Source organism: Microbacterium sp. NPDC087592, from assembly GCF_044743585.1.
Classification (GTDB): Bacteria; Actinomycetota; Actinomycetes; order Actinomycetales; family Microbacteriaceae; genus Microbacterium.
Genome location: NZ_JBIUWT010000001.1, coordinates 1,069,900 through 1,980,798 on the forward strand (window position 1 = coordinate 1,069,900; position 910,899 = coordinate 1,980,798).

Below are 910,899 nucleotides of genomic sequence, written 5' to 3' on the forward strand. Positions count from 1 at the left end.
TGTACTCGTGCTCGGGCTGGGTCCAGATGCGCTCGGCGGTCGCGAGCTCGATGATCTCGCCCTCGCGCATGATCGCGATCCGGTCGCTGATCTCCAGGAGGAGCGGGAGGTCGTGGGTGATGAAGATCACCGAGAAGCCGAACTCGTGCCGCAGCTGCGAGATCTGCTTCAGGATCTCCCGCTGCACCAGCACGTCGAGCGCGGTCGTCGGCTCGTCCATCACCATGAGCTGGGGCCGCAGGGCGAGGGCCATCGCGATCATCACGCGCTGGCGCATGCCGCCGGACAGCTCGTGGGGGAAGGACCGGATGCGCTGGCGTCCGACCTTCACGATCTCGAGCAGCTCCTCGGCCTCGGCGCGGCGCTGCTTGCGGTTCATGTCGGGGCGGTGGATCTCGAACACGTCCTCCAGCTGCGAGCCGATCGTCGCGACCGGGTTCAGGGCGTTCATCGCTCCCTGGAACACCATCGACACCTTGTCCCAGCGGAACCGCTGCATGGCATCCACGTCGAGCGCATTGATGTCGATGTCGACACCGGTCGCATCGTGGAAGGTCACGCTGCCGCTGGTGATGACGGCCGGGGCACGCAGCAGGCGCTGCAGCCCGTAGGCGAGCGTGGTCTTGCCGCATCCGCTCTCGCCGGCGAGTCCGAGGATCTCACCGCGCTGCAGTTCAAGGGTCACGTTCTTCACCGCCTCGACGGGCGGGTCGACGTCGTACACGACCGAGAAGTCGCGCACGCTGAGCAGGGGGTCTGGCATGGGGGTGTCCTTCGGGTGGGGCGTCCCCGCGGCGCGTTTCGTCTCGTCGCTCCGCTCCTCGCTCAACGACCGATGGGGTGTCCGGTCGTTGAGCGAGCGAAGCGAGACGAAACGCGCCGCAGGATGGTGCTTACTCGGCGGGCTTGAGCTTCGTGAGGATCTGCACGATGTTCTGCTGCGTCGGGTCGGCGGACGCATACGGGTCCTCCTCCGACGGCCAGCCCACGTAGTTGCGGGTGTTGAACTCGCCCAGCAGCGGGTGCGCGCCCAGCGGGATGGCCGGCACCTGCTCGGCGAAGATCGTCTGCAGCGTGTCGAGTGCCGCGGTGCGCTCCTCGTCGGACGAGGCGTTGGCGTACGAGTTCAGCGCGGCCGTCGCCTCGGGGTCGTCGAAGCGGCCGAAGTTGAAGCCGGCCTTGCCGTCCGAGATCCAGCGCGGGTCCATGGTCGAGGTGTAGAGGCCGTAGGCCGTGCCGCTGTCCTCGAGCCAGTGGATGATCGCGGAGAAGGTGCCGTTGTCGCGCGGGTCCGCCCAGCCGCCCCAGTCGGGCATGTCGATCTTGACCTCGGCGCCGATGGCATCGGTCACGTCTTCGGCGATGAGCTCCTGCGCGGTGTTCCAGTCGCTCCACCCGGAGGGGACGGAGAGCGTGAACGAGACGGGCGCACCGTCGGGGTCGATCAGCGCGTCGTCCTTCCAGGTGTAGCCGGCGGTCTCGAGCAGGTCGCGCGCCTTCTCGGCATCGACCGAGTAGTCCACGTCCTTGAATTCGGGCTGGATCTCGTCTTCGAGGATCGACGACAGTCCGGTCACCGACCAGACGGCCTCGCTGGCACCCTCGCGGGCGATGTCGACGTAGGCGTCGCGGTCGATCACCCAGGCGAGCGCCTGACGGAAGGCCGGGTCGTCGAACGGCTTCTGCTGCAGGTTCATGAACAGCGTCGCCGAGCCGGTGGTGGGAGCTGCCCAGAACTTGTTGTGCTCGGGGTCGACCGACAGGAACTGCTCCTCGATCTGCGGGATGAACGCCTGCGCCCAGTCGGCGTCGCCGTTGGCGAGAGCGGTGGTCAGCGCGGTGTTGTCGCCGTACGAGACGTAGTGCAGCTGGGGTACCGAGAGGTCGCCGCCCCAGTAGTCGTCGCGGGCGTCGAGCGTGACCGACTCGGTCGACCAGTTCGACAGCACGTAGGGACCGGTGCCGACCAGGTCGTCACCCTTGACGGGGTTCGTGGCCGGGTCGTCGAGGTTCTCCCAGATGTGCTTCGGAACGATCGGCACGTGCAGGGCGCGGGCCTGGTTGACGTACTTCGACGCGGCGAAGGTCAGCACGACGTTGTCGCCCTCGACCACGGCGCTGTCGAGCTGGAGGCCGGCCGTGTCCAGCGCGGGCGTGGAGGCGAGCTCGTACGAGTAGACGATGTCGTCGGCGGTGAACGGCTCGCCGTCGCTCCAGGTGACATCCTTGCGCGGCACGACCGTGAGGACGGTGTAGTCGTCGTTCCACTCGATGCTCTCGGCGAGCCAGGGGGTGACTCCGCGGTCGCCGGTCTGGTTCACGAGGGCGAGGGTCTCGAAGATCACCTTGCCGTAGCCGTACTTCGAGGCGGACGAGTCGCCGACGAACGGGTTGTTGGATTCGGTGGTGATCGCGCCGTCGGGCTTCGCGATCGTGAGGGCGGCGCCGCCGGCAGCACTGCCGGAGTCGTCGTTCCCTCCGGCGGAGCATCCGGCGAGGGCCGAGATACCGAGGGCGGTGATCGCGGTCGCCGCGATCAGAGACTTTCTGAGCTTCATTGCTTCTCCTTGGGCACGGTCGTTGTGCTGTGTCGCCGGTGGATGGGGGTCCGCCGGCCGTCGTGATTTGCTTACTGTCGAGAAAGTAAGCTTCCGTGAGGTTACCGAGGAGTAAGTTGGATCGCAAGCACGGCTTGCGAGAGAGAGGAGGCCGCGATGGCAGACAGTGACCAGACCGTCCGCGTGCGCCCGGCGACCCTCGCGAAACGCGAGCAGATCCTCAAGGCGGCGGTCGAGATCTTCGGCAACAAGGGCTCGACCAACGGCACCCTCGCCGACGTCGCCGACCAGGTCGGGATCACCCATGCCGGGGTGCTCCATCACTTCGGGTCGAAGCAGAAGCTGCTGCTCGAGGTGCTCTCGTACCGCGACCAGACAGACGTCGCCGAACTCGCCGAGAAGCACATCCCCGGCGGCCCCGAGCTCTTCCTGCACCTGGTGCGCACGGCGTACGCGAACGAGCGGCGGCCCGGCATCGTGCAGGCGTACACCGTGCTCTCATCGGAATCCGTGACCGACGACCACCCCGGACGCGAGTACTTCGAGGACCGGTACACGACACTGCGCCGCGAGGTCACCGCCGCCTTCCACGAGCTGTGCGCCCAGGAGGGCGTGCGTGATCCCGACACGATCGCCGACGCGGCGGCCGCGATCCTCGCGGTGATGGACGGGCTGCAGCTCCAGTGGCTCCTCCACCCGGGGACCGTCGAGCTGGGCGGGGCGAGCGAGTTCGCGATCCGGGCGATCGTGAACGCGGTGCTGCATCCCGGGCCCGAGCTGTCGACGTACAGCCACCCCTGATCCCACCGGGCGCCACCGCTAGGCTCGGGCCATGACGATCGACCTCGAAGCGCTGTACATCGACCTGCATCAGCATCCGGAGCTCTCGTTCCAGGAGACGCGCACCGCCGGCATCGCCGCCCAGCACCTGCGCGATCTCGGTCTCGAGGTCGAAGAAGGTGTGGGCGTCACCGGCGTCATCGGCGTGCTGCGCAACGGCGACGGGCCGGTCGTGTGGGCGCGCGCCGACATGGACGCGCTGCCGGTCGAGGAGCAGACCGGGCTCGCCTACGCCAGCACCGCACACGGCGTCGACCCTGCGGGGACGACCGTCCCCGTCATGCACGCCTGCGGCCACGACATGCACGTCACGGCGATGATCGGCGCCGTCGAGAAGCTCGTCGCCGAGCGCGACCAGTGGTCGGGCACGCTCGTCGTGGTGATCCAGCCGGCCGAGGAGTACGGCGCTGGCGCGCGGGCGATGCTCGACGCCGGCGTCCTCGACCGCTACCCGAAGCCCGACATCGTGCTCGGGCAGCACGTGACCCCGCTGCCCGCCGGCATCATCGGCGTGCGCAGCGGCACCCAGATGGCGGCATCCGACGGCCTGACCGTGACGCTGCACGGGCGCGGCGGCCACGGTTCCCGCCCGCACGCCACCATCGACCCGGTGGTCATGGCCGCGGCGACCGTGATGCGTCTGCAGACCATCACCTCACGCGAGATCGACCCGCAGGGCGTGGCCGTCGTGACGGTCGGCTCGATCCACGCCGGACTCAAGAACAACATCATCCCCGCGGAGGCGAAGCTCGAACTCAGCCTGCGCTACCCGAACGAAGAGGCGCGCGAGAAGGTGCTCTCGAGCGTCGAGCGCATCGTGCGGGCCGAGGCCGCGGCATCCGGCGCCGAGCGGGAGCCCGAGATCCGCACCGACCACACCCTGCCGGCCACGATCAACGACGAGGATGCCACGGCGCGGGTGACCGCAGCTCTGCAGCGTGCCCTCGGCGAGGCATCGGTCATCGACCCCGGCATGTTCACCGGCAGCGAGGACGTCTCGTGGTTCGCGCGGGATGCCGGGGCGCCGCTGGTGTTCTGGTTCTGGGGCGGCATCGACCCGGTCCGTTTCGCGGAGGCGAGCGCGGCCGGGCGCCTGGAGAAGGACATCCCGACCAACCACTCCCCCTTCTTCGCCCCCGAGATCCACCCGACGATCGAGGTCGGCGTGACGGCACTGTCGGCCGCAGCGCGGGAGTTCCTCGGCTAGACCGCGGGCTCGGCTCGGCTGCGGGGGTCGCGCTCCCGTCGGAGACACGCGCTTCCGTCGGCCTTCTGCCGCAATACGGCCGACGGAAGTGCGGATCTCCGCGGCCGGTGCGGCGCGCGTGAGCGCGTGTCCCCCGAATGGCCGATGGCGGGGGTGTCGGATGTCGGCCATGATGACCATATGGTTCCTCGGAAGGGCTCTGCCTCGAGGTCGGAGCGGACTTTCATGGAGGTACCTCGTGCTCATGCCGTACGCCCTCGGTGACGGGCCCTGTCGTTGACCGCGCCGAATCAACCGACGGACGATCTCTCCGACTTCGCGGATTTGATGACCCGCGAGCAGGAGTTCGCCTCCCCTCGTGATCTCGATCCAGAGGCCCACAGGCGACGCCGACGCCGGGGACTCATCATCACCGCGGTCTGTGTGGTGCTCCTGCTGGCTGCGACCGGAGGATACGTCGCGTGGGCTCTCACCGCGCCGGTGAACCCGCCGGCGGTGACCACACAGGTACCGCCGGTCCCAGTCGGCGGCGCTGCGGCCCTCGCCGCGGTTCCCGCGTCCGCCTCGGCGATCAGCATCTCCGGCGCGGACGAGTACCTGGGTGAGGGGGCGAGCGGAATCTGGTCGTCGAGCGGGACCGGCGATCCGCTCCCCATCGCGAGCATCACCAAGCTCATCACCGCACTGGTCATCCTCGACGCCGTCCCACTCGCCTCCGCCGACGACCCCGGGCCCACGATCACCTTCAGCAAGGCCGACCACGACCTCTACGACAGGTACTACGTGCAGGGCGCGACCATCGCCCCCATGCCCACGGGCACGTCGATGTCGCTGCACGATGCCCTCGCGACCATGCTGATCCCGTCGGCGAGCAACTACGCCGAGGCACTGTCATCCCGGATCTTCGGATCGCAGAACGCGTTCCTCGGCGCGACTCGCGATTGGCTCTCCGCCCACGGCTTGACGGGCACCACGATCACCGAGCCCACCGGCATCAGCCCGCGCAATACGAGCACGACTGCCGACCTCCTGGCCATCGGGAAGCTGGCCGCGGCGAATCCGACCATCGCTCAGATCGTCGCGACCTCATCGATCTCCCTCCCCGGCGCCGGCCAGCTGCACAACACCAACGGCCTGCTCGGAACGAGCGGGATCACGGGGCTGAAGACGGGCACCCTGGGCCACGGCACGTACAGCCTGCTGTACACCGCGACTCTCGTCGTGGGCACCGCCGAACCGCTCGCGGTGACCGGCGTCATCCTCGGAGGACCGACGCGCGAGTCCGTGAACGGCAGCGTGCTCGCGACCCTGGACAGCATCCGTACCGGCTTCCATGAGGTGCCGGTCGCGACAACCGGACAGGAGGTCGGCACGATCTCGACGCCTTGGGGCTCCACCGCGCAGCTGGTCATCGGCGAGGATGCGGCGATCTTCACCTGGTCGGACACCCCGATCATCGCGACGATGGACATCGAGACCCCGCCGACCTACCGCGACGGCTCGGTCGTCGGCAGCGTCACCTGGACCGCCGGACCGCACACCGTCACCGCCCCGGTCGCGATCAAGGGGAGTGTCGACGCACCGTCCGAGTGGTGGCGGCTCACGCACCCGTCCGAGCTCGGGTCAGCGACGGGAGACTGAGGGCTGAGGCGGCCCGCTCGTGCGAGCGCGGGTCCCACTCCCGTCGGTGAATCGCACTCCCGTCGGCCGTCGTGCCACGAAACGTACGAGGGAAGTGCGATTGGCCGCAGCAGGCGCGAGCAGTGACGACGCGAGCCGGTGTCCGTCGGCTAGACCCCGACGACCCGCGGGTCGACAGGCGCGGGCGGAGCAGAGCGCGGCGCCGGGGGCGGCGGCGGGGCGAGCTGGCGCTGCGGCACACCGTGCGCCTCACGATGCAGGCGCTCCATGCGGCTGTCGAGCTCGGAGGCGGCATCCGCGGCGTCGGACAGGCTGTCGACCAGGTGCGAGGGCACCTGGTTCGAGAACTTGTAGTAGATCTTGTGCTCGAGGCTGGCCCAGAAGTCCATCGCGATCGTGCGGAACTGCACCTCGACCGGAACCGACAGCGCGCCGGTCGACAGGAACACGGGCACCTCGATGATCGCGTGCAGGCTCTTGTAGCCGTTGGCCTTCGGGTGCGCGATGTAGTCCTTGACGGTGCGCACCGTGACGTCGTCCTGCGCGGTGAGCAGGTCGAACAGGCGGTAGACGTCGGCGACGAAGCTGCACGTCACGCGCACGCCGGCGATGTCGGTGATCTCGGCGCGGATGCGGTCGAAGTCGGGCTCGTCGATTCCCTTGCGGGCGATCTTCTCGACGATGCTGTCCGGCGACTTCAGTCGGCTCTTCACATGCTCGATCGGGTTGTACGCGTGGTCGTGCGTGAACTCGTCGCGGAGGATCGAGATCTTGGTCTCGACCTCGCGCATCCCGAACTCGTACTCGCGCAGGAACCGCTGCAGCTCGTCACGCAGCACGCGGGCCTGGTTGATCGTGTCCTCGGTGACGTGAACGGTCGACATGACATCGACGTTACGCGTTCGTGATCGGAAACCGCTGTGGATGCGCGATGTCCTCACGACTCACATGCGGCGGGCTCCGGGGCGCGGGGCTGCGACGTCCGCCCGCGCGTCGACGAGGTGCTGGCCGGAGAGGACACCGGGCAGGCCGCGCCCGGAGCGGGTCGTGAACAACAGGACGACCGCGACGAGGAACAGCACGGCCGCCGCGAACCCGAAGATCCCGCCGGGCAGCTGAAGAGCGCTGATCCCTCCGATGCCGCCCGCCCAGCGCAGGAGGCGCGCGAACGGTGCCGGCAGACGCGATCCCGTGTAGCGGAGCTGCACGGCGATGTCACCGATCGAACGCCCGCCGATCAGGATCAGCACCAGGAACAGTGCGGACGGGACGATCGTGGCCGCCGCGGACGAGAGAGTGCCGTCGAGCACCGCGGCGCGGTCCTTCACGACGAACTCGAGCCAGACCTGCACGGTCACGCCGGCGCCCATGCTCAGGAATCCGTAGGCGAGGAAGTCGCACAGCATCGCGAGGGCGCGGCGACCGCGGGTGACCGGACGGGGAAGGTCGGCGTCGGGGCGCGCCTCCGCGCCGCGCAGCGACCGCGGGACGACCAGCGCCACGGTGCAGCCGACGACGGCGCCGAGGGTGTTCGTCATCAGATCACCCACGTCGAAGAAGCGATACGCGCAGGGATAGACCCCCCACACGCCGGTCAGCTGCGTCGTCTCGATCAGCAGCGACAGTCCGAATCCGGCGGCGAACGCCACCAGGATGCCGCGACCGGCGAGGACCCGCACGAAGAAGCCGAGCGGGAGGAACAGCAGCACGTTGAACACCAACTGCAGCAGGGCCGGCTGCCGCAGCGGGTTGCCCGGCGCCGCGAACGCCTTCTGCACGTCGCGCACGACCGACATCGGATCGGTGATCGCCCCGACGCAGCGGATCGTGTCCGGGTCGGGCAGCGGAAGCAGGGTGTACGTCCAGATCGCCCAGAAGTAGATCAGGGCCGACAGCCAGAGCAGAGTGCGCCCGAGGCCGAGTCGCCCGCGCCGCCGGTAGCTGATCGCCACGAACGGCACGAACAGGAGGATGCCGAAAGCCACTCCGATCGCGATGGCGATGAACCCGAGCAGCACCTGATCTTCCACAGCGTGCCAGTGTAGCCGCGGCCGTAAGGATTCCGTGAGGGACCCGCATCCGACCGTAGGGATTCCGTGAGGATCGCGTGAGGATGCCGTCAGCAGGCGTAGTGTCGCCGGACGTGTCCAACGAAAACAGGGAGAGCGCGGACGCGCCCCCGCGCGCGAAGCGCATCATCATCGGGGAACCGCTGACGAGCCAGCAGGTCGACGACCAGCTGCTCCCCAAGCGCATGGCACTGCCGATCTTCGCGTCGGACGCGCTGAGCTCCGTGGCCTACGCGCCACAGGAACTCGTGATGATCCTGCTGATCGGTGGACTCACCTTCCTCTCCTTCACGCCGCTCGTCGCGATCTCGGTCGTGGTGCTGCTGATCGTGGTCGTGCTCAGCTACCGGCAGCTCATCAAGGCCTACCCCTCGGGCGGCGGCGACTACGAGGTCGCGTCGAAGAATCTGGGCGAGATCCCCGGCGTGATCGTCGCCGCGGCCCTCCTGGTCGACTACGTCCTGACCGTGGCGGTGTCGGTCGCCTCCGGCGTCGACAACATCATCTCGGCGGTGCCCGGGCTCGACCCGTTCCGCGTGGAGCTCGCGGTCGGCTTCGTGATCCTCATCATCGTCGTGAACCTGCGCGGGGTCCGCGAAGCGTCTCTCGTCTTCGCGATCCCGACGTACGTCTTCATCGCCTCGGTCGGCATCATGATCGTCACCGGCCTGATCCGCACGTTCCTGGGCGACGCCCCCGTCGCCTCGAGTGCGGACTTCTCCGTGCAGGCCGAGAGTCTCAGCCAGGCCGCCGTGATCCTGCTGATCCTGCGCGCGTTCTCGAGCGGTTGCTCCGCCCTCACCGGCGTCGAGGCCGTGTCGAACGGGGTGCCCGCCTTCCGGGCGCCCAAGGTACGCAACGCCCAGTCGACCCTCGTGCTGATGGGGTCGATCGCCGCCTGCTTGTTCGCCGGGCTCACCGCGCTCGCCCTCATCACCGGCGTGCACTACGCCGAGAACCCGTGCGACCTGATCGGGTTCGACTGCACGAACCCGCAGCCGAGCCTGATGGCGCAGATCGCCTCGGCGACGTTCGGCGGCGGCAGCATCGCCTTCTTCATCGTGCAGGCCGCGACCGCGTGCGTGCTGCTGCTCGCCGCGAACACCGCCTTCAACGGGTTCCCGCTGCTGGGCGCCGTGCTCGCCCGCGACGGCTACGCCCCGAAGTCGCTCAACACCCGCGGCGACCGCCTGGTGTTCTCGAACGGCATGATCCTGCTGGGCATCGCCGCGATCGCGGTGCTCGTCGTGTTCCAGGCGAAGCTCACCACCCTGATCCAGCTGTACATCATCGGTGTGTTCGTGTCGTTCTCGCTCGGCCAGATCGGCATGGTGCGGCACTGGCGACGGGTGCTGCGCGGACCGGTGGAGGACAAAGCAGAATCCGGCATCGACGGAGCATCCGCCTCCGATCGTCGTTCGGCGAAGATCGGGCTCATCATCAACTCGGCCGGCGCAGTGATGACCGTGCTCGTGCTGCTGATCGTGACGATCACCAAGTTCACGCACGGCGCCTACCTGGTGTTCTTCGCGATCCCGATCCTCGCCTTCCTCATGCTGGGCGTGAAGCGGTACTACCGCGACGTCGAGCACGAGATCGCGATCGACGACACCACCAAGTTCGGCGCGACCGGCGACCTCGCGATCGTGCTCGTGAACCGACTGCAGAAGCCCGTCGTGAAGGCCATCGACTATGCGATCGCGGCCAAGCACGGCAAGACACTCGCGGTGCACGTGGCCGTCGCCTCCGACGACGCCGCCACGCTGCAGCAGGAGTGGGCCGACCACCTCGTGCCCATCCCGCTCGTGATCGTCGAGTCGCCGTACCGCTCGTTCGCGCAGCCGGTCACCCAGTTCATCAAGCAGTACCGCGAGAAGCACGGCTCGTCCGTCGTGACCGTCTACCTACCGCAGTACATCGTGGGGCACTGGTGGGAGTCGTTCCTGCACAACCGTCGCGCCCGCCGCCTCGCCAACCAGCTGATGCTCGTGCACGGGGTGTCGATCACCCTCGTGCCCTGGCTGCTCGACTCGTCGGAGCTCATCTACGGCCGTCGTTCCCGCCCGCTGCCCGGTCAGGAGCGTGCCGGGCGGCCCGTGGTCGTCAACGGCCGCCGCGCGCACCGGCCCGCGGGTCCGCCGCAGGAGTAGGCGCGCCGCGGCTCTCGTCACACTCCGGCGAGCACCGAACCGAGGATGCCGGCGGCCTCGGCGAAGCGCGTAGGGTCGGCATTCGCGTAGTTGAGCCGCACGTACGAGCCGGAGGGCTCGGCGGGGAACCACTCGGATCCCGGTGAGATGATCACGCCGCGCACCTCGCAGTCGCGGACGATCTGCACGACATCCGTCCCCTCGGGGAGCCGCACCCACAGGTTCAGGCCGCCTGCCGGGATGCCCTCGACCTGCGCCGACGGGGCGTGCTCGGCCAGGCTCGACACCAGAAGGTCGCGGCGCGCGCGCAGGTGCTCGCGGAACCCGCGCAGGTGCGTGCGCCAGGCGGGCTGCGTGATCACGTCGAGCGCGGCGGCCTGCAGCAGCCCGCTCACGTACATGGACTCCGCCGCACGGTCGGCCAGGATCCGCTCTCGCGCAGGCCCCCGGGCGATCACGGCCGCGACGCGCAGGGCGGGCGAGGCGCTCTTGGTGAGGGAGCGCAGGTACACGACATGGCCGTCGTCGTCGGATGCGGCGATCGGTCGCGGCTCGGCATCGATCCCCAGGTCGTGCGCCCAGTCGTCCTCGATCAGGAAGGCCCCATGCTGGCGCACGGTCTCGAGAACGGCCTCCCCCGTCGCGGTCGACCACTGCGCGCCGGTCGGGTTGGCGAACGTCGGCTGCGCGTAGAACGCTCGGGCACCCGTCTGCGCGAACGCCCGCTCCACGTCATCCGGATCGGGGCCCTGGGGGCCGGAGGGGATCGGCACCAGCACGACACCCGCCTGCGCGGCGGCGAGCAGCGCGCCCCAGTAGGTGGGTGACTCGACGAGCAGCGGCTGCCCAGGGCCCACGACCGCACGGAAGATCGAGCTCAGCCCGCTCTGACTGCCCGAGATGACGAGAGCATCGCGCGCCGATGCGGGTGTGACGCCGGCGGGGGCGGTGGCGGCCAGCTCTCCCGCGAACCAGGCCTGCAGCTCCGGCAGCCCCGCGGCAGGCGACCGGGTCAGCGCGGCGTCGGTGCGTGCGGCACGCACGAGCGCCTGCCGCACGAGCCGCTCCGGCAGCAGCTCGACCGCGGGGTAGCCGGAGTGGAGCCCGATCGCATCTGGGGACACTGTGCGCTGCGTGGACGACAGGCCCGCGAGTCCGGCGGGCGCCGTGCCGAGCGCTGCGGTCTGCCAGCCGTAGTCGGCTGAGCGGGCGGGGCGGATCGCGCGGACGAACGTGCCTGCGCCCGGACGCGACTCCACCAGCCCGAGCCGGACGAGCTGCTGCATCGCCTTCTGCACGGTGACCGGGCTCGCCCCGTACTCGGCCATCAGTGCACGGTTCGACGGCACTCGCGCGCCCGGCGAGGCGGAGGAGATCCATGCACGGACACCGGCGACGATCCGGTCACTGCTATCCTGACTCATGAAAGTAGAGAGTAGCGTTATCGCTCCGCGATCGACAGTGCTATCGACGCACGCCGGCCTCTGGTGGGGGCTACTCGGCGTCACCGCCTTCTCGTTCACCCTCCCGTTCACACGGATCGCCGTCGACGGCCTCTCCCCGCTGTTCATCGGCGCAGGGCGCGCGGTCGTCGCCGCCCTCCTCGCCGGAATCGCCCTGGCCGCGACACGACAGCACATCCCGACGCGAGTGCAGTGGTGGCGACTGGCCATCGTCGCCGGCGGAGTCGTGGCCGGATTCCCGCTGCTCACCTCGTTCGCGATGACCACGACCCCCGCCAGTCACGGCGCCGTCGTGATCGGCCTGCTGCCCGCCGCGACCGCCGTCGCCGTGGTGGTCCGCACCGGCGAGCGCCCGAACCGCTCCTTCTGGATCTTCGCGACCCTCGGCGCGGTCGCCGCCGTCGTGTTCGCCGCCCTGCAGAACGGCGGACTCGGATCCCTCACCACTGCAGACCTGCTGCTGTTCGGAGCCGTGCTGGCCGCAGCGATCGGCTATGCGGAGGGCGGTCTGCTCTCCCGCGAGCTCGGCTCCTGGCAGACCGTGTCGTGGGCACTCATCGTCGCCGCTCCCCTCATGGTCGTCCTCACCGTGGTGTCGGCGATCCAGCAGCCACCCGCAGCGAGCCCCGTGCAATGGCTCGCCTTCGCCTACCTTGCCGCGGTGAGCATGTTCCTCGGATTCTTCGCCTGGTACCGCGGACTCGCGATCGGACCGATGGCGCAGGTGAGCCAGATCCAGCTCGTCCAGCCCGTGATGAGCATCGCGTGGGCCGCCCTCCTGCTGCACGAGCCGATCGGCTGGGCCACCGCCGTCGGAGGTCTCGCCGTCATCGCCTGCGCCGCGCTCGCGGTGCGCACCCGCCTGAAAGTCCACCCCCGAACCGAACGGCCGCCCCGAGAAGAGGAGTCCTGATGCGCCACACACCCCGCTATCTGATGACCGACCCCGACGAGGTCAAGCGCCTCATCCGCGGCAACCCGTGGGCGGCGTTCGTCTCCCCGACGAGCACCGGACTCGTCGCCTCGCACTACCCCGCGCTGCTCATCGAGGACGAGGAGGGCATCGTGATCGCCAGCCATTTCGGACGGCCCGACGATGAGCTCCACGAACTCGGTCGGCACGAGGTTCTCGTGATCATCCAGGGGCCGCACGACTACGTCTCACCGAGCCTGTATGCGCCGGGCGACCTGGTCCCCACGTGGAACCACGTGACCGCGCACCTCTACGGCACCCCCGAGATCCTCAGCGAGGAGGAGAACTACGCCATGCTCACGCAGTTGACCGACCACTTCGAGAACGGGCAGGACCACGGCCGGCATCTGTCGGAGGACGAGCCGGGCACCCGCCGAGCGGCGAAGGGCACGGTCGGTCTGCGGATGCGCGTCGCCCGCTTCGACGCGCGCGCCAAGCTCAGCCAGAACAAGCCGCCCGAGGTGCGCGACAACATCACCGCGCGGTTCGCCGAGACGAACAGCGCACTCGCGTCGGAGATGCGGCGGGTCAGCGGGGAGCGACCGTGATCGGTCTCTAGATGCAGGCCCAGCAGTACACGCGGTGGCCGGATGCGGCGGCACGGCGCGCGAGAGCGGCGAGGTCGCGTGCGAACGCGGCCAACTGCGCCGGATCTGCACCCTCGAGCTCTTCGGTATGCGACCACGGCTCGGCCACCTCGGCGAGGCGCGCGTCGTCGGCTGCGGCGAGCGCGGATGCCAGGGCATCCGTCACCGTGATGATGATCCGGTCGTAGTCTTCGCTCATCGCGAGGTTGTGTCCGGCACGCGGGTCTTCGGTCACGTCGTCGTACGGGGCGCCCGTGAGCAGCGCCTCGAGCGTGCCGAGCTGCACGACGGGATCGATGCCGCCGAGCGTGCCGGCGTCGAAACCGGAGTCCGTCGCGGTCGGCCCGGCCTCCACGTCGAGGACCCGCACGGCCTCTTCGTCGGATGCGGCGGAGAAGTAGTCGTAGATCACACTCATGCTCGACATCCTGCCAGGCCGCGCCGACGCCGGCCTGCCGTGACACTAGTCACCCCAGGTCATGACGGGGCGGCACTTCCGGAAAGCCCAACTCCTGGATTCGCTCGCGGCCGACTGACCGACGGGCACCCACTCTGCCCGGTCGCGTACCTAGCCCGAGACGAGCCACAGCACGAGCACGGCGGCGAGCACCGTCGGCACCGCGGCCACCACTCCCCACAGCAGGAAGCGGCTCCACCGGATCGTCACCCCCAGCGCGACGATCCGGTTGTGCCAGAGCAGGGTCGCGAGCGAGGCCCACGGAGTGATGAGCGGGCCGATGTTCACGCCGATCAGCAGCGCCATCAGCGCGACGGGGTCACCGGCCACGGGTTCGAGCACGAGATATGCCGGGAGGTTGTTGATCGCGTTGGCGCTCACGGCCCCGAGCGCGGCCAGTCGGAACAGGTCACCGGGAGCGTCGCCGGTCGCCGTCGGCGAGGTGAGGTAGTCGAAGAGCCCCTGCACGTGCGCAGACTCGACCAGCACGAACAGCGACGCCGCGAGAGCGAGCGCCTGCCACGGGACGAGCGAGAGGCGCAGCGCCCGCCGTCGCCGCACCGCGAACAGGCCGATCAGCGCGAGGGCAGCGGCCGTGGCCGGGATCCAGACATCGTGGGTGAGAGCGAGCAACGGCATCAGGACGAGAAGGACGCCGGTGGCGCTCCAGAACAGAGCCGGATCGGCGGGACGCCGTGGCAGCGGCGTCTCATACGCGCCGAAGACCGTGCGCCGATGCATGACGGTGAGGATCGCGACGGGCACGAGGATGCCGACGAGCGTGGGCGCCCAGCTCAGCGCGAAGAACGCCCCCGGCCCGTCGCCGACGGCCGGGGCGGCGAGCAGATTCGTGAGGTTCGAGACCGGGAGCGCGAGCGATGCCGTGTTCGCGAGCCACACGGTCGCCAGCGCGAACGGAAGGGGTGAGACGCCGATGCTCTGCGCCAGGACGACCACCACCGGAGTGACGATCACGGCGGTCGTGTCGAGCGACAGGAACACCGTGCTCACCACGGCGAGCGCCACGACCAGCACCCACAGCGCGAGCACCCGTCCTCGACCCCAACGGGCGAGACGCTGCGAGACGACGTCGAACACGGCCGCGTCACGGGCGAGCTCGGCGACGATCGTGATCGCGACGACGAACCCCAGAACGGGGGCGGTCCGCTCGCCGAGCGCCCCGGCATCGGAGCGCGGCAGGAACCCGGTGAGCACGCAGACGAGGGCGACCACGACGAGTGCGCCGACGACCCACGTCCCGGCCCCGATCCGCAGCTTCCTGATCCCCACCTCGCGAGCATAGGGCCGAACCGTGAGCAACCCGCATGCATCCTCGGCGGGGGCGTAGGGGAACCGTCAGGATCGACGGATCCGCCCGCGCACGGGAGTTGTATCGGATCCGTGCTCGACATCATCTACATCGCGCTGACTCTCGCGCTGTTCGCCCTCGTGTCCCTGGTCGCCAAGGCGGTGGACCGCGCATGATCGTCTTCGAGATCATCGCGGCCGTCCTCGCCGTCGCCGCCGTCGTCTACCTCGTGGTCGCGCTCGTCGCCCCGGAGCGGTTCTGATGGGTGCGGCGATCTGGTTCGGCATCCTGCAGCTCACGGCCGTCGTGGTCGTGCTCGTGCTGCTCTACCGCCCCCTCGGCGACTACATCGCCAGGGTGTACTCCTCGGCGAAGGACCTGCGCGTCGAGCGCGGCGTCTACCGGCTGATCGGCGTCGACTCCTCCTCCGAGCAGACCTGGCGCGCCTACGCCCGCAGCGTGCTCGCGTTCTCGGTCGTCGGGCTGCTGCTCGTCTACGGGCTGCAGCGGCTGCAGGCGTTCCTGCCGCAGTCTCTGGGGCTGCCCGCCGTGCCCGAAGGGCTCGCTTTCAACACCGCGGCATCCTTCGTCGCCAACACCAACTGGCAGTCGTACTCGCCCGAGCAGACCGTGGGCTACACCGTGCAGCTCGCCGGCCTCACGGTGCAGAACTTCGTCTCTGCGGCGGTCGGACTCGCCATCGCGATCGCGCTGATCCGCGGCCTCGCACGCCGGGGCTCGGCGACCATCGGCAACTTCTGGGTCGACCTGATCCGCGGTCTCGGCCGCATCCTCCTCCCGATCGCCCTGATCGGTGCGGTGGCGCTCCTCGCCGGTGGCGTGATCCAGAACTTCGCCGGCTTCACCGATGTGACCACCGTGTCGGGCGGCACCCAGACCATTCCGGGCGGACCGGTCGCCTCACAGGAGGCGATCAAGCTCCTCGGCACCAACGGCGGCGGCTTCTTCAACGCCAACTCCGCGCACCCGTTCGAGAACCCGACCGGGTTCACGAACCTGCTGGAGGTGCTGCTGATCCTCGTGATCCCGTTCTCCCTCCCCCGCACGTTCGGCCGCATGGTCGGCGACCACCGCCAGGGCTACGCCATCGCCGCGGTCATGGGCACGATCTTCCTGATCTCGACCTTCGCGCTCTCGGCGCTCGAACTGGCCGGCCGCGGCAGCGCACCCGAGCTCGCCGGAGCCGCGATGGAAGGCAAGGAGGTGCGCTTCGGCATCCTCGGATCCACGCTGTTCGGCAGCGCGAGCACGCTCACCTCGACCGGTGCGGTCAACTCGATGCACGACTCGTACACGGCGCTCGGCGGCATGATGCCGATGCTGAACATGATGCTCGGCGAGGTCGCCCCCGGCGGCGTCGGCTCGGGCCTCTACGGCATGCTCGTGCTCGCGATCATCGCCGTGTTCGTCGGCGGACTGCTCGTCGGGCGCACCCCCGAATACCTCGGCAAGCGCATCGGTCCGCGGGAGATCAAGCTCGCGAGCCTGTACATCCTCGTGACGCCGACGCTTGTGCTGGTCGGCACCGCGCTGAGCTTCGCGATCCCCGGCATCCGGGAAGACGTGGAGTCGACCAGCATCCTGAACCCGGGCGTGCACGGCATGAGCGAGGTGCTCTACGCGTTCACCTCGGCGTCGAACAACAACGGCTCCGCCTTCGCCGGACTCACCGCGAACACCCCGTGGTTCAACACCGCACTCGGGATCGCGATGCTGCTCGGACGCTTCCTCCCCATCGTGCTCGTGCTGGCCCTCGCCGGCTCGTTCGCCGCGCAGGAGCGTGTGCCCGCCACCTCGGGAACGCTGCCTACCCACCGGCCGCAGTTCGTCGGCCTCCTCCTCACCGTGACGGTCGTCGTGACCGCCCTCACCTACTTCCCCGTGCTCGCACTGGGACCCCTTGCCGAAGGACTCGTCTGACCATGACTCTCATCACCACGCCTTCCGAATCCCCTTCCGAACAGCAGGATGCTGCGGCATCCGCCCCCGCGCAGCCGACGCGTTCCTTCGGCTGGTCGCAGCTCGTCGAGGCCCTGCCCGGCGCCCTGCGCAAGCTGAACCCCGCAGCCCTCGTCCGCAACCCCGTGATGCTGCTGGTCTGGGTGGGCGCCGCGTTCGCGACCGCGCTGGCGATCGCCGAACCGTTCCTCGGCGGACCCGCCGACTCGGGTGGCACCCCGGTCCCCGCGCCGTTCACCTGGGGCATCGCGGTGTGGCTCTGGCTGACGGTGCTGTTCGCGAACGTCGCCGAGTCCGTCGCCGAAGGCCGTGGCAAGGCCCAGGCCGCGAGCCTGCGCAAGACGCGCACCAGCACGATGGCCCGCCGTGTGGTCGGTTATGACGCGGCTTCGGATGCCGCCGCAGAACGTGCCGAGACCCTGGAGGTCTCCTCAGCCGAGCTGCAGCGCGACGACGTCGTGATCGTCGCCGCCGGCGAGCTGATCCCCGGTGACGGCGACATCATCGCGGGCATCGCGACCGTCGACGAGTCGGCCATCACGGGCGAGAGCGCCCCGGTGATTCGCGAGTCGGGCGGCGACCGCAGCGCCGTCACCGGCGGCACCCGCGTGCTGTCCGACCGGATCGTGGTGCGCATCACCTCGAAGCCCGGCGAGACGTTCGTCGACCGGATGATCGCACTCGTCGAAGGCGCCAGCCGCCAGCGCACCCCGAACGAGATCGCCCTGAACATCCTGCTCGCCAGCCTGTCGATCATCTTCGTGGTCGTGGTGCTCGCCCTCAACCCGATCGCCTCGTACGCGGCATCGCCCGTCAGCATCCCGGTGCTCATCGCCCTGCTCGTCTGCCTGATCCCGACCACCATCGGGGCTCTGCTCTCGGCCATCGGCATCGCCGGGATGGACCGGCTCGTGCAGCGCAACGTGCTGGCCATGTCGGGGCGCGCGGTCGAGGCCGCGGGTGACGTCACCACGCTGCTGCTCGACAAGACCGGCACCATCACCTACGGCAACCGCCGCGCGCACGAAGTCCTGCCTCTCCCGGGCATCGACGCCGACGAGCTACTGCGCGTGGCGGCCCTGTCGTCGCTCGCAGACCCCACGCCGGAGGGCGCCTCGATCGTCGAGCTCGCCGCCGCCCGCGGCATCCGCGTCACCGCTCCGGAGGATGCCGTCGTCGTGCCGTTCACCGCGCAGACCCGCATGTCGGGACTCGACCTCGCCGACGGCACGCAGATCCGCAAGGGCGCAGGTTCCGCGGTGCGCGCCTGGCTCGGGCTCGACGCCGAGGACGCGGAGCTCACCACCCGCACCGACACCGTCGCCGAATGTGGCGGCACCCCCCTCGTCGTGGCCGTGACGGCCCCCGGCGCGGAGGGCCGCATCCTCGGGGTCGTGCACCTCAAGGACATCGTCAAGGACGGTCTGCGCGAGCGGTTCGACGAGCTGCGCAGCATGGGCATCCGCACGGTGATGATCACGGGCGACAACCCGCTGACCGCGAAGGCCATCGCCGCCGAGGCCGGGGTCGATGACTTCCTCGCCGAGGCGACGCCCGAGGACAAGCTCGCCCTCATCCGCCGCGAGCAGGAGGGCGGGCGCCTGGTCGCCATGACCGGCGACGGCACGAACGATGCCCCCGCCCTCGCGCAGGCCGACGTCGGCGTGGCCATGAACACCGGCACCTCGGCTGCGAAGGAGGCCGGCAACATGGTCGACCTCGACTCCGACCCGACCAAGCTGATCGACATCGTGCGCATCGGCAAGCAGCTGCTCATCACCCGCGGAGCCCTCACCACGTTCTCGCTCGCGAACGACGTGGCGAAGTACTTCGCGATCATCCCGGCGATGTTCATGGGCGTCTTCCCCGGACTCGCCGCGCTCAACATCATGCAGCTGCACTCGCCGGCATCCGCCGTGACCAGCGCGATCATCTTCAACGCGATCGTGATCGTGTTCCTGATCCCGCTCGCCCTGCGCGGAGTGAAGTACCGCCCGGCGAGCGCCTCGCAGATCCTGCAGCGCAACCTGCTCATCTACGGACTCGGCGGCGTGATCGCCCCGTTCATCGGCATCAAGCTCATCGACCTGGTCGTCAGCCTCATCCCGGGCTTCTGACCCGGCTCGGAAAAGGAACCCAGACATGTCCTCCACTCGCACCGCGGCCCGCACCACCGGGGTCGCCATCCGCGCGATGCTCGTCCTCACCCTCGTGCTCGGCGTCGGCTACACGCTCCTCGTCACGGGCATCGGGCAGCTCGCTCTCCCCTGGCAGGCGAACGGCTCAGCCCTCCCCGACGACAAAGGCAGCTCACTGATCGGCCAGCCGTTCACGGATGCCGACGGCGAGGCCCTGCCGGAGTACTTCCAGTCCCGCCCCTCGGCGGCCGGCGACGGCTATGACGGGGCGGGCTCCAGCGGCAGCAACCTCGGCCCGGAGAACCCCGACCTGGTCGCGGCCATCGCCGACCGCCAGGCCGCGATCGCGGAGCGCGAGGGCGTGAAGGCGTCCGAGGTGCCGGCCGACGCGGTCACCGCCTCGGGTTCGGGCCTCGACCCCCACATCAGCGTCGCCTACGCCCTGCTGCAGGTGCCGCGCGTGGCCGAGGCGCGCGGGCTCCCGGAACAGCAGGTCGAGGACCTCGTGGAGTCTAGGATTCAAGGGCGGGATCTGGGATTCCTCGGCGAGGAGCGCATCAACGTCGCCGAGCTCAACCTCGCGCTGGACGACCTGGAGGGCGAATGAGCGCAGATCGGACGCATCGCCCGGCACCGGAACACCCCCGTCGCGGCCGCCTCCGGGTGCTGCTGGGCGCCGCTCCCGGTGTCGGCAAGACGTTCGAGATGCTCGCCGAAGGACGCCGCCTCCGCGAGGAGGGACACGACGTCGTCATCGCCATCGTCGAGACCCATGACCGCGCGGCCACGCTCGCGCAGACGGTCGGACTGCCCGAGGTGCCCCGTCGCGTCGAAGACCATCGCGGCATCGCCCTGACCGAACTCGACCTCGACGCCGTGCTCGCCCGGGCTCCCGAGATCGCGCTCGTCGACGAGCTCGCCCACACGAACACTCCCGGTTCGCGGCATCCGAAGCGCTGGCAGGACGTGGACGAGCTGCTGGACGCCGGCATCGACGTCGTCACCACCGTCAACGTGCAGCACATCGAGTCGCTCAATGCCGTGGTCGAGAAGATCACCGGCATCGCGCAGCAGGAGACGATCCCGGATGCCGTGGTGCGCGCCGCGGACGAGATCGAGGTCGTCGACCTCGCGCCGCAGTCGCTGCGGGACCGGCTCTCCGCCGGGCTCGTGTACCCGGCCGAGCGCATCGATGCCGCCCTGTCGAACTACTTCCGCCTCGGCAACCTCACCGCGCTGCGCGAGCTCGCCCTGCTCTGGCTCGCCGACGAGGTCGACAGCGCCCTGCGCACCTACCGTGCGGAGCAGGGGATCGAAGGGAACTGGCAGGCCAGGGAACGGGTCGTCGTCGCCCTCACCGGCGGCCCCGAAGGCGAGACCCTGCTGCGTCGCGGCGCACGGATCGCCGCCCGCTCGGCCGGCGGAGAACTGCTCGCGGTGCACATCTCGGCCCAGGACGGGCTGCGCAACGAGACCCCGGGGGCGCTCGCCACGCAGCGCACCCTCGTCGAATCGCTCGGCGGCAGCTACCACCAGGTCGTCGGCGACGACATCCCGGCCACCCTGGTCGAGTTCGCGCAGGGGGTGGACGCCACGCAGCTCGTCATCGGGGTCAGCCGTCGCAGTCGACTCGCCGCCGCGCTCACCGGTCCCGGCATCGGATCGGAGGTGATCCGTCGCTCGGGCGACATCGACGTGCACATCGTCACCCACGCCGCCGCGGGCGGACGTCTCGCCCTGCCACGGATGACCGGCGGGGCACTCGGCTGGCGGCGGCAGCTGCTGGGCTTCGCGGTGGCCCTCGTGTTCGGACCGCTGCTGTCGTGGCTGATGTTCACCTTCCGCAGCCCCGAGTCGATCACCGCCGAGGTGCTCGCCTACCAGCTGCTCGTGGTCGTGGTCGCCCTCATCGGCGGCGTCCGTCCTGCCGTGTTCGCGGCCGTGCTCTCCGGCGTCACACTCGACTTCCTCTTCGTCGCACCCCTGTTCACCATCACGATCGCGCATCCGCTGCACGTGCTCGCCCTCGCGCTGTACGTGCTCATCGCGATCCTGGTGAGCATCATCGTCGACCAGGCCGCCCGCCGTGCCCGCACCGCGCAGCGCGCCACCGCCGAGGCCGAGCTGCTCGCCGCGGTCGCCGGCAACGTGCTGCGGGGCGACAACGCGGTGCTGGCCCTCGCCAGCCGTACCCGGGAGGCGTTCGGGCTCAGCGGCGTGCGGGTGCTCTCCCCCGACGGCGAGGTGCTCGCCAGCGACGGGGAGCCGGTCGCCGATGGACGAGCCACGAGCATCCCGGTCGGCGTCCGCCCCGGCGGCGGCCCGCGCGCGATGCTGGAGCTGAACGGCGAACCGCTGGCGGGGCCGGAGCGTCGACTGCTCGACGCGATCGTGGCGCAGCTGTCGGCCGCGATCGAGCACACCGACCTGCGGGCGACCGCGAGCGAGGCCGAGGCCCTGGCCGAGACCGACCAGGTGCGCAGCGCGCTGTTGTCGGCCGTGAGCCATGATCTGCGGCGCCCGCTGGCCTCGGCCGTCGCGGCGATCGGCGGACTGCGCGGCGCGCATGAGCTCTCGGCATCCGACCGCGAGGAGTTGCTCGCGACCGCCGACGAGAGCCTCGCCACCCTGTCGACCCTGGTCACCGACCTGCTCGACGTGAGCCGCGTGCAGGCCGGGGTGCTCGCGGTCTCCTCCTCTCGGATGGATGCCGCCGGCACCGTGCTCGCCGCCATCGATGAGCTCGGGCTCGGCCCCGCCGACGTCGAGCTCGCCCTCGACCCCGAGCTGCCGCCGGTGTTCGCCGACCCCGTCCTGCTGCAGCGGGTGCTGGTGAACGTGCTCGCCAACGCGCACCGCCACGCGCCCGAGGGCAGCCGGGTGATCGTCTCGACCAGTGCCCTCGGCGATCGCGCCGAGATCCGGGTGATCGATCGCGGCGACGGGGTCTCACCCGAGCGACGGGACCGCATCTTCCAGCCGTTCCAGCGCTTCGGCGACACCGACAACACCACGGGGCTCGGGCTCGGGCTCGCCCTGTCGCGCGGGTTCGCCGAGGGCATGGGCGGTACCCTGACACCCGAGGACACCCCCGGCGGGGGCCTCACCATGGTCATCTCCCTGCCACTCGGCGCAGGGCATCACGACACGGAGGAGACGGAGTGAAGCTCCTCATCGCCGACGACGACCCGCAGATGGTGCGGGCGCTGCGGATCACGCTCGCCGCCCATGGATACGAGGTCGTCGTGGCGGCCGACGGTGCCGCCGCGGTCGCTGCTGCCGCGCAGACGCATCCCGACCTCATCATGCTCGACCTGGGCATGCCCCGGCTCGACGGCATCGAGGTCATCCAGGCGCTGCGCGGATGGACGAACGTGCCGATCATCGTGGTCTCCGGCCGCACCGGGTCGGCCGACAAGGTCGAGGCTCTGGATGCCGGTGCCGACGACTTCGTGACGAAGCCCTTCCAGGTGGACGAGCTGCTCGCGCGGCTGCGGGCGCTGTCCCGCCGGTCGATGCCGGCGAGCGGGGAGTCGACGGTGGCGTTCGGCGACGTCGTGGTCGACCTCGCGACCAAGACCGTCACCCGGGCAGGAACTCGCGTGCACCTGACGCCGACGGAGTGGCGGATGCTGGAGCACCTCGCACGGCATCCGGGGGCCCTGGTCACCCGACAGGATCTGCTGAAGGAGATCTGGGGCAGTGAGCAGGTGTCCGACTCGGGCTACCTGCGCCTGTACATGTCGCAGCTGCGCAAGAAGCTCGAGCAGGAGCCGGCCGCCCCGGTGCACCTGCTCACCGAGGCGGGGATGGGCTACCGGCTCGTGCTCTGAGCTGAGCGCGCACGGCGTCGCAGCACCGCGACGACCCCGGCGACGACGAGCAGCACGGCCACGATGATCGCGGCGACCGCGGTCGGGGTGCTCTCGGGCTCCCCGGTGAGACGGCCGACCGCGAGCCAGGCCAGGCCCCAGGCCGTCGCGAGTGCGGGGGCGATGCGACCGGTCGCCCACGCGGCAGCGGCACCGATCACGAGCACGACCACCAGCACGGCGATCGCCCAGGCATCCGCCGCCTGCGCCCAGCTCTCGGGCGCGATCTGCGTGAGCCAGGCCGCGGTGTTCGCGACCGTCGCGATCGTCACCCAGCCGAAGTGCAGGCCGTTCGCGCCGTCGGTCAGGATGCGGTCGGCGAGGTTTCGCGCCGGGAAGCGCCCCAGCACGACGATCACCCGCGCGAGCACGGCCAGCAGCAGGGCGATCACGACGACCGTGAGCCACAGCGTCAGATACCGCGCGGTGACCAGCCAGAGCCCGTTCAGCACCATCGAGGCGGCGATCCATCCGCCCACGGCCTGCTGGCGAGCATCCTGGCGTTGCGCGGGAAGCGCCTGCCACACCGTGTACGCGATGAGCCCGATGTAGATGAGGGACCAGATCGAGAATGCGGGGCCGGCGGGCGCGAGATACGAGCCCTGTGCCGAGAGCGCGCCGTCTTGCAGGTCGTCGACGGATGCTCCGCCGAACGCTCCTGCGCCGATGGCGGCCGCGATCAGCATGAACGATGCCGCCGCGATGATCAGGCTCTGCCGGCCGATGCCCTTCGTACGTGAGTCCATGGTCGTGACCATACGGCGTGGAGCGGCCGGTGCGCATCGGGGTTGACACCCGGCCGCGGTTTCGCTAACCAGGTTAGGAAAACCCTCAGGCCCGGGCGAAGGCCGCGTCGATCAGGACCTCCGCGGCACCGCGCGCCTGCACGGCGACGGAGGGGTCTTTCGAGATCGCGGCCGTGCTCTGCGCCCCCTCGGCGAGGATCGACAGCTGTGCGGCGAGCGCTACGGGGGCACCCGTGTCGGCGACCAGGCCCGCCATGTACTCCTGGAACGACGCCTTGTGTGTGCGCACGATCTCGGCGACCTCGGGGTTCGTCCCACCGAGCTCGCCGAACGCGTTGATGAAGGCGCAGCCGCGGAAGTCGTCGGCGCAGAACCAGTTCTCGAGGTATCCGTAGACCGCGAGCAGGCGGGTGCGCGGATCATCACCGGCATCCGTCACGGCCGCGGAGAGCCCGTACTCCCACTGGGCGTGCTTGCGGGCGAGGACAGCGGTGACGATGTCGGTCTTCGCGGGGAACAGCGCGTAGAGGCGACGCAGCGACACGCCGGCGGCCGACCGCAGCTCGTCCATGCCGACGGCCGCGTACCCCTTGCGGTAGTAGAGCTCCTCCGCGGCGGACAGGATGCGCTCTCGGGCCTCGTCTTCGGTCATGTCCAGAAGTCTACTTGACACGAGAACGAACGTTCTCTAGATTGAACACATCGAGCGAGAACGATCGTTCTCACCGCAACCGAAAGGACCAGGATCATGGGCTACATCACCGTCGGAAACGAGAACAGCACCCCGATCGAGCTCTACTACGAAGACCAGGGTTCAGGTCAGCCCGTCGTCCTGATCCACGGCTACCCGCTCGACGGCCACAGCTGGGAGCGTCAGACCCGCGAGCTCCTCGCCCAGGGCTACCGCGTCATCACCTACGACCGCCGCGGCTTCGGCGGATCTTCCAAGGTCAACGCCGGCTACGACTACGACACGTTCGCCGCCGACCTGAACACCGTGCTCGAGACCCTCGACCTGCGCGACGTCGTGCTCGTCGGCTTCTCGATGGGCACCGGAGAGCTCGCCCGCTACGTCGCGAAGTACGGACACGACCGCGTCGCGAAGCTCGCCTTCCTCGCCTCGCTCGAGCCCTTCCTGGTGCAGCGCGACGACAACCCCGAGGGCGTGCCGCAGGAGGTCTTCGACGGCATCGAGGCCGCGGCGAAGGGCGACCGCTTCGCGTGGTTCACCGACTTCTACCAGAACTTCTACAACCTCGACGAGAACCTCGGCTCGCGCATCAGCGAGCAGGCCGTGACCGGCAGCTGGAACGTCGCCATCGGCAGCGCACCCGTGGCCGCCTACGCGGTCGTCTCGGCCTGGATCGAGGACTTCCGTGGCGACGTCGAGGCCGTGCGCGCCGCGGCCAAGCCCACCCTGATCCTGCACGGCACGAAGGACAACATCCTCCCGATCGACGCGACCGCGCGCCGCTTCCACCAGGCGGTGCCGGATGCCGACTACGTCGAGGTCGAGGGCGCCCCGCACGGCCTGCTCTGGACCCACGCCGACGAGGTCAACGCCGCGCTGAAGGACTTCCTCGCCAAGTAACCCCGTTCGAATCGCGCGAATGGTCCCATTTCTTCGGGAGATGGGACCATTTGCGCGATTCGGGAGCGACTCGACGCGGGGCTACGCGTCGCGCGAGCGCCAGAGCAGCCAGACGAAGTACGGGGCTCCGATCAGCGCGACCACGAGTCCGGCTGGCAGCTGGGCGGGGGCGATGACCGTACGCCCGATGGTGTCCGCGACACCGACGAGCAGACCGCCCAGCAGCACCGCGACCGGGATCACCCTGGCGTGCCTGGCACCGACGAGAGCCCGTGCCGCATGCGGAGCGACGAGCCCGACGAAGCCGATCACACCGATCGCCGTCACGCTGAGCGCCGCGAGCACCGCCGCCACGACCAGCAGCGTCAGCCGCACGGGCTCGAGGCGGATGCCGACGAGTCGCGGAGTGTCCTCGTCGAGCGACAGCACGTCGAGCTCGCGACGGCTCATCACCACGAACGGCAGCGCGATGGCCAGGACGATCGCCAGCGGCAGCACCTGCTCCCACACGCGGCCGTACGTGGTGCCGGACAGCCACGTGTAGATCTTCGGGGTGTCCCAGGGGTTCGACCTCAGCAGGAAGAAGGTCGTGAGCGACACCGTGAAGTACGAGACGCCGATGCCTATCAGCAGGAACCTGTCGGCGTTCAACCCGCCGCGCCACGACAGGAGGTACACGAGGGCGAAGGCCAACAGCGCCCCGGCGATGGCACCCGCGATCATGCCCGCGGTGGACGAAACGGCACTCGTGATCACCAGCACCGCGCCGAGGCCGCCGCCGCCCGTGACGCCGAGGATGCTCGGGTCGGCGAGCGGGTTCCGGCTGACCCCCTGGATGATGGCGCCGGACAGCGCGAGCGCCCCACCCGCCACGACCGCGGCCGCGATGCGCGGCGCCCGCTCGTCCAGCGCGAAGGCGATCGCGGGCGGAGCCTCACCCTGAAGCCACAGCACGATGTCGCCGGTCAGCAGCCAGGTGTGCCCGGCGAGCAGGCCGAGCAACAGCACCCCGATCACGCCCAGCACGACGACCACCATGGTGATGCGGAACCGGAGTCGGCTGCGCACGCCGAACCGCACCCGCGGAGGCTCTCGCGTCGGACCGGCATCGCGCAGGCGCCGCGCCATGAGCACGAGCACGATGGCTCCGAGGAGCGTGGTCGCGACGCCGGTCGGGATGAGGATCGCCGCCTCGGCCCCGATGATCGCCCGCAGCAGAGCATCCGAGAGGATCACGACGATCGCGCCGAGGAGGCCGGCCGCCGGGATCAGGAGCAGATGGCGGTTCAGACTCGGCACCACCCGCGTCAGCAGACGGGCGAGCACGGGCGCACACAGCCCGACGAAGCCCATCGGCCCCGCGAGCGTCACCGACACCGCGGTGAGCGTGACGGCGAGCAGGATGCCGATGGCCCGCGTCGAGCGGATCGGCACACCCAGGGAGGATGCCGTGTCGTCGCCGAGTGCCAGGATGTCGAACCGCCGCGCGAGCAGCAGGGCCGCCGCCGTCACCACGACCACGACGGGTGCCGCCTGCAGGAACGCGGTCAGCCCGAGCTGCGACAGGCTGCCGCTTCCCCACGCCAGCAGCCCCTTGGTCTCCTCGTCGAAGAGGATGAGCAGGGTCGAAGTGCCGGCCTGGAATGCGAGCGCGAGGGCCGTGCCCGCGAGGATCAGCCGCGTGGTCGACGACCCCGCACCACCGGCGAGGCCGAGCACGATCCCCGCGGCGATGAGGCCGCCGGCGAACGCGACAGCGCCCGACGCCCACACCGGCACCGCGATGCCGAACGCCGCGAGTGCCGTCACCGCGAGATAGGCACCGGCGGTCACGCCCAGCGTGTCCGGCGAGGCCAGAGCGTTGCGGGCGAGCGACTGGAGGAGGATGCCGGCGACGCCGAGCGCCACCCCCACGGCGATGCCCGCGGCGAGGCGTGGCACCCGCGACCCCCACAGCACCTCGGTGTCGGCGAACACGGCACCGCTCGTGCCCTGCGTGAGATGCCAGCAGGCCACGGCGACGAGCACGACCGCAAGGGCGACGAGCACGCCGATGCCCGTCAGCAGGGCACCCGGCCGGCGTCCCTCCGCCTCGTCGGGCGCGACGGCGGGAGCCGGGCGCGCCGGCTCCGTCGTGGCCGCCGCGTCGTCGAGGCGAAGGGCACCCGTCACTTCGAGAGCACCTCGACGTAGCCGTCGATGATCTGCTGGGTCGAGCGCGGTCCGCCGAACGTCCAGATCCCGGCGGGGAACGCGGTGAGGCGGTCATCGGCCACGGCGGGCAGCGAGGTCCAGGCCGGGTTGTCCTGCAGGGCGTCGATGAAGCTCTCCGACTCGGGGTCTTCGGTGCCGGTGTAGAACAGGCTGGCGTCGCCGACCGTGGTCATGCCCTCGACGTCGGTCTGGCCGAGGCCGTAGGTGGGGTCGACCTCGCCGGTCCAGGCGTTCTCGAGACCGAGCTTCTCGCCGATCTCCCCGACCAGCGAGCCCTGGCCGAACGGACGCAGCGCGACGTTGCCGCCGTCGACCCAGCCGTCGAAGAACACGAACTCCGTCGTGGGCAGGTCGAGATCCGCGAGCTCGGCCGATGCCGAGTCCAAGTGGGCCTGGAACTCGTCGGCGACGACCTCGGCGCGCTCCTCGCGGCCGGTCACCTGGGCGATGAGGTCGAGCGTGCCGAGCATCTTCGCGATGGGGTCGGCGGCATCCGCACCGATGGTCGCCAGCACCGGCACGTCGTAGGCCTCGAGCTGGGCGACGATGGGGTCGTCCGCGGCGCTGACCTCGACGATCACGAGGTCGGGCTCGGTGCCGAACAGCGTCTCGAGGTTCGGCTCCTGGCGGGTGCCGACGTCGGTCACACCCTCCGGGAGCTCCTCCGCGGTGACCCACGTGCTGTAGCCCTCGGCGTCGGCGACCGCGACCGGGGTGACGCACAGCGACAGCGCATCCTCGATCTGCTGCCACTCGAGCACCGCGATCCGCTCGGCGGGCTTGTCGAGCTCGACCGTGCGGCCGAGGTCGTCCGTGACGGAGACGGCGCCCGTCGAGGTCGCGGTGGTGTCGTCGCCGCAACCCGCGCTCGTCGAGGCCGAGGCGTCGGAGTCGGAGGCAGCGGGGGCCTGGGTGGTGCCGCAGCCGGCGAGGGCCATCACGAGCGCGCCACCCAGGGCGATCAGGGCGAGGGGCTTCTTCTTCATTCGGTTCTTCCTCCGGGAGGGGTGAGGGGGTTTCAGGATGCTGCGCGGGCGCGGTGCCGGCCGTGGTGACGACCGCGCGGGAGCACCCGCACGAGGCCGGTCTCCTCGTCGATCTCGGTGTCGATCCGCAGGCCGTACACGTGCGAGAGGTTCTCGCCCGTGAGCACCTCGGCGGGGGTGCCCGCCGCGTGGACTCGACCGGCGTGCAGCAGCACCACGTCGTCGGCGACGGATGCCGCGTGGTCGAGGTCGTGCAGCACGACACCCAGGGCGGTGCCGTGGTCGTCGGCGAGCTCGCGCACCAGGTCGAGCGTCTCCACCTGGTAGCGCAGGTCGAGGTGGTTGGTCGGCTCGTCGAGGAGCAGCACGCCCGTCTCCTGCGCCAGCGCGGTCGCCAGCCACACGCGCTGCAGTTCGCCGCCCGAGAGCTGGTCGACGGGGCGCGAGGCCATCGTGCGGAGCCCGGTCAGTTCGAGCGCCCGCGCGACGGCGGCGCGGTCGGCGTCGCTGACGCCCGAGAAACGGCCCCGATGCGGATGGCGGCCGTACGCCACGACGTCGGAGACCTCGATCCCGGACGGATGCGGCCGCGACTGCGAGAGCATCGCCACGGCCTTGGCGAACTCCTTCGCCGAGAGGGCCGCGGCATCGCGAGTCTCGTCGCCGCCGATGCGCACGCTCCCCGCCTCGATGCGGTGCAGGCGGGCGAGCGCACGCAGGACGGTCGACTTGCCGCTGCCGTTCGGCCCGATGAGGGCGGTGACCCGTCCGGGTGCCAGGCGCAGCGAGACGTCGTGCACCACCCGGGCTCGGCCGTATCCGAGCACGAGGGATTCGCCCTGCAGGGCGTGGGGCGCTGTCGTCGTCATATCAGCCCCGCATGGCGACGCCGCGTCGCCAGTAGCCCATGAACGCGACCTGCCCGCGGTCGACGCCGAGGTCCTTGACGAGGTGGCGGCGCAGGGTGGTGACCACGCCGCTCTCCCCCGCGATCCAGAAGTAGCGCTCCGCCGGGGCATCCGCCCGGTCGATCTCTTCCCCGAGGCCGGAGTAGTCCGGCGTCTCCCAGAGCAGGTCCTCGCCGTCGATGTCCTTCACACGGATCTCATCGGCGGCGTCGGCGTCTCCGAGGTAGCCGAGCACGGCGGGGATCAGGCGCAGGCCGTGCGGGTCACCGGCGTCGCGCGGCAGCCAGTGCACCTCGACGCCGGACGGCACGTCGATGCGCAGGATGTCGGCGGGAGAGGGCACCTCGATGAAGGCCACTCCGCGCAGGTCGCGGGGCGCGTCCTCCAGGATGCGGGCGATGGCGGGAGCCGCCGTCTCGTCGCCGGCGAGCACGACCGACGCCGCGGTGCCCGGCGCGAACTCGGCCCCACCGTGCGCATCCACGTCGACGCCGCGACGGGGCCCGACGAGGTAGAGCTCCTGGCCGACCGCCGCCTGGCTCGCCCACAGCGATGCGGGTCCGGTGAGCCCCGGCTCGAGGTGCAGCACGAAGTCGACGTCCACCTCGGTGCCCGCGGCGGGATCGACCCGCAGCTCGCGCACGGAGTAGGTGCGCATCGAGCCGCGCTCCTCCTCCGGCACCGCGAGGAAAGACTGCCACCAGTTGTCCGAGGCCCGATCGAGTTCGGGGAGGATGCCGGATGCCGGCGGGAAGACCAGCTTGATGCGGCTGTCGAACACCTCGCCGGGCGTGCCGAACTCACTCAGGTCGTCGCCGCCGAACGTCACGCGCACGAACGAGGGCGAGACGCGGGCGACGGCGCGCACCTCGGCGCGGGTGAGGATGTAGGTCGGACGCTCGGTGGTGGTCGTCTCAGCGGACATGGTGCCTCCCGATGGGTGTGACCATCGGCTTGCCGGAGACCGGGTCGATGGTGATCTGATTGGCGAGGCCGAAGACCTCTTCGACGAGCTGTGCGGTGACGATGTCCTGCGGGGCGCCCGTCGCGTGCACCCGCCCGTCTTTCATGGCGACCAGCTCGTCGGCGTAGCGTGCCGCGAGGTTGAGGTCGTGCAGCACCATGACGATGGTGGTGCCGCGCGAGACGCTCAGGTCGGTGAGCAGGTCGAGGACCTCGACCTGGTGCGCGACGTCGAGGAAGGTCGTCGGTTCATCGAGCAGCAGGATGTCGGTCTCCTGCGCGAGGGCCATCGCGATCCAGACGCGCTGCCGCTGTCCGCCGGAGAGCTCATCGACGCTGCGGTCAGCCAGGTCGGTGATGCCGGTCGCATCGAGGGCATCGGCCACCACCTCGTAGTCGTGGGTGCTCCACCGCGCGAGCATCTTCTGGTGCGGGTGCCGTCCCCGACCGACCAGATCCGCGACCGCGATGCCCTCGGGCGCGACCGGCGACTGCGGCAGCAGGCCGAGGATGCGAGCGACCTCTTTGGTGGGCCGGGCGTGCACGGACTTGCCGTCGAGCACGACCTGTCCCTCGGTCGGCGAGAGCAGGCGGGCGAGCGAGCGCAGCAGCGTCGACTTGCCGCATCCGTTGGCCCCGACGATCGTCGTGATGCGGCCGGGGGCGATCTGCAGGTCGAGGCCGTCGACGACGGTGCGGTCACCGTAGGCCAGACTCACGCCTTCGGCGGACAGGCTGTGCGAGACGGTCAAAGCGAACCCCCGGAACGGTTGGTGCGGATGAGCAGGTAGATCAGGTACGGCGCACCGACCACGCCGGTGATGACGCCGACCGGATAGCGGGTACCGAAGGCGAACTGGCCGATCAGATCGCCGCCGAGCACGAGCACGGCCCCGACGAACGCCGACGGCAGGAGCAGGTTGGCGCCCGGCCCCGTGATGCGGGCGGCGATCGGGCCCGCCATGAACGCGACGAACGCGATGGGACCGGTCGCCGCGGTCGCGAACGCGAGCAGCGCGACCGCCCCGAGGATGAGCAGCAGGCGCGTGGCGTCGACCCGGATCCCGAGGCCGGCCGCGGAGTCGTCGCCGAGCTGGAGGGCGCCGAGCGCACGCCCCTGCGACAGCATCAGCGGCACGATCACGGCCGCAGCGATCGCCATCGGCAGCACGCGCTCCCAGGAGGCGTTGTTGAGGCTTCCGGTCAGCCACTGCATCGCGGTCTGGATGTCCCAGTTCGCGGCGCGCGACAGCATGTATGAGATGACGCTCTGCAGCATCGCCGCGACACCGATGCCGATCAGGATCAGGCGGGTGCCGGCGAAGCCGCCCTTGATCGAGAGCAGGTAGATCGCGAAGGCCGTGACGACGGCGCCGCCGAGGGCGAGCAGCGACACGACCGGCCCGTTCACCGAGAGCACGACGATGCCGAAGACCGCCGCAGCCCCGGCGCCGTTCGAGATGCCGATGATGTCGGGCGAGGCGAGCGGATTGCGCAGCATCGTCTGGAAGCAGACGCCAGCCATGCCGAAGCCGATGCCGGTGAGGACGGCCAGGATCGCCCGCGGCAGCCGCAGATCGCCGACGGTGAAAGACGCTCCGGGCACGGTCTCGCCCAGGATCACGCGGATCACCTCGTCGAGCGGATAGAACGTGTTGCCGACCATGAGGGCGACCGTGAACAGCCCGAGCAGCAGGATGCCGAGAACGATCGTCGCGATCGCGTGGCGGCGGTGGCGCGCGCGACGGCCCGCGACGATGCGCGCGATCCGGGCGGATGCCGGCTCGTCGACGCGGTCGAGGGTGTGTTCGGTGTGCTCGGTCGTGCTCACAGCTCACGCACCTTCTGCCGACGGACGATCCAGATGAAGAACGGGGCGCCGATGATGGCGGTGATGATGCCGACCTGGATCTCCTCCGAAGACGGCGAGATCACGCGGCCGATGATGTCGCTCGCGGTCAGCAGCGCGGCGCCGGCGATGGCCGAGAACGGCAGCAGCCAGCGATGATCGGTGCCCACCAGCATCCGGCACATGTGCGGGACGATGAGGCCGACGAAGCCGATGGGCCCGGCAATGGCCGTCGCCGCTCCCGCGAGGATCACCGCACCGAGCGCCGATATCAGGCGTGTGCGGAACACGTGCTCGCCGAGACCCTTGGCCATGTCGTCGCCGAGCGCGAGCGAGTTCATGCCGCGCGAGCACAGGAAGCAGATGAGGGCGCCGACCGCGAGGACGGGCGCGGTGAGCGCGATGCGCGGCCACTCCGCCCCGCCGACACCGCCGATCTGCCAGGACTGGAACGTCTGCAGCAGGTCGACACGGGGCAGCATGACAGCGCTGATCAGCGAGGCGAAGGCCGCCGAGGTGGCGGCACCCGCGAGCGCGAGCTTGAGCGGCGTCGCGCCCCCGCGCCCGAGGGAGCCGACCGTGTAGACGAACACGGCGGCGATCCCGGCTCCGGCGATCGCGAACCCCATCTGCCCGTAGGGGTTGCTGAGGCCGAAGAAGGCGATGCCGCAGACGACCGCGAGCGAGGCGCCGTTCGAGACGCCGAGGATGCCGGGGTCGGCGATGGGGTTGCGCGTCACGGCCTGCATGGTCGCACCGGAGAGGGCGAGCGCGGCACCGACGAGGAGGGCGAGCACGGTGCGCGGGATGCGCTTGACGATCGCGGCCTGGGAGATCGTGTCGGTGTGGCCGCCGAGGGCCGCGACGATGTCGTCGAAGGAGACCGCGCGCACGCCGAACGAGATCGACAGGATGCTGAGGACGACGAGCACCACGACCCCGATGAGCAGCCAGAAGGTGCGCACCAGCGCCGGGCGCCGCAGGTCTGCGGCACCCGGCGCGGGGGCGATGACGGTTGCTGAGGTCACTGAGGATTCACTCCGCTGATGCGGATCGAACGGTTACTTCGCGAGCGGTGCTGCCAGCAGTGCGAGGTAGTCGCTGAGGCCCCACGGGATGGACAGCGGCGACGGGTTCGCGGATGCGGCGACCGGCGTCGCGTTGGGGAGGATCGCGATACGCCCCTCGGCGATGGCCGGGATCTTCGACAGCAGCGGGTCGGCCTGGAGCTGAGCGATGAGCGAGTCGTCGCCGTAGGTGACGAACAGGTCCACGTCGGCGAACTTCGCGACCTCTTCCGCGCTGACCGTCAGATCGAACTTCTCGGTGTCCGCGGTGTCTTCGACGATCGACGGGAACGGCAGACCGAGGTTGTCGTGGAGGTACCCGGGACGCGTGTCGATCGCCGTGTAATAGCCGATCTGGCTCAGGTCGGCCGGGTCGAGGTACGCGAACAGGACCTTCTTGTCCTTCAGGATGCTGTTCGCCGCGAGAGCGGTCTCGGCGTCGGCGTGCAGCTCGTCGATCAGTGCTTCGCCCTCATCCTGGAGGCCGAGTGCCTTCGAGTTCATCTCGATCATGTCGTCGACCGAGGTGCCCCAGGCGACCTCGGGGAACGCGATGACCGGAGCGATCTTGGAGAGGGTGTCGTACTCCTCCTGCGTGAGGCCGGAGTATGCCGCGAGGATCACGTCGGGCTCGGTGTCGGCCACGGCCTCGTAGTCGATGCCGTCGGTCTCATCGAACAGGACCGGGGTCTCGGCGTCCAGCTCGTCGAGCTTCTCCTCGACCCAGGGCAGCACGCCGTTGTCGTCGTCGTCGCCCCAGCTGGCCTTGCTCATGCCGACCGGGACGATGCCGAGCGCCAGTGGCACCTCGTGATTCGCCCAGGCGACCGTCGCGATGCGCTCGGGCTTCTCCGAGATGGTGGTCTCACCGTAGGCGTGCTCCACCGTGACGGGGAAGGCATCCGCGGAGGCGGGGTTACCGCCGGCGGTTCCGGTCGATTCCGGCGCGGGGGACGCGCAGGCGGAGAGGCCGACGGCGAGTGCAGCGGCCGCGCCGATGGCGAGGATTCGAGAGATGCGCACAGGCGTTCCCTTCGGGTTCGGGGTGAGGGGGCGGCGCGAGAGGTGCGCCCAGCCTTTGGTAAGCCTGGCCTAATCTAACACGGAGGTTAGGGCGACCTCACTTCGAGTCCTGGAACCCCGCGCAGTTGCGGGCACAGAAAAAGCCGGCCGGATCCGTGAGGATCCGGCCGGCTTCAGGAAGTCAGCGCGCGCTCAGAGAGCGCGGATGTTCGCCGCCTGCATGCCCTTGGGGCCACGCTCAGCGTCGAATTCGACCTTCTGGTTCTCGCGGAGCTCCTTGAAACCGGAGCCGGCGATAGCCGAGTAGTGGGCGAAAAGGTCGTCCGAGCCGTCATCGGGAGCGATGAAGCCGAAGCCCTTTTCCGCGTTGAACCATTTCACAGTGCCAGTGGCCATGTGTTTCTACTTTCTGTTGACTTAGCCGTTTACACGGCCTACGCCGAATCGGAACATCCGAGACGCGCGCATTGTCACGCTACCACGGCAGGCTGACCAACAGCACTGTGCGACGGATTCTTCTGCAGAAGTGCCGCCTCGGTGCGTGTGCTCACCCCGAGTTTCCGCAGCACCGCCGACACGTGGACGCTCACGGTCTTGACGCTGATGAACAGTCGCTCACCGATCTGGCGGTTGCTCAGCCCCTCGGCGATGAGCTCGAGCACCTGCTTCTCCCGCGCGGTCAGCGGGTCGGTGCCGATGGAAGGCTCCGCATCGATGCGGAGCCCGAGCCCCGCATCGGTCGCGAAACGAGCGACGGCGGCCTGCAGCTGCGCGTACCCCAGGGCCGCGGCGATCTCGGCCGCCTCGGCCAGCACGGTCGACGCCGTTGCGCGGTCGCCCGCCTGCACCCGCATCCGCGCCTGCTCGAGCCGGAGCACGACGCGGAAGGTGACCGGAACGTCATCGCCGTCGGCACACCGCAGCGCCGCATCGAGCGAGTCGGGATGCGGGTCGAGCAGGGCCAGGAGGATCGTCGACCAGGCGTCGTCTTGGAGCTGCACGGGCTGCGCGAGCCAGGCGGTGCGAATCGCGTCGGCTGCGTCGGCGACCGCGGACCCCTCTGCCCGCAGCTCGGAGAGGAGCGCCCCGCCCTGCAGCATGAGTCGCCGCTGGTGCAGCAGGGCCGGCCGATCATCGCGGAGCATCTCGAGGATCGTGTCGAGAGCACCGCGGAGGTCGCCCGCGCTCTCGGCCACCGCGACCGTCATCATCACCCGGTCGTACCAGATCTGCCGCTCCGAGATGCCGGTCTCCTCGAACGCGGGCAACCACGTCTGCAGCAACTCTGCCGCCTCGGCTGACCGGCCGCGCCAGGCCAGCACCCGCACGTGCGTCATGCTCATGTACATGCGGAACACCCGCAGAGTGCCCTGCACGAAGTCGCGCGACAGCATGTCTTCGACCCGGTCGATCTCCCCCAGCTCGAGCAGCGGCACCACCATGTTCTGCGCCATGATCGAGCCCGATGTGCGTTCGACGCGGAGTTCGCGCGCCCGGCGCAGCCCCTCCTCGGCGACCTCGACGGCCTCGCGGTAGCGGCCGAGCAGAGTGAGCAGATCGGAGTAGTTGACGCGGTAGCGCATCTCGGCGTCCGAGCCCGTCGCGAGCTGCCGTGCACGTTCGTATTCGCGCACGCCCGCCTCGACCTCGCCCAGATGCGCGAGCGAGCCGCCGCGCACATTCGCGGCGACGGACAGCTGATCGGAGGAGCCTGCGCCCGCCGCCCTGCGCTCGGCCTCGTCCGCGAGGCGGATCGCCTCTTCACGGTCGCCCGCGATCATGCGGCGGCTGGCGAGACGGTTGAGCAGCTCGGCGCGGAAGGCCTCATCGTCGATGTGCTCCTCGGCGATGGCCAGGGCCTGTTGCAGCAGCGGGATCGCCCCGAGGCGCCCGAGGTTGACCAGATACAGCGCCTTGTTGCGCAGCAGCCGCGCATGCAGACGCGGATCCACCGTTTCGGGGTCGACCTCGGCGAGAGCGAGGTTCGCGACGGCGAGCGCCCGCTCACCATCGCCCGCGTTGCGGAGGATCGAGCCCAGGACGAGAAGCAGATCGAGGCGCTCGATCCGCGCGGCCCCGGCAGCATCGGGGACGAGCGGCCACAGCTCCAGCACGAGCTCGCCGAAGCGGGCGGCGGTCGCGAACGCGTACTGCGACTTCGCGTGGCGCATCGCATCGGCGGCGGCGACGAGCGCCTTCCGGTCGTCTTGCGCGAGCTGCCAGTGGTACGCGAGCGCGGCGGCATCCCCCGAGTCACTGCCCGCGCCCTGGGCCTCGAGCGACTCGGCATAGGCGCGATGCAGCCGGGCGCGCTCACCCGGGAGGAGATCGTCGTGCACTGCTTCACGAAGGAGGGCGTGCCGGAACCGGTAGTCGTCGTCGACCACGACCAGGATGCCGCTGCGCGTCGCCTCGCGGATCGCCTCGTCGAGCTGCTGCTCGGGGCGATCGGCGAGGCGCGTGATCAGCGGATGCGACAGCGGGCGCTCCGCACCGGAGGCGACCTTGACGACGTGCTGCGCATCGTCGCCGAGACGATCGAACCGGGCCAGCAGCAGGTCGCGGAGGCCATCGGGAAGAGAGCCGTTCGCGCATCCCGCGATCTCCTCGACGAAGAACGGCACGCCCTCGGCACGTTCCTGCATGCGGTCGAAGGCGGCTTCGGACAGCGGGCGACCGGTGATCTGCTCGGCCAGCTCCCGCACCGCGGCTTCGTCGAGCCGGGCGAGCGTGAGGCGCTCGAGCAGGCGCGCACGGGTGGCCTCGCCGATGAAGCGGCTCACGGCGTCGCCACGCCGCACGTCGTCGCTCCGGCAGGTGAGGAGCAGCAGGATGCGACCGCGGCCGAGGGCGCGCAGGAGGAACGACAGGATCGCGAGCGTCGACTCGTCGGCCCAGTGCAGGTCTTCCACCACGAGCACCTGCGGAGCCCGTTCGGCGGCCGCCTCGATGAGGGAGGCGATGGCGTCGCGGAGCCGCTCAGGGCTGGTGCGCTCGCGATCGGTCGGAGCATCGACGAGCTCAGGCAGCAGCATCCCCAGCGCCTCGACGCCCACACCGACCGACTCGCGCACCCGTTCGATGCCCATGCGCGTGACGATCGAGCGGAGGATGCCGGTGAGCGGGCCGTAGGGCGTGCGGGAGGCCCCGAGGTCGAGGCACCAGCCCACATGGACGTCGGCGGTGTTCTCGATCTCGGTGGCGAACTCGCGCAGCAGCCGGGACTTGCCGATCCCCGCCTCGCCCTCGACGAGCAGCGCCGCCGGAGCACCCTCGCGCACACCCTCGAACAGCCGGCGCACCTCGGCGAGCTCGGCCGCACGGCCGACCATCGCGGCGCTCGGTGCGGAGGAAGGCATGGATTCATCGTGCCACCCTCCACCGACACCGGGGGCGCGTTCCGCGAGGACGATGCTCACCGTGCGGGTGCCGCCGTCGGCTCGCATCCGGAGCTCGCCCGCTCCGAGGCCGCGTGCCCCACGCCGGGACGCGCGTTCGTGGCACTGCGGCCCGCGTCGCGTGCACCCACAGTGCTGGCCGTCGATCCACGGAAGATGCGCGTCAGCATCCGGCGCACCGCTCCCGGGGGACGGGGCACGATCTGGTCGGCGTGCTCGATGAGCATGCGCCGCCGCGCGGCTGCGCGTTCCATCTCCTCCTGCTGGTAACCGGTGTACTGCTCGGTGAAAAACGTGTGCTCGAACATGGGGATCTCCTCGGCGGTGTGCGGTATCCCTACACTCCGCTCTGAGGTACCCCGCCGACATCGGACGGATTCCCTATCTTTCTGCCGCCGACGTCTAGGGATGCCGCCGGCGAGGGGTCGCGACGCCTACGCCCGCGGCGACTCGGCGCGCAGCGGCGACCGACGGGCCGAGGGGCGGGACTGCGACGGCACGAGGATCGCCAGCACCCGCACGAGCGTGGCCATCCACAGCAGTCCGAGCCCGACGACGACGGCTTCGAGCGCCGTGGCCGAGTACAGCCCGAACGGGACCCACAGCACGACGGCCACCACGATGAGCAGGCCGACGCCGACCGACGTGATCAGCAGCGCGCGGGGAGGAGCCGGGATCGCGGCCACGGTCGCGGCCGCAGACCCGAGGAAAAGGACGAGCGTCGCGACGGCGGCGATGTCGTGCGGAAGGGGCACCCGGTGCAGGGGCAGCAGCCCGACGGCCGCGAGCGCGACACCGGCCGCCGCCCACAACGTGACCACCGCGGCGATGCGCCGCAGAGCGGAGTCGCCGAGCATCCGGTGCAGGTCGCGGCCGATGTACGAGCCGACGGTCGCGATCAGGAGGCCCGCGACGACGAGCGTGCCGTTGAAGGCCCAGCCCGACCCGAGCTGCGAGAAGTTCTCCTCCCACCAGCGGGGGTCGGCCGAGGTGACCATGGCGAAGAGCGTGCCGATCACGAGGAATCCGAACAGGAGCGCGGAAAGGTCGGCGGTGCGCAGACCGATGCCGGCGCCGAACGCGAAGCGACCACCGACGGCCGAGGCGACACCCGCGAGCAGGCCGCCGCCGACCGCCGCGAGCTGCAGACCCTGGAGGCCGACCGCGAGGATCTCGGTCGCGAGCAGGACCCCCATCAGCGTGACCGCTCCGAAAGCGACGGTGAGCGCGACGGTCGAGAGGTCGGAGACCACGGCCTGCCAGCGCGGCATCGGCCCGGTCTCCGCGCGACGGTGCATCAGCGTGCTCACGAGGAATGCGGCGGCTGCGACGATCCCGGCGATCGCTGCGACGGGCGCCGCCAACGACCCCGGACCGGTGAGCGGGCGCGCATCGCCACGCAGGAGCAGGATGCCGGCGACGGTGCCGACGACGAAGCAGATCACGGTCGCCCAGACGGCCCTCGTCTCGCCGCGCAGCTTCTCGTCCCGCTCCATGTGCCCATGCAAGCACGCACCTCGGACGCGCGGAAGATCCCGCGCACCCCACCCGGACACGACGAGGCCCGGATGCCGAAACGGCATCCGGGCCTCGCATCGGATTCGCGTCAGGCGTCGACGTCGCCGCGCCAGGATCCGGTCTCGACGCCGCGGCCCTCGATGAACTCCTTGAAGTTGTGCAGGTCCTTCTTGACGGCGTGACCGCCGGCGCCGACGAGGGAGCCGAGCTTCTCGAGCAGCCCCTCCGGCGCCCAGTCCAACTGCACCGTCACGCGGGTCGACGTGTCGTCGAGCTTGTGGAACGTCACCACACCCGCGTGCTCGGTCTCGCCGCCGGTGCTGTTCCACGCGACGCGCTCATCCGGGTGCTGCTCGGTGATCTCGGCGTCGAACTCGCGTGTCGCGCCGCCGACCTTCACCTTCCAATGCGTGTGGGTGTCGTCGATCTGAGTGATCGACTCGACCTCGTCGAGGAACTTCGGGAAGCTCTCGAACTGCGTCCACTGGTTGTACGCCGTGCGTACGGGGACGTCGACGTCGATGGTCTCGATGATCTGCACCATGTGATGCTCCTCACTTCTCGTCGTTCGTGTTCCTCCATTCAGCCCGGAACGGCGAGGATCGGCGACGGGGTTGACATCCGCATCGCCGGACGACGATCATCCGCGACACCACGGCACTACCGTTGAGGGCATGCGCATCCCCGCCGCGATCCGCGCCTCCCAGCGCTCCCCGCTGCTGCAGGTCGTGAAGTCGGCCGCGGCGACGATCGCCGCGTGGCTCATCGCCGGATGGGTGTTCCCCGCGCAGCTGCCGGTGTTCGCCGCGATCGCCGCGCTCCTGGTCGTGCAGCCCAGCGTGAACCAGTCACTGTCGAAGGCGCTCGAGCGCAGCATCGGTGTGATCGCCGGTGTGGTGATCGCCGTCGCGCTCGGCCTGCTGCTGGGGTCGCCGAGCTGGATCGTGCTGCTCGCGATCGTCGTCGCGATGCTGGTCGCGTGGATCTTCCGGGCCTCCCCCGGCACCGGCAACCAGGTCGCGATCTCGGCGATGCTCGTGCTGGCGCTCGGATCGTCGAGCCCGGAGTACGCGTTCGCGCGCATCGTGGAGACCCTGATCGGGGTGGTGATCGGCATCGTCGTGAACGCGCTGATCGTGCCCCCGGTGCTGGTCGCCCCCGCTCGGCGCGATGTCGGACTGCTCGGGCGGGAGCTCGCCGCCAGCCTCGACCGCCTGGCCGTCGCGCTGCCGGAGCCGCAGACGGCCGCACAGCTCCAAGAGCTGATGCTGGAGGTGCGGCTGCTGCGTCCGATGAAGGATGCCGCCGACGCCTCCATCGCCGCGGGCGAGGAGTCGCTCACCCTGAACCCGCGGCGCTCGACCCATCGCAGCGAGCTGAAGGAGATGCGGGAGCTGCTCGAGCGCCTGTCGCCCATCGTGACCCAGACGATCGGCATGACCCGTGCATACTTCGACCACTACGACGACACGATCGGCGAAGAGCCCGCCGTCACCGCGATCGCCGAGCAGCTGCGGCGCGCCGGGCACGACGTGCGCCTGGCCGTGCAGGTCGCCGAGGCGTCGCCGGAGCCCGACACGATGACGTCCGCGATCCCCGCGCTCACCGCCCCACTCGTGATCCGACCGCCGTCATCGCAGCACTGGATCCTGATCGGCTCGCTCATGGAAGACCTCCGCCGCATCCGGGGCGAACTACTCGACGAGGACTGACCGACTCCGCATACGCTGGACGCATGTCCGACATGACCGTCGCGGAGGCACTCGGCGAACTCGCCGCACTGGAAGATCCGAAGATGCGCGCCGCCAACGAGAAGCGCGGCGACGACCACGGCATCAACCTCAGCCGGATGCGCGCGCTCGCGAAGCGGATCAAGACCGACCAGCCGCTCGCGGAAGAGCTCTGGGCGACCGGCGAGACCCCGGCGCGACTGCTGGCCCTTCTCATCTGCCGCCCCCGCGACTTCAGCGCCGACGAACTCGACGCCATGCTGCGCGAGACCCGTCCGCCGAAGGTCAACGACTGGTTCGTCAACTACGTCGCCAAGAAGACCCCGCTCGCGGAAGAGCTGCGGCTGCGCTGGTTCGACGACGCGGACCCCACGGTGGCCGCGGCCGCCTGGTCGCTCACGACCGTGCGCGTGATGAAGGACGCGGACGGCCTGGACCTGCCACACCTGCTCGACCTCATCGAGCGGGATATGAAGGATGCGCCGTCGCGTCTGCAGTGGGCGATGAACGAGACCCTCGCCAACATCGGCATCTTCCACCCGGAGTACCGCGCGAGGGCGCTGGAGATCGGGGAGCGCCTGCAGGTCCTCGCGGACTACCCCACCGCGCCCGGCTGCACCTCGCCGTTCGCGCCGCTGTGGATCGGCGAGCTCGTGCGGCGCCGCGAGGGCTGAGCGCGTTCAGGTTTGCTGCGTGCTGCCACCCACCTGGCGCGAAGGAGATCTCACGCTCTGAAGGAGAGCCTCCGGGATCCACTCCTTCATTGCGCGAGATCTCCTTCGGAACTCGCTTGACCCGGCATCCGCCTCGGTGACGGCAGGCGTGTCCCGCCCCGATTCCGCATTTGAGCCAGTAACGTTATACACTTTATGAGTCGCGGGGGCTCTGGGGTGATCGCATGGGGCGGTCTCTGCCGCGCGCGACACGACCTGGGGAGCATCATGACCACGCAAGACGAACTGAACACACTCATCGCCGACATCGCGCGCGACATCAACGGCTTCATCGGCGCCTCCGTCGTCGATCTGGAGTCCGGGATGCCGCTCGCCTCGAGCTCGGTCCGACCGGACTTCGATCTCGAAGTGGCGAGCGCGTACAACAGCGAGATCGTCAAGAACAAGATGCGCACGATCGAAGCTCTCGGTCTCGACGCGACCCTCGAGGACATGCTGCTCACGCTCGACTCGCAGCTCCACCTGCTCAAGATGATCACCGACGAGATGTTCATCTACCTCGCCGCCGACCGCCAGGCGACGAACCTCGCCCTTCTCCGTTCTGCCGTGAACCGCCATGTGGCGGCTCTGAACGCTTGACCAGGGAGGCCGTGCGCAGCGACGGCCTCGAGGAGATCTCGTGGGTGCGTGCCGCGTCGGCGGAGACGCCGATGCGGCGGGCACGCTGGCGGCACGTGAATCTGCCGAACCGTTACCGGCTCATCTTCGCCGGGCCGGTCGGGGCGGGGAAGACGACGGCTGTCCGGGCACTGAGTGACGTCCCGCCGGTCGACACCGACGTTCCGATCTCGGCCGGATCGGCGGAGTACGGCGACGGCGAGAAGACCACCACCACGGTGGGCCTCGACTACGGCGCGTGGAAACCCACGCCCGAGATCGCCGTCACGCTCATCGGGGTTCCCGGGCAAGACCGCTTCGCTCCCGCCCGCCGCAGATCCTCGACGGCAGACACGCGCATCCTGCTCTGGCTTCGTGCCGACCGGCCACACCTCGCCGCCGATGCCGCCACATGGATTCCGCGGTTCGCCGGCGACGGCCAGCGAATGGTCATCGCGGTGAGCCACTGCCCAGAAGAGGCTCTGAGCACGGTGCGCCAGGAGCTCACCGAGGTCCTGGCGCGATACGGCATCCCCCCGAACCGCGTTCATGTCGCCGACGCGCGCGATCGCGACAGCGTGATGCGAGTCGCCTGCGTGGCCCTTGATCTTCCGGAAGAAGAGTCGTGAACACACACAACCGAACAGACCACCCCCCTCTCTCCCACGACGCTGCACATCGGGACGACGCGACCTACGGGGGCGACCCCGTGCTCATGCATCCGGAGATCGCGGCGCACTGGGAGCTCTGGTCGAGCGTGGTGAGCCAGGCCGCTCTCACCCGACTGCGTCATCTTCAAGAGCGCTTCCCGGAGCTGACGACGGCTGTCCTCTCGACCGCCGACGGCCTGCACATCGCCTCCGTCGGCGCACGGGACGAGACGGGAGAGCGGCTGGCGGCGATCAACGGTTCGCTGTTCGGCGTCGCCAGGGCCGAGGCCGAGATCATCTCCGGGGGGACCGAACCGAGCCTGTCGGCCGTCGTGTCGGTGTCGATCGGTCAGAGCCAGCTCTCGTTGCTCAGCTTCGTTCTGGCGCCCTACGGCCAGCTGCTCCTGTCGGTGTCGGCGGCCGGAGTCCAGGTCGGCACCGTGATCGTGCAGGCGCGCTCGGCGGCGTACGAGCTCATCACCGCGCTCGGGCTCGCCGGAACCCCCGGCTGAGGCATGGGGTCGCTGGCTACGCTGGGGCGATGAGCACGCACATCGCCGCTGAGCCCGGCCAGATCGCCCCCATCGTCCTGTTTCCCGGCGACCCGCTGCGAGCGAAGTGGATCGCCGAGACGTTCCTCGAGAACGCCGAGCTGTACACCGAGACGCGCGGCATGCTGGGCTTCACCGGCACGTGGGAGGGGCACCGCATCTCGGTGCAGGGTTCCGGCATGGGCCAGCCGTCGATGGCGATCTACGCCAACGAGCTGTTCGACTCCTACGACGTGCAGACGATCGTGCGGGTCGGGTCGTGCGGGGCGCTGACCGAGCGCGTCAAGGTGCGCGACATCATCATCGCCAACGGGGCTTCCACGGATTCCGGCATCAACCGCGTGCGCTTCCACGGACTCGACTACGCGCCGGTGGCGGACTTCGGCCTCCTGCGCGCGGCCGTGGAGGCGAGCGAGGCGGAAGACCTCGAGTCGACCGTGCACGTCGGGCAGCTGTTCTCGAGCGACCAGTTCTACAGCACCCGCCCCGAGCTCACGGAGCCGTTCGTGCAGCACGGCATCCTGGGCGTCGAGATGGAGGCGGCCGGGCTCTACACCCTCGCGGCCTACTACGGTCGGCGCGCACTCGCCATCTGCACGGTCAGCGACCACATCGTCACGGGCGAGGAGACCACGGCGCAGGAGCGCGAGCAGACCTTCGGCGACATGATCCGCATCGCCCTGCGCGCCGCCACCGCAGTCTGAACCGGTCTGACCCGTCCTCGCGGATGGGATGATCGAGGGACCATGACTTCCTCTCCGCGGCTCGATCCCGCCATCGTTCCGGACGCCGCGGATCCGGATGCCGTCTACCTCGCCTTCGTCGAGTGGGCGGAGTCGACCGGCATCAGCCTCTATCCCGCGCAGGACGAGGCGGTCATCGAGATCGTCTCCGGCAACAACCTGATCCTCTCGACGCCCACGGGCACCGGCAAGTCGCTCGTGGCGATCGGCGCGCACTTCGCCGCCCTCGTCGCCGGACGCCGCAGCTACTACACCGCTCCCATCAAAGCCCTGGTGAGCGAGAAGTTCTTCGCACTGGTCGATGTGTTCGGCGCCGAGAACGTCGGCATGGTCACGGGTGATTCCTCGGTCAACGCCGACGCCCCGATCATCTGCTGCACGGCCGAGATCCTCGCCAACCTCTCGTTGCGCCAGGGCACGGATGCCGACGTCGGGCAGGTCGTGATGGACGAGTTCCACTTCTACGCCGACCCCGACCGCGGGTGGGCGTGGCAGGTTCCGCTGCTCGAGCTGCCCCAGGCGCAGTTCATCCTGATGTCGGCGACCCTCGGCGACGTCACCGAGCTCGCCGCCGACCTCACCCGCCGCACCGGTCGTGAGACGGCGACCGTGACCGGCGTCGAGCGTCCCGTCCCTCTGCACTTCTTCTACGAGACGACCCCGATCCACGAAACCATCGACGACCTGCTGAACACCGGGCAGGCGCCGATCTACGTCGTGCACTTCTCGCAGGCGGCGGCGATGGAGCGTGCGCAGGCGCTGTCGAGCACGAAGGTCGCCACGCGCGAGCAGCGGGACGAGATCGCGGCGCTGATCGCCGAGTTCCGCTTCACGACCGCATTCGGCAAGACGCTCTCACGCTTCCTCCGCGCCGGGATCGGCGTGCACCACGCGGGGATGCTGCCGAAGTATCGGCGCCTCGTCGAGCAGCTCGCCCAACGCGGACTGCTGCGCGTGATCTGCGGCACCGACACCCTCGGCGTCGGCATCAACGTGCCGATCCGCACGGTGCTGCTCACTGCGCTCACCAAGTTCGACGGCACGCGGATGCGGCAGCTGAACGCCCGCGAGTTCCATCAGATCGCCGGGCGGGCGGGTCGCGCCGGCTACGACACGGCCGGAACGGTCGTCGCCCAGGCGCCGGAGCACGAGAGCGAGAACGTCGCTGCCGTGAAGAAGGCGGGCGATGACCCGAAGAAGAAGCGCAAGATCGTGCGCAAGAAGGCGCCAGACGGCTTCGTCTCGTGGGGCGAACCCTCGTTCCGCAAGCTCATCGACGCGGTACCCGAGACCCTGACCTCGCACATGCAGATCACGAGCGCCATGATGCTCAACGTGATCGCCCGTGGTGGCGACGTCTTCGCGAATATGCGCGCGCTCGTATACGACAATCACGAGCCGCGGAAACGCCAGCGCGAGCTCGCGCTCCGAGCCATCGGCATCTACCGCACGCTCCGCGAATCCGGCATCGTCGAGAAGACTCCGGAGGGTGACATCCGCCTCACGGTCGACCTGCAGCCGAACTTCGCGCTCAACCAGCCGCTGTCGCCGTTCGCTCTCGCGGCGTTCGAGCTGCTCGATCCCGACCCGGCCTCCGGCACGGGCACCCGCTCCTACGCGCTCGACATGATCTCGATCGTCGAGGCGACGCTCGACGATCCGCGTGCCGTACTCAGTCAGCAGGAGTTCCTCGCCCGCGGTGAGGCGGTCGCCGCGATGAAGTCGGAGGGCATCGAGTACGACGAGCGGATGGAGCTGCTCGAGCAGATCACGTATCCGAAGCCGCTCGACGAGCTGCTGACGGCCGCGTTCGAGACGTTCAGCGCCGCTCAGCCGTGGATCCGCGACTTCGAGCTGCATCCCAAATCGGTCGTGCGCGACATGTACGAGCGGGCCATGTCGTTCGGGGAATATGTCGCCTACTACAAGATCGCCCGCTCCGAGGGCGTGGTCCTGCGCTATCTCTCCGACGCCTACCGCGCGGCATCGCAGACCATCCCGGAAGAGCTCAAGGACGAGGATCTGCGCGACCTCATCGAGTGGCTCGGCGAGCTCGTCAGGCAGGTCGACTCCAGCCTGCTCGACGAGTGGGAGGAGCTGATCGCCGGGGTCCACAACGGCCGCTTCGATCCGCACGCCCCCGACGAGCCGATCGTCCCGCCCGCGCCGAAGCGCCTCACGAGCAACATCCGCGCCTTCCGCATCCTGGTGCGCAACGAGCTGTTCCGCCGCGTGCAGCTCGCGGCGCGAGAAGACGTGACCGCCCTCGCCGAACTCGATCCCGGCTTCGGCGCCGATGCCTGGTCGGACGCGCTCGACGGCTACTACGACGACCACGACGAGATCCTCACCGGCGCAGACGCACGCAGCTCGAAGCTGCTGATCCTCACCGAGAGCACCACCTCGTGGACCGCGCGACAGATCTTCGACGACCCCGCCGGCGACCACGACTGGGGCATCACCGCGACGATCGACCTCGCCGCATCCGACGAAGCGGGTCAGGCCGTCGTCACCGTGACAGGCGTCGACCGGCTGTAGCGCTCCGCGGCCCGCGAACGCCTGGGGCGGAGACCTCCTGTGCGGGCGGATGCTTCGCGCGAGAATCTCCTCCCGATCCGGAGCTCACCGCCCGGCGTTCATGCAATGGCTCGTGGCACAACCCGACCCGGATGGGATCCGGCTCAGCACGCCGCCCGCGTCAGGCCTGCATGACCGCGAGCACGTTCCCGGCCGGGTCGCGGAACCACGCGATGTCCGGGCCCTGTCCGTTGCCGCGGACGATGCCGCGCGCATCGGAGGGGAACTCCTCGTCGCTGTAGATCTTGGTCTGCACGCCGCGCGCGATGAGCTCGTCCACCGCGGCGTCGACATCCGCGACCGGGAAGTTCAGGATCGTGAAGCTCGCCGGCGTGTGGTTCGGCTTCGCGTACACGAGGATCGACCCGCCGCTCGGCAGACGCAGGTCGAGGAACCCCATCGCGTTGACCTCGACGTCGAGGCCGAGGGTCGTGCCGTAGAACTCTTTCGCCGCGTCGATGTCGTCGACGCTGAAACCGCTGAATGCGTTGTCCGCTGTGAAGGCCGCCATGACTCCATGGTCCGCCGTCGCCCGGCGGTTGTCGAGGGGGTCATCGCCGGACGCGGGTCGTGAGCCGATCGGTCACCCGCAGCGGATCGAACAGTGCCCCGAGTCCGATGCGCACCAGCAGCGCGTGAACCGCCAGGCACACGGCGATCACCACCGCCGTCAGCACAAGAGGTCCGACGGTCTCGAGCACCGGTGTCGTCCGCCACCCGGCCGCCCGCAACCCGGCATCGACCAGCGCCAGCGGCATCATGTGCAGCACGTAGATCGGCAGGGTCCGTCGGCCGATCCACCGCAGCGGCCGCGCGACGACCTCGACGTGCCGGTCGATGAGCACGCTGAGCGACACCCCGAATGCCACCGCGACGAGGCAGAGCAGTGGCCAGGTTCCGGGCACGAGGCGGATGCCGAGCACGGAGACGACGACGAGTGCCCCCGCGTACCCGGCGGCGAGCGCGAGCGCGACGCCCACGCCACTCAGTCTCGCGAAGCGCTCGACGATCGCCCGCAGCCGCAGCCCGACGAGGAAGAAGAACAGGTTCTGCACCAGCTGCCACAGGTTGCCGAGATCGGGAAGGAGACCCGCACCGGCGACGGCGGCGATCGCGAACGCCACCGACAGCACGGCGGCGGTCGGGAGCCCGCGCGTCAGCCGCCCGACCGCGAGATACACGGCGAGCGCGAGCAGGTACCAGAGGTTCGTCGGACTGATGGTGAGCTGCGCGAGCAGCTCCCACCCGCTGGTCGCCCGCGCCGTGTCGAACTCCGGCGTGAGCGCGAGCACGACGGTCTGGATCAGCACCCACACGAGGTAGAGCAGCGCGAGCCGGCCGGCCCGACGTCGCCAGGAGGCACCGTCCCCGGCGAGCACCGCCCGCGCCGCGAACATCCCGGAGACCAGGAAGAACAGCGGGATGCGCAGCGGCAGGAGCTGGGCGTTGAGCATCACCCAGGCATCCGTCACCGCTCCCGCGCCGGGGATGCCGACCACGACCTTCGTGACCACGTGCCAGAGCACGACGAGCAGGATGCAGATGCCCTTCGCGACATCCGGCCATCCGACCCGGGGCGCGGGCGCGGTCGCGGTCACGAGGCCGCGCGCACGAGTCGCGAGACCAGGTCGACGTACGTCACACCCGCCGCGGCGAACATGCGCGGCACCTGCGAGGCGGCGGTGAGCCCCGGCATCGTGTTGACCTCGTTCAGCACCGGCCCCCGCTCGGTGAGGAAGAAGTCCATGCGCGCGACGCCGTCGCACCCGAGGGCATCGAACACGGCGATCGCCGCCCGCTTGAGCGCGGCCGTCTCGGCGGCATCCAGCTGCGCCGGCACCGTGAACCGCGCACTGCCGTCATACTTCGTTGCCGTGTCGAACAGCCCGGTCGCGTGGATCTCCAGCGGCGGCGCCGCCCACCGGATGCCACCCTTCTCGCGCAGCACCGCCACGTCGATCTCGCGCCCCCGCACGACCTCCTCGACGAGGATGCGCCGATCGAAGCGTGCCGCCTCCCGCAGCGCTGCGAGCAGCTGCCCCTCCTCCGTGACGAGGCCGACACCGTGACTCGAACCGGCCGACACCGGCTTGACGACGACCTCCCCCTCGAACTCCACGTCACCGATGTCGTCGGCGGCGACGAGTCGGCCGCGGGCGGTGCCGAGACCCACGGCATCCGCGACGAGCTTGGTCGTCCACTTGTCCATGCCGATGGCTCCCGCCCGGAGCCCCGATCCGACGACCCGCACTCCGGCGAGCGCGCACAGCGCCGCGAGAGCACCGTCCTCCCCGAGAGCGCCGTGCACGGCCGGGAACACCACGTCCGTGCGGGTGAGCAGCGGCAGTGCGAGCGCGAGCGACTCGGCCGCCGATCCCCCGTTCGGCCGTCCCTCCACGCGCCAGATCCCGTCGCGGTCGATCGTCACGCACGTGACGTCGTGATCGCCCATCCGCAGCGCCGCGGCCACCGCCGCCGCGGAAGCCAGGGAGACCTCGTGCTCGGGGTTCTGTCCGCCCCCGATGACCAGCACCTTCGTCGTCATGCCACGCTCCTCTGAACTCGTGCGCCGATGCCGGTCACGATCGTGTGCGGGATGCTGCCCGCCCACCGCGCCCACTCCTGCACCGACGGCACGGCTCCGCCCTCGGGCCCGAACACGGTCGCGACCGCTCCGCGCGGGAACAGCACCGCTCCCGTGTCGACGACGATCTGGTCCATCGAGACCCTCCCCACGATCGGATGCCGCGTCCCCGCGATCTCCACCCCGGCGCCGGCTGCCAGCTCGCGCGGAATGCCGTCGGCGTACCCGACCCCGACCACGCTCAGATGAGTCTCGCGGTCGGTCGTGTGCGCACCGCCGTAGCCGACCGCGGTCCCCGCCGGCACGAGTGCGCTGTGCACGACGGGCGCCGTCCACCGCGACGCCCCGGCGAGCACGGTCGTCTCCGAGGGGTCGATCCCGACCAGCCCCGCGCCGACCCGCACCAGGTCGAAGTGCGTCGCCGGATCGGTCAGCGCACCGGAGGTCGCGGCGAGATGCACGAGCACCGGGCCGAAACCCGCGCGCAGCACGGCATCCCTCCCCTGCCGCAGACGCAGTACCGCCGCCGCGTTCGCTGCCGGATCGGCCTCGTCCGCCCGGGGCAGATGCCCCATCACCCCGACGACCTCCACCCGTCCCCGACCGGTGCGCGCGAGTCGGAGCAGCTCCGGCCACTCCTCCAGCGGCGCTCCCCCACGAGCCATGCCGGTGTCGAGCTGCAGGTGCACGCGCACCGGATCCGCGGCATCCGCGATCAGCTGCCGCAGCTCTTCGACCGAGCCGACCGCGATGTCGACGCGGTGCTCGGCTGCGGCGGCAGCGTCGACGCCGGAGGGGTTCAACCAGGAGAGGATCGGCACCGTGAGCCCGGCGTCGCGGAGTGCGACGGCTTCCGCGACATTTGTGACGCCCAGCCAGTCGGCGCCGGCATCCACCGCGGCCCGCGCGACGGTGACGGCACCGTGCCCGTAGCCGTCGGCCTTGACCACGGCCATGATGCGGGCGGTCGTCGCGGCGCGCACCCGCCGCAGATTCTCGGCGACGGCATCCGGGACCGTCTGCAGGGTGGGTGCGTGCAGGCGCGAGAGGGTCACGCGCTCGGGGGAAAGAGTGGTCATCGCTGCATCCTCGGGTCGGCGGTCGGGTCGGCGAGCATCTCGGGACAGCCGTCGTCGGCGGCATCCGGACGCAGTTCGTAGTGCCAGGTCTCGTTGGCGTAGATCTGGCAGAGCCCGTAGCGCCACCCCCGCTGCGCGAGCCAGTCGAGCGCGGGCAGCGGGCCGAGGTCGACGGCGTCGCCGGTCACATGTTCCGAGGTCTCGGCCGTGGCCACCCAGCGCCGGGCCTCGGCCTCCGATCCGTACTGCACGATCGCGTCCTGCAGCATCCGCTCCTGCAGCGCCGGTGTGCGCCATCCGCTGTTCACGCGGAACGTCACGCCGTCGCCTTCGGCATCCGATGCGGCACGCTGCAGAGCCGCGAGCAGGGCGGGGTCGAGGTTGCCGACCGCGACCCTGTCGACGTCGAACACCGTGGGCTGGTCACCGTCGCGGATTACGCCGTCGGCCTCGCTCGGGGCGATGACCGAGCCGGTGCCGGTGCCGGTGGTTCCGCTCTCGGCGGGCCGGTCGGTCGGCACGGGGAGGGTGCCGGGGCGGGCGGCATCGGCGAAGGCCACGGACAGCGACTGCTGCACAGCGAACGCGACGATCACGGCGAGAGCGAGGGCGACAGCGACGACGGTGAACCGACGACGGCGCGCTCTCGGAGTACGGGAGGTGGTGCGGGTGTTCATGCTTCCAGTGAAGAAGCACGCCGGTTGCGAGGGCGTATGCGCTTTTCCATATGCTCCCGATATGTCGCACTGCGTAGGATCTCAGCCATGCGTGTGCTGATCGTCGAGGACGAGCCCTACCTCGCCGAGGCGGTCCGCGATGGGCTGCGCCTGGAGGCGATCGCAGCCGACATCGCCGGCGACGGCGACTCCGCGTTGGAGCTGCTGAGCATCAACTCCTACGACATCGCCGTGCTCGACCGCGACGTGCCCGGACCGTCGGGCGACGACATCGCCCGGTGGATCGTGGCCTCCGGCAGCGGCATCCCGATCCTGATGCTCACCGCCGCCGACCGGCTCGACGATAAGGCGAGCGGCTTCGAGATCGGCGCCGACGACTACCTGACCAAGCCGTTCGAGCTGCGGGAACTGGTGCTGCGCCTGCGCGCCCTCGACCGCCGCCGTCAGCGCAGCCGCCCGCCCGTGCTCGAGGTCGCCGGGCTGCGGTTGGACCCGTTCCGCCGCGAGGTCTACCGCGACGACCGCTACGTCGCGCTCACGCGCAAGCAGTTCGCCGTGCTGGAGGTGCTGGTCGACGCGGAGGGCGGGGTGGTCAGCGCCGAGGAGCTGCTGGAGCGGGCCTGGGACGAGAATGCCGACCCGTTCACGAACGCCGTGCGCATCACGGTGTCGTCGCTGCGCAAGCGACTGGGCGAGCCGTGGCTGATCCTCACCGTGCCCGGCGTCGGATACCGGATCGGGACGGATGCCGATGCCTAGGCGCCGCGGGATGAGTGCCCGCCTCAAACTCACGCTGAGCTACGCGGTGATCGTGGTGGTGTCCGGCGGGCTGCTGCTCGCCGCGGTCGGGCTGTTCCTGCTGCGCTACGTGCCGGACACCGTCGACTTCTTCCCCAACCGCGGCGACCTCAGCCGGGCCTTCGTGCCGGTGGCCTCGATGGTCATGCTGGTGCTGCTCGCGTTCGGTCTCGGCGCCGGGTGGCTGCTGGCCGGACGGATGCTGGCGCCGCTCGACCGCATCGGCGACGCCGCCCGGCTCGCCGCGCAGGGATCCCTGTCACACCGCGTGGCGCTCGCCGGCCCCCGCGACGAGTTCCGCGACCTGGCCGACGTCTTCGACTCGATGCTCGAGCAGCTCGAGGCGCACGTCGCCGAGCAGCAGCGGTTCGCCGCGAACGCCTCGCACGAGCTGCGGACCCCGCTCGCGATCTCGCAGACACTGCTCGAGGTCGCCGAAGCCGATCCGGACCGCGATGTCGATGCCCTGATCGCGCGGCTGCGTGAGGTGAACACCCGGGCGATCGAGCTCACCGAGGCGCTGCTGCTGCTGAGCCGCGCCGACCGCAAGACGTTCCCGCGCGAGATCGTCGACCTCTCCCTGCTCGCCGAAGGGGCGGTGGAGGCGCTGCTGCCGCTCGCTGACCGTCGTGGTGTGGCCGTCGAGGTGGGCGGTGCACCCGCGCCGGTACTCGGGTCGGCGGCGCTGCTGCCGCAGTTGGTCACGAACCTCGTGCTCAACGCGATCGTGCACAACCTGCCATCCGGAGGGGCTGTGGCCGTGCGCACGCACTCGATGCCGCAGGCCGTCGCCCTGGTGGTCGAGAACACCGGCGACGTGCTGCCGGCGCCTCTCGTGGCGACACTCGTCGAGCCGTTCCAGCGCGGCGCCGAGCGCACCCGCGGCGACGACCATGCCGGGGCGGGACTGGGCCTCGCGATCGTCGACCGCATCACCCAGGCGCACGGAGGCACCCTGGTGCTCACCCCGCGCCCGGACGGCGGTCTGATCGTGACGGTGTGGCTGCCGCATCCGTACCCGGCGGCGCCTCCCGCCTGACCGACGGCGGTTCCGGCATCCGTCCGCCCCGCCGTCCCGCCGTTCATCTGTCGGGACTTTTCACGGATGTCGGACCGGAAACCGCGTTCCGGTCCGACATCCGGACGTTCTCCCGACAAGTGGACGGGGCCGGGCCCCGGATGCCACGCCCGGCGGGTGCCGGACCCGGAACGGGTCAGGCCACCCGCGGGTCGCGTGTCGCGGCGAGCTCGCGGCCGTAGGTGCGGGCGTCGGCTTCGGCGTTCTCCTTGAGCTCGCGCGCGGTGTCAGCGAACGCGTCGAGCGCCGGGTTGACGCCGACCAGCGTGAACGGACGCTGCACGACGCGCAGATCGAGACCCCAGACGTCTTCGAGCACGCGTCGCAGCCAGCCGGTCGAGTGGTCCCAGCCCTCCTTGGGTGAGCCCTCCGCATAGTTGCCGCCGAGCACGGTGACGAGCGTCGCGGGCTTGCCGTTCAGCGCGGTGCCCGTCGGGTCGATGCGCGGGTCGGTGTAGGCCAGGTCGAACCAGGTCTTGAAGTGCTGCGAGACGCCGTAGTTGTACAGCGGCACGGCGAACAGCAGGGCGTCGGCGCCGATCAGCTCGTCGGCGAACGAGGTCGCGAGCGCGCGGGCATCGTTCTGCGCGGGGGTGCGCTGGGCCTCGTCGACGAAGCCGCCGGTGACGGCATCCGCCCAGGCGGTCGCGGGCACGGGGTCGCTCGCCAGGTCGCGGCGGGTGACGGTCGAGTCGGGGTGGGACGCGGTCCACTCGGCCTCGACGAGGTCGGCGAGCGCGCGGCTGGCGGACGACGCGGGAAGGATGCTGGCATCCAGGCGGAACAGGGACATGGGCCTACCTCTCGTTTTCGTAGTCGCTAGGTTTTTATTAGCGACACCGGTTAACGTAGCACGGGTAGGATGTGTGCATGGCCGAGGTCGAAGAAGAACGTCAGGTGTGCGACGCCGCCGTCACACTGGCCTTCAGCGTGCTCGGCAAACGGTGGAACGGCATGATCGTCTCGTCACTCGGCGGCGGCCCTTCGACCTTCGTCGCCCTGCGCCGCTCCGTCGCCGGCATCAGCGACACCGTGCTCTCCGACCGCCTGGCAGAGCTCTCGGATGCCGGTCTCGTCGCGCGCACGGTCGACGCCGGCCCGCCGATCACGGTGTCGTACGCGCTCACCTCCAGCGGCGAGGGGCTGCTGCCGATCCTCGACCAGCTCGGCCGCTGGGCGTCCGCCAACCTCGCCGAGCGCGCGCACTGACGCGGACGTCTCACCGCGCACGCACACCCCGCACGCACACCCCGCACGCGCGCCCGCACCAATCTTGGCGAGAGGTCAAGACACGCCGTGTCGTGGATCGGAGATGCGGCGTTCTGCGGCCCCTCACCAATCCCCGCACGGCACGACACAGTCGCCACCGCGGCACGGCCGGCGCCGCAGCGCGGCCGCCTCACCAGGGGCTGGGCTCGTAGTCCTTCAGGAACACGCCGTGCACATCTTCGCCGGCCTCGCCGCGCACGATCGGGTCGTACACGCGGGCGGCACCGTCGACGAGGTCGAGCGGGGCGTGGAACCCCTCTTCGGCCAGGCGCACCTTCGTGTAGTGGGGGCGCTCATCGGTGATCCAGCCGGTGTCGACGGCCGTCATGAGGATGCCGTCCTTCTCGAGCATCTCGCCGGCGCTGGTGCGGGTGAGCATGTTGAGCGCGGCCTTGGCCATGTTCGTGTGCGGGTGCCCGGGGCCCTTGTAGCGGCGGGAGAACTGCCCCTCCATGGCCGACACGTTCACCACATACTTGCGGTGCGAATCGGATGCCGCCATCGACGCGCGCAGACGGCTGATCAAGAGGAACGGTGCGGTCGTGTTGGCGAGCTGCACCTCGAGCATCTCGAGCGGATCGACCTGCTCGATGGACTGCACCCAGCTGTTGACGCGGTTCACGTCGGGCACGAGTCCGCCGGCGTCGATCGCGGTACCGTCGGCGTGCTTCTCGAGCGACGACGATCCGGGAGCCATCGCGAGCCGCGCGAGGTCTTCGGCCGTGAGCGCCTGTCCGCCCTGCTCGGCGACCGTGCCACCGAGGGCCGCGACCGAGAGGAGCGGATGCGCGTCGACGGACGCCTGCAGCGCCTGCGGGTGCGGGTCGGCGGTGTGCCCGAAGGTCTCCATCTCGGGCAGCGGTCCGTCGGGCAGCGGCTGCAGCTCGGCATCCGCCAGCAGCGAGTACGCACCCGGTGAGCGGCGCACGGTCTGCGCGGCGTTGTTGATGAGGATGTCGAGCGGACCCTGAGCCGCGACCGAGTCGGCGAGGCCGATCACCTGGGCGGGGTCGCGCAGGTCGATACCGACGACGCGCAGGCGGTGCAGCCAGTCGCCTGAGTCGGGCAGGGCCGAGAAGCGGCGAACGGCGTCGCGCGGGAACCGGGTCGTGATGGTGGTGTGCGCGCCGTCGCGCAGCAGCCGCAGGGCGATGTGCATGCCGATCTTGGCGCGGCCGCCCGTGAGCAGGGCGCGCTTGCCCGTGAGGTCGGTGCGGGCGTTGCGCTTGCCGTGGCTGAAGCGGGCGCAGTCCGGGCAGAGCTGGTGATAGAAGGCGTCGACCTGCGTGTACGGCTGCTTGCAGATGTAGCAGTTGCGGGGCTTGAGCAGCTCGCCGGCGATGGGGGCGTCCACCACGCTGGTGGCGAGGTCGTGGCCGCGGGTCTCGTCGTCGATGCGGTCGGGCGCTCCGGTGGCGGTGCGGGCGACCACGGCCTTGTCGGCCTCAGCGATCGCGTCGCGGATCTCCTTGCGGCGCACGCGCTTGACGGCCTTGAACATGGCCGCGGTCGCGTGGCGCACGGCGACGAAGTCCGGGTGCTCGTTGTCGATCTGGTGCAGCTCGGCCAGCACGCGAAGAGTCGTGGCGAGATCGTCGGGGGCGACGCCCGGTCCGAGGTCGGGTGCAGCGTCGGAGGGGGCGTCGGTCATTGTGCCGATTTTACGCGAGTGTCCTGGGCATCCGCCCCGCCTGCATCCGCCCCCCCCGCCCCCCGTTGCCGAGTGCACGGCTTGTCGCCGAGTGCACCGGCTGTCGACGCAGGCAAGCCGTGCGCTCGGCAAGAACCCGTGCGCTCGGCGGGATGCGACGCGCACGCGGAGTGCGGCGCGTCAGACGAGGGCGCGCTGGCGGCGGAGCGCCGTCAGCACGGCGCCGTTCGCCCCGGCCCACTCGCCGAGCGTGGCCGGCACGATGGGCGGAACACGGTGGAACGAGGCGCGCTCGCCGACGTAGCGCGCAGCGAGCGTCACGAGCTGGTGCGGCGCCTGAGCGAGCCCGCCGCCGATCACGATGCACCCCGGATCGACGAGGGCGCACAGGGTGAGGATCGCCTCGGCGAGCGCCGACGACGCCCGTTCCACGATCGCGGTGGCCACGGCATCGCCGCTGCTGCTCGCCGCCAGCAGCCCCTCCGGACCGCCCTTTCCGCCGACCGCGGCCCACGCCCGCCGCAGGGCGGGCGCGCCGATGATGGTCTCCAGGCAGCCGCGGCGTCCGCACGAGCAGATGCTGCCGTCGGGTTCGATCGTGATGTGTCCGAGTTCGCCGGCCGAGCCGTGCGCTCCGGGGATGACCTGTCCGTGCGCCACGTGTGCGCCCGCGATCCCGGTGCCCAGCGCGAGCACGAAGACGTCGTCGACACCGGCGCCCGCGCCCCACGAGGCCTCGGCGACCGCGGCGGCGTGACCGTCGTTGATGACGTCGACCGGGATGCCGAGTTCCGCGCTGAGCTGTGCGCCGAGCGGGCGGCCGTCGAGCGCCGGGATGTTGGTCGAGCGCACGACCACTCCCTCCGCCTCGTCGACCAATCCGGGGATCGACAGCACCACGCGTTCGAGGTCGGCATCACCCCGGAGCGAGTTCGCGATGGCGGCGAGCCCGTCCACGGGTGCGTCCTTGGGCGTCGCGTGGCGGCCGCGGGCGAGGGGCGTCGGCGGTGCGTCCAGCGAGATGCGCGCCGGCGCGAGCAGGTGCTTGACGCTCGATCCGCCGACGTCGAGCCCGAGCACGACAGGGCCCGCACCGTGCACGAGGGTCGATCGGGTCGGCTCTCCCCCGGTCACGGGGCCATCACCCGGGCGGCCGCACGGGCCTCCCGCCGCAGCGCCTGCTTGTCGGGATCGGGAACCGGCACCGAGGCCAGCAGCCGTCGGCTGTACGGATGCTGCGGCGCCAGGAGCACGTCGTCAGCGGAGCCCGTCTCGACGATCTCGCCCTTGAGCATCACGGCCACGCGGTCGGAGATCTCGTGAACCACGGCGAGGTCGTGGCTGATGAAGAGGCACGCGAAGTGCATCTTCTCCTGCAGGGTGCGCAGCACCTCGAGCACCGCGGCCTGCACCGAGACGTCGAGCGCAGAGGTGGGCTCGTCGGCGATGATCAGTTCCGGCTCCAGGGCGATGGCGCGGGCGAGACCGATGCGCTGACGCTGCCCTCCGGAGAGCTCGTGCGGGTAGCGGGAGGCGTAGTTCGTGGGCAGCTCGACGGCGTCGAGCAACTCGGCCACGCGGGTGCGACGCGTGTTCGCCGAGGTCGGGAAGCGCCGCCGCTGCACGAGCAGGGGTTCGGCGATGGCCTCGCCGACGGTCATACGCGGGTCGAGACTGGAGCCCGGGTCCTGGAAGATCGCGCCGACGCGACCGCGCAGTGCGCGCTCCCGACGCCCGGAGACGCCACCGCGTCCGACCTTCTCGCCGAACAGGGTGATCCCACCGCTCGACAGGGACAGGAGTCCCAGTGCCGCGCGTCCGAGGGTCGACTTGCCCGATCCGGACTCGCCGACGAGGCCCAGGATCTCGCCCGGGGCGATGCGCAGGCTCACGCCGTCGAGCGCGAGGAACGGTCGTCCGCCGCGGCGATAGGTGACGCTGGCGGCATCGAGCTCGAGCACCGCGGCTGGGACCTCGGTCTCGGGCTCCCGTTCGATCACGCTCGCGAGGTCGGGCAGCGACGGCACGGCGCTGAGCAGCTTCTTCGTGTAGTCCTCGCGCGGCGCGGTGAGCACCGTGCGGGTGTCGCCCACCTCGACCATGGTGCCGCGGAACATCACCGCGACCCGGTCGGCGATGTCGGCGACGACGCCCATGTTGTGCGTGACGAGCAGGAACGCGGTCCCCGACTCGGCCGCGAGACCGCGGATCAGGTCGAGGATCTCGGCCTGCACGGTCACGTCGAGCGCGGTCGTCGGCTCGTCGGCGATGATCAGCTGCGGCTCGCAGGCGAGGGCGATCGCGATGACCACACGCTGACGCTGACCACCGGACAGCTCGTGCGGGTAGCTCTTCGCCCGACGGGCGGGCTCGGGGATGCCCACGCGCCGGAGCATCTCGACCGCACGCTCCCAGGCCTCCGCCTTGGAGATGGTGCGGTGGTTGAGGATCGCCTCGGTGATCTGGTCGCCGATCCGCATGCTCGGGTTGAGCGCGGTCATCGGCTCCTGGAACACCATCGAGATCTCGGCGCCGCGCACGGCGTTCATCTCGGCTTCCGCGAGCGGCAGGAGCTCGCGCCCGGCGAGCCGGATCGAACCGGTGACCGTGGCCGAGCGCGGCAGCAGCTTCAGGATGGCCATGGCGGTGACGGACTTGCCCGAACCGGACTCGCCGACCAGCGCCAGCACCTCGCCGGGGCGCACCTCGAGGTCGATGCCCTTCACGGCCTCGACCGACCCGTCTTCGGTGCGGAACGTGACCGTGAGGTCGGAGATCTCCAGCAGTGCGTCGCTCATGCGGCACGCCCCTTCACGTCGAAGAAGTCGCGCAGGCCGTCGCCGATGCTGTTGAAGGCGCAGACGGTGAGCACGATGCAGAATCCGGCGGGGAAGATCAGCCACCAGGCACCCGCGTACGTGTAGGTGATGCCGCTGGTGAGCATGGCGCCCCAGTCGGTCGCCGGCTTCTGCAGCCCCATTCCGAGGAACGAGATGTAGGCGACGAGGAGGATGGCGTCGGCTACCTGGAAGGTGGCGTTCACGACGATCGTGCCGACGGTGTTCGGGACGATGTGCTTGAGCACGGCGCGGGAGTGCGTGCCACCCATGGCTCGCAGGGCCAGCACGTATTCGCGCGACTTCAGCGAGATCGATTCGGCGCGCACGAGACGAGCCGGGACGAGCCAGGACACCAGGCCGATGACGCAGATCATCAGCGGCACGCTCGGGCGCAGGATCGCCGAGAGGATCAGCAGCAGGAAGGTCGCGGGGATCGCGATGCCGGCGTCGACGACGCGCATCATCACGGTGTCGACGGCACCGCCGACGTAGCCGGCGATCGCGCCCCAGAGGGTGCCGATGACAGTGGCGAGGATGCCGGCGGCGAGGCCGATCAGGATCGAGATCTGACCGCCCATCATGAGCCGTCCGAGCACGTCGTAGCCGACGTCATCGGTGCCGAGCGGGTGGCCGGGACTCCCCGGCGGCAGCATCGTGCTGCGCAGGTCGGTGTGGATCTGATCCGTCGGGTGGATCAGTGGACCCAGGAAGCAGAAGAGCAGGAACAGCACGATGGTCACGATGCCGAAGACGGCGAGCTTGTTCTGCAGGAAGCGGCGCGTGCCCCGCTGACGCGGGGTCAACGTGCGCATCACGATGGTCGTGGTGCTCACGAGAGCTCCTCTCGGGTGCGCGGATCGAGCAGCGCCTGGATGATGTCGGCGAGGAGCGATCCGATGACCGTAGCGAGCGCGATCACCAGGATGCAGCCGATCAGCACGGGGTAGTCGGAGGTCTGTGCCGAGGTCCAGAACAGCAGGCCCATGCCGGGGTAGTTGAAGAGCGATTCGACGACGATCATGCCGCCGAACATGACCGGCAGGTAGTAGCCGAGCATGGCGATCACGGGGGTCAGGGAGTTGCGCACCACGTGGCGGGTGATCACCACGGGCACCGAGGTGCCCTTCGCCCTGGCGGTGCGGACGTAGTCCTCGGAGAGGTTGTCGATCGTGGCCGAGCGCATGTACCGCGAGAACGTCGCGATGATGCCGAGCGCCGCGGTGAGCACCGGCAGCACGAGGCCGGCCGGGTTCGCCAGCACGTCGCCGACGGTCTCACCCTGCGGCGCCTGGGCGGGCACGAGCCGCAGCCACTGGGCGAACACGATCACGAGGATCAGGCCGAGGAAGAACGACGGCGTCGAGTAGACGATGAAGTTCCAGGTGGTCAGCGCGTAGTCCGCGGCCTTGCCGCGGCGCACGGCCTGGAAGATGCCCATCGGGATCGCGATGATCAGTGCGAAGAGCATCGAGATGAGGGCCAGGATCAGCGTCTTCGGAAGACGCTGGCCGATGGCATCCGCCACCGGTCGGTTCAGTTTGAACGAGTCGCCCAGGTCTCCCTGCACGAGCTGCAGCAGGAAGTTGAAGTACTGCTGCCACAGGGGCAGATCGAAGCCGTTCTCCTTGTTGAAGGCGTCGATCTGCTCCTGCGATGCCTGCATGCCGAGGATGCCGGCGGCCGGCCCCTGCGGCATCGCGAGGTGGAGCAGCGCGAACACGATCAGCGTCACGATGAGGATGACGATCCCGCCCTGGCCGACCCGTCGCAACAGGTACCACCAGAACCGCGGGCCGCCGGCCCTCTCCTTCTTCTGCTGCGCGTTCTGCGCTGCTTCCACCACGCTCATGTCACCTGCTCGTTACTTGGTCCAGGACCAACGCTGGGGAAGGAACGACGCGCCCGGGTCCTGGTGGGCGATGTCGAGTCCGTCACGGACGACGGAGACCTGGTACACCGGGTTCGGCATCCACATGACCGGGAGGTCGGTGGCGAGGTACTCGGAGTACTTCTTCGCGATCTCGGGGTCGGTCGAGAAGGCCATCGCCTGGACGAGCTCCTCGGCCTCGGGGTTGTCGTACTGCCCGGCGTTCCACTTGGTGTCCTTCGCGAAGACGCGCTCACCCGTGGCGTACGGCGGGAAGTACCAGCTGCCCGCGGTGCCGAAGAAGACGAGCTCCCACGTGCACGAGCTGCCGGTCTTGCACTCCTGTGCCTGCGTGAGGACGGTGTCGAGCGGCTTGGAGTCGATCGTCATCTTGACGCCGATCTTGCCGAGCGACGACTGGATCTCCGCCATCATGTTGTCGGTCTCCTGCGAGCCGTTCTGCGTGGTGACGACGATCTCCGCCTTGTCACCCGCGGCGATGCCCTCGCCGCACTGACCCTCGGCCGCGCCTGCTTCGGCGCACTCGAGCGTGCCGTCGGATCCCTTGACCCAGCCGTTGTCGGTGAACAGCTTCTCGGCCTTCTTCAGGTCGAACGGGTACGGGTTGTCCTTCTGCACGTCGGACAGTCCGCTGGAGTCCGCGGTCTGCGGGATGGGACCGTAGTCGGGAGTCGCGGCACCGTGCCAGACGACCTCGGAGATGGTCTCCTGGTCGATGGCGTGCTGCAGTGCCTGGCGCACGTAGAGCTGCTTGTAGAAGGAGCCCTTCTCCGGGTTGGCGAAGTTGTACGGCATGTACGTGATCGACCAGCCGGCCCACGGCTCGATGCTGTAGCCGAGGTCGGTGAACTGCTTCTCGTTCGTGAGCTGCGAGCTCGTGACGTAGCCGTAGTCGACGTCACCCGAGCGCACGACGTTCATCTCGGCGTCGGCCGACGTGAACGGCAGGAACTCGACGTTCTCGATGCTCGGCTTGTCCTCGCCGGTGTACTCCTTGTTGGCGGTGAGTTCCACCAGGCCCGAGTCCGACCAGCTCTTGACCGTGTAGGGACCGGCGACGGTCTTCCACAGGTCGTTGGTGGCGTAGGTCTTCATGTCCTCGGCCTCGGAGAAGAGGTAGTCGAGCACCGCGGTCGCACCGGCCTGGTCGCGGTCATGGTCGCCGATCTCGCCGTCAGCGCTGGTCTTGTCCCAGACGTGCTGCGGCATCGGGTAGATGAGGCTGAGCTGGTTGCCGAGGAGGAACTCCTCGTTGTAGACCTTGTCCATCGTCAGCGAGAACGTCTTGTCGTCGATGGTGGTGAACTCGGTGATGTTGTCGGGCATCAGGCCGGCGGAGTAACCACCGGTCTTCTCGCCGTTGAAGCGCACCAGGTTGTACCAGAACTCCACGTCGCGCGAGGTGACGGGCTCGCCGTCCGACCAGTCGAGGTCGTTCAGCGTGATGGTGATGGTCTTGCGGTCCTCGGAGAATTCGTAGGACTTGGCGGCGGAGGCCAGCTCGTCCCAGCCCATCTCGCCGTCGACGCCGTTGTACTCGAACAGGCGCGGCCACATGGTCGCCTTGATGGCGCTGTTGTGCGTGGCCATCTTGTCGGGCGACGAGATCGGCAGGATCCAGTTGGGTCCGGTGCCGACCTGCAGCGCGAAGCTGACGGTGTCCTTCTCGCCCGAGCCGGTGTCGCCCGTGGCGCCGGCCTGGCAGGCGGTGAGGGCGAGCGTCGCGACGGCGAGCGCACCCAGGGGGGCGAGCAGCCGGCGGCGCAGCGACTGAGATCGCATGTAAACCTCCTTGTTCAACGCCTCGCAACCAAGGCGTTCGTCCGATTTATGACGTACTTTGAATCATGCCCGAACTAAGTTCAGGGCAGAAGACGGTCTTGTTACGTTTAAGTAACTAACTTTCTTCGATTGCGGCGAAAAGCTGCGGAAGCGTGTCAGCCGACCATCTCAGCCGCGAGATCCGGCACCTCATCGAACGCGTCGAACGGATGCATCGGGCGCTGGATGCGGTGGTGACCGAGCCGCTCGAGGTCCTGATCCACCCCGCCCGGAGTGAGAGCGAGCGTCCAGCCGCGCATGATCGCGTACAGCTCGGGCTCGAGGTAGCCGATCTTGGTGACGACGATCTGCGCGGCGACCGGGTCGAGTCCGATCGAGGTGAAGTCGGAGACGTCGTGGTACGCCTTGCGGAACTCCGTGACGATCACGTGCAGGCCACCGACGCGGATGACCGCGATACCGCCGGCATCCACATCGCCCTCGTGCAGGCTGTGCAGCACGCCCTCGACGAGGACCGGTCCGTGCGGGCCGCTGTCGACGCGCGCGCCGACCTCGACCGACACCCGCTCGCCCACGGCGTGACCGCGCAGGACGTCGAGCGCCCCCTTGTCGAAAACCGAGCCGCACAGCGTGACCGGGGCGTCGTCGGAGGTGAGCTCGGGCTTCTGCAGTAGCTGCGCGAGGGTCCAGGTGACGTCGCCCGTGCCGCCGGCGCCAGGATTGTCGCCCGAGTCGCTGATGAAGTACGGGGTGTCGGTGGCGGCGAGGCCGGCCGCGACACCCTCGTCGAGGGTTCCGGGAGGGCCCACGAACTCGAAGTCGTCGCGCACATCCCAGAACGCGCGACCGAGCTCCTCCGCCGCACGCGCGGTCGCCGCGTCGTCGGTGCCGGTCACGACCACGGTCGCGTGGCAGCGCGGCTCGTCGGCCCAGGCATAGCCGATCCAGATCGCGGCGTCGGTGACGCCGGGGCGCGCCTCGATCTCGGGGATGCGGGCGTACAGGCTCTTCGCCGGCTCCACGCGGGTGCTGGTCTTCTCACCGGGGAGCAGGATGGGCACGCGCACCCAGGCGCGGCGCGGGGTGACGCCGCTCTCGAGCGCCTCGACGAGGTTGCGGATCGCGCGGTCGCGGGTCTCCCACGTGTCTTCGTGCGGAGCCAGGCGGTAGCAGGTGATGATGTCGACGTTCTCGATCAGGGTGCGCGACACGTTGCCGTGCAGGTCCATCGACGCCGACACCACGACGTCGGCGCCGATCACCTCGCGGATCGCGGTGATCAGGTCGCCCTCGGCGTCGTCCATGCCTTCGACGCTCATCGCCCCGTGGATGTCGAAGAACAGCCCGTCGAGCTTCTCGCCGTCGGCCACGAGCGCCCGCAGCCCGTCGCAGATGCGCGTCTTGATGCTGTCGTAGACCTCGCGCAGCACGGCACCGCCGGGGATCGAGCGGGCGTAGTAGACCGGCAGCCACTCGGCGCGGCCGCGCATGTCGCCGTCGCGCAGGGAGTCGTAGCGGGTGATGAGCTCTTCACCCTCCACGCGCAGGAAGTCGCGCTCACCGGCGCGGTGCGGCGAGAAGGTGCTGGACTCGATGGCCATGCCGGCGATGGCGATGCGCGGGAGCGGGGACGTCTCGGTCATACTCCGAGTCTAGATCGGACCTCGAACCAAAATCAGCATCTTGTTCCGCATGGCCGCGAACTTGAGCCGATAATCGAAGCTACTACGCGGCGGTCGTGCGCAGTTCCTCGTCGATCCTGGCCGGGTCGAGCATCCGCTCCAGCAGCTCCCAGGCCACACCGCGCGCACCGGCGAGCGCGCCGGCTCGGCTCACGCCGATCTCGAGAGCATCCGTCGACATGGGCAGGCAGAGGGTGAAGAGCGCCTGTCGCACGCCGGCGACGAACGCGTCGGCCGTGGCCAGTCGCCCCCCGAGCGCGAGAGCCTGCGGGTTGAAGAAGTTGATGATCGTGGCGAGCACCTCGCCCGTGCGCGCGCCGGCCTCGCGCAGCGCGGAGGTGGCTTTGGGGTGAGCGTCCTGCGCGAGCGCGAGCACGTCGTCGAGGGTCTCCACCGCGACGCCGGACTCGCGCAGCGCATCCACGATCGCCGCACCGCTGGCGACCACGTCGAGGCAGCCGACCCGACCGCACGAGCAGATGATGGGCGGGGCGTTGTGCAGGGCGACGTGGCTGATGTCGCCGGCGACCCCACGGTACCCGCGGTAGACGGCACCGTCGAGGATGATGCCGCAGCCGATGCCGCTGCCCGCCTTCACGAAGACCAGCTGCTCCTGCTCGCCACCGCGCTCGATGAACTCGCCGACGGCCATGGCGTTCGCGTCGTTGTCGATGAGGAACGGGAGCCCGGTGACCGAGCCGAGCACCTCGCCCACGTCGACGCCGTTCCAACCGGGCATGCGCATGGGCGCCAGCAGGCGCGAGGTGCGCGAGTCGACGGGGCCGGGCAGGCTCATGGCGATGCCCTCGACCGTGAGGCCGCCGTTGTCCTTCGCGAGCGTGCGCGCGCACTCCCACACCTGGTTCACGACGCTCTCGACGCCGTCGAGGAGCGACACCTGCGCGACGGTCGAGGCGACGACCTCGGCACGCCGGTCGAACAGCGCCACCGTGGCGTGCTGCTCACCGAGCTCGACTCCGGCGACCACACTCCCGCCCGCTTTCACCGTGAGCACGCGGGGGCGACGGCCGCCGCGCGACTCGCCCTCGCCGTTCTCCTCGATGTAGCCGTGGGCGATCAGCTCTTCGACGCGCAGCGCGACGGTCGAGGGGGAGAGCCCGGTCAGGCGGGCGAGGTCGGCGCGGGACTGGGCCGCCCCGGTGCGCACCAGCCGGAAGATCTCACCCTCGGAATGTACGGTCTGGGTAGCCGGCGCCACGGTGTCCTCGAATCATCTTGTTTCGGTAGTCAAACAAAGATAGCCCTAGGACTGGAGGAGTGTCACCCCCCTTGCGCGTCATGCGCCGACGCCCGGTTCGACTCCCGGTTCGACTCCCGCCCCCGCCGAGTGCACGGGATGCTGCCCCGTGTACGGGATCTTGACGCGAACGCGCCGTGCACTCGGCACGAAGCCGTGCACTCGACTCGGCGAAGGGGTGCGGGCGGTGCGAACGGCACAGGGCGCAGACTGGACGCATGACCGAACCCGACCCGTACCTGCTCGGCCCCGGACTCCTGCCGACGCCCTTCACCGCCGCCGAGATCCGCGATGCCATCGGATCGGGGAAGCTGATCCGGCTGCTCCTGGAGGGGCCCGACGGCCCGCTGGGCGAACACGTCAACCGCTTCCGCGACACCGACGACGAGGGCGCGACCCTCGACCGCTGGGCCGCCGCAGACCCGAAGGCAGTCGTCTCGAACCGGGTGACCTGGGCCGAGCTGCAGGGACATGCCGCCTTCGACGCGGGGACGACGAGCGTGTCGACCGTCACACTGTCGACACCCCTCGGGCAGCTCACCTGCCGCCGGTACGACACCGACGACGGCGTCTTCTGGTTCTCGATCGATCACCCCGGGATGCCGGTGCAGTACGAGTCCGACGGCATGCGGACGACGGTGCTGAGTATCGAGTCGGACTGAATCCGGCACGAAAGGAGGGCGGGCCCGTGCGTACGGACCCGCCCTCCTGATCTCCCTCAGTGTCCGGCGGCGCCGACCACCACGAACTCGTTCGGCACGACGTCGAGGGTCGCCTCGGCCGACACCTCACCGGTGTGCAGGTCGACCGCGAGGATGCGGTCCTTCGCCGGCTCGGTCACGTAGGCGATGTCGCCGACCACGTGCAGGCCCGGGTGCGGCTGCTGCCACTCGGTCGGGCTCTCCCACGGATCGATCACATCCCAGGTGTCGACGAGCTCGCCTGACTCGTCGAGCAGTGACAGGCTGCCGTCAGCCCCGAGCACCACGACGTTGTCGTGCCCGTCGCGCCCGACTCCGCGCCAGGTGTACTCCACACCTTCGGGGAGGTCGACGATCGACATCGTCTGCGTCGCGGTGTCGATGCGCGCGAGCTGCGACAGCAGGTAGCCCTCCTGGTCGGGGTCGGTCTTGTAATCGCCGAAGGCGATCGCGCTGGTGTCGCTCACGTACGCGTTGCCGGTGCGACCGAACTCGTCGGGGGCGTCGATCTTGGTGAACGCGCCGCCGTCGAAGAGCAGCACGCCGTCTTCGCAGCCGAACACCACGACCTCGCCCTTGAGAGCCCCCTCGCCGTGCACGCTCGGGCACTGCTCGTTGCGGGTGAGCTCGGTGCCGTCGGCCGCGAGGTGGCGGACTCCGCTGCGCGCGTCGGCCGTGCCGATCGTCGAGAGGATGCTGCCGTCGGCGAGCTCGAGCGCCACACCGTGGTGGGCGGCCTCCGAGGTGATCGTGTCCACCTCGGGAAGGGTGCCGGTGCCGACGGCATCCGTGTCGAAGATCCGCACCTCGCCGGTGCCGTCGTCGAACAGGGCCGTGCGTCCGGCGTGCGGGACTGCGTGGCCCGCGGCTTCGGCGTCGAACACCTCGCCGGTGAGCTCGACGGTGCCGGATGCCAGGCCGGAGTCGAGCACGTGGAAGCCGTCTTCGGCGGTGACGAAGACGTGCCCGTCGTGGTCGCCGGCGCCGTTGACGCGCAGGAAGCCGCCGAGCTCGACCTGCCCGATGGTGTCGAGGGTCTCGCCGTCGAGCACGAGCACACCGCCGTCGTAGGTCACGGCGATGCGGGTGTCGCCTTCGTGGTGGGCTTCAGGTGCGGCGCCTGCGGTGTTCTCGGCGGCGGGCCCGGGGGTCGCACATCCGGCGAGCGCCACGGCGGCGATCACGCCGAGGGCGCCGATCGCGAGGCGGCTGCGGGGTCGGGACATGGATCGTCTCTCTTTCTTCTGGGTGGGTGCGCGGGATGCGCGGCGACGACCGGAGTCGTCGAGGGCTCAGCCGACCTGCTGCACGGACCGGGGGTCGAGGTCGGCGAAGGTTCGGGTGACGGTGCCGTCGCCGTGGTCGATCTCGTGCACGGCACCGGTCGCCGGGTCGCTCACGTAGGCGTGCCGGGCGTCGACGAGCAACTGCACGCGGTCGCGCAGGGCGGGGTCGGTGACGGATGCCGCCAGCAGCGGTTCCGTATGGGCCAGCACGGTGCCGTCCGGGGCGAGCACGCGGACGCGACCGTCGGCATCGATCGCGACCGTGCGACTGTCGTCGTCACCGAGGGCGGCGGCCTGCAACAGCGGCACGTCGGAGGGGAGCAGCATCCACTGCCGCTGCCGCACGTCGAGTAGCCAGGCACCCTGCTCGCCCGCGACTCCGGCGAGGTCGGGGCGGTCGGCGCGGCCGGAGAGGCTGCTCGTCGGGGTGGCGTTCACGGGGTACGGGATGGTCTCGGCGGCGATGGTGCCGCCGACCTCGCGGGTGAAGAGCACGGCTCCCTCGGCGCAGGAGAAGACGGCGCCGACGCGGGTGAGGTCGGCGTCAGAGGGGTCGGTGCACGGGACTGCCACACCCGGGACGCGGTCGCCGGCGGGGTCGAGCAGCTCGATCGTGGCACCGGCGGTCGGCACGAGCAGATGTTCGGCGAGGAACGCCACGGGGCCGGAGGTGCCAGCAGTCACGTGGGGGGCGACTTCGAGCCCCTCGCCGAGTACGTCGTGGGCGAGCAGGACCAGTTCTCCGCCCGCGAAGGCGACGGTCGCCTGCTGCTCCCCGGCGACGACCGTGACGTCTCCCTCGCCCTCGAGGGTTCCGAGTGCCTGCGGGGCGCCACGGAAGGAGTGCGTGTGATCGCCGTGCGGCACGGTCCAGCGCGCGGAGTCGAACACCTCGACCGCGGTACCACCCTCCGCGTCGTGCGCGCGGTAGACGAGACGGCCGTCCCCGAAGAGGCCGGCGATGCCGCTCCGGCCTGGCGCGAGGGTCGAGCGCTCTTCGGTGGCGAGGTCGAGGAGCGTGAGTTCGCCGCGCCCGTCGGCGATCACGAGCGCGCGGGCCGGGGAGGCGACCTCGGCCGCGCCACCCGCGTCGATGCCGTGCGCGTCGGAAGCGGTCGCGGCGGGTGCGGCGGGCGTGGGCGCTGCGGCCGGGGCACAGGCGGTGAACGCGAGCGACAGCGTGAGCGTGGCGGCGACGGATGCGGTTCGGCGGGGAGCTGGGTTCATGACGCTCTCACCCTATTGAGAACGATTCTCGTTATCAAGTCGGCGGACGTTGCGGCCTTGGCCTCCTCGCCCGAGGCGCACGGAATGGAGGAGAAAACACGGGACGAAGGAGCGGTGGGGCGGAAGCGTCCTTCGAAGCGCGCGATCTCCTTCATTTCGCGTCATGCCCACGGCCGGTCAGCCCGAACGTCGGCACCCCGGCGTAGGGTCGCAACATGAGCAGCACAGCATCCGGAGAACGTCATGGAGTGGTCCCCTCCTACCTGCTCGCGCGCCTGGCCGAGTCGGGGCGTTTCCCCAAGGCCGCAGCCGCCGCGCGGCAGACGCTCACGGCGGGCCGCCCGCCGTTCCGCGCGCGCATCGACCTGTCGATCGACGAGAACGGCGACCTCGTCGCCCAGCTTTCGGATGCTCCGAACCGCACGATCAGCGACGCCGGCAACACGCAGCAGCTTCCCGGCGCGGTGGTGCGTGGTGAAGACGACGGCCCGGTGGAAGACACCGCGGTGAACGAGGCCTTCGACGGGCTCGGCGCCACATTCGAGATGCTGCTGGCCGCGTTCCAGCGCAACTCCCTCGACGACGCCGGCGCCCCGCTGGACGCGACCGTGCACTACGGCGTCGACTACGACAACGCGTTCTGGGACGGCGAGCGCATGGTGTTCGGCGACGGCGACGGTGAGGTGTTCCAGGGGTTCACCGGGTCGCTCACCGTCATCGGACACGAGCTCGCGCACGGCGTCGTGCAGCACACCGCGAACCTCGAATACCACGGGCAGCCCGGGGCGCTGAACGAATCCATCGCCGATGTGTTCGGAGCCCTGACCGAGCAGTACGCCCTCGGCCAGACCGCCGACCAGGCGACCTGGCTCATCGGCGCCGAGATCTTCACCGATGCCGTCGAGGGTGCGGCGCTGCGCTCGATGATCGCACCCGGCACCGCCTACGACGACGACGAGCTCGGCAAAGACCCGCAGCCCGACCACATGAGCGGCTTCGTGCGCACGACCGAAGACAACGGCGGGGTGCACATCAACTCCGGCATCCCCAACCGCGCCTTCGCCCTGTTCGCGACCGACCTCGGCGGCAAATCCTGGGAGCGGGCGGGCACGGTCTGGTACCGGGCTCTCACGGGAGGGCTGTCGAGCACCGCGACCTTCACGGAATTCGCCGACGCCACGGTCGCCGCCGCCACCGCGCTCGACGATGCCACGGCCGAAGCGGCTCGACGCGCCTGGAGTGCCGTGGGAGTCTATGAGGATGAGCGAGTCCCCTCCACCGACTGACACGCACGTCGTGATCGCGGTGGTGCGCACCGGGGGCATCGCGGGCATCCGTCGTCAGTGGCGGGTGGAAGCCGAGCCCGACGAAGCCGGGGAGTGGATCGACCTCATCGACGGCTGCCCGTGGGACGAGGAGACGGATGCCGGCACCGGCGCCGACCGGTACGTCTGGAGCATCCGGGCCCGCACACCCTCCGAGCGCCGGGAACGCGACGTGCCCGACTCCGCTCTCGACGGCCCCTGGCGCACCCTCGTCGAAGCGGTGCGCACGGCCGCCAGGCGCTGAACCCGCATCCGCTCCGGCTCCCGATCAATCCGGTGTGAATCCGGCCCCGTCGCCGCCGGGCAGGTTCACAATGGAGACCATGGGACTGTTCCAGCAGAAGCCGGAAGAACAAGAGAACCAGTGGGTGCTGCCCTCTGAGCCGCTCGAGCGCACGGAGGCGGATGTGCTCGACACGGCGCCCGTCGTCGACCCGCTCTCGATCGGACTCGGCGCGGAGACCAGCGGCGACCTGAGCTCGGTCCTGTTCCCGGTCGCACCTCCCGCCCCCGAGGCCGTCGCGGCCGAGAGCGGCGAGGCCGAGGCCGAGGCCGAAGAGGACTGACCCACCAGCACGGCGTCGCAGTCTCGCCACCGCGACGCAGGGCAACCATCGATTCACTGCGCCCCCGGTGCGAATCGACGACGGGCCGCGCGGCTACGGTTGAGGGATGACGATCACCGCCGCCGCAGACGGCTCCGCCCTGGGCAACCCCGGCCCCAACGGCTGGGCCTGGTACATCGACGACGCGAACTGGGCTGCCGGCGGTTCCCCGCACGGCACCAACAACCAGGGCGAGCTGCGCGCGGTCCTCGAACTGCTGCTCGCGACCGCCGGCACCGACGAGAAGCTGCTGATCGAGTGCGACAGCCGCTACGTGATCGACTCCGTGACCAAGTGGATGCCGGGCTGGAAGCGCAAGGGCTGGCGCAAGTCGGACGGCGGACCCGTGCTCAACCGCGACCTGCTCGAGGGCATCGACGAGGCGATCCGTGGCCGTGACGTCGAGTTCTCCTGGGTGAAGGGGCATGCCGGACACCCGCTCAACGAGGCGGCCGACGAACGCGCGAACGCCGCCGCCAAGGCCTACCAGGCGAAGCAGGAACCGCGACGAGGACCGGGCTTCACGAGGGGAACGGATGCCGGCGCTGCCGTATCCGGATCCGCGTCCGTCGCCGCATCCGCACCGTCCGCACCGGCCGGTGCCGCGGCCGCCGGGGCGAGTTCCGCGGGCGCGAGTGCGGTCACGACCGAGGACCGCGCCCGCTCGACCGCGGCAGCGGCAGCATCCGCCCCCTCTCCCGCCGCTGCCGCCTCGCTCGTGGAGCCGCTCTGGGCCGAAGCATCCGATCTGCTCGACGGCCTGGACTCCCCCGACGACGACCCGATCGAGCTGCGGATCCCCCTCTCCTCCGACGAGCACGCCCGCCTGCGCGACCGCGCCGAGGCACAGGGCGTCTCGCTCGAAGAAGCTCTCCGCCGCCTGATCTGAGCGTGGCTGCCGAGGCGTAAACTCGCCCCATGTCGACTCCTGCCCGCACCATCGGCCGCGTCTTCCTCGGCGCCTCCCTCGTCTTCGCGGGCGTCTCGCACCTCACGGTGGCTCGCGAGGAGTTCCAGGCCCAGGTTCCGGAGTCGCTACCGCTCGACCCCGATACGACCGTGCTCGCCTCTGGCGTGGCCGAGGTCGCGCTCGGTTCTGCCCTGTTGCTGGCGCGACGCCGTCGGCGCACGGTCGGCACGATCGCCGCGCTGTTCTTCGTCGCCGTGTTCCCCGGCAACGTGGCGCAGTGGATGCACCACCGTGACGGCTTCGGCCTCGACACGGACATGAAGCGTTTCGTCCGGCTGTTCTTCCAGCCGCTGCTCGTCGCACTGGCGCTGTGGTCGACCCGCGAACCCCGACGCTGACACGCCGACACAGGATCATCGGCGCGGACCCACACCCGTCGGGACGGACGCCCTCTGCGGCGCGACGGAACCTCGGAGGTCCGATCCGTAGACTCGGCGGATGAGGAAAAGGCGGGTGACGCAGCGGTGAAGGCGCGTACCGCCTTCGGCCTGCTCCGCCTGGGCGCTGCCGCCGTCTGCCTCGTGGCGCTCATCCACCGGCTGAGCTGGGGGCTCGCGTCGCACACGATCGCGAGTCAGAACTTCTTCGCTTACCTGACCAACCAGTCCAACATCGCGTTCGTCGTGCTGCTCACGATCGCGGGGGTGATCGCTCTGCGTGCGGCGCGGGATCCGCGGTGGCTCACGGTGGCACTGGCACTCGTGCTGACCTGGACGATCACCGCCGGACTGGTGTTCGCGATCCTCGTCTGGCAGGCCGGCATCCGCGGCATCCGCATCGATGTGCCGTGGTCGGATCAGGTGCTGCACTTCTGGCTGCCGGCGCTGACGGTGGCGGCATGGGCCCTGGCGCCCGGCCACCGATCGGTGCCGTGGCGGGTGGTCCCGGTGTCCCTCGCCTACCCGGTGCTCTGGGGGGTCGCGACGATGATCCGTGGGCCGATGATCGGCTGGTACCCCTACTACTTCCTCGACCCGCGGCAGGTGAGCGGGCCGATCGAGTTCCTCGCGTCGGCGGCGATCGCGCTCGGCAGTTTCGCCGTGGTCTCGACCGTGCTCGTGCTCATCAGCCGCATGCCGCTGCCGAGACGACTGCGGACGGATGCCGACGACGAGGCCGATGCTCCGGACCGGCCGCCCGCGGTCGAGGGCGAGCAGGTGCCGGAGGAATCCGCGCGGGAGACGGCGACCGCGCGGAGCTAGACGCGTCGGACTTCGTGGCGCCGGACGGAACGGCGTCGGTGGAAGCGGCTCCGACGGGGAGCGCGGTCAGACCCAGAGCGTGAGCGAGGCGAGGGCCGCTTCGAGGGCCGCCTTCTCGTCGAGCGCGGCGAAGTCCGCGGCAGCGGTGCCGCCGACGAGGCCCACGAGCACATTCTCTCCGGTCGTCGGCTGCAGGTTGATCCAGGTCGGGATCAGCACATCGGCTCCCACGGCGTGCCAGATCGACTCCTCGTTCTGCCAGAACGGCTCGTCCCACCACAGCCAGACGGTCTCGATCGCGCCCATGCCGAGAGCGGCGATCGCACCCCGCTGCGAGAACGGGAGCGCCGGCTCGAACTCGATGCTGCGCTTCTGGAGCACGCCCAGCGGCACCGTCACGACGACCCGGTCGAACGACAGGGCCTCACCGGTGCCGAGGCGGATGCTGACGCCGGAGTCGTCGTACGCGATGCGCGCGACCGGGGAGCTCAGCCCCACCTGCACGCCGTCGAGCGCATGCTCCACGAACGGGGTGAGATCATCGCGTGCCGCCTTCGGCTCACCGGTCGGCAGCGGCGGGGCCAGCCAGCTGGAGAGCTCGTCGGCATCGGCTCCGGTGCGGGTGGCGAGAATCGCGAGCAGTGCGGCGGTCGCGGGGTCGGCGGGATCCACGCCTGCCGCGGTGAGGGCGTCGGCGACCGAGGAGTCTTCGGGAGCCGCCTGCGCCGTGGTCATAGCCGCGGTGAACGGTTGCGGGTCGACCGGGTCTGTATCGCCATCCGGTGTGCGCCAGAGCTCGCCGGTCAGCTCCTCGATGCCGACATCGCCGCTGGTCAGCTGATCGAGGACCTCGGAGTCGTCTTCGCCGAATAGCCAGGCGCCGAGTTGCACCGGCACCGGCCACGAGTCGTCGACCTGCGAGTGGACGCGTCCGCCCACGCGGTCGCGCGCCTCGAACACGGTCACCTGCACGCCGCGTTCGGCGAGCAGTGCCGCAGCCGTGGCGCCCGCGAGCCCGGCACCGACCACGGCCACTCGCTCGCCGGAGCTGCCCGGGATCATGAGCTCTTCCGCGGCGCGGACACCCGAGGCGATGGCCCCGCGTACGGTGCCGGGAGCATCCTCATCGGTCGCCTCACCGGCGAAGAACACGCGGTCGTCGATGGGCAGACCCAGCGCGGTGCGGGTGCCGGCGACGACCCCGACGGGGGTGAAGCTGACGGCGCCGAGGGCGAACGGGTCGGTGCTCCAAGTGCTGCGGACGCTGCCGGCCGGCGCGGGAACTCCGGGCGGAGGCTCGGGCTCACGGGTGCGCGTGGGCGTCGGCGTGGGTGCTGGTTCGGGGGTGCAGGAGGCGAGAAGCACCGAAGCGACGCCGGCTCCGGCGCCGAGGAGCAGAGTGCGGCGCGTGATCCTCATCGTGTCGCCACTTTATCCCGAGCCGGGCGGTTCTCGATCCCGCCGAGCGGTCTGGACCCTCCGCCGATGCGACACAGAACGACGGCGCGGGTAACCCGGCGTAACCGCCGGTAACCCCTCGACTCCCCCGCCGACCGGTTCTCGCACCTCACATAGCGTTTCACCACCAAGACCCCCACACAGCAAGGAGAGGCCATGACGGCACCCCGAAATCGGTTGCTCGGAGCGATCGCGGCGACCGTGCTCACCATCACGCTCGCCGCCTGCTCGACGAGCACCGGTGGCTCCCCCGGCCCCACCAACAGTGACGAGCCCGAAGCGGGAGGAACACTCAAGGTCGCTCTCAACGCCTGGGCGCCGACGAACCTCGACCCCCACCAGCAGGGGAACTCGAATGACCCGCTCATCTTCCGTGCGATCTTCGACACTCTGTTCTGGCAGAAGGAGGACGGCACCTTCGAGGGCTTGCTGGCCGAGTCGTACGACCTCTCCGACGACGGCCGCGTGTACACGATCCACCTGCGACCCGACATCACGTTCCAGGACGACTCGCCGCTCACCGCCGAGGTCGTGCGGCAGAACATCGAGCACATCTTCGATCCTGCGACGGCGGCGCCGCTGCAGGCGTCGTACCTCGGGCCCTACGAGAGCTCGAAGGCCATCGACGACCTGACCCTGGAGATCACCCTCTCCGAGCCGTACTCCGCACTCATCAACGTGCTCTCGCAGGCTTACCTGAGCATCATCTCGGGGAAGCAGCTCACCGAGGCGCCCGAGACGATCGTCGATCACCCGATCGGCACAGGACCGTTCGAGGTCGTCGACTGGCGGGCGGACGAGTCCCTCACTCTCGAGCGCAACGACGACTACGCCTGGGCGCCGGAGTCGGATGCCGGGAGGACGGGCGCTGCCTACCTCGACGGCATCGAGATCAGCTTCGTCGCCGAAGACAGCGTGCGCTACAACGGCCTGGTGGCCGGCGACTTCGATGTCATCGACTGGACTCCGCCGCAGAGCGTGGAATCGGTGCTGAGCAATGACAGCCTCGAGTTCACCAAGTTCGACCGTCCCGGCCACCCGTATTCGCTGTGGCTCAACGAGAACAATGCTCCTCTCGACGACCAGGCGGTGCGGCAGGCGATCTTCGCCGGCCTCGACCGCAAGGCGATCATCGACGCGGTCTCGTTCGGGCAGTGGACGGTGGCGGACGGCTTCCTCGTTCCTTCGACGCCGAACTACGCCGAGAACAGCACCGCCACGTTCACCTATGACGTCGATCAGGCCAACGAGATCCTCGACGACGCCGGCTGGTCCGAGGTCGACTCCGACGGATTCCGCACGAAGGACGGCGAGCGCCTGTCGCTCTACTTCCCCACGACGGGCGACGTGACGCAGGCCAACCAGATCCTCGAGATCGTGCAGGACCAGCTCAAGGACATCGGTGTCGAGGTGCAGATCGACCTGCTCTCGTCGGAAGATCAGCAGGCCCGCGTCGCCGCAGGCGAGCAGGACATCAGCGCCGGCATCTGGACCACGAACACCGCCGACGTGCTGTTCATCAAGTACAGCTCGACCGAGGTCACGACGCCCGAGCGTCGTGGGACCAACCAGACCAACACCGCCGATGCGGAACTCGATGAACTCGTCGCGGCGGCACGGGCATCGACCGACGCCGACGAGATCGCGGATCTGTACGCGCGGGCGCAGGAGCGCCTGACCGAGATCGTCCCCTCGATCCCGCTGCACTACCGCCCCTCGCTGGTCTCGTCGCAGGACGGCGTGCACGGTCTCGCATTCGACCGCGCCTACGGCAACCTCTGGTTCTACAACACGTGGAAGGAGGGCGCGGGTTCCTGACCGGAACCCGTCAGCTCCCCGCCGGGATGCTGCCGCCGGATCACACGACGATCCGCCGGCAGCATCCCGTGCCCATCACCCCTGACCTTCCGCCGGCGACCATCCCCCGGAGCCCCATGACCTCGACACGAACCGCCCACCACGTGGCCGGGTATCTGCGCCATGCGGCGCTGCGCGCCCTCGCCGGCATCGGAGTGCTCTTCGGCGCCATCAGCCTCGCCTTCGTGGCCCTCTACGTGCTCCCCGGAGACCGGGTCTACGCCGTCGTCGGCGGCGCGGAGGTCAGCCTCACCGCCGATCAAGAAGCGGCGATCCGCGAGCAATACGGTTTCGATCAGCCGCTCTGGGTGCAGTACGGCACCTACCTCGGACGGCTTCTCACCGGAGACCTCGGCAGCTCGTATCAGCGCGACCTTGCGGTCGTCGACATCATCGGGGAGCAGCTCGGCCCGACGCTGCAGCTCGCCGGAGCGGCAGCGGTCGTCACGATCGTCCTCACCGTCGCCGTCGCGCTGCTCACCGCGAAGCGTCCGATCCCGCACCGTGTCTCGTCGGTCGTCGAGATCTTCTTCCTGTCGGCACCGGGATTCTGGATCGGCATCGTGCTGCTGACGATCTTCTCCTACTCCCTGCACCTGCTGCCGTCCGTCGGCAGCGACGGCCCCGCGACCCTGGTGCTCCCGGCGCTGATGATCGGTCTGAGCACTGCTCCCGCTCTCATCCAGGTCTTCCGCGGAGCATTGGAGGACGCCCTCGACGAGCCGTTCATCATCACCGCGCGCACACGCGGAGTGAGCGAGGTGACCGTGCGGCTCCGTCACGCGCTGCGCCATGCGCTGATCCCCCTCAGCACGCTCTCCGGCTTCCTGATCGGGGGCCTGCTCGGGGGTGCGGTGATCGCGGAGACGCTCTTCAGCCGGCAGGGCATCGGCCGCGTCCTGGTGACGGCCGCGAACGCGAGCGATGTCCCGCTCGTTCTCGGACTCGTGCTCCTGGCCGCGACCGCCTACGTCGGCGTCAACTTCATCGTCGACCTGCTCTACCCGCTCATCGACCCGCGCATCCGAACGGAGGCACACGCATGAGCGTGACAGAACTCGCCCGACCCAGTCTCGTCCTCGAGCAGATGCCGACCACCCCCGTGGACGAGCACCGCCCTCGGCGGCGCGCCCTCCGCGGATACCCGGTCGGTTTCTGGATCTCCGTCGCCTTCTTCGCCGTCGTCGTGGTCGCGGCCATCGCGCCCGCCGCCCTCGCCCCCTTCGATCCGCTGTCGACCGACACCTCGAACGTCCTCGCGCCGCCGAGCATCGCTCATCTGCTCGGTACCGACGAAGCCGGACGCGATGTGCTCAGCCGCATCATCTACGGCGCCCAGCCGGCGCTGTTCCTCGGCATCGGCGCGACGACCATCGCGCTGGGGATCGGAAGCCTGATCGGGCTCGCCGCCGGACTCGGCAATCGGTTCCTGGATGCGCTGCTGATGCGCGTGACCGATGTGTCGCTCGCGTTCCCCGAGCTGTTGCTCGCTCTGCTCATCATCTCGATCTTCGGCGGAGGGCTGCTCAACACCCTGCTCGCGATCGGCATCGCGGGAATCCCCAGCTACGCCAGACTCGTCCGCGGCCAGACCCTCGCCATCCGCAACGCGGGCTATGTCGAGGCTGCGCGCGGCATCGGTCTCAGCCCCACGCGGATCGCTCTGCACCATGTGCTGCCCAATGCGATCCGCCCGGTGCTCGTGCTCGCGACGATCGGCGTCGGCACGGCGACCCTCGCCGGAGCGGCGCTCACGTTCCTCGGTCTCGGTGTCGCGCCTCCCACCCCGGAGTGGGGATCGATGCTGTCGATCTCACGCAACTTCCTCGAGCGAGCCTGGTGGTACGGCATCTTCCCCGGGCTGACGATCACCGCTCTGGTCGTCTCCACGACCACGATCGGCCGAACACTGCAGCGACGTCTGGAGGGAAAGCGATGAGCCGCCCCCTTCTCGAAGTCGCCGGCCTGCGTATCGCGTTCGGGGGCCACGCGGATCGCCTCGACGTCGTCCACGGGATCTCGTTCTCGATCGACGCCGGCGAGACCCTCGCGATCGTCGGCGAATCCGGCTCCGGCAAGAGCGTCACGGCACGCACGCTCGTCGGGCTCACCGGCCCGGACAGCGGCGTGAGCGCGAAGACGCTGCGCTTCGGCGACCACGATCTCCGGACGGCCTCGAAGCGCACCTGGCGCGGCATCCGCGGAGGCGAGATCGGGTTCGTCCTCCAGGACGCGCTCGTCTCGCTCGACCCCCTCCGGACGATCGGCCGGGAGGTCGAAGAACCGCTGCGCGAGCACTTCGCATGGGACGCCTCGCGTCGGCGCGAGGAAGTGCACGCGCTGCTGCGAGACGTGGGAGTGCCCGAGCCGGAGCTGAGACGCCACCAGCGCCCCCACGAGCTCTCCGGCGGCCTGCGCCAGCGTGCCCTGATCGCCAGTGCCATCGCGGCACGGCCGCCGTTCCTCATCCTCGACGAAGCGACGACCGCGCTCGATGTGACCGTCCAGGCGCAGATCCTCCGCCTGCTCGAACAGTTCAAGGAACAGGGGCGCACGCTCCTGCTGATCACCCACGATCTCGCCGTCGTCTCGCAGATCGCCGACCGCGTGATCGTGATGAAGGACGGAACGATCGTCGAGACCGGCACGACCGCCGACGTGTTCGCCACAGCCGAACACCCCTACACCCGCCGGCTCATCGCCTCGATCCCCTCGCACCGCCCCCGGCGGGCCGCGACCATCGTGGATCGTGCCGCACCCGAAGCCGGGCCGGGCCCCTCGGCCACCGTCGCCGTGGCGCAAGTGGACCACATCAGCCGCACGTTCCGCCTTCCGGGCGGGTCCGAGCTGCGGGCGCTCGACGATGTCTCGTTCACCCTGCACCCGGGTCGCACGCTGGGGCTCGTCGGAGAGTCCGGATCGGGCAAGACCACGGCGGGCCGCATCCTGTTGGGCCAGGAGAGAGCGGATACCGGAGAGGTCCGAGTCGTCGGCACCCGCTGGGCGGATGTCGAGCGACGCGAGCGATCCGCTCTCCGTCAGCGCATCCAGGCCGTGTATCAGGACCCGCTGAGCTCATTCGATCCGCGGCACTCGATCGATCGGATCCTGACCGAGGCGGTCGGGGTGCTCGGCCGCCACGATCGGGCCGGCCGTCGTCTGCGCGTCCGTGAGCTCCTCGACCACGTCGAGCTGAGCGCGCAGCTGCTCGAGCGGCGACCGCTGCAGCTGTCCGGTGGACAGCGCCAGCGCGTCGCGATCGCTCGGGCTCTCGCCCTGGAACCGACGATCATCGTCGGCGACGAACCGGTGTCGGCTCTGGACGTGTCGATCCAGGCGCAGATCCTCGATCTCCTCGTCCGCATCCAGCAGGAGACGCAGGTCGCCCTCTTGCTGATCTCGCATGATCTCGGCGTCGTGAACGCGATCAGCGACGAGGTGCTCGTGTTGAAGAACGGCAAGGTCGTCGAGCACGACTCGGTGTCGAACGTCTTCGACCGCCCGCAGGCCGACTACACGAAAGAGCTCCTCGCGGCTATCCCGCGCATCCACGGCGCTCCCCCGCCCATCTCCCCCACGATTGGAAGCACCACATGACCGCCCCCACCTCGACCGCACCGGTCAGCACCTACCAGCGCCTCGCCGAACGGTTCCGTCCGGTGTTCGCCGAGATCGCCTCCGGCGCGACGGACCGGGAGATCAATCGCACGCTCCCCTTCGAACAGATCCGGCTGCTGCGGGATGCCGGATTCGGGGCCGTCCGCGTGCCCGAAGAGTACGGCGGCGACGGGGCATCCGCGGTGGACCTCTTCCGTCTGCTCATCGAACTCGCCAGAGCCGACTCCAACGTCGCCCACATCTGGCGCGGACACTTCGCCTTCCTCGAGGTGCGACTCACGCATGAGGATCCGGAGTACCGCCGGCATTGGGGGGAGCAGGCCGTCGCCGGCGTGGTCGTCGGCAATGCACAGAGCGAGCCGGGAAGCGGGGCGCCGACCGAGAGCAACACCGTCATCACCGAGAAGGATGACGGCACCCTCGTGCTCAACGGTGAGAAGTACTACAGCACAGGCACGATCTTCTCGGACTGGGCGAACGTCACCGCGCGATACCAGGACCATCACGCCACCATCGCGGTTCCGCTGAATGCCCCCGGCGTCACGATCCACGACGACTGGGTCGGGTTCGGCCAGCGCCTGACCGGTACCGGGACGACCGCCTTCTCGGAGGTCGTGGTCGATTCCGCACACCTCACGGTGTACTCGCCCGGAGCGCGCGATCGGAGCTACATCTCCGGCTTCTACCAGCTCTTCCTTCTCGCCGTGGTGGCCGGCATCGGGCATGCGGCCGTCGACGATGCCGCGGACTACGTGCGCTCGCGCACGAGACCACTGCTCAGCGGGGCGGCGGCGCAGGACGACCCGTTGTCGCAGGCCGTTCTCGGCAGAGCTGCGGGAGCCGCCTTCGCGGCCGAGGCGGCCGTGCTGCACGCCGCACAGCGGATCGACGATGCGTACCGCGCAGCGCTGGACGGCGTCTCGGAGAGGGAGCCCTTCGAGGCGGCCGACGTTGCCGCCTACTCGGCGCAGATCGCCGTGATCCCTCTGGTGCTGTCGGTGACCACGGATGTCTTCGACGTCGGCGGATCGTCATCCGTCGCGCAGAGCCGAGCGCTCGACAGGCACTGGCGCAACGCCCGGACGATCGGCGTGCACAACCCGATAGCCGCGCGACAGCGCGCGGTCGGGCACCGGGTGCTCTTCGACGCACTGCCCGATCCGTTCGCCGAGCGTGAGGCGCGGGAGAGCGGAGCGGATGCCGTGCAGGATGCTGCGTCCGATGATGCCGCGGCCGCTGCCGCGGACGAAAGTGCGACCGTCTCGGAGAGCGAGGGCACCGCGTGAGCGAGCGTGATCGGCCTCTCGTCCTGAGCCTGTTCGAGATGGCATCTCCCGTGCACCTGTCGCACGGGCTGTGGACGCACCCGCTGGATCAGCGTCACCGCGTCGCCGACATCGGGTTCTGGCGAGAGCTCGGCTCCCTGCTCGAGTACGGAACGTTCGACGAGCTGTTCCTCGCCGATGTGCTCGGCGCGTACGACGTGTTCGACGACGGACTCGGCACCGCCGTGCGGGAAGGTTTCCAGATCCCGGCGCTCGATCCCCTCATCGTGCTGGGCGCGCTCGCGGACGCCACCGACCACCTCGGGCTGGTCGCGACGTTCTCGACGACCTACGAGCCTCCTTTCACGTTCGCGCGACGGCTCGCCACGCTCGATCACCTGTCGAATGGGCGCATCGGCTGGAACATCGTCACCTCGTACCTCACGAACGCGGCGAGGAACTTCGGTCTCGCAGATCAGATCGAGCACGACGCCCGGTATGAGATCGCCGACGAGTTCCTCGAAGTCGTGTATCGCCTGCTGCTGCAGTCGTGGGATGACGACGCGATCACCGCCGACCGCGACCGGCGCGTCTACGCCGAGCCGGACGCCGTGCGCTACATCGACCATGTCGGCTCTCGATTCCGCGTGGCCGGTCCCAGCCTGACCGCACCCAGCTCCCAGCGCGTGCCCGTGCTCTTCCAGGCTGGCAGCTCGCTTCGGGGGCTTTCCTTCGCGGCGAAGCACGCGGAGGTCGTGTTCGTCGGCGGATCGACCCTCGACGACATCCGTGCGAACGTCGACGCGATCCGCGCGCAGGCGGCGGAGTTCGGCCGCGATCCCGACACGATCTCCTTCCTCGCGGGCGCGCACGTCGTCGTCGCGGAAACCGAGCAGGCTGCGCGCGAGAAGGCAGCGGACTACGCCCGATATCGCACGCCCCGGGAGGCTCTCACGCAACCTGCCCGCACCCCCGACCTGAGTCGTTACGAGCCGACGGAGCTCGTCGAAGACATCATCCGACGCGAGGATCACGGGTACCGGCTGCTGATCCGGGAGTGGCGTCCGGGGCAGACGGTCGGCGAGCTCGTCGCGAAGGCGGCGAGCTCGCGGAAGGGCATCGCCGGTGACTGGTCGATCGTCGGCGACCCGGTGCAGGTTGCCACCCGGCTCGAGCAGATCGCCGACTACGCCCACCTCGACGGTTTCAACCTGAGCCAGGATGTGAGCTTCGAGTCGGCGCGCGACTTCATCGAGCTCGCCGTGCCGGAGCTGCGGCGACGCGGCCTCGCCCGATCGAGCTATCGCGACGGGGAGACGCTGCGGGAGCGTCTGTCGCGCGACCGGTCCGGAGCCCGCCCGCACCCGACCCACCCCGCATGGCAGGTGTCGTCACCCGTGCGGTGAGCGGCTCAGGAACACTTTCCGTCGGAACTCGAAAACCGGCCGATCCCTGGGCGGACCGGCCGGTTTTCCTGAGTTGTGAACGCGACGCCGCGTTCAGACGGCGAGCAGCTCCCGCTCCAGGCGGGCGAACGACGATTCCATGCCGTCGGCCATGCCAGTGGCGAGGATCATGTCGCGCGTCTCCTTGTCGGGGTACTCGATGAGCACCGTGACGAGGGTCGCGCCGTCCTCCTCGTACAGGTTCAGATCGTTGAGGGTCTCGGTCGGCAGGCCCTGCATCCGCTCGGTGGTGACCGCGCGGCGCGGGGCGTCGATCAGGAGCGCCTCCCCCTCGAAGCCGAACGGCTCCCCCTCGGTGTCGCCGACCGGCGCCCACGAGTTCCGGTACGACTGGCCGACCTCGGTGGCGGCGACGCACTCCGTCATCTCCCAGCCGTCGGGGCCGAGCATCCACTTGCGGATGAGCTCCGGCTCGAAGTGGGCGCGCCAGACCAGCTCACGCGGCCCTTCGACGAGGCGGGTGATGCGCACGTGGGTGTCGTCGAGCAGCTCGACCCTGGTGCCCTTGCCCTGCGCGTATTCGCGGAGGTCTTGCAGCACGGCATCCAGCTGCGCCATCGCCATCTTGATGCCCTCGACCTGGCCCATCTCGACGACCTGCTCGAGTGCATCGACCGAGTCGAAGTGGCTGGTCGTGACCATGCGAGTGCCCTCGTCGGTGGGCTCGAACGAGAACGACATCCGCTGCGCGGGGAAGCCCTCCAGCGGCTTGCCGGACTCGTCGACGAAGGAGTCGATCACCTCGAAGCCGTTCGGCGCATCGATCGAGAGGAACTCCCACGATCCGGATGACTTCTCGCCACGGGGGCCGTTCATCGAGTAGACCGCGCGTCCGCCGACGGTGTGGTCCCAGGCGGTGAAGGTGGCCGGCCATCCGGGAGGACCCCAGAAGCGTTCGAGCTGGCGCGGATCGCTGTAGGCGCTCCAGACCCGCTCGATGGGTGCGGCGAAGTCGGCGACCACGGTCATCGTGAGGTTGTCGGCATCGGTGGTGACGTCGGTGACAGGCATTTCAGTCTCCTTGCTCGTTCTTCTGGGTGTCGCTGTTGTCGGATGGTCCAGACCGAGGCGTCTCGGCCAGCAGGTCGTCGAGCCGGGCGATGCGCGACCGCCACAGCTCTTCGTATCGGGCGAGGAGCGCCCTGGCGCGGGCGATCATCTCGGGGTTCGCGCGGACGAGCCGCTCGCGTCCCTCGGCGCGCTTGACGATGAGGTTCGCGGCCTCGAGCACGGCGACGTGCTTCTGCACCGCCGCGAACGACATCTCATATTCCGAGGCGAGGGTCGACACGGACTGCTCCCGCTCGATCGTCCGGCGCAGGATGTCGCGCCGGGTCGACGTCGCCAGTGCGTGGAAGACACGGTCGACCTCCGCTTCGCTCAGTTCTCTTTGTGCAACCATTTGGTTGTACGTTATGCCTGAGTGGGTCGCGTGTCAAGAGGTGGTCGGGTGTTTCCGGGGCTGCACAGTAAATGCGCCGCTGGTCACGCGATCAGACGAGTGGTCCTCCGGGCCCCTCAGCCGGCCACGCCGCCCATCACTGGCGCCGGCGCTCCGTGCATCTCCAAGACCTCGAGCTGTGCGAGGAATGGGTTGCGCTCCGCCTGCTCGACGTAGCCGAGGACGTCCGTGACGCACTCAGGGCACCAGTGTCCGGCAGTGAGGACCAGCCGCGGGGTCCCCGCGAACTCATGACCGAACGCACAGCGCCACTGCAGCGGCGTGGCGACGTCGCCACGATCAGCATCCGTCGAGAGCAACTCTCCGCCACGGAACGCCGCCGCTTCGACGTAGTCGAGCGAGCCCCATTCCGAGGGATGCTTGGACTCGTCGTACCCGTGGTCGAGGAGTCGCGGCGAGCGGTCGGGGCGCGGCGGCCAGAACGTCGACCAGTCTCCAATGGCCTCCCACTCCTCCCGGGAGCCGAAGAAAGCCGAGACGCCCGCGTCGTCTCCGCGCCGGATGTAGTCCATCGTCCCGCGGGGTTTGTACGCGAGTGGCTTCAACACGAGGTGCTTCACGATCGCCGGAGGGATCAACCCCGCCGAACGCACCGCGCGGGGAAGCGTGGCGACCGCTCGCGCGAGCGCCTCCTTCGGAGTGTCGCGGCGGAACGGCACGAGCGCCTCGAGCCGGTCGGAGTCGGTGTACCACTGCCCGTGGAAGTTGCGGGTGGCGAACCAGTTCCGGTCGTACCACTTGCGAACGTCACCGACTCCCATCGCACCGGAGATCATCGTCTGCAACTGCCAGTTCGTGAGGCGCCATTGCTCACCTCCGCCGATGTTGTGGATGCCGCCCCAGAACTGGGCCGGGACGTCCGGATCACAGGCATTCACGAGGAGCCGCGCGGCGTCTTCCGCGGTGACCCATTCCATGACTCCGCCGAGCGTCGAGTGCGTCATGATCGGGTCGCGGATCTCCAGCATGCCCGGGTGGAAGATGCCGGTCTGGCGCAGCCACGCCCACCTCGGGAGGCCGGAGTCGACGAGTTCCTTCTCCGCGATGATCTTGCTCTGGCCGTACTCGTCGAACTGGGAGACCCGGAGCGGGTCGCCGACCCGCCCCCAGTGGTGCGGCGGCGTCCGGTCTCCGGTCTCCGCGACCGTGCCGATACCGATGACGCCGATCGCCTGCGGGTCCGGCTGCGCCCGTACCGCGCGGATGATGTTGCGGATGCTGCCGACGTTCACCCGATGCGCGAGCTCGGGGTGCTCGTCCGCGAACGGCGACACCACCGCACCCACGTGCAGGATGACGTCCGCGCCGCGAACGCAGCGTTCGACGGCGGCATAGTCGGTGAGATCCCCGAACACGACTTCGAGGTTCTCCATGTCCTCGAACTGACGAATCGCGGCGGCGTCCTTCGCGGAGGGCAGCACGAGGGCGATCACCTCGTAGTCGTCGCCCCGTTCGGCGAACTCACGGAGGATCGCGCGGCCCCAGTTGCCGGCTGCACCCGTCAGGAAGACGCGTCGGCGGCCAGCGCCGCGGGTCACGCGACCGACCCTGCAGCCGCCGGCGCCGCCGCGGAGACGCTCAGAGCGATGAGCTGCTCGAGCGCTTCCTCAGGGATCTCCACACCGGGGAAGCGGGCGAACTGCCCCATCGGCATCGATTCGACCATCTTGAGTGCGTTCGCGTTCGCCTCGGCCGCCGCCTGCTGCTCGGGGGTCGCGTTGTCCATCATGCTCTGCGTGAGCACCGGGCCGACGATCGCATGCCCGAACCACTCCTTCACCGTGGACTCGAGGCTCAGGACGGCTGGGCGCTCGACATCCCCCGCGAGCGGGAGTTCACGGACGGCGACGATCTCGTTCGCCGATCGACCGAGCTCGACGCGATACGTGCCAGGGTCCACCCGCCAGCGCGCAGCGCGCACGTCCCAATGCGCGAATGCGCGACGCTCGAGGGCGAGCGAGACCGTGGCGGACTCCCCTGGCTCGAGCGTCACCTTCGCGAACGCTCCCAGCTCGCGCGCGGGCCGCCGGACGGCCGACGGCGCGGGGGCGACGTAGAGCTGCACCACGTCCGATCCGGCTCGTTCCCCGGTGTTCCGCACGGTCACTCGCACGATCGCCGCGTCCGCGCCCTCCGCCTCGACCTCGAAGGCGTCGACGCCGAAGGTCGTGTAGCTGAGACCGTGCCCGAAGGGGTACCGCACGGCGCGGTCGACGCTGGTGTAGTACCGGTAGCCGACGAAAACGCCCTCGCCGTAGCGGACCACTTCCTGCTCGCCGGGGAAGTTCAGGAAGGCGGGGGTGTCGGCGAGGGCGAGCGGAATCGTCTCGGCGAGGTGCCCGGCAGGGTTCGCTGCGCCCGTGAGGACGTCGGCGAGCGCACTGCCGACCGCCTGACCGAGAGCCCATCCCTCGACGATCGCGTCGACCTTGTCGTGCCACGGTTCCAGCGTGACGACACCGCCGTTCGACAGCACCACGACCGTCCTGCTCGCGACTTCGGCGACGGCCTCGATCAGCGCCACATGTGCCACCGGGAGATCGAGGTGCTCGCGGTCGAACCCTTCGGACTGGTCCTCCTCATAGAGGCCGACGAATACGACCGCCACGTCGGCGGAAGCAGCTGTGGCGCGCGCCTCCGCCCGCAGCCCCTCACTGTCATCGGCGCCGGCACGGGAGTATCCCGCAGCGTAGACGACGTGCTCATCGCCGAGTGCGACGCGTAGCTCATCGAGCGGCAGGTCCACTCTGGTCGGGCTCACGTGCGAGCTCCCGCCACCCTGATACTGCGGCGCCACGGCGAGCTCGCCGAGGACGGCCACGCGCTGCCCTGCACGCAGCGGCAAAGTCTCGTTCTCATTGCGGAGAAGCACGATCGACGCCGCAGCCGCTCGGCGTGCCAGCGCGTGATGAGCGTCGAGATCGAGAGCCGCCATGTCGGCGTCCGCGATGGGCGCGGTCCGCTCGGCGAGCGTCCTCAGTCTCTCGACACTCGCCAGCACGACGGACCGATCGAGTCGCCCATCGCGCACGGCCTGCAGGATCGCCTCGGTGCCCGCGTCGCCTGTCCCCGGCATCTCGAGATCGAGACCCGCAGCCAGGGCCTCGGCCCGGTCCTTGATCGCGCCCCAGTCCGAGACGACGAGGCCGTCGAAGCCCCACTCCTCGCGCAGCAGCTCCGTGAGAAGCCACCGGTTCTCAGAGGAGAAGACGCCGTTGATGGCGTTGTAAGCGCTCATCACCGACGTCGGTGATGCCTCCTTGACGACGCGCTCGAACGCGGGCAGATAGATCTCTCGAAGCGTACGGGCGTCGACTTCAGCGCTGGTGCGCATGCGGTCGGTCTCCTGGTTGTTGACCGCGAAGTGCTTCACCGATGTGCCCACCCCGGCGCTCTGGACACCGCGGACGTACTCGACAGCGAGAGCGCCTGTGAGCCGCGGATCCTCGGACAGGTACTCGAAGGTGCGTCCACCGAGAGGAGACCGCTTGATGTTGATCGCGGGCCCCAGGAGCACGTCTACTCCGAGCGCGCGCGCCTCCCGACCCAGCGCGTTGCCGACTTCCCGCATGAGGGCCGGATCCCAGCTCGAGGCGATGCCTGCACCGGGCGGGAAGCAGGTGGCGGGCAGGCTCTGGTTGAGACCGAGATGGTCGGCCTCGCCACCCTGACGGCGCACACCGTGCGGGCCGTCGGTCAGCACCATGGACCGGATGCCGGTTCCCTCGCGAGTCGACCAGAAGTCCTTCCCGCTGAGCAGCGCGGCCGGTTCGGCGACGCTCTCGTCGTTGGAGTCGGGAGCAGTGTCTGCGTGGGCGTGAATGTCAGTCATGCGTGCACTCCTTGAGTGTTCGAATCGGTCACAGCGCGCTCGAGATCGGCGCGCAATTCTTCGGACGCCCCCGGGATGTACCCGAGGACGATGTCGAGGCTCATCACCGCTGCCTCGGGTGCCGTGCCGTCGATCGGGATCCCCGGCAGGTGCTCCGCGAAGACCGCGGTGACGTCACGCCACACGATCGGGTCGGCGGCCAGCACATTCAGAGAGGTGTCCATCGAGTACTCCGGCCGTTCATCGACGGGCACCTCGTATCTCCACGAGTGGTTGCCGCTGCCGACGGTCTCGGTCAGGGAATCGGGATGAAGCGGCAGCACCACATCGGCGTCCGTGCCCTCCGGCACGACGACGTCCACGGCCATTTCACCGTTCTCGTGACGCCAGGACACGGCGATCTCGCCGTGCACGGTGACGTGGCTGGTCTTTGCGGACGTGAGTCCACCGCCGGGCCGCGGTGCGATCCGGATCCGCCGGTATCCGGGTTCTGCCGCCTCGATGCCGCCGACGACGCGATGCAGCCAGGATGCCACCGCGCCGAGTGCGTAATGGTTGAGCGATGTCATGCCGGAAGGATTGATGGTCCCGTCGGGGCGGATCGAGTCCCACCGCTCCCAGACGGTCGTCGCACCCATGGTGACGGGATAGAGGAACGACGGGCACTCGGTCTCCGTGAGCAGCGCGTAGGCCTCGTCGAGATGGCCGGTGCTGGACAGCGCATCGGTCACGAGCGGGGTCCCGGCGAATCCGGTCGAGATCCGGAATCCGGCCTTCGCGACGAGGCCGGCGAGCTGGTCACCGGCGTGCTGCCGCTGCTCGGGGTCGAGGATGTCGAACACGATGGCGAGGGCGTAGGCCGTCGCGGACTCGTTGACTATCCGGCCCGCTTCAGTCACGTACTCGCGGCGGAAGGCCGCACGCACCCGATCCGCCAGCGCCGCGAAGTGCGCCGCATCCGCCTCCTCACCGAGCAGGGCCGCTGTCTTGGCCAGCTCGCGCGTCGTCTTGCACAGATAGGCGGATGCCACCAGGTGACGATCCGTCTTCCCACCCGCGGGGTTGTCGCTCGGAGCATCGGGATCGAGCCAGTCGCCGTACTGGAACCCGCTCGACCACAGGCCGTGCCTGTCGAGCGACGGCTCGACGCTGCGGATGAATGCGGTCATCGACGGGTAGGCACGACGCAGGATCTCCAGGTCGCCGTACTCCTGGTAGAGGACCCACGGAAGGCTCACCGCGACGTCAGACCACAATGCGGTGGGCGAAGATGGCGTCGACAGCACATCCGGTACGACCCACGGCACGAAGCCCTTCTCGCGCTGCTCGGCGGCGAGATCTTCGAGCCACGAGCCGAGAACCCCTCGTACGTCGTAGAGGAACGCGGCCGTCGGTGCGAAGGCATTGAGGTCCCCGGTCCAGCCCAGACGCTCGTCCCGCTGCGGGCAGTCCGTCGGTACGCCGACGAAGTTGTCACGCATCGACCACACCACGTTCTCGTGCAGACGATTCACCAGCGGATCCGACGTCTCGAACCAACCGGTGCGGGTCATGTCGCTGTGCACCACAACCGCACACAGGTCATCTGCCGCGAGTTCGCCGGGCCAGCCTTCGACGTCGACGTAGCGGAACCCGTGGAACGTGAATCTGGGCTCGAACGTCTCAGATTCGTCTCCGCGAACCGTATAGACGTCGGTCGCCTTCGCCGTGCGGATGGTCTCGAAGTCGAGGTCGCCATCGGTGAGCGTCTCGGCATGCCGAACGGTGATCGTGTCGCCGGATGCCGCGCGCACGGTGAAGCGCACCCAGCCCGAGATGTTCTGACCGAAGTCGATGACCGTGCGTCCGCGCGGACTCGTGGTGATCGCGATGGGTGCCAGTTCCTCGACTCGCCGGATCGGCTCAGCGGTCGTCTCGGCCAGGGCATCGAGCGGCCACTCGAACAGCTCAACCTGCGACCAGGCGCCGTCATCGAATCCCGGTTCGCTCCACCCCGACGGTTCGAGCCGGGCATCGACGACCTCGCCGTCGTAGATGCTCGACCTGACGAGCGCACCAGTCGATGCACGGAACGCCTCGTCCGTCACGATCGTCTCCACCCGATCCGGGTACTCCAGCACGAGCTCCGCCCAGAGTGCGGGCCGATCGCTGTAATGGTTGCGCTTGCTCTCCCAGCCGAGCCGCCCGAGCGCCCAGCCTTCGCCCACGATGGCACCGAGCGCGTTCTCGCCGTCACGGATGAGCGCGGTGACGTCGTGGCTCGAGACCGCGAGGCGGTGCCGATACGACGTCCACCCCGGTGCGAGCACCTCGTCTCCGACTCGGCTGCCATTGAGCCAGGCCTCCACGACACCGATCGCAGTGATTCGCAGCGTCGCACGCCGCAGCCCGGCGGATGCATCGAACGCCCGTCGGAAGTACGGCGCCGGGTCGCCCTCGCGACCGCTCTCGCCGGCGGGTGTGATGAAGCTGGGAATGGTCATGATCGGTCTCTCCTCGAGATCTCGTTGGGGAAAGGGTCAGCGGACGGACTTGATGCGGAGGATGACGAGGCCGCCCAGCAGCACCAACGCCGCGGCGATGAAGAAGAGCAGCGAGTAGTTCTTCGCCGTCCCCGTCACGCCGATCAAGAGGATCCCCGACGCGATGAACGGCGCGGCCGCCTGGGGGATCGAGGTCGCGAAGCCGGTGATTCCCATGAAGCGTCCGGCGTCCGTCTGCTTCTCCGGCAGGACGTCGAGAAGCAGCGCCATGTCGACGGCCGAGAACAGTCCGATCCCGAGCGAGACGATGAGCGAGCCGGCGAACAGCACGGGGAGATCGGACGAGAGCGCCATGGCGACCATGCCCGTTGCCATGATCGCACCGCCGATCACGAGGAACACTCGGCGCCTCCGCAGGCGATCGGACAGAAAACCACCCCCGATCGCACCAGCGGTCGTGGCGAGCACTCCGACGGCACCGAGGATTCCGATGATCCCGGAAACCTCGGTGATCGAGACGCCGAGTCGCTCGGCGAAGAAGTACGCGGTGAACGTGGTGTTGAGCGTGAGACCGAAGTAGAAGAGGAATCGCCCCAACCAATTCCACGAGAAGTCCGGGTACTTTCGCGGGTTGTACAAGTACTTGGCGAGCACACCGGCGAACCCGATGCGCTCGAGCGGGAGCTGACGGCTGTCCTCTTCACGCACGAGCGTCACGAAGAGGACGACGAAGACGACGCCCACGATGCCCGGGACCAGGAAGAGGAGCAGCGGGTCCCCCGTCAGCCCCATGGTCGCGATCACGCCGATGACCGGTGCCACCTGTGTCGCGAAACCGGTGAGGCCCGCGACCTTGCCGCGCTGGGATTCAGGAAGGCGGTCCGCGGTCGAGTTCTGCAGGTTCCCGAGCACCGTTCCCCAGCCCCATTGGGCGAGGATCCACCCGGCGCCGAGCACGAGCACCGACGGAGCCAGCGCCATCACCACCAGGGAGACGACACCGACCACCGTTCCGCCGATCATGAACGGACGGCGGCGCCCGAGCCGGGAACGGGTCCGGTCGCTCCACACGCCCATGAACGGGGCGGTCAGCATCACCCATAGGGCACCAGCGCCGGTGATGTAGCCGAGATACTCCTGGTTGTCCGGCGCCAGCTCGCCGAGCCGCACCGCGAGCGAGATCGCGATGGGGGTGATGAACGCCATGAAGACACCGAATTGCGCCAGCACCATGAACCAGATGTAGCGCGAGCTGACTTCGGGAAGGTCCGGCGGGGTCGATGCCCCGGCGTCGATCACAGCAGGGTCGACGGTCGCCGTGGGGAGCGGGGAGGGAGCGGGCACGACGGGTGGTTCGTCGTCGCGGGGATCGTTCTGCATGGAGACTCCGTTGTCAGGGTGGTCATGAAAGATCTGGTCGCGAGGAGCGACAATCACTAGCGCGTGCTAGCAATTGTCGACGATGCTACAGTGAAGGACTAGCGCGCGCAAGCCAGCCGAAGGAAGGGCAGCGAATGTCACCCATGAGCACCCGCCGCGTCACGGCGTCGGACATCGCACGCTCGCTGGGCATCTCTCGGGCCACCGTGGGATTCGTGCTCAATGACACCCCCGGCCAGACCATCTCCGAGGCCACCCGCACCCGGGTCCTCGACGAAGCCAAGCGCCTCGGCTACCGTCCACACACTGCGGCACGAGCGCTCGCCAGCGGGCGGACACGCATCGTGCTGCTGGTCCTCCCCGACTGGCCGCTCGACTTCAATCTGCGTCGCAACATCGAAGAGGCCTCGCTCGCTCTCGACGAGGCCGGATACACCCTCATTACATACACGCCGCATCCGACCGGGCAGGCTCGGCCGCTCTGGGAGACGCTCCAGCCCGACATCGTCATGTCGATGACCATGTTCGCACCGGGTATGGCCGAGTCGATCCTCGCCTCCGGCGTGGCACGACTCATCCCCGATCCCCGAGTGCCCGTCGTCGATGAGTACTCCGACGACGGTCCTGTGCTGCAGGCGCAGCACCTGTTCGACCTCGGGCATCGCACGATCGCGTTCGCCGGCTCCGCTGATCCCCGCGTCGCCGACCTCGTCGCGTCACGACGGCGGCGAGCGAGCGAGGCTGCGGACGCATTGGGCCTGCGACTGCTCCCTTCCCGCGAGATCGAGCTGACGGACGCCTCAGCTCTCAGCGCGATCGATGAATGGCGCGCCTCCGGGGTGACGGGCATCGCCGCTTACAACGACGACGTCGCCGGCACTCTGGTCGGAGCCGCGCTCCGCAACGGCATCTCCGTCCCGGAGGACCTCTCCGTGATCGGGCATGATGACACGCCACTGGCATCGATGTTCGAGCCCCGCCTTTCGACGATCCGAATGAACTCGATCGGGCTCGGGCGCTACCTCGCTCAGCTCGCCCTGAGCACTGTCGAAGAGCGCGAAGCTCCGACGGTCGGTCCCGAATTGCAGATGGTTCTCGTGCCCCGCGAGTCGACGCGCCGGGCGTAGGCCGCCGCCGGAACCGACCGGAGTGGGCCCCCGCCTCACACCCCGAAGTTGCTGCGGAATCGCCCGAGCGGATCGCGGGCCGCCTTGATACGGCGGAGCCGGTCGATGCTCTCCGCCGGGAGCGCATCCGCCAACTGCTCGGTCGCGTTGAGGAACGTCACGGGCTTGCGACCGGTCGTGGTCAGCGAACCGACGAGCACCTCCTGCCTCTCCACGATCTCGTCCGCCGTGCCCGTCACCCCGGGGGCACCGAAGAGGTAGATCGCGAACGGGGCGGTCAGGGGTCCGTGCGGGGTGTCCGACGGCTGGGTCAGCGCACCGCCGAGGTGCCGCACCTGGACGCTCATCAACGGAGCGATGGGAGCGGAGAGCAGCGCATCCACCGCGTCGTCGTCGAGGTCGGCGAGCAGCTCGCCCCGGGATACGCCGGCGCCGGGGTCGGTGGGCTCCGCGGTGATGGTGCCCAGTTCGGCCACGGTCATCGCACGGCGGGTGTCGGACAGCGGCGCCGGCAAGGCATCCAGCGCCTCGAGGAGCGGCAGAGCCTCCGCCGCAACGCCGAGGTGGGTCAGGTCGATCGCCACGAGCGGTTGCCCGCCGGGGAAGTCCAGGAGTTCGAGCCAGAGCGTGAGCTCGACGGGTGCCGTGCGGGTGACGGCACGGAAGGCGTCGACGACCACTCGCGTGTGGTCGCCCGACCAGAGCATCCGTCCTCCGAAGACGGTCGGCGCCGGCTGGAGCCCCACCTCCATCCCGGTGACGATCGCGTAGTCCCCGCCGCCGCCTCGCAATGCCCAGAAGAGTTCCGGATCGGCGTCGGCGGCGACCCGTCGCTGCTGCCCCTCTGCATCCACGATGTCGAACGACCGCACGCTGTCGGCCACCCACCCGAAGGCACGCGCGAACCAGCTCAGTCCACCGCCGAGGGCGACACCGGTGACGCTCACGACGGGCGAGCTTCCCGGCAGGGCGGTGAGACCGTGCTCCGCCGCCGCCTGCTGCAGCTCCCCCGACCGCACGCCGGCGCCGATGTGCGCGGTGCGTGCATCCGGATCGATGTGGATGCTGTCGAGGAGCCGGGTGCGAAGGAGGATCGTGTCCTCCGTGCGTCCGGAGGCGCCGTGTCCGTTCGGCTGGGTCGCGATGGTCGCCCGGGCCTCATCGGCGTACCGGACCAGCGCGGCGACGTCGTCGGCATCGGCCACCTCGACCACCGCGCGTACCGGCTGCTCGACGGCGCGGTTCCATGGCAGTCGACGGTCGTCGAAGTCGACATCGCCGGGCAGGAAGACCCGCCCCCGAACCGCCTGCCGCAGACCGGACAGGTCGGAGGAGGCGGCCGCGGGCGTCGTGGGAGTGCTGCGCATGGGGAATACCTTTCGATGCGGAAGTGCTGAGATGGTCAGGGTTCTCGAGGACGGGGAAGCCGCTCTCACCTCAGACGTCGATTCGCGGACACGAAACGTGACAGATCGATGGCGAAAAGAAAGAATGAGACCCCATGGCCGATCTCGCCCTCAGTGAATCCGCGCTGGCCGACGTCTTCGACGCGCAGCGCAAGCGACTCCGCTCGATCGCCTATCGCGTGCTCGGATCCTCCTGGGACGCCGACGATGCGGTGCAGGAGACGTGGCTGCGGCTGACGCGCACACGCACCGACACGATCGAGAACCTCGAGGCCTGGCTCACCACCGTGGTCTCCCGGGTGAGCATCGATCTGCTGCGAGGGCGCGGGGCTCCCCGCGACGAACTCGACGAATCGATCGCGGGAACGGCCCCGGACGACGACGGCCCCGAGTCATCGGCCGTTCGCATCGAGGAGGTCGGCGCCGCACTGTTCGTCATCCTCAACCATCTCACCCCGCTCGAACGCCTCTCGTTCGTGCTGCACGACATCTTCGCGATGTCGTTCGACGACATCGCGCCCATCGTCGAGCGCCCCGACCGCCGCCCGTCAGCTCGCCTCACGAGCCCGACGTCGGGTACGGAGCGTCGATCCGGCGGCGGAACGCGTGCACCGCGCGGCTGCCGTCACGGCGTTCTTGAAAGCGTCGCGCGACGGCGACTTCGGAGACCTGCTGCAACTCCTCGACCCCGAGGTCGAGCTACGGGCAGACTCGGCGGTCATCGCTGCCGCTGCTCCCTATGCCGAATCGGGAGCGCCCCTGCTGCAGCCCGTCGTCCGCGGGGCCGATGCCGTCGCCCGCGTCTTCGCCGGGAGAGCCGATCAGGCCCGTCCCGTGCTCGTCGACGGATGGCCCGGAGCGGTGTACGCGCCCGGAGGCGAGGTCCACGCCGTGTACGTCATCCGCTTCGGCGAGCGCGGGATCATCCGCATGGATGTCATCGGCGACTCCGCCCGGCTTCGCGATCTCGAGATCAATTGGTGATCGAGGCGAGGAGGATCCGCACGAGCGTCTCGTGCGCGTCGCCCTCGTCGATGCGCGAGGCGAGCACCGCGCTCGCGAGCACATCCGCCGAGGCGAACGCGGCCTCCAGGGCGATCGGATCGATGCTCTCGGCGCCGACCACGCGGGCGAGGGCGGCGCGGCAGCGCTCGACGTACGCCCCCACCGACTCCTGCCGTATCCGCGCGAGCACGGGCGTGCCGTGGAGGGCGGCGACCACTCCCGCCATCTCCACGCCTTCGGCACGGGCGCAGGCGACATAGCTCGTGGCGATGACGTCCACGACTCCTTCGATGTCGGGTCGAGCGTTCGCCAGCGCGATCTCGAGCGACGCATCCTGGCGCTCGTCGAACTGTCGGTACAACGCGGCGAAGAGCCCCGATCGGTCACCGAAGTGCTCGTAGACGACGGGCTTCGTGATGCCCGCCCGGTCCGCGAGCGCGCCGAGGGTCAGCGCGTCTGCGCCCTCGGCACGGATCATCTCCCGTGCGACACTCAGCAGCTGCGCGCGACGGTCGGCCTTCGACAGTCGCGGTCGCGCACCCTCTTTCGCCTTCGTCATCTCGCCCCTCGCGACCCATACTTACGATGAGTAAGTTACGGTTGGTAGGTACCAATCTTACCCCGTGCCATCGGCACCATCCACGATCCGAGGAGAGACATGACCGCCGACCTCCGGCCCACCACCCACTGGGTCTACGCGCACCCGCAGTCGGGCTCCCTGAACCGGCAACTGTTCGAGGCAGGAGTCGAGGCACTCACGCCGCGCTACGACGTGCAGACCTCGGATCTGTACACCCAGGGGTTCGACCCGTTGCTGGCGCAGCGCGACATCGGCGGGCGCGAGGGGAACATCGTCGACCTGATGGGCGAGGTCCACGAGAGTGGGCTCGTGCCGGACGACGTGCGCGTCGAACAGCGAAAGCTCGAGGCCGCCGAACTGCTCGTGTTCCAGTTCCCGCTCTGGTGGTACGGCGCACCGGCGATCCTCAAAGGCTGGTTCGATCGGGTCTTCACCAACGGCTTCGCCTACGGCGGCGTCGACGCGGAGACGGGTCTGCCGCTCCGCTACGGCGAGGGCGGCCTGAAGGGCAAGCGGGCGCTCATCATCGTGACGGCGGGCGAGGATGCACGGAGCATCGGATCCCGGGGCGTCAGCGGTGACATCGATGCCCTGCTGTTCCCGATCACGCACGGCACGCTCTGGTACACGGGGATCGAATCACTCGATCTGCACGTCGTCCACGACGCCGACACCCTCGATGCCGCGGCTGTCGCTTCGGAACGCGACCGGCTGACCACCCGGCTCGCGAGCATCCACGACGAAGTGCCCTCTCGGCCATACCGCGCCCTGCGCGACGGTGAGTATCGGGGCACGCGAGCGTTGCGCGCCGACATCCTCCCCGGACGAACCGATCTCGACATCCACCGCATCGACCGCGCGGGCGTCGCGAACGGCACCCGCTAGGAGAGTACGCCGTTCGGCCGCGGGCGGGGTCGGATTCCTCGAGCGATACGCTCGCGGGTATGGGCTTCTCGGTGCTGGGTCTCGCGCTCAGCCTCGCCATCTTCGCGCCGAGCCTGTCACTCATCTGGTTTCCGCCCCGCCCTGCGTTGCCGACCGGGGTGGTCCCTCGTCCGGTGACACTGCTGGAACGCGCGGGGCAGGCGCTCTGCGTGACGGTTCCCGCCATCACGGTGGGCGCATCCGTGGGGTGGTGGTGGTTCCCGCTCGTCGCCGTGCTCGTGCTCGCGTACTGGGCGTTGTGGGTGAGGTTCCTCGTCACCGGGCGTCGCCTTGAGGCGCTCTTCGGTCCCGTCTGGGGCGTGCCGGTGCCCATGGCGCTGCTCCCCGTCGCCGCGTTCCTCGCCGGCGCCGCATGGCTGGAGAACCCCTGGATCGCGATTGCCGCGGCGGTGCTTGCCGCCGGGCACACCCCCAGCTCGCTGATCACGGCACGAGCTCGATAGCCCGGCCGGCAGGCGGAGACCCCGGAGAGCTCAGGTTCTACGACCGGGGCGCCGCCACCCGCAGCGCGTCGGCGGCGGCATCCATCGTGTCGGCGTTGAGCGAGAAGTACGCCCACTTGCCGCGCTGCTCGCGGGTGACGAGGCCGGCGTCCGCCAGGAGCTTCATGTGGTGGGAGACCGTGCCCTGCGAGAGGCCGACGGGCTCGGTCAGGTCGCAGATGCAGGCCTCGCCGCCATCCCCGGCGGCGATGAGGGACAGCAGCCGGACTCGCGTGGGATCACCGAGCGCCTTGAACACCCGAGCGACGCGTTCGGCGTCTTCGACGGTCGGCGCGGCCGTGACACGCGGCACGCAGCAGGCGGTCGCTTCGATAGTCGTCGGCAGACTCATGCATCCATCCTGACACGTATTGACAAACTTCGATAGATCAGCGACAGTCATCGTATTGAAGATCATCGATCTGAGGAGATGTGATGTCCGAGCTTCCCGTCGTCGTCATCGGAGCAGGCCCGCAGGGTCTCGCCGCAGCCGCGCACCTCGTCGAACGCGACGAGAACGTGATCGTCGTCGAGCGCGGGAACGGCCCCGCGTCCGCCGTCTCCGAGTGGGGGCACGTGCGCCTGTTCTCGGCCTGGCCGGAACTCACCGACGCTGCTGCTCGCCGCCTGCTCGAGCCCACGGGGTGGACGGCACCGGCGAAGGGCTATCCGACCGGCGCGGAGTGGGTTCGCGACTACCTGGCACCGCTCGCGGATGCTCTGGGCGAGCGGGTCCGCTACGCGACGGCCGTCACCGGCGTCGCCCGGCAGGGTCGGGACAAGGTCGTCGACGGGGGACGCAAGAGCCAGCCCTTCGTGGTGCACACCGTCGATGGGGAGGGGCGCGAAGCCCGCCTCCTCGCCCGCGCCGTCGTCGACGCGAGCGGCACCTGGGCTCTTCCGAACCCTGCGGGGGCGGACGGATTCCCGGCAGTCGGCGAGGCCGCAGCGTCGGACCGGATCTCGTACCGCATCCCGGCCGACGCGTCAGAGCTCTCGGGCCGACATGTGGTCGTCGTCGGAGCCGGGCACTCCGCCACGCACGCCGTGCTGCGCCTGAGCGAGCTCGCACGACGCGCTCCGGGAACGCGCGTGACCTGGCTGCTGCGCCGAGGAAGCGCCGCCAACGTCTTCGGTGGCGGGATCGGGGACGAGCTTCCCGAGCGCGCCGCACTCGGCTCCCGCGCCCGGAAGGTCATCGACGAGGGGGTCGTGGAGTTGGTGACAGGGTTCCGCGTCGCCGAGTTCCGGCAAGGCGGCGACAGGCTGACGATCGTCGCGGAAGACGGCCGGGAGGTTACCGACGTCGGACACGTGTTCGCCCTCACCGGCTTCCGCCCGGACACCGGCATGCTGCGAGAGCTGCGGATCGACCTCGACAGCGCACTCGAAGCGGTCGCGGGTATCGCCTCCGAGATCGACCCGAACATCCACTCCTGCGGCTCCGTGGGCGCGACCGGGGCGAGGGAGCTCGCCCAGCCCGAACCCGGGTTCTTCATCGTCGGCGCGAAGTCGTACGGGCGCGCCCCGACCTTCCTCGCACTGACCGGATACGAGCAGGTCCGCAGCGTCGCCGCGCACCTCGTGGGCGATCACGAGGCCGCGGGCCGCAACGAGCTGACCCTTCCGGACACCGGCGTGTGCGGCGGCGCCGGCGGATTCGACGACTCGGCCGGCAGCTGCTGCGCTGCTCCGGCGACGCTGCAGCTCGGCGCGCGCCCGGTCGCCGTGGGCTGATCGGCGCTTCCTGAGGAGCCGCTCGCCCGCTCCTTCTCGTACACCTCAGCTGCCCTTCACCTCGTCGTCAGAACCCGCGAGCCGCCGGTAGCGGCGGTTGCGGGCCCCGAGGAGCACGGACGCTCCGACGGCCGCGATGACGGAAGCGGTCAGGATGGCGACCTTGGCATGGTCGTGGTGCTCGCTCGTGACGGCGAAGCTCAGCTCAGCGACCAGAAGCGACACCGTGAATCCGATGCCGGCGAGGAGGCCGACGCCGATGATGTCGATCCATCTCAGGGACGGGTCGAGGTTGATGCGGCGGATCCTGGTGATGATCCAGGTCGCCGCGGTGATGCCGAGCGGCTTCCCGATCACCAGGGCGAGGACGATGCCGACCACCACGGGGTCTGCGAAAGCCGACACGAATCCCTCCCCGCCGCCGATCGCCACACCCGCCGAGAAGAACGCGAAGACAGGCACCGCGAAACCGGCCGACAGCGGACGGAACCGATGCTCGAAGACCTCGGCGAGCCCGGGACCGGCATCCGGTCCGCGGTCGGCCTTCTTGTGGAGCACGGGGATCATGAAGCCGAGCAGCACACCGGCGATCGTGGCGTGGATGCCCGAGGCATGGACGAGAGCCCAGGCGACCACGCCGATGGGCAGCAGGATCAGCCACGCGGCGGTCGGGCGCAGATGGAAGAAGTCGCGGTACCGCTGCGCGATCACGCCGTACACCGCGATCGCGATGAACGCGAGCACCAGCGGCAGGATCTCGATCGTCTCCGTGTAGAACAGCGCGATGATGCCGATGGCGATGAGGTCGTCGACGACGGCCAGGGTGAGCAGGAAGATCCGCAGCGCGCTCGGGAGGTGCGATCCGATGAGGGCGAGCACGGCCACGGCGAATGCGATGTCGGTCGCGGTCGGGATCGCCCACCCGTGGGATTCCTCGGCGGACCCGGCCACCACAGCCAGGTAGATCACGGCGGGGACGATCACGCCACCGACGGCCGCCACGATCGGGACGACGGCCGTGCTGAATTTGCGCAGGTCCCCGGCGACGAACTCCCGCTTGAGCTCGAGGCCGACGAGGAAGAAGAAGATGGCGAGCAGCCCGTCTGCGGCCCAGGCGCCGAGACTCAGGCGCAGGTGCCAGGGCTCGTATCCGATCTCGAAGTCCCGCAGCGCGAAGTACGACTCCGCCCAGGGCGAGTTCGCCCACAACAGGGCGATCGCCGCGAGCAAGACGAGGAGGATTCCCCCGACGGCCTCCTTGCGGAGGATCGCGCCGATGCGGCGCGACTCAGCGCGCGAGGCGGAGGGGAAGACGGAGCGGACTCTGGCGAGACGCGAGGAAGGCTTGTCCATGAGGGAGCTTTCGGGTCGACGAGCGGGCATTCGTCGACCAGGCTTCCCGACACTCCGCTTCCCACCCTATCGGGACGACATCCGCGACTCCTGTGACAGCCGGGCCCCCGCGATGAGTGTCACTATGGAATCAGGTCGTGCGCGGTTCGACGATCTCGCCCGGGCCCACCACGAGGAGCACCCATGACCGACACGACCACCAAGCCCTCCGTCCTCTTCGTCTGCGTGCACAACGCCGGACGCTCGCAGATGGCCGCGGGTTTCCTCCGCGACATCGCCGGCGACCGCATCGAAGTCCGCTCCGCCGGCTCGATGCCCGCCGATCAGATCAACCCGACCGCCGTCGCGGCGATGGGCGAGCTCGGCATCGACATCACCGCCGAGCAGCCCAAGGTGCTGACCACCGAGGCCGTGCAGGCCTCCGACGTCGTCATCACCATGGGCTGCGGCGACGCGTGCCCGTTCTTCCCCGGCAAGCGCTACGAGGACTGGAAGCTCGACGACCCGGCCGGCCAGGGCATCGACGCGGTCCGGCCGATCCGCGACGAGATCCGTGCGCGCATCGAGCAGCTGGTGAGCGAACTGGTCTGAGAGCCCGACCGCGGCGCCCCTGCCTCACGGCCGTTGCCGCACCGGCACGAATCGCGGGACGAGCCGCACGAAGACCACCATGGCGATCAGCTCGACGAGCGTCTGCGTCACGACGGCGAGCGGTGCGAGCGCGAAGGTCGCCGGCAGCGCGAGGGCGAGCGGAAGCACGACCAGCGAGTTGCGGGTGGCGCCCGAGAATACGACAGCACGCGTGCGGGCGACATCGAGGCGCGCCGCTCTGCCGGCCACGAGACCGACGGGGATCATGATCACGGCGAAGGCGGCATAGAGCGGAATCGTCGCGAGCAATGCGGGGAGCTGCCGGCCGACGCCGGCGATCTGCGAGGCGACGACGACCGCGAGCGTGAGCATCATCAGCGGCACCATCGTGCTCTGGACCGTATCGCTCAGAGCTCGGCCCGCGCGCGTGCGCGCGGCTGCGTACTGGGTAAGTCCGGCAGCCGCGAGGGGCAGCACGATCAGCAGGAGGAACGCGTCGAGGAACGGGGCGAGGTCGACGGCGTCGATGAACTCGGGGCCGACGAAGAGCCACAGATACAGGGGCAGGAGCAGCATCTGCCCCAGCATCAGGATCGGCGCGGCCGCGAGCAGTCGCTCCTTCGCCCCTCCGGCGAGCCCGGTGAAAACGATCACGTAGTCGACGCACGGCGTCAGCAGGACCAGCAGCACGCCGACCAGCAGCGCCTGATCGTGAGCGACGAAACGGGACAGCCCGAACACGATCACGGGCACGATCACGAAGTTCACGACCAGCAGCATGGCGAGGAAGCGGATGTCGCGGAATGCGCGCCCGATCGCCGAGAACGGGACACCGAGGAACGTCACGTACAGCAGCATCCCGAGGACGGGAGTGATCGCGAGCTCCAGCGGATGCGCGACGGCGGGCGCCCAGAGGCCCACCACGGCACCGATCACCATCGCCGCGAGATAGAGGGCGACCTGGTGTCGCTCCCCCCAGGCGACGATCAGGTCGTCTCCCCGCGCACCAGCTCAAGCACACGGTCGAGGTCGAACTCGTATCGCTCCGGATCCGCGTCCGCGCGGCGCGCTGCCAAGGAGGCCAGGTCCTGCACGAACGCGTCCATCAGGAGAGGCTGGTCGATGGCCACCGTGCTGAGCCGCGGGCTGACGAGTTGGCCGACGGCCGTCTTGTCGACGCCGATGACGGCGACATCCTCGGGGATCTGCAGGCCGAGCGCGCGACTGGCGGCGACCACCGCGATCGCGACGTCATCGTTGTAGGCGCAGATGCCGAGAGGAGCAGGAGCCGCCTCGTCGCGTGCCCCCTTCAGCGCCCTCGTGGCGCCCTCGACGTCGAGCGGGATGCGCGGGGTGAGCGGCGCGTCGAGGCCGCGGTCGCGCGCCTCTCGCCGGATCCCCTCGAGGCGCGGTGGCCCGAACGGATCAAGGCGCTTGTCCTCGAGCGCCGCGTAGACGAGCCGCCGGGGGCCGTTCCGCAACAATTCGCGGACCTGGATCCGCCCGATCTCGATGTCGATCGGGTCGGGGTCGGCGCCGTCGGCGACGTACGCCCGCCGGGGAACGACGAACGTGCCGGATGCCTGGATCCGCTCGCGCTGCGGCGCGGTGAAGACTCCGAAGTCGACGACGGCAGCCGGCCGCAGATCGAGCACGGAGGTGAGAGTCGTCTCGTCCTGCATCCTCGCGAACCGTACGACGACACTCATGCCGGCGGTCGCGCTGGCTCCCGTGATCCGATCGACCGAGTCCTGCAGGTGAGGGCCGAAGGTCGCGTGGGGGACGACGACCACGACGATGTCGCTGAGACCGGTGACCAGCGCTCGCCCTGCCCGCGACGGGCGATAGTTCAGAGCGTCGGCAGCAGCCCGCACGCGCGCGCGGGTCTCTTCGGGAAACCGCTCGTCGCCGTTGAGGATCTGACTCACGGTCGACCGGGACACTCCCGCGCTCGCGGCCACGTCTTTGCTCGTGGCTCGTCGAGCCGGCTGCACATCCACCGTCATGGCCCCAGTCTCGCACATCGCTATTGACACGTGACACTTCCGCCATCTACCGTGGTGTCGCGTGTCACTGACACGTGACACCAGCGGTCACTGTGACCGGTCCCATTCATGACGAAGGAGTCAGCCATGGCGAAGGATTCGACCCGGACCTCGGCGGAACAGCAACGCGCCGCCGTAGCCGTGAGCGCAGAGGAATCGGTGACGGCATCGCTGGCCGCCGTCGCGGTCGGCGAGACGATCGGAGACCCGAGCGGTCAGAAACTGAAGGTCCGCGAACGGCTCGCGTACGGCGTCGGAGACATCGGCGGCAACCTGATCTTCGCGCCGATCTCCGCGTTCCTGCTCTTCTACTTCACCGACACCGTCGGCATCGGCGCTGCGATCGCCGGAACCCTCCTGCTCTTCGGCCGCGTGCTCGACGGCACCATGGACCTCATCCTCGGCACGTTCATCGACCGCACCTCCACCCGCTGGGGGAAGGCGCGCCCCTGGATCCTGTTCTCGACCCCGGTCGTGGTCATCTCGTTCATCCTGCTCTTCAACGTGCCCGCGGGGCTCGGCGCCGGGGCCAAGGAGTTCTACGCCTTCGCCATGTACTTCCTGTGCCTCGGCGTCGGCTTCGTCGGGTCGAACCTGGCGTACCACACGCTGCTCTCGGTCATCACGAGCAACTCGAAGATGCGCGTCTCCCTCACCGTCATCCGCACGTTCTTCGCCCTGGTCACCACGCTGGTCGTGAACTTCGTCACGATCCCGGTCGTCACCGCGAACGGCGGAGGCCAGGCCGGCTGGACGATGATCTCGGTGGTCTACGGCATCATCGCCGCCGTCACGTTCCTCATCGTGTTCTTCGGCACGAAGGAGCGCGTGAAGTCGACGATCAAGCAGGACGACGGGGTCAAGCTCCCGCTCGGCAAGTCCCTCCGCATCCTCGTCGGCAACCCGTACTTCTTCCTCGCGTTCGGGTTCTTCCTGCTCAACTACCTGCTCACGGGCACGGCCGGCGTGGGCATCTACTTCGCCAAGGACGTGCTCGGAGACCCGAACATCTACAGCTTCCTCGGCCTCGTTCAGCTCCTCCCCCTGATCATCGGTCTCTGGTTCATGCCCGCGCTCATCGCCCGCTTCGGCAAGCGCAAGCTCATCCTGGTCGGCGTCATCGTCACGGTCATCGGCATCCTCATCTCGCTCATCGACCCGAGCAACATCACCCTCGTGATCGCCGGCGGACTCGTCCGCTCCATCGGCGGCATCCCCGCCGCGGCCGGACTCTTCGCGCTCGTCGCCGACGTGGTCGACTACGGCGAGTGGAAGAGCGGCTACCGACTCGACGGCATGACGTATGCCGCCGCGACCGCGGGCCAGAACTTCGGTGCCGGCCTCGGCGTCGCCCTCGTCGGCTGGCTGCTGGCCGCGGGCAACTACGACGGCCAGGCGGCCTCGCAGCCGGCGAGCGCGGTCAGCATGGAGATCTTCCTCTACCTGTGGCTTCCGCTCATCGTCGCCGTGCTCATGGGCATCATCATCTGGTTCCTGAACATCGACAGGCACCTCTCCCAGATCCAGCGCGACCTCGCCGCCCGACGGGCCGCGGTGGATTCCGCCTCGAACTCCTGAGCGCTGCCATGAGCACGCACGGCGCCGAGGTGAACTGGGCGGTCATCGGCACCGGCTTCATCTCCCGGTCCATGTCGGACGACCTCCGCCTCACCCCGGGAGCACGCCGCCATGCGGTGTGCTCCCGGGATCCGGAACGGGCCCGCAGGTTCGCGGCGGACCAGGGGTTCGCCGTCGCCCACGGGAGCGTGTCCGCCCTGCTCGACGACCCGACGGTCGATGCGGTCTACATCGCCACCCCGCATGCCACCCATGCGGCGATCGCGATCGCCGTTCTCGAGTCCGGCAAGCACGTCCTCATCGAGAAGCCGATGGCCGTGAACGCCGACCAGGGCCGGCAGATCGCGAGCGCCGCAGCGGCGAGCGGATGCTTCGCGATGGAGGCGATGTGGATGCGGTTCAACCCCGCGTACCGCGACCTGGTCGCGGCGGCGCGGGCCGGGGCGATCGGCGAGGTCCGGAGCGTGCGCGCCTCGTTCGGGCTGCCGTTCGCTCCGGCCGACTCCCCCCGCTGGACCGCTGAGCGCGCCAGCAGCACGCTGCTCGACCAGGGGATCTATCCGATCACCCTCGCCCTCGATGTGCTCGGACGGCCCTCGCGGATCCACGCGACCGGTCGCCTCCGGGACGACGGTGTCGACCTCACCGCCCACACCACCTTCGAGTACGACGACGGACGATTCGCGCAGCTGAGCGCGTCGATGGTCGAGTACATCGAGCCGACGGCATCCGTCAGCGGCACCGACGGGTGGATGACGGCCCCCGCACCATTCTGGGCCGCGGATGAGTTCACGACCCACGCGGGTCCGATCTCCCGCGCCCTGAGCGAGCCGCATCGCACGCAGCACGAACGCCGAGGCAACGGGTACGTCCCGATGCTCGAGGCGGTCACGCTCGCGATCGCCGAGCACCGGACCGAGCACCCCACCCACCCCCTCGCGGACAGCATCGCCACCCTCGAGGTGCTCGACGCCGTCCGCGATTCCCTGAGCAGCCCCACCGCACGACCGAAGGAGACACGATGAAGCGCACGGCATTCAACGATGGCTGGCAGTTCCGACCGAAGCAGAACCCGTTCGCCGAGCTGGGCGGCGTCAGCACGCCGTACACCGACGTCACCCTCCCGCACGACGCGCTGATTCACGAGCAGCGCGATCCCGACGGGGAGGGCGCCGTTGCCTACTTCCCCGCCGGCGCCTATCAGTACCGCACGACGTTCACCCCCGCGGCCGACCTCGCCGGGCAGCGGATCGTCCTCGAGTTCGAGGGCGTCTACCGCGACGCGACCGTGCACATCAACGGCGCCTTCGCGGGGCAGCGTCCGTACGGCTACTCCGGGTTCACGATCGACGCCGACCGGTTCCTGCGCTCCGGCGAAGAGAATCTCATCGAGGTCGAATCACGGCACGGCGGAGACTCCCGCTGGTACACCGGAGCGGGTATCTACCGCGACGTCTGGCTCCACGTCGGACCGGCCGTCCACATCCCGGTCGACGGGGTGCGGGTCAGCGCGTCCGACATCGAACCGGATGGCGCCGTCGTGGAAGTCGACGTGGTCGTGGCGAGCACGAGCAACCGTCGCGAGACGATCGACGTCGCCGTCACCCTCACCGACCCGGCAGGGACCACTGTCGCACGGGGAACCGTCCCGGTGACCGTCGAGGCGAACGGACGGTCCCGCAGCCGGCAGCGCCTCTACGTGCGCGCACCGCAGCTGTGGAGCGCCGAGAGTCCCGCCCTGTACTCCGCCGCCGTGGAACTGGTCGTCGACGGCGCGGGCATCGACGATGCCTCGGCGGCCTTCGGCATCCGAAAGCTCCAGGTCGACCCCGCGCACGGACTGCGCGTCAACGGCGAGGTCGTGAAGCTCCGCGGGGCCTGCGTTCACCACGACAACGGGATCCTCGGGGCGGCGACGTTCGCGGATGCCGAGGAGCGCCGCGTGCGACTACTGAAGGAGGCCGGCTTCAACGCGATCCGCTCCTCGCACAACCCGATGAGCGTCGCCATGATCGAGGCGTGTGACCGGCTGGGTGTCTACGTGATGGACGAGACCTTCGACATGTGGACCTCGAACAAGATGCCGCACGACTACTCGCTCCACTTCACCGAATGGTGGGAGCGCGACGTCGAGTCGATGGTGACGAAGGACTTCAATCACCCGTCCGTGATCATGTACTCCATCGGCAACGAGATCCCCGAGACCGGGTCGCCGGCCGGCGGGCTGACGGGTCGCGCACTCGCCGAGAAGGTGCGCGAGCTCGACCCGACGCGGTACGTCACCAACGCGGTCAACGGGATGCTCGCGGTGATGGACGACATCAAGAAGCTCGCCGCCCAGCACGGACAGGCCGACGGCGACGCCGCGGGGATCAACACCCTCATGGCCGGGCCAGGCGAGTTCATGAACCAGATCGGCACCTCCCCGATGGTCACAGAGAAGACGGCCGAGTCCTTCGGCGTGCTCGACATCGCCGGCATGAACTATCTCGACGGCCGGTACGTCATGGACAAGGAGCTGTTCCCGAACCGCGTGATCGTCGGCACCGAGACGTTCCCCACGCGCATCGACCACAACTGGGCGCTCGTCACCGAGAACGCGCACGTCATCGGCGACTTCACCTGGACCGGCTTCGACTACCTGGGCGAGGTGGGAATCGGACGCGCCCATCACCTCGCCGAAGGAGAGACCCCCAGTCTCAGCGGCCCGTATCCCTGGATCGCCGCCTGGTGCGGCGACCTGGATCTGATCGGCTCCCGGCGGCCCGCCTCGTTCTATCGGGAGATCGTCTTCGGGCTCCGCACGAGCCCCTACATCGCCGTGTCGCGCCCCGGCAACGAGGACAAAACCTTCTATGCGGGGCCCTGGACCTGGAGCGACAGCATCGGCAGCTGGACCTGGGCGGGCCACGAGGGCACACCGCTCGCGGTGGAGGTATACAGCGACGCGGAGGAGGTCGAGCTCGCCCTCGACGGCGAGGTGATCGGCACGGCCGCCGCGGGCGCCGAGAACCGCTACAGAGCCGAGTTCACCGTCGTCTACCGCCCGGGCGAGCTGACCGCCACGGCGATTCGACAGGGCGTGCGCGCCGAAGCGTTCTCCCTGTCCAGCGCCGGCGACGCCACCCATCTCGTCACGCGAGTGGAGAACGGCCCGTCGGGAGAGCTGGCCTTCATCGAGATCGCGGTCACCGACGCGGACGGTCGGGTCGACACCGGCGCGGACCGGCTCATCGACGTGCGCGTGGACGGCGACGGCGTGCTCGCGGCCGTGGGCAGCGGGGATCCCGCTCCGACGGACACCTACGACGGACCTACGCACCAGACGTTCGACGGGCTGGCCCTGGCCGTCGTCCGCCGCACGGGCCCCGGCGTGGTGACGGTGACGGTCTCTGCCGACGACGGAATCGCCCCGGCGACCGTGGTGCTCGAAGCGGATCCTCTCGGAGCCGCAGCCACCGTTTCGTGAGACCGGGTCAGATCTCGGCGAGCGAAGGAAACTGACGACTGGCGGAAGGTCTCCGCGGTCGGCGATACTGCCCCAACCTGGGCATGTCAAAACTATACCGAAAGTGGTATAGTTTTGACATGCCGCAGACAACCTACCGCGATGTCGTGCATGAGATCGCCGCCGACAACTACGGGTATGTGACCACCCGCGATGCGGAGGACGCTGGTGTCCCCAAGATCGAGTTGGTGAAGCTCGCCACGCGCAACAGGTTCACGCACATCGCTTACGGGTTGTACCGCGACGAGACAATCCCGCGCACCCCTCTCGATGAGTACGCGGAGGCGACGTTGCGGGCGGGAGAGGGTGCCTTTCTGCGAGGCGAGTCAGTGCTGGCCCTTCTCGGCCTTGCAGACGTGAACCCCCGCACCATCACAGTCGCCACCCCCAAGCGCACCCGACGCAGGATGCCCGCGCACATCGCACTCACTCCCGCTCCTGAGGGCGCGAAGCCGACGATGTACGAGGGCATTGCGGCGCAGCCCGCGGCGGAGGCCCTTCTCGAATGTCAGGGGCGCGTACAGGCCGGACGACTCCTCGACGCTGCTACCCGGGCACGCGCAGAGGGATACCTTACGACTGCAGAGATGGCTCGAGTACGCGAGGCGCTGACCGCATGACATACGACACGCCTCCCAAGAACCTCAGCTCGCTCCGCCAGCGGCTCACGAACATCGAAGGCGATGAAGAGTCCGTGAACCGGCGCACCGTCGGGATGGCGCTGGTAGTGGTGGGGCAGATGCTCCCCGCAGGCGCCATCAAGGGTGGCAGTGCCATGGCGCTCCGCTATGGCACTGCCACCCGGTTCACGAAAGACCTCGATGCCGCGCGTGCGGGCACGATGGCGGATTTCACCGGCGAACTCGAGGAGCGATTGCGCGACGGGTGGGCGGGGTTCACCGGGCGGCTTGTAGAACGCACCGCACCCAAGCCGGTCGGCGTCCCGCCGGCGTACATCATGCAACCTTTCGACGTGAAGCTCGACTACCTCGGCAAGCCGTGGTGCACGGTCAGGTTCGAGCTGGGGCACAACGAGATCGGCGACGCAGACGAGCCGGAGACTGCGCTTGCGGATGACCTTGCGGACCTGTTCGAGTCTGTCGGGCTTCCCCGCCCGGAGCCGGTCAGCGTGATGCGTAGCGACCATCAGATCGCGCAGAAGCTCCACGCGGCTACCGGTGCCGACAGTGAGCGGGCACATGACCTCATCGACCTGCAGCTGCTCGAGCGCGAAGAGGACCTCGACTTGGACCTCGTGCGCGAGACCTGCACACGCCTGTTCACCTACCGCGCCGGGCACGAGTGGCCACCCTTGGTGGTCGTGAACGACGATTGGGACGCCCTGTACGACGCGTCCGCTGCCGGACTGGAAGTCCTCCCAGATGTTGTAGCTGCCGCAGAGTGGGCCAACGACTTCATCCGGCGCATCGACGCGGGGACAACCCCTGCTCATCTCCCAAGTCAAGACGCGTCTGAGTAGAGCTGCTGCGGCCCGACGTCGGTGCCGGTCGCGTCAGACGCGCTCGCGGACTGGGGCCGGCACGGCATCCGCCGGCCCCGCCTCCACGACGACGACCTCGGCCTCGCGCCGGAAGATGATCTTGAAGATCGGGAAGAACACGGCGCACGATATGAGTGCGTTGATGAGCATCGTGACCACGTCGGCGACCGTCTCGCCCGCCGCGCCCATCCCCCACGTCACCATCAGCAGCTCGTAGATCGGCGTCTTGTAGAGGGTCTGCAGAGCCGCGGCGCCGATGGTGAGCACGACGTAGGCCACGGTGTACCAGGCGGCCGCCCGCCACACGTTGGTGTTGGACTTGAACGTGACGTTGCGCTGCAGGAAGAAGTTGATCACGGTCGCGATCAGCAGCGTGATCTGCACGGCGAGGAAGTACGCGAGTCCGCCCCCGCCCTCGGGCAGCGCGCCGGCCGTGTAGTCGAAGACGAAGCCGGCGCCCACCGGTACGGCCTGGAAATCGACGTCGACGAGCGAGGTGCCGCTGAACATCAGCTTGAACACCGGCATGATCACGAGCTGCAACACGGTGAGCGCCACGTTGAGCGCACTGAACACGAGGAGCTCGGCGAGCGTCGGCTTCGCCTCGGCGAAGGCCGCCCAGGCGGCGGACAGCGGGTTACGGGTTCTGAGGGCGTCGCTCACGCCATTCAGTACACCAATCGGATGCCGCGCCCCGGTCGCCGCGGACACGATCGGTCGGTTCCGGCGCATGAACGGTAGCCGTGCGGGCGGGGCAGCCCGTCAGACGGCGTCGCCCTCGCCGTCATCCGCGCCGTCGGTGCCGCCATGCGCGGGGAACAGGACCCGCAGCGAGAACCACCGGTCGTCGGCCGTGATGGCGACCGCACCGCCGTATGCCGCCGCGGCGGTCTCGATGTTGCGCAGCCCGTAGCCGTGGCCCTTGCCGCGCTGGCGGGTCACGATGCGATCCCCGTCGCGCAGGACCACCCCGTCGAAGGTGTTCTCGATGCGCACCATCGCGAAGTCGTCCTGGGCGAAGACCGCGAACCGGATCACCCGCAGATCCTCCGCGGACACCCGCGCGGCACCCTCGATGGCGTTGTCGAGCGCGTTGCCGACGAGTGAGGTGAGCTCCAGCGGGCGCATGAACGACAGCAGTGCACCGTCGGCCACCACCGACACCTCGATCCCCCGCTCACCGGCGCGGGCGAGCTTCGCCGTCACGATCGCGTCGAGCACGTGGTTCCCGGTGCGCACCACGGCGCCGTAGCGGCGGATCGACTCCTCGAGGCCGTCGAGCATCCGGGCCCGGGTCGTGGCGTCCTGCTCCGACCGGATCGCGTCGAGGTGGTGCTTCATGTCGTGGTGCTTGCGGTTCACTTCGTCGATCGACCGTCGGGTGATCTCGTACTGGTCGTGCTGGCTGCGCAGCAGCTGCGCCATCGCCTCGGCATCCCGCCGCGCGGCGGACTCTCGATGGATGCGCAGCTGGACGTGCAGGGCGATGAAGCCACTGAGGTCGACCAGGGTGCGGATGTAGAGGATCTCGGTGCCGAAGCGGCCGCTGAAAGGCGTGTCGGTCGTCACGAAGCTGAGGTTGGAGATCGCGAACGTCGCGACCGCGATCGCCATCGCCCCGACCAGTTGCGTGCCCCCGACGTCGAAGCGCTCCGCCCGACTGAACTGGCGGCGCTCCGCATAACCGACGACCCCGAGACCTGCGGCATACACGAGCGCCGCGCCCGACAGCTGGGCGAGCGGATCGCCGAGACCGCCGTAGAACCGGTCGAGCTGCCAGAAGGCGGAGGCCACGAGCTCCGCAAGCACGAAGGTGCGCGCGAGCACGAAGCCCGCGCCGCGCGCCGAGGTGTCCAGCCCGAGGTACACGAAGCCGAACATGGTCGCCGCGGCGAGCAGCATCCCCGGGATCCACCACGCGATCGGCAGCGTGCCCGCCCACAGCTGCACCGCCAGCAGCATCCCCAGCGCGAGGACGCAGAGCCCGATCGTCGCCAGCCACCCGAACCGTCGTCGGGCCACGAAGATGTAGACGAGGCAGGCGCCCCATTCCGCGATCGCCGTGAGGTACCGCGGAATCTCGGCGAGGACCGGCCCCTCGACCCCGTTCACGCCGAGATTCCGCGCGAACCGACGTACTCGGCGAGGGCGGCGTAGAACTCCCGTTTCCGAGGTCGGCTGATGGGGAGGCTGCCGCCCCCGCGGATGCGGCAGTCGTTGCCGTCGATGCCGGTCACGTGTCGCAGGTTCACGAGCAGGCCGCTGTGGCAGCGCAGGAACCCCTTGTCGGCCAGCTGCGCCTCCATCGCCTTCAACGTCGTCGCGATGCTGAACGTGCCGTCGAGCGTGTACAGCTCGACGCGGTGACGGATCGATTCGATGTAGCGGATGTCGTCCACGGCGACGCGGTGGTGCACACCATCGGTCGCGGTGAAGAGCAGCTCCCGACGCGAACGCCGCTGCAGTCGCGTGAGGATCCGCGACATCTCCTGCTCGAACGACGCATAGGCCACCGGCTTGAGGAGATAGCTGAGGGCGTCGACCTCGTACCCGCCCACCGCATAGTGCGGCGAGCTCGTGATGAAGACGATGATGACCTCGGAGTCGACCTCGCGGATGCGGCGCGCTGCCGCCATGCCGTCGACCCTGGGCATCTGCACGTCGAGGAACAGCACGTCCCAGTCGGGACGGTACTCGGCGAGGACGTCAGCCCCGTCGTGGAAGGCGGCGATATGGAACCGCTCGCCCCGGTCGCGCTGGAAGCGGTCCAGATGCGAGAGCAGTCGCTCGATGGCGGCACCGTCGTCCTCGACGATTCCGATGCGGATCATTCCGCCTCCGTTCTCCGATCAGCTGAAGCCGACGACTCGCCGTGCCACATGATAGGCGAGGTTCGTCGCCCGTCGTCCGGCCTGCCCCGGCAGATTGCTGGTCGCCCCCAGCAGGCTCCGGCGCATGCGCGTGTACAGCCACGGGTTCTCCGCCCTGACCTCATGCCAGAACAGATCCCGCTGCTGCAGGTGCGCGGCCGTGCCACCGCGTGCGAGGGTCGCGCTGGTCACCGCGCAGACGCCCTCGAGGTGATGGAGCATCGCCCGATGCAGCTGCCGCGGCACCCCGCCAGCGGCGAGGTCGGCGTGGGACGGGAGGGTGGCGAGAGCGAGCCGGTTCACGCGCAGCTGCTGGTCGACGCGGCGCACCATCACCTCGGGCGCGACGGACTGCCCCTCGCGCCCGATGAAGTAGCGGTACAGCGGCACCGGCAGGTAGCTCATGCGCCGGAGCCGGGCGAACGGCTGCAGCACGAAGAGGTTGTCGACGTAGAAGGTGTGCTCGGGCAGGGCGAGCCCGACCTCGCGCAGCAGCTGCGTGCGGTACACGATGGCGTGCATCATCAGCACCTGGCGTCGACCGAAACGCTCGGTGTCGGACCACTCGAACACGCGCCCCTCGGGGAAGACCGAGTCGAAGCGCGCCGCCTTCGGAGACTTGCCCACGCGCTCGTGGACGAAGTCCGTGAAGACGGCGTCGACCTCGGTCCCCGTCTCGCGCAGCACGTCGAGGTGAGCGACGAGCAGACGCAGCGACCGGATGTCGAGCCAGTCGTCGGCGTCGAGCACCTTGAAGTAGTCGCCGCGGGCGGAGGCCAGCCCGGTGTTGATGGCCCCGCCGTGGCCACGGTTCTCCTGGCTCACCACGCGGATGCTCTCGGGACTGCGTGCCGCCCAGGCCTCGGCGACCTCGCGCGTGCCGTCGGTGGAGCCGTCGTCCACGACGATGACCTCGATGCCGCGCACCGCCCCCAGTCCGTCGAGCGCGCGCCCGAGATAGGCCGCCGCGTTGTAGGCAGGGACGATCACGGACAGCAGCGGCACACGGTCTATTCTCGCGGATGGAACCATCACTTCACGGCACCGTCCGCCGTCGCCTCGGCGGCCGCGACCTCGGCCTGGTCCTCGACCGGCACCTGACGGAAGATCACCCGGAAGATCGGGTAGAAGACCCAGAAGCTGATCGCCGAGTTGATGATCATCGTGAGCACGTCGGCGACGACCGATCCGGTGGAGCCCCAGCCGAGCGTGACCATGAAGAAGTCGTAGATCGGCGCCTTGTAGAACCCCTGTGCGGCGGCCGCGACGAAGGTGATGACGATGTACGCGAGCGTGTACCAGCCGGCTGCGACCCACACCGAGGTGTTCGACTTGAACGTGATGTTGCGCTGCAGGAAGAAGTTGATCACCTGGGCGATGAGCAGGGTGATCTGCACGGCGAGGAAGTAGGCGAGCCCGCCGCCTCCGCCGGGCAGGGCACCCGCCGCGTAGTCGAACATGTAGTACTGGCTGCCGTCGACGTTGGAACCGACGGGCAGGGCCTGGAACCCGACGTCCGTGAGCCCGGTGAAGGTCGCGAAGCCCCAGCGGAAGATCGGCATCAGCGCGAGCTGCAGGACGGTGACGCCGTTGGAGAGCACGAGGAACATCAGGAACTTCGACAGCTCAGGGCGGCCGTCCTGAAAACCGGTCCACCAGTTCTTGATCGCGGTGAACATCAGATACTCCTCTTCATGGCTGCGGCGTCGAACGCCTTCTTCGTGGCCTTCTCGTCGCGGCGTCCGCCCAAGTAGGCCGCGATCACACGCCCCAACCCTCGGATCGTCTGCCCGTTCACCAGCGTGAGGACGGCGGCGGTGAGACGGCGCGTCGCCAGTCCCCCGCTCATCTTCGAGATGACCCGGAACGGCCCGTTCAGCAGGAACAGGATGTTCAGGTCGGGTTTGCCCGCCGCCTCCGCCTTGCGGCGACGGCTGTCGAGGAGGCGGAAGCCGGCGCGGGCCAGCGGGCTCTTCGCCGTCGCGAGTCGGTCCATCGGGTCGTTCTCGGCGAGCGGTCCGCTGCCCCAGGCGGCATCCGGGAGCGCGCGGCCGAGCATCGCGGCGAACGTGCTGTCATCGACGCGCGCCGTCGGCAGCGCAGCCGGAAGGTCGACCGACGCGGAGATGGTCGCGCCTTCGCGCGTGATCGTCGCGCGCACCGGGAGGTCGCGCACGTGGGAGCCCACGGCCACCTCGTACTCGCCCGCCTCGACCTGCCACGCGTTCGCGGCGGCATCGAAGTAGCGGAAGGTGCGGGGTCCGAAGGGGATGCGGAGGCGCCGCGACTCCCCGGCCGCGAGACGCACCTTCGCGTAGCCCTTGAGCTCGCGCACGGGCCGGGTCACCCCGGAGGCGCCGAGTCGCGACACGTAGAGCTGGGCGACGTCGCTGCCGTCGCGGTCGCCGGTGTTGGTGACCGTGACCTCGACGCCCTCGGCATCCGCCACCAGCTCGGAGTACGAGAAGGTGGTGTATCCCAGGCCGAAGCCGAACGGGAAGGCCACGGAGACCTCGGCGGTCTCGTAGTAGCGGTAGCCGACGAACGGCCCCTCGCGGTACTCGGCCGTGCGCCCCGCACTCGGGAACGCCCCGGCGGTCGGGGTGTCGGCGAGGCGGAGCGGCATCGTCTCGGCGAGGCGTCCGCCCGGTTCCACGGCGCCGGTGAGCACGTCGGCGATGGCCTCGGCGCCCGCCTGTCCGCCGAGGTAGGCGTGCAGCAGCGCGGCCGCATCTTCGGCCCACGGCGTCTCCACGACACCACCGGCGCTGAGCACCACGACCGTGCGCGGGTTCGCCGCCCGCACCTCGCGGAGGAGGCGCACCTGCTCGGCCGGCAGCTGCAGGGTGGAGCGGTCGAGCCCCTCGGACTCGGCGATCTCGGGCAGGCCGAGCGCGAGGACCACGACCTCGGCGCGGCAGGCGAGCGCGACGGCCTCGCGGTGGAGCTCGTCGTCGCGGATGCCGTCGCGGCGGAAGCCCTCGGCGACGCCCTCCAGCTTCAGCGTCGATGCGCCGACCGCGTCGACGAGTGTGGGGACCCGCGTCGCGTTGACGAGCGAGGAGCCGGCGCCCTGGTAGCGGGGCACCGTCGCGAAGGCGCCGATCAACCCGACCGACGTGCCAGACGCGAGGGGCAGCAATGCGTCATCGTTGCGCAGCAGGACGGCCGACTCGGCCGCGGCCCGGCGGGCGAGTGCGTGGTGGGCGTCGAGGTCGACCGAGGCGCGCGGGTGCGCGGTGACCCGGCGCACGAGGTCGATGACCTCGGCTGCGCGGGCATCCACATCGGCCTCCGACAGCTCGCCGGACTCGACGGCCGCGACGATCTGCCGCACCGAGTCGAACCCGGGCGACGGCATCTCGACCGTGCCGCCGGCCGCGGCAGCCGCCACCGCATCGTTGCTGCCGCCCCAGTCGGAGACGACCGCACCGGAGAAGCCCCACTCCTGCCGGAGGATGTCGATCAGCAGGTGCGCGTTCTCGTGCGCGTACGCCCCGTTGACCAGGTTGTACGACGACATGATGCCCCACGGGGAGGCCTCGCGCACGACGATCTCGAACGCGGTCAGATAGATCTCGCGCAGCGTGCGCTCGTCGATGACGGAGTCGCTGACCATGCGGCGCAGCTCCTGGCTGTTCACCGCGAAGTGCTTGGGCGTGGCCGCCACCCCCTCGGACTGGATGCCGCGGACGTAGGCCGCCGCGAGGCGACCCGACAGCTCGGGATCCTCGGAGAAGTACTCGAAGCTGCGACCGCCGAGGGGGCTGCGCTTGATGTTGAGCCCGGGGCCGAGCAGCACTCCGACGCCCTGCGACGAGGCCTCGCGCCCCAGAGCCGTGCCGATCTCCTCGGCCAGCGCGTCGTCCCAGCTGCCGGCCACGGTCGCGGCGGTGGGGAAGCAGGTCGCGGGTTCGGAGCCGTTGATGCCGAGGTGGTCGGCCGAACCGACCTGCCGGCGCACGCCGTGGGGGCCGTCGGCCATCCAGACCGCGGGGATGCCGGCGCGTTCGATGGCACGCGTCTGCCAGGTGTTCGCCCCGCTGAGCAGCGCGGCCTTCTCGAGAAGGCTCAGGCTCGCGACGAGTGCGGTGGTTTCTTTCACGATGGGTCTTTCTGTGTCGATCAGGGCATCGCCGGGGCGGGCGAGCACACGCCCGCCCCGGCGATCACGGTCTAGCGAACGGTGACCGTGGTGCGCGCGTTGTGCCGCCGCACGCGGAGGATCACCATCACCACACCGGCGAGGATCAGCAGTCCGAGCACCGACGAGATGACGATCTGCCACACCACCCAGGCGGGCGGGGTGTAGGCGACCGTCGCGCCCGGCGCCAGTCCGTCCATCGCGTTGGAGTTCGCGACGGTGAACAGGATGTTGTGCGTCGAGTCACGGATGTCGGCGACCGCCTTGGCGGAGCTGGCGTCGTTGAACGACTTCGACGGCTGGAAGGTCAGCATCAGGTCGGACCCGGCATGGATGCCCTCGTTGGGGTTCATGTACGGGTACAGGTTGAAGTCCGTGATGGCGAAGCCCTCGAACCCCCACTCGCCGCGCAGCACCGTGTCCATGAGCGCGACCGAGCCGCCGGCCCACGTGGCGCCGATGCGGTTGAACGAGCTCATGATGCCGGCTGCACCGATCGTGGTCTCCGACACCGTGCCCTCGTGATCCGAGAGGTACTTCACGTCCATCGAGATGTTCTTGATCCCGATCTCGAACGGCTTGAGGTAGACCTCGCGGATCGCCTGCTCGGTGGCCCAGGTCGCGATGCCGTTGTTGACGCGGTTCGTCTCCTGCTCGTTCATCGCATAGTGCTTGATCGTCGTGTAGACGCCCTTGGTGCCGACGCCGTTCGCGACGGCGGTGAGCATCTGACCGGACAGCAGCGGGTCTTCCGAGTAGTACTCGAAGTTGCGGCCGGCGAACGGCGAGCGGTGCAGGTTGACCGCGGGTGCGTACCAGCCGTTGATGTCCTTGAACAGCGCCTCGTTGCCGAGCATGACGCCCATGGCCGTGCCGAGGTCGACGTCCCACGTCTGTGCGATGAGCACCTCCGACGGGTAGGCGGTGCCGTTGATGGCCGAGTTGATGAACGATGAGAACCCGGCGGGTCCGTCCGGCTCCAGCGTCTGCGGCTTGCCGATCGAGCCGATCGCGGCGGTCTGGTACGCGCCGTTGAGGAGCATCGCCGTCATGTCGTTCACGCTCAGCGAGTCGAGCAGCTCGTCCCACTTCGGGTCGTCCTTGGCGAGGCCGCGCATGTCGATCAACGAGAGGTCGCTGCCCGCGCCGGTCGTGGGCATGTCGCCCTCGAAGGCCTCGGCCGCACCCTCGTGGTCCCACACGGCGAAGCCGTCGGCGACCGCGTCGTCGGCGACCAGCATGTCGCCGGTCGGAGCCGTCGGGAAGGTGCCGGCGAAGTCCGCGCGGGACATCACCGGGATCTTGCCGGCCTCACCGGTGGTGGTGAACTGTGCCGACACGTCATCGAACTGGTTCGTGACGGCCTCGAGGTCGGATGCGCGGTGGTCGTCGCCGGTGTAGACGACGTCTTCGCTCACGGTGTACGCGATCGGCTGGGTGCCGGCGGCGACCGTGTGCGAGTCCTCGCGGACGCTGAGGACGTAGTCGCCCGCATCCAGGACGTAGGCCTTCTCGTCGAGGTAGTCGTACGACGCCATGTCCTCGACGGCGAGCTCGATCGTCACCGACTCGGTCGCGCCGGGCGCGATGTCGCCGGTCTTGGCGAAGCCGCCGAGCACGACGGCCGACTTCTCGACGCCGCCGGGCGTGTACGGGGCGGAGTAGTACAGCTGCACCACATCACGGCCCGCGACCGCACCCGTGTTGGTCACGTCGACCGTCACCGCGATGGTGCCGTCGACGTCACCGAGCTCGGTGTTCGACACCGCCCAGGAGAAGTCCGTGTAGCTGAGCCCGTGGCCGAAGGGGTAGACGACGGCGGCGTCGTAGTCGATGAACCCTTCGACCGCCGCGGTCTCGTAGTAGCGGTAGCCGACGTAGATGCCCTCGGCGTAGTTGACGAACGGCGCCTCGTCGGTGACGGTCGCGTTCGACGTCGCGCTCTCGGTGACCGGCACCGGGTAGTTCGGTGCGACGTTGTCGTAGAGGAAGTTGCCGAAGTTGACGAAGGTCGGGTCAGCGGTGAAGTCGGCCGCCCACAGGTCGACCGTGCGACCGGAGGGGTTGACCTCGCCGTTCAGGATGCGTCCGAGTGCGTTGAACGCGGTCGATCCGGGCGAGCCGGCGAGGAGGATCGCGTCGACGCCCTGGTCGTTCTGCAGGTCTCCGAGCTCTAGCGTGGTCGAGGCGTTGATGACGACCACGACCTTCTCGAAGCTCTGCTTGGCGAGGTCGAGCAGGTCGCGCTCGTCCTTGTTGAGCTCGAGCTGGTGCTGGCCGGGCTGGGCGTTGTCGTCCCAGTCGGTCATGTCCTGCGTGAGGTCGCCGCCCTCGCCGCCGGGGCGCCCGATGAAGACGACGGCCGCGTCGCCGAACTGCGCGAACGTCGAGGCCTGCTCCTGGTATCCGGCGATCGGCATCTCGCCGATGTTGTAGGTGGAGATGTCGGGACGGTCCATCTCGATGTAGCCGCGCGGGTTCTCGGCCGCGTAGGCCTCGATGGCCGCGTAGGCGGGGTCGTTGACGGCGAAGCCGGCGTTCTCGAGACCCATGCGCGCCGTGACGGCGGAGTTGGTGTCGACCGAGCCGGAACCGGAACCGCCGTAGACGGGGTCGGCAGCGGCACGACCCAGCATGGTGAGCTGCGCGCCGGAGGCGAGCGGGAGGGCTGCGCCGTCGTTCTTCGCGAGGACGATGCCGCCGGCACCGATCTCCTCGACGAGCCCGAGGGCTGCGGCATCCACCGCTTCGAGGTCGGGGTAGTCGGCCTCGTAGTACTCGGTGTCCCAGTCTTCGGACTCTTCGGAGTTCGTGAACGTGTAGGTGCCCGAACCGAGCTGCGAGGCGATCCATCCGGTGGCCACGTTCATGGCGACGTTGGCGACCACGACCACGACGGTCACGAGCGCGAGCAGGGGTACCCAGATCCACAGGTACTTCTTGTTGGACATCGGCATCGCGCTCGCCTTGTCCTTGGCCGTTCGGGCGTTCACTTCGGTTCTCCTTCGGTACTGCGATTACGGGTTGTGGAGGGAGGGCCGCCGACGCCGGCGACGCCCGGAGGCGTGCGGGTCGGCGGCCGCTCCGTCACTCCGAGGCCTGAGTGATGTTGCCGTCCTGGTCGATCTGCCAAGTCTCACCCGTCTCGGCGGACTCCGCCTCGATGACGTACTTGCCGTCGGCGATGTCGACCGTGCCGGTCACGCGCTTCGCCGCCTCGCTCTTGACGAACGGCATCACCAGGAGGCCGTACTTCTGCGTCGGCTGCTTGACGTCACCGGCGAGCATGACCTGCTTCCAGCTCGGGTCCTCGGCGAGCGCGTCGACGATCGCCTGACGGGCCGTCTCGAGGTCGGCGGTGACGTCGGAGGTCTCGGACTTCGAGCCGCTCTCGCTGCTCTCGCTGTTCGAGCTGTTCGAGCCACCCGTCGTGGTGCCCGCGTCGCCCGCGCACCCGGCCAGGCCGAAGGTGCCGGTGGCGAGGATGACCGCCGCGAGGACTCCCGCGCGCAGCTTGGTGCTGTTCATTTCTGCTCCTTTTCCTGTCCGACGGGGCGCCCCGTCGGGTTCTGCATCGACGGCATGGCCGGCGTGATCATGCGCCGGCCATGCCTGTGGCGATCTCCGCCTACTTCTTGATCACTCCCGAGTAGTTCAAGCCGAAGCCGAACTTCCAGTCGTTGCCCTCGGCGTCGACATACGTGTCCATGTCCTCCGGCACGTCTTCGAGCTGTGCTTCGACCGCGTCCATGTCGAGCGGGAAGCCGATCGGCAGACGCCCCTGGGGCTCGTGCGCACCGGCCGCGACCGTCAGGGTCGCCTCGTCGCTCACGCCGAACCCGACGAGGACCACGTTCGACTTCGCCTCGAACTCCGCCGGGACGACGGGGTTGTTGGCCTTGACGACCGTGACGACGGGGATGTCGGCTCCGCTGGCCTCGACCGCGGCGACCGCACGGTTGAACGCGTCGATGTCGGCGGCGTTCGAGATGCGCGAGGTGTTGCCGAAGTACGAGCGGTTCTCCTTCGATCCGTCGGCAAGCACGTCGCCGCTGATCGAGGTCTTGCGCACGTTGTCGCCGTCGGCCGTGTACGGCGCCCACTGCAGCGAGAACGGGTACCACTCACCCGATTCGGCGTCGTGGCCGGCGGCCGAGAAGTTGTTGCCGTTGTTCGGCGAGCGCAGACCCACGAACACGGCATCCACATCGCTGAGGTCGGGCGCGGTCATCGAGACGACCTTGCCGTCGGCGTCGAGCTCGACGGTGTCGGTGACGACCTTGCCGAAGATGCCCTCGGCCGCTTCGATGCTCAGCGTCGCGCCCTCGGAGTACTCCGGCGGCCCGAAGAGACCGGGGCTGCCCACGTCGAACGTGTGCGGGATGTACACGGTCTTGTCCGACCAGTCGGCGTCCTCCGCGACGGTGCCGTCGTTCTTCAGCATCACGACCGAGTCGAGCTGGGCATCGAAGCCGGCCTCGACGTTGGCCTTGCTGCCGACCGTCTTCTCGGACTTCTCGAGGTCGACGAACGGGCTGTCGAACAGTCCGGGCGCGAAGTAGGCGGTGAGGATGCGGGCACCGGACTCCGCCCAGCGGGCGTCGGCGTCCTGGTCGACCTCGCCGGCCTCGAACCGCTCGTTCCAGAGGTCGTAGGCCTGGAGGAGGAAGGTCGCGTCGTTGACGCCGCCGAACATGTCGACGCCGTTCTGGAGCACCGTGAAGTACCGTTCGACCGGGTCCATGTCCTCGGCACCCCACGCGGTGGCGATGAACGCCTCCGGGTCGTTCGCGCCGGTCATGACGCCCCAGTCGGTGACGATCGCCCCGGTGAAGCCGACCTCGTCGCGGATCATCTTCAGCGCCTCGGCGTTGTACGCCGTGCCGACGGCCTTGTCGCCGAGCAGCGGGTTGCCCTCGCCGTCCAGCATGATCGAGTAGTTCGTCATCATGCCGAGCGAGTCCGATGCCGCGGCGAACACGGAGGCGTGCTCTTCGAGGTTGTCGCCGGGGAAGACCTCGTACTTGCCGACGGCCGTGTGCGACTCGCGGCCGCCCTCGCCCGCACCGTCACCCGGTGCGTGCTTGATGGTGGTCGGGACGGAGTCGGTGCCCCATCCGATGTTCTCGCCGTCTTCGTCGTAGGTGCTCTGGAAGCCGGTGACGTAGGCCGCGGCCAGCTCCTTCGCGAGCTCGGAGTCCTCGCCGAGGGTGCCGGAGACGCGCAGCCAGCGCGGCTCGGTGGCGAGGTCGATCTGCGGGCTGAGGGCGTTCGAGATGCCCAGCGCGCGGTACTCCGAGGAGACCACGCGGCCGAACTCCTCCATGGTCTCGGCCGAGAAGGTCGACGCGAGGCCCAGGACCGACGGCCAGAGCGAGACGCCGGATCCGGTCTCGGTGTAGGTCGAGTTGGACTGCGCCTCGGAGCGGGGGTCGGACGAGAAGTTCGCCGGGATGTAGGGCAGCTCGGGGGTGGCGAGGCTCTCGACGTGGGCCTGGATCGCGTTGACCCAGGTGACGTTCTCCTCGACGTCCGAGCCACCGGCGTTGAGCACGTTGCGCAGGTTGTCCTCGGAGAGGTAGGTCTTCTGCGCGTCGGTCAGACCGTCGCCCGGCGACCGCTCGTGCGAGCTGAAGAGCATCAGACCGGAGATCTGCTCGGCGGTGAGCGTCTCGGCGTAGGCGGCTGCGCGCTCGGCCGGCGTGACGCGCCAGTCCTCGAACGTGTCCAGCTCGTCATTGCCGTTCAGGTCCTTGAACGCGTAGGTCGAGCCGTTCTCCTCCACCTCGAGGATCTCGATCGAGCTGTCGGCGGAATACGACAGCGTGGCGCCGCCGTGGGGGTTCTCGATGACCACGAAGTCCGTGGTGCCGTCCGTCGCATCGCGCGACGTGTACGCTGCTGGCTCTTCCGATCCGGACGTGCATCCGGCGAGGGTCAGCGCGAGGCCGAAGCCCGTGACCAGCGCGATCCCCTTCTTTGGCATGGCCTTCATTGGCCGTTCCTTTCGTCATCGACAGACATCCGCACGCGCCGTGCGCGAGGATGCTGGCCCCGCCTCTGGGGCCGTAGCCGTGACCGTCGCACTGCGAAGCCGCCGGGCATGCCGGTGATCGCACAGTCGGGACGGTTGTGCTGAATCGATCGTTCTACGGGCGGCTCATCGGGCGAGCGCGGAACGCACGATCGGTCGTTTCCGTCACATGTTCTGTCATCCGGGCCCGGAAATCCGCGGATTTCGTGACAGTTCCGTGACCTGTTCCGTGACCTGATCCGCGACCTCTCGCCCCGCTCCCGGATTCATTCACATGAATCCATCACCGATATTCAGGCGTAGGCTGGAGAGAAGGACGGACCGTCCGAGAAGATCTCCCGGCACCGTGACCGCCCGGAAGTGGAGTCACTCGTGGCTCAGTACGACGTCTCGAACCGCTCGGCGATCGTGACGGGAGCAGGCAGCGGAATCGGACGCTCGACCGCCCTCCTGCTGGCGAAGAACGGCGCATCGGTCGTGGTCAACGACCTGAACGCCGAGCACGCGAACGCGGTCGTCGAAGAGATCCGCGCCGCCGGCGGCATCGCGGAGGCCTCGGTCGGCGATGCCACGGATGCGGCCTGGATCGCCTCCTCGATCGAACTCGCGAACTCCCTCGCCCCGCTGCGCATCGGCGTCAACAACGCCGGCATCGGCGGCGCATCCGCCCCCACCGCGGAGTACGAGGACGAGGCCTGGGACAAGGTCATCGCGATCAACCTCAACGCGGTGTTCCGCAACATGAAGGCGCAGATCCCGTCGATCCTCGCGAACGGCGGCGGATCGGTCGTGAACATCGCCTCGATCCTCGGCAGCGTCGGCTTCGCCGGATCCCCCGCGTACGTCGCCGCGAAGCACGCGGTCGTCGGCATGACGAAGTCCGCCGCGCTCGAGTACTCGGCGCAGGGCGTGCGCGTGAACTCGGTGGGACCCGGCTTCATCGACACCCCGCTGCTGGCGAACATGGGTGACGAGGCGAAGGACTTCCTCGTGTCGAAGCACCCGATCGGACGCCTGGGCCAGGCCGACGAGGTCGCGAACCTCATCGTGTTCCTCGCCAGCGACGCCGCGAGCTTCGTCACCGGCAGCTACCACCTGGTCGACGGCGGATACACCGCGCTCTGATCGAATGGCATCCGGTCCCGGGACCCGATTCCCGGTGACCGGATGCCATCCACAGCGACGTACCCCCCGAAACGTCGCTGTGCACCTCCCGCCCGCGGGCCGCACCGCTTTGCCCAGGATGCGCCGGCGAGGGAGGCGAGTCTGCAGTCAGGCGACCGCGTGCATGGTCGGGAGCGCGGACCACAGCGGCGCGAAGTCGATGTCTGTGAGGTCCAGCCCCCCGGCCGTGCTCGCCGCGGCCATCATCTTGACCAGCATCGGCCGCTCGAGCTCGACGTCCTCATCGAGCGTGAAGCGCACCGGGATCGACGCGTGCATCCACAGCGTCTCGGTGGCCGCACCCGCCGTGCGCAGCGTGAGCGGAAACGACTCGCCGCGGCGCAGCTTGGTGACGGTGACGAGCCTCAGGTGCGCGAGCACCCGATCGTCCACCTCCACGATCTGCGAATCACCGGCGTAGCTGAGCTGACCCATGGCACCCCCTCGAGAAATATCTTCATCAATTAGATTACTAGTTTAACTAGCTAAATGGTAACCGACGTATCGGGGGCCTCTCCGACCGTCATCGATCGCCACAGACCGTCACCGACGGAGGCGGCGCGGGGCGAGGAGCCGAAGCTAGCTCCGGGACGACTCTGCGAGCTCGGAGATCTCCTCCGTGAGGCGACGGAGGAACCGGGAGATCACGGAGAGCTGCTCCGGCGTGAATTCGCTCTCGATGTCGGCGACCCGCCGGGAGATCTCGTCTGCGGGCGAGTGCAGGTCGCGCAACGACGGGCGGAGGATCTTCGACCGTGCGTCATCCGGGTGCACGGAGACGACGATGTGCCCGCGTGCGGTGAGCCGGCGGATCAAGGCGGTGACCGCTGCGGTGCTCACCCCCAGATGCTGGGCGAGATCGCCGGGCGTGACCGGCCGGTCAAGGGGCGCATCCGCGATGAAGCCCATGGCAGCACGGTCGGTCTCATTGGGCTGACGCTCGGCTGCGAGACGGCGTCCGAGCCTGGCGTCGACGCGGCGCAGAGCCTCGACTTCGCGCGCGAGTTCCCGCGTCGCGATCTCCAGCTTCGCCCCCATCACACCCTCGCCTTCCCCTGGCGGCCCATGTTACCTCGATCGCCTGATTACCGGTTCGTCTAGCGAAATCGGTCGATCATCAGGGGCTTCCGACGATGAGAGGATGGAATCACGACGAGAAGGGACGTCATGGTCGAGCCCATAGACCTCACGGACGAGCGGTACATCGGCTTCGCCGACCTGCTCGATCACCTCCACGCGCAGTTCCCCACCGTCGCCCGGGATCGCATCGCGCGCATCATCGAGGCCGAGAACGACGCCATCACCGGCGGCTTCCTCCTCGTCGTCCCCGCCGAGGTGGCGACCGGCGCGATCGAGATGCTCGAACTCAGCACGGCACGCACCCTCGACGACGGAGAGGGGGTGGCGTGATGGCCGAACCTCAGGACCACGCCCGCTCCGGATACTGGTACCCCGACGGCGAGAGCACGAGCACCATCGACGTGCTGAACATGCTGCGCCGCTACCGCGCAGCGGAGACCGCGATGCGTGAGCGCACCCGCATCTCCATGGGCATGAACGAGACCGACCTCATGGCCCTGCGATTCCTCCTGCGGGAGCAGCGGGCCGGCAGGATCGTGCGCGCGATCGACATCGCCCGGATGCTCAACATCTCGACCGCATCGACCACGACGCTCATCGACCGCCTCGAGAAGGGCGGTCATGTCCGCCGTGAGGCGCACCCCACCGACCGCCGGGCAGGGGTCGTCGTCCCGACCGTCAGCAGTGATGAAGAGGTGCGCGCCACGCTGGGGGCGATGCACCACCGCATGCTCACGCTCGTCGACGAGCTCTCCGACCAGGAGCGGGCCGTCGTCACCCGGTTCCTCGCCGGGATGACGGCTGCGATCGAAGAGGCATCCGACCTCGACGAGGAGCTGCGCGACGTGATCCGCGACCAGGCGGGGCCCGAAGCGGAGTGACGGCTACAGGCCTTCCGCGATCTCCTTGATCGCGGCGAGGCGACGGTCCCACTCACGGCCGATCACGTCGAGCTTCGCGGCGGTGGCGGAGAGCTCGGCGCCAACGACGCGGAAGCGCACCTCGCGACCGACGCGCACGGGCTCGACCAGGCCGACCTCCTGCAGGACGGCGAGGTGCTTCGCGATCGCCTGTCGAGACACCGGAAGGCGCCCGGCGAGGGCGGATGCCGAAGCATCCCCCTCGCCGAGAGCCGTCAGGATGCTCCAGCGCGTCTCGTCCGCGAGCGCCGCGAACATGGGCAGCAGCGTCTCTGTGGTCACGCTTCGCCTTCCACCAGGGCGACCATCTTGTCGAGCTCCAGGTCCCAGCCCGTGCGGTGCGACTCGAGGTTGCCGCGCGGGTCGGACGTGCGCTCGAAACCGCTCTCGACGACCGTCAGGCGGGTGCCGCCGTCGGATTCCTCGAGCGTGAAGGTGAAGACGGTCGAGGTCGCCTCGTCGATGCTGTCGGGGAGCTTCCCGAGGGCGTCGTCGTTGTTCCAGCGGTACGTGATGCGCCGCGGCTCGTCGTACTCGTCGACCCGCAGCGGGATCACGTCGTAGTCGGGGAACGTCATCGTGCCGGTCGCGCCGACGCCGGTGCCGTCGAGAACGGTGCGCCCGAACCAGCGGGAGACGTGCTCGGGCTCGGCCACCGCTCGCCACACCTTCTCGACGGGTGCCGCGATCTGGATGCTGCGCCGGACGGAGAAGGTCTCCTCGTCGACGACGGATGCCTCGTTGTGGGTCATGTTCACCATGATGGATCCTTTCGGAGTCTCGCGCTGGCCCGGTCGACCAACTGCAACTCCAGAGTTGCACACGGGTTCCGACTGCGCAACCCCCGAGTTGCAGTTTCCAGGGTCACGGCATCCGCACCCGGGCTCCGACCCACCTCCGTCCCACGCCACTTGCAGGACCGATTCACGGATGCAGGACGAAACACCGCGGATCCGTCCTGCATCCGTGCATTCGTCCGACATCTGCACGCGAGTCGGGGACGGACGGGACGGATGCCGGGGCGGATGCCGGATGCCGGGGACGGATGCCGACTACCCCCGCGGGCGGCGCTTCTCCAGGAACCCGGCGAGCAGCACGGCGACGAGGGCGGCGACCGGGGCGACGAGCAGCCCGGCACGCAGGCTCTCCGTCTCGGCGATGTACCCCACGAACGGGGGCGACAGCAGGAACCCGAGGCGCAGCAGCCACGACACGACCGTGAGCCCGACGCCCGCCCGCAGCCCCGGCAGCTCGTCGGCGGCATGCATCGCCGCGGGGATGAGGGTCGCGATGCCGAAGCCGACGGCCGCGAACCCGAGGATCGTGCCCGGGACGGTCGGGAAGGCGAGCGCGAGCGTCATGCCCACCGCCGCGATGATGCCGCCCACTCGCGCGACCCAGCGCTGCCCGAACCGGTCGGTGAGCGGGTCGCCGAGCATCCGGCCGATGAACTGCGCGCCGACCAGGGCGATGAAGCCGAGCGGGGCGATCGCCGCCGCGGCCCCGAGCGAGTCGGCGAGGTACAGGGTCGCCCAGGAGTTGCCGGCATCCTCGGCGACGGCTCCGGCCATCGCGATGAGGGTGAGCGCGATGATCGCGATCACGGTGCGCGGGGTCACGTGGCGACGCAGCGCCCCCGTCACCTCGGCCGGGGCGGCGACGGCATCCGTCTCGGTCTCGTCGTCGCGGCCGGGGAGGCAGAACCGCAGGGCCACGAGGGCGACGGTCGCGAAAACGGCGGTCGAGATGCCGAGGTGCACACCCAGCGGCAGCTGCAGGGCGATCGCGACGGCGGCCATCGCCCCACCGATCACGGCACCGATCGACCAGATCGCGTGGAATCCGTTGATGATCGAGCGTCCGTAGCGCCGCTGCACGCGGAGGCCGTGGGCGTTCTGCGCGACATCCGTGATGGCGTCGGATGCTCCGCCGAGGAACAGCGCGACGGCGAACAGCACCCCCGAAGGGGCGAGGGCGGCGGAGAGCAGGCCGATGCTGGTGAGCACGGTGCCGATCACGGCGATGCGCGCCGAGCCGAACCGGCGGATCAGCACCGCGGCCAGGAGCCCGGCGGCGATGGCACCCGCAGGGAACGCGGCGATCGCGAAGCCGTAGCCGAGGTTGTCGAGTCCGAGTCCGGCCTTGATCTCCGGGTAGCGCGGCAGGATGTTCGCGAACAGCGCCCCGTTGGTCAGGAACAGGGCGGAGACGGCGATGCGGGCGCGCCGGGACGCCCGGTCCGGAGCCGTTCGTCGAATCGATTCGATTGAAGCCATGTCTACGATCGTAACGGCCCGGCGCGTACTCCCTATCCGCACAGACTCGTCGCCACAACCCCGTACCCGCCACCCCCTGCCCGTCGTACGCTCGACCCATGGCCCCACTCACCCAGCCCACCGGCGACGAAGAGGCGCTGCGCGCCCTCCCCCGCGACGACGGATCGGCGCCGCGCGCGCTCGTGCTCGGCGCGACCGGATACGTCGGTGGGCGACTCACCCCGCGGCTGCTCAACGCCGGATATCGCGTGCGGGTGCTGGCACGCGACGCCGCGCGCGCGGCATCCTTCCCCTGGGGTCCCGACTGCGAGATCGTCGAAGGGTCGGCCGACGACGCGGATGCTGTCGCCGCAGCCATGGACGACGTCGACGTCGTGTACTACCTGATCCACTCGATGACCGCCGGCAAGGGGTTCGAGGAGAGCGACGAGCGCGCGGCGACGACGGTGGCCGAGGCCGCGGCCCACGCGGGTGTGCGGCGCATCGTCTACCTCGGCGGACTGCATCCGGACGACGTGAAGCTGTCACCCCATCTGCGCTCCCGCGTGCGTGTCGGCGAGATCTTCCTGCAGTCCGGCGTGCCGACGCTCGTGCTGCAGGCGGGGGTCGTGATCGGGTCGGGGTCGGCGTCGTTCGAGATGATCCGGCACCTCACCGACGTGCTGCCGTACATGCCGGCGCCGAAGTGGGTGCGCAACCGCATCCAGCCGATCGCCGTACGCGACGTGCTGCACTATCTGCTCGGCGCCGCCCGAGTCGACGCCGACGTGAACCGCGCGGTCGACATCGGCGGACCCGACGTGCTGCGCTACGGACAGATGATGAACGGTTACGCGGTCGAGGCCGGTCTGCCCCAGCGTGCGATCGCCGCGCTGCCCGTGCTGACTCCCGGTCTCGCCTCGCACTGGGTCAACCTCGTGACGCCGGTTCCCCGCTCGATCGCCCGCCCGCTCGTGGCGTCGCTGCAGAACGAGTGCATCATGAAGGACCACGCGGTCGACGAGCTGATCCCGCAGCCGGAGGGCGGCCTGACACCGTATCGACGAGCCGTAGACCTGGCGCTCGGGCGGGTCGACGCCGACGCGATCGAGACGAGCTGGCAGGATTCCGAGGTCTCGGGCGCCCCCAGCGACCCGCTGCCGAGCGACCCGGACTGGGCGGGCCGCACGGTCTTCACCGACGCGCGCACGCTCGTCACCTCGGCATCCGTCGACCGGCTGTGGTCCGTGGTGCTGGGCATCGGTGGAACGAACGGCTGGTACTCCTCGCGGTTCCTCTGGGCGGTGCGCGGGCTGATGGACCGCGTGGTCGGCGGGGTGGGCCTGCGCCGCGGTCGCCGCAGTCAGACGGTCGCCCGCGTGGGCGACGCGATCGACTTCTGGCGCGTCGAGGCCGTCGAGGAGCCGGGCGCGGCGACCGAGTCGTCGGCGGCGAGCGGTGGACTGCTGCGGCTCCGTGCCGAGATGAAGGTGCCCGGCGAGGCCTGGCTCGAGCTGCGTGCGCTCCCCGACGCCGCCGGCGCCCGCTACGAGCAGCGGGCGATCTTCTTCCCGCGCGGGCTCAGTGGGCGCCTGTACTGGCTCGCGGTGCTGCCCTTCCACGGGCTGATCTTCGCCAGCATGGCCTCGCGGATCACCGCTGCGGCCGAGAGCGCCTGACGCCGGGAATCACGCCTCCCGCGGTCGCTCCGCATCCGCATCCGCCGCTGCATCCGGCGCCGCATCCGGCGCCGCATCCGGCGCTGCCGAACCGTCGAGCGCCGCGTCGACCACGGCATCCACCTCGGCGGGCGGGATGATGTCGATCGCCTCGGTGGCCGCCTCGTAGACCTCGGCCAGCGTCTCATCGACGGTCGACTCATCGATCCAGGCGAGGTCGTCCTCCGAGTGGTCGTACTCGACGGGCACGAGCGCGAAGTCGTCGCCGTACTCTTCGAGCCCCGCCATCACGCTGTGGCGCACGGCGGCGCGGGCGTAGCGGTCGCGCAGGATCAGCGGATCGCGCCGCAGATCCTTCATGAACGCGATCATCATGAAGCCCATGATGATCGCGAACGGCAGCGCCGCGATGATCGTCACATTCTGCAGCGACTTCAGCCCGCTCCCCTCCTCGCCGGTGACGAGTAGCACGGCCGCGATCACGCCGACCAGGACACCCCAGACGACCGCGACCCAGCGCGCCGGCTCGGGGCGCCCCTGCTGCGAGAGGGTGCCCATCACGAGCGAGGCGGAATCCGCGCCGGTGACGAAGAAGATCGCGATCAGCAGGATGAGCACGATGCTCGTGATCAGCGGGAACGGCAGGTTCTCGAGCACGCCGAACAGCACTTCCTCCGGCGGGTCGACGGCGAGGTTCGCGCCGTCCATCTGCTGCTGGATGGCCGTGGTGCCGAAGATCGCGAACCAGATGAGCGAGATGACCGAGGGCACCACGATGACGACCGACACGAACTGGCGCAGGCTCCGGCCGCGCGAGATCTTCGCGATGAACATGCCGACGAACGGCGACCACGAGATCCACCATGCCCAGTAGAAGATGGTCCAGCTCGACAGGAACGTCTGCGCGGCCTCGCCCTGCGATGCCGACCGGCCGATCATCTGCGGCAGGTCGCCGATGAACTGCACGGCGACCGAGGGGATCACGTTGAGGATGAGCAGCGTCGGTCCGACGAAGAACACGAAGAACGCCAGCAGCAGCGCGACGACGGCGTTGATGTTCGACAGCGCCCGGATGCCCTTGGAGACGCCCGAGACTGCCGAGGCGATGAAGCACGCGGTGAGCACGGCGATGACCGCGATGAGGATGCCGTTGCCGAGCGGGCCGGCGCCGCTGACGATCTCGACGCCGTGCCCGATCTGCAGGGCGCCGAGGCCGAGGGATGCTGCGGTTCCGAAGAGCGTGACGATGATCGAGAAGATGTCGATCGTGCGGCCGAGGGGTCCGGCCGTGCGGCCCTCGCCCAGCAGCGGGGCGAAGATCGACGAGATCAGCGGGGTGCGGCCGCGGCGGTAGGCGCCGTAGGCGATCGCACCACCGACGAGCGCGTAGAACGCCCACGCCTGCGGGCCCCAGTGGTACAGCACCTGCGTCTGCGCCGTGTGCATGGCGTCGAGGGTGCTCGCCTCGACCGTGCCCGGCGGCGGGCTCTCAAAGAAGGTGAGCGGCTCGGCCGCACCCCAGAACACCAGACCGATACCCATGCCAGCGGCGAACAGCATCGAGATCCACGAGAACATCGAGTACTCGGGCTCTTCGTCGTCGCGGCCGAGGGGGATGCGGCCGTAGCGGCTGAAGCCGACGAACAGCATGAACACCAGGATGATCGTGGCGATGGTCGTGAAGAAGAACCCGAAGTACTCCACCACCCAGCCGAGCACGGCCGAGGTCGTGCCCGAGAGGTTGTCGCCGGCGAAGACGCCCCACGCGATGAAGGCGACCGTGAGCGCCACCGCGACGCCGAACACGAGTGCGTCGGTGCGGTAGGTGCGGCCGGTCTCCTCGACCGAGACGCCGGGCACGAGGGCCGGATGCACGCTGCGCGGCGGGACGGCCGCGATGTCGCGGACGATCTTCTTCGCGGCCTCGGTGGCCTTGGCCGGGAGGCGGTTCACGCCCGTGCCGACGACATCCGTGCGGGGGCGCGGCGGGGTGCTTCCTGCGGAGCGTGCGGGCGGCTTCTCGTCAGGGGTCTCCATGGCACACCATCCTGTCACGCGATATACCTGTCGCGTGCCCCGCCTACCGCGGGCCGCGCCCTACCGCGAGCCGCGGCGACCGACGCCGGCGAACACCGAGTGCAGCAGCGGCAGGGCCGAGACGCAGATCAGGGTGATGCCCAGCGGAGGCAGCGAGGGGACGAGCAGGGCACCGCCCACGAGCAGCGCCGCGAACAGCACTCCCGAGGCGATGCGACGCGCGATGCCCTCGAGCCGATCGAGGCGACGCTCGAGCCGCGAGGTGTCGAACGACACGTTGCCGTCGTCGATGCGGGTGATGATCCGGTCGATGCGGCCGGGCAGCTGCCAGGTCGTCGCCATCGTGTCCATCGCCTGGCCCGCGAAAGCCTGCACGATGTTGCCGCTCTCGTCGCGCAGCAGGCGTGCGGCGTAGGGCTCGGCGGCATCCCACACGTTGAACGCCGGGTCGAGTCCGCTGCACATGCCCGAGGTCAGCGAGACCGCGCGGATGAGCAGCAGCATGTTCTCGGGCAGCTGCAGCGGGAGCGAGCGCACCATGTCGCCGAACTCCTCCGCGAAGTCGCGGAACTCCCGGGGATCGACCTTGCTGAGTTCGGCGAAACCCATGCCGCCGAAGCGGGCGAACAGCGCGCTCAGAGCACGTTCGAGCTCGTTGGTGTCGGCCGATGGCAGCAGGACGCCGATCTCCTGGGCGGCGGCGACGAGGCCGCGGCTGTCACGCCCGGCGACCGCGATGAGGAGCGTGCGCAGCCCGTCGCGGAGACTGTCGGGAACCTCGGCCATCATCCCGAAGTCGATGAACGTGAGCTGGAAGTTCCGCCCCGACTCGCCTGCGCCCGCGGGGACCGGCGTCACGAAGATGTTGCCGGGGTGCGGGTCGGCGTGCACGAAGCTGTGCGTGAACACCTGGTCGAACATGACCTCGGCGAACACCGCGGCGACCGCGGACGGGTCGATGCCGGCGGCACGCAGCGCATCCGTGTCATTGATCTTGATCGCGGTGACGTCGGACAGCGTGAGCACCCGACGGGTCGACCGCTCCCACACGATCTCGGGAGCGGCGACGCGCGGGTCGTCGGCGAAGTTCTCGCGGAACCGCTCGGCGCTCGCGGCTTCGTGCAGGTAGTCGATCTCCTCGAGGCTGGTCGCGGCGAACTCCTCGACCAACGCGGGAGCATCGACCCGGTCGGCGACGAGGCGCACGCGGGTCAACCAGCGCGCGACCCGGCGGAGCGCGGCGAGGTCGACCGCGACGATGCCGTCGATGCCCGGCCGCTGCACCTTGACGACGACGTGGCCGAGTCCGGTGTCGGCCGCGTCGAGTGCCGAGAGCCGGGCCCGGTGCACCTGACCGAGGGAGGCCGCCGCGAGCGGAGTGTCGTCGAACCACGCGTAGGCACGCTCGAGCGGGACGCCGAGTTCGGCCTCGGCGAGCGCGCGGATGGCCGCGGTGGGCACGGCCGGCACCTCGTCCTGCAGCCCCTCGAGCTCTTTCGTGATCTCGGGCGGCAGCACGTCGAGGCGCGACGACATGAACTGTCCGACCTTGATCATGAGACCGCCGAGTTCGACCGCGAGCACATGAAAGCGACGCGCGAACGTCTGCATCCGCTGCCCTCGTGTGCGCTCGGCGACCCGGCTCATGCCGAGCCGCGGGAGCACCAGCTCGAACCACCAGATCTTCAGGAACTCCCGGCCCGCGAACGACACGATGCGGCGGTACCTGGCGCGGTGGGCGCCCTGTGCCGCGGCATCCGTCATCGCGTGGTCCTCTCGCAGGCCCTCACCCGATGCCGCACTGCGCGGTCAGTCCTGCGCGAGGATCGAGTACAGCCTACGGCGGGCTTCGTCGAGGATCTCGATGGTCTGCTGCACCTGCTCGGGAGAACCGCTGCGACCGACCTGCGCTGCGGCGGCGGCGAGGTCGACGCCCGCCTTGGGCAGCGCACTGAAGCGGGCGCTGTCACGGTGGCCGTCCTTGCCGGACGACTCCCACGGGGCCGGGGTCTCGGAGCTCTCGTCGGCGACGGCGCGGCCGGCCTCGGTGAGCGAGTAGGTCTTGCGGCCGTTCTGCTCCTCGGCCTCGATGAGTCCTTCATCGGCGAGCAGCTGCAGCGTGGGGTACACGGAGCCGGCACTCGGCTTCCAGGTGCCGCCGCTGCGCTCGGCGATCTCGTTGATGATCTGGTAGCCGTGCATCGGCTTCTCGGCGAGCAGGGAGAGCACGGCCGTGCGGACATCACCGCGGGCCATGCGCGAGCCGCCGGACGGGCGGGGCTCGAACGACTTGCGGAGCTGGTCCATCGCCTCGAAGATCGCGGATGCCGGACCGCCGGGGCCCGTGCCGAAGTTGGCGCCGCCGAAGAGGCCGCCGGGGCCGCCGTTGTTCCCGGAGCCGCTGGTGCCGCCGAACGGGTTGGAGGGGAATGCGTTGTTCATGATGACCTCCTGATGGGGTGAACGATACTCAACGATATGTCGTTCACCCTGAGGATGGGGTGGGAGTTTCAGGAGGGAGGGCGGCGCTCCCGATCTCAGTCCGAGCGCTCGACCAGGCGCGCGCCGAGGAGCGCGGCACCGGTGAGAGCCGCATCGATCCCGAGCTGCGCCGGGACCACGCGAGCCGCCGAGGGTCCGGGCATCGCGGCCGCGCGATAGGCCCGCCGCACCTCGGCCAGATAGGTCTCACCGATCTCGGCGACCCCGCCGCCGACGACGATCACCTCGACGTCGAGGGCCGCATTGGCGCTCGCGAGGGCGCGCCCGAGATGGTGCGCACCGTCGCGGATCACCCGTTCCGCCCAGGCGTCTCCGCGCAGAGCCGCCGCATGCACCTCGCGCAGCGGGAGGTGCGCCCCGGTCTCCTCGAAGAACGTCTGCTCCAGAGCGGGGCCGGAGGCCACGGCCTCCACGTGGCCGAAGCCACCGCAGGGGCAGCGGCGCTCGGCGAGGTTCGGGGGCAGCGAGATCTCCATGTGTCCGATCGACCCCGCGGTGCCGGTGACCCCGCGACGCAGTCCGTCCGCGAGAACGACGGCGCCCCCGATCCCGGTGCCGACCGCGACCATCAGCATCGCGTCCGCGCCCGCTCCGGCGCCCCGCTCGGCCTCGGCCACCGCGGCGGCATGCACGTCGTTGACCACCGCGACCGGGGCGCCGACCGCATCTGCGAGGGCACTCCGCAGCGGGAATCCGACCCAGCCGCTGATCGCATCCGTGGCCGAGGTGATCGTGCCGTCCGGCCCGACCACACCCGCGGTGCCGACTCCGACCGCCTCCACCGGATCGCCACCGCGCACCGCGCGCACGGCATCCGCCACCGCCTGCACGATGGCCGGACCACCCGCGCGAGACGGTGTCGCGAGGGTGCGCACCTCGGTGGCCCTCTCGAGCCGATCGCCGTCGCGCGCGAACCCGGCGACCGCGATCTTCGTGCCGCCGATGTCGACGCCGATGATCATGCCGGGCTCCGCACCGCCGGCGTCACCGCGACGAAGCGCCGGGTGATCGCGATCGGGTCGGTGATCGCCCCGCCGACCACCACGGCGAGTGCGCCGGCATCGAACGCCTGGCGCACCTGCTCGGTCGTCTGGTACCGCCCCTCGGCGATGGTGGGGATGCCGGCGGCGACGAGATCCGCGACCAGCTGCAGATCCGGCCCCTCGCCCCGCGCCGAGTGCGGCGTGTATCCCGAGAGGGTCGTACCGACCACGGCCGCTCCGGCTTCCCGGGCGCGCATCCCCTCGTCGAGGGTGGAGACGTCGGCCATCACCGGACGCCCGGTCGCCTCCGTGATCTCGCGCAGCAGGTCGAACCTGTCGCCCAGCTGCTCCACGGTGGCATCCACCGCGATGATGTCGGCTCCCGCCTCCGCGAGGCCGAGCGCCAGCGCGACGTCGGGGGTGATCACGTTCCGGACCCCGTTGTGCACCTTGTGCAGGCCGATGATCGGAGCATCCGTCGCCGCCCGCATCCGGCGGATGTCGTCGGGGCCGTTCAGGCGCAGGCCGCTCGCGCCTCCGAGCAGCGCGGATTCGGCGAGCGCGGCGATCACCTCCGTGTCGCGCACCGGGCTTCCCGACTGCGCCTGCACCGAGGCGATCAGGCGTCCGGTGAGGAGTTCGAGGGGGTCGTTGGTCATTTGAGAGCTCCTGCGCTGGCGCCACCGATGAAGAACTTCTGACCGATGAGGAAGATCACCACGGCCGGAAGGGTGAACATGACGCAGGCGGCCATCAGCGGCCCCCACGCCACGTCGTTCTCACCGAAGAAGGCGTACAGACCGATCGAAAGCGTATAGGTGGACTCGTCGTTCAGATAGATGAGCGGGTTGAGGAAGTCGGTCCACGCCCACACGAACTGGAAGATCGCCGCCGTCACGATGGCGGGCCGCGCCAACGGCAGCACGATCGTCGCGTAGGTGCGGAACTCGGAGGCGCCGTCCAGGCGGGCGGCCTCGATCAGCTCGTCCGGCACCGCGAGCAGGAACTGCCGGATCATGAAGATGAAGAACGGCGTGCCGAGGAACGCGGGGACGATCAGCGGCAGGTAGGTGTTGGTCGCCTCCAGCCCGTTCCACACCAGGAACAGCGGGATGAGGGTGACCTGCGGCGGGAGCATCATGGTGGCCAGCACCAGGATGAGCAGCGGGCGGGAGCCGCGCCAGCGCACCTTGGCCAGCGCATAGGCCACGAGCGGGCACGAGATGACCGTGCCGAGGATGCTCATCCCCGACACGAACAGGGTGTTCCCGAGATAACGCCACACCGGGATCTGCTCGAACGCCTCGGCGAAGTTGTCCATCGTCCAGTCGGTCGGCAGCAACGACGGCGGCGAGGAGAACACGTCGCCCGGCGTCTTGAACGCGGTCGACAGCATCACGAGCAGCGGAAAAAGGAACAGCAGCGCGAGCAGCGCGACCGAGACCTGCTGCCGGACACGGCGCATCGTCCGGCGCACCCGCCGGGGACGCTTGCGGATGACGGCGACGTCAGCGTGTGCCATCGTGCACCCACTTCCTCGAGGTCGCGAGCACGATCAGGCTCACGACCAGCGTGATGATGAACAGGGTCCAGGCCATGGCCGACGCGTAGCCCATCTTCAGGAACACGAACGCGTTCTGATACAGGTACATCGCGTACGACAGCATCGACTGCCCCGGCCCGGAGCCGGCCTGATTCAGCCGCTCCTGGGAGAGGATGTACGGCTGCGTGAAGATCTGCAGGAATCCGATGATGCTCACGATCACCTGGAACAGGGTGACCGGCGAGACGGTCGGCCAGGTCACGCTGGTGAAGCGGCGCCACATGCCCGCGCCATCCAGTTCGGCCGCCTCGTACAGCTCCTTCGGGACCTCCTGGAGGGCGGCGAGGTAGATGATCATCGTTCCGCCGACGGTCCACAGCGACATCAGGATGATGGCGGGCTTGGTCCATTCGGGCTCCTGCAACCAGGCCGGCCCCTCGATGCCGAACCAGGACAGGAAGTAGTTCACGAAGCCGTACTGGGCGTTGAGCAGCCAGCGCCACAGGTAGCCGCCGACGACGACGGGCACGATCGAGGGCAGGTAGACGAGCGCGCGGTAGAGCGGCTGACCCCGCACCGGGGTGTTCAGCAGGTGCGCACCCGCGAGGGCGATGCCGATCGCGAGCGGAACACCGAAGACGGTGAGGACGGCGGTGTTCGCGAGCGACTTCCAGAAGACGCCGTCGTTGAACATCTGCACGTAGTTCGCCAGACCCACCCACTCCGGGGACTGGAACAGGTTGAAGTCGGTGAAGCTGTAGTACGCGGACGCGGCGATCGGGTAGGCGAAGAGGAACAGGAATCCGACGATGAACGGCGACGCGAACGCGAGGCCGATCAGGGTCGACCGGCGGGTGCGACGCCGCCGCGGGGCACGCCCGCCGGGCCCGGCAGGAGCATTCTCCTGCCGGACCCGGCGTGCTGTTGCAGTGGTCACGGAGCCTCGATCACTTCGTGGAGTAGTTGGCCATGCGCTCCTCGACCGTCGCGATCGCCTCTTCGGGGGTCGCCGTGAGACGGACGACCTCATCGAAGGCGGTGGCGAGGTCGGTGGCGTACTCGGCGCTGTACGGAAGGCTCGCGAGCGCCTTCGCGTTCGGGGAGGATGCCGCGTCGGCCCACACGCCGAAGTCCTGCAGGCTGTCGAAGGCGGCGCTGCCGGCGAGCGACGTGCGTCCGGGCAGGTTGCCGAGCGCGACGGCGAACTTCTCCATCGGCTCCTCGCTGACGAGGTAGGCGAGGAACGTGGCCGCTTCCTCCTTGTGCTTCGAGTTCGCGGGGATGAAGAGCGTGCTGGCGGTCACCTGCGTGCTGTTCTCGAGCTCGGGCGAGGCGGCCGGGATCGCCGTGACACCCCACTCGAAGTCCGGGGCGATCTTGGCCGCGGAGGCCGAGCGCCATTCACCGTCGATGATCATCGCGACCTTGCCGCTGAAGAACGGGTCCTGCGCCGAGAGGTACTCTCCCTGGCCCGAGACGAAGGTCGCCATGGCCTGGGCGCCGACCGGCTCGATCACGTTGTCCTGGTACCACTGCAGGGCTTCGAGGTTGCCGTCTTCGGCGGGGGTGGGGCCGTCTTCGCCGTCCCAGCTGCCGCCGAACGCGTAGCCGAGGGTGGTCAGGGTCGTGCTGTCGTTGGCCGAACCGAGGCCGAGCTGCGTGATCTTCCCGGATCCGTCGACCACGGTGAGCTTCTCGATCGCGGCCGCGAGCTCGTCCATGGTGGTCGGCGGGGTGACGCCGGCTTCCTCCAGCAGCTGCGTGTTGTAGAGCAGCTGGAAGCTGTGGGTGGCGATCGGCAGCGAGTAGATCTTGCCGTCGTAGGTCATCTGCTCCATGGCGCTGGGGATGAAGTCGTCGATCTCGATGCCCTCGGCCGCGATCGCGTCGTCCAGAGGGGCGAGGATGCCCTTCGAGGCCCAGGCGCCGACCGTGTTGCCGAAGTTGTCGGAGATGTCGAACGATCCGTTCGATGACGACATCGAGGTCAACTGCTTCTGGGTGTCGGGGCTGGAGACGCCCTTGACCACGATCTCGTCCTGGCTGCCGTTGAAGTCGGCGATGATCTCTTCGAGCGCCTTCGCCTCTTCACCGCCCCAGAGGTACGAGAACGTGATCTCGGTCGGGCCGTCGGCGTCGCCGCCTCCCGCACCGCATCCGGTGAGGGCGACGACCGTGGCTGTGGTCAGGGCACCGGCGATCAGGGCGCGCCGGCGCATGTGCTGCTTCGTGTGCATGGGAGTTCTCCGCTCATCATTGACCTTACAAAAGGATTGGAATAGACCAATTCGGAACCGCTGAGAACAGACATTGACACATCCAGGGGTGATCGTCAAGATTGGGTTAGTCCAAATGGGCAGACCGGAGGGGTGGCATGTCGTCGATCGAAGGCGTGACGAAGCACGAGCGGGTGCGACGGCATCTGGAAGAGGTCATCCAGCAGGGGCTCGCCCCGCACGAGAAGCTGCCGACCGAGCGCGACCTCGCCGAGTCGCTCGAGGTGAACCGGCAGACCGTGCGGCGTGCCCTCGACGAGCTGGAGCGCGACGGCCTGGTCTACCGCCTGCAGGGGGCCGGCACGTTCGTGAGCGCCTCCCGCATCAGCAAGACCTTCGAGCTCACCTCGTTCTCGGAAGACATGCACACGCGCAACATGCGTCCCGGTTCGCTGTCGGTCGACGTCGGCACCGCATCCGCGGGGCAGACCGCCGGGTACGCGCTGAACCTCAGCCCGCAGTCACCCGTCGTCCGCATCCGCCGGGTGCGCACCGCCGACGACATCCCGATCTGCCTCGAGGTCTGCTCGATCGCCGCCGACGCAGTGCCGGGCCTCGAAGACGGCATCGTCGGAGACTCGCTGTACGAGGATCTGCGCTCGCGGTTCGGCATCTCCGCGGTCCGCGCCGACCAGGAGATCCATGCGGTCGTGCTCGACGAGGAGCAGGCCGACGCGCTGCAGACGCCGCCGTTCTCGCCCGCCTTCCTGGTCAAGCGCACCACCTACGACGCGCGCAGCCGCCCGATCGAGTACGCCGAATCGGTGTACCGGGGCGACCGCTACTCGTACCTGGTCTCGATCTCGCGCCCCTGACCCCCGTTTCCGAATCGCCACCCGAACTCCCCGAAGTCCCCTGACGAAAGGCACTCCCCCGTGTCCGACACGACTCTGCGCCCGCGCATCGCTCTGCTCCCGCTCGACGACCGGCCGGTGAACGTGCGGCTTCCCGGCGACGTCGCCGCGGTGGCCGGAGTGATCCTCGACGTGCCACCGGCCGAGATCCTGCCCTCATACCGTGTCGCCGGAGACGCGACCGCGCTCGGCGCCTGGCTGCTCGACCGCGTCGCCGACCCGGCCACGGTTCATGTGGTGGTGTCGGTCGACATGCTGCTCTACGGCGGGCTGATCGCCAGCCGCACGAGCGCCGACACGACGCGCGAGGTGCTGGAGCGGCTCGACGTGCTGCGCGAGGTGCGCCGCCGTCGGCCGGAGCTGCCCATCTCGGCCGTCTCGCTCGTGACACGGGCGAGCAACTCGTACTCGGCCGCCGAGGAGCCGGAGTACTGGCGGGAGCACGGCAAGGAGATCCATGCGCTCGGCGGCGACGCGCACCGGCTGCTCGACGAGGCCGACGTGCTTCCCCTGTCGGAGCTGACCCCGGTGCCGGCCGAGATCGTGTCCGACTATTCGGCACGGCGGCTGCGCAATCACATCGTGAACCTGTCGACGCTCGCGCTCGTCGAGGATGCGACGCTCGACTTCCTGGCGATCACCGCCGATGACACCGCGCCGTTCGCCGCGGGCAGCGCCGAACAGGTGTGGCTGCGGCACTGGATGCGGATGCTGCCGTCGGGCCGCGATGTGCTGATGTACCCGGGTGCCGACGAGGTGGGCGCGGCGCTGGTCGCCAGGGCGCTGGCCGCGAACGCCGGCGTGACCGCCTCGTTCTCGGTCGCGTGCGCCGATGCCGAGGGCATGACCCGCATCCCGCCGTACGAGAACATGTCGCTCGCGGCATCCGCGAGTCGGCAGATCCGCGCGGCCGGGGCCGTGGAGGTCTCCGAAGGCGGCGACGTGACCCTGGTGCTGCACGCGCCCGATCCTGACCGGCACGACATGTTCCGCGGCCGGCCGGATCAGGTGGACGAGGATGCCGTGGCCGGCACGGTCGCGTTGATCCGGGAGCGGCTGGACGCGGGCGAGCACGTGGCCCTCGCGGACGTCCGCTACCCCAACGGCGCCGACGAGGCGCTCGTGCGGGCGCTCGCCGAGGCGGGGCTGCTCGGGCGCCTCGAGGCGTTCGGCGGGTGGAACACGGCCGGCAACACGCTCGGCAGCGTGGTCGCGGTCGCGGCAGCCGGAGTGGTCGGCCGGGCGACGGACACGTTCGATGCCCGCGCCGCCCGCATCGCCCTGCTCACGCGACTGCTCGACGACTTCGCGTACCAGGCGGTCGTGCGCACCGACTCCGGGCCCGCGCTGTTCCCCGACGTCTACCCGATGGCCGACGACGGCCGGGTCGCGACGGCCGAACGGGTCATCCGCGAGGAGCTGACGGCGCTGCTGGAGTCGACGCTCCCCGCGGAGGACGTTCGCATCCAGGAACTGACCCTGCCGTGGCGGCGATCGTTCGAGATCGGGCTCGTACTGAGCTAGCCCGGTGCGTCATGCGGCGCGATCCTTCGGCAGTTTCAGGATCTCGGCAGTTTCAGGATCTCGGCAGTTTCAGGATCTCGGCAGTGTCAGGATCTCGGCAGTGTCAGGATCTCGGCAGTGTCAGGATCTCGGCCCCGTCCGCGGTGATCGCGATCGTGTGCTCGGTGTGTGCGGTGCGGCATCCGGTCGCGCTCCGCAGGGTCCAGCCGTCGTCGTCGGTGCGCAGCACGTCGGTGTCGGCCATGACCCAGGGCTCGAGCGCGAGCAGGAGTCCGGGGCGCAGCGTGTAGCCGCGGCCCGGCCGCCCGTCGTTCGCGATGTGCGGATCCTGGTGCATGGTCGAGCCGATGCCGTGGCCGCCGAATTCGAGGTTGATCGGGTAGCCGGCGTCGTGCAGGACTGTGCCGATCGCGTGCGACAGGTCGCCGATGCGGGCCCCGGGTCGAGCGGCGGCGATGCCCGCGGCGAGCGCCCGCTCGGTCGCCTCGATCATCGCGAGGTCTTCCACCGCCGGGGTGCCGCCGACCACGAAGCTGATGGCCGCGTCGGCCGAGATGCCGCGCAGGGTCACAGCCAGGTCGAGCGTGAGCAGGTCTCCTGGCCGAAGGGCGTAGTCGTGGGGCATGCCGTGCAGCACGGCGTCGTTCACGGCCGTGCACAGGTAGTGGCCGAACGGGCCGCTGCCGAACGAGGGGGCGTAGTCGACGTAGCAGGATTCGGCACCGGCATCCTCGATCAACTGCTTCGCCCACCGGTCGAGGTCGAGCAGATTCACACCGACCGCGGCACGGGCTTTCAACGCCTGCAGGATGTCGCCGACGAGCGCGCCGGTCGCCCGCGCCCGCGCGAGCTCGTCGGCGTTCAGGATCTCGATCATGGGTCCTCTTCCGTCGTGACCAATAACTATCCCGGTAATACTATCCCGGTATTAGTATGGGCATCATGATGGTCCGGATGCCGCTCACCCCCGCCGAGGTCGAGCGCGGCGAGCGCCTCGGCGCCCTGCTGCGGCGCGCGCGGGGGGAACGGTCGATGCTGAGCGTCGCACTGGACGCCGGCATCTCCCCCGAGACCCTGCGCAAGATCGAGTCCGGCCGCGTGGCCACCCCCGCCTTCTCGACGATCGCGGCGATCGCCGACGTGCTCGAGATCTCGCTGGATGCGGTGTGGGACGAGGTCGGTTCCCGCACGGCCGCGACCCCGGCTCGACGCATCGCCTCCTGAATTCGAGGAGTCTCTCGCCCCGCTCTGCCTGCACGCCGTGCGAACTTCTGCACACGCCCGGCCGAAACGCAAGCCTGGTGACCCCCACAGGAAGGCGTGTTTAGCTCGAGGAACAGTCGACGTGGGGGAGACGTTTTGTCGCAGAGCATTCAGCCGGAGAGCAGCAACAGCAGCGGGCACAGCATCCGCGTGAGCGTGGTGGTTCCGGTGTTCCGGCCGGGCGCATCGTTCGATGACCTCATCGCATCGCTCGATCGTCAGACCCTCGACCCCGCCGCGTTCGAGGTTCTCCTGTGCGACGACGGCTCGGGAGAGCCGACCGGTGAGCGCTTGGCCGCCATCGCGCGCACGCGTCCGAACGTGCGGGTGCTGTCGCTGGAGCACTCCGGATGGCCGGGCATGCCGCGCAACCACGGCGTCGATGCCGCCCGCGGAAAGTACGTGCAGTTCGTCGACCAGGACGACTACCTGTTCGACGGCGCGCTCGAGAAGCTGTGCGACTACGCGGATGCGAACGCGTCCGACGTCGTCGTCGGCAAGGAAGTGGGGATCGGTCGCCCGCTTCCGAGCAAGATCTTCCGCCGCGACATCCCCCGGGCGACGCTGGGCACCGATCCGCTGCTCGAGATGCTCACGCCGCACAAGATGTTCCGCACGGCGTTCCTGCGGGCGAACGGCATCCGCTTCCCGGAGGGGCGCGTGCGGCTGGAGGATCACCTGTTCGTGATGCAGGCGTACTTCGCCGCGTCGACCATCTCGGTCCTCGCGAGCGAGCCCTGCTACGCGTGGGTGAAGCAGCCGGGCAGCGCCAGCTCTGCGCGGATCGAGCCGGAGACGTACTTCCCGCATCTGGAGACCGTCCTCGACGTCGTCGAGGCGCACACCGAGCCGGGGCGACTGCGCGACCGCCTCCTGCGGCACTGGTTCCGCGGCAAGATCCTCAAGCGCATCGCGGGGCCGCGCATGGTCAAGTACCCCGACGAGTATCGCGACCGCCTGCTGGACGTGGTGGTCCCGCTGACGCAGAGACGGTTCGGTCCTGGCGTGGATGCCGGCCTCGGCTTCGCGCACCGCATCCGCGCGGCGCTGCTGCGCGCCGATCGGCGTGACGACCTGGTGCGCCTGGCCGCGTTCGAGTCGGGACTGCAGTGCCGCGCCACGGTCACCGCCGCGCACTGGTCGCGGGGCGGCGGGCTGCACCTCACCGTTCGCGTCGACATCACGCAGGACGGGAAGGATGCGCTGGTGTTCGAGACTTTCGCTGCGGAGCCGTCGGACCCCGGCGCGCAGGATGCCGCCGGGCCTGCAGCCGGCGCGAAGCCCTCCGGCGCCAAGAAGTCGATTCGGCTGACGTCACTGCCGCTCTCTTCGCTCGAGGGGCTGCCGGCGAATCTCCTGGCGGTGGATCGCGAGCTCCGCAACGATCGCATCGAGCTGATCCTCCGCGACGGTGCCGGCACCGGCACCGGCACCGGCACCGGCACCGGCACCGAGCGCATCCTCTCCGGCCGCCGACCACGTGACCTCTCCGCCGTCGCCGTCTCGATCGATCCGGTTCGTTCGTTCGAGCGGACGGAGGATTCCCGAGGCGGCCCGCTCAGCGTCAAGGTCCGCCGGGCGGGGTGGACATTCGACGTTCCCCTGGAGGCCGATACTGCGGTGCTCGCTCGCATCGGCCGTTCGCCGATCCTCGCGGGGCGCGCCTGCACGCTCACGGCAGGCGAGGGCGGCACGGTGGAGCTGCATCGCGAGTGGCCGGGCGGCGGACTCAAGGACGCCGCGGGCCGCACGGTGCGCAGCATCCGTCGCACCCTCCGGCGGCATTGACCGCCGTATTGCTCCATCGAACGAATAACGATAGATTCCTGTTGTTCTTCGATGAAGGAGTGGGCATGGGGAAGACGACGATCGTCGTTCTGCGCATCGTGATCGCGGTGGCGCTGCTGGGTTCACTGGCGGTGCAGGCGCTCATCGTGCCGCTGCTGTGGCTCGACCTCGCAGAGGATGAGCTGTGGGGTCGGATCGTGCTGGTGTCGCTCGTGGTGCTGGGCGTCGGCACGCTGCAGGTGTTCGGGGTGTGCGTGTGGATGCTGCTGACGCGAGTGCGGCGCGGGTCGATCTTCGCGGAGTCGTCGTTCCGGTACGTGAATGTGATCATCGGCGCGATCCTGGTGGCGGCTGCGCTCACCTGGATCCTGGCCGCGCTGCTCGCGCCGGGGTCGACGGCGCCGGGTGTCGTGGCGCTGATCGGCGGCGCCGGGGTCGTGCTCGCCGGGATGGCGCTGCTCGTGGTCGTCATGAAGGCGCTGCTGCGGCAGGCGATCGATAGTGAGGCCGAGGCGCGAGCGCTGCGCTCCGAGCTGGACGACGAGGTGATCTGATGCCTGTGGTGGTCGACATCGACGTGATGATGGCGCGGAGGAAGATGAGCGTCGGCGAGCTGGCCGAGCGGATCGGCATCACGCCGACCAACCTCGCCGTCTTGAAGAACGGTCGCGCGAAGGCGGTGCGCTTCACGACGCTGGATGCCCTCTGCGCGGTGCTGGAGTGCCAGCCCGGCGATCTGCTGCGCTGGGAGCCCGACGCCGGCTGACGCACGAAGCCCCGCGGTACGCCCGCGGGGCTTCGCATCGGTGGATCAGCGCAGCACGAACTCGACCGTCGTGACGTTGCCGGCGACGTCGTGGACGAGGAGCGTGTTCTCGCCCGCGACTCCGCCGAACGTTCCCGGCTTCACGAAGTTGAGGTCGGACCAGACGTTGTTCGAGAGGTCTTTCCCGACGCCGTTGAGCTCGATCCGGTCGATCTTGCCGGCGTCGTGGAGCTTGAAGCTGACCTTGTCGTAGCCTGCCGCATCACCGACGGTGAACGAGTCACCGGTCTTGACGGTCACAGTGGGGGCGGTGGCGTCGACGGTGAGATCGAACGTCGAGGTCTTCGAGATGTTGCCCGCGGCATCCTGCGCGTTGTATTTGATCGTGTACGTCCCGTCGGGGAGCGTCACGGTCGCGACGTGCGAGCCGCTCGTGCCCGTGGCCGCGGACTGCGTGCTCTTCACGAGCGCGCCACCCCGGTAGATGTTCGCGACGATGCGGGCGAGACCCACCTCGTCGGTCGCGTCGACGCGGATGTCGATGGCCTTCGACGGGCCTGCCGTGGTCGGGCTGACGAGCGTCACCTGCGGGCGGGTCTTGTCCGGGACGCGACCCGCGACGAACGAGACCGTGGTCTTCTCGGAGCGGTTGCCGTACATGTCGACGGCGGTGACCTCGGCGATGTAGCTCGTCCCCTTGGTGAGGGTGATCAGCGGGGCGTCGGCCTGGCGTCCGTTGCGGATCGCGAGCGGGATCTCGAGGATGCTCGGACGCGGTGCGATCTGGAAGTCGGCGAGCACCTTCGCACCGGCGCGGATCGGCAGCGCCTCGACGCCGGTGGCCGCGTCGCGGACCCGCACGTCGTAGCCGTAGACGGACTCGTCGTCGGTCGCCGCGGGAACCCGGAGGATGTCGGCGCCGTCTGCGGTCACGGCATGCTCGGGCGCACCCTGCTGCACCGGGGCGACGTCGTCACGCGCCGCCGACGTGTAGTCGAAGTTGGCGCGCACCTCGTCGGGCGTCGTGCCGTCGAGGCGGACCGTCCAGGTGGGGCCTGCGAGCGTGCCGGCGCTGGCGAAGGGGTAGCCGGACTGGTAGCCCCAGGCGCCGTTGTCGTAGGTGCGCTCGTCTTCGGCGGCGAAGTTGATGCGGTCGATCTCGGTGCGGTCGGCGTAGACCTCGACGTACAGGGCCTGCGCGGTCGGGATCGTGAACTCGTCCCAGAGCGCGTTACCGTAGATCTGGTACGCGTCGTGCGGGGTCTCGGTGTACGACATCGATCCGTCGTTCACGGCCGTGAAGCCGCCCTGCCAGATCGAACGCTCGTCGTTCAGGTGCAGGTGCGAGTGACCCGAGAAGTAGACGGCCTGCGGGTAGCCGGAGAGGTCGGCGGTGAGGGTGGCGTTGGAGGCCTGGGCTCCGTCGTAGACCGTGTTGGCGGTGGGGCGGTGGCCGACGACGAAGATCGGGGTGTTGAGGGCGTCGGGTTCGGCGGAGAGCGCGGCGAGGCGTCCCTGCAGCCAGGTGCGCTGCGCGCCCGAGTAGCGCTCGGTGTCGATCACGAGGAACGTCTGGTCGTCGATCGTCTTCTCGTAGTAGCCGCCGCTCGCGTTGGGGAACCAGTCGCCGTAGTACTTCGCCATGTCGGCGTTGCCCACGTCGTGGTTGCCGTGCGACATCAGGATCGGGGTGTCGTCGAGGCCGAGGCGGTCGATGTTCTCGTCGAAGATCGTCTTCACGACCTGGTGGTCGGGCGCGGTGTTGTTGTTGTTGTCGTTGATCTGGTCGCCGTTGGAGATGATCAGGTCGGGGTCGGGGTTGATCGACGCGAGGGTGTCGAAGTGGCTCTTCCAGATGCCCCGGTTCTTCTCGGTGAGGGCCGACGTGTGCACGTCGCTCATCACGAAGAACGACGTGAGCGGCTCTTCGTCGGTCTTGATGATGTATCCCTCGATCTCGGCGGGCGAGGTCGCTCCGCCCTTGATCGAGACCGCGGCGAGGTTGGTCGTCTCGTCGATGACCAGCGGCTTCTTGTAGAGCGGGCTCTTCGCGGTCGGCGTCGATCCGTCGAGCGTGTACCTGATCTGGGCGCCCTGCGGCGCGGTGAGCGTGACGGTGGTCGACTCCGTGAATCGGCCGCCGTCCTGGCTGAATGTCGGTGCCGCGAGCTCCTCGGCGGCGTTCGCCGCCGTGACGGGGAATGCGACGGCGGCGGCCACGGCCGCGAGCGTGCACACTCCTGCGATCTGTCTCTTCACTTCATCCTCTTCCACGTGTGTATCTACGACGCACCGGACCGGCGCTGAGACGACGCTAGGGAGCCGTTCCAGACGGGGAACGGCGAACGCAGGAACGTTAGGTAAACAACTTTGCGGTCAGCCACCCGGATGCTCGGAAAAGAAGTGAATACAAGATCACGGTGCTGCTGCGCCGTTCCCCCACCGACGGACGCGCCACGCCGCGAGCGCTCGCCGGAGCCAGGTCACGCGGACCGCCACTCGGCGGCCACTCGCCGGAGTCAGGTCAGGCGGCGATGTCGAAGCGGGCGCGGCCGCCGAGTCGTGGGGTGCGGGTGGGGTCGACGTGTGCGGGTGGGAGGAACCACACTCGTCCCCCGGTCCCGGTCCTGTTCGCGGTCCCGTGTCGGGGTCTGTCGATGCGGATGTCCCACCCGTTGTCGTGGATGCGGTGGTGGCAGGTCTCACACAGCAACACCCCATTGGCGAGGTCGGTGGGTCCGTGATCTCGTTTCCACCAGCGGATGTGGTGTGCTTTGGTCATCTCCGGTGGGAGCCCACACATCGCACACCCACCATCGCGTTCCACCAGCGCCAACCGCTGTGCCCGGGTGAACAGGCGTTTCTCCCGCCCCCAGTCGAGCACTTCACTGTCCGCCCCGAGGACACACGGGATGATCCCGCCTCCCGCGGCCATCCGCCTCGCCGCCCCGACACTGACCGGCTGGTCGAGACCGTCGATGGCCGCCGATCCCGCCCCCGATTCCAGGTCCGAGAGGTTCATCCGGACGATCACCGTGGCCCCGGCGACCGGGACCCGCGTCTGGCAGCCGAGGACGTGCGCGCAGAACACCGCGAGCGCGTCGGCCTGGATCATCGGGACCGTGCGCCGGTCCGCATCCGGAGCCTCCGCGTCGGGAGCATCCTGCCGGGCGGCGAACGCGGCCGTCACGAACCCGCGGATCGCGGTCACCACAGGGGCGGCGGTCTCGGCGTCGAGCACCGCGTTCAGGTGCACCATCCCGTCCCGCTCGAACAGGGTCAACACCCGCTTCCCCCGCCGCTCCTCTTCTTTCGGCTCCACCCCCTCGGGGTCCAACCAGGCCTCCGCCCGCACCACGAGCTTTCGCACATCATCCAACGCGAGTCCCTGTGCTTTCTCGACCAGCACCCGCTCCCCCTCGGAGATGCGGCCCTGCCCCGCCGTCACCCGGCACCGATCCAGGACCGCGATGATCATCGCCGCGGCCGGCGCACCGAGCACCCCCGAGTCGAGCGCGTCCCGCACCAACGGATACCTCGCCGGCAGCCGCGCCCCCAGAAGGTCCGCGCGCGGCGCCGTCGCCTCCCCCACCCTCACCAGACGCACCGCGTCGCCCGTCGAGCGTCCCGTGGTCGCCGCGATCAACGTCGCCGGAGTGCGGAACCCCTGCTGCTTCGCCAGGCTCTCCGCCCCCAACTCCGCCCGCGACTCCCGCGCGATGCCCGCCGCGACCCCGACATGCACCGCATCCAACCGCCGCTGCAGCACCCCGATCGCCGCCCCCACCGCGACCAGCTGCGCCCGGGACAGATCCCCCGCCTCGCCGGCACCCGCCCACGCCGCATCGAGGCGACTCATCGCCTCGTGCAACCCGGTCAAAGTGGACATGCTCCATCCTAACCCGGTAACACGCTACCTTCGAAGCTATCTCCGCATCACATCCCAGAATGTCGCAGAAATACGCCACAGTGCCCCCGGGGACCACTCCTCCACAAGCACCCCAGATACGTACTTATCCACGAATCACCTCAGCGCCGCGCGAGCAACTCCCGGAGCCGCGCCGCTTCCCCCTCCGGCATCGCATACCCGTGCTCGCTCGCGGGGTACACACCCCCGCGCACCTCCGCCGCATATGCCTCCACGCCGCCGATCGCAGCCGCCCGCAACTCCGCGTAACGCTTGACGAACTTGGCCGCGCCGCCGTCGTACAGCCCGAGCAGGTCGTGGAACACGAGCACCTGCCCGTCGGCATCCGCTCCGGCTCCGATGCCGATCACGGGGATGTCGAGCAGCGGAACCAGGGCGGCGGTGACCTCGGAGGGCACCGCCTCGACCACGAGCATCGAGCACCCGGCGGCCTGCAGCGCGAGGGCGTCGTCGATCACGGCGAGCGCCGCCTCGGCGGTGCGGCCCTGGGCACGGTAGCCGCCGAGCGCCGTGGCCGTCTGCGGGGTGAGCCCGACGTGCCCGACCACGGGGATGCCGGCCTGCACGAGCGCCCGAGCGCGGTCGACGGTCGTGCCACCGCGCTCGATCTTCACCAGGTCGCAGCCGGCTTCCTTCACGAAGCGCTGGGCGGTGGCGATGGCGAGCTCCTCCGAGGCTTCATACGAACCGAACGGCAGGTCGCCGACGAGCAGCGGCGCGGTCAGCCCGCGGCGCACCGCCTTCGTCAGCATCAGCATCTCGTCGACCGAGACCGGCACGGTGCTGTCGTAGCCGAGCACGGTCATCGCGGCGGAGTCGCCGACGAGCACGACATCGACACCGGCGGCCTCGACGATCTGCGCGCTCGGGTGATCGTAGGCGGTGACCATGACGATCGGCTCGCCGGCATCCTTCTTCGCGGCGAGAGCGGCGAGCGTGACACGTTTGCGCGGGGCGGCGTGAGCACTCATGCGTGGGCCTCCGTCAGCAGGCGGTCGACGGCGTCATCGACCTGGATGATCGCGTTGTCCCGGTCGACGTGCACGACGACCGGTTCGTAGCTCGCGAGGTCTTCGCGCGAATAGTCGGCATAGGAGATGACGATGATGGTGTCGCCGGTGTGCACGAGGCGGGCGGCGGCGCCGTTGACCTGGATGACGCCGGATCCGCGCTCCCCCACCAGCGCGTACGTCTCGAAGCGCGCGCCGTTGTCGACGTCGACGACGTGCACCTGCTCGTGGGGCAGGATGTCGGCGGCTTCGAGCAACAGCGGGTCGATCGTGACCGAGCCCACATAGTGCAGATCGCTGGCGGTGATGGTGGCGCGGTGGATCTTCGACTTCAGCATCGTGCGTCGCATCCGGCGTCGCCCTTCGGGTCGGTGGTCTGCGGGTCGGCGGCGTCCGGGAGGGCGGCATCCGGTTCAGCGACGTCCGGTTCAGCGGCATCCGGTTCAGCGACGTCCCGATCAGCGACGTCGGTAACGGTCAGCACATGGTTGTCGATCAGCCGGGCGGCGCCGACGCGTGCGGCGACCGCGAGCAGCGCGTCCTGCTCGACGCGGACGACCGGCTTCAGCGTCTCGGCATCGCGGAGCTCCAGGTACTCCACAGAGATCCGGGCGTCTTCGAGCACGCGCCGCGCCGCCGACAGGATGCCCGCGCCCTCGCGCTCCCCCGCCGCGAACACCTCGGCCGCCACATCCAGCGCCCGGTTCAACGCCGTCGCCTGCAGCCGCGCGGCATCGTCGAGGTAGACGTTGCGCGAGCTCATGGCGAGCCCGTCGGCCTCTCGCACGATCGGGCACGCGACGATCCTCACGTCGAGGTCGAGGTCGCGTACGACGCGGCGGACGACGAGCACCTGCTGCGCATCCTTCTGTCCGAAGTACGCGGAATCCGGCCGGACGATCCCGAACAGCTTCGTGACGACCGTGGCGACGCCGTCGAAGTGGTGCGCGCCGCGGCTCGCGCCGTCGAGCACATCCGTGAGGCCGGCGACGTGGATGTTCGTCGCGAACCCGTCGGGGTAGATCTCGGATGCTGCGGGCGCGAAGAGGATGTCGACGCCTTCCGTCTCGGCGAGCGCGGCGTCGCGGGCCTCATCGCGCGGGTAGGAGCTGAGGTCTTCGTTCGCGCCGAACTGGGTCGGGTTGACGAAGAGCGAGACGACGACGAGATCGGATGCCGCGCGCGCGGCCCGCATGAGAGAGAGGTGTCCGTCGTGGAAGGCGCCCATCGTCGGGACGAGGCCGACCGTGCCGTTCGCGAGCCGGGTCTCGCGGACGGCCGCGCGCACCTCGGGGATCGTGCGGAGGATTCTCATGCGGACGGTTCCTTCGGCTCGCCGGTCACTTCGCCGGCCATCTCACCGGTCACTTCGCCGGTCACCTGTCGGGAGAAGGGACGGCTGTCGGGCGGATCGGCCGCGTTTCTCCCGGCATCCGTGCGTTCTCCCGACATCCGTACCGGGGCTTCGGCGCGAGAGGCGATCGCCCGCGTGGCGGCGGCGAGGGCGTCGAACAGGTCCTGAAGGTCGAGCTCTGCGGCGGCCGACCCCTGGCGGGCGACCGTCTCCGCGTCGCCGCGGGCGATCGGTCCGGTGAGGGCGTCCTGCGCGCCGGCATCCGCCCAGTTCTCGACCGACCGCCGGACGAGCGGGGCGAGGAGTTGGCGAACGTCATCCGAGGGGATGCCCGCGGCCGCAGCCAGCTGCTCCGCCGCATCGAGCACCGTCAGCACGAAGTTCGAGGCGAAGGATGCCGCCGCGTGATAGCTCGCGCGGTGATCATCCTCGACCATGAACGGGCGGGCACCGAGGGCCCGGGCCAGCTGCTCGGCCACGGCGCGGGCGTCGTCGGTGCGCCCGGCGACCGCGGCGCCGATGCCGTGGAACACGTCGGGCGTCTCCCCACCCGTGAAGGTCTGCAACGGGTGGATGCTGAAGTCGACGTCGTCGAGCGGGGTGGCACCCGAGACGTGTCCGACGAGCCGCACATGCGGTCGAGCGACGAACGCGACGGCCGGGATGGCGGAGTCGGGAACGCAGAGCAGCGCGATGTCGGCGTTCGGCATCGACTGATCGCGGCGGAGGGGGCCGAGGACGTCGAACCCCGCCGTGCGCAGGGAGCGCGCGAGCACGCGTCCGAGACGACCGGCGCCGACGATGGCGATGGTCGTTCCTGGCGGGAGCGAAGAGGAAGTCTGCATGTCGATTCCCCGGCCGAGTGGGGGCGGTCCGGATGCCAGAAGTATCCGCCCATCGCGGCATCCGCTCCAAATCTGGGAGCAATATGACAACCATGAGACCCCAGATGGATGTCATTATCGTAGCTATCGGCGATTGCGGGATGTCATATAGCTCTCACGCCAAACACGAGAGGCCCGGGGAGCGCATCACTCGACGCGCTCCACGGGCCCACCCTGAAACGACCTCAGTCGCGACGCCAGACCGCGACGATCCCCGCCCCGACGACCGCCAGCCCCGCCGCACCGAGGAAGAGCCAGGAGAATCCGCCGGTGAGCGCCTCGGCAGACGACGCCCCCTCTGCCGACAGCGCTGCCGTGCGCAGGCCGGCGACCGTGCCGAGCACGGCCAGTCCGAGCGCGCCGCCGATCTGCTGGCTGGTGTTGACGAGCCCGCCGGCGAGTCCGGCCTCTGCACCTTCGACGCCGTCGACCGCGAGCTGGGTGGTCGCCACGACAGCGCCGCCGAGTCCGACCCCGATCAGGATGGTCGGGGCGAGCAGGTGCGTGAGGAACACGGCATCCGCCGGGGCCGCGGCGAGCCAGACGAGCCCCGCGGCCAGGATGAGCAGCGCCCCGATCAGCACCGGCCGCGTGCCGACGCGGGCGATCACGGCGGGCACGCCACCGGCGACGATCACGAGCACGCCGGCGAGGGGCAGCTGCGTGAGGCCGGCAGTGAGGGCGTCGTAGCCGAGCACGGCCTGCATGTACACCGAGAGGGCGAAGAAGAGCGCGACCATGGTGGCGCCGCCGAGCAGCATGACGATGTTGCCGAGGGCGAGGTTGCGGTTGCGGAACACGCGGAGCGGGACGAGCGGCTCGGCAGCGCGACGTTCGATCGCCACGAAGGCGACGCCGAGGATCAGCGCGAGGGCGAGCAGGCCCAGCGGGAGCGGGTGCACGAAGCCGACCTGCTCGACTGCGCTGAGAGCGCCGACGAGGGCGACCAGTGCGGCGGTGACGGTCACGGCGCCGGCGGCATCCAGGCGCCCGGGAGTTCGGATGCCGTCACGGGTGATGAGCAGCGGGATGGCGATGAGCACGAGCGCGCCGACCGGCACGTTGACGAAGAACACCGACTGCCAGCCGAGGGTCGCCGTGAGCACCCCGCCGAGCAGCACCCCCGCGGCCGATCCGATGCCGGCGACGGCTCCCCACACGCCCAGCGCCTTGGTGCGCTCGGCGTCGTTCGGGAACAGCTGGGTCAGCAGCGCGAGGGCGGCGGGGGCGAGGAGCGCAGCCGAGACGCCCTGCAGGGCGCGGGCGGCGAGGAGCATCTCGCTCGACACCGAGAGCCCGGCGAGGGCGGATGCCGCCACGAATCCGGCCGTTCCGATCAGGAACACCCGGCGGTGTCCGTAGCGGTCGGCGAGGCGTCCGCCGAGGAGGAGCAGGCCGCCGAACGCGAGCACGTAGGCGGTGATGACCCAGGCGAGGGCGGCGGTGTCCATGCCGAGCTGCCGGCCGAGGACGGGGAGGGCGATGTTCACGATCGAGGCGTCGAGCACCACGAGGAACTGCGCGAGCGCGAGGACGCTGAGGGCGAGCCAGCGGCGCGTGCTGCGCGGTGCGGCGAGCGTCGGGAGGGAGGTGAGGGTGGTCATGACGTGCTCCTGTTCTGGTTTCTTGTCCGTGATGTTTCGAGGCCGGTTGGATGAGTGACTACTCACTCACTCTTGCGGGCATGAAGAAGGGCTGACGCCCCGGGGGGGGTGGATCAATCGGGGTGCGTGATCCCCCTGGTCAACAGGGCGACCCAATCCCCCGGGCGTCCGTCGAGCTGCGTGGTGACGATCAGGTGACAGAGCTGCCCGTAGGCGATGAAGCGCTGCACGTCGTCGTCGCCCGCCCGTGAACGGGTCTTCGCGAATGTCGTGACACGTTCGAGTCCCGCGCGCAGCGCCTCCCCGATCGCGGGGATCTCGGCGACCGACTGCGCGTGCACCTGCAGCATCAGCAGCTTCCGGTCGGAGATGAGGTGCGCGTAGGCGTCGCCCATCGCGTCGAGCACGCCTTCGGGCGAGGTGTCGGCGGCAGCATCCGCCCCCTCTTCGAGGGCGGAGACGATCGCGTCGAAGCAGGCCTCGAGCGCCACGACGAACAGCGCCTCCTTGCCGGAGTACAGCTTGAAGACGTAGGCCGGGGAGATCTTGGCCTCGCGGGCCACGTCGGCGACGGTCGTGCCGTGATAGCCGCTGCGCGCGAACGCCGCCAGCGCCGCCGCGGCCACGACAGGCCGGCGGGCATCGGCGGTGGAGAGGATCGAACTGCGGGTCGCGGACATATGAGTGACTGTACACTCACTCTTCGTGGAGGGCAATGACGATCGTGAGATCACCGGGAGTTCAGGATGCCGTCGAGCTCCTCCTCGATCCGCGCGATCTCGTGACCGCGAGGGTCGGGCCCGCCCCACACCAGTTGGACGCGCAGCTCGCCGTCGGCATCTCCACGCGTGACCTGCAACGCCCGATCGTGACGGATCATGGTGCCCCCGACCACCCACTCGTCCGGGTCGCGGAGTTGCGCAGGACTGATCCCCAGCGGCTCGGCGACCGCACGCCACGGTTCGGGCTCTCCCGCAACGATGGGCGCGAGGGCGAATGTCGCGAGGGTGAGACGTCCGCCCAAATGGATCGAACCGAGCGACCCCGGCACCTCACGGACGACCATGACCGGCTCGAAGGTGGGAAGCTCGACGATTCGGTTCGCGACCGGCTGCCCCGGCGCACGGTTGTATTCGGGCGCCGCAGACCGATACTCCTGCCGCCATTCGACCGCGTCCGGCGGCCTCAGCGCGGCCAGCAGAGGAGTCAGATCGATCGCACGCCGCCAGGGGACGACGGTCCCGACATCTTGAGGAAGGGAGGTTCGTCGGCGCGGGAGCATATAGACGTCTGCACCCAACCTCGCCGCATCGATGGAGGCCGGTGACTCGTCGAGAGGATTGATCACGACCACGATCGGGGGCCGCTCGGTCGACATTCGACGCAGGGAATGCGCGAGGTGGCGGTCCGCGATCGGGGAGGCCGAACCCTGTCTCGTGCGCAGCCGATCGGCTGCACCGCGGGGATCTTCGATCAGCTCGGCCCCCCACCGTTCGGCCCTGGGCACGCCGAAACCCTGCATCATCTCCTGCAGCACGAGCGAGCTGCTGCCGGTCTCGTCGACGACGATGGAACCGCGGCCGGCCGCCAGGTCCGCGCGGATGCGCGATGCTGCTTGGTCGACACGGAACGCGACGGCGGGCCTGCTGATCCGCCCGGGAACGATTTCGATTACCCCGCCCGTGGTCATTCCTGCACCAGCCAGTCGGACGGCTGGAAGTGACTCGAGACGGATCCGCTCGTCGAGACCGGCGGACCGTTGCCGTCGAAGATCGCCACCGACACCGGCCGTCGGATCAGCTCGGACGCCTTCGTCCTCCAGAGGCTCAGGCGGATGAACCGGGTCTCGGTCAGCTGCTTCTGGAAGAAGTTGTAGCCCTTGTGCTTCGCACGGATGTCGTTCACCGAGAGGCCGAGCTCCTGCACCGCCGCCTCGATCATCGATCGTGCCGCATTGCTGGAGACCTGGAAGTCCAGATCGCTGGCCTCTGCCGCAGCTCCGATCACGTACAACGCATCGAACGGTCGCTGCCGCGGCCCCGGCGCGCTCCAACGCAAGCCGAGGCGCTGCTCCATCCGGTCGGTCTCGTACGGATCCGGCAGCCGGCCGTGTTGATCCATGAACTCCTGAACGAGTTCCGCCCTGGTGTACAGCATCGGCTTCTTAGGCGACGAGAAGAACCTGGCCGCACTGCCCTGGAGACGGACGTCGGCATCACCGATGCCATCCTCCCTCAGGGCGGCGAAGAGAGTGGTACGCAGGTGCAGGTAGTCCGCGGGAGAGACAGCCAGAGGTGACTCGCCCCGCGCCCACGAATCGAACATCTCCCGAGTGATTCCGAGGAAATCGAGGTCATCGTCTGTGACCTGATATCCGCTCTGATCGGTGGCTGCATTCACAACGGTCATGTCGCGAATCTAGCGGACCGCGGGCGCATGACCGTCGAACGCGGCCTCGGCGGCGACCCGCGAGCGATCACGGATTGCGCAGCACGGAGTCCAGCAGCCCGGGGAAGAGCGCGTCGAGGTCGTCGCGGCGCAGCGTCAGCATCCGTCGGCGGCCGTTGGGCTCGTTGCGGATGATGCCGGCTTCGCGCAGCACCTTCATGAAGTGCGACTTGGTCGACTTCGGGAGGTTCGGGTCGGTGGAGTGACAGGCGGCCATGTCGAGGGGGCCGTCGGCGAGCTGGCGCGTGATGGCGAGGCGCTCGGGGTCGCTGAGCGCGAAGAGCACGTCGGTGAGTTGGATCTCGGAGCGCTCCGGGTGCGGAAGATCGCCAGGCATGGTTCGAGAATAGTTGAACAATCGACGGATGGCGAGTACGCTCCGATAGTTCGATGATTCTCGAACCATAAGAGGAGTCGCCATGACCAGCACCGAGCCGATCGTCCGCCCGTCGATCACCGGGCGCGCGCCAGCGGGCGCGGTCCCCCGCACCCGGTTCGGGTTCGTGCTCGCGATCGTGGCGCAGATCCTGATGATGGTCGGGGCGAGTGCGCCGTCGCCGTTCTACCCCGTGCTCGCGCAGAGCATCGGGTTCGAGGCGATCGTGATCAGCGCCGTGTTCGCGGTCTACGCGGTGGCGCTGCTGCTGACGCTCCTCACCGCCGGGTCGCTCTCGGACCACGTCGGCCGTCGTCCGGTCGTGATCGCGGGGTTCCTGCTGCTGGCGGGGAGCATGTTCCTGTTCTGGCACGCGGATGCCGTCGCGATGCTGTTCTTCGCGCGCATCCTGCAGGGTGTGGCGAGCGGTCTGCTGATCTCGGCGCTGTCGGCGACGGTGCTCGACTTCGCGCCGGGCGGGCGCGCGGGGGTCGCGGCGCTGTGGAACGCGCTGAGCCCGGGGATCGGACTCGCGCTCGGGGCACTCGTGTCGGCCATGGTGCTCGACGTCAGCGGCGAGGCGCTGCTCGACGTGTTCGCGCCCTTGAGTTCGGCATACATCCTGCTCGCGGCGCTGTTCTTCCTCGTGCCCGAGACGGCTCCGCGCAAGCCGGGGGTGTGGGCGTCGCTGAGCTTCCGGCTGTCGATCCCGTCCGCGATCCGCGCGGACTTCTGGCGCGGGGCTCCGGCCGTGATCGCGGGCTGGGCGACCGGTGGGCTGTTCCTGTCGCTGGGCGCGAACATCGTGCGGGGCGAGCTCGGTGGCGAGGCGCACGTGTGGCAGGGGCTCGGGGTCGTGCTGCTCGCCGGGGTCGGTGCCGTGACGGCGTTCGTGCTGCGGAAGATCGCCGCGCGGTCGATGGTGCTGTTCGGCACGTCGGCGCTCGCGGTCGGGACTCTGCTGTCGCTGATCGCGCTGGGGGTCGGGTCGCTGCCGTTCTACCTCGTCGCGGCAGCAGTCACAGGAATGGGCTTCGGCACCGCGTTCTCGGGAGTGGTCGCCTCACTCGCCCCGCGAATCCCGGCGACGCAGCGCGCCGATACCTTCGCCGTGATCTACCTGCTGGCGTACCTGGCGTTCGGGGTGCCGGCCGTGATCGCCGGAGCGCTGGTCGGTGTGGTCGGGCTCGAGGCCGTGTGCGTCGGATACGGGGTCGTAGTGATCGCGCTGGCGGCGGTCGCGTTCGGGCTGCGGGTGCGGGCGGGGCGTAGCGGGGCGAGGGCGATCAACCCAGGTTGATTGACGTCGCCTCCGAGCCCGTTTGCTCAGGAGACCCCGGGTTCCGGTTCAGGCGTCGGCTCTTCAGGCTCTTGGTCATGGCTGCCAGCGCTCGACTTCCCGCGCTTGAACAAGCCGGCAACGGTTCCTGCAGCTCCCGCCGCCGCCCCACCGACAGCCTTGGCGGCACCGCCCGCAGCGCCGCCAACGACCTTCGCCGCTCCACCAGCGGCGGTTCCCATCACGGTCGCCGCACCCTTGACCGCGGTGACTGCGCGAGCCTCGTCGGGGATACCGTCACCGTCGATGTCGACACTTCGGAACACTTCTGTCGAATCGACGATGCGACCCCATACGTTCTCGCCAAAGTCCTTCGCCGACTCGGAAGCTGCCCGCATCGCGAGCACGGCCTTTGAGGGATCAGGGACGCCATCGCCGTCGCTGTCAGTCAGCTCGAGCCATTCGGGCCACGTTTCAACGGGGTCGGAGAAGCCCGCGCGGCAGGATTTCACCACACCGCTTCCGAAGTAGAAGCTGGTCGCGCCACCTGCGACGAATCCGATGACGGGAATTGCCTTCGAGCTGATCTTGACGGCTCCCATTACCGTCCCCTGCGCGATGGCCTGCTTGGCAAGCACCATGGTTACCGGCACAAGCGCGGAGTCCGGGAGTTGCTGGGCGAGGAGGTCCCCCCATTTGGGGGTCGCTCCCGACAGCGCTCCCCCCGCGACGGCGCGGGCTCCGGCGACGGTCGCGCCTGCCGGCAGGGCGCTCAGCACGATCTGCGAGACGGGACTGCGACGCTTCTCCCCGAGAAGCGCGCCGAGAACGATTACCTTCGCGCGATCAGGATCGTCCACGGGGATGCCCCGAAGTTCGGCCATACAGAGGGCGAAGAGCGCAGTGGTTTCGTAGAAGAAGAGCAGATCGGCAACCCCGAGCCCGAGCGCGACCGGGATGCCAACGGCGGGGATCGTCGCCGATGCTCCCACCGCGGCGCTCGCAGCTGTCGTGGTCGCCACGTACTGGGATTCGATGGTCTTCATCACCTGAGCAGGCGACGCCTCAGGATTCTTCCGCCGCACTTCCTTGATGTAGGCCGCGACAGCGGGACGCTGCACGGCGATCGCCTTGAACACCTTGTCCTGAAAATCGGCAGGAAGCTTCGCCGAGGGCGAGGCCTCACCCGATGCCACATTGACGACGTCTTTGTCTTGCGCCACAAGATCCCCCAGCGTGATCCTCGATTGATACGGAAGAGGGCAGACATACGATCTGCTCTGCTCCCTGAGCTATTCGGATGCTAGCGGGCCTTGCGGACATTCAGCGCCATCGTGCGGCTGTCGAGAGTTCACCTGTCATTAATTGGCCTATCCTCCCGACGGGGCGCGGGCAAGCGAAGGCCGTCAGGGCCCTGTCATCGGGTCGGTCGAGACGTCGATGACCCCGAGCGGGAACGGACTGAAGTAAGACCACGAGTCGGAGGAGAACTGCTCGAGCGGGGTCAGCTGGAACCACACGTGCGACACGACGAGCGCGATGGCGACGAGCAGGCCGGCTCCTTGGATCGCGCGTTCCATCGTCCGCAGGGCCGCACGCGCGTCGACTGCCTTGGTGACGCGGCCGAGCGCGATCAGGACGATCAGTGCGATGCCGACGTAGACGAACACGCTGGGGCGGAGCGACAACGAGACGCAGAGCGGAGCCTGGTCGACCGACCGGCCCTCGGCGTCGATGAACCCTCCGTTGGCGTCGATGCCGCCCGGGCAGATGCCCTTGCTGCCACTCATGAAGACCGAGTACACGACTCCGGCGACGACGGTCCAGATGAGCATCTTGCGGATGCCCGCGATCACCACGGCGCCGGGCAGCCCGGTGACGGCGGTGTCGGCCTGCGGGGCCGAGGGCGGTGTGAGTGACACGGAGGACTCCTTCGAGGTCGGTCCTCTTCATCATGTCGGAGGAGTCCGCGGGGCGGAAGGGCGGAGGAGCCCCGCATCCGCAGCATCCGCTCTACGCTGGAACGTCTGCCTCATCTCGAGGCGCCTTCCCCTGGAGCATCCATGTCTGCAACGACGATCGACGATCGTGCCCGGTACCGGGCGAATCCCACGGTGCTTGAGGCGCTGAAGAACCCGCGGATGCTCACCCGCGAGGTGCTGGCCGGGCTCGTCGTCGGGCTCGCGCTGATCCCCGAGGCGATCGCGTTCTCGGTGATCGCCGGGGTCGACCCGAAGGTGGGGCTGTTCTCGTCGTTCATCATGGCGGTGTCGATCGCGTTCCTCGGCGGACGTCCGGCGATGGTGACCGCGGCGACCGGGGCCGTGGCGCTCGTGATCGCGCCCGTCGCGCCGACGTATGGGCTCGACTACTTCATCGCGACGGTCATCCTCGCCGGCATCTTCCAGGTGATCCTCGGGGTGATCGGCGTCGCGAAGCTCATGCGCTTCATCCCCCGCAGCGTCATGGTCGGGTTCGTGAACGCGCTGGCGATCTTCGTGTTCAGCTCGCAGTTCCCGCAACTGATCGACGTGCCGTGGCTGGTGTATCCGCTGGTCGCGCTCGGGATCGTCGTGATGATCCTGATGCCGAAGATCACCAAGATCGTGCCGGCACCGCTCGTGTCGGTCGTCATCGTGACGGGTGTCGTGCTCGCGTTCGGCATCACCGTGCCCACCGTCGGCGACCAGGGCGAGCTGCCGAAGAGTCTGCCGGAGCTGTTCATCCCGAACGTTCCGCTCACGTGGGAGACGTTCACGATCATCGCGCCGTTCGCGCTCGGGGTCGCGCTGGTCGGGCTGATGGAGTCGCTGCTCACCGCGAAGCTCGTCGACGAGATCACCGACACCCACTCGCGCAAGAGTCGTGAGGCGTGGGGGCAGGGTGTCTCGAACGTGCTGTCGGGGATCTTCGGCGGCATGGGCGGCTGCGCCGTGATCGGTCAGACCATGATCAACGTGAAGGCCTCGGGTGCGCGGACCCGCATCTCGACGTTCTGCGCCGGGATCTTCCTGTTCCTGCTGGTGGTCGTGTTCGGGGACTTCGTCGGGACCATTCCGATGGCCGCGCTGGTGGCCGTGATGATCATGGTGGCGATCGGAGCGTTCGACTGGCATAGCGTGCGACCGTCGACGTTGAAGCGGATGCCGAAGAGCGAGACGTTCGTGATGGTGGCGACGGTTGTTCTTGTCTTGCTGACGCACAACCTGGCGGTCGGGGTCGTCGGTGGGGTGCTGGTCGCGTCGGTGCTGTTCGTGCGGCGGGTGGCGCACTTCGTGTCGGTGACTCGGGTTCTCGGTGCGGCGGGAGACGTCGTGACCTACGTCGTGGAGGGGGAGCTGTTCTTCGCGTCGAGCAATGACCTGACGACGTTGTTCTCGTACTCATCGGATCCGGGGCGGGTCGTTGTGGATCTGTCGGGGTCGCATATCTGGGATGCGTCGACCGTCGCCGCGTTGGATGCGATCGAGACGAAGTATCAGGCGTTGGGGAAAACGGTGGAGATCGTCGGGATGAATGAGAGCAGTTCGCGGATGCGCGGGCGGTTGACGGGTGGGTTCGAGTAGGCCGCGATCCCCGGCGCAGGGAGCCGTTGCGGCCGTGGCATGCGGAATGGTAACCGCAACGTGCCTACGGCGCTTTCCGCTAGCGAGTGTCCGCTGATGGCGCGCTGCAATCGGAAAGACTACGGGGTAAGAGTGGCTGAGTTGCCGACGGCGCCCGTACTCAGCTTGAGGAGCCCATCCATGAGTGCCTTCTTACAATCAGCGCTCGTTACGAAATCTCGCACCACCACCACCGCATCGCCGCGTGCGACGGAGACGGGACCAGGAGCGCTACGAGAGGCTGCACGAAGCGCTGACACTGGCCGCCAAACGGAACGGCCCTCGTTGCTTTCCACGGAAGGCGATAGCGTGTTGCGGAAACGAATGTGTGCGAAATGGAGCAAGCAGGATGCAACCAACTCCGCTAGGCGGGCTCACGTGACTCCGGAAGACCCCACCGGTCAGCACGGCGCCCCGCTCTCCTTGGCGCGAGTGCCTCAGCATGTCTGGCAGTATGCCCAGGATCAAGAGGATCTTGCCCTTGCTGCCCGTGAAATCCGCAGGTACCTGCAGGAGTTGGCGGAGCGCGCCAGCATTCGGATTCATACGATCGAGGCCCGACCGAAGTCGCTCACTTCGTACCGTTTGAAGGCGGAGAAGGTCGGACCAGACGGAGAGCTTAAGTACTCCGACCCGCAGAATCAGATCCACGACTGCGTCGCGGCTAGGGTGATCGTTTTCACGACACTCGCCAGAAATGACCTTGCTGATCTCGTCGGCACACATGCCGAGGTACGAGAGCGCCAGAACCCCGGCGACGTGAAGCATAACGGGTACGACAGCGAACACCTGGTGATCTCTGGACTAACGAACACGGAGGAGCAGGAGCGTTATCCCGCACTTGCCACGTACTTCTTGAAGTATCGAGGCCTAGAGATTCAGATACGAAGCGTCGCGGGACACGCGTGGGCAGAGTATGAACACGATGTCCGGTACAAATCTGGCGCGTACCAGGACCTGACGCCTGATGGCAAAGGGCAGGTAGATCAATGGTTCATGGAAGCCGGCGGCCTGCGGCGCTTCATGGACGAGCTCTTCGGCAAGATTGAAGCGCACCTCATCGCTGTCATCGAGGACGCGAACGACTTGCGGCGGGACGACCTCGGCACAGAAGAGGAACTCTCACCCCCACGCGAACATGCCCCAACCGCTGACGACGGCCCAAACGATGACGATGAAGAGTCCGAGAACCCGGACCCGCGCCCGCTCGAGGCTCAGACGTTGCGCGATCTGATCGTGGCTAGGTTTCCCCGCTACGACGCTGGTGAGCCCGCCGTCATCGCGCAGCTCACATCACACCTCGAGAGTCTGGACATTTCGACCATCGGCGAGCTGGAAGCTGCCTTAGCGAATGTCGAGGCTGGGCAGGTCGAAAAGTTGATGGACTATCCGAGTAAGACGCCCGGAGTTCGACGCCTCGATGACGAACTCCTGGCCGTCTTCACAGATCGCTATGTCGACAGCGCCGCGGATGATGATCGTCGACAATTCCTACGCCTACGCCTGAGACGGGTGCGGGGCAAGTTTGCCCTCTATGCCATCGACGATGGCAGAGGACAGACTAAGCCGATGACCGCCGCTCGCGCCGTCCGTGAGATCGTCAGGATCGTCGCGACTACGGACGGACGCGAAGTTGTCGATCTTGAGGGAAGCGTCGCTGCAACCCGAGAAATGCTCCTACCCTCATCGAACCCACGCTTGGTTAGGACGGTCCACGGCCCGACCTTCGTCGCTTCCAACTTCACCCGCGCCCAGGCTGAAGCCGTAATGAACTCCCTTATCGCACGCACCAGCCACCCAAGTTTGAGCGTGTTCCGAGCGGGCGACCTTCTTTTTTCTTCTAACCGAGAGCACGACGCGCGACGAAGCTAAAGCCGAGAAGAGTTTATCCGGCCTCGGCCGAACACCAACTAACTAACTTTGCTGCGGTTCTCCGTGATGTAACTGTGCCGCGCGTGCTTCTGCTGACCAATGAATCCCCGAAACTCTCCCAAACTGTATCGCGGGGCGCCGTCTGGACCGACAACCACTTCGAGCTCAAAGTCCCGCCCGATAGCAGCGAGCTTGCGCTCGACTGTAGCCAGTCCGTCCTCGTTCTGCGCCCGGACGAGATCCTCAAGACTCATCGGAGCTTGGCTGCTGGACAGCGCCCGGTACACGGGATCGTGGAGGCCGAGAGACAGATCCCCCTCCCGCCTAGTGCCCTCCCGCTCGAAAGCAGCGATTATGGACTTACCCACAGCGAGCGCCACAGGCGGTGGGAAGGCGTTGCCGATCTGGCGATACTGTGATGTTTTCCTGCCAGCAAACGACCATCCATCCTCCGGTAGCCAGCCTTGAATGCGGGCAGCCATCTCGATCGTCAATCGCGGCATTACCTCAGTCGCGGAGGGAGCCTCCGCAACCGGCACGCGATCAGCGATCCCTCGACCGTCTACGTAAAGCTGCGCCCATGCTTGCTTTGCGCGAGTAGGCCCAAGGTCGGCGCCGCCATGCTTCTTACTCCCCCCGACCAGCGTTGGACCTACCCCCGACGCCAGCAGACGCCACTCGTCAGCATGGATCCATCCATCTGAAGCCATCAGAGGATGGAGCGCCTCACCCACGCTCAACTTGTCCGCCCCCATGCTCTCTGGCCAATGAAAGTGGCGGTGATCATCAGCACTCATCGCGATAAGAACGAATCTCGGTCGAAGCTGAGCCACACCGAAATCAGACGAGTACAGCAGTCTCCATTCGCCGACGTACCCCTCCGCGTCTAGACGATCTAGCACGCGTTGACGATAGGCAGAGAATCTCGGGGAGGCGAGCCCTCTCACGTTCTCGAGCATCACTGCCCTAGGACGCATAACAGCAACCTGCTCGATTGCCCATGCAAAAAGATCACGCTCATCGGAGGAGCCCAACTGCTTGCCAGCGACCGAAAACGGGGGGCACGGGACTCCGCCGGCTAGCAGCGACACGTCGGAGTACTCGCTAGGAACCCAAACTGCAGAGTCGGCGGCGTCGCCTACTGCAACCTCGACGTCCAGATTCTGACGGAGAGTCTTGGCGGCGGTCTCATCGATCTCAACTGCTAGTCGATGCTCGAAACCAGCCTTGTGAAGGCCCAACGATTGCCCTCCGGCGCCGGCGCAGATCTCGACCACCGAGTGCACTCCAGATGATCCCATCTGGCAATCGTACGAGATGGGGAAGACATCGGCGCGAAGGCTCGTCGATGCGAACGCCGTACGGAACGGGCGAGACAGCTTATGTCACAGCGAGGAGGCTGTCAGCGACGTCGTAGTCACCGCGCGCTCTCAGCTTTTCAGCGATTTGAGGCAGCGCCGAATGCGGCGCGAGACCGATCGCCTCGGCTAGTGAGCTGTCACTCTCAGAGTCGCCTATTAGGGTCAGCCCTGCGAGCTCGTAGGCGCGTGCACGTCCACGGCGTTCAGTCGGCTCGATCCTCACGATGTCGAACTCAGCGTCATCACTGAATGTCGCGAAGCACATGTCTCCCATTTGGAGACCGTCCGCGTCGACTATCCGCTTTACGCTGCCTAGGATCGCTTGGGGCCCACTCCACCCGACGCGTTGGGCTCCGTGACGACAATGTAGGAACTTGGCCTCGCCGTAGTTGAGCCCCAGAGCGGATATCAGTGCGCTAGGAAGAGGCGATCCGCTCCCCCGTACGTGTTCGGAAGTGAGATTGAACCTCAGCACCCAGCGATCAGCAACGCGGTACAGCCGTCGGGTGTCGAACGGCGACTTGCGAGGAGCCGATGGGCGACGAGCCACCTGCTCAACCATGCCGTCGACGGTGGAGAACGGGGGTGAACTCGCGTACCCCATGATGCTCGTCGCAGAGACGCTGAAGCGGCTGGTAAGGACGTCCACAAGTTTGGACAGCCGCACGGCGCCATCGTGCGCAGCAATCTCATCAGCAATGAGCTGCCTAATAGATTGATAGGCCGCGAGCTCCCACGACCCGAGTGCCCAGAGGTTGCGATCGACACGCATAAAACGATCATCCGCGGCCAATGCGTTCCTTACCGAACTCACCGCACGATCGGAGCCGATCCGTAGCGCTATTTCCTCGATTGGCATCGGGGCTCCCTCGATCTCGAGGGTTACGGCCGCGCGATCTGGAATACCCGAGGATCTGAGGAGCGCATACCCCTCGTGAACGGTGACGCCGCAGTATTCAACCCATTCGTCGGCCCACATACGCCCAGAGAAGCGAGGCACTTCGTCCAATCGAACGATTCGGCCGCCCCTCGCCGCATCTTGTAGCGCCGCCTTGGTGGAAGCTATCGCTGACTTGACTGATTTGGAGCACCACCAACCATCCTTCACCTCAAATGAATCATCGAGTCGGTCAAGCACGCGCCACAAGGGCTTCCGCGCTCGAGGCACCATCTCCGCAAGCGCCGGGCTATCACCAAGCACAAGTCTGAGTGGTGCAACATCGTCTAGCCAGGCGGCTCGCGAGGCGACTGCTCGAACTTCCTCCAGGACCTCGGAGGCACGAAGTCGCTGTAGGACACGATCTTCGATTTGTCTTACGCGTTCTCGGGTGAGCTGAAGACGTAACCCTAGGGCCTCCAGTTTCATGGGTTCGTCCGCAAACACGCGCAGCCGCAGGATGTCGACTTCGCGCGGGTCAAGGGCAAGGAGGACTTCGTGGACCCGGATAGCCGCGGAATCTTGCGACGATCCGGCGAACCACTCCGAGGCTGAAAGCGAAGAAATCGACTCCCAAGCACTGCTAACCCAGCCGGGCGCTTCTGGGCCGGGAGGTGCCAGCAACGGAAGTTCCGGGCGTCCCCTCAGCGCATGCCAGTGAGCAAGAATCTCCAAGGCGTGGTCGAGTTGAGCCCGAGCGCGAGAATCCGAACGCGAGGCGCCCGCGATCGAACTCTCGGAACCGATGAGATGCGAAGCATCTGGGCTGGTTTGAGGGGAATCGACGGCGTCCGCTTGCCCCCCCGGGCTCTCACTCATCGGTCCGCCTGTTGGAGTCGCTCTCGCGCCCCGTAGCACCACTCAAGTACGTGTCAGCGCAGTCGATCACCACGTCGCGGGGCATATGCACGGCGATGGCGAGCGCCGCCTCCAGTGGGGATTGACGATCACCCCTCGCTGTACGGTCACGAAGCTCTCGCGTCTCCTCCGGGGTCAAACGCGCGACTCGACTGCTTAAGCGTTCGGCCTCGCTGCTAATCCGAGCTGGCGCCGCGGACGCGCAGAGACCGCAGGCAACCAGTAACCGCTGGTCGACGCGCTTCACCAGGAGGTTCGCGAAACCAGATTCAGATTCGTCAGGCTCGCCGAGTTGCACGCCGCATAGCTGGCAACGGAAGTCTGCCTCTGAGATCGCGCCGAGCCGCTCCTTAGCAGAAACGCGGTTGCTGCTGAGGGGTCGAAATCCAGGCTCGCCAGGCTGGTGCCCGACGGAAACGACGCGAAGCTCGCCTGGCCTGAGGGTAGGGTCTTCGCGGTTCGTGTCGATGCGCCACTTGTACGACCTGAGATCACGCATCCTCCGATCCACCTGCTCGAAGTTAGGTAGCGCCGATCGCAGTGCCTGCTTGGTGAAGACCGCCCCTTCACCAACCTCTTCCGCAAGCCATTGCGCCACGAGTTGTAAGCTGCTTGGCGCTCGAGTCATAGTTCACTCCCGACGAGACAATCGCTGTCATCTATCCTGTGCACAGAGGATCCTGGCGGGCGTTGGCCCGACACTCAAAGGTTAGGGGACGCGTTGAGTCGGCACGAACCACTTTCAGCCCAGAGCACTGAGACTATCGTTTTGGACAGACTCGGCGCCCTCCACGAAGAGAAGGGCGTCAAGGAGAGCATCCAGATCGAATGGCGAGGGGCGCCCAAGAGCCTCCCGGTGATCACGATGCCTCTCGCTCTCCTCTACTACAACCCCGACACACATCGCATCCGCGCGCAGCGAGACTTTAATCAAGCGGGCAACGAGGCGATCACACGCGACCCGTGGGGCAACGAGGCTCAGCAGTACCTCAACTACCTTCTTGCCGCTGCGCCCAATGATCCGAGCAAGGGCGATCCGGCGTTCGAGAAGCTGCGCGATGACCTCGAGACGTATGGTCAGAAGGATGCCGGGATCATTACTCCCTCGGGTATCTTGATCAACGGTAACTCCCGCTGTGCTGCCCTCCGGGAAGGCAATGCCACGCAGATGCGCGTCGCCGTGCTTCCGAGCGACTGGTCCTGGGACGATCTGTCCGCAGTTGAACTAGAGCTGCAGATGCGCAAGGACTACAGGCGCGACTACTCATTCGTGAACACCTTGCTCGCACTCGACGAAGCAATCTCGGCCGTCGGCACTGAAACTGCGATGAAGTCGTTCCGCATGCAGAAGCAGACCTTCAATCGCTCGGTTTGGATTCTTCAGACCCTTCGGGATCTGGTAGACCGAAGCGCGCAGGCCGACCGGTCATTGAACCTTCGGGACTTTGAGAACGATCAGGGGAAACTCGAGGAGCTCTACAGGACGTATAGCTCAACCGCGAAGAACGATCCGGCCGCAGCCGAACTTCTTAGGGAATCTCGCCTTCTTGGCCTGTTGCTCGACAAGTCCAAGACTGATTTGCGACTCGTGACCGATCGCTTCCTTATCGACCACTTGAGCAAGAACCTCGATGGCAGCGCTTTCGCCGGTGAAGCTGCAGCGGTAACAACAGCAATTCCAGGTCTAGGGAGAGGTCTACCTAGCGAGCCGCAACCGCTTCTCAAGGCAAAGGAGCTCGTCGATCAGGTCGCGAAGATTAAGACTTCAATGCTTGCCCCCGACCCCGGCGTGCAGGCACAAGCACAATCGGACTATGCGGCGCTCAACAAGCTGGTCGAGTCGGCGCTCGACGCAGCCGGCAAGTCTGCCCGGCTCAAGAAGAATCAACAGGCTGCGATCGACAAGATCAACGACGCGGCGGACACGCTTGAGGCCGCCGTGCTAGAAGTCGGTGATGCTAAGAGCAAACATGCCCTCGATGAGTCGGCCCTCGACGAAGCCGTAATCAATCTCCGTCGCTCCCTGTCGATCTTCGCGGGATCGGTATCTCGTCTGGCCTCGTTGCCGAAGGGATCGGCCGATTGGTTGACGGCACTGCGCGCGATCAAAGATGACTGACGCCTACACACTCCGCTTGAGCCTCACCCCCTCAGGGACGGTGCTCGCCGAGACCACCCCCGAGAACCTGCATCTACTTCGGCGGGTTCAACTCGATCTTCCGTCGGCCGAGTCGTTTGGACGCGATGCCTTCGAAGTCGACCTCGGCAGCTTCCTCGGGAACTTGGGCGCACTTTCCAAGTGGGGTTCCGGGGATGTCACCTGGTCGCAAAGTCTTCGTGAACTGGCGATCTCAGCCTTGGATGACGCGGATCATCTCGAGCGTCTTCGTGCAGATGATCAGTCAGCACACGTTGAAGTGCAACTCGAAGAGGATTGGCGCGGAAACCTGACATCATTTCAGGAACGCGACCTTCGGGGACTGCTCCGCATGCGTCACGGAGCGAACTTCAGCGTGCCAGGAGCTGGCAAGACTCGGGTAGCGCTGGCACTTCTGTCGCACCTCAGATCGAGCAAGAGAGTGAACCGCGCATTGGTGGTGGCGCCAAAGTCCGCTCACGAGAGCTGGCTGCGGGAAACGTCCGCCGTCTTTGATGAGGCACGAAGGGTTCTTGTCTATTCCGGCGGAGTTGCTCCTGAATGTGACATCTTGATCGTCAACTATGAGCGACTGGCCGCGTCTCGACTTCAGCTCGCGAAGTTCCTCTCACGCTCCCCATCGATACTAATCTTGGACGAAGCTCACCGTATGAAGCGCGGGGCCAACGGGGTCTACGGCGCGGTGTGTTTGAGCCTCGGTCCCTTAGCAAGCACACGACTGATCTTGAGCGGGACACCGGCCCCTAATGGGCTTAGCGATCTCAAGTCGCTGTTCGAATTCGTTTGGCCCGGGCGCGGTAGCAGGCTGCTCGGAATCGGGTCCTCCGAGTGGGACACTGTCTCGACAACGGTTCAGTCTCTGTTCACCCGGACGACAAAATCGGAGCTCGGATTGCCGCCCTTGCAGGTGACGACGAGGACAGTCGAGCTGCCGCCGTTGCATCGAGAGATTTACGATGCTCTTCTTGGACAGCTCCGAACCTCAGTCGCTGCTGGGGAACGCGTCGATGATCTCGGTCGAATTATCGTTTACCTCCTCATGGCCGCGACAAGTCCTGCTCTGCTAGCCGTTGGGTCTTCGCAATATGAGCCCCTGCAGTTTCGCGTGCCGCCGTTCGAAGCTCCCCGAGCCGGCCTGCTGAGATCGCTGCTCGCCGAGCTGCCTCGTTACGAGATGTCGCCGAAGATTCTGGAGGCGGCGCGGATCGCACGCGAGAATGCGAAACAAGGCAGAAAGACCCTGGTCTGGTCCACCTTCATCCGCAATCTTTCAACGCTCAAGACGCTCATCCCCGAGCTCGACCCGCAGCTCATCGTCGGAAGCACCAGCGACGAGGATCGCACAGTCGCCCTCGATCGATTCCGAACCAACCCCGGCACCTCTGTTCTGCTGTCGAATCCAGCGACCCTTGGCGAAGGCGTGAGTCTGCATCACGAGTGCCACGATGCTGTCTACATCGACCGCGACTTCGCAGCAGGGCGCTTCCTACAAAGCCTCGACCGGATACACCGTCTCGGGCTAGCTGCGGGCACGGAGACGCGGGCTACGGTCCTGGTCGCGGCGTCGACGATCGATGAGCTCGTGTCGGTGCGACTTGCAAGGAAGCTGTCTTGGATGAGCGATGCGCTTGATGACCCCGCACTCTCTGCTTTGGCTGACCTCGAAGAAGAGCGAGAGAACGGCGACGTGCTCGACGCAAGTGATGCTGAGTCAGTGTGGACTTACCTGGGCAACGATGGGAACACCTAACTCGATCCTCGTCGCGGCGGCTCGGTGGCTGACAGAGTTAGCCCATCGCGACGAGGACACCGCTCGAAGAGTGTTGCGTACCGAGCCCGACTGGCGAGATCTGACTCCGACGCAGTATGAATTAGCGCTCGAGTGGCTCCGGGCTCGTGGCCTCTATGACGGAAGTGGGCGGATCGAGGATCCCTGGCGTAGCTCGGGGGCGATTGTGCTCCGCGCGGCGATCGAAGCCGACGAACCCCCTTGGCTTGCTGCCGCAGATGCTCTTATCCGCGACCCAGCCGACCTTCCCATCGACGTCACCGAGCTCGGGCTGGTGCTGGGTGTTGACGACACCGAAATGTTTGAGCAGGTCGAGCAAGCTTGGCGTAAATTCGATGACACGGCGCGTCGTAGACTTGGCGCCGCCGGGGAATTAGCGCTCGTCGACTGGCTTCACGCCAACGCTAGAGCAGAGGTGGTCCACGTTTCGGTGTTTGATGACACCGTCGGCTATGACGTAGCGCTGCTCGTCGCGGGTCAGCTTCGTGCGCGGGTCGAGATCAAGACCACACGCCGAACAGATGCGGTCGTCCTTTTCGTTAGCCGCAATGAAGTGGAAACCCTGCGCCGGCACTCGACGTGGTGCCTCCAAGTCGTTCATCTTGATCCGTCAGACAAGCTAGTCGCGTTGAGCTGGATTCCCGGGGAGGTGTTGCTACAGGGGGCGCCCAATGACGGGGACATCGGGACATGGCAGTCAATGAAGTTGGTGCTGCCCGGGCACGCGCTTCGGTCAGGAGCGGCTCCTCAAATATCCGCGCTGCTTAACGGATGATCGAGCCACGCGAACACGGCGAACTCTGTATCTGTTGCTTGAACGGGAAACGGCTCCCGACCAGCTGCGGTCAGTCGGCTGGATCTACCCTGGCCACCCAAACCTCTCCCCCGAACTCACCTGCTGCGCCACCCGCCGCAACGCCAACAACAACGGCTCAACCAGCACCGACCCCAATACGACGTACCGCACCGCTGCCTCCGCAGACTCGCCCGGCACCCCGGCGATCTCCGCCTCCGCAATCCGTCGCATCGACGCGAGGTACTCCGTCATCGCTGCATCCGGAACGGTGAACCCGACACGCTCCAACCCCTGCAGCGCCCGCGCAACCGCGTGCAGCACGGCCTCGTCGCACATCCCCGGCTTCCACCCGAGCCCTGCGACAAGAGCCTCCGCGTCCGTCAGATCCAAGGACTCATCCACCGGCGGAGTGATCGCCGCATGCGCCATCCCGAGCAGGTTGTGGGCGTTCTCCGGCGGCTCGTCGAGCGCGGCCAGCACCCGCCGCGTCTCGGCGATGCTCACCCCCGCATCGAGCAGCGCCCGGATCACCCGCAGCCGCTCCACGTGCCTCTCGCCGTACGCGGCCTGAGTCGGCGCACTGCGCTCGCCCTCGGGCAGCAGGCCCTCACGCAGGTAGTACTTGATCGTTGGCACGGTCACGCCGGTCTGGGCTGACAGTTCGGAAATTCTCATGGCCACCTCTTGACTTCGATAGTAGCGCTATCCATTATGGATAGTGACACTATCTAATCAAGGAGCCACCATGTCGAAAGTCATCACGGGCCGCATGACCCACCGCCACGAGGGCGAGCTCGTCGTGTTCCACATCGGGATGCAGATCAACCGCTGGTGGCGCCCCGACCTGTGGATGCCGGCCTTCTTTGCCATGCCGGGGATGCTGCGCGAACTCAGCACCGACCCCGACTCGGGCATGCTCGGCTACCACCTGCTCTTCGGTTCGGGCGGACCCTACGTCGTGCAGTACTGGTCATCCGTCGACAAGCTCTACGCCTACGCGTCCAGCCCGAACCAGGAACACCGACCCGCCTGGACCGCCTTCAACCGCGCAGCCCGCAAGGCTCCGGGAGCGGTGGGCGTCTGGCACGAGACCTTCCGCGTCGACACCGCCGAGAGCGTGTACGTCTCGACGAAGCCGATGGGACTACCGAAGGCCACGGAGCTCGTCGAGGTGCCGCGGCGTCAGGACCGGGCGCAGGCGCGGTTCGCGGAGGGGCGGACGGTAGCCGGATAGTGATAGCCGAATGCCGATCACAGTGGGACGACACGTGATGCCGCGGTCCACGCTGTCCGAGCTATCCGGACCTCCGACGGCTCGTCTCAGCCTCTACGCTGAAGACGACTTTGAGCCGCTTCTCGAGTTCTGTTGACCACTTGAACCAGTCGTCGACCTCGTCCATTGGGTTCCCGTGCGGATCGTAATCTCCAAGAGAGTTGCGGCTCACCAGGTGTTCATGATTGGGACCGAGATAGCCCCGGTACGGGTAAGCATCCTGCCGCGCTGCTTCTAAGTGCTCGCGCGTTGTCTTCGTGAAGTAGCTTTGGTCCCTGACCCAGTGACCCTCTGCCTCCGCAGCAAAGTCCCGGATGGCTCGATGGAAGTTCCACATCGCTCTCGATGCCGTCGCCTTGGCAGCGTCCTTCGCCAACCTCTTTTGGGTACCACTAGAGATCAGCGCTCCAAGCAGGCCGCCGAGCAGCCCTGCCACGAGCGACACCGACACAGTCACCCAATCGACTACTTGGTCATGATTTGGTGCAACAAATGACGGGGTGGGAGACACGGCCGCAGCGATGGCGAGTTGGTCGAACACCTTAGGACTCTATCCGCCCGACCCGACGCCGATCCGTTTCAGGAATGTAGATCTGCGAGGGATAGGCGTTGGTTCATCCAGGGTGCGCTCGTAGACAGCAATCCATGCGGTTGCAACCCCGCGCACGCGGCTCGACCACGCGCTCAGCGCGATCGCGACGAAAGTCGCGACCAGCAGCAACATCACGATCCCTTGCGCCCAGCCCATCAGTCCGTCCGCGAGCGCGTTGGGGTCGTCGACAATTGAAGTGACGGCATGAGCCCACCGGTCGGCCTGCGCTGTTGACCCGCCGTCCTTGTCTTCGGCAGGCGCGGCGTAGAGGCTCCAATACGCGAGCCCACCCTGTGCCCAGATTCCGTAGACCGCGAGAAGCATCGTGCCGAACAAGCTGATCGTCGGCACCAGGGCGAGGACACCGTTCGACCAAGTACTTGGAGATTGGCCATTCGCGCGTCTATGGAGCTCTGCGAGTGCGACTAACTGCTCATCGGCAGTCGCCTTCTTGAACGCCCGCACCCTCTCAGGCACCCTGGTGAGATCACGATGGACGTGGCCGGATGTCATGCGTCGAACTCTAACTCCTTCGACGCGCCCCTCGCCCCCGCGAAGTCTTCTTGGGCAGGCAGCCCGCAAGGCACCGGGAGCGGTCGGCGTCTGGCACGAGACCTTCCGCGTCGACACCGAGAGCGTCTACGTCTCGACCAAGCCGATGGGTCCGCCGAAGGCCACGGACTCGTCGAGGTCGACTGATCGCCTTGACAACTCCCGACCTGGGATACCTTGACCGCATGACCTCAAGATGGATCCCGCCAGTCGGGCTCGTCATCGTCGGCGCCTCCCTGCTCGCCTGCAGCAGCCCCGCGGGGGATCCGGGCCTCGAGATTCCGGTCGGCTTCGAACTTGAGGATCTTCACTTACCCGACGTGTGGATCTCGACGCCGGTACAAGGCGGGACCGACTGCGGTACAGGCCCGCTTCACGATTGCTGGACCGTCGACATGCTCATCGAATCAGACTGCGACGGATACGTATTGCTTGGTTTTGAAGAGTACAGGGCTGAAGGGGCGGTGCTCGAAAGATACGAGCGCCTGGCCGCACGCACGTCCGGTCCCGGAGGAACGGAGACATTCAGTTGGAGTTCGGAGTTTTTCAATAGCGATGTCATCGCCAGCATCTCCGTTACCAAAGCGGAATGCGTTGGAAAGATTTAGAAAAGCGGATGGCCCTGTTGGAGCCAGACCCCAATGAAGCTAAACAGGCGCGAGCCGCCCAACCGGCGCGCGGGCCAATGACACTCAGGGCTGGGCAGCGTAACGTCTTACACCTTGGTTGGGTTGATCGGACAGGAGCAACGATATGAAGATCGCCGCAGCTTGCGTCGCAGCAATCGGAGGCGTCAGCGGATCCACCGCTGGGGAGTGCGCGGCAAAGGCGACGGTCTCATGACGACTCAACGCGTCCGCGGCACTGCGCTCGAGCGGACGATCGTCGTGGCAATGATCCTCGTCGGCGGGGCGCTGCCAGTCGCCGCCAACGCGCCCCTGTTCCAGGACGTCGTGTGGGTCTTCTGGCTCGCAGCCCTCGTGCTCATGCTCGGCGCGCTGACTCTGGTGCTGCGCATCATCTGGCGCGAACGACGCTCCCGCGAATCCTAATTCCGGATCCCAGAACCCGTCCCGCCCACTCACTCAGTGGCGGGGCGGTTCACCGTTCGCCTACCCCGCAATCCCCCGCAGCAACCGCACCACCGTCTCCTCGACCCGCTCCGCACTCAACGGCTGCCCGATCAACGCGGAGTACGACGCCATCGCGATGAACTGGTCCGCGATCGCGGCGGCATCCACATCCGCCCGCACATCCCCGTCGGCACGCCCGCGCGACACCCGCTCGGCCACCCACTCGCGGATCGGCGACGCCAGCCGCTCGTTCAAGACCAACCCGAGCTCGGGATCAGCCGCCGTCACCTCGATGAGCGCCCGAGCCAGCGCGACGCCCTCGGGTCGAGCCAACCCGTCAGACATCGCCGAGAACCACGCCCGCAGATCCGCCCCGAGGTCGGCCGTAATCGGCACCGCGACATCCGACCCTGGCACTGATCCTTCGAGCAGCGCCTCACCGAGGATCGCGGCCTTCGACGGCCACCACCGGTAGATCGTCTGCTTCGAGACCTCCGCCGACTCGGCGAGCCCCTCGATCGTCACGGCCTCATACCCGTCTGCGGCGAGCGCGCGCCGCATCGCCTCCAGCACGGATTGACGGGCTTTTTCACTACGAGGACGGGGCACCTTTCGAGCGTACTCAGGCGTACACTGGAATATAAGTAGACGCACCGTTGCGAAACTCGAACAAGGAGAAAGAGCATGGCCCTCACCGCACACTCCACCATCGGCGACTGGATGAACGACCCGACCGGCGGGCCCCTCATCCGCGCACTCTTCGAGCAGACCGGTGCCGACCCCGAACTCCTCACCCCCGTGCTGGGCCTGCCCCTGCAGCAGCTCGTCGCGATGAGCCAGGGCCAGCTCCCCCAGTCGGTCGTCGACGACCTGGTGCGCGCGGCCAACGGCGGCGAGATCCCCGAAGACGACGAGTCCGAGGGCTGGAACGAGAAGGTGACTGCCGGCCGCTTCGCCGGCAAGACCGTGATCGTCACGGGCGCCGCCTCCGGCATCGGCAAGGCCACCGCCTCCCGCATCGCCCGTGAAGGCGGGCGCGTCATCGCCAGCGACATCGCCGCCGAGAAGCTCGACGCTCTCAAGTCCGAGCTCCCGGATGCCGACATCGTCACGGTCGCCGGCGACCTCACCAAGCAGGAGGCCATCGACGCCGTCATCGCCGCCGCGGGCGACCGCATCGACGGCCTCGCGAACGTCGCCGGCATCAACGACGACTTCTCCCCCGCGGGCGAGACCCCGGATGCCGTCTGGGACCGCGTCATCGCGATCAACCTCACCGCTCCGTTCAAGCTCATGCGCGCGGTCATCCCCGTCATGGAGGCCGCCGGTCGCGGCGCCATCCTCAACGTCTCGAGCGAAGCCGGCCTGCGCGGAAACTCCTCCGGCAACGCCTACACGGCCAGCAAGCACGGCATCATCGGCGTCACCAAGTCGGCCGCCTTCATGTACGGGCCGAAGGGTATCCGCGTGAACTCCGTCGCCCCGGGCGGCGTCGCCACCGGCATCCCGATGCCCCCGAACATGTCCGAGTACGGCTCCGGCCGCCTGGCTCCGTTCCAGCAGGCGATCCCGACCGTCGCGACGGCCGAGCACCTGGCGGCATCCATCACGTTCCTGCTGTCGGACGACGCCGTGAACATCAACGGCGCCGTCCTCGCCTCCGACGGCGGATGGTCGGTGCAGTAACCCGCACCCGCGAAACCAACGCCCCCGCCGACCCGAACGGCGGGGGCGTTTCGCGTTCCGAGGCAGGCTCTTTCGGCACGCCCCGATGACTGCCGTGCCCGCCTCGCGGCGGAGCGATGTCTACGAGTAGGTCAAGCCGAAGAAGGTGGACCCGAGCATGAGGGTCAGGACGGCGACGATCGCGCTGACGGCTCTCACCCACGCCGTTCCGCGGCGCACGGCGACCACACCGGAGAGGACCGCAGCGATCATCGTCGCGAAACTCAGGTAGCGGATGGTGAGATCCGGCAGTGCCGCCGCTGTCGCGATGCCCGCAAGAAGTGCGAGAGCGGCAGCGACCGCTGGGACCACGAGACGGCTCCCCACGTGCGGTCGGGTGCGGATGACCCCACTCCTCTGCCCTGAGACACTCATGCTCACTCCCCCCATCAGCCTGACAATCGACGCGGCCAGGATCCCATGTCGTCGGCGCGGTGGCAACAGGCGGTCATGGTGGGACGCCGAGGGCTCCGCACCCTATCGACCCGGATGCAAGGGGGCTGAGGCCCGCACTCGTCGCCCTTACACTCGACCGCATGCTGAAGCTCGCATCGATCGTGATCCGCGTCACGGATCTCCCCGCACAGGCCCGCTTCTGGAAAGCGGCCCTCGACTACGTCGAACGCGACCCGGCGGAAGACGACTGGGTCGTGCTGAAACCCCGCGACGCCGACGCCCCGTGCATCGCCCTCGACGCCCACCGCTCCGAACGCGTGCTGCCGCCGCGCATCCACCTCGACATCTACGCCGAGGATCAGGCCACCGAAGTGCGCCGGCTCACCGAGCTGGGCGCCCGCGAGGTGCACTGGGACAACCGCCCGGCCGACGCCGACTACGTGATCATGGAAGACCCCGAAGGCAACCGGTTCTGCATCGTCGACCGCCCCGACTGGTCGGGATGGGAGCGCGACTGACGACCGCTCAGACCGCGGCGTCGGGCACGGTCTCGTCCACGACCGCCGGCGTCCGATCCCGCTCCACGAGCATCCGCACCACCGTGCCGACGACGCCGATCACGAGCGCCACGATCACCGGCTGCCACACCTCGGCGAGCACCATCGGGAACACCCCCACCGACGCCCTCATCATCTCGGGAACGTCGCCGTCGAGCACCCGCATGCCGAGTCCGTACTGGATCGCCGTGAACAGCGCCGGTACGACCCACACCGCGAGGAGACCGACCACCCAGACCACGATCCGCCAGGCCGGCCGCACTCCACACCACACCAGCGCCGCACCGACGACGATCGCCGGCAGCCAGGGCGACAGATAGGGCAGGAACACCGGCGGGAATGCGTCGCCTGTGACGGCCAGGAAACAGCGGCCCACCCAGTTGGCGAACGGCACCGCCGCGAGCACGACGCCGAGAGCGACAACGCCGACCGAGCGCCGCGATGTCATCCAGAAGCCCAGCTGCGCGAGGAGAATCGCCGCGACCACACCGCCGAGGAGCCCGGCGAAGTAGAGCGTCACCCGACTGTCACCACCGCGACCGAGCCCGAGCCCGCCGGCCAGCACCGCGAAGCTCTGCACCACCGCGATCACGTGCGCGAGCAGCACCCCGAGCGCCGCGGGCCACACGGCGATCGCACGACGGCGCGCCACGAAGTGCACCGTGAACCCGGCGAAGACCCCGCCGAGCAGCAACAACGAGAAGAGCAGCGTCACGAAGTACTGACTCAGCGGCAGCAGCACGAACGGCATGTCCTCCGGCATCGTCGCCGACGCCCAGAGGTTCTGCAGCGGAAGGATGCCGCCGCCGATCAACCACGGCAGAATCCCCAGCACACCCCCGCCGACGCCGATCGCGAAGGGCAGGGCGCGAGCGCGCGCATCGACGGGTGGCGATATTTCGGTCATGGGGAGACCCTGCCAGACGGAGCCCGCCGCTCAGGGAAGGCGCGACCGAATCCTCGCGCAGACGACGGCACCGCCGCCTGCCGATCCGGCCTCTGCTCAGACCTGGCCGGGGCGACCGTCCCGCGCCATCGCCTGCCGATGCGAGGTGAGCGCCGCACGCACGGCCGAGTAGATCACCAGCCAGGTGATGAGGACGCCGATGAGGATCACGGCAGACCAGAACAGGATGATGAGGAGGATGCTGTCGCCGAACATGGCCTCAGGATGCCGCAGTCACGCCGCCCCGGGCGTCAGACTCCCCGCATCCGCTGCACAGCCGCCCGCACCAACGCCGCATTCCCCGGCGCACTGCTGCCGTCGGGAAGCAACAGAGTGTCTTCCAAGCCGATCCGCGAATCCAGGCCGAGCTCGACCGCGAGGTCGAACACCGGCCACGTCGAGCCCTCTTCACCGTGCAGCAGGATGGGCAGGTCGGGCTCCTCGAGCGACACGTGCGCGATCATCGCCTCGGCGTGCTCACGAACGGTCTCGGTCGGCTCGTCGGGCAGCTCGATCAGCACGCGCAGGCACCGGTCGCGCACGGGCGAGCGCTTCCACACCTCGAAGCCCGCCGCATCCCACAACCCCGCCTCGACCGCCACCCCACGCCGCAGCAGCAGGGCCGCCACCTCGTCGGCACCGGATTCATGCCAGTTGACGGATGCGTGGTCGGGCAGCTCCGTCCACGACTCGATCGCGGCCAGACGACGCTCGACGGCGGGCTCGGCCCACTCCCCGGTCGTCACTCCGACCGGCACGCCCGGCGCGGCTTGACGGACAGCCCACACCCACCGGGCCACATCGTCGGCGGTCAGGCTGTCGCGCCCTGCCGCGTCCTTCGGGTGCACATGCACCTCGCGCGCACCGGCTGCCACGGCCCGTGCGGCATCATCGGCGACCACGCCGGGGTCGAGGCTCAACCACGGATGCTCCGCGGGATCCCTGGCGCCGTTGACACATGCCTGCAACAGCATCCGCCCCTCGGAACCGGCTGCGCGCGCACCCTCGGACGGCACGCTCATCCGATCAGGTCGCGCGGGTGCCGCTCGTACGCGCTCTCGTCCTTCGAGGGACCCTCTTCGGTGCGCACCGTGTGCGCGACCTGGCGCGCCATCGCCGCACCACGAGCGGCCTTCACCGCATCGGCCTCGGTCTCGAAGCTCGCGCCCAACGTCTGCGATTCACCCTCGATGCGGTTGAACCAGATGCCATTGCGATGGAAAGTCTCGATATCACCTGCGGCCATGCGGGATCCCTTCTCTCGACTTCCTTTCTACGGCACACGACCGACACCCGCAGAGCCCCTTGACACCCTCCGCAGACGTGTCCGATGCAGTCGCCTCAGCCGCCGAAGCCGGCCCGCCGCACCGCATCGCCCATCGCCGCGAACGCCTCTTCGAGGATCGGGCGCGGGGTCGCGAACACGACCCGGACGAAGCCCTCCGCACCGTGCCCGAGCAACCGGCCTTCGGTGAGCACGACCCCGGCCTGTTCGCGGAAGAACTCCGCCGGCGGACCGGGGATGCCGAGCGCGCGGGTGTCGATCCAGCCGATGTACGTGGCATCGGGCACCCGGTACACGGTGCCGGGCAGATGCTCCGCCACGAGTGAGGTGAGCTTCCGCCGCGACCCGTCGAGGTACTCGAGCACGTCCGACAGCCAGGGCTTGCCCTCGCGATACGCGGCCGTCGAGGCCACGACGCCAAGGGTTGACGCCCCATGCTGCACCGCGAATCCGAACCGTTTGTACAGCTGCTGATCCGCATCGTTCGAGGTGATGAGCTGCGCGGTCTTCAGCCCCGGGATGTTCCACGCCTTCGACGCGCTCGTCCCCGTCACGGTGTGTGCGGCCGTCGCCTCCGACACCGACGCGTACGGGACGAAGGGCGCCCCGTCGTAGCGCAGCGGCGCGTGGATCTCATCCGCGAACACCCGCCCGCCGTGCCGCTCGACGACCTCGGCGATCGCCTCGAGCTCTTCCCGACCGACGATCGTTCCGGTCGGGTTGTGCGGGTTGCAGAGCACGAGCGTCCGCGCCCCCGCGGCGAACGCCTCGTCGATGCGCTGCAGGTCGTGCTGCCAGCGTCCGTCGACCTCCACACCCGGAACCTCGATCACCGGATGCCCGATCGCCGGCAGATATGTCAGGAACGGCATATAGGCCGGAGTCGGCACGATCACCGGCGAGCCAGCGGGTGCATACTCCTGCACCGCGACCCCGAGTGCGGCCATCACATCCGACACCGGGTGCACGCGCTCCGGGTCGACGGCCCACCCGTACTCGCTCTGCATCCACCCCGCCGTGGCCTCGCCCAGCTCCGCGGCCTGCGGCGGTGAGAGGTATCCGAGGTTCTCATCGTCGACCGCCCGGTGCAGCGCCGCGGCGATCTCGGGCGCGACGCCGAAGTCCATCTCCGCCACCCACGCCCCGATACGACCGGGGTGCAGACTCCACTTCCGGCTCTGCGGCCTGTCGAGGAACAGGCGGGTGCGTTCGTCGAACGGATGCGGGGAGGCGTGTGCGGTCATGGTCGTGGGTTCGCGCCAGCTCAGCCGACGGCATCCGTACAGGACAGGCGCGGGGCACGGATCTCGGGCACGGGAAACTCCATTCACAGCGGGGTCCGACCAATCTACGGACGCCCCGTCGCGGTCGCACTTCGCGTTTCCGTCCGTGACGGAGGGCGCGGCATCCCGCGACGGCCCCGCGGATCGCGGAGCCCGCTGGTAACGTTCCCTAGATCGCAGGCATGACACCTCGGAGGGCAGTGATGAGCGAACGAGCGCGCCGCCCGACCGTGAAAGAGGTCGCGACCCGAGCGGGCGTCAGCCCCATGACCGTCTCGCGCACGCTCTCGGGCGGACTCAACGTCAAACCCGACGTGCAGCAGCGCGTCATGGAAGCCGTCGCCGAACTCGGCTACCACCGCAACGAGAACGCCCGCAGCATCCGTCCCGGCCACAGCAGCGGACTCATCGGCGTCGCGATCACGAACATCGCCAACCCGTACTACAGCACCTTCGCGCTCGGCGTCGAAGAGGAGGCCGCGCTCACCGGCCGCCGCATCCTGCTCGGCAACACGTCGGAGGATGCCGCGCGCGAAGCCGACCTCGTCGGCGACTTCCTCGGCCGCCGAGTCGACGGACTCATCGTCGTGCCCGCCGGACCCACCTCCGCCCACCTCGCGCACTCGCAGAGCCAGGGCGTACCCGTGGTCCTCGCCTCGCGCCGCATCGACGGACTCGCGGTCGACAGCGTCGTGCTCGCCGACGACGACGGCGCGCACCGCGGCACGATCGCGCTCATCGACCACGGCCACACCCGCATCGGCTACCTCGGCAATGCGCTGTCGATCTTCACCGGTGAGCGCCGCTACGCCGGCTTCGTGCGGGCACTCGAAGAGCGCGGACTCGCCGTCGACCCGAGCATCGTCGCCGCGAACCAGCAGACCGTCGACCAGGCCCGCGAAGCCACCCGGGCACTGCTCGACCTCGAGCATCCGCCCACCGCCATCTTCTGCGCGAACAACCGCAACGCCATCGGCGCGCTCAAGGAGATCAGCGCCCAGCTCAACGCCGGGTCCCGCGCCGCGGCCGACTTCCCCGAGATCATGAGCTTCGACGACTTCGAGCTCGCCGAGCTGTCGCCCGTGCCCATCAGCGTGATCGACCACGACCCCCGCGAACTGGGCCGCACGGTCACCCGCCTGCTGCTCGACCGCCTCGACGGCGGGGACCGGGACGCCGCGCCGCGCGAGGTCGAGCTCCCGGTCTCGCTCCGCAGCGTGCGCTGACCTCCTCCGCGCCCAGGCACCTCCGTCCGGGCACCCGCTCCATCCGGACACCACTTGCATGACTCCACGCCGGATGCATGAGTGATTACCGACGCACTGTCATGCAGGTGGCCGCGGGGTCATGCAGGTGCGCTGATGAGGTGTCGCTCCGCTCCGTGCGCTGAGCCCGGAACTCCCCGCATCCGGCCGGGTGTTGACACCCTCACATCCCGTTGATAACGTTACCAATCATCGACGAGGCGGTCGGATGAGGCGACGAGGAGGCCGGATGGAGCTGTGCATCGATTTCGGGGGCACCAAGATCAAGCTCGCCGTGATCGACGGCAACCGTGTCGTCGCCTCGGGCAGCATCCCCGTGCTCGGCAGCCCGGCCGACCTGGCCGCCGCCGCCGCCGAAGCCCGCCGACTCCTGACCGAGACCACGGGCCCCGCGGATGCCGTGGGCATCGCCGTCCCGGGCGTCGTCGACCCGACCAGCGGACGGATGCTGCACGCCAACGCGAAGTACGACTTCCTCGAGGGCCTCGACCTGAACAGCTGGGCGCTCACCGAGTTCGGTCTCTCCGCCGCGGTCGAGAACGACGCCAGGGCCGCCCTGATCGGCGAGACCTTGACGGGCAGTGCAGCCCGCGAGGGCGATGCGGTGCTCGTCACCCTCGGCACCGGCATCGGCACCGCGGCCATGATCGACGGCCTGCCCCTGCGCGGACGCACCGGGCACGCAGGCATCCTCGGCGGACACCTCACGGCCGACCTCGACGGCCCGATATGCCCGTGCGGGAACATCGGCTGCGGCGAGGCGCTGGCGAGCACCTGGGCGCTCCCCTCCGGCACCACCATGACCGAGGTCTTCACGACCGACGCGCACCCCGGCATCCGCGACCGCTTCCTGCACGTGTGGGGCGCGGTCGTCACCTCGCTCGTGCACTCGTACGACCCGGCGGTGGTGATCCTGTCCGGCGGGATCCTGCGCGCGGGCGATGCGGTCCGCGCCCCGATCGAGGCCCACGTGCGCGCACACCTCTGGCCCTCGATGACGCCGCCGCTCTTCGTCGTCCCACCCGATCCCGAACTCTCCGTCGCCCGCGGACTCAGCGTCCTCGCCCGCGCCACGACCATTCACACCGCCACACCGCAGGAGGAACAGTGACCACCCCGATCAGCGACATGCACGAAGGGCACACGACCCGAGGTCGCTACGACACCCAGCCCACCGTGGCGCTCCCTCCGGGCGAGCGCATCCTCCGCGGCGCCGAGGGTTGGACCGCCGCCGCCGAGCTGGCCGAGGCCTGCGCCCGCGTGACCGGCACCGCCCCCGTGCTGCTGGTGGATGCCTACCCGGGAGTCGATGTCCCCGCCCTCACGACCGCCGTGCGCGACGCCCTGCCGGACTGGACCGTGGTCGACGTCGAGACCGCGGCCCGCCCGGTCGCCGAGGTCGAGCAGCTGATCGCCCCGAACCTCACCGACGACCGCGTCTTCGGCGTGATGAGCCACTTCACGCTGACCGACTTCTACGACGCCGCGAAGCTCGACGCCCTCGCCGGCAGCATCACGCAGAGCCCCACCGTCGTGATCGGCTGGGGTTCCGCGCTCCTCGCCCCGCGCCTCGACGGCGCCGCAGCGACCGTGCTCGTCGACATGGCCCGCTGGGAGATCCAGCTGCGCCAGCGCAAGGGCGCGACGAACTGGCGCGCCGAGAACGCCTCGGAAGACAACCTGCGCAAGTACAAGCGCGGCTTCTTCGTCGAGTGGCGCGTCGCCGACCGGCACAAGCGCAGCCTGTTCGACACGGTCGACTTCGTGCTCGACGGCAACGCGATCGCGCCGGCCGAACAGCATCCGGACTCCCCCGAAGCCGGCATGATCACCGGCACCGCATTCCGCCAGGCACTGAAGGATGCGGCGCACCGGCCGTTCCGCGTCGTGCCGTTCTTCGACCCCGGAGTCTGGGGTGGACAGTGGATGAAGAACCTCATCGGCCTCGACCCCTCGAAGGACAACTACGCGTGGTGCTTCGACTGCGTGCCCGAGGAGAACTCGCTGCTGCTGGAGGGAGAGGGCGGCGTGATCGAGATCCCCGCCCTCGACCTGGTCTTCCGCCGCCCGGTCGACCTGCTCGGCGCGAAGACGTTCTCGCGCTTCGGCGCCGAGTTCCCGATCCGCTTCGACTTCCTCGACACGATGGACGGCGGCAACCTCAGCCTGCAGGTGCACCCGCTGACCGACTACATCCAGAACACCTTCGGCATGCACTACACGCAGGACGAGAGCTACTACATGCTCGACGTCGGCGACGACGCGGTGGTGTACCTCGGCACCAAGGAGGGCATCGACCGCACCGAGATGCTGCAGGATCTGGCGACGGCGCAGGACGGCGAGCATCCGTTCCCCGCCGACAAGTACGTCAACTCGTTCCCGGCCCGCAAGCACGACCACTTCGCCATCCCGGCCGGCACCGTGCACTGCTCAGGCGCGAACTCGATGGTGCTGGAGATCTCGGCGACGCCGTTCATCTTCACCTTCAAGCTCTGGGACTGGGGCCGCGTCGGCCTCGACGGCATCCCCCGCCCCGTGCACCTCGACCACGGCGCCCGCAACATCCAGTGGGACCGCGACACCACGTGGGTCGGCGACAACCTGATCGACCAGGTGCAGACGATCCGCACCGACGGCGACGTGATCGAAGAGAGCACGGGCCTGCACGAGCTCGAGTTCATCGAGGTGCGCCGGCACTGGTTCACCGGCGGCGCCGACCACGACACCGAGGGCACGGTCAACGTGCTCAACCTGGTCGAGGGGGATGAGGTGCAGGTCGTCAGCCCGACCGGCGCCTTCGAGCCCTTCGTCATCCACTACGCCGAGACGTTCATCGTCCCGGCCGCCGTGGGGGCGTACCGGATCGAGCGCACCGAGAACTCGCGCAGCGCCCGCTTCGCGACCGTCAAGGCCTACGTGCGCGGCTCGCGCACGAGCGACAACTGAACACGGAAACCGCACACAGCAACCCGAACGCAGCACCCGCAATGACGCACCATCCGCGAGGATCCCGCGAGGGAATCCCTTGCACCGCACTCATCACCTTGGTAGCGTGAATCCAGATTTATGGTAACGATACCAAACGAACAAGGGAGTTCTGAATGATTTCGCGACGCACGATCGCCGCTGCCGCGGCCGGTCTCCTCCTCGGCACCCTGGCCCTCGCCGGGTGCTCCGGCGACTCCGGATCCGGAGACGCCGGCGAGGTGACCGGCACGCTCAACTTCTACACCGACAAGGCGGCGTGGAAGCCCGACTTCGAGTCGCTCAACGAGGTCAGCGGCGAGGCCGTCGACATCACCCTCAAGACCACCGGCTACTCGGATGCGAACCAGTACGACGCCTTCATCAAGCAGTCGTTCCGCACCGACAAGTCGCCCGGCCTGTTCACCTGGCACACCGGCGACTCGCTCAAGCAGCTGGTCGACGAAGGCCTGGTGGCCGAGACCACCGACATCTGGACCAAGGCCGTCGACGAGGGCTGGGTGAGCGAAGACCTGCGCGACAGCTACACCTTCGACGACAAGCAGTACTGCGTGCCGATGAACATCGCCTACTGGATCATGTTCTACAACAAGGCCGCCTTCGCCGACAACGGCATCGAGGTGCCCACCAGCTGGGACGAACTGAACGATGCCGCCGAGACGCTGAAGGATGCCGGGGTCACCCCGTACTACCAGACCAGCGTGCTCTTCACGTTCCAGTGGTTCCAGCACCTGGTCGCCTCGACCGACCCCGACCTGTACGCCGGGCTCACCACGGGCGACGTGAAGTACACCGACCCCGAGATCGTCGACGTCATGAACGTGTGGCTCGAGGAGCAGGAGGCCGGCTGGTTCAGCGACGCGGGCAGCACCACCGATCCCGCGGTCGGCCTCAAGCAGGGCGACTACGCCATGATCAACTTCGGCACGTTCTTCGCGGGCAACCTCGAGGGCGCGGGCATGACCACCGACGACTACGGGATGTTCGCGATCCCGGCCGTCAACGACGACCTCGACGCCACCCCGGTCGCCGTGGAATCGGGCCCGATCTGCACCGCCGAGAACTCGAAGCAGCGCGACCTCGGTCTCGCCTACGCCGAGTGGTGGATGTCACCCGACGCGCAGACCGCCTGGAACGACGCCCACGGAGACGTGGCGTTCAACCCGAAGGCGAAGGTCGCGGACCCCGCTCTCGCCGAGCTGGGTACCACCATCGCCGGCGACGACTACATGCTGTACGACCGGTTCTTCGAGGCGATGCCGACCGAGATCGTGACCACCGCGATCGAGCAGTTCGGCGCCTTCAACGCCAACCCCGGCGACCCGATGCCGTTCCTGGAGAAGATCCAGGCCACGGCTGACAAGTACTGGGCAGAGCAGGAGTAAGCGTCGGATGGCGCATCAGAAGTCGCCGTACCAGTGGTCCGCCCGGGGCTTCATCGCCCCGGGCGTGATCCTGGTCGCGGTCCTGCTCTACCTCCCCCTGCTGTGGACGGTGTTCCTCAGCTTCACGAAGTACAACGGCCTCGGCAGCCCCGACTGGATCGGGCTCGACAACTACGTCGAGATGTTCACCGACGGCGACTTCGTGGGCTCGGCGATGAACACCGTGCTCTGGGTGATCGGCACCCTGATCATCCCGGTCGGCATCGGCCTGGCGATCGCCCTGCTCACCTGGAACCTCGGCGGCGGCATCTGGCTGCGCCTCCCCTTCCTCATCCCCTACGCCCTCTCCGGCATCGGCGTCGGCGTGGTGTGGTCGTTCATCCTATCCTCCGGCGGGGCGCTCGATCAGGCCCTCGCCGCCTTCGGCGTGACCGACCCGCCGCGGTGGCTGCTGGATGCTCCGCTCAACACGATCGTCATGATCATCGCCTCGTCGTGGCAGGGCGTCGGCGTGAACGCGCTGCTGTTCACCATCGGCCTGCAGGCCATCCCGAAGGAGCCGCTCGAGGCCGCCCGCATCGACGGCGCCGGCGGCGTGCGCCTGTTCACCAGCATCCTCTGGCCGATGCTCCGCCCGCTCACGGCGGTGGTCGTCGGGCTCTCGATCGTCGCGAGCCTGAAGACCTTCGACATCGTCTGGGGCATGACCAAGGGTGGTCCGGGCACCGTCTCGGAGACCCTCGCGCTGACGATGTACAAGGAGACGTTCGTGAACAGCGACTACGGGCTCGGCTCGGCGATCGCGGTGTTCCTCACCGTCATCACCCTGGTCGCGTCGGTGCTGTACCTGCGTCAGCAGCTCTCCCCGAAGAAGGAGATGTGATGTCGAAGATCATCCGCACCGCCGTCCTCGTCATCCTCGGAATCGTGTGGCTGCTGCCCGCGTACCTCCTCGTCGTGAACGCGATGAAGGACCCGATGACCTTCACCTCGAAGGAGTCGTGGATCCCCACAGAGTTCCACCTGTTCGAGAACTTCGCCGACGCGTTCGAGCTCTCGGGCCTCGGCGACAGCATCCTCAGCACCCTCATCTACTCGATCGTCTCACCGACCATCGCCGTGCTCGTGGGCGCCGCGGCCGGGTACGCGATCGTGGCCCTGCGGCTCAAGCGCGGCTTCCTGTGGTTCGTCGTGATCTTCGGCGGCACGGTGTTCCCGCTGCAGATGGTGCTGCTGCCCCTGTTCGACGCATACTCGCGCATCGGACTCTTCGACACCCGCGTGGGCATGGTGATCATCTACACGGTGATCTCGATCCCGTTCTCGGCCTTCGTCATGCGCAACTTCTTCACCGGTGTCGCGCACAACGTGTTCGAGGCCGCGGTGCTCGACGGCGCCACCACCTGGCGCATCTTCGTGCGGCTGTACCTGCCGATGGCGTCGAGCGCGCTGGTCGCGATCTTCATCCTGCAGGCGACGTTCGTGTGGAACGACCTGCTGCTCGGCCTCACGCTCAGCCAGTCCGACGACATCCGCCCGATCATCACGACCCTGTCCGGCATGCAGAGCACCTATGGCGGCGCGCAGATGTCGGTCGTGCTCGCCGCGGCCGTGCTCGTCTCGCTCCCCACAGTGGTGCTGTTCCTCTGCACGCAGCGGTTCTTCGCCAAGGGCCTCGCGCTCGGCCAGTACTGACCCCTCTCCCGCCCCTCGCCCCGCCCCTCGAAAGGCATCATGCATCCGCTCATCCCCACCGTCGAGGACCTCGCCGCCGATGCGGTCACCCACCACTACGACGACATGATCGCGCCGACCGGCCTCACGAACATGTTCGGCACCGTGCGCGTCGACCACGACCTGACCGCGATCAGCGCGGTGCAGTTCCCTCCCGTGTCGCAGGGCCTCACCCAGACCGCGGTGCTGTTCGTCGACGGCCGGCTGTTCGCGTCGTACGGCGTGCCCGTGACGCACGAGTGGCGGGCGGACCGGGTGGTGCGGCGGGCGACCGTCGGTGAGCTCGAGATCGAGACGACGACGGTGTGTGTGCCGGGGAAGACAGCGGTGGCGATCGACATCGCCGTGCGGAACACCGGATCGCAGGATCGGGAGGTGCGGATCGGGCTCTCCGCGGCCGCCCGGGTCACGCGCTCGCAGGAGGCCTGGCTCGACGCGGAGTCGCCCTCCGAGCGCGACACCGCGACCGTCGACGGCGAGCGCCTGCTGTTCTCGTCGGCGGATGCGGCGGCCTGGAGCGCGCAGGGACTGGCGGGCGGATCGGCGGCGCTGAGCGGAGTGGCCTCGCTTCCCGAGGCGTTCGACACCGGCATCGGCGGGAACGGCCGCGGCGGCGAGCTGTCGGTGGCGCTCGCCGTGCCGGCCGGGGGCGTCGCGCGCACGGCCTACGTGCAGGCGGTCGGGATCTCCCGCGACGATGCCGCGCGCACCTATGACGCCGTGATGGCCGACGTGCCCGGTGCGGTCGCCGCGGCCGAGGAGTTCTGGAACCGGCAGCTGCACGCCGCCTTCGACCCCGACGACGGGGAGTTCTCCGGGGCGCTGCCCGTGCTCGAGACGGCATCCGTGCCGCTGCGCCGCCTGTACTGGTGGGCGGTGCTCGGCGTGATCTGGTTCCGCCGCGACTTCGCCGGGAACGTGCTCGGCCGCTCGTACGACACCCTCATGCCGAACTACTGGGGCACCACCACGTTCATCTGGGACTACAGCCTGAGCTCGGTCAGCCACGCGCTGCTCGACCCCGCCGAGATGCGGAACCAGGTGCGGCACTGGATCTCGCTCGACATCCACTCGCACTTCGGTACCTCTTCGCTCACCGGCGGGCCGGTCGGCCGGTGGTACTCCGTGAACGACTACGCCATGACCCGGCTCGTGCACGACTACGTGCGCTTCACCGGCGACACCGCGTTCCTCGACGAGATCGTCGGCGACGAGACGGTCGCCGAGTCGGTGCGGCAGTGGGCGATGGCGTGGAAGAAGTTACGCCGAGGCACGGCCCTCGCCGATTACGGCGAGATCGACAACCTGCTGGAGTGCGTCAGCTCGTACACGCACGAGGTCGCGAGCCTCAACGCCGCGAACGTCTGGAGCATGCGGACGGCCGCCGCGCTCGCCGAGCTGCGGGGAGACCTGTCCGGCGGTGCGGAACTGCGCGCCGAGGCCGACGCCCTGCTCCCGGCCGTGATCGAGCGCTATCTTCCCGGTGAGGGCATCTTCACCGCGGGACAGCCCGACGGCACGCAGTTGCCGGTGCGGCACTGCTACGACTTCAGCGTGGTCGGCACGACGATCGCCGACGACCTCGCCCCGAGCATCCGCGACGAGATGGTCTCGTTCTTCCAGCGCGAACTGCAGACCGACAACTGGATGCGCGCGCTCTCGCCGTGGGACCCCGACGCCAGCTACAGCCCGCGGCCCGACCACCAGTGGAACGGCGCCTACCCCGCCTGGCCCGCGGATGCCGGACGCGCTCTGGCCGCTCTCGGCGCTCCCGAGGTGCTCGCCTCGTGGGTCGAGGGGCTGTCGCGCACCGCGAACCAGGGCCCGATGGGTCAGGCGCATTTCGTCGAGGAGGCCGTGCCCGGGATCAACGGCGGCGCGCGCAAAGCCCCACCCCAGCTGCCGTACATCATCGACTGGTCGTGCTCGTCGTCGGGCGCCTGGGTCGAGCTCGTGATCGAGGCCTTGTTCGGCGTCTCGGTCGCGGCCGACGGCACGGTGCGCGCGTCCGGCTGCGTCGCCGCACTCGACCCGCACGCGGTGCTGCGCGGCCTGCGTGTGGGCGAGAAGACCTACGACATCGACGCCTCCGGAGGGATCACCGAGACCCCAGGGCTCTGAACCGTCCCCGCAGTACCCACACGAACACGAAGGAGTGATCGAGATGAGAAGACGCATGATCGCGGCAGGTCTCGCCGCCGCATCCCTGTGCGCCGGAGCGCTGTTCGCCGCTCCGGCGAGCGCGGCGGTTCCGGCCGGCGGCGGACACGGAGGCGGACACGGACCCGGCCAGTGCTCACTGGTCGACAAGACGCTCACGGCGACATCGAGCGTGAACCAGGACCTGACCGAGACGTTCACGACCTACGGGAACACCGGCGGCGAGTGGACCGGCGGCGACAGCACCTACTCGCTGCCGCTCGGCAAGGGGAAGACCGGCTGGTTCTTCTCGGACACCTTCCTCGGCACCGTGAACCCCGACGGGTCGCGCCCGACCGACTCTCCGTTCGTGAACAACTCGGTCGTGGTGCAGGACCGCCGTGGTGACCTCGCGACCATCACCGGCGGCACCCCCGACGACCCGGCCGGCATCATCCCGCCCGAGCCCGACGGCAAGTGGTACTGGATCGGCGACCCGACGCCCGGCCGTCACGGCACCGTCCAGGTGCCGCTGCTGCAGTTCGCCCGCACCGGCACCGGGCAGTGGGACTTCGCCTGGACCGCGAACCGCCTCGCCACGCTCGACGGTCAGACCCTGCAGCTCGAGGGCATCGTGGACCTCCCCTCGGCGACCGGCATCAACTGGGGCTCGTGGACCCTCGAGGAACGCGGCACGACCTACATCTACGGCATCGCCGACCCCGGCGGAGTGCGCTCGGCCTACGTCGCCAAGGTGCAGGGCAAGGACGGCCTCAAGGGCACGTGGACGTATTGGAACGGCACGACCTGGTCGGCGAACGAAGCGGATGCCGTACCCGTGGTGCCCTACGTCGCCAACGAGTTCAGCGTCGCCCCCTTCCGCGACGGCTACCTGCTCGTGACGCAGGACACCTCCGAGCTGTTCAGCACCCGCATCGTCGCGCGCACCTCGTGCTCGCCGACCGGTCCGTTCACCGACCCGGTCGAGCTGTACCGCACGCCCGAGACCGGGGCGCTCGGCAGCTACGGAGACCCCGACGTGTTCACCTACAACGCGCACGAGCATCCGAATCTGCGTCAGGGCAACCGCATCCTCGTCTCCTACAACGTGAACACCTTCGACAACGTGGGTGACGTGTACGACGACGCCTCGATCTACCGTCCGCGGTTCATCGACGTGCAGCTCAAGGTCACCGGATGACGGATGATCGCGCGGCGCTCCGGGGGCTGCTCGCCTCCGGGGCGCCGGTCACCTGGGTGTTCACGGGCGACTCGATCACGCACGGCCTGATCCACACGCGCGGTGCCCGCAGCTACGTCGACCACCTGCACGAGCTGATCCGCGGCGATGCCGGGCGGGTGCAGGATGCCGTGATCAACACCGCGATCACCGGGTGGCGGGCCGACCTGATCCTGGGCGACTTCGACCGTCGCGTGGCGCACTGGCGGCCCGACGTGGTGACGCTCATGATCGGCACGAACGACTGCACCACCGAGTGGCTCGACCCCGTGATCGAGGTGTCGGCGTTCGCGGAGTCGATCGCGGAGTTCGTGCGGCGAGTGCGGGAGGGCGGTGCGGTGCCGGTGCTGCAGACGCCGCCGACCGTCGACCTGCTCCATGCGCCCGACCGCGCACGCATCGGCGAGTTCGCGCAGGCGATCCGCGATGTGGCCGCGCGGGAAGGCGTGGTTCTGGTGGATCAGTACGCCGCGTTCGCGGAGTTCTCGGCGGGAACCGGTCCGGGCAACGAGGGCGTGCCGTGGGGACTGCTCGACGACGCGTTCCACCCGAGCGCGGCGGGGCATGCCCTGCTCGCGCTCGGGTGGGCCGAGGTGGTCGGGATCGGCGACGCCGGGTCGCCCGTGCTCGCGGACCTGGCCGCGCGGGTGGCGGTCGCGCGGCATCCGCAGTGGCCTCCCGTGTGACGGTCTGCGCGCGACAGCCGCGCACAACTCAGGAAAACCGCCGCCCGAGCGGCCCCGACCGGCCCGAAGCGGCCGTGACGGCCCGGATTTCCCGAGTTGTGAACGGGCGATCGATCAGCCGGCCTGCACGTCGAGCACCCGGGCGGCGATCACTGCGGGGCTGGACGCCCCCGGGTGAAGTGCTCGATTGCCATCTCTGCGAGCGGAATCATCGCCGAATCGTCCTGCTCCGCAGGCGTCGCGAAGCGGAGCCAGTCGAGTCCGACGCGGACATCCAAGATGGACTGGCCGTAGTAGTCGACGCCGGCGAGAGCAGCATCCGCCCCCGCGACCTCGACCGCGCTCCCGCTCTCCAGGTTCTCGAAGGCCCACGCGCCGGCCGGCAGAGTAGTGATCGAGACGAAGGTGGCGTCGTTGTAGACGTCCTGCCCCTCGGCGTACATGCAGTATTGCCCGCCGTCCTTCACGTAGTAGACCTCTGCGGGGATGCCCCATCCCCCCAGGCGAGTGAAATCGACGATCTCGGTGTGCGTGCCGAGATGTTCGGCGACCTCCTCGGCGGTGAGCAGGGTCTCGCACCGCACACCGGCGATCTTGCTCTCGCCGTATTCGAAATCTCGGACAGAGTCGGCGGCGGACGCCAGCAGACCGGCCATCGCACCGCGAACACCATCGCCACTGCCTTCCGCGAGACCGGGGGACCACACCGACCCGGTCAGGAGGATGTCGCTCTCTCGTAGAGTGAAGATGCAGGACCCCTCTTGGCAGTAGACGCCTTCGGTCCCGGCATCGCCTGCGCCACGCTCCACTGCTCCATCGATGAGCGCCTGCGCATCCGGGACGATGGCGATGCTCCAGTGGTCCGCCGGAGCGGAATCGGGATCGAACTGCTCCGCGTCGCCAGCGGAACATCCGATGCCACCCGCACGCTGCATCATGTGCTGCGCAGGGCCCGGGTGCCAGTTCGGCGATGAGGTGACTCCGAGGACGTCTTCCACGGCTCCGACTGAAGTCCCCAGCAAGTTCTCGACGGCGTCGGCCACGTCGGCACAGGTCACGTCGAACGCCGCGTCCGGAGCCACGATGGGCTCCGGGGTGGGGGTCGGGGAGGGCGTCGGGACCGACGAAGCCGTGGGCGTCGGAGATTCTTCGGGCGTGGGAGAACAGCCGGTCAGGACGAGCACAGCGACGAGACCGACGAGAACGAGAGGACGAACGCGCATGGGGCCAACACTAGGAGTCCGCGATCGACGCCGCGTGAGCGACAAGACAACGATCCGGCGACGAAAACGGCAAGACGCCGCGCCGGTAGACTGAGCATGCCCCGCCGGCCCCTTCCTTTGGAGTGCGCGTGACCACCGCCCCTGCACCTTCCCCCCAGCACGTCCCCGACTCCGTCGAGAACGCGATCGCGACGCCCGAGAAGGAGCAGCCGTACGCGGCCCTCGGACTCAAGCCCGACGAGTACGAGCGCATCAAGGAGATCCTCGGCCGTCGCCCCACCTCGGGCGAGCTGGCGATGTACTCCGTCATGTGGTCGGAGCACTGCTCCTACAAGTCGTCGAAGAACTACCTGCGCCGCTTCGGCCAGAAGGTCTCCGACGAGATGAAGGAACGCCTCATGGTGGGCATGGGCCAGAACGCGGGCGTCGTCGACGTCGGCGAGGGCTGGGCCGTCACCTTCAAGGCCGAGTCGCACAACCACCCCTCGTTCATCGAGCCCTTCCAGGGCGCGGCGACCGGCGTCGGCGGCATCGTCCGCGACATCATCTCGATGGGCGCTCGCCCGGTCGCGGTCATGGACGCCCTGCGCTTCGGTGCGGTCGACCACCCCGACACCGCCCGCGTCGTGCACGGCGTGACCAGCGGCATCAGCTTCTACGGCAACTGCCTGGGCCTGCCGAACATCGGCGGCGAGACGGTCTTCGACTCCGTCTACCAGGCCAACCCGCTCGTGAACGCGCTCGCGGTGGGCGTGCTGCGTCACGAAGACCTCAAGCTCGCGAACGCGACCGGCGTCGGCAACAAGGTCGTCCTGTTCGGCGCCCGCACGGGTGGCGACGGCATCGGCGGCGCGAGCATCCTGGCCTCCGACTCGTTCGACTCCACCGGCCCGACCAAGCGCCCCGCCGTGCAGGTGGGCGACCCCTTCGCCGAAAAGGTGCTCATCGAGTGCTGCCTCGAGCTGTACCGTGGCGAGCTCGTCGAGGCGATCCAAGACCTGGGCGCCGCCGGCATCTCGTGCGCGACCAGCGAGCTCGCGGCCAACGGCAACAGCGGCATGAAGGTCTCGCTCGACAACGTGCTGCTGCGCGACCCCACGCTCACGGCCGAGGAGATCCTCATGTCGGAGTCGCAGGAGCGCATGATGGCGATCGTCGCTCCCGAGAAGCTCGACGCGTTCCTCGCGGTCGTGAACAAGTGGGAGGTCGAGACCTCCGTGCTCGGCGAGGTCACCGGCGACGGACGCCTCATCATCGACTGGCAGGGCGAGCGCATCGTCGACGTCGACCCCTCGACCGTCGCGGTCGACGGCCCCGTCTACGACCGTCCGGTCGCCTACCCGACGTGGATCGACGCCCTGCAGGCGGATGCCGCCGAGAACCTGCCCCGCGCGAACGACCCCGAGACGCTGCGCGAGCAGTTCCTCGCACTCGTCGCCTCGCCGAACCTGGCCGACACGAGCTGGATCACCAACCAGTACGACTACTACGTGCTCGGCAACACGGCACTGAGCTTCCCCGACGATGCCGGCATGATCCGCGTCGACGAGGAGTCGGGCCTCGGCTTCGCCATCTCGACCGACGCCAACGGCCGCTACTGCCAGCTCGACCCGTACGCAGGCGCACAGCTGGCCCTCGCCGAGGCGTACCGCAACGTCGCTGTCACCGGCGCCGTGCCCACGGCCATCACCGACTGCCTCAACTTCGGCTCTCCCGAGAACCCCGAGGTCATGTGGCAGTTCGGTCAGACGGTCGACGGCCTGGCCGACGGATGCTACGAGCTGGGCACCCCGGTCACCGGCGGCAACGTCTCGTTCTACAACCAGACCGGCGACGTGCCGATCCACCCGACGCCGCTCGTGGGCGTGCTCGGCATCATCGACGACGTCTCGCGCCGCATCCCCTCCGGATGGCAGGACGAGGGCCAGAACATCTACCTCCTCGGCACCACCTCGACCGAGCTCTCGGGTTCGGCCTGGGCCGAGGTCGTGCACGACCACCTCGGCGGACTTCCGCCGAAGGTCGACCTCGCCGGCGAGAAGCGCCTCGCCGGTCTGCTCTCGGCCGCCCGTGACGAGTGGCTGATCTCCTCGGCGCACGACCTCTCCGAAGGCGGCCTCGCGCAGGCACTCGCCGAGGGCGTCATGCGCTTCGGTGTCGGCGCTCGTGTCTGGCTGAACGAGATCATCGAGAGCAACGGCGTGGATGCCGCATCCGCCCTGTTCTCCGAGTCGACCGGCCGCGTGATCGTGACCGTGCCGCGTGAAGACGACGTGAAGTTCCGCGGACTCTGCGAGGGACGCGACTACCCGGTGATGCGCATCGGCGTGACCGACACCGAGGGCGCGAAGCTCGAGGTGCAGGACGTCTTCACCGTGTCGATCGCCGAGCTGCGCGAGCGCTCGCAGGCCACGCTCCCCTCGTACTTCGGTCCGACGGTCACCGAGGTCAGCGCATGAGCGACGTGAGCCGGCAGAACCCGAACGAAGAGGACTACGGCGACCTCGGCGAGAAGCGCAACCGTCGCATCCGCATCGTCGCCTGGACCGTCATCATCGCGCTCATCCTCGGCGGTGGCGGCGCGACCGTGATCACCCTCATCCTCGGCTGACGCGGTTCCTCTCCGCCGGCCGTGAGGAGTCGCAACACGCCGCATCCGCACCTCCGCACGCGGCGTGTCTTGACCCCTCACGCACGAGAGCGCACGCGGGAGCACGCGGGAGCACGAGCGAACCATGGGCAGAGCGAGTCTGCCTGGCGTACCTCGGGCGGGAACGGAGGATCCATGACCATCCACCTCAGAGACGTCACCGCTTCGTCACGGAGTGGCTCGAGTAGCTCGGCGCGACGCGCCCGCGACCTCAGCGGGCGAGGAGATACCGGACCAGGTCGACGACCCCATCGGGATCGCGAGCCTCACGGCCGAGGGATTCCACGATGATCGCGCCGAGGATGGCCCTGCCGATCTGAGCGACCGGTGCACCGGCCGGCAGCTGCCCGTCTCGGATTCCGCCGCGCAAGCGCTCCGACAGGTGCTGCTCCACCCCGAGGCTCTCACTGAGATGCACGCCGACGTCGGCGTCATCGGCGGCGGCTGCGACGAGCGACCGCAGCAGTGCATCCCCCTGCGGAGCCTCCAGGATCGACAGCACCGAACGCAGCCAAGTCTCGACGTCGGCGAGGAGGTCACCGGTGTCGGGCACGACGAAGTCCACGGGGATGAGACGCCCGTCGACCAGGCAGTCCGCGATGAGCGCACCGCGCGAGGGCCACCAGCGGTAGATGGTCTGCTTGCCGACTCCGGCTTCCTTCGCGATGCCCTCGATCGTGAGCCGGTCGTAGCCCTGCGCGTGGAACAGTCGCGAGGTCGCATCGAGGATCGCTTCGCGCGCCGCAGTGCTGCGCACGGGCCCGCTCCGATGCTCGTTGACCATGCTCTCAGGATAGCCAAAGATGTCTAGACGAGACGTGCCGTATGATCTTTCGAGTCTGAAGGAGACCACTGTGGCTTCACTGCTCTACCGTCTGGGTTCGTTCGCTGCACGCAAGGCGTGGACGGTGATCGTGTCGTGGGTCCTGATCCTCGGCATCGGTGTCGGCGCCTTCCTCACCCTCGGCGGCACGCTCAGCAACAGCTTCGACATCCCGGGCACCGCGTCGGGCGCGGTGACCGACGAGCTCGCCGACAAGCTCCCGGATTCCGCGGGCGGCACCGGAACGGTCGTCTATCGCACCACCGACGGTTCGGCGTTCACCGACGAGCAGAAGGAGGAGATCTCCGACCTCGCTGCGAGTGCCGAGGATCTCGACGGCGTCGCGTCCGTGATCGACCCGTTCGACGCGCAGCAGCAGCAGGCCGACCGTGCGAAGGAGCTCGCCGACGGCCAGAAGCAGATCACCGACGGCCGCGCCCAGCTGGATGCCGCGCAGACGCAGATCGACGAGGGTCGGGCACAGATCGAGGCCGGCCTCACTCAGCTCACGGCCGCGCGCACCCAGGCGGAGCAGGCCGGAGCAGGCCCGGAGCAACTCGCCGCCCTCGACGCCCAGTTGGCGGCACTGAACGCCCAGGCCGCCGACCTCGAGGCCCAGAACGCGAAGCTCGACCAGTCCCGCATCACCCTGCAGGAGAACGCCGATCAGGCGGAGCTGGGCTCGACCCTCCTCGACCTGGCCGACGGCATCGGCGTGGTGTCCGAAGACGGGTCCACCGCGATCGTCAACATCTCTTTCGTCGACCCGCGACTGGAGCTCTCCGAAGAGGTCAAGCAGGGAACGATCGACCACTTCGCCTCCGCACCGGTCGACGGCACCGAGGTCGACTTCGGCACCGACATCGCGCAGGGCGTGCCCGAGATCTTCGGCGTCGGCGAAGCGGTCGGCCTGGTGTTCGCCGCGATCGTCCTCATCGTGATGCTCGGCTCGCTCATCGCCGCCGCCCTCCCCATCGTCACCGCCATCGTCGGCGTCGGTGTCGGAGTCACGGCATCCCTCGCGTTCTCCGGCGTGGTGGACATGGCGTCCGTGACACCGGTGCTGGGCGTGATGCTCGGCCTCGCGGTCGGCATCGACTACTCGCTCTTCATCGTCAACCGACACCGCAAGCAGCTGCTCGCAGGGGTTCCGGTGCGCGAATCCATCGGCCTGGCCACCGGCACGTCCGGCACCGCCGTGGTGTTCGCCGGCACGACCGTGATCGTCGCGCTCCTCGCGCTCAACGTGACCGGCGTCCCGTTCCTCGGCCTCATGGGCACGGTCGGCGCGGTGTGCGTCGCGGTGGCCGTGCTCGTCGCGATCACCCTCGCGCCCGCCATCCTCGGGCTCGTCGGCGACCGTCTGCTCAGCCGCCGCGCTCGCGCGACGGTCGGGCAGGAGCATGCCGCGGGCAAGCCGGTGAAGCGGATGTCGACCCTGCGCGCCGTCGTCACGACGCTCGTGAGCGTGGTCGCGCTGCTCATCATCGCGATCCCCGCCATGTCGATACGGCTCGGGCTGCCGGACGGATCGAGCGAACCGAGCGACTCGACCAGCTACCGCGCGTTCCAGACCGTGGACGAACAGTTCGGCGAAGGCGCGAACGGCCCCCTGCTGGTCACCGCGACCCTCGACGACGCGGTCACCGACGACGATCTGCTCTCCACGCAGGTCACGATCGCGCAGGCCATCGCCGACCAGGACGACGTCGCGGCGGTCGCGCCGATCGCCACCTCCGACGACAACACCCTCCTCGCATTCCAGGTCGTCCCCGAGGAGGGCCCGAACAGCGCCTCCACCGAGAGGCTCGTGCAGGACCTGCGCTCGATGCCGGCCATCGGCGACGGCATCACCCTCGGCGTCGCGGGTCAGGCCGCGATCAACATCGACATCTCCGAGGCTCTGGCCGGAGTCCTGCCGCTGTACCTCGTGGTCGTGGTCGGCCTCTCGCTGCTCATCATGATCGTGGTGTTCCGCTCCCTGCTGGTGCCGCTCATCGCGACCGGCGGCTTCGTGCTCTCGCTGTTCGCGACGTACGGCCTGATCGTCGCGGTGTTCCAGTTCGGCTGGGGCGCCGAGATCATCGGGCTGCACAGCACCGGGCCGATCCTGAGCTTCCTGCCGGTGATCCTCGTCGGCATCCTGTTCGGACTCGCGATGGACTACCAGCTGTTCCTCGCCTCCGGTATGCGCGAGGCGTATGTGCACGGCGCCTCGGCGCGCGATGCCGTGGCCCAGGGCTTCCGTGCCGGCCGTTCGGTGGTGACCGCCGCCGCCCTCATCATGGTGTCGGTGTTCGGCGGGTTCATCTTCTCGGAGTCGACGATCATCCGCTCGATCGGGTTCGGCCTCGCGTTCGGTGTGCTGCTCGATGCGTTCGTGGTGCGGATGCTGCTGATGCCCGCGCTCATGCACCTGCTCGGCCGTTCGGCGTGGTGGCTGCCGCGCTGGCTCGACCGCATCCTGCCGAACGTCGACATGGAGGGCGCCGCCCTCGAACGCGATCACCCCGGGATGAAGGCCGTGGCCGTCCCGACGACGACCGACTCGGTGCCGACGAGCGGGCACTCGGCCTGAGGCGCGTCGCAGATTCGCGTCGAGGTCGCAGTGTTCCGCCTGGATCCTGCGACCTCGACGCGAAAGTGCGACCTCGGGGGCCGGGGTGTCGGCGGGGATGCCTAGAGTGGGCGCATGAGTCCTGACCCCCGCGCGCTGCTGCAGGAGCTGCGCGCTCAGGCCGAGGCCCGCGTGCAGGCCACGGCCGCGACCCTCGACGAGCTCACCCACGACCGCGAGAGCTCGAACGACGACGACGAGCACGACCCCGAGGGCGTCACGCTCTCGTCGGAGTGGTCACGGCTGACCGGGCTCGCCGAGGCGGCAGCGTCCGAACTCCGACAGGTCGACGATGCGCTGGCGCGAATGGATGCCGGCACCTACGGCGTCTGCGCGAACTGCGGCAGGCCGATCCCCGCGGCACGACTGCAGGCCCGACCGTTCGCCGAGTACTGCGTCGCCTGCGCCGAGAAGCTCGGGCACTAGCGCTGACACGGGTGGCGCGCACGAGTAGCATCCCACCCATGCCCATCACACTCGAGAACGTCGGGATCGCCGTGCGCGACCTGGAAGCCACCATCTCCTTCTTCACCGACCTCGGCCTCACGGTGCTCGGTCGCGACGAGGTCAGTGGGGAGTGGGCGGCGACCGCGGTCGGACTCGACGGCAACCACGCGAAGATCGCGGTGCTGCAGACGCCCGACGGACGCGGACAGATCGAGCTGTTCGAGTACATCCATCCGGACGCGATCGAGACGGAGCCGACCCTGCCGAACGAGATCGGCATGCACCGGATCGCCTTCTCGGTCGACGACATCGACGAGTCCCTCGCGATCGCGGCCCGCCACGGCTATCACCCGCTGCGCGGCGTCGCGAACTACCAGGACGTCTACAAGCTCACCTATCTCCGCGGCCCCAGCGGCATCCTCGTGATGTTCGCGCAGGACCTCACGAAGAGCTGACCATCCCGCGCCAGATCACCTCGATCGCAGCCCGCATCCGCTCGACGACGGCGGGGTCGTTGACCCGGTCGCCGCGCACGACGAGCTGGTAGTAGGCGACGCCGGCGATCGCATCGAAGCAGGCTTCGACGTCGAGGTCACTCCGCAGCTCGCCCCGCGCGATCCCCACCCGGAGTGCGTTCTGCAGCGGCACCCGGCGCCGCGACACGTGCGACTCCCAGTAGGTCCGCTGCAAGGCACGGTCGGCCATCACCAGGCGGATGCGCTGCCGGAACCGCTCCTCGGAGTATCCGGGAGCCGAGGGGGCGACGCCGTCGGCACCGAGTCCGAGCCCCGCGAGCAGGATCTCGTGCAAGTCGGCATCGGCGGGATACTCCGGCGGCACCTCGCGGCCGACGTCGAGCGCCGCGGCGATCAACAGGGTGAGTGAGGGCCAGCGCCGGTACAGCGCCGCCCGGCTCACCCCGCTGCGGGCGACCACGCGCGACACCGTGACCTCGTCGCCCGCGTCGATGATGCCGAGCGTCGCCGCGACGATCTGCCCGTCGAGGTCTTCGTCGCGCGGACGACCGGGGCGGCGGCGAACCGCGGCCCCGGCATCCGCCGTCAGGACCGTCACGCGGCGAGCGCCCGCTCGCGCAGCCGGGCGATCGTGGCATCCGAGAGTCCCGCGGCGCGCAGCGGGGTGAGCGGGTCGCCGTGCTGTGCGCGGAGGGTGTCGAGCAGGCTGCGCATCGACACGTCCATCGACCCCTCGAGCAGCGACGAGGTCTTCCCGAGCGCATCGGCGTCGAAGCCCAGCGCCTTCCACATCGCCCCCATCACGGGTGCGGTGCGCGCCATGATCGCGACCATGTTGTCGCCGGTGCGGGCGTAGTCCGTGACGATGTCGTCGTCGGCGGCGCCGAGGGCGAGCAGCAGCATCGCCGCCAGCACACCCGTGCGATCGCGACCCGCCGCACAGTGGAAGGCCGCAGCCCCCGGCGTGTAGGCGATGACGTTGAGCGCGATCACGAGCTGCGGCGCCGCACCGTCCACCATGCGCTGGTACATCAGGCCCATCGCCTCGTGGGTGAGCGCGGGCTTGTCGCGGTCGATCGACTCCCCGACATCCGCGATCAGGGGCAGGTGGTGGTACGCGACCGGATGCTCGCCCAGCGGTCCACGCCCCGTCACCGAGACCTCGAGCGGCGAACGCAGGTCGATGATGGCGGTGAGTCCGCCCGCGACGAGGTCGCCTGCGACCTGCGCGGTCACGTAGGCGAGGTCGTCGGTGCGGATGGCGAGCCCCTCGCGGAGCACGCCGCCGTCGATCGCGATGCCGCCGAGGTCGCGCAGGTTGACCGGTGCGCTGAGGACGAGGTCGGTGTCGATGATGGTCATGTGATTCTCCTTCGGATGAGGGCGCTGCCCTGGTCGATCACCGTGACGAGCACGATGATGCAGATGATGATGGCGCTGAGGTGGCCGTAGTCGTACATGCGCATGGCGGTGGTCAACTCCAGACCGATGCCGCCGGCGCCGACGAGGCCGAGGATCGTCGCCCCGCGCACGTTCCCCTCGAACAGCAGCAGCGTGTACGAGGTGAGGAGCGGCGCGGCCTGGGGCAGGATGCCGTACTGGATGACCTGTCGCTTCGAGGCGCCGACGGCCTCCATCGCGACGACGGGCCCGCGGTCGACCTGCTCCATCGCCTCGGCGAAGATCTTGCCGATCGAGCCGATGGACCCGAGCGTCATGGCCAGGATGCCGGCGAACGGGCCGAGCCCGACCGCCGAGACGAACATGAGTGCGAACACCAGGTCGGGCACCGAGCGGATGATGTTCATGACCCAGCGCGTCGGGTAGTACAGCCACTTCGGCGCGAGGGTGGATGTGGCCCCGAACGCGACGATGAGCGACAGCACCGCGCCGAGCACCGTGCCGACGACCGCCATCTGGAACGTCTCGAGCAGCAGCGCGAGGATGGTGCCGATCTTCGAGAAGTCGGGCGGGAACAGGCGCGAGAGGAACTCGCCCATGTTGACCGCGCCCTCGCCGAGCTTCACGAAGTTGAACTGGGCGCCGTTGAACGACCAGAGCAGGAGCAGGAACGCGACCGGCAGGCCGATCAGAAACCGCGCCCGCGGCACCCGGAAGGCACTTTCGAGCCGGGCGCGCTCGGCCGGCTCCAGCGTGGGGCGCGCGCTGCGATCCGCGCGGTCTGCGCGGGGTTCAGTGGTCGTGGTCATCGCCGTCCTCCTCGTCGTCGTAGAGCGGGCTCAGGGCGGCGGCATCCAGCTGCGAGGTCGCCCCCGAGACGAGCATCTCGCCGTGCCGCAGCCCGACGATCCGGTCGCTGTGCGCGAGAGCGAGGGGCAGCACGTGCAGGCTCACCAGCACCGGGATGCCGTCGTGCGTCGCGATCTCGCGCAGCAGTTCGAGCACCGAGCCCGCGAGCTTCGGGTCCAGCGAGGCCACCGGTTCGTCGGCCAGGATCACCTTCGGCTGCTGCATCAGTGCCCGGGCGATCGCCACGCGCTGCTGCTGTCCGCCCGAGAGCGAGCGGGCGGGGGCGGACGCCTTGTGCGCGATGCCGACCCGATCGAGCAGTTCGAGCGCCCGACGGCGGTGCGCGGTCGAGAAGCCCCCGGCCAGGTTGATCGGCCCCGCGCCGTGCAGCGCGCCCGTGAGCACGTTGGTCATGACGCTGAGCCGGGGGATCAGGTTGAACTGCTGGAACACCTGCCCGACCTCGGAACGCAGCGTGCGCAGCTCGCCGCGGGCGAGATTCGTGACGTCGTGCCCGGCGACCCGCACCGTGCCGGCGGAGATCGGCGCGAACCCGGTCAGGCTGCGCATCAGCGTCGACTTGCCCGAACCGGAGGCCCCGAGCAGAGCCACCATCTCGCCCGGGAACAGGTCGAGGTCGACGCCGTCGAGCACGGTGTTCTCGTCGTACGCCACCTGAAGGCCGCGCACGGTCACGAGCGGCAGCGCCTGGCGCAGCTCGGCGGTGGGGGTGCGGGCCTCGGGAGCGGATGCCGGGGGCGCGAGGCGCGGGCTGGACAGGGTCACTTGAGGTCCTTGAGCTCGACACCGGCGACGGCCGCGATCTCCGCGAAGGACTCGAAGTCCGCTCCGTCGGGGTCGACCGTCTGCGGGGCCGCAGCGAACGCACCGTAGGCGCCGAGACGCTCGGCGTTCTCGGGCGAGAACACCTCGGCGATCCCGTCCTGGATCACCTTTCGGGTCTCGGCATCCAGCGACGGGCGGCCGAGCACGGCGCCCTGGATGTCCATCGCCGGGCTCTCGCCCACCGCACGCCACTCGCCGTCCTCGAACGGGAACATCGGGGCGCCGAGCTCGGTGAGCATGACCGCGGTGCACGCGGCATCCACCTGCCCCTGCTCCAGTGCGGCGAAGCTGCCCTCGTGTCCGCCGGCGAAGATGGCCTCGTAGTCGGTGCCCTGCTCGAGCCCGGCCTCGTGCAGCATGTACACGGGCATGAAGTAGCCCGAGCTGGAGGCCTGGTCGGCGAACGCCACGGTCTTGCCCTCGAGGTCTTCGACGGTCTGGACGGGCGAGTCCTCGAGCACGACACAGGTCGACACCGGCTTGCCGTCACCCTGGAACGCGACCAGCGCGTCGACCTCTCCGGTGTTCACGGCGAGCGCGGAGGGGAAGCCGCTCATGATGCCGATGTCGACGTGATCGGCGCGGATCGCCTCGACGACGCTCAGGTAGTCGGGCACATCCGTGATCTCGACATCGCGGCCGGTCGCCTTCTCGAGCAGCTCGGCGAACACCTCGACCGGATTCTCGGCGGTGGGGTCCTCGCCGACGGGGATCGTGGCGATCGTGATGGGGGCGTCGGGGTCGGCCGGGGCCGCCTCGGCGGTCGGGCTCTGGCATCCGGTGAGGGCGAGGGCGGCCACGCCCAGGAGGCCGACGACGGGCAGGGTGAAGCGGCGCATGATGACCTTTCGGGAGGAGAGTCCTCGGAATTCCGAGAACATCGGTATTCCAACTCCCGAAGGTGACGGGCAATTACGAGACCGCCGTACTCCGAATGGAACGTCGGATGAACGGACGGTGTCGCCGGACAGCCGAAGCGGGACAGCCCCCGAAGGGACTGCCCCGCCACGACAGGAACCTACGGCAGCGCCGGGCCTCCTGGTCCCGCACCCGGAACCGGGTAGTACACGGGCGGAGTGTCATCCCACGCCGACGGCAGCATCAGCAGGTCGTCGTAGTGGTGCATGGCGATGCCGCCGAACGAGGCGTCGTCCTGGAATGCGGTGTACGTCTTGTCGAGCTCGCCCTCGAGGTAGGTGCGTCCTTCCTCCCAGAACGTCACGGTCTCGGGGTCACCCGTGCCGGAGAGGTCCTTGGTCTCGATGCCGACCACGACCGAGTGCGGCTTGCCGATCTGATTCGCGTAGTCGATCTCGTGCTGCGCCTGGGCGATGATGCCCGCACTGCCGTCGGCCGTGTCGCGGTAGTCCATGATCGCGATGTAGTCGGTCATGTCCTGGATGTGGTCGCTGAGCGGCTTCGTCTGGCCGTTCCAGGTGATCGACGTGCAGCAGGCCGAGGAATCCAGCCAGCGCGGGATCGCGGGCCCGACCAGCACCGGCAGCCCGGAGGCGTCGCGGCGCTCGATGAGCGTGTCGAGGATCTCGAGCCACCGGTTCGGGAGCCCGCCGCTGCCGGGCAGCTTCCAGTCACTGAGGATGTACGGCTCGATGTCGACGTTGATGCCGTCGAAGCGCGCGGACTCCGGCACGGCGAGGTTGTAGTCGAGGACCTTCTCGAACTCGTCGACCGCGAAGTGCTCGAACTGCTCCAGGGCGCCCAGGTACGGCGGACGCGTGCCGCCGGCGACGGTGGCCTGCACGTGGTAGCCGCGGGCGCGCGCCCACTCCACGAACGCCACGACCTCGTCACGCGAGTCGCGCAGCATGTCGGTGGTGCCGTACTTGTCGACGCCGAGGTAGATCGTGCGGATGGGGTCGGACCCGAAGGTCGTGGTGTCGTCCATCACGGCGCCGAGGCGGTCGCGGGCGTCTTCATCGAACACGGCCTCGTAGGAGGCGCGCTCCCAGATCCACATCGCCCGGTCCTGGTCGTAGATCACGGGGGTCTCGGCGGTGGCTCCGCCGAGCGCGACGTAGGTGGTCGGTGCCTCGGAGGTGTGCCCCGACACGTCGGTCGCCCGGGCCTCGATGCTCGCGAACTCGGAACCTGCGACGGGGAAGGATGCCGCGTACTCGCATCCGCCCTGCGCCGTGGCAGCCTGCCAGGCACCGCCGTTCACCCGCACCTCGACGGCGGACAGCGCGCGGTCGGATGCCACGTCGACGACCACGTCGAGCGAGGAGCCCGCATACGCGCCCTCGGTCGGCGAGACCACCGTGACGACCGGGCGGGATGCGGCCGGGTTGTCGACCTCGACGGCGAGGAACTCCGACCAGGTCGTGTAGAGGGTGGTGAGGTCACGGGCGCGCACCGCGAGGTCGAGTCGCCCGTCGCGGTCGGCGATGTCGAGGTCGATGGTCCACGTGCCGGCGGTGCCGGTGACCGGGATCGGGATCACCTCCTGCGCCCCCACGACGAGCACGAGCTCGGAGGTGTTCGCGAACGTCCCCTCCACCGTGAGCGTCGATCCGCTGACGGTGCCGCCGTCGACGGGCGAGGTGATCGCGAGCTCGGTCGTGACGGTCTCTGCAGAGGCGGCGCCGCCGGTGGCGACCACCCCTCCGGCGAGAAGGCTCGCGGCGACCAGCGCCGACAGCCAGCGTGTGCGTCTCATCGGTGTCTCCTTCCGCTCCGCCGGGCGCGGAGTCGTCGTGACTGCCACCGTGACGCGCGGGCATCCGGTGGTCAACGAAACGTCGGAGAAGGGGAATGACTGGAGGAAGGAATCGGCGCTGCGCCGGCGTCGGCCCTGCACTCCGCTCGGCCGATCGCACGCGCGTCGGCCCTTTCGCGCGGATGCGGCCGAGGGACGCGCGATGCCCCGCAGCACCCGCTGCCCGAGCCCGACACCTTGCCGAAGCGGGCCCGAATGAATACGGTTGCACTGCAGAGACTCACGGGCATCCACGGGCCGAGGAGGGCGACATGGGAGCTTTCCCGAACACGCAGCCGCTGTTCGTGAGCCTTGCGCAACAACTCCGCGACCGCATCGCCGCCGGCGAGTGGTCCCAGGGCGAGCGGCTGCCACCGGAAGCGACTCTGGCCGCGACGCACGCGGTCGGCATCAACACCGTGCGGCGGGCGGTGGGGATGCTCGTCGACGACGGAGTGGTGGTCCGCCGCCAGGGCTCCGGCACGTACGTGTCGGCGCGCTGGGCCGGGAAGAGTCCCGTGATCGGCGTGATCGTCCCGTCGCACAGCTACTACTTCCCCACCGTCGTGGAGGGGATCACGGAAGTGGCCCGGGCCGCGGGCGTCACCCTGCGCATCGTGTCGAGTGAGTACGACGACGCCCTCGAGATCCGTCGGATCCGGGAGCTCCTCGCCGCCGGATGCTCCGGACTCCTGATCACGCCCACCCTGCACCTGGCCGACCCCACGGCGCGCCTCGAGCTGCTGCGCGCCCTGCCGATCCCGGTGGTGCTCATGGAGCGGATGCCGACGGACTCACCGCCGGATGACGGGCTCTCGGCGGTGTGCACCGATATCGTCGCGGGCGGGTACGCGGCCGTGCGGCACCTGGCACGGCAGGGCCGTCGACGTATCGGATTCCTCGGACGCCGCGACACCGCGACGGCCGACGCCGCGCTGCGCGGCTACCGGCGCGCGATCGACGGCCTCACCCTCGTCGACCTCCCGGACGCGGTGGTGCGTCGGGACTCGTGGGACGAGGCGGCACTCGCCGACTACGCGCACCGAGCGCGCTCGGCGGGACTCGACGGCGTCGTCTGCCTCGGCGACCGCGAGGCGACGGCGCTCCTGCCGCACCTCAGGCGCGTGGGACTCTCGCTTCCCGATGACCTCGCGCTCGTCGCCTTCGATGATGAGGAGGCGGCGGATGCCCCGCTCCCCCTCACCGCCGTGTCACCGCCGAAGCGCGAGATCGGACGCCTCGCGGCGAGCACGCTGCTGCGGATGCTGGGGCGCGGCGGCGACCGCACGCCGGTGCGGATGCTACTGCAGCCGGTCGTGCGGGAGCGGGCGTCGAGCGCGCATGCCCCGGCCCGGGTCTTGCAACCGCTTGCATGATCGCGCCGCGCGTCATAGGTTGAAGTCAGGCCCGACCCCAGGGCCGACGATCGAGCCGAGGATTCCCGTGCCCCACAGCCCGCGCCGCACCCTACCGCGCGCACCCGTGCGCATCGTCCATCTCGGACTCGGTGCCTTCCACCGCGCACATCAGGCCTGGTACACCGCTCACGCCGATCCCGACCACGAGTGGGGCATTGCGGCGTTCACGGGCCGCTCGCCCGATGCCGCCGAGACGCTCACGCGACAGGACGACGTGTACACCCTCCTCACGCGCGGCGCGGAGGGCGACCATCTCGAGACCGTCGAGAGCATCGTGGCCGCGCACGACGGCGGTGACACCGAGATGCTGCGCGACTATCTCACCCGCCCCGAAGTCACGGTCGTCACGCTCACGGTCACCGAGAAGGGCTATCGACGCGGATCGGACGGCCGCCTCGACGTCGCCGACCCCGACATCACCGCCGACATCTGTGCGCTGGGCGAAGCCTTCGCCGATCGGGAGAATCCACCGGGAGCGATCGCGAACGGCCTCCTGCGCACGATGCCCGCCCGCCTGCTCTGGGCGCTCGACGCTCGACGCCGCGCCCTGCCCGACGACACGATCACGCTGATCCCGTGCGACAACCTCGACGACAACGGGACCGCACTCCGGTCCGTGGTCGGCGACCTCGCCGCGCTCACCTCCCCGTCCCTCGGCGCCTGGATCGACGCGCAGGTCGACGTGGTGAGCACGTCCGTCGACCGCATCACCCCACGCACCACGGCAGACGACATCGACGCCGTCGCTGCACGCGAGGGCATCCGCGACGAGGCCCTGGTCGTGACCGAGCCCTTCCACAGCTGGATCCTGAGCGGACGCATCCGCGCCGACCGTCCGCGCTGGGAAGATACCGGGGCCTCCTTCGTGTCCGACATCGAACCGTTCGAGCAGCGCAAACTGTGGATGCTCAACGGCGCGCACTCCCTCCTCGCCTCCGACGGCATCCTGCGCGGACACGAGACCGTCGCCGAGGCCATCGCAGACCCGGAATGTGCAGTTCTCGTGCGCGACCTGTGGGATCTCGCCCAGCGGCACCTCGACGCCTCCGCGGACAGAACCGGCGTCGACCTCGACCTTCCCGCCTACCGGGCGGCGCTTCTCGAGCGATTCGCGAACCCCGCGATCGTGCACCGGCTGCGGCAGATCGCCGCGGACGGCAGTCTCAAGCTGCGTGCCCGCATCGTCGAGCCGGTGCGCCGCGCCCGCGCCGAGGGCGAGACAGGCGCGGCCGGCATCGCGGCGATCGCCGCCTGGGCCCGGTTCGTCATCGCCGAGGTTCAGTCAGGACGGCCGCTCGACGACGTCGCCGCGGAGGAGCTGGCCGCACGAGCATCCGCCGTCGATCCGCATCGCGCTCTGCTCGACCTGCTCGCACCCGATCTCGCCGCGGACCCCGCCGTGCTCGGGGTGCTCACCGACCACGCTCGCTGATCCACCCCCGCTGGCCCCCACGCACGCGAAGAGCGCCGATCCCGAAGGACCGGCGCTCTTCGGCGTCTGAGGCATCAGCCCTTCACGGCACCGGCCATCATGCCCGCGCCCAGGCGACCCTGGACGAAGAGGAACAGGATGACGACGGGCACCGAGATCAGGGTGGCGCCCGCCATGATGCCGGCCCAGTCGGTGGCCGACAGCTCGCTGCTGAACGTCTGCAGCCACAGCGGCAGGGTGGCGTTGCCCGGCTTCGTCATGACGACGAGGGCCAGGGTGTACTCGTTCCACGCCTGCAGGAACGCGAAGACGGATGCCGTGACGATGCCCGGTCCGAGCAGCGGCAGCGTGACCCGCATGAACGCCCCGAACCGGCTGCAGCCGTCGACCATCGCCGCCTCTTCGAGCTCGGCCGGGATGCCGTGGATGAACCCGCGCAGCAGCCACACCGTGAACGGGACGACCGTGCCGATGTAGAGCAGTGACAGGCCGCCGACCGTGTTCAGCAGGTGCCAGCCGTCGAGCATGCGGAACTGCGAGATGAACAGGGCCTCGGTCGGGATCATCTGCACGATCAGCACGAGCAGGATGATGAGCCCGCCGCCCTTGAAGCGGAAGCGGCTCACCGCGATGGCGGCGAAGAACCCGAACAGCACGGCGACCACGACCACGATGACGGTCACGCCCGCGCTCATGCCGAGCGCCGACCAGAAGCCGCTGTCGGCGAGGATGCCGGCGAAGCTGTCGAAGCTCAGCGGGAACGGGAAGAACCGCGGGGTGCGCGAGAACAGCTCCTCGTTGTCGGAGAGGGCGGTGTTCACCATCCAGTAGATCGGGAAGACGAGGAGCAGCGCGGCGGCCACCGCGACGCCGTTCCAGGTGCGCCGGCGGGCGTCGTTGCGATTGCCGATGGTCCGGCGCGAGCGCGGCGGCACGACGGCGGCGATGTCGGTGGTCCTGGTCATGGTCGGGGCACTCATTCCGAGACCTCCTTCTGCTGGGCGAACATCTTCGCGATGTACTTCCAGGTGAGCAGCAGCGTGAGGATGAGCACGATCGTCGCGAGAGCCGACGCGTCGCCGTACTCGCCCTGGCCGATGCCGATCCGGTAGATGTAGGTGCCGAGGAGGTTGGTCTCCTCGATCGAGACGCCCGCCTGCTGCAGCACGTAGATCTGCGTGAACACGCGCAGGTCCCATACGATCTGCAGGAGTCCGACGATCATGACCGCCGGGGTGATGAGCGGCATCGTGACGTGCCGGAAGCGCGTCCAGGGACCGGCCCCGTCGAGCTCAGCCGCCTCGAGCACCTCGGTGGGCACCTGGGTGAGGGCGGAGTAGATCATGAACACGATCAGGGGCAGGCTGCCCCAGATCACGGTGATCGCGGCGATCGTGAACACGCCCATCGGGGTCGAGGTCCACGGGAAGCCGGCCATGTCGGGGAAGCCGATGCGCGCGAGGATCCAGTTCACCAGGCCGTAGCGGGCGTCGAACAGCCACTGCCAGATGACCATGGTCACCAGCGCCGGCGTCGCCCACACGAGCAGCAGTGTCACCTGCAGGGCGATGCGCGCCCAGCTGCTCACCTTGGTCAGCAGCAGCGCGATCAGCATGCCGATCACCATCGACAGCGAGGCGCACACGGCGCAGAAGAGCACGGAGCGGAAGAACACGACCCACATGTTGGGGTCGGTCAGGATCCTGCCGTAGTTCGCCAGGCCCACCCATTCGGGCTCCTGACCGAACTGCTGCGCCAGCCCGAACTTCTGCAGCGACATCACGAACTGCTGCAGCAGCGGCCAGCCGAGGGCGATCAGCACCGCCGCGAGGAGCGGCGCGATCAGGAGATACGGGAGCAGCGCTCCCCGCGCGCGGCGCGGCCGCGTGCGGGGAGCGGGCTGCTGCGGGGACGCCTCGGGGGCGACCTCGACATCGATCACGGGAGTGGTCATCATCAGTCGCCGTTGAGGGTCGCTTCGATCTTCGCGCCGATGCGCGTGACCACCTCGTCGATGTCCTCACCCTTGGCGATCGCCGAGTACAGGTCGACCGGGATGTTGTTGCCCTCCACGATCGCCCAGTTCGGCGCCGCCGGGGTGAGGGCGCTCGTCTCGGCGATCTGCTGCTGCAGCTCGGCGTCGACGATGCCGTCGGGGATGGCCGACGCGAAGGTGGTGTTGCCGGGGACCCAGCCGGAGTCCTCGGCGAGCTGGGTCATGAAGTCCTCGCTGAGGATCAGCTTCATGGCCTTCTTCGCGAGCTCCTGCTGCGACGACTTCGCGGCGATGCCGACGTTGGATCCTCCGAGGAACTGGTGGCTCTCGCCGCCGGCCTCGACCGGGGGAAGCGCCATCACACCGGTGACGTCGGCGAGCTCGGGAGAGATGCTGTCCTGCGCGAACACGCGGTAGGAGAACATCGCGACCTCGCCGTTGTTGTACGGAACCCACGGGTTGCCCGCGGTCTCCTTCGCGTCGAGCGCGCCGAGGGCCGAGCCCTGCCAGATGGTCTGCATCTGCTCGAGAGCGGCCTTGGCCTCGGGGGTGTCGAGTCCGCTGACCCAGGCGCCGTCCTTCTCCTCGGCGTAGTTCGCGCCGTGGGAGAACAGCCAGCCCTCGAGCCCGTGCACGTCGACGACGGGGAAGTAGATGCCCTTGAAGCCCTCGACGCCGTCGGGGTTCGCCTGCTGCACCGTGGCGGCTGCGGCGACCAGGTCGTCGAGCGTCTCGGGGGCGGCGATGCCCGCCTTCTCGAGCAGATCGGTGCGGTAGAAGACGACGCTGGTGCCCGCGTAGAGCGGGTAGGCATAGGTCTTGCCGTCGAGGGTCGCCTGATCGACGAAGCTGGGGATCAGGTCGTCGCCGTCGACCTCGTCGTACAGGTCGGAGATGTCGGCGAGCGCCCCGACGTTCGCGAACGTCGCGGTCTTGGTGTTGCCGATCTCGACGATGTCGGGGGTCTCGGACTCGCTCGCGAGCGAGGTCTGGAGCCGGGAGACGATGTCATCCCAGGGCTGCATCTCCACCGTCAGCGTGGAGCCGGGGTTCTGGGCGGCGAACTCGTCTTCGAGCCACGCGACCGCATCCTCGGACACGGAGTCCTGCATGAGCCACACGCGGAGGTCTCCGCTGTCGGCGTCGCCTCCGTCGTTCCCGGTGCCTGAGCTGCAGCCGGTGACGGCCAGCACCGCGGCCAGTGAAGCGGCCGCCGCGATCAAGGTGCGTCTTGCCATTCTCGTTCCTCCATGGTCTTCCTCGACGGGCCCGAAAGGCGCCCGATGAACGGGTGGTTCAACCGTTTCTCACGCTAACGTGCAAACGGTTGCATTACAATAGCTTCTTCGTTGAAGAGGGTGTAACGGTTGTGTTTCTGTTTGATTACCAGGGATAAGTCAGTGGTTGCGGGGAGCGCGGCGCAGCGGCCACGACCTTCGGGGGCGTGATCCCTGCACCGCGTTGCACAGCCTCAGACGGCGATGGCCGCCGTGGCGCGGGCGACGGTCTCCAGCACCGCGATCGGGGCGAGCAGCTGCGCCGTGGGGATCGGGGTTGCCCTCGTCGCGAGCATGCCGGCGAACGCGTCCACGCCGGGCTGCACGTAGTCGGCACCCAGCACGATGTCGCGACTGATGACCCCGTGGCCGCCGACGGCCGTCGCGCGGAACGGCACCTGGCCGTCGCCGTCGGGGCGGATGAACTCGAGCGTGACGAGCACGCCGCCGACCCGGTAGCGCGCGACGACCCCTCCCGGCAGGCGCTGCACGTCGATGTCCTCGGGCTCCCCCGGCACGAGACGCTGCGCCACGTCGGCGATGTGGATGCCGTAGAAGAAGATGCCGCTGTACGGGCTGGCCGCGTCCGCGGGCCCGGTCACGGTGACCGCCTGCAGCTCGCCGATCGATCCGAGGCCCTCGGCGATCGCGTCGGTGTCGGCCACCCAGCGCAGCGCCGACGACGAGGTGAGCACCGTGCCGCCACGCTCGGCCGCCGCGACGATCTCCTGCGCATCGGCGACGCTCGCCGCCAGCGGCTTGTCGACCCAGACCGGCGTTCCCGCCTCGAGGAACGGCACGGCGTGCGCCCGGTGCAGCGCCCCGTCGCGCGAGGTCACGATGAGCGCGTCGATGCTGCCGAGCAGGTCGCCCGACTCCGCGACGATCTGCTCGATGCCGCCGAGTTCCGCGAGCTCGCGCGTGCGGTCATCCTCACCCGCGACGAGCGCGACCACCCGCACCGGCACGTCCACCGGCCGCTCGACGTTGAGGTAGCGGATGATCTCCTCGGCGTGGCTGTTCTCGATGCCGACGATCGCGACGTTCTTCGTTTCCATGTCTCTCATCCTCTTTCACTCGTGGAGGTCGACGGGACGACCGGTGCGGGCGGACTCGTACACGGCGAGCACCACCTGCAGCGCCCGGCGGCCGTCGTCGGTGGTGATGGCAGGGCGACCGCCGCTGCGGATCGCCCGCACGACGTCGAGGTACTGCCGGCGATGCGCCATGTCGACGTCGCTCCACCCCTCCGGCACATCGTGCTCGACGAGCGAGTCGGCATCGGGCTGCGGCGCGGTGGCCGAGGCGAAGAAGGCGAGCCCGTCGTTCTCCATCACCGCGGTGCCCTGCGAGCCGTGCACGGCGAGGCGCACCGGCAGCCCCGGGTACGCCGCGGTGCTGGCGAGCAGCAGCCCGATGGCGCCGCTCTCGAACTCGATCGTGGCGCCCGCGACATCCTCCACCTCGATGCCCTCGTGCGCGAGACGGCCGGTCTTCGCACTCACCGACACCGGGGTGCCGAGCATCCACAGGAGCAGGTCCAGTGCGTGGATCCCCTGGTTCATGAGTGCACCGCCGCCGTCGATCGCCGCGGTGCCGCGCCAGTCTCCGGACTCGTAGTACTCCTGCGGGCGGAAGAACGCCGACTCCACGACGCCCGAGGTCACGCGCCCGAGCGCGCCCTCGTCGATGGAGCGGCGGATGAAGGAGGCCACCGGCTGGAAGCGGCGCTGACTGATGACGGAGACCGTGCGTCCGGAGGCGCGCTCGGCGGCCCGCACCCGATCGGCGGATTCGAGTGTGACGTCGATCGGCTTCTCGACGATCACGTCCACCCCCGCGTCGAGGGCGGCGACCACCGCGTCGGCGTGGAAGGCGCTGGGCAGGCAGATCGCGGCGAGGTCGACACTCTCGGCGCGATAGGCCTCGGCGGCCGACGCGTGGAACGGCACGCCGTACTGCTCGGCGAGCGCACGCCCGCGCGCCTCGTCGACGTCGACGATCGCGGCGAGCACGCCGGCGTCGCCGAGAGCCGCGACGAGACGGGCGTGGACGGCACCGATCACCCCGGCGCCGACGATCGCGATGCGCAGCGGTTCGGTCATGATGTCTCCTGTCGTGGGGGTGGATGCCAGAGGTGTCGGCTCAAGTCGGCGAGCCCAAGTCGGCGAGCTCCGTCGGCGGGCTCAGTCAGCCGGGCGCGACCAGGCCAGCGCGGTGCCGCCCTGTTCGGCGGAGGTCTGGGCGAGGAGGGCGAGTCGGGTCGCGGCGAGCGAATACCGGGTTCCGACCTCGGGGGTGCGCCCGTCGGCGAAGGCGTCGAGTGCCTCTTCGGCCGGACGCCGTCCCGGCGGCAGATCGAGCGCGCGGGTCGGCCGATCGTGGGTGGCGACCTCGACTCGGCCGCGGGCCCAGAAGATCTCCGCGGTCCCGCGGGTCCCGACCAGGCGCAGCCGGTAGTCGCCGTGCACGTCGGAGGCCTGCGGGGTGAGCCAGCTCACCTCGGCGGAGACGACGGTGTTCGGTGTCGTGAGGGTGGCCGAGCCGTAGCGCGCGAATCCCTCGGCGCCGTCGAGCGGGGCCGAGACGGCTCCCCGGATCACGCCCTCGTCGGCCGGCGCGAACAGGAGCGCGGCGTCGAGGTCGTGCACCGACAGGTCGGTCAGGATGCCGCCGTACTGCGCCGGGTCGAAGAACCAGTCCGGCCGCTGGGCGCGGTTGAGCTTGTGCGGGCCCGATGAGGTGACGCCGACGATGTCGCCCAGCTCTCCGGCGCGCACCACATCGAGTGCGGCGAGGGTCTCGGGGTAACCGCGCTTCTCGAGCAGCAGGTTCACGGTGCGATCGACCTCGGCGGCCACGGCCTCGATCTCGTCGAGCTCGGCGAGCGAGGTGCACAGCGGCTTGTCGGCCAGCACGTGGGCACCGGCACGGAGTGCGGCGACGGCATCGGCGCCACGCGCTCCGTAGACACCGGCGATCACGGCGACGTCGACGCCCTCGGCGAGCAGATCCTCGGCGCGGTCGAAGGCGGGCACGCCGAAACGGGCGGCGTGGTGCTCTGCGACAGCAGGGTCGGAGTCCTGCACACCGACGAGCTCGAACGCGGCGCGGTCGGCGCGGGTCAGCTCGTCGAGCACGTAGTCCACGTGCGGATGGGCGGCACCGATGATCGCGATCCGAGGCATGGGCGACAGTAAATCATGCGACCGGTTGCATGGTCAACCGCCGATCGTGTGCGCAGCCTCCGTGGTGGCCCGGACGACGAGGTGCGTGGCGATCGTCACGCGGGCATCCGAGCGCTCCCCGCTGGCGAGCACGCCGAGCAGCAGCTCAGCTGCCGCATCACCCGCCGCCGCCGACGCGGCCGAGATCGTGGTGAGGGCCGGATGCGTGCCGGAGGCGAGAGTGTCGTCGCATCCGATCACGCTGATGTCGCGGGGGACGTCGATGCCGCGCAGCGCGAGCCCCGCCATCACGCCCTGGGCGACCACGTCGTCGAAGGCGATCACAGCGGTCGCCTCGGAGGCGAGGATGCCGCCGACCGCGTCGCGTCCGCCGGCCGAGCTCGGGCGCCCCAACTCCTGCACGATGACCTCGAGTCCCGCGCGCTCGGCGGCCCGGGCGAGAGCGGCCCGGCGCTGCTGGTCCGACCACGACTCGCGCGGCCCCGACAGGTACACCACGCGGGCGTGGCCCAGGCGATGCAGGTGCGCGACGGCCTCGTCGAGCCCACCGCTCGGATCGATCAGCACCCGCGCCAGGCCCTCGATGTCGCGGTTCACGAGCACCACGGGGCGTGAGGCGTCGAGCTCGCGGATGCGGTCCTCGTCGAGGCGCGGGGAGGCCAGGACGAAGCCCTCGACCTGGGCGCTGAGGCGCGAGGTGAGGTTGGCCTCGCGGTCGGCGATCTCGTCGGAGTCGCCGAGGAACACCGCGTAGCCGGCGGCGTCGGCCAGCGTCTGCACGCGCCGCACGAGCGGCGGGAAGAACGGGTTGGCGATGTCGGGCACGACCACGGCGACGTTGCCGAAGCGACCGGTGGAGAGCGCGCGCGCGGCGTGGTTCATGACGTAGCCGAGCTCGTCGGCCGCCGCCTTGACGCGTCGCACCGTCTCGGGGTTCAGCAGCTCGGGGCGGCTGAACGCGCGGGAAACCGTCGACCGCGAGACGCCGGCCACGCGGGCGATGTCGCCGATCGTCACCGACGTCGATGCCGTCTTCCTGTTGCCTGTCACGTCACACACACTAAGCCCGTGCACCGTGGCTGCGCGCGTGCGAACCCTCGGGAATCTCCTCCCGGGGGCGGCGAGAACGCGGAACGGATCCCATTCGGGGGCTTGACTTTGCAAGCGGTTGCATTAATCTTGCGGATCATGAGCACGACGACGTTCGCCCTGCATGCCCACCCCGACCGCGCCGCGATGGGCGCTGCCGCCGCGCGATCGGCGGCGCGCACGCTGCGCGAAGCCGTGGCAGCTCGCGGCACCGCTCGGATGATCGCCGCCGCCGCCCCCAGCCAGCTCGACGTGTACCGAGCCCTCACCGCCGAGCCCGACGTGCCGTGGGACCGCATCACGATCCTGCACATGGACGAATACCTCGATCTCGACCCCGCGGCCCCCCAGCGCTTCGGCAACTGGCTGCGCACCCACCTCGTCGATGCGGTGCAGCCCGCCGCGTTCCACCCCATGCGCACCGAGCTCGGCGCGGAGGCGGCGACCGAGGAGTACGCCGCCCTGCTCGCCGAAGGGCCCATCGACCTGGTGTGCCTCGGCATCGGCGTGAACGGCCACATCGCGTTCAACGATCCGCCCGACGCCGATCTCGGCGACCCGTGCCCCGTGCGCGTGGTGCAGCTCGACCTCGCCAGCCGCGTGCAGCAGGTCGATGACGACTGCTTCGATACGCTCGAGGCCGTGCCCACCCACGCACTGACGCTGACCATCCCGGCGCTGATGAACGGCGTCCACCTCGTGTGCGCCGTGCCCGATGCCCGCAAGGCCGAGGCCGTGCGGGCCCTGGTCGAAGAGCCGATCAGCTCGCACTGGCCGTGCACCGTGCTGCGGCGGCATTCGCGCTGCGAGGTGCACGTCGACCGCGACGCGGCATCGCTGCTGCATCCCGCACCGGCCGTGGCGGCCCCGGCGGCGCGATGACCGCGCGCACCCTGCACGGTCGCGACGCCCTCGGCACGGGCGGGCTGGAGGTCGTCGTCGAGCACGGCCGGATCAGCGCGCTCACCCCGACCGCCGACCCCGGTGACGGCGCCCCCTGGATCGGCCCCGGGCTGATCGACCTCCAGGTCAACGGCCACCTCGACGGCGACGCGAATGCGGCAGAGCCCTCGCCGGCCCACATCACGGCGATGGCACAGTCTCTCGCCGCACACGGCGTCACGCGATTCCTGCCGACCGTCATCACCGCCTCGCCCGCCGAGATGCTCGCCCGCATCCGTGCGATCGACGAGGCCGTGCGCACCTCGACCGCGACCTCGCGCGCGGTCGCCGGCATCCACGTCGAGGGTCCCAGCCTGTCGGAGCAGGACGGCCCCCGCGGCGTGCATCCGCTCGCGCACATCCGCCCCCCGGCCATCGCCGAGCTGCAGACCTGGCTCGACGCCGCTCCCGGCCTGCTCCGGGTCGTGACCCTGTCTCCGCACCATCCGGGGTCGGTGGAGGCCACGCGCTTCCTCGTCGCGCACGGCGTGCGGGTCGCGGTCGGACACACCCACGCGACGGATGCCGAGATCGCCGCGGTCGTCGACGCCGGCGCCACGCTCTCCACACACCTCGGCAACGGCGCGCACGCGGTGCTCCCCCGGCATCCGAACTACCTGTGGACGCAGCTCGCCGAACGCCGGCTCGCCGCCGGTGTCATCGCCGACGGCCACCACCTGCCCGATGCCACGCTCGCCACCATGATCGCCGCCAAGCGCGACCACGGCATCTTCCTCGTGAGCGACGCCGTCGCCACACCGACAGCACTGCGGGAGGACGGCGTCTCGACCGTCGGCGGTGGCGTGCACCTCGCCGACGACGGAGCGCTGCGGCACGTGTCGACCGGGTTCCTCGCGGGATCTGTGCAGACCCTCGACGTCGGTGTCGCCACCGTCGCCCGCCTCACCGGCTCGCTGGCGGCGGCGCTGCGGCTCGCGACCTCCGCACCCGCAGCCGTCCTCGGCGACGGCCCGCACTGGACGGTCGGCGCCCGCGCCGACGTGCTGCTGTTCGACTGGGCGCCCGGCGAGCGCGCGATCACGCCACGCGAGGTCCTGATCGCCGGCGAACCCGCCACCGAGTCCGCCGACGCCCGCACGACCGCAGGAGGAAACCGATGACCATCGACAGGGCTGACGTGATCGTCACGAGTCCGGATCGCAACTTCGTGACGCTGAAGATCACGACCGCCGACGGCGTGACGGGTCTGGGGGATGCGACGTTGAACGGCCGCGAGCTCGCCGTCGTCGCGTATCTGACCGAGCATGTCGTGCCGTTGTTGATCGGGGCCGACGAGTCGCGCATCGAGGACACCTGGCAGTTCCTGTACCGCAGCGCCTATTGGCGGCGGGGCCCGGTGACGATGGCCGCGATCGCCGCAGTGGACATGGCACTGTGGGACATCAAGGGCAAGGTCGCCGGCCTCCCCGTCTACCAGCTGCTCGGGGGAGCGTCGCGGAACGGCCTGATGGCGTACGGGCACGCGTCGGGCAAGGAACTGCCGGAGCTGTTCGACTCGATCCGCGCGCACCAGGAACAGGGATACAAGGCCATCCGCGTGCAGACCGGGGTGCCCACGTTGAAGGCGATCTACGGGATCGCGTCGCAATCGGCCGACGCCGGGGGCGGCGAAGCCCGGTACGACCACGAGCCCGCCCGCCGCGGCGCGAAGCCGGTCGAGGAGGACTGGGACACCCGCGCCTACCTCAACCACCTCCCCGGCGTGTTCGAGGCGGTACGGAACGAGTTCGGCCCCGACATCCCCCTCCTGCACGACGGGCACCACCGGATGACGCCCATCCAGGCCGCCCGTCTCGGCAAGGACCTCGAACCGTACGACCTGTTCTGGCTCGAGGACTGCACCCCGGCCGAGAACCAGGAAGCACTGCGCCTCGTGCGCCAGCACACCACCACCCCGCTCGCGATCGGGGAGATCTTCAACACGGTGTGGGACTTCAAGGACATCATCCGCGACCAGCTCATCGACTACGTCCGCGGAGCCGTCACCCACATGGGCGGCATCACCGCACTGAAGAAGACGCTCGACTACGCGGCGATGTACCAGATCAAGTCGGGCATGCACGGGCCGACCGACATCTCTCCGGTCGGCATGGCCGCCGCGATGCACCTGGGACTGTCGATCCACAACTTCGGCATCCAGGAGTACATGCAGCACGGCGCCCGCACCGACCAGGTCTTCCAGCAGTCGTTCACCTGGACCGACGGATACCTGCACCCCGGGAACAAGCCCGGCCTCGGCGTCGAGCTCGACGTCGACGAAGCGGGCAAGTACCCCTACGAGCAGGCCTACCTCCCCTACAACCGCCTCCTCGACGGCACCGTCCACGACTGGTGAACGCGGGGTGGTCGCGCCCGTGAGCGACCCCGGGCGCGACCACCCCGCGCAGTAGGCTGAACGCATCATGGACGAGTTCATCCAGGGCTTCTGGAACTTCGCGGGCAACTACTGGTGGCTCATCTTCCCCATCATGGGGATGGCCGGCGGTGCCGCGAAGGCGTGGGAGCAGGGTTCCAAGCGCCGGCACGAGCGCCGCCTGGAGACGCTTCGCATGAAGGCGCAGCTGAAGACCGCCGAGATCGAGGCGCGCGCGCTCACCCAGCAGGCCAAGCGCCGCGGCCCTTCGGTGGTCGACACCACGGCATCCGTCGTCCCGAACGACCTGGTCGCGCGACTGTTCGCCGAGCACGACGAGATCACCGCACGCTGGCTCGACTACGAACTCGACGTCGCGAAGCTCATCGCCTTCCCCGCCATGAGCGACGGCCGTCAACCGCTGACCGCCGCGTTCCTGCGCGCCAAGAAGACGGCCGATGCGCTGCGTCCGGCATCCGCCGAGGCGAAGGTGTCGGAGCAGCAGATCACCGAGTATCTGCAGGCCGTGGGCGACTACGCGGTCGCATTCGAGATCGCCGAGAAGGATGCCCGGCGTCTGCGCGACTCGACGTTCACCGCGCCGGAGCGCAAGCGCCTGGAGCGGGCTCAGCAGCTGCTCAAGGTCGCGGTCGACGAGTCGGCCACGCAGGCAGAGCGCAACGTCGCGTACAAGCGCGTGCGCGAAGAGCTCGACGGCCTCATCCTGCTCTCCGACGACGCCGTCACGGTGCTCGAGAAGCAGGTGGCGAAGGAGATCTCCGCCCCGGCCGCGCCGCCTGCGGCACCCACGACATCCGCTGATCAGCCATCCGCTGGTCAGGCCCCCGGTGCCGCCGACGCGACCGCCGAGGAGCCCGAGCGGATGAGGCTCCCCCTCCGCGACGAGAAACCCCGAGACGCGAACACCCCCGCAGGCCCCGCCCGCACCCTGCCCCTGCCGGGCGACGACGACGGAGGCATGCCGCGGTGATCACTCGGTTCGAAGAGCTCGACTGGCAGACGACGCCGATCGGCGACCTCATGCTGCGCAGGCGCACGGAGCCGGCGGTCGGGCAGGAGATCTACGAGGTCAAGCTCGGCGACGAGTACCTGATGTCGAGCCTGTTCACGGTGGCAGAGGAAGAGCTCGCGAACCTGGGCCTCGCCGCGGTGGTCGGCGACGACCTCTCGGTCCTGGTCGGCGGGCTCGGGCTCGGCTACACCGCCGTCGCGGCGCTGCGCGATGCGCGGGTGGCATCGCTCACGGTGATCGATCGACTGGGCGCCGTGATCGGCTGGCACGAGCGCAAGCTCCTGCCCGCGTCGGCGGAACTCGTCGAGGACGCGCGCACGAGTCTGGTCGAGGACGACTTCTTCGCCGTCATGCGGTCGGCCCCCGCTGAGGGGCACCGCGGGTATTCGGCGATCCTTCTGGACGTCGACCACTCTCCCCGCCACCAGTTGGACCCGACGCACGCCGACCTCTACGACGCGGCCGGTCTGCGTGCGCTCGACCGTCATCTCGCCGCGGGCGGGGTCTTCGCCCTGTGGTCGGATGACCCGCCCGACGACGAGTTCATGGTCGAACTGCGCGCCGTGTTCGATGACGCCTTCGCCCACGTCGTCGATTTCGACAATCCCGTGACCGACGGGGTCTCGTCGAACACCGTGTACGTCGCGCGCAGTCGTGGAGCGGGCTCCGTGTCGCTCGACGCCGCCGAGCGCACCCAGCCGAGAGAAGAAGCATGACCCCGGAGAACGTCACCGGTCCCGTCGCCCGTCACGCCGAAGGTCCCGTGTGGTGGCCGGGCTGGGGTGGACTGCGGTGGGTCGACGGGGAGGCCGGCGATCTGCTGACGCTGGGCACCGACGGTGTGACCCGCCAGCACATCGACGACGAGTACCTGGCGTTCGCGCGACCGCGCACCAACGGCGGCCTGGTGGCGGTCGGCGCCCGCACGCTCTACCTCGCGGATGACGTCGACGGCGAGACCCGCGCCGTGGCGACCCTGCACGAGGATCCGCACGTGCGCATGAACGACGGATGCTGCGATCCTCGCGGCCGCCTGCTCGCAGGTTCCATGGCCTACGACGCCGCACCGGACAGCGGATTCGTGCTGCGACTCGACGCGGAGCTCACGGTCTCGACCGTGCTGCCTCGGGCGACGATCTCGAACGGCATCGGCTTCTCGCCCGACGGGCGCCGCGCCTACTACGTCGACACCGCCACCCACCGCATCGACGTGTTCGACGTGGCCGAGGGCGAGCTGCGCGGACGGCGGGCATTCGTCTCGATCCCCGAGGAACAGGGATCGCCGGACGGGTTGACGGTCGCGGCCGACGGCAGCGTCTGGGTCGCGCTCTGGGGCGGCAGCGCCGTGCACGGCTACGACGCGACCGGAGCGCTCGTGCAGACGATCGAGCTCCCCGTGCCACAGGTGTCGGCGTGCACGTTCGGCGGCGACGACCTCGGCACGCTCTACATCACGACGTCAGCGCAGGGCCTCCCCGACGACCACGGCACCGAGGCGGGCTCGGTGTTCGCCGTGCAGCCGGGCGTGCGCGGTCTGCCGGTCACGCTGTTCGCCGGCTGAGCGGGGCTCGGGCCTAGCGGGATCGGGCGCCGCAGGAATCGCGGATCGTCAGCCTCGGCACGATCGAGATCTGCTGTACCGGCGACTGATCTCCCTCGGTGATCCGCGTGAGCAGGAGCGCCGCGGCCATCCGCCCGATGCGGTGCTTGGCCGGCGACACGGCTGTCAGTGGCACCGGGGCGACGTCGGCCACTTCGTCGTCATAGGAGACGATGGCGAGATCCTCGGGCACACGCAGTCCCCGACGCTGCGCAGCGACCTCGAGGAGCGTGGCCTCGCGATCACCGAAGACGAGGGCCGCGGTGCAACCACCATCGACCATCTCCTGGAGCACATCGTCCGCGTGGGTCTGCAACCACTCCGCGCTCGTCCTCGAGACGATCGTGCTCACCATGCCCTCCAGGTGCGGGACGGATGCCTCATACCCGCGGCGGACTCCGGACGACGGAGCGGAATCAGCTCGCAACGCCAGCGCGATCCGGCGGTGGCCGAGTCGGTGCAGGTGCGAGACCCCCTCGAACGCCCCGGCCTCATGATTCGAGCAGACGTACTCGGTCGGATCGAAATAGCCCAGGCTCCGGATACGTCTCTCCAGCATCACCACCGGTATCGGAATGCTCTCCAGCCGGCGGAGCAGGGCGCCGGGATCGGCATCGTCCGAGATGATGGGCGTGATCAGCAGACCATCGACGCCGGACTCGACGAACCGGGCGATCGCTTCCTGCTCGACGCGCGAGTCGTACTGGGAGGTCGCGAGAGCGATGGAGGTTCCCGAGCCCGAGAGACCCGCCTCGATACCCTGCAGGACGGTCGGGAAGTAGAGCCGGGTGTCGGGGATCAGCACGCCGATCGTGCGCTGTTCGGTTCGCTGCCTGGAGGCACTCGACACGTACATGCCGGACCCTTGGCGGCGAAGGATCAGCCCTTCGTCGACCAGGACGTCGACAGCCCGCCGCACGGTGCTGAGCGAGTAGCCCGTGGACTCGACGAGCTGCTTCTCGGTCGGCAGAAGGCTGCCCAGCGGCCAACTGCCGGCCGCGATCCCTCTACGAAGCTCCTGCGCGAGCGCTTCGAACTTGAGCGCACGAGGCGTGAGGCCGGACGGGGTGGGATGCACTGCTGTCATTGCTCTTCCGATCAGTACACCCGCACCTGGCCCACCTGGACCAGGTCGGAGCCGTTCGTGCGGTGGCAGACGAGCCGGATCCGCGCCGTCGCGACGGGTTCGAACGCCACGGTTCGGTGACGTCGACGATTGTCCCGCACCGTGCCGAGGGTACGCCAGTGCCCATCCACGAATGCTTCGAGATCGAAGTCGGCGACGATCTCGGGCGGTATCCGGTGCTCACTCCGGACATAGTGGAGATTGTTCACGTAGGCATTGACATCGTCGTTGAACACGACGCGTACCTCCGACGCCTGGACCTCGCGCTCCCACTCGAGCGTGAGGATCTCCGGGTCCCCCGCGACCAGATCTCGTCGCGGACGCGACGACCACATCCGCGGCCCGCCGTACGGGCGCCCGTATCCCCCGACGACGTTGGCCGCTTCCAGGCCCACGACGGCACCCTCGCATCGCATGGCAAGCCGAACACGCGACAGCTTCTTGATCCCCCACCGCACCACGTCGTCCGGTCGATCGGCGACGAGATGGGCGTCGATCTCGTCGACGTGGTCGGTGCCGCGACGCGTCATCGAGACCGCGCCGAACAGGTACTGACCGCTGCTCCCCCACCGCACGCCCGGAGTCGCTTCGAGGACGATGACCGTCGACGCCTCCGGACCCTCGCCGACCGGGAGCTCATCCGTCAACGCCACCCACCCGGCGTGCCCGGCGGGAAGCTCGATGCTCCCGGAGTCGAGCGGCACCTCCGGGAAATAGGTGCGACCGTCGGGAGTCTCGAACACCGCCCACGAGACGGTGGCGGCCTCCTCGCACGAGAGGTGCACCTGCACCGGCCCCGACTGCCCTCGCGGAATCAGGAAGGCGGTGTCGTCGGTGAGAGGGAGCGAGGAACTCGGATCGTCGAGCTGATCCCACCGGAGTTCCGACGTCGCCGTCACCGCCGCCTGCAGAGCGAGATTGGCGGGGTCGTCGTCCTGCACGCCGATGAGCGCGGCATCTTGTCGCACCAACTGGCGCTGCAGGGTTCGGATGTGCGCGTCGTGAAGCTCCTCCGGAGTCCAGTTCGACGCGGCACACAGAGCCGCTGCGGTTCCAGCGGCCTCACCCATCACCGCGCACGTCGCCATCACGCGCAGCGACCCGAAGGCGATGTGCGTCGCGCTCACGTTGCGGCCGGCCATCAGCAGATTGCCGACATCGATGGAGCGCAGGATGCCGAAGGGGATGTCGTAGGTGCCGCTCGGGTAGATCTGCTGAGCGGCGGACCGAGGCTCGTACACGCCCTTCGAGGGGTGGAGGTCGATCGACCACCCGCCGAATCCGATGGCGTCCGCCTTGCGCGTCGCCGAGACGACATCCTCCTGCGTCATGGTGTGCGCACCGATGATCCGGCGATACTCCCGCTTGCCCGGAACCGACCCGACCCACTCGAGAGTGAGGTTCTCGGCATCCGGGAAGCGTCCGGAGTTCTTGATGTGATCCCAGATGCCGTAGATGACCGCCCACAGCTCGTCCCTGATCCGCTCGTTGTCGGCGACGATGTCCAGCTCGCCGCCCCATTCGATCCACCAGTAGTCGGCTCCGTTGTCACCCGTGCGAAGCACCCGGCTCTCCGGGATCGTCGTGGCTGCGAGGTCTATCGCGAACGCCGGCGGCACGAACGGCACCGGTTCGGACTCCTTGCGGGTGTAGAACAGCAGCGTGCTGCCCAGCGTGAGCTCGTCCTCTTCCTCCGGTGCCAGATCCTCACCGAAAGCTGCACTCGCCTCCCGGCCGAGTCGCGTCCGAGCACCGGCCCGGGCCGCCACGGATCCGTCGCCGGTGGCATCCACGAAGGTGTGCGCGGCCACAGTGACCTCGCCCTCCGATCCCAGCACGATCCCGCCCACCGACGAGATCCGGTCTCCGTGCATCTGCACCTCGGTGATGTGTGTGTTCAGCAGCAGGGTGATGCGCGGCTCCGCCTTCACGGCATCGAGCACGACGAGGTCCCAGTAGTACGGGTTGCCGAGCGGATTGCGGTACTCGTTCTCGACATAGAGCTCACCGATGATCCCCGTCTCGCGCGCGAAGCGATGATGCCCCGTCGCCGTCGCACCGCAGACCCAGACCCGCACCTCGCTGCTCGAGTTCCCTCCGAGCACCGGACGATCCTGCACCAGCGCCACGGTCGCTCCGTTGCGCGCCGCAGCGATCGCTGCCGCGACACCGGCGAGCCCACCGCCGATGACGGCGACGTCGACATCGTGCCTCGTCCGATTGCTCATGATCCCTCTTCCGTTCTTCCCGGTTCCCCGGGGCTCACGCGATTCGCGAAAGGTCTTCGGCCCGCACCCGGTGCGCGAGCTCCTCGCCCGTGAGCACTCGAATCGCCTCGTCGACTGCTCCTCGGCCGAGCCGCTGGAGATCCGACCCCGTGGCACCGGCGAGATGGGGCGTCAGGAAGACGTTCTCCAGCGCCCACAACGCCGAGTCGGCGGCGGGGACCATGGGTTCGGTGACATCGAGGATCGCGAAGAGGTCGCGGGTGCGGAGCACGTCGATGAGGGCGTCCTGGTCGACGATCGATCCGCGGGCGGTGTTGATGAGCGTGGCACCGGGGCTCATGCTCTCCAGCAGCCGACGGGTGATCATCCCGCGCGTGCCCGGAGTGGCCGGGGCGTGCAGGGACACCACGTCGCTGTCGCGCATGAGCGTCTCCAACGACGTCAGCCGGGCACCCAGAGAATCCGCTTCGACGGCATCGACGTACGGGTCGTAGACGAGCACCTGCAGATCGTGTCGTGCGATGAGTCGCGCCACCGCACGCCCGACGCGGGACGCTCCCACCAGGCCGACGGTCTTGGCCGTGATCCCGAGCGTGTCGAGACGCGGCCCCCGATCGAGCGTCGCACCTTCGCGGATGTAGTCGCGACGCAGTCGGAACACGCCTTTCAGGCTCGCGACGATCATCGCCGTCGCGTACTCGGCGACCGCTTCCGCGTTGCGCTCGACCTGGGTCGAGACGCGCACGCCCGTCTCCCACGCGTCGTCCGTGAGGAGCCGCTTCACCGAACCCCCCGTGTGGATGATCGCCTCGAGCGAGGAGAACCCGTCGAGCACGCCGGCAGAGATCTCGTGCGTCCCCCAGCTGGTCAGGAGCACCTCGGCGGATCGCCTGTCCTCCACGTCGAGCACGCTCAAGTCGCCACCCACGTGCACGACCCGGCCGTGCTCGCGCAACGGCGCGAGCACGTTCGCAGGGAACAGTCTGTCGGCGTCTCCGTCGTCGGCGCTGATGACGATGGTCGGGAGCTGTCCGCGACCTCCACGATCACTTGACGGCACCGGAGGTCATCCCTTCCATGATGCGGCGACCGACCCACAGATACAGCAGGATCATCGGATAGATGACGATCACGACTCCGGCGAACAGGCCTCCCCAGTTGGAGTTGTACTGCATGGTGCCGTACAACCGGAGAAGTGCAGCGGGCAGGGTCTGCTCGCTCGGAGAGTTGATCAGCACCAGCACGAGGAGCGCTTCGTTCCACATGTGCAGGAAGTTCAGGACGAACGCGCTCTTCACCGCCGGCCAGGCGACCGGCATCATGATGCTCCAGAAGGTGCGCGCGGGCGACGCCCCATCGAGCGCCGCAGCCTCGGGAAGCGCTGAGGGAAGCCCCCTGAAGGCGGCGGTGAGCAGGAAGATCGTGAACGGGAGAGAAGTGCCGACGTAGATGAAGACGAGCGTGATCCGGTCATCCCACCAGCCGAAGAGGATCTCGACGGCGAACTGGTGCACCTCCGTCTTCGCGATGAAGAGCGGGACGAGGATCGTCTGCACCGGCAGTGCCACGCACAGCGCCGTATAGGTGTTGATGCCCGCGATCCATCGTCGCGAGCTCCTCGCGAGCACATATGCGGCGGGGGCTCCCAGCGCGATCGTCAGGGAGGCGGAGATCGTCACGATGACGATGGTGTTGAGCGTCACGCCGCCGAAACCGGACACCGTCCACGCGCTCACGAAGTTCTCCCACTCCGGCGATGCGGGAAGACCGAAGGGGGTGGCGAAGATCTCGCTGTCCGACTTCAGGGACGTGATCCCCACCCACACCGCCATCAGGAGGTTGAACGACACCCACACCCACAGCGCGACCTGGATGCCGCGGGGGATGACGATGTCGCCGATGGGAGCCGTCCATCGTCGGTGCCCGCTACGCCGGAGGCGGGGGTGGCGGCCGGTCTGCACCGGCTGCTTCGCCTCCTCGGGGGCGCGAGGGGGGCTGGTCATGGTCGTCATGACAGTTCCACCTTGTCTCTCTTCAGAAGTCTCCGCACGAGCATCACCAGGACCGAGGTGAGCAGGAAGAGCACCATGCCGATCGCCGACGCGTAGGCGAGCTGCGGGCTTCCGTCCGGACCACCGGTCGTCGCGAGGTATTGCTGCACAGACGCGGTGCGCGCCTGGATGGGCGGCACGCCCTGGGATCCGACGAATGCGATCACGATCTCGAACGTCTTCATGCTGCTGATGATCCACAGCACGATCGCGACCGAGAGCGACTCCCAGCTCAGCGGGATGGTGATCATCCGGAACTGCTGCGTGCGAGTCGCTCCCGCAAGTTCCGCTTCCTCATACAGGTGCGCGGGGATCTGATCGACGCCCGTCGCGACGATCGCGAGGTAGTACCCGCTGACGCTCCACACGAGACCGACGATGATCACCTGGAACACGACGTCCGGTGACAGCCAGGCTCTGCGCAGGGCATCGAGCGAGAGTGCTTCGAGGATCTGGTTGAAGCCGCCGTTCGGATTCAGGAGGAAACCGAACGCCACACCGATCGCGATCGGCGAGATGATCACCGGCACGAACACGACGGACCGGATGAACGCCCCGCCCCGCATGCCGCGTAGCGCGATCAGTGAGGCGAAGACCACCGTGAACACGAGGATGCCGCCGACGATCAGCAGCACCGCCGTGTTCACGAACGACGAGCGGAACGCGTCCGACGCCCACAGTCCGATGTAGTTGCGCAGGCCCACCCAGACGACCTCGTCTCCCGGTCCCGACCACGAGGTCAGCGAGATCACGGCCGTGAACACCGATGGAATCACGAGGGTGATGGTCATCATCGCCACCGCGGGGACGAGGAAGGGCAGCGCGAGCCGATCGACACCGGTGGCGTCGGTCGATGCCTGCCGATCGGCGCGGCGGTGGAGGAGGAGAGGGGTCGCCATGGGGAGCCTGCCGATCAGCCGTTGGCGGCGAGATACGCGGCGGTCTGTTCCTTGCCGCGTGCGACGAACTCCTCCGCGGTGATGCTGCCCGAGAAGAGGGCGTCGTCCAGAGGCAACAGGATGTCGTTCCACCACGACGGGTGGAGCGCTGCGGCGAGATCATGCGACTGGGTGACGGAGTCGGCATTCTCGATCTGCTCGACCAGCCCACGCAGCGTCTCCGGCTGCTCCACGCCCGAGCGCGCCGCGATGAACCCGGCCTCGGACGCGTACAGCTTCTGGAACTTCTCCTGAGCGGCGAAGGCGAGGAACTGGTTCGCCGCGTCCAGGTTCTTGCTGTCGGCATTGATCGCGAGCCCGCTCGCGGTCACCTCGACCGTCGGTGTGCCGCCTGGAACGGCCGGGAACATGAACGTCCGAGCCGTGAAGCCGTCCTTCTGCTGGTCTCGCGTCTCCCCTTCCATGTACGACCCGCCCAGCATGAAGGAGTGCGCTCCCTGCGCCCACTGATTCTGCGCATCCGGGTACTTCGTGCCCATGTAGTCGTCCTGCAGGTAGCCGCCGTCGACGATCTGCTGGACGCGCTGCGCAGCCTCGAGGACGTACGGCTGATCCCAGTTCTCCGGTGCCTCCGCGAGCGAGCGGAGCGCTCCCGGCCCTTCGGCCTGCACGAGCAGCTGATAGAGCCAGAACACGTTGTAGCTGGGCACCGTGCCGTCCGCGCCCAGGGGGGTGAGGCCTTCCGCCTTCTGCGCGTCCAGGAGGGCGATGAAGTCGTCCCACTCCTGGGGCGGGTCGCTCTCGAGTTCGGGGAACTGCGACGCGTCGAACCAGATCGCCGAGGAATTGACGTAGGTCGGCAGGATCCCGACGCCCTCCTCGCCCGATGCCGCCTCTCGGACGGCGTCCGTGAAGCTCTCTCCCACCGAGATGTCCTCGCCGGGGATGTCCGTCTCCATCAGCTCGTCGAGGTCGGCCAGGAAGCCCCGGCCCTCGTAATCGAGGATGTTCCGGCTTCCCGCGTCGAAGAGGTCGGGCCCGGTCCCGTTGCCGAGAGCGTTGATCAGGTTCTGCGTGACCTGGCGACCGAGGTACTCGACCTCGACGTCGATGCCGGTCTCCTCCGTGAAGGCGGTGCGTACGGTTTCGAAGATCTCCTGCTGCGCCTCGCCGACGTTCCACGCCGACCAGTAGGTGAGAGTCGCCTTCGTGTCGTCATCGTCGCCCCCACGGATCTGTGTGCCGCAGCCGGCCGTCACGAGAGTGGTGACGAGCAGCGCTCCTGCCGCGGCCGCAACGCGGCGGCGAGCGCGATTCGAACTCAAATTCATTACGTACTCCTTTGTGACGTAGCTTCAGGATCCGCTCGGGATGCGCGGTGTTCTCTGATTCAACGGGCCCTCAGAAGAATGAATCAAGCATGAATTCCGATTGATTCTCGGCCGACCACGCGGGCGCGCCGGAGAGCGCGCGACCGCGGGGTGACGCCCGCGAAGCGTGGGAGGGGCGGGCGGTCTCAGAAGTGGAGTTCGCACTCCGCCTGGCGCGCCCCGGAGGCGAGGGTCACCGCCACGCGGGAGCCCACGATCGCCACGGACCCGCCCGCGCAGGACGAGCTCGACGGGATTCCGAGGCCATCGAACGTCACGCTCAGCGCCGTCACGGATCCCGCGTGCTCATCGATCGCGATGATCACCGCACCATCGGCACGGGTGCTGACGGCGACGGTGCACGGCGCACTCGCCGTCACCCCGTCCACGGTCACCGCCCGCCAGAACGTGAACAGACGCGTCTCGCGCGCGTCGAACCGCAGCGCCTGGCACTCGGCGGAGTTCGCGAGCACCGCGAAGTTCGGTGCTGCTGCGAACGCCTGCGTCTCGGCGAGGGACGCTCCGGGCAGCACCGCGTACTGATACGACCGCCCGGAGAAGTTCTGGCCATGCCAGAGCCAGAGGGTGAGGTATCGGCGTGCATGCGGAGTCGCGTCGATTCCGGCCGTGGTGTTGATGTCGGCCCAGGAGCCCGCGCGTTCCTCGCGCTTCATCTTCACGCTGCCACCGACCGGGAAGAAGTACCCGCCGACACCGTCGATGTGGACGCTCAGCGGGCCGGTCGCGTTCTCCGTGCGCGAGCTCGGCAGGGTCGCGATGCGGACGACACCGTCGACGCGCAATGTCGCCGCTCCCGCGGCGTGGAGATTCCGGTTCTCGACGACGGTCTCGACGATGCCCCCGGTGGTGGAGGAGATGTCAGCGCCCAGGGCGACGAGGACGCCGTCCTGGAGGAACCAGGCCTTGCGGGCGTGCATGTCGCTGCCGCGGAACGCTCCCCCCGTCCCCGCGCGATCGTGCGGCGCATGGAGATCCTGCGCGAAGACCGTCGCCGCGTCAGGGGAGTCCGACATCACGGACGATCCGCCCGTCCATTCGCCCGGCGGACGCCCCTTGCCGGATGTGCCGCCGATCCGATCCGGGAGAGCGAGCTGCTCCACGGTCGTGCCCGGCAGCCGATAGCGGTCGACGGTCGGCCAGAACTCGTCGTCGTAGTGGGAGGTGTCGGCGTCGTACACGTACGTCATGCCGCTGCCGGAATGATATCCGCGGATGTTCTCCAGCGTGCTGCATTCGTACCAGGCGATCGTCGGACTCGATGCCGAGATCGCGATCGCGTGGTCCGCGTTGCGCACGATGCACCGAGCCATCGCGTTGAAGACGGTCGCACCGGCGGATGGTTCGGGGAGAGCGGCCACCGCGCTGTTCGTCAGCGCGACGACCAGGCCCGTCCTCGCCACCGACCCCGTCTCGAAGATCCGCCCGGTGGAGTCCTCGTCCACCCAGGAGCGCACGCGCCCGCGGATCTGCGTCGCCACCGGTGCAGGAGCCGCTTCTGCGAGCAGGAGCAGCCCCTCCACCGCCTGGAAACCGGCATCCTGACTGCGGGCGAGCGGGCGGGCGACAGCGCGGCCCCGCACGTGGTCCATGACCCTGCCGCGGTAGACGACCGGCAGGTAGCTCTTCCCGACCAGGGCGAAGAATGCCTCGTACTCCGGTCCGGCTGCTCCGAGGTCGAGGAGTGCGAACAGACGCGACGCCGCGAGCAGGAGCTCGATCCCGTACGAGCCCGTGTACGGGACGCTCGCATGCTGGATCATCGAGCCGTCGGCGTGGAAGCCGTCTCCCTCCAGGACGGTCGCCCACACCGGCGCCAATCCCGCGCGCGCTCTCTCGAGCCTCGGGACGTCTCCGTCCAGAAGAGCACGGACGATGACCGTCTGGCACATGTCCATCCGGTTCGCCCCGGTCGACTCCTTCACGGAAAGCCCCTTCAGCGGATCGAGAAACCACGGGTCCGGCACGAAGTGGTCGATCGCCGCACACCCCGCAGCGACCTGGGCGGACGGCAGCTCGTCGCCGACGAGCACGAGGACGCTCGCGAGAGCGCGGGGCGAGCCGATCTGCCAATCCCACCAGTTGTCCGCGGCGGCCATCGCGGTGCCGGACGCGAATCCCGCCGCAGTGAGTGAGCCGAGACCCGAGGAGATCTGCGCGACCAGGGTCGAGTCGGCATGATGAATCGAGCCCGGGGTCGCCCATGCCACGGCGAAGTCGAGCAGCCGCGTGTACGACTGGCGGATCTTCTGCGCGGTGCGCACGCCCTGAGCATCGGGATTCACGCCCGTCACCGGCAGATCGGTGAACACCGACACCGCGGTGGGATCGAGCATCGCCCGCCACCCGGTGACACGGGCGTCCAGCGCCGAAAGCGCCGTCGCGAACCTCGCATCGGAAGAGACGACCTGGTGGCGACCGGTGATGATGTCCGCCCATCGCGCCCGCAGCGCCGGGTCGATCGTCGTCGTGCCCGCCCACGGCTCGGGGAGCACCGAGAAGATCGACTCTGCGAGCGTGAGTGCCGCCATGCCTGTGGACACCCGAAGAAGGGTGCGTCGTGTGAGCTGAACCATGAATCTTCCTCCGCATCGTCGCGTCTGAGACGGAACGTAGCTTCGGGTGAAGGAATGAGTCCAGAGTGAATGCGACGGCTGAGACGGACGCATGCCGAGAGCCCGACGGCCTCTGCCCGAGGCACGGTGCACTCAGCAAAAGGAACCGTGCCCCGGACACAGGCCGCCGGGCGCGAGCGGCGGTCAGCCCCGGTGCACCCGTTCGGTGCGCTGGTGCTGTCGGCCGAGACCTTCGATCTCGATCGTCATCTCGTCGCCGTCCTGCAGGTACGGGAAGCGTCCGGAGAGCGCGACGCCCTGCGGAGTTCCGGTGTTGATCACGTCCCCGGGTTCGAGCACGAGGTACTGGCTCAGCTCGTGCACGATCTGCAGCACGGGGAAGATCATGTCGGCCGTCGAGGAGTCCTGACGCGGTTCGCCGTTCACGAACGAGCGCAGCCGCAACGCCTGCGGGTCGACCTCGTCGGCGGGCACGAGCGCGGGCCCGAGCGGGTTGAACGTCTCGGAGCACTTGCCCTTCGACCACTGCCCACCCGACACGTCGAGCTGGTACGCCCGCTCCGACACGTCGTTCGAGATCGTGTACCCGGCGATGACTTCGCGCGCAGCATCCGGCGACGACAGGTACCGGGCCGTCTTGCCGATCACGATCGCCAGCTCGACCTCCCAGTCGACCTTCTCGGCGCCCGGCGGCAGCAGCACGACGTCGTCCGGGCCGACGACGGTGTTCGGATGCTTGAAGAAGATCACCGGATGCTCGGGCGGGAGCGACCCCGACTCGGCCGCGTGCGCGGCGTAGTTCTGACCGATGCAGACCACCGCGGTCGGACGCGTAACGGGCGAGCCGATGCGCAGTCCGTCGACGTCGGCCGTGGACAGCTCGCCGCCGCTCAGTGCCGCGCGCACCCGGGCGATGCCGTCGGACGCGAGGAAGGCGCCGTCGATGTCGGCGGTGAGGGGTGCCAGGTCGTAGACGACGCCGCCCTCGCGGACGTACGGGCGTTCGTGGCCGACCGGGCCCAGTCGCAGCAGTTCCATGATGATCCTTCGGTCAGCGCGCGGCGGCGTAGGTCGGGTTGACGATCGGCACGGACTCACCGGCGAGATACCGGATGATGTTCTCGGCCGCGTGCACGGGCAGATCCGCCAGCGCCTCGGGCGAGAACCAGGCGGCGTGCGGGGTCAGCAGCACCTGTTCGAGGTCGCGCAGCGGGGAGTCGGCCGCGAGGGGCTCCCCGGCGAACACGTCGAGGGCGGCGGCGCCCAGATGCCCGTCACGCAGCGAGGCGGCGAGTGCCTCCTCGTCGATGAGCGGGCCGCGGCACGTGTTCACCACGACAGCGCCGGGCTTCATGGTCGCGATGGCCGCAGCATCGACCAGGTGTCTGGTCTCTTCAGTGAGCGGCACGTGCAACGTGAGGATGTCGGCCTGGGCCACGGCATCCGGAATGCTCACGGGCTCGCAGCCGGCGTCGCGCACGGCGTCGGCTGGGGCGTAGGGGTCGGCGACGAGCACCCGGAAACCCAGCGCTCGGCATCCGCGGGCGACCATCGACCCGATGCGACCGAAGCCGAGCACCGAGACGGTGGTGGCCGAGGGACGCACGGCGAGCGGGCGGGCGTCGACGGCCTTCCAGGTGCCGGCGCGCACGGCGCGGTCGTAGGCGGGGAGACCGCGGGCCTGCGTCATTATCATCGCGATGGTGTGCGCGGCGACCTCTTCGATGCAGTAGCTGGGGGTGTTCGCGACGGCGATGCCGCGGGCGGTGGCCGCCTCGACGTCGACCATGTCGTAGCCGATGCCCACGCGGCTGATGATGCGCAGGTTCGGCATCCGGTCCATCACCTCGCCGGTGATCTGCGCCCACTGCACGACGAGCCCTTCGGCGTCGGAGCCGGCGGCGGCGATGTCGTCGAGGTTGCCGGATGCGGCGCGCTCGGCGCGCAGCCCGGCCTGCCGGAGGGTGTCCTCGATGACGGTTCCTGGCAGGTCGCAGTCGCTGACGAGGATGAAGAGCTCAGTCATGAGAGCGATGCTATAGCATCTAGCAGATGTCTGCACGGCACTACGGTTGGCCATCATTTGCTATAGCATCGGACGCATGACTACGCGCCGCGCTCTGATCACGGGGGCCAGTTCCGGTATCGGAACCGCCGCCGCCCTCGACCTCGCCCGCGAGGGCACCGCCCTCTGGATCACGTACGCCGGACGGGAAGCCGAAGCTCTCCGCGTCGCCGAGGAGTGCCGGGCGGCAGGCTCCCCCGAGGTGCACGTCTCGCGTCTCGACCTGCGCGAGCGCGAGTCGATCGACGCGCTGGTCGGCGAGATCACGGCCGCCTGGGGCTCGCTGCACGTGCTCATCAACAACGGCGGCGTGTGCCCTTACACCGCCTACGACGACATCGACTTCGACGAGTGGGACATGGTCCTCGAGACCAACGCCCGCGGCACGTTCTTCCTCACCCGGGGCGCGCTTCCGCTGCTGCGGGCCGCCGAGGGTGACCGCTCCGTGATCAACATCGCGTCGATCGCCGGGCAGGTCGGCGCGCTGCAGACCGGCATCCACTACGCCGCCAGCAAGGGGGCGATCCTCGCGATCACGCGCAGCTTCGCCCGACACCTCGCAGCGGAGGGCATCCGCGTGAATGCGGTCACCCCCGGTCCGGTCAAGAGCGCGATCACCGACCAGTTGCAGGGGGCGGGCCGCGAGAAGCTCGAAGCCGGCATCCCCCTCGGCGCGTTCGGCCAGCCCGAGGACGTCGCCTGGATCATCACCTCGCTCGCGTCGGAGCGCGCTCGCTTCATCACCGGCGCCACCTACGACGTCAACGGAGGCGTTCGCATTGACTGACCACGCTGCCGCATCCCGCTCCGCCGCTGACCGCTCCGCCATCGAGACCGTGCAGGCGCAGCTCGACGCGTTCAACGCGCACGATCTCGACGCCTTCGTCGCGACCTACGCCGCGGATGCCGTGATCACCGGCGTCGCTCCCGAACCGGTGGTGGGCTCGGCCGCGATCCGCGCGTTCTACGAGCCACGACTGCAGAACCCCGAGCTGTCGTGCGTGATCGAGACGAGCGTGCTGTTCGGCACCCGCTGGGTCGTCGCGCAGGAACAGGTCATCAACGCGGGCGTCGCGACCGAGACCATCGCGACCTTCGACGTGGTCGACGGACTGATCTCCCGCGCCTCGATGCTCAAGGCCTGAAGCGCGCAGGACGCGGCGTCACATTCGGCGGTAGACGTCCGAGCGGTGGGCGATGCGCAGCACGTACACGGTACGCGCGCCCTCATCGACGCGAACGACGACACGATACGCGATACCGATGTAGCCGCTGCGCTGCCCTTCGAGCTCGGCACCGAGCGCCTTGGTCGTGCGCAGCGGATTCTCGGCGAGCGGACCTTCGAGGAACCGGAGCACCGCATCGGCGAGCTTGGGTTCCAGGCGATGCAATGCGCGAACTGCGGGTCCGGTGAGCTGGGTGTCGTAGGGGTCCGGCATCACCGGCGAGCCAGCTGCTCTCGCACTTCTGCGAGGCTCAACGTGCGACCCTCGGCGATGTCTGCATCTGCCTCCGCCACCTCTTCGGCGTGCTGCGGATCCTGCAGCAGCGCGAGAGTGGCCTGCAGCGCTTCGAGATCATCGACGCTCAGCATGACGACGGCGGGTCGCCCGTGGCGCGTGATGGTCACCGCCTCGTGCGTGGTGTCGACTGCTTCCACCAACTGCGAGAACTTGTCCTTCGCCTCGCTGACCGAGATTGTCTGCACATCCATGAATCTAGCCTAAAGTCAGGCCAGTTTATAGGCCAATATTCTGTCCACAGCTCGCTGCATGAACGAGAAGAGGCTGCGCTTCGGGGCATGTCCTCTCGCCCGGGAGGAGAACTCCGCGTGGGGAGGACCCTTCGAGGCGACAGTTCATCCCGACAGGGAGTTCTCCTCCCCACGCCGCGTCACCCTGATCAGAGGAGTGAGCCCCTACGCCGCGTGAGCAGCCGCACCTGCACGGTTCGCCTGCAGGAGTGAGATGACAGACGTGGCGAGGAAGACGGCCGCGACCGCGACGGCAGCGATGAGGGCTGCGGTGCCTTCGGCGAAGAGCGCGATGAGGGCTGCAGCGAGGCTCACGACGAAGCCGATCCAGACGGTCTTGGCCGCCGCCCGGTGGGATGCCGACCACGCCGCGTCACTTCTCATCGTCGCGTTCGTGCGGATGCCGGCGAGCCGGTTGCGGCGCAGTCGACCGCGGCTCGCGAGCTCCGTCAGCACCGCGGTGAGCAGCAGCAGCGCGGGGAAGATCACGGCGATGACAGGCATGCCAGCAGTCTAAAACGTCTCCTTCAGCCACGCGATGCGAAGGAGATCTCGCGGAATGAAGGAGAGATCGGCGAAACGGCTCCTTCATACCGTGCGATCTCCTTCAAGACGCGCGGGCGCAGCGGCAGACGCGCGGGCGCAGCTCCAGAACGTGCGGTCCCGGATCACTCGTGCTCGGGCAGGGTCGGCGACGACCACCCAGGATCACGGCCCAGCTGCGCCGCCCGCGCTACCGAGGTCGAGCCGTAGCGATCGCGCAGGGTGTCGAGCACCGAGTCGAGTCGCGCCTCGTCACCCCAGTCGATCGGCAGCTCGGGCTGCACGTTCCCGGCGCGGTCGAGCTGCGACAGCGAGATGCCGATCAGGGTGATGCCGCGCGCCGAGATCTCGGCCTGCGCCGCGGCGAGCAGGGTGCGGGCCACAGTGAGCACGATGGCGGTGCGATCGGTGGGTGCGCGGAGCGAGCGGGAGCGCGTGGCCTTCGTGAAGTCACCGAACCGCAGACGCAGCACGACGGTGCGGCAGACGCGGTCGCCGTCCCGGAGTCGCCGCCCGAGCCGGTCGACGATCTGGGTGAGGATGAGGTCGAGCTCCTCCGCGGATCGCGGACGGCTGCCGAGCGCCCGCTGCGAGCCGATGGATCCCCGCCGCCGGGTGGCGTCGACCGGTCGCGGATCCCGCAGCCGAGCCAGGGCATGCACGTGGGCACCCGTCGCCTTGCCCAGCATCCTCTCCGCCGTCGCGGCCTCGAGCTCGGCGAGCTCACCGACGGTGCGGATGCCGTACCGGTGCAGCTTCTCGGCCGTCACGGCCCCCACACCCCACAACCGTTCGACCGGCAGGGGAAGCAGGAACTCCTCCTCGCGCTCGGGTTCCACGACCAGCAGTCCGTCGGGCTTGCTCACGGCGCTGGCGACCTTGGCGAGGAACTTGGTGCGCGCGACCCCGACCGAGATCGACAGCCCGGCCTCCGTACGCACGCGTTCCCGCAACCGTGCCGCGATCTGCTCGGGCGTACCGGCGATGCGTCGCAGACCACCGACTTCGAGGAACGCCTCGTCGATCGAGAGCCCCTCGACGAGCGGGGTGGTGTCGCGGAAGATCGCGAACACGTCTTTGCTCGCGGCGGAGTACGCGTCCATGCGCGGGGGGACGACGACGGCATCGGGGCAGAGTTCGCGCGCCTGCCGGCCGCCCATGGCCGTGCGGACGCCGCGCGCCTTCGCCTCATAGCTCGCGGCGAGCACGACGCCACCGCCCACGATGACGGGTCGACCCCGCAGTTCCGGCGCGTCGCGCTGCTCGACCGACGCGTAGAACGCATCGAGATCGGCGTGCAGCACCGTGGCTTCCCCACGCATCCGTTCTCCCGTCGACGTGCGGATCGTCGCACGGACCGGGGACATCCGGGTCGGGATCGAACGAGGGCGGCCTGATGTCCGTGCTCGCGGTTATCGTCGGCGCGTGCCGGAACCGGTGATGCAGTGGTGGGCGCGACGGCAGTTCTCCCGCGGTCGCGCCGTTCCGTATGAGGTGGGCACATACCGCGCCGGATGGGCGGCATACCCGGAGCTGATCCGGCAGTACCACCCCGAGCTCAACCACGGCATCGCGCTGTCGCAGGTCCCGCTCGCGGCCGATGTGCTGCTCTGTTGGGAGTGCCCGGTCGGACACCGGTTCGCCGCCACCCCGACCGAGCAGCGCGAGCGACCGGGCCAGGTGCGGCGCCGCTCCGCGTGGTGTCCCGAATGCTCCGCCCTCGCCCGTCCGCAACCGGTCGTGCTCGGCGAGGCACGCGCCCTCCCGCGCAAACCCCGTCGCCCCGCGCCCGCTCTCTGCACCAAGACGCCCGATCTGCCCGCCGGAACCGCGTTCGTGAGCGCGTGCGCTCCGCGCCCGGCATCCGCGGTGGAAGGACGCCTACGGGCAGAGCTCGGAGCGCTGATCGAGTTCGACGCGGCGGTGAACGCGGTGAAGGTGTCGCGCCCGTTCTTCCGCCACACGGAGGTCTGGCCCGACATCGTGTTCCCGGAACTGCGAGTCGCGCTCGAGTACGACACGGTCGGCCGTCATGGCCTGGAGCACGTCGGCAAGCGGCAGGATGCCGATCTGCGCAAGGACCGCGCCCTCCGTGCCGCCGGGTGGGAGGTCATCCGCATCCGGACCGGGAAGCTCGAGCCTCTCGGCCCGCACGACCTCGCGCTCTCGTCGGTGAGCGCCAAGAGCATCGCGCGCATCATCGACGAGCTGCGGGCGATCCGCGGTGCGCTGCTCGTGGACGCGTATCTGCGGTGAGGCGTTTTGCCGCGCTCCCGGCCACCCGCCGCGAAGGAGAACTCCTGAAATGAAGGAGCCGACAGCGCAGAACGTCCTTCATTCCGCGACTTCTCCTTCAGAACGCGCGGAGCGACTCCCAGAACGCGCGACGCGACTGCCGGAAATCTCCCCTCAGCCCTTCCCGAACGCGAACACGCCGGGATCGAGCGCGAACCCGAGGCCCGCGGCATCCGTCGGCCGGATCCGCCCCTCGAACGACGGACCGCCGAGCACGAACGACGGCGCCGGGTCGTAGGGGTTGACGCCCCGCGCGAAGGTCTCGACGCCGATGCCGAGGTGCGCGGCGACCTCGGGATAGACATGCCCCGAGACGGGCACACCGCGCTCGGCCGCCCAGGCGATCAGCTCGCGCGCCGGTGTCACGCCGCCGATCGCGACGACATCCAGTCTCAACGCCTCAACCCCGCCGACCTCGACCAGTGCCTTCAGCACGGCGGGGTCGGTGACCTCATCGCCGACCGAGACGGCGAGGCCCGCTTCCCGACGGATGCGCGCGACACCCGCGGCATCCTCCGGCAGCAGCGGGTCTTCGAGCCAGGCGAGCTGCGGGTCGCCCCACTGTGTGATCTCGGCCAGGGCGGCATCGGCATCCGGCCACCCGAAGCCGACGTCGACGATCAGACCGGTCGCGGAGGGCAGCTCGGCGTTGAGCAGGGCGAGCAGTTCGCGCATATATGCCGGATCGGGAATGCGGGAGATCTTCACGTGCGTCCAGCCGTCCGCCTGCGCGAGCACCTCGTCGGCGACCTCACGCGGAGCGCGGTCAGGCGAGGGATACGCGGCGACGAGGATCGAGTCCCGCGGCGCGTCTCCGGTGCCGAGCAGCTTCCACAGCGGCACGTCCGCACGCTGGGCTGCGATGTCCCACAGCGCGATGTCGACGAGGCCGATGGCCCGCCGCACGAGCCCCACCCGTCCGACGATGGCGCTGCCGCGCAGCATCCGCTCCCAGGTCGATGTCGGGTCGTCGGCATCCGCACCGACCGCATGCGCCGCGACGAGCCGGTCGACGATCTCGGCCATCGGCGCCTCGCGCGACAGACAGTACGCGACGCCGGTCGTGCCGTCGTCGGCGGTCGCCTGCACCGCGCTGTACTCGCGGCGCGTCACGGTCATCGCGCCCAACTGCAAGGGCGCGGGAAGGGGCAGCGCGGCCGTGGCCGTGTCGATACGGGCGATCGTGCTCATTCGGGCTTCTTCGCGAGGGGTACGCCGTAGTCGACCATGAAGCCGCCGTCGACGTAGAGGGTCTGGCCGTTCATGTAGCGGGACTGGTCTGAGACGAGGAAGCTGACGGCCGCGGCGATCTCGCTCGCGTCGCCCAGGCGCTTCGCGGGGATGCGCGACAGGATCGTGTCGAGGCTGAGTGTGCCCGCCTCGACGCCCTGCCGGAACACGCCCGTGTCGACGTAGCCGGGCGCGACTGCATTGACCCGCACGCCGCGCGAGGCCCACTCGGCACCGGCGGTCGAGGTGAGGCCGATCACCGCCGCCTTGGTCGTGGCGTAGGGCGCACGCCCCGCCGACCCGCGCGACGAGATGGACGAGATGTTCACGATGCGGCCGTCGCCGCGCTCCAGCATCCGCTTCCCTGCGGCCTGCAACGCCGAGAAGACGCCGTGCAGGTTCACGTCGACCACGGCCGACCACTCGTCCCAGCTGAGGTCTTCGATGCCGCGGTGGCGCTGGATGCCGGCGTTGTTGACGAGCACCTCGATGGGTCCGAGCTCGGCCTCGATCTCGCCGAACACCCGGTCGACGCCGGCGTGGTCGGTCACGTCGAGCTCGCGCCACAGGGTGCCGGCGGGGTTCTCTCCCGCGGTGAGTCCGGGCACGCGGTCCGCGGCGACGACCCTGTAGCCGTCGGCGGCGAGGCGCTGGCCGATCTCCCAGCCGATGCCGGCGGATCCTCCGGTGACGATGGCGACGGGCGCGGTCATTGCTCTCCTCAGGGGGTTCGAGATTTGCTATAGCAAGTGTAGTGGCCGGGCGACTCAGCGGTCGAGCAGATCCGCGACGACCGCCGCGACATGCTCCTCGAGCAGGTCGAGCGCGCCCGGAGCCAGCGGCGTCTGCCACGCCTGGTACGCGCCGCGGTCGTAGGCGTCGCGCGTGGGCAGGTACACGAAGCCGGGGCCGTTCGTGAGGTTCATCACGACGATCGGCGTCTCGGGGAACCGTGCCCGCAACGCGGTCTGCAAGCGCGAGTACGCTTCGCCCGGGTGCCCCACGATCACCGCATCCCCGAGCCGCCAGGCCCAGACCGGATGCTGCACCGTCGGGCCGTCGATGTACCCGTCACGCAGGTTGCGCGCGCGGCCGAGGCGTTCCTCGCGCGACCGCGGGTCGATGTCCTTCCACTCCTCGGCGAGCTCGTCCAGCGTCGGCAAGTCGCGCAGCGGCAGCTCGACGCTCGTTGCCGAACCGGCCGCGCCCTCCCCGCCCGAGGCCTCCTGCCCCGCCCAGATCGCCAGCGGGGCGCCCGACTCCACGACGCCCTCGAGCGTCAGTTCCTCGCCCGGCGCCGGCAGCGAATCGAGGGCCGCGAGCACCGCATGCCCGAGCGAGCGTCCGTGGCGGTCGGCGACCGTGACGTCACCGGTGTACTGCTCGCGGGGTGCCAGCTCGCCCGAGGCGCCCTGCACGAACAGGCACGGCGCACCCGTGGCGGCCTCGACGATCTCGCGCATCGCGCCGACGTAGTCCGGCGACACCTCACGGCTCTGCCAGGCGAGCGTGGTCGGGTGGCAGGCGTAGTTCACGAGCGTGCCGCGCACGACACCGTCGATGCTGAGGCGGCCGATCATGACGGTGTCATCGGCGGTGCCGGCGGGGTTGAAGCCCACGAGCGCACGCCCGTCGACGTCGAGCTCGCGATCGGCGGCCAGTGTGCAGCGGCCGGTCGTCCACTCGACGAGTCCGGGGACCGCCCCGTCGAGCGCCTCGCGTCCGGCGGCGATGCCCGCGGCGGCGAGCGCCTCGAGGTACCCGGGGATCAGCTCTCCACCCGGGAGGTGCGCATCGGCCGCGCAGAGCACCGCGCCGGCATGCGTGTGCGAGAGCGACAGCATCAGCTGGTCGGCCTCGAGTCCGAGGCCCGCCAGGATCGCCCCGCGGACGCCCTGCTCGTCGGCCACGCGACGCCACCACGTGCCGTCGACCGCGAGCAGCAGCCTCGGCCGCTCGTCGCCCGCGATCACGGCGAGCGCGGTCAACTCGAACGGGCGATGCGCCCCCTCGGAGCGCTCCCAGTCGGCGGGACCCCAGTTCTTCGCCCGGATGCCGACGGGCGGCGTGATGTCGCGGCGAGCGACGCCGATGCGCGCGCGGGTGCGGGGGATGCGGATGCGGTCGCCGAGATGCGTGGGCGATGCCGTGTCGTTCACTCGAAGTCCTCCATGTGCTCCATGATGCCGCCGCTCACGCGCTCGTGAGCACGTCGGCGATCAGCACGCGGTCTCCGGCCTCGGGGAGATCCGCCTCGACGCCACGCGCGACGTTGTCGCTGTACAGCAGCGTGGAGGGATCCGAGAAGCCGTCGGCCAACCGCAGCCGCCCTCCGACGAACTGGCTGCCGGTGACGCGCGCGTGGTTGACGCCCGTGCCGATGTCGACGTGTGCCACGCCCTTCGGCGCTGCCGAGGTCAGGCCGCTCAGCCGCCAGGTGATGACCCCCGAGCCGGCGGCCCTCGAGATCAGGGCGCCCTCGCCGCGCTCGGTGCCGAGCTCGACGCCCTCCACCGCGATGACCTGGTCGCGCACCGCGGTCGCGGAGAGCACGGCATCGCGCACCGAGCCGCCCCGGATGGTGACCCTCGACGCGCCGATCTCGGCGGGCGCGCCTTTCACCGGGCCGCTCAACCGGCAGTCGACGAACTCGACGGCTCCGGAACCACGCGCCTTCATCCCGTCGATCCCGGTGATCGTGCAGCGCACGAAGCTCACGGGAACCGTGACCGGGGTCTGGATGAGCACCTGGTCCTTGGGGAGCGCGAAGGTGCTGTCCTCGATCGTCGTCGGGCGCGACGATCGAGCCGACCGCTGCCCGATGGCCAACAGCCCGGCGGTGCACCCGCGCACCTGGGCGCCGTCGGCGTTGATCGTCATGGTCGCCTGCGGGTCGAAAGTCGACCGTCCGATCACGCGGACGTTCTCCAGCGTCAGATCACTGATCTTCGTGCCGGCGACGAACCACGAGCAGACGTGGTCGCGCACCGTGATGCGCTTGGCGGCGGTACCCCACTGCGCACCGGAGTTGGCGATGTCCATCAGCCCCGAGCATCCGATGAAGGTGAGGTCGTGCTCGTACTGGCCGTGGGTGGTGAACGGGTTGCCGCCCTGATCGTCGCCGTCACCGTGGCAGTTCTCGACGATGCAGTAGGCACTGGCGGTCAGGTCGTTGAGGTGCCGCGCGTTCGACGACGTGCAGTCGCTCACCCGCCCGTAGAGGCAGTAGATCTGCTGCGTGAGGTACCCCGCGCCGCCGTAGAACACCGTGGGCGGGTTCTCGACCGAGCAGCGTTCGGTCGTGAAGTGGGTGTTCCACCGCCGCATCACGACGGGCCACCAGGTGCGACTGGCGTGCACATCGGCGACATCGCATCCGATCGCGTACTCGAAGGCGATCGGGTGCGACCCTGTCAGCTCGCGGGCGTCGGGGAACGAGCCGTCGGTGGGTCCGTCGAAGGGTCCGGCGCCGAGGAACCGCATGTTCGAGATGCGCACGCCTTCGACCGGGGCCATCTGCCGCCAGGTGAGCGTGCGGCCCTTGTCCAGCGGCCAGCCATTGAGGTAATTGATCCGGATGTGCTGCCCATCGATCTGCTGCGTCACCTGGACGAACCGCTGGATCTCGCGCTCATCGGCGCCGCCGCCGGCGACCGTGTCGCACTGCACCGCCCACCAGGTGTCGACCGGGAACTTCGCCGCATCGGGGACGGCGACCGCATCCGTCAGCTCAGGCCAGGCCTCGGCCAGCTGATGCTCGACGACGACGTCTCGGGACACCCCGGTGAAGAACATCACTGCACCGAACGGATTGTCGTGGGCGTTCGCCTCGATGCCCTCGGTCGTGATGACATGACCGCCGAAGTCGATCTCGAGGTGGGAGCGCGTGAAGCGATGCCGCTTCTGGAACAGCAGATCCGTGTGGGCTTCGATCCGCCGGATGCGGGGATCGTTCACCATCGCGGCGAGCGCATCATCGGCCGCCGTGTCGGGCCCCGTGATGCCGAAGACCCGGAAGTCGAGCGTGCCGTCATGCTGCAGCAGCCAGGTGGTGCCGCGCTTGCCGGCGACCACCGTGCCGCCGTTGGGCGTGATCTTCGCCGCGTCGGACCCGACATACACGAGCAGCCCCGCGTCGCCCGGTGTCCGGTAGCCGGCGACGATCGCCACCTCACCGTCCCGCGCACGCAGGCGGGACAGGTCGGCGACGCTCTCCGCCCTGGTGATGTCTTTCGCTCCCATGGTGACGGGGGCGGCCTGCGCGGGTGTCGCGACAGCGAGGGAGCCCGCAGCGCCGAGCGCGACCGCACCGAGTCCGGCCATGAGGGCGCGGCGTCCAGTGGAACGCACCGCGCCCTCCGCGTCAACGGCCATCAACGCACCCCGGTCTTCGCGTTGGCCTTCAGGAGGACCTCGGCGGGAACGGTGAAGTCCGCGCGTCGGCTCAACACGAACGCGATGGTCGCACCGAGCAACGTGAGCCCGGCGATGAGGAGCAGCCCCCAGATCGCCGACCCCGTGGTCTCGCTGATCCAGCCGATCGCATACGGGCCGGCGAACCCGGCAAGGTTGCCGACCGAGTTGATGAAGGCGAGCCCGGCAGCGGCCGCGGTGCCCGTGAGTACCATCGGCGGCAGACTCCAGAACAGCGGCGTCGTCGAGAACAGTGCGGACATGCCGACGCACAACGCGACGAGGGCGAGGATCGGCGTGCCCTGCGCGGCGACCGCCGCGATGAGCGAGAGCGCGGTGATGGTGAGCGTGATACCGATCTGCAAGGGGATGTTGCCCTGCTTCCTGGCCGCGCGCTCCCACGGCAGCATGACGAGGGCTGCACACAGGTTCGGTAGCGCGACGAGCCACCCGGTCGTGACGTTGGAGAAGTCGCCCATGCTCTTCACGATCGTCGGCAGCCACATGCCCAGTCCGTAGGCACCGAAGACGACTCCGAAGAACAGCACGATCAGCGTCCACAGACGTCCGTTGCTGAACACCTCGCGCAGGCGCAGACGCCCGTGCTTCTGCTCGGTGGCCGCCGTCTCGGCGGCGAGGGTGTCGTTGATCCACCGCTGTTCGGTCGGGTCCAGCCAGCGAGCATCCTGCGGACGATCGGGCAGCCAGAAGAAGACGACGAACGCGAGGAGCACGGCGGGGATGCCCTGCAGCAGGAAGACGAGCTGCCAGCCGTCGAGCCCCCACATGCCGTGGAGTTCGAGCATCCAGCCGGACAGCGGCGCGGCCACCGCATTCGCGATCGGGTTGGACAGCACGAACACCGCGAGCACCTGGGTGCGGTACTGCCGCGGGAACCAGAGCGTGAGGTAGAGGAGCACACCGGGGAAGAAGCCCGCCTCGGCGATGCCCAGGACGAACCGGGCGATCGCGAATTGGGTCGCGTCCTGCACGAAGGCGGTGAGGGCGGCGACGAGTCCCCAGGAGACCATGATGCGCGCGATCCACTTGCGGGCGCCGAAGCGCTCGAGCAAGAGGTTGCTGGGCACCTCGAAGAGCAGGTATCCGATGAAGAAGATGCCGGCGGCGAACCCGAACGCGGCCTCGGTGATCTGCAGCGCCGCCGTCATCTCCAGCTTGGCGAAGCCCGCATTGTTGCGGTCCATGTAGGCGACGAGGTACAGCAGCCCGAGGAACGGGCCAAGGCGCCAGATCGCCTTCTTCATGGCGGATGCCCCGACTTCTTCGGGCGTGCGCGTATCGGGGGCGATTCCGGTCCCGGACATGACAACTCCTTCGTTCGTCCTCGTTCAAGTGGCTTTGCTATAGCATCTAGCAAAACCAGGGCGGTGTCCACCGATCCGAGAAATGCCATAGCATCGAGCGAACGAATGCGCACCACTCGACGGGGCTGCGCCGCGGATCGAGAGGGCACCCGAATGCGCAGCGTCTCGGATCAGAACATCGCCGAACAGGTCGCGGACGAACTGCGCGCGGCCATCCACTCCGGAGAGCTCGCGCCCGGCGAGCGCCTCGTCGAACGCAAGCTCGCCGACCGCCTCGGTGTGAGTCACATCCCGGTGCGCGAGGCCCTGACCCGCCTGGCCGAGGAGCGTCTGATCACCCGCGAGCCCCGCCGCGGAGCCCGCGTCGCGCAGCTGAGCGCGCAGGACCTGGAGGAGATCTCGAGCCTGCGGATCGTGCTCGAGCAGTTCATGGCCATCCGAGTGCAGGAGCGGTGGAACGAGGAATCCGCTGCCCGTCTCGGAGCCATCATCCAGGCGATGTCGGATGCGTCACCCGGCGACATCGACGAGGTGCTGCGCCAGGACCGCCTGTTCCACGAGACCCTCGCCGACCTCGCCGAGCATCGCTTCCTCGACGAGGTGAGCGGTCAGCTGCGCGGACGCATCACCGGGTTCCTGCACGCCGCCAACGCGGCACTCGACCCCGCCGAGCTGGAGGAGCACGTGCGCAGCCACCAGCAGATCGTCGACGCCATCGCGAGCGGCGACCCCGACCGGGCGCAGGCGGTCATCGCCGAGCACGTGACCCGCGCGGTCCGGCGCATCACGCCTTCGGCCGAGGCCGAGTGACGCGGCCCGTGCCCCAGAAGACGATCGTCCTCACCGGCGCATCCGACGGCATCGGAGCCGCTGCTGCCCGCCACCTGACCTCGCCGTCGAACCGGCTCATCCTGGTCGGCCGATCCGTCGAGAAGACCCGCGCGATCGCGGAGGAGACCGGATCCGAGTGGTTCACAGCCGACTTCGCCCGCCTCGACGACGTGCGGGCGCTGGCCGGGAAGATCACGGATGCCGTCGGCGATGACGGCATCCACGTCCTGGCGAACAACGCCGGCGGCATCTTCGGGGATCAGACCCCGACCGTCGACGGCTTCGAGAAGACGATGCAGGTCAATCACCTGGCGCCGTTCCTGCTCACGAACCTGCTGCTGCCGCAGCTGTTGGCATCCGACGGCGCGGTCATCAACACCTCGAGCATCGGCCACCGCCTCTTCGGGCACATCGACGTCGACGACCTCGACAACACCCGCCGCTTCAGTCCCAACAAGGCCTACGGCGACGCGAAGCTCGCCAACGTGCTGTTCGCGAAGAGCCTGCACACGAAGTTCCATGCCGACGGACTCAGCGCAGTGGCGTTCCACCCCGGCACCGTGCAGACGAACTTCGCGTCCGACTCGTCGAGCATCATGCGGCTGCTCTACCGCACGCCGCTCAAACACCTCCTGCTGATCGGGGCGGACAAGGGCGGCGACACTCTGCGCTGGTTCATCGAGGGCACCCCCGGCGAGACGTGGATCTCCGGCGCGTACTACGACGAGCGCACCCTCACCACGAAGGTCAACCCGCAGGTGAACGACCCGGATCTCGCCGAGGCCCTCTGGCAGCGCAGTGCCGAGCTCGTCGGCATCCCGTCCCCCTGACCCCCTTTCTCTCCCCCTTTCGCCGAGCGCACGGCTCCCCGCCGAGTGCACGGCTCCCTCACGCGAACACCCCGTGCACTCGCGAGCAACCCGTGCACTCGGCAGCGGCAGCGGCAGCGGCAGCGGCAGCGGCAGCGGTGGCGGTGGCGGTGGCGGAAAGGGGCGCCGAGAGGTGGGCGCACGCCGGGCGCCGGATCCTGGCCAGAAGTCTGATTGAGGAGGGGGCGAGGCGGGCGTAACGTGTTACCGGTCAAAAGCTCAGCCATCGCTCGCCGCCCGCACCCGGGCGGCCATTCAGGGAGGCAAGGATGCCCCGCACGAATCCGAAGAATCCGGCGTATTCCGTCTGGCGGCGCAAGCCGGTCGGCGACCTGAACGAAGAGGCGGAGAGCAGCGGTCTCTTCAAATCCCTCGGGTTGTGGCAACTCACCGCGATCGGCGTCGGCGGCATCGTCGGCGTCGGGATCTTCTCGCTCGCGGGCCTCGTCGCGCACGGCGATGCCACGAACCCCGGTGTCGGACCCGCGGTCGTCATCTCGTTCCTCATCGCCGGACTGGCGTCTGCGGCCGCCGCACTCTCGTACGCAGAGTTCGCGGGGATGATCCCCCGGGCCGGATCGGCGTACAGCTACGGCTACGTCGCGCTCGGCGAGATCACCGGATGGTTCATCGGCTGGGATCTGCTCCTGGAGTACGTGGCCATCGTGGCCGTCGTCGCGATCGGGATCTCCGGCTACCTCGATGCGTTCCTCTCCGGCTTCGGCGTCCACCTGCCGACCGCGGTCACCGAGACGTTCGACCAGCCCGGCGGCGTCGTCAACATCCCGGCGATCCTGATCTGCCTGCTCGTGACGTTCCTCCTCAGCCGCGGCACCAAGACCTTCGGCCGGTTCGAGCTGGTGGCGGTCGGGATCAAGATCCTGCTGATCCTGTTCATCGTGGGACTCGGCATCTTCTACATCAACACCGACAACTACACCCCGTTCATGCCGTCCGGCTTCGGCCCGGTCTTCACCGGGGCCGCGACGGTGTTCTTCGCCGTGTTCGGCTACGACGCGATGAGCACCGCCGCCGAGGAGGCGAAGGACGGGCGCAAGCACATGCCGAAGGCGATCATCCTGTCGCTCATCATCGCCATGCTGCTCTACGTCGCCGCGACACTGGTGCTCACCGGGATGCAGAACTACCAGGAGATCGACCCGAAGGCCGGCTTCGCCTCGGCGTTCTCCAGCGTGGGGCTGCCCGTCATCGCCTCGATCATCTCCGTGTTCGCGGTGCTGTCGATCCTCACGGTCATGCTCACGTTCCTGCTCGGCGCCACCCGCGTCTGGTTCTCGATGAGCCGCGACGGGCTGCTCCCCGGCTGGTTCTCGAAGGTCGACGGCCGCGGTGTGCCGCAGCGAGTGACCTGGATCGCGGGCATCGGCTCGGCGTTCTTCGCCGGGATCTTCCCCATCCGTGCCGTGGCCGACCTGACGAACATCGGCATCCTGGCGGCGTTCGTCGTCGTGTGCATCGCCGTCGTCGTGTTCCGCTACACCAAGCCGGACGCCCCGCGCACCTTCCGGCTGCCGTTCATGCCGGTGGTGCCGATCGTCGGCGTCGGCTTCTCGCTGTTCCTCATCTCGCAGCTGCACTGGGAGACCTGGCTGCGCTTCGGCGTCTGGCTCGTGATCGGACTCGTCGTCTACTTCGCCTACGGCCGCCGCCACTCGCTGATGAACCCCGACAGCCCCCGCCGCCCGCGCTGACGCCCCCTCGCTCAGCCCGCGGCCCGTCGCCCGCTATGAAGGAGAACTCCCGTTATGAAGGACCAGGATCAGCGGATCCTCCTTCATAACGGGAGTTCTCCTTCATGCGATGCGGCCGCGGTGTGCGGGCGCGAATTATGGGCGCTGCGCGGCCGCCGAGTGCACGACCTCCCGCCGAGTGCACGGCTTCTTCACGTCGAGAAGCCGTGCACTCGCGAGTAGCCCGTGCACTCGGCGACCGGGACGGGTGCGCGCGCGGGAGCGGGGACGGGGACAGCTCAGACCAGGAGGTTGGCGGTGTCGACGACGCGGTCGCCCTCGGCGGGGAAGGCCGTGCGGGTGACGCCCGACTCCACGTTGCCGGTGTGCAGCAGGGTCGACGAGCCGCCGAACGCGGCATCCGCCAGCTCCAGCGCCCCGCCCTCGAAGCGGTTGCCGACCGCGCGGTAGTGCGTCGCCCCCTTCGTGACCGCGACGTGGGTGGATGATCCCTCGGCGCGGAAACTGCTGTCGGACAGCGTCAGGTGCAGCTCGCCGTCTCCGGTCCGCGAGACACCGGTGCCGCCCTTGATCGACACATCCGAACCCGCGACCTCGACCACCTGGCGCTCACCCCGCGCCGCCTCGATGCGGGCGTTGCGCAGCGTCGACCCCTCGAACCGCAGCTGCGCCGACGACGAGACGATCGGCGCCGCGTCATCCGCCGCGTTCAGGGTCGAACCGCGGAACGTGACCGCACCCGAGCCCGCGATCTTCATGCCGCCGACGCGGTCGAGCACGGTGTCGACGAACGTGATCGGGGTCTTCACGGTGGCGTTGGTGAGCTCACCCGGAGCGACGAACGTGAAGTGCGAGTCCGCGATCACCGTCGGGCGCCCGGAGTTGTCGGACGCCTGCGTGATCACGAGCGTGTCGGATGCCGTGCACCCCCGCAGCTGGGCCCCGTCGGCGTTGATCCACAGCATCCCGGAGCCGGCGAGCGACGGCTTGCCGATCACCTGCACGTCTTCCAGCGTGAGGTCGGTGATGCGCACGCGCGCCACGAACCACGAGCACACGTGCTTGCGCACTGTGATGCGCTTGGCCGCCGAGCCCCAGGCCGCACCGGAGTTCGCGAACGTCATCAGCCCCGAGTTGCCGGTGTAGGTGAGGTCGTGCTCGTACTGGCCGTGCGTGACGAACGGGCCCTGGTCGTCGCCGTCGCCGTGGCAGTTCTCGACCAGGCAGTAGGCGCTCGCGGTGAAGTCGTTCAGGTGCCGCGAGTTGGCGGTGTGGCAGTTGGCGACGTATCCGTACAGGCAGTAGATCTGCTGCGTCAGATAGCCGGCGCCGCCCCACGTGACCGAGGTGGGGTTCTTGAGCGTGCAGCTCACGGTCGAGTAGTACGTGTTCCAGCGGCGCTGGATGAGCGGCCAAAAGGTTCCCGTGCCGTCGATGTGGTCGACGTCGCAGCGCACCGCGTATTCGAAGGCGAGCGGGTGCGAGCCCGTGTACTCATCCTTCCCGGTGCCGAGGAACTTCAGGTTCGACACGGTGACGTCCTGCACCGGCACCACCCGGCGCCACGTCATCGTGCGGTCCTTGCCGAGCGGCCAGCCGTTCTTGTAGTTGATGCGGATGTGCGTGCCGTCGACGATCTGCGTGACCTGCACGAGCCGCTGCAGCTCGCGCTCCCACCGCCCCGACAGCGCGTTCACCTCGGCGGCGTACCAGTCACCGACCGCGAAGAAGGAGGAGTCGGCGACCGGGAAGACGTCGCCGAGGTCGGGGACCACCTCGTTCAGTCGCGCCTCGTGCACGGCATCCGTCACCTCGCCGCGGAAGAACATGACCGCGGCGAAGGGGTCGTCCTTGCCGGCGTTCTCGATGCCGACCGTCGTCATGAGGTGGCCGCCGAAGTCGAACGCGATGCGCGACCGCGAGAATTTGTGGCGACGCACGAAGTTCAGGTCGCTGTGGGCCTCGATGCGGTGGATGCTCGCATCGTTCACCATCGCGTCGAGCGCGTCGTCGGCATTCACCTTCGCGTTCATCACACCGAACATGCGGAAGTCGACGACGCCGTCGTGCAGGAGCAGCCACGCACCGCCCTTCGGACCGGCGAGCACGGTGCCGCCGTTCGCCGCCGGAGCATCCTTCTTCACGAAGCGGTACAGCCCGTCGCCGCCGTCACCGGCCGCCGCGTACCCGGTCGTGCGCACGAGGTCGCCGTCCTTGCCCTTGCGCTTCGCGAGCTCGGTCGCGGTGCCGCCGTTGGCGACGTTCGCCGATCCCGACGAGCTCTGCGGCGCCACGGGGCCGGCGGCCTGCGCAGCCGCGGGCATGCCGACGGCGGCCACTCCACCGATCGCGGCAGCGCCGAAACCGGCGAGCAGCATGCGCCGACTGCGCAGCGCGGCGGTTTCGGTCTGGGTCATCTCCTGCGGGGTCATGCTCATCCTTCCGTGCGGCGTCATCACCGCGGTCAGGCGTCCGGCCGTCCGGCCGAGCCGCATCATCCGATCGATCCCCAGTCCCCAGTGCCGTTCTCCGAGCCGCTGCTCAGAAGTAGTCGCCCGCCGTGAAGTGGCGGATGCCGTGCAGTCGCGGCTCGCGCCGCAGCGGGCGGATCATCCCGGTGCGGTCGTCCTGCCGCACGGCCTCGGGCGCGAACGCACGCAGCGCGCGGTCTTCCTCCGGCAGGGCGGGCACGGCGAGCTCGCACGACGTCACCCCGGCGGATGCCCAGTCCACCGCGATGGCGGAGAGCAGGTCATCCCGCGCACCGTCGGCACCCGGAAGCACGGCGCTCTCGAGGAGCACGCCGACCCCGCCGCGACGCTCGGCGACCGCGTAGCCGACCACGGTCGATCCCTCGATCCGGCGGTACAGAGTGGCGCCCCGCAGCCGTACCTCCGCCATCGCCCAGTCCCGATCACCGCGCACCGGCGCCAGGACCAGATCGGACCGTGAACGTTCGTAGACCTCGCGCACCGGGCGGAGGCTCCCGAGCCCGAGGGACTCGCGCTCGATGCGGCCCTCGGCCCCGATGGCGACAGGTGCCGCAGCGCGCCAGGGCCCGGCCACGGTCCGCGCCATCGAGAACGTCTCGAACCCGCTGGAGCGGTACACCTCGGGGGTGCCGGTGAACAGCAGCGCCCAGTCGGCGTCGCCCGCCGCCTGCAGGCTCGCGGCGACCAGCCGGCGTGCGAGCCCCTGCCCCCGCGCCCGCCCGGCGACCGCGACGCTGCCGATGGCGTGCACCGCGGCGAGCCCGCCGTCGGATTCCCGGAGCCGCTTGGGCAGTCCGTAGATCGACCCGCAGAGGCCATCGTCGTCTTCGGCCACCCGCGTATGCGCGAGCCGTTCGTCGTCGACGAGCCACTGGTCGGGAGCGAGCGGGGGCGTGAACGCCGTCGCCCACAGCGCCCCGAGCGCCTGCTGATCCGTGGCGCGGGCGGCACGGATCGTCGCCGTGCTCACGATGCCCGCGCGGCGGCCGCGCATCCCGCCGCCCCGCTCATGCCATCGAAGACAGCTGGTCGCGGGAGATGGTGTGAGTGAGGGTGCGCCCCTCCGCGAAGGCTTCGACCTCGTCGACGACGATCCGCCCCTGACGCAGACGTCCCTGGCTCGTGCCGGCCGCCCGGTGCGGGGTGACCAGCACACCGGGCAGCGATCGGAACGGACTGTCCGCGGCGAGCGGCTCCTCGTCGAAGACGTCGATCGCCGCACTGAGACGGCCGCGCTCCAGCTCTTCGATCAGCGCGGACTCGTCGACCAGCCACGACCGTGCCGTGTTCACGAGCCCCGCGCCGTCGCGCAGGAGCGCCAGCTCGCGGCGGCCGATCAGGTGATGCGTCTCGGGCAGGGTCGGCGCGTGCACGGCGACGATCTGCGCACGCTGCAGCGCCTCGTCGAGGGAGACCAGCTCGGCCCCGAGCCCCGCAGCGGCGGCCGCATCGAGAGTCGGGTCGACCAGCAGCGCTTCGGCCCCGAGCGCACGGATCAGCTCGAGATACGCCCGTCCGGTGCGGGAGGCACCGATCACCGCGATGGGGGTGCCGAGGATCTCGCGCTGCACGCCCACGGCATCCGCGTCGTACCAGCCGTCGCCGACGCGCAGGGCGTTGTGCATCTCGGGCACCCGGTGCAGCAGCGCGAGCGTGAACGTCAACGACACCTCGGCGACGGGCCGCGCCATGCCCGCACCCGCCTGGGTCACGAGGATGCCGCGATCGAACAGCGCATCCGTCGCGAAGGGCTTGATCGTGGCGCCGGTGTGCGCGATGAGCTCGAGCTTCGGCAGCGACGCGAGCACGGCAGCGTCGAAGGGGCCGACGCCCCAGCTCGTGATCACGATGCGCGCCTCGGCGAGCTCCGCATCGGACAGCCGATCCACCCGGACGAACGACCCGCCCAGACCGGCGGCGACCGCCTGCAGCCGCTCCGCATCCGCACCCGAGAAGAACTCCGCGAAGAGCTCCTCGGAGACGACCGCGACCACGGTCGGCGCCACCGTTCCCCCGCTCGCCGCCGCGCTCATCGCAACGTTCATCGCAACCAGGCCTCGAGGTTCTCGGCGATGAAGGCGTCGTCGTTCAGGTCGGGGTACGCGTGGCGCACCCGCTCGATCTCCTCCGCCTGGCCGGGCGACAGCCCCTCTGCGGGGTCGAGGCACCAGGTGCCCTCGAGCAGCCCCTGCTGGCGGAGCATCTCGTGCACGCCCGCGATCACCCCGTGAAAGTCGTTGCCCGGGTCGAACACGGCCTGGTTGACGTCGACCATGTCGGAGGCGACGAGCCCCAGGTCGCGATACGCCCCCGCGTCTCCGGCCATCGCGCGCTGTGCACGTTCGAGGAGCGCGACCGCGGCACGCGTGCCGACCGCCCACTGCCCGAGCAGTCCGCCGACGAAGCGCAGCGTGCGCGGGCCCGACGGCGACTCCACGTGGAACTCGGAGAGCAGGTCGGCGACGATCGCGTCGTCGTTGCCGGTATAGAGCGCGATCTCGTCGGCGCGGCCCGAGGCAGCCACCCCGCGCACCAGCTCCAGCGTGCGGTACCGGTCGAAGGGCGCAGCCTTGACGGCGACGACGGCCGGGATCGACGCGAACTCGCGCCAGAACTCCCGGTCGAGCACGGGGCCGCCGATCGCGGTCTGCAGGTAGAAGCCGACCACCGGCAGCACCTCGCCCACGGCGCGGGCGCGTTCGAGCAGGGCCCGCTCGTCGGCGCCGGCCACGCGAGGACTCACCAGTACGGCGTCATAGCCCAGCCCGCGGGCGAGCTCGGCCTCGGCCACCGCCTGGGCGGTGCCACCGGCGACACCGGCGATGCGCACCACGTCGACACTCGCCCGTGCGTCCAGCTCCTCCGCGGCGAGCGCGAGGACGGGTTCGAACAGGGCGTGCTCGGGGTCGCGGATCTCGAACTGGGTCGTGTGCACCCCGACGGCGATGCCGCCGGCACCCGCGTCGAGGTAGTAGCGCGTGAGGGCCCGTTGGCGGCGCTCGTCGATGCGTCGCTCGGCGGTGAGCGCGAGCGGATGCGCCGGGATCACGGCACCGCGGGCGAGGGTGGCCGCGGCTTCCGGTCGCAGGGTGGGAACGGTCATCAGAACTTCCCGTCGCGGACGGCCCACTTGGTCGGCTTGGCGATCATCGGGAGGCCCTTCTCGATCCAGTCGGCCTGCAGCCCGATCAGGGTCTCGGCGGAGACGGCCGGGTAGCCGAACAGGGCCATGCACCGGCGGGCGTCGCTGAGCAGCGCGGTCGGCTGCGGCTCGTCGACGATCTCGACCTCACGGTCGAAGAGGGTGCCGAAGCGCCGGGCGATCGACTCGACGCTCAGCAGCTCGGGACCGGTGAGGTTGATGGTGAACGGGGCGGTCGAGGCGTGCACGAGGCTGCGGAGCACGACCTCGTTCGCGTAGCCCTGCCAGATCACGTTGACGTTGGCGGTGGCGACCGAGACGGGCTGTCCCGCGTGCACGGCGCTGCCGATGTCGGCGAGCACGCCGTAGCGCAGGTCGACCGCGTAGTTGAGGCGGATGATCGCGACCTTGGTGCCGCGCTCCTGCGCCCCGAACTCGAACACGCGCTCGCGGCCGAGGCACGACTGCGCGTACTCGCCGATGGGTGCGGGCTGCACCTCTTCGGATGCTCCGCCCGAGGAGGCGGGCAGGAACGGGTAGATGTTGCCGGTGGAGAGCACCGAGATGGCGCTGTCGCGGTAGCGGCGGGCGACGCGGTCGGGCAGGGCGGCGTTGACCTCCCACGCCCAGGAGGCGTTGGTCGCGGCGCCGAACTTCGCGCCGACCATGAACACCACGTTGGGAGCATCCGGCAGGGCTGCGAAGTCGTCGTTCTCGATCAGGTCGAACGGGACGACCTTCACGCCCGCGGCCACGAGGCGCTCGCGGATCGCGGCATCGCCGAAGCGCGAGACGGCATACACCGCGTCGTCCTGGCGCCCGGCGGCATCCATCCCGCGGCGCGCGAGCATCGCCAGGGTCGGGCCCATCTTGCCGCCCGCGCCGAGGATCACGAGGTCGCCCGCCCCGCGCGCGAGGTCGTCGATCAAGCCGGCGCTCGGTGTGGCGAGCGCCTCCTCGAGATCGGCCTCTGAAGTGAACCTGTGCTGAGTCATGTGGTGCTTTCCCTTCTTCTCAGCCCTTGATGCCCGTACCGGCCACGCCCTCCTGCACGTACCGCTGAGCGATGAGGTACGCGAGGAAGATGGGCAGCAGTGCCACGACCGAACCGGCGAGCATGGTGCTCAGCGGGACGTTCTGCTGCTGCAGCGACGAGATGCCGACGGTGAGTGTGAACATCGCGTTGGACTTCGCGATGATGAGCGGCCACAGGAAGTCGTTCCAGTGCCACAGGAAGACGAAGATGCCGAGGGTCGCCAGGATCGGCTTGCACAGCGGCAGCACGATCCGCAGGAAGATGCGGAACTCACCCGCACCGTCGATGCGGGCGGCTTCGAACAGCTCGTCCGGGAGGCCCGAGATGAACTGCCGCATCAGGAACACGGCCTGGGCGTTCGCGAGCGAGGGCAGGATCAGGCCCCAGTACGTGTCGACGCCGCCGAGGTTCGCCATGAGGATGAACGTCGGGATGAGGGTGACGTGGAACGGGACCATCACCATCGCGAGGAACGACCAGAACATCACCTCCTTGCCGCGGAAGCGCTTCTTGGCGAAGGCGTAGCCGGCGAGCGCCGAGAGGAACAGGACGGCGACGACCGAGACGAGCGAGTAGATGAGCGTGTTGCCGAGCCAGCCGAGGATGTTCTGCCCGGCGAGCACCTGCTCGTAGGCCTCGAACGAGATGTCCTGGAAAGGCAGCAGCGAGCCGGGGAGCTCGACGACCATGCCGGGCTTCAGGCTCAGCACGACCATCGCGTAGAAGGGGAAGAAGCTGAGGATGCCGGCCAGGCTCAGCCAGATCCATCGCCCGACGATCCCCCACCCGGTGGGCTGGAGCGCGCGGTAGGCGCGGCGCTGCTTGGTCGACATCTTCGGCGGCATCACCGGCGACTGCGTCGGCGGCTGTGTCGGAGGCTGCAACAGAGCGGTCATTTCTGCTTTCCGATCACCAGGCGCTGGATGAGCGCGACGACGAGGGTCATGATGAACAGGGCCACTCCGATGGCGGCCGCGTAGCCGTAGTCGAAGTAGCGGAAGCCCTGGTCGTAGAGCATGTAGACGAGCGAGTAGCTGGCGTTCGCCGGACCACCCTGGGTCATCACGTAGATGACGTCGAAGACCTGGAACGCGGCGGTCGTCTCGATCACCGCGAGGAAGAAGAAGGTCGGGCGCAGCACCGGCATGATGATGTAGCGGAATCGCTGCCAGGCGTTGGCGCCGTCGACCAGCGCGGCCTCTTCGAGCTCGCGCGGCACGTCCTGCAGCGCGGCGATGAGGATCATCATCCCGTAGCCGAATCGCGACCAGACGCCGACGACGACGATGGCCGGGATGACGAGCACGGTGCTGCCCAGCCAGGAGCCGCCGAGACCCAGCGGGGTCATCAGCGCCGACCAGGGACCGTTGGCGGAGAAGATCCAGACGAAGATCGAGCCGGCCAGCACCAGCGAGGTGATGACGGGGAGGAAGAAGATCGAGCGGAAGAAGCGTGCGCCCCGGAAGGCGCGGCGCACGCCGAGCGCCATCACGGTGGAGAGTACGAGGGCGATCGGCACCGCGAACACCGTGTAGATCAGCGTGGTGCCCATCGCCCGCCAGAACAGCGGATCGGCGATCATGCGCTGGAAGTGGTCGAGCCCGCGCCACGAGATCTCGCCGGTGATGTCGTAGTCGAAGAAGCTCAGGGCGACGCCGACGATGCTGGGGCCGAAGCGGAAGGCGATGAAGAGGAGGAACGCGGGCAGCACGAACAGGAACGCGATGCGTGCCTCTCGCCGTGCGAGCACCCGTGCGACCCGCCCTGCGGGCCTCTTGGCCGTGGTTGCCGTCGTCATCAGTGATTCCTCACGTGGGGGAGTGAAGGGAACGGGGGCGTGCGGAGTTCGGGCTCCGCACGCCCCCGGTGCTGCTTACTTCTTGATGAGCGGTGCCGCAGCGGTCGCGGCATCCTTCAGAGCATCCTCCGGGGACTTGTCCCCGAGCAATGCCGCCTGGATCTCGGGAGCGAGCACACCCATCAGCGCACGCGACGAGGCGTTGAGCTCGCCGACCGTGGTGTCGGGCACGTACTTCTCGACCTCGCCGAGCAGCGGGTCATCCGCGTACAGCGGCTCGGTGGTGCTGAGCGCCGAGAAGAAGCCGGCGGCCTTGAGGTACGGCTCGATGACGTCGGCGCCGGTCGCGTACTCCGCGAACTTCGCCGCGGCATCCTGCGCCTTGGAGCCCTTGAGCACCGAGAGCGATCCGACCGTGCCGTAGGCGACGGTCTCCTTCTCGGTCAGCGGTGCGAGGACCTTGACGTTCTCCTCGCCCCAGAAGGGCAGGACCTCAGGGACCGCGTTGTTCCACGTGCAGGCGACCTTGCCCTGAGCGACAGCCGTCTGCTCGAGCGGGACGTTGGTGGTGAGGGCCTCGGGGTCGAGTGCTCCGGCATCGGCCAGGTCGGTGAGGAAGGTGAGCGCCTTCTCGCCTTCCTTGCTGTCGAAGCCGATGTCGCCGTCCTTCGTGTAGACCTCGCCACCGGCCTGCCACAGCAGCGGGTAGTAGGTGAGGTTCAGGGTGTTCTCGGCGGATGCCGGGTAGTTGAGGGCGTACATCCCCTTCTCCGTGAACTTCGGCGCCATCTCGGCGATGTCGTCCCACGTCTCGGGGTACTCGGTGACGCCGGCGGCCTCGAACGCGGCCGCGTTGCAGAGGAGAGGCTGCGCGCTGGTGAGCAGCGGAGCCCCGAGGATGTCGCCGTCGAGCGTGACCGACTTCTTCACGTTCGGCAGCAGGTCGCCCTGACGCTCCTCGCTCAGCAGGTCGTTGAGCGGCGCGATCGACTTCTGGTACGCCGCGAGCTGGTCGGGGATGAGGTAGACGACATCCGGACCCTTGCCGGCCGCGATCGCCGTCTGGAGGGCCTCGTCGCGGTTGGCCCACGGGAAGATCTCGTACTTGACGTTGATGTTCTCGTTCTTCTTCTCGAAGTCGGCGATCGTCGAGTCCCAGAAGTCCTTGTGCACCGCCTCGTCGGCGATGACCGGGTAGAGCCAGACCGTGATGTCCTGCTCACCCTCTGCGGTGTTGCCTCCGCCGGCCGAACATCCGGCCAACAGGGTGGCGGCCGCGACTCCCGCGGCGACGCCGATGAACTTGCTGACGCGCATGGTGCTCCTTTGCTTGAACCGTGCTGAGTACGGTTCATTATGACACTGGGATGGGATAATTCGTCAATTACAAGTTCTCAGACGGTTGTTTCAGGCGTGTTTCCCGTTCGAGAACAACAAAGCTTGATCTGAGAATTCGGTGTGCTAATTTGATCGCACCCGACGACGGAGAAGAAGAGGGGGCAGCACATGGCCGTGAACAGTCCACGCTCGATCGTCGCGCGATCGGCTCTGCATCTGCGCGACGCGGGCCCTGCGACCGTCAACGACCTCTCCCGCTCGCTCGAGATCTCGCGCACGTCGGTCGAGAACGCCGTGACCGTCCTTGCCGACTCCGGACTGATCGTCGACGCCCCGGCGCAGAACGGCGGCGGGGCCGGACGACCCGCCCGCCGCTACTCGTTCCACGCGGCCGCCGGCACCGTGGTCGGCGTCGACATCGGCGTCGCCAGCGTGCGCGTCGTGCTGGCCGACCTCGCCGGAGCGGTGATCGTGCAGCGCAGCTACCCCGGCGTCGCCGAGCAGTCCGACGGCGCCTCCAAACTCGCCGCCGTCATCGACGACGTGCGCCACACCCTGTCCGACGCCGGGATCCCCGCGTCGAAGCTCCGCGCGGTCGGCGTCTCCCTCCCCGGCATCGTCGATGACGCCGGGCGCGTGACCACCTCGGTCGTCATCCCCGAGTGGTCGGGCATCGACATCGGCTCCCAGCTGCGGCAGGCTTTCGGCTGCCCTGTCGCGGTCGACAACGGCGTGCGCCTCGCCGCCGTGGCGGAACACCACCTGGGTGTCGCACAGCTCGTCGACGACGTCATCTACCTCTCGGTCGGCAACCGCATCGCGATGGGCCTCATCCTCGGCGGTCGCCCGCGGCGCGGCATCCACAACGCCGCCGGCGACATCGGCCGCCTCGCCTTCCGCGGACTGAACACCGAGACCGGTCAGATCTCGTGGCGCACCGCCCCGACCGCCGCCGAGGTCTTCGCGAAAGCACGTGGCGGAGACGCCGCAGCGCAGCAGGAGCTCGACGGCTTCATCGACGAACTCGCCCACGGGATCGCGACCCTGACGATGACGGTCGACCCCGCGATGATCGTGATCGGCGGCGGACTCTCCGCCGCTCACGAGCAGCTGCTCGACCCGCTGCGGGCAGCGCTCCCCGGACACCTCGGCCTGCCGTTCCAGGTGCCGCTCGCCGAGGCCCGCCTGGGCGCGGAAGCCGCGGCGCACGGTGCGGTCGTGCACGCGTTCCAGCGGCACGCCGCCGAGATCTACGGCATCGACGACATGCCGGCCCCGCCCATCACCCCCCTGCCGGTCGAGCCGGCCGGGGCGGACGACACCACCGCCGTCGAGAGCATCGAGGAGAAGCAGTGAGCACGTTGAAGGTCGGACTCATCGGAGCCGGCGGCATCTCGCGCGTGCACGCCGATGCCTGGCGGGCGCTGGGCGCCGAGGGGTACGTCACCTCCCTGGCCGGCGCCGAGGAGATCGCCGAGGAGTACAGCTTCGAGCTCGTCTCCGACGTCGACACGCTCATCGGGCTGGTCGACATCGTCGACATCGTGACCCCCAGCAGCACCCACGCCGACTTCGCCCTGCGGGCCATCGAGCGCGGGCGCGACGTCATCTGCGAGAAGCCGCTGGCGGCGACCGCCGAGGCCGCCACCACCGTCGCCCGCGCGGCCGATGAGGCGGGCGTGCGACTCTTCCCCGCCCACGTCGTCCGATACATGGGCGAGTACGCGCAGATCAAGGCCGGCATCGACGCCGGGCGCATCGGCACCCTCGCCGTGCAGCGCTTCAGCCGCGCCGGCTCCGCGCCGCAGACGCCCTGGTTCTTCTCGGAGAGCACCGGCGGCGGCGTCATCCGCGACCTGATGATCCACGACATCGACCAGGCGGTCTGGTTCGCCGGCCCCGTCGCCACGGTCTTCGCGGTGCAGAATCCGCCGACCGTCGACGACCGGGTTCCCGCACCCGTCACCGCGCACGTCGTGCTGACGCACCGCAGCGGCGTGATCAGCCACCTGCACGCCAGCTGGGTCGCCCCGGGCATGCCGTTCCGCACGAGCGTCGAGGTCGCGGGCTCCGAGGGCCGGCTGCGATACGACAGCGCCGAAGACGCCTCGCTGCGCACGGATGCCGTGCTCGACGCCGGCGCTACCGACTACCTGCCGCCGATGTCGCCCGAAGAGAGCCCCTACTACGCCGAGATCGTCGACTTCGTGGCCGCGCTGCGCGAAGGCCGCGACGCCAGGGTGACCCCGGCGGATGGCATCGAAGCCGTCGCGGTCGCCGAGGCCGCCTATGCCTCGATCGCCGCCGGCGCCCCCGTCGCGCTCCCCACCCCCGACCGCACCGAGGCCGAGGAGGCCGTCCGATGACCGCCCCCACCCCGCTGCGGATCGCCGTGCTGTCGTTCGCGCACACGCACGCCCTGAGCTACGTGCACGCGCTGAAGGACATGCCGGGCGTCGAGCTGATCGCCGCCGACCCCGACGGCGCCACGGCTCCGGACGACGCCCCCCGCGGCGCCGCACTGGCTGCGGAGCTGGGTGTCGCGTACGTCGACACCTACGACGAGGCGTTCGCCTGGAAGCCGGATGCCGTCGTGATCGCCGCCGAGAACTCCCGGCACCGTGCCCTCGTCGAGCGCGCGGCCGCCGCCGGGGTGCACGTGCTGTGCGAGAAGCCGCTGGCCACGACCGTCGACGACGCGATCGCGATGCGCGAGGCGTGCGAGCAGGCCGGAGTGATCCTGATGGTCGCCTACCCGGTGCGTTTCGCGCCGAGCGTGCGCGACGCGATCGCCGAGCTGCGCAGCGGCCGTCTCGGCAAGGTCCTCGGGGTCACCGGCATCAACAACGGCAAGCTCCCGGAGGATCGCGCCTGGTTCACCGATCCCGAGCTGGCGGGCGGCGGCGCCCTCGTCGACCACGTCGTGCACTGCGCCGACCTGCTCGACGAGCTCCTGGGCGAGCGGGCGCAGTCGGTCCGCGCGGTGTCGAACAGCATCCTGCACGCGCAGCGCGAGCTCGCGGTCGAGACCGGCGGACTCGTCACCATCCAGTACCCGAGCGGGGTGATCGCCACGATCGACTGCTCGTGGAGCTGGCCGATGAGCTCGGCGACCTGGGGCGGCCTCACGCTGCAGGTCGTGGCCGAGCGCGGCACCGTCACGGTCAGCCCCTTCGCGAAGGGTGTGGCCGGGCATGATGCGCTCGGCGAGACATGGAGTCCCGTCGGGGCGGACCTCGACGCTCTGCTGCTCGAGGAGTTCGTCCGCGCCGTGCGCGAAGGCCGGCAGCCGCAGCCCGATGCCGGCGTCGGCATCCGCACGGTTGAGATCGCCAAGGCCGCCCAGCTCTCCGCAGCCCGCGCCGGCGAGGTCATCCCCCTCGGCTAGACACCGCACCGCAGGATCCGAACGGCAGAGAGGCCAGGCATGCACACCGCGCACAGCACCACCGGATGGCGACAGCGCGCGCTGGCCGTGATGCCGGTCGGATCGAGCACCAACTCCAAGGCGCCGACGCTGCTGCCGGAGGAGCCCGAGGTCATCGTTCGCGGGTACGGATGCCGGGTGTGGGACGACCGGGGCCGTGAGTTCCTCGACTACCGCTGCGCGCTCGGCCCGGTGACGCTCGGCTATGCGGACCCGACCGTCGACGCCGCGATCCGCGCCCAGCTCGACGACGGCATCCTGTTCGGCCACCCGCATCCGCTCGAGACGACCACGGCCGAGCTGTTCTGCTCCCTCGTGCCCGGCGCCGAGGCCGCGCGCTTCCTGAAGACCGGCGGCGAGGCGCTGGCAGCCGTGATCCGCATCGCCCGCGCGCACACCGGTCGCGACCGGGTCGTGCAGATCGGTTACAACGGCTGGCTCAACTCGCTCGCGGCGGGCGCGCGGGTGCTGCCCGGGGCGACGACGGATGCCGTGCCCGGCGTTCCGGCAGCCCTCGCGGCCCTGCACCACGCGGTCGAGTGGGAAGACCGTGCCACCCTCGACCGCCTGTTCCTCACCCGGGGTTCGGAGATCGCGCTCATCCTCATCGCCGCCGACTACCCGGCCATTCCCGAGGCGGCCGGCTTCTACCGCTACCTGCGCGACCTCGCCGACCGGCACGGCGCCCTGCTGGCCTACGACGAGATGGTCACCGGCTTCCGGGTGGCGATCGGCGGGATGGCCGAGGCGACCGGTGTGCTCCCCGACCTGTCGGTCTTCGGCAAGGGCATCGCGAACGGCATGCCTCTCGCCGTCTACTGCGGGCGCCGGGAGGTGCTCGGCGTGCTCGACCGCGGCGAGGTGGTCGTCACGTCGACCTACGGCGGCGAGACGCTGTCGCTCGCAGCCGCCACCGCGACGATGACCGCCATGCGCGACCGCGACGTGATCGCGCGACTGCTCGCTTCCGGCACCCGACTGCAGAACGGCCTGAACGCGGTGTTCGCCGAGGCCGGCTCCGGCATCCGGCTCGTGGGGCACCCGGCGTGCCCGCAGTTCGTCGGCGCCGACGCCGAGGTCCAGGCCTTCCTACGGGCGGCGTTCCGCCACGGACTCTCCTTCTATCGGGTCGTCTACGTCAACGCCGCGCACACCGAAGCCGACATCGACGAGACTCTGCGCCGCGCGGCGGCCGCCGTGCGTGAGGCGACGGCATGACCGGCATCGACGCGCACACACACCTCGACGAGGGGCGCTTCGACCCCGCGGTCTTCGAGGCCGGCGACCGCCTGGGCATCGAGCTGTACCTGTGCAGCAATCTCGGAAGCTTCCAGGCGCACCCAAGTCTCGACGAGGTGCGGGAGATGAACGAGGTGCTGGCCGGCGAGCTGCGCCGATACCCCGACCGCCTCCGCGGCTACTGCTACGTCAATCCGCGCTTCGGCCGTGACAGCCTCGACGATCTGCGCCGCAACGTCGAGGACCGCGGGATGATCGGCATCAAGCTCTGGATCGCGACTCTGGCCGACGATCCACTGAGCGATCCGATCCTCGAGTACGCCGCCGAGCACCACCTGATCGTGCTCGCCCATGCCTGGCGCAAAACCGTCGGGCAGTTCCCCTACGAGTCGACGGCCGACCACATCGCCGCCGCAGCCCGCCGTCATCCCGACGTGCGCTTCCTGATGGCGCACCTCGGCGGCCAGCCCGAGTCGGCCGTGAACGCGGTCGGCTCCGTGCCGAACGTGGCCGTCGACACCTCGGGCACGATCATCGGCGCCGGAGAAGTGGCACTCGCCGTGGAGCGCCTCGGCCCCGACCGGGTGGTGTTCGGCTCCGACCTGCCCCACATCGACCTCGCGGCCAACGTCGGCAAGGTGCTCGGCGCAGGGCTCGACCCCGAGACGGAAGAGCGGGTCTTCGGCGGCACGGTCGCCCGCTGGCTCGCGGAGGTCGCGTCATGACCGCCCAGGGGCGACGGATGCTCCGCGCATTCGCCGACCTCGGCGCGACCGACACCACCTGCTTCCTCGGGCAATGGCCCCACCGGCTCTCCGCCGCCGCTGATGCCGAGACCCTGCACGCCCACGCCGAACGCCTCGGCCTGCGCTCCGTCTGGGTCTCGCACCTGGCGTCCCTGTTCGGCTTCGACACCCGCACCGGCAACGAGGCCGTGCTCGCCGCGTGTGCGGATGACCCGCTCTTCCGCGTGTTCGCGACGATCGATCCGCGCGACCCGACCTGGCGCGAGGAGCTCGACGATGCCGTGTCCGCCGGCGCGCGTGGAGTGCGTGTCGCCCCGGGCTTCCATCGGTACGAGGTCTCCGCCGTGCGCCCGGTCCTCGACGCGTGCGCCGACCGCGGGCTCCCCGTGCAGCTGATCGCCCGGCTCGACGACGCCAGGGTGCGGCATCCGTTCTCCCCCGCCGTCGACCTCGAGGTGCACCGGATCGCCGACCTCGTGCGCGAGAGTCCGGCTGCTCCGCTGCTGCTGAGCGGCCTCAACCGCGCGGATGGGATCGAGCTGAAGCGGCATCTCGGCGACGCCGCGCCCGAGTGGCTGCGGCTCGACCTCTGGCACGTGAACGGCCCCACCGGTGTCGCCGACGGTCTCGGCGCCGATCCGGAGCGCTGGGTGTTCGGCAGCGGCTTCCCCGTGCAGGCACCGGAGGCCACGGCGCTGCAGCTCGCAGCCTCCGCGCTTCCTGGACGGGCGATGCGGGCGATCGCGTCCGGCAACGCCGCCGTCATGCTCACCTGACGCCGCGCGCACACCCGATGCGCGACGGTCAGCCGATGGGGAAGTTCTGGATGTCGGTACGTCTGTCGGTGCGCGGCCCGGAGAACAGGCCGGGTGCGTCGATGACGAGGTCAGCCTGTGCGGCGATCAGGTCGAGTTGTGTCGTGAGGGACGCGTGCAGGCTGCTCCATCCGGTCACGACGGCCGCGAATCCTCCGGCTGCGGCCGTCATCATCACGGGCGACCGAACGATGGCGCCATAGGCGAACCACCCGACGATCAGCATGATCGCGACCGCGGAGCATCCGGCGAGCCATCGCAGGCGGGCCCGCAGTCGCTCTGTCCGATCCGCATCGTCGTCCATGAAGCCCCCGCAATCCATTGCCGCACCCATCCCCGCCCTGTGAAATGTTACACGTTGGTCCGTCGAGGCTCAACGAGACGAGACGAGGCGAACGCGGGGGCGGTGCCCCCGCGTTCGCACGTCCCCCCGGCGTGAACCCTCACAGGCCCACGTCGGGGGGCGCAGCCCGGTGCGGGAGGGGGAGGTGCACCGAGAACAAGCGGCTTTCGCCGCGGTCCGTCGCGGAGTCTCGAGTGGATCGAGATCCGCGTCTCGTTCGATCCGGCCTTTCCCCAGGGCCGTGCTCGAACGACGATGACTCCACCCTATATGACATTCGACCAGCTAACGTTTTACCTTTGTCCAGGGTTCTTGCTGATCGCACCGACCCGGCGGGCATGGAATCGACGCGACTACCGTTGCATCAGCAGGCAGCATCCGTCACGGAGGGAACCACCATGCGCATCGATCTCACGGGCAGGACCGCGCTCGTCACCGGCTCCACGCAGGGCATCGGGCGGGCGATCGCCGCAGGACTGGCCGACGCGGGCGCCCGCGTGGCGATCAACGGCCGCAGGCCCGACACGGTCGCCTCCGTCATCTCCGAGATGCAGGCCGAGAACCCCGAACGCGATCTCGTCCCGGCCGCCGGAGACGTCACCGATCAGGCCGGAGCAGATGCGGTGCTGGCCGCGACCGGCGACGTCGACATCCTCGTCAACAACCTGGGGATCTTCGGCGCGACGCCCGCACTCGACATCACCGACGACGAATGGCGCCGCTACTTCGACGTGAACGTGCTGGCAGCCGTGCGCCTCATCCGCGCCACGCTCCCCGGCATGACCGAGCGCGGCTGGGGCCGGGTGCTCGACATCGCCAGCGACTCGGCCGTGGTGATCCCCGCCGAGATGATCCACTACGGCATGTCGAAGACGGCCCTTCTCGCGGTGTCCCGCGGATTCGCGAAGGAGGCGGCGGGCACCGGGGTGACCGTCAACTCGGTACTCGCGGGTCCGACCCACACCGGCGGCGTCGAGGACTTCGTGTACGAGCTCGTCGACCCGAAGCTCCCGTGGGACGAGGCGCAGCGCGAGTTCATGCGCCTGCACCGGCCGCAGTCGCTGCTGCAGCGGCTCATCGAGCCCGGGGAGATCGCGAACATGGTCGTCTACCTGGCCTCACCGCTCGCCTCCGCGACGACCGGCGCCGCCGTCCGGGTCGACGGCGGCTACATCGACTCGATCGTCCCCTGAGGGACAGCCGCCCGGTATTCAGCCGAGCACGGCGAGGAAGCTGTCGTACCAGGACGCCATGACCCTCGTGGCCGTGTGGGCGAGGGGCACCTGCACGGGCGTGCTGAAGGTGCCGGTGGTGGTGCCGGCCCCCGCCCCGCCGGTGTCGTTCAGCCCGGCGAAGTAGACCTCGCCCGACTCGAGCAGGAACACCGTCGAGTCGTTGCCCATCGCGACGTCGGTGACGACGGTGCCCGCCGGCATCGCGACGGGGGTGAGGGTGGCGCCCGGCGCGGCCGAGCTGCCGGTGCCCTGGGCACTGCTGGTGTTCGCGCCGAGGGCGTAGACCGTGCCGTCGGTCATGATCACCAGCATCCGGTACTGGCCGACCACGACCTTCGCGGCGGTCTTCCCCGCCGGAAGTGTCTTCTGCGTGAGATAGAAGGTGCCGCTGCCGCCGTAGGCCGCCGTTCCCGCCGTGAACAGCCGACCGTCGTCGGTGACGACGGCGGACGACTGCCAGCCGATGCCACCGGAGGCGACGCCTGTGATGGGCGCACCCGGACCGGTGAGCATGAGCAGCCCTGCGGATCCGGCCGCCGCGCCGACGGCGGCGCCCTGCGCGGAGTACCCGTAGCTGTCGGCACCCGCGACCATGGCCTGCCCGTTGCTCAGCATCATGAAGACCGCACCGAAGGGGTTGACCTCGGCCGTGAGCGCCCCGGCCGGCATCGTGTAGTTGTCGCTCACGCGTTGCCAGTAGCGGGTGTTCGTGTAGGCCGTCCCGAAGCCGCTCAGTTCGTTGTCGCCGGTCGCCCACACCCCTCCCGCGGAATCGACCGCGACGGAGGAGAGCTGCTCGGTGCCCGTCCCGATGTGGATGATGTTCCCGAGCGGGGCCCCGGGCCCGGTGAGGGCCGCGACGACACTCGTGCGGCTCGTGGTGGTGCCGTCGCCGATGATGCCGGACGCGTTGTAGCCCCGCCCCCACAGGGTGCCGTTCTGATCGGCGTAGAACAGCGTGGAGTAGCTGGAGCCGACGGCCGTGGCACCCGTGATGGTGAGGTTGTCCCAGAGCGGGACGGCGCTGGTGCGGGCACCGGTGAGGTTGTCCGAGCCGGTCTGCCCCTGCGCCGAATATCCCCATGCCACGAGCGGCACCGAAGTGACGGGTTGGCCGGAGAGGATCGTGAAAGCGCGAGGGGACTCGACCCGCACCGGCCCCTGCGCGGGCTCGGAGCGGTTGGCGACGACGCGGAAGTCGACGGCTCCGGTGGCGCTGGTGGTGAACGTCCCTTCGCTGAGATCGGCGAACGGCCCCGATTCGAACGCGAGGCCGGGCGGGAGCACGATCGTCACCTCGGAGTTCGGGACGACCGCATTCGTGGTGATGTCGCGGAGGGTCGCCGTGTACACCGGCGTGCGTCGGCGGTCCTGCAGCGCCGGCGGCAGCGACGACGTGGCGGAGGTGCCGACGGGGATCACGCGGGAGATCGGCAGCGTCGCCGCGGTCAGCCCGGTCAGGGTGATCGTGTGACCGAGGTCGCAGGTCGCCGAGCCGAGTCCGCCGCTCAGGGTCCCGACCGACACCGTGCGGGTGGCGGCATCCGATCGCCATTCCGTCCCGGCACGCGTGGACACCGCCGCCCCCACGCTCGCACCGGCGAGCGGCCCCAGCGCGGCGTCGAGTTCCGACGCCGTCGCCGTGAAGGTGAACGTGTAGAGGCCGGCCGCGGGCCCGGTCATCACGATGCGGTCCGCGGGCGCCTCGAAGACGACCCCCGCGGTCACCGAGAAGGCGAGCAGCATCCGTGCCGGGTCGTCGAGCACCGAGGTCCAGGTGAGCGTGACCCCGCTCATCGCGCCGTTCGTCCCCTCGTTCTCCGTCGTGCAGGCGGTGATGACGGGAACGTCGAGGGTGCCGGCCTCGACGGGTCCGCGCGCGTACTGCGCATCGAGCCACGCCGCCTCCGTGATGCCGAGCAGCGCGTCACCACGCACCGCGGCCGGCGATGCGGTGAAGGCCATCGCGGCGAGGCAGGCGGCCGTGACCAGGGCGAGGAACCTGCGGAGCGCCTTCATCGCCGCCCCCTCGGGTCCGGGCGCCGGCGGGCGAGGAGCGCGATGCCGATGCCGACCAGCACCGCCGCGGGCGCGGCGAGCAGCGCCAGACCGGAACCACCGGTCGGAGGCAGCTCCGATTCGCCGTCGATCCCCGTGTCGACGGTGTCGCCCGCCGCGGTGGCCCGCACCGTGACCGAGGCGCCCGCCGCGCCGGCCTCGGGAGACTGCGGCTGCGCCGTGAGAGCCACCTGCACGTACGCGACGGCGGGTGTCGCCGTGGAGAGCAGCTCCCGCCAGACGCCGTCCACCGGCAGCGGCCCCTCCGGACGCAGCAGCCGTTCGCCCGAAGGACAGGTACCGTCGGGGCCCCAGGGCTGCGCGCAGGCGCGGACCTCGGCCCGCAGTCCGAACTCCGAGTCGCCCGCCGACGAGATGGCGATGGCAAGGTCGCCGTCGGCGGGTGCCCTGGTCGCATCCACATCGAGGTGCCAGCGGAGCGGGACCAGCGGGTCGAGCGCCTGCACACCGGCACCGGCGAGGTCGGAGCGCACGGTGAGGTAGTCCGAACCGGTCGCCGCGGATGCCGGCGCCGGAGCGAGAGCCGTGCTCGACGCGCAGACCGCCAGCACGAAGAGCACCGCCGACACGCGCGCTCCCGTCGCCGCGCGGCCCGCGCTCTCGCCGTCGCCGGGCGGGTCCAGTGGGTCGGCAGGATCCGGGGGCGGGGGCACTGCCTCGTCAGTCCGCGGCCGCCTCGGCCAGAAGGCCCAGCCGACGAGGAACGCGGTGGCGAGGGTGAGCGATCCGAGCACCCAGGGGTTGCCGAACTGTGCGATCACCGGTGCGAGATACGGCACCGACCCGCGCACGATCCGTGCCTCGGTGAGCGTGTACGGCATCGGGTCGTCGACGACGTTCGCATCACCGCGCATCGTGATCACGCGTTCCGCTGCGTCGCTCCCCTCGCCGACGCTCGTGACCCGGTGCGTGATCGGCAGCGTCCCTGCCCGGTCGACCGTGACGACGTCGCCGACGGCGATCTCGGACGCGGGGATCCGCTGGACCAGTGCGACCGAACCCGCCGGGATCGTGGGCGACATCGAGCCGGTCTTGAACATCATCAGCGAGTACCCGCCCGTGAAGGCGAGCAGGGCGAACACAAGGCACACCGCTCCGCCGACGGCCGCCGCGGCCAGCAGGATGTCCCGGACGAGGCGGCCGGCCCGTGCAGCACCGCGCGAGAAGGCCGTCATCCCGTGCTCCCCGTGAGGACCCAGGTCGGTGTGAGCTGTGCGCCCTGGGCGGCCGCCGGCGCATCGGCCGGGAGCGTCAGGACGATGCAGTACGTCACGGTGGAGCCGCCGGCCGGTTCGACCTGCTGCGCGGGGAGCACGGGGACCTGGGTGAGTCCCGTCACCTCGACCCCCGGCGTGCTCACGGTGCACTCGGGCGGAGCGGGATCGGTCGACGAGGTCACCGATGCCCTGACCACGAGCGCATCCCGGAGCGCCGCCTCCGGGCTGCCCACGGCGGGCTCCGCCGAGAGCGACACCCCACTGAGGAGCACTTCTCCGTCCACCGATCCGGTCGCCTGGACCTGCACCCATGCGGCCGCACTCTCCCCCGGGAAGAGCGGCGACAGCGTCCAGCTGAGCGCCGCGGCAGCATCCTCGGGGTGCGCGGCGAAGGCACCGGCATCCGTCCGCGATGCGAGGGCGAAACTGCCCGCCGTGAACGGCGAGCCCGCCAGCTCGCTGTCCGACCAGGAGGCGAGGCTCCCCGCTGCGCCCACGCCGAGCAGGAGCGCGCACGCGAGCAGCGCCTGAACACGCGTGAGCGTCTTCAGGCCGCGAAACCGCGCCTGTCGGACCACGATGGCTGTGCCGAGATGACTACTGCGAGACGGCGTCCCACTGCCAGACCGCGGTGCCGGTGTCGCCCTGCGTGATCGTCGCACCGGCGGTGACCTGCAGGCATAGGTAGACGATGTCGCCCGGATCCATGGTGGCGGGCACGGCCGTCCCCCCGGCGAACGCGGTCTCATCGCATCCGAAGGTCGTCGTGGACACCGCGCCGAACGTCAGCTGACCGGCGAGGTCACCCGTCACGACGGGCGCGACGGCGGTGAGTCCCGCGGGAGACGTGCTGGCCGCGGTCAGTTGCAGCGCGAAGGGCGCGTACACGACGTCGTCCGGCGCGAGGTTGTCGAAGCCGGTACTGAAGGTCAGCACCGCCGCGTCGCCCTCCACGGCGTGGTCGGCCCAGGCCGCACCGTCGGTCGATCCCTGGAATTCGAAGGTTCCTGCGGCGAAGTCGCTCGTCGCGAACTCCGAGTCGTTCCACGCGGCGAGTGTCAGCGCGGATCCCACGCCGACGACGAGCCCACCGGCGAGGACGGCGTAGATCTTTCTCCGGGTCTGAGCAGCGCGCTCGGGCCCCTCCAGAACAGTTCGTACCATGATTCCTCCTGGTCATCCTGCTCCCCCGCGTGCAGCATATACATAGGATTCATCCAGCAAAAGCCTATGTTCGCCGGGCTCGAGACCCGCCGGGAGCGGCTCTTCCCAGGCGACAGGGGTATGCTGGCCCGTTGGGTCGCTCGACCCGAATGAGTCCCGAAAGGCGGTGATGGCGATGTCCGGTGATAGTTACGACGCCGCCCTCGCTGCGTCGAGACTCCCTGCGTTCACGCGTTGACCCTCGGGTCCGCTCTCGCACGTCCTTCCCGCAGCCGTCGGCGGCGTCATCCGCCCCCTGACGAATCCGCGCACGGAGCTTCTGCTGCCGTGCACCTGCGAGAACGGAGCCGCATCATGGCGCTCATCGACAACGGCGTGTACGTCCACGGACGTCGCGTGGAGACCCCGAAGAACCTGGACGAGACCTACCGGATGCTGGATGCCGCTGGCGGCATCGCCTGGATCGGCCTGTATCGACCCAGCCCGGAAGAGGTCGCGTCCGTCGCGCGGGAGTTCGACCTGCACCCCCTCGCGGTCGAGGATGCGCTCTCGGGGCACCAGCGCTCGAAGGTGGAGCGCTACGGCGACACCCTGTTCGCGGTGCTGCGGCCGGCGCGCTACCGCGACAAGGAGGAGTCGATCGAGTTCGGCGAGCTGCACCTGTTCGTCGGCCCCGACTTCGTGGTGACGATCCGCCATGCCGAATCCCCGAACCTCGCCGCCGTGCGGATGCGCATGGAGGCCAACCCCGAGCTGCTCGCAATGGGCCCCGAGGCGGTGCTCTACGCGATCCTCGATGAGGTCGTCGACGGGTACGAGCCGATCGTGGCGGGCCTGCTGAACGACATCGACGAGATCGAGGACCAGCTCTTCGGCGACGGCGACGACGACAGCGCGCTCTCCCGGCGCATCTACGAGCTCTCCCGCGAGGTCATCAACTTCCAGCGGGCCGTGCACCCCCTGAGCGGGATGCTGGAGTGGCTGCGTCGCGGGTCGGAGAAGTACCGCATCGACGAAGAGTTGCAGCGGTCGCTGCGCGATGTGCTCGACCACACGATCCGCGTCAACGAGCGCGTCGACTCGTTCCGGGCGATCCTCGAGAATGCGCTGACCGTGCACTCCGCGCTCGTCGCCCGCCGCCAGACCGAGGCCGGGCTGGCGCAGAACGACGAGATCAAGAAGATCTCCTCCTGGGCGGCGATCATCTTCGCGCCGACGCTGGTCGGCACGGTGTACGGCATGAACTTCGACGTGATGCCCGAGCTGCACTGGGCCTTCGGGTATCCGATGGCGATCGGTGCGATGGCTGCGTTCGCCGTCGCGCTCTACGGAGTCTTCCGCTACAAGAAGTGGCTGTAGCGCCACCGCGACGGGCGGAGAACTCGCCGCCGGGCGGAGGATCCAGGTGCATTCTTCCGCCCGATGCGGAGTTCTCCGCCCGACGATGTGTCTCACGAGGTCGCGTAACCTCGCAAGCCGAGGCATAGGAGCAAAATGAACGACCAGCGCAGCGCGCAACCGCAGATCGGTGACAACCTGGCGTGGGCGAGTCTCTTCGTGGCGGTCGTGTCTGCGCTGGTCGTTCTGGCGCGGACCCTCGAGATCGCGGGCTGCTCCGGTCACTGCGACTACCCGACACTCGAGACCGTAACCCGCGGATTCTGGATGACTGACCTGATCGTCTTCATCGTCACCACAGGCGCGTACTTCTTCACGAGATCTCGACTCCGTTTGGCCTGGCTTTTCCCGGCAGCGGGCATCACGATCACACTGATCGCCCTCCTCATCACGAATCTCGTGATGAACGGCGCGCTGAACCTCGGATAGTCGCCTGCCCTCAAGAGCGTGGACGGTCGGGGCCTGACCTCGCGCGTATCGCACGCACCACGGCCGGAAGCACGACCATCCCGAGCGCCCAGAACACCGCACCCCAGATCAGCGCGTCACCGATGAAGGGCAGCCACTCGTACGAAGTCGGATAGGGGATGCCGGTGCGACCGGTGAGCCGCAGGGCGACGTCGGCCGGATACGCGGTGAAGGGGTTCGACGAGTGGTCCTGCGTGATCCAGGTCAGCGGAAAGCCGAACGGCACGGATGAGAGGTCGGCATCGGATGCCACGGACACGCGTTGCGCGGTCGTGATCCACCAGGTCACCACGACGCCGACCGCCGCCGCGCCGATCGCGGACAGCAGGATGCTCCCGCGTCCCGGCCGGCGAGATGTAGGCGGTGAGGCCGAGCGAGAAGCGGCGATGTCTTCCACGCGACGAGATCAGTCGTCGGCGCGGCTGATGTGATCGAGGAGTTCGTCGAGGGTGTCGAAGTCGACGGTCTCGGTGCCGTCGAGCTCGCGCACCTCGACGCCCTCGACCTCGAGCTCCTCGTCGAGCTGCACGAGGATCCGCGAGTCCGGGAACTGCTTCGGCGCCAGGAACGCGAGCAGCACGGCATCGGCGAAGACGACGACCGATGTCGCCTCGAGGTCGTCGCGCAGGTCGATCTGCTCGATGACGGGCTCGTCATCGACGGCGTCATCGATGTCGGTGGCGACCTCGTCGACGATGGCCCGCCACCGGGACTCGCCGACCGAGAGGATGCGCGACACCGCCGCGATCAGCGCCTCGTGATCGACGTCCTCCGGGTGCTCGTCGAGTTCCGGGTCGACGTTCACGTTCACGACGGTGCCGGCCGCATCGATGCTCGCCCGTCCGTACACGAGGCCGTTCTCGGCGATCGGGTCTTCGAGCAGCCCGCTCTCGACGATGCGGGCGAGGAGCGAGTCGAGCACAGGCGAAGTCATGCCTCCAGTCTTTCGCATCCATCGCGTCATGGGGCGATCATCGTCGCAACAGCGGCGTGAGCACGACGCTGACGGCGGTGATCCCCGCCGCGACGAACAGCACGCCCGGAGTGCCGACACCGGAGTACCCGATCCCGGCGAGCACCGGACCACCGATCGCGCCGAGGTTCAACGCCGCCGTGGCATAGGCACCGCCGAGCACCGGTGCACCTTCGGCCTCACCGACGATGCGCGCGATAAGGGCGGAGCCGACCGCGAACGACAGCAGCCCGCCGATCAGCGCCCCGAGGAACACGGCCGACACCGACGAGACAGCGAGGCCGAAGACCATCCAGACGACGGTCGTGGCCGCGGCGCCGACCACGATCCATGTGCGCGCCCAGCGGGCACCCCATCGACCGGTGGCGGCCACCCCGAGGAAGGCGCCGATTCCGAACACGGCGAGGAGCAGCGGGATCCAGGCGGCATCGATCCCGGCATCCGCGCCGACGACGGCGAGGAACGTGAACACCCCGAAGGTCGCGGCGTTCACGAGCACGGCGAGCACCACGGCCACGAGAACCGGTCGCCGACGCAGCTCGGCGACCTCGGCGCGCACGTCGATCCGCGGCGAGCGCGGAACGGCGCCGAGCGTGCGGTCCAAGAGCAGCGCGACGACGGCCGGGAGGCAGAGCAGCACCACGGCCCAGAAGGTGGAACGCCATCCGAAGGCGTTCGCGAGCATCGCGCCGGCGGGGACGCCAACGATCGTCGCGAGCGTCGTGCCCGCGAGCAGGACGGCGACGGCCCTGGTCGTCTGCGCCGGCGCGACGATGCCGCGCACGGTGGCCAGCGCGATCGCCAGGAAGCCGGCGTTCGCCAGAGCGGCGAGCACCCGGGTGACGAGGAGCAGGGAGAACGACGGTGCGAGCGCACCGACCACGTGCGCGGCGATGAAGATCACGAGGAGCAGCACGAGGGTCTGCCGCGGACGCCAGCGGCTGGCGAACACCGCCATCAGCGGCGCGCCCACCACCATGCCCACCGCGAAGGCGGAGGTCAGCAGGGCGGCGGTCGGAGGGTCGACGTCGAGGTCGGCGGACAGCGGGAGCAGAAGACCGGCGAGCATGAACTCGCTGGTGCCCTGGGCGAAGATCGCCAGAGCGAGGACGGGGATGAGGAACGGCATGGAGCATCCAGACGCGCAGAGCCGCGGGCGCTGCGAAACGCGCCGAGCGGCGGGTGAGTGAGGTCGACGAGGATGCGGGGAGCGCACGACGTGCGCTCACACCCGCGATCTAGCGTCTATCCGACTCAGGGCTCACCCGCCCAGCGTATCCGACGAGGCTCAGCCTGTCGGCATCCGCCTCCGGCCGAACAGGGGCAGGTCGGCGATCACGATCACGAAGACCAGATAGGCGGCGCTGAACCCGACGATGCTCAGCACGGACCCACCCAGACGCAGGGCGACCTCGTAACCCTCAGCAGACCCCGCCGTCACCGCTGCCCGCGCGAAGACGCCGAGCCGCACCTGGTTCGTCACCAGGATCAGCACGGTGGAGAGGACCACCGACACGCACACCCGCACCCCGCTGACACGGGTCGCCGCCAGGATCACACCCCCGAGCCCCCACAGCGGCGCGGCGAGGAAAGCCACCGGGGACTCGACCGCCGCGGTGAACGTGCCAGGGGTGATCGTGGGCAGCCAGAGGCGAGCGACCTCCGTTTCCAGAAAGACGACCTGCGGCACCAGGAAGACGAGCACGACAGCGGCGGCGATCAACCCCACTCCCACGAACAGCCGTACCTTCATCGCGAGCGAAGAGCGGCGAGGAGTCCTGACGCGAACGCGGGGAGGCAGCGAAGCGGTGCGTGACATCAGGCGTCCTTCGCGATCGGACCGGCCACATCGATCTCCGCGTTGCGGCGGGTCTTCGCCCACCCGTTCCGGCCCCGGACGATCCGATAGAGCGCGCGGGCACCCGTCAGATAGACGTAGTAGTCGTACACCCACATCCCGAATCCCCAGAGGACGCCCGTCCAGAATCCGGCATCGGGCTCGCTGTACCGACGGTAGAGCGGCCCCCAGATGAAGAAGGGGCCGATGCCGAAGAGGAGGAAGAGGATGGCGAGGACGGGCAGGAAGCCCCAGGGGAGGGCGAACGCCCCGGAGACCACTCCCACGATCGCCCCGACGACCAGGGTCACCGCGGCGAGGCTGGCCACCACCTGGAAGACCGGGAGAAGCAGGTAGTAGCAGATCTCGAGAATGCCGGCGTTCGTGAGCATGCGAGATCGGACGATCTCGGGGATGTAGCGGATGCACTGCATGTTCCCCTGCGCCCAGCGCGTGCGTTGGACCGTGAACCGTCGGAAATCGTGCAGCGCCTCCTGGGCGACGTAGGTGTCGTGCAGGTGGCGGTTCTTATGCCCCGCCAGCAGCACGTGGATGCCCAGCTCGTAGTCCTCCAGAAGAGAGCCGTGCCACGGCCTGTCGGATCTCGCGGCGATGTCGTCCAGAACCGACAGGCGCGTGAACTGGCCGTTGCCGCCGAGGCCCACGGTCTCGGTCCAGCCGCGGAGGGACTGGATCGCGGCGATCGGCCCGCGGAACTCGAGGTCCTGCATCCGGATGAGGAATCGTCCGAACGTGTTGCGGGCCCACCCGGCGTCCGGGACCGGGCGCCGATCGTCGCGGTTCTTCATGTAGACGGTGACCTGCGCCGCCCCGACTTCGGGATCTCCGAACGCGTGGGGCGAGGCGGCCTTGCGGAGGATGTTCTCGGCCACCTCGCCATCGGCATCGACGACGCACACGACGACGCGCGAACGGTCGGTATCGGCGGGGAGGAACGCGTTCAGCGCGAAGTACGCGGCATTGAGCGCATCCCCTTTGCCGGTCCTCGCCTCGGGGCGCCGGCGCTGGACGAGGTGCACGAAGGCGTCCGCCTCGGCGGCCGACTGGACGATCGACGCGGTGCGGTCGTCGCTGTCGTCGTCGATCACCCAGACGTGTGCCTCCGGCACCGTGGAGCGGAGCATCCGGATGGTTCGCGAGATGACGACCTCCTCATCCCGGCACGGCACGAAGATGTGCCATGCGAAGGCATCCACGCGGCCATCGGGGTCCGGAGTGCGGCGGAGGAAGGGAACGATGATCATGAAGACGTAGACGAGGAACGTCAGCGTGACGATGAACGATATGGCGCTAGCGGCGACGAGCATCGCGACCTCGAACAGCGGCGGACATCCGACGACGCATCATGCACTCTCGTCACGGACGGTCGAGACGGCGGATCGGATGTGCTCCGCGATGCGCTCCGTGGCATGGCCGTCGCCGAACGGCGACGGCAGGGCATCGAGGTCGGCGAGGGTGCGGGTCACCGTCGAGAGCAGGGCGGAGGTCTCTGTCGCGAGGGTCTGCGGGGTGACCAGACGGGTGAAGGAACCGAGCGCCTCGGGACGTTCGGTCGAGTCCCGGACCACGAGGACCGGGCGCCCGAGCACCGTCGCCTCCTCCTGGATGCCGCCGGAATCGGAGACCAGCACGGCGGCGTGCGAAGCGAGCGCGAGGAATCGCTCGTAGGTGTACGGCTCTTCGGCGATCAGCGCGTCGAGCAGGTGCTCCGCGTCGAGTGCCCTCAGCATCGCCCGCGTCCGAGGGTGCACGGGGAAGACGACCGGCCACCCCGATGCGGCGATGTCGTTGAGTGCGTGCAGCGTCGCGAAGAGGTTGTCCGCAGAATCGACGTTCTCCTGCCGGTGCAGGGTCGCGAGCACGTATTCCGCAGGCTCGACATCGATACGCTCCAGCTCGTCGACGTCGGAGCCGGCGGCGGCGCGCTGCGTGCGGACGGCTTCGACCACGGGATTCCCGGTCACATGGATGCGCTCCTCGTCGATGCCCTCCGCGAGCAGGTTGGCGCGGTTCGCCTGGGTCGCCGCGAACAGGTCGTCGGCGATGTGGTCGACCATGATCCGGTTGTGCTCTTCGGGCATCCGGCGATCGTTGGCGCGCAGCCCCGCTTCGACGTGCCCGAGCCGCACACCCGAGGCGTTCGCGGCGAGCGCGGCCGCGATCGTGGCATTCGTGTCTCCCTGCACGACGACGTAGCTCGGCTCGACCTCGTCGATCGCCTGCGCGATCTGCTCGGCCCCGCGGCCGATCTGCGCGGCCCGCGGGAGCCCGCCCACACGAAGCTGGCGGTGCACCCGCGTGATTCCGCACGATTTCAGGAACACGGCCGACATGTCACGGTCGTAGTGCTGACCGGTGTGGACGACGTAAGCGGCATCGCCGAGGCTGCGGACCAGCGGGGCGAGCTTGACGATCTCGGGACGGGTTCCGAACACGATCATCACCGAGGACTTCGGCAGGTGGGCGGGCGCGGTCGGTGTCGAGCACTTGTTCATGGGTACCTCGATCGGCCCCCGGGAGGCTTCCCGTGGCCGACGTGATGAGTGATTTCCGGTGGGTCCGGACCGACAGTACGTGTCGCCGCGTCCGCCGAGCGCGTGGATCCGGGCACGTATATCGACGTTCCGGCATTCGTCGACGGGAGCTGCTGCGCCGATAGGCTCGAGCCGTGTCGAACGCCGCATCCTCCGCCCCCACATCCGCCGCCTCCGACCTCGGTCGCCTCGCCGCCGCACTGGCCGATCCGGCTCCGCTGAACTGGATCATCACGGGCGACTCGATCACGCACGGCCTGGTGCACACACAGGGCGGGCGCAGCTATCCGGAGCACCTGCACGAGCTGATCCGCGGCGAGCTGGAGCGCGTGCGCGACATCGTGCTGAACACGGCGATCAGCGGCAACCGCATCGTCGACCTGCTCGATGACTGGGACCGCCGCGTCGCGTCCTGGCGGCCGGATGTGGTCACCCTCATGATCGGCACCAACGACGCCTCGGACGGCGGCCCCCGCGAGGTGATCTCGGCGGCGGACTACGCCGCATCGCTGCGGGACTTCGTGGCGCGGGTGCGCGCGCTCGGGGCGATCCCCGTGCTGCAGACCCCGCCGGCGATCGACACCCGCAATGCCCCGGAGCGCGCGCGGATCGGCGAGTTCGCCCAGGCCGTGCGCGAGGTCGCCGCGAGCGAAGACGTGATCCTCGTCGACCAGTTCGCGCGCTTCGCCGAGCTCGGCGCCGGCGGAGTCCCCTGGGGACTCATGAACGACCCGTTCCACCCGAGCGCCACCGGCCACGCCGCCCTGGCCCTCGAGCTCGCGAACGTGCTCGGCCTGCGCCCCGACGGGCCTCGGGCGCGCACGCACGCCCTCCTCGAAGGCCTCGTCGCCACCGCGCGCGTCAACGGCTGAACAGCCCGGCCGGCGGGTCGCCCTTCCGGGGTGAAAGCACTCTGGACGCTGGCCGCGGTGCGCCGCTAGGTTGAGCGCATTCGCAGTCGTCGAGAGGTGGGGGCATGTCTCACGTGGTGGCAACCGGGGCCGGCAAGGCCATGATGGAGCGTCGGAACGATCCGACGCACGACTACATCCTCGAGCTGACCGGCAAGGAGAGACCCCGGGTCCTCTTCGTCGGCACGGCGACCGGCGATGACGCCGCGTACATCCTGAGCTTCTATTCCACGTACGACTCGGACCGGTGCGCGCCGCACCATCTGCCGCTGTTCCACCGGGCGGTGGACGACCTCGCGGGCTTCGTGAAGGGCTTCGACGTGATCCACGTCGGCGGCGGCAACACCGCGAACATGCTCGACGTGTGGAAGCGGCAGGGCCTGGACGAGATCATGCGCGAGATGTGGGAGGACCCCGACTCGAACGTCGTGTTCACCGGGGGCAGCGCCGGCGGCATCTGCTGGTTCGAGGGCGGCACGACCGACAGCTACGGCCCGACCCTGCAGGTCTTGCCCGAGGGGCTCGGCTTCCTGCACGGCAGCTTCTGCCCGCACTACGACGCCGAGGATCAGCGGCGCCCCCTCTTCCACGCCTCGCTGTTGAGCGGCGAGCTCTCGACCGGATACGCGGTCGGCAACCTGCAGTCGCTGCACTTCGAGAACTCCGAGTTCGTCACCGCGATCAGCCCGGTCGAGGATGCTCTGGCGCTGCGGGTCGAGGCGATCGACGGGAAGATCGTCGAGACGCAGCTCGCGACGAAGGTACTCACGGGGAACGCCCCGATCGTGAAGGGGCCGTCGTCATGAACGACAACGTGTGGATCCTCATCGCGCAGCTGATCGTCGTCATCGGCGCGATCTACATGGGCACCCGCACGAGCGGGATCGGCCTCGGTGTCTGGGGCCTGGTCGGCGTGGCCGTGCTCATCTTCGTGTTCGGCGAAGCGCCGGGCAATGCCCCGGTCGACGCGGTCTTCATCGTCATCACGGTCATCACCGCGGCATCCACCATGCAAGCGGCCGGCGGCATCGACTGGATGGTGTCGGTCGCGGCGAAGGTGATCAGACGCAAGCCGAAATCGGTCGTGTTCCTCGCCCCGGCGATGTCGTTCCTCTTCACGGTCGGTGCGGGTACGGGGAACATCTTCTACCCGCTGCTGCCCGTGATCTATGACGTCTCGTACCAGCAGAAGATCCGCCCCGAGCGCGCCCTGTCGGTCTCGGCCGTCGCCTCGCAAGTCGGCATCCTGTGCTCTCCCGTCTCGGCAGCTACCGCCTCGATGGTCGTGCTGCTCGCGCCGCAGGGCGTCGACCTCGGCCAGCTGCTGCTCATCATGTGGCCGGCCTCCATCGCCGGGCTGTTCGTCGCCGCGCTCGTCATGATGCGCCACGGCAAAGACCTCGAGGACGACCCGGAGTTCCAGCGCCGTCTGAAGGAGGGGCAGATCAAGCCGCCGCAGACCGACGCGCACGAGAACAAGCTTCCGAAGACCGCCGTGCTCTCGGCCACGCTCTTCCTCATCGGCGTCGGGGTGATCGTGTTCTTCGGCCTGTTCGAAGGGCTGCGTCCCGTGATCGGCACCGACGACGCCGGCGACCCGGTGCGTCTCAGCGTCACGGTCATCATCGAGGTCACGATGGGCATCATCGCCGCCCTGATCTTCGTGTTCTGCAAGGTCAAGGCCGCCGACGTCCCCAAGCAGCCCACGTTCCCCGCCGGCATCGTCGGGGCGATCGCCCTCTTCGGTATCGCGTGGCTCGCCAACACGTTCGTCGCGGCGAACCAGACGCTCATCGTCGACGGGCTCGGATCCGTCGTCTCCGGATCGTCGGCGTTCCTCGGGGCACTGCTGTTCGCGATGGCGCTGTTCGCGGTCGCGATGCTCACCACCAGCCAATCGAGTGCGACCAATGCGATCGTCCCGATCGGCATCACGATCGGGCTCCCGGCGCCGCTGCTGGTGGGACTGTGGCCCTCGACGATGGGCATCTACACCCTGCCCGCCAACGGCAGCCAGGTCGCCACCGTCGCCTTCGACCAGACCGGCACGACGAAGATGGGCAAGTACGTCTTCGACCACTCGTTCCAGCTGCCGAACCTCGTCTACGTGGGCGTCGCCATCGTCGTCGGGGTGGGCCTCTCGTTCCTCATCAGCTGACATGACCGACACCGTCGACCGTTCGGCGCTTCGCCAGTTCCTGCTCGGGCTGGCGCAGGGGATGAACGCGTCGGCGGAGTCCGTCGACCGCATCCGCGACACCCTCACCGACGTGGCGCGAGCCTACGGCGGAGACGACACCGACTTCGTCGTGCTGCCGACGATCATCCTCGTCGAGACCGGCGAGTCGGATGAGTCCAGGGTCGCCATCCGCTCGGCGACCAACGCCTCGTTCCGGTTCGATCAGATCGCCGCGCTGTACGACCTGATCGGCGAGGCACGGACCGGCGGCGTCCCACCGCTCGACGGCATCCGCCGGCTGAACGAGATCGGGGCGATGCGGCCGCGACTCGGCTGGTTCACCCGCACGCTCGGACACGGCGTGCTCACCGCCGGTCTCGCACTGCTCCTGGCCCCGACCTGGCAGGGCGTGATCGTCGCGTTCATCCTCGGCTTCGGGATCGGACTGCTGAAGCTCGTGCGGTCCCCGACCCTGCAGCTGATCCTGCCGATCGCGGCGGCCTTCGTGTGCGCGGGCGCCGTCTTCCTCCTCGCCGAGGTGATCGAGATCGGCGACCCCATCCGTCTGCTGATCGCGCCGCTGGTGACCTTCCTGCCCGGAGGCGTGCTCACCACCGCGACCGTCGAACTCGCCGCGGGGCAGATGATCTCAGGGGCCGCGCGTCTCGTCTACGGTTTCGTGCAGCTCGCTCTGTTGGCCTTCGGCATCCTCGCCGCCGGTGCGGTCGTCGGGGTGGAATCCCGGTCATACGAGCCGCTCCCCGCCTCCGCTTTCCTTCCGTGGTGGGTCGACTTCCTCGGTGTCCTCGTGTTCGCGGTCGGCAACTACCTGCACTTCTCCGCGCCCGCCTCGACCTTCGGATGGGTGCTCCTCGCGCTGGTCGTCGCGTACGTCGGCCAGTGGGCCGGAACCGAATTCATCGACCCCACGATCGGGGGTTTCGTGGGAGCCGTCGCCGTCACACCCGTTGTCTTCTGGATCGCCGGGCTGCGCCACGGGGCTCCGTCGCAACTCACCTTCCTCCCCGCGTTCTGGCTGCTCGTGCCGGGGGCTGCCGGGCTCGTGGGCCTCACCGAGGCGTTCGCGACCGACAACGGGCTCGCCGACTTCACGGCGGCACTCACCTCGATCATGTCGATCGCCCTCGGCGTGCTGATCGGCACAGCGCTGTACCGCGTCGTGCATCACGGGGCCGAGGAGTTCGTGCAGTTCGCCGTGGCACTGCCCGCCGCTCCGGAAGCGGAGCGGGAGCCGACCGTCTGGTCGCGACTCACCGAACCCTGGCGGCGGCTGGGCCTGAACCGGGCGGATCGCCGGAGGTAGGCGACGCGGACCGGCTAGCGGGCCACGCCGGCTCGCGTCAGGAGCCGGCGGAGGGCGATCACCACAGACGCGATCGCGAGCTCGCCGACGATCCGCGCAGCGAGCGTGGCCAGCAGCACGGGCGGCACCAGATGGTCGGGCGAGAACACCGGAAGTGCGACGAAGAACAGCACGACTCCGACGATGACGCCGGCCAGCAGGATGCGCGGCGCACTCACCGGTCGGTCCCGCCGCAGGGGCAGGGACAGGTCGAAGGCGAGCCCCGCGACCATCATGGGCACCGCGGCGAGCGGCCCGATGGGCGAGACGGCCGAGGTCAGCAGCCCCGTCACGAAGGCGGCGAACGTCGCCATCCCCGGCGTCCGGGTGATCACTCGCGCGAGGAACGGCATCAGACAGTGGATGCTGGCGACCAGGGCGTACGCCGGGGGCGAGGAGACCGCGAGCACCGTCGTCACCGGCACGATGGCGACGAAGAGCAGGGACTGCACGGCGCCGAAGGCCGCACTCACGAGGAGGGCGCTCGTCCGAATCCCCCGGGTTCTCTCCGGCCGCGTTGCATCCACCCCTCGAGCTTAGATCGACGGCCGCAGTCGACGGCCGCGCGAGCGGAGATGAGCATCTCGGAATATCGTTAGTGTCGGGACCACCTGGGGAGGAATGATGTCGACTGCTGCCGTGCGTTCGATCATCGGGGTGCCCCGGGTCTCGAACGAAGTCGTCTCGCGCCCGCGCCTCACTGCGGCGCTCGAGAACGACAGCCCGCTGACCGTGATCCACGGCGCGTCCGGCACGGGCAAGACGGTGGCGATGGCCGAGTGGGCGCGCACCACGACCTCCTCCGTGATCTGGGTCGCCGTCGACGCGGACTCCGCGACGAGCAGCGGCTTGGGGCGGGCGGTGCTGCGGGCGCTCGCACGGGCGGGCGACGGCGACAGCGGCGACCTGTCGGACGCGGCCGACCGCCCCTGGAGCACGGTCGCCGGGTTCCTGCGTGACCGCCAGGAACCCGTCGTCATCATCCTGGACGACGCCGCGGTGTCGAACCGCGAGAGCACGTTCGACGTCTGCCGCGTCGTCGCCGAAGCCCCGACCGCGCGTCTCATCGCCACGACCAATCGACGCAGCACCTTCGACAGCGAGGGACTCGACCTCGTCATCGACCGGACCACCGTCACCGCCGATGAACTCCTCTTCGACGCGGACGAGATCTCGCGAGCGCTCGGAGTCGACGCCGCGACCGCCGAGCAGGTGCTCGCCGCGACAGGCGGCTTCGCCGCGGTCATCCACGCTGCGGCGAAGCGAACCGGACGCGGCGGGACGGGCCCGATCCTCGAGGTCGCCGCGAGCGCACTCGAGGACTACCTCCTCTCCCGCGTGGAACGCTCCGACGCCGACCCCGCCAACCGGACGGCACTGAGCCGGCTGAGCATCACCGACGCGGTCGATCCGGACCTCGCCCGCACGCTCACCGGGCGCAATGACGTGATCGACCTGCTCGACGACGCCGAGGAGTTCGGCTTCGGGCAGTGGTCCCGGTCGGAGCCCCCGGTCTTCACCTTCACCCCGGTCGCGAGGCTGCTGCTGCGTCGCCAGCTCCAGCGTTCGCACCCGCAGGAGGTTCCCGGTCTGACCCGCGCCGCCGTCGACGGGGCTCTCCGCCGGAGCGCACCGATCGAAGCGCTCCGGCTCGCGGTCGAACAGGACGACCTCGCGCTCGCCTCGCACATCATCATGAAGGGCTGGAACCACCTGCTCGAGAACGACGGCAAGGCGCTCGTCGGGCTGCTCGGCAGACTCCCCATCGCCCGCCTCAAGGATCAGCCACTGATCGCCATGATCCTCGCGATCTGCTTCAACGCCAGCAAGCTGCGGCGTATCCGCGGGCTGCAGCTGATGCGCGTCGCCATCTCGGCCGCCAACTCCCGCCGCAAACCGCCGCCGGCGATGGAGCGCATCTTCATCTGGGCCGCCGAGAGCGCCGCCCTCCGGCTCATCGGGATGCCGGAGCGCAGCGGACAGGTCGCCTCGCGCGCCCTGGCACTGTTCCAGGAGACGGATGAGGCGGAATGGGAGGCGTACGCGGCGGAGGTCCCACTGCTCTGCACACACCTCGCGATCTCGCTCTACTACTCGGGCCAGCAGGAGAAGGCCGTCGAATGGCTCGACTACGCGGCATCCCTGGCGGCCGTGCACGAGATGCGACATGCGTTCCACAGCATCGCCCTGCTCAGCGGCATCCACGCGCTGAACGGCGACATGCCCGAAGCCCGGCACTACGTCGAACTCATCCGGCAGAGCGCCTGGCCCCAGAACCAGATCGACGGATACCGGGGCACCTTCTACCGCGTGGCAGAGGCGCTGCTCGCCCTCGAGGAGCAGGACTCCGAGCGGGCGCGGGAGCACATCCGCGTGTTCGGCCCCCACCGCGCGACCAGCGAGCACTGGGCCACGATGGCGCTCGCCGAGGCCTGGGTCGCGCTCCACACACAGACGCCGGCCGCCGGGCTCGAGCAGCTCGAGTCGTTCCGCCGTCTCCGCGGACGGGAGGCGTCCTCTGCGCATGCGCGGCAGACGCTGAGCCGCCCGCGCGCGCTGCTGCAACTCGCGGTCGGCGACACTGCGACAGCGAAGAACACGGTGCAGCAGGATGCGCGCCCCGACCGCTTCGGCACTGTGCTGGAACGCGCCAGGCTCGCGCTGGTCGAGGGCCGCGCATCGGACGCCTCCCGCCTGCTCGCCCAGACACGACTCGAACCGGAGACAGCCCGCGAACGCGCCGAGGCCGCAGCGGTGCAGGCCGCCGCCCTCCACCGGACGGCCGGCGCCGCCGCCGCACGTCGAGCAGCCGAATCGCTGGCAGTCCAGGCGGCCGACCGGGAGCTCTCGAGCCCCCTGGCCCTGCTGCCCCCCGAGGATTTCGCCTTCCTCCGCGGTGTCCTCGCCGAGGAAGCCCCCGGGCGCTTGCCCGCGGCCGCGGTGCTCCCCTCGACGTCGGACCGGCCGCGGCTGTCGGCCCGCGAGCGCGTGGTGCTGCGCGAGCTCATGACCGGGGCGTCGCTGCGCACCATCGCGGCCGACCTCAACGTCTCCCCCAACACGCTCAAGACGCAGGTGCGCAGCATCTACCGCAAGCTCGATGCTGCCAATCGCGCCGAGGCCGTGGAGAAGGCCGCCGCCTTCGACCTGCTCTCGGAGCCCTAGCCGGGCACGTCGGAACGGGCGCTCGCGAGGCGAGCGCCCGTTCCTGGGCGGGGCGTCTACGCGGCAGGCCGAGTGCCACGCAGACGCGACCGCGTCAGGCCGTCATCCTCCGACGACGCACGAGCAGCAGCATCCCGCCCGCGAGCAGGCTGACGGCGAGCCCGATTGCCCAGGGGGCGAGCTGCCCGCCCGTGATCGCCAGCGGCGTCTGCACCGGATTGCTGGTCGCGCTCGGCGGCGGCGTGATCGTCTCGCCACCGGGAGGCGTGGCTGCTGCAGCCGCCACGTTCTCGAGGGTGGCACCGGCCGCATCCGCGTCGACGGTCACCGCGTAGGTGATCGTGACGGTCTCGCCCTCGGCGAGGCTGCCTCCCCAGCGCAGCATCGTGCCGTCGAGCACCGGCGCGGCGACGCCGCGGTCTCCCACCGCCGCCGTCATCGTCCCCGTGAGCTCGGCGTGGCGCAGCACCTGCCCGAGATCGTCGGTGATGACGACCTCGTCGAGTCGCGTCTCACCGGTGTTCACGCCCGTCAGCGTGTAGGTGACGACACTGCCGGCGGCAACAGCGGTGCCCGACCCCGGGTTCGAGGTCTTCTCGAAGGTGAAGCCCGCCTTGCCGACGCGGTGCTCGGTGACCGAGGGCGGCGGCGTGAGCCGGTCGCCTCCGGGCGCGACCGCCGTGCCCTCCGCGATGTTCGCGAGGGTCTCGCCGCCGGCAGCACCGTCCACGGTCACCGAGTAGGTGATGATGACACGCTGGCCGACAGCGAGCGAGCCCTGCCACGTGAGCGCATCGTCGCCCACGACCGGTGCTGCGACGGACGCGCCGTCCACCACCGCTGCGGCATCGTCGTTGTACTCGGCGTGTGCGAGCACGTTCGCGAGGTCGTCGCCGATCATCACCGGGTCGAGCGCCGTCTGGCCGGTGTTGATGCCGGTCACCGTGTAGGTGATGACACTGCCCGGGTCGACCCGGCTCCCCGACGCGGGGTCGGCGGTCTTGACGACCTCGAAGCCGGGCTGGTTGACCGGATGCTCCGTGCGAGCAGGCGGGGTCTCGATCGGCGGCACACCACCGGGAGGCGTCGCGCTGCCGGTCACCGAGTTGGCGATCACGGCTCCACCGGCGTCCGCCGCCACGGTCACGGAGTACGTGATCGTGACCGTCTCGCCGACCTGCAGGTCGCCGACCCACGAGAGCTGCTCGTCCGTGACGGACGGGGCGGCCACGGCCGATCCGGCGATCGTCGCGGTCGGGGCTCCGTCGAGCGATGCATGGGCGAGCACGCCTGCGAGGTCGTCGACGATCTCGACGGAATCGAGCGCCGTCTCACCGGTGTTGATGCCGGTGACCGTGTAGGTGATCGTCGCACCGGGATCGACGGCCGTGCCGGATGCCGCGTCGGCGCTCTTCGACACCGAGAAGCCGGGCAGGTTGACCGGGTTCTCCGTCGTCACGGGCGGCGGGGTGATCACCGCTCCTCCGGGAGGCGTCGCCGTGCCTGTCGCGGAGTTCTCGACGACCGTTCCGACCGCGCCGGGGCCCACCGTCACCGCGTAGGTGATCGTGACGGTCTGACCGACGGCCAGCGAACCGGTCCACGAGAGCTCGTCGCCCACGATCTCGACGGGCGCAGCGGCCGTGCCGCCGATGGTCGCGACAGCATCACCCGAGAGCGAGCCGTGGGCGAGGACCTTCGAGAGGTCGTCGACGATCGCGACCGGGTTCAGCGCCGTCTGCCCGGTGTTGGTGCCGCTGAGCGTGTAGGTGAGTACCTGACCGGGATCCACCGCGGTGCCCGAGGCCGGATCGACCGTCTTCGACAGCGTGAAGCCGGGCTCGTTGACCGGGTGCTCGGTGCTCGTCGCCGGCGGGACGATCGGAGTGCCGGGCGTGGTGGGGCTCTGCGGGTCGCTCGGGTCCTGCGGGAACAGCGGAGTCGCCGTGCCCGATGCCGAGTTGCGGATGGTCTCGCCACCGGCGTCCGCGTCGACCGTCACCGAGTAGGTGATCACGACGTTCTGGCCGGGCTCGAGGCGTCCGTTCCAGGCGAGCATCGCATCCGTCACTTCGACGTCACCGCGCGAGGCGGAGGCGTCGTCGTTGAAGGCGGCGTGCGCGAGCGCGGCGGACAGGTCGTCCGTGATCGCAGCCGGTTCGAGCACCGTGTCACCGGTGTTCGTGCCGGTCACCGTGTACTCGATGACGCTGCCCGGATCGATGCGGGTGCTCGAGGCGGGGTCGGCCGACTTGGTGACGGTGAACCCGGGGTTGACCACGGGGTGCTCGGTCGTCGCGGGTGGCGGCGTCACCGGCTCACCGGGAACGGTGGGGCTCTCGGGATCGGTGGGATCGGCCGGGATGAGCGGCGTCGCCTCGCCCTGGGCGGTGTTGCGCAGCAGCACGCCGGTCGCGGTGTCGCTCGGCGTCACGGAGTACGTGATCACGACGTCGTCACCGGGGGCGAGGCTGCCGCTCCACGAGAGGGTGGAGTCCACCACGTCGACGGTGCCGGTGGTCGCGGTGACGTCGCCGTTGTAGGCCGCATCCGTCAACACGGCCGAGAGGTCGTCGGTGATGGTCGCGGGGTCGAGGACCGTGTTGCCGGTGTTCGTCCCGGTCACGGTGTACTCGATGGTGTCACCCGCCTGCACGGCCGTCCCCGATGCTGGGTCGGCCGTCTTGGCGACCCCGAAGCCGGTGTCGACGACGGGGTGCGTCGTCTCGGCCTGCGGCGGCGTGAGGGGCGTTCCCGGCGTGGTCGGGCTGTTCGGGTCGCTCGGGTCCACCGGGATCAGCGGAGTCGCCTCGCCGTCGACCACGTTGCGCAGCAGCGCGCTCTGCACGCCCTCGTCGACGGTCACGCTGTAGCGGATCGTGACAGACTCGCCACGCGGAATCGATCCTGTCCAGGTGAGCGTCGCGTCGGCGACCAGGGCAGTGCCGCGGTCGGCCGTGACGTCGTCGTTGTAGGAGGCGTCGTCGAGGGCACCTGCCAGGTCGTCGACGATCTCGGCCGGGTTCAGGTCGGTGTCGCCGGTGTTCGTTCCGGTGATCGTGTACTCGATCGTGTCGCCGGCCTGCACGGCCGTGCCGGAGGCGGGGTCGGCGGACTTGCTGAGGGTGAAACCGGAGCCGATGACCGGGTGCTCGGTGGTCGCGGTCGGCGGCACGATCGGGGTGCCGGGGACCTGCGGCCCGTCCGGGTCGGAGGGGTCGGTCGTGGTCGGGACGGCCGACCCGGATGCCACGTTCTGCAGGACCTCTCCGGATGCCGTCTCGTCGACGGTGACCGAGTAGGTGATGGTCACGGTCTGGCCGGGCTGGAGTGCGCCGCTCCAGGCGAGGTCGTCTCCGGTGAGGGTGGCGGCGCCCGTGGTGACGGAGGTGCCGTTGATGGAGGTGGCGATGTCGGCGTTGTACTCGGCGTGCGCGAGGACCCCTGCGAGGTCGTCGGCGATCGCGGCCGGCGAGAGAGTGGTCGCGCCGGTGTTGGTGCCGGTCACGGTGTACTCGATGACCTGTCCGGGCTCGACGACGCTGCCGGCGGCGGGGTCGGATGTCTTGTCGATCACGAACCCGGCGACCGGGTGCTCGGTGACGACGGCGGGCGGCCCGATCGGGTCGAGACCGCCGGGAGGGGTGCCGGATGCCGTCACGCTGTTGGTGATGCTCGCCCCCTCGACGCCCTCATCGACGATGACGGAGTACGTCATCGTGACGATCTGTCCCGGCTCGAGAGATCCGGTCCACGCCAGGGTGTCACCGGTCACGGTCGCCGCGCCCGAGGTGACCTCGGTGCCGTCGATCGCGGTGCTCACGTCGGACTGGTACTCCGCGTCATCGAAGACGCCGGCGAGGTCGTCGCTGATCTGCACGGGGTCGAGCGCGGTGTTGCCGGTGTTCTCGGCCTCGACCGTGTACGTGATGCGCTGGCCGGCGGTCACGGCCGCTCCGGCGGCGGGGTCGGACGTCTTCCGCAGATCGAGCCCGGGAACGAGGCGGGCGTTGGTGAAGGTGCAGACGACGTCTGTGCCGCGGGAACCGGCGGGCTGCGTGACGCGGTCGGATCCGTCGACGGAGACCGGGGTGGTCGAGCCGTCGGGGTTGAGCTGCTCGCACGTCAGGGTCGTCGCGTAGCGGTCGGGGTCGGCGGTGCCGGTCGGCGTCTCGGAGAGTCCGAAGATATCGCCCTGGTTGGTGAAGACCGGGCCCGCGTAGTCGGGCTGGACGCCGGAGGCGTTGCCCGTCGTCGTGCTGTTCGTCCGCGCGACCTGGTACCCGGCCGGAGACTGGATGCCGAGGGCGAACTGATCCGTCGCGGCCTGGCGCCCACCCGGAAGATCCTTCTTGAGGGTCATCGTGTTCGGGAAGGTGCAGCTGGACATGTCGGTCGGCGAGAAGGATCCGAGCGGGGTCGAGTTGACGGTCTCGCCACGGGGGAGGTCGACCTCGATGATGCGGTTGCCGCCGCCCGAGACCGACACGAAGATGTGGCCGAGGTTTCCGAAGGCGATGCCGTTGCCCTGCACACCGTCGCCCATGTCGTGCACCTGCTTGGCGCCGACGGTCGCCGTGCTCGGCGTGAGGGTCTCGGGCAGGTCGGCCGAGTAGATGTATCGGTCGGCGACGAGCACCAGTTGCCCGGAGGCGCTGAAGGCCATGTCGCCGTTCGCACCGAAGCCGCTGCTGCCGCTGGTCGGACGCAGCGTTCCCACCTGGACGTAGGTCTGCGGGGTCGCGTTCTCGTTCCACGCGTACAGGTTGATCGCGTTGTTCGTGGTTCCGCTCGCGAAGTAGTACACACCGGTTACCGGGTGCACCGCACCGCGGAGCACGGCGGAGGTGAGGCTGAAGGAGGTGCGGGTGGTCTGGTTCGTGACGCGGTCGTGCTTGGCCAGCACCTTGTCCGACGCGGAGTTGGTGACCGTGTAGGCGTAGCGGCCCTGCGAGGAGATGCCGAGGCCGTTGTCGGAGTGGTCGGCGCCGAAGCCGGCCGACCCGAGCGAGCCTCCAGCGCCGGGGGCGCCACCCTGCTCGTCCACCGCGAACTCGCGGATCTGCGTCGTGCTCTGCACGTACACGGCGCCCGGGGTGCACAGGAACGGGTCATCTGCCGCGGCGGGTGCGGCGGTGATCGTGCCACCGACGAAGATCATGGTCGAAGCGACCACCGCGGTGCTGGCAAAGCCGGCGAGGAGCCGCTTCGCGCTGCGCGCCCACCGGCCCCTTCGACTCTCAGACGCCGACCCCGTCGGATGCTTCTGGGCAACACGAATTGTCAAGACTGCTCTCCCCTTGTACGTACCGGGCGCGCACTCGCGCCACGGAAAGCCCCGCCCCCTCAGGCGACATGCTGACGGCTCGCATCGCAGATCGAAGCGCGCGGTCAGGGCCTCCGCAAGCCTGCCCGCCGGAGAAGAAGGGGGATCGCCGATCGGCTGGTTTTCACCCCTGGTTTTCACCCATCGGGGTGGGGGTCCATCGGGACCAGCAACGGCGTCCTGCACTCGCCGTCGTCATCGACCCGGCAGCCTCAGATCGGGTTGCCTCGCCGCCGAACCCCGGGTTGAACGGGGGCCTTCGACCGAGGGATGGGTGCAGCGGTCGGCTGCGGATCGCGGCCATATCGCATGTACGCACCGTAATGCTCGCGTCCGTAGTATGCCGACCCGGCGCCCTTGCGCGGCACCTTGTTCAGCACGACGCCGAGCACGCGGCCGTTGGTGCGCTTGACACTGTCGATCGCGCGCTGCAGCATGTCGAAGGTCGTTGTGCCGGAGGACACCACCAGGAGCACGCCGTCGGCGTTCGCAGCCAGAACCGCGGCATCTGTCACCGGCAGCACCGGCGGGGAGTCGAGCACGACGATCGCGGTCTTGTTGATCTCGTCGAGGAAATCACGCATGCGGTGCGAGCCGAGCAGTTCGCTCGGACTCGGGGGGATCCGTCCGGCGCCGAGCACGGCGAGGGGCACGTCGCGGTGGGGACGATGCGCGACATCCTGCAGTTCGGCACGGCCCGCAAGGACGTCGGTTAGGCCCACGTCGCGGGAGATGCCGAAGATCTCGGCGACCACCGGGCGACGCAGGTCGCAGTCGATCAGAATCACCCGTTGCCCGGCCGCGGCGAGGCTCGATGCGAGGTTCACCGCGACGGTTGACTTCCCATCACCGGGCACGGCGCTGGTTACGACGATCACGCGCGGCGGGTTGTCGACGTCGACGAACTGCAGGTTCGTGCGTAGCTCGCGCATGGACTCGATCGTGTGGTGCGAGACGCCGTGCGGGGTGTCGCGCGAGAAGTCGATGACGAGACGCTTGCCGTTCATCGTCTTCTCCAGGGGCAGCGTGCCGACCACGGAGGAACCTGTCTCACGCTCGACATCACGCGGATGACGAATGCGCCGGTCTACCGTATGGCGCACGAAGGCATAGACGAGACCGATCACGCTTCCCCCGAGCGCCCCGGTGATCACGTTGAGTCTCGTATTCGGCGACGAGGGTGAGGTGGGAAGACGTGCGGAATCACCCACAATCAACTTGACTGCCGCGTCGTCGCGAAAAGTCTGCCTCACACCCCGGTTGAGGTCGGTCTCGGGTGTGGCTTCGAGCTTGTCGATCTCTTTCGCCATCCCGTGTATCCAGGCTTCGGCCAGTTCCTGCGCCCTCTTCGGCGTCGACCCCGTCGCGGTCACCATGAGCACGGTGGTATCGGCGGGGTTGGTCACTGACACTCGTGAGACCAGTGACTCCGGAGTCGTATCCAGACCCAACTCCTCGATCGCGTGCTCCGCCACCGCGCGCCACGATCCCAGGTTCAGGTAGGACTTCACACGGCTTGCTGCAAGCTGGTTACCAACGAGGGCACTGCCGGCACTTCCGTCCCCGTCGGCGGCGGTGACGAAACCCGTGGTGTCTGCCCCGTACACCTTCGGTTGGGTGGCGCTCCACCCGAAGGCGATTCCCACGCCGAGGGCGGTCGCCGCCAGGATGACTATCCAATGCGCGCGCAGAATTCGGAAATAGTCGCTCAGTTCCACTTGTGATCCCCTTCAACATCCCGAGGACCTGCACACGGGAGGACAATTGAGCACGAGCATAGAAGGCTTCATCGACATATGATCCGCTCGTCGTATTCATCTGGCGCAATGTCTCATGAAACGGTCGAATAGTCTCCGATTTCGCCATTCCCCACATTGCAGTCGCTCGCGGCACTCAGGCCGAACTCGACGACCGTTTGTCTCCCGTGCACATTCGGAATGTCTCGGCTTCTAACTTCGCCGCTCTTCGCGTCGATCCCTCGTGACAACCTCGGGTCACGCGATCATCGACAGAAGAGAAGGATTGATTACCTGTGAATCACACGGATGCAGAACAGTCTCCCGAAATCAAAGCGTCTGGAATTCCCCGTCGCACGATCGTGACGGGAGCCGCATGGTCCATTCCGGTCGTGGCGATGGCGATCTCGACGCCACTCGCTGCCGCATCCGTCGGCGACCCTACGCTCACGTTCGCGTTGCCGGCGTACTCGGCGACGGCGTGCACGCTCCTGAGCGACGTGGTCGTGACCAAGACCGGATCGAACGGCTCCCCGGCTTCCGGCGAACCAGTGACCGTGACCCTCGAGAACGGATACACATTCGCCGACGGAACCACGACGTTCACCGGAACAACGGGCTTGGATGGCACCGTGACTCTGCCGGGAATCCGCGTGCCCGCCACCGGCGGCAACGCCACTCCTACCGCGACGAGCGCTGGCCTCACTGCAACCACCGCTGTCCAGGCCCCCGTCGTCGAGGGTGAGTACAGCTACATCCTCAACGGGACGGTTCACCCCGCGGTCGGCATCCCTGAGGGCTCGACGCCGTTGTACGGGGCATGGTTCCTCGCTCCGAACGGCAACATCATCGACGGTCTGACCGGCGTCGCCGTGGGGGCGGACGTCGACAGCATCGGTCAAGGATTCCAGACGGACGCAGGCTGGTATCTGCCCGTGAAGCTCCGCAATGGAACGTTCGGCTACTACCTCAACGGCGTCTGGAGTCCCGCACCCGCAGTGCCGGCTGGTTCCGCCGCGCTCTACGGCGGCTGGTTCCTCACCTCTGACGGTTTTCTGGTGGACCAGGACGGCGTATACGTCGGCGCTGATGTCGATCTCGTGGGCCAGGGATTCCAGACAGACGCAGGTTGGTGGCTCCCCCTGCGTCTCACGAACGGCACGTTCGGCTACTACCTGAATGGTGTCTGGCACCCGACGCCCGCTGTCCCGGCCGGCTCGACGCCGGTGTACGGCGGCTACTTCCTCACGAATGACAACCGTCTTGTGGATCAAGACGGCGCCGTCGTGGGAACCAACATCGCGACGGTGGGCGACGGCTTCCAGACGGATGCAGGGTGGTACCTCCCGGCGCAGCTGACAAACGGCGTCAACGGTTACTACCTGAACGGCGTCTGGTACTTCACGGACGGAGTCCCCGCAGGCTCGACGCCGCTCTACGGTGGCTGGTTCCTCACCCCTGACAACACCATCGTCGAGGGCACTGGAGGCCGCATCGTCGCGTACAACACTGAGAGCATCGGGCAGGGTTTCGAAACCGACCTCGGCTTCTATGTGCCTTTCAAGGGTCAGCCGACTGCGTGCACATGGTGACATTCTCCTGAAAAGTCACATCGACGGCTCGAATAGTCTCCAATATCACTCGAAAATGAGGCCTGGCGTGATAGTTCAACCTGAAGACCGTCTTCATCAGTGAAGAAATCCCGCCTTCGAAGCCAGCGCCCCTTCCCCGTGCTGGCCCGGTATTTGGGGGAGGCCGTGTTCCCCGGTCTCCTCCAAATTTCATTAACACCTCTCGGTAAAACGGAGAAGGTGGAACATGGCGCGGATGCTCATCCTCGCCGCAGGGCTCGTCGCATGGCTGCAACCGTCGGGAAGCCGGACCGTTGAGCGGCATCGAAAAGGTCAGCATCGCTGGCGGTATCGAGTTCGAGCAGATAAAGACGAGCGAGTTCGATTCGCGCAGCTCGGATTTCCGCGAGAGGCGTCGACTGGTCTGCTGCGAACACGCGATGAAGGTGCGCGCGGGAAATGCGCACATGCTCCGCGAGCCGCGCGACCGTCAGGGCCGGTGAGTGAGCCTCGTCCCGGATGATCGTGCGCGCTCGATGCAGAAGGCCACGTTCCGGCATAGCTCGTTTCTGTTCCGAGATGGCCGACGATTCCTTCAGAGAAGCAAGCAGGAGACTGTCCACTGCCGTTCGGACACTGCCGATACCGAAGTCGTCCACCGCCGCCGAGGAGCCGAAGACCTGGTTCAGCACACTGGCGAGAGCTGGCCAGTAGTCGGACGATGTCGAGTGCGGCCCGGAGGTCGCATCGACCTCATATCGAGCCAAACCAATGCGCGTGTAGTCGGTGACGATCTCGTAGAGAGCCACGGGCGCATCCGCTGAGATTTTCACCATCGAATAGTCACCGACCAGAGCCAGGTCGCCGACTCCGAAGTCCGAGTGAGCGTGGCCGAGGCCGATCCGAGCGCTGCCCTCAACGAGGAGGAGTGCAGATACGCGATCTCCCACGCCCGCCGGCACTCTCGGTTCGCGGATATACTCGCCGGGCCCGAGCCAGGTTCGCGAGTACGCGAAGAGGGAGGCGTCGAAGACGTCTGCAAAAACCTGCGGGTTCATCGAGGTGGTTCGCCACCCTCTCACCTGGAGCCAGTCTCTGGCCCGTTGGCCATTGAGCGCGACACCCCGCTGTATGCCTGGTTCTTTCTTCCTCACCGCGATCCCCTCCGCCATGCGCACGGAGCTGGCCCGCGCGACCGCCTCTTGCACGCTAGTGAAGGCGATGGGTGGAAAGGCGTCTTTCACCCTCGGTTCACCCTCGGAACGTTTCGTCTCTCGAGGTACACGAAATATCACCGATTCATCGTGAGCGCGGGTTCCGATTGTCGACGCATGCAACTCTCGATCGAGGCAACGACCCGACGCTCCATACGTGACGTCCCACGAGACGAGCGGGGCGTCGCGTCGGATGGAGCCCGTCGAGTGGCGTCGCTTCGCGCAGGCAAGAATACTGAGGGACGGAGCGGTGACGGGTGTCGGATCGGCGCTGAGGTCGGCCCCTGGAAGGCGGCGTGACTGCAATGCGGTGTACTTGAGAAGGATCAGCCATGCATATGACGACACCGTCTGCGAGCTTGCGCGAGGAGAGCCCCCTCCCCACCATTCAGACACCTCGGGACGACCTCATCCGCCCCGCGCTGAGGAGCGCGCTCACCTCCGAGGATTGGCCGAGGGCCGTCCGATTGGTGGGAGCACATTGGCCTGAGCTGGTGGACGAGCACACCGTGCTGCTCGATGAGGCGCTTCGGGTGATCCCCTTGGCGGCATTCTCCTCTGACGCGCGGGCAGCCGCGGTGCGCGATATCCGCCTGCACACGCCAGCCGACGAAGTCGATCTCATGCTGGGCGAGGCGGCGCTCCCCCACGTCGGCGATCTTCCGGGGATGGAGGAGGTTGCGCGCTCATCGCGTGCGCTGAACCTCCTCAACGTGGTCGCCGGGCGCATGATCGCCTTCCGTGTTCGGGGGCGCATGAGTCGGGCCGTGCAGCTTGCTGAGCTCATGGAGCACTATGGCCGGATCGCACTCGTGCATCAACCCGCACTCTTGACCTCTCGCCTTCCCAATGCGCTGCTTCAGGCAGGGATCACTCGCGGGTTGGGAGATGATATTCCGGGCGCCTTGATCACCCTGCGCGATGCACATGAGCGCGGCCCCGACGCGCGCACCAAGTTCGTCGCCCGGGACGCGGCGGGGAAGATGGCACTGTTCCTCGCCGTAACGGGCGATATGGACCAGGCGGCGTTCTGGCTGCGCGACTATGAGCAGGGTCATCGGATAGACGGCTGGCTGGAGCCGCGTATCGCCCTCAGCGCGGATATCGCTCGCACTCTGATAGCCACCGAAGCGCTTCAGAAGACGACAGCAGACGCCCTTCTTCCTCTGCTGGACCAGCCAGTGAATGCGGAACAGGGCTGGGGGCCCGGCGTCACCTATGCCCGGGCACGCCATGCGTTGGCGTGGGGAGACCGACGCGGTGCCGCCACTTCCGTACGACGCGACAAAGACCGATACGGGGATTGGTTGGGCCAGGGAAGCACGTTTGGGCCGCTGATCTCGATGGTGGAGTCCGAACTCCTCCTCACCACCGGCCGCGCGCATCCGGCGCGGCGGAGCCTGAAGTCGCACGCCGAGCATCCGCTGGCTCACGCCGCACGTTCGCGCATCGAATTGGCTTTGGGAGACGACGACGCGGCCTCCCGCTACGCGGCGACGGCGCTGAACCAGGAACATTCCACGCGAGCCCGGTTGAAGGCGCTGGCCGTTCAGATCGCCGTCCGCCATCGGCGAGGAGAGGACGTATCTCGAGACGCGACTCAGTTCCGGGAGACAGCTCAGCGCACAGGTCTCGTATTCATCGCCGCATCGATCCCCACCGCCGAGGGCCACGCCGCGCCTGGAGATACTTCAGCGAATCCGCTGACCGCCATCGTTGAAGCCGAGACGGTCTCGGTCACGGACCAGCAGATGCGCGTCCTTCGAGGCCTGGAGTCGGGGCTCACCCTCCGGCAGATCGGTGCCCAGCAGCATCTCTCGGTGAACACGATCAAGACCCACGCGCGCGGTCTCTACCGCCGTCTCGGCGTCAGCACCCGCGATGAGGCCATCGCTCGAGCCTACGCACTCGGGTTGCTCTGACGTAAGCCGCCCAGACCTCCGCGCGCGGGACGACACACTTCGCGGTTCGGGTCACGCAGAGGGACGGCGGTTGCCGTGGGGAGACCATGCGTGACCCGTCGGTGTGGGGTCCACCGCAGTCCTGAGAGTAGGACCAGCCCACACAGGGGCCGAGAACTTCACCCCCGGTTCACCCTCGGACCGTCGTGATGATCGGCACGATCAGTCGTCTCATGGTTAATGCGAATCGACACCATGGGGGCGTGGCGATGAGCGATGGAGAGCTCGGCTGCTCGTGGGGAGACGCCGAGCTCTCTTCTGGGGAGGGGCAAATGTGGCCGCCGGGCTGGGGCCGGCGGCCCGTGTGCCTCTCGGACTCCCTCGACCACCTCATATCAGTGAGAAGGAAACCGCATGACTGCACCGCTGATCGCGACCAACCCGGCACCGTCGGACGACCAGGTCAATGTCTCGATGACGATTGAAGACAGCCACGGGTTCATCCATCACTACCGCTTCTCCGCAAGAACCACCGCGACAGCCGAGGCGCTGCGGGCCTTTGCTTCGTAGGCCCGCAGTCGGCAAGCCAAGAGCAGTTCGTGCAACTCGCGATGGCGATGCGTGGATGTCTCCTCGAACACACCCTTATATCTCATGTCGACGTCGTCCCCGCCCCCGTCGAAGGGAGCCGCGTCACGATATCCCTGTGCGGCGCTCTTTATAGAGCGCACGACACGAAGAAGAAGGGATAAGGATGCGCGTGACCCTGGATATCTCCTGGTTTGATTCGGGTCCGCTTGCAGTGGCGCGTTGGCGTGCATCGAGTGAGGCCCTCGTTACGGAGGTCGTCGACGCAGATGTCGAGCAGACCCTGGCGGCCATGAGCAGCCTCACCCTCTTCGCCGCGGTCGGAGCGGCCGCCGCCTTTGTGTTGGTGACGGTCGGGGTGCTCCGCGACACCGCGGGAGCGCGCTGGGGTTTCGGCGGCGCCTGGATGATCAGCACATGCGGGGCAGCACTCGCGGCCGTCCCGATATCCCTGTGGGGGGTTCCGATCGCGGCGGCCCTCTCTCTTCCCATCCTGCTGATCATCATCCATAAGACCCGTTTCGGACGCGCGTTTCTCCCCGCGAGTGAACAGGCTGAAATCTCGCACCAATGACGCCAATAGTCTCCATTCCGCGCCATCGTCGAGCTTTGCCGTAATGACGCACCGCAAAGATGGTCCTCCTCATGAAGGTCCACACCTTCACCGCCACCGCACCCCGAGGCTGGCGAGCACCTGGGAGAGATGGGGCCCCGCCGTCTCTCCCAGGTGCACCGACTTACCGGGACAGTTCAGAAAGAAGGCCCATGGAGACCACACTCGCTCTCGCTGACGCTCTCGGCCTCCTTGCGCACGCAGGAACGATCATCGCCGTCGCATCCGCGCTCCTCACCGGGCTCGCGATCTGTCGCGGCCTTCCTAGTCATGGAAGCCTCGCTGCAGCTGGATGGCTGATCGGGGCCATACTGAGCCTCTGTGCCACCTTCGCAGGCAACTGGCTCCTACCGGCCATCGCGACGGCCGCACTCCCCGCAGCTCTGGCGGTGACCGGGGCATTCTTCTTGGTCCGCGCCGCGCTCACTCCTCGATCACCTATCAACGACGGAATCTGACGCTGCAATACAAGGCAGTCAACTTTTCATCCGCTGACCGCGGCGGGGACGCGCGCGTCTGATCCGGGCAGCACCCGAGCCATTCGATAGAGGCTCGCGTTCCGCCGACGAAGCCATACGATTCGACTGTGCCCGCCCAGAATCCGCTCGAGCCCGTGGAGCCCACCACAGCAGTTGCGGACGGGACGACCATGGTCGCTCGGGACTGGGTCCTGTTGGCGGTGCAGATCTTTCTCACCGGTCTGCTCACGGACATCGCGATCGCGTTCTGGGCGATCACCGCGTCCGGGTACACGGAAGGGCTGCAGGTCGTCGGGTTCGCCGTCGGATCGGCCCTGATCACGATCGCGGCGTTCGTGATCGGCCTTCCTCTGCGCATCGTGCGATCGGCTCGTCGGTGGTGGTTCCGCCACGGGGCGTGGTTCCTCGCGCTCCTCGCCCTGGGAGTCGGCGGAATGCTCGTGTCGTACTTCGTAGGCGACGCCGGGCCCGTTCACTATGCCGACTCCGAGTGGCCCTCGACGGATGGATACGCGCCGGACGATCGCCTCTTCGTGCCGTCCCTCTTCGTGCTGGCGTTCGCCACGATGCATCTGCGTCCTCCGACGCGGCGGAAGCAGAAGTCGATGAACGAGAAGGGATTGCGGTGAGAGAGCAGGCCCCGCCGCCGCAGGTGTCTTCGGACGACATCGACGACCTGAGCCGCCGGCTCCGCGCCTTCAGGGCCGTCCGTCCCCGTACGGTCCGTTCACCGGGTGTGCCGTAAACGATCGTTTTCGGGGGGACTCGCAACCGATCAAGAGATACAAACACTCACGTTCTGACTTACTCGGGCCATAGTGGAGGCAGAGCTGAGGAAACTTCGACGATCGGTGAGACTGCATGGACGTACATGCGACAGTTCTCGACGTGATTGAGAACGCGTTGGGCGAACGCGGCGACCGACTGGCCTGGGACAAGTTGACCCGAGTCCAGCTTGAAGATCTGCGGGATCGGCTGCTGGAGTTTAGCCAGGCAGACGCAGAACGGGCCACGCCTGAAGGAACTCAGGTCTTGGGTGGGATGTTCTCTCGGTACTGGGAGGATCCCATAGCTCGAGCGGAACTGAGTGACGCGCTTTTGTATTACCCGCAACTCCTCGTTCTGGACCCGTTTGCTGACTTTTTCGCTGACACCTCAGTTCTGCCGTCTCTGCGTGATCTTCGGTACTCGCGCAACGGTCGGGAGTCGATGCGAATCAGCGCTGGAGGCGCCATTTGGGCTCACGCCGACTCCGCAGAGCGCTTTGGAGACGACTGGGGCGGTGTTGCTGCTCGTCTGTCAGAGATCTGTCGGAACTTGTATGAACTCGAGGTCCCCATCCGATCGGGTGTCATCATCTTGCGTAATCAATGGGCGGTCTTGAGGAGGCGCCGATCCGCTCTCGAAACATCGGTTCGGTTCGATGCCCATTCCGAGAGGATGCAGACCGTGATGCGCTCGCTTCAGGAAGAGGATGCGAGGCTGCCGCTTTGGGACAACCTGAGGGGCTTCCACATCACCGGCAGTGGACAGTTGAACCCGGCCGACAGGGCCTGGGAGTTTCAGCACTTCTTTTTCTATCTGGCAAAGACGCTTGCCATCGCGGATTCTGCGCAGGCCACCTATGCGCCTAGTTGGCCTGGAGATCTTGCGCTCCTGAAAGCCAAGGTCAACGCGACACCCACGGCTGGTTACCCACCGCAGGTACTTGCTCAGGTGTCCTCGATTGTTCTGCCCGCGACAGACGTATCGATCCGGGAGGCGGCGGCGATTCGAGCGTCCTCTGCTGATTTCGCTGACTGGCGTGCGCAGTTACGCGCCTTCGCCCGCGAGGCAGGGGCAGCAACACCTCGAGAACTAGAGGAACGCGCAAAGGACGTGTTCGAGCCGCAGGTCCGACGCGTAGAGAGAGAACTCTCCGGTCAGAAACAACGCGCCACGAAGAGCGCAGTGACTGAACTGCTTCTGTACGGCACGATCTCGACGGCTGCTACCGCAGCCACTTCTGAGAGTCTTGCGTTCGGGGCAGCCGTGGGCACAGCGGCTGCCGTAACGACAGGGGTCGTGAGCTGGATCCGAAACGCCTATCGCAAGCCGCAACTGCACGGTGCCGACGCGGTGCTGGCAATACTGACGAGGTCGGATCGAAAGTAGAGATGTCTTATTGCCATGACTGTCTCGAATCCCATGGTGGTGGAGGTGGAGTGGCGACGAGATCGCGTCCGCGGCAGGTTGACCCCGAGGGCTTCCGCAGTCCTGCCTGAACCGGCATAGTGGGAGCCCCTCGCGCTCGGCCCGGCGGATGAGGACCATTGCTCGTACGGGTACGGGCTGGCTCCCACTCTGTCGGGGAGGCCGAGTGGGGCCTGTTCGAACTCGCGCCAGCTTCTCTCACTAGCCACACTCAGCGGTGGAGAGCCTCGAACAACTCGCGACGATTGGTGACGCCGAGTTTGCGGTACACGGACCGTAGTTGGGTCTTCACCGTGTTGGGGCTTACGTGCAGCGCGGTGGCGATGCTCTGCGCGGTCTCGCCGGCGGCCGCACGCTCGGCGACCTCGAGTTCGCGCGGGGACAGCGACGACGCCCCGTCCGGGGCGGGGGCGAATGCCATGGTGCGGAGCAGTGCCGCGGCAGCCGCGGCGTCTCGCCGCGCGAGGAGCTCGGCGATTCGCTCTCGGCGGTGAGGGGAGGAGAAGGCCAGGAGGCCGAAGCTCGACTGCGTGACGGCGAGCTCGATGGCTTCTTCCCGCTGCGGGCCGTCTTCGCCGCTGGTCGCGAGGAGCGCACCGATCAGCACGCGGGGCCGCGCACCGCTGACAGTTAGCAAAGGGGCCGCGAGAAGCCGTGCGTCCTTCGACTTGCCGGCCGCGTGGGCACGCAACGCGCGAAGCAGTGCGCCGTACTGCCGCAGCAGCGAGGCTTTTGCGGTGGGTCGATCGTCGACGAACCCCGTCTCCTGCGTTGCTGGGCGCTGGAGCGCGACGTCGAGGATGAGCCGTGTCAGCGCCCGGTACTCATCGGTCGCGCCTCCGTCCCGCCGAGGGACGGGGATCGTCTCCAGGTGTGAGTCCAGTTCGCTCGTCACGGCCCGTATCCGCTGCATCCGGGTCTCGGTGACCGCGCGAAGGAGGAAGTATGCCGCCCACCTCTCCCCCGCCCGCACGGGGGTGAGGAGGTCCAGCACCCGCGCGGCCCCCTCTCGGTCCAGCTCGTCGAGGTGCAGAATCACGTCAGCCAGTTGCGCGGGCACGGCGGCGGCGGTGCTCCACCATTCGTCTCCGGCCACGTGAGGGAATCGTGCCAACCACGTGCGCGCCAGTACGTTCCGGCCGTGGAGGGCATGCAGGAAGGCCGCCGCGGCCGCCGCGGAGGACTCGATCATCGGGTGCCTGGTGGACACGGCCCAGTCGTACGCATCGTTGTAATCCGTCAGCGCATCATCGAAGTCCCCCGCAAGCTCACGGGTCAAACCCCACTGAAAATGAAACTCCGGCAGTGCGGCGGACAGCATCGGATCGGCTTCTATCGGCTGCGCGCCCAGGAAGTCCCGGGCGACGTTGACGAGCCGGGTGGCGTCAGAGAATCGGCCCACCTCGCGTGCCGCGGCCATCTGCGCGGTCCACATCGCCAACTGGTTGACCGCGTCGAGGGGACCCGCCAGATCCACGGAATTGCGATACGCCGTCGAGTACCCGTCGCCGTGCACGTTGCGGCCGATGTACTCCCTCGCCAGTCGCAGCTTCGGCTCGCGGTCGATCGCCTCGTCGGGCATCTGCTCCAACACTTCGAGCAGCAGCACCGGATGATCGTGGAAGAACTCGTTCCACGACTGATCGAAGAGCGCGAACACGCGGTCCCAGTTCCCGGCAGCGGATGCCTCGGCGAGTTCTCTCGTTGTCGACGGCTTCTCGCCCATGACCTGCCCCTCCTGAACTGTGTCTTCCTGTGGTCGTCACGCGGCACATCGCCACCCCACACGTGACGCTCGAGCCCAGAGGCTCCTGCAGGCCCAGGACCCGAAAGGGCGCAACGTCTGCCTGGATCTCGGATCACTCGGGTAAGTGATCTGACCAACCGCTTATCGCGCGGCGGCGCCGATCCGACGTTTTCCAATCCTAGGGATCCCGCTGCGAGGCAGTCATCTTGGGTCCGTGCGGAAGCCGTGCTGCTGTGCGAGGTCGACGAGTTCGTCCCGGCTCGTGACGCCGAGCTTGCGGTAGACGCTGCGCAGGTGAGACTTCACCGTGTTGGGGCTGACGAACATCCGCTCAGCGATCTGCGCGACAGCCCGACCGCTCACGGCGTGGAGCAGCGTTTCGTGTTCTCGGGAGGTCAGGGCGGCGAAGGGGTTGACGGTCTTCGGCATCCGGGTAGCGGGTACGCGTTCGAGGATGCTCGCGTCGAGCACGCCTTCCGCGACCATCTCTTCGAAGAGACGGCGCTTGTCGGCGACGATGCTGTGGAAGGGGCCATGTGCGGGAACCAGGTGCAGCGCGTCGAGGATGTATCGGTTGCCGGTGGATTTGTCGCCTGCGGCGCGGTAGCCCATCCCGGCGATGAATAGCGCGGGGATAAGCACGCGGGGATACGCATTCGCTTCCGCGATCAAGGGGACGACGATGCGCCTCGCCGCTTCGAGTTGGCCCGCGTGTGCGAGCCATCGGGCGTCGATCACGGCCGAGAGGTCGGCGAGCATCGTCCCGGAGCGTCGGAGGTCTTCGTCGTGCAGCGCGCGCTCAGCGGTCGCGGATTGGCCGAGCGCGAGGTAGAGAGCGTGGCGAGCGAGAGCGAGCATCGCCGCATTGCTTCCGGAGGTCGCTTGCTGAACGGGGACCTCCGCCACGAAGGCTTCCAGGTCCGTCAGTTCCGCACGGGCCCCGTCCCCGTATAGGGCGACGACGGCGCGCAGGAACCTATAGCTGGACCACCTTTCGATCGCCTGCTGGATATCGACCTGCGCGATCCACTCCTGCGCGGCGTCGATGTCGAGCGCGTCGACAGCGAGGAGCGTGCGCGCGAACAGCGCGGGGGCGGGCTGGCTTTGCAACCAGCAGTCCTCCGGTCCCGGGGTCGGTATCCGCGACAGCCAGTCTTTCGCGGACGGCGTGCGGCCGGCGAGAGCGTGGATCCACGCGGCGCTGGCTGCCGACATCGACTGCATCACCATGTGCCCCGTCGCGACGGCGTGGTGAAAGCTGCTCGTGTACTCGCGGAGCGCGGCGCTGTGCTGGCCGGCGAGCTCACGGGTGAGCCCCCAGTGGTGCTGCAAGTCGGGGAGGCCGTGCGTCACTTCGCGCAGCTCTTGGCCGGAGAGGTGGCCGAGCAAATTGTTCGCTTTGTCGACGAGGGCCGCGGCCTCGCCGAACCTGCCCGCGCTGCGGAGCGCTGCGGACTGTGCGGTGAGGTCCGCAAAGCGGTCCATCGGAGTGCGTGCCGCGCCGTCGGCAGCCACTTCGTGGAAAACGCGCGTCTTGCGCCCCCCGGACAGCATGTGAACGAGGTAGTCACGTCCGACCCGCAGGCGTAGATTCTGCGCCATCATGTGTGGTGGTAGCGCCGAGAGCACGTCGAGGAGTTGAGCGAGGTGTGCGTTGAAGTAGTACGGCCAGTGGGCTTCTAAGAGGCTGATCGCCGTGTGCCACTGCCGCTCCGTGACGGCGTGAATCAACGCCGTCATCCTGTCGTCGGTCGAAGTTCCCCCGACGTGGTCATGTCGTATGGGACGCGCTGCCATTCCTCACCCCCGGTCGTCGGTTCGCACTCGGGTTGCTGTCCAGGCCCGGGAAGGGTAACTCCGCCGCTCGATCATCACAACGGGGTTGTCCTTCAGCTTCGACCCCCGTGGCGGCAGTAGTTCTGTGGGCGTGGATGCGCGATAGGTGTTGCCGTGCGCTGGTGCGAAGGATCCCGGACTGCGGCTCGGAGCACGGTCAACGCCAGCGCTACAGGCAAGGAGATGAGGGCGACCGTGAGCAGTACCCAACTGCCTGTGACCGCATTGCACAGGGCCAGCACCGCACCAACAGGCCAGATCCCGATAGCGATCCTGACAGTGTCTCCGAAGTCGAGGATGAACGCGATCACGACGACGAGTGCGCTGGCCAGGGCGATCGTCGCTCCGGCGAACCCGAGGAAGCCGAATGCGTCAGTGAGTGTGAGCCACAGGGCCATTGGTTCTTCTTCCTCGAGTTGTGGTGGCATCGGTGTCGGCTGTCACGTCATCGCCCCGCCCCGATCGCGCGACCCCGGCTGCGCACCGAACACCCATTCGTGAAGCCCCCGGCGCGCCAAGCGCCCCACGAAAATGCACGCGGGCAGTGCGAGTGCAGCAATCATCGGCATGACCCACTGACCGGCAGGGACGGCCGTCACCGCTGTCGCCAGCATGCTTGCGCCCCACACCCCTGCGAACGCCCACCGCTGGCGGCGAGACATACTGTCACTGCTCGCCACTTGCACGGCCACGATGAGCGACACCCCCAGCGCCACGGCCAGAGCAAGGCTGGACACCGCCGCGAGGTTTGCCGCCCCATCGACGACGACGACCTCCGGCGGGAGCTCCGTCCGGAACCCCGTCAACACGGCGTCACCGATGACCGACCCCTCCGCCGTCCGTCGCCCCGTGCAGGACGCGCGGTCGCGGTGGCTTCGTATTGTGCGGCCCGGAGCACCGCGCACATCTGGTCCTCCAGGCCGCCGACGTCACCGGGAGAGAGGTGGTGACGCCTCTGACGACGAAGATCGGCTCCGTCGCAGTTATCACGCACGAGCAGCCCCGAAGGTCGTGAACTGCCGGCAAAGTCAGGGACGATTCGCATGGGCCTGCCGCCTACCCTTGGGCGAGGATCCCGAGCGCGCGCTGTGCATTCTCCGCGCTCGTGGTGAAATCTTCGTAGTGATGGGTGAAGCCGCGTGCATCGCGAACAACGATCGACACGGTGGCGATCTCGGTCTCCGGCGCTTCGTGGTCGGAGAGATCAAGCCGATGCACCATGAGTTCCTTCTGGGGGTCTTGGTCGTCTGGTGAGGTGTGGAGGAGAGCGTGGGCTCTCCTCCACACCTGGCCCGGCGAAACTGGGGTACCGGTGGGTGAAGGTTGGGGTGACCTTCACTTACGAAGACAGCTTGAATCTGGCCCTGTTACGCGAACCAGCCGATCCGGCGATATTGGAGCGGTGACCGGGCGCTTCGGTTTCGATCGACGTCACTTTCGCGTGATCCGCACCGAAGTCGGGCTGCGGATCAGCCGATGGCCCCTCCGACGATTCGGCTCGAGGCGCGTGTCGAGCCATCAGGTCGAACGCATCCCGCACGGCGGCCGGTGTGGTCTCCACCTCCTCGTAGATGTGCGTGAAGCCGCGGTCGTCCTTCGCGACGAGGGACACGCGGAGGAGACCACCAGGTGCGGGATGTGGCTGAGATCGCATGGGTATGCACTTTCTTTCTCGGGATGCTCTCGCCAGGGCGGCGATCGGTAGACGTGGGTTCAGCGGCGACGCAGCGTTCGGGGCGTGGCCCCGTACTCTTCACGAAGAGCCCGTCGAAGGGTCATCGCCGAACCGAACCCGGCACGCGCGGCCACCTCATCGAAGCTGAGCGGGGCGTAGCGAGCTTCCGTCAGCAACGCGTGTGCACAGCGTGCCCGCTGTCGGCGGATCTCGGCAGCGATGCTGGTGTCGGCTGCGGAGAACGCGGCCTGCAGCGTCCGCAGCGAGACGCGCACATGACGAGCGACGTCGAGAGGCGCGAGACCTGGGTCGCCGCTCTGGTGGGCGATGAACGCCATCGCTGCGCGCCGCACGCCCTCGCGAGCGTCCGAAGGAGGAAGGCCGTGGCGATCAAGCAGCACCGCCGCACCCATCTCGGTGAGCAACTGCGCGAACGCGTACTGCTCGAAGCTCGACGGTGCCGGCGCGGTGTCCAGGATCCCTCGGATGAGGTCCACCATCGACCGCTCCAGGCGGCGCGGGTCGCTGTAGACGACGGCGCCCTCAGGAACATGCGGGATGAAACTCTCCAGCGGTAGACGGTGAATGAGGGCCCCCGTCGCCGCCCATCGACTCCGGTACCGCAGACGAGTGACGGCCCCATGCGGGGCTTGGAGGACATAGCTCCGCTCGGCGGCCGACCGACGCTCACCCTCCGTGGTGATGAAGAGGAACGCGGCATGCTCCGGATACGACGACCGGGTGTCCACGACGAGATCCGCGGAAGAAGCGCTCTCCATCGAAAACGCCACGGAGCCGCGCATCTCCCGCGACCGTGCTCGGACCGCCACCCGCTCGCCCCATCGGATACCCAGGTGGGCCAGCGTGGGGGCTTCCGCGAGGGCGACGCTCACACGTCCGCCCGGACGAGATCGGCATGGTCGTCGGTGAAGTCGAGGCCCCGCGTCATGGTTTGTAGAAGAAGAGCGCGTAGATCATCAGAGCGGTACCAGCAATGATGAACAGGGTCAGGCCGATTCTCTTCAGCCAGGTCACCACCGGATGCTCTGGCCGGTAGTACCCCTCCATCTTTCGCTTGCGGCGACGCTGACGACGTCGCTCCGCCCGGCTCAACTCAGGCGAAGGTGCGACATACGACCCCCGCCTCGGAACCTGGTCCGTCATCGTCTGCCCTCCCATCGGACTGCGCTCGTTTTCATAATCACCGCGCCCGAGCAGCATCGAGAAGCCGGGCGGCGACATTGGAGCGTTCCCCGTCCGCTGCAGTTTCGGATCGAGTCGAGATGCTGCGATCACGCGGTTTGCGCGGTCCGCACGAGGAGCTCGCGCACCGCTGCTGCACCAGAGACCGGTCCGGCAGCAATGGTGCCGTTGAGGCCGATGACCACGGCCGCGGGGGTCTTGGACACGCCGAGAGCGGAACGGGCGGCCTGCACCGCATACAACGCCCGAGAGGCCAAGCCCGGGTGTGCGGTTTCGAACATGGTCCGGTCACCGGATACGGCGAAGAGAACATCCACCGTCCCCGCCCGGTCGCTCTCGACATCGCGGAGAAGGTCTTCGCACGACCCGCAGCCGTGGCGGACGAAAACGATGACCTGTGGATGCTGCAACGCCAGATCGCGCAATCGCGTGACGGCACCGGAGGCCGTCACCACCTCCGTGGCGGTCGCGTCCTGCGCATCGGGTTGAGTGGGTAGCTCAGCGAGGGACGTGGGTGCGGATCGTGCGGAAGCACCGGCAGCCGCGAACAGGGCGGTCAGGCCCATCGCTGCGGCCAGCATCACGGCCCACTGCGCGTCGGCGCCCGTCGCCGTCCCGAGCAGGGCGGGCACTCCGGGGAGGCCGGCGATGGCCAGGGCCGCGGTGGCAATCGCGGCGGCGAGGAGGGCTCCGTTGCGGATCACGAGGAGCGGGCCGATCCGGCTGCGCTCCCACGTGCCGAAGCATCCGCACTCGAACGTCTCGCCCTTCCTGGCCGCACGCGCCACCACAAAGAAGAACCCGCCCGTGAGGACCAGCGCACCGGCCGCGCCCAGAGCGAACAGCAGCGGGCCACCCAGTAGCAGCAGTGCCGCCACTGCGATCTCTCCCCACGGCAACACGAGAGCGATCGCGGGGATGACGGCCGGCGGGAAGCCGAACCGGCCGAGGGCGCCGCGAGTATCTGCACGATGACGGATCTTCGCGACGCCCGCGACCAGCAACACCACCGCAACCACTACCGGAAGCACACCAGTGGACACGGGCATGTCGGGGATCAGCAGAGCGGGTTACCTGCGACCAGAGTCCAACCCTGGCCCTCCGACACCGCGAGGTGCTCAAGATTTCCCTGCCCAACACGGGAGGGCCTCCACGCGGTCCATGCGCCGTTTCGCATCTCCGAGACGTACGCGCGGCCATCAGAGCCGAGAACGACAGCTTGCGGAACGCCCTCAAAGTTCGTCGTTCCCTGGAGGTCGACAATGGTTGCTCCGTTGGGCAGCGGAGGCGTGAGTCCGCCAGCGTTTCCATACAAGCCCACACGGGTGTCGGTCGCGATGAACGTGTTTTGCCCCGTGTGCGACATGGCCAGGTGGGTGATGGAACCGTTGATCGATGAAGGGCTGGCGGTCCATGCCCCCCAACCCGACGCAGTCCGGGCGTTCGTGTAGGCGCGCCCGTCGGACCCGAGGACGGATACGGTCATCTGTCCCGCGGCGTTCAGGTTGGACGTGATCTCGACGATCGTTGCCCCGTTGGGCAGGACCGGCGACTGGTTCGCGCCGACGCCGATTTGGCTTACAGTCGTGTCGCTGGCAACGACCGAACCAGGGTTCGATTCAGAGACGGCGACATGCTTCCCGCCCGTGATGGACGCTGCCGCCGCCCACCCTGACCACGCCCCGTTCGCGAAGGTGTTGGTGTAGGCGCGACCGTCTGACCCGAGAACCACAGCGACCGCCCCTCCAGCGGCGTTGGTGTAACTCTCGACTTCGACAATTGTTACCCCACCGGGCAGTGGCGTGGAGCCCGATCCGGCCCCCATGAGACTGACCGTGGTGGTCGTGGCGGCGACGTTCGTGGCACCGTTCTTGGACACGGCGAGATGCTCGATAGAGCCCGCCAGCGGGGACGAGCTTCGGGTCCACGCGGGCCAGGTCGTGGACCCGGCGGGGAGCTGCGAAATGTAGACGTGACCGTCCGAGCCTCGCACCAATGCCTGCATGCTTCCGTTCGCGTTGGTGTTCGTCTGCACATCCTCGATGAGAACGCCCGCAGGCAGCTGGGGCAGGAAGAGCCCACCAAAGTGCGAGATCACACCGCGGTCGGCGCCCTGCACCTCAGCGGTCGACGCTGCGGTCGCCGCACCGGAGGTTGCGCCGAGGGCATAGTTGCCGTTCGCGTTCCCGGCGAGGACGCCAGACAGCACGACCTCGCCGTTGGCGTCGCTGACCAGAGTGCGCGGGGTGGTCGTGCCGTCGGACCAGGTCAGACCTGCGGGCAGGGTGACGGTGATCGGCTCACCAGGTGCCGGCGCTCCGCCGCGGGTGGCTCGGACGACGATGTCGTCGAGAGGACCACACGCGATCGCCTGATAGGGGCCATCCACGAACGTGAGTTCCAGCTCGTCGACGGATGCGGCCGCGAGTGGGGTGGCGATAGCGGCGCTGATCACGGGCACGGACCAGGCGGCACCGACCAGGACCGTGCGTCGGGGAAGCCCCTTCGCCTTCGCCCCTTCGACCTCGATGTCTTCGGGCAGGGTCCAGTCGGGCGCGTTCTCGGGGACGCGTTTCATCACTTCATCAGTCATAGGTTTTCCTCCGGTCGTCTCGGCGTGCAGAGCGGCCGAGTTTGTCTCCGATGATGGCTACGGATTTCCTCCGGACGTAGCCGAGAGACGATATTGGAGCGGTTCGTGCACCGTGCCCGTTTCGGTTTCCGTTGCTTCGGGCGAAGGGATGCTTGACGCGGTGTTGTCGCTCACGGCCTTGTCGATTGCTTCCGCCGGGTCCAATAGCGGATCAGGGGTAGCGGCGAGGCTTTCCCTCATGTGCCGCACGCTGGAGAACCCGGATGCTCGCGCGATTCTCTGCAGCTCCGCCCGTGACGGGGTGGGCCGGGTGTGCAGATGGAGGCGTGCGTTTCGGACGCGGGCGTCGCGGATCGCTTTCAGCGGTGTGGTGCCCGCGCGGGAGAACACCCGGCGCAGGTAGACCTCGGACACGCGCAGTTCGGCGGCGAGGTCGGCGACACGGAACTCCGGTTTGATGGCATCGCGCTCGATCACGGCCTGCGCACGTTGGTAGAGCACCGCGGCACTCCCCTGCAGGTTCGCGGAGGCCGACACCGGCGCTCCGGCGCTGCTGGCGAAGAGAAGCACACGGATGGCGGCTTTGAGATGTGCGTATCCCGCGCTGGCGGGATCAACGACAGGCGGAGACAGCGCGGCGTTGACCGCGGCGATCAGCACGCGCGTGTACGGGCTTTCGTCCCAACTGATCGGTTGGTTGTCGCTGACCAGTCCGATCGAGTGGCGAAGCCCGACCTCGATCCGGGCGACCGGCGCCTCCGCGGTCAGCACGTAGGACGCACCGTCCGGGATGAGTACGGCGCTCCCGGGTTTCAGGGTGATGGTCGTGTCGCTGTCCGTCATCCGGAGGATCGCGGTCCCGTCGATCTGGACGAGAACGGTGAGGCCGACGCCGTCGACGGGATCGCGCTGGATGCTCGCCGGATCGTGCCAGATACGGGAAAGCGCGAGCCCTCCACCGCTGGTGCTGTCGGCGATGACCCGGAACGACCCGTGGGTGTGTACCTGTTGTCCCCGTCGGGCAAACCATTCCCGACCGGCCCCATCCTGCAGCCTCACACCGGTCTGCGTGGATGCGGAGAAGTCGATGTTGTGACGGCGGGGACTCATCGGGATCGGCAGCTTTCCGGGGTCGCCGGCTCCGGATCATGCGCCGGAGGCTACGTCGGCGAGATCCCCACGCCGAAGCTACGGATCGGCGCACGGATCGAAACCGATATCACCCGTTCACCGCTCCAAAATCACCCTCCCGCCCGAAAACAACCCGATACCGCGTAATGACACCCGGGTGTTCCCATCTCATCGAGTGAAGGCGTACCTCGCCTTCGACGGTGGCTGCTCCCCAGCCACCGGGGCCCGGAGCCACGCGTTCACTCCGGGCCCACCCCCTCATCCGATTCGGGAGACCTCATGGCGCTGTGGCTCGATCTCACTCACGTGTTCACGTTCCTCGGCATCGCCGGAACCGTCCTCGCGCTTACCTTCGGGGTCATCGCCGGCGTCGCGTTCGCCATCACCGGCAACCCGTCCCGTGGCGCCGTGGCCACCGGCGGCTGGCTCGTCAGCGTGATGTTCAGCTTCACCGCCACCTTCGCCTTTGCCGGGAGCTGGGTGCTCCCGGCGGTGGCGATCGTCGCGCTGCCGCTGACGTTGACGCTGTCTGCGGCGTTCCACGTGGCAGTCTGCGCACGCTCGCACGCGGCGCAGTCGGCAGTGGCGTCACGGCGGCCTGCCGTGCTGACGCCGGTCGCCTGACGCTCCCCGGACGCCGCCCGACGACGAGACCTCCCGGGTCAGGGCTCGATCGGCCGCACCCGAGAACCGTAGGCGGTGTACAGCGCGGCTTTGTGCCACATCGCCGCTTGAGGCGAACTCGTCAGCCTGAGGCTGACCGAGCACTCAGCCGTTGGGTACCTCGAACAACTCGCGACGACGGGTGACGCCGAGCTTGCGGCGTTCCCGACCGGCTGCGTCCTGCAGCCTCACGCCGGTCTGCGTGGATGCGGAGAAGTCGATGTTGTGAGGGCGGGGACTCATCGGGGATCGGCGGCTTTTCGGGGTCGCCACGCGTGCACTCCGGGCCCACCACCTCCCACAGAATCAGAGGCTGATCTGCTGCATGCCGGTGACGCGGAGCAGGTCCAGCATGGAGGCGGCCTCCGAGCCCTGCGGCGCCGTGTAAGCGACGATCCGCAGGTCAGAGCCCGGGATGGTCAAGACATCGCAATCCAGTTCGATCGACCCGACGGCGGAGTGCACGGTCTTCCGGCTCGACGCATGGGATGCGATGGACGTGGCCCGCCACGCCTGTTCGAACGCCGTCGATTCGCGGCGAAGTCGCCGGATCAGCCCGGCGATGCGGGGGTCCTCTGGGTAGAGGACCCCCGCTCGGCGGAGGTCTGCCGTGAGGTCGTCGGCGAACGCCGCGTGGTGGTGATCATCGAACTCGACGTTGCCGGGCCCGTGCATGAAGTAGCGCCAGGCGACGTTGCGCTCATCGCGGGCGAGTTTTGTGGGGTCGCCGAACAGCGCCGCCCACAGCCGGTTCCACAGGATGATGTCCCACGCGGCCGTGTGCACGGAGACCGGGAAGTTACCGAGTCGATCGACCATCCGCTGCACTCCGGGCGACACGTGGGTGGATGCGACCCGAGCCGAGGGAGCAGCCGCACCGGCCGCGCGAAACAGATGGTCCCGCTCCTCGTCGCTCAACCGGAGCGCCCGGGCCAACGCGGCGAGAGTCTGTGAGGAGGGGTTCACCGCCCTGCCTTGCTCGAGCCTGACGATGTAGTCCACGCTCACCCCTGCAAGGGCAGCGAGCTCTTCGCGTCGAAGCCCGCTCGTTCGTCGGCCGGCACCCGCCGGCATGCCGACCTGCTCGGGCGTCACACGGTCGCGCCAGGCGCGCAAAACCGTCGCGAACTCACTCATCCGTCGCCTGGCCCATCCCCTCAGTATGCGTCGCGCACCGCCTCGAAGGGTGGTACCCGCAGTCCTACCGACGAGCGGTACCTGGGCGAGGCGGCACTGCCGAGCAACACTCGGAACATGACCACCACCACTCGTACTGTCCTCATCACCGGAGCCAACAAGGGTCTCGGCCTCGAGGCGACCCGACGTCTCATCGCAGAGGGCTTCACCGTCTACGCAGGCATGCGCGAACTCGCTGCCGGCGACGCAGCTCGTGAAGCCGGCGCGATCCCCGTGCAGCTCGATGTCACCGACGACGCCTCCGTGACGTCGGCGATCGCGCAGTTGACATCACTGGATGTCCTGATCAACAACGCCGGCATCGGGGGTTCGACAGCGTCCGTCGCCGACCTGACCCCCGCAGAGAACGACCGAGTCTTCGCCACCAACGTCACCGGGATCGTACGCGTCTCGCAAGCGGCGCTGCCCTTGCTGCACGAGTCGGAGGACCCCGTGATCGTGAACGTCGCGAGTGGGCTGGGATTTCCGCGGTACCTCGTGGACGATTCCCGTGCCGAGGGCCACGTGATGACGGTGCCGTACGTCGCTGCGAAAGCCGCGGTGATCGCCCTGACCGTGCAGTACGCGAAGAACCTCCCGGAGATGCGCGTCAATGCCGTCGACCCCGGGTACACGGCGACCGACCTCAACGGCCACACCGGGACGCAGACGGTGACCGAAGGCACCGACGCGATCGTCGCGATGGCCGCTGTCCGATCCGATGGACCGACGGGACGATTCTTCGACCGCGACGGCATCATCGTGTACTGATCGCCCCGCGCAGTCGCTCCTGGCGGACGCTCGTCCGTTTAGAGTGGTCGAGGCGACGGAGGAGCACGATGAAAGCGGAAGCAGAAGGATCGTCGAGGTCGGGCAGATCCGACGCACGGGCCAACCGGGCGAAGATCCTCGACGCGGCGCGCCACGCGCTGCAGTCGGCATCGCCGCTTTCACTGCAGGCCGTCGCGAAAGAGGCGGGCGTCGGACAGGGCACGCTGTACCGCCACTTTCCGACGAGGGAAGACCTGATCCTCGCCGTCCACCGCAACGACGTCGATGACCTCGTCGAGCGTGCGACGACGCTCCTCGCGACGCAGGCCCCCGCGGACGCTCTTCGCGCGTGGCTGCACCTGCTCGGTGAGTACGGGCGTCTGAAACACGGGTTGGCGTCTGTGCTGGATGCCGAGAGTCGCAGCACGCTCGCTGCCGAGCACGAGGGGCCCGTCACCCGAGCGGCATCCCTGTTGGTGGAGGCGTGCCAGGCGTCGGGATGGATGCGGACCGACATCCAGGGGACCGACATCCTCCACCTCGTGGGGTTTCTCTGGCGTCTCCCTCCCACACCGGAAACCGAGGCCACGGCGCCTCGACTCATCGACGTCGTGGTGAAGGGCCTTCGCATTTCTTAACCGGACACCCATCCGCTAATCTCTAAACGGACATGTGTCCGTTTAGAGATTGGTTGTCATGCGACCTTCGCACCCCACCTTCGGTATCGCCCTGCTGCTGACGGCCCAGTTCATGCTGGTGCTGGACTCCACGATCGTCACCGTGGCATTGCCCGAGCTCGGTTCATCGCTCGGTTTTCCGCCCACCGCCCTGCAATGGGTGGTCACGGCATACGTTCTCGCCTTCGGGGGCCTGTTGCTCACCGGCGCCCGTCTGGGAGACGCGTACGGCAAGCTCACGGTCTTCCAGGTGGGGATCGGGATCTTCTCCGCGGCATCGCTGGTCGGCGGACTCGCTCTCGATCCCACCTGGCTCATCACCGCCCGAGCGGTGCAGGGCGCCGGCGCAGCACTGGCGGTTCCCGGGGCTCTCGCCCTGCTGGTGACGAACTCTCCCGATGAGACATCGAGACGGAGGGCGCTCGCCTGGTTCTCCGCGATCGGCGTGGCGGGTGGCGCGACCGGCTTGCTGCTCGGCGGGATCCTGACGCAGACGGTGTCATGGCGCTGGACGCTGCTGATCAACGTGCCTTTGGGGATCCTCGTGCTGTTGTTCGCTCGCCGGAACCTCTCCGACACCACACGCAACCCGGGACGGTTCGATCTCTGGGGTGCCGTTCTCGCCGCCGCCATGGCGTCGGTGCTCGTGATCACGATGAGCGGCGCATCCGAGCCCGGCCGCACCCCGCTCGCCACCGCCGTCGGCCTGGTGGCGACGGCGGCTCTGATCGCCCTTCTGGTGCTCGCGGAACGACGTGCGGCCGCTCCGCTGATCCGCCTCGAGCTCCTCCGGGACCGGCGACGCGTAGGGGCACTGGTGACAGGCGCCCTCGTGCTGGGCGGTCAGTCCTCGCTCATGTTCATGTCAGTGCAGTACCTCCAAGACGACCTGGGCTACTCGCCGACCCTGGCGGGCGTGGCGTTCCTCCCCATGACCCTCGGCATCTTCGGCATGTCCCGAGTCATCCCTCGCATCGTGATGCGATTCGGCGCGGCGATCCCCCTCCTGATCGGCACGGCGGGACTCGCGACGAGCTACGCCCTTTTCGCCCTCTTCACCGACACGACCGACCTCGTCGTCATCCTCGTCACGATGCTCCTCAACGGCGTCGCCGCCGGATTGTGCTTCATGCCGATCACCTCGACGGTGCTGCACGATGTCCCCCCGGAGACCATCGGCTCCGCTTCCGGCCTCCTCCAGACCACCCAGAACCTCGGAAGCGCCGTCGCCGTCGCACTCGTCACAGCCGTGCATTTCGCGGGGACGGCAGCCGGCGAATCCCTCCCGGGCTTCACCGCAGCGTTCGCCACGATCGGCGGTCTGGCCCTGCTCGGCTTCATCGCCACCGCAACGCTGGTCCGTCCAGGGAAGCGCTAGCAGGCGTGCCGGTTCCGCCCTCCTCGTACCACCGCCTTCTCTTCTCCCGGCCGATCGCCCGCTCAGGGCTCGATCGGCCGCACCCGCGAACCGTAGGCGGTGTACAGCGCAGCGTTGTGGGCGTCCCCCTCGGGCAGGTTCGCCGAGATGAACACCGGCGCGGCGCCGGTGTTCCGCTTCAGCTCCCGGGTGATCCCTTCGGCGAGCATCTGCGCGATGAGGATGCCGGTGAGATTCGACACCGCACCGATGCGCACTCCGTCGCCGAGATCGATCGTGGCATCGCCCGCGGGAGCGCAGTTGTCGATGACGACATCCGCCTGGTCGGCGAGGTTGAGACCCGAGTCGTCCCTCGTGGCGACGCTGGCGTTGTGGATGCGGGAGGTGATCGCCACGATCGGATGCCCGTGCGAGCGAGCGAGCGCCGCCATCTCGACGATCGCGGCGTTGATCCCCGAGTTCGACACGATGACGAACGCGTCCTCGGGCTGCGGCGCCGCGAGCTCATAGATCTGTGCCGCGAGACCGGGAGTGCGTTCGTACTTGGGATCGAGGATGTCGTCGGCGGCGACGTCGCCGAACAGCACGAGGTCCTTGACCGCCATCATCCCCACCGCGGCCAGCCCCCCGGCGCGACCGGCGAGCTCGAGCGTGACGGCGCGGGAATGTCCCGTACCGAAAGCCTGGACGATGCCACCGCGGCCGATCGCGTCGGTGAGCAGAACGGTCGCCTGGGCGATCGCCTCCTGCTGCGTCTCCAGTACCCGACCGATGTGGTCGAGCGCCATCCTGGGATAGTCGAGTTCGGTCATCATGCCCCTTTCACGAGAGCGTTCCTGTGGCGACGGTGGTGTTCGCATCGGCATCGGCCTCCGCAAGCAGACCGAGAGCGGCCTCGACGATCGCCTCGCCGCTTCCCGCGGCCACCGGGCTTACGACGGTCTCGTAGCTCAGCGGAGCCTGACGGTCGGGCACGTAGCCGAGGTAGCCGTTCGTGTATCCGAGGACGACGGTCGGGTGCGCCGGGTACCCCTCGCGGATCTGCTCGGCCAGCCCGAGATAGAGCTCGGCGGGGACCGCGACGAGGCGCACACTGTCGATGACGCCGACCTCGATCGTGACGCTGTGCTGATGCGTCGACAGTCGGGTCCGACTCTCCTCGGCGAGGGCGATGCCCTGCTCGAGCACGGCTTGCCGACGCGCCGAGAACGGGTCCTGCGGTGCATCCACGGCGCTGCCGACCGCGGCGGGCAGCGGAGGTCTCGCCGGGAGGTCGAGCGTCACCGCCAGCGGGGCTACCAGCGATGCGTCCCCTTCTGGGCGCTCGTCGTCGGCTCCCACGCGGAGCGTGGAGCGCACGGCGTCGGCGACGCGTGACGCGATGCGGTCGATCTCTGCCGTGTCCCGCGCCTGCCGCGTCGTCCGCGTGCTGATGTCGCCGGCAGCGCCGGTCGCCGCGACCACCCACTCGGCCTCGGATGCCAGCGCCCGCCGGATACCGCCGGTGAGATCGGCGCTCGTGAACCTGTTGTCCGGAGGGAGGACAGTGGGATGCACGGGCGAGACCACGAGCATCCCGCGCCGGCGAGGCGCCTGGCCTGCGGGACCGCTCGCCTCGAACAAGAGGACATCGATCGGCACTTGCGGGGTCTCGTCCGGTGGCACGTTGCGGCGCCCGCCGACACCGGAGACGATGCTCCGCACGGCTCGCACCCGGCCCGGCTCCTCCGTGGCGATCGCGCTCCGGATCGCGGCGAGTGCCGACGCGACGACCCGTTCGGCGAGCGCGTCCGGAGTCGCCGCCCCACCCGGGTAGCATCCGGCCTCGGGAGTGGAGTGCGCATGAGTCGCGGAGACCCACACCCGCGAGACGCCGAGGTCGTCGGCGGCTGCACGGATCCGCGCGACGAGGTCGGTGTTGACGCAGATGAGGTCGACGATGAGGAGCACCAGCCGTGAGGAGTCCCCGCCGACGCTGATGGCGTGCACCTCGAGCGGTTCGATCGAGCCGAGCACGCCTTCCGTCCGGTCGATGTAGCCTCCGAGAGGCTCCCCCAGGACGACGCTCAGCCTGGCCTCCCCGTGTCCGATCATCAGCACAGCGACCCCTCTTCCCAGGCGCGGATCGCCTTCTCATAAAGGCCCGCGCGTTCACCGCGGGCCCGCTCCTGCGCGATGCGGATCCCGCCGGCGAGTGCGTCGCCGCGGGGGTCCGAGAGGGTGAGCCCGCTTGCTCGCAGCTCATGGTCGAGCGTCGCCCGGAGGTACGTGTTGGCGGCGAGCATCCGGCCCGAGTAGCTGATCGGGAACCCCGGAGCGTGCGGGGCCGTCGCCGCGATCGTCTCGGCGAGATCGACGGCAGCACCGTTCAGGATCGAGGCCGCCACCGCATCTCCGGCCTCGGCCGCCTGAGCGACGTCGACGGCGAATGATGCCACGGACGGGGTCGAGGTCGAGCCGTCCCGGTAGAACCGCTGCAGGGCGGCGATCGAGACGTCTCCCCCCAGCCTGCCGCGGAGTTCCGCGGAGAGGGTGGTGGGGATGTGGGCGCCGTCGATCGCCGCCGCCGCCGCCCTCAGGCCGGCGAGACCGATCGCGTAGGCACTGCCGCGATCCCCCAGCGTCGGCCCCCATCCGTCGGCTGACTTCGCCGATCCGTGCTCGTCGATGCTGAGGACGATGCTTCCTGTCCCCGCACACACGATGGTCCCCGGTCCGGCGATGGCGCCCGCGTGAGCGAGGATCGCATCGTCCAGCAGCAGCACGGGTGCTGCGAGTTCGCGCTCGAGGGCGGAGGCCAGCGCTGCACGCTCCGCAGGCTCGCCGGGAACACCCGTGAGGCCGAGGACGACATGCTCGAGAGTCTGGGACGCATCGACGTCCGCACGCGCTTCCTGCACCGAGGCGATGATCGAGGCGTGGTCCGCCCCCTCACCCGAGTACACGAACCCCGATCCGCGTCCCTCCGATTCGCCGGCCGTGCCGACGATGCGCATCCGGAGGCCGGATTTTCCGCCGTCGATCGCAGCGACCGCGCTCACTTGCTGATTCCCGCGGTCAGGCCCGACATGATCTGCTTCGAGGCGAAGGCGAAGACCAGGGCGAGCGGAAGCAGCGCGATGATCAGACCGGCGAACAGGGTGCCGCGGTCGGCCGAGTACTCCCCGAAGAACTGGGTGAGACCGACGGGGATCGTGTACTTGTCGGTGTCGCGCAGGAGCACCAGCGGGTAGAAGAAGTCGTTCCAGGTCGGCGCGAACTGGAAGATCGTCACGACCGCCAGCGCGGGTCTGACCAAGGGCAGGATGACCGACCAGAAGATGCGCCCGTCATTCGCTCCATCCAGACGAGCCGCCTCTTCCAGCTCGACCGGAAGCCCGCGCATGAACCCCATCAGCACGAACATCGTGAACGGGATGCCGCTGGCGGCGTAGAGCAGGATGAGTCCGAGATGGGTGTCGACGAGGCCGCCCGCCTGGAACATGTAATAGATCGGCAGCAGGCCCAGTTTCGCGGGGACCATCAGACCGGCGATGAAGAAGGCGGCCAGGAAGGCGCGTCCGCGGAACACCCGGCGCGTGATGACGAAGGCCGCGGCGACCGAGACGGTCACGCACAGCGCGACCGAGCAGATGGTGATGAACACGGAGTTGAGGAAATAGGTGCCCAGCGACGCGGATTCCCACGCACGCACGTAGTTCGACAGGTCGAAGCTCGTCGGCAGCGCGATGGGGTTCTGCAGGATCTCGTTGGTGGGCCGCAGCGATCCGAGGAGCACGAGCAGGATCGGTCCGAACGCGATCGCCGCGTAGATCCAGAGCACCGCTTGCACTCCGATGCGGGTGCCGAGCCCCGCGCGCGTGCGACGGCGCGGCGACGATGTCCGCGCCGGCTCGGGGGGCGGGGCTTTCGGCGTGCGCGGCCGTGCGAGTGTGGAAGTCATCAGGCCTCCCGGCGCCGAAGGAGTCGTTCGAGGGCGATCGCCACACCGAACACGAGGATGAACATGAGCACGGCCATGGCCGAGGAGTCTCCGATGGCGTTGGTCCCGCCGTCGAACGCGAGTCGGTAGTACAGGAGGCCGAGCACGTCCATCGACCCGGACGGTCCGCCGTTCGAGCCGCCGAGGGCGTAGACGAGATCGAAGATGTTGAAGCAGCCGATGAAGGTGAGCACCGTGATGACACCGACGGCCGGCATGATCAGCGGGAATCGCACCGCCCAGAACAGACGCCAGTGGGAGGCCCCGTCCAGTTGGGCCGCCTCCTCGAGTTCGGCCGGGATGCCGCCGAGCGCGGCCCCGAAGATCAGCAGCGGGCCGCCGATCCACTGCCAGGCATTGATCAGGATGAGCACGGGCAGCGCGGTGTTCGGCTGGCCGAGCCACGGAAGCGCCAGGGCATCGAGGCCGATGGCGCGAAGCGCCTCGTTGATCGGTCCGAACGTCGGGCTGAGGAGCATCGCCCACAGGTAGCCGACGATCAGCGGGCTGAGCAGGTAGGGGGTGGAGTAGAGGGTCTGGAACAGCCGCTTGCCGCGCTTCGTCCGATGCAACAGCACCGCCAGCCCCAGTCCGATCGTGTTCTGCACCGCCATCGTGCCGATGAAGAAGAGCACGTTGTGCCAGAGCGCGGAGCCGAGCTGCTCGTTCACCGGATAGCGCGTGAACAGCTCGACGTAGTTCCCGAATCCCACGAAGGCATCCGGCGTGGTCCCCTTCCAGGTGAAGAGGCCGTAGACGAATGCGGTGAAGATCGGGACGATCACCAGCACGGTGTACAACACGAGCGCGGGGCCGCTGAACAACGCGATCCACCCGAACGAGACATGCTCGGGCGAGTAGCGGCCCCGCGCTCGTGTCCGCATCATGAGCGCGGCTTGAACCACTGATCGACACCCTGCTGGATCTTGTCCGCCGCGCCGCCCGCATCGATCTCGTCGAGGATCAGGCTCGAGAACGAGGAGGACGCGAGGTCCCAGGCACCGGGGGTGCCACCGGAGAAGTAGGCGTAGGTGATGTACGGGCTCGGTTCGGCGGCGTACGCCTCCACCGCTTCGGCGAGCAGCGGATCGGACGGCGTCACACCGGGGACGGGCGAGATCTGCGCGAGCTCATCGGTGAACGCCTGGCCGAAGTCGGCGGTCGCCATCCACTGCACGAGCTCGAGCGCGGCCTCTTTGTTGTCGCTGGCGTCCGAGACGCCGAACGAGCCGTCGACGTATCCGGGCACCGGCACACCCGAGCCGTCGGGAGCCGGCGCATTGAAGATGCCGAGTTCCAGGTCGGGGTTGGCCTTGCGGAAGTTCGCCAGCTCCCAGATGCCGCCCGGGAATGCGGCCGCTTTCCCGGAGGTGAAGAGCGCCTGTGCGTCTTCGTAGCTGGTGCCCTGGTAGGCGTCGCCCCAGTAGTCGCGAGTGCTGGTCCATGCATCGACCGAGTCGACCCACGGCGCATCGGTGAAGGATGCCTCGCCGTCGAGCATCTTCTCGAGGTAGGGGGTGCCGCCATAGGTGCCGGCGCCGAAGATCTCCTGCTCGATGGGCAGCATCCAGGTGTCGGTCACCGTGTTGGCGAGCGGGGTGACGCCCGAGGCCTTGATCTCGTCGAACGCGCTGATCATCTCGTCCCAGGTCGTCGGCTCCTCGAGCCCGAGCTCGTCGAAGACGGCCTTGTTGTAGATGACGTGCAGCGTCTGGATCGCGAAGGGAACACCGTAGACCGCGCCGTCCGAGACGCCGCGGGCGCCGTCCAGGACCGACGGCGAGAAGTCGGCGAGCTCGGAGACCTCGTCATCGAGGGCGACCAGGTCACCGGACTCCACGAGCGGCTGCAGCAGTCCGTAGGAGCGCAGCTGGGCGACATCCGGGCCGCTCGCATCCTTGAGCCCGGTCGAGAGGATGGTGTCGTACTCGGTGTTGAGGTAGGGCACGTACTCGACGGTCACGCCGGGGTGCTCCTTCTCGAAGGCGGCGAAGATCTTGTCGTACGTCTTGGCGTCCTCCTGCCTCCAACCCCATACCGTGATCGTGGAGTCGTCGCCCTCCGCGCCGGCGGGACCGGCGCTCGGGGCGCATGCGGCGAGAACGAGTGTGCTGACGGTCAGTGCTCCTGCCGCCAGCGTGGCCTTTCTGAACTTCGACATCGTGCTCCTCTTGGTGGGACTGTTCCGAACGGATTCGGGCAGTGGTGAGGCGGTGCATGTTTGGGTGGGGCCACCGTAATACTGGTCTATACCGTTTGTCAATGGTGCCGGTATAGACCAATCTCCCACCCCACCGGCCTAAGATGACTCACTACGCGCGCAAGCGCATGAGAAGGAGCTTTCCACGGTGGCACGGTCGAAGCATTCCGACGGCGGCGAGGAGATCGGCCTGCTGGCCGTGCAGGTCGGAGACCTCAGCGGCGAACCGGGCAAGGGCGAGCAGATCCGGAAGGCCCTGGCGGCCTTCGCCGCATCTTCGCGGCCCGACACCCTACTGCCCTCCGAACGGGTTCTCGCCGAGCAGTTCGGGGTCGCGAGGATGACGGTCCGCGGCGCGATCGACAGCCTGGAATCGGCGGGTCTGGTCCGCCGGGAGCCCGGCCGCGGAGCCTTCGTGCAGCATCCGCGACTGACCCACTCGGAGATCTTCCGGTCCTTCACGGAGGACATGCGATTCCGCGGGATGGAGCCGGGCGCTCGTGACTTCTCCGCCCGCCTCGAGTCCGCCTCGGCCGAGGTCGCGGCGGCACTCGACCTCGCCGAGGGCGACCTCATCGTTCGCATCGAGCGCGTCAGGACCGCCGACGGCACGGCCATGGCCTACGAGACGACGAACCTCCCGGCCGCGCGCTTTCCCGACCTGCTCGACAGGATGACCGAGACGGATTCCCTCTACGAGGTGCTCGACCGCGTCTACGGCGTGCATCCCGAGAACGCCGAGCAGACGGTGGCGATCGACCGGCTGTCCCCGGAGGATGCGGTGCGCCTGGAGACCGATGCCGGCGAGCCCTGTTTCGCCATCGAGCGCAAGGCTCACGACAACATGGGCAAGACGGTCGAGTTCGGTCGATCGCTCTATCGGGGCGACCGCTACGTGATCGAGATGCACGTGGGGCGCGCCGCCGACGGATGAGGCGGGATCGAAGAGCACCCTTGACAGCCAAACTGCTCTAGACCAGTATCTGGCGTACGCGCCGCAATCCGTGCGGCCCTGCCAGAAGGGCGCTCTCCCATGAAGTCCTCTCCACGTCTCTCCCGCGCGCGGCGCAGAACGGCCCTCGGGCTGATCACGTCCGCCACACTCGTCGCGGGGCTCGCGACGCCGATCGCCGCCTCCGCACTCGACACCGCGCCGGCCGTCTCCGCCGCTCCCTCCGACGTCGCCACCGCGACCACCGCCACCGGGCCCGTCATCTGGCCGAAGCCGCAGCAGCTGACCTCGTCCGGACAGCAGATGACCCTGCCGTCGAGCGTCACGCTCGTCGCCCCCAGCGGCGCCGATGCCGCGGCGGTCGCCCTGACCAAGTCGCTGCTCGCCGCCACCGGAACGGCTTCGACCGTGTCGAGCACCGATCCCGGATCCGGCGCGACCGTGTACGTCGGCGGCCCCGGCGAGAACGCGGCGAGCGCCGCCGCACTGACAGCCCTCGGCGCCACCGGTCCCGCGGGTCTCGCCGCCGACGGGTACGTCCTCGCCGCCGGAACCGACGCGCAGGGTCGCATGCGCGTCGTGCTCTCCGGCGTCGACAAGACCGGCACCTACTACGCGGCGCAGAGCCTTCGACAGGTGCTGACGGCGGGCACCAGCGGAAGCAAGGTGTGGAAGCTCACCGTGCGCGATGCCCCCGCCTTCAAGGTGCGCGCAGGGATGCAGTCGTTCTACAGCGACCCGGATCACTGGTCGCTCGATCAGGAGAAGTCTCACATCGAGTTCCTCGCCCGGAACAAGATGGGCACCTACTTCTACGGCCCCGCGCAGGACCTGCACACCGGAAACCTCTGGTCGACCAAGTACTCCGGCACCGACCTCGCCGAGATCCAGCAGATCGTCACGCTGAGCGCCGCCCGTCACGTCGAGTACATCTACCGCGTCTCGCCGCAGGCTCCCATGGCTCCGGCCCTCGGCATGTGCTTCTCGACCCCCGGCCAGACGGATCTGCTCATCGATCGCTTCGAGCAACTGTGGGACGTGGGCGTGCGCCGATTCACCGTCGCGTGGGATGACATCCCCGACGACTTCAGCTGCGCGACCGACAAGGCGACCTACGGAAGCGGGACGAGCAGCCTCGGAACCTCGGATCAGGCGCTGGCATCGCTGCAGGCCGGAGTCGTCAACGAGGTGCAGGCCTGGCTCGACACCAAGACGGGTGCGCGGCCGCTGCTGGTCGTTCCCACGGAATACTTCGGCACTCAGACGAGCCAGTACCGCACCCGCCTCGCCCAGCAGGTGACGCCCAAGGCGACGATGTTCTGGAGCGGACGAGAAGTCATCTCGCCGACGATTCCGCTCGGCGACCTCACGGCCGCGAAGAGCGCCTTCGGTGGACGACCGATCGCGATCTGGGACAACTATCCGGTCAACGACTACGCCGACCGGTTCGACGCCGACCGTCTGCTGCTCGGACCGCTCGAAGGGCGGGACAAGACGCTCGCGGGCGCAAGCGAGGGCATCTACTTCAACGCGATGAACGAGGCCGAGTTCTCGCAGCTCGCCCTGTTCACCGCGGCGGACTTCGCCTGGAACCCGGACGCATACGATGCCGCGTCCTCCTGGGAAGCCTCGGTGGCCGCGCTGGGCGGCACTCGCACGGCGGCGCTGCGCGCATTCGCGGAGAACAACTACGCCTCGTCACTGAGTTCGGTGGAATCACCCGGGATTGGCGCGAAGATCGCAGCTTTCCGCAACGCGTGGCACGCGAACAGCGGCGTGGCCGCCGCCGGAACCGAGCTCACCGCCGCCTTCACGGCACTCAAGAACAGCGTCACGACGCTCCGCGAACCCGGGGCCAATCCGTTCCTGAAGGCGGAGGGCGTCCGCTGGCTCGACAAGGCGAGCCTCTACGGCCAGGCCGGCGAACTGGCGGTGGCGGCTCTGGTCGCCGAGAGCGCTGGTGACACCACGACGATGAATCAGAAGCGCACTCAGCTGGTCGCGCTCGTCGCGCAGATCAGCGCGAACGAGGCCCGAGTGGGCGTCGGCGTCCTCGACCCGTTCCTGTCGTTCGCGCTGGCGCGGGGAACAGAACTCGGCGACCTCGCCGGCACCGGACGCTCAGACCTCCTCGGCGTGATGGCGGACGGGACCCTCAAGGCCTATCCGAACGTCTCGACCACGAGCGGGCAGTCCAACCAGGACGGCGCCACGTACTTCGGAACAGTGGCTTACACGGTGGGTTCCGGATACTCGGCCGCCCGCCTGCCCATCGTCGGCGAGTTCTGCGGTGATCGGCAGCTCGACATCGTGCAGGTCGAATCGACGGGCGCACTGAGGTACCGCGCCAACTCCGGGGCGTTCGGGAGCCTGTACGCCGCACCGGTGCAGATCGGGCAGAACTGGCAGGGCAATCTGAGCCTCAAGGCGACCGATCTGAATGCCGACGGACGCGCGGATCTGCTGGGCGTGCTGGCCAACGGAGACCTGATGGCGTACCGCAACACGGGGTGCACCAACAACGTGCCCGCGTTCACCGATCCCGGAGTGAAGGTCGGACAGGGGTGGTCGTCGTCGCAGCTGCCGATCGTCGGCGATCTGTGCGGCGACCGCGACTCCGACATCCTCACCATCGACGGGGCCGGCGCGCTTCGTGCATTCGACAACAACGGCTCGTTCACCGGGTCGATGTTCTCCACCACCGGGCTCGTCGGGACGGGGTGGGGAGGCACGCTGAAGCTGGAAGCTGTCGAACTGAACGGCGATGGACGGGCCGACCTGCTGGCTGTGCTCGGTGACGGGAAGCTGTTCGCCTATCGGAACACCGGATGCTCGGGAGGAATCCCGACGTTCGCACCCCGCGTGCAGGTCGGATCCGACTGGAGCGCGGCCCGACTGCCGGTCGTGACCGATCTGAACGGCGACTCGCAGGCCGATCTGCTAACGACCGACTCCGCGGGCACCCTGCTCGAGTTCGTCAACACCGGCGTCTTCACGGGGAACATGTTCACCCCGGGAAACCGGGTCGGGCAGGGGTGGCAGGGCGCCCTGTTCATCCTCTGATCGCGACGGCGGCGGGGAGCGCGCCGAATGGCATGCTCCCCGCCGTCTGCGTCCTCTCGCGCCGCGCTACTGCCGGGACCCGATCTCGTCGATCGGGCGGGTGCGCATGGCTGCGGTGGTTCCCGCCCACAGCGCCACGAGCGCGAGGGCACCCATCGCACCGATGATGGTCAGAGACCCGAGCACCGGCAGCGCGGGAATCGGCTGACCCGAGATGCCCATGCTCACGCCGATGAGCGGAGGGATCGCGACCACGACGCCGAACACCATGCCGATCACGGCCACCAGCACGGCTTCGATCCGCATCATCGAGCGCACCTGCCGGCGGGACGAGCCGATCAGCTGCATCAGAGCGAACTCCCGCGAGCGCTCCCCGGTTGCCATCACGAGCGTGTTGACCACGGCGATCGCGATGTAGCCGAGGATCACGAGCAGCGCGATGAGGTTCACCCACCCCTGCTGCGACTGCGCACCAGCGCCCGCTGCCTCCTGGCCCGATCCGTCGCTCACGACGAAACCGCGCTCGGTCAGCGCCGCACGCACGTCATCGAGGGCACCCGGATCGACCGTCGCGAGCGCGAACGCATCCAGGCCGGCCGTGGTGTGCGCCCTCACGTCGTCGGCGGCCATCGTGAGGTCGCCGAACCCGAGACCGCGCTCGTACACCGCCACGACCGTGGCCTCCCACGGCGAACCGTCGCCGAGGTGCCCGGCGACCGTGCCGCCGATGTCGAGCCCGAGGCTCTGCGCGGCATCCGTGCTCACGGCGACCGCCGTGGCGTCGTCGAGGTCGGTGAGCGACCCCTCGCGCACACGCAGGTCGAGGCTCTTGGCCGTTCGCTCGGGGTCGATGCCCTGGAGCACGTGCTCCTCGCGCTGCAGCTTGCCCTCGAAGTCGTGCGAATCCACCACTGCGGCGCTCAGCGCGATCCCCGATGCCTCGGTCACACCGGGGGTCTCGCGGATCGCCTCGACCGCCTCCGGCGTGAGCCCGGTCGGCGCCGTCACCCGCAGGTCGGCGATGACTCCCGCGGTGGCCTGCGTCGCGGCCTCGGCGGCGATGATCGACGGTGCTCCGATCTGCACGAGTCCCAGGCCGATGCCGAGAGCGATCGGCAGGATCGCCGAGGCCAGTCGCCGACTGTTCGCCGCGGCGTTCGCCGAGGCCAGGAAGCCCGCGGACGACAGCCGCCGCAGCACGCTGCCGATCAGGCGCACGCTCAGCGACACGAGCCACGGACCGAGCACGGCGAGCGCGATGATCAGCAGCATCGCCGCCCCGGCCGCGGCACCCGCCGCGATCTGCCCGCGCACCACGAGCGGCACCGTCGACACCGAGATGCCTGCCGCGGCGAGCACGATGCCGGTGATGATGCGCGGCAGCCCGATCGCCGGAGCACCCGTGGCCGACTCCCGGAGCGCCTCGACCGGGTCGAGCTTCGCGACCCTCGAGGCCGCGATGCGCGCCGCACCCCAGGCGGAGGCGAGCACGAGCAGTACCGCGCCGACCGCGGGAAGAGGGCTGAAGGCGAGGGCGAAGTCGCCGGGGATGACGCCTCCGGTGACGAACGCCGACTGCAGCACGGTCGACAGCAGGTACCCGGGCGCGATACCGAGTAGCGCGGCGACCGCCGACACCCACAGCACCTCGCGGGCCACGAGCGAATGCACCTGCGACGGGCTCGCGCCCACCGCGCGCAGCAGCGCGTAGTCACGGCGGCGCGACTGCACCGACAGCGACAGCGTGCCCGCCACGATGAACATCGCCACGAGGATGCACGTGCCGACGAAGGCGCTGCCGATGGCGACGAGCATCGAACGCGCCGCCCCCGAGTCGAGGAACTCGACGTCGCCGCGGTCATCTCCCGTGCGGGCGACCAGGCCGGGAAAGGCCTCGCGGATCGCGGTGGCCGTCTGCTCGGCGTCATCCCCTGAGACGAAGACGCCCAGCGCCTGCGCGGCACCGTCGTGGGGGTCGAGTTGGTCGATGCGGCGCTCCGTGAGGAACACGTGCGCGCTCCGCTCGGGTGCCGCAGGAGCGGCGACCTCACCGACGACGCGGTACTCCGACGGGATGCCGCCGTGGGCCAGCGTGACCGTGTCGCCCACGGCCTGGCCGCTGCCCGAAGTGACGACGACCTCATCGGCCGCCGCGGGCTCCCGCCCCTCGCGCAGCTCGAAGCCGGTCAGCACCGTGGCCTCCCACGGGTGCGCCTCGACGACGGCGGCTGCGGCGGCACGGGCATCCGCATCCGTACCTGCGCCCTGCAGCACGAGCGGAACGGTCACGTCGGCCACGACGCGGTCGACCCCCGGCAGCGCGGCGATGTCACGCGCCGCGTCGGCGGGCAGCGACGCGCGCTCCCGCAACGGAACGGGGAGGTCCTCCGGCACGTCCACCTGCTGCGGCGCACCCACGACCACATCCACCGCGGCATAGCGTTCGGGGGCGAGCCCGCCGCGCATGCCGGATTCGACGAGCACGCCGAGGCCCGTCACCAGAGCGCTCGCGACGAACACGGCGACCGCGACTCCGACGAAACTCCGACGGTGGTGGCGAAGATCCGCTCGGACGAGTCGACCCAAGCCCAGCGGCCCCGACATCACCACTCCCCCAATGCGCTCATGCGGTCGTTGATCTGCGCGGGGTCGGCGCCGTCGAGGTATCCCGCGAAGGCGCCGTCGGCGAGGAAGATCACGCGATCGGCGTGCGATGCCACGACGGGGTCGTGCGTCACGACCACGACGGTCTGGTTCAGCTCCCGCGCCGTGTGAGCGAGCAGATCGAGCACCTGCTTGCCCGAGCGCGAGTCGAGCGCGCCGGTCGGCTCGTCGCCGAACACCACGTGCGGTCGGGTGATGAGGGCGCGCGCGATCGCCACCCGCTGCTGCTGGCCACCGGAGAGTTCGGAGGGGCGGCGGTGACGGAACTCCGCGAGCCCCACCGCGTCGAGCAGGAAGTCGAGCCACCGCGCCTCGAGGCTCCGGCCGCCGAGTCGCAGCGGGAGGGTGATGTTGTCCTCGACGTTCAGGGCCGGCAGCAGGTTGTACGCCTGGAACACGAAGCCCACGTGGTCGCGCCGGAAGGCCGTGAGCTGACGTGCCTTCAGGCTCGAGATCTCGGTTCCGCCGAGGTGGACGGTGCCGCTGCTGGGCCGGTCGAGTCCCGCAGCACTGTGCAGCAACGTGCTCTTGCCCGAGCCGGAGGGGCCCATGATCGCGGTGAAGGTGCCCTTCGCGATGGCGAGGTTCACGCCGCGGAGGGCGGTGACGCGGCTGGCGCCTGCGCCGTAGGTCTTGACGACGGACTGCAGGCGCAGCGCTTCGGCGGGGCCCGCATCGACGGCGGGGGCGAGTGGTGTGGAGGTCATGATTCGACGCTAGGGACGGCCGATCCGGCATCCCATCCCGCCCGCTGCCGCATCGATGGTGGTGCTGGCTATACCGTGCTCGGCCGACCCCTCCGGCAGACTGTGAGAGTGAAGGACGGACGGATGCGACGCTGGCTGCGCGCCTGGGGATACCTGGCCGTCGAGGCCGGAGTCTCGATCGCGTCCGTGGTGTTCCTCAGCCTCGGGCTCGCGCTGCTCCCCCTCATGATCATCACCGGCGGCGTGCTGCTGATGCCCGAGGCGGTCCGCGGCCTGCACGGGTGGACGGATGTGAACCGCCGCCGCGTCGGTGTCTACCGCGGCGAGGTTCTGCCGCCGATCGGCCATGTGCTGCCGCCCGCCTCGACCATCGACGATCGTCTGCGCTTCGCGTTCTCGCGCGCCACCGGCCGCGACCTGCTGTGGCTGGCGGTGCAGGGGATCCCCGTGTTGTTCCTCTCGCTGCTGACGATCTCGCTCCCGGTAGCAGCGGTCAACTCGCTCGCCATCACCTACTACTGGCAGTTCGCGCCCGCCGACGACCCCGTCAGCTCCGTGTATCCGGTCACGTCGTGGGAGCTCGCGGCGACGATGCCGCTCGTCGCTCTGGCGTATGCGATCCTCGCGGTCTTCCTGATCCCGGCCGTCGCGCGGCTGGTGTCGTTCGTCTCCGCGAAGTTGCTCGCGACTCCCGAGAAGTCGCGCCTCGCCGCCCGAGTCGACGCCCTCACGCTCAGCCGGGCCGCCGCCCTCGACGCGCACGCTGCAGAGCTCCGTCGCATCGAGCGCGACCTGCACGACGGGGCCCAGAACCGCCTGGTGAACGTCGTGATGATGCTCGGGATCGCCGAGCGGGCGCAGGAGACCGGGGGCGACGTGCTCGAACCGCTGCGGCGAGCGCAGGATGCCGCGACCGACGCCCTCGCCGGACTCCGCCGCACCGTGCACGACATCTACCCGCCGATCCTCGACGAGCTCGGGCTGGAAGGCGCGCTGGCCTCGCTCGCCGGGCGCAGCGTCGTTCCCTGCACGATCGAGGCGGCCGATGTCGGACGTGTGCCGGCGGCGGTCGAGTCGGCCAGCTACTTCGTCGTGGCCGAGGCCCTCACCAACGTCAGCAAGTACAGCGCGGCGACACGGGCCTCCGTCGAGGTCGCCCGCGAGGGCGAGGTGCTGCTCATCACGGTCGAGGACGACGGCGAGGGCGGAGCCGCGGAGCGTCCGGGCGGCGGCATCGCCGGCATCCGTCGTCGCATCGAAGCCTTCGAGGGCACGCTGAAGCTCACGAGCCCGGCCGGCGGGCCCACCATCCTGAGAGCGGAGCTGCCATGCGGATCGTGATCGCCGAGGACGACACCCTCCTTCGTGAGGGCCTGGCACTGCTGCTGCGCAGCGAGGGCTTCGACGTGGTGGCCGCGGTCGATAATGCCGAGGGCTTCCTGGAGCGACTCGACGAGGCGGATGCCGCGGTGGTCGACGTGCGGATGCCGCCGACCTTCACGAGCGAGGGGTTGAAGGCCGCGGCCGAGGCGCGCGCCCGCCGACCCGGCTTCCCCGTGCTGGTGCTGTCGGCCTACGTCGAGGACCGCTACGCCGGTGAGCTCCTCGCGGCCGGAGCCGACGGCCTCGGCTACCTGCTCAAGGAGCGCGTGGGCAAGGTCGCCTCGTTCATCGATGCCCTGAACCGCGTGGCCGCCGGGGGCACGGTGATGGACCCCGAGGTCATCTCGCAGCTGATGAGCCGCCGTCGCGCCGACGATCCGGTGCAGACGCTCACCCCGCGCGAGCGCGAGGTGCTCGGGCTCATGGCCGAGGGGCTCGACAACGGCACCATCGCCGGGCGGCTCTTCGTGACCGAGACCGCGGTGAGCAAGCACATCGGCAACATCTTCGGCAAGCTCGGGCTCGCGTCCAGCGACAGCGGGCACCGGCGCGTGCTGGCCGTGCTCGCGTACCTCCGCACCTGACGGCATCCGCCCTGGCGCTCAGGCGCGCTTCGATGCCATGCTGACGGGGATGAAACGCTCCACCAAGATCACCACCGCCGTCGTCGTCGTGGCCGTCGCCGGGCTGTTCGCCGCCGCGGCCCCTGCCGTGGTCAGCGCCGCCCCCGCGGTGTTCGGTGTCGCCTCCTGGGCGTCGGAGCGCCTCGCCGCCGAACCATCGACGGTCCCGACGCCGGCGCCCGAGGATCCGGCCCAAGAGAGCCTCGTCTCCCTCGGCGACGGCATCAGCGTTCCCGCCGGCGGTCCCGGTGACTGCACCACCAATGCGTTCATCAACATCGGGAGCGACGACGGCGAAACGATGCATGCCAAGCTCCTGGGCGAACTCGTCGAGATGGGCGAGTCGGAGCTGGCGAGCGGACCCGTGACCCTCGATGCCGACGGCGAGATCTTCTCCTACGAAGTGCAGGCCGGCGACAGCCTCATCGCGATCGGCGAGCGCTTCTGCGTCGACTACGTCACCGTCGGCAGCTTCAACCATGTGCGCGGCTTTGAGCCGATCGCACCCGGGGACGTCCTCTACCTGCGCCCGGATCCGACGCTTCCGTTCGTCGACATCTACTCGCCGTACAACGCCGAACCCGGGTCGTCGACCATCCCGTACTACGACGGTGTGGCGGCGTTCTCCACCGCCGTCGCCACCGCAGACCTGGGTGCCGCGCGGTTCCTGTGGCAGCGTCTGGAGAAGGACATGCCCCCGGAGACGGCGGCCGTGATCACGCAGGCGCTGAGCGACGATGATCTGTCGCTGCTCCGCCGCATGTTCCCGTAGCAGCGGGCGCTCTTCGCCGCCGGTCCGTCGGCGGTCGTTCCCGCGCGCCCGGCAACCCCTCGCAGATCTCCTCCGAAAAAGTTCGGTATTCGGTGTTGCTAAGTACCGGTACTCAGTGTTACTTTGTACCGGTACCCAGCAACACTGAGTACCAACCGAAACGAAAGGAGGACCTGATGGGCAAGCAGATGACCGAGATGCTCAAGGGCACTCTGGAGGGCATCGTTCTGGCTCTCCTCGCCGAGCAGCCGGCGTACGGGTACGAGATCACCACACGCATCCGCGACCACGGATTCACCGACATCGCCGAGGGCACGATCTACGCACTCCTCGTGCGCATCGAGCAGAAGAACCTCGTCGACGTCGAGAAGGTCCCGAGCGAGAAGGGTCCGCCCCGCAAGGTGTACACCCTGAACGCACAGGGCCGGCAGGAGCTCGAGGAGTTCTGGACCACCTGGAGCTTCCTCAAGACGCACATCGAACAGCTGGAAAAGCGCAACACCGAGAACAAGGAGAACTGACCATGGCCGCGAAGTGGATCGAAGCGATCACCGGATCCCTCGAAGAGAAGAAGCTCTACAAGCAGGCGCAGGCCCGCGTCAACGCCCTCCCCGAGCCGTACCGCGAGGTCGCGAAGGCGCAGCAGCGCTACAACATGTACTACGGCGGAGTCACCGATGGCGACACCATCGTGAAGATGTTCCTCGACATCGCCGACCTGTGGGAGCGCGCCGCGCTCGACGGCACCCCCGTCTCCGCGATCGTCGGCGACGACCCCGTGGAGTTCGCCGAGAACTACGCCGCCGCGTACGGCGGACGCCAGTGGATCGACAAGGAGCGCGCGCGCCTCATCAAGGCGTTCGACGACGCGAAGAAGAAGGAGGAGTCATGACCAACGCAGCCATCTCGGTGCGCGGCATCGAGAAGTCCTACAAAGATCTGCACGTGCTGCGCGGCGTCGACTTCGAGGTCGAGAAGGGCAGCATCTTCGCCCTCCTCGGCTCGAACGGCGCCGGCAAGACCACGGTGGTGCGCATCCTCTCCACCCTGCTGAAGGCGGATGCCGGCACGGCGACCGTGCAGGGTGTCGATGTCGCCGCGAACCCCGTCGGCGTCCGCGAGGTGATCAGCCTCACCGGGCAGTTCGCCGCGGTCGACGAGATCCTCACCGGACGCGAGAACCTCGTGCTCGTCGCAAAGCTGCGGCACCTGCCCGACGCCGGGAACATCGCCGACGACCTGCTGGCGAAGTTCCGCCTGACGGATGCCGGAGCCCGCAAGGCCGGCACCTACTCCGGCGGCATGCGTCGCCGGCTCGACATCGCGATGAGCCTGGTCGGCCACCCCGAGGTCATCTACCTCGACGAGCCGACCACCGGCCTCGACCCCGAAGCCCGCATCGAGGTGTGGGACGTGGTCAAGGAACTCGCGAACACCGGCACCACGGTGCTGCTCACCACGCAGTACCTCGACGAGGCGGAGCAGCTGGCCGACCGCATCGCGATCCTGCACGAGGGCCGCATCATCGCCAACGACACGCTGGCCGGCCTCAAGCGCCTGCTGCCGGCCGCCAAGGTCGAGTACGTCGAGAAGCAGCCCACCCTCGAGGAGATCTTCCTCACCCTCATCGGCCCCCGGGCCCCCGGAAAGGAGAACGCAGCATGAGCACGCACTTCGCCGCCGATACGGCGACACTCACCGGCCGCTCCATGCGGCACATCTTCCGCAGCCCCGACACGATCATCACCACGGCGGTCACCCCGATCGCGCTGATGCTCCTGTTCGTCTACGTCTTCGGCGGAGCCCTGCAGCAGAGCACGGGCGCCGAGAACTACGTGAACTACCTGCTCCCCGGCATCCTGCTGATCGCGGTCGCATCCGGCATCGCGTACACGGCGTTCCGACTCTTCAACGACCTGCAGAGCGGAATCTTCGAGCGGTTCCACTCGATGCCGATCGCCCGATCGAGCGTGCTGTGGGCCCACGTGCTGACGTCACTGACGGCGAATGCCATCACCCTGGCGATCATCTTCGGCGTCGGATTCCTGATGGGGTTCCGCACCGGGGCGAGCCCGCTCGCCTGGCTCGGAGTCATCGGCATCCTGCTGCTGTTCACCCTCGCCCTCACGTGGCTCGCGATCATCGCGGGGCTCAGCGCGAAGACGATCGACGGGGCGACCGCGTTCTCGTACCCGCTGATCTTCCTGCCGTTCATCAGCTCGGCCTTCGTGCCGACCGAGACGATGCCGGGACCGGTGCAGTGGTTCGCCGAGAACCAGCCCGTCACCTCGATCGTCAACACCATCCAGGCGCTGTTCGCCGAACAGCCCGTCGGCGACGACATCTGGGTCGCCCTCGCCTGGTGCGTCGGCATCCTCGTGGTCGCCTACGTGTTCGCGATCATCGCCTACCGGAAGAAGGTCAGCTGATCTTCGCCCAGCGAGACGGGACGCTCCGACCGGGTCACTCGACCCGGCCGGGGCGTTTCGCCGCGCTCGGCTGCGGTTCGGCGTTGCGCGTCGCGCGTTGTGAAGGAGATCTCACGATCTGAAGGAGCTGTTTACGGAAAGGCTCCTTCGAAGCGTGAGATCTCCTTCGCGTCAGGCGGGCGCCGGGTACGCGGCAACGATGAGCACATGAGCGACGGTGATGGCCACGAGGCTCAGACCGATCGCCACACCACCGATCACGTGCGGCGATCTCCTCTTGACGAGTGCGATGACGAGCAGGGCGAGGTGTGCGACGAGGATGACGATGAGTGCCACCCTCAGACCGTCGATCGCCATGTTGGCGACATCGTCCCTGCAGGAAGATGCACACCCATCCATTCGCATCGCAGTGAGATAGACGAGAAGGATGCCCCCGCAGGCAACTACGATCTGAGCCAACGCCCAGAGCCCCGCGGCGACGTAACGTCGCCGCGGCATGCGCTGGATCGGCCCCCACTGGCTCGTCTCGGTCATGAGAAGTCAGTCATCATGTGTCGGACAAACGCTCGCGGATCGGACATGTAGCCCTTATAGGAGCTATGGATCTGGTTGTCAATCGGCGCCCCGGCCCGGCAAGCCCAGTCCTTGGCGCCGCGCTCGGCGGGAGTCGCTTGATCCGAGCCACGTGTTCTGAAGGAGATCTCCTGTTCTGAAGGAGCCGTGTGCGGAAAGGTTCCTTCGAAGCGTGAGATCTCCTTCGCGTTGGGTGGGCGGGACGGATGCTGCACGAAGCGGGTAGGGATACCCGCTCACCGCAGCCCGAACGGACCGAGCACCACGCGGCGGCGGCTCCGCACCCACACCACACCATCTGTGCGCTTCTCCGCACGGGTGGCGAAGCGGTAGCGGTAGGAAACGGCCCGGACCCACCGCGGCCGCTCGCCGTCGAAGGGATCGACCCGGATCAGCGCGAGTGTCGGAGCATCCGCTTCGAGCAGTCGGACGAGGAACGCCGTGAACCAGTCGTCGAACGAGTGCCCGAGCGGCAGGAACCACATCAGCCAGTCGAGGCGCAGGTGATACGGCGCGAACTGCCGCGGCATCCGTCGCACGTCCCCGGGCTTGCCCCGGAACTCATACTCCCGCCACTCGACGCCCTCCTCATCGGCTGACCCCTCGACGACGATCTCGATGCGCTCCTTCGTGACCGTGCCGAAGGCGCCGTAGGCGTTGGCGAGCTGCCAGCGGTTGAAGCTCGCGTTCATGAGCTGCCGCCGCGCGAACAGGTTGCGCATCGCCGGCGCGCTCACCACGACGTACAGCAGCCCGACGCCCGAGGTGATGATCACCCAGAAGAGCGGGAGGCCGGAGAGGACCCACGGCGCGTCGGTCGGCGGCGCGACCTCGGCCGCCCCCACCCCCGGCAGCCCGATCACCGAGAAGGCGATGACCATCGTCGCCCAGTTCAGCCACGCGAAGTTCCCCGTGAGCACCAGCCAGGCCTGCGTCAGGATCACGATGGATGCCGCGACCGCGCCCACGATCTGCGGCACCGGGCCATCCACCCACAGCGACAGCAACGGCGCGAACAGGAAGAACGGCACCACGAGCTGCGCGAAGTGGTTGCCCACCACCTCGCCACGGTGGAACCAGCGCGGCAGCAGATGCGCCTGCCGACTGAGCGGAGCCGGCATCGGCTGTGTCTCGTGGTGGTATGTGAGGGCCGTCAGATCACGCCACTCGCGGCCACCGCGGATCTTGATCATCCCGGCACCGAACTCCAGCCGGAACACCAGCCACCAGAACAGCACGATCACGACCGTGGGCGGCGGCTGATCGTTCGAGCCGAGGAAAGCCGCGAGGAACCCGGCCTCCAGCAGCAGCATCTCCCAGCCGAACGAGTAGAAGGTCTGCCCGATGCTGACGATCGACATGTAGCCGAGCCACAGTGCAAGGAAGCAGAGCATCGGCACCCACGGCGGACCCCACTGCGGAATGCCCACGACGAGTACGGCCGCGACCACGATCCCCACCACGCACAGCGCGACCAGCCGGCGATCGGAGTAGCGGATGCGCGAGAACAGGGTCGGATGCAGCATCCGCCGCCGCTCCGCCTTCTGGCCGACCCACTCGAGGAGGGCCGGCGCCGGGAGCAGACCGTGCTCACCGAGCAGCGGTCGAAACTGGTTCAGGCTCGACACGAACGCGACGAGGTACAGCGCCGCGATGCCCCGCTGCAGCACCTCGCGCGCGAACCCGAAGTCGACCGCCGCGAACCCGTCCACGCCCACAGGCTACGCCGCCGGTATCCGCGGGGAAGGGGGCTTGCGCACGGGTCCCCCTCACGCAATGAAGGAGATCTCACCCGACGAAGGAGCCCCTGCGCGAACAGGGCCTTCGAAGGGTGAGATCTCCTTCGTATCGCGTGCCGACTCCGAGCGGATGCTGCGCCTCAGAGCCGGTGTGAGCTCAGGTCAGCTGGTGACGGTCCAGTCGAACTGGTCGCCGTACTCCTCGAGCCATGCGTCGACGGCATCCGCTTCCTTGCCCTCGCCGTACTCGTTGACCACGAGGTCTTCGAGCGCACCGTACTGCTCGTCGTCGAGCTTGATCTGCTCGATCAGCTCAGCCGCCTCGGGGAACTCCTCGGCGAAGCCCTTGGTGCCCAGGAAGTGCAGGCCCTCGGCCTTGCCCATGGCGCCCTTGGGGTCTTCGAGGTCCTTCACGGGGAAGGCGTCGTTGGCCCAGAACGGACGCCACAGCGTGACGACGATGTCTTCCTGCTTGTCGGTCGCGGTCTTCAGCTCGGTGAGCATGGCCGCGGTCGACGAGGTGACGAGCTCGTACTCGCTGTCGAGTCCGTACTCGGGCATCATCTTCTGGGTCTGGGCGGTGAGGCCGGCACCCGGCTCGATCCCGTAGATCTTGCCGTCGAAGTCGGCCGCCTTGCCCTTGAGGTCCTCGATCGAGGTGAGCTCCGAGTACTCCGGCACCGCGAGGGTGAGCTTGGCGTTCTCGTAGTACTTGCCCAGGTCTTCGATGTCGTCGCCGTACTTCTCCATGTACTCGGCGTGCGTGAGCTCGGGCCAGGCCGACGGGTACATGTCGACGTCACCCTGCGCGAGACCCGTGTACAGCGGGCCCGCCTCGGTGAGGGTCTTCATCTCGACCGTGTAGCCGATCTTCTCGAGCTGGTCCTGCAGCAGGTACGCGGTGCTCAGGCCGTCGGTCCACGAGGGCAGGAAGCCCAGGGTGATGGTGCCCTTGTCGTCGGCGTTGCTATCGCCGCCGCCCGTGCCGCCGGCGCCATCGCTGCTGCAACCCGCGAGGGTGAGCGCCGCTGCGGCGCCGAGGGCGGTGATCGCGAGGATCTTCTTCTTCATGTGATTTCTCTCTCTCAGTTCCGTATGGGTGTTGTTCCGTAGGGGTGAAACTCAGTGCACGAGTGCCGAGTCGGCATCCTGCGCCGAGGGCGCCTCGGCTGCGGGGGCGGATGCTGCTCCGCCACCGCCGCCGTGCGGCTTGCGGCGCCGCTCGATCATGCCGAGCAGCGACGAGCGGTTCTCGCCCGGGGCGCCCAGTGCGGCGGTGACCCGATCGAGGAAGACGGCGATCAGCACGACACCGAGACCGGCCTCGACACCCTTAGGGATGTTGATCGTCGAGATCGCCTCGACCACCATCTTCCCGAGGCCGTCGGCACCCGCCATTCCGGCGATGACCGCCATCGACAGGGCGAGCATGATGACCTGGTTGACGCCGGCCATGATGGTCGGCATCGCGAGCGGGAGCTGGATGCCGCGCAGGATCTGCCCCGGCTTGGCGCCGAACGCGTGCCCGGCTTCGACGGTCTCAGAGTCGACGCCGCGGATGCCGAGCTCGGTCAGACGCACGCCCGGGGGCAGCGCGAAGATCACGGTGGCGACGAGTCCGGGGACCACGCCGATGCCGAAGAAGACGATCGCCGGGATCAGGTACACGAACGCCGGCATGGTCTGCATGAAGTCGAGCACCGGCTTCAGCACGGCCCGCACGGTCGAGTTGCGCGCCGACCAGATGCCGAGCGGCACCGCGATCAGCACGGCGATGATGGCGGCGACGAGCACGAGTGCGAGCGTCTGCATCGCGGGCACCCAGAGGTCCATCCCGACGATCAGCCCGAACGACACGATGGTTCCGATGGCGAGCTGCCACGAACGCACGATCCAGGCGATGAGCGCGGCGATCACGATGATGACCGCGAAACTCGGCGTGAGCAGGATGCTCGTGAGCCCCTCGACGAGGAAGCTCATCACGAACGAGATGACGTCGAGCAGACCGTCGAGGTTGTCCTTGATCCAGTCGACGCCGGATTCGATCCAAATCCCTACGGGGATGCGGAAGCCGTCCATCAGCGCACCTCCTCCGTGGTCGGGGCATCGGCCGGGTCGGCGGTCCACCCGTCATCGAGCACCGCATCGATCTCTGCCTGCGGCATCGGCATCATCGGCAGGGTGATCTCCTCGGTCGCTCCGGGGCCGGGGCCCAGGGCGGCGAGCAGCGTCACACGCGGTATCACACCCGCCAGACGCCCCTCGGCATCCGTCACGGCCAGCGGCAGCGGGGACTCGACGGCGGGCACGAACAGGTTCATCAGCACCTCGTCCTCGCGCACGCTCTGCGGCACGGGCTTGATGATGGAGTCGAGGGTGGTGGCGCCCTGGCGCACGAGCTTGACCGCGTCGCGGTCGGTCACGACACCCACGAGCTGGCGGTCACGGCCGACGACGTAGGTCGCCGACATGTAGGCGTCGCGCATCTGGCGGAGCGCGGTGCGCGGACCGGCGGTGTGCGGCACGACGGGGCGCGGGCGCTCCATCACGTTCGCGGCGGTGAGCACACGGGCGCGGTCGACGTCCTGCACGAACTGCTCGACGTAGTCGTTGGCCGGGTCCATCAGGATGTCCTCGGGCGTGCCGATCTGCACGATGCGGCCGTCGCGCATCACGGCGATCCGATCACCGAGGAACATGGCCTCATTGAGGTCGTGCGTGATGAACACGATCGTCTTCTGGAGCTTCTGCTGCAGCTCGAGCAGCTGCTCCTGCATCTCGCGGCGGATCAGCGGGTCGAGCGCGCTGAACGCCTCGTCCATGAGCAGGATGTCGCTGTCGGCGGCGAGCGCACGGGCGATTCCGACGCGCTGCTGCATTCCGCCGGAGAGCTCGGAGGGAAGCTTCTCGCCCTGACCTTCGAGTCCGACCAGCGAGAGGATCTCCTCGGCCTTGGCCAGGCGCTCGGCCTTCGAGGCCCCCTTGAGCTCGAGCGGATAGGCGACGTTCGCGGCGACCGTGCGGTGCGGCAGCAGAGCGAAGTGCTGGAATACCATCGAAATGCGGTCGCGACGGATCTCGCGGAGCCTCGAGGCGGGGATGCCGGTGATCGGGTCGCCGTTCACCGTGACGGTGCCCGACGTGACGTCATGCAGCCCGTTGAGCATGCGGATGATGGTGGACTTGCCCGATCCGGACAGGCCCATGATGACGAAGATCTCACCGCGGTTCACGGTGAAGCTGGCGTCGATGACCGCCGCGGTCCCCGCATCGGCGACGGCCGTGCGACTCTCTCCGGCCTTCAGACGGCGGACGGCGGTGCTCGGATTCTTACCGAAAACCTTGTATAGATTGCGCGCTTCGAGAGCGATTTCGGACACGTTTCCCCCGCGGCTCGCCTTCGGGTGGCTGAGCCTGCTTCGGTTACGCCCGGGTGAGGCTCTCGGGGCCGTTCGACATGATCGCTGTGGCGGCACAGACGGCGGATTTCGGATCCGCCGCGATAGAGCATCGACCGTACGCCCACGCCTCTTCGCAGCACAGCTCATCGAAAGAAGGACGTGACCGCGGACTGGTCTTCGGACCGTCAGGCCCGCATTCCAACGTAACGAAATGGCCGATCAGGGGCAAATCCTGGGTCGGCCGGCAGTGCGAATTTCAGCGGCTGACCGGGGGATTGCACGGGGGTTCAACAATCCCCACCGAGACCGTTTCGAGGTCAGGATCGACGTGATTCGGAGCTGCGGATGCTGCGCGTCACGGTGAACTTCGGGGTGCGCGACAGCTGTTCCGTGGTACCGATCAGACGGGTGAGTTCGGCCCGATAGCCGAGCGAGGAGTTGTACACCGTGAAGAGTTCTCCCCCGGGTCGGAGCACGCGCGCGGCGGCCTCGAACAGACGGGTCGCGGCACCCGTGTGCACACTCGTTCCGAGGTGGAAAGGCGGGTTCAACAGCACGACGTCGACACTCGCGTCCGGGATCTCGGAGGCCGCGTCGTCGTGCGTGACCGTGATGCGGCCGGCGACCCCGTTCGCGGCAGCCGTCGCGCGGGCCGAGGCCACTGCCGCAGCCGACCGATCGGTCGCGATGACCTGCGCCTCGGGATGGGCGAGTGCATACGAGACAGCGAGTGCGCCGGTGCCGCAGCCGAGGTCGAGCACGCGGGATACGGAGCCTCCGCCCCGGGAGCCGAGCACCTCGAGCAGCACGCGGGTGCCGATGTCGAGGCGGGCGCCGGCGAACGCCCCGCCGTGCGCGACCAGAGTCAGCCCGTCGTGCTGCGCAGCGACGGGGAACGGCGGATCGGCGGGCACAGGACGAGCGTCGGAGACCTCGATCAGCCGGGACTTCCGCTCGGCACGCTGGGGCTGCACGTGCGCGAAGCTGCGCCCGAGCACCTCGTTCTGCGCGAGCGTCATGTGCTTCACACGGCCGCCGGCGACGAGCACCACATCGGATGCGCTCCAGCGGGCCACGGCATCCGCGATCTCCTCGAGCTCCGCGAGCGACTTCGGCAGCTGCAGCAGCACGAGCCGTGCACCGGAGAGCAGCTCCGCATCGAGCTCATGCGCGGTGAAGCCGGCGAGCCCGAGATCCTCGGCATTGCGCTCCAGTGCACGACGGCCGGTCGCGAGATCTTGATGCACGCGGATGCCGTGCCGCCCGGCATCCGTCAGAGCCAGCGTGATCGCGCCGTATTCGTCACCGATCACGACGGTTTCGGAGCCCGGGATGTCGAGGGAGAGCGCCCGCTCGACGAGCAGCAGATCGGTCGCGTCATGGGCCTGGAGGTTGTCCGCCTCGACGTCGGGCCACCGGCGCAGGCGACTGTAGGGGAACTCCGGCACCAGCCCACTGTACGCGGGCGTCCGCCTGCACACGCCCGGGGTTGACACCGGACGGGTTCCATGGTTACTTAGTCGAGTAAGTAACCCACTAACCCACCGGAGGACTCGTGATCGAAGAAGGCAAGCCGCTCTTCCTCCAGATCGCCGAGCAGATCGAGGACTCGATCGTCGACGGCTCACTCGCCGAGGAGGCACAGGCCCCTTCGACGAACGAGCTCGCCGCGTTCTACCGGATCAACCCCGCAACCGCAGCGAAGGGAGTCGCCATGCTCACCGACAAGGGAGTGCTCTACAAGCGCCGAGGCATCGGCATGTTCGTCGCCGACGGGGCGAGGGAAGTCCTCCTCGGCGAGCGCCGCGCGCTGTTCGCCGACCGCTACATCGATCCACTCCTCGCCGAGGCCCGCACCCTGGGTCTCGGCGCCGAAGACCTCGCGGCACTGCTCCGGCAGCGCGCCGCACTCACCACCGACGCAGAAGGGAAGAACCCCGCATGACCGCCGTCATCGAGGTGCAGAACCTCAACAAGCGCTACAAGGAGAAGCGAGCGCTCGACAACGTCTCGCTCAGCATCGAAGGCAACGCCATCTACGGCCTTCTCGGTCGCAACGGCGCCGGCAAGACCACCCTCATGTCGATCCTCACCGCCCAGAACTTCGAGTCCTCGGGCTCGGTCCGGGTGTTCGGCGAGCACCCGTACGAGAACGCGCACGTGCTCGGCCGGATCTGCTTCGTCCGGGAGAGCCAGAAGTACCCGGACGACGCCTACCCGAAGCACGCGTTCAAGGCTGCGAGCCTGTTCTTCCCCCACTGGGATCAGGCGTTCGCCGACGAGCTCATCGCGGAGTTCCAGCTGCCGATGAAGCAGACGATCAAGAAGCTCTCCCGCGGCCAGCTCTCCGCGGTGGGCGTGATCATCGGACTCGCCTCGCGCGCCGAGATCACCTTCTTCGACGAGCCCTACCTCGGACTCGACGCGGTCGCCCGGCAGATCTTCTACGACCGACTGGTCGAGGACTACGCCGAGCACCCGCGCACGATCATCCTGTCGTCGCACCTGATCGACGAGGTCTCCAACCTCATCGAGAAGGTCATCGTGATCGACAACGGCCAGATCATCCTGAACGAAGACACGGATGCCGTCCGCGAACGCGCCGTCACCATCGTGGGCGAGGCCGCCAAGGTCGACGCCTGGGTCGCGGGCCGAGAGGTGCTCCACCGCGAGGCTCTCGGGCGCGTGGCATCCGTCACCGTGCTCGGCCGTTTCAGTGCAGAGGAGCGGGCCGAGGTCACGGCATCCGGCCTGGATCTCGCTCCGGTCTCGCTGCAGCAGCTCGTCGTCCGTCTCACCCAGAAGGCGGAGGCCCACTCCGCCACGAATGACTCCGGCGCGAAAGAGGAGGTCCGCTGATGCGACGCACAGTCAACGTCATCCGCCTGCAGCTGATCAACAAGGGCACCTTCGTCTGGTACCCGCTGATCATCCTCGCCGCAGCGGTGGTGATCTCGGTCCTCATCTACGCGATGATCCCGGTCGACACCCCGAAGTACGGCGGCGGCGGTCAGGCTCCGCTCTGGTACTTCTTCGCCATCGGGATGTCGGCGATGACGCTCACCTTCCCGTTCTCGCAGGCGATGAGCATCACCCGCAGGGAGTTCTTCTTCGGCACGCTGCTCACCGCGATACTCGGCAGCGCGATCATGGGCGTACTGTTCCTCATCGGAGGCGGCATCGAGGTGGCCACCGACGGATACGGCATCAACGGCTACGTCTTCTACCTGCCGTGGCTGTGGGATGCGGGTCCGGGCGGCGCCTTCGTGGTCTACTTCACCCTCGCGCTGTTCTTCTTCGTGCTCGGCTTCACCGGCGCGACGATCTACAAGAGCTGGGGACAGCTGGTGCTCATCATCGTGGGCATCGCGCTCTCCCTGGTGCTGCTCGGCCTGGTGTTCCTGGTGACGCGGCTCGACCTCTGGTCGCACGTCGGCGCGGGGATCATGGACCTCGGCGCGCTCGGTCTCGCACTCTGGGGCCTCCTCGCCACCGCGGTGCTCACGGGCGTCTCGTTCCTCGCCTTCCGGAGGACCATCCCGTAAGCGCACCTCCGCCCGCCGCACCTCTCGACGCCGGTCACCCTCCCTGGGGTGGCCGGCGTCGTCGCGTCTGCGCGCTACCGGTACCCGGCCGAGGAAGCAACCCGCTCGTCGGCCGCGCACCGGGCGCATACGCTCGCGGAATCACCGGCACCACGCCCCACCCGCACGCGCCGAAAGAGAGGATGCCGTGACGCAGAGCCAGCCTCGATTCCGCGCACGCCGCGCAGGCATCGCACACGCCCTCCGCGAAGCCGTCCTCCCCGCACGCCTGCTGCTCGTCGCGAAGACGATGCTCGCGGTCGGTCTCGCCTGGCTGATCGCTCCGCACATGCCGGGGGTCACCGACGAGTACCCCTACTACGCCCCGCTCGGGGCACTGTTGAGCATGTACCCCACGCTGATGGGGTCGGCGAAGTCGAGCTTCCAGACGCTGCTCGGGCTCGCCGCCGGCATCGGCCTCGCCACGGTGGTGGTGCTCACGGTGGGGCCCACGTGGTGGACCATCCCGCTCGTCGTGGGTGTGGGAGTGCTCGTCTCCGGAACGGGCTGGTTCGGTGCCGGACGCGAATACATCCCGATGGCCGCGATGTTCGTGCTGATCATCGGCGGACAGAACGCCGACGAGTACTCCCTCGGATACCTCACGCAGACCGCGGTCGGGATCGTCATCGGCCTCGTGGTCAACGTCCTGATCGCGCCCGCACCGCTCACCGGAGTGGCGGCGGCGCGCCTGGGGGCCTTCCGCGAGCAGCTGGCCCGGCATCTCGACGACATCGGATCGGCGGTCTCCGAGTCCTGGCCGCCGGAGCACGAGCAGTGGGCCGACGACGCGGCCTCCCTCGCCGACACCGCAGGTGAGTTGCGGGCAGCGCTCGCGGAGGCCGACGAGAGCCGACGGGGCAATCCCCGGGCGAAGGGCCACCGATCGCGGATGCAGCAGAGCCACGAGGAGCTCGCGGCACTCGACCGGATCGCGCACCTCATCCGCGACATCTCGGACGAGATCGCCGACACCATCTGGGACCGGCCGGCCGGCATCGCTCTCGACCCCGCACTGCCCGAGCCGCTGTCCGCCGCGTGTCACGCCGTGGCGGAGGTGATCGCGCGCGGCGACGCCTCGACCCCGGAAGACCATCGCATCCGCGGCGAGGCCGCCCGTGCGACGCGGCTCCTCCTCGAGATGGTCGACAGCCGCACCGTCGATGTGCGTCGTTCGATGGGCCCCGGGGTGCTCACCGCGATGCACCTGCGCCGCATCCTGATCCTCAGTGGAAGCCCGTCGACGGACGACTGATCCCGGACCGCGTCAGATGGTGTCGTCGGCGGCGATCACGTCCACCTGCCAGTAGCGGCCGTCGGGGTCGGCACTGTCGTGCGCGTCATCGGCGGCGCTCAGCACATCGTTGATCTTCACCATCGCGTCGTCGAACTCGGACTCGGTCAACCGGATCGTCCTCTGGGTGAAGGCGGCGTGCACCTCGGTCGTGCGTCCGGCGACGTACTCGGGGGTCCAGGCGGTCACCCGGCGCATCAGATCGTGATGGTCCTCCACCAGCGCGGCGATCACCGCGGTCCCGAGCTCCTCGTCGGCCACGGGGCTGTCCGGGCCGCCCACGTTGAGGGGACCCTTGTGCCCGGTCCAGACACGATCACGCCGGTCGCGGGCCTGCTCGGGCGCCTCTTCGATGAGACCGGCATCGGCGAGTGCGCGCAGGTGGAAGCTCGCGCTGTTGGCCGGCACCCCGAGCTCGGCGGCGATGTCCGCCGCTCGCAGGAAGTCTCGCCGCGAGAACAGGCGGATCATCTGTCGACGCAGCGGGTGGGAGTAGGCCTTGAGCATGGCCGAGGTCATCCAGACGGGATCGTCGCCCTTGCTCTCGCTGGTGTCGGCTGCCATGCCCTGATCCTACCCGCACCCAAAATTGCGCAATAGAACTTGCGCAATTGTTCTTGCGCAACTACTCTCGACGCATGACCACCCTCACCGAGTCGCATCGCCTGTGGCACAACGGCCGCTACCTCACCTGGTTGCTGAGCGACACGAGCAAGGGCCTCGCGGCAGCGCTCTTCGGGTTCGCGATCCCGCTGCTCGCGCTCATCGTGACGAACGATCCCGCTCAGGCCGGAATCATCGGCGCGGCCGGAATGATCGCCCGCCTGCTCATGACCCTCGCCGGCGGGGTTCTCGCCGACCGTCACCGCCGCATCGCGCTGATGCTGCTCGGATCGCTCATCGGCATCGTGCTGGCGGGGGCCTTCACCCTGCTCGCCCTCGGTGACGCGATGACCTTCGGTTCGCTGCTGGTGATCGACATCCTCCTCGCCGCCCGCAGCGGACTCTTCGACGTCGCCGGCGAGAGCGCGATCAAGGAGATCGTCCCCGACGACGCGATGGGTCGCGCGCAGGCCGCGAACCAGGGTCGCGATGCCGCCCTCCAGCTCGCGGGCGGCCCGCTCGGCGGCCTGCTCCTCGGCATCGGCGGCTGGGCGGTCGGCGTCGTCATGACCCTCTGCCACGCGATCGCCGCCCTGACCGCCTGGATGCTGGGGCGCCAGGCGCGTCGTGCCGGGGTGGTCGACACCGGAGCAGCCGGCGAAAACGGAGACGACCCGGACGACCCGCGGCGCGTGGTGGCAGAACACGCCGTCGCCGCGACGGATGACCTGGGTTTCGGCACCTCTGCGTCGGCCGCCCCCGCGAAGCGGAACGCCTGGGCGGAGCTGCGAGAGGCGTTCGCCTGGCTGCTCTCCCGGCCCGACCTCGGCGGCGTCCTGCTCATCACCACGGTCGTGAACCTCGGGTTCAACGCCGCGATCACCACCGTCATCTACTCGCTGCAGCAGGACGGCCACTCCGAGCTCCTGATCGGCACGCTGAGCGCATCGATCGGGGCGGTGATGCTCGTCGGCGCCGTGTGCGCCCCCCTGCTCGTCCCCCGCATCAAGGCCGGGATCCTGACGATCGCCGGGCTCTCGGTCGCGACCGTCGGGGTGATGGCGCTCACGATGGTCACGACACCCTGGGCGATCGCCGTCGTGCTCGGCGCCTCGGTGCTGCTGGTGCCCGCGCTCAACGCCGGGATGATGGGCTACTTCATGGTGGCGACGCCGACGCACCTGCTCGGCCGTGCCAACAGCGCCGCGGGAGTGCTCGGCATGGGGGCGATGCCGCTCGCGCCCCTCATCGCCGGCTTCGGTCTCGCCTGGATCGGGCGGGAATGGACGCTGCTGCTCTGCGCCGCGCTGTGCCTGGCATCCGTGGCTCTGGCCGTCGGCAATCGGGCACTGCGCGCGCTGCCGGTCGAGTCGCGGTGGGCCGCGCATGCGAAGGAGTTCGAGTCGGCCTGACCCGCTCCCGGAAGAGGTGCGGCGCTAGAGGGCGCCGGTCAGCGCCGCGACGCCGGCGAGCACCGAGACCAGTGCGAGCACCAGGGCGATCGCGATGAGGACGGCGTGCACCTTGAGGAATGCGGTGGCCTTGCCGTTCTCGTCGCGCGCACGCGGATCGTGGGCGACGCGCTTGTAGAACTGCGGCCAGACGACGGCGTTGAAGGCGGCGTTGAGGAAGAGCACGACGGAGAGGACGATCACCCCTCAACGCTATCGAGGTCCGCCCCCACGCCCGACCGCCGGACGAGCGCGGAATTACTGGATGAAGTCATGTATCAGAAACCTCTTGCCGTGCTCCTGGTAGGTGTGATCACAATGGGCTTCATGATCGACGGCGCACCCGGCGCCGCTCTCGATCCTGCTTCGGATGACGGGCGCGCACGCTGGGAGCGCGCCGCGGATCTGTTCGGCGCATGGCGCGAGGGCGATGGCCGCGCGATGGACGAGCTCGTACGACTGATGACCCCCGTGCTCTGGCATGTGGTGCGCGCGTACGGGCTCGAACGCACGCTCGCGGAAGACGTGGTGCAGACCACCTGGCTGCAGCTCGTGCGCGGCCACGGTTCGATCAGCGACCCGCGGGCGGTGTCGGCCTGGCTCACGACCACCGCCCGGCGCGAGGCCTGGAAGGTCGCCAAGGCGCACGGCAAGATCGACACGACCGTCGACGACGACCTCGATGCTCTCCTTCCCGAGCAGGCTTCGGCCGAGGAGCACGCGACGCTCGGCGACGAGAACCGACGGCTGTGGACGGCCGTGCGCCGCCTCAACGAACGGTGCCAAAAGCTCCTGCGCGTGATCGCCTTCGAAGACCGGCCCGACTATGCGCGCATCGCGAGCGACCTCGCGATGCCCATCGGAAGCATCGGCCCGACGCGCAATCGCTGCCTGGCCAAGCTCCGCGCGCTGCTGGACGCACCGCCGACCGCCCAGGCGGGGGGATTCGCATGAGCGCTCACGAGGACGCCGAGATGTTCGCACGCCTCCGCACGCTCTGGAGCGACGTCGACCCCGTGCCCGCGGGCTTGATCGACCGCATGGTCGCCGCCGTCGCCGCCGACGGACTGAACCGCGAGTACGCGCTGCTCACCCTCGTCGAGGGGCAGTTCGGCGCCGTGCGGGGCGAGGCGGATGCGCTCACCCTGCAGTTCAGCGACGGCACCACCAGCATCCTGCTGCACGTGACGACCACCACATCCGGCCGCCGCCGCGTCGACGGCTGGGTCGACACCGGCGCCGCGGAGGTCTTCCTCACCCAGGGCGAGAAGACGATCTCCGCCGCTCCGGAGGAGACCGGACGCTTCGCGTTCGACGAGGTGCCACCCGGTCTCACGCGCGTGCGCCTGGCGACCGCGATCGGGGACGAGACGCGCACGCTCGCGACCCCGCAGTTCGAGCTGTGACCACGGGCACCGCCCGTCGATGAAGCCGCGGGGCGACCCGCACCGAGAGGATGACGATGGAGCAGCCCAAGGGATGGACCTGGCAGGACCGCGCGGAGGGATCGATCCGCCGGGGAACGGCCCTCGATCCGAGCACGGAGCCGGTGGACGGCATCCGCGCCTTTCCGACCGCCTACCTGCCGGAGCGACTGCTGATCACCCGAACGCTCGGCGACGAGGAAGCCTACGACCAGGAGGTACGGACGCTGCGCGATGCGGCGGACACCTTCGGGTGGCAGCTCGAGGAAGAGCGCGGAGCGCGACGGATCGGCGACGGCGAGCTGGTTCCGGGCGTCGCCGGGTTCCAGCGCCTGCTGTTGACGACCCCCGTCGAGCCGGTGGGCGGCGAGGCCCCGTTCTCGCCCGACGCCTGGCGGGTGCTCCAGCGTGCCCGGCGCATGTCGCACTCGCCCATGCCGCGCACGAGCCTGGACCACGTGCTGTCCATCGATCCGGTCGGGCTCAACCCGTTCACCCGGACCAATCCCTTCACGCGGACCAACCCGTTCACCCGGACCAACCCGGTGCGCGGTGAGGGCGCCGCGGGCAGCGACGACTACCTCGAGCCCGGGAGGGGCGCACGACAGCCGGTGACCTGGCTGGGCCCGGCTCCCGTGCGCGCACCGGCGCCGAAGCGCGGGCGGCGACCCGTCGTCGCGGTGCTCGACACGGGATGCGGCGAGCACGCCTGGCTTCCCGACGACATCGTCACCCGGCATGTCGACCTCGACGGCGTGCCCGTGGGCCTGACGGACGACGCCGACCCGGAACGCTACCCCGACCTGTACGGACAGCTCGACGGCGCGATCGACGCGGTCGCCGGCCACGGCACGTTCATCGCGGGGCTCGTGCGACAGGCGGCTCCGGATGCCGACATCCTCTCCATCCGCGTGGCGGGCGCACTGGGCGTGGTCGACGAGAGCACCCTGCTCGACACGCTCGCGCAGGTCGTCACGCTGCTGATCCGGCACCGCGAGGACCCGACGACGGGCTTCCCGATCGACGTGCTGAACCTGTCCCTGAGCTACTACCACGAGACTCCGGTCGACAAGATGTTCAGCCTCACGCTGCACCAGCTGCTGGCCAAGGCCCGCGAGCTCGGCTGCGTGGTCGTGTGCTCGGCGGGCAACGACGCCATCGATCGGCCCTCGTTCCCGGCATCGCTGTGGCCGTGGCCGGACTCGGACAACGGCATCCCGCACGACGACGGCACCCCGCTCGTGTCGGTCGGGGCGCTCAACCCCTCGGCGCAGTCGGTCGCCCTCTTCTCGAACGTCGGCCCGTGGGTGCAGACCTACGCCCCGGGCGCCGCCGTGGTGAGCACCTCGCCCGCCTTCGTCGGAGGCTCTCAGGCGGCGACTCGCGCAGACGTCGACGGCCTCCGCCGGGAGACGATCGACCCCGACGACTATCGAGGCGGATTCGCGATCTGGAGCGGCACGTCGTTCGCGGCCCCCTACGTCGCCGGACGCATCGCCGCGCAGCTCGGCACCGTGCCGGTCGGCGGGGTGGCCCCGAAGGCCGCGAAGAAGGCCGTCGCCGCCGTCCTGAAGTCCCTGCCGACACCCGTCGACCCGACCTGACCACCCCCGAGCCGGACCGTCCGCACCGATACGGGCGGTCCGACTTGGTGTTCGGCCTGCATCCGCGCTCTTCCGCACGGACGCGGGGCAGGGCATTCTGGACGGATGCCCCTGTCCGCCAACGAGCTGCACCGGCGCGGAGTCGAGGCGGCGAACGCGAGACGGTTCACGCAGGCGCGGCGCGCGCTCGACACGGCATCCGCCCGCACCGACGATCCCGACCTGCGCGCCCGCATCGACGGCACGACCGCCTACGTGCTCGCGCAGACCGGGCAGCCCGCGGCCGCCGAGCAGCTGTGTCGCGACGCCCTCCGCCGCTCCGGGCTGCGCGCCGAGACGATCGCCGTGCTCAGCGGCCAGCTCGGTGTGCTCCTCATGCACGCCGGCACGCTGGCGGCGGCCGAGGTCGAACTCAGCCGTGCCATCGACACGTTCACCGCGATCGGCGACGAGACCACCGAGCTCGCGAACTGCCTGATGAACCGCTCGGTCGTGCGCATGCAGCAGCGCGAGCTCGACACCTGCATGGAAGACCTGCGGCGCGCGGTGGCCGTGTACGAGGCGAACGACGACCAGGAGCCGCTCGCCGAGGCGCGGCACAACCTCGGCTACGCGGCGCTGCTCGGCGGAGACCTCGTCAGCGCACTCACCCTCATGACCCGCTCCCGTCCGACGCTCGCCGCGATCAGCGACCTGGCCGCCGCGATCAGCGACCTCGACCGCGCGGAGGTTCTTCGCGACGCCGGCCTGACCACAGAGGCGGAGACCCTGCTGGGTCGGGTCGCCGCGGAGTTCGGCGCGCAGCGGATGCAGCAGGCCAGGGGGGAAGCCGAGTTCCACCTCGCACGCTCGCTGCTGCGCCACGATCCGGCTGCCGCCGAGCGCACCGCCCGCACGGCGACACGGCGCTTCACCGCTCTCGGGAACCACGGATGGGCGGCCCGCGCCGAAGCGGTGCGGCTCGAAGCGCGGCAGCGTGCGAAGCCGGACCGCCCCGTCGACGCGCCCGCCTTCGCCCGCACCGCCAGAGCCCTCGACCATGCGGGATTCCGGACCGAGGCGACCGGCCTCCGCCTGAGCGCACGACGCGACGGGGCTGGGCGCCTCCCGCGGCTCGACGACAGCGCCCCGACACCGCTCCGCCTCCGCGCCCACGAGGTGAGAGCCGCGCGCGCGGCCGCACGAGGGCGCGACCGGGATGCGCTGCGAGCCGCCGCCGATGGCCTCGACCTGCTCACCACCTGGCAGCAGTCGTTCGGTGCCCTCGACCTGCAGGCCTCGGTCGCCATGCACGGCGCCGACCTGATGTATGCCGGCCTCTCCGCCGCCGCGCGCCTGCACGATCCTGCGACGATGTTCGAGTGGTCGGAGCGCGCCCGTCACCTCAGCCAGCAGGTCGCTCCGGTGCGGCCTCCGCGCGACGACTCGCTGGCCGTGGATCTGGCGGAACTGCGGATGCTGCGCGCCGAGCTCGCCGGCGCCGACTGGACCACGGACGCTCGCGTGCGCGTCCTTCGCGACCGGGTGCGGGAGCGGCAGTGGGCCGCGACAGGGGCGGGCGGCACCCGCGAGCGGCTGGGCCTCGCCGAGGCGACGGCGCTGCTCGATCCCGACACCGCCGTCCTGTCGTACATCTTCACCGGTTCCGCGCTGCACGCCATCGCGGTGACGTCGTCGGGGGCTACGGTCGTCGACCTGTCCTGGCCTCGTGTGCGATCCGCGCTCGACGGTCTGCGCGCCGACCTCGACATGGCCGCGATGACCCGCGGCGGGCTGATGGGTGCCGTGACCGCGCGCGCCCTCTCCGCGCGGTTGGCGCTGCTGGATGCCGAGCTGCTCGCGCCGCTGCTCTCGGCGGCGCCGTCGGCACGCCGTCTGGCGATCACGGTGCCCGGAGCACTCGGCGGGGTGCCGTGGGCGATGCTGCCGGGGATGACCGGGCTCCCCTTCACGCTCGCGACGTCGGTGTCGCGACTGCGGGGCGGCGCGGCCGTCGTCGGCAGACGCCCGTCGACGATCGGGTTCGCCGCGGGCCCGCGCGTCCCCCGCGCCGGCGAGGAGGTGCGGCGAGCCGCGGACACCTGGGACGGCGGGGGTGTGGCGACGCGGATCCTCGAGGGCGGCGAGGCGACGGTGGCGGCGGCCACCCGACTCGCGTCAGACAGCGACGTGCTGCACATCGCGGCGCACGGCAGACATGCGGTGGACAACCCCCTGTTCTCGGGTTTCGAGCTCGCCGACGGCATCCTCTTCGGCTACGACGTCGACCTGATTCCGCGCGTCCCCACGACCGTGATCCTCTCGGCCTGCGAACTCGGGCGTTCCTCGGTGCGCTGGGGCGAGGAGGCGCTCGGGATGACGCGGGTGTGGCTGCACGCGGGCGCGGACTGCGTGATCGCCGCCCCCGTCGCCGTGCCCGACGAAGTGGCGGCCGAGCTGCTGAGTGCCGTGCATGTCGGCCTGTCCGAGGGGGCGACACCCTCGGCGGCGCTCGCCCGAGCCACCGTCGACACCGGTCTCAGCGCCCCGTTCCAGTGCCACGGAGACGGATTCTGATCTTTTTCTCCATTCGGCGTATCAGAACCGGTGCCGCACGCTCCTGTTCTTCGGAAGGTGCCATGCGAAGGGCCTCGAAGGGTTGAGGCGCGAGGGAGGCGCAGTCGGATCTGGGGATATCAAGCGCGCTGGGGAGCGTGAGTACGACACGGACACCATCTGCTCGGGGGTGTCGCGGCATACAGCCGCGGCGCCCTCATAGGGCCTCGACGATCTGGGGACGTCGGGGCCCTTGGGGTGTCCGGGCTCACGTCTGTCCGCACGGCACTGCACCGCTCTCGAAGGAGTTCTCGCGTTCTGAAGGACTGGATGCGCGAATCGGTCCTTCAGAACGCGAGAACTCCTTCAGGCTGTGCGCTGAGGGCCCAGTCGCCGAACATCCCGGATCAGGCGACGAGCACCGCATAGCCGGCGGCGCGCAATGCGGCGAGCGCCTCCGCATCCGCTCCCGCATCCGTGATCACGGTCGGGAAGAGCTCGACGCCGCCGACCGCCGAGAACGCCTCGACCCCGAGCTTGCTGCCGTCGGTGACCACGACCGCGCGCCGGGCACGCTCCGCCATCATGCGGTTGACGGCGGCCTCGCGCTCATCCTGCGTGGTGGCACCCGCGGCGGCATCCATCCCGTTCACGCCGATGAAGGCGATGTCGAGCCGCACCCCGCGCAGCAGCTGTTCGACGAACGGACCGACGAGCTCGTAGCTGCGGGAGTGGATGACGCCACCGGTGACGACGACCTTGATGTCGGGCCGCGTGGCGAGCTGTGCGGCGATGTTCACGGCATTGGTGACGACGGTGATGCCGCCGTTCCCGGACAGGTCGTCTCGGGCGGCGAGTGCCGCCGCGATCGCGGTGGTCGTCGTGCCGCCGGACAGCCCGACCACCATGCCGGGGGCGACGAGGCCCGCCGCGGTCTGCGCGATGCTGTCCTTCTCCTGCGTGCGCAGGTGGCTCTTGTAGCGGATGGGCAGCTCGTAGGCGACGGCCTGTGCCACGGCGCCACCGTGCGTGCGGGTGAGCAGCCGCTGCTCGGCGAGGGTATCCAGGTCACGGCGGGTCGTGGCCGACGAGGCTCCGAACTGCTCCACCAGGTCTTCCACCGTGACCTCGCCGCTCGCCGCCAGCAGGTCGAGGATCGCGTTCAGGCGCGCCGCCCGCTTCATCAGGCCCCCTGCAGCGCGAACAGCCGGAGCATGCGGGCAGCCTCGACGGCGAGCGCATCGCGGGCAGGCGCGAGGTACTTGCGCGAGTCGACCAGCCGCTCATCCGCGTCGAGCTTCTCGCGCACCGCCCGGGTGAAGAAGCCGTTGAGGTGCGTGGAGACGTTGATCTTGGTCATCCCGGCGCGGACGGCGTCCGCGATCACGGCATCCGCCACCCCCGAGGATCCGTGCAGGACGAGCGGAACGGGCAGCACCGCTCGCAGCCGCGCGATCAGGTCGAGGTCGAGCGACGCCGTGCGGTCGGTCATCGCGTGGGAGGAACCCACCGCCACTGCGAGCGCATCGACTCCCGTCGCCGCGACGAACTGCCGGGCCTCGTCGGGATCGGTGCGCACACCCGGCGCGTGTGCACCGTTCTTGCCGCCCACCTCGCCCAGCTCACCCTCGACGTAGACCCCGGCCGCGTGCGCCCGGGCCGCGACGGATGCCGTGAGCGCCACGTTGTCGGCGTAGGGCAGCGCGCCGCCGTCGAACATGACCGACCCGAAGCCCAGCGCGATGGCCTCGTCGACCAGCTCGGGCCGTTCGGCGTGATCGAGGTGCACGGCGACCGGCGTCTGCGCGCGTCGGGCGACCGCGAGAGTGGCCAGAGCGATCGGCTCGAGCCCGCCGTGATAGTCGGCGCAGTTCTGCGAGATCTGCAGGATCACGGGCAACTCGGCGAGAGCTGCGGCACGCACGAGCCCCTCGGCGGTCTCGAGGTGGATCACGTTGAACGCGCCGATCCCCGTGCCGGCGGCGGATGCGGCGGAGACGAGGTCGCGAGCGGAGACGAGGGTCACGAAGGGTCCTTCCGGAACGATTCAGGGTCGGGATGCGAGACGCGCAGCTGCTGTTCGAGCTCGCGCCAGCGCGGGGAGATGTCCCCGGCGAGCGGGGCGAGCACCGCGGCAGCGGACCAGGCCGTGGCGCGGCGGAGGATCTGCTCGGGGTCGCGCTCGCCCTCCGCGTACAGCACGGCGCACGCGGCCACCCCGGCATCTCCGGCACCGGTCGGGTTGCCGGCAAGAGGTTCGTCGAGTCGCGCGTGCACGAGGTCGGAGGCGGTGACGGCGAGCATGCCGTCGGCGCCCAGCGAGAGCAGCACGAGCCCGACGCCGCGGGCGATCAGCGAACGGGCACCCTCGACGGGGTCGGTGATGCCGGTGGCGTCGACGAGTTCGGCCGCATTGGGCTTCAGCACGTCGGCACCGGCATCCGCCGCGCGCAGGAGCGCAGGACCCGAGGTGTCGGCGATGACCGGGATTCCGGCGTCCTTCCCCACCGCGATGAGCATCGGGACCAGCGACTCCGGGGCGCCCGGGGGCACACTGCCCGAGACGACGAGAACCCTCGCAGTCGGCAGCCGTTCGACGACCTCGGCGAGGAGATCGGCCCACTCGCTGTCGGTCGGGTTGATCCCGCGCTCGTTGATGACCGTCGTGGCGCCGGCGGTCTCGTCGACCACGGCGATGCTTCGCCGCGTGTCGGCGGCCACCGGCACGAGGGCGTGCGGCACTCCGCTGGCACGGAGCTCGGCGGCGAAATCCTCGCCGACGCGGCCGCCCGTCGTGGTGACCGCGAGGGCGTCCGCTCCTTCGGAGTACGCCACACGGGCGACGTTGAGCCCCTTGCCGCCGGCGCGCGCGACTCCGGCATCCGCCCGGTGCGTATCGCCCTCGACGAGCCGATCGATGTGCCAGGTGAGGTCGAGCGCGGGGTTGGGGGTGACGGTGAGGATCACGTGAGCTCCCTCGCGCGCAGGGCGGCACCGAGCAGGCCGGCGTTGCCGGAGAGTTCGGCGGGGACGAGCACGGGGATGCGGTGGAAGCTGAGCCGGTCCGCGAGGCGCCTTCGCAGTTCGTCGAAGAGCGCCCCACCGGCCCGCGAGAGACCTCCGCCGATAACGACGGCCTGCGGCGCGACGACCGCGGTGAGCTGCGCGAGCGACATCGTGAGGGCGTCGAGCGCCGAGTTCCAGATCTCTGCGGCGACCTCGTCGCCGGCAGCCGCGCGGGCGATCACGTCCTTGGCCCCGTCGGGTGCGACGCCGGTCGCCTCCCGGTAGCGCCGCGCGATGGCCCCGGCGGAGGCCACGGCCTCCAAGCAGCCGCGCGCGCCGCAGGGACAGATCGGCCCGTCCGCGATGGGAGAGTGCCCGATCTCGCCCGCGTAGCCACCGGCGGTGTACGGCACACCGCCCACGAGCAGGGCGCCGGCGATGCCCGTGCCGATCACGAGCACGACGGCATCGGCGTAATCGCGGGCACCGCCGAGGCGACGCTCCGCCCAGCTCGCCGCCCGCACATCGTGATCGAAGGCCACGGGCAGGCCCAGGCGAGCGGAGGCGAGGTCGCGCAGCGGCGAGTCGTGCCAGCCCAGATTGCTCGCGAAGACGCCCACCCCGGCCTCGGCATCCACGATCCCCGGCACCACGAGTCCGGCCGCCTGCGGAACGACGTCGGGATGCGCCGCACGGAGTTCGGCGGCCAGCACCTCGAGCCGCTCGAGCAGCACCTGCGTGCGGTCGCCGTCGGCGATCGGCGTGGGCGTGCGACGGAGCCCGAGCGCCGTCCCGTCGGCGTCGAACAGCGCCGACTTGACGTCGGTTCCGCCCACGTCGAATGCCAGGACGGGCGCGCCGACTCCGAGCCCGCGCACGTCGGAGAGCTTCTCTCCCGCCGCGTCGCGTTCGACGTCGGGAACGGCCGCTGCCGCGTCAGGGTCGATCATCATCGGCTCCGGCCATGCGTGGGGTCATGCATCCAGGATGACGGATCGCGTGAGGTTGCGCGGCTGATCGGGGTCGAGCCCGCGCTCCACCGCGCGGTCGAGCGCCGTGCGGTGCAGCCGCACGAGGTCGGCGAGCGGGTCGATCGCCCGCTTCTCGAAACGGGCACCGGTCGCGGTCACCTCGCCGGCGAGTCCCTCCGGAGCCTCGCCGAACTGCCACGTCACCCGGCCGGGAGCGGCGATGGCGATCGGACCGTGGCGGTAGTCCATCGACGGGTAGGCCTCGGTCCACGACTGCGACGACTCACGCAGCTTCAGAGCGGCTTCGTGGGCGAGACCGATCGTCCAGCCGCGTCCGAGGAACGTGTACTGCTCGGCGTCACGCAGCTCGTCATCGCCGGGCTCCGCGAGCACGGCCTCGGCATCGTCGATCGCCGCGGACAGGTCTTCGCCGAGCGAGGCACGGAACAGGGCGAGGGCCGTCGTGGCGAAGCGCGTCTGCACCACGGACTTCTCGTCCGCGAACGGCAGCAGCACCGCATCGTCGACGAGCGACGCGAGCGGCGACGTCGGGTCGCCGATGACACCGATCGTGCGGATGCGTCCCTTGACGCGGTCGACGAGCTCGAGCACCTCGCTGGTCGTGCCGGATCGTGTCAGCGCGACGACGGCGTCGTATCCCCGGTCGATGAACGCCTCGGAAGCGGCGAACGCATCCGTCTCGCCGTGCCCCGAGGACTCGCGGAGAGCGGCGTACGACTGCGCCATGAACCACGACGTGCCGCAGCCGACGACCGCGACCCGCGCACCGGTGGCGGGGAGCAGGCCCTGCTCGGCCGTGAGGTCGGCAGCCCGTGCCCACATCTGCGGCTGGGAGTGGAGTTCTTCGCGCATGTGCGCGCCGGGAAGCGATTCAGTCATCGGGGTGCCTTTCTGGCGAGACGTTGCATACTTGTGATTGTTTGAGGCCGGAATCAATCATAGTATGGCGGAAAACAACGACAACCCCCACTTACCCTTGATTTGTTTGTTCCCCTGACAAATAATCGGACAAGTTCCAACGCCTCGTCGTCGATTCCGATCGTCGCCGAGAACCCCCGAGCCCCGGCTTGAACGATCGCGGATGCCACCCGGCGAAGCGGTCACCACGCACTGTCGCGTGAGATGTGCTTGCGACTGTGCACCACACCCCCTTCCCGAAGCGGCCTGCCGCCGAGGGACGGACACTCACAGTGAGGAATGCAATACACATGAAGAAGTCACTGCGGTTCGGCGCCGCCGCCATTGCGGCCGTCGCCACGCTCTCGCTCGCTTCGTGCGGGTTCGGCGGATCGTCCGGAGACGGCGGAGGCGAAGAGGGCTCAGCGACCCTCGACCTGCTCGTCCCCAGCTACTCCGACGGCACCAAGGCGAACTGGGAGACCGTGATCGACGGGTTCGAGAAGGCCAACCCCGACATCAAGGTCAAGCTCGAGGTGCAGTCCTGGGACAACCTCGAGAAGGTCGTCTCCACCAAGATCCAGGCGGGCGAGGCTCCCGACATCTACAACGGCGGACCCTTCGCGGGCTTCGTCGGCGATGAGCTGCTCTACCCGACGGAAGACGTCGTCTCCAAGGAGACCTTCTCCGATTTCCAGGAGTCGTTCCTGAAGAACGCCGAGATCGACGGCACCGCCTACGCGCTGCCGATGATCGCGTCGGCCCGTGCCCTGTTCGTCAACAACGCGCTGCTCGACCAGGCCGGCGTCGAGGCGCCGACCGACTGGGACTCGCTACTGGATGCCGCGACCAAGGTGTCGGCTCTCGGCGGCGGCGTCGCCGGCTACGGCATGCCGCTCGGATCCGAAGAGGCTCAGGCCGAGGCGGCCGTGTGGCTGTGGGGCGGCGGCGGATCGTTCGGCGATGAGTCCGAGATCACGATCGACACCCCGGAGAACCTCGTCGGCGCCGAGCAGATCAAGAAGATGATCGACGCCGGTGCGACCCAGGCCGACCCCGGTTCGACGCAGCGCTCGCCCCTGATGGACATCTTCATCCAGGGCAAGATCGGCATGCAGGTCGGCCTCCCGCCGACGGTCGGCCAGATCGCCGACGGCAACCCCGACCTGGACTACTCCATCGTCCCGATCCCGACCAAGGACGGCTCGCCGTTCACGCTCGGCGTCATGGACCAGCTGATGGCCTTCGAGAACGACGGCGACAAGCAGGAGGCGATCACCAAGTTCTTCGACTACTACTACTCGGCCGACGTGTACGTGCCGTGGGTGCAGGCCGAAGGCTTCCTGCCCGTCACCAAGTCCGGCGCCGAGCAGCTCGCCGGCGAGGAGGCCCTCAAGCCGTTCCTCGACGTGCTGCCCGACGCCCAGTTCTACCCGTCGACGAACCCGAAGTGGTCCGCCGCCGATGGTGCGTTCAAGTCGCTGTTCGGTCAGCTGCAGTCGAAGCCGGCGCAGGATGTGCTGACCGAGATCCAGGCGCAGGTCGACGCGGGCTGAGCCCGCTGACGGAGAGGTTCGGGTACCCGAATGAGCCAGAAGACAGAGTCCTCGAACCTCGCGGGGGCGGCCACCACCGGCCGCCCCCGCCCCCGGAAGACCCCGGATGCCGTGCGCGGCAGGCCGGGCGGAAAGGACCTGCTCCAGGCTCTGCCCTGGATCGCACCCGCACTCCTCCTCATCATCGGCGTGGTGTTCTTCCCCGCCGGGGTGATGTTCTTCAACTCGACACGGGACATCTCGCTGTCGGGCCTCGACAAGGGATCGGTGGGCTTCGACAACTTCGTCACGGTCTTCACGTTCGCCGAGTTCTGGCCGATCTTCTTCCGCACGATCGTGTGGGTCGTGTCGGTCGTGCTGTTCACGGTCGTCATCTCGCTCGGCCTCGCGCAGATCCTCAACAAGGCGTTCCCCGGACGCCAGCTCGTGCGCATGGCCGTCATCGTGCCCTGGGCGGCATCCGTCGTCATGACGACGATGGTCTTCTACTACAGCCTCGAGCCGTATTTCGGGATCTTCAACAAGTTCCTCTACGACATCGGGCTCTCGGATGACGCCGTCGGGTACGGCTGGACCAAGAACCCCGCGACGGCCTTCACCTGGTCGATCGTGATCGCGATCTTCGTATCGCTGCCGTTCACGACGTACACGATCCTCGCCGGACTCCAGGCGGTCCCGGCCGACGCGATCGAGGCGGCGAAGATGGACGGCGCGAGCCCGGCCCGCACCTACTGGTCGATCATCCTCCCGCAGCTGCGCAGTGCGCTGGCGGTCGCGGTGCTCATCAACATCATCAACGTGTTCAACTCGCTGCCGATCCTGAAGGTGATGACCGGGTCGATACCGGGCTACGGCGCCGACACGATCATGACGCTCATCTTCAAGTACATCGAGCTGCAGAAGAAGGTGGATGTCGCGAGCGCCCTCTCGGTGGTCGCGTTCCTCATCGTCATCGTGATCGTCGCGGCCTACGTGAAGATCGTCAAGCCCATGAAGGAGGTCTGATCATGACCGTGACCGAGACTGCCCTCGTGACCACCGCCGGCGACGGTGCCGCCCCCCGCATCCCAGGGCGCAAGCGCCGCTACACCGAGGACCAGGTGACGCTCCCCCGCGTGATCCTGCGCATGGCGGCCGGATTCCTTGTGCTCGCGATCTTCGTGCTGCCGTACCTGATCATGTTCTTCGGCTCCGTGAAGACGAAGCCGCAGATCCGGTCGGTGGACCCGACCTACCTCCCCACGGAGTGGCACTGGGAGAACTACATCACGATGTGGTCGACCCCCGAGACGCCGCTGCCCTACAACCTGATCTCGACGATCGTGATCGCCGTGTTCGCGACGCTGCTCGTGCTGCTGGTGTCGCTGCCGGCGGCGTACTACACGGCGCGGTTCAAGTTCCCCGGCCGCATGGTGTTCCTGTTCCTCGTGATCATCACGCAGATGCTGCAGCCCGCCGTACTCACCTCGGGTCTGTTCCGACAGTTCACCGTGCTCGGGCTCGGCGACACCTGGATGGCGATGATCTTCATCAACGCCGCCTTCAACCTGTCGTTCGCCGTGTGGATCATGCACTCCTTCTTCGCCGGCATCCCGAAAGAGGTCGACGAGGCCGCGCAGATCGACGGCGCGGGGCGATTCACCGTGCTGTTCAAGATCAACCTGCCGCTCGTGTGGCCGGGCATCGTCACCGCGATCGTGTTCACGTTCGTCGCCTGCTGGAACGAGTTCGCGGCCTCCCTCGTGATCCTGTCGACCGACAAGAACCAGCCACTGTCGGTCGCGCTCACCAAGTTCGTCGGGCAGTACGAGACCAGTTGGCAGTACGTGTTCGGTGTCTCGATCGTCGCGATCCTGCCGGTGGTCATCCTCTTCATGCTCATCGAGAAGCGCCTGGTCGGCGGTCTGACCGCGGGCAGCGTCAAGTAGGCCGCGGTCGACGAAGGGCACGCCCGTTCAGTGATAGAAATCTCTGAGACGCGACGAAGGAGTCCCATGCCCCATCCACGCCCTGCGCTCGGCGCCGCCGCCGCATTCGCCGCCCTCGTGGTGATGCTGGCGGGATGCACCGCGGCGGAGCCCGAGGCCGACCCGACGCCGACGGCGACGGCGACGGGCGAGACGATGGTCTCCGTGAGCGTGGACGGCCCCGAGATCTCCGGGACTGGGCCGACCGAGCCGTTCCCCGGCGTCGACTTCCCGCTTCGTGAGGGCATGCGCTCGGTGACGATCGACTTCACGTGCGACGGCGGCGGCCCGTTCCGCGTCGAGTTGGGTGACCCGATGACGCTCGGACAGGCGACACTCAGCGGCACCTGCGACGGCACGACCGCGCTGGTGTGGCCGATCACCGAAGAGACGGGACCGACCCTCAACGTGTGGGTCACCAACGACGTCGCCTGGACCGCGACTCCGCACTTCTCCACCGCGGAGTTCGTCCGGGATGAGGCGATCACGACCGAGTGCGATGCCTTCTCCGAGGTCTACAGCGCACTCTCGAACGCCGACATCGGGTACACGGAGTACCAGGCGTTCGATCAGGCGGAGTGGACGCGGCGGGTCGACGCGGCGATCGTGGACCTCGAGACGCTCGCGGGCGCCTCGGAGACGACCATGTCCGACCCGTTCACCGCCCTGCTCTCCTGGGTGCAGGGCGACGGCCACACGCCCGGAGCGCTGCTGAACGATACGAGCCTGATCGATCCGATCAGCGACACCTGCAACACGAATCACAGCCCGCTGATCCTGATCGGCGAGTTCGGCGGCTGAGCACCCGTCGGCGCGTGTTCCGAAGGGGATCGCGACTCGCGCTCCGAAGGAGATCTCACGTTCTGAAGGACCGGATGCTCGATTCCGACCTTCGTGTCGTGAGAACTCCTTCAGGCCACGCGCTGACGGTCAGGGGCGGGGAGTGGATGCGGCGGAAGTGGATGCTGCAGAGGTGGATGCTGCGCGCAGCTGCTGCGGGTTCCAACGCACGCCGAGGGCCGAGGTCAGGGCGACCTGCGCGGCACCGGCGGCGAGTGACACCCGCGGGTCGGCGTAGCGGACCGGCACCTGCGTCGTACCGCGGGCGGGGTACTCGGTCTCGCGGCGCACCCGATCGAGGAAGCGCGGTCCGAGCTCGGTCGCCGGTCCGCCGATCACGACCTCGGTCGGGTCGAGGAGCGCGCCGATGAGCTTGACCGCCCTGGCGAGCGCGCGAGCACCCTCGTCGAGCTGCTCCTCGTCGGCTGTCGCCGCGAGCTCCCTGATCTCGGAGGCGTCCATCGCGTCGGAGAAGTCCTCGCCCAACATCGCGCCCAGGGCGGCCGCGGACTCCAGGCAGCCGCGCTGACCGCAGCGGCAGAGGCGAGCGGCATCGCCGAACACCACCTGCACGTGGCCGATCTCTCCCGCGCGGTCGCGGGGGCCGGGCGCGAGCTCGCCGTTCAGCGTCACGGCCGCACCGACACCGCCCCCGAGGTGGATGAAGAGCCGGTACCCGCTGGGCGACTCCTCCATCCCTGCTTCCGCGATCGCCTCCGCGTCGACGTCGTTGATGAGGAGCACGGGCGCGTCGAGAATCCGCTCGAACCGCTCAGCGAGGGGCACTCCCTCCCACTTCAACTGCACGCTCTCCAGCACCGAGCGACCGTCCGTCGTCCCCGGGAGCTGCACCCCCGCGGCGAGCAGTCTTCCGCCGAACTCGCCGGCGACGGTGGTCAGCGCCTCGTCGAGCGAGCGGTCGCGCTCCTCGACGCTGTAGCCCACCCGCCGGGTCTCGAGCTCCGTCCCGTCGAGCGCGACGAGGGCGATCTGTGCGTGGAGCGGCTGGATCACCAGGACGAGGATCAGGTGGTGGCTCGCATCGACGCTGAGGGTGGTCGCGCGTTTGCCGCCTGTGCTCGCGGCTTGCTCCCCCTCGACGATCAGTCGATCCTCGATGAGCTCGGCGACCAGGGACGACGCGGTGGCCGCGGTCAGCCCGGTCGACCTCGCGATGCCTGCCCGCGTCTGGGTGCCCGGATTCCGGAAGACGAGCTGCAGCGCACGGCGCAGGTTCGCGCGTCGTACCGATGCCTGGGTGTCGAGGCTGTCATCCGCGTTGAGCATGTGTTCCCGTTTCCGAGCCCGTCGGTGGCGAGCTGTTGACAGATCGTGGCGCGATCCGTAGTCTCTCCCTAAGTTTATTCATTGAACTTAGTTGGTCAATGAACCTCAAGCTCCGGACGGGCGAGTGCTGCACACACCGTCGCCCGTCCGGCACCTCCTTCAGCGGCCCTCGGCCGCTTCGGTGTGGTGGCGGATCACCTCGGCCACGACGAAGTTGAACCACTTCTCCGCGAACTCCGGATCGAGGTGGGCCTCCTCGGCCAGAGCCCGCAGTCGCGCGACCTGCTGCTCCTCCCGATTCGGGTCGGACGCCGGCATCTCGTGATCGGCCTTCAGGTGCCCGACCTGCTGGGTCGCGCGGAAGCGCTCGGCCAGCATGAAGATCAGTGCAGCGTCGATGTTGTCGATGGTGGCGCGAAGTCGGAGCAGTTCGGCCTTCGGGTCCTCGGCGGCGGTCATGCCCCTACTCTAGAGCCGCGGAACACCCGGATTTCGACCTGCCGCACCGCTATCGTGAGCACATGAGCAACGAAGAGTCGCCCGCCTCCGCGCCCCTCGACGGCGCCGCACCGAGTCCCGCTGTGAACGACGCGGCGGTCGCGAGCGACACCACGGCTTCTGCGTCTTCCCGCCGAACCGCGCCGGCATCCGAGGTCTCGTCAGCCGCCCCCGCCATCGCCCGCCCGGTCGTGATCGAGCCGATGACACCGAGTCGCTCCTTCTGGACGCGCATCGACCGCCCCTTCGTGTTCGGCTTCCTCGTGACACTCGGCGGCCTCGGCGCGATCGTGATCGGCCTCGCTCTCACGAGCCTGTCGACCGTGCTCATCTACATCGCCCTCGCGCTCTTCGGCGCGCTCGGCCTCGACCCCGCCGTCCGGTTCCTGGAGAGGCGGGGCGTCTCACGGGTGCTGTCGGTCGTCGTCGTGATCCTGAGCCTCATCGTCGTCGTGGCACTCGTGCTGTGGATGATCCTCCCGGTCGTGATCGATCAGATCGCGAGTTTCGTGCGCTCCGTGCCCGGCATGATCAAGGACTTCACCGGCAGTGACGTCTACGCGACGCTCGAAGCCCAGTTCGGAGACCAGTTCCAGGACCTCGTGGCCGAGGTGCAGTCGTTCCTGACCGACTTCGGCAACCTGGCGACGATCGGCGGCGGCGCCTTGGCGGTCGGCGCCTCGATCGCGACCGGCATCTCCGGCGCCATCATCGTTCTCGTTCTGACGCTGTACTTCCTCGCCTCCCTCCCCACCATGAAGCAGGGACTGCTGCGTCTCGCTCCGGCCCGCGACCGCGCTCGCGCCGGAGACATCACCGACCAGATCACCGACTCGGTCGGCGGATACGTGATGGGCATGGTCGTGCTCGCGTTCTGCAATGCGACGCTGGCGTTCCTGCTCTACTTCTTCCTCGGCCTGCCGTTCCCGCCCCTGATGGCGGCGATCGCGTTCTGCGTCACCCTCATCCCGCTGGTCGGTTCCGTGCTGTTCTGGATCCTCGGCACCTGCCTGGCCCTCTTCAGCAATCCGATCGCCGCGCTCGTCTTCGCCGCGATCTACCTCGTCTACATGCAGATCGAGGCCTACGTGATCACTCCGCGCGTGATGAACCGGGCGGTCTCGGTCCCCGGTTCGCTCGTGGTGATCGGCGCCCTCGCAGGTGGCACCCTGCTGGGGCTGCTCGGCGCGCTCGTGGCCGTGCCGGTCACGGCATCCATCCTCATCATCATCAAACAGGTGCTCGTGCCGAAACAGGACGCCAGGATCTGACCACCCAAGACGAAGAAGCGCCCGACCCCTCACGGGGCCGGGCGCTTCTGTCTCAGCGACTCAGAGGTCGTTGTCCGCCAGCCACTTCTTGGCGATGTCGGATGCCGACTTCTGGTCGACCGTGCTCTGCACGTTCAGGGCGACGAGCTCGTCGGCCGTGAGCTTCGCGCTGATCGCGTTGATCACGTCGGCGGCCCCATCGGGCAGATCGTCCGAGACGATCGGCACGACGTTCGAGGCCAGGATGATGTTCTCCGGGTCTTCGAGCGCCACGATGTCCTCCGTCTGGAACGCCGGGTCTGCCGAGTAGATGTCGGCGACCTGGATCTCACCGGCGAGCAGCGACTCGAGCGTGGTCGGGCCCGTCGCCGAGAATCCGAGGTCGACACCGTAGACCTCCTTGGCCGCGGCCGGGCCGTAGGGGCGCTGCTCGAACTCCGGCGCGGCGCCGATGGTCACCGGCGTCGTGACCTTGGAGAGGTCGGAGATCGAGGTGAGACCGTTCTCGTCCGCGAAGCTCTTCAGCACGGTGTACGTGTCCTGATCCGAAGCCTCGGCGTAGTCGAGCGCGGTCAGACCGTCGGGCAGCGCCTCCTTGAGCGCCTCGTAGACGTCGTCCGGGCTGGTCGCGGTCGCATCCTTGTCGAGGTACTCGAGCAGGTTGCCGGTGTACTCCGGGAAGACGTCGATCGCGCCGGACTCGACATCGGGCATGTACGCGTCGCGCTGACCGATGTTGAACTGCTCGTCGACCGTGAAGCCGGCACCCTCGAGCGCCTGCGAGTAGATCTCGGCGATGATCTCGTTCGAGTAGTACGCCTGCGAGCCGATGACGATGGTCTCGTCGCCGGAGCCTGCGTCATCGGTGGGAGCGTCGAGCGGGTTGCTGCTGGTGCAGCCGGCGAGGACGAGCGCCGCGGCGAGCGAGACGCCACCGGCGAGGGCGAGTCGTGACTTTCGTGCTGTGAACATGGGACTTCCTCTTCTCTGGGACAACGGGATGGATGCTGTGGGTCGATGTCAGGCGGGCGCTGCGGCCGCGGCCTTGAGGGCGGTGCGCGAGCGGCGCTTCCGCGGTGCGGCTCGCACGCCCGCGGGGACGGCGGCGTGCTGGAGGAGCGCGAAGATCAGGTCGACGGCCAGCGCGAGGACGGCGACGAGGATCGCTCCGCCGAGCACCTGATCGAACTTGCGCAGGGGGATGCCCTGGATGATCGGCCAGCCGAGACCACCGAGGTTCACGTAGGCGGCGATCGTCACGGTGGCGATCACCTGGAGGAGCGCGGAGCGGATGCCGCCGACGAGGAGCGGCAGACCGAGGGGCACCTCGACCTTCCAGAACACCTGCCATTCGGTCATCCCCATGGAGCGCGCCGAGTCGAGCACCCGCCGGTCGATGGCCTCGAGGCCCGTGTAGGCACCCGCGAGGAGCGAGGGGATCGCGAGCAGGACGAACGTGATGATCGCGGCTTCGGGGATGCGGAGCACGCCGAGCAGCAGCACGAGCAGCACCAGGAGTCCGAACGACGGGATCGCACGCGCCGCACCGGAGACCGCGACGGCGACCTCCCGCCCGCGTCCCGTGTGCCCGATGAGCCAGCCGATCGGAACGGCGATGACCGCGGCGATCACCACCGAGATCAGCGTGTAGTACATGTGCTGGCCGAACAGGACCGGCAGCGCATAGGTCCCCTCCCACCGGTCGGGGGAGAAGAGCCAGGCGAGGGCGTCCGTGAACACGTTCATGCGGCTGCCCCCATGCTCACGGCTCGACGAGCGGCCGACGGCGTCTTCGCCGCGCGGGTCCACGGCATCAGGGCGCGGCCCAACAGCAGGAGCAGCAGGTCGATCACGAGCGCGATCACGACGACCGCGACGACACCGGCGAACACCTCGGCGAGGATGCGGCGCTGCAGGCCGTTCTCGAACAGGTAGCCGAGGTTGGTGACGCCGACCAGGATGCCGACGGTGGCGAGGGAGATGGTGCTGACGGCGGCCACCCGGAGCCCGGCGAGGACCACGGGGCCCGCGAGCGGGAAGTCGACCGTCCAGAACCGTCGGAACCCGCCGTAGCCCATTGCGGTGGCGGACTGCCTGATCGCGGGGTCGACCGAGTCGAGTCCATCGGAGACCGCACGAACCAGGATCGCGACCGCATAGATGGTCAGGCCGATGATGAGGTTGATGGGGCTGCGGGCGGGGTAGCCCGCGACGGACGGCAGGAGGATCAGCAGCGCCAGCGAGGGGATCGTGTAGAGCAGCCCGGTGAGGACGATGACGGGCCCCTTCACCAGCTGATAGCGCCAGGCGAGCCACCCGAGCGGCAGCGACAGGACGAAACCGAGCACGATCGCGATCGCGCTCTGCTGCAGGTGGATCGCGGTCAGCTCGAGGATGAGGCCGAGATTGTCGACGACCCAGTTCACGGAGCGCCCTTCGTCACGCTCTCCTCGCTCAGCAGAGCGTCGGTCACGGCATCCGGCACGTCGACGATCGAGCCCTGGGTGCGACCGTCGGAATCGACCACCACGGTGCCGCGCGGCGTCTGCTTGAGGTGCAGCGCCCGCTTGCCGCGATCGGCGCCGATGAAGGCCGCCACGAAGTCGTCGGCCGGGTTCTCGATGATCTCGCTCGGGCTGCCCACCTGCACGATGCGCGCGCCCTTGTCGAGGATGACGACCTGGTCACCGAGCAGGAACGCCTCGTCGATGTCGTGCGTGACGAACACGACCGTCTTGTCGAGCTCGTGCTGCAGGCGGATGGTCTCCTGCTGCAGGTCGGCGCGCACGATGGGGTCGACCGCACCGAAGGGCTCGTCCATGAGCAGGATGTTGGGGTCGGCTGCGAGTCCGCGGGCCACACCGACGCGCTGCTGCTGACCACCGGAGAGCTGGCTCGGGTAGCGCTCGGCGAGCGACTGGTCGAGGCCGACCGTGTCGAGCAGTTCCCGCGCTCGCTTGTGGGCCGCGGCTCGCTTCACCCCGGTCAGCCGCAGGACGGTGGCCACGTTGTCGATGACCGTGAAGTGCGGCATGAGGCCGGAGTTCTGCATGACGTAGCCGATGCGCCGACGCAGCGCGACCGGGTCGCCGACCAGCACACTCTCGCCGTCGATCTCGACGTCGCCGGAGGTGGGCTCGACCATCCGGTTGATCATCCGGAGCAGGGTGGTCTTGCCGCAGCCGGAGGAACCGACGAACACGGTGGTCTTGCGCGACGGCAGCACCAGGCTGAAGTCGTCGACGGCGAGGGTGCCGTCGGGGAACCGCTTCGTGACGTTGCGGAACTCGATCATGGGCTGGTCTCCAGTCGGTCGATCGATGCGAAGGCAGGTGGGACTACGGTCCGACCTCGACGCGGGGGTCGAAGGCCACGTATCCCGAGAAGTCCGTGCCCACACGCTCGAACGCCGAGGGATACGGGTTCGGATACGACCAGGCGTAGTCGGTGTGGAGCTCGCCCTCGGTCTGCACCGAGTAGTACTGCGCGGCGCCCTTCCACGGACAGGTGTACGGCGTGGGGCTCTCGACGAGCGCGCCGGGCGCGACGGATGCGGGTGGGAAGTACCAGTTCCCCTCGATGCGGACGAGCTCGCTCTCGTCGGCCTCGGCGATGACGGTTCCTGCGAGTACAGCCTTCATGGTCCTGCCTCCTCGGATGTGGGTTCGAGCGTATAAGACGGTGGGGACATCGGTCCGACGGGTTGCGCGCGGGCCGTCAATGTGAGAAACAATCCCGGATGCTGTTCGGTGCCCTTCCCCGAACGGATTGCCGCCGTGCGGATCAGGCGGAATCGCGTCCGTAGCCCTCCAGCAGCCGCAGCCAGATCTCGCTCACGGTCGGGTACGACGGCACCGCGTGCCACAGACGGGCGATCGGAACCTCGCCCACGATCGCCACCGTCGCGGCGTGCACGAGCTCCGCCACCTCGGGGCCGACGAACGTGGCACCGAGCACGACGTCGCGCTCGGTGTCGATCACGAGGCGTGCCTGGCCCTCGAAGCCGTCTTCGTAGAGGCTCGCCCCGGCGACCCAGCCCAGGTCGTAGTCGACGACCTTCACCTCTTTCCCGGCCTCGCGCGCAGCGGCCTCGGTGAGTCCGACCGAGGCGACCTCGGGGATCGAGAACGTGACCTGCGGGACGGCGGCCTCATCCGCGGTGGCGACGTGGCGGCCCCACGGTGCATCGTCGACGTCGGCACCCTTCGCGCGGGCGACGATCACGTCACCGGCGGCCCGCGCCTGATACTTGCCCTGGTGCGTGAGCAGCACGCGTCCGTTCACGTCGCCGACCGCGTACAGCCAGTCGGAGCCGGGAACCCGCAGCGTGTCGTCCGTCTTGATCCAGCGCCCCGGTTCGAGGCCGACGACGTCGAGGCCGATGTCTCCACTGCGCGGCGCGCGCCCTGTCGCGGCGAGCACCTCGGTCGCGGTGATCTCCTCGCCGCCGTCGAGCGTGATGGTGACGCCATCGGTCCCGCGGCGGACCGACGTGGTGCCGGTTCCGGTGCGCACGTCGACGCCGAGCTCCTTCAGCCCCGCGGCCACCCGCTCGCCCGCGAAGGGCTCCATCCCGCCGAGCAGTCCGCTGCGGGCGATCACGGTCACGGTCGAGCCGAGCGCGGCGTACGCGGTCGCCATCTCGACGGCCACCACGCCGCCGCCGATCACGGCCAGGCTCTCCGGCAGCTCCTCGGCGCTGGTCGCCTCGCGGCTCGTCCACGGGGAGGCCTCGCGGAGCCCGTCGATGGGCGGGATGACGGCATCCGATCCGGTGCTGATCGCGACCGCGTGCCGGGCCCGCAGCACGCGCTCGGTGCCATCGGCATCCGTCACCGTCACCTCGCGCTCGCCCGTGAGCCGACCATGACCGCGGGCCAGGTCGATACCGGCCGAATCGAGCCACTTCACCTGACCGTCATCCGACCAGTTGCTGGTGAACGAGTCGCGGCGGTCGAAGACGGCTCGCACGTCGAGCTTTCCGGTGACCGCCTGAGAGGCGCCGGCCACGTGCTGCGCCGCGCGGAGGGCCTGGGCCGAACGCAGCAGCGCCTTCGACGGCATGCACGCCCAGTAGGAGCACTCCCCTCCGACGAGCTCGCTCTCCACGATGATCGCGGTGAGCCCGCCCTGCACGGCACGGTCGGCGACGTTCTCGCCGACGGGTCCTCCGCCCAGCACGATCAGGTCGTATTCGTCGGTCTTCTCCGCAGCGGTCATGCGTCGCACCTCTCGTCGCCCGGGTCGTCGGTTCCGTCGCCCAGTCTCGCTCAAGAGCAACGCCGAGTCACGGGTGACTTGTTCCCGTCGGCGTGGCGTGCGCGTCAGGCGGCGACGGGTTCCCGCACCGGACGACTGTCGGCGAAGGCGCGCGGGTAGGCGCGACGCAGGGCGACGACGACGAGGGTGGCGGCGGTCACCTTGATCAGGTCTCCGGGGAGGAAGGCCAGGCTCGACAGCGCGGTGAGGTCGAGCGGGACGCCGGTGACGAGCGCCTGCACCGGGATACCGAACGCGTACACGACGAGCACCCCGCCGACGAGGGCGGCCACGGCGGCACGCCACCAGGTGAAGCGCCCGGTACGCAGGATGAGTCCGATCACCACGACGCCGGCGATCCAGCCGATCATGTAGCCCACGGTCGGTCCGACGAACACGCCGAGGCCACCGCGGCCTCCGGCAAGGACGGGGAGTCCGACCGCGGCGAGCGCCAGCACGACGGCGATCGACCACGGTGCGACGCGCGGTCCGAGCACGAGGCCGGCGAGCATGACACCGAGCGTCTGCCCCGTGATCGGCACCCCGCCCGGCAGCGGCACGACGACCGTGCCGAGCACGATGATGAGGGCGGCGAACACGGCCACCCGGCCGAGGGTAGCGCTGGTGTCACGGGGGGAGTCGGTCATCGCTCATCCTTCCTGAACGGTGTTCACCTGAACACCGTTCATTAGAGTACGGATGCCGTCGCTCTCGCGCAAATCATCGCGCGACGGCGTCCGCCACGGGCGCGATCATCCGACCGCCGACTCCTCGCCGACCGCAGCCGCAGCCGATCCGCCGCTCCGACTACCGATCCGCGGCGCGAGGACCGCCGCCGCGAAGGCGACGACGGCCGCCAGCACGAACACCCCGAGGAACGGATCCGCGGCCGCGAGCGCCGTGAACAGGGTCCCGGTGATGGCCAGGGCCATGGCGCTGCCGAACGAATCGGCGACCGTCATGGCACCGCTGTTGAAGCCCTGATCCGCGGGCGTCGACATCGCGAGGGTCAGAGCGCTGGTCCGTGGGCTCATCAGTCCCATGCCCATACCGGCCACCACCCAGGCGACCGCGACCATCAGGGCGTTCCAGCCGAGCCCGGCGGTCGCGACGATCAGCAGGATGCCGACCAGCACCAGGATCGTGCCCACCTGCACGGCCGTCACACTCGAGAGCCGCACGCCCATCCGCCCCTGCACCGTCGCGGCGAGAGACCAGGCGAGCGCGCCGCCGGTGAGGGAGAGTCCCGCGAGCGTCGGCGAGAGCTCGTAGCGATCGGTCAGCAGATAGGGCAGGTAGACCTGTGCGCCGAAGAACGCGGCGGCCGCCACCCCGCGGACGAGGATGACCGAGGGCAGCCCACGCCGGGCGCGAAGGGTGCCGCGCGGGACCAGTGGACGCACCGCGATCAGGGCGACGACCACGGCGAGGAGTGCCAGCACCGGGCCGACCCCGGGGATGTCGCCGACCAGGTTCAACGCGAGCACGGCGACGGCGGCCAGCACCGACCAGCCGAGCCTCCCGAAAGCCCAGGGCGTCGACGCATCGCCGTCGTTCGCGAGCCCGCGCAGGGCGGGGACGACCATCAGCAGCGCCACGAGCACGAGAATGACGACGCCGAGGAAGACCCAGTGCCAGCTCCAGAGCTCGGTCACCGCTCCCGCCACCGTCGGACCGATGAGGGAAGGGATGACCCACGCGGCGGCGAAGCCGGCGAAGATGGCCGGGTGGAGCGCCTGCGGGTAGACCCGGGCGACCACGACGTAGAGCGCGACCATGAGCCCTCCACTGCCGAGACCCTGCGCGAACCTCCCCGCGACGAGGATCTCCATGCTCGGCGCGAGCCCCGCGACGAGCAGCCCGACGACGAACATCGCCACTGCCGTGTAGAGCGGGGCCACCGGTCCGCGACGATCGGCCCAGTTCCCCGCGATCACCATGCCGATGACCCCGGTGGCGAGGGGGCCGGCGAATGCGAGTGCGTACAGCCGCTCACCGCCGAGATCGGCGCTCACCGTCGGCATCACGGTGGTGACGGCCAGGGACTCGAACGCCCCGAGGAACACGAGCGCGCACGCGCCGATGGTGATCCAGACGTATTCGCTGTTCAGGATGCGCGGTGCGGGGGCGCCGGGCGTCGTCACCTGCTCGGTCTCCGATGTCATGGAGACGACGCTAGAACCTCAAGTGAGGTCGAGGTCAAGCGCGGGTTTCGCGAGTGCGACCGCGGGGCTTCAGCGCACCGGCAGGAAGTGCGTCGGCGTCGGGACCTGCGCCTCATGACGGATGCCGAGCGGCGCACCCGTGCGCTCGTCGAGGTCGAGCAGGGTGATCGTGTCGGAGCGCTGCCCCGCGACGAGCAGCTTGCCCTCGTGCACCAGGTGGTGGCGCGGCCAGTCGACACCCGCATCGGCGAGCGCCACCGACTCGAGGGCCTCACCTCCGCCGCGCACCCGCAGCGCCGCGATCGTGTTGCTGCCGCGCAGGGCCGTGTAGAGGAAGTGCCCGTCGCGAGTGCGGGCGAGCTCGGCCGGGAAGTCCGTGCCCACCTCGGCGATCGGGCTCGCCATGGTCACCGACACGACACTCCAGGTGCCGTTCGCCGCGCGGGCGAGCGTGAACACCTCGCACGAGTACTCCGTCACGACGTGCAGGTGTCCGCTGGGGTGCACGACCATGTGCCGCGGTCCGGTTCCGAGGGGCAGCACGACCTCATGATCGAGGGTCAGACCGGTGCCGCTCTGCCGCCAGAACCGCACGAGGTCGAATCCGAGGTCGGTCGTGGCGATGCGGCCGTCGGGAAGGAACACGGCGGCGTGGGCGCGCGAGACGCGGTCGCCGCCGACCGAATACGGGTCGACCGCCGCGACGCCGTCGCCGGGAGGGGTCGCGGCCGGAGCATCCGGGTCGACGTCGTCACCGAACAGGGCCGCGCGGAGAGCTGCGGCGGCATCCGGCTTCGCGGGCAGGATGCGCCCCTCCGGATCGAGGTCGAACCGCACCACGCGGCCGTCACCGTAGCAGCTGGCGACCAGCGCCGAGCCGTTCGGGGCGACCGCCACGTGGCAGACGGTGTCGCCGACCACCGCGGGCGGACCCAGCGGAGTGAGCGCCGATTCGCCGGTGCGCGAGAAGGCCTGCACGGCGGAGTCGCCCTCGAGCGACGCGTAGACGACATCCAGCGTCGGATGCTGCGCCAGCCACGACGGCGAGGGCGTCTCCACGACGGCACCGCGGTAGGCGAGCGTGCTGGCCTCACGGCCCTCATCCCCCGCGAGCAGGCCGATGCCCTCGGCCTGCCCACCCATGCCGGGGCCGTAGCCGCCGAGCCAGAATCGCGTCATGGAGCGCCGGGTCAGTCGAGCAGGCCGTGGCGGACGACGACCTGGTCGCGCTCGGGGCCGACCCCGATCACCGAGATGCGGGTGTTACTCATCTTCTCGAGCGCGAGCACGTAGTCCTGCGCGTTCTTCGGCAGGTCGTCGAAGGTGCGCGCGACCGAGATGTCCTCGTTCCAGCCGGGGAAGTACTCGAGGATCGGCTTCGCGTGGTGGAAGTCGGTCTGGTTGACCGGCACCTCGTCGAACCGCTCACCGTCGACGTCGTAGGCCACGCACACCGGGATCTGCTCGAGACCCGTGAGGATGTCGAGCTTGGTGAGCACCAGGTCGGTGATGCCGTTGATGCGGGTCGCGTAGCGGGTGATGGGCGCGTCATACCAGCCCACCCGGCGCGGACGGCCGGTCGTGGTGCCGAACTCGAAGCCCTGCTTGCGCAGCCACTCGCCCTGCTCGTCGAACAGCTCGGTCGGGAACGGGCCCGAGCCGACGCGGGTCGTGTACGCCTTGACGATGCCGACGATGCGGTCGAGCGCACCGGGGCCGACTCCTGCGCCGGTCGCTGCGCCGCCGGCGGTGGCCGAGGACGAGGTCACGAACGGGTAGGTGCCGTGGTCGATGTCGAGCATGGTGGCCTGGCCGCCCTCGAACACGACGACCTCGCCGCGGTCGAGCGCCTGGGCGATCAGGTAGCCGGTGTCGGCGACCATCGGCCGCAGCCGCTCGGCGTAGGAGAGCAGGTCTTCGACGACCTCGTCGGCGGTGATCGCGCGACGGTTGAAGATCTTCACCAGCAGGTGGTTCTTCTGGTCGAGTGCGCCCTCGACCTTCTGGCGGAGGATGTTCTCGTCGAACAGGTCCTGCACGCGGATGCCGACGCGGTTGATCTTGTCGGCGTATGCCGGACCGATGCCGCGACCGGTCGTGCCGATCATGCGCTTGCCGAGGAAGCGCTCGGTGACCTTGTCGAGCGTGCGGTGGTACTGCGTGATGATGTGCGCGTTGGCGCTGACCTTGAGCCGCGACACGTCGATGCCACGAGCGGAGAGCGCCTCGAGCTCGAAGAACAGCACCTCGAGGTCGACGACCACGCCATTACCGATCACGGGCGTCACACCCGGAGAGAGGATGCCGGAGGGCAGCAGGTGCAGGGCGTACTTCTCGTCGCCGACGACAACGGTGTGCCCGGCGTTGTTGCCGCCGTTGAACTTCACCACCCAATCGGTGCGCTCACCGAGAAGATCGGTGGCCTTGCCCTTTCCTTCGTCGCCCCACTGCACGCCGACGATAACGATTCCTGGCATGGGTATCCCCCTGGCTTTCGCCGGGTTCGCACCGGCTGATGAGCTGGCCCTCTTCGGGCGGTCCCATCCTATCGAAGCGTTCCGGTGCGCCCTTTCGGGGTGTCACTCAACGAGTGCGAGACAGTGGCGCTCCGAGTCGGCGTGGCGGACGGCCGTGATGCTCGTTCCTTCTGCATCCCAGTCGGCGACTCCGCAAGCGGTACCAACGGAAAAGCGCTGCCGGTGACGGACGACTCATCCCTGCACGCGTGGCGAGACATCCCTCGCGTAGTGAGCCTCGATGCGTCGCCACTCGGGCGAGCCCTGCGCCGGCGCGCGCAGGGATTCCGGCATGATGTGGGCCTGCTCATGAGGCCGCCTGGTGTTGCCGGGGTTCGGCGCCGGGAGCATCTCCTGCGGAACCCAGGAATCCTCCCAGATCCAGGTGAGGATCTCGGCGGCGTCGGCGGGCTCATCCGTCCAGCGATGGAACCAGCCCTCCGGAAACTTCCGCGTCTCGCCGGCGGACAGGTGGGTCTCCACCAGTTCGGCATACTCCGGCGAGTACCAGGTGAGCCATTGCGGCTGCGGCGGCAGCCCCGCCCAGGCGCCGCGCACGGGTGCGGACTGAGCGGTCTCGAACATCGTGTCGTTGAGTTCCGCCGAGGCGAAGAAGCTCTCCGAGCGCTTCGCGACCTCGATGAAGAACTCCTCCAGCGCCTCCTGCGCAACAGCGCCTCCGAGCACCTCGGGGTCGATCCTGATGCGGAGGCGCTGGTACCGCGCTTCGAGATCGTTCGTCCAGCCGGACACTGTCCCGTGGTGGATGTTCCTGCCCGTGAAGAACAGTTCGGAGATCTCGCACTCCTCTCGGTACATCCGATCGAACGTCGCCGCATCGTCGCGGGGGAACCTCCCCTGCCGCGGCTCATGCGTCCCGAACCGCGAAGGCACCAGGGCCGGGAGCAGCTCGGATGCGACGTCGAGATAGATCCCCGCCAGCCCCGGGCTGCCATCCCGCAGCCGATGCCAGGTCAGGTGGAGATGCCGGGCAGCGCGTCCCGTCATCATCGGTTCCCGCCCTCGCGCAGGGGATGTCCGTTCGGCAGCGCAGGGAACGGGATCGGCGGGTTTCCGAGCGTCATCGGCGCCCCTCGGCCGCCCGCGTGCGTGCGTTGGCCTCGATCTCCCGCATCCGCGCATAGTGCGCCTCGATACGCAGAGATTGAGCCGAACCGGGGGCGGGATAGCGCAGAGACGTCGGCATGATCGCGGCCGCCTTGCCGCATCGCTCGTCGACGGCGGGGTCGAACACTCCCCGGAACCCGGCGGGGATCCAGGGGTCGCCGCTCAGCGTGCGGAGTTCATCCGCCTCGGCCGGATGCTGTGTCCAGCGGTGCAGAGTGCCGAGCGGAGTGGCGGTCACGCGCGCAGGATCGAGATGAGGGGCGACCAGCTCGGCATACTCCGGACCGAACCAGGTCAGCCATTGGGGGTCGGTCGGCAGGCCGCTCCACGGATCGTCGAGCTTGACGCCCATGGGAGGCAGCGCGGTTCCGTACCGGCTCGTGTTGACCTCGGCGAACGCGAAGAAGGAGCCGGTTCGCTCGGCGAGTGCGACGAAGAACGGTTCGATGGCATCGAGGGCTTTGAGCTTCACGAGCCGATCGAGTTCGAACTTCAGCCGGACCGACTGCGTCCGCTGTCTCAGGTCGTTCGTCCAGCCGTCGATGGTCCCGTGCTCGATCGGCTTGCCCGCAAGGATGAGATCGCCGATGAAGCAGTCCTCGCGGTACATCTCGTCGAACCGCGCGTCGTCGTCGCGGGGAAACCGCCCCTGGAACGGCTCGTAGGTGCCGAATCGCGAAGGCACCCCCGGCTTGAAGAAATCGCGGGCCGTGCGGAGGTAGATCTCGGCGAGATCCTTGTCGTTCGCGTCGTCGAGCAGGCGGTACCACCGCAGATGCAGGAAACGCGGTCTCGGTGGTTCCGGTTCCGGATCGGGTTCCGGCGCCGGTTCCGGCTCACGCTCAGGAGGCTCGTAGGTCTGCGGGTCGATCACCGTGCCGTCGACGCGCTCTGCCAACCGTGCCGCGAACGCCGTCGCCGCCGCCAGGTTAGGCTCCTCCGCGCTGAAGGAGAAACCCCCGGCGTTCGACTGCACGTCGTACGACACATGGATGCTGTACAGCACCGTCGCATCCGCGACCTCGGTCCATTCCTCCGGAATGTCCTCCGGATCCAATTCGTCGGGACCGTCGAGCTCGAACGCCATTTCGCGGGTGCGCTTGTGCACGATCGACGAGATCGTCTGCGCTCTCCGATCGACCGTGGCCCTCAACCCCCGCACCGACGAGACCACCTTCGCCAGCTCCTTCGCCGTCAGCGAAACCTTTCCGTACACCTCGAGGTCATACGACATCGACCACTCCCCTCCGAATCGTCTGCCCTCATCCTGCCGGACGCGACCGACACGGCAGGAACACGATCACGTCGTGCGCAGCACCGGGCATGAATGCGGCCGCAGCCCGATCGTCCGCCGATGGGGATGATGGCCGGAAAGGGCAGCGCGTGACGCTCCGTCGGTGTCCAATCTCACGAATAGTGTCGGAGTCTCATGAAAGCTGTCGGTGCGTCTCACGGGGGGACGCTCGGCGCCGGTCAGAACACGTACAGCTGGCCAAGGATCAGGATGACGATGAAGAAGGCGACGGCGATCGCGCCGATGACCGTGAGGGTCCGTGCCGAGAGCTTCGCGACGCCCCACCCCACGAGGAAGGGGAGCGCGAGGAGCATGATCGCGACGATCCACCAGAACGCCGTGTAACCGCCGACGGTGGCCTCCGACAGCCGACCACCGAACAGCTGCTGGGACATCGGATGGGTCGCGAAGCGCACTGCCGCGCTGATCGGGACGCCGACGAAGACGAAGACGATGAGCCCGATCAGCGCGCCCCACAGGGTCGGGCTGCCACCGCCGCTCAGCACCCCTCCGTGGAGTTCGGGCTGCTGATGCCGTTGGTTCTTGCGCTCCGTCATGGCACAGGAGCCTATCTTCCTGAATGGGCGCAGGGTGGTCGATCACACACTCTTCGCCGGTGAGGGGACGGAAGTCACCAGGGTGACCGGAAACGTGCGAGATATGGCACTCCGACGGCTCGCCGATGTCGGACGCCCCTGCGAGGATCGAGGGATGCCAACAGCCGCATCCGGCGACCCCGGGATCCGCACCGATACCGGAGTACCGAAGAAGCAGGGCGCGCTCGTGCTCATCGCCGCGCTGGTCACCGTGGTGCTCTGGGCGTCCGCGTTCATCGGCATCCGGGGCGCAGGGCCGCACTACGACCCCGGAGCACTGGCGCTGCTGCGGATGGCGGTCGGCACCGTCGTGCTGACGATCATCGCGGTACGGCACGGCATCCGCATTCCCGCTCGTCGCCACTGGCTGCTCATCGCGGTGTGGGGCGTCGGCTGGTTCTGCGTCTACAACCTCGCCCTCAACAGCGCGGAACTCACACTCGACGCGGGCACCGCCGCGATGGTCGTCAACCTCGCACCCCTCATGGTCGTGGTCTTCAGCGGCCTGTTCCTGCGCGAGGGGTTCCCGAAGCCGCTCGTGATCGGGGCGCCGATCGCCTTCCTCGGCGTCGTGCTCATCGGCATGAACTCGTCCACGAGCGCGGGCCCCGACATCACGGGCCTCCTGCTCGCCCTCCTCGCCGCGGTCATGTATGCCGGGTGCACGCTCGTGCAGAAGCGCCTGCTCACCTCGGGCGTCGATCCGACGACCCTGACCTGGCTCGGGGCGGGCGTCGGCACCATCGCGCTGCTGCCCTGGATAGGGCCCCTCATCGGATCGCTCCAGACCGCCCCGCTGGATGCGACGCTGTGGGTCGTGTACCTCGGCATCTTCCCGACCGCGGTCGCCTTCACGACCTGGGCGTACGTGCTGCAGCGCAGCACCGCGGGGCAGACCTCGGCGACGACCTATGTGGTCCCGGCCATCGCGATCCTGATGTCGTGGGCCATCCTCGGCGAGGTGCCCACGCCGCTCATGTTCCTCGGCGGCGCGCTGTGCCTGCTCGGCGTGCTGATCACCCGACTGCGGTGGCGTCGACGCGCCTGACGCCGCTCAGCGCCCGGTGATGACTCCCCGCGCGATCCCGAGCTCCGCGAGCCGCGAGGCCGCCAGGCTCCGCTTGAGTTCGAGCGACTCCCCGATCTCGGCGGCCAGACGCGGACGTGTGCGGATCAGCGCATCGATCGTGGTGAGCGGCAGCACGACCACGGTCAGGATCTCCCCGGCCACCGTCACCGCCTGCGTGCGCTCACGGGTGAGGGCGGTCTGCCCGATGAGATCGCCCTTCTCCGCAGCGGCGAAATCCACCCGGCCGTCGTCGACCTCGAGGGCGAGCACCGCACGACCCGACAGCACCACGCGCACCTCGTCCGGCACGACGCCGCTGGGCAGCACGATCTCGCCGACGCCGTAGCGCTCCAGCCGGGAGTCCGAGAGGATCGCCTCGATGTCGTCATCGCGCAGGTGCAGGGTCGGCGCGATCTCCTGCATCGCCTCGACCAGGCGCTGCGGCTCGGCGAGCGGATCGGTCGAGTCGCCGTCGAGAGCGAAACTGCGGCGTCGCGCGGCGTACCAGAGCCAGGAGAGGTACATCGACAGCGCACGAGACGCATCGGCCGGCCCCGCGACGGGAATCGACACGGAGTACGCACCGGCTCCCGAGTACACGACCGTCGCCCGCTGCCGCTGCAGCCGCATCGGCAGCGAGTCGGCGACCTCGACGAGCAGCGCCATCACCTCGTGCGGCGGGTCGTCGGTGGAGAAGGTCACCGAGGTCTCGGCCGAGTACGGCCCCTCCGGCTCGCTGAGGTTGGTGAATGAGGCCCCCGACAGGGACGAGTTCGGCACGATCTGGATGCCGGAGCCCGTGTCGATGTGCACTGCACGCCAGTTGACCTCGACGACCCGGCCCCGCACCCCCGCGGCATCCAGCCAGTCGCCGATCTTGAACGGCTGCTCGAACAGCAGCAGCAGACCCGAGATGACACCGCCCACTGCGTTCTGCAGAGCGAGACCGATCACGATAGAGCCGACGCCGAGAGCGGTGAAGAGCCCGCCGACGTCGGCGTCCCACACCCATGAGAACAGCAGCGCGAGTCCGACGCCGACCAGGACGAGCCGCCCGATCTCCACGAAGATCGACGGGATGCGCTCGCGCCACGAGCCCGGCTTCGCGTTGGCGAACAGGGCCACGTTGAACGCCGACAGCACGAGCAGGATCACGAGGAACCCGAACACCGTCGCCACCACGCGCGTCCACACCTGATCCGCCGGTGACTGGATCGCGAAGATCAGCAGCGCGAACAATGCGCCGACCGGGATGACCCAGTTGCGCAGCATCCGCAGCGGCTTCGCGACCGGGTTGCCCCGACGGCTCAGCGCGCCGATCAACTCGGTGAGGACGACCAGGACCACGGGCACTCCGACGGCGAGTGCGAGCACCCACCAGCCCCAGCCGCCCGTGAACACGTCGCCCATGATCAGACCACCTTCCACACGGTCTCGGTCCTGCCCTGCGTCTCCACCGTCCCCGCTTCGACGTAGGTGACCAGCTCCTGGGTGCGGTCGCGCACCGTCTGACTCACGTAGATGCCGGGCTCGCCGCTGACCGAGCGCACCCGGTAGGCGAGGTTCACGGCGTCACCCCACAGGTCGTAGGCGAGGCTGGTCCGCGCGACGAGGCCGCTCGTGACCGTCCCGGTGTCGACGCCGGCACGCAACGAGATCTGGGTGCCGTTCTGCGCGTTGAAGCGCTCGAGCACCCCGAGCAGGTTGCGGGCGAAGTCGACCGTGCGGCGGATGTTGTCGACCCGCGGCACGATCAGCCCCGACGACGCGAGGTAGCCGCCACGCAGCGTGCGCACCTTCTCGACGCCCGCCTTCTCGGCCGCCTCGTCGAACCCTCGCATCAGCGTGTTCAGGAGGCCGATCTCCTCCTCCGCGCTCATGTCGCGCGTGAGGTCATCGAACCCGACCAGCTCGGCGAACACGACCGATACGTTCTCGTGCGCCTCGGTGATCGCCTCGTCACCCTGCTTGTACTTCGTGGCGACGCTCGCCGGCATCAGCGTGTGCAGCAGCTTCTCGTTCTCCTTCTGCTGCTCCTCGATCAGCTCCTGTTTGATGCGCAGGCTCGAGGCCATGTCGTTGAAGGCGCTGCCGAGGTCACCGAACTCGTCGCGCGAGCTCTGCGGCACCTGCACATCGAGGTCGCCCTCCGCCACCCTGTGCACGGCGCCGACGAGCCGGTGGATCGGACGGGTGAACACCTGCGCGAGCAACAGCGACAGCAGCGAGACGCCGAGCATGATCCCGAGCAGCGATAGCAGCACGTTGCGGGTGAAGACGTTGACCGGCTCGAAGGCCTCCGCGGTGTCGATGCGCGCGATCACCACCCAGTCGAGCCCTTCGATCTCGAGCGGGGCGTACGCTGTGACGCTTTCGCCGCCGATGAAGTCCCGCCCGACGACCGTGCCGCTCCGGCCCGCCTGCGCCTCCTGCACGGCCTTGGTGTCGACCGGCTGCAGCAGGACGGTGCCCTTGATCTGCCCGATGCGCTCGACGATGGTCGGGGCCATCCCCCCACTGGTCAGGCGCTTGACGTAGTCTTCGGGGTCCTCGACGAGCCGTCGAGCGGTGCTGCGCATCAGGTCGTCGCGTCCTACGAGGTAGACCTCGCCGGTGTCGCCGAGGCCCTGCGCCTTCCACTGCTCCTTGCCCGTCATCACATCGTTGATCGTGTCGATCGAGATCTGGAACGCCATCGCCCCGGTGATACCGCTGTCGTTGCCGACCGGGGAGACGACCCACATCGCGGGGACGTTGAGGGAGGGGATCCAGCGATCGAAGTCGGTGAGGACGACGGTGTTGACCGAGTTGGTCGCGATCGCCTCGGAGTACGCCTTCGACAGGACGGAATCGCGGTAGGGACCGGTCAGCAGGTTCGTGCCGAGCTCGACCCCCTTGTAAGCGGAGTAGGTGACATCGCCGTCGAGGTTGAGCAGCAGGGCGTCCTCGTATCCGGCTTCCTGCACCAGGCGCGTGAAGTAGTCGCCGTACCGTCCGGTCGCGGCCGAGTAGCTGGTACCGTCGCCGCTGTCGTTGAGTGCGAGCTGCGCGTCGTAGTCGGCGTCGAAGTCCTGGTTGCCCGTGACGTACTGCGACTGCACGTACTTCCCGGCATCGGATTCCGGGATGAAGGCCGTGTCGCCGTACTCCTCACCCGAACGCCCCTCGAGCTCGGGGATGAAGGCGTCCTGGTAGTAGGCCTCGAGCTCCGCTTGCGCGCTCTCGTCGAGCTCCACGTCGGCGAGATCGGCGAAGCCCGCGTTGACCGCCGCCGACATGTTCTGCGCGCTGAGGTTGCGCGAGTTCAGTGAAGCATCGCGACGAACGCTCTCGATCGCGGTCGTGATCTCGGCTGCCCGCATCGAACGGATGGTGATGAGCTGGTCCACCGCCGAGTCGTGTAGGGATTGACGCCCGTTGATGAAGCCGATGGCGCCCACGATCACGGACGACACGAGGCTCACCGCCAGCAGCATGATGAGGAGTTTCGACTGGATGCTGAGTCCGGCTCGCCGGAACCGCCCCTTCTTCACCACACCCGCATCGACCGTGCCGTTACCGCTGTCGCTCATATGCCCCTCCGCCATGCGCGCACCTGCGTGATCGGTCCGACGATATCGATATATCGGTCCCGCGGTCCATGCTTTTCTGCCGCTACAGTTGCCGACGGAGGCGAACATGACGACGACCTGGTGGCCCTACCTGCGCATCGCCGCAGCCGTTCTCGCGGTCGCCGCGATCGTGGCGCAGCTCATCCGCTCCCTGGAGATCGCGGGGGCGGCGACGACCGAGTGGGGCGCGCACCTGCCCACAGTCATCGCGAACTTCTTCAGCTTCTTCACCATCGAGTCGAACGTCCTGGCCGCGATCGCGCTCGCGTGCGGCGGGATCTGGGGGTTGGCGCGCCGCAGCACGACGACGGCCGAACCTCGCTGGTTGGCGATCCTGCTGATGTGTGCCAGCACCTACATGATCGTCACGGGCGTCGTCTACAACCTGCTGCTGCGCGGCATCGAGCTGCCGCAGGGCTCGACCGTCGGCTGGTCCAACGAGGTGCTCCACGTCGTCATCCCGATCATCATGCTGGCCGACGTCCTCTTCGCACCGCGTCGCCGAGCTCTCGGATGGGGAGCCGTCGGCATCGCCGCGATCTTCCCGATCGTCTGGGTGATCTACACCCTGATCCGCGCGAACCTGGTGATCGCTCCGGCGACGGGGAAGCCGTACTGGTACCCGTATCCGTTCCTCGAACCCACACAGCCCGGCGGATACGGAGCCGTCGCGCTCTACGTGCTCCTGATCGCCGCGATCATCATCGGCGCCGCCGCCCTCGTCGTCTGGGTCGGTCGCCGCCGCGCGACCGTGTCGGACTCGACGGCCGACGCCACCGTGCCGCCCGCCGACCTCGCGCTCTGACGCCGCGCCCTGATGACTCCGTCCCTCACACCGCTGAGGGCGGGAGGGACGGAGTGCGGCTCATGCGGGCTCAGACGGCGGCGAGCGCCTCACGGTCGTCGTCGCGCGGCAGGCCGCCGACCATGCGAGCCGTCTCGACCGAGTCCGGATCCACATCGAGGTACCGCTCGAGGGAGTCGTCGAGCTCCTCGAGCCACGGGGTGTGGTGCACGACCGCGAGCGTGCCGGTCATGACCGACTCGTACACGCGGTCGCGGTAGCCCATGATGTCGTCCTTCTTGTCGTGCTTCCACGCCAGGAAGATCTCGACGACCCGATCGATGTCGAACTCCGGATAGTCGGTGAGCTCCAACAGGTCGCGGATGTAGTCGGCTTGGAAGCGGATCTCCGCGGCCGCCGAATCGATCTGCCCGAATCGCGTGCGCCACTCGGCGATGGATGCGGCACGCTCGGCCTCATCCGGCAACGCGATGCGGCCGAGGATCAGGTCGCGCACGTACCAGGCCTGCACGTCGAACATGTTGAACGTGAACCACTGGTCCTGCGCGCCGAGGTAGGTGAGACGCGGATTGCCCTGCCAGACCACGCCGCGGTAGAGGCCGTCGGGGTAGACGTTGTTCGGTGAGGAGAGTGCCAGGTCATCGGGGAGGAACGGGTACTTGTGCAGGTATCCGGTGCACATGATCACCGCATCCACGCGCTTCGACGTGCCGTCGGCGAAGAACACGACGTCGCCTTCGAAGCGCTCGACGACCGGGCGCTCCTCGATGCCTTCGGGCCAGTCGTAACCCATCGGTGCCGAGCGGAAGCTCGCGGTGACCGAGCGGGCGCCCATCTTGAACGCCTGACTGCCGATGTCCTCCGCCGAGTAGCTCGCGCCGATCACGAGCACGTCCTTGTCGGCGAACGCCTCGGCGCCGCGGAAGTCGTGGGCGTGGCTGATGTAGCCGGGGAACGTCTCGATACCGGCGAAGTCCGGCATGTTCGGGAAGGAGAAGTGCCCGCTGGCGACGATGACGCGGTCGAACTCCTCCACGGTCGACTCACCGGTGGGCAGATTCTCGCTGGTGAGCGTGAAGACCTCGCGCTCACTGTCGAACTCGATCCAGCGCACCACCGTCTGGAAACGGATCAGGTCGCGCACGTCGCTCTTCTCCAGGCGGCCGGCGATGTAGTCCCACAGCACGGGACGCGGTGGGTACGAGGAGATGGGTCGACCGAAGTGCTCGTCGAAGCTGTAGTCCGCGAACTCCAGCGCCTCCTTCGGGCCGTTCGACCACAGGTTGCGGTACATGCTGGAGTGCACGGGCTCGCCGAACTCATCGAGTCCGGTGCGCCAGGTGAAGTTCCACTGTCCGCCCCAGTCGGCCTGCTTCTCGAAGCAGACCAGCTCGGGGATGTCCGCCCCCGCGCGGCCCGCGGACTCGAAGGCCCGCAGCTGCGCCATCCCCGAGGGGCCGGCGCCGATGATCGCTACTCGTTCTCTGCTCGTCACGTATCGTCCTCATACTCTTCAGTCATGTATCGGTCAGCGGCCGCATCCGAGCGAGGAACAGTTCTGTCCCGGTGGGAGCGGAAGGCTCGACCTGCCCGGAAAGCGGCTGCCCTTCGACGGTATCAGTGTCGGTCGCGGGAGCTGGCGGCTTCGTCGCCCCTCCGGATGCATGACCCTTCGACGGATGCATGAGGGGCGGACGGCGAGCCCTCCTGCATCCGTCATCCGTTCATGCAGGTGAGCGGTGCGGGTGGGTCGGGCTGGGAACGGCGCGGACGGATGCGATTACGCTGGTCCGCGGGGGGACGCGCCGCGCTCCTCAGGAGGAGAGAGCATGCATGACCTGAACGCCGCATCCCCGTATCCGGCCGCGCCTCCGCCCCCGCCCGCACCCGCGCGCACACCCGACCCCGCACCCGCGTCGGCACCGGCCGCGGCACCGGCGAACGGCGCTCCGACGGATGCCGAGATGGCCAGGGCCACCGAGGTCCTGCGCATCATCTCCACCTCCTACTCGGCGAAGATGGTCGGTCAGGAGCGGCTGCGCACGAGCCTGCTCGTGTCGCTCATCGCCGGCGGGCACATCCTGCTCGAGAGCGTCCCCGGCCTTGCCAAGACCACCGCGGCCAGCACCCTCGCCGACACCGTGAAGGCGCAGTTCAAGCGCATCCAGTGCACCCCCGACCTGCTGCCGAGCGACATCACGGGCAACCAGATCTACGACGCCGCGACGGGCTCGTTCCGCACCGTGCTCGGTCCGGTGCACGCGAACTTCGTGCTGCTGGATGAGATCAACCGCTCCAGCGCCAAGACGCAGAGCGCCATGCTCGAGGCGATGCAGGAGCACCAGACCACCATCGGCGGCGAGATCCACCACCTGCCGAAGCCGTTCCTCGTGATCGCCACGCAGAACCCGATCGAGCAGGAGGGCACGTACGAGCTGCCCGAGGCACAGATGGACCGCTTCCTGCTCAAGGAGATCGTCGAATACCCGAGCCCGGCCGAGGAGCTCGAGGTGCTCAGCCGCATCGACTCCGGCGTGCTCGACCCGGATCGGCATGTGACCAGCGCCGTGAGCCTCGACGACGTGCGCCTGCTGCAGGACGTGGCGAGCCGCATCTACGTCGACCCCGCGATCCGCAACTACATCGTGTCGATCGCCTACGTCACCCGGAACCCCGCGCCGTACATCGGCGAGGAGCGCGCCCGCTTCATCAAGTACGGCGCGAGCCCGCGTGCCAGCATCGCCTTCCTGCAGGCGTCCAGGGCGCTGGCCCTGCTGAAGGGCCGCTCCCACGTGCTGCCCGAAGACATCCGCGAACTGCGCCACCTGGTGCTCCGCCACCGCGTGCTGCTGACTTTCGAGGCGGATGCCGAGGGTGTCCGCAGCGAGGAGATCATCGACCAGATCTTCGCGTCGGTCCCCACCCCCTGACCCCTCCGATGCCCAGCCTGATCACGCAGGTGAAGAGCAAGCTCTTCATCCACTCGACGCGCAAGTCGCTGCACGCGCTCGACGGCGCCTACGCGTCGCTCCTGCACGGGCGGAGCCTCGACTTCGAAGACCTGCGCAAGTACGAGTACGGCGATCAGGTGCGCGACATCGACTGGCGGGCGACCGCGCGGCTGGGCACCCCGCTCGTCAAACGCTCCCGCGCGACCCGCATGCACACGGTGCTGTTCGTGGTCGACACGGGCCGCTCGATGTCGGCCCTCGCCGCCGACGAGCGGTCGAAGAAGGAGCTGGCGATCCTCGCGACGGGGACGCTCGGCGTGCTCACGCTGCGCCACGGCGACGACTTCAGCACCGTCTACGGCGATGCGGTGAAGGTGCGGCGTCTCGCGCCCGGCCGCAGCGAGGGCGCGCTCGAACACGCCCTGCGCACGATCGACCGGGCGATCGACGACAGCTCGGCGCCCAGCGACCGCGACGCCCTGCTCTCGTTCGTGACCCGCACGATCTCCCGCCGGATGATCGTCGTCGTCATCACCGACGAGGCCCCGGTGACGAGCGAGACCGAGCGGATGCTGCGCCGCCTGCGCGTGCAGCACGACGTGCTCTGGCTCACCCTGCGTGACGCCGACCCCGTGCTGGATCACGCCACCGGACGCATCCGCAGCGACGCGGACAGCCGCTGGCAGGTGCCGGACTTCGTGCAGGGCGACCGTGCCATCGTGCAGGAGCTGACCGCGCAGCACGATGCCGACGCGGCGCACCGGGATGAGCTCCTCACCCGCCTCGAGATCAGCCACTCCTCCCTCGACGGGCAGGACGACGCCGTCGCGCAGCTATTGCAGCTGCTGAACCGGAGGTCGAATGCCCGGCTCTGAAGAGCTCTACCCGCCGGCGCAGTACGGCTGGGGATGGATGCTGCTCGCCATCGGCATCCTGGTCCTCCTGGTCCTCGGCGCCTGGCTGCTGATCGCGCTCACCCGTCCTCGCCGCACTCTGCCCGTGGATGAGGCCGCCGGGCACCCGCCGCTGATCATCGACGTGCTGTCGCAGCTGCGCACCGAGTACATGGGTCGCATCCAGCAGATCGAGGGCGATTACCGCGCGAACCGACTCACCGCCCGGCAGGCGAACCTCGAACTGAGCCGCGTCGTCCGCACGTTCGTGAACGAGTACAGCGGCCTGGAGGCCCCGGTGCTCGCGCTCGATGACCTCGTGGCGCGGGGCGTGCATCCCGCTTTGATCGACGCGATGGGCAGGCACTACTACCCCAGCATCTTCCGGCCGGGACCGGCCATCGATCCGATCGCCGGTGCCGAGGCGGCACGAACGGTGGTGCGGGCGTGGCACTAGCGAACGTGTGGATGCTGGTCGCCGCGGTCGCCGTCGTCCTGACCGCCGTCACGGTCGGCTTGATCCTCGGGCTGCGGCGACGCGGCGGCGGTCGCGGCGGCGACACGGCGCGTGTCGCTCGCGCCGAGCGGCTGCGCGCACTGCCGACGTTCCGCCGTGCGCTGGCTCGGCGGGCCCTCGCACTGTCGGGAATCCTCGCCCTGGGCGCGGTGACGGCGATCGTGGCGGGCGTCGTGGCCGCTCGACCGATGTCGGCCCAGACCATCCAGCCGGTCAACACGAGCCGCGACATCATGCTGTGCCTCGACGTCTCCGGCTCGATGTCCGAGGTCGACGTCGAGGTGCTGACGGTCTTCGAGGAGCTGCTCGACGACTTCGAGGGCGAGCGGATCGGGCTGACCATCTTCAACAGCTCCCCGGTGCAGATCTTCCCACTGACCGACGACTACGACTTCATCCGCGAGCACCTGGAGAGCATGACCCGGAGTTTCGACTACGTCGACCAGATCCCCGAGCACTGGGTCGGCACGCTCAACGGCGACGGCGCCTCCCTGATCGGCGACGGCCTCGCCGCCTGCACGATGGGGTTCGACCGTCCGGGTGACGACCGTTCGCGGTCGGTGATCTTCGCGACCGACAACGAGGTCAACGGCGCCTCCATCGTCACGCTCGACGAGGCCGCGGCCTACGCGGCCTCGAAGGAGGTGCGGGTGTTCGCGCTGAATCCCGTGCAGGGCAAGGATGCCGACGTCAGCGCGGAGCTCTCCGCCGCGGCCGAGTCCACCGGCGGGGCCGCATTCGGCCTGCGCGACACGACGACGGTCTCCGACATCGTCGAGCAGGTGCAGGAGCAGGAGGCGACCGAGCTGCGCGGCGAGGCGCAGGTGGTCTGGACGGACGCCCCGAATCTCTGGATCGCGGTGCTCTCGGTCTGTCTCCTCGGCTTCGTCGTGGTGCTGTGGAGGGTGCGACTGTGATCTTCCAGCCCGTGCTGAACCCGCTGCTGATCCTGCTGCTGTGCGCCCCGGTCGCCGCACTCGCGATCTGGGTCCTGGTGCGACCGCCCCGGACCGCCGGAGGGGCGCCTGCCGACACGCGCACGGTCGCCGGACACCGCGCGCTGTGGGCGATGCGCCTGGTGCTGGTGCTCGCCTGCGCCGCGCTGCTGCTGCGCCCCGGTATCCCGGGAGGCGCGACCCAGACGCTCGCGACCGACACCGACATCGTGCTCGTCGTCGACACGACCGCGAGCATCGTGGCCGAGGACTGGGACGAGGGCGAACCGCGGCTCGACGGCATCCGTGAAGACGTGCGCACGCTCGTCGAGGAGTACCCAGGAGCACGCTTCGCGCTCATCACCTCGGATGCGGCGGCCGAGCTGAGGATGCCGCTGACCACCGACACCACGGCACTCATGGGATCGCTGGAGGTGCTGCGGCCCGAAGTGACGAGTCAGTCGCGCGGGAGCTCGATCGGCATCGCGGCACCCCTGCTGACCGAGACCCTCGCGTCGGCGGCGGAATCATCGCCCGACCGCTCGCGGATGGTGTTCTACTTCGGCGACGGGGAGCAGACGGTCGACAGCGAGCCCGAGTCGTTCAGCTCGAGCGAGAAGTACACCGACGCAGGGGCCGTGTTCGGCTACGGCACTGCGGAGGGCGGGCCGATGCGCATCACGACGGGCGGGCTCGCCGAGGGCGGTGCCGAGTACATCCAGTACGAGGGCGCCGACGCGCTCTCCGTGATCGACGAGACGAACCTGGAGGCCATCGCCGACCAGCTCGGCGTGGAGTACGAGCACCGGACCGCGGAGGCCGCCCCGGTGCTGCCGGAGGCGCCGGCCACCACGACCAACTACGCCGAGTCGGGCGAGGTCGGCAACGTGACGGAGCTGTACTGGGTCGCGGCGCTGGTCATCCTCCTCATCCTGGGCATCGAGCTCACGCGCGCGACGATGCTCATCGCGAAGCTCCGGCAGCTGCGTCCGACGCGGCAGCGGCATCCCACCGACTCCGGGCAGTAGCACCGATCGCCTCGCACCCGCCGCGAGGACCTGTGGGAGATCCGGTATGAAGGTCCGGGATCCGTGGCGCTCCCGTCCGCCGGTCCGTATCGTTTTACCTGCCACGGGCTACCTGTCCGGGCATAGGTTCGTCGTCTCGGATCGACCGTGCCGCAGGCTCGTGGGGAAGCCGGCTCGGTGGGGACGCGCGGCGATGTCATGTCGGCCTGATGGGTCGACATCTATCACTGGGGAATCACATGGGGAACATCTTTGCGCTGAAGCGCGCCCGGAAGGCGGCCATCGGCGCTGTCGTCGGGGCCCTGGTCGTCAGCGGCCTGGTCTCGGTCGGCAGCGGAGCGGCGGTGGCGGCGGAGCCCTCGCCACCACCGCTCCTGCAACGTGACGAGAACGTCGTCACGTCGGATCCGATCCCGACGGTCCAGATCGACGACGGCTACGTCTGGGCGCAGGCGACCATCGGGTCGACGGTCTACGCCGTCGGCGAGTTCGACAACGCCCGCGAACCGAAAGCCGCACCGGGCACCGCACTGACCGCCCGGTCGAACGTGCTCGCCTACGACATCCAGACCGGCGCACTGCTGCCCTTCGCACCCACGGTCAACGGCGTGATCAAGGCCGTCGCCGCATCGCCCGATGGCAGCCGCATCTACATCGGCGGCTCCTTCAACTCCGTCAACGGCAAAGACCGCTGGAACATCGCCGCCCTCGACCCCACGACGGGCGAACTGGTGCCGGGCTTCATCCCGTCGATCGGCGGATCGGGCGTCTACGCCCTGGCGACCTCGGGCACGAGCGTCTACGCCGGTGGGCTGTTCACGCAGGGCAACCGCACCGCGCGGAAGAACCTCGCCGCCTTCGACGCCTCCAACGGCACCCTCCTGCCCTGGGCGCCGACGACTGACCAGCAGGTCGACGCGATGGTGATGGACCCGGCCGGGGCGGACACGATCATCGGCGGACGCTTCTCGCAGGTCAGCGGCAACACCGCACTGCGCGGCATCGGCGCCGTCGACAAGGCCACCGGTGCAGTGGACACCGCCTGGCAGACACCGTCCGCGATCAACAACGTCCGGGCCACCCGCTCCACGGGGCGAACGGGAATCTTCGGTCTCGCCACCGACGCGACGGGCGTCTACGGCACCGCCTGGTCCTATGGGGCCGTACAGCCGACCAACCTGGAAGGGGCTTTCGCGGCCGAAGCCGGGACCGGCAAGCTCCGCTGGGTGGCCGACTGCCTCGGTGACCACTACGGCGTCTACTCCACCGGCGAGGTCGTGTACACGACGAGCCACACCCACGCATGCCGGACTGTGGGCTTGCAGCCCGAGCAGCGGCAGACGACGTACCGATACTCGGAGGCATTCACCGCCGATGCCAGGGGCACACTGGGGCATCAGCCCAACGTCAACTACAGGGACTGGGCGGGTACGCCCGCTCCGTCGGCGTATGCCTGGACCCCGGACTGGGGCGTGGGTCAGACCACGGGCATGGGTCAGGCGGGCCTGTCCATCACGGGCACCGGGAACATGATCTCCGTCGGCGGCGAGTTCCGCTCGGTCAACAACGGCCAGTTCGAAGGACTCGTCCGCTTCTCGACGACGCCTCCGGGCGGAGCGAAGGACAAGCCCCGTCTCTCCGGCGACGACTGGACAGGAAGCGCCGAGCGGAACGCCGACGGTTCCGCGGGCGTCACCGTCACCCTCCCCGCCAACTGGGACCGCGATGACCTGACCCTCAGCTACGAGCTCCACCGCGCGGACAGCGCGACGCCGGTGGCCACGACGACGGCCGATGCCACCTGGTGGGACCGACCACTCGTGATCCTCGTGGACGAGACCGCCACGGACGATACACCACGGGAGTACACAGTGGTGGCGAAGGATGCCGACGGCAACGTCACCGCCAGCGGCGGCATCACCTGGATAGCACCCCACTGATCGAAGGGTCTCGGGTCGCCCGCTTCCGCAGCCTGAGTGGAAAGAACGAGAGCCGACCTCGGACCGCACCCGAGGTCGGCTCTGCTGGTCCCCCAGCGGCCGACCGGCTGCGCAGCCATCGCCTTCAGGTCTGCCATGGGACTGATCTCGCCCCGACTAGCGAACCAGCATCCGATATGCTATTATTTTACATGTCGATAGCTATCATGCTTCGATTTGGGGGTTCGTCGTCACGAACCGACTGGGCGCGGCCTCTGGGGAAGCCGTCTCGGTCTGGAGCGTACGTCGATGTCATGCCGATCTGGGGTCGGCATCAGATGACTGGGGAATCAACATCATGGGGAACAACTATGCGCTGAAGCGCGCGCGAAAGGCGGCCTTCGGCGCCGTCGTCGGTGTCTTGGTCGTCAGCGGCCTGGTCTCGTTCGGTGGCGGAGCGGCGGTGGCGGCGGAAGTCTCGTCGTCACCGCCGCCTCTGCTGCAACGCGACGAGAACGTCGTCACATCCGATCCGATCCCGACGGTCCAGATCGACAACGGCTACGTCTGGGCGCAGACGACCATCGGATCGACGGTCTACGCCGTCGGCAAGTTCGACAACGCCCGGGAGCCGAAAGCCGCACCGGGAACGGCGCTCACGGCGCGGTCGAACGTGCTCGCCTACGACATCCAGACCGGGGCGCTGCTGCCGTTCGCACCGAAGGTCAACGGGGTCATCAAGGCCGTCGCCGCATCGCCCGACGGCAGCCGCATCTACATCGGCGGCTCCTTCAACTCCGTCAACGGCAAAGACCGCTGGAACATCGCCGCCCTCGACGCCACAACGGGCGAACTGGTGCCGGGCTTCGTGCCCTCCATCGGCGGAACGGGCGTCTACGCCCTGACGACCTCCGGCACGAGCGTCTACGCCGGCGGCCTGTTCACCCAGGCCAACGGCACAGCGCGGAAGAACCTCACCGCGTTCAACGCGCCCGATGGCAAGCTGCTGCCCTGGGCGCCGACGACCGACCTGCAGGTCGACGCCATGGTGATGGATCCCGCGGGGGCGGACACGATCATCGGCGGACGCTTCTCGCAGGTCAGCGGCGACACCACGATGCGCGGCCTCGGCGCCGTGGACAAGACCACCGGTGCAGTGGACACCGCCTGGCAGGCATCCGACGCGATCAAGAACGGATCGAACAGCGGCACCGGTTCAGGCAAGGCCGGAATCTTCGCGCTCACGGCCGATGCCACCGGCGTGTACGGCACCGGGTGGGTGTATGGGGGCGCCGAAGTCGGAAACCTGGAAGGCACCTTCGCCGTCGAAGCCGGGAGTGGGAAGATCCGCTGGATCGCCGACTGCCTCGGCGATCACTACGGCGTCTACTCCACAGGCAAGGTCGTCTACACGACCAGCCACACCCATGCCTGCGGCACCATGGGCCTGCACCCGGAGCAGCAGCAGCTCACGCACCGTTACTCCGAAGCCTTCACGGCCGACCCCAGGGGCACTCTGGGACACCAGCCCAACGTCAACTACAAGGACTGGGCAGGAACCCCGGCACCGTCCGCGTATGCCTGGACGCCCGACTGGGCCGTCGGCGTCACCACCGGCATGGGCCAGGCGGGCCTGTCGATCACGGGTACGGGAGACATGATCTCGATCGGCGGTGAGTTCCGCTCGGTCAACAACGGGCAGTTCGAGGGCATCGTCCGCTTCTCCACAACACCTCCGGGAGGAGCCAAGGACGGGCCGCGTCTCTCCGGCGACAGCTGGACGGGAAGTGTCGCGCCGAATGCCGAGGGCACCGAAGGCGTCACCATCACCCTCCCCGCCAACTGGGATCGGGACGACCTGACGCTGACGTACGAGCTCCACCGCTCGGACAGCACGACGCCGGTGGCCACGACGACCGCCGATGCAACCTGGTGGAACCGACCGGACATCACCCTCGTCGACCTGACAGCGCCGAGCGACACTCCGCTGGAGTACACGGTGGTGGCGAAGGATGCCGACGGCAACGCCGCCACCAGCGGGGCATCGCCATGGGGGCAACGAACTAGCCGAGGCTGATGTCGGCCCTCTTCACGGGCCGCACCCCATATGCTATTATTTTACATGTCGGTAGCTATCGTGCTCCGACTGGGGTTCGTCGTTGCGGACCGACCGTGTGCGGACTCGTGGGGAAGCCGTCTCGGTGAGGGAACGCACGGCGATGTCATGTCGATCTGGGGTCGGCATCAAATCACTGGGGAACAACACATGGGGAACATCCTTGCGCTGAAGCGCGTCCGAAAGGCGGCCATCGGCGTCGTCGTCGGTGTCCTGGTCGTGAGCGGCCTGGTCTCGTTCGGTGGCGGAGCGGCGGTGGCGGCGGAAGTCTCGCCGCCACCACTGCTGCAACGTGACGACAACGTCGTCACGTCAGACCCGATTCCGACCGTCCAGATCGACAACGGCTACGTCTGGGCGCAGACGACCATCGGGTCCACCGTCTACGCGGTCGGCAAGTTCGACAACGCCCGCGAACCGAAGGCCGCACCAGGTACCGCGCTCACCGCGCGTTCGAACGTGCTCGCCTACGACATCGACACCGGCGCACTGCTCCCCTTCGCACCCACGGTCAACGGCGTCATCAAGGCCGTCGCCGCATCGCCCGACGGCAGCCGCATCTACATCGGCGGCTCCTTCAACGCCGTCAACGGCAAAGACCGCTGGAACATCGCCGCCCTCGACGCGAAGACCGGCGAACTCGTCCCGGGCTTCATCCCCTCGATCGGCGGATCAGGCGTCTACGCGTTGACGACCTCCGGAACCAGCGTCTACGCCGGCGGGCTCTTCACGCAGGGCAACGGCACCGCACGCAAGAACCTCGCCGCCTTCGAAGCCTCGAACGGCGCCCTCCTGCCCTGGGCACCCACGACCGACCAGCAGGTCGACGCCATGGTCATGGACCCGGCCGGGAAAGACACCATCATCGGCGGACGCTTCACGCAGATCAGCGGCAACACCGCGATGCGGGGTCTCGGCGCGGTCTGGAAGGGCAGCGGCGTCGTGGACACGAACTGGCAGGCCCCCCAGACGATCAAGAACGGAGCGACCGCGACTTCCGCGGGGCAAGCCGGGATCTTCGGGCTCGCCACCGACGCGACCGGTGTCTACGGCACCGCCTGGGCTTTCGAGGTGGGCGAGACGGTCAACCTGGAAGGCGCGTTCGCCGCCGAGGCCGGCACCGGCAAGATCCGCTGGGTCGCCGACTGCCTCGGGGACCACTACGGCGTCTACTCCACGGGCAAGGTGGTCTACACCACGAGCCACACCCACGCCTGCGGGACTGTCGGCCTGCACCCGGAGCAGCCGAAGACCACGCACCGCTACTCCGAAGCCTTCACGGCCGACGCGCGCGGAACACTCGGACACCAGCCTGCGGCTCCCAAGTACAAGGACTGGGCGGGCACGCCCGCTCCCTCGGCCTACGCGTGGTCGCCGGACTGGGCCGTCGGCGTGACCTCGGGACTGGGTCAGGCGGGCCTGTCGATCACCGGAACCGGGAACATGATCTCCATCGGCGGCGAGTTCCGTTCCGTCAACAACGGCCAATTCGAAGGACTCGTCCGCTTCTCGACTACGCCTCCCGGCGGAGCGAAGGACAAGCCGCGCCTCTCCGGCGACGACTGGGTCGGCTCTGCAACGCGAACCACCGACGATGCGAAGCGCGTCACCGTCACCATTCCCGCCAACTGGGATCGTGACGATCTCACGCTGACGTACGAGCTCTACCGGTCGGGCACCTCGACGCCCGTTGCGACCACGACGGCGGATGCGACCTGGTGGAAGCGTCCGGACGTCGTGCTCACCGACACGGCGGCCCCGACCGGTCCGCTGCCGCAGTACACGGTCGTCGCGAAGGACGCCGCCGGGAACACCGCCACGAGCGGCGTCGCCCGGGCGACGCCGCCGACCGGCACCATCGCGCTGGTCTCGAAGTTCAGCGGCAAGGCCGTCGGAGTCTCCGGCACCGCATCCCCCACGGTGCAGCAGCCCGTCACGGGAGCGGCATCACAGCAGTGGACCACGGTTCCGAAGCCGGACGGCAAGTTCCAACTGAAGAACGTGGCCACCGGGGCCTGCCTCGCGGTGTCCTTGAGCAAGGTCTTGTCGGGAAACGCGCAGGTGCTGCAGTGGGCCTGTGCCGACACCGCCAACTTCCTCTGGAGCCTCAAGGACGTCGGCAACGGCTACGGGCAGCTCGTCGCCGGCCACTCCGGCAAGTGCCTCACGCTCAGTGGCGGCGCCGCAGACGGCGCGAACTACGTCCAGACCGACTGCGGCGCGACCACCGGCGCGGACAACCTCAAGTTCCTCCTGCGCCCCGCCGGCACCGTCGCGCTGGTCGCGAAGGACAGCGGCAAGGCCCTCGGAGTCTCCGGCTCCGCCTCCCCCGCAGTCCAGCAGCCCGTCACGAAAGCCGCATCACAGCAGTGGACCATCGTGCCGAAGCCGTACGGCAAGGTCCAGCTCAAGAACGTGGCGACAGGAGCGTGCCTCGCCGTGTCGTTGAGCGCCAAGGTCCTGTCGGGACACGCGCAGGTGCTGCAGTGGGACTGCTCCGACCAGGCGCACCTCCTGTGGAGCCTGAAGGACCTGGGCAACGGTTACAGCCAGCTCGTCGCCAGCCACTCCGGCCAGTGCCTCACGGTGCTCGACGGCAACACCGCAGACGGTGCGAACTACATCCAGAACGACTGCACCGCAACACCGTCGACGTTCTCACAGTTCACCCTGCCCACCGCAGGCTAGGGCGCACGGACAGAGAGCCGACCTCGGGGATACCTGAGGTCGGCTCTGTTGTTCCCTGGATAGGATGTTCAGCGCTTCCCGTGCCGATTCGAGGACCGCTCGTCTGCCGCAGCACGGGGCGCGAGTGGCGAGGAGGTGGAGCGTGACGCACGCTTCGACACGCCCCGTCACCGAAGCGCACCGCGCACCCCTCCCGAACGAAGCGGCCGCAGCGCTTCTCCGCTCGAACCGTCGTCGCCGCAGCATCCGCCGGTGGGTCGCGATCGGAACCATCCCGCTCACCCTCGCGGCGCTGCTCTTCGTGGGCAAGCTGCTGAGCATGTACGCGTTCGCTCACCAGGCGATCACCGCCTACGTGGTCGACGACTTCGCAGGCTCCGAAGCCTCGGCGCGCGGACAGGACTTCCTCAACTGGTTCGAACCGTACAAGGCACCGTTCAACATCGGAACCGCCCTCGGCGCGGCCGAGCAGCTGCCCGAGGCCAGGGCTGAGCTCGAAGAGGCGCTCGATCTCGCCACCGGACTGGAGGTATGCGGGGTGCGGATCAACCTCGCGCTCGTCGTCGAGCGGATGGGCGACGCCGCGCGTGCCGACGGCGACGGTGCCGCCGCAGCCGAGTTCTACGGCGAGGCGCTCACCATCACGGTCGAGACGCCGGAGGAGTGCCACAGCGAAGAGGCGCAGCAGCAGTCCTCCGACCCGCAACGCGACATGTCCGACACCCTCGACGGCACCGAGGATCGGCTCAAGCAGAAGCAGCAGGAGCAACAGCAGGAGCCACAGGAACCCGAGCAGCAGCCCGGTGAAGAAGAGCAGCCCTCCGAGGGCAAACTCGACGAACTCGAGGGCAAGCTCGAACAGGGCACGCAGGAGCGGGATCAGCAGCAGGGCGACGAGCCCGGCGGCACGGGAACGGACAAGCCGTGGTGAGCGATCACGAGCAGCAACGGGCCCGCTACCTCGCCGGGGCCGAAGGGGCACCTCCCGTCCCCCCGCCCGGCGGTTATCACGGTGCGCGACGCCAGGCATCGGCCCCCGCCCGTGAATCCGCCGTCGCCCCGAACCCGATCTCCCCGGACCCGAAGCAACCCGCGAACGCCCTCGGATGGATCGCCCTCGCCATCGCCGTCCTGTTCGCGCTGACCCTGCTCGGCACGCTGGTCGCCGGCGGCACCGACGTGCTCTACGGCGTCACGATGCTCACCGCGCAGCTCGTGGTGGTCGGCACGGTCGTCGCCGCCCTGTTCTCGCCGCGTGCACGCAAGCTGGGGGCGATCGCGCTGATCGTGACCGTCCTGTTCAACGTCGCGACCGTCGGCGGCATGAGCGCGCTGCAGACCTCGGCCGCCGGCAGCTACCAGGGCGCCAAGTCCGCCGATCAGAAGCACGCGGAGGCGTACCCCGGCATCAAGGGCACCGATCCGCAGGAGACGCTCGGGCAGCAGTCCCTGGAGGAGGTGCGCGCGCAGTCCGAAGAGCTCTTCGCCGACATCCGGACTCGGCTCACCCAGGAGTTCGGATACACCTGGGTCCCCGTCGGTGACGAGGACCTGCGCCCCGAACGCAACGGCTACGGCGGCGAATCGATGCTCGTCGAGTACACCTCCGCGGCGTGGGCGACCGAGCAGCCCGTGCAGGGCTACGCGCGCAAGCAAGCGGTGATGGCCGCGATCAACGACGAGGTCGTGCGGCACGGCCTGTGGGAGCTCTACTCCTTCAACGACCCGACCGGGTCGGGCATCGACCCGTCGATGATCGCGAAGCTCTACGGCAGCGATGATCCCCGCACGCAGCACACGTGGGAGTACTACACCGAGAACTACCCCGATCCGATGCGCTTCTACGCCAACATCTACGACCTGTCGAACGACCGGGACGGCGGCTTCCTCGCCGCGCGCGAAGCCCAGACGGCCCGCACCGGGGAGCCACTCGAAGGTCTGCAGCTCGTCGTGATCGCCAGCGGTGTGCTCGGCGAGGCCGACCGCGACGAGTTCGAGACGAAGCTGCAGGAGTATCCCGGCTTCGAGTGACCGTGCGCGGCACACTCCGACGCCGCGAACGCCCCACCCGTGCAGGATGAGCCGCGCACCGCGCCCGTCGCACCGCGTGCCACACTCAGGCATCCCCTCGAAGGAGGACGAATGGACGCGCTCGTCTCCGCGAACCTGATCTGGACGATCCTGGCCCTCGCGGCCCTCGCCATCAACGTGATCGCGCTGATCTACATTCCCCGCGACCGCAAGCCCACGGCCGCGATGGCCTGGCTGCTGCTCGTGTTCCTCGTGCCGTTCGTCGGCATGGGCCTCTACCTGCTGATCGGCAACTTCCGGCTGCCGAAGAAGCGCCGCGACGAGCAGCAGCGCATCACCGCGATGATCGCCGCCGCGGCCGTGGAGGATCCGGACCCGCAGGCTCCACGCTGGCTCCAGCGCGTGGCTCAGCAGAATCACGCCCTCACGGGACTGCCGGTGGTCGGCGATTCTTCGGCCGAGCTGATCGACGACTACCAGGGGTCGATCGATGCCATGGCCGCCGCGATCGACACGGCCGAGCGGTACGTGCACGTCGAGTTCTACATCGCCGCGTCGGACGCCACGACCCGCGGATTCTTCACGGCGATGGAGAAGGCCGTCGCCCGCGGCGTCTCCGTGCGTCTGCTGGCCGACTACATCGCCTCGCGCAAGATCCCGAAGTCCGAGGAGACGTTCGCCGAGCTCGACCGGATCGGCGTGTCCTGGTCGTGGATGCTGCCGGTGCGGCCGCTCAAGGGTCAGTACCAGCGACCCGACCTGCGCAACCACCGCAAACTCGTCGTCGTGGACGGGAGGGTCGGGTTCGTCGGCTCGCAGAACCTCATCTCGCGCGACTACAACGCGGAGAAGAACATCAAGCGCGGACTGATGTGGCAGGAGCTGATCGCGCGGGTCGAGGGTCCGGTCGTCGCCCAGGTCGACGCCGTCTTCCTCTCCGACTGGCTGATCGAGACCGGCGAGGATCTGTCCACCGTCGAGCGGGTTCCGGCGTCCGCCGTGCCGCGACCCGCAGGCGGCGACCTGCACTGCCAGATGGTGCCGAGCGGCCCGGCGTACGGCACCGAGAACAACCTGCGGATGTTCCTCTCCCTCATCCACGGCGCCACCGAGAGGGTCATCCTCACCAGCCCGTACTTCGTGCCCGACGAGGCCATGATCTACGCGATCACCACGGCCTGCCAGCGCGGACTCGATGTGCACCTGTTCGTCTCCGAGCTCGGCGACCAGGGGATGGTCTATCACGCGCAGCGCTCCTACTACGAGACACTGCTGCGCGCGGGCGTGCGGATCTTCCTCTACCCGCCGCCGTACATCCTGCACGCGAAGCACTTCTCCATCGACGACGACGTCGCCGTGATCGGCTCGAGCAACATGGACATCCGCTCGTTCAGCCTGAACTCGGAGATGTCACTGCTCGTGCGCGGAGAGTCCTTCGTGGCGCAGATGCGCGAGGTCGAGCAGAAGTACCGCACCGCGGGGCGTGAGCTGACCCTCGACGAGTGGCTGCGCGAGCCCGCGAAGTCGACCTTCCTCGACGGGGTGTTCCGGCTGACGTCGGCACTGAACTGAGTCGCCTGCTCAGGACCCGAGCGTCAGCAGCATCCGGGCGAGCACATACCGGGCGTGCCCTCGAGAGGTACGCGGGTCGTAGCCCAGGCCCTCGACGAGAGCCGTCAACCGCTCCTGCACGCTGGAGTGATGTCGGCCCAGGCGGAGGGCTGCGGCGCGCACGCTCTGCTCCTCGGCGACGGCGTCGAGGAGCTCGCGACTGCGGTCGTCGAGGGCGGCGAGCGCGGCGGCATCCGGATGGAGCGGACCTTGCTCGGCGGCCTCCGCGACGAGCAGCAGGGCTCCGAGTTCGGCGACATCGACGACCGGTTCTGCGGGACTGGTCAATCGGACGGCGACCAACGCCGAGGACCACGACCGTGGAAGGTGCTCCCCCGGCCCCGCGGTTCCGAGACCGAGGCGCAGCCCCTCGCTGTCAGGCCAGGCGCTCACGGCATCCGTCTCGGCATCCAGGATCGTCGCGCGGGTCAGGCCGTGCCGGGTGGCGACCACGGCCGACGGATGCTGCGGCAGGGGCGCAGGATCGGGCGGTGAGGCGACCAGGCGCAGCGTGCGCGCGCCGAGCCGGAGCCGGGGCAGAGCGGCAGCGCGCTCGTCGGCTCCCGCGTACGAGCTGATCGCGAGTTCGACCGCGCTCTCCGGTCCCACCGAGCGGCGCGCTCGGATGATGCCGAGGGCGAGACTCAGCCGCTCCAAGATCATCGTGTCGTTCGTGTGCGCGGGCCCCTCCCGCTCGATCCACGCGATCGCTCCCGGCCCGCTCTCCCGCACCGGCCAGGCATGCGACGGCTCGATCGGGTCGATGCGCACGCCGTCGGCCCGCACCCGCACGATCTGCCGTCCATCGCGCTGGCCGACTGTCGCGCCGCTGAGCACAGCGGCACCGCGCAGCATGCTCTCCACGCCGACGGATCGGGCGACGAGGGCATCGAAGTAGGTGACGACCTTGAGCGTCTCGCTGGCATCCGGGTCGAGGGCGGTGAGCCGCCCCAGCAGATCTTGCATGTCGGGCTCCATCGCGCACGGGGATTCCACCCTACGGGGTCGGTTCGGCCCCGCAGGGTGGGATCGGACTCAGGAGAGCAAGCGGTTCACCCAGTTGTCCCGCGCGGCGAGCATGGCCTGCGCGACGGCGGTGTGGGGGGCGAACATGTCGAAGCCGTGGAAGCCGCCGGCCCACACGTGCAGCTCGGCCTGGACCCCGGCCTCCCAGAGCTTCGTGGCGTAGGCGACATCCTCGTCGCGGAACACCTCGGCACTGCCGCAGTCGATGAACGCGGGCGGCAGTCCGCGCAGGTCGGCGGCCCTGGCCGGGGCGGCATAGATCGAGACGTCATCGGTGCCCTTGCGGTCGCCCAGGAGCGCCGTCCAGCCGGTGATGTTCGATCCGCGGTCCCAGACGCCGATGCCGTCGATCTGACGGGTCGACACCGACTCGTCGCGGTCATCGAGCATCGGGTAGATGAGCAGCTGCCCGATCAGCTCAGGGCCTCGCCGGTCACGGGCCAGCAGAGCGGTGCCGGCAGCCAGACCGCCGCCCGCGCTCCCGCCGCCGATCATGAGGCGTGACAGGTCGATGCCGAGCTCCCCCGCGTTCTCGGCCGCCCACAGCAGCGCGGCGTAGCAGTCCTCCACCGGGTACGGATCGGGGAACTCGGGGGCGAGCCGGTACTCGACCGTGACGATCACACCGTTGAACCGCTCGGCCCAGTCGAGGAAGCCGACGACACCGAGCCAGCGGTTGCCGATGATCATCCCGCCGCCATGGGTGTGGAAGAAGCCGGGACCGGTGCCGGTGCGGCCTTCCTTCTCGATCACGGAGACCACGATCTCGTCACCCCCGTGGCCGGGGATCGACACGTCGCGAAAGGTGAACCCGCGCTCGGCGAGCGCAGCGAAGATCTCATCCTCGCTGCCGACCGGCGACTGGCGCAGGAACGGGATCATCTCCGGCGTGAGCGTGGACGGCAGTTGGTCGCCCACGAGGGCGAGGGCGGCTTCGAGTTCGGGGTCGAAGGGCGGGCGCGCCAGGGTCGTGTCAGTCATCAGAACTCCTTTGTCCTCGGCCGCCATCGCGGCGGCTACCCGCCAGCCTCGTGCACGCCGCATCCGAGGGTAACCCGCCAGCCACGGCGGATCCGACGCCTCCCGTCCGCCGGGTGGCGGGGTCGCGGTTCCGCCGGTGGCGGACTCCCTTGAAGGGTCGTGTCGCCCCGGATAGCCTGGCGCCAGGGAAGGAATGCGCATGATCCGAGAACTCGATGAACAGCAGTCCTACGACCTGTTGAGCACCACCACGATCGGACGCATCGGCTTCGTCCATGACGGGCGGGTGCAGATCCACCCGGTGAACTTCGCGGTGTCGGGGCAGGAGCTGCTTCTGAGGACGTCGCCCGATGGCCTCCTGGCCGACCTGACGCGGGCGCCCGTCGACGTCGCGTTCGAGGTGGATTACCACGATCCGATCGGGAGCACGGCGTGGAACGTGCTGCTGCACGGCAGTCTCTCCCGTGCGCCGGAAGAAGAAGCCGCCGGCATCGCCGCTCGTGTGCACCCCTGGGCTGGTGAGGATCGGAGCCTCCCTCTGGTCCTGCACATCGAGAGCATCTCCGGTCGCAGCGTGCGGCGAGACTCGTCGCGCGGGGAGATCTGAGGCGCGGCGGTGGGGTCTGCCGCCGCGCGCGCTCTTACGCCAAAGCCAGCCCCGCGGCGAGCGCGAAGCCCAGGACGGTCGCGAGACCCGTCGACTCCTTGGCCTTGGACTGCGCCTCGGGAACCATCGAGTCGACGAGCATCACCAGAAGCGCCCCGGCTGCGAAGCCACTCGACGCGGAACGGAAGGCGTCACCCGTCACGCTCGCCAGCGCGAAGCCCGCGACGGTCGCCGCCGCACAGATCACGGCCACCCCTGCCCACAGCAGCAGCACTCGCGACTTCGCCATACCCCCCTCGAGCAGGTCGGCGGCGGACCCGATCGACTCGGGCAGGTTCGAGACGAGGATGGCCACGACGAGCGCGATGCTCACCGGCTCCCCCGATGCCAGCCCGATACCGAGCACGAGCTGCTCGGGGATGCCGTCGAGCAGCGCGCCCACGGCGAGCTGGCCACCGCCCGCCTGCGACTTGCTCTTCGCGGCACGGGCATCGAGGATACGGTCGGCGATGTAGTAGCTGATGGCACCGGCCGCGACGCCGACCACGAGCGGGACGGGACCGGCGAGGTCGAGCCCCTCTTCCCAGAGCTCGAAGGCGATCGAGGCCATGAGGGCGCCGGCGCCGAACCCGAGGACGATGCCGAGCCACCGCGGCGGCCACTTCCGGAGCAGGGCCAGCACCGCGCCGATGAACAGCGGCGCCGCCGCGATCACGCCCCACAGGACTGCTTCGCCCATGCCGCACCTCCGTGGCGTCTACTCTCCCACCTCCTGCTGCGTCTCCCGGCCCGACCCACCATGGCATCGGCGAGAACGGAGACGGGTCGTCCTTCCCCCGGCGCGTCGGGCCTCGACACTCCGCATCGCGCGCGAAGCTCCTCCGTTTCGGCAGATCCTGAGCACAGCCCGTCGACGTGACCCAACGCTCCTGGCATCTGAATGGTATTCTGATGGCATGAAGGCAACCATGGATAAGGCAGGACGAATCGTCATCCCTGCGCCGCTCCGTGAGCGCGTGGGACTGATCCCGGGTCCCGTCGACCTGATCCTCGATGGCAACGGCATCCGAATCGAGATCGAGGCGCCGGACAACCTCATCGAGAAGGATGGGCGCCTCGTCATCGCGTCGTCCGGCACCACTCTCACGCCCGAAGACATCCGCGAGCTGCGCCTTGCCGACCAGCGCTGACCTTCTTCTCGACACGAGCGCGGCGGTCGCTCTCCTCGTCGAAGACAACACCGCGCACCTCGCTGTCCAGACCGCCTGCGCCGGCGCAGTCCTCGGACTCGCAGGCCATGCTTCGACTGAGACCTACTCCGTTCTCACGCGCCTCCCGGGCCCGAATCGTCTGACTCCTCCCGCCGCGGCTCGCGCGATCCGGACTGCGTTCCCCGGGTCGGTCTCCCTCCCAGAAGAGACTGCGCGGACGGCCGTCGACGTTCTCGCCGACGCCGGGGTCTCCGGCGGAGCGGTGTACGACGGATTGGTCGCGCTCTGCGCTCGCACAGCTGGTGTGACGCTCCTCAGTTGCGACCGCCGCGCCATGGTCACATACGCAGCCCTCGGCGTGGCTGTCGCCGTCGTCTGACGCGGCACGGGGCGACACGCCGCACGCGGATAGACTGGAAAGCATGTCCAAGGTCCTCCAGTCCCTGCCCGTCGGCGAGCGCGTCGGCATCGCCTTCTCCGGAGGACTCGACACCTCCGTCGCCGTCGCGTGGATGCGCGAGAAGGGCGCCGTGCCCTTCACCTACACCGGCGACCTCGGTCAGTACGACGAAGACGACATCGCGTCGATCCCGGGCCGTGCACTGGAGTACGGCGCCGAGGCCTCGCGCCTGATCGACTGCAAGACCGCCCTGGTCGAAGAAGGCCTGGTCGCCCTCTCCTGCGGCGCCTTCCACATCCGCTCCGGCGGCAAGACGTACTTCAACACCACGCCCCTCGGCCGCGCGGTCACGGGCACGCTGCTGGTGCGCGCCATGAAGGAAGACGGCGTCGACATCTGGGGCGACGGCTCCACCTACAAGGGCAACGACATCGAGCGGTTCTACCGCTACGGCCTGCTCGCCAACCCGCGCCTGCGCATCTACAAGCCGTGGCTCGACGCCGACTTCGTCACCGAGCTCGGCGGCCGCAAGGAGATGAGTGACTGGCTCGTCACCCGCGACTTCCCCTACCGTGACTCTGCCGAAAAGGCCTACTCGACCGACGCGAACATCTGGGGCGCCACGCACGAGGCGAAGACCCTCGAGCACCTGAACGTCTCGCTCGAGACCGTCGACCCGATCATGGGCGTGAAGTTCTGGGACCCGTCGGTCGCGATCGAGACCGAAGACGTCACAGTCACGTTCGAGGCGGGCCGCCCCGTCGCGATCAACGGCGTCGAGTACAGCGACCCGGTCGCCCTCGTCATGGAGGCGAACACGATCGGTGGTCGCCACGGCCTCGGCATGAGCGACCAGATCGAGAACCGCATCATCGAGGCGAAGTCGCGCGGCATCTACGAGGCTCCCGCCATGTCGCTGCTGTTCATCGCCTACGAGCGCCTCGTCAACGGCATCCTGAACGAGGACACCCTCGCCACCTACCACGAGCAGGGTCGCCGCCTCGGCCGCCTGATGTACGAGGGCCGCTGGCTCGAGCCGCAGTCGCTCATGCTGCGCGAGTCGATCCAGCGCTGGGTCGGCCTCACGATCTCGGGCACCGTGACGATCCGTCTGCGCCGCGGCGACGACTGGACCATCCTCGACACCGTCTCGCCGAACCTGTCCTACGGTCCCGAGAAGCTGTCGATGGAGCGCGTCGGCGACGCCGCCTTCGGCCCGGTCGACCGCATCGGCCAGCTCACGATGCGCAACCTCGACATCGCCGACTCGCGTGCCCGCCTCGAGCAGTACGCAGGCCTGGGCCTCGTGGGTGGCGCGACCGGCGAGCTGGTCGGCCGCGTGACCGCCGGCGAGTCCGCCGAGATCACCGAGTCGGTCCACGGGTCGATCTCCGAAGCCGACGAGAACCTGGCGGATGCCGTCGACACGGCGTCCGAGGGCGCGGCGTTCGACTCCGGCACCGACTGACGCCGTACCGCCGACGCGGGGAGCCGGTGCTGCCGACGTCGGACGGGTGCACCCGCTAGGCGGGTGAGTCGCCGGCGCTGCGCCGTTCGTCAGCGGCGTCGAGCTCCTCGGCGCGGTCGATGATGCCCGGCAGCACCTCGTCGAAGAGCGTCACGATGGCGGCACGGGTTTCGGCCGCGTCGCGCTGTCGGATGGCCTCACGGATGGCGACGGTGGATCGCTCGACCGCCACCCAGTCGAACACACCGCGCGCGTGCTGTGTGAAGCGGCGGATCTGCGGGCTGAGGAACTCGATGACGGTCACCCGCGTGGTGTTGCCCTCAATGCGCGCGAACCCGGTCACGATGGCGCGCAACGCGCCACCGAACTCGACGACATCGTGGTCGACGACCGCAGCGGACATGTCCTCGGTCAGATCGACGAGATAGGCGACGTCGTCGGCCTGGATCAGCGGCATCGCGTGGCGTACCGAACCGATCCAGATGTCACCGAAGAGCGCGATCGCGTCCCGGATGCGGTCCAGATCGAGGGGCGCCACGCGCGTGTAGCGGTTACGTTGCATCTCGACGAGTCCCCCCTCGGCAAGTCGCGCCAGCGCGTGCCGCACCGGCGTCTTCGACGTCCCGAGATCCTCCGCCAGCTCGTAGTCGCGGATCCGCTCGCCCGGCCGAAGCTCACCGTCGACGATCGCGTCCCGCAGCCGGTGATAGACGTCGTCACTCACCGAACGCCGTTCCAGCGCACCATCCATGCCCACCAAATCACACCCTCCTTCGACCACAGTGGTTCCCCCACCACTCGTTGCGGCCGACATGGCGGCCCGAACGCAATCGCGCCGAGCCTCCGTATCGTCCCCGTTCTGCGCAGAGCGCAACGGGTAACATAACACATTCGTCTGAATGGATGATCCACGAGCGCTCGGGCGGATATGATGCGAAGGCGCGACCCTGAAACGCGCACTGGGGCTCGGTGGGACTGAGTTCCACCTGTCTACCCGAAAGAGTTCTCGACGATGATGACCGATTCGCAGGAGTCCGCCGTATCCACGCGCCCTTCACTGGGCGCCCGGATCGGACGGATCTCCTTCCTCGTTGTGGCCGGGATCGTCGTGATCGCCGTGGCCGCCGCCTTCTTCGTGACCTGGACGATCCAGCGCTCCTTCCCGCAGACCTCGGGAACGGTCGAGCTCGACGGTCTGAAGGCCGAGGTCACGGTGCAGCGCGATGACCGCGGCATCCCGACGATCACGGCCGACTCGACCGACGATCTGTTCTACGCCGAAGGGTTCGTGCACGCGCAGGACCGTTTCTTCGAGATGGACTTCCGCCGCCACGTCACGGCAGGGCGCGTCGCCGAGATGTTCGGAGAGTCCCAGGCGGCGACCGACGCCTTTCTGCGCACACTCGGCTGGCGAACCGTCGCCGAAGCCGAGGTCGAGGCGATGGACGACACCACGCGCGGCTACTACGAGGCCTATGCCGACGGGGTCAACGCCTACCTCGCGACACGGTCCGGCGCCGAGCTCTCGCTCGAGTATGCCGTTCTCGGCATCCAGAACCCGGACTACGCTCCCGAGCCGTGGGAGCCCGCGGATTCGGTCGCCTGGCTCAAGGCCATGGCCTGGGATCTGCGCGGCAACATCGAGGATGAGACCGAGCGCTCGCTCCTGGCCGCCGAGCTGAAGGCCGGTGCGGACGAGGCGGGCGAGGCGGTCGACACCGGGGAAGTACTCGCGAAGCTCTACCCCGACTACCCGTTCGACGAGAATCCGGTGATCGTTCCGAAGATCTCGACGGTGCCCGCACTCGAGACCGGTGCGGAACCCGCCGCGTACACGCCCTCCGAATCCGACGGCGAGATCCAGCAGGCGACCACCACGATCGAGTGGCAGGAGACCTCGAACGTGATCGAGGCCGCGAGCGAGCTCGTCGGCGATGTCGGCGAGGGCATCGGATCGAACTCCTGGGTCGTCTCGGGGGATCTCACCGAGACCGGGATGCCGCTGCTCGCGAACGACCCGCACCTCGGCGCGTCGCTGCCATCGGTCTGGTACCAGGTGCAGCTGAAGTGCTCGACCGTGAACGACGCGTGCCCGTTCGACGTCGGAGGCTTCTCGTTCTCCGGGCTTCCCGGCATCGTGATCGGTCACAACCAGCACGTCGCCTGGGGGTTCACGAACCTCACCACCGACGTCACCGACCTCTACGTGGAGCGGGTGGTCGGCGACGAGTACTGGCGCGATGGCGCGCTGGTCCCGCTCGAGCAGAGCACCGAGACCATCAAGGTCGCCGGCGGCGAGGATATCGAACTGACGATCCGCTCGACCGTGCACGGGCCCATCATCTCGGGGCTCACGGACGACTTCACCGCGATCGCCGATGACCCGGAGCCGGCGCTCGCGGAAGGAACCGAGGCGCCCGCCGCTCCGCCCGTCGGTCAGGACGACGCCGAGTACGCCGTCAGCCTGCGCTGGACGGCGCTCGACCCCGGCACGACCGCGACCGCGATCTTCGCCCTCTCCACCGCGCAGGACTTCGACGACTTCCGCTACGCCGCATCCCTCTTCGACGTGCCGGCACAGAACCTCATCTACGCCGACACCGAGGGCAACATCGGCTACCAGACACCGGGGCGCCTCCCGATCCGCGGTGCCGGCGACGGATGGATGCCGCAGCCGGGTTGGGACAGCAGCTACGACTGGACGGGCTACATCCCGTTCGACGAGCTGCCCGTCTCGTACAATCCGAACTCGGGGTACATCGTCACCGCGAACAACGCGATCGTGACCGACGACTACGCCTTCTTCCTGTCCCGCGACTGGGACTACGGCTATCGCGCGGCGCGCATCGCCCACCTGATCGAACGACGCGCGGCCGCCGCTCCGCTGACCGCACAGGACATGCGCGACATCCAGATGGACGATGAGATGTGGATCGGCACGCAGCTGGCGACCGCCATGGCCGACGTCGACGTGAGTCGCGCGGACGTCCAGGCAGCCGTTGACCTCCTGCTCCCGTGGGACGGCCAGAACGCGGCCTCTTCGCCCGCCGCGGCCTACGCGAACGTGCTCTGGTCGAACCTCGTGCAGAACATCTTCGGCGAGCGCGAGCAGCCCCTGCCCATCGACGGGCAGGGACGCTTGTTCACGGTCGTCGCCGACATGCTCGAGGACCCATCCGATCCGCTCTGGAGCAACCCGGAGATCGACGTCGACGGGATGGAGGCCATGCTGGCATTGTCCGCCGAAGAGGCCTACGACGAGCTCGTCACTCTGCAGGGAGACGTTCCCACGCGCTGGAACTGGGGCGACCTGCACGCGATCACCCTCACCAGCGACACCCTCGGCACCTCGGGGATCGCGCCCGTCGAGGCCCTCTTCAACCGCGGGCCGTACCCGGTGAGCGGCGGGGCCTCCGTGGTGAACGCGACCGGGTGGGAGCTCGGCGTCTCGTACGCCACCACCACGGTGCCGTCGATGCGCATGGTGATCGATCTCTCCGACTTCGACGCCTCGACCTGGAACCACCTCACCGGCGCTTCGGGTCACGCCTTCCATGAGCACTACACCGACCAGACGGCCGATTGGGCCGTCGGGCTCCAGCAGCCCTGGGCGTACTCGGGGAAGGCCGTCGGAGCGTCGACCATCGACACACTGATCCTGTCGCCGACCGGCTGATCCGCGGGGCTGCGCCGTCCTGAAGGGACGGCGCAGGTTGCTCCGATACCGTGGGTAGGTGCCATCCAGTTACCTCGCCCCGAAGGGCACGACCGTCACGCTCCTCGAGTTCGAGCACGGCGGCGCCACGCTCATCGCCGAGACGTTCGGCGAAGGCCCGCACACCTACCTCCTGCTGCACGGCATCGGGATGGGTCGCAGCGTCTACCTCGACGTCGTGCAGCGGCTCGAGGGCCGAGTGATCGCGCTGGACCTGCCCGGCTTCGGCGAGGCACCAGAGCCGACGCGCACGCTCACCATGGAGCGTCATGCCGACCTCGTCGCCGCCTACCTGCAGCACGTGGACTCGGGCCCGGTGGTCGTGATCGGGCACTCGATGGGCAGCCAGATCGCGGCCGAGCTCGCCGCACGGCATCCGTCCCTCGTGGAGGGTGTCGTGCTGGCCGGGCCAACGGTGAACAAGGCGGCGCGCAACATCGCGGCGCAGGCCCGCTACCTCCTGACCGACCTCGTCGGCGAGCGGCCGTTGGTGATCTGGCGCGGCGCGCGGGAGTATCTCCGCGGCGGCCCGCACCTGATCCGCAAGATCCGTGCCACCGTCGTGCACGAGCCCGAGGACGCCTTCGTGCGCATCGAGTGCCCGGTGCTGGTGCTGCGCGGTGAGGACGACCCGCTCGCGCCGATGAGCTGGTGCCGCGAGATCCTCGACGCGATCCCCGGTGCCGCGCTCGAGGTCATCCCCGACCACGGACACGGCACACTCATCAGCGACTCCGAGCCCGCCGCCCGCCTGATCCACGAGTTCGCCGCCCGCCTCTGACGGTCGGTCGGTCTCGCGGGGCTCAGCCGGCGGCGGGTGGGGTCTGCTTCGACTCGGCGAGCTCGTCCACGACGAGGCCGCGCTGTTCGATGGTGCCGTTGCGGTAGGCCTGTCGCCCGACCATGTGCGCAGACAGCGGCGCCGTCGCGAACTGCATGAGCACGACGGGCGCGACGAGCACGAAACCCAGCAGGATGCCGCCGACCGACCGCTGCGACAGGGCGATCGCGATGCAGATCAGCAGCAGCCCGAGCACCTGCGGCTTGGTCGCCGCGTGCAGCCGGGACGGCACGTCGCGGAAGCGCAGCAGCCCGACCGCCGCCGACAGGCAGAGCAGCGCCCCGAGCAGGATCAGCACGAGCACGGCCACGTCGATGACGGGGTCGGGGATCATGAATCCGAGGATGTTCATGAGGTCGTGTTGTCCCTTCTCGCGACGAACCGGGCGACGGAGATCGAGCCGAACACCCCGATCGCGGCGATGATGAGGAGCACGGGGATGTTGCGGGTGTGACCGTTGATGGCCATCTCCGCCCCGAGCACGCACATGACCTCGGTGAGGAGCACGTCGGAGGCGACGGCACGGTCGAGGATCGACGGTCCTCGGACGATGCGGACGAGGGTGAGGACGGCGGCGATGCCGAAGACCACCATGATCAGCAGCAGCAGGATGTTCATCGGGCACCGCCCTTCGTCGATCCGGTCAGGCCGGCGCGCTGGTCGGCCCTGAGTGCGCGGTACTGCGCGGGGTCGCCCAGCGCCCGGACGACCCGTCGCTCCCAGCGGAGCACTCCGGCGCGCTGCTTCTCGACGTCGGCGCGGTTCCTCACGCCGATCACGTGCAGGTAGAGGATGCGCCGGTCGCGGTCGGTCTCGACCACCAGCGAGCCGGGGACCAGCGACGACACGACGGCGACGTGGGTCATGACCAGATCGTCGGCGTAACGCAGCGGCACCGCGATGATCGCTGTGCCCGGCTGGCGGCGGAAGTCGAACACCTGCAGGGTCACCGAGATGGCTCCGCTGAGCACTGCGAACAGGAACTGCACCACGAACAGGGCGGCGTAGGCGACATTGATCCGACCCGAGAGCTCGACCGTCGGCAGCCGGAACACGCGGGTCACGAAGATCGCGACGACGAGTCCGGACAGGAAAGACAGCACGGTGAACTGCGCCCACAGCAGCATCCACAGCACGACGAGCCAGGCCAGGAAGGGCAGCTGGACCCGGATGTCGCGCCAGAGGTGGCGCTTGGTCTGACGTCTCATCCGCCCACCTCCTCTTCCAGCTGGACGAGGCTGACGGGCTGCAGCAGGGCGGCGCCGATGCGGTCGCAGAGCGCGTACAGGGGTCCGGCGAAGATCGTGAGCGAGACGGTGACGGCGACCATGCCGGCCGTGGCGATCGTCATGATCTTCGGGATGCGGCGACGCTCCTGCTGCTCGTCGGCGGCCGGGGCATTGCCGAGGTACGAGATGCGGCCCTCGGTCTCGGTGGAGTCCTCCTCCTCGCGCCAGAAGGCGAGGTTCCAGGCGCGCATGAGTGCGTACAGGGTGAGCAGCGAAGTGACGATGCCGCCGAAGATCAGCACGATCATGATCGGGGTGCCGACGGAAGCCGCCGCCTCGAAGAGCGCGAACTTGCCGATGAAGCCGGAGAACGGTGGAAGGCCACCCAGGTTGATCGCGGGCACGAAGTAGAGCACGGCGATCACCGGTGCGACCTTGAGCAGCCCCTTGACCCGCAGGATCGAGGTGCTCCCCGCTCGTCGTTCCACGAGTCCCACCGCCAGGAACAGGGTCGTCTGCACGACGATGTGGTGGACGATGTAGTACACAGTCGCGCCGATCGCGGCCGGCGTGGCTATCGCGAGGCCGAAGATCATGTAGCCGACGTGGCTGACGAGCGTGAACGACAGGATTCGCTTGAGTTCCGCCTGCGCCACGGCGCCGAGCACGCCGACGATCATGGTCGCGAGCGCGATGATCAGTAGCACCGTGTCGATGCTGTTCGAGGCGAAGAGCTGGGTCTCGGTGCGGATCAGCGCGTAGACGCCCACCTTGGTCAGCAGGCCCGCGAACACCGCCGTGACGGGGGCGGGGGCGGTCGGGTACGAGTCGGGCAGCCAGAAGGACACCGGGAAGATGGCGGCCTTGATGCCGAAGGCCACCACCAGCATCAGGTGCAGCACCAGCTGCGTCTCCTGTGGAAGCTCCGACATCCGCTCGGCGATCTGAGCCATGTTGACCGTGCCGAGTGCGCCGTAGATCATGGCGATCGACGCGAGGAACAGGATCGACGAGACCAGCGAGACGACGATGTACACGGCGCCGGTACGGATGCGGGACTCGGTGCTCCCGAGGGTGATCAGCACGTACGAGGCGACGAGCAGGATCTCGAAGCCGACGTAGAGGTTGAACAGGTCGCCGGCGATGAAGGCGTTGAAGATACCGGCCGCGAGGATCAGGTACGAGGGGTTGAAGATCGAGATCGGGGTCTCGTCGGTGCCGTCGGCGGCGCCCTGACCGATGGAGAAGAGGAGGACGGCGAGGAGCACGATGCTCGAGATGAGCACGAGGAGTGCGGCGAGCCGGTCCACGTAGAGCACGATGCCGAAGGGCACCGGCCAGCCGCCGACCGAGACGGCGAGCGGGTCGCCGGAATCCACCACGACCAGGAGCACGGCGGCGATCACCGAGACCGCGGCGAGTGTGGCCACGGTCACGACGACCTGGAGCCGCGCGTTCCGGCCGAACACGAGGGTGATGGCGGCGCCGAGGAGCGGGAGCCCGACGAGGAGCGGGACCAGTGCGGTCATGGCCGGCCCTCCTCGTTCTCGTCGTGGTCGTCGGGTTCATCGGGGCGCGCCTGGTCGCCCTCGGCTGAGCGTGAGGAGGGTTCGTCGCCCCACCCCGTCGGCGCGTCGAACGGTGCATCGTCGTGGATGGCGGGGTGGTCGCGCATGTGCAGCACAGTGATCGGTGCGGTCTGCACGCCGACGAAGTCGGTGGTCGCCTCGTCCTCGTCGGTCTCGGACTCGTCGTCCATGAGATCTTCGTCGGCGTCGGTGCGCTCGCGGAGCGCGATGTCAGCCTCGTCGTCCTCGACGGTGTCGGCCTGGCCCAGCTGCCAGGAGCGATAGATCAGAGCCAGGAGGAAGGCCGAGACCGCGAAGGTGATCACGATGGCGGTCAGGGTGAGCGCTTGGGGGAGCGGGTCGCTCATCTCGCCCTCGGTGCCGAAGAACGGTGCGTTGCCCGGGACGCCCATCACGATCAGCAGCAGCAGGTTCGTGGCGTTGCCGAGCAGGAGGAAGCCGATCAGCACGCGGGTGAGGCTGCGCTCCAGCATCGCGTACACGCCGCACGCGAAGAGGATGGCCATGATGACGATCAGGGTGAGCGAGACATCCATCAGCTGCTCCCCCTTCCGCGCGAGAGGAAGCCTTCAGGACCGGGGGTCGAGCGCAGAGCCGCCTGCCTGTCGACCTCGGCGCCGAGGCTGCGCAGCACGTCGAGGACGAGCCCGATCACGACCAGGTAGACACCCACGTCGAAGATGGTCGAGGTGACGAACTCCATGTGCCCGATACCGGGGATCTCCCATTCCCAGAACGTGCTCGTCAGCGGCGCGAGCCCGAAGAAGAGCGGGACGACGGCCGTGCCGACGGCGAGGATGAGGCCGGTGCCGAGCAGTCGGCCGGCATCCGTCGGTGCGGCGGCGCCGAGTTCCCAGCGGCCTCCGGCGATGTAGCGCATGACCAGCGCCATGCCGGCGACGAGCCCGCCGGCGAAACCGCCGCCGGGCAGGTTGTGCCCGGCGAAGAGCAGGAAGATCGACACCACGATGATCGTGTGGAACAGGATCCGGACGATGACCTCGAGCAGGATCGACCTGTTCTCGGGCTTCATCTTCTGCCCGCCGACGAGCCATGCCCGCGGGCTGCTCTCGTTCTCGGAGTTCTGGAACCGGATGCCCTCGGTCGTCTCGACGAGCGGGCGACTGCGCGCGGCCTTGCGCGTAGCCTTCGGCAGGTTCTTGGTGGCGGCCAGCAGGTCGGCTCGATGGGTGACGAACACCAGCGAGGCCACGCCGGTCGCGGCGAGCACGAGCACCGACAGCTCGCCCATCGTGTCCCAGCCACGCAGGTCGACCAGGGCCACGTTGACGACGTTCTTGCCGTGACCGATCTCGTACGCGAGCTGCGGAAACACCTCCGAGATCGGATCCGCGATGCGGGATTGCGTGGCGACGACCGCGACGAAGGCCATGGTGACGCCGACGCCGATCGCGAGGAGCGCCCGGGGGACACGCCCCACCGAGGCGTTGTGTTCCCCCATCCGCGCGGGCAGGCGGCGAAGCACCAGAGCGAACGTCACCATCGTGACGGTCTCGACCAGGATCTGCGTGAGCGCCAGGTCGGGTGCGCCGCTCGTCGCGAACAGCACGACCATCCCGAGCCCGGTGACGGAGACGAGGACGACGCCGGTGTAACGCTTCTGGGCACGCACCGCGAACACCCCGGCGATCGCCATGATCGGCGCGACGACGATCTGCGCCGGCGTGTGCCAGGCGGAGAGGTTGTAACGATCGATGTCGCTGGCGATGAGCGCGGTGACCTCGGCGGCGACGAACACCACGAAGATGGTGCCGACGTACACCGGCAGCGAGCCGCGCTGCGTGAGGGTGGTGCTGAGCACGGAGAGACGGTCGATGCCGCGCATGACGAGGTAATAGACATCGGCGGCGGTGAAGCGCAGGAGGCGGGGCTTGCGGTCCCAGCCGGTCCGGCGGGTGAGCAGGAAGAGGCCGATGCCGACCAGGATCGACGCGATCGAGATGCCCAGGGCGGGCTCGAGGCCGTGCCACAGCGCGAGGTGCCCCGGGCCTTCGACGGCTTCGCCCGCGTGGTCGAGCCCGGGAGTCGCGGTGACGGCGTAGCCCTGCAGGGCCACGTCGAGCGCGGGCGCCCCGATACCCGCGGCGAGCGTGACGCCGGCGAGGATGATCGGCGCCGAGAGGAACCCGACCGGCGGATCGGGCCAGGCGGTGTCGGGCAGCTGCCCCTGCGCGTCGCGCTTCTTCCAGAAGGCTCCCCAGAGGAAACGCGCCCCATATGCCGCAGTGAGCATGGAACCGAGGACGACGCCGATGAGCGCCACCAGACCCCAGGGAGAACCCCCCAGGGCGTCGTCGAGCAGAGCCGTGAGCGTGGACTCCTTGGCGACGAACCCGATGGTCGGAGCGATGCCCGCCATCGATGCCACCGAGATGAATGCCGCCGTCGCCATGACCGGCGCCTGCCGCCCGACGCCGGAGAGCTCGGTGATGTCACGGGTCGACAGCTGCCGGTCGATGACGCCGACGATCAGGAAGAGGGCCGACTTGAACAGGGCGTGGCCGATCACCAGCGCGAGTCCGGCCAGTGCTGCGGCCTGCGTGCCGTAGCCGACGACGATCGCGAAGAACCCGAGCTGACTGACCGTGCCGAACGCGAGGATGCGCTTGAGGTCGGTCTCGCGCAGCGCCTGGATGCCGCCGATGAGCATCGTGAGGATGCCGAGAGTGATGACGATCGGGCGCCAGGGGGCGCTGAACGCGAAGATCGGCGCGAATCGGGCGATCAGATAGATGCCGGCCTTCACCATCGCGGCCGCGTGCAGATACGCGCTCACCGGAGTGGGCGCGGCCATCGCTCCGGGAAGCCAGAAGTGGAACGGGAACAGGGCCGACTTGCTGATCGCGCCGATCAGAAGCATGACGATCGCGGCATCCACCGCAGGGCCCGTCGGTGCGATCTCGAGGATCTCGCGGATGCTCGAGGTTCCGGTGTCGACGACGAGGATCACGACGCCGACGAACATCACGAGTCCGCCGAGGGTGGTCACGAGCAGGGCCTGCAGTGCCGCACGTCGGCTGGCGGCGCGGCGGCGGTAGTGGCCGATGAGGAGGTACGAGAGGATGCTCGTCACCTCCCAGAACATGACCAGCATGACGAGGTCGTCCGTCAGCACGAGGCCGTACATCGCGCCGGCGAATCCGAGAAGGACACCCGCGAACTGGCCGACGCCGGCCGAGTCCTCGTAGAAGTACCACCGGCAGTAGAGGAGCACGAGGGCGCCGACGCCGGTCACGATCAGGGTGAGCACCCAGCCGAGCACGTCCATGTTCATGGACAGGTTCAGTCCGAGCTGCGGGATCCACTCGACCGACTCGTACGGGACCGGGCCGTCGAGCACCTGCGGCGTCATGACGAGCGCGTGCACGAAAGCCGCTGCGGGGACGAGTGCGGCGATGGCGAAGGCCTGAGCTCCGAGCCAGCGCACCAGAACGGGCATCAACAGCGACCCGAGCAGGAACACGGCGAGGAGCGTCAGCATATACGCGGCTCCCTCGGGGGTCGTCGGCCTTGCGGCCAGGCGGGGGGTGTCATAAGCAGTTTACCCGGGCGAAGACTCCACTCGGTCCGCAAGAGTGTGATCGTGCAAGAGTGGTCGCATGCGGCGGGTCTGGGTGCGGGAACTGGCCGGGTGGTTCGGCGCCCTGGCGATCGCGGTGATGACCGCCGCGCAGGTCGCATCCTCGGCGCGCTCCGACCTGCTGTTCCGCGACGGGGATTCCCTGATCGTGGCCATGTTCGGGCAGTCGGCGCTTTCCGGTGAGCCGCTGGACTGGGCGATGTCGAGCGTGCTCTTCCTCCCCGAATCCGCGGTGTTCGCGGGGCTCGACCTGCTCCTTCCGGTCGATGTGAACAGCCTGCTCGCGATCAATGCCGTGATCAACATGCTCGCCCTCTACGGAGCACTCCGGCTCGTGGCCGGTCGGCGGAGAGAGGACCGGGCACCCGTCGCGTGGGCTCTTCTCGGACTCGCGGCCTTCTGCGCCATCGCCGTGACCGAGGTCTCCGCATTGCGCGATGCGCTCGAGCTCGCGTCCCTGCAACTCACGACGACCTACTACTCGGCGACCGTGGTCGCGGTCGTGCTCTCGGTCGGTCTGGTGCGTCGCGCGCTCGACCGCGCGTCCGGGATCGTCGGTCTCCTGGTCGCGCTCGGCGCCACGGCGGCCCTGTCGACCCTGTCGAATCCGTTGTACGCGGCGTGGGCGGTGGTTCCGATCGCGGTGCTGCTCGCGCTACTGACCATCCGCTCGCGGCAGCGGTCGCGCTTGACGCTGCTCCTCGGTGTGCTCCTGATCGGCACGGCTCTCGGCTTCGTCGGACGCATTCCACTTCGGGCATGGATCGCCAACACGGGCGCCGGCTACGTGCAGCCGGAGCGATGGGCCGATTCACTCGGCTACTACGGCGGACTCGCGGCAGACCGCCTCTCGACCCCCGGCGGGGTGTTCGGCTGCCTGATCGTGCTGGTACTCATCGTGCTCGCGGTCGTCCGCACGGCGCGCGCCGCGAGTGAGGGTTCGCGCTTCGTCGCCGCCGTCGCCTGGCTGATGCCCGTTCTCGTCGTGATCGGCGCGATCGCGCTCGGCACCCACGCGGCCCGCTACCTGCAGCCTGTGGTGTTCGCGCCCGTTCTGGCCCTGGTCGCCCTGCCGCGCGCGGGGTGGATGCCGCTCCGCCCCCGGTCGCTCGTCGCCGCGATCGCCGCGGTGCTGCTCGCGCTCGGCGGCATCCTGAGCATCCCGCGCCTCGCTGCGGCCGCCGAGGTCGCCGACCCCGACCTCACCTGCGTGACCGACTGGGTCGACGCGTCCGGCCGCACCGGGGCCGGTCAGTTCTGGACCGTACGCCTGCCGAAACTGCACCTCGACGATCCTGCGCAGCTCGTGCAGGTCGATCATGAGCTGCGCGGCTATGCCTGGTTGGTGAACCGTCGCGATTTCGACGTCGGAGAGGTGACGTTCCTCGTGGAGGATGCGCAGACGGTTCCCTGGAACCTGCCCGCACCGGCCATTCCCGACGAGGTGATCGACTGCGGCCGCTACCGCATCCTCGATCTCGGCGACACGGCGCTTCCGCTCGGCCCGCAGCGCAGCTGACTGTGGCCGCCGGCGGGGCGGAGCTCAGCGCGAGGCCGGGCCGGTGGTGGTGCCGACGCGGAACCGACAGGTGAGATGCTGCGTGATCCCCGGTTCGCCTCGCAGCATGCGTGCGACCTGCTCCCCCGCCGCGCGGCCCTTCTCGACGGCCGGCTGCACGCTCGTCGTGAGGGTGAGATCGCCGAGACCGTCCAGCGCGATACCGTCGAAACCCGCGACGGAGAGGTCTTCGGGGACGCGGAGTCCCTTCTCCTCGGCCGCGCGGATGACCCCGACGGCCAGCAGGTCGCTCTGGGCGAGCACCGCGGTCGGCCGGGTGGCGGGGTCCGCGAGCAGCATCCTGCCGACCCGCACGCCTTCGTCGATGAGGCTGCCGGATGCCGAGATCGCCGGGGCGTCGGGGAACACCTCCCGGGTGCCGGCCAACCGGTGGACCGTGACGTCGACGGTCGCGTTCGCGAGACGCTCCGGTGTGACGGCTGCACGCTCGCGGTCGCTGTCGAGCGGCAGGGTGACCAGGGCGACATCGCGGTGGCCGAGGTCGCGCACGTGCTTCGCGATGTCGGCGGAGGCCGCCGCGTTGTCGAGCGTGACGCGCGGGATCGCCTCTCCGGCGTCGCCTTCGATCACGACGACCGGGAGCCCCCGGCCGACGACCACCTCGAGGGATGCCCGTGTGCGTCCGGAGCAGCCGATCAGCACGACCGCGTCGACGGGGGCATCGGCGATCGCCGTGCCCTCCCCCGGCTCGTCGCGCATCAGCAGGATGCCGGCGCTGAGTTCGGCGAGTCCGTCGGTGAGGCCGTCCATCATGGCCGTCGTCACGGGGTCGAGGAACGCCGCACGCAGATGTCCTTCGAGCACGACGGCGACGATGCCGCTGCGACCGCGGCGCAGGGAGGCGGCGCGGGGATCCGGTCCGGCGTAGCCGAGCTCGGCGGCCGCGGCGAGCACGCGCTCGCGGGTTGCAGGGGCCACCTTGGCCTTGCCGCTGAAGACCACCGAGGCGGTGGACGTGGCCACACCCGCCTCGCGTGCGACGTCGGCGATCGTGGGCCGACGCGGCGTCTCCTGACTGCTCATGCTTCGAGGATAGCTCGCTTCCGCTCCCCTGGGTCGAATCGATTCGATAGGCTGTCCGGCATGGAAGCAGTCCTGACCCGTTCGCAGTTCGTCCGCTGGCGCGCCGCGATCTTCGCCATCTTCCTGGCGAGCGGCCTCTCGATCGCGACCTGGGCGTCGCGCGTGCCGGGGATCAAGCAGGCGCTCGAGCTCGACAACGCGCAGGTCGGGATGCTGCTTCTCGGCATGGGTGTCGCCTCGATCATCGGCATCTCGACGAGCCCCGCGGTGATGGCGCGCACCGGCGCCCGCCGCGGCATGCTGGCGGCGATGCTCATGTTCGCGCTGGGCATCGCACTCGTGGGCCTCGGCGCGACGGTGTTCGGCTCGGTGGCCGTCGTCCTCCTCGGCATGGCGCTGTTCGGATTCGGCAACGGCTGCGTCGACGTGATGATGAACGTCGAGGCCACCGCGATCGAGCAGCAGATGGGCCGCACGATCCTGCCCGTCTTCCACGCCTTCTTCAGTTTCGGAACCGTCATCGGCGCCGGCATCGGTGCCCTGGCCGCCCACCTCGCGATCGATGTCGCGACGCACGCGGTGTCCATGGGCGTGCTGATCGCCGTGATCGCGGTGGTCTGCTTCTTCCAGGTGCCGGTGCGCGAGGCCGCCCTCGACCCGGAGGATCACGTCAAGCCGCCGTTCCGCGAGCGCATGCACACCGCGCTCGAGGCCTGGCGCGAACCCCGCACCTACCTGATCGGCGTCGTCATGCTCGGCATGTCGTTCGCCGAGGGCGGCGCCAACGACTGGATCGCGCTCGGCACCGAACAGGGTCATGGTTTCGCCGAGGGCACGGGAGCCGTGTCGCTCGCGGTGTTCTCCATCGGGATGACGACGGTGCGCCTTTTCGGCGGCCCGCTCGTCGACCGATTCGGACGCGTCGCGGTGCTGCGCATCCTCGCCGTCGCCGCGGCATCGGGGATCCTGCTGTTCATCCTCGCGCCCACCTTCCCGCTGGTGCTCGTCGGCGCGGCGCTCTGGGGCATCGGGGCCTCTCTCGGCTTCCCTCTCGGCATGTCCGCCGCCGCAGACGACCCGGCCAAGGCGGCGGCTCGCGTGAGCGCGGCCGCCACGATCGGCTACATCTCGTTCCTCGGCGGACCGCCCGTGCTCGGCGTCATCAGCGAGCACATCGGCCTGCTGAACACCCTGTTCATCCTGGTCGCCCTGGTCGTCATGTCCGGGCTGTTCTCGGGCGCCGCCCGCCCGCTGCGCGACGACGAGAAGACCCCGGCGGCGAGCGCGGAGCAGCGCTGAGCGCTCAGTCCTCGCGGCCGCGCACGATCGCGGCCGCGTGCGAGCGGCTGCGCGCGCCGAGCTTGGTCAGCACGTTCGACACGTGCGTCTTCACCGTGGGCACCGAGATGCGCAGCCGTGCCGCGAGCTGCGCATTCGACCACCCCTGCAGGATGCCGTCGAGGACCTCCCGTTCGCGAACGGTCAGATCGGTCCGCTCCGCCCTACTCGCTGCCGGTGACGGCGCCTCCACGCCCTGGACCACTGCGGCGAGCGCGCGACGCGTCACCCGAGGGTCGAGCGCGCCCTCTCCGGCAGCGACGGAGCGCACCGCCTGCACGAGCGCGGGCGCATCGACCGTCTTGAGGAGGAAGCCGACCGCACCCGCGCGTATCGCCCCGAGGACGAGCTCATCCTCATCGAAGCTGGTCAGCACGAGCACGTCGCCGAGTCCGCGCTCGACGATCTCCCGGGTGGCGGAGACGCCGTCTCTGCCGGGCATCCGCAGATCCATGAGCACCACGTCGGGTCGCAGCGCGGCCGCGTTGCGCACGGCGATGTCGCCGTCCGCCGCCTCGCCGACCACGGTGATCCCGTGCGCCTCGAGCATGATCCGCAACCCCGCCCTGATGGCGCCGTGATCGTCGGCGAGCAGCACGGTCGGTGCGCTCATACCCGCACCTCGAGCGGGAGCCGGCCCTCGACCGACCATCCGTCCGGGGCGGGGCCCGCCGTGAAGAATCCGCCGAGCGCTCCCACGCGCTCCCGCAGCATCTGCAGGCCCCAGCCTTCGCCTCCGTGCGCGGCCGCGGCGCTGGCCACACCTCCGCGGGACCGGACCCTCACCTGCACCTCGGCGTTCCGCTCCACGATCTCGATGTCGACCTCGGCGCCGCCCGCGTGGCGGATGCAATTCGTCAGGGCTTCCCGCACGATGCGGACCACGGCCTGTTCTGCGGCGGCTCCGAACTCGGGCACGTCCGGGGCGTCGAAGCCGACGACGAGCCCCGCACGCTCGGCATCGCGCACGATGCCGTCGAGATCGGCCCAGCGCGGTGTGGCCACGAGGGCGCCGTCGCCGCGGCGGAGCACCGAGATCATCGACCGCAGGGCTCCATGCGCATCCAGGCCCGCATCGCGCACCGCTTGGAGCGCTTCGCGGTCCTTCGTCTGGTCGGGCGTCGTGGAGAGGGCAGCCTCCGCTCGGATCGCCATCGCCATCACATGACCGGCCACCACGTCGTGCAGCTCGCGCGCCATCGCCTCGCGCTCGCGCTGCACGGCCTCGGCGCGGTCGCGCTCGGCGACGGCCGCGGCGTCCTCCGCGCGCTGACGGTGCAGCTCGGCCAGCTCGTGCGCCTGGGAGACGGCGACCGCCCACCAGTAGTCCGTGCCGAAGATCGCGCCGAACTGCACCCCGATGAGGAAGGCGACGGCGAAGGGCATGTCGGTGAAGAGCCAGGCGACGATGAAGAGGATGACCGTCGAGGCACTGAGGAGCACCAGCAGAGTGCGACGACGTCGTGGGCCGGCGAGGAACACCGCGGTCCACAGCACGTCGAGCAGCACGAAGAGCGTCCCGATGCCGCCGACCGTGAGGAGGTCGGCGACGAAGAGGATCGTCACGATGCCGAGCACGGTCATCGGCAGGCGTCGCTTGACGAGCGCGAGCGCACAGGCCGGAAGCGCGAAGGCGAGCGCCCACCACGGCGACACCGGCCCCGACAGGAGGGAGAACGAGCCCCAGACACCGCGGAATCCGAGCGCGGCCATCACGACGGCGAGGAGCGCCATCCCGGCGGGGTCCGCCCACCCGCGGTGCCGGCGATACCAGGCACCGATGCCGCCGTCGACCTGCTCGTGCATGACCTCATGCAACCACGGCACGGCTGGGGTCGCATCCGTCGAAGGGATGAGGAGCGCACGACGAACGGTACTTTCGCCCGATCCGCCGCCGCCCCGCCCCGGCGACAGTGGAGCCATGGAACTCTTCGGCGGGCTCCCGCTCCCCCTCTCCCTCGCGCTGCTGGCGCTGATCGACGGGCTCAGCGTCGGCACACTCCTCATCCCGGTCTTCCTCCTGCTGCACCCCGGGCGGGTGCGCCCAGGACGCATCCTCCTCTACCTCGTGACGATCGCGGCCTTCTACCTCGCCGTCGGCCTCCTCTTCCTGTGGGGGCTGGTGAACCTCGTCGATGTCGCGTCGGACTTCCTCGCGTCACCGACCGGCCTGGTCGTCCGCCTCCTCGTCGGAGCCGCGCTCCTGATCACCGCGTTCGTGATGCCGACCGGCGACAAGCAGTCGAAAGGCGCCTCGGACGCGGCGGGGACTCCGTCCGTCGCGGCTGCGCCCCAGGTCTCTCCATGGACGGGGATGCCCGGGCGCGACACCCCTGCGCCGGCGACGCTGACACCACCTCCGCCCTCCCCTGCCGCAGACCAGGCCGGAGCGACGGCGGCTCCCCGCCCCGGCCGCATCACACGCTGGCGTGAGCGCCTGCTCGATCCGCGTACCCGTGGCACCGCCGTCATGGCCGTCGCGATCGCCGCCGGGGTGGTGGAAGTCGCCACGATGCTCCCGTACATCGTCGCGATGACGATGCTCGCGGATGCCGCCGTCGACACCCCGCTGCGTGTGCTCGCACTCGCGGGCTACTGCGCCCTGATGATCCTGCCGGCGATCGTCCTGCTCGTCCTGCGCATCGTCGCCGCTCCCCTCGTTCAGCGCCCGCTGGAGCGCTTCGCGGCGTGGATGGAGCGCACCGGCGCGGAGAACACCGCCTGGATCATCGGCATCATCGGGTTCCTCATCGCCCGCTCCGCGGCCACTGAACTCGGACTCTTCGACGCACTCGGCGGCTTTCTCGGCAACTGATCGCCACGCAGCCCGACGCGGCGACCAGAAGGACTTCGACGAAGTAGGCTCGACGGGTGCGTCTCGTCATCGCCCGCTGCTCGGTCGACTACACCGGTCGGCTCAATGCCCATCTCCCGCTCGCCACGCGTCTGCTCGTGCACAAGGGAGACGGGAGTCTGCTCGTGCACTCCGACGGCGGCAGCTACAAGCCGCTGAACTGGATGAGCCCGCCGTGCTCGCTGTCGAGCGAGGAACCGGGTGAGGAGGAGGCGAGCGCCGGCGTCGTCGAGGTCTGGCGCGTCACCCACAAGAAGACCGGCGATGCGCTGCGGGTGCAGATCTACGAGATCATCCACGACACCTCCCACGAGCTGGGCCTCGATCCGGGACTCCAGAAGGACGGCGTCGAGGCCGACCTGCAGCGGCTGCTCGCCGAGCAGGTGGAGCGCATCTCCGAGGGCGCGACCCTCGTGCGCCGCGAGTATCCGACGGCCATCGGCCCGGTCGACCTGCTGGTGCGCGATGCCGACGGCGCCGCGATCGCGGTGGAGATCAAGCGCCGCGGCGACATCGACGGCGTCGAGCAGCTGACCCGCTACCTCGAGCTTCTCGGCCGCGACCCACACCTCTCCCCCGTGCAGGGTGTCTTCGCGGCACAGGAGATCAAGCCCCAGGCCCGTGTGCTCGCCGAGGACCGCGGCATCCGCTGCCTGGTGCTCGACTACGACGACATGAAGGGCATCGAGTCGGGCATCCCCCGCCTGTTCTGAGCCTCTGCCGTCTGACCCCCGGCACGGATCAGCGAGCCGCCATCAGCCGCGGCGTCGGTCCCTCCAGCCGCGCGACCGCGATCTTCACCTCGGTCATCTCGAGCTCGACAAGACGGAGCCGCTGATCGACCCGGTCGAACCGTTCATCGATCCGCTCGAACCGTTCATCGATCCGCTCGAACCGTTCATCGACCCGTTCGAAGCGGCGGTCGATGCGATCGAACCGCAGTTCGAGCTTCACATCCTGCGCTTCGAAGCGCGCGTCCATCCGAGTGATCATCCAGCCGAACCCGCTGACGATCGCGACCAGAGTCGCCGCTGCTGTCGCCAGCATCGTGATGACTTCCACCGACACGTACATTCCCCCATTCTGACCTGCAACTCCGCTCTTGTCACGACCTTATATGAGGACATTGCGCTCTCACATAAGGTGTGAACAAGCCTTTTCGGAGCACAGCTGTGCAGGAGGAATGGCCCTCGCCGCCGGGCCCATAGGCTGGAGGCATGCCCCACTCCCCCTATTCCTGCGTGCTGTGGGACGTCGACGGCACGATCATCGATGCGTCCGTCGGCATCCTCCGCCGGCTGAACGTCGCCCTCACCCATTTCGGCCGGCCGGCGCCGACGCGTGAGGAACTGGTGCACTGGATCGGGCCGCCCATGTTCCAGTCGTTCCAGGACCAGGCGGGGATGACTCCCGAAGAGTCCCGCGAGGCGGTCACGTTCTACCGCACGCTCGGCAAAGCCGACGGCTACACCACCGACGTGGCCACGTACCCCGGCGTCACGGACCTCATCCACGAACTGGCGGCGGCGGGCATCCCGCAGGCGACGGCCAGCTCGAAGCCGGAGCACCAGGTCGACGCACTCGTCGACCACTTCGGCCTCCGCCCGTCGTTCCTGACGACCGTCGGCGCCACACCCGATGAGGCGACGCTCGCCTCGAAGACCGACATCGTCGCCGAGGCGCTGCGCCGGCTCCGCGAGCTCGGTGCCGACACGTCACGACCGGTGCTCATCGGCGACCGGCACCACGATGTCGAGGGCGGCAAGGCCAACGGCGTCCCTGTGATCTTCGTCGGATGGGGCTTCAGCGACTCGCACGAGGGCGACGAGGCCGAGTTCCGCGTGACGAGCGTCGCCGACCTGCGCGCGCTCCTGATCGACTGACGCCGTCACGAAGGGCGCGCGCACGCGACAGGCGCCGCGCCGGCACATCGGAGCGACCCATCAGAAGCACAGAACTCCCCGCCGGATGACGCCATCATGGCGCTCCGGTCGGGGAGTACGTGTTCCCGGCCCGTCTCAGACGGGGCGGATGTTCTCTGCCTGCAGGCCCTTCGGACCCTGTGCCACATCGAACTCGACTCGCTGGTTCTCTTCGAGAGACCGGTAGCCGGATGACTGGATGGCGGAGTAGTGCGCGAAGACGTCAGCGCCTCCGTCGTCGGGGGAGATGAAGCCGAAGCCCTTCTCCGAGTTGAACCACTTGACCGTGCCCTGGGTGCTCATGTACTGCCTGTTCTGCTGATGAAGAAGCCGACGCAGGGGTGCCCCGACATCGCTAACGCTAGTGGAGGAGCCCCCGAGCGGAATAGCCGCTGCAAGAAGGTAATCCAAATGTTGCACGAGCGGCACACGGCCGTCATCCGGCGGATTCCCGGGGCGCGCGAGCGCACGACGCCCAGAAAATGGTGTGGCCCTCACCGCGGGGGGAGCGATGAGGGCCGAAGACGACCGGAGGGTGCGTCAAGAACAGCCTAACTCCTTTTCGGAGCGCTTGTCCCCCTTTTGGGGGACAAATCCGAAAATCAGTGCGCGGAGGGCGATAGCGACCCCCTCGAGCGGTCCATTGGGGACTGAACCACTCGAGGGGGCCCAATCGCATGCACGGATCGTCTTGCCCCTGGGGTGGGCCGTTCGTCTCCTGGGGAGAGACGAAGACGATCAATCCCCGTGTGCATGCACCTTCACCATAGGGGAGGACGCACCGTCTCGTCACGGACCTCGTCCTGGTGAGATCGACCGAGGTCGGCCGCTGCTCTCCCGGCGTCGAGCCGACGCGGAGGTAGCCTGATGCGGTGACGCTGCTCAACAAGGACATGACGCTCTGCATCTCGCTGTCGGCGCGGCCGAGCAACAACGGGACGCGCTTCCACAACCACCTCTACGAGGCGCTCGGACTCAACTGGATCTACAAGGCCTTCGCTCCGACCGACCTCGCCCAGGCCATCGCCGGCGTGCGCGGACTCGGCATCCGCGGCTGCGCGATCTCCATGCCGTACAAAGAAGACGTGATCGCGCTGGTCGACCGGATGGACCCCTCGGCGACCGCGATCGATTCGGTCAACACGATCGTGAACGATGCGGGCGTGCTCACGGCGTACAACACCGACTACTCCGCGATCGCGCAGCTGATCGCGCGCAACGAGCTGGATCCTGCTGCCTCCGTGTTGCTGCGGGGCTCGGGCGGCATGGCCAAGGCGACCGCAGCCGCCTTCCGCGACGCCGGCTTCGCGGATGTCACCATCGTCGCCCGGAACGAATCGAACGGGCGCGCGCTGTCCGACCTGTATGGATTCCGCTGGCGAGCGGACGCGTCCGATTCGACGGCGGACATCCTCGTCAACGTCACCCCGATCGGCATGGCCAGCGGTTCGGAGGAGCACGCCCTGTCGTTCTCGGAGGCGGCGATCGCTGCGGCATCCGTCGTCTTCGACGTCGTCGCGCTGCCCGCGGAGACACCCCTGATCATCGCGGGTCGCGCCGCCGGCAAGACCCTGATCACCGGTGCCGAAGTCGCGACCCTGCAGGCGCTCGAGCAGTTCGTGCTCTACACCGGAATCCGTCCGAGCGCGGCGCAGGTGCAGGCGGCCGAGGAGTTCATGCGCGCCGGAACCGCGTGATCGGGAGCCCGATACATCGGTACCCTTGGCGCATGAGCGCGCCTCGCACCGCACGAAGGACCACCATCCGCCGCACACCTGCCGCCCTGGCCACGGCGGCGATCGTCGCACTGGTGCTGGCAGCCTGCACGGGTGGGGGAGAAGAGCCCACCCCCGACGGCAGCCAGGGCTTTCCCGACGACGGCTGCACGCACATCACCGTGGCGACCTCGTCGGAGAAGGTCAACATGCTCGACGAGCTGGCGGCCGCGTTCAAGGACTCCCCGGAGCACGAGAAGCTCGACACCTGCGCCACCGTGCGGCCCACGAACGTCTCGTCCGGCAACGCCGCCCGCTACCTGACATCCGGCGAGGACTGGCCGAGCGACGACCGCGCACTGTGGCCCACCCTGTGGTCGCCCGCCTCCACCGTCTGGACCGACCGCGTCGCTGCTGCCGCCTCGCAGAACCTCGTCGGCACGCCCGCATCCTTCACCCGCACCCCCGTCGTGTTCGGCATGCCCGAGCCGATGGCCAAGGCGCTCGGTTGGCCGGACAAGCCGATCAGCATCACCGACCTCGAAGGCCTGTGCCAGGACCCCGACGGCTGGGGGAGCGTGGGCAAGGACATCTGGGGCGCCTTCAAGATCTCGAAGACGAACCCGAACACCTCGACCACCGGGCTGTCGACCATCCTGATGCAGTCGTACGAGGCGTCGGGCAAGGCGGAGGGGCTGACCTCGGCCGATGTGGATGCCGCGGCCGACTTCTCCCGCGTGTTCGAGGAGTGCGTGATCCACTACGGCGACACCACGGGCAACGTGCTGTCGACCCTGTACGACGAGACGCAGAACGGCGCCAACGGCTCGGCCTACGTCTCGGCGGTCGCGCTCGAGGAGACCTCGCTGCTCAACTACAACAAGGGCAACCCCGACTCGCACACCGTGCAGCCGGGAGAGACCCTGGTCCCGCCGAAGACCAAGCTGGTCGCGGTGTACCCCGCGGGCGGTTCGATGTGGTCGGACAACCCCGTCACCGTGCTCGGCGCCGACTGGGTGACGCCCGAGCAGCGCACGGCAGGTGAGGCGTTCGCCACGTTCCTGCAGACCGAGGCCGCGCAGACGATCCTTCCCGAGTACGGTTTCCGTCCGCTCGACGAGTCGGTCCCCCTGGGCGACCTGTTCACGGCGAACTTCGGCGTCGACCCCGCACAGCCCGCCGTGACGCTGCCGAAGCCGGAGGTCGATGTGATCTCCACCGCGATCGACCAGTGGACGCAGGTTCGCAAGCCCTCCTCGGTGCTGGAGCTCATCGACATCTCCGGCTCGATGGACGAGCCGATCGGCGACGGCCGCTCCCGGCTCGACGGGGCGATCCAGGGCGCACAGACGACGCTCGACCATTTCCGTTCCACCGACGAGGTCGGCGTCTGGGCGTTCACCACCGGCGTCTCGTCCGACGAGGGCGAGAACATCGAGGTGCTCCGCGGTGTCACCCCGCTGGGCGCCGACGGCGAGAAGCTCGACTCCTCCCTCGACGACCTCCGTTACGCCGAGCGCAACGGCACACCACTGTACGACGCGGTGCTCACGGCTTACGAGGCCATGAGCGAGCGGGCAGAGCCCGGACGGATCAACGCGATCGTGGTGCTCTCGGACGGTGAGGACACGGACTCCACGACTTCGCTCGACTCGCTGATCGCGAAGATCGGCAAGAGCACGAAGGAGGGCGGCACCGACGCCCCGGTGCGGATCTTCCCGATCGCCTACAGCGCGGCGGCTGACACCTCGGTGCTGCAGCGGATCGCCGACGCCACCGGGGGCCAGATGTTCGACGCGTCGGACGCCGAGCGCATCGACCTCGTCTTCGCCTCCGTGATCAACAACTTCTGAGGTGGGAATGATCAGCTCCACGGCATCCGACCCGAGCGGGGTCACCGACGCGATCGCCGCCCTGCAGTCCGGCGACGTTTACGTCGCCCCCGGCGTGCAGGGGCAGTCGGCGATGACCGATGCCCTGTCGGCCGCCGTGCCGGGGGACCGGACGATCGCCGTCGTGGTGCTGCCGGAGGATGCCGACCTGGGCACCGTCTACCCGCTGGAACTGCTCGACCGGCTCAGCGAGCGAGTGCCGCAGACGACCGTCGTGCTCGCCGTGGGCGACGACCTGCAGGCGGGCTCCACCGTGATCGACAGCAACGACGTGCTGCGGATCGCCAACGAGAACGAGGCAGCGGCAGGCGGTAACACCCAGACCGCTCTCGTCGAGACCGTGCAGCAGATCGTCGAGGAGAATCCGTCCTCCCCGGGCCTGGAAGCCGGGGGAGGGACCGACTGGTTGCTGCCCGTCGTGATCAGCGGCGCCGTCCTGCTCGCGGCCGGCGGCACGGCGATCGGACTGCTCGCCCGTCGCCGACGCACGCCGAAGACCGCGGCGGATCCGGTTCCTCCCGGCGTCCGCCTGCGGGTGAACCGGCTGCGCGAGTTGCGGGTCGACTACGCGAACCTGCCGAACAGCCCGGTGGCCGCGGAGACGGCCGCGGGCATCGACGCGCTCGCCTCCCACGTCGAGCAGCTCTTCGTGCGACTCGACGCCAAGGCGGAGACCGACCAGGTCGCTCTGGCCGAGGCGGAGTACTCCGACAAACTCGCCCGTCTCGTCGCCGCGCTGGAACGCGACTATCTGCTCGACCTGCTCACGCGGCCCGACCTGTGGGACGCACCGGAGGAGCGCGTCGCCGAGGTGCGCGACGCACTGGCGGCCGTCACGACGCAGATCGTCGACAACATCAAGCAGGTCAACGCCCGAAAGGGCCTGCTGTTCCAGGTGTCGCTCGACTCGCTCATCGGCCGCTCGGAGCTGCGCGACTGGGAGCGGCAGTTCAAGAAGAACTCGGGGGAGTGACCTCGCCCGACGCCCGGCCGTCGCCTCCCGCTCGGCCCTCGGCGAGGTAGGCGAGCCGGTGCAGCGTCTCGGCGTTGCGCCAGCGCAGCATCGGCGTCGTGAGGAAGCGGGGGATGAGTGTCGCCGGCCCCTTCACGGGTTCCTCGTCGATGCGCACCTGACAGCCCGACGCCGTCGTGCGCGCGCGCAGAGTGACCTTGGCCTCGCCCATCGGCCAGCCCCGGGCGATGAGCACCATCCGGTGCGGCGGCTCCCACTCCCGCACCTCGGTCCTGTCGTCGAGCAGCGCCGGCCACACGCCGAAGGAGTGGTGCAACTGCGCGCCGACCGCCGGCCAGGAGGCATCGACGTCGCGCATCCGCGAGGCACCGACCACCCATCCGGGATACAGCCAGCCGTCCGCGAGCACCCGGAACACGTCATCCGTCGTGCAGGCCAGGTCACGAGTGTTCGTCGCCATGGTTCCTCCGTCCGTGTTCATCGTGCCCGCCAGGGCTCGGCTGCAGAACCCGCTTGACACGGGGCCGATGAGGCGAATAGCACAATCGACTCGTGAACGCGCCCCCCTGGAGCGATCCCGCAGACCCTGTCACGGTCGAGACATGTTCCAGAGAATGACCTCACGCGTGGGCCGCGCCGTCGAAGCGGTCATCCACGACGACTCCCCGTCACTGCTCACCCGCGGCTACGACTTCGGCGAGCGCATCTGGCGTCGCGCCCGACCGGGATCGCGTTCCGCACCGATGCGCCTGCTCGGCCACGAAGCGGTGCTGGTGCGCGGCGCCGAGGGCGTCGACCTGTTCTACGACGAGAGTCGCATCGCCCGGGCGGGTGCCATGCCCGGCATCGTGCGCGAGACGCTGTTCGGGCACGGCTCGGTCCACAGCCTCGACGGGGCGGAGCACCGCCACCGCAAGGCGACCTTCGTCGAGGCCGCCTACGAGGACGCGCAGGCCGAGCGCCTGATCCCGTGGTTGGAACGGGAGTGGCGGTCCGAGCGCGACGACTGGCTCGAGGGCGGCACCCGCAGCGCCTATGACGCCGCGGTGGGCGCCTTCGGGCGGGCGATCATGGGCTGGGCCGGGCTTCCCGGGACCCCGGCAGCGAAGACCCGCTGGGCCGCACGGCTCGCGCAGATCGTGGACGGCTTCGGCGCGCCGTACTCTCCCGCCTACCTCGCCGCCGTGGCGAATCGGCTGTGGTCGGATCGGCACGCCATGCGCCTCATCGAGGCCGTGCGCGACGGATCCCTCCATGCCCAGGAAGGCACGGCGCTCGCACTGTGGGCGTCGCACCGCGGCCCTGACGGTGAACTCCTCACGGCCCGCCTCGCCGGCGTCGAGCTGCAGAACAGCATCCGTCCCATGATCGCGGCCGCGAGATTCGTCGCGTTCGCGGCCGAGGAGCTGCATGATCGGCCGGAGTGGAGGGCCCGCATCGCCGCGGAAGCCGAGGAGCGCGATGCACTGGTCGGCGGAGAGCTCGCGACCATGTTCGCGCAGGAGGTGCGACGCACCGGACTGTTCGTCCCGATGCTGCCGGGGCGAGCGACCACCGACATCGAGATCGGTGACGTGCAGGTTCCCGCCGGCGGGCGCGTGGTGCTCGACATCCTCGGCACGAATACCGACGAGCAGTCCTGGGCGCATGCGCACCGCTTCGCGCCGGAGCGGTTCACCGACGTCACGGACTACGAGGCGGTGCGGACGTTCATCCCGCAGGGAGGGGCGGAGGTCGCGACCGGGCATCGCTGCCCGGGCGAGAAGCTCGTCATCGCCGGGCTCTCGGGGGCGATCGCCGTGCTGAGCGATCCGCGGTTGCGGATCCTCGACGGCGGACTCGACGTGAATCGGCGTCGCCTTCCGACCATGCCGTCGTCCGGCGGGCGAGTGCGAGCCGCGGGGGCGGCGAGGGGCTGCCCGTTCCATTGAACCCCTGCATGCCGAGCTGTCAACCCGGTTCAGGTGGCGCCGTCGAGCGACGAGCGTGGTCCGACACGCATCGACGAACGGAGACATCATGAAAGCACTGACCTGGCAGGGCAAGCGCACGGTGACGGTCGAGGAAGTGCCCGATCCCGTCATCCAGGAGCCGGAGGATGCCATCATCCGCATCACGTCCTCCGCGATCTGCGGCTCCGATCTGCACCTGTATGAACTGCTCGGACCCTTCATCGACCGCGGCGACATCCTCGGACACGAGCCGATGGGAGTCGTCGTCGAGGTCGGTGCGGGAGTCACGAAGCTCGCGGTCGGCGACCGTGTGGTGATCCCGTTCAACATCGCATGCGGCGAGTGCTTCCTCTGCCGACGCGGATTCCAGTCGCAGTGCGAGACGACGCAGGTACGGGAGTACGGAAGCGGCGCGGCACTGTTCGGCTACACCAAGCTCTACGGCCAGGTGCCCGGCGGACAGGCCGAGTATCTGCGGGTGCCGCTCGCCGACTACAACCACATCCCCGTCGCGCCCGATCTGCCCGACGAGCGTTACCTCTTCCTCAGCGACATCCTTCCGACCGCCTGGCAGGGCGTCGAGTACGCGCAGGTGCCCGAGGGCGGGACGCTCGCGGTGATGGGCCTCGGCCCCGTCGGGCAGTTCGTCGCCCGCGTCGGACGCCACCGCGGCTACCGGGTGCTGGCGGTCGACCCGGTGCCCGAGCGGCGGACGATGGCCGAGCGCCACGGGATCGAGACGTTCGACCTGACCGACAGCATCGTCGACGAGCTACGGGACCTCACGGAGGGGCGCGGCGCCGACTCGGTCGTGGATGCCGTGGGGCTCGAGGCGCACGGCAGCACGGGAGTCGACTTCCTCCAGAAAGCCGTCGGTCTGCTGCCGGACCCCGCCGCGCGCCAGGTGCTCGACAAGGCCGGAGTCGATCGGCTCGCCGCCGTCTACGCCTCGATCGATGTGGTGCGCCGCGGCGGCACGGTATCGCTCAGCGGCGTGTACGCGGGAGACGCCGACATCATGCCGATGAAGACCCTCTTCGACAAGCAGATCACCCTGCGGATGGGGCAGTGCAACGTGAAGAACTGGGTCGACGAGCTCGTTCCCCTCGTGGAGGACCCCGCCGACCCGCTGGGAGTCATGGATCTGACCACCCATCACGCGCCGCTCGACGATGCACCCGACCTCTACCGCACGTTCCAGAAGAAGGAGGACGGCTGCATCAAGGTCGTGCTGCACCCGTCCACCGTGTGAAAGACGCCGGGGACCTCAGGCTCGACTGCCGGGGTCCCCGTCGTCGTGGTTCGCCTCGTCCACGTCGGCCCGGCGCGTACCGATACCGGGTTCGTCGTTGTGGGTCGACTCGTCCGGGACCGACGAGCGCGACTCGGGGTCGACACGCACCGCCTCCACAGCCCCGGAGTCGGCGCCGGCGCCCCCCCGCCGGCACGTCGTCGGCGGGCGGAGTCTCCGTTCCCGCGTTCGGCGAGGTGCGCGGCGATGCTGTCGCGGGCGGCAGCTGGCAGGTCTGCGTGCTCGTGGGCAGGTGGCTGATCAGGATTCGACATCGTGGTCTCCTCTCTCGGAACGACCACGATCCGCCGCTTCCGGCCGCCGCACACGCCCATTGACAGCGGTGCCGGCGCTGGCGTATCGCTCTCCACTTCCAGGTTCGGCATCTATAATGTTAGGCGGTGTTGTCGATACGCCGTCTCGAACACCGACAGGGGGAGAATCATGGCCGAACGAACCACGCCGGCGGGCGCACCTGCCTCCAGAAGACTCAGGCGTGGGTGGATCGCACTCATCGTGGTGGTCATGCTCGTGGTTGTCGTCGCGGCCGTCGTGTGGTTCGGTGTCAAGAAGCTCCCCGGCACGCACTACGCAGAGCTCGACGAAACCGATCAGCGCATGTTCACTTCTTTGAGCTCTCTCTACGAGCAGTTCCAGGCCGACCCCGCAGCGATCTGGTCGGCCGATTACCGTTTCGACGAGCAACCTCTGACGTTGATCCGCCGCGACGAGGTGGGGGGAGTCATCTGGCACTATGCGTACCTCGTCAACATGTCGGATGTGATCGACACCGCGGGAATGCAGAAGGTCGACCTTCCCGACGGCTCATTACCGGACGACGTGCGCGTGACCAAGACCCTCGGGACAGCCTCATTGCCGTTCTGGGCACCTTTCAATTTCACCATCGAGACGCTCGGGGAGACTCCCGTGCTGACCTTCAAGTATTCGGCCGACATCCTGGACGGAGCCGGCGACCCATCCCTCGAATTCGGCACTTTCCTGCTCCATGAAGCCTTCCACGTGGGCACGCAGCAGGAATGGACGTACGACCGCGGGGCGGAGGGCGACCGCATCTTCGACTACCCGACGTCATCCGAGCAGTTGGCGCTGCTGCGCACCGAGTTCGCGATCCTCGACTCCGCCACTGGTGTCACAGACCCTGCCCGCATGGAGATCGCCGCCCATGACCTCGCGCAGATCCGCATCGCGCGTTATGAGAAGTGGCCGGAATTGCGCGTGCAGGACAACACCGAGGCGATCGAAGGCACGGCGAGATATGTCGAACGACGCATGTCCGACCTCACGCATGGCGATATCAACATCCTCACGACGGAGTCCGGCGGGACCGCGACTTTCGTGTCTGTTCTGGACTACATCGAGGAAACCGAGCAGTTCGAGATCCTGGAACGCGACATCGCCTACGAAACAGGTGCCCAACTGGGCTACATGCTCGACGTGATCGAGCCGACCTGGAAGCAGAAGATCGAACCCGCGCCGGCTGGTGAGGGCTTGACGCCGTTCCAGACGCTCCAGCGCCGTGTCTCCGTCGAAACCGCGCCCACGCCGCAGGAGATTCTCGAGATCCAGTCTCGGTACCCATGATCATCAGCCGAGGGACACTTCACGTCGTGCCGATCTAAGCAACCCGGGTTGACATTCGCTCGTCAAGCAACGTAGGTTGACAGACATGGAATCCCTCGATGTCGCACAGGTCGCCGCGGACACGACCGACCCGCGCGCGGGACTGCGGGCGGTCGCCTCGCTGCGCACCCTCGCCGATGTCCTCGAACTGCGCCAGGTCGAAGCCGGATTGCGCTCCGGCATGAGCTGGCAGGCCATCGCCGATGCCCTGGGCGTCACGAGACAGGCGGTGCACAAGAAGCACTCGAAGCGGATCGACCCCACCATCACCGTCCCTCGGAGGAACTCATGAGCCGGCTCACGCACGCCGCCGCCACGATGCACACCCTCTCGCTCGCAGCGATGGAAGAGGCTTCGCGCTTCGGCGTCCGCGACACCGACATCGATCACCTCCTCCTCGCGCTGACGATCGATTCCGAGACCGGCGGCCAGACCCTCCGCGCAATGGGGGTCAGCCTGGAGGCGGCGCGCGCGGCCGTCGCGGCGCAGCACGCGTCTCAACTCGGGCTCGTGGGCATCGCCACCGATCCGGACAGTCCGGGTCGCATCGTCTTCCACGAGACCAGCGGCTATGAATGGACGGATCGCGCGATCACGGTGCTGAAAGACGCGTCGAGCGGCGAGCGGCGCGGTGACTCGGCAGCCGTGCTCCGTGCTCTGGTCGACGAGCCGAGCGGGCTCATCGACCAGATCCTGAGACGACTCGACGCCGATCCCGACACTCTGCGAACCCGGCTGGACGAGGTGCAGCGGCTTCGCCTCATCGCCCCCTCCCCGGCGGGCGATCAGAACCTCTCCGGTTCCCGCTCGGTCTTCGTGCCTGCGCCGATCGAGGATGTGTGGGCGCTGCTGTCCGCTCCCGCCCGCATCCCCGAGTGGGACCAGGGCATCGCCGCGGTCGATGCGGACGACGAGACGAGCGGGTCATGGGAGGCGGAGACCGCGACGACCCTGCCCGACGGCAAGCCGATGCAGGTCAAGGATGAGTTCCGGCGCCAGCGCGTGCACCTCGCCCAGCGCGAGGAGCCGACGAGCATCCAGTGGCTCTTCACCCACCCCGATGCAGCGCGCTCGAATCCGCGGTCGGTGGCGTTCGCGCTCGAACATGCCGCCGGCGGAATGCAACTCCGCGTGACTCTGACATGGCTGACCCCTCCGAGCCGCGGCGGCCGACGCATCGTCCGCGTACTGATGAAGCCGCTCTTTCGCTTCGTGCTCTTCATCCAGCTCACGCAGCTCGAAAGCGGCATCATTCGCGTCTTCCGCTGACGCCCGAACGCCGGCGGCGCATCACCCGCACCGGGGACGATGCGCCGCCGGCCGGGCCGGAATCCCGTCAGCCCTTCGCGCCCTTGCGGGGCTTGATGAACTCGGCTGGTGCGTTCTTCTCCCGCTTCGCAGCTCGCTTCTCCTTGAGCGAGAGCTGCGGCGCCTTCTTGCTGTCGCGACCCTGGATGGACTTTCCGGACATGGTTACTCGCTTCCCCTTCGGTGGCTGGCGTAACCTCCGACCATAGCCAGCGCCCAGCGGAAGTCAAATTTCCTCCTGATCGGGAAATTTTTGCTAAGCTTGTGGAGTCAGAAAGTGCGTTGACACAACGCTGCGACCGGGACGACCCGCTCGTGGTCATCAGTCGGGGACGCCCCACCTCGAAGGAGTCCGGCGATGTCACGCACGGAGCTTAAGCAGTTGATCGGCGTCACGGATATCGTCCGAGTCGCCCTGGGATGGGGCGCTTTCGCGGCTCTCCTCCTCCTCCACCCGGTGCTGGCGCCGCCTGTGCCGGGACCGGTCCTCGTGATCGCTCTCCTCGGGATCATCGCCGTGATCCTCGTCTGCGCATTCGGCGTGGTGAAGCAGGCCGAGGCCCTCGCACATCGACTCGGCGACCCCTACGGCTCCCTCGTCCTGACGCTCTCGATCGTGCTGATCGAGGTCATCCTGATCTCGGCCGTCATGCTCGGACCGGGCGAGCATGCAACCATCGCCCGCGACTCGGTCATGGCCGTCGCGATGATCATCATGAACCTCGTGATCGGTCTGGCACTCCTCCTCGGCGGGCTCCGCCACCGCGGCATGGCCCACAACCGCACCGGCACCTCGGCCTACCTGTCGATGCTGGTGGTGCTGGTCGCCCTCGCGTTCGGACTCCCTGCGCTCATCGGGACGGACGGTTCGTACACGACGGGGCAGGAGATCCCCGTCATCGTGCTCACCCTCGTGCTGTACGCGTTCTTCCTCTACCGGCAGATGGGCGCACAGGCGAGCGACTTCACCGAGGTCGACCCGCGACTGCGGCAGAGCGCCGCGCGTCAGGAGAAGGCGGAGGCGACCGGCGGGATCCGGCAGGTGCTGGCCGAGCACCGCACGGAGGTCCTCGTCCGCCTCGCGCTGCTGGTGGTCACCGTCATCCCGATCGTGCTCCTGTCGCACGACATGGCGGCGCTGCTCGACGACGGTCTGGGCCGACTCGGCGCTCCGGTCGCTCTCGCCGGCGTGGTCATCGCGGGCATCGTGTTCCTGCCGGAGTCGATCACCGCGGTGCGCGCCGCTCTCGGTGGCGAAGCCCAGCGCGTGAACAACCTCGGCCTCGGAGCACTGGTGTCGACGGTGGGCCTCACCATCCCCGCGGTGCTCATCATCGGGATGCTCACCGGTCAGACGGTGGTCCTGGCGGAGTCTCCGGCCAACCTGCTGATGCTCGGCGTCACGCTGCTCCTCTCGGTCACGACGTTCGCGGCGAAGCGGGTGACCGCGATGCACGGAGCCGCGCACCTGGTGACGTTCGCGGTCTACGTGATCGTCCTGTTCAGCTGAGGCGTGCGGCGGGGCATACTCAGGCGATGTCCCGCCGCAGCGGCACCGCCAGGGCGACCAGAGCGCCCACGGCCGTGTATCCGAGCAGGATGAGCGCGCCGAGCATCGGCGACACCAGCGGGGCGGCGGCGAGCGGCGTCTGTTCGGAGATCGCATCGGTCAGGAACGTGAAGCGCGTGAGCGACGCCGTCGCGCCGCCGGGCAGGTACGAGTAGAGGGCGTTGACTCCGGGGACGATCATGATCACGTTCTCGAGGAAGTAGAAGTACCCGAGCACGATGCCGATGGCGACGATCTGGTTGCGTGCGAGCGCACCGATCGCCACCCCCAGCAGCACGTACACCGCCGAGGCGACCGCCAGCTTGCCGAGAGACAGGAGCAGGTCATCGACGCCGATCGCGAGAGGGACACCGCGCACAGCCGCGGCCGACACGAGGACGAGCCCCGTCGTGAGCGAGGACAGCACCCCGTAGACGAGGCCGACCAGCGCGAACACCACGAGCTTCGCGCCCAGCACCCGCCCGCGGCGCGGAACGGCCAAGAAGGTCGTCCCGATGGTGCGATGCCGATACTCGCCGGTCACGGCCACCGTGCCGATCAGCGCCGGGATGAACAGGGTGACGGTGGAGAGGCCGAGGATCAGGCCCGCACCCTCGGCGGTGTCGATGCCCGGCATGGGCGGGTTGGCGTTCTCCGGCCCGACGATCGCGAGCACCCCGGAGAGGAAGGCGGCGACCACGACGGCCGTGACCGCTGTCCACAGCAGCAACCGGGTCGAGGTGACGCGGATCAGCTCTCCGCGCAGCACGCTCACGCCGCCACCTCCTGGGTGATCTGCAGGAAGGCCGCCTCGAGCGACTCGCGTCCGGAGATCGTCTCGACGAGCGTCCCGGACCAGCGGACGCGGCCCCGGTCGAGCACCACGACGTCGTCGACCGTGTGCTCGAGCTCGTTCAGCACGTGCGAGGACAGCAGAACCGTCCCCCCGGCGTCGGCGAAGTCGCGGAGGAAGGAGCGGAGCCAGGCGATCCCCGCGGGGTCGAGTCCATTGAGCGGCTCATCGAGCACGAGGATCTCGGGCTCTCCGAGGAGGGCGGTCGCCAGCCCGAGGCGCTGGCGCATCCCGGTCGAGAACGTCCCGATGCGTCGGTCGGCGTACTCGAGAGCGCCGACTTCGGCGAGAGCCTGCTCGACACGCGTCTTCGGCAGCCGACTGAGAGCGGCGTACGTGCGCAGGTGCGCGCGGGCGGTCATCCTCGGGTTCGCGCCGGCGATGTCGATCAGCGCACCCACCGTGCGCGCGGGCGCGTGCAGCGCTCGGTAGGGGACGCCGTCGATGAGCGCGGACCCGGCATCGGGGCGGGCCAGTCCGAGCAGCACCCGCAGTGTCGTCGACTTGCCCGCGCCGTTCGCACCGAGAAGACCCGTGATGCGACCTTTCTCGGCGGCGAAGTCGGCGTCGCACACCGCCTCGACCGTGCCGTAGCGCTTGGTCACACCCGTGACCTCGATGGCTGCCATATCTGATCCCTCCCCGTAAACTGACTACAGAACGAGAACATTATCACAGTGATAATAATGGAGGCGTCCCGTGACCCCAGAGACTTCGATCGCCGACGTCATCCTGCACCCCGTACGCATCCGCATCGTCCAGCAGCTCGGCGGACGCGACCTGACGACCGCCGAGCTCCGCGACGCGATCCCCGACGTGTCGCAGCCCACGCTCTACCGGCATGTCGCCGCCCTCATCGACGCCGGCGTCCTCGCCGTGGCGAAAGAGCGGAAAGTGCGGGGCACGACCGAGCGCACGCTCACCCTCGGCGACCGTATGGCGCACGTGCCGGAGGCCGAGCTGCAGGCGATGAGCGACCTGCAGCTCCGTTCCGCATTCCTCACGTTTCTCGGCGATCTCGCCGGCCGATTCGACCGCTTCGCCGACCAGGAGGCTCCGGGCGCGCGTGGCTTCCTCGGCTTCGGCTCCGTCCCGCTCTATGTGGACGAGGCCGCGCTGGAGCAACTGCAAGCCGGACTGGCCACGCTGATCGCTCCCTACACGACAGAGCAGGGCGAGGGGCGGCGCCGGGTCGGCCTCAGCATGATCGTCATTCCTGAGGACTGACCCCCCGACCGACCAGATCGTCCCGTCGCCGGCGGATCAGGACAGCTCCCGCCAAGAGGAGGAGTGCTCCGAGCGCGGCGTACAACGACGCGGAGGACCCGTCCAGCCCGGTCGCCGGCATCGCGCCGCCGTCACCGCCGCCGCCATCCGGAGTCGGACCCGGAGGCAGCACCGGGTACACGTTCGTGATCGCGGCGACCTGAGAGGTCGGCGGTTCGGCTCCCTCGCTCGCGGGCGTGGTGATCGTCACGCTGATCACACCGTCATTCGGGAGCACCAGGGAAGGTCGCCCGCCACTCCCGGATGCGCGGCATCAACAGTTGCCTCACGCAACTGAGCTGATATTGTCGAACTGTGGCGATCGACAGAGAGATCGAGAGCATCCGTGACTCGCTCGTGCGGGTGGTGGCCGAATGGAGCCGCAACGACCTGCAGGCTTCGGTCGCCGCGGAGCTCGACGCCCCTCTGGATGCCACCGAGGTCCGCGCGCTGTACACGGTCGGTGCGGGCGGGGGCTCCCTCGGATTCAGCGAGCTCGCCGAACGAGCGTCTCTGTCACGCCCGACCGCTTCGAAGCTCGTCTCCCGCATGTCCGCCCAGGGGCTTTTCGATCGAATCCGCTCCGGGCGCACGGTCGTGGTCCGGCTGACGGATGACGGCATCGAATCATATGCGCGACTCGTGGCCGCTGGGCAGCAGATGGTGGGAGAGGCCCTCGCGGGCTGGACTCCGCACGAGATCGCGGACTTCCAGACCAGCCTCAGTCGTTTCGTCGTCGCGCTGCCGGGAGCGTCCCGAGCGACGGTCTCCCCCGTTCCACCCGACACCGTCCCATCAACTCAGGAGGAAACATGACACGCACCTACGTCATCACGGGCGCCGCATCCGGCATCGGCGCCGCCACTGCTCAGCTGCTCCGCGCGCAGGGCCACACCGTCATCGGCGTCGACCTCGCCGGCGTCGAGGTCTCCGGCGACCTGTCGACCCCCGACGGCCGCCGGGCGGCGGCGGAAGCGGCCATCACGACTGCCGGCGGCATGATCGACGCGGTGATCGCGTGTGCCGGCATCGCCGCGCCGATCTCGAAGACGATGGCCATCAACTACTTCGGCGTGACCGAGTTCCTGGAAGCGCTTCAGCCGACGTTGAGCCTGGCGGACCAGCCGCGCGCCGCCGTGGTCTCGTCGATGGCCTCGCTGCAGCCGGTATCGGCCGAACTCGTCGACGCCGCGCTGAGCGGCGACGAGGCGCTGGCGCTATCGATCGGCGACCAGCTCGCGACCACCCCGGAGGCCGGATTCCTGAACTACTCGTCGAGCAAGCGGGCCCTGTCACGCTGGGTCCGCCGCGAATCCGTGACACCGGCATGGGCCGGCGCCGGGATTCCGCTGAACGCCGTCGCCCCCGGCACCGTCACCACGCCGATGACGGCAGGGCTGCTCGGGAACCCGGAGGGTCTGGCGCAGGTCGACGCCGCGGTGCCGATGCCGCTCAACTACCACCAGCCAGCGTCGTCCATCGCCGAACTGCTGGTGTGGCTGACGAGCCCGGCCAACACCCACATGGCCGGCCAGACCATCTATTGCGACGGGGGCGCCGACGCGGTGCTCCGCGGCGATGACATCTGGTCGTGGAACGACGCCCCTCGCCGCTGACGCGCAGGGGATGACCGGGCCCGATCCGCAGCGGATCGGGCCCTTTCGCATTTCATCGTCTCCGTTATTTTGAATGACTCAAAATAACGTGATACGGTCGGAGGGAACCGGACGGCCAGATCGTCCTTCCCGCGTCGACATCCGACAGTCTTCGGGAAGGCCCCTGGCCGCAGGACCGCGCGCCGTCCACCGGGGCACCTCGCCCCAGGGCTATTCGGCGTGCCCGCGCACGAGACCGAGTGCACCCGCATTCGACGGCGTCCGGTGAGACGAGAGGAACCACTGATGGAGGAGACCCGAACCGGCTGGAAGCCGAACCCGGTGTTCAGTTCAATGCCGCACTCGATGGGCCGCGGCTCACGCGAAGACATCGTGTGGGAGGCGCTCGAACGCGTGAACGGCAAGCCGACGCCCACGATGGGCGCGATGCAGGCCGCCATGGGAAACGAGTCGCAGATCCGCATCGTCCAGGACACGATCCGCGCCTATGTCGACGCGCACGGCCTCCGCGATCTCGCCGAGCTGGGCGCCCGTGCCGGGGGTGCCGCGTGAAGGCCCGGCCGGCGCAGGCGGACCTGACCCTGCGCATCCGCCCGACGGACCTGTGCCGCACGCCGCCGAAGAGCCCGGCTGCCGATCAGTTCGTCGCGCACCTCTGCTCGACCGGGCTCGGCAGCGTCTCCTACATCGTCGGTCGACGTGATCCCGAGGCGCCCCAATGGATCGTCCTCGACTACGCCACCGGCGGTCACGAGCGAGTGTGGCGCCGGACGCGAGCGCACGGAGACGGCGTGCTGTCGTACACCCTCGTCGAGGACGACTCCTCGAGCGGGTACCTCACTGTCGCCTGACGAACGGGCCGCCGGCCGGGTTCAGGACGCGACCGATCCCCCGAACACGACCACTGACCCGGCCCGCGACTTGGCGGCCCGGAGCGCCACCGCGCCCAGCGCTCCGGTGGCGAGGATGCGCGCCAAGGTCAGCACGTTCGAGACGAGGATCATCGCGCCTTGGTCGGTCACACTGCCGGACAGGAAGGCGCCCTGGAGCAGCGACCCGAAGACCACGGCGGCGAGCGCAATCGCCGGAATGAACCTCCAGGGTTTCGGCAGCGGACTGCGGAGGACTCCGGCGACGATCGCACCGCTCAGCCCCAGCTCGACGAGAGCGTTCAGGTAGAGCGGTGCCGCCGAGGCGATTCCGAATGAAGCGGTCAGCGCTGGCGGAGCCACGGGGAGCCAGACGGCGAGGAGGAAGAGCGAGATGATCGCTGCCCTCGGCAGGCGGAGGGTGTCGTCGTGGCGCGCAGCTCCGACGCCGGCGGCGACGAGCGCGAGACTGAAGGTCAGTGTCACCGCGGTCGAGACCCCGCTGAGAGCACCCAGGTCAAGTGAACCCGGAAGACTGCGGAACGCGGCCAGCAGGGCCGAGGCGATGAACAGCGCTCCGGATGCCAGCCACCATGGCGACCACCGCGACGGTGCGTCGTCGACCCCGATCACCGGGGAATCAGGTCCACTCATCGTTCACCGCTTCATCGTCCAGGGGCAGGTCCTGCGTTCCACCCTGTCAGAAACCGCAGAGCAGCGCCCTAAAGCCCGGACCCAGGGTCCTACCGGGCCGACTTCGTCGCGAAGGCAGGACGCACTCACCTCACGACGCGGGTGTTCCCACTGGTCAGCGGCGCACCGTCGGCGCCGAGGGGCGCAGATGCGACCACCCGCTCACCCGCCGCATCGACGAGAGTTGAATGAGCTTCCCCGGCAGCGAAGGCATGGCGCTCTCCCCAACCCCGCAGGGCGAGGATCACCGGGAAGAGCTCCTCTCCGGCAGCGGTCAGTTCATAGTGCTTCCGCTTGGCCGGGGGAGCATCGACCTGCTCGACGAGCCCGTACGCGGCGAGGCGGCGGAGCCTGTCGGCGAGGATGTTGCGCGCGATCCCCGTGCGCTGCTGGAAGTCGGTGAACGTGCGGGCGCCGTCCATGGCATCGCGGATGATCAGCATGCTCCAGCGGTCGCCGACCAGGTCGACGGTGCGCGCGACGGGACAGGTCGGATCGGTCCACTGCGGACGATCGGGGGCATCGCTCATGAGATCTCCAAGAGTTGCAATCTGCAACCATTATGCCCTACGGTCACTTTGGTAGCAATTTGAAACCAAAGGACTGATGTGGATCTCCGGATGAAGACACTGCTGGCCGCCATCTGCGCCGTCGCCGTCGCGACGGTCTATGCCGCGCAGCCCGTGCTCGCGCAGATGGGGCGAGACCTTCAGCTGCCGACCGATGCGCTCGGCTGGCTGGTGTCGGCGGGACAGCTGGGCTACCTCGTGGGACTCGTCCTGCTCGTTCCCCTCGGCGACCGCTTCGACAGGCGGAGGCTGATCGCCCTCCATCTCGGCCTCGTGGCCGTCGGGATGCTCGCGGTCGCAGTCGCCCCGGCCGCGGGCGTCGCGTTCGCCGGCCTCACACTCACGGGGATCTTCGCCGTCGTCGTGCAGACGACCGTGGCCTACGCCGCAGCGGTGTCGGATCCCGGCGAGCGCGGGCGGAACCTGGGCTTCGTGACCTCGGGCGTCGTCGTCGGCATCCTCGGCTCGCGGCTGATCGCCGGCGTGCTGGCCGATCTCTGGGGGTGGCGCAGCATCTACGTCGCCCTCGCGGCCCTCTCGATCGTGCTGGGGGTCGCAGCACTACGCCTGCTGCCCACAGACGTGCGTCCACCCTCCCGTCGATATGCAGACCTCGTCGGAGGCATCGGCCGCCTGCTCACCGAACCCGTCTTCCTCAGCCGCGGCGCGATCGCCTTCTTCCTCTTCGCCTCGTTCGGAACGCTCTGGAGCGGGATGGCGCTGCCCCTGTCGGAGGCGCCCTGGGAGCTCTCCGAGACGCAGATCGGGCTCTTCGGCCTCGCCGGCCTGACGGGTGCTCTGGGCGCCGTTCGCGCGGGCCACTGGGCGGACGGCGGTAAGGCGAATCGCGTGACCGGTCTGGCACTGGTCGCACTGGTCGCCTCCTGGGTGCTGATCGCACAGCTCACGTGGTCACTGACGCTGCTGATCGTCGGCATCGTCGTGCTCGACTTCGCGGTTCAGGCCGTGCACGTCAGCAACCAGCACACTCTCACCACGCTGCATCCGGATCGGGTCTCCACGACCATCGGCGGGTACATGATCTTCTACTCACTGGGATCTGCCGTCGGCGCGGCCACCACGACGGTCTCCTTCAGCGCGTGGGGATGGGCCGGATCCTCGATCCTGGGCGCGGTGTTCGCCGCCGCGACTCTCGTCGCGTGGGGACTCGGACTTCCCTTCGTCGGGAAGCCCCGGAGTGGCGAGCCGGACTCGGCACGCCACTCCGGCCCGATCACGCAGCGGGGATGATCGGCGACGTCAGTGCGCCAGGTTCGTCCAGACCGTGCGCGTCTCCAGGTACGACTCCAGGTTGGCGTGGCCCATGTCCCTGCCGTAGCCCGACATCTTGAATCCGCCGAAGGGGGCGGCCGCATCGGTCGCACCGTACATGTTGATGTAGACGGTTCCCGCCTGCAGGAGCGCTGCGAGTCGATTCGCCTTGCCGATGTCCCGCGTCCAGATGCCCGCCGCGAGGCCGTAGGGCGAGTCGTTCGCCCGGCGCGCGATCTCATCGATGTCGTCGAAGGGCTGCGCCACCACGACGGGGCCGAAGATCTCCTCGCGCACGGCGGTGAAGGTGTCATTCACATCGGTCAGCACGGTGGGACGGATGTAGTAGCCCCCGGGGATCGCAGCATCGGGGAAGGCGGATCCTCCCGCGGCGACCGTCGCCCCCTGCTCCTGAGCGCCGTCGATGTAGCCGAGCACGCGCTCGTGCTGGCGGGTGGAGATGACCGGCCCGATCTGCGCCGACGGGTCGAAGCCATGGCCGACCGTCATCGACGAGGCGATGTCGGCGAGCCGACCGACCACGTCGTCGTACGAGCGCTTCTGCACGTACAGCCGCGAGCCCGCCGCACAGGCCTGACCGGCGTTGAAGAAGATCGCGCTGGCCGCAGCGGCCGCCGCCTCTTCGACCGGGCTGTCGTCGAAGATGATGTTCGGGCTCTTGCCGCCGAGCTCCAGTGTCACTCTCTTCACCATCGGAGCGGCACGCTGGGCGATGCGCGTACCCACAGCCGTCGATCCGGTGAAGGCCACCTTGTCGACGTCGGGGTGGTCGACGAGCGCCTCGCCGGCCTCGGCACCGTATCCGGTGAGGATGTTGAGGACGCCCTTCGGCATGCCCGCTTCGAGCGCGAGCTGCCCGAGGCGCAGCAGAGACAGCGGGGTGTTCTCGGCGGGCTTCATGACGATCGTGCAGCCCGCGGCGAGCGCGGGAGCGATCTTCCACACACCCATGAGCAGCGGGTAGTTCCAGGGCACGATCTGCGCGACGACTCCGACCGGGACCCGCTCGGTGCGCACCATCGCATCCGTCACGGACACGGGGATCGTGTTGCCCTCGATCTTCGACGGCCAGCCGCCGAAGTACTCGAAGTGGTTGATCGCAAGCGGCAGATCGACGCTCGCGGCGGCACCCTTGAGCTTGCCTCCGTCGAGCACCTCGAGCTCCACGAACTCGTCGGCGCGCTCCTCGAGCATGCGGGCGAGACGCAGGATGATCCGTCCGCGATCGAGCGCGCTCATCTTCCGCCAGGGCGCATCCGGTGCGAAGGCCCGACGCGCAGCCTGCACCGCGCGGTCGGCGTCCACCGCATCCGCCGCCGCCGACCGGGCGATGACGGCACCGGTGCCCGGGTCGACGATGTCGATGGTGCGTCCGGAGTGGGCTTCGACGAGCTCTCCGTCGATGAGCAGGCGAGGAGGCTGGGCGAGGAAGCGCTTCGTCGCCTCGCTGATGTCGGGATCGATGCTGATGTGCGTGGGGACGGTCGTCATCGCGGCTCCTGTTCAGGCGTGGTGCAGGGCGGCGAGCGCCTCGGCGGGGAAGGCGGACTCGGTGTCGCCGAGGAGCAGCGCGCGGTAGGTCGCGGTGGCCGCCTCCTCGAGGTTGAGCGCGCGGCGGAAGGCCATGCTCACGGAGTCGCCGAGGGCGGAGCAGCCGTGGTGGCCCATGATGATGCAGTCGTGGTGCGCGGCCTGCTCGGCGGCGGAGTCGGCGAGCTCGTCCGATCCGTTCGGGTAGTACGGAGTGGTCCCGACCGAGCGCACGTAGTAGGCGTGGTCGAGGGTGATCAGGCGCACGTCGTGACCCAGGGCGTTCAGGAGCACCGCGTGCTGCGGGTGCACATGCACCACGGCGTTGACGTCGGACCGTGTGGCGTAGCTGCGCTGGTGCAGCTTCCACTCGCTCGAAGGGCTCGGGGAGCCGCTGATCACCTCACCCGACAGGCTCATGACCGAGAAGTCCTCGGGCGTGAGCCTGTCGAGCCAGGTGCCGGAGCCGGTGACCACGAAGGTGTCCTCATCGATGCGCGCCGAGATGTTGCCTCCGGAGGCGAGGGCGAGCCCGCGGGCGACGATGTCGACGCCGACGGCCGAGAGTTCTTCGATGAGTGATTCCACACGCGTGGTCATGGGTGACTCCTTGTCAGGGTGGGGGATTCAGGCGGTGACGGCGCTCGGGGCGGGGTTCGCCGAGACGACGTCATCCGCCTCCTTGGGCGCCTTCAGCAGGAACGTCAGGCCGAAGCCGACGAGGTAGAGCACGGCGATGATCCAGACGGTGCCCTCGACGCCGATGGGTGCGGCGAGGCCCGCGATGACCGGCCCGATGAACTGGCTGAGGCCGGCGCCGAGGTTCAGGATGGCGACCGCGGCAGCCTTGTTCTTGGGGGCGAGCAGCGGGACGATCGCTGACAGCGGCACGAACATGCCGAGGGCCAGGCCGTAGACGATGGCGATCGCGATCGTGACCAAGAAGTTGGGTCCGATCAGGGTGGGCACGTAGAAGAGGGCGAGCACGGTGACGAAGCATCCGATGCCACCGGCCCAGGCGACCACGTTCACGCGACCGATCCAGTCGGCGAGGTAGCCGGAGAGGAGGTTCGCGGCCACGTTCGCGGCGAGCATCGTGCCCCAGATGATCTGCCACTGCGCCAGGTCGAAGCCCACGTCGCGGACCATGTAGGTCGTGAGGAACACGACGAACGCATAGAAGGAGAGCGTGTTGATGATGCGGATCACGCCGCCGATGCCGACCTTCGGGTTGGTCGCGACGATGGTGAGGGAGCTGACGACACCCTTCACGCTGCTGGCGACGGTGACCTTCTTGGTCACGGGATTGCGCAGCAGCACGAGCACCATCACTCCGCCGACGACCACGAAGGCGAGCGCCATCCACAGCGTCGCGAGCTCGCCGATGATCGGGATGACGGCCCCGGCGAAGTAGGAGCTGAGCACGCCGAGTCCGAGCGTGGAGAAGAACCAGTACCAGCCGACGGCGCGACCCATCACCTGCTCGTCGGTGTCGATCGTGACCCAGACCAGGAACCCGTAGGCGAACATCGGGTAGCCGAGCCCGCGGATCCCGAAGGCGAGGAGCATGATCTCGAAGTTGCCGGCCATGACGCCGAACACGAGGAAGAGCACCTCGAAGACGACCCAGATGCCGAAGCCGAGCATCATGACGCGCTTGGGGCCCCAGGCTTCGGCCAGGGCGCCGCTCAACCAGGCGGCCACCGCGACGACGATGCCGTAGACCGACCAGAGGAGGGCGATCTGACCGCCGTCGAAGCCGCGCTCGTCGAGGTACGGCGAGAGGAAGCCGGCCTCGATGCCGTCGCCGATCATGAAGATCGTCAGGGCGACGAAGCCCCAGGCGATGGGCCGCGAGATGCCCTGAGAGCTGAGGAGGCGCGCGAAGCGGCCCTCGGCGGGAGGTGATGCGGGGGTGACCATGGGTGTCTCCTCGTTGAGCGCGTAGAGATTTCGGGATGTGGTGTACATTTGTTCAGCATCGTGAACGAATGCCCATGGACATCTTGGGCACGCGTCGCGGAATTGTCAAGCAGGACCGGAGGAGTCGGCGTGGGAGGATGTTCAGCATGCTGATGGGTCGCGTGGCGCGCATGTACTACGAGCTGGGGCTCACGCACCAGGAGATCGCCGACGCACTCGGCCTGTCCCGCGTCCGCGTCACGAGACTGCTCGCCGAGGCCCGCGACAGCGGCATGGTCGAGATCATCGTGCACGTCGAGGAATCGCTGTTCGCCGCCGAGGAGCAGGCGCTGCTCAGCCGCTACGGACTGCGCCAGGCCTGGATCGCCCCGAGCGTGGACGACCCCGCGAAGGCGTCCCGCGCGATGGCGACGGTCGGCGCCGAAGCGCTCGCGAGCGTCATCGACAAGGACACCACGGTCGCCATGGGTCTCTCCACGGCAGTCGCCGCGGTGGTCGACGCCTTCCCGGCCCGCTCGCTCGGGGCGCGTTTCGTGCCGCTCACCGGATCGAGCAGCGGTCTCGCGAACGGCGCCAACCCGCACGAGCTGACCCTCGCCCTGGCCCGCCGCACCGACGGCTCGGCCTTCCACCTCCCCGCCCCCCTGGTCGCCGCGACACCTCAGGCCGCGGAGAGCGCGTACGCCGACCCTGGAGTGCGCGACGTGCTCGCTCGGGCGGCCGAGGCCAGCACCCTGATCGCGGGCATCGGCAGCACGCACGACAGCCGCGGACTGCTCTTCGGGTCGCTGAGCGAGCGTGAACGAGCCGCGCTCCACGAAGCCGGAGCGATCGGCGACATCGGCGGGCGCTTCTTCGATGCGAACGGCGCCCCGGTCCGCGGCGAGCTCGACTCGCGCGTCGTCGGGCTCGACCTCGATCAGCTTCGCGCCATCCCGCACCGCCTCGCGATCGCGGCGGGCGCGGCGAAGCTCGATGCCGTGCGCACCGCGCTCTCGAGCGGCATGGTGAACATGCTCGTCACCGACTCGAACACCGTCACGGCGCTGCTCGACTGACGCGCTGAGGAGCGGACCGCGCGACGCACGATCCGCTCCCCGCGTTCAGACGCTCAGCCGACGGCGGCGAGAGCCTTCTCGTTCGCGGTTCCGGGAACGCGCTGCCCGGCGAGCCAGCCCCGCAGCGCCGCCGCAGCGATGCGCGAGTGCTCGACGATGACGTCATCCGAGGCGCCCGCGATGTGCGGCGTCAGCGTGACGTTGTCGAAGGTGAAGAGCTCGTGATCCTGCGGGAGCGGCTCCTGGTAGTAGACGTCGAAGCCGGCGCCGGCGATCCGGCCGTCGCGCAGGACGGCCATCAGCGCCTGCTCGTCGATGATCGCGGCGCGGCCGGCGTTGATCAGATAGGCGTCCGGGCGGAGGAGCGCGAGCTCGCGCTCACCGAGAAGCCCCTCGGTCTCGGGCATCAGCGGCACGTGCACGGTGACGATGTCGGAGGTCGAGAGCACCTCGTCGAGGGGCACGACGCTGGCCTCGTCGGCGAACGCATCGGGGGCGAGGAACGGGTCGTACACCTTGACGGTCATGCCGAATCCGCGGGCGCGGGTGACCATCCGACGGCCGATCGCGCCGCCGCCCAGGATGCCGAGGGTGCGCCCACCGAGCCCGATCGAGCGGAAGACCTCGTAGGGCTCGAACACGTCGTCCTCGGTCCAGTTGCCGGCACGCAGCCAGCGCTCCGACTGGCTCACCTTGCGCACGGTGGCCAGGAGCAGGGCGAAGCTCAGATCGGCCGTGACCTCGGCGTTGCGGCCGGGGGTCGTGAAGACGGGGATGCCGCGGGCCGTGCAGGCGTCGAGGTCGACGTTCGCCGGCTTGGCACGGCAGGAGACGACGGCCTTGAGTTCGGGCGCCTTCGCGAGCGCGCTCTCGTCGACCACGTCGAGCTCGGCGATGACGACATCCGCAACGGCGAGCGCGTCGTCGACTCCACGGTCGGCGAGGGATCCGCCGTCCATGGTCGGGTCGATCAGGGTGACGTCGAAGGCGTCGGCGAGGGAATCGGCGATGCCGGCGTCGAACGGAGCGGTGATGAGCACCTTCGGGCGGGACGTTTCAGTCATGTGTCTTCTTTCAGGTGGTGGTCAGTGAGCCGAGGACTCGGGAGCGGGATGCTGCTCGGCGCTCTCGCGGAGGCGGCGGAGTCCACCCCAGTGCGGGCGCAGAGCATCGCGCGTCGCGAGGAAGAGCGCATACGCGTCGTCGTACAGCGCGGTGCGGGCGGCGTCCGGAGAGAAGGTCGTGGTCGACGGCGTGAGTCGGCGCGACGCGTCGTGCAGGTCGTCAGCCAGGCCGACCGCGGCCATCGCGAGTGTGGCGACGCCGCGGGCGCCCACCTCCGGTTCGTCTTGACGCACGATGTCGCGAGCCAGGACGTCGGCCAGGATCGTGCACAGGAGGTCGGAATCGGAGCCTCCTCCGCAGACGAGCAGGGGGCCTTCCAGCCCCAGCGCGTCGGTGGACTCGCGCAGGCTGAAGGCCAGGCCCTCGTAGACACTCCGCAGCAGCTGGCCCGGGGTCGTGGTGACGCTCATCCCGAGCCAGGATGCCGAGGCGTCGGGGGCGAAGAACGGAGCGCGTTCGCCGCTCGGGGCACCGTAGGGGAGGTAGATCACGCCGCCACTGCCTGGTGCGACCGCGACGGCCTGCTTCTCGACGACGACCCAGTCCTCGTCCGCGAGGCCGAGCGTGGCGCGCACCCAGTCGAGGTTGGGGGTGCCGGTCATCGGGGCCATGGACTCCAGAACCTGGCTCCCTCGACCGGTGGCGAGCACGATGCTCGATTCGCTGCGCACGTCGGCACGCGAGGCGTGGTTGATGCCGACGAGGCTCGTCGTGCCGAGGATGGCGTAGCCGCGGCCGTCGTCGAGCACGCCGAGTCCGATGCCGGCAGCCGCGGTGTCGACGACTCCGACGACGACGGGCAGCCCCTCGGGGAGCCCCAGCGCCGCTGCCACTCTCAGCTCGAGCCGGCCGGCGATCTGCTGCGGATCGAGCACCTCCGGCAGGTATTCGCGCACGTGCTCCTGTCCGAGTGCGGGGAACAGCTCTTCGGCGTACGCCCCCGTCGCGGTGTCGAGGTAGGTGCGCGAGGCCTCGCTGGGATCGGTCGCACGGCGACCGGTGAGCTTGAAGCGCAGCCAGTCCTTGCAGTTCAGCTGCGTCGTGACCCGCTCCCGCAGGGTCGGATCCGCCGCCATCAGCTCGTCGACGAGGATCGGCAGCGCTCCGGAGAAGAGGGGAGAGCCGGTGGCCTGGTGCACGGCCGCCGCGCGTCCGTCATCCAGCCACTCATCGAGGCGTTCGTGAGCGCGCCCGTCGAGCCAGAGGGCTGCGGGACCGACGGGCCGACCGTCGGCATCGACCAGCCAGGCGCCGTCACCCTGACCCGTCACGCCGATCGCCACGATCTCCGCGTCGCCGATGTCATCGACCACCGCCGCGATCGTGGTGGCCGCGGCATCCCAGATGTGGTTCATGTCGGCTTCGGCGCGCCCGTCCTCAGCACGCTGCACGCGCACGCTCGAGCGGGAGACACTCGCGATGCGACCGTCGAGGTCGAAGGCGACGGTCTTCACCGATGTGGTGCCGGCGTCGACGCCGAGGATGATGCGAGTGCGGCTCTGCACACTGAACTCCGAACAATAGTGCGGGCTGGTGATCTATTGTTCAGTATAGCTCGGTGTCCGCAGAGCGCAACGGCGGGGGTCGGCAGGGCCACGGACACGGCGCCTCGGCCCAGAGCACGCGCGCGAACCCGGGTGCCGGCCGGAAGGCGGGCACCCGGGTAGGACGAGCGCGACGCTACTCGATCGACTGACGTCGGCGGCGGATCGCCACCAGGAGCCCGCCCGCGACGAGCAGAACGACACCGGCAGCCAGTGCGCCGACGGCCACCTGGCCACCGGTCACCGCGAGTGGATCCGGTTCACCCAGCGGATGCGTGGTGCACAGGCCGTTCCCGTCGACGCAGATCGGTTCCTCGCCGGTCACCGCGATCACGTTGCCGAGGCTGTGATTCCCCTGGTCCGCCCACGGCTGCACCGTGACCACGTATGTCACGGTGGCCGTGCCTCCGGATGCGACCGAGCCCGTGATGCGGATGGTCTGCCCCTCGACCGCCGTGGCCAGCGCCTCCGTCGACCCCTGGGGTCCGCGGGTCAGTGTCGCATCGTCGAGGACGTCATCCAGGTGATCGGTGTAGTCCACGTCTGCACCCGCCGCATCCGGGTCGGTCGAGACGTTGCGGAACGTCACGGTGTACTCCACCTGCTGCCCTTCCTCCACCTCGGTCCCCGACGCGGGGTCGGCCGACTTCACGACCACCACGCTGCTGACGTGGTCCACGGTGCAGTCGGGGAACTCCTCGCCCTCCGCGACGACGCACTCGGCCGGTGGGGCCGCGTCGGGGTCGAGGAGGTAGTTCGACAGCCGGTCGTCGCCGCGCTCACCGTCTGGGTTGACCGTCGCCTGGTAGGTGACGGTCACGGCATCTCCGGGTTCGAGCGAGCCGGTGATCCCGAAACGCCCGTCGACGATCCCGGAGGCGGCGAGCGCGGCGTCCGAGCTCACCGGATCAGACGTGACGGTCGCATCATCGAGGACGGCCGTAAGATCGTCCTCGCGGTCGACCGTGACGGGCCCGGTGCCCACGCTCTCGAAGTGCAGCGTGTAGGTCACGACCTGCCCGGGCCCGACCGTGCCTCCGGAGGCCGGGTCGACCGTCTTCCAATCGCGCAGCTCGCCGATGAAGTGGTCGGTGCCGGGCGGCACGAACGGGTCGCAGTCGGTGTCGCCGTCGGCGCACACGTACGGCGGGGCGTCCGGGGTGAGGACGTTGGCGAGGATGTTGTCGCCGCGGTCGCCGTCCGGCAGCACCGTCACCTGGTAGGTCACCGTGACGACGGTGCCGGCGGGAAGCGAGCCCTCGATGCGGATCTGCTCCGCGTCCGCATCGAATGTCGCCGTGATGCCGGCGACATCCGCCGTCGGCTCTGTCGTGACCTCCGCATCGTCGAGCACCTCCGACACGTCGTCGGTCGACGCCACGTCACCGGCGCCCTGGCCGCTGTTGGTGAACGTCAGCGTGTAAGTGACGACCTGGCCCGCCTCCACGGTCGTCCCGGCGACCGGGTCCGATGACTTCTCGGGAGTGATCCGTGGCAGATCGATGTCCACCGGCGGGGTCTCCGGGTCGCAGGTCACATCCGGCGCGCACACTGGCGTGGCCGTGTTGACCAGATCCGTATCTCCGGCGTTCGTCACGGTCACGGAGTAGGAGATCGACACCGATTCGCCGACGGCGACCGGACCCGACCAGGCGAGCACCGAACCCTCCAGGGTCGGAGCCGGCACCAGCGACCCATCTGACGCCACCGCTGCGGCGTCGCCGTTGTACGAGGCGTCGTCGATCACATCGATCAGATCGTCCGTGAAGCCCGCGGGGACGAACGACGTGTACGGGCTCTCACCGTCGTTGGTCACGGTGACCGTGTACGTCACGACATCACCGGTCCGCACGCCCGCCGTCGCATCCGCGTCCTTCTCGACCGAGAAGTGGCGGATCGGATTCGATGTGTCCGGGCATTCTTCCGCACCGCACGAGCCGTCCGGGTTCTGCAGGACGTTCGCGAGGACATGGTTCTCCTGATCAGCGAACGTGCTCACGGTCACGGAATAGGTGACCGTGTACGTCGCTCCAGCGGGGATCGATCCGGTGACCACCAGATCGGTTCCCTGCAGTTCTGCGGTCAGCGCCGCGTTCGATGGCGTGATCGAGCCCGCGACCAGCGCCGCGTCGTCCAGCACGTCGGACAGGTCGTCGACCTTGTCCACCGTCGATGCCGCAGCCCCCACACTCTCGAACGTCAGGGTGTATGTCACGACCTGCCCGACATCCACAGCTGTGCCGGACGCCGGGTCCACGGTCTTGTCCACCGCGAGCTGGCCGACGGGGTGTTCGGTGCTCGGCGGCACGAACGGGTCGCAGTCCGGGTCGGTGTCGCCGCACACGTAGGGCGGCACATCCGGGGTCAACACATTGGTGAGGACGTTGTCCCCGCGTTCCCCGTCGGGCAGCACCGTCACCTGGTACGTCACCGTGACGACCGCGCCCGCAGGGAGAGAGCCCACGATGCGGATCTGCTCGGCACCCGCATCGACCGTCGCCGTGATGCCGGCGACGTCCGCGGTCGGGTCCGTCGTGACCTCCGCGTCGTCGAGCACCGCGGAGAGGTCGTCGGTCGAATCCACATCACCGGCGGCCTGGCCGCTGTTGGTGAACGTCAGCGAGTAAGTGATGACGTCACCGGCGACCACACCCGAGCCCGAGACGGGATCGGAGGACTTGTCCGGGGTGATCCGCGGCAGGTCGATGTCCACCGGCGGCGTCACAGGGTCGCAGATGACGCCCGGTGCGCACACGGGCGTCGCCGCATTGACCAGGTCGGCGTCGCCGGCGTTCGTCACGGTCACCGAGTAGGTGACCGATACGGATTCGCCCGCCGCGATCGGCCCCGACCACGCGAGAACCGCACCGGTCACCGTGGGAGTCGGCACCGTCGAACCGTCCGACGCCACCGCGACCGCATCGCCGTTGTACGAAGCGTCATCGAGCACATCGGCCAGATCGTCCGTGAACCCGGCCGGCTCGGTCGCCGTATAGGCACCCTCACCGTCGTTCGTCACGGTGACGGTGTACGTCACCACATCGCCCGTCTGCACGCCCGTGGTCGCATCCGCGTCCTTCTCGACGACGAAATGACGGATCGGGTTCGTCGTATCGGGGCAGTCCTCGACACCACACGATCCATCCGGATTCTGCACGATGTTCGCAAGGAGGTGATTCGCCTGGTCGGCGAACGCACTCACGGTCACGGAATACGTCACGGTGTAGGTCTCGCCCGCTCCGACGGACCCGGTGACCACCAGATCCGTGCCCTGGAGCTCTGCGGTCAGCGCCGCATTCGACGTCGTGATCGACCCCGCCACCAACTCCGCGTCGTCCAGGACGTCGGACAGGTCGTCGACCTTGTCCACCGCCGATGCCGCGGCACCGACGCTCTCGAACGACAGGGTGTAGGTCACCACCTGCCCCGCGTCCACCGAAGTGCCCGACTCCGGGTCCACCGTCTTGTCCACCGCGAGCTGCCCGACCGGGTGCTCCGTGCTCGGCGGCACGAACGGGTCGCAGTCCGGGTCGCTGTCATCGCATACGTATGGCGGCACATCCGGGGTGACGACGTTGGTGAGGATGTTGTCGCCGCGCTCACCGTCCGCCAACACGGTCACCTGATAGGTCACGGTCACCGTCGCACCGGCGGGGAGCGACCCCTCGATGCGGATCTCGCCCGCGCCCGCGTCGAACGTGGCCGTGATGCCCGCGAGATCGGCCGTCGGGTCGGTCGTGACCTCCGCGTCGTCGAGCACCTCCGACACATCATCGGTCGATGCGACGTCACCGGCGGCCTGGCCGCTGTTGGTGAAGGTCAGCGAGTACGTGATCACATCTCCGGCGACCACACCCGAGCCCGAGACGGGATCGGACGACTTCTCGGGGGTGATCCGCGGCAGGTCGATGTCCACCGGCGGCGTCACAGGATCACAGATGACGCCCGGTGCGCACACCGGCGTCGCGGTGTTCACTAGGTCCGCATCACCGGCGTTGGTCACCGTCACCGAGTAGGTGACCGATACGGATTCGCCCGCCGCGATCGGACCCGACCACGTGAGAACCGGAGTCGCCAGAGTCGGAGTCGGCACCGTCGAGCCGTCCGACGCCACCGCGACGGCATCGCCGTTGTAAGACGCATCGTCGAGCACATCGGTCAGGTCGTCCGTGAAACCGGCCGGTTCGGTCACCGTATAGGCACCCTCACCATCGTTCGTCACGGTGACCGTGTAGGTCACCACATCGCCCGTCTCCACACCCGTCGTCACGTCCGCGTCCTTCTCGACGACGAAATGACGGACCGGGTTCTCCGTCTCCGGACATCCTTCGACATCACACGACCCGTCCGGGTTCTGCACCACGTTCGCCAGAACATGGTTCTCCTGGTCTGCGAACGCACCCACGGTCACGGAATACGTCACGGTATACGTCTCGCCGACCGCGACGGTGCCGGCGACGATCAGGTCGGTGCCCTGGAGTTCTGCCGTCAGCCCCGGGTTCGACGTCGTGATCGAGCCCGCGACCAACTCCGCGTCGTCGAGCACGTCGGACAGGTCGTCGACCTTGTCCACTGCCGCCGCTGCCTCGCCCACACTCGCGAACGAGAGGGTGTAGGTCACGACCTGACCCGCGTCGACCGCGGTGCCCGACTCGGGATCCACCGTCTTGTCGATCACGAGTTCTGCAGCCGGGATGCGCACACTCGCGCAGTCGTCCTGTCCTGCTGCCGTCTCGTCCGTCGGGATGCAGACGAGGTTGTACAGGATGTTGTCGCCCGCGGCGGAGTCGTACGTCGCCGTGTACGTGATGGTGACACTCTCGCCGGCGGCGAGCGGACCGACCCAGGTGAGTTCGTCCCCGACCAGCTCGGCGGATCCATCGGTCGGCGAGGTGATCCCTCCGAAGGTCGCGTCGTCGAGCACGGCACTGAGGTCATCGGTCACGCGGGCGGGCTCGGCGGCCGTGTAGGTACCGGGTCCGGTGTTCGTGGCCGTGATCGTGTATTCGACCACGCCGCCGTCCGCAGGGAGCTCGGTCGTGTCGGCAGCCTTGGTGACCGACAGTTTCGGCAGCAGGAACTCCGCCTCGGCACAAGCGATCCCGGTGGTGGGATCGACGCCGTCACCGTTCGGGGGGTTGCACGCCGGGGTCGGGGTATCCGGCGTGCCGCTGAACACCACGTTCCGGGCGATGCCGTCTCCTCCCGCCTCGACCGTCGCCGTGTAGCTGAGCTCCACGCTCTCGCCGACCGCGAGCGGGCCGGTCCAGGTCAGATCGGGGGCCGCGTACGCGATGGTCCCCGGCATCGTCGCGGTGGCGTCACCGTTGTAGGTGGCGTCATCGAGGACAGCGGTCAGGTCATCGGTGACGACCGCCGGGTTCGCCGCGGTGTACGGTTCCTCACCCGTGTTGGTCGCGGTGATGGTGTACTCCACATCGTCACCCGGACGGGTGTCGATGGTGGCGTCGGATGTCTTCGTCAGCGTCAGGCAGTTCCCGGGCGAAGACGCCTGTGCGCTGACGTCGATGTCGCCGTAGGCCCAGTTGTCGATGGCCGCGAAGTTGCCCCACTGGTTCGTGCCGGTGGATGCCCACCCGTGGATGAAGCCGGCGCTGCTGAGACCGGCGAGATTGACGACCGGAGTGCTCGTCGTGGATTTAGGGCCCACACCCGACAACGGAACCTCGGTGTCGTCCCAATAGATGGTGTCGTTTCCGGCGCTCGACCCGACGATCTGCGTGATGCGGATGCCGCCGGGCAGAGTCTCCACGTCGCCGAGCACGAAGTGGATCTCGTCGGTCTTCTCGATCGCCACCTCGAAGTTCACCGTCGTGCAGACGTCGACGAGCGTGCCGGCGGAGTCCCGGCCGTTCCACGGAGCGCTCACGGTGCCGTCCGTTCCCGACTGGGGGAGAGCGACATCCAGAGGATCCGTGTACGAGCCGTTTCCGTCGACATCGACCCGCACGACGTAGTTGCCCGTGAAATTGCTCAGGTCATACGAGAGCGCTCCGGCGTGCGAAAGAGCGTTGGTACGCGTGTACGTGGTGTCATCGAAGCTCGGAGTGACGTAATCGGGATTGACGAACTCGTTCCCATCGGCCGACGAAGCGAACCCGGGAAGGTCGGCTGCCGGGGGTTCGAAGAAGAGGTTGTAGCCGGGCCCGCACTCCGGGCCAGGACCCTGATGCTCGGGCGAGTTACTCGTCTGCGCGAGCGATCGATAGGCCGGGGTGCAGAGCGCCGGGTCGACGACGTTCCCGAAGGCATCGCTGCTGAAGCTCCAGCCACCACCGTTGAACACGGGCATCTCCACGGTGTACTGCGAGCCGTTCTCCGACACGACCCAGAAACTGAGGTCGGAGTTGGGGAAGGCGGTGCCCGATCCCGGAGTGAATGAGCTGTACGCGCGGTACTGCTTCGACCACACTCGACCTTCGATCGGTGCGCCGCCGGAGAGCACGGTGATGTCCCATCGCGTGTCGTTTCCCGACCCCGCCGGCCAGTTCGGCGTCTCCGCCCCGATTCCGTCCGTCTCGAGGAGCCATACCCCGCCGGGACCGGTCATGCCGGCCGGCACGGTGCAGACGGTTTCCGGGGCAGTGGCCGGCGGAAGGTCGCAGGTCCAGCGCACGGCGCCCGAGGGGTCGGTCAGGGTGAAGGTCTGTCCCTGCGTCGGATTGAGATCATTGGCGATGAACTCTGCTGTGACGACGTCGCCGGCGGCGGCGTACACATAGAAGGTGTTCTCGCCGATGAGCACCGTGTTCGGTGCATTCGACTCGGCCTGCGCTGGCGCAGCGGCCAGGGGACTCAGCGCCCCGAGCACACCGACGGTGAGGGCGACGGCCGCGGCCGTGAAGCGGCTCCTCAGAGAGTGCGGGTTCTGCCGGGCGCGCCTGTTGCGGGACTTGTCGGTCATCAGAACCTCTTCGTGTCGGGCGAGGTCCGTGCGGACTCGCGGGGCGCGCCCCTATGGACCCGCTCCCTCCCCCGAGAGGCTGCGCATATTCAACCACGCCCACACTTTTTTCGCACCTGATCCGGAGAATATCGCCTGGACTGAAGTGGCTGCCGCGGCATCCGACGCGTCACCTCAGCTCGGCATGCACCGGCTTCGGGATGAACATCGAGAAGATCAGCGCACCGACCAGCACGACGGCTCCGGTGACCAATGCGGCGACGTATCCGGTTCCCGCTCCCGCCGACTCCGAGGCGAACGACGTCTGAGCGGCGTAGATGACGACGAAGCTCAGCCCGGCGCCGAGGTTGATGGCGCCGGTGTTCAGCCCGGGAAGCGACCCCGGGCGCTCCTTCGGCGAGAGCACGACGCCCAGGCCGTTGAGCATGATGTTCCCGATCCCGGCGTAGGTGATGCCGACGGCGACGGAGAGCAGCAGCAGAACGAGGCGTGAGGCGGTCTCGACGTTGGCGACCATGAGCCCGAGCACCACGATGGTGCCGCCGAGGCCGATCCGCAGCATCGTCCGGTAGCCGACGGTGGCGGCGAGTCTGCCGCTGAGCGGACCCATCAGCAGACCGGCGAGGGCGTAGGGCATGAGGATCCACAGCGACACCTCTTCGGCGCTCATCCCGAGGTTCATCGAGGAGTCCTGCGCGAGGGCCGGCACCACGCCGTTCATGATCGCGAAGATCCCGGAGAGGGTGAGGAGTGAGGTGGCGCTCAACGCCCAGGTGGCGCGCTGCTTCAACTGAGGGATCGAGACGAGCGGGTGCTCGATCGTGGCCTCGAGCTTCCAGAAGGCGGCGAACGACACGACGGCGACCACGGCGAGGACGAGCACGAGGATCAGGTCCGCATCGGCGAGCTTTCCGAGCTCGTTCAGGGCGACGAGCATCGAGCCGACGGAGATGACCAGCAGCAGCGAGCCCCACCAGTCCATCCGCGGACGGTCTTCGGCCATCGTCTCGGGGGCGAGGAAGCGCACGACGAGAGCCGCACCGACGGCGACACCGCCCATGGTCCAGAAGATCGAGGCGAAGCCGTGGTTGGTCGCCAGATACCCGCCGAGCAGAGCGTCGCCCCCGGCGATCCCTCCGTTGACCGCGGTCACGACGCCGAGCAGGGTGCCGTAGACCTTCGGATCCGCGACGGCCGCGCGCAACATGATCAGGCACAGCGGAACCACCGGTCCCGACACTCCCTGGATGAGGCGACCGATGAAGAGCATCGGGACGTTGGTGGCGAGCGCCGCGACGACGCAGCCGACCGCCATCACGACGAGCATCCCGACCAAAACCCGTCGGCGCCCGATCAGGTCGCCGAGACGGGGGAGGAAGAGAGTGAACAGCGCGGCAGCCGTGAAGAAGACGGTCTGGGTCGACGCGATCTCGGTGGCGGTCGCGTCGAGCTCACGCTCCATCGTGACCAGCGCCGGGCTCAGCATGCTGGCGTTGAGTTGGAACGCGAGGCATGCCGCGAGGAGCGCGATCATCAGCGAAACCACGCTGGAACGGGTACGAACCGCATCTGTCTGGTTGGTCATTGCTCACTTCTTCGTGTCGATCGTTGGCTGTTCGCGTGCGTAATCCTTTACGCACGTCATATCTTTGAGTCGTGGTGCCACCGGCACCGGGGATGAGGGTCGTGATGAAGAAGGCGTCCGTCACGCTGCATGAGGTCGCGGCCGCTGCCGGTGTTTCCATCGCCACGGTCTCCCGGGCCCTCAACGGCAAGGACCGCGTCTCGGGAGCGACGGCCGAGCATGTCAGGCAGGTGGCCGAGCAGCTGGGCTACCGGGTCAACCTCATCGGCCGCGGTCTGCGCGCGGGCACGGGCGCCACCATCGGCGTGGTCGTCCCCGTCATCAGCAACCCCTTCTACGGTGAGCTCATACACCGCCTCGAGGACCATCTGCAGCGCCGCGGGTTCGACCTCGTCATCGCGGATTCGCACGGAGACGTCGACCGGGAACGCGATCGTCTGCGCATGCTGGTCGAACGGCGCGTGGAGGGCATCTTCGTGGTGCCCTCCGATGCCGAGCTCTCGTTCGAGGCGGTCGCCGACACCGCGCGCAGGGTTCCGCTGGTGCAGCTCGACCGGCGAGTGCTCGATCTTCCGGCGGACTTCGTCGGGGTCGACAACGACGCCGGCATCGACCTCGCCGTCGAGCACGTCACCTCCCGCGGCGCGAAGCGTGTCGTCCTCGTCTCCGGCAACGACGTGACCTCGGTGGGTCGCGAGCGGCGGGCCGCCTTCGAGGCGACGGTGCGCACCCGTGGGCTGCCGCACGAGGAGAGCATCTTCGGCGAATACCTGCTGTCGTTCGGCGAGAGCGCCGCGGAGGCGCTGCTGGCCCGCGGCCCGCTTCCCGATGCGATCATCGCCGGAGACGACCTCGTCGCGGCCGGTGCCATCGCCGCACTGAAGCATGCGGGGCGGAGCGTCCCCTCCGACGTGCAGGTCACCGGGTTCGACGGCACGATGCTCGCGGATGTCTGCGAGCCTCGGCTGACGACCGTGGTGCAGCCGTTCGACGAGCTGGCGCGCGAGGCGACGGAAGCACTCGTGCGGCGGATGGAAGATCCCGACGCGCCGTACGTGCTCAGCCGTCTCGCGCCGAGTCTGCGCGTGGCCGAGTCCACGACGCCCGCCGCGCCGCGCTGAGCATCAGGCCAGCGCGCCGACAGCATCCGTCACCAGGTCCCAGAACTTCGGCACGTCGAGGGTGATCGCGACGTCGGTGTTCGGCTCCTTGCCCAGCATGTCGTGCAGGTCGACGCAGGTCGCACCGGCCGTGAACTCGCCGGTCGTCTCGATGTCGACGTGGCAGCGCTGGACCGTGGCGACGGCCCGATCGATCGCGATGGCGACGGTGATGGGATCGTGCAGAGGCCCCTCCGGCATGCCCTCGGCCTTCTCGTAGGTGCTGCAGAAGAAGCGCAGCAGCTCCACTCCGAATGCCGAGGTCTCGTTGCCGACCGCACCGATCCGCTGGATCACCTCTTCGGTGATCAGTGCCTGGTGGGAGATGTTGAGCCCGACCATGGTGAGCGGAACGCCGGATGCGAACACCACGGCCGCGGCCTCGGGATCTGCCCAGGCGTTGAACTCCGGATACGCGCCGACATTGCCGCGGCCGGTCGAGCCGCCCATCCAGATGATCTCCTTGATCTGGGGCACGACCTCCGGATGCTGCTGCAGGAGGAGCGCGATGTTGGTGAGCGGGCCGGTGGGGATCACGGTGATCGGCTCCGGCGAGGCGGCGAGGGTGTCGGCGAGGAACTGCACGGCGTGGCGCGGGTCGAGGGGCACGGTCGGCTCGGGGAGCACCGGTCCGCCGAGCGCGTTCTCGCCGTGGATCCATGCGCCGGGGGTGAGTTCACGGACGAGGGGCTTGTCGGCACCGGCGGCGACCGGCACGTCCGTCACGCCGGCGACGGTGAGTGCGATCCGCGCATTCCGGGTGGTGTGCTCGAGGTAGCCGTTGCCGCCCACCGTCGTCACACCGCGGAGGTCGATGGCGTCGTTTCCGGCCGCGAGCCAGATGGCGAAGACGTCGTCGTGGCCTGGATCGCAGTCGAGAAGGACGGGAATTGTCATGGTGCTCCTTTGCAGGTGTGCGTGCGTAAACGTTTACACTTTCTATCATGAACGTCAAGCCGGCCGCGATTTCCGCGTTCCGATGCCTCCGCTCGATCCGAAAGCTGCTGCCATGACCTCTCCTGCTCTTCCATCCCTCGTCGTCGTCGGCAGCGCGAACGTCGACGTCACCGCGTTCGTCGAACGACTCCCCACTGCCGGGGAGACCGTGGCCGGCGGGCGACTCTCCCGCGACCTGGGCGGGAAGGGCGCGAATCAGGCCGTCGCCGCCGCGAAGTTGGGCGGAGAGGTCCGGATGGTCGGTGCCGTCGGTGACGATGCCGACGGTTTCTGGACCCGCGCGGAGATGAAGCGCGCCGGAGTGGATGTCGCCGACCTGCGCACGGTGGATGACGCCACCGGCACCGCGCTCATCGTCGTCGACGCGGATGCCGAGAACCAGATCGCGGTCTGCCCCGGCGCCAACGACCACGTCTCGCTGGACGGCGTGACCTTCGGCTCAGACGAGGCCGTGCTCATGCAGTTGGAGATCTCGCTCGCGGTGGTCGAGGAGGTCGTCGCCTCGGCGGAGGGATTCATCGCACTCAACGCCGCGCCCGCCCAGCCGTTGCCCGAGGCTCTGCTGCGCCGGGTCGACTTGTTCATCGTGAACGAGACCGAGCGCGAGCTCATGCCCGAGCTGGCCGAGGCGGAACTCGTCGCGGTCACCTACGGCGCGGCCGGCGCTGCGCTGTATCGCCGTGGCGAGGAGATCGCCCGGGCCGACGGCGTCCCCGCCGAGGCCGTCAACACCGTCGGTGCCGGTGACGCCTTCTGCGCGGCGCTCGTACTCGCGCTGCGTGCCGGGCACGCACCCGCCGATGCGCTGGCCGCCGCTTGTGCGGTGGGATCCGCGGCGGTGTCGCACCTGTCGTCCCAGCCCCCGTTCGAGCACCTGAGCCGGTATCTTCCGGGGGCCTGAGCGACGCCCGGAGAAGGAGAAGGCCCGGTGTCCTCAAGGGAACCGGGCCTTCTTCAGAATGACAGAAGGCCGAACCCTGTGGGCCCGGCCTTGTGTCATTCGCTGTGCGCGAGGGGGGACTTGAACCCCCACGTCCTTACGGACACTGGCACCTGAAGCCAGCGCGTCTACCATTCCGCCACTCGCGCGAGTGTCTCGTTCCGAAGAACTCAACTTCCCAAAGATATCACGCGATTTCACCCCCTGATGCACGCCTCAGACCCCGATCGGCGGCGTTCCCCCAGGTCACCTGGCTACGATGTGTCTACCGGTCGGCATGCCAGAGGAGCCCAGTGGGACTACTTGACAGCTTTGAGAAGGGTCTCGAGCGCGCAGTCAACAGCGCGTTCGCGAAGACCTTCCGCAGCGGCATTCAGCCGGTGGAGATCGCTTCGGCGCTCCGTCGCGAGGCCGACACGAAGGCGGCGGTCGTGAGCCGCGATCGCATCATCGCGCCGAACAGTTTCGTCGTGCGCCTCAGCCCGGACGACGCGGAGCGGATGCGCGGACTCGGCGGCGCCCTCACCGACGAGCTGCTCGCTCTGCTGACCAAGCACGCCAAGGCACAGGGCTACAGCTTCTCCGGCCCGCTGTCGATCAACCTCGAAGCTGACGAGAAGGTCGCCACGGGAACCGTGCGCGTGAACTCGGGCACGGTCGAGGGCCGGGTGAGCTGGCAGGCCGTGGTCGACGTCGACGGCCGTCGTCTCTCGATCAACCGCGCCCGCACGGTCATCGGCCGGGGGACGGATGCCGACATCACGATCGCGGACGCCGGATCCAGCCGCAAGCACGCCGAGATCCTGTGGGACGGCGAGCGCGCCATGATGCGCGACCTGGGCTCCACGAACGGCACCAAGGTCAACGGCCAGAAGCTCCGCGAGGCCGCCCTCCCCACCGACACGACCATCACCATCGGACGTACCGACCTGGTGTTCCGGATCGTCCCCGTGGCCAGCCCGTCGCGTCCTGCGCCCCGCGGCGACGACGCCACCCGAGCGTTCGGAGCCCTCGGTTGAGTGAACTGATCCTCCTCCTGCTCCGCATCGGGTTCCTCATCCTGATGTGGTTCTTCGTGTTCGGCGTCGTGTACTCGCTCCGCGCCGACCTCTTCGGCGTCCGTGTGCGCAAGCTCCCCGCCGAGGCGACCGCCGGCGCTGCCGCTCCCGCAGCAGCACCGGCAGCGGCCCCCGCGGCGAAGCCGTCATCCGCACGCTCCTCGACCGGACCGGCGACCGTCGCCACCGCCAAGCGCCTGGTCATCACGTCCGGGCCCAAGGCCGGCCTCGAGCTGCCGCTCAGTGCCGACTCGCTCACGATCGGCCGCTCCAGCGAGTCGGCCCTCGTGATCCGTGACGACTACACGTCCAGCCACCACGCCCGCCTGATGCTGCGCGGCGACAGCTGGGCGATCCAGGACCTCGACTCGACCAACGGGACCTTCGTCGCCGGCCAGCGCGTGTCGGCCTCACCGGTCGCCCTCTCGCTCGGCACCCCCATCAAGGTGGGCGCCACGACCTTCGAGCTGCGAGCCTGACCCCGGCATGGTCTTCGAAGGCTCGAGCGTCGCGATCTCCCACACCGGGAAGATCCGCTCCAACAACCAGGACTCCGGCTATTCCGGAGCGAACCTGTTCGCCGTCGCCGACGGCATGGGCGGCCACGCCGGTGGAGACGTCGCCTCGAGCATCGCGATCCAGCGGCTGCAGCCCCTCGACCAGGGCTACTCCTCGGTCGAAGACGCGCAGGCCTCGCTGCAGGCCGCCGCGACGACCGCCGCGGGAGACCTCATCCGCGCCGCGAAGGAGCGTCCCGAACTCGCCGGCCTCGGCACGACGGTCAGCGCGATCATCATGGTCGACGAGTACGCGGTCATCGGCCACATCGGCGACTCGCGCATCTACCTGTACCGCGACGACGCGCTGACCCAGATCACGGCCGACCACACCTTCGTGCAGCGCCTGGTCGACTCCGGTCGGATCACCCCGGAGGAGGCGCGCTACCACCCGCGGCGCTCGGTCCTCATGCGGGTGCTCAGCGACATGGATGCCGACCCCGAGCTCGACATGTTCGTCATGCACACGCAGCCCGGCGACCGGTGGCTGCTCTGCTCCGACGGGCTCTCCGGAGTGGTCGACGAGACTCGCATCCTCAAGGCGATGCAGCTCGGCGTCGCCCCCGGCCGCACGGCGGACTACCTGCTCAAGCAGGCACTCGACGGAGGCGCTCCCGACAACGTCACGATCGTGCTGGTCGACGTCGGCGGGCAGCATCCGATCCACTCCGGCACCCCCACGATCGTGGGCTCGGCCTCGAACCCCGACGGCGTCTACGTGCCGCCGGTGCGCCCGCCGCGCGGAAACTGGCTGCACCCGGTTCGGCAGGCCGCGAACGAGCCCAGCCACTTCGAGCCCGCCCCCGAGTATCTCGAGGAGCTCATCGAAGAGGATCGGCGTCGCGCGAAGCGCCGCCGGGCGGGCTGGATCGCCGGCGCACTCCTGGTCGTCGCGATGCTGGTCGTCGCCGCCTTCGCCGCGTACAGCTGGACCCAGACGCGCTACTTCATCGGCGCCGACGACGACAGCGTCGTGATCTTCCAGGGTGTGCAGCAGAACATCGGCCCGATCACGCTGTCGACCCCGATCGAGGACACCGACATCCTCCTCGCGAACCTGCCGCAGTATCAGCGGGCATCCGTCGAACGCACGATCAATGCGCGCTCGCTGGCCGACGCGATGGCCATCGTCGACCGTCTGCGGGCGGGCGCCGACGCGAACGTGATCGAGCAGACACCGCTTCCCACCCCGCTGCCGACGCCGAGCGCGACCCCCGCGGGGGGTGAGGGATGAGCACCGACGTGCAGGCGGACACCACCGTCATCAAGGCCCTCAAGCGACTCCGGATGCCGCAGACGCAGCGCAACCGCGAGTTCTGGCTGCTGCTGTTCGCTTGTGCGATGAGCGGCGCCGCGCTCACTCTCGTCCAGCTGGGCGCACTCGGCGTGATCGACCCGATGATCCTCGCGATCGGCGGCGGTCTCGCGGCCCTCGCCTTCGCGCTGCACATCGTGCTGCGTTTCGTCGCCGCCGATGCGGATCCGTTCGTCGTGCCCATCGCGACGCTGTTGACCGGCCTCGGCATCGCGATGATCTACCGCATCGACATCGCCTTCAAGAACACCGGCTGGGACGCCTACTCCACGAAGCAGCTGGCCTGGACCGCGATCTCCCTCGCGGGCGCCATCGCGGTCGTGATCCTGCTGCGCAACTATCGGATCCTGTTCCGGTACACCTACATCTTCGGTCTCGCCGGAATCCTGCTCCTGCTGCTGCCGTTCGTGCCCGGCCTCCGCATCGACGACGCGAACGCGGCCGTCTGGGTGTCGCTGGGCGGCGTCTTCGCCTTCCAGCCCGGCGAGCTCGCCAAGATCTGCCTGGCGATCTTCTTCGCCGGCTACCTCGTACGCACCCGCGAGAGCCTCACGTCGGTCGGCAAGAGGGTTCTCGGCATCACCTGGCCCCGCATGCGGGAACTGGGACCTGTCCTCGTGGTCTGGCTCATCTCGCTCGGGATCATCGTCTTCCAGCGCGATCTCGGCACCGGAACCCTGATCTTCGGCATGTTCGTCGCGATGCTCTACGTCGCCACCGGGAAGACCAGCTGGGTCCTCATCGGCCTGGGCCTCGTGGTCGCCGGCGTGGCACTCGCGACGCAGATCCTCAGCTACGTGCAGGGTCGCTTCATCAACTGGCTGTTCCTGTTCGACGCGAACCAGGTCGACCCCGACGGAGCGGGTTATCAGCCCATGCAGGGCCTGTTCGGGCTCGCCCGCGGCGGACTCATCGGCACCGGCTGGGGCCAGGGACGCCCCGAGGTCACGCCGCTCGCGCACAGCGACTACATCATCACCAGCCTCGGTGAAGAGCTCGGCCTGATCGGGCTGTTCGCCATCCTCTGCCTCTACATGGTCTTCGTCAGCCGCGGCATGCGCATCGGTCTCGCCGGTCAGGACGACTTCGGCAAGCTGCTCGCCACCGGCCTCTCGTTCACCATCGCGCTGCAGGTGTTCATCATGGTCGGCGGCGTCACCCGGCTGATCCCGCTGACCGGCCTGACCACCCCGTTCCTCGCCGCCGGCGGATCGTCGCTGGTGGCCAACTGGCTCATCGTGGCGCTGCTGCTGCGCATCTCCGACGGCGTCCGCCGCCAACCGAGGGTCGTGATCGGATGACCAGAGAGCTCCGCCGCCTCAGCATCGTGATGCTGTTCATGTTCATCGCGCTCTTCGCCGCGACCAGCTGGATCCAGGTGGTCGAGGCCGATGCCCTCGCCCAGAACAGCAACAACAAGCGCACCCGCCTCGACAGCTACGAGATCCAGCGCGGCGCGATCATCGTCGACGGCGCCACCATCGCCAACTCGGTGCCCAGCGACGACAGGTACCAGTTCCAGCGCGTCTACACGGATGCCGCGATGTGGGAACCGGTGACCGGCTACTTCAACGCGGCACTCGATTCGCGCACGGGTATCGAACGCGCCATGAACGCCGAACTCTCCGGCACGGGCGCCAATGCCCTGCTCGCCGAGGTCGAACGCATCATCTCCGGCCAGCCCCAGCGCGGGTACAGCGTGGAGCTGTCGCTGAACACGGCGGCTCAGCGCGCCGCCTATGAAGCACTCGGCGGGCTGCAGGGTGCCGTCGTCGCGATGGAACCGAAGACCGGACGCATCCTCGCCATGGTCTCCACCCCGGGTTTCGACACGAATCAGATGGCGACGCACGACGCGGACGCGGCGAACGCCACCTACGACCAGCTCGCCGCCGACCCCGGCAAGCCGCTGTCCAACCGCGCGATCGCCGGCGACCTCAACCCGCCGGGATCGACGTTCAAGGTCGTCGTCGCGGCGGCGGCGTACGCCAGCGGGAACTGGACCCCGCAGTCGACGCTGCCCAACCCCATCTCGTACACCCTCCCCGGCTCCTCCAATCGGGTGTCGAACGCCTGGGGCGGCAAGTGCGGGCCGGGCGCCACGGTCACGATCGCTGAGGCCATCCGGCTCAGCTGCAACATCCCGATGGCGGAGCTCGCCGTCGAGCTCGGCGACGACACGATCCGCGAGATGGCCGAGAAGCTCGGTTTCAACAAGTCCTTCGAGACTCCGCTGGAATCGACCCCCTCCAGCTACCCCCGCGCCCTCGACGACGCGCAGACCGCACTCACCGGATTCGGCCAGGGCAAGGTCACCGCGACCCCCCTGCAGATGGCGATGGTGTCGGCCGGTCTCGCGAACGACGGCGTCGTGATGAATCCCCGGATGGTGGATGCCGTGATCGGGAACGACCTGTCGGTGATCGAGGCCTTCCAGGACAGCGAGTTCGGCCGTGCGATGGAGGCCGATGTCGCCGACGACGTGACCGCGTCGATGGTGGCCAGCGTCGCTACGGGCGCGGCCCAGGGTGCAAGAATAGACGGGATCGACGTGGCCGGTAAGACGGGCACCGCAGAGAACGGAAACAGGCCGCACACGTTGTGGTTCACCGGCTTCGCGCCGGCGGACGACCCCGCGGTCGCAGTAGCGGTCGTCGTCGAAGACGGCGGCGGACAGGGACAATCAGGCAGTGGCGACACCATCGCCGCTCCGATTGCGAAGAAGGTCATAGAGGCGGTGCTGGGCAGATGAGGCCGACGCAGGGTGTGTCGTTCGGTGGTCGTTACGAGCTGCAGTCGCGTATCGCGATCGGTGGCATGGGCGAGGTGTGGGAAGCGACGGATCACGTCATCGGACGTACCGTCGCGATCAAGATCCTCAAGGACGAGTACATGGGGGACCCCGGGTTCCTCGAGCGGTTCCGTGCAGAAGCGCGGCACGCTGCTCTCGTGAACCATGAGGGCATCGCCAGCGTCTTCGACTACGGCGAGGAGAACGGCAGCGCCTACCTCGTCATGGAACTCGTGCCCGGCGAGGCTCTCTCGACCGTGCTCGAGCGCGACGGTGCGCTCAGCGCCGACAAGACGCTCGACATCGTGGCCCAGACGGCATCCGCTCTGCAGGCCGCGCACGCGGCCGGTCTCGTGCACCGCGACATCAAGCCGGGAAACCTGCTGATCACGCCCGACGGCCGCGTCAAGATCACCGACTTCGGCATCGCCCGCATCGCCGATCAGGTTCCGCTGACGGCGACCGGCCAGGTCATGGGCACCGTGCAGTACCTGTCTCCCGAGCAGGCATCGGGTCACCCGGCGTCTCCCGCCACCGACACCTATTCGCTCGGCATCGTCGCGTACGAGTGCCTGGCAGGCAAGCGTCCGTTCACGGGCGAGTCGCAGGTGGCGATCGCGATGGCACAGATCAACGAGCAGCCGCCGCCGCTGCCGCCGACCGTGCCGATCCCGGTGCAGAACCTCGTCATGGCGATGATCGCCAAGAAGCCCAGCGACCGCCCCTCGTCGTCCGCGACGGTGGCCCGCGCAGCGCAGGCTCTTCGTCGCGGCGACCTGAACTCCGCGGCCATCGCCGTTCCCGCGATCGCGACCGGGGGTATCGCCGGCGATGACGATGCGACGCGCATGCTCACGGCGTCCGGAGACGACGGCACCACCCGCATCCTTCCCACCACCGCTCAGCTCCCGACGGAGGACGCGGCGGCGGACGAGAAGAAGAAGAAGAAGAGCCCGTGGACCTGGCCGCTGATCGCGCTGATCGCCCTGCTGGTGATCGTGCTCGGCGGAGCCGTGTGGGCGATGCTGATGAACCAGGGCGACCCTGACGCCAAGCCGTCGGATTCGCCCTCTCCGTCGCAGTCACAGTCGCAGACACCGCCGCCGGCGACCACCCCGCCGCCCGAGGTGGTCCGCGTCGACGTGACCGCGTTGGGCCTGGTGAACATGGACTGCGGCACGGCCACATCCACGCTCAAGGAGGCCGGTTTCACGGGCGAGATCACCTGCCCCGAGGGCGACCCGGCCCCGACCGACGGCGACGTCGGCAAGGTGTACCGTGTCGTCCCCTCCGGCAACGTCGAGACGACGCAGCCGATGACCCTCACGATCTACGCCGCGCGCGCAGCCCTGCCGACCCCGACCGACACCCCGACCATCACGGGTGACCCGATCGCCGGCAGCACGGTCACCATCTCCTGGGGCACCGGGTTCACGTGCCCGAGCGGCACGACGCTCTCCGGATACGTCGTGTCGCTCCAGAACGGCACGTTCGTGTCGGGCGGGCCGAACTTCCAGCCGACGCAGCGGAACACGCAGATTCAGGTGGCTGATGCCGCGGGCCAGCAGCTCATCGTCACGTACCAGGGCATGTGCTCGGGTGGCGACCAGCGCACGTCGTCAGCGTCGCCGCCGCTCTCGGTTCCGATCGTCGCCGCGACCGACCCCGGCGAGGGTGACGGAGGCGGCGGCACCGAAGGGTAGCCTTTAATCCAGCTCAGCCGCAGTCGTTTTCCAGGGGGTAGTACGTGTCCACAGAGCCACGAGTCATCGCGGGTCGATACCGCGTCGACGAGCTCATCGGGCATGGCGGAATGGCCAAGGTCTATCGCGGATTCGACCTGACGCTCGGCCGTGAGGTCGCGATCAAGATCCTCGATCCCGACCTCGCTCGCGACACCGCCTTCCGCACCCGGTTCCGGCTGGAGGCGCAGGCGGCGTCCCGCATGTCGCACCCCTCGATCGTCCGCGTGTTCGACGCCGGCGACCCGTCGTCGAACGACCCGTCGTCCGACGAGCCGCCGTACATCGTGATGGAGCTCGTCAAGGGCACGCTGCTGAAGAAGATCATCGCCGACGGCCCGGTGCCGGTCGAAGACGCGGTGCGCTACGTCGACGGCATCCTCGAGGCGCTCGACTACTCGCACCGCGCGGGTGTCGTCCACCGCGACATCAAGCCCGGCAACGTCATGGTGACCGACAAGGGCCAGGTCAAGGTGATGGACTTCGGCATCGCCCGAGCCGTCTCCGACTCCTCGTCGACCGTGGCGGAGACCACCCAGATCATCGGCACGGCCGCCTACTTCTCTCCGGAGCAGGCCAAGGGCGAGCCCGTGGATGCCCGCGCCGACCTGTACTCGACCGGTGTCGTGCTGTACGAGCTGCTCACCGGCCGCCAGCCGTTCCGTGGCGAGTCGCCGGTGGCCGTCGCCTACCAGCACGTCAGCGAAACCCCGATCCCGCCGACCGAGGTGAACGAGGACGCGCCGGGCGCGCTCGACCCGATCGTCCTGCGGGCCCTCGCGAAAGACCCCTATCAACGGTACCCGGATGCCGCGCACTTCCGTGCCGCCCTGGACGCCGCCGTGACCGGAAGCGCGCCGACCCGCAAGCAACTGGGTGCGCTGACGAGCGAACTGTACGGTCCGAGCCCGCGGCAGGCGCAGGAGACAGCACGTTCGCTGCGCCAGCTCAGCTCCGACACCACCATGACCCGCACCCAGTCCGGCCCTCCGGTCGCCTGGATCTGGGCCGGTGTCGCGCTGCTCGCGGTGCTGTTGGCATCCGTGCTGTTCTGGGTGGTCACGATCAGCATGCGTCCGCCCGAGGTTCCGAGCACCTCGCGCATCATCCCCAATCTCGTGAACGTGTCATCCGAGCGCGCGCAGGACGACCTCGCCAAGCTCGATCTGACCGCGAAGATCGTGATCGAGTCGAGTTCCGAGATCACCGAGGGCAACGTCATCCGCACCGACCCCGAGGCAGGAGTCTCGGTGGAGGAGGGCTCGACGGTCACCGTGCATGTCTCCTCGGGCGTGGAGACCGTGGTGGTGCCGAAGATCGAAGGCATGGGCCTCGAGGATGCCACCAAGGCACTGAAGGCCGCCGGCCTCGAACTCGGGACCGTCATCCAGCGCAACGACAAGGGTCTGGCCGCCGGCACCGTGATCTCCGCCAGCGAAGCGGCAGAGACCGAGGTCGCCCCCGACACCGTCGTCAATCTCGTCGTCGCCAGCGGCAAGGTGACGCTGACCGATCTCGTCGGGTGGACCGTCGAGGCCGCGACGACGAACCTCACCGACCTCGGTCTGACTCCGGAGCCGGTGGAAGAGGCGGATTGCGCTCCCACGGAACCCCCGACCGTGCACTCGATGTCGGTCGCACCGGGTGACGTGCCGATCGGATCACCGGTCGAGCTTCGCTACTGCGCCGCGCCCTGAGTCTCTCGTGACGTGAATTGCGCGTCGAGATGTCAGCGCGAGAGTGGATGCAGGGTCTCGGATCGCGCCACGGCATCCGCGTCGCCGCAGAGTTCCAGCCAGTTCGCGAGAAGCCGGTACCCGCCTTCGGTGAGCACGCTCTCCGGGTGGAACTGCACGCCGTGCAGCGGCAGCTCTCGGTGCGACAGCGCCATGACCGTTCCGCTCTCCGTCCAGGCGGTGACGACGATCTCGGGCGGGAGGTCCGCTGCCGCGAGCGCCAGGGAGTGATATCGGCCGACGTCGAACGGCGACGGGATCCCCGCGAACAGCGCTGATCCGTCGTGCGTGACCGCGGAGACCATGCCGTGCATCAACTCGGGCGCCTCGCTCACCGCGGTGCCGAGCGCTTCGCCGATGGTCTGGTGTCCGAGGCAGACGCCGAGCGTCGGCATCCGCCGTCGAACGGCGATCCGCACCGCGTCGAGCGACACTCCCGCGTCCGCGGGACGTCCGGGTCCGGGGGAGAGCAACAGGGCGTCGTGGCCGGTGAGCATCCGCTCGAACTCGGCGGCGTCCAGCGCGTCGGATTCGACCATGGTGGTCTCGGCGCCGAGCTCGTGGAGGTAGCCGACGAGGGTGTGCACGAAGCTGTCGTGGTTGTCCACCACGAGAACTCGGGTCATTCGACGTCGACCTCGCCGGGGGCGATGATCGGGCTGATCCAGGGGAACACGTACCAGAACAGCCCGTAGAGCACGGCGGCGATGACCACGACCAGGATGAGGACCCGCAGCCACCACGGGCCGGGCAGCAGGCGCCAGAGTGCGGCGTACATCAGTCTTCTCCCTCGTGAGCGTCCACGGTCACACCGATGGTGCGGCCGGAGGCGGCGGCGGGTCGGTCAGCGCGGTGGGGAGCCCCTCGGCGCGGGGCTGGAAGCTCTCGAACACCCCGTAGGCGACGATGCGCTCGGCGAGGGAGTAGAGCGGAGAGCAGGCGGTGAGCGTGATGTACTGCTCTCCGGTCTGCTGCTCGGGCATCTGCGGCACATCGGCGAGGACGTCGGTCTGCGTCGGCTTGACGTACTCGAGCGTGCGGAAGCGGTAGGTGTACCAACCGTCGGGAGTCTCGACGACGATCGCGTCGTTCAGCTGCAGCTTGTCGAGCTGGTTGAAAGGCTTGCCCCAGGTGGTGCGGTGTCCCGCCATCGAGAAGTTGCCGACCTCGCCGGGCATCTTGGAGTCCTTGTAGACGCCGATCCCCTTCTGATCCAGGGTTCGCGCACGGCTCGTTCCGCCGTAGATGCCGAAGTTGTAGTCGGCTCCGAAACGGGGGATGTGCATCTGCCCGAACCATGTGGCGTCTGCCGGTGCTGCGGGCACCGGGGGCACGTAGGTGGTGGTGCCGTCGTCCTCTTCCACGACCGGCGGCAGCTCCGGCGCCTCGCCCTGTGCGAGCTCCTGCGAGATGGCTGCGCCCTCGTCGTTCTTCTGGGCGCTGATGATGATGTCGCCGATCCACATCTGCCAGGCGACGAAGAGCAGGACGAGCACTCCGGCGGTGAGGAGGAGCTCGCCGAGCACGCTCGCGAAGGTGGCGCGAGAGCGTGGTCGCTCTCGCCGCGGGCGTCGCCCCCCAGGCACGACGGATGCAGTCATGGCGCGATCATATCCCGGGACGCTGAACGGATGTCGGTGAGCCCGCCGTCTCTCGCACGCTGCGGACTCGGCGGCTCATGGGTCTGATGGGTACAATGACGGCATGGCACGTGACCGTAAGAGTGAAGAACCCGTCGTCGAGCGCGCCGAAGGCGAGGCCGCTCCCAACGCGGTGTGGTTCAAGCCGGTGATGATCGGCTTCATGCTGCTCGGTCTCGCGTGGATCCTGGTCTTCTACATCTCGGGCATGCAGTTCCCGATCCCGGGTCTCGACAACTGGAACCTGGCCATCGGTCTCGGCATCGCTCTGATCGGCTTCCTGATGACCACTCGTTGGCGCTGACGCCACTCCTTCTTCTCGAAAGGCCCCTCGCACAGCGAGGGGCCTTTCTTCATACTCCGAGTGAGGGACGGCTCAGGCCAGGGCGCGGGGTTGTTCCCGGAGCGAGCATCGGGAGGGCCCCGCGAAGCGGGAGGGACCCGCTCTGCGAGCGAAGGGAACGACCCCGCGCCCGACCCACAAGCTGAACCGAGCGAAAGTTATCCACAACCTTCTCCACAGCCTGGGGAGAATTACACCGGTGTTATTCACAGGGGTTAACAACCCTGTTAACAACTCGGGATCAGGACAAAATGAGCAGCGGCGGGATGAAGGCGACGACGACGATCAACAGGACGACGAGCGCGGAGAGGAGAACGATCTGCCAGGTGCGCTGGTCTCGACGCCTCGTCCGGGTGTAGATGAGGGCGACCAGAGCGCCGACGATCGCACCGCCGAGGTGCGCCTGCCAGGAGATGCCACCGGCGAAGAAGCCGAAGGCGAAGTTGATGCCGAGGATCACGAGGATCCCGGTCACGTTCGCGCCGATGTGGCGGCCGATGATCAACAGCGAGGCCAGCATTCCGAAGATCGCGCCGGATGCGCCGACCGTCGGGTCCAGGGGGGCGAGGAGGGCGACCGCGACCGATCCGCCGAGGCCGCTGATCAGATAGAGGGCCAGGAAGCGGGCGCGGCCGAGCATGGGCTCGAGGCTCTGCCCCAGCATCCACAGGGCGAGCATGTTCAGCGCGAGATGGATGAAGCTGCCGTGCACGAACAGCACGGAGAGGAGGCGCCAGGGCTCGAAGCCCGCACCGAAGAGGTTCGGGTAGAGATACGGCGCGTAGAAAGCGAGTGCCTGCGTGATCGGCCCGTTCATCCCGGGGATCAGCTGCACCAGGCCGATGAACGATGTGACGGCGAGCAGTACGTAGGTGACGATCGGCTTGCCGCTGCGGGCGATCGCCATGGTGCCGCCGCTGCGAGCACCCCACCGACGCTGGGCCTTCTTCTGCGCGGGGGTGCGGTTCTTGCGCTCGGCGTTCATGCACTCCGGGCAGATGACGCCGACGGGTGCCTGAGTCTGGCACTCGGGGCAGATGGTGCGCATGCACCGCTGGCAGAGCACGAAGCTCTGCCGATCCGGATGCCGGTAGCAGAAGTTGTCGCGATTGCTCGTGAACTCAGGCGTGGTCATCCGGATCGGCCGCAGCTGTCGTCAGGCCGCGACGATGTCGATCGACTGCAGCACGACGGGCTCGACCGGACGGTCTCCGCCGCTGGTCGGAACGGCACCGATCTTGTCGACGACGGCGCGGGAGGCGTCATCGGCGACCTCGCCGAAGATGGTGTGCTTGCCCTGGAGCCACGGGGTCGGGTCGGTCGTGATGAAGAACTGCGAGCCGTTGGTGCCCTCGGGCTTGCCGGTGATGGCGTTGCGGCGGAGGCCGGCGTTCGCCATCGCGAGGATGTACGGCTTGTTGAAGTCGAGCTCCATGTTGATCTCGTCGTCGAAGTTGTAGCCGGGGCCGCCGACGCCCTGTCCGAGGGGGTCGCCGCCCTGGATCATGAAGTTCGGGATGATGCGGTGGAAGATGACGTCCTTGTAGAGAGGACCCTCGCCCGGCTTGCCGGTGGCGGGATCGGTCCACTCCTGGGTGCCGTCGGCGAGGCCGACGAAGTTCTTGACCGTCTTCGGTGCGTGATCGCCGAAGAGGTTGATGACGATGTCACCGTGGTTGGTGTGCAGGGTTGCGACGTGGGAAGCGTGAGCCATGCCTTCATTCTCGCAGAGCTTTCGGTGAGTTCGCCCGGCGTACCCCGGATCCGCCGACAGCGCAAGGGCCGGGCGATTCCCGCCCGGTATCCAGCCTCCCGTGGCAAGATGGGGAACCCGTACTCCAATGGACAGGAGAGCATCGTGAGCCTCAGCCGCAAGCGGAAGAAGGAACTGCGTCGTCTTCAGAACGACGCGAACCAGCTCTGGGAGAACCAGCAGGTGCTCGTCGGTCACGCCGCCGATGTCGCCCGCGAGGCCGGACGTCAGCTCGGAAACATCAATCGTGAGCAGGTCGTGCCGGTCATCCAGGACACGTACAACCGCCGTGTCGCCCCGGTCGTCGACCGTGGCGTGAAGCTCGGCAAGCACGTCGTCGACGACAAGTTCGTCCCGATCGTGGGCGGAGTCGTCGGTTCGGCTCTCACCGCGTGGGACGTCGCGAACGCCAAGCGCCACGGTGTGGCCGCACCGGCTCGTCGGGGCGATTTCGGCAAGAAGCAGAAGTCTGGCCCGGGTCTCGGCTCGGTCGTCGCGATCATCCTCGGTGCTGCTGCCGCCGTCGGTGTGCTCTACGCCGCATGGCAGGCGCTGCGTGCCGATGACGAGCTCTGGGTCGCGGACGACCCGCTCGCCGCGCCCGACGCGTGACCCCGTCTGATCTCGCCTCCGTCGCCTCTGGTGACGGAGGCGATCGGCATGCGCGGGTGCGGGATGCGGCCGCTGCTCGCGGGCTCGACATCGAGATCCGCGAACGCCCCGCTGCCGGCAGCCTGTTCGAGGCGGCCGAGCTGCTCGGCATCCCGCCGTCCGGCATCGTCAAAACTCTCGTCGTCAAGCGCTCGGACGACACCTTCCTGTTCGCCCTCGTGCCCGGCGGACGCTCGATCTCGTGGCCGAAGCTGCGCGCCCTGGTCGGCGTGAACAAGCTGCGCCTGCCCGAGCCCGAGCTCGCGCTCCAGGCGACCGGCTACGAGCGGGGCACCATCGTTCCCATCGGCAGCACCACGGATTGGCCGATCTATGCCGACGAGTCCATCGTGGGTCAGCGCATCGCCATGGGTGCCGGCGCTCACGGGTACAGCCTCTTCGTCGAGGCGGACGACCTCATCGCCGCGTACGGGGCGACGGTCGCCGACATCTCGGTTCCCGAGGAGCGCTGAGCTCAGAGGATTCCGGCCATGCGCATCGCGATGTCGACGAGCTTGACGCGCTGCAGCTCGGCCACGGACTTCAGGGGAAACCACTCGGCCATGTCGGTCGAGCCGTCGGTCTCGAAGCGCAGCTTGCCGCCCGTGACCTGGGCGCGATAGACGATGCGCAGCGTGTGCAGCGGATCCGCGGCCTTCTGCACGCGGCGTCCGGCGGGGATGACCCGGGAGTGGATGCCGAGGAGCTCGCCGACCTTCACGGTGTAGCCGGTCTCCTCCCGGAGCTCGCGGCGCACCGCATCCTCCGGCGACTCACCGGGTTCGAGTCCGCCGCCCGGCATGGTCCACGCGACGCGACGGCCCTCGGTCCACCGCGCCAACAGCAGACGCCCGTCGTCATCGGTGACGACCGCGTACGCCGCGACACGCAGGTCCATGGATCACACACTATCCGGCAGCGGGGACCCCGGATGACCGCGTGTCAGACGACCCGGACGCCGCCCACGTAGGTCGCCATCACCCGCGTCGCGGCGAGGTCTTCGGCCGAGACCGTGAGGGGATCGCGGTCGACCACGATGAAGTCGCCGAGGAGTCCGGGTGCCAGCGCACCCACCTCATGCTCGCTGAAGAGCTGCCACGCCGCGTTCGTGGTGTGGGCGAGGAGGGCCTGCTCGCGGGTGGCCGCCGTGCCGCCGGGCATCCGGTATCCGTTGCGAGTCGTTCGGGTCTCGGCGACGGCCATGTTGCGGAAGGGCTCGTTGGGGGTGACCCAGCCGTCGTTGTGGAAGGTCGCCCGATGACCGGCGGCGAAGGCGGCACCGGCATCGGCCCAAGCGCCACCGTGCTCCGGGCCGAAGAGGTCGTCGACCAGCACCTCTCCCCAGTAGGTGATGTGGTCGACGAAGAGACTGACGGTGACGCCGAGGGCCGCCGCGCGCTCGAACTGCACGGGTGTCATGGCCCCGCAGTGCTCGAGGCGGAAGCGGTGGTCGGTGAGCCCGTGCTGCCGGATGAGCTGCCCGTACACGTCGAGGGTCGCGTCGATCGCGAGGTCACCGTGCACATGGCAGGCGAGCTGCCAGCCCGCGGCGGCATAGGGTTCGGCGATCGCGCGCAGCTGTTCGGCCGTGTAGTTCGCGTGTCCGATGTGATGCGGTTCGAGCCCGACGGAGCGGGTCGCCGGGGTGTCGAGGTAGGGGAAGGAGGTGGCGATGTTGCCCACCCACGGAGAGCCGTCGGACCAGGTCTTCACCCCGGTCTGGCGGAACACGGGATCGCCGTCACCCGGCGGAGCCACGACTCCGCCGGGGCGGGACATCTCGTACCACCGCAGCCGCACCGGCATGGCACCCTGCGCACGAAGGGCGTCGATGAGCGGGTTGAGCTCGGGGTTCCACGACAGGTCCGACACCGTCGTGATGCCCCGGGATGCGAGGTCGTGCAGGTGCGCGGGGAGGATCCGGGGGAGATGCTCCTGCGCCTTCGCGAGCATCGGCGCCACGACCTGCTCGACCGCCGCGGCCTCGAGGGCGACGCCCGTGAGCTCCCCCGCGGCATCACGGCCGAACGAGGCGCCGACCGGATCGGGGGTGTTCCGATCGAGGCCCGCGGCGAGCGCGGCCGCGGTGTTGAAGTACACGGAATGACCGGAGTTGTGGATCACGACGAGGGGCACGTTGCCCGCGAGCTCGTCGAGGAAGCGGATGTCGGGGTCGGGCAGTCCGCGCTGCAGCAGAGCATCCCACCCGTTCGCGAAGACGGCTTCGCCGCCGGCATCCGCCACCGCCGCTCGGAGCGCCGCGAGGACGCCTTCCGCCTCGGGGATCACGACGGGACGGAGGTCGACCACGAGATCGGACAGCAGAATCGCGGAGAAGCCCGGATGCCCGTGCGGCTCGATCAGACCGGGCATGACCCAGCCGTCGAGGGCTGTGGTCTCGGCATCCGGGAAGCGGCGGAGGAGGTCGTCCGTCGTCCCGACGGCGACGATCGTACCGTCGTCGACGGCCATCGCCTCCACTTCGGCGTCAGCGCTCGGGGAGAGCGGGCGGATGCGGCCGGTGAAGACTATCGTCATGGCGTCAGTCTGGCAGTCGAGGTGCCGTCGAGGATCGATCACGAATCGAGAAGCACACCGCGGCCGAGCGTACGTAGTCTGAATCCCACACCAGCAGCACATCGAGAGGACCGACCATGGCCGAGAAAGAGAAGAACTTCACCGCCGAGGAACGCGAAGCCATGCAGGCCGCCGCGAAGGAGGCCCGCACCCGTCGTTCTCGGGCGAAGAAGTCGCCCGAAGAGCTGCGCGCCGCGGGTGAGGCCGACATCAAGGAGGCGATCGAGAAGCTGACGCCCGAAGACCAGGCTCTCTCGAACAAGCTGCACGCCCTCGTCTCCGAGGTCGCCCCTGAGCTCGTGCCCCGCACCTACTACGGGATGCCGGCGTGGGGTCGCGACGGCAAGGTGCTCTGCTTCTTCCAGCCCGCGAGCAAGTTCAAGGTGCGCTACGGCACGTTCGGTTTCGAGCCCATCTCGAACCTCGACGACGGCACCGTCTGGCCGACCGCCTACGCGGTCACGGATCTCACGAAGGCCGACCTGGAGTTCCTCGCGGACCGCATCCGCGTCGCGATCAGCTGACGCCCCTGCCGAGAAGGGTGCGCGGCCACGGGCCGCGCACCCTGTCACTCAGCCGTTGATGACCTGCGGCACGGCGACCGACTTGAGACCCTCGACCCCGAACTCGAGGCCGTAGCCCGACGACTTGTGACCGCCGAACGGGATCATCGGATGCACACCGCCGTGCGAGTTGATCCACACGGTTCCGGCCTGGATGCGCGCGGCGACCTTCCGCGCCTCCTCGCGCTCGCCCCAGACGGATGCACCGAGTCCGACATCGAGGCCGTTGGCGCTGGCGATCGCCTCGTCCACATCGGTGTAACGGATGATCGGCAGTGCGGGACCGAACTGCTCCTCGTCGACGAGGGCCACCCCGTCGGTCACGTCGGCGACGAGCGTGATCGGGTAGAAGAGCTCCCCGAGCTCCGTCGCGGGTGCACCGCCCGTGACGATCCGACCGCCGTTGCGCGCCGCGTCGTCGACCAGGTCGCGCACGATCTCGAACTGGGCGCGGTTCTGCAGCGGACCGAGCACGTTCTGCTCATCCAGGCCGTTGCCCATCGGGGTCTGCCGAGCGACATCGGCCAGCGCGTCGACGACCTCGTCGTAGACGGAGTCGTGCACGTACAGGCGCTTGAGCGCGGCACAGGTCTGTCCGGTGTTGATGAACGCGCCCCAGAAGAGATCCTGCGCGATCGCCGTCGCGTCGACGCCCGGCAGCACGATCCCGGCGTCGTTGCCGCCCAGCTCGAGCGTGAGGCGGGCGAGGTTCTGCGCCGAGCTCTCGACGATGCTGCGTCCGGTCGCGGTCGATCCCGTGAACATGACCTTGCCGATGTCGGGGTGCGACGCGATCCTGGCCCCCACCTCGCGATCACCGGCGACACCGATGAGCACATCGCGGGGGAGCACCTGGTTCATGACTTCGATCAGCGCCAGCACACTCAGCGTCGTGTATCCGCTCGGCTTCACGACGACCGTGTTGCCCATGCGCAGCGCCGGAGCGATCTGCCAGATGCCGATCATGAGGGGCCAGTTCCACGGTCCGATCGCACCGACCACGCCGATCGCGCGGTAGTGGAGCTCGGCATGGGTCTCGCCGTCGTCCACCACGGTCTCCGGCTCGAGGGGCGTCGCGGCGGCGGTGCGCAGCCACGCGGAGCACGCGCCCACCTCGAAGCGGGCATTCGGCCCGTTGAGCGGCTTGCCCTGCTCGCGCGAGAGCAGCCGGGCGAGCGGCTCGGCGTTCGCGTCGATCGCATCGGCCACCTGGTTCAGGAGCGCACTGCGCTCCGCATGGCCGAGCGCATCCCACCCGGGCTGCGCCGCCTTCGCCCGCGCGACCGCGGCGTCGAGCTCCTCGACCGTATGCACGGGCGCCCTGCCGATCGGTTCGCGCGTCGCCGCGTCGACCACTTCGCGGCCCTGACCTTCGGCGGCGCCGACGCGCTCCAACAGGGCGGCCTCGTCCAGAACCGGGGCGTTCTCCGACATCACTGTCTCCTCACGATGGGGTGCGCGACAGGTTCATCGCGCAGTTCGAGTCTGTGCTCGGGGGTCGAGCGGGGTTTGACTGCCCGTGCGGCGCGCTTGCCGGTCCGTGACCGAAGAGCGCGGACCGGGCTCAGTGACCGCCGCCGCGGTACGCACCGACGGTCGCCAATCGGTCGAGGTGCGCGGCCAGCGAGAAGTGCGGGTCGATGCCGGCATCGCTCGGCCGCGTGGCGAGCCGCGCAGCCCATTCCCCGAGCACGGGCGCGAACTTGAAGCCGTGACCCGAGAGACCGGTCACCGTCACGACCCGCTCGCTCTCGCTCACGTCGACGATCGGGGTGCGATCGGGTGTGTAAGCGCAGTGGTGCACGCTGGAGCGCACGGGCTCGGGGTTCAACGACGGGAAGAACTCCTTCGCCTGCTGCCCGATCTTCGCGAGTTCGTGTCGCGTGTACTCCCGCGGAACCTCGTCGACATCGCGGGCGACCGGCCAGGTCGGGTTGCTGCTCGCCTTGATCGAGTAGCCGTCGAGGCTCGGCGCCCCGAAGAAGTGCACGGGGCCCACGTCGCGCAGGAACGCGGGGAAGCGCTCGGGGAGGAAGTCGGCGATGTCCGTGGGCATGAACCAGGTCAGCCCGAGGACCTGCAACCGCAACAGGTCGTGCAGCCGGGGGTCCAGCCGTGTGGACCAGGAGCCGGAGGCGAGGATCACGGTGTCAGCGCGGATCGCCTCGGTCGGGGTGCGCACCACCACGCCGCCCGGTTCTTCCTCGATCGCGAGCACCGGGGTGTGGAAGCGCAGCTGCGCACCGGCCGCCTCGGCGAGATCGAGCGCAGCCATCAGCGAGACCTCGGGACGGATGCCGCCGCCGTGGTGGTCGAGCACCCCGACGTCGCCGTCGTGCACGTTGTGCTGCGGGTGGGCGCGACGCAGCTCCTCGGTGTCGTAGAGGGTGTGCGGCAGGTCGAACTCGCGCACGGTGTCGAGGGTCGTGCGCATCTCGATCCGGTCGGGCTGGGCGATCGACAGGGCGCCCACCTCGAGGTAGAGCTCCCGGCCCGAGTGCTGCTCGAGTTCACGCCACAGCCGCCGTGACTCCTGCAGCATCGGCACGTAGCGCCCGCCCTCGTGATAGGCCGTGCGGAAGACCCGAGACTCTCCGGCGTAGGAGCCGCGGTCGTGCACCTTGCCGTACTGCTCGATGCCGATGACCTCGACGTCGTCACGCTGCGACAGTCGCCACGCGGCGAGCGCACCCACCGCCCCCAGCCCGACGATGACGATCCGCTTCCTGACCTGCGCACTCATGTGAACTCCTGACGAATGATCGATGGGGGACGGACGCCGGTCATGCGAGAGCCGGAGTGTCCCAGAGCAGCAGCTCCGTGCCGATGCCCTCGGCCATCGCACGCCGGTAGACGACGGTCCCCCACGCGACGTCTTCCACCGGCATCCCGCCGACGGAGTAGAGGAAGATATCGTCCTCCGTTCGGCGCCCCTCTGCCTGCCCGCTCATGATCGCGGGGAGGTTCTCGAGAGCCTCGTCGCGCACGTCCCCCGAACGGATGCGATCCAGCAGGTACATACCGTGGAGGCCGATGTGCTCGTGCGCCGGGTGCGGCACCTCTTCGCTCCACGCCTCGTACAGCCCACGGAAGTCGGCGACGTGTCGCGCTCCGTGGAGCAGTTCGTCGTCGATCATGATGTCGGCGGGCAGGCTCACCAGCGCACCCGGCTTCAGCCACCGCTTCTCGATCCGCACGTAGTTCGCCGAACCGGCCGGCGTCGTGGGGGCGATCGTGACCAGGTCGCTGTCGCGTACGGCATCCTCCACACTGTCGACGACCGTGACCGTCGTGAACTGCGGGTACTCGCGCCGCACCCACTCCACGAAGGAGTCGATGCTCGATCGGCTGCGTCCGGCGACCTTCAGGGTGTCGAGCTCGGGGCGCACGGCCACGAAGGCTTCGAGCGTCGTGCGGTTCATCACGCCGGGTGCCACGATGCCCACGCTCCGCGCATCGGGGTTCGCGAGGTGGCGGGCACCGACTCCCGGCACGGCGCCCGTGCGATACGCACTCAGCAGGTTCGCCGACATGTGCGCGAGAGGTGCGCCGGTGTCCTTGTCGCTCAGCGTGAGCATCAGGATCGACCGAGGCAGGCCGTTCTCGCGGTTGGCCATGTTCGACCCGTACCACTTGCAGCCGGCCGTCTGGAAGGTGCCGCCGAGGTACGCCGGCATCGCCATCATCCGTCGGTGCGGTCCGTCGAGCGGCATGCCTTCATGGGCGGATTCGGCGGGGAAGGTGACCATCGAGCCGTGCGAGTTCCCGTCCGGTCCGCCCATCCGGTAGTCGCCGGCGTCGACGAGACGCAGGGTCTCCTCCATCACGTCGACGCACAGCCCCATGTCAGTGACGCCCGCCGCGATCGTGTCCGGCTCGGACAGATACCGGAAGGTCAGTCTGGTGTCAGTGGTGCTCACAGGTTTCCTCTCGTCGCGTCGACCACCGGCTCGGGCTCGCCCAGGATCGGAGCCTCCGGCAGCTCGGTGCCGTGGCCGATCTGGCGATAGACCTCCGGCCGCGCCCTGCGCAGCCACAGCGCCCACACGACGGCCAGCGCCGAGGGCACGAGCAGCACAGCGGGAAGGATGAAGGTCGTCGGCGTGGACTCGGCCTGACCGAGCAGCACATCCCAGTTCAGGAGGATCAGCACCCAGACGATCGCGAGCGCCACGAAGGCGATGATCGGCGCGACCAGCCGGCTGCCGGCGCCCACCTCTCGGCTGTCGCGGCGGAAGAAGCCGATCACCGCGACCGAGACGAGCACCAGGAGCAGCACGAGTCCGAAGGCGCCGAGGTTGGTGAGCCAGGTGAAGAGCGTGATCACCGGGTACGGTCCGTTCTCGGGGTTCCAGCCCTGCTCGCCGATCGCGAAGCCGACGATCACGATGACCGCGATCGCGGACTGCAGGAGCGACCCGGCCCACGGCGCACCGCTCTTGATGCGGACGGTACCCAGAACCCGGGGCAGCACGCCCTCGCGGCCGAGCGAGAAGGCATACCGGGCGACCGCGTTGTGGAAGCTGACGAGGGCGGCGAACAGGCTCGTGATGAAGAGGATCGACATCACATCGACCCAGATGACGCCCAGGTGCTCGGCGACGAAGTTGAAGAACAGCGGAGGGCCGGCCTCTTCCGGCGAGATGCCCGCGGGGTCGGTGATCTTGCTCGGGCCGACGGCGAGCGCGAGTGCCCACGAGGAGATGGCGTAGAAGATGCCGGAGACGCAGACCGCGAGGAACGTCGCACGCGGGATGGTGCGCTTCGGGTCCTTGGACTCCTCGCCGTAGATCGCGGCCGACTCGAAGCCCATGAACGCGGCGATGCCGAACGCGAGGACGGCCCCGACTCCCGGGACGAACAGCGCCGAGGGGGTGATGGGTGCCGCCGTGAATCCCTCGGCCGGGTTCCCGAAGGCGAACAGGTCGAACACGATCACCGCCACGAACTCCAGCGCGACGAGCACGCCCAGCACCTTCGCCGAGAGATCCACCCGGTGCACTCCCAGCACGCCGACGAGCACGATCGTGAGGAGGACCCAGACCCACCAGGGGCTCGCCCAACCGGTCTTCGACTCGATGAACGAGCTGATCTGGAACCCGAGCATCCCGTAGATGCCGATCTGCATGGCGTTGTAGGAGAGGAACGCGAGCACCGAGGCCCCGACGCCGGTCGGGCGACCGATCCCCTGCGCGACGTACGCGTAGAACGCGCCGGCATTCGTGACGAACCGGCTCATGGCGGCGTAGCCGATCGCGAAGATGCCGAGTGCCACCGCGAGCACGATGTAGCCGAAGGGGATGCCGTCGACGTGCGTGACCGCGTAGGCGCTGGTCACTCCGCCGGCGAGCACGGTGAGCGGCGCGGAGGCGGCGATGATCATGAATGCGACCGCGAAGACGCCAAGGCGCCGATGCTCGGCCGTTCTCGTCGTCGAGGTTGTGGGAGTGGACGTCACCATGGCACAGCTCCTTCGATGCTCGGGTAAGTCCTCATACTCGCCAGGGGGAGCCGTCGTCGATTGACGGCGAGAGCAGAACACTTGTCTACGCGGGCACAGCGCACGAATGCTAAAATGCAGCATCGTATATGATCGGCCACAGTGAGGTGAGCCCTGATGCAGAGTCTGTCGTTCCTCGACTACCGCCATGCGGTCTCCCGCGCCGTCGTCGCGCTCGACGTGACAGCGCCGGAGCAGGATCGCTTCCGGGGTGCGATCGACGCCACCGCTGCCGGCGACATCCACGTCTTCGCGATCGACGCCGACGGGCACGGCGTGCATCGCACTCCTTCCCTCATCTCCCGCGCCCCGCAGCAGTACTTCAAGTTCTCCCGCATCGAGCGCGGGAGCGGCATGATCGTGCAGGACGGACGCGAGACCGCACTCGGCAGCGGCGACATGGCGCTCTACGACACCGACCGTCCGTACTCCCTGCTCTTCGATGACGCCGTGCAGATGTCGGTGGTGATGTTCCCGAAGGTCCTCCTCGACATCCCCACGGAGGACACCAGCCGCATCACCGCCACGCGCCTGAATGCCGGTGGAGCGCTGGGTGCGATGGTCGGTCCCTACCTCGGCTCGCTCGCGGAAGGTGCACACCACCTCGACAGCCGCATCGCCCGACGGATGCTGCGGACCGCGGTCGACATGCTCAGCACCGTGCTCGAGGCGAACCTCGTCGCGACCGACGGGCCGGTGAGCGCGCATTCCACGACGCTGACGCACATCCTCACGTACATCGACGTGCACCTCGCCGACAGCGAGCTGTCTCCGTCCCAGATCGCGGCGGCGCACTACATCTCGGTGCGGCATCTGCACTCGATGTTCAGTGAGCAGGGGGCCTCGGTCTCCACGGTCATCCGGCGACGCCGACTGCAGCGCTGCTACGACGCGCTGACCGACCCGTATCAGACGCACCGCTCCATCGCCGAGATCGCGATGAGTGCGGGCTTCGTCGATGCGGCGCATTTCAGCCGTGTGTTCCGCGCCCAGTACGGAGTCCCGCCCCGCGCCGTGCGCGCCGGTTGATGCCGGGTCCACGGAACGCGGGTGCCGTCGCGCGTACCCGCGCAGTAGCGTGGAACCCGTGAGCACACTGCCCTTCCCCGCCTCCGTGTACGCCGCACGCCTCGCCCGCGCCGCATCCCTCGCCGCCGAATCCGGGCTGGATGCGATCATCGTCGGGCCTGGCCCCGACCTGCAGTATCTGCTGGGCGTCGAGGGCGACACGATCGAGCGACTGACGGCCCTGGTGATCGGCCCCGACATCGCTCCGACGGTCGTCGTGCCGCGGATGGAGCTCGCGAAGGTTCGCACCACCGCTGTCGGTGAGCTCGGACTCGCGGTCGCCGACTGGGTCGACGGCGAAGACCCGTACGCGCTCGTGACCGAGGCCGTGGGTACGGTCTCCCGCGTCGGCGTCTCGGATGCGCTGCCCGCGCTGCACGTCGTCCCGATCGGCGAGCGTCTCGGCGTGCGTCTCGAGCTGGCGACACCCGTGCTCCGCGAAGGACGCATGATCAAGGATGCCGAGGAGATCGCCGAACTGCGCCGAGCGGGGGACGCGATCGACGCGGTGCACCGCCGCGTGCCGGAGTGGCTTCGGGCCGGACGCACCGAACGCGAGGTCGCGGCCGACATCGCGGAGGCCATCGTGGCGGAGGGCCACCGCACGGTCGAGTTCGTCATCGTCGGATCGGGTCCGAACGGTGCCGACCCGCACCACGAGGTCTCGGACCGGATGATCGAAGAGGGCGACGTCGTCGTGGTCGACATCGGCGGCGCGGTCCCGAGCGGCTACAACTCCGACAGCACGAGGACTTACGTCGTCGGCAGCCCTGACCCGGAAGCGGCCGAGCGCATCGCGGTTCTCGTGCGCGCGCAGCAGGCGGCGGTGGATGCCGTTCGCCCCGGGGCGACGGCGGCACAGGTCGACGCTGCCGCGCGGGACGTGCTCACCGCAGCGGGTCTCGGCGAGGCGTTCCTGCACCGCACCGGCCACGGCATCGGCGTCTCGGTGCACGAAGAGCCCTACATCGCGCCCGGCAACGACCTGGTGCTGCGGGAAGGGATGGCGTTCAGCATCGAGCCGGGCATCTACTTCGCCGGCGCGTGGGGCGCACGCATCGAGGACATCGTGATCGTCACGGCCGACGGCGGCGAGCGGTTGAACGTCGCCCCGCACGACCTCGTGTCGGTCGGCTCGGCCTGACTTCAGGCCGAGGATCTCCGCGGTAGCATCAGCGCATGCGCCGCCCCCGCAAGGTCTCCTCCGCCAACGCGTCACCGGCGACACGTGCGCGATACGCCAAGCGTCGGACGAACCGCCTCGCCAAAGTCGATAACGACCTCACCGATGCGCAGTGGCACGACCTCATGGAGGCCTGGGGCGGATGCGCCTACTGCGGAGGCGAGGGGGCCGCGTTGCAGCGCGACTGCATCCAACCCATCTCGCGCGGCGGCCGCTACACGCTCGAGAATGTCGTCCCTGCCTGCGCATCCTGCAACGCCAGCAAGCACAACGACGAGGTGACCGGCTGGCTGCGCCGCAAGAAGCTCGACGAGCGCACGTTCCTCGTCCGGCAGGCGACGATTCTGCGGGATCTGCGTCCGGTCGAGTGAGGCAGGGACGCCCGAACAGAAGAAGCCCCCGGCAACTGCCGGGGGCTTCTCGCTCCTGTGGAGCCTAGGAGATTCGAACTCCTGACATCCTGCTTGCAAAGCAGGCGCTCTACCAACTGAGCTAAGGCCCCGTGAGGGAATTTCTTGAGTTAAAGGGTGGGGCTACCAGGACTTGAACCTGGGACCTCTTCATTATCAGTGAAGCGCTCTAACCGCCTGAGCTATAGCCCCGTCAACCTCCAAGACTTTACCGGAGAAACACGGAAAATCCGAATCGAGGGTGGGGACCCGGGAGAGTCCCCACCCTCGACGGTGTTCAGCGGCCGGGACGGATGGTCGCGGTGCCCGCGGACAGCGACACGTCGATGGTCCTTCGCGCGCTGGAGCCCTCGTCGACCTTGGCGTTCAATGTGCCGGCACTGACGTCCTGGGTGATCGCGTACTCGACGTCCGGCACGGTCAGATCGAGCGTCCCGGCATTGACCTCGATCGTCGTCTCCGAGGGTGCCGTGCCGGTCAGCTCGACCGTGAGATCGCCCGCAGAGACGCCGAGGTCGGCGCGGGTGACTCCGTCGAGGAGGATGTCGGCGCGACCGGCGTTCATCTCCGCGTCGAGCTCTCTGGCCGACCCTTCCACGTCGAGGGCACCGGCGTTGACGCGCACCTCGAGCACTCCGAAGTCACCCACGACGTCCAGGCTGCCCGCGTCCAGATTGAGATCGGCATCCAGGGCGTCGCCGCGCAGGCTCTCCGGCAGCGTGAGAACGGCGATCTCCTCGTCACCGAACCAGTTGCCGAACCACCAGCCGAACACCCCGTCGGGGCTCCGGACGATCAGTTCGTCACCGTCGCGGTCGAAGGTCCACGCGGTGCCGCGGCCGTTGGTGATGGAGAGCTGTGCCTCATCGACATCGCCGAACTCGACACGCATGGTGCTCGCATCCGCATCGACGTCGATCCCCTCGATGCCGTCCACGCCCACGGTCTGCACCGAGTCCGGACGGCTCGAGGACACGATGTTCCCGGCCGCGGCCGCAGCCGCCGTTCCTCCGGCACCGAGCAGCGCGATGCCGCCGACCACGGCCGTGATGACCATGACCGCCGTCGTTCCCGAGGAGCGACCACCCGAAGCACCGGGCGGGGGAGGCGTCGGAGCCGCCGGCGGGGCGGGCGTCGGGGGTGCCGGCGTCTGTGGTGCGGAAGCGGGCGGGGGAGAAGCGGGCGGCGGGGTGAGCGGGGTGTGCTCGCCCGGGGCGCCGTTGTTGTCAGTGGTCATCGTGCCACTCCTGTCTGGCCGGTCGGCGGCGTCGAGCCACCGGTGTTCTCGATGTGGGCGAGGGCGGCGAGCACGCGGCGGTTGCCCGACTCGTCCTGCTCGAAGCCCAGCTTCTGGAAGATGGCGGTGATGTGCTTCTCGACACTCGCCTCGGAGAGGAAGAGGAGACCGGCGATCGCCTGGTTCGACTTCCCCTCCGCGATCAGCGCGAGCACGGTGCGCTCCCGTTCCGTGAGACGCATCATCCTGTCGTCACGGTTGCGCCGCGTGAGCAGCTGCGCCACCACTTCGGGGTCGAGCACCGTGGCACCCTCGGAGATGCGCTGCACTGAGGCGAGGAACTCCGAGACATCGGCGACGCGATCCTTGAGCAGGTATCCGAGCGGACCCCCTTGCGCCGCGATCAGGTCGGAGGCGTAGCGCTCCTCCACATACTGCGACAGCACGAGGATGGCGAGCGACGGGTGCGTCGACCGCAGTCCGAGCGCCGCGCGGATCCCCTCATCGGTGAACGTGGGAGGCAGCCGGACATCCAGGATGCACAGGTCGGGTGCCGTGGTGGCGACGGCCTGGTCGAGACCCTCGATGTCGGGGAGAGCGGCGACCACCTCGTGGCCGGCGTCCTCGAGCAGACGGACCAGTCCTTCTCGGAGGAGGACGGAGTCCTCGCAGATCAGGATGCGCACGGTACGTTCACCTCCAGGCTGGTCGGTCCGCCCTGCGGACTGTCGAGGCGGAACGTCCCGCCGGCGGCGAGGATGCGGTTCGCGATGCCGTCGAGGCCGCCACCCGGCTGTACCTGCGCGCCGCCGATACCGTTGTCCTCGACCCGCGCCCAGAGCGTGTTCCCCTCGCGGAGCCGCACGATGACTCGGGCCTCACTGGCCCGCGAGTGCTTCGCGGCGTTGGTCAGTGATTCCGCGATCGAGAAGTACACGGCGGCCTCGGCCTCACGGCTGCAGCGTCCGTCCATGCGCACATCGAGGTGCACGGGGATGTGCGACCGGCTGGCGAGAGCCGACAGCGCGGCGTCGAGGCCGCGGTCGTCGAGCACGGACGCGTGGATGCCGCGGGCGAGCTGCCGCAGCTCCGTGATGGCCGCCTTGGTCGAGGTGTGCGCCTCGTTGATGAGTTCCTTGGCGGTGTCCGGATCGCTGTCGATCTTCTGCTGAGCGAGCCCGAGCGTCATGCCGACGGAGACGAGCCGCGGCTGGACACCGTCGTGCAGGTCGCGCTCGATGCGCGTGCGCTCCAGATCGGCGGCCCGGACCGCTCCTTCCCGCTGGGCGGTCGAGGTGCGGACGCGTTCGGTGAGCTCCGTCTCCTTGCTGCGGACGACGATCGCCAGTGACAGCGTGCGGTGCAGCAGCGCCAGGCCGATCATCCCGACCACGGAGGCCGCGATGCCGAGGATGCCGACCAGCGGTGCCCAGGCGACGGGGATGCCTCCGCCGCCGAACGGTCCCATGACCGCGTCCGCCGCGGTGAGCGGGGCGAAGGAGATGATGATCGACCACACCAGGCTCCAGGCGAGCCGCAGCACGATGAAACCGAGCACGGCCGAGATGGCGAAGTTCGCGACCGCTCGCCACATGCGGGGGTCGATCGCCTGTCGTCCGAGGGAGCGCAGCCAGCCGACGAACCCGGGGCGGTCACGCTGCTGCAGTCGCAACGGGGTGATCGGGGTGCGGTAGAGGGCACCGACACGGGCGACCTCGAACCACCCGAGTCCGTACAGGGCGTACACGAGTCCGACGAGGAGCACGAGGCCGATGCCGGCGGCGAAGAGCAGACCGAGGCCGGTGCCGAGGAGTCCGCCGAGCATGCCGAAGATGGCGCCGCCGAGCGCGCCGACGCCTGCGAGGTGCAGGATCGTGAGGAAGATGCGCAACGGCGGCTTCACCGCCGTGGCGGGAGCCGGGGTCGCAGTCTGAGTGGTCATGGTTCCAAGGTACGGCGGGGTAGACACGCATGACACCGAGTCAGCCGGACACTCCGCTTCGGGTTTTCCATAACCCGTCGTGGGTGCTTTCCGCCCCTATCGAGCGCGCTGTCCATCTGCTTCACTGGCCGCATGGCAGCCCACGAAGGTGAACCTCACGGCGCAGGTCTCGGCCAACGACTGAACTGGTTGCGCGCGGGAGTGCTCGGCGCGAACGACGGCATCGTCTCGGTCGCCTCACTGGTCGTGGGCGTGGCGGGCGCGACGACCGACAACGCGGCCCTGCTCACCGCGGGGATCGCCGGACTGGTCGGCGGGGCGATCTCGATGGCGCTCGGAGAGTACGTCTCGGTCAGCAGCCAGCGCGACAGTGAACGCGCGCTGATCGCGAAGGAGAGTGAGGAGCTGCGCACCATGCCGGCCGCCGAGCTGGCCGAACTCACCGAGCTCTATCGCGACCGGGGCCTCTCCGAGGAGACCGCACGTCAGGTCGCCGAGGAGCTCACCGCACACGATGCGCTCTCCGCCCACCTGGAGGTCGAGCTGGGCATCGACCAGGACGATCTCGTCAATCCGTGGCACGCGGCGCTCTCTTCGGCGGTCGCCTTCACGCTCGGAGCTCTGCTCCCGCTACTCGCCATCCTGCTGCCGCCGCCCGAGTGGCGTGTTCCGATCACCTTCATCGCCGTCCTGATCGCCCTCGCGATCACCGGTTCACTGTCGGCGCGGATCGGCGGGTCCCCGCCCCTGAGGGCATCTATCCGACTGGTCATCGGTGGAGCGCTCGCTCTCGCCGCGACCTGGCTGATCGGCACGCTCCTCGGCACCACCGGCGTCGTCTGAGCGCCGATCACACCGGGGGACGACGAAGGGCGGATGCCGCAGCATCCGCCCTTCGGAAATCCGGTTCGAGGATCAGTTCGACATGAACCCGACGAGCAGTCCGCCCGTCACCTTCACCGCGAGGTTGTAGATCCCGGCGACGACGGCGCCGAGCACCGTGAAGACGATCAGGTTCAGGATCGCCACGACCGCGGCGAAAGCCATGACCTGCGGCAGACCGACGACCTCCGACAGCACGAACTCGTTGCCGGTGATGCCGAGCAGGAATCCCTCAGCGGTCTTCATGATCCCGGTCGCCTGGAGCACCAGGAAGATCAGGAAGAACGCCACCATCGTGACCACGGCGAGAGCGACCGCTCCGAGGAACGAGAGCTTCACGGCCGACCAGAAGTCGACGTAGACCAGACGCAGGCGGACCTGCTTGCCACTGGTCTTGCGTGTCGACTTCTTCGCCAGCTTGTCGGCCACTGTACTCATGCGTCTGTATCCTCGGGGGTCTCTGTCGTCTCAGGTGCCTGGGTCTCGGCATCCTCCGCATCGGCCTCGTCTTCGGCGAGGCCACGCTCGCCATTACGGGCGATGGCGAGGATGCGGTCGGCCTCCGTCGTCCGGGCGAACACCACTCCCATGGTGTCTCGACCCTTGGCGGGGACCTCGGCCACGGCAGAGCGTACCACCTTGCCGCTGGAGAGAACCACCAAGACCTCGTCGTCCTCGGCGACGATCAGACCACCCGCGAGAGTGCCCCGATCGTCGTTCAGCTTGGCGACCTTGATGCCTGTTCCACCGCGTCCCTGGACCCGGTATTCCTCGACCGCCGTGCGCTTCGCGTAGCCGCCGTCCGTGACGATGAACACGAACTTCCCGGGGGCGGCGACCGACGCCGACAGCAGGCAGTCCCCGTCGATCTTGAACTTCATACCCCGCACACCGGCCGTGGCCCGACCCATCGGACGCAGCGCCTCATCGGTCGCCTCGAAGCGCACCGACATGCCGCGACGGCTGATGAGGAGGATGTCGTCCTCGGCGTTCACGAGGAGCGCGCTGACGAGCTCGTCCTCGTCGTTCAGACGGATCGCGATGACGCCGCCTTGACGGTTGGTGTCATACGCCTCGAGGCGGGTCTTCTTGACCAGACCCTCGCGCGTGGCCAGCACCAAGTAGTCGGCGACCTCGTAGTCGCGGATGTCGAGCACCTGCGCGATGCTCTCGTCGGGCTGCAGCGCCAGCAGGTTCGCGACGTGCATGCCCTTGGCATCGCGTCCGGCCTCCGGCACCTCATACGTCTTCGCGCGGTAGACGCGACCCTTGTCGGTGAAGAAGAGCAGCCAGTGGTGCGTCGTCGTCACGAAGAAGTGCTCGACGATGTCGTTCGCACGAAGCTGCGCACCCTTGACCCCCTTGCCGCCACGGTGCTGGGAGCGGTAGTTGTCGCTGCGCGTGCGCTTGATGTAGCCCTCGCGCGTGACGGTGACGACCATCTCCTCCTCGGCGATGAGGTCTTCCATCGAGACGTCGCCGTCGAAGCCGTGCAGGATGTGCGTGCGGCGCTCGTCACCGAAGCGGTCGACGATGCCGGTCAGCTCTTCACGGATGATCGTGCGCTGACGGCCCTCGTCGGCGAGGATCGACTTGTAGTCGGTGATCTGTGCTTCGAGCTCGTTCGCCTGGTCGATGATCTTCTGACGCTCGAGTGCAGCCAGACGGCGCAGCTGCATCTGCAGGATCGCGTCGGCCTGGATCTCGTCGATGTCGAGGAGCTTCTGGAGTCCCTCATTCGCATCGGCCGTGGTCTGCGACCGACGGATGAGCGCGATGACCTCGTCGAGCGCGTCGAGCGCCTTCAGGTATCCGCGCAGGATGTGCATGCGCTTCTCGGCCTCGCGCAGACGGAACTCCGTGCGCCGGACGATCACCTCGATCTGGTGCGTGATCCAGTGCGTGATGAAACCGTCGATCGCGAGCGTGCGCGGCACGCCGTCGACGATCGCGAGCATGTTCGCGCCGAAGTTCTCCTGCAGCTGCGTGTGCTTGTACAGGTTGTTCAGCACGACCTTCGCGACCGCGTCGCGCTTGAGCACGACGACCAGGCGCTGACCCGTACGGTCGGAGGACTCGTCACGGATGTCGGCGATGCCGGTGATCTTGCCGTCGCGGGCGAGGTCGCCGATCTTCACCGCGACGTTGTCCGGGTTGACCTGGTAGGGCAGCTCGGTGATGACGAGGCAGGTGCGGCCCTGGATCTCTTCGACGTTGACGACGGCGCGCATCGTGATGGAGCCGCGGCCCGTGCGGTACGCCTCGTGGACGCCCTTGGTGCCGAGGATCTGCGCGCCGGTCGGGAAGTCCGGACCGGGGATGCGCTGGATCAGGCCGTCGAGCAGCTCCTCGCGGGAGATGCCGGGGTTGTCGAGTGCCCACAGTGCCGCGGCCGATACCTCGCGCAGGTTGTGCGGCGGGATGTTCGTGGCCATGCCGACCGCGATACCGACCGAGCCGTTGACGAGCAGGTTCGGGAAGCGGGCCGGCAGGACCGTCGGCTCCTGAGTCTGACCGTCGTAGTTGTCGGTGAAGTCGACCGTGTCCTCTTCGATGTCGCGCACCATCTCGAGCGCGAGCGGGGCCATCTTGGTCTCGGTGTATCGAGGAGCCGCGGCGCCCATGTTGCCGGGAGAGCCGAAGTTTCCCTGACCGAGAGCCAGCGGATACCGCAGAGACCACGGCTGCACCAGACGCACGAGGGCGTCGTAGATCGCCGAGTCGCCGTGCGGGTGGTACTGGCCCATGACCTCGCCCACCACACGGGCGCACTTCGAGAACGACTTGTCGGGGCGGAAGCCGCCGTCGTACATGCCGTAGATCACACGGCGGTGAACCGGCTTGAGGCCGTCGCGCACGTCGGGGAGGGCACGCCCGACGATGACCGCCATGGCGTAGTCGAGGTAGCTGCGCTGCATCTCGAACTGGAGGTCGACCTGGTCGATCTTGCCGTGGTCGTGTTCCGGCTCGGTGCGTTCTTCGTCAGTCATCAATCAATCTCTCTGTCACACATCTGGTCTGAGCCCGCAGGGCGTCAGATGTCGAGGAAGCGGACGTCCTTGGCGTTGCGCTGGATGAAGCTGCGTCGGGACTCGACGTCTTCACCCATCAGCACGCTGAAGATCTCGTCGGCGGCGGCGGCGTCCTCGATGGTGATCTGCTGCAGGGTGCGCGTGGTGTGATCCATCGTCGTCTCCCACAGCTCCTTCGGGTTCATCTCGCCGAGACCCTTGTAGCGCTGGATGCCGGCGTCCTTCGGGATCCGCTTGCCGTTGTCGAGGCCGTGCTTGAGCAGAGCGTCGCGCTCGGCATCGCTGAACACGTACTCGTGCGGGGAGTTCGACCACTTCAGTCGGTACAGCGGCGGCATCGCGAGATACACGAAGCCGGCCTCGATGAGTCCGCGCATGTAACGGAACAGCAGCGTGAGCAGCAGCGTGGTGATGTGCTGGCCGTCGACGTCGGCATCGGCCATCAACACGATCTTGTGATAGCGCGCTTTCTCGATGTCGAACTCTTCGCCGATGCCCGTGCCGAAGGCCTGGATCATCGCCTGGACTTCCTTGTTGCCCAGGGCCTTGTCGAGACGCGCGCGCTCGACGTTGAGGATCTTGCCGCGGAGCGCCAGGATCGCCTGGGTGTGCGGGTCGCGACCCTGCACGGCGGAACCACCGGCCGAGTCACCCTCGACGAGGAAGATCTCGCTGATCGACGGATCCTTGCTCGTGCAGTCCTTGAGCTTGTCCGGCATGGCCGCCGACTCGAAGACGCTCTTGCGACGTGCGGTCTCGCGGGCCTTGCGGGCGGCGAGGCGAGCGGTCGCCGCGTCGAGAGCCTTGCGGATGATGTTCTTGGCCTGGACCGGGTTGCGTTCGAACCAGTCTCCGAGCTGATCGCCGACGACCTTCTGCACGAAAGCCTTCGCCTCGGTGTTGCCGAGCTTGGTCTTGGTCTGACCCTCGAACTGCGGCTCGCCCAGCTTGATCGAGATGACCGCCGTGAGTCCCTCGCGCACGTCGTCGCCGGAGAGGTTGTCGTCCTTCTCCTTGAGGATGTTGTTCGCACGGGCGTACTTGTTCACCAGGGTCGTGAGCGCCGCGCGGAAGCCTTCCTCGTGCGTTCCGCCCTCGTGGGTGTTGATCGTGTTCGCGTAGGTGAAGACGTTCTCGGTGTACGAGGTGGTCCACTGCATGGCGACCTCGAGAGAGATCTTGCGCTGCGTGTCCTCCGACTCGAACGCGATGATCTCGTCGTTCACGACCTCGGCATGGCGCACCTTGTTGAGGTACTCGACGTAGTCGACGAGTCCGCGCTCGTAGAAGAATACATCGCCGGGCTGCTTCGTGATCGTCGCGCCCTCTTCCTCCACCTCATAGGCCGAGGACTCGCGCTCGTCGCGCAGATCGATGCGCAGTCCCTTGTTGAGGAACGCCATCTGCTGGAACCGCGTGCGCAGTGTGTCGTAGTCGAAGTCGATCGATTCGGTGAAGATCGACGCATCCGGCCAGAACGTGATGCTGGTTCCGGTCTCGTCGGTCGCCTCGCCCTTCTCGAGCTTCTGCTGCGGGATGCCGCCGTCGGCGAAGGAGTGGCGCCAGACAAAGCCCTTCTGCTTGACCTCGACGTCGAAGCGGGTCGACAGCGCGTTCACGACCGAGGAGCCGACACCGTGCAGACCACCGGAGACGGCGTAGGCGCCGCCGCCGAACTTTCCACCGGCGTGCAGGATCGTCAACACGACCTCGACCGTGGACTTGTTCGGGTCGGAGGAGTGCGGGTCGACCGGGATGCCGCGGCCGTTGTCGACCACGCGGACGCCGCCGTCGGCGAGCATAGTCACCGAGATCGTGTCGGCGTATCCGGCGAGTGCTTCATCGACCGAGTTGTCGACGATCTCGTAGACCAGGTGGTGCAGACCGCGCGGACCCGTGGACCCGATGTACATACCGGGGCGCTTGCGCACCGCCTCGAGGCCTTCGAGGATCTGGATCGAGTCGGCTCCGTACTCGCCGGGCTGCTTGATCTTGGGAGAGATCGTGTTGCTCGTGGTCTCGGAGCCGTCGATGGGGTCGGAGGTTCCCCCGGTGTTCGATTCCGTCTCGTCAGCAGGGGATTCAGGCGTCATCAGAGGGCATTCTCCACATCGATATCACGAACTCCCATTCTAGCGGGGTTTCGTCGGGAAATGCCGCTCAACGGCCGTGTGTGGCCCTCTGAGCGTTGTGGACCCCATTCGTGGTGTCCTACCCGTAGGTGTCGCGCGGGCCCCGTCCTGGAACGACTCTGGGACCCCATTTCCAGGAGGGGACGTCCGGTCCGATGAAGCGGAGGTTCTCGACACCCGCGTCGGGATAGCGACGGCCGATCTCGGTGAGGATGGTTGCCCGCATGAACTGGAGGTTCTTCGCCCAGGCCGTCGAGTCGCACTTCACGGTGAGCAATCCGCGCTCGAGAGAGACCGGTTCAGAGTGCTTCGCGGTATCGGCGCCCGCCAGATCGGCCCACTGCCGGACCAGGTCCTCACGGGCGAGCGTGATCTGCCAGCCGGAGTCCCGACTCAGCTTGTCGAGCACCGCGCCGAGTGCACCCGGGTCCCGGCCCGGGGTGAAGGGTGCGTTGTCATCGTCGGTGGCGATGCGGCGCTTGCGCTTCCAGCTCTTCGAGCTCGGCTGCAGACCACGCAGCCGGAGATAGGTGGCGACCGTCTCCGGCACCTCGACCGGCGGAGTCGACGCGGCGTCAGTCATCCGCAGCCTCCCGCTCGTCGCTGATCGTCCCGGCACTGATCCGCACGACGTGGGCATGCAGCACCTCGGGGATATCCTCCTCCACCGCCGCCGTGACCACCACCTGCTCGTAGCCCGCCGTCAGGGTCGCGAGTCGCTGTCGTCGGTCGGCATCGAGTTCGGCGAAGACGTCGTCGAGGATCAGCACCGGATCTCCGGCGGGGGACTCGCTGCGCAACAACTCGGCGGACGCCAGTCGGAGCGCGAGCGCGACCGACCACGATTCGCCGTGCGAGGCGTAGCCCTTCACCGGGAGATCACGTACGCGCAGGACCAGGTCGTCACGATGCGGACCTGTGAGTGTGAGACCGCGATCGAGCTCGCTCGACCGCTTGGCTGCCAACGAGGCACGGAAGAGTTCCGCGATGTGCTGCGGATCACTGAGCTTGCCGCTGGCAGGGGATTCCTCCGCGCCCGACGCTCCGTCCTCTCCCTCTTCGGGATCCCCACCGCCGACCGACAGCGCCCACTCCAACTGCGGACGATGATCGGCGCCGGCGATGGCCTCATATGCGTCGGCCACCGGCTGCTGAAGATCCGCAGCCAACCGCTGGCGCACCGTGATGATCTCGGAACCGAGTGCGACGAGCTTGTCATCCCAGACATCGAGCGTGCTCAGACCCTCACCGCGGATGCCGCGGGCTCGCGCCGACTTGAGCAGGGCGTTGCGCTGCTTGAGCACGCGGTCGTAGTCCGCGAGCACCGCCGAGATGCGGGGGATGCGCTGGATGAGCAGCTGATCCATGAATCGGCGGCGCGCAGAAGGATCGCCACGCACGATCTGCAGATCCTCCGGGGCGAAGAGCACCACATGCGCGTAGCGCGGAAGCTCGTTCGGCTTCGACGGCGAGCCGTTGATGCGGGCCTTGTTCGAGCCCTGCCGATTCACCTGCACCTCGGCGAGGACCCGCCGTTCGCCATGCGAGAGCCGCGCACGGATGACCGCGAACTCCTGGCCGTCGCGCACCATCGGCGCATCCGACGACACCCGGTGCGAACCGAGGGTCGCGAGGAAGACCACCGCCTCGGCGAGATTCGTCTTGCCCTGCCCGTTTCGACCGACCAGCACGTTCGGGCCGGGGTGGAGCGCGAGTTCAGCGGTCGCGTAATTGCGGAAGTCGACCAAGCTCAGGTGTTCCACGATCACGCTGTCAGCCTACCTTCGGGCTCTGACATCTCCCTCCGGCGGATTCGAGCCGGCGGCCGCTCGAGTCCGTCGAGCAACCGCCGGCCGTTGATCACGGAAGCGGTCCGTAGAGCGACGGCGAGGTGCGGGCGCCCGTGGTCTTCTCGAACGCATACGCGAGCCCCAGCAAGGTGCCCTCGTCGAAGTCCCGTCCGAGGAACTCCAGGTTCACGCCGCTGCCGGGAAGAGACTCACCCTCGATCGTCCGACCCATCGGAACGGTCACGGACGGCATCCCGGTGTTCGGGCTCAACCTCATGTTCGTCCCCTGGGTCCCATATGCGTTCGTGCTCGGATAGACGATCGCGTCGAGATCGAGATCCTCCATCATCTGGGTCACGAGGGTCTTGCCCGCCGCGATCTGCACCGTGTGCGAGCCGGTGTCGTCGGCCCACGCCTCGTACATCGCGTCGGTGACGGCGTTGCGTGCCTCGTAGATCGATCGCCGAGACGTCACGAAGCTGTTCGTCGCGAGGATGTCCGTGAGCGTCCGTGCCTCGACCTCGGGACCGAGATGGGTGGCGATGTACTCGTCGAGGTCGTGTCGGAACTCGTTCGTCGATCCGGATCCCTCGTTGAGCACGGCGGCGAAACCTGACGGCGGCGTCACGGGCACGATGGTCGCGCCCTGGGCGGTCAGCGCCGCAGTCGCCTCCGAGAATAGGCGGACGGTGCCGGAATTGGTCCCGACCATCGAGGGGATGAAGGCGATGCGCGCACCCTGCAGCGCATCCGGGTCGAGGAACGAGGTGTACGAATCGGGGACCAGTCCCTGCTGCCGTGCGGTGACAGGATCGGCTTCGTCGACTCCGACCACCGCGTCGAGTGCGATGGCCGCGTCGGTGACCGATCGCGCCATCGGTCCGCCCGTGTCCTGCGAAAGCGCCAGCGGGATGATGCCGTCACGGCTCGCCAGACCGACGGTGGGACGAACTCCGACGAGCTGGTTGTACGACGACGGCACCCTGATCGATCCGCCGGTGTCGGTGCCGAAGCCGAGCGCGGCGAAATTGGCCGCGACGGCGGCGCCCGTCCCTCCGCTGGACCCGCCGGCCGTCTTCGTGGTGTCGTACGGGCTCGCCACGAGAGATGTCGAACCCGGATCCTGGAATGACGAGAACTCGGAGACGAACCCGTAGGCGAACTCGTCGAGGCTCGCCTTCGCCATGATCACGGCACCGTCGCTGCGGAGACCGCTGACCATCGAGGCGTCGTCGGTCGTCTGGTTCTGGTTCCAGCACGCGCATCCACCCGTCGTCACCATGTCGACCGTGCCGTAGTTGTCCTTCAGCGCGATCGGAACACCCAGCAACATGCTCGTCATACCCTGGGACGCACGGATCTCATCGGCCTCCGCTGCCGTATCGAGCGCCTTCGGGTTCACCGTGATGATCGAGTTGAGCGGACGACTTCCGCCCGGTACGACGGCACGGTCGTATGCCTCGATCCGATCGAGATACTCCTGCGTGATGCTCTGCGAACTCGCGACTCCCGCATTCATGGCTGACTGCATGTCGATCACCGTGGCTTCGACGAGCTCGAAGGGCCCGTCGTCGTAGATGATGCGCTGCGACAGATCCGCGAGATCGAGAATCGTGAGCTCGCCGTCGGCATCGGTATCCAGGATGGACACGCTCGACCAGTCTGGCGAGGCTGTCGTCAGACCGAGCGAATCCCCTGCGATCTCCAGGTCTTCGGCGGTGACCATCGCATCACCCGTCACATCGAGCTGGCTGTAATACGGCGGAAGGCTCACAGCGGCCGGCAACGCCGCTGCGGTCGCCGAGCTGCTCGCCAGGCCGAGGCCGACGATCGCCGTACCTGCCACCGACACGATGGCGACGGCCCTGAGCATGGTCTTCTTCACGGTCTTGTCTCTCTCGTTGTTCGATCGTTGTGCCGTGCCGTCACGCCGGGTCATCGTGTCCTCCGTCGGAGAGCGAGGACGGTGCCGGCTGCCACGAGAGCCAGGGCTCCGGCGCCGACGATGAGCCAGGGGGCGGCGTCGGCGCCTGTGACGGCGAGCGAGCCGTCCGCTGGGGTGTCCGATCCGGTTCCGGGTTGCGAACCGGAACCGGGATCCCCGCCCGGGGATCCACCGCCGCCCGAACCGGGCTCCGTTCCTTCGTCGTCGGCGATGATCTCGACGACCGTCGACGCGCCAGCTGCACTCGGATCGATCGTGGTGGTATTCCCGTCGGAACCGACGATCCGACCGGATGCGATGCCGACGGCGGCATCCCCATCGGCGATCGCAGTAAATCTCACCGTCACGAGAGTCTGCGTGCCTGTCAGACCGGGCGAGGTGCCGAGGCGGGTGGCGGCGATCTCGATCTCGCTCCCCGTGTCGGTCGCGGAGTGGAATCCTCCGGACGGCGACTGCTCGCTGTCGTCGACGAATGCGATGGCATCCTCGTCATAGGCGATGTCGAGCTCATAGGCGTACGCATCGACGAGGCCGGTGAAGACTGCGGTGATCGTGACCGTGTCACCGACGGAGACCGAAGTCGGCGCCGCCGTCAGAGAGACCGCCTCGTATCCGACGGGGATCGTGGCGGCCGAGGCCGAGGATGCCGCACCGAATGCCAGGAAGGTCGCTGCGGCGAATGCGACCCCCGAGCCGTGAGCACGCAGGCGTCGGAAACGGGTGGGAGCTTTTGGTGGCATGCGGAGCGTCTTTCGTCTGGAGAGACGAGCGCGGCCGCACGGCTATGCGGAGCAGCCGTGCTCTGGTGCACTGCTGACTCTCGCAGCCTGGTGTTTCGTGTTCCGAGCGTTCCTGTTTCCTACAGGTAACGGTCGAAAACCTCAGGATCAGCGCAGGAGGAGGTTGGGCTGAAGGAGGTACTTGAACGAATCGAGACCGGCCTGATCGACCGAAGTCTGGCTCGTGATGAGCACCGGGCTGAGCTTGTTGGCGTTGTCGCTCGACGTGAAGGTCACTCGGACGAACTCGCTCTTCACCGCACCGAGAGCCTCGATCAGATACTGCGGGTTCAGGCCGAGCGTGACTTCATCGCCGCCCGAGAGAATCGCGTCGACGGATTCGGAAGCCCTGGCGTGCTCGCTGCCCGAAGCATCCATCGTCACACTGTCGTTCGAGAACGTGAAGCGAAGCGGCGCGGCACGGTCGAGCACGAGCGACACACGCCGGACGGCCTCGACGAGATCAGCGGTGTTCACGACCGCGTAGTGGTCGGTCTGCTCGGGGAAGAGGCGGCGGACCGGCGGGAAGTTGCCCTTGATCAGCAGCGATGTGACCGTCTTGTTGCCGGCGGTGAACGCGATGATCTCGCGGTCCCCTGCTCCGGAGAAAGCGATCTGGATGGTGCCGGCGTGGCCGAAGGTCTTTCCGACCTCGAGCAGCGTGCGTGCCGGAACCAGTGCGGTCGCCTCGACGGATTCCCCATCCCACGGCACGTCACGGAGAGAGACCCGGTAGCGGTCGGTGGCGACGAGGCTGAGGCTGTGACCCGACACCTCGAGCTGCACGCCGGTCAGCACCGGGGTCACGTCGTCGCGGGAAGCCGCGAATCCGACCTGCGAGATCGCCGTACCGAAGTCGTCGGCAGGAACGACGCCGGACGACCCGCTCACCTCCGGGATCGACGGGTATTCCTCGACGGGCATGGCCGCGAGGGTGAACCGGGCGGAGCCGCAGGTGACGGTGATGCCACCGTCTTCTTCGACAGCGATCTCGATCGGAGCGTTCGGAAGCCGGCTGGCGATGTCGGAGAGAAGTCGACCGTGCACGAGGATCGTGCCCGGGGTCTCGACGGTGGCTTCGATCGTCGTCCGTGCGGATGCCTCGTAATCGAAAGCCGAAAGCGTGAGTCCGGAACCGTCCGCCTCGATCAGCACACCGGCCAGGATCGGCTGCGGGTTGCGCTGCGGCAGAAGCTTGACGACGAACGAGACAGCCTCGCTGAAGACATCGCGGTTGACCTGAAACCTCACTGGTGCTCCCTTGTCGTCGAACTGTGACGCGTTGTCGTCGGCCCTGCCGGTGCAGGGCTTCCCATGCTAGCCCCCTGTTCGCCCGGATCCCTACGCCGGAGTTCTTGTCGTTCGTTCGACGGTTCTCCCCACCGTCTGGTGATGGGATCGCGCCTTGAAAGACTTAACTCCTTAACGGTGTTAACAGCTGTGGATACTGTGGATAACTCGGTGGATAGCAAGAGCGAGTAAGGAACTACACGCTTGTCAGTTGTGGAATCCCTGAGGAATCCGCGGGCTGGGGCCGACTACGGGTGTGGAGGCTCCCCCATAGTTATCCACAGGTTTGATCGATTGACCCACATTCGTCCCGATCTGACTGACAGTCATCCACAAGTTATCCACATGTGCATAGAGGCATCTATCCGGTGCCGGGAATGCCTGTCAGGACGCGAAAAGGGGGACCCAGCACCCCTTCGGATGTCCGAGTCCCCCTCATACCCGCGTGTCGCGGCGTCAGCGACGCCCGAGCTGCGTGGTGATCTCTGTGACCTGGTTGTAGATCGAACGTCGCTCCTTCATGAGCTCGCTGATCTTTTTGTACGCGTACATGACGGTCGTGTGGTCACGGTTGCCGAAGAGCTGACCGATCTTCGGGAGGGACAGGCTGGTGCGCTCCCGACAGAGGTACATGGCGATCTGTCGGGCGGTGGCGATCTGCTGCGATCTGCTGGAACCGTAGAGGTCGTCGACCGTGAGCTTGAAGTACTGCGCCGTCGCCGTGATGATGTCGGTCGGCGAGATGATGTTGTCCTCGGCGGTGTCGATGATGTCGCGGAGCACGGTCTGGGCCAGCGAGATGTCGAGTGCCGATCGATTCAGGCTGGCGAAGGCGGACACCCGGATGAGGGCTCCTTCGAGCTCACGGATGTTCGACGAGACCACGGTCGCGATGTACTCGAGGACCTCGTCGGGGATGTGCAGCGCCTCGCTCTGCGCCTTCTTCCGGAGGATCGCGATGCGTGTCTCCAGGTCGGGAGCCTGCACGTCGGTGATCAGACCCCATTCGAAGCGGCTCCGCATCCGATCCTCGAAGCCGGTGAGATGCTTCGGGGCCACGTCGCTGGTGATGACGACCTGCTTGTTGTGATCGTGCAGCGTGTTGAAGGTGTGGAAGAAGGCTTCCTGCGTCTCGGCCCGCCCCTGCAGGAACTGGATGTCGTCGATCAGGAGGATGTCGACGTCGCGGTACCTGGCCTGGAAAGCGGCGCCACGGTTGTTCGCGATCGAGTTGATGAAGTCGTTGGTGAACTCCTCACTCGAGACGTAGCGAACCTTGACCCCGGCGTAGAGGGACTGCGCGTAGTCACCGATCGCGTGGAGGAGGTGCGTCTTCCCGAGGCCGGAGTCGCCGTAGATGAACAGCGGGTTGTAGGCCTTCGCGGGGGCTTCGGCCACGGCGACGGCGGCCGCGTGGGCGAAGCGGTTCGACTGGCCGATCACGAAGTTGTCGAAGGTGTACTTCGGATTGAGCCGTGATTCATGGCGCAACTGTGCCGGCTGCTCCATCGGCGACTCCACACGGACCTGCTCGTGTCGCCCGAAATCGCCCACCGCGATCGGGGCCGCCTGCTGCTCGGCGAGCTCGTGATTGACCACGACCCGATATGAGGTCACTTCCTCGCCGATGTGCGAGAGCGCCTCCATGATCGGCAGCCGCAGGCGCTTGTTGATCTGCGCGGCGGTGAGATCGTTCGGCACCTCGAGATAGAGCGTCGCGGACATGACGCCGGCCGGGACGGCCAGACTCAGAAATCCCTGCAGCTGGGGAGTGACACGATCGTCATCGACCAGAAGCTCCTGCACCGTGGTCCAGATGGGGACGTCGGGCTGGGCAGGTGATGACATGACGCTCCGGACGAGGAATCGAGGCGGGGTCGACGTGCTGTGCCCCTGTGGATAACTTAGGATGCCACGGTAGTCACCGCGGCTGTGAACGGCAACCTGCCCTTGAAAATACGCGCGCGTGTTGTGCTCGCCGGGCGAGCCCCGGTTGTGGATAATGGCTGTGCGGTTCGTGCCGGTGGTCGACCACGGAAGCGCGCAGATTTGCTCTGCGCGCCGGTAAGACGTACCCTAAGTCGGTTGACTTATGCCTTTTTCGGCAGTTCCCCATGTCTCCGGTCGAAGTGAATCCGGTGGCAGCATTCCCGGAGTGATTCCATGAGCAAGCGCACTTTCCAGCCCAACAACCGTCGTCGCGCCAAGAAGCACGGCTTCCGTGCCCGCATGCGTACGCGTGCCGGCCGCGGCATCCTCGCTGCCCGCCGTGCGAAGGGCCGCACCGAGCTCTCTGCGTAGTCCACTGTGCTCGCCCGCCCGTATCGGCTGACCCGCGGGAGCGACTACCGTCTGGTCGTTCGACGCGGATCCCGTTGTGGCGGGGCGCGCGTCATCACCTCGATGTTGACGACGGGCGAGAGCAGGGCCGCGAGGTTCGGATTCATCATCAGCAAGCAGGTAGGCACCGCTGTGGTGCGCAACACCGTGCGTCGGCGACTCAAAGCCGTGTGCGCGGAAGCGCTGCAACGCGTTCCCGAGGGCACGGATGTCGTCATCCGTGCCCTTCCTGCGTCGGCGACGGCATCCTTCGCGGAACTCCGCGCCGATGTCGATCGGTGTCTGAGCCGACTCGCCCCAACGGTCGCGGTGTCGGCATGACCGCTCTCCCGGCCTCGTCCATCGGGACGGCGCGCATGCAGTCGCAGGATGTGCTTCGCAGCGTTCCCCTGGTGCCGCGCAATCTGGTGCTGGGATTCCTCACCGCCTATCGCAAGGTGATCTCCCCGATGTATGGAGATGTCTGTGCGTACTACCCCAGCTGTTCCGCCTACGCTGTAGGTGCGGTGCAGCAGCACGGCGCGGTGAAGGGGGCGGTGCTCTCGGCATGGCGCATCCTCCGCTGCAATCCCTGGACCAGCGGTGGCGTCGACGACGTCCGTCCGCATGAACACTTCCGCTACGACCTGACTGCACACGGTTTCGTCGTCCCTTCCCGAAAGGACTGATCGGTGGGTCTTGACCTTCTGCTAGCCAGCTCCACTCCCAGCGATGCACCTGCTGCGGGTGGCTTCGATCTGATCGGCACCATCCTCTGGCCGCTGAAGTGGGTCGTCGAGCTCATCCTCGTCGCCTGGCACTGGCTGCTGACCACCGTCGGCCTTCCCGCCGCATCCGGTCTCACCTGGGTGTTGTCGATCGTCGGACTCGTCATCGTCGTCCGTGCCGCCCTGATCCCGCTTTTCGTGAAGCAGATCAAGAGCCAGCGAAAGATGATGGAAATCGCTCCTGAACTGCGAAAAGTTCAGGAGAAGTACCGAGGTAAGAAGGATCAGCTCTCTCGCGAGGCCATGAGCCGCGAGACGATGGCCCTGTACAAGAAGCACGGCACGACGCCGATGTCGAGCTGTCTGCCGCTGCTCGTGCAGATGCCGATCTTCTTCTCTCTGTACAGCGTGCTGAGTGACGTCAGCAAGCACGCCAAGGACAGTGTCGGTGGCGTCGGGTTGCTGAGCCCGGAGCTCACCAAGGAGTTCTACGACGCGAAGCTCTTCGGAGTCGCTTCGCTGCACGAGACCCTGGGCAACGCGGTCGACGCGCAGAACACGACCGCGATCGTCATCCTGGTCACGCTCGTCGTCCTCATGATCGCCTCGCAGTTCTTCACGCAGCTGCAGATCATCTCGAAGAACCTGTCGCCCGAGGCCAAGACCGGCCAGGCGTACCAGATGCAGAAGATCATGCTCTACGTCCTTCCGCTGGGCTTCATCTTCTCGGGTGTCTTCTTCCCGCTCGGTGTCGTCGTGTACTGGTTCATCTCGAACCTCTGGACCATGGGACAGCAGTTCCTCGTCATCCGTGAGATGCCGACTCCCGGCTCCGAAGCCGCCAAGGCCCGTGAAGAGCGTCTCGCTCGCAAGGGCAAGGCGATCGACTCCTCCGGCAAGGTCGTCCCGATGGCCGCATACGAGGCGGAGCAGCAGCGTCTGCTCGAAGAGGCCGAGAAGGCCAAGGCGGAAGCACCAAAGCGTCAGCAGCCGGTGGGTAAGAAGCGCGCGAAGAAGAAGGGGAGCGGCTCATGACTGAGACCATGACCGAGAACACCGAGCCCACGGTGGCTCAGCTCGAGAACGAAGGCGACGTCGCGGCGGACTACCTCGAGGAACTTCTCGACATCGCCGACATCGACGGAGACCTGAATCTCGACGTCCGTCAGGGTCGCGCCTACGTCTCGATCGAAGCCGAGGGTGACGGGCTGTCCCTGCTCTCCGCCCCCGATACGGTGCAGGCGCTGCAGGAGCTGACCCGTCTGGCCGTGCAGAGCAAGACCGGCTCGTTCTCGCGCCTCATCCTCGACATCGCCGGCTCGCGCGACACGCGCCGTCGCCAGCTCGAGACTCTCGTCGACGCTGCCGCAGCCAAGCTCGACGAGGGTTCGTCGCAGGCCTCGCTGCCCTCGATGTCCAGCTATGAGCGCAAACTCGTGCATGACATCGCCGCGGAACGGGGGCTCGTCTCCGAGTCGTACGGCGAAGGCGCTGACCGGCACACGGTTCTCCGTCGTCGTTGATGTTTCACGTGAAACATCGATTCTGTGTGAACCTTCATGAGTGAGCTCGAGCAGGAACCGGCGATCTCCGCCGAGCTGTTCGGAGATCGCATCGAGATCGCGCGGGCGTTCACAGCAGCGCTCGCTCGCGAAGGGGAGGAGCGAGGACTCATCGGTCCTCTCGAGCTTCCTCGCCTGTGGACGCGCCACATCCTCAACAGTGTGATCGCCGCGCCTCTCTTCCGCGGTTCTGTTGCCGACATCGGATCCGGTGCGGGCCTTCCCGGGATAGTGCTCGCCATCGCTCGTCCTGATGTGGAGTGGACGCTCGTCGAACCAATGGAGCGTCGGATCACCTGGCTCAATGAACAGGTCTCGGAACTCGGGCTGACGAACACGACAGTGCTGCGTGCGCGGGCCGAAGACGTGCCCCCCGCAAGTTTCGATGTCGTGACGGCGCGCGCGGTGAGCGCGCTGCGGACTCTCGTCCCGATCACGGCACCGCTGGTGCGCGACGGGGGAGAGCTCATCCTTCTCAAGGGTATGAATGCGGCGAACGAGGTCGAGGCTGCTCAGAAGCAGATCAAGAAGTTCCGTCTCTCTGACGTACGGGTGGAAGTACTGGGAGAGGGCGTGCTGCCGGAGACGACCCGCGTGGTTCGAGCTCGAGTGCGCTGAGCTTCTGCCATCAGATAAGCGGGGTGTTTCACGTGAAACACCCCGCTTCCTCGTATCGGGGTAGTCGCGGCGCATCGATGTTTCACGTGGAACACCGCGATAGCTGTAGCTGGCGAAGCCTTCTCGCGTGCACGCCTGTTGGACGCCGGATGTCGTGCGCGAGAACGCCGGTGTGCGTTCGGTCATCCCTGGGCGGACTTCAAGTAGTCGACCGTCGCCATCCCCGCGAACAAAAAGGAGTTCGCAGCTGAGATGGTGACGGTGCGCGGAGTGCTACCCATCGACGTGACGCATACCTGCAGACCCGGGATCGCCGTGCGCGGTGTTTCACGTGAAACGGGGCGATCCGTCCCGCGGAGGATGATCTCGTCTCCAGTCCCCGTATCCGTATATCGATGGCGGTATGACGAACGGGGAAGGCGTCGTGATGGCTGCGAAGGCTGCGGTCCCGGGAGGTAGTGCTCTGTGAGGACCGGGGTGGCTCCCGCTGGTCTGGGCGCTGTTCCCCTCGGCCTCGTCTCGAGCGGTCTCGACCCACTCGTCGTGAGCTTCACCGGTGCTGGTCGGAAGGCGGAGAAACGGCGCACGGTGTCGATAGCACGGCGAGTTTAGAGAGGGACCCCTGCGAGGTGCCGCGGTGCTCCTCCGTCTCAGCGTGGTGCCGGAGAGGGGATGTGGGCGATGTTTCACGTGAAACGTAGCTCTGCGGGGTTGTCTGCCCCGACGGAACGGGTGTGGCGTACGAGGGTGCAGCTACCCGCTGCGGTTCAGACACCGTAGTGTCGCCGTGCTGGTGGGCGCGGGTGGGGGAGTGGTTGCCGTCATTGTCGTGCGCGGCGCGCTCGCACAGCTTCGCTCCAGTCTCTGCACCACACATGTCGAGCCCGCTGCCCGGGTGGCTTCGGACTATCGTCACTTCTTCCGCCGCATCTGTTGTCCAGTGCGGGTGGCTAACTACGCCCTCCCAGCCGACCAGATTGCTCGTGAGGGCTGTCGGCCCCCGTGCCCGCCTCATGAGGAAGTGAATCCGTCATCGTTTCACGTGAAACGTCGATCCAGGTGCGTGGTGCGTAGAGCATGGATCCCGTCTCGCCCGGTCGCGGTGACCATCGGAAGCGAGCTGCGCGGGCTTCCTCCCCGCGGGATCGGAGGCCCGTCGTGGGCGCGCGTAAGCCGGTGTCGCCCGCAGCGATTAGAGTGGAACGCGGCCCCGAAAGGAGTGGATGTTTCACGTGAAACAATCCGAGAAGACATCGACGAACGAATCGTTCGGGATGGATACACCGCTCGCGCGGGAGATTGCCGACCTTTCGGCCCGGAGGCGCGCGCTGGAGGCCGCATCGGTCGAGTTCACCGGCGAGACGCGCGTCCTGACGGTGTCGAACCAAAAGGGCGGCGTGGGGAAGACCACGACGGCCGTGAACATCGCCTCCGCCCTCGCGGGCCTGGGGGCGAAGGTCCTGGTCATCGACCTCGACCCGCAGGGCAATGCGTCGACCGCGCTCGGTGTTCCGCACAGCGCCGACATCCCCAGTGTCTACGACGTGCTCATCGAGGAGTTCCCCCTCGCCGACATTGTCCAGCCCAGTCCCGAAGATCCCAACCTCTTCTGCGCGCCCAGCACGATCCACCTCGCAGGGGCGGAGATCGAGCTCGTCGCACAGGTGGCCCGCGAACACCGGTTGCGGCGCGCGCTCGTGGACTACCTCGCCGACAATCCGATGGACTTCGTGATCATCGACTGCCCGCCGTCGCTGGGGCTCCTCACGATCAACGCCTTCACGGCCGCATCCGAGGTTTTCATCCCGATCCAGTGCGAGTACTACGCGCTGGAGGGGCTGAGCCAGCTGCTCGGCAGCATCCAGATGATCCAGAAGCATCTGAATCCCGACCTGCATCTCTCCACCATCCTGCTCACGATGTTCGACGGCCGCACCCGCCTCGCCCAGCAGGTCGCTGAAGAGGTGCGCACGCACTTCCCGGATCAGGTGCTGGAGACGGTGATTCCGCGCTCGGTCCGTGTATCTGAAGCCCCGAGCTTCGGACAGACCGTGATCGCCTATGACGGACAATCCGCCGGCGCCATCGCCTACCGCGAGGCCGCTGTCGAGATCGCATCGCGGACAGCGACGCAGAGCAAGGAGAAATGATGGCCAAGCGCACTGGACTGGGTCGGGGTATCGGGGCCCTGATCCCCACGGCTGATCAGGCGGAGCGTCCCGTCGATGTGTTCTTCCCTGGTGCGAGCCTGCGGCCGGCTGCCACGGAGGCGACGGTCGGGCCGGATGCCGAGGCACCCGCGCTGGAAGAGGTGCCGGGGATCCACCTGGTCCAGGTCGACCCGAACGCGATCGTCCCGAACCCGCGCCAGCCGCGGACGCACTTCAACCCGGAAGACCTCGCGGAGCTGGTGCACAGCGTGCGCGAGTTCGGCGTGCTGCAGCCCGTGGTCGTGCGCAAGAACACCGAGGGCGAGTACGAGTTGATCATGGGGGAGCGGCGCACCCGCGCCGCTCGTGAGGCAGGACTCGAGACGATCCCGGCCATCGTCCGCGAGACGGCCGATGAGGATCTCCTCCGCGATGCCCTGCTGGAGAACCTCCACCGGTCCGAGCTCAACCCGCTGGAAGAAGCATCTGCGTACCAGCAGCTTCTGGAGGACTTCGGCATCACGCAGGAGGAGCTGGCCACGCGCATCGGCCGCTCACGTCCCCAGATCAGCAACACGATCCGACTTCTGAAGCTGCCTGTCCCCGTGCAGCAGCGCGTCGCTGCCGGCGTGCTGACCGCCGGTCACGCCCGCGCGATCCTCAGTCTCGAGAATCCCGAATCGATGCAGCGCCTCGCCGACAAGGTCGTGAACGAAGACCTCTCCGTGCGCGCCACGGAAGAGGCTGCGAAGTCGCAGCCGTCGGCCGGCAAGACGACGAAAGCGACTCCCGGAGCACGGCGGGCATACCTCGACGAGGTCGCCGGAAAGCTCGGTGACCGGCTGAACACTCGCGTCAAGATCGCACTCGGTGCACGAAAAGGCCAGGTCACGATCGATTTCGCTTCGATTCAGGATCTCAATCGAATTCTCGAGGAGCTCGGCGAGAGCGGCTACGGCTCCGCCAGGTAACACCCACCGTCGTCCGCCCTTCATCTAGACTCGCGTCATCTCGACGTCGAGGGGGAGTCAGTCATGTCCAGAGCAACAGGTCCAGCTGCCATCAAACGCCGTGTGATCGCGGTGAGCATCGCGGCGGCGTTGGGTGGTTTCCTCTTCGGATTCGACACGGCCGTGATCAACGGAGCGGTCGACGCTCTCGCCGGTGACGTCTCCGGGTTCGACCTCGGCACCGCACTGAAGGGCTTCGCCGTCTCGTCGGCCCTCATCGGCTGCGCCGTGGGTGCCTGGTTCGCGGGACCGGTGTCCAACAAGTACGGCCGTATCCCCGTGATGGTGGTCGCCGCGGCGATGTTCTTCATCTCGGCGATCGGATCCGGACTCGCGTTCGGTGTCATCGATCTGATCGTCTGGCGCGTGATCGGTGGTCTCGGCGTCGGGGCGGCATCGGTCATCGCCCCCGCCTACATCGCGGAGGTCTCGCCGGCCGCCGTGCGCGGGCGCCTCGGCTCCCTGCAGCAGCTCGCGATCGTGACCGGTATCTTCGCGGCTCTCCTCTCCGATGCGCTGCTCGCCAACCTCGCGGGAGCGGCCGACCAGCCGCTCTGGGGGCTCACGGCCTGGCGATGGATGTTCATGGTCGCCGCGATCCCCGCCCTCGTCTACGGGCTCATGTCGCTGCGTCTGCCGGAATCGCCGCGGTATCTGGTGCGCAAGGGAGAGTTGGAGCGGGCCGCGAAGGTTCTGGAGACCGTCACGGGGACCATCGACACCGATGCGAAGATCAAGGAGATCACCGGGACGATCAACACCGAGCGCTCCGAGTCTCTGCGAGACCTTCGGGGCAACCGCCTCGGGCTGAAGCCGATCGTCTGGATCGGCATCCTGCTCTCGGTGTTCCAGCAGTTCGTCGGCATCAATGTGATCTTCTACTACTCGACGACGCTGTGGCAGTCGGTCGGATTCGATGAGTCGAGCGCCCTGCTCACCTCCGTCATCACCTCGGTGACGAACATCGTCGTGACGATCGTGGCGATCCTGCTGGTCGACAGGATCGGGCGGCGCATCATGCTCCTCGTGGGTTCCGTCGGTATGACGGTGACGCTGGGACTGATGGCGGTCGCGTTCTCGTTCGGCACGCTCGACGCTCAGGGGACGGCGACGCTTCCGGACCCGTGGGCGACCGTCGCCCTGATCTGCGCGAACGGCTTCGTGGTCTTCTTCGGCGCCAGCTGGGGTCCGCTGGTCTGGGTGCTGCTGGGCGAGATCTTCCCGAACTCCATCCGCGCCGGTGCTCTCGCGGTGGCTGCGGCAGCGCAGTGGGTCGCGAACTTCTTCATCTCGACCACGTTCCCGGCCTTCGCCGAGATCGGCCTCACCTTCGCCTACGGCTTCTACGCGTTCTTCGCACTCCTGTCGTTCTTCTTCGTGTTCTTCAAGGTTCCCGAGACCAAGGGCAAGGAGCTCGAAGAGATGACCGAGAACATGAAGGTCGTGCGACGCGGGGGTCCCCAGCAGACGTAGGCTGGATGCATGACCGAGTCCGTACAGCGCCGCGCCAGCCTGGAAGTGCTGCGCGCGGAGGCGGCAGACGAACTCGCGGTCCTCATCCAGGAGCGACTCCTCGGCGGGGAGGACCCCTGGGAGTTCATGGAGGAGCTGCCGAGCGTCGACGAACTGGTCGTCTACCTCCTGCGCGCCGACAACATCAACGCGAACGACGGAGTGCGCCCGAACGCCGCTCGGCACTACCGTGTGCTGCGGCAGATCGCCCTCGAGTACCCCGAGCTCACCTCGGCCGTCTGGGGGCTTCTCGACGAGAAGCAGCGCCACCGACGCTGGGACCCCAGCGTCGCCGACGCCTCCTGACCGCCTGAGGACACGAAAAAGGCCGCCACCCCCGGGGGATGGCGGCCTTTCGACGTCAGAGGATCAGCCGATGAATGCGGCGAGGTCCTTCTCGAGCGCGAACTTCGGCTTCGCACCGATGATGGTCGTCTTGACCTCACCACCGTGGAAGACCTTCATCGCCGGGATCGACGTGATCTGATACTTCATCGCCAGCTCGGGGTTCTCGTCGACGTTGAGCTTGAGGATGGTGATCTTGTCGGGGTTGTCGGCCTGGATCTCGTCCAGAACCGGCGCGACCATGCGACACGGACCACACCACTCAGCCCAGAAGTCCACCAGCACCGGACCGTCGGCCTGCAGAACGTCCTGCTCCCAGGTCGCCTGGCTCGTAGCCTTTGCACTCATCAGAGTTCTCCTTGATTGGGGTTCGCCTGCTACAACAGCAAACGAGGGAAAAGTGTTCCCGCCGCCTCAGGCGACGATGATCTCGGCGGCCTCCGCAGCCGGAACCTCCACGGAGGCATCCTCGAGATCAGCGAGGAAGTGCTCCGCATCGAGGGCCGCGACCGTGCCGGTACCGGCAGCCGTGATGGCCTGGCGGTACGTCGGGTCGATCACGTCGCCGGCGGCGAACACGCCGGGAACCGAGGTCTTCGACGAACGGCCGTCGACCCAGATGGTGCCCTCGGGCGTCAGCTCGAGCTTGTCGTGCACGAGGTGCGTGCGCGGGTCGTTGCCGATCGCGATGAAGAGTCCGTCGATGGGAAGGTCGCTGAGCGTGCCGTCGACCGTGTTGCGCAGCTGCACACCGGAGACGGAATCGCCACCGAGGACCTCGGCGACCTCGCTGTTCCACACGAACTCGATCTTCTCGTTCGCGAAGGCGCGCTCCTGCATGATCTTCGAGGCACGCAGCGTGTCCTTGCGGTGGATCACGTAGACCTTCGAGGCGAAACGGGTGAGGAACGTGGCCTCTTCCATGGCGGAGTCGCCACCGCCGACGACGGCGATCGTCTTCTCGCGGAAGAAGAACCCGTCGCAAGTCGCGCACCACGAGACGCCGTAGCCGGAGAGACGCTCCTCACCGGCGATGTCGAGCTTGCGGTAGGCCGAGCCGGTCGCGTAGATCAGCGACTGCGTCTCGTGCACGGCACCGGAGCCGAGCGTGACCGTCTTGACGGGGCCGTCGAGGTCGAGCTCGGTGACGTCGTCGTAGAGGACCTCGGTGCCGAACTTCTCGGCCTGCTCCTGGAACTTCGCCATCAGCTCGGGACCCTGGATGCCCTCGGGGAAGCCCGGGTAGTTCTCGACCTCGGTGGTGTTCATGAGCTCGCCGCCGACCTCGACCGAACTCGCGATGAGCAGCGGCTTGAGGTTGGCCCTGGCCGCGTAGATGGCAGCCGTGAATCCGGCGGGGCCGGAGCCGATGATGATGACCTGACGCATGTGCTCTCCGTCTTAGAAACTGCGGTCGAATGACCTTCGACTGCTTCAACCCATGGTAACCGCGGGGCATTCCCTCCGCAGTGTGCGCCACCGGGCTGGGAGACGCCTCCGCGCGGATCAGCGGCCGGGCAGGAAACGACGCACGAGGCCGCCCGCCGCCTTGAGTTCCGGCGCGCGCATGAGGGCCAGGATCGCGACGTAGACGATCACGACCGTGAGGCCGATGATCGCGGTCGCGAGGGTCGCCGGGATGACACCGGACGTCGCCCACCCTGAGGGGCCGCCGAGGAGCAGATACACGCCCCAGCCGGCGAAGCCGGCAGGGACTCCCGCCACGGCGAATCGCAGGATGGCGAGCATCCAGGACCCCACCCCGAGCCCACCGATCTTCCGGTGCAGCAGCCAGGTGGCGACGATCGTCTGCAGGGTGCTTGCGATGGACTGACCGAGGGCGACGGCTGCGGCGAGCTGGGTCAGCGGGATCACGTCTGCGGCGAGGAGCCCGGCCGCGGCCAGAGCGGTGATCACGATGAGCACGCACTGGAAGATCGTGAACCAGAACGGCGTGCGGGTGTCGTCGTAGGCGTAGAACGTGCGCTGGACGATGAAGAGGATCGTCAGCGGGATCAGGCTGATCAGGTAACAGAGCAGCACCAGGGCAGCGCCCTGCGCATCGGGCGCGCTCTCTGTGAAGACGCGCGAGGCGGGAATCGCGGCGGCGGCTACGGCCGCCACTGCGGCGACGATGAAGAACAGGAGGGTGCGGATGCTGCGGGAGATGTCTCCCCGCACCTCGTCGTGACGACCGGCTGCCGCATGCTCGCTGATCTGCGTGAAGTACGGCGTCCCGATCGAGAGCACGATGACCGAGTACGGCAGCATGAAGATCAGCCAGGCATTGCCGGTGACCGCGAGCGAGGCACCCGATTCGGAGGCGGCGCTGACGATCCGCCCCTGAAGGATCCCTGCCGCGAGCGATGCGAACGCCATGAGGAAAGTCCAGCCGGCGAGCTTTCCGACACCACCCAATCCGACGCCGCGCCAGTGGAAGTCCGGGCGGAGTGCGAGACCGGTGCGCCGCCAGAACAGCAGGAGCACGAGGGCCTGGATGGCGATGCCGAGGGTCGCGGTCCCGCCGAGTGCGGCGATCATGTCCGGCGTCCAGTCCGCAGCGCTTCGGGATACGGGCGAGAACACCCATCCCAGCAGGAGGAAGCCGATGATCGAGACGATGTTGTTGACGACGGGGGCCCACGTGAACGGGCCGAAGATGCGGCGGGCATTCAGTGCTTCGCCGAGGAGCGCGTAGAGGCCGTAGAAGAGGATCTGTGGAAGACACCAGTACGCGAGAGCCGTCGCGAGCGCCTGGGTGGCGGAAGGGAGGCCACCCGCGACGAGCTGGATCAACCAAGGAGCGGCGATCGTCGCGACAGCGGTGACGGCGACGAGCACGACGGTGCCGAGGGTGAAGAGCTTCGAGATGAACGCGTTGCCGCCGTCCGCATCCGCGGCGGCCTTCACGATCTGCGGCACGATCACGGCCGTGAGGATGCCGACCGAGATGAGCGAGAAGACGCTGTTGGGCAGTGTGTTCGCGGCGGCGAACGCGTCGGCGGGACCCGACTTGTACGAGCCGATGACGCCGACGAGGACGATGCTGCGCAGCAGGCCGGTGAGACGGGAGACGAGGGTGCCGGCGCCGATGACGGCGCTCGCGCGGCCGAGGCTACTCACGCGGGTCTTCTGTCGTGGTGGCATCCGGGCGGGCTTCCACGGCATCCTCTTCTTCCAGGGCTTCGATCTGCGCTTCGACGGCCGACTCCTCGACTGCCTCACGGCGCTTGCGGCGCACGGTGCGGATCACACCGAGCGCGATCAGCAGCACGATGATGCCGCCGAGGACGACGAGTCCGATCGTCTCCCACTCCGCACGTACAGCGACCCTGAGCGTCTGATCACCCTGGATCTGCACGCCCGTGGGGCTGTAGAGACTGAGCCGGAGGTCGACCTCGCCGCTGCCCACTCGAGCCGACACGGGCACCTTGATGCGTGTCGTGGACTGGGCCTGCACGATCGTCTCGTCCGGGGACCTGACCTCGAGACGCGGATCCGTCGGCGAGACGAAGAGCTGCACTGTCACAGGCCACGGAAGGTCATTGCGCACCGCGATCGGCAGATCGGCGTTCGCCGTGAGCAGCTGGATCGTGCTGGACGGGGGGATGTTGACCGCGTCGAGCGTGGCGTTCGTCTGTGCCTGATGATCCGCGAAACCCTCGGCGAACGCGGCGGCCGATGTTCCGACCGACAGCGTGCGCAGGATCCGGATGCGTTCGGGGCTGAGCAGCACCTGGGGGTCGGCGAGGATCGACGAGAACGCGGTGAGCCGGGACTCATCGGCGAGGAGTGTCGTCACGGCGGCGGATCGCGCAGCATCCGGTTCCCCGGTGACCGTGACCGGAACGGGCGCCGCTGCCCGGAGCGTCGCGAGCTCGAACCCGGCCGAGTCGGCGGCGGTGATCGCGTCGCGCAGCGCGTCGGAGGAGCGGTTCTCATCCCGGTCCAGGCCGATGAGCAGGGGAGCGGTGGGGGCGGCACGCTGTGCCAGCTGGAGGAGGGCGGCCGCCTCGGCGAGAAGTCGCTGACGGTCGGCGGGATTCAGCGCCGCCGCCACCCGCGAGAGCACGTCGGAGGTCGCGGCATCCGTGACCAGGAGGTCGTTGCCGCCGGCTGTCGCATGAGCCGTGCTCTGTCCGCCGACCGCCGTCGAGGAGACGATCGTCGTGGTGTCGGCGCCCACGTAGCCGGCGAAGGCGGTCAGGTCGGCGGAAGTGGGGGTCTGCGGCCACAGGATGTGAGGCAGAGCGCCGTCGATCGCCGTGAGTTCGTCATCGCTGGGGAGTGCCGGAGACTCCGTGGCGCTCGGGGTCGGACCGGGTGTCGCATCAGGCGCGTCGGTCGGTGCGGCCGTTGCCGGGACTCCCGGGAAGTTCGCGGGATCGAGCAATGGGGTGAGAGCCCGGGGCTGCAGCAGCTCAGGCAGACCCGCCTGCGCCTGCGCCGTCGCATCCGCATCACCGAACTGCAGCGCGAAACGCGCGTTCGGGAGGTTGTCGAGTCGTGTCAGCCAGTCGCGGGCGGTCTCCGGGGCGGCGGTGCCGAGCGCCCGGATCGCGGCGGGGATGGACGGGTCGATGGCCAGCACGGCGGTCGTCCCGGCGACGCCGTCGAGCTGTGCGGTCAGGGCCCCGTCGGGAGCAGTGAGTTCCGAGAGCTCGGCGGCCGTCAGCAGTGCGCCGCCTTCGGGCGTCGCCGTGACGGGAACGAGCACTCCGACCTGCGCGGTCTGGGGGGCGGCGATCACCAGCACGCTCGTCGCGGTCGCATCCACGGCCTCGGCGTCTGCGGCATCGCCGGCCGAGGCGGTGAGTTCCGCGCGCAGCGGGTAGACGCCGGGCGCGAGGTTGCCCAGGGTCGCCTCGGACACGAAGATCGTGGTCGTCGCCGACGCACCGCCATCGATCGGGTCGGTGTCTTCGGCGCCGATGGAGGCGAAGGCACCTGTCGCCTCGCCGTCGTCGAGCCAGGTGGAGACGGCCGCAGCATCGGTGAGCGGGGTGCGATTGAGTTCGACCTCGACCTGACCCGTGGTGAGTGCGGCGTCGGTGGCGTTCTCCACGGTGACGATCGCCGACGTGGACGACCCCGGTGCGACGAGCCCGCGAAGACCGGCCGAGACATGCAGCTCGACGCTCTTTTCGTCGTCGGATTGCGCCTGATCGGCGGCGACCGCGGCGCTCGGTGCGACGAACGCACAGCCGCTCACTGCGATCGCGAGAACAGCGGTCGCTCCTGCGAGCCGTCGCAGGCGCGCACGGAGGCCGATGTCGGGGGTGATCGCGGTCATGAAGGTCTTCCTCGAACGCCCGGGAAGAGGCTGCTCGTGAGTACTGACCTAGTGATTCTAGGAGGCTCTGCGAAAGAGAACCCTGAAGACGCGTAGAGTGACGGCCGTGTCCGACACCCCCGCACCGGTCCCCGACCCGCTCCGCACGGCCGCGCTCGCCGCGGATCTCGACGCTGCGGACCTCCGCTCCGAGCCGCTGCGGCGCCTGTGGGGTGAGGAGGCGGACGACGCACTCGCCCGTGGGATGCGGGAGCCGATCCTGCGGGCCATCGACGGTGACTCCGGAACGCTCGCCACGCTCGGGCGTCTGCTCGTGCTCGGAATGCCACAGCCGCGCGCCCACGTCATCGACGCGCTGCCGCGGCTCGGAGTGGACGGACTCGTGGCGCTCGGTCTCGCCGAGGCGGACCCCGACACGGTGACGCCGACGGCCCTGCTGCGACCGCAGTCGTTCGTCGACGCCGACGGGGTGGGGGAATGGTGGATCGCGAGCGATCTCGATGAGGTCGCCCTCGACGCCCCGTTGCCCGCCGACCACGTGCTCGGTGTCGGCGGGGCATCGCGCACGCTCGCCGAGACCATCGTCCCGATCGAAGTGGAGCGCGCGCTCGACCTGGGCACCGGATGCGGCATCCAGGCGCTCCTCGTCGCACGACGCGCCGGCACGGTCGTCGCGACCGACATCTCGACCCGTGCCCTCGCGTTCGCCGAAATCAACGCCCATCTCAACGGGGTGACGAACATCGAGTTCCGCCACGGCAGCATGTTCGAGCCGGTGGCGGGGGAGGCGTTCGACCTGATCGTCTCGAATCCTCCGTTCGTGATCACCCCGCGCGTCGAGGGAGTGCCCGCGTACGAATACCGTGACGGCGGACTCGTGGGGGATGCGCTGGTGGAGCAGTTCATCCGCAGCGCCCCTGCCCACCTGACGCGGAACGGCATCGCGCAGCTGCTCGGCAACTGGGAGTCGAAAGCCGCGATCACCGGGCTCGCACGTCTCGAGGCCTGGGTGCCGGCCGAGCTCGACCTGTGGGTGATCGAGCGTGAGGAACTCTCGCCTCTGGGCTACGCGGAACTGTGGATCCGCGATGGCGGGACCACGCCGCGCGACCCCGGTTTCACGCCGCTGCTGACCGCATGGCTCGACGACTTCGCTGCCCGCGGAGTGACCTCGATCGGCTTCGGCTACGTGCTGATGCGTCGGGGCACCTCGGGCGAACCACTGCGGCGCACCGAGCGCATCGCCCAGCCCGTCGCGAACGTCGGGGCCGCCTTGGCGACGGGCCTCGCGGCGCAGGATGTGCACGCCGAAGGGCTGCCGGCCACCCTGGTGGTCGCTGCCGACGTCACCGAGGCGCGGCATCTGATGCCGGGTGACGACGACCCGAGCGTGATCGAGCTGCGTCAGGGTGGCGGCTTCGGTCGCACGATCTCTGTCGACCCTGCTCTCGCCGGTTTCGTCGGCGCCTGCGACGGAGAACTCACCGTGGTGCAGATCGCGGCCGCGCTGGCGGACCTCTTCGAGGTGCCGCTCGCCGACCTGTGGGCCGACCTCGAGCCCCGCATCCGCTCCCTCATCCTCGACGGCATCCTGCTGCCGGGGGAATAGTCCTCAGATTCATGCGTTGGAATAGATCATGAAGGCTTTCGGATTCCTCTCTTTCGGTCACTACGCCGACGTGCCCGGCTCGGCGACCCGCACCGCGGGCGACATGTTGAAGCAGACGATCGAGATCGCCGAAGGAGCCGACGAGATCGGTGTGAACGGCGCCTCGGTGCGCGTGCACCACTGGGCACGTCAGGCCGCCTCCCCGATGCCGCTGCTGTCGGCGATGGCCGCGCGCACGAAGCGCATCGAAGTCGGTACCGGCGTGATCGACATGCGGTACGAGAACCCGTTCCAGTTCGCCGAGGAGGCGGCCGCCCTCGACTTCATCGCCGACGGCAGGATCGCGCTCGGCGTGAGCCGTGGTTCACCCGAGACGGCACTGCGCGGCTATGAGACGTTCGGCTACGTCGACGAGGAGGACCCGGAGCGCGGCAGCGTGCTCGCGCGGGAGAAGTTCGACCTGTTCCTGCGGGCGATCGACGGAGAGGGCCTCGCTCCCGGTGACCCGCGGATGGTGGGTGCCGGCCGGTACCTCGCGATCGAGCCGCAATCGCCGACCCTCCGCGACCACATCTGGTGGGGCTCGGGTTCGCGCGCCACGGCCGAGGAGACGGGACGCAAGGGGCTCAACATGATGAGCTCCACCCTCGTGACCGAGGCGACGGGACAGCCGTTCCACGAGCTGCAGCGCGAGCAGATCGAACTGTTCCGCTCCGCATACAAGGAGGCAGGACACACCGGCCGCCCGCGGGTCTCGGTCAGCCGCAGCGTCTTCCCGCTCGTCTCCGACATGGACCGGGCCTACTTCGGCCTGCGCAGCGAGGAGAACGCCGACCAGATCGGTGTGATCGACGGCTTCCGCTCGACCTTCGGCAAGACCTACGCCGCCGAACCGGACGTGCTCATCGCGCAGCTGAAGCAGGACGAGGCCGTGATGGCCGCCGACACCCTTCTGCTGACCATCCCGAACCAGCTCGGCCCGGAGTACAACCTGCACGTGCTGGAGGCGTTCGCGACGCACGTCGCACCGGCGCTCGGCTGGAAGCCCAACACGGAAGGACCCGTCCAGGGCGACGCCGTCTGACGGGGCCCCCGCCCGCTGGCCGGCGCCCCGTATCGAGGAATTCACTTTCGGACCGCACCGGTATATCAGTACGCTGACCGCATGCGTGCCTCTCGCAGAGCGACCATCGCCGGAACCATCGTCCTCATCGCGGTGCTCGTCGGCGCCCTCCCGGCTTCGGCCGCGACCGTCGCCTCCTGGGCGACCTGGCAGCCGCTCGTCGGCGTCGGCGGGGCATTCACGACATCGGTGCAGGTGGCGGCGAAGCCCGCGATCACCGCGACCGTGACCAGCGATTCGCGCGGCGGACAGGTCGGCGTGATCAGCGGTGCCTCGACCTGGCTCTCGGAGGGCACCGCGATCGGGGCGAAGTACGGCTCGAGCAGGGACCAGCCGTACCTGAACCTGCGCCCCCGGGCCGACAACGCCACGAGCCCCTCGACCACGACGTACTCCTTCGCGACGCCGACCCCGACCTCGGGATGGGCCTTCGCAGTGGGGGACATCGACGCGGACTCGGTGCGCATCCAGGCCGTCGCCCCCGATGGACACGTGCTCGACGCGACCGAGATCGGGCTGCGGGACCGGTTCAACTACTGCGCCCCCGGAATCGCGGGGAAGCCGTCGTGCACGGGGGCTGCCGATGACGTGCCGAGCTGGGATGCCACGACCCTCACCCTCACCGGCAACGCGGCGGCCCTGGACACCAGTGGCGCGGCAGCCTGGTTCGAGCCGAGCACCCCGATCAGCTCCCTCAGCCTGATCTTCACGCGTCGCTCGGGCCTTCCCGTGTACCAGACCTGGTTCGCGTCGATCGCCCAGGACATCACGGGCACCGTCACCGACACGGGGGCGCCGTCATCGGGCATTCCGCTCACACTGACGGACGCGAACGGCACAGTCGTGGGGACCACGACGACCGCGGCAGACGGCACGTACTCGTTCCCCGGGTTCGTCGCCGCTGACGGCTACACGGTGCGCGTGACCCCGCCCGCCGGCAAGATCTCGACCGGGCCGACCACGGTCGCCGTGAACCTCAGCGGCGGGGACGCCGTCGCCGACTTCGGGCTGCGCGACATCGTGCCTGTCGCGGTATCCGGAACCGTGACCGACACCACCGGCGCCCCCATCCCCGGGGTGACCGTGACGATCGACGGACAGGCCACCACGACGGACGCCGACGGGAACTACCTGTTCGACCAGGTCCCGGTCGGGACGCATCCCGTGACGATCACGACCCCGCCCGGCTACACCGTGGCCACCCAGCCGCCGCCGGTCACCGTTCCAGCCGGCAGCGAGGTGCCGATCATGGACGTGGACTTCGTGGTCGCCGAGAACGCTGACCTGCGCGGCGCGGTGCGCGCCAACGGCACGGGTGTGGCCGGCGTCACCGTGACCGCGGTCGCTCCCGGCGGGGCGACCCTCACACGGGTGACGGATGCGTCGGGGGCGTACTCGTTCCCCCGGCTCGCTGCCGGAGACTACACGATCACGATGACGACGCCCGCGGGATTCGTCGCGACGTCTCCGGCCACGCGGAACGAGCAGGTGGCCGCGGTCGACGTGGAGAACGTGGACTTCGAGCTGGCGCGCCTCGGCGCGATCGACGGCACCGTGCGCGATGACGACGGTGCCCCCGTCGCGGGCGTGGTGGTGACACTCACCGGACCGGGCGCGCCGCAGCAGCTCACGTCCGACGCGGACGGCACGTTCGGGCTCGGCGCCCTGCCGCCCGGCGCCTACACCCTCACGGTTGTGCCCCCGACGGGCACGAGCGTCGTCGGCTCGGCGACGCGCACGGTCGTCATCACCGCCGCCGGAGACGTGATCGCCGAGCAGGACTTCACGCTCGCCGCCGATGCCGTCGTCGTGCCGCCGGACCCGACCGACCCGCCGGACCCGAGCACTCCGCCGACCAGTGGGGGCAACGGGACCGACCCGCTTCCCGCGACAGGACTCGGGCCCGAGACGCTCGCGTGGGCGGCCGGCGGTGCTGCCGTTCTCCTCCTCGGCGCGACACTCCTGATCCTCGGCCGCCGGCGCTCCGCGCGGAAGTAGCCCGGGCGGAGAGTCGCACCCGCGTCGCACAGTCCCCGGGAATCGTGCGACCGCGGGCGAAGACTGCGACCGCGGTCAGCTGCTCTTCGGCGGGCCGAACAGCTCCTCGCCGTGCTCGTGGAGCAGCTTGTACGCGTCGGCGAAGGTCTCCGGCTCCTTCTCGCCGGGTTTGCCGTACCGGGCCAGAAGCAGCCCGAGCAGCCCGCGTGCCGGGGGCGTCAGCGGCTTGAGGTGCTCCTTCACATCGGGTTGCGGCACCGCTTCCTCCGGATTCGGCGGCGTGTACGAGGGCTTCGTCGTCGGCCAGTCGGCCGGATGCCGGGGCTGATCCAGATTCACGACGTTGAACAGTGTGTTGGCCGAGGCGTCGCGGTCGTTGAGCGGCTTCAGACCGTGCAGACGCGAGAGCGTCGCCGTGACCGAGCCGTGGTGCATCTCGTCGTGGACGATGGTGCCGCGCTTCGTGTACGCCGACACCGCGATGGCCGGGACGCGGCATCCGAGTCGATCGAAGGTGAACCCCATCTCGCCCGCTCCGGTGTCTTTCGTCGGCTTCGTCGCCGCGGGCGGCGGCACGTGGTCGTAGCATCCGCCGTGTTCGTCGAAAGTGATCAGCAGCAGGGTGTTGACGGCGTTCGACCCCGTCGGCGAGGCGCTCGTGCGCACCGCCTCGTAGATCTCGTGGATCAGCAGATCACCGGCGCGCACGTCGGAGATCGCGCTGTCGAAGACCTCCTCGCCCTCGACGAAGCCCTCCCGCGGTGAGCCGAACGGCGGGTGGAAGTCGTTGTGGTCGTAGACCATCCGCGGCTCGATGAAGGCGTACGCGGGGAGCTTGCCGTCTTTCGCGTCGGCGTAGAAGTCCTCCATCGTGCCGAAGTGATCCGTGCGCCAGTACTTCTCCAGCACCGGGGCGTGCAGCATGCCGGTGAAGGAGACGAGCTGGAGCTTGTCGATGTAGATCTTCCAGTCGAGCTTCTTCTCCTCGAGCCGGTTGAACACCGTCGGCGCTGCGGGTGCATCGATCCACTTGTCGTAGCCGCCGCCGGCCTGGTTCGTCACGAAGCCGTGCGACGTCGAGGCGTGGAAGAAGGAGCGATTGCAGAACGTCTGCGACGGGACGCCGGCGTACCAGTGGTCGAACACCGCGAACTCGGCAGCGAGCGTCGACAGCACCGGCAGCATCGCGGGGGAGAAGGAGCCCATGATGTGCTTCGCCTCGTCGACGCTCGGCTCCTTGCCCTTGCGCAGCCGACGGAAGTTGATGATGTAGTCCTGGAGGAACCCCGACATCGAGGCCTTCTCGCCGTTCGTCGGGGCGTTGTAGGGCGCCTCCATCTGGTCGACGAAGAGCTCGGCATTCGACTTCGGATCCACCGTTCCGAAGATCTGGGTGTTGACGTGCGGGTACTCCTCACCCGGATCGGGATCGGGGTGGCTCATGATGCGATCGGTCTCGCCCTCGTAGACGTGCGCCTCGACCACGGTGCCGTCGGATGCCTTGTTGCTGTGCGTGCCGAACGCCAGGCCCTCGAACGTCTCACCCGCCGGCAGGTTCTCCTTCGAGTACAGGTACCCGAGGAGATTGTCGAACGAGCGGTTCTCGCCCATCACGACGACGACGTGGTCGAACCCCGGCTCACTGCGCGGGGTCAGCGCGGCGTACGGGTCCGGATCGTCGGCGAAGCCGTCGCGCGCACCCGCCGCGACGGATGCTCCGATGGCAGCGCCGCCTGCGCCGCCGACGACCGCGCCCGCGAGGGCCGCCCCGCCGATCTTGAAGAAGCCTCGGCGGGAGGTGTCGGGTGCGGGGGAGGACTGCACGTCATCGTCGGCCATGCCGCGATCCTATGGCCGTGGCGTCTCATCGCCGTGGGATGCCGTGGAACTACCCCTGGTGAAGATGCGTCGGGTCGGTGATCGAGGGGCCGGGCCTTCAGGCGGCGGCGATCCAGAGCAGGGCGCCGTCGCGCCAGCCGAGACCGGCGGTGCCTTCGGGGATCGGATCCTCGTGCCGGGGACGCACGACCCTCATCCGCTTGCCGGCGAGCTCGACGATGTAGACGATGTCGGCACCGCGGTAGACGTGGGCGATGACGTCGACGCTCACCGGGGCGTCCGCGCCGACGGTGGGGGACAGGTGCAGGTCCTCCTGACGGAGCACCACCTCTCCGCCGCCGTCCGGGCCCGCACCGGTCAACGGCATCTGGATCCCGGTCCCGTCGAGGGTCGCGACAGCGCCTGAGCGGGTCGCCGGAAGGAGGTTCGCCGCCCCGATGAAGTCGGCGGCGAACGGGGTGCGCGGTGCGCCGTAGAGCTCGGCCGGTGCACCCTCCTGCTCGATCACACCGCCGTTCATGAGGACGATCCGGTCGGAGAGGCTCATCGCCTCCTCCTGGTCGTGCGTCACGAACACGGTGGTGAGCCCGAGGGTGCGGTGCAGCTCCTTCAGCTCGACCTGCATGTCCTCACGCAGCCGGGCGTCGAGGTTCGACAGCGGCTCGTCGAGCAGGAGCACGCGGGGCTCGAAGGCGATGGCCCGGGCGAGTGCGACGCGCTGCTGCTGACCGCCCGAAAGCTGCGCCGGCATCCGATCGGCGAGGTGACCCATCTGCACGCGCTCCAGAGCTCGCACAGCCAGCTCCTTCTGCTCGGCCTTCGACTTCTCGCCCGACATTCGCAGTCCGAAGCGCACGTTCTCGACGACGCTCATGTGCGGGAAGAGCGCGTAGCTCTGGAACATCATGCCGAGGTGCCGCTTCTCGGGCGGGAGCTTGGTCACATCCTGACCCGCGATCTCGATCGTGCCGCCGCTCGGGGATTCGAGGCCGGCGATGCAGCGCAGGAGGGTCGTCTTTCCGCAGCCCGAGGGGCCGAGGAGGGAGACGAACTCCCCGGACTGCATCGAGAGGTCGATGCCCTTTAGCACCTTCGTCCCCTTGAAGTCCTTGGTGAGTGAGGTGATGGTGAGTGTTGTCATCAGACGAACAACCTTCCCAGGCCGATGATGCGTTCGAGCACGATCATGAGGACGACGGTGAGCAGGACCATGAGAGTCGAGACGGCCGCCACGGTGGGCGACGTGCTGAACTCCAGCTGGCCGTAGATGGCGATGGGGAGCGTCTCGAGCTGCGGGGTGCGCAGGAAGAGGGCGATGACCGCATCGTCGAACGAGATGTTGAAGGCGAAGAAGGCGCCGGCCGCGATGCCGGGGCGGGCGATCGGGAGCACGACGAGCCGGTAGCGGTTCCAGGTGCTGGCGCCGAGAGTGCGCGCCGCCTCCTCGGTGAAGTGGTCGGCGCGGGTCATCACACCGGTCACGGTGCGCATCACGTAGGGGATCGCGATGACGATGTGGATCGCGATCAGCACGCCCACGTTGGGTGAGCCGATCGTGAGGGACGTGATGGACAGGGCGCCGATGGCGAGGATGATCGTGGGGATCGTCAGTGGCGACATCAACAGCGCCTGGATCGCCGCACCGCCGGGGACCTTGAAACGGGTGAGCGCGAGCGCGGCTGCGGTGCCGATCGCGGCAGCGAGGATCGCGACGGTGATGCCGACGAGCAGACTCAGGCGGAACGGCTCGAGGTAGGTGTCGGAGGTGAGCGCCTCGACGTACCAGTCGAGCGTGAAGCCCTGCCCGGGGAACGTCAGGAAGCGGTTCTCGCCGACCGAGGCACCGGCGACGACCATGAGCGGCACGAGCATGTACAGCGTCACGACGACGCCGAGGACGATCGCGAGGATCCTGCCGAGGATCGGAACGGAACGGACCATGGTCACACCTTCTGCTTCCCGAGCCGGGACGTCGCTGCGAGCACGAGCATGACCCCGGCGAACAGCAGCACGGCCTGCGCGGCCGCGAACGACCAGTCGAGGTTGGTGGTCGCGTCGACATAGATGGTCTGCGCGAACACCGGGATCTGGGCTCCGCCGATGAAGCGGGGGGTGATGAACGAGCTCACCGACAGGACGAACACGAGCGAGGCACCGGCGACGATGCCGGGCACAGCGAGGGGGAGGACGACGTGCCGCAGCGTGCGCCAGAATCCGGCGCCGAGGGTGCGGGACGCCTCTTCGAGCTGCGGGGTGATGCCGGAGATGACACCGAGGATGCTGAGCACCGCGAAGGGGAGGAGCACCTGCACCATCGCGATCACGACGCCGGTCTCGGTGCCGAGGAAGCCCTGGGTGCCGCCGACGAGGAACTCCGCGCCGGGGATCTGCATCATCAGCCCGGAGGGTCCCATCAGGACGACCCAGCCGAACGTGCGGACCACGACGCTCGTCATGAGCGGGAGGATCACGACGATCAGGAGGAAGGAGCGCACCTTCGAGCCGGCGCGGGCCATCACATAGGAGAGGGGGATGGCGATCACGAGGGTGATCACCGTCTGGATCACCCCCAGGCGGAGCGAACGCAGCGCCGCCTGGAGGTGATATTCACTCGTGAACAACCGGGTGAAGTTGTCGAGGGTGAACCCGCCTGCCGACGATTGCACGCTCATGAGGAGCATGCCGGCCACCGGCGTGACGAAGGCGAGCGCGAGCAGTGCGATCGCCGGCAGGAGCAGGAGCCAGGGCTCCCTACGGGTTCGGACGCTCATTTGGTGATCAGCGCATTCCACTCGTCGGTCCAGGACTGACGGTCGGCGGCGATGTCGCCGGGCGCGTAGACCACGACCGTGTCGAGCTCGTCGCCGGTGAGGACCGCATCCGCCGCGTCGTCGGAGAGCTCCGCCTTGGTGTTGACCGGCGAGTACCGCATGTTCTCCGCGAAGACGGCCTGCGCTTCGGGGCGCAGCTCGAAGTCGATGAAGAGCTTCGCGAGGTCGGGGTTGTCCCGGCCCTCGACGACGTTCGCCGTGATGAGGGAGGCGGTGGCGCCCTCCTCGGGGACGATGAACTCGACCGGAAGACCTGCGTCCTGCAGGGTGCCGGCGTAGTCCATCGCGTACGGAGCGATCCACGTGTCGCGCTGGGCGAACGCGGTCTGCAGGTCGGGCGACGTCGGGACCACGATCGCGTCGCCGGCCGAGGCGAGTGCCCCGAGGTCGGCGATGGCCTTCGAGGGGTCGTCGATTCCGCCGCCGAGAGCATCGGCGACGCGGAGCATCGAGAGCACACCGTACGTGTTCGAGAAGTCCGTGAGGGCGACGTGACCGGCGTACGCGTCGTCGAACAGGTCGAGCCACGAGGTGGGCGCCGGAGCATCCGCCTCGGTGTTGTAGACGAGTCCGATCGGCGCCAGCTGGATGACGGGGCCTTCGCCGCGCTCGAGCCCCGCGGTCGCGAGGTCGATCAGGTCACCGGACTCGGACAGGTCGTCGGCCGCGATCGGGGCGATGAGCCCGTCCTGAGCAGCCGTGAACTCCTGGCCGCCCGAGAAGTGCACGACATCGATCTGCGGGCTGGCCTTCTGGGCCGTGACCTGTGCGAGGGCGTCGGCGCTGTACAGCGTGATCAGCTCGACCTTGGCGCCGGTCTCCTCCTCGAAGGGATCGACGACGGCCTCGATGAAGGCCTTCTCCCAGTCGCCGCCGAAAGAGGTGACGACGATGGTCTCGCCGGCGAACTCCTTGTCGCCGGAGGATGCGGTGTCGTCACCGGATGCGCAGCCGGCGAGGATGAGGGCGCCGGTGGCGACGAGCGCTCCGGTGGTGAGGATTCTTCGGGTATTCATGCACTGCTCCTTCGGGATGGGTCCAGCACTGAGTGAACGCCTTAGACCAGGCGTCCGATGGTGAGCTGCTTCGCTCCGTCGATGCGGATCGCGGCGCTCTCCTTGGCGAATTCCGCGAGTCCTTCGGTGATGCCGCCCCAGATGTTGACGGGTGTCCATCCGAGCGGGCCGAGAGTACGGGCACCACGATCGTAGAAGACTCCGATCTCGTACCACTCGAACGGCAGGCCGCCCATCTGCATCGGACGCTGCCAGTACCACTGCAGGTCACCCGGTGCGGGCACGACCTGCTGGTTCTCGAACGGCACCTTCTCGGGGTCGAAGTTCTGTGCCTCTTCGGGAAGGCCGACCATGACCTCGGGTCCGGCGTACATCGCGTGCATCGCCTGCATGGTGACCGGCTTCTCCAGCGCACCCCACATGGCCTCGCAGGTGCGAGGGGCGAGGTCCTCGAACAGGGTGGCGACGGCGCGGACGCCGTTCTCGTACTCGAGGAAGACCTGCTTGGTCATCGTGTTCCTTTCTCTGCAGCGGGGTGTTCCGCTGCGCGTTCACGGGCGGCCGAGACGAACGCCGCGAACAGCGGCATCTCCTCTGCGGCCTCATCGGGGGCGATCATCTTCTCGGGGTGCCACTGCACCGCCCAGAAGGGCCAGTCGTCGTCGGCCTCAACGGCTTCGACGATGCCGTCCGGCGCCCAGGCGACCGGATGGAGGCCGGGGGCGGTGACGTCGATCGACTGGTGGTGGATGGTGTTCACGACGCGGTTCCGCGTGCCGTAGAGCGCGGCGAGACGGCTGCCTTCGGCGAGCGTGATCGGATGCCGTGCCGCCAGCTGCTGGTCGGCGCCGCGCACGGGCTGGTGGTCGGCGGTCGTCGGGATGTCGACGATCAGCGATCCTCCGAAGGCGACGTTGCTGACCTGGAGGCCGCGGCAGATCGCCAGCACCGGCAGACCGCGTTCACGGGCTCCGCGGGCGAGCGCGAGTTCGTAGCCGTCGCGCGAGGGGTCGTAGTTCTTGCCCTCCTGCGGCGCGGCGCCGTAGCGCGAGGGGTGCACGTCTTCTCCGCCGGAGAGCACCAGCCCGTCGAGGCGGTCGAGCACCTCGTCGACACCGGCGGTCGGCGGCAGCAGCACCACGGCGCCGCCGGCGGCCTCGATGGGCGCCGCGTACTCCGTGCCCAGGCTGTGGGCCGGGCGACCGCTGCCGAGGTCGGTGTCGATGAAACGGCGCCAGGTGGTGATGCCGATGAACGGGCGGGTCACGAGAGCTCGATCCAGGTGGTCTTCAGATCGGTGAACTTCTCCAGGGCGTGCAGGCTCTTGTCGCGGCCGAAGCCCGATCCCTTGACGCCGCCGAAGGGGATCGTCATGTCGCCCTCTTCGAAGCAGTTGACCCAGACGACTCCGGCGCGGAGGCGTCGCGACAGGGTGTGCACGGCATTGAGGTCGGTGCTCCAGAGGGCGGCGGCCAGACCGAATTCGGTGCCGTTGGCGATCGCGAGTGCGTCTTCGACGTCGTCGTACGCGATGACGGAGAGCACAGGACCGAAGACCTCGCGCTGGGCGACCTCGTGTTCGGGGGTGACGCCGAGCACGACCGGGGCGAGGTAGCTGCCGCCGTCGACGGCCCGGAACCGCTCGGCACTGCCGGCGGCGAGTTCGCCGCCCTCGGCCTGGGCGCGCTCGACGAATCCGGCGATGCCCGCGAGCTGCCTCTCGCTGACGATCGCGCCCATCGAGGTGGCGACGTCGAACGGGTCGGCGGGGAGGCTCGTGCGCGCGACCTCGGCCGCGATCTCCAGTGCTCGCTCATGCTGCGAACGCGGCACCAGCAGGCGGGAGGATGCCGTGCACATCTGCCCCTGGTTGTAGAAGCAGCCGTCGGCGGTGGCGCGCACGGCCCGTTCCAGGTCGGCATCCGGCAGCACCAGGCTTGCGGTTTTGCCGCCGAGCTCGGGCCAGACGCGTTTGCCGTTGGACGCGGCCGAGTAGCCGAGGAACTTCCGGCCGACCTCGGGCGAGCCGGTGAAGGTGACCACGTCGACGTCGGGGTGTTCGCCGAGTGCGCGGCCGGCGACCTGGCCGGTGCCGGGCGTGACGTTGAGGACGCCGGCGGGGATGCCGGCCTCGACCGCGAGCTCGGCGAGGCGCAGCGCGGAGTAGGTGGTGTGCTCGGCGGGCTTGAGCACGACGCTGTTGCCGACCGCGAGGGCGGGGGCGAGCTTCCACGCGGTCATCGTCAGCGGGAAGTTCCACGGCACGACGGCGGCGACCACTCCGGCCGGCTCGCGGGTCACGAGGGCGAGGCTGTTCGGCGCGGTGACCGGCATCTCGTCGAGCACCTTGTCGGCGGCCTCGCCGTACCAGCGGAAGCAGTTGACGACTGCGCGCAGCTCGGTCTGCAGGGCCTCGCGGATGGGCTTGCCCATCTCGAGCGAGATCGTGAGGGCGAGCTCCTCGGCGTTGTCGTGGATCTTCTGCGCGAAGGCGATGAGCAGCTGGCCGCGCTCACGGGGCGCGATGCGCGACCAGACGCCGGAGTCGAAAGCGGCGCGGGCCGAGCGGACGGCGCGGTCGACGTCACCGGCAGAGGCGGCCGTGATCGGCGGGAGCGCACGACCGTCTCGCGGGCTCACGGGAGTCAGAGGCTCGGCCGAGCCCGCCTCCCACGCGCCGTCGATGAACATGCGCGTGTGCAGGGGCAGCGTCGCCGCGCGATCCGCCCAGTCGTCTCCAGTAGCCGTGAACACGATCGTCCTCTCCAGGGGTGATGGCCCTGGAGAGGATACTCGCCCTATTTCGCCACTAGGTCAAGCCATTAAGAATGATCTCGCCATTTCGTTACAAGCCAGTAACAGAATCGGCCTAAAGACGGATGGCACCGGTCGGCATGTCATTCGCCAGCGCCTCCGGGGCCTCGTCGACGATCAGCGAGCCGCGCAGCACCGGGGTGATCACCACGAGCGACTCCACGACCTCGAGACCCTCGTGCCCCGCGACCGCCGGGCCCGTGAGGAAGCGGTAGAACTCGTCGGCATCCTTCACGAGCACATTGGCGAGCAGCTGCGAGGTGCCGGTGGTGGCCGCGATGAACTTCACCTCGGGGGCGGCGGCGAGGGCCGCGCCCACCTTCTCGAGGCGGGCCATCGGCACGCGCAGCCATACGAGAGCCTCGAGTCCCAGACCGAACAGGCTCGGCACGACCTCGGTGCGCGGGTGCATCAGTCCGCGGCGGCTCAGGGACTCCATGCGCCGGCGCGTGGTCGTGACGTTGAGGCCCAGGGCGCGGGAGAGCTGGGCCACCGGCATCCGCCCGTCCTTCAGGAGGAGTCGGATCAGAGCCTCTTCGTCGTCGCTGAGGGAGTCGGCGGGGTCGACCTCCGAGCCGGACGACTCGTCGAGCATGCGGGCCTGTTCGTCGGTCAGTACGCCCGCACGCCAGTCGTGCCCCGAGCGGAAGAACTTCAGGACAGTGGTGACGTTGATCGAGTCGATGCCCTCGAGCTCCGGGAAGTCGGTGAACAGCAGCTCGCGGATGGAGGCGTCGTCGTGGGGGAGCAGCATGCCGGCGATGTCGCTGCTGCCCTCGAGCACCGAGACCGACGAGGCGTCCGCGCGGCGGGCAAGGGTGCGCGCCACATGCCACAGCGCGTGCGGCTCGGTCGTGATGCGGAACAGCACCGCGCGGGCGTGCAGCACGCGGGCGGGGTCGACGTAGGTGGAGACGCGGACCAGTCCGCGATCGAGCAGCCGCTGTCCGCGACGGGCGACGGTGCGCTCGGGCAGGTCGACCACGCGGGCGATCTCTCCCCACGACGCACGGCCGTTCACCTGCAGGGCCGCGGCGACGATCCGATCGGTCTCGTCGGCCATCACATCGTTCGCGGGCACGGGCTCTCCTTCAGCGGGACGGACTCGGTGGAAGGTTATCCCAGTCCGGGGTCGCGCTGAGGCGTCGGTGGTCTCCTCGGCGCGGCAGAGTGGAGCGTCGCCGATGACCCATACTGAACCGATGAACCTTCCCGGACACGCTTTCAGCACCACCACCTGGGCAGAGATCGAACGCACCGTCCACCCGGGAATCACGGGGCAGGCGGTGTGGCGATCACAGCAGATCGGAGACACCCGCATCCGCATGGTCGAATACTCGCCGGGCTACGTCGCCGACCACTGGTGCTCGCGTGGCCACGTGCTGTTCGTCGTCGAGGGCACCCTCGAGACGGAGCTCGAAGACGGTCGGACCTTCACTCTGCACGCCGGGGAGAGCTATCAGGTCGGCACGGACATGGAAGCCCATCGCTCGAGCACCGAGACCGGCGCGCGTCTGTTCGTCGTCGACTGACGTCCGGCGTCCTCGCCATCCCGACCATGTGGGAACGGCGGGCGCCGCCGAGGTCGAAACCCCGACGGCGCCCGTGGATGCTGCGGACTACTCGGCCTCGGTCACCTCGACCGTGGCGTGATGCCGACGGCGGCGCATCGCGAACAGGCCGAGGCCCGCCGCGAGGAGCACGACCGCTGCGACGATGGACGGGACGCTGTCGGCACCCGTGGTGGCGAGGTCGCCGTCCGCGCCACTCGAACCGCCCGAGCCGTCACCTGGCGTGACCGCTCCGCCGCCGGACACCGCGGTGACGGTGACGGAGGCCGTGACCTCGGTGCCGTCGGGCAGGATCGCGGCGAGCGTGTGCGCCCCGGCCGGGGTGTTGGCCGGGATCGTCACCGTGCGCTGGAACGAGCCGTCCGCACCGGCGGTCACCGTGCCCAGCTGCACCGGGTCGGAGCGCAGCTCGAGCCGCAGCTCCGCACCCTCCGCGAAGCCGCTGCCCGAGACCGCGAGGGTGCTGCCGGCCGTGACCGATGCCGCGCCCAGCTCGATCTCGGCGGGAACCTCGGGCTCCGGCGTGACCGGAGGCGTGACGCCCTTCTCGGTGACCCACTTCTCGCCGGCATCCGACTTCGTCACCGTGAACGTGTCGTACACGGCTCCGACGGGGAGGTCGGTGGTGGCATCCGGCTGCTTCTCCGCCAGGTAGGAGCGGTAGACGAGCTGATTCTTCGAGACGTCGATCACCTGGTAGGTGGTGACGCCCTGGCCGCGCAGCACCTGGGTGGCGCCGTTGTTGGTCCAGACGTTCTTCTCCGGCGTCTCGAGCTCGTAGTGCTTCGCGCCGGAGTTCGACACGACGTAGACCGGGCCGGTGGTGATGCCGGGCGTCTCGGTCGCATCGGTGTTCACGTAGCCGCGGGCGTAGGTGTGGTCGTGGCCCATGAGCACCAGGTCGATGTCGTTGCGCTGGAACACGGGGACCCAGCCGGCGCGGAGCTTCGGCTCGTCGCGACCCTCGGATGCCGAGAAGACCGGCTGGTGGAAGGTGACGACGTTCCACTTCGACGGGCTGTTCTGCAGCAGCAGGTCGAGCCAGGCGCCCTGGAAGCGGATCCACAGCTCCTCGCCCTTGGCGATCGGGCAGTCGGCACTCGTGCACGACGGCAGCGCCGGCGGGGTGAGGAAGGTCGCGTCGCGCGTCGCGTTGAGCGTGATGAAGCGCACGCCCTGGTAGTCGGTGTAGTACGCGGTCTCGGCGGCGAAGGCGCTCCAGTGCTCGAAGAGAGCGCGGTACTGGGCCGCGACCTCGGTGTCACCCTTGGCGAGATCGGCCAGTTCGCCGATGGAGCTCATCGACGGGTTGTTGTGCGGGTACTCGAAAGCGGCCTTCCACGCGGTGAGCAGCTTGTCGCCCGAGTACTCGTGGTTGCCGGGGGCGGCCATCACGTTGGTGCGCACGGCCGAGTCCTTCATGCCCTTGAACCAGTTGACCCATTCGTCCTCGTTGCTGGACTTGTTGATCAGGTCGCCCGCGTGCACGGAGCCGATCGAGCGCGGAGCGTTGGCCTCCGCCTGCTTCACGACGCTCGGCCACGTGGTGTCGAGTCCGATCTGCGCGTCGCCGTAGTAGATGAACTGGAAGTCGGTCGCCTTCGGGTCGGCCGTGCGGAACTCGTACCAGTCGCTCCAGCTGCCGGGCAGGCCGACGCGGTAGCGGTATTCGGTCGCCGCGGTGAGACCGGTGACGGTCGCCGAGAAGTGCTTGTTCGGGTTGCCGTTCACGACACCGGCGTCGTACGCGTCGACGGTGCGGACGTCGCCACCCGCGGTCGGCGCAATCTCGACCTGTCCGACCGTGTGCGACGCGTCGCCCGCGAGCCAGGAGAACGCCTGGGAGATGGCGGGCTGCTCGGTGGGGGTCAGGATGACGCGGGTCGGCGGGGCGATCACAGGCGTACCGGGGTCGGATGCCTTCACCAGGGTCAGCGACGACATGTCGAAGTAGATGTCGGAGCTGGTCTCGCGGTCCTGGAACAGCGAGACGGCGATCGTGTTGGTACCGTCGTGCAGCAGATCACCCTCGGCGCTGAACGTGGTCGTCAGCGGGTCGCCGTTGGAGTCGCCGGCGTACTCGACGTTCTTCGTGTCGGTGATGCGGCCGTCGACGTAGCGGGCGACCTCTTCGCCGTTGATCCACACGATCACGGCGTCGTCGTAGGTGATCGTGCTCTGCAGCGCCGCGACCTGCTCGGCGACTCCCGCCTCGAGCTCGAACGTCGTGCGGAAGAAGTACGTCGGCACGGTCGGCGCCTTCACGCCGTCGAGGTAGTGGTTCAGGAGCGTCTTCGGCGTCTGCGGGCCCACAGCCCCAAGCTTGCCGTTCTTCGCGCCGAACGAGCCCGCGGCCGTCTTCCAGCTGCCGTCGTCGAACGCCGGGAGCGTCCAGTCACGGAGCGCGGCCGGTGCGGGCGACGGGTCGGATCCGTCGTCGAGGTAGTGCCAGGCGGTGTCGCCGGTGATCAGCGAGCCGGTCGGCACTTCGGGCTCGGGGGCGGCGAGGGCCGCGGGGGCGACGACAGCGCCGCCGAGCAGGGCCAGGAGCGCGACGGACGTCAGTCCGTGACGCCGCCAGCGCACCGCAGGGGTGGGGGAGGTCATGTCAGTCCTTCATGGGGGTGGGGTTCCGTGCTCAGCTGCACGGGGCACCTCCAGCCCATCGGTGTCGGGTGACGGGAGGCTGGCCCTCGGGCGACCGGGAGGTGAACGGTGTGGGCGGTACCTGCCGAAGCCCCACCGGCCCATCCCGGTACGCTGGAACCCATGCTCAACATGGCTGACGGCCTCGCCCGTCTCGGTGCGCTCGCCGAGAACCCGGTCGTCCGCACCCTCTCGACGGCGTTCGCGGATGCCGGCTTCGACCTGGCTGTGGTCGGTGGCCCGGTGCGCGATGCGCTGCTGGGGCGAACGACACACGACCTCGACTTCACGACGAACGCCTCTCCCGACGAGATCCTCGCCATCGTCACGCCGATCTCGACCGCGCAGTGGGACATCGGCCGCGCGTTCGGCACGATCGGCGCGCGGGTGCAGGGCGAGCAGGTCGAGATCACGACCTACCGCGCCGACAGCTACGACGGCGTGACCCGCAAGCCCACGGTCGAGTTCGGCGACACGATCGACGGCGACCTCGTGCGCCGCGACTTCACCGTGAACTCCATGGCGCTCCAGGTGCCCGCCGTGAAGCTGGTCGATCCGACCGGCGGCGTGGAAGACCTCGTCGCCGGCATCCTGCGTACCCCGGCCGACCCGCGGATCTCGTTCGGCGACGACCCGCTGCGGATGCTGCGTGCGGCCCGCTTCAGCGCCCAGCTCGGATTCCGGGTCGAGGAGGCCACGGCCGAAGCGATCGCCGAACTGCGCGAGACCCTCAAGATCGTGAGCCCGGAGCGCATCCAGTCCGAACTCGTGCGCCTCATGCAGACCGACGATCCGGTGCGCGGCATCCGGGTGCTGGTCGACACCGGCCTGATCGACGAGTTCCTCCCCGAGGTCACCGAGCTGCGCCTCGAGGTCGACGAGCACCACCACCACAAAGACGTCTACGAGCACTCCCTCACCGTGCTCAGCCAGGCGATCGAGCTCGAGCACTCCCGGCATCCGGGCGCCGCCCCCGATGTGCCGCTGCGCCTCGCCGCGCTGTTGCACGACATCGGTAAGCCGCGAACCCGCAAGCTCGAACCCGGGGGAGTGGTGACCTTCCACCACCACGACGTCGTCGGCTCGCGCATGGCTCGCAAGCGCCTGCAGTCCCTGCGGTTCGACACCGACACGACCGATGCCGTCGCCACACTGATCGAGCTGCATCTGCGCTTCTTCGGCTACGCCGAGGGCACCTGGACGGATGCCGCGGTGCGGCGTTACGTGCGCGACGCGGGTGACCTGCTGGAGCGCCTGCACATCCTCACCCGTGCCGATGTGACCACGCGCAACAAGCGCAAGGCCGGTCGCCTCGCCAGCGCGTACGACGACATCGAGTCGCGCATCGCGGCGCTGCGCGAGCAGGAGGAGCTCGACTCCATCCGTCCGGAGATCGACGGCAACCGCATCCAGCAGGTGCTCGGCATCGCTCCCGGCCGTGAGGTCGGCGAGGCCTACCGGTTCCTGCTCGATCTGCGGTTGGACGAGGGCGTGCTGGGTCCCGATGTCGTCGAGCAGCGGCTGCGCGAGTGGTGGGCCGCGCGGGGCTGATTTCTGGCGTCAGCGCAGTTCGGGGACGATGATCTCGACCTCGTCGGACACGAGTTCGAAGTCCTTCGGGTTGAACGTGAGGACAGCGGCGCCGAGCGCGTAGGCGTGACCGGCCAGCATGATGTCCTTACTTCGGGCGTGGGCGGGACGGTTCAGGATCACCCGTGACGCGAGGCGCGCGTAGCCATCGGCGGCGGCTTGATCGAACGGAAGCCAGTCGGCTTCGAGCAGTGCCGACAACCGCATCAGTTCGTTGCGTCGACGGCGACGGAGAACCGGATCTGTCGCCCGCTCGACTCCGAGTTGCAGCTCGGAGTACGCGATTGCACTGAGCGCCACGTCAGCCGGCGGCAATCGGACGGCATCGAGCCGGATGAGGACGTTCGTGTCAAGAAGGATCACGGCTCTCCCACGGATTTCTGAAGGAGTCGAGGAAGAACGGGTTCTTGCGGTCGGCCTCCAGTTCGGCCAGCCATTCCTCCCGCATCTTGTCCTGTTCCGGAGTCGACGGGTTCGCATCGACCCTCGCCATCACCTCGCTCGAGGGGACCGAAAAGCGTCGCGGCCGAGGCACCCGCTGCTGGAGTTGCGCCTCGAGCCCGCTCTCGTCGCCCTGCGCCAAGCGCGTCAGCACATCTCGCACCTCGGCCTCCATCGAGCGGGAGTTCCGCCGGGCACGTTCTTTGAGCGCGACGATGACGTCATCGCTGAGATTGCGGATGGTCACGGTTGCCATGTCTGCCTCCTGACAGCAGAATGCTAGCACCCGGCCCGCGGCAGCGTCACCCCTCGCGACGACGCTCCAGCTCGGTGAAGACGACGCCGCTTTCGTAGGCGACCGTCTCGACGATGTCGAAGCGTTCGGGGCGATACGGGCGCTCGCCGAACAGCGGGATGCCCGATCCGAAGAGCAGGGGTTGCCGCTTCAGCACGAGCCGGTCGATCTCGTCGGCGAGCGATGCGGCGAGAGCGCCGCCGCCGCAGAGCCAGATGCCGGCGCCGTCCTCCTGCTTCAGCCGCCGCACCACCTCGACCGGATCCTCGGCCGTGACCTCGAGGTTCTCGGCCTCCGCGGTCTTCGTGCGGCTGAACACGATCTGGCGGAGGTGCGAGTACGGGCTGGGCAGGCCGCCCACCCGATAGGTGTTCCAGCCCATCAGCACCGTGTCGAACACGTCGCGCGTCTGGGTGATGCCGAGCGCCTCGGCCGCGACGGTGGGGAGGGTGTCGGCGAAGCGGTCGTTGATCCCGTCCATGTGGTCTCCCTCGATGAGGAAGGCGTCGAATTCACCGTTCGGCCCGGCGATGTAGCCGTCGAGGGTGACGGCGGCGTAAAACACGAGTTCGCGCATGATGATCCAATCACTACAGATGTCGCAGTTACAGTACAACAGACGTAGTGATTGCGCTAGCCTCGTGTCATGGCGAAGAACGACTCCCGGCGACGGACGATCGCGGATGCCGGACTCACGGTGCTCGCCCGAGAAGGCTCGCGCGGGCTCACGCACCGCGCGGTCGACATCGCCGCGCAGGTTCCGACGGGCACGACCTCGAACTACTTCCGCAGCCGCGATGCCCTGATCGAGGGACTCGTCGAGCGGATCGGGGAGCGCCTCGCACCCACGCCCGAAGACCTGGAGCGACGCGCGACGGTCGAGCCCGGTCCCGCGCTGTTCGCCGACTACATCCGCGACATCGTGCGACGGCTGACCGAGGATCGGGACGTGACGCTCGCCCTGTTCGAGCTGAGGCTCGAGGGCGGGCGGCGGCCCGAGGTCGCCGCGGTCCTCGGCGCCTGGCAGCGGGCCGGCTTCGACGGCGACGTCGCGTTCAACGCCGCGGCCGGCCTCCCCGGCGGACGCCGCGAGATCGCCCTGTTCCACTACGCCATCGATGGGCTGCTGCTGGACAGGCTGACCACGCCGATCGATCCGGAGACGTCCACCGACGACGTGATCGACGACCTGGTCGCGGGGCTCATCCGCTGACACGGCGGGTGTTCCCTCGTGGGCGTGCTGCTCATACACTGAGTCAACGCACATCTTCGACGATCGGAGACCGCTGTGTCTGCGCCGTGGCAGGTATCCCGCGAGTCGCTTCCGGCGACATCGCGACTGATCGTCGAGCGTGCGCACGAGGAACTGCTGGCCGGCAACCTCGAAGACCGAAGGCTGCAGGCGGTGCGGCCCCTCGTGCGCGAGTCGTGGGAGCGGTCGTGGCGGCGAAGGGTCGGGCCCGAGGCCGCTCCGCCCCTCGAACTCGTCAACGATGAGCTCGACGAGTACCGTCTCGCGCATCCGCTGGCGTCGGCCATGGACATGATCCGCGCACTGCTTCTGCCCGGCGAGACCGAGGACACCGGTGTGATCATCGCGGTGGGCGACCAGGCCGGACGACTGTTGTGGATCGAGGGCGACGACCAGCTGCGTACACTCACCGACGACATGGGTTTCGTCGCCGGCGCGAACTGGTCGGAGGATGCCGTCGGCACGAGCGCACCCGGCACCGCCCTCGCTCTCGGTCAGTCGGTACAGATCCGCGGCGCCGAGCACTACAACCGACTCGTGCATCCGTGGTCGTGCACGGCCGCACCGGTGCGCGACCCGGAGACGAAGCGGGTGCTGGGTGTGATCGACATCACCGGCGGCCCGGATGTCGTCTCGCCGCAGGCGCGGCTGCTGGTCGATGCGACCGCCCGTGCCGTGGAATCGGAGCTGATGGTCGCGCGGCTGCGGGAACGGAGCGAGGCCCCCCGGAACAGGCCGACGACCTCGAAGCCGCGCACCCCCGTAACCGCCCGGGCGACGCTGCATGTGCTCGGACGGGACCGCGCGCGGCTGGAGACGGAGTCGGCGCACGACGAATCGATGATCGAGCTCAGCGCGCGGCACGCCGCCATCCTGCTGATGCTCGCCGTGCATCGTCAGGGGCTCTCCGCCGAGCGGCTGTGCGAGCTCGTGTACGGCTCCGGCGTCTCGCCCGACACGCTGCGGCCCGAGATGGTTCGTCTGCGAAAGGTGCTCGAGCGTACGGCCCCCGACCTGGTTCCGGAGTCGCGTCCGTACCGGCTGCCCGTCGCCCTCGACACGGATGCGCACGATGTGCTCTCCCTGCTCGACCGCGGCGCGCACCGCGTGGCGCTTACCGCCTATCGCGGACCCGTGTTGCCGGAGTCGACGTCTCCCGGGGTCGAGGACTTCCGCGAATCGGTGCGCGCGGCGCTGCACGAGGCGATGCTGTCGGAGGCGAGCCTCGACGTGCTGCTCGCCTATGCCGAGATCCCGGAGGGTCAGGGGGATGCCGAGGCGCTGCGCCTCGCCCTGGAGATGCTTCCGGCGCGATCGCCGAAGCGCGCGGGAGTGGTCGCGCGCATCGAGCGCCTCGCCGCGGACTGAGGCCTCGCAATATATTGCAACGTTGCGCATCGGGGTGCAACCTTGCGCGACCTACCGTCGGAGCACAGCCGCGAACCGAAGCGCGGCTCCGTCGAAGGAGACCCCCATGAGCATCGTCGAAGAAGACGTGTCCCTCGCCTACGCCGCTCCCGGGCAGCCGGGTGCCGTCGCGAACTACCGCCCGCAGTACGGCCACTACATCGGCGGCGAGTTCGTCGCCCCCGTGAAGGGCCAGTACTTCGAGAACATCAGCCCCGTCAACGGCAAGCCCTTCACCGAGGTCGGCCGGGGCACCGCAGACGACATCGACCGGGCCGTCGACGTCGCCTGGAAGGCCTTCGCGAGCTGGGGCAAGACGAGCCCGGCCGAGCGATCGGTGATCCTCAACCGCATCGCCGATCGGATCGAGCAGCATCTCGAAGAGATCGCGGTCGCCGAGACCTGGGAGAACGGCAAGCCGGTTCGCGAGACCCTCGCCGCGGACATCCCGCTCGCCGTCGACCACTTCCGCTACTTCGCCGGGGTGCTCCGCGCGCAGGAGGGCGGTATCAGCCAGCTGGACGAGAACACCGTGGCGTACCACTTCCACGAGCCGCTCGGGGTGGTCGGTCAGATCATCCCGTGGAACTTCCCGATCCTGATGGCGGTGTGGAAGCTGGCTCCCGCGCTCGCCGCAGGCAACTGCGTCGTGATCAAGCCGGCCGAGCAGACTCCGGCATCCCTGCTCTTCCTGTTCGACATCATCGGCGACCTGCTGCCCGCCGGTGTCGTGAACATCGTCAACGGCTTCGGCATCGAGGCGGGCGCTCCGCTCGCGCAGCACAAGCGCATCCGCAAGGTCGCCTTCACGGGAGAGACCACGACCGGCCGTCTCATCATGCAGTACGCCTCGCAGAACCTGATCCCGGTGACGCTGGAGCTCGGGGGCAAGAGCCCGAACGTGTTCTTCGAGGATGTCGCCCGCTCGACCAGCGACCCGTTCTACGACAAGGCGCTCGAGGGCTTCACGATGTTCGCTCTGAACCAGGGCGAGGTCTGCACCTGCCCCTCGCGCGCACTGATCCAGCGGTCGATCTACGACGGCTTCCTCGCCGACGGGCTGGAGCGGGTCGGCAAGGTCGTGCAGGGAAACCCGCTCGACCCGGCGACCATGATCGGCGCGCAGGCGTCGAACGACCAGCTGGAGAAGATCCTCAGCTACATCGACATCGGCAAGCAGGGCGGGGCCAGGCTGCTCACGGGCGGCGATCGGGTCGACCTCGGCGGCGATCTGAGTGAGGGCTTCTACGTCGCTCCGACCGTGTTCGAGGGCACGAACGACATGCGCATCTTCCAGGAGGAGATCTTCGGCCCCGTGCTGTCGGTCACGTCGTTCGACGGCTTCGACGACGCGATCTCGATCGCGAACGACACCCTCTACGGGCTCGGCGCGGGAGTCTGGAGTCGCAGCGGCGACACCGCCTACCGCGCAGGCCGGGCGATCGAGGCCGGACGCGTGTGGACCAACACGTATCACCAGTACCCCGCGCACGCCGCGTTCGGCGGATACAAGCAGTCGGGCGTGGGTCGCGAGAACCACAAGATGATGCTCGACCACTACCAGCAGACGAAGAACCTCCTCGTCTCCTACGCGGAAGGGCCGATGGGCTTCTTCTGAGCTCGAATCCGGGCGGGCGCTCCGGCGTCCGCCCGGACCCATCCGTGAAGGGCGGAACCATGGTCAGCATCGGCACCTATCAGCGGGTCGACGTGACGGACGCCGCGGCATCCCTCGTCCGCGACCTGACCGCGCAGCACGGGCCGCTCATGTTCCATCAGTCCGGCGGATGCTGCGACGGGTCATCGCCCATGTGCTATCCGGTCGGGATGTTCATCACCAGCCCGGGCGACGTGCTGCTCGGGCGGCTCGACGTCGAGCTCGACGCTCCTGTCGAGGTCTACATGTCGGAGTCGCAGTTCGAGTACTGGAAGTACACGCACCTGACCATCGACGTCGTGCCCGGTCGCGGTGCCGGCTTCTCGGTCGAGGGCCCGACCGGGATGCGGTTCCTGATCCGCTCCCGGATGCTGAACGACGCGGAACTTGAGTACTTCGGGTTGGCGGCGTCGAAGACTTGAGGGGCGGAGGGGCTTCAGCTTGAGGCCACGTGTTCCGGAATGCAAGCTGGCCGAGCCGACGAGGGGCGCTCGAGCTGCGTAGACTGTAGAAGCAGGCCCGCCCCACTCTCGTGGATAAGCGGGTCTTGCTGCTTGTCAGGCCAGTTCGATCGGATCCCCGAGCGGATTCAAGTCCCTGAGGTAGTCGTCGTACCAGGTCCACGCAAACTCGTTGCCCGCGTGCGGGTTCAGATGGGTAAACCCCGACCAGGCCACGATGTCCGCGATCTGAGTCCATTGAGACCGCCGCGAGCTGTGGAACATCGGATCCTCGATGATCCGACGTGTGGAAAGGCTCAACGCCCGGTGCGCGTTGTAGTAGATGGGATCCGAGCCGTCCCCATCCATTCCGACTATCCCGTACTCGCGGGACCTGTGTAGTTGGGAATCCCAAAGAGCGACGAGAGACGAGTAGACCGCTTCACGGTCGAGGTTGATGTTCTTGTTCCGCAGAGAAGACCTTCTGAAGCACACTCCGATCTCGATGTGCGGACACTCCCGTACGGCTTCGAGACAGCGCACCGCCACTTCGCGTCCGAGAGGCTTCCAGAGAGTCTCCCCTTGCCTGACGAAACGAGAGGGCGGCGCCGTAGAGACGTGGCCGCGTCCGTTGACGAGCGCAGTCAGGTGCAATTCCTCTGCAGTCGGGATTCCGTAGTCTGCGACAAGTCGCTTCCGAAACGTGAGCCAATGAGTGAGCACTGCATCCCAGTGCTCGACTGCGAGCTCGACCCAGCCATAGACGATCCATCCCTCCTCGAGGTTTCCGGAGTCGTCCGCGTAGAACATGTGAGAGATCGGCCCGGCCACTCCGACACCGTATTCCCGGCACGCACGGCGATGAATCGTCGAGCGAGAGACAGTGGATGAAACACCGGAATACGATTCCAGATACGGGTAGGCCGAACCCGCGGCCCCACCCTGCGTTCGCCCGAGGAACTCAGCGCGGCAGTCGCGGAACCGCGTCGACGAGCGCCCGCGTGTACGAATCCTGCGGGGCGTGCAGCACCGCCGCCGTCGGGCCCTGCTCGACGACACGGCCGTTCTGCAGCACGACCGTGCGGTCGCAGGCCGCAGCGATCGCGGTGAGGTCGTGCGACACCATCACGAGAGAGAGGCCATTCTCGCGGCGCAGCCGGTCGAGCAGCTCGAGCACCTGCACCCGGGTCGTGACGTCGAGCGCACTCACCGGCTCGTCGGCCAGCAGCACCCGCGGGCGCGACACCACGGCCCGCGCGATCGCGATGCGCTGACGCTGACCGCCGGAGAACTCATGCGGGTACCGGCGCGCGGTGTCGGCGGGAAGCCCGACCGAATCGAGCGCCTCGGCGATGCGGCGCTGGGCGTCGGCACCGGACGCCAGGCCCAATGACCGGAGCGGCTCGCCGATGATCCGGTCGATGCGCTGGCGGGGGTCGAGCGACGAGTACGGATCCTGGAAGACGGGCTGCACACTCGCGCGGAACCGCCGCATCTGCGCGCGGTCACGCAGCGACAGGGGAGCGCCGTCGAACAGCACCTGGCCATCGCGCGGAGCGGCGAGGCCGAGCATCAGTCGCAGGATCGTGGACTTGCCCGCACCCGACTCGCCCACGAGACCGAGCGAGTCGCCGTCGGAGAGGCTCACCGAGATGTCGTCCAGCACCCGGCGGGAGCCGTACGCGAATCCGGCGCCTTGCAGTTCGAGGATCGTCATCGCGTGCCCTCCCCGGCGTCGAGGTACGCGTCGAGGGCGCGGGCGCTGTCGACCAGCATCCGCGTGTACGGCTCCGCCGGCTCCTGCAGCACCTGGGCCACCGGACCCGCCTCGACGACACTTCCGTCGCGCAGCACCACGATGCGATCGACCATGCGGGAGACCACGGCCAGGTCGTGGCTGATGAACAGCAGCGCCATGCCCCGCTCGGCGACCAGCCGCTCCAGCAGCGCGAGCACGCCGTCCTGCACCGTGACGTCGAGCGCTGTCGTCGGCTCGTCGGCGATGAGCAGTTGCGGTTTGGCGGCGAGAGCGATCGCTATCGCCACGCGCTGACGCTGACCACCCGACAGCTCGTGCGGGTAGGCGCGCGCGAACCGTGGTTCTGACAGGGCGACCTCGTCGAGCGCCGCCGCGACAGCCGCACGCAGCTCGGTTCCGCGAAGTCCGAGATGGCGGCGCAGCGGTTCGGCGACCTGCCGGCCCACCCGCATCAGAGGGTCGAGAGCGGTCAGCGGCTCCTGGAAAACGATCTGCGCCACCGGGCCGCGCAGCGGCTGGAGGTCGGCGTCCCGAGCGCCGACGACCTGATGCCCGTCGAGCAGCACGGAACCCGATGCGACGAGGGCATCCGGCAGCAGCCCGGTGACCGCCAGCGAGGTCAGCGACTTGCCGGAGCCAGACTCGCCGATCAGCCCCAGGCGCTCGCCGGCCCCGAGCGAGAACGACACGTCGCGCACGAGCACGCCGGACGAGGAGCGGACCGTGAGACCGGTGACATCGAGAAGGCTCATCGGCTCCTCCTGCGGGTCGGGTCGGCGAGGTCACGCAGACCGTCGGCGAGGAAGTTCACACCGAGCACGAGCGCGATGATCGCGACACCGGGAGCGATCGCACCGACCGGAGCCGTGAGCACGGTGCCCTGCGCCTCCTGCAGCATCCGCCCCCACGAGGCGTTGGGCGGCGGCGCGCCGAGGCCCAGATACGACAGGCTCGCCTCCGCGAGCACGGCAGCGCCGAACTGCAGCGCGAGGCTCACGGCGAGCGTCGGCGCGATGTTCGGCAGCACGTGCTGGAACACGATTCCGATCACGCTCGTGCCGCTCGTGCGGGCCGCCGTGACGAACTGCTCCTGCAGCACGCGACGCGCGAGGATACGGGTGAGACGCGCGACCACCGCCGACATCGCGAGCCCGATCGCGAGCACCGCCGACCACAACGACGCACCCTGGACGGCGACGACCAGCATCGCGAGCAGCAGCACGGGGAAGGCGATCACCACGTCGAGTCCGGCCGAGAGCGTGTCATCGACCCAGGGCCGGGCGAAGGCGGCGAGGAGGCCGATGATCGTGCCGAGGACAGCCGCGATCGCGACCGAGCAGGTTCCGACGATGAGGGCGATCCGCGCGCCCCACATCAGCTGCGAGAGCAGGTCGCGACCGAGTCGGTCGGTTCCGAGCAGGTGCAGCGTGCTCGGTCCTTCGAGACGGCCGCCGCTGGTGTCGGCGAGCGGATACGGAAGCCAGAACAGGGAGACCAGCGCCATCAGCACGATGAGGCCCGTGAGCACGATCCCGGTGACGAGGGTCGCCTTCGGACGCCGGCGCACGGGAACGGATCCGGTGATCAACTGTTCGGCGACGCGGCTCATCGGTTCCCCGAGACGCTCGTGCGCAGGCGCGGGTCGATCAGGCGCTGCACGATGTCGGCGGCGAATCCGACGAGCAGAACGAAGAGGGTGCTGACGACGAGAACGCCCTGGATGACCTGGAAGTCGTGCTGCTCGATGGCCGACAGCAGCAGGCTGCCGAGCCCGGGGAGGGTGAACACGCTCTCGACGACGACCGCGCCGAGCAGAGTCGTCGACAGCTCGATGCCGAGGATCGCGACGACCGGCACCGCGCCGTTGCGCACACCGTGCCGCAGCAGCGCCTCACCCATGCCGGAGCCTCCGGCGCGAGCGGTGCGCAGGTAGTCGCTGCCGACTACATCGAGAGTGGCCGAGCGCACATATCGGCTGAGGGAGGCGCTCATCACGATCACGATCGTGGTGATCGGCAGGGCGAGCGATCGCAGCGCGTCGGCGGGGTCCTCCCAGTCGTCACGCGGGAAGCCGCCGGAGGGCAGGACGCCGAGTCCGAGCGCGAACACCCAGACGAGCACGACACCGACCCAGAACACCGGGACGGCGACGCCGAGCTGCGCGAACCCCGAGAGCACGATGCCGTACCAGCGGTCGGACTTCACGGCCGCGGTGATGCCGATCACGAGGGAGACCAGCAGGGCGATGGTGAAGGCGATGAGCGTGAGCGGAATGGTCACGGCGAGGCGGTCGGCGATGTCGGGTCCGACGGGTCGTGAGCTCAGGAACGACTCACCGAGGTCGAAGCGGAGCAGCTGCCCCGCCCACGTCGTGAACTGCTGCAGCAGGGGCTGGTCGGAGCCGACCTGCTCGCGGGCCGCGGCGATCTGCTCGGGGGTCGCGTTCACCGAGAGCAGCGCGTTGGCCGGGTCGCCGGGAAGCAGGCGCAGCAGCACGAAGATCGCGACCATCGCGACGACGAGCGACACCACGAGGAACGCGAGGCGGCGCAGCAGGTAGGCGAGCATGTGTTCTCAGGATGACGAGGGGATGCCGACGCGCGGCATCCCCTCGCACGTCAGGACTTGACGATGTCGTAGGCGAAGAACTGCGAGTTCAGGCCGTTGACCGGGTACCCGCTGAGGTCACTCGAGGCGACCACGATCTGCGGGTACAGGTACAACCATACGCTCGCGGCATCCGCGGCGATCTTCTCGTTGACCTGCTTCAGCAGGGCCGTCTGCTCGTCGGTCGTGGTGGCCTGTTCGGCGTCGGCGACCCACTTCTGCACGTCGGCGTCGTTGTAGCCCCAGTAGAACTCGGGGTTGCCGTACCAGACCACATCGCGGTCGTTCACGTGCTCCTGGAGGGTGGCTTCGAAGTCCTGCTCCTTGAAGACCTTCGTGTACCACTCGTCGGCGCTGATCGTGTTGATCTCGACCGTGATGCCGACCTCGGCGAGCTGCGACTGCAGGAACTCCGCGACGGCGGGGTGCGGGTCGTAGCTCGGGGTGTCGAGCGTGAACGTGAAGCCGTCGGCGTAGCCGGCCTGGGCGAGCAGGTCCTTCGAGAGCTCCACGTCGTACGGGTTCACCGAGGTGAGGTCTTCGTACCAGGGGTCGGTCGGCGGAACCATCGAGCCGATCAGCGTGCCGTAGTCGCCCCAGATCGATTCGAGCAGCTTCTTCGTGTCGATCGCGGAGTAGATCGCCTTGCGCACGAGGGCGTCGTCGAAGGGGGCGACGCGGTCGTTGAACGCGAGCAGCTCCTTCGTGGTCGAGGTGCCCTCGCTGATCACGTACTCGTCGTTGTCGAACTGCGCGAGCGAGTCGGGGCTCTGCACGCTGGTGATCACGTCGATCTCACCCGTGAGCAGCGCGTTGTTCTCGGCCGTCGCGTCGGTGAAGTAGGTGTAGACAACCTCGCCGTTCTTGGCGGGCTCGCCCCAATAGTCGTCCCAGCGATCGAGGGTGAGGGTCGAGCCCTTCTTCCACTCGTCGAGCGTGTACGGGCCGGTGCCGTCTTCGGTGCTGGTGATGTCGCCGGCCTCGTCGTTCACGATCCAGACGTAGCTGAGGTTGTAGAGGAACGAGATCGACCGCTGCGACAACGTGAAGACGACCGTCGTGTCGTCGGGGGTGGCGATGTCGGCGATCACGCCGAAGCTCGACTTGCGCGCGGAGACCGAATCCTCGGCCGTGACGGCCTCGACGCTCGACTTCACGTCGGCGGAGGTGAGCGGGTCGCCCGAGTGGAAGGTCACGTCGTCACGCAGCGTGATCGTGTAGGTCAGACCGTCGTCGGACACCTGGGCGTCTTCGGCGAGCAGGGGCTCGACCTCACCGTCGTCCGTCAGCCGGTACAGGCCCTCGTAGACGTTGCCGGTCAGCGCCTCGGTCACGCCCTGGCCGCCACCCTGGGTGTTGCTGAGGTTGGTGGGCTCGTACAGCGAGCCGATGAAGACGGTGGCGTCTTCGCTCGAGGCGTCGTCGGTCGTGCCCGACGCGCAGCCGGCCACGAGGGCGAGCGTGGCGACGGCGCCGAGCGCGCCGAGGATGCGAGTTCTTCTCATGACTACTCCAGGGTGAGAGTGTGCGGCTCAGGCCGCATAGATGTCGAAGCCGTCGCGGAAGACGACGTTCTTCTCGCCTGCTCGGATAGGCAGGGGGAAGCGGTTGGATGCCGGCGGCAGCGGGCAGTTGTACTGGGCGCTGAAGCCGCAGGGCGGCACGAACGCACGGTTGAAGTCGAGGGTCACGGAGCCCTCGTCGTCGCGCAGCTGCACGAACAGGAAGCGACCGGATCCGTAGGTCTCCGAGCCGTTGGTCTCGTCGCCGAAGACGAGCAGCAGCGTGCCGCCGTCGTCGAACGCGGCGAGGTCGTACTCGCGGCCGTCGAGCTCGAGGCGGATGTCGCCGGGGACGACCAGCTCGCGCGTGCCGCCGTTGTCGCGGATGTGCTCGAACGAGACCCGGCGGTCACCGGAGACGGGGGTGAAGTGGCCCTCGAGCACCCACGCCGGGTCGTACTCGTACGTGTCGATGCGGTCGAATGCGCGGATCGCGGGGGCATCGGCATCCCAGACGCGCAGGCCGTGTTCCGCCTGGCCGGTCTCGATGTCCGTGCGCTGGAGCGGCGTCACGCTCTGGGTGGGGGATGCGGCACGCTGCGCGGCATCCAGGTCGGGGCGCTCGCCGGTCCAGCGCGTCTCGACCAGGGCGAGGTTGCCGGTGGCAGACGTGACGGAGGCGCGGCGCTCGGCCTGCCAGTGGGTGTGTTCTTCGCGTTCAGACATCACTTTCAATTCTCCTGCATGCAGAACGGGGTGGGGCCGGGCTCGTCACTCGGGGTAACGAGGTCAGCGCGCCGCGACGATCTCCGCATCGACCGCCGCGCGCAGCCACGCGGCATAGCGGTCGTCCGTCCACCCGGACTGCGCGACGAGCTGCTGGTAGCTCTCGGGGGAGAGCAGGAACGACAGGGCGTCGGCTGTCGTCGCCTCATCGATGCCGGGGGCGGCGATGCCGCGCCGTCGCAGCTCCGAGACCAACATGCGGTAGTCCGCGCCGCGACGCTCCAGGATGCGGTGCAGGGCGGCGTCGACGACCGGGTCGGAGAGCGCGGCACCGAGCAGCACCGTCCACAGCCCGTGACCTCGCGCGTTCGCAGTGGTGATCTGGGTCAGCGCCACATCGAGGAAGACCTCGTCGGGAAGTTCGAGGAGACCCGCGGCGACCTCGGTGTCGGCGAGGGAATCCGCGCCCTCCGATCCCGAGAACGTGGTCTCGAATGCGGCGATCAGCAGCTCGGCCTTCGCGGCCGTCGTCTTCACGGTCTCGGCGGACACCCCCGCCTCCCGGGCGATCGCGGCGATCGTGGTCGCCTGATATCCCTGCGTCGCGAACAGGCGGGCGGATGCGGCGACGATGCGCGCGCGGGTCTCCTGCGCCTGACGGGCGCGCAGTTCCGATCGATAGGCGCGGGGAGCGGACTCAACCATTGACTTTCCTAACGGGGTGATGAATACTACGACGGTACATCCGATCTTAGGGAAAGAATCCGCCATGTCCCGCTACCTCATCACCTGCACGCCCGCGCACGGCCATGTCGTGCCCTTGCTGCAGATCGCCCGCCGCCTCCTCTCCCGCGGCCACGACGTGAGCTTCCTCACGAGCGGTCGCTATGCCGAACGCGTGCAGGCCGCCGGCGCGCGCTTCCTCCCGCTGCCCGTCGACGCCGATGTCGACCTCGACGACGCCGACGGCGCGTTCCCCGAGCGCCGGGGGCTCACCGGTCCCGCCGCGCTGCGGTTCGACATGAGCAACCTCTTCGTCCGCCCCGGCGCCGCGCAGCTGGCGGCGGTCCGCGCCGAACTCGACGCCCGCCCCGTCGACGCCGTCCTCACCGAGCCGCTCTTCGTCGGCGGCGCGCTCCTGCAACTGCTGCCCGCAGACGAGAGGCCGCCCGTCGTGGTGCTCGGCATCTTCCCGCTCGGGGCGCGCAGCGCGGACACGGCTCCGTTCGGGCTCGGTGTCACCCCGATGCCCGGCCCCCTCGGCCGCTTGCGCAACGCCGCCCTCCGCACGGTCGCCGAGCGCGCGATCTTCGGTGGAGTGCAGAAAGATGCCGACGCGATGGCGCGGCGCGAGGTCGGCCGCGACCTCGGCGGCTTCGTGCTCGACTGGGCGGGCCGTGCCGACGCCTACGTGCAGTTCACCGTGCCCGAGTTCGAGTACCCGCGCCCCGACCTTCCCGCCACCGTGCACTTCGCGGGACCGCTGCCGCCGTCGCCGTCCGACCCCGTCCTGCCGGAGTGGTGGTCCGACCTCGACGGTTCGCGGCCGATCGTGCACGTCACCCAGGGAACCATCGCCAACTCCGACTTCGGACAGCTCGTGCAGCCGACCATCGCCGCGCTCGCCGCATCCGATGCCCTGGTCGTGGTGTCGACGGGTGGCCGCCCGGTCGATGCGCTGGCCGGAAATCTGCCGGACAACGTGCGCGTCGCCGAGTACCTTCCGTACGACCGCCTTCTGCCCCTCGTCGACGTGCTGGTCACGAACGGCGGCTACGGCGGCGTGCAGCAGGCGCTCGCGCACGGGGTTCCGCTCGTGGTCGCCGGGCAGACCGAGGACAAGGTCGAGGTCTGTGCGCGAGTGGGCTGGTCGGGTGCCGGGGTGAATCTGCGCACCAGCACCGCGACGCCGGCGCAGGTCGCGCGCGCCGTGGAGCGCGTGCGGTCGGACTCCTCCTATCGCGCGAACGCCGAGCGGATCGGTGCGGCCATGCGCGATGCCGATGCGTGGCGAGAGCTGGACCGATCCCTCGACGAGCTCGCGGGTCGGTGGGCGCGGGTCCGGGGCGGCGCCCGGAGCTGACCCCGCGCTAGAAAGCGCATTCCGGCGCATGGATGCAACGCGTTGCAACCCCATCCGGTATACCATTCGGGTATACGCCCAGCAGTGTCAGTCCCCAGCTGACGGTGGGCGGGGCGGCTCAGCCGCCATGCGGAGGGAGAGTCGATCTTCTTTCGATCCCGAGGGGGGATGGGGTGGGAGTTCGGTCCCCAGCCGACACCCACCCCCACACTCGGACTCCGCCTCAGTTCATGCGACTCATGAACCAGAACGCCGCGAACACGATCACGATGATCAGCGGCAGCCACGTGCCGCCGCGCTTGAGCCGTCTTCCCTGCGGAGCGACCCCCGGCGGAGGCGTGAGCAGGCCCGCCGGCGCAGCGAACGGCAGCGCCTGGCCCGGAACCGCAGCAGATGCCGTGGCGCCCGGGTTCTCGGCGACCAGGCGCTCGTCGCGCCACCGCGCCCACTGATCGAACTTCGTCAGCAGCGCGCCGACCGCGCCGAACAGCCAGGCCCAGGTCGCGGGATCGAGCGTCGACACCTTGCGCTGCGTGTACAGGAAGAGCCAGTCGTCGACGATCTCGACGTCGAGCTGCGCGGCGTTGTCGATGAACCGCGCCATGATGTCGGGCGTGAACAGGTAGAGCGCATCGCGTTCGTAGCCGGCCGGGCAGTACAGGGTGAAGTGCTGGTCGAAGTCGCCCTCGAGCGACAGCCGCTGCTCCTTGTGGAACGAGGCGGGCAGGTTCGAGCCGAATCCGTTGTTGCCCTTCGCATCGAGCACGATGTTCGGCAGCGGCACGTCGAGCTTCACCGCGACATAGCCCCAGCGGTAGGTGGTCGAGTTCTTGCCCGACTGCACCGTGTACTGGTAGTTGCCGAACTCCACGAAGCGCGGCCTCGTGCCCCGGAGCAGGTCGGTCGACTGCCGCGACCGGCCGAGGCTGAAGATCATGCCGGGCAGGGGAGGGTCGGCCACCTTCGGCTCGTACGACATGCCGTTCGCCTGCGCGAACCGATGCAGCCGGTACCGCGTGGCCTGCGCGTTGCGCACGCCCATCCAGATCATGACGCCCGCGGCCGCCAGCAGCAGGACGATCAGCACCAGCGGGATCGCCATCGCCGAAGGGCTTCCGCCGAGCGACGCGATGCTCACGATCACGCTGACCATGACCGGGATCAGTACGACCGCGGCGATCGCCACGGCGACGATGCCGATGACGGTGGATGCCGACGTCCGCGACGACGGACGCGAACGCAGCTCCGCGGCGAAGGCCCGCACGGCGGCCGTATCGACCGGGTCGGTGAGCGGTCGCGCGTCGAAGGTCGCCTGCGGCGAGGTCATCGGTTCACCGTGTCGGCGTCCCAGGTGAGGTCGGCGCCCCCCGGGATCACGAAGGCCTCGAGCCGCTCGTCGGCGCAGAGCGCGCCGATCAGCGCGGGGGAGCCGGCCACGATCGTCGAGTCGAAGTCGACCTCGCTCACCATCACCCAGGCGTGATCCTCGGGCCACAGCAGGCTCGGGCTCTGGGGCGGCCGGGGGAACCCGCGCTCTTCCGCGATGCGATCGCGCCACGGAACCTGCCGGGCCCACTCCGGGTCGGCGAAGGCGCGCGGCGGCGCCGAGAACAGCACGTGATCGCGCATCGGGAGCCGGAGGCGCGGCCCCTCGGAGATCTCGCGCGAGAGGATGCCCTCCTGCCAGGTGGGTTTGCGGAAGACGTTGTTGAACGGATCGTGCGTGCTGCGATCGAGCATCGCCTGATGGTTCGGGTCGTCCGTGAAGGTCGGGGAACCGCCGGACGGGGTGATGCCGTAGAAGCCGAACAGATCGCCGCGGCCCTCCCAGAGCGCGGCGTAGCCGGCATCCGGAGTCTGCGTGTGGTCCACGAGGTGCGTCGCGATGGCCGCCAGGTGCTCCGGGGCGAGCTCGCCCTCCAGCGGGGCCGAGAACTCGCGACCGTCCGGAGCGATCCGCGTCCGCCAGTCCCCATCCGTCGGGGTCCGCACGATCCGGTGCCACTGCGCCAGCGGGTGCAGGGTCGTGTCGAAGGTGGCGGCCGTCTGCGCCCAGGTGGCCGGCTCGTCCACGAACCGTCCGACGAGCGCCTGCTGCTCGGCTTCGGGCAGCCGGTCCCACTCGTCCGAGGTCGGCACCGCACGGTCCGGGAGCGAGCGGACGATCGCCGGATGCAGGATCCGCGCATAGGCGGCGAAACCGCGCGGGACCACCGAATGCATCGTCTCGAGGTCCGTGTCGAGTCGCTCGCGCACCCAGGCTCCCGCCGAGGGATCAGACATCCACTCCATGCGACCACGCTACCCGGCCGTAAGGTGAGACCCGTGTCCCCGACAGCCGCGCCTTCGTCCCGTGCGTTCGCCCCGGAGTATCCGATCCGCACCGAACGCCTGATCCTGCGTCCGATCACCCCCGATGACGCCGCCGCCATGCACACCTACAAGTCCGACCCGGATTCCGTGCGCTACGTGCCCTACGGGCCGCTGGAGTTCGCCGACATCGAGCGGCGCATCGCCACGATCTGGTCGAACACGCGCTTCGACAACGAGGGCGACGCCGTGAGCCTCGCCGTCGAGGAGCGTGGGACCGGCGCGCTCGTCGGCGACGTGGTGCTGTTCTGGCGCAGTGAGAAGGACCGTGCAGGCGAGGTCGGCTACATCTTCGACCCTCGCGTCGCCGGCCGCGGCTACGCGACCGAGGCCGTCGCCGCACTGCTCGCGCTCGGCTTCGACGGACTCGGCCTGCACCGCATCGCGGCACGGATCGACGACCGCAACACGGCATCCGCGCGGATCGTCGAACGGCTCGGCTTCCGGCGCGAAGCGCGGTTCGTGGAGAGTGAGTGGTTCAAGGACGAGTGGGCGACCCTGCTCGTCTACGCGCTCCTCGAAGACGAATGGCGCGGTCGTGACGGCGGGAAATGACGAGACGGCGTGCGATCGGTGATCGCACGCCGTCTCGGGCCGCCTTCGGCTACTGCTTGAGCATGGCGACCTTGAGCCTGTGCTCGTCGTCGATCAGGTGGGAGTGGTCGTCGTCCCCGAGGTCGATGCGCACCCATTCGATCGTGCCCGTGAATCCGTTTCCGGTCGCGCCGTAGTCGGGCGACACCGGCGAGGCCAGGTCGCAGCCGACGTCGACCGTCTCGTCGAACGTGAACTGGAACGGGATCGTCTTCTCGACACGACCCTCACCGATCTTCTGCTCGCCGGCATAGAGGGTGACCGTACCGCCCTTAGCGAGCCCGCCACCGTCGTACGCGAAGTGGGCGCGCACCTCTTGTTCGCCGGTCGGGACCGGGGAGTCGGAGCGCACGATGTCGACATCGATACCGAGCAGGTTGTACGCGAAGGCGAGATTGCCGTCCTTCGCATAAAACGACCAGCCGCCGTAGGCGCCGCCCTGGGCGATGAGCACGCCGTCGGCACCCGCATCCGGCACCGAGACCTGCGCGGTGACGGTCCACGACTTGTTCTTGATGTTGATCGTGGTGTTCTCGCTCATGCGCTTCATGCCGGGGTAGAACTTCTGCGTGTTGCTGAGCGAGAGGACGGGACGGCCCGCGAGGTCGGGATTGAACCTCTCGGCGGTGCGGATGTCGAGGGGCAGCACGTTGAAGCGCGCGGCTTGAATGAGGAAGAGCTGCTGCAGGTGCGCGAGCCTCTCGGGCTCCTGCTCCGCGAGATCGTGGGACTGGGTCCAGTCCTCGTCGACGTTGTAGAGCTCCCAACGGTCGTCGTCGAGTCCGTGGTCCGATCCGAGCCACGGGTCCTTGTGCTTCGCGACGGCCGTCCACCCCTTGTGATAGATCGCGCGGTTGCCGACCATCTCGAAGTACTGCGTGATGTGTCGCTCATCCGCGTCCGCATCCGCGAACGTGTAGTTCATCGGCGTCCCCTCGTAGGGACGCTGGGTCACACCGTTCACGCTCGTCGGTTCGGGGATACCTGCCGCCTCGAGCACGGTCGGGGCGACATCGATGACATGCGAGAACTGATTGCGGATGCCGCCCTTCTCCACGCCGCCGTTCGGCCAGCTGACGATCGTGCCGTTGCGGGTGCCGCCCCAGTGGCTGGCGACCTGCTTCGTCCACTGATACGGGGTGTCCATCGCGTGTGCCCAGCCGACCGCGTAGTGGTTGTACGAGCTCGGCGTGCCGATGTCATCGATGTGATCGGCGACGTACTGCTCGGTCTCGATCTCGTTCATGTGGTTGATCGTGAAACCCTCGTTCGTCGTGCCGTGCATCGAACCCTCGGCGCTCGCGCCGTTGTCGCCGATGATCACGTAGACGAGCGTGTCGTCGAGGATGCCGAGCTCTTCGTACGCGTCGAGCAGGCGACCGACATGGTGGTCGGCGTAGGCGAGGAACCCGGCGTAGACCTCCATCTGCCGGGCCAGGGCCGGCTTGATCAGGTCACTCATCTCGTCCCACGCGGGAATGCCGGGGCTGCGCTCGGTGAGCACCGCGTCGGGGGGGATGACGCCGAGCTCGAGCTGACGGGCGAAGGTCTCCTTGCGGATCTCGTCCCAGCCCTGATCGAACTGGCCCTTGTACTTGTCGGCCCACTCCACGGGAACGTGGTGTGGAGCGTGCGTGGCACCGGGGGCGAAGTAGGTGAAGGCGGGCACATCGGGGGCCAGCATCTTCTGCTCTCTGGTCCACGCGATCGCCTTGTCGGTCATGTCGCCCATGAAGTGATAGCCGTCTTCGGGCGTGCCCCAGGGTTCGATGGGCGTCGTGTTCTCGTAGATCGCGGGGTACCACTGATTGGTCTCGCCGCCGATGAAGCCGTAGAAATACTCGAAGCCGTTGCCGGGGCTCGGCCAGCCGTCGAACGGGCCGATCGCGCTCGCCTGCCACACCGGCACCTCGTGGCACTTGCCAAACTGCGCCGTGTTGTAGCCGTTGAGCTTGAGCGTCTCCGCCAGCGGCGCGCAGCTGTTCGGTCGCAGCGAGCTGTATCCGGGCGCCGAAGTCGCGATCTCGGTGATGCCGCCCATCCCGACCGTGTGGTGATTGCGGCCACTGAGCAGGGCGGCTCGAGTGGGCGAGCACAGGGCGGTCGTGTGGAAGCGCGTGTACTTCAGCCCCGCGGCCGCGACGCGCTCGAAGTTCGGCGTGTGCACGGGGCCACCGAACGCGCTGGATGCGCCGAAGCCGGTGTCGTCGATGAGCACGACCAGCACGTTCGGTGCTCCCGCGGGCGGTCGCACCGGGGTGATCGGAGGGAACGCGGTATCGGGGTCGGTCGCGTCGTAGGTGACCGTGCCGGTGTACGCCAGGTCGGGGATCGGAAGGCTGGAACGCTGCAGATCGGACATGAAACTCCTACGGCTCTCGGCGACGGGGCACACGTCGCCTCTTGCGGCACAGCCTAAGGACGGCGGCGAGGAGCCCGGCGGCCGGATCACCCGGTGCGGGTGACCGGTGTCCGACGGCATCCCGCATAATCGAGGGTGTGACTGCGACAGCAACCCTCCCCTCCCTCGACGGCCGCCGCTTCCGGATGGTTTCGTCCACGACATCCGCGGTCGATCCCGAATCGCCCAGCATCTTCGAGTACTTCGAGCGCGACGGCGCGATCTGGGGCGGATACGAGGGAGACACGGTCACGTTCGGCAAGTTCGTCGGCACGCGCACCGGCGACACGATCTGGGTGTCTTTCGTGCACGTGCTCAAGGCCGACGGCACCGTGGTGACGGGGGATGGCGAGAGCGAGCTCGAGCTCACCGACGACGGCGGCATCCGCCTGGTCGAGCACTACGAGATGCACGGACTCCCGCAGCTCAGCGTGTGCGAGGAGATCGCGGCCTGACGCCGCGCCCCGCGTGCGCCGAGGGGGCCGGACCAGTGCGCTGAGGGGTCAAGACACGCCGAATCACGGCGTGGGGATGCGGCGTTTCTTGACCCCTCAGCGGGGGCTCAGCGCGGGGGCAGCGCGTCCCGTCCGGCGGTGGCCGGCGTCCAGCGCGTCATCCCGAGCGGGATCTCGGTGCTGCGCTCGGGCAGATCGGCCGGCAGCAGGTAGGGCCGGCGGATCACCTCGTCGAGCACGACGACGCTGACCACGGTCCGCACCTCCGGCAGTTGCGCGATGACCCCGGTGGAGAACTCGTGTACGCCGCTCACGTCGACGGCGCGGATCAGCAGCATCGCGTCGTGCTCTCCGGTGGTGATGGCGCACCACTCGACATCGGGCATCTCGAGCACTCGCTCGCGGAACGACGCCCAGGCCTGCGGCATCACCGTGACGAACACGAGTGCGCCGATCGAGAGTCCGGCCTTGGCCTGATCGACCCGGGCGCTGAAGCCCGTGATGACGCCGTCGTGCACCAGCGACTCGACCCGTGTGTACGCACTCGCGCGGGAGATGCCGACCTTGTCGGCGAGAGCGGCGATCGAGACGCGACCGTTATCACGCAGCACATCGAGGATTCTGTATGCCGTCTCGTCCAATGGGGCGGCACTTCGTCCAGAATGCTTCGACTGATCCGCATCCTTGCTGGACATATTGCTCCTCACGACCGACGTTCTGGACAGAGCGTGCGGGGACCACGCCCACTCGCTGGACACATCGTCGCATATGATGCGAATCTGAACCCCGGTCGTCCACATCGGTGGCGACTCACCCGAATGTACTCCTCGCCCCTGGAGGTCCTCATGTCGTCACGCCGTATCACGCCGGTCATCGCGCTCGGAGCGGTCGCGATCTTCGCGCTCGCCGGATGCTCGGGAGGGAACTCGGCCGGCAACGGTGACTCCGCCGGCTCCGACTCGCTCGTCATCGACACCGCGTTCTCGATCGAGACGGCCGACCCGGGGCACACCTACGACCCGACCGGCAACATGATCGCGAAGGCGCTGTACGAGACCCTCGTCGACTTCGAGGGCTCCGACGTCTCGACCCCGGTGCCCGGACTCGCCTCGTGGGAGCAGAACGACGAAGCGACCGAGTTCACGTTCACGCTCGAGGGTGACCGCGTCTTCTCCGACGGCTCGCCGATCGAGGCGAAGGACGTCGTCTTCTCGCTGCAGCGCATCCAGGGCATGGCCGACGCCAAGCCGAACTTCCTGCTCGGCGGCCTCACCATCACCGAGGTCGACGACAAGACGATCCAGATCACGTCGGAGACCCCGCTGCTCCAGCTGCCCGCGATCCTCGCGAACCCGGCGCTCGGCATCGTCAACTCCGACGTGGTGATCGAGAACGGCGGTACGACCGACGGCACCGACTCGGCGCAGAAGTTCCTCGACGGCGAGTCCGCGGGTTCCGGTCCCTTCGTCCTCGACACCCTCGACCTCAGCTCGCAGGTCGTGCTGACGAAGAGCGACGAGTACAACGGCGACGAGGAGGCGGCGTTCACGCGCGTCGTCGTCCGCAACGTCTCCGAGAGCGCCACGCAGCTCGCGAACCTCAAGGGTGGCGACTCGATGGTCGCCATGGACCTCAACGGCGACCAGGTCGCCGGCCTCGGTGACGGCGTCACGGTCGACTCGGTCCCCTCCGGGCAGACCATCTTCCTGCTGCTGAACCAGTCCGAGGCCGTCGCCGGTGAGCTGGCGAACGTCAAGATGTCCGAGGCGATCCGCTACGCGCTCGACTACGACGCGCTGCTCGAACTGGCCGGCGCCGGCTCCGTGCAGGCGACCGGCGTCATCCCGCCCGGATTCGAAGGCGCCCTGGAGTCCGGCGTGGATCAGGACCTGGACAAGGCCGAGGCGGCACTCGCCGAGGCCGGTTACACGGGTCAGACCCTTCAGCTGAAGTTCCCGAACGACTACCCGGTCGGCGGCGTGGAATTCACCCCGCTCGCCGAGCGCATCCAGGCGCAGCTCGAGGATGCCGGCATCACGGTGGAGCTGGCCCCCGCGCCCTTCGCGACCGAGCTCGACTCCTACGTCAACGGCACCGAGGGCTTCGGCCTGTGGTTCTGGGGTCCGGACTACGCGGACTCCGCGAACTTCCTGCCCTTCGCGCCCGGACTGAAGGTCGGACTCCGTGCCGGTTGGGCTGCTGAGGCCAACCCGGAGATCGCCGGAATCGCCGCGGGCGCCGCCGCAGCGACCGACCCCGAGCAGCGCACGGCCGCGTTCACCGAGTTCGCCGAGGCGATGCAGGCCGAGGGCCCGTTCGTCCCGCTGATCGTCCCGGGTCGCAACATCTCGTCGGCCGACAGCGTGAGCGGTGCGGTGTACAACTCCGTCTGGGAGATGGACATCGCCGAGATCACGCCCGCCGGCTGAACGGAAATCCCATGACGACAGTGGCGGTGCAGAGGCAGGCGCAGCGGCGCCGATCGCCTCTGGTCGGATACCTGCTGCGGCGGGCGGGCACGTCCCTGCTCCTGCTGGTGGGCGTGACGATCGTGACGTTCGCGCTCACCAACCTGGTGCCGGGAGACCCGGTCTCGGCGGCGCTCGGTGAGGGCGCCTCGCAGAACCCGGCGACGCGCGAGGCGTTCATCAAGGCGAACGGACTCGACCAGCCACTGTTCGTGCAGTACTTCATCTACATGGGGAACCTGCTGCGCGGGGACCTCGGCACGTCGCTGGTGACCGGACGCCCGGTCACCAGCGACCTCGCCACCGCGGTGCCCGCGACCATCGAGATCGCGATCGGCGCGATCATCGTCAGCCTCGCGGTCAGCATCGTGCTCGGCACCCTCGCCGCCTACCGTCGCGGCCTCGTCACCGACCAGGTCATCCGCGTCGTCACCCTGGTCGGGTTGAGCGTGCCGACCTTCTGGCTGGCGCTCGTCAGCTTCTACGTCTTCTTCCTCGAGCTGCGTATCGCCCCGGGATCCGGCCGCATCTCGCCGTCGATCACGCCGCCGCCGCGCGTGACGGGCCTCTACACGGTCGACTACCTCCTGAACGGCGACGCGGTCGGCTTCTTCGACGCCCTCGCGCACCTCGCGCTGCCGGTCATGGTGCTCTCGCTCGTGACGATCGGACTGCTCACCCGCTTCATCCGCACCTCGGTGCTCGAGGTCCTCGGCAGTGACTACGTGCGCGCCGCCCGGGCCAAGGGGCTCCCCGCCATGCGCGTGATCCTCGACTACGTGCTCCGCGGAGCCTCGCTGCCGATCCTCACCGTGGTGGGTGTCGCGTTCGGGGCCCTGCTCTCGGGCACGGTGCTCGTCGAGTCGGTGTTCGCCTGGCCGGGGCTCGGCACCTATGCCTACAACTCCGCCGCGAACCTCGACCTGCCCGGCATCATGGGCGTCGGTCTCGTGGTCGGCATGATCTACCTCCTCATCAACTTCATCGTCGACATCCTCTACGGCGTGCTCGACCCGAGAGTGAGGATCGCATGAGCCGCATCGCCGCCGCCACGCCCGCCGGCCGCTTCCGCTTCCGCTGGCCCCGCGCCTGGCGCACCCCGCTCGGCATCATCGGCACCGTCATCGCGGGCGCCTGGGTGATCGTGGCCTTCACCGCGCAGTGGTGGGTGCCGTATCCGCCGAACGCCCAGGTGCTGCCTCGCCTGCAGGCGCCGGGCATCGACACGCTGCTGGGCACCGACGGCAACGGCCGCGACATCTTCTCGCGTCTGATGACGGGTGCGACCGTGAGCCTGCCGCTCGCGCTCATGCTCGTGATCGCCGCGATGATCATCGGCACCGTCATCGGCGCCGTCGCCGGCTACTTCGGCGGCTGGGTCGATGAGACCCTGATGCGCATCACCGACCTGTTCATGGCGTTCCCGACCGTCATCCTCGCGATGGTGGTCGCGGCCTCGCTCGGCCCGTCACTGTTCAACGCGGTGATCGCGGCGATCGTGGTGTCGTGGCCCCAGTACTCCCGCGTCACCCGCAGCATCGTGCTGGGTCTGCGTGGACAGAACTACGTGATCGCCGGACGACTGCTCGGGCACTCGCCGGCCCGCACCCTGTTCGTCGACATCCTCCCGAACATCGCCGGGCCCGTGCTGGTGCTCGCGACGCTCGACATCGGTGCGGCGATCCTGCTCCTCTCCGGACTCTCCTTCCTCGGTCTCGGCGCACAGCCGCCGACTGCGGAGTGGGGGTCCATGATCTCGGGTGCGATGCAGAACTTCGACGCCTGGTGGCTCGGGGTGTTCCCCGGCCTCGCGATCCTCACGGTCGTGCTGGCGTTCAACTTCCTCGGAGATGCGATGCGCGATGTGCTCGACCCGACGGCCGAGATCACGCACGAGAAGGCCGCGGAGCACAAGGCGTCGGCGACGGGGGTGGCGGCATGACCTCCGTGCAGGGAGCCAGTGTGCTCAGCATCCGCGACCTGACCATCGACATCGGCCGTCCGCTCGTGAAGGGTGTCTCGCTCGAGCTCGAGGCCGGTCGCATCCATGGCCTCGCCGGCGAATCCGGATCGGGCAAGACGCTGACCTCGCTCGCCGTGCTGGGGTTGCTGCCCCGGCAGGCGAAGACCGGCGGATCGATCCTCCTCGGCGGCGAGGAACTCGTCGGCCTCAAGCGCCGCTCCCTCAACCGTGTGCGCGGCAAGCGCATCGCGATGGTGTTCCAGGATCCTTCCGCGTCGCTGCACCCGCAGCTGCCGGTCGGCCGCCAGCTCACCGACCACATGCGTGTGCACCTCGGGCTCAAGGGCGCGGCGGCACGAGAACGGGCGATCGAACTGCTCGAGACCGTGCAGGTGCCGAACCCCGCCGAGGCCCTCAAGCGCTACCCGCACCAGTTCTCCGGCGGACAGCGCCAGCGCATCGCCATCGCGTGCGCCTTGGCCTGCGACCCCGAGGTGCTGCTGGCCGATGAGCCGACAACGGCCCTCGACGTCACCGTGCAGGCCGGCATCCTGCAGCTGCTGCGCGACCTCGCGGTGGAGCGGAACCTCGCCGTGCTGCTCGTGACGCACGACCTCGGTGTGATGAGCGCGATCGCCGACCGGGTGGCCGTCATGAAGGACGGACGGGTGGTCGAGCTCGCCGATCGCGAGACGCTGTTCCTCGACCCGCAGCACGACTACACGCGGATGCTGCTCGCGGCTCTGCCGGGTTCGCGCATCGATGAGGCACCGGAAGGGCAGGCCGCAGATGAGTGAGGTCCGAGTCCTCGACGCGCAGGACGTGGTCGTGCGCTACCCCGGCAACCCGCCCGTGATCGCCGTGAACGGTGTGTCGATCAGCGTCGCCGCCGGGGAGACCGTCGCGCTCGTCGGTGAGTCCGGCAGCGGCAAGTCCAGCCTCGCCCGCGCCGTCGTCGGCATCGAGAAGACCGCCGGCGGAACGGTGCTCTTCCGCGATGAGCCCGTGGCACCGCTCGGCATCCGTCGTCGGCCCACCGCGATGACCGGCATCCAGATGGTGTTCCAGGATCCGGCGACGTCGCTGAACCCCCGCCGCCGAGTGGGCGACCAGATCGCCGACGGCATCGCGACCGCCCGTGCGCGCGGAGCCGAGGGATCGACCGTGGATGAGTGGCTCGAGCGCGTCGGCCTGCCGACGACCGTGAGCACTCGCTTCCCGCACCAGTTCTCGGGTGGGCAGAAGCAGCGCATCGCGATCGCCAGGGCGCTGGCCGCGCGGCCATCGCTCCTCGTCGCCGATGAGCCGATCTCGGCACTCGACGCCTCGACGCAGACGAGTGTGGCAGGCCTGATGCGTGACCTGGTCGCGGAGTCGGGAGCCGGGATGCTGTTCATCTCGCACGACCTCGCGGTGGTCCGCCGCATCGCCGACCGCACGTTCGTGATGTTCGGCGGGCGCGTGCTCGAGTCGGGGCCGACGGACCAGCTCTGGGCGGCGCCGCAGCATCCGTACACGCAGGCTCTGCTGGCGGCGATCCCGGAACCCGACGGTGCCGGCCGCATCCCCGCCGCGCCTTCGGTCGATGACCGCACGGTGTGGGCCGAGATCCCGCCGGTCATGTACTGAGCGCGTGACACGAAGGAGATCTCCCGACCTGAAGGACCGGATCGGGCACGAGCTCCTTCAAATCGCGCGATCTCCTTCATTCCGCGTGACCCGGAGTTCCGCGTGACCCGGAGTTCCGCGTGACCCGGAGCCTCGCGGGGATCCCCGAACGCACTGCGGGCCGAGGCGAATAGCCCCGGCCCGCAGCATCAGCTCCGCATCAGAGCGGTGCGACGATGTCCTGCTTCACGTCCCACTCGGTGATCTCCATCGCGACCTCGACCGACTGGCCGTCGAGCGAGGCGGTGCTGGTCGACGCGAGGTTGACGTAGTCCGCCGTGACCTCGAAGACGACGTCGACCGTGGTGCCCTGCTGGTCGATCGTGCCGGTCAGGAGGAAGACCTCCTCGCCCAGGCGCTCGCCGGTGCCGGTCACCGTGAACTCGCCGGTCATGGCCTCGGCGGCGGCAGCCGGGTCGAGCGACGTGACGTCGGCGGCGGCGGCGCTCAGCGCGGCGATGACCGGGTCGCTCGACTTCGGATCCGCGACCTGCCACTCGCTCGTCGCGGACTTCACCCAGACGTCGTCGCCGATGGCGACCAGCGAGCCGGCCGGAGAGATCGACTCGAGGGCCTTCTCAGACGGGTTGAACTTCGCCGTCGACTCGATGCCCATGACATTGGTCTTCGCCGCGTATCCGGCGGTGTCCGACATGGCGTCGGCGATGCAGGCGCCCAGCGCCTTGCCGTCGACGGTCGCGTCCACCTTCAGCTCAGGGCACTCCGTCGCCGGAGCCTCGGCCTCCTGCGAAGCACCGCTGCTGGGCTTCGACTCAGCCGGCTTGTCCGATCCGCCCGACGAGCATCCGGTGAGCAGCACGGCGGCGGCGAGAATCACGCCGACCCCCCATTTGTTGACGCGCATTGGCGTCCCCCCTCTGGTCGAGTGCCTGATGACCGTCACCGGGCACGCCCTCCAGCATGCCAAGGGTGGGCGCCGACCCGTGCGGGCGACACGGAGGAATCTCCGCTAGACTGTCGAGGTTGTCTGCTTTCCGGCGTCCATTCGGGATTCCTGGGGCGGGCACGTGCACACACCCTCCTGCTCCCGGGAAAGTCCCGAGAGCCGTTCTAGTCCGAAGGAGGTGGGTAAGTGACGCACCAGTACGAACTCATGGTCATTCTGACTCCCGAGATCGACGAGCGCCAGGTCGCACCTACGCTCGACAAGTTCCTGAAGGTCATCACCAACGATGGTGGCTCGATTGACAAGGTCGACATCTGGGGTAAGCGCCGTCTGGCCTACGAGATCCAGAAGAAGAACGAAGGCATCTACGCCGTCGTCAACTTCACCGCTACCAGCGAGGCCACGCAGGAGCTCGACCGTCAGCTGAAGCTGAACGAGCAGATCATGCGCACCAAGGTCCTCCGCTCGGAAGAGGCTCAGGCGATGGTCGCTTCGGAGGCCAAGCGCTCCGAAGAGAAGGCTGCTCGCAAGGCCGCCAAGGCTGCGAAGGCCTGACGTCCATGGCCGGCGAAACCGTCATCACCGTTGTGGGAAACCTCACGGCCGACCCCGAGCTGCGCTACACGCAGAACGGGCTGCCGGTGGCGAACTTCACCATCGCTTCGACGCCTCGGAACTTCGACCGTGCCGCGAATGAGTGGAAGGACGGCGATGCGCTGTTCCTCCGTGCATCCGTCTGGCGCGAGTTCGCCGAGCACGTGGCGGGTTCGCTGACGAAGGGCATGCGCGTCATCGCGCAGGGCCGTCTGCGTCAGCGCTCCTACCAGGACCGCGAGGGCAACCAGCGCACCGCGATCGAGCTGGAGGTCGACGAGATCGGCCCCTCGCTCCGGTACGCGACCGCGCAGGTCACCCGTGCGGCCTCGACCGGCGGTGCCGGCGGTGCCGGTGGCGGCGGACAGGCTCGTCCCGCGCAGCAGCAGGTGTCGGAAGAGCCGTGGTCGACCCCCGGTTCCTCGACGAGCGCAGACGCCTGGAGCACTCCGGGCAGCTTCGGCGACGACACCCCGTTCTGAACAACTTCTGGATCCGGCCGCCGAGCTCGTCTCGGAAACCGGCATCCGCTCATCACTAAGGAAAAACAATGGCTGGAAAGTCGAGCGGCGACCGCCGCAAGCCGCGGAAGGGTGGCAAGCCCACCGCTCCCGCGAAGTCCATCCGGGTCGGTGTCATCGATTACAAGGATGTCGCCACCCTTCGCAAGTTCGTCTCGGAGCGCGGCAAGATCCGTGCCCGTCGTATCACCGGTGTCTCGGTGCAGGAGCAGCGTCTGATCGCCACGGCGATCAAGAACGCGCGCGAAATGGCGCTCCTGCCCTACGCTGGCGCCGGCCGGTAAGGGGTATCGAGATGGCAAAGCTGATTCTCACGAACGAGGTCGCCGGGCTGGGTAGCGCCGGTGACGTTGTCGAGGTCAAGAACGGGTACGCCCGGAACTTCCTCATCCCGCAGGGCTTCGCTACGGCGTGGACCCGTGGTGGCGAAAAGCAGGTCGCTTCGATCCAGGCCGCGCGTCAGGCACGCGCGATCCACGATCGTGACGACGCTGTCGCGCTGAAGAACGCTCTCGAGGGCACCAAGGTGCGTCTCGCGGTCAAGGCCGGCAAGGAGGGTCGTCTCTTCGGCTCCGTCAAGACCGACCACGTCGCGGATGCTGTCGCAGCCGCCGGCCTGGGTTCGATCGACAAGCGCAAGGTGCACATCCCGTCGCCCATCAAGGTGACCGGTGACCACGAGGCGACCGTGCGTCTGCACGAAGACGTCACCGCAGTCATCACGCTGCAGGTCGTCGCCGCCAAGTAAGGCACTTCCCGGAACGCCCCCTGTCCTTCGGGACAGGGGGCGTTCTGTGTGTGCCGGGGTGTGTTTCGGCGGTCCCGGCGGTCCCGACATCCGGTGCGGGCAGTGAACGGTGTGGCAACGAGGCGGCGGTCGGCGTTCGTGTCGTGTGCTGTCGCATCTCATTGGCCAAAGGTCTTAGACCAGTCGCGACAAAGTCTGGTCGAAGGTTCTCAGCCTTTCGGCGTAATGAGTTTGCCTCCTACGCCGTCTCTCCAGTGTGAGGGTGGTTCGGCCGAAAGGGGGCCGGGCAGCAGGAGGGTGAGGGAATCGTGAAGGATCGAAGTCGCGTGGATCGGCTGTTCGAAGAGCTGGAGGCCGAGTCCGGTACCAGTGTGGAGCGTCTCGCCGACCGGGTGTCGGCGCTGACTCGCATGGACATCGAGATCGACGTCCTCGACGATGCGGAGTGGACCGCGGTCGCGCCGTTCGTGCTCGCCGAGGGCGATCGCGTGCGGATACCGGTCCGCGGTTCCGACCCGCGCTGGTTCCGATTGCATGCCGTGACCCATGAGCTCGCGCACGTGCTCTGCGGGCACTCGCGGTGCGAGACCCTGCCGATGGCCTTCGACCATCTGAAGAATCCGGCTCGCTCTCGCGCGCTCGCCGGAGCCGGGGGTGTGTCGGCTGCGGCCTCTCCTGAGATCTCTGCGGCAGAGGCGGAAGCGGAGGCCGAGGCGGAAGAGCTTTCACTGCGTCTGAGCGCGTTCGTCCACGCGCCGAGTCTGGCTCACGCCTAGGCGCTCATGCGGCGGGCCCGGCCCGGCGGCGTCGGCGACCGTCGCGGGTCCGTCACTTCGTCAGCGCGTCGGATGCCCCGAATAGACTGGCGCTTCCGGCGCGCAGCGGCTCCGGGGGAGGGGACGCCATGGGGAAGCGCAAGACGCCGGAGCAGTTGGCGGATGAGGAGCGGCGTTACCGGCTGGCTCGCGGCGCACACACTCCGGAGGAATTCGCCCAGCTCGTCGACGACCCGAATCAGGGGATCCGTGCCGCCGCCGCCCATAATCCGGATGCCGATGCGCACGCTCTGGCCCGCTTCGCCACGGACCGGTTCTGGGGTGTGCGGATCGAGGTGGCCCATCACTCCAATGCCACCCGTGAGCTCGTGCTCGGCCTGCTCGAGGCCGACCCGCGCAAGCGCGGCGTGGTGCATCATGCCGCCCGTGAGCGCCTGAGCGCTGAGGGCGTCGCCTTCGATGGCGAGGGCCTGCCCGTCGTCGACTGAGTTCGCGGCGCTACACCTGTCGGGAGTTTCCTCCGTGTGAGGAGCCGGGACGGCGTGTTCTCCCGACATCCGTCCGAACTCCCGACAGGCGGCCGGGGATTCCGCATCTTTGCGGCATGAAGCGCTGTTCTCCGAGCGAACTGCGGTGGGTAGGGCGCGACGGATGCCCCGTGGTGGGGTCCACGGGGCATCCGCCCTTGTCGCGCCGGCGTCGAGCGACGAGCGGGGGACCCGTCGGCATGGGGATGGACACCGTGCGCACCGGCGATGCGGGGTCTCCTCCCCCGAGGACGACCGCACCGCCGGCGTCTTCGCTACGCCGTCATCCGGCGACGGCGCAGGAGTCCGGCGCCTGCGAGGAGGAGCAGGGCAGCGCCGAGGGCGATCAGTCCTTCGGTCGGAGCGCCGCCGGTCATGGCGAGCCCTTCCGCCTGGCCGGTCGTCGCCGCGCCAGAGGCTGTCGCGGCACCGGTCGACGTGCCCGGGTCTGTTCCGGGGTCGGTGCCGGGGTCGGTTCCGGGGTCGGTTCCGGGGTCGGTACCCGGGTCGGTTCCGGGGTCAGTGCCCGGGTCCGTTCCGGGGTCAGTCCCCGGGTCCGTTCCGGGACCGGGGTTGGTCACCGTCGCCTCGCCGACCACCGAGATGGCGTTCCCGCCGATCGTGATCGGCAGCGTCACCGGCAGCCCCAGCTGGGTGCCGCCGAGGATGCCGTCGGTTCCCGTGGTGGTGTTGCCTCCGGTGGTGGGTGCGGTGGGTGCGGCGGTGGTTCCGCCGTTGCCGGTGACGGTGGCGTCGTCGAGGGCGGAGATCGCGTTGCCGGTCACGGCCACGGGGGCGGTGACGGGTGCGGTGATCTGGGTGCCCCCGAGGATGCCGTCATCGCCGGTGGTGGTGTTGCCGCCGGTGGCGGGTGCGGTGGGTGCCGGGGTGCCGGCCGCGCCGGATCCGGTTGCCGCGCTGTCGCCGAGCAGGGAGATCGCGTTGCCCGACACCGTCACCGGTGCCGTCACGGGTGCGATCGCCTGCGTGCCGCCGAGGATGGCGTCATCGCCGGAGGTTTCCCCCGTCGTGGCGGGGGCGGACGTGCCCCCGGTGCCGGCCGTGCCGGATCCGGCCGAGCTCGTGTCACCGAGCAGCGAGATCGCGTTGCCCGACACCGTCACCGGTGCCGTCACGGGCGCGACCACCTGAGTGCCGCTGCCGATCCCGTCGTCACCGGACGTCGTGCCCGATGCCGCCGGAGCAGAGGATGCCGGTGCTGCGGCTCCCTCTCCACTCGGTGCAGCGCTCTCAGAGTCGCCGAGCAGCGACACGGCGTTGTCCGTGACGGTGATCGGTGCATTGACCGCGAGCAGTGCCTGCGTGCCCGAGAGCACGCCGTCCACGCCGTTCGTGGTCACGAAAGGTGCCCCGGCCGGGGTCTCGGCCTGGGGAGCCGAGTTCTGGGGAGTTGCGGCCGGGGCACTGGTCGATGAGCTGTCGTCGAGCACGCTCACCGCGTTGCCCGACACGGTGACGGGCACGTTCACGGTCACCACTGCCTGGGTGCCGGATGCCGTGCCCGAGGACCCACTGGTCTCCGCAGCGGGTGCGGGGGCCGGGGCGGGCGCTGGTGCAGGTGCCGGTGCCGGTGCGGGTGCTGGTGCGGGTGCTGGTGCGGGCGCCGCGACGACGTCGCCGAGCACGGAGATCGCATTGCCGACCGCCGAGATCGGTGCCGAGATCGCTGTCTCCACCTGCGTGCCGGAGAGCAGTCCGTCGTCTCCGGATGTCTCGGCCGCATTGGCGGCCGTCGCACCTAGGAGCGTGATGCCCCCGGCGATGAGCGTGCCCCACAGGGCTCGCTTGAGGTAAGTGCGCATGATCGTTTCTCCTGACTGGATGGATCGTCTGATGGGTGCGCGCGATCAGAGTGCGCGCGCAGCACGGCATCTGTCGTCCCCGGGGGAACGACGTGACGGTCCGTCAGTCAGGAGAGACGTCGGTGTCGGCGACCGGCGACGAAGGAAGCACGTCGTCGGCTGCGCCGGATGTCCGCTCGCCAGCACGGAGCGGAGCAGGGTCCACATCGCTGAGGCGCGCGTGGGCAGGGCTGGACCCTCCGCCGGGGCCGGCGGAGGAAGAAGCGGGTACGGGGGTGCCCGGCGGACTCCCGGACGGAGCGCCCGCGGGCGCGGTCGCAGCGTCTTCCGTGGCCGGGGCGGACTCGTGCGAGACGAGGTCCGCGACCGAGAACGACACGGCGGATGCGCGCGCGGATGCGGCGACCGAACCGCCGAGGATCGGTGCGGAAGTCGCCTGCGTCGCGGAGACGGCGGCGACGGTCGCCGGAGGAACCGGGGGATCGACGACACCGGTACCCGGGGTCGGATCGGGTGTCGTCGGATCGAGCGCCTCGAGCACGGGCGGCACGGTCCCGTTCGTCACCTCTCCGAGGAGAGCCGTCGTGTCGTCGACCGTTCCGACCACATCGCGTACCGCGGTGACCACGCCGAGGTCGGACACGAGTCCGCCGACGACGGGGACGCCCGCGACGGTGTCGAGGATCGGGTCGGTGATCTGCGCGACCGGCGAATCCGTCAGAACCTCGGTGACCGGGGCGACGACCGCGTCGACCGTCTCGGTGACGGCGTGCACGACCGGCGCGGTCGCAGGACCCACGACCGGGGTCTTGTCGACCGTCTTCGTCACGGTCTCGACGACGGCGGGAACGGCCTGCTGCACGGGGGCCACGACCTTCGTGACGACCGGTGCGACGACCTTCGAGACGACGGGGGTCACCGGGGCGGTGACGGCCGACACGGTTTCGCTGACGATCGAGGTGAGCCCGTCGAGCGGGCCGTCCTGCTGCTCATCCGCGTGGGCGGATCCGCCCCCGAAGAAGAGGGTGAGTGTCGCCCAGGCGAGCGCTCCGACGGCGCCCCAGAGGACCACGGCAGGAACGCCGCGTCGGGTGGCCGGAACGTCCACGTCGACCTCCCCCTCCGAAGGCAACGTACCTCGACGCAGGTGCATCGATTGCGGGCGACGATACTCGCGAGCAGACCGTCTGTCTAGGGGGTTTTGCGCGCGTTTCCGGGGATGTCCGGTTGTGACGCGCCCGGTGAAATCTCGGCTTGACTTTCCCCAGGTTCTACACATCCCCCTCCCGAGAGGGGCAACCTTCAATGCGCGATTTAAACTGATTCCCATCCACAGGCTGGGGAAACAGCTAAACCCTGGTCAGGACAAAGAAAAAAGTTTGAACTCGCACCCATCCACGGGGTTATCCACACCCGTTGTGCACAGACACTCCGACTTTGTCCGCACGCTTTCCACATGGTTATCCACAGGCCGTGTTGCATGTGGAAACAGTCGCTCGTAGCGTGGGCGAGCGACCGAATGTCGGAGGCACCTGTTTCGCTGTGCGAAGCGGCAATTCTTGGCCGAGAGCCACGCGGCCCGCCGTCGGAACGCCTCATCAGAACATCGCATCGGAAACGTCGCATCGAAGGGAAGACTGTGTCGATCGCCGACATCTCAGAGGAGCGGATGGGCGCGAAGCGCGCGCCCGAGCGTACCCCTCCTCACGACCTTCTCGCCGAGCAGAGCGCGCTGGGCGGAATGCTCCTCTCGAAGGATGCCGTCGCCGACGTGATCGAGACGCTCAAGGGCGCCGACTTCTACATCCCGAAGCACGAGCTCATCTTCGAGGCGATCCTCTCGCTCTACTCGCACGGCGAGCCGACCGACGTCGTCGCCGTCACCGACGAGCTCATCAAGACCGGCGAGCTGGGTCGCGCCGGCGGCGCCGACTACCTGCACACCCTCACCTCGATCGTCCCGACCGCGGCCAACGCCGGGTACTACGCGGGCATCGTCTCGGAGCGCGCCATCCTCCGCCGCCTCGTCGACGCCGGCACGCGCATCGTGCAGCTCGGCTACGCGGGTGAGGGCGACGCGACCGACATCGTCAACAACGCGCAGGCCGAGATCTACTCGATCACCGGATCCGAGACCGCCGAAGACTACGTCCCGCTGCAGATCGCCGTCGACGCGGCGCTCGAAGAGATCGAGGCCGCCAGCGGTCGCGACGGCTCGATGACGGGTGTCCCCACCGGCTTCCGGGAGCTCGACGAGCTCACCAACGGCCTCCACGGTGGGCAGATGATCGTCGTCGCTGCGCGTCCCGCCATGGGTAAGTCGACCCTCGCGCTCGACTTCGCGCGGTCGGCCTCCATCGGCCACAACATCCCCTCGGTCTTCTTCTCGCTCGAGATGGGCAAGAGCGAGATCGCGATGCGTCTGCTCAGCGCCGAGGGCCAGATCCCGCTGCAGAACATGCGCAAGGGAAACCTCGACCCCCGCGACTGGACGACCGTCGCCGCGACCCGAGGCCGCATCAACGACGCGCCGCTCTACATCGACGACAGCCCCAACATGACGCTGGTCGAGATCCGCGCGAAGTGCCGTCGACTCAAGCAGCGCGAGGGCCTGCGCATGGTCATCATCGACTACCTGCAGCTGATGACCTCGGGCAAGCGTGTCGAGTCGCGTCAGCAGGAGGTCTCGGAGTTCTCGCGAAGCCTCAAGCTCATCGCCAAGGAGCTACAGGTTCCGGTCATCGCCCTGTCGCAACTGAACCGTGGTCCCGAGCAGCGCACCGACAAGAAGCCCGCGATCAGCGACCTGCGTGAGTCCGGCTCGATCGAGCAGGACGCCGACATGGTCATCCTGCTGCACCGCGACTCGGTGTACGACAAGGACGTGCGTCCCGGCGAGGCCGACCTGATCGTCGCCAAGCACCGTAACGGACCGACCGCCACGATCACCGTCGCGTTCCAGGGCCACTACTCGCGCTTCATGGACATGGCCCCGGGCGGCGACTTCAACTGACGTGGGGCGGCGGGAGCGCGCCTCCATGCGTCCCGCTTGAGGCGTGAACTCGAGGGCCCGGGTTTGACCGTTGCGGGGCGCCGCCGCGATCATGAGGGTTCACGCGCCGACGGTGGCGCACGGGTGAGGAGCGGAATATGCAGCGTGGGTCGAACCTCCCTGCTGTGGGCGTCTACAACCAGGCGCTCGTCTTCGACCTCATCCGTCGGTCGGAGGAGGGGCTCAGCCGCAGCGAGCTCGCCGAACGCACGGGGTTGTCGACGCAGACGCTCAGCAATGTCACTCGCCGACTCGCTAACGAGGGGCTGATCGAAGAGACCGGGAAGGTCATCTCGGGGCCGGGAAAGCCCCGGACGCTCCTCGCGCTGCGGTCGGATTCGCGCTACGCGGTCGGGGTGCATCTCGACCCGGCCGTCGACACCGTCGTGGTCGTCGATGCCGCCGGCGCTGTCGTCGCTCGGACCGAGCAGACCCCCGGAGGCGCTGATGCGTCGCCGGATGAACTCGTGGACCGCCTCGGAGACAGCCTCCGATCGCTCATCGTCGAGGCGCGCCTTCCTGTCGAGCGCGTGCTCGGGATCGGTGTGGCGGCGCCGGGACCGTTCGACCGCGACGCGGGTCGCCTGCTGAATCCGCCGCTCCTCCCCGCCTGGCACAACGTGTCGGTGCGCACGGAGCTGGAAAGGGTCAGCGGGCTGCCGACGCTGCTCGAGAAAGACGTCGTGGCGACGGTCGTCGGGGAGCAGTGGTTCGATGCAGGGCAAGAGCTCGCCGACGCGATGTTCCTCTACTACGGTGCCGGACTCGGCCTCGGGCTCTCCGTCTCGGGGGCGCCGGTGCACGGCAGGACGGGTAACGCCGGCAATATCGCGCACATCGTCGTCGACCCGGAGGGTCCGCTCTGCACCTGCGGATCGCGCGGCTGCATCGGAGTGATCATGGAGCCGCGAATACTCCTGGCCCAGGCGGAGCGGACGACTCCGCCGAGCGGCACGGGAGATGCGCGGATGCAGCTCGAGCTGCTGTCTTCTTTGGCCGCCGCCGGAGACAAGGGGGTGCTTGCCGCCCTGGAGAGCGCGGGGAGGCACCTCGCAACGGCGATCGTCGAGGTGAACAACCTCCTCGATCTCGGCATCGTCGTCCTGGGGGGCCCCGCGTGGTCGAGGCTCGGTGAACGGCTTCTCCCGGCGCTGGATCACTGGGTGCACACCACCGCGGTCAGCACGTCCACAGCACCCGTGCAGCTGCGCCCCTCGCAGATGGGAGCGGACGCGGCCGCCGTGGGGGCCGCGTGCCTCGTGCTCGACGACGCGCTCACGGCGCGGCCGTCGCGGCTCATGATCAGCCGCTGACCGCGGTCTGCCGTCATCCCGAACGGCATAGCGTTCCGTGACGGAACTGTTACGAGGCCCTGTCTCCCCAGTTATCCCATTTGATAGGGTTATCCGTCTGAGGCCTCAACAGCGAGGTCCGCATGCAAAGGAGCAAGCAGATGCGAACGAAGCCCTTCGCCGCCATCGGCGCGATCGCGGTCGGCGCAGTCGTCCTCTCGGGATGCGGTGCGTCCGGGGACGCGGAGACGTCCGACAGCGGAGACCGCACCATCACCGTCGCGTACCAGATGACGTCGGCGTTCCACCAGCTCGACGACCTCTTCCAGAAGGTCAAACCCGAGTTCGAGGCCGCGAACCCCGGTGTGACGGTCAAGCTCCAGCCGATCGAGTCCGAGGACGAGTACTTCACCAAGCTCGCCCTGATGAACGGCTCGCCCGACACGGCACCCGACGTGATCTACGAGGACACCTTCCAGCTGCGCTCCGACGCCGCTGCCGGCTACCTGCTCCCGATCGACGACTACCTCGCCGACTGGGATGACTGGGACCAGTTCTACGACGCAGCGAAGGAGGCCGGACTCGGTGGAGACGGCAGCACCTACGGCATCTCGATGGGCACAGACACCCGCGCGATCTACTACAACAAGGAGATATTCGCGGCGGCCGGGCTCCCCACCGACTGGCAGCCCACGTCGTGGCAGGACATCCTCGACGCTGCCGAAGCGGTGAAGGCGTACGACGCCGACCTGATCCCGTTGAACATCTACGGCAGCAAGAGCGCCGGTGAGCAGACGTCGATGCAGGGTCTGGAGATGCTTCTCTACGGCACCGAGTCCACCCTGTACGACGCCGACTCCGACAAGTGGGCGGTGGGCTCCGAGGGCCTCACCGACGCTTTCGGCTTCTACGACACGCTCTACAAGAACGATCTGGCGACTCCGCTCGATCTCGCCCTCGACTCGACCATCGGCAGCCGCGTCTCCACCGAGCTGCTCCCCGAGGGGAAGCTCGCCATGGCCATCGACGGTTCCTGGCTCCCGGGCGGCTGGATCAGCGGTGAAAGCGCCTGGGACGGCTGGGAAGACACGATCGGTCTCGCCAAGATGCCGACGCAGGACGGCGGCGACCCCGGCTACACCTCGATGTCCGGGGGCTGGACCCTCGCGGTCGGCTCTCAGACCAAGCACCCGCAGACGTCCTTCGACTTCATCGCGATGGCGCTGAACCAGGAGAACTCCCTCAAGTACGACACCGAGAACAGTCAGATCGCCGTCCGCGAAGACGTCGCGACCGACGATGCGTACCTCTCGTACAACCCGACCTTCGCGTTCTTCTCCGACCTCGTGCAGTACACGCACTTCCGTCCGACCACGCCGGACTACTCGCAGATCACCAGCGCGCTTCAGCAGGCCACCGAATCGGTGATCACCGGAGAAGCGAGCCCGGAGGATGCCGCCAAGACCTACGACGATGCGCTCACCCAGATCGTCGGTGCGGACAACGTCGAGTAGGAATCCCGCAGTGACCTCCGCTTCCGCAACGCACAGCCCGGCCCCGGTGCCCACCGGGGCCGGGCGGCGCGCCCCTCTCCGCGAGCTGATACGCTCCGTCCCGCTGCTGCCCGCCGTGGTGCTGCTGGTCGTGTTCCTGCTCGGGCCGATCATCTACGCCATCTGGGGATCGTTGACCAACCGCGCCCTCACGGGCTACCGGGCGGCGCAGCCCGAGTTCGTCGGACTCGACAACTACGTCTCGCTGTTCACCGACCCGAACTTCTGGACGGCGCTGGTCCTCACGGTCATCTTCGTGCTGTTCTCCGCGATCATCGGCCAGAACGTGCTGGGCCTCGGCGTCGCCGCGCTCATGCGCATCGGTTCGAAGTCGGTCAACAGCGTGGTCGGCGCACTCGTCGTCGTCGCTTGGGTGATGCCCGAGATCGTCGCCGCCTTCGCCCTCTACGCGTACTTCTCGAAGGACGGCACGCTCAATGCGCTGCTCGAGGCCATCGGCATCCCTGCGGTGAGCTGGCTCATCGAGTACCCGATGTTCGCCGTCATCCTCGCCAACGTCTGGCGCGGCACGGCGTTCTCGATGCTGGTCTACGGAGCCGCCCTCAACGAGGTGCCGCCCGAGGTGATGGAGGCGGCACAGATCGACGGTGCGAACGCCGCCCAGCGCTTCTTCCTCATCACCATCCCGATGATCCGCCGCTCGATCTCGACGAACCTGATGCTCACCACCTTGCAGACGCTCGGCACCTTCGGTCTGATCTGGGTGATGACCAAGGGAGGGCCGGGCGTCTCGAGTTCGACACTCCCTGTCCTCGCCTATCAGGAGGCCTTCCAGTACTCCCAGATCGGCTACGGCACGGCGATCGCCGCGGTGACCCTCGTGCTCGGCGCGATCTTCGCGATCTTCTACATCCGCATCCTCAAGCCGGAGGTCGACTGATGACTGCCACGGAAGCAATCGTCCGCCCCGCCGCGCGGCGTGGTCAGCGGATCTCCGTCGCGACGCCGGCGAAGCGTCGCTCCGCGTGGCTCGCCAACACCGTCCTGATCGCGATCGGGGTCGTGTTCCTGGTGCCGATCGCGTGGATCGTGTTCTCCTCGGTGTCTCCGTCGGCCACGGTGTCGATCTCGGTGCCGGAGAGTCTCACGTTCGACAACTTCGTCTCGGTGTTCGACTGGTCGATGACGCTGCTGCCGTTGTGGAACTCGGCGCTGATCTCGTTCGGAACCGCCTTCATCACCGTCGTCGTCGGCGTGCTCGCCGCGTATCCGCTCTCCCGGCACAACTCGCGGTTCCAGCGCGGTTTCATGTACTCGGTCCTGTTCGGCTCCTGCCTGCCGATCACGGCCATGATGGTGCCGGTCTACGCGCTCTTCGTGCAGTTGAAGATGCTCGATTCGCAGGTCAGCGTGATCCTGTTCATGGCCGCCACATCATTGCCCATGGCCATCTGGATGCTGAAGAACTTCATGGACTCGGTGCCGGTCTCCCTCGAGGAGGCCGCATGGGTCGACGGCGCCTCCGCCATGCGGGCGCTGTGGACCATCGTCCTGCCGCTCATGCGCCCCGGTATCAGCGTCGTCTTCATCTTCGTGTTCACGCAGGCGTGGGGGAACTTCTTCGTCCCGTTCGTCCTGCTGTTCAGTTCGGAGAAGATGCCGGCGGCCGTCGCGATCTTCACCTTCTTCGGCAACCACGGCGCCGTCGCCTACGGGCAGCTCGCCGCGTTCGCCACGTTGTACTCCGTGCCGATCCTCGTCCTGTACCTGCTCGTGCAGCGTCTCTCCGGCAGCAGCTTCGCGCTGGCCGGCGGCGTCAAGGGCTGATCCTCGCCTCCTCGCACAATCTCCTCGATCCAGAAAGCACCACACATGCATGACCGCACCGCGCTCATCGAGATGCGCATCGACCGATTCATCCGCGAGCGCCTCCGTCCGGCACGTCACCGCCTGAGCCACCCGCTCGAGGTACGCGCGTGGGAGGTGCCGGGGGAGCCGGTGCCCTTCGCGGATGCCGTTCAGGCGGACTACCTCCCCACCGCGGTCGGCGCTCCGTGGGGGCGCCCCTGGGGCACGACGTGGTTCCGTGTGAGTGGGGAGGTCCCGGCCGAATGGCGCACGGCATCCGGCGAACTTCCTGACGGCACCAGGGCAGAGCTCGTCGTGGACCTCGGGTTCACGGCAGGACAGAGCGGTTTCCAGGCCGAGGCTCTCGTGTGGGGCCTCGACGGAACTCCGATCAAGGGCATCTCGCCGTTCAACAACGCTGTCGCGGCGGCGGTGAAGTCGGACGGCCGCATCGACGTGCTGCTCGAGGCGGCGTCCAATCCCGACGTGGGTAGCATCTTCACTTTCGACCCGACCGCGCTCGGCGACCCCGAGACCGCCGGTGCCGATCCGATCTACGTACTCCGCGTGGTCGACGTGGCCCTGCGCGACCTGACCGTCGAGTCACTGCTCGACGACACCGTGATCCTGCGGGGGCTCCTCGGTGAGCTGGATGCTTCGTCGCCGCGGCGGGCGGAGATCGTGCAGGCGCTGGATCGGATGATCGACCTCGTGGACCCGCATGACGTCGCGGGCACGGCGGCAGCGGGCCGTGAGGCGCTCCGAGAGGTGCTGGCGAGTCCCGCCCATGCCAGCGCGCACGTGCTGCATGCCGTCGGGCACGCGCACATCGATTCGGCCTGGCTGTGGCCGGTGCGCGAGACGGCTCGCAAGGTGTCGCGGACGTTCTCGAACGTGCTCTCGCTGATGGACGAGAACCCCGGCGTCGTGTTCGCCAGTTCGTCGGCACAGCAGTTCGCCTGGATCAAGGAGCGCTATCCGGAGATCTGGGAGCGGCTGGTCGAGCGCGTGCGCGAGGGCCGCTTCGTTCCGGTCGGCGGCATGTGGGTCGAGTCCGACACGAACATGGTCGGCTCCGAAGCCCTCGCCCGCCAGTTCGTCGAGGGCAAGGGCTTCTTCCTCCGCGAGTTCGGGATCGACACCCCCGAGGTCTGGCTGCCCGACTCCTTCGGCTACAGCGGCGCCCTTCCGCAGATCATCAAGGCCTCGGGATCGAAGTGGTTCCTCACGCAGAAGATCTCCTGGAACGAGACGAACCGGATGCCGCACCACACGTTCCTCTGGGAGGGCCTCGACGGAACGCGCGTGTTCACGCACTTCCCTCCGGTGGACAAGTACAACTCGGACGCCTCGCAGGCCGATCTCGCGCATGCGCAGCGGAACTTCCAGGACAAGGGCAGAGCCCGTGTCTCGCTGCTGCCGTACGGTTACGGCGACGGCGGAGGCGGACCGACCCGGGAGATGGCTGCGCAGGTCGCGCGCGCGGGGTCGTTGGAAGGGTCGCCGGTCGCCCGGCATTCCACGCCACGGGCGTTCTTCGAGCAGGCCGAGTCCGAGTACCCGTCGCCCGAGGTGTGGAGCGGCGAGCTGTATCTCGAGTTCCACCGCGGCACGTACACGAGTCAGCTGCGCACCAAGCAGGGCAACCGTCGCAGCGAGCACCTGCTCCGCGAGGCCGAGCTCTGGGCGGCGACGGCGTCTGTCCGAACCGGACGCGCCTACCCGACCGAGCAGCTCAAACGCCTCTGGCAGCTCGTCCTCCTCCAGCAGTTCCACGACATCCTGCCCGGAACGTCGATCGCCTGGGTGCACCAGGATGCCGAGCGCAACTACGCGGCGATCGCCGTGGAGCTCGAGCAGATCATCGCCGATTCGCTGCGTGCGCTGGTCGGCGAGGGCACGCGCAGCCTCGTGGCCAACGCGGCCCCGCACGGGCATGCCTCGGTCGGCGCGCTGGCGATCGGCGAGGCGGATGCGGTCGCACCGGTCACGCCGGTCGCGGCGGACGGCGGGTTTGTGCTCGACAACGGGCTCGTGCGTGCGACGATCGACGCCCGGGGGGTGCTGACGTCGATCATCGACCTGGCGAGCGGCCGCGAGGTCGTGCCGGAAGGTCAGAACGCCGGCGTCTTCCAGTTGCACCGGGACACCCCGACGCAGTGGGATGCCTGGGACATCGACGAGCACTACCGCCGCAACGTCACCGACCTCCTCGAGGCGGACGGCATCGAGATCGTCGACGGCGCCGTGGTGATCTCGCGTTCCTTCGGCGCGTCGACGCTGGTGCACAGCATCCGTCTCGACGAGGGGTCGCGAACCCTGAAGCTGGCTGTCGACATCGACTGGCACGAGCAGCAGAAGCTGCTCAAGCTCAGCGTCCCCGTCGACGTGCACACCGACCACGCCGCCTCCGAGATCCAGTTCGGGCACATCGTGCGTCCGACCCACACCAATACCTCGTGGGATGCCGCGCGCTTCGAGACCGTGGCGCACCGGTGGGTCAGAGTGGGCGAGAGCGACTTCGGTGTCGCGGTCACCAACGACTCCACCTACGGTCACGACATCACCCGGCATCCGCGTGAGACGGGCGGCACGTACTCGACCGTGCGGCTCTCGCTCGTCAGGGCTGCGCTGTTCCCCGACCCGCAGCAGGACCAGGGCCGGCATCATCTGGAGGTGGGCATCGTCGTCGGTGGCGAGCTCGTCGACGCGATCGCCGAGGGGTACCGCACGAACCTCGTAGAGCGCCGCATCGAGGGCGCCGACGATGTGAAGCCCCTCGTCTCGATCGATCACCCGGGTGTGGTGGTCGAGGCGGTCAAGCTCGCCGAAGACGGCAGCGGCGACGTCATCGTCCGTCTGTACGAGGCTCTCGGGCGTCGCGCAGACGCCACGGTCACCGTGGACTTCTCGAGCGGCGACGCCAGCGAAGTGGACCTGCTCGAGCGTGAGAGCGAGCAGGCGGTGCTGACGGGTCAGGATGCCGACGGCATCCGTCTGGCGCTGCGTCCGTTCCAACTCGTGACGCTGCGGCTGCCGCGGGCCTGAACCGGTGAGGGGTCTCCGTCCGTGCGGAGGCCCCTCAACTGTTCAACGGCGGGTGATGGCGGCAGGGTGCTACCGCCCGGCGACCAGCTGGTTCCCGGATCGCGCGACCAGCGGACCGAGAACGGTGGCGGCGTCGAGCTCGGCCACACCGTCGATGCGGAACACCGTACGCTCGCCGGGAAGCAGGGTCACCAGGCCGCGGTCGACGCGGGCGTCGGGAGACAGCCGGTCGACGAGCAGGGTGAGGTCGCGCACCAGTGCGCCCGCCGTGACGGTCAGCAGGTGCCCGCCGCCGTCGATGCGCTCCACCTCGGCGGTGAGGCGCGGCTCGGCGAGAGCGCTGTCGCGGGGTTCGGCGAACCACCAGAGCCCGCGCGCTCCGGACACATCGGCGACGATCAGCTCGGCGGAGACGTCGCCGGGCGTGGCGACGGCATCCGGAATCGCAACGCGCGTCGACTCCCGCGGAGCGATCGACACCGCCACCTCGACCGAGGCATGCACTGTGCCGTCGAAGCCGATCCGTCGCAGCGAGAGGCTGTCCGACCAGGTGTCATCGGTGTCGTTGTGCAGCACGGCTTCGAGGCCGTCGCCGGCGGGCTGCACCGTCACCACGCGGGGTGCGAAGGCGTTCTTGATGGCGAAGAGCAGCGGCTTCTCGCGTCCGTCGCCGTCGATCGCCGCCCACGAGGTCACGGGCCAGCAGTCGTTCAGCTGCCACACGATCGCGCCGGCGTTGTGCGGAGCCAGTGAGCGGAACCAGTCGAGCGCGAAACCCACCGCATTCGCCTGATTGAGCTGCATGGCCCAGTGCCAGGTCTCGATGTCGTCGGGGATCGGGTAGTGCGCGACCAGGCCGGAACCCAGCTTCGCGTTCCCGTCGGCGGCCTTCTGGTGCACGATCATGCCGGGGGAGTCGGGCGTGATCGGATCGTCGGAGATGGACCGCGTCAGCGTCGACCACGCGGGCGGCCCCTGCCACCCGAACTCGGCGACGAACCGGGGGCGATGGTCGCGGTACGTCGGCCAGTCCCGCCGGTTCCACTGCTCCCACAGGTGCATGGTGCCGTGCGCCTCGTCATTGGGATGCGGGCCGGTCTGCTGACGCCCGTCCCACCCCGCGCCCGGGCTGAAGGGGCTTCCGGGTGCGTAGGGAACGTGCGGGGCGAGCTCGTCGATGATCGCCGGGAACAGCTCGTAGTAGTAGTGGGCGCCCCAGGTCTTGCCGTCGAGCAACGTCTTCCAGCCCCAGTCCTCATACCCCCAGGTGTTCTCGTTGTTGCCGGTGAGCAGAGCGAGTGAGGCGCGGTGGGCGAGGCGTGCGACGTTCTCCCGCGCTTCCGCCTCGATCTCGGCGCGCAGCGGATCCTCCTCCGCGTACGCGGCGCAGGCGAACAGGAAGTCCTGCCAGACCAGCAGGCCGAGCTCGTCGGCGAGATCGTAGAAGTCCTCGGACTCGTAGATTCCGCCGCCCCAGACGCGGATCAGGTTGAGGTTCGCCGCCTTCGCCTGCTCGAGTCGGGTGCGGTACCGATCCCGGTCGACTCTGCTCGGGAACGCGTCGTCGGGAATCCAGTTCACGCCCTTCACGTAGATCGGGCGGTCGTTCACGAACAGGGTGAACGGTGTGCCGGATGCATCCGCGGTGGTGTCCCAGCGCAGGTCGCGGAACCCGACGCGTCTGGTCGCGGAGTCCAGCGCCGTGCCGTCGTCCAGGAGGGCGATCTCGACGTCGTACAGCGGCTGGGTGCCATGGCCGGCGGGCCACCACCGTTCGACGTCGCTCACCCGGACCTCGATCTCCGCCGACGTCTCCGAGGCGGCGATCGGAACCGTCTGCGCGGTCCCGGCGACCTCGACCCTCAGGTCGAGCGGGAGTGCCGAGGCGCGCTCGACCTCGACGGCGACGCGCACCGTGCCCTCCGTGCCGTCCGGTGTCGCATGGACGCGGACGTCGCTCAGCCGGGCGTCCGACCAGGACTCCAGACGCACCTCGCGCCAGATGCCGCTCGAGTAGGTGGCGATGCCCCAGTCCCACCCGAAGCTGCACGCCGACTTGCGCAGGGCGTTGAACGGCGAGGGGTAGGGGCGTGGGCGCGCACCCAGCGCCACGCTCTGCGCGTCGGCGTACCGGACCGGGCTGCGGAAGGCGACGGTGACCGTGTTGTCGCCGGTGGTGAGCAGGTCGGTCACGTCCAGTCGATAGGAGCGATGCTGGTTGGCGACCTCGGCGATCACCTGCCCGTTCACGGTGACGGTCGCCACGGTGTCGAGCCCGTCGAACACGAGCTCGTGACGATCGGCCGCCTGCTCCTCCGACTCGAGCGCGAAGCTGCCCTCGTAGGTCCAGTCCACGAGACCGATCCACGCGAGGGCGGATTCATTGTCGTCGAGGTACGGGTCGGGGATGAGGCCCGCCCGCAGCAGGTCGAGATGCACCACACCGGGGACGACGGCGGGGATCCACGCATCGGCCACCTGTGCGGGGCCGCCGTTCGGGCGGACGCGCCAGCCCTCGGCGAGCGGACGGCGGATGAGGGGAAGGGGGGACGCGACGCTCACGGGACGGCTCCTGCTTCGACGCCTCTGCGGTTCCCACTCTGGAAGGAGCATGACGGCGACGGGGGTGGGGGATGATGACGGCATCCAGCTTCGCAGCTTCGTCGACCGGGAGGGGGATTGGCGGCACGAGTCGGGCGAGGCCGCGGGGATCCACCTGATCCGGACCGCCGCCATCATTCCGTGAGGGCTACGTGGCAGCCCCCGCGGTCGTCTCTTCCGCCCGCACTATGCCTGCGCGGAAGCGGATGCGGATCACCGGTAGGGGGCCTGCCGGCCGAGCCCGCGGGATCGAGATGACCAGGTTGCCCAAAGGGTCGTCGCCGCGGGCGTGCGCGGGATCGACCACGGCTTGGAAGTGGAGGTCTTCCCCGGTGGTCAAGAGCTCCACGCCGAGCACGGACTGAGGCCGAATGCCGCGCACGGTGGCGGTCTCGTCCGGCCAGGCGACGAGGTGGAGGTACAGGTCGTTCGCGTTGACGGTCGTCGGGCCGTAGAACTGCCAGGGCTCGAGTCCCGGTCGAGCGCCGATCACGCTCTCACGGTGGGTGCCCATCCAGCCGGCGATCTCGCCGAGCGTCTTCTCCTCTTCGGGCGGCAGAGCGCCGGTGCTGCTCGGCCCCACGTTCAGCAGGAGCGAGCCGCCGTTCGCGACACAGTCGACGAGCGTCCGGATCAGGTGTGCGGTGGTCTTGTAGTCGTGGTCGCTCGGATCCCATCCCCACGTGTCGTTCATGGTGATGCATGCTTCCCAGGCGTCGCTGAGAAGCTCCGCAGGGATCGACTGCTCCGGCGTCACGTAGTCGCCGATGCCGGGGAGGCGGTCGTTGAGGACGATGTCCGGCTGATGGGAGCGGATGTGCCTTTCCAGTTCCGCGCTGTCCCATTCCCCCTCGGTGCGCTCCCACCCGCCGTCGAACCAGAGCAGATCGATCCGCCCGTAGTTCGTGAGCAGCTCGGTGAGTTCCGCCTTCATCCCTTCGCGGAACCTGGCCCACTGGGCGGGCGTCGCGCGCGGGTACTCCTCGAACGCATACGGTGCGAACTCGGTGCGCCATGCCGGATAGTCGGGATCCGACCAGTCGGAGACGGAGTAATAGAAGCCGATGCGGAGTCCGGCCTCTCGGAAAGCGTCCACGTAGTCGCGGACGAGGTCGCCACCGCGAGCCCCGTAGGGAGACGTGGAGATGTTCAGCGGCGTCGCCTCACTCGGCCAGGATGCCCAGCCCGAGTGATGCTTCGTCGTGAAGACGGCGTACTGCATCCCCGCATCCCTCGCTGCCTGTGCGATGGCGTGAGGATCCCACTCTCGAGGGTCGAATTCGTCGGCATCCCGGAAGTAGTCCACGGCTTGTCGGGCGTGCACTCCTGTGCCGTCATCGCTGGTGAGCCCGACCATCGGCCAGGACAGATCGACTCCGAGCTGGCTCGCCTGATCGAAGTGGATGAACAGTCCGAACGAGGCGGAACGGAACCAATCGAGGCGGGAAGGGCGGGCGGAACTCGCGGCGGAAGGTGCCGGAGTGGGATGCGTGGCGATGGGCATCTGCTCTCTTCGTCCAGGGCGTGATCGGGGTCGTATCGCCCACAGATGCGAGCACTTGACAAGGCGACGCGCATCAATTTACGCTCGCCAACAGCGTTAGGCAACCGGTTACCTAAATATCGGTTCGGTCATGAGAGAAACCTCGACGACGTCCTCGCTTCCCGATAAAGGAGATCCTTCAATGAAGAAGTCGCAGCAGCGGATGATCCGCTCCGCCAGTGCCTTCACCGCCGTCGTGACGGTCCTGGTTTTGGGCGGTTGTTCATCCGGCGATCCGTCGACGATGACCGAGGACGGTCGTACCGTTCTCTCGGTGTACGGCTGGAAGGGCGGCGAAGGTGAGCCGGCGAACGTCGCCGAGATCAATGCGGCTTTCGAGAAGGCGAACCCCGACGTCAAACTCGAGTTCGAGGCGATTCCCGCGAACGAGGCCTATTCGCAGCGTGTGCAGCCTGAGCTGCTGGCCGGTACCGCCGCCGACGTGATCATGCTGGACAGCAACCTTCTCGCGACATGGGGGAAGTCGGGGTACCTCGCGGACCTGTCATCTGCGCCATGGGCCGAAGACATCACCCCCGAGGTCGAGAGCTTCGCGACCTATGACGGCGCCGTGCTCGCCATGCCCATGGAGGCCATCGGCGTCGGCCTGTACTCGAACACGGAACTGCTCAGCGAGGTCGGCGTGAACGAGGTGCCTAAGGACTGGGACGGCTTCCTCGACGCGCTCGCCAAGTTGAAGGCTGCCGGCCACGACCCGATCACTCTTCCCGACAAGGCCGGGTGGACGGGCGCGATGGCGCTGCTGAACGCTGCGGCCACGACCGTCGACAAGGGCTGGGACGAAGAGTTCTCCGAGGGTGATGCGAGCTTCTCGGACTGGAAGCCGGCGGTCGAGCAGCTGCTCGACCTGCAGGAGCAGGGCTTCATCGATTGGAAGACCGAGCTCGGCGAAGACGAATGGTCGCAGGGCGCAGACGACTTCACGGCGGGCGACACGGGCTTCTGGCTCCAGGGAGCCTGGAACCTCGGCGGCGTCGCCGAAGCCGGAATCAAGAGTCAGTTCACGGCCTGGCCGGGTGGGGAGCCGGGCGTCGATCCGAACGAACTGCTGTTCGTGGGGACGATGTGGGGCGTCAACGAGGCATCCCCGGTGAAGGACGCCGCGGAGAAATACGTGGACTTCTGGTCTCAGCCCGAGAACCTCGATCTGTTCCTCCAAGCGGAGAACGCGATCTCTCCGTTCGAATCGGGCACCAGCCCGAAGAACGACGCGACGGGCGAGTTCCTCGCGTCCTACGAGGCAGGGAACTACCGCTTCATGCAGACGAACACCTGGATGGCGGGCGACGTGCAGACGCAGATGGGCTCTCGCCTGCAGGCGCTGTTCCTCGGTGAGATCACGACCGACGAGTTCCTCGACGAGATGGACGGGATCGCGAAGAAGGCGGATTAGTCCCGTTCCTGGTGCGGTCGCCCTCTCCGGCGGCCGCACCGCTCTCGCTGAAGGATTGTCATGATCTCCAAACGTCCCCTCGTCGCTCTCGGGTTCCTCCTTCCCGCGCTCGTCGTCTACGGGCTCCTCATCCTCTACCCGCTGGTCAACGGCCTCTGGCTCAGCTTCACGGACAGCAGCGGGGGCCCCCGGGCGAACTTCGTCGGCCTCGAGCAGTATTCACGACTGTTCACCGACGGGGAGGTCATCCGAGCAGTCGGCACGACCGTGCTCTACGCCGTCATCGTCGTCGTCCTGCAGAACCTCTTCGGGTTGCTCCTGGCCAGAGCGCTCTACAACCGGCCGCGGATCCGCAAACCGGTCAGCGTCCTCATCCTCATGCCGACGCTCGTCGCCCCGGTGATGGCATCGTTCATCTTCTCGTATCTCTACGCACCGGATGGAACGATCAACGAGGTGCTCCGCGCCCTCGGGCTGGACTCCCTCACCCGCATCTGGCTGGGCGAGACGAGCACAGCACTCGGCGCGGTGGCTCTGGTCAACATCTGGATGTTCGCCGGCTACTCCGCGGCGATCTTCCTCGCCGGGTACCTCGCGTTGCCCGCCGACGTCCTCGAAGCGGCCGACCTCGACGGTGCGACGGGATTCCGCCGATTCCGCACGATCGAATGGCCTCTCCTCGCCCCCTCGCTCACGGTGAACATCACGCTCTCCCTCATCGGCTCGCTGAAGGTGTTCGAGTTCCCGTTCGTGCTGACAAACGGCGGCCCGGCGGGATCAACCACCACGCTCACCCTCCTCGTCTACCGCAAGGTCTTCGGCGGGGCGGGCGAGTTCGCCTACGGAGTGACGATCGCGGTCCTCCTCCTCGTCATCGTCGTCGTGCTCAGCAGCGTCGCCACGTCCGTTCTGCGCATGCGCGAGAAAAGGATCTGAATCCATGTCCGCATCACTCCCCGCCCCGGCCCGGTCACGCGACCACCGCCTGTGGAACGCGGGCAGACGTCGGCTCGGCGACATCGGGCTCATCGTCGGCGTCGCACTGCTCGTGACTCCGTTCGCGTTCGCCGTGCTGACCGCGATCCGACCGGCCGCGGACGTGTCGGCGAATCCGCTCGGGTGGCCCGAACACCTGACGCTCGACAACGTCGTGGATGCGTTCCAGCGCATCAACTACGCGCAGAGCGTCGCGAACACCCTCATCATCCTGGTGTGCTCCTGCGTGCTGACCGTCGCCTTCGGCGCGATGGCCAGCTACCCGCTGAGCCGGATCGGGCGCTCCTGGACGAACACCACCTACCGCGTGTTCATCATCGGGACCACCATCCCGATCTATGTGCTCATCGCACCGCTGTACCTGATGGTCCGGGATCTGCACATCCTGGGCACGCATCTCAGCGTGATCCTCGTCTACACGGCCATGAACCTTCCGATCGCCGTGTTCTTCTACACCAGCTTCATGCGCCAGGTGCCGACGGAGCTGGAGGAGGCCGCGGCGATCGATGGTGCGGGTCCGCTGCGGATCTTCTTCGTCGTCATCTTCCCGCTGCTCGCACCCGTCACCGCGACGCTGGTGACGTTCATCAGCCTGGTCGTGTGGAACGACCTCATCGTTCCTCTCGTGTTCCTCCAGGGCGAGCAGAACCGCACGATCATGGCGAACGCCTATGCCCTGATCGACCCGAACACGGTGGAGCCGACGACGCTGTTCCCGGCGGCGCTGCTCGGCGTCCTGCCGCTGATCCTGGTGTTCAGCTTCCTGCAGCGCTATGTCGTCGCGGGGATGTCGGCGGGTGCCGTGAAGACCTGACCTCCGGTCCGAGCGCCCGCTCGGACCCTCCGAAGAAAGGAAGTGCACCATGCATTCTGTTCCATCCGCCGTCGCGGCAACGCGACAGAAGCCGGGCCGCTGGAGGGCCGCGATCACTGCCGCTGTCGGAGCCGCCGTCGTGTTGAGCGCCCTGACCGGGGCAGGAGCGGCACCCGCGAACGCCGCGGACACCACGTTCTTCGTCGATTGCGCGGCGACCGCCAACGGGACCGGCACGCAGGACAGTCCATGGAACTCGCTCGCCGCGATCCAGGCTCCGGGGGGTGCCTTCGCTGCGGGAGACTCGATCAGACTCAAAGCCGGCACGACCTGCGCAGGTTCCTTCACGGCGTCGGGGAGTGGCACTTCTGCGAAACGGATCGTTCTGGGCAGCTACGGCACCGGCGCGAAACCGATCATCAACGGGGGAGGCGGTGTCGAAGCGCCCGTCACCCTGAGGGACGTCAGTTACTGGACGGTCGACGGCCTGGAGGTGACGAACATCGCCGCGGCGGAGGGAAAGCGCAGCGGCGTGCTCGTGGAGAACACCGGCAACGAGGTGCGATCCGGCATCACCATCAAGAACCTCGATGTCCATGACGTCACCGGCCGCTCGGACCGCAACGCCGCAGACCGCTACATCTCGGCAGGAATCCAGGTTCGCCTGCCGGCAAAAGCCAGCGGGCTCACGGGATACTTCGACGGCGTCACCATCGAGGACAACTCGATCCGCGACGTGAAATCGATGGGTATCGCGATCGTCGGCTCCCCGAATGGGGACGACACCATCAACCACAACCGCAACGTCGTCGTCCGAGGCAACTCCGTGCTCCGCGCGGCCGCCGACTCGATCCTGATCGGCGTCTCCGTCGACCCCCTGGTCGAGCGCAACCTGAGCTATGACGCCGGACACGACGCGGTCAACCGTGGCGCGATCGCCGGCATCTGGGCCTACACGAGCGCAAATCCGGTTCTTCAGTTCAACGAGTCGGCCCGCACCGAGCCGGGGCCGGACTCGATGGGTTGGGACTGCGACTGGGGCATCACCGGTTCGTGCACGTATCAGTACAACTACAGCCATGAGAACGCCGGAGGGTTCTACCTCGAGTGCCTCACCTGCTTCGGTCCGGCACAGACCGACACCCCCGAGCTGGTCGTGCGGTACAACGTGTCGCAGGGCGAGGGGATCGTCAACGCGGGCAGCGGCGGCAACGCCAACGTCAAGCTCGAGATGTACAACAACACGCTCTACAACCCGGGCGGCGCGTTCGACATCCGGCTCGCTGCGAACTCGGTGGTCGCCAACAACATCTTCGTCGGCTCGAGCCTGACGCGGTTCGACACCGATCGGGGGATCACCGTCGACCGCAACGTCTATCACGGGTTCGCCGGCCCTGCTGCGGACGTCAACGCCATCAACGCCGATCCGCTGTTCGCCAACCCGGGAACGGGGCGCGACGGTCTCGACACCGTAGACGGATACAAGCTGACAGCCGGATCTCCGGCGATCGCAGCCGGCCGCATCATCTCCGGCAACGGGGGCCGCGACTACTGGGGCAATGCGGTGTCGGGGACGATCGCCCCGAACATCGGCGCCTACAACGGTCCGGTCGTGGCCAAGACGCAGTAGTGGTTCGACCGCAGGGTGTTCGAACGGTCGGCGCATAGGTCGTACGAACACCCTGCGGAGGTGGGAACCGAAGCGGTGGCCAGGGCAACAGACCGAAAGGAAGCACCAGTGAGACGACCGTACGTTGCGGCGTGCATCGCCCTCTTCATGGCGCTGGGGTTCTGCGCGTGCGCTCCCGCGCCCGTACCACCGGGTGACACCAAGAACGACATCGCCATGACCGTGAACGGAACGAAGGTTCATGCGGATGAGTTCCGGTACTGCGTCGGGCAGGTTCGCGCCGCTGTCTGGGACACCGCGACCAAGAAGGGGTGGGCCGTGGATGACGCGGGGCCGGTGCGCGACAGCCGTGCGGGCGAGCTGCTGGTGGATCAGGCAGCTGCCCGCTGCATCGACGGTGTCGTCCAGCGGCAGGGGGCGGTCCGCCTCGCACTCATCGACGACGCGTCCTTCAAGAGCCTGGTCGATCGGTGGAACGCCGACAACGCCGCCCGTCAGGCGGCCTCCGAGGCAGGGGAAGTGCTCTACGGGCCGGTCGAGAAGACCCTCGAGCAGTATGAGTTTCAGGAGATGGCGGATGCGGCATCGGAGCAGGAGAAGGCGGACGCCGCCGCGTTGACGGGCGATCCGGGCGCCCTGGATGCATTGATACGCGCTCGACCGGAGGCGGCCGAGAGGCTGGACATGGCGGCTCCCGAGGACCGTGCGATCGCCGCGCAGATCCTCGCGCGCGAGATGTTCGAATCCACACATGACCGTGCGGTCGACGACGCGGAGGTCACGATGAACGAGTCCTGGTTGTCGGGGCTGACGATCTCGGACCTGGTGGGGTCATAGAAATGCGCGGTGCGCGGCGGCTCGTGGGATCCTGAGAGGATGACGGGTCGGGAAGGAGCGCGATGAGGCGGCCGGTGACCTTGAAGGACGTCGCGGCGGAGTCGGGTGTCTCCGTGCCCACGGTTTCCCGCGTACTCAACGGCGGCGGACATGTCTCCGTCGAGACGCGGCAGCGTATCCATGAGGCCGCCGCGCGACTGGACTTCCGGCCCAACGCGCTCGCGCAGTCGTTCGCGCTGGGGCGCAGTTTCACCGTCGGTGTTCTCGCGCAGAAGGCATCGGGCAACTTCTCGACTCCCGTCATCACAGGGATAATCGCGGAGCTCAGCAAGCACGATGTCGCCGTGCTCGTCTACGACGATGAGGACAATGTCGCCGCCCGGCCGCAGAACCTTCGCACGCTGCAGGCCCGCCGAGTCGACGGGATCATCGTGGTGGGTGACGGCACGGACGTACCGTTCCCCTCGATATCGGAGTCGTTCCAGACGCCCGTGATCCACGTCTTCGGACTCTCGGACAACCCGGAGGACACGTGCTTCCTCCCTGACGATGTGCAGGCCGGGCGGCTTGCCGCCGCGCACCTCCTTCGCCAGGGGAGAACGAGGATCGCGCACGTGACCGCGATGGAGTATTCGCGGGCGGTCCAGGATCGTCTGAGCGGTTTTCGTGCCGAGCTCGCCGGAGCCGGCATCGAGATCGCGCTGTCGGAACCCCTGTTCGGTGACTGGACCATTCCGTGGGGCTACCGGGCCGGTCTCGAGCTGCTCGAACGGCGAGGTGAGTTCGACGCCGTGTTCTGCGGCAACGACTACATCGCTCTGGGCGTCGCCCGTGCCTTCGAACAGGCGGGGGTCCGGGTCCCGGACGACGTCGCATTGGTCGGCTACGACAACTGGTCGAAGTACAGCGGGAGTCCCGATCGATTCCTCACCTCGGTGGACCCGCAGCTGAACAGTCTGGGGCGAGTGGCGGCCGAGGCCTTGCTGGCGGATGATCCCGCAGCTCGACAGTCGGGCGTCAGCTATCAGCCGTGCGTCCTCGTTCCAGGGATGTCATCGGGAGCGATCGCCTCCGACGGTCTGGGCGCGATCGCGCTCAGATGAGCGTGTGAAGCGGAGGAGCCGGTAAACCCGTCCTCGCGCTGAGACGCGGGCCACCGTGCCGTGAACGGCGACGTGCCCTCCTCACCCGGCATCGCGGATGAGAAGGGCACGAGGTGCGGACGCGTCAGTCCGCGGGTGCAGCCGTGAAGGATGCGGAGAAGTCCGCCACGTCCTCCGGCAAAAACGGTGTCGTTCCGACCTCGACGAGCGGGTCGTCCTTCGTGTGGTTGCTCCACGGCTCCGGGAGCACGCGGAGCAGGAACTTCTCGATCTCGACGATGGCGCCCGCCTCGGGGTTGACCGTCAGGCGGAACCGGGCGTCGTCGGTCTCGTAGACGAGCACCTTGTCGGCCGTGGCACCCTCCTCGACGGTGATCCCGTCGGCCAGCGCGAGCGCCTCGAGGAACGTCGCTCGATACTCGGGGGATGCCGTCAGGATGGGCACCGAATGCCCGAGCTCGTTCAGCATGTGCTCTGCGGCCGGTATCGCGAGCCGCTCCTCGATGCTGTCGTACAGCCCGTTGGTCTCAGGATCGCCGTCCTGGGGCATCTTCGCCGCGGCAGCCTTCTCAGCGACGAGCTGCGATTCCATGCCACGCTCCCACGCGGCGAGGAATGCCGCCGGGTCGGCGGGGAAGTCCGTGGGGGAGACGGGAAGCGTCGCATCGCCCTCGCCCGGCTCGACCTCGGTCGACGTCGCAGGAGCCGCGCCGATCGGATACGCCGCGCCGTAGTAGCCCGTCCACACCCTCTCGACCTCTGCCTCGTTCCCGAACAGCTCTGCGGCATGGATGTCGGTGCGACCGGTGAGCGAATATGTGCCGTCGGTCGCGCTGAGATAGGTCGCGCTCGACTCGGTGACGACGGCAGCGATCGCATCCGTCCTGAGGTTCCCGAACGGCAGGAACTTCTCGTTCGGGCCGCCGATCATGCCCAGGTGCCGCGTCGTGATCGTCACTTCCATCGGCGCGGCGACGGCGGCGCGGATGGATGCCGCGGTCTCGTTGAGGTAGGTCGATGCCGAGGCCGCTTGCGGCTGGCCGACGACTCCCGGGGGAGTGAGGACGGTGGCTGTCACCGCCACCGCGGCGACGGCCGTGCCTGCCAGCGCCACCGCGACGATGCGTCCGAGGGGGCGTCGGCGTCGCGACCGGGCGATCTCCTGGTGGAGGGCGCGACGGGGAGCCTGCGAAGACGCGGGGTAGGTGGGCTTCATCTCCCGCACCGTGTCAAGGATGTCCATGGATGATCTCTTTCTCAGCAAGTCGGATGTGTGCGGTCGCGGGCCGGGGCTCATGCGGAGCCTTCGGTGGTGGCGACGGCGGTGGGGCCGCGAGTTTGGTGCGGATGCGGCTCAGCCTCGATCGCACCGTGCCGACCGGAATCCGCAGCGCGGCGGCGATCTGCTCGTAGGTGAGGTCTCCCCACGCGTGCAGGAAGAGGACTTCCCGGTCGCGGGCGGAGAGGGCTGCGATCCGCGGATAGAGGCGCTCGATCTCCCCGGCCGCATCGAGCTGAGCGGACGACCGATCGTGGTCGTCCGCGGCGACGGGCTCGCTCTGGGCGACGGACGCCTGCAGAGCTCGCCAGTGCTGGGCCTGTGCGCGGCGATGCTGGCCGAGGACGTTCGTCGCGATGCCCATCAGCCACGGCAGCGCCGATGGCCTGGACATGTCGTAGCGCCCGCGCTTGCGGAACGCGATCAGGAAGGTCTCGCTCACGACGTCGTCTCTCGCCGCCGGTCCGACGCGGCGGGCGACATAGCCGGAGACCGCGTCGATATGTCGTTCGAAGATCTCGGAGAATCGCTCCGCGGCGTCGAACGATTCACGGATGATGTCGTTGTCGTTGCTCACACTGGTTATTCGTCTCCCGCCGGCATCCGGTTCCATCCCTCCCTGTGGGATCGAGCCGGGCCGCGCGATTACCGGCGCATCCGGTCGGTCGAGTACTCCGCGCTCGCGTACGTTCCGCCCTGCGGCATCGACGCATCGAGCGGCTCTTCGGCACCCCAGTCGGCGGCATCGTCCTGCGGCGTGAAGCCGATCGACGCTCCCGCGTCGAGATCCCACCAGCGCGTCGTGTTCGCGGACACGGCGTAGAAGACGGCCGTGTGCTCGGTCGTGGTCATCGCGGCGAGGAACGCGCGCACGGCATCCGCAGGGCTGAGCCAGGTGCGCTGTTCGCGTGCGGATCCCGGTCGCTGCTCATAGCTGCCGATGCGCACCGAGACCGTGCTGATGTCGAACTTGTCGGCGTAGAGCCGGCAGAGCGCTTCGCCCGCCACCTTGGCCACCCCGTAGAAGCCGTCGGGACGGGGCGGCATGTCCGGCGAGACGCGCTCGCCGGCGGGATACATCCCTGTCAGCCGGTTGCTGCTCGCGAAGACCACTCGGGGAACTCCGGCACGTCGAGCAGCCTCCAAGACGTGGTAGGTCCCGACGATGTTCACCTCGGTCAGGTCGTGGAAGTCAGCCTCGTCGGCGATCCCGCCGAGATGGATGACCCCGTCGGCGCCGGCGAACAGCTCGACGAGTGACTCCAGGTCGCCGAGGTCCATCTTCGTGACGGAGTCATCGGGGCCGACCGGCGACGTCGGGCGGATGTCGGTGGACACCAGCTCGACCTGCTGCTCGGCGAGGGCTGTGCGCAGCGCGGAGCCAATGGTTCCTGCAGCACCCGTGACGACCCAGCGGCTTCCAGTGATCATGGTCGGATGCTATCCGGGCCGTCGGACACCGCCGGCACCCGCGGCAGCGCTCGGGTGGAAGCGGCCGCAGCCGCGACGACGAGTGCGAGCGCCCCGAGTCCGAGCGGCAGGGTCGCGACCACAGCCACGCCGCCGACGAGCAACGGACCTCCAGCATCGCCCAGTTCCCGGCCGAGCTCGGCCGTTCCCATCGTGCGCCCCATCCGCTCGGGCGGGGTCGTGTCGGCGAGGTGTGCGAACGCGAACGGGGTGGCGACGCCGATCCCGATGCCGAGCAGTCCCGCGGCGAGATAGAGCGTGGGCAGTGCCGGCGAGACGGCGGCGACCAGGATGCCGGCGGCGATGATCCCCAGTCCCACGGCCATCGCGGCGCGATCGCTCAGACGCGCGCTGTCGCGGAAGCGTCCGGCCCAGGGCTGCGTGAGCGCCGAGCTCAGTGCCAGCACCGAGGCGATCGCGATGCTCGCGAACAGGGGCGCCTCTTGCGCGGTCGCAAGCGCGGGGAGGAAGCCGATCGCCGCCCCGAGCGCACCCGTCGACGCGGCGAGCACGAGGGTGGGGATGAGGAACCCGCGCTCGGTCGTCTGACGGATGAGGTCGGCGACCGTGTAGCGGGGGCGGGGAAGCGGCTCGATGCGCGGGAGTGCGATCGCCACCCAGATCGCCGTGACGATCGCCACCACGCTCAGGGTGGCGAAGACCAGTGCGAACCCGCCGAGGAAGAGGAGCCCCGCACCGAGCAGCGGGCCGAGCGTGTAGCCGAGGCCCTTCCATGATCCGTATCGGCCGAAGTACTTCCCTTTCGCGCCGGGTGCGGCCAGGCGGGCGACCGTCGCCGATGCAGCGGGGGAGAAGGCGGATGCCGCGGCACCCTGTCCGAGGCGCGCGACCGCGAGGGCCACGGTGCTCGACGACCACAGACCGATGAGCGACACGAGTCCGAACGCCAGCAGCCCGAAGACGATCACGGGTTTCGCGCCGATCCGGTCGGCCAGGGAGCCGAACACAGGCTTGAGGAACACCTCGGCCAGGTCGTAGATCGCGAGGAGTGCGCCGAGGCGCAGCAGGTCGAGGCCGATGTCCGCGCCGGTCGCGCCGAGGCCGGCCGCGATGCTGTGCGCGCCGAAGGCGGTGACGAAGCCCGCGGCGTAGAGAGGCGCGATCGTGCCCGTCGTTCCCGTCGCGGACGGCAGCTGCCCGCTCACGCGTGGACGGCCTGATAGACGAGATCGGCGAACCGTGCGAGATCGGTCACGCAGGCCGCGAGTCGCACATCGGCCTCTTTCGCGGACGGAGACTCGAACACGTCCCGGCTGCGGATCGTCCGGTGCCAGCGCTGCAGGCGGTCCAGGCTCTGCTCCTCCTCCTCGAGCTCAGCCAGCGTGAACTTCCTCTTCTCGATCTCGCGGGCGATCTCGGCCCGGTACTTGTCGCAGTCGGCGACGAACTCCGCCCAGTCGTCGGCCCGCGCCGCATCGAAGAGTTCGCGCAGCGCGGCGGTGTCGCCCCCGTCGGCCGGGGTGCGCAGCACGAGGATGTCGCCCTCACCGCGCTGGGCGAGCGCGCGAGCCCGCTCGACTCCTGCGACGCACGCCGGCACGTCGGGAGCGACCCAGGTGCCCTGCCCCGCGGGTACCGCGCCGAACTGACGAAGCTCTCGCCAGACCGCGACCCGATGCCGCGACGGCGTCGCCGGCACCTGGACCAGCAGTACGAGCCATCCATCAGAATTCGTCACAATCGAAACTGTAACAGCTGTTACATCACGTCTCGAGTGCGGGATACCGTGGGCGGACCAGGTTCGACACCGACAGGGGGATCGATGAGTGAACGAAGGATCCGCGACAGCTACGCCGCGCGGGCGACCGAATACACCGAGCTCATGGGCGACATCGCCCAGATGGACGCGGTCGACCGGGAGCGGATCGGGCAGTGGGCGGGCGGCGTCGAAGGGCGCATCCTCGATGCCGGCTGCGGGCCGGGACATTGGACGGCATTCCTCGCCGAACGAGGCCACGAGGCGGAGGGGATCGACCTGGTGCCGGACTTCATCACCACGGCTCGCATCCGGTTCCCCCACGTCTCGTACCGCGTCGCATCGCTCGCGGATCCCGGCGTCGAGCGGGGCTCGCTGGGCGGCATCCTCGCCTGGTACTCGCTGATCCATGCGACGCGAGGAGAGCTTCCCGCACTCCTCGCCGAGGCGCGACACGCTCTTCGCGATGGGGGCGTGCTGCTCGCCGGATTCTTCGACGGCCGCGATGCCGAGCCCTTCCCTCATGCCGTCACGACCGCGCATTTCTGGTCGGTCGACGGGATGTCCAGACACCTGGAACAGGCAGGTTTCACGGTCGTCGACAGCGAGACCCGTGTGCAGGAAGGTCGTCGCCCGCACGCGTCGGTCACCGCAGTCGCCGTCTGAGCGGAGAGCGTCCGCATCGGGAGAATCGAGTGGTGTTCGACGCCGTTCCGCTTGCGCTGACGACCATCCTCCCGGCTATGCTCGTGATTGCTATAGCAAACGGGAAGTGCATCCGACCCACTTCAGCGCCGAGAGGGACACATCATGACCGAATCCGCACGCAGCGTCGTGGTGACCGGCAGCGGAAAGGGCATCGGGCGCGCCATCGCCGAGCGACTCACCGCCGACGGATGGATCGTCGTGGGGCTGGAGCGGTCTCCCGGGTCGGGCACCGTCGAGGAGGGGATCGTGGCCGAGGTCGTTCTCGGTGACGCCTCCGACCGCGCCGTCCACCAGCGGGCCGCAGAGGCAGCGATCGCACGGGCTCCCCTGGCCGGCTGGGTGAACAACGCCGGCATCACGAAGCACACCCCGCTGCACGAGCTCGACGAGAGTGTCGTGCGCGAGATCCTCGACATCAACGGCTTCGGCTACATCTGGGGCTGCTCGACCGCAGTATCGGCGTTCATCGATCAGGGCATCGCCGGGGCGATCGTCAACGTCGGCTCGATCCACGGCCGCGCCAGCCACCCCGACCACGCGGCTTACGAGTTCACCAAGGGCGGCATCGACGCACTGACCCGCAGCGTGGCGGTGAGCTACGGCCGCCTCGGCATCCGCGCCAACACCGTGGCCCCCGGCGGCGTGCGCACGCCGCACCTCGAAGCCAAGATCGCCGCAGCCCCCGACCCCGCCGCCGAGGAGCGTGGACTCGCCGAAGGGCCGCCGATGGGACGCATCGCCCGCTCCGATGAAGTGGCCGCGGTGACGGCCTTCCTGCTCTCCGACGAGGCCCCGTATCTCAGCGGTCAGTCGATCGCCGTGGACGGCGCGTGGACGACATCCTTCGGCGATGTCGACGTCGACCCGGCGCTGGCCGCGCGGTTCCGGCGGGCGTGAAGGCCCGCAGGGTGACACGACGGTGACCTACCAGTAACCCGAAGAAGCGGGCACCCTCTCTCGGTCGAGTGGGTGCCCGCTTCGTGGTGTGGGCCGGTGCGCTTCCGCTACTTGCGAGGCGGGTTCAGCGGGAGCCATTCCTCGAGAGTCGTCTCGAAGATGTGCGCGCCCTCGACGGGGATGAGGGTGCGCTCCTCGATCACGGCGCCGTAGTACGGAGCGGTGTCGTCGCGGACCACCGTGCGGGCGTCGCCACGGAACGTCAGCGCGCGCCGGGCGAACTCGTCCATGCCCATGGCCTCGGGGCCCGCGATCTCGAAGTCGCCGGCCGGTTCGCCCGCCGCAGCGCGCGCGACGGCGGTCGCCACGTCCTCGGCTGCGATGGGCTGGATCAGCGCGCCCGGCAGGCTCACAGTGTCGCCCTCCGTCGAGATATCGGCGATGCTGCCGACGAACTCGAAGAACTGCGTGGCGTGCACGAGGGAGTACGGGATGCCCGACTCACGGATGAGCTGCTCCTGCGCCACCTTCGCGGCGAAGTAGTCGATGTGCTGCGGGCGGTTCGTGCCCACGATGGTGAGCGCGACGTGGTGGGTCACGCCCGCCTCCGCCTCGGCTGCCAGCAGGTTGCGCGTGGAGGTGGTGAAGAACTTCAGGACGTCCTGGGCCTCGAACGACGGCGAGTTGGAGACGTCGACGACCGTGTTCGCGCCGACCAGGACCTCGGCGAGTCCTTCGCCGGTGAGCGAGTTGACGCCGGTGTTGGGAGAGGCGGCGACGGCCTCGTGGCCGTGCTCGCTCAGCTTCGCGACGACCTTCGAACCGATGAGGCCGGTTCCTCCGATGACGACGATCTTTGCCATTTCATGCCTTCCTTTCCGGGGCGCCGAAGGGGTGCCCATCAGCTATGACCGAGTGGCAGCCCTCGTTGTGACGGATGCCATCGCGCACGGTCTGGTCTTCAGACGGTCGCCGCGATACGCCACTCGTGGTACCTCGTGGGAGCGATCGTCGCGGTCGCTTCGGGGAGCAGATCGCGGTTCTGCAGACGCGCTCCGAAATAGGTGCCGAGAGGGTCCGCGACCACTTCACGCTCGTCCTGCCGGGCCCGGAGATCCTGGGCGGCGATCTGTTCGAGGCTGAAGACCTCCGGACCGCCGAACTCCACCATGCCGAAGAGCGGTTCGCCGACGGCCGTGCGAGCGACCGCTTCGGCGACATCGTCGGCGGCCATCGGCTGCACGAGCACATCCGCGACACGGACGGCGCCGCTGCGCGCCGCCTGGTCGGTGATGTTGCGGATGAACTCGAAGAACTGGGTGGCGTGCACGAGGGAGTATGGGCGTCGCGACTCGACGATCATCCGCTCCTGCTGCTCTTTCGCCACGAAGTAACCGCCCTCCGCACGGGCCAGACGGTCGGTGCCGACGACGGAGAGTGCGACGTGATGGCGGACTCCGGCGGCCTCGCCGTAGGTGAGCAGGTTCATCGTCGAGGTGTAGAAGAAGTCGCGGGCGGCCTCCTCGTCGGTGTACGAGGAGTTCGAGACGTCGACGACGACGTCCGCGCCGGTCAGAGCATCCTCCAGTCCTTCGCCCGTGTACGAATTGACGCCGGTGGCGCGAGCGGCGGCGACGACATCATGTCCGCTCGCTCGCAGCGTGCGGACGAGCCTCGTTCCGATCAATCCCGTTCCGCCGATGACCGTGATTCTCATGTCTCTCCCTCGTTGCCGATTGCCCGTTCCGGATCCTCTCCGTACGAACATGACCGCGCAGGCGCACCGGTTGTGACACCGACCGACGGGTGGCCGACCGGCTCCGACGTCACATTCTTCGGCCTCACCTGGTCCTGTCTTGCATGAGCCACATGATCGGCGACGATCCGGACCGGCTCGAACCCACACGAAAGGACCTGTCATGACCGACCATGTACTCGAGCCCGAAGCCCGGGCATTCGCCGACGCCGCAGGAAAGCCGCCGTTCCTCGCCGACCTCGGTGTCGACGGCGCCCGAAAGCTGCTGGACGATGTCCAGGCCGGCCCCATCGCGAAAGCGGATGTCGTCGACGAGTGGATCACGGTCCGCGCGGAGGTCGGCGACGTGCAGGTGCGCATCGTCAAGCCCGTCGGCGCGACAGGCGAGCTGCCCGTCGTCCTCTACGTCCACGGCGGGGGCTGGGTGCTGGGCAACTCCGGCACGCACGACCGCCTGGTGCGCGAACTCGCGAACGGCGTGCAGGCGGCGATCGTCTTCGTCGAATATGAGCGCTCGCCGGAGGCCCACCACCCCGTCGCGATCGAGCAGGTCTACGCGACCGCGCGCTGGATCATCGACGACGGCGCGAGTAGGGGCCTCGACGCCTCTCGTCTCGCCATCGCGGGAGACTCCGTCGGCGGGAACATGGCCGCAGTGGTCGCCATCCTCGCCAAGCGCCGCGGCGACGTCGTCTTCCTCCACCAGTCGCTGTACTACCCGGTCACCGACGCCGGCCAGAACACCGAGAGCTACCGCGAGTACGCCGAGGGTTACCACCTGCGCGCCGATGCGATGGCCTGGTTCTGGGACTGCTACCTCCCCGACGTGGAAGCCCGCAAGGACGTGACCGCCTCCCCGCTGCGCGCCCCGATCAGCGAACTCGAGGGGCTGCCGGAGACCCTGCTCATCGTCGACGAGAACGATGTGCTCCGCGACGAGGGGGAGGCGTACGGCCGCAAGCTCATCGAGGCCGGCGTGCGGACGACCCTCGTGCGCTACGACGGCACGATCCACGACTTCATGATGCTCAACCCGCTGCGCAGCTCCGCCGCCACCACGGCCGCCATCGAGCAGGCCATCCACGTGCTGCGCAAAGCCCTGACCGTCGCCTGACCCCGCACCACCCACCCAGGAAGAAAGAAGAAACCATGTCCATCGAGAAGCCCACCATCGTCCTCGTCCACGGCGCGTTCGCCGAGTCTGCCTCCTGGAACGGCGTCATCAGCCGGCTGCAGAGCCACGGCGTGACGGTCGTCGCCGCCGCGAACCCGCTGCGCAGCCTCGCCGTCGACGCCAGGTATGTCCGCGACGTGATCGCCTCCGTCGGAGGTCCTGTCATCCTCGTCGGCCACTCGTACGGCGGCATCGTGATCACCGAGGCCGCGGCCGACAACCCCGCCGTCGTCGGTCTCGTCTACGTCTCGGCGTTCGTCCCGGAGACCGGCCAGAGCGCGTTCGACCTGTCGACGAGCGCGCCGGGAAGCACCCTCGGCGACACCCTTACCGCGCACCCCGTGACGACCGGTGGCAACGAGTTCGCGATCCGCACGGAGGCCTTCCACCACCAGTTCGCGGCAGATGTGGCGGAGGACGTCGCCGCCCTCATGGCCGCGACCCAGCGGCCCGTGACGGAGGCGGCGCTCTCGGATGCGGTCACCGCGGCGAACCCGGGCTGGAAGAGCATCCCGTCGTGGCACGTGTTCGGCGATCAGGACCTCAACATCCCCGTCGCCGTCTTCCGCGCCGGTGCGGAGCGCGCCTCCTCACAGGGGACGCGTGAGATCGCGGGGGCATCGCACGCCGCCCTCGTGTCGAACCCCGACATGGTCGCCGAGGTCATCGCCTCTGCCGGCAAGGCGTACGTCGCAAGCCAGACATCGAGCGCGGCCTGACCTGACCGCGGCGCCTCGCACTGCCACCGCGGTGCGGGGCGCCGCACCATCGTCGAAAGAAGGAACGACCATGACCTCTGCCCCCTCACCGTTTCCCCCGGCCAGGCGCGTCGACGCCGGAGACCTCTCCGTCGCCTACTTCGACCTCGGCGACCCGCAGGCGGATCCCGTCGTGCTCCTGCACGGCTACCCGTACGACGTGCACAGCTATGTCGAAGTCGCGCCGATGCTCGTCGAAGCGGGATACCGGGCCATCGTCCCGTATCTGCGCGGCCACGGCGGCACCCGCTTCCGCGATCAGGACACCCCTCGCACCGGAGAGCAGGCGGCGCTCGGCTCCGACCTCCTGGCGTTCATCGATGCCCTCGATCTGGACGAACCTGTCCTCGCCGGCTACGACTGGGGCGGGCGCGCCGCCTGTGTCGTGGCGGCGCTGTGGCCCGAGCGGATCTCCGGCCTCGTCTCCGTGAACGGGTATCTCATCCAGAACATCGCCGCTTCGCAGACGCCGATCCGTCCGGATCTCGAAGCCGGATTCTGGTACTTCTGGTACTTCGCCACCGATCGCGGACGCCGAGGGCTCGATGCCAACCGGCGCGAGATCGCCGACGTGATCTGGCGCCGCAACTCGCCGGAGTGGGCGTTCAGCGATGCCGAGATGGATCGCGCCGCCGCCGCGTTCGACAACCCCGACTACGTCGACGTCGTGATCCACTCCTACCGTCATCGGCTCGGACTCGCGCCGGGGGCGCCGAAGTACGAAGACCTCGAGCACGCGCTGGCGTCGGCGCCGCCCATCAGCGTCCCGACCATCACGCTGGACGGCGAGGCGGACGGCAACTTCCCGGCGACCGACGGCACCCCACAGGCGCACCTGTTCACCGGGCCGCGCGAGCATCGCCGGGTCCCACACGCAGGGCACCACCTCCCGGCCGAGGCGCCGCACGCCTTCGCCCAGGCGGTGGCCGATGTCGCGGAGCCGCCGGGGGACGGCGCCGGAACTCCGTAAGTCGAAGGTGCGCCGCCGTCAGGACGACGGCGGCGCACCTTCGCGACACGGAGGGATCCTCAGTGCACCTGATCGGTGGGGCGCACCAGGATCTCGTTCACCGCCACATGATCGGGCTGATCGAGCGCGTACACGACCGCCGCGGCGATGTCCTCGGGCTGGAGGGTGCGCATCGACTCGCCGATGCGATCGGCCGCCTCCCGCATCACCGGGTCGGTGGTGTGATCCGTCAGCTCCGTGGCGACGAACCCCGGCTCCACGACGATCGTCCGCACCCCGTACGGCGTGGCTTCCTGGCGGAAGGATTCGGCGAACGCGGTGATGCCGAACTTCGTCGCCGAGTAGGCGGCGGCGCCGGCTGACGCGATGCGCCCCGATGTCGAAGACACCTGCACGTACGAGCCGCGTGACTCGATGAGGTGAGGGAGAGCCGCATGGGCGACACGCATCGAACCCAGCAGATTCGTCTCCACCATCCGCACCCACTCGTCCGTGTCCGCGTTCAGGATCATGCCCGCGAGCATCAGACCGGCGTTGTTCACGAGGGCGTCGAGCCGACCGAAGCGGGCGACGACCGCGGAGACGACCTGGTCGACGGAATCCGGGTCGGTCACGTCGAGCTCCATGGCCACCATCTCTCCCGGCGCTTCGTTCACCAGCGTCTGCAGGCGCTCGGCGCGACGACCGGCCGCGACCACGATCGCCCCTTCATGAGAGAGGGCGAGGGCGGTGGCCCAGCCGATCCCCGACGACGCACCGGTCACGAGCACGACTTTGCTTCTGAGACTGCTTTCCATCTGCTTCTCCTGATCTTTTCTCGGACGCCAATGTGACCGCGAACCACGTCGCCCTGTGACATCTCGGACGGGCTGTTCGCTCGAGGCTTGTCACAACCGGGGTGCCCACCCGGTCTCTGCTGTCGACAGCGCGATATCGCGCCCCACGACCCGGAAGGTGAACATGTCGACCATCAGCGAGCAGGCATTCTCCCTCACCGACGCCGAGCGACGGCGCGAATCATGACCGATGAGACGCCCGACCTCTCCGCCCTGAACAGCGCGGTCGGGACGGAACTGTTCGTGCTGCAGTCGGCGGCGAGCTCGACGATCAGCGAAGCGGGAACGCGCAGCTCCATCTACCTGTCGACCCTGTCCAGCGGTCTGGTGGCCATCGGGTTCGCCGCGAACTCGCCCGCGCTGATCGGAATTCTCGCGTTCACCGTCCTGCCGGCGATCTTCGCGCTGGGATGGTTCACGGTCGTGAGACTCGTCGACACGAGCGTGGAGAACATCACCGCGCGTCGACGCATGGAGCGGATCCGCGAGTACTTCGTCAGTCTGCATCCGAGGGGTCCCGAGCTGATCGCGCTCGACACGCCCCAGTCCGGCGAGCTCGGGGTGCGGTACGCGCGATCCTCGTTCCTGTTCACCATGGCCAGCATGGTCGGTGCGGTGAATGCCGTCCTCGGCGGCACCCTCGTGACCTTGGTGCTCGTCGGGGTCTTCGGAGTCGCCGAGCTGCCCGCACAGATCGCGGGCATCGTCATCGGTGCGCTCCTGCTGACCGCGACCCTGATCTACGAACGCCGAAGGATCCGGGCTGCCACGTGAAACTTCTCCGACCGTTGTCACACTTCGAGGTGCTGTCCGGTCACTGTTGAGGAGAACTCCCTGCGCGCACGGCGCTGGGTCCAGGAACGGAGCGAGATGCGGATCGTCGTGTTGGGCGGGACCGGTCAGGTGGGCCGAAAGGTCGTCGAGAAGCTCGAGCGTCGCGCTCAAGCGGTCGTGGTGGCGGCGCCGGCGAGCGGTGTGGATGCGCGCACGGGACAGGGCCTCGATGCGGCACTCGAGTTCGCCGATGCCGTGATCGACGTCACCAACGCCCCGGACGTCTCGGGCTCCGCCGCACGCGAGTTCTTCGAGACCACCACGCGGCGTCTGCTGGAGGCGGAGGAGCGCGCGGGAGTGAAGCACCACGTCGTGCTGTCGATCGTCGGCGCGGATCACGCCGGGGAAGACGGATACTTCGCCGCCAAGGGCATGCAGGAGAACCTCGTACGGTCGGGGCCGATCGCCCACTCCATCCTCCGATCCACGCAGTTCTACGACTTCGCGCGGAAGATCGCGGAGTGGAACACCGCACACGACACCGTGCATCTGCCACCGAAGCCCGTACAGCCGGTCGCGGCATCCGACGTGGCCGAAGCGCTCGTCGACCTGGCGATGGGTGATCCGCTCGGCGGCGCGGTCGACTTCGGCGGCCCCGAGCAGATGCCTCTGCCGGACTTCGTGCGTCGGGTACTCCGCGTCGACCATGACCCGCGCTATGTCGTCGAGGACGCGGAGACCACTACCCTGGGCTTCAACATCTCCGGAGACCTGCTGCTTCCTCGGTCTCCGCTGCGTCTCGCGTCCACGACCCTCGATACCTGGGTTCACGAAGAAGGCCGACGCCTTGTCGCAGGACTCCGATGAAGACAGGGGGAAGGGCGTGACGATGGCCGACAGCGGATTCGGCGAGGCCGCCGACCTCGACGAGGCAGTACGGATCTTCGACACGCACCGCCGACGACTCTTCGGCATCGCGTACCGGATGCTGAGCACGGTCGCCGATGCCGAAGACATCGTGCAGGAGACGTGGATCCGCTGGCAGAACACGGATCGCAGCAAGATCCAGGAACCCGTGGCGTTTCTGACGACGATCACCACCCGGCTCTCGATCAATGTGCTGCAGTCGTCGCATTCGCGGCGGGAGACGTACATCGGCCCGTGGCTTCCCGAGCCCGTGAACACGGACGACGATCCGGCGCTCGGGGCCGAGCGGGCGGAGGCGCTGCAGTTCGCGATCCTGTTGACGCTCGAGAAGCTCACCCCGACCGAACGGGCGGCGTACATCCTGCGCGAGGCGTTCGACTATCCGTACCCGCGCATCGCCGAGGTGATCTCCGGCAGTGTCGTGAGCGCGAGGCAGCTCGTCAGCAGGGCACGGGCGCACCTGTCGTCCGCGCGCAACGCCCACGTCGACCCGGTGGCGCAGCGTCGGCTGCTCGAGGCGTTCCTCACGGCCGCCCAGAAGGGCGATGCCCACGAGCTCGAGGCCCTCTTCGCGGCCGATGTCGTCAGCTACACCGACGGCAACGGCACCAAGCTCGCTGCGCGTATCCCCGTGATGGGTCGCGGGCGCGTGGCGAAGTTCGTCGCGGCGTTCGCGCACCACTTCTGGATCGGGAAGACCATCGACTGGGTGCAGGTGAACGGCCAGCCCGCGGCCACTCTCGTCGAGAACGGGACGGTCACGACCATGGTCACGGTGACCACGTCCAGCGAAGGCATCCTGCAGCTGCTCTGGGTGATGAGTCCGCAGAAGCTTGGGCACGTCACCGCGGTCACCGCATGACCCGCAAGCACTACCCGGCGTGGCTGCGACGGCGCCGTCATGATGCTGCCGATGTCGACACCGTCGAGTCGCTCGCGAGCGCGCTCTGCTCGTTGGACGAGGAGGCGATCCAGGCGCTGCTCCACCCGGAGGTCGAGGTCGTCATCGACAGCGGCGGTCACGTTCCAACCGGTCCGATGCCGGCGACGGGGCCGGAGGCGGCTGCCGCGGAGCTGCGTGCGCTGATGACGCCGGGGACCTTCATCGCTACCGCATCGATCAACGGTGTCCCCGGGCTCACACTCGTCCGCGACGAGCGCATCGTCGCCGCGCTCACGGCCGAGATGCGATCGCATCTGCTGTCCAACATCTGGATTGTGTGCAACCCCGACAAGCTTCGGCACTGGAATCGATAGGCACGTCCGCGTGCGGTGACGCTTCTCCGCCCGTCAGGGGATCGGCACCGCGCGGTCGGCGCCGAGGCGCTTCATCACCATGGTCGAGGTGAGCCGCTGCACGCCGGGGAGCGCTCCGAGGGTGCTGTCGTAGAGCTCCTGGTACGCGCTCATGTCGCGGGTGAGGATGCGCAGCATGTAGTCGGGGTCGCCGAACAGGCGCTGCGCCTCGGCGACCGCGGGGATGGCCACGACCGCCTCTTCGAACGCGACGATGGTGTCCTTGTCGGTGCGCCCGATCGTCACGAACACGATGGCCTCGAACGTGAGCCCGACCGCCTTCGGGGCCACCACCGCGCGGTAGCGCTCGATCGCACCGGACTGCTCCAGCTCCTTGAGTCGTCGATGACAGGCCGAGAGGCTCAGACCGACCTGCGAAGCGAGGTTCGTCGCGCTCATCCGGCCGTCATCCTGCAACAGCGAGAGAATCTCCCGGTCAAGTGCATCCATGGCGACAAGTCTTGCAGGATCCGGCGGTCAGCACGCGAAGAATCGAAGCACCTTTCGCGGGATCCTTCGTAGTCTCTTCCTCGGATTGAGGAGGACCGATGGATATCGCACTGGTCATGCAGTTCTGGCTGGTCGCGGTCATGCTCGCGCTGACCCCCGGTGCCGACTGGGCGTACGCGATATCGGCCGGGCTGCGCGCCCGCTCGATCGCACCCTCGATCCTCGGGATGCTCGCCGGCTACACGGTGGTCATCGTCGCCGTCGCGCTGGGGCTCGGCGCGCTCGTCACCGCGTATCCGGTCACGCTCACGACCCTGACCGTGGTCGGGGCGCTCTACCTGATCTTCCTCGGCGCGACGACGCTCGCCAGCCGACCGGCTCCGATCGCCGAGAGCGGGGAGCCGATCGCGACCGGCGGATGGTCGCAGTTCTTGCGCGGGTCGGGAGTGAGCGGCATCAACCCCAAGGGACTGTTGCTCCTGCTCGCCCTGCTGCCGCAGTTCACGAGTCCCGACGGCTGGTCGTCGACGACGCAGATGCTCGCGCTCGGCGGACTCCATCTGCTCAACATCGCCGTCGTCTACACGACGGTCGGACTGCTCGCCCGCCGCCTGCTGCGCACCCGCCCACGCGCGAGCTCGCTGGTCACCCGCCTCGCCGGCATCGCGATGACCGTCATCGGTGTCGGGATCCTCATCGAGCAGGTGTTCGAGTGGTTGTGAGCAGCGGTTAAGCACGGTGCTCGGCGGCGCCTCGATCGAGAGGTCGGCGTAGCGTCGGACGCGGATCCATCTGCGGGCGAAGGGAAGCGGTGACAGGCATGGCACGCACCACCACGGCCCTCCGTCTGCTGCTGCCGGCGTTCCTGCTCGGCGCGATCATCGCCATCTCGTTCCTGGAAGCGCCGCTGAAGTTCCTGGCGCCGGGTGTCACGATCCCGATCGGACTGGGCATCGGGCGGCTCGTGTTCACGGCGTTGAACGTGCTCGCGGGCGCGGTGCTGATCGTTCTCACCGTGGTGAGCGTGCGCGCGCGGGCGGGGCGCGCGACGCTGGGGATCCTCGGCGCGATCTGGCTCGTCTACCTCGTCGAGGTCGCCGTCGTCCGCCCCGTGCTGAACCAGCGCAGTGACCTGGTGATCGCGGGACTCGCCGCCGCCGGGACCAACTGGGCGCACTACGCGTACATCGTGGCCGATGTGACTCTGGTCGGCCTGCTGATCGCCCTGATCGTCGTGACCGTGCGGAAGGTCCTGCCGCGCGACGTCCGCTGAAGTAGTGCACACCCCTGCAGCAAGGATCACGCCAGGTCGATACGGTTGCCCGCATGCGAGTCGGCGTCTACATCGACGGTTTCAACCTGTACTACGGAGCACGGCGCCTGTGCGGCCGCGGCACCCCAGGGTGGCGGTGGCTTGACCTGCGCGCGTTGTCGCACACGATCCTGGCTGGTCCAGGATCCTCGTGGCCGGGCGCGACCGTCGAACGAGTCGTGTACTGCACTGCGCGCATCAAGGGTGCGGGAAATCAGTCCGGTCAGCGTGACCAGGACGTCTACCTGCGTGCGTTGAAGGCGCATGGTGCCGTCGACGTCCTGGAGATGGGCACGTATGTCTCGCGCGTCGCCACCGCCCCGCTCGCGGTTGCAGACAGGCGCCAGCGACCGGTCCTCACGCACCCTGGCTGGCCCTTGATGGTACGAGACTCGCAGGGTGCCGACAGTCCGCAGGCGACCTTCATGGCATCCATTGCGCGACGTGAAGAAAAGGGCTCGGATGTGAATGTCGCATCTCATCTGTTGCTGGACGTTCTCGAGCAGCGCATCGATGCGGCGATAGTCGTCAGCAACGACAGCGATCTCAAGTTCCCGATCGTGCAGGCACGGATGCGCGTGCCCGTCGGGACGGTCAACCCCACGGTCGGCTATCTCGCAGGTGCTCTCGCCGGTGGCGCGTCTGAGGGTGTGGGGAGCCACTGGTGGCACCACCTCAGTTCCGACCAGATCGAAGCATCCCAGCTTCCGGCCAACGTCGGAAAGATCACGCGACCCTTCGGCTGGTAGTCGACGCTTTCCTCTGACCACGAGCTGCCGATCGGCGGTGTCCCGCCCACCGTTCGCGCTAGACTGTCGTCATACCACTCGGCCCCTCTGGGGCCGAGTTTTCTTTTGCTCTCCCTGAAGGACCTGAGCTCCCGCGTCAGGGACGGACGCGCACCGTTCGGCCTTCGAACGACACCAGGTCGCCGTCGCGCAGCTGGCGTCCGCGGCGTCGATCCACCTCACCGTTGACGGTCACATACCCGTCGATGATGACCTCTTTGGCGTTGCCGCCCGAGTCGAGGAGGCCGGCGAACTTGAGGAACTGTCCGAGGCGGATCACTTCGCCGCCGATGGAGATGTCGTCGATCGGTCCGGAGGTGCTCATCCCTGAATGCTATCCGTCGCCGTGTCCGCCCCGGCGCATGACGATGCCGCCGCCCCCGGGGGAGGAACGGCGGCATCGGGCGTTTCGGACGTCGCAGGACGGCGGGGGGACGAGGCCCTCGGCTCAGTCGATGTCGGTCCCGACCACGGCGAAGTCGGCGCTGAAGTCGATGTCGATCGAGCGGTTGTCCGATGTGAGGACCGACGCGTCGTAGGGGCTCACGTCGTCGCCGTCCACATCGAGGTCGGTGATCATGCCGTCGGCCTCCGCGAGCGCGGCGTCGACCAGCGAGCGGATCGTCGCGTCGTCGAGGGTGAGCGCGGGACCGGTGTCGTCGCCGTCGGCCGGATCCGTCTCGATCACGGAAGCGGCGAGGGTCTCGTCGACGCGGACGTCGGTCTCAGTGCCGTCGGCGGTCGTGAGCTGCACCTCCCAGGTGCCGTCACGCTTCGCGTCGATCGACGTGACCTCGCCCTCGGCGGCGCCTCGTGCGGCATCCGCGATCTCGATGAGCTCGTCTGCCGATGCCGTGCCGATGCCGGTCACCGGACCGCGGTCGTTCGACGAGCCGTCGTCGTCATCGCGGCGGTCGTCGCGATCGCCGTGGGGCGCTCCCTCGTCGTGACGGGGGCCGTCCGACATCGCGGGCCGGTCGTCGTCATCGCCGAACTCGTCGCCGATGGCCGCCCCGACCGCGATACCGCCGCCCGCGAGGATCACGGCCGCAGCGATGCCGCCACCGATGAGGAGTGCACGCTTGCGCCCGGGCTTCGGCGCGGATGCCGCGGGGGTGGCGACCGGCTCGGCCGCGGGGAACGTGGGGTGCTGCCCGACACCGGCTGCCGGCGTGGCCGCGTCCGCAGCGGGGGTGACCGGAACGGTCTGCGCATCCGGGGTGCTCGCGGGGGTCTGGTCGGGAGTCTGGTCCGGGGTGGGTGTCTTGTCGTCCATGTCCCGATGGTCTCGCGCGGGCGCTGAAGCCTCCCTGAAGCCTCCTGAAGCCGTCTTCAGGAACGGGGGGATCTGCGCTCAGGCGCCGAGCGGCAGCGAGACGACGAAGCGGGCGCCACCCCAGCGGGAGTCGTCGACCGCGAGAGTCCCGCGAGCCGATGAGGCGATGCCGCGGGCGATCGCGAGACCCAGTCCGCTGCCACCGGCGTCGCGGCTGCGCGCGTCATCGAGGCGGACGAAGCGCTCGAAGATGCGCTCCCGCTCCTCGGCGGGCACGCCGGTGCCGTCGTCTTCGACCGTCACGAACACGTGCCCGCCGGAGGGCGTCACGCCGATCGCGACCCGGCCGCGGCTGTGCCGCACGGCGTTGTCAGCGAGGTTGCGCACCAGTTGCCCGAGCAGACGGGGATCACCGTTCACCCTGGCCGCCTGGATGCCGGAGCCGTCGACATCGAATCCGGCCGCGCGCAGCCGGCGCACCTCACCGAGCGCGATGTCGTCGAGGTCGACTGCCTCGTCGTGCGTGCTCGCGCCCTCGTCGAGGCGGGCGAGCAGCAGCAGGGACTCGACGATGCCCTGCAGGCGCAGCCCCTCTTCCGAGACGACCTCCGCGAGCTCGCCGATGCTCGTCACGTCGGGGTGGGCCTGCGCGAGCTCGGCGTGCTGACGGATGGTCGCGAGGGGAGAGCGCAGCTCGTGCGAGGCATCCGACACGAAACGTCGCTGCGCGGTGGCCGCGGCATCGAGTCGATCGAGCATCCCGTTCATGGTGGTCGCGAGCGCCGCGATCTCATCCGCGGTCTCGGGCACCGGCACGCGCTGGTGCAGGCGCTCGGCGGTGATGCCGTCGACCTTCTCGCGGATGCGCTCGACCGGACGGAGCGCCCGGCCGACCACGAGCCAGGTGGTCACCGCGACGAGCAGCAGGAGTAAAGGGACGGCGATGGCGAGCAGAGTCGCGACCGTGGTCAGGGTCTCGGCGTCGTCGTCCATGGACACGGCCAGCACGAGCGTCCGGTCATCATCGAGGTCGTCCGAGACGACGAGCATCTGCTCCCCGTCCACGGTCAGCGTCTGCGGGTCGTCGGACACGGGCAGAGCCGCGGAACCGAGTGCTTCCCTGGCGTCTTCGCTGGCCGCCCGTACCGATCCGTCCGGGCCGATGAGCTGCACGAACTCGTCCTCGAGGGAGTCGATCCCGCCGCGGCCCGGTCCGTCGCTGCGCTCGGCGAGCTCATCGAGGCGCTGCTCAGCCGCCCGCTCTGTGCTGCCGTGGATGCTGGCGCTGAGCACCCCGTAGAACGAGAAGGCGCCGATGAGCAGGGCCACCGCGACGACGACCGTCGCCCCGAGCGTGGTCCTCTCGCGCACCGAGCGCCAGCTGCGCCTAGCCACCGTCGGCCGCCAGCCGGTAGCCCGCACCGCGGATCGTCTCGATCGCCTCGCGCCCGAACGGCTTGTCGAGCTTGCGGCGAAGATGCCCGACGTAGACCTCGACGATGTTGGGGTCGCCGTCGAAGTCGTCGTCCCAGACACCCTCGATGAGTGCGCGCTTCGACAGGACTTGACCCCGGTGGCGCATGAGGTACTCCAGCACCGAGAACTCCCGTGCGGTGAGGGTCACGGGGGTGTCGCCGCGCCACACCCGGTGGGCGGCGGGGTCGAGTCGCAGATCGCCGGCCTCCAGGATCGCGGGGCGCGCGACGGCCCCGCGGCGCACGAGGGCGCGGAGGCGGGCGACGAGGATCGCGAATGAGAACGGCTTGGTGACGTAGTCGTCGGCTCCGGTCTCGAGCGCCTCGACCTGGTCCCACTCGCCGTCCTTGGCGGTCAGCATCAGCACGGGCGTCCAGTTCTCCTCGGCGCGCAGCGCCTCGCACACCTTCCAGCCGCTCATACCCGGCATCATCAGGTCGAGCACGATCGCGTCGTACCGGGTCTCCCGCGCCCGCCAGAGTCCGTCGACGCCGTTGTGCGCGACGTCCACGGCGAAGCCCTCGGCCTCCAAGCCGCGGCGCACACCCTCGGCCAGGCGCACCTCGTCGTCCACCACCAGGATCCGCATTCCTCCAGTGTGGCCGGTCGACGCTGAATCGGGGCTGAAGCTCGGGACGACGCGTCAGCGGAGGTGTGCCTGGATCTCGCGGATCACCTCGCCCAGCGTGCCGGTGGCGAGCAGGCCGGGGCCGAGAGGGCCCGCGGAATCCTCGCCGAGCGGCGGGAGTGCGCGCAGTGCGGCGGATGCTGCGGGGGAGAGGGCGGCGAGTTGCCAGCGCACCTCGGCGGCGCGCGCCTCGGGTGCCGAGGGGTGCGCCAGCTCCACGGCCTTCGCGGCGTATGCCGCCGCTCCGAGCGCATGGGCGCCCATGTGTGCGACGCCCGCGGCTTGCGCGGCGGCACGGGCGGCGGCCGCCCCTGCCGGCGAGGTCGCACTGTGGGCGGCCCTGCCCGCGACGAACCGCCGACGGATCTCTACGGCGGCGCTGAGCTCACCCCGGGCGAATGCTCGTGCCCGGGAGATGGCGTCTCGGGCGCGGTCGTCGTCCGGCGCTTCCTCCTCGAACAGGGGCAGTGCCCGCTCAGCGCAGTCGGCCGCCCACACGGCGACGATCCTGCGGTCGGCCTCGGTCATGCCCTGCACGGTGGTCATGTTCACTTCGCCCGGCGCTGGGACCGCTGCCGGGCGGACTCGTGCGCCGTGCGCAGCAGATCGAGCACGGATTCCGAGGTGCGCTCGCCCGGGTCGATCACGCACACCCACCCGACCGCACCGTAGAGCGGATGCCGCTGGAACACGTCGACTTCCGCCGGCGCGGTATCCACGGGGACGAGCGACGCCACCTGCTCGCGTCCGACGTGGATGTTCACACGGAACCGCCCTGGCGCATTCAGCGCGGAAGCCGTGTCGTCGGGGTAGTCCTTCGTGATGATCGTTCCGTACGGCTGGGTGCGCTCCGGCATCCGCCCGTCCGGTGCGTGATAGAAGTAGGCGTCTCCCCAGGAAAGCGCGGGGAAGTCGCTGCCCGCTTCGGGGGTGACGACGAGGGCGCCGTCGAAGCCACGGACTGTTTCGATGATCTCCTGCATTGTCATCCCTCAATGATGAGGTTCACGTGCTTATGTGGACTTAGAAGCGGGAAGGAGGGCGAGTCACATGCCAAACCCTCAAGAGGATGTCATGACGACGGCTGCGCTCGGTCGACGCGTGGGCTACTCGACGCAGCAGGTGCGCGACCTGGAGCGGCTCGGGGTCATCCCTCCGGCCGAGCGCGGAGCCAACGGCTACCGCCGCTACGCGGGCCGGCACGAGATTGCCGCGCGCGCTTATCGTGCGATGGCGGCGGCCATCGGCCCCGTGCCCGCCCGGCGACTGATGCCGACTCTGATCGGGGTGCCGGTCGAGGCCGCGGCCGAGCGCATCGACGACCTGCATGTCGGTCTCGCGGCCGAGCGCTCCCGAGTGCGCGAGGCGCTGCGCGGTCTCGATGTCGCTCTGGTCGAAGCCGACGAAGACTTCGACGACGCGGATGCGATGACCATCGGCGAACTCGCGCAGGCCCTCGGCGTCCGCCCGTCCGCGCTCCGTCACTGGGAGCAGGAAGGGCTGGTGCATCCGCTCCGCGGCACGGCATCCACGCGGTCGTACGGCGCGGCGGCGATCACCGAGGCGCGCATCGTCGCCGCCCTGCGCGCGGGCGGCTACGGCATCCCCGCGATCTCGCGCATCCTCGAACACGTGCGGCAGCATGCCGACACGGGCGAGGTGCAGCGCATCCTCCAGGGCCGGCTGGTCGCGCTCACACGGCGCAGCGTCGCGCTCCTCGCGGCCGCCGGACACCTGCACGCGCTTCTCGCTGATCGGGGTGAGGAAGACTGACGGTCGTCGTCGACCGCGAGGTCGGACGGCTCGCTTAGGGTGGCTCGTATGACGTGCAGCGCGCGGTGGTCGAAGACGATGCGCGTGCTCGCGACGCCGATCCGGAAGCCGGGGTGCTGACCATGCAGAAGTCGGGGCGATACGTGCGCGTGGGGAACACGGAGTACCTGCTCGCCTCTCCGGGAGGCAACTGGGCGCTCTGGAGCCCCACCCCGGTCGAGGGTTTCCGGAAGATCGGGAGCGGGTGGGTCCGCAACATCGCACCCGACGAGCAGCTGGAGTGCTTCCGCGTCGCACACCACGGCACGTATCGCGGCATCCCGGTCACGGTCGAGCCCGGCGACGGAGCATTGGCACGCCTCGACACCCGCGATCCGCGCGCAGCCGAGCAGGGGTTCGAGAGGTTCGGGTTCGAGCGGCCCGAACTGCAGTCGTGGCTGAAGTTCGTGCCCGTCGACGATCGGGACCTCGTCTTCACGACCACGCGCACACCGGAGCCGATGCCGTGGGCGCAGTCGACCCGAGACGCCGTCGCGCAGCGCCCGGTCCCGCGACCGTCCGGCGCGCAGCCGTCGGAATGGGGAGCCTTCACACTCCGTCTCATCACGGCGCTCCGCGGTGTGACCGACCGCGTGTTCCTCATCGTCTCGGTCGATGGCGACCCGCTGCGCTACGTGCAGTTCGCCGGGGATCCGGAGATGCTCCACGCCGAGGCGCCGGGGGGCGACGTGGTCGCGGATGCCGACGAATCGGTGCTGCGGGCCACCGGGTGGAAGGAGCCGGGGGTCGCGCAGCCGAACTGGACCGCGGAGCTCCCGCTGCCCGCGTACGCGGTCGACTTCCGGGAACTCGCCGAGCGGTGCGTCGCTGCGCTGCGTGATGCCTATGGGGCGACGAGCCCCGATGCCCTCGCGTACCGCGCGTGGCGTGATCCGGAGCAGGCCTCGCTCGAGTTCCCCGGACTCGGTCGCGCCCTGCCCTGATCCGCGCCTCCGGGATGCCGCCTGGGTTCAGCGACCGCCGAGGCCGGCCTGCTCGCGCATCGCGGCGAGGTCGAGGTCTTTCGCGTCGAAGAAGAGCGCCGGGTCCAGCGCGAGCGGCTCGGAGTCGATCCAGAGTTCCTTCCCCGCGACGCGGATCACGCCGATGTACATCGCCCGGTCGGCGTCGGACGTCCAGATCGTGAGGAGTCGGTCATCGCCCCGGTGTGCGATCACGTCTTTCAGGGCGGCGACGATCCCGGCGCTGTCCGAGCTGCCGCGCTGCAGCGTGGACAGGGCCTGATCGAGCGGGAATCCCGCGGCGACACCGTGGATCACCGGATTCGTCAGCACGCCGCCGCCCTTGATCCGCCAGCGCCGCGCACCGACGAAGAACATCACGAGGGCGGCGACGAAGACAGCCGGCGGGAGGAAGAAGGCACCGGCGATCGCGAGCCCGCTGCGCACGCGTCCGCCGAGCAGTTCGACCGTCGCCTCCGGGTTGAGGTAGACGAGGAGCATCACGACCACCATGAGCCCGGCGATCACGAGCCAGGTCGCCGACTTGCGGGGAGAGCGCTCGGAGACGAAGAGATCTGGGCGTGTGGCGAACCAGGTGTAGAGATTGCGCGACCGGGACCGGAGGGGCGTGAAGCTCATGGGATCACGCTAGTGCGGTCGGCCATCGGCGCTCATCACGCCGGGCTGCCGATCCGTGCTTCGACCTCCGCGATGAGCGGGTTGTCGTCGGCAGGGTCGGTGATGATCGCGGTGACGGCGTCGAGCGCCAGCACGGGGTAGCGAGCGGCAGCGCCGATCTTCTCCTCGCTCGCGAGCACCACTGTCTCGGTGCAGCGCGAAGCGAGTGCGCGCTTGGTGACGGCGTCGTCGAGTTCGCCCGTGGTGAGGCCGCGTTCGGGGTCGATGCCGGTGGCGCCGAGGAAGAACGTGTCGGCAGCGAGGCGCTGGATCGCCTCCATGGCCAGCCCGCCGCCGGTCACCAGCGAGTGTCGGGAGAGTTCGCCGCCGATCATGATCACCCGCGCGTCCGAGTGCTCGGCGACGGCGAGGGCGATGGCGGGGCTCGGCGTGATGACGGTGATCCCTGTGCCGGAGGGAAGGAGCCGGGCCATCGCCAGCGTGGTCGTGCCGGCGTCGAGGACGATCGTCGATCCGGGGTGGACGGTGGCCACCGCCGCGCGCGCGACGCGTTCCTTGCTCTCGGTCGCCAGCGCGGCGCGTTCGCGAACCGGGGGCTCGGGAGCGGGGATCGGCAGCGCACCGCCGTAAACGCGCAGGAGTCTGCCCTCGTCCGCGAGCTCTCGGAGGTCACGGCGGATGGCATCCTCCGAAACGCCGAGCTCGTCGGCGACGGCTTTCGCCACCACCCGTCCGTCACGCTCCAGGAGAGCGAGCAGGTGGTCTTTGCGTTGCGCGGCCAGCATATGTTTCCTCACGAAGTTGCACGTTCTTGCATGATTCAGACTACAGTCATCCGCATGACGAAACCACTCCTGATCCTGATCGCCGGTCCGTACCGCTCGGGTACCGGCGGCGACCCCGAACTCATCGCCCAGAACCTGGCGCGCCTCGAAGAGGTCTCCGGGCCGATCTTCCGCCTCGGCCACGTGCCGATGATCGGTGAATGGGCGGCGCTGCCGATCCTGCGCACCCTCGATGCCGTCGATGCCGGCGAGGGCGACGTGATGTACGAGACGGCGCACCGACTGCTGCAGCACTGCGACGCGGTGCTGCGCCTTCCCGGTGAGTCGGCGGGTGCAGACAAGGATGTGGAGATCGCGAAGGAGCGCGGGCTGCCCGTCTATCGCTCGCTCGAGGAGATCCCCCCAGCCTCGACTCCGTAGGCTGGAGGTATGACCAAGAACATCTGGACCATCCTCGGCGTCATCCTCGCCGTCGTGATCGCGTGGTGGATCGTGAGCGCGCTGTTCTCGGTGCTCGCGTTCATCTTCAAGCTCGCGATCGTCGCGGTCGTCGCCGTGGTGGTGTTCCTCGTTCTGCGCGGGATCTTCAGCCGCAGCGACGACTGACGCACCGGCTCACGTCGTGGCGAACGCCCCGACGCGGTACTTCGCGGCGCGGTGCGTGTCCTGCACGCGGTCTCCCTTGCCCTGCAGCTTGTTTCGCAGCGTGCCCGGCGCGTACTCGTTCGGGTAGACGCCGCGCTCGCGCAGGACCGGGATCACGTGCTCGATGACGTCCTGCCAGGTGCCGGGCGTGACCGCGTAGGCGAGGTTGAAGCCGTCGATGTCGGTCTCTTCGACCCAGGACTGCAGCTCGTCGGCGATCTCGACTCCGGAGCCGACGACCGTGGGGCCGAGGCCGCCGATCGCGTTGTGGCGTCCGAAGTCGCCGACGGTCCACTCGCGGCCGAGGTCGGCCTCTTCCTTGAGGTGCTGCAGCACCGACTGGATCGCGTTCGACTCGACATTCCCGACCGGCTCGTCCTCGGCGTACTGCGACAGGTCGACCCCCATCCAGCCCGACATGAAGGTGAGCGCGCCCTCGGGACTTGCATAAGAGAGGTACTCGGCGTGCTTCGCGGTCGCCTCCTCGCTCGTCGCGGCGGTGATCACCGTGAGCAACGTGTAGATGCGGGCGTCGTACCGGTCGCGGCCGGCGGCTTCCAGGGCGTCGCGGATGCGCTTGACGGTGCCGGCGAGCACCTCCTTCGAGGGGGCGGCGACGAAGATGGCCTCGGCGTTCTCGGCCGCGAACTTCACTCCGCGCGGGCTCGCACCGGCCTGGTAGATCACCGGCGTGCGCTGCGGCGACGGCTCGGAGATGTGGATGCCGGGAACGCTGAAGTGCTTTCCCTCATGCCCGATCGGGTGCACCTTGGACGGGTCGGTGAAGATGCCGCGCTCGCGGTCCTCGACCACGGCATCGTCTTCCCACGAGCCCTCCCAGAGCTTGTAGAGCACCTCGACGTACTCGTCCGCGTGGTCGTAACGGTCGTCGTGCGCGAGCTGATCCTCCTGGCCCATGTTGCGGGCGGCGCTGGGCAGGTATCCGGTCACGACGTTCCAGCCGATCCGGCCCTGCGTCAGGTGGTCGAGCGTGCTCAGACGTCGCGCGAACGGGTAAGGGTGCTCGAACGCGGTGCCGGCTGTGATGCCGAAGCCCAGGTTCTCGGTGACCGCGGCCATGGCGCTCACCAGCAGGATCGGGTCGTTCACGGGCACCTGGGCGCCGTTGCGGATCGCGGCCTCGTTCGTGCCGCCGTACACGTCGTAGGTGCCGAGCACATCGGCGATGAAGATGCCGTCGAAGGTCGCGCTCTCCAGCAGCTTCGCCAGATCCGTCCAGTACGAGATCGTGTTGTACTGCCGCGACCGGTCGTCGGGGTGCCGCCACAGGCCGGACGACTGGTGGGCGACGCAGTTCATGTCGAAGGCGTTGAAGCGGATCTGACGGGTCATGCCCCCATGAAAGGCGAACGGCGCGGGGTGGTCCAGGGCCGCCGAAATGCGCGGACACATTCCGGGGGATGCTGGTCGATGGGTCTAGCTCGATCCGCTGGTTTTCCAGAGGCCTTGCTGAGCCCACCCGTCGGGGAAGCCCATGCTGTCGATCCTCACGTGGGGGACACTCGGAAAGGTGGCTACCAATTCCTTGAGGCGCCGCGTCCAATCGGCGTAACCACCGATGCTGCGCAGCAGATACGCGATTACGGCCAACGAGTTGTAGAGGCCGAAGTCCTGCTTCGGCGCTGTGTCTTCACGCAGGTGCGCCAACACGGGAATCGCATTGTTCTTTGGTCTGGTGGGCGCATCGACGAGCTTTCTGTTGAACAAGCGCGCCTGGTGTGCCGCGACGTTCCGTACATAGTTGGTGCTCGCGATCCAGCTGGCCAGGACAGTCTTGCTGGGTACTGAGTAATGAAGGGCGATCCGAGTGGCGAGATCGTTCTGCAGCCCGCGGTAGAGCTTGGCGAGGTGGCCGAGTTCAAGAATCTCGGTCAGTGCCCAAATCGGCATTCGATCGTCGTATTTCCGTCGAAAGTGCTCGACGAAGGCTTCCTTCGAGCTGGCTCGCATTTCGTCCACGCGGCTGATCCACTCGGCATGTTTGCTCGTCATCACGCCAGCGCCCGTATCGATGGATGGCGCGGTGAAGGCCGGAGTGAAGCATCGTTGATCGAGGTGCGCGAAGGCCGAAGTCTGGCCGAGGATGTAGCCGACTTGAGTACGAAGCGAAACCTCGATGCGTTCGACGGCCTCGAGAACGAGCAGGCGTAGCGCGCGATCGAATGCGATCAGCGCCGCAGCATGCTCCAGACGGGTGTCCTTCCGATACGAACTCAGAATACGAGTCGACTGGCGACCGCGGTCATCAATGAACTTCTCCGACTCGCGAGATGGATAGAGATACCCCGTGAGGCGGTAGTAGCCAACCTCTTCGAGCAACTGTTCAGCGGCCGATTCGTCGTCGACGATCAGACCTCTGCCCTGGAGTTGCGCAATCTGCTGCTTTATAGACATCCAAGGCTTGGTGTACTCGACCACGTGTCTCCCCAAGAGAAAATCAGCCCGAGCCGTGAGGCGAGCGGGCTGATCGTGATGTTCCAAGACTAGCATCCTCGAGCCCATGTGAGGAGGGCCCTAAGGCCGATTCGGCGTGTAACATGTTACCGTGAAGGAACCCCTTGCTGCCGCCAGTGAGCCGCGGAAGGAACAGTGAGGACCGACGTGATCCAGAGGCCTGGAAGCACCCGACGAAGCCACACCGGGCTGCGTTCCCTGACCGATCTCCTGATTGTCGTTGGTGTAGGTGTCCTTGCGTTCTTCGTGAACGGCTACGTCTCCGCGGCAATCATGGTCCTTACTGTCGGCGGGGTCCTCGGCGGGGCGAGGGTGCGTCGCCGGCGCCGGGCGGAACCGGCACGACACGAAGGGGCGTCTCACGCATGACTTCCGGTATCGCACCCCTGCACCTCGTCATCACGGTGATCGTGCTCATCGCCGTCGTCGCACTCGTCGGTTACCTGGTCCTTCGCGTCAAGCGCGGCGGCAAACGGCGCGACTGATCCGTGCGCTGCTGTGGGTGAGGTTCACCAACGTCCGGTGCCCCTCATCCGTGACGCCGCCGCAGCCCGTGAACCGATTGGGGCTTACGTTGTGTTGTCGATGCCCCCGCAAGCATCGGATCGGCTTCGCTTTAGGCGGCGACGTCCAGCACTCCGGCTTCGCTACTGCTCGTAGACGTCCCGCCGATGACCCAGCGTCACGACCGCGACGATGAGCACGTCGTCGTCGATCGTGTAGATGATGCGGTAGTTCCCGACGCGGACGCGGAGTCCGTCGCGTCCCTGCAGCGCCTTCGCTCCCGGCGGGCGGGGGTTCTCGCCGAGCAGGGCGATGGCACCGCGGATCCGGTTGCGATCCTGATGGTCGACCTTCTTCAATGCTCGAACCGCAGCGGGGCGCAGTTCGATCCGATAACTCACGTCCAGCCCAGGTCGGCCTTCACCTGATCCCAGGGGATGTCCGGGCCTTCTTCGGCCATCGCCTCGTCGAACGCGGCCACGTCTTCGGCATCTTCGAGTGCCTCGATCATCCGCTCGTACTGCTCCGGGCTGACCACGACGGCGGCACGCTGACCGCGTCGCTCGATGAACACGGCCTCCTCCTGGGAGCGGGCGATGACCGTCGAGAGGTTGTTGCGCGCGTCGGCGACGCTGATCGTGGACATAGGCAAATTGTACATCTTGAAGTCTGAGATGTACATGATGCCGCGGCCAGGCGGTGGCATCTACGAATCCGCGAATCGATCCTTCGGCCTCCGAGAATCGGCGATTGGGGACGAGCTGCCCTCCCGCAAGTCCGCGACGATGCGGGCGAGGATCTCAGGGAGCGTCTCCGCCGGCCCGATACGGCCTTCCTCGACGAACTCGAGCGGCTGCCAGCCGTCGTGCCACGCGCGCATCTGCTCTGGACTGAAGGCGTCGCGCAGTTCTCGTGTCTCGTGGCGTCGGACGGTCTCCTCGAACCCGACGTCGAACTGGTAGATGCGAGTGACGCCTCGATGGTCCCGCCACAGCTGCTCCAACCGCCCGGCATAATCCCGGAGGTTGAGGATCCCGTCGAGGATGACGTCGTATCCCAGGTCCAGCGATTGGCGGGCGACGGTGTCGATGAGCGCGGCGGCGTCGGCGGATCGAGACGCCTTCTCGCCGCCGGCCAGAAGCGTGCGCCGGAAGTGGTCCTGATGGATGACCGCGGTCTTGCCGCGGAGCAGAGGGCGCAGCGCCGTCGCCGTCGTCGTCTTGCCCGAGCCGGAGTCGCCGCGCAGCACGACGAGGCGAGTGTCCACTGATCCCACGGCCGTCATCGCACAAGTCTCACATTCGGGCGGATCATGTGACGTCATCTGCTGGCATTCACCCACCCCCACGGGCTCTACCCTTGACAGGTGACCGACGAGACCGTGACCGCCCAGCGTCTGGTGCGCCGCTTCGCCCGCGAGACCAACCTGCTCGTGTCGGGTCGTGACTTCTCGGTCGTCGGGTCGGATGCCGTGGCTGAGGCACTGCGTCAGCTGCTGCCGGCGCTCGGTGCGCACCTCGGCGACGGCGGCGTGACGTTCGTGACGGGCGAGGCTCCCGAGATCCTGCTCGACGGACACCCGCTTCCGGCGCGGAAGACGGCCGAGGACCGCGTGGATGCGGCCGGACGTCACATGCCCGTCTCGTCCGACCTCGCCCGGCGCCTCGGCGAGAAGGGGACGGTGTGCGGGGTCCGGATCGGCATCGCGATGGTGCTCGAACCCAAGACCGCCCAACTCGCCCTGTTGCTGCGGGATGCCGGAGCCACGGCCGCCGTCTACGCGCACCCCGATGAGATCGACGTCGAGGTGGCCGCGGTGCTGCGTGCCCGGGGCGTCCCCGTCGACGGCGACCCGACCCTCTCGGGTGCTGCCGAACGCACTGCCGCCGTGTCGTTCCTGCGCCGCGGGTTCGACCTGCTGCTCGACGACGGTTCGCACCTGATCCGCCTCGCGCATGAGGAGGGGATCGCCACAGAACTGAAGGGTGCGGCCGAGGAGACCACGAGCGGGCTCACTCCACTGCGGCTCATGCAGCGCGAAGGCGTGCTCGAGATCCCCGTCATCGCCGTGAACGACGCCCTCACCAAGACCTCCTTCGACAACCGCTACGGCACCGGCCAGTCGTGCGTGTTCGCGATCGCCGATGCGCTGGATGCCGCGGGCATCGACCTCCGCGACCAGCCCGCGGTCGTGGTCGGCTACGGCCCCGTCGGCGAGGGCGTCGCCGCGCACCTGCGGGCGCTCGGCATCGAGGTCGCGGTCACCGAGACCGACCCCGTCCGCGCACTGCGGGCCGCCCACGACGGCCACCGCATCGGCCGGCTGCACGACCTCGCACCGGGCGCACTCGTCGTCTCGGCCACGGGCGCTCCGCACACGGTCGCCGCCGAGGTCCTGCGCACGGCGGCGGTCGTCGCGGTTGCGGGCGGCGTTCCGCACGAGATCGACCTCGATCCCTCGACGCTGCGACCGTATGCGGGCGAGAACGGCGAAGCCTCTCCGTTCGTCGAACGCGCCGGAGACGGGGCCCTCGTCATCGCCCGAGGCGGCTGCGTGAACCTGTCGGCCGGTGAGGGAAACCCGATCGAGATCATGGATCTGTCGTTCGCGGTGCAGCTCTTCGCCGTCGAGCATCTGCTCACGCACGACCTGCCCGCCGGCGTGCATCCCCTGCCGCCCAAGGCCGACACCACGATCGGCACGGCCGCACTCGCCGCCCGCGGAGAGCACATCGACGAGCGCAGCCCCGCGCAGGTCGACGCCCTGCGCGAGTGGCGATCGCCGCGATTCCGGGGAGCACCCGCATGACCGCCGTCACCGTCTACTCCGCCGGGCTCGTGGTGCCGATCACCGCTCCACCGATCGTCGACGGCGCGGTCGCCGTGCGCGACGGACGCATCATGCACGTGGGTGAGCGCGAGTGGGTGCTGCGGTCGCTGTCCGAGCGCGGGATCGACGCCGACGAGGTGCACTGGCCCGGCGTGCTGACCCCGGGCCTCGTGAACGCGCACACCCATCTGCAGTACACCGGCATGGCCTCGGTCGGCCGCGGACAGTACGACGGGTTCGACGACTGGGTGCGAGCGTTCGACCCGGTCTACGAGGGCGGGCGCGACTGGGCCGCGGATGCCGCCGACGGCGCGGCACAGGCGCTGCGCTCGGGCACGACCGCGGTGGCCGACGTGGTCACCGACCGCGCCGCGGCGACCGCCCTGCACGATGCCCGACTGCACGGCATCACCTATTGGGAGGTGATGAGCTGGACCAACGACGACTGGGCGCGCACCGGACGCGCGCAGGTCGAGCAGGCTCTCGACGCATTGCCCACCCCGCCCGGAACCGGCCTCTCGCCGCACGCCCCCTACTCGCTCGACATCGAGCCGCTGCTGGAGATCCCCGACATCGTGCGCGAGCGCGGCGGACGCATCCATATCCACCTCGGCGAGGCCGCGTTCGAGAGCGAGTTCGCGCACGAGCATCCGCAGGCCTGGCACACGGCCGGTCTCGCCAGCTTCCAAGAGCTGCGCAAGGCCGGTTTCGGCACCAGCGCCACCGAGTTCGTCGACCAGCTCGGGGTCCTCGGTCCCGACTGCCACATCGCGCACGGCGTGTACATGAGCGCCCGAGACCGTGCCATCCTGCGCGAGCGCCGCACCACCGTGGCACTGTGCCCGCGCTCGAACGCCGTCATCGGACTCGAGGAGCCGCCCATCGCCGCGTACTTGCGCGAAGGTAGCCCGATCGCCGTCGGCACCGACTCGCTGTCGTCCAGCCCCTCGCTCGACGTGCTCGCCGATGTGGCGGAGCTCGCCCGCATCGCCCGCTCGCAGGGCTACACCGACCGCGACCTGCACGCGCGACTGCTCGGCGCCGCGACCCTCGGTGGCGCGCACGCCATGGGGATCGACGTCGGCCCCGAACGCACCGGATACCTCGCCGTCGGCGCGCTCGCGGACCTCACCTTCTTCGATATCCCGGCCGGCCCGGATGCCGTCGCCGACCTCGTCGAGCACGGGGCCGGCCGAGCCGCCGCGACGGTCGTCTCCGGCGAGGTGCGCTTCGCGATCGAGTCCTTCGAGCGGGCCGCCGTCGAATCCGCACCCGCCGAATCCCGACCCGTCGAACCCGCATCCGGAGGTTCCGCATGACACAGCGCCCCGCGACCGCCGAGCGGCTCGACCTCGCCGCGCATCCCGAAGGCGGTTGGTTCCGCCGCACGTGGACGAGCCCGCTGCCCGTCGAGACGCCGAACGGCCCGCGACCGGCGGCCACCTGCATCCACTACCTGCTGCTGCCCTCTGAGCGCAGCGAATGGCACGTCGTGACCAGCGATGAGCTCTGGCTCTGGCATGGTCCTGGCCGACTCGAACTCCGCCTCGGCGGCGACGGTGCGGAACCGGGCACGGCGACCACGGTCGTGCTCGGCCCCGACGATGCCGCCCAGGTGCTGGTTCCCGCCGGTGTCTGGCAGGCCGCCCGCCCGCTCGATGCCGACGAGGTCCTGGTCTCGTGCTTCGTGTCTCCAGGTTTCGATTTCGCCGATTGGCGTCTCGCCGAATCGCCTACTCTGTAGAGGCAGACCGTCTCTGCAGAAGCAGACCCGCCTGCCTCGCCGTCTCCTCCACACCCTTCCTCGCACTGGAGTCATCGTGCCCTTCGCTCCCTCCCTCCGCCGCGCGGCAGCCGCTGCTGCCGCCGCCGCCCTCGCCATCACCCTCGCCGCCTGCAGCGCTCCCGCTGCCGAGACCGGATCCGGCAGCGGTGACGATTCGGGCCTGCAGACCGTGACCGAGGGCAAGCTCACGATCGCGACCGGCGAGCCCAACTACGAGCCGTGGTTCGTCGACGACGACCCCTCCAACGGTGAAGGCTTCGAGGGTGCGGTCGCGAACGCGGTCGCCGAGCAGCTCGGCTACAAGGCCGACGACATCGTCTGGGTGCGCACGACCTTCGACGGCGCCATCGCGCCGGGCCCGAAGGACTGGGACATCAACCTGCAGCAGTTCTCCATCACGGATGACCGCAAGAAGGCCGTCGACTTCTCGTCGCCGTACTACACGACCACGCAGGCCGTGGTCGCGGTCGGCGACTCGCCCGCGGCATCGGCCACGACCATCGACGAGCTCAAGACCACCAAGGTCGGCGTCGCCAGCGGCACCACCAGCTACACGGTCGCCAAGGCCCAGCTCGGTGAGGCGAACCTCAGCGTGTTCAACTCGGTCGACGACGTCGTGCTCGCCCTCAAGGGTGGCCAGATCGACGCCATGATCACTGACCTGCCCGGTGCGTTCTACGTCGTCGGCGCACAGCTCGACGACGGCGTGGTCACCGGACAGTTCGCCGGGGCCGACGGCGGCGACGAGTTCGGCATCGTGCTGCCCAAGGGCTCGGCGCTCACCTCGGACGTGACCGACGCGGTCGACGCCCTGCGTGAAGACGGAACGCTCGACGAGCTGCAGCAGAAGTGGCTCAGCGACGCGGTCGACGTCCCCGTCTTCAAATGACCTCACAGCCCGTCGACGCGGCGTGGCAGCCGAGCGAGCTCGAGCTGTCGCGCCGCGTCCTGCGGCGCCGGGCGACCACCCGGTCCGTCCTGATCGCGCTGATCAGCAGCCTCGTCGTCGCGGCGGTGCTGGTGGTCGTCGTCGTCAACACCCCCGGGTGGGCGGTCGTCAGCCAGACCTTCTTCGACCCGCAGGTCGCGCTCGACAGCATCGGCCCGATCTTCCAGGGGCTGCTCGTCAATCTCCTGGTGCTGGTGATCGCCGCGGTCTGCGTCGCGATCTTCGGAACCACCCTGGCCACCATGCGCTCGCTGCGCGGTCCGGTGTTCTTCCCGCTGCGCGCGCTCGCGGCGGCCTACACCGACTTCTTCCGCGGCATCCCCCTGCTGATCGTGCTGTATCTGATCGGCTTCGGCATCCCCGCGCTGATGATCTTCCCGCGCATGCCCGCGATGTTCTGGGGCACGATCGCCCTCGTCCTCACGTACTCCGCGTATGTCGCCGAGGTGCTCCGCGCCGGCATGGAGGCCGTGCATCCCTCCCAGCGCATCGCCGCCCGGTCGCTCGGGCTCACCCACGGTCAGACGCTCCGGATCGTCGTGATCCCGCAGGGTGTGCGCAAGGTCGTGCCCGCGCTCATGAACGACTTCGTGTCGATGCAGAAAGACGTCGGCCTGATCTCGGTGCTCGGCGTGGTCGATGCCGTCCGCGCCGCGCAGCTGATGGTCGCCGACACCTACAACTACACGCCGTACATCGTCGCCGGGCTCATGTTCATCATCCTCAGCTGGCCGATGATCCGCCTGACCGACGTCGTCACCGCGCGGATGAACAAGCGCGAGCAGGCCGGAGGGGTCGTATGAGCGTTCCGGTGATCGAGGCCAGGGGAGTGCGCAAGCGCTTCGGTGACCATGACGTGCTGCGCGGCATCGACCTCGCGGTCGGCACGCACGAGGTGGTCGTGCTGATCGGCGCCTCCGGCTCGGGCAAGTCGACGTTGCTGAAGACGATGAACCTCATCGAGGGCGTCGACGACGGCCAGATCTTCCTGTCGGGTGAGGACATCACCGATCCGCGGGTGGATGCCGACGCCGTGCGCGCCCGGATCGGCGTCGTGTTCCAGCACTTCAACCTGTTCCCGCACCTGACCGTGCTCGACAACGTCACGCTCGCGGCCGTCCGCGTGCACGGCATGCGCAAGACCGAGGCGCGGGCCAAGGCGCGCGAGCTGCTCGAGACGCTCGGGCTCGGTGCCAAGGCCGACGAATACCCCGACCGGCTCTCGGGCGGGCAGCAGCAGCGCGTCGCGATCGTGCGCGCGATCCTCACGCAGCCCGAGGTGCTGCTGCTCGACGAGATCACCAGTGCGCTCGACCCGCAGCTGGTCGGCGAGGTGCTCGACCTGGTGCGCCAGCTCAAGCAGCAGGGTGCGACCATCGTGATGGCGACGCACGAGATGTCGTTCGCCCGCGAGGTCGCCGACCGCATCGTGTTCCTCGAGCACGGCGTTGTCGTCGAGCAGGGGCCGCCGTCGCAGGTGTTCGATGCGCCGCAGCAGGCCGCGACCGCGGAGTTCCTCGCGCGCGTGCGGCACTGAGCTCGGCCGACGGCGGATCCGGCTGCGGCGCGCTCAGGCGAGCTCGTCGTCCTCGGGGCGCCTCGGATTGGGGTCCGGCGGCAGGATCACGACCGGCTGCGCGGCGCTCCGCTGCGCCCGCCACCAGATGACGAATCCGACCGCGGTGAAGATGCCGTAGAAGACGTACATGAACCCGGTCGCGTAGTAGCCGGAGCTGAACAGCAGGGGCACGCCGACCACGTCGACCGCGATCCAGATGAGCCAGAACTCGGTCCACCCCTTGGCCATGCCGTAGGTGGCGAGCAGGGATCCGACGAAGGTCCAGGCGTCCGCCCACACCGGCTCCCACGAGCCCAGCGCGCGGAACAGCGGGGTCAGCGCGACGGTGCCGACGACCATCACGATCACCAGGCCGATGCGGGCCCCGGTCGGCGCCCACTTCGGCACGATCTGTCCACCCTCGGCGTTGCGCCAACGAATCCATCCGTAGATCGCGACGGCGATGAACATGATCTGCCGGCCGGCCTGACCGAGCAGATGCGGCAGCGAGGGATCGGGGCTGAGGGCGGATCCGAGGAAGACGGTGAGCAGCAGCAGGTTGCCGATGATGCCGACCGGCCACGCCCAGATCTTCCGGCGCATGCCGCCGAGCGCGCTCGCCAGGCCGAACGCGTTGCCGACGACCTCACGGACGAGGAGGGTCTGCCCGCCGGGCAGCGTCCAGCTCGAGTTGAAGCCGTCGACGAACCACTGCAGCAGGTCCATGGTCAGGATGCGGCGCCGGGTTCGGCGCGGTCGTCGAGCACGAGCTGGAGCATGCTCAGGTCGAGCCAGCGCCCGAACTTGGCCCCGACCTGCGGCATCCGCCCGACCTCGGTGAAGCCGAGGCGCTCGTGCAGGGCGATGGAGGCGCCGTTCCCGCTCTCGATGCCGGCGATCATGACGTGCATCCCCGCGGCGCGGGCGCGCTCGACGAGTGCGGCCATCAGCGCGGTGCCGATACCGCGGCCGTGTTGACCGCCGAGGACGTAGACGGAGTGCTCGACCGTGTGCCGGTAGCCGCTGTGTGGACGCCACTGCGCGTACGACGCATAGCCCAGCACGCCGGTGTCGTCGACCGCGACGATCACCGGATAGCCGTGCGAGGTGCGATCGGCGAGCCAGGCGATGCGGTCGGCGAGGTCGACCGCATCCTCGTTCCAGATCGAGGTCGTGTGCAGCACCGCATGGTTGTGGATCGCGGTGATCGTCTCGAGGTCTGCGGTCTCCGCATCCCTGATTCGGACGTCTGTCATCGGCGGGTGGTCTCTCTTCTGCTGCGCTCGGGTGCGCATCCTGCTGCCGCACTTTGGGTGCGCATCGCCGACGCTAGCAGGATGCCGCGCGTTCGAGCGCACGGGGAGCGCACACGGTGTCGACGCGGCGATATGCGAGCCCGTCGACTTATCCACAGCCCCTCCTATATATCGAAGATATGTTCTAAACTCGAAGCATGGCAAACCCCCATCTGACCCCCTTGATCGAGGCCGTGGAGTGCCTCGAAGAGGTGTGGGCCGATGCGGAAAACGCCGCGGAACTGTCTCGGGTGCAACTGCTCGAGGCCCACCGGGCGATGGGACTGGTGCAGCGCCGACTCGATGGCATCCACGCCGAGCTCGCGGCGAGCATCGCGCGGGAGTCCCGGCCCGAGCTGGGGGCGGCGAGCCTGGCGAAGGAACAGGGCTTCCGCAGCCCGGCCACCATGATCGCCGCGACGACGGGCGGATCCACCGGCGATGCGGCGCGGTTGGTCAAGGTGGGCGAGGCGACGGCGCCGCGGGCGAACCTCATCGGCGAGGCGCTGCCGCCGCGGTATCCCGAGGTGCAGCAGGCGATCGGTGCCGGCACCCTCAGCGCGGCAGCGGCGGCGTTGATCGTGACGCTGCTCGATCGGGCGCGGCTGAAAGCCGATCTGGAGCGCACCACCGACGCCGAGCGTCTCCTGGTCGAGCGGGCGGCGGGGCTGTCACTCGACGACGTGCGCAAGCTGGTCGTGCACGCAGAGGCCTGGCTGGACCCCGACGGTGTGGCCCCGCGCGAAGACGAGGCGCGGTCGCGGCGTTCTCTGACGATGTTCGAGCGCGAGGGCTCGCTGCACCTGACGCTGCAGACCGATGTCGCCTCCGGTGCTCCGGTCAAGGCGGCGATCCAGGCGTACGTCACCGCGACGTTCCAGGCGCGAGCGCACGTGCTCGATCCCGAGGCGCCGGATGCCGATCGACGCACCGTCGCGATGCTTCAGGCCGATGCGCTCGCCGAGATCTGCGCGCACGCGAGCGGATGCGACAACGGGGGGCTTCCGTTGTCCGGCGCGACCGTCGTGGTGCGCGTCGGTCTCGACGACCTGACCGCCGGCACCGGATTCGCGAGGGTCGACGGCGTCGATGAGCCGGTCAGCATCTCCGCATGTCGTCGGATGGCGGCCGGCGGGGGAATCATCCCCGTCGTCCTCGGCGGTGGCGGTGAGATCCTCGACTGGGGGCGTGAGAAGCGCCTGTTCACCCGAGCCCAGCGGCTGGCGCTCGTGGAGCGCGACGGCGGCTGCGTGATGTGCGGGCTGCCTCCGCAGATGACGAAGGCGCATCATCTGCGCTGGTGGCAACGGGATGCCGGTCCGACCGATCTCGACAACGGAGTGCTGCTCTGCGAGAGCTGTCACCACCGCATCCACGACAACGACTGGGAGATCAGGATCGAGGGACGCGGGTTCGCCGCGCGGGTGTGGCTCGTCCCGCCGCCGAACGTCGATCCGCACCGCAGGCCGAGGCTCGGGGGCAGAGCGCGCTACGACATCGCGGCGTGAGCCCGAGTTCCCTCACGCAGGCGAGAGGTGATGACGGCGAATCCCGCTGACCAGGCTGCGCCCAGCCCCGCAGCGGTCGCGCTGGCGGCGGTGAGTTGAGCACCTGATCCGGCGATGGCGGCGAAGACGAACCAGACCACGGCCGCACCGATGCCCACGATGGCGATGGCGGAGATCAGGCGCAGGGTCCGACGCAACTGTGTCGCGCGATCAGTGTCGGCGTGATCAGTGCTCATGCTCCGATCAAACCGAAGTGGACGGCAGGCCGCATCCCCCGCGCGGCGGATAGCGGCGGCGGAAGGCGCGAGACGGTGATGTCGGACTCAGACGTGCACGTCGGCGGGGGATTCCTCGCCCTCGTGGAAGTTCGGCGTCTTGCCGAACAGCTTCGCGATGCCCAGCACGATCCCGACGATGAGCAGCCCCAGGATGAGACCGGCGATCGCGGAGATGATCGTGTCGACGACCCAGACGACGACCGGGCCGAGGTTGTGGAGCGCGTGCTCCACGCCGTGCAGCACGTCGACCGGGAAGTGCCAGCCGACCTCGCCCAGGTTCACGAGCACGAGGTGTCCACCGACCCAGAGCATCGCGACCGTGCCCAGGATGCTGATGAAGCGGAACACCGCGGGCATGGAACGCACGATCCTGGTGCCGGTGTGCCGCACGCGTCGCACCGGGTTCTTCGCCATCTTCAGCCCGATGTCGTCGATCTTCACCAGCAGCGCCACGGCCCCGTACACGACGCCCGTCATCAGGAGCGCGATCACGGCGAGGATGGCGAGCGTCGCCCAGATGTCGAGCCCCTTCTCCAGGCTCGCCAGCGAGATGAGCATGATCTCGGTCGAGAGGATCAGGTCGGTGCGCACCGCGCCCAGGACCAGCTTCTTCTCGTCGCGAGCGCCCTCGTCGGCATGGCCGTGCTGCACGCCGAACCACTCGAGCACCTTCTCGGCGCCCTCGAAGCACAGGTAAGCGCCGCCCAGGATCAGCAGATACGGCAGCACCCACGGCGCGAATGCGGTGAGCAGCAGTGCCGCCGGGATGATGATGAGGAACTTGTTCGCGAGCGAACCGAGCGCGATCTTGCCGACGACGGGCAGCTCGCGCGCGGGCGTGATGCCCTGCACGTACTGCGGGGTGACCGCGGCGTCGTCGATCACGACACCCGCTGCCTTGGCCGAGGCCTTCATCGCGGCGCTCAGGATGTCGTCGACGACGGCGAGCAGTCCTACGGACATGGGCGGTTCCCCTCGGGCGGTGTGCAGTGCGGAGGCAACTCTATCGAGTTCGCAGAAACTCACAGCGCGCTCCCAGCCCCGAGGGACCAAAAAGGCGCAGTCCACGGTTCTTCCCTATGACGCCGCAGCCAGCGACGTCGGACTAAGGAGTCAGATCATGTCGAACGACTACGGCAAGACCCCCGAGGCCGTCAGCGGCCTCACGCACCTGCAGTACGAGGTGACGCAGCAGGACGCGACCGAACCGCCGTTCCGCAACGCGTACTGGAACAACCACGACGACGGCATCTACGTCGACGTCGTCTCGGGCGAGCCGCTGTTCTCGTCGACCGACAAGTTCGACAGCGGAACCGGATGGCCCAGCTTCACGAAGCCCATCGAGGCGGATGCCGTCACCACGCGCACCGACCGCTCGTTGTTCATGAAGCGCACCGAAGCGCGCTCCGCGAACGCCGACAGCCACCTCGGCCACGTCTTCGACGACGGCCCGCGCGATGAGGGCGGGCTCCGCTACTGCATGAACTCGGCGGCCCTCCGCTTCGTCCCGGCTGACAGGCTGGAGGAGGAGGGGTACGGTCGCTACAGTCCCCTCTTCGCGAAGACGCCGAACACCCCCACCACCGACCCCTCTGAGGAGCAGTCATGACCGATACCGGAACCATCACCCGCACGCCCGGGACCGAGACGGCCGTCCTCGCCGGCGGCTGTTTCTGGGGCATGGAAGACCTGATCCGCCGCCAGCCCGGCGTGCTCAGCACTCGCGTCGGCTACACCGGCGGCTCGAACGACCACGCGACCTACCGCAACCACCCCGGCCACGCCGAGGCCGTGGAGATCGTTTTCGACCCGACCAAGACGACGTACCGCGACATCCTCGCGTTCTTCTTCCAGATCCACGACCCGTCCACGAAGGACCGTCAGGGCAACGACATCGGCTCGAGCTACCGCTCGGCGATCTTCCCGCTCTCTCCCGAGCAGGAGACGGTCGCACGCGACACGATCGCCGACGTCGACGCCTCGGGCCTGTGGCCGGGCAAGGCCGTCACCACGATCGAGCCCGAGGGTCCGTTCTGGGAGGCCGAGGAAGAGCACCAGGACTACCTGATCAAGTACCCCAACGGCTACACCTGCCATTTCCCGCGCGCGGGATGGGTGCTGCCCCAGCGCGCGGAGAGCTCCGCCGTCTAGGCCGGGGGCCCGCGCCCCTCACCTCGCTCGCACGGAACGAAGGAGAAATCACGGAATGAAGGACCGGATGCGGCATCCGCTCCTTCATTCCGTGAGAACTCCTTCGCAATGGGCGAGCGAGTGGGCGAGCGGGCGGGCGGCTACGCCTCGGCGAGGAACGCCAGCGCCGCCTCTTTGAAGTCCCGCGATCCCGGAGCGTTGAAATGGTTCCGGTTCGGGATCTCGAAGAAGCGACCGTCGGGGGCCGCGGACGCCAGTGCCCGTGAACCCTCGATGATGGCATCCTTCGAACCCGTGGCGAACAGGATCGGGCGCGTCGGCGCATCCGATGGATCGGGGTCGATCATGCCCGACGACCGCATCCCTTCCGCGAGCGCGACCAGCGCCTGCAGGTCGTTGCCGGGTACCCGCTCCGTCAGCGCGATGTAGTTCTGCGTCGTGGCGTCTGCGACCGGGGTGCCGTCGGCGATGTACGCCCGCACCTGGTCCAGGTCGAGGCGGGCCAGGGGGATGCCGTCCGGCACCCCGCCGAGCACCGCCCGGCCGATGCGGTGGGGCAGCTCGCGCACCACTTCCCAGCCCACGCGGGCTCCGAGCGAGTAGCCGACGTAGAACGCGTCGTCCACGAGGTATGTGTCCATCACGGTCTCGACATCGGTCACCAGCGTCCGGATGCGGTACCCCTCCGGATCGTGCGGCTTCTCGCTGCGCCCATGCCCCCGCTGATCGAGCGCGAGCACCCGGTAGCCGGCGCGGTCGAGCTCGCGCACCCAGCCGGTCAGGACCCAGTTGTCGCGGGCGCTCGACGCGAATCCGTGCACGATCACGACGACCGGAGCATCCGGATCGCCCCAGGTGTACGTCGCCAGGCGTGTGCCGTCGGCGGCATACACGTGCTGCGGGTCGGGCATGCTGGTCAGATCGGAGAGGGGGGTGGCCACCCTTCCATCTTGGCCCTGTTCCGCGTCAGCGGCGCTGCTCCCACGGCCCTGCGGCGAGACCCCGCCTCCAACCCCGAGACCCCGCCGTAACGCCGAGACCCCCTCCTGCCGACGTGGGCAGGAGGGGGTCTCGGCGCGAAGACGGGGGTCTCAGCGGATGGCGCGGATCAGACCCGATCCCGCAGGGCTGCGCCGAGCTCGGCATCCACGTTCGTCCAGTACTGGAAGAACCGCTCGCGGATGTCGTCGATGGTGATGGAGCGGCCCTGACCGGTGAGGGTCTCGAGGAACCGCGCCCGCTGCTCGCCGTCGAAGACCTCACGGTAGAGCGTGCCCGCCTGGCCGAAGTCGTCGTCCTCGGCGTGCAGCGTGGCCGCCGAGCGCACGAGCTGGCCGTCGGCCTCCCAGTTCGCTTCGAGCGCCACGGTCGGATCCGCCTCGGGGCCCCCGGCCGCGCCGAACGAGTTCGGGTGGTAGGTGCGGTGTGCGGCGTCGTTGTGCTGGTACCGCATCGAACCTTCGTGCTGGTAGTTGCGCGCCTCGGCCGCGTGCGGCTGGTTCACGGGCAGCTGGTTGTAGTTCGGACCGATGCGGTGACGCTGGGCATCGGGGTACGCGAAGATGCGGCCCAACAGCATCTTGTCCGGCGAGAGCCCGGTGCCGGGCACCAGGTTGCTGGGCGAGAAGCCGGCCTGCTCGATCTGCGTGAAGAAGTTCTCCGGATTCCGGTTCAGGGTCAGCGTTCCGACCTTGATGCGCGGGTAGTCCTTGAGCGAGATGGTCTTGGTGAGGTCGAACGGGTTGAACCGGTAGTCCTTCGCCTCGCCGTACGGCATGATCTGCACGTACAGATCCCAGGAGGGGTGGTCGCCGCGGGCGATCGAGTCGAACAGGTCGCGACGGTAGAAGTCGGCGTCGGATCCGGCGAGCTGCTGCGCCTCCTCGGCGCCCATCGCCTCGACGCCCTGGTTCGAGACGAAGTGGTAGCGCATCCAGAAGAGCTCACCGGCTTCGTTCACCCACGAGAAGGTGTGCGAGCCGTAACCGTTCATGTGCCGCCAGCTGCGCGGGAGGCCGCGGTCGCCCATGAGGTAGGTGACCTGGTGCGCGGTCTCGGGAGAGAGCGTCCAGAAGTCCCACTGCATGTCGGGGTCGCGCAGACCCGAGTCGCCGAGGCGCTTCTGGGAGTGGATGAAGTCCGGGAACTTGATCGCGTCGCGCAGGAAGAACGTCGGGGTGTTGTTGCCGACGATGTCGAGGTTGCCCTCTTCCGTGTACAGACGCAGCGAGAACCCGCGCACGTCGCGCCAGGTGTCGGGCGAGCCCTGCTCGCCGGCGACCGTCGAGAAGCGGATGAGCGCCTCGGTCTTCGCGCCCGGCTGGAACACCGCAGCGCGGGTGTACTTCGACACGTCTTCGGTGACGACGAACTCACCGAAGGCGCCGCCGCCCTTCGCGTGCGGGTTGCGCTCCGGCACGCGCTCGCGGTTGAACGCCGCGATCTTCTCGACCAGGTAGTGATCGTGCAGGACCGTGGGGCCGTCAGGGCCGACCGTCAGCGAATGCTCGTCGCTCACGATCGGGGCTCCGGCCTGCGTGGTGGTGGCAGGACGGTACGAATCGGCAGGTTTCGTCATGGTTCTCTCCTTCTCCGCGCAGGCGCGACGAATACCCCCATCCGTGGATGGGTGTTCGTCGGTCGGCTATTGCGCGGCGTTCTGGCAGCTGGGGCAGAGGCCCCAGAAGGTGACCTCGGCGGTCTGGACGGTGAATCCACCCGTCGAGGACGGGGTGAGACACGGCGCTTCGCCGACGACGCAGTCCACATCGCCGACCGCACCGCAGGAGGTGCAGACGACGTGGTGGTGGTTGTCGTCGATGCGCCGCTCATAGAGCGCCGCGGAACCCGCCGGTTCGATCCGGCGGATGAGGCCCGCCGTCGTCAGGTCCGCGAGGATGTTGTGCACCGACTGGATCGACGTGGTCGGCAGCACTTCGGACACGGCACGGTAGACCCGCTCCGCATCCGTATGGGCCATGGAGTCGAGAGCCTCGAGAACGGCGACGCGGCCCGCGGTCGCCCGAAGCCCGGCAACGCGAAGCGCCGAGTCGAGTTCTGTCTCCATGCCTCGAGTGTACCCCGTTATTTGAATAACTCAAAAGAACGCATATCGGGATGCTGCGCCGAGGCGGTGGACTCTCGGCTCAGGCGCGTCCGGCCCAGTCGAGCACGCGGGTGCCGATCAGCGTGAGCCAGCGGGACGGGTGGCCCTCGCCGACATCGACGGGGAACCAGGTGCGACCGGCGAGCGGAGTGGTCTGCGTCCACGTGCCGTCCGCCTGTCGCGCGGCACGAACCAGCTCGACGGCATCCGAGATCCGGTCGTCGGGAGCGCGGCCCTCGACGAGCGACGCTTCGCGGAAGTGGTCCAGGGCCGTCAGCGCGCTGTACCGATGGCGACTCGGATACACGAAGCGCCCCACGAACGGGCCGACCTGCTCTCCGGTCGACTCGCGGTAAAGCAGTCGGCGCCGCAGCAGGTACTCCTCGCCTGAGTGCCGCGCCTCGCGCAGCGACGTGTCGCCGGTGAGCCTCTCGTAGGCGAGCATCCCGCGCAGGGCGTTGAGCGTGGAGTGGAAGGACGACCGCACCGAGTCGCCCTCCTCGGCCTCGCAGTTCCACCCGCCGTCCTCCAGGCGGTGGGCGGGGAACCAGCGGGCGAGGGCGGCGACATCCGCCCCCAGCCAGGCGCCGTTCGCCAGCGTGTAGGCGTTGATGCACACGTCGACCTCGCCGCCCCAATAGGGCAGGTCGTCGTACTCCCACCGGCTGTTCTGCGCCAGGCGCTCCGCGGTGTCGCCGAGCACGGCGGCATCCACGCCCCACTCGCGCAGAGTGTTCAGCGACCAGGTCGTGGCCGTCCACGGCTGCCCCGGTTCCTCGGCCTCCGCGCTGCCGAAGAAACCTGCGGGGAAGTATGCGCCGCCGGCCCACTGGCCGTCGGCGTCCTGCCGGGCGAGGAGCGCGGCGCCGAAGCCCTCGGTCGCCACCCGGGCGCGCGTCGCCTGCCACACCTGCTCGGGCACCCGCAGCAGGTCGCGCTCCACCTGCCAGCGCAGCGCGGGGTCCCCGTCGAGCAGCCACTGCATCGTCTCCGTCGAGATCGCCATGCGGGCACGCTACTCCTCGGCGCGGCGGACGCATACCCCCCGGCGGATGCCGTCGCGTCAGGATTCGGCGGGTGCCGAAGGCAGCTCCGGGCCGTAGTTCCACGACAGGATGGCGGGCTGCTCGCGCGCGAAGCCGAGCACCGACACCGATCCGGCATCCAAGCTGATCTGGGCGCCGAAGCGCGGAGCGAGTCGCAGGTACACCGCCGTCAGGATGCGCAGGAAGTGGCCGTGGGCCACCAGTGCGACATCCCCCTGCGACATGGCCGGGAGCACCCGCGTGAGCACGCGCGACGCTCGCGCGGCGACCTCTTCCACGGTCTCGCCGGGGGTGCGTCCGGGGATCACTCCGTGGGTGAACGTGCTCCAGCCGTAGCCGAGCTCCGCACGGATGTCCTTCGTGGTGCGACCCTCGTATCCGCCGTAGTCCCACTCGACGAGGAGCGGGTCGATCTCGGCGTGCAGGCCCGCGAGTTCCGCGGTGCGCTGCGCACGGACGAGCGGAGACGTCAGCACGAGGGAGAAGTCGTAGTCCGCGACGAGCCCACCGGCGCGACGGGCCAGATCCTCTCCGCGCGCGGTGAGGGGGATGTCGGTGAGTCCCGTGTGCCTCCCGGTCCGCGACCATTCGGTCTCGCCGTGGCGCAGGAGGATCAGCTTTCCGGCCGGTGCTTCGGGGGCGGGGTGTTCGAGTATCGGTTCGTGTGCGGGCACAACGACACCGTAACCCCCGCCGGCCTCCGAGTCAGACGAAGCGGACGGTCTGCTGCAGTCGGGTGCGCACGTCGAACAGCTCGTTGCCGCCGATGGCCCGCGCCTGTGGAACGCCCTGACGCAGCACCATCGCGAGCGCGCTGCGTCGCACCACAACGACCGGGACGCCGCGGGTCGTTCCGAGCGGGGTGACTGCCTGGGAGAGGTCGTCGTCGGGGAGCACGATGATCGCACCGCCGAACTTCACACGGGCGGCCTTGGCGACCGTGCGCATCCGCCCGAGCGCGGCGGTCACGGGCGCGCGGGTGCCGAGGCTCGGACCGGTGATCTCGCCGCGGCGGAAGCCGACCACCCCGCCGAAGTCCTCCGACATCACGCCGTACAGTCCCGACGGGCCGAGCACCACGTGGTCGAGCTTGTCGTCGGCGGTGGCTCCCGCGGCGACGTCGTGCCACACCGTGAAGCCCATGCCCAGGTCGGACACCGTGCGCGCGGTCGCCTCTTCCGCGAGCGCATCGGCGAGGAGCCGGCGCAGGTCACGCGGCGCCGAGCGCACGAGTGCGGGGTCGTAGGGATCGGGGACCTCGACGCCACGGCCGGCCCATTCGCGGATGAGGTCGAGGTAGCGCTCGCGGCGCCAGCCGCCGGGGTGGCCGTACGACCGGGCCCGCGGCCGGGTGTCGGTGCGGGTCGGCGGCGGACGCCACCCGCTCCACTCGGAGCCCGCCTCGTGGGTCACACCGGTCCGGCGGTCGTAGGCGGCGCGACCCTCGGCGGTGCCGATCAGCTCCCAGGCGCGCTGCACCTGGATGAAGATCGCCGCGTCACCACCGGTGTCGGGGTGGGTCTGACGCAGGCGCAGACGGTAGGCGCGGCGCAGCTCGACGTCGTCGACGCCGGGGTCGACCTCGAGGATCTCGTAGGCCGAAGCCGAGAGCGGACTGTCGAACATCGCTCTCCCTCCGCGACCGCGGCATCCAGGATATCCGCCGATCCTTGTGGTTTCGCCGATCCCGCCGGCCTCGATGGTTCAGTCGGGGACGTCGACGATGCGCTCGACGCCCAGCACGGGGATGACCGAACCCGCGGATGCTGCGGCCAGGTCATCGGTGAGCCTCGGAAGCTCCGCCTCGGGCGCCCACAGCTCGAGCATGGCGGTCGCCGTGTAGGTCGGTTCGCCGAGCGTCGCACCGTGATGCACCGCCCACTCGCGCAGCAGGTTGTCGTAGCGCCCGGCATCCGAGTGCGGCACCTCGAGCGTCACCTGCCTGAGTGCCGCACGCCGCACCAGGGTCGCCAGGTCGAGCGTCTCGGACACCGCCGAGGAGTATGCCCGTACGAGCCCGCCCGCCCCGAGCTTCACGCCGCCGAAGTACCGGGTCACGACCGCGACCACGTCGGTCAGCTCGCGGCGCCGCAGCACCTCCAGCATCGGGATGCCTGCGGTGCCCGAGGGCTCTCCGTCATCCGACGACCGCGCCTGATCACCGAGCAGCCCGGTGATCATCGCGGTGCAGTTGTGGTTCGCGTCCCAGGCCCGCTTGCGGATGCCGGCGATCACCGCTTCGGCCCGCTCGACCGACGAAACGGGCTCGACGTGGGTGAGGAAGCGCGACTTGCGGATGACCGTCTCGTGCTCGACCGTGGCCGCGATGGTCGCGGGGTAGCTGCGGGCGGAGGTCACCCGCCTCACGATACCGAGGCCGTCGGCGGCTCAACGGTCGACGAACGCCATCTGCTGCGGGTTGTAGCGGTCGCCGGCCACACCGATGCGCGCGGCCAGGGTCGACAGGTCGGCGACCTCGTCGGCGGAGAGCGCGGTGGCGGTGCTGCCCGCGTTCTCGGCGATGCGCGCGGTGCGCCGGGTGCCGGGGATGGGCACGATCCACGGCTGCTGGGCGAGCAGCCAGGCGAGAGCGATCTGGCCCGGCGTGGCCTCCTTCGCCGCGGCCAGCTCGGCGACGTGCGCCACGAGCGCCTGGTTCGCCGCCCGGTTCTCGGCCGTGAAGCGCGGGATCGTGGCGCGGATGTCGCCGGCCGCGAAGTCCGCAGCGGCGTCGACCGTGCCGGTCAGGAACCCCTTGCCGAGCGGGCTGAACGGCACGAAACCGATGCCGAGCTCGGCCAGCACCGGAAGGATCTCGGCCTCGGGCTCGCGCGTCCACAGCGAGTACTCGCTCTGCAGCGCGGTCACCGGATGCACGGCATGGGCGCGGCGGATGGTGTCGGCCGAAGCCTCCGAGAGTCCGAAGTGGCGCACCTTGCCCTCGGCGATCAGTTCGCCCACGGTGCCGGCCACGTCTTCGATCGGCACGTCGGGGTCGACGCGGTGCTGGTAGAAGAGGTCGATCACATCGGTGCGCAGACTCCGCAGCGATGCCTCGGCCACCCGGCGTATCTGGTCGGGTCGGCTGTTCAGCCCGATGCTCTTCCCCTCCTGGATGTCCCACCCGAACTTGGTCGCGATGACGACCCTGTCGCGGATCGGCTCGAGCGCCTCGCCGACGAGCTCCTCGTTCACATACGGTCCGTACACCTCGGCCGTGTCGAAGAAGTCCACGCCGTGGTCGACCGCCGACCGGAGCACCGCGATCATGTCGTCGCGGCTGCCGGGGTTCGGGCCATAGCTCTGCGACATCCCCATGCAGCCGAGTCCGACCGCCGAGACCTGGAGGCCCTGTCCGAGAGTGCGAGTGTGCATGAGCTGTCCTTTCGTCTTCGCCGCGGATGGGATCCGCGGCCGTCGATCCGACGCTACGCCCGGAGGCCGCGATGGGGGAGGTCCTGCGGGAACCCCGTTCGCGGGAACCTCCCGCGGCGGTACGGAGCATCCATCGAACGATGGAGACGCGTCTCACCCTCCTGCCCGATCCTCCTCGACACGGCGGCGGCTGGACTGGATCCATGCTCCGCACCCTCCGCTCCCTTCCGCTGTGGCTCACCTCTCGACGCGGCGGGTGGATCTCCCTGCTGATCGCGGTGGTGGCGTTCACCGCCCTCCTCGGTGCCCTTGGTCGCGCGTCTCTGCCCGCCGGCAGCGACGTCGCCCCTCCGGACTCGGACTCCGCTCGAGCGGCGGCCCTCGCCGAGCAGTTCCCCGACGCGGACGAGCACACCGTGCTGCTGGTCGCGGCTCGAGACGACGGCGGACAGCTCGGCGACGCAGACCTCGCGGCACTCGACTCCCTCGCGGCCGACGTCGGAGCAGAGACCGGGCACGATCCGCACGGTCCGATCGTCAGCGACGACGGGGAGGCCGCGGTCGTCCAGGCGACGCTGACACTGGACGAGAACGAGAACGATGCCGCCGCGGATGCCGTGCACGACCTGCGCGACGCGGTGGCGCAGCATCCGATCGACGGTGTGACGGTGCAGGTCACGGGTGGCCCCGCGTTCGGGGTGGACGTCGCGTCCGCGTTCGACGGCGCCGACTTCACGCTGCTGATGGTGACGCTGGGGATCGTCGCACTGCTGCTCATCGTCACCTACCGCTCGCCCGTGCTGTGGATCATCCCGCTCGTGGTGGTCGCGCTCGCCGACCAGCTGGCGAACAAGGCGACGGCGGCGATCGGAGCCGGACTCGGGTTGCAGTTCGACTCCGGGATCGTGAGCGTCCTCGTCTTCGGCGCCGGGACGAACTATGCCCTGCTCCTCATCTCGCGCTACCGCGAAGAGCTCGCGCTCGACACCGACCACCGGCGCGCACTGGTCGCCGCCTGGCGTGCGACCGTGCCCGCGATCGTCGCCTCGAACGTCACCGTGGTGCTCGCTCTCTCGACGCTCGCCCTCGCGGTGATTCCCGGCACCCGCGGACTCGGGATCGCTTCGGCGGTGGGCCTGCTGATCGCGCTCGCCGCGGTGCTGCTGGTGCTTCCGCCGGCTCTCGCCGTGTGCGGCCGCCGCCTCTTCTGGCCGTTCGCCCCGCGCGTGGGCGGTGGCGCCGCGACCGGTCGAGTGTGGGGCGCCGTCGCCGAACGCGTCTCCCGGCGCCCCTGGGTGCCGCTGGTCGGTGGGCTCGCGCTGCTCGGCGTCCTCGCCGGAGGCCTCGCCGGCGTGTCCGTCGGTCTCACGCAGGTCGAGAAGTTCCGCGTCGAGTCCGAGTCGGCGGCAGGGCTCACCGTGCTCGGCGAGCACTTCCCCGCGGGCGAGGCGCAGCCGATGATCGTGATCGGTGACACGGCTGAGACCGAGGCGCTGACCGAGGCCGTCGAAGACGTGCCGGGTGTGCTCCGGGTGTCCGCGACGGGGGAGAGCGCCGACGGAGCCCTCACGCGGCTGCTCGTCGTCGGTGAACCGGCTCCGGGAACCCCCGAGAGCCTCGATCTGGTGAGCGCCGTGCGCGAGGCCGCGGTCACGGTGCCGGATGCCGACGCCGTGGTGGGTGGACCGGTCGCGGCGGATCTCGACGCCCGCGAGGGCAATCAACGCGACCTGCTGTTGATCGTCCCGCTCGTGCTCGCGGTCAGTCTGCTCGTGCTCATCGTGCTGTTGCGTTCCCTGGTGGCGCCCGTGCTGCTGCTCGCGGTGAACATCCTCAGCGCGGTCGCGGCGATCGGCGCAGGCACCTGGCTGAGCCGGGTCGTGTTCGGATGGGACGCGCTCGACCTGCAGGTCCCGCTGCTGTCGTTCCTGTTCCTGGTGGCGCTCGGCATCGACTACACGATCTTCCTGGTCCATCGGGCGCGCGTCGAGGCGCAGACGGTCGGCACGCGGCAGGGGATGGTGCGTGCGCTCACGGCGACGGGCGGCGTGATCACCAGCGCCGGCGTCGTGCTCGCGGCCGTGTTCGCCGCGCTCGGGCTGCTGCCCCTGGTCACGCTCGGACAGATCGGACTCATCGTCGGGATCGGGGTGCTCGTCGACACCTTCGTCGTGCGCACCCTGGTGGTCCCCGCGCTGTTCGCGATCGTCGGGGAGCGGATGTGGTGGCCGGGGAAGGTCGGGAGGGGCGGATCCCGCGCCGATCGGGGTGCAGATCGACCGCACGGGGGAGAATACGAGGATGCCGCAGTCGCCACCTCTCCCGACGCGGGCTGAGCGCACCGCCCGGGACGAGCGGGCGGACGGATTCCGCACCCCGCGCACGTGGGCGAGCCTGGTCGGATCCATCCGCATCGGCCAGGCCGTCATCACGGTCGTGCTGCTCGTGATCGGCGCCTGGCGTGCCGCGGTCGATGGGGTTCCGCTGCCGTGGGTCCTCGCCCTCTCGCTCGTGTTCCTCGGCTGGTACGGCGGCGGGCTGCTGCTCAGCGAGCGCACCTCGGATCGTCGTCTGGCGACCTGGTGGCTGCTCGGGCTGACGCTCATCTGGCTCGGAGCGGTCGTCGTCTCGCCCGAGTTCGTGTGGCTCGCCTTCCCGCTGTGGCTGCTGGCCGGATTCGTGATGCGACTGCGGTGGGCACTGCTGCTGAGCGCGGCGATCCTCGCGGTCGTGGTGACCGCCCCGCTGCTCCACACCGGCACCACGACCTACGCGAACGTGATCGGGCCCCTCGTGGGCGGCGTCTTCGCGCTGGGGATCTCGCGCGGGTACCTCGAGCTCGTCCGCGACGGACGGGAGCGCCGTCGACTGATCGCCTCGCTCGTCGCGACCCAGGAGGAGATGTCGGCGCTCCAGGACGAGCTCGCCCGCACCCAGCGCGAGTCCGGCGCGAGCGAGGAGCGCACCCGGGTGTCTCGCGACATCCACGACACGATCGCGCAGAGCGTGTCGTCGATCGGGATGCTGGCGCGCTCGGCGCTGGAGTCCGGCGATCCCGCGCAGAGTAACCGCGCGCTCGAGCAGATCGACGCGCTCTCCGTCGAAGGGCTGGCCGATGCGCGACGCATCGTGAACGCGCTGATGCCGGCCGAACTCGAATCCACGGCCCTCGGCGACGCGCTCGCCCGGATGCTGGAGCGCCTGATCGACGAGACCGGGATCGAGGCGACCCTGCACGCCGACGACGACCTGCCGGCGCTCGGCATCGACGCCGAGGTCGCCCTGCTGCGGACGGCGCAGTCGGCCCTCGCGAACGTCCGCTCCCACGCATCCGCGTCGCGCGTCGTGGTGACCCTGGCCGATGCCGGCGATGCGGTGCGGCTCGACATCGTCGACGACGGGATCGGGTTCGACGCGAGGCACTGGGACGCGCAGGGCGGCGTCGGCGGCCAGGGTGGCGGCTACGGACTGCGCTCGATGCGGGCACGGCTGCGGGAACTCGGCGGAGGGCTCGATGTGGAGAGCGCCCCGGGCGACGGCACCGCGCTTTCTGCGCACGTCCCGCTCGGCGGCACGGTGCAGGCGCGACGGAACGGGGGCGAAGGATGACCGCGGTACGCGTGCTGCTCGTCGACGATCACCCCATCGTCCGGGCCGGGGTGCGCTCGCTGTTCGACCGCCGCGACGACGTCGAGGTGATCGGCGAGGCGGCGTCGGGCGAAGAGGCCGTGGTGCTCGCGCGGCACCTGCATCCTGATGTCGTGCTCTGCGATCTGCGGCTCGGCGAGGGCATGGACGGCGTGCAGACGACCGCCGCGCTTCGTGCCCAGGACCCGGCTCCGGCCGTGCTGATCCTGACGACGTTCGACCGCGACGCCGAGATCCTCGGGGCGATCGAGGCGGGAGCGGCGGGCTACCTGCTCAAGGACGTCGCTCCGGACGACATCGTGCGGGCGATCCGCCAGGCCGCTTCCGGAGGACTCGTGCTCACGCCCGAGCTCAGCGCGCGCGTCGTGCAGGTCATGCGCGCCCCGCGGGTGCGCCTGACCGACCGGGAGCTCGACGTGCTCCGGCTGCTCGACACGGGCGCATCGAACCGCGAAATCGCGAAGACCCTGTTCGTGACCGAGGCCACCGTGAAGACCCACCTCGTGCACGTGTTCGAGAAGCTCGGCGCCGACAGTCGCGCCCGCGCCATCGCGATCGCCCGCGACACCGGGCTCCTCTGAGCCGTCGTCCTCAGTCCTAGGACCGCCGCAGCGGGCGGAGATCCCACATCGTGGTGCTATCGAGCACCGGCGGAGATCTGCCTGGGGGAATAGAATGTGTCATGTTACTGCGGGCGCCACTTTCAGCTACAGGGGCGGGTCGTTCCAAATTCACTCGTAGGAGCTGAGCAGATGGTCGTCGGATTCTCCATCCCCACCCTTCTCGGATCTGTGGTGATCGTCGCAGCGCTGCTGTGGTTTGTCGGTGCCGCCCTCCGGCGGCTGGTTGGCTCTCGCAGTCAGCAGGATGACCGATTCAAGTAAGGGAATCGTTTGCTCTGAGGGCCGGCGCTGATAGCAGTGTCGGCCCTCTGCGCGCCTGGTGGTCACGTCGAGCGCCGCGCATCTCAACCGTTCGATGGATCCCTGCCGAGGCCACTGCGCCGAGGCTGGAATCAGACCGAAAGGAACCCGATGCGCCGCCTCTTCTACGCCGCGTTCGCCTACATGATCGTGGGCGTCGCCTCCGGACTCTTCTACCGGGAGTTCACCAAGATCAACGACTTCCCCGAGGGGGGAGCCACGCAGCTGGGGCTCGTGCACACGCACCTGCTCGTGTTGGGCTTCGTCGTGCTGCTGATCGTCCTGCTGCTGGAGAAGGCGTTCGCGCTCTCCGAGAGCCGCCTGTTCGGCTGGTTCTTCTGGCTGTACAACGCCGGCGTCGTGCTGACGTCGGCCATGATGGTCTGGCACGGCTCGCTCACGGTGCTCGGCCAGGAGTCCTCCGCGATGATCGCCGGCATCGCGGGCCTCGGGCACATCCTCCTCAGTGCCGGGATGGTGCTGCTGTTCCTCGCCCTGCGCAAGCGCCTGTTCGTCGCGAAGCCCGCCGCGACCGTCGCGGCCTGACCTCGCTCGAGGCAGCCGGAGCTCAGTCCGTGTCCGCCTCGACCGAGTCGTCGCGCAGGTGCGCGATGTGCGCCGCGTGCCGTGCGAGATGGTTCGGCGACTTCCGCACGAACAGCCACGCCACGAACAGCAGCACGAACCAGATCGGCGTGACCAGCAGCGCGGTCAGCGTGTCGGGCTGAGTCGTCAGCGCCCACAGGACGAACACGAAGAACGCGAGCACCACGTAGACCATGAACACCCCGCCCGGCATCCGGAACGTCGACGCGGCGACCTTGTCCTTGCGGGTGCGCCGGTACACGAGGTAGCTGCACAGGAAGATCGTCCACACGAACATGAAGCACAGCGCCGAGACCGTGGTCACCATGTCGAAGGCCGTGCCGATGTCCTTGCCCGCGTAGAGCAGCACGACGCCGGAGAGCAGCAGGATGCACGAGAGGAACAGGGCGTTCTGCGGCACGCGGCGGCGCGAGAGTCGGCCGAAGATCCGCGGGGCATCCCCGTCCTGCGCGAGGCCGAACACCATGCGCGAGGTCGAGTAGATGCCGGAGTTGGCGCTCGACATCGCCGAGGTCAGCACGACCAGGTTCACGACCGTCGCCGCGATGCCGAGTCCGGCGAGGGCGAACATCGCGATGAACGGACTCTCGCCGGCGACGTACTCGGTCCACGGGGTCACCGCCATCAGCACGATGAGTGCGCCCACGTAGAACAGCAGGATGCGGATCGGGATCGCGTTGATCGCCTTCGGCAGATTGCGCTTCGGGTCCTTGGTCTCGGCGGCCGCGGTGCCGACCAGCTCGACGCCGACGAACGCGAACACCGCGATCTGGAATCCCGCGACGAAGCCCATGAAGCCGTGCGGGAACATGCCGCCGTGATCCCACAGGTTCGAGAAGCTGGCGGTCCCCGCGTCGTGCTGGAAGCCGGTGAAGATCATCACCAGGCCGGTGACGATGAGGGCGACGATCGCGACGATCTTGATCAGCGCGAACCAGAACTCCATCTCGCCGAACGCGGCGACGGTCGGCAGGTTCAGGGCGAGCAGGATCACGATCACGAGGACGCCGGGGATCCACAACGGGATGCCGGGGATGAGCGCATCCGTGTAGCCCGCGATCGCGATCACGTCGGCGACGCCGGTGACCACCCAGCAGAACCAGTAGGTCCACCCGGTGAAGAATCCCGCCCACGGCCCGAGCAGATCGCTCGCGAAGTCGCTGAACGACTTGTACTTGAGGTTCGACAGCAGCAGTTCGCCCATCGCCCGCATGACGAAGAACAGCATGAAGCCGATGATCATGTAGACGAAGATCACCGATGGTCCTGCCACCGAGATCGTCTTGCCGCTGCCCATGAACAGGCCGGTTCCGATCGCTCCACCGATCGCGAGCAGCTGGATGTGGCGGTTGCTCAGCGCTCGCCGTAGGTGCTGCTCCTCCCCATCGGCATCGACATCGGGCGTGCTTCCGGTTCCCCCCGGGTGCTGCTTCGTCACTCTCGTCCTCCGGTCTACGTCGACGGTTTGGGTCCGACGGTACCTTTCGCCTCCCCGACCGACAGAATCGAGATCGGGGATACCGCTGCGCCGAATCGATTCGATAGGCTTGTTCGAGCCCCGATCCGTCCCCCAGTTCTGCGAGCCGCTCCTTCATGGCCACCTCCCTCACCACGGGCCGCCCGTGGCGCGTCATCCTCGCTTTCTCCATCCCGCTGCTCCTCGGCAACGTGGTGCAGCAGCTGTACCAGTTCGCCGACGCGATCGTCGTCGGACGGCACCTCGGCGTCACCTCCCTCGCGGCGGTGGGCGCGACCGGCAGCCTGCTGTTCCTGCTGCTCGGTTTCGCCTGGGGTCTGACGAGCGGATTCGCGATCCCCATCGCGCAGGCCTTCGGTGCGCGGGACGATGCGGCCGTGCGCCGCTCGGTGGCCACGGGTGTGTTCCTCAGTGCCATCACGAGCGTGATCCTGACGGTCGCAGCCCCCCTCCTCGCCGGCCCGATCCTCACCCTGCTGCAGACGCCTCCGGAGCTGATGGCCGAAGCCACGATCTTCACGCAGATCAGCTTCCTCGGTGCCGGCGCGACGATGTTCTTCAACTACCTCTCCGCGATCATCCGCGCAATCGGCGACTCCAAGACGCCGCTGGTGTTCCTCACCGTCTCGTGCGTGCTGAACGTCGGGCTCGTCGTGCTGATGGTCGGTCCCCTCGAGTGGGGTGTCGGCGGCGCCGCGCTCGCGACCGTGGTCGCGCAGGCCGTCTCGGTGGCACTGTGCCTCGAGTTCGTCCGCCGACGCCTGCCGATGCTGCACCTGCGTCGTGCCGACTGGCGGATCACCGCAGGCGACATCGCCGAGCACCTGCGCCTCGGCCTGCCCATGGGCTTCCAGGCGTCGATCATCGCGATCGGCACACTCACGGTGCAGGTCGCGCTGAACACCCTCGGGGCCGACGCCGTCGCCGCCTACACGACCGGTTCCCGGGTCGACAGCCTCGCGGTCGCGCTGCTGTCGTCGCTGGGCCTCGCGGTCTCGATGTACGCCGCGCAGAACCACGGCGGCCGCCGCCCCGACCGCATCCGTCGCGGAGTCGTCGAGGCGACCTGGATGGCGGTCGCCGCCGGTGTGGTGCTCGGTGGCCTGCTGATCGCGTTCGGCGCGCCGATGGTGCGACTGTTCATCGGTGCGGGGTCGGACGACGTCGTCGACATGGCCCACCGGATGCTCATCATCAACGGCTGCGGCTACTGGGCGCTGGGCATGCTGTTCGTGCTGCGCGGCGCACTGCAGGGACTCGGCCACACTCTCGTGCCCACCGTGACCGGGGTGATCGAGCTGGTGATGCGCGTGGGGGCGGCCATCGTGCTGGGCGCGTGGATCGGGTTCGACGGCGTCGCGCTGAGCAACCCACTCGCCTGGGTGGGCGCGATCGTGCTGCTGGTCCCGGCCTACGTGCGGGCACACCGCGAGCTCGGACGGCTTCCGGTCGCGCCGGCCGAGGCCACCGAGACCTCGGCGATCGCGATCGTCGGACCGACCGACGGCTCGATGGTCGTGGATGCCGTCGTCACCCAGCCGTTGCGCGTCGTCCGCCCCCGTCGTCTGCGGTGGCCGAGCCGCCGCTGAACTCTCGTCCCGTCCGATTCGGCGCCGCGAGATCTCCGTCTGCAGGATGATGCGGATGGGACTTGAGACGGATGGCCTTTCCGCGACACACTTCTAGTGTCGAGGTAGCGGAGTTTCCGCTGGACCGGGGGGTCGTCATGACGACAATGAGAGTGGCCAACGATTTGGCCGAGGTGATGGTGCCGATCGGGTACGTGGGTGCGGCCATCGCCGGTGCCTGTGCGATCGTCGCTGCGGTCGCGGTCATCCGGAGCTCTGGAGGGCTCGTCGGGGGTGCGGTCGGCGTATGGATCGTGGGCGCGCTGATGAGCTTCACCGCGTCGTTCGCGCAGCAGTGGCTGCCGTTGATATTGGCGTGCGCCTCGCTCGTGGGCATGCTCGTCATCGGCGGGGTCGTGCGGGCCATCATGAGTGCGGCCGGAGCCGGGCGGACGAACGAGGCGGCGGCCGATGCACTGCCCCGGGCGGTCTCCCCGACCACCCCGGCAGTCGTGTCGAAGCCGTCGCTCGCGACGAAGTCCGCGGCGACGGCCTCGATCCCGGTCGTGTCCTGAGCGCTCAGCGGTAGTCGCGGTCGCGGTGCTGTCCGGTCTCGTCGCCGGATCCGGCCCGTGCCGCTTCCCGCGCACGCAGCTCGACGCGGCGGATCTTGCCGGAGATCGTCTTCGGCAGCTCGGGGACGAACTCGATGATCCGCACCCACAGATGCGACGACAGGCGGTCGTGCGCGTAGGCGAAGATCGCGCGAGCCGCGTCTTCCGCGCCGTCGGTGGCATCCGGGGTCAGGCAGACGTACGCCTTCGGCACGGCCAGACGCGTGGGGTCGGGGCTCGGGATCACGGCCGCCTCGATCACCAGGTCGTGCTCGAGCAGCACCGACTCGAGTTCGAACGGGGAGATCTTGTAGTCGGAGGCCTTGAACACGTCGTCCGAGCGACCGATGTACGTGAGGTAGCCGTCGTCGTCGCGCACCGCGATGTCGCCGGTGTGGTGGAAGCCGCCCGCCCGGGACTCGGCCGTCTTCGCGGGGTCGTCGTAGTACCCGGCCATGAGTCCGAGCGGCGGCTGCGACAGGTCGAGCGCGATCTCCCCCTCGCTCTCGACGACGTCTCCGGTGACCGGGTCGAGCAGCACGACCGGGTAGCCGGGCAGCGGGCGTCCCATCGACCCGACCTTGACGGGCTGGCCGGGGGAGTTGCCGATGCAGGCCGTCATCTCGGTCTGTCCGAACCCGTCGCGGATCGTGCCGCCCCAGGCCTCGCGCACGCGGTCGATGACCTCGGGGTTCAGTGGCTCGCCCGCTCCGACGAGTTCGCGCGGCGGGTGGGTGAGACGCGCGAGGTCGGCCTGGATCAACATCCGCCACACGGTCGGCGGCGCGCAGAACGTCGACACGTGATGGGTGTCCATGACCTGCATGAGGGTGTTCGCGTCAAAGCGGTCGTAGTTGTAGACGAACACGGTCGCCTCGGCCAGGAACGGGGAGTAGAAGCTCGACCAGGCGTGCTTCGCCCAGCCGGGGGACGAGATGTTGAGGTGCACGTCGTCGGGGCGCACGCCGAGCCACCACATGGTCGAGAGGTGCCCGACCGGGTAGGAGACGTGGGTGTGCTGCACGAGCTTCGGCCGGTTCGTGGTGCCCGAGGTGAAGTAGAGCAGCGCGGTGTCGGTCGCGGCGGTCGACCCGTCGGGTTCGAAGGTGGTCGGCGCGTCGGTCGAGTCGGTGAAGCGCGCCCACTCCGCCGGGATGCCGTCGCCGACGCCGATGCGGAGGATGCCGGGGGCGATGTCCGCGAGCCGATCGGCGAGCGGGCCGAGGGTGACGACCGCGCCGGCTCGACCGTGTTCGACGCGGTATGCGAGATCGGAGGCGGAGAGCAGGGTCGAGGTCGGGATCGACACGGCGCCGATCTTCGTGATCGCCAGCATCACCTCCCACAGCTCGATCGTGTTGTTGAGCATCACGATCACGTGGTCGCCGCGGCGGATGCCGAGACCGGTGAGCCAGGCCGCGACCTGATCGGAGCGCGTCGAGAGCTCGCCGTAGGTCCAGGTGCGCAGGCTCAGGTCGGCCTCGACGATCTGCACGGCCGGCCGGTCGGGGTTCTCGCCGGCGATCACGTCGAACCACTCGAGTGCGAAGTTGAACTCGTCGACCTCAGGCCAGGCGAACCCCGCACGGGCCGCGGCGTAGTCGGTGGCGTTCGCGAAGAGGAAGTCGCGCATCTCGCGAATGGTGTGCGTGGCGGCGGTGGCGCTGCGGCTCATGGTGCTCCCTTGCTCCGGTGCGGACGTGCGTTCCATCTTCGCGCAGGTCACCCGGATCCCGGGGTCACCGCGGCAGGACGCCCGGACCGTCGCGCAGCTCGAACACGAGCTGGGTCTCGGTGCCGCGCACGACCGGGTGCACCGTGATGTGCTCCAACACGATGTCGCGGAGGGCGGTCGCGTCCTGCACCGCCACGTGCACCAGGAAGTCGTCGACTCCTGCCACATGGAAGACCTGCAGCACCCGCGGGACGCTCGCGAGTGCGTCGAACAGCGCGGTCACCTTGGCGCCGGTGTGATTGGCGAGGCGCACCTTGATGATCGCCTGCAGGGGGAAGCCGAGGGCCGCCCCGTCGATGCGGATGCGGGTGTCGCGGATCACGCCCCGCTCGCGCAGCGCCCGCACGCGGTGCGCACACGTCGACTCGGCGAGGCCGAGTCGATGCGCCAGGGCCTTGTTGGTCGTCTCGGCGTCACGGGTGAGGACCGCCAGCAGTTCGAGGTCGATCTCGTCGAGTTGCGCTTTCGCCAAGGTGCTCGCCTTTCGGATGCCGGATGCTGCACAGAATAGCGTTCAGAGGCAATTTTCTGGCGGCCTCTGTCGAGTTCCTGCGGATTCCTCGTGATTCCGGCAACGTGGAGGCATGACTGCACCGCTGCATCCCGACACCGTCGCCGTCCACAGCGGGCGCTCCGATCTAGAGGGTCTCGGGGTCCACGCGCTGCCGATCGACCTGTCGACCACGAACCCGCTGCCCGACATCGAGCGCGGAGGCGACTCCTACGAGGCCATGGCCACGGGAGGCCGGCCGCCCGCCGACGGCAGCATGGTCTACGCGCGGCTGTGGAACCCGACGGTCGCCCGCTTCGAAGAGGCGCTCGCCGAGCTCGAGCATGCCGAGGCCGCGGTGGCCTTCGCCTCGGGCATGGCCGCGATGACGGCCGTGATCCTCGCGCACACCGGCGCGACAGGTGCGCGCCACGTCGTCGCGGTGCGTCCGCTCTACGGTGGCACCGACCACCTGCTCGGGTCCGGTCTGCTCGGCGTCGAGACGACGTACTGCCACCCCGACGAGGTGGCCGCGTCCATGCGGTCCGACACCGGGCTCGTGGTCGTCGAGACCCCCGCGAACCCCACGCTCGACATCGCCGACATCGCCGACGTGGTGCGCCAGGCGGGTTCCGTGCCGGTCGTGGTCGACAACACGTTCGCGACCCCGATCCTGCAGAACCCGATCGACCTGGGCGCCGCGATGTCACTGCACAGCGCGACCAAATACCTCGGCGGCCACGGCGATGTCATCGCCGGAGTCGTCGCCTGCAGCGAAGAGACCGCGGAGGCGCTGCGCCGCGTGCGGGCGGTGACCGGGGGGCTCCTGCATCCGCTCGGGGCGTACCTGCTGCACCGCGGTCTCACCACCCTGCCGGTGCGGGTGCGGCACCAGCAGGAGAGCGCGCGGCGGGTGGTGCAGTGGCTGATCGATCGTCCCGAGGTCGCCGAGGTCTTCTATCCGGGGCTCGACGGAGACCCGCGCGGCATCCTCGAGCGGCAGATGCGCGGCACGGGCGCGATGATCGCGATGCGGATGCGGGGCGGGTTCGCCGCGGCATCCGCCGTCACGACGGCGACGACGCTGTTCACGCATGCGGTCTCGCTCGGCGGGGTCGACTCGCTGATCCAGCATCCGGCCGCGCTCACGCACCGCCCGGTGCCGCCCGAGGCACGTCCTGCCGCCGATGTGCTGCGTCTGTCGATCGGCCTCGAAGACGTCGACGATCTGATCGCCGATCTGTCTCAGGCGTTCGCGGCCGTCGCCGCTCAGAGTGAGGGAAGCCGGATCGTCCCGGTCGCGATGCGCTCGGTGGGCATCCGGTCGCGGTCGTAGGTGATCTCGCGGTAGCCGTGCGGCGTCGGCACCCCGTCTTCGTCGAGGCTGACGAACACGATCTTCTCGATCGTGAGGATGCGCCTGCGCGTGATCATGTTGCGGGCGACCGCGCGCATCGTCAATGACGTCGTGCCGAAATGCGTGGCCTGCAGGCCGATCTCGATCAGGTCGCCCTGCACCGCCGACGCCTCGAAGTTGATCTCCGAGATGTGCTTGGTGACGGCGCGGTAGTTGCCGAGCTGCACGATCGCGTAGATCGCCGCCTCCTCGTCGATCCACTTCAGCAGGCTGCCGCCGAACAGCGAGCCGTTCGCGTTGAGATCTTCGGGGCGCACCCACTTGCGGGTGCGGAAGTTGAGTCCGTCTTCCGACCACGCCGGTGGCTTCTCGTTCGCGGGTGTCTTCTGCTTCGCCATGGTCCCGAGGCTAGGTGCGTCGTGAGTCCGCGATGTTACGGCCCGTTTTCCGGGGAGCGACAGGAGCCGAGGGACCGCTTTGTGGACTCGCCACAAGAAACTGAGTCTCAGCCACTCTGGGACTTGGTTTCGAACGGCAAATCCGTGGGTTGCGTACCGGCCCGCCCATACAGTCGCCCGTGGCAACGACGCCACTGACCCCCGGGAGTCCTCGATGACGAGTACGAAACCCCACGCGCACGGCAACGGCATGCGCATCGCCGTGATCGTGCTCAGCCTGCTGTTGGCCACGATGGTGATCCTGTTCTTCGTGGTGACGAACAAGATCGCCGCCGGCGCCTCCGAACTCGCCGACGGGACCACGTCGGCGAAGAGCGGTTCGTCCGAGCTCGCGGCGGGTGCCGCCGACCTCTCGGACGGCGCCGATCAGCTCGCGGAAGGCAGCGACGACCTCGCGTCCGGCGCGGCCAGCGCGCAGGACGGCTCGCAGAAGGTGAGCGACGGGGCCACGAAGGCGGCGACCGGCGCGACGACTCTCGCGGAGGGCGCCGGAAGTCTCGCCACAGGCGCGGCCTCGGCCGTGGACGGCGCGGGCAGGGTCAGCGGGGGAGCGCAGACCGCGTTCACCGGAGCCCAGGAGCTCGCGTCGAAGATGGCGAAGGCGGATGCCGGAGCGCAGACCGTCGCGACGGGAGCAGCGAAGCTCGCGGCTGGGGTCGACGGTGCGCATCGATACACGAACGCCGTGCTCGCCGGTGCGACCACCCTGAGCGACACGTTGACCGCCGGCGTGACCCCCTCGGTGCGCACCCTCGCCCACCCCGACACGAAGACTGCCCTCCAGGGCCTCGCAGCCACCGCGCCCGGGCATTCGCAGCAGCTCGCCGACGGCCTGGCCGGTCTGCTCGCCGCCGACCCGACCAACCCGAAGCTGCAGGCGCTCGCCGCGCTCGCCGCGGGCGTCGACAAGGAAGTCGATGCGATGGCCGCACCGACGGCGGCGGCCCCGGCGCTCGCACAGGGACTCGTCGGCGCCGCAGACGGTGCGACGCGCGTCACGGCCGGTGTCGGGGCGATCGTGAACGGTGATCCCACGCAGGGGTGGCCCGGGACCGTCGCCCTCGTCGCCCCCCAGGCGGCCCCCGCCCTCGCCGCCGGGGCGCAGACCCTGAAGTCCGGCACCGCACAGCTCTCGGCGGGTGCCACCAAGCTGGCCTCGGGACTGCAGACGCTCTCTTCCGGAGCCTCCTCGCTGTACGCCGGAACCTCGAACCTCAGCGCCGGTGCGACCCGGCTGAACGACGGCGCGACCACGCTGGCCACCGGTATGGGCACGCTGCAGTCCGGAGCCGGTGATCTCGACGCGGGCATCGGAAAGCTGGCCGTCGGAGCCGATGCCGTGGCGCAGGGGTCGGGAGACCTCGCCGCGGGTGGCGACAAGCTCGAAGCCGGAGCCGCCGACCTCGCCGAGGGCAACGGCCTGATCGCGGAAGGATCCGGGACGCTCGCCACCGCGACGGCCGGAGCCGCGCCGTCGATCCTGCCCTGGATCCTCGGCATCGCGTTGGCCGGACTCGTCGCGATCGGCTTCTGGGTCGGCCACCGCGTCAGCCACCGTCGATCCCTGGCGCTGGCCGCCTGACCCCCACCCCACCCATCCCCCTGCCCTGAGCGGGTGCCGCCCCACCGGCATCCGCTCAGGGCGCACCCGCATGCGCTGCGATCCACCGCGATTGGCGCGTCGCATCCGGAACGGGCACGATGGAATGCGGGGGAGTTTCCCGACGAGGATGCGATGCGGTTGTGTCCCGGGAAGAGGCCCCTCGCCCGTCCGCAATCGGGGAAGGATCTGTTCGTGGCTGGTCACGCGCCCGCAGGATCGACTCGGCCGCGTCGCCGCGCATGGTGGGTCATCGGGATCGTGGCGGGTTCCCTCGTCGCCCTCGTCATCGTCGCGCTGGCGATCCTGGATTCGAAGCCCGGTTTGACGACGAACGTGACGATCTCGCTGAGCTACGTCGCCGATGACGGGCAGAAATACTCCTGCACGTACGACTACAGCACTCCGGACCGGCTGCCGATGCCCGCCGACATCGCCGAGAGCATGAACTCCCGCGACTGGTCGCAAACCGGCCAGGAGATCTACGAATGGGCGAAGAGCCATCCGGCCGAGCACTGGACGACCGAGGATGATCTGCCCGCAGACGACCCCGAGTCGACACGGGCGGACGCATCCTGGAGCCTCGCGAAGGAGAAGTACGTCAGGTTTCCCCCGTGGCTGATCGATGCGGGGGAGGGGGACGAGTACGCGCTGTGGTGGGAGGCGCGCGCGGGCAGCAACTGCGAAGACGGCTTGCGCTGAGACGGCGTCAGGACGCATCTGCTCAGGGCAGAGCCGCTCACGGCAGAATCCGGCCGCACGCGCGAAACGGCGACGGATGCTGGGGGCATGAGCGAAGGCAACCCCTCCATCCCGCAGTTCGGCCCTGAGGCCCGGCGCGCACTGTTCCACGAGCGCGTGCTCGTGCTCGACGGTGCGCTCGACGACGACAACGGCACGCTGCTGATGACGCAGCTGCTCGCCCTGTCGGCCGAGGATCCCGTCGCCGACATCGCCCTCTGGATCCACTCACCCGGGGGCTCGGTGCCGTCGATGCTCGCGATCCGCGACATCATGCGGCTCATTCCCAATGACGTGGCGACCCTCGCCCTCGGGCTCGCCTGCAGCGCGGGGCAGTTCCTGCTCTCCGCGGGCACCCCGGGCAAGCGGCGGGCGCTGCCGCACGCGCGCATCCTCATGCATCAGGGCTCGGCCGGCATCGGGGGCTCCGCGGGCGAGATCGAGACGCAGGCCGACGACCTGCGGCACATGCGCGACACGGTGCTGGGCCTCATCTCCGCCGACACGGGGCAGCCGCACGAGCGCATCTTCGAGGACTCGCTGCACGACCGCTGGTACACCGCGACCCAGGCGCAGGACTACGGCTTCATCGACGGGATCGTGGCCTCGATCGCCGAGGTGATGCCGCGGCAACGCGCGCGCGTCGGGCTGGGGGTGACCGCATGAGCACCTACTCGATCCCCAACGTCATCGCGCAGCATCCGCGGGGGGAGCGCATCATGGACGTCTACTCCCACCTGCTCGCAGAACGCGTCATCTATCTCGGAACGGGCATCGATGCCGGTGTCGCGAACGCCCTCATCGCGCAGCTGCTGCACCTCGACGCGGACAGTCCGGAGAGCGGCATCCAGTTCTACATCAACAGCGAGGGCGGCGACCCCGGCGCGGCCCTGGCGATCTACGACACCATGCAGCACATCCGTCCGGCGATCGCGACGACCTGCGTCGGACAGGCGATCGGTCCCGCTGCGCTGCTCGTCGCCGCGGGTGCGGAGGGCCAGCGCGCCGCGCTCGCGCACGCCCGCATCGTCCTGCATCAGCCGGCCGGCCAGTCGCGCGGTGCGATCCCGGACTTGATCCTCGCGGCCGACGAGGTGGTGCGGGTGCGGTCAGACATGGAGGAGATCCTCGCGAGGCACAGCGGGCGCACGGTTGCGGAGCTCCGCGCCGACACCGACCGCGACCGGGTGTTCACGGCATCCGCGGCCCTGGACTACGGGCTCATCGACACGGTGCTCGGACCGCGGGGGCTGTGAGTCAGGCGGCGAGGGCGAAGGAGCCGCGCGACACCGACACCGACACGGCAGCGGATGCCGGCACCGCGGCCGAGCGCAGGTCATCGGCCACGGCGCTCGTGAGCTCGATCAGGCTCGTGTCGAGTGCGCCGGCGATGGCCGCGATCATCTCGCTCGACGGCTCCTTCAGCCCCCGCTCGACCTCGGAGAGGTACTGGGGCGAGACGCCCGCCTTCTCCGCGGTCTCGGTGAGGGTCTCCTCGCGCTCGTGTCGGCGGCGACGCAGCTGGTCGCCCAGCATCTGACGCCACAGCGGCTCGGGGCCGCCCGACCTCGGGCGATCGGGGCGAGGGGTGCGCGGGAACGAGATCAGGTCGGCCATGCCTCACGATAAACCGCGGCATCCGGCGGGTTCGAGCTGTTCTGCTCAGAGCAGAACAGCTGCCTGTTCAGGAGAGGAACTCGCGCACCTCGCCGCGGGTGATCGGGCTACAGCGCCGCGGTCACGCCGGGCAGGAGCTTGCCGAGGATCGCCTCGAGCTGCTCGCGTTCCTCCGCCGTGAGTGGATCGAGCACCAGTTCCCGCACCTGCTCGACGTGCACCGGGGCGGCCGTGCGCAGCATCTCGCGGCCTTCGGCGGTCAGGGTGGCCGAGAGCGTGCGCTTGTCGGAGCTGCACGAGGTGCGCTCCACCCAGCCGCGCTCCTCGAGCGAGTCGAGGGCGTGGCTCAGGCGGGAGCGGCTGAGGCCGGCGATGCGCGCGAGCTCCGTCATCGTCACGGTGCCTTCGCCCTGCCCGGCCAGCGTGACGAGGATGGCGTAGCGGGCGTGGTTGAGCCCGACCTCTTCCTTCAGGGTGCGGTCGAGCACCTGCGGCAGCAGCTGGACGAACCGGATGACGGGAAGCCATGTCGCCATCTCTCCGTCGTCGAGTCGACGCGGATGCTGTCCTGCCGCGGTCATGGTGCCCTCCTCGAGTGTCACGTCGGTGTCACGCCGCCGACAGGTCGAGCGTGTGCGCGGTGTGGTCGCGCTTGGCCTGCAGGTAACGGGAGTTCGCCTCCGACAGGTGCACCTCGGTGGGCACGCGCTCGGTGACGCGGATGCCGAGGGCTTCGAGCTGCACGGCCTTGTCGGGGTTGTTGCTCAGCAGACGGATGCCGTCGACGCCGATCGCGTTCAGCATCTGCGCGGCGACGGTGTAGTCGCGCTCGTCTTCACCGTGGCCCAGGGCGACGTTGGCCTCATACGTGTCGAGTCCGGCGTCCTGCAGCGCGTAGGCGTCGAGCTTGGCGTACAGGCCGATGCCTCGACCCTCCTGGCGCAGGTAGAGCAGGAATCCGCCCTCGTCGGCGATGCGCTCCACGGCCTCGCGGAGCTGGGGGCCGCAGTCGCAGCGCTCCGAGCCGAAGACGTCACCGGTCAGGCACTCGCTGTGCGGGCGCACGAGGGGTGCGGCGCCTCCGTCGGCCGCGCGCTCGAGTGCCGCGCGCCAGTCGCCGAGGCCGAGCAGCAGGTGCTCGCGGCCGTCGATCAGGCCGTCGAAGGTGACGACGTCGGCGGTGGTGGAGAAGCCGTCGCCGAAGCGCAGCGGCACGCGGACGCGGGTGCGCTCCGTGGCGACCGGAGCGACGGTTGAAGTTTCAATCATGTCGGGTGCAACGCGCGGCCCGTCGAACTATTCCCGTCCGCCGTGATCCGAGGGGTGCCATGAGAGAGCCTCCCACGCGTGGCGGAATCGGCGTTGACTGGATTCACACGACAGAAGGAGCAGTAAGAATGCGTGGAGTAGTCATGTACGCCCCCGGCGACGTCCGGGTCGAGGAGCGCGAGAAGCCGACGATCACCCGGCCGACGGATGCCGTCATCCGGCTCGCCGCGACCTGCATCTGCGGGTCGGACCTGTGGCCGTACCGCGGCGACGACGACGTCGATCACACCCCGATGGGGCACGAGTACGTCGGCGTCGTCGAGGAGATCGGCGCCGAGGTGCAGACCCTGAAGGTCGGCGACTTCGTGGTCGGCTCGTTCATGGCCTCGGACAACACCTGCGAGATCTGCCAGGCGGGCTACCAGTCCCGCTGCGTGCACGTCGTCCCGATGGGGAAGTACGGCACGCAGGCCGAGTACTCGCTCATCCCGCACGCCGACGGCACGCTCGTCGTCACGCCCGGGCAGCCCGACGCCGACCTGATCCCCTCGCTGCTCGCGGCATCAGACGTGCTCGGCACGGGCTGGTTCGCGGCGGTCGCCGCCGAGGCCGGACCCGGCAAGACGGTCGCCGTCGTCGGTGACGGGGCGGTGGGACTGCTGGGCATCCTCGCCGCCCGCGAACTCGGGGCCGAGCGCATCATCGCGATGAGCCGGCACGCCGACCGGCAGGCACTGGCGCGCGAGTTCGGCGCCACCGACATCGTCGAAGAGCGCGGGGACGAGGGGGTGGCACGTATCAAGGAGCTCACGAACGGGCTCGGCGCGCACTCGGTGATCGAGGCGGTCGGCACGCAGGAGTCGATGATGCAGGCGATCCGCTCGACCCGCCCCGGCGGACATGTCGGCTACGTCGGCGTCTCGCACGACGTGGCACTGCCCGGTGAGGAGCTGTTCTTCTCCGGCGTGCACCTGCACGGTGGGCCCGCGCCGGTGAGGCGCTTCCTGCCCCAGCTGATCCAGCTCATCTGGGACCGCAAGATCGACCCCGGCAAGGTGTTCGACCTCACCCTCCCACTCGAGGATGCCGCCGAGGGATATCGCGCGATGGACGAGCGTCGCGCCACCAAGGTGCTGCTCACGGTCTGACGTCGTCGAGCGGCGGCGAGCCGCCGCTCTCGGCTCGCCGCCGCACGAGCTTCAGCTCGCTCGCGAGGATCCCGAGCACGACGAGCGCTCCGCCGATGAGCGCGGTCGCGGGCAGGCGCTCGCCGGCGATACGCCCGATGACCCCTGCCCACACCGGCTCGCCGGCGTAGATGATGGTCGCGCGGGTGGGGGAGACCGACTTCTGCGCCCAGTTCATGGTCAGCTGGATCAGGCAGCTCGCCGCGCCCAGCCCCACCGCGCAGCCGACCCAGATCCATGAGAACTCCGGCACGCCCTCACCCACCACCGGCATCGTGAGCAGCCCCAGCACTCCGGCGGTCAGCAGCTGGATGACGGTGATGCGGCCGAGGTCGATCTTCCCGGCGAACAGGCTGATCAGGATGATCTCGGCCGCGATGGGCAGAGTGCTGATCATGGTCGCGATCTCGCCGGCGCCGAGGGTGAGCGCGAAGGCGTCGGGCCCGGCGATCAGCAGCAGCCCCACGAACGCCAGCCCGGCACCCGCGAAGGCCATGGCCGGCGGTCGCTTGCGGAACACGGCCCACTGCGCGAACGGAACCAGCGGCACGTACATCGCGGTGATGAAGGCAGAGGTGCTGCTGTCGATGGTCTGCAGCCCGAGCGTCTGCAGCCCGTAGCCGAGGTAGATCATGACGCCGATCGCGACGCCGGCGCCGACATCACGCCAGCGGATGCCGCGCAGCACGCGGCGGAAGATGACGACGCTGATCAGTCCCGCGATCAGGAACCGGATGCCGACGAAGAACCAGGGCCCCGAGTGCTCCATCGCCCAGTGCACGAGCAGGAACGTGCCGCCCCACACCGCGGTGATCGCGATGAGTGCGGCCTCTTGCGGGCGGAGCCGCATCCACCGAAGACGAGAGGGCATCGCTGCCCCTTCCTCGACGTTGCCGGATCGAGCATAGTCGCGCGGATCGTGACGGGAGAAGACGACCCCGAACCGGATGCTGCCGCAGACTCGGTAGCCTCGCAGGATGAGCGACTTCGTGAGTGCATCCGAGCTGAACGACCTGCTGAGCCGAGGCGCGCCCGTGCGTGTGATCGACGTGCGGTGGCGGCTGGATCGACCCGAGGCCGGGCATGACGACTACCTGACGGGCCACATCCCCGGTGCCGTGTTCGCCGCGCTGGACACGGAGCTCGCCACTCACGGCGAACCATCGGAGGGCCGGCATCCGCTGCCGTCGACCGCCACCCTCCAGGACGCGGCCCGTCGCTGGGGCGTCCGGGCGGGCGACACGGTCGTGGCCTACGACGACTTCACGGGCATCTCGGCGGCTCGCGCCTGGTGGCTGCTGCGCCAGGGCGGTGTCGATGTGCGTGTGCTCGACGGCGGCATCCGGGGCTGGCAGGCCGAAGGCTTCGAGGTCGCGACCGATGATGTGGTGCCCGAGCCGGGCGATGTCGTGCTCGACGAGATCGGCGGCGACGCGCTGTCGATCGACGAGGCCGCCGCATTCCCGCAGTCGGGCGTGCTGATCGACGCGCGAGCGGCAGAGCGGTACCGCGGCGACTCGGAGCCGTACGACCCGGTCGCCGGACACATCCCCGGCGCGCGTAACCTCCCCGAACCCGTGCACTTCGATGCGGCGGGCCGGATCCTCGACCGCGAGACGATCCTGGCGTCCTTCGCCGAGATCGGGGTGACACCCGGCACGCCGGTCGCCGCCTACTGCGGGTCCGGCGTCACGGCCGCCCACACCGCACTCGTCCTGCACGAGGTCGGCATCGACGCCCGAGTCTTCCCCGGCTCGTGGAGCCAGTGGTCCAACACTCCGGGTCGGCCGGTGGCGACGGGCGATCAGCCCGGCTGATCCGCCCGTGTGCCGTACCCCCAGTGCAGCCCGAGAGCACCGGGGCCGAATGCGCGGCGCACCAGGTGCACCGACGTCCCGCGGGTAAGCGGTATGTCCGTCACGGTGACGCCCTCCGGGGTCTCGACCCGCTCCTCGCACCAGTCCGGCACGGCATCCGGGTGGAACCGGGTCCACACCAGCAGCTCTCTGGCCTTCTGCGCCAGGGCGTGACCGGTGTCCCGCATCGGCGGGTAGTCGGGCGGATACGTCACCGACCACTCGACCATCGCCGTGTCCGGTGCGGTCAGGGGCACGTCGAGTTCGAAGAGCACTCCGTGCACCTCGCCGTCGGGATGCGAGTACCGCGCGGTGATGCGTCCGCCTGAGACGGCGCTCAGGACCGGTGCCGGTGTGCTCACGCCCGGCGTGATCTCGAGGAACGGGATGGCCGTGATCGTCCCGATCGTGGACTGCACGATGCTGCGGGTGATGCTGTACGCGACGTTGCCGTCGGCGTCGACGTCGGTCACGGAGTGCGTCGTCAGCTCGCGCGAGGTGTCGGGGTACGACGCGCCCAGCGCCTCGAAGGCGACCATGACCGCGCGTTCCAGTTCCTCCTCGTCGAGGGGGAACTGGTTGGGTCCGAGGGGACCTGTCCGGTTCGTGGGGCCGAGGTGTCGGCGCAGCGCCCCGGCGTCGAGCCCGAGGAGGTCTTCGATGTCGACCAGCGCGGCGAGCGACTGCGCACCTTCCGGGCGTCGCGCGCCCGAGCGCCAATAGCTCAGCGTGGCCATCGACACGCGGTTCCCGCGCATGTTGAGCTGCTGATGCAGCCAGGACAGTGTCACGTGTCTCGCGTTGATCGCGTCGCGCAGGGCCGCCGCGAAGGCATCGGATACGGACCTGCGTTCGTCATACTCGTAACTCATCACAGCCCCCGTCCGGTATGTGAAGACCACCGCCCTAAAGTGAGCATACGACCGCACGCGCGCACCTCAGGGGACCGGGTGGGCATGTGGGGTCACTTGGCCGTCATCGCAGGCAGGGTGCCCGACCCTGCGAAGACCGGCCTGACGCAGTGATGCCCCCCTTGCTGCGTACGTCGTGAAGCCCGGCAATCGATCTGGGGAGATCAGCCGGGCTTCACGAATCCTCCTCCGCACGCCCGCGGGCGCTGCGACTCCGCGCCCCCGCGTAGACTGGGAGGAACACCCCGGAGGACTCTGGACCGTCATGTCTGCCCCTGTTCGCGCATTCACCATGCGCCACGTGCAATTGCTGCGCGCGCTGTTCGCCGCCGTCGCCGCATTGATGATCACGTTCTCATCGGACCACTCCGCTCCCGTCGGCCTCTCGGTCTTCAGCGGCTTCGTCTTCACCACCGCGCTCGTGCAGCTGCTCGCGGCCTGGCTGGTGCTCCCGGCGGGCTCGCGCTGGTCGTACATCCTGCTCGCCGCGCTCGGCGTCGTCGCCGGTGGCGTGAGCGGCATCCCGGCCTGGCGATCCGACGACCTGTTCTTCATCGTCGTGTCCTCCTGGGCGATCGTGAGCGGCGGCATCGAGATCCTCGCCGGCATCCGCTCGCGTCGTACCGCTGATCCGCTCTCGCGCGACGCGATCACCGTCGGCGCGCTGGGCATGCTGCTGGGCGTCGTCCTGCTGCTGATCCCGGCCGGATTCCTGCAGGAGTACACGATCGAGAAGGCCGGCACGTTCGTGCTGTCCGGCATCATCCTCGGCGTTGGCATGTTCGGCGGCTATGCGGCGATCGTCGCGGTCTTCCTCGGCATCGCCGGACTCACCCCGAAGCGGGTGGATGCCGCCGCCGCGGCCACCGAATCGAACGACAGCACCGCCCCTGCGGAGCACGGAGGAGAGCGATGAGCGACGAGAAGCCCACCCGTCGGGACATCCTGCGCCCGCTGCACCTGCTGCTGATCGCGCTGGGCTGCGGCGTGTTCGCCATGGTTGTCACGCTCGTCTCCACCGGCGCTTTCACCACGCGTGTGAACACGGCGATCGCGAACGGCACCTACGACGGGCTTACGCCGATCGCGCTCGGGCTCGTCGTCGGCGGCGGGGCGTTCATCGTCACGCTGCTGATCCTGGCGATGCTGATCCTCGCGGTCGACCCCGCCGACGTCACCAAGACCATCGACCGTCCGGTGCTGTACGACCCGGAGCCCGAGGGCGAGGCGGAGGGCGACGAGCCCGGCCGCACGTCGTCCTCGTGACGGGCGAGGGAGCCGCGCCTTTCGCGGCACTCGTCGGAATAGTCCCGGCGCCGCGGGGCTTGTCCCTGAAGTGACTGCCTCCGTCGACCGCGCCTCCATCGGACTCCGGTCGCCGAGAGGCCCCATCCTCGGCGCGTTGATGCTCGCGACCGGGCTCATCGCGATCGATGCCACGATCCTCGCCACCGCGGTGCCCAGCATCGTCCGCGATCTCGGCAGCTATCAGCAGTTCCCGTGGTTGTTCTCGGTGTATCTGCTGGCGCAGGCCGTGAGCGTGCCCATCTACTCCCGGTTCGCCGACACGGTCGGCCGCAAGCCGATCATCCTGCTCGGCATCGCCCTGTTCCTCCTCGGCTCGATCCTCTGCGGCTTGGCGTGGAGCATGCCCGCGCTGATCGTCTTCCGCATCATCCAGGGGCTCGGCGCGGGTGCGGTCGCGCCGATGGCCATGACGATCGTCGGAGACATCTACACCGTCGCCGAGCGCGCCAAGGTGCAGGGGTACATCGCGAGTGTGTGGGCGATCTCCTCCGTCGTCGGCCCGGCGCTCGGCGGCATCTTCGCTCAGCTCGACGCGTGGCGCTGGATCTTCTGGGTCAACATCCCGCTGTGTCTGATCGCGGCCTGGATGCTGCAGCTCAAGTACAAGGAGCAGAAGCAGACCGAACGGCACCGGATCGACTACGCGGGAGCCGTGCTGCTCACGGTCGGGTTGACCGGTCTGATCCTCGGGATGCTGGAGGGCGGCAACGCCTGGGCGTGGATCTCCGTCCAGAGCGCCCTGTGTTTCGGGATGGGCATCGTGGCTCTCGTGCTCTTCGCGATGGTCGAACGCCGCGTCGCGGAGCCCATCGTCGACCTCCGCCTCGCGGCGAGGCCGCTGATCCTGACCACCACCCTCGTCTCGCTCGGGGTGGGCGCGCTCATGATCGGCGTCACCAGCTTCGCCCCCGCCTACCTCGAGGGCTCGTTGGGCATCGCGCCACTGCTGTCGGGTCTGGCGGTCGCCGCGTTGACGCTCGGGTGGCCGATCGCCGCAGCGAACGTGGGGCGTCTGTATCTGCGCATCGGGTTCCGTCGCACCACACTCATCGGGATGAGCATCGCCTCGGTCGCGGCGATCGTCCTCGCCTCGGTGTCGGCTTGGCCGAACCCCTGGGTGCTGTCGCTGATCGCGTTCGTCCTCGGGTTCGGGCTCGGGTGGAGCGCCGCGCCGACCCTGATCGCCGCGCAGTCCTCCGTGGGGTGGGGCGAGCGCGGAGCCGTGACGGGCATGAATGCGTTCGCGCGCTCAGCGGGCAGCGCCGTGGGAGTTGCGGTGTTCGGGGCGATCTCGAACGCGGCCATCGCGCAGGGCGCCGGCCCCGATGACCCCGACACGATCATCCACGCGTCGGTGTGGGTGTTCGTCGCGGTCGCCGTGACCGCCCTGCTCACGCTGCTCGCCGCCGCTTTCATGCCGAAGGACAAGGTCGAGGACCACTCCGGCGAGCCCGCCTCCTAGCCCGCTGGAGCGGTCTGGCGCTAGCGGGCGAGGCGCTCGGCGATGCCGGTGTACGTGGCCGGAGTCAGCGCGAGGAGGCGCTGCTTCGCGGCATCGCCGATCTCGAGCCCCTGCACGAACTCGGCGAGGTCGGCGGCGCCCACCCGGTGGCCGCGCGTCAGCTCCTTGAGCAGCGCGTACGGGTCGGTGATCGTGGACCGACCGGCGACGACCTCGGCACGGATGACGGTCTGGATGGCCTCGGCGAGCACCTCCCAGTTCACGTCGAGGTCGGCCAGCAGCACGTCCCGCGAGAGCGAGATCGCATTGAGGCCACGGCGCAGGTTGTCGAGGGCGAGCAGCGAGTGCCCGAACGCGACGCCGATGTTGCGCTGCGTGGTGGAGTCGGTGAGGTCGCGCTGCAGGCGGCTGGTGACCAGGGTCTGGCCGAGCGAGGCGAGCAGCGCACCCGAGATCTCGAGGTTCGCCTCGGCGTTCTCGAAGCGGATCGGGTTGATCTTGTGCGGCATCGTCGACGAGCCGGTTGCGCCGGCGACCGGGATCTGCGCGAAGTACCCGAGCGAGATGTAGGTCCAGATGTCGGTGGCGAGGTTGTGCAGGATGCCGCCGGCATGGCGCACGCGGTCGTACAGCTCGACCTGCCAGTCATGCGACTCGATCTGGGTGGTGAGGATGTTGAAGCCGAGTCCGAGGCCCTCGATGTACTCGCGGGCGATGGTCGGCCAGTCGGCGTCGGGGTCGGCCGCCAGGTGCGCCGACCAGGTGCCGGTCGCGCCGGAGAACTTGGCCAGGTAGTCGGATGCGGCGATCTGGCCGCGCACGCGCTCGAGGCGCCATGCGAAGACCGCGAGCTCCTTGCCCATGGTCGAGGGCGTCGCGGGCTGGCCGTGCGTGCGGGAGAGCATCGCGGCATCGGCGTGCTCGACCGCGAGTTCGCGGAGCTTCGCGATAACGGTGTCGAGGGCCGGCAGCCAGACCTCCTCCACGGCGCGCTTCACGGTGAGCGCGTAGGAGGCGGAGTTGATGTCCTCGCTGGTGGCGGCGAAGTGCGTGAGCTCGGAGATGGCGTCGAGTCCGAGCGTCGAGAGGCGGTCGCGCACGAGGTACTCGATGGCCTTCACGTCGTGCTGGGTGACGGCTTCCTTCTCGGCGAGCCAGTCGATCTCGGCCTGCCCGAAGTCGCGGTACAGCGCACGCAGGCGTTCCTTGTCGGCATCCGACAGCGGGGTCGTCTCGAACAGCGAGCGGTCGGTGAGGGCGATCAGCCACTCCACCTCGACCTCGACCCGTGCGCGGTTGAGCCCCGCCTCGGAGAGGAAGTCGGCGAGACCGGTGACGGCGCCGCGGTAGCGACCGTCGAGAGGGCTCAGGGGCTGCGGCGGGAGCGAAGGCTGGAAAGTCAGGGGAGTCCTCCTGATGAGGCCCCGAAGGTTCGGGGCGAGCGGGGGAGACGGAGAGCGGGTTCGAGCTGGCGGAACAGGCCCCGAGTCGCCGCCTCAATCATACCGAGCACCGAATCGAACATCGCCGCCCCCGCGTAGTACGGGTCGGGGACGTCATGGGTGGAGGCGTCCGGGTCGAACGCGAGGAGCAGCGTGACCTTGCCCTCCTCGTCCTCGTCGTGCGCCCACTCCCGCAGGATGCGCTCGTGGGTGCGGTCGAGCGCGACCACGAGGTCGTTGTCGGCGAAGGCCGCGGCGGTGAACTGGCGCGCGCGGTGCCGAGAGCCGTCGTAGCCGCGCCGGGCGAGGGAGTCGATCGTGCGGTCGTCGGCGCGCTCGCCCAGATGCCAGTCGCCGGTGCCGGCGCTGCGCGAGACGATACGCGAGCCGAGTCCCTGCCGCTCGGCGAGGTCGCGGAAGACGACCTCGGCCATGGGAGAGCGGCAGATGTTCCCCGTGCAGACGAAGATCACGCGGAAGGGATCCGGGGATGTCACAGATACATTCTGCCCGCCTCCGACGATCCTGCACAGCGCGGGGTGCTCAGGCGGGCCCTCTCTGCACACCCAGATCCGGGTTTCCTCTCTCCACCGACCGCGAGAATCCGGTCGGGCCCGGACCCGTCGAACGCAGAGGCTGAGGGCCATGTACTCCATCGCGCAGAATCATGCCATCGCCTCCGAGGCCAGCTGGGTCTGGATGCTGACCAGTCGCGAGATCGGTTCGGCGATCTCGCTGCTCGAAGACGCGGGAGCCGTGCTGGTGTCGCTCGTCGATGCGTCGGATTGGCAGTCCGAGGGGTTCCGCGCCCTACATGAGCGGCTGGCGCGACTGCGTGAAGACTGCGGCGCCGAGATCGGGCATCTCCACGTGCGTCAGTGGGAGCTGAACGCCGGAGGAGCGGAATGAGCGGCCTGGAGATCGGGCACGGCGGGGTGATCGCCGTCGACACCGAGCAGCTGCGCGATGTCGGTTCCCGGATGCAGACGGTGGCGACGCAGTGCGAGGAGGCTCGGGCCGCGATCGCCCGCGCCGGTGCGCTCCTGGCCTCTGCGCCGGAGGCCGCCCCGCAGGTCGATATCGGTGCGCTGCATCGCAGCGGGGAGCGTGTCGGAGAGCTGCGTGCCGAACTCGAGGATGCCTGCGCGGGCACCCTCCTGATGGCGGACGCATTCGAAGTGGTGGAGCTTCGGGCGGAGGCCGAAGCTCTCGCCCTGGGGGATCGCGCGGGCGCGAGTGCCCTTCGGGCGCGTATCCATCGACTCCTCGACGGCGACGCGCGCGTCGGAGTGATGGCCGACTGGCTGGTTGCCGACTGGGCGGGGCGACGCCACGGAGGCGTGCCCGAACCGATGGGCGTCTTCGGACTGCTGCCGTCACTGCTCCTGGCCGGGGCGTTCGCCGGCCTCACGTCCACGCTCGGGAAGGTGCCGTCGGGAGCCCGGCTCACGGGGGCCGCAGATCCCGTGCGGGTGACTCCGACCGCCACGTCGACCCCGGCCGGTGCGCCGAAGGGCGTGGCCGGTGCATTGAAGCGCCTGCCGTCGTCGAGTGCGCAGGTGGCGGTCGAGAAGTACACCATGGCCGACGGCGCGACCCGCTACGTCACCTACGTCAAAGGGACGCAGAACTCCGTGCCCTGGGAGGGTGGCGAAGAGGATCCGTGGGACATGAAGTCGAACCTGGAGCTCTATCAGGGGCAGCGGTCGGCGTCGTATCAGGCGACCGTCGACGCGCTGGCCGCCGCGGGCGCAGAGCCTGGAGACCGGGTGGACATCGTGGGCTACTCGCAGGGCGGGATGATCGCGGCGCACCTCGCGATGGAGAGCGACTACGACGTCGCGATGCAGCTGACGGCGGGAAGCCCGCAGGAGTCGTCGCTCGGTGACGGCCAGACTCTCATCCAGCTCTCGCACTCCGACGACGTCGTCGCGAAGCTCGCTGCGGGAGGATCGGCCACGGGCACCGGTTCTCCCGACAGTTTCACCGCGACACGCGAAGTCGACCCGCAGGACGGCCTGTACGACCTGTCGCTGCAGCCGCACGCGCTCGAGGCCTACATCGAGACTGCACAGATGGTGGACGACTCGTCCGATCCGCGTGCCGAGGCGCTCGACGCGTACTGGCGGGAGCTCGGCGATGCCGTCGAGATCGAACGCACCGAGTTCCATGCCGAGCGGGTGAAGCGGTGATCGCGACGGCTGGTGTATCCGAGGTGTACCGTGCGTGTATGGCTCGCACGAACATCGACATCGACGAAGAACTCGTCCGGGAGGTCATGCGCAGGTACGACCTCTCCACGAAGAAGGAGGCGGTCGATCTCGCCCTCCGCAGGCTCGTCGGCGTGCCTCTCACGAAGGACTTCCTCCTCGGCCTGAAGGGCACGGGCTGGAGCGGAGACCTCGATGCGATCCGCGACGATCCGCCGTCGCCGTGGGGCGACGCGTGATCCTCGTCGACTCCTCCGCGTGGATCGCCTACCTTCGCGGGGTCGACGCACCGGTCGTCGAGCGACTCGACGGACTGATCGCCGCCGGCGCGGACATCGCGATCACCGAGCCGGTGATCATGGAGCTGCTCGCCGGAGCGCGGCGACCGCAGGAGCTCTCGAGGGTGGAGGCGCTCGCGAACGGGCTTCCGCTCGCACCACTGCACGCGGTCACCGACTTCCGAGACGCGGCAGAGCTCTACCAAGCCTCGGCGGCCAACGGCCACCCGATCCGCAGCATGATCGACTGCCTGATCGCCGCCGTCGCGATTCGCCGTGACATCCCGCTCCTGCACGGCGACCGCGACTTCGAGTTCCTCGCCGAGATCAGTCCGCTTCGCCTCGACGTTCCGGCGTGATCGCCGGGCTCAGTCGCCGGGTTCAGTCGCGGCGGGCGGCCTTCTTCTGCGGGCGCAGGATGAAGCCGAAGATGCCGTTGATCACCGAGATGATGAGCGCGGCGAGCACGCCCCACCAGAAGTCGCCGACCGTCAGGCCCCAGCCGAAGCCGCTCGTGATCCACGCGGTCAGCCACAGCAGGAATCCGTTGATCAGGAAGCCGATCAGGCCGAACGTGATGATGTAGAGCGGGAACGCGACGATCTTCACGACCGTGCCGATGATCGTGTTGACGATGGCGAAGATCGCGGCCACCGCCAGCAGCGTCAGCACCACCTGCAGGGTCTCGCCGGGCGGGAACGCCCTGATCGTGACCTGGAGGGCGGGGATCAGCGTGACGACCCAGATGGCGAAGGCGTTGACGACGACGCGGATGATGAAGCGCATAGTCCGACCAGTGTCGCACGGACGCCGGCGAGAGTCAGCTGCGAGCGGTGCTCACGGGAATGCGGTTCGCGCGAATACGTCGCTCAGACTCGTCGAGATCGATCGCACCGGAGGCCACTCCGACGACGAGGTCGAATGCGTCGTCGGTGGTGAAGCGGTGCTTCCATCCGTTGATCCACAGGAACGCGACGAGGCTCGTCCACGCCGTCCGCTTGTTCCCGTCGAAGAGCGGGTGATTGCGCGCCAAGGATTCGAGGAGAGCGGCAGCTTTTCGGTCGATGGTCGCGTATGCGTCGTCGCCGAAGAGTGACGCGGAGGGTCGAGCGAGAGCCGAAGCGAGCAGTCCGGCGTCGCGGACATGGAAGCCGAGTCGTTCGACGATCTGAAGGCCGTCCGCCAGAGTGAGGTACTCGGTCATGCGTCTTCGAGGCGCTCGAGCAGGGCTTTGTCATTGTCGAGCACGAAGTCGACGGCGGAATCCACGAGAGCCGAGCGGCTCGTGTCATTCGCAAATCGCGTCGCCGCCTCGATGATCACCGCGTGCTTCGACATGTGCCGCGCCCGCGCGATCGCCTCGAGCTGTGCATCGAGTTCTGCCGGGAGCCGCACCGTCATCGCCATACCAAAATGGTACCACTGCACTTCTCTACCCGACAGGGGGCCCGCCGCGCCATCCTGACCTGTGCCGCTCCCTCGTAGACTCGACGCGTGACCGAGCCGATCCTGCCCCGTATCCGACCCGCCATCGCCGCTCTCGCGCCGTACCGGCAGGGCAAGCAGGCGGGGCCCGACGCGTTCAAGCTCTCCAGTAACGAGAACCCGTTCGACCCGCTCCCGTCGGTGCTCGAGGCGCTGCAGCGCACCACCCCGATCAACCGTTACCCCGACGCGACCGCCGGTCGTCTGCGCGAGCGCCTGGGTGCGCGTTACGGCGTCGACCCCGAGCAGGTGCACGTCGCCTCCGGCAGCGTCTCGATCCTGCACCAGCTGATCCTCGCGACCGCCTCCGTCGGCGACGAGGTCATCTACGCCTGGCGCTCGTTCGAGGCGTACCCGAGCCTGCCGCTCGTCGCCGGTGCGACCGGGGTCCAGGTGCCGCTCACCGCCGACTCCCGTCACGACCTCGAGGCGATGGCGGATGCCGTCACCGAGCGGACCCGCGCGATCATCCTCTGCACCCCGAACAACCCGACCGGACCGATCATCACCTCGGCCGAGTTCGCGGCCTTCGTCGAGCGCGTGCCGAGCGACATTCTGATCATCCTCGACGAGGCGTACGCTGAGTTCGTGACCGCGCCGGATGCCGTCGACGGTCTGGCCGAGCGCGTGTTCGAGCAGCACCCGAATGTCGTGGTGCTGCGCACCTTCTCGAAGGCCTACGGTCTCGCCGGCCTCCGCATCGGTTACGCGATCGGCCACGAGAAGGTGCTCGATGCCGCACGCACCACCGGCATCCCGCTCTCGGTCACGTCCGCTGCCGAGAACGCCGCCATCGCGAGCCTCGATGCCGAGCCCGAACTCCTCGAGCGCGTCGCCATCATCGTCGAGCGGCGCGCCCGTCTCGTGGAAGGTCTCCGCGCGCAGGGCTGGGACGTCCCCGACTCCCAGTCGAACTTCGTGTGGCTGCCGGCCGGTGAGCGCACCGACGAGGTGGCTGCCGCGTTCGTCGAGAACGACCTCATCGTGCGTCCCTTCTCGGGCGACGGCATCCGCATCTCGGTCGGCGAGGAAGCCTCCCTCGACCGCGTGCTCGAGGTCGCCGCCGCGGTTCGCTGATCCGCGCTCGCCGCGGCTTTCCGCGGTTTTCTCCGGCTTCCGGGCAACTACGAGGGCGTCCTAGGTATGCGTGACCGGGCATGCCGACGCGGGTAGCGTGAGAGCGTGACCACCCCCGAGACCCCCCTTGTGAGCGTTCTGGACGAGACCGGACGGTTCGCGCCGTCCGCCGCCGCCGAGCGGTATCTCCCCCTGATCGAGGCGATCAGCGATGCGGAGCTCGAGCAGTTCTACCGTGACATGGTCGTCATCCGCGCGATCGACACCCAGGCGACGAACCTGCAGCGGCAGGGCCAGCTCGCCCTGTGGCCGCCGAGCCGCGGACAGGAGGCGGCGCAGGTCGGTTCCGGTCGTGCGGCCCGCGCGCAGGACACGATCTTCCCGTCGTACCGCGAGCACGCCGTCACCCGCATCCGCGGCGTCGACCCCGTCGACATCATCAAGCTGATGCGCGGCGTCTCCCACGGCGGGTGGGACCCGACCGACCCGAAGAACGGCAACACGCGGCTCTACACGCTCGTGCTCGGCTCGCAGGTGCTGCACGCCGCCGGCTACGGGATGGGGCTCGTCTTCGACGGGCGCACCGGCACGGGTGAGATCGACCGCGACGAAGCCGTCATCACCTACTACGGCGACGGGGCCTCCAGCCAGGGCGACGTGCACGAGGCGATGGTCTTCGCCGCGAGCTACCAGGCGCCGACCGTCTTCTTCCTGCAGAACAACCACTGGGCGATCTCGGTGCCGGTGTCGACGCAGTCGCGTGTGCCGCTCGTGCAGCGCAGCGCCGGCTACGGCATCCCGAGCGTCCGCGTCGACGGCAACGACGTGCTCGCCAGCTACGCCGTCTCGCGGGTGGCACTCGACGAGGCCCGCAGTGGCAAGGGCCCGCAGGCGATCGAGGCCGTCACCTACCGCCTCGGCGCGCACACCACGAGCGACGACCCGACGAAATACCGCGGCAGCGACGAGGAGCAGTACTGGGCCGGTCGTGACCCGATCGTCCGGATGCGCGCGTTCCTCGAGAACCGCGGTGCATCCGCGCAACTGTTCGCCGATGTCGAGGCCGAGGCGGCGGATGCCGCGGAAGACCTTCGCGCCCGCAGCGTCGAACTCGGACCCCCCAGCGTCGGCAAGATGTTCGACCACGTGTACAGCGAACCGCACCCGCTGATCGACCAGCAGAAGGCCTGGCACGCGCAGTACGAGGCGTCGTTCGAAGGAGAAGCCCGATGACCCTCGAGACGATGCCGCTCAGCAAGGCGCTGAACGCGGGGATGCGCAGGGCGATGGAGAACGACCCGAAGGTCCTGCTCATGGGCGAGGACATCGGCAAGCTCGGCGGCGTCTTCCGTGTGACCGAGCACCTGCAGCGCGATTTCGGCGACCGTCGGGTGCTCGACACCCCGCTCGCCGAGTCCGGGATCGTCGGCACCGCGATCGGCATGGCGATGGTCGGCTACCGTCCCGTCATCGAGATCCAGTTCGACGGTTTCGTGTTCCCGGCGTTCGACCAGATCACCACGCAGCTCGCGAAGCTCACCAACCGGCACGAGGGCGCGCTCAGCATGCCGATCGTGATCCGCATCCCTTATGGCGGGCACATCGGCGCGGTCGAGCACCACCAGGAGAGCCCGGAGGCGTACTTCGCGCACACTCCGGGTCTGCGCGTGGTCTCGCCCTCGACGCCCAACGACGCCTACTGGATGATCCAGGAGGCGATCGCCTCGAACGACCCCGTGATCTTCATGGAGCCGAAGAGCCGCTACTGGCAAAAGGGCGAGGTCGAGCTCGACGCCTCCGCCGTTCCGCTGCATTCCTCGCGCGTCGTGCGGACCGGCAGTGACGTGACGCTCGTCGGTCACGGTGCGATGGTCACCACGCTGTTGCAGGCCGCCGCGCTCGCCGAAGCCGAGGGCACGAGCTGCGAGGTCGTCGACGTGCGCTCGCTGTCGCCGGTTGACTACGAGCCGATCCTGGACTCGATCCGCAAGACCGGGCGTATGGTCTACGCGCAGGAGGCCCAGGGCTTCGCCAGCATCGGCGGTGAGATCGCGGCCACCGTCATGGAGCGCGCCTTCTACGCGCTCGAGGCGCCGGTGCTGCGCGTCTCCGGCTACGACACCCCGTTCCCGCCGGCGAAGCTCGAGGGCGTGTACCTCCCGGATGCGGACCGCATCCTCGAAGCCGTCGACCGTTCCCTGGCCTACTGACCGCCCGCTCGGCCGAAAGGACTCGTCATGAGCACGCAGAACTTCAACCTCCCCGACGTCGGGGAGGGCCTGACCGAGGCGGAGATCGTCGCCTGGAAGGTCGCTCCGGGTGACAAGGTCGCGATCAACGACGTCATCTGCGAGATCGAGACGGCCAAGTCGCTCGTCGAGCTGCCGTCTCCGCACGCGGGCGTCGTCGGCGAGCTGCTCGTCGCCGAGGGAGCGACGGTCGAGGTCGGTGCGCCGATCATCACCTTCATGACGGATGCTCGTGACGACGCCGGCCCCGGGGTCGTCGCGACGGCCGAGGCCCCCGCGCCGGAAGAGGGCGGCGGCTCGGTGCTCGTCGGCTACGGCACGGGCGGTGGTGCCACCTCGCGCCGCAAGCGCCCGGCCGAGCGCCCGGTCCGCTCCTCGGTGGGCGTGATCGCCAAGCCGCCGATCCGCAAGCTCGCGCGCGACCTCGGCGTAGACCTCACCGCGGTCGCCGCGACCGGTGCCGACGGCGAGGTCACCCGGGACGACGTGGTCAAGCACGCCTCGCAGGCGAGTGTCTTCCGCAACATCGAGACGCCCGAGTGGGGCGACGTCCGTGAAGAGACCGTGCCCGCGCCCCAGGCCGCTCCGGCCGGACTCGCGCGGGGCCTCACCGCGACCCGTCCCTCCGCCGCCGGCGACGACCGCACCGAGTCGATCCCGGTCAAGGGTGTGCGCAAGGCCACCTCCTCGGCCATGGTGCAGAGCGCGTACTCGGCCCCGCACGTGACGGTGTGGAAAGAGGTCGACGCGAGCCGCACGATGGAGCTCGTGAAGCGCCTCAAGGCCTCGCCCGACTACGCCGACATCAAGGTCTCGCCGCTGCTGATCGTGGCCAGGGCCGTGATCTGGGCGGCTCGTCGCACCCCGATGGTGAACGCCGCCTGGATCGAGACGGATGCCGGCGCCGAGATCGCCGTGCGCCACTACGTGAACCTCGGTATCGCCGCCGCCACCCCGCGCGGCCTGCTCGTGCCGAACATCAAGGACGCGCAGGACCTGAGCATGAAGGACCTGGCGCGGGCGCTGAACCGCCTGACGCTCACGGCCCGCGAGGGCAAGACGCCGCCGGCCGATCAGCAGGGCGGCACGATCACGATCACCAACATCGGTGTGTTCGGGATGGATGCCGGCACCCCGATCATCAACCCCGGCGAGGCCGGCATCGTGGCGATGGGCACCATCAGCCAGAAGCCGTGGGTCGTCGACGGCGAGGTGCGCCCGCGCTGGGTGACCACGGTCGCCGGATCGTTCGACCACCGCGTGATCGACGGTGACGGCATGAGCCGCTTCATCGCCGACGTGGCATCCGTCCTCGAGGAGCCCGCGCTGCTGGTGGAGTGATATGAGACGTCGCTGAAGGTGCTTTTCTTCAATCGAAGTTGAACCAACTCAGCGATGTTGATCCAGATCGACATAGTTGATCCCCGCATAGGGCTGTACCGTAGGTGTATATACACCTCGACGAAAGGGTGACGATGGCGACGTACGTGGACGACATGAGGCGACGGGCTACTGTGGGTCGCTGCTCGGCTCGGTGGTCTCACCTCATCGCTGACACCACGGAAGAGCTGCTCGACTTCGCGAAGGTTCTGGGTCTGTCGCCGGAATGGATCCAGAAGCCAGGGACGCACCGGGAGCATTTCGATGTCACGGATGGCATGCGCATTCGTGCGCTCGCGTACGGAGCCGTGCCCATCACCTTCCAGGAGCTCACCGCTGTGACGCGACGGATCAGGGCGGAGCGCCGCGGTGCCGAATCAGCCTAAGACGCCTCTGCGTTCGATGCGGATCGACGATGATCTGTGGAATGCCGTGCGCCTCAAGACGAGGAGAGAGGGTCGCAGCGTCACCAGCGTGATTGTGCGTGCGCTGCGCAGCTACGTGGCTGAAGGTGCCGTTGCCGCAACCGTAACGACGTCAGCGGAGCACATCCGCGCCGCGAGATGATCAACGCTCACCCACGCGCGGCCCTCCTGCCCCCAGTGGGGGCCCCAGCTGTTTCGGAGCAGCACCCAGTAGCGAGAGCCGTCATGTCCGGTCTGAACGGCCACGACAGCGTGAAGCCCTAGGCTCGGAGCGCCTTTCGGCGGGTCGAGCACCATCTCTCCATGTGGAGTCAAGAACTCTTGGGATAGATCAATGACCACGACCACCGGTTGATCTGCGAGCAGCGCGCTGATGACGCTCCACTGTTCGGCGGGGCGGCCTTCGATCTCCGCTGTCATCCACGGCGATGCGGAGAGTGTTGCCGGAGGAGGTTGCGGGTCGGAGGCCTCACCGTCGTACGGCCATTCGGCGTCGAGTGGTTGACCCTGGTCCCGGACTGCGGCCGCCATTGCATCCATGTTCGTCCCGCCTGGGGCGGTGCGGCCTGCCGCGTAGGCGTGCTGCCAGAGCGCTTCGGCGGAGAGCGCGTGCCCTTCAGCTCGGACGATCTGGTGCGCGACGGTCACGCTGATGGGCAGGCAGGTGTTCCTTCGGCCTTGGTCTCCGACGGGTTCGAATGCCTCGTCTATCCGATTCAGATGAGGAGTGACCGCGGTCACGACGCACTCAACGGCGGCGCGAGGATTAGAGCGTTCTCCTGAACCGGATCCAAGCGGACGGTGGCCCGCAGGCGCCAGCTCGCGACAGAGTCGTCCGGATTGAACGGACGACGTTCTTCGACGATCTGATCCACCGCTCCGGCCTCGTGGGCTTGGTACACCAGGCGCCGCGTGCCCCCCTCGCCCACGGCGGCATCCTCCCGGAGGAGGAATTGGTCGTCGACGAGGTCAAGGCCGGAGGGGTGGCTATGCCATCGGTACCCGGTGGTGGGATTCTCCGGCAACGTCACTGCGATCTCGTCGCCCTCGTTGACCGTGAGCGCAGACAGGCCGTGCTGCGCGTCGACGGTCCACACCTGGTTGACGGTTGTGCGGCTGTCGGTGCCGCCGAGGCGCTTTTTCACAGTCGCTGGTTTCACCCTCCGCAATGCGTGAAATTCCGCCGCACTGAGCTTCTTCATCTGGGCCAGATGAACAAGCATCGCCTCGTAGCTCACCCCGACGTCTCGGGACGCGGCGTAGACGGTGGTGGCATCGAGCGGGGTGCCGGGGGAGTGCAGCCGCCCAAGGGTGAGATTGATGAGCTTCCGGGGCATCAGGAACGCCGACGCAAAGGCCTGGGCCTCCTGCTCGTGGATTGAGGTGGACCCCATGATCTCTGCTGTCGTGTCCCAGCTGGTGTCGAGATCGGAATGCAGGACGTAGTGCCCCAGCTCATGGGCCGCTGTATACCTTTGCATTCCCAGGGGGCGGTCCGGGTTGATGATGATCCCCCCAGTACCTTCCCTCGACATCGCACCGAGCAGGCCTTCGAACTTGTTGAACACAAGCCAGATGCCCATTCGCCGAATGACGTCGTACACGTCAACGACTTCGTCATCACCGATCCCCATGCTCACCCGAAGCCGCTGCGCCTGTTGACGCGCAGCGATGAGCGCCGTCCCCCGAGAGCGCATGGCTAGGTCCGCGGGTCGGGAGCGGGGCCCGCGTTGGCGAGGAACTGGGCGAAACGGAGAACCTGCTCCTTGTCGGCATCCGAGAGCCCCTTGGTCGCCCTCAGGAGCGCGGAACCTTCAACTGTCGGGGACTCCTCGCGTCCCAGGAGCCATTCGACACTGCGCCGGTAGATGCTCGACAGCCTCGCGAGTTCGGACGCGGATACGTTCCGCTTCCCCTGCTCCATCGAGATCACGCTCGTGCGCTGGACTCCGAGCGCAGCGGCCGCCTGCTCCTGAGTGAGCCCGAGAACCTCGCGCGCCTCCTTTAGGCGGCGCGCGATGATCTTCTGGTCGCCATCATGCATTGGATCCGGAGACATCCCCATCTGAACCACCTCCTGTACCGAGCACGAATGCCACTACCCAATTATCCTCGCGTGCAACTGAGATATTCCACTGCGTCAGCTGTAGCGTCGTCGCTACGGCTTCGGCGCTGCGGTGCAGACGCAGCGCCGGCACGGTGCCCACGTGGAGCGTTTCGATGTCCAGCGGGTCAATCTTCCCGATCCCCACACCCAGTGCCTTCATTGTCGCCTCCTTCACCGACCATTGCGATGCCAGCAGTTGATACCGTCCGCGCGCGTCCGAGATCTCATCGCCTGTCCAGAATCGGCGAATGAAGTCTGCTCGAGACCTCTTTGCCCGCCGTTCCAACGCGGAGGGCGAGGAGACATCTACTCCTATGCGGATCATGCGAGTGCCGCCGACGTGTCGGCAAGAATCTGCGTAGCCAGCGTCTTGTTCCAGGTACCCTTGCGTTCGTCGTCCGAGTAGGTCCCGAGAACGGATAGCTCTCCGACGTCGAACCCGGACTGCTGGGCGATGAACGCTTGCAGGCGAGCAAGTCCGAGGAGGTTGCCGTAGCCCTTAGTAATGACGTACTGGTGGCGGTAGACGCCGGTGAGGTTGATGCGCCCGCGGACGAGTGACAGATCCACGTGCACCATGCACGGGAAGCCTCGCTGCGAGAGGGTTCTGTGATCCCCGGGCTGGTACATCTGCATGCCGGGAGGCGACTCTTCCGCCGTGACGAGGCCTTCATCTCCGAGGGAGAAGTCGAAGGCGTTCCATGTACGTATCGGACGCTGCCGGCGCTGTGCTTCCCGCAGCGCCGCGATGCGCACCTTCAACTGATTGACGGGCTCACCCTTGCCACTGTCCCAGCAGACCAGTCTGCCGAAGTACGTGCCGCGTTGGTTCGCGCGCGCGGCACGCTTCAGCATCGAATAGTTCTTCAGGAAACGAGCGTAGAACGCATCCTCGGCCGCCTCAAACCGGTCGCTATCACCCACCGTCCACAACCCATCCGGGCGGTGGTACAGCGCTTCGGGGAAGATGGTGTTGGCGACCGTTTCTGCCCTGTAGATCTCGTTGCCTTTGCGAGTGTGCCTGAAGATGTGACGGTCGTACGCCTCCCGAAACGCTGCATGTTGCTCAAGGCCGGGAGTGCTTACCGTTGTGAGCACATTCGTCGCCGTACCGCCGGCGTCGTGCACCTCGCGCAGAGTCTCCACCCACGCCTCGGCGAGAGTTGGCTGCGGCGGGATGAACAGAGACATAGTCAGCTGAGCTTGCCGAGGGCCGTCATGATGGCGTCAGCGATACCGCCGATGGTGCTCCACTTCTCGTCGGCGATGCCCGTAATCGGCACCTGCGCGTCCGAGAGGTGACTGGTGATGTCGTTGAAGACATCTACGCCGAGCTGGCTTTCCACGGCGGGGGTCCCATCCTCGCCAGGCTCCCAGCCATCGAGCTCGTCATCGTCGAGAGCTTCGACATCGACGATGACCGAACGCACGACGGCAATCAGCTCATCACGTGTCAGAGACTGAGCACCCTCAAGCGTCAGGGGAACCCCGCGGTCGTCAAACAGACCGTTACCCTCAATGTCGTTATCCATGACCCTAGTGTCGGATAATCCGACATGGTTGTCAAGGGATCATGCTGCGTCGACGAGAACCCGATTGACCTGAAGGTTCCACTTCGGGGGGAAGAAGTAATCGATGGGCGCGTCATTGGCGGTGTGCTTCGCCTTGATACGACTACGCGCGCTGGCAAGCTCGGGCAACGCCTCACGGCAGTACTTGTCGGTCTCGCAAAAGAGATTCTGAGCGTCGATTGCGTGAATCGGACGGCCGAACAGGCCGTCGAACCGCAGCCCGAGACGATCCATCTCACGCTCCTGGTTATCGACCATCCACTGGATGATGTCCGCCGGTTTCCATCCGCGCGTGTCGGCGAAGACCTTCTTGATCCCGCGCAGCGCCCCCGGCCCCGGCTGAGTGAAGTCGTTCTCGCTGAAGTCGGTGAGAGCCGAATAGTTGAGGTCGATGGCCGTTTGGTAGGACATGAAGTCGCCCATCAGCGGGAAGCTGTGGATGATGTCGTACACCTCGCGCAGGGAAGTGGCATTGGTGATCCGGGCGCCCGCGTCGTTGTGCAGGAACATGTCTTTGAAGAGTTCGACGTGGTTCAGGTGCTTTTGCTGTCGCCCGTACGCGTCCGTGGCGCACAGAATGAATGCGCCCGTGTAGAGCCTCCCGGTCTCCGTGCGAATGGCCGTAAGGGCGCGTTCGAACGAGCCGTCGGCGAGATCCTCGAGGGTCGGTGCACGCCCGAGGCGCTCGATGAGACCCTCCCAGGTTGCGATGTTGCTGAACGTGCGGAACGCCGTGATCTGGAACGCAAGGTCATCATCGTCGGCACTGACATCCGTGTAGCAGACGTCTCGGATGAGGTACTGGGATACGCGGTCCGCGGCGCGGAAGACGTTGCAGAACTTGTACGTCGACAAGATCGGGTCGTCTGTCCAGGGCCCCGGGTGACCATCCAGACGGCGCTCGAAGATGCGCTGGCGCTCATGGGTGAAACGCCAGTAGATGTCGAAGGCTTCCTGTCGGGGTACAGGCTCGGAGAGCTTCACGAGAACAATTCTGCCTCTTGTTGCCCGATCTGCTTCCAACGACTCAGTTCCACCGCCGTCGTACCCGGGAAGACCGCCGCAATGGCCCCGACGACCCGCAGCGCCGCAGACGCCAGGGTTGCCGCAAGGTCCTGCCGCCCTGGAAGTCCTGCCCGCGCCTCAGCCGCCTCTTCGATGGAGACCAAAATGTCCTCGCACTCACGGACGAGCTCGAGAACAGACTCATCACGCACATCGGTTCCTGGCAGATTCTGCGCGAGAAGATCAGGAAGCAGGTGCTCGAACCCTGTGGGCCCGTCGCTCCACGTGTTCGCATCGGGAGGTCCCGGCACGCCCGCCTGGTCGCGCAGGAACGCCACGTACTTCACGGCGTACACGAGTAGATCTACCGAGGTGTCCAGCCAGGGCTCGTCAATGGAGTCGTTGGTGCTGTCGAAGGCGGCCAGCCGGTCGAGCTTGCGAGCGATGTTCGGGAGAATTGAGGTCCGTTCGCCCCGCTTCTTCCAGCTGGTTCCGTAGTGGTGGTCTTTCATCCGGTGTAGCGCAATCACGGCATCACGGAACTCGTCCGTTCTCAGACCGAGCTCGATGGTGGGCTCGTCCCCTGACTTCCACGAGAAGTAGTCGAGGCCCGCGGCGATGAGGCCAGCATCCGCGACGTCACGCAAGGCCGCTTCGCCAGCTTCTCTCCCCGACCGCTCGAACGCCCAGAACGCGGAGATCATGGCTGCATAGTCACGCAGCAGGGGGTCAGTGATCTCGTCGACAACGGACCTTTCCCCCGACCTCGACGATTCTTCACTGCGGAACCAGATCGCGAGTTGTTCGTTCATGCTGGCGAAATCTGTATCGAACCCTGAACGCGGGGCGGTGGACGGCGGGATGGTCACGCGAGGATGTCCGAGGATGGAGCGTGCGCGTTCAAAGTGCCGCTCATAGATGTGCAACGAACCGACGAAGAAGGTGAGCGTTCCCACGGCGTGCCCGGTCCACCGTGCGACGAGCTCCTGAAGGACGCTCCACTCGAAGACGTTGATGCCTGAGAATCCCCAGAAGAGATCGTTGCTCCTCATGACGACGGCAAGGTGGAGTGAGCCATTGCGGGTGGTGAACTGCATCCAGTTCGTGCACGGCACGTCCTTCGACGCCACGTAGTCTGCCGCTGGATTGAAGAGTGTGATGATGGCGCGACGGGTGTGGGGGTCCTCCGTCAGCAGGCGGACGACATTCTCGATCTGGTCAACGCCGTTCCATCCCCTGAGCCGCGGGCCGTACGCGGCTCGCCACACTACGCCGTCGTCTGAGAAGTCCACCGCGCGCGGGAGGTACGGAATCAGGAAAGCAACGTCATCGCGTCCGCCCAAGACCCACATCGTCTCGGCGATGGAGGCGAAGACGTTGTTGCGGCGCCCGGCGATGACGGGCGTACGTTCCGTAGGCCGCAGCATCACGAGCATCTGATCACGAAGCTCCCTGGTCACCGACCCGCGAACCTCGACGCGCTCCCCCGACTGCATGGTGCGCGCAACAGCCGCAATGAACGCGTTGCCCATGGTCTCGAACACTCGCCACCCCTTCCCCCTTGAAGCCGAGCATATCCACGCCCGCACCTTCGGATGAGAATGTCATGACCTCGCGCCGGGCACATGACTGTTTCAAACCCCTCTGGGTGCGCAGAAAGCAGGCGAGCATCGTCTCGCCAACTTGTTGCCACAGAACCCCGCGTCGCGAATCTCATGGACGCCGCAGGCGAGGGTGAGGCCGCCAGCGAGCTCGCCGCCTCACCCCGCATGTCATACCTGTGCGGTGTTCTCGCCGATGACCGGCCACGACTGCTTGAGGGTCCAGAGGAACCGGTTGGTGAACTCGCGCATCTCGTGCTCGGAGACTTCGTATTCGTCGAAGAACGGGTTCACCAGGTCGGCTGCGTTCGACTCGCTGAGTGGCAGACCCGCGAGCGCGATGGCGAGTGCAGGACGAGCCGCGGCAATGTCTCGGAGTCGCGCTGTCGTCGATGGCGCATGACATCATGAGCGCATGACCCTGCTCGACGACGTGATTGAACAGGCCTCCGACGGTGACGCCGCAGCGATGCTCCGCAAGCTCATGATCGTCGCCCACCGCCTCGGAGCAGATCCGCTGCTCGCTTGGGTCAAGTCAGAGCTCAACGGCTACGACGACCTGAATGACATCCCCGCCTACCGCGGCCCATTCACCGTCAACGTGCAGGCAGTCATTACCGGTCCCGGACCGAGCAAGGGGACCAGCACCCTCACAAAGCAAGGGATGCCTGACGGTTTTGACGGGCTGTTCGAGATGCGCTTCAAGGACCCTCTCGCGGCGCTGGAAGGGTTCGCCGGATCCGAGAACGGGATCGCGGTGCCTTGGGACCCAGCCATAATCGGGCACTACAACCGGTGGATCGACGAAGGCTTGGTGCCATTTATCGAGCACTGGGGTGTCTACAGCGCCCAAAAGGTCTTCCCGCAAGGGGCGCTGCGCGGCATCATCGACGTCGTCAGGACGAAGGCGCTGGAGCTCGCGTTGGACCTGCAGGAGGAATTTCCGGATGCAGGCGAGAAAGACGGGCCGACGGTAGACGACCCCGCAGTGGAAGCCACAGTTACGACCATCGTCAACAACATCTACGGTTCCGTCACCGGGCTGGCCCAGGGTCACAACGTCACTCAGAAGGTGCGCATCGCGACCGGTGACCTTCGCGGTGCGCTCGAGAGTGCTCGCCGGTTCCTTGACGATCAAGGGATCGAGCAGCTGAGAGCGGTGCTTGGTCTAGTTGGCGACGACGAAGACAAGCGCAGCCGCATCGGAAAGTTCCTCGGCGCCGTCAAGTCCGGGTCCGTCACGCTCGCCACCGGCGTCACGACGGACCTCGCGGCCGCCGGCCTGATGGAGATTGCTACGCAGTTCTTCGGCTGGTGAGCACGGAGGGCCGGTTAGTGCGATGTTGCGCGCCTCAACCCGAACGGCTGACGTTTGGCGGCCTGCAAGGCGCGGCAGCCGGCAAACGTTTCTTGCTCTCCATGCGTTGGAGCTCCTACAGGATTAGGTGATCCGCTCGATGGTTCCGTTGGCCCACGTGGTGCTCGCTTGTGTGACAATCTCCGGGTCGCCATTGAGCATGTCGAGCGGGGGATCTTCGAAGCCGTGGGAGGGGTCGGCGGTCGTCCACCAGCGCTGCGCTGCAATGGCCGCACGGCTGGGGTCCTTCTCCGTCCGTTCGATACGTGAGAACAGATTGACGTTGACGTTGGCGGCTGGCGCATAGACGTTCCCGTTTCTGAACTGGAAGACAGGAAAGTGCTGCTGCGGCCCCATCCTGTGCGCGATCAACGCCCCTTCTCTCACCAGGTAGCGAAGCCAGTCTTTCCTCGCCGCTTCATCACCCTTCTCCTCAACCAGGAGCATGGCGGTTGGACGATTAACGGTGTCTACCGCGTCAACTGAGTCCGCGACCTCCCGGAGAAGCATGTCAGGGAGATAGTTGGGCGCCCACAATGATTCGTTCTGCCAGCCGCGGGGGAAGCCCATCGTGGACAAGCGGACGCCACTTGTTCGCGCGAAATCGGTCACGATGGTCAGGGCCCGTGAGTGCCAGTGTGACTCGGGTTCGACGCGGGCCAGCAGGTACCGTAACGCTGAGATCACGCCGTACAGCCGCCTACGGCTGGAATCGTCGATATGGGCGAGCTCCGGAGCAAGCCCTGACCCGGGGCGTGTCAACGATACGTCCAGCGTACGGTTCCACAAACGCGAGTGATGCGCGCAGATGTTGCGAACATGTCGGATGAAGTTCAGCCAGTTCGAGAAGGTTCCCGGATCCCCGTCGCCGTCCTTAGTGCGCAGCCCGAATCGCAACGCGACCAACTTCCGGTCGTTGTCGGGCATCAAGTCGTAGAGGCGGGTCAGGGTACCCAAGGTCATCACTTCGGTCGCAACCCACACCGGCAGGTGTGGACCGTATCGCCGGCGGAAATGCTGGACGAATGTCTCTTGAGACCGTGATTCTTGCTGGCCATACTCTTGCAGCCATGAGGCATGCTTGGACCGACTTGTTCCTTCCAGCCCCTGAGCCCACACGGTTCCCGACTCGCTGAGATAGACACCGCGTCGATGAGCGAAGCGAGCATTCCGCCCCAGGCGGTGGCCGACGTGGAATCTCAGTGCGGGCTCCAGCTGAGCGATTCCGTCCAAGATCACCGCTCGAAGGGTTTCATCAAAGCGGTAAAGGTCTGTCACCTCGCGGAGCGTGGTTCCAGGCATGAACCGTCTCAAGGACGGGCCCTCACGAAAGTAGTGGGTGTATCCCGACAGGCGGTAATAACCGCATCTCCGCAGCGTCGCCGCAGCGTCGGCGGCGTCGTCGATAACCATACCGTTGCGTCGGAGCAACTCGACTTGCTCTGGGACTGAGGTGAACGGCTTCGCGTATCTACTGACGGCTGCATCCATATAAGAAAACTAGCCGCCTCTCCTACGGAGAGAACGGCTAGTCGTGTTGGTAGCAGTCTAAGTGCTGGGTGGGACATCCGCAACCGGGGCTCGGGGAAACCCCCGGACAACAGTCGAGCCTCGTGGCAGGCCAGCCATCGGCGCGTGATCGTGCTGGCGACTCGCACCAGCACGAAGACGTGCCGTTCGTGGCCGCCATAGTGCCGGACGCGGGCTCAGAGAGTCCCTATAGCGTGACCGACGTCCGTCCGTCAGCCATCATCTGCGCACGCCAGCGCCGCAGTGCACGGTGCCGGGGAACTTTCGCCCAGAGGTCGTCCGCGCCCCTGGAGCATTCTGTCTGTGCGTCATGATAGGGCTGTGGACCCACGCCCTTCCCGCTCGCGAGGTGACCGCGATGCGACCCGCAGAGGCAAGGGGCGCGTTCGTGCTGTCGGCAGCATACTCGCTGTCGCAGCCATTGGCGCAGTCGTTGCCGTCATCATCGGTTGGACTGGCGTCGGCGATTGGAGGCCGTTATGCGCCCTCAACCGCTCTTGCGTCAATACGACAGCTTCGGATGACTCGGAATCGCCCCGTTCAGATCCCCTAAATCCGAGCGCATCGCCCGCCACGACTCCGCAGGTGCTAGAGAGTGCACCCTCACAGACGCAGCGCGTCGAGCAGGGCACCGTGGTGCTTGCGGAAGGATCATCCAGTGTCGTCAGCGATTCGGGCCTACGTGTCTCCACAGGAAACGTGTTCAGCACGTTCGCGCGAATCCGCGCGTCTACAGATGAAGGCGAATGTGAGGCGCTCCTCGACGTGGGGGAGTCTCTCGTGTTCAGTAACCGACTACCCGGTGACACTGACTACAGCGAATGGTACGAGGTGGTGTTGACCGACGCCACCGCTGGTGAAGCCGTTCTGGACTGGTCGGTGGGTACCGGTCTCGCCCCGCCGGTCGCTCAGAGGGATCCCTGCGTCTGAGGCGTAGCGCTTCCGCGGCGAAGGGTTCAGCCCCTCCATAGACCTGGATATGCGGCCAGGAACGGTTGAGCGCCCTGCACAGCACTCGATCTCAGCGAGGCGCACGACCGGGTGAGTGGCCTCTGGAGCAGGGCGGGCGCTGTCCATGTCCGAGATCGAGTTCTCAGCTCAGGCAAGCGGGGCACCTGGTCGAGCCGGGAATCCGCGCGGTCGCCTTCAGCCGGACCTCGCTGGTGCCAGCGTATTGACAGGATGAGACGACGGTCACCGCATGCCCGTAGTGTCGACGAGCGAGTGCGCACCACTATGCCGGCGCGTGAACGGAGCGCGTTGCAAAGGCGCCAGCGGGCGCATCGTTCGGAACGAGCGGCTCAGCCAGCGCGTGCGCTTGAATATCCAGGTGAGCATTCCCATACATATCGGCACGTCATCACCGCATGAGTGGGACGCTTACGAGTCGGATGTGCCGACATCGGCAGTCGCGCGAGTAGCGCGACGCCTCAACCCGCGTCGACGGCCGTCAGTCGCATCCAACACGATCCCCTGGGACGAGATGGGGTTGGCTCCGCACTGGGAAGACGACGACGCCTCCGAGTGCGTTGTCGCCTTCGAACCCCGCGTGTTCCCAGACCCGAATCTCAACCAGCTTGAACGCTTCATTGAAGGGGCGAGGCAGCGAGGCGAGATCGCACTCGTGGTCAGCTCGATGCGCGGTAGCGACGAGTCCGATGGCGACGACGTGGTCAACATCTTCAGCGCGGGCGGCGCCGAGTACGTTGACGCGTGGGATACGCAGATTCTTTCTCGACCACTGGGCGCTAGAAGCCGCATCCGGCCGGCAGGCGGGATGACCGCTGCTGACAGGGACCTCGCGTTACGACTCCTCAACTATGAGCTCGACTGGCGCATTCTCGAACTCCACGGACGAGAGGAGCACACGCAGTACGGTATGCAGGATTACTCGCCGGCGGGTTACCTTGAACCCATCCTCGTCACTGCTCTAGGGGAGCCTGTGGTCGCCGCATGGGTGTCGCCCAACGAGGTCGAGCGACGCTACATCGTTCCGGCCGACGTCGAGTGGGTGGTGATTGCCGAGTGGGTACGAGACAAGGCGCTACCTGCGCTAAACATCCAGGCGGTTCAACGGTTTCGGCCGGAGGAAGCAGTTCCCGACGCCCTGCGAACGACGCGGGAGCTCGTGTGCGCCGCGAAGATCTCCGAACTGGATGCCGAGTATGCCACCGCGCGTGCTGTCCTCGACGCCGAGCAGGCTGAAGCGACAGCAGACGCATCGGAGGTTCGCGAGCTGCTGCTGTACAGCCGGGGAACGGACTTGGAGACAGGCGTCGCACGAGTGCTGCGTGACGCAGGGGTGAAGGTCACGGAACTTGACAAGCTCATCGGAACGCAGTCCGCTGACTTGCTGACGGTGTGGCAAGGACGTCGCCGTCTGGTGGAAGTGAAGTCGGCGGGGGGAGCCGCCGGCGAGGATTTGTACGGCCAACTACGGAAGCACCTTGATGCGTGGGCTGCGGCTAGGCGCGAGCCCGTAGAGAGCGGTGCGCTCGTAGTCAGCCACGGCCTGCGGATCCCGCCGACGCAGCGAGACCGAAAGGTGTATACCCGACCGGAGTTCTTCCGGTCGCTTGAGCACCCTGTCGTCTCTGCGCTGGACCTGTTCGATGCATGGCGCGGCGGGGACTGGGATCGCGTACGCGAGATGTTCTTCCCCGCGACCGTTGGCGAGGAAACACGGCACGTTGATGAAAGCAAACGACAAAGGTGGCCCTGGAGTCGCTGGGACTCCGGTACTGAAGAGAAGTCCTAGCGGAGCGCTCGTTAGGGTGCGGCTGCAGTTATTTGAGGGGCGTGGCCGCAGCTCTGGGAGCATCGCAGTTTACAGAGACGCGCTCCAATGGCGCGGCCTGACGATGGGGAAGAGCGCAATGGAGAACAAGGGTGCCGCACCGGATCACATAGTTTGACGATCCGGTTAGCCGGGCCATGGCGGCGATTCCAGCGTTCGTCTGGATCAACAATGGCCCAACTGGATCAGGTGTAGTCGACGGGTCATAAGTGAGCCCGCGGCGTCGAGCCCCGGACGCGGCATCCCGCTCAACTTGATAATGGTTCTCATTAGCGTTTAGAGTGAAGGCATGAAGAAGCCCGTCGTCGCCCTCGCCCTCGCATCCGTCGCCGCACTCACGCTGGCCGGATGCTCCACCCCGGCAGCGGGAGAGGGCGACGGCGGCACCATCACGGTCGTCGCGAGCACCAACGTCTATGGCGACATTGCCGCGCAGATCGGCGGCGACCGCGTCGAGGTCGAGTCGCTCATCACCTCGGCCTCGCAGGACCCGCACTCCTACGAGGCGACCGCGCGCGACCGCCTCACCGTGCAGAAGGCCGACCTGGTGATCGAGAACGGCGGCGGCTACGACGCCTTCGTCGACACGCTGCTCGAGGACGCGAAGGACCCGCACGTCGTCACGGCGGTCGAGTTCTCGCACGACTTCCCCGGCAATGAAGGCCACGACGAGGCCGAGCACGACCACGCCGACGACGAGTCCCACGACCACGATCACGCCGAAGGCGAAGAGGGTCACGAGGGCCACAACCACATCGAGGGCTTCAACGAGCACGTCTGGTTCGACCCGCACACGATGATCCATGTCGTCGAGGCGATCTCCGACGAGCTGGCCGAGCTCGACCCCGACGGGGCGAAGGAGTTCGCGGCCAACGCCGACGAGATCGTCGCCGACCTGGAGGGCTTCGAGGCCGACCTCGAGACCATCAAGACGGATGCCGCCGGGGCGACGGTCTTCATGACCGAACCTCTGCCCGGTTACCTCGCTGCCGCGGCCGGCCTCACCGACGTCACGCCCGAAGGGTTCGCCGAGTCGGTCGAGGAGGGCACCGATGTCGCGCCCGCCGTGCTGCTCGAGGCGCTCAAGGTCATCGACGGCGGCGAGGCCACGGCGCTGCTGACCAACGCGCAGACCGGTGGCGCGGAGACCGAGCGCGTCGAGGCGGCCGCGAAGGACGCCGGCATCCCCGTCGTCGCGTTCACGGAGCTGCTCGAGGACGGATCGTCGTACTCTGAGTGGATGAGTGACGCGATCAAGAGCCTCGCCGCCGCTGTCCAGCCGTGAGCGGCGGCGCTCCGGTCCTCGAGATCACCGACGCCGCGCTCCAGCGCGGAGATCGCGAACTCTGGTCAGGGCTCGACCTGACGGTGCAGCCCGGCGAGTTCATCGCGGTGCTCGGCCCGTCCGGGTCGGGCAAGACCACGCTGCTGCGCAGCATCCTCGGTCTGCAGCCGCTGTCTTCAGGGTCGATCCGCGTCGCGGGGGAGCCCGTGCACCGCGGCAACTCGCGCATCGGGTACATCCCGCAGCAGCGCAACCTCGCCCCCGACACCAGCATGCGAGCCCGTGACCTGGTGGGGCTCGGCGTCAGCGGAAGCCGGTTCGGGTTCCCGATCCCGCATCGCGGCGACCGCGCCAAGGTCGACCGTCTGCTCGAGTCCGTCGGGGCCTCGCACTTCGCCGATCGTCGCGTCGGCCTGCTCTCGGGTGGCGAGCAGCAGCGGCTGCGGGTCGGTCAGGCCCTCGCCGACGAGCCGGCGCTGCTGCTGTGCGACGAGCCGCTGTCGAACCTCGACCTGGCCAACCAGCTGGCCGTGACCGACATCATCGACCGCCAGCGCCGTGAGCGCGAGGCCGCGGTGCTGTTCGTCACGCACGACATCAACCCGATCCTCGGTCGCGTCGACCGCATCCTCTACATCGCGGGCGGCCGGTTCCTCCTGGGCACTCCCGACGAGGTGCTGCAGACCCGCGTGCTCAGCGATCTCTACGGCACTCCGGTGTTCGTGCTCCGCGCGGGTGACCGGCTGGTCGTCGTCGGTGTTCCGGATGCCGAGCCGCACCACGACCACGGCGACCACGAGCATGGAGGAGCGGCATGAGGCCCCTGGTCGACTGGAGCGACGTCTTCTCGTTCCAGGACTACGGCGAGCTCGTCGCACTGCTGTCGAACTCGATCATCGCGGGCGCCGTCCTCGGCATCGTCGGCGGACTGATCGGCGTCTTCGTGATGCAGCGCGACCTCGCGTTCGCGGTGCACGGTGTGAGCGAGCTGTCGTTCGCGGGTGCCGCCGCCGCCCTGCTGTTCGGCGGCAGCGTCGTGTTCGGGTCGTTGGCGGGCGCCCTCGTCGCGGCGATCCTGATCGGCATCCTCGGGGCCAAGGCGAGGGACCGCAACTCGATCGTCGGGGTGCTGATGCCATTCGGCCTGGGCCTCGGCATCCTGTTCCTCTCCCTGTACGACGGCCGCAGCGCCAACCGGTTCAGCCTGCTGACCGGGCAGATCGTCTCGGTGTCGAGCCCCGACCTCGGGTGGCTCATCGGCATCAGCATGGTCGTGCTCATCGGGCTGCTGGTGATGTGGAACCCGCTGCGCTTCGACTCGCTCGACCCGGAATCGGCCGCGGCGCGCGGTGTGCCGACCCGTGCCGTGAGCCTGATGTTCATGGTCCTGCTGGGCCTCATCGTCGCGGTGAGCGTGCACATCATCGGCGCGCTGCTGGTGATGGCGCTGCTGGTGACCCCCGCGGCCGCGGCGATGCGGGTCACGGCCGGCCCCATCGCGGTGCCACTGCTGTCCGCCCTGTTCGGATTCATCTCGGCCGTCGGCGGCATCCTGCTCGCCCTCGCCGGCACGCTGCCCGTGAGCCCGTACATCACGACCCTGTCGTTCACCATCTACGTCGTGTGCTGGATCGTGCAGCGCTCGCGCGCCAGGGTGAAGCGCGTCCGGGCCTGAGTCATGCACGGGCGCATCCACTCCCAGCCCTCGCCAACTCCTGCGGCCTAGACTCGTCTCATGGCTCAGCGGAACACCTGGCAGCGCGAACGCGTGCGCGAAGCACTCGCCGACGCGCGCGGTTTCGTGAGCGCGCAGAACCTGCACGCCTCACTGCGAGACGACAACACGGGCATCGGCCTCGCCACCGTGTACCGCGCGCTCGCCGGCCTCGCCGCCTCTGGTGACGCCGATTCGCTGCAGAGCCCCGAGGGTGAGGCGCTGTACCGCGCCTGCACGACGCAGGGGCACCACCACCACCTCATCTGCCGATCCTGCGGGCTGACCGTCGAGATCGAGGCCAAGGACGTCGAGCAGTGGGCGCACCGCACCGCGGCGCTGCACGGATTCACGGATGCCGCGCACGTGGTCGACATCTTCGGGCTGTGCACCCCGTGCACGAACAAGCGCGACGCCGAAAGGGCTGCGAACGCGTGAGCCCCTCGGCAGGTACGGCGACCCGTCACGGTCACACGCATCGCCCGGCGCCGTCCGCGCGCTCGGCCTGGATCGGAGTCGGTCTCGGCGTCGTCATCATCGCGGCGCTGTTCCTCATCGACGCCTTCCTGCCGACGCTCTTCCCCGCAGCTCTCCCGACCCGCGCGCAAGACGGCCTCACCCTCGCGCTGAGCGTGCTGATCGAGGCGCTGCCGTTCGTGATCCTCGGCGTGCTGCTGTCGATCGTGGTGCAGGTGTGGCTGCCGCCCGACGTCATCCACCGCTGGCTGCCCCGGCGCGCATGGGCCCGTCGTGCCGTGCTGTCGCTGCTCGGCATGCTGATCCCGGTGTGCGAGTGCGGCAACGTGCCCTTCGCGCGCGGGCTGATGATGCGCGGGCTCGCTCCGGCCGAGGCGATGACCTTCCTCATCGCGGCGCCGATCGTGAACCCGATCGTGATCCTCACCACGCACGCGGCATTCGGCTGGGACGGCGGCATCCTGGTCGCCCGCCTCGTCGGCGGCTACCTGATCGCGAACCTGATCGGCTGGATCTACAGCCGCCACCCCGACCCGGACGGCATGCTCACGCAGCGTTTCGTCGACACCTGTGACCGTGTGACGCACGAACCGGGCACGCCGGTGCGCCGCAGCCTGACGCAGTTCCTCGTCGAGCTGCGTGCCGTGATGCCCGCGCTGGTGATCGGCTCGGCGCTCGCCGGAGCCGTGCAGGTGCTCATCCCGCGCGAATGGCTGCTCGCCATCGGGTCGAACCCGGTGCTGTCGATCGTCGCGATGATGATCCTCGCGATGACCGTCGCCATCTGCTCGAACGTCGACGCCTTCTTCGCGCTGTCGTTCGCCTCGACGTTCTCGTCCGGTGCGATCGTCGCCTTCCTGCTGGTGGGCCCGCTCGTCGACGTCAAGATGCTCGCGCTCATGCGCACCACTTTCACCACCCGCACCCTCGTCGGCATCGTGGGAATCGTCCTCGCCTCGGCCTTCGCCATCGGGATCGGGGTGAACGTCCTTGTCTGAGCAGACCGCCATCCGTGCCCGCGCGCTCGGCACCCGTTGGCTGGGTGTGGGGCTCGCCGCGGTGATCTCGGTCGTCACGCTCGGCCTCGGACTCACCGGGCGCCTCAACCTCTACATCAGCCCCGAGTCGGTGTGGTTCGCCTGCACCGCCGCGGTCGTGACGCTCGCCGGCGCGATCTGGTCGTGCACCCTCCCGCTCGGCGAGGAGGGCGACCACGGACACGATCACGGGCCTGCTCCGGAAGTCGCGGATGCCGCCGATGATGCGGATCACGGCTCGCCCACCGCCTCCCCTCGACGTTCGCTCGCGGGTGTCGGGGCCGTCGCGGGCGGTGTGATCGCCACGGGCGTCGTCGCCGCCGCCCTCGTGCTGCCGCCGGCGTCGCTGTCGGTCGAGCTGGCGATGTCGCGCGCGGGGGAGCAGAGCGCGCTGTTCGCGGGGTCGGACACGGTCGCGCTCGGCGTCGCCGACACATCGACCTTCGGGGTGGGCGACTGGGCGAGCGTCTTCGCCGCGTCCACGAACACCGCCGCCTATGACGGCGCACCGGTGATCCTCACGGGATTCGTGACGCCCGACTCGTCGGCAGACGACGGCGTGAACCTCACCCGACTGGTCATCACGCACTGCGTGATCGACGCGCAGACCGCCGCACTCCCGGTCGACGTCGATCCGGATGACTACGCGACCGGACAGTGGGTCGAGATCACCGGGACCGTGCGCGCGGATGCCGACGGAAAGCTCCGTATCGAGCCGACCGATGTCGTCGCGATCGACGAGCCGGGGGATCCGTATGAGTACTGACGACGATCGCCCCGAGGTGCCCGCCGTTCCGCAGACTCGTGCGGAGATGCGCGCGGCCAGAGAGGCAGCCGAGGCGGCCGAGGCGGAACGGATCGAGCGCGCTGCCGCGCCGCACCATGAGACCGAACCGCACGACGATCAGCCGCGTGACGATGCGGGCGGGACTGCTGCTCGTGAGGCCGCCGCCCGGGAAGCTGCTGCCCGCGAAGCCGCCGTCCGTGAGGCGGGCGATCGCGAGGTCGCGGAGCAGGAAGCCGCCGCCCGCAAGATGGCCGCCTTCGAGGCTGCTGCGCGGGAAGATGCCGAGGCGACGGCGCTTCCGTCCGTTCCTCTCCCCACGGAGCCCGTCGTCGTGGGTGCGGCCCCTTTCGTCGCGTCCCCTGACGCTTCCGATGCCGAGGCCGGCGCCGAGGCCGAAACTGGTGCCGAGACTGAGCCGCGCGATGCGGCGTTCGATCCGGCCGATTCCCGCGAGCCGTCCGCACGCGAACCTGCCCGCACCCCCGCGACGTCGCGCCGCTTCCTCCTCACGATCGGCGCGGTCCTCGGCATCCTGGTGCTCGTCGGCACCGCGTTCGGGATCGTGAGCCTCCTGCAGGGGCCACGGATCAGCGAGGTGCAGGTCGACACCGCGCAGGCGATCGAATCGTCCGCGAGCCGGGTCATCCTCACGGCGAACCAGGCGCTCTCGGACATCGATCCCGAGCAGGTCACCGTCGAGCCGGCCGTGCCGTTCACTGTCGATGCATCGGGTCGGGGCGTCGGTGTGCGCTTCACGGTTCCGCTCGATGACTCCACGAAGTACACGGTGCGTGTCGCCGATGTCACCGGTGCCGGCGGGGGTCCTGCGACCACGTTGACGACGAGCTTCGAGACCCCGGCATCTCACATCTTCATCCTGCGCCGCGATGTCGACGGCAAGGACAAGATCTTCCTCACCGACCTCAAGGGCGACGGGGTCGCGGTCTACGAGCACGACAAGATCAACGACTTCCGCGCGACCTCGAATCAGCTCGTCGTCGCGGTGGAGGAGGACGACGGATCCCGGCTGCTCGTGATGGACCGCGACGGGGCGAACCAGCGCGAGCTGAAACTGCCCGGTGACGGCTACGTCGGCGCGATCCAGGTCTCCGAGCGCGGCGGCCTCGTCGGCTACAGCTACTCCGACCGCGAGCTCAGCGACGACGAAGGGCGAGCGAGCGTGCTGGTCACGCAGTCGCTGAACGGCAAGGACGACCCCCAGGTCATCGAGGTCGCGGGCGAGGAGGCGAGCGTCTTCGTCTGGCAGTTCGTGCCCGACAGCGCCGCCGTGCTGTTCATCGACTTCGACGGAGCGCTCTCGCTCGTCGACCGCTCGAGCGATGCGGGCGTGCAGTCCCTGGGTCTCGCCGCGACCATCCAGGGCATCTCCCGAGGTACCTACACCGCGATCGTCGAGCGGCTCGACGCCACCGTGGTCGAGCTCAACCTCGCCGACGGGTCCGAGAAGCCGCTCGCGGCATCCGATCCCGACTACGGCACGGCCTCCTCGATCACGCCGTACCCCGGTGGCACGCTGCGGCACGTGGTCTCGCGCGACGATGCCGGACTGCCGGTGGGGCAGGCGGTGATCCGCGTCGACGACGACGGCACGGCGACCCCGCTGGTCGAGGTCAGCTCGGCGGATTCGATCCTGCAGGCGTGCGCATCCCCGAGCGGCCAATATGCGGCAGTCGTCGTCGCGCCGGAACTGGCGAGCAACCCCTACGACGGGATGCTGCTCCCGCTGCCCGAGAACGTCGAGACGCATCTGATCGACATGGAGTCGGGCAAGGAGATGGTCGCCCTCACCGGCTTCGATGCCTCCTGGTGCCAGACGGCACCGCGGTTCTGACATGTCGACGCGCGATGCCCTGCGCCGTGCCGTTCGCGCCGATCTGGGCGGCTCCGCCGTCGACGTCGCGCCGCGACTGCTCGGTGCGGAACTGCGCACGGTCGTCGTCGGGCCCGACGACGCGGAGCTGGTCGAGGTGCGGCTGCGCATCACCGAGGTCGAGGCGTACCACGGTCGAGGCACCGGCGAGATCGCGGATCCCGGATCGCATGCGCGGATGGGGCCGACCGCTCGCAACGCCACGATGTGGGGCGAGCCCGGGCACCTGTACGTCTACCTGAGCCACGGCATCCACTCGTGCGTCAACGTCGTGTGCGGGCCGGAGGGGCAGGGCGACGGCGTGCTGCTGCGCGCGGGCGAGATCGTTGCCGGAGCGGATGCCGCCGCTCGGCGGCGGGGTGCCGCACTGCCTCTCGGTCGCATCGCCCTTCGCGACCTCGCCCGCGGGCCGGGACGCCTCGGTCAGGCCGTCGGGTTGCGGCATCGGCTGCACGACGGGATCGACGCCGTCACGGGGGAGGAGCGGCACGGGGCCCGCGCCGAGCTGTGGCTGGGCGATCAGCGAGACGACGTGGTGAGCGGCCCGCGCGTCGGTGTCGCAGGGGTCGCCGGCACGCACGCGTTCCCTTGGCGCTTCTGGATCGATGGTGATCCCACGGTGTCGCCGTTCCGCTGGGGACGGGGTGCCGCCGAAGCTGCGGCTCTCGTCGACCCTCCGCCCGTGCTAAACTGACTCTTTGTCTGCGCACACTCCTGTGCGCAGTTCGCGTGCTTCCCCTTCTGCGGCCGAGAGATCGGCGGGTCGTGGTTGCGTGCAGACAAGGGATCTTGGGTGAGGCCGTCCGGTCTCACGGTATAGAAGGAGTCACATCATGGCAGCAGTGTGCCAGGTGACCGGAGCTGTTCCCGGCTTCGGACACAATGTCTCGCACTCGCACCGCCGGACGAAGCGCCGCTTCGACCCGAACGTGCAGAAGAAGACGTACTTCGTTCCGTCGCTCGGTCGTAAGATCACGCTCAACGTGTCCGCCAAGGGCATCAAGGTGATCGACGTCCGCGGCATCGAGAACGTGGTCAAGGACCTCCAGGCGAAGGGTGTGAAGCTCTAATGGCCAAGAAGGCTCAGGACGTTCGTCCGATCATCAAGCTGCGTTCGACGGCAGGTACGGGTTACACGTACGTGACGAAGAAGAACCGCCGCAACACCCCCGACCGCCTCGTGCTCAAGAAGTACGACCCGGTCATCCGTCAGCACGTCGAATTCCGAGAGGAGCGTTGATCAATGGCTAAGAAGAGCAAGATCGCTCGCAACGAGCAGCGCAAGGTCATCGTCGAGCGTTACGCTGAGCGTCGCGCCGAGCTGAAGAAGACCCTGGTCGACCCGAACGCCACCGACGAGGCCCGCGAGGCCGCACGCGTCGGCCTGCAGAAGCTGCCGCGCAACGCGTCGCCGGCTCGCGTGCGTTCGCGCGACGTCATCGACGGCCGCCCCCGCGGTGTCCTCACGAAGTTCGGCATCTCGCGTGTCCGCTTCCGTGACATGGCACACCGTGGCGAGCTGCCCGGTGTCACCAAGTCGAGCTGGTAAGTCTCAGCTGAGAAGGGGCGAGGATCTTCGGATCCTCGCCCCTTCTGCGTGCCCCGCGCTTCGTCCTGCGTTGTGGTGCCCTGCGTTGTGGTGCCCTCGCGTGGGGCGCCCTCGCGTTGTGAAGGACTTCTCGCGCTTTGAAGGACGCGAGGCAGCATCCACTCCTTCATTCCGCGTCTTCTCCTTCATTCGGTGCGCGGGCGCGGGCCGCGCGGGCGCTCTGAAGGAGTTCTCACGCTCTGAAGGTCTGCTGACGGCATCCACTCCTTCGCTCCGTGTTTTCTCCTTCAGATCGTGAGATCAGACGTGCCCGGCGGGAGAGCGGACGCTTTCGTAGGGAGCGGATGCTCCGCACGGAGCTGTCCTGCACAGCCATCGCTGACCGAAGAACAGTGCCCGCTTGCCGGTGCCATGGCGACGTCCGTGCCAGGCGGGCGGGCACGATCGTTCGATGGATCCCGTGGATGAGCTGAGCCGTCGTGGAGGAGTCGCACGAGTGCGCACGCTTCGAGAAGCCGGTGTGAGCGAGTACGCGCTGCGGCGGTCGAAGGAGCAGGGCGAGATCACGACCGTGCGCCAGGGGTGGGTGGCGCTGCCCGACGCCGATCCGCAGACGGTCGGAGCGGTGTCCCGCGGAGTCGTGCTGAGCTGCGTGACGGCGGCGGAGCGGTACGGGCTCTGGGTTCCCGCGAAGTCGGCGCTCCACGTCGCCGCCCGCCCGAACTCTGCGCGCATTCGGGTGCCGTCGCAGGTCGTCGTGCACTGGTCGAAGCCTGTGGTCCTGCGTCCTCCGGACGCCGCGGTCGACGAACTCGTGAACGCCCTCGCTCTGATCGCGCAGTGCCAGCCGTTCGAGACCGCCCTCGTCATCTGGGAGTCGGCGATGAACAAGGGGCTCATAGACGACGCGAGGCTCCGAGGCCTCGAGCTTCCGCCGCCCGCCCGAACGCTTCTCGCGAGGGCGCGCCCCTTCGCGGACTCCGGGCTGGAGACCATCGTCATCCATCGGCTCCGGTGGATGGGGCTCCGGATGCTGCCGCAGGCGTGGGTCGTGGATCGCCGGGTCGATCTCCTCATCGGTGACCGGCTGGTGATCCAGCTCGACGGCGCGACCCACACAGGGGTGCAACGGACCAGGGACATCGCGCATGACGCGCAGCTGCTGATCCGTGGTTACCGCGTGCTGCGTTTCAGCTATGAGCAGGTGATGGAGCGCTGGCCCGAGGTGCAGTCGGTGATCATGGAGGCCGTTGCGCAAGGAGCGCACGTTGTATGACGGCGTGCCATCCGCGCAACGCGAAGGAGATCTCGCGGAATGAAGGAGCGGATGCCGTATCCACTCCTTCATGCCGCGAGATCTCCTCCATTCCGTGTCTTCGAGTCTGCCCGGCGCAAGCCGGCGTCACGCGACGGCGGCGGTGGTGTGCGCGACGGCCCAGGTGAGGGCCTCATCGGCGATCTCTTCCCAGCCGTCCTGGCTGACCAGGCGGTGGGTGCGCCCGGGGTACTCCTTGTACTCGACGACGGCGGGGCTGCCGGTGGAGCGGTACTTCTGCACGATCGCACGACCGATCGCCGGCGGCACGACGTGGTCGATCTCACCCGTGATCACATACAGCGGGGCCCGGTCGGTGCGCGCGTAGTCGACGTGCGTGACGCCGCCCTTCTCGTTGAACGCGGATGCGACGCCCTCGAAGAAGACCCGGTTGTAGGAGTTCACTGCCGACTCCTCCCAGAGGCGGTCGGACTCCGCGCGGCTCAGGTCGTTGCCGAACGTGAAGTGGAAGTGGCGCTTCGACAGCGGCTTGGCGCCGTTGCGGCCGAAGGGGTTCGCGAGGATCGGGGTGCCGGTCCAGAGCGTCGACAACGGCAGGGTGGTGATGCCGGCGGTCTGTCCCGGGGCGACGCCCACGTATGCCGCGCCGACGCTGCGGTCGGCCAGCATCTGCGTGATGACCCCGCCGAAGGAGTGGCCCATGACGATCGGCTTCACGGGCAGCGAGCGGATGATGCGCTCGTAGTGGTCGACGATCTGCTTCAGTCCGATGCCCTTCAGGGCGGACGGGTCGCGGCGGATGTCCTCGACCGAGCGGTCGTCGATGCCGGGCCATCCCGGGACGATGACCTCGTGGCCCTGCGCGCGGAAGCGCTCGGCCCAGGTGGTCCAGCTGGTCGGGGTCATCCACAGCCCGTGGATCAGGACGATGGGGGTCTTGTCGGTGGTGTTCATGATCTCTTCTCTCTGTTCGGCTCCCGCTGATCGGAAGTGCGTTACGCTGATAGTAGACCGAACGTTCTATCTACCACAACCTATTCCCAAAACCGGGAAAACGGATTCGGATGCCGGGGTTCGGATGACACGATGAGAGGAAGATCATGGACACCACGACGAAGCGCCCCAGCCCCGCCCGCGCACGGCTGATCGATGCCGCCACCCGCCTCTTCTACGAACAGGGCATCCACGCGGTCGGCGTCGACCGTGTGATCGAGGAGGCCGGGGTCACTCGCGCGACCCTCTACAAGCAGTTCGGCGGCAAGGAGAGCCTCGTGCTCGCCTATCTCGGCCACGAGGACGAGATGCTCCGCGCGATGTTCACGGAGGCGGGAGCGACCGTCTCCGATCCTGACGCGCTGCTGGATGCGGTCGTCCAGGGCATCGCCGCCGACATCCGCGAACACCATACGCGGGGCTGCCCCTTCATCAACGCGGCCGCGGAGTATCCGGATGCCGGTGGGGCCGTGCGGCAGCTCATCGACGAGCACCGGGAGTGGTTCCGCTCGACGCTGCAGCAGGTCGCCGAGGCGGCCGATCTCGAGCGTCCCGAGGAGGTCGCAGCCTCCCTCGTGCTGCTGCGCGATGCCGCGCTCGTCGGCGGATATCTCGACGGCGAAGGCCGTGTCAGCCCGGCGTTCGAGCGCACGGCCAGGGCCGTGATCGACGCGCACCGGGCTCGCTGACGACCCCGGAATCTGTGACTGGAGTGGCCAAAGTGGTGCGACACGCCCAGTAATTGCCCAAAACCCGCGAAATGACGCGGAAATGTGGGTGGTGGTTGATACATTCGAGGCGGTCACTAGACCAGGAGCATCCGCTCCGATACCCACAACGATGCGACGGGATCTCGTCGCTGGAGGATGACATGGCTGACAAGTCCATCACCAAGACCGAGCTCGTCGCGAGCATCGCAAGCGCCACGGGCCAGAGCCAGGCCACCGTCTCCGGTGTCCTCGACTCCCTGTTCGCCACGGTCTCCGACGCTGTTGCCAAGGGCAGCAAGGTCTCCATCCCGGGCTGGATCTCCTTCGAGCAGGTCGACACCGCTGCTCGCACGGGCCGCAACCCGCAGACCGGCGCCGAGATCAAGATCCCGGCCGGCAAGCGCGTCAAGGTGACCGCTGGCTCCAAGCTCAAGGCTGCCGTCAAGTAATCGACCGCACCTCATCGAAGGCCGCTCCCGTTCCGACGGGGGCGGCCTTCGTGCTTTCCTCCCTCCGGGCGCGCCTAGGCTGGAGGGGTGAGTTCCCGCAGCGAGTCGACGAGTCGGATCTCGGCGTATCGCGTCGCCGGGATCGTCATCCTCCTCATCGCGGCGCTGGTCGCCCTGACGCTCGCGCTCCTCGTCGGCGGAGGCGCGAAGCCTCCGCTCCTGCAGGACCCCGGCCCGTTCGTGCTCTGGGGCACGCCGATCGCCAAGCTCGTGATGAACATGTCCGGCGCCGTGATGCTCGGCTCGCTCGTGCTGGCGCTGTTCGGGCTGCGCGCGGGGGATCGCTCGTTCGACGCCGCGCTGAACATCGCCTCGGTCGGCGCCGCCGTGTTCACGATCTCGGCTGGCCTCGCCGGGTTCCTCGCCTTCATGGCCGCCTTCAACCCGAAGCTCAGCATCGAGCGCGAGTTCGGCACACAGCTGGGCCGCTTCCTGCTGGAGCTGCCGCTCGGCCAGTCCTGGCTCATCACCACGCTCTTCGGCGCGATCATCACGGTGCTCGCGTTCGCCTGGCGTTCATGGACGCCCACGCTCATCACGGCGCTGCTGGCCGCGGCATCCTTCCTCCCGCTCGCCACGCAGGGCCACGCGGGCGATCTCGCCGGGCACAACATGGCCGTCAACTCGATCCTGCTGCACACGATCGGCGCCGCCGTCTGGCTCGGCGGACTTCTGCTGCTGATCCTGCTGCGCGGACGTGCCGACGTCGACACCGCGAGGCTCGTCGGGCGCTACTCGTCGCTCGCGATCGCCGCCTTCGCCGTGGTCGCCGTGTCGGGGGTCACGCGATCGATCGTCGCCGTCGGCGACTGGAACGCGCTGTGGACCACGCCCTACGGCTGGATCGTGCTCGCCAAAGTCGCGCTGCTGGGCGGCATGGGCCTGCTCGGCGCCTGGTACCGCGCCCGCCTCATCCCGAAGCTCGCCGGAGCCCGCGCCGCCGGCTGGTTCTGGCTGCTCGTGCTGTGCGAGGTCGCGCTGATGGGCCTCGCCTCCGGCGCCGCGGCCGCGCTGGCCCGTACGCCCCCTCCCACGGGAGAGACCGCCGCCTTCCTGCAGACGCCCGCCCAGATCCTGACCGGGGCGACACTGCCGCCCGAGCTCACCCTCGAACGCTGGTTCACGGCATGGGACATCGACGTGCTCTGGCTCATCGCCGCGGGCCTCGGACTGTTCTTCTACCTGGCCGGCGTGTGGCGCCTGCACCGGCGTGGTGACCGCTGGCCGATCCATCGCACGGTCTTCTGGGTGCTGGGGGCGCTGCTGCTCGTCTGGGTCACCGGCGGGCCGATCAACGCCTACCAGGAGTACCTGTTCAGCATCCACATGATGGGCCACATGATGCTGTCGATGGCGATCCCGCTGTTGCTCGTCTCCGGGGCCCCGATCACCCTCGCGCTGCGTGCCATCCACAAGCGAGACGACGGCACCCGTGGCGGCCGCGAGTGGATCATGTGGGCCGTGCACTCGCCGTTCGCCCGCGTGGTCACGCATCCGTTCGTCGCGGCGGCGATCTTCATCCTGTCGCTGTGGGCCTTCTACTTCACCGATCTCGTGCGCTGGTCGATGTTCGAGCACCTCGGTCACGAGTGGATGGTCATCCACTTCCTGATCTCGGGCTACCTGTTCGTCATGAGCCTCATCGGTGCGGACCCGGTTCCGTACCGTCTGCCGTATCCCGGACGCCTGATCACGCTGATCGCCGTCATGGCGATGCATGCGTTCTTCGGCATCGCGATCATGATGCAGGAGGGGCTGATGGTCGCCGACTGGTTCGGGGCGATGGGCCGCGACTGGGGTGTGGACCCGCTGCAGGACCAGTACGTCGGCGGCGGCATCGCGTGGTCGATCGGGGAGATCCCGACGCTGATCCTCGCGATCACGGTCGCCATCCAGTGGAGCCGCAGCGACACCAAGCTGCAGCGTCGGGCGGACCGGCACGCGGATCGCACGGGCGACGCGGAGCTCGAGGAGTACAACGCCAAGCTCGCGGCCCTCGCCGAGCGTGATCAGCGCCGCGAGGAGCGCGAAGGCCGCTGAGACCCGTCGCGCGCGTACTCAGTAGACAGGGACTCAGTCGACGGGGACCCGGTCGACCGGGACCTCAGTCGACCGGGACGTCGCCCGGTGCGCCGACCCGGATCGACGCCGAGCCGTTCGGCAGGATCACGATCGTGCCGTTGAGCTGGAAAGGCACGTCTTCGGAGAGCGGTGCGATCGAGCCGTCGAACAGCGACTGGATCTCGACGTCGACGTGCGCCACGGCCTCGGTGGTCGGGATCTGCCAGTGGCCCTCGTCGGGGATCACCGTGACCTGAGGCTGGCTCGCGATGGACCACTTCGGCGGGGCGGTGATCCGGTTCGTGACCCGCAGTCCGAACGGGCAGGCGGTCGGCTGCAGCACCTCCTGCGTCGTGCACTCGGTGAGGAACTGCTCCACCTGCTGCTGCACGACCTTGACGAACTCCTCGGTCGGTTCGGTCTGCACGTCGAGCGGCGTGACGGCCAGGGGCGTGTCGGCCAGCACGCCGTGCCCGGATGCGGTCGCGATCGGGGTGTCGACCGTGACCGAGTAGAGCCCGGGGGTGAACACCAGAAGCGGCAGGGGATCGAGTGCGCCCGCCTCGGGCCCGAGGGCCGACACCTGTCGACGGTCGACCTCGAAGCCGTTCACCGCGAACTGGTCGGCGCCGCGAACGGTGAGGTCGATCACGGCGAGGGGGCTGGTGGTGAAGCGCCAGTTGGGGGTCACGCCCGCCCAGCCGTCCTGCTCGATGAGGAACGTGCTGGTGCCGGTGTGGCCGCTCGCCTGGTAGCTCACGGTGACCGCGGTGCCGCCTTCTGCGGGCTTCTCCGACTCGACCTTCACATCGGTCAGCGGTGCGAGTGCCGACCGGCGGAGCATCGCCTCGGAAGCCGACGGATCGATGCCCGCCTTCTCGAGGGTCTCGCGGTCGATCGCGACGCCGGGAATGCGGAGCGCATCGGCGGCCCGACCGGCGGAGAGCAGGTCGAGATAGCGGACCACGAAGGCGGACGGACCGTAGAACTGCTGGTACAGCGTCGCTCCGCCGGCACCGAGTGCGGCGACCAGCATGAGCCCGACGACGGCCAGCATCGCCAGATCGACGCCCAGGCGCGATCGCCGGGGCGCGCGCGTGCCGGCCCGTCCCATGGCGTCAGTCTAGGAGGGCGTCCTGGGGGGACGCCGAGCGTCGGCGGCCCCGGGCGGATGCCGGGACGTAGCATGGGTGGCGCCCCGTTTCCGTCTGCTTCCCCTGTGAGTGCCGTGTCCCTTCCCGCCCTGTCCGAGGAGCAGCAAGAGCTGTTCCGGCTCATCGAGGACACCGGCGAGCACGTCTTCATCACCGGGCGTGCCGGTACCGGCAAGTCGACGCTGCTGCAGCACTTCGCCTGGAACACCAAGAAGCAGATCGCCATCTGCGCGCCGACGGGTGTTGCGGCGCTCAACGTCGAGGGCCAGACCATCCATTCGCTCTTCCGGTTGCCGATCGGCCTGATCGGTGATGCCGACATCGATCAGAACGATGCGACGCGGCGCATCCTCAACGCCATCGAGACGCTCGTGATCGACGAGATCTCGATGGTCAACGCCGACCTGATGGATGCGATCGACCGCTCCCTGCGCCAGGCCAGAGGCCGCAGGGGCGAACCGTTCGGCGGCGTGCAGGTCGTCATGTTCGGCGACCCGTACCAGCTGGCGCCGGTTCCCCCGAGGGGCGACGAGGCCCGCTACGTGCAGGACCACTACCGCTCGTTCTGGTTCTTCGACGCCAAGGTGTGGGCCGGCGGGTCCGGGATCTCCGATCAGGGCGGCCTGTTCGAGGTCGACACCCGCGCCGAGCTGCACGTGCGCGAGCTGGTGCAGATCCACCGCCAGTCCGACGACGGGTTCAAGGCGATGCTGAACGCCGTGCGCTACGGGCGGGTGACCGCCGAGATCGCCGGGGTCCTGAACACGCAGGGCGCGCGCACGCCGCCGGATCCGGAGCCGGGCGAGGTGCCGATGATCACCCTCGCCACGCGCAACGACATCGTGAACAGCATCAACAGCAGGCATCTTGCTGCGCTGCCCGGCAAGGAGCAGACCGCGCGCGCCGAGGTCAGCGGCGACTTCGGACGCGGCGAGGCGTCGCTGCCGGCCGAGAGCGAGCTGAAGCTCAAGGTCGGCGCGCAGGTGATGTTCCTGCGCAACGACACGGCGATGTCCGGGGAACCGCCCCGCTGGGTCAACGGCACCATCGGGACAGTGGTGCGCATCATCGGCAGCGCGGTGCGCGTGGACATCGACGGCGAGGAGGTCGACGTCGAGCCTGCCGTCTGGGAACGGTTCCGCTACGCGTACGACCAGAACACCAAGAAGCTGTCGCGCGACGTGGTGGCCGAGTTCACCCAGTTCCCGTTGCGGCTCGCCTGGGCGGTCACGATCCACAAGTCGCAGGGCAAGACCTACGAGCGCGCGATCATCGACCTCGGCTCCGGGGCGTTCGCGCCGGGGCAGACGTACGTGGCGCTGAGCCGGCTGACTTCGCTCGAGGGGCTCTACCTCTCGCGCCCGCTGCGACCCCGCGACATCCGGGTGGACGAGGATGTGCGTCGGTTCATGCGCGACGCCTGGCTCGCGGCGTCGACACCGGAGCTGCCGAAGAGCTGACGCCGGCGCCTCAGGCCGCGGCGCGCGCCCGGTCGAGGTCTTCGAAGAGCTCGGTGTTGAAGCGGTAGGCGAGGAGCACCTCGTCGATCACCCGCTCGCGCTCGGCGTCGTCCCACGGTGCCGCATCCAGCTGCTCGCGGTACACGTCCTTGAAGGCCGACGGGTCGGCGATGTCGTCGAACAGGTAGAAGCCGATGCCGTTGGTCTCGAAGCCGAAGCGACGGGCCATCACGCGGCCGATGAAGATCCCGCCGGAGAGGTCGCCGAGGTACCGCGTGTAGTGATGTGCCACGAAGCCGCCGGCCCAGGTCGCCCCGACCTGACGGATGCGGTCGACGTAGCGCTGCGTGGTCGGCAGCGGCACGATCTGCTCGCGCCAGTCGGCCCCGAGGAGGAACTCCAGGTCGGCCTCGAGCGCGGGAAGGCGGGTGAGCTTGTCGCTGATGAAGACCGAGGCGATCGGGTCCTGGCGCATGCGGTCGCCGGCGCTCTCGAGTGCTTCGTAGATGAAGTAGTGCTGAGCGACGAGCGAGATGTAGTCCTCGCGGGAGCCCTCGCCCTTCAGGAGGTCGGACATGAAGCCGGCGGTCTCGCTGCGGGAGTGGGATCCGGACGAGCGCTCGCGCAGGGCGGCGGAGAAGGAGAGGATCTCGGGCATGACCTCAGTGTAAGGGGAGCCTTACCTCAGAGGAAAGCCCGGAGTTGTCGGAAGTCGTCCGGCGACCCGCCTCCGCGACGATCAGGCGTGCGGGCGCGGCTCGACGCCGAGGCGGGCGCAGGCCTCGTCGTAGAGCGCCACGACCTCGCGTCGCACGGACGGACGGTCGGCGATCGGTCCGCCGGGCCACGGCACGCGCAGCTCGGACGCGGCGCCGCCGGCGGTGATCTCCCACACTCCGCCATCGCCGTCGAAGCCCGTCATGACGGACTCGCTGATCTCGGCGTGGGTCTCGGCGAAGGCGCGGGCGATGAGCAGATTATCGTCGGTGTGGTCGCCGTTCATGTGGCGGAGAACGGCGATGATCACGTCGGCATCGAAGAGGTGGGGCACGATTCTCACCTTACGCGCGCGCACGATCGCCCGGCTCGATGCCGTCTTTCAGGATCCGCGTTCTAGACTCGGGAGACACATCTTCGGGGGTTCTACATGCAGCTTCTCTCGTCGCGCCGTTGGCGCGCCGCAGCGGCCAGTGCGGCCGTGCTCGCTCTCGTCCTCACCGGATGCTCCTCCGAAGGCTCCTTCACGTACACACCACCGGCTCAGGTCGACGGCGCTCTGCCCGATGCGACGGTCGACGCGATGCAGGCGGCGGTCGACAACGCGCTGACCGCGTCCGGCGCCTCCGGGGCGATCGTGGGCGTCTGGGTCCCGTGGAGCGGCAGCTGGGTCACCGCATCGGGCACACAGGACCGCGACGGCGGTGAACTGTCCACCGACATGACGTTCCGCGTCGCGGACGTGACCCGCCTCATGACGTGCGATGTGCTCTACGCCCTCGCCGACGAGGGGACCGTCAAACTCGACGCCAAGGTGCCCAAGTACGTCTCCGGCGTCGCCGACATGAAGGACGTCACGCTCCTCGACCTGTGCAACGGCACGAGCGGCGCCGGATCGTCCGAGCCGACGATCAAGGGTGCGCTGATGAACACCCCGGAGCGGATCTGGTCTCCGCTGGAGCTCGCGGGCTACGGGCTGGGCCGCGAGCGGCTGGCACCGGCGACGGCCTTCCGCGACTCCGACGCGGGGTACCTGCTGCTCGGCGTCGCGCTCGAGCGCGCCACGGGCATGTCGGCATCCGAGCTGATCGCGGAGTACGTCACCGAGCCGCTCGAGCTCTCCGCCACCTCGCTCCCCGGCTCGACGCCGGCCGCGCCGGGCGACACCCCGATGGACGGGCACTACCTGTCGGCCGTCGAGGGCGGCTTCAACTGCGCCGCCCCGGTCGACATCACCACGCTCTCGGCGAGCTCCGGCTACACCGACTCCGGCGTGGTCTCGAACATCACTGATCTCGGCCGCTACGTCCAGGCGGAGGCGCAGCAGGCGCTGCGCACGAAGGAGAAGCCTGATCGCTTCGGAGCCCCCCTCCCGGTCAGCGAGAAGGGCCCTTCCTGGTACCAGGCCGCCGGGGGCGCCTATCTCGCTGGGTCGATGGTCGGCCAGCACGGCTGGGTTCCCGGCTACGCGACTTCGGCCTACTCGGATCCCGCAACCGGCTTCACCGTCGCGGTCGTGCTGAACGACTCGACCGGAGGCTCGCGGTTCGCCCAGCAGCTGTCCTGGGAGCTCGCGGCGATCGCGTCGAAGGCCGCACCGGCCTCCGGTCAGACAGCGCCGGAGTTCGGGCTTCCCTTCACGGCGGAGACCTACCACGAGTCGATCTCGAAGTCCGCGCTCGCCTGCGTGCCGCCGCCTGCGGAGTGATCACCGGCCCGACCTCGGTGCGGAAGGGAAGGGCGACGATGGCGATCATCGACAACGCGATCTACGTGGACGGTGTGCGCACCGAGAATCCGCAGAGCCTGAGCGAGACGTTCGAGCGCATGCGGGAACGCGGCGGGATGAGCTGGATCGGGCTGTACCGGCCCAGCGAGGAAGAGATCCGCGAAGTCGCTGACGAATTCGGCATCCATGCCCTCGTCGTCGAGGACGCGCTGTCGGGACACCAGCGCGCCAAGCTGGAGCGGTACGGCGATGTGCTGTTCATGGTGCTGCGCCCGGCTCGCTACCTCGACGAGGCCGAGGAGGTCGAGTTCGGCGAGGTGCATGTGCTGGTCGGCCCTGATTTCGTCGTGACGATTCGGCATGCCGAATCTCCGGACCTCGGACGCGTGCGGCACCGGCTGGAGAACGACCCGGCGCTGCTCGCCCATGGTCCCGAAGCCGTGCTGTATGCCATCCTCGACGAGGTGGTCGACGAGTACGCGCCGGTCCTCGCAGGACTCGAGAACGACATCGACGAGATCGAGAGCCAGCTCTTCGAGGCAGACGTGGATGCCACGCAGCGCATCTACGAGCTCGGCAGGGAGGTCATCGATTTCCAGCGCGCGACGCAGCCGCTCTCCGGGATGCTCGAGGCGCTGCTGCGCGGCTCGGACAAGTACCTCGTGGGGGAGGAGCTGCGCAGCTACCTGCGCGACGTGCTCGATCACACGCTCCGGGTGAGCGACCGTGCGACGACCTTCCGCACCGTGCTCGACAACGCCCTCACCGTCGAGTCGACGATCGTGGCCCGTCGGCAGAACGAGGAGATGCGGCGGATGACGGAGCTCAGCATCCGTCAGAACGACGAGGTCAAGAAGATCTCGGGCTGGGCGGCGATCCTCTTCGCGCCGACGCTGGTCGGCACGATCTACGGCATGAACTTCGACCACATGCCCGAGCTGCACTGGCTGCTCGGCTATCCGATGGCCATCGGCATGATGGTCGTGCTGGGCTTCAGCCTGTACGCGGTGTTCAAGCGCAAGGGCTGGCTCTGACGCTGTCCGGAACCGTGCGGTCGTTGGCCGGATCGGATCTTGCCCGGCGCCTCGGCGGCGATCACGATGAGTCCATGACGACTTCTCCCGACACCGCCCTGCTGGTCATCGATGCGCAGGAGTCGTTCCGCCAGCGCGCCGACGACTGGGCGGCGACCGCGAACCCGGCAGTGCTCGACAACATCGCACTCCTCGTCGCGCACGCCCGCGAAGTCGGCGACCCGGTCGTGTGGGTCACCCACTCCGAACCGGGGACCGGGGGCGTGTTCGATCCCGCCAACGGGTTCGTGCGGGTGATCGAGGAACTCGAACCTCGGGATTCCGAGGACGCCCTCACCAAGACGACCGTCAACGCGTTCGGGTCCACCGATCTCGAGGAGAGACTGCGGCGCGCCGGCATCGGCCGCGTGGTGGTCTGCGGTATCCGTACCGAGCAGTGCTGCGAGACGACCGCCCGTATCGCCGCCGACCTCGGCTTCGAGGTCGAGTTCGTGACGGATGCGACGACCACCTCCGCCATCCCGGCGCAGGGTGCGCTCGCCGCGGTGTCGGGGCAGGACATCATGCGCCGCACCGAGAGCATCCTCTCGGCGCGCGGGTTCGCAAGTGTCACGACCACGCGGGAGCGGACCGGCGCGGCCGCCGGGGTCTGAACCGCGGCTCAGTCGTCGGCCTCGACTCCGGGGCCGGGCCCCGGACGCACCGGAGCGTCGGGGGCGATGTCGATCCGGGTGTTGCCGTCGTGCTCGCTGACCTCGATGCGCGGGGCGGCGTCGGCCTCGGTGGCATCCGGCGCAGCGGTGAGCTGATCGTGGCGCTTCTCGGCGCTCGTCATGTCTTCGGCGCTGTTCTCAGGCGTGCTCATGATTCTCCTTCGGGTCGGTTTCGGTGTCAGGGGTCTGGGTGGTCCTGAGCGGTGCGCCGCCGGTGCGCTTCCGGTTCCAACGGGCCAGCAGGTACAGGACGCCGCCGACGGCGAGCAGGATCGCACCGAAGAGCCAGACGACCGGGCGCTGCTGGGTGAGCAGCAGGATGCACGAAGCGATGCCGAGCACAGGGACGAACGTCCACACCCGGAAGTGATCGTGCTCGACGTGATCCCGCCGGAGGACCAGCACCGAGATGTTCACGCTGAGGAAGACGACCAGGAGCAGCAGGACCACGGTCTCGGCGAGCGTCGCCAGATCGCCGACGAGGGTGAGCCCCATCGCGACGAGGGTGGTGGTGAGGATCGCGACCCACGGTGTCTTCCGTTTCGGGAGCACGCGGCCGAGCACCGGCGGCAGCAACCCCTGTTCGGCCATTCCGTACGTCAGGCGGCTGACCATGATCATGGTCAGCAGGGCGCCGTTCGCGACGGCGACGAGGGCGATGAGGCTGAACAGCCAAGAGGGGATGCTGACGCCGGTGGCCTCGACCACCGCGAGCAGCGGGCCGCTGGACTCCTGCAGCTCGGCGGGCGGGAGGGCGATCGAGCTCGCGAGGCCGACGAGGACGTAGACCGCGCCGGCGGTGATGAGTGCTCCGAACAGGGCACGCGGGTAGGTGCGCCGCGGATCCTTCACCTCCTCGATCATGTTGGCGGAGGTCTCGAAGCCGACGAACGAGTAGTACGCGATGACGGCTCCCGAGAGCACGGCCATGGCGACGCTCGTGCCCTCGGGCGCCTGGGTCACGCGCGACACGTCGCCGCCTCCGCCGCCGAGGAAGATCGCGACCACGGCGATGACGATCACGAGTCCACTGAGCTCGATCGCCGTCATCACGAGGTTGGCCCCCAGGGATTCGCGGATGCCGCGGGCGTTCAGCAGTCCGACCAGGGCGAGGAAGGCGATGGCGACCGGGATGGTCGGCAGGTCGAGGAAGGTGCCCAGGTAGTCACCCGCGAACGCGATGGCGAGCCCCGCCGCGCTGGTCACGCCCGCCGCGAGCATGCTGAAGCCCACGAGGAACGAGACGAGCGGGCTGTGGAACGCGCGCTCGGCGAAGACCGCGGCCCCGCCCGCGCGTGGGTACTTGGTGACCAGTTCGGCGTAGGAGCCGGCGGTGAGCATGGCGAGCAGCAGCGCCAGGAGCAGCGGCGCCCACAGCATGCCGCCCACCTTCTCGGAGAGCACACCCATCAGCGCGTAGATGCCCGCACCGAGCACATCTCCGAGGATGAAGGCGAACAGCAGCGGGCCGGTGATCGCTCGTCTCAGCCGCGTGGGGGCCTCGGCGCCGGAGGCAGTCTCGGTGGTCATCCTCGCACGCTACGGGGAAGGGGGGAGCGCGGGCCACGGGGTTGACATCACCGGCGTGATTCCGGCATCCGGACGCTGTGGATGTCGCCGCGATCGGGGCACGCACCTGAGTTCAGGGAATTCACAGCAATACCGCGCGGCTTCCCGATATTCCGGTGCGCGCAGCGATAGCGTCGGTGCCGCACGAGGGGTGCGTCGGCCAGGGTGCGCGGGCAAACGGATGACTTTCCCCTCTCCTGAATTCCCAAGCAAAGGGCTCTCTCATGACTGGTACGGCACGCAAGGCGCTCGCAGAAGCGGTCGCCACCTTCCTCTTCGTTCTCGCGATCATCGCGGCGGTGAACAGCGACAGTCCGCTGACGCCCCTCGCGATCGGTTTCACCCTGATGGTGCTCGTGTTCTCCACGGGTCACATCTCGGGCGCCCACCTCAACCCGGCCGTCTCGGTCGGTGTGTTCCTGCGCGGCGGCCTCAGCGTCGCCGACTTCATCGCCTACCTCGTCGCACAGTTCGTCGGTGGCGCGGTGGCCGCACTCGTCAGCATGTCGGTCTGGCCGGCCGGCGCAGAGGCCATGGTCATCGAGGTCGGCCCGGCGTTCCTCGTCGAAGCGCTGTTCACGCTGATCCTCGTGTGGGTCGTGCTCAACACCGCCACCTCGAAGGACACCGCGGGCAACTCCTTCTACGGCCTCGCGATCGGTGCGACCGTGTTCGTGGGCGCGGCCACGGTCGGATCGATCTCGGGCGGCGGTTTCAACCCGGCCGTCGCGCTCGGCCTCTCGGTCAGCGGTCACTTCGCGTGGAGCTCGCTGTGGCTCTACATCGCCGCCCCGGTCGTGGGCGCCGTGATCGCCGCGATCCTGTTCCGCGTGCTCAACACGGACGACGCCAAGAAGATCGCCGCAGCGGAGTAACTCGCGCTGCACGGCCGAAGCGCCGCATCCTCTTCGGAGGGTGCGGCGCTTCTGCGTGTGTGGGACCTGTGGGAGCCTGGAACCGATGGACACCACCCCGGCGCCGCGGCGCACACTCCTGGTCGGATTCGGCAAGCTCGGCGCGCGCCTGGCGCCACGGCTTCTCAACGACGGCGGTGAGGTCTTCGCTCTGCGGCGGAGTGACGGGGAGCTGCCCGCCGGCGTGGTCGGCATCCGCGGTGATCTCGCGCGGCCGCTCACGACCCCGCTTCCCGTCGTCGACGCGATCGTGATCACGCTGCCGCCCGGCAGCACCGAACACTCCTACCGCACGGCGCTCGGCCACCTCCGGGATGCCCTGCCGGCGATGCCCGCTCGCACCGTGTTCGTGTCGTCGACCGGTGTCTTCGAAGGGAGTGCCTTCACGGCCGACCGTCCTCTCACCGAGCAGGACGAGCCCGCGGCCGAGACCGAGCGCTCGCGGGGGCTCCGTGACGGCGAGCGGGCGGCGGCCGAACTGTTCGACGCCGTGGTCGTGCGACCGGCGGGGATCTACGGTCCCGGTCGCGAGTTCCTGCTGCGTAAGGTCCGCGAGGGCGCGGCGGTCGACCACTCCCGGCTCACGAACCGCATCCACGAGACCGACCTCGTGCGCACGCTCGACCTGCTGCTGCGCACCGACGACCCGCCGCGGCTGGTACACGCGGTCGACGAACGACCGGCACCTCTCGGTGACGTCGTCCGCTTCCTCGCCGGGGAGCTGGGCGTCGCTGTTCCACCCGACGAGGCATCCGACGGCCCGCGCGGGTTCGTGTACGACGGGTCGCTGCTCCACTCGCTGCTCGGGCGTCTCGACTACCCCACCTACGAAGAGGGGTACGCCGAGATGATCGCCGGATCCGCCTCGCACCCGCTGCCCGGCCCGTAGCCTGGACGCATGACGAGCACCCGCACGAGCGCCCGCACCGCCCTCGAAGTCGCCGACTGGCGCCGACGGGTCTTCGCCCTGTACGACGCCGTGCGTCTCGCCGACTCGCCTGAAGACGCTCATGAGCTGTGGCGGATGGAGCGCGACGAGCTGATGCTCCACCACCCCGCGACGCCGCTGCTGCCCGAGGACCGGCCGCTGTTCGAGGGTCTGCCCCTCGCGTCCTACGATCCGGACTGGCGCTTCGAGCTGCCGATCCTGCCCGCCGATCCCGGCGGCTTCGACTTCGCGACGGGGACCGACGGTGTCGTACCGTTCGAGCGCATCGGCCGGGTCGAGATCCCCGATGCCGGATCGCTCGACGTCTGGCGACTCACCACCTACGGCGGCGGTCTGTTCATCCCGGTGCGCGACGCGCTCGCCGGACGCGAGGGCGGAACGTACGGCGGCGGTCGCTACCTGATCGACACGATCAAGGGCGCCGACCTGGGATCGGATGCCGCGCGCGGCACGATCGTGCTCGACTTCAACTTCGCCTACAACCCGTCCTGCGCCTACGACCCGGCCTGGGCATGCCCGCTCGCGCAGCCGGGCAACGTGCTCGCCGTTCCAGTTCCCGTCGGGGAGATGTACTGACGGCTCTCAGCCGACGATCTCGATCGCGGTCGAGGTCTCCTCGTCGTCACAGGCGGCCCCGACCCACAGCCGGATCCGCCCCGGTTCCACCCTCCGCACACCGTCGACGCCCGTGAACGCGAGGCGCTCGGTCGGCACCGTGAACTCCACGCGCTGCTCCGCGCCCGGTTCCAGCGAGACCCGCTGGAACCCGATCAGCTGCGCGACCGGGCGGGCCACGCTCGCGACCTCGTCGTGCGCATACAGCTGCACGACGTCGGTGCCCGCGCGGGAGCCGGAGTTACGGACGAGCACAGACGCTCGGAACTCCGCGCCCGCACCGACCGTCGCGTCGGCCGTCAGCTGCTCGTGTGCGAAGGTCGTGTAGCCGAGTCCGAATCCGAACGGCCGCGCCGGTGAGGGGTCGACGCTCGACACGTCCGTGCGTCCGCCGAGCGCGGGATGCAGGTACGAATAGGGCTGCACGCCCGCCGACCGCGGCAGCGACACCGGGAGCCGTCCCGACGGGGCGACGGCCCCGCTCAACACGGCCGCGACGGCCGGGCCCCCTTCTTCGCCGGGGAAGAACGCCTGCAGCACGGCCGCCGGGAGCGAGCGCTTCTCGGTGGCGGCAGTGCCGGCCGGAGCAGGCGAGTTCACCGACCCCAGGCCGGCGGTCAGTCCGGCGCCCGACTCCCGATGCGGCAGTGCCCAGTCCAGCGCGTACGGGCGACCGGTGAGCGCGACGACGACCACCGGGGTGCCGGTCGCGACGACGGCCTCGACCAGGGCGCGCTGCACCCCGGGGAGTTCCAGCGAGTCGACGTCGTTGCCTTCGCCGACCGTGCCGCGCCCGAACAGTCCAGCGCGGTCGCCGACCACGACGATCGCCACGTCGGCCTCGCCAGCGGCGGTGACCGCGGCCGGGAATCCACTGCGGTCCTCGCCCTCGACCTCGCCGCCGACGACATGGGTGATCGTGGCGGCGGGGAGCTCGGCGCGGAGTCCGTCGAGCACGCTCGGCAGGGCGATGCCGGCGGGCACCTCGGGGTGGTGCGCGAGCACGTGGTTCACGAACGAATAGCAGCCCATGAGAGCCTCCGCGCTGTCGGCGTTCGGTCCGATGACCGCGATCCGTGGCGCACCGGAGGCATCCAGCGGCAGCACGCCGTCGTTGCTCAGCAGCACGATCGACTCCTCAGCGAGGCGGCGGGCGAGTGCGCGATGCTCGGGGGAATCGAGGTCGATCGCGGCGGGCGCGACCGTGAAGTCGGCATCCAGCAGTCCCAGCTCCTCCTTCTGCGTCAGGACGCGTCCGACCGCCCGGTCCAGGATGCTCTGCTCCAGCGACCCGTCGCGCACCTGCGTGGCGAGGGTCGTGTACGCGTCGGGGGAGGGCAGCTCCACGTCGATCCCCGCGGTGATCGCCAGCGCGGCGGCCTGCTCGGAGTCGGCCGCGACGTGATGCATGCTCTGCAGGAAGTCCACGGCGAAGTAGTCCGACACGACCACCCCGTCGAAGCCCCAGCGTCCGCGCAGCACCTCGTCGAGGTAGTACGGATCGGCGGCCACCGGCACCCCGTCGATGTCGGTGTACGAGTTCATGACGCTGCGCACCCCGCCCTCGCGCACAGCCATCTCGAACGGCGGGAGCAGCACGTCCTCGATCTCGCGCCGCCCGGCGTGCACCGGCGCGTGATTGCGGCCGGCGGTCGACGCCGAGTATCCGACGAAGTGCTTGAGGGTGGCGTGCACGCCCTCCGACTGCAGGCCGCGGACGTAGGCGGTGCCGACGGTTCCCACGAGCAGCGGGTCCTCGGCGATGCACTCGTCGACGCGCCCCCACCGCGGATCGCGGACGACGTCGAGCACGGGAGCGAGTCCTTGATGGATGCCGAGTGTCCGCATCGACGATCCGATCGCCCGCCCCACCTCCTCGACCAGCTCGGGATCGAAGGATGCGCCCCACGCGAGCGGGGTCGGGAAGGTCGCCGCCTGCCAGGCAGCCAGGCCGGTCAGGCACTCCTCGTGTACCAGGGCCGGGATGCCCAGCCGGGTCTCGCGCTGCAGCCGTGCCTGCTCACCCCACAGCCACTGCGCGCGCTCGATCGGGTCGACCGGGCGCGTGCCGTACACGCGCGTCAGGTGGCCGATGCCGTGCGCCGTCGCATCCTCGTACCGGGTCGAGGTCTTCTTCTCGCCGGCCATCGGGGCGACGAGTTCGTCTCCCTGATCCACCCAGAAGCCGACGAGCTGCGCCTGCTTCTCCTCGAGCGTCATCTGCTCGAGGAGGCCCTCGACGCGCGGGGAGAATCGGGGGCGGGATGTGGGAGCGAGCACGTGCGTCTCTTTCTGTGGGGTCTGCGTCGACATCGTCAGCCCTTGACCGCGCCGGTCAGTCCGCCGACGATGCGGCGCTCGAAGAGGCTGAAGAAGATCAGGGCGGGGATCATCGACAGCGAGGTGAAGGCGAGGACCTTCGCGGTGTCGACCGAGTACTGCGACGCGAACGACTGCACGCCCAGCGGGAGGGTGAAAGCCGCCGCATCGTTGAGCACGAACAGCGGGAGGAGGTATCCGTTCCAGCTGCCGATGAACGCGAGGATGCCGGTGGTGATCACACCGGGGATCGAGAGCGGCAGCACCATGCGCCAGAAGAAGCCGATCCGGCTGCATCCGTCGATAAACGCCGCCTCCTGGATCTCGTCGGGGATGGCGCGCAGGAACGGGACCAGGATGATGATCGTCGTCGGCAGGGCGAAGGCGATCTGCGGCAGGATGACCCCGCCGAGCGAGTTCATCAGCCCGAGGCTGCGCACCACGATGTACAGCGGGGTGATCGCGACCGTCAGCGGGAACATGAGCCCCGCGGCGAAGAACGCGTAGAGCACTCCGCGGCCGGCGAACCGGTAGCGGGCGAGCACGTACGCGGCCATCAGCCCCAGCGCGACGACGCCGATCGTGGTGGCGAGGGCGACGATGGTGGAGTTGAGCACCTGCCGCCAGAACACGCCACCGGTGATGACGTCGAAGTAGTTGGAGAACACCCACGGCTGCGGCATCCCCGACGGGTCGGTCGTGATCTGCGCGTTCGTGCGGAATCCGCCGATGATGATGTACGCGATCGGGGCGAGCATGAGCCCGACGACGATCAGCGCGACGAAGTAGACGGTCGGGTTGGCCCAGGGCGGCCGCGGGCGCGGAGTGCGTCCGGGGCGCCCGGCGCGTCCGGGTCGCTGGGTGACGAGTACCGAGGTGGCGGTCATGGCGTCGTCCTCTTCTTCCGTGCAGGGGCGCCGGTGAGGGCGCCGTCCGTGTCGCGACGTAGCACCGCGCGCTGGTAGATCAGTGCCACGACGAGCGAGATCAGGAACAGGACGACCGCGACCGCGTTGCCGTACCCGAAGTTGCCGGCGTTGCGCCCCTCGGAGACCATGTAGGTCGCCATGGTCGAGGTGCCGGCGGTGGAGGCGATGTACTGCCCCCAGATGATGTAGACCAGGTCGAACAGCTGCAGCGAGCCGATGATCGACAGGAACGCCCAGATGCGCAGGGTCGGCGCGAGCAGCGGCAGCGTGATGCGCCACTGGATCTGCCAGTAGGAGGCGCCGTCGATCGAGGCGGCCTCGTGCAGCTCCTCCGGAATGCCCTGCAGCCCCGCGAGGAACAGGATCACCGCGAACCCGACGTACTTCCAGGTGATGATCACCATCAGCGTCCAGATCGCGATGTCCGGGTTCGAGAGCCAGTCGTTCGCGAGGAACCCGAGGCCCATCTTCTCCAGCAGGTCGTTGAACGCGCCGCTGGTCTGCAGCATCAGGCTCCAGCCCGTGCCCACCACGACCTCGGAGATCACGTAGGGGATGAAGATCAGCACGCGGATCAGCGACTGGCCGCGCATCCGCCGGTTGAGCAGGAGCGCGAGGAGGATCGCCGCCGGTCCCTGCAGGATGAGCGAGAACACGAGGATGAACCCGTTGTGGGCCAGCGCATCGTGGAACAGCGGATCCTGCAGGATCGTCAGATAGTTCTTCAGCCCGACGAAGTCGGTGGGCGGGCCGTAGCCCTGCCAGCTGAAGAAGCCGTAGTAGCCCGCCATCAGCACCGGGAAGATGACGAAGGCGAGGAAGACCAGGAGGGCGGGCCCGGCCAGAAGGATCACTTCCAGCCGGGCGGCCGCCTTATGCCTTGGCCGCGGCATCCTGGACGGCCTTGACGATGTCCTCCGGGGTTCCTTGACCGGCGAGCATGTTGACCACGGCGACGTTGAGCGCGTTGCCCACGTTCTGTCCGTAGACCGTGTCGAGCCACTGCGTCGCGTACGGCGCCGCGTTGTAGGCCGCGAGGATGTCCTTGAGGTACTGCTCGGTCACGGCCTCCTGCGCCACGGTGTTGACCGGCGGGGCGTTGAACGCCTTGTAGTAGGCGGTCTGCACGTCGGACGTGCCGAGGTAGTTGAGGAAGTCGACGCAGGCGTCGGGCGCATCCACCGAGCACGAGTATCCGTCGACGCCGCCCATCATTGAGCCGGCCTCACCGTCGCCGCCCTCGACCTCGGGGAACGGGAACCACGACAGGTCGGGCAGCGGCTTCTGGTCGGGCGTGAGCGATCCGATGACGCCGGGGTTCCACGCGCCCATGAGCTCCATGCCGGCCTGGTGGTTGGCGATGAGACCCGCCGAGCTGCCCGCACCCTGCTGGGCGGTGGTGGTGAGGAAGCCGGAGTTGAACGGCTCGGTGGCCGCGAACGCCTGCAGGTCTTCGCCCGCGCGCACCCAGCAGTCGTCGTCGAAGTTCATCTCGTCGGCGGCCTTGGCGAGCGTCTCGGCACTGCATTCGCGCAGCGCCAGCCAGTAGTACCAGTGGGCTGCGGGCCAGGCATCCTTCGCGCCGAGGGCGACCGGGTCGATGCCGGCGGCCTTGAGCTTCTCGGTGGCGGCCTCGAGCTCGTCCATCGTGGTGGGGTTCTCGGTGATGCCGGCCTCGTCGAACAGGTCCTGGCTGTAGAAGAGTCCGCCGGGGAGCACGGCCACCGGCATCGCATAGATCTTGTCGTCCAGGCTGCTGGCCGAGTAGGCGGCGTCGGAGATCTCCTCCGCAGCACCACCGCTGATCGAGTCGGTCAGGTCCTTGAGCTGGCCGGCCTTGACCATCGCGGCCATCTTGCCGCCGCCGCGCTGCAGGAAGATGTCGGGAGCATCGCCGGAGTTGAGCGCGGTCTGGAGCTTGCCGTCGAGGTCTTCGTTCTGGATCGACTGGATCTCGATCGTGACCCCGGGGTTCTCCTTCTCGAAGTCGGCGACGGTCTGCTCCCAGAACTCGACGCCGGGTCCGGTGGTGGAGTTGTGCCAGAGCGTCATGGCGGCGTCGCCGCCACCTCCGCCGTCGGGGGTGCTGGCCGTGCACCCGCTGAGTGCGAGAGTTCCGACGGCGGCTATCGCGGCCGCGGAGATCAAGGAACGCCGTGTGCTGTTCATGTGATGGTTCTCCTCATCGAGAGTTGCGCCGCGTCTCTGCAGGCGCCGCGGCATCAGGGGGTGTGACCGCGTCGCGTTGCAGTCTGCTGTCGTTCGTGAGGACCGTCAAACGTTTTCGAAAACAGTTTCCATCGCGGCCGCATCCCCGGATACGCTGGGCGACCATGAGCGGGAGAACCACGATCCACGACGTCGCGAAGGCTGCCGGCGTCTCGGTGTCGACCGTGTCGAAGGCGGTGAACGGACGCTACGGGATCGCGGATGCGACGGTCCGGCGCGTGCTCGACGTGGTGCAGGAACTGGGTTACGAATCGAGCCTGGTGGCGAGCAGCATGCGCGCCAGGCGCACCGGTGTGATCGGGGTGCTCCTGGCCGACTTCGAGCCGTTCAGCGCCGAGATCCTCAAGGGCGTCGGCGCGGCCGTGCACGACACCGCCTTCGACCTGCTGGCGTACAGCGGTTCGCGGCACGGACAGGGCGAAGGGTGGGAGCGGCGGTCACTCAGTCGGCTCTCCGGCACCCTCATCGACGCCGCGATCATGGTCACCCCCACGGTCGTCGGCGCGTCGACCGAGATCCCCGTCGTCGCGATCGACCCGCACACCGGCCGCGCCGACCTGCCGACCGTCGAGTCGGACAGCTTCGGCGGCGCGCTGACGGCGACCCGGCACCTGCTCGACCTCGGCCACCGCCGCATCAGCTTCCTGGGCGGGCGCCCCGATCTGCGATCCGCGGGCCTGCGCGATGCCGGGTATCGACGCGCGCTGAGCGACGCCGGCATCCCGGTCGATCCCGATCTGATCCGCTCCGGTCGCTACGAGCTCGAGGCCACGAGGGATTCGGCGCGGATCCTGCTGGCCGGGCCGTCCCGGCCCACGGCCGTGTTCGCCGCGAACGACCTCTCGGCCATCGCCGTGATCGAGGTCGCGCACGAGCTGGGGCTCCGGGTGCCGGAAGACCTCTCGGTGGTGGGGTTCGATGACGTGCCGGAGGCCTCCCGCCGCGCCCTGCCTCTCACCACGATCCAGCAGCCGATGCGTCGCCTGGGGTCGGTGGCGGCCGAGATGGTCTTCGCCCTCCTCGCCGGGCAGCCCGTCGAGGAGATGCACGTCACGCTACCGACGAGACTGGTGGTGCGGGCGACCACCGCCGCGATCGGAAACGAGTAAGAGAAGACCCGTCAGCGAAGACGAGTACGAGAAGGGGTACGGACACATGACCACTGCGAGAACGGATGTCGCACTGGCCCTGCACGAGGCCGCCGAGGCGAACGGATTCAGCGGGGTGATCCGCGTCGACCGTCCCGGCGAAGAACCGTTCGCCCGCGGGTACGGGCTCGCGGACCGCGCCCACGGCCTGCCGATGGCGGCGGAGAGCCGGTGCGGCGTCGCCAGCATCGCGAAGGGTTTCACCGCGGTCACGATCGGAGCGCTCGTCGATGACGGGACGCTCGCGCTCGACGACCTGGTGAGGCCCTTCCTCGGCGACGATCTCCCGCTCGTCGACGACGCCGTCACGGTCGAGCACCTGCTGTCCCACACGTCGGGCATCGGCGACTACATCGACGAGTCGAGCGGTTCGATCACCGACTACGTGATCGACCGCCCCCTGCATGAGCTCGACAACACCGAGGCGTTCGTGCCGGTGCTCGACGGCCGGCCGCAGGTGAGCGCGCCGGGCTCGCGATTCGCCTACTGCAACAGCGGTTTCGTGCTGCTGGCGCTGGTGGCGGAGCGCGCGTCGAAGACGCCGTTCCACGAGCTCGTCCAGGAGCGCGTCTTCGCTCCCGCCGGGATGGCGTCGAGCGGATATCCCCGCACCGACGACATGCCGGGGGATCTCGCTCTCGGGTACCTGGGCGACACCGACGACCGCACGAACGTGCTCCATCTGCCGGTGCGCGGGAGCGGAGACGGCGGCGCGGCCACGACGGCCGCCGATCTGCACGCGTTCTGGACGGCGCTGTTCGATCACCGGATCGTGAGCGCGCAGATGCTGGCCGTGCTCACCGAACCGCTGAACGAGGTCGAGGACGAGAACATGCGCTACGCGCGGGGCTTCTGGCGCGGATGGGAATCGGGCACCGTGATCCTCGAGGGGTACGACGCCGGAGTCTCGGCGCGCACCTGGCACGACCCCGAATCGGGCGTGACGGGGACCGTCATCGCGAACGCCTCGGACGGCGCCTGGCCGGTCCTGGAGGCCGTCGACTGGCCCTGAGAGTGGTTGCCCTGAGCGCCGTGACCGCGTGCGTCCCGCGGGCTCGGCGACCTCGAGGTCGCCGAGCCCGCCGGACGTCTCAGGCCCGAGCGGCGTCGAGCTCGATGACCGACCAGGAGAGTGGCGGCAGCGTCGCGCGCACGGCGCCGTCGACGACCTCGGCGGCCCCGAGCGGCACCATGTGCACGCTGTCGGGCGTGGTCTCGAGGTTCGACGTGTGGCGGTCGCCACCCTCGGGGATCGTCAGGGTCTCGGCGGTGACCACGCGCAGGTCGCCGAGTCCGTGCAGGTCGATCGTCAGATCGCTCGACTCGTCGAGTGAGCGGTTCGCGACGAACACGACTACCCGTCCGGTCGCCTCGTCCCAGGTCGCCGCCGCGTCGACAGCGTCGACCCCGCCGTAGCGCTTCGTCTTGATCTGCGGAGCCGACACCGCGAGGCGCAGGATGCGGCCCTTCGCGAGCCGAGCCATCCGCTCGAACGGCCAGAAGCTCGTCTGCCGCCAGGCCGGACCGTTCTCCTCCGAGCGGATCGGGGCGATCACGTTCACGAGCTGCGCCTGGTTGGCGATCTTCACGCGGTCACCGTGCCGCAGCAAGCTGTTGAGCAGGGTGCCGACCACGACGGCATCCGTCACCGAGTACGTGTCCTCGATGAGTCGCGGATGCTGACGCCATCCGGCCTTCTCGATCTCCTTCGCCTCGACGTCGTTGTACTTCACCTGGTCCCACACGTTCCACTCGTCGAACGAGATGTCGATCTGCTTCGTGTGCTTGCCGGATGCCTTGACCGCGTCGATCGTGGCGATGACACCCTCGATGAACGCGTCCATGTCGACGGACTCGGCGAGGAACGACTCGGCGTCGCCGTCGTGCTCCTGGTAGTACGCGTGCATCGAGATGAAGTCGACCTCGTCGTAGGCGTGGGTGAGAACCGTGTGCTCCCAGGTGCCGAACGTCGGCATCGTCCGCCCCGACGAGCCGACGGCGACGAGCTCGATCGACGGGTCGACCAGACGCATCGCCTTGGCGGACTCCTGGGCGAGCCGCCCGTACTCGGTCGCGGTCTTGCCGCCGATCTGCCAGGGGCCGTCCAGCTCGTTGCCCAGGCACCACAGCTTGATGTCGAAGGGCTGCTCCGCACCGTTCTTGCGGCGCAGATCCGACCAGTACGTGCCGCCGGGGTGGTTCGCGTACTCGACGAGTGCGCGCGCCTCCTCGACGCCGCGGGTGCCGAGGTTGACGGCCTCCATCACCTCGACATCCGCCTCCTTCGCCCAGTCCATGAACTCGTGCAGGCCGAAGGCGTTCGTCTCGATCGTGTGCCAGGCGCCGTCGATGCGCACCGGCCGGTCCTCGACCGGGCCGACGCCGTCTTCCCAGCGGTAGCCCGAGACGAAGTTGCCGCCGGGGTAGCGGACCACGGTCGGTCCCATCTCCTTCACGAGCGCCAGCACGTCCTGCCGGAAACCGCGCTCGTCGGCCTGCGGGTGCCCCGGCTCGTAGATGCCGGTGTAGACGCAGCGCCCCATGTGCTCGACGAACGAGCCGAAGAGCCTCCGGGGGACGTCGGCGATCGTGAAGTCGCGGTCGATGGTGATGCGGGCCTGAGACATTGCTCTCCTAGATTTCTGGCTCTCGAGCCGGGTGGGGGACTACTGACCGCCGAAGCCGCTCGTCGCGACTCCCTTGACGATCTGCTTCTGGAAGATCATGAACACGATGATGAGCGGCAGCGCCGCGAGCACGGCCTGCGCCATGACCTGGGCGTACTGCACGCCGTAGGCGCTGATCACGGTCTGCAGTCCGACCGGCAGCGTCATCAGCGTCGTGTCGTTGATCACGAGGAACGGCCAGAGGAAGTTGTTCCACGCGCTGATGAACACGAAGATCGCGACCGAGGCCATGATCGGACGGGAGAGCGGCAGCACGATCGACCAGAAGATCCGGAACCGGCCGGCGCCGTCGACGCGCGCCGCGTCTTCCAGCTCGATCGGGATGGCGTCGAAGAACCGCTTCAGGATGAACACCATCGCGGGTGCCACGACCTGCGGCAGGATCAGACCCCAGTAGGTGTCGACCATGTTGAACGCGAGCATCTCGTAGAACAGGGGGATGATCAGCACCTGCGGCGGCACGACGATCGAGGCGATGATCACCACGAACAGCCACTTGCGGCCGGTGAAGTCCAGGCGTGAGAAGGCGTAGGCCGCGAGAGCCGAGATCGCCAGGGTGATCACGGTGATCGCCACGGAGGTGAGCAGGCTGTTCAGCGCCCAGGTGTAGACGTTGCCCTGCGAGAGGATCGCGGTGAACGCCTCGATGGTGGGTCCGCTCGCGCCGATCCAGCCGGGGTCGCCGGATGCGGCATCCGTCTCGGTCTTGAACGCGGTCGCGACCGCCCAGAGGAACGGCAGCAGCCAGCCGATGGCGAGGAGCAGCAGCACGACGAAGGCGGTGATGCGGAGCGGTCCGAACGGCTTCTGCCCGGGCAGGTGCGAGCGCCGGGGGCGACGCGACGACGCCGTCGTGATCGTCTCGGTGGCGGTGGATGCGAGGGGGGAGGCGGTGGCGGTGGACATCAGAACTGCTCCTTCCGGCGGCGCGTGATCAGGGCCTGCGCGACGCCGAGGATGACGATGAGGGCGAAGAAGACGTAGGAGATGGCGGCCGAGTAGCCGAACCGGTAGCTGACGAAACCGGCCTCGTAGATGTACTGCACGATCGAGCGGGTGGTGTCGCTCGCGACCCCGCCGAGCATCTGGTACGCCTGGTCGAACAGCTTCAGCGAGGCGAGGATCTGCAGGATCAGGATGAGCACCGTCGCCGGTCCCAGCTGCGGGAGCGTGATCGACCAGAACTGGCGCCAGGCGCCGGCGCCGTCGAGGGACGCGGCCTCGTACTGCTGCGGCGGGATGTTCTGCATGGCCGCGAGGTAGAGCAGGAAGTTGAAGCCGACCGTCCACCAGACGGTGGCGATCACGATCGACAGCATGTTGGTCTCGGGGTTCTGCAGCCACGCGAGCGGCTCGAGCCCGAAGAACTCCAGGATGTTGTTGGCCGCGCCGACCTGGGGGTTGAAGATCCAGACCCAGATCTGCGAGATCACGGTGGAGGCGAGCAGGAACGGCATGAAGAACGACAGGCGCCAGAGCCACTGGCCGGGGATGCCGCGGTCGACGAGGGCCGCCATCGCGAGGGCGATCACGACGAGGGGCACCGTGGAGAGCAGTGTGAACCAGACGGTGTTGCCCATCGACTGCCACATCTTCGGGTCGACGAACGCCTCGGCGTAGTTGGCGAATCCGATGAACGAGCCGCCGGCCCCGGTGAGGGACTGGTCGGTGAAGCTGAGGATGAATCCGTGGATGATCGGCCAGACCAGGAACAGCGCGAAGGCCACGAGGAACGGTGCGAGGAAGACCCAGCTGATGAGCTGCTCGCGGTTGCGGGAGCCGGCGCGGCGACCGCGCGGGGTGGTGCGCGACCCGGTGACGATCGTGCGGGTGGAGTCGGTGGCGGAGGTCATGATCCGAACGTCCCTTCGGGGTCTGCCGGGTTCGGCTGTCGGAGCAGGGCGTTCACCCGTGCCTCGAAGCGGTCGATCGCGGCCGCCGGGTCGTCGCCCGAGAGCAGCACGTTCTGCACGGCGGCACCGAACTCGGCCTGGAAGTTGGAGCCCGAGCCGGTGAACCACGCGGTCGGGTCGTATACGACGTGCTGCGCTGCCTCGGCGTAGTTCGCCTGGGGGATGAGGTCGGCGTACTCGGGGGATTCGGTCACGGGGAGGAAAGCGGGGATGTGGCCGGCCTCGGCCCAGCCGAAGGAGTTCTTCAGCATGTCGGCCACGAACTCGTAGGTGAGATCGCGCCGCACAGGGTCGGCACTGGACTGGTGCGGGAGGACGAAGGAGTGCGAGTCGGCGTAGACAGCCGGGGTGCCGTAGAGCGTCGGGATCATGGTCGCGTCGAACGGGATGCCGGCGGCCTGCATGGTGCGCAGCTCCCAGACTCCGGTGAAGAGCATGCCGCTCTTGCCGGTGGCGAACTCGGCGATCGCGCTGCCGTAGTCGTTCTGGGCGGCCGCGATCTCGCCGTCGAGCAGTGTCTGCATGAGCGTGAGCGATTCGACCGCGACGTCTTTGTCGATCACGGCCGGGCCGCCGGCGGGCAGTTCCATGGCGCCGCCGTGCTGCGAGTAGAAGGTGTAGAACAGGCGCCACATCTGCGCGCCGTCGCCGAGGTAGCCGTAGGAGAGGGCGTGACCGGAGGCGGTGCCGCTCACGGTGCGCAGCTGCTCGAGGAACTCCTCGGGCGAGCTCGTCTCCTGCAGCTTCCCGTCGGAGTCGAGGACGCCGGCGGCATCGCACACGTCGGTGTTGAACATCATCACGAAGGGGTGGGCGTCGAGTGCGACGCTGTACATGTCGTCACCCACGAAGCCCTTCTCCCAGATCGGCTTCGGGAAGGTCGAGCTGTCGACGCCGAGCTCGGCGAGGCGGTCCAGGTCCCAGGCGTCGAGCAGGCCGCCGGGCGCCCAGCCGACCGTGCGCGTCGCGTGCATGATGGCGACGTCGGGGGCGCGGCCGCCGGCGCCCGCCATCGCGAGCTTCGTGTAATACGGGGTGCCCCAGGCGAGCACGGTCGGGCGGATGCGGAACGCGGACTGCGCGCCGTTGACCTCATCGAGCAGCGACGACATCGTCACGCCGTCGCCGCCGGAGAGCAGGTGCCAGAACTGCAGGGTCTGCGGGCCGGAGCCGGGGGTCGTGCCGGGCGCGCAACCGGCGAGCAGCGCCGTGCCGGCGGCGAGCGAGGCGGCGGTGAGGAACTGCCGGCGGGACAGATCGAGTGGGGGTGTCATCGTCACTCCTTCGTGACTGTGCGGGGGTCGCCTCATCATTACATCGATGTAATCGACCGCGCAAGCATCAGATCAGCGCCCGGGTGTACACGGGTGTCAGGGACGGTAGCCGCGCGGGCGACCCTGCGTGCTCGCGCGCTCCAGCAGGTGATGCGAGAGGGTGAGGGCGCGCGGGGGAGCTGCCCGGTCGTCCATGCGGGATTCGAGCAGACCGAGCGCGGCGATCGCGAATGCCTGCCGATCGAACGCGACCGAGGTCAGCGCCGGCGAGGTGTACCGCGAGAACTCGACGTCGTCGAAACCGGTCACGATCACGTCGTCGGGCACGCGGATGCCGTTGTCGTGCAGCGTGTGCAGCGCCCCGAGCGCGAGCGAATCCGTGAACGCGACGATCGCGTCGAAGGACACGCGACGGTCGAGCAGCATGCGCACGGCATCCGCACCACCGCCCATCGACCACGGCAGCCGATTGATCTCGAGGGCCGGGTCCCGGGGGATGCCCGCTTCGCGCAGCGCATCGTGCACACCCTCGAGGCGCAGACGGCTGGTGGCCGTGGCGATCGACGGATCATCGTCGGCACCGACCACCGCGACACGGGTCGCGCCCTGGGAGAGAACATGGCGGGTGGCGTCGGCGGCGGCCTGCCGACTGTCGATGCGCACGTGATCGGCCCGGTTCTGCTCGACCTCGCCGATCACGACGAGCGGCGGGAGGCGGTCGGCGTACTTCAGCACGCTGTCCTCGAGGCGGATCGGGTTCAGGATCAGGCCGTCCACCAGGTGCGCCCGCGCGCGGGACACCAGCTCCTTCTCGCGCTCGGGCTCGGATGCCGTCTCCTCGATCTGCACGGCGAGACCCCGCTCGTGCGCGGCCTCGACGATGCGGTGCACGAGCTCGGCCGAGAAGGCGGTGGCGAGGTCGGGGAGGGCGACGGCGATGATCCCGGAGCGTCCCTTGCGCAGCCCCCTGGCGCTGAGGTTGGGCACGAAGTCGAGCTGCGCCATCGCCGACTCGACCTTGGCCCGTGTGCTGTCGTTGACGGGAACAGTGCCGGTGACCACGTTCGAGACGGTCTTCGTCGACACCCCGGCGAGGGCCGCGACGTCCTTCATCGTGGCGCGGGGCGGCGGCTGCGCTGTCATCCGGTCAGCCTAGCGTCGAGGCCGGGAGCGGGCCCAGTACATCGATGTAGTCAGCGCCGCCCTGGCTATCATGGCGCCATGACCACCGAACGCAACTGGGCAGGCAACCTCACGTACCGGGCCTCGACGATCGCGCACCCGGAGACGGTCGGCGAACTCGGTGCTCTGCTCGGCCAGGGCGGGCCGGTGCGCTTCCTCGGGTCGCGGCACTGCTTCAACGACATCGCCGATACCGACGGTGTGCTCATCGCGCTCGACCGTCTGCCCGCGGTGTTCGAGGTGAACACGAACCGCACGGCCGTGAAGGTCGCAGGCGCTGCCCGCTACGGCGACATCGCGCCGCTGCTCGAGGCCGAGGGGCTCGCGCTCGCCAACCTCGCCTCGCTGCCGCACATCTCGATCGCGGGGGCGGTCGCCACCGGGACGCACGGCTCGGGCGACTCGATCGGCTCGCTCGCGAGTGCGGTCCGCGGCCTCACGATCCTCACGCCCGCGGGCGAGACGCGCACGCTCGAGCGCGGCGACGCCGACTTCGACGGTGCGGTCGTGAGCCTCGGCGCGCTCGGGGCCGTGCTCGACGTGACGCTCGACGTCGAGCCGACGTACGAGGTCGCCCAGCACGTGTTCGAGCGGCCGGACTGGGATGCCGTGCTCGCCGACTTCGACGATGTGACCTCGATCGGCACCAGCGTGAGCCTGTTCTCGACCTGGGAGCGCACCGACTTCGTCGACCAGATCTGGGTCAAGCAGCGGCAGCCCGAGGCGCGCGAGGCCGCGCGGGAGTCGCTGTTCGAGAAGCTCGGCGCGGTGCCGGCCGTGAGCAAGCGGCATCCGATCCTCGGCGTCGACCCGGTCGCGTGCACCGAGCAGCTCGGGGTCGCCGGTCCGTGGTTCGAGCGGCTTGCGCACTTCAAGCTCGAGTTCACGCCGTCGGCCGGCGCCGAGATCCAGAGCGAGTACCTCGTGCCCCGCGCCGATGCGGTCGCCGCGATCCAGGCCGTGCGTACCCTCGCCGGGCAGATCGCGCCGCTGCTGCTCGTGAACGAGATCCGCACCGTGCGCGCGGACGACCTGTGGCTCAGCTCGTCGAACGGGACGGATGCCGTCGGCCTCCACTTCACCTGGAAGCCCGACGAAGCCGCGGTCCGCGCCCTGCTCCCGACGATCGAGGCCGCGCTGCCCGAGACCGCCCGTCCGCACTGGGGCAAGGTGTTCACGCTCGACGGTGCCGAGGTGCGCTCGCGGTATTCGCGGTGGGACGACTTCGCCGCGCTCGCCGCCCGCTACGACCCCGAGCGCCGCCTGGTGAACCCGTACCTGGAGCGGTTGGGGCTGTAGCCGAGGCAGCGGTCGGGATCCCGGATCGGCGACCAATCGGGGAAGAAGTCTTGTGTTCCGGAATCTGTTACCGGTAACATCACTCCAGTGGTGATCATCACACACGGCCCGCCGGGCCCGCCGGACTTGCTCTGCGCGCGGCTCCGGCTTCTCAACGAGGAGAGTGCATGAACAGCGTCGCCGGTCCCCATCTCTGCCGACACGTGCATCGCGCTGCACGCCGTCGCCCGGCGCGCGGATCCCGGCAGAGGCAGCCCCGACAGCCGCGCTGAGCGCACCCGGGGACGCCGGGCCTCCCTCCTGCAGACGTCGTGCGACGGGACGCACCCCCACTCGCAGAGCGTCGTGCGCGGTGTCCGGTGCGCCCGCGGCCGTGCGTCCTGAACCCATCGACCCCACAAGGGGACCGAAGCCCGTCCCGTGGCGATCCACCTCGTCGGGCGTTCGGTCGCAACCACTTTCGCCTGAGGTCACCATCCTCGACGGCCTCCTCCCGTGAGGGGGCCGCCATCGGAGCGCGCCCGCGCGCCCTCGAGCGAACCGATCCACAAGGAGAACACCAGTGAAATCACGTCCCAGATCCACCGATCGGCACCGCAGCCGATCCGTATCGCGCCCCGCAGCGCTGCTGGGGGTCGCCGCCCTCATCGCCTCGTCGGTGACCGCCGTGGGGCTGCCGGTGGCGGCCTTCGCCGCGCCGACGGACATCATCGAGAATGGCACCTTCGAGAGCGGGGTGTCGGGATGGACCGCTCCCCTGGGCGGCACGCTGAGTACGAGCACCGATGCTCGCACCGGTGCGAAGGCCCTCGCGATCGGTGATCGTTCCAGCTTCCAGTCCGGTCCCACCGCCACGGTGACCGGACTGCTGAAGACCGATCAGTCCTACGACCTCTCGCTCTCGCTGAAGTTCGATGCCGGCCGTGCCACCCAGAACTTCAACGTCGTGCTGTGCACCTCGACGCGAAGCCGCTGCGACGTCGTGGCCTCCACCACGGCGACGGCGGGCGAGTGGTCCACGGTCGAGAAGACGTTCACGCCGCTGTCGGCCGACTACGACATCATGTTCGTCGAGACGCCCTGGAGCACCGACGTGCAGTCGTTCGTGATCGACGACGTCTCGCTGACGACCGACGACGGGGCCCCCGCGGTCACCGAGCCGCCGGCGGTGCCGGGCAACCTCCTGCCGGACGGTCGGTTCGTCTCCGACCTGACGGGCTGGACCAACACCCGCGGCGGCACGCTGAGCCTCAGCGACGACGCGGCGAGCGGCGCGCACTCCCTGAAGGTCACCGGCCGGGAGAACACCCAGTCCGGTCCGTTCGCGAGCGTCGCGGACAAGATCGAGCTCGGCGCCTCCTACCGGCTCACCGGCACGCTCAAGTACGACGAGGGCAACGCCACCCAGCAGTTCAACTTCACGTTCTGCCCCACGAACTTCAACGGCTGCGCCGACTACGGGCACACCTTCACGAAGGGTGAATGGGGCACGTTCTCGCAGGAGTTCACGGCAGAGGCCAAGCACGTCGCCGCGGGCTGGCTGTTCGTGGAGACTCCGTGGGGTTCCGATGCCCTGCAGGACTTCTCGGTCGACGAGCTCTCGCTCGTCAAGATCGCGGATGCTCCGGAGGTCCCCGCCTTCACCAGCCTGGAGAAGGTGCAGACCAAGCCGATCGGCGACCACAACCCGCTCGTCGGGCACAAGTTCGGCGCCGACCCGCACCACCTCGTCTACAACGGTCGTCTCTACATCTACTCGACCGATGACACCCAGCAGTACGACCTGAACAGCAAGGACGAGAACGGTCTGCCGACGCAGTCGAACGGCTACGGCGGCATCACCCGGCTCAACGTGATGTCCACGACCGACATGGTCAACTGGGTCGATCACGGCGCGGTGCCGATCGCTCGCGAAGGCGGTGCCGCCCCGTGGGCGCGCAACTCCTGGGCTCCGGCCGCGATCGAGAAGGACGGCAAGGTCTACCTCTACTTCTGCGACAGCGGAACCGGCACGGCAGTCGTCGTCGGCGGCTCGCCACTGGGCCCCTGGGAAGACCCGCTGGGCAAGAAGATCATCCCCGACACGGTGTCGCGCGACTACATCGCCGAAGGCGGGTTCCCCGCAGGCATGTGGCTCTTCGACCCGGAGGTCTTCATCGACGACGACGGACAGGGATACCTGTACTTCGGCGGCAACTCGCAGATCGGCACCTCGCCGAACGTGCAGGGACCGCAGAACCCGAAGTCGACCCGTGTCGTGAAGCTGCAAGATGACATGGTCACCCTCGACGGCGACCCGGTCGAGATCGACGCCCCCGGCATGTTCGAAGCGTCGAGCATGTTCAAGCGCGACGGCAAGTACTACTACTCGTACTCGTCGAACTTCCAGGTGAACGAGGCGCCGGGGCTGTACCCGTCGCGCGGTGCGATCGCGTACATGATGACCGATGACCCGATGAAGCTCGGCTCCTCGGAGTACGCGGGTGTGGCATTCCAGAACCAGGGCACGTTCTTCGGAGCGGGCAACGGCGGCAACAACCACTCCGACACGTTCACGTACAAGGGCGAGACCTACTTCACCTACCACGCGCAGACGCGCGGGGCGGCGTGGGCGGCGGCTCTCGGCACCCCCGGTGCGACGCAGGGCTACCGGTCGGTGCACATCGACAAGCTCGAGTTCAACGTGGACGGCACCATCAAGCCGGTGGTCGGGACCAAGGCCGGCGTGGAGCAGGTCGAGAGCTTCGACCCGTACCGCACCTTCGAGGCGGAGACCCTGGCCTGGCAGCTGGGCATCACCACGACCAAGACGGATGCCGCCTCGGTCGAGTTCCCCGAGCACAACGGCTCAGGGAACATGGTGCTCTCGGGCGTCGATGACGGGGACTTCTCCGGCATCTCCGGTGTCGACTTCGGCTCCGGCGCACAGAAGGTGTCCGCGAAGGTGAAGCCGCTGGTCGCCGGCAGCAGCATCCAGGTGCGTCTGGACGACGTCGACGGCCCCGTCGTGGCGGAGATCCCCGTCGACGGCACGGTCGGAGAGTGGACCACGGTCGAGGCCGATGTCACCGGTGCCACGGGCGAGCACGACGTGTTCTTCGTCTTCGCCGGTGCCGAGGGCACGGATGCCGAGACCGACCTGTTCGAGGTCGACAACTGGGCGTTCACCGCGATCGACGACAGCCCCGGCGCCGAGCTGAGTGCACAGCTGTCGGTCTCGACGGTCGCCGCGGGCGGCAAGGTCACCGTGACCGCCACCGGCGTGACGGCCGACGAGGTCGAGATCGGTATCGAGAGCACCTACCGTGCACTCGCGACCGCGACGACGGCGGATGGCCGGATCGAGGCGACGGTGACGGTCCCCGCCGACACGACGGCGGGTGCGCACCACATCGTGCTGCGTGACGGTGAGACGGAGCTCGCGCGGCTGCCGCTCACGGTCACCAGGGAGAGCACGGGCGGCGGCACCGACGGCGGTACCGACGGCGGCACCGACGGTGGTCCCTCCACCGGGGGTGGAACCGGAGGTACAGACGGCTCCCTCGCGAACACCGGTGGCGATGCGAGTGCGTCGCTGACGGCGGCGTGGATCGGTGCGCTGCTGCTGGCGCTCGGATCCGCCTTCTGGATGCTGCGTCGTCGAGGCCGTTCGGTCATGGAGACCGAGACGGAATGAGGTGAGGTCGCCGCCTCCGGGCGGTGACCGGCCTCTCCCGGCCCGCCTCGTCCTGCTGCCCCCGCAGCAGGACGAGGCGGGCTTTCGCGCACTATCGTTGTACCGTTCGCGGTCATCGTGCGAGGGGGGGGGGCTTCATGACCACCGATTCCGCATCTGCCGCCGGGGCTCGCAAGCCGAGCATCTATGACGTGGCGGAGCGTGCGGGAGTCTCGCACATGACGGTGTCGCGCGTGCTCAACGGTCACCCGAACATCCGCGCGTCCACCCGAGACAAGGTGATGACCGCGATCGACGAGATGCACTTCACCCGCAGCTCGATAGCGCGCGCCCTCGCGACCAACCGGGCGATGCGGATCGGCGTGATCGTCGACAACCCGGGCTTCTACGGACCGAGCAGTGTCCTGCGGGCGATCGAGGTCGCCGCCCGGCAGAGCGGCTACGCCGTGAGCAGCTTCTCGGTGGGTGATGCCGACGGTCGCCGGGTCGATGCGGGTGTCGTCGAACTCGTCACTCAGGGCGTCGACGCTCTGTGCGTGATCGCGCCGCGTGCCTCTTCGCTCGATCTGTTGCGCCGGCAGGCGATCGCGGTGCCCACCCTGGTCGTCAAGGAAGAGCCCGACGGGCAGATGCACACGGCATCGGTCGACCAGCGAGCAGGGGCGACGGCGGCGGTGCGTCATCTGATCGACCTCGGGCATCGCACGATCCTGCATATCGCCGGCCCGCCCGACTGGTTCGATGCGAAGGCGCGGACCGAGGCCTGGCAGGCGGCGCTCGAGGCGGAGGGGTTACCGGTCGTGCCACCGCTCATCGGCGATTGGTCCTCCGATTCCGGATACGCCTTCGGCCGCGAGCTCGAGCTCGGAGAGGCGACGGCGGTGTTCGTCGCCAACGACCAGATGGCGCTCGGGCTCATGCACGGGCTGGCGGAGCGCCGCATCCGCGTGCCGGAGGACGTGAGCGTGGTCGGGTTCGACGACGTGCCGGACGCTCGGCACTACCAGCCTCCGCTGACCACGGTGCGTCAGCACTTCGCCCTGCTGGGCGAGGTCGTCATCGGCGAGCTGCTCGCCGCGATCGAGGGCGAGCAGATCGAGGCGCGCGAGCTGATCCAGCCCGAACTCCGCGTCCGCGCCTCGACCGCCGCGCCGCGGGACTGACCTCCCGGCGCGTGCCGGAGCGCGCGCGTCAGACGAGCGGGCCTCGCCGACGTGCGCGGTGGGGTCCGGTGCGCCGCACCGCTCGATTGCACGGCTGAGGCTGTTCTCGGTAACATCTCTGCAGGCGGGACCGACGGAGGTGCTCATGGCCAGCCTCGGCTCCGACAAACCCGGTCTCCGCCACGTGGCGGATCTCGCCGGCGTCTCGCATATGACCGTGTCTCGGGTGCTCAACGACCATCCGAACATCAAGCCGGACACTCGTCGGCGCGTGCTCGAGGCGATCGAAGAGCTCGACTATCGGCCGAACATGGTGGCCAGGGCGCTCGCGACCCAGCGCACGCACCGTATCGGCGTGATCATCGAAAGTGCCGTGTCGTTCGGGCCCACCAGCATCCTCCGCGCCGTCGAGATGGCCGCGCGCACCTCGGGCTACTCGGTCAGCGCCGTCGCCCTGCATGAGGGTGACACCCTGTCGCCGCAGGATGCGGCCGACAACCTCACCACCCAGGGTGTCGACGCGTTGTGTGTGATCGCTCCCCGGTCGTCGTCGGTCGCGGCGCTCCGGCGCATCTCGCTGAACGTGCCCATGCTCGTCGTCAAGGCGGATGCCGATCCCACCTTCCTCACGGTGTCGGTCGATCAGCACGCGGGCACCTCGCTGGTGGTCGATCACCTGGTCGCCCTCGGGCATCGTGACATCCTCCACATCGCGGGTCCTCTCGACTGGCTCGACGCCAGAGCCCGGGAACGCGCATTCCACACCAGGGCCAAGTCCTGGGGCATCCGCGAGCGTCCGATCGTGGTGGGCGACTGGACCGCCGACTTCACCTACGACTTCGCGAAAGGACTCACCCGGCTGCCGGACTACACGGCTGTGTTCGTCGCGAACGACGACATGGCGATCGGTCTCATCCACGGCCTGCACGACCGGGGATTCGAGGTTCCGAAGGACCTCAGCGTGGTCGGCTTCGACGATGTGCCGCTCGCGCGCCACTTCCTGCCGCCGCTGACCACGGTCAGACAGGACTTCGCCGCTCTCGGCGCCGCCGTCGTCGAGATGCTCCGCGCGGCTCTCGAAGAGCGCGAGCTGCCGCAGCTGACCCGCATCCCGACCGAACTCGTCGCCCGCGGCTCCAGTGCCGCTCCCCGGCTGGTGCGCTGATGGCACCGCACGCTCACACCCCGATCGTCGAACTCACCGGCATCCGCGTCGAGTTCTCCGATGTCGTCGCGCTCGACGACATCGACTTCCGGCTGTTCCCCGGCGAGGTGCACGCGCTGATGGGCGAGAACGGCGCCGGCAAGTCGACACTGATCGGCGTGATCACCGGAACGCGCACCCCGGTCGCCGGAACCGTCGTCGTGGCGGGGGAGGAGCGCCGGTTCTCGGGCGTCGCCGATGCGAGGGCGGCCGGCATAGCGACGGTGTTCCAGGAGGGTCAGCTCGGTCCGACACTGAGCGTGGCGGAGAACGTCATGCTCGGACGGGAACGACGCGGACGCTTCGGCATCGATTGGAAGCGCACGAGGGCGGACGCTGCGGACGCGCTGTCTCGACTCGGTCTGGACGACATGGATCCGCGGACGCCGATGACGATGCTGTCGCCCGCCCAGAAGCAGCTGGTCGCGCTCGCACGCTCGATGGTCGACGATCCGCGGATCCTCGTCCTCGACGAGCCGACGTCGAGCCTGGACCGTGCCGAGGTCGATCTGCTGATGCGGGTGATCAGAGGGCTGCGCGACCGCGGAGTCGCGATCCTGTTCGTCTCGCATTTCCTCGAGCAGGCCTTCTCGATCAGCGACCGGATGACGGTGCTGCGCGGCGGGCGTCGGATCGCCGAGACCCCTACGCGCGAGCTCGAGCGCGCCGACCTCATCTCGCAGATGCTGGGCAAGGACCTCGAGGCGCTGCGCGCGCTCGGTTCCGAGCGCAAGGCGCATCACTACGCGGCCGATGGAGAACCCGCGCTGCGGGCGACGGGTGTCGGTCGCCGCGGGGAACTGGATCCGACCGACATCGACGTGTATCGGGGAGAGATCGTCGGGCTCGCGGGACTTCGCGGTTCCGGGCGCACCGAGCTGGCCTCGCTGCTGGGCGGGTCGGTCCGTGCGGACAGCGGTCAGCTCAGGGTCGACGGCGAACGCGTGCAGCTGCGGAGTCCCTCGGCTGCGCTCAAGAGCCGTATCGCGATGTCGGTCGAGAACAGGAGAACGGACGGCATCATCGCCGACCTCAGTGCGCGCGAGAACATCGTGCTCTCCCTGCAGGCGCTGCGGGGATGGACGAGACCGTTGTCGCCGTCGGAGATCGCGGCGCTCGCCGAAACGTACATCGAGACGCTGCACCTCGACCCGGCCGATCTCGGGAGACCCGCAGGTCACCTCTCCGGGGGCACGCAGCAGAAGCTGCTGCTGGCGCGCGCGCTGGCGACCAGACCGCACGTGCTGATCCTCGACGAGCCCACCCGCGGCATCGACATCGCGGCGAAGCTCGACATCCAGCGACGGATCAGCCAGCTCGCCGGGGATGGGGTCGGAGTGGTCTTCATCTCTTCTGAGCTCGAGGAGGTCGTGCGCCTCAGCGACCGGATCGTCGTGCTCAAAGACCGCGACAAGATCGGCGAGCTCAGCAACGGCCCCGCGGTGACGGTCGACAGCGTCGTGGAGCTGATCGCCGCGGAACTGGATCCGCTGGACGACTGAGATGTGTCCGGTAACAACGAATTCATCACGAACCGTCCCCGAATCATCAGAAGTGCTTGTGTTCCGAAAATTGTTCCCGGTAACATGAACCGCGCGACGCCCTCCAGGTGTCCCGTCATCACATCCGGACCGGCACGGTCCACCCCCGGGAAACGACCCGGAATCTCGAGGAGGAGATCAAATGTCTGCAATGAAGCGCACTCGTACAGTTCTGGGGTTCGTCGCCGTCGGCGCGCTCGCACTCGGCCTGGCCGCATGCTCGAGCGGAGGAAACGACGACGCCGGTGACTCCGGCGACTCGGGCGAGCTCACCACTGTCGGCTTCGTCGCCGTCGGCCCTGAGGGTGCATGGCGCCAGGCGAACGAGAGCAACATCCAGGACACGTTCACGAAAGAGGCCGGCTACAACCTGAAGTACGCGCCCGCCACGAACCTCGACCAGAAGTCGCAGATCGACGCGTTCACGTCGTTCGTCGACGAGGACGTCGACGTGATCCTCCTGTCGGCGACCGAGGCCAGCGGCTGGGAGGACTCCCTCAAGCTCGCCCAGGAGGCAGAGATCCCGGTGATCCTGCTCGACCGCGGTATCGAGCCCGATGACACCAGCATGTACGTCACCCGCATCGCTCCCGACAACATCGAGGTCGCCAAGGAGGTCGGGACCTGGGCCGCGGCCGAGTTCCCCGACGGCGGCAACTACGTCGTCCTCGAGGGTCCCGCCGGTGTCGGCGTCGTGAACGAGCGCAACCAGGGCTTCGACGAGGGCCTTGAGGGCTCCACGCTGAAGAAGGTCGACGCGCAGACGGCCAACTGGTCGGCCGAAGAGGGCAAGAGCGTCTTCGAGACCATGCTCAAGGCCAACAACAACGACATCCAGTTCGTCTTCGCCCAGAACGACGAGATGGGTCTCGGCGCAGCCCAGGCCGCAGAGGAAGCCGGTCTGGTCATCGGCACCGACGTGAAGATCGCCACGATCGACGGCACCAAGAACGCGATGCAGGCGCTCGCCGACGGTCAGCTCAGCTACGTGCACGAGTACAACCCGCTGTTCGGTGAGACCGCACTCGAGGTCGTCGAGAAGGCTCTCGCCGGCGACTCGGTCGAGTCCTACATCATCGTTCCGAGCGAGGCATTCGACTCGGCGGATGCGGCCAAGGCCGTTCTGGCGGACCGCAAGTACTGAGCATCACCCCGTGATCTCGGGGGTGGCGCCGACCGCGCCGCCCCCGAGACCGGATAGACGGAGAGACAACGATGAACGAAGAACTGCCCATCGTCGAGATGCGCGGGATCACCATCGAATTCCCCGGAGTGAAGGCGCTCGACGGAGTCGACTTCCGCCTCTTCCAGGGTGAGGTGCACGCTCTCATGGGCGAGAACGGCGCGGGCAAGTCGACGCTGATCAAAGCCCTCACCGGTGTCTACCGCATCGACTCCGGATCGATCGTCGTCGCCGGTCAGGAGCGCAGCTTCGGCGGCACGAGCGACGCGCAGGCCGCCGGGATATCGACCGTCTACCAGGAGGTGAACCTCGCCCCCAACCTCAGCATCGGTGAGAACGTCATGCTCGGGCACGAGGTGCGCGGAGTCCTCGGTGTCAACTGGCGAGCCACGCATCGCGCCGCCACCGAGGCGCTCGCCCGGCTCGGCCTGGACCACCTCGACACCCACCAGCCACTCTCGACGCTCTCGATCGCGATGCAGCAGCTCGTCGCGATCAGCCGGGCCATGGCGATCAAGGCCAAGGTACTCATCCTCGACGAGCCGACTTCCAGCCTCGACGCGGCAGAGGTCGAAGGCCTCTTCACCGTGATGCGCACCCTGCGCGACCAGGGCGTCGCGATCCTCTTCGTCTCGCACTTCCTCGATCAGATCTATGCGATCAGCGATCGTCTCACCGTCCTGCGCAACGGGAAGTACGAGGGGGAGTATCTCACCCGTGACCTCGACAGGCATGCCCTCATCTCCCGGATGATCGGCAAGGACCTCGACACACTGAAGTCGCTCGGCGGCAACCGTCGCACCACCCCGCGCGACGCCGACGAGGCGACCTTCCTCTCGGCATCCGGCATCTCCCGCGCCGGCGCCGTGCACGCCACCGACCTCGACATCCGGCCAGGAGAGGTCGTCGGCTTCGCCGGACTCCTCGGCTCCGGGCGCACCGAGCTCGCGCGTCTGCTCTACGGTGCGGACCGCAGCGAGTCCGGCCAGATCACCGTCAAGGGGCGCAAGGTCGACCTCTCGTCGCCGTCCGCCGCCCTCGCACAGCGCATCGCGTTCTCGACCGAGAACCGTCGGGACGAGGGCATCATCGGCGATCTCACGATCCGCGAGAACATGATCCTCGCCGTCCAGGCCAAGCGCGGCTGGGCACGGCCGATGCCGCGCAAGGAGCAGGACGCGATCGTCGACAAGTACATCGCGGCTCTCAACGTGCGCCCCGCCGATCCGGAACGGATGATCAAGAACCTCTCGGGCGGCAATCAGCAGAAAGTGCTCCTCGGACGCTGGCTCGCGACGGAGCCGGAGCTGCTGATCCTGGATGAGCCCACCCGAGGTATCGATGTCGGTGCGAAGGCCGAGATCCAGGAGGCCGTCGCGGAACTCGCCGACCAGGGGGTCGCCGTGGTCTTCGTCTCGTCCGAGCTCGAAGAGGTCGTGCGCCTCTCCGAGCGGATCGTCGTCCTGAAGGACCACAGCAAGATCGGTGAGATCCTGAACGGCCCCGATGTGACCGCGCAGGAGATCGTCGACGTGATCGCCGCCCACGGAGTGGAGGCCGCGGCCACCACTCTCGAGGAGGAACTCGACGCGATCGAGGTCGCCCATGTCGCACCGGTCGCCGCTTCCGATGTGCAACCCGAAACCCTCGAGGGGGAGACCCGATGAGCGCATCCGCTCGTGCGTCCGTGTGGCGTGACCTGATCCGCAAGCCGTTCTTCTGGGGGATCGTCGCGATCGTCGCGCTGCTCGCCCTGAACGTGCTCAAGGATCCGACCTATCTCGCGATCTCGATCAACCCGAACAACGGCAACCTCGTCGGCAACCTGGTCGACATCCTCCGCCAGGCGGCACCCATCATGATGATCGCGATCGGCATGTCACTCGTGATCGCGACCGGCGGCATCGACCTCTCGGTCGGCTCGCTGATGGCTGTCGCCGGAGCCGTGTCGATGGAGTTCCTCGCCGCGGCCGGCGATTCCGGATCGGTCGGTGTCGCCCTCGCCGCCGTCGGTCTCGCGCTGCTCGTCACCGCCATCCTCGGCGCGGTGAACGGCATCCTCGTCGCCTACGTCGGCCTCCAACCCTTCATCGCCACACTCGTGCTGATGCTCGCCGGGCGGGGTATCGCCAAGGTCATCACCGGAGGCCAGAACACGGCTGCGTCGAGCGATCCGTTCCGCTGGATCGCGAACGGCTTCGTCATCGGCATCCCCGTGGTGTTCATCCTCGCCGTGGCGATCGTCCTGGTCGTCGCGTGGGTGGTGCGCCGCAGCGCCCTCGGTCTCATGATCGAGGCGATCGGCATCAACCCGAAGGCGAGCCGGATGGCCGGAATCAAGCCGAAGGGTCTGCTGCTGACGACCTACGTGCTCAGCGGCATCCTCGCGGGCATCGCCGGGGTGATGTCGGTCGGCAGCGTCATGACGGTCGACATCTCCCGCACCGGTTACCAGCTCGAGCTGGACGCGATCCTCGCCGTCGTCATCGGCGGCGCCTCGCTCGCCGGTGGCAAGTTCTCGCTCAGCGGCGCCTTCGTCGGTGCTCTCCTGATCGCGACCCTCGACAAGACCGTGCTGTTCCTCGGCGTCTCGTCGTCGGCCACCCCGGCGTTCAAGGCGATCGTGATCGTCGCCATCTGCCTGCTGCAGTCCGAGCGGGTGCGCAGCTGGTTCCAACGTCGCAAGAAGGCGCAGACGCCCTCACCGCGAGTCGAGATCGTGAAGGAGGCTGCAGCATGAGCGTCATCGCCGCCGCACCAGTCCAGAGTGCCGGCCCGAGTTTCGTCGATCGGATCCGCCGACAGCTCACGTCGAATCCGTCGGTCGTCCCGACAATCGCCTCGGTGATCATCTTCGTCGGCATGATCGTCTACGGCGAGATCGCCTACGGGAAGATCGTGCAGGCGAGCACGCTGTCGAACCTGCTCATCAACAACGCGCACCTCATCGTGCTCGCGGTCGCTCTCACCTTCGTCATCCTCACGGGCGGCATCGACTTGTCGGTCGGCTCGGTCATCGCGGTCTCGTCGGTCGCGGGGGTCATGCTCTCGAACGCCGGGTGGAATCCGTTCGTCGTGATCGTGCTCATGATCGGCATCGGCGGGCTCTTCGGCCTCGTCTCCGGCGTGCTGATCCGGTACTTCAACGTGCAGCCGTTCATCGCGACTCTCGCCATGATGTTCCTCGGACGCGGCCTCGCCTCCCTGCTGAGCACCAAGCCGGAGCAGCTCCCGGCGGATTCGCCGATCCGCCTGATCGCCGAGAAGATCAAGATCATCGACGGACCGAAGGTGAACGACCTCGTCATCACCCCGGCAGTGATCATCGCGATCGTCGTCGTGCTCGTCGCCTTCTTCGTGCTGCACCGCACCCGCACAGGGCGCACCGTCTACGCGATCGGCGGATCCGAGAACTCCGCGCTGCTGATGGGTCTCCCCGTGGCGCGCACCAAGGTTCTCGTCTACGTGATCAGCGGATCGCTCGCCGGCCTCGCCGCCGTGCTCTACACCGCCCGGCTCGGCACCGCCCAGAACATCACCGGCATCGGCTGGGAGCTCGACGCGATCGCGGCGGCCGTGATCGGCGGAACCGTGCTGACCGGGGCCTATGGCTACGTGCTCGGCTCGGTCGTCGGAGCGCTGGTGCTCGGTCTCATGACCGTGCTCATCACGCGCGACGGCGGCATTCCGCCGGAGATGACGACCATCATCACCGGCGGCATCCTGCTCGTCTTCGTGCTGCTGCAGCGCGCGGTCACCCGAAAACGGGAGTAGCCCCGAGACGCGTGGTGTGACGCCGGGCCGGCCTCCGGCCCGGCGTCACACGTGGTCGCGCCAGGAGTGCTGCGGGTCGTAGCCGAGGATCCGGCGTGCGCGGTCGATCGACAGCAGCGTCTCGTTCGGGCCGACCTCTCGGCGCTTCGGCACGTCGGGGAAGACCTCGGCGAGAAGCTCGTCGTTAGGGCGTGACATCACGGTGTCGGCTGCCGCGATGATGAACCGGTCGAATCCCGGCGCTGCGACCTCGAGCGACCGCTGCACCGCCTGGGCGCCGTCGCGGGCGTCGATGTAGCCCCACAGGTTCCACTTGCGCCCGAGGGCGTCGGCGTCGAACGAGGGGAACTCGGCGTAGTCCTCGGGGACCATCACGTTCGAGAACCGCAACGCCGTGATCGACAGGTCGGGGTGCCAGCGCACGAGCTCGGTCGCGAGCTGCTCCTCGAGCGTCTTCACGAGCGAGTAGACGGATTCGGGGCGCGCGGGATAGTCCTCGTCGACCGGCACGTAGGGCGGCGGCACGTCGAACGGCAGCCCCAGCACCGTCTCGCTCGACGCGTACACGATGCGTCGGATGCCGAGGCGCACGGCCGCCCAGAACACGTTGAACGTGGCCGGCATGTTGTTGTGGAAGGTCGCGACGTCGGTGCGGATGCCGGGGGCCGGGATGGCCCCGAGGTGCACCACCGCGTCGATGCCGTCGTGCCTGTCGCCGACCGCCGTGAACGCGTCGACGACCTGCCCGTAGTCGGTCAGGTCGACCTGCACGAAGTCGGAGCCGCGGGTGCCGGTGAGGTCCATGCCGATGACGTCGTAGCCGTTCGCGCGGAGTTCGCGGGCGACGACGCGGCCGAGCTTGCCGGACGAGCCGGTGAGAGCGATGCGCATGTCACCAGAGTGGCACGGCGGCGGGCGGAGTGGACCGGGCGTCGTACACTCGTCGGCGTGAGTGACACGAGCAGCGGCCGCAGCCGATCCATCGGCGTCCGCGACGTCGCCGCCCGCGCCGGCGTGTCCCGGCAGACCGTGTCGAGGGTGCTGAACGACCACCCCGACGTCGCCACCGACACCAAGGAACGCGTGCTCGCCGCGATGGCCGAGCTCGGCTACCGCATGAACAACGCCGCCCGCGCGCTCGGCACCCGGCGCTCCCGGACGCTCGGTGTGCTGGCCTCGGATGCGCTGCAGTACGGGCCCTCGCGCAGCCTCGCCGCGCTGGAGGCTTCGGCCCGCGAGGCCGGGTACTGGGTGAGCGCGGCCTTCGCGGATGCGGCGGATGTCGCGGCTGTCGTCGCGGCGGTCGACCACCTCGTCGTGCAGGGGGTGGAGGGGATCGTCGTCGTCGCCCCGCACGCCCAGACGCTGGAGGCGCTCGCCGCGCTGCGCATCGACGTGCCGGTCGTGACACTGCACTCCGCCGGACTCGGCGCGACCGGGCTGTCGGTGGATCAGGCGGCGGGTGCACGGTTGGCGGTCGCCGCGCTCGCCGATGCCGGACACACCCGCATCGCGCATCTCGCGGGACCTGCGGACTGGCTCGAGGCGGAGTCGCGCGTCGAGGGTTTCGCCGCGGAACTCGCTGCTCGCGGCTTGACGCCGGGCCCCGTGATCGCGGGGGACTGGTCGGCCGGATCGGGGTACGCGGCGGTCGAGGCGGTTCGCGACTCCGGGGTCACGGCGGTGTTCGCGGCGAACGATCAGATGGCGCTCGGGCTGCTGAGCGCCCTGCACGAGGCGGGGCTCACGGTTCCGGGCGACGTCAGCGTGGTCGGGTTCGACGATGCCCCGGATGCCGCGTACTACTGGCCGCCGCTCACCACCGTGCGGCAGGACTTCGAGGAGCTCGCGCGTCGGGCGGTCGCCGCCGCGATCGGCGGAACCGCGACCGCGGCATCCGCTCTCGCCCCCGTGGCGCCGGTGCTGGTCTCCCGCGCCTCCGTCGCCCCGCCCCGCTGACCGCCGCCCGCTCCCCGTCCGTTTCCCGCCCGTTCCCCGCCCGTTCCCCGTCGCCGAGTGCACGGCCTGTTGTCGAGTGCACGGCTTGCTGGCGTGAACTTCCGGTGCGCTCGGCAGCTTCCCGTGCACTCGGCGAGAGGGGGCGGGGCAGGGGGCGAGCCTTGACGGGCCGAGCGCTCCCGTGACAGACTTCTGTGACCGGTCACAGTGGCCGGATGCGAACCCAGAGGCAGCTGTGAGCGACGACGCCCCCACCTTCGAACCCGACATCGAGCACGCGATCGCGGCCGTCCGCGCGGATGTCGCCCGTCTGCACGGCGAACTGGTCCGCTACGGACTGGTCGCCTGGACCGGCGGCAACATCTCGGGCCGCGTGCCCGGCGCCGACCTCTTCGTGATCAAGCCCAGCGGTGTGAGCTACGACGACCTCACGCCGGAGAACATGATCCTGTGCGACCTCGACGGGAACATCATCCCCGGCACGCCCGGCAGTGACCGCTCACCGTCGAGCGACACCGCAGCGCACGCGTACGTCTACCGGCACATGCCGACCGTCGGCGGGGTCGTGCACACGCACTCGACCTACGCCGTCGCGTGGGCGGCGCGGGGCGAGGAGATCCCCTGCGTCATCACCGCGATGGCCGACGAGTTCGGTGGGCCCGTCCCGATCGGCCCCTTCGCGATCATCGGCGACGACTCGATCGGCCGTGGCATCGTCGAGACGCTGAGCGGTCACCGCTCCCGGGCGGTGCTCATGCAGAACCACGGTCCGTTCACGATCGGCGCGGATGCGGAGGACGCCGTGAAGGCCGCCGTCATGGTCGAGGACGTCGCCCGCACGGTGCACCTCGCCCGCGAGGCCGGACCGCTCATCCCGATTCCGCAGGCCGCGATCGACAGCCTGTTCGACCGATATCAGAACGTCTACGGCCAGTCCGAGGACACCCGCCGATGAGTGCGCTCGACGACATCCGCGAGGGGCGTACGAGCCTCGGCATCGAGCTGGGCTCGACCCGCATCAAGGCCTGCCTGATCGGCTCCGACGCGACCGAGGTCCTCGCCACGGGCTCGTACTCGTGGGAGAACCGCCTCGAAGACGGCCGCTGGACCTATGCGATCGACGAGGTGTGGCGCGGCCTCCAGGCGGCGTACGCGGCTCTGGTCGACGATGCGCAGGAGCGCCACGGCATCCGTCCCGACACGTTCGGCGCCATCGGGGTCTCGGCGATGATGCACGGCTACCTGGCGTTCGACGCGTCCGGCGAGCTGCTCGTGCCGTTCCGCACCTGGCGCAACACCAGCACCGGCGCGGCCTCCGCCGAGCTGGGCGAGCTGTTCGGCGTGAACATCCCGCTGCGCTGGTCGATCGCGCACCTGCACCAGGCCGTGCTCGACGCCGAGCCGCATCTCGCCCGGATCGCGAGCGTGAACACCCTCGCCGGCTACGTGCACCACCGCCTCACCGGCGAGCGGGTGCTCGGGGTCGGCGACGCCTCGGGCATGTTCCCGATCGACGCCGCGACCGGTGACTACGACGAGCGGATGCTGCACGCCTACGACACGCTCGCCGGCGAGCGTCTGCCCGCACCGGCGGCTCAGCTCCTGCCGAGCGTGCTCCCCGCGGGGGCCGCGGCCGGCACCCTCACTGTCGACGGCGCGGCCCTCCTCGACCCGAGCGGCGCACTGCGCCCCGGCATCCCGCTGTGCCCACCCGAGGGTGATGCGGGAACGGGCATGGTCGCGACGAACTCCGTCGCCCCGCGCACCGGCAACGTGAGCGCGGGCACGAGCATCTTCGCGATGGTCGTGCTGGAGCATCCGCTGGCCGAGGTGCACCACGAGCTCGACCTCGTGACCACGCCGTCGGGCGACGCCGTGGCCATGGTGCACTGCAACAACGGCGCCAGCGAGCTCGCGGCCTGGGCGGGTCTGTTCACGCGCTTCGCCGAAGCCGCCGGTCAGCCGATCGACGACGATGCCGCGTTCGACGTCCTGTTCTGCGAGGCGCTCGAGGGCGAAGCGGATGCCGGTGGCCTCCTCGCCTACAACCACCTCGCCGGCGAGCCGATCGCCGGCCTGATCGAGGGGCGTCCGCTGTTCGTGCGCACCCCCGACAGCGCGCTCACGCTCGCGAACTTCATGCGCTCCCAGGTCTACGGCGTGTTCGGCACGCTCGCGCTCGGCATGCAGGTGCTCGCGGCGGAGGGTGTGCAGCTCGACCGGATGTTCGCGCACGGAGGCATGTTCCGCACGGTCGGGGTCGCCCAGCGCTTCCTCGCCGGTGCGCTCGATGCTCCGGTCGCCGTCGGTGAGCTCGCCGCCGAGGGTGGCGCGTGGGGCATCGCCGTGCTCGCCTCGTACCTCGCCCATGTCGAAGACCTCTCGCTGGCGGACTACCTCGACCAGCGGGTGTTCGCCACGGCATCCCTCAGCACCGCCGACCCCGACCCGACGGATGTCGCCGGGTTCTCCGCCTATCTCGACCGCTACCGAGCGGGCCTGGCCATCGAGGCCGCCGCCGTCGAATCCCTGTAAGGACCGTTCATGACCCGCACTCCGCTCACCACCTCCCTCGACGGCTACGAGGTCTGGTTCCTCACCGGCAGCCAGCACCTCTACGGTCCCGAGACGCTCGCGCAGGTCGCGGCGCAGTCGCAGGAGATCGCGCGACTGCTCGACGAGTCGCCCGAGGTTCCGGTCCGGATCGTCTGGAAGCCGGTGCTGACGGATGCCGCGGCCATCAAGCGCACCGCACTGGAGGCTAACGCCGACGACCGCGTGATCGGGCTCGTGGCGTGGATGCACACGTTCAGCCCGGCCAAGATGTGGATCGCCGGACTCGACGCGCTGCAGAAGCCGCTCGCGCACCTGCACACGCAGGCCAACGTCGAGCTGCCCTGGGCCGACATCGACTTCGACTTCATGAACCTGAACCAGGCGGCGCACGGCGACCGCGAGTTCGGGTACATCCAGACGCGCCTGGGTGTGCCGCGCAAGACCATCGTCGGGCATGCGTCCGACCCGCGTCTGCGCCGTGAGCTCGGCACCTGGCAGCGGGCGGCGGCCGGACTCGCGGCCTCCCGCGACCTGAAGCTCGCGCGCTTCGGCGACAACATGCGCTTCGTCGCGGTGACCGAGGGCGACAAGACCGAGGCCGAGCTGCGGTTCGGCGTGCAGGTGAACACGTGGGGCGTGAACGAGCTGGCAGAAGCTGTGGCCGCGGCATCCGCCTCCGACATCGACGCGCTCGTCGCCGAGTACGAAGAGCTGTACGAGGTCGTGCCCGAGCTGCGGAAGGGTGGCGAGCGGCACGAGTCGCTGCGTGACGGTGCGGCGATCGAGATCGGGCTGCGGTCGTTCCTCGAGGAGGGAGGCTTCGGCGCGTTCACGACCTCGTTCGAAGACCTCGGTGCGCTGAAGCAGCTGCCGGGCCTCGCGGTGCAGCGGCTGATGGCCGAGGGCTACGGCTTCGGTGCCGAGGGTGACTGGAAGACCGCCGTGCTCGTGCGCATCGCGAACGTGATGGGTGCGGGTCTGCCCGGCGGCGCGAGCCTGATGGAGGACTACACCTACGACATGACTCCGGGCGACGAGCTGATCCTCGGTGCGCACATGCTCGAGGTCTCCCCGTCGCTGACCTCCGCGAAGCCCACGCTCGAGATCCACCCGCTCGGCATCGGCGGCAAGGACGACCCGGTGCGCCTGGTCTTCACGGCCGATCCCGGCCCCGCCGTCGTGGTGGCGCTCAGCGACATGCGCGACCGGTTCCGCCTCACCGCGAACGTGGTCGAGAACGTGCCGCCGCGGGCCGCGCTGCCGAAGCTCCCCGTCGGACGGGCGGTCTGGAAGCCGCAGCCCGACTTCACCACCAGCGCCGCCGCCTGGCTCACCGCCGGTGCTGCCCACCACACGGTCATGTCGACCGCGGTCGGGATCGAGGCGTTCCGCGACTTCGCCGAGATGGCCGAGGTCGAGCTGCTCGTGATCGACGACACCACCACGCTGCCCGAGTTCCAGAAGCAGGTCCGCTGGAACCAGGCCTACTACCGGCTGGCTCAGGGCCTGTGACGACGATGCCGCGCTCCGGCCGTCAGCTGCGGATCGCCGCACACGGGTACGAGGCCGTGATCGCCAGCATCGGTGCGACGCTGCGGACGCTCACGTTCGAGGAGCGCGACCTCGTCGTGCCGTTCGATGCGGATGCCGTGCGCCCCGGATACCGCGGCGCGACGCTGGCCCCGTGGCCGAACCGCATCGTCGACGGACGCTACTCGTTCGGCGGAGAGCAGCACCAGCTGGCGCTCACCGAGCCGGAACGCGCGCATGCGCTGCACGGGCTGCTCGCCTGGGTCGAGTTCGAAGACCGTCTGGTGCTCGACGACCGGGTCGTGCTGGCCGCCGTGATCCTGCCGCAGACCGGGTACCCGTTCCGCGTCGAGGTCGAGGTCGAGTACCGTCTCGACGCCGAGGGGCTGCAGCAGACGGTGACCGCGCACAACGTCGGTGCGGATGCCGCGCCCTGGGGTGCCGGGCCGCACCCGTACCTCGTGGCCGGGCAAGGCTGCGTCGACGACTGGACCCTGCTGCTCCCGGCATCCGAGGTGCTCACGGTCACCCCCGATCGGCTGAGCCCGGTCGGGGTGGAGCCGGTGTCGCAGCATCCGGAGTGGGACTTCGGTTCGGCGCGCCCCATCGGCGACGTCTTCATCGACCACGCCTTCACCGGCCTCATCCGTGACGGCGGCCTGGCCGAGGTGCGGCTGACGGCTCCTGACGGTCACGGCGTCGGGATGGCGTGGGACGAGCGCTGCCCGTGGGTGCAGGTGCACACCGCCGACACTCCCGCCGTCGCGGACACTCACCGCATCGGCCTCGCGGTCGAGCCGATGACGTGCCCGCCCGACGCGTTCAACTCCGGCGTGGATCTCGTGACGCTGGATCCCGGCGCGACGCACGCGGCGTCGTGGCGGATCTTCGCGCTGTAGCGGGACCATTCGCACCGCCGCCGCAGGGCGCGGGGGCAGCATGGGGCACTAGCTACTTAAGCGCTTAGGTTACAGTGGACTCCTCACGAATCAGCGAGGAGGACTCCGCATGCGCACGACGTCGGATCTGGCAGGACGGTGGAGTTGGACGGTCGACGCCGAGGGGGACACCCCTGTCCCGGAAGAGGCCGCGCCGCTCGTCGGGAGGGCCGTCGACGCGCAGGTGCCCGGGGCGATCCATCTTGATCTGCGGAACGCAGACCTCATTCCCGACCCCTTCGTCGACCGGAACGAGGAGGCCGTGTCCTGGGTCGCTCGATGCGACTGGCGCCTGAGTCGCACCTTCCCCCGGTCGGGCGACGCGGAGCGGGTGGATCTCGTCCTCGACGGCGTGGACACCATCGCGTCGATCGCCGTCAACGGGCGAACCGTCGGACAGACGCGGAACATGCATCGTGCGTACCGGTTCGACGTGACGGCGGCGATCGAGGAGGAGAACAGCGTCGATGTCTGCTTCACCTCCGCATACACGTATGCCGAGCAGCAGGAACGTGCGCTCGGCGCGCGCCCCAGCGCCTATCCGCAGCCGTTCGCATTCATCCGGAAGATGGCCAGCAGCTTCGGCTGGGACTGGGGGCCGACCCTTCCCGGATGCGGGCTCTGGCGTGACGTCAGGATCGAGAGCTGGAGCACGGCGCGGATCGCCGCGGTCCGTCCGTTGGTCGACGTCTTCGAGCAGACCGGCATCCTCACCGCTCACATCGACCTCGAGCGAACGGCCTCCGGCGCGAGCCTCCCGCTGCATCTCGAGATAGAGATCGCGGGGCAGGCCGTTCATGCCGAGGTGCCGCCGGGTGAAGAGTCGGCGACCATCGTGGTCGCCGTTCCCGATGTGCAGCGGTGGCACCCGCGCGGACTCGGCGAACCCCATCTGTACTCGGTCGAGGTCTCACTCTGGTCGGAGCGCGAGCGGCTCGACGAACACCGCACGCGGGTCGGCTTCCGGACCGTCGTCGTCGATCGGACCCCCGATGCGCACGGCACGCCGTTCGTCGTCACGGTCAACGACCGCCCGATGTTCATCAAGGGCGTGAACTGGATTCCCGAGAGCGTCTTCCCCGGTGAGGATGTCGCCGACCGCGTCCGCACGCGCCTGGAGCAGGCGGCGGAGGCCAATGTGAACCTCGTCCGGGTGTGGGGCGGAGGCGTCTACGAGAGCGAGGCGTTCTACTCCGCGTGCGATGAGCTCGGCCTGCTCGTGTGGCAGGACTTCCTCTTCGCCTGCGCCGCCTATCCCGAGGAGGAGTCGATCAGGGCAGAGGTGCTGGCCGAAGCCCGCGAGAACATCGTGCGGCTCAGCTCTCACCCGAGCCTCGCCCTCTGGAACGGGAACAACGAGAACCTCTGGATGCGCCTGGACAAGGACTGGGCATCGCAGCCGGGTGGAGAGCTCACCTGGGGTGAGCGGTACTACCTGGAGTGGCTGCCGGACCTCGTCCGCGAGCTCGACCCGACCCGTCCCTACACGGAGGGGAGTCCCTGGTCGGGCAGCTGGGCTCATGATCCGAACGATCCGGATCACCAGACCTTCCATTCCTGGGATGCCTGGAACGAAGACGACTACTCGGTCTACCGTGACAGCTCTCCGCGCTTCGTCTCCGAGTTCGGTTGGCAGGGCGCAGCCGCCTGGCGGACGCTGCGCGATGCGGTCTCGGACCCCGAACTCCGTCTCGACTCCGAGAACGTCCGGCATCACCAGAAGGCCATCGACGGGCACGCGAAGCTCGCCCGCAATCTCGCCCGCCACCTCCCGCCGACGGACGACTTCGACCGGTGGCATCTGCAGACGCAGTGGATGCAGGTCGAGGCCGTCCGCACCGGCGTGCTGCACTGGCGCGCGAGTTGGCCGCGCACCTCGGGAACGATCGTGTGGCAGCTCAACGACCTGTGGCCGGTGACGTCCTGGTCGGCGATCGACAGCGCGGGCCGGTGCAAACCGCTCTACTTCGCCCTGCGCGACATGTACGCACCGCGCGTGCTGACGATCGAGCCGCGGGGCGACGCGCTCGAACTGTGCATCATCAACGACGACGACGAGGCGTGGCACTCCACGGTGCGACTCGCGCGGCGGCGTGCCGACGGGTTCGCTGCGGCGGAGCAGTCGTTCCCGCTCTCCGTGCCTCCGCGCTCGGTGGCCCGCATCGAGCTGCCGCCGATCATCGCTGAGCCGCGGGATCCGGGGAAAGAGTTCGTGGTCGCCACCGTCGACGACCAGCGAGCCCTCTGGCATTTCGCTCCACCGAGCGGCGCGCACGCTCACGCTCCGCTGGAAGTCGCCGTCGCCGTCGTCGCCGGCGGTATGGACATCAGCGTCCGCTCGCGTCTCCTCGCGCGCGACGTGCTCGTCCAGCCGGATCGCCTCCATCCTGACGCGACGGTCGATCGGGGCTTCGCCACCGTGCTCCCGGGGGAGACCGCGATCTTCCGCGTCCGCGCGCCGGAGCCGCTCGACCCCGACTCGGTGCGGGAGGCGTTCGTCGTCTCCTCGCTGCGGGATATCATCGATCCCGACTGACGGGAGCTGCATCGGTGATGACGAGCGCTGCGCGGGCCCGGCGGGTCACGATCGCCGATGTCGCGCGCGAGGCGCAGACATCGACAGCGAGCGTCTCCTATGCCCTCAACGGTCGTCCGGGGATCTCCGAGGCCACGCGGGAACGGGTGCTCGAAGTGGCTGCCCGACTCGGTTGGTCACCGGCGAGCGCCGCGCGTGCCCTGGCGGGTGCCGGTGCGGACACGATCGGTCTGGTGCTCACCAAGGATCCTCGCGATCTCTCCGTCGAGCCGTTCTACATGCAGTTCATCGCGGGAGTGGAGTCGGCTCTCACAGTGCGCTCCCGAGGGCTGCTGCTCGAGGTCGCCGCTGATGCGGACGCCGAGGTCGAGGCGATTCGGCGTTGGCGCCGGTCACGGCGTGTGGACGGCGTCCTCCTCACCGATCTGAGACCCGACGATCAGCGGATAGCCGTCGTGAGGGAAGCCGGTGTCCCCGCGGTCGCGGTGGGCGATCCGAGCGCTGCGGTCGGCCTGACGACCGTGTGGACGGACGACGCCGCCGCGACGAGACAGGCCGTCGAGCATCTCGCTGCTCTCGGGCATCGTCGCATCACCCGGGTCGCGGCGCCCCGACGGTATGCGTACACGGCCATCCGCGATGACGCGTTCGACCAGGCCGCCCGTGCGTGCGGCCTCGACCATGACATCGTCCGCAGTGATCTCTCGGAGGATGCCGGTGCGGTCGCCACGCGCGCCGTGCTCTCGTCGCCGCGCCCGCCGACGGGGTTGATCTTCGACAACGACATCATGGCCGTAGCCGCCCTGACCACGGCGCATCAGCGGGGACTGTCCGTTCCCGGCGATGTGTCGATCATCGCGTGGGACGACTCGCTGCTCTGCCGACTCGTGACGCCGGGGTTGACGGCGCTCAGCCACGATGTGGTCGCCCTCGGCGCAGAGGCCGCCCGACGCCTGCTCGACGTCATCGACGGTGCGGAGCCGGCCGTCTACCAGGAGGCGACACCGATGCTGCAGATCAGGGCCTCGACCGGTCCTGCGCCGACCGAGGCCTGATCCGTCGACGGCGGTCTACCAGCGAAGAGCGGGGTCCCACCGCAGCTGCACGCCTCCGCGCTCGAGGTCGCGCTGGAAGTCGTCCAGGTGCCGGGCATCCGCGCGCACCGTCGACGGCTCGACACCGTGGTCGAGACAGTACGAGGCGAGGGCCCCCACGGCCTCGCCGATGGACCATTCGACGGGCTGCAGCCGGTAGCTGCCGTTCGAGATGTGCGTCGTGCCGATGTTCTTGGCTGCGGGGAGGAGATTGCGCACGCGCTGCGGCAGAAGGGCGCCGAGCGGGATCTCGAACGGCTCCGGGAGCCCGCCGCCACCGGCGCTGCCACCGGTCGTGGCGTGCCGGTCGATCCAGTAGTAGTGGCCGACCCCCACGGTGTCGGGATAGCGCTCGGCGCCCCTTCCGTCGCGGAGATCGCGGTCGAAGTCCTGCTCGAGGATCGTCCGTTCAGCCCGGATACGACGGGATTCGCGGAAGTAGGGCATCATCGCGAACCCGTCGGGCGTCCCCGTGACCTGTGGTGCGAGGCGGAGCCCCGGCCAGCCGACACCGCCATCGGGTCGAGGAGCCTCCGTCTGCAGCCAGTAGAGCAGCGACCGACTCAACGCCTTGGAACGATCCCAGTGGACGGCGGCGTCGTCGACGCCGAAGAGCGGGCCCCCGACGTAGTCGTTCATCGGCCAGTTCACGATGACGATGTCGCTCTCGTAGGCGCCGTCCTCGAACTGGCGCCGTGCGGCGATGCGGCGGTAGTTCCACAGTTCCGGGGCGCCGTCCATGTTGCGGTGGTCGACGTCGATGGCGAAGGGGTCATCGTCGTCGTTCACCCGCAGTGTGTACTCGCGGGCGATGGAGCCGTCGTGCGCGGCGCGTCGGAATCCGAGCATCTTCTCGCCGTCGAGCTGCGGCGGCCGCCACTCGCGGAAGGTGTCGTAGTCGTCGGGGCGATCGATCGTGTGATCCTGACCGGCGAGGTGTTCGACCGCGAAGCACCAGGTGACGCTCTGCATGTCGAGCGGGTCACCGGCCTCCGGCGCACTGGGCTCCCCGGTCTCGCCTCGAGCCTCGCGGCCGGTGACGTATTCCACTCCGCCGAGCTCCAGGAGATCACCGAGCTCGGTCGCATCCAGCACGAACGGCGCGGACAGCTCGCGCGAGACGCCCTCGCGGTCGCGCACGGTCACCGCGGCGATGCGGTCACCGTCGGTGTGGACGGCGACAGGCGTGGTCTCGAGCATCAGAGCGAGTCGGCCGGAGGCCTCGTACGGCCGGAGGAGGTCGTGGATCACCGCGAGGATGACCTTCGGCTCGACGCTGAGCGGGCTCACCCAGGCCGCGCCCGGGTTGAGATGCCGGTCGGCTCTCGCGGCGGCGGTGAGCGGGTAGTACGTCCGGTAGTGATCCCGGACGAGGTCGCGGAACTGGGCGTAGCTGCGGTTACGACCCGTCGCCTCGATGCGTCGGTGCTCGTCGCTGGGTACGAGCTGACTCGTCAGCTGGCCCCCCAGCCAGGGGGTCTGCTCGGTCATGATGACCGATCTGCCGCGGCGCAGAGCGGCGAGGGCGGCGGAGACGCCGCCGACGCCACCGCCGATGATGAGAAGGTCGGCCTGCTGTCGTGTCACGGAAGAACACCTTTCTTTCCCGAGAACTCTAGGTAATTTTCTCGAACATGTCCAAGTAAAATCTCTAGAGGAGACGGGTTCGCCATAGAATTCCAGAACGCTGACTGAGTGAAGGGGTGCCCATGCGCGCGAAGGAGCGTCGACCATCGCTTGCCGAGGTGGCGGGTGAGGCGGGGGTCTCGATCTCCACCGTCTCGAAGGTCGTGAACGGGGCGCCCGACGTCGCTGCCGACACTCGCGTGCGGGTGGAGTCGGTGCTCCGCGACAAGCAGTACCTGTCGCCGAAGCAGCGCTCGCGGAGTGATCTGGCGACGGTGGTGGTCGTGCTCGCGAGTTCGAGCATGTCGTCCCCGCTGACGGTCGAGATCCTGCGCGGCACCATGCGTGCGGCGCACGAGGCCGGGCTCGAGCTCGTGCTGCTCGACCTTCCGGATGGGGCGCCCGCCGCCGGCTGGATCGAGCGGACCAAGCGCAACGGTCCGACCGCGGTCATCGCGCTGAAGTCGCGGTTGAGGACGCAGGAGCGGGCGAAGCTCGCGAAGAACGGCGTCCCCCTCGTCGAGGTCGACACCTACCAGCTGCCGGACAACGACTCGTACTCCGTGGGCGCCACGAACTTCGCAGGGGGGATGGCAGCGACGCAGCATCTGCTCTCGCTCGGGCATCGGCGCATCGGGTTCCTCGGCGGAGTCTCCGACACGCAGGCGTCGATCGCTCGCAAGCACGGACATCTCGCCGCTCTCGCCTCGGCCGGGATCGAACCCGGGGACGACATTATCGAAGAGGGCGACTTCACCTACGAATCCGGATTGCAGGCGGGGGAGGCCCTGCTGGGCCGAGCGGACCGGGTGACGGCGATCTTCGCGGCGAGCGACGCGCAGGCGGCCGGGGTTCTGGAGGCCGCGCGACGCGCCGGCGTGTCCGTCCCGGACGAGCTCAGCGTCATCGGTTTCGACGACCAGCTCGTCGCGCGGATGACGGCCCCGCAGCTGACGACCATCCGGCAGCCGTCCGAGGCGATGGGCTCCTACGCGGTGGAGGTCGCCCACAAGCTGCTGCTCGGCTCGGCGCCGCCGGCCTTCCACACCGACCTCGCGACGGAACTCGTCGTGCGAGGGTCGACAGCCCCGCCGCAAGCTTCCGAAAATATTGCTTGATATTCTCGATAGTTCTGGTACTTTTTCTTTCAGCGCGCTACGAGGCGCGTTATGAGTCCGAAGGAGTACTTCATGCGAGCTACCCGATCCCGAGGGGCTGCCATCGCGCTCACCGGAATTCTGGCGGTGTCCCTCAGCGCCTGCGCCGGTACCGACAGCGGCGCCTCAGGTCCCGTCGACCTGACGATGGCGCTCTGGTCCTCCAACGAAGGTCACCTGGCACTGCTGCAGGAGATCGGCGACGCCTACGTCGAAGAACACGGTGACGAGGTCGCGTCGATCACTTTCGAACCCGTCACGAACCCGGACTACATCGCCGGGCTGACGACGCAGATCGCCGGCGGCGACGTTCCCGACCTCGCCTGGATCCCGGAGGCGAGCGGCCCCGAGTTCGTCGATTCCGGGATCCTGCACGACGTGCGCGAGACCCTGGAGAACGCCGACGGCTACGACCTCGACGACATCCTCCCGGCCGCGCTCGCGCCGTGGCAGGACGACGACGGCGGCGTCTACGCGTATCCGTTCTCGAACTCGCCCTTCGCGCTCTACGTCAACGACGACCTCGTCGCCGCGGCGGGTCAGCCGGACGTCGAGTCCCTCGTGGGCACCCCCGACTACACGTGGCAGACGGTCGCGGACATCGCCGCGGCGGTGAACAGCGAGACGGGAGCGACAGGGCTGAACGTGCCCACGTTCAACCCGACGAACTGGAGTGCCGTGACCATGCTCGGGAACGCATGGGGCGCCGCGCCGTGGTCCGAAGACGGTACGACCTGCGAGTTCGCCTCTCCCGAGATGATCGAGTACCTCACGTGGTACCAGGACCAGATCGACAGGGGAGCGATCCCTGCCGTCTCCGGCAACGCGGCGCCCGCTGCATTTGCGAGCGGTGACGTCGCCTTCAGCGTCGCTCAGCTCAGCCAGTCGGGGAGCCTCGACGACAGCTTCGAGTGGTCGTTCCTCCCGCTGCCCGCGGGACCGGAGGGGTACCACCCGATCGTCGGCCAGGCGGGCGTGAGCGTCCTCGAGCGCAGTGAGAACCAGGATCAGGCGGCAGGCTTCCTCGCCTACCTGACCAACCCCACGAACGCCGAGCTCCTCGCGCAGTTCTTCCCGCCGCCCCGTGAGTCCCTGCTCAACGTGGAGACGCTCTCGCAGGCAGCGCCGAAGCTCTCGCCCGAAGAGATCCAGTCGGCGATCATCGACGTGGTCCCCGACGCCTCGGTCAAGCCGCAGCACCCGGTGCTCTCCCAGTTCTCCGACAAGGTCCGTGCGGGTCTCGACCCGGTGTGGTCGGGCGGCGACGTCGAGACCGCGGTCACCGGCATCTGCGAGCAGATCTCGCCGACGCTCAAGGGCTGACCGCGTGACCGCACGCACCGTCGCGGCGAACGATCGAAGAGCCCTGCCGAGCCGGCGTCCCCGTCCTGACGGGGATCGCTGGCTCGGCGTGGCCTTCGTCGCGCCCCAGGTCCTCGGCGTCATCGTCCTCGGTGTCGTCCCCTTCCTCTTCGTCATCTGGTACAGCTTCAACGAATGGCGTCCGCTCACCGGCGGCATGGAGTTCATCGGGCTCGACAACTACTCGCGTCTCTTCGCGGACCCGACCTTCTCCGCCTCTGTCGTCGCGAGCCTGCTGTTCAGTGCCGGCGTCCTCATCCTGAACCTCGTGATCGCCATCAGCCTCGCCGTGCTCCTCAATCGGCGGATGAAGGGCATCACCGGATTCCGCACGATCTTCTTCTCGCCCGTCGTGGTGTCGGTCGTCGCCTGGTCGGTGACCTGGGGGTTCCTCCTCGCCCCGGATGGCGGCATCAACGGAGCGCTGCGGATGCTCGGGATCGACGGCCCCAATTGGCTGGCAGATCCCTCCACTTCCCTGATCTCGCTCGTCGTGGTGCAGGTCTTCAAGGGCGTCGGCATGAACATGGTGCTCTTCCTCGCCGCGCTGCAGAGCGTGCCCGAGGAGATCCGGGAGGCCGCCCAGCTCGACGGTGCGACGCCGTGGCGGTCGTTCTGGGCCATCACCGTGCCGATGATCGCTCCGACGATCCTGCTCACCGGCATCCTCACCACGATCGGCTCACTCGAAGTCTTCGCACCCGTGCAGCTGCTCACCGGAGGTGGTCCGGGGGATTCGACCAACGTCCTGCCGTTCCTCCTCTACCGCACCGCTTTCGTCAGCCAGCAGTTCGGCTATGCCAGCGCGATCGGTGTCGTGCTGTTCGCCATCATCCTGGCCCTGACGATGCTGCAGTGGACCACGCGACGCAAGTGGGTGCACGATGAGGTCTGAGACGTCGAAGGCGGCCCGCAGCCGCTCCAGGATCAACACCGTCGTGCTCTACGTCCTGCTCGTCGTGGTGTCGGTGCCGTTCCTGTATCCGACCCTGTGGATGTTCTTCTCGTCCTTCAAGCCCGCGAACGAGATCTTCCTCCAGCCGCCGACGCTGCTGCCCAGGGAGTGGACCCTCGACGGCTTCGTGCAGGTGTTCACCGCCCAGCCGTTCCTGCAGCAGTACGGGAACTCGATGTACATCGCGGCGATCGTCACCGTGTCGTCGATCCTGCTCTCGGCGATGGCCGGCTACGCCTTCGCGCGGATCCGGTTCCCGCTGCGCAACGCGGCCTTCACCCTGCTGCTCGCGGCGATGATGGTGCCGACCGAGGTGACGATCATCCCGATCTTCACGGCGGTGAACGCCATGGGGCTCAACGACACCCACTGGCCGCTCATCATCCTCCCGATCTTCGGGCCGACCGCGGTCGTCTCCGTGTTCATCTTCCGGCAGCACTTCCTCAGCTTCCCCAAGGACTACGAGGAAGCGGCCCGGCTGGACGGCGTCACACGGGCCGGGGTGTTCTTCCGCATCGCCCTCCCGTTGGCGACGCCGGCGATCGCGGCCGTCGGGATCATGGCGTTCCTGCGCTCGTTCAACATGTACTTCGAGGCGCTCATCTTCCTGCGCACACCCGAGAAGTTCACCCTCGGACTCGCGATCACCCGCTATCAGGACTTCTACGGCGAGCAGATGTGGAACACGCAGCTCGGCGCAGCGTCTCTCACGGTCGTCCCGATCCTCGTGGTGTTCCTCATCGCGCAGAAGCAGTTCGTTCAGGGCCTCGCCCAGACGGGGCTCAAGGGATGAGCTGACTTCCCCCACAGCGACGACCCGGACCGGGCGTCGTCGCCACTCACCATGCCCCGGTCAGAGACGAAGGAGTCGAGATGATGCATGAGGATGAGACCCGCCCGCAGATGCTGCCGGCGCTCAGCCGAAGAAACTTCCTGGTCGGTGCGAGCGCCGCCGCGGCGCTGCTCGCCATAGGGAACGCGGGGGCGTCGCCTGCGCTGGCGACATCGGCCGGCACGGTGTTGCCGCTCGTCGCGCCGCTCCCCGCCGGGCAGCCGGTGCGCTCCCAGTTCGCCCCGAACGAGCAGGTGCTGGCCGCCTACCTGATGATCGTCGCACCGCTCGCCAACAGTGTCCGGGACGTCGCGCCGAACTACGGATGGATGGAGGACGGCTGGTGGCGCACTCCGAACCAGCCCTACAACACCCGCATCATGGAGCATGTCGCGACGCTCTCGTGGTTCTACGCCAACGACCGCCCGTGGAACCCGTACTACCGTGACCCCGCTCTCCTCGGACGGCTCGACGCGGCGCTCAGCCACTACCTCTCGCTGCAGCACGCCGACGGCTCGTACCCGGAGTACTCCCCGACCGAGCATCACCTGTCGCCGACCGGATTCGGAACCGTGGCGCTCGCCGCGGTCCTCCGAGACCTCCGCGCCGCGGGCGAGCTCCACGACCGCCGTCTGCAGATCCGTGACGCCATCCGCAAGAGCTCGGCCTGGCTCGTGGACACCTCGCGTCCGCATTGGAATCGACCGGTGCAGTTCGCCAATCAGGTGGTCGCCGGCCTCTCCGGAGTGGTCGAGGCGGCGCACATCCTCGGCGAGCCCGCGGTGAGCGCCTCCGTTCCGAACCGGCTGCAGATCATCCTGAAGGACGGCCAGGCTCCGGCCGGGTTCTTCCACGAACCCGTCGCGCCGGATGCCGGATACAACTTCGACGTGATGCTGCCCGATCTCGGCGCCCTCTACAAGAGGCTGCCTGACCCGTCGATCATCCAGCTGGCGGAGCGGTTCGCCGCGTGGTGGGGGTACGTCGTCGTCATGGAACCCGGGCGGAACGAAGGCTTCATCCTCTCCGGGACGAGTGCGCGCAACATCGTCGCGACGTTCGTCACCACCCCCGTGGACGATCTGGATCGCAGCGCCCTCGCGCGGACGCTGCTGCCGCACGTGCCCGCGCTGCGTGCCTTCTACGCGAGCGCGGAGGAGAAGACGCAGGCGCGAAACGCGTGGAGCTCCTCGTCGGCACCCGTGGCCCCGAGACAGAAGCAGGATTCGTCGCCACGGCTGCACATGCATGTCCCGCAGGCGCCGATCGGGGTGCCCGCGGCGCAGCGCGATGCCCAGGTCGCCGCGCTGCGGTATCGGGCCGAGAGCACATTCACCGAGCTGCGCAAGGGCACCCTCGATCAGCAGTATGTGTTCGTCCGCCGCCCCGGCTACTACACCGCCGGCCTCTACGGCGTGCGGCAGAACTCGCTCCAGCGGATGGGGACGAACGCGTTCTGGCACCCCGTCGCGGGGATGCTCGCCCTCACCGTGAACAGCACGGGTCCGGATGACTGGACGACCGTCGCGGACACGGTCGGGACGGCTTCATCGCGGGGTCCGGTGACGGCGACGCATCATGCCGGCTCCAGCGCATCGGGCACTGTGATCCCGGCGGATGCCCTGACCGGATACACGGGTACCTTCACCACCAGGTACGTGACCGCGGACGGCGCCGTCACCACGGATGTGACCCATCGCCCGGATGGGATCAGGCGTGCGCTGATGACGCCGGGAGCGTCACGCGAGCGCATCCCGCTCATCATCGGCACCGACGATCAGGTGGTCTTCGCCAACGGCACGCCGGCGCCGTACGGACAGGAGACCATCACGGTCACCCGAGGGATCACGGTCACTCGAGGCGGCATGAGGTTCATCATCGACTGGGGTGTGGACCGCGAAGCGAAGTACGCGCCCATGGATCGGTCTTACCTCGGGAACCGAACGCACCGGATCCTCACGATCAGCTTCGCGAACTCGCTCGCCGTCGACTTGAAGGTCGTGCCGGCGGTCTGATCCCCGGGTCCCCGTCGGCGCCGGCGGTTCCGCGGCGCCGACGCGGGCCGGCGGCGTCGCCCCGTCCGGCTCAGGACCGCACGAGCCGCGCGATCGCGTCCGACGCTTCCTTGATCTTCGCGTCGGCGTCGTCGCCGCCCATGCGAGCGGCGTCCACGACGCAGTGCTTGAGGTGGTCGTCGAGAAGGCCGACGGCCACCGCCTGCAGTGCGCTCGTGAGCGCGCTGATCTGGGTGAGGATGTCGATGCAGTACTTCTCGTCGTCGACCATCTTCGTGATCCCGCGGGCCTGGCCCTCGATGCGGCGCATCCGGTTCAGGTACTTGGTCTTGTCGGTGATGTAGCCGTGGGCGTGTTCGTCAGCCGTCGCTTCGGGGGTCATCTCTGCTTCCTTCGTCGCATGATCGGGTTTCAGCGGCCGAGGACGGCGCGCGTGCTCGCTTCGGGGGTGATGTCGATGCGTCGCAGCAGCTGGGCGTTCAGCGCCACGACGACGGTCGACAGGGACATCAGGATAGCCCCGACCGACATGGGCAGGACGAATCCGATGGGCGCCAGCACGCCGGCGGCGAGCGGAACCGAGAGCAGGTTGTAGCCGGCCGCCCACCACAAGTTCTGCTTCATCTTGCGGTACGCGGCGCGGGACAGCTCGATCACGGAGACCACCGACCGCGGGTCGGAGCTCGCGAGGATCACGCCGGCCGAGGCGATGGCGACATCCGTCCCCGCGCCGATCGCGATGCCCACGTCGGCCTGGGCGAGGGCGGGAGCGTCGTTGACGCCGTCACCGACCATCGCGACCTTCTTGCCCTCGGCCTGCAGCTCGGCGACCTTCCTCGACTTGTCTTCGGGGCGCACGCCGGCGAACACCCGGTCGATGCCGAGCTCGGCGGCGACCGACTCGGCGACGGCCTGGGCATCGCCGGTGATCATGACGACCTCGACGCCGAGCCGGTGCAGGGCATCCACGGCCTGCTGCGATTCCGGCCGCACCTCGTCGGCGAGCTTCAGCCCGCCCACGACCTGTCCGTCGACCACGACGTGCAGGATGATGGCGCCCTCGTCCCGCCACTCGTCGGCGGCCGGGATCTCGTGCCCGCCGACCTCGTCGAGGAGCTTCGGGCCGCCGACGCGGACCTCGCGGCCGTCGACCGACGCCGTCACGCCGACCGCGGGCGACGAGGTGAAGCCCGATGCCTTCGCGAGAGTCCTGCCCTTCTCCTGGGCAGCCCGCACGATGGCGCGGGCGAGAGGATGCTCGCTGTCGGCCTCGGCGGATGCGGCGAGGAGCAGCAGCCGGTCGGCGTCGATGTCGCCGGTCGGCTCGACGGCCGTCACCGTGGGTGCTCCCTTGGTGAGCGTGCCGGTCTTGTCGAAGAGCACGGCATCGACCGTGCGCATGCTCTCCAGCGCGAGGCGGTCCTTGATGAGGACGCCTCCGCGGGCCGCGCGCTCGGTCGCGATCGACACGACCAGCGGGATCGCGAGGCCCAGTGCGTGCGGGCAGGCGATGACGAGGACGGTGATGCTGCGCACCACGGCGGCATCCGGGTTCCCGACCAGGGTCCAGATGACGGCGGTGAGTGCGGCGGAGAGCAGGGCGAACCAGAACAGCAGCGCGGCCGCGCGGTCGGCGATGCGCTGGGCGCGCGAGGAGGAGTTCTGCGCCTCGGTGACGAGTCGCTGGATGCCGGCCAGGGCGGTCTCGTCGCCGGTGGCCGTGATCTCGACGCGCAGACCGGAGTCGGTGGCGACGGTGCCCGCGGTGACGGTGTCGCCCGAGGTGCGGGTGACCGGTCGGGACTCGCCGGTGACCATGGACTCGTCCATGGCCGCGGTGCCGTCGATGATGCGGCCGTCGGCCGGGATGCTTCCGCCGGGACGGACGACCACGACATCGCCGACGACGAGATCGGCAGGCGAGACGGTGACGACCGTGTCGCCCTCGACGCGCTCGGCCTCATCCGGCAGCAGGGCGGCGAGCGAGTCGAGTGCCGACGTGGTCTGCGCGAGCGACCGCATCTCGATCCAGTGGCCGAGCAGCATGATGACGATGAGGAGTGCGAGCTCCCACCAGAACTCGAGCTCGTGATGGAGGAGCCCCAGTGTCGCGCCCCACGAGGCGAGGAATGCCACCGTGATGGCGAGGCCGATGAGGAGCATCATGCCCGGCTTGCGCGACTTGAGCTCGCTGACGGCGCCGGTGAGGAAGGGCCAGCCGCCCCAGACGTACATGACCGTGCCCAGCACCGGCGCGATGAACCGCGCCCACCCGGGGACCTCGTAGCCGAAGATCATCGCGAACATCGGCGAGAATGCCACCACGGGAACCGCGATGACCAGGTTGATCCAGAACAGGCGACGGAACTGACCGACATGGTCGCCGTGAACTGCGTGCCCGCCGTGACCTGAGTGACCCCCATGACCGCCGTCGTTCTCGTGCGCAGGCTCCGGGGCATCCATCGAGTGCGCGGGCGAGTGGTGGTGCGCATGCGGATCGGTCATGGGGTCATCCTCTCTCAGGCCATGTTGGCGGCGTACTTGGCGGGGTCGGAGTCGAAGGCCGGCCCGCATCCGGCGCAGCAGAAGTGGTACCGCTCGCCCTCGTGATCGCGGAAGAGGCCCGCCGCCTCTGCGGCCTTCTTGCTGACCGGGTTGCCGACCATGACCGGGCAGGTCGTCAGATCGTCACTCGCACCGCCGGCCAGCAGGTTCGCGCGTCCGTTTCCTGCTGCGGCGGGGTTCACTGCGGTGGTGCTGCAACAGCTGGCGGGTGCCTCGGTGTCGTTCGTCATGCGGGTGATTCCTCTCTCATTCTTCGGTGGGGGTCGGTGGTGGCGGAAGGTGCGTCAGGGCTTGGCGATGCTCTTGAACCCGCGCAGGCGCAGGCTGTTGCCGACGACGAAGACGCTGGACAGCGCCATGGCCGCGCCGGCGAGCATGGGATTCAGCATCCCGAGCGCCGCGACGGGGATCGCCGCGACGTTGTAGGCGAAGGCCCAGAACAGGTTGGTCTTGATGGTTCCGAGGGTCTTGCGCGACAGTCGGATCGCATCGACGGCGCTGCGCAGGTCGCCCCGCACCAGGGTGATGTCGGATGCTTCGATCGCGACGTCCGCGCCCGTGCCCATCGCGAGGCCGAGGTCGGCCTGAGCGAGGGCGGGGGCGTCGTTGACGCCGTCGCCGATCATCGCGACCGTCTTCCCTTCGCGCTGCAGCCGGGTGACGACGTCGACCTTGTCCTTCGGGAGGACCTCGGCGATCACCTCTTCGATGCCCACCTCGGCGGCGATCTGGCGGGCGACCGCCTCGTTGTCGCCGGTGAGCAGGATGGGGGTCAAGCCGATCGCCTTGAACTGGGCGATCGCCTCGGCGCTGCTGGGCTTGACGGTGTCGGCCACCACGAGGATGCCTCGTGCCTGCCCGTCCCAGCCGACCGCGACGACGGTCTTGCCCTCGCCCTCGGCGCGCGCCTTCGTCGAGGCGAGCTCGCGGCTGAGCTTCTGCGACCACTCGGCGAGGAGCGAGTCACGGCCCACCAGCACGGCATGACCGTCGACGACGCCCTGCACGCCCTTGCCCTCGATGTTCGCGAAGTCCTCGGGTGTCGGCAGCGCGCCGACCTCCTGCGTCGCGCCCTTGGCGATGGCCTGCGCGATGGGGTGCTCGGAGGCATCCTCCAGTGCACCGGCGATCCGGAGCAGCTCCGCGCGATCGGTGCCGTCCTCGACGAACACGTCGACGAGGGTCATCCTGCCGGTCGTGACCGTTCCGGTCTTGTCCAGCACGACGGTGTCGATCTTGCGGGTGGATTCCAGAACCTCCGGGCCCTTGATGAGCACGCCCATCTGCGCGCCGCGTCCGGTGCCGACCAGCAGCGCGGTGGGGGTGGCGAGACCGAGCGCGCACGGGCAGGCGATCACGAGCACGGCGACGGCCGCCGTGAATGCCGCGGTCACCGGGAATCCGGCGCCGAGCCAGCCGCCGAGCGCCACGACCGCGATCACGATCACGATGGGCACGAACACGCCGGAGATGCGGTCGGCGAGCCGCTGCACCTCGGCCTTCCCGGTCTGCGCGTCTTCGACGAGCTGCGCCATCTGCGCCAACTGCGTGTCCGAGCCGATGCGGGTCGCCCGCACCACGAGCCGACCGCCGACGTTCGTCGTGGCGCCGGTGACGGAGTCGCCCTCGGCGACCTCGACCGGCACGGCCTCGCCCGTGAGCATGGATGCATCCACGGCCGAAGTGCCGGAGACGACGATGCCGTCGGTGGCGATCTTCTCGCCCGGTCGCACGATGAACTCGTCGCCCACCTGCAGGTCTTCGACGGGGATCTTCGTCTCGACGCCGCCGCGCAGGACGGCCACTTCCTTCGCGCCGAGTTCGAGGAGAGCCCGCAGGGCGGCACCCGCCTGCTTCTTGGAGCGCTTCTCGAAGTAGCGCCCGGCGAGGATGAACATCGTCACCCCGGCACCCACCTCGAGGTAGATGTTGGCCGCGCCGTCGGAGGGAGCCAGCGCGAACTCGAAGGGGTGCGTCATGCCCGGCGTGCCCGCGGTTCCGAAGAACAGCGCATACAGCGACCACAGGAACGCGGCCGAGGTGCCCATCGAGATGAGCGTGTCCATCGTCGCGGCGCCGTGGCGGAGGTTCGTCCACGCGGCCTTGTGGAACGGCCACGCCGCCCAGATGATCACGGGAGCAGCCAGGGCGAGAGAGGCCCACTGCCAGTACATGAACTGCAGCGCGGGGATCATCGCCATCGCGATCACGGGCACCGTCAGCACGACGGAGCCGATCAGGCGGTTGCGCAGCGAGCGCAGCTCCGGATCCTCGCCCTCGGCGTCACCGGTCGCTCCGGCGTCTGCGCGCTTGCCCTTCGGTGCCGGCAGTGCGGCCGAGTAGCCGGTCTTCTCGACCTCGGCGATGAGTAGTGCCGGGTCGTAGCCGTCGGGAACCGTGACCTTCGCCTTCTCGGTCGCATAGTTCACGGTCGCCACGACGCCCTCGAGCTTGTTGAGCTTCTTCTCGATCCGCATCGCGCAGGAGGCGCAGGTCATCCCGCCGATCTCCAACTCGACGCCGGACCCCACGCTCGAGGGTGCTGATGTGCTCATGTCCTTCTCTTTCTGCGGTGACTGTTGCTCGGGGCCGCGGCGGATGGCCGGCGGCCGGGCGTCGTGCGAGGCTCAGTGGCCGTCGTCGTGCGCGTCGTCGTCGGATGCCGGTGCGTCGCCTGCGGGGGCGGCGGCATCGAGCACGAACTCGGCGGTGTGCACCGTGCCGTCGACCTGGAAGTCCAGGTACAGCAGGTAGCGACCCGCTGTCGGAGCCTCGGCGGCGAACGCGATCTCGGGTCCGGATGTCTCGCCGGCTTCGGGCTCGTCACCCGCGGCATGCACGTGCAAGTAGGCGAGGTCGCCCTCGCGCAGCGCGACGAGGTGGCCGAAGGCGCCGAGATACGGTTCGAGGCCGGTCACGGGAGTGCCGTCCTTCGTGAGGGTGAAGGTCAGGTCGCTCGCCGATCCGGCTTCGAGTGCCCCGTCGAGCGACACGGTGAAACCGTCGACCTCGGCGACCTGCGTCGGCTCGGGTGTGACGGGCGTGAACTCGCCGGCGACCTGCACGGTCTGCGTGAGGGTGAGCGAGGGGGCGTCCGCGCCGGCCGGCGTGAAGTCGGCGAAGACGCGGTAGGTGCCGGCGGCGTCCCATTCCCACGGCAGCGACCACGTGCCCGTGGCCTCGTCCAGCGTGGGGTGCACGTGACGGAACTGGCTTCCGTCGGAACGCACCACGATCAGGTGCAGGTCCTTGTCGTGCGCGGTCGTGTACTCCGTGACCGGGGTGCCGTGCGCGTCGCGGATCTGGAAGCTCAGCTCGCCGGGCTCGTCCGCCCCCGCCGGTGCCTCGACCGGAGACAGTGCGTATCCTTCGAGGCTCAGCGAGAGTCCCTTGAGGGTGTCCGCTGCTGCGCTCGCCGCATCCTCCGTGGGCGCGGCTGCGCCGTGTGCTCCGTGCTCTTCCATCTCCGTACCTTTCGTCCACTCAGTGACAACGCTCGGGGGGATGACGACCTGGGCGAGGCCGAATGCCGCGCCGAACGCCACCACCACCCCCGCCCCGTACAGGGCGAGCCGCGCCCCGGCGTTCATGCCTTCCGCACCGCCGAGTACCCGGCCTCGGCGACGGCGGCCAGGATCTGCGCGTCATCGACGGAGTCGGAGCCGGTGACGAGGAGCACGCCCGTCTGCGCACTCACCTGGATGTCTTCGACGCCCGGGACCTCGGCGACCTCTTCGCGGACCGACATCTCGCAGTGTCCGCAGGTCATCCCGGTCACCTGGAATTCGTTCGTGGTCATCGCGTATCCTCTTCTCGATCAGTACCCGTACCGGGTATCAGTGACAACGGTATACCCATGAGGGGTATTCCTCAACCGGCCGGATCCGTTGTGCGGACCCGGCCAGTACTGGTCAGGGGTCACTGGTCGTCGTCGGAGAGCCGGGGATCAGGCCGATACCGACTCCTCGGAGGCGAAGGCGGAGGCCCGGGGCTTCCTCATGGCGATCGCCGTGATGATCGCTCCCAGCAGGGCGAGGATCGCCGCGCCGATGAAGGCGGCGGAGTATCCCTGCGTGAGCTCGACCGTGGTGGAGTCGTGGCCGGCGATGCCGTAGACGATCGCCGTGAGCACGGCGAGTCCGAGAGCGGATCCGATCTGGTAGCTGGTGCTGACCAGCCCGGAGGCCACGCCGGTCTCCGCCGGAGGTGCCGCGTTGATGGCGGTGCCGAGCGACGGGACGAACGCCAGCGACATGCCGAGAGCGGCGAGCAGCGAGGCGGGGAGCACGTCGACGACGTAGGTGCCGTCCGGTCGGATGAAGGCGAGCCACGCCAGGCCGCCGGCCAGCAGGAGGAGTCCGCTGACGATCAGCGCCTTGGCGCCGAACCGCTCCTGAAGTCGGGGCGCCAGTGCGATCATGACGAGCACGACCAGTCCGGTCATCGGCAGCAGTGCGGCTCCGGCGGCGAACGCGCTCGCACCGAGCACCTGCTGCAGGTAGAGGTTCAGGAAGAACCACATCGACACCCAGGCGGCGCCGAGCATCAGCTGGGCGATGTTCGCGGCTCCGAGCAGCGGGGCGCGCAGCAGGCCGAGGCGCAGCAGCGGGTTGCGGCTGCGGGCCTGGATGAGGAAGAAGATCAGGAGCAGGACGATGCCGGCCGCCAGCATCCCCAGGGTCGACCAGGTGAGCCAGCCGATCTCCGGTGCGTTGACGACGGCGTAGACCACGGCGGCGAGTCCGAGGGTCACCGTGACGGCTCCGCCGATGTCGATCGAGCCCGATGCCTTGCGGACGGTGCGGGGGAGGGCGGTGCCGGTGAAGGCGAGGACGAGGAGCGCGATCGGCACGGTGACGTAGAACACCCACGGCCAGCTCACGTACTCGGTCAGGACTCCGCCGAGGAAGACGCCGGCCGTGCCGCCGATGGGTGCGGCCGCTCCGTAGACGGCGAATGCCTTGGGGAGGTCGGAGGTGCCGCCGAACAGCATCATGAGCAGCGTCAGGGCCGCGGGAGCGATCATCGCGGATCCGGCACCCTGGATGGCGCGTCCGGCGATCTCGACGCCGACGGTGCCGGCGGCTCCGGCCATGATCGAGCCGACGATGAGGACGATCCAGCCGAGCACGAAGATCTTGCGGGCGCCGAATGCGTCGGAGAGGCGTCCGCCCAGCAGGAGCAGGCCGCCGAAGGCGACGACGTAGGCGTTGAACACCCAGGACAGCGACTCGGGGGTGAAGCCGAGAGCCCTCTGGATGTCGGGCAGGGCGACGCCGATGATCGACGTGTCCATGATCACGACGAACTGCGCGGTGGCGATCAGCACGAGGCCGAGCCATCGCTTCGCGGGTGACAGGGGTCTGGATGTGGACATGGTCGTTCCTCCTGGAAGCTCGCCGGGATGTCCGGGTCGCGGTGTAGCCTATACCCATAGGGGGTAGGGGTGCTGAACACCGCGAAGACGCCCGACCGAACGTGCAGGAGGCACACGATGATCGACACCACCTTGGCCGACCGGCGCGGCACGCGCGCTGTCGCGTTCGACCCGATGCGTCGCGCCATCGCGCGAACCGTCACCGAGAGCGCGGCGATACCCAGCTTCACGGTGACCGCCACGGCGGATGTCGATGCGCTGTTGAGCCTGCGAGAAGAGTTCAACCAGGAGCTGACCCCCACCGGGCAGAGGCTCTCCGTGAACGCCTTCCTCGTGCGCGCCGTAGCGCTGGCCCTCGCAGATCATCCCGAGATCAACGCCAGCTACTCGGACGAGGGCCGCGGACAGGTGCTCCTTCATGACCGCATCAATATCGGTGTCGCCGTGGACGCGCCCTCGGGGCTGATGATCCCGGTGCTGCACGACGTCGACCACGACTCGGTCACCGAGATCTCCCGCCGGACCCGTGACCTCGCTGCGCGGGCGAAGGAGCGCAAGCTCCAGCTCTCCGACCTGAGCGATGGCACCTTCACCATCAGCAACCTCGGGATGTTCGGCGTCGGGCACTTCACCGCGCTGATCATCCCGCCGCAGGGGGCAGTGCTCGCGGTCGGCGCGGTGACCGAGCACGTCGCGCTCGTCGACGGCGCCGCTGTCGCTCGCCGACTGCTCAGGTACACCCTCACCGCGGATCATCGGATCATCGACGGTGCCCTCGCAGCGAAGTTCCTCGCCACCCTCACCGGCATCCTCGAGCGGCCTGACCGACTTCGTCGACCCTGACTCGGGCGACCTCCCCGGGTCAGCCGGGAGCCAGCGTGGCGAGCTCGCCGAGCAGGGGCGGATCCGCGCCCGGCCGGGAGACGGTGACCGCTGCGGCCCGCGCGCTGAAGCGGAGGAGCTCGGCCAGGCAGCTGCCGTCGATGCGGCGCAGCTTCTCGCGCGATTCCGCGGAATCGAGGCCGAGATCGAGGAGGCCGTGGATGAGCGCGCTCATGAAGGTGTCACCCGCCCCGACCGTGTCCACGACCTCCACCTGCCGGCCGGGGACATGCGTCACGCCGTCGCGGGTCACGGCGAAAGCTCCGCTCGCACCCTTCGTGACCACGATCACGGACGGCCCCTGCTGCAGCCACGACCGGGCGACGTCGAGGAGGTCGATGCCGGGATACAGCCACGCGAGATCCTCGTCGCTGGCTTTCACGAGGTCGGCGAGGCCCACGAAGCTCTCCACGTCGGCGACGGCCCGACGGCGGTCGGGGAGAAGTGCTGGACGCACGTTGGGGTCGTACGTGATCAACGATGTCTCCCGCATCGCCGTGAGATGCGCGCGCACGACCGCGGCCCCGGGATCCATCAGAGCGGCGATGGAGCCGGTGTGCACGATCCCGACATCGTCGCTGCCGGCCGGCGCGGCCTCATCCAGGGACCAGGAGATGTCGAACTCGTAGCGAGCCGAACCGGAATCGTCGAGGTGTGCGGTCGCCGTCGCCGTCCGCGTCGTCGCCGAAGAGGTGACCCGGACTCCCGCCTTCGTCAGCCACTCGCGCACCTGCTGGCCGTGCGGATCGTCTCCGAGCTGGGTCAGGAAGTGCGCGGTGTCGCCGAGGCGACCGAGCGCGAGCGCGACGTTGGCAGGACTCCCGCCCGGGCTCTCGTCGATGCGCCCATCTCCGCGATGGACGACATCGACGAGAGCTTCTCCGATGACGAGGACGTGACGGCTCATGAACGCCCGGTGGGCGTCAGGAAGGAGAGGATGCTCTGCGGTTCCACGATCCTCGGCACGAGCGCGGCGTTGAACGCGCGCCCGGCCTCCGCGCCGAGGTGCGCGTCGAACGCCTCCCGGTCCCGATACCGCTCGAAGACGACGAAACGGTGCGGGTCCTCGGCTCTGCGATAGACCTCGAAGGTCTCGTTGCCGGGTTCGGCCCGCACGCTCTCCGCATACTCCTGGATCAGGGCGTCGACCTCGTCGGCCGCGGCGGGCAGCGCCGTGAACTCGGCGGAGAGGACGACCTGGCTGTCGCTCATGCCTGGGCTGCTCCCGTCATGATGGCCACGGCATCGGTCATGCTGTGCGACTGCGGCGTGATGGTCGCGGCCTTCTTGCCGAGGCGCTGGATGTGGATACGGTCGGCGACCTGGAACACGTGCGGCATGTTGTGGGAGATGAGGATGACGGGCACGCCGTTGCCTCGCAGGTTCTCGATCAGCTCGAGCACCTGGTTCGACTCGCGTACGCCCAGGGCCGCGGTCGGCTCGTCGAGGATGACCACCTTCGAGCCGAAGGCGGCCGCTCGCGCCACGGCCACGGCCTGACGCTGGCCGCCGGAGAGGTTCTCGACCGAGACGGTCACGTCCTGCAGCGTCGAGATCCCGAGCTTCAGCACCTGGTCGCGGGCGTCCTTGCGCATGCCCGCGGTGTCGAGCGCGCGGAACACGGAGCCGAGGATGCCGGGCTTGCGGCGCTCGCGCCCGAGGTACAGGTTGGCGGCGACGTCGAGCGCGGGGGAGACGGCGAGGTTCTGATAGACCGTCTCGATCCCGGCGTTGCGCGCGTCCTGGGGTCCCTTGAACTGCACCGGCTGTCCGTCGAGGAGCAGCTGTCCCTCGTCGGGGATGTACGCGCCGGTGAGGCACTTGATCAGCGTCGACTTGCCGGCGCCGTTGTCGCCGATGATCGCGAGGACCTCGCCGGCGTGCAGCTGCAGGCTGACTCCGTCGAGACCGACCACGCGGCCGAACGTCTTCACGAGGCGCTTGGCCTCGAGCACGGGAACGCCGGTGGGGGACGGTGCCGGTGAGAGGGCTTCCGCTGTCTGGCTCATTTGCGTACCTTTCGGATCCACTGGTCGATGGCGACCGCGACGATGACGAGGATGCCGATCGCGAGGGTCTGGTAGAGACCGTCGACGCCGGCGAGGAACAGGCCGTTGCGGAAGACGCCGACGATGATCGCGCCCAGCAGCGTGCCCCAGATGATGCCGCGGCCACCGAACAACGAGGTCCCGCCGATCACGACGGCGGTGATGGAGTCGAGGTTGAGGTCGGCGCCGGCGTTGGGGCTGGCGGCTCCCGACCGGCCGATCTGGATCCAGGCGGCGACGGCGAGGATGGCGCCGGCCGCGATGTAGACGCTGAACAGCACCTTCCTGGTCGAGATGCCCGCGAGGCGCGCGGCATCTGCGTCGTCGCCGACGGCGTACACGTGGCGACCCCAGGCGGTGCGGCCGAGGATGTACGCGACGAGGGCGTACAGCGCGAGCATGATCAGCACGCCCACGGTGAGGCGGACGTCGCCGAGCGGCAGCGACGTGGCTGTCCAGGTGAGCAGGTCCGGCATGTCCGACTTCCGGATCGTCTGGCCGCCGCTGTACAGCAGCGTCAGGGCGATGAAGACGTTGAACGTGCCGAGCGTCGCGATGAACGGAGGCAGCTTCACGCGGGTGACGAGCAGACCGTTCAGGGCTCCCGCGGCGAGGGCGGCGATGAGTCCGGCGAGCAGGGCGATGGGCGCGGGGAGGCCGTTGTTCGCGGCGGTCTGCGCCATGACCATCGAGGTGCCGATCATCAGCGCACCCACCGAGAGGTCGATGCCCGCGGTGAGGATGATCAGGGTCTGCGCGATGGCGACGGTGCCGACGACCGAGACCTGGTCGAGCACGAGGGAGAGGTTCGCCGCGGCGAAGAAGCGGGGGTTGATCGCGCCGAACACGATCACCGCGATGACGAGCACGACGGCGGGGCTGATCGCCGGGTATCGGTGCAGGACGCCGCGGACGCGATCCACCGGCGTGCGGTGGTCGAGGAACTCGGCGGCGAGATCCAGAGAGGATGTGGGGGCTGTTTGCGTCACGATGTCACTTCCGTAGGTCGTTCCGGGGATGCCGCGGGCCGGTGCGCGGTCCGCGGCATCCGCAGGAGTACTGCTTACTCGCCGCCCCAGCAGATGCCGGAGGCTTCGGCGGTGTCGATCGACTTCACGCCGTCGACGGGCTGGTCGGTCACGAGCTCGACGCCGGTGTTGAAGAAGTCGAGGCCTTCGGAGTTCGCAGGCTTCGTGCCGTCGTTGACGAGGTCGACGATCGCCTGGACGCCCAGCTCGGCCATCTTCACCGGGTACTGCTGGCTGGTCGCGTCGATGATCCCGTCCTCGACCTGACCGACACCGGCACAGCCGCCGTCGATCGAGACGATCAGGACGTCGTCCTTGCTCTTGCCTGCGGCTTCCAGAGCCTGGTAGGCGCCGTAGGCGGCGGGCTCGTTGATCGTGTAGACGACGTTGATGTCGGAGTTCTTGGCGAGGAGGTTCTCCATCGCGGTGCGCCCGCCGTCTTCGGCGCCCTGCGACGCCTCGTTGCCGACGAGCGTGTACGAGCCGCCCTTGCCGCCGCTGTAGGAGCCGTCGGACTCCTCGTCGCCGTTGACCTGGTCGTCGCCGAGCTCGATGCCCATGCCGTCGAGGAAGCCCTGGTCGCGGTTGTAGTCCACGCTCACGGCCTTGTCGTCGAACAGGTCGATCATTCCGATCACGGCGTCTTCACCGTCGAGCGTCGCCGCAGTCCACTGGCCGATGTACTGGCCGGCGAGGAAGTTGTCGGTCGCGAACGTGATGTCCACGGCGTCGGCGGGGTCGGGTGCGGTGTCGAGGGCGATCACGAAGATCCCCGCGTCGCGGGCCTTGTCGATCGCGTCGAGCACGGCCGGGCCGTTGGGGGTGATCAGGATGCCCTTGTCGCCCTTGGAGATCGCGGCCTCGATGGCCTGGATCTGGGTGTCCTCATCGCCGTCTTCCTTGCCGGCGGCGAGGGTGAGCGAGACGCCGTCCTTCTCGGCCGCGGCCTTGGCGCCGTCCTGCATCGCCACGAAGAACGGGTTGGAGTTGGTCTTCACGATGAGCGAGACGCCGATCGTGTCGTCATCGGAGCCGCCGCCGGCGTTCGTGCCGCCGGAGCAGCCGGTCAGCGTCAGCGCGAGACCTGCCGACACCGAGACCGCGGCCAGAACGGCGCGGGTGAATCGTGGGGTGTGCTTCGTCATTGAGTTCCTCTCGGCCGTCGTCGCCCGGTTGACAACGATGTCAAGGGCAGTTCTAGTCGATCGCTCAAGTAGAGTCAAGTCACCCTTCAGGAAATGAGACTCAAGCGTGACATCGATGTCGACAACTCCGGCACACCGGCCCCGCGCGACGATGAAGCACGTCGCCGCGCTCGCAGGCGTCGGGGTCAAGACGGTGTCCCGCGTGATCAACGACGAGCCGAACGTGACCGAGGCCACCGCGGAACGGGTGTGGAACGCGGTTCGCGAACTCGACTACCAGCTCGACCTGCAGGCGGGGAGTCTGCGCCGCGCCGATGGGCGCACCCGCACCCTGGGGCTCCTGGTGGGGAGCGTGGACAACCCGTTCGCCGGCGCCATCCATCGGGCCGTCGAAGACATCGCATCCGCCCGCGGCGTCGCCGTCTTCGCCTCGAGCATGGATGACGATGCCGGTCGGGAATCGGAGGCCGTGCGAGCGTTCCTCCAGCGCCGCGTCGACGGACTGATCCTCACCACGGCCAGTGATCACCCCGAGTATCTGCCCCTGCTCCGCGAGCGCGGCCTGCCCGTCGTCTACGTCGACCGCGAGCCGGTGGAGCCCGAGGTCGACAGCGTCGCCAGCGACAACCGCGCGGGGGCGGCTGCCGCGACGGCGCACCTGCTCGCGCACGGGCATCGGCGCATCGCGCTGCTCACCGACCGGCTCGACCTCATCACCGCCCGCGAGCGTCGGCAGGGCTACTTCGATGCCCTGGCCGAGACCGGCGTGCCGGTGGCGGAGGAACTGATCGTCACGGGCCTGCGCGATGCGGAGGATGCGCAGGCCGCGCTCGCCGATCTCCTCGCGTCGGACGCCCCGCCCACCGCGGTCTTCAGCGCACAGAACCTCATCACGATCGGAGCTGTGCACGCGCTCCGCGCCGCCGGTCTCTCCCGGTCGACCGCCCTCGTCGGCTTCGACGACGTCGCGCTCGCCGACCTCATGGATCCGGGGGTGACCGTGGTCGCGCAAGACCCGCAGCGCATGGGAACTCTGGCGGCGGAGAGGCTCTTCGCGCTCCTCGGTGACGACGACGACGCCCCGGCGAAGACCGTCGTCCCGGTCGCGCTGATCCCGCGAGGAAGCGGCGAGATCGCTCCGCAGTCGACCTCCTGATCGCTGTTGCGCTTCTCGGCGGCGACCCCCTAAGCTCCTGCATCAACGGTTGACATCGATGTCAATCCCCTGATCGCACGAAGGAGAGCGAACCGTTGCCTGAACCCAGACGTCCGCGTCGGACGCAGTCCCGCATGCCCGGAAGCATCATCATCGGCGGGGCGGTGAGCGCGATGCTGGCACTCGGCTGCGTGCTCCCCGCAGCGGCCGCCGAACCTCAGCCGGGGGATGAGCAGTACCGTCCGCTGATCCACTTCTCGCCCGAGAAGAACTGGATGAACGACCCGAACGGCATGATCTACGTCGACGGCACGTATCACCTCTTCTTCCAGCACAACCCGGCCGGAACGCGGTGGGGGAACATGAGCTGGGGGCACGCCACCTCGTCGGATCTGCTGCACTGGGAGGAGCAGCCGCTGGCGATCGGGCAGACGTTCGATGAGGACGGCGACTCCATCGAGGACATCTTCTCGGGGTCGATCGTCGTCGACGAGGACAACTCGGCCGGCTTCGGTCCGGCCGGGTCGAAGCCGCTCGTCGCGATCTACACCTCCGCGTACACGGCCAAGCACCCGGAGCACGCGGGGCTCCAGGCCCAGTCGCTCGCGTACAGCCTCGACGACGGACAGACCTGGACCAAGTACGACGGCAACCCCGTGCTGGATCGGAACTCGGCGAACTTCCGCGACCCGAAGGTGTTCTGGTACGACGGGCCGGCCGGTTCGTACTGGGTCATGACGACGGTCGAAGCACTCGAGCACAAGGTGGTCCTGTACAAGAGCACCGACCTCAAGTCGTGGGAGCACCTGTCCGACTTCGGACCCGCGAACTCGACGGCCGGAATCTGGGAATGCCCCGACCTGTTCGAGCTGCCGGTCGACGGCGACCCGGAGAACACCAAGTGGGTCATGGTGGTCAATCTCAACCCCGGTGCGGTCAACGGTGGAAGCGGAGGGCAGTACTTCGTCGGCGAGTTCGACGGCGTGACCTTCACCTCCGAGACCACCGACGGTCCGGGGGAGCTGCCGGCGGGCACGACGTTCGCGGGCTTCGACGACGGCGACTACGACGGCTGGACCGCGTCCAACGAGCCCGGGAACTGGGCGAACGGGCCGTGGGGAAGTGTGCCGGCGACGGGCGCGCTGGAGGGGCAGAGTCCGGTCACGGGATTCGTCGGGGAGGGGCTCGCCAACAGCTTCCTCGACCACGATTGGGCGATCGGCACCCTGGAATCACCCGAGTTCACCGTCGAGGACGACTACATCAACCTGCTCGTCGGCGGGGGCAAGCATCCGCACGTCCCGGGTGGCCAGATCGGCAATGAGCCACCCGAGGGGCGCACGATCTTCGACTTCGAGCTGCCCGAAGGGGAGACGCTGCAGAGCACGGGCTGGGAGCTCACGGGCGACTTCGCCGTCGATCCGGCGCGGAACCCCGCGACCCAGGGCGGGGAGTACTACCTGGGCGAGAAGCGCGTGAACACGTTCGAGGGCGGCCCCAGCGGCGACGCGAACGTCGGCACGATGACCTCGCCGGCCTTCACGATCGACGGCGACTACGCCTCGTTCCTGATCGGCGGTGGCCGCCGGGACGACGGAACGCTCCAGGCGGAGCTGGTCGTCGACGGCGAGGCGGTGCGCACCGCGACCGGACGCGACGGCGGCGAGCTCGACTGGGTCTCCTGGGACGTGTCCGACTTCGACGGTCGCGACGCGCAGCTGCGCATCCGCGACGAGGCCACCGGCGGGTGGGGGCATCTGACCTTCGACCAGCTCGTGATCGGCGACGAGGAGTCGAGGAAGCGGTCGAACGAGACGAGCGTGAACCTGATCGTCGACGGCGACGTGGTGCGCAGCGCCACCGGCTCGAACAGCGAGAACCTCGACTGGGCGTCGTGGGACGTCGAGGAGTTCCGGGGCACGCAGGCGACGATCCGCGCGGTCGACAACAACCGGCAGGGGTGGGGGCACATCCTGTTCGACCAGGTGACCTTCTCGGACGCGCCGGTCCCGACCGCGCTCGAGGGATACGACTGGCTCGACTGGGGACGCGACTACTACGCCGCGGTGTCGTACTTCGGCACGCCGTCGGGATCCCGGATCATGCAGGGCTGGATGAACAACTGGGACTACGCCGGTGACATCCCGACCTCGACGTGGCGCGGCTCGATGAGCCTGCCGCGAGAGGTCGTGCTGACCGACACGGCAGACGGGCCGCGGCTGCGCCAGCAGGTGGTCTCGCAGATCGACGGGCAGCTCGACACGAAGGCGGCCGAGACCCTCAGCGATGTCGCGGTCGATGGTGACACGGCACTCGGGCTGGCCGCCGAGGTGGCGAAGCTCGACGTGACGCTGCGCCCGGGCGATGCGGATGCGGCGGGGATCACGGTGTTCTCCGACGGGAAGAAGGGAACGCAGATCGGCTACGACACCCGATCCGGCAGGCTCTTCGTCGACCGGACGAACTCCGGCAACGTCGGCTTCCACCCGTCGTTCGCGTCGATCTCCGACGCTCCACTCCCGCTCGATGACGACGGCACGGTCACGCTCGAGATCTACCTGGATCGGGCGTCCGTCGAGCTGTTCACGGGCGACGGGATGCTGTCGATCACCGATCAGGTGTTCCCCGAGGAGGGAGCCACGGACGTCTCCGCCTGGTCTCGCGGGGGCGCGGCCACCATCGAGGACATCACGGTCACCCCGCTCACGCCCACCATGTGGCAGGTGCCCGATCCCGTGGATGAGGCGGCGATCACGCTCAGCAGCAAGACGGTGAAGGCCGGTGGCACGGTCGCCGTCTCGGGTACCGGGTTCGCGCCCGGGGCCGGTGTGAAGCTCGAGCTGAGGTCGGACCCGGTCTCGCTCGGGGCGGCGACGGCCGACGGGAACGGAGACTTCCGTCAGCAGGTGACGATTCCCGCGGCCGTGCCGGTCGGGGCGCACACGCTCGTGGTGCTGCGAGCGGACGGCACCGAGCTGTCGGCGCCGCTGACGGTCACCGCGCGAGACGGCGGGGGAACCGGCGGCGGGACCGGTGGCGGGACCGGCGGCGGTGCGGTCGTGGACCCGGACGGCGGCGGCAGCGGATTGCCGGGCGGTCTGGCGAACACCGGTGCCGAGCCGTGGATGCTGCTGGCGGCGGGCGTCCTGACCGTCCTCACCGGTGCGGCACTTCTGCGGCATCGCCGCCGGAGTCGTCTCCGCTGACGCCGTGTCGGCGTGTGGGGCGTAGTGAATCTGCGTCCCACACGCCGCCGGCCTGCGGCGCTCCGGTCAGGTGCCCGAGCAGAGGATGAGCGTGGAGCTGACGCTGGCGCCTGTCTTCGCGCTGGAGCCGCTGTAGCCCGTGGGCAGCGTCGCGACGGCGTTGAGCTGGAAAGCGACACTGATCGACAGCGTCGTGCGGTAGGCGATCGTCGCGCCCGCGGGGAGTTCGGCGGTGAGGGTGATCAGTCTGCTCGTGCCGGAGAGGACCGCGATGTTGGCGGTGCCCCCGGTGGCGCCGAAGGCTCCGATGTTCGCGATACCGGAGCCGACGATGGTGACGGTGGTGCCGACGGGTAAAGGGGCGGTCGGTCCGGCTTGAAGCGTGAACCCCGGTCCGAGGACTCCCAGCACGCCGCAGTTGCCGCGGAGGGCGAAGGCGCCCACATCGGTGAACGACGCAGCCGCGAGCGGGGTCGCCACGGCTGCGGCGATGATCGGGACGGACCAGGCGGCGCCCTTGACGAGCGTGCGGCGCGAAACGTCCCGGTTCTTCGTGTTCTCGTCGGTCACGCGCATCAACGTAGAAGTGTGATGACGGCCGTCGGCGGCGAGGGGGCGAAGTCGGCGCACCGCGCGCGAATCCTGCGCGGAATGAGCGATCTCGCGGGCGCCGAGGCGGGGAGAAGAGGAAGAGTGTCATTCCAAAGCTACCCCGGACTCCGGGCTTGCTGGAGCGATGTTCTTCGGACAGAGAATCTCGCGGACCTTCCGACGCTACGCTGGCGCGCGCGTTCCAAAGCTGCTCCAGACAAACTATTCGGATAAAGGCCAGTTCATATTGCCTACTTCTGGCCGCGAGGCATTGCCCGGTGGTTCTCCAGAGCCGACCTAGTGGGGTGAGTTCCGCATCACGTTCCTGGCGCCCTAATCTTCGCGGCTGTCGCTTGTGACGAGGACGGCCCGTTCGACCCTGAGCATGAGGCTCGTCTGGCCGTCGCGCACCGTGCACGTTCATTAGCAACGCCCCTAAAGATCCGGTTCCGGTCGAGAACTTTAGCTGGTGCGACGACAAGTGGTGAGATGCCTATCAGTCAACTGCGACCGCGCCTACCCTTCCCCCTCTTGCCTGGGTTCAGGCGCTTTGTCGTCCGGCGGGCCGACGGTGGAACTGGACGCCCCATGACCGCTGCGGGGATAAGCCCCATCTCGATAGCGGCGTCGTCGAGTTCCTTGTTCTCTTCGGGAGGGCTGTTGTCGTACCGGACCGAACGAACTTGCTGGTCCTCATCGAAGATGACCATGAGAGCGCGGTCGGATTTGATCTGATGCTTCTTGGTGAAACCGTAGATCGCAAGCCTGCGGTTCGCCTCGTGATCAGACATCCCCTTGGGCTTGGTGCCCATGAACAATGTTGGGTATCCCCAGGCCCCCGCAAAGGTCATCAGCGAGTTGTGGTGGAGCCCATCACTCGCCGTTGTCCTCACGAGGTGCTGCACCATGTCGGCAACGGACTCTTGCCCTTCCTCTGCCAGGTTCAGAAGGTCCGCACTGAAACGGAACCACCCAGGTTTCCGCCCGTCCTGAAGAAAGTTCACGAGATCGTTCACAGTAGGCATCGCCTCGAATACGGGCTTCGGAGCATCCTCAGCGCTTGACCCCTCCTGGTAGTAGACCCATGCATCCAACGGATCCGTGTGCGTCATCACCCGTGTAGGCGTCGCGGACTCTCGGTACCGGCGGCGTTCCTTTCCTGTCGGCCGGGGAACGCCGAGGAACTCCTCGCTCACCCGGTCTGGGTCGGGTTCCACCCACAGGCCCCCGGCGAGGAACAGCATGAACAGGTCGAGCTCATCGATTGCCTTGAACGTCAACGACACCTCCGACTCCGTGCGGCGCCGTAGGTAGAGAAGGAACTCTGCCGGCCGGTCCATCACCTCGGCGATGATCGTGAGGTCGTGAAGCGTGATCAGCCAGGGGAAACGTTCGCTCTTGATGACGTCGGCGCGCACGAGCTCGTCGAGCGCGGTCGATATGGGGCCGAAGTCATCGAGGAACACCGTCACAGACCGAATTTCCCGGATCTCAGACAGGTCCAGCCAGGTGCGATCCTCAAGCCACAGTCCACCATTCGTGCGGATGTGGTCCTCGAGCCGTAGTGCCTGGGCGGTCGCGCTTCCGACCGTGTCACGGAGGTCGGCAGAGAGTCGCTGTACGTTGCCGCGGCGAGCTGCGCTAGAAAGGCTTTTCGCTTTCACCTCCACACAGATCGCGACGTCTTCAACGAGGAACAGCCCGTCCGCTTCAGTCTGCTCAGCGAGGGAGGTGATGTTTTGGGCGTCCGGTCCTAATCGGGCGACGTCGACGGCGGGGTTTGCGCGGAAGTACTTGAGATTCGCGTAGGTCGTACTCGTGCCGAGCAGTGTGGCGAGCCGTTGCAGCGCAAGCTCCTCACTCACCGTGACACGTCGCTTCTCGTACCGCTTGAACTTCGGGGCGGAGCGTTTCAGCGCCTCCTCAGCGACCAAACGGAAGCAGTCGGTGCCGATGGGCTTGCCCGTGGAGATATAGACACCATCCGCATCACGAACGAGGGACGCAGACCGGAAGGGATTGTCTCCGCTTAGGAATTTCCTCACCACGTCGAGAGTGTCGGTCTCCTCGAAAGACAGACTGAACAAGTCCAGGACGGCCTGAGCACGCGCGGGGTCAACGTCCGCAGACGGTGCGATCTCTTCCACACTCAGGGTGGCCCGGCTGCCCGGCAGTTCCATCATGCTCGTCAATGCAATGCGTGCCTCAGCCAGGAACGCAGGGTCCTTCGCTCTCGCGTCCCTCTGCTCGAACATGGCCGCCGTTGCATCACGAAGCGCGAAGAACTTCTCGCCGTGCACCTGAGCGACGGCCTCCCGAACAGCCAGGAAGTCCTCGTAGCTAAAGCCGAGTGCCTCGACCAGCAGGTCGCCAATGTGCTCCGACGCGAACAACGCCGTGTTGATCTCGTCGTGGACATGTAAGTACTGCTTGAACTGCACCGTCAGGTCGTGACTGACATAGGAGGCGGACAGCGCGGTCAGAGGGCCGTACTCATCCCGCTCGCCTGAGTCGAGAAGCGTGAACGACCCCAGGGTGAGCATCTCCGCTGTGCGGTCATGAAGATCGGGGACTAACCCGGCCGGTCGCGTCTTACGGGTGGGAGGTTGGACAGGTGCTCGCTGGCCTCGCGCGAGCAGGATGAGGGCGATGAGCTCGACCGCCGACGGTAGATTGTCTTCCACGCTTTCGCGGTAACCCTCCAGGAACATGGGTAGTTCCCGCATGCGCATCAGTTCGATCACATCGAAAGCGTCCGCGTCCTTCAACAACTCGACGATGTGGCTGACGTGCTCTTCGATGATCCCCGGACCACGTTTGACGTAGTCGCGAGGATCCTCGCCCTCCCCGAGCCGCCCGAGCGTTTCGCCCATCCTCTGGAACGCCGCGGTGAGACCTTCATCGTCGGCGGAGATGATGCGGCCCGCAGGCAGGTTCGGTGATTGTCTCTTTGCCATGTGTTGCCCCCCTAGTCACGGGAACCATAGCGCTGACTGCAGACACGCGCCGATACGCTGACTGGCGGTGCAGGACACCATCGTCGTTCTACCGTCGCGACTACGAACCGCAAGCATCGGCGGCGTGTTCTCGAGCGCCCCGTGGCTACCTTCTGCCAGAGTCGAGAACGGCGTGGCCTGTCGGAAGTCTCACGGGGAACGCCAGCAATGCCGCGACGGAGACTGCGGGCTTGCCTAAAACCATGGGGAGATCGTATGAAGCTGGTCAGAGTCGAAGTAAAGAACTTTCGGTCTATCGGCGACCTAGACGTGGCGCTCGTCGACGGAATGAACTCATTCGTCGGTCCGAACAACTGTGGCAAGTCAAACTTGGTAAGCGCACTGCGAATGGCGCTCGATCCTGACTATCAGTTTGATCCTGCGCGAGATGTGCCCGGGCAGCGGCATTTCGCATACCCCCGCACAACTCTGACCTTCAAGTGCGTGGGCGCGACAAGTCCTGAGCGGACTCTTCTTCGATACCTTAAGGAGTACGAAGAATCGATCCTTGGGGAGGGATCGCTGACGAACTCGGCGTCCAAGGAAGTGCGGCTCGTCGTCGCATATCGGGGGAGCCAGCACAGCGGAATGCAGCGCCAAGAGTACTTTGCGGTCCGAGGTGCTGGTGACCGCCGAGGCGACAGCGCCTTGAACGAGAAGGCGATCAAGCAGTTCCGAAAGCTCGTACGCCTGATCTCCGTCGAGAGCGGTCAGAGTATCGAGGAACTTCTGCTCGGAAAGTTCCGAGAGATTCTTCACGCGGTGCTTCGCGAAGAACTCGGGGACGCCTACGGAGTGTCTGAGGTCGCGAGAACTGACTACCAGAACCGCCTGCAGGACGGCCTGCTTGCGCCGATGCGCGAGCGAGTTCTGAATCTAAGTAAGCGCCTTTTCCCTGAGGTCTCGGACATCACGCTCGTCCCTGCCGTCTCCTCACTTGAAGATACGCTCTCCAACATCCAGATCCGGATGACAGATTCTGTCGAGAGCGAGCTCCGTTCGAAGGGAACAGGTGTGGCTGGAGGCGTGCTGATCGCTCTGCTGCGCTATCTCAGCGATGCTACAAAACAGTCACTGATCTTCGCACTAGAAGAGCCGGAGGCATTCCTTCACCCCGCGGCCCAGCAGGCGCTCCGCGACGATCTAGAAGCACTCGCTGAGCGCGCTGACGTCACGCTCTTCGTCACGTCCCATTCGCCCTACATTGTCTCTCGTTCAGGCCGTGCGCAGGTGGTTGCCTTGGAGAAGGACGGGCATGGTGTCTCCACCGTTGCAGGGATGGCGCTCGGAGACGAAGCCCATGCAGGCGTCCTTTCGGGACTCTTCGTCGACTCAGTAGTGCCTGAACTCCTCGACCGCTATGCGGCAGTTCCCTCCGATGCAACAGCTGTGCTCCTTGTTGAGGGAGAGACAGATAAAGAGTTCTTGAGGTTGGCAGCCAAGCATCTCAAGCTTGAGGCCGAGCTCGAATCTCTTTTCATCATCGCGAACAAGGGAGTCGACTCCGTTGTCGCGCAAGCGGTGCTCTTGAAGGCAGAAGCATCGCAGGCCGTCTGGGCACTGTTCGATTCTGATCTCGATGGGCGGCGCGGGCGAGACCTCATGAGGAAGCGCTTTGGATTCGCGAAGGGGGACGTGCTGGAATACGGCACCTTCGTTCAGGGGGAAGGCGCTGAGAGTGAATGGCTCTTCGAGCCGTCCCTCATGAACCGCTTCGTTGAAGACTCTGGAGAAGACTTCGTACTTAAATCGAAGCAGAAGATCGCCGGGGAGTACCGGTACGACTTCACTCCGCCAGGTAAACAGCTCTTCCCTGAGTGGCTGAGCACAAAGGCAAAGCCATCCGACTTCAGCCGCTGGCGACCGGTTCTGGAAGCACTCGTCAACAAGCTGGAAGCCTCGAAAGTTACGGCAGCGACGGTTGATTAGAGTCGCTCCATAAGCTTCGCGCCCGCGTCAGGTCTTCATGCTCCGTATTGCCTGTCGGCCGCACTGGCGGCCCTCGCAGATCAGTAGAGAGGTCGTTGCCACGGCATGCGACATGTGGGTGTACTCGATCCTGCGCTCCAAAGCGTCGAACGCGAGTCGGTCGGCAGCCGTCACCGGCTCGTAGTCCCCGATCTCGGGCGCGACTGCCTCTGGACACTCGGCCCGGACAGTACTCCCGCCGACGCGGTCACGATGGAGCGGCTAGGAGGGGCCGTCGTCGCGAGAGATCTAGAGGTGGGCGGAAACTTCAGTCTGAAGTGACTCAAGAAAGTCCGGAACAGCTCTGGACGTCACAGGTGGAGGGACTGACGGGAATCGAACCCGCGCTATCTGCTTGGGAAGCAGAAGTTCTACCATTGAACTACAGTCCCGGACCCGCCCGAGAGCAGGTGAGGGCAAGCCTACCTGGCACACGGGCGTTGGCCAAAGTGCGACTCAGCGTCGCGCGTCGACCAGGCGCTGTCGCTGGCTCCCGAGTCCGTCGATGCCGATCTCGACCACGTCGCCGGCGCGCAGGTAGGGGAAGCGTCCGGAGAGCGCGACTCCCTGCGGGGTGCCGGTGTTGATGAGGTCGCCGGGCTCGAGCACGAGGTACTGCGACAGGTGGTGCACGATCTGCGCCACGGTGAAGATCATGTCGGCGGTGTTCGAGTCCTGACGGGCCTCGCCGTTCACCGTCGACCAGAGCCGCAGCGCCTGGGGGTCGACCTCATCGGCGGGGACGAGCACCGGGCCGAGCGGGTTGAAGGTCTCGGCGTTCTTGCCCTTCGACCACTGCCCGCCGGACTGCTCCACCTGGAACGCCCGTTCGGAGACGTCGTGCGAGACGACGTATCCGGCCACGTGTGTGAGCGCCTCCTCCGGGCTCGCGAGGTAGCGGGCGGTGGTGCCGATCACGACGCCGAGCTCGACCTCCCAGTCCACCTTCTCGGCCCCGGGCGGGATCAGCACGTCGTCGAACGGGCCGACTATCGTGTTGGGGTGCTTGTGGAAGAGTATCGGCACCGTGGGCGGGGCGTCGCCGGATTCCGCGGCGTGCGCGGCGTAGTTCTGTCCGATGCACAGCACCGCCATCGGCCGCGCGATCGGCGCACCGACGCGCAGTGCCTCGGCGCCGTCGAGCAGGGGGAGCGTGCCGGCAGTGAGCGCCTCCCGCGTGCGGGTGATCCCGTCGCGGGCGAGGAACGCGCCGTCGATGTCGCCGGTGAGCGGCGTCAGATCGTGGATGCGACCGTCGTGGCGCACGGCCGGTCGTTCGGCGCCGGCCGCGCCGAGTCGGATGAATTCCATGTGTCGTGTCTCCAGGGTCAGTGCGTGTAGGGGCGGTGCTTGTCGATGGCGTCGGAGAGCTCGACGCCGAAGCCGGGAGTCTCGGGCACCTTGAGTCGGCCGTTCACGGGCACGGGCTCGCCCACGAGCATCGGCGAGAACATCGGCACGACCTCCTCGGCAGTCGGGTGCATCATGAGGAACTCCGCGAACGGGCTGTTCGTGCGCGTCACGACGAAGTGGTACGAGTACACCGACGATCCGTGCGGAACGACCATGGTGCCGTGCGCGTCGGCGAGCGCCGAGATCTTCAACAGCTCGGTGATGCCGCCGCACCAGCCCACGTCGGGCTGGATCAGGTCGACGCCGGTCTCGAGCAGCTGCCGGAATCCCCACCGCGTCGCCTCGTGCTCGCCGGTGGTGACGAGCACGGTGGAGGGTGCGCGCTTGCGCAGCTCGGCGTATCCCCAGTAGTCGTCGGGGATGAGCGCCTCCTCGATCCACTTCAGCCCGTGCTCGGCGGCGGCGTGGGCGAGGCGCGTCGCGTACTCGACGTCGAGCGACATCCAGCAGTCCAGCATGAGCCAGAAGTCGTCGCCGACCTTCTCGCGCATATCGGCCAGCTGTGCGATGTTCTTGCGAAGCCCCTCCTCGCCCTCGGCGGGGCCGTGGTGCAGGGGCATCTTGCCGCCGATGAAGCCGAGCTCCTTCGCGCGGTCGGGGCGCGCACCGGTCGCGTAGAACTGCAGCTCGTCGCGGACGGGGCCGCCCAGCAGCTCGAACACGGGCACCTGTCGCACGCGACCGAGCAGGTCGTAGAGCGCGAGATCGACACCGCTGATGGCGTTGAGCACCACACCGCGCCGTCCGTAATAGAGCGTCGACTTGTACATCTGATCCCAGATGCGCTCGATGTCGGTGATCTTGCGGCCCTCGAGGAAGCGTGCCAGGTGCTTCTCTACGATGAACGCGCCGATCTCGCCGGCGGTCGTCACCGAGAAGCCGACCGTGCCGTCGCTCGCCTCGATCTCGACCACGAGGGTGCCGAGCACGTTGATCCCGAAGCTCTGCCGCGACTGCCGGTACTCGGGGTACACGCTCATCGGCGTCGCGATGTGATCGTCGATCCAGTGCTCGGCGCCCTGGTCGTGGTAGTCCGCTCCGCCGCCGCGCACGGTGTACGCGCGGACCTCGCGGATGGTGGGGGTGCCGGTCATCGTGTCTCTTCCTCTCGGTCGAATCGGACAAGGACCTTGCCCGGGGTGCCGTCGCCCGCCGCGAGGGCGGAGAAGGCGGTGTCTGCATCGGCGACGTCGATCTCGCGGCTGATCAGCGTGCGGTAGACGTCGGGTTCGGCGCCGATGATCTCGGTGGCATCGGTGAAGTCGTCGGATCCGTAGGTGAAGCTGCCGATGAGCGATCGCTCCTCGGTGCTCACGAGGAACGCGTCGATGGTCACCTGCGGAGACCCCATCCCGACCAGGCAGATCGGGGCTCCGAGCGTGGTGCTGGTGAACGCGTCCCGCAGCGTCGGGGTGATCCCCACCGCGTCGAGCGCCGCGTCGGCGAGCCCGCCGCCGGCACGGAGCTGGTCCGCGACCGGACCGTCCGCCGGATCGATCGTCTCGGCGCCGAGCCGCCGCACGAGCTCGCGGCGTGCGGCATCCATCTCGCTCACGATGATCGTCGCGGCGCCCGCGTCGCGCAGGGCGATCACGATGGACTGGCCGATCGGACCGCCGCCGATCACGAGCACGCGTCCGAGGCTCCCGGCGGGGAGTCGGCGTACGGCGTGCACCGCCACGGCGAGCGGCTCGATCAGCGCACCCAGTTCGATCGGCAGGCCGTCGGGCAGCGCGACGACATTGCGCGCCGGGACGACGACGTAGTCCGCGAACGCGGCGGGGATCTCCTTCGCCACACCGATCACATGCTTGCCGGGGTGGTGCTGCTCCCGTCCCGCGAACGCTGCGGCATCCTCGGCGGGCACGACGACGGGGTTGAACGTCACCGCCGTGCCGACCGCGAGCTCGTCGACACCGGTGCCGAGCGCGGCGATCGTCCCGCTCGACTCGTGCCCCATCACCTGCCCGGGGAACCGGCGTCCGTTCTCGCCGGTGTAGCCGTGCACGTCGGATCCGCAGATCCCGGTCGCGGCCACCCGGATGAGTGCCTCGCCGGGGCCGGGCTGCGGAATCGGGGCTTCACGGACGTCGAGGCGTCCGATCTCGGTGAGGACGAGCTCGCGCATGGGCGTATGTCTCCTTGATCTGCCGGGCGCGGTCAGCGCTGGCCGGCGGTCGTGGTCGTGGCGAGTCCGACGCCGTCCGTCTCGCGGACAGTGGGGCTGACGACCTTGCTGAGGGCGATGAGGCCGGCGCCGACCAGGGCGATCGCGGCCAGGATGATGAGTCCCGCGCTGTCGCCGAACGTGGCGTCCGCCCAGTTCTTCAGGACCGGCGCGAGGAAGCCGCCGAGGCTGCCGAGCGAGTTGATGAGCGCGATACCGCTCGCGGCCGCCGCTCCCAGCAGGAACGACGTCGGCAGCGTCCAGAACACCGGCTGCACCGAGATGAACCCCGCCGCACCGACGCTGAGCGCGGCCAGGGCGATCAGCGGATCCTGGATGACGGCGGAGAGCACGATGCCGACGCCGGCCGCGGCGAGGGCGCACGTGGCGATCAGGCGGCGCTGACCCGTGCTGTCCGCGAGTCGGGAGAGCACGAAGGTGACGATCAGCGCGAAGGTCCACGGCACGGCCGTCAGCAGGCCGACCTCGAGCCCGACGGGCTTGCCGACGATCGTGGCGATCTGGGTGGGCAGATAGAAGGTCACCCCGTAGACGCTCATCTGGATCGTGAGGTAGATCGCGGCGAAGTACAGCACCACCGGGTTGGCGAGTGCGCGCAGGGCGCCCCGCGGCGAGTGGTTCTCCTTCGCCGAGTCCTCCGCTTCGAGTGCGGCCAGGAGCGTCGAGCGCTCACCCTCGCTCAGCCACTTCGCGTCCTTCGGGCCGTTGTCGAGGTAGAAGAACGCGACGATGCCGATGATCACCGTGAGGATGCCGGTCACCAGGAACATGAGCTGCCAGCCGTGGAGGCCGACCTTGCCGTCGAGGTCGAGCAGCATTCCCGACAGCGGTCCGCCGAAGATGAAGGCGAGCGGTGCGCCGAAGTAGAACAGGCCGTTCACGCGGGCGCGGAACTTGAGCGGGATCCAGTAGGTGAGGAACAGGATGACGCCGGGGAAGAAGCCCGCTTCGGTGATGCCGAGCAGCACGCGCAGGATGTAGAAGATCCACTCGTTGGTGGCGAACATCATGAGCGCGGAGACGATGCCCCAGGAGACCATGATGCGCGCGAGCCAGATCTTGGCCCCGACCTTGCGCATGATCAGGTTCGAGGGCACTTCGAACACCGCGTAGCCGAGGAAGAAGATCCCGGCGCCGAGCGCGTAGGCGGCATCCGAGATCCCGGTGTCGGCCTGCCAGGCGGCCTTCGCGAATCCGAGGTTGGCCCGGTCGAGGAAGGCCAGGATGTACATCAGGAGCAGGATCGGGATCAGCCGGAGCGTGACCTTGCGGACGATCGCGGCGAGTTCGGGCCGCGTGGGGGACTGGGTGGACATCGGTGCATCTCCATTGACGAGGGAATCCAATGCGTTCACGTATGTGAATCTGATGTCTCAGACCTGAACGCGCGATAGTGTGACACACGTTCGCGTCGGACACAATTCATCCATCGGGGGAGACATGACAGACACCGCGCAGGCGCCGAGTGCCGTGAAATCCGCCGGTCGGGCCCTCGAGATCATCGAGCACCTCGCCGCGACCGATGCCCAGACGTTCCCGGAACTCCTCGGGGCGCTGGGGCTGCCGCGCTCGAGCGCGCACGGCCTGCTCCGCACGCTCGTCGACGCCGGCTGGGTGGAACTCGACCCGGTGAGCAAGCGCTATTCGCTGGGTCTCAAGGCCTGGCAGATCGGGCAGCGCTACGACGGGCACCGCCTGCTGCTCGAGGCCGGGCCGGCGCTCATGCGCGCTCTCACCGACGAGACCGGGGAGACCGTGCAGATGGCCCGGCTCGACGGGGTGGAGAACGTCTACATCGCGATCAGCCCGTCGCCGAACCCCATGCGTCTGGCGTCGAACGTGGGGATGCGACTCCACGCGCACGCGACCGGCATCGGCAAGGCGCTGTTGAGCACGCTCGATGACGACGACGTCATGCGCCGCCTGCACCAGGTCGCGATCCCGCGCCTGACGGCCCGCACGATCACCGACCCGGACGACATCCTCACGGTCATCGAGAAGGGGCGGGATGTGGGCTTCTTCGTGGACGACGAGGAGTTCATCGACGGATGCCGCTGTGTGGCGATGCCGCTCACCTGGCCGGAAGAGACGGGCGTTGCCGCCGCGCTGAGCATCACGATGCCGACCAGCCGCACCGACGAGCGGTGGCCGCACTCCATGGTCGAGCCGCTGCGGCGCACGGTCCTTCGCCTCCGCGAGGACATGCATCTCCAGGGGATCAGCATCGGCAACTAGGCTGGGGCCGTGCTTCTCAGTGATCGCGACATCAAGGCAGAACTCGCATCCGGCCGCGTCGGCCTCGAACCGCACGAGCAGGGGATGGTCCAGCCGTCGAGCATCGATGTGCGCCTGGACCGCTACTTCCGGCTGTTCGACAATCACAAGTATCCGTTCATCGATCCGTCGGTCGATCAGCCGGAGCTCACGCGTCTTATCGAGGTCGACCCGGAGGAGCCGTTCATCCTGCACCCCGGCGAGTTCGCGCTCGGTGCCACCTACGAGCAGGTCACCCTGCCGGACGACATCGCCGCCCGCCTCGAGGGCAAGTCGTCGCTGGGGCGCCTCGGACTCATCACGCACTCGACGGCCGGCTTCATCGACCCGGGGTTCACCGGGCACGTGACGCTCGAGCTCGCGAATGTCGCGACCCTGCCGATCAAGCTGTGGCCGGGGATGAAGATCGGGCAGCTCTGCTTCTTCCGCCTCACCTCGCCCGCCGAGAACCCGTACGGCTCCGGTCCCTACGGCAATCGGTACCAGGGGCAGCGCGGACCGACGGCCTCGCGGTCGTTCCAGAACTTCCATCGGACGGATGTCGGCGTGACCGACATCGGAGCAGTCGGAGGCTGACATGACGGACGGCAGCGGCAGCACCCCGGAACAGCCGGTCACCCCCGAGGAGACGGCGGTCCCCGAGGAGGCACTGGCCCCCGAGGAGGCGCTGATCCCGCCCGCTGAAGCCGTCATCCCGCCGCCCCCGCCCGAGATCCCGATCCCCGAGGGCCTGCTCACGCCGCCGCCGTCGGCGGACATCCCCGATGCGGATGTCGTGATCCCGCCGCCTCCGCCGGACACGCTGCGTCGCTCCGACCGGGTACGCCCGACGCCCCGCATCCTCGACGGCGACGCGCCCGCCGCGGTGGCCGAGGACTGGGCGCAGCCGTCGGTCGCGCCCGAGGTCCCGACGTCCGGCGGCTACGGCGGGTTCGTGGCCGTGATCTTCGCGTTCCTGTTCCTGCTGCTCGTCGCCGCGATCGTCGTGATCGTGGTGCTGCTGAACACGGTCGGGCTGCCCTTCGCGGGCGGAGCCGTCGTGCCGCAGTCCGTCCTCGCGCTGCTGGTCTGACGTCGCCTCAGGCCTTCGTCTGCCGCCGACGGAGCGCCGCCGACGCCACGGCGACCACGGTTCCGACCGCGACGCCGATCACGGTCTCGATCGCGCGGTCCTGCAGGAGCACGTCGACCGGTGTGAGCGCGGCGAGGTGAACCATGAGCAGGGCGAGCGGGGTGATGAACACCATCGCGATGCCGTAGTTGCGGCCGACGAACAGCTCGGCGGCCGCCTGCAGCAGCACCACGAGTGCGATGACGGCGAGCGGCGGCAGATCGATCGCAAGGACTCCCGCCGCGACGAGGATGCCGAGCAGGGTGCCGACGAGGCGCTGGATGCCGCGGATCACGCGGGCGTTGAGCTGGGGGCCGCTGACCGCGGCGACCGCACCGACCGCCGCCCAATACCAGTGCGAGTCCATGATCAGGAATCCCGCGAAGCCCGCACCCACGATCGCGACGGCGACGGTTGCGGCCATCTCCCACGCGATCGGTCCCACGGGCTGCCGGGATCGGGGCGGCGCCTCCTGCGTGCCGCGCGTGAACAGGCCGATGATCGCGCTGACGGCGAGGCCGAACAGCACGCTCGCGCCGCCGACCAGGAGCACATCGCCGAAAGAGGCTGCCGTCGCGGGGATGGTGGCGCACGCGCCGACCGCGAACACCGGGAACAGCGGCCCTGGCGGGTGCCAGCGCATCGCGTACGCGAGCAGGGTGACGGCCGAGGCGATGACGGCGAGCACGAGGATGCTGACGGCGGCGGGAGCGGACACGACCGAGAGCGCGGTGCCGATGAGCATCGCGGCGAGCAGGACTCCGCCGGCGCTCGCCTGCATCCGGATGCGGTCGCGGAACACGTCGTGGCGACCGTACAGCGCGGCGAAGGCGCCGAAGCTGGCGTAGATGCTCAGGTCGAGACGCCCCAGCATCCACAGCACGAGGAGGGGCACCGCCACGCTGATCGCGGCCCGGAGAGCCACCCGGTGATCGCCCCGGTGCGGTCCGACGCGCAGGACACCTGTCCACACTCGTCCCTGGGAATCCGCCACCGATCCAGCCTACGTCCGACGGCGACCGGGCCGAAGCCGAGGTGCTACGCGTGCGACGTGCGCAGGAGCGTCAAGCTCCGTTCGAGGACGACGTTCAGCACGCGGGTCGCGGCGTCGGCATCCTCCTCCTCGATACCGAGCCACAGGGGTGCGGTGAGGGCGGCGATCTCCTGACCGATCTCGGCGACCAGGGCGCTGCCCGCGGGAGTGAGCGCAGTGTCGGTGAGGAGCCCGCGGTCGCGCAGAGCGGCGGTGAGCCGGCCGGCATCCGGATCGTGGAGCCGCTCGGCGACGAAGCCGTCGAGGTCGTGGGCGCCGTCGAACTGCGAGGCGAGTCTCAGCGTGACCCACTCGCGTTCGGTGAGGTCGCGGCCGGCGAGGACGCTCTGGAGCAGGGCGTTCAGCGACTTCTCGGTCTGGCCGATGAGTTGAGGACCGAAGGGGATCATGACTTCTCCATATCGTTGGTGGGGATTTCGTTGGTGTGTGAAGTGGGTGATTTCGCTCACGCGCGGCTGAGTACCTCGAACAGGCTCGAGAATCCCTGGTCGCCGTGGCCGTCTGCGATCCGTCGATCCATCAGCCGCTTGACCTCGCGCATGCGCAGGGTGTCGACGCCGAGGGACTCGCGGTGGCTGATCAGGTCGTCCATCAGTGCGGCCTGCACGGTGAGCGAACCGAGGTCGGGCCCGTACTCTCCACTCGCGACGGCGGTGCCGAAGGCCTGCACCAGCGGCACGTAGCCGCCGACCGACCCGGCGACGCGGTCGGCGAACCCCTCGACGTCGGCGCCCTCCGCCTTCACGAGCGCGAACGTGTGCAGCAGGCCGAGGAGGAACTCGTAGCCGACCGCCACCTGGGCCAGGAACTCGACGGCAGCGAGCCCCGCATCCTCGCCGTAGTAGGTGAGGGTGCCGAGGTCTTCCAACACCTCGTGGTGAGCGTCGAAGCCGTCGCGATCGCCGCTGAACGACAACAGGAAGTTCGGCCCACCGACAAGCGACGGGTCTCCCATGATCCCCCCGTCCACGTACGTCGCGCCGCGCGTGCGGGCCCATTCCGCGTTGCTCCGTGCTTGCGCGGGGGAGCCGCTGGTGACGTTCACGATGACTTTTCCCTCCACCGCCGCGTCGAGTGTTCCGACGACCGCATCCACCGCGCCGCTGTCGAGCAGGCAGACGATGACGAGCGGGCTCGCCGCCACGGCATCCGCTGCCGTCGGGGCGACCTCGGCGCCGGCCGCGGCCAGCGGTTCGGCCTTGCTCGCGGAGCGGTTCCAGACGGTCGTGGAGTGACCGCGGTCGAGGAGGGCCTTCGCGATCGCGGAGCCCATCTCGCCGAGGCCGATCACGGTGACCCGGGTTTTCGTTTCCATGGTGAGGTTTCCTTTCGATCAGTCGGACGCCGTAGCGGTGGGCTGCTCGTCGTCGCGGGTGATTCCGATGCCCCAGCTCGCGCCGCGCGCGACGAAGGCGCCGAGAACGGTGACGCCCGCGAACACGAGCATCAGCAGGCGGGCGGCATCCACGACGTCCGGCATCGCGAGGTTGACGAGGACTCCGGCCATCGCCGAGCTGAACGCGCTCGCGATGATGAAGACCGTGTTCACCGCTGCGGCCGCCTTGGCGCCTTCCTCTTCGCCCGACGTGCTGCCGAGCGCGGCCACGGTCAGGTGCGGGAACCCGAGGCCGATGCCGGCGCCGGCGAGGAACAGTGTCGCGAACCAGAGTGCGATCACGACGGTGGAGGGGCCCTCATGCTGGAGCAGACCGTACGCGGCGAGGCCGGCGGCGACGACGACGGGGCCGAGGGTGATGAGCACGCGGCGCGAGCGGATGCCGGTGGCGTTGGCCGTGAACACCTGGGTGATCGACCAGCCGAGGGACAGGGCGGCACCGAGCAGGCCGGCGACGAACGGCATCAGTCCACCGATCTCCTGGCCGAAGAGCGGGATGAACGCCTCGGTGCCGATCGCGAAGGCCAGGACCGCGACCGTGACGTAGACCCAGCCCAGCGAGGAGCCGGGGGCGAACGTGATGCGGGGGAGGATGCCGGTGCGCCCGCGGCGCTCGTGGCGCAGGAACCATGCGCCCAGGACGACGCCCACCACGATGGCGACCCCGGTGCCGAGACCGCTGGGGACGACGCTCGCGATGCCCACCGCGGCGACGCCGCCGGAGAGGAGCACGAGGGACCCCCACGGCACCGATTCGCTCGAGCGGGCTCGGGCGGTCCTCGGCAGGGCGCGCACCACGACGATGCCGATCAGCGCGGAGACGACGGCGAGGCCGACGAACGTCACCCGCCAGGCGTCCAGCTGCGCGAACACGCCGCCCACGACCGGGCCGACGATGTTGCCGACGCCCCACATCGCCGAGACGAGTGCCGCACCGCGCGCCCAGAGCCGCTCGGGAAGGGCGCGCTGGATGAGCGCGTAGCCGAGGCCGGCGAGCAGTCCGCCGCCGAGGCCCTGCACGGCGCGGCCGGAGAGCAGCGCCCACATCCACGGGCTCGCCGCGCACAGCAGTGAGCCGAGCGCGAACAGGCCGAGCGCGAGCAGGTAGGCGCGCACGGCGCCCTGCTGCGTGAGGATCCGGCTCACCATCATCGAGCTGACGACCGATGCCAGGAGGAAGGTCATCATCGTCCACGCGTAGAACTCCGCGCCGCCGATGTCGCCGACGATCGTGGGGAGCAGGCTGGTGGTGAGATACACGTTGCTCGCCTCGAGCAGCACGCCTCCCGCGAGGACCGAGGCGATCGGGGCGTAGCGGCTGCCGAGGAGTTCGCGCCAGCTCCCCGCGGTGGCGGTGCGCTCGGGGGTGTGCGTCATGGGGTGCCCTTCGTGACGTCGGAGCAGGCGGTCATCCGCCCGGTGGCGCCGTTCCTCGGCGACCGATCGTCACGCTAATACCTCGAGTAAACTCGAGGTCAAGAGGGGGGTGCGGATGTCTTTGGAACCCGATGATCTGCTGCCGATCGGCGAGGTCGTCCGCCGCAGCGGCGTGCCGGCGACGGCGTTGCACTTCTACGAGCAGCTCGGCCTCATCGTGTCCACACGCACCGCGGGCAATCAGCGCCGTTACCGGCGGCACATGCTGCGGCGGATCTCACTGATCGTGGTCGCCAAGCGCCTCGGCATCCCCCTCACCGACGTGCACGAGGTGTTCGAGAGCCTGCCGACGGATGAGCCGCCCTCGCAGCACGACTGGCAGCGGGTGGCGAAGCTGTGGCGGGAGCAGCTCGACCTCCGCCGCACGCAGCTCGAGCACCTGCGGCGCGAACTCACCGGATGCATCGGCTGCGGCTGCCTGTCGATGAAGGCGTGCCGTCTGCTGAACCCCGAGGACGCGCTCGGCACCGACGGGCCGGGACCGCGCCGCATCTGACATGCGTGGTCCGCGTGCGCGAGTCTCAGGAGGTCGCTGCTGGCAGGGCTTCCGGTGCGGAGGGCGCGTCTGCTGTCTCGGCGGCCCGCTGCCGACCGGCGTAGAGCGTGCCCCAGCGGGTCAGCTCCGTGAGCAGTTGACCGGAGCTCGCGCCGAGGTCGCTGAGCCGGTACTCGACCTTGGGTGGCACCTCGCGGTACACGGTGCGGGTGATGAGGCCGTCTTCCTCGAGCTCGCGCAGCTGACGGGTGAGCACGCGCGCGGTCGGGTTCTCGAGCAGGCGTCCGAGCTCGCCGAAGCGCAGCACCTCGTGCTCGCCGAGCAGGGTCAGGATGCTGGGCTTCCAGGCGCCACCGAGTACCGCGATCGACACCTCGGCGTCGCAGGTCTCGGTCCAGTCGCGGATGATCCGCTCGGTCTTCTCCCGCACGGCACGGCCCCCTTGGTATCCAAAGTGTCAGTACGTATCAGAAATGACCGTACTTGTGGCTTCTGTCTGTACTTTACAGACTGAGACCGTGACCAACACCCCCACTCTCGACGGCACTCGCTCCTCCCTTCGCCTCTGGTTCGCGATGGTCCCCCTCCTCCTCGGGGTGCTCATCGGCGCCCTCGCGATCAGCAGCGTCTCGACCGCCCTTCCCGCGATCCGCGGCGAGCTGGACCTGACCGACACCGAGGGCCTCTGGCTCGTCGACGTATACGCGCTGTCGTTGGCCGCGACGCTGATCGTCGCCGCGCGGATCGGTGATGCGTTCGGGCGCAAGACCATCATCCTGATCGGCCTGGCCGGGTTCGCCGTCCTCAACGTGATCGGCGGGCTCGCCAGCAGCGGCCTGCTGCTCATCGTCGTGCGGGCGCTGCTCGGTGTCGCCGAGGCCTTCGTCATCGCGGGCGTGGTCGCGACGATCGGCGCCAAGTTCCAGGCGCGCGAACGCGTGCTCGCCTACGGCCTGTGGACGGCGACCTTCGGCACGGGCAGCGCGCTCGGGCCCGTGCTCGGCGGAGTGCTGGCCGAGGGTCCTGGATGGCGCTGGCTGCTGCTCGGCAGTGTTCCGCTCGCGGTGGTCGCCGCGGCGCTGGCTCTGTGGCTCGTGCCCGACTCGCGCAGCTCGCAGCGCCCGTCCTGGGACCTCCCCAGCATCCTGTCGTCGATCGTCGCGCTCGGTGCGCTCGTCTTCGCGCTGCATGAGGCCCTCGCGGCGCCGATGTCGGCGGTGGTCGCCGCGGTGATCGCGATCCTGAGCCTGGTGTTCTTCGTGCGCCGGCAGCGACGACTCCGTGATCCGCTCATCGACATGCGGCTGTTCCGGGTGTCGGGATTCAGCCCCGCGATCATCCGCATCATCGTGAGCAGTGGAGTGTCGTCGGCCTCGGTGCTCCTGGTGAGCCTGCATCTGCAGGACTCGCGCGGGCAGAGCGCGGCCGAGGCGGGCATCGCCCTGCTGCCGCAGGCGGTGGCGATCGCGATCGGCGGTGTCGTGGCGCCCGTGGCGCTGCGCTGGCTGTCGGCGAACGCCCTCACCGTCCTGGCGCTGATGCTGCAGGCCGTCGGGCACGTCTGGCTCGCACTCGACCCCGCGATCGTGGCGATCCCGCTCGTGCTCGTCGGGCTCGGGTTCGGCGTCGGCGCGACGCTCGCCGCGACGGCGCTGTTCGAGGTGACGACCGAGGATCAGGCCGGCCAGGTCGGCGCGATCCAGGAGGTGGGGTTCGCGCTCGGCGGCGGGCTCGGCATCGCGGTGTTCGGCACCATCGCCGCCGTGCTGGTGACGGGCGGTTTCGTGGCGGCGGTGCTCGTGGCGGCCGTCGTGGTCACAGCTGCTGCGCTGGTGCCGCTGGCACGCCGCGGCGTGCGTTGATCTGCCGCTGACAGCGAGAAACGCCCCACCCGGTTGTCGGGTGGGGCGCTTCGTGATGGGTGACGGCAGGTCAGGCGTCGCGACCGCGGGTGAAGCCCGCGTCGAAGCCGCGCTCGAAGGCGTGCTGAGCGATGCGCTCGGCACGGTGCGGACCGTGTCCGCGGTGGCCGTGGTGTCCGTGGCCCCGGTCGTCGTGACCGTGGTCGCCGTGCCCGGGGTGTCCGTGCCCGCGGCCGTGACCGTGGTGTCCGGCAACTGCTTCGCCGTGGCGGCAGCCGTGCTCAGCGTCCCGATCCGGACCGAAGCCGTGCTCCGCATCCGGACCGGGGCCGTGCGCGGAGCCGTGGCCGAAGCCGCGGCCGAACGGACGCCCGAAGCCGCGCGGGAATCCGCGTCCGTGGCGGGGACCGCCGAAACCGTGCCGACGGCCGCGGGGAAGAGGGGTCTCCTCGTCCCATCCGAAGGCGCGAGCGATCTTCTCGAGCGAAGCGAGCGTGGTGGCCATCTCCTCGTCGGAGACGGCGCTCGACACCTTCGCGCGGATGCCGTCGACGATGGTGCCGAGGCGATCCTTCGCCGCACGGCCCTCGTCGGTGAGCGTCCAGCCGTCGCCCTCGGGGGCGACCCAGCCGCGCTCGACGAGTCGGTGCAGCTTGTGCTCGTTCAGCGGGCGGTCCGTCGTGACGGTGCCGTCGACGATGTTGAGGATCCGCCAGTCGCGGCGGCTGGCGTGCTCGCCGTCGAAGGCGGCGGCGAACTCGGCCGCCATCAGGCGGTCGGCGGCCTTCAGCCAGTAGCCGAAGGGGCGGGTGGTGTTCTCGGGGTTCTGTGATTCAGAGGTGTTCATGGGAAGTCCTTAGTTGTCAGTGTGCATGTGAATGTCACAGTGCATGTACATGTAGTGTGACATGGAGTCCCAATGCATGTCAAGTCGCATGTAAAATCGAACGGTGACCACCGAACCGCACGACCCCGCCGCGCAGGATCCCGCCGAAGCCATCGCGCAGGCGCTGTCCCGACTGCGCGGGCGTCGCCCCGGCGACCGGGGCCCCGGCGGTCGTGGCCCGTCCGAGCGCGGTCGGGGTCACGGCGGCCCGCACGGCTGGCACGGCGGTCCGCATGACGACGACGCTCGCGACCACTTCGACCACCACCGCGGACACCCCGGCATGCCGCCCTGGATGGCCGACCCGTCGGGACGTCTCGGCGGACCCGCTCGCATGCGCCTGCTCGAGGCGCTGGCGGCGGCATCCGCTCCGCTCAGCGTCAGCGATCTCGGCATCGCGATCGGCGTCGATCAGCCGCGCGCCTCACGGCTCGTGCAACAGGCCGTCGATCACGGCTTCGTGCGCCGCGAGGCCGATCCCGACGATGCGCGACGCACCCGTATCGCCCTCACCGACGAGGGTCGCAGGCTCGCCCGCGGCATGCGCGGGGAGCGTCGCGAGATGCTCACGACCGCGCTCGCTTCCTTCACCGACGACGAGCGGGTCGAGCTCGCCCGGCTGCTGAACAAGCTCGCCGACAACTGGCAGCGCTGAACCGGCTGCGCCCTAGCCGCGCGCGAACTCGAGCGACGGCTCGTCGTCGACCGACAGCGACAGCACGACCGTCTCGACGGCCTCATGTGCTTCGATCCGCCGTTCGACGTCGCGCAGCCGGCGGGCCACATCGTGCTCGCGGGCATCGCCGGCCAGATCGATCTCGGCCACGATGAACAGCCGGTTCGGCCCGACGTACTCGATGTGCAGGTAGGTGACGCGCTCGATGTCGTCCAGCCCCAGCAGCGCGGTGCCGACGCGGGCCCGCAGCTTCGGCGCCGCCGTGGCGCCGACCAGGAACGCGATGTTCCGCCGGATCAGGATGATCGCTACCACGCCGAGCAGCACTCCGACGAGGATCGAGCCGATCGCATCCCACGCGGCCACGCCGGTGATCTGATGCATCGCGATGGCGCCGGCTGCGATCGCCAAGCCGATGAGCGCGGCGGAGTCCTCGAAGAACACGGCCCGCAGCGTGGTGTCGCTCGTCTCCAGCACGAAGTCCCAGGTCGACGATCCGCGCTCCTTCGCCAGGCGCCGGGACTTCACCATCGCCTGCGTGAACGACGCGCCCTCCAGCACGAACGAGACGCCGAGCACGATGTACGCCACCATCGGGCTCTCCACGGGGCCGGTGTCGGACAGCTCCTGGATGCCGTGCATGATCGACACGATGGATCCGGCCGTGAAGATCCCGAACGCGGCGATGAGCGACCACACGAAGGCGTTGCGTCCGTAGCCGAGGGGGTGCCGCGCATCCTTGGTCTTCGCGCCGCGGCGGTCGGCGATGAGGAGGAACACCTCGTTGCCGGCATCCGCCCACGAGTGCGCCGCCTCGGCGACCATCGATGCCGATGAGGTGATGATCGCCGCGATCGTCTTCGCCACTGCGACGAGGATGTTGGCGAGGAAGGCGAGGATCACGGTCACGCGGTCAGGCTACTCCCGCCGCGGGTGTGCACGACTCAGCGCGGCGCCTTCACCGGGAGCAGCAGGAGGAAGCCGGCGATCAGGACGATCACGATGCCCAGGATGCCGTAGGCGGTCTGACTCGTCAGCACGATCAGGAGCGTCCAGGCGCCGGAGGCCATCCAGCTCGCGGCGCGACCGGTCGTGGCGTAGAGACCGAAGATCTCGCCCTCGCGGCCGGCGGGGGTGACCCGGGCGAGGAACGAGCGTGCCGCCGCCTGCGCCGGTCCGACGAACGCGCACAGGACGAGGCCGCCGATCCAGAAGACCATCGACCCGGCGTCCCGCAGGAAGAAGACCGCGAGACCGGCGACGATCATCGAGCCGATCGAGGCGAGGATGATCCGCTTCGGGCCGAGGCGGTCGTCGAGCCGGCCGGCGGCGATCGTGGAGACGCCGGCGATCAGGTTCGCGACGATGCCGAAGATGATGATGTCCTGCGCCTTGAAGTGGAACACGGCCGTGCCGATGATCGCTCCGAAGGCGAACACGCCGCCCAGCCCGTCGCGGAAGACGGCGCTCGCCAGCAGGTACCAGAAGGTGGGCCGGGTCTCCTCGTTGCGGTACAGCCCGGCGACGTCCTTCACCAGCAGCGGGTAGGAGGCGAAGAAACCGACCTTGCGCTCCGGGCGGCCGAGCGACGGCTCCGGCACGTTGAGGAAGATCGGGATGCTGAAGATGATCGCCCATACGGCGCATCCCACGGCGATCAGTCGATAGGCGAGGCCGTTGTCGGTCGACATGCCGAACCAGTCGAAGGTGTCGAGCACGACCACGATCACGAGGGCGATGATGCCGCCGAGGTAGCCGAAGCCCCACCCGAGGCCCGAGATGCGTCCGACGTTCTTCGGGTTCGCGATGCCGATGAGCATCGCGTTGGAGTTCACCGCGGCGATCTCCTGGAACACGGTCGCGGCCGAGATCAGGGCGACGCCCAGCCAGAACAGGCTCGGCGTCGGTTCGACGAACCACAGGCCCAGCATGCACAGGATCAGGGCTCCGGTGCCGATCCCGAGCCAGAGCTTCTGGCGCCCGGCGGCATCCGCCCGCTGGCCGAGCACCGGAGCGAGCAGCAGGATGCCGAACGCGGCGATGGTCGAGCCCAGCCCCAGCCCGGAGGCGAGGTCCGCCTCGGCGGCCAGTCGCACCTGATCGTTCTTGTCGAGGGCTGCCACGTCCGCGGGGAGGAATCCCTCCCCGACGAGGTACAGCGCCGTGAACACGAACGTGAGGATGACGGTGTTGAAGGGCTGCGTCGCCCAGTCCCACAGCGCCCAGGAGTACACCTGCTTCTTGGGGGCCGGCGTCTCGCCGCGCAGGTCGAGTCCGACGACGGCCACGGCGCCGCTGTTGGCGGTCGCCACGGGCTCGGGGACGCCCTGGCGAGATTCGGGTTCGCTCATGGGGGAAGTCTGGCGGCCCCCGGTGAACGCCCGGTGACGGCGCGCCGTACGCCGGATCGTGCGTGATCCTCGAACGGGTCAGAGCGCAGGGCCGCGCCGGATGCGGATCGGGCCGCGGGTCTCGTCGATGCGCACGCGCTCGCCCTTCTGCGTCACCACGATCTCGTCGCGGGCGGCGAGTTCCGCCGCGACGCGTCGGACGTCGTCCATGCGCGCGCGCCAGCCCTCGCCGCCGACCGCGCGCGCGACGTCGCTGGGGCAGATCGAGGAGTCCGACCGCTTGCGGGTGAGCGCTCGGATCGCCGCGGCGATGCGTTCGTCGAAGGCGTCGCCGGAGCGCGCCTCCCACCAGGGGGCGCCTCGTTCGCCGAGTGCGTTCTTGGCGTCCTGCACCCGGCGCCGGGCGTCGGGCTCCGACGCCTTCACCGCGCGCCGGGCCGCCATCAGCTCGTCGACCAGCTCCTGGCGCAGCGCATCGGGGATCGACGGATCGGATGCGCGCCACCGCCGTCCGTTCACGATGATGTGGTGGCCGTCGGGGGTGCGCTCCGGGCCGTCGTCCCGCTCGTGCGCCGCGTCCCGCTCGTGCTCCGCCATGCCGACAGTGTCTCGGGCCCGCAGCGACCGCTCCAGACCCTTGACGAGCGACGCTCACGCGTACGACGCGGCGAGCATCTCGGCGAACAGCTCCTCGGCGTCGCACTCGACGCGGTGCCGGGTGAACCAGTCGCAGATGTTCACGCAGTCGCGGTGCAGCAGATCGAGCCCCTGCGGGTTCGCGATGATGTCGACGATCTGCGGCAGGTCGATCACCCGCACTCGCCCCTCGTGCACGAGCAGGTTGTACGCCGACAGGTCGCCGTGGGCGAAGCCGGCCGCGGCGAAGATGCGCATCAGATCGACCACCTGGGCGTAGTACTCCTGCAGCTCCGCGCGGTCGCTGCGCACCTGGGCGAGTCGGGGCGCGGCGGTGCCGTCGGCGTCGCCGAGGAACTCCATCAGCAGCTCGGTGCCGTTGACCTGCACCGGGTAGGGCACGGGTGCGCCGAGCTCCCACATCCGGCACAGCGCCTCGAACTCGGCGAACGACCACTGCGCCGCGGCGACCTCGCGGCCGTGATCCGACTTCCTCGCGAGGGCGCGGGTGTCGCGGGTGTTCCGGGTGCTGCGGCCCTCGGTGTAGACGGACGAGCGGTGGAAGCTGCGGTGCTCGGCGCTGCGGTAGCGCTTCGCCGCGAGCAGCGTGCGCTGGCTCGGGTCGTCCGGCACCGCGCGTTCGAGCAGGAACACGTCGGCCTCCTTGCCGGTCTTGAGGATGCCGCGTTCGGTGTCGAGTGCGCCCGCCGAGGTGACCACCCACGCGGGCCACGGCTGGGGGCCGCGCTCGGACGGGGTGATCGCGGGCCAGGTGGACCAGCGCTGCCCCTCGCCGGGATCGACGTCGGCGAAGGAGAGTTCGGTTTCGAGGGAGTCGAATGAGGAAGTGAAGTGATCAGACAAGGTGTGGCTCCGGGAGCAGGAGGCCACGCCAGTGTCAGGAGCGGGTGGCCTCGAAGGGAAGGTGGTCGGCGGTGAGCGCGACAAAGACCGTGTTCATATCTTCGGCTCCTTCCGCTCGAGCTTCCCGGGTGCTTCCCGGTGCGTCGTCGAGCATAGGGCGCCGGCGGCGGGCGTGTCCAGGGTGCGGGTCAGCTCCCGGTGGGCGGCGTGACCCGCACGAGCACGCCGTCGCCCTCGCCGCCGGTCGCGACCACCCAGGACCCGTCCGTCCATGCGGCGGCGTTCGCGCCGCACAGGAACGGCAGCGGATGCTGTCCGCCGGCGTCGCTGAGGCGGAGGGCGTCGCTGCTCGAGGTCTCCGCGCAGTGCATGCGGGGCTCGATCGCCTGTCGCGCTTCGGACGAGCCGCCGACGAGCACGCCCTGCGCGTCGCTCTGCTCCGGCTCTCCGCCCCACCACAGGGCGGTGCCGTCGGGAGCGACGGCGACGAGCGGGTGGTCCGCGACCTGCGGTTCGCGGCTCAGCTCCGTGCCGTCGGCTGTGAGCACGATCCGTGCGGTCGGGGTCGCGAGATACATGCGCCCAGCGTCATCGACATCGATGCCGATCGGCGGGACACCGGGTCGAGCGCCGGGCGCATCGTCGAGCTCGACCGGGCCGCTGTGCAGCAGGGTCCTGGCACCACTGTCGAGGTCGACGCGCAGCACCTCGAAGTCGAGGTAGTCGTCGGGAGGACGCGGTTGGTAGCGCACGACGATCGCGCCGCCATCGTGCACCGCGACGTCACCGAACTCGAAGTCCCCGAAGTCGAGGTCGCCCTCGTCGCCCATGGCGTCGCCCGGCAGGTCTCGCAGCGTCATGGTCGTGGTGTCGAACACCGAGAGCATCGGCATCACGTGGGCCCGGTCGCCCTGCACCACGACGAGTTCGGTCGGCGACAGAGGTGCCATCGCCCCGATCTTCGAGAGCGGGCCGCCGGGCTCGGTGTCGAACCTGGCGAGCGTCTCGCCATCGGCCCCGACGTGCAGCCAGGACCCGGAAGACGCGGTCCAGAACCCGCCCGCCCCGTCGGACGACAGCACGTGCATCCCGTACGTCAGGTCGGTCGGCGGACCGGCCGGAGTCGCCTCCGGTCCGGAACCGACGAAAGAGTTCTGGAATGAGATCGGCTCCAGGGCCCAGTCGTCCGGACCGGGCGCGGGCGGCGTGCACCCGGAGATGAACATGATCGCTGCGATGACCGCACTACCGCGCAGCATCCGCCGCCGTGCCGCTCCCCGATCCTGCATCCCCACACTCTTCAGGCTCCGGCTGGGAGATCGGTGTGCCGATGTCGTCGGACGATCGGTCGGTAGCGGCGGACGCCTGATCGGGCGACGGCATCCGGATGCTGCGAGCGTGGAACCATGACCATCACAGCGCCCGTCCCCACCGTGCCGGCCTCGGCCGTCACCCGCATCCGCTACGGCGGACTGATCGTGCTGATGCTGATGGGCTTCCTGCTGGTCACGGCGGAGTTCCTCCCCAACGGCGTGCTGACGGAGATGGCCGACGGTCTCGGCGTGACCCCCGGTCAGGCCGGGCAGACCGTGACGGTCACGGCACTCGTCGGCCTCGTCGTCGCGCCGACGATCGGGCTCATCTTCCCGCGTCTCGACCGCCGGTCGCTGCTGGTGTGGATGGCGCTCGCCGCGGCGGTGTCGAATCTCATCGTGGCGATCTCGCCGAATCTGATCATCGTGCTGCTGGCGCGCTTCCTTCTGGGCGCCGCGATCAGCGCGTTCTGGGCGATGTCGATCACGGTCGCCGCCCGCCTCGCGGGGCCTGCGAACCTCGGTCGCGGCGTCATGTTCACCTCCGCCGGTGTCTCGCTGGCGACCGTGGCCGGCGTGCCGCTGGGCGTGATGCTGAGTGAGCTCGTCGACTGGCGGATGGTCTTCGCCATCGCCGGAGGGCTGATGGTGGTGCTCGCGGTCGTCCTGCGATTCACACTGCCGTCGGTTCCGGCCGAGCGCGCGTCGAGCCTGCGCCTGCTGGTCGACACGCTGCGCCGGCCGGGCATCGGACTCGGCATGGTCGGGCACGTGCTCGTGGTTCTCGGGCACTTCCTCGCCTACACGTACGTGCGTCTCGCGCTGGAGCGCATCCCCGACGTCGACGCCTCGACGATCGTGGTGCTGCTCGCGTTGTTCGGCGTCGGCGGCCTCCTCGGCAACATCACGATCGGACTCGTCATCGACCGCACGTTCGCCTTCTTCGCCGTGTTCGCGCCGCTGGTGATCGCCGTGTCCGTGATCTCGATGATCCTGTTCTCCGGGTCGTTCCTGGGTGTGGGCATCGTGGTGGTGGTCTGGGGCTTCTTCTTCTCGTCCTGGCTGATCGTCGCGAACACCTGGGTCGGACACCGGATGCCGGATCGGCTCGAAGCCGGCGGCAGCCTCGTGGTCGTGGGCTTCCAGGGGGCGATCACCCTCGCGGCCGGCGTCGGCGGGCTCCTCGTCGACACCCTGAACGTCGAGCTGGTCTACGTGCTCGGTGCGGCCGCGCTGCTCGCCGGTGCCGTGCTCTTCGGGGTGTCCAACCGGGTCAGCAGCCGCGCCTGACGAGGGTGCCCGTGACGGGTGGGGACGGGCGGGACGGCGTCAGGCGGAGACGGGGATCCGGTTGGCCATCCGCCACGACGTGGGGGTCAGCCCGGTGCGGCGGCGGAACGCCCGGCTGAACCCCTCGTCCGAGGCGTAGCCCAGCTCGCGGGAGATCTCCGAGACACTGCGTCCGGCCTCGAGCATCCGCTTGGCCGCGTCCACGCGCACCTCGGTGACGTAGTCCGCGGGGGAGCGGCCGACCGCGTTGCGGAATCGCTCCGCGAAGGTCGAGCGTGACATGGCGCCGATGCTCGCGAGGCGTTCGACCGTCCAGTCGCGGCCGGGCTCCTCATGGATGGCGTCGACGACGCGGTCGAGGAACGGGTCGTTCGACAGCGACGGCCAGCCCGCCGGTGCGCAGCCGTTCGCCGCCCAGGCGCGGATGACCGACAGCAGCACGGTCGTCGCCATCATGCGGCAGATGACCGGGTCGCCCTGACGGGCCGGGAGCACGGTGTGATCGACGAGGCCCATGTTCAGGGCCAGGGCGGCGGCGGCCGGCTCGATGTCGTCGAAACCGGTGACGGTGAGGAAGGGCGGAAGCAGGGCGGGCAGCGGCGAAGCCGCATCCGCGAGCACGATCTCGGCGATCATGAGGCTCGTGTCGCCCTGGGCCTCGAGCGCGAACGGTGTGCGGCCGAGTGTGAGGAAGGCATCGCCCGCGACGAGCACGTCGCGGCGGCTGCTCGGGTCGACCATGAGGCGGTGCGAGTCCCGGTCGACGTCGAGGCGGCAGCCGTCGCCGAGCGGCGGATGCCCGTGCACGCCGCCTTCGACGATGTACACGAGGGTGATGGCGCCGGTCGGGATCGGCAGCAGTGTGCCGGAGGCGAGTGGCATCCGACGGCCGACGCCGACGCGGAGGTCGACGGCGCCGAGCACCTGCGAGATCGCGTCTGCGTCCACTGTCACCATGCCTTCGGCAACGCCTCCGTCGCGTCCGCTATTCCGCATCCGACTTCTTCGAGGCGCGAAACAGGTCGCATCGCTCCGACGTTCTCAACCATTCGGTTGATTCGACGGCGATGACGGCCGGATACGGTGGGAGGACCCCCACCCGAGGAGTTCCGTGTTCCGCACCCCCGACCGCCTGTTCCGTGTTCTCGCGATCGCGGAGGCGATCACCTGGACGATCCTGATCGCCGCGATCATCGCCCGTGCCGTCGGCGCCCCCGGGGTCGTGGTGACCGTGGGCGGCGGTATCCACGGATTCGTGTTCCTCGCCTATGCGGCGACGGCGATCCTGGTCGCGCTGAACCAGCGCTGGCACCCCGGCGTCGGTGTGCTCGCGGTGGTCAGCGCCGTGATCCCGTACGCGACGATCCCGATGGAGATCTGGCTGCACCGCACCGGGCGCCTCGACGGTGCCTGGCGCCTCGAGGCCACGGACGACCCGCGGGATCGTCGCTGGTACGACCGCCTGATGCGGTGGTTCCTGCGGCGGCCGTGGGTGCTGGCGCTGCTGCTGGCCGTCGGCATCGTGGCGCTGTACGTCATCCTGCTGCTGGTCGGCCCTCCCGGCGGCAAGTGAGCCGCCCCGGAGTGAGCCCGGTCGGCGTGGCGATCAGGGCGTGACGACGACCGCGTTCGCGTCGGTGACGGCGTCCATGATCTTCTCCGCGTCGTTGGCCATGCAGTCCACGATCGTGTAGAGACCGACTCCGGTCTGCGTGAACGCGCGGGCGGCCATGAGCCACGACCGAGAACCCTCCACCGCGCTGACCTGACGCATCTCGACGCCGCCGTTGCCGCCCGCCATGTAGCTGAACTCGCCGGTGGTGGCGACGGGGGTGATGTCGGCCGTCGGGGTCTCCAGCAGCACGCCGAGGATCGCATCGGACGACGCGCTGTCATCGCCGTCGACGACGGGCACATCGGTCATGTGGCCCTGCCAGAACCGCACCGTGCAGGTGCCGTCTGCCGTGCCGTACGTCCAGCCGCCGTTGCCGTCGTCGGGCGAGATCGTCTCCCACTGCTCGTCGGCGATGAATCCGTCGCCCCACTCGATGTAGGTGTCGGGATCGAGGTCGAGGCCCTCCTCGAAGGTCAGCGTCGTGCCGGGGGTGCCGCCTTCCGGGGCGTCCGTCCCGTCGGTCTCCGTGCCGGGCGACGGCGCCGCAGAGGGATCTGCTGCGGGGATCTGCGCGTACAGGCATCCGCTCAGGGGCAGGATCGCGAGCGTCACGATGGCGGCGGCGGTGCCGAGGCGGCGGGTGGCGGAGGCGGTCCACATCATGCCCGTCAGCCTAGCCACTTCAGGCGCGTCGGACGGGCTGCTGCAGCTCGGTGACCCAGTCCGACTGGTCGTCCGACACGGCGCGGACGTAGAGCTCTCGGCACGGCCCGTCGTGCACCAGACCGCGGGCGAAGATCTCGGTGTGGATGCCGTGCCAGCTCTCGGCGATGCGGTCCATCGACCCGAGGTGGATGCCGCACACCGCTTCGTTCGCGGCCGGGAGTTCGATGATCTCGAACCCGTCGCGGGCGGGGCCGGAGTACGTGTACCCGACGATGACCTGCAGGCCGTCGTCGAGCGTCTCGTACTGGGCGATCGGAGTGGAGAGCGAGTGCTCGTCGCCGATGATCGCCGCCACGGCGTCGAACGACGGGCCCACGACGGCGGCGACGGACGACTGATCGGCGACGACGGTGCGGATGGCGGCGAGGCGGACGGCCGGGAGGGGCTTGTCGACGATCTCGATCGGGGACATGTGGTTCTCTTTCTCGATGAGGTGGAGGCGCCGTTCCACGTCGACGAGTCTCTCTGCGGCGACCCGGTGCTCCAGCTCGACCTCCGCGCGGCGGATCCGCAGCAGGGAAGCGATGCGGTCGGCGTCGACACCTCGGTCGAGGATCGACGAGATGTCATCGAGCCCGAAGCCCAGCTGACGCAGGGCGACGATCCGATGCAGACGATCCAGTTGCGAGGGGTCGTAGGAGCGGTAGCCGCTGAACTCGTCCACGTGGGCGGGGACGAGCAGGCCGGCCGTGTCCCAATGCCGCAGCATGCGGTGGGTCACCTGGCCGATCTGCGCGAACGCTCCGATGGACAACATGTCTCTGTTCTCCCGTCTGCCACAGTGTCAGGGTCAAGTATCGCGTCCGGGATGTGTCGATCGATTTCGCGGCGGTGTGCGGGACCCCCGTGACCGCATATCGGTATTTCGTTTTGTGGGCCTGATCTGGCCCTTTGAATGTCGGTGGCCCCTGATTGACTCGAGATATGGCAGCACTGGTGGATGCGACGGTCGAGCAGATGGCGACGCTCGCCGAGCTCACCGACATGCTCGTCGGGTTGGAGCGCACGATCAGCAGTCTGCAGGCCGCGCGTGACGGCGTGCTCGCGGTCGGTTCCCGGCTGGCGCTGCAGGTTGCCGACGAGGCGGAGCATCCGGATTTCGGCGATCTGACCACCCGCACGGTCGCGGCAGAGATGGCGGCGGCGCTCCGGGTGAGCGACCGCACGGTGCAGGCGCGGATGTCGGAGGCGGTGTGGCGGGTGGAGCGCTTCCCGCTGGTGTGGGCGGCTCAGGGGGCCGGGCGCATCAGTGCCGCACATGCGCGGGCGATCTGCGATGCGGCAGAGTATCTGGAAGACGCGGCCGATCGCGACGCATACTCCGCCGAGATGGTGCCGTTCGCCGAATCGGAATCGCCGAACCGGGTGTCGCGGCATGGTCGGCGCGTCGCGGAGCGGTTCCAGTCCCGGTCGGTCGACGAGCGGCACAAGGATGCGCGGGAGAAGAGGTCGGTGTGGGTGAAAGACGTCGGCGACGGCATGTCCCAGCTCGGGCTGCTCGGCCCCGCCGCGCTCGTGCACGGCGCATTCGAGCGACTGACGCAGATGGCGCAGGGCGTGCAGGAGCAGGGTGAGGCGCAAGCGCCATCGCACGAGCCCGAATCGCCGGAGCGGGAGGACGTCGATCAGCGCACGGTCGCGCAACTCCGCGCCGATCTCGCGCTCGACCTGCTGCTCACCGGCGCTCCGGCGGGGCACGACACCCCCGATGGCCTCCTTGCCGCGATCTGCGGATCGGTCTCGGTCACCGTTCCGGTCACGACTCTGATGGGGCACGGTACTACTCCGGCCGAACTCGACGGGCGTACACCGATCGACGCCGGCACGGCGAAAGCTCTCGCGGGAGCGGCGTCCGGGTGGGATCGGATCCTCACCCACCCGATCACGGGGGCGCTCCTCGCGGTCGACCGCTATCGGCCCGGCTCGGATCTGAAACGGCATCTGCGCGCACGGGATCAACGCTGCCGATTCCCCGCCTGCGGGTATGCGGCCCGCGACTGCGATATCGACCATCATCACGATGCCGCCCGCGGCGGGCCGACCGTCGCGAGAAATCTGGGCCACCTCTGCCGCCGCCATCACGTGCTCAAACACCATTCGCCGTGGGTCGTCGAAGTGCTCGGCGATGGCGCCTATGCCTGGACGAGTCCGACGGGCAGGGTCTACGTCGATCGACCGCAGCCCCAGAACACGGTCACCTTCGTGGAGGAGCACGCCCCGGCGCCCTTCTGATCGCAGGCCCCGAAGCGTCGACTCGAGGCGGTGCGCAGCGGGCTCCCCGACGCGTGTTCCGTAAAGTTGAGTCGACTCGTATCAAGTTGATTTGACACGGTCGATGCTCGAGCGTACAGTTGAGCCATCGCGACTCAGGTTTCCCTGATCGCCGCAGATTTCCGCACCACAACGAACATCCAGTTCAACGAAACTTCCAACAAAGGAGAGAACACATGGCACGTGCTGTCGGTATCGACCTCGGAACCACCAACTCCGTCGTCAGCGTCCTCGAGGGTGGCGAGCCCAAGGTCATCGCCAACGCCGAGGGCTTCCGCACGACCCCCTCGGTCGTGGCCTTCACCAAAGACGGGGAGGTGCTCGTCGGTGAGACCGCGAAGCGCCAGGCCGTCACCAACGTCGACCGGACGATCGCTTCCGTCAAGCGCCACATGGGCACCGACTGGAGCTTCGACGTCGACGGCAAGAAGTGGACGCCGCAGGAGATCTCCGCGCGCATCCTCATGAAGCTCAAGCGCGACGCCGAGTCGTACCTGGGTGACACGGTGACCGACGCGGTCATCACGGTCCCCGCGTACTTCAACGACGCCGAGCGTCAGGCCACCAAGGAGGCCGGCGAGATCTCGGGCCTCAACGTCCTGCGCATCATCAACGAGCCGACCGCGGCCGCTCTGGCCTACGGCCTCGACAAGGGCAAGGAAGACGAACTCATCCTGGTCTTCGACCTGGGTGGCGGAACCTTCGACGTGTCGCTGCTCGAGGTGGGCAAGGACGACGACTTCTCCACGATCCAGGTGCGCTCGACCGCCGGTGACAACCGTCTCGGTGGAGACGACTGGGACCAGCGTCTCGTCGACTACCTGATCAAGCAGTTCAAGGAGACCACGGGCGTCGACGTCTCGGGTGACAAGATCGCCCTGCAGCGTCTCAAGGAAGCTGCCGAGCAGGCGAAGAAGGAGCTCTCCTCCTCGACCTCGACGAGCATCAACCTGCCGTACCTGTCGCTGACGGAGTCCGGCCCGGTGTCGCTTTCCGAGACCATCACCCGCGCGAAGTTCGAGGACCTCACGAAGGACCTGCTCGACCGCACCAAGAAGCCGTTCGAGGATGTCATCCGCGAAGCCGGCATCAAGGTCTCCGAGATCGACCACATCGTGCTCGTCGGTGGATCGACGCGTATGCCCGCGGTCGCCGAGCTCGTCAAGCGCGAGACCGGCAAGGACGCGAACAAGGGTGTCAACCCGGATGAGGTCGTCGCCGTCGGCGCCGCGCTCCAGGCCGGTGTCCTCAAGGGCGAGCGCAAGGACGTCCTCCTCATCGACGTCACGCCCCTGAGCCTCGGTATCGAGACCAAGGGCGGCATGATGACCAAGCTCATCGAGCGCAACACGGCCATCCCGACCAAGCGCAGCGAGACCTTCACCACGGCAGACGACAACCAGCCGTCCGTCGCGATCCAGGTCTTCCAGGGTGAGCGTGACTTCACGCGCGACAACAAGCCGCTCGGCACGTTCGAGCTGACGGGTATCGCTCCGGCTCCCCGTGGCATCCCGCAGATCGAGGTCACCTTCGACATCGACGCCAACGGCATCGTGCACGTGTCCGCCAAGGACAAGGGCACCGGCACCGAGAAGTCGATCGTCATCTCCGGCGGCTCCTCGCTGTCGAAGGAAGACATCGAGCGCATGGTGCGCGAGGCCGAGGAGCACGCGGCTGAGGACAAGGCGCGCCGCGAGGCCGCCGAGGTCCGCAACCAGGCCGAGACGCTCGCGTACTCGATCGACAAGCTGATCACCGAGAACGACGACAAGCTGCCCGAAGACGTGAAGACCGAGGTCAAGGCCGACGTCGACGCGCTCAAGACGGCGCTGGCCGGCGAAGACGACGAGGCCGTGAAGACCGCGTTCGACAAGCTCAACCAGTCCCAGTCCAAGCTCGGCGAGGCCATCTACGCCTCCTCGCAGGCGGATGCCGCAGCCGGCGCTTCGGCTGAGGGCGAGGCCCCGGCCGGTGACGCTCCCTCCTCCGAGGAAGACGTCATCGACGCAGAGGTCGTCGACGACGAGGACGAGAAGAAGTAATCATGACGGACAAGAACTTCGACGAGAACCAGTTTCCTGAGTCCGCCGAAGGTCGCAGCGAGGGGTCGGACGCTCAGGCGTCCGGCCCCGCGCCGCACCACCCGGACTCCCGCGAGGCAGCAGCCGCCGAGGGATCGGACGAGACCCCGCTCGACGGCGCCGCGACTCCTGAGCCTGCCGACGACCTCACCGTCGACGACATCCTCGGAGCGACGCAGACCGGCGAGGCCGCGGCAGAAGACGCCGTGCTCGCCGACCTCGAGTCGACCCTGCTGAACGACCTCAAGCGCCTGCAGGCCGAATACGCCAACTACCGTCGCCGCACCGAGGAGCAGCGCCAGGTCGAGATCGAGCGGGCGAAGGGCGAGGCCGCCAAGGGCCTGGTCCCCGTGCTCGATGATCTCGATCGCGCCGCTCAGCACGGCGACCTCGTCGACGGCACCCCGTTCGCCGTGATCGCCGACAAGGTGCGCACGGTCGTGGAGCGACTCGGAGTGGTCGCGTACGGCGAGAAGGGCGAGGAATTCGACCCGCAGCGCCACGAGGCCATCTTCCAGCAGCCGACTCCCGGCGTGGAGAAGACCACGATCCTCGAGGTCGTCGAGGTGGGCTACCGCCTCGGAGACGTCGAGCTGCGCCCCGCGAAGGTCGTCGTCGCTGTCCCTGCGGAGTAGGTGATCGATGGCCAGCCAGGATTGGTTCGACAAGGACTTCTACAAGACCCTCGGGGTCTCCAAGGACGTCAGCGATGCGGATCTGAAGAAGACGTATCGCAAGCTCGCGCGGAAGTACCACCCGGACTCCAATCAGGGTGATGCCAAAGCAGAGGCGAAGTTCAAGGAGATCAGCGAGGCCTACTCGGTGCTCTCCGACGCCGAACAGCGCAAGGAATACGACGAGATCCGCGCCATGGGCTCGGGCGCTCGCTTCACCGCGAGCGGTCAGGGCGCCGGCGGCTTCGAAGACGTGTTCAGCCGGTTCGGTCAGCAGGGCCGAGGGCAGACCGCCGACTTCGAGGACATCTTCGCGATGTTTAACCAGGGTCAGGGCGCGAGCTTCGGCAACGGGCGCTTCGGGCAGCCGAGCGGCGGCTACCGCGGTTACGGCGGCCCGCAGCGCGGCGCCGACGTCACCGCGCGCACCACGCTCGACTTCGTCACCGCCGTGCAGGGGGAGACCATCTCCCTGCAGGGCGAAGACGGCAAGCCCTTCAAGGTGAAGATCCCCGCGGGCGTCGCCGACGGGCAGAAGATCCGTCTGCGCGGCCGTGGCCGACCCTCGCCTGACGGCGGGGAGAACGGCGACATCGTGGTGCAGATCGCGGTGCGTCCGCACCCGGTCTTCACCCGCGACGGGCTCAACCTGCGCGTCGTGGTCCCCGTGACGTTCACCGAGGCGACCCTCGGGGCGACGATCGAGGTTCCGACGCTCGGCGGCGATGTGGTCAAGCTCCGGGTCGCACCCGGCACCCCCTCCGGGCGGGTGCTGCGCGTGAAGGGCCGCGGAGTCGCGACATCGAAGGGGACGGGCGACCTGCTCGCCGAGCTCCAGGTCGCGGTGCCCACGCACCTCGACGACGCCGCACGTGAGGCGCTGCAGAAGTTCCAGGAGCTCGAGCCCGAGGAGAACCCGCGCGCCGAGCTGATGGCCAAGGCGCGGCGATGACCGATCGTCGAAGCGGGCACCGGGGGCGGAGGCGTTCATGATGAATGCTGACACCCCGGTGTTCGCGATCGCGGCCGCCGCGGAGCTCTCCGGCCTCCACCCGCAGACGCTGCGGCAGTACGACCGCATCGGGCTCGTGGTCCCCGGGCGCACCACGGGCGGCTCCCGCCGCTATTCCCCCCGCAACATCGAGCAGCTGCGCGAGGTCGCCCAGCTCTCCTCCGAAGGCGTGAGCCTTCCCGCGATCGCGCGCCTGCTGGACCTCGAAGACGAGAACCGGATGCTGCGCGATCGCATCGCCGTGCTCGAGGGCGCGCTGCGCACCGAGCGCGAGAATCGTCCCGGCGTGCGCGTGTTCGCCGCCGGCTCCGCGGGGGTCGTCCCGATGCCGACCGGCCGCCGCATCCGTCGCTCGACCGAGGTCGTGCTCTGGGACCCGCGCGGGAGCGCCTAGTCCACATACCGCGCGTCGGCGCGCCCGCTTGCCCGCGACTCAGCGGCTGATGCCGACGCGGCGCACCAGCACCCAGGTGTTGCCGCGGTCATCGTAGGTGTGGACGAACCCATCGAGCACTTCGCGCGCCAGAGCCAGCCCGCGGCCGCTCTCGCTGTCCACGTCGGGCATCGCGACACCGTGCCAGTCGATCGAGGCGGGCGGAGCCGTGTCCACCAGTGTGGCGCGCAGCTCGTCGGAGGAGAGGCTGAGGTCCACGGAGAGCGTCACTGCGGCAGTGACCTCTCCGTGCTGCACCATGTTGGTCGCGATCTCGCTGACCGCGAGGGCGAACACCGTGCGGTCCTCGGCCGGTACGCCCGGCGCATCCGACCACAACCGTTCGAGAGTGTCGAGGATCTCGTCGACCGTCGCCAGCCCGGCGGGTCCGCTCACGCGGGCGCGGGCTTCACCGGGCATCGAACGCCGATTCGGGCGTCGGGTAGTCACGGAGCACACGATCCAGGTTCGTCAGCCGCAGGACCGTTCGCACCGCCTCGGGCACGGCGGCGATGCGCAAGTCCCCGCCGGCGACCCTCGCGCTCTTCAGACCGCCGACCAGAGCGCCGAGGCCGGAGGAATCGACGAAGGCGAGCTCCGCCATGTCGATCACGATGTGCGGCTCGCCGGCCGTCACCAGGTCGCCGACCGCGTTGCGGAGCAGGGGTGCTCCGGATGCGGTGAGGCGCCCGGAGAGCGCGATCACGGCGTACCCGTCGCGGGTGTCAGTGGACAGTTCCATGGGACTCCTTCTCGAGCAGGACGGCGGCCGGGCCGCGGTAGCGAGCCGCCTGGATGATGACGCTGAGGACCACGAGGTCGTACACGACCCAGACCGTGTTCACGAGGGTGCCGACGCCGTCGGCCGTTCCCAGTAGGACCCGCGTCACGCCGATCACGAGCGCCACGCTCAGGACGGCGATGGCGGTCAGCTGCGGCCAGATCTCGCGCCAGGGCACACCCCGCGGATCGCGACCATCCTTACGGGTGACGGCGAAAGCGAGCGGGCGATGGAAGACGACGTTGGCGAAAGCCGTCACGCACGCGCGTATCCACACCGGGAACAGGGCGAGCGAGTACTGCTGGCCCCGCCACGTGCGCACCCCCTTCGCGACCACGAGGAACAGCAGCTGGTTCACGAGGAAATAGGGCAGGAACCGCGCAAAGAAGTCGACAGACCACGCGGTGACCGGCAGCACGCCGAACACCAGGTAGATCACCGGCGCGGCGAGGTACGCGATCGCGGCGAACCCCGAGAGGTAGCTCCACATCGTGGCGAAGTACATCAACCGCTGACCGAACGAAAGCCCCCGCTTGACCAGTGGATTGTCGCGCAGCATCACCTGCAGCGTGCCCTGCGCCCAGCGCAGACGCTGTGTGAGCATGGTGCGCAGATCCTCCGGTGCGAGTCCCTTGGCGAGGATCTCGTGGTGGTACACGCTGCGCCACCCGAGAGCGTGCAGCTGCATTGCGGTCGCCATGTCCTCCGTCACGGAGATGGTCGCCAGCGGCAGGATCGGCTGAGCTTCCTCGCCCCGGTCCAGACGAAGCGCGTCGAGCAGCCCCCGTACGGCATCCAGAGCGGTGATCGGAGAGAGATCGGACTCGGCGAGAGCGGCGAGCCCCGCCTCGTCGACGATCACGGCATCGAGCTCCGCATCCTGCGCGATGGGCAGCGCGCCCAGCTCCTCCAGGTCGGCCCGGATCCCGGCCAGATCCTGTGCCACCAGGATGCGCGAGGCACGTTCGACAGCCCCGCCGACCTCGTCCGCCACGTCGGCGACGGGCACGCCGGCTGCGAGATCGCGGATTCCGCGACGGATGGCGATCTGGAGGACGGAGAGCTCGCGCGACAGTTCGGCACTCGACGACTCCCGCATCTCCTTGTCGATCATGATCTCGGCCGTCCGCAGCGCCCTGCCCGCCGAATCGGTGACCTCTCGGACGTACCCGATGATGCCGAGCTGCATCAGCGCCTCACGACGGAGAACCGCATTCGAGCCGCAGAAGAACGCGGCGTTCCACCCGTCCTTGCCCTGCTGGATCGGCCCGTAGAACAGCGGCGCCTGGCTGCCGAGCGGATCCGCTTCGTCGACGTTCACGAACCACTGCGGGGTCTGGACGACGGCGACCTTCTCATCGTCGGCGAAGTAGCCGAGGGTGCGGTGGAGGATCAACGGGTCGGGGATCTGATCGGCGTCCAGGATCAGCAGGAACTCCCCGTCCGTCTCGAAGAGCGCGTTGTTGAGGTTGCCGGCCTTCGCGTGCCGTGGCTTACCCGCCCAGTCGGCGGAGCGCGTGAGATATCCGACTCCCGCTTCCCGCGCCGCGGCCTCGAGCTCGGGACGGGAGCCGTCGTCGAGTACCCACGTCGTGTGCGGATACGCGATCCGCGCGGCTGCGCGGGCCGTGGTCATCACCAATTCGATCGGTTCGTCGTAGGTGGCGATGAAGACGTCGACCGTGCCCTCAGGCGGCGACGTCGGCTTCGGCCGCGTCCGGGCCTTCCACATCGTCGAGGAGAAGAGGATGGTGTCGATCAGGCTGTACGTCTCAGCCAGAACTAGCGGGACCGCAATCCACCAGGCGGACCAGTTCACCGACTCGAGCCAGCGCCAGGCGACGTAGTTCACGCCGAGCACCACCGACAGCACCGCGAGGATGCGGATCGTTGCGAAGCGCACGGTCATCGGTCACGCCTCACCACGACCACGGTGATGTCGTCGGTGGCGCGATCGTCGTCGGCCAGCCGCAGAGCCTCGCGAATGGCGCCATCGGGTCCTAGCGTCGTCAGCACGCGGTAGACGTGCGCGAACGGGTCGTCGGCGTCGAGCACGTCGAGCAGTCCGTCGCTGCAGCACACGAACGCATCGCCGGGGTCGAGGTGGGCGAACCGCGGTTCGCGGATCTCGGGCGGCTGCAGCCCCATCCCCATTCCCAGCGGCAGGCTCGTCGAGCGCAGGTGCTCCCATGAGCCGTCCGCGCGCAGGATGAAGGCGAGACTGTGGCCGGCGTCGATCAGCTCGAGGTCTCCGGTCTCCGGTCGGAGTTCCGCGTGCACCGCTGTGACGAACATCGCCGTGTCGGCAAGATCCTCCTCGAGCAGACGGTCGGCGTCGGCGATCGCCGCCGCCAGTGAGCGTCCGGGAGCCGTGCGCAGAGAAGCGCGGACACTCGCTGCGATGAGGGCCGGCCCTGTGCCCTTGCCCATCGCGTCGGCGAGGGTCACGCGCAGCGCGCCGTCATGCATGCCGAGGTCGTAGAAGTCGCCAGCAAGCCGGCCGCGTGACGCCGCACCTCCGGCGATGGTGTACCCGGGAACGACCGGATGCGAATGCGGACGCAGCGCACTCTGGATCACGGCCGCGTGGTCGAGCTCGGCATCGTTCGCGAGCTCCGTCTGCACCCAGAACGCCAGGTCTCGCAGCAGACCCTGCTGGGCGTCGGACAGCGTGTGCGGTTCGGTGTCGAGCACGCACAGAGTTCCGATGGGCTCGCCGCCGGGCGCATGCAGCGGGTGCCCGGCATAGAAGCGGAGGTGCGGATCGCCCACCACGAATGGGTTGTCGGCGAAGACCTCGGTCGTGAGCGCATCCTCGACGATCACGGTCCGATCCTGCCGGACGGTGTAGTCGCAGAAGGAATCCTGCCGCGGGGCTTCATCGCCGCCGAGTCCGATCTCGGACTTGCGCCACTGGCGGTCGCGGTCCAGGAGCGAGACGCTCACCATGGGGACCCCGAACATCTCCTTGGCCAGTCGTGCCACCCGATCCACGCGCTCATCGCGCGGTGTATCGAGGATCCCCAGTTCCTCGAGCGCTTCCTGACGCCTTCGCTCGTCGAACATCTCCCGCCCTCCCGGTCGTTTCTCATCCTGACATGCCCTCGAACGAAAGCCGAGCGTGGAGAGCGGTGTGTATCCTGTCAACAGTTAACAGGAGGTCACCATGACGCAGTCCGTGAAGCGTGGAGAATCCCTCGGCGCGCAGGTGGCCCGAGTCCTGCGCCAGCGCATCGTGCGCGGCGAACTCGCCCCCGGCGAACGCATCACCGAGGAGGCGCTGGCCGAGGAGTTCTCGGTCAGCCGCGGACCCGTGCGCGACGCCCTGACGCAGCTCAGCTTCGAGAAGCTCGTCGAGGTGCAGCGCCCCCGCGGCGTGTACATCGTCGGACTCACGCACGACGACGTCGACCAGCTCTACAGCCTGCGCGGCGCCCTCGAGCAGCTCGCGCTCTCGCGGGCGATGCGCGTCGAGGACGACTCCCGCTGGGCCGCGATGGCGGCGGCCGTCGAGCGGATGGGCGAAGCGGCGGATGCCGGTGACCACGCGGCCTTCGTCGTCGCCGACCTCGAGTTCCACTCGCAGATCTATGCCCTCGCCGACCACCCCCGTCTGGAAGGCGCCTGGAACCAGTACCTCCCGACCTTCACCGCGCTGCTCGAGGTCACGATCAACCACGATGAGGACCTGCACGAGTCGTCCGGCGACCACGTCAAGCTCATGGACGTGATGCGCAGTGGAAAGCCCGCGCAGGCCGCGAAGGTGCTGTCCGAGCACCTCGACGGCGCCCGCGAGCGCATGCTCGCCGAGATCGCCGACCGCGCCTGAGCGCGAGCGCGCCAGGCCCGGAAGCCTGCGTCAGTGTTGACTGTTAACAGTCAACACTGCTAGCCTCAGGGGGTCGACAACAAGGTCGACCCACGTAGAGGAGCAAAGATGCCCCGCAAGCGCATCACCCGGGCGGCTGCCGCGATCGCCGCCCTCGCAGCCACCGCTCTCATCGTCTCGGCCTGCACCAAGGTCGAAGAGGGCGAAGAAGCCGGATCGGCTTTCCCCGAGAACGACCTCCGGCTCATCATCCAGGCCAACCCCGGCGGAGGATCCGACCTCTCGTCGCGTGCCCTCGCCACAGAGCTCGAGAAGATCCTCGACGTCAGCGTCATCCCCGAGAACATGCCGGGTGCCGCCGGCGCGCTCGCGATGGAGTACGTGGGTGCACAGGACCCCGACGGATACGTCATCGGATTCGCCCCCGTCGAGATCGCGATGCTGAACACCACGCAGGGCGCGAACGTGCTCCCAGAGGACTTCGACCTGCTCGGCCAGATCATGCTCGCCCCCGGAGTCGTCACGGTCGGCGCGAACAGCGGCATCGAGACACTGGAAGACCTCGTCACCCAGGCGAAGGCCGGCGCCGTCACCGTCGCGAACTCCGGCGCCGGCTCCATCTGGGAGGCCGCGACCGTCGGGCTCGGCAGTGCGACCGACGCCGACTTCACCCCGGTCCCGTACGACGGCGGAGCGACAGCCGTCGCGGCGGCCGCATCGGGTGAGACCGTCGCCGCCGTCTCCGGACTCGGCGAGGCACTGGCCCAGGGTGAATCCGTGCGCATCCTCGCCGTCATGAACGACGTGCGCCACCCCGACGCCGAAGACGTCGAGACGGTCGAGGAGGCCATCGGCGAAGACGTGATCTTCGGCGGCTGGGGAGGAATCTACGCCCCCAAGGGTCTGCCCGAAGACGTGAAGTCGACGCTCGAAGCCGCGGTCAAGGAAGCCGTCGAGTCGGACAGCTACCAGAAGTTCCAGGCCGACGCCGGGAACCTCGTCGTGTACCGCGACTCCGCCGAGTGGACCACGTTCGTGGACGAGCAGTTCGACCTGTTCAAGGAACTGCTGGGTTGAGAACACTGCGGGGCCGGTGCAGACCGGCCCCGCAGCCGTTCCTCGTCGACGAAAGAAGGAGCATGATGTCCACCCCCGACACCGTTGCGGAACCGGCGGGCCACGACGAGTCTGCAGACGAGTACCAGGGCGCACCCGCCTCCCGCCCCCTCGAGGTCGTCTTCGCGGTCGTCGCCCTGGCGTTCACCTCCGGCTACCTCTTCCTCTCGACGCAGATCCCGCTGCGCCGCGAAGCCGCTCCCGGGCAGATCGACGCCCGCTTCTGGCCGCTCGTCATCGGAGTCACCGGGGTGGTCGTCGCCATCGCGCTGCTCGCCGTCGCGGTCACCCGCCCGGCCCCGACCCGCGAAGACCTCGAGCGCATCCAGCCCGGCGGCTACCTGCGCGTCATCGCCACCCTCGTGATCACCGGTGCCTTCATCGCACTGTGGTCGCTGGGCTCGGTCATCCTCTTCGGCTACCGCGTCGAGGTCTTCCCCGTCGCCGCCGCCCTCTTGATGGCCGCCCTCATGCTCCTCTACGGCCACCGCCGCTGGCTGAGCCTCATCATCTACTCCGCCTCGGTCACGGCGTTCGTCTACGTCGTGTTCGGGATGCTCCTGAGGATTCCCCTGTGAACGCGCTCATGGAGGGGCTGAACTCGCTCCTCGACATCTCGATCCTGCTCTACATGCTCGTCGGCCTCGTGCTCGGCTTCATGGTCGGCGCCTTCCCCGGCATCACCGCGACCATGGCCGTCGCCCTCGCCGCAGGCTTCACGATGACCCTCGAGCCCGTGCAGGGCCTCGCGGTGCTGTTGACCATCTACGTCGCCGCGAACTTCGGCGACCGGGTGCCGTCCATCCTCATCAACACCCCTGGCACTCCGGCATCCATCGCCACCACCCTCGACGGATATCCGATGGCCAAGCAGGGCAGGGCAGGACTCGCCCTGACCATCTCCGCGATCGTCTCGGCGGTCGGCATCCTCGCCTCCCTCGTGCTCTTCGCGGTCGCCGCCGTGCCCATCGCCAGCTTCGCCCGCGACTACTTCAAGTCGCCCGAGCTGTTCGCCCTGGTCGTCTTCGGCATCGCGATCATGATCGGCATCTCGTCGAAGTCGATGCTCAAGGGCATCCTCGCCGGGCTATTCGGCCTCATGCTCGGCAGTGTCGGCACCTACGCCGCGACCGCCGACCAGCGCTTCACCTTCGGAGTCCTCGAACTCGTCGAGGGCGTGAACTTCATCGCCGTGATCATCGGACTCTTCGGCATCGCCGAGCTGTTCGATCAACTGCTGACGTACCGGAAGTCGGCCGTGCGTCCGATCTCGAGCCTCGGCCGCTGGTGGCCGAACCGCGCCGAGCTGAAGCAGAGCGGCCGCGCGACCGCGGTCGGTGGCGCGGTGGGTCTCGGTGTCGGCCTCATCCCCGCGGCGGGCGGCGACATCGCCGGACTCATCGGCTGGGAGAGGGCGCGCAAGGCCTCCAAGCACCCGGAGATGTTCGGCAAGGGGTCCATCGAGGGCGTCGCCGCCAGCGACACCGCCTCCAGCGCCACGCTCGGCGGCTCGCTCACCACGACCATGGCCCTCGGTATCCCCGGCGACTCGGTGATGGCCGTGATGATCGGCTCCATGATCATCTGGGGCATCACCCCCGGGCCGACGCTGTTCACGAATCGTCCCGACCTCGTGGTCTCGATCGTGGGCATCATGCTCATCGCGACGATCCTCTCGCTGGGCCTGAGCCTGGTGCGCATGAAGGGAATGGTGAAGCTCCTCGACGTGCCGCAGCCGTACCTGTGGAGCGGCATCCTCATCTTCTGCATCATCGGCACCTACGCCACCTCGAACAGCCTCTCGACCGTCGTCACCATGCTCGTCTTCGGCGTGATCGGCGTGCTGCTCAAGCGCATGCAGGTGCCCGCCGGTCCGATCGTGCTGGGCCTTCTCCTCGGACCGCTCGCCGAGGAGAACCTCGCCCGCACACTCGCGATCCTCCCCACGCGTCCGTTCTTCGAGGTCGTGAGCCCCATCGCGATCGTCCTGCTCGCGCTGGCCGTGCTCTCGATCGTGATGCCGGCGATCCGTGCGGCCCGCAAGCCCCGTGCCGAGCGCGCGGCGCTGGCGGACTCGATCCTGCACGACGACAGCATCCAGCAGATCGAGAAGGCGCACGACGAGCTCGCCGCCCAGCCCGACCTGCTCACCTCGACCGTCCGCAACGTCGACGCGCCCACGCGCCGCACCCGCAAGTCCCGCAAGAACTCCGAGGAGACCGAGAAGTGACCCGCTACGACATCCTGACCGCCGTTCCGACCGCGTTCCGCCGCGACGGCAGCCTCGACCTCGAGGGATCGCGCGCGATCTTCCGCTTCGTCGGCGACTCGGGCAACGAGGGGGCTTTCATCCTCGGCACGACCGGGGAGTTCCCGGCCGTCGACGTCGCCGAGTTCACGGCGCTCGTCGCCGCCGCCGTCGAGGAGCTTCAGGACCGGATGCGCGTCATCGTGCATGTCGGCCAGCCGAGCACCTTCGAGGCGGTGCGGCTCGTCGAGATCGCCAAGCGCCTCGGCGTGACCGAGTTCGCTGCCCTCACCCCGTACTACCTGAAGTCGACCGAGGATGCGATCTTCGACTACTTCCAGGCGGTGTCGGATGCCGTCGGCGACGGGCGCCTCTACGTGTACATCTACCCGGCGCGCAGCGGCAACACCGTCTCGCCCGAACTGCTGGTGCGGCTCGCTACGCTGCCGAACATCGTGGGGGCGAAGCTCAGCGAACTGTCCCTCGACGAGATCGCTGCGTATCGCGCCGTCGTCCCCGCCGACTTCGAGCTGTACACCGGCGCCGACCGCGACCTGATCGCCGCCGTCGACGCGGGGGCGCAGGGGGTCGTGTCCGGGGTCTCGTCCGTCACCCCGAAGCCGTTCCGAGCCCTGGCCGACGCCGGACGATCGGGCGATGCCGAGGCGATCGCCGTCGCGCAGGCCGCGGTCGACGACGTCGTCTCGCTGATCGGCGGAGACATGGCGCGCATGAAGGAGGCGTACCGCGTCCTCGACGTCGTCGACGCATACTGCCGTATGGCGATCGCCGAGCCGACCGATGCCGAGCGCACCGCCGTCGCCGAGGTGGTCGCCGCGCACCGCTGACCGGGGGCCTCGTCGGAGGGCGATCACAGGAGATGGAAAAGTGCGCTTCCTAGCGTGGAAGCAGGGAACGACCCTGCTCCGCGCCTGGCGCGCGGGTGTCCTGCCACGAAGGAAGAACTCCTCATGACGAACACCAAAGCCTCCTCCGCCGCCCCGTCGCTGGGACTCCTCGTCCTGCGCGTCGTGGTCGGTGCGATCTTCGCCGCGCACGGCGCGCAGAAGATCTTCGAGTTCACGCTGCCCGGAACGATCGGCAGCTTCGCGGGCATGGGGATCCCCCTCCCCGAGATCGCGGCGCCGGTCGTCGCGTTCGTCGAGCTCGTCGGCGGTCTCCTGCTGATGCTCGGGCTCTTCACGCGCCCGGTCGGCATCCTGCTCGCGGTCGACATGATCGTCGCGCTCGTCGCCGTGCACCTGCCCGCCGGCCTCTGGGTCGGAGAGGGCGGCTACGAGTTCGTCGCCGTCCTCGGCGCCGCGGCGCTCACCCTGGCCCTGACCGGTGCCGGACGCTTCTCCGTCGACGGCGCGTTCCTGCGCGGACGGGCACCGGCCTGGCTCGCCTGACACGCACGCAGTGACACGGATGCCGCGGGGGCTGACCCCGCGGCATCCGTCGTATCCGGGGGATGCGGGCCGTTCTGGTGGGCGGAGAAGACACGATAAGGTTGCGTAACCATTTCATTCTTGACACCGCTGTGAATGCGGAGTTATGGTGATGAAACCGATTTCACGCAGACCCGGCGAGAACTCGGATGCACCGTCGCATAGAACTTGCTGCCCAAAGGAGTGAACAGTGAAGTCGAACCACGCACACCCGTCCCGCCGCGCACGCGCGCTGCGGATCACCGGCCTCGTCGCCGCCGCGACCATCGCCCTGGCCGGATGCGCCGCCGGCGACGACTCGTCGGATGCCGGAAGCGCCGGGGGAGAGCTCACGTTCTCCAACTGGCAGTTCCTCGAAGACGGCAAGGGCCCGATCATCTGGGACGCCGTCAAGGGCTACACCGGCCCCGACGACAACATCGAGCTGACCAAGGTCGAGATCCCGTTCGCGAACTACGCCGACAAGCTCAGCACCGAGCTGGGTGCCGGCGGCGGCCCCGACGTGATGGTCCTCCAGGACAGCCAGTTCGCCTCGCTCGTCGACGCCGGCGTGCTCGAGCCGCTCGACGACATCGCCGATGAGCTCGGCGACACGCTCAACAACACGAACGAGGCCGGAGTCTTCGACGGCGGGCAGTACGGCTTCAACTGGGAGCGCCCGACCTACAGCACCGTCATCTACAACAAGGACATCTTCGCCGAGCTGGGGCTGGAGGTCCCGACGACGTTCGACGAGTTCCTCACCACGGCGAAGACGATCAAGGACGAGCTGGGGATCTCCGGCTGGGCCGGCCGTCACCAGACCGCCGAGATCGACGGCTGGACGCTGGAGATGGCGAACTGGATCTACGGATTCGGCGGCGAGCTCAGCGACGGGAAGAAGCTGACCATCGACAAGGCCGAGAACGTCGAGGCCGTCGAGGCGTTCCTCGAGACGTTCGCCTCGGGTGTCGCCCCCATCGGCGACGACGCGTCGACCTTCCGTGCGAAGTTCGGCCAGGGCCAGGTCGGGATGCTGTTCGAGAACTCCGGTGTCGCGACGACCATCACGAGCAACCCGGACAACGCCGTGAACGGACAGAACATGGGCGCGGCTCCGCTGCCGCTCGCGAACCCCGGCTCGAACTCGCAGCTGATCATCGCCGTCAACGCGAACAGCGACAACAAGGAGGCCGCCAAGGACTTCGTGCGCTGGGTGCTCGGCGAGGAGGGCCAGACCGCCATCCGTGCCGGCCTCGGCGCCTCCGCCATGGCCACCGACGTCGAGCCGGACGCTGCCTTCCTCGAGGCCAACCCGTGGGCGACGCAGTTCCTCGAGGCCGCCAAGACCTCGAAGTCGACCCTCGTCGAGGGCTTCGAGACCGAGAGCAAGGTCGTCTGGCGCGAGGTCCTCACCGCGGTCGAAGACCTGCGGGTCAACGGCGGCGACGTGAAGGCGAAGCTGGCTGAGGTTCAGGAGAGCCTCGAAGCCGAACTCGGCTGAGCACCCCGAGGGGCGGGCGTGACCCCCGCCGCCCGCCCCTCGGCCATCCCCGCGACACGCGAAAGGACACCCGGCCATGGCCACCCCCACGCTCGAGGCGCGACCCACGACGCCCTCAGCTTCGCCGCCACGGCGACGCCGCGACACCGGCGCGATCGGACGCTTCATCGAGCGCAACGGCGCCTACCTCTTCCTCTTCCCGGCGATCGCGTACCTGGCGATCTTCACGGTCTTCCCCCTGATCCGCGGCGTGCTGCTGTCGTTCACGGCGACCAAGCTGGTCAACCCCGCCGGGGGACGGCCGGTCGGCATGGAGAACTACGAGTACCTGCTGTCGAGCGACAAGTTCTGGTCGTCCGTCATCACGACCCTCCTCTACACGCTCTTCACGGTGGTCTTCTCGGTCGGCATCGGAACCGCCGGAGCGCTGCTGCTCAACACCGCCTTCAAGGGGCGCGGCATCATCCGTGCCATCGCGACGATCCCCTGGGCCGTGCCGACGGTGGCCGCCGCCCTCATCTTCGTCTGGATCTACAACAACGAGCAGGGCATCCTGAACCGCACCACCTCGGCGCTCGGCCTCGGTGAGCACGGCTGGCTCGTCGATCCGAAGTACGGGCTGTTCGCGGTGACGCTCGCGACGGTCTGGAAGCTCACGCCGCTCGTGATGCTGGTCATGCTCAGCGCCCTGCAGAGCGTGCCGCACGAGCTCCGCGAAGCGACCTGGGTCGACGGCGCCACCCGCTTCCAGTCCTTCCGCGCGGTCACCCTGCCCCACATCATGCCGACCGTGCGCGTCATCACGCTGCTCATGACGATCTGGTCGATCCGACGCTTCGAGATCATCTTCCTGATCACCGGTGGGGGACCGCTCGACGTCACCAACACGCTCGTCGTGAACGTCTACCGCACCGCGTTCCAGGATCAGAACCTCGGACGCGCCGCGGCCATCGGCGCCCTCGGCCTGGTGCTGTCGCTGCTGGTCACTGTCGTCTACTTCATCGTCGAGCAGATCCAAGAACGTCAGGAGAGCCAGCGATGACCACCGTGCGCATCCCCACCGATCTTCCGCGTCGCCGCGGGATCGGCGCCAAGTTCGGCAGCCTCGGCAAGGCCGTCCTCATCACGCTGCTCGTCGTCTTCGCCGGATTCCCGGTGTACTGGATGCTGGCGACGTCGCTCGGCACCGAGGCTTCGCTCTACGGCGGCAGCCAGCCGCTGCTCCCCGAGGTGCAGAACATCGGCCAGTGGGGCGGCTTCCTCTCCGACATCCCGATCCTGCGCTGGCTCGGCAACTCGTTCGTGATCGCCGCCGGCACCACGATCCTCAGCCTCGTGCTGGCGACCATGGCCGCCTATGCGCTCAGCCGGTACAAGTTCCACGGCCGCGGCGTCGCCGGCTTCATCTTCTTCAGCACGCAGATGCTGCCGGAGGCGCTGATCATCGTCCCGCTGTACGCGATCTTCGCCGGCGCCGGGCTGCTCAACAGCCACTGGGGGCTCGTCCTCGCCGACACCGCGTTCGTGATGCCGGTGAGCATGTTCATCATCAAGAGCGGCATCGACAAGATCCCGTACGAGATCGAGGAGTCGGCCCGCATCGACGGCTGCTCGCGCCTGCGCATCCTGACCACGATCGTGCTCCCGCTGATCATGCCGAGCATCGCAGCCGCGGCCGTCATCGCGTTCTTCGACGGCTGGAACGAGTTCATGTTCGCGAACACCTTCATCTCGTCGTCCGACCTGTGGCCGGCATCCGTGGGGCTGTCGTCGTTCCTCGGGCAGTTCTACACGCCGATGAACATCGTCATGCTGTGCGCGCTGCTCTTCGCGCTGCCCGCGATCATCTTCTTCCTGTGGGCGCAGCGCGGCATCGTGTCCGGGCTCACCGCGGGATCCGTCAAGGGCTGACCGCCCTGCAATCTGGAGTATCGATACATGTCTGAAGGACTCGACCCGCTCTTCTCGGTGCGGGACAAGGTGGTCGTCGTGACCGGCGGCTTCGGCCAGATCGGAGCGGAGTTCGTCCGCTCGCTGCACCAGCGGGGCGCGCGCGTCGCCGTGACCTCTCGCAGCGAGGTGGCCGATCCCGCCGCGCGTCTCGGCATCGACGACCCGGATGGGCGCCTGCTCGCCGTGGCGATGGACATCACCGACCAGGCCAGCGTGGACGCAGGGCTCGACCAGGTCGCGGCGACCTGGGGCGTGCCGACCGTCGTCGTCAACAACGCCGGACTCGACACGCAGCCCAGCGCGCCGCCGGAGGTCTCCGGGCCGTTCGAGGAGTTCCCGGTCGACGTGTTCCGCGAGGTCGTCGACACCAACCTCGTCGGCACGTTCCTCGTGACGCAGGCGGCGGGTCGGCGGATGCGCGATGCCGGCGTCGGCGGCTCGATCGTCAATGTGGGATCCATCTACGGGATGGTGTCGCCCGTGCAGGACATCTACGCCTACAAGGCCGAGGACACGGGCATCCCCTTCATCAAGCCGGTCGCGTACTCGGCGGCGAAGTCGGGGCTCTACAACCTCACCCGCTACTGCGCCACGTACTGGGGGCGCGCGGGCATCCGCGTCAACACGCTCACGCCCTCGGGCGTCCGCCGGGACACGCAGGATGCGAAGTTCCAGGCGAACTACATCGCCCGGATGCCGATCGGTCGCATGGCCGAGGCCGACGAGTACAACGGCGCACTGGTCTTCCTCGCGTCCGACGCCTCGACGTACATGACCGGCTCCAACCTCGTGGTCGACGGCGGGTGGACCGCATGGTGAGTGATCTTCTCGGCACGCGCCTGTTCACAGCGGCGGTCACCCCGATGCGCCGCGACGAGAGCGTCGATCACGGCGCGCTCGCGACCATGCTCGACACCGACATCCGTCGCGGCGTCGAGGGCCTCTACATCTGCGGGTCGTCCGGCGAGGGCGTGCTGCTCTCCGAGGCCGAGCGCATCGCGGTGGCCGAGACCGCGGTGACGGCTGCCGCGGGGCGCGTGCCCGTGGTCTCCCACGTCGGCGCGATGTCGACGGGGGAGGCGTCGCGCATCGCCGCCGCAGCGAAAGACGCGGGTGTCGCAGCGATCTCCATGATCCCGCCGCTGTACTACGGCTATTCGACGGCGGATGTGGTGCGGCACCTCCGCACCGTGATCGACGCGGTCGAGCTTCCCTTCATTCTCTACAACATCCCGCAGTTCACTGGGCGCGACATCTCCGAGGGCGGCTTCGACGAGCTGCTCGCGCTGCCCCAGGTGATCGGCGTCAAGCACACCTCGCGCAACCTGTACGGGGCCGAGCGGATCCTCCGCCGCTACCCGCACCTGACCCTGATCAACGGCTTCGACGAGTTCTATCTGCCGGCGCTGTCGATCGGCGCACGCGGGGCGATCGGCACCACCGTGAGCCTGCAGATAGAGCTCTTCCTGTCGCTGCGTCGACGGTTCGACGCCGGCGACCTCGCCGGAGCGCGTGCCGTGCAGGTGCGCATCAACGACACGGTCGAGGGCATTGTCGAGGTCGGCGTGTTCGGCGCGGCCAAGTACCTCGGCGGCAAGCTGTCGGTCCCGCTCGGCGACTGCCGCTCGCCGCTCCCGGCGCTCGACGACGACGGTCGTGCGCGCCTGGACGCGGTCTTCGCGCGCCTACAGGAGAACATCGCGATCACCGCCGAGGAGGACGCCCGCGACGTCTCGTGATGGGGGATCGCGAGCGTCGTCCGGAGAGGCCGGTAGGGTGAAGCATCCGGGCAGCAGAGGGCGGGAAATGACCACGATCTACGACGTCGCGAGGCGCGCAGGCGTCTCGCCGGCGACGGTCTCGCGGGTGTTCAACGGCACCAGGGTCTCGCCCGAGAAGATCGAGGCGGTGCGCGCCGCGGCGGAAGAGTTGAACTTCACGCCGAACCGCGCCGCCCGCACGCTGCGCACCCAGACGTCCGAGGTCATCGCCCTCGTCATCCCCGATATCGAGAACCCCTACTTCACGGAGATGGCCCGTGGCGTCGAGGATGTGGCCTCCGAGGCCGGGTACTCGGTGGTCCTCTGCAACTCCGACTCGCAGACCGAGAAGGAGGCGACGTACCTGCAGATCGCGATCGCCGAGCACATGTCCGGCGTCATCATCGCGGCGGCGTCGAAGGCGACGGATCTCGACAGCATCCTGTCCACCGGCCGACCGGTGGTGGCGGTCGACCGCGCCACCCGGCACGAGCTCGATCTCGTCGTGATGGCGAACCGAGAGGCGGGCGTCGCGGCGACCGAGTCCCTGATCTCCGCCGGCCACCGACGAATCGCCTACATCGGTGGTCCGGAGGACATCGACACCGCTGCCGAACGCGCCGCGGGTTGGCGAGAGGCGCTCGCAGCGGCGGGACGCGATGCCGACATCGACGAGCTGCAACGGTTCGCGACGTTCCGTGTCGACGGTGCGCGGGCGGCGATGGAGGAATTGCTCGCCCTGCCCGACCCGCCGGACGCCGTCGTCGCCGGAAACAACCTCATCGGCGTCGGAGCGATCCAGGTGCTCACCGAACACGGACTCACCCCACCGGCAGTCGGGGTCGCGGTCGTCGGGTCGCTGCCCTTCACGACGCTCTCGCCGACCGCCGTCACGATGGTGCAGCTGCCCGCCCGCCACATGGGTGTGACGGCGGCGCGCATGCTCCTCGAGCGCATCGCCGGCGACACCCACCCTGCGCGCACGGTCGTGCTGCGGGGCGAGACCCGGCAGGCGACCGCGCGGCGTTCCGCGTAGGGGTTCGCCCCGCATCGCCTCGGTGATGGACGGTGCATGCGTAACCACGATCTCCTGCTTGCATCGTGAAATCGATTTCAGCTACGCTTTCCTCAGGCGTGATCAAGGAGGACACCATGCGATGCACCCTCGGGGTGGATGTCGGCACATCGAGCACCAAAGGCGTGCTCGTGGCGCCCGACGGAACCATCATCGCCACCACCACCCGCGAGCACGACGTCTCCCGGCCGCACACCGGCTGGGTGGAGATGGATGCCTCGATCTGGTGGGACGAGTTCGTCGACATCGCCCGCGAACTGCTCGCCGCGCACCCCGATGCCGAGGTCGTCGCCGTCGGCGTCAGCGGGATGGGTCCCTGCATCCTGCTCGCCGACGAGAACGACCAGCCGGTCCGACCCGCGATCCTCTACGGCGTCGACACCCGCGCTTCCGCCCAGATCGAGAGGATCACCGCCGAGCTCGGCGTGGACGAGATCACCCGCATCGGAGGCTCGGTGCTCACGTCGCAGGCCGGCGGGCCGAAGATCGCCTGGATCGCGGAGGAGGAGCCGGCGGCCTGGGCGCGCGCCCGACGGCTGTTCATGCCCGCATCCTGGCTCGTCCGTCGGCTCACCGGCGCGTACGTCTTCGACCATCAGTCCGCGAGCCAGGTCTCTCCCCTCTACGACATCGAGAGCGAGCGGTGGCACGCCCCGTTCTGGGGTCGCTACGCCACCACGATCGTGCAGCCGCGCCTCGCGTGGGCCGGCGACATCGCCGGCACCGTCACCCTGCAGGCAGCCGAATCGACCGGAATCCCGGCAGGGACGCCCGTCATCACGGGCACGATCGACGCCTGGACCGAGGCCGTCAGCGTGGGCGCGCATGAGACCGCCGACCTGATGCTGATGTACGGGACGACGATGTTCATGGTCTTCACCAGCGCGGTGACGCCGGGGGAGCCCGCGCTGCGCACCCCGTCGATGTGGACCACGGCCGGCGCCTTCCCCGGTACCCGGAACCTCGCCGGAGGCCTCTCGACCTCCGGCGCGCTGACCGCGTGGCTCAAGGACCTCACCGGTGCCGACTACCCGCAGCTCCTCGCCGAGGCGGAGGCAGCGGGGGTCGGCGCCCGGGGTGTGTTGATGCTCCCGTACTTCGCAGGAGAGCGCACCCCCATCCAGGACCCGGATGCGCGGGGCGTGATCGCCGGGCTGACGCTCGAGCACACCCGAGGCGATCTCTACCGAGCGGCGCTCGAGGCCACCGCATTGGGCGTGCGGCACAACGTCGAGACCATGCGAGCCGCGGGCGCCGACATCCGTCGGATCGTCGCGGTCGGCGGCGGTACGCAGGGGCGACTGTGGCTGCAGATCGTCTCCGACGTCACCGGTCTCGTGCAGGAGGTGCCGGAGACGACGATCGGTGCGAGCTACGGGGCCGCCTTCCTCGCCGCGGTCGCCGTGGCAGCCGACGGTGAGGCGCCGCTCATCACCGACTGGAACCCCATCACGGAGCGCATCACCCCGAACGCCGAGCTGCGCACCGCCTACGACACCCTGTTCGACCGCTACGTGCGTCTGTACGACGGAACGAAGGGCGTCGTCCACGAACTCGCCGCCGAGCAGCGCGGCACATCATCCCACTCAACCCCGGAGGAATCATGACCACCTACGCACTTCCCGCCCCCGTGTCCCGCCCGGCATCCGCGCCGAAGACCGCCTACCTGATCGCGTCGGGCGACCTGCGCGAGGCCGCCAACACCGGCGGCTGGCCGGTGCAGGTCGAGCTCGAGGCTGGCGTCACCGGCGTCTTCGAAGACCTCGGGTGGACCGTCATCCGCGCCAACGACGTCGACCCCGAGACGGGCCACGGCTTCATCTCGAGCCAGCGCATGGGGCTCGAGGTCTTCAAGAACATCCCGACCGATGCTCCGCTCATCGTCGCCGAGGCCGTGTGGCAGTACTCCCATCACGTGCTCGCCGGCCTCCGCACGCACCAGGGCCCGATCCTCACGGTCGCGAACTTCGCCGGTGACTGGCCGGGCCTCGTCGGACTGCTCGGCCTGAACGCCGGGCTGACGAAGATGGACAAGCCCTACGCCACGATCTGGTCGGTCGACTTCTCTGACGACTGGTTCAAGGCCGGCATCAAGGAGTGGACGGAGACGGGCGCCATCACCCATGACGCCTCTCACGTGCGCGCGCTCCCCGCCCTCCCCGACAGCCCCGAGAAGCAGCTGGGCGAGGCGCTCGCCGCTGAGCTGCTGGCGGAGAAGGCGATCATCGGCGTCTTCGACGAGGGCTGCATGGGCATGTACAACGCGATCTTCGACGACGAGCTGCTCAACCAGACCGGCATCTACAAGGAGCGCCTGTCGCAGTCGGCCCTCTACGCCGAGATGCTCGAGGTCACCGAGGCCGAGGCGGACGCCGCCTATGACTGGCTGATCGACGCGGGCATGACCTTCCGGTACGGCGAGGATGCCACCACCGAGCTCACACGGGAGCAGGTGCAGTGGCAGCTGAAGATGTACATCGCCGCGCTCCGCATCGCCGACGACTTCGGCCTCGACGCGGTGGGCATCCAGTACCAGCAGGGGCTGAAGGACCTGGTTCCGGCCTCCGATCTCGCCGAAGGCATCCTGAACTCGACTCAGCGCCCGCCGGTGACCTCACGCGACGGTTCGCGGGTGCTGCACGACGGCCGCGCGTTCCCGCACTTCAACGAGGCCGACGAGGGGGTCGCCGTGGACGCGCTGGTCACCGATCGCGTCTGGCGTGCGATGGGCCTCGTGCCCGACAACACCCTGCACGACGTGCGCTGGGGCGAGGAGTACGACGGGCAGTTCGTCTGGGTCTACGAGATCTCGGGCTCGGTTCCGGCGTCGCACCTGGGCGGATGGCAGAACGCCGAGGGCTGGCGGCAGGGGCACGTGTTCTTCCCCGCGGGCGGAGCCACGATCAACGGCGTCTCGAAGCCCGGCGAGATCGTGCTGTCGCGTGTGTTCATCGCCGACGGGATCCTGCAGGCCGACATCTTCCGCGCGTCGGTCGTCGAGCTCCCGGCCGAGGAGACCCAGCGCCGCAAGGACGCTACGAACCCGGAGTGGCCGATCGCGCACGTCGTGCTGCACGGCGTCTCCCGCGACCAGTTCATGGCCCGCCACAAGGCCAACCACGCACAGCTCGCCTACGCTCCGGATGCCGAGACGGCGGACAAGGCTCTGATCGCCAAGGCCGCGATGTTCGACGGAATGGGCATCAAGGTCAACCTGGTGGGAGACGTGGCGGTCTGACCCGGCGCTCGTCTGCCTGGAGGGCTACTGAGACCGCCAGAACCGCATCACCAGGTTCGTCAACTCCTGGTCGAGATCGTCGACCTTGGACTCGATCCGCCCGAGGCGCGCGTCGAGGCCGTCGATACGTGCCGAGAGAGCGGTGTCGAGGCCGTCGATACGTGCCGAGAGGGTGGCGTCGATGCGATCGACCTCGACGCGGATCACGCGGCTGAGCTGCGTCGTCATGAGCGTCATGCCGCCGAGCATCACAGCCGCGAAGATACCGAGCAGCGTCCATACCTGAGGGTCGTTCAAGCGCATGCCTCCAGTCTGAGTTCGGAGGCCCACGTTGTCACGGTATTCCGGTCTCGATGCGCCACGAGCCCAGTCGCCGTGGGTACCTCGCCGAGACGAGGTGCCCGTGTAGAAGGAGTGGCCGGCCGGCGGGGTCAGTCCAGGTCGAAGATCTCGAGTTGACGGAGCGTGACCTCGGCCACCGCGCGCACGCGGAGCGCCGAGGTCACGATCCGGGCTGTCAGGGTGAAGGGCGTCGTGCGGTCGGCCGGCAGCTCGGCCCGGTGTGTGATCGTGACGGGCATCCAGTGGCCGTCCGTCCCCTCGGCCTCCCATCGAAGGGCCGACGACGATGCCGTCGCCGCCACGGTCACGCTGACGTCGGTCACGCCGCGAGGCTCCTCGAACCGCCATCCCACCCATTCCCCGCGACGCAGCGCGACACCGGCATCCCCCGACGGCACGCAGTCGTCGAAGACTGCATCCGGGCGGATGGTGTCGGTGGAGGCGACGACCTCACCGGCGCCGGAGGTCAGGTCAGGGCACCAGATCGCGAGGTCGTGGAGGGAGGAGCCCGCTTCGAGCGCCGCGACCGGGTCGAGGCCGAACTCCAGTTCCAGCACCGCGTCGCCGGAGAGCGCGTCGATCGGCAGGTCGGCCGAGGGCAGGGGCACCCCGTCGAGTCGCGCCTCCTGCAGGATGTGGGCCGAGGGGGTGGCTCGACGCGACCGGATGCGCAGGGAGGAACCGTTTCCGCGATCCACGCGGATGTCGTCGAAGAGAGGCGACCCGATCCGCAGCCGGCCCGAGGCGAGTTCCAGGGGATAGAGCCCGAGCGCGGCCCACAGCCACCAGGCGCTCATCTCGCCGTTGTCCTCATCGCCCGGGAACCCCTGGCCGAGGTGCGCGCCGGCGAACAGGCGCGCGGCGAGGTCGTGCACGAGCGGCGCCGACTGCCAAGGCCGGTCGCTGAACGCGTACATGAACGGGATGTGGTGCGCCGGCTGGTTCGAGATCGCGCACATCCCGGAACGCAGCGCCCTCGCCTCGCGTTGCTCATGGATGACGGTGCCGTACGCGCCGCCGAAGCGTTCATCGGCGGTCTCGGGTTCGGCGAACAGGGCGTCGAGGTGGCGTCCGAGACCGGCGGGACCGCCGTAGAGGTCGGCGAGGCCCGCTCCGTCGTGCACGGCGCCGACCGACATGCCCCAGGCGTTCGTCTCGACGTTGTCTCCGCCCCAGGATCGCGGATCGAACCCGGATGCGGAGAACGCGCCCTCATCGTCCCGGCCACGGAAGAACCCGGTGTCGTCGTCGAACAGCGTGCGATACGACCGGGCTCGATTCGCGAAGTACCGGGCGAAGGATCTGTAGCGCGCGGCGTCCGCGGCCGTGGCGGACTCGGTGGCGAGCTGCGCCGCGAGGCGCCCGAGTGCGGCATCGCTCACCGCGTTCTCGATGCTCCAGCTCATGCCCTCGGGAACATTCGAGGAGATGTATCCGGTGAACCGGCCCCGCGCGATGCCCTTGCGGCCGCGGCGCGCATCCGGCCCCGGCTCGCACGCGTTCCGCCATCCGCTCTCGAACGCGGTGACGCGGTCGAAGCCCACGCCCCAGCGTGCGGCATCGGCGAAGATCTGGTCGCTCGAGGTGCCGACCATGCTGTCGACGTATCCGGGTGCGCTCCATCGCGCCATCCAGCCTCCGCGGCGATACTGCTCGAGCTGCCCGTCGAGGAGCCGCCCAGCGAGGGAGGGATCGAGCAGGGCGAGAGCCGGCCACTCGGTGCGGTACGTGTCCCAGTATCCGTTGTTCACGACGAGTTCGCCGTCGACGGCCGGTGCGACTCCGCTCTCGTCGTGTGACTCGCGCGCGGCGAACACGTCGGCGAATCGCCAGACCGGCGCCTCCGCGGTCCCGGCGTTCTCGGCCGCGCTGTTGGGGTACAGGTGCATCCGGTGAAGCGCGGCGGCGATCCGAGACCGATTCTCCTCGTCGGCGAGCGTGCGGTACGGCGTCTCGGCTTCCGGAAGCGGCGGGATCGTGACGCGGCCGAGCAGCCGGTTCCACGAGGCGGCGGCCGCATCGCGCAGCTCTCCGTAGGCGCTCGACCGCGGAGCCTCCGTCTCCAGAGCGTGCAGGGCCTGCTCCACCGACAGGAAGGAGATGCCGATCCGCACCTCGAGCGATCCACGTCCGCCCACGTATCCCGCGACCCGCCCGCGGCCGTCGTCATCGAGGGGCCCGCGATCGAGTGTCCGCTCATCGTCGCGGGGGTGCCGGACCGTCCCGGCGAAGAAGCAACGGGGAGCGTTGCCCCAGTCCTCGGGCCCCTCCGGGATCCACCCCTCGAATCCGCCGGCATCCGTCCAGAAGAGACGCCCCGCGTCGGTGAGCTGGTCGATGACGAAGCCGACCGGGGCGGCGGCATCCGCGCTGTGCACTCGGAACGCCGCTGCGTGCGCCGTCGCCGTCATCTCGACCTGCAGGCCGTCGCCGAGATCGGCCGAGTATTCGTGCGGAAGCGCCCGTTCGGAGCCGGGGGTGATCCAGCGCCGGCGGCCTCCGCGGCGCGAGGTGGGCGCGCCGAGGAACGGCATCAGCTGCAGCACCGAGCGGTCGCCGATCCACGGGCTCGGCTGATGGGAGAACTGCAGCGCTTCGAGCCGTCGCCCCCGGCTGTCGTCATGCACGAACGGCCGGTACGGCCACCGGGCGTCTTCCGCATCGGTCGCCGGCGTGACGAAGGTGAACCCGTGCGGCACGGCCACCGCCGGGATGGTGTTGCCGCGAGAGAACCGTGGACCCGAATGCGAGCCGCGCCGGGTGTCGACCCGTTCGACGGGCGAGAGGTCACGGGCGGGGGCCTGCGCTTCGACCACGACCTGCACGAACCCGGTGCACCGCGCGGGGAGGTCGGCGGTGCCGGGGAGGGATGCGGCGCCGAGCACGACCTCGACCGTGCCGCTGCGGCGTGCGAAGGGGGCGAGGGAGACGGTGTCGGCGTTCCACTGCTCGGGCATGCTCCAGCGGGCGGCGAACTGCGCCTGCGCGGTGATCGGGAAGTCGTAGCGATCGCGCACGGCCGACGTGTCGCTCAGTCGTGCGCCGTCGGCGAAGCGCACATCGACCGTCACAGCGAGGGCTGCGTGCGGAGACAGTGTCGCGGCGGGGCCGTCGGCGTAGAACGCCCAGTGCAGCACGGTGTCGGGGGAGATCTCGAGGTCGGTGAGCCCGGGCACGTCGACCCGCTGCTCGCCGGAAGAGGGATCGAAAGCGAAGGCGAACACCGGGCCGGGCAGCACGCCCGCTCGGGGACGGGACGACGGAGGATCGGCCGGCCCGTCCGCCGGCGTGAGATGCGCGGCGCTCACCCCTTGATGGCGCCCTCCTGCACGCCCTTGAAGAAGAAGCGCTGCGTGAACGAGAACATGATGACGATGGGCACGAGAGCGATCATGGTGCCGGCAGCGATCAAGCGCGGGTCGACCGAGAAGCTGCTGTTCAGATACGCCATGCCGACCGTCAGCGTGTACTTCGACGGGTCGGACAGCACGATGAGCGGCCACAGGTAGTCGTCCCAGGCCCCGATGAACGCGAAGATCGCGACCACCGAGACCATGCCGCGGATGTTCGGCCACACGATGTGGCGGATGCGCTGCCAGGTGGTCGCACCGTCGACCGTCGCGGCATCCAGCACGTCCTTCGGGATCATGCGGCAGGCGGTGGCGATCAGGAGCACGTTCATCGCGCTGATCGCGCCGGGGAGGAAGACGCCCCAGAGGGTGTCGGCCAGCCCGAGGGCGCGGATCGTGAGGAAGTTGCTCGTCACCGTCACCTCACCGGGGAAGAGCAGCGTGGAGAGCAGGATCGCCATCACGATCCACTTGCCGCGGAACCTCATGCAGCCTAGCGCGTAGCCCGCGAACGTGGCCAGGACGACGTTGCTGACGACCGTGCCGACCGAGACGAGCAGCGAGTGCCAGGCGTAGAGGTACACCGGGACGATGTCGGCGACCCTGATGTAGTTCTGCAGCGTCGGCTCGCGCGGGATGAGCTCGGGCGGGAAGGAGTAGATGTTCTCCTGCGGCCCCTTGAACGAGGTCGACAGCTGCCAGATGAACGGCCCGATGACGAGCACCAGGACGAAGAGGAGGAGGGCGTATCGACCGATCAGACCGCCGAGGGTCGGCTTGCTGAAATCGCCGGAGCCGCGACGGCGGAACATGCGCTCGCGGGTCGGCGCCGACACCTCTTCGGAGGGTCGGGCGTCGTCGGTCGAGCGGGGCGGCGTGAGCGTGCTCATGCGGAGACCTTCGCCTTCTTCTCGCGATTCATGACGGCGATCGCGACGAGCGGGATGAGGGTGAGCAGGAACAGCGCCACGCTGATGGCGGACGCGTATCCGATGTTCCCGTTGAGGCCGGAGCCGACCTGGCGGATGAGCATCACGAGCGACATGTCGTAGCCACCGGGACCGCCCGTGCTCTTGGACAGCACGTCGAGCTCGGCGAACACCCTGATGGCGGATACGGCGATGAGCACCGAGATGAGGAGCATCGCGCCGCGGACCGAGGGGATCGTCACGGACAGGAACCGACGGAAGGAGCCGGCGCCGTCGAGCATCGCCGCCTCGTGCAGCTCCTTGCCGACGTTCCCGAGTGCCGCGAGGTACACGACCATGTAGTAGCCCAGGCCCTTCCAGACCGTGAGCAGGATGGCGCAGCCGAGCAGCAGCCAGCGATCGACGAGGAACGCCATCGGCTTGTCGACCAGCCCGAGGAACTCGAGCGTCTGGTTGATGATGCCGCGGCTGTCGAACAGCCAGGTCCAGATGAGGGCGACCACGACCACCGAGGCGATCACGGGGAAATAGAACGTGGTGCGGAAGAACGAGATGCCGGGGAGCTTCTTCTGCACGAGCAGCGCCAGCAGCAGCGGCAGGATCGTGAGCAGCGGCACGCACACGACCACGTAGATGAGGCACGTCGTCAGGGCGTTCCAGAACATCTCGTCGCCGAACATGCGCTCGTAGTTCGCCCCGCCGACGAACTCGGGCGTCCGCAGGGGTTTGGCATCGGTGAAGCTGAGGAAGACCGTGTTCAGGAACGGCCAGAGCGCGAACACCAGCACCCAGGCGACGGCGGGCCCGAGGAGCAGCCAGGGTGTGAACCACCGGTGGGATCTCATCGTCTTCCGGCCGGCCGTGATGCCGGTGTCCGCGCGCATGGCTTACTTGTCCACGCGGTTGGCGTTGGCGTACTCGACGATCTTGTCGAGCTGGGCCTTCGCGTCCGCCTCGCCGTTGACCGCGAGGGCGATCTGCTGGGTCATGTACGTAGCCATGTCGGAGGTCCACTGGAACGGCAGCGCCTTGGCGTCCTTCATCGCGCCGAAGACGGTGTCGATCGCCGACAGCTGCTTCTCGTCGGTGACGGTCGCGGCGATGTTGTCGACGACCTGGTCTCCGCCCTCGGCCGTTCCGGGAGCGGTGCCGACGGCGAGCGACGAGAAGGCCACCTGGTTCTCCTCGTTCGTCGCGAACTCGGCGAAGGCGAGCGCGGCCTCCTTGTTGTCGGAGTCCGCCGAGACGTTGAGCCCCTGCACGTACAGCGGTGCGACACCGAGTCGCGGCGTCGCCACCGTGTTCTCGAGCAGCGCCGGTGCGTCCTTCTGCAGGTCGGTCGTGAAGCCGGTGCCGCCGGTGGTGAAGGCGACCTTCTCCTGGATGTACGCCTCCGCGTTTCCGCCGTAGTCACCGGTCAGGGCTTCCGCGGGCATCGCGCCGGCCGCGTACGCATCCGCGTACTTCTCGATGATCGCGGCGGCCTCGTCGGTGTTGAAGTCGAACTCGCCCTCGTCGTCGATGACCTCCATGCCGGCGGCCGTGAACGTGTCGAGGGCCGGGATCGAGGAGAGGAGCTGCACCTTGCCGTTGGATTCGGTGGCCACGTCTTTCGCGAGCGTGAGGAGCTCGTCGACCGTGGTCGGGAGGTTCTCCTCGGTGACGCCGAAGGGTGCGAGTTGCGCGAGGTTCCACCAGGAGGCGTCGCTGGAGAGGTACCAGGGCAGGCCGTACGTGCCCTCCATGCCCGGGTACTGGCTGTAGGCCTCCCAGGCGCCCGTGTTGTAGGCGGTCTTCAGGTCGGGGTCGGCGGTCTCCAGGTCGATCAGCTTGCCCGCGGCGACCAGCGGGTACGCGATGTCGGGCGGCAGGTTCAGCACGTCGGGGAGGGTGTCGGCGTTCGCCTGGCTCAGGATCTTCTCCTGGTAGCCGTCGCCCGGCTGGTCGAGCCACTCGACCGTCACGTCGGGGTGCTCCTTCTCGAACGCGTCGATGAGGTCCTCGAAATACGGGGTGAACTTCTCGTTCTTGAGCGACCACGTCTGGAACTGGATGGTGCCGCTCAGCTCGCCCGATGTGTCGATGGGGCCCGAGGCGTCGGAGGTGCCGCCGCCTCCCGTGCAACTCGTCAGCGCCAGAACGCCGATGCTGAATGCTGCCAGAGCGACAATGCGTGTGCGAACTTTCATCGTGCTTCTTCCTCGAGGCGGGCGAATCCGCGCGAAGTCCGCAGGAACGGACTACAGCGCTTTAGCAGATGAAACCATCCGATTTCCTCCCTGTCAAGGCACTCGTCGGGCGACGCATTGCCTGCAAGTGCAGGAGTGCGCACCGTTCGTTGCTCAAGCGTTATAGTGGTGCGAACTCCGCCCTCCTCGAAGGGCACGTCCGAAAGGTCTGACACATGACGCAGCGCGGCGCCCCCGATGCTCCTCTGAGGTTCGGGGCGAACTACACGCCGTCGAAGAACTGGATGCACTCCTGGCTCGACTTCACCCCCGACGACGTGCGCCGGGACTTCGCGGCTCTCGCGGAGCTCGGGCTCGATCACGTCAGAGTCTTCCCGCTGTGGACCGTGCTGCAGCCGAACCGCACGCTCATCCGGGAGAAGGCCATCGACGACGTCCGTGCCGTCGTCGACATCGCCGGCGAGTTCGGCATGGATGCGGGCATCGATGTGGTCCAGGGGCACCTCTCGAGCTTCGACTTCGTCCCCTCGTGGCTGTACACGTGGCACGACAAGAACATGTTCACCGATCCACGGGCGCTCGAGGGTCAGGTCGCGCTCGTCGACCGGCTCGGTCGGGCGTTGAGCGACGCACCGAACTTCCTCGGCCTGACGCTCGGTAACGAGACGAACCAGTTCTCCGCGCATACGCATCCCTCCCCCTGGCCGGTCACGCAGGACGAAGCCGGCGGCTGGATCTCGACCCTGCTGGCGGCGGCGGAGGCCGCGGCGCCGGGGCTCCCGCACGTCCACAGCGAGTACGACGCCGTCTGGTACATGGACGGACATGGCTTCACGCCCGCGCATGCGTCGCGCCTGGGGGCCATGACCACGATCCACTCCTGGATCTTCAACGGCACCGCCCAGCGCTACGGCGGTCGCTCGGTCGCCTCCGATCGTCACGCCGAGTACCTGATCGAGCTCTCCCGCGCCTTCGCGACCGATCCCGACCGGGCGGTGTGGCTGCAGGAGGTGGGCGCCCCCTCGAACTGTCTCACCGACGAGGAGATGCCGGGCTTCCTGGAGGCGACGGTGCGCTCCGCCGCGCGCACCCAGAACCTCTGGGGCATCACCTGGTGGTGTTCGCATGACGTCAGCCGCGACCTCGGTGACTTCCCCGAGCTGGAGTACACCCTCGGGCTCATCGGTCAGGACGGCGCGGCGAAACCCATCGGCCGGCGTCTCGCTGAGATCATCCCCGACCTGCGTCAGCGCGTCGCGCCGCCCGTGAGGGACACGGCGATCGTGGTGGACGTGGACGAGCGCGAGGTTCCCGTGAGTCGGGCGGCGCTGAGCCCGGGCGGGGTGGTGTTCCAGGCCTGGGTGGATGCCTGCGCCGCGGGCCTCGATCCCGCACTCGTGACGTCGCGCGACGCGCTCGACCCCGTAGCGCTCGACGCGCGAGGAATCCGTCGTCTCATCCGTCCCGACCTCTCGGCCGACGTGGTCGACCCCTACGGATCGGTCAACACCGTCGTCCAGAGCTGACCGCGATCGCGGTTCGGGCCGGACGAGGTCGTTCAGGCGAGGCGCGCGGGCGGAGCGGTGCTCTCGCGTGCCGTGAGCACCGGCGTCGGACCCTCGACGCTGGGCAGGTTCACTCCCGCCTCGATCTGCTGCAGCAGGAGAGTGGCGGCGCGCTCGCCGAGTTCGAAGGTGTCTCGGGTCATCGCCGTGATCGACGGGTTGATCAGTCCGGCGATGACGGAGTCGTCGAACGAGGCGAGGGAGACGTCGCGCGGCACGGCACGGCCCATCTCCTGGGCGACGCGGAGACCTGCGACCGCCATCACGTCGTTGTCGTAGACGATCGCGGTCGGCTGCTGCCGACCGGAGAGCAGCGAGCGCGTGACCGCCGATGCGCGTGCGGGCGAGAAGTCCGTGATGATGACCTCGCCCTCGACGCCGTCGGTTCTCATGCGCCCGAGCACCTCGGCACGCAGGCGCGTGTGTTCGAGTTCGGCCGGGCCGGCGACGTAGGCGATGCGGGTGTGCCCGAGGGCGGCCAGGTAGGAGAAGAGCGTCTCGGCCACCGTGTCGTCGCCGATCCAGACGCTCGGCACGGAGCCCTCCGGCGAGGGCTCGGAACCGATCATCACGGCCCGGGCGTCGAGGGCTTCGATGCGCCCGACGCGGGGATCGTCCTCGCGGGGGTCGATGAAGATGAAACCGTCGACCTGGTTGGAGGAGCGCCACTGTCGGTGCACTTCCATCTCCTCGGCGATGTCGCTGACGAGGCGGAGCTGCAGGCTGACCTTGCTCTCCGACAGCCGTGACTCGATGCCCGCGATGAGGTCGGTGAAGAACGCCTCGGATCCCAGTGACCGTGCCGGGCGGGCGAGGGCGAAGCCGACGGTGTTGGCGCGCGCTCCGACCAGCGCTCGAGCCGCCGAGCTCGGCTGCCAGCCGTTCTCTTCGACGATGCTGAGGATGCGCTGCCTGGTCTCGTCGCTCACGCCGGGGCGGCCGTTCAGCGCGAAGGAGACGGCACCGGGAGAGACCCCTGCCATGCGCGCGATGTCGGCGATGGTGACGCGTTTCGCCGGGGTCATAGTCCCTCACCATACTTGATCGATTTAGTCTCGCGGAAGAACAGACGATGCGCTTAGACTTGGTTACTAGATCGTTTTAGTAAATCCGATAGCATCAACACGGCGTCGCCCGTCGCGCCGCGGACCAGCACTCACCGTCGAGCCCGGAGATTCCCATGCATGACGACACCTCGCTCACCGTCGGCCGCGTCAAGCGGGTCCTCGAGGAGCGCATCCGCCCGGCCATCCACTCGGCGTCCGTGCCGCTGGACGTCGCGATCCACGAACTGCCCGGCGAGCCGATCGCGCCCGCCGAGGGGCTCGCCCTCGCCTTCGAGCCCGGCGTCGTCGGAGCCCCCTGGGGTCCCGCCTGGGGCACCACCTGGTTCAAGCTCACCGGGCGCGTGCCCGCCGAATGGGCCGGACGCCGCGTCGAGGCGCTCATCGACCTCGGATTCGACGTGAACATGACGGGCTTCCAGTGCGAGGCGCTCGCGTACCGTCGCAGCGCCGCAGGGTCCGACCCGATCCCGGTGAAGAGCATCAACCCCCGCAACCAGTGGGTGCCGATCGCCGAGGCGGCCGCGGGCGACGAGCCCGTGGAGCTGTACCTCGAGGCGGCATCCAACCCGGTGCTGCTGGACTATCACCCCTTCCTGCCGACGCAGGAGGGTGACATCCTCACCTCCTCGAAGGAGCCGCTGTACCGCGCGCGTCGGATGGACCTCGCGGTGTTCGAGCCGGAGGTCTTCGACCTGTCGCTCGACCTCGAGGTGCTCTTCGAGCTGCAGGCCGAGCTGCCGGCGACCTCGCCGCGGCGGATGCGCATCCTGCAGGCCATGGACGACGCGCTCGACGTGCTCGACCTGCAGCACATCGTCGCGACGGCCTCCGACGCCCGCGCCCGCCTCGCCGACGTGCTCGCCGCGCCCGCCGAGGCCAGTGCGCACCGCATCTCGGCCGTCGGCCACGCGCACATCGATTCCGCGTGGCTCTGGCCCGTGCGCGAGACGATCCGCAAGGTCGCCCGCACCACCTCGTCGATGACGACGCTCATCGACGAGCAGCCCGAGTTCCAGTACGGCATGTCCAGCGCGCAGCAGTACGCCTGGATCAAGGAGCACCGCCCCGAGGTGTGGGAGCGGGTCAAGGCCGCGGTCGCCGCCGGGCGTTTCCTGCCGCTCGGTGGCATGTGGGTCGAGTCCGACACCGTGATGCCGACGGGCGAATCGCTGGTGCGGCAGTTCTCGCACGGGCAGCGGTTCTTCGAGCGCGAGTTCGGCATCCGGTCGAAGGGCGTCTGGTTGCCGGACAGCTTCGGGTACTCGCCCGCCCTGCCGCAACTGATGCGCCGTGCCGGGTTCGAGTGGTTCTTCACGCAGAAGATCTCGTGGAACCAGCAGAACGTCTTCCCGCATCACTCGTTCCTCTGGGAGGGCATCGACGGCTCGCAGGTGTTCACGCACTTCCCGTCGATGGACACCTACAACTCGCAGCTGAGCGGCATGGAGGTCGCGAAGGCCTCGCGCCAGTTCAAGGAGAACCGACTCAGCTCGCGGTCGATCGCCCCGGTCGGCTGGGGCGACGGCGGCGGCGGCACGACCCGCGAGATGACGGGCAAGGCCGAGCGCCTGCGCGACCTCGAGGGCAGTGCACAGGTCGTGTGGGAGCACCCGGACGTCTTCTTCGACGCCGCCAAGGCCGAGCTGCCGCATCCAGCGGTCTGGGTCGGTGAGCTGTATCTCGAGCTGCACCGCGGAACGCTCACCAGCCAGCACGCCACGAAGGCGCTGCACCGCTGGGCCGAGCACGCGCTGATCGAGGCCGAGCTGTGGGCCGCGACGGATGCGGTGCGCACCGGCGCCGCGTATCCGCAGGCCGAGTTCGACCGGCTGTGGCAGGCCGTGCTGCTGCACGAGTTCCACGACATCCTGCCCGGCACCTCGATCGCGTGGGTGCATCGGGAGGCGGTCTCCGTGCTGAGCGACGTGCTGTCGGATGCCGAGGACATCTCCCTCGCCGCTCGCCGTTCGCTCGCCGGCGAGGGCGACCGCGAGCTGCAGTTCGAGCCGACATCGGTCGGGCGCGGACGTGCGCTCGGGGCGGCGTTCGTCGCCGAGCCGACCGCGGCGCCGGTCTCACTCACCGAGGAGAACGGCGGGTGGCGACTCGAGAACGAGCTCGTCTCCGTGCTGGTGTCGGCCGAGGGCCTGATCGTGTCCGCCATCGACAAGGCCAGCGGTCGCGAGGCGGTGGCCGAGGGCAAGGCCGCGAACCTCTTCCAGCTGCACCAGGACTTCCCGAACATGTGGGACGCGTGGGACATCGACCGGTACTACCGCAACAGCGTCGACGACCTCACCGCGGTCACGTCGATCGAAGCGTCGATGGTCGGCAGGGCCGCGCGGATCGTGGTCGTGCGTCCGTTCTCGGAGTCCACGATCGAGCAGACGATCATCCTCCACCCCGAGTCGCGCACCGTGCTGCTGCGCAACGAGATCGACTGGCACGAGACCGAGAAGCTGCTCAAGCTCGCGTTCCCGCTCGACATCCAGGCCGCGCACACCGACGCCGAGACCCAGTTCGGCTACCAGTCACGCGTCACGCACACGAACACCAGCTGGGAAGCGGCGAAGTTCGAGACCTCGATGCACCGCTTCGTGCTCGTGCGCGAGCAGGACTTCGGCGTCGCCCTCGTCAACGACTCGATCTACGGGTACGACACCTCGCGGGAGGTGTCTGACGACGCGGTGACGACGACGGTGCGGCTGTCGCTGCTGCGGGCCCCGCGCTTCCCCGACCCCGACACCGACCACGGCCACCACGAGATCGAGGTCGGTTTCGTGATCGGAGCGGATGCCGCGGTCGCGACAGTCGAGGGCATCAGGATCAACGCGCTTCCGAGCGTCGTGCGTGGTGCGCGTGAGGTCGAACCGCTCGTGTCGGTGCAGGGAGACGGCATCGTGGTGTCGGCGGTCAAGCTCGCCGACGACGGTTCCGGCGACGTGATCGTGCGGGTGTACGAGGCGCTCGGGCGCCGTGCGGTCGGCGAGCTGGCGGTCGGCTTCGAGCACCGAGAGGTGCGCGAGGTGAGCCTGATCGAGGACGACATCGATGACGCGCGGGTCGGCGGCGAGCTGCGACTGCGGCCGTTCGAGGTGCGCACGCTGCGCATCGTGCGCTGAGGCTCGGTTCCCGTTGTGGTCGCCGGGCCCGTTGTGGTCGCCGGGCGGGTGCGCGACGATGGCGGGATGGCGAGCATCGACGACGTGCGGGCGATCGCCCTTGCGCTCCCCGGAGTTGAAGAGGTGGTGAGCGGCCACACCGGCGAGGCCGCGTGGCGCGTCAAGAGCGGGCAGTTCGCCTGGCTCCGCGGCCCGAGCGCGACCGACCTGCGGCAGCTCTCCGACCACGGGCGCGAGTGGCCCGCGGGAGAGGTGCTCGCCGTGCGCGTCGCCGACCTCGAGGAGAAGGAGGCCCTGCTCGCCGCGGAGCCCGACGTGCTCTTCACGATCCCGCACTTCGACGGCTACCCCGGGCTGCTCGTTCGCCTCGACGCCGTCGACCGCGATCGCCTGGACGAGATCGTCACCGATGCCTGGCTGGTGCGGGCACCCGCCGGGGTGGCGAAGGAGTGGCTCGCGGAGCGCGGGCTCGGCTGAGCGGCGTGCCGCCTCGAGGGCTGCTCAAGCGGGATCGAGTCGCAGCACGTCGGGGGACTCTCCGCCGGCGAGGTCGTCCGCGATGCGGATGCTGCGCGCCAGATCGTCGAGCGCGCCGATCAGCGTGCCGAACCGCTCCTTATCGCTGCACACCGCGGTCAGCGTCACCAGATGCGTGCCCGTGTCCCAGGTGTAGGTCGCGAACGGCGGCGACGCCGGCGATGGTGGCATCGGCACCAGCAGCTTCTCGCCCACGCCGAGCCGGGTGGGGAACGACTCGGTGTCGTCGTAGTCCATCGGCATCGAGGCTCGGGCGATCCGCACGTCGGGGGTCAGGACCTGCGCGGTCGCCATCGCCACGACCAGGTCGGGTTCGGCCTTCCAGGTCCACACGAGCACGCGGCCGTCCGCCCGCTTCATCAGCATCGGCGCCGCCTGGCTCATCGCCCACGCACCGAACCGGGACCCCGGGCGCTCGGTCGCGCCCACAGCGGCGTTGACCTGACCCAGCAGCATGCGGATCGCCGCCTTGCGGTGCCGGCGGCCCTTCCATCCGAGCGAGTCCGTCACGGGAATCCACAGCTGGGGATCGGCGTCGGCAGTCAGTCGCATGGCTCCACGCTAACGGCTGAGGCTGAGGGATGCCCGGTACGCCTCGGCCGTCCGCGCAGGGCGCTCGGGTAGAGTGGCCAGCGCCCGACCAGGGCTTTCCCTTGGCCGCCACATCGTAAGGCTGCATGTCTGTGACTCCCTCCGACGATCCGATCGATCCGTCGAGCGGCCCCGCCGCCGAACCCGCGCCCCGCCCGTTGAAGATCGTGATCGGCTGCGACACTTTCGCGCCCGACATCAACGGCGCCGCCCGCTTCGCCGAGCGCCTCGCCGCAGGCCTCGTGCAGCGCGGCCACGACGTGCACGTCGTCGCCCCCAACCAGGCCTACCGACGCGCGCAGCCGCGCACCGAGGTCATCGAGGGCGAGCCGATGACCCTGCACCGGCTGCCGTCGGTGCGCTGGGCTCCCCACGACTGGCTCCGGTTCGTGTGGCCCTGGCGCTCGAAGCACTACGCCCGCCAGGTCATCGACCGGGTGCAGCCGGACATCGTGCACATCCAGTCGCACATCGTGATCGGCCGCGGCCTCGCCTACGTCGCCCATGAGCGCGGCATCCCGGTCGTCGCCACCAACCACGTCATGGCCGAGAACATCCTCGATCACACGACCATGCCGAAGTTCATCGATGACCTGGTCCTGAAGTTCGCCTGGGCCGATGCCAAGCGCACCTTCGACCTGACTCGAGCGATCACCACCCCGACCCGCCGCGCGGCCGACTTCCTCGAGAAGACCGTCGAGGTGGAGGGTGTGATCCCCGTCAGCTGCGGCATCGACCGCACGCAGTACACGCCGGTGATCGCCGCGCGCGACAAGAACCGCATCGTCTTCGTCGGCCGACTCACCGCCGAGAAGCAGGTCGAGGTCATCCTCAAGGCGATGACGAAGCTCGACCCGGCGCTCGAGACCACGTTCGACATCGTCGGCGGCGGCGACCAGCGCAAGCAGCTGGAGCACCTGGCCGCGCAGCTCGGGCTCGCCGACCGCGTCACCTTCCACGGCCGCACCAGCGACGAGGAACTTCGGGCGCTGCTGTCCCGGGCGAGTCTTTTCGTGATCGCGTCGATCGCCGAGCTGCAGTCCATCGCGACGATGGAGGCCATGGCGTCGGCGCTGCCGATCGTCGCGGCGGATGCCGTCGCCCTCCCGCACCTCGTGCACGACGGCGAGAACGGCTACCTTTTCGAGCCGGGCAACGTCGATGAGCTCGCCGCCCGCCTGACCGATGTGCTCACCGCGGAACCTGCGGAGTACGAGCGGATGCAGCGCGCGTCGCTCGACGGTGTCGCGATCCACGACATCAACCGCACCCTCGACACCTTCGAGGCGCTGTACCGCGACGAGCCGCTGCCCGAGTAGCGAGTAGCCCGCCATGCACAGTGTCCCCCTCGGATCACGGCGCCGCGACGCGTCAGCGGCGGAGTAGCCCGTCATGCACAGTATCCCCGTCGGCACACGGCGCCGCGACGCGTCAGCGGCGGAGTAGCCCGCCATGCACATCGTCTTCTTCGGCGATCAGCACCTCGACTCCCTCGGCGGAGCGCAGGTGTCGATGCGGCTCCAGCGGGAGTTCCTCGAACGCGCCGGGCACACCGTCACGGTCGTCGCGCCGAAGATGCACGGCTCGCGCTCGTCGACGGGCACCCACGGCGGGGCGTACGTCGACCTGCCCTCGATGCCGATCACGCTCGACCGCGAGTACTCGATGACGTGGCCGGCGCGCGCGACCGACCGCTTCCTCGACAAGGCCATGACCCGCCGCCCGCCGGTGGACCTGGTGCACGTGCAGGCCGACTTCTGGGGCGCGTTCATCGGGCACCGCTACGCCCAGCGTCACGGCGTCCCGGTCGTGCACACCATGCACAACCGCGTCGATGTCGGGATCGCGGCCGTCACTCCGCTGCACCGCCCCGTGCTCGCCGTGTTGAACGCCTGGCGCGGCGGCGCGATGCGCGGGATCGGCGAACCCGTGCGGGGTGCCGACGGCTGGGCGTTCCTGCGCGGCCTCGCCGCTGGAGCATCCGCCGTGACCGCGCCGTCGACGCATTTCGCGCGACGCCTCGAGCAGCACGACGTGTTCCCGCGGGTCGACGTGATCTGGAACGGCATCGACGATGACCTGCGCGCACAGACGCTCGCTGCGCGACCGGCGGCCCGGGAGCCCGGACGCCCCCGCTTCCTCTGGCTCGGACGGATGAGCCCCGAGAAGCGCCTGCTGCCGTTCCTCGACGCGTTCGTCGCCGCCGGCATCGACGCGGAACTCGAGATCATCGGCGGCGGAGGGCAGCGCGCCGCGGCCGAGAAGATCGTGCGCGGCCACGACGGCGTGCGCTTCGCCGGACGACTGACCTACCCGCAGACCCTGGAGCGGATCGCCGCCGCCGACGCGCTCGTGCAGACGTCGATCGGCTTCGAGACCCAGGGGATGACGCCGTTCGAGGCGGCCACGCTCGGCACGCCCTCCGTGATCTGTGACCCCGACATCGCGGCGGAGCTCGGCGGGGGGCTGTGGGCGGTTCCGGATGCCGGCGCCACCGCATCGGGCCGGGAGCTCGAGGCCCGACGACTCGCTGCGCTCACGGAGACCCTGCGGTTGGCCGCATCCGACATCGCCGCAGGCACCGCACCGACGCCGGTTCCCGAGGTCGCCGAGGCATTCCGCCAGTCATCGCGCACGGCCGCCATGGTCGAGGTCTACGAGCGGGTGCTCGCCCGGCGCTGATGCGGGGAGGTGGGGCGCCCGCGATCAGACGAATCGCAGGAACGCGATGCCGACCCAGCTGAAGATCATCCCGAGGGCACCGGCGCCCGCGATGCCGATCGCGACGCCGGCGAGAAGGCGCGGACCCGGGCGACGCGCGGCGATGATGCCCAGCACGAGCGCCACGAGGTAGGCGAAGAAGGAGATCACGCCGATCGCCTCATCGATCGCGTAGGCGGATCCGTATCCGAAGTTCGACGTGTAGATCAGGAGTCGCACGATCGAGGAGATGAGATTGACCGCGAGTGTGATGACGGCGATCACGAAGGCGGTCCGCCCGAGCGCGCTGCCGGCCGGGGCGGCGGGAGCTGCCGCCGCGGCCGGCCACGACGCGGGCTGGCCCGAAGCCCCGGCCGGGTAGGCCGCAGCAGCGGTCGGGTAGGCCGTCGGATGCGCGGGGGCGGCGGTCGGATGCGTGGGATCAGCGGGAGCAGCGGGAGCAGCGGGAGCAGCGGGGGTCGATGGCGGCGCACTGGACGCGTGGGTCGGGAACGTATGCGTGCCGGGGTATTGCGGATCGGCGGGCAGGTGCGCGGGAGGCTGCTGGGGCTCGCTCATGACGACGAGCGTAGCCGTGGCGCCCGCGATTCGCACGGGGAGGGGATTCAGCTCTTCGCGCCGGTCAGGGCCAGCGTGCCGCCGAGCCCGATCATCATCACGCCGCCGGTGCCGGAGAGCGTCGACATGCGACGCGGCGAGCGGGCGAACCAGGCGCGCGCGGTTCCGGCGGCGAGGGCCCACACGCTGTCGCAGACCAGTGCGAGCGTCTGGAAGGTGAGACCGAGCAGAAGAAGCTGGGCCCAGACCGGGCCGGCCGCCGGGACGACGAACTGCGGGAGCACGGCCACGAAGAACGCGATCGTCTTCGGGTTGGTCAGACCGACGATGAAGCCCTGGCGCAGCAGCTTCGCGGCGGAGGCCGGCGCTCGATCCGCATCAGGGACGTGGTCGTGACGGTGGCGGATCGCCTGTACGCCGAGCCAGACCAGGTAGGCGGCGCCGACGATCTTGATGAGGGTGAACGCCACCACGGAAGACGCGACGATGGCGCCGACCCCGAAGGCCACGGCGAGAACGGCCGGTACGGTGCCGAGGGCGTTGCCGACGACGCTGAGCACGCCGGCACGGCGACCGAGCGAGAGAGAGCGGCCGATCACGAACAGCACGCTCGGACCGGGGATGGCGATGATCACGACGGAGGCGACGGCGAAGGCGACGAGGCTGTCGAGCGGGATCATGAGCCGACCATACACCGGGGGGTCGAGCTCGGTTCAGCGGTAGCCGTGTCCGGACTCGGCCCGCTGGTGGACGTCGCGGCCGCCGACGCGATTCCAGTCCGTCGGCGTGGGGTGGTAGCCGTCGCGACGGAGTTCGATGACGGTGGCGATAGTCGCCCATGCGACCAGAGCGAGGAGTGCGATGACGAGTATCATGGCAGAAACGCTACGTTCGATGCCGAACTGTCACGAGTGGCAGAATCGACTACCATCGTATGAAAACTGCCAATCGGGAGTGTGCATGAAGACAGTGGCCTGCGTCATCCAAGATGGCTTCGCGCCGTTCGAGTTCGGCGTCGCCTGCGAGGCGTTCGGACTCGATCGATCCAGCGACGGCGTGCCGAACTTCGACTTCCGCATCGTCGCCCCGCGCGCGGGTGTCGTGCAGTCGAAGATCGGCTTCTCCGTCAACGTCGAGCACGACCTGGCCTTCGCGTACGAAGCCGACCTCGTGGTGTTCTGCCCGCTCCCTCGCGAGCGCTGGGGCGACATCGATCCGCTCCTGCTCGACGTCGCCCGGCACGCGGTCGACCGCGGCGCCTGGGTGATGAGCGTCTGCAGCGGGTCGTTCATCCTCGCCGCCGCCGGCGTGCTCGACGGACGTCGGGCGACGACGCACTGGATGTACGCGCACGTCATGGCCGACATGTACCCGCAGATCGACATCGACCCCGACGTGCTCTTCGTGCAGGACGGGAAGATCATCACCAGCGCCGGCACCGCCGCCGGGATCGACGCCTGCCTGCACCTGCTCCGGCAGGAGGTGGGTGCCGAGCTCACGAACCGCATCGCGCGCCGCATGGTGGTGCCGCCGCAGCGTGACGGCGGCCAGGCGCAGTTCATCGACCGTCCGATCCCCGTGGTCGCCACCGACTCGCTCGCCGCGGTCGCCGACTGGGCCGTCGAGCACCTCCGCGACGACCTCGGTGTCGATCAGCTCGCGGCCAGGGCACTGATGTCACCGCGAACCTTCGCCCGGCGCTTCAAGGCCGAGTACGGGGCGACGCCCGCCGCGTGGCTCGCGCGCCAGCGCATCATCCACGCGCAGCGGATGCTGGAGCGCACCGACCTTCCGCTCGACCACATCGCCGACGAATGCGGCTTCGGCTCGGCGGCGGTGCTCCGACAGAACTTCGCACGGGTCCTCGGACTCACCCCCACGGCCTACCGCGCGCGGTTCTCCTGCGCGTCGGACGAGTCTTCGGCGGCGTGAGCGGGCGCTCCGCTCAGAGCGCCCTGGTGGTCGAACGCTCGACCAGTGAGCAGGGCAGCAGCACGTGCGCGGCGTCCTGTTCGGGCGCGGCGAGACGCGCGAGCAGCAGCTCGACGGCGCCGTGCGCCATGTCGAGGATCGGCTGGCGCACCGTCGTCAGATCGAAGGCCTGCCACGACGACATCGCGACATCGTCGAACCCGAGCACCGACACCTCGTCGGGCACGCCGATTCCGAGCGCCTTCGCGGCGTTCAGGGCGCCGAAGGCCACGAGGTCGTTGTGGCAGAAGAGCGCGGTGGGGGGCTCCGGCAGCTGCAGCAGGCGAGTCGCCGCCTCGAACGCCCTCGTGTAGTCGAGGTCGGCGACGTCGAGCAGCGACGGGTCGAACACGACCCCGGCGGCATCGAGCTCCGAGAGGAACCCCTCGTGTCGGTCGCGGACGGAGGTCGTGCCGAGCGGGCCGGCGATCACTCCGATGCGTCGATGTCCGAGGGATGCGAGGTGACGGCCCGCGATGCGACCCCCGTCGATGTTGTCGGGAGAGATCGAGTCGTTGTCGGGCACGGCGCCGGGGCCCATCGTCACCGCGGGAACGCCGAGCGATACGATGCGACCCTCGTCATCGGGCGAGAGCAGCGTCGTCGTGAGGATGACGCCGTCCACGTTCGTCTCCCGCAGGGTCCGCGCGAGGTCCTCGGTGGTGTCGGCGCGACCGCTGAGGATGAGAGCGCGGTATCCGGCTCGGTTGAGATCATCGCTGATCGTGTGCAGCAGTTCGGCGTAGTAACTGTTGCGCGGGTCGCCCAGCACGACGCCGATCGTCTGGGTGCGGCTGGTGACGAGGCTTCGGGCGCTGAGGTTGGGGCGGTAGTCGAGCTGCTGGATGGCTGCCTCGACCTTGGCGCGCACTCGCTCCGACACGCCCTCATGGCCGTTGACGATGCGGGACACCGTCGTCTGTGACACGCCTGCCGCTCGGGCGACGTCGACGCTGGTCACACCGCGGGACTTCGGCGGCATGGGCCCTCCTCTTCCGTGCCGGGCTTCCCATGCTAGACCGCGGGGAGGCGCGGAATGACTACGCAGTCCTCGGCGTGGCGCATCCGTCGCATGCACCCGGTGATGCGCGGAGCGTGCGCTCAGACGCTCCAGTGCGCCGGTGTGGGGAGCGCGTGATCGCGAACCTCGAGGCCTGTGGGGGTGACGGATGCCGTCGCATAGAGGAGCGACTGCGTGGGGTACCCGTGCGGGCGGTTGTCGCGGATGATCGCGCGGTCGTCTTCGGGGGGCAGTTCGGTCGAGGACGCCAGCAGCGCGGTCCATTCGGCCGTCCAGTCCGGGCTGTCGGCCGTCGGACCCAGAGCACGGAACTCCGGCAGCCAGGCCTCGATCCGCGGAGTCGTCTCGTCGTCGAGGTCGTCGTGCGCGATCATGTGCGTGCCCGGATCGATGGGCGTCTCGCGCAGCTCGACGCCGTCCCATGACAGCACGCGCGCACCTTCGGGACCGACCTCCAGCAGGTTGAAGCCGTGCATGGGGAGCGGGGCGACGGGGGAGCGGCCCATGACCGATTCCAGCGCGAGGGATCCGCGGGAGACGGCGTGCGCATCGGGGAGGTCGCGCACGTCGGCGCGGTTCAGCAGCACGGCCAGCCGCCGTTCCGCGGGGTTGGCGGCGAGCCAGGCCCCACCGGCCCGCCGGTCGCGGATCCCGATCACGCCCGGATACTGCTCCGGCCACCAGGGGCCGAGGGCGTCCCATTCCCGCTGCGGGTCTTCGTCACGCACCGCCAAGAGCCTCGCGACACCGGCATTCTCGACATCGATCACGACCGTGCACACGGGTTCAAGTCTAGGTCGAGGGCGACGACGTCGGCCCCACGGCGGCGCATGCTGGGGCAGAATCGAGACGTGAACATCGTCGTCGGAGTCACGGGCGGCATCGCCGCGTACAAGACGGTGCACCTCGTGCGCCTGCTCACGAAGGGTGGGCACGACGTGACCGTGGTGCCCACCGAGGATGCGCTGCGCTTCGTCGGGCTGCCGACGTGGGAGGCGATCAGCCGCCACCCGGTCACCACGAGCGTGCACGACGACGTGGCCAAGGTGCGGCACGTCGCACTCGGCCAGGCCGCCGAGCTCGTGATCGTGGCGCCGGCGACCGCGAACTCGATCGCCAAGATCACCGCCGGTCTCGCCGACGACCTCCTCGGTACGACACTGCTCGCCACCGAGGCTCCGGTGCTGATCGCGCCGGCCATGCACGCCGAGATGTGGCGGAACAGGGCCACGCAGGCGAACATCGCGACGCTGCGGGAGCGCGGCGTGCACATCGTCGGCCCGGCCGACGGCGAGCTCGCGGGCGGCGACAGCGGACCAGGGCGGATGTCGGAGCCCGAGGAGATCTTCGCGGCGGCCCAGGTACTGCTGGACCCCGGCGACCTCGCCGGGGTGCGGGTCGTCGTGTCGGCCGGAGGCACGCGCGAGCCCATCGACCCCGTACGCTTCCTCGGCAACCGGTCCAGCGGCAGGCAGGGGGCGGCGCTCGCCGCCGAGGCCGCCGCACGTGGCGCCGAGGTGACCCTGGTCGCGGCGAACATCGCGGGTGACGTGCTCGCCGAGGCGCGGCATCCGTCCATCCGCGTCGTCTCCGTCGGTGCGGCCGCCGAGCTCGCCGAAGTGATGAAGCGCGAGGCCGCAGCGGCCGATGTGGTCGTGATGGCGGCGGCCGTGGCCGACTATCGGCCGGTGGAGGTCTCGGACCGTAAGCTCACCAAGGAGGCGGGCGGAGTGCCGACCATCGAGCTGGTCGAGAACGAGGACATCGTCGCCGCACTCGCGGCGGCGCGGAAGCCCGGGCAGCTCGTCATCGCCTTCGCCGCGGAGACCCCGGAAGATGAGGCGGAACTCCTCGCCCGCGCTCACCGCAAGCAGCAGCGCAAGGGTGTCGACCTGCTCGTGGTGAACGAGGTCGGCTGGGAGCGCGGGTTCGAGAGCGCCGAGAACACCGTGCACATCTTCGGGCCGGGCGGGACGGAAGCGGGCACGGCCTCCGGGGCGAAACGTGCGGTCGCGGCCGCGATCTGGGACGCCGTCGCGCAGGAGCGCTGACGGGAGGCTGGGGCTGGAACAGAATCTCAGCGAGTGCTAAACTTGAGTCAACAAGACTCAACTTTTACCCCGTCTCCCGATCCGGAAGGCGGGAGACGACCAGAAGGAGCATCTCCAGGAGGAGCGCATGACCACCCCGCAGACCGGCAACCAGAACCAAGACCAGCAGTCCGCCCTCGAGCAGTTCGGCATCAACCTGACCGACCGCGCCCGCGAGGGCAAGCTCGACCCCGTGATCGGACGCGACAGCGAGATCCGTCGCGTGAGCCAGGTCCTCACCCGCCGCACCAAGAACAACCCGGTGCTGATCGGCGAGCCCGGCGTCGGCAAGACCGCCGTCGTCGAGGGCCTCGCCCAGCGCATCGTCGCGGGCGACGTGGCCGAGTCGCTCAAGGACAAGGAGCTGGTCACGCTCGACATCTCCGCCCTCGTGGCCGGCGCCATGTACCGCGGGCAGTTCGAGGAGCGGCTGAAGCAGGTCCTCAAGGAGATCACCGAGTCCGATGGGCAGGTCATCACGTTCATCGACGAGCTGCACGTGCTGATGGGCGCGGGCGGCGGCGAGGGATCGGTCGCGGCCTCCAACATGCTCAAGCCCATGCTGGCCCGCGGCGAGCTGCGGCTGATCGGTGCGACGACGCTCAACGAGTACCGCGAGTTCATCGAGAAGGATGCCGCGCTCGAGCGTCGCTTCCAGCAGGTGTACGTCGGCGAGCCCACTGTCGAGGACACCATCGCGATCCTCCGCGGGCTCAAGGGGCGCTACGAGGCGCACCACGGAGTCACGATCTCCGACAGCGCCCTCGTCGCCGCTGCCGCGCTCTCGAACCGGTACCTTCCTGCGCGTCAGCTCCCCGACAAGGCGATCGACCTGATCGACGAGTCGATGTCTCGGCTCAAGATGGAGATCGACTCCTCGCCGGTCGAGATCGACCAGCTCAAGCGCCAGGTCGACCGGCTGAAGCTGGAGGAGCTGGCCCTCAAGCGTGAGAAGGATGCCGCATCGAAGGAGCGCCTCGGCGCTCTGCGCGAGCAGCTCGTCGGCATGGAGAAGGAGCTCGCGGAGCTCGAGGCCCGGTGGGCGCGTGAGCGTCAGGGTCTGAACCGGGTCGGCGAGCTCAAGAAGCAGCTCGACGACGCGATCACGCAGCGCGACCTCGCCATGCGCAACGCCGACTACACCAAGGCCTCGAAGCTGGAGTACGAGACCATCAAGCGCCTGGAGCGCGACATCGCCGAAGCCGAGCAGGCCGAGGCCGCGACCCCTGCCGAACCGCGCATGGTCAACGAGCAGGTCACCGAGGAGGACATCGCCGCGGTCATCGCCGCGTGGACCGGCATCCCTGTCGGTCGTCTGCTGCAGGGTGAGAGCGAGAAGCTGCTGCACCTCGAGAGCGAGCTCGGCAAGCGCCTGATCGGACAGAAGGATGCCGTCAAGGCGGTGTCGGATGCTGTTCGGCGCTCTCGTGCCGGCATCAGCGACCCCGGGCGTCCGACCGGGTCGTTCCTGTTCCTCGGACCGACCGGTGTCGGCAAGACCGAGCTGGCCAAGGCGCTGGCGGAGTTCCTGTTCGACGACGAGCACTCCATGGTGCGCATCGACATGTCGGAGTACGGCGAGAAGCACTCGGTGTCGCGGCTCGTCGGTGCCCCTCCGGGATACATCGGCTACGAACAGGGTGGTCAGCTGACCGAGGCCGTGCGGCGTCGTCCGTACAGCGTGATCCTGCTCGACGAGGTCGAGAAGGCGCACCCCGAGGTGTTCGACGTGCTGCTGCAGGTGCTCGACGACGGTCGCCTCACCGATGGCCAGGGTCGCACGGTCGACTTCTCGAACGTCATCCTGATCCTCACGTCGAACCTCGGCTCGCCGATCCTGATCGATCCGGTGCTGTCGCCGGAGGCCAAGCGCGAGCAGGTGATGGCGCTCGTGCGCCAGGCGTTCCGTCCGGAGTTCCTGAACCGTCTCGACGACATCGTGATGTTCTCGGCCCTGAGCGAAGACGACCTCGCGCAGATCGTCGAACTCTCGGTCGACCAGCTGCACGACCGCCTGAAGGACCGCCGTCTCACGCTCGCCGTGACGCCGGATGCCCGGTCGTGGCTCGCCGAGCGCGGGTACGACCCGATGTTCGGTGCGCGGCCGCTGCGCCGCCTCATCCAGAGCGAGGTGCAGAACAAGCTCGCGACCGCGCTGCTCTCCGGCGGTGTGCGCGACGGCGACACCGTGCGGGTGGATGTCGGTGCCGACGGTGCGGGCCTCGTGCTCACGTCGACGACGCCCGAGCCCGCGCCGGAGGATGACGATGATGACGACGTGATCGAGGCGGAGCTGCTCGACGACTGAGTTGTTCCCTCTTCACCCGCGCACCCGTCGCACGTCCTGAAGGAGAACTCACGCTACGAAGGAGCGGATGCTGCGGAGCATCCTTCCCGGCGTGAGTTCTCCTTCATTTCGGGAGGGTGGTCGCGCGCTGCTGTGAGCGAAGGAGCGTCCGGAGCGCAGCGAGGTTCGCGACGCTGAAGAGGAGCCTGACGAGAAGCAGCGCGGCCCACAGGCCCACCGCGCTCGGGGCCGTGAACCGGCAGATGATCAGCGCGGCGGGTGCGAGAACCAGATAGGTGAGGATCAGCCCGAGCAGTCCGGCTGTGGCGCCGAAGGTGACCTTCATGTAGGCGAACAGGGATCCGGAGAACGGCTCGAGCAGCAGCTGCAGAGCGATGAGGAGCCCCAGCACCGGGTCGCCCACCGGGCTCGCGCCGAACGCGGAGAGCAGGATGAGCGACAGTGCGAGGGGGACGACGAAGATGCCGACGACACCGTACGACGCCACCCGGTACCTCGGCTCCCGAGCGCGATCCTGCAGGCTCATCCTTCCGGCGGTCTGGCCGATCATCTTCAGCGGGATGATGATGGTGCGGCACAGCGCGACGCCGGCGGCGACCTGTGCGGCGACTTCGGCGGAGATGCTGGCCGCGACCAGTTGCGCGACCATGAAGAGCACCATGAAGACCGCGCCGTCGAGAGAGTTGAGAACTCGATCCCCGATGCGGCGAAGCGAGAACTCGGGGGCGCGGAGGATGCGAACCCGGATTCCGGCTCGGAGTAGTCGCCGCCGCCGTTCCCAGAGCATGGCGATGACCATGAGCGAGGCGAGCGCCGACTGCAGCGCGATGGCGAGGATCGGACTCGGGATGAGCAGGACGACGGCCAGGCCGAGCGCCAGACCGATCAGCGATCGGGTGAGCGTGATCGTCAGGTTGTCCTTCTCGCGGCCGAGGTGCTGGAAAGCGGCAGCGAGAACGCTGGTGTGCGACGACAGGATGTTCGCCGGAAGCTGCACGACCAGCGCCACCCACAGTGCGACCACGAGGACAGAGCCGGATGGCGAGGCATAGGTGAGTGCGAGGCCTGTTGCGGCGCTGATCGCGACGACGATGAAAGACACCGACGACGCGAGACGGAGGTTGCTGGCGATGGCGTCCGCGATCCGGGCGGGATCTGCACGGGCCTGCCCCAGATCACGCAGAGTCCCGATCCCGACACCGACGTTGATGAGCGTACCCAGTCCGCTGATGGTCGCCGTCGTGCCGATGATGGCGGCGAAGTCGGATCTTCCCATCGCAAGCGCTACCGCCAGCAGGACGAACGAGGTGCCGAGAGGGATGACCTGCGCCAGCATCATGGGCGTCGCGTGCTTCAGCACGCGGGCCAGGTCCTGCGTCCACTCGGGGAATGCGGTCATCTCGTCCTCCGTGCGGAATGCGTCACCGGCGAACGCTGTAGATCCGCGCTTATACGACGATAGAAACCAGACAGACACCGTCGCGAGCTCTGTCGCACGAGAGTGCCGGTGTATCGGCGGCGGTACTGCTTGTCAGCACCGGCGGATGAGTTGCGAGTCCGGCCTCACGTTCTGAAGGAGAACTCACGCTACGAAGGAGCGGATGCTGCGGAGCATCCTTCCCGGCGTGAGTTCTCCTTCATTTCGGGAGGGTGGTCGCGCGCTGCTGTGCGATCAGGCGCGGGAGGCGGCCGCGAGGGCCCGCCCGGTGAGTGAAGCGGAGTCGCGCACGATCTCCGTCGGGGTGCCGGCGAAGACCAGCCGGCCGCCGTCCGATCCGGCGCCGGGGCCGATGTCGACGACATGATCGGCGCGCGCGACCACCCGCATGTTGTGTTCGACGACCACCAGGGTCGCACCGTCGTCGAGCAGGTCGTCGAAGAGGGTGTTGATCGTGTCGACGTCGGTGGGGTGCAGTCCCGAAGTGGGCTCATCGAGGATGATCCGGTCGGCGGAGTCGCGCCGCGGATCACTGAGATGCCGGGCGAGGAGCAGTCGCTGCTTCTCACCTCCGGAGAGGGTGTCGAGCGAACGCCCGACCGGGATGTAGCGCAGCCCGGTGCGCTGTACCCAGTCCAGGGCCGAGACCACATCGGGATGCGCGGAGAACAGCCTGCTGACCTCGGCGGGCGTGGATGCCAGCACATCGGCGATCGAGGCGCCGTCGACCTGCACCCCGAGAGCGGTCGGGTTGAAACGCAGGCCGCCGCACGCGTCGCAGGGCAGCGAGACGTCGTCGAGGAACGCGAGCTCGGTCGTGATGTGTCCGCGCCCACGGCAGGTGGGGCAGGCTCCGCGCGAGTTGAAGCTGAACCACGACGGGTCGAGCCCCGACGCGGCGGCGAACACCTCGCGCACCGTGTCGGCGATGCGCAGGATGCTCAGCGTCGTCGACCGCGCTCCGCCACGCAGCGCGTCTTGCCCGACGACCGTGAACTCGGGATGCTGGCGCGGCAGCTCCACGGTGGCGAAGGAGCTCTTGCCCGAACCCGCGACGCCCGTGATCGCGGTGAGCACGCCGAGCGGGACGTCGACGTCGAACCCCCGCAGGTTGTGCGAGCGTGCATCCTTCACGGTGATGCGACCCGAGGGTTGCCGCGTCGCCTGACGGATCGTCAAGGGCTCGGCGAGCACGCGCCCCGTCAGGGTGTCGCTGCCGCGCAGCGCTGCGGGCGTGCCCTCGAACTGCACGCTGCCGCCGGCGGAGCCCGCGCCCGGCCCGAGGTCGACCACATGGTCGGCGACCGCGATCACCTGCGGGTGGTGCTCGACGACGAGGATCGTGTTGCCCGCATCGCGCAGCCGCTGCAGCAGGGCGACGAGGCGCTGGATGTCGGCGGGGTGCAGCCCGGTGCTCGGCTCGTCGAACACGTAGGTCACGTCGGTCAGGGCGCTGCCGAGGTGGCGCACGATCTTGACGCGCTGCGCCTCACCGCCGGACAGGGTCGAGGATTCGCGGTCGAGCGTGAGGTAGCCCAGCCCGACGGAGAGCAGGGCATCGAGCACATGACGGACGCCCTCGACCGCCGGCGCCACCCGAGGGTCGTCGAAGGCGTCGAGTAGCGCATGCAGTTCGGCCACCGGCATCCGCATCCAGTCCACGATCGATCGCCCGTCGATGAGGCTCGCCCGCGCCGCTTCGTTCACCCGCGCACCGTGGCAGTCCGGGCAGGTGTGGTGGGTCACGAGCCGGTCGAGCTCTTCACGCACCGGCGCCGACATCTTCACCGGGCGCTGCTTCAGGAACACGTCGCGCATGCGGGTGATCACCCCGTCGAACCGGGCGCTCTGCGGGAAACGCGGATCCGGGTCGTCGAGCTTGAGCTTGTCGGCGTAGAGGAACTGATCCATCTCCTCGGCCGTGTAGTCCTTCAGCGGCTTCTGGCGGTCGAACAGCCCACAGTAGGCGAACCGCTTCCACCGGTACACGCCGGGCCGGAACAGGCTGAACCGCACCGGCCCCTCATCGATGTTCTTCTCGGGATCGATCAGGGCGTCGATGTCGATGTCGTACACCGTGCCGAGCCCCTCGCAGGTCGGGCACATGCCGGACGGATCGTTGAACGAATAGGCGGGGGAGTACCCGGCCGACGGCTCGGCGACGCGGGAGAACACCAGGCGCACGAGCGAGGCCAGGTCGGTCGCGGTCGCCACGGTCGAGCGCGCATTGCCCGTGAACCGGCGCTGGTTGATCAGCACCGTGAAGGTCAGCCCGTCCATGGACTGCACGTCTGGCGCCGGCATCTGCGGCAGCCGCGAACGGATGAAGGTCGAGTACGAGTCGTTGACGAGCCGCTGCGCCTCGGCGGCGATCGTGTCGAGCACCAGCGACGACTTGCCCGATCCGGAGACGCCGGTGAAGACGGTCAGCAGTTTCTTGGGGACGTCGAGCGAGACGTCGCGGAGGTTGTTCGTCCGCGCCCCGGTGATGCGGAGGGAGTCCATCCCGAAACGCTAACGGGGCCCCCGGACAATCCGGAGGCCCCGTTCAGAGAGAGCGTAGGTCAGGCGCTGAGGACGACCGTCTCGTTGATCGGGCGACGCACGCGCGGAGCGACCTCGCGCTCCTGCAGCACCTCGGGAAGCGCCTCGATGTCGCCGAACTCGCCGACGGCGAAGACCGTGGTCGGCACGAAGCGGGCCTCGAGGTCGGCGAACTCGCGGACGACCTCGGGGTCGAAGCCGCTCATCTGGTGCACGACGAGTCCATCGTGGTGGGCCTGCACCGAGAAGTGCGCGACGGCCTGACCGAGGTCGTAGAGGGCGTGGGTGATGGGGGTGCCGTCGGCGGTGGCCGTCTCGGCGATCGCGACCACGAGCACGGCGGCGTTGCCCGCCCATGCCTGGTTGAAGCCCATCAGTGCGCCGGTGACCTGGGCGTGCAGGGCGGTGCCGCGGCGGGCGACGATGAAGCGCCACGGCTGCGTGTTGTTGGCGGACGGGCTCCAGCGAGCGGCCTCGAGGGCGGTGGCGAGCTTGGCCTCGTCGATCGAGTTCTGCGCGTCGAAGGCGCGGGGGCTCCAGCGGCCGGCGAGGACGTCGAGGACGGGGTGCTCGGTCGGGGCGGTGCGGTCGATCACGGGAGTGCTCACGGAAGTGCCTTTCAGAAGGAGTGGATCGGACTCCTTCGTCCGGGTACACGGGACAGAACAGATGCATGTGCATGCATATTCCCGAATGCTGTGGTGTTCTGCGTGCCGCTAGACGGGCAGGTTGTGCGACGCGGCGTCCGCAAGTGCGCTGCGCACCGCCCGGATGGACGGGGCGGCGGCGGAGACCTTCCGTGCCGAGGAGAAGATCTCGCGGCGCGGCTCGTGGGGAAGCGGCGCCAGGTCGACGGTCGGGGTGTCGCCGGCCCACACCAGCTCGGGAAGCAGCCCGACCGCGAGCCCGGCGTGGATCAGGCGCACATGCGCCGTGAGGTCGGCGATCTCGAAGCGCACGTCGGGCTCGAACCCCGCGGTGCGGCAGAGCTCCTCGGCCCAGGCGCGGGATGCCGTGCCGGCAGGCTCGAGCACCCACGGCTCGTCGCGGGTCGACCAGAGCTCCGCGAGGGCATCCGCGTGCCGAGGTGCTCCGGGTCGACGGGCGAGGGCGATCGCGTCGTGGGCGAGCACCACCCGGTCGAGGTCGGCGTGGATCGGGCGCGTGCGCCCCGGATACTGCTCGGCGAGGATCAGGTCGAAGTCGCGGCTGGACACTCCGACCAGCCCGGTCTCCGGGTCGCACTCGGTGACCTCGACGCGCAGCGCCGGATGCCTCTCCTTGAGGGCTTCGAGGGCGCGCGGCAGCAGGGAGTGCGCGGTCGACTGGAACACGGCGATGCGCGCGGTGCCCGTCACCTCGGTGAGCGACTCGGCGACCGCGACCTCGGCGTGCTCGAGCTGATCGAGGATGCCGATGGCCTGCGTGACCAGCACGTTTCCCTGCGGCGTGAACTGCACCCCGCGGCCGACTCGACGCAGCAGCGGCACGCCCACGTCGCGCTCCAGTGCGCTCAGCTGCTGCGACACCGAGGCCTTGCTGTACGAGAGCGCGTCGGCCACGGCGGAGAGCGTGCCGCGGCGCGACAGCTCCACGAGCATCCGCAGTCGGTTCACGTCCAGCATGGCCGTTTCCTTCGTTCGGCTTGAGTGAACAGAATCCACACAAATCGGTTGATAGACGGAGCCTACCGACCGGCTGGACAATGATCCAGTCGCACGCGAAACCCCGGTGTGCGCTCTCTTGGAAGGTCCACCGATGCCTGTCGCCGCCGACACCACCATTCCCCGTACCGAAGACGTCGCCGCCCTCGTGCAGCGCTGGCTCGTCGAGAGCGAGACCCACCCCGTCGAGCCGGCCGCGCAGCGCCTGTCCGAGGTGCTCAAGGACCCGAACGGGCTCGCGTTCACGGTCGGCTTCGTCGACGGCGTGATGCGTCCGGAAGACCTGCGCGTGGCGGGTCGCAAGCTCGCCGAGATCTCGGAGATCACCCCGACCCTCCTGCCCGGCTACCTGCGGGCCGCGATCAAGACCGGCGGCTTCTGGGCGCCGAAGCTCCCCGGTGTCGTCGTGCCGATCTCGCGCCGCGTGCTGCGGGCCATGGTCGGGCACCTCGTGCTCGATGCCACCCCGGCCAAGCTCGGGCCCGCGATCGCGAAGCTGCGCAAGAGCGGAAATCGCCTGAACCTCAACCTGCTCGGGGAGGCCGTGCTCGGCGAGCGCGAAGCCGGGCACCGCCTGCAGGGGACCCGCGACTTCCTCGCCCGCGACGACGTCGACTACGTGTCGATCAAGGTCTCCAGCGTCGTGAGCCAGCTGTCGATGTGGTCGTTCGACGAGGCCGTGGCGGATGTCGTCGAGAAGCTGACCCCGCTCTACGAACTCGCCGCGAAGGCCGAAGCCAAAGGCAAGGCCAAGTTCATCAACCTCGACATGGAGGAGTACCGCGACCTCGACCTCACGATCGCGGCCTTCACGAGCATCCTCGACCAGCCGGGCCTCGAGAACCTCGAGGCCGGCATCGTGCTGCAGGCCTACCTGCCCGACGCCCTCGGCGCCATGCAGCACCTGCAGGAGTGGGCCACGGCCCGTCGCGCGAAGGGGGGAGCGCCGATCAAGGTGCGTGTCGTCAAGGGCGCGAATCTCGCGATGGAAGAAGTGGATGCGGCGATCCACGGCTGGCCGCTCGCGACCTACGGCATCAAGCAGGACTCCGACACCAACTACAAGCGGGTGCTCGATTGGGCGATGACCCCCGAGCGACTGGATGCCGTGCGCATCGGCGTCGCGGGCCACAACCTGTTCGACATCGCCTACACCTGGCTGCTCGCGCAGGCTCGCGGGGTCGCTGACCCTGACAGCGCCGACCCGCTGGTCGAATACGAGATGCTGCTGGGCATGGCGACCGGCCAGGCCGAGGCCGTCCGCAAAGACGTCGGCCGCCTGCTGCTCTACACGCCGGTCGTCAACCCGGCCGAGTTCGACGTCGCGATCGCCTACTTGGTGCGCCGCCTCGAAGAGAACGCCAGCCCCGAGAACTTCATGTCGGCGGTGTTCGAGCTGGCCTCCAACCCGACGCTCCTCACCCGGGAACGGGAGCGCTTCGAGCGCTCGCTGGCCGCGCTCGCGACCGACGAGCCGGAGTTCGTCCCGGCATCCCACCGCGTGCAGGACCGTACCGCGGAAGCTCCCGCCGGCACGACCGTGGGCTTCGAGAACCAGGCCGACACCGACCCCGCGATCGCCGCGAACCGTGCGTGGGGTCGTGAGATCCTGGGTCGCTCGGTCGGGTCGAGGCTGGGCCTCGACACCATCGCGATCGCCAAGGTCGAGACGGATGCCGAGCTCGACGGCATCTTCGACGCCGCGACCGCGGCCGCTGAGAAGTGGGCCGCCCTGCCCGCCGCCGACCGCGCCGCCGTGCTGCACCGTGCCGGAGACGAGCTCGCCGCGCGCCGGGGACAGCTCATCGAGATCATGGCCCATGAGGCGGGCAAGACCATCGCCGAGTCCGACCCCGAGATCAGCGAGGCCATCGACTTCGCGCACTACTACGCCGAGTGCGCCAAGGATCTCGAGACGATCTCGGGTGCCGAGTTCGTGCCCTCGAAAGTCACCGTGGTCACGCCGCCGTGGAACTTCCCGGTCGCGATCCCCGCGGGTGGTGTGCTCGCCGGCCTGGCCTCGGGATCTGCCGTGATCATCAAGCCGGCCAAGCTCACGCAGCGCTGCGGTGCCGTGATGGTGGAGGCACTGTGGGCCGCCGGCGTGCCGCGCGACCTGCTCGCGCTCGTCGACCTCGCCTCCCGCGACCTGGGCACGCGCCTGGTCGCCGGTCCCGCGGTGGACCGTGTGATCCTCACCGGTGCGTACGAGACGGCACAGCTGTTCCGCTCGTTCCGCTCCGACCTGCCGCTGCTCGCCGAGACCAGTGGCAAGAACGCGATCATCGTGACCCCCTCCGCGGACCTCGACCTCGCCGCCGCCGATGTGGCCCGCAGCGCGTTCGGTCACGCCGGGCAGAAGTGCTCCGCCGCATCACTGGCGATCCTCGTCGGATCGGTCGCCGACTCCAAGCGGTTCGAGCGTCAGCTGGTGGATGCCGTGACCTCGATGCGCGTCGGACTGCCCGACGACCCGGCTACGCAGATGGGCCCGATCATCGAGCCCGCGAACGGCAAGCTCCTCACCGCGCTCACGAAGCTGGAGAAGGGCGAGCGCTGGCTCGTGAAGCCGCGCAAGCTCGACGACGAGGGAAAGCAGTGGACTCCTGGCGTCAAGACCGGCGTGCGTGAGGGCTCCTACTTCCACCTGACCGAGTTCTTCGGCCCGGTGCTCGGCATCATGCACGCCAAGGACCTGGACGAGGCCCTGCGCCTGCAGAACGCGGTCGACTACGGCCTCACCGCCGGCATCCACTCGCTCGACTCCGACGAGGTCGCCACCTGGCTCGACCGGGTCGAGGCCGGCAACCTGTACGTGAACCGCGGCATCACCGGGGCGATCGTGCAGCGGCAGCCGTTCGGCGGCTGGAAGCGCTCGGCCGTCGGCGCCGGAGCCAAGGCCGGAGGCCCGAACTACCTCTACGGCCTGGGCGAGTGGGCCCCGGCTGAGCTTCCGGCGGTTGCGCCCGGCGCTGCCGTCGTCCCCGCGGTCGGCGCGCTGCTCGACGCGGCGGGTGCCGAGCTCGACGCCGTCGAGGCGGACTGGCTGCAGCGGGCCGCGGCATCCGACGAGCGCGCCTGGGTCGACGAGTTCGGTGCGGTGAGCGACAAGTCCGGTCTCGGGGTCGAGCGCAACCTCTTCCGCTACCGTCCGGTCGCGGTCGACGTGCGCATCGCCGAGAACGCCCCGCTGGTCGACGGCATCCGCGTGCTCGCCGCCGCCCTGCGCAGCGGCAGCCCGTTCACGGTGTCGGCTCCGGCCCTGCCCTCGCGCATCGAGAAGGCGCTTCGTGCGCACGGCGTGACCGTCAAGCACGAGTCGGATGCGGCATGGACCAAGCGCTACGCGAAGGCGGCGAACTCGTGGCACCGCGTGCGTCTGGTCGGCGGCGACGCCGCAGCACTGCACGAGGCGCTCGACGGCAGCCCCGATGTGGCGGTCTGGTCGCACGCCGTGACCGGTGCCGGCCGCGTCGAGATGCTGCCGTTCCTGCACGAGCAGGCCGTGTCGATCACGAACCACCGCTTCGGCAACCCGACCACCCTCGCCGACGGCGTGATCTGACCCGGGTCTGAGCCGCAGCACAACAGAGCAGCACAACAGAGGAGCCCCCTGCCCCGCGCGTTGCGGGGCAGGGGGCTTCTCTGTTGCGCAGTCTCAGGCGCGCAGTGCGTCCCTGAGCTTGACCCGCGAACCCATGCGCAGCAGCGAGTTCTCGTAGATCTTCGCGCCGATGGCGATCGCGGCCACGCAGCTCGCGAGCAGGATCACCAGGCTCAGCAGCGGCTCCCACCACTGCGCTTCGCCGACGAACAGGCGCATCGGCATGCCGACCGGGGCCGAGAACGGCACGTACGACATGATCGTCAGCACCAGCGGGTTGTCGTTGAACACGATGACCAGGATGTACGGCGCCATGATCAGCATCGTGATCGGCGTGGTCGTCGACCCGATGTCTTCCTGGCGGGAGACCATCGACGCCGCGGCCGCGAACATCGCCGCCAGCAGGATGAAGCCGAACAGGAAGAACACGGCGAACCAGATGATCGGCGCTCCGAGCGTCGTGAGCACCTCGCGTTGACCGGTGACGATCAGCCCGATCGTGGCGACGGCCGCGAGGGCGAGGATCTGCCCCATCGCGAGCACCGTGTTGCCGATGACCTTGCCGGCCAGCAGTGTGCGCGCCGGGATCGCCGACAGCAGCACCTCGACCACGCGGGTCTGCTTCTCTTCCACGACGCTCTGCGCGATGGTGCCGCCGAACGTCGCGGCGGCCATCATGAACACGAGGCCGAACGCGATCGCGATGAAGTAGCGCAGGAGCGGGTTCGTCGTGACCGGCTCGAGGATCACGACGTCGGGCGACTGGGACAGCGCCGAGACCAGCGAGCTCGGTGCATCCTGCAGCGCGACGATCGTGTATCCCGAGGGTCCGTCGCCGGGCAGCACCGCGGCGTCGACCTTGTCGTCACGCACGAGCGCCTCGGCGGCGGCCTGGTCGGCCACCTCGGTGACTTCGAAGCCCGGGATGGCGGAGACGGCGGCGGCGGTCTCCGCGGTCGCGGCGATCGGCGTCGTCTCGGTGTTCTTGCTCGCGAAGCCACCGAGGATGATGCCGGCGAGGGCGAGCACCAGCAGGATGCCGGTGGAGATCAGGAAGGCCTTGCTGCGCAGCTTCGATCCGATCTCGCGCTCGGCGACGAGCCAGATGCCGTTGGTGCTGCGGACGGGGGCAGGGGTGCTCACTGGATGACCTCCTTGAAGATCTGGGCGAGGGACGGATGCTTCGGCGCGAAGCTCGCGACGTCGCCGCGCTGCACGGCGGAGTGCAGCACCCGCTGCGCCGTCTCAGGGCCGTCGGCGTCGAACAGGGCATAGCCGCCCTCGAAGTCGACGACCGTCACACCGGGCTCGGTGCGCAGCCACCCGGCGTCTCCGGCGGAGACGAGCTCGTAGCGGTCACGGGCATGCTCGGCGCGCAGCGCATCGCGCGAGCCGGAGGCGCGGATCGTGCCGCCGGCGAGGATGACGAGGTCGTCGCACAGGCGCTCGACCACGTCGAGCTGGTGGGAGGAGAACAGGATCGATGCGCCCTTCGCGGCGCTGGACTGCAGCACGCCGGCGACCACATCGACCGCGAGCGGGTCGAGGCCGGAGAACGGCTCGTCGAGGATCAGCACCTCGGGGTCGTGCACGAGCGAGGCAGCGATCTGCGCACGCTGCTGGTTACCGAGCGACAGCGACTCGATCGTGTCGTTCAGCCGTTCGCCGAGGCCGAGCTCGGTGAGGAGCTCCGTCGCCCGCTCGGTCGCATCCTGCTTGCCGAAGCCGTGCAGGCGAGCGAGGTAGACGATCTGCTCGAGCACCTTCATCTTCGGGTAGAGGCCACGTTCCTCGGGCATGTAACCGAAGCGCCGGCGGTCCTCGGCGGTGAGCGGTGCGCCATCGAGTGCGACGCTGCCGCCGTCGGAGGACAGCAGCCCCAGGACGATGCGCATGGTGGTGGTCTTGCCGGCGCCGTTGCCGCCGACGAAGCCCGTCAAGCGGCCCGGGGCCACCGTGAAGGACACGTCGTCGAGCACGCGCCGAGAGCCGTAGCTCTTGGTGATGCCGGAGAGTTCGAGCATTCCTGTCGTCATACCATCACGCTACGGAGCGCAGGCATCCCGGGGCATCCCCCCTGTGACGGACCCGCGCCCGTCCACCCCGAGGCTGACCCCGGCCTAGCGACGACCCGCGTGCAGGACCGCGCGGACGAGGAGGCCCGCCACCAGGGCCCAGAATGCGGCGCTGACACCGAGGACGGCGATGCCGGATGCCGCGACCAGGAAGGTCACGACCGCGGGGATGCGCTCGCCCGGATCGTCGATGGCCTGCTGCACGGATGAGCCGAACGCGGCGAACAGCGCGAGGCCGGCGACCGCGGGGATCACGGCGGCGGGCGCGAGCACCACGAGAGCGGCGAAGGCAGCGGAGAACACCGCGAGCACCAGGTACGACGCCCCGGTCGAGACGCCGGCGACCCACCGTCGCTTCGGGTCGGGGTCGGCATCCGGTGAGGCGGCGAGGGCCGCGCTGATCGCTGCGAGGTTGATGGCATGACCGCCCGCCGTCGCCCCGAGCGCGGTGCCGAGGCCGGTGACGAGCATGGCCGGACGCCACGGCACCTCGTAGCCGAAGCTGCGCATGATCGCGATGCCCGGGACGTTCTGCGAGGCCATCGTCACGATGAACAGCGGCAGCGCGAGGCCGACCAGCGCGCCCACCGTGAACGTCGGCGCGGTGAACTCGAGCCGCGGCAGCAGCACGGCGGGGTCGAAGGGTGCCCCGCCGTCCACCACGGAAGCGCCGATCAGGGAGACCGCGACCACGACGGCAGCCGCGACGAACGCGAGCGGAACCGCCCACCGCGGCGCGAGCCGGGCGAACACCAGCCAGGTGAGCACGACCGGGATGACGCCCCAGGGGTTCGCGACGATGCCCGTGATCGGCGCCAGGCACAGCGGGAGCAGCACGCCGGCCAGCATCGCCTGCGCGATCGACGGCGGGATGCGGGCGATGAGAGCTCCGAGTGCCGGCCACAGCGCCGTGAGCAGGATGAGTGCGGCGGCCACGAGGAAGGCCCCGACCGCCGCCGGCCAGCCGCCCTCGACGGTGCCGGTCGCCACCAGCAACGCGGCACCGGGAGTGGACCACGCGACCGTGATCGGCATCCGATACCGCCACGCGAGCACGACGCACGCGAGGCCCATCATCAGGCTCACGGCGAGCAGTCCGCTCGCCGCTTGGGCCGCATCCGCCCCGACCGCATCCAGACCCGTCAGCACGACCGCGAACGAGCTGGTGAATCCGACGAGTGCCGTCACCACCCCCGCCAGGATCGGGCGGGACAGGGGTGCGGTTTCGGGCATGGCTCCGAGGTTATCGCGGAGCGTCGGTGTACCGGGCGCCTACGCGAGCCCCATGCGGTGCGCGAGCACGACGGCTTGCACACGATCGCGGGCACCGAGCTTCTGCAGGATGCGGGAGACGTGCGTCTTGACCGTGGCCTCGCCGATGTACAGCGCGCGTGCGATCTCGGCATTGCTCCGCGCATCGGCGAGCAGCGTCAGCACCTCCGCCTCGCGGTCGGTGAGCGGCTCGATGAGCGTGATCTTCGGGGTCGCGCCGCTGTCGATCGGAACAGCCGTCCGTGCCGGTGCGGGGGCCGCGGCGAACCGCGCGAGGACTCGCCGGGTCACCTCGGGGGCGAGCATCCCGTCGCCGGCAGCCAGAGCGCGGACGGCGGCGATCAAGTCTTCGGCGCCGGCGTTCTTGAGCAGGAATCCGCTGGCTCCGGCATCCAGCGCCTGGTACAGGTAGTCGTCGCGGTCGAAGGTCGTGACGATCGCGATGGCCGCCGCGACCGCGGGGTCGGCGACGATGCGACGGGTCGCCTCGATGCCGTCCATGTCGGGCATCTGCACGTCCATCGTGATCACGTCGGGGCGGAGCGCGGATGCCTGCGCCACGGCCTCTGCTCCCGATGAGGCTTCGCCGACCACCGTGATGTCGGGCTGGGTGTCGAGGATGGTGCGGAAGCCGGCGCGCAGCAGCGCGTGGTCGTCGACCAGCAGCACCCGGATCGGGTCGCTCATCGCCCTGCCCCCGAACTTGCCGGGGTCGGGAGAGGTACGCGGGCACGCACACGCATCCCGCCGAGCGGCCGCGACGTCACCTCGAGCGTGCCTCCGGACGCGGCGGCGCGCTCCCGCATGCCCAGCTGGCCGAGCCCCGGGCGGAGTTGGGTGATCGCGCGTCCGGTGTTGACGATCTCGAGTTCGACGCCGTCGTCGTCGTACCGCACGCGGACGTCGGCGGTCGCTCCGCTGCCGGCGTGACGGCGGGCGTTCGTGAGCGACTCCTGGGCGATGCGGTACAGGTTCACCGCGACCAGTGACGGCACGGGCACGGGTTCGCCGATCACCGTGTAGTCCGTGGGCAGCCCGGCCTCGGTCGACGCCTCCACGAGCTCGGCGATGTCGTCCAGGGCGAGGGTGGATGCCGCATCCGTCGTCTCGCCGCCCGGTGTGCGCAGAGTCTCCAACAACTGGCGCAGCTCATGGATCGCGTCGCGCGCCGAGTCCTCGACTCCGGAGAGGATGCGGGCGGCTTCCGCGGGATCGCGCTCGAGCACGAGACGCGCGGCGCCGGCTTGCACGCCCATCACCGACACGTGGTGGGCGACGACGTCGTGTAGCTCGCGGGCGATGCGCACGCGGTCGAGGGCGACGGCCTGGGCTGCGGTGACCTCGCGCTCGCGCTCGAGCTCGACGGTGCGCTGCTCGAGCACGGCCAACTGCGCAGCTGCCGCCCAGGAGCGCTCGCCGAAGTAGTAGGCACCGCCGAAGTAGAGCACATTCAGCAGCAGCTGGATGAGCATGAAGGCGACGTACGGCGACATGGCTCCGGCGGCGACATCGGCCTTGTCGGCCTCGCTGATCGCGTCGCGGTACATCGTGATGATCAGCCACACGAACATACCCACGATGATCCCGACGCGTACGAGCATCGCGCGACGTCGGTCGTTCATCCACGCACCGACCGTGTACAGCGTGAGGAACATCACGATGTTGCCGACGTAGATCTCGGGGACGCGGATGGTGACGGCCGTGAAATAGGCCGCGGCCACGATCACGGCGGCGGTCCCGGGCCAGCGGCGGCGGAACGCCAGGGGAGCGGTGGCGACGACGGCGTAGACGAGCGCCCACCACAGGGGTGCCTGCTCGTCGCCGTAGATCTCCGCGATCGAGGAGAGCCCCGCGCTCAGCACCGCGCCGACGAACATGACGGCGGCGAGGATGACATCGGCTCGTCGTTCGCGCGCGGTCGGCGTGCGGGTGAACGCAGGGGCAGGCATCTCTCCACCGTAGAGCGGCGACCGCGCCGGAGCATCCCCCGAGCGGCGGATCGGAGAGGGGCTGGTAGGCGGGATTCGCTTGTTATTGACTGACTGACATGAGCGCTGACAAGACCGAAGACGCATCCGGCCGCATCCTGATCGACCTCTTCATGACCCTCGACGGTGTCGCGCAAGGACCGGGCGGCGTCGGCGAAGACACGTCGGGTGGTTTCCGCTTCAGCGGCTGGCAGGCGGGATACCCGTCACCCGGTATGGGCGCCGAGGTGGACAACGGGATGCGGGGCCTCGATGCTCTGCTGCTCGGTCGCCGGACGTACGACATCTTCGCGTCGTACTGGCCGCACCACACCGATGGCCCCGAGGGGCACATCGGCCGGCTGTTCGACCGCGTCCCGAAGTACGTGGCGACGAGGGATGCCGATCTCGCGTTCGACTGGCAGGGCAGCAGCCGGGTCGGGGATGACCTCGCGGCAGAGGTCGCGGCGCTGCGGGCCGCCCATCGCGAGGTGCACGTGATCGGCAGCATCGACTTCGTGCACACGCTGCTCGCCGAGGGGCTCTTCGACGAGCTGAACCTCTGGGTCTATCCGATCCTGCTCGGCACCGGCAAGAAGGTCTTCGACGACGACGCGCTGCCGTCCGTACTGCGGCTCTTGCAGCCGCCGGTCACCGACGAGGCCGGCGTGATTTTCCTCCGCTACGGCCGGACCGATCGCGTGCCGGAGGTCGGGACCTTCGGGTGAACACGAACACAGGGTTGATCACGCGAATCGACTATTCCGCTCCCGCGCTGCTACCCCCTAGATTCGAGCTGGACGTTGCCGCATGATCGGCACGGAATTCGAGGCCGCCGCGACAGCGCGATCGTTGCGCGGGTGGACTCCTTCACGGGGTGGGGCGATGACGCGACGACGCGCGACGATCAAGGCGGTAATCGGTGGAATGGCGGCGTTCGCGCTGGCCCTGGGCGGCGCGACCGCGGCGGTCGCGGCGGAACCGACGGGCGCCATCACGGGCACGGTGGTCACCTCCGCCGACGGAGCGCCGATACCGTTGATCTCGGTCCACGCCAGCAACGAAGACTTCACGGAGTCCGGATTCGCGGTGACCGACGAGAACGGCGAGTATCGGATGGAAGGCCTGCCGGCGGGCGAGTACACCGTGCGGTTCGAGACCGACGGGACCGATTTCGTCTCTGAGTACTGGAACGACGCCGCCGACCGGGAGAGCGCGCAGCGGGTCGCCCTCACCGAGGGCGAGGGTGTCGACGGGATCGACGCGGCGCTTGACCTGGGCGGCTCGATTTCCGGTCGCGTGATGCGGCAAAGCGACGGCGAACCGCTCGAGAGCGTCACGGTGCGGGCCAGCACGCCGGACGGTTCGAGCACCGCGTCGGTCGCGACTGACAGCGACGGTGCCTACCGGATTCCGGGTCTGCGCGGCGGCGACTACATCGTGAGCTTCACTCCGGACGATGCGACCTTCTCGAACGAGTACTGGGACGACGCGTACGACGTCAGCATGGCGGCGCCCGTGACGGTGGCGTCGGGTGAGGAGAGCGCGGCGATCGATGCGTTCCTCGCCGAAGCGGGCACGATCAGCGGAAAGGTGATTCTCGCGGTGGACGGTTCGCCGGTGCCGGGATGGGTGCAGGCTCACGACCCCCGCACGTCCACCACGGTGCAGGCGGACATCGCACCGGACGGCAGCTATGCGCTCACCGTACCTCCGGGAAAGTATGAAGTGGTGTTCACCCCCAGCAGCGGTCGAGGTATCGCCGAGTACTGGGAGGATGCGCTTCGCGTGGAGGATGCCACCGCGGTCGACGTCGCGCAGGGACAGATCGTCGCCGGGATCGATGGCGTGCTGGACTCCTACGGCGTGATCTCCGGTGTGGTCGAGACGGCGGGGACTCCATCGGGTGATGCCCTCGTCGAGGCTTTCCAGGGCGGCAAGCCGGCAGGAATGGCCTATACCCGGCCGGACGGCTCGTATGAGATCTCCCTCCCGGCCGGTTCCTACACGCTTCGCGCGCGGGCTCAGGTCTACGATCCGATCTATGCACCGCAGTACTTCGACGGTGTCGCGCTGGCTTCGCAGGCCACACCGATCACACTCGCCACATCCGCTGATCGAGCCGGAGTCGATTTCGATCTCGCGCTCGGTGGCAACATCGCCGGCACCATCTCGACTGCGGACGGATCTGCATTCTCTGATGCGCGGGTCACCGTGCTGCTTCAGCGCGCCGGGACGTGGCACGAGGTCGCCTCTGTCGACAGCTCCGGCGCCTTCACATTCCGTGAGGGGCCGGATGGTTCGGCTCCCGGGGGTTCGCTGCCCGCGGGAACGTACACAGTGCGCGTCGAGGCCGCCGGTTACTGCACCCAGTACTACGGCGGCGTGTCCGCCCTCGGCGATGCCGAGACGTTCACTCTCCGTGCCGGCGAAACCGCAGGCGGCATCGACTTGGACATTGCTGTGGAGTGCGCGGAGCCGCAACCGAAGCCCACGCTGTCCCTGTCCACGGGATCGATCCGGGCGGGCAAGGACATCACTGTCTCCGGCACCGGGTTCGCGCCGGGCGCGACCATCGCTTTCGAGCTGCGTTCCGCCCCGATCGCGCTCGGTACCCTCACCGCCGACGCGGATGGTGTCCTCCGGGGATCCCTGCGGATTCCGGCCAGCGCGCCAGCAGGCACGCACAGTCTCGTCGCGCTGTCGGGCGGCGCCGTGATCGCGAGCGCGACGCTCGTGGTGACAGCGGCGGCTGAGGCCAGCGGTGGCGCTGCGGTGACTCCGGCACCGCGACTGGCGGCCACCGGGGCGGAAACGCCGACCGCGATCATCGCGCTCGGTGTCATGCTCGCCGTCCTGGGTGGACTGCTCGTGCGTCGGCGCCGCGTCGAGAGCTGAACTCAGCCGAGCAGGCGCTCGATCACCTGAGCAACGCCGTCGTCATCGTTCGACGCGGTCGTCTCGTCGGCCGCGTCCTGAACCAGGGGTTCCGCATGGGCCATGGCGACACCGCGCCCGGCCCAGCGCAGCATCTCGACGTCGTTGAGCGCGTCGCCGAATGCCACGACATCGGCGCGGTCGATGCCGAGGTGCTCGCACAGACGGGCGAGGCCGGTGGCCTTCGTGACGCCCTCGGCCATCACCTCGACGAACGGAGCGCCCGACAGGGTCGCCTCGAACCCGGTCAGCCCGAGGTTGCGCAGCGTGTCGAAGAGAGCGGCAGGGGCGAGTTCCGGATGCCGGATGACGAGCTTCAGGCTCGGCGCCGCGAGCACGTGCTCGAGCGGCACGCCACCCATCGTTCGAGGGTCGCGCTTGTGGTCGGAGAGTTGGGCGATCTCGGCGTAGCCGTCCTGCGCCACGAAGGTCTCCCCGCCCTCGCGCACGCTCGCGAACAGCAGGCCCGGGACGCTGGCGCGCAGCGCCTCGACCAGCGTGCGGATCGTGTCGGCGGGAAGCTCTTCGGCGAACAGCATCCGCCCATCGTCCAGGCGCACGGCATAGGCGCCGTTGCTGCACAGCGCCCAGCCGTCGAAACCCGCATCACCCGCGATCGCCCGCAGCCCGATCGGCTGACGTGCGGTGACGGGGACCACAGGGATGCCGCGGGCGCGAGCCGCGTCGAGCGCCTCGCGCGTGCGCGGCGTGACAGCGGACGAGGAGTCCAGCAGCGTGCCGTCGAGATCGGTGGCGATCAGCCGCACGGTCATAGGGACGGCCGTCAGGAGAAGATCATCGGCATGTCGTCGTCGTCATCGGCGCCGCCTGTTCCTAGACGACGACCGTCGAGGTCGACCACCACGGGAACATGGTCGCTGGGCTGCTCGCCCTTGCGCTCGTCCCGGTGGATCGATGCGCCGGTCACGGCCTCGGCGAGAGTGCGGGAACCCAGGACGAAGTCGATGCGGATGCCCTCGTTGCGCGGGAACTTGAGGCGCTGGTAGTCCCAGTACGTGTATCCCTCGGGCAGCAACGGGCGCACCACGTCGGTGACCCCCGCGTCCTGGAACGCGAAGAACGCATCGCGCTCCTGCGGGGACACGTGCGTGGACCGGCCGACCACGATGTCGGGATCCCCGTTGTCGTGGTCGAACGGGATGATGTTGAAGTCGCCGACCAGAGCGAGCGGCAGGTCGGGGTTCGCCGAGAGCTCGGCCGCCGTCGACTTCTTCAGCTGCTCCAGCCAGTGCAGCTTGTAGAGGTAGTGCGGGTCGTCGAGCGAACGGCCGTTCGGCACGTACAGGCTCCACACCCGAACCCCGTCGACCATCACGCCGAGCGCGCGGGCCTCGAGCGGAGCATCCGGTCCCTCATGTCCCTTCGCGAACCCCGGCATCCCGTCGAACGCCGTGCGCACGTCGGTGATCGGCAGGCGGCTCGCGATCGCGACGCCGTTCCACTGGTTCAGGCCGTGCACCTCGACGTGGTACCCGGCCTCTTCGAACGGTCCGTAGGGGAACTGCTCGGGCTTGCACTTGATCTCCTGCATCGCCAGCACGTCGATGTCTTCACGGACGGCGAACTCGACGGTGCGGGTGACGCGGGTGCGGATGGAGTTGACGTTCCAGGTGGCCAAGCGCATGTATCCAGCCTAGAGCCCACCTCCTACACTGGATGCCGTGACCGCACTCGACGCAGACCGCCAGACCCTCCTCGACCTGATCAAGGACGAGGCGGTGTTCCACGGCGACTTCACCCTCTCCAGCGGCAAGAAGGCGACGTACTACGTCGACATGCGCAAGCTCACCCTGGACCACCGCGCCGCCCCCGCGATCGGCCGGATCATGCTCGACCTGATCGGCGACCTCGACGTCGTGGCCGTCGGAGGCCTCACGCTCGGCGCCGACCCGATCGCGAACTCCGTGCTGCACGCCTCGGTCGCCACCGATCGCCCGCTCGACGCGTTCGTCGTGCGCAAGGAGCCGAAGGACCACGGCCGCGGCCGCCAGATCGAAGGGGCCGACGTCAAGGGCAAGCGGGTCGTCGTGCTCGAAGACACCTCGACCACCGGCCAGTCGGCGCTCAAGGCCGTCGAAGCTCTGCGCAAGGAAGGCGCCGAGATCGTCGCCGTCGCCGTGATCGTCGACCGCAAGACCGGCGCGCAGGCCGCCATCGAAGCCGAGGGGCTCGAATGGCGCGCCGCCTTCGACCTCGACGACCTCGGGCTCGACCCCCAGTGACGCGCTACGCACTGGCCGTCGACGTCGGCGGCACGAAGATGGAGGCCGCGCTCGTCGCGGAGGACGGTGTGCTCGTCACGGGCAGCCGCAGCCGGCAGGCGACCGGGCGTGAAGCCACGGTCGAGTCGTTGAACGCCGCCGTCATCGCGATCGTCGAGCACGCGCTCGCCGCCCTGCCCGCGGATGCCGAGCTCGTCGGCGCGGGCGCGGGGAGCGCCGGCCCCGTCGACCGGACCCTCGGCACGATCATGCCGGTCAACATGCCGCTCGCGCGCGGCTTCGCGCTCGCTGAGGCAGTTCGCGCCGCAGCATCCACGGTCATGGGGCGCGACGTGCGCACCGTCCTCGGCCACGATGGCGGTGCACTCGCGCTCGCCGAATCCTGGCTCGGGGCGACGCAGGGTGCCGGTGCGTCGCTATCGATCGTCGTCTCGACCGGCGTCGGCGGCGGCTTCGTCGCGAACGGGTCGTACATCCCCGGTGCGACAGGCAACGCCGGACACCTCGGACAGGTGCGTCGTGAGGGCGGGCTGACGCTTGAAGAGATCGCCTCCGGGCCGGCGAGTGCGTCCTGGGCGCAGGAGCAGGGCTGGACCGGCACCACGGGCGAAGACCTCGCGCGCGACGCAGCGGCCGGCGACACCGTCGCTCGCTCGGCGATCGAGCGCTCGGCCCGAGCTGTCGGGGAAGCGCTCGCGGACGCCGCGACCCTGGTCGACCTCGACGTGGTCGCCATCGGCGGCGGTTTCTCGCGGGTGTCTGCGGACTACATCGACCTCGTGCAGCAGGCCCTCACCGCCAGCGCCGTGCACGAATACTCCCGGCGCACCCGCGTGGTGCGCTCGGGGCTGGGTGACGAAGGGCCCCTCATCGGCGCCGCCGCCCTCGTGCTGCGGTAGGTCGTACCGGAACGCTGCTCAGCGACTCGCCGTGAGCAGGTGCCGCGGCGGTCCTTCGAGGCGGGCGACGGAGATCTTCAGGTCGGTGACGTCGGCGGCGACCGCGTCGATCCGAGAGCTGAGCTTCTCGTCGATGGCATCGATGCGGGTGCTGAGTTTCTCGTCGACGGCGTCGATGCGGGTGCTGAGTTTCTCGTCGACGGCGTCGATGCGGTCGTCGATGCGGCGGATCATCCACGCGCCGGCGGCGAAAAGGCTCGCGCCGAGGGTGAGTACGATGCCGATCGCGCTGACGACGATGGTCCAAGTCTCCGTGGTCACGGTGTTATCCCCTCCCTGCCGTGAGCAGGTGCCGTGGCGGTCCTTCGAGGCGGGCCACCGAGATCTTCAGGTCGGTGACGTCGGCGGCGACCGCGTCGATCCGAGAGCTGAGCTTCTCGTCGACCGCATCGATGCGGGTGCTGAGTTTCTCGTCGACGGCGTCGATGCGGTCGTCGATGCGGCGGATCATCCACGCGCCGGCGGCGAAGAGGCTGGCGCCGAGGGTGAGCACGATGCCGACGGCACTGATGACGATCGTCCAGGTCTCCGTGGTCACGAGGTCATCCTCTTCCCGCGGTGATGAGATGCCGCGGCGGGCCTTCGAGCCGGGCGACGGAGATCTTCAGGTCGGTGACGTCGGCGGCGACCGCGTCGATCCGGGTGCTGAGTTTCTCGTCGACGGCGTCGATGCGGTCGCCGATGCGGTGGATCATCCACGCGCCGGCTGCGAAGAGGCTGGCGCCGAGGATGAGCACGATGCCGATCGCGCTGATGACGATGGTGAGGGTCTCCGTGGTCACGGGGTCATCCTCTTCCCGCGGTGATGAGGTGCCGCGGCGGGCCTTCGAGGCGGGCGACGGAGATCTTCAGGTCGGTGACGTCGGCGGCGATCGCGTCGATGCGGTCGTCGAAGCGGCGGATCATCCAGGCGCCGGCGGCGAAGAGGCTGGTGCCCAGGGTGAGTACGACGCCGACGGCGCTGATGATGATCGCGAGGACTTCAGTGGACAACGGGGCTCCCCTTGACGCGGGCGGGTTCAGAATCGACGTTACGCCGCATCTGCCGAGGCGACCTGCGGTATTCCGGCATCCGTGGAAAGGTCTTCGATACCCGGAAAGGGGGAGGGGAAGTCAGTCGGTCGTCGGTGCCGTGACGCGGGATCGCGCCGCGATCAGCACCAGCACCGGCACGAGCGCACAGAGGGCAGCAGACACGAAGAACGTCGTGCTCGATGCCGGGTCGCGGCCGACCAGCAGGATCAGTGTGGGGACGAACGTGCCGCCGACCGCGCCGCAGGCCACGAGCGCACCGGTCACGGCAGCGCTGCGAGCCGGATCCAGCCGGTCGAGGGCGAGCCCCAGGATGAGTCCGTAGCTGGGAGCGAGGAGCACGACCACCGCGGCCAGCGCGACCAGCGCCCACACCGGCTCGGACCCCACCAGCATGCCGGCCGCGGCCATCAGTACGGCCGCTCCGCTCGTCGCGGTGGCGAGGATCCAGATCGGCGAGACGGAGGCCCGACGCAGGGCCGCCGCGCCGAAGCGTCCGACGGCCATCAGGGTCCAGAACGCCGAGGTTCCGAGCGCGGCGAGAGCCGGATCGACATCGAGGATCCGCTCCGGGATCACGGCCGACCAGCCCGACAGCACGGTCTCGACGCCGACGTAGAGCGGCAGCGCCGCCGCGAACGGCAGCAGCACGAGGAGCCCGCGCACGTCGCGATGCGCAGGAGCTTCGGCGAGGGAGGCCGCAGGAGTCGGGCCGGCGAGCATCACGATCGTGACGAGGGGCACCACCGCGAGGATGCCGAGAGCCGGGCGCACGTCCGACCCGAGGGCGACGAGCAGCGGCGTGACGGCAGCGCACACCGCGACCGTCCCCAGCAGTGCGCTGAGCAGCCCCGTCGCACTCCCGACCGCCACAGACTTCGCCGCCACCGAACCCGAGGCCTCGACCAGCCCGAAACCGAAACCGGCGATGGCCGCTGCGGCGATGAACAGCGCAGGAGTACCCGCGACGGCCACAGTGATGATGGCGGCAGCCTGAAGCGCGCTGCCGAGGATGAGCGTGGTCTGGGGCGGTCGGCGGATCAGGATCGGACCGGAGACCAGCACGCCCACCAGCAGCCCCGCGAACAGGGCGGGGACCGCGGCGCTGAGGTCTCCGCCGATCGCCCGCTCGGCGGAGGGGAGTATCGCCGGGACGAAGGCCGCCGTGACGCCGAGCCCCGCGAATGCGGCGAACAGTCCTGTCCGTGCGCGCCCGGCGTTCGTCACGCTCCGCCCGTGCGCACGCGGTGCACGGCGGCGAAAGTGTCACGCAACGCCTCCATCGAGCGGTCGTAGTTCGACTGGGCGACGCCGATGAAGATGCAGTCGACCACCATGAGCTGCGCGATCCGGCTGCCGAGTGCACCCGAGCGGAACCCCGTCTCGCGGGCGGCCGTCGTGAGCACGATATCGGCCTGGTCGGCCAGCGGTGCCCCGGCGTGGTTGGTGATCGCGATGGTCGTGGCGCCTGCCCGACGGGCGAGCAGGAGGAACTCGATCGTGTCGGTGGTGGCACCGCTGTGCGACACCGCGATGGCGACGTTCCCCGGTCCGAGGGTCGCCGCCGAGGTCCAGGCGGCATGCGGGTCGGACCAGTCCAGCGCCGTGCGACCGATACGGGTGAGTTTGCGCTGCAGGTCGAGCCCGACGATGGAACTCGCGCCCACGCCGAAGATGTCGACCCTGGTCGACGACGTGATGGCTTCCACCGAGGCGCGCAACGATTCGGTGTCGAGTACCTTCGCGGTGTCGGCGAGGGAGAGCGTCTCGGCGAGCGAGACCTTGGCGACGATGTCGGCCAGGGTGTCGTTGCGGTCGATGTCGCCGGAGACGGCGGGGAGGGCTGCCGTGTCGAAGGTCTCCCGTTCCACATCGCGCAGGACGTGGTTGCGCAGCTCCCGCACGTGCTCGTAGCCGAGCCGCTTGCAGAATCGCACGACCGAGGTGGTGGAGGTGTCGCAGCGCTGCGCGAGCTCGGCGACCGAGAGTCCCGCGGTGCCCGCGGGGTCGGCGAGGAAGAGGTCGGCGATGCGCTGCTCGCTCGGACGCAGCTCGGGACGGATCGCGCGCATGCGGACGAGGACGGGGTGTGCGCCGGCTTCTTCGCGGGCAGCTTCATTGGACATGGCGGTCTCCGATCGCTGTTCATAACAGTAGAGGAACTTCTGTTACATCTGTAGTCACCTTCGTGTACTTTTGGTACCAACCAAGACCGACGACGTTCACGGGGCGGCAGGCAACAGCGCCTGACCCGACGCCACGGCGACGCGTCCCAGCCAGGAGGAATCTGCAATGAGCACAGCACGGCGAGCGTCATTCGGCGCTCTCACCGCCACGGCCGCCGCATTGGCGCTCGTGATCACCGGTTGTTCCGCACCGGCATCGAACTCCGAGTCCTCTGAGGGCGCGGCGGGCGGCGACCTCGTCATCGGCGTCACCAGCGACCCGGACACCCTGTTCCCCTGGAAGGCCACGCAGTTCCAGGCCGTCAACGTGCTGCAGAACCTGTACGGCACGCTGACCGAGTTCGACGAGGACCTCAACGTCGTGCCCGGCCTCGCCGAGTCCTGGGACGTCTCCGACGACGGCCTCACCGTGACCTTCCACCTGCGGGAGGGTGTCACCTTCGCCGACGGCACCACGTTCGGCTCCGAAGACGTCAAGTACTCGCTCGACGCGATCGCCGCCGAGGCCACCGCCGCCGTCGCGAGCAGCTCCCTCGCCTCCGTCACCGCGGTCGAGGCCACGGACGAGACGACCGTCACCCTCACGCTGAGCGCTCCCGACGCCGCTCTCCCCGCCAACCTCGCCGTGATCAACATGGCCATGCTGTCGTCCGACGACACCGAAGAGGCGCTCAACACGACCCCGAACGGCACCGGTCCCTTCATCCTCGACAGCCGCAAGGCCAGCCAGTCGATCACGCTCGCCAAGAACGAGGACTACTGGGGCGACGCCGCACTGCTCGACACCGTCGAATTCCGGGTGATCCCCGACGAGTCGTCGATCGTCTCGGCGATGCAGTCCGGCAACGTGCAGCTCGCGGTGTTCGACGACCCGCTGGTCGCGCAGACCGCTGAGGGTGCCAACGTCGAGGTCGCCACGACCCCGCAGCTGAGCTACCACGCCCTGCAGCTGAACGCCACGCGCGGCGACCTCACCGACGTCAACGTGCGCCTCGCCATCCAGTGCGCGATCGACCGCCAGGAGGTGCTCGACACCGCCGCCCTCGGCGAGGGCGAGGTCACCGGCCCGATCACCTCTCCGGCGTACAAGTCCGACCCCGAGGCGCGTCCGTGCCCCGAGCGTGACCTCGACAAGGCCGCCGACTACCTCAAGAAGGCGGGCAAGGAAGACGGCGTCACCATCAAGACGATCGTCTCGCAGGGCGAGTACGCCACCTCGGTGAACGAGGCGCAGAACCTCAAGGCCCAGCTCGCCGATGCGAAGATCACGCTCGACATCGAGGTCCTCGAGTCCGGTGCCTTCGTCGACCGCTGGATCGCGGCCGACTTCGACGCCGCTGTCGCGCTCAACGGCGGTCGTCCCGACCCCGACGGCATGTACGGCCGCTACTTCACCAGCACCGGAAACCTGAACAAGGTCGCCGGCTACTCCTCGCCCGAGCTCGACGCGCTGTTCGCCGAGGGACGCCAGACGGCCGACCCGGAGAAGCGCAAGGACATCTACGCGCAGGTCTCCGAGAACCTCGAGGACAATGCCGCGTGGATCTGGCTGTTCACGAGCTACACCTACACGGCGACGGCCTCGACCGTCGACGGCTTCGTCCCCATGGTGAACGGCTCGCTGCAGTACCTGCGGACCACCTCCATCAAGTAGCGGATCGAGGGGGCGCGGCACGCCCGCGCCCCCTCCCTCCCCGACGACAGGCACCCCCACACGCGCATGTTCAGACAGCTCCTCCGCAACAGCGTGCTGCGACGCATCCTCGCAGCACTCGGCACGCTCCTCGGCGTCGCCATCTTCGTCTTCCTGATGCTGCGCGCCATCCCCGGCGACCAGATCAGCTCCGGCCTCGGCACCGAGGCAGCCGCCCTCACGCCTTCGCAGCGCGCGGCCCTCGAGGCCTACTACGGCCTGGACCAGCCGCTCTTCGTGCAGTTCTTCTCGTGGCTCGGCAACATCTTCACCGGCAACCTCGGCTTCTCGTCCAGGGCGCAGACCAGCGTGCTCGACCTGACCGCCGCCGCCCTCCCCGTCACGTTCGAGCTCGCGATCTTCTCGATCGTGATCGCCCTCGCCATCGGCATCCCGCTCGGCATGCTCTCGGCGTCGAAGCCCGACTCGGTCCGTGACGGCTTCGGCCAGGTGGTCGGTCTCGCCGGTCTCTCGATCCCGGCGTTCCTGCTCGGCACCGCACTGCTGGCGGTGCTCGCCTCGTCGTTCGGATTCAACCCCAACGGTCAGGCCTACGCCACGCTCTTCGAGGACCCGCTGCTCAACCTCCAGCAGATGCTGCTGCCGTCGATCGTGCTCGGGTTCGGCATCGCCGCGCCGATCATGCGCACGACCCGCACCGCGGTGCTCGAGATCCGCGCCAACGACTTCATCCGCACCGCGAAGGCGAAGGGCGTCCCGCCGCGCCGCCTGCAGGTGCGGCACGTGCTCGGCAACGCGCTGGTCCCCATCGTCACGATGACCGGCCTGCAGTTCGGCTACCTCCTCGGCGGCGCCGTGGTGGTGGAGCAGATCTTCTCGCTCCCCGGCATCGGACGACAGGTGCTGCTCGGCATCCAGCAGAAGGAGTACGCGCTCGTGCAGAGCACCGTCCTCGTGATCGCCCTCGCCTTCGTCATCGTCAACCTGCTCACCGACCTGCTCTACCGGGTCATCGATCCTCGGGTGCGTGCCGCATGACCGACATCTCTCAGACATCCGCCCTCGCCCCCGGCGGCGGGCGCACCGGGGAGCGCGTGCGCCTCCTGCTGCGCAGCCGCAGCGGGCTCACCGGCCTCATCATCGTCGTGCTGCTCGCGGTGCTCAGCCTCGTCTCGGCGTTCGGGCTGCTGCCCTTCGACCCGCTCGCCCAGGATCCGCCCTCGCGCCTGCAGCCGCCGTCGGCCGTGCACTGGTTCGGGACGGACCAGTTCGGGCGCGACGTGTTCTCGCGCGTCGCCGCAGGAGTCGCGAACTCGGCGCTGATCTCGGTCGTCGCCGTGGCCTTCGCCACCGTGGTCGGCACCGTGTGCGGACTCATCGCCGGCTTCTACCGCGGCTTCTCCGATGGTGCGATCACGGCCGTCACCAACGTGCTGTTCGCCTTCCCGCCGCTGCTGCTCGCCCTGTCGCTGGCGTCGGTGTTCGAGCGCAACTGGTTCACCATCGCCGTGGCCATCGCGATCGTCTACGTGCCGATCTTCATTCGCGTGACCCGAGGCCCCGTGCTCTCGCTGCGCGAGGTCGAATACGTCAAGGCCGCCAAGAGCACCGGTCAGAGCCGCATGGCGACCATGTTCCGGCACGTGCTGCCGAACATCACGTCGATCATCATCGTGCAGGTCACGCTCTCGCTGTCCTGGGCCGTGCTCACCGAGGCCTCGCTGAGCTTCCTCGGGCTCGGCACCCCGCCGCCCGCGCCCTCGCTCGGTTCGATGATCTTCGAGGCGCGCACGCTCGTCACGATCGCCCCGTGGACGATGATCGCGCCCGGTGTGATCGTGGTGCTGCTCGTGGTCGGGCTGAACCTGCTCGGCGACGGCCTGCGCGACAGTCTCGACCCCCGGAACAGAGGAAAGCGATGACCACGGAGGACCTCGGCGGACTCGCCACGGAGGCCAGCGACCCCCGCTACGCGGAGCTCGACCTGATGAGCGTGGCGGAACTCGCGCAGACCATGAACGAGGCGGATGCCACGGTGCCGGCTGCCGTACAGCGCGCCCTCGGACAGATCGTCCCCGCGATCGAGGCCACGGCCGCCCGCATGGCGCAAGGCGGTCGCCTGGTCTACGTCGGCGCCGGAACCCCCGGCCGCATCGGCGTGCTCGACGCCTCGGAGTGCCCGCCCACCTTCAGCACCCCGCCGGAGCTGGTGTTCGCGATCATGGCCGGAGGGCCGGGCGCGATCGTGAACCCCGTCGAGGGGGCTGAAGACGACGCGGAGGCGGGGGCTTCGGCCATCGACGCCGCCGGCATCGGCCCGCTCGACACCGTGATCGGCATCGCCTCGAGTGGACGCACGCCGTATGTGATCGCCGCCGTCCGCCGGGCGCGCGAGCTCGGAGCGCTCAGCATCGGCCTGTCGTGCAACGTCGGCACAGCACTCAGCGCGGCGGCCGAGCACGGCATCGAGGTCGAGGTCGGACCCGAGGTGCTCTCCGGCTCGACGCGACTCAAGTCGGGTACTGCCCAGAAGCTCGTGCTCAACATGTTCTCGACCATCTCGATGGTGCGGGGCGGCAAGGCCTACGGCAACCTGATGGTGGATGTGAAGGCCACCAACCACAAGCTGCGCGAGCGGGCGATCCGGATGGTGCAGACCATCGCGGACGCCGACCGCGACACGGCGGTGGCGGCGCTGGAGACCGCCGCCTACGACGTGAAGCTCGCGTCGATCATGATCCGCCGCGGCGAGGACCTCGCCGCGGCCACCGCACGACTGGGTGCCGCCGACGGACGGCTGCGCACCGCACTGGAGGAGAACTGATGCGCATCCTCGGACTGATCTCCGGCACCTCGCACGACGGGATCGATGCCGCCGTCGTCGACTTCACGACCAGCGGCGGCTTCACCGCGCACGGTGTGGATCTGCACGGCACCGTGCTCGCGGCGACGAGCGTGCCTTACGCCCCTGAGCTTCGGGCGCGACTGATCGCGGCGCTCCCGCCCGCGCAGACGACGCTCGCCGAGGTGGCCGAGCTCGACACCCTGATCGGACAGGCGTTCGCCGAGGTCGCGGCCGACATCGCGGCAGAGGTCGGCGGGGTCGACGCGGTGTGCTCGCACGGGCAGACCGTGTACCACTGGGTCGACGGCGCGCACGCGCGGGGCACCCTGCAGATCGGGCAGCCCGCGTGGATCGCCGAGAGAGTCGGCGCTCCCGTGGTGTCCGACATCCGCATCCGCGACATCACGGTCGGCGGTCACGGCGCCCCGCTGGTGTCGTTCCTCGACGAGTTGCTGCTGCGCTCGCGCGCCGGTGTCTCCGCCGCCCTCAACCTGGGCGGCATCTCGAACATGACGGTGGTGCGCCAGGACGGCCTCGTCGCGTACGACATCGGCCCGGCGAACGCGCTGGTCGACGCGGTCATCGTGGAGCACGGGCTCAACCCGCTCGGCTACGACGACGACGCCGCGATCGCCCGCACCGGACAGGTCGACGAGGCGCTGCTGGCAGCCCTGCTCGAAGACCCGTACTACGCCCTCACCCCGCCCAAGAGCACGGGCAAGGAGCACTTCCACCTCGGCTACGTGCACGAGCACCTGGCTGCGCAGGGCCGCGAGATCGCGGTCGCCGATGTCGTGCGCACCCTGACCGAGCTCACGGTCCGCACGGTGGCGCGCGACGTGGAGGCCGCGGGCATCGGGTTCCTCGCCGTGTCGGGCGGCGGATGCCGCAACCCGCTGATCCTCGACGGACTGCGCGCCGCGCTGCCCTCGACGGAGGTCGTGCTCGCCGACGAGCTGGGTGCCGCGGCCGACAGCAAGGAGGCCATCCTCCTCGCGCTCATCGGCTGGTCCACGATGCACGGCGTTCCCGCGATCGTCCCCGGCGGCACCGGTGCGCGCGAGCCGCGGATCCTGGGCACCATCACGCCGGGCGTCGGCCCGCTGCAGATGCCCGAGCCCGTCGCCTCCATCGACTCCCTCGTGCTCACGGAGGCCTCGGCATCGTGAGCCTCCAGGTGCGCCCCGCCACCCCGGACGACCTGTCCGGGGTGCTCGAGGTGTTCCTCGCGTGCTGGCGGGAGAGCTACCGGGGTGTGCTCCGCGACGCGGCGATCGACGCGATGACGGATGAGCGGGCCGAGGCGCTGTGGCGCCGGGTGCTCGCCGATCCGGTGGGCGTCGTGCTCGTCGCCGAGCGCGACGGCGAGATCGTCGGGATCACCCGGTACGCCGCGACGCCCGGCGATGGCGACCGGGTCGACGGCGCCGTGCACTCCCTGTACGTCTCGCCGCGGGCCCACGGGGGCGGGATCGGCGGAGCGCTGCTGGCGCGGGCATCCGCGGAGCTGCAGGATGCCGGGGCCGAGGCCGCGACACTGTGGGTGTTCGCGGCGAACCTGCCGTCGATCGGGTTCTACGAGTCGAAGGGCTGGCGTCCCGACGGAGCCACCCGCACCCAGCCGGAGTTCGGCGAGCCCGAACAGCGCATGCGCAGGGAGTGGACATGACCGCCGCCGCAGCCGTCGCCGCCGTCCTCGCCACGGACTCCGCACCGCGCGGCGCCGTCGCGGGTGTCGTCACCGACGCCGGGCGCGACGTCGCCGCGGGCGGCCTGGCCGACCTCGCCGGAACGCCGATGACCACCGAGACCGCGTTCGACATCGCCTCGGTGTCGAAGGTCGCCGCGACCACGACCGCGATCCTGCGACTCGTCAGCCGTGGTGAGGTGGGCTTCGACGATCCGGTCGACCGCTTCGTCCCCGGCACGTCCTGTGCGCCGGGAACGACCGTGCGTCACCTGCTGCAGCACCGCGCGGGTCTGTGGGAGTGGCAGCCGCTCTACCTCGATCACGCACACGCCGCCGACCCCGCGGCCGCGGCCGACGCGATCCCGCTCCGCTACGGCCTCGACGAGGGCCGTCACTACTCCGACCTCGGATTCCTGCTCCTCGGCCGTGTCATCGCCGCCGTCACCGGGCTGCCCCTGGACGCCGCCGTCCGCGAGCTCGTGACCGTACCCCTCGGGCTCGACCGCACCGGATACGGCCCGGTCACCGCGCCCGTCGCCTCGTCGTCGGTCGGTGACGCCGCCGAACGCCGCATGGTCGCGACCGGTGAGCCCTATCCGATCCTCGCCGCCGACCGCACATTCGCCTGGCGCGAGGGCGAGATCACAGGCAGCGTGAACGACGGCAACAGCTTCCACGCCGCCGGTGGCATCTCTGGCCACGCCGGACTCTTCAGCACCGCCGACGACCTGCTCACCCTGGGTGCCGCGCTCGCCGCTCCCGAACGGCATCCCGAGCTGTGGCATCCGGATGCGACAGCCGACCTGTTCCGCGACGGACCCGACGCCGGGCAGGCGCTGGGCTGGCGCAGCGACACGGTCGCGGTCGGCGGCCGACCGACCCGGATGCTCTGGCACCCGGGCTTCACGGGCTGCGCGCTGGGATTGGTGCCGGGCACCGGCACCGCCGCGGTCCTGTTGAGCAACCGCCTCTTCGCCCCCGAACCCGCGCCGACCGAGGCGCTGTGGCGCACGGCGCTCCCCGCACTCCTGGGTGACAACGATCTGGGCGGCAACGACCTGGACGACAACGAAGGAACGAGAACACCATGAGCACCACCGAGCCCGTGCTGAGCATCAGCGGCCTCGCCGTCGCCTTCCGAACCGGTTCCGAGCTGGTCACCGCCATCAGCGACATCAGCATCGACGTCGCCGCCGGTGAGACCGTCGCGATCGTCGGGGAGTCCGGGTCGGGCAAGTCGACCACCGCCGCCGCGGTCAACCGTCTGTTGCCCGAGAACGGGGTGATCACCGCCGGCAGCATCCGCTTCGACGGGCGCGAGCTGACCGATCTGCCCGAGAACGCGATGGTCTCCCTGCGCGGTGCCGGGATCGGCCTCGTGCCGCAGGACCCTATGTCGAACCTCAACCCGCTCATGCGCGTGGGCGAGCAGATCGGCGAGGCGCTCGAGGTGCACGGTCACACCCACGGCGATGCCACGAAGGCGCGGGTCGTCGAGCTGCTCGAGATGGTGGGGATCGCGGATGCCGCGCAGCGGGCGCACCAGTACCCGCACGAGTTCTCGGGCGGTATGCGCCAGCGCGTGCTGATCGCGATGGGTCTCGCCTGCAAGCCGCGCCTGCTGATCGCCGACGAGCCCACCTCGGCCCTCGACGTGACCGTGCAGCGGCGCATCCTGGACCAGCTCGATGCGCTCACCGATGACCTCGGCACCGCCGTTTTCCTCATCACGCACGACCTGGCCCTCGCTGCCGAGCGCGCCGACCGCATCGTCGTGATGTTCCGCGGTCACATCGTGGAGGAGGGCACCTCGGCCGAGGTACTCGGCAACCCGCAGCACGAGTACACGAAGCAGCTGCTCGCCGCGGCGCCGAGCCTCGCCTCCCGCCGCGATGCGCTGCCGCAGCGCGAGGCCGCCACCGGGACGCCGTTCGTCGAGATCCGCGACCTCCGCAAGGAGTTCGCCCTCCGGTCTCCCAAGGCGGGCGAGCCCGAGACGTTCACCGCGGTCGACGGGGTGAGCTTCGAGATCCGTCGCGGCACGACCGTCTCGATCGTGGGCGAGTCGGGGTCGGGCAAGTCGACCACGGCGAACATGGTGCTCGGCCTCGAGGACGCCACGTCGGGATCGATCCTGTTCGACGGGCTCGACCTGACCACGCTCCGCCGTAAGGAGCTGTTCGCGCTGCGCCGCCGTGTGCAGCCGGTGTTCCAGAACCCCTACGCCTCGCTCGACCCCCGCTACACGGTCGAGCAGTCGATCGCCGAGCCGCTGCGGGTGCACCGCATCGGCACCGCGGCCACCCGTCACGCCCGCGTGCTCGAGCTGCTGGAGCAGGTCGCCCTGCCCGCGGCGATGGCCGAGCGCCTGCCGCATGAGCTGTCGGGCGGTCAGCGCCAGCGCGTCGCGATCGCCCGGGCGCTCGCGCTCGAACCCGAACTCGTGGTGCTCGACGAGGCCGTGTCGGCGCTCGACGTGCTCGTGCAGGCGCAGATCCTCGACCTGCTCGCCGACCTGCAGAAGCGCCTGGGCCTGAGCTACCTGTTCATCAGCCACGACCTCGCGGTCGTGCGGATGATCTCCGACGAGGTGCATGTCATGCAGCGCGGCGTCGTGGTCGAGAGCGGCACCCCCGAGCGCATCTTCGACGACCCGCAGCATCCCTACACCCGCGAGCTCCTCGCCGCGATCCCCGGAGCGTCGCTGGCGTCCTGACCAGGTGGCAGGCTCCGGGGTCAGCGGGACTTGTCGTCGTCGTCCCAGGGGCCTTCCCACCAGCCGGCGCGGCCGTCGTCCGAGCCACCGCGTCCGCGGCGGGACCGCACGAACTGCACGACGAACACCGTCAGCGAACTGAGCAGGATCAGGAAGACCACCAGGAACAGCACGTCGCTCTGATTCATGGGCGTTTCCCCTCCGCGGCATCCGCCACGATCTTCGCGATGCGGGCCGCCCGGGTCTCCGGGCGCTTGGCCATCGCGATGTGCGTGAGACCGAACTTCTTGACCGACTTCGGGAATGCATCCCAGTTCTCGCGCGCGGCGGGCACCGCGTCGAGGGCGGCGGTGAACTCCTCCGGTTCGGTCCCGGCTTCCGGGCCGTCGAGCACGGTCCACGAGCCGTTCGCCTTCGCGACCTCGAGCACACGGATGCCGGCCGGAGCGAGCAGCCCCTCGGCCTCGAGCTCCGCGATCCGCGCCTTGTTCGTCGCCGCCCAGCCGCTGCCGGGGCGGCGAGGGGAGAACCACTGCCCATTGGCGCGGTCTTCGGTCCCGTCGTCGAAGACACGCACGGGGCCATCGATCCATCCGAAGCACAGCGCCTGCCGCACGGCATCCTCGTAGCTGACGCCGTCGGACGAGCCGCGCACGCTCAGCAACCAGACGCCCGCCGCGCGCTCATGGTTCGCCTCGAGCCAGGCGCGCCAGGCCGCGGCGTCCGCCGCCCGGAGTCGTTCGCCCTCGTCGAGTGCGCCCATCGGCTACTTCTTGATCTTGACCGTCGTGATCGTCTCGGTGATCCGCGGGAGCAGGTCGGCGACCGACTGCACGATCTCATCCGGGCGGAACGGGTACTTCTCGATCTCGGCCTGGTCGCTGATACCGGTGAGCACCAGGATCGTGTGCAGACCCGCCTCGATGCCGGCGACGACGTCGGTGTCCATGCGGTCGCCGATCATGCCGGTGCGCTTCGAGTGCGCGCCGATCTTGTTCAACGCCGAGCGGAACATCATCGGGTTCGGCTTGCCGACCACGTACGGCTCCTTGCCGGTGGCCTTCGTGATGAGCGCGGCGATGGCGCCTGTCGCGGGCAGCGGTCCGTCGGCGCTCGGGCCCGTGGCATCCGGGTTCGTCACGATGAAGCGCGCGCCGCCGATGATGAGGCGGATGGCCTTCGTGATCGCCTCGAACGAGTAATTGCGCGTCTCGCCCACGACCACGAAATCGGGGTTGGTCTCGGTCATGATGAAACCCGCATCGTGCAGTGCGGTGAGGATGCCGGCCTCGCCGATCACGAAGGCAGAGCCCCCGGGGAGCTGCTGCTTCAGGAAGTCGGCGGTCGCGAGGGCCGAGGTCCAGATGCGCTCCTCGGGCACGTGCAGTCCGCTGGTGCGCAGGCGAGCCGACAGGTCGCGAGCGGTGAAGATCGAGTTGTTCGTCAGCACCAGGTACGGGATGCCCGCGCTCTCCCAACCGGCGAGCAGTTCGGATGCTCCGGGGATGGCGTCGTTCTCATGGACGAGCACGCCGTCCATGTCGGTGAGCCAGCATTCGATGTCGTCACGTTGAGCCATGTGCACAGCCTAGAGGCCCCAGGCGACGCGCACCTGACCGTGTTGCGGAGGAGCTAGGCGCTGAGCCAGACGACCTGTGCCGCGCCGTCGGGCAGTGCCGTCTGCGCGCCGTCGATCTCCACTCCGGATGCCGTCACCGTGACGGTCGATGCGACCGCCAGGCCCAGCGCCTCGAGAGATCGCAGCAGCTCGGGGTCGCGGTCGTCGACGCGCAGCACCCGGCCCGCGTGCCCGGCCGGCGCGTCGGCGAGGAGCACGAAGGGCTCGCGCTCGATGTGACCGTCGGCATCGGGGATCGCATCGCCGTGCGGGTCGAAGCGCGGGCGTCCCAGTCGGGCGTCGATGCCCTCCAGCAGCCGGTCGCTGATGGTGTGCTCGAGCACCTCGGCCTCGTCGTGCACCTCGTCCCAGCCGTAGTCGAACTCCTGCACCAGCCAGGTCTCGATCAGGCGGTGCCGGCGCACCATCGCGAGCGCGCGCAGGGTTCCGGCATCCGTCAGCCGCACCGCACCGTAGGGCACGTGCGAGACGAGACCCGCGGCGGCGAGCTTCTTCACCATCTCGGTGACAGAGGACGGGGCGATGCCGAGCTTCGCGGCGAGCACCGAGGGAGTGATCGGTGCGTCCTGCCACTCGGTGTGCGCGTAGACGGTCTTCAGATAGTCGTCAGCTGCAGGGGATGCCACCGGACCAGCTTAGGTCAGCTCGTCGCGGCGGCCAGCAGGCTGTACGCGGCCTGACCCGCGAAGAACAGGACGAGGAAGCCGAGGAGGGCGGCGGCCAGGGAGAGTCGGCCGTCGAACCCCTCGATCTCGGCGATGCCGATCTTGCGCGCGCGGAAAGCCAGCACGAGAGTGGCGATGCCCAGGGCCAGCTGTACCCACGGGCTGCCGAGGCCGATGACCTTCGGGAACGCGATCAGCAGGCCGCCGATCACGCCCGTCGCGAGACCGATCCAGGTGAGGATGCGGACGTTGCGGCGGGCGTTATCGGCAGACATGCTGTCGAGCCTATCCGGGTCAGGCCCCCGTCAGGACGAGCCAGAGCAGCGCTCCGTTGAGGGCTATCAGCAGCACCGAGGCCACGATGCCGGCGGCCGTCGTCCGGCGCCGATTGGCCCAGGCGCCGAGGGTGCGTCGCTGCGCGGTGAGCACGACCAGCGGGATCAGGGCGAAGGGGATGCCGAACGAGAGCACCACCTGGCTGAGCACCAGGGCGAGTGTCGGATCGAAGCCGATGCCGAGGATGATGAGCGCGGGGATCAGCGTGACCAGGCGACGGGCGAGCAGCGGGATGCGTACGTGCAGCAGGCCGTGCATGATCTCAGCCCCGGCATAGGCGCCCACCGAGGTCGAGGCCAGTCCGGATGCGAGGAGTCCGACGGCGAAGAACGTCGCGACGACCGGGCCGAGCCCCGCGGCGAGAGCGGCGTGCGCGCCCTCCAGCGAGTCGGTGCCCTCGACGCCGGCGAGGTTCGCGGCGGCGAGCAGCAGGATGCAGAGGTTCACGGAGCCGGCGATCACCATCGCGATCGATACGTCCCAGCGGGTGGCGGTGAGCAGGCGGCGGATGCGTGAGGTCTCGGTGCGCACCGCCTCGTCGCCGGCGTGGGCGGTCGTGGCGCCGAAGCGGTCACGGGCGAGGGAGGAGTGCGCGTAGATCGCGTGCGGCATGATCGTCGCGCCGAGGATGGATGCGGCCAGCAGTACCGAGCCGGTGTCTTCGAAACGCGGGACCATTCCTCCGAGCACCCCGGCCGGGTCCGGCGGCGCGACGAAGACCCCGGCGACGAAGCCGACCGTGATGATGACCATGAGCCCGATGATCACGAACTCGAACGGGCGGGCGCCGCGCCGGCTCTGCACCGTGAGCAGGATCATCGAGACCGCGCCGGTGATGAGTCCGCCCAGCAGCAGCGGCACGTCGAACAGCAGGTTCAGGGCCACCGCGCCGCCGATGACCTCGGCCAGGTCCGTGGCCATGGCGACCAGCTCGGCCTGCAGCCAGTATGCGCGGCGGGCCCACGGTCGCTTCAACCGCGCGCCCAGCACCTCGGGCAGGCTCTGCCCGGTGACGACGCCCAGCTTCGCGGAGAGGTACTGGATCAGCCACGCCATGATGTTGCCCGCGAGCACGACCCACACCAGCAGGTAGCCGTACTGGGCCCCCGCGGTCATGTTGCTGGCGACATTGCCGGGGTCGAGGTACGCGACGCCGGCGACGAGGGCGGGACCGAGCAGCCACAGGCTGCGCGGGGCCCTGGCCGGGGACGCGGTCGGGGTCGTCATCGGGAGCGAAGAATTTTTAGGCACACCGAAACCGTAGCGTATTTTTCGGTGGACCTAAATATTTGGATGTTCGCTCCGGCGATAGCCTGGCGAGATGGATGATGCCGCTTCGGACCCCTCGCACGCCGACACTCCGGCGGGCCCGACGCACGGCGGCTCGACTGCCCAGCCCGGCTATGGAGTGGGCCCCTGGCCCGGAGGCGAGGATGCGTGGCCCGAGGGGGAGCAGTACGACCCCGAGCTCCTCGCGGCGGGCGACACCCGCAACGTGATCGACCGCTACCGCTACTGGCGGATGGAGGCGATCGTCGCCGACCTCGACACGCAGCGGCATCCGTTCCACGTCGCCATCGAGAACTGGCAGCACGACATGAACATCGGATCGATCGTGCGCAGCGCCAACGCGTTCCTCGCCGACACCGTGCACATCATCGGTCGCCGCCGCTGGAACAAGCGCGGGGCGATGGTCACCGATCGCTACCAGCACGTGGTGCACCACGAAGACGTCGAGACCTTCGCCGCCTGGGCTGCGGCGGAGGGCCTCCCGATCATCGCGGTCGACAACGTCGAGGGTGCCGTGCCCGTGGATCGCGCCGAACTCCCGCAGCGCTGCGTGCTGCTGTTCGGTCAGGAAGGACCCGGACTCTCGGCCGAGGCGCTCGCCGCAGCATCCGCCCACATCGAGATCACCCAGTACGGCTCGACGCGCTCGATCAACGCCAGCGCCGCGGCCGCCGTGATCATGTACGAGTGGTGCCGGAGATACGCGGGCTGAGCGCCGCCGGAAACCCCTCGACAGGCGGTGGCTGCGGGCGTAGCGTGAGTGCCGATCGAGGAGGTCGACATGGCAGTCGTCACACCCATCCGCCCGTTCCTCTGGTTCGTCGACAGGGCGCAGGAGGCGATGGAGTACTACGTCTCGGTGTTCCCGAACTCGTCGATCGACAGCGTGACCTACTATCCGGATGAGAACCTCAGCGAGCACTTCGAGGGCATGACCGGGAAGGTCATCAACGGGGAGTTCACTCTGAACGGAACGCGATTCGGCTGCCTCGACGGGGGTCCGGAGTTCACCTTCAACGAGGCCGTCTCCTTCGTGATCGAGTGCGCCGACCAGGAAGAGATCGACCGCTACTGGCAGGCGCTCTCCGCGGTGCCGGAGGCGGAGGCGTGCGGCTGGTGCAAAGACCGGTTCGGCGTCAGCTGGCAGGTGGTCCCCGCCGGGCTCGACCTTCTGCAGCAGCGGCCGGAGCAGATCCAGGCGCTGATGCACATGAAGAAGATCGTGATCTCGGAGCTCGAGATCGCCTGAGCTCGCGTTCTCGGTGGCAATGAACGGCGCGCTCAGCCGCGATCGATGCCGAAGAGGTGGCGGTAGATCGCGTTGACGTCGCGATCCAGATGATCGATGCGCCCGTGGACCGAGCTGATCTCCGTGCGCACATGGGCGAACTCGCTCCGCATCTCGGTCCGCACGCTGGCGAACTCGTTGCGGACCTCGGTCCGCACGCTCTCGAACTCGTTCTGCATCGTGCGCAGGAACATCGTCGAGATCAGCGTGATCGTGCCGAACATGCCCGCGGCGAAGACGCCGATCAGCGTCCATACCTGTGGTTCCGTCATCCCCAGCATCCCTTCAGTGTCCCCCGATCATCGTCGAGTGCACCAGGGTTTCCGCGCGTAGTATTCCGCGGATTCCGGTGGGTGGGGAGAAGTGGCGATTGACCGGATCGGTGCAGTGCCAGACGCCCGGCGTCAGACGGTCGCCGCGAGCCAGCGCCCGGATCGCACGCGCCAGCCGAGAGTGCCCAGACGCGCGAGCAGATAGACGCCGAAGAAGGCGACCGCGAGCCACACGAGTCCCGCGGTGCCGTCGACCCCGGTCGCGGCGATGATCCACAGCGCCGGGAGGAACGGGACCAGGTTCAGGCCCCCGGCGATCGCGAGATAGCGGGCGTCGTTCGCGCCCATGAGCACCCCGTCGAGCACGAACACGACACCCGCGATCGGCTGGGCGACGGCGAGCACGAGCAGTGCCGGCTGCACGAGGGCGGCGATCTCCGCCGAGCCGGTGAACACGATGCCGAGCACCCCGGAGAGTGCGGCGATCAGGCCGCCGACGATGACACCGAACCACGCGCCCCAGGCCACGGTGCGGGCCAGCACCCGGTGGACCTGCCGTTCGTCTCCGGCGCCCAGCTCCTTGCCGATGAGTGCCTGCGCGGCGATCGCGAGGGCATCGAGCGCGAACGCCGCGGCCGAGAAGATCGTGAACACGATCTGCCACCCGGCCAGCTCCTCGGTGCCGATGCCGGTGGCGATGCCCACGGTCGCGAGCAGGGCGACGCGCAGGCTCACGGTGCGAAGGAACAACCATCCGCCCGACGTCGCCGTGCTGCGGATGCCGGCGCCCTGGGCACGCAGCGAGGCGCTGTGACGGGTCGCCAGGCGGCGGATGACCAGGGCGTAAGCGGCGACCATGCCCCACTGCGCCGTCACGGTGCCGGCGGCCGAGCCCGCGATACCCCACCCGAGTCCGTAGATGAAGAGCCAGTTGAGCAGGGCGTTCGCGCCGAAGCCGAGCCCCGCGATCCAGAGCGGCGTCATCGTGTCCTGCATGCCGCGCAGCAGGCCGGTCGCGGCGAAGACGATGAGCATCGCCGGCAGGCCCCACATCGAGATCACCAGGTACTCGTTGGCCTGCTGTGCGACGGCCTCGTTCGCGCCGAACAACGAGACCAGCCACGGTGAGGAGACCGCGCCGACGACGGCGAGCACCGCGCCGAGTCCGAGCGCGAGCCACATGCCGTTGATGCCGACCGACACGGCCTCGCCCGGCTGTCCGGCGCCGAAGCGGCGGGCGACCGCCGGAGTGGTCGAGTAGGCGAGGAACACCATGAGTCCGACGATCGTCTGCAGCACGGCTCCCGCGATGCCGAGGCCCGCGAGCGGGGTCGTGCCGAGGTGCCCGACCAGGGCGGCATCCACGATCAGGAACGCGGGCTCCGCGATCAGCGCGCCGAGGGCCGGGACCGCGAGGCGCAGGATCTCTCGGTTGAGGGAGGCGCGCGCGGTCATCCTCCGAGCCTATGACCTGGCGCCGACCTCGTCCGTCCGCGCCCCCGAGAGCCGTCGTAGGGTGGGAGGGAATCGGATGCCGCGGAGGTGCATCATGACGGATCCCCGAGAAGCTGCGGCGCGCTACCGCGCGCAGCAGCAGCAGGCCGAGACCGCGGACGGCGATGAGGAGTCGGGCGCCCCGCCGGGAGCCGGTGCCGCCGTCGACAGGGCCGCCTTCATCGAGACGGCGATCCAGGTGGCGATCCGTCGCGGCGAGTTCGACGATCTTCCCGGCGCGGGCAAACCGCTGGAGGGACTCGGCACCCACCACGACCCGGACTGGTGGATACGCCGCAAGATCGAGACCGAGAACCTCACCGGACTCGGCCCGCCCGCCATCCTGCTGCGCACCGAGGACCGGGAGCTCAACGACCAGCTCGACCTGCTCGGCCGCGAGTCGGACGTGCGTGACGTGCTCGAGGACTTCAACAAGCGCGTGCGCGAGGCGCGTCGCCAGCTCCAGGGCGGACCTCCCGTCGTGACCGAACCGAGGGATGTCGACGCCGAGGTGGTGGCCTGGGCGGAGCGTCGGGCGTCGCGGCCGGCGGCTGCGCCGGTGCCGAGCCGACCTGCTCGCCGTCGTTGGTTCCGGAAGGGCTGAACCGGCCCGGAGTCCGAGGGGGGTCATAGGCTGGTGCGCATGACTGACGTTCTTCCCGTGGGCCTCGCCCTTGATGAGTTCAGCTCCGACATCCGCCCGCAGGACGACCTCTATCGTCACGTGAACGGCGCCTGGCTCTCGCGCACCGAGATCCCCGGCGACAAGGCGCGGTGGGGCTCGTTCCATCTTCTCGCCGAGCAGGCCGAGAAAGACGTGCGGGCGATCATCGAGGAGTCGCAGGATGCCGAGGAGGGCACGCTCGCCCGCAAGATCGGCGACCTGTTCGCGAGCTTCATGGACACCGAGCGCATCGATGCCGCCGGTCTCTCTCCGCTGGTGGAGACCCTCGCCGAGGTCGACGCCATCGACGGCATCCCGGCGTTCCTGCGCACGGTGGGCGCCTACGACCGCGACGGTCGCGCGGCCGTGATCGGCATGTACGTCGACGGCGACCCGGGCGACCCGGAGCGCTACCTGCCCGTGCTCATGCAGGCCGGGCTGTCCCTGCCGGATGAGAGCTACTTCCGGCTCGACACGTTCGCCGACACCCGGGCCGCCTATCGCGCACACCTCGAACGGCTGCTCGACCTTGCCGGTGTTCCGGATGCCGCGGCGAACGCCGACCGGGCGATCGCGCTCGAGACCGAGCTCGCCGGGCACCACTGGGACAACGTGCGCAGCCGCGACGCCGTGGCGACCTACAACCTCAAGACCTGGGACGAGCTGCAGGAGCTCGCGGGCGTCGACCTGGCTCCGTGGCGCGAAGCGGTGTCGCCGTCGAACCCGGCGGCCTTCGACGAGGTCGTCGTCTCGCAGCCCAGCTTCTTCGAGGGACTCGGCTCGCTCCTCACGCCCGAGCGGCTCGACGACTGGAAGGCGTGGCTGCGGGCCAAGGTCGTGCACGCGGCGGCTCCGTACCTCACCGACGACCTGGTGCAGGAGAACTTCTCGTTCTACGGCACCGAGCTCACCGGCGTGCCGACGATCCGCGAGCGCTGGAAGCGCGGCGTCTCTCTGACCGAGGGCGCGCTCGGCGAGGCGATCGGCAAGGTCTACGTCGAGCGGCACTACCCGCCGACGGCGAAGGCCGCGATGGACGAGCTGGTCGCCCACCTGATCGAGGCGTATCGCCAGAGCATCACCGACCTCGAGTGGATGACCGCCGAGACCCGGGAGCGCGCGCTCGCCAAGCTCGACTCCTTCACGCCCAAGATCGGCCACCCCGAGGTGTGGCGCGACTACTCGAGCCTGGAGATCGACCGCACCGACCTGTTCGGCAACGTGCGCCGGGCGTCGATCTTCGAGCACGACCGCCACGTCGACAAGGTCGGCAAGCCCATCGACCGCCTCGAATGGCACATGCCGCCGCAGATGGTCAACGCGTACTACAACCCGTCCATGAACGAGATCGTGTTCCCTGCGGCCATCCTGCAGTACCCGTTCTTCGACGCGAGCCGCGACGCCGCCGCGAACTACGGCGGGATCGGCGCGGTCATCGGGCACGAGATCGGTCACGGCTTCGACGACCAGGGCAGCCGCTACGACGGCGACGGCCGACTCCAGGACTGGTGGACCGACGCCGACCGTTCGGCCTTCGAGGAACGCACCAAGGCGCTCATCGCGCAGTACGACGCGCTCGTCCCCGAAGGGCTCGACGCTGAGCACCACGTCAACGGCGCCCTCACGATCGGTGAGAACATCGGCGACCTCGGCGGCCTCGGCATCGCGCTCAAGGCCTACGAGCTCTCGCTCGGCGGCGCGGAGGCCCCGGTCATCGACGGGTACACGGGCGTGCAGCGCCTGCTGCTCTCGTGGGCGCAGGTGTGGCAGCAGAAGAGCCGCGACGCCGAGACGCTGCGACTGCTGACCATCGATCCGCACTCGCCGAACGAGTTCCGCTGCAACCAGATCGTGCGCAACATCGACGCGTTCTACGAGGCGTTCGGCGTGGGCGAGGAAGACGCCCTGTGGCTTCCCGAGTCGTCGCGTGTGACCATCTGGTGACCAATCGTCTGACTCTGTGATGCATCCCCCGGCGGTGGGGTTACGATAGCCCTGCCGCTGGGGAGCGCTTCCCCGCGGTATCCCGCAAATCCCCCCCTCGTAAGGATCACGCGTGGGCGCTCTCGAGCCTGGTGAAGGGTTCCGCAACTCCTCGGCACCGGAGTCTGTCGGCGGTGCGCCGGAGTCTTCTGCGGGCCGTCGCTCCCAGCGGACCAGTCGTCGCCTCCCGCGCCGTGCCGCGCTCGGGCGCCGCTCCTTCACGGCCACCCTGCGGTCGCTCGAGGGGTTGGTCGATTCCGGCGCTCAGGTGTCGGTGCATGTCGTCGACCTCGACAATCATGTGCACGTGCTGGCCGGCGACGATCACGTGACCATGCCCGTCGCGGGGCTCGGCGTCGTCCCACTGCTGATCGAGGTGGCCGCCGGTTTCCAGAGCGGAGCGCTCGATCCGTTCGAGATCATCGAGCGGGACAGTGTCGAGGCCGTGGAGACCTCCGGCCTGTGGCGGCATCTGCACGCCCCGGCGCTGCCGCTCGAGGATCTGGCCGTGCTGGCCGCGACAGCCGGCGATCCGATCGCCGTGAACGCCCTGCTGCAGAAGGTCGGACATGACCGGGTGCGCGAGCGCATCGAGTCGCTCGGGCTGCGCCGTACGGCTCTGCTCGACCGGTTCCGTGACCGCCGCGGTCCGGACGACGCCCCGCAGGTCGCCGTGGGATCCGCTCGGGAGCTCGCCGGGCTGTTCTCGGCCCTGGTGAACTCGCAGGTCGTCGACGCCGCGGTCAGCGCGCAGGTGTCGGAGTGGCTGAGCCTGAACCAGGACCTGAGTCTGGTCGCGGCGTCCACCGGCCTCGACCCGTTCTCGCACGATCACGACGCGCACGGTCTGCTGTTCGTGAACAAGACCGGCCGCGATCGTGGTGTCCGCGCCGAGGCGGGAGTGCTGGCCGGACCCCGTGCCGGCGTCGCCTACTCGCTCATCGTCTGCTTCGACGACCTCTCCATCACGCACCGGCTGCGCGCGCACGACGCCTTCCGGGTGCTCGGCGTCGAGCTCATGGAGTACACGCACTGAGAGCGGTTCCGTGTCGTTGGCGTGGCCGATCCCGGACCGGCTGCGACCGCCGCGAGACGGCGACCCGGACCCGCGCACGATCTCCCGCTGACGGCGCGGGGAGCGGAACTCAGCCGGGCAGGGACGGATGCTGCTCGGAGCTGCGCTGCTTCGGGATGAAGAGCGACAGCACGACCGCGATGATGCCGGCGGCGATCGCGAGCCAGAAGCACACCTCGAACGCGGCGCGGGTCGGAACCGCGACACCGTCGACGTCGATGCTCATCGCCGCGAGCACGCCGCCCATCACGGCCGAGGCGCTCGAGGTGCCGACCGAGCGGAACAGGGCGTTCAGGCCGTTCGAGGCGCCGGTCTCGTTCGCCGGCACCGACCGCATGATGATCATGGGCATCGCGGCGAAGGTGAAGCCGATGCCGACTCCGATGAAGATGTTGGCGACGAAGATGTGCCACACCTCGGAAGACCACAGCAGCACGAACACGTAGGCGAGCACGATCGCGCCGGCGCCGACGGTGAACAGCGGCCGCGGTCCGACCGTGCGCTCGAGCCAGCCGGAGAGCGGTGAGATCACCATCATCACGAGGCCGGCGGGCATGATCACGAGGGACGCCGCGAGCATGTCGAGCCCGAAACCGGCGCCGCCGACCGCGGGCATCTCGAGCAGCTGCGGGAACGTCACGTTCGAGGCGAACAGTGCGAACCCCATGCCGATCGCGGCGATGTTGGTGAACAGCACGGCGGGGCGCGCCGCCACCCGCAGGTCGAGCAGCGGGTCCTTCGTGCGCAGCTGGTACCAGCCCCACACCAGCAGCACGGCCAGCCCGCCGATGATGCAGACCAGTGTGAGGGGTGAGGTCCAGCCCCACTGCGCACCCCGGGAGACGAAGAGCAAGATGCCGGTGAGGCCGATGGCCAGCCCGATGGCGCCGAGCACATCGAGGCGCCCGGGGGAGCGGAGCACATCCTCGGGGATCACGGCCAGCACGAGCAGCAGTCCGACGACGCCGAGCGCGGCCGCGAGCCAGAACAGCATGTGCCAGTCGGCGTTCTGGGCGAGGAGAGCGGCGACGGGCATGCCGATCGCGCCGCCGACGCCCATGGTCGCGCTCATCAGGGCGACCGCGGTGCCGAGCCGCTCGGTCGGCAGCACGTCGCGCATGATCGCGATGCCGAGGGGGACCACGCCCGTCACGGCGCCCTGGAGTGCGCGCCCGATGATCACGCCGATGATCGAGCCGGAGACCGCGGCGATCACCGAGCCGAGGATCAGGATCGCGAGCAGCACGATCACGACGCGGCGTTTGCCGTACATGTCGCCCAGTCGGCCGGAGATCGGCGTGGCGACCGCGGCCACCAGCAGCGTGATCGTGACGACCCAGGTGGTGTCCTCGCGGGACGCGTTCAGCAGTTGCGGCAGCTCGGCCTGCAACGGCACGACGAGCGTGAACATGAACGACGAGCAGAGCCCCGCGAAGGCGAGGACGGCGACGATCGCCCACTTCGGCGGGGTTCGGGAGAGGCGCTTCCTGGCTCTGTCGTCGTTCGCACCCACCGGCTCAGGCTATCGGCGATCCGACGGTGCGGGGTCGTCGGGCCCCTGACTAGCATGTGGTCATGGTCACGAGCAGCGTCGCTCCGGACGATCCCGCCGCCCACCGCGGCATCTCCCGGCGTACCCAGTCCGACATCTACCGCGCCGGCATCAGCGGCACGAGACCCGCGGTGCCGATCGACGCCGTCGCTCTGAAGGCCGCCGCCCGAAAGGCGCTGAGTACCGAGGCCTTCGCTTACATCGCCGGGGGTGCGGGCGCCGAGCGCACCATGACCGCCAACCGCCGGGCGTTCGACCGCTGGCAGGTGTGGCCGCGGCCGCTGCGCGACGTCTCGACCCGCGACCTCGGCGTGGACTTCCTCGGGAAGAGGCGTTCCACTCCGCTGCTGCTCGCCCCGCTCGGAGTGATGGAGATGGCGCACGCGGATGCGGATCTCGCGGTGGCCCGCGCAGCGGCATCCCTCGGTGTCCCGTACACGCTGTCGAACCAGGCGTCGTTCCCGATCGAGCAGGTGGCGCATGCCGCACCCGACGGCTCTCATCTGTTCCAGCTCTATTGGTCGGCGTCGGACGACCTCAACCGCTCGCTGCTCGCCCGCGCCGAGGCATCCGGGTGCGAGGCGATCGTCGTCACCCTCGACACGCACCTGCTCGGCTGGCGCACGCGCGACCTCGATCTCGCGTATCTGCCGTTCACGCGCGGAATGGGCATCGCGCAGTACACGAGCGATCCGGTGTTCCAGCAGCTGGTGCGGGAGCGCGCCGCCGCGCCGAAGGGCGATGCGCCGGGAGTCAGGGTCACCCCGAAGGCGGTGTCCGCCGCCCTCACCATCGCACGCAAGGGTGCGCCGCTCACCGGTGGCGGTTCGCTGCGCGACAACCTCCGCTCGCCGCTGCCGCGGGCCGCGGTCGAGACCTTCCTCGACGTGTTCTCCACGCCGGCGCTCACCTGGGGCGACCTGGCGAAGGCGCGCGAGTGGACGAACCTGCCGATCATCCTGAAGGGCATCGTGCATCCCGACGATGCCCAGGCCGCGCTGGACGCCGGCCTCGACGGCATCTGGGTCTCCAACCACGGCGGCCGCCAGATCGACCGGTCGGTGCCGACGCTCGACGTGTTGCCCGAGATCGCCGATCGCGTGGCAGGTCGCGTGCCGATCGTCTTCGACTCCGGGGTGCGCGGCGGCGCGGATGCCGTGATCGCCCTCGCGCTCGGCGCGACCGTCGTGGCTCTCGGACGCCCGTACGCCTATGGACTCGGCATCGCCGGGGAGACAGGGGTGCGCGAGGTCGTACGGAACGTGCTCGCCGAGCTCGACATCACGCTCGGCCTCGCCGGGCTGACGTCCGTGTCGCAGCTCGATCGCGACGCGCTGCGCCAGGTCTGATCGCGGTCCCGTTTCCGCGAACGGGCCCAGGAGGGGCAGACTGGGTGCGTGCGAACCATCCGCGATCTCGACACCGTTGAACTCATCCTCGACGCGCAGGGCCTGCTCGACTCCATCCGGGGCCCGCAGCGCGTGGTGGATGCCGGCACCCTGCGCGCCCTGCAGCAGTCGGGCAACTACGTCGTCGGCTTCTTCGACGGCGAGGGCGACGAGGAGCGCATGGTCGGCGCCTCCATCGCCTTCTTCGGCGAGCCCGCCCGACGTGCGATGCATTCGCACATCACGGCGCTGCTGCCGGAGTACCGCGGGCGCGGCTGGGGTCGCGAGCTCAAGGAGCACCAGCGTCAGTGGGCGTTCTCGCGCGACGTCGGGCGCATCACCTGGGTGTTCGACCCGCTCGTGGCGCGCAACGCGCACTTCTTCTTCTCGGTGCTGGGCGCCCGCGCCACCGGCTACTCCGTGAACCGCTACGGCATCTTCGGTGGCGGCGACGCGGGTGACGAGAGCGACCGCCTGGACGTCGAGTGGGCGCTCGCCGACATCGCCAAGCCCCCGGCCGACGACGCGGTGGTCGAGACCCTCGAGATCCCCGCCGACATCGAGGCGATGCGTGTCTCCGACCCGGCGGCCGCCCACGAGTGGCGGCTGCGCCTGCGTGCGCAGATGGAGGGGCTGCTCGGCAGCGGCCTGACCATCGCCGGCTACGACAACGCGCGCGGCTACCTCTTCACGGCCTGAGCCGGGCCGCCGGATCGCCGATGCGGGACGCGCTCAGCGCACCCCGCGCATGAGCTTCAACACGGGCTTGACGCTCAGCAGCAGCCCGATGCCGACGACGATGGCGATCCCCCCGAGGATCGAGAAGAAGGGCACCTCGTCGTCGGGGTTGTAGAACTGCACCAGCCAGCCGGAGATCGCCGTCCCCAGCGCGATCGACAGGAAGAACAGCGCGACCATCTGCGTGCGGAACACGCCAGGTGCGAGCTTCGTGGCGGCCGACAGGCCGACCGGCGAGATGAGCAGCTCCGCCACCGTGAACACGAAGAGGATCCCGACGATCGCGAGCAGCGGCGTGGAGTTCGCTCCGCCCCCTGCGAAGGGGAGGAAGAGCAGGAACGCCGATCCCATGATGATGGCCGCGAGTGCGAACTTCACCGGCGTCGAAGGTTGACGCTTTCCGAGCTTGGTCCAGATCGCGGCGAAGACACCGGACAGGATGATGATGAAGACCGGGTTGATCGACTGCACCCAGGAGACGGGCATCTCCCAGCCGAACAGGTTGCGGTTCAGACGCTGGTCGGAGTAGATCGTCAGCACCGTGAACTGCTGCTGATACAGCGACCAGAACGCGACGCTGGTGATGAACAGCGGCAGGAACGCCCACACCCGCGATCGTTCGGTGGCGTCGATGCGACGGCTGCCGAGGATCACGGAGAAGTAGGTGATCGCGGCGACGATCGTGACACCGATCACCAGGGTGGCGAGGTTGTCGGGGCGGATCACGCCGGTGAGCACCAGGACCGCGATGAGCACGATCGCGGCGGCCGCGATGAGTCCGACCAGCGGATAACGGGACTTCGGGAGGGGGTTCGGCACCTCCCGCGCCGAGGCGGGCAGCGCCTTGCGGCCGAACGAGTACTGGATGAGCCCGAGTGTCATCCCGATGGCCGCAAGTCCGAAGCCGTAGTGGAAGCCGAGCGAGGACTGCAGGATGCCGGTGAGGATCGGGCCCAGGAAAGCGCCGAGGTTGATGCCCAGGTAGAACAGCGAGAAGCCGGCATCCCGTCGCGGGTCGTCGGCGCTGTAGAGGCTGCCGACGACCGATGTGGCGTTCGCCTTGAGTCCGCCGGATCCGAGTGCCACGAGTACGAGGCCGACGCCGACGCCGACCGCCCCGGGCAGCAACGCCAGGGCGAGGTGGCCCGCCACGATCACCATCGCGCTGACGAACAGCACGCGCTCTGCGCCGAACAGGCGGTCGGCGAGCCAGGCCCCGAGGATCGTCGAGAGGTAGACCGACCCTCCGTACGCGCCCACGATGCCGCCCGCAACAGCCTTGGGGATGCCGAGGCCGCCCTCGGTCACCTCGAAGTAGAGGTAGATGAGCAGGATGCCCTGCATGCCGTAGAAGCTGAACCGCTCCCACATCTCCACGCCGAAGATGTGCACGAGCGCCCAGGGTTGGCCGAAGAAGCGGGTGTCTTCGTCGCGGGTCCGCCGAGTGCGCGCAGAAGTGCTCATCCCAGGACGGTACTCCGCGGTGGGCCGAGGGACCAGGTCCCGCGCGGGACGACGGATAGAATGAGGTGCCCGTGTTCACGGGTCTTCTCCCGCATCCGACCATTGGAGCCACCATGGCCGAACAGTCCCGCCTCGACAAGGTCATCGCCCTCGCCCGCCACCGCGGGTTCGTGTTCCAAGCGGGTGAGATCTACGGCGGTTCTCGATCGGCCTGGGACTACGGGCCCCTCGGTACGGAGCTCAAGGAGAACATCCGCCGCCAGTGGTGGCAGACCTTCGTCCGCGGCCGCGGCGACATGGTCGGCCTCGACTCCAGCATCATCCTCCCCAAGCGCGTGTGGGAGGCGTCGGGTCACGTCGCCACGTTCACCGATCCGCTGGTCGAGTGCCTGCAGTGCCACAAGCGCTTCCGCGCCGACAACCTCATCGAGGACTTCGAGGCGCGCAAGGGCCGCAAGGCCGAGAACGGTCTCGCCGACATCCCCTGCCCGAACTGCGGCACCAAGGGGCAGTACACCGAGCCCAAGGCGTTCTCCGGTCTGGTGAAGACGTACCTCGGGGTCGTCGACGACGAGTCGGGCCTGTACTTCCTGCGCCCCGAGACGGCGCAGGGCATCTTCGTGAACTTCTCGAACGTGCTCACCGCGAGCCGCAAGAAGCCGCCGTTCGGCATCGGCCAGGTCGGCAAGGCGTTCCGCAACGAGATCACCCCCGGCAACTTCATCTTCCGCACCCGCGAGTTCGAGCAGATGGAGATCGAGTTCTTCACGCCCCCGGCCGAGGCGCAGGAGTGGTTCGAGCACTGGGTCGAGGCCTGCTGGAACTGGTTCATCGATCTCGGCATCGACCCCGAGAACATGCGTCAGTTCGACGTGCCCGAAGACGACCGCGCGCACTACTCGGCCGGCACGATCGACGTCGAGTACAAGTTCGGCTTCGCGGGCAAGGAGTGGGGCGAGCTCATGGGCGTCGCCAACCGCACCGACTACGACCTCTCCAGCCACAGCGAGGCGTCGGGCCAGAGCCTGACGTACTTCGACCAGGCCACCGGGGAGCGCTACACCCCGTACGTGATCGAGCCGTCGTTCGGTCTCACCCGCGCCATGATGGCGTTCCTCGTCGACGCGTACCGCGAGGAGCAGGTGCCCAACGCCAAGGGCGGCACCGACGTGCGCACGGTGCTCAAGCTCGACCCGCGCCTCGCCCCGGTCAAGGCCGCCGTGCTGCCGCTGTCGCGCAACGAGAAGCTGTCGCCGCTCGCCCGCGAGGTCGCCGACACGCTCCGCAGCTCCTGGGCCGTCGACTTCGACGACGCCGGCGCGATCGGTCGCCGCTACCGTCGCCAGGACGAGATCGGCACCCCGTTCTGCGTCACGGTCGACTTCGACTCGCTCGACGACCGTGCCGTCACGGTGCGCGACCGCGACACCATGGCGCAGGAGCGCGTCTCGATCGACGAGCTGCACGCGTACCTCGCGGAGCGTCTGCGCGGCGCCTGAGGTTCCCGCGATCAAGACCCCGTCGGCCCGAGTGGCCGGCGGGGTCTTTCATGCGCTCCCGGCGACCGCCCGCGCATACCGCTCGGAGAGCAGCTGCAGCCGCGGGAGCAGCTCGGGCGGACTCTCGACCGTGAAGTCCATCATCAGCATCCCGATGTAGGCGGCGACGGTGTCGAGGCTGTCCGCACCCGTGACGAGGATGCAGTGCTCGTCGTCGACCGGTTCGACCACGCCGACCGCGGCATGGATCCGGTCGAGCACGGCCTCGGCGGGTGCGTCGATCCGCAGTCGGGCGTGCACCTTCCAGCCGCTCACCGCGATGGTCCGCATCGCGAACGCCGTGTAGTCGCCGCCGGGGAGCGGCTGCGGATCGAAGCGCCGATGGGTCGGCATCCGCAGGTCCATCCAGTCGACGCGGTAGGTTCCCCACTCGTCTGTCTGCGGATCGCGGGCCACGAGGTACCACCGGCGCACCCACGTGAGCAGTCGGTACGGCTCGACCAGCACGGTCGCGCCCTCGTAGTCGAAGCGCAGCCATTCCTCGTTGCGGATCGCGCTCGCGATGGCCTGCAGTGCGGCGGCGTCGACCTCGGGGTCCGGGGCGTCGGTGTCGTTGTTCTCGGGGGCGCGGTCGACGCTCGAGCGGAGGGCGTCGACCGTGGGGCGCAGATGCGACGGCAACACCTGCTCGAGCTTGGCGAGTGCCCTGGCGCCCGACTCGGCGATGCCCGTGATCCCGGCCGCCGCGCGGAGTCCGACGGTGACGGCCACCGCCTCCTCGTCGTCGAGCAGCAGGGGCGGCAGCTTTCCTCCTGCACCGAGCCGGTAGCCGCCGACGGATCCGCGCGTGGCGTCGACGGGATAGCCGAGGTCGCGCAGTCGCTCGATGTCGTGTCGGACAGTGCGCGTCGAGACGCCGAGACGCGACGCGAGGTCGCTTCCGGAGCGCTCCGGACCGGTCTGCAAGAGCGCCAGCAACGCGAGCAGACGAGCGGTCGGGTCGGCCATCGGAACTCCTCGAAAGTGATCTGTTTATTAGGAACGAATCCAACCTAATGCCCTTCTACCTTCGAGATATGGAAAACATGACGCTCGCCTTCCGCCCCTTCACCGTCTCGGCCTCCGCCGCCGAGGTCGCCGATCTTCAGGATCGCCTCGCCCGCACCCGTCTTCCGCAGCCGTCGCCGACGGACGACTGGGATGCCGGCACCCCCAACTCCTACCTGCGCGAGGCCGTCGCCGCCTGGCGAGACTTCGACTGGGCTGCGGCCCAGGAGCGGATCAACGCCGTCCCGCACTTCACGACCGAGATCGACGGCCAGACCATCCACTTCCTCCACGTGCGCTCGGCCCATCCGGGCGCGACGCCGTTGCTGCTCGCCCACACCTATCCCGGTTCCTCGGTCGACTACCTCGACCTGATCGACCGGCTCGTCGACCCGGTGGCTCACGGCGGTCGAGCCGAAGACGCCTTCGACGTCGTGATCCCGGATGCTCCCGGCTACGGCTTCTCGCAGCCTCTGGCCTCGACGGGCTGGACGGTCGGTCGGGTCGCCGCGGCGTACGACCGCCTCATGCGCGGGCTCGGCTACGACAGCTACGGCATCCACGGCTCCGACAACGGCGCGATGGTGGCCCGTGAGCTGGGTTTGCTCGAGCCCGCAGGCTTCCTCGGACTCCACGTGCTGCAGCTGTTCTCGTTCCCCTCGGGCGACCCGGCGGAGTTCGAGAAGCTCGAGCCCGCGGACTACGCCGGCCTCGAGCACATGCAGTGGTTCCAGTCCGTCGGCGGCTACAACACGATGAACGCCTCGCGCCCGCAGACGGTGTCGGTGGGGCTCAGCGACTCCCCGGTCGGGCTGCTCGCCTACAGCGAGCTGTTCAACTCGTTCGGCAACGGCACGTCGCTCGTGCCGCTCGAGAAGATCCTGCTCGAGGTCAGCGTGAACTGGTTCGCGAACGCGGCCTCGGGCATGAGCCGCAGCTACCTGGAGAACGCCAGGGCGGATGCCGCGGCAGAGGGCGCCGATCCGCGGATCAATGCCGCACGGACCGGGGTCGCCGTGTTCGCGGACGACTTCCAGACGATCCGGGTCTTCGCCGAGCGCGACAACACGAACATCGTGCACTGGAGCCGCTTCGACGAGGGCGGACACTTCGCCGCCCTGGAGCGTCCGGACCTGCTGGCCGACGACATCCGCGCATTCTTCTCAGCGCAGGCCTGATCCCGCACACTGCAGACCCGTCCGTGCCGCTGCCGCACGGGCGGGTCTCGCGTGTCAACCGGTGACGGTGAGCTGCACCTCGGGGGTGCCGCCGGCTTCGACCCACGCCAGCGAGCGTTCGAGGATGCCGCGCAGCACGTCGAGGTCGACCTGCTCCAGGTCCTTGATGTACAGGCATCCGACGCCCGTGGTGTGCGGGCCGAGCTCGGCGAGTGCCTCGGTGTGGGCACCGACGCCGTCGAAGAGGTAGATCGTGGTCGCGGCCTTGCGGGGTGCGAAGCCGAGCAGTCCGCTGTCGCCCTCGGTGCCGGTCGGGTAGCGGTAGTGGCACGAACCGAAGCCGATGATGGTGCCCCAGGTCTGCGGCTCGCGGCCGGTGATCTCCTGCATGAGTGCGGTCAGCGTTTCGGCGTCCCGGCGGCGGACGGCGGGGGAGGAGCGGGCGATGAGTCCCGCGACATCATCGCCCGTGGGCTTCACTTCGGAGCCTTCGCCGCGGCCTTCATGGCCTTCTTGTGCTCGCGCACCTTCGTGAGCGACTCGGGAGAGACGATGTCGGCGACGCTGCGGTACGAGCCGTCTTCGCCGTAGGGAGCGGATGCCTCGCGCCAGCCCTCGCCCGTGAAGCCGTACTGCTTGCCCAGCAGAGCCAGGAAGATCTTCGCCTTCTGTTCGCCGAATCCGGGAAGGGCTTTCAGGCGCTTCAGCACCTCGGGGCCGTCCGGGTCGCCCTCGGTCCAGAGGGCGGCGGCGTCGCCGTCCCAGTCATCGACGAGCGTCTGGCACAGCGTCTGCACGCGCGTCGCCATCGACCCGGGGAAGCGGTGCACGGCCGGGGTCTGCCGGAAAGCCTCGAGGAACTCGTCGGGAGCCATGTGCGCGATGGTCGCGGCATCCGCCGCTCCGGTGCGCTGCTCGATCTTGAGCGGACCGGCGAACGCGGTCTCCATGGGGACCTGCTGATCCAGCAGCATCCCCACCAGCAGGGCGAGCGGATTGTCGGTCAGCAGCTCGTCGGCGGCGGTGTCTCCGGTGATGTGAAGGGCCATGCCTCCAGTGTCGCACCCTGCGGTCGAGGCACGCATCGATCGGCCGATCGCGCGTGCTTCGGCCATTCGGGCGCGAAACGGCCGAGGGAAGTGCAGAAGGCCGAAGGGAGCGCGAGCGCGGGTCAGGCGGTGGCTGCGCCGTCCGCGGCAGACGCGTCGGCCTCGGGCGCGATGCCGTACAGGGCGGCGAGCGCCGCGGTGAACTCGTCGGCGCGGCCGGCGGCGGCGAGCTCGTGAGCGCGCACGGTCGGCGTGTGCAGGAGCACGCCCGAGAGGTGACGCAGAGCCTGTTCCACCTTGCCGTCCTCATCGCCGCGCGCACGGGCACGGTCGATCTCGCGCTCGAGCAG

At 68.7% G+C, this 910,899-nt stretch carries 853 protein-coding genes, 4 tRNA genes and 2 pseudogenes (2 of these 859 cut by a window edge); 406 read left to right on the forward strand and 453 right to left on the reverse strand.

Features of this window, described 5'->3' with window-relative positions:
- Both ACIOTO_RS05100 and ACIOTO_RS05105 read right to left on the reverse strand, forming a co-directional pair.
- A protein-coding gene (locus ACIOTO_RS05100) for an ABC transporter ATP-binding protein (RefSeq protein ID WP_028503076.1) crosses the window boundary here: on the reverse strand, positions 1-763 show its 5' portion. The gene continues 62 nt to the left of window position 1, outside the view; only the first 763 of its 825 coding nucleotides appear in the window; its start codon is at positions 761-763; its stop codon lies off the left edge, out of view.
- Between the two features lie 130 nt (positions 764-893).
- Positions 894-2,558: an ABC transporter substrate-binding protein gene (locus ACIOTO_RS05105; RefSeq protein WP_105710706.1), complete on the reverse strand. Its 1,665-nt coding sequence runs from the start codon at positions 2,556-2,558 to the stop codon at positions 894-896.
- 156 nt (positions 2,559-2,714) lie between these two features.
- Between ACIOTO_RS05105 and ACIOTO_RS05110 the strand changes: the two genes are divergently transcribed.
- From ACIOTO_RS05110 to ACIOTO_RS05120, 3 genes are all read left to right on the forward strand, one after another.
- Positions 2,715-3,359, forward strand: a complete 645-nt coding sequence (locus ACIOTO_RS05110) for a TetR/AcrR family transcriptional regulator (RefSeq protein WP_105710705.1) — start codon at positions 2,715-2,717, stop codon at positions 3,357-3,359.
- A 31-nt stretch (positions 3,360-3,390) separates the two neighbouring features.
- Positions 3,391-4,605 carry an amidohydrolase gene (locus ACIOTO_RS05115; protein WP_400856887.1) on the forward strand — a complete coding sequence of 405 codons (1,215 nt, stop codon included), beginning with the start codon at positions 3,391-3,393 and terminating at the stop codon, positions 4,603-4,605.
- A 327-nt stretch (positions 4,606-4,932) separates the two neighbouring features.
- Positions 4,933-6,246: a D-alanyl-D-alanine carboxypeptidase family protein gene (locus ACIOTO_RS05120; protein WP_400856889.1), complete on the forward strand. Its 1,314-nt coding sequence runs from the start codon at positions 4,933-4,935 to the stop codon at positions 6,244-6,246.
- Between the two features lie 149 nt (positions 6,247-6,395).
- On the opposite strand, the gene ACIOTO_RS05125 is transcribed toward ACIOTO_RS05120, so the two are convergent.
- Positions 6,396-7,130 (reverse strand): GTP pyrophosphokinase family protein, encoded by a 735-nt coding sequence (locus tag ACIOTO_RS05125; RefSeq protein WP_262002891.1) that lies wholly within the window; start codon positions 7,128-7,130, stop codon positions 6,396-6,398.
- A gap of 60 nt (positions 7,131-7,190) precedes the next feature.
- On the reverse strand, positions 7,191-8,276 hold the full coding sequence (locus tag ACIOTO_RS05130) for a VanZ family protein (protein WP_400856890.1): 1,086 nt from the start codon (positions 8,274-8,276) through the stop codon (positions 7,191-7,193).
- Positions 8,277-8,359: 83 nt separating this feature from the next.
- Between ACIOTO_RS05130 and ACIOTO_RS05135 the strand changes: the two genes are divergently transcribed.
- Positions 8,360-10,465 carry an APC family permease gene (locus ACIOTO_RS05135; RefSeq protein WP_400856891.1) on the forward strand — a complete coding sequence of 702 codons (2,106 nt, stop codon included), beginning with the start codon at positions 8,360-8,362 and terminating at the stop codon, positions 10,463-10,465.
- Positions 10,466-10,482: 17 nt separating this feature from the next.
- Here ACIOTO_RS05135 and ACIOTO_RS05140 read toward each other — a convergent pair whose 3' ends face one another.
- Positions 10,483-11,889 carry a PLP-dependent aminotransferase family protein gene (locus ACIOTO_RS05140; RefSeq protein WP_400856892.1) on the reverse strand — a complete coding sequence of 469 codons (1,407 nt, stop codon included), beginning with the start codon at positions 11,887-11,889 and terminating at the stop codon, positions 10,483-10,485.
- Between ACIOTO_RS05140 and ACIOTO_RS05145 the strand changes: the two genes are divergently transcribed.
- Together ACIOTO_RS05145 and ACIOTO_RS05150 are read left to right on the forward strand one after the other, a co-directional pair.
- Positions 11,888-12,841: a DMT family transporter gene (locus tag ACIOTO_RS05145; RefSeq protein ID WP_400856893.1), complete on the forward strand. Its 954-nt coding sequence runs from the start codon at positions 11,888-11,890 to the stop codon at positions 12,839-12,841. The genes ACIOTO_RS05140 and ACIOTO_RS05145 overlap by 2 nt on opposite strands.
- A complete protein-coding gene (locus tag ACIOTO_RS05150; protein ID WP_400856894.1) occupies positions 12,841-13,449 on the forward strand; it encodes an FMN-binding negative transcriptional regulator in 609 nt (202 codons plus the stop codon). Before ACIOTO_RS05145 ends, ACIOTO_RS05150 begins: the two co-directional genes overlap by 1 nt.
- A gap of 7 nt (positions 13,450-13,456) precedes the next feature.
- Here the strand turns inward: ACIOTO_RS05150 and ACIOTO_RS05155 are convergent, their stop codons facing one another.
- Both ACIOTO_RS05155 and ACIOTO_RS05160 read right to left on the reverse strand, forming a co-directional pair.
- Positions 13,457-13,906, reverse strand: coding sequence for a hypothetical protein (locus ACIOTO_RS05155; RefSeq protein WP_400856895.1), 450 nt, complete (start codon positions 13,904-13,906; stop codon positions 13,457-13,459).
- Positions 13,907-14,056: 150 nt separating this feature from the next.
- The gene (locus ACIOTO_RS05160) at positions 14,057-15,220 is read right to left on the reverse strand and encodes an SLC13 family permease (RefSeq protein ID WP_400858076.1); all 1,164 of its coding nucleotides are present in this window, start codon (positions 15,218-15,220) and stop codon (positions 14,057-14,059) included.
- Positions 15,221-15,426: 206 nt separating this feature from the next.
- On the opposite strand from ACIOTO_RS05160, the gene ACIOTO_RS05165 reads away from it, so the two are divergent.
- Genes ACIOTO_RS05165 through ACIOTO_RS05190 form a run of 6 tightly spaced genes read left to right on the forward strand, consistent with a single transcriptional unit; the run spans position 15,427 to position 23,205 of the window.
- Positions 15,427-15,516, forward strand: a complete 90-nt coding sequence (locus ACIOTO_RS05165; protein WP_036303189.1) for a potassium-transporting ATPase subunit F — start codon at positions 15,427-15,429, stop codon at positions 15,514-15,516.
- Positions 15,516-17,195, forward strand: a complete 1,680-nt coding sequence (gene kdpA / locus ACIOTO_RS05170) for a potassium-transporting ATPase subunit KdpA (RefSeq protein WP_400856896.1) — start codon at positions 15,516-15,518, stop codon at positions 17,193-17,195. The genes ACIOTO_RS05165 and kdpA overlap by 1 nt, the downstream gene beginning before the upstream one ends.
- A 2-nt stretch (positions 17,196-17,197) precedes the next feature.
- The gene (gene kdpB, locus ACIOTO_RS05175; protein ID WP_400856897.1) at positions 17,198-19,351 is read left to right on the forward strand and encodes a potassium-transporting ATPase subunit KdpB; all 2,154 of its coding nucleotides are present in this window, start codon (positions 17,198-17,200) and stop codon (positions 19,349-19,351) included.
- Between the two features lie 25 nt (positions 19,352-19,376).
- Entirely contained in the window at positions 19,377-19,979 is a 603-nt protein-coding gene (gene kdpC / locus ACIOTO_RS05180) for a potassium-transporting ATPase subunit KdpC (protein WP_400856898.1), read from the forward strand.
- Positions 19,976-22,537 (forward strand): ATP-binding protein, encoded by a 2,562-nt coding sequence (locus tag ACIOTO_RS05185; RefSeq protein WP_400856899.1) that lies wholly within the window; start codon positions 19,976-19,978, stop codon positions 22,535-22,537. The genes kdpC and ACIOTO_RS05185 overlap by 4 nt, the downstream gene beginning before the upstream one ends.
- On the forward strand, positions 22,534-23,205 hold the full coding sequence (locus ACIOTO_RS05190; protein ID WP_400856901.1) for a response regulator: 672 nt from the start codon (positions 22,534-22,536) through the stop codon (positions 23,203-23,205). Before ACIOTO_RS05185 ends, ACIOTO_RS05190 begins: the two co-directional genes overlap by 4 nt.
- On the opposite strand, the gene ACIOTO_RS05195 is transcribed toward ACIOTO_RS05190, so the two are convergent.
- Positions 23,187-23,990, reverse strand: coding sequence for a TspO/MBR family protein (locus tag ACIOTO_RS05195; RefSeq protein ID WP_029261446.1), 804 nt, complete (start codon positions 23,988-23,990; stop codon positions 23,187-23,189). The genes ACIOTO_RS05190 and ACIOTO_RS05195 overlap by 19 nt on opposite strands.
- A gap of 85 nt (positions 23,991-24,075) precedes the next feature.
- The gene (locus ACIOTO_RS05200; protein ID WP_400856902.1) at positions 24,076-24,642 is read right to left on the reverse strand and encodes a TetR/AcrR family transcriptional regulator; all 567 of its coding nucleotides are present in this window, start codon (positions 24,640-24,642) and stop codon (positions 24,076-24,078) included.
- A 96-nt stretch (positions 24,643-24,738) separates the two neighbouring features.
- Here ACIOTO_RS05200 and ACIOTO_RS05205 point away from each other — a divergent pair, with 96 nt between their 5' ends.
- Positions 24,739-25,581 carry an alpha/beta fold hydrolase gene (locus tag ACIOTO_RS05205; protein ID WP_262002922.1) on the forward strand — a complete coding sequence of 281 codons (843 nt, stop codon included), beginning with the start codon at positions 24,739-24,741 and terminating at the stop codon, positions 25,579-25,581.
- A gap of 81 nt (positions 25,582-25,662) precedes the next feature.
- On the opposite strand, the gene ACIOTO_RS05210 is transcribed toward ACIOTO_RS05205, so the two are convergent.
- The 13 genes from ACIOTO_RS05210 to ACIOTO_RS05270 all read right to left on the reverse strand — a co-directional run bounded on the left by ACIOTO_RS05210 (position 25,663) and on the right by ACIOTO_RS05270 (position 40,051).
- Positions 25,663-27,753, reverse strand: a complete 2,091-nt coding sequence (locus tag ACIOTO_RS05210) for an iron ABC transporter permease (RefSeq protein ID WP_400856904.1) — start codon at positions 27,751-27,753, stop codon at positions 25,663-25,665.
- The gene (locus ACIOTO_RS05215) at positions 27,750-28,781 is read right to left on the reverse strand and encodes an ABC transporter substrate-binding protein (RefSeq protein ID WP_400856905.1); all 1,032 of its coding nucleotides are present in this window, start codon (positions 28,779-28,781) and stop codon (positions 27,750-27,752) included. The genes ACIOTO_RS05210 and ACIOTO_RS05215 overlap by 4 nt, the downstream gene beginning before the upstream one ends.
- A gap of 32 nt (positions 28,782-28,813) precedes the next feature.
- Positions 28,814-29,650 (reverse strand): ABC transporter ATP-binding protein, encoded by an 837-nt coding sequence (locus tag ACIOTO_RS05220; protein ID WP_372468101.1) that lies wholly within the window; start codon positions 29,648-29,650, stop codon positions 28,814-28,816.
- Position 29,651: 1 nt separating this feature from the next.
- The gene (locus ACIOTO_RS05225) at positions 29,652-30,614 is read right to left on the reverse strand and encodes a siderophore-interacting protein (RefSeq protein ID WP_105710682.1); all 963 of its coding nucleotides are present in this window, start codon (positions 30,612-30,614) and stop codon (positions 29,652-29,654) included.
- Positions 30,604-31,404, reverse strand: coding sequence for an ABC transporter ATP-binding protein (locus ACIOTO_RS05230; RefSeq protein ID WP_029261439.1), 801 nt, complete (start codon positions 31,402-31,404; stop codon positions 30,604-30,606). The genes ACIOTO_RS05225 and ACIOTO_RS05230 overlap by 11 nt, the downstream gene beginning before the upstream one ends.
- The gene (locus tag ACIOTO_RS05235; RefSeq protein WP_400856906.1) at positions 31,401-32,483 is read right to left on the reverse strand and encodes a FecCD family ABC transporter permease; all 1,083 of its coding nucleotides are present in this window, start codon (positions 32,481-32,483) and stop codon (positions 31,401-31,403) included. The genes ACIOTO_RS05230 and ACIOTO_RS05235 overlap by 4 nt, the downstream gene beginning before the upstream one ends.
- Positions 32,480-33,529 carry a FecCD family ABC transporter permease gene (locus tag ACIOTO_RS05240; protein WP_400856907.1) on the reverse strand — a complete coding sequence of 350 codons (1,050 nt, stop codon included), beginning with the start codon at positions 33,527-33,529 and terminating at the stop codon, positions 32,480-32,482. Before ACIOTO_RS05240 ends, ACIOTO_RS05235 begins: the two co-directional genes overlap by 4 nt.
- Positions 33,530-33,562: 33 nt before the next feature.
- Complete coding sequence (locus ACIOTO_RS05245) at positions 33,563-34,591, reverse strand: iron-siderophore ABC transporter substrate-binding protein (protein WP_400856908.1); 1,029 nt, start codon at positions 34,589-34,591, stop codon at positions 33,563-33,565.
- Between the two features lie 192 nt (positions 34,592-34,783).
- Complete coding sequence (locus ACIOTO_RS05250) at positions 34,784-34,987, reverse strand: cold-shock protein (RefSeq protein ID WP_017831237.1); 204 nt, start codon at positions 34,985-34,987, stop codon at positions 34,784-34,786.
- Between the two features lie 74 nt (positions 34,988-35,061).
- Positions 35,062-37,950, reverse strand: coding sequence for an AAA family ATPase (locus ACIOTO_RS05255; protein ID WP_400856909.1), 2,889 nt, complete (start codon positions 37,948-37,950; stop codon positions 35,062-35,064).
- A 56-nt stretch (positions 37,951-38,006) separates the two neighbouring features.
- Positions 38,007-38,297, reverse strand: a complete 291-nt coding sequence (locus ACIOTO_RS05260; RefSeq protein WP_181156255.1) for a hypothetical protein — start codon at positions 38,295-38,297, stop codon at positions 38,007-38,009.
- 126 nt (positions 38,298-38,423) lie between these two features.
- Complete coding sequence (locus ACIOTO_RS05265; RefSeq protein ID WP_400856910.1) at positions 38,424-39,485, reverse strand: DUF998 domain-containing protein; 1,062 nt, start codon at positions 39,483-39,485, stop codon at positions 38,424-38,426.
- A gap of 110 nt (positions 39,486-39,595) precedes the next feature.
- Entirely contained in the window at positions 39,596-40,051 is a 456-nt protein-coding gene (locus ACIOTO_RS05270) for an SRPBCC family protein (RefSeq protein WP_400856911.1), read from the reverse strand.
- Positions 40,052-40,181: 130 nt separating this feature from the next.
- Here ACIOTO_RS05270 and ACIOTO_RS05275 point away from each other — a divergent pair, with 130 nt between their 5' ends.
- The 7 genes from ACIOTO_RS05275 (at position 40,182) to ACIOTO_RS05305 (ending at position 47,050) form a co-directional block, all read left to right on the forward strand.
- Entirely contained in the window at positions 40,182-41,219 is a 1,038-nt protein-coding gene (locus ACIOTO_RS05275; RefSeq protein WP_400856912.1) for an aromatic acid exporter family protein, read from the forward strand.
- 23 nt (positions 41,220-41,242) lie between these two features.
- Positions 41,243-41,911, forward strand: a complete 669-nt coding sequence (locus ACIOTO_RS05280; protein WP_372468093.1) for a DNA alkylation repair protein — start codon at positions 41,243-41,245, stop codon at positions 41,909-41,911.
- 267 nt (positions 41,912-42,178) lie between these two features.
- On the forward strand, positions 42,179-42,550 hold the full coding sequence (locus tag ACIOTO_RS05285) for a hypothetical protein (RefSeq protein WP_400856913.1): 372 nt from the start codon (positions 42,179-42,181) through the stop codon (positions 42,548-42,550).
- Positions 42,547-43,197, forward strand: a complete 651-nt coding sequence (locus ACIOTO_RS05290) for a hypothetical protein (protein ID WP_400856914.1) — start codon at positions 42,547-42,549, stop codon at positions 43,195-43,197. The genes ACIOTO_RS05285 and ACIOTO_RS05290 overlap by 4 nt, the downstream gene beginning before the upstream one ends.
- Positions 43,194-43,730, forward strand: coding sequence for a hypothetical protein (locus ACIOTO_RS05295; protein WP_400856915.1), 537 nt, complete (start codon positions 43,194-43,196; stop codon positions 43,728-43,730). The genes ACIOTO_RS05290 and ACIOTO_RS05295 overlap by 4 nt, the downstream gene beginning before the upstream one ends.
- A 29-nt stretch (positions 43,731-43,759) precedes the next feature.
- Complete coding sequence (gene deoD / locus ACIOTO_RS05300) at positions 43,760-44,473, forward strand: purine-nucleoside phosphorylase (RefSeq protein ID WP_029261427.1); 714 nt, start codon at positions 43,760-43,762, stop codon at positions 44,471-44,473.
- Between the two features lie 42 nt (positions 44,474-44,515).
- A complete protein-coding gene (locus ACIOTO_RS05305) occupies positions 44,516-47,050 on the forward strand; it encodes a DEAD/DEAH box helicase (RefSeq protein ID WP_400856916.1) in 2,535 nt (844 codons plus the stop codon).
- A gap of 160 nt (positions 47,051-47,210) precedes the next feature.
- On the opposite strand, the gene ACIOTO_RS05310 is transcribed toward ACIOTO_RS05305, so the two are convergent.
- From ACIOTO_RS05310 to ACIOTO_RS05330, 5 genes are read right to left on the reverse strand one after another with little or no spacing between them, the layout of a single operon-like run.
- Positions 47,211-47,600 carry a VOC family protein gene (locus ACIOTO_RS05310; RefSeq protein WP_029261411.1) on the reverse strand — a complete coding sequence of 130 codons (390 nt, stop codon included), beginning with the start codon at positions 47,598-47,600 and terminating at the stop codon, positions 47,211-47,213.
- A 40-nt stretch (positions 47,601-47,640) separates the two neighbouring features.
- Positions 47,641-48,687, reverse strand: a complete 1,047-nt coding sequence (locus ACIOTO_RS05315) for an acyltransferase family protein (RefSeq protein WP_400856917.1) — start codon at positions 48,685-48,687, stop codon at positions 47,641-47,643.
- Complete coding sequence (locus ACIOTO_RS05320) at positions 48,684-49,634, reverse strand: D-alanine--D-alanine ligase (RefSeq protein WP_400856918.1); 951 nt, start codon at positions 49,632-49,634, stop codon at positions 48,684-48,686. Before ACIOTO_RS05320 ends, ACIOTO_RS05315 begins: the two co-directional genes overlap by 4 nt.
- Entirely contained in the window at positions 49,631-50,752 is a 1,122-nt protein-coding gene (gene alr, locus ACIOTO_RS05325; RefSeq protein WP_400856919.1) for an alanine racemase, read from the reverse strand. The genes ACIOTO_RS05320 and alr overlap by 4 nt, the downstream gene beginning before the upstream one ends.
- Positions 50,749-51,429, reverse strand: a complete 681-nt coding sequence (locus tag ACIOTO_RS05330; RefSeq protein WP_400856920.1) for a M15 family metallopeptidase — start codon at positions 51,427-51,429, stop codon at positions 50,749-50,751. Before ACIOTO_RS05330 ends, alr begins: the two co-directional genes overlap by 4 nt.
- An 87-nt stretch (positions 51,430-51,516) precedes the next feature.
- Between ACIOTO_RS05330 and ACIOTO_RS05335 the strand changes: the two genes are divergently transcribed.
- Complete coding sequence (locus tag ACIOTO_RS05335) at positions 51,517-52,188, forward strand: response regulator transcription factor (RefSeq protein WP_400856922.1); 672 nt, start codon at positions 51,517-51,519, stop codon at positions 52,186-52,188.
- A 10-nt stretch (positions 52,189-52,198) separates the two neighbouring features.
- Positions 52,199-53,266, forward strand: coding sequence for a sensor histidine kinase (locus tag ACIOTO_RS05340; RefSeq protein WP_400856923.1), 1,068 nt, complete (start codon positions 52,199-52,201; stop codon positions 53,264-53,266).
- 175 nt (positions 53,267-53,441) lie between these two features.
- Here ACIOTO_RS05340 and ACIOTO_RS05345 read toward each other — a convergent pair whose 3' ends face one another.
- Positions 53,442-54,098 carry an FMN-dependent NADH-azoreductase gene (locus ACIOTO_RS05345; protein ID WP_400856924.1) on the reverse strand — a complete coding sequence of 219 codons (657 nt, stop codon included), beginning with the start codon at positions 54,096-54,098 and terminating at the stop codon, positions 53,442-53,444.
- A 77-nt stretch (positions 54,099-54,175) separates the two neighbouring features.
- Here ACIOTO_RS05345 and ACIOTO_RS05350 point away from each other — a divergent pair, with 77 nt between their 5' ends.
- Positions 54,176-54,514 carry a helix-turn-helix domain-containing protein gene (locus ACIOTO_RS05350; RefSeq protein ID WP_029261403.1) on the forward strand — a complete coding sequence of 113 codons (339 nt, stop codon included), beginning with the start codon at positions 54,176-54,178 and terminating at the stop codon, positions 54,512-54,514.
- 190 nt (positions 54,515-54,704) lie between these two features.
- Here the strand turns inward: ACIOTO_RS05350 and ACIOTO_RS05355 are convergent, their stop codons facing one another.
- From ACIOTO_RS05355 to ACIOTO_RS05390, 8 genes are all read right to left on the reverse strand, one after another.
- A complete protein-coding gene (locus ACIOTO_RS05355; protein ID WP_400856926.1) occupies positions 54,705-56,225 on the reverse strand; it encodes an SDR family NAD(P)-dependent oxidoreductase in 1,521 nt (506 codons plus the stop codon).
- Positions 56,226-56,405: 180 nt separating this feature from the next.
- Complete coding sequence (locus tag ACIOTO_RS05360; RefSeq protein ID WP_105710659.1) at positions 56,406-57,359, reverse strand: ROK family protein; 954 nt, start codon at positions 57,357-57,359, stop codon at positions 56,406-56,408.
- Positions 57,356-59,023, reverse strand: coding sequence for an ABC transporter ATP-binding protein (locus tag ACIOTO_RS05365; RefSeq protein ID WP_400856928.1), 1,668 nt, complete (start codon positions 59,021-59,023; stop codon positions 57,356-57,358). Before ACIOTO_RS05365 ends, ACIOTO_RS05360 begins: the two co-directional genes overlap by 4 nt.
- Complete coding sequence (locus ACIOTO_RS05370) at positions 59,020-59,898, reverse strand: ABC transporter permease (protein WP_244175958.1); 879 nt, start codon at positions 59,896-59,898, stop codon at positions 59,020-59,022. Before ACIOTO_RS05370 ends, ACIOTO_RS05365 begins: the two co-directional genes overlap by 4 nt.
- A complete protein-coding gene (locus ACIOTO_RS05375) occupies positions 59,895-60,914 on the reverse strand; it encodes an ABC transporter permease (protein WP_081859906.1) in 1,020 nt (339 codons plus the stop codon). The genes ACIOTO_RS05370 and ACIOTO_RS05375 overlap by 4 nt, the downstream gene beginning before the upstream one ends.
- A 12-nt stretch (positions 60,915-60,926) precedes the next feature.
- Positions 60,927-62,735: a peptide ABC transporter substrate-binding protein gene (locus tag ACIOTO_RS05380; protein ID WP_029261397.1), complete on the reverse strand. Its 1,809-nt coding sequence runs from the start codon at positions 62,733-62,735 to the stop codon at positions 60,927-60,929.
- Between the two features lie 155 nt (positions 62,736-62,890).
- Positions 62,891-64,378, reverse strand: coding sequence for a M81 family metallopeptidase (locus tag ACIOTO_RS05385; protein WP_400856929.1), 1,488 nt, complete (start codon positions 64,376-64,378; stop codon positions 62,891-62,893).
- Between the two features lie 82 nt (positions 64,379-64,460).
- Positions 64,461-65,636: an ROK family transcriptional regulator gene (locus ACIOTO_RS05390; RefSeq protein WP_029261395.1), complete on the reverse strand. Its 1,176-nt coding sequence runs from the start codon at positions 65,634-65,636 to the stop codon at positions 64,461-64,463.
- Between the two features lie 257 nt (positions 65,637-65,893).
- On the opposite strand from ACIOTO_RS05390, the gene ACIOTO_RS05395 reads away from it, so the two are divergent.
- A complete protein-coding gene (locus ACIOTO_RS05395; protein ID WP_029261394.1) occupies positions 65,894-66,337 on the forward strand; it encodes a hypothetical protein in 444 nt (147 codons plus the stop codon).
- Between the two features lie 56 nt (positions 66,338-66,393).
- Here the strand turns inward: ACIOTO_RS05395 and ACIOTO_RS05400 are convergent, their stop codons facing one another.
- Both ACIOTO_RS05400 and ACIOTO_RS05405 read right to left on the reverse strand, forming a co-directional pair.
- Positions 66,394-67,602, reverse strand: a complete 1,209-nt coding sequence (locus tag ACIOTO_RS05400) for a hypothetical protein (RefSeq protein WP_400856930.1) — start codon at positions 67,600-67,602, stop codon at positions 66,394-66,396.
- A gap of 66 nt (positions 67,603-67,668) precedes the next feature.
- A complete protein-coding gene (locus ACIOTO_RS05405; RefSeq protein WP_400856931.1) occupies positions 67,669-68,889 on the reverse strand; it encodes a hypothetical protein in 1,221 nt (406 codons plus the stop codon).
- A gap of 215 nt (positions 68,890-69,104) precedes the next feature.
- Here ACIOTO_RS05405 and ACIOTO_RS05410 point away from each other — a divergent pair, with 215 nt between their 5' ends.
- The 6 genes from ACIOTO_RS05410 to ACIOTO_RS05435 all read left to right on the forward strand — a co-directional run bounded on the left by ACIOTO_RS05410 (position 69,105) and on the right by ACIOTO_RS05435 (position 72,991).
- A complete protein-coding gene (locus ACIOTO_RS05410) occupies positions 69,105-70,175 on the forward strand; it encodes a M4 family metallopeptidase (protein WP_400856932.1) in 1,071 nt (356 codons plus the stop codon).
- Positions 70,150-70,458: a protealysin inhibitor emfourin gene (locus tag ACIOTO_RS05415; protein WP_029264107.1), complete on the forward strand. Its 309-nt coding sequence runs from the start codon at positions 70,150-70,152 to the stop codon at positions 70,456-70,458. The genes ACIOTO_RS05410 and ACIOTO_RS05415 overlap by 26 nt, the downstream gene beginning before the upstream one ends.
- 79 nt (positions 70,459-70,537) lie before the next feature.
- Entirely contained in the window at positions 70,538-70,780 is a 243-nt protein-coding gene (locus ACIOTO_RS05420) for a hypothetical protein (RefSeq protein WP_400856934.1), read from the forward strand.
- Between the two features lie 106 nt (positions 70,781-70,886).
- On the forward strand, positions 70,887-71,708 hold the full coding sequence (locus ACIOTO_RS05425) for a ribonuclease H (protein WP_400856936.1): 822 nt from the start codon (positions 70,887-70,889) through the stop codon (positions 71,706-71,708).
- Between the two features lie 29 nt (positions 71,709-71,737).
- Positions 71,738-72,127 (forward strand): DoxX family membrane protein, encoded by a 390-nt coding sequence (locus tag ACIOTO_RS05430; RefSeq protein WP_400856937.1) that lies wholly within the window; start codon positions 71,738-71,740, stop codon positions 72,125-72,127.
- Between the two features lie 126 nt (positions 72,128-72,253).
- The gene (locus ACIOTO_RS05435) at positions 72,254-72,991 is read left to right on the forward strand and encodes a Pr6Pr family membrane protein (protein WP_372468062.1); all 738 of its coding nucleotides are present in this window, start codon (positions 72,254-72,256) and stop codon (positions 72,989-72,991) included.
- Positions 72,992-73,057: 66 nt separating this feature from the next.
- Here ACIOTO_RS05435 and ACIOTO_RS05440 read toward each other — a convergent pair whose 3' ends face one another.
- Positions 73,058-74,410, reverse strand: a complete 1,353-nt coding sequence (locus tag ACIOTO_RS05440; RefSeq protein WP_400856938.1) for an FAD-dependent oxidoreductase — start codon at positions 74,408-74,410, stop codon at positions 73,058-73,060.
- Positions 74,411-74,605: 195 nt separating this feature from the next.
- On the opposite strand from ACIOTO_RS05440, the gene ACIOTO_RS05445 reads away from it, so the two are divergent.
- The 6 genes from ACIOTO_RS05445 (at position 74,606) to ACIOTO_RS05470 (ending at position 82,595) form a co-directional block, all read left to right on the forward strand.
- Positions 74,606-76,267, forward strand: coding sequence for an ABC transporter substrate-binding protein (locus ACIOTO_RS05445; RefSeq protein WP_400856939.1), 1,662 nt, complete (start codon positions 74,606-74,608; stop codon positions 76,265-76,267).
- 116 nt (positions 76,268-76,383) lie between these two features.
- On the forward strand, positions 76,384-77,352 hold the full coding sequence (locus ACIOTO_RS05450; protein WP_400856941.1) for an ABC transporter permease: 969 nt from the start codon (positions 76,384-76,386) through the stop codon (positions 77,350-77,352).
- A complete protein-coding gene (locus tag ACIOTO_RS05455) occupies positions 77,349-78,245 on the forward strand; it encodes an ABC transporter permease (protein WP_400856943.1) in 897 nt (298 codons plus the stop codon). The genes ACIOTO_RS05450 and ACIOTO_RS05455 overlap by 4 nt, the downstream gene beginning before the upstream one ends.
- Complete coding sequence (locus ACIOTO_RS05460) at positions 78,242-79,903, forward strand: dipeptide ABC transporter ATP-binding protein (RefSeq protein ID WP_400856944.1); 1,662 nt, start codon at positions 78,242-78,244, stop codon at positions 79,901-79,903. The genes ACIOTO_RS05455 and ACIOTO_RS05460 overlap by 4 nt, the downstream gene beginning before the upstream one ends.
- Positions 79,900-81,210 carry an acyl-CoA dehydrogenase family protein gene (locus ACIOTO_RS05465; RefSeq protein WP_400856945.1) on the forward strand — a complete coding sequence of 437 codons (1,311 nt, stop codon included), beginning with the start codon at positions 79,900-79,902 and terminating at the stop codon, positions 81,208-81,210. Before ACIOTO_RS05460 ends, ACIOTO_RS05465 begins: the two co-directional genes overlap by 4 nt.
- A gap of 38 nt (positions 81,211-81,248) precedes the next feature.
- Complete coding sequence (locus tag ACIOTO_RS05470; protein ID WP_091033294.1) at positions 81,249-82,595, forward strand: NtaA/DmoA family FMN-dependent monooxygenase; 1,347 nt, start codon at positions 81,249-81,251, stop codon at positions 82,593-82,595.
- A gap of 93 nt (positions 82,596-82,688) precedes the next feature.
- Here ACIOTO_RS05470 and ACIOTO_RS05475 read toward each other — a convergent pair whose 3' ends face one another.
- The 6 genes from ACIOTO_RS05475 to ACIOTO_RS05500 form a co-directional block, all read right to left on the reverse strand.
- Positions 82,689-83,666 (reverse strand): SRPBCC domain-containing protein, encoded by a 978-nt coding sequence (locus ACIOTO_RS05475; protein WP_400856946.1) that lies wholly within the window; start codon positions 83,664-83,666, stop codon positions 82,689-82,691.
- Between the two features lies 1 nt (position 83,667).
- The gene (locus ACIOTO_RS05480) at positions 83,668-84,057 is read right to left on the reverse strand and encodes a metalloregulator ArsR/SmtB family transcription factor (protein ID WP_262003018.1); all 390 of its coding nucleotides are present in this window, start codon (positions 84,055-84,057) and stop codon (positions 83,668-83,670) included.
- Between the two features lie 116 nt (positions 84,058-84,173).
- Entirely contained in the window at positions 84,174-85,655 is a 1,482-nt protein-coding gene (locus ACIOTO_RS05485) for an NAD-dependent epimerase/dehydratase family protein (RefSeq protein WP_400856947.1), read from the reverse strand.
- The gene (locus tag ACIOTO_RS05490) at positions 85,652-87,949 is read right to left on the reverse strand and encodes a glycoside hydrolase family 3 C-terminal domain-containing protein (protein ID WP_400856948.1); all 2,298 of its coding nucleotides are present in this window, start codon (positions 87,947-87,949) and stop codon (positions 85,652-85,654) included. Before ACIOTO_RS05490 ends, ACIOTO_RS05485 begins: the two co-directional genes overlap by 4 nt.
- Entirely contained in the window at positions 87,946-90,432 is a 2,487-nt protein-coding gene (locus ACIOTO_RS05495) for a family 78 glycoside hydrolase catalytic domain (RefSeq protein WP_400856950.1), read from the reverse strand. The genes ACIOTO_RS05490 and ACIOTO_RS05495 overlap by 4 nt, the downstream gene beginning before the upstream one ends.
- 36 nt (positions 90,433-90,468) lie before the next feature.
- Complete coding sequence (locus ACIOTO_RS05500; protein WP_400856951.1) at positions 90,469-91,812, reverse strand: MFS transporter; 1,344 nt, start codon at positions 91,810-91,812, stop codon at positions 90,469-90,471.
- 143 nt (positions 91,813-91,955) lie between these two features.
- Between ACIOTO_RS05500 and ACIOTO_RS05505 the strand changes: the two genes are divergently transcribed.
- The gene (locus ACIOTO_RS05505; RefSeq protein WP_400856952.1) at positions 91,956-92,939 is read left to right on the forward strand and encodes a LacI family DNA-binding transcriptional regulator; all 984 of its coding nucleotides are present in this window, start codon (positions 91,956-91,958) and stop codon (positions 92,937-92,939) included.
- Between the two features lie 35 nt (positions 92,940-92,974).
- Here the strand turns inward: ACIOTO_RS05505 and ACIOTO_RS05510 are convergent, their stop codons facing one another.
- Complete coding sequence (locus ACIOTO_RS05510; protein ID WP_400856953.1) at positions 92,975-94,306, reverse strand: FAD-binding oxidoreductase; 1,332 nt, start codon at positions 94,304-94,306, stop codon at positions 92,975-92,977.
- Between the two features lie 134 nt (positions 94,307-94,440).
- Between ACIOTO_RS05510 and ACIOTO_RS05515 the strand changes: the two are divergent.
- Together ACIOTO_RS05515 and ACIOTO_RS05520 are read left to right on the forward strand one after the other, a co-directional pair.
- A pseudogene (locus ACIOTO_RS05515) lies at positions 94,441-94,827 on the forward strand (sigma-70 family RNA polymerase sigma factor); the annotation flags it as partial.
- 124 nt (positions 94,828-94,951) lie between these two features.
- Positions 94,952-95,329: a hypothetical protein gene (locus ACIOTO_RS05520; protein WP_400856954.1), complete on the forward strand. Its 378-nt coding sequence runs from the start codon at positions 94,952-94,954 to the stop codon at positions 95,327-95,329.
- On the opposite strand, the gene ACIOTO_RS05525 is transcribed toward ACIOTO_RS05520, so the two are convergent.
- Positions 95,319-95,909: a TetR/AcrR family transcriptional regulator gene (locus ACIOTO_RS05525; RefSeq protein ID WP_400856955.1), complete on the reverse strand. Its 591-nt coding sequence runs from the start codon at positions 95,907-95,909 to the stop codon at positions 95,319-95,321. The genes ACIOTO_RS05520 and ACIOTO_RS05525 overlap by 11 nt on opposite strands.
- A gap of 99 nt (positions 95,910-96,008) precedes the next feature.
- On the opposite strand from ACIOTO_RS05525, the gene ACIOTO_RS05530 reads away from it, so the two are divergent.
- Positions 96,009-96,815 (forward strand): NAD(P)H-dependent oxidoreductase, encoded by an 807-nt coding sequence (locus tag ACIOTO_RS05530; RefSeq protein WP_400856956.1) that lies wholly within the window; start codon positions 96,009-96,011, stop codon positions 96,813-96,815.
- A gap of 59 nt (positions 96,816-96,874) precedes the next feature.
- Positions 96,875-97,318, forward strand: coding sequence for a hypothetical protein (locus ACIOTO_RS05535; protein WP_400856957.1), 444 nt, complete (start codon positions 96,875-96,877; stop codon positions 97,316-97,318).
- Positions 97,319-97,355: 37 nt separating this feature from the next.
- Here the strand turns inward: ACIOTO_RS05535 and ACIOTO_RS05540 are convergent, their stop codons facing one another.
- Complete coding sequence (locus tag ACIOTO_RS05540) at positions 97,356-97,709, reverse strand: helix-turn-helix transcriptional regulator (protein WP_215068464.1); 354 nt, start codon at positions 97,707-97,709, stop codon at positions 97,356-97,358.
- 83 nt (positions 97,710-97,792) lie between these two features.
- Between ACIOTO_RS05540 and ACIOTO_RS05545 the strand changes: the two genes are divergently transcribed.
- Positions 97,793-99,094 carry an FAD-dependent oxidoreductase gene (locus tag ACIOTO_RS05545; RefSeq protein WP_400856958.1) on the forward strand — a complete coding sequence of 434 codons (1,302 nt, stop codon included), beginning with the start codon at positions 97,793-97,795 and terminating at the stop codon, positions 99,092-99,094.
- Between the two features lie 45 nt (positions 99,095-99,139).
- Here the strand turns inward: ACIOTO_RS05545 and nhaA are convergent, their stop codons facing one another.
- Positions 99,140-100,447, reverse strand: a complete 1,308-nt coding sequence (gene nhaA / locus ACIOTO_RS05550; protein ID WP_400856959.1) for a Na+/H+ antiporter NhaA — start codon at positions 100,445-100,447, stop codon at positions 99,140-99,142.
- 183 nt (positions 100,448-100,630) lie between these two features.
- On the opposite strand from nhaA, the gene ACIOTO_RS05555 reads away from it, so the two are divergent.
- Entirely contained in the window at positions 100,631-101,038 is a 408-nt protein-coding gene (locus ACIOTO_RS05555; protein ID WP_372468031.1) for an arsenate reductase ArsC, read from the forward strand.
- A 24-nt stretch (positions 101,039-101,062) separates the two neighbouring features.
- Here the strand turns inward: ACIOTO_RS05555 and ACIOTO_RS05560 are convergent, their stop codons facing one another.
- Positions 101,063-101,977 carry an arsenic resistance protein gene (locus ACIOTO_RS05560; RefSeq protein ID WP_400856960.1) on the reverse strand — a complete coding sequence of 305 codons (915 nt, stop codon included), beginning with the start codon at positions 101,975-101,977 and terminating at the stop codon, positions 101,063-101,065.
- Positions 101,978-102,024: 47 nt separating this feature from the next.
- Positions 102,025-103,044 carry a LacI family DNA-binding transcriptional regulator gene (locus ACIOTO_RS05565; RefSeq protein WP_051662366.1) on the reverse strand — a complete coding sequence of 340 codons (1,020 nt, stop codon included), beginning with the start codon at positions 103,042-103,044 and terminating at the stop codon, positions 102,025-102,027.
- A 126-nt stretch (positions 103,045-103,170) separates the two neighbouring features.
- Between ACIOTO_RS05565 and ACIOTO_RS05570 the strand changes: the two genes are divergently transcribed.
- From ACIOTO_RS05570 to ACIOTO_RS05590, 5 genes are all read left to right on the forward strand, one after another.
- Positions 103,171-104,661: an MFS transporter gene (locus ACIOTO_RS05570; protein WP_400856961.1), complete on the forward strand. Its 1,491-nt coding sequence runs from the start codon at positions 103,171-103,173 to the stop codon at positions 104,659-104,661.
- 8 nt (positions 104,662-104,669) lie between these two features.
- On the forward strand, positions 104,670-105,686 hold the full coding sequence (locus ACIOTO_RS05575; protein ID WP_400856962.1) for a Gfo/Idh/MocA family protein: 1,017 nt from the start codon (positions 104,670-104,672) through the stop codon (positions 105,684-105,686).
- The gene (locus ACIOTO_RS05580) at positions 105,683-108,130 is read left to right on the forward strand and encodes a glycoside hydrolase family 2 TIM barrel-domain containing protein (protein WP_400856963.1); all 2,448 of its coding nucleotides are present in this window, start codon (positions 105,683-105,685) and stop codon (positions 108,128-108,130) included. Before ACIOTO_RS05575 ends, ACIOTO_RS05580 begins: the two co-directional genes overlap by 4 nt.
- A 119-nt stretch (positions 108,131-108,249) precedes the next feature.
- Complete coding sequence (locus tag ACIOTO_RS05585) at positions 108,250-108,789, forward strand: hypothetical protein (RefSeq protein WP_400856964.1); 540 nt, start codon at positions 108,250-108,252, stop codon at positions 108,787-108,789.
- 74 nt (positions 108,790-108,863) lie between these two features.
- Positions 108,864-109,649 carry a nucleotidyl transferase AbiEii/AbiGii toxin family protein gene (locus tag ACIOTO_RS05590; protein WP_400856965.1) on the forward strand — a complete coding sequence of 262 codons (786 nt, stop codon included), beginning with the start codon at positions 108,864-108,866 and terminating at the stop codon, positions 109,647-109,649.
- 33 nt (positions 109,650-109,682) lie between these two features.
- Here ACIOTO_RS05590 and ACIOTO_RS05595 read toward each other — a convergent pair whose 3' ends face one another.
- The 9 genes from ACIOTO_RS05595 to ACIOTO_RS05635 form a co-directional block, all read right to left on the reverse strand.
- The gene (locus ACIOTO_RS05595) at positions 109,683-110,333 is read right to left on the reverse strand and encodes a hypothetical protein (protein ID WP_400856966.1); all 651 of its coding nucleotides are present in this window, start codon (positions 110,331-110,333) and stop codon (positions 109,683-109,685) included.
- Between the two features lie 99 nt (positions 110,334-110,432).
- Positions 110,433-111,782, reverse strand: a complete 1,350-nt coding sequence (locus ACIOTO_RS05600) for a GHKL domain-containing protein (RefSeq protein ID WP_400856967.1) — start codon at positions 111,780-111,782, stop codon at positions 110,433-110,435.
- The gene (locus ACIOTO_RS05605; protein WP_400856968.1) at positions 111,779-112,501 is read right to left on the reverse strand and encodes a LytR/AlgR family response regulator transcription factor; all 723 of its coding nucleotides are present in this window, start codon (positions 112,499-112,501) and stop codon (positions 111,779-111,781) included. The genes ACIOTO_RS05600 and ACIOTO_RS05605 overlap by 4 nt, the downstream gene beginning before the upstream one ends.
- An 18-nt stretch (positions 112,502-112,519) precedes the next feature.
- A complete protein-coding gene (locus ACIOTO_RS05610; RefSeq protein WP_400856969.1) occupies positions 112,520-113,545 on the reverse strand; it encodes a glycosyltransferase family 2 protein in 1,026 nt (341 codons plus the stop codon).
- Between the two features lie 26 nt (positions 113,546-113,571).
- Positions 113,572-114,219, reverse strand: coding sequence for a hypothetical protein (locus ACIOTO_RS05615; RefSeq protein WP_029273808.1), 648 nt, complete (start codon positions 114,217-114,219; stop codon positions 113,572-113,574).
- Positions 114,219-116,645 carry a glycoside hydrolase family 3 C-terminal domain-containing protein gene (locus tag ACIOTO_RS05620; RefSeq protein ID WP_400856970.1) on the reverse strand — a complete coding sequence of 809 codons (2,427 nt, stop codon included), beginning with the start codon at positions 116,643-116,645 and terminating at the stop codon, positions 114,219-114,221. The genes ACIOTO_RS05615 and ACIOTO_RS05620 overlap by 1 nt, the downstream gene beginning before the upstream one ends.
- 71 nt (positions 116,646-116,716) lie before the next feature.
- A complete protein-coding gene (locus tag ACIOTO_RS05625) occupies positions 116,717-119,677 on the reverse strand; it encodes a glycoside hydrolase family 3 C-terminal domain-containing protein (RefSeq protein WP_400856971.1) in 2,961 nt (986 codons plus the stop codon).
- 94 nt (positions 119,678-119,771) lie between these two features.
- Positions 119,772-120,212: a hypothetical protein gene (locus ACIOTO_RS05630; RefSeq protein WP_400856972.1), complete on the reverse strand. Its 441-nt coding sequence runs from the start codon at positions 120,210-120,212 to the stop codon at positions 119,772-119,774.
- A gap of 100 nt (positions 120,213-120,312) precedes the next feature.
- Positions 120,313-122,679, reverse strand: a complete 2,367-nt coding sequence (locus tag ACIOTO_RS05635; RefSeq protein WP_400856973.1) for a glycoside hydrolase family 3 N-terminal domain-containing protein — start codon at positions 122,677-122,679, stop codon at positions 120,313-120,315.
- Positions 122,680-123,090: 411 nt separating this feature from the next.
- Here ACIOTO_RS05635 and ACIOTO_RS05640 point away from each other — a divergent pair, with 411 nt between their 5' ends.
- The gene (locus tag ACIOTO_RS05640) at positions 123,091-123,843 is read left to right on the forward strand and encodes an SDR family NAD(P)-dependent oxidoreductase (protein WP_400856974.1); all 753 of its coding nucleotides are present in this window, start codon (positions 123,091-123,093) and stop codon (positions 123,841-123,843) included.
- A 147-nt stretch (positions 123,844-123,990) separates the two neighbouring features.
- On the opposite strand, the gene ACIOTO_RS05645 is transcribed toward ACIOTO_RS05640, so the two are convergent.
- On the reverse strand, positions 123,991-124,317 hold the full coding sequence (locus tag ACIOTO_RS05645) for a hypothetical protein (RefSeq protein WP_029264028.1): 327 nt from the start codon (positions 124,315-124,317) through the stop codon (positions 123,991-123,993).
- Between the two features lie 144 nt (positions 124,318-124,461).
- Positions 124,462-124,920 carry a MarR family winged helix-turn-helix transcriptional regulator gene (locus ACIOTO_RS05650; protein ID WP_029264027.1) on the reverse strand — a complete coding sequence of 153 codons (459 nt, stop codon included), beginning with the start codon at positions 124,918-124,920 and terminating at the stop codon, positions 124,462-124,464.
- Between the two features lie 129 nt (positions 124,921-125,049).
- Between ACIOTO_RS05650 and ACIOTO_RS05655 the strand changes: the two genes are divergently transcribed.
- Together ACIOTO_RS05655 and ACIOTO_RS05660 are read left to right on the forward strand one after the other, a co-directional pair.
- Complete coding sequence (locus ACIOTO_RS05655; RefSeq protein WP_091033026.1) at positions 125,050-125,292, forward strand: hypothetical protein; 243 nt, start codon at positions 125,050-125,052, stop codon at positions 125,290-125,292.
- On the forward strand, positions 125,292-125,843 hold the full coding sequence (locus tag ACIOTO_RS05660) for a MarR family winged helix-turn-helix transcriptional regulator (RefSeq protein ID WP_029264025.1): 552 nt from the start codon (positions 125,292-125,294) through the stop codon (positions 125,841-125,843). The genes ACIOTO_RS05655 and ACIOTO_RS05660 overlap by 1 nt, the downstream gene beginning before the upstream one ends.
- Before the next feature lie 3 nt (positions 125,844-125,846).
- On the opposite strand, the gene ACIOTO_RS05665 is transcribed toward ACIOTO_RS05660, so the two are convergent.
- From ACIOTO_RS05665 to ACIOTO_RS05675, 3 genes are all read right to left on the reverse strand, one after another.
- Positions 125,847-126,164 carry a metalloregulator ArsR/SmtB family transcription factor gene (locus ACIOTO_RS05665; protein ID WP_308737263.1) on the reverse strand — a complete coding sequence of 106 codons (318 nt, stop codon included), beginning with the start codon at positions 126,162-126,164 and terminating at the stop codon, positions 125,847-125,849.
- Complete coding sequence (locus ACIOTO_RS05670) at positions 126,161-126,643, reverse strand: SRPBCC domain-containing protein (protein ID WP_400856975.1); 483 nt, start codon at positions 126,641-126,643, stop codon at positions 126,161-126,163. Before ACIOTO_RS05670 ends, ACIOTO_RS05665 begins: the two co-directional genes overlap by 4 nt.
- A gap of 291 nt (positions 126,644-126,934) precedes the next feature.
- Positions 126,935-128,158 (reverse strand): MFS transporter, encoded by a 1,224-nt coding sequence (locus ACIOTO_RS05675; protein ID WP_372468024.1) that lies wholly within the window; start codon positions 128,156-128,158, stop codon positions 126,935-126,937.
- A gap of 98 nt (positions 128,159-128,256) precedes the next feature.
- Between ACIOTO_RS05675 and ACIOTO_RS05680 the strand changes: the two genes are divergently transcribed.
- Positions 128,257-129,816: an SDR family oxidoreductase gene (locus tag ACIOTO_RS05680; RefSeq protein ID WP_372468023.1), complete on the forward strand. Its 1,560-nt coding sequence runs from the start codon at positions 128,257-128,259 to the stop codon at positions 129,814-129,816.
- Between the two features lie 9 nt (positions 129,817-129,825).
- On the opposite strand, the gene ACIOTO_RS05685 is transcribed toward ACIOTO_RS05680, so the two are convergent.
- From ACIOTO_RS05685 to ACIOTO_RS05720, 8 genes are all read right to left on the reverse strand, one after another.
- Positions 129,826-131,853 carry a BCCT family transporter gene (locus ACIOTO_RS05685; protein ID WP_400856976.1) on the reverse strand — a complete coding sequence of 676 codons (2,028 nt, stop codon included), beginning with the start codon at positions 131,851-131,853 and terminating at the stop codon, positions 129,826-129,828.
- Between the two features lie 60 nt (positions 131,854-131,913).
- Positions 131,914-133,617: an ABC1 kinase family protein gene (locus ACIOTO_RS05690; protein WP_400856977.1), complete on the reverse strand. Its 1,704-nt coding sequence runs from the start codon at positions 133,615-133,617 to the stop codon at positions 131,914-131,916.
- A gap of 45 nt (positions 133,618-133,662) precedes the next feature.
- Entirely contained in the window at positions 133,663-134,295 is a 633-nt protein-coding gene (locus ACIOTO_RS05695; RefSeq protein WP_400856978.1) for a PadR family transcriptional regulator, read from the reverse strand.
- Between the two features lie 95 nt (positions 134,296-134,390).
- On the reverse strand, positions 134,391-135,317 hold the full coding sequence (locus tag ACIOTO_RS05700; RefSeq protein ID WP_400856979.1) for an ROK family protein: 927 nt from the start codon (positions 135,315-135,317) through the stop codon (positions 134,391-134,393).
- A complete protein-coding gene (locus ACIOTO_RS05705; protein ID WP_105711815.1) occupies positions 135,314-135,997 on the reverse strand; it encodes an N-acetylmannosamine-6-phosphate 2-epimerase in 684 nt (227 codons plus the stop codon). The genes ACIOTO_RS05700 and ACIOTO_RS05705 overlap by 4 nt, the downstream gene beginning before the upstream one ends.
- Positions 135,994-136,860 (reverse strand): carbohydrate ABC transporter permease, encoded by an 867-nt coding sequence (locus ACIOTO_RS05710; protein ID WP_051662473.1) that lies wholly within the window; start codon positions 136,858-136,860, stop codon positions 135,994-135,996. The genes ACIOTO_RS05705 and ACIOTO_RS05710 overlap by 4 nt, the downstream gene beginning before the upstream one ends.
- On the reverse strand, positions 136,847-137,818 hold the full coding sequence (locus ACIOTO_RS05715) for a carbohydrate ABC transporter permease (RefSeq protein WP_231481774.1): 972 nt from the start codon (positions 137,816-137,818) through the stop codon (positions 136,847-136,849). The genes ACIOTO_RS05710 and ACIOTO_RS05715 overlap by 14 nt, the downstream gene beginning before the upstream one ends.
- A gap of 10 nt (positions 137,819-137,828) precedes the next feature.
- Positions 137,829-139,118 carry an ABC transporter substrate-binding protein gene (locus tag ACIOTO_RS05720; protein ID WP_029264013.1) on the reverse strand — a complete coding sequence of 430 codons (1,290 nt, stop codon included), beginning with the start codon at positions 139,116-139,118 and terminating at the stop codon, positions 137,829-137,831.
- Between the two features lie 137 nt (positions 139,119-139,255).
- On the opposite strand from ACIOTO_RS05720, the gene ACIOTO_RS05725 reads away from it, so the two are divergent.
- Positions 139,256-139,972 (forward strand): GntR family transcriptional regulator, encoded by a 717-nt coding sequence (locus ACIOTO_RS05725; RefSeq protein WP_029273885.1) that lies wholly within the window; start codon positions 139,256-139,258, stop codon positions 139,970-139,972.
- A 60-nt stretch (positions 139,973-140,032) separates the two neighbouring features.
- Positions 140,033-141,535 carry a DUF4127 family protein gene (locus tag ACIOTO_RS05730; RefSeq protein WP_400856980.1) on the forward strand — a complete coding sequence of 501 codons (1,503 nt, stop codon included), beginning with the start codon at positions 140,033-140,035 and terminating at the stop codon, positions 141,533-141,535.
- Positions 141,536-141,638: 103 nt separating this feature from the next.
- On the opposite strand, the gene map is transcribed toward ACIOTO_RS05730, so the two are convergent.
- The gene (gene map, locus ACIOTO_RS05735; RefSeq protein WP_400856981.1) at positions 141,639-142,412 is read right to left on the reverse strand and encodes a type I methionyl aminopeptidase; all 774 of its coding nucleotides are present in this window, start codon (positions 142,410-142,412) and stop codon (positions 141,639-141,641) included.
- 68 nt (positions 142,413-142,480) lie between these two features.
- On the opposite strand from map, the gene ACIOTO_RS05740 reads away from it, so the two are divergent.
- The 4 genes from ACIOTO_RS05740 (at position 142,481) to ACIOTO_RS05755 (ending at position 145,352) form a co-directional block, all read left to right on the forward strand.
- The gene (locus tag ACIOTO_RS05740; RefSeq protein WP_400858077.1) at positions 142,481-142,759 is read left to right on the forward strand and encodes a helix-turn-helix domain-containing protein; all 279 of its coding nucleotides are present in this window, start codon (positions 142,481-142,483) and stop codon (positions 142,757-142,759) included.
- Positions 142,760-142,894: 135 nt separating this feature from the next.
- Positions 142,895-144,586 carry a glycosyltransferase family 2 protein gene (locus ACIOTO_RS05745; RefSeq protein WP_400856982.1) on the forward strand — a complete coding sequence of 564 codons (1,692 nt, stop codon included), beginning with the start codon at positions 142,895-142,897 and terminating at the stop codon, positions 144,584-144,586.
- Between the two features lie 65 nt (positions 144,587-144,651).
- Positions 144,652-145,140, forward strand: coding sequence for a DUF2975 domain-containing protein (locus ACIOTO_RS05750; protein ID WP_400856984.1), 489 nt, complete (start codon positions 144,652-144,654; stop codon positions 145,138-145,140).
- Positions 145,140-145,352, forward strand: a complete 213-nt coding sequence (locus tag ACIOTO_RS05755) for a helix-turn-helix transcriptional regulator (protein WP_029264006.1) — start codon at positions 145,140-145,142, stop codon at positions 145,350-145,352. The genes ACIOTO_RS05750 and ACIOTO_RS05755 overlap by 1 nt, the downstream gene beginning before the upstream one ends.
- Positions 145,353-145,397: 45 nt before the next feature.
- On the opposite strand, the gene ACIOTO_RS05760 is transcribed toward ACIOTO_RS05755, so the two are convergent.
- The 11 genes from ACIOTO_RS05760 to ACIOTO_RS05810 form a co-directional block, all read right to left on the reverse strand.
- A complete protein-coding gene (locus tag ACIOTO_RS05760) occupies positions 145,398-147,611 on the reverse strand; it encodes a chitobiase/beta-hexosaminidase C-terminal domain-containing protein (protein WP_400856985.1) in 2,214 nt (737 codons plus the stop codon).
- A gap of 265 nt (positions 147,612-147,876) precedes the next feature.
- Positions 147,877-149,241: a DUF222 domain-containing protein gene (locus tag ACIOTO_RS05765; protein WP_400856986.1), complete on the reverse strand. Its 1,365-nt coding sequence runs from the start codon at positions 149,239-149,241 to the stop codon at positions 147,877-147,879.
- 140 nt (positions 149,242-149,381) lie between these two features.
- A complete protein-coding gene (gene panB, locus ACIOTO_RS05770) occupies positions 149,382-150,251 on the reverse strand; it encodes a 3-methyl-2-oxobutanoate hydroxymethyltransferase (RefSeq protein ID WP_400856987.1) in 870 nt (289 codons plus the stop codon).
- A complete protein-coding gene (panD, locus tag ACIOTO_RS05775) occupies positions 150,248-150,640 on the reverse strand; it encodes an aspartate 1-decarboxylase (protein WP_400856988.1) in 393 nt (130 codons plus the stop codon). The genes panB and panD overlap by 4 nt, the downstream gene beginning before the upstream one ends.
- A complete protein-coding gene (panC, locus tag ACIOTO_RS05780) occupies positions 150,622-151,605 on the reverse strand; it encodes a pantoate--beta-alanine ligase (protein WP_400856990.1) in 984 nt (327 codons plus the stop codon). The genes panD and panC overlap by 19 nt, the downstream gene beginning before the upstream one ends.
- Positions 151,602-152,489 (reverse strand): DUF2520 domain-containing protein, encoded by an 888-nt coding sequence (locus ACIOTO_RS05785; RefSeq protein ID WP_400856991.1) that lies wholly within the window; start codon positions 152,487-152,489, stop codon positions 151,602-151,604. Before ACIOTO_RS05785 ends, panC begins: the two co-directional genes overlap by 4 nt.
- Positions 152,490-152,713: 224 nt before the next feature.
- Entirely contained in the window at positions 152,714-154,132 is a 1,419-nt protein-coding gene (locus tag ACIOTO_RS05790; RefSeq protein ID WP_400856992.1) for an MFS transporter, read from the reverse strand.
- A 113-nt stretch (positions 154,133-154,245) separates the two neighbouring features.
- On the reverse strand, positions 154,246-154,812 hold the full coding sequence (locus ACIOTO_RS05795; protein ID WP_400856993.1) for a TetR/AcrR family transcriptional regulator: 567 nt from the start codon (positions 154,810-154,812) through the stop codon (positions 154,246-154,248).
- Between the two features lie 50 nt (positions 154,813-154,862).
- Entirely contained in the window at positions 154,863-155,822 is a 960-nt protein-coding gene (locus tag ACIOTO_RS05800) for a hypothetical protein (protein WP_400856995.1), read from the reverse strand.
- A complete protein-coding gene (locus ACIOTO_RS05805; RefSeq protein ID WP_400856997.1) occupies positions 155,819-156,541 on the reverse strand; it encodes a hypothetical protein in 723 nt (240 codons plus the stop codon). The genes ACIOTO_RS05800 and ACIOTO_RS05805 overlap by 4 nt, the downstream gene beginning before the upstream one ends.
- Positions 156,542-156,608: 67 nt before the next feature.
- A complete protein-coding gene (locus ACIOTO_RS05810) occupies positions 156,609-156,917 on the reverse strand; it encodes an ArsR/SmtB family transcription factor (RefSeq protein WP_400856998.1) in 309 nt (102 codons plus the stop codon).
- 82 nt (positions 156,918-156,999) lie between these two features.
- On the opposite strand from ACIOTO_RS05810, the gene ACIOTO_RS05815 reads away from it, so the two are divergent.
- Complete coding sequence (locus tag ACIOTO_RS05815; RefSeq protein WP_400856999.1) at positions 157,000-158,256, forward strand: MFS transporter; 1,257 nt, start codon at positions 157,000-157,002, stop codon at positions 158,254-158,256.
- 26 nt (positions 158,257-158,282) lie between these two features.
- On the opposite strand, the gene ACIOTO_RS05820 is transcribed toward ACIOTO_RS05815, so the two are convergent.
- Together ACIOTO_RS05820 and ACIOTO_RS05825 are read right to left on the reverse strand one after the other, a co-directional pair.
- Complete coding sequence (locus ACIOTO_RS05820; RefSeq protein WP_400857000.1) at positions 158,283-159,458, reverse strand: hypothetical protein; 1,176 nt, start codon at positions 159,456-159,458, stop codon at positions 158,283-158,285.
- 183 nt (positions 159,459-159,641) lie between these two features.
- On the reverse strand, positions 159,642-160,157 hold the full coding sequence (locus ACIOTO_RS05825) for a hypothetical protein (RefSeq protein WP_400857001.1): 516 nt from the start codon (positions 160,155-160,157) through the stop codon (positions 159,642-159,644).
- Between the two features lie 141 nt (positions 160,158-160,298).
- On the opposite strand from ACIOTO_RS05825, the gene ACIOTO_RS05830 reads away from it, so the two are divergent.
- Both ACIOTO_RS05830 and ACIOTO_RS05835 read left to right on the forward strand, forming a co-directional pair.
- Positions 160,299-161,801, forward strand: coding sequence for a SulP family inorganic anion transporter (locus ACIOTO_RS05830; protein WP_400857002.1), 1,503 nt, complete (start codon positions 160,299-160,301; stop codon positions 161,799-161,801).
- A gap of 417 nt (positions 161,802-162,218) precedes the next feature.
- On the forward strand, positions 162,219-163,712 hold the full coding sequence (locus ACIOTO_RS05835) for a hypothetical protein (protein ID WP_400857003.1): 1,494 nt from the start codon (positions 162,219-162,221) through the stop codon (positions 163,710-163,712).
- A gap of 38 nt (positions 163,713-163,750) precedes the next feature.
- Here ACIOTO_RS05835 and ACIOTO_RS05840 read toward each other — a convergent pair whose 3' ends face one another.
- The 4 genes and pseudogenes from ACIOTO_RS05840 to ACIOTO_RS05855 form a co-directional block, all read right to left on the reverse strand.
- Complete coding sequence (locus ACIOTO_RS05840; protein ID WP_400857004.1) at positions 163,751-165,013, reverse strand: DNA cytosine methyltransferase; 1,263 nt, start codon at positions 165,011-165,013, stop codon at positions 163,751-163,753.
- A gap of 79 nt (positions 165,014-165,092) precedes the next feature.
- Positions 165,093-166,052 carry a hypothetical protein gene (locus ACIOTO_RS05845; protein WP_400858098.1) on the reverse strand — a complete coding sequence of 320 codons (960 nt, stop codon included), beginning with the start codon at positions 166,050-166,052 and terminating at the stop codon, positions 165,093-165,095.
- Between the two features lie 309 nt (positions 166,053-166,361).
- Positions 166,362-166,829 (reverse strand): annotated as a pseudogene (locus tag ACIOTO_RS05850) (sigma factor-like helix-turn-helix DNA-binding protein); the annotation flags it as partial.
- On the reverse strand, positions 166,822-167,466 hold the full coding sequence (locus ACIOTO_RS05855; protein ID WP_400857005.1) for a hypothetical protein: 645 nt from the start codon (positions 167,464-167,466) through the stop codon (positions 166,822-166,824). The pseudogene ACIOTO_RS05850 and the gene ACIOTO_RS05855, both read right to left, overlap by 8 nt.
- A gap of 171 nt (positions 167,467-167,637) precedes the next feature.
- On the opposite strand from ACIOTO_RS05855, the gene ACIOTO_RS05860 reads away from it, so the two are divergent.
- The 3 genes from ACIOTO_RS05860 to ACIOTO_RS05870 all read left to right on the forward strand — a co-directional run bounded on the left by ACIOTO_RS05860 (position 167,638) and on the right by ACIOTO_RS05870 (position 171,590).
- Positions 167,638-168,987 carry a transcriptional regulator gene (locus ACIOTO_RS05860; RefSeq protein ID WP_400857006.1) on the forward strand — a complete coding sequence of 450 codons (1,350 nt, stop codon included), beginning with the start codon at positions 167,638-167,640 and terminating at the stop codon, positions 168,985-168,987.
- A 16-nt stretch (positions 168,988-169,003) separates the two neighbouring features.
- The gene (locus ACIOTO_RS05865; RefSeq protein ID WP_400857007.1) at positions 169,004-170,776 is read left to right on the forward strand and encodes a DEAD/DEAH box helicase; all 1,773 of its coding nucleotides are present in this window, start codon (positions 169,004-169,006) and stop codon (positions 170,774-170,776) included.
- A 70-nt stretch (positions 170,777-170,846) separates the two neighbouring features.
- A complete protein-coding gene (locus ACIOTO_RS05870) occupies positions 170,847-171,590 on the forward strand; it encodes a protein NO VEIN domain-containing protein (protein WP_400857008.1) in 744 nt (247 codons plus the stop codon).
- Between the two features lie 84 nt (positions 171,591-171,674).
- Here ACIOTO_RS05870 and ACIOTO_RS05875 read toward each other — a convergent pair whose 3' ends face one another.
- Positions 171,675-172,286 carry a MerR family transcriptional regulator gene (locus ACIOTO_RS05875; protein WP_400857009.1) on the reverse strand — a complete coding sequence of 204 codons (612 nt, stop codon included), beginning with the start codon at positions 172,284-172,286 and terminating at the stop codon, positions 171,675-171,677.
- A gap of 70 nt (positions 172,287-172,356) precedes the next feature.
- Here ACIOTO_RS05875 and ACIOTO_RS05880 point away from each other — a divergent pair, with 70 nt between their 5' ends.
- Positions 172,357-172,845, forward strand: coding sequence for a DUF4188 domain-containing protein (locus ACIOTO_RS05880; RefSeq protein WP_400857010.1), 489 nt, complete (start codon positions 172,357-172,359; stop codon positions 172,843-172,845).
- Between the two features lie 61 nt (positions 172,846-172,906).
- On the opposite strand, the gene ACIOTO_RS05885 is transcribed toward ACIOTO_RS05880, so the two are convergent.
- Together ACIOTO_RS05885 and ACIOTO_RS05890 are read right to left on the reverse strand one after the other, a co-directional pair.
- A complete protein-coding gene (locus ACIOTO_RS05885; protein ID WP_400857011.1) occupies positions 172,907-173,425 on the reverse strand; it encodes a hypothetical protein in 519 nt (172 codons plus the stop codon).
- Between the two features lie 9 nt (positions 173,426-173,434).
- On the reverse strand, positions 173,435-173,989 hold the full coding sequence (locus ACIOTO_RS05890; protein WP_400857012.1) for a hypothetical protein: 555 nt from the start codon (positions 173,987-173,989) through the stop codon (positions 173,435-173,437).
- Positions 173,990-174,213: 224 nt separating this feature from the next.
- Here ACIOTO_RS05890 and ACIOTO_RS05895 point away from each other — a divergent pair, with 224 nt between their 5' ends.
- Positions 174,214-174,636: a hypothetical protein gene (locus ACIOTO_RS05895; RefSeq protein WP_400857013.1), complete on the forward strand. Its 423-nt coding sequence runs from the start codon at positions 174,214-174,216 to the stop codon at positions 174,634-174,636.
- Between the two features lie 231 nt (positions 174,637-174,867).
- Positions 174,868-175,080, forward strand: a complete 213-nt coding sequence (locus ACIOTO_RS05900) for a hypothetical protein (protein WP_400857014.1) — start codon at positions 174,868-174,870, stop codon at positions 175,078-175,080.
- Between the two features lie 60 nt (positions 175,081-175,140).
- Here the strand turns inward: ACIOTO_RS05900 and ACIOTO_RS05905 are convergent, their stop codons facing one another.
- Positions 175,141-175,710: a TetR/AcrR family transcriptional regulator gene (locus ACIOTO_RS05905; RefSeq protein ID WP_400857015.1), complete on the reverse strand. Its 570-nt coding sequence runs from the start codon at positions 175,708-175,710 to the stop codon at positions 175,141-175,143.
- 75 nt (positions 175,711-175,785) lie between these two features.
- Here ACIOTO_RS05905 and ACIOTO_RS05910 point away from each other — a divergent pair, with 75 nt between their 5' ends.
- Complete coding sequence (locus tag ACIOTO_RS05910; protein ID WP_400857016.1) at positions 175,786-176,787, forward strand: SDR family NAD(P)-dependent oxidoreductase; 1,002 nt, start codon at positions 175,786-175,788, stop codon at positions 176,785-176,787.
- Positions 176,788-176,907: 120 nt separating this feature from the next.
- Here ACIOTO_RS05910 and ACIOTO_RS05915 read toward each other — a convergent pair whose 3' ends face one another.
- Positions 176,908-177,138: a hypothetical protein gene (locus tag ACIOTO_RS05915; RefSeq protein WP_372467963.1), complete on the reverse strand. Its 231-nt coding sequence runs from the start codon at positions 177,136-177,138 to the stop codon at positions 176,908-176,910.
- A gap of 224 nt (positions 177,139-177,362) precedes the next feature.
- Between ACIOTO_RS05915 and ACIOTO_RS05920 the strand changes: the two genes are divergently transcribed.
- Entirely contained in the window at positions 177,363-177,740 is a 378-nt protein-coding gene (locus ACIOTO_RS05920; protein ID WP_400857017.1) for a VOC family protein, read from the forward strand.
- Between the two features lie 7 nt (positions 177,741-177,747).
- Here the strand turns inward: ACIOTO_RS05920 and ACIOTO_RS05925 are convergent, their stop codons facing one another.
- From ACIOTO_RS05925 to ACIOTO_RS05945, 5 genes are all read right to left on the reverse strand, one after another.
- On the reverse strand, positions 177,748-178,686 hold the full coding sequence (locus ACIOTO_RS05925; protein WP_400857018.1) for a hypothetical protein: 939 nt from the start codon (positions 178,684-178,686) through the stop codon (positions 177,748-177,750).
- Between the two features lie 96 nt (positions 178,687-178,782).
- A complete protein-coding gene (locus ACIOTO_RS05930; protein WP_156027153.1) occupies positions 178,783-178,941 on the reverse strand; it encodes a hypothetical protein in 159 nt (52 codons plus the stop codon).
- A gap of 35 nt (positions 178,942-178,976) precedes the next feature.
- Positions 178,977-179,747: a 3-keto-5-aminohexanoate cleavage protein gene (locus ACIOTO_RS05935; RefSeq protein ID WP_400857019.1), complete on the reverse strand. Its 771-nt coding sequence runs from the start codon at positions 179,745-179,747 to the stop codon at positions 178,977-178,979.
- Positions 179,744-179,971: a DUF2188 domain-containing protein gene (locus tag ACIOTO_RS05940; RefSeq protein ID WP_029263966.1), complete on the reverse strand. Its 228-nt coding sequence runs from the start codon at positions 179,969-179,971 to the stop codon at positions 179,744-179,746. The genes ACIOTO_RS05935 and ACIOTO_RS05940 overlap by 4 nt, the downstream gene beginning before the upstream one ends.
- Positions 179,972-180,066: 95 nt before the next feature.
- Positions 180,067-181,254, reverse strand: coding sequence for a MalY/PatB family protein (locus ACIOTO_RS05945; protein ID WP_400857020.1), 1,188 nt, complete (start codon positions 181,252-181,254; stop codon positions 180,067-180,069).
- Between the two features lie 242 nt (positions 181,255-181,496).
- On the opposite strand from ACIOTO_RS05945, the gene ACIOTO_RS05950 reads away from it, so the two are divergent.
- The 9 genes from ACIOTO_RS05950 to ACIOTO_RS05990 all read left to right on the forward strand — a co-directional run bounded on the left by ACIOTO_RS05950 (position 181,497) and on the right by ACIOTO_RS05990 (position 192,727).
- Complete coding sequence (locus tag ACIOTO_RS05950) at positions 181,497-182,519, forward strand: LacI family DNA-binding transcriptional regulator (protein ID WP_400857021.1); 1,023 nt, start codon at positions 181,497-181,499, stop codon at positions 182,517-182,519.
- 268 nt (positions 182,520-182,787) lie between these two features.
- Positions 182,788-183,669, forward strand: a complete 882-nt coding sequence (locus tag ACIOTO_RS05955; RefSeq protein WP_400857022.1) for an ROK family protein — start codon at positions 182,788-182,790, stop codon at positions 183,667-183,669.
- Entirely contained in the window at positions 183,666-185,504 is a 1,839-nt protein-coding gene (locus tag ACIOTO_RS05960) for a class I mannose-6-phosphate isomerase (protein ID WP_400857023.1), read from the forward strand. The genes ACIOTO_RS05955 and ACIOTO_RS05960 overlap by 4 nt, the downstream gene beginning before the upstream one ends.
- A 155-nt stretch (positions 185,505-185,659) precedes the next feature.
- Entirely contained in the window at positions 185,660-186,928 is a 1,269-nt protein-coding gene (locus ACIOTO_RS05965; RefSeq protein WP_400857024.1) for an ABC transporter substrate-binding protein, read from the forward strand.
- A 7-nt stretch (positions 186,929-186,935) separates the two neighbouring features.
- The gene (locus ACIOTO_RS05970) at positions 186,936-187,811 is read left to right on the forward strand and encodes a carbohydrate ABC transporter permease (protein ID WP_105711773.1); all 876 of its coding nucleotides are present in this window, start codon (positions 186,936-186,938) and stop codon (positions 187,809-187,811) included.
- Positions 187,811-188,623, forward strand: a complete 813-nt coding sequence (locus ACIOTO_RS05975) for a carbohydrate ABC transporter permease (RefSeq protein WP_105711772.1) — start codon at positions 187,811-187,813, stop codon at positions 188,621-188,623. Before ACIOTO_RS05970 ends, ACIOTO_RS05975 begins: the two co-directional genes overlap by 1 nt.
- Before the next feature lie 39 nt (positions 188,624-188,662).
- A complete protein-coding gene (locus tag ACIOTO_RS05980) occupies positions 188,663-190,783 on the forward strand; it encodes a hypothetical protein (protein WP_400857025.1) in 2,121 nt (706 codons plus the stop codon).
- A 43-nt stretch (positions 190,784-190,826) separates the two neighbouring features.
- Positions 190,827-192,002: a DUF4185 domain-containing protein gene (locus ACIOTO_RS05985; RefSeq protein WP_400857026.1), complete on the forward strand. Its 1,176-nt coding sequence runs from the start codon at positions 190,827-190,829 to the stop codon at positions 192,000-192,002.
- Positions 191,999-192,727, forward strand: a complete 729-nt coding sequence (locus tag ACIOTO_RS05990) for an SGNH/GDSL hydrolase family protein (protein ID WP_400857027.1) — start codon at positions 191,999-192,001, stop codon at positions 192,725-192,727. Before ACIOTO_RS05985 ends, ACIOTO_RS05990 begins: the two co-directional genes overlap by 4 nt.
- Positions 192,728-192,876: 149 nt before the next feature.
- Here ACIOTO_RS05990 and ACIOTO_RS05995 read toward each other — a convergent pair whose 3' ends face one another.
- Entirely contained in the window at positions 192,877-193,950 is a 1,074-nt protein-coding gene (locus ACIOTO_RS05995; RefSeq protein WP_400857028.1) for a hypothetical protein, read from the reverse strand.
- Positions 193,951-194,078: 128 nt separating this feature from the next.
- Here ACIOTO_RS05995 and purL point away from each other — a divergent pair, with 128 nt between their 5' ends.
- Positions 194,079-196,409 carry a phosphoribosylformylglycinamidine synthase subunit PurL gene (purL, locus tag ACIOTO_RS06000; RefSeq protein ID WP_400857029.1) on the forward strand — a complete coding sequence of 777 codons (2,331 nt, stop codon included), beginning with the start codon at positions 194,079-194,081 and terminating at the stop codon, positions 196,407-196,409.
- Positions 196,406-196,561, forward strand: coding sequence for a hypothetical protein (locus ACIOTO_RS06005; protein ID WP_167381597.1), 156 nt, complete (start codon positions 196,406-196,408; stop codon positions 196,559-196,561). The genes purL and ACIOTO_RS06005 overlap by 4 nt, the downstream gene beginning before the upstream one ends.
- Positions 196,562-196,811: 250 nt before the next feature.
- Here the strand turns inward: ACIOTO_RS06005 and ACIOTO_RS06010 are convergent, their stop codons facing one another.
- Positions 196,812-197,384, reverse strand: a complete 573-nt coding sequence (locus ACIOTO_RS06010; protein ID WP_400857030.1) for a TetR/AcrR family transcriptional regulator — start codon at positions 197,382-197,384, stop codon at positions 196,812-196,814.
- A gap of 70 nt (positions 197,385-197,454) precedes the next feature.
- Here ACIOTO_RS06010 and ACIOTO_RS06015 point away from each other — a divergent pair, with 70 nt between their 5' ends.
- The 3 genes from ACIOTO_RS06015 (at position 197,455) to ACIOTO_RS06025 (ending at position 200,942) form a co-directional block, all read left to right on the forward strand.
- Positions 197,455-200,001 carry an MMPL family transporter gene (locus tag ACIOTO_RS06015; protein WP_400857031.1) on the forward strand — a complete coding sequence of 849 codons (2,547 nt, stop codon included), beginning with the start codon at positions 197,455-197,457 and terminating at the stop codon, positions 199,999-200,001.
- A 114-nt stretch (positions 200,002-200,115) separates the two neighbouring features.
- Positions 200,116-200,466, forward strand: a complete 351-nt coding sequence (locus ACIOTO_RS06020) for a TraR/DksA C4-type zinc finger protein (protein WP_029263103.1) — start codon at positions 200,116-200,118, stop codon at positions 200,464-200,466.
- Positions 200,467-200,504: 38 nt separating this feature from the next.
- Positions 200,505-200,942, forward strand: coding sequence for a VOC family protein (locus tag ACIOTO_RS06025; protein ID WP_029263104.1), 438 nt, complete (start codon positions 200,505-200,507; stop codon positions 200,940-200,942).
- Here ACIOTO_RS06025 and ACIOTO_RS06030 read toward each other — a convergent pair.
- From ACIOTO_RS06030 to ACIOTO_RS06055, 6 genes are all read right to left on the reverse strand, one after another.
- On the reverse strand, positions 200,929-201,561 hold the full coding sequence (locus tag ACIOTO_RS06030) for a TetR/AcrR family transcriptional regulator C-terminal ligand-binding domain-containing protein (protein WP_400857032.1): 633 nt from the start codon (positions 201,559-201,561) through the stop codon (positions 200,929-200,931). The genes ACIOTO_RS06025 and ACIOTO_RS06030 overlap by 14 nt on opposite strands.
- A complete protein-coding gene (locus tag ACIOTO_RS06035; RefSeq protein WP_400857033.1) occupies positions 201,558-202,325 on the reverse strand; it encodes a tyrosine-protein phosphatase in 768 nt (255 codons plus the stop codon). Before ACIOTO_RS06035 ends, ACIOTO_RS06030 begins: the two co-directional genes overlap by 4 nt.
- Positions 202,322-203,173, reverse strand: coding sequence for a phosphonate ABC transporter, permease protein PhnE (gene phnE, locus ACIOTO_RS06040; RefSeq protein ID WP_400857034.1), 852 nt, complete (start codon positions 203,171-203,173; stop codon positions 202,322-202,324). The genes ACIOTO_RS06035 and phnE overlap by 4 nt, the downstream gene beginning before the upstream one ends.
- Positions 203,157-203,999, reverse strand: a complete 843-nt coding sequence (locus ACIOTO_RS06045) for a phosphonate ABC transporter ATP-binding protein (protein WP_400857035.1) — start codon at positions 203,997-203,999, stop codon at positions 203,157-203,159. The genes phnE and ACIOTO_RS06045 overlap by 17 nt, the downstream gene beginning before the upstream one ends.
- Positions 203,996-204,940: a phosphate/phosphite/phosphonate ABC transporter substrate-binding protein gene (gene phnD, locus ACIOTO_RS06050; protein ID WP_400857036.1), complete on the reverse strand. Its 945-nt coding sequence runs from the start codon at positions 204,938-204,940 to the stop codon at positions 203,996-203,998. Before phnD ends, ACIOTO_RS06045 begins: the two co-directional genes overlap by 4 nt.
- A gap of 137 nt (positions 204,941-205,077) precedes the next feature.
- Positions 205,078-206,736 carry a hypothetical protein gene (locus tag ACIOTO_RS06055; protein ID WP_400857037.1) on the reverse strand — a complete coding sequence of 553 codons (1,659 nt, stop codon included), beginning with the start codon at positions 206,734-206,736 and terminating at the stop codon, positions 205,078-205,080.
- 311 nt (positions 206,737-207,047) lie between these two features.
- Here ACIOTO_RS06055 and ACIOTO_RS06060 point away from each other — a divergent pair, with 311 nt between their 5' ends.
- Positions 207,048-208,151, forward strand: coding sequence for a GntR family transcriptional regulator (locus tag ACIOTO_RS06060; protein ID WP_400857038.1), 1,104 nt, complete (start codon positions 207,048-207,050; stop codon positions 208,149-208,151).
- Positions 208,152-208,218: 67 nt separating this feature from the next.
- Entirely contained in the window at positions 208,219-209,625 is a 1,407-nt protein-coding gene (locus ACIOTO_RS06065; protein ID WP_400857039.1) for a mannitol dehydrogenase family protein, read from the forward strand.
- 74 nt (positions 209,626-209,699) lie between these two features.
- Here ACIOTO_RS06065 and ACIOTO_RS06070 read toward each other — a convergent pair whose 3' ends face one another.
- From ACIOTO_RS06070 to ACIOTO_RS06100, 7 genes are all read right to left on the reverse strand, one after another.
- Positions 209,700-210,605 (reverse strand): carbohydrate ABC transporter permease, encoded by a 906-nt coding sequence (locus tag ACIOTO_RS06070; RefSeq protein ID WP_081859895.1) that lies wholly within the window; start codon positions 210,603-210,605, stop codon positions 209,700-209,702.
- Positions 210,602-211,582, reverse strand: coding sequence for a carbohydrate ABC transporter permease (locus tag ACIOTO_RS06075; RefSeq protein ID WP_258134236.1), 981 nt, complete (start codon positions 211,580-211,582; stop codon positions 210,602-210,604). Before ACIOTO_RS06075 ends, ACIOTO_RS06070 begins: the two co-directional genes overlap by 4 nt.
- Positions 211,582-212,859 carry an extracellular solute-binding protein gene (locus ACIOTO_RS06080; protein ID WP_029263119.1) on the reverse strand — a complete coding sequence of 426 codons (1,278 nt, stop codon included), beginning with the start codon at positions 212,857-212,859 and terminating at the stop codon, positions 211,582-211,584. The genes ACIOTO_RS06075 and ACIOTO_RS06080 overlap by 1 nt, the downstream gene beginning before the upstream one ends.
- Positions 212,860-213,092: 233 nt before the next feature.
- Positions 213,093-213,956 carry a Gfo/Idh/MocA family protein gene (locus ACIOTO_RS06085; RefSeq protein WP_400857040.1) on the reverse strand — a complete coding sequence of 288 codons (864 nt, stop codon included), beginning with the start codon at positions 213,954-213,956 and terminating at the stop codon, positions 213,093-213,095.
- 15 nt (positions 213,957-213,971) lie between these two features.
- The gene (locus tag ACIOTO_RS06090) at positions 213,972-215,003 is read right to left on the reverse strand and encodes a Gfo/Idh/MocA family protein (protein ID WP_400857041.1); all 1,032 of its coding nucleotides are present in this window, start codon (positions 215,001-215,003) and stop codon (positions 213,972-213,974) included.
- Positions 215,004-215,084: 81 nt separating this feature from the next.
- Positions 215,085-216,086: a Gfo/Idh/MocA family protein gene (locus ACIOTO_RS06095; RefSeq protein WP_400857042.1), complete on the reverse strand. Its 1,002-nt coding sequence runs from the start codon at positions 216,084-216,086 to the stop codon at positions 215,085-215,087.
- Between the two features lie 33 nt (positions 216,087-216,119).
- A complete protein-coding gene (locus ACIOTO_RS06100) occupies positions 216,120-217,136 on the reverse strand; it encodes a LacI family DNA-binding transcriptional regulator (protein ID WP_400857043.1) in 1,017 nt (338 codons plus the stop codon).
- A 138-nt stretch (positions 217,137-217,274) separates the two neighbouring features.
- Here ACIOTO_RS06100 and ACIOTO_RS06105 point away from each other — a divergent pair, with 138 nt between their 5' ends.
- The 6 genes from ACIOTO_RS06105 to ACIOTO_RS06130 all read left to right on the forward strand — a co-directional run bounded on the left by ACIOTO_RS06105 (position 217,275) and on the right by ACIOTO_RS06130 (position 223,085).
- Positions 217,275-218,057, forward strand: a complete 783-nt coding sequence (locus tag ACIOTO_RS06105) for a 6-phosphogluconolactonase (RefSeq protein WP_400857044.1) — start codon at positions 217,275-217,277, stop codon at positions 218,055-218,057.
- On the forward strand, positions 218,054-219,238 hold the full coding sequence (locus ACIOTO_RS06110) for an N-acetylglucosamine-6-phosphate deacetylase (protein WP_400857045.1): 1,185 nt from the start codon (positions 218,054-218,056) through the stop codon (positions 219,236-219,238). The genes ACIOTO_RS06105 and ACIOTO_RS06110 overlap by 4 nt, the downstream gene beginning before the upstream one ends.
- Positions 219,235-220,473, forward strand: coding sequence for a D-mannonate dehydratase ManD (manD, locus tag ACIOTO_RS06115; protein WP_400857046.1), 1,239 nt, complete (start codon positions 219,235-219,237; stop codon positions 220,471-220,473). The genes ACIOTO_RS06110 and manD overlap by 4 nt, the downstream gene beginning before the upstream one ends.
- Positions 220,474-220,540: 67 nt before the next feature.
- Positions 220,541-221,482, forward strand: a complete 942-nt coding sequence (locus ACIOTO_RS06120; RefSeq protein WP_400857048.1) for a hypothetical protein — start codon at positions 220,541-220,543, stop codon at positions 221,480-221,482.
- Complete coding sequence (locus ACIOTO_RS06125) at positions 221,479-222,240, forward strand: spermidine synthase (protein ID WP_400857049.1); 762 nt, start codon at positions 221,479-221,481, stop codon at positions 222,238-222,240. Before ACIOTO_RS06120 ends, ACIOTO_RS06125 begins: the two co-directional genes overlap by 4 nt.
- Positions 222,237-223,085, forward strand: coding sequence for an SMP-30/gluconolactonase/LRE family protein (locus ACIOTO_RS06130; RefSeq protein WP_400857050.1), 849 nt, complete (start codon positions 222,237-222,239; stop codon positions 223,083-223,085). Before ACIOTO_RS06125 ends, ACIOTO_RS06130 begins: the two co-directional genes overlap by 4 nt.
- Before the next feature lie 13 nt (positions 223,086-223,098).
- On the opposite strand, the gene ACIOTO_RS06135 is transcribed toward ACIOTO_RS06130, so the two are convergent.
- From ACIOTO_RS06135 to ACIOTO_RS06175, 9 genes are all read right to left on the reverse strand, one after another.
- Positions 223,099-224,211 (reverse strand): substrate-binding domain-containing protein, encoded by a 1,113-nt coding sequence (locus tag ACIOTO_RS06135; RefSeq protein WP_051662348.1) that lies wholly within the window; start codon positions 224,209-224,211, stop codon positions 223,099-223,101.
- A gap of 11 nt (positions 224,212-224,222) precedes the next feature.
- Positions 224,223-226,478, reverse strand: coding sequence for an FAD-dependent oxidoreductase (locus tag ACIOTO_RS06140; RefSeq protein WP_400857052.1), 2,256 nt, complete (start codon positions 226,476-226,478; stop codon positions 224,223-224,225).
- Between the two features lie 34 nt (positions 226,479-226,512).
- A complete protein-coding gene (locus tag ACIOTO_RS06145; protein WP_400857053.1) occupies positions 226,513-227,538 on the reverse strand; it encodes a hydroxyacid dehydrogenase in 1,026 nt (341 codons plus the stop codon).
- Complete coding sequence (locus tag ACIOTO_RS06150; protein ID WP_400857054.1) at positions 227,525-228,481, reverse strand: carbohydrate ABC transporter permease; 957 nt, start codon at positions 228,479-228,481, stop codon at positions 227,525-227,527. The genes ACIOTO_RS06145 and ACIOTO_RS06150 overlap by 14 nt, the downstream gene beginning before the upstream one ends.
- Before the next feature lie 5 nt (positions 228,482-228,486).
- The gene (locus ACIOTO_RS06155; protein ID WP_105712353.1) at positions 228,487-229,428 is read right to left on the reverse strand and encodes a carbohydrate ABC transporter permease; all 942 of its coding nucleotides are present in this window, start codon (positions 229,426-229,428) and stop codon (positions 228,487-228,489) included.
- Positions 229,429-229,442: 14 nt separating this feature from the next.
- Complete coding sequence (locus tag ACIOTO_RS06160) at positions 229,443-230,759, reverse strand: ABC transporter substrate-binding protein (RefSeq protein ID WP_400857055.1); 1,317 nt, start codon at positions 230,757-230,759, stop codon at positions 229,443-229,445.
- Positions 230,760-230,944: 185 nt separating this feature from the next.
- Positions 230,945-233,392 (reverse strand): polysaccharide lyase 8 family protein, encoded by a 2,448-nt coding sequence (locus ACIOTO_RS06165; RefSeq protein WP_400857056.1) that lies wholly within the window; start codon positions 233,390-233,392, stop codon positions 230,945-230,947.
- Positions 233,393-233,575: 183 nt separating this feature from the next.
- The gene (locus tag ACIOTO_RS06170; protein ID WP_400857057.1) at positions 233,576-234,430 is read right to left on the reverse strand and encodes a fumarylacetoacetate hydrolase family protein; all 855 of its coding nucleotides are present in this window, start codon (positions 234,428-234,430) and stop codon (positions 233,576-233,578) included.
- Positions 234,431-234,443: 13 nt separating this feature from the next.
- Entirely contained in the window at positions 234,444-235,418 is a 975-nt protein-coding gene (locus ACIOTO_RS06175) for a C-terminal binding protein (RefSeq protein ID WP_400857058.1), read from the reverse strand.
- 76 nt (positions 235,419-235,494) lie between these two features.
- Between ACIOTO_RS06175 and ACIOTO_RS06180 the strand changes: the two genes are divergently transcribed.
- Positions 235,495-236,244 (forward strand): SDR family NAD(P)-dependent oxidoreductase, encoded by a 750-nt coding sequence (locus tag ACIOTO_RS06180; RefSeq protein WP_400857059.1) that lies wholly within the window; start codon positions 235,495-235,497, stop codon positions 236,242-236,244.
- Positions 236,237-236,602, forward strand: a complete 366-nt coding sequence (locus tag ACIOTO_RS06185) for a nuclear transport factor 2 family protein (RefSeq protein ID WP_400857060.1) — start codon at positions 236,237-236,239, stop codon at positions 236,600-236,602. Before ACIOTO_RS06180 ends, ACIOTO_RS06185 begins: the two co-directional genes overlap by 8 nt.
- An 18-nt stretch (positions 236,603-236,620) precedes the next feature.
- Here the strand turns inward: ACIOTO_RS06185 and ACIOTO_RS06190 are convergent, their stop codons facing one another.
- From ACIOTO_RS06190 to dinB, 4 genes are all read right to left on the reverse strand, one after another.
- Positions 236,621-236,896: a type II toxin-antitoxin system RelE/ParE family toxin gene (locus tag ACIOTO_RS06190; RefSeq protein ID WP_400857061.1), complete on the reverse strand. Its 276-nt coding sequence runs from the start codon at positions 236,894-236,896 to the stop codon at positions 236,621-236,623.
- Positions 236,896-237,171, reverse strand: a complete 276-nt coding sequence (locus tag ACIOTO_RS06195) for a type II toxin-antitoxin system Phd/YefM family antitoxin (protein WP_400857062.1) — start codon at positions 237,169-237,171, stop codon at positions 236,896-236,898. Before ACIOTO_RS06195 ends, ACIOTO_RS06190 begins: the two co-directional genes overlap by 1 nt.
- Positions 237,172-237,375: 204 nt before the next feature.
- Positions 237,376-237,714 carry an SdpI family protein gene (locus ACIOTO_RS06200; protein ID WP_400857063.1) on the reverse strand — a complete coding sequence of 113 codons (339 nt, stop codon included), beginning with the start codon at positions 237,712-237,714 and terminating at the stop codon, positions 237,376-237,378.
- A 164-nt stretch (positions 237,715-237,878) separates the two neighbouring features.
- The gene (dinB, locus tag ACIOTO_RS06205; protein ID WP_400857064.1) at positions 237,879-239,075 is read right to left on the reverse strand and encodes a DNA polymerase IV; all 1,197 of its coding nucleotides are present in this window, start codon (positions 239,073-239,075) and stop codon (positions 237,879-237,881) included.
- A gap of 103 nt (positions 239,076-239,178) precedes the next feature.
- Here dinB and ACIOTO_RS06210 point away from each other — a divergent pair, with 103 nt between their 5' ends.
- Positions 239,179-240,009, forward strand: a complete 831-nt coding sequence (locus ACIOTO_RS06210; protein WP_400857065.1) for a zinc-ribbon domain-containing protein — start codon at positions 239,179-239,181, stop codon at positions 240,007-240,009.
- Positions 240,010-240,162: 153 nt separating this feature from the next.
- Here ACIOTO_RS06210 and ACIOTO_RS06215 read toward each other — a convergent pair whose 3' ends face one another.
- From ACIOTO_RS06215 to ACIOTO_RS06235, 5 genes are read right to left on the reverse strand one after another with little or no spacing between them, the layout of a single operon-like run.
- A complete protein-coding gene (locus ACIOTO_RS06215) occupies positions 240,163-241,239 on the reverse strand; it encodes an enolase C-terminal domain-like protein (RefSeq protein WP_400857066.1) in 1,077 nt (358 codons plus the stop codon).
- Positions 241,236-241,991 (reverse strand): SDR family NAD(P)-dependent oxidoreductase, encoded by a 756-nt coding sequence (locus ACIOTO_RS06220; protein WP_400857067.1) that lies wholly within the window; start codon positions 241,989-241,991, stop codon positions 241,236-241,238. The genes ACIOTO_RS06215 and ACIOTO_RS06220 overlap by 4 nt, the downstream gene beginning before the upstream one ends.
- A gap of 54 nt (positions 241,992-242,045) precedes the next feature.
- Positions 242,046-243,437 (reverse strand): hypothetical protein, encoded by a 1,392-nt coding sequence (locus tag ACIOTO_RS06225; RefSeq protein ID WP_400857069.1) that lies wholly within the window; start codon positions 243,435-243,437, stop codon positions 242,046-242,048.
- Between the two features lie 34 nt (positions 243,438-243,471).
- Positions 243,472-245,652 (reverse strand): DUF4148 domain-containing protein, encoded by a 2,181-nt coding sequence (locus ACIOTO_RS06230; RefSeq protein WP_400857070.1) that lies wholly within the window; start codon positions 245,650-245,652, stop codon positions 243,472-243,474.
- Complete coding sequence (locus tag ACIOTO_RS06235; protein WP_105712342.1) at positions 245,652-247,016, reverse strand: MFS transporter; 1,365 nt, start codon at positions 247,014-247,016, stop codon at positions 245,652-245,654. The genes ACIOTO_RS06230 and ACIOTO_RS06235 overlap by 1 nt, the downstream gene beginning before the upstream one ends.
- Before the next feature lie 153 nt (positions 247,017-247,169).
- On the opposite strand from ACIOTO_RS06235, the gene ACIOTO_RS06240 reads away from it, so the two are divergent.
- The 3 genes from ACIOTO_RS06240 to ACIOTO_RS06250 all read left to right on the forward strand — a co-directional run bounded on the left by ACIOTO_RS06240 (position 247,170) and on the right by ACIOTO_RS06250 (position 250,428).
- On the forward strand, positions 247,170-247,826 hold the full coding sequence (locus ACIOTO_RS06240; RefSeq protein WP_400857071.1) for a GntR family transcriptional regulator: 657 nt from the start codon (positions 247,170-247,172) through the stop codon (positions 247,824-247,826).
- A gap of 8 nt (positions 247,827-247,834) precedes the next feature.
- Positions 247,835-248,677, forward strand: a complete 843-nt coding sequence (locus ACIOTO_RS06245; protein WP_400857072.1) for an SDR family NAD(P)-dependent oxidoreductase — start codon at positions 247,835-247,837, stop codon at positions 248,675-248,677.
- A 308-nt stretch (positions 248,678-248,985) separates the two neighbouring features.
- Positions 248,986-250,428 carry an APC family permease gene (locus tag ACIOTO_RS06250; protein WP_400857073.1) on the forward strand — a complete coding sequence of 481 codons (1,443 nt, stop codon included), beginning with the start codon at positions 248,986-248,988 and terminating at the stop codon, positions 250,426-250,428.
- Between the two features lie 278 nt (positions 250,429-250,706).
- Here ACIOTO_RS06250 and ACIOTO_RS06255 read toward each other — a convergent pair whose 3' ends face one another.
- The 8 genes from ACIOTO_RS06255 to ACIOTO_RS06290 form a co-directional block, all read right to left on the reverse strand.
- Positions 250,707-252,860 (reverse strand): peptidase C14, encoded by a 2,154-nt coding sequence (locus ACIOTO_RS06255; RefSeq protein ID WP_400857074.1) that lies wholly within the window; start codon positions 252,858-252,860, stop codon positions 250,707-250,709.
- A 109-nt stretch (positions 252,861-252,969) separates the two neighbouring features.
- The gene (locus ACIOTO_RS06260) at positions 252,970-253,914 is read right to left on the reverse strand and encodes a GNAT family N-acetyltransferase (protein ID WP_400857075.1); all 945 of its coding nucleotides are present in this window, start codon (positions 253,912-253,914) and stop codon (positions 252,970-252,972) included.
- A gap of 13 nt (positions 253,915-253,927) precedes the next feature.
- Positions 253,928-254,965, reverse strand: coding sequence for a hydroxyacid dehydrogenase (locus tag ACIOTO_RS06265; protein WP_400857076.1), 1,038 nt, complete (start codon positions 254,963-254,965; stop codon positions 253,928-253,930).
- A complete protein-coding gene (locus ACIOTO_RS06270) occupies positions 254,962-256,023 on the reverse strand; it encodes a dihydrodipicolinate synthase family protein (protein ID WP_400857077.1) in 1,062 nt (353 codons plus the stop codon). The genes ACIOTO_RS06265 and ACIOTO_RS06270 overlap by 4 nt, the downstream gene beginning before the upstream one ends.
- Positions 256,023-257,057, reverse strand: a complete 1,035-nt coding sequence (locus tag ACIOTO_RS06275) for an NAD-dependent epimerase/dehydratase family protein (protein ID WP_400857078.1) — start codon at positions 257,055-257,057, stop codon at positions 256,023-256,025. Before ACIOTO_RS06275 ends, ACIOTO_RS06270 begins: the two co-directional genes overlap by 1 nt.
- Positions 257,058-257,076: 19 nt before the next feature.
- Positions 257,077-257,994, reverse strand: coding sequence for a carbohydrate ABC transporter permease (locus ACIOTO_RS06280; protein ID WP_029263159.1), 918 nt, complete (start codon positions 257,992-257,994; stop codon positions 257,077-257,079).
- Positions 257,991-258,896 carry a carbohydrate ABC transporter permease gene (locus tag ACIOTO_RS06285; protein WP_029263160.1) on the reverse strand — a complete coding sequence of 302 codons (906 nt, stop codon included), beginning with the start codon at positions 258,894-258,896 and terminating at the stop codon, positions 257,991-257,993. Before ACIOTO_RS06285 ends, ACIOTO_RS06280 begins: the two co-directional genes overlap by 4 nt.
- A gap of 75 nt (positions 258,897-258,971) precedes the next feature.
- Positions 258,972-260,213, reverse strand: coding sequence for an ABC transporter substrate-binding protein (locus ACIOTO_RS06290; RefSeq protein ID WP_091027550.1), 1,242 nt, complete (start codon positions 260,211-260,213; stop codon positions 258,972-258,974).
- Positions 260,214-260,402: 189 nt separating this feature from the next.
- Between ACIOTO_RS06290 and ACIOTO_RS06295 the strand changes: the two genes are divergently transcribed.
- From ACIOTO_RS06295 to ACIOTO_RS06320, 6 genes are read left to right on the forward strand one after another with little or no spacing between them, the layout of a single operon-like run.
- A complete protein-coding gene (locus tag ACIOTO_RS06295) occupies positions 260,403-261,590 on the forward strand; it encodes an ROK family protein (RefSeq protein WP_400857079.1) in 1,188 nt (395 codons plus the stop codon).
- Complete coding sequence (locus ACIOTO_RS06300; RefSeq protein ID WP_400857080.1) at positions 261,587-262,600, forward strand: Gfo/Idh/MocA family protein; 1,014 nt, start codon at positions 261,587-261,589, stop codon at positions 262,598-262,600. Before ACIOTO_RS06295 ends, ACIOTO_RS06300 begins: the two co-directional genes overlap by 4 nt.
- The gene (locus tag ACIOTO_RS06305) at positions 262,597-263,622 is read left to right on the forward strand and encodes a Gfo/Idh/MocA family protein (RefSeq protein WP_400857081.1); all 1,026 of its coding nucleotides are present in this window, start codon (positions 262,597-262,599) and stop codon (positions 263,620-263,622) included. Before ACIOTO_RS06300 ends, ACIOTO_RS06305 begins: the two co-directional genes overlap by 4 nt.
- A 39-nt stretch (positions 263,623-263,661) precedes the next feature.
- Entirely contained in the window at positions 263,662-264,879 is a 1,218-nt protein-coding gene (locus ACIOTO_RS06310; RefSeq protein ID WP_400857082.1) for an aminotransferase class III-fold pyridoxal phosphate-dependent enzyme, read from the forward strand.
- Positions 264,876-265,625 (forward strand): amidohydrolase family protein, encoded by a 750-nt coding sequence (locus ACIOTO_RS06315; protein ID WP_400857083.1) that lies wholly within the window; start codon positions 264,876-264,878, stop codon positions 265,623-265,625. The genes ACIOTO_RS06310 and ACIOTO_RS06315 overlap by 4 nt, the downstream gene beginning before the upstream one ends.
- On the forward strand, positions 265,622-266,422 hold the full coding sequence (locus ACIOTO_RS06320) for an amidohydrolase family protein (RefSeq protein ID WP_400857085.1): 801 nt from the start codon (positions 265,622-265,624) through the stop codon (positions 266,420-266,422). Before ACIOTO_RS06315 ends, ACIOTO_RS06320 begins: the two co-directional genes overlap by 4 nt.
- A 28-nt stretch (positions 266,423-266,450) precedes the next feature.
- Here the strand turns inward: ACIOTO_RS06320 and ACIOTO_RS06325 are convergent, their stop codons facing one another.
- A complete protein-coding gene (locus ACIOTO_RS06325) occupies positions 266,451-266,765 on the reverse strand; it encodes a hypothetical protein (RefSeq protein WP_029263168.1) in 315 nt (104 codons plus the stop codon).
- 437 nt (positions 266,766-267,202) lie between these two features.
- Here ACIOTO_RS06325 and ACIOTO_RS06330 point away from each other — a divergent pair, with 437 nt between their 5' ends.
- Complete coding sequence (locus tag ACIOTO_RS06330; protein WP_400857086.1) at positions 267,203-267,997, forward strand: SDR family NAD(P)-dependent oxidoreductase; 795 nt, start codon at positions 267,203-267,205, stop codon at positions 267,995-267,997.
- A gap of 18 nt (positions 267,998-268,015) precedes the next feature.
- On the opposite strand, the gene ACIOTO_RS06335 is transcribed toward ACIOTO_RS06330, so the two are convergent.
- From ACIOTO_RS06335 to ACIOTO_RS06350, 4 genes are read right to left on the reverse strand one after another with little or no spacing between them, the layout of a single operon-like run.
- Complete coding sequence (locus ACIOTO_RS06335; RefSeq protein WP_400857087.1) at positions 268,016-270,058, reverse strand: RCC1 domain-containing protein; 2,043 nt, start codon at positions 270,056-270,058, stop codon at positions 268,016-268,018.
- A complete protein-coding gene (locus ACIOTO_RS06340; RefSeq protein ID WP_400857088.1) occupies positions 270,055-271,293 on the reverse strand; it encodes a S26 family signal peptidase in 1,239 nt (412 codons plus the stop codon). Before ACIOTO_RS06340 ends, ACIOTO_RS06335 begins: the two co-directional genes overlap by 4 nt.
- Entirely contained in the window at positions 271,290-271,913 is a 624-nt protein-coding gene (locus ACIOTO_RS06345) for a SipW-dependent-type signal peptide-containing protein (protein WP_400857089.1), read from the reverse strand. The genes ACIOTO_RS06340 and ACIOTO_RS06345 overlap by 4 nt, the downstream gene beginning before the upstream one ends.
- Before the next feature lie 19 nt (positions 271,914-271,932).
- Positions 271,933-272,499, reverse strand: a complete 567-nt coding sequence (locus tag ACIOTO_RS06350; protein WP_372467877.1) for a SipW-dependent-type signal peptide-containing protein — start codon at positions 272,497-272,499, stop codon at positions 271,933-271,935.
- A 354-nt stretch (positions 272,500-272,853) separates the two neighbouring features.
- Between ACIOTO_RS06350 and ACIOTO_RS06355 the strand changes: the two genes are divergently transcribed.
- Both ACIOTO_RS06355 and ACIOTO_RS06360 read left to right on the forward strand, forming a co-directional pair.
- A complete protein-coding gene (locus ACIOTO_RS06355; RefSeq protein WP_091027726.1) occupies positions 272,854-273,858 on the forward strand; it encodes a magnesium and cobalt transport protein CorA in 1,005 nt (334 codons plus the stop codon).
- Positions 273,859-273,993: 135 nt separating this feature from the next.
- Complete coding sequence (locus ACIOTO_RS06360) at positions 273,994-274,326, forward strand: hypothetical protein (protein WP_400857090.1); 333 nt, start codon at positions 273,994-273,996, stop codon at positions 274,324-274,326.
- A gap of 10 nt (positions 274,327-274,336) precedes the next feature.
- Here the strand turns inward: ACIOTO_RS06360 and ACIOTO_RS06365 are convergent, their stop codons facing one another.
- From ACIOTO_RS06365 to wecB, 6 genes are all read right to left on the reverse strand, one after another.
- Positions 274,337-274,762: a hypothetical protein gene (locus tag ACIOTO_RS06365; RefSeq protein WP_400857091.1), complete on the reverse strand. Its 426-nt coding sequence runs from the start codon at positions 274,760-274,762 to the stop codon at positions 274,337-274,339.
- 9 nt (positions 274,763-274,771) lie between these two features.
- Positions 274,772-275,299, reverse strand: a complete 528-nt coding sequence (locus ACIOTO_RS06370) for a cytochrome C5 (RefSeq protein WP_105712201.1) — start codon at positions 275,297-275,299, stop codon at positions 274,772-274,774.
- A gap of 37 nt (positions 275,300-275,336) precedes the next feature.
- Positions 275,337-276,467, reverse strand: a complete 1,131-nt coding sequence (locus ACIOTO_RS06375; protein ID WP_400857092.1) for an MFS transporter — start codon at positions 276,465-276,467, stop codon at positions 275,337-275,339.
- Positions 276,468-276,626: 159 nt separating this feature from the next.
- Positions 276,627-277,157, reverse strand: coding sequence for a hypothetical protein (locus tag ACIOTO_RS06380; RefSeq protein WP_219860816.1), 531 nt, complete (start codon positions 277,155-277,157; stop codon positions 276,627-276,629).
- The gene (locus ACIOTO_RS06385; RefSeq protein WP_400857093.1) at positions 277,157-278,503 is read right to left on the reverse strand and encodes a glycosyltransferase; all 1,347 of its coding nucleotides are present in this window, start codon (positions 278,501-278,503) and stop codon (positions 277,157-277,159) included. Before ACIOTO_RS06385 ends, ACIOTO_RS06380 begins: the two co-directional genes overlap by 1 nt.
- Positions 278,504-278,539: 36 nt before the next feature.
- Positions 278,540-279,691 carry a non-hydrolyzing UDP-N-acetylglucosamine 2-epimerase gene (wecB, locus tag ACIOTO_RS06390; protein WP_400857094.1) on the reverse strand — a complete coding sequence of 384 codons (1,152 nt, stop codon included), beginning with the start codon at positions 279,689-279,691 and terminating at the stop codon, positions 278,540-278,542.
- 173 nt (positions 279,692-279,864) lie between these two features.
- Here wecB and ACIOTO_RS06395 point away from each other — a divergent pair, with 173 nt between their 5' ends.
- The 4 genes from ACIOTO_RS06395 to ACIOTO_RS06410 all read left to right on the forward strand — a co-directional run bounded on the left by ACIOTO_RS06395 (position 279,865) and on the right by ACIOTO_RS06410 (position 284,144).
- Positions 279,865-280,602 carry an SGNH/GDSL hydrolase family protein gene (locus ACIOTO_RS06395; protein WP_167633006.1) on the forward strand — a complete coding sequence of 246 codons (738 nt, stop codon included), beginning with the start codon at positions 279,865-279,867 and terminating at the stop codon, positions 280,600-280,602.
- 104 nt (positions 280,603-280,706) lie between these two features.
- Entirely contained in the window at positions 280,707-281,447 is a 741-nt protein-coding gene (locus ACIOTO_RS06400; protein WP_105712195.1) for a peptidase E, read from the forward strand.
- Positions 281,444-282,799 (forward strand): anaerobic C4-dicarboxylate transporter family protein, encoded by a 1,356-nt coding sequence (locus ACIOTO_RS06405; protein ID WP_029263187.1) that lies wholly within the window; start codon positions 281,444-281,446, stop codon positions 282,797-282,799. Before ACIOTO_RS06400 ends, ACIOTO_RS06405 begins: the two co-directional genes overlap by 4 nt.
- A 1-nt stretch (position 282,800) precedes the next feature.
- Positions 282,801-284,144 carry a threonine/serine exporter ThrE family protein gene (locus ACIOTO_RS06410; protein WP_400857095.1) on the forward strand — a complete coding sequence of 448 codons (1,344 nt, stop codon included), beginning with the start codon at positions 282,801-282,803 and terminating at the stop codon, positions 284,142-284,144.
- Positions 284,145-284,158: 14 nt separating this feature from the next.
- Here ACIOTO_RS06410 and ACIOTO_RS06415 read toward each other — a convergent pair whose 3' ends face one another.
- Entirely contained in the window at positions 284,159-284,656 is a 498-nt protein-coding gene (locus tag ACIOTO_RS06415) for an ECF transporter S component (RefSeq protein ID WP_400857096.1), read from the reverse strand.
- Positions 284,657-284,807: 151 nt separating this feature from the next.
- On the opposite strand from ACIOTO_RS06415, the gene ACIOTO_RS06420 reads away from it, so the two are divergent.
- Positions 284,808-287,348 (forward strand): LuxR C-terminal-related transcriptional regulator, encoded by a 2,541-nt coding sequence (locus ACIOTO_RS06420; RefSeq protein WP_400857097.1) that lies wholly within the window; start codon positions 284,808-284,810, stop codon positions 287,346-287,348.
- Between the two features lie 94 nt (positions 287,349-287,442).
- Here the strand turns inward: ACIOTO_RS06420 and ACIOTO_RS06425 are convergent, their stop codons facing one another.
- Together ACIOTO_RS06425 and ACIOTO_RS06430 are read right to left on the reverse strand one after the other, a co-directional pair.
- Complete coding sequence (locus ACIOTO_RS06425; RefSeq protein WP_400857098.1) at positions 287,443-292,509, reverse strand: beta strand repeat-containing protein; 5,067 nt, start codon at positions 292,507-292,509, stop codon at positions 287,443-287,445.
- Positions 292,510-292,886: 377 nt separating this feature from the next.
- The gene (locus tag ACIOTO_RS06430) at positions 292,887-294,392 is read right to left on the reverse strand and encodes a polysaccharide biosynthesis tyrosine autokinase (RefSeq protein ID WP_400857099.1); all 1,506 of its coding nucleotides are present in this window, start codon (positions 294,390-294,392) and stop codon (positions 292,887-292,889) included.
- Positions 294,393-294,772: 380 nt separating this feature from the next.
- On the opposite strand from ACIOTO_RS06430, the gene ACIOTO_RS06435 reads away from it, so the two are divergent.
- Positions 294,773-296,002, forward strand: coding sequence for a hypothetical protein (locus ACIOTO_RS06435; protein WP_400857100.1), 1,230 nt, complete (start codon positions 294,773-294,775; stop codon positions 296,000-296,002).
- 239 nt (positions 296,003-296,241) lie between these two features.
- Here the strand turns inward: ACIOTO_RS06435 and ACIOTO_RS06440 are convergent, their stop codons facing one another.
- Entirely contained in the window at positions 296,242-297,225 is a 984-nt protein-coding gene (locus ACIOTO_RS06440; RefSeq protein WP_400857101.1) for a hypothetical protein, read from the reverse strand.
- Positions 297,226-297,689: 464 nt separating this feature from the next.
- Between ACIOTO_RS06440 and ACIOTO_RS06445 the strand changes: the two genes are divergently transcribed.
- The 6 genes from ACIOTO_RS06445 (at position 297,690) to ACIOTO_RS06470 (ending at position 302,930) form a co-directional block, all read left to right on the forward strand.
- Positions 297,690-299,117, forward strand: a complete 1,428-nt coding sequence (locus ACIOTO_RS06445; RefSeq protein ID WP_400857102.1) for a response regulator transcription factor — start codon at positions 297,690-297,692, stop codon at positions 299,115-299,117.
- Between the two features lie 393 nt (positions 299,118-299,510).
- On the forward strand, positions 299,511-299,666 hold the full coding sequence (locus tag ACIOTO_RS06450; RefSeq protein ID WP_400857103.1) for a hypothetical protein: 156 nt from the start codon (positions 299,511-299,513) through the stop codon (positions 299,664-299,666).
- A gap of 190 nt (positions 299,667-299,856) precedes the next feature.
- Entirely contained in the window at positions 299,857-300,258 is a 402-nt protein-coding gene (locus ACIOTO_RS06455; protein WP_400857105.1) for a hypothetical protein, read from the forward strand.
- 191 nt (positions 300,259-300,449) lie between these two features.
- Positions 300,450-300,755: a hypothetical protein gene (locus tag ACIOTO_RS06460; RefSeq protein ID WP_400857107.1), complete on the forward strand. Its 306-nt coding sequence runs from the start codon at positions 300,450-300,452 to the stop codon at positions 300,753-300,755.
- 128 nt (positions 300,756-300,883) lie between these two features.
- Entirely contained in the window at positions 300,884-301,405 is a 522-nt protein-coding gene (locus ACIOTO_RS06465) for a hypothetical protein (protein ID WP_400857109.1), read from the forward strand.
- Positions 301,406-301,664: 259 nt separating this feature from the next.
- Positions 301,665-302,930 carry a hypothetical protein gene (locus ACIOTO_RS06470; protein ID WP_400857110.1) on the forward strand — a complete coding sequence of 422 codons (1,266 nt, stop codon included), beginning with the start codon at positions 301,665-301,667 and terminating at the stop codon, positions 302,928-302,930.
- A 250-nt stretch (positions 302,931-303,180) separates the two neighbouring features.
- On the opposite strand, the gene ACIOTO_RS06475 is transcribed toward ACIOTO_RS06470, so the two are convergent.
- The 10 genes from ACIOTO_RS06475 to ACIOTO_RS06520 all read right to left on the reverse strand — a co-directional run bounded on the left by ACIOTO_RS06475 (position 303,181) and on the right by ACIOTO_RS06520 (position 313,082).
- Positions 303,181-304,695 (reverse strand): LuxR C-terminal-related transcriptional regulator, encoded by a 1,515-nt coding sequence (locus tag ACIOTO_RS06475; protein ID WP_400857111.1) that lies wholly within the window; start codon positions 304,693-304,695, stop codon positions 303,181-303,183.
- A gap of 222 nt (positions 304,696-304,917) precedes the next feature.
- Entirely contained in the window at positions 304,918-306,456 is a 1,539-nt protein-coding gene (locus ACIOTO_RS06480; protein WP_400857112.1) for a LuxR C-terminal-related transcriptional regulator, read from the reverse strand.
- 149 nt (positions 306,457-306,605) lie between these two features.
- Complete coding sequence (locus ACIOTO_RS06485; protein WP_400857113.1) at positions 306,606-306,950, reverse strand: hypothetical protein; 345 nt, start codon at positions 306,948-306,950, stop codon at positions 306,606-306,608.
- A 658-nt stretch (positions 306,951-307,608) separates the two neighbouring features.
- On the reverse strand, positions 307,609-307,773 hold the full coding sequence (locus ACIOTO_RS06490) for a hypothetical protein (protein ID WP_400857114.1): 165 nt from the start codon (positions 307,771-307,773) through the stop codon (positions 307,609-307,611).
- A gap of 118 nt (positions 307,774-307,891) precedes the next feature.
- Positions 307,892-308,164: a hypothetical protein gene (locus tag ACIOTO_RS06495; RefSeq protein ID WP_400857116.1), complete on the reverse strand. Its 273-nt coding sequence runs from the start codon at positions 308,162-308,164 to the stop codon at positions 307,892-307,894.
- A gap of 101 nt (positions 308,165-308,265) precedes the next feature.
- Positions 308,266-308,976: a helix-turn-helix domain-containing protein gene (locus tag ACIOTO_RS06500; protein WP_400857118.1), complete on the reverse strand. Its 711-nt coding sequence runs from the start codon at positions 308,974-308,976 to the stop codon at positions 308,266-308,268.
- 196 nt (positions 308,977-309,172) lie between these two features.
- A complete protein-coding gene (locus ACIOTO_RS06505) occupies positions 309,173-309,469 on the reverse strand; it encodes a hypothetical protein (protein WP_400857119.1) in 297 nt (98 codons plus the stop codon).
- A 50-nt stretch (positions 309,470-309,519) separates the two neighbouring features.
- Positions 309,520-310,479: a MauE/DoxX family redox-associated membrane protein gene (locus tag ACIOTO_RS06510; protein ID WP_400857120.1), complete on the reverse strand. Its 960-nt coding sequence runs from the start codon at positions 310,477-310,479 to the stop codon at positions 309,520-309,522.
- 8 nt (positions 310,480-310,487) lie between these two features.
- Entirely contained in the window at positions 310,488-312,023 is a 1,536-nt protein-coding gene (locus tag ACIOTO_RS06515) for a hypothetical protein (protein ID WP_400857121.1), read from the reverse strand.
- Between the two features lie 57 nt (positions 312,024-312,080).
- Positions 312,081-313,082: a helix-turn-helix domain-containing protein gene (locus tag ACIOTO_RS06520; protein ID WP_400857122.1), complete on the reverse strand. Its 1,002-nt coding sequence runs from the start codon at positions 313,080-313,082 to the stop codon at positions 312,081-312,083.
- Between the two features lie 351 nt (positions 313,083-313,433).
- Here ACIOTO_RS06520 and ACIOTO_RS06525 point away from each other — a divergent pair, with 351 nt between their 5' ends.
- Complete coding sequence (locus ACIOTO_RS06525) at positions 313,434-313,778, forward strand: hypothetical protein (protein ID WP_400857123.1); 345 nt, start codon at positions 313,434-313,436, stop codon at positions 313,776-313,778.
- A 144-nt stretch (positions 313,779-313,922) separates the two neighbouring features.
- On the opposite strand, the gene ACIOTO_RS06530 is transcribed toward ACIOTO_RS06525, so the two are convergent.
- Positions 313,923-314,060 carry a hypothetical protein gene (locus tag ACIOTO_RS06530; RefSeq protein ID WP_400857124.1) on the reverse strand — a complete coding sequence of 46 codons (138 nt, stop codon included), beginning with the start codon at positions 314,058-314,060 and terminating at the stop codon, positions 313,923-313,925.
- Between the two features lie 63 nt (positions 314,061-314,123).
- The gene (locus tag ACIOTO_RS06535; RefSeq protein ID WP_400857125.1) at positions 314,124-314,954 is read right to left on the reverse strand and encodes a helix-turn-helix transcriptional regulator; all 831 of its coding nucleotides are present in this window, start codon (positions 314,952-314,954) and stop codon (positions 314,124-314,126) included.
- A 117-nt stretch (positions 314,955-315,071) separates the two neighbouring features.
- On the opposite strand from ACIOTO_RS06535, the gene ACIOTO_RS06540 reads away from it, so the two are divergent.
- The 3 genes from ACIOTO_RS06540 (at position 315,072) to ACIOTO_RS06550 (ending at position 317,819) form a co-directional block, all read left to right on the forward strand.
- Positions 315,072-315,764 carry an SDR family NAD(P)-dependent oxidoreductase gene (locus ACIOTO_RS06540; protein ID WP_400857126.1) on the forward strand — a complete coding sequence of 231 codons (693 nt, stop codon included), beginning with the start codon at positions 315,072-315,074 and terminating at the stop codon, positions 315,762-315,764.
- 68 nt (positions 315,765-315,832) lie between these two features.
- Positions 315,833-316,402 carry a TetR/AcrR family transcriptional regulator gene (locus tag ACIOTO_RS06545; protein ID WP_400857127.1) on the forward strand — a complete coding sequence of 190 codons (570 nt, stop codon included), beginning with the start codon at positions 315,833-315,835 and terminating at the stop codon, positions 316,400-316,402.
- Positions 316,403-316,460: 58 nt separating this feature from the next.
- Positions 316,461-317,819 (forward strand): MFS transporter, encoded by a 1,359-nt coding sequence (locus ACIOTO_RS06550; RefSeq protein ID WP_400857128.1) that lies wholly within the window; start codon positions 316,461-316,463, stop codon positions 317,817-317,819.
- 62 nt (positions 317,820-317,881) lie between these two features.
- Here ACIOTO_RS06550 and ACIOTO_RS06555 read toward each other — a convergent pair whose 3' ends face one another.
- The 6 genes from ACIOTO_RS06555 to ACIOTO_RS06580 are packed head-to-tail and all read right to left on the reverse strand — an operon-like array spanning position 317,882 to position 323,962.
- The gene (locus ACIOTO_RS06555) at positions 317,882-318,631 is read right to left on the reverse strand and encodes a sugar isomerase domain-containing protein (RefSeq protein ID WP_400857129.1); all 750 of its coding nucleotides are present in this window, start codon (positions 318,629-318,631) and stop codon (positions 317,882-317,884) included.
- A gap of 10 nt (positions 318,632-318,641) precedes the next feature.
- Positions 318,642-319,919 (reverse strand): hypothetical protein, encoded by a 1,278-nt coding sequence (locus tag ACIOTO_RS06560; RefSeq protein WP_400857130.1) that lies wholly within the window; start codon positions 319,917-319,919, stop codon positions 318,642-318,644.
- Positions 319,913-320,860 (reverse strand): N-acetylglucosamine kinase, encoded by a 948-nt coding sequence (locus ACIOTO_RS06565; protein ID WP_400857131.1) that lies wholly within the window; start codon positions 320,858-320,860, stop codon positions 319,913-319,915. The genes ACIOTO_RS06560 and ACIOTO_RS06565 overlap by 7 nt, the downstream gene beginning before the upstream one ends.
- Positions 320,857-321,762 (reverse strand): carbohydrate ABC transporter permease, encoded by a 906-nt coding sequence (locus ACIOTO_RS06570; protein WP_400857132.1) that lies wholly within the window; start codon positions 321,760-321,762, stop codon positions 320,857-320,859. The genes ACIOTO_RS06565 and ACIOTO_RS06570 overlap by 4 nt, the downstream gene beginning before the upstream one ends.
- On the reverse strand, positions 321,762-322,688 hold the full coding sequence (locus ACIOTO_RS06575; RefSeq protein ID WP_400857133.1) for a carbohydrate ABC transporter permease: 927 nt from the start codon (positions 322,686-322,688) through the stop codon (positions 321,762-321,764). Before ACIOTO_RS06575 ends, ACIOTO_RS06570 begins: the two co-directional genes overlap by 1 nt.
- Positions 322,685-323,962 (reverse strand): ABC transporter substrate-binding protein, encoded by a 1,278-nt coding sequence (locus ACIOTO_RS06580; protein ID WP_400857134.1) that lies wholly within the window; start codon positions 323,960-323,962, stop codon positions 322,685-322,687. Before ACIOTO_RS06580 ends, ACIOTO_RS06575 begins: the two co-directional genes overlap by 4 nt.
- Before the next feature lie 187 nt (positions 323,963-324,149).
- On the opposite strand from ACIOTO_RS06580, the gene ACIOTO_RS06585 reads away from it, so the two are divergent.
- Entirely contained in the window at positions 324,150-324,935 is a 786-nt protein-coding gene (locus ACIOTO_RS06585; protein WP_400857135.1) for a GntR family transcriptional regulator, read from the forward strand.
- A 99-nt stretch (positions 324,936-325,034) separates the two neighbouring features.
- Complete coding sequence (locus ACIOTO_RS06590; RefSeq protein ID WP_400857136.1) at positions 325,035-328,016, forward strand: beta-N-acetylglucosaminidase domain-containing protein; 2,982 nt, start codon at positions 325,035-325,037, stop codon at positions 328,014-328,016.
- A 66-nt stretch (positions 328,017-328,082) separates the two neighbouring features.
- Here ACIOTO_RS06590 and ACIOTO_RS06595 read toward each other — a convergent pair whose 3' ends face one another.
- Positions 328,083-330,620: an FtsX-like permease family protein gene (locus ACIOTO_RS06595; RefSeq protein ID WP_400857137.1), complete on the reverse strand. Its 2,538-nt coding sequence runs from the start codon at positions 330,618-330,620 to the stop codon at positions 328,083-328,085.
- A complete protein-coding gene (locus ACIOTO_RS06600; protein WP_372467866.1) occupies positions 330,620-331,387 on the reverse strand; it encodes an ABC transporter ATP-binding protein in 768 nt (255 codons plus the stop codon). Before ACIOTO_RS06600 ends, ACIOTO_RS06595 begins: the two co-directional genes overlap by 1 nt.
- A gap of 108 nt (positions 331,388-331,495) precedes the next feature.
- Between ACIOTO_RS06600 and ACIOTO_RS06605 the strand changes: the two genes are divergently transcribed.
- From ACIOTO_RS06605 to ACIOTO_RS06635, 7 genes are all read left to right on the forward strand, one after another.
- Positions 331,496-332,728: a sensor histidine kinase gene (locus tag ACIOTO_RS06605; protein WP_400857138.1), complete on the forward strand. Its 1,233-nt coding sequence runs from the start codon at positions 331,496-331,498 to the stop codon at positions 332,726-332,728.
- The gene (locus ACIOTO_RS06610; protein ID WP_029263193.1) at positions 332,716-333,354 is read left to right on the forward strand and encodes a response regulator transcription factor; all 639 of its coding nucleotides are present in this window, start codon (positions 332,716-332,718) and stop codon (positions 333,352-333,354) included. Before ACIOTO_RS06605 ends, ACIOTO_RS06610 begins: the two co-directional genes overlap by 13 nt.
- A 49-nt stretch (positions 333,355-333,403) precedes the next feature.
- A complete protein-coding gene (locus ACIOTO_RS06615; protein WP_400857139.1) occupies positions 333,404-334,165 on the forward strand; it encodes a LysM peptidoglycan-binding domain-containing protein in 762 nt (253 codons plus the stop codon).
- Between the two features lie 176 nt (positions 334,166-334,341).
- Positions 334,342-334,686, forward strand: coding sequence for a PadR family transcriptional regulator (locus tag ACIOTO_RS06620; protein WP_029263195.1), 345 nt, complete (start codon positions 334,342-334,344; stop codon positions 334,684-334,686).
- A gap of 2 nt (positions 334,687-334,688) precedes the next feature.
- The gene (locus ACIOTO_RS06625; RefSeq protein WP_400857140.1) at positions 334,689-335,057 is read left to right on the forward strand and encodes a DUF1048 domain-containing protein; all 369 of its coding nucleotides are present in this window, start codon (positions 334,689-334,691) and stop codon (positions 335,055-335,057) included.
- Entirely contained in the window at positions 335,054-335,830 is a 777-nt protein-coding gene (locus tag ACIOTO_RS06630; protein ID WP_400857141.1) for an ABC transporter ATP-binding protein, read from the forward strand. Before ACIOTO_RS06625 ends, ACIOTO_RS06630 begins: the two co-directional genes overlap by 4 nt.
- Positions 335,827-336,594 carry an ABC transporter permease gene (locus tag ACIOTO_RS06635; protein ID WP_091027659.1) on the forward strand — a complete coding sequence of 256 codons (768 nt, stop codon included), beginning with the start codon at positions 335,827-335,829 and terminating at the stop codon, positions 336,592-336,594. Before ACIOTO_RS06630 ends, ACIOTO_RS06635 begins: the two co-directional genes overlap by 4 nt.
- A 171-nt stretch (positions 336,595-336,765) precedes the next feature.
- On the opposite strand, the gene ACIOTO_RS06640 is transcribed toward ACIOTO_RS06635, so the two are convergent.
- From ACIOTO_RS06640 to ACIOTO_RS06665, 6 genes are all read right to left on the reverse strand, one after another.
- Entirely contained in the window at positions 336,766-336,930 is a 165-nt protein-coding gene (locus ACIOTO_RS06640) for a hypothetical protein (RefSeq protein ID WP_400857142.1), read from the reverse strand.
- 473 nt (positions 336,931-337,403) lie between these two features.
- A complete protein-coding gene (locus tag ACIOTO_RS06645; RefSeq protein ID WP_400857143.1) occupies positions 337,404-338,879 on the reverse strand; it encodes a lipase maturation factor family protein in 1,476 nt (491 codons plus the stop codon).
- Between the two features lie 189 nt (positions 338,880-339,068).
- A complete protein-coding gene (locus ACIOTO_RS06650; RefSeq protein ID WP_372467860.1) occupies positions 339,069-339,977 on the reverse strand; it encodes a glycine betaine ABC transporter substrate-binding protein in 909 nt (302 codons plus the stop codon).
- Positions 339,978-340,028: 51 nt separating this feature from the next.
- Positions 340,029-340,985 (reverse strand): ABC transporter permease, encoded by a 957-nt coding sequence (locus ACIOTO_RS06655; protein ID WP_400857144.1) that lies wholly within the window; start codon positions 340,983-340,985, stop codon positions 340,029-340,031.
- Positions 340,985-342,286, reverse strand: coding sequence for a glycine betaine/L-proline ABC transporter ATP-binding protein (locus ACIOTO_RS06660; RefSeq protein ID WP_372467858.1), 1,302 nt, complete (start codon positions 342,284-342,286; stop codon positions 340,985-340,987). Before ACIOTO_RS06660 ends, ACIOTO_RS06655 begins: the two co-directional genes overlap by 1 nt.
- A 338-nt stretch (positions 342,287-342,624) precedes the next feature.
- Complete coding sequence (locus ACIOTO_RS06665; protein WP_400857145.1) at positions 342,625-343,755, reverse strand: class I SAM-dependent methyltransferase; 1,131 nt, start codon at positions 343,753-343,755, stop codon at positions 342,625-342,627.
- 107 nt (positions 343,756-343,862) lie between these two features.
- Between ACIOTO_RS06665 and ACIOTO_RS06670 the strand changes: the two genes are divergently transcribed.
- From ACIOTO_RS06670 to ACIOTO_RS06685, 4 genes are all read left to right on the forward strand, one after another.
- Complete coding sequence (locus ACIOTO_RS06670) at positions 343,863-344,252, forward strand: GntR family transcriptional regulator (protein ID WP_105712180.1); 390 nt, start codon at positions 343,863-343,865, stop codon at positions 344,250-344,252.
- Complete coding sequence (locus tag ACIOTO_RS06675; protein ID WP_400857146.1) at positions 344,249-345,166, forward strand: ABC transporter ATP-binding protein; 918 nt, start codon at positions 344,249-344,251, stop codon at positions 345,164-345,166. The genes ACIOTO_RS06670 and ACIOTO_RS06675 overlap by 4 nt, the downstream gene beginning before the upstream one ends.
- A complete protein-coding gene (locus ACIOTO_RS06680) occupies positions 345,166-345,852 on the forward strand; it encodes a hypothetical protein (RefSeq protein ID WP_105712178.1) in 687 nt (228 codons plus the stop codon). Before ACIOTO_RS06675 ends, ACIOTO_RS06680 begins: the two co-directional genes overlap by 1 nt.
- A gap of 187 nt (positions 345,853-346,039) precedes the next feature.
- Complete coding sequence (locus ACIOTO_RS06685) at positions 346,040-347,146, forward strand: aromatic acid exporter family protein (protein WP_400857147.1); 1,107 nt, start codon at positions 346,040-346,042, stop codon at positions 347,144-347,146.
- A gap of 12 nt (positions 347,147-347,158) precedes the next feature.
- Here the strand turns inward: ACIOTO_RS06685 and ACIOTO_RS06690 are convergent, their stop codons facing one another.
- Positions 347,159-347,749: a helix-turn-helix domain-containing protein gene (locus ACIOTO_RS06690; RefSeq protein WP_029263209.1), complete on the reverse strand. Its 591-nt coding sequence runs from the start codon at positions 347,747-347,749 to the stop codon at positions 347,159-347,161.
- Positions 347,750-347,823: 74 nt separating this feature from the next.
- Here ACIOTO_RS06690 and ACIOTO_RS06695 point away from each other — a divergent pair, with 74 nt between their 5' ends.
- Positions 347,824-349,200, forward strand: a complete 1,377-nt coding sequence (locus ACIOTO_RS06695) for an MFS transporter (protein ID WP_400857148.1) — start codon at positions 347,824-347,826, stop codon at positions 349,198-349,200.
- A 24-nt stretch (positions 349,201-349,224) separates the two neighbouring features.
- Here the strand turns inward: ACIOTO_RS06695 and ACIOTO_RS06700 are convergent, their stop codons facing one another.
- A complete protein-coding gene (locus ACIOTO_RS06700; protein ID WP_400857149.1) occupies positions 349,225-349,443 on the reverse strand; it encodes an SCO4848 family membrane protein in 219 nt (72 codons plus the stop codon).
- Positions 349,444-349,566: 123 nt separating this feature from the next.
- Between ACIOTO_RS06700 and ACIOTO_RS06705 the strand changes: the two genes are divergently transcribed.
- The 4 genes from ACIOTO_RS06705 to ACIOTO_RS06720 all read left to right on the forward strand — a co-directional run bounded on the left by ACIOTO_RS06705 (position 349,567) and on the right by ACIOTO_RS06720 (position 354,823).
- Positions 349,567-350,193, forward strand: coding sequence for an RNA polymerase sigma factor (locus ACIOTO_RS06705; protein WP_400857150.1), 627 nt, complete (start codon positions 349,567-349,569; stop codon positions 350,191-350,193).
- Positions 350,190-350,645: a hypothetical protein gene (locus ACIOTO_RS06710; protein ID WP_400857151.1), complete on the forward strand. Its 456-nt coding sequence runs from the start codon at positions 350,190-350,192 to the stop codon at positions 350,643-350,645. Before ACIOTO_RS06705 ends, ACIOTO_RS06710 begins: the two co-directional genes overlap by 4 nt.
- Before the next feature lie 56 nt (positions 350,646-350,701).
- Positions 350,702-352,267 carry a S8 family peptidase gene (locus ACIOTO_RS06715; RefSeq protein WP_400857152.1) on the forward strand — a complete coding sequence of 522 codons (1,566 nt, stop codon included), beginning with the start codon at positions 350,702-350,704 and terminating at the stop codon, positions 352,265-352,267.
- A gap of 105 nt (positions 352,268-352,372) precedes the next feature.
- On the forward strand, positions 352,373-354,823 hold the full coding sequence (locus ACIOTO_RS06720; protein WP_400857153.1) for a CHAT domain-containing protein: 2,451 nt from the start codon (positions 352,373-352,375) through the stop codon (positions 354,821-354,823).
- A gap of 386 nt (positions 354,824-355,209) precedes the next feature.
- Here ACIOTO_RS06720 and ACIOTO_RS06725 read toward each other — a convergent pair whose 3' ends face one another.
- Genes ACIOTO_RS06725 through ACIOTO_RS06745 form a run of 5 tightly spaced genes read right to left on the reverse strand, consistent with a single transcriptional unit; the run spans position 355,210 to position 359,679 of the window.
- Complete coding sequence (locus ACIOTO_RS06725; RefSeq protein ID WP_400857154.1) at positions 355,210-355,986, reverse strand: DeoR/GlpR family DNA-binding transcription regulator; 777 nt, start codon at positions 355,984-355,986, stop codon at positions 355,210-355,212.
- A complete protein-coding gene (locus ACIOTO_RS06730) occupies positions 355,986-356,828 on the reverse strand; it encodes a ketose-bisphosphate aldolase (RefSeq protein ID WP_400857155.1) in 843 nt (280 codons plus the stop codon). Before ACIOTO_RS06730 ends, ACIOTO_RS06725 begins: the two co-directional genes overlap by 1 nt.
- A complete protein-coding gene (locus ACIOTO_RS06735; RefSeq protein WP_400857156.1) occupies positions 356,825-357,769 on the reverse strand; it encodes a 1-phosphofructokinase family hexose kinase in 945 nt (314 codons plus the stop codon). Before ACIOTO_RS06735 ends, ACIOTO_RS06730 begins: the two co-directional genes overlap by 4 nt.
- Positions 357,766-358,758, reverse strand: coding sequence for an ROK family protein (locus ACIOTO_RS06740; protein WP_400857157.1), 993 nt, complete (start codon positions 358,756-358,758; stop codon positions 357,766-357,768). Before ACIOTO_RS06740 ends, ACIOTO_RS06735 begins: the two co-directional genes overlap by 4 nt.
- Before the next feature lie 24 nt (positions 358,759-358,782).
- Positions 358,783-359,679: an SIS domain-containing protein gene (locus tag ACIOTO_RS06745; protein WP_400857158.1), complete on the reverse strand. Its 897-nt coding sequence runs from the start codon at positions 359,677-359,679 to the stop codon at positions 358,783-358,785.
- A 329-nt stretch (positions 359,680-360,008) separates the two neighbouring features.
- Between ACIOTO_RS06745 and ACIOTO_RS06750 the strand changes: the two genes are divergently transcribed.
- The 4 genes from ACIOTO_RS06750 (at position 360,009) to ACIOTO_RS06765 (ending at position 364,021) form a co-directional block, all read left to right on the forward strand.
- Entirely contained in the window at positions 360,009-361,253 is a 1,245-nt protein-coding gene (locus ACIOTO_RS06750) for an extracellular solute-binding protein (protein ID WP_400857159.1), read from the forward strand.
- Between the two features lie 30 nt (positions 361,254-361,283).
- Positions 361,284-362,258: a carbohydrate ABC transporter permease gene (locus ACIOTO_RS06755; RefSeq protein ID WP_181156372.1), complete on the forward strand. Its 975-nt coding sequence runs from the start codon at positions 361,284-361,286 to the stop codon at positions 362,256-362,258.
- A 2-nt stretch (positions 362,259-362,260) separates the two neighbouring features.
- Complete coding sequence (locus tag ACIOTO_RS06760; RefSeq protein ID WP_181156371.1) at positions 362,261-363,181, forward strand: carbohydrate ABC transporter permease; 921 nt, start codon at positions 362,261-362,263, stop codon at positions 363,179-363,181.
- A gap of 66 nt (positions 363,182-363,247) precedes the next feature.
- The gene (locus ACIOTO_RS06765; RefSeq protein WP_400857160.1) at positions 363,248-364,021 is read left to right on the forward strand and encodes a hypothetical protein; all 774 of its coding nucleotides are present in this window, start codon (positions 363,248-363,250) and stop codon (positions 364,019-364,021) included.
- Positions 364,022-364,150: 129 nt separating this feature from the next.
- On the opposite strand, the gene ACIOTO_RS06770 is transcribed toward ACIOTO_RS06765, so the two are convergent.
- On the reverse strand, positions 364,151-365,347 hold the full coding sequence (locus ACIOTO_RS06770) for an ROK family protein (protein WP_400857161.1): 1,197 nt from the start codon (positions 365,345-365,347) through the stop codon (positions 364,151-364,153).
- Between the two features lie 159 nt (positions 365,348-365,506).
- Positions 365,507-365,806 carry a chorismate mutase gene (locus ACIOTO_RS06775; protein WP_029263226.1) on the reverse strand — a complete coding sequence of 100 codons (300 nt, stop codon included), beginning with the start codon at positions 365,804-365,806 and terminating at the stop codon, positions 365,507-365,509.
- Positions 365,807-365,868: 62 nt separating this feature from the next.
- On the opposite strand from ACIOTO_RS06775, the gene ACIOTO_RS06780 reads away from it, so the two are divergent.
- Positions 365,869-367,116, forward strand: a complete 1,248-nt coding sequence (locus ACIOTO_RS06780) for an AI-2E family transporter (protein ID WP_400857162.1) — start codon at positions 365,869-365,871, stop codon at positions 367,114-367,116.
- A 60-nt stretch (positions 367,117-367,176) separates the two neighbouring features.
- Here ACIOTO_RS06780 and ACIOTO_RS06785 read toward each other — a convergent pair whose 3' ends face one another.
- The 13 genes from ACIOTO_RS06785 to ACIOTO_RS06845 all read right to left on the reverse strand — a co-directional run bounded on the left by ACIOTO_RS06785 (position 367,177) and on the right by ACIOTO_RS06845 (position 380,035).
- Positions 367,177-368,088, reverse strand: coding sequence for an ABC transporter substrate-binding protein (locus ACIOTO_RS06785; RefSeq protein WP_105711405.1), 912 nt, complete (start codon positions 368,086-368,088; stop codon positions 367,177-367,179).
- Between the two features lie 48 nt (positions 368,089-368,136).
- Positions 368,137-368,862, reverse strand: coding sequence for an ABC transporter permease (locus ACIOTO_RS06790; RefSeq protein WP_029263229.1), 726 nt, complete (start codon positions 368,860-368,862; stop codon positions 368,137-368,139).
- The gene (locus ACIOTO_RS06795; RefSeq protein ID WP_029263230.1) at positions 368,859-369,542 is read right to left on the reverse strand and encodes an ABC transporter permease; all 684 of its coding nucleotides are present in this window, start codon (positions 369,540-369,542) and stop codon (positions 368,859-368,861) included. Before ACIOTO_RS06795 ends, ACIOTO_RS06790 begins: the two co-directional genes overlap by 4 nt.
- On the reverse strand, positions 369,539-370,411 hold the full coding sequence (locus tag ACIOTO_RS06800; protein WP_400857163.1) for an ABC transporter ATP-binding protein: 873 nt from the start codon (positions 370,409-370,411) through the stop codon (positions 369,539-369,541). Before ACIOTO_RS06800 ends, ACIOTO_RS06795 begins: the two co-directional genes overlap by 4 nt.
- A 43-nt stretch (positions 370,412-370,454) precedes the next feature.
- On the reverse strand, positions 370,455-370,757 hold the full coding sequence (locus tag ACIOTO_RS06805; RefSeq protein ID WP_029263232.1) for a DUF427 domain-containing protein: 303 nt from the start codon (positions 370,755-370,757) through the stop codon (positions 370,455-370,457).
- 142 nt (positions 370,758-370,899) lie between these two features.
- Positions 370,900-372,336 (reverse strand): dihydrolipoyl dehydrogenase family protein, encoded by a 1,437-nt coding sequence (locus ACIOTO_RS06810; protein ID WP_400857164.1) that lies wholly within the window; start codon positions 372,334-372,336, stop codon positions 370,900-370,902.
- Between the two features lie 104 nt (positions 372,337-372,440).
- Positions 372,441-373,022 (reverse strand): biotin transporter BioY, encoded by a 582-nt coding sequence (locus tag ACIOTO_RS06815; RefSeq protein WP_029263234.1) that lies wholly within the window; start codon positions 373,020-373,022, stop codon positions 372,441-372,443.
- A gap of 105 nt (positions 373,023-373,127) precedes the next feature.
- Complete coding sequence (locus ACIOTO_RS06820) at positions 373,128-374,540, reverse strand: MFS transporter (protein ID WP_400857165.1); 1,413 nt, start codon at positions 374,538-374,540, stop codon at positions 373,128-373,130.
- 69 nt (positions 374,541-374,609) lie between these two features.
- Positions 374,610-375,719 (reverse strand): lactonase family protein, encoded by a 1,110-nt coding sequence (locus ACIOTO_RS06825; protein ID WP_400857166.1) that lies wholly within the window; start codon positions 375,717-375,719, stop codon positions 374,610-374,612.
- Between the two features lie 11 nt (positions 375,720-375,730).
- Positions 375,731-377,017, reverse strand: coding sequence for an adenylosuccinate synthase (locus tag ACIOTO_RS06830; RefSeq protein WP_215068823.1), 1,287 nt, complete (start codon positions 377,015-377,017; stop codon positions 375,731-375,733).
- 234 nt (positions 377,018-377,251) lie between these two features.
- Positions 377,252-378,064 carry a hypothetical protein gene (locus ACIOTO_RS06835; protein ID WP_400857167.1) on the reverse strand — a complete coding sequence of 271 codons (813 nt, stop codon included), beginning with the start codon at positions 378,062-378,064 and terminating at the stop codon, positions 377,252-377,254.
- Between the two features lie 73 nt (positions 378,065-378,137).
- The gene (locus ACIOTO_RS06840; RefSeq protein ID WP_400857168.1) at positions 378,138-379,418 is read right to left on the reverse strand and encodes a hypothetical protein; all 1,281 of its coding nucleotides are present in this window, start codon (positions 379,416-379,418) and stop codon (positions 378,138-378,140) included.
- A gap of 239 nt (positions 379,419-379,657) precedes the next feature.
- Complete coding sequence (locus tag ACIOTO_RS06845; protein WP_400857169.1) at positions 379,658-380,035, reverse strand: hypothetical protein; 378 nt, start codon at positions 380,033-380,035, stop codon at positions 379,658-379,660.
- 154 nt (positions 380,036-380,189) lie between these two features.
- Here ACIOTO_RS06845 and ACIOTO_RS06850 point away from each other — a divergent pair, with 154 nt between their 5' ends.
- On the forward strand, positions 380,190-381,122 hold the full coding sequence (locus ACIOTO_RS06850; protein ID WP_400857170.1) for a DMT family transporter: 933 nt from the start codon (positions 380,190-380,192) through the stop codon (positions 381,120-381,122).
- Positions 381,123-381,128: 6 nt separating this feature from the next.
- Here ACIOTO_RS06850 and ACIOTO_RS06855 read toward each other — a convergent pair whose 3' ends face one another.
- Together ACIOTO_RS06855 and ACIOTO_RS06860 are read right to left on the reverse strand one after the other, a co-directional pair.
- A complete protein-coding gene (locus ACIOTO_RS06855) occupies positions 381,129-382,553 on the reverse strand; it encodes a mechanosensitive ion channel domain-containing protein (protein WP_400857171.1) in 1,425 nt (474 codons plus the stop codon).
- Between the two features lie 2 nt (positions 382,554-382,555).
- Positions 382,556-384,715 (reverse strand): adenylate/guanylate cyclase domain-containing protein, encoded by a 2,160-nt coding sequence (locus ACIOTO_RS06860; RefSeq protein ID WP_400857172.1) that lies wholly within the window; start codon positions 384,713-384,715, stop codon positions 382,556-382,558.
- A gap of 106 nt (positions 384,716-384,821) precedes the next feature.
- Between ACIOTO_RS06860 and ACIOTO_RS06865 the strand changes: the two genes are divergently transcribed.
- Positions 384,822-385,559: a Pr6Pr family membrane protein gene (locus tag ACIOTO_RS06865; protein WP_400857173.1), complete on the forward strand. Its 738-nt coding sequence runs from the start codon at positions 384,822-384,824 to the stop codon at positions 385,557-385,559.
- A 70-nt stretch (positions 385,560-385,629) separates the two neighbouring features.
- Here ACIOTO_RS06865 and ACIOTO_RS06870 read toward each other — a convergent pair whose 3' ends face one another.
- Complete coding sequence (locus ACIOTO_RS06870) at positions 385,630-387,054, reverse strand: NAD(P)-binding domain-containing protein (protein WP_372467833.1); 1,425 nt, start codon at positions 387,052-387,054, stop codon at positions 385,630-385,632.
- Between the two features lie 334 nt (positions 387,055-387,388).
- On the opposite strand from ACIOTO_RS06870, the gene ACIOTO_RS06875 reads away from it, so the two are divergent.
- From ACIOTO_RS06875 to cls, 11 genes are all read left to right on the forward strand, one after another.
- Positions 387,389-388,489, forward strand: coding sequence for an AAA family ATPase (locus ACIOTO_RS06875; protein WP_374956818.1), 1,101 nt, complete (start codon positions 387,389-387,391; stop codon positions 388,487-388,489).
- 8 nt (positions 388,490-388,497) lie between these two features.
- Positions 388,498-389,385, forward strand: coding sequence for a DUF58 domain-containing protein (locus ACIOTO_RS06880; RefSeq protein WP_400857175.1), 888 nt, complete (start codon positions 388,498-388,500; stop codon positions 389,383-389,385).
- Positions 389,372-389,860, forward strand: coding sequence for a hypothetical protein (locus tag ACIOTO_RS06885; protein ID WP_105711417.1), 489 nt, complete (start codon positions 389,372-389,374; stop codon positions 389,858-389,860). Before ACIOTO_RS06880 ends, ACIOTO_RS06885 begins: the two co-directional genes overlap by 14 nt.
- Positions 389,851-390,837, forward strand: coding sequence for a VWA domain-containing protein (locus ACIOTO_RS06890; protein WP_400857176.1), 987 nt, complete (start codon positions 389,851-389,853; stop codon positions 390,835-390,837). Before ACIOTO_RS06885 ends, ACIOTO_RS06890 begins: the two co-directional genes overlap by 10 nt.
- Entirely contained in the window at positions 390,834-391,883 is a 1,050-nt protein-coding gene (locus ACIOTO_RS06895) for a VWA domain-containing protein (protein ID WP_400857177.1), read from the forward strand. The genes ACIOTO_RS06890 and ACIOTO_RS06895 overlap by 4 nt, the downstream gene beginning before the upstream one ends.
- 239 nt (positions 391,884-392,122) lie before the next feature.
- Entirely contained in the window at positions 392,123-393,823 is a 1,701-nt protein-coding gene (locus tag ACIOTO_RS06900; protein ID WP_400857179.1) for a hypothetical protein, read from the forward strand.
- Between the two features lie 337 nt (positions 393,824-394,160).
- Positions 394,161-395,879 (forward strand): hypothetical protein, encoded by a 1,719-nt coding sequence (locus tag ACIOTO_RS06905; protein WP_400857181.1) that lies wholly within the window; start codon positions 394,161-394,163, stop codon positions 395,877-395,879.
- Positions 395,880-396,068: 189 nt separating this feature from the next.
- Entirely contained in the window at positions 396,069-398,606 is a 2,538-nt protein-coding gene (locus ACIOTO_RS06910; protein WP_400857182.1) for an RICIN domain-containing protein, read from the forward strand.
- A gap of 142 nt (positions 398,607-398,748) precedes the next feature.
- Complete coding sequence (locus ACIOTO_RS06915; protein WP_400857183.1) at positions 398,749-399,537, forward strand: hypothetical protein; 789 nt, start codon at positions 398,749-398,751, stop codon at positions 399,535-399,537.
- Complete coding sequence (locus tag ACIOTO_RS06920; RefSeq protein WP_400857184.1) at positions 399,534-400,637, forward strand: hypothetical protein; 1,104 nt, start codon at positions 399,534-399,536, stop codon at positions 400,635-400,637. The genes ACIOTO_RS06915 and ACIOTO_RS06920 overlap by 4 nt, the downstream gene beginning before the upstream one ends.
- Positions 400,638-400,748: 111 nt before the next feature.
- Positions 400,749-402,209: a cardiolipin synthase gene (gene cls, locus ACIOTO_RS06925; protein ID WP_400857185.1), complete on the forward strand. Its 1,461-nt coding sequence runs from the start codon at positions 400,749-400,751 to the stop codon at positions 402,207-402,209.
- Between the two features lie 9 nt (positions 402,210-402,218).
- Here cls and ACIOTO_RS06930 read toward each other — a convergent pair whose 3' ends face one another.
- Together ACIOTO_RS06930 and ACIOTO_RS06935 are read right to left on the reverse strand one after the other, a co-directional pair.
- Positions 402,219-403,214 (reverse strand): hypothetical protein, encoded by a 996-nt coding sequence (locus ACIOTO_RS06930; protein ID WP_400857186.1) that lies wholly within the window; start codon positions 403,212-403,214, stop codon positions 402,219-402,221.
- A 69-nt stretch (positions 403,215-403,283) separates the two neighbouring features.
- Positions 403,284-404,255, reverse strand: coding sequence for an alpha/beta hydrolase (locus tag ACIOTO_RS06935; RefSeq protein ID WP_400857187.1), 972 nt, complete (start codon positions 404,253-404,255; stop codon positions 403,284-403,286).
- 199 nt (positions 404,256-404,454) lie between these two features.
- Between ACIOTO_RS06935 and ACIOTO_RS06940 the strand changes: the two genes are divergently transcribed.
- Positions 404,455-404,862 carry a pyridoxamine 5'-phosphate oxidase family protein gene (locus ACIOTO_RS06940; protein ID WP_400857188.1) on the forward strand — a complete coding sequence of 136 codons (408 nt, stop codon included), beginning with the start codon at positions 404,455-404,457 and terminating at the stop codon, positions 404,860-404,862.
- Between the two features lie 34 nt (positions 404,863-404,896).
- Here the strand turns inward: ACIOTO_RS06940 and ACIOTO_RS06945 are convergent, their stop codons facing one another.
- The gene (locus ACIOTO_RS06945; protein ID WP_105711427.1) at positions 404,897-405,601 is read right to left on the reverse strand and encodes a ZIP family metal transporter; all 705 of its coding nucleotides are present in this window, start codon (positions 405,599-405,601) and stop codon (positions 404,897-404,899) included.
- A 217-nt stretch (positions 405,602-405,818) separates the two neighbouring features.
- On the opposite strand from ACIOTO_RS06945, the gene ACIOTO_RS06950 reads away from it, so the two are divergent.
- The 3 genes from ACIOTO_RS06950 to argG are packed head-to-tail and all read left to right on the forward strand — an operon-like array spanning position 405,819 to position 407,941.
- Positions 405,819-406,052 (forward strand): AbrB/MazE/SpoVT family DNA-binding domain-containing protein, encoded by a 234-nt coding sequence (locus tag ACIOTO_RS06950; protein WP_237682326.1) that lies wholly within the window; start codon positions 405,819-405,821, stop codon positions 406,050-406,052.
- Entirely contained in the window at positions 406,036-406,452 is a 417-nt protein-coding gene (locus ACIOTO_RS06955; protein ID WP_400857189.1) for a PIN domain-containing protein, read from the forward strand. The genes ACIOTO_RS06950 and ACIOTO_RS06955 overlap by 17 nt, the downstream gene beginning before the upstream one ends.
- 43 nt (positions 406,453-406,495) lie before the next feature.
- Entirely contained in the window at positions 406,496-407,941 is a 1,446-nt protein-coding gene (gene argG, locus ACIOTO_RS06960) for an argininosuccinate synthase (RefSeq protein WP_400857190.1), read from the forward strand.
- Positions 407,942-407,996: 55 nt separating this feature from the next.
- Here the strand turns inward: argG and ACIOTO_RS06965 are convergent, their stop codons facing one another.
- The gene (locus ACIOTO_RS06965; RefSeq protein ID WP_400857191.1) at positions 407,997-408,815 is read right to left on the reverse strand and encodes a GntR family transcriptional regulator; all 819 of its coding nucleotides are present in this window, start codon (positions 408,813-408,815) and stop codon (positions 407,997-407,999) included.
- Positions 408,816-408,953: 138 nt separating this feature from the next.
- On the opposite strand from ACIOTO_RS06965, the gene ACIOTO_RS06970 reads away from it, so the two are divergent.
- Positions 408,954-411,617 carry a penicillin acylase family protein gene (locus ACIOTO_RS06970; RefSeq protein WP_400857192.1) on the forward strand — a complete coding sequence of 888 codons (2,664 nt, stop codon included), beginning with the start codon at positions 408,954-408,956 and terminating at the stop codon, positions 411,615-411,617.
- Positions 411,618-411,675: 58 nt separating this feature from the next.
- Positions 411,676-412,437: an alpha/beta fold hydrolase gene (locus ACIOTO_RS06975; protein ID WP_091028301.1), complete on the forward strand. Its 762-nt coding sequence runs from the start codon at positions 411,676-411,678 to the stop codon at positions 412,435-412,437.
- 22 nt (positions 412,438-412,459) lie between these two features.
- On the opposite strand, the gene mnhG is transcribed toward ACIOTO_RS06975, so the two are convergent.
- From mnhG to ACIOTO_RS07005, 6 genes are read right to left on the reverse strand one after another with little or no spacing between them, the layout of a single operon-like run.
- Complete coding sequence (mnhG, locus tag ACIOTO_RS06980) at positions 412,460-412,849, reverse strand: monovalent cation/H(+) antiporter subunit G (RefSeq protein WP_400857194.1); 390 nt, start codon at positions 412,847-412,849, stop codon at positions 412,460-412,462.
- Positions 412,846-413,115, reverse strand: coding sequence for a monovalent cation/H+ antiporter complex subunit F (locus ACIOTO_RS06985; protein ID WP_029264126.1), 270 nt, complete (start codon positions 413,113-413,115; stop codon positions 412,846-412,848). The genes mnhG and ACIOTO_RS06985 overlap by 4 nt, the downstream gene beginning before the upstream one ends.
- The gene (locus tag ACIOTO_RS06990; RefSeq protein ID WP_262002468.1) at positions 413,112-413,705 is read right to left on the reverse strand and encodes a Na+/H+ antiporter subunit E; all 594 of its coding nucleotides are present in this window, start codon (positions 413,703-413,705) and stop codon (positions 413,112-413,114) included. The genes ACIOTO_RS06985 and ACIOTO_RS06990 overlap by 4 nt, the downstream gene beginning before the upstream one ends.
- A complete protein-coding gene (locus ACIOTO_RS06995; RefSeq protein WP_029264128.1) occupies positions 413,702-415,255 on the reverse strand; it encodes a Na+/H+ antiporter subunit D in 1,554 nt (517 codons plus the stop codon). The genes ACIOTO_RS06990 and ACIOTO_RS06995 overlap by 4 nt, the downstream gene beginning before the upstream one ends.
- Complete coding sequence (locus tag ACIOTO_RS07000; protein WP_105711432.1) at positions 415,252-415,851, reverse strand: Na(+)/H(+) antiporter subunit C; 600 nt, start codon at positions 415,849-415,851, stop codon at positions 415,252-415,254. The genes ACIOTO_RS06995 and ACIOTO_RS07000 overlap by 4 nt, the downstream gene beginning before the upstream one ends.
- Positions 415,851-418,817, reverse strand: coding sequence for a Na+/H+ antiporter subunit A (locus ACIOTO_RS07005; protein ID WP_400857195.1), 2,967 nt, complete (start codon positions 418,815-418,817; stop codon positions 415,851-415,853). The genes ACIOTO_RS07000 and ACIOTO_RS07005 overlap by 1 nt, the downstream gene beginning before the upstream one ends.
- Before the next feature lie 118 nt (positions 418,818-418,935).
- Here ACIOTO_RS07005 and ACIOTO_RS07010 point away from each other — a divergent pair, with 118 nt between their 5' ends.
- Positions 418,936-420,435 (forward strand): hypothetical protein, encoded by a 1,500-nt coding sequence (locus tag ACIOTO_RS07010; RefSeq protein ID WP_400857196.1) that lies wholly within the window; start codon positions 418,936-418,938, stop codon positions 420,433-420,435.
- Positions 420,436-420,459: 24 nt separating this feature from the next.
- Here the strand turns inward: ACIOTO_RS07010 and ACIOTO_RS07015 are convergent, their stop codons facing one another.
- The gene (locus tag ACIOTO_RS07015; RefSeq protein ID WP_029264132.1) at positions 420,460-421,518 is read right to left on the reverse strand and encodes a LacI family DNA-binding transcriptional regulator; all 1,059 of its coding nucleotides are present in this window, start codon (positions 421,516-421,518) and stop codon (positions 420,460-420,462) included.
- Positions 421,519-421,578: 60 nt separating this feature from the next.
- Here ACIOTO_RS07015 and ACIOTO_RS07020 point away from each other — a divergent pair, with 60 nt between their 5' ends.
- A complete protein-coding gene (locus ACIOTO_RS07020) occupies positions 421,579-422,817 on the forward strand; it encodes an MFS transporter (RefSeq protein ID WP_400857197.1) in 1,239 nt (412 codons plus the stop codon).
- A 4-nt stretch (positions 422,818-422,821) separates the two neighbouring features.
- Here ACIOTO_RS07020 and ACIOTO_RS07025 read toward each other — a convergent pair whose 3' ends face one another.
- Both ACIOTO_RS07025 and ACIOTO_RS07030 read right to left on the reverse strand, forming a co-directional pair.
- On the reverse strand, positions 422,822-423,469 hold the full coding sequence (locus ACIOTO_RS07025) for a response regulator (protein WP_400857198.1): 648 nt from the start codon (positions 423,467-423,469) through the stop codon (positions 422,822-422,824).
- Positions 423,466-424,662: a sensor histidine kinase gene (locus tag ACIOTO_RS07030; protein ID WP_400857199.1), complete on the reverse strand. Its 1,197-nt coding sequence runs from the start codon at positions 424,660-424,662 to the stop codon at positions 423,466-423,468. Before ACIOTO_RS07030 ends, ACIOTO_RS07025 begins: the two co-directional genes overlap by 4 nt.
- A gap of 115 nt (positions 424,663-424,777) precedes the next feature.
- On the opposite strand from ACIOTO_RS07030, the gene ACIOTO_RS07035 reads away from it, so the two are divergent.
- Positions 424,778-425,671, forward strand: a complete 894-nt coding sequence (locus ACIOTO_RS07035) for a GAP family protein (protein ID WP_400857201.1) — start codon at positions 424,778-424,780, stop codon at positions 425,669-425,671.
- 56 nt (positions 425,672-425,727) lie between these two features.
- Positions 425,728-426,423: an endonuclease NucS gene (gene nucS / locus ACIOTO_RS07040; protein ID WP_029264137.1), complete on the forward strand. Its 696-nt coding sequence runs from the start codon at positions 425,728-425,730 to the stop codon at positions 426,421-426,423.
- Between the two features lie 28 nt (positions 426,424-426,451).
- Here the strand turns inward: nucS and ACIOTO_RS07045 are convergent, their stop codons facing one another.
- Complete coding sequence (locus tag ACIOTO_RS07045) at positions 426,452-426,784, reverse strand: response regulator (RefSeq protein WP_372467811.1); 333 nt, start codon at positions 426,782-426,784, stop codon at positions 426,452-426,454.
- Between the two features lie 143 nt (positions 426,785-426,927).
- On the opposite strand from ACIOTO_RS07045, the gene ACIOTO_RS07050 reads away from it, so the two are divergent.
- Positions 426,928-427,593, forward strand: a complete 666-nt coding sequence (locus tag ACIOTO_RS07050) for an HAD hydrolase-like protein (protein ID WP_400857203.1) — start codon at positions 426,928-426,930, stop codon at positions 427,591-427,593.
- Between the two features lie 135 nt (positions 427,594-427,728).
- Here the strand turns inward: ACIOTO_RS07050 and ACIOTO_RS07055 are convergent, their stop codons facing one another.
- A complete protein-coding gene (locus ACIOTO_RS07055; RefSeq protein WP_017203899.1) occupies positions 427,729-427,935 on the reverse strand; it encodes a cold-shock protein in 207 nt (68 codons plus the stop codon).
- A 569-nt stretch (positions 427,936-428,504) separates the two neighbouring features.
- On the opposite strand from ACIOTO_RS07055, the gene ACIOTO_RS07060 reads away from it, so the two are divergent.
- From ACIOTO_RS07060 to ACIOTO_RS07070, 3 genes are read left to right on the forward strand one after another with little or no spacing between them, the layout of a single operon-like run.
- Entirely contained in the window at positions 428,505-429,329 is an 825-nt protein-coding gene (locus ACIOTO_RS07060; RefSeq protein WP_400857204.1) for a shikimate 5-dehydrogenase, read from the forward strand.
- A 32-nt stretch (positions 429,330-429,361) separates the two neighbouring features.
- Positions 429,362-431,200, forward strand: coding sequence for a substrate-binding domain-containing protein (locus ACIOTO_RS07065; RefSeq protein ID WP_400857206.1), 1,839 nt, complete (start codon positions 429,362-429,364; stop codon positions 431,198-431,200).
- A 7-nt stretch (positions 431,201-431,207) separates the two neighbouring features.
- Entirely contained in the window at positions 431,208-432,212 is a 1,005-nt protein-coding gene (locus ACIOTO_RS07070; protein ID WP_400857207.1) for a hypothetical protein, read from the forward strand.
- On the opposite strand, the gene ACIOTO_RS07075 is transcribed toward ACIOTO_RS07070, so the two are convergent.
- Positions 432,190-432,672 carry an SRPBCC family protein gene (locus ACIOTO_RS07075; protein ID WP_400857208.1) on the reverse strand — a complete coding sequence of 161 codons (483 nt, stop codon included), beginning with the start codon at positions 432,670-432,672 and terminating at the stop codon, positions 432,190-432,192. The genes ACIOTO_RS07070 and ACIOTO_RS07075 overlap by 23 nt on opposite strands.
- 154 nt (positions 432,673-432,826) lie before the next feature.
- Between ACIOTO_RS07075 and ACIOTO_RS07080 the strand changes: the two genes are divergently transcribed.
- From ACIOTO_RS07080 to ACIOTO_RS07100, 5 genes are all read left to right on the forward strand, one after another.
- A complete protein-coding gene (locus tag ACIOTO_RS07080) occupies positions 432,827-434,143 on the forward strand; it encodes a cytochrome P450 (protein WP_400857209.1) in 1,317 nt (438 codons plus the stop codon).
- Between the two features lie 88 nt (positions 434,144-434,231).
- A complete protein-coding gene (locus ACIOTO_RS07085) occupies positions 434,232-435,416 on the forward strand; it encodes an alcohol dehydrogenase catalytic domain-containing protein (protein WP_029264145.1) in 1,185 nt (394 codons plus the stop codon).
- A 315-nt stretch (positions 435,417-435,731) separates the two neighbouring features.
- The gene (locus ACIOTO_RS07090; RefSeq protein ID WP_400857211.1) at positions 435,732-437,057 is read left to right on the forward strand and encodes a hypothetical protein; all 1,326 of its coding nucleotides are present in this window, start codon (positions 435,732-435,734) and stop codon (positions 437,055-437,057) included.
- Between the two features lie 85 nt (positions 437,058-437,142).
- Positions 437,143-437,388 (forward strand): hypothetical protein, encoded by a 246-nt coding sequence (locus ACIOTO_RS07095; protein ID WP_400857212.1) that lies wholly within the window; start codon positions 437,143-437,145, stop codon positions 437,386-437,388.
- The gene (locus ACIOTO_RS07100) at positions 437,385-438,365 is read left to right on the forward strand and encodes a Clp protease N-terminal domain-containing protein (protein WP_400857213.1); all 981 of its coding nucleotides are present in this window, start codon (positions 437,385-437,387) and stop codon (positions 438,363-438,365) included. The genes ACIOTO_RS07095 and ACIOTO_RS07100 overlap by 4 nt, the downstream gene beginning before the upstream one ends.
- A 67-nt stretch (positions 438,366-438,432) precedes the next feature.
- Here ACIOTO_RS07100 and ACIOTO_RS07105 read toward each other — a convergent pair whose 3' ends face one another.
- Entirely contained in the window at positions 438,433-438,567 is a 135-nt protein-coding gene (locus ACIOTO_RS07105) for a hypothetical protein (RefSeq protein WP_017829963.1), read from the reverse strand.
- 195 nt (positions 438,568-438,762) lie between these two features.
- Here ACIOTO_RS07105 and ACIOTO_RS07110 point away from each other — a divergent pair, with 195 nt between their 5' ends.
- A complete protein-coding gene (locus ACIOTO_RS07110) occupies positions 438,763-439,914 on the forward strand; it encodes a calcium:proton antiporter (protein WP_400857214.1) in 1,152 nt (383 codons plus the stop codon).
- Between the two features lie 19 nt (positions 439,915-439,933).
- On the opposite strand, the gene ACIOTO_RS07115 is transcribed toward ACIOTO_RS07110, so the two are convergent.
- Together ACIOTO_RS07115 and ACIOTO_RS07120 are read right to left on the reverse strand one after the other, a co-directional pair.
- Positions 439,934-440,728 (reverse strand): ABC transporter permease, encoded by a 795-nt coding sequence (locus ACIOTO_RS07115; protein WP_029264150.1) that lies wholly within the window; start codon positions 440,726-440,728, stop codon positions 439,934-439,936.
- Positions 440,725-441,435, reverse strand: a complete 711-nt coding sequence (locus ACIOTO_RS07120) for an ABC transporter ATP-binding protein (RefSeq protein WP_400857215.1) — start codon at positions 441,433-441,435, stop codon at positions 440,725-440,727. The genes ACIOTO_RS07115 and ACIOTO_RS07120 overlap by 4 nt, the downstream gene beginning before the upstream one ends.
- Before the next feature lie 70 nt (positions 441,436-441,505).
- On the opposite strand from ACIOTO_RS07120, the gene ACIOTO_RS07125 reads away from it, so the two are divergent.
- Positions 441,506-442,033 carry a helix-turn-helix domain-containing protein gene (locus tag ACIOTO_RS07125; protein WP_029264152.1) on the forward strand — a complete coding sequence of 176 codons (528 nt, stop codon included), beginning with the start codon at positions 441,506-441,508 and terminating at the stop codon, positions 442,031-442,033.
- On the opposite strand, the gene ACIOTO_RS07130 is transcribed toward ACIOTO_RS07125, so the two are convergent.
- Positions 442,017-442,283, reverse strand: a complete 267-nt coding sequence (locus ACIOTO_RS07130) for an LPXTG cell wall anchor domain-containing protein (RefSeq protein WP_400857216.1) — start codon at positions 442,281-442,283, stop codon at positions 442,017-442,019. The two genes, ACIOTO_RS07125 and ACIOTO_RS07130, sit on opposite strands and share 17 nt — an antisense overlap.
- A 104-nt stretch (positions 442,284-442,387) precedes the next feature.
- On the opposite strand from ACIOTO_RS07130, the gene ACIOTO_RS07135 reads away from it, so the two are divergent.
- The 4 genes from ACIOTO_RS07135 to ACIOTO_RS07150 all read left to right on the forward strand — a co-directional run bounded on the left by ACIOTO_RS07135 (position 442,388) and on the right by ACIOTO_RS07150 (position 444,539).
- The gene (locus ACIOTO_RS07135; RefSeq protein ID WP_372467797.1) at positions 442,388-442,888 is read left to right on the forward strand and encodes a MarR family winged helix-turn-helix transcriptional regulator; all 501 of its coding nucleotides are present in this window, start codon (positions 442,388-442,390) and stop codon (positions 442,886-442,888) included.
- The gene (locus ACIOTO_RS07140; RefSeq protein WP_400857217.1) at positions 442,885-443,688 is read left to right on the forward strand and encodes an SDR family oxidoreductase; all 804 of its coding nucleotides are present in this window, start codon (positions 442,885-442,887) and stop codon (positions 443,686-443,688) included. Before ACIOTO_RS07135 ends, ACIOTO_RS07140 begins: the two co-directional genes overlap by 4 nt.
- A 285-nt stretch (positions 443,689-443,973) precedes the next feature.
- Entirely contained in the window at positions 443,974-444,240 is a 267-nt protein-coding gene (locus tag ACIOTO_RS07145; RefSeq protein ID WP_400857218.1) for a hypothetical protein, read from the forward strand.
- Positions 444,237-444,539: a hypothetical protein gene (locus ACIOTO_RS07150; RefSeq protein WP_105711454.1), complete on the forward strand. Its 303-nt coding sequence runs from the start codon at positions 444,237-444,239 to the stop codon at positions 444,537-444,539. Before ACIOTO_RS07145 ends, ACIOTO_RS07150 begins: the two co-directional genes overlap by 4 nt.
- A gap of 21 nt (positions 444,540-444,560) precedes the next feature.
- On the opposite strand, the gene ACIOTO_RS07155 is transcribed toward ACIOTO_RS07150, so the two are convergent.
- Together ACIOTO_RS07155 and ACIOTO_RS07160 are read right to left on the reverse strand one after the other, a co-directional pair.
- Positions 444,561-445,211, reverse strand: a complete 651-nt coding sequence (locus ACIOTO_RS07155; RefSeq protein WP_400857219.1) for a hypothetical protein — start codon at positions 445,209-445,211, stop codon at positions 444,561-444,563.
- A 125-nt stretch (positions 445,212-445,336) separates the two neighbouring features.
- The gene (locus ACIOTO_RS07160; RefSeq protein ID WP_105711457.1) at positions 445,337-445,780 is read right to left on the reverse strand and encodes a helix-turn-helix domain-containing protein; all 444 of its coding nucleotides are present in this window, start codon (positions 445,778-445,780) and stop codon (positions 445,337-445,339) included.
- A gap of 90 nt (positions 445,781-445,870) precedes the next feature.
- Between ACIOTO_RS07160 and ACIOTO_RS07165 the strand changes: the two genes are divergently transcribed.
- Positions 445,871-447,070: an MFS transporter gene (locus ACIOTO_RS07165; RefSeq protein WP_400857220.1), complete on the forward strand. Its 1,200-nt coding sequence runs from the start codon at positions 445,871-445,873 to the stop codon at positions 447,068-447,070.
- A gap of 9 nt (positions 447,071-447,079) precedes the next feature.
- Here ACIOTO_RS07165 and ACIOTO_RS07170 read toward each other — a convergent pair whose 3' ends face one another.
- Genes ACIOTO_RS07170 through ACIOTO_RS07180 form a run of 3 tightly spaced genes read right to left on the reverse strand, consistent with a single transcriptional unit; the run spans position 447,080 to position 450,613 of the window.
- Complete coding sequence (locus ACIOTO_RS07170) at positions 447,080-448,603, reverse strand: aldehyde dehydrogenase family protein (protein ID WP_400857221.1); 1,524 nt, start codon at positions 448,601-448,603, stop codon at positions 447,080-447,082.
- Positions 448,604-448,615: 12 nt separating this feature from the next.
- Complete coding sequence (locus ACIOTO_RS07175) at positions 448,616-449,242, reverse strand: class II aldolase/adducin family protein (RefSeq protein WP_400857222.1); 627 nt, start codon at positions 449,240-449,242, stop codon at positions 448,616-448,618.
- A 27-nt stretch (positions 449,243-449,269) separates the two neighbouring features.
- On the reverse strand, positions 449,270-450,613 hold the full coding sequence (locus tag ACIOTO_RS07180; RefSeq protein WP_400857224.1) for an MFS transporter: 1,344 nt from the start codon (positions 450,611-450,613) through the stop codon (positions 449,270-449,272).
- A 98-nt stretch (positions 450,614-450,711) separates the two neighbouring features.
- Here ACIOTO_RS07180 and ACIOTO_RS07185 point away from each other — a divergent pair, with 98 nt between their 5' ends.
- Positions 450,712-451,623, forward strand: a complete 912-nt coding sequence (locus ACIOTO_RS07185; protein ID WP_168380822.1) for a sugar-binding transcriptional regulator — start codon at positions 450,712-450,714, stop codon at positions 451,621-451,623.
- A gap of 53 nt (positions 451,624-451,676) precedes the next feature.
- On the opposite strand, the gene ACIOTO_RS07190 is transcribed toward ACIOTO_RS07185, so the two are convergent.
- From ACIOTO_RS07190 to ACIOTO_RS07205, 4 genes are all read right to left on the reverse strand, one after another.
- Positions 451,677-452,687 (reverse strand): NAD(P)-dependent oxidoreductase, encoded by a 1,011-nt coding sequence (locus ACIOTO_RS07190; RefSeq protein ID WP_400857225.1) that lies wholly within the window; start codon positions 452,685-452,687, stop codon positions 451,677-451,679.
- Between the two features lie 21 nt (positions 452,688-452,708).
- Positions 452,709-454,253 carry an FGGY family carbohydrate kinase gene (locus ACIOTO_RS07195; RefSeq protein WP_400857226.1) on the reverse strand — a complete coding sequence of 515 codons (1,545 nt, stop codon included), beginning with the start codon at positions 454,251-454,253 and terminating at the stop codon, positions 452,709-452,711.
- Positions 454,254-454,428: 175 nt separating this feature from the next.
- The gene (locus tag ACIOTO_RS07200; protein WP_400857227.1) at positions 454,429-461,217 is read right to left on the reverse strand and encodes a hypothetical protein; all 6,789 of its coding nucleotides are present in this window, start codon (positions 461,215-461,217) and stop codon (positions 454,429-454,431) included.
- Between the two features lie 169 nt (positions 461,218-461,386).
- On the reverse strand, positions 461,387-462,802 hold the full coding sequence (locus tag ACIOTO_RS07205; RefSeq protein WP_400857228.1) for an MFS transporter: 1,416 nt from the start codon (positions 462,800-462,802) through the stop codon (positions 461,387-461,389).
- Between the two features lie 104 nt (positions 462,803-462,906).
- Between ACIOTO_RS07205 and ACIOTO_RS07210 the strand changes: the two genes are divergently transcribed.
- Positions 462,907-463,923: a LacI family DNA-binding transcriptional regulator gene (locus ACIOTO_RS07210; RefSeq protein WP_400857230.1), complete on the forward strand. Its 1,017-nt coding sequence runs from the start codon at positions 462,907-462,909 to the stop codon at positions 463,921-463,923.
- Between the two features lie 3 nt (positions 463,924-463,926).
- On the opposite strand, the gene ACIOTO_RS07215 is transcribed toward ACIOTO_RS07210, so the two are convergent.
- On the reverse strand, positions 463,927-464,859 hold the full coding sequence (locus ACIOTO_RS07215; RefSeq protein WP_400857232.1) for a nucleoside hydrolase: 933 nt from the start codon (positions 464,857-464,859) through the stop codon (positions 463,927-463,929).
- A gap of 112 nt (positions 464,860-464,971) precedes the next feature.
- Here ACIOTO_RS07215 and ACIOTO_RS07220 point away from each other — a divergent pair, with 112 nt between their 5' ends.
- Positions 464,972-465,820, forward strand: coding sequence for a ribokinase (locus ACIOTO_RS07220; RefSeq protein ID WP_400857233.1), 849 nt, complete (start codon positions 464,972-464,974; stop codon positions 465,818-465,820).
- A 105-nt stretch (positions 465,821-465,925) separates the two neighbouring features.
- Here ACIOTO_RS07220 and ACIOTO_RS07225 read toward each other — a convergent pair.
- A tRNA-Leu gene (locus ACIOTO_RS07225) sits at positions 465,926-466,008 on the reverse strand.
- Between the two features lie 144 nt (positions 466,009-466,152).
- Here ACIOTO_RS07225 and ACIOTO_RS07230 point away from each other — a divergent pair.
- Genes ACIOTO_RS07230 through pknB form a run of 7 tightly spaced genes read left to right on the forward strand, consistent with a single transcriptional unit; the run spans position 466,153 to position 475,019 of the window.
- Positions 466,153-466,878 carry a DUF3662 and FHA domain-containing protein gene (locus tag ACIOTO_RS07230; protein WP_262002438.1) on the forward strand — a complete coding sequence of 242 codons (726 nt, stop codon included), beginning with the start codon at positions 466,153-466,155 and terminating at the stop codon, positions 466,876-466,878.
- A complete protein-coding gene (locus ACIOTO_RS07235) occupies positions 466,875-467,396 on the forward strand; it encodes an FHA domain-containing protein (protein WP_400857235.1) in 522 nt (173 codons plus the stop codon). The genes ACIOTO_RS07230 and ACIOTO_RS07235 overlap by 4 nt, the downstream gene beginning before the upstream one ends.
- 7 nt (positions 467,397-467,403) lie before the next feature.
- Entirely contained in the window at positions 467,404-468,708 is a 1,305-nt protein-coding gene (locus tag ACIOTO_RS07240) for a PP2C family serine/threonine-protein phosphatase (RefSeq protein WP_029264173.1), read from the forward strand.
- Positions 468,705-470,090, forward strand: a complete 1,386-nt coding sequence (locus ACIOTO_RS07245) for an FtsW/RodA/SpoVE family cell cycle protein (RefSeq protein ID WP_029264174.1) — start codon at positions 468,705-468,707, stop codon at positions 470,088-470,090. The genes ACIOTO_RS07240 and ACIOTO_RS07245 overlap by 4 nt, the downstream gene beginning before the upstream one ends.
- Complete coding sequence (locus ACIOTO_RS07250; RefSeq protein WP_029264175.1) at positions 470,087-471,541, forward strand: penicillin-binding transpeptidase domain-containing protein; 1,455 nt, start codon at positions 470,087-470,089, stop codon at positions 471,539-471,541. The genes ACIOTO_RS07245 and ACIOTO_RS07250 overlap by 4 nt, the downstream gene beginning before the upstream one ends.
- Positions 471,538-473,283 (forward strand): protein kinase domain-containing protein, encoded by a 1,746-nt coding sequence (locus ACIOTO_RS07255; protein ID WP_372467780.1) that lies wholly within the window; start codon positions 471,538-471,540, stop codon positions 473,281-473,283. Before ACIOTO_RS07250 ends, ACIOTO_RS07255 begins: the two co-directional genes overlap by 4 nt.
- A 44-nt stretch (positions 473,284-473,327) precedes the next feature.
- Positions 473,328-475,019 carry a Stk1 family PASTA domain-containing Ser/Thr kinase gene (pknB, locus tag ACIOTO_RS07260; protein WP_105711472.1) on the forward strand — a complete coding sequence of 564 codons (1,692 nt, stop codon included), beginning with the start codon at positions 473,328-473,330 and terminating at the stop codon, positions 475,017-475,019.
- Positions 475,020-475,051: 32 nt separating this feature from the next.
- Here the strand turns inward: pknB and ACIOTO_RS07265 are convergent, their stop codons facing one another.
- The 3 genes from ACIOTO_RS07265 to ACIOTO_RS07275 are packed head-to-tail and all read right to left on the reverse strand — an operon-like array spanning position 475,052 to position 476,659.
- Complete coding sequence (locus tag ACIOTO_RS07265) at positions 475,052-475,684, reverse strand: aminodeoxychorismate/anthranilate synthase component II (RefSeq protein ID WP_105711473.1); 633 nt, start codon at positions 475,682-475,684, stop codon at positions 475,052-475,054.
- Complete coding sequence (locus ACIOTO_RS07270) at positions 475,681-475,836, reverse strand: DUF4175 domain-containing protein (protein WP_140403281.1); 156 nt, start codon at positions 475,834-475,836, stop codon at positions 475,681-475,683. Before ACIOTO_RS07270 ends, ACIOTO_RS07265 begins: the two co-directional genes overlap by 4 nt.
- 28 nt (positions 475,837-475,864) lie before the next feature.
- On the reverse strand, positions 475,865-476,659 hold the full coding sequence (locus tag ACIOTO_RS07275; RefSeq protein ID WP_105711474.1) for a class E sortase: 795 nt from the start codon (positions 476,657-476,659) through the stop codon (positions 475,865-475,867).
- Positions 476,660-476,762: 103 nt separating this feature from the next.
- On the opposite strand from ACIOTO_RS07275, the gene ACIOTO_RS07280 reads away from it, so the two are divergent.
- The gene (locus ACIOTO_RS07280) at positions 476,763-477,002 is read left to right on the forward strand and encodes a cell division protein CrgA (RefSeq protein ID WP_091028134.1); all 240 of its coding nucleotides are present in this window, start codon (positions 476,763-476,765) and stop codon (positions 477,000-477,002) included.
- 280 nt (positions 477,003-477,282) lie between these two features.
- Here the strand turns inward: ACIOTO_RS07280 and ACIOTO_RS07285 are convergent, their stop codons facing one another.
- Both ACIOTO_RS07285 and ACIOTO_RS07290 read right to left on the reverse strand, forming a co-directional pair.
- Positions 477,283-478,176: a rhomboid family intramembrane serine protease gene (locus ACIOTO_RS07285; RefSeq protein WP_400857236.1), complete on the reverse strand. Its 894-nt coding sequence runs from the start codon at positions 478,174-478,176 to the stop codon at positions 477,283-477,285.
- A gap of 21 nt (positions 478,177-478,197) precedes the next feature.
- Positions 478,198-478,755 (reverse strand): peptidylprolyl isomerase, encoded by a 558-nt coding sequence (locus ACIOTO_RS07290; protein ID WP_029264182.1) that lies wholly within the window; start codon positions 478,753-478,755, stop codon positions 478,198-478,200.
- Positions 478,756-478,899: 144 nt separating this feature from the next.
- Between ACIOTO_RS07290 and ACIOTO_RS07295 the strand changes: the two genes are divergently transcribed.
- Both ACIOTO_RS07295 and ACIOTO_RS07300 read left to right on the forward strand, forming a co-directional pair.
- A complete protein-coding gene (locus tag ACIOTO_RS07295; RefSeq protein ID WP_400857237.1) occupies positions 478,900-479,406 on the forward strand; it encodes a DNA helicase in 507 nt (168 codons plus the stop codon).
- A 56-nt stretch (positions 479,407-479,462) separates the two neighbouring features.
- Positions 479,463-479,918: an aminoacyl-tRNA deacylase gene (locus ACIOTO_RS07300; protein ID WP_181156323.1), complete on the forward strand. Its 456-nt coding sequence runs from the start codon at positions 479,463-479,465 to the stop codon at positions 479,916-479,918.
- Positions 479,919-479,920: 2 nt separating this feature from the next.
- Here the strand turns inward: ACIOTO_RS07300 and ACIOTO_RS07305 are convergent, their stop codons facing one another.
- Positions 479,921-480,343: an NUDIX hydrolase gene (locus ACIOTO_RS07305; protein WP_029264185.1), complete on the reverse strand. Its 423-nt coding sequence runs from the start codon at positions 480,341-480,343 to the stop codon at positions 479,921-479,923.
- A 44-nt stretch (positions 480,344-480,387) separates the two neighbouring features.
- Complete coding sequence (locus ACIOTO_RS07310) at positions 480,388-481,983, reverse strand: amidohydrolase (RefSeq protein WP_400857238.1); 1,596 nt, start codon at positions 481,981-481,983, stop codon at positions 480,388-480,390.
- A 116-nt stretch (positions 481,984-482,099) separates the two neighbouring features.
- Here ACIOTO_RS07310 and ACIOTO_RS07315 point away from each other — a divergent pair, with 116 nt between their 5' ends.
- The gene (locus ACIOTO_RS07315; protein ID WP_400857240.1) at positions 482,100-482,546 is read left to right on the forward strand and encodes a hypothetical protein; all 447 of its coding nucleotides are present in this window, start codon (positions 482,100-482,102) and stop codon (positions 482,544-482,546) included.
- A gap of 48 nt (positions 482,547-482,594) precedes the next feature.
- Here the strand turns inward: ACIOTO_RS07315 and ACIOTO_RS07320 are convergent, their stop codons facing one another.
- The 4 genes from ACIOTO_RS07320 to ACIOTO_RS07335 all read right to left on the reverse strand — a co-directional run bounded on the left by ACIOTO_RS07320 (position 482,595) and on the right by ACIOTO_RS07335 (position 488,046).
- Positions 482,595-484,019: an aldehyde dehydrogenase family protein gene (locus tag ACIOTO_RS07320; protein ID WP_400857242.1), complete on the reverse strand. Its 1,425-nt coding sequence runs from the start codon at positions 484,017-484,019 to the stop codon at positions 482,595-482,597.
- 130 nt (positions 484,020-484,149) lie between these two features.
- A complete protein-coding gene (gene solA / locus ACIOTO_RS07325) occupies positions 484,150-485,328 on the reverse strand; it encodes an N-methyl-L-tryptophan oxidase (protein WP_400857244.1) in 1,179 nt (392 codons plus the stop codon).
- A gap of 40 nt (positions 485,329-485,368) precedes the next feature.
- Complete coding sequence (locus ACIOTO_RS07330; protein WP_400857245.1) at positions 485,369-486,505, reverse strand: tyramine oxidase subunit B; 1,137 nt, start codon at positions 486,503-486,505, stop codon at positions 485,369-485,371.
- Entirely contained in the window at positions 486,502-488,046 is a 1,545-nt protein-coding gene (locus ACIOTO_RS07335) for an APC family permease (protein ID WP_400857246.1), read from the reverse strand. Before ACIOTO_RS07335 ends, ACIOTO_RS07330 begins: the two co-directional genes overlap by 4 nt.
- 156 nt (positions 488,047-488,202) lie before the next feature.
- On the opposite strand from ACIOTO_RS07335, the gene ACIOTO_RS07340 reads away from it, so the two are divergent.
- The 3 genes from ACIOTO_RS07340 to ACIOTO_RS07350 are packed head-to-tail and all read left to right on the forward strand — an operon-like array spanning position 488,203 to position 490,707.
- Positions 488,203-489,114: a helix-turn-helix domain-containing protein gene (locus tag ACIOTO_RS07340; RefSeq protein ID WP_400857247.1), complete on the forward strand. Its 912-nt coding sequence runs from the start codon at positions 488,203-488,205 to the stop codon at positions 489,112-489,114.
- A 58-nt stretch (positions 489,115-489,172) separates the two neighbouring features.
- On the forward strand, positions 489,173-490,297 hold the full coding sequence (locus ACIOTO_RS07345; protein ID WP_400857248.1) for a M24 family metallopeptidase: 1,125 nt from the start codon (positions 489,173-489,175) through the stop codon (positions 490,295-490,297).
- A 35-nt stretch (positions 490,298-490,332) separates the two neighbouring features.
- A complete protein-coding gene (locus ACIOTO_RS07350) occupies positions 490,333-490,707 on the forward strand; it encodes an HNH endonuclease (protein WP_400857249.1) in 375 nt (124 codons plus the stop codon).
- A 58-nt stretch (positions 490,708-490,765) separates the two neighbouring features.
- On the opposite strand, the gene ACIOTO_RS07355 is transcribed toward ACIOTO_RS07350, so the two are convergent.
- The 5 genes from ACIOTO_RS07355 to ACIOTO_RS07375 form a co-directional block, all read right to left on the reverse strand.
- Positions 490,766-490,838: transfer RNA gene (locus ACIOTO_RS07355), tRNA-Ala, on the reverse strand.
- Positions 490,839-490,864: 26 nt separating this feature from the next.
- Positions 490,865-490,938: transfer RNA gene (locus tag ACIOTO_RS07360), tRNA-Ile, on the reverse strand.
- A gap of 85 nt (positions 490,939-491,023) precedes the next feature.
- Positions 491,024-491,983 carry a hypothetical protein gene (locus tag ACIOTO_RS07365; protein ID WP_400857250.1) on the reverse strand — a complete coding sequence of 320 codons (960 nt, stop codon included), beginning with the start codon at positions 491,981-491,983 and terminating at the stop codon, positions 491,024-491,026.
- Positions 491,980-492,669: a LuxR C-terminal-related transcriptional regulator gene (locus tag ACIOTO_RS07370; protein ID WP_400857251.1), complete on the reverse strand. Its 690-nt coding sequence runs from the start codon at positions 492,667-492,669 to the stop codon at positions 491,980-491,982. Before ACIOTO_RS07370 ends, ACIOTO_RS07365 begins: the two co-directional genes overlap by 4 nt.
- Positions 492,657-493,925, reverse strand: coding sequence for a histidine kinase (locus ACIOTO_RS07375; protein WP_029264199.1), 1,269 nt, complete (start codon positions 493,923-493,925; stop codon positions 492,657-492,659). Before ACIOTO_RS07375 ends, ACIOTO_RS07370 begins: the two co-directional genes overlap by 13 nt.
- A gap of 132 nt (positions 493,926-494,057) precedes the next feature.
- Here ACIOTO_RS07375 and ACIOTO_RS07380 point away from each other — a divergent pair, with 132 nt between their 5' ends.
- Positions 494,058-494,768, forward strand: coding sequence for a VIT family protein (locus tag ACIOTO_RS07380; protein ID WP_400857252.1), 711 nt, complete (start codon positions 494,058-494,060; stop codon positions 494,766-494,768).
- A 72-nt stretch (positions 494,769-494,840) separates the two neighbouring features.
- Here ACIOTO_RS07380 and ACIOTO_RS07385 read toward each other — a convergent pair whose 3' ends face one another.
- From ACIOTO_RS07385 to dnaA, 9 genes are all read right to left on the reverse strand, one after another.
- Positions 494,841-495,245 (reverse strand): DUF3566 domain-containing protein, encoded by a 405-nt coding sequence (locus ACIOTO_RS07385; RefSeq protein ID WP_029264201.1) that lies wholly within the window; start codon positions 495,243-495,245, stop codon positions 494,841-494,843.
- Entirely contained in the window at positions 495,242-497,797 is a 2,556-nt protein-coding gene (gene gyrA, locus ACIOTO_RS07390) for a DNA gyrase subunit A (protein ID WP_400857254.1), read from the reverse strand. Before gyrA ends, ACIOTO_RS07385 begins: the two co-directional genes overlap by 4 nt.
- Before the next feature lie 44 nt (positions 497,798-497,841).
- The gene (gyrB, locus tag ACIOTO_RS07395; RefSeq protein WP_308737271.1) at positions 497,842-499,932 is read right to left on the reverse strand and encodes a DNA topoisomerase (ATP-hydrolyzing) subunit B; all 2,091 of its coding nucleotides are present in this window, start codon (positions 499,930-499,932) and stop codon (positions 497,842-497,844) included.
- A 118-nt stretch (positions 499,933-500,050) separates the two neighbouring features.
- The gene (locus ACIOTO_RS07400) at positions 500,051-500,554 is read right to left on the reverse strand and encodes a DUF721 domain-containing protein (protein ID WP_400857255.1); all 504 of its coding nucleotides are present in this window, start codon (positions 500,552-500,554) and stop codon (positions 500,051-500,053) included.
- Entirely contained in the window at positions 500,547-501,740 is a 1,194-nt protein-coding gene (gene recF / locus ACIOTO_RS07405; RefSeq protein ID WP_105711974.1) for a DNA replication/repair protein RecF, read from the reverse strand. Before recF ends, ACIOTO_RS07400 begins: the two co-directional genes overlap by 8 nt.
- Positions 501,741-501,831: 91 nt before the next feature.
- Positions 501,832-503,700, reverse strand: a complete 1,869-nt coding sequence (locus ACIOTO_RS07410) for an amidase family protein (RefSeq protein WP_400857257.1) — start codon at positions 503,698-503,700, stop codon at positions 501,832-501,834.
- The gene (locus tag ACIOTO_RS07415) at positions 503,697-504,446 is read right to left on the reverse strand and encodes a cohesin domain-containing protein (RefSeq protein WP_400857258.1); all 750 of its coding nucleotides are present in this window, start codon (positions 504,444-504,446) and stop codon (positions 503,697-503,699) included. Before ACIOTO_RS07415 ends, ACIOTO_RS07410 begins: the two co-directional genes overlap by 4 nt.
- A gap of 147 nt (positions 504,447-504,593) precedes the next feature.
- On the reverse strand, positions 504,594-505,736 hold the full coding sequence (dnaN, locus tag ACIOTO_RS07420; RefSeq protein ID WP_029264206.1) for a DNA polymerase III subunit beta: 1,143 nt from the start codon (positions 505,734-505,736) through the stop codon (positions 504,594-504,596).
- 495 nt (positions 505,737-506,231) lie between these two features.
- Positions 506,232-507,623: a chromosomal replication initiator protein DnaA gene (gene dnaA / locus ACIOTO_RS07425; RefSeq protein ID WP_400857259.1), complete on the reverse strand. Its 1,392-nt coding sequence runs from the start codon at positions 507,621-507,623 to the stop codon at positions 506,232-506,234.
- Between the two features lie 315 nt (positions 507,624-507,938).
- Here dnaA and rpmH point away from each other — a divergent pair, with 315 nt between their 5' ends.
- The 10 genes from rpmH to ACIOTO_RS07475 all read left to right on the forward strand — a co-directional run bounded on the left by rpmH (position 507,939) and on the right by ACIOTO_RS07475 (position 515,980).
- On the forward strand, positions 507,939-508,076 hold the full coding sequence (gene rpmH / locus ACIOTO_RS07430; protein WP_013584598.1) for a 50S ribosomal protein L34: 138 nt from the start codon (positions 507,939-507,941) through the stop codon (positions 508,074-508,076).
- 6 nt (positions 508,077-508,082) lie between these two features.
- Positions 508,083-508,436, forward strand: a complete 354-nt coding sequence (gene rnpA / locus ACIOTO_RS07435; RefSeq protein ID WP_081860056.1) for a ribonuclease P protein component — start codon at positions 508,083-508,085, stop codon at positions 508,434-508,436.
- Positions 508,433-508,783, forward strand: coding sequence for a membrane protein insertion efficiency factor YidD (gene yidD / locus ACIOTO_RS07440; RefSeq protein ID WP_029264209.1), 351 nt, complete (start codon positions 508,433-508,435; stop codon positions 508,781-508,783). Before rnpA ends, yidD begins: the two co-directional genes overlap by 4 nt.
- A gap of 3 nt (positions 508,784-508,786) precedes the next feature.
- Positions 508,787-509,857: a membrane protein insertase YidC gene (gene yidC / locus ACIOTO_RS07445; RefSeq protein ID WP_029264210.1), complete on the forward strand. Its 1,071-nt coding sequence runs from the start codon at positions 508,787-508,789 to the stop codon at positions 509,855-509,857.
- Entirely contained in the window at positions 509,854-510,345 is a 492-nt protein-coding gene (locus tag ACIOTO_RS07450) for a R3H domain-containing nucleic acid-binding protein (protein ID WP_029264211.1), read from the forward strand. Before yidC ends, ACIOTO_RS07450 begins: the two co-directional genes overlap by 4 nt.
- Before the next feature lie 36 nt (positions 510,346-510,381).
- The gene (rsmG, locus tag ACIOTO_RS07455; RefSeq protein ID WP_400857260.1) at positions 510,382-511,002 is read left to right on the forward strand and encodes a 16S rRNA (guanine(527)-N(7))-methyltransferase RsmG; all 621 of its coding nucleotides are present in this window, start codon (positions 510,382-510,384) and stop codon (positions 511,000-511,002) included.
- A 1,274-nt stretch (positions 511,003-512,276) separates the two neighbouring features.
- Entirely contained in the window at positions 512,277-513,152 is an 876-nt protein-coding gene (locus ACIOTO_RS07460; RefSeq protein ID WP_231481882.1) for a ParA family protein, read from the forward strand.
- On the forward strand, positions 513,152-514,123 hold the full coding sequence (locus ACIOTO_RS07465; RefSeq protein ID WP_105711977.1) for a ParB/RepB/Spo0J family partition protein: 972 nt from the start codon (positions 513,152-513,154) through the stop codon (positions 514,121-514,123). The genes ACIOTO_RS07460 and ACIOTO_RS07465 overlap by 1 nt, the downstream gene beginning before the upstream one ends.
- 63 nt (positions 514,124-514,186) lie before the next feature.
- Entirely contained in the window at positions 514,187-515,635 is a 1,449-nt protein-coding gene (locus tag ACIOTO_RS07470) for a sugar porter family MFS transporter (RefSeq protein WP_262002416.1), read from the forward strand.
- A gap of 9 nt (positions 515,636-515,644) precedes the next feature.
- A complete protein-coding gene (locus tag ACIOTO_RS07475; protein WP_017829903.1) occupies positions 515,645-515,980 on the forward strand; it encodes a hypothetical protein in 336 nt (111 codons plus the stop codon).
- A 63-nt stretch (positions 515,981-516,043) separates the two neighbouring features.
- Here the strand turns inward: ACIOTO_RS07475 and trxA are convergent, their stop codons facing one another.
- The 4 genes from trxA to ACIOTO_RS07495 all read right to left on the reverse strand — a co-directional run bounded on the left by trxA (position 516,044) and on the right by ACIOTO_RS07495 (position 521,312).
- Positions 516,044-516,367 carry a thioredoxin gene (gene trxA, locus ACIOTO_RS07480; RefSeq protein ID WP_021201395.1) on the reverse strand — a complete coding sequence of 108 codons (324 nt, stop codon included), beginning with the start codon at positions 516,365-516,367 and terminating at the stop codon, positions 516,044-516,046.
- 66 nt (positions 516,368-516,433) lie between these two features.
- Positions 516,434-517,408 carry a thioredoxin-disulfide reductase gene (gene trxB / locus ACIOTO_RS07485; RefSeq protein ID WP_029264216.1) on the reverse strand — a complete coding sequence of 325 codons (975 nt, stop codon included), beginning with the start codon at positions 517,406-517,408 and terminating at the stop codon, positions 516,434-516,436.
- A gap of 117 nt (positions 517,409-517,525) precedes the next feature.
- Positions 517,526-519,142: a murein biosynthesis integral membrane protein MurJ gene (gene murJ, locus ACIOTO_RS07490; RefSeq protein WP_400857261.1), complete on the reverse strand. Its 1,617-nt coding sequence runs from the start codon at positions 519,140-519,142 to the stop codon at positions 517,526-517,528.
- Entirely contained in the window at positions 519,135-521,312 is a 2,178-nt protein-coding gene (locus ACIOTO_RS07495) for a DUF6049 family protein (protein WP_400857263.1), read from the reverse strand. The genes murJ and ACIOTO_RS07495 overlap by 8 nt, the downstream gene beginning before the upstream one ends.
- A 97-nt stretch (positions 521,313-521,409) precedes the next feature.
- Here ACIOTO_RS07495 and ACIOTO_RS07500 point away from each other — a divergent pair, with 97 nt between their 5' ends.
- The 3 genes from ACIOTO_RS07500 (at position 521,410) to ACIOTO_RS07510 (ending at position 526,042) form a co-directional block, all read left to right on the forward strand.
- Positions 521,410-522,921, forward strand: coding sequence for a class I SAM-dependent methyltransferase (locus ACIOTO_RS07500; protein ID WP_400857264.1), 1,512 nt, complete (start codon positions 521,410-521,412; stop codon positions 522,919-522,921).
- Positions 522,922-522,949: 28 nt separating this feature from the next.
- Positions 522,950-524,005, forward strand: coding sequence for an LLM class flavin-dependent oxidoreductase (locus ACIOTO_RS07505; protein WP_105711983.1), 1,056 nt, complete (start codon positions 522,950-522,952; stop codon positions 524,003-524,005).
- Between the two features lie 81 nt (positions 524,006-524,086).
- Positions 524,087-526,042 carry a collagen binding domain-containing protein gene (locus ACIOTO_RS07510; RefSeq protein ID WP_400857265.1) on the forward strand — a complete coding sequence of 652 codons (1,956 nt, stop codon included), beginning with the start codon at positions 524,087-524,089 and terminating at the stop codon, positions 526,040-526,042.
- 75 nt (positions 526,043-526,117) lie between these two features.
- Here the strand turns inward: ACIOTO_RS07510 and ACIOTO_RS07515 are convergent, their stop codons facing one another.
- The 9 genes from ACIOTO_RS07515 to ACIOTO_RS07555 form a co-directional block, all read right to left on the reverse strand.
- Positions 526,118-527,881, reverse strand: a complete 1,764-nt coding sequence (locus ACIOTO_RS07515) for an alkaline phosphatase family protein (RefSeq protein ID WP_400857267.1) — start codon at positions 527,879-527,881, stop codon at positions 526,118-526,120.
- A 97-nt stretch (positions 527,882-527,978) separates the two neighbouring features.
- Complete coding sequence (locus tag ACIOTO_RS07520; protein WP_105711986.1) at positions 527,979-529,022, reverse strand: ABC transporter ATP-binding protein; 1,044 nt, start codon at positions 529,020-529,022, stop codon at positions 527,979-527,981.
- Positions 529,022-529,822: an ABC transporter permease gene (locus ACIOTO_RS07525; protein ID WP_400857268.1), complete on the reverse strand. Its 801-nt coding sequence runs from the start codon at positions 529,820-529,822 to the stop codon at positions 529,022-529,024. The genes ACIOTO_RS07520 and ACIOTO_RS07525 overlap by 1 nt, the downstream gene beginning before the upstream one ends.
- 2 nt (positions 529,823-529,824) lie before the next feature.
- Positions 529,825-530,652: an ABC transporter permease gene (locus tag ACIOTO_RS07530; RefSeq protein WP_029264225.1), complete on the reverse strand. Its 828-nt coding sequence runs from the start codon at positions 530,650-530,652 to the stop codon at positions 529,825-529,827.
- Positions 530,649-531,728, reverse strand: coding sequence for an ABC transporter substrate-binding protein (locus ACIOTO_RS07535; protein WP_091027949.1), 1,080 nt, complete (start codon positions 531,726-531,728; stop codon positions 530,649-530,651). Before ACIOTO_RS07535 ends, ACIOTO_RS07530 begins: the two co-directional genes overlap by 4 nt.
- A 41-nt stretch (positions 531,729-531,769) precedes the next feature.
- Positions 531,770-532,240, reverse strand: coding sequence for a DUF3830 family protein (locus ACIOTO_RS07540; RefSeq protein WP_017829890.1), 471 nt, complete (start codon positions 532,238-532,240; stop codon positions 531,770-531,772).
- A complete protein-coding gene (locus ACIOTO_RS07545) occupies positions 532,237-532,995 on the reverse strand; it encodes a gamma-glutamyl-gamma-aminobutyrate hydrolase family protein (protein ID WP_400857269.1) in 759 nt (252 codons plus the stop codon). Before ACIOTO_RS07545 ends, ACIOTO_RS07540 begins: the two co-directional genes overlap by 4 nt.
- Entirely contained in the window at positions 532,992-534,482 is a 1,491-nt protein-coding gene (locus ACIOTO_RS07550) for an aldehyde dehydrogenase family protein (protein ID WP_400857270.1), read from the reverse strand. Before ACIOTO_RS07550 ends, ACIOTO_RS07545 begins: the two co-directional genes overlap by 4 nt.
- Before the next feature lie 115 nt (positions 534,483-534,597).
- Positions 534,598-535,623: an Lrp/AsnC family transcriptional regulator gene (locus ACIOTO_RS07555; protein ID WP_029264229.1), complete on the reverse strand. Its 1,026-nt coding sequence runs from the start codon at positions 535,621-535,623 to the stop codon at positions 534,598-534,600.
- A 121-nt stretch (positions 535,624-535,744) separates the two neighbouring features.
- On the opposite strand from ACIOTO_RS07555, the gene ACIOTO_RS07560 reads away from it, so the two are divergent.
- Positions 535,745-536,074: a DHCW motif cupin fold protein gene (locus tag ACIOTO_RS07560; RefSeq protein ID WP_400857271.1), complete on the forward strand. Its 330-nt coding sequence runs from the start codon at positions 535,745-535,747 to the stop codon at positions 536,072-536,074.
- 87 nt (positions 536,075-536,161) lie between these two features.
- Here ACIOTO_RS07560 and ACIOTO_RS07565 read toward each other — a convergent pair whose 3' ends face one another.
- A complete protein-coding gene (locus ACIOTO_RS07565; RefSeq protein ID WP_400857272.1) occupies positions 536,162-538,720 on the reverse strand; it encodes a fibronectin type III domain-containing protein in 2,559 nt (852 codons plus the stop codon).
- Positions 538,721-538,882: 162 nt separating this feature from the next.
- On the opposite strand from ACIOTO_RS07565, the gene ACIOTO_RS07570 reads away from it, so the two are divergent.
- Complete coding sequence (locus tag ACIOTO_RS07570) at positions 538,883-540,310, forward strand: CCA tRNA nucleotidyltransferase (RefSeq protein WP_400857274.1); 1,428 nt, start codon at positions 538,883-538,885, stop codon at positions 540,308-540,310.
- A gap of 9 nt (positions 540,311-540,319) precedes the next feature.
- Here the strand turns inward: ACIOTO_RS07570 and ACIOTO_RS07575 are convergent, their stop codons facing one another.
- The 3 genes from ACIOTO_RS07575 to ACIOTO_RS07585 are packed head-to-tail and all read right to left on the reverse strand — an operon-like array spanning position 540,320 to position 541,662.
- Positions 540,320-540,712, reverse strand: a complete 393-nt coding sequence (locus ACIOTO_RS07575) for a type II toxin-antitoxin system VapC family toxin (RefSeq protein ID WP_262002405.1) — start codon at positions 540,710-540,712, stop codon at positions 540,320-540,322.
- Positions 540,699-541,046: a FitA-like ribbon-helix-helix domain-containing protein gene (locus ACIOTO_RS07580; protein ID WP_400857275.1), complete on the reverse strand. Its 348-nt coding sequence runs from the start codon at positions 541,044-541,046 to the stop codon at positions 540,699-540,701. Before ACIOTO_RS07580 ends, ACIOTO_RS07575 begins: the two co-directional genes overlap by 14 nt.
- A 46-nt stretch (positions 541,047-541,092) precedes the next feature.
- A complete protein-coding gene (locus tag ACIOTO_RS07585) occupies positions 541,093-541,662 on the reverse strand; it encodes a dihydrofolate reductase family protein (protein ID WP_400857276.1) in 570 nt (189 codons plus the stop codon).
- A 69-nt stretch (positions 541,663-541,731) separates the two neighbouring features.
- Between ACIOTO_RS07585 and ACIOTO_RS07590 the strand changes: the two genes are divergently transcribed.
- The 4 genes from ACIOTO_RS07590 (at position 541,732) to ACIOTO_RS07605 (ending at position 545,823) form a co-directional block, all read left to right on the forward strand.
- Entirely contained in the window at positions 541,732-542,298 is a 567-nt protein-coding gene (locus ACIOTO_RS07590) for a TetR/AcrR family transcriptional regulator (protein WP_400857277.1), read from the forward strand.
- A gap of 75 nt (positions 542,299-542,373) precedes the next feature.
- Positions 542,374-543,705: a GAF domain-containing protein gene (locus ACIOTO_RS07595; protein WP_400857278.1), complete on the forward strand. Its 1,332-nt coding sequence runs from the start codon at positions 542,374-542,376 to the stop codon at positions 543,703-543,705.
- 106 nt (positions 543,706-543,811) lie between these two features.
- The gene (locus tag ACIOTO_RS07600) at positions 543,812-545,362 is read left to right on the forward strand and encodes an aldehyde dehydrogenase family protein (protein WP_262002402.1); all 1,551 of its coding nucleotides are present in this window, start codon (positions 543,812-543,814) and stop codon (positions 545,360-545,362) included.
- Between the two features lie 59 nt (positions 545,363-545,421).
- Positions 545,422-545,823 (forward strand): DUF779 domain-containing protein, encoded by a 402-nt coding sequence (locus tag ACIOTO_RS07605; protein WP_400857279.1) that lies wholly within the window; start codon positions 545,422-545,424, stop codon positions 545,821-545,823.
- Between the two features lie 135 nt (positions 545,824-545,958).
- Here the strand turns inward: ACIOTO_RS07605 and ACIOTO_RS07610 are convergent, their stop codons facing one another.
- From ACIOTO_RS07610 to ACIOTO_RS07645, 8 genes are all read right to left on the reverse strand, one after another.
- Complete coding sequence (locus ACIOTO_RS07610) at positions 545,959-546,672, reverse strand: DUF3800 domain-containing protein (RefSeq protein ID WP_400857281.1); 714 nt, start codon at positions 546,670-546,672, stop codon at positions 545,959-545,961.
- Positions 546,673-546,802: 130 nt separating this feature from the next.
- On the reverse strand, positions 546,803-547,558 hold the full coding sequence (locus tag ACIOTO_RS07615) for an ABC transporter ATP-binding protein (protein WP_105712001.1): 756 nt from the start codon (positions 547,556-547,558) through the stop codon (positions 546,803-546,805).
- The gene (locus ACIOTO_RS07620) at positions 547,555-548,352 is read right to left on the reverse strand and encodes an ABC transporter ATP-binding protein (protein WP_400857282.1); all 798 of its coding nucleotides are present in this window, start codon (positions 548,350-548,352) and stop codon (positions 547,555-547,557) included. The genes ACIOTO_RS07615 and ACIOTO_RS07620 overlap by 4 nt, the downstream gene beginning before the upstream one ends.
- On the reverse strand, positions 548,349-549,209 hold the full coding sequence (locus ACIOTO_RS07625) for an ABC transporter permease (protein ID WP_400857283.1): 861 nt from the start codon (positions 549,207-549,209) through the stop codon (positions 548,349-548,351). Before ACIOTO_RS07625 ends, ACIOTO_RS07620 begins: the two co-directional genes overlap by 4 nt.
- Entirely contained in the window at positions 549,206-550,168 is a 963-nt protein-coding gene (locus ACIOTO_RS07630; protein WP_400857285.1) for an ABC transporter permease, read from the reverse strand. The genes ACIOTO_RS07625 and ACIOTO_RS07630 overlap by 4 nt, the downstream gene beginning before the upstream one ends.
- Before the next feature lie 50 nt (positions 550,169-550,218).
- Positions 550,219-551,712: an ABC transporter substrate-binding protein gene (locus ACIOTO_RS07635; RefSeq protein WP_400857286.1), complete on the reverse strand. Its 1,494-nt coding sequence runs from the start codon at positions 551,710-551,712 to the stop codon at positions 550,219-550,221.
- Positions 551,713-551,739: 27 nt separating this feature from the next.
- Positions 551,740-552,435 carry a DUF1684 domain-containing protein gene (locus ACIOTO_RS07640; protein ID WP_400857287.1) on the reverse strand — a complete coding sequence of 232 codons (696 nt, stop codon included), beginning with the start codon at positions 552,433-552,435 and terminating at the stop codon, positions 551,740-551,742.
- Between the two features lie 63 nt (positions 552,436-552,498).
- A complete protein-coding gene (locus ACIOTO_RS07645; protein ID WP_400857288.1) occupies positions 552,499-553,140 on the reverse strand; it encodes a TetR/AcrR family transcriptional regulator in 642 nt (213 codons plus the stop codon).
- 64 nt (positions 553,141-553,204) lie between these two features.
- Between ACIOTO_RS07645 and ACIOTO_RS07650 the strand changes: the two genes are divergently transcribed.
- A complete protein-coding gene (locus ACIOTO_RS07650; RefSeq protein ID WP_400857289.1) occupies positions 553,205-554,518 on the forward strand; it encodes a glycosyltransferase in 1,314 nt (437 codons plus the stop codon).
- 223 nt (positions 554,519-554,741) lie between these two features.
- Here the strand turns inward: ACIOTO_RS07650 and ACIOTO_RS07655 are convergent, their stop codons facing one another.
- Both ACIOTO_RS07655 and ACIOTO_RS07660 read right to left on the reverse strand, forming a co-directional pair.
- Positions 554,742-555,845 (reverse strand): hypothetical protein, encoded by a 1,104-nt coding sequence (locus tag ACIOTO_RS07655; protein WP_400857290.1) that lies wholly within the window; start codon positions 555,843-555,845, stop codon positions 554,742-554,744.
- The gene (locus ACIOTO_RS07660) at positions 555,842-556,810 is read right to left on the reverse strand and encodes a hypothetical protein (RefSeq protein ID WP_400857292.1); all 969 of its coding nucleotides are present in this window, start codon (positions 556,808-556,810) and stop codon (positions 555,842-555,844) included. The genes ACIOTO_RS07655 and ACIOTO_RS07660 overlap by 4 nt, the downstream gene beginning before the upstream one ends.
- A gap of 33 nt (positions 556,811-556,843) precedes the next feature.
- On the opposite strand from ACIOTO_RS07660, the gene ACIOTO_RS07665 reads away from it, so the two are divergent.
- Positions 556,844-557,443, forward strand: a complete 600-nt coding sequence (locus ACIOTO_RS07665; protein WP_400857293.1) for a GNAT family N-acetyltransferase — start codon at positions 556,844-556,846, stop codon at positions 557,441-557,443.
- Between the two features lie 49 nt (positions 557,444-557,492).
- Here ACIOTO_RS07665 and ACIOTO_RS07670 read toward each other — a convergent pair whose 3' ends face one another.
- Positions 557,493-559,844: a sulfatase-like hydrolase/transferase gene (locus ACIOTO_RS07670; protein WP_400857294.1), complete on the reverse strand. Its 2,352-nt coding sequence runs from the start codon at positions 559,842-559,844 to the stop codon at positions 557,493-557,495.
- A gap of 137 nt (positions 559,845-559,981) precedes the next feature.
- On the opposite strand from ACIOTO_RS07670, the gene ACIOTO_RS07675 reads away from it, so the two are divergent.
- A complete protein-coding gene (locus ACIOTO_RS07675) occupies positions 559,982-560,338 on the forward strand; it encodes a hypothetical protein (protein ID WP_258134253.1) in 357 nt (118 codons plus the stop codon).
- A 107-nt stretch (positions 560,339-560,445) separates the two neighbouring features.
- Here the strand turns inward: ACIOTO_RS07675 and ACIOTO_RS07680 are convergent, their stop codons facing one another.
- Positions 560,446-561,033, reverse strand: a complete 588-nt coding sequence (locus ACIOTO_RS07680; RefSeq protein ID WP_237682566.1) for an Lrp/AsnC family transcriptional regulator — start codon at positions 561,031-561,033, stop codon at positions 560,446-560,448.
- Positions 561,034-561,183: 150 nt separating this feature from the next.
- Here ACIOTO_RS07680 and ACIOTO_RS07685 point away from each other — a divergent pair, with 150 nt between their 5' ends.
- From ACIOTO_RS07685 to ACIOTO_RS07705, 5 genes are read left to right on the forward strand one after another with little or no spacing between them, the layout of a single operon-like run.
- Complete coding sequence (locus ACIOTO_RS07685) at positions 561,184-562,767, forward strand: ABC transporter substrate-binding protein (RefSeq protein WP_372467735.1); 1,584 nt, start codon at positions 561,184-561,186, stop codon at positions 562,765-562,767.
- 11 nt (positions 562,768-562,778) lie between these two features.
- Positions 562,779-563,840 (forward strand): ABC transporter permease, encoded by a 1,062-nt coding sequence (locus ACIOTO_RS07690; protein WP_105712016.1) that lies wholly within the window; start codon positions 562,779-562,781, stop codon positions 563,838-563,840.
- Positions 563,837-564,748, forward strand: a complete 912-nt coding sequence (locus ACIOTO_RS07695; protein ID WP_105712017.1) for an ABC transporter permease — start codon at positions 563,837-563,839, stop codon at positions 564,746-564,748. The genes ACIOTO_RS07690 and ACIOTO_RS07695 overlap by 4 nt, the downstream gene beginning before the upstream one ends.
- Positions 564,745-565,566, forward strand: a complete 822-nt coding sequence (locus ACIOTO_RS07700; RefSeq protein WP_029273986.1) for an ABC transporter ATP-binding protein — start codon at positions 564,745-564,747, stop codon at positions 565,564-565,566. Before ACIOTO_RS07695 ends, ACIOTO_RS07700 begins: the two co-directional genes overlap by 4 nt.
- Positions 565,559-566,398: an ABC transporter ATP-binding protein gene (locus ACIOTO_RS07705; RefSeq protein ID WP_105712019.1), complete on the forward strand. Its 840-nt coding sequence runs from the start codon at positions 565,559-565,561 to the stop codon at positions 566,396-566,398. The genes ACIOTO_RS07700 and ACIOTO_RS07705 overlap by 8 nt, the downstream gene beginning before the upstream one ends.
- Positions 566,399-566,597: 199 nt before the next feature.
- Here the strand turns inward: ACIOTO_RS07705 and ACIOTO_RS07710 are convergent, their stop codons facing one another.
- Positions 566,598-567,302: a hypothetical protein gene (locus tag ACIOTO_RS07710; RefSeq protein ID WP_400857296.1), complete on the reverse strand. Its 705-nt coding sequence runs from the start codon at positions 567,300-567,302 to the stop codon at positions 566,598-566,600.
- A gap of 228 nt (positions 567,303-567,530) precedes the next feature.
- On the opposite strand from ACIOTO_RS07710, the gene rpsF reads away from it, so the two are divergent.
- The 6 genes from rpsF to ACIOTO_RS07740 all read left to right on the forward strand — a co-directional run bounded on the left by rpsF (position 567,531) and on the right by ACIOTO_RS07740 (position 570,471).
- A complete protein-coding gene (gene rpsF, locus ACIOTO_RS07715; protein ID WP_029264265.1) occupies positions 567,531-567,899 on the forward strand; it encodes a 30S ribosomal protein S6 in 369 nt (122 codons plus the stop codon).
- 5 nt (positions 567,900-567,904) lie between these two features.
- Positions 567,905-568,420: a single-stranded DNA-binding protein gene (locus tag ACIOTO_RS07720; RefSeq protein WP_029264266.1), complete on the forward strand. Its 516-nt coding sequence runs from the start codon at positions 567,905-567,907 to the stop codon at positions 568,418-568,420.
- 68 nt (positions 568,421-568,488) lie between these two features.
- Complete coding sequence (gene rpsR / locus ACIOTO_RS07725; protein ID WP_017829850.1) at positions 568,489-568,743, forward strand: 30S ribosomal protein S18; 255 nt, start codon at positions 568,489-568,491, stop codon at positions 568,741-568,743.
- Positions 568,744-568,754: 11 nt separating this feature from the next.
- Positions 568,755-569,207: a 50S ribosomal protein L9 gene (gene rplI, locus ACIOTO_RS07730; RefSeq protein ID WP_029264267.1), complete on the forward strand. Its 453-nt coding sequence runs from the start codon at positions 568,755-568,757 to the stop codon at positions 569,205-569,207.
- Positions 569,208-569,533: 326 nt separating this feature from the next.
- Positions 569,534-569,983 (forward strand): hypothetical protein, encoded by a 450-nt coding sequence (locus ACIOTO_RS07735; RefSeq protein ID WP_400857299.1) that lies wholly within the window; start codon positions 569,534-569,536, stop codon positions 569,981-569,983.
- Positions 569,984-570,111: 128 nt separating this feature from the next.
- Positions 570,112-570,471 carry a hypothetical protein gene (locus tag ACIOTO_RS07740; RefSeq protein WP_400857301.1) on the forward strand — a complete coding sequence of 120 codons (360 nt, stop codon included), beginning with the start codon at positions 570,112-570,114 and terminating at the stop codon, positions 570,469-570,471.
- Positions 570,472-570,785: 314 nt separating this feature from the next.
- On the opposite strand, the gene ACIOTO_RS07745 is transcribed toward ACIOTO_RS07740, so the two are convergent.
- Both ACIOTO_RS07745 and ACIOTO_RS07750 read right to left on the reverse strand, forming a co-directional pair.
- Entirely contained in the window at positions 570,786-572,333 is a 1,548-nt protein-coding gene (locus ACIOTO_RS07745) for a chaplin family protein (protein ID WP_400857302.1), read from the reverse strand.
- A 103-nt stretch (positions 572,334-572,436) separates the two neighbouring features.
- The gene (locus tag ACIOTO_RS07750) at positions 572,437-573,441 is read right to left on the reverse strand and encodes a hypothetical protein (RefSeq protein WP_400857303.1); all 1,005 of its coding nucleotides are present in this window, start codon (positions 573,439-573,441) and stop codon (positions 572,437-572,439) included.
- Positions 573,442-573,972: 531 nt separating this feature from the next.
- On the opposite strand from ACIOTO_RS07750, the gene dnaB reads away from it, so the two are divergent.
- From dnaB to ACIOTO_RS07780, 6 genes are all read left to right on the forward strand, one after another.
- Positions 573,973-575,346, forward strand: a complete 1,374-nt coding sequence (dnaB, locus tag ACIOTO_RS07755; RefSeq protein WP_029264272.1) for a replicative DNA helicase — start codon at positions 573,973-573,975, stop codon at positions 575,344-575,346.
- A gap of 137 nt (positions 575,347-575,483) precedes the next feature.
- On the forward strand, positions 575,484-576,698 hold the full coding sequence (locus tag ACIOTO_RS07760; protein WP_400857304.1) for an ROK family protein: 1,215 nt from the start codon (positions 575,484-575,486) through the stop codon (positions 576,696-576,698).
- 140 nt (positions 576,699-576,838) lie between these two features.
- Entirely contained in the window at positions 576,839-578,191 is a 1,353-nt protein-coding gene (locus ACIOTO_RS07765) for an extracellular solute-binding protein (RefSeq protein WP_262002380.1), read from the forward strand.
- The gene (locus tag ACIOTO_RS07770) at positions 578,151-579,131 is read left to right on the forward strand and encodes a carbohydrate ABC transporter permease (RefSeq protein WP_400857305.1); all 981 of its coding nucleotides are present in this window, start codon (positions 578,151-578,153) and stop codon (positions 579,129-579,131) included. Before ACIOTO_RS07765 ends, ACIOTO_RS07770 begins: the two co-directional genes overlap by 41 nt.
- Complete coding sequence (locus tag ACIOTO_RS07775) at positions 579,131-580,018, forward strand: carbohydrate ABC transporter permease (RefSeq protein ID WP_400857306.1); 888 nt, start codon at positions 579,131-579,133, stop codon at positions 580,016-580,018. Before ACIOTO_RS07770 ends, ACIOTO_RS07775 begins: the two co-directional genes overlap by 1 nt.
- Before the next feature lie 45 nt (positions 580,019-580,063).
- A complete protein-coding gene (locus tag ACIOTO_RS07780; RefSeq protein WP_400857307.1) occupies positions 580,064-583,087 on the forward strand; it encodes an alpha-mannosidase in 3,024 nt (1,007 codons plus the stop codon).
- A gap of 69 nt (positions 583,088-583,156) precedes the next feature.
- Here the strand turns inward: ACIOTO_RS07780 and ACIOTO_RS07785 are convergent, their stop codons facing one another.
- Entirely contained in the window at positions 583,157-585,649 is a 2,493-nt protein-coding gene (locus tag ACIOTO_RS07785; protein ID WP_400857308.1) for a glycosyl hydrolase 2 galactose-binding domain-containing protein, read from the reverse strand.
- A gap of 49 nt (positions 585,650-585,698) precedes the next feature.
- Here ACIOTO_RS07785 and ACIOTO_RS07790 point away from each other — a divergent pair, with 49 nt between their 5' ends.
- Positions 585,699-585,833, forward strand: a complete 135-nt coding sequence (locus tag ACIOTO_RS07790; RefSeq protein WP_269319675.1) for a hypothetical protein — start codon at positions 585,699-585,701, stop codon at positions 585,831-585,833.
- Between the two features lie 3 nt (positions 585,834-585,836).
- Here the strand turns inward: ACIOTO_RS07790 and ACIOTO_RS07795 are convergent, their stop codons facing one another.
- Positions 585,837-587,192: an alpha-L-fucosidase gene (locus tag ACIOTO_RS07795; protein ID WP_400857309.1), complete on the reverse strand. Its 1,356-nt coding sequence runs from the start codon at positions 587,190-587,192 to the stop codon at positions 585,837-585,839.
- Positions 587,193-587,373: 181 nt separating this feature from the next.
- Here ACIOTO_RS07795 and ACIOTO_RS07800 point away from each other — a divergent pair, with 181 nt between their 5' ends.
- The 6 genes from ACIOTO_RS07800 to ACIOTO_RS07825 all read left to right on the forward strand — a co-directional run bounded on the left by ACIOTO_RS07800 (position 587,374) and on the right by ACIOTO_RS07825 (position 594,025).
- Positions 587,374-588,645: an ABC transporter substrate-binding protein gene (locus ACIOTO_RS07800; protein WP_400857310.1), complete on the forward strand. Its 1,272-nt coding sequence runs from the start codon at positions 587,374-587,376 to the stop codon at positions 588,643-588,645.
- A 60-nt stretch (positions 588,646-588,705) separates the two neighbouring features.
- Positions 588,706-589,581, forward strand: coding sequence for a carbohydrate ABC transporter permease (locus tag ACIOTO_RS07805; RefSeq protein ID WP_029264277.1), 876 nt, complete (start codon positions 588,706-588,708; stop codon positions 589,579-589,581).
- Between the two features lie 4 nt (positions 589,582-589,585).
- The gene (locus ACIOTO_RS07810; protein ID WP_400857311.1) at positions 589,586-590,455 is read left to right on the forward strand and encodes a carbohydrate ABC transporter permease; all 870 of its coding nucleotides are present in this window, start codon (positions 589,586-589,588) and stop codon (positions 590,453-590,455) included.
- 49 nt (positions 590,456-590,504) lie between these two features.
- Positions 590,505-592,085: a hypothetical protein gene (locus tag ACIOTO_RS07815; RefSeq protein WP_400857312.1), complete on the forward strand. Its 1,581-nt coding sequence runs from the start codon at positions 590,505-590,507 to the stop codon at positions 592,083-592,085.
- A gap of 108 nt (positions 592,086-592,193) precedes the next feature.
- Positions 592,194-592,922: a hypothetical protein gene (locus ACIOTO_RS07820; protein WP_400857313.1), complete on the forward strand. Its 729-nt coding sequence runs from the start codon at positions 592,194-592,196 to the stop codon at positions 592,920-592,922.
- A 74-nt stretch (positions 592,923-592,996) separates the two neighbouring features.
- Positions 592,997-594,025: a LacI family DNA-binding transcriptional regulator gene (locus tag ACIOTO_RS07825; protein ID WP_400857315.1), complete on the forward strand. Its 1,029-nt coding sequence runs from the start codon at positions 592,997-592,999 to the stop codon at positions 594,023-594,025.
- A 124-nt stretch (positions 594,026-594,149) separates the two neighbouring features.
- Here ACIOTO_RS07825 and ACIOTO_RS07830 read toward each other — a convergent pair whose 3' ends face one another.
- The 5 genes from ACIOTO_RS07830 to ACIOTO_RS07850 all read right to left on the reverse strand — a co-directional run bounded on the left by ACIOTO_RS07830 (position 594,150) and on the right by ACIOTO_RS07850 (position 598,473).
- A complete protein-coding gene (locus tag ACIOTO_RS07830; RefSeq protein ID WP_400857316.1) occupies positions 594,150-595,268 on the reverse strand; it encodes a hypothetical protein in 1,119 nt (372 codons plus the stop codon).
- Complete coding sequence (locus ACIOTO_RS07835) at positions 595,255-595,881, reverse strand: RNA polymerase sigma factor (RefSeq protein ID WP_400857317.1); 627 nt, start codon at positions 595,879-595,881, stop codon at positions 595,255-595,257. The genes ACIOTO_RS07830 and ACIOTO_RS07835 overlap by 14 nt, the downstream gene beginning before the upstream one ends.
- Positions 595,882-595,949: 68 nt before the next feature.
- A complete protein-coding gene (locus ACIOTO_RS07840; protein WP_400857318.1) occupies positions 595,950-596,735 on the reverse strand; it encodes an NAD-dependent epimerase/dehydratase family protein in 786 nt (261 codons plus the stop codon).
- Positions 596,732-597,940 (reverse strand): MFS transporter, encoded by a 1,209-nt coding sequence (locus ACIOTO_RS07845; RefSeq protein WP_400857319.1) that lies wholly within the window; start codon positions 597,938-597,940, stop codon positions 596,732-596,734. The genes ACIOTO_RS07840 and ACIOTO_RS07845 overlap by 4 nt, the downstream gene beginning before the upstream one ends.
- Positions 597,937-598,473 (reverse strand): Chromate resistance protein ChrB, encoded by a 537-nt coding sequence (locus ACIOTO_RS07850; protein WP_400857320.1) that lies wholly within the window; start codon positions 598,471-598,473, stop codon positions 597,937-597,939. Before ACIOTO_RS07850 ends, ACIOTO_RS07845 begins: the two co-directional genes overlap by 4 nt.
- Positions 598,474-598,557: 84 nt before the next feature.
- Between ACIOTO_RS07850 and ACIOTO_RS07855 the strand changes: the two genes are divergently transcribed.
- The gene (locus tag ACIOTO_RS07855; protein WP_400857321.1) at positions 598,558-599,157 is read left to right on the forward strand and encodes a class I SAM-dependent methyltransferase; all 600 of its coding nucleotides are present in this window, start codon (positions 598,558-598,560) and stop codon (positions 599,155-599,157) included.
- Positions 599,158-599,301: 144 nt separating this feature from the next.
- Entirely contained in the window at positions 599,302-600,096 is a 795-nt protein-coding gene (locus ACIOTO_RS07860) for an SDR family NAD(P)-dependent oxidoreductase (protein ID WP_400857322.1), read from the forward strand.
- Positions 600,097-600,203: 107 nt separating this feature from the next.
- Here ACIOTO_RS07860 and ACIOTO_RS07865 read toward each other — a convergent pair whose 3' ends face one another.
- Together ACIOTO_RS07865 and ACIOTO_RS07870 are read right to left on the reverse strand one after the other, a co-directional pair.
- Positions 600,204-600,959 carry an SDR family oxidoreductase gene (locus ACIOTO_RS07865; RefSeq protein ID WP_400857323.1) on the reverse strand — a complete coding sequence of 252 codons (756 nt, stop codon included), beginning with the start codon at positions 600,957-600,959 and terminating at the stop codon, positions 600,204-600,206.
- Positions 600,960-601,057: 98 nt separating this feature from the next.
- On the reverse strand, positions 601,058-601,813 hold the full coding sequence (locus tag ACIOTO_RS07870; protein ID WP_091030537.1) for an SDR family oxidoreductase: 756 nt from the start codon (positions 601,811-601,813) through the stop codon (positions 601,058-601,060).
- Between the two features lie 202 nt (positions 601,814-602,015).
- Between ACIOTO_RS07870 and ACIOTO_RS07875 the strand changes: the two genes are divergently transcribed.
- The 3 genes from ACIOTO_RS07875 to ACIOTO_RS07885 all read left to right on the forward strand — a co-directional run bounded on the left by ACIOTO_RS07875 (position 602,016) and on the right by ACIOTO_RS07885 (position 604,754).
- A complete protein-coding gene (locus tag ACIOTO_RS07875; protein WP_400857325.1) occupies positions 602,016-602,966 on the forward strand; it encodes an alpha/beta hydrolase in 951 nt (316 codons plus the stop codon).
- Between the two features lie 35 nt (positions 602,967-603,001).
- Positions 603,002-603,745 carry an alpha/beta fold hydrolase gene (locus tag ACIOTO_RS07880; RefSeq protein ID WP_400857326.1) on the forward strand — a complete coding sequence of 248 codons (744 nt, stop codon included), beginning with the start codon at positions 603,002-603,004 and terminating at the stop codon, positions 603,743-603,745.
- 70 nt (positions 603,746-603,815) lie between these two features.
- Entirely contained in the window at positions 603,816-604,754 is a 939-nt protein-coding gene (locus ACIOTO_RS07885) for an alpha/beta fold hydrolase (protein WP_400857327.1), read from the forward strand.
- A gap of 59 nt (positions 604,755-604,813) precedes the next feature.
- Here ACIOTO_RS07885 and ACIOTO_RS07890 read toward each other — a convergent pair whose 3' ends face one another.
- On the reverse strand, positions 604,814-605,551 hold the full coding sequence (locus tag ACIOTO_RS07890; protein WP_400857328.1) for an SDR family oxidoreductase: 738 nt from the start codon (positions 605,549-605,551) through the stop codon (positions 604,814-604,816).
- A gap of 222 nt (positions 605,552-605,773) precedes the next feature.
- Here ACIOTO_RS07890 and ACIOTO_RS07895 point away from each other — a divergent pair, with 222 nt between their 5' ends.
- The 4 genes from ACIOTO_RS07895 to ACIOTO_RS07910 all read left to right on the forward strand — a co-directional run bounded on the left by ACIOTO_RS07895 (position 605,774) and on the right by ACIOTO_RS07910 (position 608,548).
- Positions 605,774-606,364: a hypothetical protein gene (locus tag ACIOTO_RS07895; RefSeq protein ID WP_400857329.1), complete on the forward strand. Its 591-nt coding sequence runs from the start codon at positions 605,774-605,776 to the stop codon at positions 606,362-606,364.
- Between the two features lie 96 nt (positions 606,365-606,460).
- Positions 606,461-607,231 (forward strand): SDR family oxidoreductase, encoded by a 771-nt coding sequence (locus ACIOTO_RS07900; RefSeq protein WP_400857330.1) that lies wholly within the window; start codon positions 606,461-606,463, stop codon positions 607,229-607,231.
- Between the two features lie 22 nt (positions 607,232-607,253).
- On the forward strand, positions 607,254-608,153 hold the full coding sequence (locus ACIOTO_RS07905) for an RNA polymerase sigma-70 factor (protein ID WP_400857331.1): 900 nt from the start codon (positions 607,254-607,256) through the stop codon (positions 608,151-608,153).
- Positions 608,150-608,548, forward strand: a complete 399-nt coding sequence (locus tag ACIOTO_RS07910) for a hypothetical protein (protein WP_400857332.1) — start codon at positions 608,150-608,152, stop codon at positions 608,546-608,548. The genes ACIOTO_RS07905 and ACIOTO_RS07910 overlap by 4 nt, the downstream gene beginning before the upstream one ends.
- Before the next feature lie 33 nt (positions 608,549-608,581).
- On the opposite strand, the gene ACIOTO_RS07915 is transcribed toward ACIOTO_RS07910, so the two are convergent.
- Complete coding sequence (locus ACIOTO_RS07915) at positions 608,582-609,037, reverse strand: Lrp/AsnC family transcriptional regulator (RefSeq protein ID WP_029264299.1); 456 nt, start codon at positions 609,035-609,037, stop codon at positions 608,582-608,584.
- 98 nt (positions 609,038-609,135) lie between these two features.
- Between ACIOTO_RS07915 and ACIOTO_RS07920 the strand changes: the two genes are divergently transcribed.
- From ACIOTO_RS07920 to ACIOTO_RS07930, 3 genes are all read left to right on the forward strand, one after another.
- Entirely contained in the window at positions 609,136-609,759 is a 624-nt protein-coding gene (locus tag ACIOTO_RS07920) for a LysE family translocator (RefSeq protein WP_029264300.1), read from the forward strand.
- A 98-nt stretch (positions 609,760-609,857) separates the two neighbouring features.
- Positions 609,858-610,310, forward strand: coding sequence for a hypothetical protein (locus ACIOTO_RS07925; RefSeq protein WP_400857333.1), 453 nt, complete (start codon positions 609,858-609,860; stop codon positions 610,308-610,310).
- 53 nt (positions 610,311-610,363) lie between these two features.
- On the forward strand, positions 610,364-611,098 hold the full coding sequence (locus ACIOTO_RS07930; RefSeq protein ID WP_400857335.1) for an NYN domain-containing protein: 735 nt from the start codon (positions 610,364-610,366) through the stop codon (positions 611,096-611,098).
- Positions 611,099-611,234: 136 nt separating this feature from the next.
- Here the strand turns inward: ACIOTO_RS07930 and ACIOTO_RS07935 are convergent, their stop codons facing one another.
- The 6 genes from ACIOTO_RS07935 to ACIOTO_RS07960 all read right to left on the reverse strand — a co-directional run bounded on the left by ACIOTO_RS07935 (position 611,235) and on the right by ACIOTO_RS07960 (position 615,506).
- A complete protein-coding gene (locus ACIOTO_RS07935; RefSeq protein WP_167635095.1) occupies positions 611,235-611,462 on the reverse strand; it encodes an RNA-binding S4 domain-containing protein in 228 nt (75 codons plus the stop codon).
- Between the two features lie 123 nt (positions 611,463-611,585).
- Entirely contained in the window at positions 611,586-612,413 is an 828-nt protein-coding gene (locus ACIOTO_RS07940) for a PepSY domain-containing protein (protein ID WP_400857336.1), read from the reverse strand.
- A 78-nt stretch (positions 612,414-612,491) separates the two neighbouring features.
- Positions 612,492-613,808, reverse strand: coding sequence for an ATP-binding protein (locus ACIOTO_RS07945; protein ID WP_400857337.1), 1,317 nt, complete (start codon positions 613,806-613,808; stop codon positions 612,492-612,494).
- On the reverse strand, positions 613,801-614,478 hold the full coding sequence (locus tag ACIOTO_RS07950) for a response regulator transcription factor (RefSeq protein WP_091030577.1): 678 nt from the start codon (positions 614,476-614,478) through the stop codon (positions 613,801-613,803). Before ACIOTO_RS07950 ends, ACIOTO_RS07945 begins: the two co-directional genes overlap by 8 nt.
- A 54-nt stretch (positions 614,479-614,532) precedes the next feature.
- Positions 614,533-615,063, reverse strand: a complete 531-nt coding sequence (locus ACIOTO_RS07955) for a putative immunity protein (protein WP_400857338.1) — start codon at positions 615,061-615,063, stop codon at positions 614,533-614,535.
- A gap of 2 nt (positions 615,064-615,065) precedes the next feature.
- On the reverse strand, positions 615,066-615,506 hold the full coding sequence (locus ACIOTO_RS07960; RefSeq protein ID WP_400857339.1) for a DUF6194 family protein: 441 nt from the start codon (positions 615,504-615,506) through the stop codon (positions 615,066-615,068).
- A gap of 61 nt (positions 615,507-615,567) precedes the next feature.
- On the opposite strand from ACIOTO_RS07960, the gene ACIOTO_RS07965 reads away from it, so the two are divergent.
- Both ACIOTO_RS07965 and ACIOTO_RS07970 read left to right on the forward strand, forming a co-directional pair.
- Positions 615,568-616,290: a MerR family transcriptional regulator gene (locus ACIOTO_RS07965; RefSeq protein ID WP_400857340.1), complete on the forward strand. Its 723-nt coding sequence runs from the start codon at positions 615,568-615,570 to the stop codon at positions 616,288-616,290.
- Positions 616,291-616,343: 53 nt separating this feature from the next.
- A complete protein-coding gene (locus ACIOTO_RS07970; protein WP_400857341.1) occupies positions 616,344-617,273 on the forward strand; it encodes a TY-Chap domain-containing protein in 930 nt (309 codons plus the stop codon).
- Between the two features lie 27 nt (positions 617,274-617,300).
- On the opposite strand, the gene ACIOTO_RS07975 is transcribed toward ACIOTO_RS07970, so the two are convergent.
- Together ACIOTO_RS07975 and ACIOTO_RS07980 are read right to left on the reverse strand one after the other, a co-directional pair.
- Positions 617,301-617,930, reverse strand: a complete 630-nt coding sequence (locus tag ACIOTO_RS07975; RefSeq protein ID WP_400857342.1) for a hypothetical protein — start codon at positions 617,928-617,930, stop codon at positions 617,301-617,303.
- A 35-nt stretch (positions 617,931-617,965) separates the two neighbouring features.
- Positions 617,966-618,715 carry a DeoR/GlpR family DNA-binding transcription regulator gene (locus tag ACIOTO_RS07980; protein ID WP_400857343.1) on the reverse strand — a complete coding sequence of 250 codons (750 nt, stop codon included), beginning with the start codon at positions 618,713-618,715 and terminating at the stop codon, positions 617,966-617,968.
- A gap of 54 nt (positions 618,716-618,769) precedes the next feature.
- Between ACIOTO_RS07980 and ACIOTO_RS07985 the strand changes: the two genes are divergently transcribed.
- Both ACIOTO_RS07985 and ACIOTO_RS07990 read left to right on the forward strand, forming a co-directional pair.
- Positions 618,770-619,135: a DUF4406 domain-containing protein gene (locus ACIOTO_RS07985; RefSeq protein WP_400857344.1), complete on the forward strand. Its 366-nt coding sequence runs from the start codon at positions 618,770-618,772 to the stop codon at positions 619,133-619,135.
- Between the two features lie 9 nt (positions 619,136-619,144).
- Complete coding sequence (locus ACIOTO_RS07990; RefSeq protein ID WP_047522894.1) at positions 619,145-619,321, forward strand: hypothetical protein; 177 nt, start codon at positions 619,145-619,147, stop codon at positions 619,319-619,321.
- 9 nt (positions 619,322-619,330) lie between these two features.
- Here the strand turns inward: ACIOTO_RS07990 and ACIOTO_RS07995 are convergent, their stop codons facing one another.
- From ACIOTO_RS07995 to ACIOTO_RS08015, 5 genes are all read right to left on the reverse strand, one after another.
- Positions 619,331-620,713: an LLM class flavin-dependent oxidoreductase gene (locus ACIOTO_RS07995; protein ID WP_400857345.1), complete on the reverse strand. Its 1,383-nt coding sequence runs from the start codon at positions 620,711-620,713 to the stop codon at positions 619,331-619,333.
- An 84-nt stretch (positions 620,714-620,797) separates the two neighbouring features.
- A complete protein-coding gene (locus tag ACIOTO_RS08000) occupies positions 620,798-621,799 on the reverse strand; it encodes an Abi family protein (protein ID WP_400857346.1) in 1,002 nt (333 codons plus the stop codon).
- A 683-nt stretch (positions 621,800-622,482) separates the two neighbouring features.
- The gene (locus ACIOTO_RS08005) at positions 622,483-622,740 is read right to left on the reverse strand and encodes a type II toxin-antitoxin system RelE/ParE family toxin (RefSeq protein WP_400857347.1); all 258 of its coding nucleotides are present in this window, start codon (positions 622,738-622,740) and stop codon (positions 622,483-622,485) included.
- Entirely contained in the window at positions 622,737-622,985 is a 249-nt protein-coding gene (locus ACIOTO_RS08010) for a type II toxin-antitoxin system Phd/YefM family antitoxin (protein WP_029264316.1), read from the reverse strand. Before ACIOTO_RS08010 ends, ACIOTO_RS08005 begins: the two co-directional genes overlap by 4 nt.
- A 60-nt stretch (positions 622,986-623,045) precedes the next feature.
- Positions 623,046-623,624, reverse strand: coding sequence for an AAA family ATPase (locus ACIOTO_RS08015; RefSeq protein WP_029264317.1), 579 nt, complete (start codon positions 623,622-623,624; stop codon positions 623,046-623,048).
- Positions 623,625-623,705: 81 nt separating this feature from the next.
- Between ACIOTO_RS08015 and ACIOTO_RS08020 the strand changes: the two genes are divergently transcribed.
- The 6 genes from ACIOTO_RS08020 to ACIOTO_RS08045 all read left to right on the forward strand — a co-directional run bounded on the left by ACIOTO_RS08020 (position 623,706) and on the right by ACIOTO_RS08045 (position 629,441).
- Positions 623,706-625,148, forward strand: a complete 1,443-nt coding sequence (locus ACIOTO_RS08020) for an adenosylhomocysteinase (protein ID WP_400857348.1) — start codon at positions 623,706-623,708, stop codon at positions 625,146-625,148.
- A complete protein-coding gene (locus ACIOTO_RS08025) occupies positions 625,145-626,488 on the forward strand; it encodes an amidohydrolase family protein (protein WP_400857349.1) in 1,344 nt (447 codons plus the stop codon). The genes ACIOTO_RS08020 and ACIOTO_RS08025 overlap by 4 nt, the downstream gene beginning before the upstream one ends.
- Complete coding sequence (locus tag ACIOTO_RS08030) at positions 626,485-626,913, forward strand: cupin domain-containing protein (protein ID WP_372467694.1); 429 nt, start codon at positions 626,485-626,487, stop codon at positions 626,911-626,913. Before ACIOTO_RS08025 ends, ACIOTO_RS08030 begins: the two co-directional genes overlap by 4 nt.
- 76 nt (positions 626,914-626,989) lie before the next feature.
- Positions 626,990-627,844 (forward strand): ABC transporter substrate-binding protein, encoded by an 855-nt coding sequence (locus ACIOTO_RS08035; RefSeq protein WP_400857350.1) that lies wholly within the window; start codon positions 626,990-626,992, stop codon positions 627,842-627,844.
- A complete protein-coding gene (locus ACIOTO_RS08040; protein ID WP_400857351.1) occupies positions 627,841-628,707 on the forward strand; it encodes an amino acid ABC transporter permease in 867 nt (288 codons plus the stop codon). The genes ACIOTO_RS08035 and ACIOTO_RS08040 overlap by 4 nt, the downstream gene beginning before the upstream one ends.
- Positions 628,704-629,441 carry an amino acid ABC transporter ATP-binding protein gene (locus tag ACIOTO_RS08045; protein ID WP_029264323.1) on the forward strand — a complete coding sequence of 246 codons (738 nt, stop codon included), beginning with the start codon at positions 628,704-628,706 and terminating at the stop codon, positions 629,439-629,441. Before ACIOTO_RS08040 ends, ACIOTO_RS08045 begins: the two co-directional genes overlap by 4 nt.
- Before the next feature lie 33 nt (positions 629,442-629,474).
- Here the strand turns inward: ACIOTO_RS08045 and pnuC are convergent, their stop codons facing one another.
- Together pnuC and ACIOTO_RS08055 are read right to left on the reverse strand one after the other, a co-directional pair.
- On the reverse strand, positions 629,475-630,188 hold the full coding sequence (pnuC, locus tag ACIOTO_RS08050) for a nicotinamide riboside transporter PnuC (protein ID WP_400857352.1): 714 nt from the start codon (positions 630,186-630,188) through the stop codon (positions 629,475-629,477).
- Positions 630,189-630,190: 2 nt separating this feature from the next.
- Positions 630,191-630,718 (reverse strand): GNAT family N-acetyltransferase, encoded by a 528-nt coding sequence (locus ACIOTO_RS08055; protein WP_400857353.1) that lies wholly within the window; start codon positions 630,716-630,718, stop codon positions 630,191-630,193.
- A 197-nt stretch (positions 630,719-630,915) separates the two neighbouring features.
- Here ACIOTO_RS08055 and ACIOTO_RS08060 point away from each other — a divergent pair, with 197 nt between their 5' ends.
- Complete coding sequence (locus ACIOTO_RS08060) at positions 630,916-632,265, forward strand: DUF222 domain-containing protein (RefSeq protein ID WP_400857354.1); 1,350 nt, start codon at positions 630,916-630,918, stop codon at positions 632,263-632,265.
- On the opposite strand, the gene ACIOTO_RS08065 is transcribed toward ACIOTO_RS08060, so the two are convergent.
- Both ACIOTO_RS08065 and ACIOTO_RS08070 read right to left on the reverse strand, forming a co-directional pair.
- Positions 632,247-632,501, reverse strand: coding sequence for a hypothetical protein (locus tag ACIOTO_RS08065; RefSeq protein ID WP_400857355.1), 255 nt, complete (start codon positions 632,499-632,501; stop codon positions 632,247-632,249). The genes ACIOTO_RS08060 and ACIOTO_RS08065 overlap by 19 nt on opposite strands.
- Before the next feature lie 87 nt (positions 632,502-632,588).
- Positions 632,589-633,506: a DUF808 domain-containing protein gene (locus tag ACIOTO_RS08070; protein ID WP_400857356.1), complete on the reverse strand. Its 918-nt coding sequence runs from the start codon at positions 633,504-633,506 to the stop codon at positions 632,589-632,591.
- A 157-nt stretch (positions 633,507-633,663) separates the two neighbouring features.
- On the opposite strand from ACIOTO_RS08070, the gene msrB reads away from it, so the two are divergent.
- The gene (gene msrB, locus ACIOTO_RS08075; protein WP_400857357.1) at positions 633,664-634,152 is read left to right on the forward strand and encodes a peptide-methionine (R)-S-oxide reductase MsrB; all 489 of its coding nucleotides are present in this window, start codon (positions 633,664-633,666) and stop codon (positions 634,150-634,152) included.
- Positions 634,149-634,694, forward strand: a complete 546-nt coding sequence (gene msrA, locus ACIOTO_RS08080) for a peptide-methionine (S)-S-oxide reductase MsrA (RefSeq protein WP_105712095.1) — start codon at positions 634,149-634,151, stop codon at positions 634,692-634,694. The genes msrB and msrA overlap by 4 nt, the downstream gene beginning before the upstream one ends.
- A 140-nt stretch (positions 634,695-634,834) precedes the next feature.
- Here the strand turns inward: msrA and ACIOTO_RS08085 are convergent, their stop codons facing one another.
- From ACIOTO_RS08085 to ACIOTO_RS08120, 8 genes are all read right to left on the reverse strand, one after another.
- The gene (locus ACIOTO_RS08085; protein WP_400857358.1) at positions 634,835-635,635 is read right to left on the reverse strand and encodes an alpha/beta fold hydrolase; all 801 of its coding nucleotides are present in this window, start codon (positions 635,633-635,635) and stop codon (positions 634,835-634,837) included.
- A 167-nt stretch (positions 635,636-635,802) separates the two neighbouring features.
- Positions 635,803-637,272: a catalase gene (locus tag ACIOTO_RS08090; protein WP_400857359.1), complete on the reverse strand. Its 1,470-nt coding sequence runs from the start codon at positions 637,270-637,272 to the stop codon at positions 635,803-635,805.
- Positions 637,273-637,338: 66 nt separating this feature from the next.
- Positions 637,339-637,761 carry a Fur family transcriptional regulator gene (locus ACIOTO_RS08095; protein ID WP_029264333.1) on the reverse strand — a complete coding sequence of 141 codons (423 nt, stop codon included), beginning with the start codon at positions 637,759-637,761 and terminating at the stop codon, positions 637,339-637,341.
- A gap of 79 nt (positions 637,762-637,840) precedes the next feature.
- Entirely contained in the window at positions 637,841-638,806 is a 966-nt protein-coding gene (locus ACIOTO_RS08100) for a squalene cyclase (protein WP_400857360.1), read from the reverse strand.
- Between the two features lie 57 nt (positions 638,807-638,863).
- Complete coding sequence (locus ACIOTO_RS08105) at positions 638,864-639,520, reverse strand: histidine phosphatase family protein (RefSeq protein WP_400857361.1); 657 nt, start codon at positions 639,518-639,520, stop codon at positions 638,864-638,866.
- Between the two features lie 31 nt (positions 639,521-639,551).
- Complete coding sequence (locus ACIOTO_RS08110) at positions 639,552-640,472, reverse strand: J domain-containing protein (protein ID WP_029264336.1); 921 nt, start codon at positions 640,470-640,472, stop codon at positions 639,552-639,554.
- Between the two features lie 78 nt (positions 640,473-640,550).
- A complete protein-coding gene (locus ACIOTO_RS08115) occupies positions 640,551-641,204 on the reverse strand; it encodes an IMPACT family protein (RefSeq protein ID WP_400857362.1) in 654 nt (217 codons plus the stop codon).
- 30 nt (positions 641,205-641,234) lie between these two features.
- Positions 641,235-642,221 (reverse strand): aldo/keto reductase, encoded by a 987-nt coding sequence (locus tag ACIOTO_RS08120; RefSeq protein ID WP_400857364.1) that lies wholly within the window; start codon positions 642,219-642,221, stop codon positions 641,235-641,237.
- A 203-nt stretch (positions 642,222-642,424) separates the two neighbouring features.
- On the opposite strand from ACIOTO_RS08120, the gene ACIOTO_RS08125 reads away from it, so the two are divergent.
- From ACIOTO_RS08125 to ACIOTO_RS08140, 4 genes are all read left to right on the forward strand, one after another.
- Entirely contained in the window at positions 642,425-644,557 is a 2,133-nt protein-coding gene (locus ACIOTO_RS08125; protein ID WP_400857365.1) for an MMPL family transporter, read from the forward strand.
- The gene (locus ACIOTO_RS08130) at positions 644,523-645,830 is read left to right on the forward strand and encodes a histidine kinase (RefSeq protein WP_400857367.1); all 1,308 of its coding nucleotides are present in this window, start codon (positions 644,523-644,525) and stop codon (positions 645,828-645,830) included. The genes ACIOTO_RS08125 and ACIOTO_RS08130 overlap by 35 nt, the downstream gene beginning before the upstream one ends.
- Positions 645,827-646,450 carry a response regulator gene (locus ACIOTO_RS08135; protein ID WP_400857369.1) on the forward strand — a complete coding sequence of 208 codons (624 nt, stop codon included), beginning with the start codon at positions 645,827-645,829 and terminating at the stop codon, positions 646,448-646,450. Before ACIOTO_RS08130 ends, ACIOTO_RS08135 begins: the two co-directional genes overlap by 4 nt.
- A 453-nt stretch (positions 646,451-646,903) precedes the next feature.
- Positions 646,904-647,338 carry a DUF2871 domain-containing protein gene (locus ACIOTO_RS08140; RefSeq protein ID WP_400857370.1) on the forward strand — a complete coding sequence of 145 codons (435 nt, stop codon included), beginning with the start codon at positions 646,904-646,906 and terminating at the stop codon, positions 647,336-647,338.
- 22 nt (positions 647,339-647,360) lie between these two features.
- On the opposite strand, the gene cycA is transcribed toward ACIOTO_RS08140, so the two are convergent.
- Positions 647,361-648,836 carry a D-serine/D-alanine/glycine transporter gene (gene cycA / locus ACIOTO_RS08145; protein WP_400857371.1) on the reverse strand — a complete coding sequence of 492 codons (1,476 nt, stop codon included), beginning with the start codon at positions 648,834-648,836 and terminating at the stop codon, positions 647,361-647,363.
- A gap of 155 nt (positions 648,837-648,991) precedes the next feature.
- On the opposite strand from cycA, the gene ACIOTO_RS08150 reads away from it, so the two are divergent.
- Positions 648,992-650,464 (forward strand): MATE family efflux transporter, encoded by a 1,473-nt coding sequence (locus ACIOTO_RS08150; protein WP_400857372.1) that lies wholly within the window; start codon positions 648,992-648,994, stop codon positions 650,462-650,464.
- Positions 650,465-650,616: 152 nt separating this feature from the next.
- On the forward strand, positions 650,617-651,018 hold the full coding sequence (locus tag ACIOTO_RS08155; protein ID WP_400857373.1) for a hypothetical protein: 402 nt from the start codon (positions 650,617-650,619) through the stop codon (positions 651,016-651,018).
- Between the two features lie 4 nt (positions 651,019-651,022).
- On the opposite strand, the gene ACIOTO_RS08160 is transcribed toward ACIOTO_RS08155, so the two are convergent.
- Both ACIOTO_RS08160 and ACIOTO_RS08165 read right to left on the reverse strand, forming a co-directional pair.
- Entirely contained in the window at positions 651,023-652,732 is a 1,710-nt protein-coding gene (locus tag ACIOTO_RS08160) for an AMP-binding protein (RefSeq protein ID WP_400857374.1), read from the reverse strand.
- A 64-nt stretch (positions 652,733-652,796) separates the two neighbouring features.
- Positions 652,797-653,264: an Lrp/AsnC family transcriptional regulator gene (locus tag ACIOTO_RS08165; RefSeq protein ID WP_029264346.1), complete on the reverse strand. Its 468-nt coding sequence runs from the start codon at positions 653,262-653,264 to the stop codon at positions 652,797-652,799.
- Positions 653,265-653,376: 112 nt separating this feature from the next.
- On the opposite strand from ACIOTO_RS08165, the gene ACIOTO_RS08170 reads away from it, so the two are divergent.
- On the forward strand, positions 653,377-654,618 hold the full coding sequence (locus tag ACIOTO_RS08170; RefSeq protein WP_258134234.1) for a PLP-dependent aspartate aminotransferase family protein: 1,242 nt from the start codon (positions 653,377-653,379) through the stop codon (positions 654,616-654,618).
- Here the strand turns inward: ACIOTO_RS08170 and ACIOTO_RS08175 are convergent.
- On the reverse strand, positions 654,552-655,037 hold the full coding sequence (locus ACIOTO_RS08175; protein WP_400857376.1) for an acyl-CoA thioesterase: 486 nt from the start codon (positions 655,035-655,037) through the stop codon (positions 654,552-654,554). The two genes, ACIOTO_RS08170 and ACIOTO_RS08175, sit on opposite strands and share 67 nt — an antisense overlap.
- Before the next feature lie 214 nt (positions 655,038-655,251).
- On the opposite strand from ACIOTO_RS08175, the gene ACIOTO_RS08180 reads away from it, so the two are divergent.
- The 4 genes from ACIOTO_RS08180 (at position 655,252) to ACIOTO_RS08195 (ending at position 658,694) form a co-directional block, all read left to right on the forward strand.
- A complete protein-coding gene (locus ACIOTO_RS08180) occupies positions 655,252-656,679 on the forward strand; it encodes a hypothetical protein (protein WP_400857377.1) in 1,428 nt (475 codons plus the stop codon).
- A gap of 213 nt (positions 656,680-656,892) precedes the next feature.
- Positions 656,893-657,399 (forward strand): hypothetical protein, encoded by a 507-nt coding sequence (locus ACIOTO_RS08185; RefSeq protein ID WP_400857378.1) that lies wholly within the window; start codon positions 656,893-656,895, stop codon positions 657,397-657,399.
- An 87-nt stretch (positions 657,400-657,486) separates the two neighbouring features.
- Positions 657,487-658,104: a ClpP family protease gene (locus ACIOTO_RS08190; RefSeq protein ID WP_400857379.1), complete on the forward strand. Its 618-nt coding sequence runs from the start codon at positions 657,487-657,489 to the stop codon at positions 658,102-658,104.
- Positions 658,101-658,694, forward strand: coding sequence for a ClpP family protease (locus ACIOTO_RS08195; RefSeq protein ID WP_262002064.1), 594 nt, complete (start codon positions 658,101-658,103; stop codon positions 658,692-658,694). The genes ACIOTO_RS08190 and ACIOTO_RS08195 overlap by 4 nt, the downstream gene beginning before the upstream one ends.
- Before the next feature lies 1 nt (position 658,695).
- Here ACIOTO_RS08195 and ACIOTO_RS08200 read toward each other — a convergent pair whose 3' ends face one another.
- From ACIOTO_RS08200 to ribA, 3 genes are all read right to left on the reverse strand, one after another.
- The gene (locus ACIOTO_RS08200) at positions 658,696-659,055 is read right to left on the reverse strand and encodes a helix-turn-helix domain-containing protein (protein ID WP_400857380.1); all 360 of its coding nucleotides are present in this window, start codon (positions 659,053-659,055) and stop codon (positions 658,696-658,698) included.
- Between the two features lie 107 nt (positions 659,056-659,162).
- On the reverse strand, positions 659,163-659,636 hold the full coding sequence (locus ACIOTO_RS08205) for a MarR family winged helix-turn-helix transcriptional regulator (protein WP_400857382.1): 474 nt from the start codon (positions 659,634-659,636) through the stop codon (positions 659,163-659,165).
- 28 nt (positions 659,637-659,664) lie between these two features.
- A complete protein-coding gene (gene ribA / locus ACIOTO_RS08210; RefSeq protein ID WP_400857383.1) occupies positions 659,665-660,324 on the reverse strand; it encodes a GTP cyclohydrolase II in 660 nt (219 codons plus the stop codon).
- A 128-nt stretch (positions 660,325-660,452) separates the two neighbouring features.
- Between ribA and ACIOTO_RS08215 the strand changes: the two genes are divergently transcribed.
- Positions 660,453-661,472, forward strand: a complete 1,020-nt coding sequence (locus ACIOTO_RS08215; protein ID WP_400857384.1) for a zinc-dependent alcohol dehydrogenase family protein — start codon at positions 660,453-660,455, stop codon at positions 661,470-661,472.
- Here the strand turns inward: ACIOTO_RS08215 and ACIOTO_RS08220 are convergent.
- Positions 661,462-662,382 carry a DMT family transporter gene (locus tag ACIOTO_RS08220; RefSeq protein ID WP_400857385.1) on the reverse strand — a complete coding sequence of 307 codons (921 nt, stop codon included), beginning with the start codon at positions 662,380-662,382 and terminating at the stop codon, positions 661,462-661,464. The genes ACIOTO_RS08215 and ACIOTO_RS08220 overlap by 11 nt on opposite strands.
- A gap of 106 nt (positions 662,383-662,488) precedes the next feature.
- Between ACIOTO_RS08220 and ACIOTO_RS08225 the strand changes: the two genes are divergently transcribed.
- Complete coding sequence (locus ACIOTO_RS08225; RefSeq protein WP_400857386.1) at positions 662,489-663,328, forward strand: sulfurtransferase; 840 nt, start codon at positions 662,489-662,491, stop codon at positions 663,326-663,328.
- On the opposite strand, the gene ACIOTO_RS08230 is transcribed toward ACIOTO_RS08225, so the two are convergent.
- Positions 663,316-664,239 carry a hypothetical protein gene (locus ACIOTO_RS08230; protein WP_400857387.1) on the reverse strand — a complete coding sequence of 308 codons (924 nt, stop codon included), beginning with the start codon at positions 664,237-664,239 and terminating at the stop codon, positions 663,316-663,318. The genes ACIOTO_RS08225 and ACIOTO_RS08230 overlap by 13 nt on opposite strands.
- A 304-nt stretch (positions 664,240-664,543) precedes the next feature.
- Here ACIOTO_RS08230 and ACIOTO_RS08235 point away from each other — a divergent pair, with 304 nt between their 5' ends.
- The 3 genes from ACIOTO_RS08235 to ACIOTO_RS08245 all read left to right on the forward strand — a co-directional run bounded on the left by ACIOTO_RS08235 (position 664,544) and on the right by ACIOTO_RS08245 (position 667,048).
- On the forward strand, positions 664,544-665,194 hold the full coding sequence (locus tag ACIOTO_RS08235; protein WP_400857388.1) for an acyl-CoA synthetase: 651 nt from the start codon (positions 664,544-664,546) through the stop codon (positions 665,192-665,194).
- Entirely contained in the window at positions 665,191-665,544 is a 354-nt protein-coding gene (locus ACIOTO_RS08240; RefSeq protein ID WP_029264364.1) for a hypothetical protein, read from the forward strand. The genes ACIOTO_RS08235 and ACIOTO_RS08240 overlap by 4 nt, the downstream gene beginning before the upstream one ends.
- 70 nt (positions 665,545-665,614) lie before the next feature.
- Positions 665,615-667,048: an MDR family MFS transporter gene (locus tag ACIOTO_RS08245; protein ID WP_400857389.1), complete on the forward strand. Its 1,434-nt coding sequence runs from the start codon at positions 665,615-665,617 to the stop codon at positions 667,046-667,048.
- A gap of 20 nt (positions 667,049-667,068) precedes the next feature.
- Here the strand turns inward: ACIOTO_RS08245 and purB are convergent, their stop codons facing one another.
- Together purB and ACIOTO_RS08255 are read right to left on the reverse strand one after the other, a co-directional pair.
- A complete protein-coding gene (gene purB, locus ACIOTO_RS08250) occupies positions 667,069-668,451 on the reverse strand; it encodes an adenylosuccinate lyase (protein WP_400858078.1) in 1,383 nt (460 codons plus the stop codon).
- Positions 668,448-668,987, reverse strand: a complete 540-nt coding sequence (locus ACIOTO_RS08255) for a low molecular weight protein-tyrosine-phosphatase (protein ID WP_029264367.1) — start codon at positions 668,985-668,987, stop codon at positions 668,448-668,450. Before ACIOTO_RS08255 ends, purB begins: the two co-directional genes overlap by 4 nt.
- A 148-nt stretch (positions 668,988-669,135) precedes the next feature.
- Between ACIOTO_RS08255 and ACIOTO_RS08260 the strand changes: the two genes are divergently transcribed.
- Genes ACIOTO_RS08260 through ACIOTO_RS08275 form a run of 4 tightly spaced genes read left to right on the forward strand, consistent with a single transcriptional unit; the run spans position 669,136 to position 671,337 of the window.
- On the forward strand, positions 669,136-669,399 hold the full coding sequence (locus ACIOTO_RS08260) for a hypothetical protein (RefSeq protein WP_400857391.1): 264 nt from the start codon (positions 669,136-669,138) through the stop codon (positions 669,397-669,399).
- Positions 669,396-670,682 carry a hypothetical protein gene (locus ACIOTO_RS08265; RefSeq protein ID WP_400857393.1) on the forward strand — a complete coding sequence of 429 codons (1,287 nt, stop codon included), beginning with the start codon at positions 669,396-669,398 and terminating at the stop codon, positions 670,680-670,682. Before ACIOTO_RS08260 ends, ACIOTO_RS08265 begins: the two co-directional genes overlap by 4 nt.
- A gap of 38 nt (positions 670,683-670,720) precedes the next feature.
- Positions 670,721-670,939, forward strand: coding sequence for a type II toxin-antitoxin system VapB family antitoxin (locus ACIOTO_RS08270; protein WP_167381565.1), 219 nt, complete (start codon positions 670,721-670,723; stop codon positions 670,937-670,939).
- A complete protein-coding gene (locus tag ACIOTO_RS08275; RefSeq protein WP_400857395.1) occupies positions 670,936-671,337 on the forward strand; it encodes a PIN domain nuclease in 402 nt (133 codons plus the stop codon). The genes ACIOTO_RS08270 and ACIOTO_RS08275 overlap by 4 nt, the downstream gene beginning before the upstream one ends.
- 22 nt (positions 671,338-671,359) lie before the next feature.
- On the opposite strand, the gene ACIOTO_RS08280 is transcribed toward ACIOTO_RS08275, so the two are convergent.
- Genes ACIOTO_RS08280 through ACIOTO_RS08290 form a run of 3 tightly spaced genes read right to left on the reverse strand, consistent with a single transcriptional unit; the run spans position 671,360 to position 672,385 of the window.
- Positions 671,360-671,764: a phage holin family protein gene (locus ACIOTO_RS08280; RefSeq protein WP_029264370.1), complete on the reverse strand. Its 405-nt coding sequence runs from the start codon at positions 671,762-671,764 to the stop codon at positions 671,360-671,362.
- Positions 671,765-671,798: 34 nt separating this feature from the next.
- The gene (locus ACIOTO_RS08285) at positions 671,799-672,182 is read right to left on the reverse strand and encodes a type II toxin-antitoxin system death-on-curing family toxin (protein ID WP_105711712.1); all 384 of its coding nucleotides are present in this window, start codon (positions 672,180-672,182) and stop codon (positions 671,799-671,801) included.
- Positions 672,179-672,385 (reverse strand): ribbon-helix-helix protein, CopG family, encoded by a 207-nt coding sequence (locus tag ACIOTO_RS08290; protein ID WP_400857397.1) that lies wholly within the window; start codon positions 672,383-672,385, stop codon positions 672,179-672,181. The genes ACIOTO_RS08285 and ACIOTO_RS08290 overlap by 4 nt, the downstream gene beginning before the upstream one ends.
- Before the next feature lie 87 nt (positions 672,386-672,472).
- Between ACIOTO_RS08290 and ACIOTO_RS08295 the strand changes: the two genes are divergently transcribed.
- From ACIOTO_RS08295 to ACIOTO_RS08315, 5 genes are all read left to right on the forward strand, one after another.
- Entirely contained in the window at positions 672,473-673,540 is a 1,068-nt protein-coding gene (locus ACIOTO_RS08295) for a histidinol-phosphate transaminase (protein ID WP_400857398.1), read from the forward strand.
- A gap of 105 nt (positions 673,541-673,645) precedes the next feature.
- The gene (locus tag ACIOTO_RS08300; protein WP_105711709.1) at positions 673,646-674,773 is read left to right on the forward strand and encodes a thiamine pyrophosphate-dependent dehydrogenase E1 component subunit alpha; all 1,128 of its coding nucleotides are present in this window, start codon (positions 673,646-673,648) and stop codon (positions 674,771-674,773) included.
- Entirely contained in the window at positions 674,770-675,750 is a 981-nt protein-coding gene (locus ACIOTO_RS08305) for an alpha-ketoacid dehydrogenase subunit beta (RefSeq protein ID WP_372467658.1), read from the forward strand. The genes ACIOTO_RS08300 and ACIOTO_RS08305 overlap by 4 nt, the downstream gene beginning before the upstream one ends.
- A gap of 27 nt (positions 675,751-675,777) precedes the next feature.
- Positions 675,778-677,130 carry a dihydrolipoamide acetyltransferase family protein gene (locus ACIOTO_RS08310; protein ID WP_400857399.1) on the forward strand — a complete coding sequence of 451 codons (1,353 nt, stop codon included), beginning with the start codon at positions 675,778-675,780 and terminating at the stop codon, positions 677,128-677,130.
- Between the two features lie 134 nt (positions 677,131-677,264).
- Positions 677,265-677,555 (forward strand): DUF4031 domain-containing protein, encoded by a 291-nt coding sequence (locus tag ACIOTO_RS08315; RefSeq protein WP_400857400.1) that lies wholly within the window; start codon positions 677,265-677,267, stop codon positions 677,553-677,555.
- Between the two features lie 111 nt (positions 677,556-677,666).
- On the opposite strand, the gene ACIOTO_RS08320 is transcribed toward ACIOTO_RS08315, so the two are convergent.
- The 9 genes from ACIOTO_RS08320 to ACIOTO_RS08360 form a co-directional block, all read right to left on the reverse strand.
- Positions 677,667-678,335: a C1 family peptidase gene (locus tag ACIOTO_RS08320; protein ID WP_400857401.1), complete on the reverse strand. Its 669-nt coding sequence runs from the start codon at positions 678,333-678,335 to the stop codon at positions 677,667-677,669.
- Positions 678,332-679,228 carry an ImmA/IrrE family metallo-endopeptidase gene (locus ACIOTO_RS08325; protein WP_400858079.1) on the reverse strand — a complete coding sequence of 299 codons (897 nt, stop codon included), beginning with the start codon at positions 679,226-679,228 and terminating at the stop codon, positions 678,332-678,334. The genes ACIOTO_RS08320 and ACIOTO_RS08325 overlap by 4 nt, the downstream gene beginning before the upstream one ends.
- A gap of 65 nt (positions 679,229-679,293) precedes the next feature.
- Positions 679,294-679,638 (reverse strand): helix-turn-helix transcriptional regulator, encoded by a 345-nt coding sequence (locus ACIOTO_RS08330; RefSeq protein WP_400857402.1) that lies wholly within the window; start codon positions 679,636-679,638, stop codon positions 679,294-679,296.
- Positions 679,631-680,026 carry a holo-ACP synthase gene (locus ACIOTO_RS08335; protein ID WP_400857403.1) on the reverse strand — a complete coding sequence of 132 codons (396 nt, stop codon included), beginning with the start codon at positions 680,024-680,026 and terminating at the stop codon, positions 679,631-679,633. Before ACIOTO_RS08335 ends, ACIOTO_RS08330 begins: the two co-directional genes overlap by 8 nt.
- Positions 680,023-680,892: a hypothetical protein gene (locus ACIOTO_RS08340; protein ID WP_400857404.1), complete on the reverse strand. Its 870-nt coding sequence runs from the start codon at positions 680,890-680,892 to the stop codon at positions 680,023-680,025. Before ACIOTO_RS08340 ends, ACIOTO_RS08335 begins: the two co-directional genes overlap by 4 nt.
- A 2-nt stretch (positions 680,893-680,894) precedes the next feature.
- Entirely contained in the window at positions 680,895-681,233 is a 339-nt protein-coding gene (locus ACIOTO_RS08345; protein ID WP_400857406.1) for a hypothetical protein, read from the reverse strand.
- Between the two features lie 39 nt (positions 681,234-681,272).
- Complete coding sequence (locus ACIOTO_RS08350; protein WP_400857407.1) at positions 681,273-682,256, reverse strand: nucleotide kinase domain-containing protein; 984 nt, start codon at positions 682,254-682,256, stop codon at positions 681,273-681,275.
- Positions 682,253-683,821 carry a thymidylate synthase gene (locus ACIOTO_RS08355; protein ID WP_400857408.1) on the reverse strand — a complete coding sequence of 523 codons (1,569 nt, stop codon included), beginning with the start codon at positions 683,819-683,821 and terminating at the stop codon, positions 682,253-682,255. Before ACIOTO_RS08355 ends, ACIOTO_RS08350 begins: the two co-directional genes overlap by 4 nt.
- A 228-nt stretch (positions 683,822-684,049) precedes the next feature.
- Positions 684,050-684,172 carry a hypothetical protein gene (locus tag ACIOTO_RS08360; protein ID WP_400857409.1) on the reverse strand — a complete coding sequence of 41 codons (123 nt, stop codon included), beginning with the start codon at positions 684,170-684,172 and terminating at the stop codon, positions 684,050-684,052.
- A 121-nt stretch (positions 684,173-684,293) separates the two neighbouring features.
- On the opposite strand from ACIOTO_RS08360, the gene ACIOTO_RS08365 reads away from it, so the two are divergent.
- The gene (locus tag ACIOTO_RS08365; protein WP_400857410.1) at positions 684,294-685,196 is read left to right on the forward strand and encodes a hypothetical protein; all 903 of its coding nucleotides are present in this window, start codon (positions 684,294-684,296) and stop codon (positions 685,194-685,196) included.
- A gap of 123 nt (positions 685,197-685,319) precedes the next feature.
- Here the strand turns inward: ACIOTO_RS08365 and ACIOTO_RS08370 are convergent, their stop codons facing one another.
- Positions 685,320-686,726, reverse strand: coding sequence for an Abi family protein (locus tag ACIOTO_RS08370; RefSeq protein WP_400857411.1), 1,407 nt, complete (start codon positions 686,724-686,726; stop codon positions 685,320-685,322).
- 1,528 nt (positions 686,727-688,254) lie between these two features.
- Here ACIOTO_RS08370 and ACIOTO_RS08375 point away from each other — a divergent pair.
- From ACIOTO_RS08375 to ACIOTO_RS08435, 13 genes are all read left to right on the forward strand, one after another.
- Positions 688,255-689,523 carry a hypothetical protein gene (locus ACIOTO_RS08375; protein ID WP_400857412.1) on the forward strand — a complete coding sequence of 423 codons (1,269 nt, stop codon included), beginning with the start codon at positions 688,255-688,257 and terminating at the stop codon, positions 689,521-689,523.
- A gap of 328 nt (positions 689,524-689,851) precedes the next feature.
- The gene (locus ACIOTO_RS08380) at positions 689,852-690,847 is read left to right on the forward strand and encodes a metal ABC transporter solute-binding protein, Zn/Mn family (RefSeq protein WP_167632759.1); all 996 of its coding nucleotides are present in this window, start codon (positions 689,852-689,854) and stop codon (positions 690,845-690,847) included.
- On the forward strand, positions 690,844-691,665 hold the full coding sequence (locus ACIOTO_RS08385) for a metal ABC transporter ATP-binding protein (protein WP_091032175.1): 822 nt from the start codon (positions 690,844-690,846) through the stop codon (positions 691,663-691,665). Before ACIOTO_RS08380 ends, ACIOTO_RS08385 begins: the two co-directional genes overlap by 4 nt.
- The gene (locus tag ACIOTO_RS08390) at positions 691,662-692,522 is read left to right on the forward strand and encodes a metal ABC transporter permease (RefSeq protein ID WP_167632758.1); all 861 of its coding nucleotides are present in this window, start codon (positions 691,662-691,664) and stop codon (positions 692,520-692,522) included. Before ACIOTO_RS08385 ends, ACIOTO_RS08390 begins: the two co-directional genes overlap by 4 nt.
- A 60-nt stretch (positions 692,523-692,582) precedes the next feature.
- The gene (locus ACIOTO_RS08395; RefSeq protein ID WP_029264380.1) at positions 692,583-692,999 is read left to right on the forward strand and encodes a Fur family transcriptional regulator; all 417 of its coding nucleotides are present in this window, start codon (positions 692,583-692,585) and stop codon (positions 692,997-692,999) included.
- Positions 692,996-694,036 carry a permease gene (locus ACIOTO_RS08400; RefSeq protein WP_091032167.1) on the forward strand — a complete coding sequence of 347 codons (1,041 nt, stop codon included), beginning with the start codon at positions 692,996-692,998 and terminating at the stop codon, positions 694,034-694,036. Before ACIOTO_RS08395 ends, ACIOTO_RS08400 begins: the two co-directional genes overlap by 4 nt.
- Positions 694,029-694,841, forward strand: coding sequence for a TIGR03943 family putative permease subunit (locus ACIOTO_RS08405; RefSeq protein ID WP_400857414.1), 813 nt, complete (start codon positions 694,029-694,031; stop codon positions 694,839-694,841). The genes ACIOTO_RS08400 and ACIOTO_RS08405 overlap by 8 nt, the downstream gene beginning before the upstream one ends.
- Positions 694,831-696,714 (forward strand): hypothetical protein, encoded by a 1,884-nt coding sequence (locus ACIOTO_RS08410; protein ID WP_400857415.1) that lies wholly within the window; start codon positions 694,831-694,833, stop codon positions 696,712-696,714. Before ACIOTO_RS08405 ends, ACIOTO_RS08410 begins: the two co-directional genes overlap by 11 nt.
- A 1-nt stretch (position 696,715) precedes the next feature.
- Positions 696,716-697,447, forward strand: coding sequence for a DNA-3-methyladenine glycosylase (locus tag ACIOTO_RS08415; RefSeq protein ID WP_400857417.1), 732 nt, complete (start codon positions 696,716-696,718; stop codon positions 697,445-697,447).
- Between the two features lie 139 nt (positions 697,448-697,586).
- Positions 697,587-697,823, forward strand: a complete 237-nt coding sequence (rpmB, locus tag ACIOTO_RS08420; RefSeq protein WP_017203559.1) for a 50S ribosomal protein L28 — start codon at positions 697,587-697,589, stop codon at positions 697,821-697,823.
- Positions 697,823-697,993 (forward strand): 50S ribosomal protein L33, encoded by a 171-nt coding sequence (gene rpmG, locus ACIOTO_RS08425; RefSeq protein WP_017203558.1) that lies wholly within the window; start codon positions 697,823-697,825, stop codon positions 697,991-697,993. The genes rpmB and rpmG overlap by 1 nt, the downstream gene beginning before the upstream one ends.
- Before the next feature lie 3 nt (positions 697,994-697,996).
- Complete coding sequence (gene rpsN, locus ACIOTO_RS08430; protein ID WP_017829734.1) at positions 697,997-698,302, forward strand: 30S ribosomal protein S14; 306 nt, start codon at positions 697,997-697,999, stop codon at positions 698,300-698,302.
- Between the two features lie 451 nt (positions 698,303-698,753).
- Complete coding sequence (locus tag ACIOTO_RS08435; protein ID WP_400857418.1) at positions 698,754-699,578, forward strand: DUF559 domain-containing protein; 825 nt, start codon at positions 698,754-698,756, stop codon at positions 699,576-699,578.
- Between the two features lie 126 nt (positions 699,579-699,704).
- Here the strand turns inward: ACIOTO_RS08435 and ACIOTO_RS08440 are convergent, their stop codons facing one another.
- Complete coding sequence (locus ACIOTO_RS08440) at positions 699,705-700,532, reverse strand: alpha/beta hydrolase (protein ID WP_400857419.1); 828 nt, start codon at positions 700,530-700,532, stop codon at positions 699,705-699,707.
- Between the two features lie 146 nt (positions 700,533-700,678).
- On the opposite strand from ACIOTO_RS08440, the gene ACIOTO_RS08445 reads away from it, so the two are divergent.
- From ACIOTO_RS08445 to ACIOTO_RS08455, 3 genes are all read left to right on the forward strand, one after another.
- The gene (locus tag ACIOTO_RS08445; protein WP_400857420.1) at positions 700,679-701,260 is read left to right on the forward strand and encodes a TetR/AcrR family transcriptional regulator; all 582 of its coding nucleotides are present in this window, start codon (positions 700,679-700,681) and stop codon (positions 701,258-701,260) included.
- Between the two features lie 182 nt (positions 701,261-701,442).
- Positions 701,443-701,730: an HU family DNA-binding protein gene (locus tag ACIOTO_RS08450; RefSeq protein ID WP_017203554.1), complete on the forward strand. Its 288-nt coding sequence runs from the start codon at positions 701,443-701,445 to the stop codon at positions 701,728-701,730.
- Between the two features lie 87 nt (positions 701,731-701,817).
- Positions 701,818-703,830 (forward strand): cytochrome c oxidase assembly protein, encoded by a 2,013-nt coding sequence (locus ACIOTO_RS08455; RefSeq protein WP_400857421.1) that lies wholly within the window; start codon positions 701,818-701,820, stop codon positions 703,828-703,830.
- Between the two features lie 64 nt (positions 703,831-703,894).
- Here the strand turns inward: ACIOTO_RS08455 and ACIOTO_RS08460 are convergent, their stop codons facing one another.
- Positions 703,895-704,965 carry a hypothetical protein gene (locus ACIOTO_RS08460; RefSeq protein ID WP_400857422.1) on the reverse strand — a complete coding sequence of 357 codons (1,071 nt, stop codon included), beginning with the start codon at positions 704,963-704,965 and terminating at the stop codon, positions 703,895-703,897.
- 114 nt (positions 704,966-705,079) lie between these two features.
- On the opposite strand from ACIOTO_RS08460, the gene ACIOTO_RS08465 reads away from it, so the two are divergent.
- Positions 705,080-706,465 carry an ATP-dependent RecD-like DNA helicase gene (locus tag ACIOTO_RS08465; RefSeq protein ID WP_181156341.1) on the forward strand — a complete coding sequence of 462 codons (1,386 nt, stop codon included), beginning with the start codon at positions 705,080-705,082 and terminating at the stop codon, positions 706,463-706,465.
- 10 nt (positions 706,466-706,475) lie between these two features.
- Here the strand turns inward: ACIOTO_RS08465 and ACIOTO_RS08470 are convergent, their stop codons facing one another.
- Together ACIOTO_RS08470 and ACIOTO_RS08475 are read right to left on the reverse strand one after the other, a co-directional pair.
- The gene (locus ACIOTO_RS08470; RefSeq protein WP_029264391.1) at positions 706,476-707,123 is read right to left on the reverse strand and encodes a heme oxygenase (biliverdin-producing); all 648 of its coding nucleotides are present in this window, start codon (positions 707,121-707,123) and stop codon (positions 706,476-706,478) included.
- Between the two features lie 81 nt (positions 707,124-707,204).
- The gene (locus ACIOTO_RS08475) at positions 707,205-707,516 is read right to left on the reverse strand and encodes a DUF2470 domain-containing protein (RefSeq protein ID WP_400857423.1); all 312 of its coding nucleotides are present in this window, start codon (positions 707,514-707,516) and stop codon (positions 707,205-707,207) included.
- A gap of 96 nt (positions 707,517-707,612) precedes the next feature.
- Between ACIOTO_RS08475 and ACIOTO_RS08480 the strand changes: the two genes are divergently transcribed.
- The 3 genes from ACIOTO_RS08480 to ACIOTO_RS08490 all read left to right on the forward strand — a co-directional run bounded on the left by ACIOTO_RS08480 (position 707,613) and on the right by ACIOTO_RS08490 (position 710,598).
- Positions 707,613-708,890, forward strand: a complete 1,278-nt coding sequence (locus ACIOTO_RS08480; protein WP_400857424.1) for a serine hydrolase domain-containing protein — start codon at positions 707,613-707,615, stop codon at positions 708,888-708,890.
- A gap of 38 nt (positions 708,891-708,928) precedes the next feature.
- Positions 708,929-709,945 (forward strand): magnesium/cobalt transporter CorA, encoded by a 1,017-nt coding sequence (gene corA / locus ACIOTO_RS08485; RefSeq protein WP_400857426.1) that lies wholly within the window; start codon positions 708,929-708,931, stop codon positions 709,943-709,945.
- 74 nt (positions 709,946-710,019) lie between these two features.
- On the forward strand, positions 710,020-710,598 hold the full coding sequence (locus tag ACIOTO_RS08490; RefSeq protein WP_400857427.1) for an isochorismatase family protein: 579 nt from the start codon (positions 710,020-710,022) through the stop codon (positions 710,596-710,598).
- Positions 710,599-710,606: 8 nt separating this feature from the next.
- On the opposite strand, the gene ACIOTO_RS08495 is transcribed toward ACIOTO_RS08490, so the two are convergent.
- Both ACIOTO_RS08495 and ACIOTO_RS08500 read right to left on the reverse strand, forming a co-directional pair.
- Positions 710,607-710,810, reverse strand: coding sequence for a multidrug transporter (locus ACIOTO_RS08495; RefSeq protein WP_372467644.1), 204 nt, complete (start codon positions 710,808-710,810; stop codon positions 710,607-710,609).
- A complete protein-coding gene (locus ACIOTO_RS08500; RefSeq protein ID WP_400857428.1) occupies positions 710,797-712,188 on the reverse strand; it encodes an APC family permease in 1,392 nt (463 codons plus the stop codon). The genes ACIOTO_RS08495 and ACIOTO_RS08500 overlap by 14 nt, the downstream gene beginning before the upstream one ends.
- A gap of 263 nt (positions 712,189-712,451) precedes the next feature.
- On the opposite strand from ACIOTO_RS08500, the gene ACIOTO_RS08505 reads away from it, so the two are divergent.
- The 3 genes from ACIOTO_RS08505 (at position 712,452) to ACIOTO_RS08515 (ending at position 714,666) form a co-directional block, all read left to right on the forward strand.
- Complete coding sequence (locus tag ACIOTO_RS08505; protein ID WP_029264398.1) at positions 712,452-713,102, forward strand: MIP/aquaporin family protein; 651 nt, start codon at positions 712,452-712,454, stop codon at positions 713,100-713,102.
- A gap of 85 nt (positions 713,103-713,187) precedes the next feature.
- Complete coding sequence (locus tag ACIOTO_RS08510) at positions 713,188-714,030, forward strand: hypothetical protein (RefSeq protein ID WP_400857429.1); 843 nt, start codon at positions 713,188-713,190, stop codon at positions 714,028-714,030.
- A gap of 9 nt (positions 714,031-714,039) precedes the next feature.
- Positions 714,040-714,666 carry a DUF1684 domain-containing protein gene (locus ACIOTO_RS08515; RefSeq protein ID WP_091032121.1) on the forward strand — a complete coding sequence of 209 codons (627 nt, stop codon included), beginning with the start codon at positions 714,040-714,042 and terminating at the stop codon, positions 714,664-714,666.
- 6 nt (positions 714,667-714,672) lie between these two features.
- Here the strand turns inward: ACIOTO_RS08515 and ACIOTO_RS08520 are convergent, their stop codons facing one another.
- The 4 genes from ACIOTO_RS08520 to ACIOTO_RS08535 all read right to left on the reverse strand — a co-directional run bounded on the left by ACIOTO_RS08520 (position 714,673) and on the right by ACIOTO_RS08535 (position 720,122).
- Complete coding sequence (locus ACIOTO_RS08520; protein ID WP_400858080.1) at positions 714,673-716,925, reverse strand: beta-glucosidase; 2,253 nt, start codon at positions 716,923-716,925, stop codon at positions 714,673-714,675.
- Positions 716,926-717,020: 95 nt separating this feature from the next.
- Positions 717,021-717,911 (reverse strand): carbohydrate ABC transporter permease, encoded by an 891-nt coding sequence (locus ACIOTO_RS08525; RefSeq protein WP_167632750.1) that lies wholly within the window; start codon positions 717,909-717,911, stop codon positions 717,021-717,023.
- A complete protein-coding gene (locus tag ACIOTO_RS08530; protein WP_400857430.1) occupies positions 717,908-718,846 on the reverse strand; it encodes a carbohydrate ABC transporter permease in 939 nt (312 codons plus the stop codon). Before ACIOTO_RS08530 ends, ACIOTO_RS08525 begins: the two co-directional genes overlap by 4 nt.
- Complete coding sequence (locus ACIOTO_RS08535; RefSeq protein ID WP_400857431.1) at positions 718,827-720,122, reverse strand: extracellular solute-binding protein; 1,296 nt, start codon at positions 720,120-720,122, stop codon at positions 718,827-718,829. Before ACIOTO_RS08535 ends, ACIOTO_RS08530 begins: the two co-directional genes overlap by 20 nt.
- A 164-nt stretch (positions 720,123-720,286) precedes the next feature.
- Between ACIOTO_RS08535 and ACIOTO_RS08540 the strand changes: the two genes are divergently transcribed.
- The gene (locus ACIOTO_RS08540) at positions 720,287-721,291 is read left to right on the forward strand and encodes a LacI family DNA-binding transcriptional regulator (protein WP_105711682.1); all 1,005 of its coding nucleotides are present in this window, start codon (positions 720,287-720,289) and stop codon (positions 721,289-721,291) included.
- A gap of 46 nt (positions 721,292-721,337) precedes the next feature.
- Positions 721,338-722,342, forward strand: a complete 1,005-nt coding sequence (locus ACIOTO_RS08545; protein ID WP_400857433.1) for a serine hydrolase domain-containing protein — start codon at positions 721,338-721,340, stop codon at positions 722,340-722,342.
- 79 nt (positions 722,343-722,421) lie between these two features.
- On the opposite strand, the gene ACIOTO_RS08550 is transcribed toward ACIOTO_RS08545, so the two are convergent.
- From ACIOTO_RS08550 to ACIOTO_RS08570, 5 genes are all read right to left on the reverse strand, one after another.
- Positions 722,422-723,957, reverse strand: a complete 1,536-nt coding sequence (locus tag ACIOTO_RS08550) for an alpha-N-arabinofuranosidase (protein ID WP_400857434.1) — start codon at positions 723,955-723,957, stop codon at positions 722,422-722,424.
- A gap of 39 nt (positions 723,958-723,996) precedes the next feature.
- The gene (locus tag ACIOTO_RS08555; protein ID WP_029264408.1) at positions 723,997-724,923 is read right to left on the reverse strand and encodes a carbohydrate ABC transporter permease; all 927 of its coding nucleotides are present in this window, start codon (positions 724,921-724,923) and stop codon (positions 723,997-723,999) included.
- Positions 724,923-725,870 (reverse strand): carbohydrate ABC transporter permease, encoded by a 948-nt coding sequence (locus tag ACIOTO_RS08560; protein WP_029264409.1) that lies wholly within the window; start codon positions 725,868-725,870, stop codon positions 724,923-724,925. Before ACIOTO_RS08560 ends, ACIOTO_RS08555 begins: the two co-directional genes overlap by 1 nt.
- Complete coding sequence (locus ACIOTO_RS08565) at positions 725,867-727,204, reverse strand: extracellular solute-binding protein (RefSeq protein WP_400857435.1); 1,338 nt, start codon at positions 727,202-727,204, stop codon at positions 725,867-725,869. Before ACIOTO_RS08565 ends, ACIOTO_RS08560 begins: the two co-directional genes overlap by 4 nt.
- Before the next feature lie 96 nt (positions 727,205-727,300).
- The gene (locus ACIOTO_RS08570) at positions 727,301-728,347 is read right to left on the reverse strand and encodes a LacI family DNA-binding transcriptional regulator (RefSeq protein ID WP_400857436.1); all 1,047 of its coding nucleotides are present in this window, start codon (positions 728,345-728,347) and stop codon (positions 727,301-727,303) included.
- A 78-nt stretch (positions 728,348-728,425) separates the two neighbouring features.
- On the opposite strand from ACIOTO_RS08570, the gene ACIOTO_RS08575 reads away from it, so the two are divergent.
- The 9 genes from ACIOTO_RS08575 to ACIOTO_RS08615 all read left to right on the forward strand — a co-directional run bounded on the left by ACIOTO_RS08575 (position 728,426) and on the right by ACIOTO_RS08615 (position 742,226).
- Entirely contained in the window at positions 728,426-729,685 is a 1,260-nt protein-coding gene (locus ACIOTO_RS08575) for a D-arabinono-1,4-lactone oxidase (RefSeq protein WP_400857437.1), read from the forward strand.
- A gap of 562 nt (positions 729,686-730,247) precedes the next feature.
- Positions 730,248-733,361, forward strand: a complete 3,114-nt coding sequence (locus tag ACIOTO_RS08580) for a carbohydrate binding domain-containing protein (RefSeq protein WP_400857438.1) — start codon at positions 730,248-730,250, stop codon at positions 733,359-733,361.
- Positions 733,362-733,498: 137 nt separating this feature from the next.
- A complete protein-coding gene (locus ACIOTO_RS08585) occupies positions 733,499-734,524 on the forward strand; it encodes a LacI family DNA-binding transcriptional regulator (protein ID WP_400857439.1) in 1,026 nt (341 codons plus the stop codon).
- Between the two features lie 145 nt (positions 734,525-734,669).
- Positions 734,670-735,689 (forward strand): LacI family DNA-binding transcriptional regulator, encoded by a 1,020-nt coding sequence (locus ACIOTO_RS08590; protein WP_400857441.1) that lies wholly within the window; start codon positions 734,670-734,672, stop codon positions 735,687-735,689.
- Positions 735,689-737,230, forward strand: a complete 1,542-nt coding sequence (locus ACIOTO_RS08595) for a sugar ABC transporter ATP-binding protein (RefSeq protein ID WP_091032089.1) — start codon at positions 735,689-735,691, stop codon at positions 737,228-737,230. The genes ACIOTO_RS08590 and ACIOTO_RS08595 overlap by 1 nt, the downstream gene beginning before the upstream one ends.
- A 181-nt stretch (positions 737,231-737,411) precedes the next feature.
- Positions 737,412-738,413 (forward strand): substrate-binding domain-containing protein, encoded by a 1,002-nt coding sequence (locus tag ACIOTO_RS08600; protein ID WP_400857442.1) that lies wholly within the window; start codon positions 737,412-737,414, stop codon positions 738,411-738,413.
- A 71-nt stretch (positions 738,414-738,484) separates the two neighbouring features.
- Positions 738,485-740,119 (forward strand): sugar ABC transporter ATP-binding protein, encoded by a 1,635-nt coding sequence (locus tag ACIOTO_RS08605; RefSeq protein ID WP_091032083.1) that lies wholly within the window; start codon positions 738,485-738,487, stop codon positions 740,117-740,119.
- Entirely contained in the window at positions 740,116-741,192 is a 1,077-nt protein-coding gene (locus tag ACIOTO_RS08610; RefSeq protein ID WP_400857444.1) for an ABC transporter permease, read from the forward strand. Before ACIOTO_RS08605 ends, ACIOTO_RS08610 begins: the two co-directional genes overlap by 4 nt.
- Positions 741,189-742,226 (forward strand): ABC transporter permease, encoded by a 1,038-nt coding sequence (locus ACIOTO_RS08615; RefSeq protein ID WP_215069341.1) that lies wholly within the window; start codon positions 741,189-741,191, stop codon positions 742,224-742,226. Before ACIOTO_RS08610 ends, ACIOTO_RS08615 begins: the two co-directional genes overlap by 4 nt.
- Before the next feature lie 45 nt (positions 742,227-742,271).
- Here ACIOTO_RS08615 and ACIOTO_RS08620 read toward each other — a convergent pair whose 3' ends face one another.
- Complete coding sequence (locus tag ACIOTO_RS08620) at positions 742,272-743,117, reverse strand: NAD-dependent epimerase/dehydratase family protein (protein WP_400857445.1); 846 nt, start codon at positions 743,115-743,117, stop codon at positions 742,272-742,274.
- Between the two features lie 57 nt (positions 743,118-743,174).
- Between ACIOTO_RS08620 and ACIOTO_RS08625 the strand changes: the two genes are divergently transcribed.
- The 7 genes from ACIOTO_RS08625 to ACIOTO_RS08655 all read left to right on the forward strand — a co-directional run bounded on the left by ACIOTO_RS08625 (position 743,175) and on the right by ACIOTO_RS08655 (position 752,800).
- A complete protein-coding gene (locus ACIOTO_RS08625) occupies positions 743,175-744,185 on the forward strand; it encodes a LacI family DNA-binding transcriptional regulator (protein ID WP_400857446.1) in 1,011 nt (336 codons plus the stop codon).
- Positions 744,186-744,420: 235 nt separating this feature from the next.
- The gene (locus ACIOTO_RS08630; protein WP_400857447.1) at positions 744,421-745,140 is read left to right on the forward strand and encodes an L-ribulose-5-phosphate 4-epimerase; all 720 of its coding nucleotides are present in this window, start codon (positions 744,421-744,423) and stop codon (positions 745,138-745,140) included.
- Positions 745,137-746,720, forward strand: coding sequence for a xylulokinase (locus tag ACIOTO_RS08635; RefSeq protein WP_400857448.1), 1,584 nt, complete (start codon positions 745,137-745,139; stop codon positions 746,718-746,720). The genes ACIOTO_RS08630 and ACIOTO_RS08635 overlap by 4 nt, the downstream gene beginning before the upstream one ends.
- A 9-nt stretch (positions 746,721-746,729) precedes the next feature.
- On the forward strand, positions 746,730-748,253 hold the full coding sequence (gene araA, locus ACIOTO_RS08640) for an L-arabinose isomerase (RefSeq protein WP_400857449.1): 1,524 nt from the start codon (positions 746,730-746,732) through the stop codon (positions 748,251-748,253).
- 5 nt (positions 748,254-748,258) lie between these two features.
- Positions 748,259-749,170, forward strand: a complete 912-nt coding sequence (locus tag ACIOTO_RS08645) for an aldose 1-epimerase family protein (RefSeq protein WP_400858081.1) — start codon at positions 748,259-748,261, stop codon at positions 749,168-749,170.
- A 109-nt stretch (positions 749,171-749,279) separates the two neighbouring features.
- Positions 749,280-751,745: a glycosyl hydrolase 2 galactose-binding domain-containing protein gene (locus ACIOTO_RS08650; protein ID WP_400857450.1), complete on the forward strand. Its 2,466-nt coding sequence runs from the start codon at positions 749,280-749,282 to the stop codon at positions 751,743-751,745.
- A 17-nt stretch (positions 751,746-751,762) separates the two neighbouring features.
- A complete protein-coding gene (locus ACIOTO_RS08655) occupies positions 751,763-752,800 on the forward strand; it encodes a LacI family DNA-binding transcriptional regulator (protein ID WP_400857451.1) in 1,038 nt (345 codons plus the stop codon).
- Positions 752,801-752,815: 15 nt separating this feature from the next.
- Here the strand turns inward: ACIOTO_RS08655 and ACIOTO_RS08660 are convergent, their stop codons facing one another.
- Positions 752,816-754,426, reverse strand: coding sequence for an FAD-dependent oxidoreductase (locus ACIOTO_RS08660; protein WP_219860798.1), 1,611 nt, complete (start codon positions 754,424-754,426; stop codon positions 752,816-752,818).
- A 122-nt stretch (positions 754,427-754,548) separates the two neighbouring features.
- Here ACIOTO_RS08660 and ACIOTO_RS08665 point away from each other — a divergent pair, with 122 nt between their 5' ends.
- The 5 genes from ACIOTO_RS08665 to ACIOTO_RS08685 all read left to right on the forward strand — a co-directional run bounded on the left by ACIOTO_RS08665 (position 754,549) and on the right by ACIOTO_RS08685 (position 760,786).
- Complete coding sequence (locus ACIOTO_RS08665; RefSeq protein ID WP_091032048.1) at positions 754,549-755,583, forward strand: LacI family DNA-binding transcriptional regulator; 1,035 nt, start codon at positions 754,549-754,551, stop codon at positions 755,581-755,583.
- Between the two features lie 72 nt (positions 755,584-755,655).
- Positions 755,656-756,945, forward strand: a complete 1,290-nt coding sequence (locus ACIOTO_RS08670) for an ABC transporter substrate-binding protein (RefSeq protein ID WP_400857452.1) — start codon at positions 755,656-755,658, stop codon at positions 756,943-756,945.
- Positions 756,946-756,949: 4 nt separating this feature from the next.
- Positions 756,950-757,879, forward strand: a complete 930-nt coding sequence (locus ACIOTO_RS08675; RefSeq protein WP_081859917.1) for a carbohydrate ABC transporter permease — start codon at positions 756,950-756,952, stop codon at positions 757,877-757,879.
- Positions 757,869-758,732 carry a carbohydrate ABC transporter permease gene (locus tag ACIOTO_RS08680; protein WP_081859916.1) on the forward strand — a complete coding sequence of 288 codons (864 nt, stop codon included), beginning with the start codon at positions 757,869-757,871 and terminating at the stop codon, positions 758,730-758,732. Before ACIOTO_RS08675 ends, ACIOTO_RS08680 begins: the two co-directional genes overlap by 11 nt.
- An 80-nt stretch (positions 758,733-758,812) precedes the next feature.
- Entirely contained in the window at positions 758,813-760,786 is a 1,974-nt protein-coding gene (locus ACIOTO_RS08685) for a twin-arginine translocation signal domain-containing protein (protein ID WP_400857453.1), read from the forward strand.
- 70 nt (positions 760,787-760,856) lie between these two features.
- Here ACIOTO_RS08685 and ACIOTO_RS08690 read toward each other — a convergent pair whose 3' ends face one another.
- From ACIOTO_RS08690 to ACIOTO_RS08720, 7 genes are all read right to left on the reverse strand, one after another.
- Positions 760,857-761,168, reverse strand: a complete 312-nt coding sequence (locus ACIOTO_RS08690; RefSeq protein WP_091032040.1) for a metal-sensitive transcriptional regulator — start codon at positions 761,166-761,168, stop codon at positions 760,857-760,859.
- A gap of 29 nt (positions 761,169-761,197) precedes the next feature.
- A complete protein-coding gene (locus ACIOTO_RS08695) occupies positions 761,198-763,291 on the reverse strand; it encodes a heavy metal translocating P-type ATPase (protein ID WP_400857455.1) in 2,094 nt (697 codons plus the stop codon).
- A 14-nt stretch (positions 763,292-763,305) separates the two neighbouring features.
- Positions 763,306-763,581 carry a YHS domain-containing protein gene (locus ACIOTO_RS08700; protein WP_167632733.1) on the reverse strand — a complete coding sequence of 92 codons (276 nt, stop codon included), beginning with the start codon at positions 763,579-763,581 and terminating at the stop codon, positions 763,306-763,308.
- A gap of 54 nt (positions 763,582-763,635) precedes the next feature.
- Positions 763,636-765,906, reverse strand: a complete 2,271-nt coding sequence (locus ACIOTO_RS08705; protein ID WP_400857456.1) for a heavy metal translocating P-type ATPase — start codon at positions 765,904-765,906, stop codon at positions 763,636-763,638.
- Positions 765,907-765,978: 72 nt separating this feature from the next.
- Positions 765,979-766,941 (reverse strand): heavy-metal-associated domain-containing protein, encoded by a 963-nt coding sequence (locus ACIOTO_RS08710; RefSeq protein ID WP_400857457.1) that lies wholly within the window; start codon positions 766,939-766,941, stop codon positions 765,979-765,981.
- Entirely contained in the window at positions 766,938-767,150 is a 213-nt protein-coding gene (locus ACIOTO_RS08715) for a heavy-metal-associated domain-containing protein (RefSeq protein ID WP_091032028.1), read from the reverse strand. The genes ACIOTO_RS08710 and ACIOTO_RS08715 overlap by 4 nt, the downstream gene beginning before the upstream one ends.
- A gap of 147 nt (positions 767,151-767,297) precedes the next feature.
- Positions 767,298-768,728 (reverse strand): MFS transporter, encoded by a 1,431-nt coding sequence (locus ACIOTO_RS08720; RefSeq protein WP_400857458.1) that lies wholly within the window; start codon positions 768,726-768,728, stop codon positions 767,298-767,300.
- Between the two features lie 117 nt (positions 768,729-768,845).
- Between ACIOTO_RS08720 and ACIOTO_RS08725 the strand changes: the two genes are divergently transcribed.
- Positions 768,846-769,571 (forward strand): 2-oxo acid dehydrogenase subunit E2, encoded by a 726-nt coding sequence (locus ACIOTO_RS08725; RefSeq protein ID WP_400857459.1) that lies wholly within the window; start codon positions 768,846-768,848, stop codon positions 769,569-769,571.
- A 19-nt stretch (positions 769,572-769,590) separates the two neighbouring features.
- Here ACIOTO_RS08725 and ACIOTO_RS08730 read toward each other — a convergent pair whose 3' ends face one another.
- From ACIOTO_RS08730 to ACIOTO_RS08750, 5 genes are all read right to left on the reverse strand, one after another.
- Positions 769,591-770,517, reverse strand: coding sequence for a carbohydrate kinase (locus ACIOTO_RS08730; protein ID WP_400857461.1), 927 nt, complete (start codon positions 770,515-770,517; stop codon positions 769,591-769,593).
- Positions 770,514-770,822 (reverse strand): putative quinol monooxygenase, encoded by a 309-nt coding sequence (locus ACIOTO_RS08735; protein ID WP_400857462.1) that lies wholly within the window; start codon positions 770,820-770,822, stop codon positions 770,514-770,516. The genes ACIOTO_RS08730 and ACIOTO_RS08735 overlap by 4 nt, the downstream gene beginning before the upstream one ends.
- Entirely contained in the window at positions 770,819-771,619 is an 801-nt protein-coding gene (locus tag ACIOTO_RS08740) for an ATP-binding cassette domain-containing protein (protein ID WP_400857463.1), read from the reverse strand. The genes ACIOTO_RS08735 and ACIOTO_RS08740 overlap by 4 nt, the downstream gene beginning before the upstream one ends.
- Positions 771,616-772,647, reverse strand: coding sequence for an ABC transporter permease (locus ACIOTO_RS08745; protein WP_400857464.1), 1,032 nt, complete (start codon positions 772,645-772,647; stop codon positions 771,616-771,618). Before ACIOTO_RS08745 ends, ACIOTO_RS08740 begins: the two co-directional genes overlap by 4 nt.
- Positions 772,648-772,721: 74 nt before the next feature.
- Entirely contained in the window at positions 772,722-773,831 is a 1,110-nt protein-coding gene (locus ACIOTO_RS08750; RefSeq protein WP_400857465.1) for a substrate-binding domain-containing protein, read from the reverse strand.
- A gap of 115 nt (positions 773,832-773,946) precedes the next feature.
- On the opposite strand from ACIOTO_RS08750, the gene ACIOTO_RS08755 reads away from it, so the two are divergent.
- Together ACIOTO_RS08755 and ACIOTO_RS08760 are read left to right on the forward strand one after the other, a co-directional pair.
- Complete coding sequence (locus ACIOTO_RS08755; protein WP_400857466.1) at positions 773,947-774,987, forward strand: LacI family DNA-binding transcriptional regulator; 1,041 nt, start codon at positions 773,947-773,949, stop codon at positions 774,985-774,987.
- A 134-nt stretch (positions 774,988-775,121) separates the two neighbouring features.
- Entirely contained in the window at positions 775,122-778,193 is a 3,072-nt protein-coding gene (locus ACIOTO_RS08760) for a GH32 C-terminal domain-containing protein (RefSeq protein ID WP_400857467.1), read from the forward strand.
- Positions 778,194-778,259: 66 nt separating this feature from the next.
- Here ACIOTO_RS08760 and ACIOTO_RS08765 read toward each other — a convergent pair whose 3' ends face one another.
- Together ACIOTO_RS08765 and ACIOTO_RS08770 are read right to left on the reverse strand one after the other, a co-directional pair.
- Positions 778,260-778,763, reverse strand: coding sequence for a hypothetical protein (locus tag ACIOTO_RS08765; RefSeq protein ID WP_400857469.1), 504 nt, complete (start codon positions 778,761-778,763; stop codon positions 778,260-778,262).
- A gap of 521 nt (positions 778,764-779,284) precedes the next feature.
- Positions 779,285-781,741, reverse strand: coding sequence for a hypothetical protein (locus ACIOTO_RS08770; RefSeq protein ID WP_400857470.1), 2,457 nt, complete (start codon positions 781,739-781,741; stop codon positions 779,285-779,287).
- Between the two features lie 255 nt (positions 781,742-781,996).
- Between ACIOTO_RS08770 and ACIOTO_RS08775 the strand changes: the two genes are divergently transcribed.
- The gene (locus tag ACIOTO_RS08775) at positions 781,997-783,709 is read left to right on the forward strand and encodes an ATP-dependent nuclease (RefSeq protein ID WP_400857471.1); all 1,713 of its coding nucleotides are present in this window, start codon (positions 781,997-781,999) and stop codon (positions 783,707-783,709) included.
- A 357-nt stretch (positions 783,710-784,066) separates the two neighbouring features.
- Here ACIOTO_RS08775 and ACIOTO_RS08780 read toward each other — a convergent pair.
- The 5 genes from ACIOTO_RS08780 to ACIOTO_RS08800 form a co-directional block, all read right to left on the reverse strand.
- Positions 784,067-784,140: transfer RNA gene (locus ACIOTO_RS08780), tRNA-Gly, on the reverse strand.
- A gap of 64 nt (positions 784,141-784,204) precedes the next feature.
- Positions 784,205-785,059: a fumarylacetoacetate hydrolase family protein gene (locus ACIOTO_RS08785; RefSeq protein WP_400857472.1), complete on the reverse strand. Its 855-nt coding sequence runs from the start codon at positions 785,057-785,059 to the stop codon at positions 784,205-784,207.
- 17 nt (positions 785,060-785,076) lie between these two features.
- The gene (gene rhmD / locus ACIOTO_RS08790; protein ID WP_029264453.1) at positions 785,077-786,255 is read right to left on the reverse strand and encodes an L-rhamnonate dehydratase; all 1,179 of its coding nucleotides are present in this window, start codon (positions 786,253-786,255) and stop codon (positions 785,077-785,079) included.
- Positions 786,252-787,289 carry a zinc-binding dehydrogenase gene (locus tag ACIOTO_RS08795; protein ID WP_400857473.1) on the reverse strand — a complete coding sequence of 346 codons (1,038 nt, stop codon included), beginning with the start codon at positions 787,287-787,289 and terminating at the stop codon, positions 786,252-786,254. Before ACIOTO_RS08795 ends, rhmD begins: the two co-directional genes overlap by 4 nt.
- 32 nt (positions 787,290-787,321) lie before the next feature.
- On the reverse strand, positions 787,322-788,665 hold the full coding sequence (locus tag ACIOTO_RS08800; protein ID WP_105711520.1) for an MFS transporter: 1,344 nt from the start codon (positions 788,663-788,665) through the stop codon (positions 787,322-787,324).
- Between the two features lie 124 nt (positions 788,666-788,789).
- Between ACIOTO_RS08800 and ACIOTO_RS08805 the strand changes: the two genes are divergently transcribed.
- Genes ACIOTO_RS08805 through ACIOTO_RS08815 form a run of 3 tightly spaced genes read left to right on the forward strand, consistent with a single transcriptional unit; the run spans position 788,790 to position 790,695 of the window.
- Entirely contained in the window at positions 788,790-789,584 is a 795-nt protein-coding gene (locus ACIOTO_RS08805) for an IclR family transcriptional regulator (protein ID WP_051662621.1), read from the forward strand.
- A gap of 9 nt (positions 789,585-789,593) precedes the next feature.
- Positions 789,594-790,199: a dCTP deaminase gene (gene dcd / locus ACIOTO_RS08810; protein ID WP_091031994.1), complete on the forward strand. Its 606-nt coding sequence runs from the start codon at positions 789,594-789,596 to the stop codon at positions 790,197-790,199.
- A 1-nt stretch (position 790,200) separates the two neighbouring features.
- Entirely contained in the window at positions 790,201-790,695 is a 495-nt protein-coding gene (locus ACIOTO_RS08815) for a hypothetical protein (RefSeq protein WP_400857474.1), read from the forward strand.
- A gap of 7 nt (positions 790,696-790,702) precedes the next feature.
- Here ACIOTO_RS08815 and ACIOTO_RS08820 read toward each other — a convergent pair whose 3' ends face one another.
- Genes ACIOTO_RS08820 through ACIOTO_RS08835 form a run of 4 tightly spaced genes read right to left on the reverse strand, consistent with a single transcriptional unit; the run spans position 790,703 to position 794,561 of the window.
- Positions 790,703-791,728: an FUSC family protein gene (locus ACIOTO_RS08820; protein WP_400857476.1), complete on the reverse strand. Its 1,026-nt coding sequence runs from the start codon at positions 791,726-791,728 to the stop codon at positions 790,703-790,705.
- 44 nt (positions 791,729-791,772) lie between these two features.
- Positions 791,773-792,177 (reverse strand): hypothetical protein, encoded by a 405-nt coding sequence (locus ACIOTO_RS08825; protein WP_400857477.1) that lies wholly within the window; start codon positions 792,175-792,177, stop codon positions 791,773-791,775.
- 56 nt (positions 792,178-792,233) lie between these two features.
- Entirely contained in the window at positions 792,234-793,103 is an 870-nt protein-coding gene (locus tag ACIOTO_RS08830) for an NAD(P)-dependent oxidoreductase (RefSeq protein ID WP_400857478.1), read from the reverse strand.
- An 18-nt stretch (positions 793,104-793,121) separates the two neighbouring features.
- Positions 793,122-794,561 (reverse strand): MFS transporter, encoded by a 1,440-nt coding sequence (locus ACIOTO_RS08835; protein ID WP_400857479.1) that lies wholly within the window; start codon positions 794,559-794,561, stop codon positions 793,122-793,124.
- Between the two features lie 115 nt (positions 794,562-794,676).
- Here ACIOTO_RS08835 and soxR point away from each other — a divergent pair, with 115 nt between their 5' ends.
- Positions 794,677-795,117, forward strand: coding sequence for a redox-sensitive transcriptional activator SoxR (gene soxR / locus ACIOTO_RS08840; protein ID WP_091031975.1), 441 nt, complete (start codon positions 794,677-794,679; stop codon positions 795,115-795,117).
- 25 nt (positions 795,118-795,142) lie between these two features.
- Here the strand turns inward: soxR and ACIOTO_RS08845 are convergent, their stop codons facing one another.
- On the reverse strand, positions 795,143-795,547 hold the full coding sequence (locus ACIOTO_RS08845) for a helix-turn-helix domain-containing protein (protein WP_029264465.1): 405 nt from the start codon (positions 795,545-795,547) through the stop codon (positions 795,143-795,145).
- 88 nt (positions 795,548-795,635) lie between these two features.
- On the opposite strand from ACIOTO_RS08845, the gene ACIOTO_RS08850 reads away from it, so the two are divergent.
- The gene (locus ACIOTO_RS08850) at positions 795,636-796,979 is read left to right on the forward strand and encodes an MFS transporter (protein WP_400857480.1); all 1,344 of its coding nucleotides are present in this window, start codon (positions 795,636-795,638) and stop codon (positions 796,977-796,979) included.
- 70 nt (positions 796,980-797,049) lie between these two features.
- On the opposite strand, the gene ACIOTO_RS08855 is transcribed toward ACIOTO_RS08850, so the two are convergent.
- Complete coding sequence (locus tag ACIOTO_RS08855; RefSeq protein WP_400857481.1) at positions 797,050-797,826, reverse strand: hypothetical protein; 777 nt, start codon at positions 797,824-797,826, stop codon at positions 797,050-797,052.
- A gap of 103 nt (positions 797,827-797,929) precedes the next feature.
- Here ACIOTO_RS08855 and ACIOTO_RS08860 point away from each other — a divergent pair, with 103 nt between their 5' ends.
- Positions 797,930-798,520, forward strand: a complete 591-nt coding sequence (locus ACIOTO_RS08860; RefSeq protein ID WP_258134220.1) for a MarR family winged helix-turn-helix transcriptional regulator — start codon at positions 797,930-797,932, stop codon at positions 798,518-798,520.
- A 12-nt stretch (positions 798,521-798,532) separates the two neighbouring features.
- On the opposite strand, the gene ACIOTO_RS08865 is transcribed toward ACIOTO_RS08860, so the two are convergent.
- From ACIOTO_RS08865 to ACIOTO_RS08885, 5 genes are all read right to left on the reverse strand, one after another.
- Positions 798,533-799,450, reverse strand: a complete 918-nt coding sequence (locus tag ACIOTO_RS08865; RefSeq protein WP_029261318.1) for a cation diffusion facilitator family transporter — start codon at positions 799,448-799,450, stop codon at positions 798,533-798,535.
- 35 nt (positions 799,451-799,485) lie between these two features.
- Positions 799,486-800,892: an MFS transporter gene (locus ACIOTO_RS08870; protein WP_400857482.1), complete on the reverse strand. Its 1,407-nt coding sequence runs from the start codon at positions 800,890-800,892 to the stop codon at positions 799,486-799,488.
- A 78-nt stretch (positions 800,893-800,970) separates the two neighbouring features.
- Positions 800,971-801,489 carry a DUF3253 domain-containing protein gene (locus tag ACIOTO_RS08875; protein ID WP_262001807.1) on the reverse strand — a complete coding sequence of 173 codons (519 nt, stop codon included), beginning with the start codon at positions 801,487-801,489 and terminating at the stop codon, positions 800,971-800,973.
- Between the two features lie 54 nt (positions 801,490-801,543).
- Positions 801,544-802,392 carry a serine protein kinase RIO gene (locus ACIOTO_RS08880; protein WP_400857483.1) on the reverse strand — a complete coding sequence of 283 codons (849 nt, stop codon included), beginning with the start codon at positions 802,390-802,392 and terminating at the stop codon, positions 801,544-801,546.
- Between the two features lie 188 nt (positions 802,393-802,580).
- On the reverse strand, positions 802,581-803,681 hold the full coding sequence (locus tag ACIOTO_RS08885; RefSeq protein WP_400857485.1) for a hypothetical protein: 1,101 nt from the start codon (positions 803,679-803,681) through the stop codon (positions 802,581-802,583).
- Between the two features lie 117 nt (positions 803,682-803,798).
- On the opposite strand from ACIOTO_RS08885, the gene ACIOTO_RS08890 reads away from it, so the two are divergent.
- The gene (locus tag ACIOTO_RS08890; RefSeq protein WP_400857487.1) at positions 803,799-804,995 is read left to right on the forward strand and encodes an MFS transporter; all 1,197 of its coding nucleotides are present in this window, start codon (positions 803,799-803,801) and stop codon (positions 804,993-804,995) included.
- 39 nt (positions 804,996-805,034) lie between these two features.
- Here the strand turns inward: ACIOTO_RS08890 and ACIOTO_RS08895 are convergent, their stop codons facing one another.
- A complete protein-coding gene (locus ACIOTO_RS08895) occupies positions 805,035-805,952 on the reverse strand; it encodes a helix-turn-helix domain-containing protein (RefSeq protein ID WP_400857489.1) in 918 nt (305 codons plus the stop codon).
- Between the two features lie 154 nt (positions 805,953-806,106).
- Between ACIOTO_RS08895 and ACIOTO_RS08900 the strand changes: the two genes are divergently transcribed.
- Positions 806,107-806,568: a DUF3817 domain-containing protein gene (locus ACIOTO_RS08900; protein WP_400857491.1), complete on the forward strand. Its 462-nt coding sequence runs from the start codon at positions 806,107-806,109 to the stop codon at positions 806,566-806,568.
- Between the two features lie 33 nt (positions 806,569-806,601).
- On the opposite strand, the gene ACIOTO_RS08905 is transcribed toward ACIOTO_RS08900, so the two are convergent.
- Both ACIOTO_RS08905 and ACIOTO_RS08910 read right to left on the reverse strand, forming a co-directional pair.
- Positions 806,602-807,273 carry a hypothetical protein gene (locus tag ACIOTO_RS08905; protein ID WP_029261329.1) on the reverse strand — a complete coding sequence of 224 codons (672 nt, stop codon included), beginning with the start codon at positions 807,271-807,273 and terminating at the stop codon, positions 806,602-806,604.
- A gap of 19 nt (positions 807,274-807,292) precedes the next feature.
- Positions 807,293-808,093 carry a MerR family transcriptional regulator gene (locus ACIOTO_RS08910; protein WP_029261330.1) on the reverse strand — a complete coding sequence of 267 codons (801 nt, stop codon included), beginning with the start codon at positions 808,091-808,093 and terminating at the stop codon, positions 807,293-807,295.
- Between the two features lie 167 nt (positions 808,094-808,260).
- On the opposite strand from ACIOTO_RS08910, the gene ACIOTO_RS08915 reads away from it, so the two are divergent.
- The 5 genes from ACIOTO_RS08915 to ACIOTO_RS08935 all read left to right on the forward strand — a co-directional run bounded on the left by ACIOTO_RS08915 (position 808,261) and on the right by ACIOTO_RS08935 (position 813,768).
- Positions 808,261-809,568 carry a DUF222 domain-containing protein gene (locus ACIOTO_RS08915; RefSeq protein WP_400857493.1) on the forward strand — a complete coding sequence of 436 codons (1,308 nt, stop codon included), beginning with the start codon at positions 808,261-808,263 and terminating at the stop codon, positions 809,566-809,568.
- Positions 809,569-809,783: 215 nt separating this feature from the next.
- On the forward strand, positions 809,784-811,649 hold the full coding sequence (gene dnaK / locus ACIOTO_RS08920; RefSeq protein WP_105711538.1) for a molecular chaperone DnaK: 1,866 nt from the start codon (positions 809,784-809,786) through the stop codon (positions 811,647-811,649).
- A gap of 2 nt (positions 811,650-811,651) precedes the next feature.
- Complete coding sequence (locus ACIOTO_RS08925) at positions 811,652-812,323, forward strand: nucleotide exchange factor GrpE (protein ID WP_400857496.1); 672 nt, start codon at positions 811,652-811,654, stop codon at positions 812,321-812,323.
- A 7-nt stretch (positions 812,324-812,330) separates the two neighbouring features.
- Positions 812,331-813,314: a DnaJ C-terminal domain-containing protein gene (locus tag ACIOTO_RS08930; protein WP_029261334.1), complete on the forward strand. Its 984-nt coding sequence runs from the start codon at positions 812,331-812,333 to the stop codon at positions 813,312-813,314.
- A gap of 40 nt (positions 813,315-813,354) precedes the next feature.
- Entirely contained in the window at positions 813,355-813,768 is a 414-nt protein-coding gene (locus tag ACIOTO_RS08935) for a heat shock protein transcriptional repressor HspR (RefSeq protein WP_029261335.1), read from the forward strand.
- Positions 813,769-813,807: 39 nt separating this feature from the next.
- Here ACIOTO_RS08935 and ACIOTO_RS08940 read toward each other — a convergent pair whose 3' ends face one another.
- The 4 genes from ACIOTO_RS08940 to ACIOTO_RS08955 are packed head-to-tail and all read right to left on the reverse strand — an operon-like array spanning position 813,808 to position 817,654.
- Entirely contained in the window at positions 813,808-814,227 is a 420-nt protein-coding gene (locus ACIOTO_RS08940; protein ID WP_029261336.1) for an ATP-binding protein, read from the reverse strand.
- Positions 814,217-814,549 (reverse strand): STAS domain-containing protein, encoded by a 333-nt coding sequence (locus tag ACIOTO_RS08945; protein WP_372467590.1) that lies wholly within the window; start codon positions 814,547-814,549, stop codon positions 814,217-814,219. Before ACIOTO_RS08945 ends, ACIOTO_RS08940 begins: the two co-directional genes overlap by 11 nt.
- A complete protein-coding gene (locus ACIOTO_RS08950; protein WP_400857499.1) occupies positions 814,533-816,497 on the reverse strand; it encodes a glycosyltransferase in 1,965 nt (654 codons plus the stop codon). The genes ACIOTO_RS08945 and ACIOTO_RS08950 overlap by 17 nt, the downstream gene beginning before the upstream one ends.
- Complete coding sequence (locus ACIOTO_RS08955) at positions 816,494-817,654, reverse strand: PP2C family protein-serine/threonine phosphatase (RefSeq protein WP_029261339.1); 1,161 nt, start codon at positions 817,652-817,654, stop codon at positions 816,494-816,496. The genes ACIOTO_RS08950 and ACIOTO_RS08955 overlap by 4 nt, the downstream gene beginning before the upstream one ends.
- A 100-nt stretch (positions 817,655-817,754) precedes the next feature.
- Here ACIOTO_RS08955 and ACIOTO_RS08960 point away from each other — a divergent pair, with 100 nt between their 5' ends.
- From ACIOTO_RS08960 to ACIOTO_RS09025, 14 genes are all read left to right on the forward strand, one after another.
- Complete coding sequence (locus tag ACIOTO_RS08960) at positions 817,755-818,417, forward strand: GntR family transcriptional regulator (protein WP_400857501.1); 663 nt, start codon at positions 817,755-817,757, stop codon at positions 818,415-818,417.
- A gap of 108 nt (positions 818,418-818,525) precedes the next feature.
- A complete protein-coding gene (locus ACIOTO_RS08965; RefSeq protein WP_400857502.1) occupies positions 818,526-819,494 on the forward strand; it encodes a tripartite tricarboxylate transporter substrate binding protein in 969 nt (322 codons plus the stop codon).
- Between the two features lie 62 nt (positions 819,495-819,556).
- Positions 819,557-820,111: a tripartite tricarboxylate transporter TctB family protein gene (locus ACIOTO_RS08970; protein ID WP_400857503.1), complete on the forward strand. Its 555-nt coding sequence runs from the start codon at positions 819,557-819,559 to the stop codon at positions 820,109-820,111.
- Positions 820,108-821,763 (forward strand): tripartite tricarboxylate transporter permease, encoded by a 1,656-nt coding sequence (locus tag ACIOTO_RS08975; protein WP_400857504.1) that lies wholly within the window; start codon positions 820,108-820,110, stop codon positions 821,761-821,763. Before ACIOTO_RS08970 ends, ACIOTO_RS08975 begins: the two co-directional genes overlap by 4 nt.
- The gene (locus tag ACIOTO_RS08980; protein WP_400857505.1) at positions 821,760-822,629 is read left to right on the forward strand and encodes a dihydrodipicolinate synthase family protein; all 870 of its coding nucleotides are present in this window, start codon (positions 821,760-821,762) and stop codon (positions 822,627-822,629) included. The genes ACIOTO_RS08975 and ACIOTO_RS08980 overlap by 4 nt, the downstream gene beginning before the upstream one ends.
- Before the next feature lie 123 nt (positions 822,630-822,752).
- Complete coding sequence (locus ACIOTO_RS08985; RefSeq protein ID WP_400857506.1) at positions 822,753-823,193, forward strand: DoxX family protein; 441 nt, start codon at positions 822,753-822,755, stop codon at positions 823,191-823,193.
- A 229-nt stretch (positions 823,194-823,422) separates the two neighbouring features.
- Positions 823,423-824,715: an ABC transporter substrate-binding protein gene (locus ACIOTO_RS08990; RefSeq protein WP_029261346.1), complete on the forward strand. Its 1,293-nt coding sequence runs from the start codon at positions 823,423-823,425 to the stop codon at positions 824,713-824,715.
- 76 nt (positions 824,716-824,791) lie between these two features.
- Positions 824,792-825,757 (forward strand): carbohydrate ABC transporter permease, encoded by a 966-nt coding sequence (locus ACIOTO_RS08995; protein WP_400857507.1) that lies wholly within the window; start codon positions 824,792-824,794, stop codon positions 825,755-825,757.
- Positions 825,754-826,626: a carbohydrate ABC transporter permease gene (locus ACIOTO_RS09000; protein WP_081860046.1), complete on the forward strand. Its 873-nt coding sequence runs from the start codon at positions 825,754-825,756 to the stop codon at positions 826,624-826,626. The genes ACIOTO_RS08995 and ACIOTO_RS09000 overlap by 4 nt, the downstream gene beginning before the upstream one ends.
- A 27-nt stretch (positions 826,627-826,653) precedes the next feature.
- The gene (locus ACIOTO_RS09005) at positions 826,654-827,487 is read left to right on the forward strand and encodes an SDR family oxidoreductase (protein WP_091031888.1); all 834 of its coding nucleotides are present in this window, start codon (positions 826,654-826,656) and stop codon (positions 827,485-827,487) included.
- On the forward strand, positions 827,481-828,407 hold the full coding sequence (locus tag ACIOTO_RS09010) for a dihydrodipicolinate synthase family protein (RefSeq protein ID WP_400857508.1): 927 nt from the start codon (positions 827,481-827,483) through the stop codon (positions 828,405-828,407). Before ACIOTO_RS09005 ends, ACIOTO_RS09010 begins: the two co-directional genes overlap by 7 nt.
- Positions 828,408-828,474: 67 nt before the next feature.
- On the forward strand, positions 828,475-829,464 hold the full coding sequence (locus ACIOTO_RS09015) for a LacI family DNA-binding transcriptional regulator (protein ID WP_400857510.1): 990 nt from the start codon (positions 828,475-828,477) through the stop codon (positions 829,462-829,464).
- A 116-nt stretch (positions 829,465-829,580) separates the two neighbouring features.
- On the forward strand, positions 829,581-831,110 hold the full coding sequence (locus ACIOTO_RS09020) for an FGGY-family carbohydrate kinase (RefSeq protein WP_400857511.1): 1,530 nt from the start codon (positions 829,581-829,583) through the stop codon (positions 831,108-831,110).
- Complete coding sequence (locus tag ACIOTO_RS09025) at positions 831,107-832,741, forward strand: fucose isomerase (RefSeq protein ID WP_400857513.1); 1,635 nt, start codon at positions 831,107-831,109, stop codon at positions 832,739-832,741. The genes ACIOTO_RS09020 and ACIOTO_RS09025 overlap by 4 nt, the downstream gene beginning before the upstream one ends.
- Before the next feature lie 24 nt (positions 832,742-832,765).
- Here the strand turns inward: ACIOTO_RS09025 and ACIOTO_RS09030 are convergent, their stop codons facing one another.
- The 5 genes from ACIOTO_RS09030 to ACIOTO_RS09050 all read right to left on the reverse strand — a co-directional run bounded on the left by ACIOTO_RS09030 (position 832,766) and on the right by ACIOTO_RS09050 (position 839,551).
- Complete coding sequence (locus ACIOTO_RS09030; RefSeq protein WP_400857514.1) at positions 832,766-833,044, reverse strand: hypothetical protein; 279 nt, start codon at positions 833,042-833,044, stop codon at positions 832,766-832,768.
- A 128-nt stretch (positions 833,045-833,172) separates the two neighbouring features.
- Entirely contained in the window at positions 833,173-836,391 is a 3,219-nt protein-coding gene (locus tag ACIOTO_RS09035) for a GH92 family glycosyl hydrolase (RefSeq protein ID WP_400857515.1), read from the reverse strand.
- Positions 836,388-837,323: a carbohydrate ABC transporter permease gene (locus ACIOTO_RS09040; protein ID WP_136025566.1), complete on the reverse strand. Its 936-nt coding sequence runs from the start codon at positions 837,321-837,323 to the stop codon at positions 836,388-836,390. Before ACIOTO_RS09040 ends, ACIOTO_RS09035 begins: the two co-directional genes overlap by 4 nt.
- Entirely contained in the window at positions 837,320-838,246 is a 927-nt protein-coding gene (locus ACIOTO_RS09045) for a carbohydrate ABC transporter permease (protein WP_400857516.1), read from the reverse strand. The genes ACIOTO_RS09040 and ACIOTO_RS09045 overlap by 4 nt, the downstream gene beginning before the upstream one ends.
- Before the next feature lie 3 nt (positions 838,247-838,249).
- Positions 838,250-839,551 (reverse strand): ABC transporter substrate-binding protein, encoded by a 1,302-nt coding sequence (locus ACIOTO_RS09050; RefSeq protein WP_372467578.1) that lies wholly within the window; start codon positions 839,549-839,551, stop codon positions 838,250-838,252.
- 215 nt (positions 839,552-839,766) lie between these two features.
- Here ACIOTO_RS09050 and ACIOTO_RS09055 point away from each other — a divergent pair, with 215 nt between their 5' ends.
- On the forward strand, positions 839,767-841,077 hold the full coding sequence (locus tag ACIOTO_RS09055; protein ID WP_400857518.1) for a glycosyl hydrolase: 1,311 nt from the start codon (positions 839,767-839,769) through the stop codon (positions 841,075-841,077).
- Between the two features lie 32 nt (positions 841,078-841,109).
- On the opposite strand, the gene ACIOTO_RS09060 is transcribed toward ACIOTO_RS09055, so the two are convergent.
- Complete coding sequence (locus ACIOTO_RS09060; RefSeq protein ID WP_400857519.1) at positions 841,110-842,141, reverse strand: LacI family DNA-binding transcriptional regulator; 1,032 nt, start codon at positions 842,139-842,141, stop codon at positions 841,110-841,112.
- A 155-nt stretch (positions 842,142-842,296) separates the two neighbouring features.
- Between ACIOTO_RS09060 and ACIOTO_RS09065 the strand changes: the two genes are divergently transcribed.
- Both ACIOTO_RS09065 and ACIOTO_RS09070 read left to right on the forward strand, forming a co-directional pair.
- Positions 842,297-845,305 (forward strand): alpha-mannosidase, encoded by a 3,009-nt coding sequence (locus ACIOTO_RS09065; protein ID WP_400857520.1) that lies wholly within the window; start codon positions 842,297-842,299, stop codon positions 845,303-845,305.
- A 66-nt stretch (positions 845,306-845,371) separates the two neighbouring features.
- Positions 845,372-845,782 (forward strand): MmcQ/YjbR family DNA-binding protein, encoded by a 411-nt coding sequence (locus tag ACIOTO_RS09070; protein ID WP_400857521.1) that lies wholly within the window; start codon positions 845,372-845,374, stop codon positions 845,780-845,782.
- Positions 845,783-845,806: 24 nt separating this feature from the next.
- Here the strand turns inward: ACIOTO_RS09070 and ACIOTO_RS09075 are convergent, their stop codons facing one another.
- On the reverse strand, positions 845,807-846,394 hold the full coding sequence (locus ACIOTO_RS09075; protein WP_400857523.1) for a hypothetical protein: 588 nt from the start codon (positions 846,392-846,394) through the stop codon (positions 845,807-845,809).
- A 125-nt stretch (positions 846,395-846,519) separates the two neighbouring features.
- Here ACIOTO_RS09075 and ACIOTO_RS09080 point away from each other — a divergent pair, with 125 nt between their 5' ends.
- Together ACIOTO_RS09080 and ACIOTO_RS09085 are read left to right on the forward strand one after the other, a co-directional pair.
- Positions 846,520-847,752: a glycosyltransferase gene (locus ACIOTO_RS09080; protein WP_400857524.1), complete on the forward strand. Its 1,233-nt coding sequence runs from the start codon at positions 846,520-846,522 to the stop codon at positions 847,750-847,752.
- Positions 847,753-847,885: 133 nt separating this feature from the next.
- Positions 847,886-849,115, forward strand: a complete 1,230-nt coding sequence (locus ACIOTO_RS09085; protein WP_400857525.1) for a glycosyltransferase — start codon at positions 847,886-847,888, stop codon at positions 849,113-849,115.
- Positions 849,116-849,139: 24 nt separating this feature from the next.
- Here the strand turns inward: ACIOTO_RS09085 and ACIOTO_RS09090 are convergent, their stop codons facing one another.
- Genes ACIOTO_RS09090 through ACIOTO_RS09100 form a run of 3 tightly spaced genes read right to left on the reverse strand, consistent with a single transcriptional unit; the run spans position 849,140 to position 850,587 of the window.
- Entirely contained in the window at positions 849,140-849,712 is a 573-nt protein-coding gene (locus ACIOTO_RS09090) for a hypothetical protein (RefSeq protein ID WP_400857526.1), read from the reverse strand.
- Positions 849,713-849,759: 47 nt separating this feature from the next.
- Entirely contained in the window at positions 849,760-850,392 is a 633-nt protein-coding gene (locus ACIOTO_RS09095) for a LysE family translocator (protein ID WP_029262802.1), read from the reverse strand.
- Between the two features lie 33 nt (positions 850,393-850,425).
- Complete coding sequence (locus ACIOTO_RS09100) at positions 850,426-850,587, reverse strand: hypothetical protein (protein ID WP_181156328.1); 162 nt, start codon at positions 850,585-850,587, stop codon at positions 850,426-850,428.
- Positions 850,588-850,672: 85 nt separating this feature from the next.
- Between ACIOTO_RS09100 and ACIOTO_RS09105 the strand changes: the two genes are divergently transcribed.
- Entirely contained in the window at positions 850,673-851,644 is a 972-nt protein-coding gene (locus tag ACIOTO_RS09105) for a GlxA family transcriptional regulator (protein ID WP_029262803.1), read from the forward strand.
- 13 nt (positions 851,645-851,657) lie between these two features.
- Here ACIOTO_RS09105 and ACIOTO_RS09110 read toward each other — a convergent pair whose 3' ends face one another.
- Together ACIOTO_RS09110 and ACIOTO_RS09115 are read right to left on the reverse strand one after the other, a co-directional pair.
- Positions 851,658-852,665, reverse strand: coding sequence for a LacI family DNA-binding transcriptional regulator (locus tag ACIOTO_RS09110; RefSeq protein ID WP_105711566.1), 1,008 nt, complete (start codon positions 852,663-852,665; stop codon positions 851,658-851,660).
- 119 nt (positions 852,666-852,784) lie between these two features.
- On the reverse strand, positions 852,785-853,486 hold the full coding sequence (locus tag ACIOTO_RS09115) for an NRDE family protein (protein WP_400857527.1): 702 nt from the start codon (positions 853,484-853,486) through the stop codon (positions 852,785-852,787).
- Positions 853,487-853,555: 69 nt separating this feature from the next.
- On the opposite strand from ACIOTO_RS09115, the gene coaBC reads away from it, so the two are divergent.
- Entirely contained in the window at positions 853,556-854,755 is a 1,200-nt protein-coding gene (gene coaBC / locus ACIOTO_RS09120; protein ID WP_400857528.1) for a bifunctional phosphopantothenoylcysteine decarboxylase/phosphopantothenate--cysteine ligase CoaBC, read from the forward strand.
- 127 nt (positions 854,756-854,882) lie between these two features.
- The gene (locus tag ACIOTO_RS09125; protein ID WP_081860045.1) at positions 854,883-857,102 is read left to right on the forward strand and encodes an ATP-dependent Clp protease ATP-binding subunit; all 2,220 of its coding nucleotides are present in this window, start codon (positions 854,883-854,885) and stop codon (positions 857,100-857,102) included.
- 103 nt (positions 857,103-857,205) lie between these two features.
- Here the strand turns inward: ACIOTO_RS09125 and ACIOTO_RS09130 are convergent, their stop codons facing one another.
- The 4 genes from ACIOTO_RS09130 to ACIOTO_RS09145 form a co-directional block, all read right to left on the reverse strand.
- The gene (locus ACIOTO_RS09130) at positions 857,206-858,501 is read right to left on the reverse strand and encodes a hypothetical protein (RefSeq protein ID WP_400857529.1); all 1,296 of its coding nucleotides are present in this window, start codon (positions 858,499-858,501) and stop codon (positions 857,206-857,208) included.
- Between the two features lie 273 nt (positions 858,502-858,774).
- Positions 858,775-861,045, reverse strand: a complete 2,271-nt coding sequence (locus ACIOTO_RS09135) for an ATP-binding cassette domain-containing protein (RefSeq protein WP_400857530.1) — start codon at positions 861,043-861,045, stop codon at positions 858,775-858,777.
- Between the two features lie 59 nt (positions 861,046-861,104).
- Entirely contained in the window at positions 861,105-861,692 is a 588-nt protein-coding gene (locus tag ACIOTO_RS09140) for a nitroreductase family protein (protein ID WP_400857531.1), read from the reverse strand.
- A gap of 108 nt (positions 861,693-861,800) precedes the next feature.
- Complete coding sequence (locus ACIOTO_RS09145; RefSeq protein WP_400857532.1) at positions 861,801-862,709, reverse strand: LysR substrate-binding domain-containing protein; 909 nt, start codon at positions 862,707-862,709, stop codon at positions 861,801-861,803.
- Positions 862,710-862,842: 133 nt separating this feature from the next.
- Here ACIOTO_RS09145 and ACIOTO_RS09150 point away from each other — a divergent pair, with 133 nt between their 5' ends.
- Positions 862,843-866,313 (forward strand): proline dehydrogenase family protein, encoded by a 3,471-nt coding sequence (locus tag ACIOTO_RS09150; RefSeq protein ID WP_400857533.1) that lies wholly within the window; start codon positions 862,843-862,845, stop codon positions 866,311-866,313.
- Positions 866,314-866,406: 93 nt separating this feature from the next.
- On the opposite strand, the gene ACIOTO_RS09155 is transcribed toward ACIOTO_RS09150, so the two are convergent.
- From ACIOTO_RS09155 to ACIOTO_RS09175, 5 genes are all read right to left on the reverse strand, one after another.
- On the reverse strand, positions 866,407-867,495 hold the full coding sequence (locus ACIOTO_RS09155) for an ABC transporter permease (RefSeq protein WP_400857534.1): 1,089 nt from the start codon (positions 867,493-867,495) through the stop codon (positions 866,407-866,409).
- On the reverse strand, positions 867,492-868,376 hold the full coding sequence (locus tag ACIOTO_RS09160; RefSeq protein ID WP_400858082.1) for an ABC transporter ATP-binding protein: 885 nt from the start codon (positions 868,374-868,376) through the stop codon (positions 867,492-867,494). Before ACIOTO_RS09160 ends, ACIOTO_RS09155 begins: the two co-directional genes overlap by 4 nt.
- Positions 868,377-868,472: 96 nt before the next feature.
- Positions 868,473-869,660, reverse strand: a complete 1,188-nt coding sequence (locus ACIOTO_RS09165) for a benzoate/H(+) symporter BenE family transporter (protein ID WP_400857535.1) — start codon at positions 869,658-869,660, stop codon at positions 868,473-868,475.
- Positions 869,661-869,699: 39 nt separating this feature from the next.
- Positions 869,700-870,386, reverse strand: coding sequence for a response regulator (locus ACIOTO_RS09170; protein ID WP_400857536.1), 687 nt, complete (start codon positions 870,384-870,386; stop codon positions 869,700-869,702).
- Positions 870,383-871,648 carry a sensor histidine kinase gene (locus ACIOTO_RS09175; RefSeq protein ID WP_400857537.1) on the reverse strand — a complete coding sequence of 422 codons (1,266 nt, stop codon included), beginning with the start codon at positions 871,646-871,648 and terminating at the stop codon, positions 870,383-870,385. The genes ACIOTO_RS09170 and ACIOTO_RS09175 overlap by 4 nt, the downstream gene beginning before the upstream one ends.
- 98 nt (positions 871,649-871,746) lie before the next feature.
- Here ACIOTO_RS09175 and ACIOTO_RS09180 point away from each other — a divergent pair, with 98 nt between their 5' ends.
- Together ACIOTO_RS09180 and ACIOTO_RS09185 are read left to right on the forward strand one after the other, a co-directional pair.
- A complete protein-coding gene (locus ACIOTO_RS09180; protein WP_400857539.1) occupies positions 871,747-872,394 on the forward strand; it encodes a dihydrofolate reductase family protein in 648 nt (215 codons plus the stop codon).
- A gap of 157 nt (positions 872,395-872,551) precedes the next feature.
- Positions 872,552-874,564 (forward strand): carboxypeptidase regulatory-like domain-containing protein, encoded by a 2,013-nt coding sequence (locus ACIOTO_RS09185; protein ID WP_400857540.1) that lies wholly within the window; start codon positions 872,552-872,554, stop codon positions 874,562-874,564.
- 2 nt (positions 874,565-874,566) lie between these two features.
- Here the strand turns inward: ACIOTO_RS09185 and ACIOTO_RS09190 are convergent, their stop codons facing one another.
- Both ACIOTO_RS09190 and ACIOTO_RS09195 read right to left on the reverse strand, forming a co-directional pair.
- Complete coding sequence (locus tag ACIOTO_RS09190) at positions 874,567-875,376, reverse strand: Cof-type HAD-IIB family hydrolase (RefSeq protein WP_400857541.1); 810 nt, start codon at positions 875,374-875,376, stop codon at positions 874,567-874,569.
- A gap of 11 nt (positions 875,377-875,387) precedes the next feature.
- The gene (locus ACIOTO_RS09195) at positions 875,388-876,248 is read right to left on the reverse strand and encodes an exodeoxyribonuclease III (protein WP_400857542.1); all 861 of its coding nucleotides are present in this window, start codon (positions 876,246-876,248) and stop codon (positions 875,388-875,390) included.
- Positions 876,249-876,285: 37 nt separating this feature from the next.
- Between ACIOTO_RS09195 and pyrE the strand changes: the two genes are divergently transcribed.
- Positions 876,286-876,846 carry an orotate phosphoribosyltransferase gene (gene pyrE / locus ACIOTO_RS09200; protein ID WP_029262822.1) on the forward strand — a complete coding sequence of 187 codons (561 nt, stop codon included), beginning with the start codon at positions 876,286-876,288 and terminating at the stop codon, positions 876,844-876,846.
- The gene (locus ACIOTO_RS09205) at positions 876,843-877,745 is read left to right on the forward strand and encodes an ROK family protein (protein WP_400857543.1); all 903 of its coding nucleotides are present in this window, start codon (positions 876,843-876,845) and stop codon (positions 877,743-877,745) included. Before pyrE ends, ACIOTO_RS09205 begins: the two co-directional genes overlap by 4 nt.
- A gap of 18 nt (positions 877,746-877,763) precedes the next feature.
- Here the strand turns inward: ACIOTO_RS09205 and ACIOTO_RS09210 are convergent, their stop codons facing one another.
- The 6 genes from ACIOTO_RS09210 to ACIOTO_RS09235 form a co-directional block, all read right to left on the reverse strand.
- Entirely contained in the window at positions 877,764-878,066 is a 303-nt protein-coding gene (locus ACIOTO_RS09210; RefSeq protein WP_400857545.1) for a hypothetical protein, read from the reverse strand.
- A gap of 4 nt (positions 878,067-878,070) precedes the next feature.
- Positions 878,071-878,343, reverse strand: coding sequence for a hypothetical protein (locus tag ACIOTO_RS09215; RefSeq protein ID WP_400857546.1), 273 nt, complete (start codon positions 878,341-878,343; stop codon positions 878,071-878,073).
- A 4-nt stretch (positions 878,344-878,347) separates the two neighbouring features.
- Entirely contained in the window at positions 878,348-878,587 is a 240-nt protein-coding gene (locus tag ACIOTO_RS09220; protein WP_400857547.1) for a hypothetical protein, read from the reverse strand.
- Between the two features lie 4 nt (positions 878,588-878,591).
- A complete protein-coding gene (locus ACIOTO_RS09225; RefSeq protein ID WP_029261270.1) occupies positions 878,592-878,798 on the reverse strand; it encodes a hypothetical protein in 207 nt (68 codons plus the stop codon).
- Positions 878,799-878,918: 120 nt separating this feature from the next.
- Positions 878,919-880,064: an MFS transporter gene (locus ACIOTO_RS09230; protein ID WP_400857548.1), complete on the reverse strand. Its 1,146-nt coding sequence runs from the start codon at positions 880,062-880,064 to the stop codon at positions 878,919-878,921.
- Positions 880,061-880,963 (reverse strand): MurR/RpiR family transcriptional regulator, encoded by a 903-nt coding sequence (locus tag ACIOTO_RS09235; RefSeq protein ID WP_400857549.1) that lies wholly within the window; start codon positions 880,961-880,963, stop codon positions 880,061-880,063. Before ACIOTO_RS09235 ends, ACIOTO_RS09230 begins: the two co-directional genes overlap by 4 nt.
- 166 nt (positions 880,964-881,129) lie before the next feature.
- On the opposite strand from ACIOTO_RS09235, the gene ACIOTO_RS09240 reads away from it, so the two are divergent.
- From ACIOTO_RS09240 to ACIOTO_RS09275, 8 genes are all read left to right on the forward strand, one after another.
- A complete protein-coding gene (locus ACIOTO_RS09240; protein WP_400857550.1) occupies positions 881,130-882,677 on the forward strand; it encodes an ABC transporter substrate-binding protein in 1,548 nt (515 codons plus the stop codon).
- Between the two features lie 66 nt (positions 882,678-882,743).
- On the forward strand, positions 882,744-883,715 hold the full coding sequence (locus ACIOTO_RS09245) for an ABC transporter permease (protein WP_372467545.1): 972 nt from the start codon (positions 882,744-882,746) through the stop codon (positions 883,713-883,715).
- Positions 883,712-884,599 (forward strand): ABC transporter permease, encoded by an 888-nt coding sequence (locus ACIOTO_RS09250; protein WP_091031742.1) that lies wholly within the window; start codon positions 883,712-883,714, stop codon positions 884,597-884,599. Before ACIOTO_RS09245 ends, ACIOTO_RS09250 begins: the two co-directional genes overlap by 4 nt.
- Positions 884,596-885,501, forward strand: a complete 906-nt coding sequence (murQ, locus tag ACIOTO_RS09255) for an N-acetylmuramic acid 6-phosphate etherase (RefSeq protein ID WP_400857551.1) — start codon at positions 884,596-884,598, stop codon at positions 885,499-885,501. Before ACIOTO_RS09250 ends, murQ begins: the two co-directional genes overlap by 4 nt.
- The gene (locus ACIOTO_RS09260) at positions 885,501-886,691 is read left to right on the forward strand and encodes an anhydro-N-acetylmuramic acid kinase (RefSeq protein WP_400857552.1); all 1,191 of its coding nucleotides are present in this window, start codon (positions 885,501-885,503) and stop codon (positions 886,689-886,691) included. Before murQ ends, ACIOTO_RS09260 begins: the two co-directional genes overlap by 1 nt.
- A complete protein-coding gene (locus ACIOTO_RS09265; protein ID WP_400857553.1) occupies positions 886,688-887,191 on the forward strand; it encodes a GNAT family N-acetyltransferase in 504 nt (167 codons plus the stop codon). Before ACIOTO_RS09260 ends, ACIOTO_RS09265 begins: the two co-directional genes overlap by 4 nt.
- Positions 887,188-888,303: a serine hydrolase domain-containing protein gene (locus ACIOTO_RS09270; protein ID WP_400857554.1), complete on the forward strand. Its 1,116-nt coding sequence runs from the start codon at positions 887,188-887,190 to the stop codon at positions 888,301-888,303. The genes ACIOTO_RS09265 and ACIOTO_RS09270 overlap by 4 nt, the downstream gene beginning before the upstream one ends.
- Positions 888,300-889,928 (forward strand): ABC transporter ATP-binding protein, encoded by a 1,629-nt coding sequence (locus ACIOTO_RS09275; protein WP_400857555.1) that lies wholly within the window; start codon positions 888,300-888,302, stop codon positions 889,926-889,928. Before ACIOTO_RS09270 ends, ACIOTO_RS09275 begins: the two co-directional genes overlap by 4 nt.
- 20 nt (positions 889,929-889,948) lie before the next feature.
- Here the strand turns inward: ACIOTO_RS09275 and ACIOTO_RS09280 are convergent, their stop codons facing one another.
- From ACIOTO_RS09280 to ACIOTO_RS09305, 6 genes are read right to left on the reverse strand one after another with little or no spacing between them, the layout of a single operon-like run.
- Positions 889,949-890,116, reverse strand: coding sequence for a hypothetical protein (locus tag ACIOTO_RS09280; protein ID WP_181156300.1), 168 nt, complete (start codon positions 890,114-890,116; stop codon positions 889,949-889,951).
- Positions 890,113-890,691, reverse strand: a complete 579-nt coding sequence (locus ACIOTO_RS09285) for a YdeI family protein (RefSeq protein ID WP_400857556.1) — start codon at positions 890,689-890,691, stop codon at positions 890,113-890,115. The genes ACIOTO_RS09280 and ACIOTO_RS09285 overlap by 4 nt, the downstream gene beginning before the upstream one ends.
- Before the next feature lie 3 nt (positions 890,692-890,694).
- Positions 890,695-891,507, reverse strand: coding sequence for an HAD-IIA family hydrolase (locus ACIOTO_RS09290; RefSeq protein ID WP_029261258.1), 813 nt, complete (start codon positions 891,505-891,507; stop codon positions 890,695-890,697).
- A 53-nt stretch (positions 891,508-891,560) separates the two neighbouring features.
- The gene (locus tag ACIOTO_RS09295) at positions 891,561-892,193 is read right to left on the reverse strand and encodes a metal-dependent transcriptional regulator (RefSeq protein WP_400857557.1); all 633 of its coding nucleotides are present in this window, start codon (positions 892,191-892,193) and stop codon (positions 891,561-891,563) included.
- 14 nt (positions 892,194-892,207) lie between these two features.
- A complete protein-coding gene (locus tag ACIOTO_RS09300; protein WP_372467535.1) occupies positions 892,208-892,507 on the reverse strand; it encodes a hypothetical protein in 300 nt (99 codons plus the stop codon).
- A gap of 19 nt (positions 892,508-892,526) precedes the next feature.
- Positions 892,527-893,795 (reverse strand): Nramp family divalent metal transporter, encoded by a 1,269-nt coding sequence (locus ACIOTO_RS09305; RefSeq protein WP_400857559.1) that lies wholly within the window; start codon positions 893,793-893,795, stop codon positions 892,527-892,529.
- Between the two features lie 94 nt (positions 893,796-893,889).
- On the opposite strand from ACIOTO_RS09305, the gene ACIOTO_RS09310 reads away from it, so the two are divergent.
- Entirely contained in the window at positions 893,890-894,570 is a 681-nt protein-coding gene (locus ACIOTO_RS09310) for a TrmH family RNA methyltransferase (protein WP_400857561.1), read from the forward strand.
- Between the two features lie 69 nt (positions 894,571-894,639).
- Positions 894,640-895,107, forward strand: a complete 468-nt coding sequence (locus tag ACIOTO_RS09315) for a VOC family protein (RefSeq protein WP_091032286.1) — start codon at positions 894,640-894,642, stop codon at positions 895,105-895,107.
- 32 nt (positions 895,108-895,139) lie between these two features.
- Here ACIOTO_RS09315 and ACIOTO_RS09320 read toward each other — a convergent pair whose 3' ends face one another.
- Positions 895,140-895,418 carry a hypothetical protein gene (locus ACIOTO_RS09320; protein WP_029261253.1) on the reverse strand — a complete coding sequence of 93 codons (279 nt, stop codon included), beginning with the start codon at positions 895,416-895,418 and terminating at the stop codon, positions 895,140-895,142.
- A gap of 132 nt (positions 895,419-895,550) precedes the next feature.
- Positions 895,551-896,873 (reverse strand): MATE family efflux transporter, encoded by a 1,323-nt coding sequence (locus ACIOTO_RS09325; RefSeq protein WP_400857562.1) that lies wholly within the window; start codon positions 896,871-896,873, stop codon positions 895,551-895,553.
- A gap of 94 nt (positions 896,874-896,967) precedes the next feature.
- Here ACIOTO_RS09325 and ACIOTO_RS09330 point away from each other — a divergent pair, with 94 nt between their 5' ends.
- From ACIOTO_RS09330 to ACIOTO_RS09340, 3 genes are all read left to right on the forward strand, one after another.
- Positions 896,968-897,516 carry a DUF1992 domain-containing protein gene (locus ACIOTO_RS09330; RefSeq protein WP_400857563.1) on the forward strand — a complete coding sequence of 183 codons (549 nt, stop codon included), beginning with the start codon at positions 896,968-896,970 and terminating at the stop codon, positions 897,514-897,516.
- Positions 897,517-897,555: 39 nt separating this feature from the next.
- On the forward strand, positions 897,556-899,520 hold the full coding sequence (locus ACIOTO_RS09335; RefSeq protein WP_029261250.1) for a M13 family metallopeptidase: 1,965 nt from the start codon (positions 897,556-897,558) through the stop codon (positions 899,518-899,520).
- A gap of 112 nt (positions 899,521-899,632) precedes the next feature.
- Complete coding sequence (locus ACIOTO_RS09340; protein WP_029261249.1) at positions 899,633-900,595, forward strand: serine hydrolase; 963 nt, start codon at positions 899,633-899,635, stop codon at positions 900,593-900,595.
- 109 nt (positions 900,596-900,704) lie between these two features.
- On the opposite strand, the gene ACIOTO_RS09345 is transcribed toward ACIOTO_RS09340, so the two are convergent.
- Positions 900,705-902,147: an MFS transporter gene (locus tag ACIOTO_RS09345; protein ID WP_029261248.1), complete on the reverse strand. Its 1,443-nt coding sequence runs from the start codon at positions 902,145-902,147 to the stop codon at positions 900,705-900,707.
- A gap of 62 nt (positions 902,148-902,209) precedes the next feature.
- On the opposite strand from ACIOTO_RS09345, the gene ACIOTO_RS09350 reads away from it, so the two are divergent.
- Positions 902,210-903,535 carry an alpha-hydroxy-acid oxidizing protein gene (locus ACIOTO_RS09350; RefSeq protein WP_400857566.1) on the forward strand — a complete coding sequence of 442 codons (1,326 nt, stop codon included), beginning with the start codon at positions 902,210-902,212 and terminating at the stop codon, positions 903,533-903,535.
- A gap of 48 nt (positions 903,536-903,583) precedes the next feature.
- Complete coding sequence (locus ACIOTO_RS09355) at positions 903,584-904,273, forward strand: GNAT family N-acetyltransferase (protein ID WP_029261247.1); 690 nt, start codon at positions 903,584-903,586, stop codon at positions 904,271-904,273.
- Between the two features lie 33 nt (positions 904,274-904,306).
- Here ACIOTO_RS09355 and ACIOTO_RS09360 read toward each other — a convergent pair whose 3' ends face one another.
- Positions 904,307-905,776: a peptide MFS transporter gene (locus tag ACIOTO_RS09360; RefSeq protein ID WP_400857568.1), complete on the reverse strand. Its 1,470-nt coding sequence runs from the start codon at positions 905,774-905,776 to the stop codon at positions 904,307-904,309.
- A 113-nt stretch (positions 905,777-905,889) separates the two neighbouring features.
- Here ACIOTO_RS09360 and ACIOTO_RS09365 point away from each other — a divergent pair, with 113 nt between their 5' ends.
- Positions 905,890-907,275, forward strand: coding sequence for a glycine--tRNA ligase (locus tag ACIOTO_RS09365; RefSeq protein ID WP_029261245.1), 1,386 nt, complete (start codon positions 905,890-905,892; stop codon positions 907,273-907,275).
- Between the two features lie 48 nt (positions 907,276-907,323).
- Here ACIOTO_RS09365 and ACIOTO_RS09370 read toward each other — a convergent pair whose 3' ends face one another.
- Positions 907,324-908,283, reverse strand: coding sequence for a helix-turn-helix transcriptional regulator (locus tag ACIOTO_RS09370; protein WP_400857572.1), 960 nt, complete (start codon positions 908,281-908,283; stop codon positions 907,324-907,326).
- 68 nt (positions 908,284-908,351) lie between these two features.
- Between ACIOTO_RS09370 and ACIOTO_RS09375 the strand changes: the two genes are divergently transcribed.
- Positions 908,352-909,500, forward strand: a complete 1,149-nt coding sequence (locus ACIOTO_RS09375; protein WP_400857573.1) for an epoxide hydrolase family protein — start codon at positions 908,352-908,354, stop codon at positions 909,498-909,500.
- A gap of 54 nt (positions 909,501-909,554) precedes the next feature.
- Here the strand turns inward: ACIOTO_RS09375 and ACIOTO_RS09380 are convergent, their stop codons facing one another.
- The 3 genes from ACIOTO_RS09380 to ACIOTO_RS09390 form a co-directional block, all read right to left on the reverse strand.
- Entirely contained in the window at positions 909,555-909,980 is a 426-nt protein-coding gene (locus ACIOTO_RS09380) for a DUF1801 domain-containing protein (RefSeq protein WP_400857574.1), read from the reverse strand.
- Positions 909,977-910,549, reverse strand: a complete 573-nt coding sequence (locus ACIOTO_RS09385) for an HhH-GPD-type base excision DNA repair protein (protein ID WP_400857575.1) — start codon at positions 910,547-910,549, stop codon at positions 909,977-909,979. The genes ACIOTO_RS09380 and ACIOTO_RS09385 overlap by 4 nt, the downstream gene beginning before the upstream one ends.
- 122 nt (positions 910,550-910,671) lie before the next feature.
- Positions 910,672-910,899, reverse strand: partial view of a glutamyl-tRNA reductase gene (locus tag ACIOTO_RS09390; protein ID WP_400857576.1) — the end only. 1,074 nt of this gene lie beyond the right edge of the window; the window shows 228 of its 1,302 coding nt (coding positions 1,075-1,302); its start codon lies beyond the right edge, outside the window; the stop codon is at positions 910,672-910,674.

Coding starts and splice junctions, on each gene's coding strand:
- ACIOTO_RS05105 (WP_105710706.1), bottom strand. CDS start 2,558: ATGAAGCTCAGAAAGTCTCTGATCGCGGCGACCGCGATCACCGCCCTC.
- ACIOTO_RS05110 (WP_105710705.1), top strand. CDS start 2,715: ATGGCAGACAGTGACCAGACCGTCCGCGTGCGCCCGGCGACCCTCGCG.
- ACIOTO_RS05115 (WP_400856887.1), top strand. CDS start 3,391: ATGACGATCGACCTCGAAGCGCTGTACATCGACCTGCATCAGCATCCG.
- ACIOTO_RS05120 (WP_400856889.1), top strand. CDS start 4,933: ATGACCCGCGAGCAGGAGTTCGCCTCCCCTCGTGATCTCGATCCAGAG.
- ACIOTO_RS05125 (WP_262002891.1), bottom strand. CDS start 7,130: ATGTCGACCGTTCACGTCACCGAGGACACGATCAACCAGGCCCGCGTG.
- ACIOTO_RS05135 (WP_400856891.1), top strand. CDS start 8,360: ATGCCGTCAGCAGGCGTAGTGTCGCCGGACGTGTCCAACGAAAACAGG.
- ACIOTO_RS05145 (WP_400856893.1), top strand. CDS start 11,888: ATGAAAGTAGAGAGTAGCGTTATCGCTCCGCGATCGACAGTGCTATCG.
- ACIOTO_RS05140 (WP_400856892.1), bottom strand. CDS start 11,889: ATGAGTCAGGATAGCAGTGACCGGATCGTCGCCGGTGTCCGTGCATGG.
- ACIOTO_RS05150 (WP_400856894.1), top strand. CDS start 12,841: ATGCGCCACACACCCCGCTATCTGATGACCGACCCCGACGAGGTCAAG.
- ACIOTO_RS05155 (WP_400856895.1), bottom strand. CDS start 13,906: ATGAGTGTGATCTACGACTACTTCTCCGCCGCATCCGACGAAGAGGCC.
- ACIOTO_RS05165 (WP_036303189.1), top strand. CDS start 15,427: ATGATCGTCTTCGAGATCATCGCGGCCGTCCTCGCCGTCGCCGCCGTC.
- kdpA (WP_400856896.1), top strand. CDS start 15,516: ATGGGTGCGGCGATCTGGTTCGGCATCCTGCAGCTCACGGCCGTCGTG.
- kdpB (WP_400856897.1), top strand. CDS start 17,198: ATGACTCTCATCACCACGCCTTCCGAATCCCCTTCCGAACAGCAGGAT.
- kdpC (WP_400856898.1), top strand. CDS start 19,377: ATGTCCTCCACTCGCACCGCGGCCCGCACCACCGGGGTCGCCATCCGC.
- ACIOTO_RS05185 (WP_400856899.1), top strand. CDS start 19,976: ATGAGCGCAGATCGGACGCATCGCCCGGCACCGGAACACCCCCGTCGC.
- ACIOTO_RS05195 (WP_029261446.1), bottom strand. CDS start 23,990: ATGGACTCACGTACGAAGGGCATCGGCCGGCAGAGCCTGATCATCGCG.
- ACIOTO_RS05200 (WP_400856902.1), bottom strand. CDS start 24,642: ATGACCGAAGACGAGGCCCGAGAGCGCATCCTGTCCGCCGCGGAGGAG.
- ACIOTO_RS05205 (WP_262002922.1), top strand. CDS start 24,739: ATGGGCTACATCACCGTCGGAAACGAGAACAGCACCCCGATCGAGCTC.
- ACIOTO_RS05215 (WP_400856905.1), bottom strand. CDS start 28,781: ATGAAGAAGAAGCCCCTCGCCCTGATCGCCCTGGGTGGCGCGCTCGTG.
- ACIOTO_RS05220 (WP_372468101.1), bottom strand. CDS start 29,650: ATGACGACGACAGCGCCCCACGCCCTGCAGGGCGAATCCCTCGTGCTC.
- ACIOTO_RS05225 (WP_105710682.1), bottom strand. CDS start 30,614: ATGTCCGCTGAGACGACCACCACCGAGCGTCCGACCTACATCCTCACC.
- ACIOTO_RS05250 (WP_017831237.1), bottom strand. CDS start 34,987: ATGGCCACTGGCACTGTGAAATGGTTCAACGCGGAAAAGGGCTTCGGC.
- ACIOTO_RS05255 (WP_400856909.1), bottom strand. CDS start 37,950: ATGCCTTCCTCCGCACCGAGCGCCGCGATGGTCGGCCGTGCGGCCGAG.
- ACIOTO_RS05260 (WP_181156255.1), bottom strand. CDS start 38,297: ATGTTCGAGCACACGTTTTTCACCGAGCAGTACACCGGTTACCAGCAG.
- ACIOTO_RS05265 (WP_400856910.1), bottom strand. CDS start 39,485: ATGGAGCGGGACGAGAAGCTGCGCGGCGAGACGAGGGCCGTCTGGGCG.
- ACIOTO_RS05270 (WP_400856911.1), bottom strand. CDS start 40,051: ATGGTGCAGATCATCGAGACCATCGACGTCGACGTCCCCGTACGCACG.
- ACIOTO_RS05275 (WP_400856912.1), top strand. CDS start 40,182: ATGCGCATCCCCGCCGCGATCCGCGCCTCCCAGCGCTCCCCGCTGCTG.
- ACIOTO_RS05280 (WP_372468093.1), top strand. CDS start 41,243: ATGTCCGACATGACCGTCGCGGAGGCACTCGGCGAACTCGCCGCACTG.
- ACIOTO_RS05285 (WP_400856913.1), top strand. CDS start 42,179: ATGACCACGCAAGACGAACTGAACACACTCATCGCCGACATCGCGCGC.
- deoD (WP_029261427.1), top strand. CDS start 43,760: ATGAGCACGCACATCGCCGCTGAGCCCGGCCAGATCGCCCCCATCGTC.
- ACIOTO_RS05305 (WP_400856916.1), top strand. CDS start 44,516: ATGACTTCCTCTCCGCGGCTCGATCCCGCCATCGTTCCGGACGCCGCG.
- ACIOTO_RS05310 (WP_029261411.1), bottom strand. CDS start 47,600: ATGGCGGCCTTCACAGCGGACAACGCATTCAGCGGTTTCAGCGTCGAC.
- ACIOTO_RS05320 (WP_400856918.1), bottom strand. CDS start 49,634: ATGACGACGAAGGTGCTGGTCATCGGGGGCGGACAGAACCCCGAGCAC.
- alr (WP_400856919.1), bottom strand. CDS start 50,752: ATGACCACTCTTTCCCCCGAGCGCGTGACCCTCTCGCGCCTGCACGCA.
- ACIOTO_RS05330 (WP_400856920.1), bottom strand. CDS start 51,429: ATGAACACCCGCACCACCTCCCGTACTCCGAGAGCGCGCCGTCGTCGG.
- ACIOTO_RS05335 (WP_400856922.1), top strand. CDS start 51,517: ATGCGTGTGCTGATCGTCGAGGACGAGCCCTACCTCGCCGAGGCGGTC.
- ACIOTO_RS05340 (WP_400856923.1), top strand. CDS start 52,199: ATGAGTGCCCGCCTCAAACTCACGCTGAGCTACGCGGTGATCGTGGTG.
- ACIOTO_RS05345 (WP_400856924.1), bottom strand. CDS start 54,098: ATGTCCCTGTTCCGCCTGGATGCCAGCATCCTTCCCGCGTCGTCCGCC.
- ACIOTO_RS05350 (WP_029261403.1), top strand. CDS start 54,176: ATGGCCGAGGTCGAAGAAGAACGTCAGGTGTGCGACGCCGCCGTCACA.
- ACIOTO_RS05355 (WP_400856926.1), bottom strand. CDS start 56,225: ATGACCGACGCCCCCTCCGACGCTGCACCCGACCTCGGACCGGGCGTC.
- ACIOTO_RS05365 (WP_400856928.1), bottom strand. CDS start 59,023: ATGAGCGACGCACTGCTGGAGATCTCCGACCTCACGGTCACGTTCCGC.
- ACIOTO_RS05375 (WP_081859906.1), bottom strand. CDS start 60,914: ATGAGCGTGGTGGAAGCAGCGCAGAACGCGCAGCAGAAGAAGGAGAGG.
- ACIOTO_RS05380 (WP_029261397.1), bottom strand. CDS start 62,735: ATGCGATCTCAGTCGCTGCGCCGCCGGCTGCTCGCCCCCCTGGGTGCG.
- ACIOTO_RS05385 (WP_400856929.1), bottom strand. CDS start 64,378: ATGACCGAGACGTCCCCGCTCCCGCGCATCGCCATCGCCGGCATGGCC.
- ACIOTO_RS05395 (WP_029261394.1), top strand. CDS start 65,894: ATGACCGAACCCGACCCGTACCTGCTCGGCCCCGGACTCCTGCCGACG.
- ACIOTO_RS05400 (WP_400856930.1), bottom strand. CDS start 67,602: ATGTCCCGACCCCGCAGCCGCCTCGCGATCGGCGCCCTCGGCGTGATC.
- ACIOTO_RS05405 (WP_400856931.1), bottom strand. CDS start 68,889: ATGAACCCAGCTCCCCGCCGAACCGCATCCGTCGCCGCCACGCTCACG.
- ACIOTO_RS05410 (WP_400856932.1), top strand. CDS start 69,105: ATGAGCAGCACAGCATCCGGAGAACGTCATGGAGTGGTCCCCTCCTAC.
- ACIOTO_RS05415 (WP_029264107.1), top strand. CDS start 70,150: ATGAGCGAGTCCCCTCCACCGACTGACACGCACGTCGTGATCGCGGTG.
- ACIOTO_RS05420 (WP_400856934.1), top strand. CDS start 70,538: ATGGGACTGTTCCAGCAGAAGCCGGAAGAACAAGAGAACCAGTGGGTG.
- ACIOTO_RS05425 (WP_400856936.1), top strand. CDS start 70,887: ATGACGATCACCGCCGCCGCAGACGGCTCCGCCCTGGGCAACCCCGGC.
- ACIOTO_RS05430 (WP_400856937.1), top strand. CDS start 71,738: ATGTCGACTCCTGCCCGCACCATCGGCCGCGTCTTCCTCGGCGCCTCC.
- ACIOTO_RS05440 (WP_400856938.1), bottom strand. CDS start 74,410: ATGAGGATCACGCGCCGCACTCTGCTCCTCGGCGCCGGAGCCGGCGTC.
- ACIOTO_RS05445 (WP_400856939.1), top strand. CDS start 74,606: ATGACGGCACCCCGAAATCGGTTGCTCGGAGCGATCGCGGCGACCGTG.
- ACIOTO_RS05450 (WP_400856941.1), top strand. CDS start 76,384: ATGACCTCGACACGAACCGCCCACCACGTGGCCGGGTATCTGCGCCAT.
- ACIOTO_RS05455 (WP_400856943.1), top strand. CDS start 77,349: ATGAGCGTGACAGAACTCGCCCGACCCAGTCTCGTCCTCGAGCAGATG.
- ACIOTO_RS05460 (WP_400856944.1), top strand. CDS start 78,242: ATGAGCCGCCCCCTTCTCGAAGTCGCCGGCCTGCGTATCGCGTTCGGG.
- ACIOTO_RS05465 (WP_400856945.1), top strand. CDS start 79,900: ATGACCGCCCCCACCTCGACCGCACCGGTCAGCACCTACCAGCGCCTC.
- ACIOTO_RS05470 (WP_091033294.1), top strand. CDS start 81,249: ATGGCATCTCCCGTGCACCTGTCGCACGGGCTGTGGACGCACCCGCTG.
- ACIOTO_RS05475 (WP_400856946.1), bottom strand. CDS start 83,666: ATGCCTGTCACCGACGTCACCACCGATGCCGACAACCTCACGATGACC.
- ACIOTO_RS05480 (WP_262003018.1), bottom strand. CDS start 84,057: ATGGTTGCACAAAGAGAACTGAGCGAAGCGGAGGTCGACCGTGTCTTC.
- ACIOTO_RS05490 (WP_400856948.1), bottom strand. CDS start 87,949: ATGACTGACATTCACGCCCACGCAGACACTGCTCCCGACTCCAACGAC.
- ACIOTO_RS05495 (WP_400856950.1), bottom strand. CDS start 90,432: ATGACCATTCCCAGCTTCATCACACCCGCCGGCGAGAGCGGTCGCGAG.
- ACIOTO_RS05500 (WP_400856951.1), bottom strand. CDS start 91,812: ATGCAGAACGATCCCCGCGACGACGAACCACCCGTCGTGCCCGCTCCC.
- ACIOTO_RS05505 (WP_400856952.1), top strand. CDS start 91,956: ATGAGCACCCGCCGCGTCACGGCGTCGGACATCGCACGCTCGCTGGGC.
- ACIOTO_RS05510 (WP_400856953.1), bottom strand. CDS start 94,306: ATGCGCAGCACTCCCACGACGCCCGCGGCCGCCTCCTCCGACCTGTCC.
- ACIOTO_RS05525 (WP_400856955.1), bottom strand. CDS start 95,909: ATGACGAAGGCGAAAGAGGGTGCGCGACCGCGACTGTCGAAGGCCGAC.
- ACIOTO_RS05530 (WP_400856956.1), top strand. CDS start 96,009: ATGACCGCCGACCTCCGGCCCACCACCCACTGGGTCTACGCGCACCCG.
- ACIOTO_RS05535 (WP_400856957.1), top strand. CDS start 96,875: ATGGGCTTCTCGGTGCTGGGTCTCGCGCTCAGCCTCGCCATCTTCGCG.
- ACIOTO_RS05540 (WP_215068464.1), bottom strand. CDS start 97,709: ATGAGTCTGCCGACGACTATCGAAGCGACCGCCTGCTGCGTGCCGCGT.
- ACIOTO_RS05545 (WP_400856958.1), top strand. CDS start 97,793: ATGTCCGAGCTTCCCGTCGTCGTCATCGGAGCAGGCCCGCAGGGTCTC.
- nhaA (WP_400856959.1), bottom strand. CDS start 100,447: ATGGACAAGCCTTCCTCGCGTCTCGCCAGAGTCCGCTCCGTCTTCCCC.
- ACIOTO_RS05555 (WP_372468031.1), top strand. CDS start 100,631: ATGACCGACACGACCACCAAGCCCTCCGTCCTCTTCGTCTGCGTGCAC.
- ACIOTO_RS05560 (WP_400856960.1), bottom strand. CDS start 101,977: ATGGTGATCGGTGCCGTGGTGGGCCTCTGGGCGCCCGCCGTCGCGCAT.
- ACIOTO_RS05565 (WP_051662366.1), bottom strand. CDS start 103,044: ATGACGGTGGATGTGCAGCCGGCTCGACGAGCCACGAGCAAAGACGTG.
- ACIOTO_RS05570 (WP_400856961.1), top strand. CDS start 103,171: ATGGCGAAGGATTCGACCCGGACCTCGGCGGAACAGCAACGCGCCGCC.
- ACIOTO_RS05575 (WP_400856962.1), top strand. CDS start 104,670: ATGAGCACGCACGGCGCCGAGGTGAACTGGGCGGTCATCGGCACCGGC.
- ACIOTO_RS05580 (WP_400856963.1), top strand. CDS start 105,683: ATGAAGCGCACGGCATTCAACGATGGCTGGCAGTTCCGACCGAAGCAG.
- ACIOTO_RS05585 (WP_400856964.1), top strand. CDS start 108,250: ATGCCGCAGACAACCTACCGCGATGTCGTGCATGAGATCGCCGCCGAC.
- ACIOTO_RS05605 (WP_400856968.1), bottom strand. CDS start 112,501: ATGATCCGCATCGGAATCGTCGAGGACGACGGTGCCGCCATCGAGCGA.
- ACIOTO_RS05615 (WP_029273808.1), bottom strand. CDS start 114,219: ATGTTCACCGCGATCAAGAACTGGTGGACCGGTTTTCAGGACGGCCGC.
- ACIOTO_RS05630 (WP_400856972.1), bottom strand. CDS start 120,212: ATGAACAGCACCAAGCTGCGCGCGGGAGTCCTCGCGGCGGTCATCCTC.
- ACIOTO_RS05635 (WP_400856973.1), bottom strand. CDS start 122,679: ATGAAGGCCATGCCAAAGAAGGGGATCGCGCTGGTCACGGGCTTCGGC.
- ACIOTO_RS05645 (WP_029264028.1), bottom strand. CDS start 124,317: ATGGGTCAGCTCAGCTACGCCGGTGATTCGCAGATCGTGGAGGTGGAC.
- ACIOTO_RS05650 (WP_029264027.1), bottom strand. CDS start 124,920: ATGGGGGCGAAGCTGGAGATCGCGACGCGGGAACTCGCGCGCGAAGTC.
- ACIOTO_RS05655 (WP_091033026.1), top strand. CDS start 125,050: ATGGTCGAGCCCATAGACCTCACGGACGAGCGGTACATCGGCTTCGCC.
- ACIOTO_RS05660 (WP_029264025.1), top strand. CDS start 125,292: ATGGCCGAACCTCAGGACCACGCCCGCTCCGGATACTGGTACCCCGAC.
- ACIOTO_RS05670 (WP_400856975.1), bottom strand. CDS start 126,643: ATGGTGAACATGACCCACAACGAGGCATCCGTCGTCGACGAGGAGACC.
- ACIOTO_RS05675 (WP_372468024.1), bottom strand. CDS start 128,158: ATGGCTTCAATCGAATCGATTCGACGAACGGCTCCGGACCGGGCGTCC.
- ACIOTO_RS05680 (WP_372468023.1), top strand. CDS start 128,257: ATGGCCCCACTCACCCAGCCCACCGGCGACGAAGAGGCGCTGCGCGCC.
- ACIOTO_RS05685 (WP_400856976.1), bottom strand. CDS start 131,853: ATGGAGACCCCTGACGAGAAGCCGCCCGCACGCTCCGCAGGAAGCACC.
- ACIOTO_RS05690 (WP_400856977.1), bottom strand. CDS start 133,617: ATGACGGATGCCGCGGCACAGGGCGCCCACCGCGCCAGGTACCGCCGC.
- ACIOTO_RS05695 (WP_400856978.1), bottom strand. CDS start 134,295: ATGAACAACGCATTCCCCTCCAACCCGTTCGGCGGCACCAGCGGCTCC.
- ACIOTO_RS05700 (WP_400856979.1), bottom strand. CDS start 135,317: ATGATCATCGGCGTCGACATCGGCGGCACGAAGATCGCGGTCGCCGGG.
- ACIOTO_RS05705 (WP_105711815.1), bottom strand. CDS start 135,997: ATGACCAACGACCCCCTCGAACTCCTCACCGGACGCCTGATCGCCTCG.
- ACIOTO_RS05710 (WP_051662473.1), bottom strand. CDS start 136,860: ATGGCACACGCTGACGTCGCCGTCATCCGCAAGCGTCCCCGGCGGGTG.
- ACIOTO_RS05720 (WP_029264013.1), bottom strand. CDS start 139,118: ATGCACACGAAGCAGCACATGCGCCGGCGCGCCCTGATCGCCGGTGCC.
- ACIOTO_RS05725 (WP_029273885.1), top strand. CDS start 139,256: ATGTCGTCGATCGAAGGCGTGACGAAGCACGAGCGGGTGCGACGGCAT.
- map (WP_400856981.1), bottom strand. CDS start 142,412: ATGATCGAGATCCTGAACGCCGACGAGCTCGCGCGGGCGCGGGCGACC.
- ACIOTO_RS05740 (WP_400858077.1), top strand. CDS start 142,481: ATGGTCCGGATGCCGCTCACCCCCGCCGAGGTCGAGCGCGGCGAGCGC.
- ACIOTO_RS05750 (WP_400856984.1), top strand. CDS start 144,652: ATGGGGAAGACGACGATCGTCGTTCTGCGCATCGTGATCGCGGTGGCG.
- ACIOTO_RS05755 (WP_029264006.1), top strand. CDS start 145,140: ATGCCTGTGGTGGTCGACATCGACGTGATGATGGCGCGGAGGAAGATG.
- ACIOTO_RS05765 (WP_400856986.1), bottom strand. CDS start 149,241: ATGTCCACTTTGACCGGGTTGCACGAGGCGATGAGTCGCCTCGATGCG.
- panB (WP_400856987.1), bottom strand. CDS start 150,251: ATGAGTGCTCACGCCGCCCCGCGCAAACGTGTCACGCTCGCCGCTCTC.
- panD (WP_400856988.1), bottom strand. CDS start 150,640: ATGCGACGCACGATGCTGAAGTCGAAGATCCACCGCGCCACCATCACC.
- panC (WP_400856990.1), bottom strand. CDS start 151,605: ATGAGAATCCTCCGCACGATCCCCGAGGTGCGCGCGGCCGTCCGCGAG.
- ACIOTO_RS05785 (WP_400856991.1), bottom strand. CDS start 152,489: ATGCAGACTTCCTCTTCGCTCCCGCCAGGAACGACCATCGCCATCGTC.
- ACIOTO_RS05790 (WP_400856992.1), bottom strand. CDS start 154,132: ATGACCACCCTCACCTCCCTCCCGACGCTCGCCGCACCGCGCAGCACG.
- ACIOTO_RS05795 (WP_400856993.1), bottom strand. CDS start 154,812: ATGTCCGCGACCCGCAGTTCGATCCTCTCCACCGCCGATGCCCGCCGG.
- ACIOTO_RS05800 (WP_400856995.1), bottom strand. CDS start 155,822: ATGACCACGGGCGGGGTAATCGAAATCGTTCCCGGGCGGATCAGCAGG.
- ACIOTO_RS05805 (WP_400856997.1), bottom strand. CDS start 156,541: ATGACCGTTGTGAATGCAGCCACCGATCAGAGCGGATATCAGGTCACA.
- ACIOTO_RS05810 (WP_400856998.1), bottom strand. CDS start 156,917: ATGCCTGGCGATCTTCCGCACCCGGAGCGCTCCGAGATCCAACTCACC.
- ACIOTO_RS05815 (WP_400856999.1), top strand. CDS start 157,000: ATGACCAGCACCGAGCCGATCGTCCGCCCGTCGATCACCGGGCGCGCG.
- ACIOTO_RS05830 (WP_400857002.1), top strand. CDS start 160,299: ATGTCTGCAACGACGATCGACGATCGTGCCCGGTACCGGGCGAATCCC.
- ACIOTO_RS05840 (WP_400857004.1), bottom strand. CDS start 165,013: ATGGGATCATCTGGAGTGCACTCGGTGGTCGAGATCTGCGCCGGCGCC.
- ACIOTO_RS05845 (WP_400858098.1), bottom strand. CDS start 166,052: ATGTGGGCCGACGAATGGGTTGAATACTGCGGCGTCACCGTTCACGAG.
- ACIOTO_RS05875 (WP_400857009.1), bottom strand. CDS start 172,286: ATGAGAATTTCCGAACTGTCAGCCCAGACCGGCGTGACCGTGCCAACG.
- ACIOTO_RS05880 (WP_400857010.1), top strand. CDS start 172,357: ATGTCGAAAGTCATCACGGGCCGCATGACCCACCGCCACGAGGGCGAG.
- ACIOTO_RS05890 (WP_400857012.1), bottom strand. CDS start 173,989: ATGACATCCGGCCACGTCCATCGTGATCTCACCAGGGTGCCTGAGAGG.
- ACIOTO_RS05895 (WP_400857013.1), top strand. CDS start 174,214: ATGACCTCAAGATGGATCCCGCCAGTCGGGCTCGTCATCGTCGGCGCC.
- ACIOTO_RS05900 (WP_400857014.1), top strand. CDS start 174,868: ATGACGACTCAACGCGTCCGCGGCACTGCGCTCGAGCGGACGATCGTC.
- ACIOTO_RS05910 (WP_400857016.1), top strand. CDS start 175,786: ATGGCCCTCACCGCACACTCCACCATCGGCGACTGGATGAACGACCCG.
- ACIOTO_RS05920 (WP_400857017.1), top strand. CDS start 177,363: ATGCTGAAGCTCGCATCGATCGTGATCCGCGTCACGGATCTCCCCGCA.
- ACIOTO_RS05925 (WP_400857018.1), bottom strand. CDS start 178,686: ATGACCGAAATATCGCCACCCGTCGATGCGCGCGCTCGCGCCCTGCCC.
- ACIOTO_RS05930 (WP_156027153.1), bottom strand. CDS start 178,941: ATGTTCGGCGACAGCATCCTCCTCATCATCCTGTTCTGGTCTGCCGTG.
- ACIOTO_RS05935 (WP_400857019.1), bottom strand. CDS start 179,747: ATGAGCGTGCCGTCCGAGGGTGCGCGCGCAGCCGGTTCCGAGGGGCGG.
- ACIOTO_RS05940 (WP_029263966.1), bottom strand. CDS start 179,971: ATGGCCGCAGGTGATATCGAGACTTTCCATCGCAATGGCATCTGGTTC.
- ACIOTO_RS05945 (WP_400857020.1), bottom strand. CDS start 181,254: ATGACCGCACACGCCTCCCCGCATCCGTTCGACGAACGCACCCGCCTG.
- ACIOTO_RS05950 (WP_400857021.1), top strand. CDS start 181,497: ATGAGCGAACGAGCGCGCCGCCCGACCGTGAAAGAGGTCGCGACCCGA.
- ACIOTO_RS05955 (WP_400857022.1), top strand. CDS start 182,788: ATGGAGCTGTGCATCGATTTCGGGGGCACCAAGATCAAGCTCGCCGTG.
- ACIOTO_RS05965 (WP_400857024.1), top strand. CDS start 185,660: ATGATTTCGCGACGCACGATCGCCGCTGCCGCGGCCGGTCTCCTCCTC.
- ACIOTO_RS05970 (WP_105711773.1), top strand. CDS start 186,936: ATGGCGCATCAGAAGTCGCCGTACCAGTGGTCCGCCCGGGGCTTCATC.
- ACIOTO_RS05975 (WP_105711772.1), top strand. CDS start 187,811: ATGTCGAAGATCATCCGCACCGCCGTCCTCGTCATCCTCGGAATCGTG.
- ACIOTO_RS05980 (WP_400857025.1), top strand. CDS start 188,663: ATGCATCCGCTCATCCCCACCGTCGAGGACCTCGCCGCCGATGCGGTC.
- ACIOTO_RS05985 (WP_400857026.1), top strand. CDS start 190,827: ATGAGAAGACGCATGATCGCGGCAGGTCTCGCCGCCGCATCCCTGTGC.
- ACIOTO_RS05990 (WP_400857027.1), top strand. CDS start 191,999: ATGACGGATGATCGCGCGGCGCTCCGGGGGCTGCTCGCCTCCGGGGCG.
- ACIOTO_RS05995 (WP_400857028.1), bottom strand. CDS start 193,950: ATGCGCGTTCGTCCTCTCGTTCTCGTCGGTCTCGTCGCTGTGCTCGTC.
- ACIOTO_RS06005 (WP_167381597.1), top strand. CDS start 196,406: ATGAGCGACGTGAGCCGGCAGAACCCGAACGAAGAGGACTACGGCGAC.
- ACIOTO_RS06010 (WP_400857030.1), bottom strand. CDS start 197,384: ATGGTCAACGAGCATCGGAGCGGGCCCGTGCGCAGCACTGCGGCGCGC.
- ACIOTO_RS06020 (WP_029263103.1), top strand. CDS start 200,116: ATGAGTCCTGACCCCCGCGCGCTGCTGCAGGAGCTGCGCGCTCAGGCC.
- ACIOTO_RS06025 (WP_029263104.1), top strand. CDS start 200,505: ATGCCCATCACACTCGAGAACGTCGGGATCGCCGTGCGCGACCTGGAA.
- ACIOTO_RS06035 (WP_400857033.1), bottom strand. CDS start 202,325: ATGACCATCATCGACACCGACCTCGTCCTCAGCGCACCGGTCAACCTG.
- phnE (WP_400857034.1), bottom strand. CDS start 203,173: ATGACCACGACCACTGAACCCCGCGCAGACCGCGCGGATCGCAGCGCG.
- phnD (WP_400857036.1), bottom strand. CDS start 204,940: ATGTTCTCGGAATTCCGAGGACTCTCCTCCCGAAAGGTCATCATGCGC.
- ACIOTO_RS06055 (WP_400857037.1), bottom strand. CDS start 206,736: ATGAGACGCACACGCTGGCTGTCGGCGCTGGTCGCCGCGAGCCTTCTC.
- ACIOTO_RS06060 (WP_400857038.1), top strand. CDS start 207,048: ATGGGAGCTTTCCCGAACACGCAGCCGCTGTTCGTGAGCCTTGCGCAA.
- ACIOTO_RS06070 (WP_081859895.1), bottom strand. CDS start 210,605: ATGAGTGCCCCGACCATGACCAGGACCACCGACATCGCCGCCGTCGTG.
- ACIOTO_RS06075 (WP_258134236.1), bottom strand. CDS start 211,582: ATGATGACCACTCCCGTGATCGATGTCGAGGTCGCCCCCGAGGCGTCC.
- ACIOTO_RS06080 (WP_029263119.1), bottom strand. CDS start 212,859: ATGGCAAGACGCACCTTGATCGCGGCGGCCGCTTCACTGGCCGCGGTG.
- ACIOTO_RS06085 (WP_400857040.1), bottom strand. CDS start 213,956: ATGGAAACGAAGAACGTCGCGATCGTCGGCATCGAGAACAGCCACGCC.
- ACIOTO_RS06090 (WP_400857041.1), bottom strand. CDS start 215,003: ATGACCGAACCGCTGCGCATCGCGATCGTCGGCGCCGGGGTGATCGGT.
- ACIOTO_RS06095 (WP_400857042.1), bottom strand. CDS start 216,086: ATGCCTCGGATCGCGATCATCGGTGCCGCCCATCCGCACGTGGACTAC.
- ACIOTO_RS06105 (WP_400857044.1), top strand. CDS start 217,275: ATGAGCACGACGACGTTCGCCCTGCATGCCCACCCCGACCGCGCCGCG.
- ACIOTO_RS06110 (WP_400857045.1), top strand. CDS start 218,054: ATGACCGCGCGCACCCTGCACGGTCGCGACGCCCTCGGCACGGGCGGG.
- manD (WP_400857046.1), top strand. CDS start 219,235: ATGACCATCGACAGGGCTGACGTGATCGTCACGAGTCCGGATCGCAAC.
- ACIOTO_RS06120 (WP_400857048.1), top strand. CDS start 220,541: ATGGACGAGTTCATCCAGGGCTTCTGGAACTTCGCGGGCAACTACTGG.
- ACIOTO_RS06130 (WP_400857050.1), top strand. CDS start 222,237: ATGACCCCGGAGAACGTCACCGGTCCCGTCGCCCGTCACGCCGAAGGT.
- ACIOTO_RS06135 (WP_051662348.1), bottom strand. CDS start 224,211: ATGACAGCAGTGCATCCCACCCCGTCCGGCCTCACGCCTCGTGCGCTC.
- ACIOTO_RS06140 (WP_400857052.1), bottom strand. CDS start 226,478: ATGAGCAATCGGACGAGGCACGATGTCGACGTCGCCGTCATCGGCGGT.
- ACIOTO_RS06150 (WP_400857054.1), bottom strand. CDS start 228,481: ATGACCAGCCCCCCTCGCGCCCCCGAGGAGGCGAAGCAGCCGGTGCAG.
- ACIOTO_RS06155 (WP_105712353.1), bottom strand. CDS start 229,428: ATGGCGACCCCTCTCCTCCTCCACCGCCGCGCCGATCGGCAGGCATCG.
- ACIOTO_RS06160 (WP_400857055.1), bottom strand. CDS start 230,759: ATGAATTTGAGTTCGAATCGCGCTCGCCGCCGCGTTGCGGCCGCGGCA.
- ACIOTO_RS06165 (WP_400857056.1), bottom strand. CDS start 233,392: ATGGTTCAGCTCACACGACGCACCCTTCTTCGGGTGTCCACAGGCATG.
- ACIOTO_RS06170 (WP_400857057.1), bottom strand. CDS start 234,430: ATGGAACTGCTGCGACTGGGCCCGGTCGGCCACGAACGCCCGTACGTC.
- ACIOTO_RS06175 (WP_400857058.1), bottom strand. CDS start 235,418: ATGACTGAGCTCTTCATCCTCGTCAGCGACTGCGACCTGCCAGGAACC.
- ACIOTO_RS06180 (WP_400857059.1), top strand. CDS start 235,495: ATGACTACGCGCCGCGCTCTGATCACGGGGGCCAGTTCCGGTATCGGA.
- ACIOTO_RS06190 (WP_400857061.1), bottom strand. CDS start 236,896: ATGCCGGACCCCTACGACACCCAGCTCACCGGACCCGCAGTTCGCGCA.
- ACIOTO_RS06195 (WP_400857062.1), bottom strand. CDS start 237,171: ATGGATGTGCAGACAATCTCGGTCAGCGAGGCGAAGGACAAGTTCTCG.
- ACIOTO_RS06200 (WP_400857063.1), bottom strand. CDS start 237,714: ATGCCTGTCATCGCCGTGATCTTCCCCGCGCTGCTGCTGCTCACCGCG.
- dinB (WP_400857064.1), bottom strand. CDS start 239,075: ATGCGTGGGGAAGCCACGGTGCTGCACGCCGATCTCGATGCGTTCTAC.
- ACIOTO_RS06215 (WP_400857066.1), bottom strand. CDS start 241,239: ATGAGCACGATCGCCCGTATCGACACGGCCACGGCCGCGCTGCCCCTT.
- ACIOTO_RS06220 (WP_400857067.1), bottom strand. CDS start 241,991: ATGACCGCGCCCGTCGCCATCGTCACCGGAGGATCCGCCGGCATCGGC.
- ACIOTO_RS06230 (WP_400857070.1), bottom strand. CDS start 245,652: ATGGCCGTTGACGCGGAGGGCGCGGTGCGTTCCACTGGACGCCGCGCC.
- ACIOTO_RS06235 (WP_105712342.1), bottom strand. CDS start 247,016: ATGTCCGGGACCGGAATCGCCCCCGATACGCGCACGCCCGAAGAAGTC.
- ACIOTO_RS06240 (WP_400857071.1), top strand. CDS start 247,170: ATGCGCAGCGTCTCGGATCAGAACATCGCCGAACAGGTCGCGGACGAA.
- ACIOTO_RS06250 (WP_400857073.1), top strand. CDS start 248,986: ATGCCCCGCACGAATCCGAAGAATCCGGCGTATTCCGTCTGGCGGCGC.
- ACIOTO_RS06255 (WP_400857074.1), bottom strand. CDS start 252,860: ATGACCCCGCAGGAGATGACCCAGACCGAAACCGCCGCGCTGCGCAGT.
- ACIOTO_RS06260 (WP_400857075.1), bottom strand. CDS start 253,914: ATGCGCGGCCGCCGCGCGGGCATCGTGAGCACGGCGACGATCCGTGCC.
- ACIOTO_RS06265 (WP_400857076.1), bottom strand. CDS start 254,965: ATGAACGTTGCGATGAGCGCGGCGGCGAGCGGGGGAACGGTGGCGCCG.
- ACIOTO_RS06270 (WP_400857077.1), bottom strand. CDS start 256,023: ATGACCGTTCCCACCCTGCGACCGGAAGCCGCGGCCACCCTCGCCCGC.
- ACIOTO_RS06275 (WP_400857078.1), bottom strand. CDS start 257,057: ATGACTCAGCACAGGTTCACTTCAGAGGCCGATCTCGAGGAGGCGCTC.
- ACIOTO_RS06280 (WP_029263159.1), bottom strand. CDS start 257,994: ATGACCGCTCTGTTGCAGCCTCCGACACAGCCGCCGACGCAGTCGCCG.
- ACIOTO_RS06285 (WP_029263160.1), bottom strand. CDS start 258,896: ATGACGACGGCAACCACGGCCAAGAGGCCCGCAGGGCGGGTCGCACGG.
- ACIOTO_RS06290 (WP_091027550.1), bottom strand. CDS start 260,213: ATGCGCGTCAGCAAGTTCATCGGCGTCGCCGCGGGAGTCGCGGCCGCC.
- ACIOTO_RS06295 (WP_400857079.1), top strand. CDS start 260,403: ATGGCCGTGAACAGTCCACGCTCGATCGTCGCGCGATCGGCTCTGCAT.
- ACIOTO_RS06305 (WP_400857081.1), top strand. CDS start 262,597: ATGACCGCCCCCACCCCGCTGCGGATCGCCGTGCTGTCGTTCGCGCAC.
- ACIOTO_RS06310 (WP_400857082.1), top strand. CDS start 263,662: ATGCACACCGCGCACAGCACCACCGGATGGCGACAGCGCGCGCTGGCC.
- ACIOTO_RS06315 (WP_400857083.1), top strand. CDS start 264,876: ATGACCGGCATCGACGCGCACACACACCTCGACGAGGGGCGCTTCGAC.
- ACIOTO_RS06320 (WP_400857085.1), top strand. CDS start 265,622: ATGACCGCCCAGGGGCGACGGATGCTCCGCGCATTCGCCGACCTCGGC.
- ACIOTO_RS06325 (WP_029263168.1), bottom strand. CDS start 266,765: ATGGACGACGATGCGGATCGGACAGAGCGACTGCGGGCCCGCCTGCGA.
- ACIOTO_RS06330 (WP_400857086.1), top strand. CDS start 267,203: ATGCGCATCGATCTCACGGGCAGGACCGCGCTCGTCACCGGCTCCACG.
- ACIOTO_RS06335 (WP_400857087.1), bottom strand. CDS start 270,058: ATGAAGGCGCTCCGCAGGTTCCTCGCCCTGGTCACGGCCGCCTGCCTC.
- ACIOTO_RS06340 (WP_400857088.1), bottom strand. CDS start 271,293: ATGACGGCCTTCTCGCGCGGTGCTGCACGGGCCGGCCGCCTCGTCCGG.
- ACIOTO_RS06350 (WP_372467877.1), bottom strand. CDS start 272,499: ATGGTACGAACTGTTCTGGAGGGGCCCGAGCGCGCTGCTCAGACCCGG.
- ACIOTO_RS06355 (WP_091027726.1), top strand. CDS start 272,854: ATGGCGCTCATCGACAACGGCGTGTACGTCCACGGACGTCGCGTGGAG.
- ACIOTO_RS06360 (WP_400857090.1), top strand. CDS start 273,994: ATGAACGACCAGCGCAGCGCGCAACCGCAGATCGGTGACAACCTGGCG.
- ACIOTO_RS06370 (WP_105712201.1), bottom strand. CDS start 275,299: ATGACTTCGCCTGTGCTCGACTCGCTCCTCGCCCGCATCGTCGAGAGC.
- ACIOTO_RS06375 (WP_400857092.1), bottom strand. CDS start 276,467: ATGCCGTTCCTCATCCCCGTCCTCGCTCTGGCGATCTTCGCCCAGGGC.
- ACIOTO_RS06380 (WP_219860816.1), bottom strand. CDS start 277,157: ATGTCACGCACCGCTTCGCTGCCTCCCCGCGTTCGCGTCAGGACTCCT.
- ACIOTO_RS06385 (WP_400857093.1), bottom strand. CDS start 278,503: ATGCTCGTCGCCGCTAGCGCCATATCGTTCATCGTCACGCTGACGTTC.
- wecB (WP_400857094.1), bottom strand. CDS start 279,691: ATGAACAAGTGCTCGACACCGACCGCGCCCGCCCACCTGCCGAAGTCC.
- ACIOTO_RS06400 (WP_105712195.1), top strand. CDS start 280,707: ATGTCTCACGTGGTGGCAACCGGGGCCGGCAAGGCCATGATGGAGCGT.
- ACIOTO_RS06405 (WP_029263187.1), top strand. CDS start 281,444: ATGAACGACAACGTGTGGATCCTCATCGCGCAGCTGATCGTCGTCATC.
- ACIOTO_RS06410 (WP_400857095.1), top strand. CDS start 282,801: ATGACCGACACCGTCGACCGTTCGGCGCTTCGCCAGTTCCTGCTCGGG.
- ACIOTO_RS06420 (WP_400857097.1), top strand. CDS start 284,808: ATGTCGACTGCTGCCGTGCGTTCGATCATCGGGGTGCCCCGGGTCTCG.
- ACIOTO_RS06425 (WP_400857098.1), bottom strand. CDS start 292,509: ATGATCTTCGTCGGTGGCACGATCACCGCCGCACCCGCCGCGGCAGAT.
- ACIOTO_RS06450 (WP_400857103.1), top strand. CDS start 299,511: ATGACTGCACCGCTGATCGCGACCAACCCGGCACCGTCGGACGACCAG.
- ACIOTO_RS06460 (WP_400857107.1), top strand. CDS start 300,450: ATGGAGACCACACTCGCTCTCGCTGACGCTCTCGGCCTCCTTGCGCAC.
- ACIOTO_RS06475 (WP_400857111.1), bottom strand. CDS start 304,695: ATGGGCGAGAAGCCGTCGACAACGAGAGAACTCGCCGAGGCATCCGCT.
- ACIOTO_RS06480 (WP_400857112.1), bottom strand. CDS start 306,456: ATGACGGCGTTGATTCACGCCGTCACGGAGCGGCAGTGGCACACGGCG.
- ACIOTO_RS06485 (WP_400857113.1), bottom strand. CDS start 306,950: ATGGCCCTGTGGCTCACACTCACTGACGCATTCGGCTTCCTCGGGTTC.
- ACIOTO_RS06490 (WP_400857114.1), bottom strand. CDS start 307,773: ATGGTGCATCGGCTTGATCTCTCCGACCACGAAGCGCCGGAGACCGAG.
- ACIOTO_RS06505 (WP_400857119.1), bottom strand. CDS start 309,469: ATGTCGCCGCCCGGCTTCTCGATGCTGCTCGGGCGCGGTGATTATGAA.
- ACIOTO_RS06510 (WP_400857120.1), bottom strand. CDS start 310,479: ATGCCCGTGTCCACTGGTGTGCTTCCGGTAGTGGTTGCGGTGGTGTTG.
- ACIOTO_RS06515 (WP_400857121.1), bottom strand. CDS start 312,023: ATGACTGATGAAGTGATGAAACGCGTCCCCGAGAACGCGCCCGACTGG.
- ACIOTO_RS06525 (WP_400857123.1), top strand. CDS start 313,434: ATGGCGCTGTGGCTCGATCTCACTCACGTGTTCACGTTCCTCGGCATC.
- ACIOTO_RS06530 (WP_400857124.1), bottom strand. CDS start 314,060: ATGAGTCCCCGCCCTCACAACATCGACTTCTCCGCATCCACGCAGACC.
- ACIOTO_RS06535 (WP_400857125.1), bottom strand. CDS start 314,954: ATGAGTGAGTTCGCGACGGTTTTGCGCGCCTGGCGCGACCGTGTGACG.
- ACIOTO_RS06540 (WP_400857126.1), top strand. CDS start 315,072: ATGACCACCACCACTCGTACTGTCCTCATCACCGGAGCCAACAAGGGT.
- ACIOTO_RS06545 (WP_400857127.1), top strand. CDS start 315,833: ATGAAAGCGGAAGCAGAAGGATCGTCGAGGTCGGGCAGATCCGACGCA.
- ACIOTO_RS06550 (WP_400857128.1), top strand. CDS start 316,461: ATGCGACCTTCGCACCCCACCTTCGGTATCGCCCTGCTGCTGACGGCC.
- ACIOTO_RS06555 (WP_400857129.1), bottom strand. CDS start 318,631: ATGACCGAACTCGACTATCCCAGGATGGCGCTCGACCACATCGGTCGG.
- ACIOTO_RS06570 (WP_400857132.1), bottom strand. CDS start 321,762: ATGACTTCCACACTCGCACGGCCGCGCACGCCGAAAGCCCCGCCCCCC.
- ACIOTO_RS06575 (WP_400857133.1), bottom strand. CDS start 322,688: ATGATGCGGACACGAGCGCGGGGCCGCTACTCGCCCGAGCATGTCTCG.
- ACIOTO_RS06580 (WP_400857134.1), bottom strand. CDS start 323,962: ATGTCGAAGTTCAGAAAGGCCACGCTGGCGGCAGGAGCACTGACCGTC.
- ACIOTO_RS06590 (WP_400857136.1), top strand. CDS start 325,035: ATGAAGTCCTCTCCACGTCTCTCCCGCGCGCGGCGCAGAACGGCCCTC.
- ACIOTO_RS06595 (WP_400857137.1), bottom strand. CDS start 330,620: ATGTCGGGGCCGCTGGGCTTGGGTCGACTCGTCCGAGCGGATCTTCGC.
- ACIOTO_RS06600 (WP_372467866.1), bottom strand. CDS start 331,387: ATGACCTCCACACCACTCGCCCCCGCCGTCGATGCGGGCCCCGCCGAA.
- ACIOTO_RS06610 (WP_029263193.1), top strand. CDS start 332,716: ATGCGGATCGTGATCGCCGAGGACGACACCCTCCTTCGTGAGGGCCTG.
- ACIOTO_RS06615 (WP_400857139.1), top strand. CDS start 333,404: ATGAAACGCTCCACCAAGATCACCACCGCCGTCGTCGTCGTGGCCGTC.
- ACIOTO_RS06620 (WP_029263195.1), top strand. CDS start 334,342: ATGGGCAAGCAGATGACCGAGATGCTCAAGGGCACTCTGGAGGGCATC.
- ACIOTO_RS06625 (WP_400857140.1), top strand. CDS start 334,689: ATGGCCGCGAAGTGGATCGAAGCGATCACCGGATCCCTCGAAGAGAAG.
- ACIOTO_RS06630 (WP_400857141.1), top strand. CDS start 335,054: ATGACCAACGCAGCCATCTCGGTGCGCGGCATCGAGAAGTCCTACAAA.
- ACIOTO_RS06635 (WP_091027659.1), top strand. CDS start 335,827: ATGAGCACGCACTTCGCCGCCGATACGGCGACACTCACCGGCCGCTCC.
- ACIOTO_RS06650 (WP_372467860.1), bottom strand. CDS start 339,977: ATGAAGAAGAAGATCCTCGCGATCACCGCCCTCGGCGCCGCAGCGGCG.
- ACIOTO_RS06655 (WP_400857144.1), bottom strand. CDS start 340,985: ATGGACGGCTTCCGCATCCCCGTAGGGATTTGGATCGAATCCGGCGTC.
- ACIOTO_RS06675 (WP_400857146.1), top strand. CDS start 344,249: ATGACCGCCGTCATCGAGGTGCAGAACCTCAACAAGCGCTACAAGGAG.
- ACIOTO_RS06680 (WP_105712178.1), top strand. CDS start 345,166: ATGCGACGCACAGTCAACGTCATCCGCCTGCAGCTGATCAACAAGGGC.
- ACIOTO_RS06690 (WP_029263209.1), bottom strand. CDS start 347,749: ATGGCAGCCGACACCAGCGAGAGCAAGGGCGACGATCCCGTCTGGATG.
- ACIOTO_RS06695 (WP_400857148.1), top strand. CDS start 347,824: ATGACCACCCTCACCGAGTCGCATCGCCTGTGGCACAACGGCCGCTAC.
- ACIOTO_RS06705 (WP_400857150.1), top strand. CDS start 349,567: ATGATCGACGGCGCACCCGGCGCCGCTCTCGATCCTGCTTCGGATGAC.
- ACIOTO_RS06710 (WP_400857151.1), top strand. CDS start 350,190: ATGAGCGCTCACGAGGACGCCGAGATGTTCGCACGCCTCCGCACGCTC.
- ACIOTO_RS06715 (WP_400857152.1), top strand. CDS start 350,702: ATGGAGCAGCCCAAGGGATGGACCTGGCAGGACCGCGCGGAGGGATCG.
- ACIOTO_RS06720 (WP_400857153.1), top strand. CDS start 352,373: ATGCCCCTGTCCGCCAACGAGCTGCACCGGCGCGGAGTCGAGGCGGCG.
- ACIOTO_RS06725 (WP_400857154.1), bottom strand. CDS start 355,986: ATGAAGCGGGCGGCGCGCCTGAACGCGATCCTCGACCTGCTGGCGGCG.
- ACIOTO_RS06740 (WP_400857157.1), bottom strand. CDS start 358,758: ATGATCGACCCTGACGCGGCAGCGGCCGTTCCCGACGTCGAACGCGAC.
- ACIOTO_RS06745 (WP_400857158.1), bottom strand. CDS start 359,679: ATGACTGAATCGCTTCCCGGCGCGCACATGCGCGAAGAACTCCACTCC.
- ACIOTO_RS06750 (WP_400857159.1), top strand. CDS start 360,009: ATGAAGAAGTCACTGCGGTTCGGCGCCGCCGCCATTGCGGCCGTCGCC.
- ACIOTO_RS06755 (WP_181156372.1), top strand. CDS start 361,284: ATGAGCCAGAAGACAGAGTCCTCGAACCTCGCGGGGGCGGCCACCACC.
- ACIOTO_RS06760 (WP_181156371.1), top strand. CDS start 362,261: ATGACCGTGACCGAGACTGCCCTCGTGACCACCGCCGGCGACGGTGCC.
- ACIOTO_RS06765 (WP_400857160.1), top strand. CDS start 363,248: ATGCCCCATCCACGCCCTGCGCTCGGCGCCGCCGCCGCATTCGCCGCC.
- ACIOTO_RS06770 (WP_400857161.1), bottom strand. CDS start 365,347: ATGCTCAACGCGGATGACAGCCTCGACACCCAGGCATCGGTACGACGC.
- ACIOTO_RS06775 (WP_029263226.1), bottom strand. CDS start 365,806: ATGACCGCCGCCGAGGACCCGAAGGCCGAACTGCTCCGACTTCGCGCC.
- ACIOTO_RS06780 (WP_400857162.1), top strand. CDS start 365,869: ATGAGCAACGAAGAGTCGCCCGCCTCCGCGCCCCTCGACGGCGCCGCA.
- ACIOTO_RS06785 (WP_105711405.1), bottom strand. CDS start 368,088: ATGTTCACAGCACGAAAGTCACGACTCGCCCTCGCCGGTGGCGTCTCG.
- ACIOTO_RS06790 (WP_029263229.1), bottom strand. CDS start 368,862: ATGAACGTGTTCACGGACGCCCTCGCCTGGCTCTTCTCCCCCGACCGG.
- ACIOTO_RS06800 (WP_400857163.1), bottom strand. CDS start 370,411: ATGATCGAGTTCCGCAACGTCACGAAGCGGTTCCCCGACGGCACCCTC.
- ACIOTO_RS06805 (WP_029263232.1), bottom strand. CDS start 370,757: ATGAAGGCTGTACTCGCAGGAACCGTCATCGCCGAGGCCGACGAGAGC.
- ACIOTO_RS06810 (WP_400857164.1), bottom strand. CDS start 372,336: ATGACCGCTGCGGAGAAGACCGACGAATACGACCTGATCGTGCTGGGC.
- ACIOTO_RS06815 (WP_029263234.1), bottom strand. CDS start 373,022: ATGACCGACTCCCCCCGTGACACCAGCGCTACCCTCGGCCGGGTGGCC.
- ACIOTO_RS06820 (WP_400857165.1), bottom strand. CDS start 374,540: ATGACATCGGAGACCGAGCAGGTGACGACGCCCGGCGCCCCCGCACCG.
- ACIOTO_RS06825 (WP_400857166.1), bottom strand. CDS start 375,719: ATGACGCGATTCTGGCTCGGCGGCTACGGCCCCGGCATGGGTGGGCAG.
- ACIOTO_RS06830 (WP_215068823.1), bottom strand. CDS start 377,017: ATGCCAGGAATCGTTATCGTCGGCGTGCAGTGGGGCGACGAAGGAAAG.
- ACIOTO_RS06835 (WP_400857167.1), bottom strand. CDS start 378,064: ATGACGGGACGCGCTGCCCGGCATCTCCACCTGACCTGGCATCGGCTG.
- ACIOTO_RS06840 (WP_400857168.1), bottom strand. CDS start 379,418: ATGTCGTATGACCTCGAGGTGTACGGAAAGGTTTCGCTGACGGCGAAG.
- ACIOTO_RS06845 (WP_400857169.1), bottom strand. CDS start 380,035: ATGACGGAGCGCAAGAACCAACGGCATCAGCAGCCCGAACTCCACGGA.
- ACIOTO_RS06850 (WP_400857170.1), top strand. CDS start 380,190: ATGCCAACAGCCGCATCCGGCGACCCCGGGATCCGCACCGATACCGGA.
- ACIOTO_RS06855 (WP_400857171.1), bottom strand. CDS start 382,553: ATGGGCGACGTGTTCACGGGCGGCTGGGGCTGGTGGGTGCTCGCACTC.
- ACIOTO_RS06860 (WP_400857172.1), bottom strand. CDS start 384,715: ATGAGCGACAGCGGTAACGGCACGGTCGATGCGGGTGTGGTGAAGAAG.
- ACIOTO_RS06865 (WP_400857173.1), top strand. CDS start 384,822: ATGACGACGACCTGGTGGCCCTACCTGCGCATCGCCGCAGCCGTTCTC.
- ACIOTO_RS06875 (WP_374956818.1), top strand. CDS start 387,389: ATGCATGACCTGAACGCCGCATCCCCGTATCCGGCCGCGCCTCCGCCC.
- ACIOTO_RS06880 (WP_400857175.1), top strand. CDS start 388,498: ATGCCCAGCCTGATCACGCAGGTGAAGAGCAAGCTCTTCATCCACTCG.
- ACIOTO_RS06885 (WP_105711417.1), top strand. CDS start 389,372: ATGCCCGGCTCTGAAGAGCTCTACCCGCCGGCGCAGTACGGCTGGGGA.
- ACIOTO_RS06900 (WP_400857179.1), top strand. CDS start 392,123: ATGGGGAACATCTTTGCGCTGAAGCGCGCCCGGAAGGCGGCCATCGGC.
- ACIOTO_RS06905 (WP_400857181.1), top strand. CDS start 394,161: ATGGGGAACAACTATGCGCTGAAGCGCGCGCGAAAGGCGGCCTTCGGC.
- ACIOTO_RS06910 (WP_400857182.1), top strand. CDS start 396,069: ATGGGGAACATCCTTGCGCTGAAGCGCGTCCGAAAGGCGGCCATCGGC.
- cls (WP_400857185.1), top strand. CDS start 400,749: ATGGACGCGCTCGTCTCCGCGAACCTGATCTGGACGATCCTGGCCCTC.
- ACIOTO_RS06930 (WP_400857186.1), bottom strand. CDS start 403,214: ATGCAAGATCTGCTGGGGCGGCTCACCGCCCTCGACCCGGATGCCAGC.
- ACIOTO_RS06935 (WP_400857187.1), bottom strand. CDS start 404,255: ATGACTGACACGACCCTGGCGCGCCCGCCCTTCGACCCCGAACTCGAA.
- ACIOTO_RS06940 (WP_400857188.1), top strand. CDS start 404,455: ATGATCCGAGAACTCGATGAACAGCAGTCCTACGACCTGTTGAGCACC.
- ACIOTO_RS06945 (WP_105711427.1), bottom strand. CDS start 405,601: ATGGGCGAAGCAGTCCTGTGGGGCGTGATCGCGGCGGCGCCGCTGTTC.
- ACIOTO_RS06950 (WP_237682326.1), top strand. CDS start 405,819: ATGAAGGCAACCATGGATAAGGCAGGACGAATCGTCATCCCTGCGCCG.
- argG (WP_400857190.1), top strand. CDS start 406,496: ATGTCCAAGGTCCTCCAGTCCCTGCCCGTCGGCGAGCGCGTCGGCATC.
- ACIOTO_RS06970 (WP_400857192.1), top strand. CDS start 408,954: ATGATGACCGATTCGCAGGAGTCCGCCGTATCCACGCGCCCTTCACTG.
- mnhG (WP_400857194.1), bottom strand. CDS start 412,849: ATGAACATCCTCGGATTCATGATCCCCGACCCCGTCATCGACGTGGCC.
- ACIOTO_RS06985 (WP_029264126.1), bottom strand. CDS start 413,115: ATGAACATCCTGCTGCTGCTGATCATGGTGGTCTTCGGCATCGCCGCC.
- ACIOTO_RS06990 (WP_262002468.1), bottom strand. CDS start 413,705: ATGAGACGTCAGACCAAGCGCCACCTCTGGCGCGACATCCGGGTCCAG.
- ACIOTO_RS06995 (WP_029264128.1), bottom strand. CDS start 415,255: ATGACCGCACTGGTCCCGCTCCTCGTCGGGCTCCCGCTCCTCGGCGCC.
- ACIOTO_RS07000 (WP_105711432.1), bottom strand. CDS start 415,851: ATGGATGTCTCGCTCACCCTGATCGTCATCATGGCCATCCTCTTCGCG.
- ACIOTO_RS07005 (WP_400857195.1), bottom strand. CDS start 418,817: ATGCTGACGCTCCTCGCCGTGTTCCTGCTCGGGTCGCTGTTGATGCCC.
- ACIOTO_RS07010 (WP_400857196.1), top strand. CDS start 418,936: ATGCGGCGGGTCTGGGTGCGGGAACTGGCCGGGTGGTTCGGCGCCCTG.
- ACIOTO_RS07015 (WP_029264132.1), bottom strand. CDS start 421,518: ATGAGCAGTCAGGAGACGCCGCGTCGGCCCACGATCGCCGACGTCGCA.
- ACIOTO_RS07020 (WP_400857197.1), top strand. CDS start 421,579: ATGGAAGCAGTCCTGACCCGTTCGCAGTTCGTCCGCTGGCGCGCCGCG.
- ACIOTO_RS07025 (WP_400857198.1), bottom strand. CDS start 423,469: ATGAGCGCACCGACCGTGCTGCTCGCCGACGATCACGGCGCCATCAGG.
- ACIOTO_RS07030 (WP_400857199.1), bottom strand. CDS start 424,662: ATGCACGAGCAGGTCGACGGCGGCATCGGTGCCTGGTATCGCCGGCAC.
- ACIOTO_RS07035 (WP_400857201.1), top strand. CDS start 424,778: ATGGAACTCTTCGGCGGGCTCCCGCTCCCCCTCTCCCTCGCGCTGCTG.
- ACIOTO_RS07045 (WP_372467811.1), bottom strand. CDS start 426,784: ATGTACGTGTCGGTGGAAGTCATCACGATGCTGGCGACAGCAGCGGCG.
- ACIOTO_RS07050 (WP_400857203.1), top strand. CDS start 426,928: ATGCCCCACTCCCCCTATTCCTGCGTGCTGTGGGACGTCGACGGCACG.
- ACIOTO_RS07055 (WP_017203899.1), bottom strand. CDS start 427,935: ATGAGCACCCAGGGCACGGTCAAGTGGTTCAACTCGGAGAAGGGCTTC.
- ACIOTO_RS07065 (WP_400857206.1), top strand. CDS start 429,362: ATGAGCGCGCCTCGCACCGCACGAAGGACCACCATCCGCCGCACACCT.
- ACIOTO_RS07070 (WP_400857207.1), top strand. CDS start 431,208: ATGATCAGCTCCACGGCATCCGACCCGAGCGGGGTCACCGACGCGATC.
- ACIOTO_RS07075 (WP_400857208.1), bottom strand. CDS start 432,672: ATGGCGACGAACACTCGTGACCTGGCCTGCACGACGGATGACGTGTTC.
- ACIOTO_RS07080 (WP_400857209.1), top strand. CDS start 432,827: ATGACCTCACGCGTGGGCCGCGCCGTCGAAGCGGTCATCCACGACGAC.
- ACIOTO_RS07085 (WP_029264145.1), top strand. CDS start 434,232: ATGAAAGCACTGACCTGGCAGGGCAAGCGCACGGTGACGGTCGAGGAA.
- ACIOTO_RS07095 (WP_400857212.1), top strand. CDS start 437,143: ATGGAATCCCTCGATGTCGCACAGGTCGCCGCGGACACGACCGACCCG.
- ACIOTO_RS07100 (WP_400857213.1), top strand. CDS start 437,385: ATGAGCCGGCTCACGCACGCCGCCGCCACGATGCACACCCTCTCGCTC.
- ACIOTO_RS07105 (WP_017829963.1), bottom strand. CDS start 438,567: ATGTCCGGAAAGTCCATCCAGGGTCGCGACAGCAAGAAGGCGCCGCAG.
- ACIOTO_RS07110 (WP_400857214.1), top strand. CDS start 438,763: ATGTCACGCACGGAGCTTAAGCAGTTGATCGGCGTCACGGATATCGTC.
- ACIOTO_RS07120 (WP_400857215.1), bottom strand. CDS start 441,435: ATGGCAGCCATCGAGGTCACGGGTGTGACCAAGCGCTACGGCACGGTC.
- ACIOTO_RS07140 (WP_400857217.1), top strand. CDS start 442,885: ATGACACGCACCTACGTCATCACGGGCGCCGCATCCGGCATCGGCGCC.
- ACIOTO_RS07145 (WP_400857218.1), top strand. CDS start 443,974: ATGGAGGAGACCCGAACCGGCTGGAAGCCGAACCCGGTGTTCAGTTCA.
- ACIOTO_RS07155 (WP_400857219.1), bottom strand. CDS start 445,211: ATGAGTGGACCTGATTCCCCGGTGATCGGGGTCGACGACGCACCGTCG.
- ACIOTO_RS07160 (WP_105711457.1), bottom strand. CDS start 445,780: ATGAGCGATGCCCCCGATCGTCCGCAGTGGACCGATCCGACCTGTCCC.
- ACIOTO_RS07165 (WP_400857220.1), top strand. CDS start 445,871: ATGAAGACACTGCTGGCCGCCATCTGCGCCGTCGCCGTCGCGACGGTC.
- ACIOTO_RS07170 (WP_400857221.1), bottom strand. CDS start 448,603: ATGACGACCGTCCCCACGCACATCAGCATCGATCCCGACATCAGCGAG.
- ACIOTO_RS07175 (WP_400857222.1), bottom strand. CDS start 449,242: ATGACCACGCGTGTGGAATCACTCATCGAAGAACTCTCGGCCGTCGGC.
- ACIOTO_RS07180 (WP_400857224.1), bottom strand. CDS start 450,613: ATGTACACCACATCCCGAAATCTCTACGCGCTCAACGAGGAGACACCC.
- ACIOTO_RS07185 (WP_168380822.1), top strand. CDS start 450,712: ATGCTGATGGGTCGCGTGGCGCGCATGTACTACGAGCTGGGGCTCACG.
- ACIOTO_RS07190 (WP_400857225.1), bottom strand. CDS start 452,687: ATGACTGAAACGTCCCGCCCGAAGGTGCTCATCACCGCTCCGTTCGAC.
- ACIOTO_RS07200 (WP_400857227.1), bottom strand. CDS start 461,217: ATGACCGACAAGTCCCGCAACAGGCGCGCCCGGCAGAACCCGCACTCT.
- ACIOTO_RS07205 (WP_400857228.1), bottom strand. CDS start 462,802: ATGACCAACCAGACAGATGCGGTTCGTACCCGTTCCAGCGTGGTTTCG.
- ACIOTO_RS07210 (WP_400857230.1), top strand. CDS start 462,907: ATGAAGAAGGCGTCCGTCACGCTGCATGAGGTCGCGGCCGCTGCCGGT.
- ACIOTO_RS07215 (WP_400857232.1), bottom strand. CDS start 464,859: ATGACAATTCCCGTCCTTCTCGACTGCGATCCAGGCCACGACGACGTC.
- ACIOTO_RS07220 (WP_400857233.1), top strand. CDS start 464,972: ATGACCTCTCCTGCTCTTCCATCCCTCGTCGTCGTCGGCAGCGCGAAC.
- ACIOTO_RS07240 (WP_029264173.1), top strand. CDS start 467,404: ATGGTCTTCGAAGGCTCGAGCGTCGCGATCTCCCACACCGGGAAGATC.
- ACIOTO_RS07245 (WP_029264174.1), top strand. CDS start 468,705: ATGAGCACCGACGTGCAGGCGGACACCACCGTCATCAAGGCCCTCAAG.
- ACIOTO_RS07250 (WP_029264175.1), top strand. CDS start 470,087: ATGACCAGAGAGCTCCGCCGCCTCAGCATCGTGATGCTGTTCATGTTC.
- ACIOTO_RS07255 (WP_372467780.1), top strand. CDS start 471,538: ATGAGGCCGACGCAGGGTGTGTCGTTCGGTGGTCGTTACGAGCTGCAG.
- ACIOTO_RS07265 (WP_105711473.1), bottom strand. CDS start 475,684: ATGACCCGAGTTCTCGTGGTGGACAACCACGACAGCTTCGTGCACACC.
- ACIOTO_RS07270 (WP_140403281.1), bottom strand. CDS start 475,836: ATGTACGCCGCACTCTGGCGCCTGCTGCCCGGCCCGTGGTGGCTGCGG.
- ACIOTO_RS07275 (WP_105711474.1), bottom strand. CDS start 476,659: ATGACTGCATCCGTCGTGCCTGGGGGGCGACGCCCGCGGCGAGAGCGA.
- ACIOTO_RS07280 (WP_091028134.1), top strand. CDS start 476,763: ATGGCACGTGACCGTAAGAGTGAAGAACCCGTCGTCGAGCGCGCCGAA.
- ACIOTO_RS07285 (WP_400857236.1), bottom strand. CDS start 478,176: ATGACCACGCCTGAGTTCACGAGCAATCGCGACAACTTCTGCTACCGG.
- ACIOTO_RS07290 (WP_029264182.1), bottom strand. CDS start 478,755: ATGGCTCACGCTTCCCACGTCGCAACCCTGCACACCAACCACGGTGAC.
- ACIOTO_RS07305 (WP_029264185.1), bottom strand. CDS start 480,343: ATGGACCTGCGTGTCGCGGCGTACGCGGTCGTCACCGATGACGACGGG.
- ACIOTO_RS07310 (WP_400857238.1), bottom strand. CDS start 481,983: ATGACGATAGTCTTCACCGGCCGCATCCGCCCGCTCTCCCCGAGCGCT.
- ACIOTO_RS07315 (WP_400857240.1), top strand. CDS start 482,100: ATGGCCGAGAAAGAGAAGAACTTCACCGCCGAGGAACGCGAAGCCATG.
- ACIOTO_RS07320 (WP_400857242.1), bottom strand. CDS start 484,019: ATGTCGGAGAACGCCCCGGTTCTGGACGAGGCCGCCCTGTTGGAGCGC.
- solA (WP_400857244.1), bottom strand. CDS start 485,328: ATGAGTGCGCAGGTCAGGAAGCGGATCGTCATCGTCGGGCTGGGGGCG.
- ACIOTO_RS07335 (WP_400857246.1), bottom strand. CDS start 488,046: ATGGTGACGTCCACTCCCACAACCTCGACGACGAGAACGGCCGAGCAT.
- ACIOTO_RS07340 (WP_400857247.1), top strand. CDS start 488,203: ATGCAGAGTCTGTCGTTCCTCGACTACCGCCATGCGGTCTCCCGCGCC.
- ACIOTO_RS07350 (WP_400857249.1), top strand. CDS start 490,333: ATGCGCCGCCCCCGCAAGGTCTCCTCCGCCAACGCGTCACCGGCGACA.
- ACIOTO_RS07365 (WP_400857250.1), bottom strand. CDS start 491,983: ATGACCACTGACAACAACGGCGCCCCGGGCGAGCACACCCCGCTCACC.
- ACIOTO_RS07375 (WP_029264199.1), bottom strand. CDS start 493,925: ATGACCACTCAGACTGCGACCCCGGCTCCCGCCACGGCGGTGAAGCCG.
- ACIOTO_RS07380 (WP_400857252.1), top strand. CDS start 494,058: ATGGCAGCCCACGAAGGTGAACCTCACGGCGCAGGTCTCGGCCAACGA.
- ACIOTO_RS07385 (WP_029264201.1), bottom strand. CDS start 495,245: ATGAGTACAGTGGCCGACAAGCTGGCGAAGAAGTCGACACGCAAGACC.
- gyrA (WP_400857254.1), bottom strand. CDS start 497,797: ATGACTGACGAAGAACGCACCGAGCCGGAACACGACCACGGCAAGATC.
- gyrB (WP_308737271.1), bottom strand. CDS start 499,932: ATGACGCCTGAATCCCCTGCTGACGAGACGGAATCGAACACCGGGGGA.
- ACIOTO_RS07400 (WP_400857255.1), bottom strand. CDS start 500,554: ATGACTGACGCCGCGTCGACTCCGCCGGTCGAGGTGCCGGAGACGGTC.
- ACIOTO_RS07410 (WP_400857257.1), bottom strand. CDS start 503,700: ATGACCCGGCGTGACGGCACGGCACAACGATCGAACAACGAGAGAGAC.
- ACIOTO_RS07415 (WP_400857258.1), bottom strand. CDS start 504,446: ATGCCACCAAAAGCTCCCACCCGTTTCCGACGCCTGCGTGCTCACGGC.
- dnaA (WP_400857259.1), bottom strand. CDS start 507,623: ATGTCATCACCTGCCCAGCCCGACGTCCCCATCTGGACCACGGTGCAG.
- rpmH (WP_013584598.1), top strand. CDS start 507,939: ATGAGCAAGCGCACTTTCCAGCCCAACAACCGTCGTCGCGCCAAGAAG.
- yidD (WP_029264209.1), top strand. CDS start 508,433: ATGACCGCTCTCCCGGCCTCGTCCATCGGGACGGCGCGCATGCAGTCG.
- ACIOTO_RS07450 (WP_029264211.1), top strand. CDS start 509,854: ATGACTGAGACCATGACCGAGAACACCGAGCCCACGGTGGCTCAGCTC.
- rsmG (WP_400857260.1), top strand. CDS start 510,382: ATGAGTGAGCTCGAGCAGGAACCGGCGATCTCCGCCGAGCTGTTCGGA.
- ACIOTO_RS07460 (WP_231481882.1), top strand. CDS start 512,277: ATGGATACACCGCTCGCGCGGGAGATTGCCGACCTTTCGGCCCGGAGG.
- ACIOTO_RS07465 (WP_105711977.1), top strand. CDS start 513,152: ATGGCCAAGCGCACTGGACTGGGTCGGGGTATCGGGGCCCTGATCCCC.
- ACIOTO_RS07470 (WP_262002416.1), top strand. CDS start 514,187: ATGTCCAGAGCAACAGGTCCAGCTGCCATCAAACGCCGTGTGATCGCG.
- ACIOTO_RS07475 (WP_017829903.1), top strand. CDS start 515,645: ATGACCGAGTCCGTACAGCGCCGCGCCAGCCTGGAAGTGCTGCGCGCG.
- trxA (WP_021201395.1), bottom strand. CDS start 516,367: ATGAGTGCAAAGGCTACGAGCCAGGCGACCTGGGAGCAGGACGTTCTG.
- trxB (WP_029264216.1), bottom strand. CDS start 517,408: ATGCGTCAGGTCATCATCATCGGCTCCGGCCCCGCCGGATTCACGGCT.
- ACIOTO_RS07495 (WP_400857263.1), bottom strand. CDS start 521,312: ATGACCGCGATCACCCCCGACATCGGCCTCCGTGCGCGCCTGCGACGG.
- ACIOTO_RS07505 (WP_105711983.1), top strand. CDS start 522,950: ATGAAGGCTTTCGGATTCCTCTCTTTCGGTCACTACGCCGACGTGCCC.
- ACIOTO_RS07510 (WP_400857265.1), top strand. CDS start 524,087: ATGCGTGCCTCTCGCAGAGCGACCATCGCCGGAACCATCGTCCTCATC.
- ACIOTO_RS07515 (WP_400857267.1), bottom strand. CDS start 527,881: ATGGCCGACGATGACGTGCAGTCCTCCCCCGCACCCGACACCTCCCGC.
- ACIOTO_RS07520 (WP_105711986.1), bottom strand. CDS start 529,022: ATGACAACACTCACCATCACCTCACTCACCAAGGACTTCAAGGGGACG.
- ACIOTO_RS07525 (WP_400857268.1), bottom strand. CDS start 529,822: ATGGTCCGTTCCGTTCCGATCCTCGGCAGGATCCTCGCGATCGTCCTC.
- ACIOTO_RS07530 (WP_029264225.1), bottom strand. CDS start 530,652: ATGAGCGTCCGAACCCGTAGGGAGCCCTGGCTCCTGCTCCTGCCGGCG.
- ACIOTO_RS07535 (WP_091027949.1), bottom strand. CDS start 531,728: ATGAATACCCGAAGAATCCTCACCACCGGAGCGCTCGTCGCCACCGGC.
- ACIOTO_RS07540 (WP_017829890.1), bottom strand. CDS start 532,240: ATGACCAAGCAGGTCTTCCTCGAGTACGAGAACGGCGTCCGCGCCGTC.
- ACIOTO_RS07560 (WP_400857271.1), top strand. CDS start 535,745: ATGAACCTTCCCGGACACGCTTTCAGCACCACCACCTGGGCAGAGATC.
- ACIOTO_RS07565 (WP_400857272.1), bottom strand. CDS start 538,720: ATGACCTCCCCCACCCCTGCGGTGCGCTGGCGGCGTCACGGACTGACG.
- ACIOTO_RS07570 (WP_400857274.1), top strand. CDS start 538,883: ATGCTCAACATGGCTGACGGCCTCGCCCGTCTCGGTGCGCTCGCCGAG.
- ACIOTO_RS07580 (WP_400857275.1), bottom strand. CDS start 541,046: ATGGCAACCGTGACCATCCGCAATCTCAGCGATGACGTCATCGTCGCG.
- ACIOTO_RS07585 (WP_400857276.1), bottom strand. CDS start 541,662: ATGCGCGAACTCGTGTTTTACGCCGCCGTCACCCTCGACGGCTACATC.
- ACIOTO_RS07590 (WP_400857277.1), top strand. CDS start 541,732: ATGGCGAAGAACGACTCCCGGCGACGGACGATCGCGGATGCCGGACTC.
- ACIOTO_RS07600 (WP_262002402.1), top strand. CDS start 543,812: ATGAGCATCGTCGAAGAAGACGTGTCCCTCGCCTACGCCGCTCCCGGG.
- ACIOTO_RS07605 (WP_400857279.1), top strand. CDS start 545,422: ATGGTCAGCATCGGCACCTATCAGCGGGTCGACGTGACGGACGCCGCG.
- ACIOTO_RS07615 (WP_105712001.1), bottom strand. CDS start 547,558: ATGACGATCCTCGAACTGCAAGGCGCCGGATTCGCGTACGGCTCCCGC.
- ACIOTO_RS07620 (WP_400857282.1), bottom strand. CDS start 548,352: ATGAGCCTTCTCGATGTCACCGGTCTCACGGTCCGCTCCTCGTCCGGC.
- ACIOTO_RS07625 (WP_400857283.1), bottom strand. CDS start 549,209: ATGAGCCGCGTCGCCGAACAGTTGATCACCGGATCCGTTCCCGTGCGC.
- ACIOTO_RS07630 (WP_400857285.1), bottom strand. CDS start 550,168: ATGCTCGCCTACCTGCTGCGCCGCCTCGCGTTCCTCGTGGTGTCGCTC.
- ACIOTO_RS07635 (WP_400857286.1), bottom strand. CDS start 551,712: ATGAGAAGAACTCGCATCCTCGGCGCGCTCGGCGCCGTCGCCACGCTC.
- ACIOTO_RS07640 (WP_400857287.1), bottom strand. CDS start 552,435: ATGTCTGAACGCGAAGAACACACCCACTGGCAGGCCGAGCGCCGCGCC.
- ACIOTO_RS07645 (WP_400857288.1), bottom strand. CDS start 553,140: ATGGTTGAGTCCGCTCCCCGCGCCTATCGATCGGAACTGCGCGCCCGT.
- ACIOTO_RS07650 (WP_400857289.1), top strand. CDS start 553,205: ATGTCCCGCTACCTCATCACCTGCACGCCCGCGCACGGCCATGTCGTG.
- ACIOTO_RS07655 (WP_400857290.1), bottom strand. CDS start 555,845: ATGACCTCGCCGCAGGCGACCTTCGACGCGCGACCGCTCACCGACCCG.
- ACIOTO_RS07660 (WP_400857292.1), bottom strand. CDS start 556,810: ATGGAGTGGATGTCTGATCCCTCGGCGGGAGCCTGGGTGCGCGAGCGA.
- ACIOTO_RS07670 (WP_400857294.1), bottom strand. CDS start 559,844: ATGTCCGATCTGCAGCGTTCCAGCCTTCCGATCCCCGACCTGGCGTAC.
- ACIOTO_RS07680 (WP_237682566.1), bottom strand. CDS start 561,033: ATGTCCAGCAAGGATGCGGATCAGTCGAAGCATTCTGGACGAAGTGCC.
- ACIOTO_RS07685 (WP_372467735.1), top strand. CDS start 561,184: ATGTCGTCACGCCGTATCACGCCGGTCATCGCGCTCGGAGCGGTCGCG.
- ACIOTO_RS07690 (WP_105712016.1), top strand. CDS start 562,779: ATGACGACAGTGGCGGTGCAGAGGCAGGCGCAGCGGCGCCGATCGCCT.
- ACIOTO_RS07695 (WP_105712017.1), top strand. CDS start 563,837: ATGAGCCGCATCGCCGCCGCCACGCCCGCCGGCCGCTTCCGCTTCCGC.
- ACIOTO_RS07700 (WP_029273986.1), top strand. CDS start 564,745: ATGACCTCCGTGCAGGGAGCCAGTGTGCTCAGCATCCGCGACCTGACC.
- ACIOTO_RS07705 (WP_105712019.1), top strand. CDS start 565,559: ATGAGTGAGGTCCGAGTCCTCGACGCGCAGGACGTGGTCGTGCGCTAC.
- ACIOTO_RS07710 (WP_400857296.1), bottom strand. CDS start 567,302: ATGCGCGTCAACAAATGGGGGGTCGGCGTGATTCTCGCCGCCGCCGTG.
- ACIOTO_RS07720 (WP_029264266.1), top strand. CDS start 567,905: ATGGCCGGCGAAACCGTCATCACCGTTGTGGGAAACCTCACGGCCGAC.
- rpsR (WP_017829850.1), top strand. CDS start 568,489: ATGGCTGGAAAGTCGAGCGGCGACCGCCGCAAGCCGCGGAAGGGTGGC.
- rplI (WP_029264267.1), top strand. CDS start 568,755: ATGGCAAAGCTGATTCTCACGAACGAGGTCGCCGGGCTGGGTAGCGCC.
- ACIOTO_RS07740 (WP_400857301.1), top strand. CDS start 570,112: ATGGGGAAGCGCAAGACGCCGGAGCAGTTGGCGGATGAGGAGCGGCGT.
- ACIOTO_RS07745 (WP_400857302.1), bottom strand. CDS start 572,333: ATGCGCACTTACCTCAAGCGAGCCCTGTGGGGCACGCTCATCGCCGGG.
- ACIOTO_RS07760 (WP_400857304.1), top strand. CDS start 575,484: ATGCAGCGTGGGTCGAACCTCCCTGCTGTGGGCGTCTACAACCAGGCG.
- ACIOTO_RS07765 (WP_262002380.1), top strand. CDS start 576,839: ATGCGAACGAAGCCCTTCGCCGCCATCGGCGCGATCGCGGTCGGCGCA.
- ACIOTO_RS07770 (WP_400857305.1), top strand. CDS start 578,151: ATGCGCTCACCCAGATCGTCGGTGCGGACAACGTCGAGTAGGAATCCC.
- ACIOTO_RS07775 (WP_400857306.1), top strand. CDS start 579,131: ATGACTGCCACGGAAGCAATCGTCCGCCCCGCCGCGCGGCGTGGTCAG.
- ACIOTO_RS07780 (WP_400857307.1), top strand. CDS start 580,064: ATGCATGACCGCACCGCGCTCATCGAGATGCGCATCGACCGATTCATC.
- ACIOTO_RS07790 (WP_269319675.1), top strand. CDS start 585,699: ATGACGGCGACGGGGGTGGGGGATGATGACGGCATCCAGCTTCGCAGC.
- ACIOTO_RS07795 (WP_400857309.1), bottom strand. CDS start 587,192: ATGCCCATCGCCACGCATCCCACTCCGGCACCTTCCGCCGCGAGTTCC.
- ACIOTO_RS07800 (WP_400857310.1), top strand. CDS start 587,374: ATGAAGAAGTCGCAGCAGCGGATGATCCGCTCCGCCAGTGCCTTCACC.
- ACIOTO_RS07805 (WP_029264277.1), top strand. CDS start 588,706: ATGATCTCCAAACGTCCCCTCGTCGCTCTCGGGTTCCTCCTTCCCGCG.
- ACIOTO_RS07810 (WP_400857311.1), top strand. CDS start 589,586: ATGTCCGCATCACTCCCCGCCCCGGCCCGGTCACGCGACCACCGCCTG.
- ACIOTO_RS07815 (WP_400857312.1), top strand. CDS start 590,505: ATGCATTCTGTTCCATCCGCCGTCGCGGCAACGCGACAGAAGCCGGGC.
- ACIOTO_RS07830 (WP_400857316.1), bottom strand. CDS start 595,268: ATGGACATCCTTGACACGGTGCGGGAGATGAAGCCCACCTACCCCGCG.
- ACIOTO_RS07840 (WP_400857318.1), bottom strand. CDS start 596,735: ATGATCACTGGAAGCCGCTGGGTCGTCACGGGTGCTGCAGGAACCATT.
- ACIOTO_RS07855 (WP_400857321.1), top strand. CDS start 598,558: ATGAGTGAACGAAGGATCCGCGACAGCTACGCCGCGCGGGCGACCGAA.
- ACIOTO_RS07860 (WP_400857322.1), top strand. CDS start 599,302: ATGACCGAATCCGCACGCAGCGTCGTGGTGACCGGCAGCGGAAAGGGC.
- ACIOTO_RS07865 (WP_400857323.1), bottom strand. CDS start 600,959: ATGGCAAAGATCGTCGTCATCGGAGGAACCGGCCTCATCGGTTCGAAG.
- ACIOTO_RS07870 (WP_091030537.1), bottom strand. CDS start 601,813: ATGAGAATCACGGTCATCGGCGGAACGGGATTGATCGGAACGAGGCTC.
- ACIOTO_RS07875 (WP_400857325.1), top strand. CDS start 602,016: ATGACCGACCATGTACTCGAGCCCGAAGCCCGGGCATTCGCCGACGCC.
- ACIOTO_RS07880 (WP_400857326.1), top strand. CDS start 603,002: ATGTCCATCGAGAAGCCCACCATCGTCCTCGTCCACGGCGCGTTCGCC.
- ACIOTO_RS07885 (WP_400857327.1), top strand. CDS start 603,816: ATGACCTCTGCCCCCTCACCGTTTCCCCCGGCCAGGCGCGTCGACGCC.
- ACIOTO_RS07890 (WP_400857328.1), bottom strand. CDS start 605,551: ATGGAAAGCAGTCTCAGAAGCAAAGTCGTGCTCGTGACCGGTGCGTCG.
- ACIOTO_RS07895 (WP_400857329.1), top strand. CDS start 605,774: ATGACCGATGAGACGCCCGACCTCTCCGCCCTGAACAGCGCGGTCGGG.
- ACIOTO_RS07900 (WP_400857330.1), top strand. CDS start 606,461: ATGCGGATCGTCGTGTTGGGCGGGACCGGTCAGGTGGGCCGAAAGGTC.
- ACIOTO_RS07905 (WP_400857331.1), top strand. CDS start 607,254: ATGGCCGACAGCGGATTCGGCGAGGCCGCCGACCTCGACGAGGCAGTA.
- ACIOTO_RS07910 (WP_400857332.1), top strand. CDS start 608,150: ATGACCCGCAAGCACTACCCGGCGTGGCTGCGACGGCGCCGTCATGAT.
- ACIOTO_RS07915 (WP_029264299.1), bottom strand. CDS start 609,037: ATGGATGCACTTGACCGGGAGATTCTCTCGCTGTTGCAGGATGACGGC.
- ACIOTO_RS07920 (WP_029264300.1), top strand. CDS start 609,136: ATGGATATCGCACTGGTCATGCAGTTCTGGCTGGTCGCGGTCATGCTC.
- ACIOTO_RS07925 (WP_400857333.1), top strand. CDS start 609,858: ATGGCACGCACCACCACGGCCCTCCGTCTGCTGCTGCCGGCGTTCCTG.
- ACIOTO_RS07930 (WP_400857335.1), top strand. CDS start 610,364: ATGCGAGTCGGCGTCTACATCGACGGTTTCAACCTGTACTACGGAGCA.
- ACIOTO_RS07935 (WP_167635095.1), bottom strand. CDS start 611,462: ATGAGCACCTCCGGACCGATCGACGACATCTCCATCGGCGGCGAAGTG.
- ACIOTO_RS07940 (WP_400857336.1), bottom strand. CDS start 612,413: ATGGACGACAAGACACCCACCCCGGACCAGACTCCCGACCAGACCCCC.
- ACIOTO_RS07950 (WP_091030577.1), bottom strand. CDS start 614,478: ATGCGGATCCTGGTGGTGGACGACGAGGTGCGCCTGGCCGAGGGTGTG.
- ACIOTO_RS07955 (WP_400857338.1), bottom strand. CDS start 615,063: ATGACCACCGTGCAGGGCATGACCGAGGCCGACCGCAGGATCGTCGCC.
- ACIOTO_RS07960 (WP_400857339.1), bottom strand. CDS start 615,506: ATGACAATGCAGGAGATCATCGAAACAGTCCGTGGCTTCGACGGCGCC.
- ACIOTO_RS07965 (WP_400857340.1), top strand. CDS start 615,568: ATGCCAAACCCTCAAGAGGATGTCATGACGACGGCTGCGCTCGGTCGA.
- ACIOTO_RS07975 (WP_400857342.1), bottom strand. CDS start 617,930: ATGAGCTTCACGCCCCTCCGGTCCCGGTCGCGCAATCTCTACACCTGG.
- ACIOTO_RS07980 (WP_400857343.1), bottom strand. CDS start 618,715: ATGCTGGCCGCGCAACGCAAAGACCACCTGCTCGCTCTCCTGGAGCGT.
- ACIOTO_RS07985 (WP_400857344.1), top strand. CDS start 618,770: ATGACGAAACCACTCCTGATCCTGATCGCCGGTCCGTACCGCTCGGGT.
- ACIOTO_RS07990 (WP_047522894.1), top strand. CDS start 619,145: ATGACCAAGAACATCTGGACCATCCTCGGCGTCATCCTCGCCGTCGTG.
- ACIOTO_RS07995 (WP_400857345.1), bottom strand. CDS start 620,713: ATGACCCGTCAGATCCGCTTCAACGCCTTCGACATGAACTGCGTCGCC.
- ACIOTO_RS08010 (WP_029264316.1), bottom strand. CDS start 622,985: ATGTCCACGATCAGCGTCGCCGACGCGCGCAACAACCTCTCGACGGTC.
- ACIOTO_RS08015 (WP_029264317.1), bottom strand. CDS start 623,624: ATGACGGCCGTGGGATCAGTGGACACTCGCCTCGTCGTGCTGCGCGGC.
- ACIOTO_RS08025 (WP_400857349.1), top strand. CDS start 625,145: ATGACCGCCGTCACCGTCTACTCCGCCGGGCTCGTGGTGCCGATCACC.
- ACIOTO_RS08030 (WP_372467694.1), top strand. CDS start 626,485: ATGACACAGCGCCCCGCGACCGCCGAGCGGCTCGACCTCGCCGCGCAT.
- ACIOTO_RS08040 (WP_400857351.1), top strand. CDS start 627,841: ATGACCTCACAGCCCGTCGACGCGGCGTGGCAGCCGAGCGAGCTCGAG.
- ACIOTO_RS08045 (WP_029264323.1), top strand. CDS start 628,704: ATGAGCGTTCCGGTGATCGAGGCCAGGGGAGTGCGCAAGCGCTTCGGT.
- pnuC (WP_400857352.1), bottom strand. CDS start 630,188: ATGGACCTGCTGCAGTGGTTCGTCGACGGCTTCAACTCGAGCTGGACG.
- ACIOTO_RS08055 (WP_400857353.1), bottom strand. CDS start 630,718: ATGACAGACGTCCGAATCAGGGATGCGGAGACCGCAGACCTCGAGACG.
- ACIOTO_RS08060 (WP_400857354.1), top strand. CDS start 630,916: ATGGCAAACCCCCATCTGACCCCCTTGATCGAGGCCGTGGAGTGCCTC.
- ACIOTO_RS08065 (WP_400857355.1), bottom strand. CDS start 632,501: ATGAGCACTGATCACGCCGACACTGATCGCGCGACACAGTTGCGTCGG.
- ACIOTO_RS08070 (WP_400857356.1), bottom strand. CDS start 633,506: ATGTCCGTAGGACTGCTCGCCGTCGTCGACGACATCCTGAGCGCCGCG.
- msrB (WP_400857357.1), top strand. CDS start 633,664: ATGTCGAACGACTACGGCAAGACCCCCGAGGCCGTCAGCGGCCTCACG.
- msrA (WP_105712095.1), top strand. CDS start 634,149: ATGACCGATACCGGAACCATCACCCGCACGCCCGGGACCGAGACGGCC.
- ACIOTO_RS08090 (WP_400857359.1), bottom strand. CDS start 637,272: ATGACGAAACCTGCCGATTCGTACCGTCCTGCCACCACCACGCAGGCC.
- ACIOTO_RS08095 (WP_029264333.1), bottom strand. CDS start 637,761: ATGGAGACAGAACTCGACTCGGCGCTTCGCGTTGCCGGGCTTCGGGCG.
- ACIOTO_RS08100 (WP_400857360.1), bottom strand. CDS start 638,806: ATGGCGATCTCGACGGAGACGATGCAGTGGCTGCTCGACGGGGACCCC.
- ACIOTO_RS08110 (WP_029264336.1), bottom strand. CDS start 640,472: ATGTTCGACAGTCCGCTCTCGGCTTCGGCCTACGAGATCCTCGAGGTC.
- ACIOTO_RS08120 (WP_400857364.1), bottom strand. CDS start 642,221: ATGCACACTCGCACTCTCGGACAGGGCCTCCAGGTCTCGGCGGTCGGA.
- ACIOTO_RS08125 (WP_400857365.1), top strand. CDS start 642,425: ATGCTCCGCACCCTCCGCTCCCTTCCGCTGTGGCTCACCTCTCGACGC.
- ACIOTO_RS08130 (WP_400857367.1), top strand. CDS start 644,523: ATGCCGCAGTCGCCACCTCTCCCGACGCGGGCTGAGCGCACCGCCCGG.
- ACIOTO_RS08135 (WP_400857369.1), top strand. CDS start 645,827: ATGACCGCGGTACGCGTGCTGCTCGTCGACGATCACCCCATCGTCCGG.
- ACIOTO_RS08140 (WP_400857370.1), top strand. CDS start 646,904: ATGCGCCGCCTCTTCTACGCCGCGTTCGCCTACATGATCGTGGGCGTC.
- ACIOTO_RS08150 (WP_400857372.1), top strand. CDS start 648,992: ATGGCCACCTCCCTCACCACGGGCCGCCCGTGGCGCGTCATCCTCGCT.
- ACIOTO_RS08160 (WP_400857374.1), bottom strand. CDS start 652,732: ATGAGCCGCAGCGCCACCGCCGCCACGCACACCATTCGCGAGATGCGC.
- ACIOTO_RS08170 (WP_258134234.1), top strand. CDS start 653,377: ATGACTGCACCGCTGCATCCCGACACCGTCGCCGTCCACAGCGGGCGC.
- ACIOTO_RS08175 (WP_400857376.1), bottom strand. CDS start 655,037: ATGGCGAAGCAGAAGACACCCGCGAACGAGAAGCCACCGGCGTGGTCG.
- ACIOTO_RS08180 (WP_400857377.1), top strand. CDS start 655,252: ATGACGAGTACGAAACCCCACGCGCACGGCAACGGCATGCGCATCGCC.
- ACIOTO_RS08190 (WP_400857379.1), top strand. CDS start 657,487: ATGAGCGAAGGCAACCCCTCCATCCCGCAGTTCGGCCCTGAGGCCCGG.
- ACIOTO_RS08195 (WP_262002064.1), top strand. CDS start 658,101: ATGAGCACCTACTCGATCCCCAACGTCATCGCGCAGCATCCGCGGGGG.
- ACIOTO_RS08200 (WP_400857380.1), bottom strand. CDS start 659,055: ATGGCCGACCTGATCTCGTTCCCGCGCACCCCTCGCCCCGATCGCCCG.
- ACIOTO_RS08205 (WP_400857382.1), bottom strand. CDS start 659,636: ATGACCGCGGCAGGACAGCATCCGCGTCGACTCGACGACGGAGAGATG.
- ribA (WP_400857383.1), bottom strand. CDS start 660,324: ATGATTGAAACTTCAACCGTCGCTCCGGTCGCCACGGAGCGCACCCGC.
- ACIOTO_RS08215 (WP_400857384.1), top strand. CDS start 660,453: ATGCGTGGAGTAGTCATGTACGCCCCCGGCGACGTCCGGGTCGAGGAG.
- ACIOTO_RS08220 (WP_400857385.1), bottom strand. CDS start 662,382: ATGCCCTCTCGTCTTCGGTGGATGCGGCTCCGCCCGCAAGAGGCCGCA.
- ACIOTO_RS08225 (WP_400857386.1), top strand. CDS start 662,489: ATGAGCGACTTCGTGAGTGCATCCGAGCTGAACGACCTGCTGAGCCGA.
- ACIOTO_RS08230 (WP_400857387.1), bottom strand. CDS start 664,239: ATGAGTTACGAGTATGACGAACGCAGGTCCGTATCCGATGCCTTCGCG.
- ACIOTO_RS08235 (WP_400857388.1), top strand. CDS start 664,544: ATGTCTGCCCCTGTTCGCGCATTCACCATGCGCCACGTGCAATTGCTG.
- ACIOTO_RS08240 (WP_029264364.1), top strand. CDS start 665,191: ATGAGCGACGAGAAGCCCACCCGTCGGGACATCCTGCGCCCGCTGCAC.
- ACIOTO_RS08260 (WP_400857391.1), top strand. CDS start 669,136: ATGTACTCCATCGCGCAGAATCATGCCATCGCCTCCGAGGCCAGCTGG.
- ACIOTO_RS08265 (WP_400857393.1), top strand. CDS start 669,396: ATGAGCGGCCTGGAGATCGGGCACGGCGGGGTGATCGCCGTCGACACC.
- ACIOTO_RS08270 (WP_167381565.1), top strand. CDS start 670,721: ATGGCTCGCACGAACATCGACATCGACGAAGAACTCGTCCGGGAGGTC.
- ACIOTO_RS08280 (WP_029264370.1), bottom strand. CDS start 671,764: ATGCGCTTCATCATCCGCGTCGTCGTCAACGCCTTCGCCATCTGGGTC.
- ACIOTO_RS08285 (WP_105711712.1), bottom strand. CDS start 672,182: ATGACCGAGTACCTCACTCTGGCGGACGGCCTTCAGATCGTCGAACGA.
- ACIOTO_RS08290 (WP_400857397.1), bottom strand. CDS start 672,385: ATGGCGATGACGGTGCGGCTCCCGGCAGAACTCGATGCACAGCTCGAG.
- ACIOTO_RS08305 (WP_372467658.1), top strand. CDS start 674,770: ATGACCCTCGAGACGATGCCGCTCAGCAAGGCGCTGAACGCGGGGATG.
- ACIOTO_RS08310 (WP_400857399.1), top strand. CDS start 675,778: ATGAGCACGCAGAACTTCAACCTCCCCGACGTCGGGGAGGGCCTGACC.
- ACIOTO_RS08315 (WP_400857400.1), top strand. CDS start 677,265: ATGGCGACGTACGTGGACGACATGAGGCGACGGGCTACTGTGGGTCGC.
- ACIOTO_RS08325 (WP_400858079.1), bottom strand. CDS start 679,228: ATGGGGATCGGTGATGACGAAGTCGTTGACGTGTACGACGTCATTCGG.
- ACIOTO_RS08330 (WP_400857402.1), bottom strand. CDS start 679,638: ATGCATGATGGCGACCAGAAGATCATCGCGCGCCGCCTAAAGGAGGCG.
- ACIOTO_RS08335 (WP_400857403.1), bottom strand. CDS start 680,026: ATGATCCGCATAGGAGTAGATGTCTCCTCGCCCTCCGCGTTGGAACGG.
- ACIOTO_RS08340 (WP_400857404.1), bottom strand. CDS start 680,892: ATGTCTCTGTTCATCCCGCCGCAGCCAACTCTCGCCGAGGCGTGGGTG.
- ACIOTO_RS08345 (WP_400857406.1), bottom strand. CDS start 681,233: ATGGATAACGACATTGAGGGTAACGGTCTGTTTGACGACCGCGGGGTT.
- ACIOTO_RS08365 (WP_400857410.1), top strand. CDS start 684,294: ATGACCCTGCTCGACGACGTGATTGAACAGGCCTCCGACGGTGACGCC.
- ACIOTO_RS08370 (WP_400857411.1), bottom strand. CDS start 686,726: ATGGATGCAGCCGTCAGTAGATACGCGAAGCCGTTCACCTCAGTCCCA.
- ACIOTO_RS08380 (WP_167632759.1), top strand. CDS start 689,852: ATGAAGAAGCCCGTCGTCGCCCTCGCCCTCGCATCCGTCGCCGCACTC.
- ACIOTO_RS08390 (WP_167632758.1), top strand. CDS start 691,662: ATGAGGCCCCTGGTCGACTGGAGCGACGTCTTCTCGTTCCAGGACTAC.
- ACIOTO_RS08395 (WP_029264380.1), top strand. CDS start 692,583: ATGGCTCAGCGGAACACCTGGCAGCGCGAACGCGTGCGCGAAGCACTC.
- ACIOTO_RS08410 (WP_400857415.1), top strand. CDS start 694,831: ATGAGTACTGACGACGATCGCCCCGAGGTGCCCGCCGTTCCGCAGACT.
- ACIOTO_RS08415 (WP_400857417.1), top strand. CDS start 696,716: ATGTCGACGCGCGATGCCCTGCGCCGTGCCGTTCGCGCCGATCTGGGC.
- rpmB (WP_017203559.1), top strand. CDS start 697,587: ATGGCAGCAGTGTGCCAGGTGACCGGAGCTGTTCCCGGCTTCGGACAC.
- rpmG (WP_017203558.1), top strand. CDS start 697,823: ATGGCCAAGAAGGCTCAGGACGTTCGTCCGATCATCAAGCTGCGTTCG.
- rpsN (WP_017829734.1), top strand. CDS start 697,997: ATGGCTAAGAAGAGCAAGATCGCTCGCAACGAGCAGCGCAAGGTCATC.
- ACIOTO_RS08435 (WP_400857418.1), top strand. CDS start 698,754: ATGGATCCCGTGGATGAGCTGAGCCGTCGTGGAGGAGTCGCACGAGTG.
- ACIOTO_RS08440 (WP_400857419.1), bottom strand. CDS start 700,532: ATGAACACCACCGACAAGACCCCCATCGTCCTGATCCACGGGCTGTGG.
- ACIOTO_RS08445 (WP_400857420.1), top strand. CDS start 700,679: ATGGACACCACGACGAAGCGCCCCAGCCCCGCCCGCGCACGGCTGATC.
- ACIOTO_RS08450 (WP_017203554.1), top strand. CDS start 701,443: ATGGCTGACAAGTCCATCACCAAGACCGAGCTCGTCGCGAGCATCGCA.
- ACIOTO_RS08460 (WP_400857422.1), bottom strand. CDS start 704,965: ATGGGACGGGCCGGCACGCGCGCGCCCCGGCGATCGCGCCTGGGCGTC.
- ACIOTO_RS08470 (WP_029264391.1), bottom strand. CDS start 707,123: ATGCCCGAGATCCTCTCCTTCTCCGCCGCCCTGCGCGAGCGCTCGTCC.
- ACIOTO_RS08480 (WP_400857424.1), top strand. CDS start 707,613: ATGCAGCTTCTCTCGTCGCGCCGTTGGCGCGCCGCAGCGGCCAGTGCG.
- corA (WP_400857426.1), top strand. CDS start 708,929: ATGGCGATCATCGACAACGCGATCTACGTGGACGGTGTGCGCACCGAG.
- ACIOTO_RS08490 (WP_400857427.1), top strand. CDS start 710,020: ATGACGACTTCTCCCGACACCGCCCTGCTGGTCATCGATGCGCAGGAG.
- ACIOTO_RS08495 (WP_372467644.1), bottom strand. CDS start 710,810: ATGAGCACGCCTGAGAACAGCGCCGAAGACATGACGAGCGCCGAGAAG.
- ACIOTO_RS08500 (WP_400857428.1), bottom strand. CDS start 712,188: ATGACCACCGAGACTGCCTCCGGCGCCGAGGCCCCCACGCGGCTGAGA.
- ACIOTO_RS08505 (WP_029264398.1), top strand. CDS start 712,452: ATGACTGGTACGGCACGCAAGGCGCTCGCAGAAGCGGTCGCCACCTTC.
- ACIOTO_RS08510 (WP_400857429.1), top strand. CDS start 713,188: ATGGACACCACCCCGGCGCCGCGGCGCACACTCCTGGTCGGATTCGGC.
- ACIOTO_RS08515 (WP_091032121.1), top strand. CDS start 714,040: ATGACGAGCACCCGCACGAGCGCCCGCACCGCCCTCGAAGTCGCCGAC.
- ACIOTO_RS08520 (WP_400858080.1), bottom strand. CDS start 716,925: ATGACGCTCGAGGAGAAGCAGGCGCAGCTCGTCGGCTTCTGGGTGGAT.
- ACIOTO_RS08525 (WP_167632750.1), bottom strand. CDS start 717,911: ATGACCGCCACCTCGGTACTCGTCACCCAGCGACCCGGACGCGCCGGG.
- ACIOTO_RS08530 (WP_400857430.1), bottom strand. CDS start 718,846: ATGCCGCGGCCAAGGCATAAGGCGGCCGCCCGGCTGGAAGTGATCCTT.
- ACIOTO_RS08535 (WP_400857431.1), bottom strand. CDS start 720,122: ATGAACAGCACACGGCGTTCCTTGATCTCCGCGGCCGCGATAGCCGCC.
- ACIOTO_RS08540 (WP_105711682.1), top strand. CDS start 720,287: ATGAGCGGGAGAACCACGATCCACGACGTCGCGAAGGCTGCCGGCGTC.
- ACIOTO_RS08545 (WP_400857433.1), top strand. CDS start 721,338: ATGACCACTGCGAGAACGGATGTCGCACTGGCCCTGCACGAGGCCGCC.
- ACIOTO_RS08550 (WP_400857434.1), bottom strand. CDS start 723,957: ATGTCTCAGGCCCGCATCACCATCGACCGCGACTTCACGATCGCCGAC.
- ACIOTO_RS08555 (WP_029264408.1), bottom strand. CDS start 724,923: ATGTCCACCGCCACCGCCTCCCCCCTCGCATCCACCGCCACCGAGACG.
- ACIOTO_RS08560 (WP_029264409.1), bottom strand. CDS start 725,870: ATGACCTCCGCCACCGACTCCACCCGCACGATCGTCACCGGGTCGCGC.
- ACIOTO_RS08565 (WP_400857435.1), bottom strand. CDS start 727,204: ATGACACCCCCACTCGATCTGTCCCGCCGGCAGTTCCTCACCGCCGCC.
- ACIOTO_RS08570 (WP_400857436.1), bottom strand. CDS start 728,347: ATGACAGCGCAGCCGCCGCCCCGCGCCACGATGAAGGACGTCGCGGCC.
- ACIOTO_RS08575 (WP_400857437.1), top strand. CDS start 728,426: ATGACCACCGAACGCAACTGGGCAGGCAACCTCACGTACCGGGCCTCG.
- ACIOTO_RS08585 (WP_400857439.1), top strand. CDS start 733,499: ATGACCACCGATTCCGCATCTGCCGCCGGGGCTCGCAAGCCGAGCATC.
- ACIOTO_RS08590 (WP_400857441.1), top strand. CDS start 734,670: ATGGCCAGCCTCGGCTCCGACAAACCCGGTCTCCGCCACGTGGCGGAT.
- ACIOTO_RS08595 (WP_091032089.1), top strand. CDS start 735,689: ATGGCACCGCACGCTCACACCCCGATCGTCGAACTCACCGGCATCCGC.
- ACIOTO_RS08600 (WP_400857442.1), top strand. CDS start 737,412: ATGTCTGCAATGAAGCGCACTCGTACAGTTCTGGGGTTCGTCGCCGTC.
- ACIOTO_RS08605 (WP_091032083.1), top strand. CDS start 738,485: ATGAACGAAGAACTGCCCATCGTCGAGATGCGCGGGATCACCATCGAA.
- ACIOTO_RS08610 (WP_400857444.1), top strand. CDS start 740,116: ATGAGCGCATCCGCTCGTGCGTCCGTGTGGCGTGACCTGATCCGCAAG.
- ACIOTO_RS08615 (WP_215069341.1), top strand. CDS start 741,189: ATGAGCGTCATCGCCGCCGCACCAGTCCAGAGTGCCGGCCCGAGTTTC.
- ACIOTO_RS08620 (WP_400857445.1), bottom strand. CDS start 743,117: ATGCGCATCGCTCTCACCGGCTCGTCCGGCAAGCTCGGCCGCGTCGTC.
- ACIOTO_RS08635 (WP_400857448.1), top strand. CDS start 745,137: ATGAGTGCGCTCGACGACATCCGCGAGGGGCGTACGAGCCTCGGCATC.
- araA (WP_400857449.1), top strand. CDS start 746,730: ATGACCCGCACTCCGCTCACCACCTCCCTCGACGGCTACGAGGTCTGG.
- ACIOTO_RS08645 (WP_400858081.1), top strand. CDS start 748,259: ATGCCGCGCTCCGGCCGTCAGCTGCGGATCGCCGCACACGGGTACGAG.
- ACIOTO_RS08650 (WP_400857450.1), top strand. CDS start 749,280: ATGCGCACGACGTCGGATCTGGCAGGACGGTGGAGTTGGACGGTCGAC.
- ACIOTO_RS08655 (WP_400857451.1), top strand. CDS start 751,763: ATGACGAGCGCTGCGCGGGCCCGGCGGGTCACGATCGCCGATGTCGCG.
- ACIOTO_RS08665 (WP_091032048.1), top strand. CDS start 754,549: ATGCGCGCGAAGGAGCGTCGACCATCGCTTGCCGAGGTGGCGGGTGAG.
- ACIOTO_RS08670 (WP_400857452.1), top strand. CDS start 755,656: ATGCGAGCTACCCGATCCCGAGGGGCTGCCATCGCGCTCACCGGAATT.
- ACIOTO_RS08680 (WP_081859916.1), top strand. CDS start 757,869: ATGAGGTCTGAGACGTCGAAGGCGGCCCGCAGCCGCTCCAGGATCAAC.
- ACIOTO_RS08685 (WP_400857453.1), top strand. CDS start 758,813: ATGATGCATGAGGATGAGACCCGCCCGCAGATGCTGCCGGCGCTCAGC.
- ACIOTO_RS08690 (WP_091032040.1), bottom strand. CDS start 761,168: ATGACCCCCGAAGCGACGGCTGACGAACACGCCCACGGCTACATCACC.
- ACIOTO_RS08695 (WP_400857455.1), bottom strand. CDS start 763,291: ATGACCGATCCGCATGCGCACCACCACTCGCCCGCGCACTCGATGGAT.
- ACIOTO_RS08700 (WP_167632733.1), bottom strand. CDS start 763,581: ATGACGAACGACACCGAGGCACCCGCCAGCTGTTGCAGCACCACCGCA.
- ACIOTO_RS08705 (WP_400857456.1), bottom strand. CDS start 765,906: ATGAGCACATCAGCACCCTCGAGCGTGGGGTCCGGCGTCGAGTTGGAG.
- ACIOTO_RS08710 (WP_400857457.1), bottom strand. CDS start 766,941: ATGAACGCCGGGGCGCGGCTCGCCCTGTACGGGGCGGGGGTGGTGGTG.
- ACIOTO_RS08715 (WP_091032028.1), bottom strand. CDS start 767,150: ATGACCACGAACGAATTCCAGGTGACCGGGATGACCTGCGGACACTGC.
- ACIOTO_RS08720 (WP_400857458.1), bottom strand. CDS start 768,728: ATGTCCACATCCAGACCCCTGTCACCCGCGAAGCGATGGCTCGGCCTC.
- ACIOTO_RS08725 (WP_400857459.1), top strand. CDS start 768,846: ATGATCGACACCACCTTGGCCGACCGGCGCGGCACGCGCGCTGTCGCG.
- ACIOTO_RS08730 (WP_400857461.1), bottom strand. CDS start 770,517: ATGAGCCGTCACGTCCTCGTCATCGGAGAAGCTCTCGTCGATGTCGTC.
- ACIOTO_RS08735 (WP_400857462.1), bottom strand. CDS start 770,822: ATGAGCGACAGCCAGGTCGTCCTCTCCGCCGAGTTCACGGCGCTGCCC.
- ACIOTO_RS08740 (WP_400857463.1), bottom strand. CDS start 771,619: ATGAGCCAGACAGCGGAAGCCCTCTCACCGGCACCGTCCCCCACCGGC.
- ACIOTO_RS08750 (WP_400857465.1), bottom strand. CDS start 773,831: ATGACGAAGCACACCCCACGATTCACCCGCGCCGTTCTGGCCGCGGTC.
- ACIOTO_RS08755 (WP_400857466.1), top strand. CDS start 773,947: ATGTCGACAACTCCGGCACACCGGCCCCGCGCGACGATGAAGCACGTC.
- ACIOTO_RS08760 (WP_400857467.1), top strand. CDS start 775,122: ATGCCCGGAAGCATCATCATCGGCGGGGCGGTGAGCGCGATGCTGGCA.
- ACIOTO_RS08770 (WP_400857470.1), bottom strand. CDS start 781,741: ATGGCAAAGAGACAATCACCGAACCTGCCTGCGGGCCGCATCATCTCC.
- ACIOTO_RS08775 (WP_400857471.1), top strand. CDS start 781,997: ATGAAGCTGGTCAGAGTCGAAGTAAAGAACTTTCGGTCTATCGGCGAC.
- ACIOTO_RS08785 (WP_400857472.1), bottom strand. CDS start 785,059: ATGGAATTCATCCGACTCGGCGCGGCCGGCGCCGAACGACCGGCCGTG.
- rhmD (WP_029264453.1), bottom strand. CDS start 786,255: ATGACCGGCACCCCCACCATCCGCGAGGTCCGCGCGTACACCGTGCGC.
- ACIOTO_RS08795 (WP_400857473.1), bottom strand. CDS start 787,289: ATGCGCGAGCTCGTCCTCACCGAGATCGGACGCCTCGACGTCCGTGAA.
- ACIOTO_RS08800 (WP_105711520.1), bottom strand. CDS start 788,665: ATGTCCACCCAGTCCCCCACGCGGCCCGAACTCGCCGCGATCGTCCGC.
- ACIOTO_RS08805 (WP_051662621.1), top strand. CDS start 788,790: ATGACAGACACCGCGCAGGCGCCGAGTGCCGTGAAATCCGCCGGTCGG.
- ACIOTO_RS08815 (WP_400857474.1), top strand. CDS start 790,201: ATGACGGACGGCAGCGGCAGCACCCCGGAACAGCCGGTCACCCCCGAG.
- ACIOTO_RS08825 (WP_400857477.1), bottom strand. CDS start 792,177: ATGATCCCCTTCGGTCCTCAACTCATCGGCCAGACCGAGAAGTCGCTG.
- ACIOTO_RS08830 (WP_400857478.1), bottom strand. CDS start 793,103: ATGGAAACGAAAACCCGGGTCACCGTGATCGGCCTCGGCGAGATGGGC.
- ACIOTO_RS08835 (WP_400857479.1), bottom strand. CDS start 794,561: ATGACGCACACCCCCGAGCGCACCGCCACCGCGGGGAGCTGGCGCGAA.
- soxR (WP_091031975.1), top strand. CDS start 794,677: ATGTCTTTGGAACCCGATGATCTGCTGCCGATCGGCGAGGTCGTCCGC.
- ACIOTO_RS08855 (WP_400857481.1), bottom strand. CDS start 797,826: ATGAACACCTCTGAATCACAGAACCCCGAGAACACCACCCGCCCCTTC.
- ACIOTO_RS08870 (WP_400857482.1), bottom strand. CDS start 800,892: ATGAGCGAACCCGAATCTCGCCAGGGCGTCCCCGAGCCCGTGGCGACC.
- ACIOTO_RS08875 (WP_262001807.1), bottom strand. CDS start 801,489: ATGGCGGAGCACGAGCGGGACGCGGCGCACGAGCGGGACGACGGCCCG.
- ACIOTO_RS08885 (WP_400857485.1), bottom strand. CDS start 803,681: ATGCAGGATCGGGGAGCGGCACGGCGGCGGATGCTGCGCGGTAGTGCG.
- ACIOTO_RS08890 (WP_400857487.1), top strand. CDS start 803,799: ATGACCATCACAGCGCCCGTCCCCACCGTGCCGGCCTCGGCCGTCACC.
- ACIOTO_RS08895 (WP_400857489.1), bottom strand. CDS start 805,952: ATGGTGACAGTGGACGCAGACGCGATCTCGCAGGTGCTCGGCGCCGTC.
- ACIOTO_RS08905 (WP_029261329.1), bottom strand. CDS start 807,273: ATGATGTGGACCGCCTCCGCCACCCGCCGCCTCGGCACCGCCGCCGCC.
- ACIOTO_RS08910 (WP_029261330.1), bottom strand. CDS start 808,093: ATGTTGTCCATCGGAGCGTTCGCGCAGATCGGCCAGGTGACCCACCGC.
- ACIOTO_RS08915 (WP_400857493.1), top strand. CDS start 808,261: ATGGCAGCACTGGTGGATGCGACGGTCGAGCAGATGGCGACGCTCGCC.
- dnaK (WP_105711538.1), top strand. CDS start 809,784: ATGGCACGTGCTGTCGGTATCGACCTCGGAACCACCAACTCCGTCGTC.
- ACIOTO_RS08925 (WP_400857496.1), top strand. CDS start 811,652: ATGACGGACAAGAACTTCGACGAGAACCAGTTTCCTGAGTCCGCCGAA.
- ACIOTO_RS08930 (WP_029261334.1), top strand. CDS start 812,331: ATGGCCAGCCAGGATTGGTTCGACAAGGACTTCTACAAGACCCTCGGG.
- ACIOTO_RS08935 (WP_029261335.1), top strand. CDS start 813,355: ATGAATGCTGACACCCCGGTGTTCGCGATCGCGGCCGCCGCGGAGCTC.
- ACIOTO_RS08940 (WP_029261336.1), bottom strand. CDS start 814,227: ATGCCCGGTGAAGCCCGCGCCCGCGTGAGCGGACCCGCCGGGCTGGCG.
- ACIOTO_RS08945 (WP_372467590.1), bottom strand. CDS start 814,549: ATGGAACTGTCCACTGACACCCGCGACGGGTACGCCGTGATCGCGCTC.
- ACIOTO_RS08950 (WP_400857499.1), bottom strand. CDS start 816,497: ATGACCGTGCGCTTCGCAACGATCCGCATCCTCGCGGTGCTGTCGGTG.
- ACIOTO_RS08955 (WP_029261339.1), bottom strand. CDS start 817,654: ATGTTCGACGAGCGAAGGCGTCAGGAAGCGCTCGAGGAACTGGGGATC.
- ACIOTO_RS08960 (WP_400857501.1), top strand. CDS start 817,755: ATGACGCAGTCCGTGAAGCGTGGAGAATCCCTCGGCGCGCAGGTGGCC.
- ACIOTO_RS08965 (WP_400857502.1), top strand. CDS start 818,526: ATGCCCCGCAAGCGCATCACCCGGGCGGCTGCCGCGATCGCCGCCCTC.
- ACIOTO_RS08970 (WP_400857503.1), top strand. CDS start 819,557: ATGATGTCCACCCCCGACACCGTTGCGGAACCGGCGGGCCACGACGAG.
- ACIOTO_RS08985 (WP_400857506.1), top strand. CDS start 822,753: ATGACGAACACCAAAGCCTCCTCCGCCGCCCCGTCGCTGGGACTCCTC.
- ACIOTO_RS08995 (WP_400857507.1), top strand. CDS start 824,792: ATGGCCACCCCCACGCTCGAGGCGCGACCCACGACGCCCTCAGCTTCG.
- ACIOTO_RS09000 (WP_081860046.1), top strand. CDS start 825,754: ATGACCACCGTGCGCATCCCCACCGATCTTCCGCGTCGCCGCGGGATC.
- ACIOTO_RS09005 (WP_091031888.1), top strand. CDS start 826,654: ATGTCTGAAGGACTCGACCCGCTCTTCTCGGTGCGGGACAAGGTGGTC.
- ACIOTO_RS09010 (WP_400857508.1), top strand. CDS start 827,481: ATGGTGAGTGATCTTCTCGGCACGCGCCTGTTCACAGCGGCGGTCACC.
- ACIOTO_RS09015 (WP_400857510.1), top strand. CDS start 828,475: ATGACCACGATCTACGACGTCGCGAGGCGCGCAGGCGTCTCGCCGGCG.
- ACIOTO_RS09020 (WP_400857511.1), top strand. CDS start 829,581: ATGCGATGCACCCTCGGGGTGGATGTCGGCACATCGAGCACCAAAGGC.
- ACIOTO_RS09025 (WP_400857513.1), top strand. CDS start 831,107: ATGACCACCTACGCACTTCCCGCCCCCGTGTCCCGCCCGGCATCCGCG.
- ACIOTO_RS09030 (WP_400857514.1), bottom strand. CDS start 833,044: ATGCGCTTGAACGACCCTCAGGTATGGACGCTGCTCGGTATCTTCGCG.
- ACIOTO_RS09040 (WP_136025566.1), bottom strand. CDS start 837,323: ATGAGCACGCTCACGCCGCCCCGCTCGACCGACGACGCCCGACCCTCC.
- ACIOTO_RS09045 (WP_400857516.1), bottom strand. CDS start 838,246: ATGCGCGCGGACACCGGCATCACGGCCGGCCGGAAGACGATGAGATCC.
- ACIOTO_RS09050 (WP_372467578.1), bottom strand. CDS start 839,551: ATGAAAGTTCGCACACGCATTGTCGCTCTGGCAGCATTCAGCATCGGC.
- ACIOTO_RS09055 (WP_400857518.1), top strand. CDS start 839,767: ATGACGCAGCGCGGCGCCCCCGATGCTCCTCTGAGGTTCGGGGCGAAC.
- ACIOTO_RS09060 (WP_400857519.1), bottom strand. CDS start 842,141: ATGACCCCGGCGAAACGCGTCACCATCGCCGACATCGCGCGCATGGCA.
- ACIOTO_RS09065 (WP_400857520.1), top strand. CDS start 842,297: ATGCATGACGACACCTCGCTCACCGTCGGCCGCGTCAAGCGGGTCCTC.
- ACIOTO_RS09070 (WP_400857521.1), top strand. CDS start 845,372: ATGGCGAGCATCGACGACGTGCGGGCGATCGCCCTTGCGCTCCCCGGA.
- ACIOTO_RS09075 (WP_400857523.1), bottom strand. CDS start 846,394: ATGCGACTGACTGCCGACGCCGATCCCCAGCTGTGGATTCCCGTGACG.
- ACIOTO_RS09080 (WP_400857524.1), top strand. CDS start 846,520: ATGTCTGTGACTCCCTCCGACGATCCGATCGATCCGTCGAGCGGCCCC.
- ACIOTO_RS09085 (WP_400857525.1), top strand. CDS start 847,886: ATGCACATCGTCTTCTTCGGCGATCAGCACCTCGACTCCCTCGGCGGA.
- ACIOTO_RS09090 (WP_400857526.1), bottom strand. CDS start 849,712: ATGAGCGAGCCCCAGCAGCCTCCCGCGCACCTGCCCGCCGATCCGCAA.
- ACIOTO_RS09095 (WP_029262802.1), bottom strand. CDS start 850,392: ATGATCCCGCTCGACAGCCTCGTCGCCTTCGCCGTCGCCTCCGTCGTG.
- ACIOTO_RS09100 (WP_181156328.1), bottom strand. CDS start 850,587: ATGATACTCGTCATCGCACTCCTCGCTCTGGTCGCATGGGCGACTATC.
- ACIOTO_RS09105 (WP_029262803.1), top strand. CDS start 850,673: ATGAAGACAGTGGCCTGCGTCATCCAAGATGGCTTCGCGCCGTTCGAG.
- ACIOTO_RS09110 (WP_105711566.1), bottom strand. CDS start 852,665: ATGCCGCCGAAGTCCCGCGGTGTGACCAGCGTCGACGTCGCCCGAGCG.
- ACIOTO_RS09125 (WP_081860045.1), top strand. CDS start 854,883: ATGACCACCCCGCAGACCGGCAACCAGAACCAAGACCAGCAGTCCGCC.
- ACIOTO_RS09130 (WP_400857529.1), bottom strand. CDS start 858,501: ATGACCGCATTCCCCGAGTGGACGCAGGACCTGGCCCGCGTGCTGAAG.
- ACIOTO_RS09135 (WP_400857530.1), bottom strand. CDS start 861,045: ATGGACTCCCTCCGCATCACCGGGGCGCGGACGAACAACCTCCGCGAC.
- ACIOTO_RS09145 (WP_400857532.1), bottom strand. CDS start 862,709: ATGCTGGACGTGAACCGACTGCGGATGCTCGTGGAGCTGTCGCGCCGC.
- ACIOTO_RS09150 (WP_400857533.1), top strand. CDS start 862,843: ATGCCTGTCGCCGCCGACACCACCATTCCCCGTACCGAAGACGTCGCC.
- ACIOTO_RS09160 (WP_400858082.1), bottom strand. CDS start 868,376: ATGCTCGAACTCTCCGGCATCACCAAGAGCTACGGCTCTCGGCGCGTG.
- ACIOTO_RS09165 (WP_400857535.1), bottom strand. CDS start 869,660: ATGCCCGAAACCGCACCCCTGTCCCGCCCGATCCTGGCGGGGGTGGTG.
- ACIOTO_RS09170 (WP_400857536.1), bottom strand. CDS start 870,386: ATGAGCGACCCGATCCGGGTGCTGCTGGTCGACGACCACGCGCTGCTG.
- ACIOTO_RS09175 (WP_400857537.1), bottom strand. CDS start 871,648: ATGCCTGCCCCTGCGTTCACCCGCACGCCGACCGCGCGCGAACGACGA.
- ACIOTO_RS09180 (WP_400857539.1), top strand. CDS start 871,747: ATGAGCGCTGACAAGACCGAAGACGCATCCGGCCGCATCCTGATCGAC.
- ACIOTO_RS09185 (WP_400857540.1), top strand. CDS start 872,552: ATGACGCGACGACGCGCGACGATCAAGGCGGTAATCGGTGGAATGGCG.
- ACIOTO_RS09190 (WP_400857541.1), bottom strand. CDS start 875,376: ATGACCGTGCGGCTGATCGCCACCGATCTCGACGGCACGCTGCTGGAC.
- ACIOTO_RS09195 (WP_400857542.1), bottom strand. CDS start 876,248: ATGCGCTTGGCCACCTGGAACGTCAACTCCATCCGCACCCGCGTCACC.
- ACIOTO_RS09235 (WP_400857549.1), bottom strand. CDS start 880,963: ATGTCCAATGAAGCTGCCCGCGAAGAAGCCGGCGCACACCCCGTCCTC.
- ACIOTO_RS09240 (WP_400857550.1), top strand. CDS start 881,130: ATGAGCACAGCACGGCGAGCGTCATTCGGCGCTCTCACCGCCACGGCC.
- ACIOTO_RS09245 (WP_372467545.1), top strand. CDS start 882,744: ATGTTCAGACAGCTCCTCCGCAACAGCGTGCTGCGACGCATCCTCGCA.
- ACIOTO_RS09250 (WP_091031742.1), top strand. CDS start 883,712: ATGACCGACATCTCTCAGACATCCGCCCTCGCCCCCGGCGGCGGGCGC.
- murQ (WP_400857551.1), top strand. CDS start 884,596: ATGACCACGGAGGACCTCGGCGGACTCGCCACGGAGGCCAGCGACCCC.
- ACIOTO_RS09260 (WP_400857552.1), top strand. CDS start 885,501: ATGCGCATCCTCGGACTGATCTCCGGCACCTCGCACGACGGGATCGAT.
- ACIOTO_RS09270 (WP_400857554.1), top strand. CDS start 887,188: ATGACCGCCGCCGCAGCCGTCGCCGCCGTCCTCGCCACGGACTCCGCA.
- ACIOTO_RS09275 (WP_400857555.1), top strand. CDS start 888,300: ATGAGCACCACCGAGCCCGTGCTGAGCATCAGCGGCCTCGCCGTCGCC.
- ACIOTO_RS09280 (WP_181156300.1), bottom strand. CDS start 890,116: ATGAATCAGAGCGACGTGCTGTTCCTGGTGGTCTTCCTGATCCTGCTC.
- ACIOTO_RS09285 (WP_400857556.1), bottom strand. CDS start 890,691: ATGGGCGCACTCGACGAGGGCGAACGACTCCGGGCGGCGGACGCCGCG.
- ACIOTO_RS09290 (WP_029261258.1), bottom strand. CDS start 891,507: ATGGCTCAACGTGACGACATCGAATGCTGGCTCACCGACATGGACGGC.
- ACIOTO_RS09300 (WP_372467535.1), bottom strand. CDS start 892,507: ATGTCTGCCGATAACGCCCGCCGCAACGTCCGCATCCTCACCTGGATC.
- ACIOTO_RS09305 (WP_400857559.1), bottom strand. CDS start 893,795: ATGACGACCCCGACCGCGTCCCCGGCCAGGGCCCCGCGCAGCCTGTGG.
- ACIOTO_RS09310 (WP_400857561.1), top strand. CDS start 893,890: ATGGATGATGCCGCTTCGGACCCCTCGCACGCCGACACTCCGGCGGGC.
- ACIOTO_RS09315 (WP_091032286.1), top strand. CDS start 894,640: ATGGCAGTCGTCACACCCATCCGCCCGTTCCTCTGGTTCGTCGACAGG.
- ACIOTO_RS09320 (WP_029261253.1), bottom strand. CDS start 895,418: ATGACGGAACCACAGGTATGGACGCTGATCGGCGTCTTCGCCGCGGGC.
- ACIOTO_RS09325 (WP_400857562.1), bottom strand. CDS start 896,873: ATGACCGCGCGCGCCTCCCTCAACCGAGAGATCCTGCGCCTCGCGGTC.
- ACIOTO_RS09330 (WP_400857563.1), top strand. CDS start 896,968: ATGACGGATCCCCGAGAAGCTGCGGCGCGCTACCGCGCGCAGCAGCAG.
- ACIOTO_RS09335 (WP_029261250.1), top strand. CDS start 897,556: ATGACTGACGTTCTTCCCGTGGGCCTCGCCCTTGATGAGTTCAGCTCC.
- ACIOTO_RS09350 (WP_400857566.1), top strand. CDS start 902,210: ATGGTCACGAGCAGCGTCGCTCCGGACGATCCCGCCGCCCACCGCGGC.
- ACIOTO_RS09360 (WP_400857568.1), bottom strand. CDS start 905,776: ATGAGCACTTCTGCGCGCACTCGGCGGACCCGCGACGAAGACACCCGC.
- ACIOTO_RS09365 (WP_029261245.1), top strand. CDS start 905,890: ATGGCCGAACAGTCCCGCCTCGACAAGGTCATCGCCCTCGCCCGCCAC.
- ACIOTO_RS09370 (WP_400857572.1), bottom strand. CDS start 908,283: ATGGCCGACCCGACCGCTCGTCTGCTCGCGTTGCTGGCGCTCTTGCAG.
- ACIOTO_RS09375 (WP_400857573.1), top strand. CDS start 908,352: ATGGAAAACATGACGCTCGCCTTCCGCCCCTTCACCGTCTCGGCCTCC.
- ACIOTO_RS09385 (WP_400857575.1), bottom strand. CDS start 910,549: ATGGCCCTTCACATCACCGGAGACACCGCCGCCGACGAGCTGCTGACC.